Below are 683,439 nucleotides of genomic sequence, written 5' to 3'. Positions count from 1 at the left end.
CCTGGCTGAGCTGTACGGCAGTGAACGTGGCGTCCTCTCGCCGCGCCATCATCACCGACCGTGCCCGTTCGATGAGCGGTGCCGCGGCCACCGTGAGGTTGTCCGAGGAATGCCGCTCCAGCAGGGCGCCGAAGGCCATTTCTACGAGCAAACGCTCGATCGCGTAGCGTGCCACCCCCGAGGAGTCCTGCACGGCGCCGGCGAGAGAGGTCGCGAAGGCGCTCACAGCTGTGAGAAGGGGAGAGTCCGGGAGCGCTGACGGCTTCGCCGAAGACGCGTTCGCGAGCTCCGCGACGGCATCCGGCGGCAGCCACACGGCGATCAGATCGGCCGGTTCACTCCACACGATCGTGGCCGAGGTCACCGGTGGGAGGAAGAGAGCTCTTGTCGGAACGGCGGACGGAGTCGATATGGTCTGACCCTCGGCGGCGATGATGAGCGCCGCGTATGCCGAAGAACCTTCCGGCGGCATCCATGTCCACTCGCCCGGAAGCGGGCGCAACCGACTCACGCACACCGACCGGAAGACACGACTGGACACCAGTCCGCTGCGATGGGCGTCCTGTCCCAAGTGCGTCTGAAGAAGGTGCGACGGGTTCAGTGTGGCCATTTCGGGGAGGAGGTCGGCGGGCGGCTGCTCCGCCGAGGGCGGAGCGGTCAGTTGTCATCGTCAGAGTACAACCACGCGGGCACGCCGGAGGCGCGTTGCGCCCCATCGAACACGCGCGTGCGGCGCGGTCGTCAGGCGGTGGCCAGCCGAACGACGCGCTCGACCTCGACGAGAGCCGGAAACAGCTCCCTCGCGGACTGCTGGTACACCTCGGAATCGCGTCGGTACGGGTCGATCACGTCGTCGGCCGAGGATGCCGAACCCGACAGGCCCCGTCGATGGGAGATCGCCGTGACTGCGGCCCCGAGGCGGGCGCGCGGAGTGCTCCCGACATCCGCAGCGCGGCGGACGTCGTCATCCGACAGGCTCACAGCCAGTCGCGCGAACTCACGCACGGGGAAAACCCGGTGCAGACGGCTGGGCGTGAGCTGCACCGCGATGCCGCGATGCTCCCGGGTCATCGTCAGCACGAGGTCCGCCTCGAGCAGCATCCGCTCGGTCAGCAGTCGCGCCTGGTGGTGCAGCGCCTCTTGCTCGCGGGCGCCGCCCTGAACCGCCAGCTCACGCGCCTGCGCCGTCATCCCGTGGTCGACCAGAGCATGCGTGCCGGCACTCGACACGGCGATGCCGAGCTCGCGCAGGGATGCACGGAGCATCACCTCGGCAAGCGGAGAGCGGCAGATGTTGCCGGTGCAGACGGTGAGAATCGACGGCGTGCCTTCACGGTCGTGCTCGTCCTCGGGCGCGGGGTCGAACAGCGAAGACAGGGGGGATCGTGTCGCAGCCTCGGCGTCGGGTGACGCCGCTGCCAGCGATCTTCTTCGCTCACGACGCGTCATCCCCAGTCGCGCCGCCTCGCGATCAGAAGCGTGCATAGGCACAGCCTAGGACTTCCTGGCCGAACGCGCCGATACGATGTATCCCGTGACCACCGTCGACCCGACTCTGCCGCTGTCCCCATACCGGGAGATCGGGCGAGCGGAGTGGGCCCGGCTCGCAGCCGACATCGATCAGCCGCTGTCCGAGACCGAGGTGGTCGAGATCCGCGGCATCGGCGATCGGCTGTCACTCGACGAGGTGCGCGAGGTGTATCTGCCGCTCAGTCGACTGCTCAGTCTCTACGCCACCTCGACGAAACGGCTCGGAGCGGCGACCAGTGCGTTCCTGCAGGAGGAAGACGCCACGACCCCGTTCGTCGTCGCCGTCGCCGGATCCGTCGCGGTCGGCAAATCCACGATCGCCCGCCTGCTGCGCGAATTGATGAGCCGCTGGCCGGGCACGCCGCGCGTCGAACTCGTCACCACCGACGGTTTCCTCCACCCGAACGCCGAGCTCGAGCGGCGCGGACTGATGGAGCGCAAGGGGTTCCCTGAGTCGTACGATCGGCGCGCGCTCATCGATTTCCTCACCGAGGTCAAGAGCGGTGCGCCCGAGGTGCGCGCGCCGTTCTACTCGCACATGCGCTACGACATCGTGCCGGATGCACACGTCGTCGTGCGCCGCCCCGATGTCGTCATCGTCGAAGGGCTCAACGTGCTCTCGCCGCCACCGGCGCCGAACGACGTCGCCGTCAGCGACCTCTTCGACTTCTCGATCTACGTCGATGCGGACACCTCGCATATCGAGAAGTGGTACGTCGATCGCTTCCTGGCCCTGCGCCAGGGGGCGTTCAGCAACCCGTCCTCGTACTTCAATGTGTTCGCGCACCTCACCGATGACGAGGCGATCACGACAGCGCTGGGCTACTGGAACGAGATCAACATGCCCAACCTCGTCGAGAACGTGCTTCCGACGAAGCACCGGGCACGGCTCGTGCTGAACAAGGGCGCCGATCACGACGTCGAGAGCGTGCTGCTCCGCAAACTCTGATCCGCCGGCCAGCCGAGCGATCTCGGCATCCCGGTTCGTTCAGAACCCTCGCAAAAAGTCGCGCTTATTCTTGAACCCATGTGTGGAATCGTCGGATACGTGGGCCCGCGGCCCAGCCAGGACATCCTTATCGCCGGCCTCGCCCGTCTGGAGTACCGCGGCTATGACTCCGCCGGTGTCGCCATCATCGACGGCGACGGCACGCTAGGGATGCGCAAGAAGGCCGGCAAGCTCAGCATGCTGCGTGAATCGCTCGCCGACGCGCCTCTCGGTGACGGCACGACGGGCATCGGACACACCCGCTGGGCGACGCACGGTGGACCCACCGACGTCAACGCCCACCCCCACCTCGCTGACGACGACAAGCTCGCCGTCATCCACAACGGCATCATCGAGAACTTCTCGGCGCTCCGTGACGAGCTGCTCGCCGACGGCGTTTCCTTCCGCAGCGAGACCGACACCGAGGTCGCTGCGGCCCTGCTCGGCCGGGAGTACGCCTCGAACGGCGGAGACCTCGAACTCTCCTTCCGCAACGTCGTGAACCGCCTCGAAGGCGCCTTCACGCTCCTCGCGATGCATCAGGACAAGCCGGGCCTCGTCGTCGGTGCTCGTCGCAACTCGCCGCTGGTCATCGGCCTCGGCGAGGGTGAGAACTTCCTCGGCTCCGACGTCGCCGCCTTCGTCGAGCACACGCGCAAGGCGCTGGCGATCGGCCAGGACCAGATCGTGTCGATCACGCCGTCCGCCGTCACGGTGACCGACTTCGCCGGCACCCCCGTCGAGGCCGAGCCTTTCGATGTGTCCTGGGATGCCGCAGCTGCCGAGAAGGGCGGATGGTCGTCGTTCATGGCCAAGGAGGTCGCGGAACAGCCCGAGGCCGTGGCGAACACGATCCGCGGACGCATCCAGGGCGACCAGGTCGTCATTCCGGAACTCGATGGGCTCGATGACCTGTTCATCGGCATCAACCGCATCATCATCACGGCGTGCGGCACGGCATCCTATGCCGCCCTGGTCGGCAAGTACGCGATCGAGCAGTGGGCCCGCGTCGCGGTCGATGTCGAGCTCGCCCACGAGTTCCGCTACCGCGACCCGGTGATCGGCGACGACACTCTCGTGATCTCGATCAGCCAGTCCGGCGAGACCATGGACACGCTGATGGCAGTGAAGTACGCGCGTGAGCGCGGCGCTCGCACGCTGTCCGTCTGCAACACGCAGGGCGCGACGATCCCGCGCGAGTCGGACGCCGTGGTCTACACCCACGCCGGCCCCGAGGTCGCCGTCGCCTCCACCAAGGCGTTCTCCGCACAGATCACCGCGCTGCTGCTGCTCGGCCTGCACATGGGTCGCGTGCGCGGAACCATCGCGGATGCCTCGACCGACGTCGCCGAGCTCCTCGCGCTTCCGGACAAGATCGCACGCGTGCTCGAGCAGGAGCAGGAGCACGTCACGCAGCTCGCCGGCTGGATGGCCGACACGCGTTCGGTGCTGTTCCTCGGCCGCCACGTGGGCTTCCCGATCGCGCTTGAGGGCGCGCTCAAGCTCAAGGAGATCTCGTACATCCACGCCGAGGGCTTCGCCGCCGGTGAGCTCAAGCACGGGCCGATCGCGCTCATCGAGCCCGGTCAGCCGGTGTTCGTGCTGGTACCGTCGCCGCGGCACTCGGCACTCGTGCACGCGAAGGTCGTCTCGAACATCCAGGAGATCCGCGCCCGCGGCGCTCGGGTGATCGTGATCGCCGAGGAGGGCGACGCCGCCGTGCTGCCGTTCGCCGACGAGGTCATCCACATCCCGCTGGCGGGTCCGATGTTCGAGCCGCTGCTCGCCGTCGTGCCGCTGCAGATCTTCGCCATGGCGCTGGCCACAGCCAAGGGCCTCGACGTCGACCAGCCCCGCAACCTCGCGAAGTCCGTCACGGTCGAGTAGGTCGCGGCGTTTTCGCCTTCCGTCGTCGAGACCCACACTTCTCGTCGAGACCCACGCGTATCGACACATTTTCGTGTGGGTCTCGGCAGCAGATGTGGGTCTCGGCGGACAGGCCGGGTCAAGAACGCGCCACGGGTAGGCTGAACGGGTGATCATCGGGACCGGTATCGACCTCGTCGACATCCCGCGGTTCGAGCGGACTCTCGAGCGCACGCCGAAGCTCTTGCAGAGGCTGTTTGCGCCCAGCGAACAAGGCCTGCGGCTGCCCTCGCTCGCCGCCCGCTATGCCGCGAAGGAAGCCCTCATCAAGGCGCTCGGCGGGTCGGACGGCGTGCACTGGACCGAGATCGAGATCGCATCCGAAGCCTCAGGCAAGCCGCATTTCGTGCTCAGCGGTACGACGGCCGAGGTCGTCGTGGCGCGCGGCATCCTCCATCTCCACCTCACCATGTCGCACGACGCCGGCCTCGCCACCGCGTTCGTCGTCGCCGAAGGAGACCCACTGTGACTGTGCCGTTCCGTGAGGCGACGATCGATCTCGATGCGATCGCCGACAACACCCGCCATTTCCGCCGCCTCACCGGCGTCGAGGTCATCGCCGTCGTCAAGGCGAACGCGTACGGGCACGGTGCGGCGGCTACAGCTGTCGCGGCGCTCGCGGCCGGCGCCACCAGGATCGGCGTGGCGCAGATCCCGGAGGCCCTGGAGCTGCGCCGGCAGGGCGTGCACGCGCCGATCATCGCGTGGCTGCACGCCCCGGGAGAGCGGTTCGAACAGGCTGCTGCCGAGCGCATCGAGGTGGGCATCTCCTCGTTCGACCAGCTCGAGGCTGCCGCCGCGGCCGCGCACGTCGATGAGCCGGTCGCGGTGCATCTCAAGCTCGAGACCGGTCTGTCCCGCAACGGGATCGCTCCCGCCGACTGGGGGCGCGTGCTCGCCGAGGCTGCGCGACTGGAACGGATCGGCCGGCTGCGCATCGTGGGGCTCTTCAGCCACCTCTCGAACACCTCGCTCGACGACGATCGCGCCGCTCTCGAGAAGTTCGAGGAGGGGGTGGCCGCCGCGGCGGCCTTCGGCATCCGACCGGAACTCCGGCACATCGCAGCGACCGCCGCGGCCATCGATCGTCCGGAGATGAGGCTCGATGCCGTCCGGATCGGCATCGGGATCTACGGCCTGTCGCCGTTCGAGGATCGCACGTCGGCCGAGCTGGGCCTCCGGCCAGCGATGACCTTGCGCGGGGCCGTGGCAGCGGTGCGCCGGGTGCCGGCCGGAACCGGGGTGTCCTACGGCTACGCGCACCGCACTGAGCGGGACACGACCCTCGCGCTCATCCCGTTCGGCTATGCGGATGGCATTCCGCGCCAAGCCTCGGGCAAGGCGCACGTCGCGATCTCTGGTCGCCGCTTCGCGAACGTCGGACGCATCGCGATGGACCAGTTCGTCATCGACGTCGGCGATACCGTCATCTCGGTCGGTGACGAAGTGGTGCTGTTCGGTGATCCGACGCTGGGCGTGCCATCGGCAGCCGAATGGGCGGATGCCGCAGACACCATCAACTACGAGATCGTCACCCGCATCGGCCCGCGGGTGCCGAGGCGTACGTCGTGAGCATCGATCCGGCTTTTCTCGGGCGCCGAACCATCGCCACGGTGGAGGACATGGAGCAGCTCGGATTTCGCATCGGCGAGCAGCTGCAGGCCGGCGACCTGCTGATCCTCACCGGTCCACTCGGGGCGGGCAAGACGACGTTCACCCGCGGGCTCGCCGAGGGTCTCGGCGTGCGCGGGCCGGTGCAGAGCCCGACGTTCGTGATCGCACGGACGCATCCCTCGCTGGTCGGTCGGGCGCCTCTCGTGCACGTCGACGCGTATCGGCTGGGTTCGGCATCCGAGCTCGACGACCTCGACCTCGACGTCGCCCGGTCGGTCGTCGTGATCGAGTGGGGGCGGGGCATGGCAGAGGAACTCGTCGAGGCCTGGTGGGACATCGAACTGGAGCGCCCGGTCGGCGCCGGCGACGCCCTCGCCGACGAGGATCTCGATGCCGACGCTCCGCGGGTCGTCACGATCGCGCGCGTCGAACGCTGAGGGCGCGGCGGGCAGACTCCGAGCGGGCACCGGTTCACAACTCAGGAAGAACGTCGCGATATCGTCCGATCCGGACGATGGTGACGTTCACACCGGGCAGATCTCCGGAGTTATGAACGCCGACTACCCTGGAAGGGTGATCCTCGCCGTCGATACCTCCCTGGGCACGGCCGTCGCGCTCATCGATGCAGACGGCCGGCTGCGAGCGGAAGCAGCGACCGCCGACCCGCTCGGGCATGCCGAGGTCATCGGGGACCTGCTCCAGAACGTCCTCGATGAGGCGGACGCCGGCGACATCACCCACGTCGTCGCGGGGATGGGCCCCGGGCCGTTCACCGGTCTCCGCATCGGCATCGCCGCTGCCCGCGCATTCGCGCTCGGCCGAGCGATCCCGATCATTCCGGTTCCCAGTCACTTCGCCGCCGCGCTCACCGCCATCGACACGGATGCCGTGACCGGCGCTTTCGCGATCGTCACGGACGCGCGCCGCAGAGAGGTCGCGATCACTGTGTTCGACGGGAAGGACGACGACGGCGTTCCGCGCGTCGTGGCCGAAACGATCCTGCTTCCGCGCATCGACGCCGACACGCATCTGGGCGGCATCCGCCGGATCGATGTCGACGCGCTCTCCGCCGCCGATCTCGCCCGTGTCGGCGCGAACGCGAACGCCGCCGGCCGTGCGCTCGCCGACGCTGAGCCGTTGTATCTGCGAGCCCCTGACGTGAAGCTCCCCGGCGCCCTGAAGCGGGTCGGATCATGACGCTCCGCGCGGCTGGTCCGGCTGATCTGGCCGCGATCATGGGGATCGAGAACCGCTCGTTCCCCGGCGACGCGTGGAGCACCGAGACCATGGCGGCCGAGCTCGCGAGCCCGCATGGCGTCTACCTCGTCGATGAGGCGGACGGCGACGTCATCGGCTACGGCGGCATCCGCGCCCTCCCGGGCGGGGCGGATGCCGACATCCAGACGATCGCATACGACGCCGAGCATCGCGGTGGCGGGCGAGGCCGCGCGCTGCTGCGTGCGCTGCTCGCCGAGGCCGTGGCGCGCGGTGCCCGCGAGATGTTCCTCGAGGTCAGGGCGGACAACCCGGCGGCTGAGGGGCTCTACCGCTCCGAGGGATTTCTGGAGATCGGACGACGCCCGCACTACTACCAGCCCGATGACGTCGACGCGATCGTGATGCGGCTCGATCTGCGTGCCTCGAAAAGCGCAGGGGCCCAGGAGCCGGATGCCGTGAAGGAGACCCGCACATGAGCGGACCGCTGGTGCTCGGCATCGAGACGAGCTGCGACGAGACCGGGATCGGGATCGTCCGCGGACGCACGCTGCTGACGAACACGATCGCCTCCAGCATGGATGAGCATGCCCGCTACGGCGGCGTCGTGCCGGAAGTCGCGGCACGCGCGCACCTCGAGGCGCTGCAGCCGTCGATCGAGAAGGCTCTGAGCGAAGCCGGGGTGCGACTCGAAGATCTCGATGCCGTCGCCGTCACCAGCGGCCCCGGGCTCGCCGGCGCACTCATGGTCGGTGTCGGCGCGGCGAAGGGTCTCGCAGTGTCGCTCGGCAAGCCGCTATACGCGGTGAATCACCTGGTCGGGCACATCGCCGCCGACATCCTGACTGCGGATTCCGAACCGCTCGAGTACCCGACGATCGCGCTTCTCGTCTCCGGCGGACACACGTCGCTCCTGCACGTGCGCGATCTCACCAGCGACGTCGAGCTGCTCGGCGAGACGATGGACGACGCAGCGGGGGAGGCCTTCGACAAGGTCGCTCGACTGCTGTCTCTCCCGTACCCGGGCGGGCCGGAGATCGACCGGGCTGCGGCGTCCGGTGACCCGAACGCCATCAGGTTCCCTCGTGGCCTCTCGCGCGCATCCGACATGGCGAAGCACCGCTACGACTTCTCGTTCTCCGGGCTGAAGACCGCGGTGGCGCGCTGGGTCGAGCGCTGTGAGGCCGACGGCGTCGAGGTGCCGGTGGCAGACGTGGCGGCGAGTTTCCGCGAGGCGGTCGTCGACGTGCTGGTGACGAAGGCGCTTGCCGCGTGCGTCGACCTCGGCGTGCCGCGGCTGCTGCTCGGCGGCGGGGTCATCGCCAATCGACGGCTTCGCGAGGTCGCCCTGGCCCGCGCAGAGGTCGCGGGCGTCACCGTGAGGATTCCGCCGCTGTCCCTGTGCACCGACAACGGCGCGATGATCGCGGCGCTCGCCGCGGAGTTGATCTCCTCGGGTCGACGGCCGTCGACGCTGGCCTTCGGGGCCGACTCGACTCTGCCGGTCACCGAGATCCAGGTGGCCGAGACGGTGGAGGAGGTGCCCGCATGACCGATGCACCGCGCACGGCGGGGACCGACGGCATCGACGCGTCGAAGCGAGCGGCGTCGACCGATGGCGCCATCGCGGATCCGCTGCACACGAGCATCGATCGCCCGAGCGGCGAGGTCGAACGACCGGCGGGCCTGGCGAAGATCCCGGGGGCCCGAGGGGACGGATACACGCGGCTGCCCACGGGGCCGGTCGGCATCGAACCGGTGGTCGCGAGCGGGCCGGACCCGGACGCCGTTGGAGCGCCGGCGGCCGAATGGGAGCCGACGGGCACCGACGGCACGGAGATCGAAGACACGCGTCTGGCACCGTGGGCGCTGCTCGCCGCGATCGTCGCGCTCGGCACCTCGTTCTTCGTCGGCTGGGGCATTCCCGTCGCGATCGTCGCCGTGATCGCGGCGATCATGTCGCTGCGCCGCCCGGTCGAGAGCCGAGCCATCGCACGATGGGCGCTCGTGCTCGGCCTGTGCGCGATGGTGTACAGCCTGGGCTGGCTGGTCTGGGCTGGTATGCAGTTCGAGAGACTCGGATAGCGGATGCTCAGCGCCGACGAACTCGTGGAACTCCGCGCGTTGCAGGCGCGGGCATACGGGCGCGAAGGCGGCCTCTCCGACGCGGATGCCGAGCGGATGCGGCAGCTCGAGCTCCAGCGAATGCCGGCGTCGAGTGCGGATCAGGGCGTTTCGTCTCGCTCCGCTCGCTCAACGGTCGGGGAAGCGACCCTCATGGACCGGGCTTCTTCGTCGGTCGTTGAGCGAGGAGCGCAGCGACGAGACGAAACGCCTGCACCGGCGTCGACAGCGGATCAGCGCGTTTCGACTCGCTTCGCTCGCTCAACGACCGGGGATGGGGCGGATGGCTCAACGACCGAGGTGGCGCCAGAGGACTCTTCGAGCCGCGGCACGCTGCGTCGGTTCTGGCGCCAGCTGGCCGCCGTCGCCGCGGCGCTTCTCCTCCTCGGCCTCGCAGCCGGGTGGGCGATCTTTGGGCAGCGCCCGGAGGTGATCGCGCTGACCGACGACGAGGTGCAGCGCCGGGTCGAGCTTTATGACAAAGGCAACTACGACGAGGGGTCAGTACGCGCGATCGCGCGGGACGAGGAAGCACTCGTCTGGTACGCCAGCAGGAACGACGGCGATTTCGCGTGCATCGTGCTCGACGTCGGGGAGCTCTCGGGGCTCGACTGCCGTCCGGTGGCCGACGTCGCGGCGCACGGCGCAAACGTGTACCTGACGCTCGAGGAATCCGACCCTGACCCGGAAACCGGGGCATATGAGAGCACGGGTGTCGGTGCGACGCTGCTGTACTCCGTTGACGACGAGCCGATGGTCGCGATCCAGCGCTGGACGAACTCGGGAAGCTGGCTCGATCAGTTCGATGAAAGTCGGCACCCGCGCGTCGAGGAGCTCATCGCGCAAGGCTACGACGTGTCGATGCTCAACGAGGCCGGGAGCTTCGAGGGTCGACCGGTGTGGCTGGCGCATCGCGCCGAGAACGACGAGCGCTGTCTGATCGTGGACCGCGAATCGTCCAGCGCGGAGGCCTGCCTTCCGTCGGCGCAGGCACTGGAGGATGGTCTCTCGCTGACGATCGCCGATGTGGACGCGGCGAGAGGTATCTCGAAGAGCTGGACCTTCGACGTGCTCTTCACGAAATGGCAGACCCCGTACCTCACGATCACCGCTGATGCGGGCGAACTGTTCACCGTCAAGCCGGGCGACCGGGTCGAGGTGGGCGGCGAGCACGGCGACCCGATCGAGGTCGGCACCGACGTTCCGCAGGGGTGACCTCCTCGGGGCGCGCTATTCCGCGTGCACTCGATCGGCGAGGATCGCGATACGCCGACTGCCGATCCGAGTGAGGACCAGCGTCGCCGACTCGTCCCCGCGCAACGTCAGCTTCTTCCGGAAGGCGGCAGGGTCGATGTCCATGCCCCGCTTCTTGATCTCCAGCGTGCCGATGCTGTTCGCCTTGAGCACGGCGTTGATCGCTTTCGGGTTTGCCGGCATCGTCTCGCGCACGCGGAACGACTGCACGAACGGGCTCGTCAGAGCAGCATCCGACGTGAGGTAGGCGATGTGCTCGTCGAGCATGCCGGCTTCCAGACTCCGCGCCACGTCGCCGATGAGACGCGCACGGATCACCGCGCCGTCGGGTTCGTGCAGGTACGCGCCGAGTTCCCGGACCGGGGCGTCCTCGGCATCCGCACCGGCGGTGAGTTCATACGAGTGGTCGCCACGGATCACCAGCGCCGCCCTGCGTACCTCGTTCCGGGCGAGCACGCCCGTCCACAGCACCAGCTCCACGACGCTGCCGTCGACGCTGACCCATTGCGCTTCGGCATCCGCCGGCAGGGCGTCACGGTCGTGTCCTGGGCCGAGCTTGATCCCGGTCGGAACGCGCGATGCCAGTTCGAATGCCCAGTCCAGCGAGGGGGAGTAATCGGATGCCGTGACGCGTCGCGTCTCGCTGTGGCCCGAAGTGCGTCGTGCCGGGTCCATCCAGACGGCGTCCACCCCGCTGAGGTCGGCCGATTCGGCGGTGCCGTGCTGCACGCTCACATCGCCGGCGAAGGGGGCGAGGTTGTACGCCGCGATCGCGGATGTGACCTCGTCGGCATCGACGGCGTGCACACGGAGTCCCGCGCCGGCGAAGGCGAGGGCGTCGCCGCCGATGCCGCATCCCAGGTCTGCGACGCTCGTGATGCCGGCACCGCGCATGCGCTGGGCGTGCCTGGCGGCCACGCCGAGGCGGGTCGCCTGTTCGAGTCCAGCGCGGGTGAACAGCATCCGATCGGCGAAGTCGCCGAATTTCGACTTCGCCCGAGCCCGCAGACTCACCTGTCCGACCACGGCGGTGACGAGCTCAGGGGAGTGGCCAGCTGCGCGCATCCGTGAGACCGTGCGGGTGACGTCGGACAGCGACTCGAGCGGCTCGGTGCCGTCGAGAAGCGACAGACCTTCGGCGGTGAGCAGGGTGCGCAGCTCGGACATCTCCACCACGCCAGCCTATGCGGCCGAGCGTTTCGTCTCGGTCCGCTCTCTCGACGATCGGCAGGACCGAGGGCTGGCACTCGCATTGCATGAGTGCCAATGGACCGCATACACTGGGATTAGCACTCTCGGGTTGAGAGTGCGAACAAGTCTTTCGTGTCAGCGTCAAGGAAAGAAGAGGTAGACCGTGTCGGTTTCCATCAAGCCGCTCGAGGACCGCATCGTCATCCAGCAGGTCGAGGCCGAGCAGACCACCGCGAGTGGCCTGGTCATCCCCGACACTGCCAAGGAGAAGCCCCAGGAGGGCGAGGTCGTGGCCGTTGGCCCCGGCCGCATCGACGACAACGGCAACCGTGTTCCGATCGATGTCGCCGTCGGCGACCGCGTGCTCTACAGCAAGTACGGCGGCACCGAGGTGAAGTTCGGCGTGGACGAGTACCTCGTGCTCTCCGCCCGTGACGTCCTCGCGGTCGTCGTTCGCTGAGCCAGCGCAGTTCTCGAAGGGCCCGGATGCATCCGCATCCGGGCCCTTCTGCGTCCCCGTCGGCCTCCGGGTCGTCTGCCGGGCATAGGGTTGTGCAGTGAGTCCAGACCCGTCCACCCGTGAGAGCCGCGCCTCCGGGGCCATGTACGCGGGCGGGGCCTACCTGCTGTGGGGCGTGCTGCCCCTCTACTTCCTGCTGCTGGCGCCCACCGGAGCTTGGGAGGTCGTCGCCTGGCGCGTGCTGCTCTCCTTCGTGTTCTGTCTGGTGCTGCTGACGATCACCCGGGGCTGGGGTGCGTTCCGCGCGATCGTCCGGCAGCCGAAGCTGCTGGGCTGGACGGCGCTCGCCGGTCTGCTCATCTACGTCAACTGGCAGGTGTTCCTCATCGGAACCCTCAGCGATCGCATCGTCGAGACGAGCCTCGGGTACTTCATCAACCCGATCACCACCGTGCTGCTCGGCGTCTTCGTGCTGCACGAGCGCATCAGACGCCTGCAGTGGGCCGCGATCGGCATCGCCGCTGCGGCGGTCGCCGTGATCGTCATCGGGTACGGGGAATTCCCGTGGATCGCGCTTTCGCTCACCGCGTCGTTCGGCGTCTACGGACTCATCAAGAAGAAGATCGGTCCGGCGGTGGACGCCGTCAGCGGCCTGACCCTGGAATCGTTCTGGCTCATCCCCATCGCCGTCGTTCAGCTCATCGTCGTCGCGCAGACCTCCGGAATCACGATGGGCACGAACGGCGGATGGCACGCCCTGCTGCTCGCCTTCGCGGGAGTCGTCACCGCGGTGCCGCTGCTGATGTTCGCGGCGGGTACCCGCCGGGTCAACCTGACCGTGATCGGGATGATCCAGTTCATCACTCCGATCATGCAGTTCGTGATCGGTGTCGCGTTCCTGCACGAGCCGATGCCGCCTGAGCGGTGGGCCGGATTCATCATCGTGTGGGTCGCGATCGCGGTCTTCGTCGTCGACCTGCTGCTCGCCGCGCGTCGTGGCCGACGGACGGACCCCGCCGAGCTCATCTGAATCCGAGGCGCATCGAGGTAGACACGGAGTCCCGGATCGTTAACGCACCGAAACACTTGCGTCTCCATCTCGCTGTGATCACGCTCTAGGGTTAGAGCACTCGATCGTGGTCATACTCCACGTTCAGACACGCAAGGGAGCATCATGAACGCACTGAAGGGCTCGCGCACAGCGAAGGTCTTCGCGGGGATCGCGCTGCTCAGCGCATCCGCAATCGTTATCGCCGGCTGCAGCAGCCCGACGACCGACAAGCCGTCCGACGAGGGCGGGAACAAGCCAGCGGCAGACCTGACGCTGAAGCTCGGCTCGCTGCTGCCGCAGACCGGCGCCCTGTCCTTCCTCGGCCCGCCGATGCAGGCAGGCTCCCAGCTGGCGGTCGCAGAGGTCAACGACGCCAAGGCCGGGGTCACCATCGACCTGACCGCTGCGGACGAGGGCGACACCGACACCAAGGCATACGAGACGTCGATCGCGCAGCTGCAGAGCGAAGGCGTCGCCGCTGTCGTCGGCGCCGCGTCGTCGGCCGTTTCCAAGCTGATCCTGGACGGCAACATCAGCTCCGGGATCATCACGATCTCGCCGTCCAACACTTCTCCGGACTTCACCGCGTGGGACGACAACGGTCTCTACTTCCGCACCGCCCCCAGCGACCTGCTGCAGGGTGAGGTGCTCGGAAACCTGATCGCCGAAGACGGCCACAAGACGCTGGGCATCATCTACCAGAACAACGCCTACGGCACCGGACTCTTCGACGCGATCTCCTCGACGTTCGAAGGCACCGGCGGCGAGATCGTGGCCGAGGCTGCGTTCAACATCGGCGACGCGCAGTTCGACGCTCAGGTGTCGACGATCATGGCGGCCAAGCCCGACGCGATCGCCGTCGTCTCGTACGACGAGTTCAAGACGATCGCTCCGCTGCTCGTGAACGCGGGCGCTGACCCGAAGAGCTTCTACCTCGTCGACGGCAACCTCTCCAACAGCTACGCGACGGACCTTCCCGCCGTGAAGCTCGAGGGCGCCAAGGGCACCAAGCCCGGACCCGCCCTGGAAGACGACTTCACTGATCGTCTTCAGGAACTGTGGACCGGTGAGGGCAACCCCGAGATCGAGGACGAGACCTACGCGGCCGAGGCGTACGACGCAGTGATCCTGCTCGCGCTGGCTTCGCTCGCGGCGGGCTCGACCGAGGGCGTCGACATCGCAGCCAAGATGCAGGAAGTCTCCGGTGGCTCCGGCGATGGCGAGAAGTGCACCAGCTTCGCCGAGTGCGCCGAGATCATCAACGGAGGCGGCACGGCCGACTACGACGGCTACTCCGGTGACGTCACGTTCGACGAGAACGGCGACCCGAAGGGTGCCGCGATCGGCGTCTTCGAGTACGGCGCAGACAACACCTACTCGCGGATCAACTGATCGAACCGCAGTGTGAAGGCCCCGGATGCTGGCATCCGGGGCCTTCCTCGTGCCGAGAGCGCGGATGGGAACGGACATGCAGAAGGGGGTGGATGCCGTGGCATCCACCCCCTTCTGTGAGACGTCTCAGGCCGCGTCGGTGCCCAGGGTACCCAGGTAGAGGCCGATGACCTTCGGGTCGTTCAGCAGCTCGCGACCGGTGCCCTCGTAGGCGTCCTTGCCCTGATCGAGCACGTAGCCGCGATCACAGATCTGCAGGCAGCGTCGCGCGTTCTGCTCGACCATGATGGTCGTGACGCCCGCCTTGTTGATGTCGGAGACGCGGATGAACGCATCATCCTGCCGCACCGGCGAGAGTCCTGCCGAGGGCTCGTCCAGCAGCAGGACGGACGGATCCATCATCAGTGCGCGCGACATCGCCACCATCTGACGCTCGCCGCCCGACAGCGATCCGGCGCGTTGCTTGAGGCGCGTACCCAGCTCCGCGAAGATGCTGGAGACGAACTCCAGCCGCTCCGCGTAGATCTTGGGGTTCTGGTACAACCCCATCTGCAGGTTCTCCTCGATCGTGAGCGACGGGAAGACGTTGTTCGTCTGCGGAACGAACGCCACACCGCGCTTGACGAGCTTGTCGGCCTTCAGCCCGACGATGCTCTCGCCGTTCAAGGTGACCTCACCGGAGCGCACGTTCACGAGTCCGAACATCGCCTTGAGCAGGGTCGACTTGCCGGCCCCGTTCGGTCCGATGATGCCGATCAGCTCGCCCTTGCGGGCGACGAGGTTCGCCCCGTTGAGGATGTTGACACCGGGGAGGTACCCGGCGTGGACATCCTTCATCTCCACGACGATGTCGTCGCTCATGCCTTCTCCTCATCGGTCGCAGTCGGTCGGGTCGGCTCGGCCGCGGTCGCTTCGGCCGGGCCATGAGCCGATGGCTGCTCGCCGGCCAGCTCGGCCTGCGCCTCGGCCTCGATCTCGCGGCGCAGACGTTCGGCCGCCGCGGATTCGATGACGGGGATCCTGCCCGTGACCGCGCCCAGATCGAGATCCTGGTGAGCGCCGAGATACGCATCGACGACGGCAGGATCTTCCATGACCTCGTCGGGTGGCCCTTCAGCCACGACGCGTCCCTCTGCCATCACGACGACCCAGTCGGCGATGTGGCGGACCATGTGCATGTCGTGCTCGACGAAGAGCACGGTCATGCCCTGCTCCTTGAGATCGAGGATGTGCTCGAGCAGCGACTGGGTGAGGGCCGGGTTGACGCCGGCCATCGGCTCGTCGAGCATGACGAGATTCGGGTCGCTCATCAGCGCCCGGGCCATCTCGAGGAGCTTGCGCTGCCCACCGGAGAGCGACGCGGCGAAGTCCTTCTCCTTGGCGTCGAGCTTGAAGCGGGCGAGCAGGTCGCGCGCCTTGGCTTCGATCTCGGTGTCCTGCTTGCGCCAGATGAACGGCAGCAGACTCGTCCAGAAGCCCTCGCCGCGCTGGTGCGGGGCGCCGAGCTTCATGTTCTCCAGCACGGTCAGCAGCGACAGCGACTTGGTCAGCTGGAAGGTGCGTACCTGTCCCATTCGCGCGACCTTGAACGAGGGGATGCCGGCGAGATTCTTGCCGTCGAACGACCACGTTCCTGTGTTGGGCTTGTCGAAGCCGCAGAGCAGGTTGAACAGCGTCGTCTTGCCGGCGCCGTTGGGCCCGATCAGTGCGGTGATCGCGCCGCGGGGGATCTCGACGTGGTCGACGTCCACCGCCGTGAGGCCGCCGAAGCGGCGCTGGATGCCGTCGGCGATCAGAATCGGGTCGACCTTGGCGACGCCGGGTGCGGCTGGCCCCTTGGCGAGGCCGGTCGCCTTGGGGCGACGGATGCTTCCGGTCGACGGTGCGGCCGGGGTCTGGTCACTTGACAAAGGTCATCTCCCTCTTGTCTCCGAGGATGCCCTGCGGGCGGAAGATCACCAGCAGCATGAGGGCGACACCGACCAGCACGAAGCGGATCGTGCCCGCCTGGCTGTCGGACATCGGCAGCAGCCCCGCCGCAGCCATGTCGGGCAGCAGGTTGCCGAGGAACGCGAAGACGAGCCAGAAGAGCACCGCGCCGAGGGTCGGACCGAAGACGGTGGCCGCGCCGCCGAGCAGCAGGATCGTCCACAGGAAGAAGGTGAGCGACGTGGTGTAGCTGCTGGGGACGACCGCCGAGGGGAGGGCGAACACGATGCCTCCGGCCGCTCCGATCATGCCGCCGACGACGAGCGCCTGCATCTTGTAGGCGAAGACGTTCTTTCCCAGCGAGCGGACGGCGTCCTCGTCTTCGCGGATGCCCTTGAGTACGCGGCCCCACGGGCTGCGCATCAGCATCCAGACCAGCAGGACGGCGACGCCGAGCAGGATCAGGCCGAACACGCGGTTCCACAGATCACCCTCGTTGTACGTCCACGGGCCGAATCCGTATGTCCCGGGCGGGAACGGGTTCGCGTCACGGAAACCCGAGTGGTACCCGGCCAGGCCGTCGGCCGAGTTCGTCCATTCGTCGAACACCTGGGTGGTGAACAGAAGACGGACGATCTCACCGGCGGCGATCGTCGCGATGGCGAGATAGTCGGCTCTCAGACGCAGCGTGGGGATGCCGAGGAGGACGGCGAAGAGCGCACCGCCCAGCAGCCCGATGATCATGCCGAACCACCAGGGGAGCCCGAACGAGAGAACGGAGATCGCGTAGCCGTAGCCGCCGACCGCCATGAACGCCGCCATGCCGAAGTTGAGCAGACCTGCGTATCCGAAGTGCACGGCGAGGCCGGTCGCGGCCAGTGCGTAGGCGATCGTGACAGGGCTGAACAGGTACGCGGCTGTATTGCCGAAGATGCTTCCGAAGTCCATGCGTCAGCCCAGCCTTTCCCTGCGTCCGAGCAGCCCTTGCGGTCTCACCAAGAGGATGAGGATGAGCACCACCAGAGCGCTCGCGTATTTCAAGTCGGAGGGGATCCAGAGCGTCGAGACCTCAACGGCCATCCCGACGATCAGAGATCCGAGGAGGGCGCCGAAGGCAGTGCCGAGGCCGCCGAGAGTGATCGCAGCGAAGATCAGGAGCAGCATCTGCATGCCCATGTCCCACTTCACACCGGGGCGGAAATAGGCCCAGAGCACACCGGAGATCGCGGCGAGCACACCCGCGAGGATCCAGACGGTGCGGATGACCCGATCGACGTCGATGCCGGACGCCGCCGCGAGCTGGGGGTTGTCCGAGATGGCCCTGGTCGCCTTTCCGACCCGCGTGCGGGTGAGGAAGTAGGCGACGAAGAGGATGACGACGATGCTCAGGCCCATCGAGACGAGGTCGATGTAGGACAGCGAGACCGGTCCGAACTGGATGGGGGTGGGGCTCGCGCCCGGCAGCTGCATGGTGCCGCCGCCGATGACGAACTGGAATGCGTAGCGCAGGGCGAGAGACAGGCCGATGCTCACGATCATGAGCTGAACGACGCCGAGGCCGCGATGGCGCAGCGGGCGCCAGATTCCGGCATCCAGCGCCCAGCCGAACAGCCCGCCGCCGATGACCGCGGCGATGAGTCCGAGCCAGAGCGGAAGGTGCCAGAACGAGGTGAACAGCAGCGCCACCAGGCCGCCCCAGGTGACCATCTCCGCGTGGGCGAAGTTCGACAACCGCGTGGTGCCGTAGATGAGCGCCGCGCCCATGGAGGCCAGCGCGAGAAGAAGACCGAAGTTCAGCCCGCCGACGAGACGCGACAGCAGCTGGTCGATGAACGACGTCGTCTCGCGCACCCCCTCGCCGAGGAACAGGTTCACGATCTTCGTGCCGGTGAGGCCGAACTCGACCTTCTGCGAGGCCGAGTCGCCCTCGACGATCACGCCGTCGGGAAGTGTCGACTCATCGAGGCTGAGCGTGTACTCCTCTTTCTCCGGCACGTACAGACGCCATTTGCCTTCGGCGTCAGTCTCGGTCTCGCCCTTGAAACCGTTGCCTTCGATCGTCATGGCGACGCCTTCGACAGGTTCGTCGTCGAAGGTGATCACCCCGGCGAAGTAGAAGTCGGTGATCTCCTGGCCGTCATCGGTGGTGTCGGCTGATGCGGGTGCCGGTGGCTGCATCAAGATCGCGCTCAGCGCGATCAGAATTCCGAGGAACGCGACCAATATGGTTCGCGTTCGCCGGACGGCGATCGTTGTGGGTCCCACGCAACCTCCACTGTGAGTGCTGTCTCTGCGGCATCGGGTATGCGCCGCATCGATGGACGACGCACTTGAGCGTAGTGCGCGATTCGCGAATCTCCTACCTCCGGGGCCGGGCGAGGGCTCGTGACGCCGCTCAGGGAATGTTCTCGGGCGTGTCTCGCTTAGAATCTGCATAGGGGTTTCGGCCCGCACCGGCCGACGTCGACCGCCCCGTACACGTACTCGGATTCGCGCCACGCGCGCAGGAGGAGCTTCCATGGACCAGCCCGACCCCTTCGGCTTCGTCGGATTGACCTATGACGACGTGCTGCTCCTGCCGGGGCACACCGACGTCATCCCCAGCGAGGCGGACACTTCCTCGCGGGTCACCCGCCGCATCTCGGTCGCCACACCGCTGCTCTCCAGCGCGATGGACACCGTCACCGAGGCGCGCATGGCGATCGCGATGGCCCGTGAAGGCGGCATCGGCATCCTGCACCGCAACCTCTCGATCGCCGACCAGGCGTCGCAGGTCGACCGGGTCAAGCGCAGCGAATCGGGCATGATCACCGACCCGATCACAACGAACCCGGACGCCACCGTCGAAGAGGTCGACGCCCTGTGCGCGCAGTACCGTATCTCCGGCCTCCCCGTCGTCGACGCCGATGGGCGTCTGCTCGGAATCATCACGAACCGCGACATGCGTTTCGTCTCTGGCTTCGAGCGCCAGACCACGTTCGTGAAGGACGTGATGACCTCGGAGAACCTCGTGACCGCGAAGGTCGGCGTCGCCGCCGGCGAGGTCATCGCGCTGTTCGCGAAGCACCGGGTCGAGAAGCTGCCGCTCATCGACGAGAACGGCAAGCTCGCCGGACTCATCACCATCAAGGACTTCGACAAGAGCGAGAAGTACCCGCTCGCCACCAAGGACGACCAGGGCCGACTGCGTGTCGGAGCGGCGATCGGCTTCTTCGGCGACGCGTGGGAGCGCGCCGAGGCGCTGCGCGATGCCGGCGTCGACGTGCTCGTGGTCGACACCGCGAACGGGCAGTCCCAGGGCGTCATCGATCTCGTCCGCCGGCTGAAGGCCGACGAGTCGTTCGCCCACATCGACATCATCGGCGGCAATGTCGCAACCCGTGAGGGCGCGCAGGCGCTGATCGACGCGGGTGTGGATGCCGTCAAGGTCGGCGTCGGCCCCGGATCGATCTGCACCACCCGCGTCGTGGCCGGCGTCGGCGTGCCGCAGGTCACCGCCGTGTACGAGGCATCGCTCGCGGCGCGCCCAGCGGGCATCCCGGTGATCGCCGACGGAGGCCTGCAGTACTCCGGCGACATCGCCAAGGCGCTCGTCGCCGGTGCTGACGCGGTGATGCTCGGCTCGCTTCTCGCCGGCACCGACGAGTCGCCGGGCGAGATCGTCTTCCAGTCGGGCAAGCAGTTCAAGCAGTACCGCGGCATGGGATCGCTCGGTGCGATGCAGACCCGTGGCAAGCAGACGTCGTACTCGAAGGACCGTTACTTCCAGGCCGACGTCCCCAACGACGACAAGCTCATCCCCGAGGGCATCGAGGGGCAGGTGCCGTACCGTGGCCCGCTGGGCGCCGTCGCGTACCAGCTCGTCGGCGGACTCCGGCAGTCGATGTTCTACGTCGGGGCTCGCACGATCGAGGAGCTCAAGCAGCGTGGCAAGTTCGTGCGCATCACGGCGGCAGGACTCAAGGAGTCCCACCCGCACGACGTGCAGATCGTCGTCGAGGCGCCCAACTACAAGAAGTAGGGCTCGACGAACGGGGGCGGATGCTGCGGCATCCGCCCCCTTTCGCGTGTCCGGGGTTCGGCGTACCGTGCCGGTATGTGCCGAAACATCGTCCCGCTGAACAATCTGGAGCCCGCCGCGACCGACGAGGAGTGCGATGACGCGGCCTTGCAGTTCGTGCGCAAGATCGCCGGAACCACCAGCCCTTCGCGGGCCAATCAGGAGACGTTCGACAGAGCCGTCGCCGAGATCGCACAGGCGACCCGTCGCCTCCTCGACGGCCTCGTCACCTCCGCTCCGCCGAAGAATCGCGAAGACGAAGCGGCCAAGCGCCAGGCGCGTTCTGCCGACCGTTACGAGGCCATCCGCGTCTTTCAGCAGGAGAAACGGGCTGCTCGCGCTGCGTCCTAGACGACGAGCGTATGACGGCCCGCGACGTGGGATGACGGTCTGCAACGCACGATGACGGTCGGTGACAGTGCCCCCGTCGAAGACGGGCCGCGCTCGTTTACGGTCGCGTCATGACTCTCATCCAGGAACAGATCGAAACCATCATCGACGTCACCCCCGAGGAGCGAGCCGCGCGGCTCACCGAAGCCGGAACGGCATGGAACGAGCGCATCGCTGCTGATCCCGGCACCGCTGGACTCACCTACAAGGTCACCGGCCGTGGCATCGGTGCGGTCGCGACCGAGATCCGTGCGGGCAAGCACCGCTTCCTCGTCGACGAGCCCGCTGGCCTCGCGGGCGATGACCTCGCGGCCAGCCCCGTCGAGTACGCCCTCGGCGCCCTCGTCTCGTGCCAGGTCGTGGTGTTCCGCCTCTACGCACAGGCGCTCGGCCTCACGATCGACGAGATCGAGATCACCGCGGAAGGCGACCTCGATGTGCGCAAGCTCTTCGGGATCGACGAGTCCGGGCGCGCCGGATTCCACGATGTCCGGGTGGCGGTCGCCATCACCGGTCCCGACACCGAGCAGCAGTACGAGAACCTCCGCCAGGTCGTCGACGCGCACTGCCCGGTGCTCGACCTGTTCGCGAACCCGGTTCCGACCTCGGGAGTGCTCGTCTGAGCATCCGCACGACAGGAAAAATCCCGAGGACAGGACGAGCCCGCGAGGATCGCCCTCTCCTCGGGATTTCTCCCGGCTCGGGGCGAGACGAGCAACGGACGCGTGTCCGGCTCGCAGCTGATAGCCTGGTCGGCTCGGTACACGGGCGGAAGGACGGCCACGCTCGTGGGGTATATCGATGTTTCCAGCGTTTCGCTGACGCTGCCGGATGGCAGACCACTGCTCGATGAGGTGACGTTCCGGGTGGGTGCCGGCTCGACGAGCGCGCTCATCGGACCGAACGGCGCCGGCAAGACGACGCTGCTGCGGATCGTGCGTGGCGATCTGGCTCCCGACGGGGGAGTCGTCACGATCGACGGCGGCCTCGGCGTCATGGACCAGTTCGTCGGACACGGCGAGCCGGGGCAGACCGTGCAGGAACTCCTGGTCCGGGTCGCGCCCCGGCGGATCCGAGCGGCGGCTGAGGCGCTGGAGGCTGCCGAGAACGCACTCATCGAGCGCGATGAGCACGACACGCAGATGGCGTACGCCTCGGCGATCTCCGAGTACGCGGATGCCGGTGGTTACGAGCACGAGACCGTCTGGGATCAGTGCACCGTCTCCGCCCTCGGCGTGCCGTACGAACGGGCGCGGTACCGCGAACTCACCTCGCTCTCCGGCGGGGAGCAGAAGCGGCTCGCGCTGGAGGCGCTGCTGCGCGGACCCGACGAGGTGCTGCTGCTCGACGAGCCGGACAATTATCTCGACGTACCGGGCAAGCGCTGGCTCGAGGAACAGCTGCGTCAGACGCCGAAGACGGTGCTCCTGGTCTCGCACGACCGGGAGCTGCTGGCGAGGGCGGCCGATCGCCTGATCACCCTCGAACCGGGCGGTGCGGGTGCCACCGCCTGGGTGCACGGTGGCGGCTTCGCCACCTACCACCAGGCGCGCATCGACCGGATGGACCGGCTCGACGAGTTGCGCCGGCGATGGGACGAGCAGCATGAGAAACTGCGGATCCTCGTCGCGAACCTCAAGGTGAAGGCATCCGCGAACGACGGTTTCGCCTCGCGCTACCAGGCCGCTCAGACCCGGCTGCGGAAGTTCGAGGAAGCCGGCCCGCCCGAGGAGAGGCCGCCGGCTCAGGAGTTCGACATGCGTCTGCGCGGGGCACGAACCGGCAAGCGCGCGGTCGTGGCCACCGGCCTGGAGCTGGCTGGTCTGATGAGGGCTTTCGACGCCGAGGTCTGGTACGGGGATCGAGTCGGTGTGCTCGGCTCGAACGGCTCGGGGAAATCGCACTTCCTGCGACTGCTCGCCCGCGGCGGCAGCGACCCGGATTCGACGCTGGGGCACGTCACGTCGACCGGTGAGCAGTTGAGCGAGGTCTCGCATACCGGACGTGCCGTGCTCGGTGCCCGCGTCGTGCCTGGGCTGTTCGCCCAGACGCATGCGCATCCGGAATTCATCGGACGCACGCTGCTCGAGATCCTGCACCGCGGCGACGATCGGCGCGCCGGGATGCCGAGGGATGCCGCGAGCTCGGCGCTGGACCGCTACGGTCTCGTCCGTCAGGCGCAGCAGACCTTCGAGTCGCTCTCCGGTGGTCAGCAGGCGAGGTTCCAGGTGCTGCTGCTCGAGCTCGCAGGGTCCACGCTGCTGCTGCTCGACGAGCCGACGGACAACCTCGACATCGAATCCGCCGAGGCGCTCGAAGACGCGCTCTCGCGGTTCGAAGGAACAGTGCTCGCCGTCACCCACGATCGCTGGTTCGCGCGGTCGTTCGATCGATTCCTCGTCTTCGGCTCCGACGGCGAGGTCTATGAATCGGACGTGCCGGTCTGGGATGAGAAGCGCGTTGCTCGGGTGCGCTGAGCCGGAAGCCGATGCCGCGGCCGGTGCCCGGTAGTCTGGAGGGGTGACCATGGAGATCGAGCTCGGCCGAGGAAAGCGTGCGCGTCGTGCGTACACGTTCGACGACATCGCGGTGGTGCCGTCACGGCGCACGCGCAACCCCGAGGATGTCTCGACCGCATGGACCATCGACGCCTTCGGCTTCGAGATCCCGGTGCTGGGCGCCCCGATGGACTCCGTGGTGAGCCCGCAGACGGCGATCATGCTCGGGCAGCTCGGCGGCCTCGGCGTCCTCGATCTCGAGGGCCTGTGGACCCGCTACGAGAACCCGGAGCCGCTGCTCGCGGAGATCGCCGGTCTCAGCGATGAGAAGGCGACGGTGCGGATGCAGGAGCTGTACTCCGAGCCCATCAAGCCCGAACTCATCACGCGCCGTCTCGCCGAGATCCGCGAAGGCGGCGTCACGGTCGCCGGATCGCTCACCCCGCAGCGCACCCAGGAGTTCTACGACACCGTCGCCGCCGCCGGCGTCGACCTGTTCGTGATCCGCGGCACCACGGTGTCGGCCGAGCACGTCTCCAGTGTCGCCGAGCCGCTGAACCTCAAGAAGTTCATCTACGACCTCGACGTTCCCGTCATCGTCGGCGGCGCCGCCACCTACACGGCGGCCCTGCACCTCATGCGCACCGGTGCCGCTGGCGTGCTCGTCGGCTTCGGCGGGGGAGCGGCCTCGACGACGCGCGCCACCCTCGGCATCCACGCGCCGATGGCCACTGCCGTCTCCGATGTCGCCGCCGCGCGCCGCGACTACCTCGACGAGTCCGGCGGACGCTATGTGCACGTGATCGCCGATGGCGGCGTCGGTACCTCGGGCGACATCGTCAAGGCGCTCGCCATGGGCGCGGATGCCGTCATGCTGGGCGTTGCGCTCGCACGAGCCACCGACGCACCGGGGCGCGGATTCCACTGGGGACCCGAGGCGCACCACCCGAAGCTTCCGCGGGGCCACCGTGTCGCCGTCGAGGGCATCGGAACGCTCGAGGAGGTCCTGTACGGGCCGGCTCCCGTCGCGGACGGCACGGCGAACCTCATCGGTGCGCTGCGCAAGTCGATGGCGACCACGGGCTATTCCGACCTCAAGGAGTTCCAGCGGGTCGAGGTCGTGCTCGCCCCGTACGAGGCCTGAGGGTCGCGCACTCCATCGTGACGTCGCCATTGCTGTTCCCGCCCACCCTGCGTGAGGTGATGCTCCGCGGTCGTTGGATCGGGATGCTCGTGCTGTGCCTGCTCGTCGCCGGGGTGTTCGCCTGGCTCGGGCAATGGCAGTTGGGCCGAGCCATCGACAGCGACCCGCCGGTACCCGGTGCGACCGAGGAAGTGCTGCCGCTCACCGACGTCGTGGCCGTCGGCGAGTACCTGCCGGAGCCGCAGGTCGGTCAGCGGGTTTCCACGGAGGGGACGTGGGTCTCCGACGACTTCCTCGTCGTGTCTCAGCGTTTCAACGACGACGTCGAGGGCTTCTGGGTGACCGGCCAGCTGCGGGTGGCTGAGCGCACCTCGATCGCCGTCGCGCTGGGGTGGGCTCCCGACCGCGAGACGGCCGATGCCGCCGTCGAGGCACTGAACGCAGATGCCACCGGCACCGAAACAGCGATCATCGGACGCATCATCTCCGATGAGGGCGCGGTCGTGCCGCCGCGCGACGACCCGTCCCAGATGAATCGGATGTCGACGGCGATGCTTCTCAGTCGATGGCATGACATCGAACAGCTCGATGTCTACCGGCCCTACCTCGCCGCCGCGGAGGCCCCGGACGGACTCGTCGACATCGCGTCGCCGGCGCCCGACGAGAGCTCTCCGGTCAACTGGCTGAACATCTTCTATGCCGCCGAGTGGGCGATCTTCGCCGGCTTCGCCTTCTACCTCTGGTACCGGCTCGCCAAGGACGCCTGGGAGCGCGAGGTCGAGGACTTCGAGGATGCCGCTGGCGCGGCATCCGCCTGACGATCCGCGCAATCGCGCACACCGTTTTGCGCACCTGAGCGGCCAATTGTGTGCTTCCTCCGAACGATTTGTGCGATCGGGTGAGCGCCAGGTGACGAATAGGCAAACACCGTTGAGGATGTCCCTGCTGCTCCGTATGCTCCCTAACATGTGTGTGCGCTGGGAGTCCGGTGCGCATCGCGACGGCGCTTCATGAGAGCCGCCGTTTCCGTCTGCAATGTCGAGGAGACCACCCGAATGATGCTTGTCCCCGACGATGCCCGCAAGGGCCTCGAATCATCCGTGAACCGGAAGCGGGGGCGTGCAGGCGCTTTCGCCCTGACCACGGCAGTCGCTCTCGTCATCGGCCCGATGAGCGCCGCCCCGGCGCTCGCGGTCGAGCAGCCCGTCGATGCGCCGGCCGTCTCCACGACGGAGACTTCGGCGCCGACGACCCCGGCCCCGGAGGACGCGACCGCCGAGACGGCAGCTCCGGAGACCCCCGCGCCGGATGCCGAGGTCCCCGACGAGGACACCCCGGCTCCCGACGCGAAGGTGGCCGAAGAGGTCGTGCCGCAAGAGGCCGCCCCGGTCGCCCCGCTTGCCGCGACCCCGGCGACGCACACGATCGCCGAGGTGCAGGGCACTACTGACGTCTCCCCGCTCACCGGGCAGACCGTCACGATCGAGGGCGTCGTCACCGCCGACTATCGCACCGGCGGCTACAAGGGCATCGTCATCCAGACGCAGGGCGCCGGCGGTGCCACGGATGCCACGCCCGGCGCGTCCGACGGCATCTTCGTGTTCCTGAACGCGCTCGCACCTGCGCTCAACATCGGCGACCTCGTCTCGGTGACCGGTGCCGTGAGCGAGTACTTCGGCCAGACCCAGGTCAGCCCGGCAGCGATCGAGGGCATCGAGGTCGTCACCGCCGGCGCAGGCGTGCCCGCCGCGACGCCGCTGCCCGACACCGTGCTCGGCGCAGACCGCGAACAGTACGAGAACATGTACGTGGCTCCGGCCGGCACCTACCGCCTGGCCTCCAGCCACCAGCTCTACAACTTCGGCGCGCTCTGGCTGAACGCCGGCGCCGACCTGAACGTCAAGAGCACCGAGACGACGCGTCCGGGCGGCGAGGCGGCGGCGATCGCCGCGGAGAACCGCGCGAACCGCATCTTCCTCGATGACGGCTGGTCGCTGCAGGTCACCAACAAGAACCACCCGGGTGAGCAGCCCTACTTCACGAAGGACGAGGTCGTCCGCAGCGGCGACACCGTCGAATTCGGCGACAACGGCTACGTCCTCCAGTGGGGCTTCGACGACTGGCGCCTGCAGCCGGTGGTGCCGATCGACGACGCCTCCCCGGCAGATCTGAAGGTGGGTTTCGCATCGACGAACCCGCGTACCGCATCCGCCCCGGAGGTGGGCGGCGATGCACAGGTCGCGTCCTTCAACGTCTACAACTACTTCACGACGCTGAAGACCGAGAACCCGGATGCCCGCGGGGCAGCGAACGCTGAGCAGTTCGCCATCCAGAAGTCCAAGATCGTCTCGGCGATCAACGGGCTGGATGCCGAGATCGTCGCGCTCATGGAGATCGAGAACTCGGTCAAGCTCGGCAAGCCGATCGATTCGGCGCTCGCCGATCTGGTCGCCGGCCTGAACGCTGCGGCCGGCAGCGAGGTCTGGGCGTACGTTCCCACCCCCGCGGCGCTCAGCGACGCGGCGACGACCGACTACATCACCAACGCCATCATCTACAAGAAGGACGCGGTCACCCTGAAGGGCGACAGCGCGACCGTCATCGATGAGTCGGTGTGGGGCAACGCCCGCGAGCCCATCGCCCAGGCGTTCGACATCGACGGCCGTGTCGTCACGGTCGTCGCGAACCATTTCAAGTCGAAGTCCGATCCGAAGGACGGCACCTCGGAGCCGGCCGACGGGCAGGGATTCTTCAACGCGGACCGCGTCGAGCAGGCGCAGTCGCTGCTCGCCTTCACCGAGGAGCTGAAGTCGACGTCGGGCAGCGATGACCTGCTGCTGATCGGTGACTTCAACGCCTACGGCAAGGAAGACCCGATCGACGTGTTCACGTCGGCGGGCTGGAGCGACCTCGTCGCCGACAAGGCGTCGGGCCAGTACACGTACTCGTTCGACGGCGAGCTCGGCTCGCTCGACCACGTCATCGCGTCGCCTGAGCTGTCGGCATCCATCACGGGTGCCGGTGTATGGGGCATCAACTCGCCGGAGTGGAGCGACCGCGGCTTCGCGTACGCGGCCACCGAGACGGGAACGCCGTTCCGCTCCAGCGACCACGACCCGATCGTCGTCGGCGTCTCGAGCGACCTCCCGCCCGTGAGCATCGACGTCGTCACGATGAACGACTTCCACGGTCGTATCGAGGCGGATGGCACCGCGGCCGGTGCCGCCGTCATGGCCGGTGCGGTCAAGCAGTTCCGCGAGGCCAACCCGAACACGATCTTCGCTGCAGCCGGCGACCTGATCGGCGCCTCCACGTTCACGTCGTTCATCAACGATGACAACCCCACGATCGACGCGCTCAACGCGGCCGGTCTCGACGTGAGCGCCGCGGGCAACCACGAGTTCGACCAGGGATGGGCCGATCTGGAAGGCCGGGTGCAGGACCGCGCCGACTGGGAGTACATCTCGGCGAACGTCTTCGTCACCGAGACCGGCGAGCCCGCGCTCGCCCCGGCCTGGGTGAAGGAGCTGCAGGGTGTCAAGGTCGGCTTCGTCGGTGCTGTCACCGAGGATCTCGGCTCGCTCGTCTCGCCGGACGGCATCGCGGATCTCGAGGTGCGCAGTATCGTCGACTCCGTGAACGCCGTGGCCGACGACCTGCGCGACGGCGACCCGTCGAACGGTGAGGCGGATGTCATCATCCTGCTCGTGCACGAGGGCGCCGCGAGCGTCGAACTGTCCAGCGTCACCCCGGAATCGCCGCTCGGTGAGATCGTCTACGGGGTCGACCAGGACGTCGACGCCATCGTCTCCGCGCACACGCACCTCGCCTACAACCACGTCATCGAGGGCCGCCCGGTCGTCTCGGCAGGGCAGTACGGCGAGAACCTCGGCCTGATGAACATCCAGGTCGACGCGAAGTCGCACGAGCTGATCTCCATCACCAACGAGATCAAGCCGCTCACCAAGCTCGTCGACAAGGTCTCGGTACCGCTGTACCCGGCCGTGCCGGAGGTGCAGTCGATCGTCGATGCGGCCAAGGCCGAAGCCGATGTGCTCGGAGCCGTCAAGGTCGGTGACATCACGGCCGATTTCAACCGTGCGCGTCAGAGCGATGGCAAGACCGACAACCGCGGTGGGGAATCCACTCTCGGCAACTTCGTCGCCGACGTGCAGAAGTGGTCGACGGGTGCTGACCTCGCGTTGATGAACCCGGGCGGTCTGCGGGCGAATCTGAAGCACGCGGCGACCGGTGACACGGACCCGGCGGGCAACGTCACGTTCCGTGAGGCCGCGACCGTGCAGCCGTTCGCCAACACGCTGGTCACGCTCGACCTCACCGGTGCGCAGTTGAAGCAGGTGCTGGAGGAGCAGTGGCAGCCGGCGGCAGCAGCGCGACCGTTCCTCAAGCTCGGCGTATCCGAGGGGCTGGAGTACACCTACGACCCTGCGGCTGCGGCGGGTGCGCGGATCACCTCGATCACGCTCGACGGCGTGGCGATCGACCCGGCGGCCACATACTCCGTGGCGGCGAACTCGTTCCTGGCAGCCGGTGGCGACAACTTCTTCACCTTCGCCGAGGGCAAGAACAAGGCCGACACCGGCAAGGTCGACCTGCAGTCGATGGTCGACTGGTTCGAGGCGAACAAGACCGCGTCGCCGGATCTCGCTCAGCGCGCGGTCGGCGTCACGGTCAGCGCGGCGGACGCCGATGGCTACAGCCCCGGCGACGAGGTCACGGTCTCGCTGTCGTCGCTCGCCTTCACCGGTGGCGAAGCAGCGCCGGGCGCTGTGTCGCTCACGCTGGGTGACACTGAGCTGGCCTCGGGCGCGATCGATCCGGTCGCCGTCGACACGACGGACGAGGCGGGGCGGTCGAGCCTGACATTCACGGTGCCTGAGGGCGTCTACGGCGAGCAGCAGCTCGACGTCGCCGTCGCCGGCACGGGAACGTCGGTCGTCATTCCGATGGTGTTCGCCGATGCGCCGGTTGCCTCCGGCGAGATCTCGCTGAGTGACGTCACCGTCGCCGCAGGCGGCACCGTCACGGTATCGGGCGAGGGCTTCGATGCCGGGGCCGAACTCGTCATCGAACTGCGATCCACTCCGGTGAAGGTCGGGGCTGTCACGGTGAATGAGGACGGAACGTTCTCGGCCACGGTCACCATTCCGAAGAACACCTCCGCGGGGAAGCACACCATCGCCGTCATCCAGCCGGATGGCGCCGAGGCAACCGCTTCTCTGACCGTCACCGCAGCGGGCGGCAACGGAAACGGCAACGGCAACGGTCTCGCGACCACGGGTGCGGATTCCGCTCCCTACGTCGTGCTGGCGGTTCTGCTGCTCGCGCTCGGCCTCGGGCTGTTCGTCGCCCGTCGTCGTCGCACCTCGTAGTCGAGCACGCTCGCCTGAACGCGAACACGGAGGCCGCCGGGAGTGATCCCGGCGGCCTCCGTCGTGTTCCGGCACCTCGCAGTGGCCGTGAGATGTTCTTCGCCTCGTGGGGACGTGGAGGTCAGACCCGTGCCTCGACAGGCGCCCAGGCGAATCCGTCCGGGTCGACCGCGGCACCGAGCACGCCGTTCACGGTCAGGCGGTGCGAGCCGGATCCATCCGCGGGAACTCCCGCGTCCTTGGCAAGAGAGGCGTGACGGTACAGGCCTAGGCCGATGGAGCCGGCGCCGGTCTCGAACTGCACGTAGCTGCGGCCGAAGCTCTTGGCGACGCGGATGCCGCGCTCGGCGTAGAAGGTCTTCGACGCGACGACATCGGCAGCGCCGATCAGCAGGATGATCTCGTCGACATCGCGGCTGGCGGGCGCGGTGTCCTTCTTGGCGGTCGTCGCGACCTTCCAGATGGCGCCGTCCGGTGCCTGGACGGTGCCGCCGACTCCCCAGAGCGACTTCGAGACCGGCTTGATGATGCGGGCGCCGCCGGCGACGGCTGCGTCGATGAGGGCGTGCACGTTCGCCGGCTGAGAGACGACCAGGGAGAGGGTGTAGCCGCGGAACCCGGAGGTGTCGGTATCCGCGGTGCGGAAGAGGAGCCGATCGCCGAGGCCGAAGGCCCGTGTGTAGAACGCCTCTGCGGCGGCGACATCGGAGACGTGGAGGGTGATGGAGTCGATGGTGTTGTTCATGACCTCGACGTTACGGATGCTGCACGAGGGCGCGCTTCTCGATTCCTGCTCACTTCGATGATGGCGCGATGCCAGGAGAAATCAGCGACCGCTACGGCGTGAGGACCTCGACATCGGCCTGTGCGAGCGCCGCCGCCACCTCACGCGGCGGGGCCTTGTCTGTGATGAGGTAATCGACGCGCTCGAGTGTGGCGATCTGCGCGAACAGCCGACGTCCGAACTTGGACGAATCGGCGAGCACCGCGATCCGCTCGGCGCGCTGGATCATCTCGGACATCATGGCGGCGTCGCCGAGGTTGGAGGTCGAGTACCCGTCCTGGTCGACGGCGCCGACGGCGATGAGGGCCAGATCGCAGCGGATGTCGACTTCGGGTCCGCCCGGCGTCATCGTGAACGTGACGGGGCCGGTCGTCGCCTGGGTGATGGCACGCACGGCGCCACCGAAGACGAACAGATCGCGGAAGGCCGACGGCGAGATCTCCGCGGGAATGCGCAGGTTGTTCGTCGCGATCGTGAGGTCGCGGTGATTGCGGAGTGCGCGGGCGACGGCGAGCGTCGTCGTCCCCGCGTTGAGCATCACCACTGAGCCGTCCTGCACGAGATCGGCGGCGAGGCGCGCGATCCGCTCCTTCTCCTCTTTCTGCATGTTGAGGCGGACGTCGAGGGCGCGGTCCTTGAGCTGGCCGTTCGCGGCGCTGACGGCTCCGCCATGCGTCCGGATGAGCACGCCCTCGCGATCGAGCTGGTCGAGATCCCGCCGGATCGTGTCGATCGAGACGTTGAAGTGCTCCGCGAGATCGCCGACCGTGACCTGGCCCGTCTGCTCGACGTAGGCGGCGAGATCTGCCTTCCTGCCGGCAGGGAGGCGGCGTCGGTGGGCCTTTGCAGAAGCGTCCATGCAGACATGTTGGCACACATGGCGGTGGAGTGCGGCACAATCATGCACAAAACGGCAGGCGGTTTCCGCCAGTGATTTTCGTGGCCTGGACGCGGGAACCCGGGACCTGGAGTGCAATTCTCGGCAGAGAAGCCCTTGACTATTGGCTAGATTCCGGCATAACATGGCTCAAAACCGCATGAAGAAGCATGAGAGTGCGTTATGCGGCACGATCTCGAAGAGGAGAAGTGATGATCACAGTGGGGCGAGGGCGACGCATTCTGAAGCTCGCCGGCGCAGCGACAGCAGCCGTGACAGTCCTGGCCGTGGCAGGTTGCGCGGCAGGCGACAGCGGCACAACCGACGGCGGTGGTGACGGCGACGTCACGATCGAGTTCGCTCAGTGGTGGGAGCCCGAACTCCCCGACGGCGAGTTCCGCGCTCTGATCGACAAGTTCGAAGAAGCGAACCCCGGCATCACGGTCGATCTGGTGAGCGGCCCGTATGCGTCGACCAAGGAGCAGCTCTTCGCCGGAGCAGCATCCGGCACCATGCCCGACGTCGTCGGCCTCGACGGCGCCTGGGTGAATGACTTCGCCTCGCAGGGCGTCATCTCCGACCTGAGCGCGCTCATGGAGGAGTACGACTACGACGACAGCGAGTTGGCGAGCCAGATCCAGGTCGACGGCAGCACGTACATGATCCCGGTCGTGAACTTCGTCTATCCGATGTTCACGAATGACACTCTTCTCGCCGAAGCCGGCGTCACGGCCCCGCCGACCACGCGCACCGAGTTCGCGGATGCCGCGGCGAAGGTCTCCGCACTCGGCGGCGACGCGTCGGGCTGGGTGCTCCCGCTTTCGCTCGAGGCTCCGAACGGCGTGCAGAACGACGTCATGTCGTGGGTCTGGGCATCCGGCGGTTCGATGCTGAAAGACGGCCAGCCGGACCTGACCAACGACGACGTCACCTCGGCGGTCGACTTCATCGGCGGCCTCTGGGACGACGGCGTGATCGCCTCCGGTTCCTTCACCATGAAGGAGCAGGACAAGGTCGAGGAGTTCACCAACGGCCGTGCCGGCATGATGATCGATTCGCTGGCGCACATCAATCTGATCCGTGAGACGAACCCCGATCTGAAGTTCTCGATCTCGGCTCTCCCTGCGGAGGACGGATACGACGGCGAGCGGGGCATCCCCTACGCGTCCTGGGGCATCGGCGTCGCCGAGAACTCCGAGCACAAGGAAGCCGCCTTCAAGCTGGTCGAGTTCCTGATGAGCGAGGAGACGAACTCCGAGCTGTCGACGATGGCCAAGGCGTTCCCCGGCAACTCGAAGTCGGTGCCGGACTTCGTCAACGACGACGAGCTGTTCAAGAAGGCTTTCGAGATCTACCAGGAAGGGTACCCGGCGAACGAATTCACCGGACTGCCCGTCGCGGAGGAGCTCATGCGACTGCTCGGCGAACAGCTGCAGGCCGCCTTCGATGGGCAGCAGTCGATCGACGATGCGCTGAAGAAGGCGCAGGACGCCTGGAAGGCGGAGTTCTGATCTCCTGCCTCCCCGCATGAACGGGGTGCCGCATCGCGAGACTCGATCCGATGCGGCACCCGACCAACCTAGGAGCACCGGTTCCCATGAGCCTCAGAACCACGGACGACACCGAGGTGATCGTCACCGGAGTCTCGCTGTCGCGCAGACGCCGCCAGCTGCGCAAGACGACAGAGTCCTACGCCTTCCTCTCGCCCACGATGATCCTGCTGTTCGTGCTGATGATCGTTCCGATCATCATGGTGATCGGCTACTCGTTCCAGGACAACGTGATCCTGAACAAGTCACCGGAGTTCGTCGGCATCGCGAACTACGTGGAGATCCTCTCCGACCCCGGCTTCTGGAAGGCCACGGGCAACACGATCCTGTTCACGGTCGCAAGCGTCGTCGCGCACCTTGTCCTCGGTCTCGGCTTCGCGATGATGCTGAACAGCCCGCTGCTCGGAGGCTTCGCGAGATCCGTGTTCCGGGCCCTGTACGTGCTGCCGTGGCTCTTCACCGTCGCCGTGATCGCGGTCCTGTGGCGCATGCTGCTCGCCCCCAACGGCGTCGTCAACTTCCTGCTCAACACCGATATCGAATGGCTGGCCTCACCTCAGCTCGCGCTCGGCACCATCATCTTCATCAACATCTGGGCCGGGTATCCCTTCTTCATGGTCAGCCTGCTGGCCGGTCTCCAGGGCATCCCGAACGAACTGAACGAAGCGGCCACGGTCGACGGCGCCGGCGCTGTGCAGCGGTTCTGGAACGTCACCATCCCGCAGCTGCGGCCGATCATCGTCAGCCTGGTGCTGCTCGACCTGATCTGGACATCTCAGCAGTTCGCCCTGATCTGGATGACGACCGGTGGCGGTCCCATCGACGTCACCGAGGTGCTCAGCACCTTCACCTACAAGCTGGCCTTCGCCAAGTACGACTTCTCGCTCGCAGCGACCTCCGCCGTGCTGGTGCTGCTCATGTCGATGGTGCTCGCCGTGTTCTACGTCCGTCACCAGAAAGCGAGGGACTGATCATGGCTCTCACCGTCAAGAACCAGCGTCTCGCGGCGAAGACCGGTGTCACGATCGGCCTCATCCTCGGCGCGGTGTTCGCTGCGGGACCCGTGCTGTGGATGCTCTCGAGTTCGTTCAAGTCGAACACTCAGATCTTCGAACTGCCGCCGCGCCTGATCACCGACACCTTCTCGTTCGAGGCCTACATCGCGATCTTCACGAACCCGGAGACGATGAGGTTCTTCCTCAACAGCTACATCGTCGCCGGAGCGGTCACGATCCTGACGCTGATCGTCGCGATCCAGGCGGCCTATGCCTTCAGCCGCTTCGAGTTCCGCGGCAAGCGCATCCTGAACGTCGTGATCGTGAGCGTGCAGGCCGTGCCGCCGATCACGCTGCTCATCCCGTACTTCGGCCTGATGGTCGCGCTCGGACTGTACAACTCCTACGCCGGCCTCATCCTCACGTACATGGTGTTCACGCTGCCCTACGCGATCATCATGATGACCGGGTACTTCAACACCCTGCCGAAGGAACTCGACGAGGCTGTCCGGGTCGACGGCGCGGGTTCCATGACCGCCCTCTGGCGCATCCTGGTGCCGATCTCGGTTCCCGGCATCGTCTCGGTCGGCATCTACACGTTCATGATCGCGTGGAACGAGTACCTGTTCGCCCTCACGCTCACCCGCACGATCGACATGCGCACCGTGCCGATCGGCATCCAGCTGCTGATGGGTCAGCACTCCTACGAGTGGAACCAGATCATGGCGATGAGCGTGCTCGGGTCGATCCCGGTGCTCATCCTCTTCCTCTTCTTCCAGCGCTATTTCATCAGCGGTCTCACGGCCGGCTCGGTGAAGAGCTGACATCCGTCACCCCAGACTTCGACCACCACGAAACAGGAGAAATCACGTGCTCTACACCGGCAAATCCATCCTCGATGTCGCGAACGCGCATAACTTCGCGATCCCCGCGTTCAACATCAGCGACTGGGCGATGTTCAACGGCATCATCGACATCAGCGAGGAACTGTCCGCACCGGTCATCATCGCGATCCACCCCGATGAGGTCTCCCACATCACGACCGACCTCATTCCCGCGATGCACTCCCGTGCGCACCGGTCGAGCGTTCCGGTCGCGATCCACTGGGACCACGGCGGCAGCTACGAGCAGATCATCACGGCCATCAAGGCGGGATTCACCTCGGTGATGATCGACGCCTCGCTGCTGCCGTTCGACGAGAACGTCGCGCTGACGCGCAAGGTCGTCGAGGCCGCGCACGCCGTCGGCATCCAGGTCGAGGGCGAGCTCGGCACGATCGGTGCGAACGACAGCTACGGAGAATCCGGAGCGGCGGAGATCATCTACACGAACCCTGCCGACGCGGTGCGCTTCGTCGAGGAGACCGGCGTCGACAGTCTCGCGATCGCCATCGGCACATCCCACGGGCTCTACCCGGCGGAGAAGAACCCCGAACTGCGTCACGACCTGCTCGAGCAGATCAAGGCGGCCGTCGGCATCCCGCTGGTGCTGCACGGCGGGTCGAGCAACCCCGACAGCGAGCTCAGCCGGGCGGTGAGCCTCGGGATCAACAAGATCAACATCTCCAGCGACATCAAGGTCTCGTACCACAACCGGATGCGCGAGATCCTCGGCACCGATCAGCGGCTCCGGGAGCCCAATGCCATCCAGCCGGGTTCCGTCGCGGCGATGAAGGTCACCGCTGCGGAGAAGATCCGGCTCTTCGGCGCAGACGGCACCGCTGCGCTGTACTGAATCCGCGGGCGAGAGGAGGATGATCGGCGACGTGGACAGACATTTCGTTCTCGGGCTCGGCGGCACCGTCGACTACGAACTCCGATGGGACACCGCGGTGCTCGATCGGCTCGCCCTCGAGCATCGAGTGCGCAGGCACGAACTGACGACCACGGCGCCGATCATCGACGAGCGCTCGCTGCTCGTGGCGATTCTCGCCTTCCTCGCCTCCGGTACCGGTGCGGAGCGATTCGTCGCCTCGTCGGCTGTCATCGAGCGCTTCGTGAGTCATTTCGAGTACGACATCACCCTCGGCGGCACGGGTGTGCGTGCCGGCCTGGCACTCGATCGCCTGGGCATCCCGAGCGTCCAGCATCTGGTGAGCATCGACGAGAACGTGCGCCGGCTGCTGCCGCCGTCGATCTCCTATGTCTCGTCCGCCACTCGCGACACCCTCGACCCGCACCTGATCGTGCAGTATCCGGTGGGCGCCCGGGCCCGGATGCTGGACGGAGACGTCGTCTCGCCGGCGCCGAACCGCCTGATCTTCGCGAACGATCCTCCCAATCGGGAGATGGCCATCGCCGCCGAACTCCCCGCAGCTCTCGAGGGCGCAGCGGCCTTCCTCATCTCCGGGTTCAACACGATGCAGGATCATGAGCTGCTCGAGCGGCGGCTGGATGAGCTGGAGCAGGCTATGCGCAGCCTGCCAGACGATGCGCTCGTCTTCTACGAGGACGCAGGCTTCTATGTCCGCGACTTCGCGGAGACGGTGAGAGCGCGGTTGCTCCCGCGGATCGACGTGTACAGCATGAACGAGGACGAGCTGCAGGAGTACTGCGGGCGCGCGGTGAATCTGCTGGATGCCGGTTCGATCGTCGACGCCCTCGACGAGGTCGCTGCGCGGATCCCTTCGCCCGCGCTCGTCGTGCACACCCGCTACTGGGCGACGGCGATCGGTCCGCACGCCCGACGGCACCGAGAGGCTCTCGACAGCGCCGTCCGCATGGCCGCGACCCGGTACCGGCTGGGGGACCGGTTCACGGCGGAGGATGTCGAGAGCACGGCCGCGATGCCACGGCATGCCGGGGGAGCGGCGGTGGTCGCTGCGATCGAGAGCCTCCGAAGCGACATCGTCGGTGTGCCGGGATTCGTCTTCGATGTTCCTTCGCCGACGACGGTCGGGCTCGGCGACAGCTTCGTCGGCGGCTTCCTCTCCGCGCGCAGTCAGAGTGGACGGGGCGCGTGAGGCCGATCAGGCTTCCCGCCAATCGTCCTCCGGAGCGCTTCTATCGCGGAGGGGCGCGGATCAGCGCGTTTCGCGGCGAGCTTTCGTCGGAGGAGCGGGAGCCCGAGGACTGGATCGGGTCGACCACGACGATCCGCGGAGAGTCGGAACTCGGGCTCACCCGCCTCCCCGACGGCGAACTGCTGCGGGATGCGATCATGAACGATCCCGAGTTCTGGCTCGGAGCCGCGCACGTCGCGCGGTGGGGAGCGGACGCACGGCTGCTGGTCAAGCTCCTGGATGCCGGCCAGCGACTCCCGGTGCACGCGCATCCTGACGACGCCTTCGCCGCGACGCATCTCGGCATTGCCCACGGCAAAGCCGAGGCCTGGTACATCCTCGAAGGCGGGGTCGTGCACATCGGACTCCGGCGTGACGTCGAGGCGGAAGAACTCTCGGCCCTCGTGGCATCGCAGGAGGTCGAAGCGCTGCTGGCGCTGCTGCACGAGGTGGATGTCGCTCCAGGCGACGTCGTCTGGGTGCCGCCGGGTGAGCTGCACGCGATCGGCGCCGGTGTCCTGCTGCTCGAATTGCAGCAGCCGGAGGACCTCTCCATCCTGCTCGAGTGGAAGGGTTTCGCTGTCGACGGTCCGAATGCCGGGCACCTCGGTCTGGGCTTCGACCTCGCGCTCGCCGCCGTCCGCCGGTCCGGGCGGAGCCGGGCCGAGCTCCGGCACCTCGTGCGAGCGGCGCCGCCCTCCGGTTCCGTCTTCCCGCGCGACGCCGATGAGTACTTCCGCTTGGATCGGCATCCTGTCGCCGGAACAGACCAGCTCGCGCCTGGTTTCTCCCTCTCGGTGGTCACCAGCGGAGACGTGGAGATCGCGGGGCAGCCGTTCCCGGTGGGCACGACTCTGCTGACACCCGCCGCGGCCGGTCGACTCGTCGTGAGCGGGTCGGGGGAGCTGTTGGTCGCTCGACCGCCGATGCCTTGAGGCAGAACGGCGAGGGCATGAGGCAGCGGATGGCGACGACTAGACTGGTGGCATGCCCGAACCGAAAGTCGCCAGCTTTCCGGCGATCCGCGGTGCACTGAAGTTCTACCAGATCGCGTCGATCATCACCGGAGTCATGCTGCTCCTGCTGGTGGCCGAGATGGTGCTCAAGTACACGCCGATCCACCTCGAGCTCTTCGCGGGCGGATCCGGCGGTCCGCTGTGGTTCGCGCCGGTCGTGGAGGGCCCCGAGGGACTGGAGTCCACTGGCGACGGAGCGAACCTGTCGCTGTTCATCCTCGTGGCGCACGGCTGGTTTTATGTCGTCTACCTCTTCGCCTGCTTCCGCATGTGGAGCCTGATGCGCTGGCCGCTGCTGCGTCTGGCACTTCTCGCGCTCGGCGGCGTCATCCCGCTGCTCTCCTTCATCATGGAGACGATCGTCGCCCGCGACGTGAAGTCCTACCTCGCAACCAGGGAGGCCGCAGAGGCCCCCGTCCCCGCCCCGGAAGGTGTCCGTTGACCGAACAGTCCGAGACCCAGCAGCGTCCAGCGCTCGTCGTCGACTTCGGCGCGCAGTACGCGCAGCTGATCGCCCGTCGCGTCCGCGAAGCGGGCGTGTACAGCGAGATCGTGCCGCACACCGCCACCGCCGCCGAGATCGCCGCGAAGAACCCGGTTGCGATCATCCTCTCCGGAGGCCCGTCCTCGGTGTACGAGGAGGGCGCTCCGCGCCTGGACCCGGCCGTTTTCGACCTCGGCGTGCCCACGCTGGGCATCTGCTACGGCTTCCAGTACATGGCGCAGACCCTGGGCGGCGAGGTCGCGCACACCGGCCTGCGTGAGTACGGGGCGACGGATGCCGTCATCACCGGTGACGGCGGCACACTGCTGGGCGGCCAGCCGGCCGAGCAGAACGTGTGGATGAGCCACGGCGACCAGGTCGCCAAGGCGCCCGAGGGCTTCGAGGTGCTCGCGACGACGGATGCCACCAAGGTCGCTGCCTTCGCGAACGAGGAGCGCGGGTTCTACGGCGTGCAGTGGCACCCCGAGGTCAAGCACTCCGACCACGGCCAGCGAGTGCTGGAGAACTTCCTGCACAAGGGTGCAGGCCTCGCCGCCGACTGGAACAGCGGCAACGTGATCGCCGAGCAGGTCGAGCGGATCCGCGCGCAGGTCGGCGATGCCCGTGTCATCTCGGCGCTGTCCGGCGGCGTCGACTCGGCGGTGTCGACGGCCCTCGTGCACAAGGCGATCGGCGACCAGCTCACTGCCGTGTTCGTCGACCACGGTCTCCTCCGCAAGGGCGAGCGCGAGCAGGTCGAGAAGGACTACGTCGAATCCACCGGCGTGCGTTTGATCACGGTCGACGCGGAAGACACCTTCCTCGGCCACCTCGAGGGCGTCACCGACCCCGAGGAGAAGCGCAAGATCATCGGTCGCGAGTTCATCCGCGCCTTCGAGAAGGTGCAGCTCGACCTCGTCGAGGAGGCCCGCCAGACCGGTGGAGCCCCGATCAAATTCCTCGTGCAGGGCACGCTGTATCCCGACGTGGTGGAGTCCGGTGGCGGCACGGGCACGGCCAACATCAAGTCGCACCACAACGTCGGCGGCCTCCCGGACGATCTCGACTTCGAGCTCATCGAACCGCTGCGAGCTCTCTTCAAGGACGAGGTCCGCGCCATCGGTCGCGAGCTCGGCATCCCCGAGGCGATCGTGGGGCGTCAGCCCTTCCCGGGGCCGGGCCTCGGCATCCGCATCATCGGCGAAGTCACGCGCGACCGCCTCGAGATTCTGCGTGAGGCCGACGCCATCGCGCGCGAAGAACTCACGAAGGCGGGGCTCGACCAGACGATCTGGCAGTGCCCCGTCGTGCTCCTCGCCGACGTGCGCTCGGTAGGCGTGCAGGGAGACGGCCGCACCTACGGGCACCCGATCGTGCTGCGTCCGGTCTCCAGTGAAGACGCGATGACGGCCGACTGGACGCGCCTGCCGTACGACGTGCTGGCGAAGATCTCGAACCGCATCACCAACGGGGTGCGCGACGTCAACCGCGTCGTCCTCGACGTGACCTCCAAGCCGCCGGGGACCATCGAGTGGGAGTAGAGGACGTCGATACGTCCTCTACCTCGGCGTCTGGGATCTTCCCGGACGCCGAGTATCTCGTGCTGTCCAGCCGGCTCATTCCTGATCTCGACGGCGGCTACACGATCGCGACGCTGGCGCGTGCGAAGCAGATGGCGGATGCGGGCGTCGCCGACGGTCGCGGACCGCAGCTGCTGACGTTCGATCCCGGTACCGCTGCCGCGCATGCTGAGCATCGTCGCGTCTTCGCCGAGCGGGGAGCGCTCGCGTCGCCGGAACGGCTCCGCAACCTCTTCGACGAGGCTCAGGCTCCGGATGGCGGCGCCGCGGAGTGGCTGCTTCGAGCGGCCGACGTCGGCCTCGCGGAGACGCCGGGGCGTGAGTATCGAACGCTGGCGGATGAATCCGGTCGCCCCTTCGCGGCGCTTCCGGTGATCGCCGGAGATCCGGACTGGCACCTCACGACCGAGCCGGTGCGGGTCTACGACTCCACGGGTGCGACGGTCGGCGCCCTCGCGGGATTCGGTGGCATCTACCGTGCCTGGCTCGAACACATCGCGGCGTCCGTGGGCGAACGGCCCATCGTCGTCATCTGCGAGTCGCGGCAGCTCGGCGAGCTGATCGTCGACTGGGCGCATCCGCGGGTGCGGCTCATTCACACGATCCACACGATGCACGTGGAGCCGCCCTACACGCCGGATGCGCCGCTCAACGCCCTCTGGTCCCGATGGTTCGCGCTCGCCGAGGGCTTCGACGCCGTGGTCTGGCCGACTCCCACCCAGCGTCAGGATGTGGTGCGCCGTTTCGGCGGCGAGAGCACGCACCGTGTGGTTCCGCACGGCGTGCAACCTCCTCGATCGCGCCAGGCAGAACGCGAGCCGGGGCTCGTCGTCGTGCTGGGCCGGCTCGCGGCCGGCAAGCGCATCGATCACGCGATCCGTGCCTTCCTGCATGCGGATGTGCCGCACGCACGCCTCGAGATCTGGGGCGACGGGCCGGAACGGGCACGACTGCAGCAACTGATCGAGGAGTGCGACGCCGGAGAGCGGGTGCTTCTCGCGGGGTTCGCGGAGGATCCCGCAGCGGTGCTGGATCGCGCGTCCGTGGTGCTCACCGCGACGGCATTCGAGGCTCAGGGGCTGTCGATCGTCGAGGCTCTTGCCCACGGTGCACCGGCCGTGTCGTACGACGTGCGTTACGGTCCTGGCGACATCCTGGGCGGTGGTGGGGGAGTGCTGGTGCCGGACGGTGATGAGGATGCTCTGGCCGAGGCCCTGCGCAGCCTGCTCTCCGACCCCGCGCTCTGGGAGCGGCTGCGCGGCCAGACCGGTGCGGCAGCGGGCGTTTGGAGCCCCGAGGCGGCGATGGGTGCACTTGCCGACGTCGCACGCGGCGTGCTGGCGGCGCCGGCGCGACGCTGAGTCGGCCGGACCGGCGACCAGGTGTCATCGGGCGGCTCCGGAGGAGTCGCGGATGGTCGCCTGAGGGCACTGCATGCGACCATCCGCGTCTCCTCTCTAGGGCGAGGGGGCGCGGGTGGTCGGGTCAGAGCGAGGGATGCGGCACTCTTCGCCCCCTGGCCGGGGCCGCTCGCTGGGAGCCGATGCGAACTTTTTCTCTCCCCATGTCGATCCAGGGTCTTCTCGTTCGACGTCTTCAATGAGAGGGTCGAAAACGACCCAGGACACCAAGGAGAACATCATGAAGTTCATGCTCATCATGCGCGCGACGGACGAGGCTGTGGAGGCGTACAAGAACACCCCCTTCGAGCAGGTCATCGAGGCCATGGGCAAGTACAACGAGTCGATGATGAAGGCGGGCGTGCTTCTGGCCGGCGAGGGGCTCACCGACGCTGCCGAGGGATTCGTCGTCGACTTCAGCGCGGAGGCGCCGTTGATCACCGACGGCCCGTACGGCGAGACCAAGGAACTGTTCAACGGCTTCTGGATCATCGAGGTCTCCTCGCGCGAAGAGGCGGCGGAGTGGGCCGGACGGGCGCCCCTCGGCCCCGGATCGTTCCTCGAGGTGCGCCGGGTGACCGAGTTCGACGACTTCCCCGCGGACAACGAGTGGATCCAGAAGGAAGAGGGCTGGCGCGACGAGCAGGCGCAGCGCGCCCAGCAGTGAGATGAGCGACCCTTCTGCAGACCAGGTGACGCGCTCCGCATCCGATCAGACATCGGCGGAGCGCGCCGTCGCGGCGGTCTGGCGCATCGAATCGGCGAAGATCGTCGCGACGCTGACGCGTATGGTCGGCGACTTCGGGCTCGCAGAGGACCTCGCCCAGGAAGCGCTGATCGACGCGTTGCGGCAGTGGCCCGTCGAGGGCGTTCCGCGCAACCCGGCAGCCTGGCTGACGGCGGTGGCGAAGCGCAAGGCGATCGACGGCTGGCGTCGACGTGAACGCCTGGACGACAGGCTCGCCGCGATCGCTCACGACCTGGAACGTGAGCAGTCCACCGATGCGCTGCCCTGGGATCCGGATGCTGTCGACGACGATGTGCTGCGTCTGATCTTCATCTCCTGCCACCCTGTGCTGTCGCGGGAGGCGCAGGTCGCGCTCACCCTGCGCGTGGTCGGCGGCCTCGGGAGCGAGGAGATCGCGCGGGCTTTTCTCGTGCCGACCGCCACCGTGCAGCAGCGCATCGTGCGGGCGAAGAAGACTCTCGCCGCCGCGAACGTGCCGTTCGAGGTGCCGTCGAGGGAGGAGCAGCCGGAACGACTCGGAGCGATCCTCGGGGTGCTCTATCTGATCTTCAACGAGGGGCACACCGCCAGCGGCGGCTCGGACTGGATGCGCCCGGAACTCAGCGAAGAGGCGATCCGGCTCACACGAGTGCTTGCGGCCCTGATGCCCCGCGAGCGCGACGTGCACAGCGTGCTCTCGCTGATGGAGCTCACCGCGGCACGGTTCGCGGCTCGCGTCGACGGGCAAGGGAATCCGGTGCTGCTGGGGGACCAGGATCGCCGACGCTGGGATCGGGGGCGCATCTCCCGCGGGCGAGCCGCGCTGGCTCGGGCGGATGCTCTGGGCCGAGGTCGCGGTGCCTATGGGCTGCAGGCGGCGATCGCGGAATGCCATGCGGTGGCGGCATCGCTCGAGGAGACCGACTGGGAACGGATCGTCGTGCTCTACGAGGCGCTGGGCCGGATCGCGCCGTCACCGGTGGTCGAGCTGAACCGCGCGGCTGCTGTCGCGATGGCCACCGGTCCCGCATCCGCCTTGCGAATCATCGACCGCCTTGCCGAGTCGGGGGCCCTGCGGGGGTACCACCTGCTCCCGGCGACGCGCGGAGAACTGCTGCTGCGTCTGGGCAGAAACGACGAGGCGCGAAGCGAGTTCGCGGTCGCGGCATCTCTCGCCGGGAACGACCGAGAACGCGCCCTGCTCGAGGCGAAGGCCGCCGGGAGATGAGGATCTGTGCCGCCGACTCCTGCCGGCGGCACAGACAGGAACCGCCCCTGCCGGAAGCAAAGCTGTCCGAGCAGAGGCGGAACCTCTTTCACCGCGCGCGACGCGCGAGGTGAGATCAGTCGCGAACGCGCGATCCGCGTCCGACGATCAGGCCGTAGATCAGCAGAACGATGATCGCACCGCCGATCGCGAGCAGCCAGGTCGAGAGATCCCAGAAGTTCTCGAGACCGACGCCGAAGAGCATCGAGCCGATCCAGCCGCCGAGCAGGGCTCCGACGACGCCGAGCAGAAGGGTGACGAGCCACCCGCCGCCTTGACGTCCGGGAAGGATGAGCTTGGCGATGGCACCGGCGATAAGGCCCAGAATGATGAAGGCGAGGAAACCCATGGTCAGCTCCTTTGTGTCAGGATCCCCGAGTCGCGGGGATTCGTGAGTCCACTGTGCTGGCCTCCGGACATCTCGGATACCCCCTTGCGCCGGGGTCACCAGGTATGCAAAGAGGCCCGCCTCCAGGTGGAGACGGGCCTCTTTCGAGTCGTGACTAGTTGCTGCCGCGGACGATCGCGATCATGCGCAGGATCTCGACGTACAGCCACACGACGGTGACCATGATGCCGAAGCCGCCGAGCCAGCCGTACTTGCGCGGTGCGCCGTTGCGCACGCCCTGCTGGATCTGGTCGAAGTCCATCACCAGCGAGTACGCGGCCATGAAGACCACGAGGACGCCGATGATGAGGCCGAGCGGGATGCCCATGACTTCCTGGCTGAGAAGGCCGAACGCCTGGCCGGCCGGGAGCACGTTCGTCCACATCAGGACGAGGTTGAGCAGCGAGAAGACCATGTAGCCGAGCATCGCGATCATGACGATCTTGGTCATCTTCTTCGACGCGCGGATCTTGCCGCTGGCGAAGAGGGCGAGGGTCACACCGACGACGGCGACCGTCGCGAGGGTGGCCTGCATGACGATGCCGGGCCAGATCATCTCGAAGAACGCGGAGATGCCACCGACGAACAGGCCCTCCAGTGCCGCGTAGACGAAGATCAGTGCGGGACGCACCTTCTTGCGCGAGGTGAAGGTGATCACCATGGCGAGCACGAAGCCACCGAAGGCGCCGATCATCCACGGAAGCATCGAGACGCCCTGGCGGGGGTCGATCTGCACGCCGCCGAGGGTCCAGACCCAGCCGATGGCGGCGGTGACGAGCAGGATGCCGAAGAGGGCGGCGGTCTTCCAGACCGTGTCCTCGACCGTCATCCGGTCGGTCTCGATCGCGCCAGCGGGCGGACCGGCGTACATGCCCTCCAGCTGTGCGTTGGCGGCAGCATCCATTCCGGCGTGCTGCGCGGAACCGAACTGCGCACCCTGAGCCGCAGCCTGCGGGCCGCCGGGGTAGGTCGCGACATTGCGCGGATCCTGCTGCTTGAACGCCGGATTGTTGAAGGCGAAATTGCTCATGGTGGGCCTCACTCCAAAGTGTGCGTAGGTCTCTTTCCTCCACGATACCCGCGCGGTGCGCTCAGTGGCGTGTTCTACGCTGAGAGCGTGCCCAGGAAATCACCGCTCGTCATCGGTCATCGCGGCGCTCCCGGCTACCGTCCGGAGCACAGCCGATCGTCGTACGAGCTCGCGCTCGCCATGGGCGTCGACGCCGTGGAGCCCGACATCGTCGCCACCCAGGACGGCGTCCTCGTCGTGCGGCACGAGAACGAGATCTCCGGCACCACCGACGTCGCCGAGCATCCTGAGTTCGCCGACCGACGCACCACCAAGCGCGTCGACGGCCAGGCACTGACCGGCTGGTTCACCGAGGACTTCACCTGGGCCGAGCTGACCACTCTGCGCAGCCGCGAGCGGCTGCCCGAGGTGCGGCTGACCAGCGCGAGCTTCGACGGGTCGCAGGCCATTCTGCGACTGAGCGACGTGCTCGACATCGTGCGCGCCGGCTCGATCGAGCACGGGCGCGAAATCGGCGTGGTGCTGGAGATCAAGCACGCGACCTACTTCGCGAGCATCGGCCTGGATCTTGCTCCCCTGATCGAACGGGATCTTCGCGAGGCAGGCTGGGCCGACGGCGAGCTGCCCCTCATCATCGAGTGCTTCGAATCGACGGTGCTCGGCCACCTGCGTGCACGAGGGATCGCCGCTTCCTACGTCTATCTGATCGAGGCATCCGGCCGCCCGTACGACCTCCTCGTCGCGCAGGGCAAGCAGGCGCTCAGCTACAAGGCCACGATCACGCCGCGGGGACTCGATGGTCTGGTCGGCAAGGTCGATGGCATCAGCGTCAACAAGAGGATGCTCCTGGCCAAGGGCAACACGATCGTGGACGATGCGCATGCGCGCGGCCTCAAGGTGTTCACCTGGACCGCCCGCCCGGAGAACGCGTTCCTGGCCGCGGAGTTCCGCGGTGCCGGCGGACGCAGCGAGTACGGCGACTACGAGGCGGAGTGGGCAGCGATCGCGCGCACCGGGATCGACGGCGTGTTCGTCGATCACCCCGATCTGGGCGTGGGCTTCTTCCGCAACTGAGCATTCGCCCGCGATCCGGGGGCATCAGAGCGGTCCCAGGACCTCCGGCACGGTTTTCTCGAGCCGCAGCGCGCGAAGGGGAGCGAGGATCTCCCGCTCTTCGAAGCGGAAATGCGACTCCATGATCGCGCCGATCCCGTCGAGGTGGCGTTCGATCGACGCCGTATCCTCATCGCGTTCGACGGCGTTGCGCAGCGCGTTCAGCAGGTGGGAGAGCATCGAGTGATCCTGCATGAGCTTGTCGATCACTCCGGAGAGTTCGGGATGCTCGTCACGCAGCGCGGGGAACAGGCTGCGGTCCTCGCTGCGGTGGTGGCCGTCCAACGCCGAGCAGAAACCGATGCAGAAGAGCAGCAGCTCGGACGCGGCATCCGGGGCGGTGTCGCCGACATCCAGCGCCACCCGGGTGGCGGAAAGGGCGGCGCGCAGGCGGGTGTGCGCCGAGCGGAGCTCTTCATCCCAGGCGATCAGGCGGTCGGCATCCACCGGGCAAGTGTACGGCTACCCCGCGAACGCACCCCGCCGGGTGGAAACGATCTCCTTGCCGAGGGGCACGAGCGAGATCGGCACCATCTTGAAGTCGGCGATACCCATCGGGATGCCGATGATCGTGATGCACAGTGCGATACCGGAGATGATATGACCGATCGCCAGCCACCAGCCCGCGAGGATCACCCAGAGCACGTTGCCGAGGAACGAGCCCACGCCGGCCGTCGGCTTGCTGATGACCTCACGCCCGAACGGCCAGATGGCGTAGCGGGCGATGCGGAACGACGCGATCGCCCACGGGATGGTCACGATCGGGATGCACAGCAGGATGCCCGCCAGCATGTAGCCGAGGAACAGGACCCATCCGGCGAGGATGACCCAGATGATGTTCAGGATCGTGCGCATGAGGTGATTGTCGCAGTCGTGGCTGGGACTACGCCTGACGCATGCGCCCGGCAGATGCCGGTGCGGTCGGGAGTTGATTGGCCGCCCGCCGTTCACCTCTCGTCCATCTGCACGCCGCCGCGCGGCCACGCGGCATCGGTGGTGTGGACTCACACCCGTCTGAGTTCTCACCCTGGAGCCCCATGTCCCGCCTGCACTCCGCGGCAGCGGTCACGACGGTCTGCGCGCTCAGCGCAGCCGCCCTGCTCGCCGCACCGCTCGCCGCCACCGGCGCCGATTCCCGCATCACCGAGACTTCGGGCGCACCCGCGGGTCTCGTCCTCAACGAGATCGTCTACGACGACGCGGCGACCGGACTCGCCGACCAGGTCGAGATCTACAACGCCGGCGCAGAGCCCATCTCGCTCGATGGCTGGTACATCTCCGACGAGAAGCGCGACACCTTCGGCCACGCGCCGGCCGGCACCACGCTGGCTCCGGGGGAGTTCCTCGTGCTGGTGAAGGACGTCGACTTCGATTTCGGTCTCGGCAAGGGCGACGAGGTCGTGCTGTTCGACCCGGCCGGCGCCGAGGCCGACGCATACGCCTACGAGAACACGGCTCCGCTGGCCGTGTGGGCGCGCTGCGCCGACGGCGTGGGCGAGTGGGCGCACGCGACCGCGGCGACCCCCGGCGCGGCCAACGACTGCACCGTGGTGCCGGTCACCGGCTCCATCGTGATCAACGAGGTCGACTCGCAGCCGGCCGACTGGGCGGAGTTCTACAACCCCGGTGGCGAGGCGCTCGACATCTCCGGCTTCGAGATCCGCGACAACTCCGACGATCACCGCTGGCAGTTCCGGCCGGGGACCCAGATCGGTGCGGGGGAGTTCCTCGTCGTCGACGAGAGCACGATCGGCATCGTCGACGGCACGGAGGCGGCATTCCGCGATCCGATCGGCATCGGCAGCGCCGATCGCATCCGTCTCTACGACGCCGCGGGTGTCCTGATCGATGACACGCTGATGTGGGACGGCCACGCGGCGATCGGCGGGGACTTCAGCGCCGCCACGCTGGCGCGCTGCCCCGATGGCGTCGGCGCATTCATCCTCGCCCACGCCACCCCGGGTGCGACCAACTCGTGCGTGATGCCGGACGTCGCGATCAACGAGATCGAATCCAACGGCGACGCCACCGACTGGGTCGAGGTCGTCAATGCGGGGAGCACCTCCGTCGACCTCTCCGGGTGGACCGTGATGGACAACGATCCGTCCGGCCACGCTGGCGACGTGACGCCGCTGCCCGCCGGCACGATGCTCGAGCCGGGCGCCTACGTCGTTTTCGACCAGCCCACCGCGTTCAGCTTCGGCCTCGGCAACGGCGACACAGTGACGATCCGTGATGCGAACGGCAACACCGTCGACGAATACGTCTACCCGGCGCACGCGGACGGCGTCTGGGCGCGGTGCGCGGACGGCACCGGAGATTTCGCGGATCAGGCGATCTCGACCAAGGGCGCGCGCAACGCCTGCGGAAGCCCTGTGCGCATCAACGAAGTCGAATCCGATGGCGGTTCCCCCGATGACTGGGTCGAACTGGTCAACCCGACGGCGGACGCGCTCGACGTGTCCGGCATCGTCGTGAAGGACGACGACGATGCGCACGCCTACACGATCCCGGCAGGCACGGCGATCGCCGCAGGCGGCTATCTCGTCATCGAGCGCGCGCAGCTCGGTTTCGGTCTGGGCGGCGGGGACGCGGTGCGCGTGTTCGACGGCGACCTGATCGTCGACGAGACGACGTGGGGCGAGGGCCATGCGGCCACGAGCTGGGGGCGCTGCCCCGACATCACCGGTGCCTTCGCGCTGACCGCTCAGCCGACCAGGGGCGCCGCCAACGAGTGCGCCGGCGAGATCGCGTTCTCGCCGTGGCCGGGATCGGCCGAGGTCCGTGCGCTCGACGCCATCCCGATGTTCCTCGAGGACAGCTCGGGGCTCGACATCCAGGAGACCGCGGACGGCGCCGTTCTCTGGGCGGTCGACAACGGGGATGGACGCATCTGGAAGCTCGATGCGCACGCAGACGGTTCTGTCGTGAAGGCCGAAGGCTGGAACGACGGCAAGCGCATCCGTTTCCAGAAGGACGCATCGGACCCCGGCGCCGCCGGCCCGGACACCGAGGGCATCACGGTCGACGGCGAGGGCGCGGTCTATGTCGCATCCGAGCGTGACAACAGCGCCAAGGGCGTGAACCAGAACGTCGTGCTGAAGGTCGATCCGGATGCCGCAGCCGGTGATCTCGTCGCGCAGCAGGAGTGGGATCTGACCGCTTTGCTTCCCGCCGTGGGTGCGAACCTCGGCATGGAGGCGGTCGAATGGGTTCCGGATGCAGCGCTGGCGGGCGTGCTCTTCGACGACAACACCGGTGCCGCCTACGACCCGGCTGACTATGCCGGTCGCGGAGGAGGCCTGTTCTTCGTGGCCATCGAGGACAACGGTCACGTCTATGCGTTCGCGCTCGGAACCGACGGGAGTGCGACCCTCGTCTCCGAGATCGCACCGGGACTCGCCGGAGTGATGGCGCTGGACTACGACAGCGTGCGCGACGTGCTGTGGGCCGTGTGCGATGACGGCTGCCAGGGTCGTTCGGCCGAGATCACGCTGAACGGCACCGCACAGCCGGGCCTGGCGCACTTCGAGCGCCCCGCCGGAATGCCCGACATCAACAACGAGGGCTTCGCCACCGCTCCGGCATCGCTGTCGGTGGACGGGCAGCGACCGGTGTGGTGGTTCGCCGACGGTTTCGCGTCCGAGGCGCTGCGGACCGGCACACTCCCCGGGGTCGACGGCGAGAACCCCGGTGGCGAGAACCCCGGCGGTGAGACGCCGACGGGTCCTGGCGCGGGGAGCCCTGGTACCGGAACCCCCGGTGGCGGGCTCGCTGCAACCGGCTCCGAGGCACCCGTCGCGGCGATCGCGCTGGCGCTGATGCTCCTCCTGGCCGGAGCGGCGATCGCGCGTCGGCGTTCACGCTCGGTGTGAGTTGAGCGGGGTGCGCGGGTCGCCCGCGCACCCCGCTCGGCTCGGCGGGCGTCGGTGCCGCCGTTGCTGTCCATCTCCGGGACCCATCCGGCATCGCGGCGCCGGCGGCGAATCGCGTGATGAGAGATCAGCGACGCGGGCGCTGCACGCTGCGCCCGGACACCGCGTGCACATGCAACCGCAGAGGAAGGTCGCGGTCACCACCCGCCCACGGGTGGACGCGGCCGGAGGCCGGAAGGGCGTCGAGCTCGCCGACCGGCATCGCGGACACCGTGCCGTTCAGCAGCACGCTCCAGCCGGTCCCGGCGAGGTCGTCGTGATGATCGACCTCGAAGGCGACCTCCAGCTCACTCGCGGGAAGCGTGCTGAGGATGCTGTCCGGCGCCGTGCGGACGACGATGTCACGGTCGTCGAGGAAGTAGTTGACCGGGATGATCTGCACCCGGCCATCGCGCACGAAGCCGAATCGTCCTACGGTCGTCGTGCGCAGCAAATCGAAGCACTTCTGCTCGCTCAGACTGGTGATCATCGCTCGCCCCTCGTCGTGAGCACCGATCGTACTCCGCTGTCCTAGGCCCCGCCTAGACTCGTAAGGCCATGACCGACGCTCCTCTCATCGTCCCCTCCACCGCCGGCCCACGCTCCTCGTCATCGGAGTCCGCTGGTGCTTCCGACGACCTCCTCGCCGGGCTCAACCCGCAGCAACTCGAGGCGGTGACATACCGCGGCCAGGCGCTGCTCATCGTGGCGGGTGCCGGCTCGGGAAAGACCAGTGTGCTGACGCGCCGCATCGCGTCGCTGCTGCGGAGTCGTGAGGCATGGCCGAGCCAGATCCTCGCGATCACCTTCACCAACAAGGCTGCCGGCGAGATGCGTGAGCGCGTCGGCGCGCTCGTCGGCGAAGCATCCCGCGGCATGTGGATCTCGACCTTCCACTCCGCCTGCGTGCGGATCCTCCGTCGTGAGGCCGAGCAGTTCGGCTTCACCAAATCGTTCACGATCTACGACTCGGGAGATTCCCGCGCGTTGCTCAAGCGACTGGTCAAAGAGCATGAGGCCGACGCGTACGGGCTGACTCCGGCATCCGTGCAGTCGCGCATCTCGAAGCTCAAGAACGAACTGTCGGATGCCGATTCCTACGCGCGTCAGGCGAACATGTCAGATCCGGCGGAGCGGATCTTCGTCGAGCTCTTCGCCGACTACCAGCGGCAGCTGCAGAAGGCGAACGCCTTCGACTTCGACGACCTCATCGGGCAGACGGTCTATCTGTTCCGTGCGTTCCCGGAGGTGGCGAACACCTACCGGCGCCGCTTCCGGCACATCCTCGTCGACGAGTACCAGGACACCAACCACGCCCAGTACTCGCTCATCCACGAGCTGACCCGGCCGGTTTCGAGCGAGGCTCCCGATCCATATGCCTCGAACGGCATGATGATCTTCGAACCCGAGACCTCGCCGGAGCTCGAGGGGGCATCCCTCACCGTGGTCGGTGATTCCGACCAATCCATCTACGCCTTCCGCGGCGCGGACATCCGCAACATCAGCGAGTTCGAACGGGACTTCCCCGGCGCACGTGTCGTGCTGCTGGAGCAGAACTACCGTTCGACGCAGAACATCCTGTCGGCCGCGAACGCCGTGATCGGCAACAACTTCGACCGCAAGGACAAGAAGCTCTGGAGCGACAAGGGCGACGGCGACAAGATCGTCGGCTTCACCGGCTACTCGCAGCACGATGAGGCCCAGTTCGTCGCCGACGAGGTCGAGGCGCTGCGCCGCGCGGGGATGCCGTACTCCGAGATGGCCGTCTTCTACCGCACGAACTCCCAGTCCCGCGCGCTCGAGGAGATCTTCATCCGCTCTGCCGTCCCCTACAAGGTCATGGGCGGCACCAAGTTCTACGACCGCGCAGAGATCAAGGACGCGCTCGCCTACCTCGTGGCGGTCGCGAATCCCGCCGACGAGATGTCGGTGCGGCGCATCCTGAACAAGCCCAAGCGCGGCATCGGTGATGTCTCCGAGACGGCCATCGCACGATTCGCCGAGGAACACGGCATCTCCTTCCGCGACGCTCTTTCCCTGTCGCCCCAGTTGGGATTCGGCCCGAAGATCCAGGCCGCCATCGCCCAGCTCGACGGGGTGCTCGCCGAGGCGACCGCGATCATGCTGCCGGCGACGGGAGAGGTGCCGGCGCCGACGACGGTCGCCGACGGCCTCAGCCTTCTCCTGACGAAGAGCGGATACCTCGACGCGCTGCGCAGGAGCCGTGACCCGCAGGACGAGGCGCGGGTCGAGAACCTCGACGAGTTCGTCGCCGTCGCCAGGGACTTCGCCCGCAACAATCCCGACGGCACGATCGTCGACTTCCTCACCGAGGTCGCCCTGGTCAGCGATGCCGACGATCTGGATGACGAATCCGGTTCGGTGTCGTTGATGACGATGCACACCGCCAAGGGGCTCGAGTACGACGCGGTGTTCGTCACCGGTGTCGAGGAGGATCTGATCCCGCACCGGATCTCGGCGGGGGAGCCGGGCGGTCCGCAGGAGGAGCGCCGGCTGTTCTACGTCGGCATCACCAGGGCGCGCAAGCGCCTGCACCTCTCGCTCGCGATGACCAGGGCGCAGTTCGGCGAGGTCACGGTCGCGATGCCGAGCCGCTTCCTGCAGGAGATCCCGGTCGGCCTCGTCGACTGGCGGCAGTCGCCGGGAGACGTGAACTCCCGCGGTGGAATGCAGTCGAGGGCGCTGAACGCCCGACGACCAGGTGGCGGGTTCGGATCCTCCGGCTCGGGCGATCGCTTCGGCGTGAAGCCTCTCCCTGGCGGCGACTCCCTCAAGCCGCTGTCCACGGCGATGGACAAGTTCCCGAACCGGGTCACGGCGAAGATGCGCGACAACGGCGATCTCGAACTCGCCGCCGGCGACCGTATCCGCCACTCCGATTTCGGCGAGGGGCGCGTGGACGCCGTGACCGGCGAAGGTGCGAAGCGCATCGCCCACGTGCGCTTCGATTCCGCCGGGCAGAAGAAACTGCTCATCAAGGTCGCGCCGATCGAGAAGATCTAGGCAGCGTTCCCGCGCCGCCCCCTGTGCCGATCGGGACTCGGGGGTCGCAGATTGTCGCGTCGTGGGCGTGGTGACGGCCATGTGCGTCCCCTGGGCGGGCTTGAGAGGGGACGCAGATTGTCGTGACGTGGGCGGCGTGGCGGCCATGTGTGACCCCTGCCATGGGGGCGGGGACGCAGATTGTCGCGTCGTGGGTCGGGTGACGGCCATGTGTGACTCCTGCTGCGCGCCGCCGACCGCAGCAGGTGCCCGCGCCGCGGGTTAGGCTGACAGATATGGGCCTTTTCTCCCGCAAGAAGACCGAAGACGCTCCGGATGCCGTAGAGGCCAAGGACGCGGCGACCGCCGAGGATGCGTCCTCGCAGGAGACTGCACCGGACGAGGTCGCCGAAGTCGTCCCGTCGATCGGCATCTCCGTGCAGGCCTTCCGTGGTGTCGGCGCGGAGGCGGGTCCCGAGGTCTCGTTGCCGGACCCGGATGCCGCGCAGGCGAAGGCGTCTGCCCCGGCTTCAGCCCCCGCAGCCCCGCAGGTCCCGGCCGCCCCCGCGGAGCGCAAGCTTCCGCTGGCGCCGGCGCTGCCGCCCGAGCAGACCGAGACGGTCGCCGGGATGAAGGACAACGTCCTGCTGCGTGAAGCGTTGAAGGAGATCGCCGAGGGCGCGAGCAACGATCAGCTCCTCGGAGTGCTGCGCCAGACGCTGCAGGGGCACCTGTACCTTCGCGTGAACGGCGATGCTCGTGCGCAGATCAGCGAAGGCAAGCCGCTCTCGATCGCCGTGGTCCGCGACGGCGATCGATCGTTCATGCTCGCGTTCAGCTCGGCCGCGGCGGTCCGTGACTCCGTGAAGCAGGAGACCGACCCGTCGGCGACATCTGCGGTCGCGCAGCCGGTCACCTCCGTGCTGCAACAGGTCGTCGCTGGGGAGTTCACCGGGCTGATCGTCGACAACGCATCTGCCCCGCATCGCGTCGTCTTCCCCACCGAGCTGCTGCAGAAGGCGCTCGAGCAGGCCGAACCCGAGCTGACGGTCAAGACCATTCTGGCGGCGCCGCGACAGGCCGATTCTGCGGTGAAGGTCGGCGAGGCGCTCGCGACGAAGCGGATGTGGGTGGCGGTGAATGACGGGAACGGATCGGGCCAGGTCGGCATCGCCGAGGCGCAGACCGCAGACGGCAAGCGATTCCTCCAGCTCTTCTCGCACCCGCTCGAGGTGCTCGCGCTCGGGCGCGGCGATCGGCCGCTGCCGTTCGGGCCGGAGCAGCTGGCCAAGGTCCTGACGAGTCATTCCGAGATGGCCGGCGTCATCGTCGACCCGGCGGGTCCCTCGCTGGTCGTCGAGCGCGATGCGCTTGCGCCGGTGCTCGTGCTGGCCGTCGATCTCGGCGACTGACGCCGGGGGTTCCCCGCACGGCGGTCGCGCCATAGGGTCGGAGCATGGCCTCCGAACGAGTGACCCTGACCGTCGCCGACCCCGATGGAGAACGCGAAGTCGCGCTCTCGAGCCCGAACCGACCGGTGTGGCCGGAACCCGGGATCACCAAGGCCGAGCTCGCCGAGTACGCCCAGCTGGTCGCGACGCCCTTTCTCGCCGCGAACGGCCACCGACCGGTCTCTCTGGAGCGCTTTCGCGCCGGGATCGACAGTGAGGGCTTCTTCTCGAAGAACCCGCCGAAGGGAACGCCCGACTACGTCGACGACGTGATGGTGACGTACAACAGCGGGCGGAAGCATCCGCAGATCGTCCTCACCCGGCCCTCGGCCATCGTCTGGGCCGTGCAGATGAACACCGTGGTCTTCCACCCCTGGGCGTCGCTGGCTTCGGATGCCGACAACCCCGTCGAGCTGCGCATCGACCTGGATCCGCAGCCGGGGACCGACTTCGCCGATGCCATCACGGCGGCCCACGCACTGCGGGAGGTGCTGCGCGACGCCGGTCTGGAGGCCTTCATCAAGACCAGCGGCAACCGCGGGCTGCACGTGTTCGCTCCGATCGAGCCAGTGCACGAGTTCCTGATCGTGCGCCACGCCGTGATCGCCGCCGGACGCGAGCTCGAGCGCCGGATGCCGGAGCAGGTGACGATGAACTGGTGGAAGGAAGAGCGAGGCGAGCGGATCTTCGTCGACTTCAACCAGGCGAATCGCGATCGCACGATGGCCGGCGCCTACAGTCCGCGTGCTCTTCCCGGCGCGACCGTGTCGACCCCGGTCGAGTGGGAAGAGCTGGACGGCCTCGATCCGTCGCGGTTCACCGTGCGCAGCATCCCGCAGCGTCTCGCCGACGTCGGTGACCCCTGGGCGCACATGCAGGACAACCCGGGCCGGATCGATGTGCTGCTGGAGTGGTGGGAGCGCGACAAAGCCGACGGTCTCGGCGAGCTGCCGTTCCCGCCGGAGTTCCCGAAGATGCCGGGGGAGCCTCCTCGCGTGCAGCCCAGCAAGAAGGTCGCCGCGAACTGGGACGAGGACGGCACCAGGGCCGAAGCCTAGCCGGGACCCACGTTCGGCTCACCTGATCCGGAGCGCCAGCTTTCCCACGTAGTGATCGCGCAGGGCCTGGTGGGCGCTGCGGACATCGTCCAGCGCGAACGTCTGGGCGACATGGACCTCGAAGTCGCTCGCGTCGATGATCCCGTTCAGACGTGCCGCAGCTGTACTGCTTCGGTCGCCGTCGTAGTGCGAGAGAGTCGCGCGCGGTGCTTCCGAGGGCAGGGGGTATACGCCGTGCGGCCAGGCGATTCGCCCTGATTCCTTGACCGCCTGCAACGCGCGCTCAGTGGTTTCGCCGCCGACGGTGACGAGCGCCGCATCCAGCCCATCCGGCGCGAAGGTGGCCGCCGCGGCCAGCACGTCGTCTGCGCGGCCGTCGACGACGGCATCGGCGCCGAGGCGCTCAGCCAGAGCGACGCCGTCATCGCCGGAGGCCACCGCCAGAACCCGAAGACCGCGGTGTCCCGCCAGCTGAACGGCGAGGTGTCCGATACCTCCGCTGGCGCCGAAGACCATGAGCGAGGCGCCCGGCTGCAGGTCGAGAAGGTCGAGACCGCTCAGCGCGGTCAGTGCGTCCCAGGCCATCGCGCCGGCCTGTTCGAACGGCATCCGGTCAGGCAGACGTGTCACATGCTCCTCCGCGACGACGCCGTACTCGGCGTAGAAACCACCGCGGGGGAGCGGAGTCGTCGCCGCGTAGACACGGTCGCCGACGGCGAACCGGGTGACGTTGCGTCCCACAGCCGCCACCGTTCCGGCCGCATCCCAGCCGAGCACGTACGGGAATCTCGACGGAAGGTCGAAAGCCCCCTCGAATTCGCCCTGTCGCTCGGCGGCATCCCAGGACCCGACTCCGGCGACATACACGCGGATCAGGACATCGTCTTCGCCGACCTCCGGAACGGGGAGCAGGCGTGTCGTGAGTTCCTCCGCCCCGCCGAATCGGTCGAGGACGGCGGCTTTCATCATCGGGCTGACGGCCTGCTCATCGTTCATCGGTATCCGTGCTCCTCGGTTGCTTGATTGGATCAAGGAACAGTGAATCACGGATGCTTGATTGCATCAAGTATCTCGCCTACGCTGAGGTGATGGCACTGCCGAGCGGACCCACGCAGACATCGTCGGAGGCCGAAGCGATCCTGTTCGACCTGGTCGACGTGTACGACCGTGCCTACGGAGTCGCCGCGGCCGAGCTCTCGCTCAGCGCGGCGCAGGCCTGCGTTCTCGGGCGTCTCGGGGAGCGACGAGGCATGGGCGCGCTCGCTGCGGAGCTCGGATGCGATGCCTCCAACATGACCCAGATCGTCGGGCGCCTCGAGGCCCTCGACCTCGTGAGCCGCGAACCGAATCCGGTCGACCGCCGGGCACGGCTGGTCGCGCGTACACCGCGTGGAGACGAGCTCAACCGTCGCTTCGAGGAGGCCTTCACCTTCGCTCGCGCGGCCGTCGGGCGCCTGAGCGTCGACGAACAGGAACAGCTCACCGCTCTGCTGCGCAAGGCGCTCGGTCAGGCGAGCACGCCGGCCAAGTCGTAGCCGGCGACGGTGTCGAGCTGCTCGTAGGTGCACGACCGCGCCTCGCGATCGGGGCGCCAGCGATCGAACTGCACGGTATGCCGGAATCGGGCGCCTTCGAGCTGGTCGTAGCGCACCTCGAGCACGCGCTCTGGGCGCAGGCGCACGAAGGAGACGTCCTTCGCACCGCTGAACCGGGAGCGCTCGCCCGCGCCGGTGATCGCCTCTCCTTCGTCGTCGCGCTCGACCAGGGGCTCGAGCTCTGCGACGAGTTCCTGACGGCGCGCATCGCTCCATGCCGCCACACCGCCGACCTGGCGCAGGACCCCGTCGGAGTCGTAGAGACCAACGAGGAGCGAGCCGACTCCGGATCCTGACTTGTGGACGCGGTAGCCGAGCGCGACCACATCGGCCGTGCGAGCGTGCTTGATCTTGACGAGTGTGCGCTTGCCCGGCGCGTACGGCTGGTCGAGCGGCTTCGCGACGACCCCGTCGAGTCCGGCGCCCTCGAATTCGGCGAGCCAGCGCACTGCCGCGTCGCGATCGCGCGTGGTGCGGGTCAGATGCAGCGGATGATCGACGCCGGCCATGAGCTTCTCCAGCCGCGCCCGCCGGTCGTGGAACGGCATGTCCAGCAGATCGTCATCGCCCTCGGCGAGCAGATCGAAAGCCACGAACATCGCCGGTGTCTCGGTGGCGAGCCGGGTGATTCGTGACGCGGCGGGATGGATACGCTGACTCAGCGCCTCCCAGTCCAGCCGCTGCGCCCCGCTCGCGCCGGTGGCGACCACGATCTCGCCATCGAGCAGGCACGGCCCAGGCAGAAGCCGGGAGACGGCGTCGACCAGCTCGGGGAAGTACCGGGTCAGCGGCTTCGCGCCGCGAGAACCGATCTCGACCGACTCTCCGTCCCATGCGACCAGCCCGCGGAAGCCGTCCCACTTCGGTTCGAACAGCAGGCCGCCGGGAGTCTTGACAGGATCCGGAACGGCCGCAGCCGCCTTCGCGAGCATCGGTGCGGGGATCAGGTAGCGCATGGCTCCATCCTGGTCTGGCGGAGCGAGCAGCGGTAGATCAGGCGAAGAGGTCGTCGAGTGAGACGGGAGTGCCGGCATCCGCCAGTGCCGTGCGTGCCGCGTGCCAGCCGGCCATGCCGTTGACCCCCGGGCCCGGCGGGGTGGATGCCGAGGCCAGATACACGCCGCGCATCGGCGTGCGCCACGGTGCCGACGACAGGGTGGGGCGGCGCACCATCTGCTGAACGGTGAAGTCGCCGCCCGAGATGTCCCCGCCGATCGTTGCGGGGTTGATCGCCTCGCGCTCGGACGCGCGCACCGCGTGGGTGGCCAGGATGCGATCACGGAAACCCGGTGCGAAGCGTTCGATCTGGCGCGTGATCGGCTCGGTGGGATCGAAGTCGGAGTTCGCGGGGACGTGCATGTAGGCCCAGAACACCGCCTTGCCCTCCGGCGCCCGGGTGGGGTCGAGCGTCGACGGCTGCACGGCGAGAACATACGGTCGTTCGGCGACGCGTCCTCGGGCGACGGCGTTCTCGCTGGCCCACGTCTCGGTGCGGGTGCCGCTCAGGTGTACGGTGGGCGCGCTTGCGACATCCGGATGCGCCCATGGCACCGGGCCGTCGAGAGCGAAGTCGACCTTCGCCGCCCCCGCGCCGTAGCGATAGCGACGCAGCGCGCGCGCGTACCCGGAGGGGAGACCGGGAAGCGTGAGCGCCAGGCGCGGCGAACCGTTGAGCAGCAGCAGATCTCCCTTCGCGGGGTCGCCCCAGTCGAGCGCCCCCAGATCGCGGATGTGCGCGTCGGTCTCGATCAGGCCGCCGTGGGCTTCGAGATCGACGCGGAGCGCGTCGGCGATCGCCTGGGCTCCGCCGCGCGGATACGGCCAACCACCGGCGTGTGCGAGGGCGGCGAGCAGCAGGCCGGCGCCAGCGGACGGCAGTGAGGGGAGTGCGGTGTTCCCATGGGCGACGACGCCGGAGAACAGCGCCGACGCCTCCTCGGTGCGGAAGAAGCGCTTCGCCACGGTGGATCCCTGATCGAGCGTCCGCAGGGCGAAGCGGGCGGCCGTGATCGGATGCCGCGGAACGCGGAGCAGCGACGAACCGGTGAAGTCGAGGACGCCGTCGATATGAGAACTCAGGGGCCGCAACAGGGTTCGCCACCTCTTCGCATCCGCCCCCAGGCCGTCGGCCGTGCGCTCGATGTCGCGCCAGGCGATCGCGGCGCGTCCGTCGTCGAGCGGATGCGCATACGCGGCGACGGGATTGATCCAGTCGAGGCGCCGGTCCAGGCCGAAGGCGCGGAAGAAAGGGGAGGAGTAGGCGCCAGGGTGCACGGCCGATCCGACGTCGTGCACGAAACCGGGGAGCGTCGATTGCGCGCTGCTCACGCCGCCGCCGATGCGCGCTCCCGCCTCGAGTACGCGCACCTGGTAGCCGGCGCGAGCCAGCGTCACGGCTGCCGCGAGGCCGTTCGGTCCCGAGCCGATGATCGTCGCACGTGCCATGAACTGAGTCTTTCATGTCTCGAATCGGCACCTTATTGCCCGCTTCGAGCGGAAGTGGTATCCGTGGGCCGCAGCAGGTGAGATCCTGGAGAGGATGAATGAAGTTCAGGGGCCAACCCCCGCAGGCACGTCCCGTCCGTACAAGTCCCTTCCGGAAGCGCTTCGCGCGCACCGGATCGCCGTCGAGGACTACGAGTACATCTCCGCAGTCCTCAATCAGGTCGGCATCACCAGCCTCATCGACCGAGGCCGTTACATCGAGGCGATTCGTCGCGGTGAAGGTGCAGCTCTGCACATCGGTAAGACCTACACCAACGGGTTCACCGAGGATGAGCAGATCGTCGTTGGCTCGCGTCCGGCGCTGCTGCAGCCGAGCGAGGGGCGTCCGCCGTACTTCTATCTGACGCACCCGAGCCAGATCGCCAGCAACACGCCGCCAGCCCGCGCGAAGCACCCGTCGCGTCCGCGCACGGCGACTCCCCGCACCGCGACGGCCGGTTCCGAGCGCATGACGCCGCTGATCGAGCGCGACTACGGCGTCTGCGACGTCTGCTTCATGGTGCGCGGCGCCGCCGGCAACTGCGGCTGCAACTGATCCCGCGAGCTGGGGTGGGCGCGGAACTCAGACGAACGCGCTCATTCCGGTGATGTCGCGGCCGAGCAGCAGTGCCTGCACGCTTTCCGTGCCCTCGTAGGTGTGGATGGCCTCGATGTCGGCCATGTGCTGCATGACGCCGTTCTCGAGCAGGATGCCGTTGCCGCCGAGCAGGTCGCGCGCGAGCGAGGCGATCCGGCGGGCGGCGCGGGTGTTGTGGAACTTCGCCAGTGAGGCCTGGGTCGGCCGCAGCGCGCCGGCGGTCTCGAGGTCGGCGAGGCGGCGGCAGTACAGCTGCATCGCGGTGAGGTCCTCCAGCATGTGCGTCAGGCGTTCCTGCACCATCTGGAACTTCGCCAGCGGCTTGCCGAACTGCACCCGCTGAGTCGCGTAGGCGAGCGCGGCCTCGTAGCAGGCTGTGGCATGGCCGAGCGCAGACCAGGCGACACCGGACCGGGTCGCATAGAGCACGGTCGAGGCATCCCGGAAACTCTTCGTCCCGGGGAGGACGGCGTCGAGCGGGACGCGCACGTCGTCGAAGAGGATGTGCGCCTGGTGGATTGCGCGCAGTGAGCCCTTTCCGCGGATCGGCGTGCCGATGTACCCGGGAGTGTCCTGTTCGACGAGGAAGCAGCGCACCGCGCCATGCTCCGCGGCGCCCTCGTCGTCGACGCGCGCCCACACGAAGGTGACGCCGCCGGACGAGCCGTTGCCGATCCACTTCTTCGCACCGCGGATGACCCACGTGTCGCCGTCGCGTCGGGCGACGGTCTCCAGCGACACCGAGTCCGAGCCGTGGTCCGGCTCTGTCAGCGCGAACGATCCGAACACGGAGCCGTCGGCCATGCCCGTCAGCCACTTCTCCTGCTGCTCCGGTGACCCGAACAGCGCGAGAGTGCGCAATGCGAGCCCGCCCTGCACAGCGAGCACGGTGCCCAGGGAGCCGTCGCCGCGCGAGATCTCCATGTTCACGAGCCCGGCGGCCAACGGTGAGAGCCGGGTGAGCGACGGATGCTCGATGCCGTCGACGACGAGATCCATCTCGCCCATGCGGCGGGCAGCATCGAGCGGGTATTCGGCACGATCCCAGGCATCCGCCATCTGCGGGCCGACCTCGTCGATGTACGCCTTCGCGCGATCCCACGCGACGCGATCATCTGCGGGGATGTCGCTGAAGACGGCGTAGTAGTCGCTGTCGAGGCGCGAGGTCGTGTCGTAGCTCTCGACGCTCTGGCCGGGGAAGGAGAGGGCTTCATCGCTCATAGTGCCGCCACTCTACTCCTCGCGGCATTGAGTTTCATATACCCAGGCACTCAGTTCCACCCCACTGGTGGCGATTCGAGCCCGGGTGTCGGCTCAGCCGAGCTCTTCGCGCAGCCGCCGAGAGATCTCTGCCACCGGCATCGATCGCGGGAACACGGCGACGACGACGTCATCGGGGGCTGACGCGGACGCCTCAGGGCCGACGCCGTAACGGCGACGGGCATCGGCGAGCGCATTCTGCAGGGTCGCGATCGGAACACGTTTCGTGTCGCGCAGGAGTTGGCGCAGCACATGATTGTGCACGGCGGTCACGAGGGCCGAGTACCCGACGGCATCCAGCGGATCGATGCCGGGCAGCGAACTGCGCAGGTACTCGTCGAACAGCCGCTCGTAGCGGAACACGGTGATGATCTCCCGGCCGCGCAGCACCGGCACGTCTCGCACGATCTGGTATCGACGGCGTGCCATCTCCGGGTCGCGGGCGAAGTGCGCGAAGACCCGCTCCGACGCCTCGCACACGGCTGTCCACGGATCGCTGTGTCCTTCGGCGAGGAAGGCGCGGACTTCTTCGAGGAGCACTTCGTGGTCGGCGAAGACGACATCCTCCTTGCCGCCGAACTGACGGAAGAACGTCGAGCGGGAGACGCCGGCGGCTTTCGCGATCTGCTCCACGGAGGTCTGGTCGTACCCCTGCTGCTGGAACAGTTCGAGCGCTGCGGCGACGACGGCGGAGCGCGGTTCTGCGGAGTCATGCATAGCGAGAAGCCTAGACCTGCGGCAGCACAGCGACGAGAGTCATGACGACGACCGTCCGGCGGGGCGTTCAGCCAGTAGTAGGCTGGTTTCTCGGGTCGATTCATCGATCGGCAACCGACATTCTGTCGCGTCCCACCCGCCGCAACCAGCGAAGGACTGCACGTGGATCTCTACGAGTACCAGGCACGAGACCTTTTCGAGAAGTACGGGGTGCCGGTTCTCGCCGGTATCGTCGCGGACACTCCCGAGGAGGTGAAAGCGGCTGCCGAGAAGATCGGCGGTGTCGTCGTCGTCAAGGCGCAGGTCAAGACCGGCGGTCGAGGCAAGGCCGGCGGCGTCAAGGTCGCCAAGACTCCCGATGAGGCATACGAGGCTGCGAAGGCGATCCTCGGCCTCGACATCAAGGGCCACGTCGTCAAGCGCGTCATGGTCGCCCAGGGCGCGGCCATCGCAGAGGAGTTCTACTTCTCGGTGCTGCTCGATCGTGCGAACCGCTCCTACCTGAGCCTGTGCTCGGTCGAGGGCGGCATGGAGATCGAGGTGCTCGCCGTCGAGAAGCCCGAGGCGCTCGCCCGTGTCGAGGTGAACCCGTTGACGGGTATCGACAAGGCGAAGGCCGTCGAGATCGCTCGCGCCGCGAACTTCCCGGAAGACCTCATCGAGAAGGTCTCCGACGTCTTCGTGAAGCTCTACGAGGTCTACAAGGGCGAAGACGCCACTCTCGTCGAGGTCAACCCGCTCGTGCGCACCGAAGACGGTCAGATCATCGCCCTCGACGGCAAGGTCACGCTCGACGAGAACGCCTCGGAGATCCGCCATCCCGAGCACGAAGCGCTCGAGGACAAGGACGCCGCAGACCCGCTCGAGGCCAAGGCCAAGCAGAGCGGCCTCAACTACGTGAAGCTCGACGGCGAGGTCGGCATCATCGGCAACGGCGCAGGGCTCGTCATGTCCACGCTCGACGTCGTCGCCTACGCCGGTGAGAACCACAACGGCGTCAAGCCCGCGAACTTCCTCGACATCGGCGGCGGCGCCAACGCGCAGATCATGGCGGCCGGTCTCGATGTCATTCTCGGGGACCCGCAGGTCAAGAGCGTGTTCGTCAACGTGTTCGGCGGAATCACCTCGTGCGTCGCCGTCGCGGACGGCATCGTGAAGGCGCTCGAGATCCTGGGCGACGCTGCGACCAAGCCTCTGGTCGTCCGCCTGGACGGCAACCAGGTCGAGGAGGGGCGCGCGATCCTCGCGCAGGCGAACCACCCGCTCGTCACCGTCGCCGCCACCATGGACGAGGGCGCCGACAAGGCCGCCGAGCTCGCCAACGCCTGACGCCCAAGAGACTCAAGGACTGAAGAAATGTCGATCTACCTCAACAAGGACTCCAAGGTCATCGTCCAGGGCATCACCGGCGGCGAGGGCACCAAGCACACGGCGCTCATGCTCAAGGCGGGCACGAACATCGTCGGTGGCGTGAACGCACGCAAGGCCGGTACCACCGTCACCCACGAGAAGCCGCACGAAGGCGAAGTGGACCTCCCCGTCTTCGGCTCGGTCGCCGAGGCGATGAAGGAGACCGGCGCTGACGTGTCGATCGCCTTCGTTCCCGGCGCGTTCACCAAGGACGCGATGATCGAGGCCATCGACGCCGAAATCCCGCTGCTCGTCGTCATCACCGAGGGTGTTCCCGTCGGCGACGCGGCCGAGGCGTGGGCGTACGCCCAGAGCAAGGGCAACAAGACCCGCATCATCGGACCGAACTGCCCCGGCATCATCACCCCGGGTGAGGCGCTCGTCGGTATCACCCCGGCGAACATCACCGGCAAGGGACCGATCGGCCTCGTGTCGAAGTCGGGCACCCTGACCTACCAGATGATGTTCGAGCTGCGCGACCTGGGCTTCTCCACCGCCATCGGCATCGGCGGCGACCCTGTCATCGGCACGACGCACATCGACGCGCTCGCCGCTTTCGAAGCCGACCCCGAGACCAAGGCGATCGTCATGATCGGCGAGATCGGTGGCGACGCCGAGGAGCGGGCCGCGGACTACATCAAGGCGCACGTCACCAAGCCGGTCGTCGGCTACGTCGCGGGCTTCACCGCTCCCGAGGGCAAGACCATGGGCCACGCCGGCGCCATCGTCTCCGGCTCGGCCGGTACCGCTCAGGCGAAGAAGGAGGCCCTCGAGGCCGCCGGAGTCAAGGTCGGCAAGACGCCGAGCGAGACCGCTGACCTGATGCGTAAGATCATCGAGGCGCTCTAGCAGCACCTTTCAGAAGGCCCCGGGCTTCGGCTCGGGGCCTTCTGCGTGCGCGGTCGGCGGGCACTCTCGACGTTGCGGAAACAAACCTGAGGGTGATTTTTCGGGTCGCCTAACTTCGTGGTAGCGTTCCTCTGTTAGCGCGCACATTCGGCGCGCACAGGTCGCTGGGGCCTTTCTACGACAATTCTGGGGAGAGTATCTTGACGCATTTCCGCGCGCCCGCGCACACCACATCCGGTGACGGCATCAACCGTCGAACGGTCATCAAAGCAGCTGCCTGGTCGATGCCGGTGATCGCCGTCGCAGTCGCCACTCCGTTGGCTTCCGCGTCCACCACCACGCCGTCGGAGTGCGTCGTCGTCCCGGTCGGTGGATTCCAGGTACTCGGCGGGACCCTCAGCAGCAACGGGTCGGTGGGGTCGTCTCCGACCTCTGACGGCAACTTCGGCACTGGGTGGACGCCCGCCAAGGCGCCGACGGGTGACGCGGTCAACGGGTTCGTGCAGACCGATTTCGCGGTCGCGCCGACGCCCGCCAGCTGGTGGGGCGGCGGCGGCGAGGTCAACGAACCCGGGTTCATGTCGCTCGACGATCACGACAACACCGACGGAGCCGCACAGACTCCGGTGACGGTGGCACTGCAGTTCGCGGTCGACGTGACTGCGGGGACCACGTACCAGTTCATGCTGCCGATCTACACCGCGGCGGGACACCTCGGCACGCAGCATCTGGACGTCTCGATCGCCGGTGCCGGTGTGGTCCTTCCCGGCGCTGTTCAGGGCTACGTGGGCAACAAGGCCATCTCCGTCGACAACGCCGCGCTTTCCTCGTACCCGGCTTTCGCCGCTTCGCAGACGCCCACCGTCTCGTTCACGCCGACATCGAGCGGGACCGTCGTCTTCTCGTACACATTCACCCTCGCGTACGTGACCGGCGGCGCGCGTCAGAACGCGGACATGCTCGTGCAGGCCCCGCAGTTGCTCGGCTGCTTCTGACCAGACGGCATCCGTCCAGTCGGACGGTATGATCGTAGAGAAGGCCCCGGACTCCACTCTGGGGCCTTCTTCATGCCCGGGCTCGCGTTCACGCGGGGATGATCGAGTCCAGGATCAGATCGAGAGATCGGTGGGCGTGCGTGCGCGCTGCATCGTCTGCCGGTTGCTCGGAGAGCCACAGCGCCAGTTCGTTCATGGCGCCGGAGAGCGCTGCGGTCATCGCGCCGAGCAGGCGGGGCTCGATCCCGACCTCCCTCAGGCCGTCGCGCAGGTGCATCACGGCACCCTCGGCATCCGTGCGTCGCCATTCCGCCCAGCTGAGCACGGCCGGTCCTTCGACGAGCAGAACGCGGGCTGCCGCGCCTCGGGTGATCGCATCGAGGAAGGCATGGCTGCCGGAGCGAAGGGCGGCGGCTGCATCCTGCCCATCCGTCGCGGCGATGATGGCGTCGGCGATCAGCTGCTGCTGAGCTGCCGCGACGGCCGCGAACAGGCCGGGCTTCGATGCGTAGTGATGATAGACAGCGCCGCGGGTGACTCCGGCGGCGCGGGCGATGTCGTCGACCGATGCCGCGGCGGCTCCGTATTCGGCGAAATGCGCGGTGGCCGCTTCGAGGATCCTGCGGGCGGTCTCGGCGGCTTCGGCAGCGGATGCTCGAGGCATTGAGGGTTCCTTTACGTGCGATGTGTATGTATTCTAGGCGAAAGATACAAACAGTGTGTATGTAAAGGAGAGCCATGGAGATCACGAGCTTCTACCCGGTGCTGATGGTGGACGATGTTGCGACGGCGTCACGGTTCTACCGCGAGGTGCTCGGCTTCGAGACGACGTTCGAAGCCGACTGGTACGTGAGCCTGCGCTTCGGCGGCGGCGAACTGGCGATCCTCGATCGCAGCCACGAGACGATTCCGGAGGGCTTCCGCGAGCCTGTGCGGGGGCTCCTGTTGAACGTCGAGGTGCCGGATGCCGCCGCAGAGCACGCGCGTATGGTGGGCGATCTCGGCCTCTCCGAGCGGCTTCCGCTGCGCGATGAAGCGTTCGGGCAGCGTCACTTCATCGTCGAGGCGCCGGGTGGCGTGCTCATCGACGTCATCGAACCGATCGAGCCGTCTCCCGAGTTCGCCGCCGCCTTCGCCTGAGCTCGTCGTCGGAATGTCTGCGGCTCAGAGTGAGGGTACCGCGCTGAGCCGCTGCCACATCTTGGCGATGTGACGGACGTCCGTGCCGCAGCAACCGCCGATCACCCGCACAGCCGGGAGGCGATCCAGCAGCTCGACCGTGCAGGCGGCGAGGTCTTCGGGATCGCCCTCGTGAAGCCGATCCGAGCCATCCAGTTCCGCGTGCGAGAGCCGTGAGGCGTTCGGGCGGATGCCGATGATCCGGCCCGCCACGGTGGGGCCGACCGCGCGGCCGAGATGCTCCGGGTGCGCGCAGTTCAGCAGATATCCGTCGGGCGGCGCGGTCGCATCGACGCGATGGATCACGTCCTCCAACGTGCTCCCCGAAGCGAGCCGCCCATCGGTCTCGACGGTGAACGATATCTCCACCGGCATCCCCGCTTCTCGCGCGGCGCGGACGATGCCGATGGCCTCGGCAGGATCTGTGAGTGTGTACGCCGCGATGACGTGCACTCCGGCCTCGCTGAGCGCGCCCACCTGTGCCCGGTGGTAGGTCAGGGCGTCGTCGGCTCCTGTCACCGTGTCCCAGGAACCGGACTCGTAGCCGTCGCCCCGTGGCCCGATCGTGCCGACCAGGCGGACCTCGGGCAGGTCTCTGAACTCCGCCGCGAGCTCGTGGAGCAGGCGCACCGTATCGATGTTCACCCGACGAAGCGCTGCGGCATCGTAGCCCAGCCGCGGCCCCCAGTCCTGGCTCGCCCGCCACGTGGCCGACTCGAGTCGGAGACTCACGCCGTGCGCGCGGGCGACCTCGCCGTAGCCACGGTAGTAGTCGCGCAGGAGCGTCCGGCCGGGCCCGTCGTCGATCAGGACGAAGGCAGCGAAGTCGGGCAGGTCGACGTCGTGATGGAAGATCAGGTCGGTCTCGAGGCCGCCATCGGTGACATAGCGGGCTCCGCGGGCCACATCGGGTGCGGACATCGGTTCACCTTCTCCTCAGTGCCTCCGGTCTAGCAGAGCGTCGCTGGCCGCGCCAGAGGTCCGCTGAGGGGGCGAATCGCGGTGACTGTGTGATGAACGCGGGAGGGACGGATGCCGCAGCATCCGCCCCTCCCATCGTCGATCTGCAGATCAGATGCCGACGCCGAACAGCGCCTCGATCGGGCCCCTGGCGAAGAAGATGAGGAATCCGGCCGCCACGCCCCACAGCAACGGGCTGATGCTCTTCGCCTTGCCGGAGAAGGCGTGGATGAGCACCCAGCTGACGAAGCCTGCGCCGATGCCGTTCGCGATCGAGTAGGTCAGCGGCATCACGGTGACGGTGAGGAACACCGGCAGCAGCACGCGGAACTCCGAGAAGTCGATGAAGCGGATCTGCGCCATCATCATCGCTCCGACGATGACGAGGGCAGCGGCGGCGATCTCGGTCGGGACGATCGAGGTCAGCGGCGTGAGGAACATCGCGATCAGGAAGATGACGCCCGTGACGACGTTCGCCAAACCGGTGCGCGCGCCTTCGCCGATGCCGGAACCGGACTCGATGAACACGGTGCTCGACGACGACGAGGTCGCGCCGCCGGCGATCGCACCGATGCCCTCGACCACCAGCGCCGACTTGATGCGCGGGAAGTCGCCGTGCTCATCGGCGAGGTCGGCCTCCTTGGCGAGGCCGGTCATGGTGCCCATGGCGTCGAAGAAGTTCGTGAAGAGCAGTGTGAACACGATCATCACGATGGCGACCAGGCTGACCTTGCCGAGGTCGAAGGTGAAGTCGACGGCGCCGACGAGGCTCAGGTCGGGAAAGCTCACCGGAGAGCCGTTGAGCGCGGGGACCGTGAGGCCCCAGCCGCCGGGGTTGACGACGTTGCCCTCGTCGTCGAAGGCGCGCGGGCCGATGTGCCAGATCGCTTCGACGATGACGGCGAGCACTGTGCCGCCGATGAGGCCGATCAGCATGCCGCCCTTGATGCGGAGGGCGACGAGGATGCCGGTGAGGATGAGTGTGATAACGAAGAGCAGGCTGGGGATCGTTGCGACCGAGCCGTCCACGCCGAGGCCGACGGGCGGCGACGAGGTGCCGGTCGCCGTGACGAACCCGGAATTGACGAAGCCGATGAACGCGATGAACAGGCCGATGCCGACGGTGATGGCGATCTTGAGCTGGAACGGCACCGCGTCGAAGATCGCCTTGCGCAGGCCGGTGGCGGCCAGCAGCACGATGACCAGACCGTTGATCATGACCAGCGCCATGGCCTCGGGCCAGGTGACCTGCCCGACCACCGAGAACGCCACGAAGGCGTTGATGCCGAGCCCCGCCGCGAATGCGAAGGGAAGACGGGTGACGACGCCGAACAGGATGGTCATCACGCCGGCCGTGAGCGCCGTCGCCGCTCCCACGGCGTTGAAGTCCAGCATGTTCCCGGCGACATCGGGCTTGCCGGACAGGATGATCGGATTCAGGATCACGATGTAGGCCATCGTGACGAACGTCACCAGTCCGCCTCGGATCTCGGTGCCGATCGTCGAGCCGCGTCTGCTGATCTCGAAGAATCGATCGAGGGCGTTCGTGGGCTCGGCGGGAGCGTGGGCGGTGGGCGGGGCAGTTGTCATCGGGGAACCTCCGTTGATGACGTTATCGTGTGGCGCACGACGCGCGCGCCCACAGGAGGAGCAGGGTTTCTCGTCGTAGTCTCGAATCGATATGCAACGCCTCCTCGTCGCGCTCCTGGCCGCCGTCGACGCTGCCATTGCGGCAGGCGTCGGTCTTGCCGTGCTCCTGGCGCCGCTGACCCTGCTCTGGACGATCGCCTTCGGCGTCACGGCCGACTGGGGCGCGCTCTGGCCGCTCACCGGCACGCTCTGGCAGTTCGGGCACGGCGTTCCGCTGGACATCACCGTGCCGAAGGACGTGATCGTCGCGGTCGGCATCGCCCAGGAGGCGGCTTCCTTCGTGGTGTCGGTCACCCCGCTGGCATTCCTCCTCTTCACGTTGCTGTTCGCGGCGCGCTCGGGAGCACGTGCGGCGCGGTCGGGGGCATGGCTGCTGGGGGCGTTGTCGGGGACGGCGGCCTTCGCCCTCATCGCGACCGGTGTCGCCCTCACCTCTCGGCTGGCCGCGGCAGAGACTTCGCTGCTGCTCTCGATCCTGCTGCCCTCTGCGGTGTACCTCGCCGGTGCTCTCGCCGGTGCGCTCCGCGTGGTCTGGGACGACGGCGACGGCGGGATCCTGGACCGTCTGCATGACGTCTTCGACTCCTGGGGCGACTGGGGCGCAGTACCCGCGGCCGCGGTGCGCGGGGCGGCTTTCGCCGTGGTCGCGATCACGGGCGCATCGGCGCTGAGCGTCGCGGTGATGGTGGTGCTGCGCGGGGGAGAGGTCGTCGCACTGTTCGAGGCGGCTCGAGTCGACCTTCTCGGCGTGGCGGTGCTCGCCCTCGGACACCTCGCCTATCTGCCCACCCTGATCGTCTGGGCGGCATCCTGGCTGGCGGGCCCCGGGTTCTCGGTCGGGCTCGGAACCGCTGTGTCGCCGGCAGGCACGCAGCTCGGGGTCGTCCCCGGCATCCCGGTGCTGGGTCTGCTTCCGGAGAACGGCTCGATCTGGATGCTCGTCGTGGTGATCGTGCCGATCGCTGCGGGTGCCGTCGCCGGCTGGGCCGTGAGATCCCGACTGGTCTGGGAGGGCACGCCGCTGCGCATCGGACCGCGGGCGGCGATCGCCGCAGGTATCGCGGCCCTGTCCGCCGGAGTCGCCGCGGTGGCCGCCGTGCTGGCCGGCGGTTCGATGGGGCCGGGGCGACTGGCCGACGCCGGTCCCGCGGTCGGTCCCTTCGCGCTGGCGATCGGGGTCGAGGTCCTGATCGGTGCGGCCATCCTGCTGCTTTCGCCTCGGCATCGGGACGAACTGGCGGAGGAGCGCACCGACCGCTGGATGGCGGAGACCGCGGCATCCGAAGCGGCGATCGGCGGGGATTCCACAGCGGTCGGCGCTGTCCAGGTCGATGCCGAGCACGAAACCGTCCCGCTGGATGACATCCGCGACGCGTTCAAGGGCCCTGGGTTCGACCTGAAACCGTGAAAGCTGCGTGCAGCTTGCATGACCATCGCACGGATGCATGACCGGATGCGACGAAATGGACAACGATTCGTCGTCCGGCCATGCAAGTGGGACGGCCGGACGACCGGTATTCCGAACGGACGCCCGGTCCCGCCCCGGTAGACTGGGCGGGTGCTCACGGTCGCCGTTCTCATCTCGGGCACCGGCTCGAACCTTCGTGCCCTCCTCGAGGCTGCTCGTCACCCCGATTTCCCGGCCAGGGTCGTCGTCGTCGGTGCCGATCGCGAAGCCGACGGGCTCGCGCACGCCGAAGAATTCGGCATCCCGAGCTTCACCGTTCCCTGGCACGAGCACGAGAGTCGCGAGGCCTGGGGTGAGGAGCTCGGACGCCAACTCGCCGTCTGGACGCCGGATCTCGTCGTTCTCAGCGGACTGATGCGCCTGCTGCCGTCGGCGCTCGTCGCCGAGTACTCGCCGCGCCTGATCAACACGCATCCGGCGTACCTCCCCGAGTTCCCGGGTGCGCACGGCGTCCGCGATGCGCTCGCCGCAGGCGTGACCGAAACCGGCGCCAGCGTCATCGTCGTCGACGACGGGATCGACTCCGGTCCGATCCTCGCGCAGGAGCGCGTGCCGATCCTCGCGGGTGACACGGAACACAGCCTGCACGATCGCATCAAGCCCGTCGAACGCCGCCTCCTCATCGACGTCGTCCGTCGCGTCGCCACCGGCGAGCTTCCGCTGAGCGAAGCCTCCTCGATCATTCCCTGACCACCCCTCGCACGTCCCCACGCTGAAGGAGCCCTCCATGGCCGGCCCCCGTCACGACCCCTCGCTGTACCGCGATCGCGATGCGGTGCCGATCAGACGTGCGCTCATCTCGGTGAGTGACAAGACCGACCTGCTGGTGCTCGCCGCCGCTCTCGCCGAGTCCGGCGCCGAGATCGTCTCGACCGGATCGACGGCGGCCGCGATCCGCGAGGCGGGATACGACGTCACCGATGTCTCGACCGTCACCGGCGTTCCCGAGATGCTGGACGGCCGCGTGAAGACGCTGCACCCGGCCGTGCACGCGGGGCTCCTTGCGGACCTGCGTCTGGAAGATCACGAGGGGCAGCTCGAGAACCTCGGTATCGAGCCGTTCGAACTGGTCGTCGTGAACCTGTACCCGTTCGTGGAGACGGTCGCATCGGGTGCCGTCGGCGATGTCGTGGTCGAGCAGATCGACATCGGTGGACCCGCCATGGTGCGCGCGTCCGCGAAGAACCATGCCAACGTCGCGATCGTCGTCTCACCGGCGTCGTACTCGGCCGTCATCGACGCGATTCGCTCGGGCGGAACGACCCACGCGCAGCGACGTGAGCTCGCCGCTCGCGCCTTCGCGCACACCGCGGCGTACGACACGGCCGTCGCGTCGTGGTTCGCCGAGGGCACACTGAACGAACCTGGCGACCTGCCGGCGCACCTCACGATCCAGGCGGAGCGCCTCGCCACCCTGCGCTATGGCGAGAACTCGCATCAGCGCGCGGCCATCTACTCGCGCGTCGGTGGCCACGGCATCGCCCAGGCCACGCAGCTGCAGGGCAAGGAGATGTCGTACAACAACTACGTCGACGCCGACGCGGCGCTGCGCGCCGCGTATGACATGGTGCTGCCCACGGTCGCGATCATCAAGCACGCGAACCCGTGCGGCATCGCGACGACGGCACCGAACGCGCTCGACCCGATCGCGAGTGCGCACCTGCGCGCGCACGAGTGCGACCCGGTCTCGGCGTACGGCGGAGTGATCGCTGCCAACGGCACCGTCACCCTGAAGATGGCGGAGAACCTCAAGGACATCTTCACCGAGGTCATCGTGGCGCCGGCGTTCGAACCGGCCGCCCTCGAGGTGTTCAAGGCGAAGAAGAACCTGCGCCTGCTGCAGCTGCCTGAGGACTGGCAGCAGGAGCGGATGGACGTCCGTCTCGTCTCCGGCGGTCTGCTGCTCCAGGACGCCGACCGGTTCCCGGACGACATCTGGTCGGTCGCGAAGAACTGGGAGCTGGTGTCGGGTGAGCGGCCCAGCGAGGAGGAGATGGAGAATCTCATCTTCGCGTGGAAGGCCTGTCGCGCCGTGAAGTCGAACGCGATCGTCCTCGCGCGCGGAAACGCCACGGTGGGCGTGGGAATGGGGCAGGTCAACCGGGTCGACTCCTGCCGTCTGGCGGTCGAGCGCGCAGGCGATCGGGCGGCTGGTTCGGTGGCGGCATCCGACGCGTTCTTCCCGTTCGCCGACGGTGCGCAGGTGCTCATCGACGCGGGGATCTCGGCGATCGTCCAGCCCGGTGGTTCGGTGCGCGATGAAGAGGTCGTGGATGCCGCTCGCAAGGCCGGCGTGACGATGTTCTTCACGGGGGAGCGTCACTTCTTCCACTGAGGCGGGCGGAGTCTGCGCCTCGGTGAGCTCGCCGAGGCGCGCCGTTGCTGAGCGCATCAACTCGTTCGCTGAGTTGGTCCCAGGTTCGCTGAGCGTGCCGAACTGCGCGATCAGACGCGGGTGCGGGTGCGGGTGAGGGTGTGGAGGGTGGCGCGTGGTGTGCGCCATTGCTGTGCGGGGTCCCACCATGCGGGTCCGCGGATCTGGGGGATGCCGCCGATCATGCGGATCTCCCATCCGGATCTGTCGAGGGTGCGGTGGTGGTGCCAGCACAAGGGCACCCCGTTGTCGGTGTGGGTGGTCCGCCGCGGGCGTGTTCGGTCACGTGGTGGATCTCGCACCAGGATGCCGGGACGTGGCAGCCCGGGATGAGGCATTCTTTGTCGCGGAGCACGATCGCGCGGCGTTGGTGGACGGTGAAGACCCGGTCGGTGACGCTGATCCCGACGATGCGGCCCTCGTCGAACAAGACGCGTTGGATCGTACCCGTGCAGGCGGTGTGGGAGGCGACGGATGCCGAGACCGGGGCGTCAACGCCGGGGATCGTCGCCCAACCGGCCGCGAATCCCGCTCCGGCGCCGGTGTCGCTGTTGACGCCGCTGTCGGTGTTGGTGCCGCTGTCCGGCACAGGGAGCGCGTCTGCGGCTGATCCGACTGCGAACTTCGCACCGGCGCCCGCGGCGAAGTCCGAAGCGTCGATGTGCACGACGAGAGTCGGTGCCGCGCCGCCGAGCTGGGCATGTCGTCGTGGCGGGCCGCGATGCCCAGTGCTGCGGCGAGGGCGTCATGCTGCTTCTGGGCGCGGGTGCGCGGGTCGATCACGTTCCTCGGGTCGGAGTTGAACGGATCCGCGCCATCTGCGCCGTCATCGTGGCCGTCGATCTCGTCGGAGGGGCGGAACATCACACCCAAGTCGGCCGGGCCGTCAGTCTTCGGGTTCAACTGGGCGTCGAAGATGAGCTGCATCTGCGCGTAGACCTCGGGGAGCATGTTCCCACGGACCGGATAGGTCCCGTTGCGGAGCCTCCCGACAGTGAACGACCGGTTCTGCGATGCCTCCGCCTCCGACGGGGCAGAGCCGTCCGGATCCAGATACAGGGCGATCAGCTGCGCGAACTGCTTCAGATCCTCCGGCGTCGCCGGAGGCGCCACATCGGCGGGCACAGTATCGGCATCCGCCCGCTCGCCGAAGTCGGCATCGGCATCAGCGAGGACGTAGCCGCGGGCCTGGCCGGCGAGTTCGGCATCCGCACGCAGCCGGTCGGCTGCCCCGATCCGGACCCCTGCCCGTTCGATCGGGCCGGTCGCGGCGAGCAGCCCGGCGATCCCGATCGTTCCGTCGAGCATCGCGCCGCGCAGTGCGGGCCACTGGGCCGGCAGTCGTGCGCCGGAGGTGAGTTCGACATCTCGGTGCAGCAGATCCGCGGCCTTCACGACCCGTGCAGCGCCCGGTGCGTCGACACGCAGCACCCGCTGCAGCAGTTCGTTCATGTTCCGGCATCCGAACTCTTCCGGGAATCCGGGTTCTGCTCCGGCCGTCGTTTCCACGACGACCGCCTCGATGCGGCGGAAGGCTTCACCGGCGATGCGAAGAACATGCATCCGGTCGGCATCCGACAGCGACGCGAGAGCATCCGCACTCAGCACCTGGTCGAGGTCGGAGACGACCTGATCGAGGAGAGGTACGGGGTTGTTCATACCCCTCATTCTGCCTAGGGCCACCGACATTGAGGCCCCGAAAAGAGGCCGATCAGAGAAACTTTTTCAACTTTCTCGAAGTCGAGTAGATCATGACGCGTTTCGTCTCGCTCCGCTCGCTCAACGACCGAACGAGAGGAACTCGTTTCGCGCGCGGAGACCCGCACTGAGCGAGCGCTAGCGAGTCGAGATGTCGCTCAAAGACCGGACGAGCTCTCAACCCGGGCCGCCCGGATGAGCGAGATCGTAGGCACGAGCGAGCTTGCTCGGGACGACCATTCGCCACGCATCGACGACGAGTTCGCGAGCCTCCGCAGGTTCCAGCGCTGCCAGTTCTGCGTGCACCCAGTTGAATCGCAGGTCCGACGTCGACGGCATCTGGAACTTGCGCGGATCTCCTCCGACCAACGCCTCGCGCTCCTCCTTCGGAAACGCGAACCCCATCACGCTCTCGTCGAGGGCGAACGCGACGTACACGAGCTGACCGACGCGGAACTTCAATCTTCCGCGTACACGCACCGGGTAGGAGCGCTCCAACTCGGTGCCCAGAGCCCGCACGTCTTCGACCGCCGCCATGCTCAGACCACACGACCCGATTTCGGGGGAAGTCTCACTGTACCCGTGTCCAGGTTCCGAGGAGCCCGGGCTCCGCATTGAAGAAGTCGAGGGTCATCGAGGTGGCGGCGCCGCCGGCGATCGTGAACACCGCGGAAGACAGCGATCCCGCCGGTGCGTTCTCGCCGAGCGGTATGAAAGCGAAGGTGTCGCCGTCCCAGGGGTCGAGTTGCGCGGTGGAACCGCCGTCGGGCCCCACGGCGAGTGTGAGCATGCCGTCCTCCTCGGAGACGACCGCTGCGCCGTAGTAGTCGTTGGCGTACGTGCCGGCGTACGCGGACAGGGGCTGGGCCGGCGCAGGATTCGCGGGCGGGGTCTCGCCGGTGAGATCGCCGGCGGGTTGGTGATACCCCGCCATGGCCTGCCCGTAGTCACCCAGCCAGTCGCGCGTGCTGTAGCCGAACTGCACCAGATCGACGAACTCGGCGGCAATCGCCTCCGGAACGCCGATCGGAGCGCCGTTGGTCAGCACCACGATCCCGAGGTCCGCCGACGGCAACATCTGCACGTTCGTCGCTGCACCGAGGATGAAGGCTCCGGAGTGGCTCAGGGTCACCCGGCCGCTCGGCTGCATCCCCACCCCGAAGCCGTAGCCGTACTGGCCTGCGCGCTGGTCCAGCGCGTGCGGTGGTGCCGAGACGTTCTGCGGACTGAGGGCGGGCAGCAGCGCCGCTTCTGCGATCAGCTCCGCACCCGCATAGGTACCACCGGCGAGGACGAGTCGCATCCATTGAGCCAAGTCGTTCACGCTCGACGAGACACCGCCGGCAGGCGACTGCGCATCGGGGTCGCGTTCGAAGCGCGGTTCGAATTCGCCCTCGCCCACCATGGCGTGCAGGCTGGCGCGGTTGTCCTGCGCGAGAAAATCCTCATACCGCGAACTGGTGGCGTCCATCCCCAGCGGGTCGTAGAGCTGTTCCTCGGAGAGCGTCGCCCAGTCGGTGCCGGCGGCCGTGGCGACCGCCTCCGCGCCGACCGTGATGCCGAAGTTCGCGTAGGCGTAGCTCGCGCGGAACGGGGCGAGGGGCTGCAGCGCGAGGTGATCGAGCACGTAGGTGCGGTCGTATCCGATGTCCTCCAGCAGATCTCCGGCGGCGAACGGCAACCCGGTGCGATGCGCGTAGAAGTCGCCGATGGTCGCGTGCTCGGTGATCCACGGATCCGCCAGCGCGAATCCGGGCAGGGACTGAGCGACCGGACTCGTCCAGTCGACGACACCTTGCGAGACCTGCGTCGCGACGACCGTCGCACCCACCGGTTTCGACAGCGACGCGATCTGGAACACCGTGTCGGCATCGACCTCGGCGTCCTCGCCCTTCTTCCGCACGCCGTAGCCCTCGGCGAAGACCGTCTCGTCGCCGTGCACGACCGACACGGCGATGCCAGGCACGCCGCTTCGCTCCATGGCCGATCTCACGACGTCGGGCAGCTTCTTGATCGCGGCGTCGATGCTGCCATCGGGAAGGGCGAGAACGTCCTGGTTGGGCGAGGCCCCGATCTCGACCTTCGTCTTCTGGCTCTCCGGCGCAGTGCACCCGGCGAGGACGGTGACAGCGACCGCCACAGAGGCGGCGACGATGACGGAGGATCTGCGCATGATTGCACCTTCTTCAGCGGTCATTGCTTGGGAGCGGGGACGAAAGTGTTGCCCAGAGCCTCGGAGATGCTCACGAACATCCGTGTCGCGGGGCTGGAACACACCTCACCCGTCGGGTTGTCGAGGAGTGTCGGTGACTGCGCGCAGTCCCCGGACGCGATATCGCTGTTGGTCATCGTGATCACGGTGCTGTCGCTGGACGTGTCGTAGAAGACGGAGCTGTTGAATCCCGGCAGCTCTCCGGCGTGACCGACCCAACCGCTGCTGCATCCCATCCCGAGGCCGTATCCGGCGGCGCCCGGGAATGAGGTGAGTCGCTCGATCTGCGTCTCGGCATCCAGGAGGCCTTGTCCCGTCCCCAGCGCGCGGGCATAGACGAGCATGTCCTGCCCGTTCGAGATCAACTGACCGGCCGTCCACCCCCAGGAGGGATTCCAGTCGGTCGTGTCCGTGGGGTTCTCCGGCGTGGCAGTGGGGGACTGGAGGGTATACCCGCGCGGATGCGGCTCGGGGAACGCAGCAGACGAACCAGGATCCGACGTGGCAGACAACCCGAGCGGGTCGAAGATCCGCTCGGCGAACACGCTCGCGACGTCCTGACCGGTCACCTGTTCGATGACCTGGCCGAGGAGCACCGTGTTGGTGTTGGAGTAGTCGAACTCCGCGCCCGGTTCGAACAACGGCGGGAGTGAGATGCCGATGTCGACGAGCTCCTGCGGATTCCACACTCGGTCCGGTTCGTTCATGAACGTCTGAAGCCAGGTTTCATCGAACGTGTAACTGGCGACCCCGCTGGTCATGTCGGACAGTTGACGCAGGGTGACGAGGTCGCCGTTGGGAACCCCGTCGATGTACGTGCCGATGGGATCGTCGAGGGTGAGCAACCCCTCTTCGGCGAGCTGCAGCACCACGGTCACTGTGAAGGTCTTGGTGACGGAACCGACGCGCTGATACATGTCCGTCGCCATCGGTGCGCCGGTCGTCGGGTCGGCCATGCCGTACGCCTTGCTGAACGTGCCCTCTGGAGTCTGCACGAACACGATCGCGCCGGGAGCTGCAGCGAGTGCGAAGGATGCCGTCGCTGCAGCGTCGACCTCGGAAGCCAGATCCGTGGGCATCGGATCGGTCGCGGTCTTCGGCAGACGAGCGGAGAGGACGGCTTCGGGATCGACGACACAGGTCGATTCCCGTTGTGCGGTGACGCCCGCCTGCGGAGTCGCCGTCGGGGTGGTGGGCGCTGGGCCGGCACAGCCGGAGACGAGCAGCGCCGCTCCTATGCCCAGAGCGGCAAGGCATCGAGATCCGCGCATGATGCTCCTTCTCTCAGGAGAGCGGACAAGCGCCCTCCGATTTCTCAAGTATCGCGCGCGCGCCATCGCAGGACCAGGGACTCCTGTCCGCAGTTCGCGCGGACCGGTGCCACGGTTCTCTCCGGTGCCCGGAGTCCGACGTCACCGCGATGTCCGATTTCCGCCAGCCGGCGTCGGTGAGGCGTGTCAGAGTGGAGGCATGAGCTTCCCGATCACCGACTTCGACGAGCGATACCGCGCGATCAGTGCACGCGACACCCGCTTCGACGGGCAGTTCGTGACCGCAGTCCGCTCGACGGGGATCTACTGTCGTCCGAGCTGCCCTGCACGCACCCCGATGCAGAAGAACGTCACGTTCTATCCCACCAGTGCCGCCGCCCACGAGGCCGGCTTCCGAGCCTGCAAGAGATGCCTCCCGGAAGCCGCTCCCGGCTCGCCGGCCTGGAATCTGCGCGGTGACACCGCAGCCCGGGCGATGCGCCTCATCGCCGCAGGCTATGTCGAGCGCGAGGGTGTGCCCGGGCTCGCTGCTCGCCTCGGCTATTCGAGCAGGCACTTGACGAGGCTCCTCAGCACCGAACTCGGCGCCGGTCCTCTTGCGCTCGCCAGGGCGCATCGCGCGCACACCGCGCGGATGCTCCTCGTCGGCACGGACATGCCGATCTCGGAAGTGGCGTTCGCTGCCGGTTTCGCCAGCATCCGCCAGTGCAATGACACGATCCGCGAGGTCTTCGGACTCACGCCGGGCGAGCTCAGAGCCCGGCGGCGCCCGTCGGCCGGATCAGCGGCCGGTGGTACGAGCGTGGAGGTGAGCGGCGCCGAGGCGCCAGGCTCCATCGATCTCGTCCTCCCGTACCGCGGACCCCTGGATGCCGGCGGCGTCTTCGCGTGGATGTCCGCGCGGGCGCTCCCGGGCGTCGAGGAGGCGACGGCGACTTCGTTCGCGCGCCACCTGCGCATGGCAGGCGGGCCGACCTGGTTCGAGGTGCGTCAGGAATCCGATGAGCGTCTTCACCTGCGTGCCAGAGTCACTCAGCTTGCCGATCTCGCGCCGCTCGTCGCCACCGTCCGGCGGATCTTCGACCTCGACGCCGACCCGCTCGCCGTCGACGAGGCGCTCGCCGCGCACCCCGAACTCGCACCGCTCGTCGCGCGATGCCCCGGCATCCGCGTTCCGGGCTCGGCCGATCCGCACGAGATGCTCATCCGCGCGATGGTCGGGCAGCAGATCACCGTGGCGGCCGCACGCACGGCGCTGGCTGCGCTTGCGGATGCGTTGGGGGAGCGGACCCCCGAAGGCGGCCTGCTCTTCCCGACGATGGCGGCGATCGCCGACCGCGGAGCCGAGGTGCTCCGCGGGCCTGCGGCCCGTATCCGTGCGATCACCGGTGCGGCGGCGGCACTCGCCGACGGATCCCTCACCCTCACCGTCGGTGACGACGGTGTCGAACAACGGCGGGCGCTGATGGCGATGCCCGGTATCGGCCCGTGGACGGCGGACTATGTGCGGATGCGCGTGCTCGGCGATCCGGACGTGTTCCTGCCGGGGGATGTCGCGGTGCGCGCTGGTGCTGCGGCATCGGGACTTCCCGGCGACCCCGCTCCGCTCACGGCCTGGACCGAGCGCACCGCGCCGTGGCGGAGCTACCTGACCGCGCACCTCTGGCGGGCGGCGCCGGTGCGGCCCGCATCCGCCCGCCGCATTGCCAAGACCACGACTTCGAAGGAGACATCATGACCGCCCTCATCCAGACTCTGGAAACCCCCGACGGACCGTTCACGATCCTCGCCGACGACCGGCAGCGGGTGCTCGCATCCGGGTGGACGACCGACCAGCAGGTGATCATCGAGCGACTGAGCCCCGTCGCACGCCCGGCAGATGTCCGCGAGGGTGACACCGATGCCGCCGCGGCCACGCTCGCCTACTACGCCGGCGACCTGTCCGCGATCGATGCCGTCGCCGTGAAGCAGACCGGGACTGCGATGCAACTCGCGGGCTGGGCGGCACTACGCCGCATCGATCCGGGAGTGCCGCTGACCTACACAGGTTTCGCCGCCGTCCTGGACAACCCGCGCGCCGTGCGGGCGGCCGCCTCCATCTGCGCGCGGAACGCGCCTGCTCTGTTCGTCCCCTGCCACCGCGTGCTGCGCACGGATGGCAGCCTCGGCGGGTTCGCCTGGGGCCTCGACGTGAAGGAGCGGCTGCTGGCCAGGGAGTCCGTCGGACGTTGAGCCTGGGCGACGATTCGAGCGCCCCGTCGTTGTGCTATCCGACCAAGTCCTCCTCGTGACCCGGCCATAGGCTCGTCCCGTTCCGAGACCGAGGAGGGCGGATGCGGCAGCTCGAAGACATCGAGGCCTGGATCGACCGGCGCGTGCCTTTTCTCGGCGATGTCGGAGATGGCCGGGCGTTGCACCTGCATACCAGCCGCGCTGATCGGAGAATGGACGTATGACCCTCGACCTGGCCACGGACCTGCATCGCCGCGCGATCGTCGCGGATGCGCACAATGATCTGCTCTGCGCCGTCGCCAGCAGACCGTCGGAGCTGTGGTCGGACTTCTTCCGCGCGCAATGGCTTCCACAGCTGCAGGAGGGCGGCGTCGATCTGCAGATCCTGCCGGTCTTCATCGACGACGCGTATCGGCCGGAGGGCGCTCTGCGGCGGACTCTGCGGATGATCGAGGCGGCGCACCGTCTCGCCGAGGGCAATGCGGATGCTGTCGGTCTGTGCCTCACGGGCGCCGATATCGACCGGGTGATCGCCGATGGGCGCATCGCGCTCGTTCTGGCTCTGGAGGGCATGCCGGGTATCGCCGATGACGTCGAGATGCTGGAGACGGTCCACCGGCTCGGGGTGCGGGTGGGATCGGTCGCGCACTTCGGCCGAAGCGCCTTCGCTGATGGGAGCGGCGAGGACGCCGCCGGCAGCAGGCTCACTCGATCGGGTATCCGCGCCGTCGCCGAGATGGAGCGGATCGGGATGATCTTCGACGTCAGTCACCTCGGTGCAGGTGGCGTCGACCACGTGCTCGAGCTCGCCACCCGCCCGGTGATGGCGACCCACTCATCCGCCAGGGCGTTGTTCGACCACCATCGGAACCTCACGGACTCGCAGCTCACGGGGATCGCCGCGAGCGGCGGGCTGGTCTGCATCAACTTCTTCGCGCCGTACCTGCACGAGAGCGAGTACGCGATCGACACGCTCGTCGACCACTTCGAACACGTGGTCTCGGTCGCGGGCCTCGAACACGTCGGGATGGGCTCCGATTTCGTTCAGGAAGTGATCGACGACACCACGGCGCCCTGCTGCGTGCAGACGACCATCGAAGGCGTACCCGCCGATGAATACCTCCCTGGCCTGGAAGGTCCGGCCGGGTTCCCACTGGTGACGGAGGCGCTCCTTCGTCGCGGATGGGCAGAAGCTGACATTCTTGCGGTGCTCGGCGGCAACCTGCAGCGGTTCCTCCGCACGGAGCTCGGGGCCACCGTCCGCGACTGAGCGACAACGGGCGATCGCGGCCGCCCCTCCGATGCGGGAAACAGCGCCGATCGCGACCGGAACCGGGAAATTCGGGAATGACTCTTGCGATCAGCTGGTTCCCAGCAATAGGCTGATGGGCTGTCGCACCGACCGGACGACACAGCCGAGCTCTGAGGAGGACACCATGACCACGATCGCCGTCGCGCAGATCGCAGCTCTCGGCTCGACCCCGGTGCGCCTGCTTCCTTAGACCAACTGCCGCGGGTCGCTCCGCGCCTTCTGTGTCGGATGCCCGGCTCTGAGAGCCCGTTCCGCTTCCGGCCCCTTCAGCAACCGCTTTCCATACGAAACTCGTCTGAGAGACATGTCTTCCTCGCCTTCTTCGCAGAACACTTCGCCTTCGTCCACCCTCTCCACACCCGCCGCACTCTGGCGGCTCAAGCCGTTCGTGAAGCCGGTCATCTGGCGACTCGTCGGCGGTGCCGGCAGTGCACTCGTCGCCGCCGTCATCGCGTTGATGATCCCGCTCGTGCTCGAGCAGATCATCAGCGGTCCTGTCCAGTCCGGTGAGATCGGCGCCATCGCGTGGGGCGCTGTGGCGGTCTTCGCCCTCGCCATCGGAGAAGCGGCCATGATCTGGCTGCGCCGCTGGTTCGTGCTGAACCCGGCGACCGAGGTCGAGTACCGCATGCGGACCGACCTCTACTCCCGGCTGCAGACGCTGCCCGTGTCGTTCCACGACCGCTGGCAGTCAGGGCAGCTGCTCAGCCGCATGATGCAGGACATCGGTCTGATCCGCCGCTGGTTGGCATTCGGCCTGGTGCTGCTGGTCGTGAACGTGCTCACGATCATCATCGGCGCCGTGCTGCTGTTCCGCTGGCACTGGTTGCTGGGAACGATCTTCCTCGTCACGGCGATTCCGCTCTGGATCCGGGGATACCTGTTCGAGAAGCGCTACGGCGCGCTCACACGACGCAGCCAGGACCAGGCAGGCGACCTCGCGACCAGCGTCGAAGAGAGCGTGCACGGCATCCGGGTGCTGAAGGCGTTCGGACGCGGCAAGCACGCGCTCAGCCGCTTCAGCCGTCAGGCCGAGACGCTCCGCGAGACCGAGATGAGCAAGGCCGGGGCCATCGCCTCGATCTGGTTCTGGCTCGACCTGATGCCGCAGATCGCGTTCGGTCTCAGCCTGATGACGGGCATCTGGCTGATCTCGCAGGGCGCCATCGATCTCCCCGAGCTGTTCGCGTTCTTCGCGATGGCGACCGTGCTGCGCTGGCCGATCGAGTCGATCGGCTTCCTGTTCTCGTTCATGCTCGACGCCCGCACGGCAACCGACCGCGTCTTCGACATCTTCTCCGAGACGAACTCGATCACCGACCCGGAGAACCCGGTGCACATCGCGAACCCCCGTGGTGAGCTGGTGTTCGAGAACGCGCACTTCCGGTATCAGGATGCGGGAGCCCACGAGCGCGACCTGCTCGACGGCATCGACCTGGTGCTGCGTCCGGGCGAGACGATGGCGCTCGTCGGCCTCACCGGCAGCGGCAAGACGACGCTGACGACGCTCCCGGCTCGCCTCTACGACGTCACCGGCGGGCGCGTCACGCTCGACGGCGTGGACGTGCGCGACCTGACACTCGCCGAGCTGCGCCAGCACATCGCGATGGCTTTCGAGGATGCGACCTTGTTCTCGGCATCCGTGCGGGAGAACGTGCTGCTCGGCCGGGCCGAGCTCGACGTGCACAGCGAAGAGGCCGAACGCGTGTTGCGCGAGGCGCTGGATGTCGCCCAGGCAGGTTTCGTCGACGCACTCCCTGAGGGCGTGGAGACGATCATCGGCGAGGAGGGGCTCAGCCTCTCCGGCGGACAGCGTCAGCGTCTCGCCCTCGCTCGCGCTGTCGCGGCGAACCCGCGGGTGCTCGTGCTCGATGATCCTCTCTCGGCCTTGGACGTCGACACCGAGGCGCTCGTCGAGGAAGCCCTGCGGCACGTCCTCGCCGAGACGACGGCACTGGTCGTCGCGCACCGCCCGTCGACGGTGGCGCTCGCCGATCGGGTAGCGCTGCTCGAACGAGGAAAGGTCACCGCGGTCGGCACGCACTCCGAACTGCTGCGGTCCAGTTCCCACTACCGGCACGTGATCTCCAGCCTCGAAGCGGAAGAGGCTGCACGCACCGGTGCCATCCCGATCATCCGAGACGAGGCCGATGCATCCGAAGAGGATGATCTGCCCGAAGAAGAACTGACCATCGAAGAGGAGGTGCAGGCATGAGCTCCGCAATCACCGGAACACAGAACGAAGACCGTTCGAACTACACCCGCGAGGAGAGCAAGGCGATCCGTCAGCGGTCGCTGCGCCTGCTGGGGTCGTTGATCCGTCCGCTGCGACCGCAGGTCGTCCTCGCCGCTGCTGTGCTCGTCATCTCGACGGCGTTGCAGGTGGCAGGTCCGATCCTGATCAGTATCGGGCTCGACCAGGCGCTGCCGGCGGTGATCGAGCGTGCGGACTGGATGCCGACCTTCGTCATCGGTTTCGTGTACCTGTTCGCAGGTGCGGCCGCTGCCGTGCTCATCGCCTGGTACGTGATGATCGCTGCCAGGATCACTCAGGCGGTGCTGCTGGATCTGCGCAAGCGCATCTTCCTGCACACGCAGCGATTGAGCCTCGAGTTCCACGAGTCGTACACGTCCGGTCGCATCATCTCGCGGCAGACCAGCGACCTCGACTCGATCCGAGAGCTCCTGGACGGCGGCCTGAACAACCTCGTCTCGGGCGTCCTCTTCGGCGCGTTCACCTTCATCGCCCTCGTCGTCTGGGACTGGCAGTCGGGCGTGATCCTCGCGCTCGCCGGTATCCCGTTGATGATGCTGATGCGCTGGTTCTACTCGCGCTCGCAGCTCGTCTACCGGGAATCCCGTGTGATCAGCGCCAAGGTGATCGTGCAGTTCGTCGAGACGATGACGGGCATCCGCGCCGTGAAGGCGTTCCGCAAGGAGCCCCGCAACGATGTCACCTTCCAGAAGGTCGCCGGCGACTACCGCGACATCAACCGACGTTCGATGCTGCTCTTCGGCACCTTCGAACCGGGGCTGATGGGCGTCGCGGCGCTCACTCTCGGCATGGTCGTGCTCTGGGGTGGCATCCGTGTCTCCACGGGTGCGCTCACCGTCGGAGTGCTGCTGTCGGCTGTGCTGTACGTGCGGAACTTCTTCGCGCCGATGCAGGAGATCGCGATGTTCCTGAACTCCTACCAGTCGGCGACGGCAGCGCTGGAGAAGGTGTCCGGGGTGCTCGACGAGCAGCCGACGGTGCCGGACCCCGAGAAGCCGGTCGACCTGTGGGAGTCGCGCGGCGCGATCCGCTTCGAGGACGTCACGTTCGGCTACAACGGCGAGAAGACGATCCTGCCGGACTTCTCGCTCGACATCCCCGCTGGGCAGACGATCGCGCTGGTGGGCACCACGGGCGCGGGCAAGTCGACGCTGGCGAAGCTCATCTCGCGGTTCTACGACCCGACGTTGGGCAGTGTCACCCTCGATGGTGTGGACCTGCGGAAGCTGCATCCGAAGGACCTGCGTCGCGCGATCGTGATGGTCACCCAGGAGGCCTACCTGTTCAGCGGGACGGTCGCCGACAACATCGCACTGGGCAAGCCGGATGCCACGCTCGACGAGATTCGGACGGCCGCGCGCGCAGTCGGAGCGGATGAGTTCATCTCCTCGCTGCCGGACGGGTACAGCACCGACGTGAACAAGCGCGGCGGTCGGGTGTCGGCGGGGCAGCGTCAGCTGATCTCGTTCGCACGCGCCTTCCTCGCCGACCCGGCAGTGCTGATCCTCGACGAGGCGACGGCATCGCTGGACATTCCGTCTGAGCGGTTGATCCAGGATGCGCTGCAGACGCTGCTCGCCGACCGGACGGCGATCATCATCGCGCACCGCCTGTCGACAGTCGCCATCGCCGACCGGGTGTTGGTGATGGAGCACGGGCGGATCATCGAGGACGACACACCTGCGGCTCTCATCGGCGGCACCGGAAAGTTCGCGCAGCTGCACGCGGCGTGGCAGGAGACCCTGGTCTGAAGCCGCACAGACGACAGGCCCGCACGAGGAATCGTGCGGGCCTGTCGTCTATGCCGGGCTAGGCGCGCGCGGTCAGTCGCGCGGCCTGGCGGGCGGCGCCGAGGGCCACGTACTCCGCGATCTCCGGCACCTCGACCGGAAGGCCGAGCACTTCGGGAGCGATCTTTCGCACTGCCTCGGATTGTGCCCCACCCCCGATGAGCAGAGCGCGCTCAAGAGGGATGCCGAGGTCGCGCAGTGCGTCGAGTCCCGCGCCGAGTCCGCGCAGCATCCCCTCCACGGCTGCCCGCGCCAGATTGGGGCGGGTCGTCGATGCCAGGGTCATGCCGGAGAGCGAGGCCGTCGCATCAGGCAGATTCGGGGTGCGCTCGCCCTCGAAGTAGGGCAGCAGGCTGAGCCCGCCCGCCCCCGGTGATGCGCGCAGGGCGAGGTCGCTGAACTCCTCGAGCGACACTCCGAGGAGAGCTGCGGTGGCATCGAGGACTCGGGCCGCGTTCAACGTCGCCACGAGGGGAAGGAATCGCCCGGAGGCATCGGCGAAGCCGGCCACCGTGCCGGTCGGGTCCTCGACGCGCTCCGTGCTGATCGCGAACACCGTCCCCGAGGTCCCGATCGAGACCACGACGTCGCCAGGCCGAGTATCCAGCCCCAGTGCGGCAGCCGCATTGTCGCCGGCGCCGGGACCGACCGGACGACCGTCCGCATCGGCGACGGCGTCATCGGCAGCCAAGACTCGGGGCAGCACGGCATCGTGGCCGAGCGCGGCCACCAGCAGCTCGCGGTCGTACTCGCCCGTCGCCGGGTTCCAGTATCCGGTGCCCGAGGCGTCGGATCGGTCGGTGACGAGCTCGGCCAGCACCGGGTTCGCTGGGCCGAAGCCGCGCAGACGCCACGTCAGCCAGTCGTGCGGAAGCGCGACAGCGGCGACACGCTTCGCGTTGTCGGGCTCGTTGTCACGCAGCCAGCGCAGCTTGGTGATCGTGAACGACGCCACGGGGACGAGGCCCGTTCGCGCGGCCAGCGTCGGCGCGCCGAACTCGGCGATCAGGTCTGCTGCGGCTCCCGCAGAGCGGGTGTCGTTCCACAGCAGGGCATCGCGGATCACGGTGCCGTCGGCATCCAGCACTACCATGCCGTGCTGCTGGCTGCCGATCGACCAGGCCGCGATGTCTTCAAGACCTCCGGCCTCCGCGATCGCCGACTGGAGTGCCGTCCACCACGCCTCGGGGTCGACGGACGTGCCATCGGGGTGGCTGGCCCTGCCGGAGCGCACGACGGCACCCGTCTCGGAATCGACGATGACGACCTTGCAGGACTGGGTCGAGGAGTCGACCCCGAGAACGAGTGCCATCGCCGGACTCAGCGGGCGCCGAGGAGGTGCTCGGTCGCGAGCTGCTGCAGACGGACGAACCCGAACCCCTTGCCTCCGAAGTACGTCGCGGGGTCGAAGTCCTCGTAGGCGGTGCGGTCGGCGAGGAAGTCGTCGTACGACTCTCCGGGGGCGAGTGTGGGCACGGACAGCTCGTCGACACGGGCCGCGGCGAGAGCCTCCTGCACCTCGGGGTCGGCGCGGAATGCGGCCGCACGTTCCTTGAGCAACAGGTACGTGCGCATGTTCGCGGCGGCCGAGTCCCAGACACCCTTCTCGTCTTCGGTGCGCGAAGGCTTGTAGTCGAAGTGACGGGGGCCGTCATAGGCGGGCACACCGCCGGGTCCGCCGTTCTCGAGAAGGTCGACGAGCGAGAAGGCGTTGTGCAGATCTCCGTGGCCGAAGACGAGGTCCTGGTCGTACTTGATGCCCCGCTGGCCGTTGAGGTCGATGTGGAAGAGCTTGCCGTGGAACAGCGCCTGCGCGATGCCCGCGGTGAAGTTGAGCCCAGCCATCTGCTCGTGACCGACTTCGGGGTTCACGCCGACCAGCTCGGGGCGCTCGAGCGAGTCGATGAACGCGATCGCGTGTCCGAGCGTCGGAAGCAGGATGTCGCCTCGAGGCTCGTTCGGCTTCGGCTCGATCGCGAAACGGATGTCGTAGCCTTTGTCGGTGACGTAATCGCCGAGGAGGTTGACGGCCTCACGGTAGCGCTCGAGGGCGGCACGCACGTCCTTGGCGGAGTCGTACTCCGCGCCTTCGCGACCGCCCCACATCACGAAGGTCTTCGCCCCGAGCTCGGCGCCGAGGTCGAGCTGGCGGAAGACCTTGCGCAGGGCGAAGCGGCGCACGTCGCGGTCGTTCGAGGTGAAGCCGCCGTCCTTGAAGACCGGGGCGCTGAACAGGTTGGTGGTCACCATCGGAACGATCAGACCGGTGTCGGCCATCGCCCCCTTCAAGCGGTCGATCTGGGTCTGCCGCTCGGCATCGGTCGATCCGAAGGCGAACAGGTCGTCATCGTGGAACGTCAGGCCGTAGGCGCCGAGCTCGGCGAGCTTCTCGACGGCATGCACGACGTCGAGCGCCGGTCGGGTCGGGCCGCCGAAGGGATCGGCACCGTTGTAGCCGACGGTCCACAGGCCGAAGGAGAACTTGTCGTCGCGGGTGGGGGTTGTCATGGGATGCTCCAGCGGAAGATGGGATAAGTTGGCAACAACAACTTATGTCACACTTGACTCCTTGTCCAGCCCGTCGCGATCGGGGGTCGAGGATAGGCTGAACGGGCCGGCCGAACAGGCAACCGGTGGGAGGGGCATCCGTGGCAGACGGCGCGAGAAGCGTGGAGGGCGTGCGTCGACGCAACCTCGGTGAGGTGCTGCGACTGGTGCATGAAGGCGGACCGCAGTCGCGCGCGCGGCTCACGGTGGCCACCGGCCTGAACCGCTCCACCATCGCAGATCTCGTCAGCACCCTGGTCGATGCCGGTCTGGCCGTCGAACGCGAACCCGACCCGACACGACGCGCCGGTCGACCCTCACCCGTGGTCGCTGCGAGTGACGACGTCGTGGCGATCGCGGTCAACCCCGAGATCGACGCGATCGAGATGGCGGCCGTCGGCTTGAACGGACTCGTCCGCGTTCGGGCACGCGAAGTCGTCGACCGCCTGATCACCCCCGAGGATACGGCGAGTTCCGTGGCGCGCATTCTCGATGAGTGGCGGAACCGTGAGCTGTCGGGCCTCCGCGTCGTCGGTGTGGGCGTGGCCGTGCCCGGCCTCGTCCGCGCGACCGACGCGGTGGTGCGGTACGCGCCGCACCTCGGCTGGCGGGAAGCATCGATCGGCACCCTGGTTCAGGCGGCGACCGGTCTGCCCGTCGCCGTCGGCAACGACGCGAGCCTCGGGGCCAAGGCGGAGCATCTCTTCGGAGCGGCCGTCGGAAACGACGACGTCGTCTATCTCAACGGCGGGGCGAGCGGCATCGGCGGCGGGCTCATCATCGACGGTCGACTGGTCGGCGGAGCGGGAGGGTACGCGGGGGAATGGGGGCAGAACAAGGCCGTGATCGCGGATCCGGCCGACCGGCGCAGCCGCGACGGGGTGCTCGAGGACGAGGTATCCAGAGCGCGTCTGCTGGACGTGCTCGGCATCGCGGCCGCCGACGACCTGATCCTCGCGGAAGCGCTGGCTGCGGCGACCGACGACGCCGTGATCGGCGAGCTCTCCCGCCAACGTCGTGTCCTCGCGTCCACTCTCGCCAGCGCCGTCAACGTGCTCAACCCGTCGATGATCGTGCTCGGCGGATTCCTGAGCATGCTCCTGTCGGCGGACGCGGATGCGCTCGACGCGGCGATGCGCGTGCATGCGATGGCCGACCCGGCCGACGACGTGAGGATCCTTCCTGCAGCGCTGGGAGATGACCGATTGCTCATCGGCGCCGCGGAACTCGCGTTCGCGCCGCTGCTGGCGGATCCGCTGGCAGAGCCCGACGTCGAACCCCGTGCGGCTCGTGGGTAGCATCGAGTCATGGATCCTTTGCTGCTGCTCACCCAGTGGTGGTGGATTGCGCCGACAGTCGCCGGAGCGGGAGCCGTCGGCGTGATCGGCTTGCGTCGCCGGGGCGGCTCCGGCGGTCGTCGCCTCGCCTACGATGCCGCGCGCCACGACCTGAAGATCGCAAAGCAGACCGCTGCCGAGGGGCGCTCGGCGGTCAAGGTCGCTCGGGCCGATCTCGCTCACGTCACAGCCCAGCGAGCAGCGCAGCGGGCCACGCCGGAGCAGGTCGCCAGCGCAAAGCGGATGCTGCGAGAGAAGGAGCGCGATGCCAAGACCGCCGCGGCCGAGTTGCGCGCACGGCAGGCCCGGCTCGCTGCCGCACGCGCGGCGATCCCCACGGCATCCGCTCCTCGTCCGCTGGAGCGCCTGCACGCCGCGCACGATGCGGTGACGGCGCGATGGATGCAGTACGAAACCGACACGGCACGGCAGATCGCGTACCCGGCGATGACGGACATCAAGCGGCCGGCGACGGCAGCGTACCTGCGCGCGGCCGGACACGCGAGCGAACTCCGCCGCGGCGCCACCGGAAAGGTCACTCCGACCGCGTTCGCCGCGTATCGGGATGCGGTGGCCGACCTCGAGCGCGCCTTCGACGTGGCTGAACACGCCGCGAAGGTGCAGGCCGGCGAGGCGCCGGCGACGCCCGGTTGGCAGGACGCCGCTCAGGACGTGCTCAGCCGCTCGGCCGAGGCTCTCGACCGTGCGGCCGGTGCTGCGGCGTCCGCCCTCGCTGCCTGGACCGGTCGCGACCGCCCAGGCAAGCAGGACTGACTCCGGTCGATCCGCGCCACTCCGGTCGTGCGGCCATCCATCGCTCGGGCGCGAAGGAAGGCGACGAGGTCTCGGTGGGGGAGGGGATCCGAGACCCCGCCGCCGGTCTAGTTCGCGAGACGGATCTCGGCGATGACCTCGCCGTACTCGGTCTCTCCCACCGGCGTGAAGCCGACGCGGTGGAAGAATGCCTCAGGGCCGCCGTCGCCGGCTTCGTAGATCACGTTGACATGAGCGACGCCGCGCTCGCGGGCCTCTTCGATCAGGCTCTCCACGGCGAAGCGCCCGACGCCACGGCCCTGGTCGTCGGCGTCGACGTTGATGCGCCACAGCACCGAGCGGAAGTGCTCCTCGGGAGCATCCGGGTCGAAGTTCGCACTCACGAAGCCGACGACCTCGTTGCGGTCGAGGACGACGCGCTGCCAGGAGGTCTGCGGGTTGATGACGGTCGCTGCGATCCCGTAGGACACCGGAGCGAGGAACTGCTCCTGTCCGGGCTTGAGCGACAGGTTGTTCACGGCGACGATCGTCGCAGCGGAGAGTTCGACCATGCGCAGTTCGGACATGCTCCCAGGCTAACCCCTACCGACGACGTGCACACGCAAACGCCGCACATTACGAGCGCGACAACGGCTCAGGTATCTTGGTATCGAGACAATTTTGCCCTCGCGAACGGAGAACCACCAGGTGACCGACGACGCCATCATCTACACCTACACCGACGAGGCGCCGGCTCTCGCCACTGCCTCCTTCCTCCCCATCGTCCAGGCCTTCACCGGCCAGGCGGGCATCGAGGTCGAAACCCGTGACATCTCGCTGGGAGGTCGTATCCTCGCGGCGTTCCCGCAGAAGCTGGCGCCAGAGCAGCAGGTCAGCGATGCACTCGCCGAGCTCGGCGGCCTCGCCACGCTCCCCGAGGCGAACATCATCAAGCTGCCGAACATCTCGGCATCCATCCCGCAGCTGAAGGCGGCCATCGCCGAACTCCAGCAGCAGGGATATGACATCCCGAGCTTCCCGGACGAGCCGACGACGCTCGAGGAGAAGGACGTCCGTGCACGCTACGACCGCCTCAAAGGCTCGGCGGTCAACCCGGTGCTGCGCGAGGGCAACAGCGACCGACGCGCGCCGCTCGCCGTGAAGAAGTACGCCAAGAAGCACCCGCACCGCAACAAGCCGTTCGCCGAGGGGTCGAAGACCCGCGTCGCGACCATGGGTCACGACGACTTCAAGTCGAACGAGAAGTCCTGGGTCGCCGCCCACGACGACGTGCTCAGCATCCGTCACATCGCGGCCGACGGCACGGAGACCGTGCTGAAGGAGGGCCTGAAGGTGCTCCCGCGGGAGATCATCGACGCCACCTTCATGTCTGCACGGCACCTCGACGCGTTCCTCGCCGAGACGCTGCAGACGGCGAAAGCCGACGATGTGCTCTACTCGGTGCACCTGAAGGCCACGATGATGAAGGTCAGCGACCCGATCATCTTCGGCCACGTCGTGAAGGCGTTCTTCGCGGATGTGTTCGCACAGTACGGCGACCAGCTCGCCGACGCCGGCCTCAGCGCCAACGACGGCCTCGGGTCGATCCTGGCCGGTCTGGCCGGCGTCGCCAACGGTGCGGAGATCGCGGCCGCGTTCGACAAGGCCCTCGCAGAGGGTCCGCGCCTGTCGTATGTGAACTCCGACAAGGGCACCACCAACCTGCACGTTCCGAGCGACGTGATCGTCGACGCCTCGATGCCGGCGCTGGTGCGCAACGGCGGCAAGCTGTGGGGCGTGGACGGCGGCGAGGGTGACACCCTCGCGGTCATCCCCGACTCCTCGTATGCCGGCGTCTACCAGGCCGTGCTCGACGACGTCATCGCGAACGGCCCGCTGGATCCGGCGACCATCGGCACCGTGCCGAACGTCGGGCTCATGGCGCAGGCCGCCGAAGAGTACGGCAGCCACGACAAGACGTTCGAGATCGCGTCCGCCGGCCGGGTGCAGATCCGCGACGGCGAGGGCACGGTCCTCATCGAGCACGAGGTCGAAGCAGGCGACGTCTGGCGTGCCACGCAGACGAAGCACATCGCCGTGATGGACTGGGTCAAGCTCGCTGTGACGCGCGCCAGGGCGACCGGGGACCCTGCCGTGTTCTGGCTGGATGCCAACCGCTCGCACGATGCGCAGATCATCGCGAAGGTGCACCAGGGCCTGGCGCTGCTCGACACGCACGGCCTCACGCTCACGATCCTCGCTCCCGAGGAGGCCACCCGCTACACGCTCGCGCGTATGCGCCACGGCCTCGACACCATCTCGGTCTCCGGCAACGTGCTGCGCGACTACCTCACCGACCTGTTCCCGATCCTCGAGGTCGGCACGTCGGCGAAGATGCTGAGCATCGTCCCGCTGCTCGCCGGTGGTGGCCTGTTCGAGACCGGTGCGGGCGGATCCGCGCCCAAGCACGTGCAGCAGCTCGTCGAGGAGAACTACCTGCGCTGGGACTCGCTGGGCGAGTTCTTCGCGCTGGCGGCCTCACTCGAGCACTTCGCCGACACGACCGGCAACGAGAAGGCGCGCGTGCTCGCCGAGACGCTGGATGCCGCGACCGGCACCTTCCTCGAGGAGGACCGTTCGCCCGGCCGCGCCCTGGGCACGATCGACAATCGCGGCAGCCACTTCTACTTGGGCCTGTACTGGGCGCAGGAGCTGGCGGCACAGACCAAGGATGCCGAATTGGCGGCGGCGTTCGCCCCGGTCGCGGCAGCATTGGCGGCAGACGAGGAGAAGATCGTCGCCGAGCTGATCGCCGTGCAGGGCAAGCCCGTCGAGATCGGCGGCTACTACCGCCCCGACGACGCGCAGGTCACCGCGGTGATGCGCCCGTCGGCGACGCTGAACGGCATCGTCGACGCGATCGCGTAGTCCGAGAACGCAGAAGGGGCCGGATGCTGAAAAGCATCCGGCCCCTTCTGCATGACCACTTCGGAGGATCGACCCCCGTTGTGGTACGCCGTTACCAGTGGACGGCGACGCTGACTCCGACGGGTGCCCAGTCGAAGACGTACTTCGCGACCGACACGGGCATGTTCACGCAGCCGTGACTCATCTGGTTGCCGAAGTTGTTGTGCCAATAGGCGCCGTGGAAGGCGATGTCCGTCGCGAACCAGGTGTTCCACTGGACATCCTTGGTGACGTAGTCCTCGCCGACCATGTCCTGGATCTCGGTGTGTGCGAACACGGTGAAGTTGCCGGTCGGAGTGGGCGTCGCGTCCAGGCCGGACGAGATCAGCCAGGACTCCACGACCGCGCCGTTCTCGTACAGCGTTGCGCGCTGCGAGCTGAGGTTGACGTCGATGTGCCGGACCAGGTTGGTCGTCTCGAACGGGACCTCGGCGACCTCGAGCTCGAAGACGCCTTCGCCGGCTTCGAGCTGCGCAGCGAAATCGTCTGCCGCATCGGAGGTGTCGCCGAGCGTGCGGCCGTTGACACCGGCCGTCTCCTCGCGCAGCACGTTGCCGTCGGAGTCGACGACCTTCGTGGCGTTCGTCGGCGCACGATTCACGAGACCGGGAAGGGTATCGATCGTCGCCTGGATCGTCTGCGGGTCGGCGTCGATGCGCAACTGGCCATCGTCGTCGACGACCGTCAACCAGCTTGCCGCGACGGCAGGCGCGACCGGAACGGTGCGCTCGGCGCCGACGTAGAAGCCGACGGTGCCGAGCATCGTGTTCAGGGTGCCGGCGGTCGTGGTGGCATCGTCGTCCGTGACGGCGGGGAAGGCTTCGGCCGGACCACCGGGGAACTCCAGGGTCTTGCCGCCGTCGGCGACCGTGTCGGCGATGGCAGCAGTCAGATCGTCGACGTCGATCGCGGTGCCGTCCTCGCCGGGAACGATCACGAATGTTCCGGTCGCGGCGTCGAACACCACACCGGCGTTGACCGGGTCATCGAAGCTCGTCGGAACGGCAGCGCGGAGCGCTCGATCCGCAGTCTCCGGATCGAGGGAGATCTCGGCGGCGACGGGTTCACCCATCCACGCCCCCAGATTCCACATCGGGTGCTCGGCGAACGCCTTGTCGGCCATGGCCGCGGCGTCGATGCTCGCCCCGAGGTCGGCACCGGTCAGAACGGTGTCGTCACCGGCTCCGGTGAGCGTCACTTCGGTGTCGGCGAGGTGCGAGGTGATGGCGTCTGCGGCGGCGCCGGGCGTCAACCAGCCCACGGGAATGCCGGCGACCGTCGTGCCCGGGGCGATCAGGATGGCCGAAGCCGCACCGGCGCCCAGCGCGAGGACGCCGAGCCCGAGGCCGATCCAGAGACCGAGCCGCTTCTTCTTCGGCTTCGGCTCGACGGGTGCCCAGGCGAGCGGCGGCGTGCCGCCCTCCGCAGGCGCGCCATCGATCGGCGCGAGCACTTCGGTCGCAGCGGGAGCCTCATCGTGTGCGTCGGTCGTCGCCTCGGACGCAGAAACCACATCGGTCACGCACATCACCCCCCGGTTCACTAACGTGTCCTAACGCTCTATGATACGGGATCGCAGGTAACGGAAAGATAAAGGTGGGGCGGTCGGCGGCTGCGGCCGTCGCGGTCAGTCGATGACGGCGAGACCGTCGATCTCGACCAGCATCTCCTCGCGCGGGAGTCCCGTCATCACGGTCGTGCGGGACGGGAGCACACCGCTCGGGCAGTGGGCGGTGACGAAGGCTCCGTAAGCCTCGTTCATGATCGGGAAATCCTCACGCGTGGTGAGGTAGACGCGCAGCATCACGACGTCGTCGAACGTGGCACCGGATGCCTCGACGATCGCCTTGACGTTCTCCAGCGTGCGGGTGGTCTGCGCCGCGACGTCGCCGGGGAAGAGGTATTCGTTCGTCACCGGATCGACGGGCCCTTGACCGGAGATCTGCACGATCGGGCCCTTGCGGACGCCCTGCGAGAAGGTGTGCGCGGGAGCAGGGGCGGCGTCGGTGGAAACTCGGATCTTCGCAGTCATGCCGCCAGCCTAGTAGCGTTGTTAGATGCCTCTACAAATTCCGAACCCTGTTCTCGGCGCCTGGACGAAGGGCTTTCCGGCGCGAGCCGCCGGGATGCGCCTCTCCGAGGTCGCGGGCGCGGGTCTGCACCTCTCCGACCTGGTGACACCCGTGCTCACCGTTCAGGAATCGGCGATGGCGCACAACGAGGCGACCGTGTTCTCGTGGGCGGCAGATCAGGGCGTCCTCCTCGCCCCGCACGGAAAGACGACGATGGCGCCCGCGCTCTGGCAGCGGTTGCTCGATGCCGGAGCCTGGGGAATCTCGGTGGCAACGCCGTGGCAGGCCGAGGTCGCCGTCGACGCCGGCGTGCCCACTGTGCTGATCGCCAACGCGGTCGTGGACCGGGCCGCGGTGCAGCGACTCGGGGCGCTGCTCGAGGCGAATCCGCAGTTGCGCATCCTGTGCTGGGCAGACTCGCTCAGCACCGTCGGCATCATCGCGGACGCGACAAGTGACCTCACCCGTCCCCTCGACGTGCTCGTCGAACTCGGCGGGATGGGCGGGCGCACCGGAGCGCGCACCGTCGCCGAGGGGGAGCGGATCGCCGCTGCGATCACCGCCGCCCCCGGACTGCGTCTGGCCGGTGTCGCCGGGTATGAAGGCCCGTTCGGCCCCGATCGCAGCGCCGCCTCCGTGGCCGCGGTCGACGCGTATCTGCAGACTCTCGTCGAACTGCACCGGCGCCTCGAATACCCGGAGGGATATCGGCCGGTGCTCACCGCGGGCGGCAGCTCCTTCCCGGATCGGGCGGCAGCCGTGCTGGCCCCGCTCGGTGAGGGTGCCGATGTGGTGCTGCGCTCGGGGGCCTTCCAGATCCACGACGACGGCTTCTACGCGAGGATGTCTCCGTTCGGCCCGCTCGTCGGCACGGAGCCGCTGCGCTCGGCGATGCACGCCTGGGCGCGCGTGGTCTCGCAGCCGGAGCCGGGGCTCGCGCTGCTGGATGCCGGTCGTCGCGATGTGCCCTTCGACATCGATCTGCCGGTGCCGCAGTCGGTGGCCGGCCGCATCACGGCGCTCAACGATCAGCACGCCTTCCTCAGCCTCGCGCCGGAGGCATCCGTGCACGTCGGTGAGATGGTCAGGCTCGGACTCTCGCATCCGTGCACGGCGTTCGACAAGTGGCGGGTGGTCGCCGTGATCGATGATCCGGATGCCGCCGATCCGCGCGTCATCGGGGCGGTGGCGACGTGCTTCTGAGTGCAGAGCAGGCCGCGGCCGGACGCGTGCGGGTGTATCGGGGAGCCACCGTCGTCGACGGCACCGGTGCCTCGCGGTATCCGGCCGACGTCGCCGTCGAGGGTGCCAGGATCGTCGCGGTGCTGCCGCTCGCGACGTCATCGGACGCCGATGTGCTCGAGCTGCCCGCGGGGGCCGTCGAGGTCGACGCCACCGGCCTCGCTCTTGCGCCCGGATTCATCGACATGCACGCCCACAGCGACCTCGCCGTGCTGACCGGCGCCGCGCACGACGCGAAGATCCTGCAGGGAGTCACGACCGAGGTCCTCGGTCAGGACGGACTCGGCTACGCTCCGCTCGACGACGCCTCGGCCGCGATCATCCCGGGCCAGATCGCAGGCTGGAACGGACCGGTGGATTCTGTGCCGTGGCGATCCATGGGCGACTTCCTCGCCGACATCGATCACGCGACGGTCGGCAACGCGGCGGTGCTCGTCCCACAGGGAAACCTGCGCATGATGGTCGTCGGTCATGAGAACCGCCCGGCGACTCCCGCGGAGCTGGACGCGATGGCCGAGCTCCTCGGAAAAGCGCTCGATGCCGGCGCGTTCGGGATGTCCAGCGGTCTCACCTACACGCCGGGAATGTACGCGGACACCGCCGAGCTCGAGGCGCTCTGCCGGGTGGTCGCCGAACGCGGCGGCTACTGGGCGCCGCACACCCGCAGCTACGGCGCGGCTGCGCTGTCTGCCTACCGGGAAGTGCTCGACATCGGTCGGCGCACCGGTTGCCCGATCCACCTCACCCACGCGACCATGAACTTCGCCCCGAACCGCGGCCGTGCGGCCGATTTGCTCGCACTCGTCGACGAGGCGATCGCGGACGGCGTCGACGTGACCCTGGATACCTATCCGTATCTGCCGGGGTCGACGACGCTCGCGTCGCTGCTGCCGAGTCGGCTCGCGGAGGGCGGAGATCTCGTGGCGACGATCGCCCGGCTCGATGCCGATGCCCGTGAGGAGGTGCGCGTCGGGCTGGAAGACATCGGATGCGACGGCTTCCACGGCGAAAGGGCCGACTGGAGCAGCATCCAGATCGCCGGCACCGCGAACCCCGCACTCGCCGGTCACGTCGGACGGACGATCGCCGAGATCGCCGAGGACAGCAGGCAGCGTGCCGTCGATGTCGTTCTCGACACGATCGTGGCGGACGCCGGGGCGACGAGCATCCTCATGCACATCGGCGACGAGGACAACGTCAGGGCGATCATGCGCCACCCGCGCCACACCGGGGGCAGCGACGGCATCCTGATCGGTGCCCGCCCGCATCCGCGCGGGCGCGGGACGTTCCCTCGTTATCTCGGTCACTACGTCCGCGACCTCGGCATCCTCACGCTGGAGGAGGCCGTGCGGCATCTCGCCGGCACCCCGGCCGAGCGCCTGGGGTTGCATCGCGGTGACGCACCTCGTGGTGTGATCCGTGTCGGCGCCACCGCCGACCTCGTGCTCTTCGACCCGGAGACCGTCGGGGCGGGCGCGACCTTCGACGACCCGCACGCGCCGCCCATGGGCATCGTGGACGTGCTCATCGGGGGAGTCGCGGTCGTCGCGCGCGGTGCTGCCACGGGCGCGACGCCAGGACGCGCCCTCCGGATGCCCCCGCCGGCGCATCGGGCGACCCTGCCCCGAGTCAGCACCACCATCGACGAAGCGGCCGAGGGCTTCGCATGGACGTCGCAGACCCCCGTCGTCGCGGCACCGGAATGGGCGAGCATCGTGACGAAGCTCGGCGCTGCGCTCGCGGCCGCGGCCGGCACCGAGCCGGCGATCACCCTCGTCCTCGACGATGAGCTCACCGCGGCACCGTTCGCGGACGGTCGGATCGGCGAGGAGGCATTCCGCCTCTCCGTTGCTGCTGACGGTGTCGAGATCAGAGGCGCGACAGCCGCCGGGATCTTCCGCGGCGCCACCGTGCTTCGTCAGCTGCGCCCGCCGGAGAGCGTCGACGCGCGCATCCCGGCAGGGGTGTGGGAGGGAGCCCCGGCTTACGGATGGCGCGGAGTGATGCTCGACGTCGCGCGCCACTTCCGGCCGCCCGCCGACATCCGCCGACTCATCGACCTTCTCGCCGACCACCACCTGAACGTGCTCCACCTGCATCTCAGCGACGACCAGGGGTGGCGGTTCGAGGTTCCAGGCTTCCCGCGCCTGACCGAGGTTGGCGCTCGCCGCAGTGCGACCCAGCGCGGGCACGGTCCCCAGGCGACGGTGGAGCCCGGCGTGCACGAGGGGTTCTACACCGACACCGAGCTGCGCGATCTCGTGGCCTACGCCGCCGAGCGTTTCGTCACGCTGGTGCCCGAGGTGGAGCTACCAGGGCATGTTCAGGCCGCGCTCGCCGCCTATCCGGAACTGGGCAACCTCGACGCCGCTGAGCCCGTCACGAGCCCGTGGGAGCGGTTCGGCGTCAACCCGCGCACTCTCGCGCCGACCGAGGCATCATTGGCCTTCGGTCGGGCGGCGATCGACGCGCTGTGCGACCTCTTCGACGCGGAGTGGATCGGGATCGGCGGCGACGAGGTGCCGGTGACCGAGTGGCAGCAGAGCCCCGCGGCAGCGGAGCGGATGCAGCAGCTCGGCTTCACCTCGCCGCACGAGATCCAGCCGTGGTTCACCGCGCACTTCGTCGCCCATGTGCAGAGCCGCGGCCGCACCGCCCTTGCCTGGGATGAGGTGCTGGAGGGTGATGTGCCGGACGGTGTGCGGATCCTCGCGTGGCGTGGACCGGTCGCGATGCGGGAGTCGCTGCGCCGCGGCATCCCGGTGATCGCCTGCCCGGACCTCGAGGTGTACCTCGACTATCCCCAGTCCGACTCCGAGGAAGAGCCGATTCGCGTCGGGCCGCCTCTGACGATCGAGCGGGCCTATTCTCTGCGCGTGGAGGAAGGGGCGATCGGCGGTCAGGCGAACGTCTGGACCGAGCATCTGCCCACGCGCGATCGGGTCGACTTCGCGACGTTCCCGCGCCTGGCCGCCACGGCCGAACGACTGTGGGACGGGGGTGAGCCCGGCGCTTTCGAGGACTTCGTGCGCCGCCTGGAGGTGCACCTGCGCCGCCTGGCCGCAACCGGTGTGGCGTACCGCCCGCTGGACGGTCCGACCCCGGATCAGCGGCGCCCTGGAGTGCCGGGGAAGCCGCTCACCATCGCCGCTCGTGAGGAGATCGTCGCCGGGCTCGTCCGCACCCTCGAGGAGCGCGAGCACCCATATGATGAGCACCTCGGGAAGTCAGGTAACGTTTCGATAACCCTCCCCGCGAGCAGCGGGCCTGGGGTTGCGTAAATCCAGTTCGTAAGGTCTACTAACAAACATGTCCGCATTGGATGAGCAGCGTCCCACATCGTCGTCTGATTACGCCGGTGCGAACACGCACGCCTTCGGCCCGGGCCGACACCTGCGCTCGCGCTCCAAGGTGCTGCCCGAGCACGCCAGAGGGCACAATCGCGCTCTCGTCCTGCAGACGCTCTTTCACGCCGGGGCGATGAGCCGCGCAGATCTCTCCCGCGAGACCGGATTGACCAGGGTCACCATCTCCGATCTGGTGGCCGAGTTCGTCGCCGACGGCATCATCATCGAGATGGGGGTGCGCGCGATCGTGGGTCCGGGTAAGCCTCCGATCCTCATCGACATCGACCGCGCGGGTCACCAGATCATCGGCATCGACCTCTCCGGTCCGAGCGCATTCGTCGGAGCTGTGCTCAGCCTCGACGGCGAGGTGATCGAGCGCCGGGAGGTGCCGCGCCCGGAGTCGCCGGACGGCGACGAGGCGTACGCCGCCACGCTCGCGCTCGCCAGGAGCCTGGTCGAGGCGTCGAACCGCCCCCTGCTCGGCGTCGGCATCGGCACGCCGGGTGTGGTCCGACCGGACGGACTCGTCCTGAGTTCACCGAACCTCGGCTGGACGAATTTCCCGCTCGAAGCGAAGCTCGGCGTCGATCTCGGGCTCCCGGTCCTTGCGCGCAACGACGCGAACGCCGCCGTGCTCGCCGAGTACACCTTCGGTGACGCCAAAGCCGACTTCATGCTCATCAAGATCGGCAAAGGCGTCGGTGCCGGTCTCATCACCGGCAGCCAGCCGTTGCTCGGCAGCCGATACGCGGCGGGGGAGATCGGTCACGTCGTCGTGGGAACCGACGGAGGACCTCGGTGCGCGTGCGGCAAGGACGGATGCCTCGAGGCCTGGCTCAGCGTCAGCCGCCTCGGCGCCGCCATCGCCGAGAACCCAGAGGCTCGTGACGACATCCTCCGCGACGCCGGAACCCGGATGGCCATCGCCATCGCCCCCATCGTCGCCGCCCTCGACCTGTCCGAGGTCGTGCTCTCCGGTCCTGCCGAACTGCTCGACGGCATCCTCACCGACGCCGCTATCGAGACTCTGCACGCCAGGACGCTGGAGGGGGTCTTCGAAGATGTCGCGGTGCGGCTCACCGACCAGGCCGACATCGTACTTCGCGGCGCCGCAGTGATGGTGCTCTCCAGCCAGCTGGGAGTCTCGTGATCCTCGCCTCGAGCCCGACCACCCCGATGACGACCAGGAGCTTCATCCGATGAAGGGTGCTGACATCGCCGACCTCGACGGTCGGCAGATTCGCGTGGGCCTGGATGTCGGCGGCACGAAGATCGATGCCGTCGCCATCTCGCCGGCCGGAGACATCCTCGGCCGTCTGCGCCGCCCCACTGGCTGGGGCGAAGAAGCCGTCCTCTCCGGCATCATCGAGACCGTCCGGGCACTCGCTGACGAGGTCGGCTATCCGATGGACGACGTCCGTTCGGTGGGTGTCGGCATCCCCGGGCTCGTCGACGCCGGTTCCGGCCGTGTCCTGCACGCCGTGAATCTCGGCGTCGAATCGCTGGACCTCGCCGCACGTGCGCAGGATGCGATGGGCATCCCGTTCCGAGTGGAGAACGACGTGAAGGCCGCGGCGCTGGGGGCGGCGGTCCTGCGCGGTGTCACTGGTTCGATGGCCTACCTCAACCTCGGTACCGGGGTCGCAGCAGGGATCGTCGTCGAGGGTCGCATCTGGCGAGGCGCCACGGGCACGGCGGGCGAAGTCGGGCACATCTCGGTCGATCCCCGGGGCAGACTCTGCGGTTGCGGCCAGCGGGGCTGCATCGAGACCTTCTGCGGTGGCGGCGCGCTCGCCCGCGCATGGGGGCGTCCCGGTGCGCTGCCGGTCCGCGACATCTTCGACGCCGCTGAGACCGGCGATGCAGACGCGGTGGCCCTCAAGGCCGACCTCATCCACGGTGCCGCGGCCGCGGTCCGCGTGCTGGTGCTGTCCGCCGATGTGGAGAAGGTCATCATCGGCGGCGGAATCACCTCGCTCGGCGCACGGCTCGAAGACGGCATCCGCGCCGCGCTCCGCGCCGAGGCTGAGACCTCGGCGTTCATGAACTCGCTCCACCTGGACGCGAGAATCGAACTGCTCGCCGCCGGTTCCCCCGCCGCGGCGTTCGGCGCCGCGGTGATCGGCGCATCCGTCCCAGAGAAAGAGATCATGGCCCATGGCTGAAGTCGTCATTGTCGAGAACGCGGAAGCCGCTGGCGCCCTGGTCGCGCAGGAGATCGTCGAGCTCATCGACTCCCGCCCCGATGCGGTGCTCGGGCTCGCGACCGGATCGACACCGCTCACCGTGTACCAGGCGCTGCGCTCGCGGCTCGCCGATCACGATGTCTCGCAGGTGCGCGGTTTCGCGCTCGACGAGTACGTCGGTCTCGATCCCGCTCACCCGGAGAGCTACCGCTCCGTGATCACGCGCGAAGTCGTCGAACCGCTCGGGCTCGACCCGCGGCGCATCCATGTTCCCAATGGTGCGGCCGCGAGCATCGAGCGCGCCGGCGCCGACTACGAGGCGGCGATCGCAGCTGCGGGAGGCGTCGATCTGCAGATCCTCGGTATCGGCACCGACGGGCACATCGGGTTCAACGAGCCGGGGTCATCCTTCGCTTCGCAGACCCGGGTGAAGACGCTCACCGAGCAGACCCGTGCGGACAACGCGCGCTTCTTCGATTCCGTCGATGATGTGCCGAGGCACTGCATCACCCAGGGGCTCGGCACGATCCTTCGCGCGCGCCACCTGGTCCTGCTCGCGTTCGGCGCCGGGAAGGCGCAGGCGGTCGCGGATGCCGTCGAAGGTCCGCTCACCGCATTCCTTCCCGGATCCGCCGTCCAGCTGCACCCGCACGCGACGATCGTCGTCGACGAGGCAGCGGCATCCCGCCTCAAGCTCGCCGACTACTACCGGTACACATACGCGAACAAGCCGGCCTGGCAGGGTCTCTGAGTTCGACGTCGGGCGACGTCAACCGAAGGCGCGCCCAGGCCAGGCGAGCGGCAGCAAATGCTCGAGGCTGAGCGGAGCCAGGGGCAGCGTCGGCACCTCGGCGTGGGTGATCCAGCGGAGCTCTGCCAGCTCGGCCTGCACGGTGACCGCGGTCGGATCGATCGTGGCGGCGAAGGCCGCGGCGATGACCCGGTGACCCGGCTCGTTCGCGGCGTCGGAGATGAAAGTGCCCAGCGGTCGCAGCTCGCTCTCGACCAATTGAACCCCGAGTTCTTCGTCGAGTTCTCGGATGAGCGTCTGCGCGGCCGTCTCGCCGGGCTCCGGCTTGCCGCCGGGCTGCATGAACCGGGTGGTCCCGTGTTTGCGGACGACGAGCACGCGGTCGTGGTCGTCGACGATCACCGCGGCGCTGACGTGGATGTCAGGCATCGGCGGGGAACACCTTGCCCGGGTTCAGGATGCCGAGGGGATCGAACACCCGGGTGATCTGCCGCTGCAGCTCCCACTGGTCCTCGCCCAGCTCGTCGGCCAGCCAGCGCTGCTTGAGCACGCCGATGCCGTGCTCGCCGGTGAGGGTGCCGCCGAGAGCGAGCGCAGCGCGGAACAACTCGTCGGCCGCAGCCCAGATGAGGTCGGGCACGTCCGTGCCCTCGAAGATGAAGTTCGGGTGCAGGTTGCCGTCTCCCGCGTGCGCGACCGTCGGGATGACCACGCCGTAGGCCTTCTCGATGCGGGCGATCTCATGGAACATCGCCGGCATGGCGCTGCGCGGCACGGAGACGTCCTCGATCAGGGTCGTACCGAGTGCCGCCATCGCCGGGTGCATGGCACGGCGGATCGCGAGCAGGCGCTCGCCCTCCTCGTGATCGTGCGAGACGGAGACGTGGCCGCCATGGTCGTGGAGGATCTTCGCAATGGCCTCTGCATCTGCGACGGCAGCAGGGCCATCGGTCTGGATGGTGAGCTGTGCCGTGCCCGCTGCGGGCTCCGGCAGGGAGAGGTATCGGAACACCGCGGCGACACAGGCGGCATCCATCAGTTCCATGATCGCCGGCTGGATTCCCGCGGCGGTGACCGCCGCCGATGATGCCGCGGCGGGGACGACACCGGGGAAAGCGGCCGTCACCGTGCACGTCGTGCCCTCGACGAGGCGCCGGAGCTTCAGAGTGGCGCCGACGACGACGCCGAGCGTGCCCTCGGACCCGATGACGAGCGACGTCAGGTCGAGTCCGGTCACACCCTTCACGCTGCGATGTCCGAGATGCAGCAGACGGCCGTCGGCGAGGACGAGATCGACACCGAGCACGGCATCGCGAACCACACCGTACTTCGCGCACAGCAAACCGCCGGCGCCGGTGGCGATGTTGCCGCCGACCGTGGAGATGGCCCGGCTGGCGGGATCAGGAGCCCACCAGAGACCGTGATCGCCGAGGATGTCATTGAGGTCGGCGTTGAGGATGCCGGGCTCGACGACGGCGAGAAGGTCGTCGGGTCGGATCTCCTTCACCGCGGTCATGCGAAGAGTCGACAGGACGATCTCGCCCTCACCGGCATTCGCGGCACCCGCGAGCCCTGTCCCTGCTCCGCGTACGACGACCGCGGTGCGTGTGGCGGTCGCGATGCGCAGGGTCTGCTGCACGTGCTCGACCGTCTCGGCATGCACGACCGCGATGGGCCGCCCGGCGGCGGCATGCCCGGATCGGTCGGCTCTGGCGAGCTCGCGGGATTCCTCGCTGGTGTCGACGAGGGGGCCGAGTGCAGCCTGGAGCTGTGCGAGGGGGCTCATGACCGGGTGCTCACGCCAAGGTGCGTCGGCCGGCCGCGAGCCCCGCACCGATCGCGACGATCGCGAAGGCGGAGCCGATCAGCCCCTGACCCATCGACCACCACGCGACAGTGACGCCGGCGTAGATGAGCAGCTCGACCGCGGCGCGCAAGAAGGGGTGCAGGTGCAGAACCGGGCGCGGGGAGAGGAAGAGCGCCCACACCAGGAGCACGATGAGGGGTGCGCCGATCCCGAAGATGATATTCCACGGCAGTGTCCAGGCAGCGAAGCCCCACAGTGCGAGGGAGGCCATGGCGAGCACCAGGACGATCACACGGACGATGTCGAGAGCGGAGACGACGGGACGATCGACGCCCGGTACGGGTGCGGAATCCTGGGGCATGCCCCCAGTCTATTCGGCGGGTACGGGGCCCGTGGCCGGAGGCAGCACGCCATCGGCGACTTCGAAGACTGTGCCGATGATGTTCTGTGCAAGCGGCGCATTACTCGGCTGTTCGACGGGCTCGACCGGTGGAGCCGATGGAGCCGGTTCGACCGTCTCGTCCGATTCCGCCGGTGTGGAAGTGACGGGTGTTTCTTCGGCGGGTGCTTCCGGCGTCGACGATGCGGCCGGCGGAATCACCTCGGCCGGACTCGATGGGAGGTCATCGCCGAGCGATTCGTCCGTCGAAGAAGCGTCGGCGGAACTGATGAGCGGAGAGCACGATCCTGCCGGATCAGCCAGTTCACTCAATCGGACCGCGTCGGTCAGTGGACCGATGGAATTCCCGTAGACGTACCGGAACTGGACCCTGGCATTGGTGAGTTGCTGCAGGAACGTCGGTTCGAGCACGACGACGCCGTCACCGCGGGCATCCAGCTCCGCTGTGAACGTGGTGTCCTGGCGGTTCGAGAACAGTCCCTGGACCGTGGCCTCGGGCGCACCCTGCACCTCGACGGAGTACAGCGTCGTTCCGAAGATCGCGCTGTCCTCCCAGACGCACGTCACCGTGGTCGCGCCGATGGCGGGGGTCCCGGTGGGGAGGCCAGGTGTCTCGGTTGGTGTCGGAGTCGGAGTCGGAGTCGGAGTGGGTGTCGGCTCGGGAGTCGGTGTCGGAGTTGGAGTCGGCTCGGGAGTCGGAGTCGGAGTCGGAGTCGGAGTCGGCTCGGGAGTGACCGGAGGTTCCGGTTTCGCGTCCTCGGTGGGCGGCGTGACCGCTGAGCCTTCGTCGGGCTTCGAGTCTGCGGGCTTGGTCGGTGTCGGACGCGGTGTCGGCTCCGGCGTCGGTTCGACCGGTGCCGGCTCTTCGATGATCATGGGCTCATCGAGCGCCATGGTCTCGTCGGGTCCGACTTCTGACGAGATCGACGTCGAGTCGCTGTCGCCCGCGCTGGGTCGCGACGATGCCGGTGCCGCCCCGACGAGTCCGGGGATGGTGGTCGCGGCGGCGACGACGCCGGCCACTACGAGCGCAGCGGAACCGGCGCCGATCAGAGCGCCGACGCCGCTGAAGACGCCTCCGCTGCTCCCGCCGGCTGCGCCACCGCCAGCGGCTGAACCGCCCGCGGCCGAGCCGCCGGCCGTGCCGGCCGCCGCAGCGCCGGTGCCGACGACGACTGCGCCTTCGAAGATGCTCGACGGCATTGCAGCCAACGCGACCGCCGGTGTGCTGCCCTGCAGAGAGGCCAGGTAGCCGGTGGAACCGGCGACGCCGAGGACGAGGGGAAGGAGGACCAGCGCGAGGCGCGTGGAGACGTCTTTCGCCTCGGCAGCGACGATGATGCACCGCGCGCACTCGTCGAGGTGCTGCTCCAGTCGTTTGTGATCCCGGTTGCCCAGGTTGCCGCGCGAGTAGGCACCGAGATGTTCGATGCTCCACTGGCAGTCGGAACCGGGCGCCGCGCTGCGCAGGTGCGCTTGGATCCATGCTTCACGGAGGCCTTCACGAGCACGGAAGGCTAGCTGCGACACCGCGCCCGACTTCATGCCGAGGAGAGGTGCCACCTCCTGCGGCTTCATCTGCTCGATCTCGGTGTACCAGAGCACCTCCTGCCAGCGCGATGGCAGGCTGCGGAATGCCTGAGCGGTGAGGCTGCGATCAAGGGCCTCATTCGCGGCCTGTTCGCTGCTGTCGGGATCGGCGACGGTATCGAGCTCATCGATCGCCGTCTCGCGCCGCGAGCGTCCCCACGCCGCGGCCGTGTTGCGGATGCTGGTGAACAGGTAGGCGCGGAACGAGCCGTTGGGGCCTGCGCCCTTGATGATCGCCTGGTAGATGCGGGTGTACGACTCCTGCACCAGGTCATCGGGGTCGATGGATGACGTGACGGAGCGGGCGACGGACATTCCGGCGGGGTAGTGGCGTCGCCAGAGTTCGCCGAACGCCTCGGTATCTCCCGAGCGGGTGCGCAGGACGAGGTCGGCGTCGGCGATCGCCTCGCCGTCGTTGGAGGTGTTGTCGTAAGGCACAGTCATCCATCTGTCGTGAGTGGGAATGGCCCTCTCACATGAAGAGACGCGTGAAAGCGGTCCGCATCACGCGTGTTTTTCATTCTCTCCCGAATTTCCCAGACTGGCCACCCCAATTTGGAACCGGATCTCGTCACGGCCGCCACGGGGTCTCAAAAAAGAAATCTCAGAAGTCGCGTAATGAACGACGAGGTCTGTCGTCTCACCAGGTAGAGACAGCCAGTATCGACTCCACCGGGGGGCGGAGTCGTGGCGTCGGTGGGGTCACCTCACCGGTCGGGTGGTCCGGGAACCTCGGGGGAGGAATTCCCGGACCCCCGCTCTACTCAGGGGGAATGAGGCCGCCGGCTGGGGAACGGCGGCCTCCTGAGCTGCCCGGCTAGCGGGAGAGCGGTCCGCCGACCCAGACACGTGCGACCTGCAGGCCTTCGTCCAGGAGCACCGCGTCGCCGACGAAGCCGGTGCGCAGCGCACCGATCTCGTCGCCGGCGCCGATCGCCCGCGCCGGAGTCTCGGTGAGGGCTCGGACAGCGTCGCTCAGCCCGACGCCCGCCTGCACGGCTCGTGCGAGAGCGACGTCCTGCGTGAGGGTGGAGCCGGCGATCGAGCCGGTCTCATCGGCGCGAGCGACGCCGTCGGCGACGGTGACGCTGACGGTGCCGAGGTCGTAGTGACCGTCGGCGCTGCCCGCGGCGGCCATCGCATCGGTGACGAGCGCGACGCGCCCCGGAGCCGCATCGAAGATCAACTTGATGACATGCGGAGCGAGGTGCACGTTGTCGGCGATCGCCTCGAGCACCACCCGATGATCAGCTGCGGCAGCGAGCACCGGCCCGGGAGCCCGGTGGTGGATGCCGTTCATCGCGTTGAAGGCGTGGGTGAGGATGGAGGCGCCGGCGTCGAACGCTGCTTCGGCCATCGCCGCATCCGCGTCGGTGTGACCGACGGCCGCAGCGGCCCCTGCCTCGACGATCAGACGGATCGCTTCCAGGCCGCCGGGCAGCTCAGGGGCGATAGTGACCTGACGGACGGTGCCACGACCGGCCTCCAGCAGACGCGTGACGTCGGCCGCGAGGGGTGCCCGCAGCAGCGCCGGGTCGTGCGCGCCCTGATGGCCAGGATCGAGGAACGGCCCTTCCAGGTGCGAGCCGAGGATGTCCGCATCCGTCGTCATCAGATCGGCGATCTCGCCGACGCTCCGGGCGAGATCATCGAGCGATCCGGTGACCAGAGAGATCACGGCGCGCGTGGTGCCATGTGCGCGATGCAGTGCACGGGCGGTGCGGATGGCCTCCACGCCGTCATCGAACGAGGCGCCGGCCCCGCCGTGTCCATGGATGTCCACGAAGCCGGGGGTGAGGATGGCGCCCGCTCCGGCGATCTCGATCGCATCGACGACCTCATCGGCCGGTGCCCAATCGGAGCCGGTGCCGCGGGCGACGATCCGGCCGCCCTCGATGCGTACCCAGGCGTCTTCGACGAGTTCGCCGCGATCGATGACGCGGGCGGAGTGGATGACCAGCGAACCGGTCTCGGTGGAATGGACGCTCATCGTCGGCTCCAGGGGATTTCGGCTGCGGGATGGTACGAGATGCCTTCAGCCTTCCACAGTGGGGAGAGCGACCCGACCCTGACGCGGAACGAATCCCAGGTGCGTTCCGGAGCGTTCTTCGGCGACCAGACGATCTCGGCCTGCGCCGCGGCCCTCGGGAACACGAGCTGCTCGACCTCGGTGAGGGTGCCGACGGTCTCGCTCCACAGCGGGGCCTCGACGCCGAGGATCGCGTCATCGGGCACGTCGAGCACCGCCGTCGGCTCCCACGCATACGCCGAGCGGACGTCGATGAGCGCGGCCCAGTCCTGTCCGAGCGGGTAGTCCTTGTCGTACTTCATGTCGAGATAAGTGGCGTCCGCCGGCGACAGGATCAGTGCGCCGCCGCGTTCGACGAAATGGGCGGCCTCCTCGGCGTGCGTTCCCTGGGGCGTGGTCATGCCCCAGTACTGGCCGACGGTTCCCTCGGCGATGCCGTCGGCAGCGCCGACCTCATGCCACGCGACTGGGATCTTCCCCGCCTCGACGACGATCGCGGTGGCGCGCTCGACGAAGTGATCGAAGTCCTCCTGGGTGGTGCCGTGCGACTCGTCGCCGCCGATGTGAAGGTACGGGCCGGGGGTCATCTCGGCGAGTTCGCGGATCACGTCGCGCACGAAGTCGTAGGTGCCCTCCTCGCGGATTCGCACGCTGGAGTGGCCGACTCCCCAGCCGAGGTAGCGCTCCCCGGCGACGGGCAGCGGCTGGCCGAGGCGCTCTGAATCGGAGATCAGGTTGTCGTTCATCACCGGAGCTTCGACCAGTTCCGGGTAGGCGACGCCGATCGCGTGGGTGTGGCCGGGCAGATCGATCTCGGGGACGACGATCATGTGCCGGGATGCCGCGTACTCCACGATGCCGCGGTAATCCGCTTTCGTGTAGAAGCCGCCCGGGTCACCGTTGGCTGACGTGCTCGAGGAGAGCTCGGTGAGCAGCGGCCAGGAATCGATCTGGATGCGCCAGCCCTGGTCGTCGCTGAGGTGCAGGTGCAGGTGGTTGAACTTCAGGGCGCTGGTGCTGTCGATGAACTTCTTCACGTCGTCGACACCGAAGAAGTGGCGGGCGACATCGAGCATCACGCCGCGGTACCCGAATCGCGGAGCATCGGCGATGTCTGCGCGGAGCAGGCCCCACCCGGCTTCGTCTTCGTCTTCGTCTTCTCGAAGCAGTTGCAGGAGGGTCTGGATGCCGTAGAAAAGCCCGGCCTCATCGGAGCCGACGAGCTCGGCCTCGTCGCCGATGCGGAGGGTGTACCCCTCCTTCTCAGCGACCGACGCGTCGATGCGCAGCGTGATGTCGCCCAACTTCGTCGCGTCATCGGCGGGGGAGAGGCGGATGCCGCTGCGACGCTCGACGGCATCGATCAGCTGCGCCGCCGCGGGGGAGTCGCCGTGCACGCGCGTGGCGCTGGTGAGTGGCATCCGTCCGTCTCCCGCGACAGCGGATGCGGGCACCGGAACAAGCGGAAGGGAATGGGTAAGGACCATGAACAAAACCTACCGTGCAGGGGTGCGCTGCGGGAGAGTGGATCTCGGGAGGTGTCCTGCCCGCTGCATACGACGGCGTTCACGTGAAAGATCCATCATCGTTACATATGCGTGATGTGCACGCTCTCGTCAGCCACACCTGGTGTCCACTATGAATTAGCAGTGCGGCAGGAGAGCCGCGAATCCGGCCCTCCTCATCCGAGGGGTTGGACCGGATGCGTGGGAGGTCCTTAGTGAGGTTCTTCGAGGGGCTTTGGTGGCTGTTGCTCCTCCTTGCCCGAGGATACGGCCCCCTCTTACAGGGTTATCCGGCTTTTTCGTACGCGGAGCAGAGAGCACAACCAATATTGACTAGTGAAGTGGACGACTGGATGAGCAGGCTGCACAGCGCCCCATTCGGGCCCACCACTACGCTTGCTCGCAACTTCGCTGCAGGCGTTTCTGCGATCGCGGGGCTTGTCTGTCTCGTCGTGCCGTTCTTGCAGATGGTGCCGCTGCCTAGCGTTCTTCTTGCTTCCATCGCAGGACTGGGCTTCTTTGCCGCATCGCTCATTACGGCGCTCCGATGGAAGCCTTTGGTGAGGCGTGCTGCGCGGGAAGCGGTCGCGGCAGGAGCAACCAGCAGCTTTGCCTTCACGCAAGCTGAATTCAGCAAGGGTGCTGCAAAGGAGAGCGAGTACGTGGGTTCAGGATGGGTCTTGATTCTCGGCGAGCGCCTGGATGTCTGTGTTGGGCCGAACGCATTGGGTGTCGGCGAGGGTGCCGCACCGCGAGCGATACGGCAGGACGAGATCGTGAGAGTTTCCCGGCGCGAGCCGACCAGTATGTCGTATGCGATGCTCACGATTGCGCTTGCCTCCGGCGACGAGGTTTCGTTTACGCTGACGCCGCGGAATGGCTCTGGACTACGCGGACCCAGCGATAGCGAGGTGGACGATGCCATCACTAGCATTCGCAGCGTGACGGAAGACGATCCTTGGAATCGCGGATGAATGCCCGGCAGGCCGGACGTGCTTGGATGGGCGACGGGTGTACAGATTCGAGTCAGGGCAACGCGCTGGCGAATCTTGACGGCTCAGGCGCATGGGCCGCGGTCTTGCAAGCCCCACCGGGATCTTTTCAGTGAGAGCTATAGTTCGCGACGCATTCAGTACAGATTTTGACTTCGAATCCTACGACTCCGTGGATCCCTCTGACGATGGTCAATGGATCCGCTTACTCATCGGACCTGACATCGGTCCAGGTGAGGAGTCTTTCGACATCTTGGTTTGCACTCCCCGGTGGCTCGCGCGCAGAGTTGAAGAATCGGGACCGATTTTGGGCCGCCACATGTTGGTGATGTCATCTCTGAATCTGAGTGAAGCTGTACGGGTTCTACGTACCGCCGCAGAATCTGTTTCGGGGGAGATGTGGCGCGACGTCGTGTTCGAGCTGGCGCAAATTGGATTCTGGGAGTTTCAAGATTATCGAGCGAATGAAATTGACTGACGGGGTGGCGACTCGACCGGCCAACTGCTCCTGAGCTCTCGGAGGGGAAGTGGCTGTCCGGGAGCAATGACGCGCGCTCAAGCCACGCCGTCAGCAGCTTCCTGCATCCGCTATGCTCGTAACCGTCGCGACTGGCGTCTGGGTGGACTACCACCGGGGAGCGGCTGACCACGGAATTCGACCGCGCGCCTGGGCCGATGAGGACCCCCCCTTTCGAATCCGTTGTCAGAGGAGCACGTCATGACCGATCGTTACTTCAACGCACCCCTTTCCGAGGTCGACCCAGAGATCGCCGAGGTTCTCGAGCGCGAGCTGAACCGCCAGCGCAGCTACCTCGAGATGATCGCATCCGAGAACTTCGTTCCCGTGTCGGTCCTGCAGTCGCAGGGCTCGGTGCTCACCAACAAGTACGCCGAGGGCTACCCCGGCCGTCGCTACTACGGCGGCTGCGAAGAGGTCGATGTCGCCGAAGAGCTGGCGATCTCCCGCGCCAAGGAGCTGTTCGGTTCGGAGTTCGCGAACGTCCAGCCGCACTCCGGCGCCACCGCGAACGCCGCCGTGTTGCACGCGATCGCGCGCCCCGGCGACACCCTGCTCGGACTCTCCCTCGACCAGGGCGGCCACCTCACCCACGGCATGAAGATCAACTTCTCGGGCCGTCTCTACAACATCGTCGCCTACGGCGTGGACCCCGAGACCTCGACCATCGACATGGACGAGGTTCGTCGCCTCGCCGTCGAGCACAAGCCGAAGGTCATCATCGCCGGCTGGTCGGCCTACCCGCGCACGCTCGACTTCGCCGCCTTCCGCGAGATCGCCGATGAGGTCGGTGCCCTGCTCTGGGTCGACATGGCGCACTTCGCCGGTCTGGTCGCTGCGGGTCTGCACCCGAACCCGGTGCCGCACGCGCACGTCGTCTCCTCGACGGTGCACAAGACCATCGGCGGCCCGCGCTCGGGCTTCATCCTCACCAACGACGCCGACCTCGCGAAGAAGATCAACACGGCGGTCTTCCCGGGTCAGCAGGGCGGCCCGCTCATGCACGTGATCGCTGCCAAGGCGACCGCGTTCAAGCTCGCCGGCACCCCGGAGTTCAAGGAGCGTCAGGAGCGCGTGCTGCGCGGCGCCTCGCTCATCGCCGATCGCCTGTCGCAGCAGGACGTGAAGGATGCCGGTATCGCGGTGCGTTCCGGCGGCACCGACGTGCACCTCGTGCTCGTCGACCTGCGCGATGCCGAGATCGATGGCAAGCAGGCCGAGGACCTCCTGCACGAGATCCACATCACGGTGAACCGCAACGCCGTTCCGAACGACCCGCGTCCGCCGATGGTGACCTCGGGTCTGCGTATCGGCACCCCGGCGCTCGCCACCCGCGGTTTCGGCGACGCCGATTTCACCGAGGTCGCCGACGTCATCGCGCTCGCGCTCCTGCCCGGTGCTGACGTCGAGGCCCTCCGCGCCCGTGTCGACGCGCTCGCCACGGCGTTCCCGCTGTACCCGGACCTGCAGCAGTAACGACGTTTCGACTCGCTTCGCTCGCTCAACGACCGGGGGTGGCCTCCCGGTCGTTGAGCGAGGAGCGCAGCGACGAGACGAAACGCGTGTACAAACACGGAAACGCCTGACCGCGAATGGAAATGACATGACCGCGAAGATTCTCGACGGCAAAGCCGCTTCGACGGAGATCAAGGCCGAGCTCGCCGAGCGCGTTTCCGGGCTTCGTGCGCGGGGTATCGTCCCCGGCATCGCCACGGTGCTGGTCGGCGCCGACCCGGCCTCACAGCTCTACGTCGGCATGAAGCATCGGCAGTCCGAGGCGATCGGGATGAACTCGATCCAGCGCGAGCTGCCGGCCGATGCCACACAGGCGGATGTCGAAGCTCTCATCGACGAACTCAACGCCGACCCCGACTGCCACGGCTACATCGTGCAGCTGCCGTTGCCCAAGCACATCGACACCGACGCGATCCTCGAACGGATCGATCCGGCGAAGGACGCTGACGGCCTGCATCCGACCAACCTCGGCCGGCTCGTGCTGAACGTCAACGCCCCGATCCACACGCCACTGCCGTGCACCCCGCGCGGCGTGATCGAACTGCTGCTGCGCAACGATTACGACCTCAAGGGCAAGCACGTGGTCGTCGTCGGACGCGGTGTCACGATCGGTCGGTCGATCGGACTGCTGCTGACGCGCCGCGACATCAACGCCACGGTCACGCTCACGCACACCGGCACCGTCGACATGCCCCGCTACCTGCGGGAGGCCGACGTCATCGTCGCCGCGGCGGGGGTCAAGCACCTCATCCGCGCCGAGGACGTGAAGCCCGGAGCTGCGGTTCTCGACGTGGGCGTGACGCGCGAGTCGGACGCCGACACCGGCAAGAGCCTGGTCTTCGGCGACGTGCATCCCGATGTCGCGTCGGTGGCGGGCTGGATCTCGCCGAACCCCGGCGGGGTCGGTCCGATGACGGTCGCGCTGCTCATGACCAACGTGGTCGAGGCCGCGGAGCGGCTGGTCTGAGCATCCGGTAACAGCACGAACTTCGCAGAAACGCGCGAACCTCGCAGGAATCACCGGATTCTCTGCGAGGTTCGCGTCATTCTGCGGGCGGACAGCGCGACTAGAGGTTGTCCAGCATCCGCCGCTGCTCGGGCGTGAGACCGTCGTGCAGTTCCGCGCGGGCGGCCGATGTCTCCGGTGTCTCGGGCGCTGCCGCCGTCGGCGCGGTGCTGCGGCGAGAGCCCTGCACCCTCGCCTGCACGCTGTCGTAGACCTCAGCCGTCTTCGCGCGCAGTCGGTCGTCGATCTGGTCGTAGATCACCCAGCCGAGCAGCAGCCCGAGCGGCGGCAGCACGTAGCCCCAGAAGAAGCCGGCGACGGTGACGCCGCTCAGCCACACCGTCAGCACCCAGATGATCAGCTCGACCACGTAGACGAGGGCGTACTGCACGACCTTCTCGCCGGCGCCGGTACGGTCCGCGGCCGACTTCGCCGCGGACTTGCGGAACGCTGCAGCGAGCGTCGGTTTCACGAACAGCGCGGCGAGCGTGAGGATGACGGATGCCCAGAGTGCGTGCCAGCCGACACGGACGTTTGTCATCAGCAGCCCGATGAGAAGCAGCACCGCGACGTTGAAGACGTACAGCGACGCGAAGCGGATGATTCCGTTCTTCATGCGACTCCCTTGCTCATGGAACGTGCGGCCTTCAGGGAACCTGAGGGCCGACGGTGCTCTCGATGCCGGTGATGCGCGCCTGCTCATCGAAACGGAAGGTCGCAGATCCCGTCGCGTCCGTGACGGTCGCCCCGCTGAAGGACTGATCCGTCCAGGTCAGCGTCCAGTTCGCGAGACGGGCGAGATCCCAGACGGCGGTCCGCGCGTCCGCGAGGGCGAGTCCGGACAGGATGCGGGGGAGCGCGATCATCGCGTCGACGACCGTCAGCGGGGCGAGCGGCGCATCGAGGATGAAGACCGCTCTGGTGCCGCCGCCGACGGGGGCCGAGTAGTACGGGGCCCGGCCGGTCAGTTCGACGGCGACTCCGCCCACGGTGTGGGCAGCACGGGCGATCCAGCCGTCGACATCCGCATCCGCGTCTGCGGGGAACGCGAGCTCCGGCGCGGTGAGCTCGGCGACGCCGTGCTGGGCGCCGTACGCCTGCAGCTGAGAGGCGAGTCCTGCGGCGTCACCGCGGGGGTGCGCCCATGCCCAGAGCAGCGAGCGCGGGCCGGGGGCGATCGTGGCGACGAGGTGCGCGCGCGTGACGAGCTGACGGCTCGGGTCGGCGTTGGCGGTGAACGTGAGCGTTCCGGCCTGCATGTCGGCGTCCCAGCGGTGCTCGCCGAGTGCGTCGGCGGCCGCGGAGAGGGCATCCTGGCGGAGCGAGGTGAACAGGATCGCTCGATCGGCGAGCGGCTGGAGTGCGGCGAAGGTCATGTCCACAGTCTGGCGCGGGTCGCTATGAATGCGCCAGTGCGCGAGGCGATGGCGCCCGGTCAGCCCGCGTCGGCGAGCGGAGCATCCGTCGGGCGACCCATCCGCCACACGCTCGGCACGACCAGAGTCGCCAATGCCACGGCCGCGTACACGATGCCCGACGTGATGAGAACGGTCGCGGCATCCGCATGCGTGATCAGCCAACCGTAGATCAGCGTGCCGATCGGCATCACGACGAAGCTGCCCAGCATGTCGTAGCTGGAGACCCGGGAGAGCTTCTCGCCCGGGATGTTCTCCATCATCGCGAGGTTCCACCCCGTGCTGAAGACCTCGGCGCCCGCCCCCGCGATGAACGCCGCGATCGCGAGCAGCACGACAGCCGGGTGCACGCCGAGCACGGTCAGCGGAATGGCGAACGCGGCCATCCCGATCATTCCGTAGCGGAGCGGCTTCTTCAGCGGGAACCACATCAGGATCAGCGTCATCAGCAGGACGCCGACGCCCTCGGCACTGACCACCCAGCCCCAGCCGGAGATACCCAGCAGGTCGTTGTTCTTCGCGATGTACGGTCCGGCCACGCCCCAGGCGCCGACGTGGATCGCGTTCATCACCATGAACGCGAGCACGATCGCCCACAGCCACGATCGACTCCAGAACTCCCGCCACCCGACGCGCAGATCGTGGAACATCGTCGTCCCTCCGCCGTGTGCGGGAGGAGGCAGCTTCACGAGGGCCAGGATCGGAATCGCGGCGACCCAGCCGGCTGCCTGGACGACCATCGCCCAGGCAGGGCCCGCCGTCGCCACGAGCACACCCGCGATGATCGGGCCGCCGATCGTCACCATCGAGCGCACGAATGAGAGCATCGCGTTCGCCTGCTGCAAGTGCTCCGGCGTGGTCAGCTGCGGGATGAGGCCCTGCATCGCCGGCAGCACGAAGGCGGTGGATGCTCCGTTGATCGCGGCGAGGATCGCGATCAACGGAACCGTCGCCGTCCCGGTGAACAGGAGCGCGGCGATCGTTCCGATGGAGAGGATGTCGACGACGTAGCAGGACTGGATGATCAGCGCTCGCGGCAGTCGATCGGCGATGACCCCGCCGAAGAGCACGAACACGATGTTGCTGATCGTGAACGCGGCGAGCACGAGCGAGAGCGAACGAGCATCGTTGTCGATGTCGAGCACTGCGAACGCGAGCGCGATCGACGACATCGACCCGGTGATCAGCGTGATCGCCCGCGCGAGGAAGAACCATCGGAAGTTCCGGTCCTGCATCGCGCCCAGGCCGCGGGTCTTGACGGTGGTGTCTGCGGGACTCATGAATCTCCGGTCGGCATCAGGGCGAGGGTGAGTTTGTGCATGCTCGTGCGCGCGGAGTCCGTCGCGGTCGGCCCGAGCGCGACCAGCGCGACGAGAAGGGCGGCGATCTCGCCAGGCTCGAGCAGGATCGGGCCGATGTCCGAACGGACGTCGAACAGATAGCCGCCGCCGGGGCCCCGCTGCACGCGGATCGGGATGCCGCTCTCGCGCATCCGGGCGATGTCTCGTTCGACGGTGCGTGCGGTGACACCCAGAGCCGAGCCGAGGGACAGTGCCGATCGCGGCGCACCTCGACGGCGTCGCAGCTCCTCGATGAGTGCGTGCTGCCGTTCGATCCGCCTGAGCGTCAGGTGGGGATCGGTCGATTTGGAGAATGCCACGACATTCACTCTAAAGCCGACGTTTGCTAGTCGGTCTCTCTGGATAGGTTCACTCACATGACAACTTCTCTGCTTCTGCTTTCCGGTGCCGGTCTCCCCGCATGGGCGTGGGACGACGTCGTCGGAGGACTGTCCGCCCCCGCCACGGTGGCGCCGCGACCGACCGTCGAGAACGCGACGGTCACCGACTATGCGCGGGCCGCGTTGGACGCCGCCCCCGAGGGAGACCTGACCCTCATCGCTCACTCCGCCGGCGGCGTCGTCGCGAGCGAGGTGGCGCGCCTCGCCCCCGAGCGGATCCGTGGCGTTCTGGCGGTCGCGGCCATCATCCCGAAGGCGGACGCCTCGTTCGCGTCGTCGTTGCCGTTCCCCAATCGGGTGATCCTCCCGTTGATCCTTCGGCTCGCGGGAACCAGGCCGCCGGAGTCGGCACTCCGTAACGGTCTCGGAGCCGGCGTCGACGAAGAAACCGTGCGGCGCTTCATCGATGATCTCGAGCCGGAACCGCGCAGCTACTTCCTGAGTCGAGTGGCGTCGAACGCCGCGCTCGCGGCGGTGCCGAGAACGACCTACGTTCTCACCGCTGGCGACAAGGAGATCCCGCCGCAGCTGCAGCGTGGCTACGCCGCGCGGCTGCGCGATCCGCGCATCGTCGAGATCGCCGGCGGACACTACCCGATGATCAGCAACATTCCCGCGCTGCGCGCGGCGATCAAGGACTTTCTGGCTGTCCCTGCTCAGTAGCTGGTGCGCGCACCCGCCGGGCGGATGAATCGAGCGGCCAGAGCTTCGGATGCTCGGGCCAGAAGCGCCACGTCGGCGCCGACGGCGACGAAATCTGCCCCCGCGGCGAGATAGGCGTCGGCGGCGGTGGGGTCGAAGGCGTTCACGCCGACCGGCGTGCCTGCCGCTTTCGCCGCAGCGAAGACGCGCTCGACCGCGGCGACCACGTCGGGGTGCGTCTGCTGGCCGAGCAGACCCATCGACGCTGCGAGGTCGGAGGGGCCGACGAAGATCGCGTCGACTCCGTCTTCGGCGGCGATGTCAGCGGCGGCTTCCACCCCGGCCGTCGTCTCGATCTGCACGGTGAGGGACGTGTACTGGGAGGCGTCCTGAAGGTAGCCGTCGACGCGGTTCCAGCGTGCGCTGCGCGCGAGAGCGCTGCCGACGCCGCGTACGCCGAGCGGGGGATACCGCGTGGCGGCGACGGCGGCACGCGCCTCATCGACGGAGGAGACCATCGGCACGATGAGGTTCTGGGCGCCGAGGTCGAGGATCTGCTTGATCGTGACGGTGTCGTTGCTCGGCACCCGCACGAGCGGGGTGATCGGATAGGCCGCGACCGCCTGAAGCTGCATCTGCACGCTCTCCAGCGTGGTCGCGGAATGCTCCATGTCGATCAGCAGCCAGTCCAGGCCCGAGCCCGCGGCGACCTCGGCGAGGAGCGGACTGGCGGAGCAGACCCACATGCCCACGAACGGGCGGTCTGATCCCGCGAGTTGCGCGCGGAAGGAGGGGGCTAGATGAAGCGGCATTCGATTGTTCCCATCGGTCCGTAATCGCACAGCACCTCGTCGCCGCGCGCCACCCACATCGGGCGCGTGAACGATCCTGCCAGGATTATCTCGCCGGCCTCCAGGCGCGCGCCGTGCTGGTGGAACTTGTTCGCGAGCCACGCGACGCCGGTGGCTGGGTGGTTGAGCACGCCGGCCGCGACGCCGGTCTCCTCGATCTCGCCGTTCTTGAAGAGCAGCCCTGGCACCCACCGCAGATCGATCTCGTCGGGGCGCTTGTGCACGGTACCGAGAACCATCGCTCCGTAGGCGGCGTTGTCGCTGATCGTGTCGACGATCGTGCGGCCTTCCAGCTCGATGTGCGAGTTCAGCACCTCGAGCGCCGGGACGGCGTAGTCGATCGCGGCGAGAGCGTCGTCGAGGGTGCAGTCCGGACCTTCGAGCGGATGCTTCAGCACGAACGCCAGTTCCACCTCGATGCGCACGTTCGAGAAGTCGTCGACCGGGATCTCGGATCCCGACTCGTACACCGTGTCGTCGAACATCACGCCATAGTCGGGCTCGGTGATGCCGGTGGCCTGCTGCATCGCGCGGGAGGTCAGGCCGATCTTGCGGCCGACGAGCCGGCGGCCGGCCGCGATCTGCGTATCGCGCCAGACGCCCTGGATCGCGTACGAGTCCTCGACCGTCGCCTCGGGGTACCGGGCCGTGATGCGGGGGATCACGCTGTGCGCGCGGTCGGCCTCGGCCAGCTCGGCCGCGATCTGCGCGATGGTGTCTGCAGGCAGCGTCACAGCTGGTGGCCCAGCTTGTACTCGCCCTGCTTGTACTCGGGCATGGAGTCCTCGCCCTCGCGGGTGTACGAGAATCCGTCGGCGCCGATGGTCACCGCCATCTCGCTCGAGTCCGTACGCGCGACGACCGGCTGCGGGTTGCCGTCGAGGTCGAGCACGAGCGACGCCTCGGTGTACCACGAGGGCACGACAGGGTTGCCCCACCAGTCACGGCGCTGGTTGTCGTGCACGTCCCAGGTGATGACCGGGTTGTCGGGGTCGCCGGTGTAGTAGTCCTGCGTGTAGACCTCGACGCGGTGGCCGTCGGGGTCGCGCAGGTAGAGGTAGAACGCGTTGCTCACGCCGTGGCGACCAGGGCCGCGCTCGATCGCGTCGGAGCGGCGGAGCGCGCCGAGCTTGTCGCAGATCGCGAGGATGTTGTGCTTCTCGTGCGTGGCGAAGCACACGTGGTGCATCCGCGGGCCGTCGCCGCCGGTCATCGCGGTGTCGTGCACAGTGGGCTTCCGGCGCATCCAGGCGGCGTAGACGGTGCCCTCGTCATCCTGAATGTCCTCCGTGACGCGGAAGCCGAGGTCCTGCATGAACTTCACCGCACGAGGGACGTCGGGCGTGACCTGGTTGAAGTGGTCGAGGCGCACCAGCTCGCCGGGGATGTGCAGGTCGTAGCGCCACGACATCCGCTCGACGTGATCGGTGGCGTGGAAGAACTCGTACGGGAAACCGAGCGGGTCGATCACGCGCACCGAGTCGCCGATGCCCTTCACGAAGCCGTTCTCGTTGCGGCGCACCTCGCAGCCGAGCTCGGAGTAGAACTCGACGGCGCGGTCGAGGTCCTCTGGCGTCCGCACACGATAGGAGAACGCGGCGACGGCGGCGATCGGGCCCTTGCGGAGGATGAGGTTGTGGTGGATGAACTCCTCGGTGGAGCGCAGATAGATCGCCTCGTCATCCTCCTCGGTCACGTACAGGCCGAGGACGTCGACGTAGAACACGCGGGATGCAGCGAGGTCGGTGACGACGAGCTCCATGTAGGCGCAGCGCAGGATGTCCGGCGGGGTGCTCGTCGGCGTCGGAGTGGGGTCGTCCGGGTGGATCGGCGCCTCCTGGCTCACGTAGAACCCGGAGGAGGTCAGCGTCATGTCGTCGCGGTTGGTCATGTCAGCGTCCTCAGTTCTTGCCGAAGGTCGGGTTGTGGGCGCCGCCGAGCGTGATGTGCACGCTCTGCTGGTCGGTGTAGAAGTCGATCGAGCGATAGCCGCCCTCGTGGCCGAGGCCGGATGCCTTCACACCGCCGAACGGGGTGCGCAGGTCGCGCACGTTGTTGCTGTTCAACCACACCATGCCGGCCTCGACGGCTCCGGCGAAGTTGTGCGCCCGCTTGAGGTCGTTCGTCCAGATGTACGCCGCGAGGCCGTACCGGGTGTTGTTCGCGAGCGCGAGCGCCTCCTCGTCGGAGTCGAACGGCGTGATCGCGACGACCGGGCCGAAGATCTCCTCCTGGAAGATCCGGGCATCGGGGGAGACGTCGGCGAACACGGTCGGCTGCACGAAGTTGCCCTCCGGGAAATCCGCGGGGCGTCCGCCGCCGGCCACGAGGCGTCCTTCGGTCTTTCCGATCTCGACGTAGCTCATCACCTTCTCGTAGTGCTCCGGGTGCACCAGAGCGCCGACCTCGGTGGCCGGGTCGTTCGGGTAGCCGACCTTCACGCGCTTCGCCTGGGCGGCGTAGCGCTCGACGAAGTCGTCGTAGATCGAGCGCTCGACGAGGATGCGGGCACCCGCCGTGCAGCGCTCGCCGTTCAGCGAGAAGACGCCGAAGATCGTCGCATCCACTGCGGCTTCGATGTCGGCATCCGCGAAGACGACGGCCGGCGACTTGCCGCCGAGCTCCATCGACAGCCCCTTGAGGAAGGGAGCGGCGTTGCCGAAGATGATCTGCCCGGTGCGGCTCTCGCCCGTGAACGAGATGAGCGGCACGTCCGGGTGCTTCACGAGCGCGTCTCCGGCGTCCTCACCGAGGCCGTTGACGAGGTTGAAGACACCCTGGGGGAGCCCTGCCTCCTCGAAGATGCCGGCCCACAGGGATGCCGAAAGCGGCGTGAACTCCGCAGGCTTGAGCACGACGGTGTTGCCGGTCGCGAGCGCCGGACCCAGCTTCCACGACTCGAGCATGAACGGCGTGTTCCACGGCGTGATGAGTCCGGCGACGCCGATCGGCTTGCGGTTGACGTAGTTCATCTGCTTGCCGGGAACCTTGAACGCATCGTCGGCCTGGGCGACGATCAGGTCGGCGAAGAAGCGGAAGTTCTCGGCGGCGCGACGAGCCTGGCCGAGGGCCTGCGTGATCGGCAGACCGGAGTCGTAGGACTCGAGCTCGGCCAGGCGCGCATCGCGCGATTCGACGATGTCGGCGATGCGGTGCAGTACCCGCGAACGCTCGCGCGGCAGCATCCGAGGCCAGGGGCCTTCGTCGAAGGCGCGCTTCGCCGCGGCGACGGCGAGGTCGATGTCGGCCTTCTTGCCGGCTGCAGCCGTCGTGTACGTCAGGTTGGTGACCGGGTCGAGCACATCGAAGGTGTCTCCGTCGATCGAGTCGACGAAGGCTCCGTCGATGTAGTGCTGGATGTGGTCGGGCAGGTCGGCAGGGATGCGTGAAGCGGTCATGAGTCTCCTCCGGTGGAATGACGGGAACGGGAGTGCAGCGCGTCGAGGAACGCGTCCTTGGTGCGCCAGCGGTGGTTCCGGGCGGCGAGTTCGATCTCGAGCGGGTCGGCGCGGGATCGGATGAGGTCGAGGATCTGCGTGTGCTCTTCGACCGAATGCGTGGCACGGCCCGGAACCGAGGCGAACGTGGAATCGCGGATGCCGGAGAGCCGCGACCATCCGCGGTGCACCAGATCCAGAAGATGCGGGTTCGGGCACGGCTCGAAGAGCAGGGCATGGAACTGCCTGTTCAGCTCGGTGAACAGATGGGCGTCGAAGTGCTCGAGCAGTCGAGCCATCCGATCGTTGACGGCCTGGGCGGCGTCGAGCGCCGCGTCGTCCAGGAACGGCGCGGAGAGCGCCGTGGCCACTCCTTCGACGACACCGAGCGTCTCCATGGTGTGCGCGTACTCGGTCTCGTCGACGAGGGTGACCCGCGCGCCGACGTTCCGCTCGAACGTCACGAGCCCCTCGGCCTCCAGCCGTCGGATGGCCTCCCGTACGGGTACGACGCTCATTCCCAGCTCTTCGGCGATCGGACCGAGCACCAGGCGATAGCCGGGGCCGAACGTGTGCGCGGAGATGTGGGAGCGGATCCAGGCGTATGCCTGCTCGGACTTGCTGAGTGTGTCGACAGCGGTCATCGCGAGCCCGTCTCCGATTCGTAGCGCGCGCGCCACTCGGCGTTCATCGGGAAGAGGCCGTCGACCGGGTGGCCCGCCGCTACCTGCTCGGCGATCCAGGCATCCTCGACCTCCTGCGCGAGCGTGTCATCGACGACCTGCTCGGCCAGATGCGGCGGGATGACGATCACGCCGTCGCCGTCACCCACGATGATGTCGCCGGGCTGCACGCTCGCGCCGCCGCAGGCGATGGTGACGTCGACGTCCCAGGGGACGTGCTTGCGTCCGAGGACCGACGGATGCGCGCCGCGGGAGAACACCGGCAGTCCGATGTCGGCGACGGCGTCGAAGTCGCGCACGCCCCCATCGGTGACGACACCGGCGGCACCCCGGGCGAGGGCGCGCAGAGCGAGGATGTCGCCGAGCGTTCCGGTGCTGTCATCACCGCGGGCCTCGATCACGATGATCTCGCCCTCCTTCACGGCGTCGAAGGCGCGCTTCTGCGCGTTGTAGCCGCCGCCGTGGGTCTTGAACAGGTCTTCACGGAACGGGACGAAGCGGAGTGTCTTCGCGGTGCCGACGATCTTGCTGCCGGCGATGTTCGCCGCGACGCCGTCGATGAAGCAGGAGTGATGGCCGCGCTTGCGCAGCTGGGCGGAAAGGCCAGCCGTCGGTGCCTCCATCAGCTTCGCCCGGAGTTCGGGCGAGAGCGCCGATTCGTCGGAAACAGGGGCAAGTCCCGCCTCTTCCCGAGAACCCCAGGCCTCTGTACGCTGCAGGTCGTCGACGGCGGGGAGTGAGCCGAGTTCGGCGTCGAAGGCGACATCGCCCTGTGTGACGGTGGTGATCAGGCGACCCGAAGACGGCGCGCCCGGTGCGTCTGGAGCATCGACTTCGATCTCCACGGTGTCGCCGGGGACGATCACGGACGACCCGGCGGGGGTACCGGTGAGGATCACGTCGCCAGGCTCGAGCGTGAAGTGCTGGGAGAGATCCGCGACCAGCTGTGCGAGCGGGAAGATCATGCCGGCGCTGGAGTCGTCCTGGCGGAGGTCGCCGTTCACCCATGTGCGCACGCGCAGCGCTTCCGGATCGACCGTGCGGGCGTCGATGAGGTCGGGGCCGAGCGGCGTGTAGCCGTCACCGCCCTTGGAGCGCACGTTCGATCCCTTGTCGTTCGCGCGGAGGTCGTAGAGGCCGAGATCGTTCGAGGCGGTCACCCAGCCGACGTGCGCCCAGGCATCCGCGAGCGAGACCCGCCGTGCCGGGGTGCCGATGATGAGCGCGATCTCACCCTCGAACGCGAGCAGCTCGGTGCCGGCCGGGCGCTCGACCGTGCCGCCGGAGACACCGACGGAGCTGGCCGGCTTGAAGAAGTAGGAGGGAGCTGCCGGGCGACGGCCGCGCTGGTCGGCGCGGGAGGCGTAACTCAGATGGATCGCGATGATCTTGCCGGGGCGGGTGCTGGGATCCGTCACGGGGCGCCTCCTCGCGCTTGTGTGCAACGCCTTGTGCGTCGTATTCGAAATCATATATCATCGGGTTACCCCTCGGCAAGCACTGAAGACAGCGTGAGTGCGAGCCGTGACAATGCCGTCACAACCAAAGGAGACACCCCATGAGCGGGCAGTCACACGATGGGTTCACTCCCACCGGCACCATCGCGACCGCGGCCGACCGTCGTCGCGTCGTCTTCGCCACCGTCGTCGGCACCACTGTCGAGTGGTACGACTTCTTCATCTATGCCACCGCCGTCGGGCTGGTGTTCGGCCAGCTCTTCTTCGCCCCGCTGGGGCAGAACAGCGCCCTGATCGCATTCGCCACCGTCGGTGTCAGCTTCCTCTTCCGTCCGCTCGGCGCATTCCTCGCCGGCCACTACGGCGACAAGCTCGGACGCAAGACCGTGCTGATGTGGACGCTGATCCTGATGGGTGCGGCGACCGCCCTGATCGGCGTGCTGCCCACCTATGAGGCCATCGGGCTGACGGCCCCCATCCTCCTGGTGCTCCTGCGCATCCTGCAGGGCATCTCTGCCGGCGGCGAGTGGGGCGGCGCCGTCCTGATGGCCGTCGAGCACGCGCCGAAATCGAAGCGCGGTGTGTTCGGCGCTTCGCCGCAGATCGGCGTGCCGCTCGGCCTGCTGCTCGCCTCGGGCGTGATGGCGCTGATGACGGTCATCGCTCCGGGAGACCAGTTCCTCGCGTGGGGCTGGCGTATTCCGTTCCTGCTCAGCGTGGTCCTGATCCTGGTCGGCTACTACGTGCGCCGCAAGGTCGAGGAGAGCCCCGTGTTCACCGAACTCGCAGAACGCAAGGAGAAGGCGCGGATGCCGATCGTGCAGCTGTTCGCGAAGCATGCCCTCCTCGTCGTCATCGCCGCGCTCGTGTTCGCCGGCAACAATGCGGTCGGGTACATGACGACCGGCGGCTACATCCAGGGGTACGCCACGAACCCCGAGGGTTCGATCGGGCTCGAGAGAGGGCCGGTGCTCTGGGCGGTCGCCGGTTCCGCCGTCACCTGGCTGCTCTCGACGCTCTTCGCCGGGTGGATCTCCGATCGGATCGGACGCCGCACGACCTACATCATCGGCTGGATCCTGCAGCTCGGCGGGGTGTTCGCGCTGTTCCCGCTGGTGAACACCGGCGAGATCCTGCCGCTGTTCGCGGGCCTTGCGATCCTCACCGTCGGACTGGGGTTCACGTACGGGCCGCAGGCGGCGCTGTACACGGAGCTGTTCCCGGCATCCATCCGCTTCTCCGGGGTCTCGATCTCGTACGCGATCGGCGCCATCGCCGGCGGCGCCTTCGCTCCCACGATCGCCACGGCCATCGTCTCGGCGACCGGCTCGACGGACGCGGTGACCTGGTACCTCGCCGGGATGACCGTGCTGGGGCTCGTGGCGACGCTGCTGCTGCGCGATCGCTCCGGCATCCCGCTCGGTCCCGACCACGAGGAGGAGCAGGCGGTCAGCCCGATCTACGGGATGTCGCGGGCCTGAGCCCTTCCGGTCGTTGAGCGAGGGAGCTCGCTCAACGACCGGAGTCTGTGACGGCTCAGCCGTCGAGCGCCTCGCGGATGACGGATGCGGAGTGCTGCAGCCGTGCGGCGATCTCTGCGTCGTCGAGGGTCGTGGCGACGTGGACGACGGCGATCGCGGCCGCTCGATGCCCGCGGAGCACCAGCGGCACGGCGACGGACTGCACCGTGGGGATCACTTCGTCGTGGCTGGTGGCGTAGCCGCGTCGGATCGTCGCTTCGACCTCCGCACGCAGCTGCGCGGTGACATCCGTTCCCCACTCCGATGCGGGGATCTGCGCGAGGATCGCCTTGCCGGGGGCGCCGACGGTGACCGGATGCCGGGCGCCGGGGCGTTGCGCGACGCTCGCGACGGCGTGCCGCGGCTCGACGCTCGCGAGTGTGATGCACTCGTCGCCGTCGAGCACCGCGAGGAAGCATGTCATGCCGAGGTCGTTGGCGACCGCCGTGAGCTCGGGCAGCGCCTCGGCCTGGAGGTCGTGCGCGACACCGGCGGCGAGCGCCGCCATCCGTGCCCCCAGGCTGACGGCACCGGCCGCATCGCGGCTCACGAGTCGATGATCTTCGAGGGTGCGCAGCAGGCGGTACGCGATCGAACGATGCACCCCGAGGCGCGCCGCGATCTCGTCGATGGCAAGAGGGCCGCGGGCGTCGGCGAGGATCTCGAGGATCCGGATGCCGCGACTGAGCGTCTGCGATGCGGGTGATCCAGTCTCTGCCATGACCTGTGCTCTCTTGCGCTCTGAGGTGCGCGCGCATACGATGTGTTCAATAGTAGAACGGTGTGTTCGAATATAGAACAATCGATTCTGAGAAGCAAGACCTGACAAAGCAGTCGGAAGGAATCGACGACGATGCAGTTCCACCACCACGGCTACGTCTCGGGAGACCCGCGAGTACAGGACGCCTCGGGCATCGGCAGCGATCGCCCGGCCGACATCCCCGACGAGATCGACGTGCTCATCGTCGGTTCCGGCCCAGCCGGCATGCTCCTCGCGGCGCAGATGTCGCAGTACCCGGACATCTCGACCCGGATCGTCGAGCGCCGCGAGGGGCGACTCGTTCTCGGCCAGGCCGACGGCATCCAGCCCCGCAGCGTCGAGACGTTCCAGGCGTTCGGGTTCGCGGAGCGGATCGTCGCCGAGGCCTACAACATCGGCTGGATGAACTTCTGGGGCCCGGATCCGGCGAATCGGCAGAACATCATCCGTACGTCGCGGACCGAGGACTACGCGCTCAAGATCAGCGAGTTCCCGCACCTGATCGTGAACCAGGCGCGCGTCCTGGACTACTTCGCCGAAGCCGCGGCCCACGGACCAGGGCGGATCGTCCCGGACTACGGCGTGGAGTTCGTCGGGCTCACCGTTCACGAGCAGGGGGAGTACCCCGTCGAGGTGCGTCTGCGGTACTCGACCGGCGAGGAGCGGACCGTGCGGGCGAAGTACGTCGCCGGCTGCGACGGCGCCCGCAGCGGCGTGCGCGACGCGATCGGCCGCACGCACGTCGGCGCGTTCTCGGCGCACGCCTGGGGCGTCATGGACGTGGTCGTCAACACCGACTTCCCGGACTGGCGCACCAAGTGCGCGATCAACTCCGAGGCGGGCAACATCCTGCACATCCCGCGCGAGGGCGGCTACCTCAGCCGGATGTACATCGACCTCGGCGAGGTCGCCGACGACGACAACCATCAGGTGCGGCAGACGCCGATCGAGGAGATCATCCGCAAGGCCAATGCGATCCTGCATCCGTACACCCTGGATGTGAAGCAGGTCGCCTGGCACAGCGTCTACGAGGTCGGCCATCGGGTCACCGACGGGTTCGACGACGTGATCGACGGCTCCGGTCGCACGCCCCGTGTCTTCCTCACCGGCGATGCCTGCCACACGCACAGCGCCAAGGCCGGGCAAGGCATGAACGTCTCGATGCAGGACGGCTTCAACCTGGGCTGGAAGCTGGGGTCGGTGCTCACCGGGCGCAGTCCGGAGTCGCTGCTGTCGACGTATTCCGCCGAGCGCATGCCGGTGGCGCAGCAGCTCATCGACTTCGACAAGGAGTGGTCGGCGCTGATGGCGCGCAAGCCGGAGGAGATCTCCGACCCGCAGGACCTGGCGACCCACTACCTCGCCACGGCCGAGTTCCCTTCCGGGTTCATGACGCAGTACGGCGCGTCGGCGATCGTCGCGGATGCGGCGCATCAGGCGCTCGCCGCAGGATTCCCGCTCGGCAAGCGCTTCAAGTCGGTCGAGGTCACCCGCGTGTGCGACGGCAACGCCGTACACCTCGGCCACCATGCGAAGGCGGACGGCCGCTGGCGGATCTACGCATTCGCCGACACCGACGCTTCGTCCTTGGCATCCTGGGCGACCGGGGCCGCGCCCGTGCTGGCGCGTTTCACGCCGGCCGGTGCCGACGTCGACGCCGTCTTCGACGTCAAGGCCGTCTACCAGCAGCGCTATGACGAGTTCGAGATCACCTCGGCGCCGGAACTGTTCCTGCCGCAGACCGGACCGCTCGGTCTGACCGACTGGGAGAAGGTCTATGCAGCCGGTCCCACGGTGTGGACGAGCGCGGACATCTTCGCCGAGCGTGAGTTGTCACGCGACGGTGTCGTGGTCGTGGTGCGTCCGGATCAGTACGTTGCCGCCGTGCTGCCGCTCGACGGTGTGGGCGAGCTCGCGGAGTTCCTCGGGGGAGCGCTGCTGCCGGCAGGGTGAATCCCATGACACGTGTCATGCCGAGAAGGTGACAACGACCTCCGGCGCCGTGGTCTGCGTGCGACCACGCTGGAGGTATGAACACCACACCAGCGCACGGCTCGGCGACGCAGGTCGCCGAGCGGCCGGCCACGGATCCGTCGACAGGCAGCCCCATCGTCATCGAGCTCACGGGGGTCCGCCGTCATTTCGGAAGCGGCGACCGGCGCGTCCAGGCGGTCGACGGCGTCGACCTGACCGTGCGTCGTGGCGAGGTCGTCGCCCTGCTCGGACCGAACGGCGCCGGTAAGACGACCACGCTCGACATGCTCCTCGGCCTCACCGCGCCGAGCGAGGGCACGGTTCGCGTGCTCGGCTCGACACCCGAGCGCGCGACTGCGGGCGGATCGATCGCCGCCGTCCTGCAGACCGGTGGCCTGCTGTCGGATCTGACGGTGCAGGAGACGGTTCGACTCATCGCTTCTCTCTACGGCGCCGCGGCCCTGGCGAGGGGCGCCACGGTCATGGCACGGGCCGATCTCGTGCATCTCGCTCGGCGCCGCGTGTCGAAGTGCTCAGGAGGCGAGCAGCAGCGTGTGAAGTTCGCGCTCGCGATGGTCTCCGATCCCGACATCCTCGTGCTCGACGAGCCGACGGCGGGCATGGATGTCACGGCGCGACGCCACTTCTGGGACGTGATGCGAGCGGATGCGGATGCCGGCCGCACGATCATCTTCGCGACCCACTACCTCGAAGAGGCGGAGCAGTTCGCCCGTCGCACGGTGGTGATGCATCGTGGCTCGATCGTGGCCGATGCTCCGACCGCGCGGCTGCGCGTCGGTCTGGGCGAGCGCACGATCTCGGCAACGGTCGCGGTCGGCGGCTCGGCGGATCTCGTCGCCTCGCTGCGGGCGACGTCCGGAGTCGTCGACGTCCGGCTGGATGCGGATCGACTCAGCCTGCGGGCATCCGACTCCGACGCCATCGCCCGCACGCTGCTCGCCGCCGGCGCGCACGATCTGGAGATCGCCGCTCCGACACTCGAAACCGCCTTCACGGCACTCACGGAGGACTGACCCATGTTGATCTCATCGACGATGCTGCGTATCGAGGGCGTCAGACAGCTGCGCAACCCCTACACCCTCGCCTTCACCCTCGGCATGCCCGTGGCGATGTACCTGCTGTTCGGCGCCGGCATGGGATACGGCACTCTCTCGGCCGGCAACGGGAACGTCTCTTTCTACGTGATGACCTCGATGGCGGCGTACGGAACGGCGGTCGCCATGAGTTCGCTGACCTCGCTCGCGGCGACAGAGGCGAAGCAGGGCTGGGGACGCCAGCTGGCGATGACACCGCTGACGACCGTCGGGTATGCGGTCACGAAGCTGCTCACGGCCGTCAGCTTCGCGGTGCTGGCACTCGTGGCGGTGTTCACCGCGGGAGCGCTGACAGGGGCACACGTCGACGACATGTGGCGATGGGCGGCGACGGCCGGGATCATCCTCGGCCTCGGCCTGATCTATGGTCTGTTCGGGCTCGGTGTCGGGCTGTTCTTCACCTCCGATTCCGCTGCAGCCCTCGCGTCCATCTCGATGACGTTCTTCGCCTTCTTCGGGAACGTGTTCATGCCTCTCGACGGAGTCATGCTCGACATCGCCCGGTTCACCCCGCTGTACGGCTTCGTCGCGCTGAGCCGGTGGCCGCTCACCGAGGGCACGCTCACCACCGGGCAGAGCGACCCGATCTGGATGCTGATCCTGAACGTCGTCGTCTGGCTCGCCGTGTTCGCGGCGCTGGTGGCGGCAGGCATGAAGCGCGCACGGACTCGCCAGTAGGTTGGAACGATGATGCGACCACCCCCGCGTGATGGAGCGGCATCCGCCGGTCCATCACGAGCGGCCGCGCAGTTCGCCGCCGCAGGCGCTCCACCGGCAGCCTGGTCCGCCATCGGAGCGCGTTCGCCGGCCTCCAAAGATCCCTGGGCGCGGTTCGGGTGGCTGATGGCGGTGATCTGGCTGGTCTTCCTGATCTACCCGGTGCTGGCGCTGCTGCGATCGACGGCCCCGGTCGGGTGGATCATCGTCGGCTGGGTGATGCTCGTGGCCTTCATCGTCCTGTACGTCGTCGGCTTCATGCACGGGATGCGCGGGGGCGGCGGCCTCGGAAAGGCGCCGTCCGCGCGGCAGTGGATCACTTTCGCGGCGCTGATCGTATGCGCACTGCTCTCGGTGCCCGCGGAGGGCGGCTCCGCTCTGAGCTTCCTGCCGTTCATCATGTCGTTCGCCTCCTACGGTCTGACGCGCACCTGGCACTGGATCACCACCGTCGGAGCTGTCGCCGTCACAGCGTTGTGCGTCTTCCTCATTCCAGGAGGCATCGACTACCTCTCGCTGCTCGCGATCGTCGGCCTGCTCGGCGTGGTGAACACCGTGTCGACCTGGCTCATCGTCCGATCGGTCCAGGCCGAACGTCTCGGGCTGGAGCTGGCGACGAGCGAGGGGCGGGAGGCGGTCGCCCGCGATGTGCACGACCTGGTCGGGCATTCGCTGACCGTGGTCGGGCTGAAGGCCCAGCTGGTGCGGCGCCTCATGGAGTCCGATCCGGAGCGGGCGAAGGCGGAACTCGCCGACATCGAGGCGCTCACCGCCGAGGCGCTCGCCGGGGTGCGGGCGTCTGTGGCCGGGGCGCGCGGCGCCACGCTCGTCGAACAGCTGGCTGCCAGTCGGGACGCCCTGGAGTCCGCAGGGATCGACGTGCAGGTCGAGGGAGCGCCCGGAGCGCTGTCGCCCGTGCAGTCGCTGACGGCGAGCTGGATTCTGCGAGAAGCGACGACGAACGCGCTCCGACACTCCCGATCCCGAACCGTGACGGTGCTCATCGCTCCCGGTTCGCTGGCCGTGGAGGACGACGGCGTCGGGTCGAGGGCGCCGGAGGGAAACGGCATCCGGGGGATGCGGGAGCGTGCAGCGGCGGCGGGCGCGGTTCTGCGATGGAGCTCCGCCGAGAATTCCGGAACGCGAGTGGAAGTGACGTGGTGACCGATTCGGAGGAGACGCGCGGTATCCGCTTGGTGATCGCGGATGACCAGGCGCTCGTGCGCGGTGCGATGGCCGCTCTCCTGGAGCTCGAGGGAGACCTCGAGGTGTGCGGCACGGCAGCGGACGGCGCGGAAGCGGTGCGGCTCGTGGGCGAGCTCGGGCCCGATGTGTGCCTGATGGACATTCAGATGCCCGGCATGGACGGCGTCGAGGCGACGCGACGCATTCGGCAGGCGAACCCGGGCACGCGCGTGCTGATCGTCACGACCTTTGCGCGGCCCGGCTACCTGCGGTCGGCGCTGGATGCGGGAGCCAGCGGGTTCATCGTCAAGGACACCCCTGCGGAGGAGCTGGCCGAGGCGGTGCGCCGTGTGCACGCCGGATTGCGGGTGCTGGATCCTGCACTTGCGGCGGAGAGCCTCTTCGAGGGCGCGAATCCGCTCAGCGACCGGGAGCAGCAGATCCTGCGGCTGGCGGCGGACGGGCGGTCCGCAGCGATGATCGCCGCCGAGGTGTTCCTGTCGGCGGGGACGGTGCGCAACCACCTCTCGGCGACGATCGGCAAGACGGGGGCCGAGAACCGGGCGCAGGCGGTACGGATCGCGTTGGACAAGGGGTGGATCTGAGGGTCGTCGATCGCGCCGCACGCACCCCTGGCGCAGTGTCGGTGCGGCGTCGTAGTTTGGACGCGGACGGGCGACCGCGCCCGCCAGGAGGGTGTGTGCTGTGGACTGGAAGATCGAGCTCATCTTCGTGCCGGTGTCGGATATCGACCGGGCGAAGGACTTCTACATGAAGATCGGCTTCAATGCCGATCATGATCAGACGCCGATGGAGGGGCTGCGGTTCGTGCAGATGACGCCGCCCGGATCCGCGTGCTCCATCGCGTTCGGGACAGGTCTGGGGGAGAGCCGTCTCGAACCGGGAATGCAGAACACGATCCAGGTCGTGGTCCCGGATGCCGATGAGGCGCTCGCGCACCTGCGCGGTCTCGATGTGGAAGCGGAGGGGGTCGACGAGCAGGCCTGGGGTCGCTTCGTCACCTTCGACGATCCGGATGGGAACACCTGGACGCTGCAGGAGCTGCCGGACTACGGCGCGCAGAGCTGAGGCGCCGCCCGGCTGAGGGGAGGTCTGTCAGAACCTTCCGCAGATCACCCGACGGGAATACGTTGTCACCAGCGGACGCTTTGCTCTGAGCACGTGTGCGTCGTCGTCAGCGCGCGGCAGATGATGGGTGGTTGTATGGAAGGTCTCGAGATCACGGTCCTCCTCGGGCTCACGATCCTGGTGGGGACCATGCTGGCGCCGCGGTTGCGCTTGGCTCTTCCCCTGGTGCTGGTCGTGTTCGGTCTGCTGCTGGGCTTCGTGCCCGAGCTCCGTGACATCCAGCTGCCACCGGAGACCGTGCTGCTGCTCTTCCTGCCCGTGATGCTGTTCTGGGAGAGCCTGACGACGTCGTTGCGCTCGATTCGCCGGGACTTCCGCTACATCCTTCCGATGAGCACGCTGCTCGTCGTCGCGTCGGCCTTCGCCGTGGCGGGAGTGGCGGCGTTCTTCGGCCTGCCGTGGGAGATCGCGCTCATCCTCGGTGCCGCTGTTGCGCCTCCCGACGCGACCGCCGTCGCGGCCCTCGGCCGGCTGCTTCCCCGACGCGGGTTCATGAAGCTGAAGGCCGAGAGCCTCACCAACGACGGCACGGCCCTCGTGCTGTACGCCATCGCGGTCTCGCTCGCCGTCGGCGGCCAGATCACGCCGGTCACGGTCACGATGTCCGTAATCGTGTCCTACCTCGGCGGAATCGCCGCGGGAGCGATCGTCGCGGCAGCCGCCTGGCTGCTCCTGCGGCGGGTGCGCTCGACGATGTCGATCAACGTCACCCTGCTGCTCGTGCCCTTCTCCGCGTTCCTGCTCGCCGAGATGGTGCACGCCTCGGGAGTGCTCGCCGTCGTCGTCGCGGGCCTCGTCGTCGCCTTCGTCCGGCCGCAGATCACCACAGCGGCCTCCCGCCGCCAGGCCGAGGCGGTCTGGCCGTTCGGGGTCTTCCTGCTCAACGGGGCGCTCTTCGTGCTCATCGGTCTCGAGGTCCAGTGGGTCATCCATCAGACATCCGCGCAGACGGTCGGATGGCTCGTGCTGACGACGGTGGCCGTCTGGGTCACGCTGCTCGTGGTGCGCTTCCTCTTCCAGCTGCTCTCCGTGCCGTTCCAGCGGATCGCGGGCGGCGCGACCCACCCTCGAGGCCTGCGCACCCGTGCGCAGATCGTCAGCACGGTCGCGGGGATGCGCGGTGCGGTGTCGCTCGCGATCGCGTTGTCCGTGCCGTTGGTGACAGACGACGGTTCGGCGCTCGCCGGACGCGATGAAGTCGTCTTCGTCACCGCCGGCGTAATACTGCTCAGTCTGCTCGTGCAGGGGCCGATGCTCCCGGCCGTCGTGCGCTGGGCGGGGTTCCCGGTCGACCACGGCGAGGACGAGGAGTACGAACTCGCGGAACGCGCGATCTCCGGTGCGGCCATCGCGGCTCTTGATCGACTTGCTTCCGAGCAGGAGGTCGGCTCGGAGATGCGGGACCGGATCCGCCGAGAGGGTTACGAGATGCTCGAGTTGGCCAATGCGCGCGCGATGGCCAGGGAACGCGCGCTGATCGATGCCGAAGTGGTCGCGATGGAGGACATGCTGGATGCCCCGGACCCGCTTGCGTCGTCTTCCGATGACGCATCAGGGGACGAGCCGAGCGGCGGCGTCGGGGGAGCGGTGCGTCTGCCGGATGCCGGCACGCTTCAGATGGTCGCGACGTCGGCTGATGTCGACATGATGCAGCGGTCGCCGCTCGTGCGCCACGAGGAGTACTCCCGGCTGAAGCTCGCGATGCTCGAGCACAAACGAGAGGTTCTGCACGGCCTTCGCCGGGCGGGTACCGTCGATGACCTCATCGTGCGCCGCATCTCGGCGCGCCTCGATCTGGAGCAGGTCCGGCTGCAGGGGATCGAGGACTTCGACTGATCGGGCTGGCCGCATTCAGCCCCCCGACGATGAGATCACGCGTCAGGCGGTCATGACGCGGAGCCGGAGCAGTTCCGGAGCGCCCGCCGGGTACAGCGGCCGCGTGCCGGCGAGGATCTCCGCGATCGGCACCCATCGCACCGGGCTGCCCTCGTCGAGGACGCGCAGCTCGGCATCCAGCGGCAGCGCGGAGATCTCGGCGGATTCGACGGCGAAGATGTGCGCGATCTCGTGTCCTCGCCTGCCCTCGTACGTGAAGAGGTTCTCGCGGACGCCGAGCAGTTCGGCGGCATCCACGCGCATGTCGAGCTCCTCCAGGAACTCGCGTCGGAGCGCCTCTGCCGCGCGCTCCCCGAACTCGATGCCCCCGCCGATCGCGCGGCAGAAGGCGAGGCCGGCGGACTCGTCTCGTCCTTCCAGGACGAGTACGTGTCCGTCTTTCACCGGGAGGCCGACGCTGATGTTGCGAATGGCTGCCATCACGGCATCCCGTATCGGCCGAGGAACGTGGTGACGGCCTCTTGAGCGAGCGTCTCCAGCTCATCGGGGGTGTAGCGCGCTGCTCCGGCGGTGAGCGTGAGGCGGTTCAGTGGCGCGGCGAGTGCGAGCCACGTGAATTGTTCAGCAGCCATCTGCGAGCTCTCGATGCGCAGAAGCCGTCGTTCTGACAGGTGCTCCAGCGCATCGGCCAGAAGCGTCTGGTTGCGGTCCCAGCTGCGTCGCACGTAGTCGGTGGACACGTCGGGAAACCGTTCGGCCTCGGCGGTGATCAACGTCCGCATCCGGAGGACCGGGTCGCTCAGAACGCCGGCGTGGAGGGTGCGCGCGAGTTCCAGCAGTCCGTTTCGGATGTCGGTCGTCACCGTCAGCTTCTGCAGATGCGGGCTCATCGCGTCGCGCCCACGGTCGACCCAATCCCGCACGACGGCAGCGTAGAGCTCGTCCTTTGACGGGTACTGCCGGTAGAGGGTCTGCTTCGAGATACGCGCACGTGCAGCGACGGCGTCCATCGTCGCGCCGGCGTACTGGTGCGCGAGGAACACGTCGCGGGCGGCCGCAAGCAGGTCTGTGCCGCGGCTGCCGCCTGGTCTGCCGCGGGTCGGAGGTGCTGCACTGCTCATATCCAAAATAGTACTGGACAGTACCCGCATCCTGGCTTACAGTACTGGGTAGTACTAAAGGAGGGTCATCATGATCGTATTGGGCATCGCCGTCGCCGCTGTCGCGGCCTTCATCCTCAGCTCCGTCTACTACTTCGTCACCGCGCCGATCGAGCAGCGTGCGCTCGGTGACCGGATGGTGGATCGTGGCAAACCTGCCCCGTGGAAGATCGTCACGGAACTGCTGCGCACGGCGGTCGTCGGCGGCGCGTTCGCGTGGATCGCCGCGCAAGCGGGGATGCTGTCGCTGCCCGGTTCGGTGCTGCTGGCGCTCGTGCTCTGGGTCGCGTTTCCGCTCGTCCTGCTCACCGGATCGATCATCTGGGAACGGGTGCCGTGGCAGACCGCGGCCGTCCACGCCGGAGACTGGCTGCTCAAGCTCCTGCTCGTGGCCCTCGTCCTCGGGCTCATCCACTGACGCGAAGTCCGACGAACCCGGCATCCACCGAAACGAAGGAGAACCTGTCATGTCCACTGCCACCGGTCCTGGTCCGATCGACCGCACTTTCCGCGCAGAGCTGCTCCAGAGCGAGGCGAAGGGCGGTTGGACGTACGTCAAACTCGACGACTCCGCCGACTACTTCGGCACTCGCGGCCTCGTCAAGGTCGCCGGAACGATGGACGGGATCCCGTTCACCAGCTCATTCATGGCGCTCGGCGACGGCACCCACAAACTCCCCGTCGCCGCGAAGCTGCGTGGAATGCTCAAGAAGCACGTCGGCGACACCATCACAGTCCACCTGCAGCAGCGGCTGAACTGACAGTCGCGGCTGGGGCCCTGATTCCTCAGGAGTTCACGCGAATGATCTCCTCCTGGTACGGAGCGACGACGTCACCGGAAATGCGCAGGTCGAGCAGCAGGAAGCGGCGGGATGCGGCATCCTCCTCTGCCCAGGTCGCGAGCCGATCGAGATCCGCCAGCGTCCGCACCACGACGCCCTCGGCCCCGACGGCCGCGCCGAACGCCGCGAAGTCCACCTCCGGAATCCGCATCGGACCTTCGGCCAGCCCCTTGAGGCCGTAGAGATTGACCTCGGCGCCATAGGCGGCGTCGTTCCAGACCACGGCGATCCCGCGGCCCCCGGCCGCACGGACCGCGGATTCGAGGTCCGCGATCGCCATGAGTCCGCCGCCGTCGCCGGACGTCAGCACCACCGTCGACGTGCGGCGGGCGAGCGCGGCTCCGACGACGCTGGGCCAGCCCTGCCCGATCGACTGGAACGCGGTGCCGATCATCATCATCCGGTCGGGGGACTCGACGGGCCAGTACATGTTCGCCCAGCCGATGAAGTGTCCGCCGTCGGAGACGACGACGCGATCCTTCGGCAGCAGCTCGGCGATGCGGCGGGCGGCGGAACGCGGGTCGAGGCGTCCGTCCGGAGCAAGGTCGTCTCCCGGCGCATAGGCGCGAGCCGATGCCACATCGACGCTCTCCCGCCACGGGGTGCTGGCGATCGAAACGTCGGATGCCGCGTCCGACCCGCCGGTGCTCGAAGCGTTCTCGCCGGCGCGTTCGTCGGAGCGTCCGACTTTCCGTACGAGGTGCACGAGCCTCTCGGCGATGATCCGGGCGTCGCCGCGGACGAAGCCGCCGACGTGCGGGTGGGTGGCGGCGGGCGCGATGTCGACCTGGAAGATGCGGGTCCCCGGCGCGAACAGCTCGCCGAAGCGCATCGTGAACTGGTTCAGTGATGCGCCGAACACGACGGCCACGTCGGCCTCCCGGATGAGCGACATCGCACCGTCGGCGCCGAAGCCGCCGGTGACGCCGAGGTCGTATTCGGTGGCAGGAAAGACACCGCGGCCAAGGGCTGACGACGCGGTGAGAGCGCCGGTCGCGTCGGCCAGCGCGCCCAGCGCCTCGCGGGCTCCGGCGAGCCACGCGCCGCGACCGGCGAGCAGGAACGGGCGCTCGGCATCGCGCAGCGCAGCGGCGATCTCCTTCAGCATCCCTGCGGCGAACTCACCCTTCGGAGCGAGCGGAGCCGGGATGCGAGGCGCCGGTGCTGCCGGCACCCAGCCGGCCTCGAGCGCGGCGACGTCGTAGGGAATCGCCAGCACCACGGGCACCCGGTAGGTCAGGGCGTGCTCGATCGCGATGACGGTGGTGGCTGCGGCATCCGCGCGGCCCACGGTGTACGTGCGGGCACCGACGGCCGAGGCGAGGGCGATCTGGTCGACATCCCACGGGCGGGGCCCCGACGTCGGCTCATCTCCGACGACGAGCACGAGCGGCACGTGCGCCTGCACGGCCTCGGCCAGAGCGGTGATGGTGTTCGTGAATCCGGCGCCGTAGGTCGAGGTCGCTACGGCGATCCGCCCGGACGCACGGAAGTGCGCGTCAGCGGCGACGACGGCGCCCTGCTCGTGGCGGACGGCCGTGAACACGGCATCCGTCTGCCTCTCGATCGCGTCGAGGAAGTAGGCGTTGCCATTGCCCATCACCCCGAAGACGGCGTCTGTGTGATGGGCGAGAGTGAGCGCGACATGTGCGGAGACGGTGGGCATGCGAAAGCCTTTCGAGACGGAACGGAGAACGATGGGATCCGTATGTGTCTCGCCTTCGCATCTTCGCGAAGCGCTTCGTGCCCCTTTTTCGGACACCGGCAAACGTCGTACCGGACACCGGAATTCTACCGTGGTCGGCGTTGTCGCCGCACCGTCTTCACGCCGTAACATGTGCGAAACCGCGGCGCGGGAGCATGCCGCCATGGAGTCGCTGTTCAACGGATACACCACCCGCCGCCGCCCGGCGGGGCCCGGGCCCCGCGCGTGGGACGAGATGTTTCCGGCGGAGGTGCTTCCCGGCGACGCGGAGGTGCGCGGCCCGTATCGGGACATGTACCCCGCGCTGGCCGCGATGGATGACGCGGAGCTTCGCGCACGCACCGACGCGTTGGCGACCTCCTATCTTGCGCAGGGCGTGACCTTCGACTTCGCTGGAGAAGAGCGACCGTTTCCGCTGGACGTCGTGCCTCGCGTGCTCGCTGCAGACGACTGGCGCTATGTGGAGTCCGGTGTGGCGCAACGGGTCCGTGCGCTGGAGGCGTTCCTCGCCGACGTCTATGGTCCGCAGCTCGCTGTGCAGGACGGTGTGATTCCGGGTTCCCTGATCAGCTCGTCCACGCACTTTCACCGCCAGGCGGCCGGGATCGTGGGTGCGAACGGTGTGCGCATCCACGTCGCCGGCATCGACCTCATCCGCGACGAGAACGGCGCGTGGCGGGTGCTCGAAGACAACGTGCGGGTCCCGAGCGGCGTCAGCTATGTGCTTGCGAACCGCCGAGTGATGGCGCAGACCCTTCCGGAACTGTTCACCAGCCTCCGTGTCCGGCCCGTCGTCGATTACCCGAGCCGCCTTCTGCAGGCGCTGCGAGCGGCGGCACCGCAGGGCGTGGATCACCCCACGGTCGTCGTGCTGACACCTGGCGTGCACAACTCGGCCTACTACGAGCACACGCTGCTCGCGCGAATGATGGGCATCGAACTCGTCGAGGGCAGGGACCTCTTCTGCTCAGGCGGACGCGTCTGGATGCACACCACGGCCGGTCCCACCCGGGTCGACGTCATCTATCGACGAGTCGATGACGAGTTCCTCGATCCGCAGCACTTCCGGCCGGATTCTGTGCTGGGGGCGCCCGGGCTCATGCTCGCTTCTCGACTCGGCAACGTCACCATTGCGAACGCTGTGGGCAACGGGGTGGCCGACGACAAGCTCGTCTACACCTACGTTCCCGCGCTCATCAAGTACTACCTGGGTGAAGATCCGATCATTCCGAACGTCGACACATGGCGACTCGAGGAACCCGAAGCGCTGGAGGAAGTGCTCGATCGGCTGGACGAGCTCGTCGTGAAGCCCGTCGACGGCTCCGGCGGCAAGGGGCTCGTCGTGGGGCCGGATGCGTCGCGAGAGACTCTCGAGGAGTTGCGCCGTTCGCTCCTTGCCGATCCGCGCGGCTGGATCGCACAGCCCGTGGTTCAGCTGTCGACGATCCCGACACTGGTGGAGGACGGCTTCCGTCCGCGGCACGTCGATCTGCGACCTTTCGCCGTGAACGACGGCGAGAACGTCTGGGTGCTTCCCGGCGGGTTGACCCGGGTGGCGTTGCCGGAAGGGCAGCTCGTCGTGAATTCGAGTCAGGGCGGAGGCTCGAAGGACACCTGGGTGCTGGATCCCTCACTGCTGACGGGACCGACGGCGACGGTCGCGGGTGAGCCGGACCCGGCGTCCGATGAAGTCTCACTCGCGACAGGCGCGATCACCGTCGTCGCGCCAGCGCGCCTCGAACCGCACACACCGTTCCTCTCCTCGCCGCAGGACGAAGACGTCGAGGTCCGGCAGCAGCAGCAACAGCAACAGCAACAGCAGCAGCGCGAGGAGCCGACATGCTGAGCCGCATCGCCGAGGCCTTGTTCTGGATCGGCCGCTACATCGAGCGGGCCGATGGCACCGCTCGCATTCTGGACGTGCATCTTCAGCTGTTGCTGGAGGATCCGTGGGTGGATGAGGACACCGCCTGTCGCGCGCTGCTGTCCGTCATGGGCACCACGGTCGACGATGAGACGCCCCTCAATCGGGACGACGTGATGCGTCTGCTCGCACTCGACCGCGAGCATTCGGCGTCGATCGGGCACTCGATCGTCGCGGCGAGGGAGAACGCGCGACGGGCACGAGAGATCATCTCGACCGATCTCTGGGAGACGCTCAACGAATCGCACGCCCGGATGCCGCGGCGCATCGCCTCCGACAAGACGCACCCGTTCTTCCGCTGGGTGCGCGACAGGTCGGCGCTGGCATTCGGAGTGGTGGACTCGTCGACCAGCCGGGACGAGGCATGGCACTTCTTCGTGCTCGGGAGATCCATCGAGCGGGCCGACATGACCGCGCGGCTGCTCGCGACGCGGTCCCTCACTGACGCGAGCGGACCGAGTTGGACTACCCTGCTGCGCAGCTGCGGGGCATACGAGGCGCACTTGCGAAGCCATCGAGCGGTGCCGACGGCAGCGTCGGCAGTGGAGTTCCTGCTCGTCGATCGACTGTTCCCGCGGTCGGTCCTGTCGAGCGTGCTGCAGGCGGAGGAGTGCTTACGCGGAATCGATCCGACCAGCGCATTCGGGGTACCGCACAGCGCACATCGGGTTCTCGGTCGGATGCGTTCGGAGTTGGAGTATCGGCCGATCGGCGACATCGTCTATCGCCTCTCCGAGAGCATGGAAGAAGTCCAGGTAGGGGTGTCGATGGCGAGCGATGCGGTCCGAGAACGGTATTTCCCGTCGATCGCGATGCCGGTGTGGATCGGAGAGGCACTGTGAGCCGGCTGCGGATCGTTCATCGGACGGGATTTCGCTACGAGCAGCCGGCGACGGCTTCCTACAATGAGGCGCGGATGCTGCCCCATTCGAGGGAGGGGCAGTTTGTTCTGCAGGCGGGCCTGGAGATATCGCCCACCGCAGCGCAGCATTCGTATGCGGACTACTGGGACACGCGGGTATCGACCTTCGAGGTGCTCGTCCCCCATCAGATGCTGTCGGTCACGGCGACAAGTGTCGTGGACGTGCGGCCCGTCCCGCCCTCTGGGGTGCGCCTGGATTGGGACGAGGTCGCCGCGCGGATTCCGCTTTCGTTGTCGCTCGCGGAGTGCGTCGCACAGACGCCGGCGACTGCCCCCGACGCGGACATGCTCGATCTCGCCCTGCGCATCGAGGCCGAGGGCGGCAGCCTCGATGAGACGGCTCTCGAGATCTGTCGCACGGTCGGTGAGGCGATGGAGTACCGGAGCGGAGTGACCGGCGTGAACTCCACCGCTCGTGACGCGTGGGCTGCGCGCTCCGGCGTATGCCAGGACATCGCGCATGTCGCGCTGGGGGTGCTGCGAGCGGCCGGCATCCCCGCACGCTATGTCTCGGGCTATCTGCACCCTGATCTGAGCGCGTCGATCGGGCAGCCGGTCGTCGGTGAATCCCACGCCTGGGTGGAATGGTATTCCGGCGAGTGGCGCGGATACGATCCGACGAACCTCACGGAGATCGGCGAATCCCACGTCTACGTCGGCCACGGACGCGAGTATGCCGATGTGGCTCCGCTTCGCGGTGTGTACGCGGGGCCCAGCGCCTCGGAACTGTTCGTATCGGTGGAGCTGACCCGGCTGGAATGAGTTTCCGCGCTCACCGTGCGCGTGCATGCCAGAGTTGTACTCACAGACCGACGGCGGAAGAAGAGGGCGACACCGTGAGTGATGCATCGAACGAGCGCGAGACGCTCACCTGGGACGGCTTCGGCACGGCGACGCGCGATCTGGCGCGGAGCATCCTCGCGGCCGGCTTCGAGCCGGAGGTCGTCGTGGCGATCGCGCGCGGGGGTCTGCTCCCGGCCGGCGCCATCGCCTACGGTCTCGGAGCCAAGAACTGCGGCGCCATCAACGTCGAGTTCTACACCGGCATCGGCACCGTGCTCGACGCACCGGAGGTGCTGCCACCCGAGCTCGACATGGCCTACCTCGACGGGCGCCGGGTGCTGCTCGTCGACGACGTCGCCGACTCCGGTCGCACGCTCGCTCTCGCGGTGCAGCTGCTCAAGGAGAAGGGGGCGGATGTCCGTTCGGTGACGATCTACACCAAGCCGTCGACGATCATCCAGCCGGACTTCGCCTGGAAGGACACCGACCTCTGGATCAACTTTCCCTGGTCGTTCCAGGGAACGGTGCGCGAAGAGGACCTGGGCCTGCCGCCTTCGGCATGACGCGTCAGTTCTTCATCCGCGAAGCAGGGTGCGCAGCGTCTGAATGGTGTCGGCGTCTGCCGGCGCCTTGTCCGGACGGTAGTGCTTCACGCGGGCGAAGCGCAGGGCGATGCCGCCGGGGTAGCGCGGTGAGCGCTGCACACCGTCGATCGCGATCTCCACGACGACCTCAGGGCGGAGGAACACTGCGGCTCCGGTGCGGTGGGTCTCTCGCTCGGGGAAGGTCTCGGTCTGCCACCGCAGCAACTCGTCGGTGAGCCCCTTGAAGGTCTTGCCGACCATGACGAATCCGCCCGGCTCACCGAACTCGCCCTCGGGGTCGTAGGCGCCGAGGTGGATGTTCGACAGCCAGCCGCGCCGCCGGCCGGAGCCCCACTCCGCGGCGAGCACGACGAGGTCGTAGGTGTGCACAGGCTTGACCTTGACCCAGGACTTGCCGCGGCGCCCTGCGATGTACGGCGATTCGGTCGACTTGACGACGACGCCCTCGTGCCCGGCCGCGAGGGCGTCGCGGGACAACTGCTCGGCGGCATCCGGGTCGTCGGTGATGATGCCCGGGATGCGCCAGTTGCCCGCGACGCGGTCGAGCTCGGCGAGGCGAACGGCGAGCGGCTCGTCGATGAGGTCTCGTCCGTCGAGGTGCAGCAGGTCGAAGAACCACGGGCGCAGGACGAGCTCGCGGGAGACATCGGCGCCGAACCGCGACATCGTCTCCTGGAACGGTCGTGGCCCGCCGTCTTCGTCGAGCGACAGGGTCTCGCCGTCGAGGATGAGGTCGCGCGCGGGAAGACCGCGCACGATCTCGACGATCTCGGGTACGCGGTGGGTGATGTCAGCGAGGCTGCGGGTGAAGACGCCGACATCGTCGCCGCGGCGGTGGACCTGAATCCGGGCGCCGTCGAGCTTGTATTCGACGGATGCGTCGCCGGTGATCTCCAGCGCGGCTGTGGGAGTCGCCGCGGTGGCCGCGAGCATCGGCAGCACCGGACGGCCGACCACGAGTCCGACGGCGTCGAGCTGCTCGGCGGTTCCGGTGAGGGCGAGGAGAGCGGTCTCGCCCAGGTCGCCGGAGAGCATCGCGGCACGGCGGACAGTCGCCGGATCGCGGTCGGCGGCGCGAGCGATGGCGTCGAGCAGCACGCCCCCGAGTGCACCTGTGCGCAGCTCGCCGAGCATGGCGCGGGCGAGGAAATCCCACTCCTCGGCCGTCGCTCGGGCAGCGAGCTCGGAGAGGTGCCTGCTCCGCGCGGCCGCGGATCCGGATCCGAGGACCGTCGCCAGAGCGGTCAGGGCGGCATCGACGTCGGTGATGCTCAGTGTCGGAGCATCTGCGTGCGTGACATCGAGGGCGGAGATCCCGCGCCAGCCGACGCCGAGCCGGCCCTGGCGAGGGCTTGCCAGCAACAACCCGGTGAGCGGGAGGATCTCGTCGGGAGCGGCGCGCCGGAGCAGCCCGGCGACGGACTCGATCTTCGCCAGTCGCGAGGAGGTCGTCGCGACCTCCTCGGTCGTGGTGACGGCATCGGCGAGCATCATCCCCGCATTCTGCCACCGGCATCCGACATCCGGGGCGGCGCAGCGAGACCGCGCGCGCGGCGCTCCCTTCTCGCCGGTCTCAGGTGGTGGGCGCAGGTGCTCCCGGATGCCACGGGGCGGTCGCGGCCGTCTCGGCGGAGAGAACCGCTTTCGCCGCGGCGATCACGGCCGGTTCGATCAGGGCAGGGATCGGGCGGCCGAGCAGGCCGCGCACGATGCCGTACGGGATCACTCGAATGGCGAGATCGACGCGTTCCACGGCGTCCTGTGCGTCGGGGTACTGCCGCCGTGCGAGCCTGGTCATCAGGCCGATCACGCCGATGTTCAGCTCCGCGACCTCGTCCCGGAGGGCTCCGGAGGGGAGGGTCGCGAGGAGCAGCTCCTGCCGGTAGAGGGACAGACCGACCGCTTCATCGGGATTCTCGGCGCAGAAGCGCGGAATGGACACCGCACACGCCAGGAGCGCCTCGAACGCGTCGTCCTGTTCTTCCGCCGCGCGGATGAAGCCCGCTTGGAAACGTCGGATGCAGCGCAGCCAGAGCCGCACCAGGATCTCTTCGCGTGATCCGAATCGGTGATAGATCGATCCGACGGGACCGCCCATGCGGTCGGCGATCATCGAGATGGTGGCGTCGCGACCGTTCTCGACCACGGCCCGCAATGCAGCATCCAGCACGTCATCGGTGGTGAAGCGAGAGGGGCGAGGCACACGGCGATTCAATCATCCCGCGTCGAGGATGGGTAGCGAGGATTGATTCTAGAATACTGATTCGTTTACTGCTACGGTGTTCGCATGACCTGGACCACACGAACCGCGACCGGCATCCGCAACGTGCATCGGCGCCGATACTCCGACATCAACGCCGCCTGGGAGCTGGCGCTCCGGGTCGCCGATCCGAGCAGCCGCGTATGGCCGGCGGACGGTTGGGACCCGATGCTGCTCGATCGAGGAATCACAGTGGGGTCATCCGGTGGGCACGGCGCCGTGCGTTACGTCGTCTCAGAGGTCGAGGACTCGCGTTTCCGCTTCGCCTGCACGATGCCGCAGCTCGAGGGCTTCCACGAATTTCGCCGCGAGGGGGATGAACTCGTTCACGAGCTCGTGATCCAGCGGGCGTCGCGGGTTCTGCTCGTCGCACTCATCCCGTTGCATGACGCCGTGCTCGAAGAGCTGCTCGACAATGTCGAAGACCTTCTCGCCGGACGCTCCGTGCCACGGCCGCGCAACCGAACCCGCTGGGTCCGAGTGCTGCGGGCGCTGTTCCCGGAGGAGAAGGACAGTCGGCGCGCCAGGCGGGCCGCACCTGTGAGCGACGTCACCGCCCGGTGAACTCCGGCTTGCGCTTCTCCTGGAACGCCGCGAACCCCTCGCGGTAGTCGGCAGTCTCGCAGAGCGCGGCCTGGGCGGCATTCTCGACGTCGACCGACTCCCAGAGAGCGAGGCGCTCGTCGCGGATGCGAGCGATGAGGCGCTTGCTGGCGAGGAACGCCGCGGTCGCGCCGCGGGCGGCTTTCGTCGCCGCATCCGACGTCGCTGAGACGACCTCATCGTCGGGCAGCACGCGGGAGAACAGGCCGGACTCCACCGCTTCGGTGCCGCTCATCAGGCGGCCGGTGTAGATCAGATCGAGCGTCTTGTGTGCACCGAGGCGATCGAGGAACAGCGCGTGCCCGCCGGAGTCGAGCGTCGCGCCGAGCGCGGCGAACGGCGAGCCGATCTTCGCCGACTCCGCGACGTAGACGACGTCGGTGGCGATGAGCAGGCCGAGACCGACGCCGAGGCACGCACCGTGCGCCACGGCGAACGTCGGCGCAGGAAACTGAGACATGCGCTGCAGCAGTGGTGTGACCAGGCCGCCGAGGTAGCCCATGACGTCATCATTGCGCGGGTCGACGTCGGAGATGTCGCGGCCGGCGCAGAATGCGCGGCCCTTGCCTCGCAGCACGAGCGCACGGACGCCTGCCGCCTCGGCCTCGTCGTAGGCCACGCCGAGGCCGTGCAGTGCCTGCTCGTCGAGGGCGTTGAGCCTCTCGGGTGCGTTCAGCACGATGGTGGCGATGTCGTCGGCGATGGAGAGTTCGATCATGGGTTCCTCCGAGTCACACGTCGTAGTCGACGACCAGGCGGTCGCTGGTCGGATGGGACTGGCAGGTGAGCACGAAACCGCGGGCGAGCTCGTCGGGTTCCAGGGCGTAGTTCTCCGTCATCGTCACGCTGCCCTCGACCACGCGTGCGCGGCAGGTGCCGCAGACGCCTCCGGCGCACGCGAACGGAGCATCCGGGCGCACGCGGAGCGCGGCATTGAGCACCGACTCGTGCGCGTCGATCGGGCTTTCCACGGTGGAGGAGACGCCGTCGAGAGTCACCTCGATCCGCACCGTCTTCTCGCCGGCACGCACCTGCACGGGGCGGGCTGCGCGCACCGGCTCATCTCCGGTGGTGAACAGCTCGAAGCGGATGTGCTCCCTGGCAACACCGACATCGGCGAGCACCTCGCGGCAGAGGGCGACCAGGGCGAGCGGGCCGCAGAGGAACCATTCGTCCACCGTCTCCGGAGGAATGAGCGCGCCCAGGATCGTGCGCAGCTTCTCCTCGTCGATCCGCCCGGACAGCACCGGCGCCGCACGCTGCTCGCGCGAGAGCACGTGGTGCAGGGTGAGCCGCGTCGGGTAGCGATCCTTGAGGTCGGCGAGGTCCTCGAGGAACATCACGTCGAGCGTCGAACGGTTCGTGTACACGAGCGTGAAGCGGGCGGTGTCTGACGCCGCGAGCACGGTGTGGGCGAGTGACATCAGGGGAGTGATGCCGGAACCGGCGGCGATGCCGACGACATGCCGATGATCGAGATCGCCGAGCGCCGAGGTGAAAGTGCCCTGCGGGCTCATCACGTCGATCTCGTCGCCCGGGCGCAGTTGCGTCTGCGCCCACGTCGAGAAGAGGCCGCCCTCATCGCGCTTGACGGCGACGCTCAGGCGGGTGTCGATCGCGGCAGAGCGGTCGTCCGCCGTGCGGTGCTCCGGAGCGCGGCACAGCGAGTAGGAGCGGCGCACCTCGGTGCCGTCGAGTGTGGTGCGCAGGGCGACGTACTGGCCAGGGAGGTAGTCGTACTCGTCGGCGAGTGCTGCCGGGACGGTGAAGGTGACCTCGACGGCGTCGTCGGTGAGCGGGCGCACGTCCTGCACGGCGAGGGTGTGGAAGCGTGCGCGCTTCTTCGCAGGTGGCGGAGTCCGCTCGCGGTGCGGTGTGCTGACGGATGCCGGGGCGGAGGTGAACAGCGACATCTCAATGCACCTTGAAGTGGTCGAAGGGCTCGAGGCACGCGCGGCACTCGAAGAGCGATTTGCATGAGGTGGAGCCGAAGCGGGAGACCTCGTGGGTGTCGAGCGATCCGCAGCGCGGGCAGCGGACGCTGATCGCGAGTCGGATCGGCCCGGTGCTGACCGCCGCACGGCCGGAGGGCGGGGCGATGCCGTACTCGGCGAGCTTGCGCGTGCCGGCATCCGACATCCAGTCGGTCGTCCACGCGGGGGCGAGGACCAGGCGCACTTCGACGTCGCCGAAGCCGGCGGCGGTGAGCGCGAGGATGACGTCGTCGCGGATGGTGTCCATCGCCGGGCAGCCGCTGTACGTCGGCGTGATGTCCACGCGTACGTGGTCGCCGTCGACCTCGACGGCGCGCAGCACGCCGAGATCTTCGATGGTCAGCACCGGGACCTCCGGGTCGGCGACGGCCGCGGCGATGCGCCAGGCTTCCCGGTCGTTGAGCGTCGGATAGGCGCGTTTCGTCTTGCTCCGCTCGCTCAACGTGCGAGTGGAGGCGTCGCTCGACGACCGGGGGATGTGCGTCTGCGTCACCATGTCGCCCCCGGATGCCGTCGCGCGAGCACCTGCATCTCGGCGAGGATGTGCCCGAGCGGGGCCGAGTGCGCGCCCTGCCGTCCTCCGGCAGATGAAGCTGAGACGGCGGGCACCGACAGCTCGGCGTCGGCGAACACGGTGTCGACGACGGCGTCGACACCGGCACGCAGGGTCGACGGACGCACGGCTGCGTCGCCGAGGCGGTCGATCAGGTCGTCGTCGCGGAACAGCTCATCGACGTACGGCCAGACATCGCCTATGGCCCGGATGATGCGCGTGCGCGACTCCGCAGTGCCGCCGGCCAGGCGCAGCACCCACTGCACCGCGTGATCGCGGTGGTAGTCGACCTCTTTGACGGCCTTCGCGGCGATCGCCGCGAATGTCTCGTCGCTGCTCGTCCGCAGCGCGGAGTAGAGCTCGAACATGTAGGTCGCGACGACGAACTGCCGGGCGATGGTCTGGGCGAAGTCGCCGTTCGGCTGCTGCACGATCCACGTGCAACGGAACTCCGGCTCGTCGCGGAAATAGGCGAGGTCGTCTTCGCTGCGTCCGTCGAAGGAGCCGGCGTAGTGCAGGAAGGAGCGGGCGTGGCCGAGCAGATCGAGGGCGATGTTGCCGAGAGCGACGTCCTCCTCGAGCTCCGGGGCGCGCGAGATCCACGCGCCGAGCTGCTGGGAGAGGATGAGCGCGTCATCGCCGAGCCGCAGCGCGTACTCGGCGACGTCGGCGGAAGCGGCCTTCGCGCCGGTCCCCGCGAGCTCCTGTGCGAGGCGGAGTTCCTCGACCATCACGTCGCCGTGGGGGGAGTCGATCTCGTGGATGCTCATAGGTGCGGCACCCCCTCTGATGCCGTGTAGTACACCGCGTGCCGGTAGTTCTTTCCTGCCGGGCTCTCGAAGTACGCGCCCTTGGCATCCGGGTCGCTCGTCGTGATCGCATCCGCCGGCGCGACCCAGATCGAGACGCCTTCGCCGCGTCGGGTGTACAGATCGCGGGCGTTGCGGATGGCCATCTCGGCATCCGGCGCGTGCAGCGAGCCCGTGTGCACGTGGCTGAGTCCGCGGTTCGCGCGCACGAAGACCTCCCACAGCGGCCACGGCTCGGACGGAACAGCCCCTGGCGTCGTCATCAGGCGACCTTCCCTTCGTTGCGGACAGCCTGCTTCCGGGCGTACTCGGCGGCGGCCTCGCGCACCCATGCACCTTCTTCATGCGCCGTGCGGCGTCGTTCGAGACGTTCGGCGTTGCACGGTCCGTTGCCGCGGAGCACTTCGAAGAATTCGTCCCAGTCGATCTCGCCCATCTCGTACTGCCCTGTGCTGTCGTCGAAACGGAGTTCCGGGTCCGGCAGCGTGACACCGAGGATCTCGGCCTGCGGCACGAGCATCGACACGAAGCGCTGGCGCAGATCGTCGTTCGAGAACCTCTTGATCTTCCAGGCCATCGACTGCGCCGAGTTCGGAGACTGGTCATCGGGCGGGCCGAACATGGCCAGGCTCGGCCAGTACCAGCGGTTCACGGCATCCTGGGCCATCTGCCGCTGCTCGTCAGTGCCCTGCATGAGGCTCAGCAGAATCTCGAAGCCCTGGCGCTGATGGAACGACTCCTCCTTGCAGACCCGCACCATCGCTCGGCCGTACGGCCCGTACGAAGCGCGGCACAGCGGCACCTGGTTGCAGATCGCCGCGCCGTCGACCAGCCACCCGATCGCACCCATGTCCGCCCATGTCGGGGTGGGGTAGTTGAAGATCGAGGAGTACTTCGCCTTGCCGGAGATGAGCTGGTCCATCATCTCGTCGCGGGTGATGCCGAGCGTCTGCGCTGCGGAGTAGAGGTAGAGGCCGTGGCCGGCCTCGTCCTGGACTTTCGCCATCAGGATCGCCTTGCGCTTCAAGCTCGGCGCGCGGGTGATCCAGTTGCCTTCCGGCTGCATGCCGATGATCTCGGAGTGCGCGTGCTGCGAGATCTGGCGGATCAGTGTCTTGCGGTAGGCGTCCGGCATCCAGTCGCGGGGCTCGATGCGCTGCTCGTGCGCGATGAGGTCGTCGAACAGGCGCTGCTGCTCCGACGTCTCGTCTTCGACGACGGAGAGGTCTGCGGGGCTGGTCATCATCGACTCCTGAGCTTCGGTGCTTCTTTACTGACCGATCGTTAGGTTATTCTTGCATAGAAGGATTCGCCCTTCAAGATGCGGGCCTTCGGGAGGTGCACGATGGCGGCTGACGAATTGCCGGCCGGAATCGGGACGGCGTCTGAGGCGTTGCGCCCGATGCTGCGCCGGGATGCCGCATCCGCGGCGCTCGGCATGGTGGTGCACCTCGATGAGCCGGGGCGTGCGGTGGTGTCGATGATCGTGCGCGCCGACATGGTGAACGGATTCGGGATCACGCACGGCGGTCTCGTCTTCGCTCTCGCCGATACGGCGTTCGCGATCGCCTGCAATGAGGACGAGAACACGACGGTGGCGCAGGGCGCCGACATCACCTTCCTCGCATCCACGCGGCCAGGCCAGCGGCTGACCGCGACCGCGGAACGCCGAGTCCGGCGCGGGCGCACAGGCCTCTACGACATTACCGTCGTCGACGAGACCGGCGAGACGGTCGCCGAGGTCCGCGGCCGGTCTTTCACGAAGAACGGCTCACAGTGAGCGCGATATGAGTTCCAGGAGCGCGTTCCCGTAGGCCTCCGAGGGATCCGGATGCTCGAACTCCAGCGACTCACCGGCGATCTCGATCTCCACGCGGAACGTGTCTTCGAGGCGGACGAGGCGGCGGAATGTTCCGCGGAGGAGCTCGCGGAGCTGATCCTCGCGAGGCAGCCACACGGCATCCTCGAGCGTGACCGCATCGAGCGCCCACTCGGTCGTGCCGTTGAAGGCGAGGTCGGTGCCGCTCGGCGTCCGCCGCGCCTCGATCGTCATCTCGCTGACCGTGAAGATCTCGGCCTCGGCTTCGTGCTCGACATCGTCCGGGAGATCGAGCTGGAAACGGTCGCCGCTGTCGGGAAGCCAGGTCAGGCCGGCATCTCGCAGCGCGATGGCGAGGTCACGGGTGATCATGCCGGCACCGCCGCTCGGCCGACATGGCTCAGTGCGAGCGCTGCCATCGCGGCAGCCTGATCCGCGAGCAGGCCATCGTCGAAGACCGCGCGCGGAGAGTGATTCGCCTCCGCCTCGGCGGGGTCGAGGTCGGCCGGCGTCGTTCGGAAGAAGACGAACGCCCCCGGAACCTCGTTGAGCACGTACGAGAAGTCCTCGGATGCCATGAAAGGCGAGGCGAGCTCCTCGACGCGTTCTTCGCCGAACATCCCTCGCAGAGTCCCGATCGCGGAGCCGGTTTCGGCGTGGCTGTTCACCGTCACCGGGTATCCGACGATCACCTCCACCTCGGCCGTACACCCGTGGGCGGCGGCGATGCGCTCGACGAAGGCGGGAAGCTCGTTCCGGACCGTCTCGATCGAGGCGGCCGAAAGGGTGCGCAGGGTCGCCGCGAAACCGGCTTCATCGGGGATCACGTTCAGGACTTCGCCGGCGAACAGCTTCGTCACGGTGAGCACCACAGGGTCGAAGACGTCGAAGCGGCGGGTCACCCAGTTCTGGAGCGCCAGGACGAGTTCGGCGACCGCCGGCACTGGGTCCACCGAGAGGTGCGGGCGGGCGCCATGACCGCCTCGGCCACGGATGCGGACCTTGACCGCGTTCGAGCCGGCCATGATCGGGCCCGGCCTCGTCTGGAAGAGTCCGCGAACCCCGGGTCCGACATGCATGCCGTAGGCGGCATCGACGCGGACTCCGGCGGCATCCAGAACCCCGTCTCGGATCATCAGGGGCGCTCCGCCGCCGGCTTCTTCGGCAGGCTGGAACATGAAGACGACCGAGCCGGTGATCTCATCCCGTCTCGCCGCCAAGAGCTGGGCGGCGCCGATGAGTCCGGCGGTGTGCATGTCGTGACCGCATGCGTGCATGGCGCCGTTGGTCGAGGCATACGGCAGCCCGGTCGCTTCCGTGATCGACAGGGCATCCATGTCGGCGCGCAGCAGAACCGAGGGGCCGGCCGAGGATCCGCGCAGCACGGCTGTCACCGAGCTCAGATCCGTGCCCGTCGTGATCTCCAGGCCGAGGGGTTCGAGCGCTTCCAGGACGGCAGCCTGCGTGTGCGGAAGGTGGAATCCGATCTCCGGCGTCGCGTGCAGTCGGCGGCGGAGCGCGATCAGTTCGGGCAGCAGGGCGTCTGCTTCCGCTCGCGCTGCCTTGGCCAGTTCGCGGGTGATCACGTTTCCACGCTAGTCGAGGCGGAGCGTCGCGCCACAGGGGCGCGGTTCGCCGGAGGACTTCGGCGCCGTACGGCAGATCGTCCTGGTGAGGGTCAGCCGCCGAAGACGCCGCGCGGGTGCCGACCTGCGCCTCTACGTCGGAGAGGCGGCGGGGAATCGCCGCCTCGGCGACGTCATCGGGTCGCCCGCGCCAGGTCGTGTGCCCAGCGCTTGGCACGGCGCGCTGTAGCCCGGCCGCGGGCGGCCGCACCCCAGCGCCAGCCGTTTCTGTCGCCGTACTCGACGAGTTCTCTATCGTTCGGCTCACTCGATGACAACAGTTCGGCGTAGTACTGCCAGCGCCGTCGCTCATACGGCGCACGGACGAAGACCACGGGAACGAACTCGTCAAGACGTCCGGCGATCTCCAGCGTGAGCATCGTGCGCATGCATTTCCAGCATCGGGAGCAGTTGGTTGTCCGATTCGGGTCCGCGTCGATGCAGACATCCAGATAGCGCGCGTACGGGCTGCCGACGAGCGCCAGCGTTCGTTCGATCCTGGACATGCCCGAACTCGTGGACTCCACCGTCAGCGCCGCCGTCGACAGCAGTGGAAACGTCATCGCCCCCACCAGGCCGATATCGCCGTGCGGTGGTGGCATCCGCAGATTCCGGAACGCCCCTTCGGATGCGTGGTAGCAGCGTCCGATGCCGCCGCCGAGAAGATGCATGACCGCGGCATTGCGGAATGTCGCCGTCTGCATGAAGCCCATCCGCGGATAGTGGACATCGATGTTGCTGTCGACACGAATGAACGGCAGGCCGAGCTCCGCGGCGACGGGCCGCAGCGCCTCGAATCGCCTTCGCCACAGACTCTCGCCCCCCTCGCCGTGCGCCCCGACGTTGTTGTTCAGAAGATGCGTCACCCGCAACGCTTCCGGCACCCCTGCTGCGGATGCGTACTCCGTCAGCGTGGCGAAGCTGTCGACACCGCCCGAAAAGCCCGTCGCGACTCCGGTCGGGGCCTCGCCGGCGGGAATCGTCTCGTCAGCCGTGACGGCAACCGTCTGGTAATTCGAGTGCACGGCTCGCACCAGCGCCTGGAGGTCATGGTTCAGCCTGTGCAGCAGACTGTCTGTCACCACGCCACCGACGCGGAGATCACGTCCGTAACGCATCGCAGGCAGCAGCAGAGCCACGGCCACATGGTCTGCCCGGTCGGCGAGCAATTCCTCGGCGTCCGCCGCGACGGAGAACCACAGTGGGGCGGCGCCGTCGATGTCAGCGGAAACCCGCATGTTCCCGTCTTCATCCAGGGCATGGCGCGGACGCGCGGTGACCAGATCGGGCATAAGGCATCGGTGCCTTTCGTGAAGGCAGCTGTCCATGGCACACGGGAGCCGGCAGGACAGATTGCGAGCAGTATAGCGGGCCGCGATCGTCCGGGCACCTCCCGATTCGCGTCACGCGACGGGTGCTCTCGCCGGTTGCTTCGCTAAGAATCCTCGGGCGGTGCGATGCGCGGCGGCCAGGTCGTGGCCCCGAGCTCGCGCGAGATGTTGCGGGCGGTCTCGCGCAGCGCATCGAGCACGGCATCCGGTGCCGGCAGCTGGGTCGACGGCATCACCACGGCGACGGCGGCGACGATGTCATTCGACGCATCGGCGATCGGAGCGGCGACGGATGACTCGCCGAGCACGGCCTCGTCGACTTCGGTCGCCGTGCCCCGCTCGGCGATCGCGGGCAGATCGAGGGTCAATCGCGCGATGTCGGTGATGGTGTCGCCGGTGAGGCTGCGCAGCGGCTGCTCGAAGACCGTGTGCTGGAAGCCGACGTCGTAGGCCAGCAGGACCTTTCCCATCGCGGAGGCGTGTGCGGGGATGGCGACGCCGGTCTCGAGCATCTGCTGGCTGTCGTCGGGGCGCAGGTTGTGGTGGATGACGAGCACCTCATGGAAGTGCGGAGCGCCGAGGCGTACGGACAGGTTGGTGCGTCTGGCGAGCTCCTGCGTCCATCGCATCGCCCGCGCACGCACATCGAGGGTGTCCAGGTACACATTGCTCAGCCGGAGGAGCGTCGGGCCGAGCATGTACCGCTGTCCGCCGCGCTCCTTGGCGACGAGTCCGTGCTCGCGGAGCGACTTCACGATGCCGTGAACGGTGGAGGGCGGCAGTTTCAATGCGGTCGCGAGGTCGGTGATGCCGAGATGACGGGCGCCCTGCAGCAGCTCGAGCACCTTCGCGGCGCGGTCGATGGCTTGGATCACGGATCCATCCTCCCTCCGGTTCGTCATCGATCCGGGTATTCGCGTCGGTTCTCAGGATGGTCTTGACAACCCGACTCAGCCCGAGCATATTCGACATTAACGAAAAGCGTTCCGATTTCTTCGGAATCGAGATCAAGGGAGATCGCACGATGAAGAAGCTCATCAACGCGCCGGAAGATGTGCTCGTCGAGTCGCTGAGGGGCGTGAGCCTGGCTCACCCCGAACTCGCGGTCGACTTCGAGAACCACGTCATCACGCGCGCGATGCCCAAGGCCCAGGGCAAGGTTGCGGTGCTCTCCGGTGGCGGCTCCGGGCATGAGCCGCTGCATGGCGGTTTCGTCGGGGTCGGGATGCTGGATGCCGCCGTCGCCGGCGAGGTGTTCACCTCTCCGACGCCGGACAAGGTGCAGGCCGCCACGAAGGCGGTCGACCGGGGAGCCGGCGTGCTGCACATCGTGAAGAACTACACCGGTGACGTGCTGAACTTCGAGATGGCCGCCGAGCTCGCCTCGATGGAGGGCATCGAGGTCGGTACGGTCATCGTCGACGACGACGTCGCCGTACAGGACTCGCTCTACACGGCTGGTCGCCGCGGGGTCGGACTCACCGTGCTGCTGGAGAAGCTCGTGGGTGCCGCCGCCGAAGAGGGGCAGGACCTGGCATCCGTCGTGGAACTCGCGAAGCGGATCAACGGCCAGGGACGCTCGATGGGGATGGCCCTCACCAGCTGCACCGTGCCGGCCGCAGGCAAGCCCACCTTCGACCTGCCCGAGGATCAGATGGAGATCGGCATCGGCATCCACGGCGAACCCGGTCGTCACCGTGAGCCCCTGGCTCCGGCATCCGACATCGCCCGCCAGCTCGTCGAGCCGATCCTCGCCGATCTCGATTTCGCCGGACCCGCGATCGTGATGCTCAACGGATTGGGCGGCACGCCGCAGATCGAGCTGTATCTGATGTACGCCGAGGTCGCCGCTCTGCTCGAGGAGGCGGGGGTGCAGATCGTGCGCAATCTGGTCGGCAACTACATCACCTCCCTCGACATGGCCGGATGCTCGGTCACGGTCCTGAAGGTCGATGACGAACTGCTGCGCCTCTGGGACGCGCCCGTGAACACCCCAGGACTCCGCTGGGGCATCTGACCGAACCCTTCCCGTCGCGAAAAAGCCCGGAAAGGGCGTCGGATTCCGGGCGTTCTTGCGACGGGAGCCGTGACCGCACGACCTGTGAAAGAAAAACATGACTGACACGATCGACACGAAGACGCTTATCGACTGGATCTCGCGCTACCGCGAGGCCGTGACCGAGAAGCGCGAATGGCTCACCGAACTCGACTCTGCCATCGGCGACGCCGACCACGGAGCGAACATGACGCGGGGCATGAACGCGGTGGTGGAGAAGCTCGATGCCGGAGCGCCCGCCACCGTCGATGAGCTGCTCAAGACCGTCGGCATGACCCTCGTCAGCTCGGTGGGCGGCGCCAGCGGTCCGCTCTACGGCACGCTGTTCCTGCGGATGGGCATGGCGGCAGGGCCGGTGACCGAGCTGGATGCTGCGGCGCTCGCCGCTTCCCTGCGCGCCGGACTCGACGGCATCGTTGCCCGCGGCAAGGCCGAAGCCGGCGACAAGACGATGTTCGACGCGATGGCCCCGGCGGTCGATGCACTCGACGCGGCGATCGCAGGTGGTGCCGGCCTCGCCGACGGCGTGCGTGCCGCTGCGGATGCGGCCGCCGCCGGCCGTGATGCGACCCTCCCGCTCGTGGCCCGCAAGGGCAGGGCGAGCTATCTCGGAGAGCGCAGCACCGGGCACCTCGACCCGGGCGCCGCATCCACGGCGATCCTGTTCGAGACCCTCGCCGCGGCGATCGCGTCCTGATGATCGGCATCGTCGCCGTCTCCCACAGTGCTCGGCTCGGGGAGGCGGCTCTCGAGCTCGCCCTGCAGATGGTGCCGGGCGGTGGCGTGCGCGTGCAGGTCGCTGCGGGGGCGGGGATGGATGCCGACGGCACCCCGATCCTCGGGACCGACGCGGTCGCGGTGGCGGCGGCGATCGACGAGCTCGCGGACGATTGCGACGGCGTCCTGGTGCTGATGGATCTCGGTTCGGCGGTGCTCAGTGCCGAGTTCGCCCTGGAGCTGCGAGCCAGCGACGTACCGGTGCGGCTCGTGCCGGCACCGTTCGTCGAAGGACTGCTGGCGGCCGTTGTGTCGGCTGCGGCCGGGTCGGCGCTCGACGCGGTCGCCGAGGAGGCGACAGCAGCGCTCGGAGCGAAAACAGGTCAGCTCGGGGACCCGGTTCCTGACGCGCCAGCCATCGAGGCAGCCGAACCCCCGGGTTCTGACAATTTCACCGGGCCGGATGCGGTGTCGCGGATCGTCAGGGTGCGCAATCCTCTCGGCATCCACGCGCGTCCTGCTGCACTCATCGCGGAGGCGACCGCGGGGGCCCGGGTGCGATTGCGCCGGCTGCCCGACGGGCCGGAAGCATCTTCCGCGAGCCTCTCTCGGTTGCTCATGCTCGGCGCCAGGCAGGGCGAGCGCCTGGAGCTCCGTGCGACCGGCCCCGCGGGTGAAGCGGCGCTCGACCGCCTCGCCGCGCTCTTCGACGATGGCTTCGGGGAGGGGACGGACATGCCGGAGCGCGTGTCGGCCCCATCGGCGCCGACGGCGCCGAAGCAGTCGGCCCCGATCGCCTCCGGCACGGTGCTGCGCGGGCGCGGCGTGAGTGCGGGGGTGGCCGCGGCATCCGTCGTGCATCTTGCGCCCTCCATCCCCGAGCCCGAGAGCGGTGTCGTGATTGCGGCCGCCGAGCGCGCCGCCGAGGCGATGAGCATCGAGTGGGCGGCGGTGGCCGTCGCCGACGAGCTGCGCTCTCGCACCGCGGATGCCTCGGGTGAAGCGCGGGCGATCCTCGACGCGTCCCGGCTGCTGGCATCCGATCCCGAGCTGGTCTCGGAGGCGACCGCTCTCGTGCGCACGAAGGGGCTGACCGCCGCGCGAGCCGTCTGGGAGACCGCGGCTGCGCACGAACGCGGACTCGCGGCGCTCGGCGGACGGATGGCGGAGCGCGCGGCCGACATCCGCGACGTGCGCGACCGCATCGTCGCCGAGATCCTCGACCTCGAGATGCCGGGGATTCCCGTGCGCGATGAGCCCTTCGTGCTCGTCGCCACAGACCTCGCGCCGGCCGACACCGCTGCGCTCGAGGGTGGTCGGTGCGTCGCCCTGGTGACGGAGCAGGGCGGCCCGACCTCGCACACCGCGATCATCGCGCGCTCCCTCGGACTGCCGGCCGTGGTCGGCGTGGCCGAAGCCGCCGGGATCCCGGCGGGGATGACCGTCCTCGTCGACGGAGACCGCGGCACCGTCGAGATCGATCCCGTGGAATCGCGCATCGAAGATGCCAGAGCGGCGTCCGTGGTCGTCGCGTTCGACGGCGCCGGGGCGCTGGCCGACGGCCGGGCGATCCCGCTGCTCGCCAATGTCGGAGGGGCGACGGATGCCGGGGCGGCCGCCACCGCGCACGCCGAGGGCGTCGGACTCTTCCGCACGGAGTTCTGCTTCCTCGACCGCAACGATGCCCCGACCGTCGATGAGCAGGTCGCCGCATATCGTGGAGTGCTCGCCGCGTTCGGGGGGCGCAAGGTCGTCGTGCGCACGCTCGACGCCGGCAGCGATAAGCCGCTGCCGTTCGCGAACGCCGACCACGAGGACAACCCGGCGCTCGGCGTGCGCGGACTGCGCATCGCCCGCCGTTCGCCGGCGCTGCTCGACGATCAGCTGCGTGCCCTGGCGCTCGCTGCGTCGTCGGAGTCGGCGCAGGTCGAGGTGATGGCGCCGATGGTGTCGACAGTCGACGAAGCGCGCGACTTCGCCGCCCGGTGCCGGGAAGCCGGCCTCGAACGGGTCGGCATCATGATCGAGACGCCCTCGGCCGCGCTGTTGGCGGCCGAACTCTTCGACGTCGTCGACTTCGTGAGCATCGGCACCAATGATCTGGCCCAGTACACGATGGCCGCCGATCGGCTGCTCAGCGATCTGGGCGATCTCAACGACCCGTGGCAGCCGGCGGTGCTGCGCCTCATCGGAGCCGTGGGGGCCGCGGGGCGCGCGGCCGGGAAGCCCGTCGGCGTCTGCGGCGAGGCCGGGGGAGACCCCGCACTCGCGCCGGTGCTGGTCGGCCTCGGCGCGACGAGCCTGTCGATGACCCCGCGGACTCTGGGTCGCGTCGCCGCAGCACTCGCCGATGCGACGGAAGAGGCCTGCCGCAGGGCCGCCGACGTCGTTCTCGCGGCGTCCTCGGCTGCGGATGCTCGCGCCGCCGCATCCGCAGTGCTGGCCGGGGCGACACAGCGCGGCTGACTTCGGGTAGTCCTGGCCAGTGGAACTTGGCCTCGGCGCGCGATCTCCATCTGGGGCCGTCATCTCGGGGAGGGGACGCAGTTTGCCGCGTCGATACGCGGGATGCGACCAACTGCGACCCCTCGCTGTGGGGCGGGGTCGCAGTTTGTCGCCTCGATGGGCCGGATGCGGCCATCTGGGTCCCCTCGCGGCCTGAGCCGGGCGTCTCCGCAACTCCGAGCCGGAGGGACATGTCGGTCGCGTGAGGCAGAGTGGGGACATGACCTCCCCCACGCCTCCCGCTGACACACGCAGCGCTGCCCTGGCCGCGCTGCGTGAACTCGTCGGACGCCCCGACGCCGACTTCCACGACGGGCAGTACGAGGCGATCGAGGCGCTGGTCGTGGGACGCCGCCGTGCGCTCGTCGTGCAGCGCACCGGCTGGGGCAAGTCCGCGGTGTACTTCGTCGCGACCCTGCTGCTGCGCCGGCAGGGGGCCGGCCCCACCGTGCTCGTCTCGCCCCTGCTCGCGCTCATGCGCGACCAGATCGCCGCCGCCGAGCGGGCAGGGGTGCGAGCGGTGGCGATCAACTCGACGAATGCCCATGAGTGGGCCGACGTGCTGGCGCAGCTCGACCGCGACGAGGTCGACGTGCTGCTGGTGTCGCCGGAGCGGCTCAACAATCCCGCGTTCCGCGAGCAGCAGTTGCCCGCCCTCGTGAGGCGCATCGGCATGCTCGTCGTCGACGAGGCGCACTGCATCAGTGACTGGGGGCACGACTTCCGTCCCGACTACCGGCGGCTCCGCGACCTCATCGCGCAGATGCCGGCCGAGGTGCCTGTGCTCGCCACCACGGCGACGGCGAACAGCCGCGTCGTGGCCGATGTCGCGGAGCAGCTCGGCACCGGCACCGGTGAAGACGCCGACGTGCTCACCATCCGCGGGCCGCTCGCCAGGGCATCCCTGCGCCTGGGGGTGCTGCGCCTGCCGAACTCTCCGAGCCGACTGGCATGGCTGCTCAGTCACCTCGATGACCTGCCCGGTTCCGGGATCATCTACACGCTCACCGTGGCGGCGGCCGTCGACACCGCGCGTCTTCTGCGCGAACGCGGCCACGAAGTCCGCGCTTACACGGGGCAGACCGACACTGACGAGCGCGAGGAGTCCGAGGGGATGCTGAAGCGCAACGAGGTGAAGGCTCTCGTCGCCACGAGCGCGCTCGGCATGGGCTTCGACAAGCCCGACCTCGGGTTCGTGCTGCATCTCGGAGCCCCGTCGTCACCTGTCGCGTACTACCAGCAGGTCGGCCGTGCCGGGCGTGCGAGCGACAGCGCCGACGTGCTCCTGCTTCCCGGCACCGAGGACCGCGACATCTGGCACTACTTCGCGACCGCGTCGATGCCCGACCAGGAGCGCGCCGAGCGAGTGATCGCCGCGCTCGGCGACGCGCCGGTCTCGACACCGGCGCTCGAGGCGATGGTCGACATCCGGCGGACGCCGCTGGAACTGCTGCTGAAGGTGCTCGATGTCGATGGTGCCGTGCGCCGGGTGCAGGGCGGTTGGGTCGCCACCGGTGAGCCCTGGGCCTACGACGCCGAACGCTACGCGCGCATCGCGGCCGAGCGCGTGGCGGAGCAGCAGCACATGATCGACTACGAGCAGACCGACGGATGCCGCATGGAGTTCCTCCAGCGTTCCCTCGACGATGACACTGCCGTACCCTGCGGGCGGTGCGACAACTGCGCCGGAACCTGGTTCCCCACCGACATCGAGGCGACGGCGAACGCGACGGCCGCCGAATCGCTCGACCGGGTCGGCGTCGCCATCGACCCGCGTCGTCAGTGGCCGACCGGCGCCGATCGGCTCGGAGCGCCGGTCAAGGGGCGGATCGGCCCCGCCGAGCAGGCCGGCGAGGGCCGGGCGCTGGCGCGCCTCACCGATCTCGGCTGGGGCGGCACCCTGCGCGAGCTGTTCGCGGCAGGAGTCGCCGATGCGCCCGTGTCGCCGCAGGTGCTCGCCGGGTGCGTGCGGGTGCTCGCCGAGTGGGGCTGGGCCGAGCGCCCGGTCGCCGTCGTCGCCATGCCGTCGAGGTCGCGCCCGCTGTTGGTCGACTCCCTCGCTCGCGGGCTCGCCGAGGTCGGGCGCCTTCCGTTCATCGGCGCGCTCCAACCGGTGGCCGGCGGCCCGACGGGTCAGCCAGGAGGCAACAGCGCGTTCCGGCTCGCCGGACTCTGGGATCGCTTCACCGCGGAGGGGCTCGATATTCCACCGGGACCGGTGCTGCTCGTGGACGACCAGGCCGACAGCAGATGGACGTTGACCGTCGCCGCCCGCATCCTCCGGCAGGCCGGCGCGACCGAGGTCCTGCCGTTCGTCCTCGCGCTTCGCGGTTGATCTCCGCTCGGTCTGCTACTCCTTCGATACCAGCGTCAGCACGTCGTACGTCGCGACGGTCTCGTCCTCCTGGTTGCGGATGACGGCATCCCAGCGCACCTCGCCGTATTCGTCGGTCTCACGCGGGGTGATCTGCTTGGCGGTCAGATCGACGCGGATGCTGTCGCCCGGCGACACCGGAGTGAGGAAGCGCAGATTCTCCAGGCCGTAGTTCGCGAGCACCGGGCCGGGCTCGGGATCGACGAAGAGTCCCGCAGCCCAGGACACGAGCAGGTAGCCGTGCGCGACCCGTCCGGGGAAGAAGGGGTTCGCCGCGGCCGCTTCTTCGTCCATGTGCGCGTAGAACGTGTCGCCGGTGAAATGCGCGAACGTCTCGATGTCGTCGAGCGTCACCTCACGCGATGCCGAGACGATCTGGTCGCCGATGCGGAGTTCCGCGAGCGACTTGCGGAACGGATGCCGCCCCTCGCTGTGGGCGGCGGCGCCGGCATGCCAGACCCCCGTGAGCGCGGTGAGCATCTCCGGGGAACCCTGCACGGCGGTGCGCTGCATGTGGTGCAGCACCGCGCGGATGCCGCCCAGCTCCTCGCCGCCGCCGGCCCGCCCTGGGCCGCCGTGCACGAGGTTCGGCAGCGGGGATCCGTGACCGGTGGACGAGCGGGCGTCATCGCGGTCGAGCAGGAGCATCCGGCCGTTGAACGGCGCGATCGCGCTCGCGAGTTGCACCGCTTGCAGCGGGTCGTGCGTCGCGATGCTGGTCACCAGCGAACCGCCGCCGCGGGCGACGAGAGCCGCGGCTTCGGCGGTGGTGTCGTAGGTGAGCAGCGACGACACCGGGCCGAAAGCCTCGACCGTGTGCACGGCCTCCGCGGATGCATCGTCAAACCGCAGCAGGACGGGCGAGACGAAGGCACCGTCGGCCACGGGACCGGTGGTGCCGTCTTCGCGACGCACGTCCGGAGCCTCCGTGGTGCCCACCACGACGCGTCCGCCGGCATCCGCCAGCTTCCGCACCTGGCGCAGCACTTCATCGCGCTGCGCCGTCGACGCCAGCGGTCCCATCGTGACGCCCTCTGCGCGCGGGTCGCCGAGCACGACCTTCTCGGCGATGCGTGCGCGTACGGCTGCGATCACCGCATCCGCCGATGCCGTCGGGACGATCGCCCGCCGGATCGCGGTGCATTTCTGCCCAGCCTTCGTCGTCATCTCCGTGACGAGCTGGCGCACATAGGCATCGAATTCGGGTGTGCCGTCGACGGCATCGGTGCCGAGCACCGAGGCGTTGATCGAGTCGGTCTCGGCGGTGAACCGGACGCCGCCGGTCTGCACCGCACGGTGCGCGCGCAGCGATTCGGCCGTCGAGGCGCTGCCGGTGAAGCCGACGATGTCGCCGAGGCGCAGGTGGTCGAAGAGATCGGGCACGCTGCCGCTCACGAGCTGCAGCGAACCATCGGGAAGCAGGCCGGACTCGACGAGGATCCGCACGAACGCCTCGGCCAGGTAGCCGGTCGGCGTCGCCGGCTTCACGAGCGTCGGCATGCCGGCGAGGAAGGCGGGGGCGAACTTCTCCAGCGACCCCCACACCGGGAAGTTGAAGGCGTTGATCTGCACCGCCGTGCCGGTGAGCCGGGTGTAGATATGCCGACCGAGGAATGAGCCGTCCTTGGACAGCGGCTCCACCGGTCCGTCGACGTAGACCTGGGCGTTCGGCAGCTCGCGCCGCCCCTTTCCGGAGTAGGAGAAGAGCACACCGATGCCGCCGTCGATGTCGACCCAGGAGTCGGTCTTGGTGGCTCCCGTGCGCGCGGAGATCGCGTAGAGCTCGGACTTGCGTTCGGTCAGCGCCAGCGCGAACTGCTTGAGCAGCACCGCGCGCTGGTGGAATGTGAGCGCTCCGAGACTCGCCTGCCCGACCGTGCGAGCATGCTCCAGGGCGGCGCCGAGATCAAGGCCCTCGGTGCTCACGCGGGTGACGATCTCGCCGGTCGACGCGTCGCGCACCTCCGTCGTCTTCTGCGGTGAGGTGGGGGTCCACCAGCTTCCCTCGACGTAGCTGGGCAGGATGTCGCTCATCGTCCGTTTCCATTCTCTGCCGGAGCAGAAGTCCATGTGTAGAAGCCTTCACCGCTCTTGCGGCCGAGTCGGCCATCGGCGACCATCGTGCGCAGCAGGGGCGGTGGCTCGAAGCGCGGTCCCAGCGTGGCGGCCAACTCTTCGGCGATGCCGAGCCGCACGTCCAGCCCGACGATGTCGGTCGTGCGCAGCGGGCCCATCGGATGCCGGTACCCGAGCGTCATCGCCGTATCGATGTCCTCCGCGCTCGCGACGCCCTCCTCGAGCATCCGGATCGCCTCCAGTCCGAGCATCACGCCCAGGCGGGAGGATGCGAAGCCGGGGGAGTCCCGCACCACGATCGGCGTCTTGCCGAGGGCGCGCACCCAGTCCCTGGCCGCTTCCACGATGGCCGGATCCGTCGTCGCGCCCTGAACGATCTCGACCAGGCGCGAGGCCGGGACGGGGTTGAAGAAGTGCAGCCCGAGAAAGCGCTCAGGCTTTCCGCGGCCCGCGGCGAGGTCGTCGATGGATATGGAGGAGGTGTTGGATGCGAGCACCGCGGTCTGGGGCATCGCCGCCTCGACGCTGGCCAGCGACGCCTCCTTCAGCGCACGGTCCTCCGGTACCGCCTCGACCACGAGGTCGCAGGCGCCGAATGCGGCGTAGTCCGCGCCGCACTCCAGGCGTCCGAGGATCTCCGAAGCGTCGAGGGCGCTATCGCGTTCCACAGAGCGGCCGATGCTTTCGACGATGCGCTCGGAGGCGGCTTCCGCGCTTGCCGTGTCCCGCTCGACGACACGGACACGAGCGCCGGCGAGCAGGAAGGCGTGGGCGATGCCCGCGCCCATCCGCCCGCCGCCGAGGACGCCGACGTGGGAAGGGGCTGCCGGATTTTCGGTGGTCATCGTCGTGCTCGCCTTTCCAGGAAGTCGGTCATCCGCTGGTACTTCGACGCGGACTCGAACAGTTCGGCCTGCAGTTCGAACTCGATCGCCGGATGCTCGGCGCGCGCAGCGCGCAGCGCGCGCTTCGTGTGCTGCGTGGCCAGGGGGTCGTTCGCGACGACGCGGTCGGCGATGGCGTTCGCGGCGTCGAGGATCTCGTCTGCCGGGTGGACCGCCGAGACGAGTCCCCAGGCCAGTGCCTCATCCGCGCCGAGGGAGCGGCCGGTGAGCAGCAGCTCGCTCGCCCTGGCCTCGCCGACGATCTCGGGCAGTCGCCACGTCGCGCCGGCTGCGGCGATGATCCCGAGGCCGGTCTCCGGGTTGCCGATCTTCAGTGCGGGGGTGGCGATGCGGATGTCGGCGGCGTAGGCGAGCTCGGCGCCGCCGCCGAGCGCGTAGCCGTCGATCGCCGCGATCACCGGCATCGGCAGTTCGCGGATACGGATGAACGCCATCGCGTTGATGCCCTTCCGGGCGTCGGTGGCGGTGCGCTCGCGGAGTTGAGCGATATCGGCGCCGGCGGCGAAGACACCGTTCGACCCGGTGAGGATCAGCGTGCGCGGGTTCTCCTCGAGAGTCGCGCACAGCGCGTGCAGTGCGTCGATCATGTCCTGATCGATCGCGTTCCGCTTCTCCGGGCGATCCAGCGTGGCGATGACGCGGTCTTCGCGCTCGTCGATATGCAGGCTCATCGGACGCGCTCCACGATCATTGCGGTGCCCTGGCCGACGCCGACGCACATCGTGGCGAGTCCGATTCCGGCATCCTCGCGCTCCATCCGACCGAGGAGTGTCACGACGATCCGGCATCCGCTCGAGCCGAGGGGGTGACCGAGCGCGATCGCGCCACCATCGCGGTTGACGATCGCCGGGTCCAGACCGAGACGGCGCATCGAGGCGAGCGACTGCGTCGCGAAGGCCTCGTTGAGCTCGACGGCGCCGATGTCGGCGACCTGAATGCCGGAGCGCTGCAACGCCTTCTCCGTCGCGGGCACCGGTCCCAGCCCCATGATCTCCGGGGCCAGAGCCGCGGACGTCGCGGTCACGATGCGGGCGCGCGGGACGAGGCCGTGGCGGCGGACGGCGTCCGCGCTGGCGACGACGATCGCCGAGGCGCCGTCGTTGAGGGAGCTCGAGTTGCCGGCCGTGACGACTTCGCCACCCGCAACCACCGGGCGCAGCGCGGCCAGCGCCTCAAGGCTCGTGTCGCGGCGGGGGCCTTCATCGATCCTCACCTCTCCGGTGCGAGTCGGAACCCCGACGATCTCGGCCGCGAAGCGGCCCGCATCGATCGCGGCGACGGCGCGCTGCTGACTCTGCAGGGCGAAGGCATCTGCATCCGCCCGAGTGATCCCGTCGCGGCGAGCCACCTCCTCCGCGGTCTCCGGCATCGAGAACGTCGCCTTGTCGCGTGCGGCGAGCCGCGGGTTGGTGAATCGCCAGCCGATGGATGTGTCGAAGGCCTCGCCGGGTTTCGCCCAGGCGCGATCCGGCTTCGCCTGCACCCAGGGCGCACGTGTCATCGATTCGACGCCGCCGGCGACCATGATGTCGGCATCGCCGGCACGGATCGCCTGCGCAGCCATCGCGATCGCCGACATTCCCGATGCGCAGAGGCGGTTGACGGTGATCCCGGGGATCGTGTCCGGCAGTCCCGCGAGCAGCACGGCCATCCGGGCGACGTTGCGGTTGTCCTCGCCGGCCTGGTTCGCGGCTCCGAGGATCACCTCGTCGATCGCGGTGTCGGGGATGCCCGCACGGACGACGGCTTCCCGCACGACCAGCGCGGCCAGATCATCTGCCCGCACCGCAGCCAGCGCGCCGCCGTATCGTCCGATCGGGGTGCGCACTCCGCCGACCAGGAACACGTCGGTCGTCGCATCCCGCTGACCGGGCATCAGACCCTCCCGAAGGCGCGGAGCGGATGCTCGATGAGCTCGGTGACGCGGCGCAGGAACCCGGCCGCGTAACCGCCGTCGCAGACGCGGTGGTCGAACACCAGCGAGAGCTGGGCGATGCGGCGGGCGACGATCTGGCCCTCGACGACCCAGGGACGCTCCATGATCCGACCGATCCCGAGGATCGCGACGTCGGGATGGTTGATGATCGCGGCCGAACCGTCGACGCCGAGACCGCCGTAGTTGTTCAGGGTGAACGTCGAGCCGCGCAGTCGATCCGACGGCATCGCACCCGCGCGCGCGGTCGCGCTGAGTTCCCGCAGCGCCGCGTCGAGCTGTTCGACGCTCAGGGCGTGCGCCCGCGGGATGACGGGAACCATCAGGCCCCGTTCGGTGTCGGCGGCGACGCCGAGGTTCACGCCGTCGAAGGAGATCAGTTCTTCGCCGGTTTCGCTCAGGCGAGATGCCAGCACCGGGTAATCCTCGAGCGCGAGCAGCACGAAGCGGGCGATCAGCGCCGTGATCGACGGCGCCTTTCCGCCCTCGGGGGCCATCTGGGCGCGCAGTTCCCAGAGAGCGGTGGCGTCGACGTCGACCCAGACGGTCGCCTCCGGGATCTCCGAACGGCTTCGGGTGAGCTTGGCGCTCACCGCCTTGCGCAGCGGCGACATCCGCTCGCGGGAACGGATCGGAAGGCCATCGACTTCGCCGAGGGATGCGGGGTCTGCGACGCGGTGGTGCGTGGCGACGCCGTCCACAGCATGGTCGACGGCTGCGCGCAGAACGTCGGCACGGGTGATCGCCCCGTCGGGGCCGGTGGGAGCGATTGCGTGCACGTCGAGGCCGAGATCGCGGGCGAGGCGCCGGACCAGGGGGGAGCGGACGGCCACCGGGCGGCGGGCATCGAGAGCAGATGCGTCGGGATCGACCTGTTGGGTCTCGACGACGGCCGGCTCGACGACCTCGGGGGGTACGGCAGCGGCGGCCGAGACACGACGACGTCGCCCCTTCGCCGAGCGCTCAGAGGTCCCGTACCCGATGAGGACGTTGCCGGAGCCGGCGCGCTCCTCCTCGCGGTAGGCCTCGTGCTCGCCATGCTCATGCGCCGGATCGGCGCGTTTCGTCTCGCTTCGCTCGCTCAACGACCGGGGGACGGCGGGAGCCGCGGCATCCGCCACTTCCAGCACCGGCGCACCGACGTCGATCGTGTCGCCGGCCTCGCCGTGCAGCGCGGTCACGACACCGGCGAACGGGGACGGCAACTCCACCACGCTCTTGGCCGTCTCCACTTCGGCGATCGGCTGGTCCGTGGCGATCGTGTCGCCGACGGCGACGAGCCACTGCACGAGGCCGGCCTCGGTGAGACCTTCGCCGAGATCCGGCAGGCGGAACACGTGCGTCGTGAGCGTGCTCATGCGTCCTCATCCCAGTGCAGCGAGTCGATGGCATCCAGCACCCGATCGACATCGGGCAGGTACCAGTGTTCGAGCTTCGGCGGCGCGAACGGCACGTCGAAGCCCGTGACTTTGCGCACGGGAGCCGCGAGGTATTCGAAGCAGCGCTCGAACACCCGCGCCTGGATCTCGGATGCCACCGAGACGTACCCGGGGGCCTCGGCGATCACGACGGCGCGACCGGTCGAGCGTACCGCCGCCGTCACCGTCGCGTCGTCGAAGGGTGACAGCGAGCGCACATCGACGACCTGCACGCTGCGTCCGTCTTCGGCTGCCGCCGCGGCCGCCTCCAGCGCGAGTGGGACCGCCGCGCCGTAGGCGAGAAGCGTGACGTCGGTGCCGTCGCGCACGACCTGCGCCGTGTCGAGCGGGGTGCGGATGCTGGTGTCCACCTCGCCTTTGGACCAGTACAGCTTCTTCGGCTCGAGGAAGACGACCGGATCGGCTGAGGCGATCGCGGCGCGCAGCAGCGAGTACGCGTCCTGCGGAGTCGAGGGTGCGACGACGGTGAGACCGGGCGTGTGCGCGTAGTACGCCTCGGAGGAGTCGCAGTGATGCTCCACACCGCCGATGCCGCCGCCGAACGGGATGCGGATGACCATCGGCATCCGGATCGCACCCCTGGTGCGGTTGCCGAGTTTGGCGACGTGGCTGACGATCTGCTCGAAGGCGGGGTAGGCGAACGCGTCGAACTGCATCTCGACGACCGGGCGCATCCCGTTCATCGCCATTCCGACGGCGGTGCCCACGATGCCGGCCTCGGCGAGCGGGGTGTCGAAGCAGCGTTCCTCGCCGAAGCGAGCGGTGAGTCCGTCGGTGATCCGGAAGACTCCGCCGAGCGCACCGACGTCTTCGCCGAAGACCAGAACAGAAGGATCCTCGGCCAGCGCGTCGGCGAGCGCCCGATTCAGGGCGGCGGCCATCGTCATCGTCTGCGTCGTCGCGGTCGTCACGGCATCCTCCACGCGCGTGTCGTCATGGGTGATGGTCATCGCGCACCTCCGGCGTCGGTCAACTGGTCGCGGTCGATCTCGCCCTTCAGCAGGTTCCACTGCTCGTCGAGCTGCGGCGAGCGTTCCGCTCGCACGAACCGGAAGAGGTCTTCGGGGTCGAGGTCGGCGTCGGCGTTCATCACACGACGAAGCTCGGCGGCGATCTCCTCTGCACCGGCGGCGAGCGCGTCTTCGGCGGCCTCGTCGAGCACTCCCTGCGCGCGCAGGTATGTCTGCAACCGCACCAGCGGATCGCGGGCGACCCACGCCTGGACCTCCGCGCGTTCCCGGTAGCGGGTGTCGTCGTCGGCGTTGGTGTGCGCCTGCATGCGATAGGTGTGCGCCTCGACGAGCGACGGCCCGCCGCCCGATCGCGCTCGGGAGACCGCCTCGCCGAGCACCGCGAGCACGGCGGCCGTGTCGTTGCCGTCGACGCGTTGTCCCGGCATCCCGTAGCCGATCGCCTTGTGCGCGAGCGAGGGCGCGGCGGTCTGGCGCGAGAGCGGCACCGAGATCGCGAACTCGTTGTTCTGCACGAAGAACACCACCGGCACCTGGAAGACGGCAGCGAAGTTCATCGCCTCGTGGAAATCGCCTTCGCTCGTGGCGCCGTCGCCGCACAGGGCCATGACGACCGTGTCCTCACCGCGCATCTTCGCCGCGTGCGCGAATCCGACAGCATGCAGGAGCTGGGTGGCGAGGGGAGTCGCCTGCGGAGCGACCCGATATTGCCGCGGGTCGTATCCGGAGTGCCAGTCTCCCTTGAGGAGCACCATGGCGTCGGCGGGCTCCACCCCGCGGGCGATGATCGCGACGGAGTCCCGATACGTCGGGAAGAGCCAGTCGTGCTCGCCGAGCAGGAGGGACGCACCGACCTGGCAGGCCTCCTGGCCGTGCGACGACGGATACACCGCGAGACGGCCCTGTCGTACCAGCGCCGTGCACTGGTCGTTGATGCGCCGCGCCTCGACGAGTCCGCGGTAGGCGTGCAGCAGCACGTCCGTGCTCGACACGGAGTACTGCGCATCCTCGACGGGGCGGCCGTCGGGATCGATGAGCTGCACCGGGGTGTCCCGGGGGAGCAGGGCTTCGTCGTTCATCGGTCGCCTTCCTTGCCGAACGTGATACGCCCAGCATGCGCCGAACGGATGCAGTCGTCCAGCCAGGTTGAGCTAGTTCTGGACGATTGCTCGATAACAGTGCGCACCTGGTGCAGACTGTCAGCATCCGATGTCGTTTCGAAGGGCGGCCATGACTGAGCTTGATGACACCGATCACGCGATCCTGCGGATGCTGCAGCGCGACGCGCGTGCGTCGATGACGGCCATCGCCGACGCCGTGCATGTCTCACGTGCGGGGGCGCATGCGCGCATCAAGCGACTCACCGATGCCGGCATCATCACCGGGTACACGGTGCGCACCGATCCTGTGCTGCTCGGGCATCACGCCTCGGCGTACGTGACCCTCGCGATCGAGCAGGCGACGTGGCAGGACGTCCGCGATCGCCTGCAGGCGATCCCCGAGGTGGAGCACATGGCGCTCGTCGGCGGCGACTTCGATGTCATCCTGCTGGTGCGCGCCCGCGATGCCCGCGACCTCCGCCGGATCGTGCTGGAGGACATCCAGGCGATCCCCTCGATTCGCTCCACCCGCACCACGCTCATCTTCGAGGACTTCTCGAGGAACTGATCTCCGCGCGCACCGGAAGAGCACCGATCGGGCGCTGCAGTCATCTTGGTCTGCGGGGATCCCATGTCTCGGGGAGTGCCATCTGCGGTTCGCAGGTGCTTTCGACGAGGACGGGGCGTCGTTCGTCGGCCGACTCGGCGATCGCGCTCATGATGTCGAGGACATGCAGCGCCTGCTCGCCGGATGCGCGCGCCCGGCGCCCGTCTCGGATCGACTGCGCGAGCTCCGCGACTCCGATGCCTCGTGTCGACGTCACCCCCGAGGCGGCGATGATTTTTCCGCTCGGGTGGGCGTCGTCGTAGAGCGTCGAATCCCCATGGAAAGCATTCGGATCAGGCAGTACCAGCGTGCCGTGTGTGCCGGCGATCTCCAGAACGCCGGCACGCTTGAGGTGGGACTGGAAGCTGAGAAGGAACTGCGCCGACGCGCCGCCCTCGAACTCGATCAGGCCGCCGTGATGCGTCGGCACCGTCACTGGGAATTCGGTGCCGGCTCTCGGGCCGGAACGGACGGTCCTGATCGGTCGCGCGGTGGCCGACGTCGCCATCACCCGGCGTGCAGGTCCCAAGGCCTGCACGAGGGCGGTGAAGTAATAGGGTCCGATGTCGAACAACGGACCGGCGCCCTCCTGGAACAGGAACTCCGGGTGCGGATGCCAGAGGTCGGGCCCCGGAGACTGCATGACGGCGAGTGCGGTCAGCGGAGTCCCGATCCCGTCGGCCGCGATCGTCCGCAGCGCTGTCTGGAGTCCCGCACCGAGGAAGGTGTCCGGTGCCGACCCGATGCGGAGGCCGAGCCGATGGGCCTCGTCGAGAAGCGACCGTCCGCTCGCGAGGTCGAGGGCGAAGGGCTTCTCCACCCAGACATGCTTTCCGGCGTGCAGCGCAGCGCGCGTGACGGCGACGTGGGCCGCGGGGATCGTCAGGTTGACGACGAGATCGATCTCATCGCGGGAGAGGAGATCGTCGACGGAGCCGCTCGCGCGCACCCGATGCGCCTGCGCCTGCTCGCGGGCGCGCTCGAGATCGAGGTCGGCGACGAAGGCGACGTCGAGACCGGGAAACGCCGTCAGGTTCTCGAGGTACTCGCTGCTGATCACCCCGGCGCCGACGATGCCGACCCGCAGGGGATCCTGAGGACTCATTGCACGCCCAGCGACGTCAAGAACGCGTGGCTGTCGACGACAGCCGTGAACCGGTCGCCACGAGAATCGTCGAGCTCGATCACTCGGAGCGCCTCGGGGGCAGCGTCGAGGATCGCCGCGATCGGCAGCGTTCCGTTGCCGACGGCCACCTGGTCACGGGGGTCGGACGTGCCGGGGCCGTCTTTGACGTGCAGCGCGACCACCCGTTCGCCGAGCTTCCGCAGCAGATCGACAGGGTCCTGTCCGCCGACGATCACCCAGTAGGCATCGAGCTCGAGCGAGACCGTGTCGTCGAGCCTCTCCGCGAGAAGCTCGAGGGCGGGCGAACCGTCGATGAGCTTCAGTTCGTGCGCGTGGTTGTGATAGCCGATCCGGATGCCATACTCCGCGGCGGTCTTCGCCGTCGCATTCAGACGCGCAGCGATATCGGCCACGTCGTCTGCGGTCTGCCATCGTTCGGCGGTCACTTGAGGCTCGATCACGGTCTCGATCCCGAGTTCACGGGCCGCGGCGAAGACCGGTCGCGGGTCGACTTCGATGAAGTGCGCGTGCGCTGTCGGCGCGGCGAGGCCCGCCGCGGCGAGGCCGCGACCCAGTTCGGGAAAAGCAGTGAAATTGTATGGTTCGACCTGCGTGAAGCCGATGTCGGCGATTCTCCGAAGGGTGCCGGGAAGATCGGTGGCGAGCATCTCTCGCACGGTGTAGAGCTGCAGGGACAGGCGGGACGTGCTCACAGTGCTCCTCGAAGCTGGTCGGCGGTTGCGGCGAAGGCGGGGCGTTCTCGGCTCGGCGCGTCGGCAGGGTTTTCAGTCCAGGGGGCGCCGAGCTCGGCGAATGTGGCGTGCTCGGCGACGGCGAGCGCGATCCAGCCGGCGATGTCCGTCACGATGGTCGTGGTCTCGTCGAGGCGGCTGAGGAATTCCCGAGGGATAGGCATCGGTGCCGCCGCTGACCGGATCCTGTCGAGGACCGCCATGAAAGGGGCGCTCGCGCGGAGCGGGGAGAGCAGGTCGATCCGTCTGTCGCCCCGATGGGCGATGAGGTTCTCGAGGAGGCTGCGCCGTTCAAGTCGGGTGATCGTGCCGTCGGAGCGCTCTATCCGGTCGGCGGTGTAGTGGAATCGGAGCGACCCCGCTGAGCCCATGACCTCGAGGACCGGCTCGACCGGATCCGCGGCGCACAGCGTGAACGCGCCCGTGATCGTGACGCCGTGTGCGGTCCGGATGCGCACGACGGAGGTGTCATCGGACTCGATCGGGTTGGCGCGATACAGGTCGACGTCGATGCGCGCGATCTCGGTGCGGTCCCGCACCCCGGCGAGGTGCAGCGCCGAAGCGATGGCGTGTGCGAACGGGTTCGTCACCACGCCGTCGACGATGTCGATGCCATCGAGCACGCGTCGTCCCGCCCACCGAGACCTGTTCCAGTACGCGTCCGGACGCTGCCAGAGACCGATCGCCCCGATGGCGGTGACCTCGCCGATCTCCTCGATGGCCTCGAGGAACGCAGGGGAGTCGTGCAGACCGAGGCCCTGGAACCCGACTTGGATCGATCCTTCACTCGTGCGCTCCAGGTCGAGGAGCCGATCGAAATCGCTGATCGATGTGACAGGAGGCTTTTCGAGGTAGACGTCAGCTCCGGCACGCAGCGCGCGTGCCGCGAGATCGAAGTGGGTGTCCAGCGGGGTGGCGATGATGACCACGTCGATGTCGGGGACCGACGAGAGCAGCACATCGAGGTCGGTGTAGACGGCCGTTGCGGCGGGCAGGGAGCCGGGTGAAGGGGGGAGGGGGTCGGCGACGGCCACGAGTCGGACGGACGGCCCCATCCGCGCGATCTGCTCGATGTGCACGGCACCGTAGCCGTGCAGGCCGGCGATCGCGACTCGCGTCGGTCTCGTCGTTGATCTCATCATTCATCCCCACGTTCAACTTGTTCTATTTCAAACATATCGATAAGTTGATGTTCATTATGGTACATCAGGCGTCGAATTCTCCCGGATCGCAGAACACCGCACTGCAGCCGCTCTACGTGTGGCCTCGCGGCGAGGGCGCGCAGCTCGTTCTCGACCGGTGGCAGCTCGCACATGGCGCGCCGACGAAGGACCTCGGTGAGGCTTTCGCAGACCTCGACCGCCTGGAGTGGCACGCGGTCGAGCCGCAGGCCATGATCCAGTGGCAATGGTTCCGCGCAGGACTGGGCCCGCACCCCTACATCGGGAAGAACAGCTCCGACTACCTCTGGATGGAGGAGCGAGTCTGGTGGTATCGCACGACGGTCGAGTTGCCGACGAACTGGGCAGCGGACGCGGAGAGGATCGACCTCGTGTTCGACGGCATCGACCACGATGCGACGGTCTGGGTCGACGGGGTGCGCGTCGATGAGCACTTCGGTGCCTTCGGTGGCCCGGCGATCGACGTGAGCGGGTTCCTTCGCGGGCCCGGTGCAACGCACGAGATCGTGGTCGCGATCACGCCGGCCGGAACCGGCCGAGGAAAGCAGGCGGGCGAGTCGGGCCGCCTCGTCAAAGCGGAGACCTACAGCCGTTGGATCAACAATCCCGACCTGATGACCACCGGGATCTGGCGCCCGGTTCGCCTGGTCGCCACCGCGGGGTACCGCCTCGAACGCCCGGAGATCGCCACGCGGATTCAGACGGACGGCTCGGCGTCGATCGAGGTCGAGCTCGAGGTCGTGCGCTCCGATGTGTCGCCAGACCTCGCATTCGTCACGCGATACGGGCAGTTCCCGCCGCTGGATGACCCGCGCTTCGTCGATCGGGAGGCGGAACCGGCGATCCTGCGCCTCACGCTCCGCGACGACGACGGGGAGATCGTCGCCGAGGGTTCCCAGCGCGTCGACCTCCGTCGTGGACGCCAATGGGTCAGACATGCGCTCGATATCCGTGCGCCTCGGCTCTGGTGGCCGAGCGGGCTCGGCGATCCGGCGCTGTACGCGCTGACGATCGCACTGGAGCAATCGGGTGCCGTCCGCGACCGGCTCAGCATGTCGGTCGGCGTTCGCGAGTTCGAGCTCACCCGCTCGTCGGCTCCGCGCACCGCCGAGCACTGGCTCGACTGGTCGCCGCGGATCAACGGGGTCGAGACATCCCTGCGCGGAATGAACTGGATGCCGCTGGATCTCCTGCACCTGAGCGTCGACAAGTACCGGCACTTCCTCCGTCTCGCTCAGGAGTCGGGTGTGCAGATCGTCCGGGTCTGGGGTGGCGGCCTGATCGAGACCGACGAGTTCTACGAGATCTGCGACGAGCTCGGCCTGATGGTGTGGCAGGACTTCCCGCTCAACACCGACTATCACTGCGAAGGCCTGCCGCTCGACGTGTGGGAACAGCAGGTCGTGTGGAGCATCCAGCGACTGCGCACTCACCCGAGTCTTGTCGTCTGGTGCGGAGGCAACGAGTTCGATCCGTACCTTCCCTCCAACGCGGCGGCCGTCGGCATCATGGAGCGCTCAGTGGCCGATCTCGACCGCCACCGACCGTTCGTGCGTTCCTGCTCCGACGCCGGAGATGTGCACCCCTACCTCGATTTCGATACGCCCTGGTATCTCGCGCTCTACCGCCACGCTCCGGCACTCACCGAGTGGGGCGGGCACAGCCTTCCGGCGTTCGAGAGCCTGCGCGAATTCCTGCCGGAGTCGGAGGCGGCGCTGGCACCCGCAGCGCTCGACTCGTCGGACCCATCGCATTTCGAACACAGCCATCCGACGCTCCGCCATCACTGGGCGGAGTTCAACCCGAGCCGCATTCCACGGATGCTCGATCGTGCTCGCATCTTCGACGACCTCTCCTCGGCGTCGACGGAGCGGTTCGTGGAAGCCGTGCAACTCGGTGCGGCCGAGATCTACGAGACCGTGGCCGCCGACTTCCGGGCGTCCGATGTCGACTCGACGATGGTGATGCCCTGGGTGTTCAGCAGACCGTGGCCATCGGTCGGGATGCAGGTGATCGATCACTCCGGGCGTCTGACGATCGCCCACTCCGCGATTCGTCGCAGCTACGCACCCCTCGCCCTTGCCGTGCGCTGTCCTTACGAGGCGCTCGCCGCGGGCGAGCGGGTACCGCTGACGATCGGGGTGAACCGGGATGCCGACGAGGATATCCTCGCCCGCGGCGACCTGCAGGTGCGGATCTACGACGAGAAGCTCGTGCTGCACTGCACCGTCGATCGTCCGCTCGCCGTCTCGGCGTTCCCATCGTTCGAGTTCGAGGTGCCGGCGTCCGCCGCGTACCTCTTCGTCGTCGCCGACTTCATGGACGCAAGCGTGTCCCGCGCGCGTGCCACACGTGTGCTGCGGGTCTCTGCGGAACTCGACGACCCGGCGGTGCGGAGCGCGTATCGGGACGCACCGGTACCGACCGCCATGCATCACGCGCAGTCCCTGAGGCCGCTCATCGAGCGCACCACCACGCAGTTGCGTCTCGACCGCGTCGAGCCGTTCGGCCCGTCCCCGACCGGTGCGACCCGCTCCGGAAGCGCGACGGTGACGAACGTCGGATCGTTGCCCGCCGTTCTGGTGCGCTGGGTATGGGGCGATCCTGACTGGATCCTCGATGCGGAGGACGACTACTTCTGGCTCGAGCCGCGGGAGTCGCGGCGGGTGGGGCTGACTCTCACGCCGACGCACCACGCGTCGTCATTCGTGAGCGCGCCGACGACGGCGAGCGAGCCAGACCCTTCCGCTTTGCGTGTCTCGGCCTGGAATGCGGGGGCGACGCCATGAACGGCCGGTTCCTCGAGGGCAAGACCGTCGTGATCACGGGCGCAGGGCGGGGGATCGGGCTCGCGATCGGCGCTGGGTGCATCGCTGCAGGAGCGACTGTCGTCGCCGTGAACCGGAGCGCGGTGCCCGACGTCGGCTTCGCGCACGTCGTGACCGTGGACCTCGGGGACCCGGAAGCAGCCGGCGTCGTCGCCGAGGAGCTCCGCGAGCGCGGCCTGGTACCGGACGTGCTCATCAGCAACGCGGCGCTGAGCGACAAGCGCCCCCTCGAGGACGTCACGGACGATCAATGGGCGCGCATCATGCACGTCAATCTCCGTTCGCCGCACCTCCTCGCCCGTGCGCTCGTGCCGCTGATGGGGAGCGCAGGGTCGATCATCAACGTCTCGTCCATCCGCGCGTTGCGAGGATTCGCGGGCGACTCGGTCTACCAGGCGAGCAAGGGCGGGCTCGAGACGCTGACGAAAGCGCTGGCCGTCGAACTCGCGCCGCGAGGCATCCGCGTCAATGCGATCGCACCGGGCGCGATCCGCACCGACTTCAACAGTGCGGCGCTCGCAGACGAGACCCACCGGGCGATCGCACTCGCCGCGATACCGCTCGGACGCTTCGGCGAAGTCGACGACGTGGTCGGGGCGGCGCTCTACCTCGCCAGCGACCTCGCATCCTTCGTCACCGGATCGACGCTCGTCGTCGATGGCGGTCAATCCATCCGCGGATGACCTCAGACCGGCGATGACTCTTCCCACCCACCAATGACGGAATGGAATGACATGAACGACATCTACGAATACGGCACCGACGTCCACGAGCTCATCAACCGCTACGCGGCGCTCTACTCGGGCGCCATCTACGACGTGCTCGACGAACTCGGCTACCCGAATCAGGCACTCGCGACCGACATCAAGCCGATCAGGCAGGACATGATCCTGGCTGGTCCGGCGTTCACGGTGAAAGGCATCCCCGACACGGCGGGCAACGTCGACATGCGGGATCGCCGCATCCACCTGTTCAATGACATGCGCGCCACGGGGGTGCCGCTGCTCGACGTGCGCGACTGCAGCTTCGACACCCAGGTCGCCCACTACGGCGAGATGAACGCCACGGTTGGCGCCGCGAACGGAGTCATCGGAGCGATCGTCGACGGCGGATGCCGCGACACCAGCTTCCTGCTCAAGCGCGACTTCCCGGTGATGGTCCGCTATCTCACCCCGGTCGAGGCGTACATGCGCTGGAGCTACTTCGAGTGGCAGAAGCCCATTGCGCTGCGTGGCGCTCTCTCGAGTGTCGTGCAGGTCAACCCCGGCGACTTCCTGATGGGCGATCTCGACGGCGCCGTGGTGGTTCCACGCGAGCTCGTCGTCGAGGTGCTGGTGAAGACGGAGAAGCTCGTCGCCAGCGAGGACGATGCGCGTCGGGACTTCGCGAGTGGAATGGACCCGGTCGAGGTCTATCAGAAGTACGGGCGCCTCTGATGCTCAAGATCGCCGAATACGTGCGACTCGATCAGCCTCGATTGATGAGGCTGCTGCGCCAATGCGGTGTCGATCATGCCGTGCTCAGACTGCCGGAACGCGAAGACGGCACCATGCCGGATGACCCGGCGGCGGTCACCGCGGCGGTGCGCGAGGTGCGAGAGGCCGGATTCTCTGTGGAGGTCATCGAACCTCTCCCGCCGTTCGAGCGGGTGAAGCAGGGGCTGCCGGGTCGCGACGAGGAGATCGAGCGCATCCACGGCCTGATCCGGACGATGTCGGAGCTGGGCGTACCGGTGCTGTGCCACAACTTCATGGCGATGCATGGGTGGGGACGAACCCGCTGGGCCGAACGCGGTCGCGGCGGTGCGCTCGTGACCGGTTTCGACGTCGACGACCTCGAGGAACAGGAGGAACTCATCAGCGCGGAGCAGATGTGGGCCAACTATGAGTACTTCGTGTGCGCTGTCGTTCCGGTCGCGGAGCAGTACGGCATCCAGCTCGCCCTGCACCCGGATGACCCGCCCATCGCCTCGTATCGCGGCGTGGCTCGGATCATGACGACACCGGACGCGATCGAACGGGCGATGAACCTGAGCGACAGTCCCGCACAGGGGCTCGCCTTCTGCCAGGGGACGTTCTCCACGATGGGAGTCGATGTTCCGAGCACGATCCACCGGTTCGCCGACCGCATCCGCTTCGTGCACTTCCGTGACGTCATCGGGGAGCCGAACCGGTTCACCGAGACGTTCCACGACGAGGGGCAGACGGACATGGCGAAGGCGATGGCGGCGTATGTCGAGATCGGGTTCGACGGACCGATGCGGTCCGATCATGTGCCGACGCTCGACGGCGAGGACAACACGCATCCGGGCTATGAGACCCTCGGCAGGTTGAATGCGGTGGGGTACATGCGAGGGTTGTGGGAATCGGCGGTGTCCGCCCGTGCGTGAACAGGAGTCGAACGTGAGTGATGTCGTCGGAGAGCACGAGACGAATCCGCTCGAGTGTGTTCCGCACCCGAACGCGTCGTATGACCTTGAATCCGAGCGCCTGCAGGTCGCGACTGAGTACCCGATCGACGAGACCTGGGCAGGTCATGCGGTCGGACAGTCGCTGCTCACCCACGGCGAGGATCAGTACGTCGCCTACTACGACGCCGATCGGGTGATGACGGTCGCGCACCGACGGCTCGGATCGGACGCCTGGCAGCGGGTCTCTCTGGACAGCACGCTCGAGTGGGACAGTCACAATTACGTCGTCATGGCGGTCGACGCGGGTGGTCGCCTCCATGTCTCGGGGAACATGCACGTCGACCCGCTCGTCTATTTCCGTGAAGCAGTTCCGGGTGACGTGTCCACGCTGGAGCGCATACCGACGCTGATCAATGCGGCCGTCGAGCGCCGCGTGACCTACCCCGCGTTCCTGACGGCGCCGGACGGCGCGATGGTCTTCACGTTTCGCGACGGCTCGAGCGGCGATGGAGTCAACTACTTCTACCGGTACGACCACGAGGGCGGCGTGTGGCATCCGCTGCTCGCCGGTCCGCTGTTCGACGGCGAGGGGCAGCGCAACGCGTACGCGGAGGAGCCGAAGCTCGGCCCCGATGGCTTCTTCCATGTGTCCTGGGTGTGGCGCGACACACCGGACGCCGCGACGAACAGCCGGTTGTCGTACATGCGCAGCAGGGATCTCCTGCATTGGGAGACGCGCGCCGGTGCGGCGATCGTACTGCCGGTGACGTACGAGCAGGCTGGAGTGGTGATCGAGGATGTGCCCGTGCATGGCGGGCTCCTGAACGGCCTGCACAAGATCGGCTTCGATGCGGAAGGCCGGCCCGTCGTCGCCTACCACCGCTACGAAGACGGCGGCAGTCAGCTGTTCGTCGCCCGAGGTAGCGGCGACGGTTGGCAGATCGAACAGGTCACCGCGTGGCGAGGACGATGGCAGTTCGGCGGGGGTGGGTCGCTCGCCCGTGGCATCCGTCTGGGCCACACGGTGCTGCTCGCAGACGGCCGGATGCGGCTCGACTACGAGTATCGCGGTGCGAGTGGATCCATCGTGCTCGACTCCGAGTCGTTGCTCCCGTACGCGGAGGTGCCTGTGCCGGCCAGGTACCCCAGCGAGGTCGATGGTCCGCCGCGGTCCGCCTATCCAGAAATCTCGGTGCGACTGGCTGAGGATCGAGGGCAGGCCCGCGATGGCCGGTACGTGCTGCGGTGGGAGACGCTGTCGCCGAACCGGGACCAGCCACGGTCGGAATGGCCGACCCCGCAACCGCTGACGCTCTACCGACTCTCGAGCTGACAACCGCCGGACACCTGCTTGACTGAGTTCTCTTGCGCACATAGTGTTTGAAACAGAACACTGTTGTTTTAAACAGGACACTCATTCAAAGGGGAATGACGGATGAACTCAGCAACGCCTTCATCGTCCGAACACGATCCGGGATTCGTCCTGGGGCGCCGCAGCTTCCTGCAGATCGTCGCGGTGCTGTCCGCCGGGGTCGCAGTCGGCTCGGGCACGGGAGTGCTCGCCGGCGCGAGCAGCGCGCAGGCCGTCCCGCAGCCGCCGGCACCCGCGACGCCGGCGCTTCTCCTCGACGAGTCCTTCGCGTTCCTGGTCGATTTCGATCCGCGTCAACTCGCAGCTTCGGGTTGGGAGATCCGCGGACTCGGTGGTTCCGTCACTTACTCGTTCGGGAACTGGTTCCGGCTGACGGATGCCGCGGGGCTGCCTGTCGTCGGGCTGAGCAAGCGATTCCGTCGAGTCTCCACTGGCCCGCTGGTGTGGGAGTTCCGCTTCCAGCCGATCGCCGGAATCGAGGGCGCGACGTTCGCGCTGCTGGATGACGGCGGTTCGGTCGGGGTCGGACTGGAAGTCGTCGACGGGGCGCTCCGCTATGTCGCGCCCGACGGGATGACTTCGCTCGTGACGGTCGAGGACGGTGTCAAGCGTGGAGTGCGTGTGATCGCCGATGCCACGGCCCAGACCGTCTCCATCGACGTCGACGGCCAGCGCGTGCTGACGGGAGCACCTTTCACGAACGCGGTCACGGGGCTGGACACCGTGGCGTTCGAGACGGCCTCGACCTCCGATCTGTATCTGGGCCCGATCCGAATCGCCACAGGATTCTCCCTCCTGGAGGACTTCGTCTCGGTGAACCCCGGCAACACGCTCGGCTCGTGGACGACCACGGGGGCTGCCACGCTTGCGGTCGTCAAGCTCAACGCCTCTCGGCACGCCGACAACCACACCATGCGGCTCGTCACGGGTGGATCGGCTGCCGGCGTGAGCACACCGGTCTCGCCGATGACGACGCCGACCCGGTTCGACATCTCGTTCTTCCTACCCGTGAACTCCAACGGCCTGGTCATCGAGCTCTGGATCGGCAACGGGCGTCAGCTGCGGCTCTCACTCAGTGCCGGGAAACTCCACTACCGTGACGCGTCCGGCGCGGACGTCGTCTTCTCCTCTCTGAACTTCGCTGCCGAGATCTGGCACAAGGTGCACGTCGTGATGAGCGGCGCGACCGCCGACCTGTTCCACAACGGCAAGAAGAAGGCGACGGCCGTGACTCTGATGGCCGCCGCCGCAACGGCCCCGACCAAGCTCGCACTCACCGTCGCGTCGGGGGCCACCGCATACTTCGACGACATCCGTCTCGGGCCGAGCGCCGCCTATCCCGGCGACTACGTCGCGGCGCCGACCCCCGTCGCCACCGGCACCTACCTGGTCGGGGTGCAGTCCTGTTCGCTGTGGCGCGAGGGGTACCACCGCGGCTGGGACGTCATCAATCCGCACAAGGAGCGCACTCCCTACCTCGGGTACTACGACGAGGGATCGCCCGAGGTTGCGGATTGGGAGAACAAGTGGCTCGCCGAGAACGGAGTGTCCTTCCAGATCTACTGCTGGTATCGGCCTCAGAGTGGCAAAGGCACGGCGATCAAGATGCCTCGACTCGGGATGCACCTGCACGAGGGCTACTTCGAATCCAGATACAGCGATGCCGTCGACTTCATGATCATGTGGGAGAACGCGAGCGAGGCCACGGACAGCGCCGACTTCCGCAAGTACATCGTCCCGTTCTGGCTCGAGTACTACTTCAAGGATCCGCGCTATCTCAAGGTCGAAAACAAGCCGGTCGTCTCGATCTACAAGATCGCCGCGCTCGTCTCGAGCTTCGGCAGCGAGGCGGGCGTCCGCGCCGAGATCGACTATCTGCGTTCGCGTGCGGTGGCTGCCGGCTTCGCCGGTCTGATCGTGCTCGGCACGGGAACGACGGCGACGGCGGCCCTCGGTTTCGACGCCGAGTACGCATACAGCCGCAAGGGGTACTTCGGACCGCAGACCGCCGCGATGGTGGAGCGGCGAGGAGCGAGCACGGTCGACGTGCTGCCGACGGTCTCCATCGGACGAAACGATCTCGCATGGAACTCGATTCCTGGCGACTACGCGAGCCCGACCACCTATGCCGACCTCGCCGTGTGGGCGCGCGACACGTTCATGCCCGGTGCGCCTGCCGGAGCGTTGTCGAGGCGCATGGTGATCCTCGACAACTGGAACGAGTACGGGGAGGGGCACTTCCTGTTCCCCGCCCAACTGGCCGGCTTCGGCTACCTCGAGGCGATCCGTGGAGCGTTCGGCACCTCGGCCGGTATCGCGAACACGGCGCCGACAACCGCGCAGATCGACAGGGTGACGACGCTCTATCCGGCGGGCCGCGTCTTCCCGCCGGTCAACGCGACGACGCCGACGACATCGTCGGTGTTCGATCACGAGTGGACCTTTGCCACGGATGGCGACCTCGAGGGATGGACGGATCTGCACGGGACCATCACGAGCCTGCGCGTCGAAGGCGGGGCTCTCCGAGGAACGGCGACGACGACGGATCCCGTGGTGCAGACTCCGGACGGTCTGGATTTCGAGGCCGCCGATCATCCGTACATCAGGGTGAAGCTCACCACCAGCACGCCGAGTCAGCAGGAGTTCTTCTTCACCACCTCGACCGAAGCGGCGTACGCGACGGACAAGGGGATGGACTTCTGTGTGAATCCGGTGCCCGGATCGAACAACGAATATGACATCCCGGTCTGGCGGATGCCGAAATGGCGCGGGATCATCCGCCGATTCCGGATCGACCCGCTCACCGTGACGGGAGAATTTGCGATCGAATCGGTGCGCGTCATGTTCTCCCCGCAGGCAGGCAGCCGCGCTTCGCTCAACGGTGCGGTGTATCCGGAGATGTACGTGCGCGTGGTCGCAGGCGTTCCGCTCGTGCCTGCGGACTTCGTGTTCCGCAAGCGCTCGATCCGCGCAGAGCTGCGCTCCTCCACGGGCGTGTACAGCGTGCGCCACGGCGGTGTGCTCGTCGAGGCGACCATCGGCAGCGTGAATGCGCTCAGAGACGGTGTTCCCTTCGTGCTCGATACGCCTCCCGTTCTCGGCGACTACGGCGAGCCGCTGCTCCCGCTCGATTTCTTCGCCGATGGACTCGGCGCGACCACGAGCTGGAACGGCACCGACCTCGTTCTGGACATCCCGTGAGCGTGCGACGTCCGTCGGTTCAGGGCGGCGTTCTCGTCTCCAGGAGGACGGTCCTCGCCGGAGCTCTGGGCCTCGCCGTGGCCGGAGCATTCGACTGGAACACGCGCGCCGCGTGGGCCGCGGTCGAGCCGACGGTCCTCACGGTCAGCCCCGATGGCACCGCGGACTTCCTCTCGCCGAAGCTGGCGAACGCGTCGATCACCTCATCGTCGGAAACCGCGCCCTACGTGATCCTCGTGCAGCCAGGGGTGTACACCGAGCGGGAGTGGACCGTCGCGCCGTACACCACGGTGAGGGGAACGTCGCGGACCGAGTGCGTGCTCGCAGGCAGCCTGCCCGACTCGGCCACCGACGCCCAGATCGCCGGCAACTCGACGCTGTGGCTGAAGAAGACCTCGGGGCTCGAGAACCTCACGATCACCGCGATGAACATGCGCTACGCCGTGCACTCCGAGAGCTCCGGTGCCAACGTCGACGCTGTGCATCTCGTGAAGAACTGCCGCATCGAGCACTTCGGGAACCAGGGCGCGCGAACGTGGCGCACCGCCAATCCGGGATCCGGGATGTCTCCTTCCACCGTGTGGGTGAGTGAGCGTCCGTGGGGCTACGGGTCGGCGTCTGGGGTGTACGAGCGATTCGAGGACTGCACGTTCGTCGGCACCCGCGAGCCCTGGTACATCCATACGAACAAGGATTTCGCGGCGCCGACCGTCAATGAGCTCGTGAACTGCGAACTCATCCAGACCGGGGCTTTCACCGCGCCGGCGCTGACCGTGCAGTCCCTCGGCTCCGGTCAGCACGACTCGCTGACGCTCACCGGGTGCGATCTGACCGGGCGTTTCATCTACGGCGAGGACAAGCCGTGGATCACCGTCGACCCGCTCCTGCAGCTCGCGGACAAGGCAGAGATCGCGATCACGCTCACCGATTGCTCACCGATCGGGTACCGTTCGGCTCACCGCGGCATCGCGCTGAAGGTGACGGCCCTGTCCACGGGGACGGACGTGCTGATAGAAGCGAGCGGCGACGCCGCGCCCCTGCTCCTGGGGGCGTCGACGTTCCGACACGGCGGGGGCGGTGTCGCTTCGTACCTCTATGGGCAGTGGGACATCTCCGGCATCCTCGTCGGTCCTTCGAACACCGTGACGGTGAACAACACGCTCGGCAGACGGCTCGGCGATTGCGCCACGACACCTCGTCAACTGGTCCTCACCTTCGGGGGTACGACGAGCAGAACGATCGACTTCACGACGGATCTCATCGCGCGCTCGAACTCCGAGGTCCTGAACATCATCAACGCGCAGCTCACCGGGGTGGCGATCGCTGCGGAGTATGCGGTTGCGACGGGGGAGAGCTACCCGACGTTCACCGACCGCGAGTCGATCACGCAGAATGTCGGAACGGCGGGAATCACGCGGTGGGCCGCTGTCGTCCTCGACGGGGCGGGAGTTCGCCTGATGTCGACGACGGATCCGGCGACGGCGCTCGCCGGGGTCGCCATCGAGCAGATCGGGCCCGGTCGATCCGGACGGATCCTTGCCTCCGGCATATTGAGGCCCAACCAGCTCCTCGGCATCTCGACGGCGACGGTGCTCAGTGGCCAGCCGCTCTACCTCTCGGACTCGGTCGCCGGTCGCTTCAGTATGACCGGGACCAGGCAGGTCGGCGCGGCGGTGGCCGACGGGTGGCTGGAACTCACCTGAACGGAGCCATCGGATGTTCATTCCCGTAGAAAAGGGCGATGTTCAATAGGATGTCATCTGAACGTCATCTGCACACGGGGCCGAGGCCCGCCACGGAGAGGCATCCCGATGTCTGCAACGAACCGCCAGGAGCTCATCGTCGCTCGCGCCCGTGAGCGTGGCTTCGCGAGGGTCACCGAGCTCGCAGCCGAGCTCGGCGTGACCGGCATGACGATCCGGCGCGATCTCGACGATCTCGTCGAACGGGGGCTGCTTCGCCGCATCCGGGGCGGCGCTGTTCCGGCGACGGTATCCGGAGGGGGCAGCGCCGGGGGCGCGCCGAACCCGGGGCAGACGAGCCACCACATCGGAATCGTGATTCCCGACATGGCCTTCGACGCGGCAGCCGAGGCAGGGCCGAGTGCAGGCGGCTCCAGTCTCGTCTACTACTTCGGGCGTGTACTGGCGGGCGCCCGCCACGAGATCGAGAGCGCCGGATCCCGAGCCACGCTCATGCTCCTCAGCCGAGCGGCATCCCCGAGCGCTGACGGCGCGATCGCCGAGGCCGCAGAGGAGCGCCGAATCGTCGAGGAGCTGGCGCAGAAGTCCGACGGCATCCTGCTCACTCCCAACGCCCACATCGGCGACCAGGCGCGCGAGTACCTGGACTGGCTCGAGGCGCTGCCGGTGCCCGTTGTACTGATGGAGCGCGAACTCCCGCTGAAAGCGGCATCGCCCAACGTCTCGTCGGTGCGGTCGGCGCACGGGCTCGGCGTCGGCGCGGCCATTGACGAGCTGCGCTCCCACGGGCACGAGCGCATCGCGCTGCTCGTGCATCACCCTTCGCAGACCACCAGCTGGATCCGCGACGGGTGGGAGGCGGCGACGAAGGACAGGAGTCTCACCGCGCCGGTGCACTCGGTATCCGAGTTCCCCGGTTGGCCGGCACCGGCGGTCGTCTCGGAATACATCGACGGGCTGCTTGCTGACGGGGTGACGGCGCTGCTGTGCCACAACGACAACAACGCGTATGCCGTGCTCCTCGCATGCAAGGCGCGTGGCATTGCGATCCCCGCTGACTTCTCCGTCATCGGATACGACGACGACTACGCCGGAATGTTCGATCCACCGCTCACGTCGGTCGCGCCCTCGCGCCGGTACGTCGGCAGTCTCGCAGCGAGGCTCCTTCTCGAGCGCATCGAACGAGGCGGTGACGCGGCGGCGGCGCACGTGCAGGTCGAGCCCGTGCTGGTCGTGCGGGACTCGGTCGCCGCTCCGCCGGCGGACTGACTCCGGTCGCGCTGAGCGTCTTCGTCCCATTGCAGCACCACGTTCTTTCGCGACCCATGACGCGGCACCTCGGCGTTCAAATATGAACAAGTGCGGCTTGACAAGATGAGCACTCTTGAACGTATGATGTTCAGAAGCAAACATCGCGATATCGCAGTCGCCCTGTTGTCATTCGAGGGAGAGTGGGCATGGACGTCCTTCGGGATCAACGCGACGCCACCAGGGTGAACCGTACTCCGAGCAACGGTCGGAAGATCCGCCGCATCCCCTCAGGGAGCGGCCTTCCCGCCGCGCCGCTCGACATGTCGGGCCGGGCGAAGCGGACGCTTGCCACCCGGCTCCGGGAGAACTGGATTCTCTCGGTCTTCGCCGCCCCGGCGGTGCTGGTCATCGTGATGTTCCACTACTACCCGCTGCTCGGCAACGTCATCGCCTTCCAGGACTACCTGCCCTTCCTCGGCATCGAGGGGTCGGAGTGGGTGGGGTTCCGCAACTTCGAGATCCTGTTCAACGGCGACCCCGCATTCCTCAACGCGGTCAAGAACACGCTGGTGATCACTCTGGTGCAGACGGTGCTCGTCTTCCCCGCACCGATCGTCCTCGCCCTCATCCTGAACAGCCTCGTCTCGGAGCGCGTGAAGACGTGGGTGCAGTCGATCATGTATCTGCCGCACTTCCTCTCGTGGGTCATCGTGGTCTCGGTGTTCCAGCAGCTGCTCGGTGGCAGCGGGCTGCTCAACAACTGGATCCGGCAACACGGCGGTGATGCACTGCAGATCATCGGCAACCCCGACACCTTCATCGGGCTCCTCACGTCCCAGGTCATGTGGAAGGACGCCGGCTGGGCCACGATCCTGTTCCTCGCCGTGCTCTCGCAGATCGACACCGACCTCTATGAGGCATCGAACGTCGACGGCGCATCGCGCTGGCGCCAGCTGTGGCACATCACGCTGCCCGGCATGCGCGGCATCATCATCCTGCTGCTCATCCTAAAACTGGGTGACTCGCTCACCGTCGGGTTCGAGCAGATCATCCTGCAGCAGGAGGCGGTCGGACTCGATGCGTCAGAGGTGATCGACACCTACGTCTACAACAACGGAATCGTCGGAGGCAATTGGGGCGTGGCTGCCGCCGTGGGGCTCGTGAAGGGCGTCATCAGCGTCATCCTCGTGCTCGGGGCCAACAAGCTCGCCCATCTCTTCGGCGAGGCAGGGGTGTACAAGAAATGACCGCGATCGTGCAACGTCCCCTGCGCCAACGGCGCAACCGTCTCCATAACGGTCAGACCCTCGCTCATCCGCTCATGCGCGGCCTCAAGGGGCTCGTGCTGCTGATCGCCTGTGCGCTCATCATCATGCCGTTCGTCGCGATCATCTCCACCTCGTTGGCGGGGGAGGACCAGATCACCCGCTCGGGCGGGCTCGTGCTCTGGCCGGAGCAGTTCAACCTCCACGCCTATGAGGCGGTCTTCGCCGGCGGAGTCGTCAGCAGGGCGCTCGGCGTCTCCGTGTTCGTCACGGTCGTGGGTACCGCGCTGTCGCTCGTCACGACGACACTGCTCGCCTACGCCCTCTCGCGCCCGAATCTGGTCGCCCGTGGTGCGGTGATGATGCTCGTGCTCTTCAGCCTGCTGTTCACGCCCGGCATGATTCCGACATACCTCGCCGTCAAGCAGTTCGGGCTCATCGACAGCCTCTGGGCGCTGATCATCCCGACGATGGTGAACGCCTTCAACGTGATCGTGCTCCACTCCTTCTTCAAGGGGCTGCCCCAAGAGCTGTTCGACAGCGCAAAGCTCGACGGAGCATCCGAGTGGCAGACCCTCCGTCAGATCGTCCTGCCGCTGTCGAAGGCGATCCTCGCCGTCGTCGGTCTGTTCTACGGCGTCGGCTACTGGAACTCGTTCTTCACATCGCTGCTCTACCTCAACGACTCGAGCCTGTGGCCGCTGCAGATGGTGGTCAGGTCCTATGTCGTCGGCGGGAGTCAGCTCAGCCCCGCCGAGCTCGGCAACCCCGACGTCCTGCCACCGCAGCCCGCGCTGCAGATGGCCATCCTCATCATCTCCATCATTCCGATCGTCTGCGTCTATCCCTTCCTGCAAAAACACTTCGCCAAGGGTGTGCTCACCGGGGCCGTCAAAGGCTGACCCCCGCAGCGCACACCGCCCTCTCTTCACCGACCCCTCAGGAGTTCTCCCGTGAATGCTTCCCTCTCCCGCCGCTCGTTCCTCGGCGGCGCGGTCTCGACCGTGGTGCTCGCTGCCTTCACCACGACCGCCCTCACTTCCTGCAGCCCCGGCGGGGCCGCAGGGGCTGGGCCGGTCGCCGCCGGCTCCGGCATTCTGCCGAAGTACATCCCCTACGCGGGGATCACTCCGGACAGCCCGGGGGAGGCCGGACGCGCCTCCGACGTCTTCTTCCGCTATCCCACCCCGCCGGCCCGCGTGATCAAGGGGGTGCCAGGCGATGGCAAGCCCTTCAGCGCGTTGACGATCGCCGACGCCACTCCGCCGGCCCTCGATGTGAACCAGTACTGGCAGATGGTCGACGAGCGTCTCGGATCGCAGTACAAGCCGAGCTTCGCTCCCGGTGCGGATTACCCCGCGAAGTTCGCGACCGTGTCGGCCGGAGGCGCGATGCCGGACTTCTTCACGGTGCTCCCTGACACACCGTCCCAGACGGAACTCTTCGCCGCGACCGCGCTCGATCTCTCGGAGCATCTCGCCGGTGATGCGATCAAGGACTACCCGTTCCTCGCCAACATCCCGACCGAGTCCTGGCGCGGCACGGTCTTCAACGGCCGCATCTACGCCCTTCCGATCTCACGCGGCATCCAGAACACCTGGGTGATGTACGGCCGCAAGGATCTCCTTGCGGCCGAAGGCATCACCAAGGACCCGAAGTCGTTCAAGGACTTCGAGGATCAGCTCAAGACGATGACCGACCCGAGCGCGAACAGATGGGCACTCGCCTCGATCCCGCTCGACTACGTGCGTCAGATGCTCGGCATCCCCAACCGGTGGAGCGAGAAGGGCGGAAAGCTCACCAGTGCGCTCACGCACGAGGCGCAGGAGGATGCACTCGAAGCGACACGGAAGATCGTCGAAGCCGGCTACGTGAACCCGGATGCTGCGACCACGCCGAACGATCGTCAGAAGACGTGGCTCCAGTCCGGTTCCTCCGCTTTCGGCTGGTTCACGCTCAGCGCGTGGCCGACGCTCAAGACGGAAGGCACCGGTGCCTTCGATGCACGCGGCGTCACCGTGCCCGGCTTCGCGTCCGGAGACGTGGGAACAGCGTGGCTCGGCGATCCGAACCACAGCATCGTCGGAATCGCCAAGGCGAACAAGGCCCGCGTCAAGACGATTCTCGCCATGGCCAACTGGCTCGCCACGCCGTTCGGCACCGAGGAGTACCTGTTCCGCAACTACGGCATCGAGGGTGTGCACTACACGATGGCCGACGGCATCCCGACGCCGATCGCGGCGACGAGTTCCGAGCGGGCGCTGGCGCTCGGCTACCTGAGCGCACCGCCGCGGGTGAACTTCGCGTCGCAGAAGGAGGTCCTCCTGGCCAACCAGAAGTTCGAGTTCGCGGTCACGGAGAATGCGGTGGGCAACGCCGCGAACGGGCTCTACTCCAACACCCAGTCCCGGCGCGGCGTCGCTCTCGACACGGCGATCAAGAACCTCGAACTCGACATCGTGCTCGGACGCAAGCCGGTCTCGGCCTGGAAGGCGGGGGTGAAGGCTTATCGCTCCGGCGGCGGCGATCAGATCGCCGCCGAATACAAGAAGTCGCTCGCTGCGAACAGCTGACGACGGATGGCGGCCTGAAACTCCGCGACGGGATCGCGATCAGCGATCGCGATCCCGTCGCGCGGTTCAGTTTCATGGACGCCGGCCGCGCAGACGTCATTTCACGGCGGCGGGCTGGCTTTCGTCCGGCATGACACACTGGTTCCCGTGACTCAGACCGCAAGCGGTACGGATGCGGCGCGGCGCGGCCGCCCCGGCTACGACCGGCGCGGGCTGCTCGATGCCGCGGTCACCGTTTTCAACGAGTCCGGCTACGACGCGACGTCGGTCGCCGCTCTCGCCGCCCGTCTGGGACTGTCGAAGGCGGCGCTCTACCACCACTTCTCCTCCAAGGAGGAGATCCTCGAGACGGCACTTGGAGACGCGCTCGACGGACTCGAAGGCGTGCTGCGCCAGGCGCGGGCCGTGGCGGCGGGCGACCGTCTCGCCGAGGTGCTGCAGGGAGCCGTGCGCGTTCTCATCGAACAGCTTCCGGCCGTCACCCTCCTGCTCCGGGTTCGAGGCAACAGCGATGTCGAACGCCGCGCGCTCGATCGGCGGCGCGCCTTCGACCAGGACGTCGCGGCGATCGTCCAGGCTGCGCAGGTCGAGGGGGCGGTGCGCGACGACGTCGACGCGTCCGTCGCCACGAGACTCCTGTTCGGCATGGTGAACTCGCTGGTCGAGTGGTACCGCCCGACCGGACCGGAGGGCGCGGAAGCGCTCGCGCGCGACGTCCTCACCATCGCGCTGGACGGATTGCGCACGCGCTGAGCCGGCGCATCCCTTCGCACTCGGACATCTCCGTAGCGCTCCGCGACAAGTGCGCGGCGAAGACCGGATCGACAATGGATACAGAGCCGGCGTCCTCACCGTCGGCACGCGTCTCGCTCGAAGGAGAGTCACCGATGTCCGATTCCGCAGCATCCGCAGCCGCAGCGCTGCTCGACCGCATCCAGGCACCGCAGGGCTCCGGCCGCGACATCCCGGATGCCGCCACGCGCGAGACGATCGGTCGGGCGCCGGTGCATTCCGTCGCCGAACTCGACGACGCCGTGGCCCGCGCGAAAGCCGCTCAGCCCGCCTGGGAGGCACTCGGACACGAGAAGCGCATCGAGCTTCTGCTCGCCGCCGCCGATGCGATCGACGCGAACGCCGAGGGGCTCGCGTACCTCCTGTCGCGCGAGCAGGGGAAACCCCTGAACGGCCCGAACGCCCGTTTCGAGGTCGGCGCCTGCTCCGCATGGCTGCGCACGAACGCGGCCACCGTGCTCGAGCCGCAGGTGATCGTCGACGACGAGACGCTGCACGCGGAACTCGTCTACAAGGCGGCCGGAGTCGTGGCCGCCATCGGCCCCTGGAACTGGCCGATGATGATCACGACGTGGCAGATCGGCCCTTCGCTGCGGATGGGGAACACGGTCGTCGCGAAGCCCAGCGAGTACACGCCCCTGAGCGCGCTCGCCCTGCTCGCCGTGATGAACGAGGTGCTCCCACCCGATGTGCTCGTCGGCATCTCGGGCGACCGCGAGGTCGGCGCACGCCTCGCATCGCACCCCGACATCGCCAAGGTGATGTTCACCGGTTCCACCGCCACCGGACGCAAGATCATCGAGAGCTCGGCCGGAAACCTCGCCAGGCTCACCCTCGAGCTCGGCGGCAACGACGCCGGCATCGTCCTCCCCGGCACGGACGCGAAGACCATCGCGCAGGATCTCTTCTGGGGCGCCTTCATCAACACCGGACAGACCTGTGCGGCGCTGAAGCGCCTGTACGTGCACGACTCGGTCTATGACGACGTCGTGGATGCACTCGCGGAGATCGCGGCATCCGTTCCGATCGGCAACGGACTCGATGAGAACAACGTGCTCGGGCCGCTGCAGAACAAGGCCCAGTTCGACATCGTCAGCCGACTCGTGGAGGACGCGAAGGCGCGCGGCGGCCGAGTCGTCACCGGCGGCGAGGCGGCGCCGGAGCTCGGCGAGCTCTTCTACCGGCCGACGATCGTCGCCGACATCGGCAATGATGCGGCGCTCGTGCAGGAGGAGCAGTTCGGACCGGCACTCCCGGTCATCCGGTACTCCGACGTCGATGAGGCGTTCGGCTGGGCCAACGGGGTGGACGTCGGTCTCGGTGCCTCTGTGTGGTCGAGCGACCCGGAAGCCGCACGTGAGGCGGCGAGCCGCATGGAGTCGGGGACCGTGTGGATCAACTCGCATGGCGGGCTGCATCCGATGGTGCCGTTCGGCGGCGTGAAGAGCTCCGGTTACGGGCTCGAGTTCGGCGTCGAGGGACTGAAGTCCGTCGCCGTCACCCAGGTCTTGAGCGGTCCCGGCCGGAAGAAGGGCTGAGGGATGGTGTTGCGCTCTGCCATCGTCGTCGGCGCGGGAACCTCGGGATCGATCGTCGCTCGACGACTGGTGGATGCCGGGGTGCAGGTCACGCTCGTCGAGGCCGGCGGCTACGACACGAACCCGGCCATCCACGATCCCTCCCGGGCCGGCGAGCTCTGGCACAGCACCGAGGACTGGGACTTCTACACGACGCCGCAGGAGCACGCCGCAGGGCGTCGTCTGCACCTGCCTCGCGGCAAGGTGACCGGGGGATCGCATGCGCTGAACGCCATGATCTGGGTTCGCGGTGCCGCATCCGACTACGACGGCTGGGAGCGTGACGGCGCGACCGGCTGGGGGTGGGCCGAGGTCGAGCCGGTATTCCAGGCCATCGAGAACGATCTGCTGCCGGTGACGGACGACTATCCGCTGTCCCCGATCCAGGAATCCATCATCGACGCCGCCGTTCAGGAAGGGCTGCCGCACAACCGCGACTACAACGGCGGCACGCTCGACGGCGTCTCGCAGCAGCAGGTGACGATGCGCGACGGCCGCCGCGTGAACACCTGGATGGCCTATGCGCAGCCTGTCGCCGAGAAGCTCTCGATCGTCACCGGGCGCGAGGTGCATTCGGTGATCGTCGAAGACGGCCGGGCCGTGGGCGTGCGGCTGGGGGAGGGCGCCGACGCCGAGGACCTGCGCGCGGAATCGGTCGTTCTCGCGGCAGGTGCGATCGGCTCGCCGGTCATTCTGCTGAGGTCGGGCTTCGGGCGGGCCGAGGAACTGACGGCGTTGGGGATCCCGGTCGTCCAGGATGCGCCCGGTGTCGGCAGGAATCTCCACGACCACCTGCTCTCGCCGGTGATCTTCACCACGCAACGGCCGATCGGACCGCCGCAGCCCGGCATCTCGGTCACGCAGAGCCACCTGTTCTGGCGCAGCCAGGATGATCTCGCCGAACCCGACACGCAGCCGATCCATTTCTCGGTGCCGATGTGGGGCGAACTGGAGCCGCGCGGCGGCGACGGATTCACCCTGATGGCCGGGCTGGTGACGCCGCACAGCCGCGGCTCGTTGACGCTGTCGGGACCCGGACTCGCGGATCCTCCGAACATCGACCTGGCGGCCCTCGCCGATGAGCGGGATGTGGCTGCGCTCGCCGCATCCGTCCGACAGTGCCGCTCCATCGGCGCGCGACCTGCGCTGGCCGACGGGTGGGGCGCCGTCGAGGCCTACCCCGGGCCCGACGTTTCGGATGCAGAGACGGAGGACTGGGTGCGCCGCACGGTGATCACCTACCACCACCAGGTCGGCACCTGCCGGATGGGCTCGGATGCCGAGGCCGTCGTCGACCCGCAGCTGCGCGTGCGCGGGGTCGAAGGGCTGTGGGTGATCGACGCGTCGGTGATGCCGCGCGTGCCCACCGGGAACACCAACGCCCCGGCGGCGATGATCGCCGAGCGCGGAGCGCGCTTCCTGCTGGAGGGGTGAGCGGCGGCCCCTCCTGCGCGCGTCGTGACCCCTGCAGTCGCCAACGTCGCGGCTGCCACCCCCGTCTGTTGATGCCCTCTGCTGTAGATGCCCCCTGCTGTTGACGACACCCGCGTTTGTTGACGGTGTCACGGGTATCACCCCCCGGTTGTTGACGACACCCCCGCTTACCGACGTCAACAACCGGGGGCCTCGGTGAGAACCGGGGGTGTTTGTTTCAGGCCCCGGGGTCACGGAGGGCGGATGCCGAAGGCGCTCAGTCTCCTTCCGAGGAGCTGCGGTGTCGCAAGGTGCGCCGACTCCCAGCGTCCGAGTCCCCAGCCGGTGACGCCGCGGACTGCATCCTCTCGACGCTTCTCTGCGAGGACGATCTCCTCGATCGTGCGCCCTCCCATGAGTTCGGGGTCCGTGTACTTCCCCAGTCCGTCGAACTCGCCGAAACTCCGCGACCCAGGAAACGCGAAATCCAGCCAGTAGTCCTCGGAGTCCGGTCCGACGACCCGCGTCTGCAGCTCCACCGCCGTGAAGCCGAGGCGATGCAACTGCAGGCGGCTGACGCTCTCTCCGGGCAGCTGTGCGCGGCCGTCCGCGAACTCGATCACCCACCGGGTCTGACGGATGCCGCGGGTCGTTGCGCTCTTCGCCCGGCAGACCAGCTCACCTCGCCATTCCGCAGTGATCGCGGCATCCATCGTCCGGCCGTCGGGGACGGCGATGCCCCGGAGTGCGGCATCCGCGGCTGCGACCGCGGCCTCGGTGCTCACGGTCGCGGTCACGTCGAGGACGGTGCGATCGCGGCTGGTGCAGCGGATGCCGTCGATCACGGTGATGTCGTGTGCCGGGACGTGGGCATCGTGCCAGCGGATTCCTGCACGAAGCCGACTGTGACGGCGGCCATCGGTGACGGCGTGCACTTCACTCGGCACCGTCTGATACAGCGGAAACCCGTGCAGAACCGCCGCCGATACACCCCAGAAAACCGGGCCGGGCGGCACCGCGTTGAGGCATGCGGCGAGCACCTCCACGAGGTGCTTTCCCTCGTTCCACAGCTTCTTCCAGTCGCTGGTCCGCACGTACCAGCCGCGTCGCACCCGCTTCAGGGCTCCCGATTCGACGGACGCCCGCATCTGTCGATCGGTGACGCCTGCCTCAAGAAGCTGCAGGCGCGAGCGCAGCAGCTTTCTGGCTTGTGGGATCGTGAGCGTCGCCATCCGGTCATCCTGGACCGCCATCTGCGTCGTTCGAGAGGGGAATCCCGTCGATTGCGAACAACTCGGGTGAATGCGTGAGATGTGCAGGACTAGTCCGGTCCGACGTCGCGGCCCTCCCGCTTGAGACCCAAGCACCCCCGTCGGAGACCCAAGCACCCCCGTCGGAGACCCATGCACCCCCGTTTATCGACGAGACCCCCAGGTATTCACGTCGACAGCAGGGGGTCTCGTCAATAACTGGGGGTCCCGCATCCGCTGCGTCAACAAACGGGGGTGGCCCCGACAACCGGGCGCGTCAACAACCACGGCTACGCCAACACCAGGCGGTGCGCGCCGTCTTCAGGCCGTGAAGACCTCACGCCCGGCGAACCAGGTCGACAGCACCCGGGTGTGGAAGATCTCATTCGCGGGGCCCGCGACGGCATCCCGTTCGAGCACGACGAAGTCGGCCGACTTGCCCGGTGCCAGCGACCCGGTCTCGTCGCCGAGGCCCATCGCCGTCGCCGCGTTGATCGTGAAGATCTCCAGCGCCTCTTCTGCGGTGACCGCCTGTTCCGGCCACAGTGTTCCCGGAGCCCGTCCGAGCGGGTCGGCGCGGGTGACGAGCCCCTGCATCCCCTCGAGAGGGTTCGGAGATTCGCTCACCGGCCAGTCGGACCCGCCGGCGACGAGACCGCCGGCGTCGATGATCGAACGGTTGGGTTGCGAGTGCTCCGCCCGATCGCCGAGCACCTCGGCCAGAGCTTGTGGGATGACGCCGGGATACCAGATGAACGGCGAGATATCGGCGGCGACCCGGAGCGCGGCCAGGCGCTCGATGTCCGAGTCCGCGAGGAACTGGCCGTGCGCCATCTGGAATGCGGTGTCGGTGAAATGCTCCGCCCGCAGGCGTTCCACGACGTCGAGCAGAAGTCGAGCCGATCCGTCTCCGGTGACGTGCACTTTGGCGCCGAGGCCGCGTTCGGCGACGTTGCGGAGCCAGCCGTACAGCTCGTCGAAGTCCATCGTCGTCGTGCCGTGGAAGTGCGCGCCGTGCACGTCGTCCGGAAGATACGGATCGATGAAGAGCGCCGTCCGCGCCGGCGGAACGCCATCGAGGAAGATCTTCACGAAGTCCGGCCGGTGATGCGCGGTGCGGAACTCCTCGCCGCGCGAGACCAGCGGTTCGCCGACGGTGTCATAGCCGAAGATCTCGTCGTTGACGGTGAGGCTGGACACCACCCAGGCATTCAGCTCGCCGGCCTGATCGAGCGACTGCAGCGCCGCAAGGATCTCCAGCGAGACGGCGGCATCCTGGAACGCCGTCACCCCGAAGCCGTTCAACAGCTCGACGCCGCGCTGCGATGCCCGCCGGTGCTGCTCGGGCGAGAGACCTCCGGCCCGCGCGTGCGCCTGCGCGACCGGGATGCCTGCCGCCTCGAGCAGGATGCCGGTGGGCTCGCCATCGCTCGGATCCACGAGCGTGACGCCCTCAGCGGGGATCGCATCCTTGGAGATCCCGGCCAGGCGCAGCGCGGCCGCGTTGACCCAGCGGTTGTGATGGCTGTCGTCGGACAGCATCACCGGGCGTCCGCCGGATGCCTCGTCGAGGCGCCTGCGCACGGCAGAGCTGTTCAACTCATCCATGAGGGTGCTGGCCCAGGAGCCGCCGGTGATCCAGGCATCCGCCGGCAGCGATCGCGCATGCGCGGCGACACGGTCGAGGATCTCGTCGAGCCCCAGTGCCGTTCCGAACGATAACTCGAAGAGATCGGTCACGCCCGCGGTGGCGTGGTGGTTGTGCACGTCGACGAAACCCGGGTAGACGGTGGCGCCAGCGAGATCGCGCACCTCGGTGCCACGACCGCGGAACACCGCTGCCTCCGCTGCCGTTCCCACGGCGAGGATGCGCCCGTCCCGGATGGCGATCGCCTCGGCGAGCGGGCGTGCGGGATCGACCGTCCGCACCCTGGCGCCGGTGATGATGAGGTCGGCGTGCACAACCATGTTCAGCGCGCCAGCGGGCGGGCCGGGTCGAACTCGACCGGGTGCGTGGTGTGCGAGATCAGACGGCCGTGCGCACCGAACGTGAAGTGCGTCGGAGTCGTACCGGTCTCGTCCCAGCCGAAGAGCACACCGTGCGAGCGGATCGCCTTCTGATCGCGGTGGTCGGCGATCGTGACCGAGCCACAGGGGATGACCTTCTCGCGCCAGGTGAAGACGTAGATGCCGGGACGGATGCGCCAGACCGTGTTCGCGTCCGTGTCGGCGAGGCCCTGCTCGGGTCCGGCCAGGCACTGCCAGGTGTACCAGTGCGGGGAGAGGTAGACGTGCTCGTAGGCGTGCGTGCTGGAGTACACCCAGAGCACACGGCGGCCGATCAGCTCGGTCGTCGGAGCGGGCGCCTCGCCGTTCGTCTCGATGCCCTCGATGAGACTGGACGCGAACGCCATCTGCACGGCGGTCCGGCCGGGGGCCGCTTGACCGAGGATCGAGATCACGGAGAGCGCGTGGCCGCTGCGGAGGTCGAGGATCAGCGTGACGGCCTCGTTCGGCAGGTATTTGTGGTGGAACTGCGCGTAATACAGGTCCTGGTCGACCTCGATGACCTCGCAGTCGTCGGTGTCGGATGCCGCGGCCGTCTCGTCGCCCTCGCCGGGCTCGTAGCTCCAACTGACGGTGCCGGGGCCGAACGTGTGGGTGATGCGGGTTCCCCGATCGTCGACGACCGTGAACGTGCGACCGTCCAGGTCGTTGCTGAGCTCGGCCTTGCTGGCGTCGAAGCCGGGAGCGAGGCCGTCGAGCGGCAGCCAGGTGGACGTGTCGGAGAGGTTGACGTCATCGGTCATGGTGCGTGCTTTCCTTCGTGGTGATGGGGTGGTCGGGGGGAGCTCAGCGGTCGCTGAACTTCTCCAGGTCGGTGGCGAGCTCGTCGTAGACGACGGGCTTCGTGCGCTTCAGATACGCGCCGTAGGCGATTCCGCCGATGATGGCGAGCACGAGCAGCAGCGGCATCATCCGGATCGCCGGCTCACTGGAGCCCGCGACGATGTCGAAGTTGACGACCGCGAGGATCGAGATGGCGGCGATGCCGAGGAATCCGATGCCCGGCGCGATGAACGTGCTCCACCAACGCGGATCCTGACGGCGCCGGAAGTAGACGACGATCGAGATCGCGGCGAGGCCCTGCAGGATCAGCACGCTGAGCGTTCCGAAGCCGAGCATCGCGGGGACGAGGGTGAGGATCGGGTCGGCTCCCGCGATCGCGAAGATCACCGCGACGAGCGCTGCGAAGCCGGCCTGCACGATCCCTGCGATCGCCGGTGCGCCGTTGCGACGGGTGCGCGCGAGTGCGTGCGGCAGGATGCGCGCGCGCCCGAGCGAGTACAGGTAGCGGGTGGCCGAGTTGTGGAACGCGAGCATCGCCGCGAACAGACTCACCAGCAGCAGCACCATCATGACCGTCGTGAGAGGTCCGCCGAGATACTGTGCGGAGAGCGAGAAGATGAGGTCTCCGGTGGGCAGGTGCTCCAGCGCAGTGCTCTGCGCCTGCGCGACGCCGGTGGCGCTGACGACGGCCCAGGTGGTGACGCCGAGGATCACGCCGATCGCGATGATCGAGGTGTAGGTCGCGCGGGGGATCGTCCGCAGCGGCTGCTTCGCCTCCTCGCTGAACAGCGCGGTCGCCTCGAAGCCGAGGAATCCGGTGGCTGCGAGCAGCAGGCCGATCGGGAGGGAACCGGAGAACACCGCTTCCGGGCTGAACGCGGCGACGTCGTAGCCGGTCTGCACGAGCACAGAGATGTCGAACACGACGAGCATGAGGACTTCGAGCACCAGGCAGACGCCGAGGACTTTCGAGGAGAAATCGACGCCGATCCTGGCGAGCGCGAAGCACACCACGATCGAGAGCAGCCCCCAGACGATCCAGTGCATGTCGAATCCGGTCAGATCGCGGATGATCGCCTGCATGAAGAAGCCGCTGGTGCCGATGGTGCCGACGACGAAGAAGTTATAACCGAGCGTCGCGATGAGTCCGGCGATGAGGCCGCCGGTGCGACCGAGGCCCTTGACGACGAAGGCGTAGAAGCCGCCGGCGTTGACCAGCTGCTTCGACATCTGCGCGTAGCCGACGGCGAACAGCAGCAGGATCGCCGCGACGATGAAGAACGACATCGGGGTGCCGCCGCCGTTGCCGAGCGCGATGGCGATGGACGCGACGACGACGATGCCGGTGAGCGGCGCGACCGCCGCCAGCACCAGGAAGACGATCCCTGCGACGCCGAGGGCGCCAGGGCGCAGGGCGGTGTGCTCCTGCGGTACTGCGGTCGTATCTGCCACGTCGGCTCCTTTGCTGGCTGTCGCCTGTGTTCACGCACAGTGCGGACGACGAGGGATTCTCGTTAGGGCGAGTCTGCTCGCGTGCCGACCTCTGCGCTTGCCTCTGAGCGAAAGACGATGGTGTGAGCGTGCACGGACAGCGGAGCGGCGTTCGCCTGGCGGCGACGCAGGAGCAGGATGACGGGGAGGACGCCGCCGTCATCCGATGGCGCTGCTCGATGCCGACGGGGCGGACGGAGGGTGAGATGGATCTGCAGTTGGACGGGAGAACGGCGCTGGTCACGGGGGCCGCGAGCGGGATCGGCCGCGCGGTGGCGCTGGCGCTCGCCGCGGAAGGCGTGAGAGTCGCCCTGCTGGACCTCGACTCCGCGGGCGTCAAAGTGACGGGCGACGCGTGTCCGGGTTCCGTGATCGTCTCCGCCGACGTCACGGATGAGGCCGAGGTGCGCGGTGCCGTCGCCACGGCGGTCGCAGAACTCCACGGCCTGGATGCCGTCGTCTGCTGCGCCGGCGTCTCGGGCCCGGTCGGATCCGGCATCGAGCAGACCAGCCTCGCGCAGTGGGAGACGGTCTTCGCGGTGAACGTCACGGGCGCGTTCCTCATTCTCAAGCACGCGCTCCCGGCCCTGCGCGCGTCGGTGGCAGCATCCGTCGTCCTCGTCTCGAGCGACTCGGCCCTCGTCGCCTCACCGGGAATGGTGCCGTACTGCGCATCGAAGGCCGCGCTCGTGCAGTTTGCCAGGGCGCTCTCGGTGGATCTCGCCGGAGACGGGATCCGCGTCAACACGGTGGCGCCCTCGATCGTGGACACCCCGATGAGCCGTGGCGATCTGGGAGCCGACGACGGGTTCGGCGATGCCAGCTTCCCGGTGCAGACCGCGGACGAGGTCGCTGCGCACGTGTCGTACCTGGTGTCGCCGCGCAGCCGAGCGATCAACGGCACCACGATCCTCAGCGACTTCGGATACACCGCGCGTTCGGGATTTCCCGCCTAACACGTACACACAAGAGTCAGGAGAAGCGAATGACAAGCTCGATCGGATCGACGGTCGCCGGACGCGTCGTCGTCATCACCGGCGGCGGCACCGGCATCGGAGCGGCCATCGCGGAGCGCTACGCGGCCGAGGGCGCGCACGTCGTCGTCGTCGGACGCCGTATCGAGCCGTTGCGTGAGGTGGAGCAGGCCGTCGGGGCGCATCCGGTCGTCGCCGATGCAGCCGATACCGACTCGGCGAAGGCTGCGGTCGCCGAGGTGCTGTCGAAATTCGGACGCCTCGACGTGCTCGTCGCCAACGCGGGCGGACACGGGTTCTCGTCGGTGGGCGACACGGATGACGCGGGGTGGGAAGCCTCGCTGCGGGCGAACCTGACGACGGCGTTCACCATGGCGCGCGAGGCGCTGCCCGCCCTGATCGAGGCGAAGGGTCAGATCGTGATCGTGTCCTCGCTCGCCGGGCTCTTCGCCGGCCCATCGGTCGCGGGCTACACGGTCGGCAAACACGCGCTGATCGGGCTCACCCGGTCGCTGGCGCGTGACTATGGACGCCACGGCGTGCGCGTGAACGCGATCTGCCCGGGATGGGTGCAGACGCCGATGGCGGATGACGAGATGGATGAGTTCGCCGCGCACGCCGACCTCGGCTCGCGCGAGGAGGCCTACGCGACGGTGACCGCCGATGTGCCACTTCGTCGTCCGGCGCATCCGAGCGAGATCGCCTCCGTCGTGCGCTTCCTCGGTTCGGGGGAGTCGTCGTACATCACCGGGGCAGTCATCGTCGCCGACGGCGGTTCGCACGTCGTCGACGTTCCGACCATCGCATTCGATCACGCCGGGATGTAGCGCTTCCCGCCACTCGGAACTTCATAGAACAACGCGAACTTCGCAGAGATCTGGGAGATTCGTGCGAAGTTCGTGCAGTTCTGCGTGCGGCGTGCGATCGGTAGGCGCGGAGCGGCGGGCCTCAGCCGATCGTGAGCTCGAACCCGTCGTCTGTGCGGACGACGGCGACCTGGGTGAGATCGTCGACGACGTACGTGGGGTTGTGGGCAGCCGCGTGCTTCCCGACGCCGATCACCCGCATCCCCGCTGCGAGTCCGGCCTGGATGCCGGCACCCGAATCCTCGAAGACGACGCAGTCGGCGGGTTCGATGCCGAGCAGTTCCGCGCCGCGGAGGAACCCTTCTGGGTCGGGCTTGGATGCCGTTACGTTCTCGGCCGTGACGGCAAGCTGCGGGACGGTGAGGCCGGCGGCGGCCATTCGCGCGTTCATGAGTGCGACGTCAGCGGAGGTGACGATCGAATGCGGAAGCCCTTCGACGGCCTTCAGCAGCGCCTCGGCCCCGGCGATCGCCACCACCCCTTCGACGTCGCTCGACTCGTTCGCCAGCATGACCTGGTTCTCGTGGATGTTGATCGCGTGATCTCGCTCGGGCAGCAGGATCGCCATGCTCTGGTGCCCCTGACGACCATGCACGACGCTGAGCACCGTCTCGGGATCGATGCCGTGCGGCTCTGCCCACGCGAGCCAGAGGCGCTCCACGACCGAGGTCGAGTCGACGAGGGTGCCGTCCATATCGAGCAGGACGGCGCGGGCGTGGGTGGTCTGAGTCACCCCTTCAGGCTAGCCGCTGGTAGCCCCGGCGTCCGTCCGGCCGTACCACTTGCAGGACCGACGCACGGATGCAGGACCACCCCGCGGTGTGTCTCCCGGCACGCGGGTTTTGGTCCTGCATCCGGTACGCGGGCATCCGTGCACAGGATGCCGATCAGCCGCCGAGATAGGCGCGATGCAGCAACTCCGGGTCGGCGCGCAGCGCCTCGGAGGTGCCCTGGAAGGAAACCGCGCCGCCGGCGACGACCACCGCCTCGCGGGCGAGGCTGAGCGCCAGCTGCGTGAACTGCTCGACGAGCAGCACGCCGACACCCGAATCCGCGATCGACTTCACGATCGGCATCAGCCGCATGAAGACGACGGGCGCGAGGCCCAGCGACATCTCGTCGATGAGCAGGATCCGCGGTTTTGCGGCGAATGCGCGGGCCAGCACGACCATCTGCTGCTCCCCACCGGAGAGCAGCCCGGTGGGGGAGTCGATGCGCTTCTCCAGCTCGGGGAACTGCGCGATCGCCGCGTCGAGCTCGGCGGCGGTGCGCGCGGTCAACGAGATGTTCTCCCGCACGGTGAGCGAGGGGAACACCGCCCGTCCCTGCTCAATGTGCACGATGCCGCGCCGTGCTCTGGCGACCCGGGACAGCTTGTCGATCGGGTCGCCATCCAGCGTGAGAGAGCCGGAGGAGTGCGGCGTCACACCGGAGATCGACTCGATCAGGCTCGTCTTGCCTGCACCGTTCGGACCGACCAGGGCGAGCACGTCGCCGCCGGTGACGCGGAGCGAGACGTCCGAGATGACAGCGCCGGCTCCGCGGCTGACCGTGACGTCGTTCAGCACGAGTTCGCTCATGACAGCAGCTCCGCTTCTCCCATGTAGGCCTTGACCACGTCCGGGTTCGCCAGCACCTCGGCCTGCGGGCCGCTCGCCAGCACGCGACCGAAGTCGAGCACCGTGAGCGTCGGGCAGACCGAGCGGACCAGGTCGAGGTCGTGCTCGATGATGATCAGCGCGACGCCGAATCGCGCGGGAAGCTCCCGCAGTCGCGCGGCCAGCGCGAGGTGCTCCCCGTGCGAGAGGCCGGCGGCCGGCTCGTCGAGGATGAGCAGACGGGGCTTGGCGAGCACGTTCGCGGCCACCTCCACGAGGCGCCTCGTTCCGACATCCACGCTCGACAGGCGGGAGCGAGCAGGCGGGCAGCCGAAGAACTCCAGGGCCTCGTCGATGTCGGATGCCGCGAGCCGTCGCCGCGCGACGAACCGGACGTAGCCGCCGACCGTGAGCGCGGGCGGAACTCGATCCTGCTGGAACGTGCGCCGCAGGCCGAGGCGCGCTCGGCGAGTGGGCGAGAGCCCGGCGAGATCGCGTCCGTCGAGGCGAATCCGCCCGCCGTGCTTCGGCAGGAAGCCGCTGATCGCGTCGACGAAGGTCGACTTGCCGGCGCCATTCGGGCCGATGAGCCCCATGATCGACGCCGCAGGCACCTCGAGCGACACGTCGTCGAGCGCCTTCAGCGCGCCGAACTGCACCGTCAACCCCTCCACGGTCAGCACGGGTTCTCCGCGGAGAGCGGCCTCGTCGACGGTGGCCGTCGTCGTGGTCGTGATGGCGGCGGCATCCGGTTCGGCGCCAGGCGGCAGCGCCGTCAGTTTCGCCTTCGCCGTCTTGCGGTCCGCGCGCTTCCAGAGGAGGTTGCGGATGCTCTGCCCGAGGTTCGTGCCACCGGTGAGCGCCTGCACTCCGAGCACACCGAAGACGACGAACGCCCAGTCCTGAGGCACGCCCCAACGCTTGAGCAGCTCGGGAACCAGCACCCAGAGGATGCCGCCGAGGATCGCCATGTCGATCAGATGCGCGCCCGACATCACGGCGAGCACGTAGAGCGCGAGCGACTGCAGGGGAGTGAAGCTCGACGCGAACGGCAACTGCACCTGGCCGGCGAGGAGTCCGCCGGCGATGCCGCCGAGAGCAGCGGAGACAGCGAAGGCCGTGAGCTTCGCGACCTGCACGCTCTGCCCTGCAGCCGCGGTGCCGCGTTCGGAGAAGGCAACGGCCTTCCAACTCGAACCCCAGCTGCCGCGCTGCAGGAAGAAGACCGCCAGCGCGCAGATCGTCAGCACGACGATGGAGAGGAAGAAGAACTCGCGGTCGTTGGAGAACAGCGCCGGGCGCTCGATCGCGGTGCCGTCGGCAGACCCGGGAAACTGGATCTGCACGAGGGTGACGTCGGCTGCCGCAGCGAAACCGAGCGTGACGACGGCGAGATTGACCCCACGAAGGCGCAGAGCCGGCAGCCCGACGAGCACGCCGACCAGTCCCGCTGCGATGCCGCCGAGGAACAGCCAGACGATGAACCCGCCTGGTGCCTGCATGACGTTCAGCAGTGACACGATCCATGCGCCGACCGCGGCGAAGGTGAGTTGGCAGAGGGCGATCATCCCGGCGGAACCGGTGACGATCCCGAGACCGAGGATCGCGATGGCCGCGATCACCGCACTGATCGCCAGGAAGACGAAGTAGCCGGGAAGCGCGGAGCTCAGAATCGCGCCGACGCCGATCGCGGCGAGACCGACGGCGAATGGCCACGAGAGCCGGAACCAGGAGCGTTCAGCGAGCGGCATCCCACACCTCCTTGCGTTGCGTCCACAGCAGCAGGACGACGATGAACAGGAACGGGAGGAAGTTGCGCACCAACGCCACTTCGTCGATCTGGGCGACCACTCCGCCGAGGACGCCGAGGACGACTCCACCGATCACGGCGAGATCGAGCCGCCGGAATCCGCCGAGGAGCGCCGCCGCCGCCGCGGGGACGATGAGCATCGAGAGCCCGGTCGCATCGCTGGACTGAGACGGCGCCACAATGATGATCGCGATGGCGCTGATGATGCCGGTGACGAACCAGACGGCGATCGACAACGGGCGAGAGCGGATGCCGAGGAGCTCGGCGGTCGTCGGGCGTTCGGAGAGTGCGCGCAGCTGCGTTCCGACCCTGGTGCGCCGGAGAACGATCCGGACGACGATCGCCGTGATGACGGCCATGGAGACCGTGGCGACGGTGACCTGGCTGACGACGACGCCACCGGCCTGGAATGCGGGACCGGCGATGATCGGCGTGAACGGCTGGGGCTTGTTGCCGAACAGGATGAACGACATCGAGATGAGCAGCAGCAACGGGCCGACGGTCATCGCGGATCGTGTGGTGGTCGACGCCTCCGACAGCCAGGTGGCGGCGATCCAGCCGATGGCCGCGGCGAGGAGTCCAGCCACGAAGACGCCGAGCACGGAGCCGAGCCAGATGGGCAGTCCGGCTTCCTGAACGAACCAGACCGCGGTGAATGCGCCGAACATGCCCGTCGCGGCCTGGGCGAAGTTGACGACCCGAACGAGGCGCGACATGAGCGTCAGGCATACGCCGAGAACGGCGTAGAGGCCGCCGGCGGCGAGGCCGGCAATGGCTCCTTGCAGCATGGGATTGTCCTTTCTGGTCGGACGGTGGTGCCCGGTCGTCGAGCGCGCGAAGCGGCGCTCAACGACCGGGGTGGGTGCGGTCAGTCTTCGAAGCGGAACCAGTCGTCCGCGACCTGCTCCCAGGCGTTGGTGCCCGACTTCAGGACGATCGGCCAACCGGCGGTGTTGTCGGTGCCGAAGGCGTAGGGCGTGCCGACCATCGGGTTCTCGATCGGGTCCATGTTCTTCAACGCCTCACTGACGCTCTCGCGCGTGATGTCGCCGTCGATGCCCTTGAGCACCTCGATGAAGTACGTCGCTGCGAGGTAGCCGCCCTGGCTGAACGAGGTGAGCGCGATGTCGTTCGCGGTCATCAGGTCACGCCACTCCTTGTTGATCTCGTTCTCCTCGGTGAACGGGTAGAACTCGGCCGGGACGTAGATGCCACCGGCTGCGTTGTCGATCGCTGCTGCGAAGTTCTCGCTGTACACGCTGGTCAGGTACAGGAACGTGACGTCGTCCCAGCCCTGCGCGTTGGCGGCCTTGAGCTGACCGATCGCGTCAGGCTCGATCGGGTTGACGGCCAGAGCCTTGCAGCCCTGCTCGCGCGCCTTCACGATGTACGGCGTGTAGTCCGATGCGCCGTAGGGCACGGTGTCGTCGACGTACTTCGGCTCTTTTCCGGTGAGCTCGGTCCACTTGTCGATCGCGGCCTGATAGGTGGGTCGCGTGGAACCGGCGATCTCGAGCAGGACGCAGATGTCCTCGAGTCCGAGAACCTCGGAGCCGTACTGCAGCGTGAGGGTCATGTCGTTGAAGGGCCCGACGTTCACCGGCGAGATGTTGTCGCTGGCGAAGCATCCGGTGTCGACTCCGATGCCGGGAACGGAGAGGATGCCCTCCTGCTCGTAGTACTTGGCGTTGATCTCGCACTCCAGGAGGCTCGCGGATCCGACGAGCGCCACAGCCTCGTCGCTGCCGACCATCTCGCGGGCGGAGGCGGTCGCGGTCGCCGGGTCGCCCTTGTCGTCGAGCACCTTGTACTCGATCTCGCGGCCGTCGAGGCCGCCCGCCTCGTTGAAGGCATCGAACACGGCGGCTGCCGCCTCGGATGCTTCGGGGAACGTCGCCGGGCCGCTGAGCGTGTTGACGGAGCCGACGACGATCGGCGCGCCCTCGCCTCCTCCGCTGTCTCCGCCGGCACAGCCGGCGAGGACGAGGGTGGCGACGGCGATGAGGGCTGCTGTGCCCGTTGCTCTTGTGTTCATGTGATTCTGCCTCTCGTGTTCGGGTGATCGGGGTCGTGAGCTTTGCCTGCAGCTCAGAGGGGCTGGACGTCGGGATACGCGACGGAGCCGAGCGGATAGATGTGGCCGCCGCCGCGGGAGTGCTCGGCATCGCCGTCGCCGTTGAGGCCGAGGAAGATGCCGGTCGTCATCAGCTGATATCCCAGATCGTGCAGCCACACGCTGGCGACGGCGATCCGGAACTCCCGGAAGCAGAACAGGTACAGGCCGTCGGCGAACTTCCACACCGTCGACAGGTCCATGTCGCCGTGGCCCCGCTGCACGCCCTCGAGGCATTGCCAGGCATAGCGCTGGCTGGAGATGTACACGTGCTCGTAGAGGTGATCGGGGCTGTAGCGGTAGACGTTGCGCTTGCCGATGAGGTCGCGGCTGGGCCCGGGTGCCTCGCCGGTGGCCACGCCGGCGTCCGTGGTCGCCGCCCAGAACTCCTGGCCGACCTGAGGCGTTCCGTCGATCGCCTCGGCGCCGATGCGGGACTGGATGACGGATGCGCGGTGCGTCGTCGTCGAATAGACGACGGTGATCGCCTCACGCTCGCGGCTGGCGAGTGGGATGTTCACGAACAGGACGTCATCGCGCACGGCGACAGCGTCGTAGGGGGCGGTCCCCGACGTGTCGAATCCGGACCAGGAGACGGTGCTCGAGGCGAAGACCAAGGAGAGCACGGAACCGTCGTCGAGAGTGAGCGAAAGACTCGTTCCATCGAGGGAGGTGTTCGGCAGCCGGTAGGTGTCGATGCCGGCCGCGAACTCGTCATACGTGCGCCACTCGTCCAGTGCGGGATCGATGGAGGTGTCGGTCATGAGCGTCCTGAGGTCGCGTGCGGCGGAGCAACGTCGCTCCGGGCGCCGCGCCATCGCGGTGCACTTGCCTCATGCTGGTTCTGGCCGGGGCATCCGCTCAAGGGCAACGCGACCATCGCGCGCCGAGAGTCAACCGGCGTGCCCTCCGGGGCAAGTCGCGGTCAGTGCGCGGAGCGGTACTCGCTCGGAGATACCGAGAAGGCCGTCTTGAACGCGCGGCTGAAGTGCGCCGCATCGACGAAGCCCCAGCGCGCGGCGATCGCGGCGACGGGGCGATCCGCGAGCATCGGGTCGAGGAGATCACGTCGGCACTGCTCGAGGCGGCGGGTGCGGATCCAGGTCGACACGGTCATGCCCTGCTCCTGGAAGAGTCCGTGCAGGTGTCGGGTGGAGATGAAGTGCGCGGCGGCGATCGAGGCGGGACCCAGGTCCGTCGAGGCGAGGTTGCGATCGATGTAACCGCGGATGCGCTGCACCAGGGCTCTGTGCGGATCCGCCGACGACTCGTCGAGCCCGAGCTCGCGGGTGAAGACGGTGGTGACGAGGTCGAGCGCACTGTGCGCCAGGCGTGCTCCGGTGGTGCCGGCGAGTTGGTCGAGGTTGCCGGCGAGCTGGGTGAGATAGGGCACGACCATGCTCCCCAGCCCCTCCTGGCCGGAGATGCGCACCGCGGTGAGCTGGCCGATCATGTCGGGCGGCAGGCTGATGAGGTGCTTCGGGAACATCACGACCATGGTCCGGAAGTCCTCGTCGAACACGAGCGAGTAAGGGCGGTCGGTGTCGTAGACGGCGAGGTCGCCGACGCGCAGCACGGCTTCGCGGTCATCCTGGATGAGCATGCCGGTGCCGGCCAGCATGAGGCTGACCTTGAAATACGAGCGGTCACCTCGGGCGATGAGTTCAGGCGTGCGCTCGACGACGTGGGAGGTGGCGCGCACGTCGTTCACGTGCACCTCGTCGACGGACGCGCCGCGGATCACACCGCGGAACCGATCGGCTCCGACGCTCGACACCTGCAGGGGCACGAACGACTCGGAGACGGCAGCGCGGAACTCACTGATGTTGCGCGCGACCAGGGTCGACACCGATTCGGCGGGAGCAGCGGGTACACCGATCATGATGGAACACCTCGGGATGGTGGAACGACGACTTTGTATACGATCCGTAGGGTGATGTTACCACCGCTGGTCGATGCGCGATCGGCGAAGATCGCATCGCCATAGGATGACGACCAGAAGTCCGTTGACGCTCGGAGGGCGCGTGATGATTACCCAGGGGGAGCGGCTCCTGCAGTTTCTGCGGGCGGCTCGCGGGCCGGAGACTCCGGCGGCCGTTCTCGAGGCCGTCGCACTGATCGTCGGGGCCGGCCTCATGGCCATCGGATTTCCGATCAGCCTCCTGGCTTTCTGGGGCAGAGACCTGGCGATCAGCGGCGCCGGATCGATCGGCGCATTCGCGGCGATCGGCGGCGCGATCGCCGCGGTGATCGCGTTCGCGCTCGGCCGTTACGCCGTGCGTCCCGTCGATCAGCCGTCGGATGTCGCGCGCGACGGATTCAGCGTGCCCGGCGATCGACTGCGCTGGTACGACCTGGCCGCGATCGCCTTCGCGCATGCGGCGATCGCCTACCTGGGCTGGATCGGCATCGCCCAACTGCTGGAACAGGCATTCACCGACGCGCCGGTCTTCGGGTTCCCCGGCGCGATTCTCGTCGCTGTCGCCGTCGGGCTCACCGGATACGTGTGCTTCCTCAGCGCAGCGGGCCTCACGCCGATGACGCTGTCCCTGGTCCTCACGGTCTTCCTGGTGATCGGAGCGTTCGCCAGCATGCTGGCCTCGAGCGACGTGCACTGGTGGCAGGAGAACCTGTCGGCACTCGGGATGAGCACGAACAGCGCGTCGCGGGCGTTCAATCTGACACTGATCATCGCCGGTGTCATGGTGACGACGATCGCGCGCTACGCCACGGCCGGTCTGCCCGTCGAGGAGCCGGTCGATCGCCGGGGCAGGGTCGTCCTGCGCGCCGGCCTGATCCTGATCGGGATCTTCCTCGCATGCGTCGGCGTCTTCCCGGTGGACCAGTTCCTTCCCCTGCACAACACCGTGGCCACCGGAATGTGCGTGGCCTTCGCCGTCATCGTGGTCGGGCTGCCCTGGTTCCTGCGCAGCATCCCGCGGGTGTTCGTGGTGTTCGGCTGGGTCTACGTACTGGTGATCATGCTGCTCGGGGTGTTCTTCGCCACCGGGTACTACAACCTGACGGCGGTCGAACTCATCGCCGCGATCCTCATCTTCAGCTGGATCATCGTCTTCCTGCGCACCGCCGGGTCGATCAGCGCGCCAGCCGGCCCGCCGGGCGAGACGGCCACCGGACCCGCGGCCACCGCGGGAGCGGCGGCGGGTCCGGTGGCGTCGACGGCCTGAACGGTCAGTTCCGCGCGGATCGGAGCATCGCCGTGGCGGCGATCAGTCCGGCGACGGCGATGAGGGCGGCGCCCGCGAACGCGGCGCTGTAGCCGGCGCTCTCCCCGGTCGCACCGCCGACGGCAGTACTGACTGCGGACAGCGCAGCCAGACCCAGCGCAGAGCCGATCTGGTAGCTCGTGTTGACGAGGCCCGATGCGACTCCGGCCTCGGCGGGCGGAGCGCTCGCGATGGCCGTCGTGAGCGACGGGACGAAGGCGAGCGCCATTCCGGATGCGGCCACCAGTGAGGCGGGGAGCACATGCGCCGCGTATGACCCGTCCGCCGGTGCGAGGGCGAGCATCGCGACGCCGATGCCGAGCAGGACGAAGCCGCTCGTCACCATCGCTCTGGTGCCGAATCGTGCCGCCAACCGGGGAGCGAACACGGTCATCCCGACGACGATGAGTGCGGTCATCGGCACGAGCGCTGCACCGGAGGCGAAGGCGGATGCTCCGAGCACGTTCTGCAGGTACAGGTTGAGGAAGAACCACATCGGTATCCAGGCGGCGCCGAGAAGGAGCTGCGCGATGTTCGCGCCGGCCAATTGCGGCATCCGGAGCATCCCCAGCCGGAGCAGCGGCTCAGCGGCGCGAGCCTGCCGCACGACGAAGCCGACGAGCAGCACGATGCCGCCTCCCAGCGCGCCGAGCGTCTCGACGGTGAGCCAGCCGGCCTCCGGGGCGCGGACGATGCCGAAAACGGTGAGGGCGAGGCCGATCGTGCCCGTGACGGCGCCGATGACGTCGATTCTCCCGGTGGCGCGAACCCCGGCGGGGAAGGCGAGCGGTGTGAGAGCGAGGATCACCACGGCGATCGGCACCGTGATGTAGAACACCCACGGCCAGCCGAGGTATTCGGTGAGCAGGCCACCGAGGAAGACGCCTGCCGTGCCTCCGATCGGTGCGGCGGCGCCGTACACCGCGAACGCGCGCGGAAGCATGGGCGTGCCGCCGAAGAGGGTCATCAGCAGCGTCAGTGCGGCGGGGGCGATGAGTGCCGCGCCTGCACCCTGGACGCCACGGGCGGCGATCTCCACCCACGGTGTCGTCGCGAGGCCGGCGGCGAGCGATCCGACGAGCAGAGCGACCCAGCCGATGCTGAAGATCTTGCGAGCGCCGAACAGGTCGGACAGTCGTCCGCCGAGCAGCAGCAGTCCGCCGAACGCGATGACGTAGGCGTTGAAGATCCAGGACAGGCCATCCGCGCCGAATCCGGCATCGCGACCGATGTCCGACAGCGCCACGCCGATGATCGAGGTGTCCATGATGACGACGAACTGGGCTGCCGCGATGAGGGTGAGGCCGAGTCCCCTCCGGGGACTTCGGAGGAGTACGGCTCCGGGGTTGCTCTGGGTCGTGGACACGAGGCGGCCTTTCTCTCTGCGCTGCCGTCGATCGGCAGCTCTGGAGAACGTAACACATACCCCCGGGGGGTATTCCCGATCGCATGCGTAGACTTGTCCCATGCCAGATCCGTCCGTGGGCGTCGCCGTCGATCTCGGCAAGTCCCAGTGCAGAGTCGCCTCCGGTACCGGCACCGAACGCGTGGCCCGCACGGGCCTCGGCGCGCCGGGACTCGCTGCCCGTGACGGCGTCGATGCCGCGGTCGGCGCCATCCTTCCCCTGCTGCAGCAGTTCCCGACGCCGATCGGCCTTCTCGGCGTCGGCGCGGCGGGCGCCTGGGCGGCTCCGGATGCCGCCGCAGACCTCGCGCGGCGCCTCGCTGCCGAGACCGGCGCTCGCGTCGCAGTGACCTCCGACGTCGTCACCGCGCACATCGGAGCTCTCGAAGGTGCGACCGGAGTGCTGCTCATCGCCGGGACCGGTGCCGCCGCGCTCGGGGTCGACGACGACGTGCGCCTGGTCGACGGCTGGGGTCCGGAGATCGGCGACTTCGGCAGCGGCTCCTGGCTCGGCCGCGAGGCGCTCCGCGCCGTCCTGCGTGCCACCTCGGGTCTCGGCCCGCAAACGCGCCTCGTCTCCGACATCGGCGGGCCTATCGGGGCGCCGTCCGACATCCCGGCCTGGCTCGCGCAAGACGGACCGGTCGCTCGACGACTCGCGACGCTGGCCCCGCTGGTGCTGGACGCCGCTGCCGCCGAAGACCCCGCAGCCGCAGCCATCGCGGCCGAGGCCGTGCGACTGCTCACAGCATCCGCCGTCGCCGCAGCCGGACGCACCGTCGACGTCGTCGTGCATGGCGGGCTCACCGATCACCGCTGGTTCCGACAGGCTCTGGAGGCCGCGCTTCGTGCAGCGGGTCGCCAGGTCGTGCCTGCGGCCGGCGACGCTCTCGACGGGGCGCTGCTGCTCACCCGTCGCTCCGATCTTCCCCATGAAAGGTTCGTGCACCGTGCCGGATGACACCACTCGCCTGACCGAGCTCCTCAACGAGCTCTCGCAGCTCGACACCGAGGCGCAGGACGCCGAACGGGGCGATCTCGACCTGCTCGACACCGCAGAGCTCGTGCGGCGCATGAATGCCGAGGATCAGCGGGTGCCGACCGCGGTGGCCGAGCGGTCCGCCGAGATCGCACGGGCAGTCGACGGCATCACCGATCGTTTTCGACGCGGCGGACGCCTCGTCTACATGGGCGCGGGCACCGCGGGCCGCATGGGCGTTCTGGACGCGAGCGAGTGCCCGCCCACCTTCGGTACGGATCCTTCGATGGTGGTCGGGCTCATCGCCGGCGGCGAACCCGCGATCCGTTCGGCCGTGGAGAATGCAGAGGACGATGAGGATGCGGCGATCGTCGCACTGCGCGACATGGAGATCGGAGCGCTCGACACGGTCGTGGGGATCTCGGCATCCGGGCGCACGCCGTACGTCATCAGCGGGCTGACGTTCGCTCGGGAACAGGGCGCGCTCGCCATCGCGATCGCGTCGAACCGCGACTCGGCCATCGGAGCCGTGGCCGACATCGCCATCGAGGTCGTCACCGGCCCGGAGTTCATCTCCGGATCCACGCGGCTGAAATCGGGCACCGCGCAGAAGCTCGTGGTGAACATGCTCACGACCCTGTCGATGATCAAGCTCGGCAAGACCTACCGCGGGATGATGGTCGACCTTCTCGCCACGAACGAGAAGCTGCACGCGCGGTCGATCCGCACGGTGTCGACCCTCGCGGGTGTCGGCACCCCCGAAGCGGCCTCCGCGCTCCGCGAGGCAGGCGGGTCGGTCAAGCTCGCCCTCCTGGTGCTCGCCACCGGGGCATCAGCGGAAGAGGGCGCATCGGCGCTCGAGGCCGCCGACGGCATCCTGCGCGATGCCATCGCCGCTCTCCGCTGACGCGGGCAGGCCTGATTCGATCTCAGTGGCCGCACGTGCACGCGCCGCTGCCGCAGCAACCACCGCCCGCGGCATCCGGTCTCCCGTGCGCCTGCGATGACTCCGGAACGTCCAGCGCAGGATTCTGGTCGAGGAAGCCGTAGGGCTTGAACCAGAATCCGGCGTAGTCGACGGGCATGATCGGCCAGTCCTCCGGCCGCGGGAAGTGCGTCAGGCCGAAGGTGTGCCAGAGCACGATGTCCTCACCATCGAGGGAACGGTCGCCCGCCGCGTATTCGGGCAGCCCCGATCCGCCCTGGTGCGCGTTCGGGTAGCGGCCCGCCGGCCAGATCTGCCCGGCCTCGTGCTGCGTCGCCCAGAGGTGTTTCGTGGCGAAGGCTGCCCGCGCCGCGACGGATGATGCAGGGTCGGCCATTAGCAACGCGGTCGGCTCCGGGATCAGGTGGTACGCGGTGGGGCGACCGACGCGGTTGGTGCGTGAGGCGCTCTGCACCTCCCAGGCGCGAGCGACGGAGGCATCGGCCTCGCGCTGCGCCGCGGACTCGGTCGCCAGTGTCGTCTCCGACCACGTGAACGCGTTCCCGAAGGGGTTGTCCGCGCCCATCGGGATCCGCTGCGCGTCGACCTCGACGAGACGGTTGTCCTCGCCGTCGATGGCGACATCGAGTCGGGCGCAGAACAGGTGCTGGTGCACGGGGGCGAAAACGCCGGGAGCGAGCTCGGTCGCGTGCTTCTGCCGCACGCCGGGTTCGCCCGCTGCAGCGAACACGATGCCGGTGGCCTTCGCCACGACCTCGATCGAACCGTCGAGGTAGAAATGCCAGTAGAAGCCGTAATCGTAGTTGCCGATCGTGGAGAAGTACGAGACCACGAAGCGGCGGGATCTGCGGACGTCGGAGCGCCCGGAGAGATCGGTGTGCTTCCAGAGGATGCCGTAGTCCTCCTCATGCATGCAGATCACGTTCGGGATGCGGACCGGGTTGCCGTGATCGTCGGCGACGAAGCCGTCGAGGTAGCGGATGACGCCGAGGCAGTCGCAGCCGAGCTCGAGGTGGTTGGCGTTCTTGCCGAGGAGGTATTCGCCGGCGTCGAAGTAGCTGATCCAGAAACGCCCGGGAGCTGTGTCGCCGTAGGGGACGACCATCTCCGGCACGCTCGCGCGGCTGAGCACCGAACGTCCGTCGAACGTGATGTCGTGCAGCACCAGTCCTTCGCGGGCGTTGAAGTCGACCCGCATCGCCCACTTCTCCCACTCGACGAGCGAGCCGGAGAGGGTGAAGCTCGGCCCCTCGGGCTGGGTGATCTCGATCGGCTTCAAGGTGGTGCGGGCGTCGCCCTGCACTTCGGGGTAGTAGTTGCCGTGGCCGGCGGGCACCGGCACATCGCCGTGGTCCTCGACCCGGATGACGCTGTTCGTCGTCAGGTCGATGTGCACGATGAGACCTTCGACGGGATGCGCCCACGGTGAGTCGTTCTCGTCGTACTTGAGGAAGGTCAGCGAGCGGATGACACGACGGCCGACCTCATCGGCGCGACCGGTGTATCCCGGGGCGAGCGGGCCGCAGATGGCGAGCTCGACGTGCTCTTCGAGGCCCCGGCGTCTCATCGCCGCGCGCCATTCCGGGGAAGCCTTCGCGATCGCCTCGGCGCGCTCGTACTCCTCGAAGAGGTACTGCGGTTGTCCGTAGGGCGGGGCGTCGTTGGGTACGCGCTGAGCACTGACGACTTCGCCGCGTGTGAGGGAGACGACGACCTCGGTGGCGACACCGGTGGCGGTGTCGAGGAGGGTGACGTCGACCCGCCGATCGATGGGATGGCCGGGTTTCCATGCCGCCAGCTCGCGCTTGGTCGGCTCGTCCGGAAGGAGCATCGGCACCCGGACGGTGTCACCCATGAGCCCCGCGGATTCGAGCACCGCACGGGTGGCGGCGATCTCCGCGCCGGTGAGGGGGTCGAGAGGGTGCGGTGTTGCGATCTTCTCGATGTGGACGGGCTGGTGGGACATCTTCGTACCTCACTATTTCGAGCGCATGCTCAATAAACGGGTTGCGACGATGCTACGCCCCGCGGTGCGCGCGCACAAGCGTCGAATCGGCGGAGGTGGGGCAGTGGGGATGCCGGGTCAGAGGCGCCAGGGAGCGAGGATGCTGTCGAGCACGGCGAGGTGTGCGGCGGCATCCTGAGGCTCGGTGACCTCGACGACCTGCTGGCCGTAGGTGATCGAGCGCAGGAGGGCCATCACGGCGTCGAGGGGAGTGTCGGTGCGGAGCGCTCCATCGGTGACGGCTTCGCCGAGAGCTTCTCGGATGCTGTCCTGCCATGTCGCGAGGGTCGGGGCGGCGGCATCCGGCGTCGAGGCGAGCGTTGCGAGTCGACCCCAGAAGCCGACCACGACGTGTGCTTCGGTGCGGGTGCCCTCGTCGACGGGGAGAACCTCGCGCATGATGGCGTGCAGTCGGGGAAGGCCGCGGAGGTCGGCCGTCGCGGCCTCGATCCGCACGTCGGTGCGGCGCGTGACCTCGGCCGCGGCGGCGCGGATCACATCGTCGAAGCCGTCGAAATAGTGCCAGAGCGAGCCGGTCGCGATGCCGAGTTCCTTGGCGACCGCGCGGGAGGTGACGCTCTCATGGCCGTCGCGTGCGGCGACGACGAGCAGCGCCTCGGCTATCTGCCGGCGGCGCTCGTCATGGTCGACAACGCGGGGCACCTGCCCATCTTGGCGCATCGGAAGAGGGTCTGGCTATTTTGAGCGCACGATCAATATAATTCACGGCATGGACCACCCGACGATGACGGCGCTGATGATCGCCAGCGCGATCGCGGCCGTCACGTGCTGCCTCGCGGCCGGCCGAGCAGTGCCGTGGCAAGGACGCCAGGCCGTGATCGTGATGGCCATCGCGATGGTCGCCTCGGCGGCGTCCGCCGGCGACTCGCGCATCGCGCTGCTGGCGGGGACCGCCCTCATGCTCTCGGCCATGCTCGGCACAGCGGGGCTGCGCGGACGCCCGGTCGTACGCACCTGCTGTCATCGCGCGCTGGGGTCGCTGGTGATGGCCGTGTGCATGTTCACCGGGATCTCGCACGGGGAGATGATCGCGGAGGCGGGCCATGGCATGCACAGCGGAACGGATGCCGTGGGAGTGCTCGCGGCCTTCGGCGTCGTCGCGCTCGCCGCGTGGACGGTGGCCGACCGGATCCGTCCACACGGCGGCACCTCGCGCCTCGTCGTCGTCGAGACCTGGGTCATGACCGCGAGCGTGGTGATCATGTGGCTCGCGCACTGAGCATCAGCCTCCGGTAGCGTGGCCGGATGCCCATCGCATTGATCACCGGGGCCGCGCGCGCGTACAGCATCGCCGCCGGCATCGTCCCGCGCCTCCGTGCCGCCGGCTGGACCGTCATCACCAGCGATCTCGAAGACGCCGACGTCACCGCCGACCTCTCGACGCATGACGGGCCGGAGGCGCTGATCGCCGAGGTGAACCGGGCGCACGGCACGATCACAGCCCTGATCCTCAGCCATGCGCACGACATCGAATCCGGCATCCTGGACACCACGGCCGAGAGCTTCGACCGGCATGTCGCGATCAATGCCAGGGCGAGTCTGCTGCTCATCGCGGCCTTCGCGCGCCAGGGGGGCGAACGCGGAGGTGTCATCGTGGCGCTCACCAGCGATCACGTCACGGGCAACCTGCCCTACGGTGCATCGAAGGGCGCACTCGACCGTCTGGTGATCTCGGCGGCACGCGAGCTCGGTCCGCGCGGCATCTCTGCGAACGTGCTCAATCCGGGGCCGATCGACACCGGCTGGATGGACGATGAGACCCGCGATTCTCTCGCGGGAATGACGCCCCTCGGCCGCCTGGGACGTCCAGCGGACGTCGCAGCGACCGTCGAGTTCTTGGTGTCGGACGAGGGGCGCTGGATCTCGGGCCAGCTGATCAAGACCGACGGGGCGTTCTCCGCACAGTTCTGAGGTTCGGCGGTCAGCCTCAGTGCCCGCCGCCGAACTCGATGAGGGCGACGCCGGCGGCGATGAGCGCGACGCCGATGGCCATCATCGCTGAGAAGTGGTCCTTGAACAGCACCCTCCCGAGTATGGCCGTGATGGCCACACCGGCCGCCGCCCAGACACCGTAGGCCACGCCGACGGGCATTCCCATCGCGAGAACGGCGCCGAGGAGCGTGAACGCGAGGAGGTAGCCGACGACGATCACGGGGATCCAGCGTCGGCGCCGCAGGCCCTCAGAAGCACGAAGGCTCAACGTCGCCGTGACCTCACTGGCGATCGCGATGGCGAGCAGCAGCCAGGTCACGATGCCGCCTCGACCGCGGGCTCGCGCTTGTGGGAGCCGAGCTCCACGAGCAGCACGCCGATCACGATCGCTCCGACTCCGATGATCTGCACCGGCCCCAGCAGTTCGCCGAACAGCACCGTTCCGAGCACCGCAGTCAGCACGACTCCGATCGCCGACCAGATGCCGTATGCCACGCCGACCGGCATCCCGCGGTCGAGAACGATCGACAGCAGCCAGAGCGACCCGCCGTAACCGATCACGACCGGGATGAGCCAGAGCGGATACGTGAAGCCTTCCGCAGCTCGGAGCGACAGAGTGGCCGCCACCTCGAGGCCGATCGCGGTGAGTAACGGCGGCCAGGCCGATGGGCGGGGACGGTCGGTCATGCTCTGCCTTTCGATAGTGCGCTCGCGGGGGAGAACGTGCGGAGGATACGGGAGATTCCCGAAGCACCCATGAACAACGCGTACCCTGGTATGCATCCCCCGAACTCACCCGGCACCTGCGCGCCGGAGACCCATCGGCGCGCCCCTCACTCATGCAAGGATGCAGATGAACGATTTCGCGGCACACCGTGACGACTGGACGGCACGAGAAGAGCTGGCGGAGCGGATGATTCCGCTCGTCGGAGCCCTCAAGCGAGAACACGATGTGGTGACGTCACTGCATGGGCATCGCCTGCTCGGGCTGTCGGCCACCGGGCTCGTCGAGGTGCACCAGCGCGTCGCCCAGCTCGGCCATGAGCAACTCGCCCTGCAGGACAGCCTCGCGGTACTCGAAGCGCTCCGCGAACTCGCGCCCGGTGCGTCGTCGCTCGATGTCGCGCGCCTCGTCGAGGGCCATGCCGCCGACGAGCGCCCGCTCGCCGAGTACCTGCGTGAGGTGCTCGCTCCCGCGATCGGGGCGACCCCTGCCGCCCCCACCGACGTCGTGCTGTACGGCTTCGGGCGGATCGGGCGTCTCCTCGCCCGCATCCTCATCGCGCACACCGGCGGAGGCAGCGGCCTGCGTCTGCGCGCCATCGTCGTGCGCCGCGGCGCCGAGAACGACCTGGTCAAGCGCGCGTCGCTTCTGCAGCGCGACTCCGTGCACGGAAAGTTCGCCGGTTCCGTGACCGTCGATGAGGATGCCGAGCAGATCATCGCGAACGGCACCCGCATCCAGGTGATCTACTCCGACGACCCCGCCGGCATCGACTACACCGCCTACGGCATCCGCGATGCGATCGTCGTCGACAACACCGGGCGCTGGCGCGATGAAGCAGGGCTCTCGCAGCACCTGCAGTCGCCCGGCGTGGCCCGCGTGCTGCTGACCGCCCCGGGCAAGAGCCCGCTCAAGAACATCGTGCACGGCATCAACGACGACACCATCGAGGCCGGCGACCGCATCCTGTCTGCCGCGTCCTGCACGACCAACGCCATCACACCGGTGCTCGCCGCGATCGACGAGGCGTACGGCGTCGTCAAGGGACACGTCGAGACCGTGCACTCGTTCACGAACGACCAGAACCTCATCGACAACTTCCACAAGGGTGACCGGCGGGGCCGCTCGGCGGTGCTGAACATGGTGATCACCGAGACGGGCGCCGCCAAGGCCGTCGCCAAGGCCCTCCCGCAGCTCGAGGGCAAGCTGACCGGCAGCTCGATCCGGGTGCCCACCCCCGATGTGTCGCTGGCCGTGCTCCACCTCACGATCGCGCGGCCGGCGACCAAGGAGCAGGTGAACGACTACCTGCGTCGTGTCTCGCTGCACTCGAAGCTGCGCCAGCAGATCGACTACGTCGAGTCGCCCGAGGTCGTGTCGACCGATTTCGTCGGCTCGCACCGCGCCGGCATCGTCGACGGTCTCGCCACGATCGCCGATGAGGACACGCTCATCCTCTACGTCTGGTACGACAACGAGTTCGGGTACTCCTGCCAGGTCATCCGCGTTCTCGAGGTCATGGCGGGTTCGCACCCGGTGGTGCTCCCGGCGCGCCGAGAGGTCACACTCCAGGGTTGAGCAGGCGCGACGTCGGCGCCGCAGGGCAATATGGGGGCATGACGCCCAGCGCACTGCTGTCCGAACGCCTCCGCTCCCATCGCCTCACCGCGCCAACGCGGACGGTGACGGATGCTGCGGCGCACATGCTCGCCGTGCAGAGCCAGGAGTTCCTCGCCGGTCGCTGGGCGCTCGGCATCCGCACGACCGGCTCTCCGACCCTCGCGACGGTCGACCGTGCCTTCGCTCGGGGTGACCTGGTGCGCTCATGGACGATGCGCGGCACTCTGCACATCATTCCGGCTGCGGATCTGCGCTGGGTGCTCTCGGTGACCGGCGAGCGGCAGCGCAAGCAGGTGGCGGGTCGGCATCGCGAACTCGGAATCGACGCCGAGCTGCTCGATCGCGTCGGGCGGGCGTTCCGGGAACGCCTGGCCGATGGTGGCCGCACCAGGGCGCAACTGCTCGACGACATCGCCGAGCTCGGTATCGACCCTTCGGGGCAGCGCGGCGTGCACATCATCGGCGCACTGTGCGTCGATGCGGTCCTGGTGCAGGGGCCCGTCGTGGTACGCGATGGCGCCGTCGGCCGCGAGCAGCTGTTCGTCCTCGTCGACGAGCACATCCACGCCGAGGCGATGCCCGATGACCCGCTGGCCGAGTTCTTTGTCCGCTACGTCGACGGGCACGGGCCGGCGACCGCTGCGGATTTCGCCTGGTGGTCAGGCCTGACGCTCGGAGCCGCTCGTGAGGCCGTCGAACGGGGGCGGCACCGCGTGAGCGAGGTGGCCGACGGCGTCTTCGTCTCCGCAATGCGACCGCGCCGTGCGCGCGGAGTCGACGATGACGCGGTGCGGGCCCTGCCGATGTTCGACGAGTACTACATCTCCTACGCCGACCGCGGAGCCGTCGCCGATGCCGCGGCCATGGCCCTTATCGGTCCGGGCAAGAACGGCATGGTGCGCGCGAGCCTGCTCTCCCGCGGACGCATCGCGGGGGCGTGGACCCACTCGGCCGCCGTGGGGCGACACCGCGATGCGCCGCTGGCCGAGCCCTTCGACGCCGAACTGGATCCGGATGCCGTCGCCGCCGCTCTGGCGCGCTACAGCGAGTTCGTGAGCGGCTGAGCGCACCCGCCTACTCGTCGGCGTGCCGACCGAGGAACGTGTATACCTCGTTGTCGTCGACGCCGGGGAACGCGCCACGGGGGAGCGGCGAGAACATGTGCGTGTGCACGCGGGCGCTCGGCCAGGCCTTGCCGCTCCAGCGATCGGCGAGCTCGGCAGGAGGGCGGCGGCAGCACGCTTCGTCGGGGCAGGTCGAGACGGCCCGATCCGAGGTCTCGCGTCCTCGCCACCATCGCGCGTCGTCGAAGGGCACGCCGACGGTGACGGAGAACTCTCCGTCACTCGATGAGCCGGTCTGCGTCGCGCACCAGAACGTTCCGGACGGAGTGTCGGTGTACTGGTGGTGCTCGGTCGTCCGGTTCTGCTGAGCGAATGCTTCGCGCGCCTGGAACTTGCGGCACACGCGCTGCCCCTCCACGGCGCCGGTGACGTCCATCGGCAGGGGGAGATCGTCGTTCTCATAGACGCGCGTGATGGCGCCGTTCGCGTCGACGCGCAGGAAATGCAGCCGCATGCCGAGGTGCTGGGTGAGCAGGTTCGTCATCCGCATGGCGGCCGCTTCATGCGTGACGCCGAACGCGTCCCGGAAGTCCTCGACGGCGAGGTTGCGATCCTTCTTCGCCTGTTGCAGGAAGGCGACCGAAGCCGTCTCGGGCATCAGGCAGCAGGCGGCGAAGTAGTTGATCTCGAGCCGCTGCTGCAGGAAGTCCGCATAGTCGGTCGGGGGAGTGTGCCCGAGCAGGCGGTGGGCCATCGCCTGCAGGGCCATCGAGCGCAGGCCGTGGCCGCCAGGGATGGATGCGGGCGGCAGGTAGATCCGGCTGTTCTCGAGATCGGTGACCGAGCGCGTGGAGTGCGGCAGGTCGTTCACGTAGATCAGCTCGAAGCCGAGCTTCTGCGCCATGATGTTCACGGTGCGGTGCGTGAGCGCTCCTTGCACGTGGCCGGCCGATCGAAGGTGCTTCTCGGCGAGCTTCTCGATGTCGGCGAGGTAGTTGTTCTGTTCGCGCATCCGCAGGCGCAGCTCGGTGTTCGCCCGGCGGGCCTCCTCCGGTGTCGCGATCGCCTCGCGTTCACGGCGCTGCAGCTCGCGGTGCAATCCCAGAAGCGATTCGATCGTCTCGTCGCTCATTCCCTTGCTGACGCGCACGGGCGCGATGCCGAGCTGCCGGAACACTGGGCTCTCCTGTGCGCGTTCGAGCTCGATCTCGAGGGCCGCCCTCCGGTTCGGCGGTTCGCCGGAGATCAGATCGGTGACTTCCGTGCCGGTGGCGTGGGCGATCGCCTGCAGCAGCGACAGCTTGGGCTCGCGCTTGCCGTTCTCGATCAGGCTGAGCTGCGACCCCGCGACGCCGACGAGGGCGCCGAGTTCATCGAGCGTGAAGCCGTTCTCCAGACGGTGATGACGGATGCGGTGGCCAAGGGTCGTGAGGTGAATGCCGGAGGTCGCCATTCCTTGAGTCTAGCGAAAGAAACGCACTTCTTAATGACGAGATCGGCCGAAAGTGTCGTGTTGCCGGAAGAAGATAGATACAACGCCCCACACTTCAAAGGAGCAGTCATGGCCATCGCCGAAGTCTTCACCCCTCGTACCTCTGCCGTCGCACCCGCGCGCACGTTCGGAACGGCACCGAGCTATGACACCCCTGCAATGGCCGAGCTGGCCGCATGGGTCGAAGAGATCCGCGCACTCACCCAGCCCGCGAACGTGCACTGGGTCGACGGATCGCGAGCCGAGAACGACTGGCTCCTGCGCGGTCTCGTCAGCGAGGGCAAGCTCATCAAGCTCAACCCCGAGTGGCGCCCCGGGTCCTACCTCGCCCGCTCGCACCCGAGCGACGTCGCCCGCACCGAGGGGCGCACCTTCATCGCCTCCGAGCGCGAGGAAGACGCCGGCCCCACGAACAACTGGGCCGACCCCGCCGAGATGCGCCAGACCATGACCGGCCTCTTCGAGGGTTCGATGCGGGGCCGCACGATGTACGTCGTCCCGTTCTCGATGGGCCCCGTCGGTGGACCGCTCTCGCACATCGGCGTCCAGATCACCGACAGCGCATACGCCGTGGCATCCATCGGCATCATGACGCGCGTCGGCGATGCCGTCACCCGCCGGATCGCCGAGGGCGCGCCGTGGGTGAAGACGGTGCACACGGTCGGCGCTCCGCTCGCCGAGGGCGAGGCGGACGTCGAGTGGCCGTGCAACGACGAGAAGTACATCGTGCACTTCCCGGACACGCTCGAGGTCTACTCGTTCGGCTCGGGCTACGGCGGAAACGCGATCCTCGCGAAGAAGTGCTTCGCCCTGCGCATCGCCTCGGTGATCGCGCGGGATGAGGGTTGGCTCGCCGAGCACATGCTGCTGATCCGGGTGATCGACCCGCAGGGCAAGGCGTACCATGTTGCCGCGGCGTTCCCGTCGGCATGCGGCAAGACGAACCTGGCGATGCTGCGCCCGACGATTCCGGGCTGGAAGGTCGAGACGCTCGGCGACGACATCGCCTGGATCCGCCCCGGTGAGGACGGGCGGATGTGGGCCATCAACCCGGAGGCCGGCTTCTTCGGGGTTGCGCCGGGCACGGGTGAGTCGACGAACGTCACGGCTGTCGAGACGCTGTGGGGCAACACGCTCTTCACGAACGTCGCGCTCCGCCCGGACGGCGATGTCTGGTGGGAGGGGCTCACCGATGAGGCGCCGGCCGAACTCATCGACTGGGAGGGCAACCCGTGGACGCCCGAATCGGGTCGCCCTGCTGCGCACCCGAACTCGCGGTTCACCGTCTCGGCCGCGCAGTGCCCGCAGATCTCCGAGGACTGGGAGCAGGCGGTGCCGCTCGACGTGATCCTCTTCGGTGGTCGTCGTGCCACCAACGTCCCGCTCGTGGTCGAAGCGACCGACTGGACGCACGGGGTGTTCCTCGGGTCGACCATCTCGTCGGAGCGCACGGCAGCGGCCGAGGGCACGCTCGGAGAACTGCGTCGCGATCCGTTCGCGATGCTGCCGTTCTGCGGCTACAACATGGGCGACTACTTCGCGCACTGGCTCAAGGTCGGCCGCAGCCTCCGCTTCGACCGGGCGCCGCGTATCTTCCAGGTGAACTGGTTCCGCCGCGGCTCCGACGGCCGGTTCCTGTGGCCCGGATTCGGCGACAACTCGCGCGTCATCGACTGGATCATCCGTCGCGTCGCGGGCGAGGTGCCGGCGGTGGACAGCCCGATCGGCCGACTGCCGCGGGTGGAGGACCTCAATCTGGACGGACTCGACATCGCGCAGGCGGATCTCGACGAGCTGTTCTCGATCGACTCGGCGGCCTGGCTCGCCGAGGCCGACCTGACGGAGGAGTTCTTCGACACCTTCGGCGACAAGCTGCCGGCCGCGCTGCGCGCCGAGCTCGCGTCGCTGCGCTACCGCCTCGCTAAGGCGTAGCACCCAGACAAGGTGCCGGTTCGGGGGATCCGGCACCCCAGGCGCCCGCAGGGTGCCGAACCAGCGACGGCGGAATGGCGGAGACAGCCCATGGCTGAGTGGTCTCCGGCGTTCCGCCGTCGCTCATGCCAGCAGTTGATGCCTGGCGAGGTCGCGGTAGAGCGGTGTGGACTCGACGAGCTCGGTGTGCGTCCCCTGACCCACCACCGCCCCGTCCTGCAGCACGATGATGAGGTCGCTGTCGACGACGGTCGACAGGCGGTGCGCGATCACGATGAGCGTGCGGTCGGAGGAGACGGCGTCGATGGCCTCTCGCATCCGCCGTTCGTTGACGCCGTCCAGTGACGAGGTCGATTCATCCAGCAGCAGGATCGGTGCCTCGGTGAGCAGCGCCCGCGCGATGGCGAGGCGCTGACGTTCGCCGCCGGACAGCATCACGCCGTCCTCTCCGACGGGCGCCTCGAGGCCGAGCGGGCTCCGCTCGAGCACGTCGCCGAGGTTCACCGCGTGCAGCACGCGCTCGCAGTCGGCATCGGATGCCGCAGGAGCGGCGAGCCGCAGATTGTCGGCCAGGGTGCCCGCGAGCGTCGGGGCATCCTGCTCCACGTAGCCGAAGTGCGCGCGCAGCTCGTCGCGCGGGTAGGTGCGGGCGTCGTGACCGTGCAGGCGGATGGAGCCGCCGGTCGGATCGTAGAACCGCTCGAGGAGGGAGAGGATCGTGCTCTTGCCGGCGCCGCTCGGCCCGACGAGGGCGACGCGCGCCCCGCGTGGTACGGCGAACGAGACGCCGCGCAGGACTTCCCGTGCCGGAGCCGGGGTGCCCGCGTCATCCGCGCGCTCCAGATGGGCATCGGCGAGAAGCGTGTGCGCGGCGAGGGCGGCGGCCTGACGTGCGGCGACGACGTTCTCGGGGTACTGGAATCGCACATCGCGGAACTCCACAGCGGGAGCATCCACGTCGGACCCGGAACGGGAAATGGATGCCGCAGCCACCGCGTCGTCCTGTTCCTCGGTCGGCAGGTCCAGAACCTCCTGAATACGGCCGAGGGCGCCGAGGGCCTGATTCACCGAGGTGATCGCACCGAATGTGGAGGCGAGCGGCATCACCAGCATGAACAGGAACATGATGAACGTGATGAGCGAAGCGATCGTGATCGCGCCGGCCGCGACACGGAACCCGCCCACGCCGAGAACCACGAGCAGAGACAGCTGCAGCGCGATGCCGGCGATCGGGACGACGAGCGACGAGATCTTCGCGATCTTCACGCCGAGCCCGTAGGCGTCGGTGGCGAGTTCCGACACGGCGGTGGTCTCGCGCTCGGTGGCACCGGAGGCGCGGATGGTGCGAATCGATCCCACGGCGCGCTCCACGCCGGAGGCGAGCTCGCCCACCTTCTCCTGCTGCGCCGTGGATGCGGTGCGGATGCGTCCACTGAGGATGGTGACGACCACGACGCTGACGCCGATCACCACCACGATGAGCAGGAGGAGGATCGGGTCGATGATGAGCATGGCGATGAGGGCGCCGAGGAACAGGATGGCGCTGCCGACGGCATCCGCCAGCCCCTGCGTGAGCACGGCGTAGAGCAGTGTCGTGTCGGTTCCGACGCGCGAGACGAGGTCGCCCGTTCGGCGGGCGTCGAACTCGCTGATCGGCAGGTGCAGGATGCGGGCGATGAGCTTTCGGCGGCTCGACAGGACCACGGCGGTGCCGGTGCGCTGCAGGAGATAGTGCTGGTAGCCGGAGATGACCGACGACACGACCACGAGTCCGACGAGCACCCACACCAGGATCCCCAGGCCGCGCTGGGACTGCACCGCCTCGATGACCTGGCCGACGAGGAGGGGTTGTGCGAGTGAAGTCGCTGCTCCCACCACACTCAGCACCGCGACGACGACGAGAGTGCGCTTGTGCTCGAAGAGGAAGGGGAGAAGCTGGCGGAACGTGGCGCGCGGACCATCCTGCTGCGCGCCTCGTCCGCGTCGGCGTGGCGTCGCCGTGCGGGACATTCGGGACCTCGATCTAGAAGGGGTACTTCGACCGTACTTCCTGTGAAGACGGATTCTGTGGGTCGGCTGAGTGATCAGCTTCGGCCGTACTTGCGGTGCGCAGCCTGTTTCGTCACGCCGAGCGCGCTCGCGATCGCCTGCCAGGAGTACCCTGCATTGCGTGCGCGGCGCACCTGGGCTTCCTCGCTGCGCGCGATCTCCTGCCGGGCGCCGGCGAGCCGATGCAGTTCGGCCAGGGGCTCGCCCCCGTCTTCCTGTGCGATCGCGGTCTGCAAAGTCATGAGTGGACCTCCTCCTGCGTCAATACTTGTTGACTCAGGAACTTTTGTCAACAGAGGTTGACGTCACGTGCTTCGAAGAGCACAAAGGGCTGCATTTCGCGAGGAAATGCAGCCCTTTGCGCTCCTTGAAGGGAACGGGGAGCTACAGCTCGACCGCGGCCGCGAGCCCGAGGTCCTCCTCGTAGTCGATGTCCTTCGTCTCCGGCGCGAAGATCAGCGCGATGAACGTCAACACGGCCATCGCCGACAGGTAGAAGCCGACCAGCCACGGCTCACCGCCGGCTGCGGCCCACAGGGCGACGGCGATGATCGGCGCCACCGCGGCACCGAGGATCGACGAGACGTTGTAGGAGATCGCTGAGCCGGTGTAGCGGACGTTCGTGGGGAAGAGCTCGGGCAGCATGGCCCCCATCGGCCCGAAGGTCGCACCCATCAGCAGGAAGCCGACGATGAGGAAGATCTGCGTCATCGTTGCGGTGAGGGCCGGTGTCGCCTGCGGCAGGAGGAAGAAGTTGAACGTGAGTCCGAAGAGCACGATCGCACCTGTGACGCCCAGCAGGAGTTTGCGGCGGCCGATCCGATCGGCGAGCGGACCGCTGACGAGCGTGAAGATACCGAAGAACACCACACCCACGATCTGCATCAGCACGAAGTCGGTATAGCCGAATCCGAGTCCGGGATAGAACTGATCGGCGAACGCGGCGGCGTCGAAGTCCTTGCCCGCTGCCTCGGCGGCGGCTTGGGCTGCGGCGGATGCCGTGTCGAGCGAAGCCGCCTTGGTGCCGTAGCTGAGGGTGAAGTTCGTCATCAGGTAGAACAGCACGTACGTGGCCAGCATGATGAATGTGCCGAGGATGAGGTGCCACCAGTGGTGCCGGAAGACGGTGGCGAGGGGAAGTTTGCGGATCGCGCCCTTCTCGGTCGCCTTCGTGAAGGTCTCGGATTCCACGAGCTTCAGACGCACCCACAGGCCGATGATGACCATGACGGCGGAGAAGAGGAACGGGATCCGCCAGCCCCAGGCGAGGAAGGCTTCGGACTTCAGCGCCGGATTCTCACCGTGCGGCAGCAGCCAGTTGATGGCGAGGAAGATCCCGTTGGCGATGATGAATCCCAGCGGTGCGCCGAGCTGGGGGAAGGTGCCGTACCAGGCGCGTTTGCCCTTCGGTGCGTTCTCGGTGGCGACCAGCGCCGCGCCCGACCATTCGCCGCCGAGCGCGAATCCCTGCGCCAGGCGCAGAATCAGCAGCAGAAGAGCTGCGACCCAGCCGATCTGCTGGAACGTCGGGAGCAGCCCGATGATGAAAGTCGCGATGCCCATCGTGAGCAGGGAGGCGACGAGCGTCGCCTTGCGACCGAACTTGTCGCCGAAATGTCCGAAGACCATCGCGCCGATCGGGCGCGCCACCATCGCGGCGCCGAACACCGCGAACGAGGCAAGAAGGGATGTGGTGTCGTTCCCGGTCGGGAAGAACAGCACGGGGAACACGAGCACGGCTGCCGTCGCGTAGGCGTAGAAGTCGTAGAACTCGATGGTCGTGCCGACCAGACTCGCCGTGATGACCCGTGAGCGCGGGTTCGCGGGCGCTGTTGCAGTGCTCAAGAGTGCTCCTCCGATCGTCGCTCCGTGCGGAGCACGTGGGAGTTTACGCCTTCCTGAACGTCAGCTGTGCGAACCCGGCGCGCGTCATTCCTCCGTGTCGCCCAGAGAGAGCTCCGCGACGAAACCAGCGCGCGGCGCGAGCAGCTGGTCGAGTTCGAGAACGACCAGCCGGTTCGTGCCGGCCTTCGTCGCCGGCGACGGGACGTACATCGTGCGCTGCGGTCCGTTGCGCCAGTAGCGGCCGAGGAAGAAGCCGTTCACGAACGCGTAGCCCTTGCCCCAGCATGAGATGTCCAGGAACAGATCCGAAGAGGATTCCAGCGTGAACTCGCTCGTCCATGCGTTGGCTCCGGCGACGGCGGGAGCCTCTCCTGCGCGTTCGGCGACGTCGGCAGCGATGCTCGCGACATCGAGTGGCGTTGCGCGCCAGCCATGCAGCGGCACATCGTCGAGAGTCGGGGTGCCGATCAGGCCCTTCTCCTCGCCGAGGCGCTGGCCGTAGTTCACGCGACCCTGATCCTCGACGAGGATGCTGAGGGTGTGCCCGGCAGGAATCGAGATCGCCCGGTCGTGACGCATCCGCGAGAGGGTTCCGACGTTCTGGCCGTCGACGCTGACCCAGCCGATGTCGCGGACGCCGTCGATCCGGAGCACGCCACCCGCGGAGTCCGGCAGATCGATGTCATAGCGGATGAGGGAGCTGAGGTGATTCAGGTCGTCGAAGGTCGCCGGGGCGTCGGTGGGCGCAGCGGATGCCGTGGCATCGGTCCACGCGCCCGATGGGGTGAGCGGCACGGTGAACACCGGTGCCGCTGCGGGCTGTTCGGGCAGGTCATCCGGCACGGGGGCGTACTTCTCTATCACGTCACGGAACGCGAAGAACTTCGCGGTGGGGTTGCCCGCCTCGTCGAGGGGAGCGTCGTAGTCGTACGACGTGGCCAGCGGAAGGTAACGGCCTTTGTGATTCGCGCCGTTCGTGAGGCCGAAGTTCGTGCCGCCGTGGACCATGTAGATGTTCACCGAGGCTCCGGCGGCGAGGAGAGCATCGAGCTCTTCCGCGGCGACGGCCACATCGGTGGTGTGGTGCACACCGCCCCACCAGTCGAACCAGCCGTCCCAGAACTCGGAGCACATCAGCGGGCCGGTCGGCTGGTGCCTGCGAAGGGTCGCCAGGCGCTCGTTGCTGCGTGAGCCGAACGAGCCGGTCCGATGAAGGCCGGGAAGGCTGCCATCGTCGAGCATCTGGTCGATGGGCTGGTCGACTGTGGTGAGCGGAACGGTGATGCCGGCGTCCCGGGTGACCTCGACGAGCGCCTCGAGGTAAGCCTTGTCGGAACCGTACGCTCCGTACTCGTTCTCGATCTGCACGAGCACCACGGGTCCGCCGTGATCGATCTGGCGCGGGGCGACGATCTCATACACGCGGCGCAGGTAAGCGCTGACTTCGGCGAGATATGCCGGCTCGGAGGAGCGCAGCTCGCGGCCCGCTCCGGTGAGCCAGGTCGGCAGCCCGCCGTTGTGCCATTCCGCGCAGATGTAGGGACCGGGGCGCACGATGGCATCCATGCCCTCGGCATGCACGAGGTCGAGGAACCGGCCGAGATCGTTCCAGCCGCTCGCGTCCCATTCCCCTCGTCGCGGCTCGTGAGCGTTCCACGCGACGTAGGTCTCGATCGTGTTGAGACCCATCAACCGCGCCTTGCGGATGCGGTCCTGCCACTGATCCGGGTGCACGCGGAAGTAGTGGAGGGCGCCGGAGATCACGCGGTGGGGCCGGCCGTCACGGAGGAAGTCGGACTCGCCGATGGAGAAGGAGGTCACGTTGTAGTGCTTTCGATCATGGTGGGGCGGGCGGGATCGAATCCCGCCCGCCCGGTTCGGAGGTTACTTGTTGACGGTGAAGCCCTGCGCGTTGCCGTATTCGGCGAGCGCATCCTGCCAGGCGGCGAGACCCTCGTTCAGGTCGGTGCCGTTCTGGTACGACTGACCGACGGTGTCGCCGAAGATGCTGTTCGCGTAGACCTGGTAGGGCAGGTAGCTCCAGTCCTCGACCACGTCGTCTGCAGCCCCGGCGAGAACTTCGTTGATCTTCTGGCCGCCGAAGTACTCGGGTGCGTCGCTGAGGAACTCCTCGCTGGACAGTTCGGCCGTCGTCGACGGGAAGCCGCCGCTCTCGAGGAAGATCGAGATGCTCTCCTCGGAGTTGTTCAGCCACCACAGGAAGCCGGCTGCGAGCTCCGGGTTCTTGCTCTGCGACGTGACAGCCTGGCCGCCGCCACCGTTCTCAGCGCTTGCTGCGGTGCCGTCGTAGGTCGGCATCGGTGCGACCCGCCAGTCTCCGGCGCCGTCGGGGGCTCCGGAGATGAGGTTGCCCGGCATCCAGGCTCCGATCACCAGGGTCGCGAGGCTGCCGTCGCCGAGGGCGCGGAACCACTCGTCGCTCCAGCTGCCGTAGGGAGCCAGGAGATCTTCCTCGACGAGGCGGTTCCAGTTCTCGGTCCACTTCTTGGTTCCGGCGTCCGCCAGGTCGAGCGTGACGTCGGTGCCCGACGTCTGGAACGGCTGTCCGCCGGCCTGCCAGATCATCGAGGTCGCGAAGCCCGCGTCGCCGATGTCGTTGGTGATGTACGCGGACGGGTTGGCGGCGTGGATCGTCTTGGCGGCCTCGTAGTACTCGTCCCAGGTGGTCGGTACGGCGACGCCAGCGGCGTCGAAGACGGCCTTGTTGTAGAACAGTGCCATGGGGCCGGAGTCCTGCGGCAGGCCGTAGATCGCGTCGCCGTCGGTGACGGAGTTCCAGGTGGAGGCGGTGTAGTCGTCCTCGAAGTCGGCGAAGCCGTACTGCGACAGATCGGCGAACGCGTCGGTGAGCGCGAACTGCGGGAAGGCGTAGTACTCGATCTGCACGACGTCAGGCGCGCCGGAGCCCGCCTTGATCGCGTTCTGCAGCTTGGTGTACTCCTCGTTGTTGGTACCCGCGTTGACGAGGTTCACCTTGACGTTCGGGTACTCCTTCTGGAACGCCTTGACCTGTGCCTCCGCAGAGGGGGTCCAGGACCAGTAGGTGATCTCGCCGCCGGTCTCGAGCGCCGCCTCGACGGAATCGAATGAGCCGTCGCCGCCGGTGCTGCCGTTGCCGTTATCGGTGCCCGCGCTGCAACCGGCGAGCGCCAGCGCCGCTACGGTTCCCGCTGCGAGCGCTGCAAGAGCGCGTCGGGCAGCGGGGGAAGGGAGGTGCTTCATTGCTGTGTCCTTTCGGGAGGGTACGGCCCTTCGGTGGGCCGCCGTTTTGGTGCAGGGGAGCGGCGCTACTGCTTGACGCTTCCCGCGGTGAGTCCTGACTGCCAGAAACGCTGCAGCAGCAGGAACGCGATGACGATCGGGATGATCGTGAGGAGGGATCCCATGATCACCAGGTTGTAGATCGGCTGGGATCCGGCACCGATGGCCTGGGCGCTCCACTGGTTCAGGCCGACGGTGAGGGGGTACCAGGCCGGGTCGGAGAGCATGATCAGGGGCAGGAAGTAGTTGTTCCAGGTCGCGACGACCGTGAAGAGGGCGACCGTCACGATGCCGGGAGCGAGCAGCCTCATCGAGATCGTGAAGAAGGTGCGGAACTCTCCGGCGCCGTCGATGCGCGCTGCCTCGAGCAGCTCGGTGGGGATCGACTCGGTGGCGAACACCCAGATCAGATACAGCCCGAACGGGCTGATCAGTGACGGGATGATGACGGCCCAGGGGGTGTTCGTGAGGCCGAGCTCGCTGAAGAGCAGGAACGTCGGGACCGCCAGTGCCGTACCGGGGACCGCGACCGCGCCGAGCACGATCGCGAAGACCGCACGGCGGCCGGGGAAGCGGTACTTGGCGAGTCCGTAGCCCGCCATCGTCGCGAGCAGTGTCGCACCGCCGGCGCCGACGACGACGTACAGGAGGGTGTTGCCGAGCCAGCGCAGGAAGATGCCGTCGCGGTAGGCGAACGTCGCGGCGAGGTTGTCGAAGAACGCGAAGTCGTCAGCGAACCACAGCCCGAACGAGCTGAAGAGGCCGGCCTGGGTCTTGGTCGCGCTGAACAGCAACCAGATCAGCGGCACGAGGGTGTACAGCGCGTAGATGACCATCACGAGAAGCAGCGTCTTGGACGAGCGCGGGTTCATCGCGTCGTGGCGCTTGCGTGGGGGGCGGGCAAGGGCGATGGCCATTTCAGCGCACCTCCGACTTCGAGCCGCGCAGCTGCACGACGTAGGCGATCACGGCCGTGATGACGCCCATGATGATGGCGATCGTCGCGGCGTAGTTGAACTGCTGCCCGGCGAACGAGAGGTTGTACGCGTACATGTTGGGCGTGAAGAACGTGGTGATCACGTTCGGGGCGAGCGGGCGCAGGATGTTCGGCTCGTTGAAGAGCTGGAAGCTGCCGATGATCGAGAAGATCGTGGCGATCACGAGCGCTCCGCGTACCGACGGGATCTTGATCGAGAAGATCGTGCGCCAGGCGCCGGCGCCGTCGAGGGAGGCCGCCTCGTACATGTCGGTGGGGATCGTCTTCAGCGAGGAGTAGAAGATGAGCATGTTGTAGCCCACGAACTCCCAGGTGACGATGTTGCCGATCGAGAGCAGCATCCATTCCTTGGCGAACGGTGTGAGCGCCTCGAATCCGAGGAAGTCGTTGACGTTGGCGGTGAGCCCGAACTGATCGCCGTAGATGTAGCCCCACATCAGGACTGCGACGACGGCGGGGACGGCATAGGGCAGGAAGATCAGGATGCGGAAGAAGGATGCTCCGCGCAGTCGCGCACTGTCGAGCGCGAGCGCGGCGCCGAGCGCGAGGGCGAGCATGATCGGCACCTGCACGACGAGGAACAGCACGACGCGGCCGAACGACTCCCAGAACTGGGGGTCGGTGAGGGCACGAGCGTAGTTCTCGAAGCCGACGAATGCGGTGCCGCCGATCAGCTTCTCCTGGAAGAAGCTGAGGTAGAGCGCGTAGGCGAGCGGGGTGAGGAACACCAGGGTGAACACGACCATGAACGGCCCGACGAATGCCCAGCCCTTCCAGTCGAGCTTCTCGCGGCGTCGGAGGCCGGGCGCTCCGAGGGCTGCGGTGATATCAGTCGTCATCGACGAGACCTTCTCTGAATCGGGGCGCCTGGTGCGCCGTGTGTCAACGTCAACATACGCGATGGAATGCTAGTGTGTCAACGTCAACACAGGATGGGTGGTCGATGGTGACAACGGAGACTCCGGACGAGCCGCAGCTGCGGCGTCGAGAGCCGTCCATGGAGGACGTGGCGCGCGAGGCCGGGGTGTCCGGTCAGACCGTTTCGCGGGTCGTCAACGCGCGCGGCTACGTCGGCGCGGCCACTCGCGTTCGGGTCGAAGACGCGATGCAGCGACTCGGCTACCGCCCGAACAGTGCAGCCAGGGCGCTGCGCTCCGGGCGCTTCCGGGCGATCGGCGTGATCATGTTCTCGTTCAACTCGTACGGCAACCAGCGAACGCTCGACGCGATCGCGGTCAGGGCTGCGCAGATGGGCTACGCGCTCACGTTGATCCCCGTGGAATCGAACGCGCAGGAGACCGTGGCCGGCGCGTTCCGCCGAATAGAAGAGCACGCCGTCGACGGCATCATCATCGTGATCGAGGCCCATCAGCTCGATGAGGCGGACGTCGAGATCCCCAACGGGCTGCCGGTGGTGCTCGTCGATTCGAACCGCGGCACGAGTCATCCGTTCGTCGACACCGATCAGGCGCAGGGCGCCCGGTTGGCGACGGAACATCTGCTCGACCTCGGACATGAGACGGTGTGGCATGTCACCGGGCCGACGAAATCGTACTCCGCCGAGCGCCGCCGGGATTCCTGGCGGTCGACGCTCGAATCACGAGGGCGGGTCGTGCCCGACGCGCTCCCCGGTGACTGGACGGCGGCATCCGGCTATCAGGCGGGGGTGCAGCTGCGTGACATCGAGGGTGTGACCGCGGTCTTTGCCGCGAACGACCAGATGGCGATCGGCGTCGTACGTGCGTTCCGCGAGATCGGACTCGACATCCCCGGCGACGTCAGCGTGGTCGGCTTCGACGGACTGCCGGATGCCGCACAGCTGTGGCCTCCGCTGACGACCGTGCAGCAGCATCCCGAGCGCGTCGGTGCGCTGGCGGTCGATACGCTCCTCGCCGAGCTCGACAGCGGGGAGCGCCCTCAGACCTCCCTTGTCGGCACCGAGCTCATCGTCAGGGAGAGCACGGCGCCGCCGCGGAAGAGCTGAGGGTCAACGCCAGAGCAGAGCGAGGGCGGCGTTGGTCACTGTGAGGATGCCGATGAGCCAGAACATCGCCGCGGGCACGGCCTTGCCGCGCTTCTGACGTCCGTAGCCGATGCCGACCAGTGCCCCGACGACGACCAGGATGCCGAACTTCACGCCGATCTTGACGTAGTTCAGGTCATGATCGAGGCCCCACGGAGCCGCCAACGCCAGACCGGCGAGTCCAGCGATCGCCAGGCCGTAGTCCATCATCTTCGTGATCTGCCGCTTGCCGCCGAAGGCCTCCACGGCCCACGATCCGAAGAGGACGGCGAAGCCGATGAGGTGGACGAGCAGGACGATCAGGCGCAGGGTCTCCATGCCCCTCACCGTACGCCAGCGGACTCATCCGCCGCCAGATAGGTGAGCCTCAGATTCAGCCGCGCAGTTCGCGGATGACGAGGGCGGTGCGCAGCGCAGCATCCGCAGCTTCAGCGCCCTTGTCCTCCTTCGAGCCCTCGAGGCCGGCGCGGTCGAGTCCCTGCTGCTCATCATCGAGGGTCAGCACGCCGAAACCGACCGGCTTGCCGGCATCCAGCGAGACGCGGGTGAGCCCGTCGGTCGTGGCTGCAGACACGTACTCGAAGTGCGGGGTGCCACCGCGGATGATCACGCCGAGGGCGACGACGGCGTCGGCTCCGCCGGCGAAGGCGGCCTGTGCGGCGACGGCCAACTCGAACGAACCGGGTACGCGCACGAGGCGGTGCGATGCCTTGGCGTCGTTCAGCACACGTTCAGCGCCGACGATGAGGGCCTCGCTGATGACCTCATGCCAGGTGCCGGCGATGATGACGACGTTCAGTCCGCGTCCGTCGATGTTGTCGGTGGCCGGTGCTCCTGCGCCGCTCATGAATTGCCCTTTCCGTTCGCGAGAGCCTCTGCGAGGTCCGCCTCGCCGATGATGTGACCCATGCGATCGCGCTTGGTCTCCAGGTACTGGTGGTTGTTCGGGCCGACGCCGACGATCAGGGGGACCTGTTCGATGACGTCGAGTCCGAGCTCACGGAGCTGCGTGACCTTGTCGGTGTTGTTCGTCAGCAGACGCACCTTCGAGATGCCCAGATCGCTGAGGATGCCGGCCGCCGCCGCGTACTCGCGGGCATCGGCGGGGAGGCCGAGGGCGAGGTTGGCGTCGACGGTGTCGAGCCCCTCTTCCTGCAGGCTGTAGGCGCGCAGCTTGTTGATGAGGCCGATGCCGCGCCCCTCGTGGCCGCGCATGTAGATCACGACGCCGCCGTGCTCGTCGATCTCGTCGAGTGCGGCATCCAGCTGAGGACCGCACTCGCACTTCAGGGAGCCGAAGGCCTCTCCGGTCAGGCACTCGGAGTGCACGCGCACCAGCGCCGTCTCGGTCGGTTCGCCCGAGACGACGGCGATGTGGTCGGTGCCGGTCACGCGGTCCTTGTACGCGAGGAAGCGGAACGTGCCGTGAGTGGTCGGGACGGTGGCATCGGCGCGCAGGCTGACGCGACGGCTCTTGCGTTTGTGCGCCACCTCGTCTCGCGGGTCGTGTTCGTTGAGATACGCGATGAGCTGCTCGATCGTGATCACCGGGATGCCGTCGCGTTCGCCGAGCTCGATCAGTCCCGGCATGCGCATCATGCTGCCGTCCTCGGCGACGACCTCGGCGATGGCGCCGACCGGACGGAGCCCGGCGAGGCGCATCAGTTCGACGGCGGCCTCGGTGTGACCGCTGCGCTCGCGCACGCCGCCGTCGACGGCGCGGAGCGGCAGGACGTGACCGGGGCGGATGATGCTGGTCGGCGTCGACGCCGGATTCGCGAGCACGTTCAGCGTGTGCGCCCGATCCGAAGCGCTGATGCCGGTCGTCACGCCTTCCGCGGCATCCACACTCACCGTGTACGCGGTGGAGCGGGAGTCCTCATTGGACTCCACCATCGGCTGCAGGTTCAGGCTGTCTGCGAGATCCGCGGGCATCGGCGCGCAGATGAAGCCCGACGACCAGCGCACCGTCCACGCCACCCATTCCGGGGTGGCGAGTTCGGCTGAGAGGATGACGTCGCCCTCGTTCTCGCGGTTCTCATCGTCGGCGACGAGGACGGGGCGTCCGGCGCGCAGCGCGTTGAGCGCCTCGGGGATGGTGGCAAGGCTCATCGCGAGCCTCCTTCCTGTGCAGACCGGAAGGCGAGCAGGCGCTCGACGTGCCGGGCGAGGATGTCGGTTTCGAGATTGACGCGGTCGCCGACCGCGCGCGAGCCGAGTGTGGTCGCGACGAGGGTCTCCGGGATGAGGGAGACCTCGAACCAGGCTTCGGGCGTCGGGGGCGAGCTGACCGCGCTCACGGTGAGAGAGGTGCCGTCGACGGAGATCGACCCCTTGTCGACGACGAGCGGCGCGAGATCGGCGGGGAGGCTGATCCGCAGCACGCTCCACTGGGCGCCGGGGCGCACCTCGAGCACGACGCCCGTTCCGTCGACGTGCCCTTGAACGATGTGTCCGCCGAGTCGCGCGCCGACCGGCATCGCCTTCTCGATGTTGACGCGGGTCCCGACCGTTGCTCCGCCGATCGCGGCGACGTCGAGCGTCTGCTTCATCACGTCGGTGTCGAACGTCTCTGCCGTCGATCCCACGACGGTGAGGCACACGCCGGAGACGGCGATCGACTCGCCGTGCACCGCGTCCGCAGCTGCCTTCGGAGCCCGAACGGTCAGTCTCCAGCCGTCGCCGGCCGGTGCGATGGCGGTGATCTCGCCGATCTCTTCGATGATTCCGGTGAACATCAGCTGGCTCCTTCGTTCTCGTTCTTGTCCTCGCCGGAGGATGGCGTCGGGTGACCGACCGCCAGCACGTCGGCGCCGAGCGGCAACCACTCGTCGATCGTCAGGCGACGAGCCGCGGCGATCGTCGGGACGGCGATGTCGGTGAGCGCGAGGCGATGGCCGCCGAGCAGCACCGGTGCGAGGTAGACGAGAACCTGATCGACCAGGTCGGCCGCGATGAACGCGCTGGCGAGCGTCGGTCCGCCCTCGATGAACACTTTCTGGATGCCGCGGGCATGCAGATCTGCGACGACGGCGTGCAGATCCCTGGTGTCGTAGAACAGGGGCTGGTGCGGGTGGCGGCGCAGTGCGGCGTCTGCCGGAGTGGTGCGTGAGCCGATGACGACGGGGACCGGCTGGTTCGGGTGGAGCGTCTCGCCGATGCGCGCGGTGAGGGCGGGGTCGTCGGCGATGACCGTGCCGGTGCCGACCACGATCGCGTCGGCCTCGGAACGTCGCCGGTGCACGTCGGCGCGGGCGGCAGAGCCCGTGATCCATTGACTCGTGCCGTCATCGGCGGCGGCACGCCCGTCGAGGCTCTGCGCCCACTTCACCGTGATCTGCGGCCGTCCGAGTCGCTGAGCGGTCAGCCAGTCGGCGATGAGATCGCGAGCGGCATCGGCCTGCTCACCGGCATCCACAGACACACCGGCGTCGCGAAGTCTCTCCGCTCCACCGCCGGATTCGGCGCCGGGATCGGCTGCGGCGTAGACGACACGGGAGATGCCCGCCTCGATGAGGGCGACGGAGCAGGGGCCGGTGCGCCCGGTGTGGTTGCAGGGTTCGAGCGTGACGACAGCGGTCGCTCCGCGAGCGGCACCGGGTGCGAGATGGGAGAGGGCATCGACCTCGGCGTGCGGCGTGCCCGCGCCGTGGTGCCAGCCCTCGGCGAGGACTTCGCCTGTGGGGGAGAGGATGACGGCGCCGACCTGCGGGTTCGCGCCGCGGGGGCCGAGGGAGGCGAGTTCGAGCGCGCGACTCATCGCCGTGCGTTCTGCCTCGTTCACTGCCATCCGTCTGTCCTTCGATGAGGCTCCGGGGGTGGCAGAAGACGCGCTGGCGCCTCGTGCTGCCTCCCATCCGGACTAGCGAGGTCTCCCTCGCATCACCGTCGGTCCCGGAATTTCACCGGGTCAGCGCCTCGGTTTCCCTCGACGCTCGCGGACTGTCACCGCCGGTTCGGATTCTCACCGACCCCGGAGCACGTTGTTGCTCTGAGTGTAGTCAACGCGTCTGAATGGATTTCATTCCCGGTATCGCGGTCATTTCAGCAGTCGTGACAGTCGGCGGTCGGCCAGAGGCTTGCCGCCGGTCTGGCACGTGGGGCAGTACTCGAGTGAGCGGTCGGCGAAGAACACACTGCGCACGGTGTCTCCGCAGACGGGGCATGTCTCGCCCCTGCGGGCGTGCACCTGCATGCCTCGACGTTTGGCGTCCTTGAGGTCGGCCGGTGGTTTTCCGGATGCTTCGGCCACCGCATCCCGCAGAGTGGTCTGCATCGCTGCGAAGAGGCGTTCGACCTCTTCGGCATTCAGCTTCCCGGCGTTGGCGTATGGCGACATACGAGCCGCATGCAGGATCTCGTCGGAGTAGGCGTTGCCGATGCCGGCGATGACCGACTGGTCTCGCAGCAGTCCTTTGATCTGTGTCCGGCGACCCTCGAGCAGCCCTGCGAAGACGTCGAGGGTGAAGCTCGGATCGAGGGGGTCGGGTCCGAGTCGAGCGATCCCCGGAACGTCTTGCGGGTCGCGCACCACGTACACGGCGAGCGACTTCTTCGTGCCGGCTTCGGTGAGGTCGAAGCCGCTGCCGTCGTCGAGCGCGACGCGCAACGCGATCGGCGACTTCCCCGGCCTGATCAGCGTGGTGGGCACGGTCTCGTACCAGCGCAACCAGCCGGCCTTGGCGAGGTGGAAGGCGAGATGCAGGTCGCCTGCACAGGACAGCACGACGAACTTGCCCAGGCGCGTGGATGCGGTGATCTCGGCATTCTGCAGCGCGGTGATCGGCGGATCGTAGGTCTTCAGCGCGGAGATCGCGGAGACGGTCGCGCGAGAGATCGTGCGCCCGACGGCGCGCTCGCCGAGGAAATCGGTCAGGCCCTGGACTTCCGGCATCTCCGGCATGGATTCATCTTGTCATCGGCATCCGACACTGTCACCCGGTCTGTGCGCCCTCGGCATCCTGGGGCCCATAAGGACTGGGCCGGGTCGCTCGCCCACCGGGGATCCTCGGGTCCTGGCGCCTGCGCGCTCAGCTTTCCGGCGACACGATCGCGCGGAGCGCGGCGACGTGCGCCGCGTAGGCGCCACCTCCCCGCGCGGTCAGTCTGACCCATGTGCGTTGCCTGCCGAACGTCGCGGCCTTGTGGATCGACACATAATCCGCCTCGGCGAGAACCTTCAGATGCTTGCTCACGACAGAGTCGGCGACGCCGAGCGCATCCCGAAGCGCCGCGAACTCGACCTCGCCAGGGATCGCATCGAGCATCGCGAGGATGCGCAGACGCTGCGGCGCGTGCACGATCTCATCGAACTGCGGCTCCGTCACGGTGTGACCCGAGACGCTTCCCACCGGCGATTGAGGATGGCAGAGCCGAGGCCGGCGGCGATGCCTCCGGCGAGGGCGGTGAGGAGGATGGTCCAGGAGGGGCGTTCCGCGAGGTGCAGCGCCGCGGCCGCGAGCACCGGCAAGGCGGCGAGTACCGCTGCCCACGCCCAGAGCCACGCAGGCCATGCCCGGCCAGGCACAGAGGTGCCCGTCACTCGGCGGTGCGCGCCGATCACGGCCAGGTCGGCCACGAGCACGCCGAGAATCGCGGGCAGGAACCACCACGTGCCCGTTCCGAGGCCGACGATGAGAACGAGGAGGGCGACGAGTGCGCCGACCAACCAGAAGTACCAGCGTGGAGTGCGGATGCGCCGAACGATCGACGCGCGCGCCTCGGCTATCGAGCCGAGATCGCCTGCGGAGGGATGACCTTCTGTTTCCATGATGGAAAGTTTCACACTTTCCATCATGGAAAACAAGCGTGTGGGGAACGAGCGCGCCATCTTCCGGTCGTACCGCGTGCGACATCGCGGCCCAGTGTCGTCGGCCGCGGCTAGGCTTGTCCGGTGACTGTTCCGGGGATTCTGCGCGCCTTGGAAGAGGCGACCCTTTATCGTGACGCCCTCACCTGGGCGCAGACCGATGCGGACCTCGGCCTCGTCGATGGCTTGGACGCGCCGACGCTCGCCGGCCTCCTCGAACGGCGGCGAGATGCCGGGCATCCGGCGGCGCTGCTCGTCGTCGCGCCGACCGGCCGGCGCGTGGAGAGCCTTTCCCTGGCGCTCGGCGCCTATATGCCGGATGCCGATGTGCTCACCTTCCCCGCATGGGAGACCCTGCCGCATGAGCGTCTGAGCCCCAGCCCCGACACGGTGGGGCAGCGCCTGCAGACCCTTCGTCGCATCGCCGATTGGTCCGGCGAGCGTCCGCTCATCGTCGTCGCCTCGGTGCGGGCGGCTCTGCAGCCGATCGCGGGAAATCTCGGTGAGATCGCCCCGCTCGAACTCCGCGTCGGGACCCGCCGCAACGATCTCGAGGTCGTCGCCGAGCAACTCGTCGAACGTGCGTACTCGCGCGTCGACATGGTGTCTCGACGCGGCGAGTTCGCCGTCCGCGGCGGCATCCTCGATGTGTTCCCGCCCACGTCGGAGCATCCTTTCCGCGTCGAGTTCTTCGGCGACGAGATCGATCAGATCCGGGCGTTCTCGATCGCCGATCAGCGGTCCCTCCCCGGTGACGTCGCCGGGGTCGATCTGCCGCCCAGCCGCGAACTGCTGCTCACCGCTGATGTCCGCGACCGGGCACGTGCGCTCATCGGCGGCTTCCCGGCGATCGCGGGCATGCTCGAGAAGATGGCCGAGGGCATCCCGGTCGAGGGCATGGAATCGCTCCTGCCTGCCGTCGCAGGTCCCTTGAAATCGCTCGCCGAGTACCTGCCGGCCGGAAGCGCCACGGCGATCGTCGACCCGGAACGCTCCACCGCGCGGGCGATCACCCTGGGCGACACCAACCGCGAGTTCCTCGATGCCGCCTGGAGCGCGGCGACATCCGGAGCGTCCGCTCCGATCGATCTGGGGGCCGGTGACTTCCTCACCGTCGCGCAGTTGCGCGAGGTCGTGCGCGAGCGCGGCGGCGTGTGGTGGCGGCTCAGCCCGTTCGGCATCGGCCTGGGCGAGGGCGACGATGAGGCGGCGAACCTCGACGCCTCCGTCATCCCCTCCTTCCACGGCAACGTCGACGGCGCGATCGATTTCGTGCAGGCGCTGGTCGGAGACGGCTGGCGCGTGGTCGTCATCGCCGCAGGTCACGGCCTCGTCGATCGCGCCCGCGACGTGCTCGCGGATCGGGGCATCGCCGCGCGCGTGGTGGAAGACCTGGGCGACCTCCCGGATGCGGGGATCGCGACGCTCGTCACGGGATCGGTCGAGGCCGGATTCCAGATTCCGCAGGCGAAACTCGCCGTCCTCACCGACAACGAGTTCTACGGGCGCACGATCGGCGGCGACCAGCGGGTCGTCAAGAAGCTCGCATCCCGCCGCAAGAACGTCGTCGACCCGCTGCAGCTGAAGACCGGCGATTTCGTCGTGCACGGCACCCACGGCATCGGACGCTTCGTCGAGATGACGAAGCGCGAAGTGTCGACCGGCGGCCGCAACGCGACCAAGTCGATCCGCGACTATCTCGTGCTGGAGTATGCGCCCTCCAAGCGCGGCTACCCCGGCGACAAGCTGTTCGTGCCCACCGACCAGCTCGATCTGCTCTCGAAGTACGTCGGTGGCGAAGCACCGACGCTCTCGAAGATGGGCGGCAGCGACTGGGCACAGGCGAAGGGCAAGGCCCGCAAGGCGGTCCGCGACATCGCCGTCGAGCTCGTCAAGCTGTACTCGGCGCGGATGAGCGCGAAGGGCTACGCGTTCGGACCGGACACCCCGTGGCAGCGCGAACTCGAAGAGGCGTTCCCGTTCGCGGAGACGCCGGACCAGCTGCAGACCATCGACGAGATCAAGGCCGACATGGAACGGCCGATTCCGATGGATCGACTGCTCTCCGGCGATGTCGGCTTCGGAAAGACCGAAGTCGCGGTGCGTGCCGCGTTCAAGGCGATCCAGGACGGCAAGCAGGTCGCGATGCTCGTGCCGACGACCCTGCTGGTCAAGCAGCATCTGGAGACGTTCACCGAGCGCTTCGCCGGGTTCCCGGTGAAAGTGCGTCCGCTGTCGCGATTCCAGACCGACAAAGAGGCCCGGCTCACTCTCCAGGGGTTGCTCGAGGGGTCGGTCGACATGGTGATCGGCACCCATCGCATCCTCACGGACCAGATCATCTTCAAGGATCTGGGGCTGATGATCATCGACGAGGAGCAGCGCTTCGGTGTCGAGCACAAGGACGCGCTGAAGAAGATGAAGACCAACGTCGACATCCTCGCCATGAGCGCGACGCCGATCCCGAGGACGCTCGAGATGGCGGTGACCGGCATCCGCGAGATGTCGACCCTGCAGACCCCGCCGGAGGATCGGCATCCGATCCTCTCGTTCGTCGGACCACGCAGCGACAAGCAGATCACGGCGGCCATCCGCCGCGAGATCCTCCGCGAGGGCCAGATCTTCTTCGTGCACAACCGCGTCCAGTCGATTCAGCGGGTCGCGGCGCAACTCGCCGAACTCGTACCCGAGGCGCGGATCGCCGTCGCTCACGGGCAACTGGGGGAGCATCAGCTGGAGCAGGTCGTCGACGATTTCTGGGAGCGGAAGTTCGATGTGCTCGTATGCACGACGATCGTCGAGACCGGCCTCGACATCTCGAACGCGAACACGATCATCATCGATCGGGCCGACAAATACGGACTCTCGCAGCTGCATCAGCTGCGCGGACGAGTCGGCCGAGGGCGCGAGCGGGCCTACGCCTACTTCCTCTATGACGAGATGAAGCCGCTCTCCGAGACCGCGGCCGACCGACTGCAGACGATCGCGGTGAACAACGACCTCGGCTCGGGCATGCAGGTGGCGCTGAAGGATCTCGAGCTGCGCGGTGCGGGTAACCTCCTCGGCGCTCAGCAGGCCGGGCACATCGCGGGCGTCGGTTTCGATCTGTACCTGCGGATGATCGGCGAAGCAGTCGCGACCTTCCGCGGGGAAGAGGTCGAGACCGGAGCGGAGCTGAGGCTCGAGCTGCCGCTGGATGCCCGGATCCCCGAGGACTACATCGACAGCGAACGGCTGCGCCTGGAGGCGTACCAGAAGCTCTCTGCCGCCTCCACAGCGACGGCGAAGGACGACGCGATCGACCTCGTCATCGAAGAGCTCACCGATCGCTACGGCACACCCCCGGCCGAGGTCGCGGGGCTGCTCGCGGTCGCGCGTCTGCGTCGACGCGCCGCGCGGGCGGGCCTGACGGATGTCGTGGTGATGGGGTCGAATCTGCGGATCGCACCCGCCCGCCTCGAGGACTCCATGAAGGTGCGCCTGCAGCGCCTCTATCCGAAGGCCAAGCTCGTCGCCGGGGGAGAGGCGCTGGTCGTTCCGATGCCGACGGTCGCTTCGTCGATCGGCGTCGGGGTCGAACCACTGGAGGATGCAGAGTTGCTGGCCTGGGTCGCCCAGCTGTTCACGGCGATCTTCCCGGAGCCGGTCAAGGCCGAGTAGCGCGGGGAGCATTTTTCCCACCCGGATGCCGCGCGCAGCGGCACCCGGACGACTAGTCTGACGTCATGTTGTACGAGCACCTCGGGGCCCAGCCCCGGATCCATGACACCGCCGTCATCGCTCCCACCGCCGTGATCTCCGGCGACGTGACGATCGGCGCCGACTGCCAGGTGCTGCACGGCGCCGTGATCACCGCGGAGGGCGGACCGATCACCCTCGGCGAGAACGTCATCGTGATGGAGAACGCGATCGTGCGCGCGAGCTCGGCGAATCCCGTGCACGTCGGCGATCACGTGCTCATCGGACCCGGGGCATCCGTCTCCGGAGCAGTCATCGGTGACGAGGTGTTCCTCGCCACCGGCACCAGGGTGTTCAACGGCGCGCACATCGGGGACCGCGCGGAAGTGCGGATCAACGCGGTCGTGCACCTGCGCACGGTGCTTCCGGAGGACGCGGTGGTGCCGATCGGCTGGGTGGCGGTCGGGGATCCGGTCCAGGTGCTGTCTCCGGACCGGCACGAGGAGATCGCCGCCGCACAGCGCGAGCTCGACTTCCCCGGCTACGTGTTCGGGGTCGACCGGGACACCCCCGACGTCATGGTGCAGCTCACGGAGCGGTACGGACGCTCCCTCGCCCGCCATGCCGACGATCGCGAGATCACCGAGTAGCGGCATCCGCTCTCCGCGCGGATCGCAGAAGAGCGCTTCGATCGCAGAGAATCCGGCGATTGCTGCGATCGAAGCGCGTTCGTGCGATCGGCGCGCGTCTCAGATGACGCCCTGCGCGAGCATCGCGTTCGCAACGCGCTCGAAGCCGGCGATGTTGGCTCCGGCGACGTAGTCGCCCGGCGCGCCGAATCGCTCGGCCGCCTCGAACGCGGCGCCGTGGATGTCGCCCATGATCTCGCGCAGCCGGTTCTCGCTGTCGGCGAAGCTCCAGCGCTGGCGGGATGCGTTCTGACTCATCTCCAGAGCCGAGGTCGCGACCCCGCCGGCGTTCGCCGCCTTACCGGGCGCGAACAGCACCCCCGCCTTCTGGAAGCGGTCGACCGCGTCGGGTACGCACGGCATGTTGGCACCCTCGGAGACGGCGCGCACTCCGTTCGCGATCAGGGCCTCGGCATCCGCCGCGCTGATCTCATTCTGGGTGGCAGAAGGGATCGCAATGTCGACGGGCACCTCCCAGACGCTGCCGTTCTCGATGAAACGGGCGCTGGGCCGCCGCTTCGCGTACTCCACGATCCTGGCGCGCTCGACCTCCTTGAGCTGGCGGAGCAGTGCCAGGTCGATTCCGGCATCGTCGACGACGTAGCCGGAGGAGTCGGATGCCGTGACCGCGGTCGCGCCGAGCTGCGTGGCCTTCTCGATCGCGTAGATCGCGACGTTGCCCGAGCCGGAGACGCCCACTCGCTTGCCCTCGAACGATTCGCCGTGCACGGCGAGCATCTCCTGGGCGAAGAACGCGGCGCCGTAGCCGGTGGCCTCGGTGCGTACTTCGGCGCCACCCCAGCCCTTGCCCTTGCCGGTGAACATTCCCGACTCGTGGCGGTTGGTGACCTTGCGGTACTGACCGAACAGGTAGCCGATCTCGCGCCCGCCGACGCCGATGTCTCCTGCGGGCACATCGGTGTGTTCACCGAGGTGCCGGTAGAGCTCGTTCATGAACGACTGGCAGAAGCGCATGACCTCGGCATCCGACCGGCCGTGCGGGTCGAAGTCCGAGCCGCCCTTGCCGCCGCCGATGCCCTGACCGGTGAGCGCGTTCTTGAAGATCTGCTCGAACCCGAGGAACTTGATGATCGACAGGTTCACCGAGGGATGAAAGCGCAAGCCGCCCTTGTACGGGCCGAGCACGGACGAGAACTGGATGCGGTAGCCACGGTTCACGTGGAGGCGACCGGCGTCGTCGACCCACGGCACCCGGAACATGATCTGACGCTCCGGTTCGACCAGACGCTCGAGGATCCCACCGTCGATGTACTCCGGGTGGTGTTCGAGAACGGGCGCGATCGACTGCAGCACTTCGTGCACGGCCTGATGGAATTCGGGCTCGTGCGGGCTCCGGGAGAGCACCGTTTCGAACACGGGCTGCACCGGTGCGGCGAGCGGATGGAAAACGGCGGGGGTGGTTTCGGTCACGCGGAAAGCCTTCTCAAGGTGGGGATGACGGATTTATCCGAGGCGCGGCATGGCGCCGGTCACCCGGTGTTCTGCAGGCCGGCCGCGACTCCGCTGACGGACAGCAGCAGGAGCCGCTGCTGCTCGGCATCCGCTCCCGAGCCCTCCGGGGCTGTGGCCGCCGAGGAGCGGAGCGCCCGAAGAGCACGCAGCTGCAGCAGCGACAACGCGTCGACGTAGGGACTGCGCAGCTGCACAGCGCGCTGCAGGATCGGCTTGTTCTCCAGCAGGCGGTCTCCGCCGGTGAGCCGGATGACCCATTCGCGGGTGAGGGCGAGCTCGTCCAGCACGAGGGCGGCGAGGTCGTCGCGGTCGCCGAGCGCGAGGTACTGGCGGGCGATGCGCTCGTCGGTCTTCGCCAGGCTCATGGCGACGTTGTCGACCATCGTGCGCAGCAGCGGCCACTCCCGGTACGCCTCGGCGAGCAGCGCCTCGTCGCCGATGGCCTCGAGTGCGGTACCGAGTCCGAACCAGCCGGCGAGGTTGATGCGGGCTTGCGTCCACGCGAACACCCACGGGATGGCTCGGAGGTCTTCGAGGGACTCGACGGAGAGGCCGCGGCGCGCGGGTCGCGAGCCGAGCGCGAGCAGTCCGATCTCCTCCATCGGGGTGACCGTCGCGAACCACGGCGCGAAGCCCTCCGCCTTCACGAGCGAGAAGAAGCGCTCCCGCGAGGCGACGTCCATGACGGCGGCGATGTCCGCGTAGCGCGCGGCGGCGCTGCTGGTGCGCGCCTCGACGGTGGGCGACGAGGCGAGCAGCGTCGCTGCGGCGACCTGGTCGATGTGGCGCATCGCGATGGCCGGCTCGCCGTAGCGGGCGAAGATGACCTCGCCCTGTTCCGTGAGCTTGAAACGTCCGTCGACGGAGTGCGGTGGTTGCGCCAGGATCGCGGAGTTCGCCGGTCCGCCGCCACGGCCGAGAGCCCCGCCGCGGCCATGGAACAGGGTGAGCGTGATGCCCGATTCCTGCGCCCACTGGGCGATCTTCTCCTGTGCCTCGTACAGGGCGAGGTTCGCGGCGACCGGCCCGACGTCCTTCGACGAGTCCGAGTAGCCGAGCATGACCTCGAGGCGATTGCCGGTCGCGGCCATCCGCGCCTGGAACTCGGGGAACGTGACGACCTCGGCGAGGATGTCGGGTGCGGCCTGCAGGTCGGCGAACGTCTCGAACAGGGGCACCACATCGAGCACGAGCGCATCGTCGCCGAGCGCGTGGCGGGCGAGGCGGTGCACTGCTGCGAGATCGGATGCCGCCTGCGTGAACGACACCACGTAGCGGCCGGCGGCACGCAGGCCGTAGTCGCGTTGAATGTCGGCGATCGCGCGGAAGACCTCGAGTACCTCTTCGGTCTGAGCGCTGACGGCCTCGCCGCTCTCCAGCTCGGCGAGCGCCTTCGCGTGCACCTGGGAGTGCTGGCGGACCTCGAGTTCGGTCAGGTGGAAGCCGTAGGACTCGACCTGCCAGATCAGATGCTGGATGCCGCCGAAGGCATGGCGTTTCGCCCCGGCATCCGCCAGCGAGGTCTGGATGACGCGCAGGTCGTCGAGCAGCTCCTCGGGGGCACCGTAGCCCAGGGAGCCGGCGCGACTGCGCGTCGCGGCGACCCGCCGTGCGAGAGCGAGGAGCACCCGCCGGTGAGGTTCGCCGGGGGAGCGCGTGGCGAGGTCGGCGGCGACCGACGGTTCTGCGGCCGCGAACGCGTCCCACAGGGCGACGACCGCGGCGCTCGACGGAGTGTCCTCGGCGTCGAGGGTGAGGGTGCGGCCGATCCGCTCGAGCGCGCGCTCGAGTCCGCGCAGCACGTGATCGGAGGCGATCTGCGCAGCCTCTCTAGTGACGGATGCCGTCACGAAGGGGTTTCCGTCACGGTCGCCGCCGACCCAGGAGCCGACCCGCACGAAGGCGGGGACCACCGGTGCGCTCGCGCCGGACTCGTCGCCGCGCAGGGCGTCGTCGATCCGGCGGTACACGTGCGGCACGGTGGTGAAGAGCGTCTCGTCGAAGACGCCCATCACGGTGCGGACCTCGTCGGTCGGCGACGGCTTCTGCGCGCGCAGCGGAGCGGTGCGCCACAGCGTGTCGATCTCCTCCAGCATCCGTCGCTCGGCACGTTGCTCCTCGGCGCCGTCGACGCTCGCCGCATCGTGCTGCGTGAGCAGTTCGGACAGACGGCGGATGCTGGACGACACGGCCCGGCGACGGGCCTCGGTCGGATGCGCCGTGAACACGGGGTGAAAACGCAGCTCCTCGAGCCGCCGTCGCGCTTCGGTATCGCCGACCTCGCTCCGCAGCCGCGCATAGGCGGTGGCGACGGTGTCGGCGGCATCCTCACGCCCCGGCTGTCCTGCGCGCTCGCGGAGGACCCGGACGCGCTGGTGCTCCTCGGCGAGATTGACCAGATGGAAGTAGCAGGTGAAGGCGCGGGCGACCTCGTCGGCGCGGGCGACGGAGAACGACTCCGCGATGGTCGCGGCGCGGTCGAAAGCCTCAGGCGTCTCCTGGTCGTATGCCTGGATGGTGGCGAGCCGCAGGCGCTCGACGTCCTCGAAGAGGCCGTCGTCGCCGGACTCGCGGAGCACCCGGCCGAGCAGGCCGCCGAGCATCCTGACGTCGGAGCGCATCTGCTCCGGAATGCCGCGGCCCGCTTCGAAGCGTCCGATGACGCGGATGGCCTCGGTGTTCGTGGGCTCGGAGAAGGTGTGTTCGGGGGTCACTTTTCGAGCGTATCCGGGTCTCGCCCACACGCGTGACCAACGGGTTTCCCCGGCGTAACAAACGCCGCGTCGGGGGGCGCTCTACGATGGACGGAATGCGTATCTCGGCGAACCCCCTCCGCGGACAGCAGTTCCCCGCCGTTCTCCTGCTCCTGGCAGCAGGACTCGGTCTCCTGCTGGCGAACCTTCCCACGCATGACGCCCTCGCGGCCGTGCTCGACTTCCACATCGCGGTGCCCGGCACCGGACTCGACCTCTCCGTCGCGCATTGGGTGTCCGACGGTCTGCTCGCGATCTTCTTCCTCGTCGTGGCGATCGAACTGCGCCACGAGCTCACCCACGGTGAACTCGACTCGCTGCACAAGGCGATGCAACCGGCGATCGCGGCGGCCGGCGGTGTGCTCGTTCCGATCGCGGTGTATCTGCTGTTCGCCGGCGGTGGCGACACAGCATCGGGCTGGCCGATCCCGACGGCGACCGATATCGCATTCGCGCTCGGCGTGCTCGCGATGTTCGGCAAGGGGCTGCCCGCCGGCGTGCGGGTCTTCCTGCTCGCCCTCGCCATCCTCGACGACATCATCGGCATCATCTTCATCGCGGTGCTGTTCGCCCGTGACGTGCAGTGGGTTCTGCTCGGGCTCGCGCTGGTCGCTGTCGTCGCGTTCGCGCTACTGAGTCGCCTGCTGCACAAGACCGGTCATTCCGGCGTCGCCGTGGCGATGGGCGTGCTGGGTGTCGTGACCTGGGGACTCGTCGCGGCATCCGGCATCCACGCGACGATCGCAGGCGTGCTGCTCGGACTGGTGATGTCGCCGGTGCCGGCGGAGCGGGTCCGGCATGCCCTGGAACCCGCCGTGAACGGCTTCATCCTGCCGCTGTTCGCCTTCGTCGCGGCATTCGTGGTCATTCCCGCCCTCTCGCCGAGCGAACTCTCACCGGCGTTCTGGGGCATCGCCGTGGCGCTGCCGGTCGGCAAGATCGTCGGAATCAGTCTGTTCGGCTGGGTGGCGATGCGCATCCGGCCGAAGGGCACCAAGCCCGCGTTGCCGTTCGCAGACATCCTCGCTGCCGGCGCACTCGGCGGCATCGGCTTCACCGTGTCGCTGCTGCTGGCCAACCTCGCGTTCGCCGATGATGCCGTCGTCCGCGACCAGGCCATTCTCGGCGTGATCGTGGGATCGTTCGTGGCTCTCGTGCTCTCCGGCGTGATCGTGTCGCTGCGGTCCAGGTGGTATCGACAGGTCGCTGCGGCGACATCGTGAGATCCGGGGCGACTGCCCCGGCCGAAGGGAGAACCGTGTCTCCGCACTCCGACCGTCGCGACGGCGTACCGGGCGCCGACCCCTTGCGGGTCGCCGCCGAGACGATGCGCGAGGTGCGCGAGAGGTGCGTGTGGTCCGAGCGCATCACGCACCGTGACCTGATTCCGTACCTCATCGAGGAATCGCACGAGGTGATCGACGCGGTCGAGAGCGGTACGCGCGCCGATCTGCGCGAGGAACTCGGCGACCTGCTCTGGCAGGTGCTGTTCCACGCCGCGATCGCCGCTCAGGATCCCGACGATCCCTTCGACATCGATGACGTCGCGCGTACCTTGACCGCCAAGATGGTGCGTCGGCATCCGCACGTCTTCGCCGGTGAGATCGCGCGCACTCCCGAAGAGGTGCTCGTGCACTGGAACGCCGCGAAGGCTGCGGAGAAGCGCGCGAGGACGAGCGTTCTCGACGGCGTTCCACGGGGGATGCCAGCGCTCGCGCTCGCGCAGAAGCTCGCCGGCCGCGCGGCCGGCGTGCGCGTCTCCGTGCCGGAGCCCGTCGGGGCGCCGGCATCCGAAGCCGAACTCGGTGACGCCCTGCTGGCGCTCGTCGCGACGGCCAGGGCCAACGGCTGGGACGCCGAGCGCGCCCTCCGCGAGCGGCTCCGGGCGCTGGAGGACGAGGTGCGCCAGGCCGAGGCCTGACCGCACCGCGGCGTGGATGCCCGGCGGACCTGGAAGGATAGATCCGTGGCTACTGTGAACCCGCCGCGCGGAATGCGCGACATCCTCCCCGCCGACAAGGCCCGCCGTGAAGGCGTGCTCTCCGTCATCCGCGACCGCTATCGGGCGCACGGATTCGACGAGATCGAGACCCCGGTGGTGGAGGAGTACTCGCGTCTGCACGCGGGGATCGGCGGCGACAACGAGAAGCTCGCCTACAACGTGCTGCGTCGAGGTCTTGACGCCGAAGCGATCCGGGATGCCGCCGATGACCCGGCCGCGCTCTCCGACCTGGGCCTGCGCTACGACCTCACGGTGCCGCTCGCGCGCTTCTATGCGACGAACCGCGGCCAGTTGCCCGCCGTGTTCCGCTCGATCCAGATCGGATCGGTCTGGCGTGCCGAGCGCCCGCAGAAGGGTCGTTACCGGCAGTTCGTGCAGTGCGACATCGACGTCATCGGCGACGACTCGGCGCGTGCCGAGGCCGAGCTCATGGTCGCCTCGCTCGACGCGGTGGACGCACTCGGACTCGAGGGTGCGACCGTGCGCATCAACGACCGACGGGTCCTGGACTGGATGCTGGGCACGTTCGGCTTCACGGCGGATGAACGCCCCGGCGTGCTCATCACCATCGACAAGCTCGACAAGATCGGGCCGAGCGGCGTGGCCGCTGAGTTGCGCGAGCGCGGCGCAGCGGCATCCACCGTCGACGCCTTCGAGGCGTTCCTGACTCGGCCGCAGACCATGGAGTACAACCCGTTCGGGGAGCGCCAGATCCGCAAGGCGCTGCCGGAGGGGGCGCCGGACGAGATCGTCGGGCACCTGGTCGGCATCGGCGAGGCGGTGGCGGCCGGGACCGGCCAGACCGACATCCCGCTCGTCTTCGACCCGTTCCTGGTGCGCGGCATGGGCTATTACACGGGCACGATCTTCGAGCTCGCCCACCCCTCTGTCGACTACTCGCTCGGCGGCGGCGGACGCTACGACGGCATGATCGGCCGGTTCCTCGGTCAGCAGGTGCCCGCGGTCGGGTTCTCGCTCGGCTTCGAGCGTCTCGTCGACCTCGTCACCACGGCCCCGGAGGCCGAAGCGTCGTCGGTCGTGCTGATCCACGACGCCGACGTCTCGATCTCCGAGCTCGCCGCGCACAAGTCCGCGTTGATCGGAACCGGCGCACGCGTGCGCCTCGAGCGTCGCACCAAGAACCTCAAGGCGCTGCTGGAGCGTTCGGCATCCGATGGGTACACGTCGTTCGCGATGCTCTCGGCGGGTGCCGAGCCGGGGAACCTGGAACTCAAGCCGCTCTCCTGACCGGGGCCGGGTCCACCTGCAGGACCGATGCACGGATGTCGGGCCGTTCCACGGCGTTTCGTCATGCATCCGTGATTCGGTCCTGCAGGTCGCACCGGTGCGGATGCTGTGAACACGGGGCCGGATGCCGTTCACGCGGCGTTCACGCTCTCGCGGTCGAATCGGATCATGACGCGCTCTCGCATCGTGCTCGCCGCCGGTCTCACCATCGGCGCCGCGTCGGCCCTCGTCTGGGGCGGACGCGCCCTGCTGACCAGGCAGGCGGCGATCGCCCGCCGCAGGATCGGAAAGCCGCTCGGCGAGGACTCGCTCGACGCCGATCGCATCTGGCGGTCCTCCCTCGCCGGTGCTCCGGTCGAGCTGCTGCTGCTGGGCGACTCGCTCGCCGCCGGACTCGGCGCGGAGCGACGAAAGGACACCCTGGGCGGTCGGCTCGCGAAAGGCCTTGCCCGGCAGCTCCACCGGCCCGTGCGCCTGCACACGGGAGCGATCGTCGGCTCCGAGTCCTCAGCGCTCGCCGGTCAACTGGACGCGCTTCCGGACGGCTACCGCCCGCACGTGGCCGTGATCGTGGTCGGCGGCAACGATGTCACGCACCGTGTGCCGGTCGCCGAATCCGTCGCCCACCTCGAGTCCGCGATTGCCGACCTGCGACGGCGCGGAGCGGCGGTCATCGTCGGAACGTGTCCTGATCTCGGCGCGCTGCGGGCGGTGCCGCAACCACTGCGCACGCTCGGCGCGCGGGTGTCCCGACAGTTGGCGCTCGCGCAGACCGCCGCCGCGGCGCGCGCAGGCGCCGCGAGCGTCGATCTGCGTCGTGCCGTCGGACCGATGTTCCTCGATGATCCGGACGGCATGTTCAGCCTGGACCGGTTCCACCCGAGCGCGCTCGGCTATCGCCGCACCGCGGAAGCGCTGCTGCCGGCGGTCGCGGCGGCTATGCGCTCGCGGAGCTGAACGAGGCCGCCCACTCCTGCACGCGCTGCGCACTCTCCTCGACGGAGAGATCCTCGACGCGACTCATGATCGACCACCGCACGCCGAACGGATCACGGATGCTGGCGAACCGGTCGCCGGAGACGAACGTCGACGCGGGTTCCCGCACGACGGCACCCGCAGCCACAGCACGATCGACGGTGGCGTCGGTGTCGGGTACGAAGACGCCGAGCGAGTAGCAGTCGTCCTCGCCTGCAGGCGGCGCGACGAGGTGGTACTCGGCGGTCGGTTCCCCGATCTGCAGCAGCCCGAGTCCGAAGTCGAGGTCGGCATGCACCACGACGCCGCCCATCTCGGTGATGTCGATGACCGTGGCCCCGAAGACGTCACGGTAGAACGCGATCGCGTCGGCAGCGCCGGGGATGGCGAGGAACGGGGTGAGCGAGGTCGCGTTGTTCGGGCGGCCGTTGGTGGTGTGGGTGCCGGTGAGGCCGGCGGATGATGTGTTCATGCCTCCACGCTAGGGATGAGCGGATGCGCAGCGATTGAAGATTCGCGACACGATGTCGGATGCCGCGGCTATCGTCGGAACGTGATCGATGCGCGGCGAGGAGTGCTGTACCCGGCGCGGATGCCGGAGTTCCATCGGCTGCCGGCGCCTCCTGAAGCCGCGGAACTCGCCGCCTGGTTCTGGATTCCCGTATGGGACATCGAGCCGGGGCGCACGTCTCGTCAGGATGTCGTGGCCTACCCGGCCCTGAACCTCGTGGTCGAGCAGAACGGCGGCGCACCGGCCGAAGTGCAACTGGTCGGGGCGACGACGGCTGCATCCTTCCGCGACCTTCGCGGCCGCGGTTGGGCTGTTGGCGCACTTCTGCGCCCGGCGTCGGCCGCCGCGCTGGTCGAAGAGCCGGCCGCGCTCCGCGACACCGCGATGCCCTTCGATGCTCCGGAGCTTCTTGCGGGCGTTGCGGCGGCCATGACGGATGCGGGAGACAGCGGCCGCTCCCAGGCGGTGGCCGTGTTCGCACGGTGGCTCGCCGCGCGGGTCGGCGAGGTCTCGCCCGTGGCGCGGCAGGCGAACGCGATGTCGGATCTTCTGATGACGGATGCGTCGATCCTGCGTGCGGAAGATGCCGCGGCGCGACTGCATCTGTCGCTGCGCACGCTGCAGCGTCTCGCGCATCGGCACGTGGGATTGCCGCCGGCTGCGATGATCCGCCGACGCCGATTGCAGGAGGCGGCGCAACGGATGCGCGATGATCCGCACGCCGAGATCGCCGTGATCGCCGCCGATCTCGGCTACGCCGACCACGCGCATCTGACCCGAGATTTCCGAACGGTTCTCGGGATCGCTCCGAGCACCTACCGAGTCGACCCCGACAGCTGAGCTCAGCGGCTGGCGATGCGCAGCCGCAGCATCCGGTACGCCACACCGAGGAGCACGACACCCGTGCCGATGAGAGATGCGACGATCGGCAGGGTGTTCACGAGCACGAGGCAGCCGAGCGCGCCGAGCACCTGGAGAGCCCGCGGGTAACGCCGTGCACTGCCGTCCTGACGGAAAGCGGCCGCGTTCGCGATCAGGTAGTACAGCAGCACGCCGAACGACGAGAAGCCGATCGCGTTGCGGAGGTCGGCGACGAGCACGACCCCGATGACGATGATCGCGATCGCGACCTCCGCGCGGCGCGGCACCTGCCAGCGTTCATCGACGTGCGCGAGGAGGCGCGGTACGTCGTCTTCCCTGGCCATGGCCAGTGTCGTGCGGCCGATGCCGGTGAGGAGCGCGAGAAGGGCGCCGAGCGACGACGCCGCCGCAGCCACCCGCACCACCGGCGCCAGCTCGGGCCAGCCGGCGGCCGTGATGACGTCGGCGAGCGGGGCCGTGCTGGTCGCCGCATCTGCACCGAGCGTGGTCATGACGGTGATCGCGACGAGGACGTACACGACCACGGCCCCCGCGAGCGCGAGGACGATCGCGCGGGGGATGGTCCGCTCCGGGCTCACCACCTCTTCGCCCATCGTGGCGATGCGCGCGTAGCCCGCGAACGCGAAGAAGAGCAGCCCTGCGCCCTGCAGCACGCCGTACGCGGTGGCATCCGGCAGCGGCGCCGGAGAGGCCTCCGGGGCAGCGAGGAGGCCGGTCGCGACGACGATCGCGAGGCCGAGCAGCGAGCAGACCACCAGGATGCGCGTGAGCAGGGCCGTGCGGGTGACGCCGAAGCAGTTGACCGTGGCGAGGGCGGCGACCGCGGCGACGGCGACGGGCACCTCCCAGCCGGCCGGGGCGGCGTAGGCGGCGAAGGTCATCGCCATCGCGGCGCAGCTGGCGATCTTGCCGATCACGAAGCACCAGCCGGCGATGAATCCCCACCAGGGTCCGATCTCGGCGCGTGCGTACGCGTAGGTGCCGCCCGCGACCGGGTGCACGGCGGCGAGCTGCGCCGAGGCCACGGCGTTGCAGTAGGCGACGAACGCGGCGATCGCGAGCGCGATGAGGATGCCGCTGCCCGCCACCCCGATCGCGGGTGCCCATACGGCGAAGACCCCGGCGCCGATCATCGAGCCGAGACCGATCGAGACGGCGTCGCCCAGCGTCAGACGGCGAGTGAGCGGCATCCTCTCATCGTGCCACGGGCACGTGAACGGCCGGTGCCCGGCTCGTGTCGAGCGCAGGCAGGGTGAGGGCGGCCGGTGCCGCACCGCCGACATGCACGACCTGGTCGCTCCCGATCAGCCGCGAATGGTCGCGTACAGGATCCGCCGTACCGGGATTGCGCAGATGCAGCGGATGCGCCCCCGACGAGACCTGCACGCGAAGACGTGAGCCGGCGGCGAAGCGATGGGCGATCGGCGCGAAGGAGAGGCGGATCCGGCGGGACTCGTTCGGGGCGGCCTCAGCAGGCAGGCGCTGATAGACGTCGGTGATCGTGCGCGACCTGCCCTTGAGGTCGACTTCGCAGAGCCGGATGAACAGGTCTGCGCGAGGGTTGGACGACGCGAAGGTCAGATCGATCCCCGGCTCTCCGATGATGACGAGATCTTCCGGCAGGGGGTCGCCCGTGAAGATCAGCACATCATCTCGGTGTTCCCGCACACGCTGATCGCGGCGACCGGCAGCGAACGGATTGAGAGTGCGGCCGCCGGCGTCCGGTGTGGGATCGGCCGGATCGTAGCGATACGGGAGTGCCGCGGCCGGACGTTCGGCCTCGGGCAACGCGAGCTGTCCGTCGGCGGTGAACTCGCGGAACACGGTCGTGGTGGGAACCGGCCACTGCTCGAACTCGTGCCAACCGGCGCCGCCACTGATCTCGAGTCGCACGTCTGCGCCCTTCCCGGTATCGGCGAAGGCCGCCAGTGCCTCGCGCACTCCCATCACCGTCGTCTCCGGGTCGCCATGGATCCAGTCCCCGATGATGAGCCGGACGGGGCGATCGGCATCCTTGAGCGCGGCGTAGTCGGCGAGCTGCCCGACGAGGAACAGGTCCTGCCACCCCGCCATCAGCGTCACCGGAGGGATCGTGTCGACATCGGACGCGAAACGCAGCGGATGCCACCAGGGATCGCCCTGATCGCTGTGATCGACCCAGTCTCGGAAGAACTGCGGATCAGCCTTCGCGGCGACGCGAACGGCCTCGCCGGGAGGAGTGGCGAGGGTGCCGCGGGGGATCGCCCACCTGGCTCGGAGCAGGGCCCAGATCCGGCGAGGGAGGCTCCGCTCCTGCATGTCGAGGGCGTACGCCCAGGTGAGCGGCGTGTCGATCGAGAACCCGCCGCCCGGGTACAGGATCGCATCATCGAAACGTCGAGCCGAGATCGCGATGCCCATGGTGTCCGGGCGCTCCTCGCCGTCGCAGTACGCCCACTGGGTGACTCCGAAGTAGCTCCCGCCCCAGGAATGCACGCGGTCCGTCGCCCAGCTCTGACCGCGCACCCAGCGCAGCGTCGCCTGTCCGTCGGCGACCTCGTCGTGCAGTGGGCTGAACGAGCCGCCAGAGCCGAACGTGCCGCGACAGCTCTGCACCACGACGTGATGGCCGCGTTCGGCGAAGAAGCGGGCGACGCCGGCGACGCCGCCGCGCCCGTACGGGGTGCGGATCAGCAGCGTCTGCCCGCCTGCCCCCTCCGCGTGCCAATGGTCCGTCAGCAGCTCGGCGCCGTCGTCGGCGGCAACAGGGATGCCCGGCGTGAGAGTGACGAGCGGGTGCGTCGGCGGCGGCATGTCGGCGGCCCTGGACAGTCGTCGGTACTCTCGGCGTGCGGCACCGCGCAGTCGAGGAGCGGCAGTCATCGAACGCCCTTCACCCTGGTGACCGCGAACGCGGCGATCAGCGCCATTCCGACGGCGCCGATGTACAGGGCCGCGAAGTTCTCTCCCGTGGGTGATCCTATGCGGGTCGCGAAGAATCCGAACACCGGTACGAGGATGCCCGGCAGCAGGTAGGCGAGCGCGACGATGCCGAGGTCCTTGCCGGCATCCTCTGCCGAGGGAAGGCACTCGGTCATCAGCGCCACGTCGGCGGCGATGTAGGCGCCCTGGCCCGCTCCGACGATCGCGATGCCGATGAGGAAGAACCCGATGTCCCCGAAAGCAATGGCCAGGACGAGACCGACCGCACTGAGAAGTGCGCCGAAGACGACCGTCGGCTTTCGCCGTCCCGTGCGGTCGGAGATCACTCCGAAGACGAACGCCATCACGAGGTTCATCATGGTGAACGCCGCCGTCGCCTGAGTCTGCACGCTCGCGATCTCGGCAGGATCCTCGATGCCGAACCGGCTGGAGATCGTGAGATAGAGATAACTGGTCACAGACACGATCGAGGCCGTCATGAAGAATCGGCACACCCATGCCCAGGCGAAGTCCGGATATCGCCGGGGGCTCAGCCAGAACGTCGACAGCACGCCGCCCCAGTCCAGCTTCGGTGCGGGTTGATCGCGGCGGATGTCCTTGAGCGCGAAGAACAGGGTGAGAGCCAGGAGTGCGGAGACTCCGCCGGGGATGAGGAACATGCCGACCTGGCCCAGCCCTGCCACGACACCGGCGAACGACACTCCGATCAGGATCCCGATGGCGGTGGCAGCACCGGTGACGGCCGACATGATCGCCCGGATGCGGCGGCGGATCTGATCGGCGAACAGGGTGTGGATCGTCATCGACACCGCACCCCAGCCGATCAGCACCAGCATCGTTCCGAGGCCGAGAACGACCAGTGAGGGGGCCAGCGCCTGCACCGCATATCCGCAGAGCGCGATCAGCGCGCCGCTGAGGATCCACGGACGGCGGATGCCCAGGCGCGACATCGAACGGTCGCTGAGGCGTCCGAAGATCGGCGTCGTGATCAGGATCGCCGCCCCGCCAACGGTGAGGATGATGCTGAGGTTGCCGGTGGCGTGCTCGGGGTCCCACTCCTTGAGCAATTGCGGGACGGCGACAGCGGCGACGCCCTGAGCGATCCCCGAAGCGAACCAGGTGAGGACGAAAGCGGTCCAGAACCACCGGCTCTGCCGCTGTCCGGGGATGTGGTCGGCGCTCAGAGGCGGAGGGGAGGGAAGGACGGGCTCGACGGCATAGGCGGACATCATCGTCTCCAGTTCGTTGGTCGGGTCGGGCGGGGGAGCGACATCATCAGCGCGGCGGATGCGTGTCCGAAGACCGCGGTGCATAGGCGGCGGCGAGTTCGGCGGCGAAGTCATCGTGCCAGTCCCGCGCTCCCTGCCATCGGGCGGTGAGAGCGGGGGAGCCGTGGATGTGCCCCTCGCCGATTCGAAGGACGACAGCCACTCCCGACTCACGCAGAGCGCGGGCGTAGGCGACGGCGCCGTCGAGGAGCGGATCGAATTCGGCTGCGAGGATCAACGCGGGCGCGAGGCCGCGGTGGTCCGCCGCGTCCAGCGGTGAGGCCGCCGCGTGGGGAGCGCCGGCGCGGTACACATCGGCGATGCGCTCGGCGTCCTCCATGCCCGATGCGCGGCGGTACCGCTGCATCGACGCACCGAAGGTGCGCAGCGCGGCAGGCAGCACCTCGAGTGCCTGATGGTGCAGCGCGCGTCCGGCGTCGCGCTCGCGGAGGGCTGTGGACGCCGCGATGGTCGCGCCGGCGGAATTGCCTCCGATGCCGAGCCGATCGACGTCGACGCCGAGCTCGTCGGCGCGCGAGCGCAGCGCATGCAGCGCGGCGACCGCGTCATCCACCGGGGCGGGGAACGGATGCTCCGGCGCAAGGCGGTATTCGAGCGAGACGATCTGGACTCCTGAGCGGAGGGCGAGGGCTGCGCAGATGCGGTCGTTGAGGATCTCGTCGATCGACCCACCGACCCAGCCGCCTCCGTGCAGCCACAGCATCGTGGGTCCGTCGCCGATCGCATCCGCGCGGCGGAACCGTCGAGCGCGGAGCGGGCCGGCGCCGCCGCGCAGCTCCAGGTCGTCGATCTCGACGCCGTGCGGCGCCGGATCTGTGAACTCGAGCGCGACGAGATCGCTCACTCTCCGCGCCGGGCGGCGCCGCGCGACCGGGTCTGCGGCGGCGAGTTCGGGATGCGCTGCCGAGAGCTCCTCGACGCGCTGGATCCACTCGAGGACCGGCGCGCTGAGCGGCGGGAAATCCGTGCGGTGAGCGGTCATACGACGTCTCCATCGTGCAGCGTGCGCAGCTGTGAGACGAGGAAGCGATGCGCGGCATCCGCGGCGGGAACGAACCCTGTCGAACCGAGTGATCCGTGCGTCTGCCCGATGAATCGGATCGCCGTCACCGGCACCCCCGCGTGGGAGAGCGCACGCGCGTACGCCTCGCCGTCGCCGCGCAGCGGGTCGAGCTCCGAGGTGAGGATGAGGGCAGGGGGCAGGCCTTCGTGCGACGCGGCGAGCAGAGGAGAGGCGTAGGGCTCGCGGGCTGACGCCGCATCGTCGCCGACGTATTGCCGTACCAGGCTCCGTCCCGCCTTGCGCACGATCACTCCCGGCATCCTGGCGCTGATGCCGCTCATGTCGGCGTGACCGATGGTGAGGTCCAGCGCGGGATTCTCCAGTATCTGCAGTGCGATCGGGTGTCGGGTGCGATCACGGTTCATCAACGTCACCGCCGCGGCGAGGTCACCGCCCGAGGACGCACCGCCCACCGCGATCCGGCTCGGTGACGCGCCCAGATCCTTCGCGCTCGCATGCGCCCATTCGAAGGCCGACCAGCACTGCTCCGGTTGCGTCGGGTAACGCTGCTCGGGCGCATGCGCGTAGTCCGCCGCGACGATGATGATCCCGGCATCCCGTGCCCGCTCGCGGAAACGGGCATCCCACGACACCCAGTCGATCCCGGCGATCGTGAAGCCGCCGCCGTAGAAGTAGACGAGGATCGGCAGATCGGAGCCGGCCGGTGCCGGTTCGGGCCCCGGCCAGTACACGCGTACCCGCACGTCGGGATGCCCGACGACCGGGACCACGTGATCTCGCGTGGCGGTGCCGATCGGTTCGATCCCCAGCTCGGCGCTCACCCTGACGTCGTTCTCCTGCGCGACCCGCCGTCGTCCGGCCGGGTCGGCCGGTTCGGGCGCGAGCAGCGGAGCGATCCGCTTCTCGTGTGCGGCGACCGCGCTGTCGAGCAGCGGTCGGCGGAAGCGGGAACGTCTCGGCATCGGGCATCTCCTTCGATGGGCTGCGCACTAGTCTTGGCAATCGAAGAACTTCGATGAAGGGTGGATGTGGTCGAATGCGCGCACGCCCTGGACGCGTCACCATCTACGACGTCGCTGCACGCGCCGGCGTGAGCATCTCCACCGTGTCGCTGGCGGTGAGTTCTCCGCACCGCGTGCGGCCGGAGACCCGCGCGCGCATCGTCGAAGCGGCCACGGCACTGGGTTATCGCATGACGGCGGGGAGGCGGGTCGGCGCTGCGCGCATCGCCGTGGCCGCACCGTTCACGACCTATCCGTCGTATCTGCGTCGCCTGTCCGGGATGCTGCGTCGAGCCCGTGATGCCGCGGTCGACATCATCCCGTACGACCTGGATTCCGCAGCCGCCGCCGACGAGCCTCTTCTCGATGTCCTCCCGACGCGTGCTGACGTCTCGGGGCTCGTGGTGATGGGAGTGCCGCTCGGAGGAGCTGCGCGCCGTGCGAGCAGAGCGGCGCGCATCCCCATCGTGTACGTGGACGTCGTGCCGACGAGGGCAGACGTCGGGGGTCCCGTCGTACTCGTGGACGACCGTGACGGCGGTTCGCAGATCGGTCGTCATCTCGCGGAACTCGGCCACCGCCGGATTCTCTTCGTTCACGAGCCGCAGCGCTCGCCGTCTTACGTGTCGGCAGGGATGCTTCGCATCGAAGGGCTTTCGCAGCACCTCGACGTCACCGCCATCGCGGTCGATGGGCCCTCGTCGGTCGATGATCGGGTGCTCCGGGCGCGGACCGATGCCGGGGCCACGGCGATCGTCGCCAATCACGACCAGTTCGCCGCGGCGATCGTGTCCCGGCTTCGCTCCGCACGCGCTACGGCTCCGATCGCGGTGGTCGGGTATGACGACGGCGAGGTCGCCTCGGCGCTGGACCTCACCACTGTTCGACAGCCGTTCGAGGAGAGTGGCCGTACGGCACTCGAACTCGCGCTCGGATTGGCGTCGGGTGCGGCGTCGGCGCACGAGACGATACGGCTCGCCCCGCGACTGATCGTTCGCTCGTCGTCGATGCCGCCATCGCCCGTCGCCCCATCCGGAGGGGGCGCCTGACGAGAGACGCGTGTCAGCTGCGCGTAGCCGTGACGCGCTTCTTCTCGCGGATGTACACCTCGCGGCGAACCTTCGCGACGACATCGCCTTCGCGATCCGTGATGACCGTCTCGAACCATTCGAGCACTTTCGCGCCGCCGCGCGCCCGCTCGCGGATCTCCGCGACTTTCTCGGGGCTCACCTCGAACTCCGCAGTGAGAACGCCGCGTCCCGGCTTGAGGAACTCGATCTCACCGCGGGTGTCCCACACGACGTAGTCACGCCCGAGCTGGTGCATGACGAGCATGAAGAAGTACGGGTCGGTCATCGCCGACATCGACCCCCCGAAGGCGGTCTTGACGTAGTTGCGGGTGAGCACGTTGACGTGCAGCTCGACGGTCGCGTGCGTCCAGTCGTCGCTGTAGCGCCGGATGCGGATTCCGCTGAACAGGTTCGGGATCCAGAGACTCATGCCGATGGCCAGGCGGCGGGGGGTGACACGCATGTCGCCCATCTTGCCGAGCGGGTGAGGACCTGGTGCATTCGTTGGTCGAGATGCTATAAATATTCTAGTTGAACTAGAACAGTGCGAATGGAGTGAGATGCTGCTCACGATCGAGCCGCACAGCGAGCGCCCTCTCTTCGAACAGGTCGCGGCCTCCGTGCGCACCGGAATCGCCAGCGGAAGAATCCGCCCGGGTGACCGGCTGCCCGCCGCGCGTGAGATCGCTGCCGGGCTCGGCGTGAACCTGCACACGGTGCTCCATGCCCTCCAGAACCTTCGCGATGAGGGGCTGATCGATCTGCGTCGCGGACGCGGCGCCGTCGTGGCGCCCGCGGCCGACGCCCTCGCCGAGCTGCACGCCGACGTCAATGCGCTCGTCGCCCGCGCCGCGGCAGTAGGACTCACGCCGGACACCCTCGCCGCCCTCATCAAGGAGCACTCCTCATGAACATCTCGTCCGCGAAGACGACGCAGCGCCGCCGGGCTCGTGCGGGACTGCTGTGGGTGGGGCTGATCGTTCCGCTCGGAGTCATCGCCCTCGCCGCCGCGGTGATGTTCGCCTGGCTTCCCGAGATGCCTGATCCCGCGGCGATCCACTGGTCGGGTGCCGGTCCTGATGGATTCGGGCCGCCATGGGCGAACCTCCTTCTGCCGCTCGGCGTCGGCGTCGGGATGGTGCTGGTGATGGTGGCGCTCGGCCTTCTTGCGCAGCGACTGCCTTCGCACCGCGACGGCACCGCGACGCTGCTCCCGCGCAGCAATCACGATCCGAGTGCGACGGTGCGGCTCCTCGGGGCTGTGAGCTTGGGACTGTCGGTACTGCTCGCTGTGCTCGGCCTCGCCATCATGGGAGTGCAGCGAGGCCTCGACGATGCGCGGGATGCGCCCGACATCGGACCATGGGCGGCTCTGGCCTTCGCCCTGCTCGTCGGTTTCGCCCTTCTCGGCTGGTTCGTGCAACCGAGCTCGTCGAAGCAGGAGCCCCTCGACGCCACGCAGCACCAGGAGCCGTGGCAGGGGGGAAGCGCGGCTCCGCTTCCGCTTCCGGCTGGCGCACGCGCCGCCTGGTTCGGAACGTCGACGCTGTCTCGAACGGGCATCGTGACGATCTCTCTCTTCGTGTTCGTGACGCTCGGCGTGGGTGTCGTGCTTCTCGCGTTCGGCCGTGCCGGCGGATGGTTCGCGGTAGGCGTCGGGCTGCTCCTGGTCGTGATGCTGCTGAGCACCTCCGTCTTCTACGTGCGGGCGGATGCCGAGGGGCTGCATCTGCGCAGCGCGGTCGGATGGCCCCGCTATGCGATCGCCGCCGAAGATATCGCGGCAGTCCGCGCCATCCAGGTGAACCCCTTCTCGGAGTTCGGCGGTTGGGGGATCCGCTGGGGCGCAGACGGCCGCTTCGGCATCGTGCTGCGCACCGGGGAAGGCATCGAGGTCGCCCGCATCAACGGCAAGACCGTCATCGTCACCCTCGACGACGCGGTCACCGCAGCGGCAGTGCTCAGCGCCGCCGCGTCCACCGGAAAGGAACAGGAATGACGTTCTCCACCAACGCGCCGAGGACCCGACCTGCGTGGGGCGCGATTCTCGCGTTCGTCGTGCTCTCGTGCGCCCTCGCCTGGCTCGTCGCTCTGCCGCTCTGGCTCGGTGACGGGCTCGCGGAGCCGATCTCCGGCGTCCTGCTGCCGGTGATGATGTTCACGCCGGCTGTCGCCGCGCTCATCGTCACGTTCGCGATGCGGGTGCCGGCGCGCGGTGGTCGTGCGCGCTTCCTGGGGCTGTGGCCGCTGCGCCCCGCCAGACGAGTGGTCTGGCTCATGGTGCTGGCCTGGCTCGCCCCTCCAGTGCTCGTGGCGCTCAGCATCCTGCTGTCGGCGGCACTGGGCTGGGTGCAGCTCGACTTCACCTTCGCCGCGTTCGCCGCGGAGATCGGGAAGGCGCTGCCGACGGGGACGCCCGCGCCACCGGTCGGCGTGGTCGTGGTGGCGCAGCTGGCGTCGATTCCGCTCGCGGCGCTCTTCAACAGCATCTTCGCCTTCGGCGAGGAGCTCGGGTGGCGCGGCTGGTTGGTGCCGGCGCTGCGGCCGCTCGGCACGTGGCCGGCCCTTCTGATCAGCGGCGCTGTCTGGGGCTTCTGGCACAGCCCGATCATCCTGCTCGGCTACAACTTCGGGCGTACGGACATCACCGGCGTGCTCTTCATGATCGGCGGGTGCGTCGCCTGGGGGATCCTCCTCGGCTGGCTGCGCCTGCGCTCGGCATCGGTGTGGCCGGCCGTCATCGCGCACGGATCACTGAACGCCGCAGGCGGGATGATCGTGATCTTCGCCGCGGCCAAGCCCGACCTCGCCCTCGCCGGGCCGCTCGGGGCGGCGGGCTGCATCGTGATCGCTCTCGTGATCGTCGTGCTCCTCATCACGGGGCAGTTCCGGCAGCAGCCCGAACTCGCGGACGCACCCGGCCGGCTGCTGTCACCGCCGCGCTCTTGACGGCTGCGGTTCGCCGGGATTGGCTGGACCCATGCAATCGACACCTGCCGCCTGGGCGGAAGCGGACATCTACCTCGCCGACACGCTCGTCGGCCACGACCCCGCTCTGGAGGCCGCGCTCGAGGCGCAGCAGGCTGCCGGGCTCCCGAAGATCGAGGTCGCTCCTGTCGCGGGCAAGCTGCTGAATCTGATCGCACGGCTGAGCGGCGCGCGCCGGGTGCTGGAGATCGGAACGCTCGGCGGCTATTCGACCATCTGGCTGGCCAGGGCAGTCGGCGAAGGCGGCAAGGTCCTCACCGTCGAGGCGGAACCGGACAACGCCGCAGTTGCGCGAGCGAGTATCGACGCCGCGGGCGTCGGTGAACGGGTGGACATCCGCGTCGGTCGCGCCGCAGACGTCCTGCCCACGCTGGTCGGCGGATTCGATCTCGTGTTCATCGACGCCGATAAGGAGTCCAACACGATCTACCTCGACTGGGCGGCCAGGCTGGGGCATCCGGGCACCGTCGTCGTGCTCGACAACATCGGCCGCGAGGGCGAGATCGTGCGCCAGGACAGCACCGACTCGATGGTCGTCGGCACCAGGGACGCGCTTCGGATGCTGGGGGAGGACCCGCGCTTCGACGCGACCGCCCTGCAGACCGTGGGCATCAAGGGCTGGGACGGCATCGCGCTCGCGCTCGTCGTGTGACGACGGATCGTCACGCCCCGGGGTGGTGAGTGCGGGCGGGCTAGACTGGGCGCGGATCGACGTCGCTCCACCACACCCTTTCCCTGAGCAAGGAGCACATTCGTGGCACTCATCGAGGCTGTAGGCGCACGCGAGATTCTCGACTCGCGAGGTAACCCGACCGTCGAGGTGGAGGTGCTCCTCGACGATGGCATCGTCCAGCGGGCTGCCGTCCCCTCGGGTGCATCCACCGGCGCCTTCGAGGCGTACGAGCTGCGTGACGGCGACAAGACCCGTTACAGCGGCAAGGGCGTGCTCAAGGCCGTCGAGGCCATCATCGACGAGCTCGGCCCGGCCATCGAGGGCGTCGAGGCGAGCGAGCAGCGCGTCATCGACGAGATCCTCATCGAGGTCGACGGCACCGAGAACAAGAAGCGCGTCGGCGCCAACGCCATCCTCGGCGTCAGCCTCGCGGTGGCAAAGGCCGCGGCAGACTCTGCCGACCTGCCGCTGTTCCGCTACCTCGGCGGACCGAACGCGCACGTCCTGCCCGTTCCGCTGTTCAACGTCATCAACGGCGGAGAGCACGCCGACAACGGCATCGACATGCAGGAGTTCTTCCTCGCGCCGATCGGCGCCGAGACCTACTCCGAGGCCCTCCGCTGGGGCGTCGAGACCTACCACGTGCTGCGCGCCGAGCTGAAGGCCGCGGGCTACGCCACCGGCCTCGGCGACGAGGGCGGCTTCGCCCCCGATCTGCCGAGCAACCGCGAGGGCCTCGACTTCCTGGTCAAGGCGATCGAGAAGGCCGGCTTCAAGCCGGGAACCGAGATCGCCCTCGGCCTCGACGTCGCAGCGACCGAGTTCTTCAAGGACGGCGTCTACCGTCTGGACAGCAAGGACTGGTCAGGACCCGAGCTGATCGAGTACTACGTCGGACTGATGAACGACTTCCCGATCGTCACGATCGAGGATGCCCTCGCCGAAGACGACTGGGACAACTGGAAGCTCCTCACCGACGCGCTCGGCTCGAAGGTCCAGCTCGTCGGCGACGACCTGTTCGTCACCAACCCGGAGCGTCTCGCCGATGGCATCCGCCGCGGCGTGGCCAACTCGCTGCTGGTCAAGGTCAACCAGATCGGCACGCTCTCCGAGACGCTCGACGCGGTCAGCCTCGCGCAGCGCTCCGGCTACACGGCGATGCTGTCGCACCGCTCGGGCGAGACCGAGGACACCACCATCGCCGACCTCGTCGTCGCGACGAACTCGGGTCAGATCAAGGCGGGTGCGCCTGCTCGCAGCGAGCGCGTCGCGAAGTACAATCAGCTTCTGCGCATCGAGGAAGAGCTGGGGGACGCCGCGGTCTTCGCGGGCCGTTCGGCCTTCCCGCGCTACCAGGGCTGAGCGCAGCTGAGACAGACATAACACCGAGGAGGAGCCGTGGCACGACGACCGGCTCCTCCTTCGGCGTCTTCGGGCGCTTCGAAGGCGCAGAGCTCGAAGGCGCAGGGTTCCAAGGTGCCGAGCTCGAAGCCGAAGCCCGCGAAGAAGAACGCCGCTCGCGCCACGTCGACCCGGGCGGCCGCCTCGCGTCCGGCATCCAGCCGAGCTGCGGCCGGCGGACAGAGTGTCGACGTGCGCGAGTGGGCGTCCGGCATCCGCCTCTCCGCCTTCTCGGTCATCATGCTGTCGCTGGTCGTCCTCGGCGCCTGGGTGCTGGTTCCGACCCTCGGCACGTTCATCGATCAGCGGCAGAAGATCGCAGCGCTCGAGGCCTCCGTCCAGGTCAGCGAGGACGAGATCGCCGCCCTCGAGCAGGAGCGCGAACGTTGGCAGGACCCTGCGTACATCACCACCCAGGCGCGTGAGCGCCTCTACTACGTCAAGCCCGGCGAGGTCGTCTATCTGATCGACAACGACCTCGATCCGGCCGCTCTCCCGCAGGAGCAGGAGGCCGTCAGCGACACCCTGGAAGAGAAGCCGGCGGACTGGATGGGGCAGCTGCTGCGCACGCTCACGTCGAGCGGTCTTGCTGACACGGCGGCCGTCACCCCCTGAGCGACGCTGAGCGTTCGCTCCGAGCATCCTCCCGGTTGCCTCCCCTACGCTGGACGGGTGACTACGCCGCCATTTCCTGCCCCCACGCCCGCTGAACTCGCCGTGGTCTCGGCACAGCTCGGCCGTCCGGCTCGGGGCGTTCTCGGCATCGCCGCCCGATGCGCATGCGGCAATCCCACGGTCGTCGCGACCACGCCGCGGCTGTCCGACGGCACCCCTTTCCCGACGTTCTACTACCTGACACACCCGGCCGCGACGGCCGCCATGTCGACCCTCGAGGCCACCCAGGTGATGCCGGAGCTCGCGGCCCTTCTCGCCGACGATGAAGACATCGCCGCGGCGTATCAGGCCGCCCATGAGGCATACCTCGCAGATCGCGCCCAGTTCGGCGACGTCGCCGAGATCGACGGGATCTCCGCCGGTGGGATGCCGACGCGCGTGAAGTGCTTGCACGCGCTCGCGGGGCACGCGCTGGCTGCCGGACCAGGCGTCAACCCGATCGGCGATGAGGCGCTCGCTCGCTCCTCCTGGTCTGCCGAGCAGTGCCGCTGCGACGATCCCGGCGCAGCGATCCGGGTCGCAGGAGCGGCGACGGCATGAGCAAGAGGATGCTGCGCATGACCGTCGCCGTGGCGATGGTTGCGGCATCCGTGCTGCTGTTGGGAGCGACGACCGCTCCAGGGCCTGTTCCCGATAACCCCGCAGACCCGGTGCGCGCCTCCGAGTACTGGCTGGACGGCGCCCGCATCCGCGAAGCATGGCAGACCACACGCGGTAAAGGCGTCACGATCGCCGTGATCGACACCGGTATCGCAAAGGTGCCGCAGACCTTCGGCGACGCGGTCATCGGCGGGACGGACGTCAGCGGCAGCGGCACCCCTGACGGGCGGACACCGCTCGGCGCCGTCGACGGGAACCACGGTTCCTGGGTGGCATCGCTGGCCGCCGGACGAGGTGCCGCCGACGGCACCGGCATGATCGGCGTCGCACCCGAGGCGAACCTGCTCTCGATCTCGCTCGGCTTCGGCGCCGCGGCGGCCGTCCCCTTCGCCGAGCAGGTCGCGAAGGGGATGAAGTGGGCGGTCGACAACGGCGCCGACATCATCAACCTGTCGTTCACGACGAACACCCTCGAGTGGGACCGGAGCTGGGACGAGGCGTTCCTGTACGCCTTCGAGCACGACGTCGTCGTGGTGGTGGCCGCGGGCAACCGGGGGAGCGGCACGAGCATCATCGGCGCTCCGGCGACGATCCCCGGCGTGCTCACCGTCGGCGGAGTCGATCAGACCGGTACGGCGAGCATCGAGGCGTCGACGCAGGGCATCACGATCGGCATCTCGGCGCCCAGTGAAGGCCTTCTCGGCGTTTCTGCCGACGGAAAGGTGGCGTGGTGGCGCGGCACCAGTGGTGCAGCGCCGATCGTGGCCGGCATCGCTGCGCTGGTGCGCTCCGCGCACCCTGACCTCGACGCCGCCAATGTGATCAACCGCATCATCAAGACCGCGATTCCGGTGGAGGGCGCGACGAAGCCCAGTGATCCGCTCTACGGATACGGGCTGGTGGATGCCGCCGCCGCCATTTCCACGGATGTCCCGAAGGTCGACAAGAACCCCATGGGAGACCTCGCGGAGTGGGTCCGTCTGCACCGTCGAGCAGCGTCCGAACCGCAGCCGGAACCCGAGATCACGCCGGTGAGCGTGCCGCCGCTTCCCGCGGCGGAACCACCGACCGAACCCGGGTCTCCGTTGCTTCCCAGCGCCGAGTCATTGCGTTACGGTACCCTCCCGCTCATTGCGCTCACAGTCCCTGGTATCCTGGTGGGGCTTGGCGTCACCGCAGCTGCCCGGCGCATCCGCTCAGCGCGCGCGAGTCGCACGCCAAAATCCTGACTCCGAGGAGTTGTTCCCCTGTGCCTCAGAACAGCACTGTGCCCAAGATTCTGATCGTCGGTGGAGGCTACGCAGGTTTCTACACGGCGTGGAAGCTCGAGAAGCAGCTCCGCAAGGGTGAAGCCGACGTCACCATGGTCGACCCGCTGCCGTACATGACCTACCAGCCGTTCCTGCCCGAGGTCGCCGCCGGCTCCATCGAGGCGCGGCACTCGGTGGTCGCGCATCGTCGCCACCTGAAGCGGACTCACGTCGTCACCGCGAAGGTCACCAAGATCGACCACGCCAACAAGGTGGCCACGATCACGCCGACCGAGGGCGAGCCCTACGAGTTCGCATACGACCAGATCGTGGTGACGGCGGGCGCTGTCTCCCGCACCTTCCCGATCCCGGGCATCGCCGACAACGCGATCGGGCTGAAGACCATCGAAGAGGCCGTCGCGATCCGCGACCGCCTGATGTCGAACTTCGACAAGGCGGCGTCGCTGCCGGCCGGTCCCGAGCGCGACCGTCTGCTCTCCGTCGTCGTCGTCGGTGGCGGTTTCGCCGGCATCGAGGTCTTCGCGGAGCTGCGTTCGCTGGCATCTGCGCTGGTGTCGAAGTACCCGCAGCTGACGTTCGATGACACGCACTTCCACCTGATCGAGGCCATGGGGCGGATCATGCCCGAGGTCTCGCTGAAGACCAGCGAGTGGGTGCTCAAGGACCTTGCGAAGCGCGGTGCGAACGTGCACCTCGACACGCAGCTCACGGGCGCCGTCGACGGCATCGTCGAACTCTCCACCGGCGAGGTCATCCCGACCGACCTCATCGTGTGGACCGCCGGTGTGATGGCCAACCCGACCGTCGTCCGCGGCGGCGACCTCCCCGTCGAAGAACGCGGCCGCATCCAGACCCGCGCCGACCTGCGCGTCGGCACGGCCGACGCGATCGTCGAGGGCGCGTGGGCTGCCGGTGACGTCTCGGCCGTCCCCGACCTGTCCGGTGGCGGTGTCGGCGGCTACTGCGTTCCGAACGCTCAGCACGCGGTGCGCCAGGCGAAGCTGCTTGCGAAGAACATCGTCGCGGTCATCCGTGGCGAGGAGCCCAAGGAGTACTTCCACAAGAACATGGGCGCTGTCGCGGGTCTCGGCCTGTACAACGGCGTCTTCCAGTCCGGCAACCTGGCGCTGAAGGGCTTCGTCGCCTGGATCGCCCACCGTGGCTACCACGGCCTGGCGATGCCGACGTGGGAGCGCAAGATCCGCGTCGTGTGGGGCTGGGTGAACAACTTCTTCCTCGGTCGTGACCTGGTCAACCTCGAGACGGTGCAGAGCCCTCGTTACGTCTTCGAGGAGTTCGCGGCTCGCCCGCGTCCGGCCGTGGATGCGGCTCCTGCCGCCCCTGTCGCCAAGGCAGAGCCGGCCAAGGCAGAGCCGGCCAAGGTCGAGCCGGTGAAGGCAACCGTTGCTGCGGAGGCTGCGCCGGCGGCGAAGCCGGTGAAGAAGGCGCCTGTCAAGAAGACCGTGAACGCCGACGCCTGATCATCTGATCGCTGCGAAGAGCCCGTCCGAGATTCGTCTCGGGCGGGCTCTTCCGCGTATGCGTCGCTCCTCTGTGCCCTCGACGTCGCAGGAGTCACCACCTGATCGGCTACATTCCGAATATGCCCACTCTGTCGCAACACCTGACTCTGCGTGGCTGTTCGCTGGCCTTCTACGACTCCGGCGGCGACGAGCCCGCAGTCGTGTTCCTGCACGGTGCGGGCGCCGATCATGTCATGTTCTCTGCGCAGGTCGAAGGTGTCATCGCCTCGGGGCGCAGGGTGGTGATGCCGGACCTGCGCGGGCACGGCCAGTCGCGCCCGAACCTCGCGCCGATCACCGCTGAGAGCCTGGTGGCCGACATCGAAGAACTCATCGCATCACGGGGGCTCGATCGCCCCGTGCTCGTTGGGCACTCACTCGGTGGCAACCTGGCGCAGGCGTTGGTGCGGAAGGCGCCGGGGGCGTTCTCCGGTCTGATGGTGCTCGACTCGACGTGGAACAACGGCCCGCTGACCGTGTGGCAGCGTCAACTGCTGCGCCTTGCGGCTCCCGCCCTCGCCCTCGTCCCGGCCGCTCGGCTGCCGCGACTGCTGGCGGAGGCCTCTGCGACCTCCGACTTCGCGAGGAGGGACGCGGAGCGGGCATTCGCGCAGGTCGCGAAGTCGGAATTCCTCGACATCTGGCGGGCGACGACAGCCTTCGTCGACCCGGACCCGACCTACCGGACACCGGTGCCGCTGGGGCTGATGCGTGGCGGGTTCGATCGTACGGGCAACATCGCCACCGCCATGCCCGCATGGGCGCGGCACGAAGGAGTGGACGAGGTCGTCATCCCGGATGCCGGTCACATCGTGAGTCAAGATGCCCCGGACGCGGTGACCGACGAGCTTCTGCGTTTTCTGAGGTCGATCAGAGCGCAGTAATCGCCAATCTGCTCGGGGCGCTGTCCTCAGTCGCCTCGCGCCGCGTGGCGGTCGAGGATCCGGGCCAGCGTCTCCTTCATCGTTTTCAGCTCCTGCTCGTCGACGGCGCCGAAGATGTCGTCAGCGACCTTCTGGGTGTACTGCTGCGCTTCCGCGAGAGCGTGCTGACCGGCTTCGGTGAAGTGCAGAATCGTCACTCTGCGATCCTTCTCGGATTGCTCCCTGGTGATGTAACCCGACCGTGCGAGGTCGTCGACGACGCGTACCATGCCGGTCTTGTCGGTCATCAGGTGCGCGACCAGATCGCGCTGGGTCTGCACGCCGTCGCGGATGAGGAACATGACGGCGATGTGCCGGCTGGTCAATTGCGTCGGCAGGAGTGCGGCGTTCAATTGCTTGGTCGCGAGTGCGTAGACCTGGTGGAGCAAGAGGCCCACTTCCGTGGGGAGTCGAACGTCGGTGCCGGTCATTCTCTGATTCTTCCGTAATTGAGTCCAAATGCAACTGTTCCATTTGGATCTAATTCGATACACTCGCTCCATGCCAACCGCAGAGAGTGAGCATCCTTCCGTCGTCGAGCCCGTGACGGAGCGCCTGTGGCCGCTGTGGGTGTTCCGCGTCACGATGACGGTCACCGCAGCGCTGATGTTCGATCAGGCAGTGCTCGCCGGGCAGTTCATGGCCGGCGTCTACCCCGCCTTGGCCACCCACCGCGACATGGCGACGGTGAGCGGCATCGCTGTCATCGCGACCATCGTCGCCGCGGTGCTCGTTCGCCGGCGGGGCGGAGGGTCGCGCTGGCCCATCGTCGCCACCTCCGCGCTGCTCGTGCTGATGGCACTGCAGGCCTTCGCCGGATTCCGATCCCTGCTGGGGCTGCACATCCCGCTGGGTGTGATGGTGATCATGTTGACGGTGGCACTCACCGTCTGGGCGTGGCGGAAACGGTGATGGCGGCGATCAATCGCCGCGCCTTCATCGGTGGAACGATCGGCGGAATCGTCGCCGCCGGTCTCGGTGTTCCCATCGCGTTGAGCTTGCAGAGCGCCCCGACGTCCACGGGCAACCTTCTCACCAGCCGGATCCCGCTTCCTGAGCCGTTCCGGCGTCGTCTGACGGTCCCCCCGGTACTCGCTCCGGTGCGCACTGACGCGAGTACCGACCACTACCTGGTGCGCCAACAGATCACGCGGTCGGAAATCATCCCCGGCACCACGACCGAGCTCTGGACCTATGGCGGCAGCTTTCCCGGGCCGACGATCGAGAGCCGTCGAGGCCGCAGCGTCGTCGTCACGCACGTCAATGAACTGCCAGTGCCGACCGTGGTGCATCTGCACGGCGGGCGCACACCGGCCAAGAGCGATGGGTATCCGATCGACTTCGTCCTCCCGTCCGACATGACCTACTACAACCAGCAGCTCGCCCATCGCGACCACGCCTCCGCAGGACACAGTGCGATGACGGCAGGCGGCGACGTGAGCGAAGGCGAACGCACCTACGTCTACCCGCTCGAACAGCGGGCTGCGACCCTCTGGTATCACGATCACCGGATGGACTTCACCGGCCCGAGCGTGTGGCGGGGACTCGCGGGATTCCATCTTCATCGCGACGATGAGGAGGACGCTCTGGATCTGCCGCGGGGCTCACGTGAGCTGCCGCTCATGATCGTCGACCGGAGCTTCGCCGCCGACGGATCACTGCTGTATCCGAGCAGCGACCCCACGCTGGTGCACGAACCAGGGGTCATGGGGGACTACATCGCGGGGGTACTCGGTGACGTCATGCTGGTCAATGGAATGCCTTGGCCGGAGGCGAGAGTCGACGGCGTTCACCACCGGCTGCGCCTGCTGAATGCGTCGAACGCGCGGCGCCTTTCCCTGCGCCTGGATCCTGCCCCGCGCGGCGGGATCATGCAGATCGGCACCGATGGCGGCCTTCTCGACGCCCCGCTGACTCACGATCATCTGGTTCTGGCGCCCGCACAGCGACTCGACGTCGTCGTCGACTTCGGCGGTTACCCGCCCGGAACCGTCGTCACGCTCCGCAACGACTACGGCAACGGCCGCATGGGAGAGGTGATGCGCTTCGTCGTCGGGGATGCCGTGGAGGACTCCTTCACGATGCCGGATCGGCTCTCCTCCGTCGCAACAGCGGCGGAGACGGAATCCATCGCCACCCGAGCATTCCACTTCCGTGCCGGGGACATCGGCGAGCGGCACGGGTGGCTCATCGGGGGGCAGCCGTTCGGCGCTGATGAGATCGCCGCGACCGTGGCAGCGGGAAGCCTGGAGGTTTGGGAGCTGTTCGCAGATTTCCACCACCCCGTGCACCTGCATGGCGCGTCTTTCCAGGTGCTCCAACGCGGCAGCGAGGGGCCAGGAGCGTTCGACTTCGGCTGGAAGGATACGATCGACCTCCAACCGGGCGAGCAAGCGAGAATCGCCGTCCGATTCGACACCAATCCGGGAAAGTACGTCTTCCATTGCCACAACCTCGAACACGAGGACATGGCAATGATGGCGAACATTCTCATCCGCTGAGGCTCTGCACCGGGCGGAGGGGGCGTTCTGATGGCAGTCGAGTGCCCCCGCTGGGACTCGAACCCAGACTGAAGCGATTTTAAGTCGCCTGCCTCTGCCATTGGGCTACGGGGGCGTGCAACGCCAGCCTATCGACGACACAATGGTGCGACGCAGTCCCGACAGAGGTGATTCCGCGTCCATGAAGGTCGTAGGGTGGGGGAGTGCTCGACCTCACCGCCGAACTGAGCCCCCCAGTTGATGCGCGACTTTCCGTCGCCCCGGAGTGGCAGGATGCTGCGCGGTACTGGCCGCGGCTCTCCGATGCGACCGCCCACCTACCCGCTCCGGTGGCGGTGATCGATCTCGACGCGTTGCGATACAACGCGATGGACCTTCTCGTGCGTTCCGGCGGCCTCCCGATCCGGGTGGCTTCGAAGTCGGTGCGTGTGCGCGCCGTGCTCGACGCCGTGCTGCAGCTCCCGGGGTTCCGGGGCATTCTGGCGTTCACGCTCGCTGAGGCGTTGTGGCTGTCCGAGACGCACGACGACATCGTTCTCGGCTACCCGACCGTCGACCGACCGAGTCTGGAGCGGCTCGTAGCCGACGAGACTGCGGTGCGGCGGATCACGCTGATGGTCGACGATCCGTCTCAGCTGGACTTCATCGACAACGTCGCCGCCCCCGGGCAGCGCCCCGAGATCCGGGTCGCGATCGATGCGGATGCGTCGCTCCGTTCCGCTGCGCTGGGACACATCGGCGTGCGTCGTTCTGCGCTGTTCAGCGCCGGCGAGGTCGCGGCCTTCGCCAGGGAGATCGTTCGACGGCCGGGCTTCCGGCTCGTGGGTCTGCAGATGTACGAGGCGCAGATCGCCGGCCAAGGCGACGATGCCGGCGCGGACGCGCCGCTGATCCGGATGGTGCAGGCCCGCTCGCGCACCGAGTTGCGCGAGCGCAGGGCGGCGATCGCGACCGCTCTCGCCGAGATCACGCCCCTGGAGTTCCTCAACGGCGGCGGCACGGGTTCGCTCGAATTCACCGGGAGCGACGAGTCGCTCACGGAGGCGAGCGCCGGCAGCGGCCTGCTCGGCGGTCACCTCTTCGACGGTTACCGCTCCTTCCGCCCGGCCCCGGCGTCGGCCTTCGCTTTCGACGTGGTCCGTCGCCCGACCCGCGACATCGCGACCGTGCTCGGCGGTGGATGGATCGCCTCGGGACCGGCCCTCGCCTCGCGCCAGCCCCTGCCGGTCTGGCCGCAGGGGCTCCGGACGCTTCCCCGCGAGGCGGCCGGAGAGGTGCAGACACCGCTGCAAGGGCGCTCGGCAGCCCAGCTGCAGCTCGGTGACCGGGTGTGGTTCCGGCACGCGAAGAGCGGTGAGCCCGCGGAGCGGATCGATCGCTACCATCTCGTCTCGGGCACGGAAGTCATCGACGAGTTGCCGACGTACCGCGGTGAGGGGAAGGCGTTCCTGTGACGAGAATCGGCGGCACCTGGCAGAACTGGGCACGCACCGCGCAGATCACTCCGCTCCGCATCGAACGGCCGCGCACTCCGGAGGGCGTGCAGCGCGCGGTCCAGGCCGCGGTGTCGCAGGGGCTCACCGTGAAAGCAGTCGGCGCCGGACACAGCTTCACCGGCATCGCGGCGGCGCCCGGCGTGCTGCTCGAGCTCGACGACATGCAGGGTGTGGTGAAGGCGGATGCCGCCACCGGCCGCGTCACGCTGCTCGCGGGTACACGTCTGCACCGGGTACCCCGTCTGCTCGCCGCACACGGCCTCGCGATGGAGAATCTCGGCGACATCGACCGGCAATCGATCGCAGGAGCGATCTCGACCGGAACGCACGGCACCGGTGCCGCATTCGGCGGACTCGCCACCCAGGTCGTCGGCGTCACGATGGTCACCGCGACGGGGGAGTTCTTGCGGATCGACGACACGCAGAACGCCGAGATGCTGCCGGCTGTCGCCCTCGGGCTCGGAGCGCTCGGCATCATCGTCGAGGTGACGCTGCAGTGCGTGCCGGCTTTCGTCCTGCACGCGATCGACCAGCCCGTTCCCCTGGAGGACGTGTTGTCGACGCTCGACGACCATGTCGCGGCATCCGATCACTTCGAGTTCTACTGGTTCCCGCACACCGACGTCGCCCTGACGAAGCGGCAGACGCGGATGCCGGAGTCGACGGTGCGTCATCCGCTTCCGGTCGTCGGCAAGTGGATCGACGAGACGCTGCTCTCCAACGGCGTCTACCGCGTCGTCTGCGCCGCGGGGAAGGCGGTTCCGGCGATCACGCCGCCGTTCAGCCGTCTCGCCGTGAAGCTCACCGGCAATCGCGAGTACACCGACCGGTCGCATCGAGTGCTGACGCAGAACCGAACCGTGCGCTTCCGCGAGATGGAGTACGCCCTGCCGGCCGAGAACGTCGTCCCGGCGTTCCGCGCAGTGCAGGAGCTGATCTCGTCGCACGGATGGCGCATCGAGTTCCCTGTGGAGGTGCGATTCGCTGCCGAGGACGACCGCTGGCTCTCCACCGCGCATGGACGTGCCACCGGATACATCGCCGTGCACCGCTACTGGCGCGCCGGACACACCGAGTATTTCGGCGCCGTCGAGAAGATCATGCTCGAGCACGGTGGGCGGCCGCACTGGGGCAAACTTCACTCCCTCGACGCCGCGCAACTGCGAGAGCGCTATCCGCGGTTCGACGATTTCGTCGAACTTCGGGACCGCCTGGACCCCGAGCGCCGCTTCAGCAATCGGTACCTCGAGCGCGTGCTCGGCGACTGAGGATCATTCTCCGCGCGCCCCAGCGACGTACCCAGTCCACGCGCAGACTGCGCGACTAGGATGAGAGAAATTCGAGGAAGGGTGGCCTCCGCATGGAGTGGCTCGTGCCGGTACTGATCATCGTCGGAGTGATTCTGCTCATCGGAATCTACCTCTGGGCCACCTACAACTCGCTGGTGCAACTCAAGATCCGGGTCGATGAGGCGTGGAGCGGCATCACCGTCCAGCTCAAGCGACGAGCCGACCTCATCCCGAACCTCATCGAGACGGTGAAGGGCTACGCTTCACACGAGAAGGCGGTCTTCGAGAACGTCACCCGCGCACGCGCGGAAACACTGTCCGCCGAGAGCCCCGGCGCTGCCGGTATCGCCGAGGGACATCTGCAGCAGGCGCTGCGCAGCCTGTTCGCCGTGGCCGAGGCCTATCCGCAGCTGCAGGCGAGTCAGAACTTCCTCCAGGTGCAGCAGGCCCTCGTCGACACCGAAGACAAGATCCAGGCGGCCCGACGTTTCTACAACGGCGGGGTGCGCGAGCTGAACACCAAGATCAAGGTGTTCCCGAACAACCTCTTCGCCCGCGGCCTGGGCTTCACTGAGCGTGAATTCTTCGAGGTCGCCGATGCCAGCGCGATCTCCGAGCCGCCGCGCGTGCAGTTCTAGACCTCACCACACTGAGATCTCGATCCCTTCGTCGGTGACATCCACGTCGCCGCGCACCGCCCAGGTCTCGCTCCGGTAGGTTTCGGTGCGAGGTGTGCCGTCCTGCCCGGTGCCGGTCACGGTGGCGACGAGGATGCCGCCGTCTGCAGTGAATTCGTCTCCGTCGAGTTCGACGGTCGGCAGCTTCTCGATGCGGTACCGGACGCCGGACACCGCCGAGAACTCGGTACCCCACGGGATCCGGATGCCGCATCCCTCCGGCGGCGCGCTTCTCGTGATTCTCGCGCATTGCTCGAGGTGCTCGTCAACGAGCTCTTGAACCTGCTCGACGGACGCCGCCGTCACCTTCGGAGCTGGCGACGAATGCGGCGGTGGAGTCTCCACGGCGGAGGGCGCCGTCGAGGACTGCCAGATCCACACCGCGGCGCCACCGAGCAGCAGCACGGCGACGGCCGTGCCGATCACCCATCCGCGACGCCTCGTCATGAGGCGGTCTCCCGTGGGTGCACGTGCCGGGTCACCGGCGCTCCACCGAGGGCCTGAAGCGCCTGATACACGCTGTCGGCGGCGTCACCCCAGCCCGAGACCGAGACATGCTCCAGTCCCTGCCAGGAGGCCGCCAGCGCGAGCTCGGCGGCGATCGGTACCGCGTCCTCCGGGCGGGCCTGCGGCTCCCACCACGCGGACTGCACGCGCAGCGCTGAGGCGGCGCGATCGGCCTTGAGGTCGACGCGAGCCACGATCCGATCGCCGACGAGGACGGGAAGCGAGTAGTAGCCGTATCGGCGCTTGTCCGCCGGCACATAGATCTCGATCCGGTAATCGAGCTCGAAGACGCGCAGCGCGCGATCGCGGAACCACACCACCGGATCGAAGGGAGTGAGCACCGCAGCGGCATCCACCCGCCGGGGGAGCACGGCATCGCGGTGCCGCCAGGCAGGAAGCGGGCGACCGCCCCGCTCCCACCCCCGCACGCTGACCGGCATGAGTTCGCCGGTGTCGACGAGGTCGGCGATCGCGGCTGTCACCGCGGCGCGATCGCGCAGTCGGTAATAGTCCGCGAGGTCGGCCTGGGTGGCGACTCCCGACGACTGCGCCGCACGCCGCACAAGCTCGCGGATCGCGTCGGCACGCGAGACCTCCTGCGATCGGATGCGGTCGGGGATCACCTGCTCGGCGAGGGCGTATGTGCGCTCGAATCCGCGGCGTCCGCTGATCGCGACATCACCGGTGCGCCACATGTGCTCCAGCGCGAGCTTGACGTCATCCCAGTCCCACCAGGTGCCGCGCTCACGCGGTGCATCAGCACGGAGATCGGCCGGGCGCAGCGGACCGCGGACGCGAAGCTCGTCCTGCACCCAGCTCAGTGTCCGTGCGTTGGCGCTCACCCAGGAGTCCTCACTCGACCAGCGCCGGCGGAAGTCATCCATCCGGAACTGCCAGAGCGGCCAGTCCTCGACGGGGATGAAGGTGGCCTCGTGAGCAAGGTACTCGACATAATGCGTGGTGCGCGAGAGGAAGACCCGGTCGAGCAGAGCCGGATCGTAGGACCCGAGGCGGGAGAACAGCGGCAGGTAGTGGGAGCGTGCGAAGACGTTCACCGAGTCGATCTGCAGCACTCCGAGGCGGTCCATCACGCGATGCACATGACGCGATGCGACCGATGACGGGCGCGATCGCGTGAATCCCTGAGCGGCCAGCGCGATCCGGCGCGCCTGCGCGGAGTTGAGGGTCTCGGTCACTTCGCCAGCGTATCGGCGCCCGCGGACATCACCGGTCAGCCGGACCCCGCGGTCAGCAGTCGCCAGGACGTGCGCTCTAGACTGACCGGATGAGCGATCCGTTGCGACCGAGACTGAGAGACCTCTTCCGCCCGCGCCCGATCTCGACGGAGCGCACGGTGACGACCGAAGCCGACGAGGCCGTCCCATACGGGCTGCGCGTCGGGGCCGGGTATGCCTGGCGGCTGCTGATACTCGCCGCCGCGATCGGCGTCTTCATCTGGCTCGTCATCACGCTCAAGTACCTCGTGATCCCGCTCATGGTGGGGATCCTGATCACCGCTCTGCTCTGGCCGGCGTTCGAATGGATGCTCCGCCGACGGTTCCCGCGCTGGCTGGCCGTCGCCCTGGCGAGCCTCGGCACGCTGGCGATCGTCACGGGTCTGATGTGGCTCGTCGTCTGGCAGATCCGAGTGGAGCTCCCCGAAGTCCAGACGAGTACCGCTCAGTCGATCGAGAACTTCCAGACCTGGCTGCGCGAAGGACCGCTGCAGCTGTCCGGCGATCAGATCGCCGACTACCTCGCTCAGGCTCAGGTTCTGCTCGAGGAGCAGGGGCAGGCGCTGTTGTCAGGGGCGCTCGCCGTTGGGTCCACTCTGGGGCACGTCGTCACCGGCGCGCTGCTGTCCTTGTTCGTGCTGGTCTGCCTCCTCGCCGACGGCGGAGGCATCTGGCAATGGACGGTCAAGATCTTCCCGCGCAACGCCCAGCCCGCCATCGACGGGGCTGCGCGCAACGGTTGGAAGACCGTCGTCAACTACGCCAGGACTCAGCTGTTCGTGGCCACGATCGACGCGATCGGGATCGGACTGGGAGCCTTCCTGCTGCAGGTGCCGCTGGCGCTGCCGGTCGCCGTCCTGGTCTTCCTCGGATCGTTCATCCCGATCGTCGGAGCCGTCGCCACCGGTGCCATCGCGGTCTTCCTCGCGCTGGTTTACAACGGTCCGTGGATCGCGCTCTGGATGCTCGTGGTCGTCCTCGGCGTGCAGCAGGTCGAAGGACACATCCTGCAACCGATCCTGATGGGATCCGCCGTGAAGGTGCATCCGCTCGCCGTCGTCCTCGTGGTCGCCGGCGGTGCGATGATCGGCGGGATCCCCGGCGCCCTCTTCGCGGTGCCGCTCGCGGCATTCGTCAACGTCGTGGCCGTGACATTGACGTCCGGCTCTTGGCGAACCGGCGACGTCCCGCAGGGTGACCTGATCTGGAGCACAGTGCCGCGACAGCGGCGGAGGAGCAATCGATGACCGCAGTTCCCGGCCTGAACGAGTTCGAGGAAGCAGCACGCAGCCTTGCCGAGATGATCACCCACACGCCGACGCTGCCCTCCCGGGCGCTGTCGGACGTGCTCGGGGCGCCCGTCCTGCTGAAGATGGAGAACCTGCAGCGGACGGGGTCGTTCAAGATCCGCGGTGCCGCGTACCGGCTCTCCCGGCTCACCGCAGAGGAACGCGCACGCGGCGTGGTGGCGGCATCCGCAGGCAACCACGCGCAGGGTGTCGCTCTCGCCGCCCAGGCGCTCGGCATCTCGGCCACGATCTTCATGCCGCTCGGCGTGCCGGTGCCCAAGCTCCTCGCCACCCGCGGTTACGGGGCGGACGTCGTTCTCGAGGGTGAGACCGTGGCGACGTCGCTGCGCCTGGCGGCCGATTTCGCCGAGCGCACCGGGGCCGTCCTCATCCACCCCTTCGATCACCGCGACGTGGTGATCGGCCAGGGGACGCTCGGCCTCGAACTCCTCGAAGACGCACCGAACGTCGACACCATCGTCCTCGGCATCGGCGGCGGCGGCCTCATCGCCGGCGTGGCAGCCGCGGTCAAGGCGCGTGCGGCCGAGCTCGGGCGGGAAGTGCGGATCATCGGCGTTCAGGCCGAGAATGCGGCCGCGATGCCGCCTTCGCTCGAGGCTGGACACCCGGTCGACATCGTGACCCGCCCGACCATCGCGGACGGCATCCTCGTGGCGCGTCCTGGCGCCATCCCGTTCGACATCATCAAGGATCTGGTCGACGAGGTCGTCACCGTCTCGGACGACGATCTGGCGCGCGCCATCCTCGTGCTCCTCGAGCAGGCGAAGGTCGTCGTCGAGCCCGCCGGCGCCGCGGGAGTCGCTGCGATCCTGGCCGGCAAGGTATCCGCGACCGGTGTGACCATGGCCGTGCTCTCCGGCGGCAACATCGACCCGCTGCTCCTGCAGCGCGTCGTGTCGCACGGACTGGCGGCATCCGGCCGTTACCTCACGCTCCGCATCCCCCTTCCCGACCGCCCCGGCCAGCTGGCCCGCGTGTCCGAGCTCATCGCCGAGGCAGGGGCCAACGTCATGGAGGCCATGCACACCAGGCACGGGCACGGCCTGCAGATCAGCGAGGTCATCCTCGAGCTCAGCGTCGAGACGCGCGGACCCGAGCACTCCGAGCACACGTTGGACACGCTGCGCCGCGCCGGTTTCGAACCGGTCGTGGTTCCGGACTGAGCCCGGCGGCGCTCTATCGGCAGACGAATGCCCCCGGATCCGCGGATCCGGGGGCATTCGTGCGGATGGGGCCGGCTCAGCCGGTGTACGTCTCCACGTTGACGATCTCGACGGCGATCGACTTGCCGTTCGGGGCCTCGTAGGAGGACTTCTCGCCGACCTTGAGACCGAGGATGGCCTGTCCGAGCGGGCTGGCCTCGCTGTAGACGTCGAGGTCGCTGCCCGCAGCGATCTCACGGCTGCCGAGGAGGAACACCTCTTCGCCGCCGGCCACGTTCGCGGTGACGACGGTTCCGGGCTCGACGATGCCGCGGCTGGCCGGTGCCTCGCCGACCTTGGCCGTCTTCAGCAGACCCTGCAGGGTGCGGATGCGCGCCTCCTGCTTTCCCTGCTCGTCCTTGGCGGCGTGGTAGCCGCCGTTCTCCTTGAGGTCGCCCTCTTCGCGGGCCGCTTCGATGCGCTTCGCGATCTCCTCGCGCCCGGTGGTGGACAAGTGCTCCAGCTCGGCGACGAGCCGGTCATACGCTTCCTGCGTGAGGAAGGGAACCTGAGCGTCGATGGACATGACGAAGCTCCTTCTATCGGTATCCGCCGACGTCCTGCGGGGGATATGCCAAGACGCCCCGGCACGTGCCAGGGCGTCGTCTGTGTGGCACGAGTCTAAGCGACCCAGCAGGTGTTCACCAAACCTGTGGTGGCCGCCGCGACGGTGGGGATGGTCTCGGAAAGGCTCCGCGTATGGCCCTCGCCGGCCGGGATCTCGACCACTTTCCAGCCCACCACGCCGAACTCCTCGTCGAGGGCCTCCAGGACGCAGACCACGTCCTTGCCCTGTACACCGCTGATCTGGAATCGCAGGTCTACGCGGTGCGCGTCGACGAGATCGAAGCCCAGATCGTCGGCATCGACCGAGCTCATCGACTGGCTCACCGTCGACCAGCTGAGCGCACCGACAGCGAGCACGGCGATGGCACCGCCGACGATCCACGGCATCCGCCGCCGACGGGTGCGGCCATAGCGTTCGTCGAGCTCTCGTGCGGTCGTCACAGTGGGGGTCTTCCGGTCGTTAGGCTGGTGGTTCCAGGTTATGCGACCTGCGCACGAAAGGCGGACTCATGCTCGTTCTCACCGGGACCGAGACTCCGATGCCGACGCCGACCATGACGGTCGCGCCGGAAGCGGTCACTCCCGGATTCGTGGGCTTCGCCGTGATCGTGATCGTGCTGATCGCCGTGATCCTGCTGATCTGGGACATGAACCGCCGCATCCGTCGCGTCCGCTACCGCGAAGAGGTCAGGGTCGAGCTCGACGCCGAGCAGGCTGCCCACGCGGCTGATGAGGCCACGGAGACCGACGCAGATCTGCCGATCGTTCGTGAAGGCGACGACGACCCGCGCGCCACCTGATCAGCCTCCGGCGCCGGGCAGGCCGAGTGAGGGTGCCAGCGGATCCAGCGCGATGAGCAGGCACGCGAACCAGTGGCACAGGAACGCGAGCACCGTGCACACGTGGAAGATCTCGTGGAAGCCGAAGTGCCCTGGCCAGGGGTTGGGCTTCTTCATCGCGTAGACGATCGCCCCGCCCGTGTAGAGCAGACCGCCGATCACGACGAGCACCATCATCGTCGCGTTCGCGTACAGGAGATCGGCCATGTACATCACAGCCGCCCAACCGAGCACGAGGTAGAGCGCGACGTACAGCCACCGCGGTGCATTGATCCAGAAGACACGGAACAGGATGCCGAGCAGGGCCCCGGACCACACCAGGATCAGCAGCAGTCCGCCCTTCTCCGGAGGCAGCGCCAGCGTCGCGATCGGTGTGTAGGTGCCGGCGATGAGCAGGAGGATGTTGGCGTGATCGATCCTCTTCAGCACCGCCTTCGTCTTCGGACCCCAGTCGAACCGGTGGTAGAGCGCGGAGTTGCCGAACAGCAGCAATGACGTCGCCATGAACACGGCAGCGGACCACTTCGCCGGAGCCCCCTGCGCGAGAGCGATGAGGACGATACCGGCGATGATCGCGACCGGGAAGGTGCCCGCATGGATCCATCCGCGCCAGGTCGGCCTGATCTCGGCCTGCGCATCATGCTGCGCTTCCGCCATGAGCGGCAGCTGAGGGACATCGGGCGGCGTAGAAGTGCTCACGTGCTCACTCTAGGCGTGCGACCATGCCGGGATCTGCACATACCGTCAGCATCCGTGCCACTCGCATTCAGCGTGGGCGCGATAGCGTAGGGAGGTGATTTCACGCGACAGCCAGGGGCGAGGGCCGCTGTACCGGCTCTACAGCAACCGGCTGCGTCGACACCTCGATCCGGCATCCGTTCCGCACCACGTCGCGATGATGATCGACGGCAATCGTCGATGGGCCCGCCAACTCGGCTATGACAGCGCCGCAGAGGGGCATCGAGCCGGAGCAGCGAAGATGCGCGAGTTCCTCGGGTGGTGCGATGAGCTGGGCGTGCGCGTGGTGTCGCTGTACCTGCTTTCCAGCGACAACCTGCGCAAACGCGACTCGGCGGAACTCGACGACCTCATCGAGATCATCGCGGAACTGGCAGAAGCGCTGTCGCGAGAAGGCAACTGGCGGGTCAAGCACGTCGGCAGGGCCGACATCCTTCCGCCGGAGCTCGCGCGCGTGCTCGCCGATGCCGAGGCCCGGACCCGCACGCACACCGGACTCCACGTGAACCTCGCCGTCGGCTACGGCGGACGCAACGAGATCGTCGACGCCGTGCGCAGCATCATCGCCGCGCACGAGGCATCCGGCGGCACCCTGGAAGACCTCGCCGCACACCTCACCCCCGAGATGATCGGCGAGCATCTGTACACCGGCGGACAGCCCGATCCCGACCTCGTGATCCGCACCAGCGGGGAGCAGCGACTCAGCGATTTTCTGCTCTGGCAGAGCGCGCACAGCGAGTTCTACTTCGTTGAGGCGCTGGGCCCGGATCTCCGCCAGGTCGACTTCCTGCGTGCGATCAGGGACTACAGCGACCGCGATCGCCGCTTCGGGCGCTGATCGGAAGCCGGCGCGCCGAGCCTGTCGAAAGCGCACCGTGCCACAATGTCGCGGTGAGCACTTTCGACGACTACCTCGCAAGCTTCGGCGGCGAGCCGGGCTACCTCAACTGGGCGGCGTTCGGACCGCTCGCGCCGTCGGTGCGTGCGGAAGTCTTCGCAGATGCGGATCTGCTCGGCAGCGGCCGTCCGTCTTCGGTGGCGCTGGTGGCCGAGCGGATCGGGCAGGCGCAGGAGCTGGTGGCGGCGCTGCTCGGGGCGGATGCCGCGGACGTGACGCTGCAGCCGTCGTCGACGCACGGGCTCATGCAGGCGCTGTACGGACTCGGCGGGCATGTGATCGCCTCGACCGGCGAGTTCCCGAGCGTCAGTCTGACGCTGGAACGCGCAGCGCAAGCCTCTTCCGGGGCACTGACCGCCCGCTGGATCACACCGGCGGACATGCGCGTGACACCGGATGCCCTCGCCGAGGCGCTCGACGACGATGTCACCGCGCTCGCCGTCAGCCACGTCGACTTCCGCACCGGGTACCGCACGGATCTCGCGGCGCTCCGCGAGGCCCTGGGCCCGAACCGTCTGCTCATCGTCGACGCCGTGCAATCCTTCGGCATCCTCGATGACGACTACTCAGCGGCGGACGTCGTGGTCGGACACGGCTACAAGTGGCTTCGCGCCGGCCGCGGCACGGGTTTCGCCTGGTTCTCGTCGCGGGCACGAGAACGCATCGCCCCGGTTCTGAGCGGTATCACCGGCACAGTGGCGGAGGGACTCTTCGTCGATGAGTTGCCGGCCCCGGCGGCATCCGCTCAGGCCTACACGATCAGTTCCCCCGACCACCTCGCTGCGGCGCGCCTCGCGGTCGGCCTCCGCGAGATGCACGATGTCGGCATTTCGCTCATCGAGGCGCGTCTGGCCGAGCAGGTCGACGCGGTGATCGAGATCGCAGACCGTCACGGGATCGAGGTGCGCTCTCCGCGGGAACGCGACGCGCGCGCGGGCATCGTCGCGCTCGCTCCGGAGGAGCCGGCGCGCATGGCGGCGGCGCTCACCAACGCCGGAGTCGTGATGACGGCGCGGGGCGAGACTGTGCGGATCGCGCCGCACGCGGGCACCGACAGCGAGACATTCCGGATGCTCGACGAGGCGATCGCGGCATACGGCAACGAGACGTTAATCAGCGCGTAACCGATTGCTGGCGTGTCGAGCCCGACGTATGTCGGTGCGGCGTCGTACCTTCTAGGCATCGGGCATGGCGCCCGATCGGGTCGGCCTTCAGGATCGCGACTCGTGGCCCCCTGGTCGACTCGTTCGCATAGCCGGGAAACATCCCGGGTCGGGAGTGGGTCGTGACCACACGTACAGCGCAGCAGTCCACCAGCACCGCGCAGCAGGCCACCCGAAAGACCGCGCGACGGTCGTCCTCAGCAGATCCGGATCAGGATCTGCGCACGTACGTGCTCGACACGTCCGTGCTGCTGAGCGACCCGCAGGCGTTCTTCCGATTCGCCGAGCATTCGGTCGTGCTTCCGGTCGTCGTCATCAGCGAGCTCGAGGGCAAGCGGAACGACCCGGAGATCGGCTACTTCGCGCGTCAGGCTCTTCGGCACCTCGATGATCTGCGCGTCGAGCACGGCCGGCTGGATTTCCCGGTCGAGGTCGGCGAAGGCGGAACCCTTCGCGTCGAGCTCGGCAACACCGACCAGTCGGTGCTGCCGGTCGGCATCCGACTCAGCGACAACGACAGCCGCATCCTCTCGGTGGCCATGCACCTTTCCCAGGACGGTCAGGAGGTGACGATCGTCTCGAAGGACCTGCCGATGCGGGTGAAGGCGGCGTCGCTCGGACTCCGGGCGGAGGAGTACCTCGCCGAGCAGGCCATCGATTCCGGCTGGACCGGCATCTCGAACCTCGACATCTCCGGTGATGACATCAGCGACCTCTACGAGAGCGAAGTCGGCATCAGCGAGGAGGCGCGCGGCATCCCGGTCAACACCGGTTTGATCATCCACTCCGAACGGGGCTCCGCACTCGGGCGGGTCACCGGCGACGGTGAGTACCGGCTGGTGCGCGGTGATCGAGAGATCTTCGGAATGCACGGGCGCTCGGCCGAGCAGCGGATCGCGATCGACTTGCTCCTCGACCCTGAGGTGGGCATCGTCTCGCTGGGGGGACGGGCAGGCACCGGCAAGTCGGCGCTGGCACTGTGCGCGGGTCTCGAAGCCGTACTCGAACGACAGCAGCAGAAGAAGATCATCGTCTTCCGGCCGCTGTTCGCCGTCGGCGGGCAGGAGCTCGGGTACCTTCCCGGCGACCAGGGCGAGAAGATGGGGCCCTGGGGTCAGGCGGTCTTCGACACGCTCGGCTCGGTGGTCTCCGGCAACGTGGTCGAGGAGGTCCTCGAGCGGGGCATCCTCGAGGTCCTGCCGCTCACTCACATCCGCGGTCGTTCGCTGCACGACGCCTTCGTGATCGTCGACGAGGCGCAGTCGCTGGAACGCAACGTCCTGCTGACGGTGCTGAGCCGGATGGGGCAGAACTCGCGCGTGGTCCTCACCCACGATGTCGGCCAGCGCGACAACCTCCGGGTCGGTCGCCACGACGGCATCGCCAGCGTGATCGAGACGCTCAAGGGGCACGACCTGTTCGGTCACGTCACCCTGACGCGATCGGAGCGCTCGGCGATCGCCGCTCTCGTCACGGAGCTGCTGGAGGGCGGAGAGCTCAGCTGAACAGACATCGACAGCGGATGCCGTCCAGAGGGCGGCATCCGCTGTCGTGTGTGACGGGGTATCCGCCGCTGTCGCTGATGCCCGCGGGAGGGAACACAGATGCCGCGCGGAGCGAGTCCGCGCGGCATCCGGGTGAGCTCAGGCCTCTGCGTCGGGCGCTTCGGCTTCACGCTTGCGGCGGCTGAGGAACGCGATGCCCGCGGCGGCCAGCAGTCCGGCGCCGGCGAGGATCCCGCCGAGCGGGTCGGCACCTGTCGCGGGCAGCTGCCCGGTTCCCGGCTTCGTCCCTGGCGTGCCGGGGGTTCCCGGTGTTCCGGGCGTGCCAGGGGTGACGGTCGGCGAGGGCGTCGGCGACGGATCCACCGTGGGGGTCGGCGTCGGTGTGGGCTCGATGTCCAACGGGAAGACCTGGACCACGGACGGCCGAGGGATGTTCAGCGTGCCTCCGCCGGCGCCCGCGAGCGGGGCGGGGCGCATCGAGTCCGGGAACTGCGAGGTCGGCTGCTCGTAGCTGCCGTCTTCGCCCGGGTGCTGAACCGAGACGAAGACGCGCTGCTCATCGTCGTGGATGACCGGACCGCAGGTCTCGGCTTCGCGGGCCACCGACAGGAACTGCTCGACGTTGCCGCGCTCCGGTCCGTCCAACGTCACGCGGAACAGGCCATCGTTGTAGCCGATGACGCCGGGCGCGCCGTCGGTGGAGATCCACAGATTTCCGGCGCTGTCGAACGCGAGGTTGTCGGGGCAGGAGATCGGAGAGACCTGATCGGCCGGGAAGCCGGAGAAGTACGCGGTCGAGTTCGTCGCGGGGTCGCCTGCGACGAGGAGAAGCGTCCACGAGAACGCCGTCGCCGTCTGATCGCCACCGGCCTCGGTGATCTCGATCACGTGGCCGTCGCGGTTCTCGTTGCGCGGGTTGACCTCGTCGGGGCCGGCCGAGCCGGCAGTACCGCGCTTGGTGTTGTTGGTGCACGCGACGTAGACACGGCCGGTGACAGGGTTCGGCTCGACGTCCTCCGGGCGGTCCATCTTCGTCGCACCGACCTTGTCCGCAGCGAGGCGCGTATAGACGAGGACTTCCTCGACCGACATCCCCTCGACGACGGACGCACCGCCGACGACCAACGGCAGCCACTGGCCGCTGCCGCCGAATCCGCCGTCCGTGGGCACGGCGCCGGATCCGTCGATCTCGACCGCAGGCGAGTCACCGGCGAAGCGGGCGACGTAGAGGTCGCCGTTCTCGAGCAGTGTCATGTTGTGCGCCCGGTCGCCCTCGATGAACGAGTCGCGCGAGACGAACTTGTACAGGTAGTCGAAGCGCTCGTCGTCGCCCGTGTAGGCGACGGCCTTGCCGTTCTTCGCGATGATGACGTTCGCGCCCTCGTGCTTGAGGCGTCCGAGGGAGGTGTGCTTGCGAGGCACCGACGTCGGGTCCGTCGGGTCGATCTCGACGATCCAGCCGAATCGGTTGACCTCGTTCTCGAACCCGGGTGCGCGGGCGTCGAACCGAGGGTCGACGTGCTCCCAGCCGCGGGCTGTCTCGGCATCCTTCAGGCCGTAGCGCTGATCGCTGGCCGACGTGCCGACCGAACGGAAGTAACCGTTGAAGTTCTCCTCACCGCTGAGGATCGTGCCCCAGGGCGTCGTGCCCCCGGAGCAGTTGCCGAAGGTGCCGAGCGGCGTCGTGCCGGCAGGATCTGCGGCGGTCTGCAGCAGCGCCGAGCCGGCAGCCGGGCCGGTGAAGGCGTAGGGCGTGTCATCGAGGAAACGACGGTTGCGCTGGCCGCCGACCACCGGGCTCCAGGAGGCCGTCTCGTCGGCGCGGGTGAGGTCGACCACGCTGAGGCCGTGGGCCTTCAGGCCGACGCGGCGCACCCGGTCGAGGTCTCCGGCGAGCTGGTCGGCGGGGAACATGATTCCCTCATTGGTGTACTCGTGATTGACGAACAGGATCGCCGTGGTGGGCGACGTCCGGATCACATCTGTGTAGTCGACGTTGTAGCCGAACTGTCGTGCCTGAGCCTCGGGCGTCTGGTCGGCCGCGTCGAAGGCGGGGCTGTCGTTGAACATCGGATCGCCCCAGCGGATGATCGGCGCCCAGTCGAAGCCGGTGGGGACGACGAAGCTGTCGACCGTGTAAGCGACCGGGTCGATCGGCGTGAATCCGAAAGCGCCGGTCGCTCCGACGGGAGCCATCGGCACTCCCGACGCGGCGGTGGCGGACTGCGCACCGGTCAGCGCGGGGGCGAGCACGATGCTCGCGACGGCGGCGGCACCGAAGCCGAGTACGGAACGGCGGGACAGCTGTGCGTCGATGATGTCGCGGAGGTAGCCGTTCGACGAGGTGTTGCACACCCCGTCCGCGCACGCGTTCGCGCACTTCAGGTGGCAGGTGACTGCACTGCGCTTGCCTCGCACGTGACCTGCCATGGGCAGGCTCGTTCGACCGATGTTCATGACCACGGGGACTCCTCAAGCGGGGGTGTTCGGGGGAGCAGAGCGCTCGTGCCCCAGCAGACCAAGCCCGGGTGTCCGGCAGGTGAACCTCAGGAAAAATCGGGCTGTACCGAAGGCGGAGAAAAGGCCGACCGCGTTGCTGGGAGGTGTGTTCTGGGTAGGTCCGTGGCCGGAACGGCGTCACACCTGTCGGACGTTGTTGCACCTGTCGGACGTCTTCTGCCCCGGCATCCGACACCTGCAACAACGTCCGACGGATGCGGTGGATCAGGCGTGGTCCCGAAGCCGTCGGAGGGCACCGAGGATCGCCGCCTGAACCGTGGGCCAATCGTGGATCACCTGCGCGTAGTCGAAGCGGAGGGTTTCGTAGCCGAGACGGGATGCCGCGGCATCCCGCACCAGATCTTTGTGCCTGTTCGTCTCGCCATCATGATTCTCTCTGCCGTCGACTTCGAGGATGAGCCGGGCGCCGACGAGGAAATCCACCCTCCCGACGCCGGCGATCCGCACCTGACAGGTCAGCGCGATGCCCAGGATGTGGAGCCGCAGGCGGAGCAGCGATTCCAGGCCGCTCTCGGCATCCGAACGGGCCAGGTCGACAAGCCAGCGAGCGGATGCAGGAAGGGAAGCGCGGATGCGGAAGCGGCCCGCAGTCGAGAGCCGGCGAAGCATCCATGCCGATTCGAAGGCTGCGAAGAACGCCTCATCGCCCTGGCATCTGTACAGGTGAACCAGGGCTCGCTCGATCGAAGCCGGGCCGATCTCGGCCTTCCCCCGGTAGAAATGGCTGATGCACGCGCAGCCCGCGTGCCGATGCACCCTGCCCTTCGTGCCCATCCACACATGCGGCTCCGTCGTCTCGGGCAGAACCCAGATCCGCTGCAGACGGAGAAGCGACGTGCAGGTGAGCTGCCCGCCGTGGGCGGCCGCACTCCGGAGATCCTCCGACACCTGAGGTGCCGCGAACACGCCGGTACGCAGGCGGTCGATGCGTCCGGCGGCGACCTCTCGCGAGAGCGTGGTCCGCGACACCCCGAACTGCTGCAGTTGCGTTCCGCGGGCGACGCCGCCCAGCTGAGTGATGAGGGCTGCCGGTTTCAACATCCCCTCAGGATGCTGGTCGGGAACGTTGCGTCGACGGCGGAGCGTGCGTTGTGGATCGATTGCTGCCTATCGCTGTTTGTGCAGGAAGAGTGGGAGTGGAGTGGGATGTCGCACCTGTCGGACGTTGTTGCAGGTGTCGGATGCTGCGGCCGAGAACGTCCTGCAGGTGCAACAACGTCCGACAGCTGTGACAAGGCCTTAAAGCAGAAACAGAGAACGCAGAAACGCGGATGCCGCGAGGAACGAGTCCTCGCGGCATCCGCGTTTCGCAGGGTGTGTCAGCCCGGGTGGGTCATCGACAGCAGGTCGAGCTTCTCGTCCAGCTGCTCGAGCGTGAGCTCACCGCGCTCGACGTATCCGAGGTCGATCACGGCGTCGCGCACGGTGATGCCGTTCGCGACCGAGTGCTTCGCGATCTTCGCCGCGGCCTCGTAGCCGATGAGCTTGTTCAGCGGCGTCACGATCGACGGGCTCATGCCGGCGAACGCGGCCGCGCGCTCGAGGTTGGCCTGGAGACCGTCGATCGTCTTGTCGGCGAGCACGCGCGAGGCGTTCGCGAGCAGGCGGATCGACTCGAGGAGCGCGGTGCCCATGACCGGGATGGCGACGTTGAGCTCGAAGGAACCGGATGCTCCGGCCCACGCGACCGTCGCGTCATTGCCGATCACCCGGGCGCAGACCATGAGCACGGCCTCGGGAACGACCGGGTTGACCTTGCCGGGCATGATCGAGGACCCAGGCTGCAGGTCGGGGATGTGCAGCTCGCCGAGTCCGGTGTTGGGGCCGGAGCCCATCCAGCGCAGATCGTTGTTGATCTTCGTCAGCGAGACGGCGATGGTGCGCAGGGCGCCGGATGCCTCGACGAGGCCGTCGCGGTTCGCCTGAGCTTCGAAGTGGTCCTTCGCCTCGGTGATCGGCAGCTCGGTCTCGGCCGCGAGCAGCGCGATGACCTTCTGCGGGAAGCCGAGAGGCGTGTTGATGCCGGTGCCGACGGCGGTGCCGCCGAGCGGAACCTCGGCGACGCGGGGGAGTGCCGACTGCACGCGCTCGATGCCGAGGCGGATCTGACGGGCATAACCTCCGAACTCCTGGCCGAGAGTGACCGGAGTCGCGTCCATCAGGTGCGTGCGACCCGACTTGACGGCATCCTTCCACAGCACGGCCTTCGCCTCGAGGGCGACGGCGAGGTGGTCGAGCGACGGGATGAGCGTGTCGATGAGCGCCTGAGTGACGGCGATGTGCACCGAGGTCGGGAACACGTCGTTCGACGACTGCGAGGCGTTCACATGGTCGTTCGGGTGCACGTTCGCACCGAGGATGCCGGTCGCCAGCGTGGCGAGCACCTCGTTCATGTTCATGTTCGACGACGTGCCGGATCCGGTCTGGTAGGTGTCGACCGGGAACTCGGCGTCATGCGCACCCGAGGCGACCTGATCGGCCGCCGCGGCGATCGCGTCGGCGATCGCACCGTCGAGGGTGCCCAGCTCCTTGTTCGCGAGCGCTGCAGCCTTCTTGATCCGCGCCAGTGCGGCGATCTGCGTGGACTCCAGACCCTTGCCGGAGATGGGGAAGTTCTCCACCGCTCGCTGGGTCTGCGCTCCGTACAGGGCGTTCACGGGAACCCGCACTTCGCCCATGGTGTCGTGCTCGATGCGGTACTCGATTTCGGTCACTGCTGTTCCTCCAGATGTGACGTTGGGCCCTCAGGCCGGGATCTCGGAGCCCGCGTCGATCGCGAGCCCCACGGAGACGATGGGCACGGCCGTGCCCTCGCTGAGTCGGTAGTTGGCGCCCACGATGCCCAGTCGGCCGTCGGCGACGGCTTGGCTGATGAGCTCGGACGACTGCAGCAGGTCTGCCACGGTGTTGCGCAGGTGCTCGCGTCCGACCATCTCGGCGTCGATGTCGGCCGGCGAGGATCCGCCCTGCTCGGCCAGGACCTTGCGCGCGGCAGGGATGATCGGGGCGATGAGTTTCCAGATGTGCGGCGGCAGGGGTTTCGCGTCGATCGCGGTGCCCGCGATGGCAGCACCGACGGCTCCGCAGGCATCGTGGGCGAGGACGACGATCAGCGGGACCTGGAGAACCTCGACCGAGTACTCCAGGCTGCCGATGATCGACTCCCCGATGACCTGGCCGGCGTTGCGCACGACGAACAGGTCGCCGAGGCCCTTGTCGAAGATGATCTCGGCCGAGAGGCGGGAGTCCGAGCATCCGAACAGGGTCGCCATCGGGTACTGCGCGGCGACGAGGTCGTTGCGACGTTCGACATTCTGATTCGGATGCCGCGGCTCGTCGTTCACGAACCGTCGGTTTCCCTCCTGCATCTCCTGCCAGGCGGCCGATGGCGTGAGTCGACGTGTCATGAGGTCTCCGAGAGGGCGCGGATCTGCGGGGCGATGGATTCGGCGAGGTCCGCCGTAGTCTCGGCCGACATCGAGCCGTACAGCAGCACGTAGTCGTCGCCGGCCTGAGTGCCGATCGCGTAGCTGACGTTGTCTTTGGCGGAGTCGCCGATTCCGAACACGTCCCACTCGAGGCCGCCGATGCGCACGGTGTCGGTGGGAGCGATGCCGTTCAGCCGCTGCGGGGCCCAGGACGAGTCGGCGTCGAAGGCCTGGGCGAGCCGCACGAATCCGCGCTCATCCTGCGCGGCCGGAGCGAGCGTGACGTTCCAGACGACGGTCTCCCCGCTCTGCAGCTCGGCGGCGTTCACACGCCAGAACTTGCCGAGCTCCGGAACGATGACCGGGCTCTCCAGCGTCGACTCGACGTTCTCGGCGATGCCGGCGACGTCGATGCGCTCGGCGGCCACCGGCTCACCGCGGGGCACGGCGAAGATGATGACGGCGACGATCGCCAGTGTCACCAGAAGCGCCGCAACGAGGTTGCGGACGTTCTGGCTCGACCGATACGTCTTGCTCGACGCGGCCTTACGCGCCGCGGTCTCGTCCGGCGTCTCCGGACGGCCGAGCTCGGCGACGATCGGCGGGGGCTTGCTCATGAGGCGTCGCCGCCGGAGGTCGGGGAGTCGGATGCTGCATCCCGTGCCGCGTCCAGCCGGCGCTTCGCGCCCAGCAGCCACTCTTCGCAGCGAGCGGCCAGTGCTTCGCCGCGCTCCCAGAGCGCCAGCGAATGTTCGAGCGTCGGCGCGCCCTGTTCGAGCTCGGCGACGACGCGGACGAGCTCGTCACGAGCGGCCTCGAACGACAGCGTCTCCATAGGGGTGTCGTTCAGCGCGCTCACCCCTCCATCCTACGGCGTGCAACGGACACCACTGGCGGAGCGTCAGGTGCTCTCCGGGATCTCGCCTTCGGAGCGGGCGGCGACCGAACCTCGGTCGACCGTGATCGTGAGCGCGCTGCCGGCCGGAGCATCGGCCGCGTCGCGGAGGATGACCCCGCCCTCGAGGTGCGCGATCGCGTAGCCACGAGCGAGCGTCGCAGCCGGAGACAAGGCGCGCAGTGAGGCGCGGAGTTCGGTCGTCTTGCGGCCGGCGGTGTCCAGTTCGCGGGTGACGATGTCCCGTCCGCGCGAGAGGAGCAACCAGACCTCCTGCGAGCGGGAGTCGATGATCGGCGCGGGGGAGCGCAACACCGGCCGTGAACGCAGCTGCTCCAGTTGGGCGATGTCGTGCGAAAGCCGCTGGGTGAGGCGCGTGGCGACGCGGGAACGGAGCTGCGCGATGAGGGCACGCTGCTCGCCGACGTCCGGAACCACCCGTTTGGCGGCATCCGTCGGCGTCGAGGCGCGCAGGTCGGCGACGTCATCGAGCAGCGGATGGTCGTTCTCGTGGCCGATCGCGCTGACGATCGGGGTGGATGCCGCGGCCACCGCTCGCACGATGCGTTCGTCGCTGAACCCGAGCAGAGTCTGCGGGTCGCCGCCGCCGCGAGCGATGATGATGACGTCGACCTCCGGATCGGCGTCGAGTTTCTTGAGCGCGGCGAGGGTCTCCGGAACGCAGCGGTCGCCCTGCACGGCTGCGTACTCAGTGCGGAACCGCACCTGAGGCCAACGCAGTTCGGCGTTGCGGTGCACATCCTTCTCGGCGTCGGATTTCTCGCCGGTGATCAGTCCGATCACGTGCGGGAGGAAGGGGAGGCGTTTCTTGCGCGCTGGATCGAAAAGGCCCTCCTGGCGCAGCTGGATGCGCAGTTTCTCCAGCCGCTCCAGCTGATCGCCGAGCCCGACGTGCTTCATCGCCGCGACCGTGAAGCTGAAGTCGCCGCTCTTGACGAAGTAGTCCGCCTTCACCGCGGCGACGACGTGATCGCCGATCCCGAGATCGGCGGGGATCCGCGCCCGCACGCTCGACCAGATCCTGATGGAGATCTGCGCGTCCGATTGCGTGTCCTTGAGGCGGGCGAAGACGTTGCCGGAGCGCATGTTCCAGCTGGTGATCTCGCCTTCGACCCACACCGTGTTCCAGCGGGCGACGAAGTCGCGGATCGTCGCATTGAGCCGAGCGACCGAGGTGGGTGCGTCGGCAGTCGATTCGCGGGGAGCGACGGAATCGGCCGGCGGAGTCTCGCCGGGTCCTGTCGCTGCTTCGAAGACTGTCATCGGGTCCTGTCGGGTGGTTCTTTCAGGCAGAGGGCTCTCCGGCCCCCTTCAGGTGTGCGCCGGTAGAATTGAGAGGTGACCTCGACTGCTGTGCACCTTCCCGTCCCTCGCATCCCACGCGTACGCGCGGCGAGCGGGCGGCTTCAGGATAACCCGGTCGACGGACAGAAGCGGATCCTGCTGGCCGCACCGCGCGGATACTGCGCCGGCGTCGACCGCGCTGTCGTCGCCGTCGAGAAGGCCCTCGAGCGCTACGGCGCGCCGGTGTACGTGCGGAAGCAGATCGTGCACAACATCCACGTCGTCACCGAGCTGGAGGCGAAGGGAGCGATCTTCGTCGAGGAGGTCGATGAAGTACCCCAGGGTGCGCACGTCGTCTTCAGTGCGCACGGGGTGTCGCCGGCGGTCGTCGATGCGGCATCCGATCGCGGCCTGCACGCGATCGACGCGACCTGCCCGCTCGTCACCAAGGTGCACCGCGAGGCCGTGCGATTCGCTCGGGACGATTTCGAGATCCTGCTCATCGGCCACGAAGGACACGAAGAGGTCGAAGGCACCGCGGGCGAGGCTCCGGACCACGTCACGATCGTGAACTCGCCGGCCGAGGCCGACACCGTCGTGGTGAAGGACCCGTCGAAGGTCGTCTGGCTGTCGCAGACCACCCTTTCCGTCGACGAGACGATGGAGACGGTCAACCGGCTGCGTCTGCGGTTCCCCGAATTGCAGAACCCGCCGTCGGATGACATCTGCTACGCCACTCAGAACCGTCAGGTGGCGATCAAGAAGGTCGCGGCGAACGCAGACCTCGTCATCGTCGTGGGATCGTCGAACTCCTCCAACAGCGTGCGGTTGGTCGAGGTCGCTCTGGAGTACGGCGCGAAGGCCGCCTATCGCGTCGATTACGCCGAGGAAGTGGAGCAGTCCTGGCTCGACGGCGTCAACACCGTCGGAGTCACCAGCGGAGCATCCGTCCCCGAAGTCTTGGTGCGCGAGGTGCTCGCAGCCCTCGGCGATGCCGGGTACAACGACGTCGAAGAGGTGCGCACCGCGGAGGAGGACCTCATGTTCTCGCTGCCGAAGGAACTGCGCCACGACGCTTCGGGACAGCGTGACGACCGGGCCCTCGGCGGACGCGCCAGCAACCCCGACGCGTAGCGGCCTGAGAGCCGGCCATGGCCGGTGCGGTTAGCATTGCCGGATGACCGGACAGCTGCCCCAATACGGTGAACTCGCGACTCCTGAGGAGCAGCGGAGGGCCGCCGGCCTTCCACCCCTGGGTGAGGATGCGGCTGATCCCTCGATGCCTCCGGCAGTACCTGCAGCCGCGGCCGTTGCGACCTCCGCTCGCAGGCGACCGGTGGACCGGATCGTCACGATCGCTCTCCTCGCGTACGGACTCGTCAACGTGATCGTCACCGCGATCTCCTACCTCGACCTGCCGACCGTGATGAACGAGAGCATGAAGATCCTCGGCATCGACGGCGAGTTCACGAACTTCGCGCAGGGAAGGCTCTGGGGCACGTTCGCTGCGGTCCTTCTCCTGGTCGGCTGGACGCTCACGGCGCTGCTGTCCGTTCGTCGCCTGCGGCAGGGCAAACTCAGCTGGTGGGTGCCGCTGGTCGGTGCCGCCGCGACCACATTGGTGGTGTCGATCTGCATCATGGTGCCGATGATGGGGGACCCCGCTTTCATCGCGTACGTCGAGTCGATGGCGACGCGGTGACCGTCGCGCGTCTGGTCGCCGTGTGCGCGGTGCATCAGCTTCGGCCGGATGCCGGCTCCATCGGCACGACCGCGATCGACAAGCGCCCGGTGGACGGTGCGGTCCGTATCCGTCCGTACGGCGTGTACGCCGATGTGCAGGCGGATCGCAAGCACCACGGTGGGCTGGACAAGGCGCTGTACGCCTATTCCGAAGAGGATGCCGCTTACTGGTCAGGCGAACTCGGACGCGACCTTCCCCCTGGCTGGTTCGGCGAGAATCTCCGTACCGAGGGGATCGACGTCAACCGAGCGCTCGTCGGCGAGCAGTGGCAGATCGGCGAGAGCGTCATCGTCGAGGTCACCATGCCCCGCACTCCGTGCCAGACCTTCGCGCGCTGGGTCGGGGGCGATGACGAGCGCGGATGGGTGAAGCGATTCTCCGAGGCGCGTCGCCTCGGACCGTACCTCAGAGTCGTGCAGCACGGCCGGGTACAGGCCGGTGACGAGATCGTCGTTCTGCATCGGCCCGAGGGAGCTCCCAGCATCCTGGACGTGTATCGGGGGCCGTGAACCGGCTCTGCCTCGAGAACACGGATGCCCCCGGCCGCAGCGGCCGGGGGCATCCGTGTTCTGGTACTACTGGGTCAGCTCTTGGACTGGCCGTGCGAGCCGAGCTGGCGCGTCGACTCGACGACGCGAGCCGCCATCGCGGTCTCAGCGACCTTGCCCCACGCGCGCGGGTCGTAAACCTTCTTGTTGCCGACCTCGCCGTCGACCTTCAGGACGCCGTCGTAGTTCTTGAACATGTAGTCGGCGATCGCACGGGTGTACGCGTACTGCGTGTCGGTGTCGATGTTCATCTTGATGACGCCGTTGGCGACCGCGAGCGCGATCTCTTCGTCGGTCGAGCCGCTGCCGCCGTGGAAGACGAGATCGAGGGGCTTCGCGCCGGTGTTGTACTTCGCCGCAACCTCGGCCTGGATCTCGCCGAGGAGCTCGGGGCGCAGCTTGACGCCGCCCGGCTTGTAGACGCCGTGCACGTTGCCGAAGGTGAGGGCGGCGATGTAGCGGCCCTGCTCGCCGAGACCCAGCGCCTGCACGGCCTGGTCGACGTCGGCGAAGGTGGTGTACAGCGCCTCGTTCGAACCCTCGTGCTGAACGCCGTCCTCTTCGCCGCCGACGACGCCGATCTCGACCTCGAGGATCGCGTTGATCGCCTTCATGCGGGGGAGTAGCTGCTGCGCGATCTCGATGTTCTCTGCGAGCGGGACAGCCGAGCCGTCCCACATGTGGGACTGGAAGATCGGGTTGCGGCCGGCCTTGACCTCGTCTTCGGAGGCGGCGATCAGTGGCTCGACGAAGCCGGCGAGGGCGTCCTTCGGGCAGTGGTCGGTGTGCAGGGCGACGGTGACCGGGTAGTTCTTCGCAACCTCGGTGGCGTAACGGGCGAACGCGAGGGCGCCGGTGGCGCGGGCCTTGACGGTCTGGCCGGCGAAGTAGTCGGCGCCGCCGGTGGTGACCTGGATGATGCCGTCGGAGCCGGCCTCGGTGAGGCCCTGCAGGACGGAGTTGATCGTCTGCGAGCTGGAGACGTTGAAAGCGGGGTACGCGAAGCCGCCGGCCTTCGCGCGGTCGAGCATTTCAGCGTACTGATCCGGGGTGGCGACGGGCATAAGAACTCCTGCGTTAGGGAAAGCCGGGACAGCTGTCACTCTATCGGGGCAGGCGTGCGGATGCCGTCGGCATGACGCCCGCACGAAGGGTGAGATACGCCACCGTTAAAAATCAGGATTCCTTCGTTCGATCGGGCGGGAAATGCGCCCGATTCGCACCACCCGATCGCTAGGCTGACCGCATGGTGAGTCTGACGGCCGAACTGAGCCCCCTGCATCCTGACCGCAACCTCGCGATGGAGCTGGTGAGGGCGACGGAAGCTGCGGCCATCCGCGCCGTGCCCTTCGTCGGACGAGGCGACAAGCTGGCAGCGGACGGCGCGGCGGTTGATGCCATGCGCGCATTCCTCGGCACCGTCGACTTCCAGGGCCGCGTCGTCATCGGCGAGGGCGAGAAGGACAACGCCCCCATGCTGTTCAACGGTGAGGTCGTCGGCACCGGGCGCGGGCCTGAGTGCGACATCGCCGTCGACCCCATCGACGGCACGTCGCTCACGGCGGCCGGTCGTCAGAACGCTCTCTCGGTTCTCGCGGTCTCTGATCGCGGATCGATGCTCGACGCGTCGAGTGTGTTCTACATGGACAAGCTCGTCACCGGCCCTGCAGGCGTCGGAGTCGTCGACATCCGCCTCCCCGTCGGGGAGAACATCCGCAGACTCGCCGCCGCTCTCGGCAAGCCGGTCGACGAGATCGTCGTGTCGGTGCTGAACCGTCCGCGTCACGAGCAGCTGATCCAGGAGATCCGGGATGCCGGTGCAGGCACCCGCCTGATGAGCGACGGCGACGTCGCCGGTGGAATCAACGCCGCGCGTCACGGAGCCCGCACAGACATGTGCGTCGGTGTCGGCGGCAGCCCCGAAGGTATTGTCACCGCGTGCGCGATCAAGGCGCTCGGCGGTCACATCCAGGGGCGGCTGTGGCCGCGCGACGATGACGAACGCCAGCGCGGCATCGATGCAGGGCTTGACATGGACAAGGTCTACGAAGCCGACGACCTCGTGCGCGGCAACAATACGATCTTCGTCGCGACGGGCGTCACCGACGGACAGCTGGTCGACGGCGTCCGCCGTGAGGGCGAGTACCTCTACACGGAGAGCGTCGTGCTGCGAGGAGCCTCGGGGACCCTTCGCCGGATCGCCTCGGAGCATCTCGTCTCGAAGTGGCTCTGATCGGCGTCCTCTCCTCCTGAAACGCCGCGCTTCGGTCGGTGACCGAGACGGCAACGGCTCCATCGTTACCGACCCGGTACCGCCTGGATGCGCCCCTAATCCGTCGGTTTCTCGTGCTTCGTGTCACAATTGGGACTGGGTTTGTCGCCGTCGACGGGGCCACCGAGCACCGCAGGCACAGGAGGGCAAGCAGATGACAACGCAGCAGGATCGTGGCGGAAAAGCCGCTCCCGTGGTGCATGTGACCACGAACACAGGTCGCATCCTCCGTGTCAATCCGGCCGATGTGGATGCTGCTTCTCTGCCCGCGGCGACGGTGAGTGCCGTCGCCGGCGGCGCGTCGCACGCAGACCCTGCTCGCCGGACCGACGTGCTGTTCCGCAAGCGCCGCGACGAAGGTCACGAGCTCAGCGCCTGGTGGATGATCGGTGCCTTCCTCGTGAGCAGCGGTCTCGTCATCGCCCTGCTCAGCGGCGTTCCCGGCATCGCCTGACCCGCCGAGACGACGGGCTCGATCCGGAGGTCAGCGCTCGATCCGGGTGTCAGTGATCGTGCTTCTGCTTTGCGGTTGCCGGATCAGTGGTCGCGCGTGCGCTCTGCGGCCACGGCATCCGGCGCGTCGTCCTGCAGACGCGCGCGCACGTCTCCGACGTCGGCCTGCAGTCCCTCGGCACCGAGTTCCTGGCCGGTTTCGGTGACCTGGTCGGCTTCGGTTTCCTGACCGGTTTCGTCGACGCGGTTGTCGTCTTCGGCCGGGTCGGTTCCGGCGATCAGCTCGGCTGCGGTGAAGCGGCGAGTCGGCGCGGTGATCGTCGGCGGCGCCGTGCTCAATGACGTCGTGTCGATGCCGGGGAACTGACGAGCCGTGACGAGGACGCGGCTCTCCAGTGATCCGGCGAAGCGGTTGTAGCTGTCGACGGTGCGTTCGAGCGCTCGTCGCAGATCGTCGGCGTGACCCGCGAGGGTTCCGAGCCGGTCGTACAGCTGCGTGCCGAGGTTCAGCAGTGCGCGTGCCTCGGTGGAGACCTCCTGCTGGGTCCAGGTGTACGCGACCGTCTTGAGCACCGCCCACAGATTCACCGGCGATGCGAGGGCGACGCGCTTGCTGAACGCATAGTCGAGAAGCGTCGGGTCTTCGTCGATGGCCGCCGCAAGCAGAGACTCGTTGGGAAGGAAGCAGATGACGAACTCCGGGCTGGCGTCGAGGCCCGACCAGTACGCCTTCTTGGCGAGCGCGTCGACGTGGGCCCGCACGGCCTTCACGTGCCTCTGCATGTGCGCGCGGCGCTGCGCTTCATGGGCGTCGCCGCCGGGCAGAGCGGACGCTTCGAGATACGCGTCGAGGGGGACCTTCGCGTCGACCGCGATCGAGGCGCCACCGGCGAGCCGGATCACCATGTCGGGGCGACCCTGACCGCGATCGGAGGAGATCGTCGCCTGGAGGTCGAAGTCGACATGACGGGTGAGTCCGGCGGCCTCGACGACACGGCGCAGCTGTGTCTCACCCCACACTCCGCGGGTGGCGGTCGAGCGCAGTGCTCCGGCGAGCGTCTCGGTCGTCGCCCGCAGGGCCTCGTCCGACTCCTGCGCTCGGCGCAGCTGCTCGGTCAGCGAGCCGAACTGGGCATGCCGCTCCTGCTCGAGTGAGGCGACCTTGTTCTGCATCTGCTGGAGCGATTCGCGCACGGGGGCGAGTGCGGTGAGCACGGCGTTCTGCTGCTGCACACGCTGCGCCTCGGCCCGCTGCTCGGTGCGCGCGTGCTCGACCGCGTCGCGATACAGGTCGTACTGCCGATCGCGATCATCGCGGGCGGCGGCCAGCTCGGCGTGCGCGCGGGCCAGATCGGCGGCTCCACGGGAGGCACGCAGGAACCAGCCCACCGCGGCACCGGCCGCGAGGGCGATGACGACAAGAGCGACGATCAGCGGAGCATCCATATCCTCATGATGCGCCCGGGGTCGGACATTCCGGTCGGGGCGCTCCGCGGCGTCGCCGGGTGGGGGTGCCCGCGGGGCCCGCAACGGCGGGGTCAGGCGACGGCGCGCACTGGGGCGGGTGCCGGAGCATCCGTCACCCGGATGCCGAGAACCTGAGCGAGCGCGTGAATGTCTGCGGCATCCGACCGGCGGGCGGCGTCGATGACGATCTGCGCGCAGGCCCGGGCATCCGCGAGAGCGTCGTGATGCGAGAAATCTCCGAAACCGGCGGCGGCTGCGGCGACCGGCAGCCGGTACGAGTCGAGGTCGTAGATCTTGCGGGCGACCTGCAGGCTGCACAGCGATCGGAACGGCGGGCACTCGTCGCCGGTGGCCTCGGAGGCGCGACGCAGGACGTTGAGATCGAATCCGGCGTTGTGGGCGACGAGCACGTCGGCACCGGCGAACGCGCAGAGGCGGTCGAACTGCTCGGACCAGGTCGCTGCCGTCTGCACATCTTCCGGACGGATGCCGTGGATGCGGACGTTCCATTCCTGGAAATCGTCGTGCCCGGCGGGCGGCTGGATCAGCCAGCCTGCAGTGGCGACGACCTCGCCGCCGCGGACGCGGACGAGTCCGACGGAGCAGGCGGAGGCGGGGCTGGAGTTCGCCGTCTCGAAGTCGATCGCGGTGAAATCCAGTGGCACGTCACAACTCTCTCCCGCGTCCCTGGAGCCATCGCGCAGACTCGCCGTAGGCTGGCGACATGGCACGCGAGCAGGCGACATCCTTCGGCGCAGAAGCACTCAAGTACGAAGTCGGACGACCCGACTATCCGTTCGAGGCAGTCGCGTGGATGCTGGAACCGATGCCGGACGGTTCACGCCGGATCGCCGACGTGGGTGCGGGCACGGGCAAGCTGACGCGAGTGCTCGCGAAGGCCTCGGACGTCGAGATCGTCGCGATCGATCCCGACCCCGCGATGCTCGCGACCCTGCGGGACGCGGTCCCCGGCGTGCCGACTTTCGCCGGGACGGCCGAGCAGCTGCCGCTGCCGGATGCAAGCGTCGACGCTGTCGTGCTGGGTCAGGCCTGGCATTGGGTGGACCCGATCGTTGCATCGGCCGAGATCGGGCGCGTCGTGCGCAGCGGTGGGGTGCTCGGGCTGATCTGGAACATCCGCGATGAACGGGAGGCGTGGGTGCGCCGACTGACCGAGATCATGCACAGCAGTCCTGCGGAGAACATGGTGAACGGTCCGGATGGGCCTCGAGTCGCAGAGCCGTTCGGCGAGGCCGAGTCGAGGCGCTGGGAGTGGAACCGTCCGATGAACAGGATGGAACTGCACCACATGGCGTTCTCGCGCAGCTACCTCATCACCGCATCCGACGAGGAGCGTGCACAGATCAAGCAGGAGATGGACGAGTTCTTCGACGAGCTCGGTCTCGGCGACGGCACGATCGACATGCCCTACGTGACGACGGCGTTCCGCGCGTTGCGGGGCTGACGTCGGGCGGCCGTGGCGTCGCTGCATCCCCAGATCAGGAGGATGTCCCCAGATCAGGAGCATTCAGCCGCAGACGTCCTGATCTCGGGTCGTCGTCCTGATCTCGGGATGCCGCGTCCGCTCTCCGCAGCTTCCGCCCGGCCTTGACGGCCACGGCAGGTAGACTCGTACCCCGTGGCTCTCACTATCGGAATCGTCGGCCTGCCCAATGTCGGCAAGTCCACCCTCTTCAACGCACTCACCAAGAACGATGTGCTCGCGGCGAACTACCCGTTCGCGACGATCGAGCCGAACATCGGCGTGGTGAACCTGCCAGACCCGCGTCTCGACAAGCTGGCCGAGATCTTCGGCAGCGAGCGGATCCTGCCGGCGGCCGTGTCGTTCGTCGACATCGCGGGCATCGTCCGCGGTGCGAGCGAGGGGGAGGGGCTGGGGAACAAGTTCCTCGCGAACATCCGTGAAGCGGATGCCATCGCCCAGGTCGTGCGCGGCTTCGCCGACGATGACGTCGTGCACGTCGACGGTGCGGTGAACCCGGCATCCGACATGGAGACCATCAACGCCGAGCTCATGCTCGCCGACCTCGAGACCGTGGAGAAGGCGATCTCCCGGTACGAGAAGGAAGTCCGCGGCAAGAAGATCGAGCCGGTCGTGCTCGAGACCGCGATCGCGGCGAAGGATGCTCTCGAGCGCGGCGTGCTGCTGTCGGTCGCCGGCATCGACCTGACGCCGATCCGCGAGCTGGGTCTGCTCACCGCCAAGCCCGTCATCTTCGTCTTCAACGTCGATGAGGCAGTGCTGACGGATGCCGATCGCAAGGCGCAGCTCGCCGAACTGGTGGCTCCGGCCAAGGCGATCTTCCTCGATGCGAAGATCGAGTCCGAGTTGATCGACCTCGACCCCGAGGACGCCGCCGAGCTGCTCGCGTCGACCGGTCAGGACGAGTCCGGTCTCGACCAGCTCGCCCGCATCGGCTTCGACACTCTCGGGCTGCAGACGTACCTGACCGCCGGCCCGAAAGAGGCTCGCGCCTGGACGATCGGTAAGGGCTGGAAGGCGCCGCAGGCCGCTGGTGTCATCCACACCGACTTCGAGAAGGGCTTCATCAAGGCGGAGATCGTCTCGTTCGATGACCTCGTCGAGACCGGCTCCGTGATCGAGGCCCGTTCCAAGGGCAAGGCCCGCCTCGAGGGCAAGGACTACGTCATGCAGGACGGCGACGTGGTGGAGTTCCGCTTCAATAACTGACTGCATTCCGCTCCAGCGGTGATCACGCGCGGGAGCACTGCGGAGATCCGTTCAGACGGAGCGACGCTCGGCGCGGAGCGCGATGGTGATTCCTGCGTCGATGCCGAACAGCGCGCACATCGCGAAGGCGCTGATTCGGCGGCCGTTCCGGGCGTACTCGCGCGCGAACACGAGGTGAAGCAGGCTTCGTACCGCAACAGCACACCACCGCCAACGCGTTGTCCGGCCGGCGATGATGGCGATACCAAGGCTGAGGTCCACTGCTCCGAGCGTCCGCCGGCCATTGACGCTGGTGTCGGCAAGCCCGAGCCATCGCCCCGCCATGTACGGCGTGAAGGCCAGGAGGCCCCCGAGGACTGCCGAGACCACTCCAACGGCGTCGGCGGCGACGGTGATGAAAGTGGTCTTGGGTACGTGCATCGGCAGAAACCTACCATCGGTGTCGTGGCAGGGGTCCGAAGTCGCAACGCTCCACCTCTGCCGGCGTTCATCTGCAAACATGTCACCATGTCCAGCACAACCACGCTCACGGCGACCCTCGCTGCTCTCTTTCTTGCCGCGACCGCTCTCGCCGGGTGCGCCGCCACGGCACCGCAAGCGGACCCGTCACCGACGTCGACCGTCAGCGCCACACGAACTCCGGACTACCTGACCGCGCTGCCTGCATGGGCGCTTGAGTCCACACCGTGGCTCGTCTATCCGGAAGGCTTCAAGTGCTGGGGCACTGAGGGGTGCGGGAACGACTACCGTGCGTTCTTCGGCAACCCCGGCCCAGTCTTGCCCGACGGCGTCGAGTACTACGATCCGGCGATCCACAGTTGGGTCAAGCCGGCGGACCAGTAGCCAAACGCCCAACTCTGACTCACGGCTCGGCATTCTCAGATGTCGAGCACACCAGCGGTGAAAGAGCGCTCGACCCAAGCCACGAGCTGGACCCCGCGCTGAGGGCCTAATTCGAGGACGAGGGAGAATAGGTCCGTGCGCGAGGTCGTCTTCACCCGTTCGAATTGGATGCCATCCGTGGTGACGGTCGATGGCGTCCTCCGGCTTGTGGTGGTCGGCGGGGCCGACGCCCTCCACGGGCCCCGGGAGTTCACCGTCCCGATCAGCGAGGAGTGCGGGGGAGTCCTGCGGGACAGTCTGGCCCGGCACTTACTGCTCCACAGCGCGCTGCTCCCGCTCTGCGATGCCGCCGGCATACGCCGACCGTGGGATGAGGGGGCGGCCGCCGCGCTGTTGGTCCCTGTCCTGCTCGGGACGCACGACGAGGTCGACGCACTCTTCGCGCGGATCCGCTGGAACCGTCGTCTCCTCCTCGCCCACGGCGCGAGTCTGTCGCTGCTCGACCAGGGAAGGGTCGTCGAGGCGACGATGTCGGCCAAGGAGCGCGCGGACTGGTCGCGGGTCCCGCGCTAGCCACCCGTGTGCCGTCCGAATCTCCTGAGTGCGGATGTCCGAGCCCGGTGGCAGGATGGGCGCATGCCCGAGTCTCCGGAGGTGCAGGCGCTCGTCGAGTTCCTCGACGAGCGGATCCAAGACCATGTCATCGCGGGGTTGGACGTCGCCGAGTTCCGCATCGTGAAGACGCGCGATCGTCCGCCCGCCTCCGTCGTCGGTGCCCGGATCAGAGGAATGCGGCGTTTCGGCAAGCACGTCGGATTCGACACGACTGCGGGCTGGCTGATGATCGGATTCGGCCGCAACGGCTGGATCCGGTGGCAGCCCGAAAGTGACCCGGCGGACGAGCAGCCGGTACCGGAGGTCGCCAGGATCACGCTCGAGAGTGGTGCCGTGATGCGCCTCGTCGACACAGGCGACTTCCTCGCCGTCACAGCGTCGGTCGTGGATGCCCCCACCGACGTCGCCGGCATCGCCGCACTCGGACCGGACCCGCTTTCACCGAACTTCTCGCGCGAAGACTTCGAGCGCGGCCTCGGCGCCCGGCGGAAGCAGATCAAGGCCCTGCTGCAGGAGCAGGCGTCGCTCGCCGGAATCGGCAACGCCTACTCCGACGAGATCCTGCATCGGGCGCGGCTTCCGCACACCGTGCACGCCGCAGCACTCGACGCAGAGGCGAGGGAGCGACTGTTCCACGCCGTCATCGACATCCTGCGGGCCGCAGTCGCGGACCGTCTCGGGCTGCCGCCCGACCGCCTGAAACAGGCGAAGGTCGAGGCGATGGTTGTGCACGGACGCGGCGGGGAAGCATGTCCTGTATGCGGCACGACGATCCTCGACCACGTCGTCGGAGGAGCATCCGCACAACTGTGCCCGCACTGCCAGCCCGAACTCACAGTCGGCTGACGAGGCGCCCGTGACAGACTGAGTTCCATGGCGCTGGATGGTGAGCTCGACCGGATCTTCGCGGCCCGAGACCGGAACAATATGCAGCCGACCATCGATGCGCTGCTTCCGCTCTACGCGTCTGATCCCGAGAATGCGCGGGTGCTCTACGAAGTCGGCGGGGCGTACGACACCGATGGCCAAGAAGAAGTCGCACGGGGATTCTACGAGCGGGCTCTCGCTGCCGGGCTGGAAGGCGATCTGCTCCGTCGTTGCTATGTCCAGTACGGCTCGACTCTGAGGAACGTGGGCGAGTACGAGAAGTCGCGGGAGATCTTCGCGATGGCCCGCACCAGATTTCCGGACTCGCCCTCCCTGGGCGCGTTCGAAGCGATCACGCTCCACGCCGCAGGCGAACCGGACGAAGCCATCGCAACCCTGCTCGACCTGCTGGTGGAATTCGTCGGCACGCCGGACATCGATCGGTACAAGCCGGCGATCAGCGGGAACGCGGCTCACATCCGTTCACTGAACGGAACTGAATCCGACGCGTCCGCCTAGTCCGCACGTTCAGGTCTTCGACGGGCCGGCTACCTAATCAGCGGAGCAGGATCAACATGAGCGCCGCACCCGACACGGACGGCCGGAACGCCCTCACAGACCGGGCGACTACGCTTGATTTCGGCTTGTTCTCGCCCAGAACCCTCGCGCAAGGAGTACCACGACGATGACCGACACCCAGATCTTCGAGCCGGACGGCCGAGCGATTCCTTTCGTCGATGAAGGCGATGGTCCGGTCAAGCTGGTACTGATCCAGGAGCGCGGCCTTGCTGCGGACATCCTGGGTGTCGTCTCGCATTACCTCGCCGAGGAAGCGGGCTTCCATGTGCTGCGCATCGGCCACCGCGCCGACGCATCGGCCGCCTCGGTCGAGGAGAGCGTCGAAGACGCGATCGCAGTGATCGATCACGTCGGCCTCCACGACACCTGGATCGGCGGGCACGGATTCGGCGGTACCGTGGCGCGCGCTGCCGTCGCGGCGCATGCCGACCGTGCAAACGGACTGCTGCTGCTCGGCGTCGAAGAAGCGGATATCCCGGTGGCCCCGGTCATCCCGGTTCTCATCATTCAGGGAACGGATGACGTGGTCACGCCGCCGGCGAACGGCGAGCGCCTGCAGGCCACCGTGCCCGAGCGCGCGAGCATCAAGACCGTCGTCGGAGACCACCTGTTCCCGATGACCGACCCGATCGAGACCGCGGTCCTCATCGAGGAATACCTCGACTGGGACTGACCTCGGCGGCTCAGCGCCCCTGCCGTGTCTTGTACGGCTTGGGCTGACCCTTCACAGCCGGTGTACGGCCTTTTCCTTTGGAAGCCTTGGCCTTGCCGCCCGCCGGAGCGACCGTTTTCGGGGCGGGCGCCGGCGCGTCCGCGATCCGATCCCGGGCCTCGGGGAGCAGGAGGGTGCCGGCCTTCGTCAGCCGGGTTTCGCCAGTGCGGGTGAAGAGTGGATGCCCGACTTCTTCTTCGAGCTTCTCGATCGAGGAGTACAGAGCGGCCAGAGAGATGTCGAGGGATTCTGCCGCACGGGGGAAGTGCAGCTTCTCGGCGACGGCGACGAAATGCCGAAGTTGGATGAGTTTCACGGGGAGCAGTCCTTTCCCGCACGAATCGCGGCCGATCTTCAGCGTACGCGCCTTCGATCGGTATCGTCGGCGACACCATCGACGCCCCGTGTGCAGCCATCACCCATCACCGATCAGACCTGGCCAGAATTATCGGGTGCGCTCTGCGTCGCATCGCGGAAGCTTGAGTCTGAAAGGAGGACCACATGATCGGCACGCTCAACGCTCTGGTCGACCTCGTCGAGCAGAGCACCGCTGAAGAGATCGACGTCGCCGCCTTCGCCCGTGAACACGCGACGACCGAGTATCACCTGCGCCGGATGTTCTCGGCGTTGGCTCAGATGCCGCTGTCGGAATATGTGCGCCGGCGGCGGATGACTCTCGCCGGTGCCGACCTCGCGGCCGGCGCCCCCGACCTGCTCGAGGTCGCGGTGCGCTACGGCTACGGGTCGGTCGAGGCGTTCGGGCGGGCATTCCGGGCCGTGCACAGCACTGCCCCGGCCCACGTGCGTCGACATGGTGGTCCGCTCAGCACACAACCCACGCTCAGATTCCGTCTGAGCGTCGAAGGGAGTACACCGATGGATGTCACCATCGCCAACCGACCCGAGCTCGTCTTGGTCGGTCATGCCGCGCAGGTTCCCCTCATCCACGAGGGCGTCAACCCGCATATTCAGAATCACATCGCCGCCATCGCGCCGGAAGAACATGCGCGACTCAAGGCGCTCAACGACATCGACCCTGCTGGCATCCTGGCCGTGACCGCCGGGATCGATCCGGACGCACCGGAAGGATCGATGCTCACGTACCTCCACGGGGTCGCGCTCGATGCGCACACCACGCCGCCCGCCGACCTCGACGTCATCCGACTCGAGGCGGGCGCCTGGGCGGTGTTCGCATCGAGCGGTCCGTTCCCGGAGACGCTGCAGCGGCTCTGGGCGGCGACCGCGACCGAGTGGTTCCCCTCCAATCCCTGGCGCCTGCGCCCGGGGCCCTCGATCGTGCGCTATCTCGACTTCACCGCGACGCACGCCACCTGCGAACTCTGGCTGCCGGTGGAGAGGTCCTGAGGAGCGGCGACGCGCACAGCGTACACAACAGCGGCGTACGCTGTGCGTGTTGCCGACCGAAGGATCCGCCGTGTCTGACCACAACGCGCACATACCCGGCCCGGACGAGCCATCCATCCCGGAACTCGAACTCGACGAGACCATCGCGCCGCGACCGGAAGAAGAGATCGCCGATGCCCTCAGGGCGAAACCCGACTTCGAAGATCACAGCGGGCATCCCGGCTGACCTCTTCCGCGCCGCGGGCGGGGGATGCGCCGTGGACCAGATGCCGTTGCATGAGGGTTTCAGGCGAGAGGGAACCCCGGTAGCCACGCGACTGCGAGATACGAGACGAGTGGCGCCAGCAGCAGCGCGATGAGGCCCGCCACGGCGAAAGGCCGAAGAGCTCTGGGTCTGCAAGCCGCCAGAACGACCGTCGAGATGTACACCACCAGTACGACGGCGGTCGTGATGACGGCCGTCCCCATACGGTCGGCGGCGAAGCAATTGCGCGGAGCGGGGTCAATCGCGGGGCACACGAGCGGTCCCCAGGGCACAGCGGCGAACCAGATGAGCGCGATCGTCCCGACAGCGAACAGCGTGGAGGTGATGACGAGCGCCGACCGCACGCGGCCGGTGCCGAATCGCGGACCCGTCTCGCTCGTGATGGTCATGAGTGAAGCGTATGAGTCTCTCGATGATCAGTCGAGGCTCGGTTCTGCGTCAATCCACGGGGACAGTCGCCACCGGCGCAATTCGCGAGCCCGTACCGATGACAGGATTGCTTCATGACCGCAACACTCGTGGCGCAGGGCCTGGCTGGTGGGTACGGCCATCGCACCCTCTTCGATTCGCTTGATCTGACCATCGCGCCGGGCGACGTCGTCGGAGTCGTCGGAGCGAACGGCGCTGGAAAGTCGACGCTGCTCCGGTTGCTCGCCGGCATCGATGAACCGCAGGCCGGCACGATCGCGCTGGCTCCGGCCGATGCCTTCGTCGGGTGGCTGCCCCAGGAGCATGAACGCGTCGTCGGCGAGACGGTGGCGGACTACATCGCCCGGCGCACGGGATGCGCCGAAGCAACCAGGGAGATGGATGCGTCCGCCGCGGCGCTCGGCGACCCGTCGCTGGCCGCCCCCGGCGTCGACCCCGCGGACGCCTACTCGAACGCGCTCGATCGCTGGCTGGCCAGCGGCGCGGCCGACCTCGATGAACGCATCCCTGCAGTCCTCGCCGATCTGGGACTCGTGCTCGGCGGCACGGACGCCGGGGAGATCCTGATGACTTCGCTCTCGGGCGGCCAGGCTGCTCGCGTCGGACTGGCCGCGCTCCTGCTCTCCCGCTTCGACATCGTGCTGCTGGATGAGCCCACCAACGACCTCGACCTCGATGGTCTCGAGCGGCTGGAAGCCTTCGTGAGGGGACTCCGTGGCGGCGCGGCGCTGGTCAGCCACGACCGCGAGTTCCTCGCTCGCTGTGTGACGCGGGTGCTGGAGCTCGACCTGGCGCAGGGCTCGAACCGTGTATTCGGCGGCGGATACGACTCCTACCTGGAAGAGCGTGCGACGGTTCGCCGTCACCAGCGCGAGAAGTACGACGAGTTCGCCGAGAAGAAGGCCGACCTCGTCTCACGAGCCAGGACGCAGCGGGAATGGTCCAGTCAGGGCGTGCGCAATGCGATGAAGAAAGCGCCGGACAACGACAAGATCAGGCGCAAGGCCTCGACCGAGTCCAGCGAGAAGCAGGCGCAGAAGGTGCGTCAGATGGAGAGCCGGATCGCTCGGCTCGATGAGGTCGAGGAACCGCGCAAGGAGTGGCAGCTCGAATTCACCATCGCTGCTGCGCCTCGCTCGAGTTCCGTCGTCTCGACGCTCAGCTCCGCCGTCTTCCGGCAGGGTTCGTTCGCCCTCGGCCCCGTGTCGCTGCAGGTGAACGCGGGGGAGCGCATCGGCATCACCGGTCCCAATGGCGCGGGCAAGTCGACGCTCCTCCGGGCGCTGCTCGGGCAGCAGCATCCGGATGAGGGAACTGCGAGCCTCGGGGCGAGCGTGCAGATCGGCGAAATCGATCAGGCGCGCTCGCAGCTTTCCGGGTCTCTTCCGCTCGCTGCAGCCTTCGAAGGGCTCGTCCCCGAGATGGCGACCGGCGAGGTGCGCACGCTGCTGGCCAAATTCGGACTCAGGGCCGATCACGTGAATCGTCCGGTCGACGAGCTGTCGCCGGGGGAACGCACGCGTGCGGGACTCGCCCTGCTGCAGACACGCGGCACGAACCTCCTGGTGCTGGACGAGCCGACGAACCACCTCGACCTCGCAGCCATCGAACAGCTCGAGCAGGCGCTCGAGCCCTACGAGGGCACACTGCTGCTGGTCACCCACGACCGGCGGATGCTCGCCACGGTGCAGACCGATCGTCGGTGGCACGTCGACGCCGGGCAGGTCACGGAGATCTGAGACCGGCCGCGTGCGTGCCGATTCGCGGATTCTGGCGGCTGGGCACTCGCTGATCGGTAGAGTTTGCACCACGGATTGGGACGAGGTGCCGTGGACGTCATCGCGCTGACTCTGATCGTTGCCGCCGCGTTCGGCACGATCGCACATCTGCTGCGCGTTCCGGCTCTGGTGGGATTCCTCGCCGCAGGTTTCGTGCTCGGCGCGGCGCAGGTCGCACCCTTCGTCGGACTCGATCGGATCGCCGAAATCGGCGTGACCCTGCTGCTGTTCACGATCGGTCTGAAGTTCGACATCCGTGCCCTGCTCCGCCCTGAGGCGTACGGAACCACGGCCATCCACATGCTGCTCAGCGTGCTCGTCGGCGCGGGAACCGTGGGCCTCGCCAGCGTGATCGGGTTCACTTCGGTGGACGGCTGGCGGACTCTGGTGCTGGTCGGCTTCGCTCTGTCTTTCTCATCGACCGTGCTGTGCGTCAAGGTGCTCGAGGATCGCTCCGACGACGGATCTCTCTATGGGCAGACGGCCATCGCGATCCTGGTCATTCAGGATCTCGCGGCGGTTGTGTTCATCACGGGGAACGCGGATGATCCGCCTGGTCCCTGGGCGTTCGCGCTGGTGCTCGTGTTCCCCCTGGCATGGCTGATGCGGAGGCTGCTGACGTTCATCGGACACGGAGAGCTTCTGGTGCTCTTCGGCGTGGTGATGGCGCTCGGGCCGGGCTACTTCGCGTTCGAGGCAGTCGGGATCAAGGGCGATCTGGGCGCGCTGGTGATGGGGCTGTTGTTCGCCACGCATCCTCGCGCCATCGAGATGTCGAAGGCACTGTTCAGCGTGAAGGAACTGTTCCTGATCGGTTTCTTCCTCCTGATCGGCATGGGGGCGTCGCCGACCTGGGCGGATGCCGGACTCGCACTCGTCCTGTGCATCGTGCTGCTGCCGCTCACCTTCATCGGGTATGTCTGGCTGGGTCGCCTCTTCGGACTGCGTAATCGGACCGCCATCAGAACCGGTCTCGTGCTCAGCAACTTCTCCGAGTTCTCGATCATCGTCGCCGCATTCGGTGTCTCGTCGGCGCTGCTGACGGAACGCTGGCTGACGGTCGTCGCGATCGCGGTCGCGCTCAGCATGGTGGTCTCGTCGGTCGCCAACGCCCACGGTCTGCGCCTCATCACGGCGCTGACGTGGTTGCCTGCTCAGCAGATCTCGAAGCTTCGGCCGTCCGATCGCCCGATCGACACCAGCGGCTCCGACGTCGTCGTACTGGGCATGGGCCGCGTCGGTCGGGCCGCCTACGAGCGGCTCGCGGAGGAGGGCGGATTGCGCGTGCTGGGCATCGACAACGATCACGCCGTGATCACCCGGCTGGAGGCCGAGGGCCTTCACGTGCTCGAGGGAGACGCGACGGACCTGGAGTTCTGGAGCCGCCTCGTCTCCGGCGGGTTCGTCAAGACCGTCGTGCTGGCGATGGCTTTCCACGGGTCGAACACGTTCGCGCTCGACCGCCTCCATGAAGCAGGCTTCGACGGCCGCGTGGTCGCGGTCGCGCAGCATCCCGATCAAGTCGAAGCCCTGGCGGCCAAGGGCGTGCACGGGGTGCTCAACATCTATGCCGGCGCCGGGCACACGTTGGCGGGCCTCGCGATGGACGTCTGATCGGCGGGTGATCTCATCCGTCGTCCTTCTTGTTGTCCTTCTCGGCCTCGCGCTCGGCCTTCTCCTTCGCCCGTTCGGCCTCCTCTGCGGCTTTCTCAGCCTGCTTGTCCTGATCGTCGTCAGTGTGGCCTGTCGGCGCGTCGCCGCCAGGATCGGAGGCCGGAGCCGGGCGTTCAAGGATGCTGCCGGTGAGTCGTGACGGTGCGGTCATCGACCCCGCTCCGATTGCTCCCGTCCACACCCCGACCAGGATGCACAGCGCCGCGACGACCGCCGAACCGATCACGATCATCGGCGCAGACCGATGGCGAGGGCTCTTCGCGCGGTGGTCAGGCGAGGAGTGTTCGGTCCCAGACCCACCGGCGGGAAGCAGGCGGGTGCGTTCGAGCGAAAACGCAACAGTCTCCTCACCGTCGGACGAGACCGCCGCGGCGGACCCAGGCCGGACCGGTTCGGGCAGTCCGGCGGTGCTCTCGGCCACTTCGCGTGCGGACGGGCGCGCAGCGGGGTCTGGCGCTGTCATCCTCGTGAGCAGGTCGGTCCAGTGCGGACCTATCCATTCGGGAATCCGGGGTGGTTCGACAAGACGTGCCATCACCGCACCGACGCCCATCGCCTTCGGGAACGCCCGCTCACCGGTGAGCGCTTCAAGGAGTACCAACCCCAGTCCGTAGATGTCTCCAGGAGGCGACGCCGCTTCGCCGCGTACTTGCTCCGGAGAGAGGTAGGCCGCGGTGCCGACGACGGTTCCCGGTGATGTCACACGGGTGCCATCCATCAGGAGTGCGATGCCGAAATCTGCGAGTTTCGGCTGGAATGTCGCGCCGGGCAGCACCCCCGGGGCGAGCAGAACGTTTGCCGGCTTGATGTCTCGGTGCACGATCCCTGCGGTGTGCACCAGATGCAGCGCCGATGCCAGGTCTCGCGCGAGGCTGGCGACCTCAGCAGGGGCCAAGGGGCCGTCGTGCAGACGGCGGGCGAGCGTGGGACCGTCGACGAACTCCATCACGAGGTAGCTCGACTGCCCCGGAATGACTTTCGCGTCGAAGAGCGCGACCAAAGAGGGGTGCGTGAGCGAGGCGAGAAGCGCGATCTCGTTCTGGACACGTGCCGGAGCAACCAGCGTGTCCGCATCGGCGTGGATCATTTTCACGGCGACGGTGCGTCCGAGCAGCAGGTCTTCAGCTCGGTACACCCGTGCGGCACCGCCCTGTCCGATGAGCTCACCCAGCTGGTAACGCCCGTCGAGCAACGCAGCCGTCGGAGTCTCTTCGGCTGTTGTCATCTTCGTCCTCTCGGATGGCGCAGCAGAACTGCGGGGCCTTCAGACCCTAGTGCCTGACGACGGACTATGCCCGAGGGTTGACCCTGACGCGGATACCTGCAAGCCGCGTCATTGCGGATATCATCCGGGCATGAACACCCACTCCGCCCGCTCACAAGTTCGCCTCCGAATGATCGTATCGATCCTCGGCGGGGCAGCAGTGGGGATCGGCACCTCGTTCCTGCTGGGGCCAGCAGCGGGGATCCTTGCCGGATGGGGCGCCTTCGCCCTGGTCAGCGTTCTCTGGGTACTCTTCCTGGTCTGGCCCATGGGCCCGACCGAGACGCACGAGCACGCGACGGTCGAGGCGCCCGGCCGCAAGGCGGCTTGGCTGATCTCGATCATCGGCAGCCTGGTGAGCCTCGCGGCCGTCCTCAGCGTGATCATCCAGGCCCAGCACGCTCCAGGCATCGAGGAGTACGTCCTGGCCGGCATCGCGGTCGTGAGTGTCGCGAGCTCCTGGTTGCTGATCCAGGTCGATTACGTGCTGCGCTACGCGCGGATGTACTACAGCGACCCGCAGGGCGGCATCGACTTCAACCAGGACGAGCCGCCGCAGTACACGGACTTCCTCTACTTCTCGCTCGGGCTCGGCATGACCTATCAGGTCGCCGATACCAATGTCACGACCAACGTCGTTCGTCGCGTCGTGATCGCGCAGACCGCACTCGCTTACCTCTTCGGCACGGTCATCCTCGCCACGATCATCAACCTGGTGACCGGCTTGGGCTGAACACTGATCGCGCAGCACGCAGACGCAGGGATGCCGCGACCCGATCGGGTCGCGGCATCCCTTTTCTTCGGTCAGACCGTCTGCGAGAGCACAGCGAACGAGATGGCGCCGGCATCGTCGACGCCGGCATCGAGCACCTTGTCATCCAGGGCAGCAGCCGCGGCGTCTTCGAGGAAGAGGCGGGTGCCGGAGATCTCGACGACCTGATCGTCGGGTTCCGGGTGAGGCGTGACGACCACGGCGAGGCGGGCACCGCCATCCGGTGCTCCGGTCGCAGTCGAATGGATGCGGAGCCCTGCTTCAGCGGTGTCGCTCTGACGGCTGACGAGGGTGGTGACGATGGCGGTGGCGTTGTCGGTGAGGGTGAGCACTGGTCTCTCCTTACGATTGCGGACACGACGCGGTCGCGACATGTCCGGGCCACGATTCCCCACCTCCTGGACGGATACAACCTGAAACGCCGGATTCGGAGGGACCTCACATGTGGCGCCGGCACACGTCGTCGGCACCTTCGGGGACGACGCAGATTCTGTCAAGCCCCTCGGTTCGGGCTCTCGCACCGGATAGCTTCCGGGGCAGGAGGAAACCACCATGGCTGAAAGCACGAAGACCACGAAGACCACGAAGAGCACCACCTCGGCGGAGAGCGCTTCGTCGAAAGGATCGAAGACCACACGGCGCCAGAACGCGGAGAAGAGGTTCACCGCGTCAGCGGAACTCGCTGCGAACCTTCAGATCGTTCTCGTCGATCTGCTGGAACTCGCGCTGCAGGGTAAGCAGGCGCACTGGAATGTGGTGGGTCGCAATTTCCGCGACATGCATCGGCAGCTCGACGAGATCATCGCGGATGCTCGCGCGTTCAGTGACACCGTCGCAGAACGGATGCGCGCGCTCCACGCGGTTCCAGACGGGCGCAGCGACACGATCGCATCGACCACGACGCTCCCGGAGTTTCCGGCGGGCGAGGTGTCCACAGCGGACACCGTCGACCTCATCACCGCGCGCCTCGAGACCACTGTGGCGACGATGCGCGCGGTGCATGATGCGGTGGACGAGGAGGACCCGACCTCCGCGGATATCCTGCACGCCGTCATCGAACGCCTGGAGCAGTTCGCATGGATGGTGAGCGCGGAGAACCGGACGCCGGCGAAGCGCTGAGGTCGGGGCGGGTGACAGGCATGCGATATCAGGGCTTGAGATCGTGCGCACCCAGCGTCCGGCGGACGAGCCGGGGCAGTGCCACCCAGAGCCCGAGTACGCCGACGATCGCCGCGACCAGGGCGATGACGCCGGCCGTGCGGTTGACGGCGAAGTCGATGATGAGCGTGGTGACCCCGATGGTCAGCGCTCCGATCACGACGAGATCGATCTTCACGATGCGCGCGGCGACGCGCACCAGCTCGGGCTTGCGCTGCCGGCCGAACAATGCGCGATGCATGCCGACAGGTGCAAGGGCGAGGATTGTCGCGACGGCAGCCAGCGCCACAAGGACGACGTACAGATCCCTCTGCAACTCGTCCATATCGGTGAATCTCGGCTGGAACGCCACGGCGAGCAGGAATCCGGTGAGAATCTGCGTACCGGTCTGCATGACGCGCAGCTCCTGGAGCAGGTCGTCCCAGTTGCGGTCCGCCCGCTCGTTCGGTGTCTCGTCTCGTCCGTCGGGGCGATCATCTCGCCGGGGATCCTGCGGCGCTGTGCGGTCGGAGGTCATGACCTCAGTGTCGTGCGCGTCCGCCATCGATGTCCAGGGGCTTGCCGCCCCGCGTAGAAAGGAATCAGAATGACTCTTCCCCCGATTCATGAGTGGTGGCCGCGGCTTTCCATCGAGGCGCGGCATGAGATGATCGCCAGCGGTTCGCTCCGCCTCGACGAGACGGTGCGAGAGGAGATCAGGACGATCACCGGTGCGGTGGTCGGCGCTGAGGAAGTACTCTCCGATCAGGACCTCGACTATGCGCGCACGCAGATGGAGGCGGTGGACTGACGACTCGCTCGTCAGGCTGGAGTACCGCCGGCCAGTGCGCGGGCGATCGCAGGATCCAGGCCCGGCACATCGTCGACGGGCACGGCGAGTGCGAGAAGCGCACGACTGAAGTAATTCCGGACGGCGGCCGCCAACGTGATGTCGACGATCTGCCGGTCCGAGTACCCGGCGTCGCGGAGCGCCTGGGTGTCGGCATCCGTCATCGAGTTCGCGTCCGAGGACAGTTTCGCGGCGTATCGGATGACGGCCTGCTCTGGTGCCGTGAAGGCGCTGTCGTCGTTGTCGGCGAACGCCGCCAGCCCGGCCTCATCCACAACGTCGGCGCGCAGCGACTTGCGGCCGTGCGCGAGCAGGCAATGGGTGGAGCCGATCTCCCGCGCGGCGCCGAGTGTGGCGGCCTCGTACACGCGCAGTCCGATGGACGGCACGACCGCGCGGATGAGGTTCTCGAAGGCGGCATGCGCTTCGGGATTCATCGCCATCGCCTGGGTATGGCCGAACACGAACCCGTCGGCGGACATGTCGCTCGCGTACATGTCGGCAACATGCCCTTGAGCCGTCGCCGCAGGCGGGGGAGTGATGATCATGGGTGCTCCTTCGCGTCCGGTGCGCGGGGCTGCGTGAACCGAACGCAACCCCAGGCGCCACCCGGGAAGACTACGCCGCGCAGGCCAGCGAGGGAAGGCCCTCAGCGCGGTCGAACGGCCCTACCTCCGTGACGCAGGCGTAGCATCGAGGGATGATGAATTCGAAGGAGAACTCGGCAGAGCCGCAGACGCCGCTTCTGCCGCTGCCCGATGGGCTGAACCTTCTCCCGGGCGACGGCACTGCCGGCTACTGCGCAGACGGCGTCTGCCACATCCCCGCGGGACACATCGCTGCGCAGAAAGCGGAGTAGCGGCAGACGCCGTCGGCGTCGATCAGTGGCCTGTGTGCGACGGCTCTTCGTCGTGCTCGGCCGGCTTGCGGATGAAGAACGCCCCGACCACGGTGGCGGTCGCGATCACCGCACCGACCAGGAACGCGATCTGCGAACCCGCAGCGACGGCCTCCGGCACCTCCGTGCCACCGTTCGCGTTCACGACCAGCGTGAACAGCGCCACCATCACGGCGATGCCGGCTGCTCCCGCGACCTGCTGAACGGTGCCGATGACGGCGCTGCCGTAGGAGTAGAACTTCGGCGTGAGCGATGCGAGCGACGCCGTGAACAGCGGTGTGAACGACAGTGCGAGTCCGACGGACAGCAGGGTCTGTGCGACGACCACCACCCAGACGGACGTGTCGACGGTGAGCGTCGTGTAGAACCACAGGGTGCCGGCGGCGAGGATCGAGCCGGGGATGAGCAGGATGCGCGTGCCGCGCGCGTCGTAGATGCGGCCGATCGTCGGGCCGAGCAGTCCCATCGCGAGCGCACCCGGAAGTACGGCGAGTCCCGCATCGACGGCGGGGAGGCCGAGAGCGTCTTGCAGGAACAGCGGTACGACCGTGATCGTGCCGAAGAACGCCAGCGAGAGCAGGAACATCTGCGCCATCGCCAGGGAGAACGCCCGAGACGAGAACACCCGCAGATCGAGCAGAGCGTCGTCGACCCGCTGCAGGATGATCTGGCGCCAGAGGAACAGCCCGAGGCCGACCACGCCGACCGTCAGCGCGATGATCAAGGGGGCGGCCGATGCCGCTCCGCCACCGGCGAGCGCGCCGATCTGGCTGAGTCCGTAGACGATTCCGCCGAAGCCGAACGCGGACAGGATGATCGAGGGAATGTCGAGCGGTGCCTGCGTGGTCTCGCCGACGTCGGTCAGCCAGCGCCACCCGACGAACATCGCTACGAGGGCGATCGGCAGCACGACGACGAAGATCGAACGCCAGCCGAAGTGATCCAGCAGGAAGCCGGACATCGTGGGGCCGAGTGCCGGTGCGAGAGAGATGACCGTGCTCACGCGACCCATCATGCGCCCGCGAGCAGCCTGCGGGACGAGGTTCATCATCGTGGTCATCAGCAGCGGCATCATCAGCGCGGTGCCGCTCGCCTGCACCACACGGGCGGCCAGCAGCATCTCGAAGCCGAATGCGAGTGCGGCGAGCAACGTGCCGAGCGAGAAGAGGGCGAGTGCAGCGAGGAACACCTGCCGCGTCGTGAAGCGCCGCAGCAGGAATCCGGTGGTGGGGATGATGACGGCCATGGTGAGCATGAATGCGCTCGTCACCCATTGCGCGGCCAGGGGCGAGATGCCGAGGTCGTCGATGAGATGGGGGATGGCCATCCCCATCGTGGTCTCGTTGAGGATCGCCACGAAGGCGGCGGTCAGCAGCACCCAGATGACGCGCATGTCCTTGCGCGGAATCAGCTCCCCCTTCGCCGGGGGAGTCGTCGTGATCGAGCCGGTATCGACGGCAGCCATGCGGCCTCCTGGGGGTGTGGTGGGGATTGTGCACGAATGCGCGGGAACCATTCAGCGTAACGACGCCCTCGGACATTTCATTCCGGAAGCCCTAGAATCCGCCGAGAGCGGATTCGGTGAGCATCCGTGTCGGCACACCTGGCTACGCTGAAGCACATGAGCATGGGTGGCGGGATGGGTGGCCGCGGTGGCTTCCACGGTGTGGACGAGGCCGCGCAGCGGCGGCTCAACGCCCAGGCGCCGCGCATCCGCGCACTGGGCGCCCGGGTGATCGAGCTGTTCCGCCCTTACCGTGGGCGCATCCTGATCACCGGACTCCTCGTGATCGTCGGAGCGGCCATCGCCGTCGTTCCTCCGCTCATCGTGCAGCGAATCTTCGACGATGCGCTGTTCCCGCTGGACGGCGGGAATCCGCAGATCGCGCTGCTCATCCGCCTCGTCCTCGCGATGATCGGTCTGTTCCTGCTCTCCGCGGTGCTCGGCGTCGCGCAGACGTGGTTGACGTCGACGGTGGGCAACAGCGTCACCGGCGATCTTCGCGTGCGCCTGTTCGAGCATCTGCAGGCGATGGAGCTCGGCTTCTTCACCCGCACCAAGACGGGTGTCATCCAATCCCGCCTGCAGAACGACGTCGGCGGCGTCTCCGGGGTGCTGACGAACACCGTCACCAGCATCCTCGGCAACGTCGTCACCGTCATCGCCTCGCTCGTCGCGATGATTCTGATCGACTGGCGTCTGACGCTCATCGCGGTCGTGCTGATGCCGTTCCTCGTGATCGTGCAGCGCCGCGTCGGGCAGGTGCGCGCGCGGATCGCCGGCGAGACGCAGGAGTCGCTGTCGGAGCTCACCTCGATCACGCAGGAGACGCTGAGCGTCTCGGGGATGCTGCTGTCGAAGGCGTTCAACCGGCAGCGCACCGAGTCGGCGCGGTATCAGGCCGAGAACCGCAATCAGGTGAAGCTCCAGGTGCGCCGAGCGATGAGCGGGCAGGGCTTCTTCGCGGTCGTGCAGGTGCTGATGGCGTCCGTCCCCGCCGTGATCTACCTCGTCTCGGGCTATCTGATCACTGGCGGCACCGACGCGATCACGGCCGGAACCGTCGTCGCCTTCACCACCGTTCAGGCCCGGTTGCTGATGCCGCTGATGGGGCTGATGCGCGTCTCGCTCGATCTGCAGACATCGTCGGCGCTGTTCGCGCGGATCTTCGAGTATCTCGACATGGTCCCCGAGATCCAGGACGCGCCGGACGCGATCTCGGCCACGAACGCGCCAGGCCCGCGCGGCCGCATCGAGTTCGCAGACGTGGTCTTCCGCTACCCGGATGCGTCAGCCGAGGCTCGTCCGACGCTGCAGGGCGTTTCGTTCGTCGCCGAGCCGGGGCAGCACGTCGCATTCGTCGGGCCATCCGGCGCGGGCAAGACCACCGTGCTGTACCTCGCTCCGCGTCTGTACGAGGCGCACGGGGGAGCGGTGTTGTTCGCCGGTGCCGACGTGCGCCGGTTGACGCAGGAATCGATCATCGACGACGTCGGGATCGTTTCACAGGAGACGTACCTCTTCCACGCCACGATCCGCGAGAACCTCCTCTATGCGAAGCCGGATGCGAGCGAGGAAGAACTGATCGCCGCATGCACGGCGGCGAACATCCACCACATCATCGCCGGATTCGAGCGCGGCTACGACACGGTGGTCGGCGAGCGCGGGTACCGGTTGTCGGGCGGCGAGAAGCAGCGCATCGCGATCGCCCGGGTGCTGCTGAAGGATCCGCCGGTGCTGCTGCTCGACGAGGCGACATCGGCATTGGACACCGTGTCGGAGCGCGTCGTGCAGGAGGCGTTCGATGAGGCGGCGCGCGGGCGGACCACGCTGTCGATCGCGCACCGGCTGTCCACAGTGATGGGCGCCGACGTCATCCACGTGCTCGAGGCCGGGCTGATTGTCGAGTCCGGCACCCATGCCGAGCTGCTCGCGCTGGGCGGCTTGTACGCCGAGCTCGCAGCGGAACAGGTCGCGGCTTCGCGGGTGCTCGAGACCGAGACCGCGGTCGAGGAGGCCGTATCGGGCGGCGTCGGCGCTGCGCTCACCGAGCGGCGTGCGGACCGCGCTCCTGAGAACTCGGCAGGTGCGGATGCGGTGGCGGCACTGACGTCGCCGGTGCCGCTCCTCGATGTGCCGCGTGCCGACGAACGGGTGCATCCGGTCGACAGCTGACCCCCGGGGGTGTCAGTGCACCGAGAGGTTCAGTGCACCGAGAGGGTCAGTGCACCGAGAGACCGCCGTCGACGAACAATGAGTGGCCGGTGACGTAGGCGGATCCTGCGCCCGCGAGGAAGACGGATGCTCCAGCGAAATCGCTCGGCAGGCCGTTGCGGCCGATCATCGTGCGTGCGGCGAGGGCGCTGACCTTCTCCGGATCCTCCTGCAGCCGCGCGTTCAGCGGCGTGAGTACGAATCCGGGGACCAGCGAGTTGCTCGTCACACCGGTACCGCCCCATGCCTCCGCCTCCGAACGCATCAATGATTCGACCGCACCCTTCGAGACGCCGTACACACCGCTGCCGACGAAGGCGCGGTGGGCCTGCTGCGAGGTGATGTGGATGAGGCGCCCGTATCCGCGTGCCGCCATCCCCGGGGCGTATCGCTGCCCGAGCAGGAAAGGTGCCAGGGCGTTCACCGTCATCGTCGCATCCCAGTCGGCTTCGGAGATCTCCGGGTACGGCGGGCGGATGTTGATGCCGGCAGAGTTCACCAGGATGTCGGGTTCGCCGAACGGGTGGACGGCCTGCTCGGCGACCGCCCGGATGCCGACCCGACTGCTGAGATCACCGATGATGCCGGCCGCGCGGCATCCCGCGTCGACCAGTTCACGTACGGTCTCGTCGACGCGATCAGCGCCGCGGGCCACGATCACGGTGGCGGCGCCGGCCTTGGCCAGGGCGGTGGCGATGCCACGGCCGATGCCGGAGCTGCCGCCGGTGACGATCGCGGTGCGGCCGGCGAGGCCGAAGAGGTCGTTGAGGTAGGCGTTCATGCGGCTCCTGAGGCTTTCACCAGGCGATGGCGGCGGCGAAGTTCGGATCAGGGACCGCGGCGGCGAACTCGGGTAGCTCCTGCAACTCTCCGATGAAGGATGCGACCTCCGCCGAATAGGCGGGGTCGGGGTGCGTCTCGGCGATCGCCAGCAGGGGAGGCATGTCCATCGCGAGGATGAGTTCGAGCCGCACAGTCACGGCCGCCTGCGCTTCCGCTTCGCGCAGCACGCGGATGCCGCTGCGGAGGCCGTGGAGATAGTCGCGGAGCACGGGCAGTTGGGCCTTGCTCTGCGTCAGCGAGCCGCCGTCGGCGCGGAACCGCCAGTGCACCAGGACGTCGGGGACGACGTCGAAGGCCCGAGCCCTGGTGTTCATCAGCTGGGCGACGACCTGATCCTCGTACGCGACGTTCTCCGGGAACCGGAGGCCGGTCCACAGGTCGGTGCGGCTGATCTTCGACCAGGCGACGATGTTCGTTGACGCGTGCGGGTGGGCTGTCAGCGTTGTGGCCAGACGCTCGGGGCGGGTCGCCGCCGCCACCCAGGGCTGCAGGCGGCCGGGGACGTAGGTCTCTCCCTGCAGCCGCGTGCGCACATAGGCTCCGGCGGCGAAGTCGCTCCCCGTCGAGGCGAGAGTGCCGGTGAGGCGCTCGAGCGCGGTCGGCATGAACTCGTCGTCGGCGTCGAGATAGCCCAGCAGGGGAGTGTCGACGAGGTCGATGCCGACGTTGCGGGCGGCTCCGAGCCCTCGCGAGGCGTCGTGCCGGATCACCCGGAAGCGCGGGTCGCGGGCTGCGGCATCGGTGAAGATCGCTCCCGTGTCATCGACCGATCCATCGTCGATCAGGATCGCCTGCCAGCGCGCCTCGGTCTGCGCTCGCAGCGAATCGAGGGCGGCAGGGGCGAAGGCGGCGATATCGCGCCCGGGAACGATGATCGTCACGATCGGGGCGGCGGCTGTAGTCACCAGCCGAGTCTATGACCGTCCTCGGGCCGAGGCCCCGTGCGGGCCTGCCTGTGACTCCCCGTCAGCCATAACTCCGGAGAATCCACGTGTGCGCGCGGGTCTGACCGCGGAAATACGCGGACGCGAGCTCGAAGGAGGACCGGTTCTCCGGAGTTATGAACCGGCGACGGCGCGCACCGCATCCGCGACGAGCGCCGCGAGGTGCTCGGGAGCGTCATCCGGCAGGACCTCGCGACCGAAGGTGAACCGCACCGATGTCTGAGCGACCTCAGGCAGGATGCCGCACGCGAGCAGCACGTGCGAGGGCTCGTCGCTTCCGGCGGCGCATGCCGAGCCGCTCGAAGAGATCACTCCACGCCGCTCCAGCTCCAGCAGCACCGCCTCGCCGCTCGTCCCCGCGAAGGTGAAGCTCGCGGTGCCCGGGAGGCGGTGCACCGGATCGCCGGTGAGTGCTGCTCGCGGAACCGCGGTCAGGACTCCGGCGATGAATCGCCCGGTCGCCGCGCTGACGCGGGCGGAGACGGCATCGCGTTCCGTGTCGGCGAGCTCCAGCGCCACGGCCATCGCCACGGCCCCGGCGACGTTCTCAGTGCCGGATCGGCGCCCACGCTCCTGACCGCCGCCGTGCAGCAGGGGTTCGAGCGGCACCCGCCCTCGCACCGCGAGCACCCCGATCCCCTTGGGGGCGCCGAGCTTGTGACCGGCGAGCGAGATCGCGTCGGCGCCGAGTGCGTTCAGCGGCAACCAGCCGGCCGACTGCACGGCATCGACGTGGAGCGGAACACCGGCCGCGCCGGTCACTGCGGCGAGGGAAGCGACATCCTGCACCGTACCGATCTCGTTGTTCGCATGCCCGAGCGACACCAGAGCCGTATCGTCGCGCAGCGCGGTGGAAAGCGTCTCGGGAGTGACCCGCCCGACGGCATCCACCGCGACGCGAGCGACCGACACCCCGTGGAGGCGGTGCAAGTAGTCCGCTGATTCCAGGATCGATTCGTGCTCGATGGGCGTGGTCACCAGGTGTCGACGGCCGCTCCCGAGTGCCGCCAGCACGATGCCCTTGACTGCGAGGTTGTTGGCCTCGGTGCCCCCGGCAGTGAAGATGACGTCGGAGGGACGCATCCCCAGCACCCTCGCCACACGCTCCCTGGCGTCATCCAGTGCGCTCGCCGCAGCCTCGCCGACGGTGTGGTGACTGGAGGGGTTGCCGTACACCCCGGTCAGGTAGGGGTGCATGGCCTCCCACACTTCCGGACGCACCGGGGAGGTCGCGGCGTGGTCGAGGTAGAGCATCAGGCGATCCGCACATCCAGGCCGAGGTCGAGTGCCCGAGCAGAATGAGTGAGCGCTCCGACGGAGATGACGTCGACGCCGGTCTCGGCGATCGCCCGCACGGTGTCGAGGCTGACGCCTCCGGATGCCTCGACGGTCGCCCGATCTCCGATGAGGTCGACGCCGGCGCGGAGATCCTCGAGCGAGAAGTTGTCGAGCAGCACGGTGTGCGCTCCGCCATCGAGCACAGCGGAGATCTGGTCGAGCCGGTCGACCTCGACGACCACATGCGTGGTGTGCGGAAGCCGTGACAGCGACTCCCTGAGCGCCGTCGCGAGATCCGCCCCCGACCTCTTCAGCACTGCGAGATGGTTGTCCTTCGCCATCACCGCATCCGAGAGCGAGAAGCGGTGATTGCTGCCGCCGCCCGAGACGACGGCGTGCCGCTCGAAAGCACGCAACCCAGGGGTGGTCTTGCGGGTGTCGGCGATGCGCGCACCGGTGCCGGTGACCGCCGTGACGTATGCGGCCGTCAGCGTGGCGATCCCGCTCATCCGTTGCGTGAAGTTCAGGGCGACGCGCTCGGCGGTGAGGATGCTGCGCGCCGACCCTGACACCGATGCGAGCACGTCGCCGGGAGTGAAGGAATCACCGTCGCCGACGTGCACGTCGACGACGAGTGCCGGGTCGGTCAGCGCGAACGCGGCGGCGAAGACATCGCCGCCGCTGAAGACGCCGGCCTCTCTGGCGACCAGGTCGGCGGTCGCGGTGGCGTCTGCGGGAAGCAGCGTGCTGCTGGTCAGATCGCCCCAGGGCGCGTCCTCTTCGAGGGCTGCCCCGACGACACGGGTGAGGGTGGCGGCGGTGAGCATCAGACGGTCTCCAGTTGTGGTGCTTCGATGCGGTCGGCGCTGCGGTAGTGGGCGCCGACGGATTCGGTGCGGGCGAGGGCGGCGGATGCCGTGGCATCGGCGAGCAGAAGCAGATTCACGTCCTCGTGCTCGGCGACCGTGTGCGCAGCGGTGGCACCGGCACGCCAGGCGCGGATCGTGTTGAGCGCATCGGCGAGGCTGTCGTCGGTGCGGAGCAACCCGACTTCGTCCCACATCACCTGCTGCAGCGCCGCCCGGCTGAACGGTCCCCGTTCGTTCCCGTCGCGAAAAGACCCGGTATTCGCGAGGTTCAGCGGGATTTTTTCCGCCGGGAGCGGGCGATCGGATGCCCGGGGCGAGCCGAGAGCCGCAGCAGCGCGGGCGCCGAACACCGCACCCTCGAGCAGGGAGTTCGACGCCAAGCGGTTCGCCCCGTGCACGCCGGTACGGGCGACCTCGCCGACGGCGAAGAGGCCGGGCAGCGACGTGCGGCCGTCGAGGTCGGTCACGACCCCGCCCATCAGGTAGTGCGCCGCCGGCGTCACCGGGATCGGCTCGCGTGCCCAATCGAAGCCGCGTTCGCGGGTGACCCGATCGATGGTCGGGAAGCGCTGAGCGAGGGCGGAAGCCCCGATCATCGTGGCATCCAGCCGCACCGGCGATCCCTGCGCGGTGGCCTGGCGGGCGATCGCTCGGGACACGACGTCGCGGGGCGCGAGTTCGCCGTCTGGATGCACGTCGAACGTGAACCGGCGCCCCGCGTCGTCGATGAGCGTCGCCCCCTCGCCGCGTACGGCTTCGGAGATGAGGAACGCCGGACCGGCGGCCAGGATCGTCGGGTGGAACTGGACGAACTCCAGATCGGCCACCTCGGCGCCTGCGCGCAGCGCCGCGGCGATGCCGTCACCGGTCGTACCGGCCGGGTTGGTCGTGTGCGCGTACAGGTGTCCAGCGCCGCCGGTGGCCAGGATCACGGCATCCGCGGCGAGGTCGGCGGTTGAGCCGTCGATCAGCAGGCGGATGCCGCGCACCGCGCCGTCGCGGACGATCAGATCGATCAGGAACGCGTCCTCGACGACCTCGATGCTGGTGCGGCGCACGGCAGCGACCAGGGCGCGGGAGATGGCGGCACCGGTCGCGTCGCCGCCGGCGTGCACGATCCTCGCGTGGCTGTGCGCGGCCTCGCGCCCGAGAAGCAGTTCACCGTCGGCGGACCGGTCGAAAGCGACGCCGCGTGCGATGAGTTCAGCGATCCTCGTCGCACCTTCGGCGACGAGGACATCGACAGCCGCCGCATCCGAGAGACCGGCGCCGGCGATCAGGGTGTCCGACGCGTGCTGGGCCGCTGAATCCCGAGGGCCGTATACGCCGGCGACCCCGCCCTGGGCGAATCCCGTGCAGCCGTCGCCGAGCGCCGCCTTGGTCACGATGGTGACCGCGTGGCCCGCCTCGTGCGCATGGAGCGCCGCGGTGAGGCCCGCGATTCCCGATCCCACCACGAGCGTGTTCATCGGACGCCGTCCACGACGGGCGGCTTCGCCGCCAGCATCCGCTCCAGCGCCACGCGTGCGGGGTCGGCGACGTCGGCGGACACCTGGATGCGGTTGGGCGTGCGACCGGCGACGAGTTCCTCGAGCACCCAGGCGAGGTAGCCGGGGTGGATGCGGTACATCGTGGAGCACGGGCAGACGACCGGGTCGAGGCAGAAGATCTCGTGCTGGGGGTACTGAGCGGCGAGCCGACGAACGAGGTTGATCTCGGTGCCGATAGCGAAGGCGGTCGGTTCTGTCGCGGCGTCGATCGCGCGGCGGATGTAGTCCGTGGAGCCGGCTTCGTCTGCGGCATCCACCACTTCCATCGGGCACTCCGGGTGCACGATCACGCGTACGTCCGGATTCTCGGCTCGCGCCTGGTCGATCTGCGCGACCGTGAAGCGTCGGTGCACCGAGCAGAACCCGTGCCACAGGATGACCCGCGAATCGACGAGCTCGGTGGCGGTGGAGCCGCCGAGCGGACGCCGCGGATTCCACATCGGCATCTGCTCGAGAGGGACGCCCATCGCCTTGGCGGTGTTGCGGCCCAGGTGCTGATCGGGGAAGAAGAGCACGCGCTGCCCCCGCTCGAACGCCCACTCCAGGACGGTCTGCGCGTTCGATGACGTGCAGACGATGCCGCCGTGCCGTCCGACGAAGCCCTTGATCGCGGCGGAGGAGTTCATGTAGGTCACCGGGATGACCGGAACCCGGCCGGTCTCGTCCACGGCGTCCATGTCTCCGAGCACGTCGGCCAGCTGCTCCCAGCACTCCTCGACCTGGTCGATGTCTGCCATATCGGCCATCGAGCAGCCGGCGGCGAGGTTCGGCAGGATCACGGCCTGATCCGGACCGGAGAGCAGGTCGGCGGTCTCGGCCATGAAGTGCACTCCGCAGAAGACGATCGCCTCGGCATCTGCGCGTCCCTTCGCCGCCGTCGCGAGCTGGAAGGAGTCGCCGACGTAGTCCGCGTGGCGGACCACCTCTTCGCGCTGGTAGAAGTGGCCGAGGATGACGACCCGGTCTCCGAGCGTCGCCTTGGCGGCGCGGATCCGCGCGTCGAGCTCGTCTTCGCCTGCCTCGCGGTATGCGGCGGGCAGTTCGCCCTGACGAGGGGCCCCGGTCGGGATGACGTCGCCCATCGACGAGCCGGGCCCGTAGCCGGGGCGGCTGTCGAAGTCCCATGGACCGGCCGCGAGATCGGTGCTGCACGTGGCGTCGATGGAGGCGCCGGAGACGATCGCCTGGATCGCGTGATCGACCGAGGCGTCGGCCTCGGGAACGGTGGGCGTCGGGACGAAGGTGATGCTCATCGGGTGCTCGTTTCGTCGGAGCCGAGCGGGCCGCGATCGGCGAGCTCGACGTCGGTGTTGTAGCGGTAGAGGCGGGCGGGACGGTGGCTGCCGGTGCGGAAGCGCTCGGTGGGGAGAAGGTTGCCGGCGGCTTCGACCTGGCGGCGGAAGTTCGCCGGATCGAGGTGGCGGCCGAGGATCGCCTCGTAGGCCTCGCGGAGGTCGGCGAGCGTGAATTCGGCGGGCAGGAAGCCGTGCGCGACCCGGCTGTAGCCGACCTTGTTGCGGAGCCGCCAGAGCGCGTACTCGACGATCTGGTTGTGGTCGAAGGCGAGTGGCGGCAGAGCGTCGACGTCGAACCATCGAACGTTCTCCGGTGCGTGTCCGGAGGCCAGGTGCGCAGCGCTCTGTGCATCGACGTCATCCGAGCGCAGCAGCGCCCAGTAGACGATGGAGACCACGCGGGTGGGGGAGCGGTCCACGGCGCCGAACGCATAGAGCTGTTCGAGGTAGCTCGGCGAGAGGCCGGTCGTCTCTGCCAGGGTGCGCGCGGCCGCGTCGACTGCGGATTCCGCAACGGTGAGCCAGCCGCCGGGCAGCGCCCACTGGTCGGCGTAGGGCTCTCTGGTGCGCAGCACGAGGGGCAGCGCGAGTACGGCTTCGCCGTTCGCAGTGCGGCGCAGCGTCAGGATCACCGTCGAGACGGCGACTCGGATGCCGTGGCTTTGAGTCATTGTTACCTTAACCTCCGATTCGATCTTAGTGTCAGACCGACCCTTAGTGCACATCGATGACGAAGATCGACGCTGAGTCCGAAATGTTATGTCCGGAGCTGTGGAGAGGTTGTTACCCCGGATGGGGTTTGTTAGGTTACTGTCCTAACAAACCCCATCCGGGGGTGACTCCATCCGGAGAGAATCCCTCCTGCAGTGCAGCACCGAGAGGAAAAAAGAAGAATGAATAGAAACGGGAAGCGCAAGATCGCGCTCACCGCCGTGGCGGGGGCATCGGTCCTCGCCCTCGGCCTGACGGCCTGCGGCACCGGCGGAGGCGGCGAAACGGCCGCGTCCGGATTCGACCCGGAGTCCGCCAAGGGACAGGACATCACCTTCTGGGTGATGGGTGGGGACACCCCCGAAGAGGCTCGCGAGTTCCTCGTCGATGCGTATGAAGAAGCGACCGGCGGCACGCTCACCATCGAGCAGCAGGACTGGAGCGACGCGCTCACCAAGCTGACCAACCAGCTTCCCGACGCCAAGAACACCCCTGATGTGACCGAGATCGGCAACACCTGGTCGCCCACCTTCACGACAGCCGGTGCGTTCAGCGACCTGAGCCCGATCTTCGAGGATCTCGGCGGCGACAAGCTGCTGGAGTCGTTCGTCGAGGTCGGCGAAGTGGACGGCAAGCAGTACGCGCTGCCGTACTACTTCGGCTCCCGATACATCACCTACCGCAAGGACATCTGGACCGCTGCCGGGCTCGAGGTTCCGAAGACGCTCGACGAGTTCAGCGAGTCGGTCAAGGCGCTTCACACCGACGGCCAGTCCGGTTTCTACATCGGCGGTCAGGACTGGCGCAACGGCATCTCCTGGATCTTCGCCAACGGGGGAGAGCTGGCCAAGAAGGACGGCGACAAGTGGGCTTCCACGCTGTCCGACCCGAAGTCCATCGCGGGACTCGAGCAGTTCCAGGACATCTTCACGGGTGCATCGAACGCTCCGGCCACCGAGGACGACTCGACGCCATGGATCAACATCAACAACGACAAGGGCGGCGCGGCTCCGACCGCGGCGACGATCATCGCTCCGGGCTGGGCTCACTGGTCGGTGGGCGACTACACCGGTGACAACGACGAGGGCGCCGAGGTCCGTGAGTGGAACGACGCCACGTTCGGCGTGTTCCCGCTCCCCGGCCTCGAGGAGGGCTCGGTGGCACCGGTCTTCGCCGGCGGCTCGAACATCGGTGTCTCGGCCAAGAGCGAGAACCAGGCAGGGGCCAAGGAGCTCCTCCGGATCATCTACTCGGACGAGTACCAGACGCTGCTCGCCAAGAACGGCCTGGGTCCGGCGAATGTCGACTTCGTCGGCGATCTCGGCGACGACCAGTTCGCTGAGGCGCTCGTCGACTCCGCACTCGGCTCGAAGCTGACCCCGGCAGCGCCCGGTTGGGCGGCGGTCGAGGGCAAGAAGATCCTGGAGGAGTTCTTCGGCAAGGTCGCGGAGGGCGGAGACGTCGCAGACCTGGCGAAGGAGTACGACGCCAAGATCGACGCCGTCATCAACGGTTGATCACCCTGCGTGGGGGTCGGGTCCGCCCGGCCCCCACGCGTATTTCTCAGACAGGCAGTGCCCGCATGACCACCACAGATGCCCCCGTTTCGCCTCCCGGCCGCACCGGCCGCTCGACCGGCGCCGATCCGTCCGTTCGGCGTCGCGCGCTGGCGCCCTACTTCCTGATCCTCGGCGCCGTTCTCGTGCTGCTGCTCGGCATGGGGTATCCCGTCGTCTGGCAGATCGTCACGTCATTCCAGAAGTACGGGGCGATGCAGCAGCTCGGTGGCAAGGCCCCCGACTTCGTCGGGTTCGACAACTACATCGCCATCGCGCAGGACGGCACGTTCTGGGCGGTGACGTTCCGCTCCGTGCTCTTCTGCCTGGTGACGGCATTCGTCACCATCGTGGTCGGAGTCCTCCTCGCACTACTGATGACCAAGATCCACGCTGCGGCACGCTTCACCCTGCAGATCGCGCTGCTCCTGGCCTGGGCGATGCCCGTGATCGCTGCGATGACCGTGTTCATCTGGCTCTTCAACCGCCAGCGCGGCGTCATCAACTACCTCCTCAGCATGATCCCCGGTGTCGACATGAAGGGATTCAACTGGATCGGCACCACACCGCTGCTCTTCTTCATCGTCGCGTCGATCATCATCATCTGGATGTCGGTGCCGTTCGTGGCGTTCTCGGCGTACGCCGGCCTCACCCAGGTCAGCGGGGAGGTCCTCGAAGCCAGTCAGCTGGACGGCGCGAGCGCCGTGCAGCGGTTCCGCTTCATCGTGTTCCCGGTCCTCAAGCCGGTCATCGCGATCGTCCTGCTCCTCAACCTCATCTGGGATCTGCGCGTCTTCGCCCAGATCACCCTCCTGCAGGACGCCGGGCCCAAGTCGACGGACTACGACCTCCTCGGCACCTACATCTATAAGACCGGAGTCGCCGGGCTTGATTTCGGAGCCGGAGCGGCGATGTCGATCTTCGTCCTGGCGCTGACGATCGCGCTGAGCTGGTTCTATGTGCGCAGCCTCATCAAGGAGGAGGGAAAATGACCGTCACCGCCACCCGCACCGCTGTCGAGAAGAGCGCCGGTCGCGTCGCCGTCAGTGCCGACGGGAGTCGCATCCCAGTGCGTCGCCGGAAGCTCCGCCTGGGCACGTGGCTGCTCAGCATCCTGGCGCTCGTCATCGCCGTCATCTGGGCGTTCCCCGTTTACTGGATGGTCAACTCGTCGATGCTGTCGACGGCCACTCTCGAGTCCTTCACCCCGACGTTCTTCCCGGTCGGCGGGTCCTTCTCGAACTTCGAACGGGTGCTCACGCCGTCATTCTTCTCAGCGCTCGCGGTCAGCGTCGGAGTGACGCTTCTCTCGGTCGCCGTCTGCCTGACGTTCGCGTTCCTCGCGTCCATCGCCATCAGCCGGTTCAAGTTCCGCGGTCGCGTCTCGTTCATCGTGACGATCCTGCTCATCCAGATGCTCCCGGCCGAGGGGCTCTTCATCGCGCAGTACAAGATGATGGCGAGCTTCGGCCTGCTCAGCAACGTACTGGGACTCAGCATCCTGTACGTCGCAGCCGTCGTGCCCTTCACGATCTGGATGCTGCGCGGCTTCGTCGCAGGTGTTCCGGCCGAACTCGAGGAGGCGGGGATGATCGACGGACTCAGCCGGACGCAGGCATTCGTGCGCATCACCCTGCCCCTGCTGGCTCCGGGCCTCGTCGCCTCAGGTGTGTTCGCATTCCTGCAGTGCTGGAACGAGTTCACGGTTGCGCTGGTGATCATGGAGAACAACCGGACCCTGCCGCTCTGGCTGCGCGGGTTCGTCCAGCAGAGCGCGACCCAGGCCATCGACTGGGGTCAGGTCATGGCGGCCTCGACGATCGTGGCCATCCCGGTCATCATCTTCTTCGTCATCGTCCAGGGGCGCATGACGAGCGGACTCGTCGCGGGCGCCGTCAAGGGCTGACATCCGAGCCTGGCTCCGGTCGCAGTTCCCGCCGCTTTCGCGTACATGAAGCGGCAGAAACTGCGACCGGAGCGCACCCGCTAGACTGATCGCACAACCGAACACAGGCCGAATGACCCTCGCGGGAGAGCCCCGGTGAATGCAGCCGGGCACCGAAGGAGCAAGCCTCCCCGCCAATCTCTCAGGTAACGCGTACCGCGCGGTTCCGGCCACTCTGAAAAGCGATCTCGCGCAACGAGATCCGCCGACGGTGAAAGCCCCTGCTTCGATGGTCCTTGGCCTGTCGATGGGCGAAGCTCTCAGGCCTATGACAGAGGGGGAGTTCCCAGGATCGGCGACGCCGCCGGTCCGCCCGATCCAGCCCGGGAGAACTCCATGTCCGACCCCCGCTACACCCCGCTCCGCGAACGCCACGAGGCGCTGGGCGCCTCCTTCACCGACTTCGGTGGCTGGCAGATGCCGGTGCGGTACACCTCCGATCTCGCTGAGCACCACGCCGTGCGTCAGTCCGCCGGACTCTTCGACATCTCGCACATGGCCGAGTTCCTCGTCACCGGTCCGTATGCCGCCGAGTTCCTCGACTACGCGCTTGCGGGCCGCATCTCCACGATGCCGGTCGGCAAGGCCAAGTATTCGCTTGTCCTCGCTGAAAGCGGCGGGATCGTCGACGACGTCATCGCCTACCGGCTGGCAGAAGATCGCTACCTGGTGATCGCCAACGCGGGCAACCGGGGCTTCGTCGATGCGGCGTTCGCATCGCGGGTTCGGTCGTTCCCGTCGATTCCCGAGCGCGAGCTTCCGCCGCGCGGGGCCGATGAGGACCGCAGCTTCGCCGGATTCATCGGTGACCGTGGGGTGGACGTCGAGGACGTCTCCGACTCCTACGCCCTGCTCGCCGTGCAGGGACCCGCTGCCGAGGCAATCGTCTCCGTCGCCAAAGGGATCACCGATCTCGGAACCCCGTGGGCGGAGCAGAAGTACTACGCCTGGGCCGATGCCTTCTTCCTCGGTGAGCCGCTGCTCATCGCCCGCACCGGGTACACCGGCGAGGACGGCTTCGAGCTGCTCGTCCGCGCCGCCGACGCTCCGGCGCTCTGGGACGCCCTGATCGTCGCCGGAGAATCGCACGGCCTCGTGCCGGCCGGTCTCGCCGCTCGCGACACCCTCCGACTCGAGGCGGGCATGCCGCTGTACGGGCACGAGCTGACCCTCGACACGAAGCCCGCGCAGGCCGGACTCCGACGCGTCGTGGCCGTCGACAAGGAGAGCTTCGTCGGCAAGGACGCTGTGGATGCGGCAGCCGACGCACCGATCCTCGTCGGCCTCACCGCCGAGGGCAAGCGCGCCGGCCGTGCCGGCTACGCGGTCGTCGCCGAAGACGGCACCGTTCTCGGCGAGATCACCAGCGGTGCCCTCAGCCCGACCCTCGGCCACCCGATCGCGATGGCCTATGTGACTCCTTCTTCCGCTGAAGAGGGATCCACAGTATTCCTGGATGTGCGGGGGACGAAGATCCCCGCGACCGTGACCGCCCTGCCTTTCTACCGGAGGACAAAATGACCGACCTCAACGCACTGAGCTACACCGAAGAGCACGAGTGGCTCGCGATCGACGGTGAGACCGTCACCATCGGCATCACCGACTACGCGGCCGAGAAGCTCGGCGACGTCGTCTTCGTGGAGCTGCCCGCTGTCGGCACCGAGATCACCGCCGGTGCCGTCGTCGGCGAGATCGAGTCGACGAAGTCGGTCGGCGAGCTCTACGCTCCGGTCGCCGGCACCGTCGTCGAGATCAACGACGCCGTCGTCGACGACCCTTCGCTCGTCAACGCCGAGCCGTTCGCCGGCGGCTGGTTGATCAAGGTCTCCGTCGCGGCCGGCGCTGCCGACGGTCTGCTCGACCGCGACGCGTACGTCGCACTCACGGAGGGCTGATCCAGACGTGGTCTCTTTCGCCGATCGTCATATCGGAACCACCGCCGAGGCGCAGCGGGTCATGCTCGATGCGCTCGGGGTCGAGTCCGAGCTCGAGGACTGGAGCCCCGTCGAGGCGCTGATGCGCCAGGCGGTTCCCTCCTCGATCTTCACCGCAGCGTCGACCGATTCGCTCATCCCCGGCGCCGCCAGCGAGACCGAGGCGCTCGCGGAGCTCCGCGCGCTCGCGGCACGCAACACGGTGAATCGGCCGATGATCGGCCTGGGCTACTACGGCACGATCACCCCGCAGGTGATCCAGCGGAACGTGCTCGAGAACCCGTCCTGGTACACGGCGTACACGCCGTACCAGCCGGAGATCTCCCAGGGGCGCCTGGAGGCGCTCATCAACTTCCAGACGATGGTCGCCGAGCTCACCGGGCTGTCGACCGCGAACGCGTCGATGCTCGATGAGTCCACCGCGGTCGTCGAGGGGATGCTGCTCGCCCGTCGCGCCTCGAAGACGAAATCGAATGTGTTCGTCGTCGACGCCGACGCGCTGCCGCAGACGAAGGCGCTGCTCGCCAACCGTGCCGAGGCCGTCGGCATCGAGCTCGTGACGGTGGACTTCGCCGCGGGGGAGACCCTGCCGGCCGAACTGTTCGGCGTCTTCGTGCAGTACCCCGGCGCATCAGGACGCGTCTGGAACCCGAGTGCCGTCATCGACGCTGCGCACCTGGCCGGTGCCCTCGCCGTCGTCGCGGCCGATCTTCTCGCCCTCACGCTCATCTCGTCGCCGGGTTCGCTGGGCGCGGACGTCGCCGTCGGCACCACCCAGCGTTTCGGCGTGCCGATGGGCTTCGGCGGACCGCACGCCGGCTACATGGCGGTGCGCGCGGGTCTCGAGCGGCAGCTTCCGGGTCGCTTGGTCGGCGTCTCGGTGGATGCCGACGGCAAGCCGGCCTACCGTCTCTCGCTGCAGACGCGCGAGCAGCACATCCGCCGCGAGAAGGCCACGTCGAACATCTGCACCGCGCAGGTGCTCCTCGCCGTGATGGCGTCGATGTACGCCGTTTACCACGGTCCGGACGGACTGCGGGCGATCGCGAAGGAGACCGCGCTGAAGGCCGCGCTGCTGCGCGACTGGCTGGTCGAGGCCGGGGCCGAGGTCGTGCACGAAGCCTTCTTCGACACGCTGCAGGTGCGGGTCCCCGGGCGGGCTGCGGAGTTCGCCGAGCAGGCGCACCACGGCTACGGCATCCTGCTGCACGTGGCGGATGCCGACACGATCGGCATCTCGGTCGATGAGACCACCAGCCACAGCGAACTGCATCAGGTCGCGCAGGTGTTCGGCGGCAAGCAGGAGCGCGTCTTCGGCTTCGGCGACGGCTACAACTCGCTTCCGGGCGACCTCATCCGCGAGACCGACTACCTGACCCACCCGGTGTTCCATGCGCACCGCAGTGAGACCGCCATGATGCGGTACCTGAAGAGCCTCGCCGACCGGGACTACGCCCTGGACCGTGGCATGATCCCGCTCGGTTCGTGCACGATGAAGCTCAACGCCGCGACCGAGATGGCGGCGATCACGTGGCCGGAGTTCGCCGGCATCCACCCGTTCGCGCCGGCATCCGACGTCGAGGGCTATCTCGAACTCGTCGACCAGCTCGAGGGCTGGCTCGCCGAGGTCACGGGCTACGACGCCGTCTCGCTGCAGCCGAACGCGGGCTCGCAGGGTGAGCTCGCCGGCCTCCTGGCCATTCGCGGCTACCACCTCGCCAACGGCGATGATCAGCGCACCGTGTGCCTGATCCCGTCGTCCGCACACGGCACCAACGCGGCATCCGCCGTACTCGCCGGCATGAAGGTCGTCGTCGTCGCCTGCGACGAGCTCGGCAACGTCGACCTCGACGACCTGCGCGCGAAGATCGCAGCGCACGCCGACGAGCTGTCCGCGCTGATGATCACCTATCCGTCGACGCACGGCGTGTACGAGCACGACGTGGTCGAGATCACCGCCGCCGTTCACGACGCCGGCGGGCAGGTCTACGTCGACGGCGCGAACCTCAACGCCCTGCTCGGGTACGCCCGATTCGGCGACCTCGGCGGCGACGTCTCGCATCTCAACCTGCACAAGACGTTCGCGATCCCGCACGGCGGTGGCGGTCCAGGCATCGGACCGGTCGCGGCCAAGGCCCACCTCGCGCCGTTCCTGCCGGGGCATCCGCTTGCGCAGCGTGCTGAGCACTTCGGAGGGTTCACCTTCGAAGGCGGTGCCATCTCCGGTGCGCCATACGGGTCGGCGGGTGTCCTGCCGATCTCGTGGGCCTACGTGCGGATGATGGGTGCCGACGGACTCCGCCGTGCGACGGCCGCGGCCGTCCTCTCGGCGAATTACATCGCTGCGCGCCTCGGCGAGCACTACCCGGTGCTGTACACGGGCGAGAACGGCCGCGTCGCGCATGAGTGCATCCTGGACCTCCGTCCCCTCAAGGAAGCCACAGGCATCACCGTCGACGACGTCGCCAAGCGACTCATCGACTATGGCTTCCACGCGCCGACGATGTCGTTCCCCGTCGCGGGCACGCTCATGGTCGAGCCGACCGAGTCGGAGGACATCGGCGAGATCGAGCGGTTCATCGAGGCGATGATCCAGATCAAGGCCGAGGCGGATGCTGTCGCCGCAGGCCGCTGGCCCGCCGACGACAACCCGCTGGTGGGGGCGCCGCACACCGCGGTCTCGCTGATCGCGGGGGAGTGGGCGCACGCCTACACCCGCGAGGAGGCTGCGTACCCGATTCCGGCGCTCGTCGCGGGCAAGTACTGGCCGCCGGTGCGCCGCATCGACCAGGCATACGGCGACCGCAACCTCGTCTGCGCCTGCCCGCCGGTGGAGGCATTCGCCTGAGACGAAACCGCACGTCCGAACGGCGTTCCGCATACCCGCCCGGGTACGCGGAACGCCGTTTTCGCGCGCCTCCCGGTTACAGCGCTGTTACGGATGGTCACCACTCAGTAACAGTTCATTAGCGGAGATAGGTACGGGGGATTCTGGGGGTTACTCTCAACTATCGCCGCGCATTCGACGAGGAGTGCGCGTTTATCCATGTCCATCAGGAGGACACAAAGTGAAGCGAAACAAGATCGCCCTTGCGGGCACCGCGTTGTTTGTCATCGGCGCGCTAGCACTCGCCGGTTGCGCCGCTGGCGGGACCCCCGAGACGGAAGAAACGTCATCCGGTGACCCCACGGCCGTCATCTCGGTCAACAACACCGAACCGCAGAACCCGCTGATCCCGACGAACACCAACGAGGTGGGCGGCGGACTCGTCATCCAGAGCATGTTCGCTGGCCTGGTCTACTACGACGCGGAAGGCGCTGTTCACAACGATGTCGCCGAGTCGATCGAGACCGACGACGCGCAGACCTTCACCATCAAGATCAAGCCCGACCAGACCTTCACCAACGGTGACCCGGTCGACGCCGAGGCTTTCGTCACGGCGTGGAACTACGGCGCCGCGCTCGACAACGCGCAGCTCTCGAGCTACTTCTTCGAGTCCATCGAGGGCTTCTCCTACGACGAGAACGTCCCCGAGCTCTCCGGCCTGAAGGTCGTCGACGACCTCACCTTCACGGTCAAGCTGAAGCAGCCCGAGTCCGACTTCCCGCTGCGTCTCGGATACACCGCCTACTTCCCGATGCCGGCCTCGGCGTGGGACGACCTCGAGGCGTTCGGCGAGAACCCCGTCGGCAACGGACCGTACGCGTTCGAGGAGGAAGGCGCCTGGAAGCACAACGAGCGCATCGACCTCGTGAAGAACGACGAGTACACCGGTCCGCGTGAGGCGCAGAACGGCGGAGTCGACATGATCCTCTACGCCAGCACCGATGCCGCGTACGCCGACCTTCAGGGCGGCAACCTCGACATCCTCCAGGAGATCCCGGACAGCGCGCTGCAGACCTTCGAGAGCGATTTCGAGGGACGCACGGTGAACCAGCCGGCAGCGGCCAACGCCACCATCACGATCCCGGGCCGCCTCGACCACTTCAGCGGTGAGGAAGGCATCCTGCGTCGTCAGGCGATCTCGCACGCGATCAACCGCGAAGAGATCACCGATGTGGTCTTCAACGGCACGCGTACCCCGGCGAAGGACTTCACCTCGCCCGTGATCGACGGATACTCCGAGGAGATCCCTGGTTCCGAGGTGCTCGAGTTCGATGCGGATGAGGCGAAGAAGCTATGGGCCGAGGCCGACGCCATCGCCCCGTGGAGCGGCACCTTCGAGATCCAGTACAACGCTGACGGCCCGAACCAGGGCTGGGTCGATGCGATCGCGAACCAGCTGAAGAACAACCTCGGCATCGAGGCAGCGGGCAAGCCGATCCCGACCTTCGCAGAGCACCGCACGCTGATCACCGAGCGTCAGGCGACCACTGCCTTCCGCAACGGATGGCAGTTCGACTACCCGTCGATGTTCAACGGCCTCGGCCCGATCTACGGCACCGACGCGGGATCGAACGACGGCGACTACTCGAACGCGGAGTTCGACAAGCTCCTCGATGAAGGCGCTTCGGCGGCGGATGTCGAAGACGGCATCAAGAAGTTCCAGGAGGCGCAGGAGATCCTGTTCCAGGAGCTTCCCTCCATCCCGCTCTGGTACACCAACGCCATGGGCGCGTGGGGCGAGAGCGTGGAGGACGTGGAGTTCGGCTGGGACACCTGGCCGATCCTCTACCAGGTCACGAAGGCCGCCGAGTAGGTCTGATAGCACTCTCCTGTGAGGCGGTGACGATTCTTCGTCGCCGCCTCACAGGCCGTGTTGGTCATACCTTTTCGCTTCCTGACTACGGGACAACAGATGCTCGGCTATATCCTGAGACGTTTCCTGCAGGTGATTCCGGTGTTCTTCGGAGCCACCCTGCTCATCTACTTCCTCGTGTTCGCCATGCCAGGCGACCCGATCCTCGCGCTGTTCGGCGACCGCACCCCGAACCCGGCGGTCGTGCAGCAGCTGCGCGAGCAATACCACCTGAACGACCCGTTCCTCGTGCAGTACTGGTACTACATCACCGGCGTGTTCCAGGGTGACCTCGGCACCACGTTCTCGGGTCGCCCCGTCTCCGCGGTGCTCGTCGAGACGCTTCCGGTCACCGGCCGGCTCGCGGTGATGGCCATCGGCATCGAGTTCGTGCTCGCGATCATCATCGGCACGATCTCGGCGCTGTACAAGGGCAAGCTGTTCGACCATGTCGCTCTGGTCGTCGCGCTCGTCGCGATCGCGATCCCGATCTTCGTCGTCGCGTTCCTCGCGCAGTACTTCCTCGCGATCCAGTGGGGACTGTTCAAGCCCACCGTCGGCGCCGACAACGACTGGGGCGGCCTGTGGCTGCCCGCGATCGTGCTCGGCTTCAGCCTGTATGCGGTCAGCATGCGGCTCATGCGCAGTTCGGTGATCGACACCCTCAATCAGGACTGGGTGCGCACCGCGTACAGCAAGGGGCTTTCGCGCGGCCGCGTGATCCCCGTGCACGTGCTTCGCAACTCCCTGATCCCGGTGATCACCAACTCGGCGACCAACTTCGGTGTGCTGCTGGTCGGTGCGACCGTCACGGAGGGCATCTTCAACGTCCCCGGTGTCGGCAACACGCTGTACCAGGCCGCGATCCGCAATGAAGGCCCCACCGTGGTCTCCTTCGTCACGGTCTTCGTGATCCTGTACGTCCTGGTCAACCTCGTCATCGACCTGCTCTACGGTCTGCTCGACCCAAGGATCCGTTATGCCTGACCCCACTACGCAGAAGCACTTCGTCGCGCCGATCGAGACGGAGACGATCTCCGTCGACGCGGTGCGGATCGCCGAGAAGCCGAGCAACCTGTGGCGTGACGCGTGGACTGATCTCCGACGTCGCCCGCTGTTCTGGGCTTCCGTCGCGCTCGCCCTCATCTTCCTGGTGATGGCAGTGTGGCCGACCCTGTTCACCTCGACCCCACCGAACGGCGATTGCCAGCTCTCGAACAGCAATGGCGGGCCGACAGACGGGCACCCGCTCGGGTTCACGTTCCAAGGATGCGACATCTACGCACGCCTCATCTGGGGTGCGCAGACCTCGCTGTCGGTCGGCCTGCTCGCCACGCTCATCTCCTCGGTCCTCGGGCTGATCATGGGCGCGCTGGCCGGGTTCTACGGAGGATGGCTGGATTCGCTGCTCTCGCGGGTCGGCGACATCTTCTTCGCGATCCCGTACATCCTCGCGGCAGTCGTCGTCATGACGGTGTTCTCGCAGTACCGGTCCGTACCGGTCCTCGCGCTCGCGATCGGTGGTTTCGCCTGGGCATCGACTGCCAGAGTCGTGCGCGCCGAAGTGCTGAGAGTCCGGCAGGCCGACTTCGTCGTCGCGTCGCGGGCGCTCGGCAAGGGCAAATTCGGAACTCTCGTCGCCCACGTGATTCCGAACGCGCTCGCGCCGCTGCTCGTCCTGACGACGCTCAGCCTCGCCGCGTCGATCGTCGCCGAGGCGACGCTGTCGTTCCTCGGCGTCGGTCTGGGAAGCTCGACCATGTCGTGGGGCAACGACATCAGCGCGGCACAGTCGTCGCTGCGCGTCGCGCCGATGGCACTCATCTATCCGTCGATCGCGCTCACCCTTGCGGTGCTCGCGTTCGTGACTCTGGGCGAGCTGATCCGAGACGCCCTCGACCCGAAGGCGAGGGCACGTCGATGAACGATCGTGCAGCCGCACAGATCCCCCTGCTCAGCGTGCGCGACCTCACGGTCGCGTTCCGCACGCAGGAGGGCGTGAAAGAGGTTCTCCACGGGGCGAGCTTCGACATCTTCCCGGGTGAGACCGTGGCGATCGTCGGGGAGTCGGGTTCGGGCAAGTCCACGACGGCCACAGCCATCGTGAACCTCCTTCCCGGCACCGGAATGATCACCGGCGGATCGATCACGCTCGACGGCCGCGAGCTGACGACCCTCGGCCGCACCGCGATCGAGAACGTTCGGGGCCGCGAGATCGGCTTCGTGCCGCAGGATCCGATGTCGAACCTCAACCCCGTCTGGAGCATCGGCTTCCAGGTGAAGGAGGCGATCCGGGCCAACGGGATCGCACAGGGCCGCGCCGCCGTCAAGGCGCGCGCGATCGAGGTGCTGCAGCAGGCCGGCCTGGCGGATGCCGAGCGGCGTCTGCATCAGTTCCCGCACCAGTTCTCCGGAGGCATGCGGCAGCGCGCGCTGATCGGAATCGGCCTGGCAGCCGACCCGAAGCTGCTCATCGCCGACGAGCCGACCTCCGCGCTGGACGTCACCGTGCAGCGGGTGATCCTCGATCACATGGCCTCTCTCACACGTGACAGGGGCACTTCGGTGCTTCTGATCACCCACGACCTCGGCTTGGCGGCCGAGCGTGCGGAGAAGATCATCGTGATGAGCAACGGGAACATCGTCGAGGCAGGGCCGAGCCGGCAGATCCTCGAGGATCCACAGCATCCGTACACGAAACGACTGGTCTCCGCAGCGCCCAGCATCGCATCGCAGCGCATCCAGGCGGTCGTCGAGGACCGGGGCATCGAAACCCTCAAGGACCTCGCCGACATCCCGCCGACGGTGCGAGTGGCCGGCCTCACGAAGGACTACCGGATCCGCCAGGGAGGCTTCCGCAGCGAAGCATTCCGGGCTGTCGACGACGTCACCTTCGAGATCCCGAAGGGCAAGACCCTGGCTCTCGTCGGGGAATCCGGTTCGGGCAAGTCGACGGTGGCGAAGATGGTGCTCAAGCTCGAAGAGCCGACCAGCGGCACCATCGAGATCGACGGCCAGGATGTGTCGCGCCTCTCGAACGCTCAGGCGTTCGGCCTGCGTCGACGCATGCAGCCGGTCTTCCAGGACCCGTACGGATCTCTTGACCCGCTGCGCAACATCGGCGCCACCATCGCAGAGCCGCTGCAGATCCACGGTGTGGGCGATCGCACCTCGCAGCGCGAACGGGTGGAGGAGCTCCTCGATCAGGTCTCGCTGCCGCGGGTGCTGGCGACGAGGTACGCGAACGAGTTGTCCGGCGGACAGCGGCAGCGCGTCGCGATCGCGCGCGCGCTCGCCCTCAAGCCCGACATCGTCGTTCTCGATGAGGCGGTGTCGGCGCTCGATGTGCTGGTGCAGGATCAGGTCCTGAAGCTGCTCGCCGACCTGCAGTCGGAGCTCGATCTGACGTACCTGTTCATCACGCACGACCTCGCGGTCGTTCGCGTCTCGAGCGACCTCGTGTGCGTGATGGAGAAGGGGCGCGTCGTCGAGCAGGGCACGGTCGATGAGATCTTCGCGAACCCGCAGCAGGAGTACACGGATCGCCTCTTGCAGGCGATCCCCGGCGCCTCCATCGCGCTCGGCGGACGCTGACGGTGACGGACGACGAACGCCCGGAGGGCACGCGGACGTTCCGCGCGTCCTCCGGGCCGGTCGTGATGATCATCTCGGGGCTGCTTGCGGCGTTCCTCCTCGGTGATGCCGTGGTGCGCGCGGGCTGGGGGCAGATGCTCCTGCTCGCCCCGTGGGTGCTGCTGACGTTGTGGGTGGTCTATGAGGTCAGCTCCGTCTCCCTCGTCCGCGTCGACGCGGACGGAGCGCTCGTGCAGAACATGCTCCGCAGGACGAGCTTCGGCTGGACCCGGGTGCGAGACATCGATATGCGCTGGCAGCTGGTGTTCTCGCTCGACGACGGCACCGACGTCACCTGCTACGGCGGTCCGGCGCGGTCGCGCCCGGTGCGTCGCCCGTCGCGGGATGACGTGGAGGTCAAGATGCCGGCGGGCGTTCGCGAGCTCACCGGGATTCGGGATCGCTGGGAAGCGGCCGGCGGTGCAGCGGATGCTCCGATCCGTCGCACCTGGGACGCAACGGCACTGATCGTCTTGGGCGTGCTCGTGCTCTGGGCAGCCGCAGCCGTCGTGATCGCGAATCTCTGACCCGCCCGCTGTGCGCGGCCTCGTAGAGCGACGGAGGGACTACGCCGGCAGGCCGAACAGCGCGGGCCAGGTCGCGGCGGCCCACGGGTAGCCGACGAACACCGTCGCGTCGATGAGGAAATGCGCGACCAGGAACGGCAGCAGTCGTCCGGTGCGCAGGAACAGCCAGCCGAACAGCATCCCCATCGCGAAATTCCCGATGAACGCGCCCGGTCCCTGATAGAGGTGATAGCTCGCACGCAGCACGCTGGTGGCGATGATGATCGTCCAGGGCCCCCACCCCAGCTGCTTCAGCCGCGCGAACAGGTAGCCGAGCACGACGAACTCCTCCTGCAGGGAGGCGCGTGCCGCGGCGAGCAGCAGGACCGGCACCGTCCACCAGTACGCGTCCAGCCCGGCCGGGTTCACGGCGACGAAGAGTCCCAGCATGCGTCCGACGAGATACAGGGCGAGGCCGGGGATGCCGATCGCCAGCACCAGCAGGATGCCGCCGCCGGTGTCTCGTCCGATCCGGGTGCCGTCGAGGCCGAGCCGGCCGAGGTGCGGGCGCGACGACTGCCAGAGCAGGAAGCACACCAGCAGCACCGGGACGATGGAGAACCCGATCGACAGCACCTGGTAGATCAGGTCGAACAGTTCGCGATCGCTGCGCGAGGGATTGAGTGTCGCCACCTGATCGGCGAGCGGCTTCTCGTCGGTGAGTCGATAGGCGAGCTGGACGATCGCGTACACCGCGGACTGGCCGAGTCCGAGCGCCAGGACGATCGCGATCTCCCACCACAGGCGCGTGCGCGAGGGTGCGGGATGCGTGAGCGGCGCGAGTGCGGGAGCGGGTCGAGGGGTCACGTCCCCGATCGTACGACGTCCGCCCAGGAACGATGCCTGACCATGCGATACCCTGGTATGTCGGCATCCCGACCCTTTCCCCTCCCTTTTAGGACTTCTGCATGGCGCACGCCCTCCGCTCTGACCTCCGCAACGTCGCAATCGTCGCGCACGTCGACCACGGAAAGACCACGCTCGTCGACGCCATGCTGCGTCAGACCGGCTCTTTCGGCTCCCACGAGCACATGGAAGAACGCGCCATGGACTCCAACGACCTCGAGCGTGAGAAGGGCATCACGATCCTCGCCAAGAACACGGCGATCACCTACAAGGGCAAGCACGCCGAGGGCAAGGAGATCACGATCAACGTGATCGACACCCCCGGCCACGCCGACTTCGGCGGCGAGGTCGAGCGCGGCCTGTCGATGGTCGACGGCGTCGTGCTGCTCGTGGACGCGTCCGAGGGGCCGCTGCCGCAGACCCGCTTCGTGCTGCGCAAGGCGCTCGAGGCGAAGCTCCCCGTCATCCTCCTGGTCAACAAGACCGACCGTCCCGACGCCCGCATCGCCGAGGTCGAGGAAGAGGCGCACGACCTGCTGCTCGGCCTCGCGTCCGACCTCGTCGACGACGTGCCGGACCTCGACGTCGATGCCCTGCTCGACGTGCCGATCGTCTACGCGTCCGGCCGCAACGGCGCCGCGTCGCTCAACCGCCCGGAGAACGGCTCGCTGCCCGACAACGGTGACCTCGAACCGCTCTTCGAGGCGATCCTCAAGCACGTGCCGGCTCCGGCGTACGACGACGAGGCGCCGCTGCAGGCATGGGTCACGAACCTCGACTCCAGCCCGTTCCTCGGTCGTCTGGCACTGCTCCGTGTCTTCAACGGCACGCTGAAGAAGGGCCAGACAGTGGCCTGGGTCCGCGCCGACGGCACCCACCAGAACGCTCGTATCACCGAGCTCCTGAAGACTCGCGCCCTCGAGCGCTACCCCGCAGAGTCCGCCGGCCCCGGCGACATCGTCGCGATCGCCGGTTTCGAGAACATCACGATCGGTGAGACCATCGCCGACCCCGAAGATGTGCGTCCGCTCCCGGCCATCACGGTCGACGACCCCGCCATCTCGATGACGATCGGCACCAACACCTCGCCGCTCATGGGCAAGGTCAAGGGCCACAAGCTCACCGCTCGCATGGTCAAGGACCGTCTCGACAAGGAGCTCATCGGAAACGTCTCGCTCAAGGTCGTCGACATCGGACGTCCGGATGCGTGGGAAGTGCAGGGCCGCGGAGAGCTGGCCCTCGCGATCCTCGTCGAGAACATGCGCCGCGAAGGCTTCGAGCTCACTGTCGGCAAGCCGCAGGTGGTCACGAAGAAGGTCGACGGCAAGACCTACGAGCCGTTCGAGCACCTCACCATCGACACTCCGGAAGAGCACCTCGGCGCGATCACGCAGCTCCTGGCGAACCGCAAGGGCCGCATGGAGAACATGACCAACCACGGCACCGGCTGGGTGCGCATGGAGTTCATCGTCCCGTCGCGCGGCCTCATCGGCTTCCGCAGCGAGTTCCTGACCACCACTCGCGGCACCGGCATCGCGAACGCGATCTCGCACGGCTACGAGCCGTGGGCCGGCTCCATCACGACGCGTCAGAACGGTTCGATCGTCGCTGACCGCCAGGGTGTCGTCACCCCGTTCGCGATGATCGCCCTGCAGGAGCGCATGTCGTTCTTCGTGCAGCCCACGCAGGAGGTCTACGAGGGCATGGTGATCGGTGAGAACTCGCGCGCCGATGACATGGACGTGAACATCACCAAGGAGAAGAAGCTCACCAACATGCGTGCAGCGAGCTCCGACACGTTCGAGTCGATGACCCCGCCGCGTCAGCTGACGCTGGAGGAGAGCCTGGAGTTCGCCCGCGACGACGAGTGCGTCGAAGTGACGCCCGAGGTCGTGCGCATCCGCAAGGTGAACCTCGACGCGAACACCCGCGCACGCGAGACTGCGCGCCTCAAGCGCCAGGACGCCAACGTCTGAGAATCGCCTCTGAAAGAGGGCCCCGCAGCGCCGAATCGGCGCGCGCGGGGCCCTCTTCTCATGCAATGCCCAGGTGAGAGCAGGTTTTCACTCAGGTTCATCGTGCAGACTCGATGGCTTGCGCCCGGGACGAACTCCCGATGAGTCTCCTGTCGAGGGCGTACGACGACCCGAAAGTCGAAATCCATGCTTCACAAGACCCGTACCCTTCGGCGCGCCTCCGCGGCCGCGTCCGCCCGTGCAGCCGTCACCGCACGCCGTCCGATGATGATCCTCGGCACGGCGACGGCGGCGCTTCTCGGCGCAGCTCTCACCGCCGGCCTCGTGTCGGCACCGGCTGCCGGCGCCGAACAGCCGGATGCGACGGCGATCGTCTCGGCGTTCGTCACCGGTTCCGAACTGCCTACGAAGAACGCGGACACTGCCGCGATCACGATGGTGGAAGCGCGGGAGGCCGTGGCCGCCGCCGATGCGCTGACCGATGAGGTCGCTGAATCCGGCCTGGCGATCGACCCGGCCGTCGCACCGCTCGACACCACTGATCTGCAGGACCGGATCGATGCGCTGGATGATCGCGCCGAGATGCCGGTGCTGGTGCTGGCCGTCCTCACCGCGGATTCCGTCACCGAGACCGAAGAGGTGCTCGCGGACACCGAGAAGCTGCAGGCGGCGTTCACCGCCGCACAGGAGCAGAAGGCCGCCGCCGACGCGGCGCAGGCCGCCGCAGAGCAGGCCGCCGCAGAACAGGCGGCGCAGCTCGCCTCGCTGGCTGCGACGAACACGGTCGACGGCGCGAAGGCGACCGCCCAGCAGATGGCAGCTAACCAGTACGGCTGGGGCGCCGATCAGTTCTCCTGCCTCGATTCGCTGTGGAACAAGGAATCCGGCTGGAACTACCAGGCGTACAACGACTCCAGTGGCGCCACCGGCATCCCGCAGTCACTGCCCGGCAGCAAGATGGCCTCGGCGGGCAGCGACTGGGAGACGAACGCAGCGACACAGATCGCGTGGGGTCTCGGGTACATCTCGTCTGTGTACGGCACGCCCTGCAGCGCTTGGTCGCACTCGCAGTCGACGGATTGGTACTGAACGGCCGAGGGGGGTCAGCGGAGCTCTGAGATGAGCACCGCACTCGTGCCCGGCGCGGCCGCTTCGAAGATGTGCGGAGCATCGCCCGGGTACGAGAGGTAGTCGCCTGGCCGGAGGGTCACGGTTTCGCCCACGGGACCGACCTGTGCTTCGCCGGAGATCAGGATGACGTGCTCGGTCGTCCCCGGGTGGTGCGGATCGGATACCCGAGCCTTTCCGGGGTCCGCTTGGATGAGATACAGATCTCTGCGGGCGCCGGGAGGGCTGGCCGCGAGCAGCGTCGCGCTGTATGCCGCCGCCGCGGCTGGCACCCCGGCAAGATCGGCGGCGCGAATGAGCGTCGGGGCGTTGGCCTGCTGATCGACGAGTACCGCGAACGGCACATCGAGGGCGACGCCCAATGCCCAGAGAGTCTCGACGCTCGGGTTGCCCGCGCCGCTCTCGAGCTGAGAGACGGTCGCCTTCGAGATGCCGGCGCGGCGGGCGAGCTCGGAGACCGACAAGCCGGCCGACTCCCGCTCCCGCCGCAGGGTGCGAGCGATTCGAGTGCGCAGATCCTCCATGTGTTCATCATGTCAAACGATCGTTCGCTTGACTATCCGCAACGCACTGTTCAGAATGATAGACGTGCGTTCGTTTGAACGAACGCTTGTCTGTCGAAGGGAGCTGCGTGTCCGCGGAACGTGAGGTCTGGCGCGAGGCGCTGGGTGTGGTGCTCGCGACCAGCGCCTACGGCATCTCCTTCGGAGCACTCGCCGTCGCGGCCGGATTGGACGTCCTGCAGGCCTGCGTCCTGAGCCTGCTGATGTTCACCGGCGGGTCGCAGTTCGCCTTCGTCGGGGTGTTCGCGGCCGGGGGCCTTGCCGCCCTGCCCTCCGCGGTCGCGTCCGCCGCACTTCTGGGCGTCCGCAACGTCGCCTACGGGATGCGGATGTCGCCCGTCGTCGGGGGAGGCGCCTGGCGGCGCGCCGCCGCCGCGCACTTCACGATCGACGAGTCCACCGCGGTCGCGATCTCGCAGAACGATCCGCGTCTGCGACAGGTCGGGTTCTGGGTCACCGGGATCGGGATCTTCCTGGGGTGGAACGCCACGACGCTCATCGGTGCTCTCGTCGGAGATGTGCTCGGGGATCCGAAGACCTGGGGGCTGGATGCCGCGGCCGCCGCGGCGTTCCTGGCGCTGCTGTGGCCGCGTTTGAAGCAGCGTCAGGCCATCGCCGTCGGCATCGCGGCTGCTGTCGTCGCCGCCGCATTCACCCCGTTCCTGATGCCGGGACTGCCGGTGCTCGTCGCCGCGATCGTCGCTATCCTCGTCGGCTGGTTCAACTGGCTCGGCCGTGCTGAACCCGCCGCGGCGGCGACGAACGCCTCGGAGGTGCCGCGATGAGCGTGTGGAGCGCGATACTTCTCGCCGCGCTGATCTGTCTGGCGCTCAAGGCGATCGGCTACCTCGTGCCGCCGAAGGCGCTCGAAGCGCCGCGTCCGGCCCGCATCTCCGACCTGCTCACCGTCGGGCTGCTCGCCGCTCTCGTGGCCGTGCAGACGCTCGGCGACGGCCAGGCGGTCATCGTCGACGCCAGGGTGCCTGCGCTCCTCGTGGCAGCAGGGCTCCTGTGGCTGAAGCAGTCGTTCCTCGTCGTCGTGTTCGCCGCGGCGCTGGTGGCAGCGCTGCTCCGTCTGGCAGGCCTCGCGGCCTGAACGTTCGGCCCGAGTAGAATTCTGAGGTGCGCATCAGCTGGATCTCCCGAGTTCTGTCGTGGATCGCCGCGGCACTCGTCGGCGGTGTCTATGGCGTCGCCGGAACGATCGGGCACAGCCTGATGTGGGGGCCGATCCCGGTGGGCCTCATCATCGGCGCGATCGCCTGCGCCGCGATTCTCATCGCGATCCGAGCGCTCACCCACGATCGCGGCGCGACTCTCGCGGCGGGCCTCGGAATGATCGGAACGCTCGTGCTCATCTCGGGCGTCGGTCCCGGCGGTTCCGTCGTCGTGGAGGACACCCTCTCCGGGCGTATCTGGACGTACATCGTGGCGGGGCTCGTGCTCCTCGCCGTCGCCTGGCCCTCATTCTCTCGTCTGCAGGTGCGCACGCATGCGGAGCAGGCCCCCGTCGCGGAATCGCCGGAGCAGGCGCCGCTCATCACTGCCGTGCCCCTTGATCCGGGTGTTCGGAGATCTGCGTCCAGCCACGAGTCGTAGACTGGAGCGGTGACGTATGTGATCGCTCTGCCGTGTGTCGATGTGAAGGATCGTGCTTGCATCGACGAGTGCCCCGTGGACTGCATCTATGAGGGGGAGCGTTCGCTGTACATCCATCCGGATGAATGCGTGGACTGCGGTGCCTGTGAACCGGTGTGTCCGGTCGAGGCGATCTACTACGAGGACGATCTCCCCGAGGAGTGGGCCGACTACTACAAGGCGAATGTCGAGTTCTTCGACGAGATCGGTTCCCCTGGTGGCGCGGCCAAGACGGGCGTCCTCGCCTTCGACCACCCGATCATCAGTGCTCTCCCGCCGCAGGGCGAGTAAGTGAGCATCCGCGACCTCGCAGATTATCCGTGGGACGCCGTCGCTCCGTACCGGGAGCGCGCATCTCAGCATCCGCAGGGGATCGTCGATCTCTCCATCGGTTCCCCGGTCGACCCCACGCCTGAGATCATCCGCCGCGCGCTCGCCGAGGCCACCGATGCGCACGCCTACCCTCAGACTGTCGGCACGCCGGCCCTGCGTGAAGCCATCGTCGACTGGTATGCGCGCCGCCGCGGCGTGCCGGATCTCACCGTCGACAACGTGCTCCCGACGATCGGATCCAAGGAACTCGTCGCACTGCTGCCGACGCTCCTCGGCCTCGGCGAGGGTGACATCGTCGTGCACCCCCGCGTGGCCTACCCCACGTATGAGGTCGGTGCGCGCGTCGCAGGCGCGACGCCGTTGCCGGCCGATGACCCAGCGGAATGGCCGGATGGCACCAAGCTCATCTGGATCAACACGCCGGGCAACCCGGACGGACGGACGTGGTCGATCAGCGAGCTCACCGCCGCGGTGAAACGTGCTCGCGAACTCGGAGCCGTGCTCGCGAGCGACGAATGCTACGCAGAACTCGGCTGGGACGGCCCCTGGGCCACCGAGCCGGTGCCCTCGGTGCTCGACCCCCGAGTCACCGGCGGCAGTCGGGCCAACCTGCTCAGCGTGTACTCCTTGAGCAAGCAGTCGAACCTGGCCGGATACCGGGCGGCGTTCCTCGCCGGCTGCGCTCGGAACGTCGGTGAACTGCTCATGGCCCGCAAGCACCTCGGCCTGATGCCGCCCGCTCCGGTGCAGCATGCCATGGCCGTCGCCTTGAGGGATGACGAGCACGTCGCTGCGCAGAAGGAGCTGTACCGCGAGCGGCGCGACCTCCTTCGTCCGGCTGTGGAGGCTGCGGGCTTCCGGGTCGATGGCTCTGAGGCAGGCCTGTACCTGTGGGCCACCGAAGGCCGTGATGCATGGGAGTCGATGCAGCGACTCTCCGAACTCGGCATCCTGGCGGGTCCCGGCCCGTTCTACGGTGCGAGCTCCGGAGAGCACGTGCGACTCGCGCTGACCGCGCCGAGCGAGCGAGTCGTCGAAGCAGCGCGGCGTCTGCTTGGCGGAAATCTGTAGGATCTCTCCCGCCTGAGCGATGTCTCTTGGCGGATGTCACAGTAGGCCGATGCGGCTACTAGGCTGTAAAAGCGATTCGGCTGTGACCCGGCCTGACGCTCTGCGTCGTGACATCGCCCTGATTTTTTTGACTGAAGTCGAGAGACCTACGTGCAAGACACCTATGAGGAGGTCCGCGTGAGCGCAGCGGCAGACCAGCAGGCCACAGCGAAGCTGACGATCGGTGAGACCACCGCAGAGTTCCCCCTGGTGCGCGGCACCGCAGGGCATAACAGCATCGACTTCTCCACGCTGACCCGCCAGACCGGCTACACCGGGCTGGACTACGGCTTCGTCAACACGGCCTCGACGAAGTCCGACATCACCTTCATCGACGGTGACAAGGGCATCCTGCGCTATCGCGGATATCCGATCGAGCAGCTCGCGGGCAACACGAATTACCTCGAAGTCGCCTGGCTGCTCATCTACGGCGAGCTGCCGTCGGCATCCGAGCTGGCGGAGTTCGACGAGAAGATCCGCCGCCACACGCTGCTGCACGAAGATCTCAAGCACTTCTTCCAGGCGCTGCCGGACAACGCGCACCCGATGGCGGTGCTCTCCTCCGCGGTGGCTGCCCTTTCGACGTACTACCAGCAGGAATCCGACCCGGCGAACCCCGAGCACGTCGAGCTGAACATGGTCCGGATGCTCGCGAAGCTTCCCGTCATCGCCGCGTACGCGCACAAGAAGAGCATCGGTCAGGCGTTCCTCTACCCGGACAACTCGCTGAGCTTCGTCGACAACTTCCTGAAGCTGAACTTCGGCGTGCATTCCGAGCCCTACGAGATCAACCCGGTGATGTCGAAGGCGCTCGAGCTGCTGCTCATCCTGCACGAAGACCACGAGCAGAACGCCTCCACGTCGACGGTCCGCCTCGTCGGGTCCACCGGAGCGAATCAGTTCGCGTCGATCTCGGCGGGCATCCAGGCCCTCTCCGGACCCCTGCACGGCGGTGCGAACGAGGCCGTGCTGACGATGCTCGGCCAGATCCGCGACTCGGGACAGAGCGTCTCGCGCTTCGTCGAGCGGGTGAAGAACAAGGAAGAGGGCGTGAAGCTGATGGGCTTCGGGCACCGGGTGTACAAGAACTACGACCCGCGCGCCAAGCTCGTGAAGGAGGCGGCTCGCGAGGTTCTCGCCGAGCTCGGGGTCACCGATCCGCTTCTGGATCTCGCCCAGGAGCTCGAGGAGCTCGCACTCGCCGACGACTACTTCCGCGAGCGTCGGCTGTACCCGAACGTCGACTTCTACACCGGCGTCATCTACAAGGCGATGGGTTTCCCGACCCGCATGTTCACCGTGCTGTTCGCGATCGGCCGTCTGCCGGGCTGGCTCGCCCAGTGGCGCGAGCTGCAGAACGACCCGCAGACGAAGATCGGCCGGCCGCAGCAGCTGTACACCGGCTGGCCGGAACGGCAGTACCCGGGCCGCTGAGCCACGACCGTGCCGGTCGTCAGCGCTGAGGTCGTCGTCCCGGTGGATCCGGCGACGGCGTTCGCGGTGTCGCAGACGACAGGTCAGGTACGCCGGCGCTGGGATCGATTCATCAGCGAACAGCACTTCCTCGACGGCGCGACAGCCGCGGACAAGGACGTGCTCACCTACACCCGTCAGCGTTTCGGCTTCTCGATGGTCAGTCGCTACGTCTCGTACGCCCCGCCGACGAACGTGGGGATGGTGATGGTGGACGGTCCCTGGTTCTTCTCGAAGCTCGGCGGCGGCTGGCGCTTCACGCCCGCGCCGTCCGGCACGGGCACGCTCGCGGTGTGGAAGTACAACTTCTCCTGCCGTCCGATATGGCTCGCTCCAGTGGCCGAGTGGATCGGCGTGCGGGTGCTGGGCTTCGAGATCCGGCGGCGCATCGCCGGCTTCGCCAGGGGATGCGCAGATCCGGTCGTCCTGGAGTCCGTGCGGCGCTGAGGCCGCAGGCTCTGATCAGCGCGTTCCGAGCACGCCGGGAGACGCAGATGGCCGCCATCCTCAAAGGATGGCGGCCATGTACGACCCCGAGATGGGGAGCGAGGCTAGATCAGCGTCCCTGCGAGCTGCGACGGCCCTGGCCGCCACCCTGGCCGCGACCGGCACCCTGCGCCTGACCCTGACCGGCAGGACGGGGACGGCGGCTGCGACGGGCCGGGGGAGCGCCGGCACCGGCGGGGCGCTGCTTGGGCGCCTGACGCTGCGGCTGCTGCTGAACGATCGGCGCCGGGCGCACGTGCTCGGCACGCTGGCCGACGAGCTCGGCGACGGCACCGGCGGTGACGTCTTCGAGAGGTGCGGTGATGGATGCCTTGCGGAGAAGGTCCTTCACGTCACGACGCTGCTCGGGGAGCACGACGGTGACGACGGTACCGGCAGCGCCTGCGCGCGCGGTACGACCCGAGCGGTGCAGGTACGCCTTGTGCTCCATCGGCGGGTCGACGTGCACGACCAGGTCGACGTTGTCGACGTGCACACCGCGGGCGGCGACGTCGGTGGCGACGAGCACGCGCACGCCGCCGTCTTCCGGAGCGGACGAGAACGCGCCCAGGTTGCGCTCACGCGCGTTCTGGGACAGGTTGCCGTGCAGATCCACAGCCGGGATGCCGGCGGCGGTCAGCTGCTTGGCGAGCTTCTTCGCCTGGTGCTTGGTGCGGGTGAACAGGATGCGGCGGCCGGTGCCGGACGCGAGTTCGCGGACCAGGGTCGTCTTGTTGTCGGTGGAATCGACGACGAGCACGCGGTGCGTCATCTCGCCGACCGGCACGCTGGACTCGTCGACCTCGTGGCTGACCGCGTTCGACAGGAACCGGCGAGCGAGGGTGTCGATACCGCGGTCCAGCGTGGCGCTGAACAGCAGACGCTGTCCGCCGGCCGGAGTCGCGGTGAGGATGCGGGTGACACCGGGCAGGAAGCCGAGGTCGGCCATGTGGTCGGCCTCGTCGAGCACGGTGATCTCGACGGCGTCGAGGTGCACGACCCGCTGCTTCATCAGGTCTTCGAGACGGCCGGGGCAGGCGACGACGATGTCGACGCCGCTGCGGAGTGCCTGCTCCTGCGGGCGCTGGCTGACGCCACCGAACACGGTGGTGACGCGGAGGCCGGCTGCTGCCGCGAGCGGCGCGATGGTCGCTGCGATCTGGGTGGCGAGCTCGCGGGTCGGAGCGAGCACGAGGCCGCGCGGGTGGCCGGCGCGGCTGGAGCGGGACGACGCCGCGAGACGGGCGACGAGCGGAAGCGCGAAGGCGATGGTCTTGCCACTGCCGGTGCGGCCGCGGCCGAGGAGGTCACGGCCGGCGAGGGAGTCGGGGAGGGTGTCGCGCTGGATGGCGAACGCCTCGGTCTTGCCATCTGCAGCAAGGACTGCAGCGAGATCGGCGGGCACGCCGAGGTCGAGGAAGGAAGTCATAGATGTATCTCCGTGAGTGCACACGCAACAGAGGCGCTGTGCGGGAAGGTGGGCGACGGCGCGGGATCGCGCATCGTTTCGCCGTTCGAAAAGGCCAGAACCAGCAAGTGGCGCGGGAGCGTGTCGACGACGCAGACGTCTCGCTCTCGCGAGAGGCATCCCTATGAGACTAGCACGGGGTGTCAGACGTACCCTGTGCGCCCCGCCAGCAGCCCAGCGGAAGTACAGGCCTGCGGGGGCTGTCAGGCGTGCAGCGCCTCGTTCAGGGTGACGCCGACGCCTGCGCGGTGCTTCGCCTCGATCGCACCCGTGACGGAGTTGCGCCAGAACAGGAGACCGTTGCGGCCGCTCAGCTCGCCGGCCTTCACGACGCGCTTGCCGCCGTCGGCGGTGTTGGGGCCGTCAGCCAGGAGGACCTTGGAGCCCGCCGTGACGTAGAGACCGGCCTCGACGATGCAGTCGTCGCCGAGCGCGATGCCGATTCCGGCGTTCGCGCCCAGCAGCGACCGCTCGCCGATCGAGACCCGCACGGTGCCGCCGCCGGAGAGGGTGCCCATGATCGATGCGCCGGCGCCGATGTCGCTGTCCGCCCCGACGACGACGCCCTGCGAGATGCGTCCCTCGACCATGGCGGCGCCGAGCGTTCCGGCGTTGAAGTTCACGAAGCCCTCGTGCATCACGGTCGTGCCGGGGGAGAGGTGCGCTCCCAGGCGTACTCGCGAGGCATCTGCGATCCGCACGCCGGCCGGCAGGACGTAGTCGGTGAGCCGAGGGAACTTGTCCAGTCCCTGCACCTGGATGCCGGCACGTTGCAGTAGCGGTCGCAGGCGGGCGGCATCGCTCGGGTGCATCGGCCCTGCGCTCGTCCACGCGACGTTCGGGAGGTGTCCGAAGATCCCGTCGAGGTTCAGCTCGTTCGGGCGCACCACGAGGTGGGAGAGGGCGTGCAGACGCAGGTAGGCATCGGCCGTCGAAGCGGGTGCGGCATCCAGATCGATCTGCAGCTGCACGACCTCGACGGTGACGTTGCGCCGCTCGTCGGGCTCGGCCAGCGCCTCCCAGGTGACAACCGCTGCGGCGGCATCCGCTGCGTTCAACGGGCCGGAGCCGACTTCGGGGAACCAGGCATCCAGGACGGTGCCGTCGCCGGCGATGGTGGTGAGGCCGACTCCCCAGGCAGTGCGCGCTTCTGTCATGCCTCAACGCTACCGAATCCACGACAGTAGGCTGGAACGCATGCCGCTCGACCTGACCGCGTCCTCCGTCGATCTCACTCGCGCGATCTGCGACATCCCCAGCGTCTCCGGTGAGGAGCAGACGCTGGCCGACGCGATCGAGGCGGCCGTCGCGCCGCTGGCGCACCTCGAAGTGATCCGCCATGGAAACACCATCGTCGCCCGCACCGATCTCGGCCGCGCCCAGCGCGTCGTGATCGCGGGGCACATCGACACCGTCCCGATCAACGCGAACCTGCCGACTCGCGATGTCGAGATCGACGGCGAGGCCTTTCTCTGGGGGCGAGGCACCGTCGACATGAAGTCCGGGACCGCCGTGCAGCTGAAGCTCGCCGCCGAGCTCGTCGACCCCGTGATCGATATCACCTGGATGTGGTACGACAACGAAGAGGTCGAGGCGTCGAAGAACGGGCTCGGCCTTCTGGCTGCGGTTCGCCCTGACCTGTTCGCTGCGGACTTCGCGATCCTCGGTGAGCCGTCCAACGGCGAGGTCGAGGGCGGCTGCAATGGCACGCTGCGTGCGATCGTGCGCACTGTCGGCGTGCGTGCGCACAGCGCCCGTGCCTGGGTCGGTGACAACGCCATCCACCGTGCGGCTCCCATCCTCAGCCGGCTGGCCGAGTACCAGGCCCGCGAGATCCCCGTGGACGGATTGCTGTACCGCGAGAGTCTCAGCGCCGTGCGCATCGCCGGTGGTGTGGCCGGCAATGTCATCCCGGACGCGTGCGAGGTCGAGGTGAACTACCGCTTCGCCCCGAACAAGAACGCGGCAGAGGCCGAGGCGCACGTGCGCGGCGTTCTCGCCGGCTTCGAAGTGGAGATCACGGATGCCGCCGAGGGCGCCCGTCCGGGGCTGGACGCGCCGATCGCCCAGGAGTTCGTCGCTGCTGTCGGCGCCGAACCGCGGCCGAAATACGGGTGGACGGATGTTGCCCGGTTCTCGGCCCTCGGCATCCCCGCGGTGAACTACGGACCCGGCGACCCGCACCTGGCTCATCACGATCAGGAGCGCGTTCCGCTCGCCCAGATCGATGCCGTGGAGCGGGGACTCCGCGCGTGGCTCACGGCCCGCTGATCGGAGCCGCCCGACGCTGGGCGCAGATTCCCGTCGTCGCGCGTATCGCCGTCGTCTATGTGTCCGCACGGTTGGTGACGACCGGTCTGCTTCTGCTCGCCGCGTCGTTGTCGACGCCGCTCTCCCGGTTCGGGGCGGATGCGGGGCTCGTCGACTTCGTCCTCGGCTGGGACGCGCAGTGGTATTGGTCGGTCGCCGAGTACGGCTACCCGGGGGAACTGCCGCTGACGGAGTCCGGTGAGGTTGCTGAGAACACCTGGGCGTTCATGCCCGTGTACGCATACGCAGCGAAAGCGCTGGGGCTCCTCTTCGGGTCCTGGGGTGCTGGCGCGCTTCTCGTCTCGTTGGTGGCCGGGTTCCTCGCCTGCCTCGCGCTGCATCGGCTGCTCCGCGACAGGATCGGTGCCTCGGCCGCCATGTGGGCGGTCGTGTTCTTCGCCGCGGGCCCGCTCGGAGCGCTGTTCCAGGTCGGCTACGCGGAGACGCTCTTCCTGCTCTTCCTGTTCCTCGCTCTGGATGCCGTGGCCCGGCGCCGTTTCTGGCTGCTGTATCTCCTCGTTCCGGTGATGGCCTTCACGCGTCCAGGCATTCTCGCGTTCGCGCTGTACCTCGGCCTCTACGGAATCCTCCGCTGGGTCCGCCGCCGTGAGGATCCGCTGCCGGTTCGCGAGATCGTTCACATCGTCGCGCTCGGCGCCCTCGCCACCGCGACCGGCTTCGGCTGGCAGGTGATCGCGGGGCTCGTGACCGGGGACGCCGGTGCCTACCTCGCCACCGAGCTCGCGTGGCGGCGCAACTGGGTCTCCGGCGGCGCCTCGGGGTTCGTGCCGTTCGATGGATGGATCCAGGCGGCGCAGTTCTGGTTCGGCCAGTGGGGGATGCCGCCATGGTGGGGCCTCATCGCCCTCATCGTGCTGGTGGCCGCCTTCGGTGTCGCCCTGTTGCGATCGCGCCACGTGAGGGCGCTCGGCGCCGATCTGCGATTGTGGAGCCTGAGCTACGCGCTGTACCTGCTGGCGGTGTTCTTCCCGCAGTCGAGCACGTTCCGGTTGCTCATTCCGCTCAGCCCGCTGTGGGGAGCAATCGCCGTTCCGCGGTCGCGCCCCTGGCGGCTCGGGGTCCTGGCGGCGGTTCTGCTCGGCCAATGGCTCTGGATCTACCACGTCTACGCCCTCGGCAACACGTTCTGGCAGGTGCCCTGAACGTTAAGGGTTGATGCATTTCTTCACATGTGACGTCCGGGCGTCGGCGACACCCGATAAAGTTAATCCATACGACCGAGGGAAAGGAGCCACGATGGCAGCGATGAAGCCAAGAACCGGAGACGGACCGATGGAGGCCGTGAAGGAGGGGCGACTCATCATCGTGCGTGTCCCGCTTGAGGGCGGCGGCCGTCTGGTTGTCTCCGTGAACGATGCAGAGGCCAAGGAGCTTCACGACGTGCTGGCAGCCGTCGTGACGCCGGCCTGACGAAATCCCCATCCGCGCGAGCGGATGCAGAAGGGGCAGCGGATCAATGATCCGCTGCCCCTTCTGTGCGTGTGGTTCGCCGGTGGTCAGGTGCGGTCGCCGATGCTGACCAACTGGAGCAGTCCTTCGCCCGCGGGTGATACCGCCGCGAGCACGGCCGAGGACTCCTGAGTCTCCTGGATGAGCGAGCGATAGGCGGCGGTGACGGCGTCGCGCTGCACGGGATCTGCGACGCGGCCGCCGGCGAGGACACGGGGGACGAGCACCAGTCCGCCGTTGCGCGCCAGGCGCAGGCCGTGCTCGACGTACTCGATCACGTTCTCGGCATCCGCGTCGACGAGCACGATGTCATAGGAGGCTTCGTTCATCCGCGGCAGCACATCGGCCGCGCGGCCGGTGATGAATCGTGCCCTGGTCGAGGGGACCTTTGCGTCGGCGAACGCCTGGCGTGCCGCGGCGAGATGCTCCGGCTCGTTGTCGATCGAGGTCAGCACCGCCTGCGGCGCACCGCGCATCAGCCACAGTCCGGACACTCCGGCTCCGGTGCCGATCTCGACGATCGACCGAGCGCCGGTGGCTGCGGCCAGCACGGCGATCTGCGCTCCGACGGCCGCACTGATCGGGGACGCCCCCAATTCCACGGCATGGGCGCGTGCACGGGCGATCGCGTCCGGTTCGACGATGGATTCACGGATGAAACGTGCGTTCGCGTCGTGCTCGCTCATGGCCTGATTCTCCCGTTGATCGTCATCCTGTTTCCAGGGTATGTGCACGGTGTGTGCGGCGAGGGCAGGCGCGGCGGTAGCCTGGGCATATGACATTCGGGCTCACCTTCGAGAAGCTCCTGCTGATCGGTCTGATCGCGGTGATGATCATCGGTCCTGAGCGCCTCCCCAGGGTCGCTGAGAACTTCTCCAAGTTCGTGCGGCGCGCCGGTCTCTTCCTGCGCGACACGAAGTCCAAGGTGCGCGAGGAGATGGGTCCGGAGATCGACGACGTCGACTGGCGCAAGCTCGATCCACGTCAGTACGATCCTCGCCGCATCATCAGGGACGCCCTGCTCGAGGACGACTCGAAGCCGGCTGCGGCCGCAACCACGGTCGCCATCGCGGAGCCCGTGCCTGAGCCGGTGGCTCCTCGTCGTTCGCAGATCAGCCCTGCCTTCACCGGCGGCAATCCACCGCCGTTCGACGTCGAGGCCACGTGAGCCCATCCGCTCACAGATCCGGGTTCACCGATCGGGATCATGTAGCGCTCGGCGCTGCGGTCGTCGCGCTGCTCGCCGGGATTCTGATCTGGACGCTGTGGGTGCTGCCGATCGTGTCTTCCGTGGAGGAGGCCCCGTCGAGTCCCCTCGGGCGCACTGTGCCGGTCGATCTTGACGAGGGTGCGCGCTCCGGCGTCTGGGCCAGTGGAATCTCGCCTGCGCTCGGCTCGACCCGCTGCACCGTGATCGCACCGGACGGCGTCGAGTTGCCGTTGCGTGGTGCGCCGTCTCTGACCTGGGACGACACGCTGTGGTGGATGACTCCGCGGCGGGGGTTCGAGCAGGTCGTGCAGTTCACGGCGTCCGTCTCCGGAGTCCACGACGTGACGTGCGTGGACTCGCTCGGCACGTACGACGGCGAGTTCCTTGTTGCGGGGGACACTTTCGGCGGCGGGGAGCTCGGTCTCGGCCGTACGGGATCGAACGGTTTCGCGATCGGGACGGTGCTGGCGTTCTGCGCCGTCGTCCTGCCGTTGTTCTCGGTGCTGCTCCCGTTGGTGATCGGCCTCAGAGTGGCGTTCACCCGCCGTGCCTCAGGGCGTCGGACCGCCGTCAGCTGAGGGACATCGGAAGAGAGCGACCGGCGAGGCCACGGCCCTGCGCGGAAAGCGTTCTCGCGAGGTTGAGAATCGCGCCCGCAGCGGCATCCGTCGGGTCGGCCGTGACCACCGGGATGCCGGCGTCACCGCCCGTGCGCAGAGCCGGGCTGAGCGGAATCGACGCGAGCAGGGGGACAGGAGCACCCGGCTCGGAGAGAGCCTCGGCGACCGCGGCGCCGCCGCCGGATCCGAACAGATCGATGACGGTGCCGTCGGGCAGCGCGAAGGCGGCCATGTTCTCCACGACGCCGATGACCCGCTGGCCGGTCTGTCTGGCCACCAGTCCACTGCGGATCGCCACCTCGGATGCGGCGGTCTGGGGCGTCGTGACGACGAGCACCTCGGCGTGCGGGAGCAGCTGACCGATCGAGATCGCGATGTCGCCGGTACCGGGCGGCATGTCGATGAGGAGAACGTCGAGGTCTCCGAAGAAGACGTCGGTGAGGAACTGCGTGACGGTGCGGTGCAGCATCGGTCCGCGCCAGGCGACGACGGCTTCGCCGTCGCGCAAGAACATCCCGATCGAGATCGTCTTCACGCCATAAGCGACCGGCGGCAGCATGAGATCGTCGATGCGGGTCGGCTGGGTTCCGGCCGGGATGCCGAGGAGCCCCGGGATTGAGAAGCCGTGCACATCGGCATCCACGAGACCGACGGCCAATCCCTGTTCAGCGAGTGCGACGGCGAGATTTGCGGTGACAGTGGACTTGCCGACGCCGCCTTTGCCGCTGGAGACCAGGATCACACGAGTGAGCGACTCAGGGCCGAACGGCATCTGCCTGGCGGGTCGCCCGTCGCGCAGCTTCTCGGTCAGCGCCTTCCGCTCGACCGGCGTCATCACGCCGACCTCGACGATGACCTCTGCGATCCCGGGAACTGATGCCGCGGCCCGATGTACATCCGATTCGATGCGCTGCGCTGCGGGGCATCCTGCGATCGTCAGCACGATTCCCACATGCGCGCGGTCGCCGTCCACCGCGATCTCCCGCACCATGTCGAGGTCGCCGATCGGACGGCGGAGCTCCGGATCGGTGACCGCGGCGACGGCTGCCCTGACCCGATCGGCCGCCGTCATGACGGGGTACCGCCGGACGGTGCCTTCGGATCGGAATCCTCGAGTTCCGCCAGCAGCGCCTTCAGCTCCTGGCGCAGCACGTCACGGGTCACGGTCTGCGAGTTGCGCTCCTCGAGCGACATCCGCAGAGCCACGATCTCGCGGGCGAGGTACTCGGTGTCGGCGAGATTCCGCTCCGCGCGCTGGCGATCCTGTTCGATCTGCACGCGGTCGCGGTCGTCCTGACGGTTCTGCGCCAGCAGGATCAGCGGGGCAGCGTAAGACGCCTGCAGAGAGAGCATCAGCGTGAGGGCGGTGAAGCCGTTCGCGGCGGCATCGAAGCGCCAGTTCTCGGGCGTCAGTGTGTTCCAGATGATCCACAGCACGCAGAACAGTGACAGCATCACCAGGAAGGCGGGCGTGCCCATCGCGCGCGCCACCCACTCGGTGAACCGGCCGAAGCGGTCGCGTGAAGTGGGCCGCTGCCGTGTGGTGCTGCGACCGAGGGGCGTGCCGCGGCCGAGAGGCGCATCGAGGCGCGCGGAGCGAGCCATCAGCGCGTCTCCTTTGCTTCGGTCTTCTCATCGGTGTCGTGGCTGCGCCAGTCGTCCGGCAGCAGGTAGTCGAGCATGTCGTCGATGCTGATCGCACCGACGAGACGGTGCGCCGCGTCGATTACCGGCAGCGAGACGAGGTCGTAGCTCGCGAGCATGCGGGCGACCTCCATGGCGGATGCCGTGACCGATACCGTCTCCAGGCTGTCGTCCATGATCGCTCCCAGCCGCTCGTGCGGCGGGTAGCGCAGCATCCGCTGGAAGTGCACGACGCCGAGGAGTCGTCCCGTGGGCGTCTCGAATGGCGGCAGCGTCACGAACACCGCCGCGGCGAGAGCCGGGTGCAGCTCGTGTCGACGGATCAGCGCAAGCGCTTCGGCGACGGTCGCGTCGGCCGAAAGGATGATCGGCTCGGGGGTCATCAGGCCACCCGCCGTATCCGGGCCGTATCGGAGCAGCATCCTGACGTCCTCGGCCTCCTCCGGCTCCATCAGCTCGAGCAGCTGCTCGAGTCGGCTGGAGGGAAGCTGAGCCAGCAGGTCGGCTGCGTCATCCGGATCCATCTGGTCGAGGATGTCGGCAGCGCGCTCGTCTCCGAGCTGGTCGAGGATGTGCACCTGCTCGTCTTCGGGCATCTCTTCGAGTGCATCGGCGAGACGGTCGTCGGAGAGTTCCTCCGCGACCTCGAGCATGCGCTTCTCCGGCAGGTCGAGGAGGGTGTTGGCGAGGTCGGCAGCATGGAGCTCGGAGTACGAGGCGACGAGCTGCTCGGCCGACTGCGATTCGCCGGGGGCGCGCTCCTCGGCCACTTCGCTCCACGCGGCGAAGGTCGTCGGTCCCTTCGCGAACGGAGAAGCGCTGGTCTTCGGGCGGCGCAGGAAGAGCTGGCTGACGGCCCATTCGCCGAGGCGGTTCGGTTCGATCGCGACGTCTTCGATGACGGCGTTGCCGCTGCCGTCGGCGAAAGACACTCTGCGGCCGAGCATCTCCGCGAGCACGCGTACTTCACCTGCCCGCGGCTGGAACCTGCGCACGTTGATGAGGCCGGTGCTGATCACCTGGCCGGAGCGGATGGAGGTGACTCGTCCGATGGAGAGGAAGACGTGTCGTCTTCCCGGGATCTCCACGACGAGGCCGATCACACGAGGGGCGCCGGTACTTCGGTACACGATGACGACGTCACGGACTTTGCCGAGCCGGTCGCCAGCGGGGTCGAAGACAGCGCACCCGGCCAGGCGCGCGGCAAAAACCCGTTGTGTGCTCACGGTTCCCAGCGTAGTGCGCGTGCCTTCGGCGCGCGGCCGGATCGACGGTTCCCAGTACGCCCATCAGCGGGCGTGGAAGAATGGACCAATGAGCATGCTGAACCGTCCGGCCAACGGCACCGATACCGGCGAGACCGTCGCCTCGATGCGCGAATACGAGGCCGCCCAGAAGACGGTGTCCAAGCTGATCGCGGGGGAGGTGCCCGCGAGGGACATCGCGATCATCGGGCAGAGCGTGAGGACGGTCGAGCGGGTGACCGGGCGACTGGGCTACGCGGCCGCCGCACGCTCGGGGGCGATCAACGGCGTGCTCATCGGTCTCTTCCTCGCCGCGATCCTGGTGATCGGCCAGCCCGAGGTGCCGATCCAGCTCTTCGTCGGTTTCGTCCTCATCGGTGTCGCCGTCGGCATGCTGCTGAGCCTCATCACCTATGCGATCGTGCGTCGTCGCCGCGACTTCGCGAGCATCACCCAGTTCGCCGCCGATCACTACGAGGTGACGGTGATGCCGTCGTCTCTCGCGAAGGCCCGTCAGGTGCTGGGTGCCGTCACGCCGCAGACGACGCGTCCGCCGATGAATCTCGACGAGCCGCCTCGTTACGGCGAGCGTGTTGTACCCGGCGCGACTCCGGTGGCGCCGTCGCCCGGAACCGATCCCGGCGCCGAGGGGTACGTCGTCCCCCCGCGTCCGGCGGCTCCGATGTATGGCGAACGAGTGGTGCCCGCCTCGACGGATGCTCCGGCACCCGCACCCGTACCCGCACCGGCTCCAGCAGAAGCGGCCCCGGCGGTTCCGACCGCTGCGGTCGAGACTTCATCCGCGCCGGCAGCGGAGGAAGCCGCGGCTCCCGAGAGCGAGAGCCCTCGTCCGGCCGGGCGTGAGAGCGCAGCGGACTCCTGACCTCCCGATGAATCCGTTCCGCTTCGACGTGACGCTGCCCACGGGCGCGGTCGAGGTGTCGGCGGTGTGGGGCGAGGGAACCGGCCGCGGCACGGTGCTGATCGCCCACGGCGCGGGCACCGGAATGGACCATCCTTTCCTCACTGGATACGCTTCGGCACTCGGTGAGCTCGGATTCTCGACGTTGCGCTTCAACTTCCCTTATGTGGAACTGGGGCGACGGATGCCGGGTCCGGCCGCGCACGCGATCGCGACCTGGAACGCCGCGGTGGCCTGTGCACGCGATCGGGGTTCGCAGGAGTCGTTGTGGGCGACCGGCAAATCCTACGGCGGTCGGATGGCCTCGATGGCCGTCGCCGAAGGGCTTGCCGTGGATGGTCTTGTCTATCTGGGGTATCCGCTGCATGCACCAGGCAAACCGGAGAAGCCGCGCGCCGAGCATCTTCCCGCGATCAGTGTGCCGCAGTTGTTCATCGAGGGGACCAACGACCCGTTCATCCAGCCGCTGACGCAGTTCGAAGAGGTCGTCGAGAGCTGCCAGGACGCGCGAGTGGCGTGGATCGACGGCGGCGGGCACACGTTCGAGGTGAAGGGGCGCAAGCGCCCAGCATCCGATATCGGGGCATCGCTCGCGCCGTTCGTGGCGGACTTCGCCGGGCGCCAGGGATGAGTCTGAAAGGGCTTCATCACGTCGAGATCTGGGTCGCCGAAGTCGAGGAGGCCGCGCCGTCGTGGGGCTGGCTGCTGTCCGCGCTCGGATTCGAATGCATCGCGGAGTGGCCGCAGGGGCAGACCTGGGATGCCGGCGGCGCGTACCTGACCCTGACGACGTCGCCGAATCTCTCCTCGCCCGATCATGACCGCCGCCGGCCCGGGGTGAATCACCTCGCGTTCTGGGGCAGCTCTCGTGCGGAGGTCGATGCGACCATGTCCGACGCCTCGGCGCACGGGTGGCGGGCGCTGTACCAGGAGCGTTATCCGCACGCCGGTGGCCCGGATCACTATGCCGGTTGGCTGGAGAACACCGCCGGGTTCAAGGTCGAAGTGGTGGCAGACGGGAGCTGAGGTTTCAGTCGCGCACTTACGGAATCAGCGCGCCCAGCTCCGCATCCTCGAGCAGCCGGTGCAGCGTCGACAAGCCGAGAGCACTCATCTCCGGATTCGACTCCTCGTAGTACCAGACCAGGCCCATCGCCTGCTGCAGCGCCCACGCGGCTCCGCGGAACCACTCGGTGTTCCCGGCGCCGACACGTTCCCGCACCACGCGTCGCGCTGGACCGTCGAAGAGGTGCCATGCGGCGACGAGGTCGAGTCCGGGGTCCGTGGGGCCGAAGGCCCCGCCGTCCAGCACGCCGGCGAGTCGATCGGCGCCGGTGCTATCGGAGACGAGCAGATTCGGCGGGGTCAGGTCGCGGTGGCTCATCACATCCGAGCCCGATCGCGGCAGGTCGTGCAGCACCGCCCACAACCGCTCCGCGTGCGGCACGTCGATCAGGTGCGCGCTCTGCGCGAAGCAGTGCACCATCCATTCGTCGTGGTCGCGCAGAGATCCGCCCCGACCCCGACCGTCGAAGACTCGGCCACCCTGGTCGAGCCTGCGCAGCGAGGTGATGAGGGTTGCGACGTCCTCGGCCAGCGATGCCGATGACGCGTGCCGGTCGGGCCGAGCGACCTCACCCGGTACCCAGGTCTGCACCGACCAGGCGGACGGGTACTCCGCAGTCGCCTCGCCGGCGCCGAACGGCTGCGGCGACGGGAACGCACTCGCGCTCGAGAACTCCGTCAGCGCCGCTGCTTCCGCGACCAGCTCCGCCGGCGCAGTGGCCTGCAACGGGAAACGTGCGACGAGATCCTCGCCGATGCGCATGATCGTGTTCACGGTTCCGGCCGTGCGCACACGTCGCACCGGCAGCGCAGCCAACGACGGGAACTGCGCGGCGATCAGCCGACGGGCGAGATCCTCGTCGACGTCGAGTTGATTCTCGTGCATCGGTTGCTGCTCAACGTCCGGCTTGCTGCTGAATGAACGACTTGCTCACCCCGACAACCCGCTCATCATGCCTGCAACCGCTTGATCCACGCCTCCACGTCGTCGGCAGTACGCGGAATCTCTGCCGACAGGTTCACCGGGCCGTCTTCGGTCATCAGGATGTCGTCCTCGATGCGCACGCCGATTCCACGCAGTTCGGCCGGTACCGTCAGGTCGTCGATCTGGAAGTAGAGTCCCGGCTCGATCGTGAAGACCATGCCCGGCTCGAGGATTCCGTCGTAGTACATCTCGCGGCGTGCCTGCGCGCAGTCGTGCACATCGATTCCGAGATGATGCGACGTGCCGTGCACCATGTAGCGGCGGTGCTGGCCTCCCGCATCCGCATCCAGCGCCTCCTCGGCGCTCACCGGAAGCAGTCCCCACTCGGCGACGCGTGCAGCGATCACCTGCATCGCGGCCTCGTGCACCGTGCGGAACCGAACGCCGATGCGCGCGGCCGCGAACGCCGCATCGGCGGCTTCCACGACGGCGTCGTACACCCGGCGCTGCACATCGGTGAACGTGCCCGATACCGGCAGGGTCCTCGTGATGTCGGCTGTGTACAGGCTGTCGGCCTCGACGCCGGCATCGACGAGGATCAGATCGCCGGGGACCACCGTGCCGTCATTGCGCGTCCAGTGCAGGTAGCAGGCGTGCGGACCGGATGCGGCGATCGTGTCGTATCCCTCGCCGTTGCCCTCTTCTCGAGCGCGGCGGTGGAAGACACCCTCGACGACGCGCTCGCCGCGGGCATGCACCGATGCTTCGGGGAGCGCAGCGATGATGTCATCGAAGCCACGTGCGGTGATGTCGACCGCCCGGCGCATCTCCGCGATCTCGAAGTCGTCCTTGACCAGGCGCAGCTCGGAGACGAAGCTGTCCAGCGCGGCATCCGAATCGAGCACCAGCTCGCCCTCGACGGACGAGAACTCGTCGAGGTGCGCGGTGGCGACGGCGAGATCCGCGGCGACGCCGGCGAGCGACGGGCGGGGGCCGATCCAGAATTCGCCGACCGTGGCGTCGGCGTAGAACTCCGTCGTCGTGCGGTCAGCCCGCTCGCGGAAGTACAGCGTCACGTCGTGGCCGTCGGCGGACGGCTCGAAGACGAGGACGGAATCGGGCTCGGCATCCGACGCCCACCCGGTCAGGTGCGCGAACGCGGAGTGCGCACGGAATACGTAGTCGGTGTCGTTGCTGCGCTGCTTGAGCGATCCGGCCGGGATGACCAGGCGCTTTCCGGGGAACGCGGCGGACACCACAGCGCGACGTGCGGCGGCGTACGGCGCCTGCGCGCGCGGTGTCGGCAACGACTCCGGGCGTTCAGCCCATCCGGTGGAGATGGTGTCGAGGAAGCCCCGGGGGAACGGCTGCTTGCGGTTCGTGGTGCTGGTCTCGGCGGCGGGCTCTGCGATCGTGTCGCGCTCTCCAGTGCTCATCCGACCAGTCTCTCACCTGCCGGACGATCGTGGGAGTCAGCCCACGGGCTCGAGCTGGACGACCATCCCGCGGTGATCGCTGCCGCCGGCGTCCTCGAAGATGAGAGAGCCGGTGGGACGCCAGTTCGGCGAGGCCATCACATGATCGATCGGCGCGCCGGCGAGTGCGGGGAGCGAACTCGGCCACGTGCCGACGAGGCCGTTGCCGGTGCGCGATGCCACGTCGCGGCAGTACCCCATGTCGCCGCCGTCGACGCCGAATGGGGCCATGTGGTCGACGGTCGCGTTGAAATCACCGGCGAGGATGACATCTCCCTGTGGGCACTGGTCGGCGATCCACTGCAGATCGGATCGCCAAAGATCCATCTCCTCGAGCCGGGGTGCGACCGCGTGGACGGCGACGATCGTCGGACCCTCCCCGTCGACAGGCATCAGCACGGCGCTCGGCACCGAGCCGGTGTTGCTCGAACCGTCCTCGGACGACTGGATCACGGAGTAATCGCCCAGTTCCGGGGAGACGAGCACGGTCGTCTGCCAGGACTGCGGCCCGTCGGGTACGTCCGGTCGGTACTGCACGTGATGCACCCACATCGGATACCCCTGATCGCGCAGCAGGATCGCGATGCTCTCACCGACGGACTGCGAGGTCTCCGGCAACGAGACGATGTCGGCGCTCTGCGCGAGGATCTGCGTGGCGATCTCGTCGGCAGATACTGCTTCTCCTGCGGTGTTCCAGGTCAGCACCCGGATGCTGGAATCGGTCTTCTCCGGGAGTGAGGAGTCGCCGAAGCCGCGGGTCGCGCCGATGATCCCGGTTGCGCCGGCGCCGAGCAGGGCGACGATCAACACCGAAGCGGCGAAGCCGCGCAGCGGGCGCACGAGGAGCAGCAGCAGCGAGAGCACGGCGACCGCCAGGAATCCGCCCAGCACCAGCCCTCGCGCTGCGACGAGCTGCGCGAACGGGTACGTCTGCTCGAGACGGAAGAACTGCGGCCAGACCACGATCGCAGTCGCGATCGCGAGAAGCAGCGTGAGGAGGATCCCGAGGAGACGAAACATCCCCTCAAGCCTAGGAGGAGAGCCTGTGAAGTCCCTGCCGCGGCGCCGGTCGCGCCCGGTGTCGTCCGCGCTCGCTACGCTCAGAGGATGGCCGCTGATCCGTCGCATCGATTCGCGGGTCCCGCCGACCTGCATCTGCACTCCAACCACTCCGACGGGACCGAGGCGCCGGCCGAAGTGATGCGTCAGGCGCATGCGTACGGCGTCCGCACCGCAGCCCTCACCGATCACGATCGCACCACCGGGTGGGACGAGGCGGCGACGGCCGCGGGCGAGCTGGACATGACCTTCATCCCGGGGATGGAACTCTCCGCGAAGCACGAGTGGCGCAGTGTGCACGTGCTCGGCTACCTCTTCGATCCGGACGATGCCGCGCTGCGCGTCGAGACCGACCGCATCCGCGGCGACCGGATCGGGCGGGCTGAACGGATCGTCCGCAACATCTCACGCGACTACGACCTGCACTGGGACGACGTCCTCGCACAGACGATGCTGGATGCGACGGTGGGTCGCCCGCACATCGCTGATGCGCTGGTGGCCCGAGGCATCGTCCGCGACCGGACCGAGGCTTTCGACGGCATCCTGCATCCGCGCGAGGGTTACTACGAGCCGCACTACGCACCCGACCCTCTCACGGCAGTGCGACTGATCACCGAAGCCGGGGGAGTGGCCATCATCGCGCACCCCGTGACGTCTGGTCGCGACAGGATGATGCCGGTGCCGTTCATCGAGAAGCTGATCGCGGCGGGACTCGGCGGCTTCGAGATCGATCACCGGGAGAACACGGCCGCCGGCAAGAAGATGCTGCACGAGATCGCAGCGAAGCACGACCTCATCATCACGGGATCAAGTGATTACCACGGCACCGGCAAACCGAATCGGCCTGGCGAGAACACCACGTCCGAAGACATGGTGGCTCGGCTCATCGATCGGGCGACGGGCTCGGCGCCGCGATACGCCTGAGGGGCGGATGCTGCACAGCATCCGCCCCTCAGGTCATGTCGTTCAGGCGCCGGTCGGCGCTCCGGCACCAGTGCCGCCGCGGCGACGGCGACGGCGGCGAGCGGGAGCCGGCTTGCCGTCGTGGTGTTCCTTGCCTGCACCGTCGTGGGTGCCGGCGCCGGGCTCAGCGGCCTCATGCGCGGCGACGCCTGCGTCATCGGAAGAGCTCGCGGACGAGCCTGATTCCGTGCCCTCGGCGAAGGTGGATCCGACCTTCTCGGCACCGCCGCGACGGCGACGGCGACGGCGCGTCCCGCCCTCGTCGGTGCCCTGCTCGGCGGCATCCACTGCGCGCTCCGGTCGCGGGGTGCGCTGCGTCTTCGGAGCCTCAGCCTTCGGTGCCGTCGTCAGCCGGCCCTTCGTCCCCGCGGGGATGTCGAGGTCTTCGAAGAGGTGCGGGCTCGACGAGTAGGTCTCGACAGGCTCAGGCTGGCCGAACTCGAGAGCGCGGTTGATGAGGGCCCACTTGTGCATGTCCTCCCAGTCGACGAAGGTGACCGCGATGCCGGTCTTGCCGGCGCGGCCGGTGCGACCGGCGCGGTGCAGGTACGTCTTGTCCTCGTCCGGGATGGTGTGGTTGATCACGTGCGTGACGTCATCGACATCGATGCCGCGCGCGGCGACGTCGGTGGCGACCAGCACGTCCCGCTTGCCGGCCTTGAAAGCGGCCATCGAGCGCTCGCGCTGCTCCTGGCCCATGTCGCCGTGGACACCGCCGACGTTGAAGCCGCGGTCGCCCAGCTCGTCGACCAGCCGCTGCGCCGCACGCTTAGTGCGGGTGAAGATCACGGTCTTGCCGCGGCCCTCTGCCTGCAGGATGCGACCGATGACCTCGTCCTTGTCCATCGAGTGCGCCCGGTACACGAGGTGCTTGATGTTCGCCTGCGTGAGACCCTCGTCGGGATCGGTCGCGCGGATGTGGATCGGGTTGCTCATGAACCGGCGGGCGAGTGCCACGATCGGGCCAGGCATGGTCGCCGAGAACAGCTGCGTGTGACGGACTGCCGGCACCTTCTGGAAGATCTTCTCGATGTCGGCGAGGAAGCCGAGGTCGAGCATCTTGTCGGCCTCGTCGAGCACGACCTGGGTTGCGTTCGACAGGTCGAGCAGACGCTGACCGGCGAGGTCGATCAGACGACCGGGCGTGCCGACGACGATCTGCGCGCCGGCCTTCAGCTGGTCGATCTGTCCTTCGTAGGCCTTGCCGCCGTAGATTGCGACGACGCTGGTTGCGCGGTTGCTGGTGAGCAGGTCCATGTCTTCGTACACCTGCACCGCGAGTTCGCGGGTCGGCACGACGATGAGCGCCTTGACGCCGTGCGACGGGTTCAGGCCGAGGCGCTGCACGACCGGGATGCCGAAGCCGAAGGTCTTGCCGGTGCCCGTCTTGGCCTGGCCGATGATGTCCTGGCCGGGAAGGCCGAGGGGGATGGTCTGCTCCTGGATGGGGAACGCGTCGATGATGCCCTTGGAAGCGAGCGCTTCGACGATGTCCTGATCGACGCCGAGATCAGCGAAAGTAGTCAATTCTTCAGATGCCTGTCCGGCGAGCCTTGCAGAGCGCAGTGCTCGCCACGAAAACGGATCCACGCCGTCTCTTCTGCCACAGGCGCGGGGCCCCACTCCACTGGCGGGACGTGACCAGCCTACCCGAGGGGGTCGGAACACCGGGGATCAGCGGTGAGCTTGGGTAGTCTGGGCGCATGGTCGACTGGTTCTGGAAGCGCAAGGCTCCGCGGCGCACACTGACGCTTCGCAGTCGAGGCGATCAGGGTGATGCGACGAGGGTCGACTTCGCCGAACTCGCCCCTGAACTCAATCGCTTCCTCGGTCAGGCCGCGTACCTGCAGCTCGGCTACTTCGAGACGCTCACGCGACTGATCCGCGCCACCCCGGAGCTCTCCGAGAAGGAAGCGCTGTCGCGAGCGGCCGGCGCGGCCCTCAGCAAGCATCGTGCGATCGTCGATCTGATCGCATCTCGCGGCGACGATCCGACGCAGCTGATGCTGCCGTTCCGTGAGCACCTCGACGCGTTCCGCCGGAAGACGATCGGCGCGCGCCCGCGTGAGACCCTCCTGGCTGTCTACATCACCGCAGGAATGCTCGACGACTTCTACCTCGCGCTCGCCTCCAGCTATGGCGACACCGGTCGCCGGGTGGCCGACATCCTCCGGCAGGATGACGGCCGTCAGGAGATCGTGGCGATCATCCAGCTCACGATCGAGAGCGACGAGGAGTGGCGTTCGCTGCTCTCGATGTGGGCACGCCGACTCGTCGGCGACGCGCTGCTCGTGTGCCGCGCGGCCTTGCGTCCCGAACGCCTCGCGATGGACGAGGAACGCGTCGAGCCGGTCTACACCGAGCTCATGGGAGCGCACGCCCGTCGGATGGATGCGATGGGACTCGCGTCCTAGCGGATCTCCGCCGTCCGCGGAGTGGTCGCATCGGCGCGCTGCATCCGTTCCAGCTGCCTTGTCAGCCTCCACGCGATGATCAGCGGGATCGCACCGATCACGCCGAACGACATGTCGATCAGCTGCCAGCCGAGCGGAATTCCGCGGATGCCGCCGGCGATGAGCGCGAGCGGGATGATCCCGACGCAGGCGATCACCCCGAACTGCGTCACCCAGATGTTTCGCACCGGATCGATCAAGGGCCCCACGAACACCACGGCGAGCACGAGGTGCGCGAAGGCGAGCCAATCCGTGCCGTAGGCGATGAACGGGTAGCGGGTGTCGACGTCAGCCAGGGCATCCGCGACCCGATCGACCCAGGCGACGGCATCCGGGAACCAGCCCACGGCGGGGGAATCGTGCAGGACGTCGCTGGCGAATGCCAGTTCGACCCGGAGCGGGAACGCGGTGATCCCGCTGAGAACCAGCCCGATGATGAGGATCCAGATGCAGACGCGGATCCAGAACAGCGTGCGGGCCACGCTCGGCTCCGAATCGCTCGACGACATCGCGTTCAGATTCCCAGCGCGGCCTTCGTCTCGGCATCCGTGCGACGACGGATCGCGACGATCGCGAGGGTCGCGATGACGGCGATCAGAACCGAGCCGATGATGCTCGCGAGCCACAGCCAGATGCTGTCCTGGCCGACGCCCGCCCACTGCATGGCCGTGTAGATGACCCCGGCCGCCACGGTCGCGATCGCCGGGGTGAGGGCGACGCCGCGCAATTCACGGCCACTGACCAGGAAATGCGCACCGATGCCGAGCGCGCACGCGGCGACGAGTGCGAGAAGGATGTACATCGTGGGGTCAGGCGACGAAGCCGACGCGGCGTGATTCCTCGGTGCCCAGTTCGATGTAGGCGAGGTTCGCGGTCGGGACCAGGTAGGAGTTGCCCTTCACATCGGCGAAGTTCATGTGCGTCGTACCCTGCTCGAGAGCAGTGGCGACCTGGGTGCGGACCTCGTCGGCGGAGGCTCCGGTGTCGAAGCTCAGCTCGCGGCCGGTGTTGATGATGCCGATGCGGATTTCCACGCGTGCTCCTCGCGATTCAGTGACGACGTTCTCGTCGGGGACTGCGCCCAACTCTACCCCGGTGGTGCCGGCGCGGATCGGTCGTCGCTGCTGGTTTCGCCCTGAGCGCACAGGGCGACGGGCCGCGGCGGGGAGTGATGTCCGCGCACCCCGCTAGCGTGGAGAACATGACCCCGGATGCTGCGCAGCGAGCCGTCGTCGGCGCCCCTGCGACCGCATCCGGCGTGATCATCGGAGCACCGGGAACGGGAAAGACGCGCACTCTCACCGACCGTGTCGTGCATCTGCTCGGCTCCGGAATCCGGCCTGCCGAGGTGCTGGTGCTGACGCCCAACCGGAAGGCGGCGACGATGCTGCGCGATCGCATCGGCGTGCGCATCGACCAGGCGACTCCCGGGCCGCTGGCCCGATCCCTCGGCTCCTTCGCCTTCCAGCTGGTGCGCGGTGCGATGGTGCAGCAGGGCGACGAACCTCCGGCGCTGCTCACCGGGGCCGATCAGGACCGCATCATCGCCGAGCTCCTCGCCGGTCACGAGAGTGATGAAGAGGATGGTGTCGAGCGCTGGCCGGCACAGCTCAGCGCCATGGTCCGCTCCTCGAAGGACTTCCGTTCGGAGCTGCGCGCGTTCATCGCCGAGTGCGCCGAGCTCGGGGTGTCGCCGGCAGAGCTGCGGGCATCCGACCGCGTCGCCTGGCGCGCCGTCGCGGCCTTCCTCATCGAGTACCGCGGCGTGCTCGACCAGTTCCGCTCCGCGCATCGTGATGCCGCTGATCTGCTCAGCGAGGCCGCCGTTCTGCTGCGCACGGCCGACACGGCGTCGCTCGGAGCCCTTGGTGAACTGCGGGCGGTGCTCATCGACGACGCCCAGGAGCTCACCTCCGGCGGCATCGCGATCGTGCAGGCCCTGCGCGATCGCGGGATCGCGGTGCTCGCCTTCGGAGATCCCGACATCTCGTCCGGTGCGTTCCGCGGCGCGAGCCCCGAGCTGTTCGCCCGACTGGCCGCCGTGCTCGGCGACGTGTTCGTCCTCGACGAGCCGCACCGGCAGACACCCGCTCTCACCGATCTGACCCGCCGGGTGACCCAGGCGATCGGAGTCGCCGGCCGGGTCGAGCACCGGCGAGCCCCGGCGCCGCGCGACGAGCAGGCGCAGGACGCCGGCATCACGACCTTCCTCGCCCCGTCGCCCCACGAGGAGATCGACCGCATCGCGGCCGTCCTGCGTGAGTGGCACCTCGAGCAGGGCATCGCGTGGGACCGGATGGCGGTGCTGGCGCACGACACCCGGCAGGTGGTGAACTTTGACGTCGAGCTGGCTGCGCGAGAGGTGCCGACTCGCTCCGCGGGTGTGCAGCGACCGCTGGGCAGCGAGCAGGTCGTGCGTGACATCCTCGGCATCGTCCGCCTCGCCATGACGCCGGTGGCCGAGCGCGAGGCGGATGCTCTGGCCGAGGCGCTGCGCACGCCCTTCGGCGGCCTCGACGGCGTCGGACTCCGCAGGCTCCGGGCCGGTCTCCGGCATCGTGAGCTGGAGAACGGGGGCTCGGCACCCGCACGCGAGCTGCTCCGCGTGGCGCTGGCCGAGCCGGCGACTCTTGACCTGCTCGACACGCCTGAGGCACGGACGGCAGCGCGATTCGGCTCGCTGCTGCAGAAGGTCTCCGACGCGGCAGCGACGGGGGAGACCATCCACGAGCTGCTCTGGCGGGTGTGGGATGCGGCCAGAGCTCCGAGCGGGCGTCGTCTCGACGAGGCCTGGCGCGAGGCGTCGGAGGCGCCGGGAGGCGCAGAGGCCGGACGTCGACTCGATGCGCTCGTTGCCCTGTTCGACGCCGCCAAGCGCTCGGTGGAGCGCGTGCAGGAGGGGGGACCGGCTCGCTTCATCTCCGACATCATCGACAGCGAGGTGCCCGAAGACACCCTCTCGTCCCCTGAGCGTCCGGGAACGGTGACGTTGCTGACCCCCGCAACGGCTCTCGGCACCGAGTTCGACGCCGTCGTCATCGCGGGGGTCCAGGACGGCGTCTGGCCCAATGTCCGGCTGCGCGGCGGGATGCTCGACACCTGGCGCCTCGCCGACACGATCACGGCGGCGCGGAACGGCCATCCGCTGGACGAGCCGGACACCCAGGGCCGCCGCCGCACGGTGCTGCACGACGAGCTGCGCCTGTTCGTTCGCGCACTGTCCAGGGCCCGCCGGCTGCTGCTCGTCACCGCCGTCGACGACGACGATTCGTCGCCGAGCGCCCTGTTCGGCTTCCTTCCGGAACCGCGCCCCGACGCCGGTGATCGCCTGGCACATCCGCTCACGCTGCGTGGCCTCGTCGCGCGGCACCGTCGCACGCTCACCAGTTCCGATGACGCGCATGCCCGTGCCGAGGCCGCCGGTCAACTGCGATTGCTCGCCGAGGCGGGCGTGCCCGGTGCCGACCCGTCCACCTGGTACGGGATGCGCGAGCCGTCCAGTACCGCGCCGCTGCGCGATCTCGACAACGCCGGTGTCCGCGTCTCCCCGTCGCGCCTCGAGGCCTTCGAGGAGTGCGGCCTCGGCTGGGTTGTGTCAGCGCTCGGCGGCGACACGGTGGTGGCGCCCTCGGCGGGAATCGGTACGATCCTGCACGCCGCGATGGAGCGCGTCCCCGAGGGCGGGATCGAGCAGCTGCGCGAGATCGTCGCCGAGCGATGGCCCGAGCTCGACTTCGAGACCGCCTGGATCGGGCGCAAGGAACGGCGCCGAGCCGACCTCTACGTCGACCGGATGCAGGCGTACCTGAGCGAGGTGTCCCGTGACGGCGGGCGTGTCGTCGGATCGGAGGCGGAGTTCCGCTTCGCCGTCGGGCTGTCCGACGACCTCGACGAGGTCACGGTTGAGCCTGTGGAGGGCACGGCTCCCGCGGGGCGGGCGCTGGTGAGCGGCGTGATCGACCGCGTCGAGGTCTACGCCTCGGGCGCCGGCGAGCACCGACCTGCGCGCGGCCAACGCTGGACCGAGATGGCGCAGGGCGCCGGAGGCGAGCGCGTCGTCGTGGTCGACCTGAAGAGCGGGAAGTACGAGCCGGACACCGAGTCGGCGGTGCTCGAGCACGCGCAGCTCGCCGCCTACCAGGTGGCGGTGCAGGAGGGGCTGGTCGACGGCGCGAACGCCGACGCCCTGGTCGGGGCGCGTCTGGTGATCGTGTCGAAGACAGTCGGGAAGAGCGATTATCGGGTGGCGCATCAGCACACGCTCGGCGACGAGCAGCGCACGGCTTTCCTGCACCGGGTCGCGGACGCAGGCAGAGGGATGGCGGCGAGCAGCTTCACCGCCCAGGTGCAGGCGCACTGCGAGGATACGCAGGTGTACGTCAAACCGTGCCGCATCCACACCGTCGAGGCGGTGAGCTCGTGACGGCATGGACGGGCGAACTGGCGCTCACGGCCATCGACATCGCCGCCGCTCTCGGCCAGCCGCCGCCCACGGCCGCACAGCAGCGCGTCATCGAGGCGCCGCCCGGACCTGCCCTGGTGGTCGCCGGTGCCGGATCGGGCAAGACGGAGACGATGTCGGGGCGGGTGGTCTGGCTCGTCGCGAACGGCCATGTCCGCCGCGACGAGGTCCTCGGGCTGACCTTCACCCGCAAAGCGGCCGGTGAGCTCGCCGAGCGCATCGGTGCGCGGCTCGCGCTGGTCGACGAGTACGGGCGACGCGGTCTGCTTCCGCACCTCACCGAGATCGTGCGCAGCGGGGCGCTGGAGCGGGTCGAAGCGGCATCCGCCGGTCGTCAGCGCGAGCTGGTGCGCTCGACGGTGCTCGACGAGCTCTCCCTGCGCTTCGGTACTGGCTGGGACCCGTCGGCTCCGCGCCCGGCGGAGGAGATCATGATCCGTCCGAGGGTGTCGACTTACAACGCGTTCGCCGACTCGCTGGTGCGCGAGCACGCGGCGCGGATCGGCCGCGACCCGGATGCCGCGATGCTCAGCCAGTCTGCGTCGTGGCTTCTCGCCCGCACCGTCGTGCATCGCTCGCAGGATCCCGACCTCGAGGAGATCGAGCGATCGCCGTCGGGAGTGATCGATGCGGTGCAGCGTCTCGCCGGCGACGCCCTCGATCATCGAGCCCCCATCGCGGACATCGAGAGGATCGCCAGCGCGCAGGCGGAGGCTTTCGGGCCGTACCGGGAACGCGCGATCGTGGAGACGGCGGCGTCGAACCTCGAGAACGTGCCGGTCCTCACCCGGCTCGTCTCCGAGTACGTCGCCGAGAAGTCCCGTCGTGGCGTGCTCGACTTCGCCGACCAGGTCAGCGGCGCCTTCGACATCGTGGAGGGCTCGGCCGATGTGCGCGAGGCACTGCGGGAGCAGTACCGGGTGGTGCTGCTCGACGAGTACCAGGACACCTCCGTCATCCAGACCCGGTTCCTCGCTGCGCTGTTCCACGACACCGCGGTGATGGCCGTCGGCGACCCGCACCAGTCGATCTACGGATGGCGCGGCGCGAGTGCCGACAACCTCTACGCGTTCGGCCGCGAGTTCGCCCGTACGCAACCGGCGGCGAACTACAGCCTGATGACGAGCTGGCGCAACGACCGCACCATCCTCGATGTCGCCAACCGCGTGCTGCTCTCGCTGCAGCGCGCCGAGCTCAGTGTGCCCGAGCTGGAGCCACGGCCGGGAGCGGGCGAGGGCGCTGTCGACGTGCGATTCGCGCTCACCGTCGAGGATGAGGCCGACGACGTCGCTGCGTGGTTCGCCGATCGTCGTGACATGGCGGCGGGAGCATCGAGCGGCGCCGTCCTTTTCCGGTCAAAGAAGCACATGCAGACCTTCGCCTCGGCCCTCGGGCGTAGGGGCATCCCGCATCGCATCCTGGGATTGGGCGGGTTGCTGTCGACTCCCGAGGTCGTCGACGTCGTCTCTGCGCTGCGGGTGATCCACGATCCGACGGCCGGATCCGCGCTGATCCGCCTGCTCGTCGGCCCTCGCTTCGCGGTCGGCGTCGCCGATATGGCTGCGCTGTACGACCTCGCGATGACCCTCGCCAAACGAGATGGATCGCTCACCCCGCTCCCGGACGAGGTACAGGCGCGGCTGCGCTCCTCGCAGGGAGCGGACGAAGCTGTTTCGATCGTCGACGCTGTCGACTTCGTGCGCGGCATCGACGACGGCTACCGGATGCTCGAGGCGATCACCCCGACGGGGCGTGCGCGTCTGCGCGAGGCCGGCGAGATGCTCGAGCGGTTGCGCCGTGCCTCCACGCAGCCCATCCCCGAGCTGATCCGCCTGATCGAGACCGAGTTGCGGCTCGACATCGAACTCGCGACGAACGAGACCAGGGGCCCGGCGCGTACGGCGTCGACACAGCTGCGCGCGTTCACGGACGAGGTGCGCGCCTTCCTCACGGCCGACGAACGCGGAACGATCGGGAACCTGCTCGCGTGGCTCGACAAGGCCGAGCGCACCGACGAGCTGATGCCGCGGACGGAGCCGCCGGAGCCAGGGGTCGTGCAGTTGCTCACCATCCACGGGTCGAAGGGGCTGGAGTGGGACGCCGTGGCCGTGGTGCGCCTGGTCGACGATGAGCTGCCAGGCACACCGAAGGAGACCGCCGGCTGGTTCGGATTCGGGATGCTTCCGTTCGCGCTCCGCGGCGATCGCACGGCCCTGCCTGTGTTCTCCTGGGATCCGGTCGCGGAGATGGCTGCGGCCGGCGACGATCCGAAGAAGCGCCACAAGGCCGCTCTGGATGCCCTGGGCAGCGGCCGGACCAAGGCCTACCCTGCCGGAGGCGCGCTGGAGCGGTTCAAGTCCGAGTACCGCGACTACCAGCAGCAGGAGGAGCGACGGCTGGCCTACGTGGCCTTCACCAGAGCCCGTACCCACCTGCTGCTCAGCGGTGCGCATTGGGCAGGGCAGAAGAAGCCGCGCACGCCCAGTCCGTACCTCCTGGAGGCGATCGAGATCCTCGGTCTCGACGCCATCGACGGCGTCGACCCGGATGAGAACCCTTATGAGGGCGCATCGCGCACCGCCGCGTGGCCCCGTGACCCGCTCGGCGGACGCCGAGGCGTCGTTTCGCGTGCGGCCGAGGAGGTGCGTGCCGCGATGACGTCCACCGCAGCGCCGCAGGCGACACGGGAACTCGAGCGGCTCCTCGCGGAGCGCGCCGAGCGCCAGCGCGGCGCGATCGCCCACGTACCGACCAGGGTTCCGGCGTCGCGATTCAAGGACTACATCGGCGACTTCGCCGGGACCGCCCGCACGATCGCCCGCCCGATGCCGGAGCGCCCGTACACGCAGACCCGGATCGGAACACTGTTCCACTCCTGGGTGGAGCACCGCTCCGGTCTGGTCGGCGCCGATTCCTCGCTCGATGACGGACTGTGGGAGATCGACGACGACGAGGCCCGGCTCGACGACGTCGCCAGGGCCGACGAAGCGGCCCTGGCCCGATTGCGCGACACCTTCGAACGCAGCGAGTGGGGTGCGCTCAAGCCGATCGCCGTCGAGATCGAGATCGACTTCGCCCTCGGAGCGGGAGTGTCGTCGGGCGCTGACTCCGACGAGTCAGGGCACATCGTCATCTGCAAGCTCGACGCCGTCTATCGGCGGGACGACCGTGGAGGTCGAATCGAGATCGTTGACTGGAAGACGGGTAAGGCACCGCGCACCGCCGAGGAACGCGAGGAGCGGATGCTCCAGCTCGCCCTCTATCGCCTGGCTTACCACCGCCGATTCGGTGTGCCGCTGGGGGAGATCGACGTCGCGCTGTACTACGTGGCCGACGACCTCGTCATCCGAGGAGAGCGGATCTACTCGGAGGCGGAACTCTTCCAGCGCTGGAGTGCCGCCCGCGCTGCGCGTTGAGCCTCGTCTGAGTCTCCCGCCGCAGCCCTGCGGTCATCGTCGACCTCCTGATCGGACGCATTCGCCGTCTGCTCGACGTCTTCCAGCGGAAAGAGCCCCGACTCGACGATGCCGGAAAGATCTTCGGTCTCCACGTTCGTCATCGCGGCGCGGCGGTCCACCGATGCATCGGGCTCGTCATCGCGGGCGTGCGACGCCCGGTCGAGCGAGGGGACGGATGCCGTTGCATCCGCGTCGTGCCACAGGTCGTCGGGATTGTAGGCATCGGTCTGCATGGAGGTGTCGACCGCGACAGCAGCCGAGGCCGGCACGCGATCCAGCGCGTCGAGGGCCGAGTCGACGCCCTCGCTCCGCGCGGCGATCACATTCCTGTCGTCGTCACGAAGCCCGGCGGCGAGAGCCTCCAGGAGAGCAGCCGCATCGTCGACGATGTCTGTGCGGCGCAGCGAGTCCCCATGCACCAACCACCGTGCGAATTCCAGTTCGGCGAGCAGCCGAGCACGCACCTCTAGTGCCGCATCCGGCACTCGCCCCGCCGCCCGCGCATACGAGGCATGGACATCGGGCGCCGCATCCGGTGCGGCCGACAGCCAGGCGAGATCGACGGCAGGGTCGCCGACCGACAGGCCGTGCCAGCCGACCAGGCCGATGACCTGCGGTCCGAGTTCCGGGTCGTCATCGAACAGGAAGGAGGTCGCCTGCACGCCGCCCAGCACGACCGTGGCCTCGAACCGCCAGAGATCGTCATCGGCGACGGCCTCACGCCAGCGCACGGTGAGCCGCGCGGGAACCCGGCCGGTCGCGGCCGCGGTGTCCACCAGCCGACGCACCTCGTCGCGGCCCTCCTCGGCGGAACGCGTGGAGAGACCGGCGCCGCGGACGACGGAGATCGGCATCCCGTGCGCCGCGGCGATCGCGGCGCCCATCGATTCGGCAGCCCCTGGTCCCGCCGGGACCAGGGGTGCCTCGATCTGGAAGCCCGGAAGCAGTTCGGTGACGAGCGCCCGGCCATCGCCGAGGCGCGTCTCGCCGATGTACTCCGGCGCGCGGAAGGGCAGCATGGCGCGTGCGCCCGCGGTGAGCGCGCGCAAGGCCAGCGCTTCGGCGGCGAGTTCGCGCGCCGTTTCATCGTCGTCCGCCACGCGGATCGCGAGTTCGCGGCGGTCGGCGAGGGTGACGACGGCCGAGTCGAAACGGGCGTCGCCGTCGGCGGTCAGCGGGCGCGCGCCCGTCACGTCCGCCCCGGGCAACGCGGCCGTCACCGCCGCGGCTAGAGTGAAAGGAGAGCGTGCCATGCCCCCAGGGTAGGTCGGTGCAGGGGCGGTCCCGCCCTCGCCACGCCCGTGAGAGAGGGAGTCGATGACCATCAAGCGTCCAACTCTCGACCGCGCGGCCGAACTCCGCACCGAGGTGGGCGTCGTCGATCGCCTCCGCGAGGATGCGACAACGCGAGTCGTCATGGTGCGCAACGGCCGGGTTCGAGTGGACCTGGCGGCTGTTCCGGACGAGCCCCGCACGCCGGTCGGGGAGAGAGACGAAACGCATCGAACCGGCATCGACACCCCGGCGATCGCGCTCGTCCTGGTCACGCCGACGGAAGTCGGCGACGCCACGTGGGCCGTGCTCGGGCGCGATCCTGCGGGCGCCGCGATCCTGCTCGCGGCGGTCGCAGACGCCGCTGAGGCCATCGACGCCGCTCCCGAAGAGACGTGGTTGGGGCTCCGCGACGTCGGAGCACGCCTCGGTGCGCTCGATGCCGAGCTTCTCGTCGAAGCGATCGCGCTCGCCGGTTGGCTGCGCGATGCGCCGTTCTGCGCCGTGTGCGGTGGCGGCACGGAAGTGCGCCAGGCCGGTTGGTCGCGGCGCTGCCTCTCCTGCGGTCGTGAACATTTCCCGCGCACCGATCCGGCGGTCATCGTCGCCGTGGAGAGCGTCGACGGTCAACGGCTGCTGCTCGGAGCGAACGCGAACTGGGGAGGCCGGATGTACTCCTGCTTCGCCGGTTTCGCCGAGGCCGGCGAATCCCTGGAGCAGGTCGTGCACCGGGAGATCGAAGAAGAGGCAGGCGTGCGCCTCACCGCGATCCGCTACATCTCATCGCAACCGTGGCCGTACCCGCGCTCGCTGATGATCGGCTTCCGCGCGGTCGTCGAGGACGAGTCCGCGGCCCGCGCAGACGGCGAAGAGATCATCGACGTCCGCTGGTTCACGCGTGCCGAGATCGGCACCGCTCTCGACGGCGAAGGGCCCGTCGGTCTTCCCGGTTCCGCCTCGATCGCCAGGGCGCTGATCCGCGACTGGTACGAGGATCGAGCATGAGCGCACCGGACACCGTCGGGGGAGCGTTGGCGGCTCTCGACGACCGCCAGCGCGAGGCCGCCTCCGTGCTGCGCGGGCCCGTCGCCGTGCTCGCCGGTGCCGGAACAGGCAAGACCCGCGTGATCACGCACCGGATCGCGCACGGCGTCGACACCGGTACCTACTCGCCCTCCCGGGTGATGGCCGTCACATTCACGGCGAAGGCCGCCGGAGAGTTGCGCGGCAGGTTGCGCGCTCTCGGCGTCGAAGGGGTCGCCGCCCGCACGTTCCACGCCGCAGCGCTCGCACAGCTGAACTTCTTCTGGCCGACGCTGGCGGGCTCGCCCGCACCCTCGATCATCGACAACAAGGTGCGTCTGCTCGGACAGGCGGCCGACGGTCTTCGGATGAGGCCGAACACCGCCACCCTCAGGGATATCGCCTCCGCGATCGAGTGGCGCAAGGTCTCGATGCTGTCCATCGACCAGCACGCGGCTCTCGGCCGCACGGTGAACGGCGTGGACGCCACGCAGCTGTCCGAACTGCAGCGCGCATACGAGGCGTTGAAGGATGAGCGACGTCAGCTCGACTTCGAGGATGTGCTCCTGGCGTGCGCGGGGATGCTGGAGGCGGAGCCGCGGGTCGCCGCATCCGTTCACGAGCAGTACCGCCACTTCACCGTCGACGAGTACCAGGACGTCTCGCCGCTGCAGAACCGGCTGCTCGAGCTGTGGCTGGGCGACCGACGCGACCTCTGCGTCGTCGGCGACGCGAGCCAGACGATCTACTCCTTCGCCGGTGCTGAACAGCGCTTCCTCCTGGAGTTCGAGCGTCGCTACCCCGATGCCACTGTGGTGCGCCTGGAGACCAACTACCGCTCCCAGCCACCGATCCTCACCGCGGCGAACGCGCTGATGCGAGGCCGGCCAGGAGCCTTGGAGCTTGTTCCGGCGCGCGATTCGTTCACCGCCGACACCCCGACGGTCACGGCCTACGACACTGAGACGGAGGAGGCCGCCGGTGTCGCCGCAGCCGTCACCGCACGCATCGCTGCGGGTGCATCGCCGGCCGACATCGCCGTGCTCTATCGGGCGCACGCCCAGTCCGCAGCCCTGCAGCAGGCGCTCGGGGCGGCGGGTATTCCGACCACCGTGCTCGGCGGAACCCGGTTCTTCGCCATGCCGGAGGTGCGGCAGGCCATTCTCGCGCTCCGTGGCGCCGCGGTCGCGCCGACTGAGCGGGATTTCCTCGGGAACGTGGAGAAAGTACTCCGCGAGCTCGGCCTGACCGAGGAGCCGCCCGAGGCCGGCGGTGCTCAGCGGGACGGCTGGGAGGCGCGGCGGGCGATTCTTCGGCTCGCGGAGGAAGCGGGCTCCGACGCCACGCTGCGCTCGTTCAGCGACGCGCTGATGGCGAGGGCGAAGGACCAGCACGAGCCGACCATGCGGACGGTGACGCTGTCGACGCTGCATGCCGCGAAGGGCCTGGAATGGCCGCACGTGCATCTGGCAGGGTGGGCCGAAGGCGCGTTGCCGATCTCGTACGCGACGACATTCGAGGCCGTGGACGAGGAACGTCGTCTCGCGTATGTCGGCGTCACGCGGGCTGCGCGAACGCTGTCCTTGTCGTGGTCGCGCGCGGCAGGACGAGGGGAGCGGGCACCGTCGCGCTTTCTCGCTGAGATGGGAACGACTGCTCGCGGCACCGGCATTCTGCGTGAAACGTCACCGAGCGCCACGCGCGGGCGCCGTCTGCAGTGATCTGAGCGATCGCTGATGCGTCGCTCTCCGGTGCCGACAGGATGCGGGCGGCGAGGGCAGCGGCCTCTGCCACGTGCACGACCGCGATGGGGCCGGAATGGCGAGCGATCAGCTGGGCATGGAGCCGAGGCCATGCCGGGTCGCGATCGCGCTCATGTCCGTCGCGGCAGGAGAGGCAGGGGGTGATCCCGGGGACGACGAGCGGGCCGACCGTGACACGTCCGGTTTCGAAGGCCACCGGGAGGTGCGGGATGTCCGCGCTGAGGTACGGGGCGAGCTGAAGGGCCGCCGCCGCGCCCTGCACGAGGATCACGCCGATGGCATCTGGATCCGTGCGTGCGCCCGAGGAGAGTCCCTCGTCGGCGAGAGCGTCCCGCATCCGGTACTCGCAACGCGCGTCTGTGATGTTGACACCCTCCACCCAGACCGCGGGCGGCGGAGGCGGGTCGTCGACGAGCAACGGCTGGAGACGTCGCAGCAGCATCCGCGCCTCATCGCGAGGCGCCCCGGACGCGTGAGCGATGACGTCGAAGCCTCGGCGCTGGAAGCCGGCGCACATCCGGACCAGCAGGGCCTCGACCCAGACGCCGACGACCTCGATGCGCACGCTTCCGTCGACGCCGAGCTGCAGCGTCTGCTCGTCGCGCCAGAGCAGGGGAGCGGACGGGTCGAGCCGGGTGATCGTCTTGGACGAGAGCGGAGACATGCCCCGATTCTCACGACTGCCGAGAGCGCGCGGGGCACTCGAAGGGCATCCGTGGACAACTTCCGGATATCTCCCGTTGGGGAGGAGAAGTGGATACTCCGCTCAGACCGGTCGGTCGCCCCCGGTGCCGTGTTCGTCTTCCGGTGCGTCCGCGTCGCCTTCCGGCGCATCCGAGTGCGGTCCGCTGTCCGAAACCGGCTCCGCTTCCGTTCCGCCGGTGAAGTCGTCGCCGTCCAGGAGGCGCGCGAGCGCTTCGTCGAACTCGTCGGCCACCGGCTCGTCGCCGCGGGCGATGGCCTGCAGGCGGGCCACCAGCGCGCTGGGATCGTCGATGTCCTCAGCCGTCGGCATGAGGTCGGGGTAGTCCCACAGCGCGTCGCGGGCGGCCGTTCCGACGGCATCCGTCACCGCCTGCCACATGGCGACGGCTTCGCGCATCCGTCGTGGGCGCAGCTTCAACCCGACCAGCGCGCCGAGGGCATCCTCGGCCGGCCCGCCGACAGCACGCCGGCGACGAGCAGCCTCGGCGAGGCGTGCGCCGTCGGGTAGCCGCGAGGTGGCCTGAGCAGTGACCACGTCGACCCATCCGTCGATCGTCGCGACGAGGTTCTCGAGCCTGGTCAGAGCCTCGCGCTGCGCCTCGGTCTGCGTCGGAAGAAGTGCGCCGCCCTCGATGGCGGCTCGCAGCTCCTCGGGGTTCGACGGGTCGAGTCGGCTTGCGACGTCCTCCAGGGCATCGACGTCGACGGTGACCCCGCGGGCGAAGTCGGTGATCTGGGCCATCACGTGCAGGTGCAGCCACTTGGCATGGCGATACAGACGGGCGTGGGCGAGTTCGCGCGTCGCGAGGTACAGCGCGATCTGGTCCTCGGGGATCTCGAGTCCTTCGCCGAACGCGGTGAGGTTCTGCGGGATCACCGCGGCGGTGCCGGCCGGCAGCACCGGAATGCCGACGTCGCCGCCGGAGACCACCTCGAGCGACAGGTTGCCGAGCACCTGGCCGAACTGGGCGGCGAACACCGAGCCGCCGAGTCCGCGCATGAGCTTGCCCGCCCCCTGCACGAGTCCGCGCATCTCCTCGGGGACCTGCGTGTCGAGCGCGCTGGTGAGGGCGTCGGCGATGCTCGTCGACACCGGGTCGGCGATCTCCTTCCACACCGGCAGGGTCGCCTCCACCCATTCGCCGCGGGTCATCGCCTTCGGTGCCTCGGCGAGCTCCGAGATCGTCGTCGCCTCGCTGAGCCACAGGTTCGCCAAGGTGAACGCGTCGACGAGCGAGCCGCGGGAGCCGTCGGTGATGCTCTGGCCGTCGCGGTTCGCGATGTGCAGCGCCTGCCGCAGCGCGTTCTCCCATGCGTCTCCGCCGAAGGCGCCCTGCAGCTGCGACATGATCGTCGACATCATCGCCGGGTCGAGCTGCAGGCCCTCCATGCCGGCGAGGGCGCCCTGCACCGCCTCCGGGTCGATGTCGCCGGCGCCCTGGCCGGACAGCATCCGTCGCAGGAACTCCTGGAAGTCTTCAGGGGTGGGATCGTTGTCTGCCATGTCGCTCGCCCTCTCAGCACGCCGATAGCCGTGGCATCTACGCTAGTTGCAGGTTTCTGCACGTGACCCCGAAGCGGGCAGATCGCTGTACGCCGCCCGCGAACGACGGAGGATCACTGTGGACAGATTCCGGTCTGCCAAGCCCGGACTGGGTGTCTGGGCGCTGATCGTCGCGCTCGTCGCGCTCGTCGTGCTGACCTTCCTGCCCACGCCGTACGTGATCCAGCGTCCCGGCCCCGTGTACGACACTCTCGGAACCGCCGCAGGCAAGGACGGCGAGCAGGTTCCGCTGATCCGGATCGAGGGCGTCGAGACCTTCAAGACCGCGGGAACCCTCGACCTCACGACGGTCCAGGTCATCGGCAATCGGGAGCGCACCCCCAGCTGGTTCGAATTGGCGCTGGCGTGGACCGACTCCTCGCGCGCTGTCGTGCCGCTGGACTCGGTGTTTCCCGAAGGGGTCAGCAGCGAGCAGCGCGACGAGCACAACGCGGTGCTGATGGTCGACTCCCAGCACGAGGCGACGGCCGCGGCCCTCGGGGAGCTGGGATACGACACCGGTGCGCGTGTGCATGTCGTCGAAACGATCGAGGGTGCCCCGGCGGACGGGCTGCTCGAGGCGGGTGACGTCATCACCGCCATCGGCGGCGAGTCGGTCTCCTCGGCGAAGGTGCTGCGGCAGGCGATTCAGGATGCCGAGGGCGACCCCGTCGAGCTCACAGTGCTCCGCGCCGGTGAAGAGCAGACGGTATCGCTCACGCCCGAGAAGCGCACCGAGGGCGATCAGACGACCTGGCTGATCGGGATCTCCCTGAAGACCGAGTACGACTTCCCGTTCGAGGTCGCGATCCAGCTCGACAACGTCGGGGGTCCGAGCGCCGGCATGATGTTCGCGCTCGGCATCATCGACACGCTGACCCCTGGCGAGCTCAACGGGGGAGCGGATATCGCCGGAACCGGCACCATCGAGGCCGATGGCACGGTGGGGCCGATCGGCGGCATCCGGCAGAAGCTGTACGGCGCGCGGGATGCCGGAGCCGAGTACTTCCTCGCACCAGAGGCGAACTGTGCAGACGTCATCGGCCACGTCCCGGACGGATTGCAGGTCATCCGCACCGCAACTCTCGATGAGTCCCTGGACGCGCTTGAGGTGATCGCAAGCGACGGCGATGTGGAATCGCTTCCCACCTGCGTCGCTCCGTGACCGCGCCGTGATCGGCTTGGGACCCCGCTCATAGCCAGGCGTGCCTAGGATGGGACGGTGACCACGACCTCCGCGCCGAATCCGGCCACGCCCCGAACGTCCCGACGGATCATCACCATCTCGATGGTGATCATCGCCGCGCTGATCGCGGCATTCTTCGTCTTCGCCTCGCTCTACACCGAGTTCCTCTGGTTCGACCAGGTCGGTTTCGCGAATGTGCTGACCACGCAGTGGGTCGCCACCGCGTTGATGTTCGCACTGGGCTTCCTCGGAATGGCCGTGCCCCTGTTCGTGACGATCCAGCTCGCCTACCGACTGCGGCCGGTCTACGTGCGGCTGAGCTCGCAGCTCGACCGCTACCAAGAGGTCATCGAGCCGCTGCGCCGTCTCGCCATGTGGGGCATGCCGATCTTCTTCGGTCTGTTCGCCGGATTCTCGGCCGCGGCGCAGTGGAAGACGGTCTGGCTGTGGGCCAACGGCGTCGCCACCGACACCGTCGATCCGCAGTTCGGTCTCGACACCGGCTTCTACATGTTCGCGATGCCGTTCTATTCGATCCTGCTGGCATTCGTCTCGGCAGTGGTGCTGCTCTGCCTCCTCGTGACGGCGCTGGTGTCGTACCTCTACGGCTCGGTTCGCATCGGCCAGGGCGAGTTGCGCATCTCGAAGGCTGCTCGCATCCAGCTGGCGGTGCTCGCCGGCCTCTACCTGCTGGTGCAGGCCGTGAGCCTCTGGCTGGATCGCTACCTGACACTCGTCGCTGAGGACGATCGCATCATCGGCGCCGCGTACACCGGCGCGAACGCGACCATCCCGGGCCTGGCGATCCTCGCGATCCTCGCGGCCCTCGTCGCCGTGCTGTTCTTCGTGACCGCGATCATCGGCCGGTGGCGGTTCCCGCTGGCGGCGACCGCGCTGCTCATCGTGGCATCCCTCGTCGTCGGCGTCGGCTACCCGTGGGCTGTCGACACCTTCCAGGTGGGACCGAACCAGAACTCGCTCCAGGCCGAGTTCTACCAGCGCAACATCGACGGCACCAAAGAGGCCTACGGCGTCGCCGATCTCGAGACGACGCCGTTCACGGCCGAGACCAGTGCCGAGGCCGGTCAGCTGCGCGAAGACGCCGCGACCACGGCATCCATCCGCATCGTCGACCCCGAGGTCATCAGCCCCACCGTGCGTCAGCTCGAGCAGTACCGCGGCTACTACCAGTTCCAGCAGACGCTCGACGTCGACCGCTACGAGATCGACGGCGTCATGCAGGACACCGTGGTGTCGGTGCGCGACCTCGATATGGAGGGCGTCGACAGCGGCAACTGGAACAACGTCGCCGCGGTCTACACGCACGGCTACGGTCTCGTCGCGGCGGCAGGTAACCAGCGCACCTCCGACGGCGAGCCGGTGTTCCTCGAGCGGGGCATCCCTTCGGCCGGATTCCTCACGGACTCCGAGAAGTTCGAGCCGCGCGTCTACTTCGGCGAGTCCTCGCCGGAGTACTCGATCGTGGGAGCGCCGGAGGGCGCCGAGCCGGCCGAGATCGACTACCCGCGGGGCAAGGACGGCTCCAGCGAGACGAAGACGACCTTCGAGGGTGAAGGAGGGCCGCGCATCGGCGACACCTTCACCAAGTTGCTCTATGCGCTCAAGTTCCAGTCCGAGCAGATCCTGTTCTCGAACCTCGTGAACGAGGAGTCGCAGATCCTCTACGATCGCGACCCGAAGACCCGCGTGCAGAAGGTGGCGCCGTACCTCGAGCTGGACAGCGACCCGTACCCGAGCGTCGTCGACGGCCGGATCGTCTGGATCGTGGACGGCTACACGACGAGCTCGACGTACCCGTACTCGTCGAAGGTGAGCCTTTCGGACGCGATCGCCGACTCCAACGTCCAGGCGCCGACGCTTGCGATCGACGAGATCAACTACGTCCGCAACTCGGTCAAGGCGACGGTCGACGCCTACGACGGCTCGGTGACCCTCTACGCGTGGGACACCGAGGACCCGATCCTCAAGACCTGGCAGAAGATCTACCCGTCGACAGTCGAGCCAATCAGCGAGATGTCCAGCGATCTGATGAGCCACGTGCGGTACCCGACCGACCTGTTCAAGATCCAGCGGGAGATTCTCGGGACGTACCACATCGACAAGGCCGGTTCCTTCGCCCAGCAGGACAACCGCTGGCAGACGCCGAACGACCCGCGCAGCGAGTCGGAGCTCCAGCCCCCGTACTACCTGACCATGCAGATGCCCGGCCAGGATTCGCCGCGCTTCTCGATGTTCTCGACGTTCATCCCGTCGGCGCAGGGCGGAAGTAACCGTGACGTGCTCATGGGGTATCTCGCGGTCGACTCCGATGCCGGGGCCGAGGCCGGTGTCAAGGCCGAGGGCTACGGACAGCTGCGCATGCTCGAGATCGACACCGACACCACGGTGCCCGGTCCAGGTCAGGTGCAGAACACCTACAACTCCGACACTGCGGTCGTGCCGCAGCTGAACCTGCTGCAGCAGGGCGAGTCGCAGGTTCTCTACGGCAACCTGTTGACCCTTCCGGTCGGCGGCGGCCTGCTCTATGTGCAGCCGGTGTACGTGCAATCCTCCGAGGGGACGAAGCTGCCTCGCCTGCAGAAGGTGCTGGTCGCCTTCGGTGACGAAGTCGCGTTCGAGGACACCTTGACAGCGGCGCTGGACAAGCTGTTCGGCGGCGACGCCGGAGCCGACGGCGGTGACGACACGGTCGAGCCCACGGAACCGGGCACCGAGGAGCCGACGGATCCGGATGCCGGCGAGGTGCCGACGACGCCGACCGATGCCGAGGCTGACGCACTGGCGGCGGCTCAGCAGGCGCTGCTCGACCGTGAGGCCGCGCTGAAGGCGGGCGACCTCACCAAGTTCGCGGAGGCCGACAAGCGCCTCACAGCTGCAGTGAACAAGCTGCTCGAACTGGACGCCGCGGCGAAGTAGTCCGCGACCGACGGACGAAATGGGCGCCCCTCCGGGGGCGCCCATTCTGCGTCCTGCACTCGCGTCTCGCATGCTCTGGACGCGCCACCCGGCCGGTGCTTCACTGGGAAGATGCCCAGGACGCTGGATGTCGACTACCTCGTGGTGGGCGCCGGAGCGGCCGGCATGGCTTTCACCGACGCGCTGATCGACCACGCCGACGTGCGGGTGGCGCTCGTCGACCAGCGGGACGCCCCGGGCGGCCACTGGCTGGACGCGTACCCCTTCGTCCGCCTCCACCAGGCCTCGATGTTCTACGGCGTGGCATCCACGCTGCTCGGCGGCGGAAGGCTGCAGACGCAAGGCCCCGAGGCCGGGCTGCAGGAGCGAGCCGACCGCGATCAGATCTGCGCGTACTACGCATCCGTTCTCGCGGAGCGGATGCTCGCATCCGGCAAAGTCGAGTTCTTCGGAGGCTGCACGTACCTCGGCGACGGCCGAGTCTCCTCCGGCGGCGGGGGACCCGGGTTCGCCGTGACGTCTCGCTGCCGAATCGTGGATGCGACCTACCTGGCGCCGAGAATCCCCGCGATGGTGCCGCCGCCGTTCGAGGTCGCGGAGGGCGCCCGGGTGATCCTGGTCAATGAGCTGCCCGACCTGGAGCATCCGCAGCACCAATACGTCATCGTCGGTTCGGGTAAGACCGCGACGGACTCGATCGTGTGGCTGCTCGGCCGCGGCATTGCCCCCGGAGCGATCTGCTGGGTGCGCCCACGGGATCCGTGGATGCTCAATCGCGCGAAGGTGCAGCCCGATCCCGCGATCCTGCTGGGGATGGCGGCCGACACGATGGAGGCGGCCCGCCTGGCGACGTCACTCGACGATCTGTTCCTCCGCCTGGAGGATGCCGAGGTACTGCTGCGGATCGATCGTTCCGTCTTGCCCACGATGGCGCGAACGCCGACCCTCGCCCTGTGGGAGCTGACTCTGCTGCGTACGGTCGAGCATGTCGTGCGCCGAGGGCACCTGCGGCGGGTCGAGCCTGGGTGGCTGTTGTTCGACGACGGGACGGAGGCGGTCCAGCGGGAGGCTGTCGTCGTGCACTGCGCGGCTGAGGGGCTGCGACGACGGCCACTGGTGCCGATCTGGGGCGGCGACGCCATCAGACCGCAGCCGACTCGCACCGGGTTCCCGTGCTTCGGTGCCGCGATGATCGGCTACGTCGAGGCGACTCGTGACGACGACGGCGAGAAGAACCGCGTCTGCCTCCCCTCGCCGTACTCGAGCACCCTCGCGGACTGGGTCGAGATGACGATCCTCGGCACGCGCTCTGCGAAGGCGTTCGGGGCGGAACCCGACATCTCGGAGTGGGCGAACCGGGTGGCGCTGAATCCAGCGCGCGTGCCCGCCGGATACGGCGAGTCAGCGGAACTGGATGCCGTGAAAGCCCGACTGAAACAGCACCGGGAGCCGGGTCTGCAGGCTCTGGGGCTGCTGAGCGACCGCGCTCGGGGCGAGGCTTCCAGAGAAAGATGAAGGCCCGGATCCTTGCGGATCCGGGCCTTCTTTTGTTGCGGGGACAGGATTTGAACCTGCGACCTCCGGGTTATGAGCCCGGCGAGCTACCGAACTGCTCCACCCCGCGGCACAAGAAGTAACTTATCACGGATTCCGGGGGTCGGCGAATCGAGCGCGACCCCCCGGGCGTGTCTCAGAAGCGCCAACGCCGGCTGAATCGTCATTGAAGCGCGGGCGGATGCTGGGAGGATGGGGGCATGTCCGAGACATCCGCACTGCCCGTTGCCGTCTGCCAGTTCGCGCCGACGGCATCTCGCGCCGACAACCTCGAGCGGATCGCCGCGCTGACGGCAGATGCCGCCGCGCGCGGAGCGAAGCTGGTGGTGTTCCCGGAGTACTCCAGCTATTTCGTCGACCCGATGGACGCCACCCTCGCGGAGAACGCCGAACCGCTCGACGGCGAGTTCGTGACCGCGCTGACCGCGCTTGCGGCCGAGTACGCCGTGGTCATCGTCGCGGGTCTCGCCGAACGGGCGGCCGACGAGCAGCATGTGCGCAATGCCGTCGTGGCCGTGCGGGGAGACGGCATCCTCGCGGTCTACCGCAAGCAGCACCTGTACGACGCGTTCGGGCAGCGGGAGTCGGACTGGATCGAGGCGGGCGATGTGGGGGAGGCGTCGACATTCGACGTCGGGGGACTGCGGTTCGGGCTGATGACCTGCTACGATCTGCGCTTCCCTGAGGTGGCGCGCACCCTGGTGGATGCCGGTGCCGACGTCCTGGTCGTGCCCGCGGAGTGGGTCCGTGGCCCGCTCAAGGAGCACCATTGGACGACGCTGCTCGCCGCCCGCGCCATCGAGAACACGGCCTACGTCGTCGCGGCCGATCACCCCACCCCGATCGGCGTCGGTCACTCGCAGATCATCGACCCGCAGGGCGTCGTGCTCGCCGGGATCGGCACCGGCGACGGCATCGCCGCGGCTGTCGTGGAGCGCGCCGCGATCGAACGCGTGCGCGCCGTGAACCCGTCTTTGCGGGTGCGCCGCTACAAGGTCATCCCGCGCTGAGCCCGCGGCGGATCCTGCGCCGACATGGTCAGCGCGTTCAACCTGCATGACGAAAACACGCCTGCAGGGCGACACGCCGAACTACAGACCTGCATGTGTGCATCGGTCATGCAAGTGGCACGCGGGTACACGCAGCGCCGCGCCCAAAGACGGTGTCAGGCGCCGAAGGCGACCAGCCGAGAGGCGGCCTCCTCGAGCACCTCGACCCGCTTGCACGCGGCGAACCGCACCAAACCGGCGTAATCAGCCTGGTGCTGGGCCGACACGAACGAGGTGAGTGGAATCGCGACGACCCCGGCGCGCTCGGGGAGGGCGCGGCAGAAGGCGGCGGCATCCGACCCGCCGAGCGCAGTGGCATCAGCGACAGTGAAGTAGCCGCCGCGCGGGGGATGCACCGAGAACCCGGCCGCGCGGAGACCTGCACCGAGGATCTCGTGCTTGCGGGTGAGAGCTGCGGCGGCATCCGCGAAGTACGAATCCGGCAGACGCAGCCCCACGGCGATCGCGGGCTGGAACGGCGAGCCGTTCACGTACGTGAGGTACTGCTTCACCGTGAGCACAGCGGTGATGAGGTCGGCGGGGCCGTGAACCCACCCGATCTTCCAGCCGGTCGTGTTGAACGTCTTCCCGGCGGACGAGATCGTCAGCGTGCGCTCCGCGGCACCGGGCAGCGTCGCGATCGGCGTATGCGGCGCGTGGAAGGCGAGATGCTCGTAGACCTCGTCGGTGACGATGGTCGCGTCGTGCAGCACCGCGAGGCGCACGATCTCGGCCAGCACTTCCGGGCCGAAGACGGCTCCGGTCGGGTTGTGCGGGTCGTTCACCAGGATGATCCGGGTGCGGTCGTTGACGGATGCCGCGAGCTCACCCAGATCCGGCTGGAAGTCGGGAGTGCGCAGCGGCACCGTGCGCAGCCGCGCACCGGCCAGCGCAACGGCGGCGGCGTAGGAGTCGTAGTACGGCTCGAACACCACGACCTCGTCGTCCGGCCCGTCGATGAGAGCGAGCAGCGTCGCGGTCAGCGCCTCTGTCGCGCCTGCCGTCACGATGACCTCGCGCTCCGGGTCCACACTCAACCCGTAGAAGCGCTGCTGGTGCTCGCTGATCGCGGCCAGCAGGTCGGGGATGCCGCGCCCGGGCGGGTACTGATTCGCACCGCGCGCGATCGCCTCTCGCGCGGCATCCAGCACCTCAGCCGGGCCGTCCTCATCGGGGAAGCCCTGCCCCAGGTTGATCGCGCCGGTTCTCGCCGCGGCGGCCGACATCTCTGCGAAGATGGTGGGCGCGACAGCGCCATCGGCCGAGAGCAGGCCGGCCCCTGCTGCCGTGCGTCGCCACGCACCGGGAATGTCACTCATGAAGAACAGGCTAAGGCCATAGCGGAAACTCATCCCGAGCATACGAAACGCACAGATACGGGGTTCATTCTGAAGGGGCGTTGTTGAAGGAGCACACACCATGAACGAAGACAACACCCACGACCACACGGCACCCGTTGTGCCGCCGGCCCAGGCCGCAGATGCTGCCGCGAACCCCACAGGGAGCGCCGCGCCCGGAGAAGCCACGGTCGCCCCCGCGCCGATCGCAGAGGTGCCGGCGTTCGCTGCACCGGCACAGCCGAGCCAGGGACACGAAATGCCGTCGGCGTTCGCGTCGGCCACGCCTCCTGGGGCTCCGGTCGTACCACCTGGCGCCCCGGCAGCAGGTCCGTACACGGCTCCGGCCGCTGGTGCGGCCTTCGGACTCCCGGTGACGCCCGTCGGTGCCTCGCAGCCGACGCTCCCGCTGGGGAGCACTGCGCCGCTCGGCTTCGTCGACGTCCCGGGAAACGCGTCGTCCGGCGTTCCGGTCGCAGATACTGCGAAGGGCACAGGCCAGAAGCCGCGCAGCGGCGTGAAGGTCGCAGCGCTCGTTGTGGCGGCAGCCCTCGTCGGCGGCGTCGCCGGATTCGGCGGCGGTGCGATCTGGAGCGCCGTCGGAACTCCGCCGCCCAGCGGAGTCGCCTCCGGTCCGGAGACGGTCACGGTGAACAATCCCGGTTCCGTCAACGAGACGACGGCGATCGCCGCCAAGGCACTGCCGTCGGTCGTCACCATCGAGGTGGCGGGAACCGACGAGGGCGGCAGCGGCTCCGGTGTGATCATCAGCGACGACGGTTACGTTCTGACGAATACTCACGTCGTCACGCTCGGCGGTGCCGCAGCGGATCCGACGATCCGCGTCACGACCTCGGACGGGCGCATCTACGATGCCACGATCGTCGGCACCGACCCGATCTACGATCTCGCCGTGATCAAGCTCGAGGGCGCGAAGGGCCTCACGCCGATCGAATTCGCCGACTCGTCGAAACTCAATGTCGGAGACACCGCCGTCGCCCTCGGCGCCCCCTTGGGGCTGTCGAACTCCGTGACGACGGGCATCGTCAGCGCGCTGAACCGCAGCATCCAGATCGCCTCATCCGCTCTTCCCGACTCGTCCAGCGAGGACGCCCCTCAGGAGGAAGCGCCGGAGGAGGAGGGCGAAGGCGGACCGTTCCAGTTCGACATGCCCGGCTCCGGTCAGCAGCAGAGCTCCGAGTCGATCTCGATCGCCGTCATCCAGACGGACGCCGCGATCAACCACGGCAACTCGGGTGGTGCGCTCGTCAACAGCAAGGGCGAGCTGATCGGCATCAACGTCGCGATCGCCAGCTCCGGCAACTCCGAGGAGTCCGGATCGATCGGACTCGGATTCTCGATCCCGTCGAACATCGCCGATCGTGTGTCGAAGGAGCTCATCGACAACGGCTCAGCGACCCACGGCCTGCTGGGTGCCTCGGTGCGTGATGCCGCCTCGGTCGAGGACGCGGAGGTCGCCGGTGCGTTCATCGCCGAGGTCACGAGCGGCGGCGCGGCTGCTGCCGGTGGTCTGAAGGCCGACGACATCGTCACCGCCTTCAACGGTGTGCCGATCACCAGCGCGAGTGACCTCACGGCCCAGGTACGGGCAGCGGCCGCTGGGAGCACGGCGACGGTCACCTACGTCCGGGACGGTCGCGAGAACGAGATCGAGGTCACGCTCGGAGAGCTCGCAGGCTGACCCGCCGTTCACAGATAAGGACGCCACCCCGCGATAGGCTCGCGGAGTGGCGTCCTTCTCTTTCGGCTCCGGCAATGCGGCCAAGCTGCTCCGGATCCCCGTGTATGCCGCGGGACGCATAGGCACGCTCCTGGTCCCGCGCGGGAGTCGTTGGGTCTTCGGCTGCGGAGCCGGAATCGGCGACGGCGCACTCGCCCTTCAACGACTTGCACGCACCGAGGGGCACGACACGCTCTGGCTCACCGCATCCGAGCGTGAAGAGCAGGATGCGGAGGCACTCGGCATCCGCACGGCGCGCAAGGGGAGTCTGCGGGGCTGGTGGGAGACGGCACGCGCCGGCGTCCTCGTGGTCACCCACGGTCTCGGTGACGTGAACCGCTACGCCGTCGCCGGAGCATTCGTGGTGCAGCTGTGGCACGGCATCCCGCTCAAGCGCATCGGACTCGATTCCCCGGCGACGACGCAGGTGCCCCGTGTGCCGGGAGCGGCGCTGCTGCAGCGCCTGGTCGCCGTGCTGTACCGGGCTGCGGCCCAGCGCATTCGCGTCCTCCCTGCGGCCTCGCATCGCTCACGTGGTCGACTGGAGTCGGCCTTCGGCCTCGGTGACGAACGGATCATCGTCACGGGGGAGCCGCGTGTGGATGTGCTCTCCGCTGGGCCGCACGCAGAACGTCGCGCGGCGGCATCCCGTCTGCTCGCCGACACTGTCGGTGCTCTGCCGGATGGCGCGCGCGTGGCCTTGTACGCGCCCACCTGGCGTGACGGTGCGGCCGACCCGGCGGTGCCGACGGCCGAGGAGTGGGTGCGGATCATCCGCCTGCTCGAGGAGCGCAACGCCGTGCTGCTGATCCGTTCGCACCCCCTCGGCGAAGGCGGCTACACGCCGCCGCTGCCCAGTCGACGGGTGCGGTTGCTGGGCTCCCGCGATCTGCCCGATGTGACTCCCGCGCTCGCCGCCGTCGACGTGCTGATCACCGACTACTCCTCGCTCGCCTTCGATGTCGGCCTGCTGGCGATTCCGGTGCTGTTCCTCGCTCCTGACGCTGCCGAGTACGCCCGCACCCGTGGGTTCTACGGACGCTTCGAAGACGTGGCCGGTGGCGACGCCGCGGCGGACTGGGACGAGCTGGGCACGCAGTTGGATCGACTCCTCACGGATGAGGAAGCCTTCACCGCGAGGTCCGACCGTTCCGCTACGCTCAGCGCGGAGATGCACGCGTACCGCGACGGACGCAACACCCGACGGGTGTACCAGGCAATCCGTGCGCGGGGTATCCCTGCGCCGAAGGGAGCATCATGACAACGGCCCGCATCGATGAGCAGGCGGAGACGCTGATCATCGCCGGTGAAGGCGGGCGTCCGGCGCGCGCCGAGCTGGTCGGGTCCCGTGCGCGGGTCGACGCCAGGATCACGGGCGGAGGGAAGACGTGGAAGGCGACGTTCCCGCTACGCGCTTCACGCTGGGGTGGAGCGGAACTTCCCCTGCCCGCTGGAGAGTATGAACTCCGCGTCGACGGGGCTTCCCTCGACGGGTTGTCCATCGCATCGACCCTGCTTCCGCGGCTCCGTGTCGCGCTCGACGGCGCCGTCGTGAGCATCGCGCCGCCGCTGGATCCGGTGTACGAGAGCTCCCTCGGGCAGTCGACGCTGGAGGAGCGGTATGTCGCCCAGACCGGCGGCACCGAGAACGCGGTGTTCTTCGAGAGCTTCTACGGACAGAGCGTCGGCTGCAATCCGCAGGCGATCGACCGGGAGCTCGCCGTGCAGGCGCCGGGGGTGCGCCGGTACTGGAGCGTGACGGATCTCTCTGTCGCTGTTCCGGAGGGCGCCATCGCCGTCGTCGAGGGCAGCCCCGAATGGTGGCAGGCGAGGGCTGCGGCGCGGCTCCTGGTGGTCAACGACTGGCTGCGTCGCCGATTCGCCCGCAAGCCCGGCCAGAAAGTGCTGCAGACGTGGCACGGCACCCCGCTCAAGCGCCTGGCGCTGCACCGACCCGGGTTCGACCCGCGTCGGATGGCTGCGGTGGTGAAGGAGGCGCGGCGGTGGGACGTGCTGCTCGCGCAGAATCCCTACTCCGCTCGTATTCTCAAGAAGGCATACGCATTCTTCGGGCGACCGATCTGGACCGAGGGCTATCCGCGCAACGACGTGCTCCGCACGGGTGACACGGCGGCCGTCCGCACGGCGCTCGGCATCGGGGCCGATGAGCGCGTACTCCTCTACGCGCCGACCTGGCGCGACGACCGCGCGGAGATCGTGGATTTCGTCGACCTCGAGCTGCTTGCCCAGCAGGCCGACGCGGTCGTCCTGGTCCGCGGGCACTCGCGCACACTGAAGCCGGGCCGTGACCGGGCGGGCGCACGCGTGATCGACGTCACCGGCTATCCCGAGACGGCGCAGCTGCTGCTCGCCGCCGACGGTCTGATCACCGACTACTCCTCGGTGATGTTCGACTTCAGCGTCACCGGCAAGCCGATGTACTTCCTGGTGCCGGATCTCGACCACTACCGCGGCGAGCTGCGTGGGTTCTACTTCGACCTCGCAGACCGGGCGCCCGGTCCGCTGGTGCACACGCAGGAGGAACTCACGGCGGCTCTGGCCGATACCGGGCACGAGGCGGCATACGCGTCCCGCTACGCGGCCTGGCGCGCCCAGTTCAACACACGCGACGACGGCCATGCCGCACAGCGCGTGGTCGCCCGCATCCTCGATCAGGGGTTCGTGACCCGCTGACCTACGCCGTGACTACGGCAGCGGGGTGTTGCGGGTTCCGAGGCGCGATGCGTCGACGGTGTCGCGCGCGCCGCGCAGCACCCCACCCAGGAAGCCGAGCCCCCAGGAGATGTGCATCGTGGGGAGCACGAGCAGCGTCCACAATCGCTGACGGAGACCGCCGCCACCGGGGGCGAGGGCGACCCCCAGCACCAGCACCACGTACGCGACGAGGGGTAGGTAGACGAGGGACGCGATGACCGAAGCGATACCGGTGATGACGCCGATCAACTGCAGCGCGGCGACCACCAGTGCCACGGCGATGAGGACCACCAGCGCGGGAGGGGCGAAGTAGCGGATGCCGTTACGGCGTCCGAAGCGCCGCACCAGCTCGCCTCGCCATGCCCCCGTCGCGTTGAACTGCCGCGCCAGGCGCAGCCAGCTCTCGCGAGGCCAGTAGGTGACCGACAGCGCCGGGTCGAACCAGACGCGATGCCCTGCCTGCCGGATGCGCAGGTTGAGTTCCCAGTCCTCGCCGCGACGGACGGTTTCATCGAACAGCCCGACCTCTTCGAGCACCTCCCGGCGCATCACGCCGAGGTAGGCGGACTCGGCTTCGCCCTCGTGGCTGCCGCCGTGGTAGGCACCGCCACCGAGGCCGATGGGGGAGTTGTACAGACGGGCGACGGCCTTCTGGAACGGGGTGCGGCCGTCGGCGCGCATGACGCCGCCGACGTTCGCCGCCCCGGTCCGCTCCAGGGTGAGCAGCGCGCGAGCGGCGTATCCGGGGGAGAGCTCCGAGTGCGCATCCACGCGGATGATCGTCGCGTAGCGACTGGCTCGGATGGCCTCGTTCAGCCCGACCGGGATGTGCGCGGCGGGGTTGTCGACGAGCCGGATGCGATCGTCGTCGGCGGCGAGCTCTCGGGCGAGTTCGGTGGTGCCGTCTGTGGACGGGCCGAGGGCGAGCACCAGCTCGGCCGGGCCGTCGAGCTCCTGCGCGAGCACGGATGCGACGGCGTGCTCGAGGTAGGCGCGTTCATTGAGAACCGGCATGACGAACGAGACGCCGGACGGCGACATTGCGGATTCGTTGTCATGCATCCGTCGATCATGTCACGGGGACCTCGGAGGTTCGCTGATTACCGTCGAGGGATGCATGTCATCAGAGACTCGAAGAAGGCCTACCGTCTGATCCGTCGCGCGGTCGCGTCGCGCGCGGCCGCCCAGCGGGTGCGGAGCCGGGTCGAACCGCCGGCGGAGAATCAGTTCCGGATAGCGGTGTATTTCGCCGATTCCGCCGTGAACATGTACCAGATCAGGCAGTGGTACCGGCCCCTCACGGAACTGGCCGAACGGTGGCCGATCGTCGTGCTGTCGCGTTCCGCCGTCGGCGCCGAAGCGCTTCTCGACGACGGTGTCCTGCCGGTCGCATACGTTCCGAAGATCCGCGATCTGGAACGGTACATCGCCGATCAGGACATTCGGATCGTCCTGTACGTGAATCAGAACACCCGCAATTTCCAGATGTTCCGGTACGGGCGCCGCTGGCATGTGTTCATCAACCACGGCGAATCCGACAAGGTCTACATGGTCAGCAACCAGTTCAAGGCGTACGACTACGCGCTGGTCGCCGGTCAGGCGGCGCGCGATCGGCTCTCGCGCACCCTCTGGGGCTACGACGTCGATCAGCGCACCCTCGAGATCGGGCGGCCACAGGCCGATCACTATCTCGCCGCGACGCCGTACCCGACGGACGAGCGCACCGTCGTGCTGTACGCCCCGACGTGGGAGGGAGATCGTGCGTCGATGAGCTACGGATCCGTGATCTCGCACGGTGAGCGACTCGTCGCGGAACTGCTCGCCACCGGCCGGCACAGGGTGATCTACCGTCCGCATCCTCGCAGCGGGGTGATCGCGCCGGCGTACGGGGCGGCCAGCGCGCGCATCATCGCCGCGATCGCCGCCGCGAACACCGCCGATCCGGGCGCCAACCACGTCCACGACGACGGGCCGGAGGTGGGTTGGCAGCTTGCGGCGGCCGACGTGGCCATCGTCGACGTCTCGGCGATGATCTATGACCGCCTCGCCATCGGGAAGCCGCTGCTGATCACTCGTCCTGTCGACCCTCTCGCGCGGATCGATGACGAGGGCTACCTCTCGGACTGCGAGTGGCTGACGGCGGATGCGGCCGCCGGTGTGGTCGCCGAGGTGGACCGTGTCCGGGCTGACGAAGAGGCCACTGCGCGGCTGCGGCACTGGGTACGGCACTACTTCGGCGATACGAGCCAGGGCGTCGCGACGGCGAAGTTCCATGCGGCCATCGAGCAGCTGATGGCCGAGTGGGAGCGCTGGCACGCTCTGGACGGCGACTTCCTGCAGCCGTCGGCGGATGCGGGGGAGGACGACGCCCTCGATCAACCGGAGATCTGAGGCCCGAGGTCGCCGCCGCATCGTGATCTCGCGGAGCCGTGACGGCGGCGGCGACTCAGTATCCTGGAAGGATGGGTGCAGTTTCCGATGCGACGAAGGCATATCGCCTGCTCAGGCGAGCGCTGGTCTCGCGATCCGCCGTGCAACGCGTGCGGCGTCGGCTGCAGACGGACGGGCCGCTCCCGGTCGCCCACTTCAAGGTGGCGGTGTACTTCGCCGACGGTGCGGTGAACATGTACCAGATGCGTCAGTGGTACCGCCCGCTCGCGGAGCTCGCCAAGCGCTGGCCGGTCGTCGTGATCTCCCGCAACGCGACCGGTGCGGAAAAGCTGCTCGAGGAGGAGGGCGCCCCGCCGATCACCTTCGTGCCGACGGTGCGCGACCTGGAGAAGTTCATCGCGAAGCAGGACATCCGCGTCGTCCTGTACGTGAACCAGAACACCCGAAACTTCCAGATGTTCCGGTACGGACGCCGCTGGCACGTGTTCATCAATCACGGCGAGTCCGACAAGATGTACATGACCACGAACCAGTACAAGGCCTACGACTACGCCTTCGTGGCCGGGCAGGCTGCGCGTGACCGGCTCTCCCGCACACTGTGGAACTACGACATCGATGCGCGGACGATCGAGATCGGCCGGCCGCAGGCCGACCACTACTCGGGAACGCTGCCGTACACCCCCGACGAGCGCACCGTGGTGCTCTACGCCCCGACCTGGGAGGGCGACCGCCCGAGCGCGCACTACGGCTCGATCGCGACCCACGGCGAAGCGCTGGTGACCGCACTGCTGTCCACGGGGACCCATCGGGTTATCTACCGCCCGCACCCGCGCAGCGGGGTGGTCGACGAGGAGTACGGGGCCGCTCATCGTCGGATCATCGCGGCAGTGGCTGCCGCGAATGTCGCGGATGCCACCGCCCAGCACGTCTACGACAACGGCCCGGATCTCGGCTGGCAGCTCGCCTCCGCCGATGTCGCCATCGTCGACATCTCGGCGATGGTCTACGACCGGCTCGCGGCAGGAAAGCCGCTGATGATCACCCGCCCCGCAGATGAGCGGGCTTCGGTCGACACCACCGGGTACCTCGCCGACTGCGAATGGTTGACGACGGATGCCGCTGCCGACATCGTCGCCGAGGTGGAGAGGGTCGGCGCTGACGCGGAGGCCATCGCCCGCCTGCAGATGTGGGTGCAGCATTACTTCGGCGACACCACGCCAGGAGTCGCTTCCGAGAAGTTCCACGGTGCGATCGAGCGGCTCATGCAGGAGTGGGATGAGTGGCACGAGCACGAAATGGGCAGCATCCGCTCCGACGAGGACGATGACGACGAAGAAGCCGACGAGGAAGAGATCTAGGAGCACCGCCATGGACTTCCCCCGTGCAGCCGCCGTCGCCGCCCGACTCGACGTCCTGCCGGAGACGGGGTCGACCAACGCGGACCTCAGGGCGCACTCGGACGATCTCGTGGGCTGGCCGCATATGTCGGCGCTGGTGACGGCGAATCAGACGGCGGGGCGCGGACGGCTCGATCGGAGCTGGACCGCACCGCCCGGGACATCACTCGCCGTGTCCGTGCTGCTCCGTCGTCTGCCGGTATCGCCCGAGGCGCGAGGCTGGATTCCCCTCGTCGCCGGGTTGGCCATGGCGGATGCCGTCGCTGCGCAGCTTCCCGGCCGCGACGTCGGGGTGAAATGGCCGAACGACGTCCTCGTGGACGCCGTCGAGGACGGCGGCACGGTGACCGACGCACGCAAGATCTGCGGAATCCTGGCGGAGGCGACGGGCGACGCGGTGATCGTCGGGGCCGGCGTGAACACTGCGATGACGGAATCCGAGCTTCCGGTGCCGACGGCGACGTCGTTCGCCGTGCTCGGCGTCCGTGCGGACGAGGACCGCCTGCTGGCCGAGTATCTGCGGGCTCTCGACGCGCACCTCGCGGCGCTCGTCGCAGCGGATGGCGCTGTGCGCAGTGGATTGCACGCAGCCGTCACCGCGCGGTGCGTCACGCTGGGGCGCGAAGTACGGGTGTCGCTGCCCGGCGGCGAATTCGTGGAGGGGCGCGCGACGCGGCTGGATCCGGACGGGCGCCTCGTGGTGCGCACCGACGAGGTGGAGCGCACGATCTCGGCCGGCGACGTGGTGCATGCTCGCGCACTCTGACGCTGACACGATCGGCGCGCCTCCTGCGATGTCGCCGACCACAGGCACAATAGAGGTGTGACTCAGCCCGTGACGCTCGGAGGCAGGCCGATGATGCCGCCGCCCGGTGTGCCGGCGGAGGAACTCCTCATCGCCCGATTCCGCGGTCACGCGCGGCGGCTGTTCTGGTCGGCGATCGTGCTCATCGCAGTGTTCGGGGCGGCCGCCTACTTCTTCGACAATCTGCCGGCACCCTTCGAGAACTGGATGCTGCTCGCCGCGGCCGGCATCATCGTGCTGTTCGTCGTCGGGGTGCCGTACGCGCTCTGGCTGTCGCGCACCTGCACGGTGACGACGCGACGCGTGATCGTCAAGCAGGGGCTGGGTGCGAGTCAGCGGCGCGAGATGTCGCATGCGCGCGGGTACACGATCGGCGTGCGCCGAGGCATCCTGCAGCGGCTCTGGGGCGTCGGCACGATCACTCTCTCCAACGGCGTCGACACGCCGCTGCGAATCGCGAACGTGCCGAACGTCACGCTCGTGCACGAGACTCTGGCGGATCAGATCGAGGTGAGTCAGATCCTGGCGCACCGCGACGCGCAGGCCGGCTCCGACTCCTTCGTCGAGGAGTGAGCTCTTCCACACACCAGTGCGGGACCTCGTACTTTTCTTCCGCACCAGTGCGGGAGAATGGACCCGACGAATGGAGGCGGCACATGGCGCTGCGTGTGGGCGTGATCGGCGGAGGACAGCTGGCCAGGATGATGATCGCTCCGGCGGTCGAGATCGGGATCGACCTGCGGGTCCTCGCTGAAGATGAGGGCATGTCGGCACAACTCGCCGCGACCGCAGTCGGCGACTACCGCGATCTCGAAGTCGTGCGCGCATTCGTCCGCGACGTCGACGTCGTCACCTTCGATCATGAGCACGTGCCGCAGGAGGTACTGCGCGCCCTCGTCGCCGACGGCGTCGCCGTGCACCCGGGACCGGGTGCGCTGCAGTTCGCGCAGGACAAGCTCGTCATGCGTGCGCGGCTGGCCGAGCTCGGCATCCCGCAGCCGGAGTGGGCCGCGGTCCGAGATGCCGACGAGTTGCAGGCCTTCCTCGACGCGCATGGCGGTCGAGGCGTGGTGAAGACGCCGCGCGGCGGATACGACGGCAAGGGCGTGCGTGTGGTGCGCGCAGGTTCCGAGGCCGACGACTGGTTCGCGACGCTCGGCGACGGTGAAGCCCTGCTCGTCGAAGAACTCGTCTCCTTCGTCCGCGAACTCGCGCAGCAGGTGGCGCGGCGCCCCAGCGGTCAGATCGTCGCGTATCCGGTCGTGGAGACCGTGCAGCGCGACGGCGTGTGCGCCGAGGTCATCGCTCCGGCTCCGGGCGCACCGGAGCGGCTGGCGCAGGTGGCTGAGGGGATCGGCCGGAAGATCGCCGACGGTCTGGGTGTCACCGGAATGCTCGCCGTGGAACTGTTCGAGACCGATGACGAGCGCATCCTCGTGAACGAGCTCGCGATGCGCCCGCACAACAGCGGTCACTGGACCCAGGACGGCGCGGTCACGAGCCAGTTCGAGCAGCACCTGCGTGCGGTCGCCGATCTGCCGCTGGGAGATGTGAGTCCACGGGCGCCGTGGTCGGTGATGGTGAACATCCTGGGCGGACCAGCGGAAGGCACGATGGAGGAGCGATTCGCGGCGGCGATGAACGATCAGCCGGCCGCGAAGATCCACACCTACGGCAAGGCTCCGCGGCCGGGCCGCAAGGTCGGCCACGTGAACGTCGCAGGCGACGACCTCGACGATGTCGTGTACGTCGCGCGTGCGGCAGCGGCACATTTCGACTGACTGAGGGCGCGCGCCGTTCGGGGAATCTCACAGTCCCAGCCCGTAGCCTGAGATCGTGACTGAGCCTCTGCACTCCTCCGCAGCACCCCTGCACTCGTCTCCGGCTCCGCTGGTCGGTGTCGTCATGGGATCGGACTCCGACTGGCGCGTGATGAGCGACGCCTCCCAGGCGCTCACCGACTTCGGTATTCCGCACGAGGTAGAGGTCGTCTCCGCGCACCGCACACCGGACAAGCTCATGCGGTATGCCCGTGAGGCCCGGGGCCGCGGCATCCGTGTCATCATCGCGGGTGCGGGCGGCGCAGCGCATCTGCCCGGCATGCTCGCCTCGATGACCGCGCTGCCCGTGGTCGGCGTGCCCGTGCCGCTGGCCTATCTCGACGGGATGGATTCGCTGCTCTCGATCGTGCAGATGCCGGCCGGCATCCCGGTCGCCGCCGTGTCGATCGGCGGGGCTCGCAACGCCGGCATCCTTGCGGCACGCATCCTGGGTACCGCTGACACCGCCCTCGCCGACCGGGTCGAGGACTATGCGCGTGAGCTCGAGGCACAGGTCGGGGAGAAGAACGATCGGCTGAAGGAGTCGCTGTGACCCTTGCGCCCCCGCGCACCGTGGGGCGGCCGCTGATCGAGACGCGTCCGCTCCGGCATCCGGATGCCGGCGACGCCGGGTTGATGGCGAAGCGCGGATGGTGGCTGGTGCTGCTCAACGTGCTCGTGCCCGGTTCCGCGCAGGTGCTCGCCGGCAGACGCAAGCTCGGCCGCTTCGGCCTCGGCGCCACCCTGGTCGCCTGGCTGCTCGTGATCGTCGGTGCAGGGCTGGCGCTCTTCGCGCGCCCGGTGCTGCTGTGGCTGACCGTCGGCGGGGGCCTGCTCTCCGCGGCGCTGCTCACCATCGTGCAGGTGGCGCTGATCGGCTATGCCGTGCTCTGGCTGGTGCTCACGCTCGACACTCTTCGCCTGGTGCGCCTCGTGAAGGTGCCCGGCCCCTCTCGCTTCGCGATCCCGGTGGTCGCGCTGCTGCTGTTCGGCCTGATCGGCAGCGGCACCGCTTATGCAGCGTCGGCGGTCGGTTCGGTCCGAGACACGCTCGGTGCCGTGTTCGGGAACAGCGGTCCGAGTCTTCCGCCCAGTGACGGCTACTACAACATCCTGCTGCTCGGCGCCGACAGCGGCGAGGGCCGTGACTCCATGCGCTTCGACAGCATCTCGGTGGTGTCGGTGAACGCGACGACGGGTGCGGTGACGATCACCGGAATTCCGCGCGAGCTGCCGAATGCGCCGTTCAGCGCAGACAGCCCGATGCTCGAGCAGTATCCGAACGGGTTCGAGGGGCACACCTCCTCGACGTGCGGTTGGAACGGATGGATGAACCACGTCCGAAACGCTGCTCAGATCTGCCGGGACGACGGCGGATCCGCGCTCTATCCCGACGCGGCGGCCCACGGCTCCGAGCCCGGCATCGAGGCGACGAAGGATGCGGCCGAGGGCGTTCTCGGTATCGAGATCCCGTACTACGTCTTCGTCGACATGCAGGGGTTCGCCCAGCTGATCGATGCGCTCGGCGGTGTGGACATCAACGTCACCGAGCGGCTCCCGATGGGAGGCGGGCCTTCCTACGACGGTGAGCCCGCAGACGATTGGGCGATCGGCTGGATCGAACCGGGCCAGCAGCACATGAGCGGCGACACCGCGCAGTGGTACGCGCGGTCGCGGTACACGACGAGCGACTGGGATCGGATGAAGCGGCAGCGCGAGCTGCAGGCGGCCATCCTCGCCCAGTTCACGCCGCAGACCGTGCTCACGCGCTTCAATGAGGTTGCAGCGGCCGGAACGGCGTTGATCAGCACGGACCTGCCGCAGGACAAGTTGCCTGAGTTCTTCGACCTGATGCTCAAGGCGAAGGAGCAGAAGGTCACGACGATCGAACTCACCCCTGAGTTCGGCGTCGATGAGCACGAGCCGGACTATGCGCACATCCACGACATGGTCCAGCAGGCGCTGCACCCGCCGACGCCGACGGAGACCCCGGCTCCCTGACGCCCCGCAAGCTGTGTAGTCGCTGACACTTGGTCGTCGTGATCGCGCGTTGTCCTGGCAGTGATCGCGACTGAGGCTACCCTTTCCTCATGGGTGCTCGACTGCGTGTTGTTCTGGATCAGTTGGGGCACGTCGTCGATGCCGATCAGGCGGCGGCGTCGGTCGACCTGATGAAGGGCCTCATCGCGACGACGCCGTCCGGATGCGAGATCGAAGCGATCGTCGCAGCAGGTGCCGAGATCGAGATGGTGGGCCTCGCCGGGGTGCGTCGACTCTCGTTGGCGCGGCGCGAGCTCGCGGCTTCCTGGCAGCTCGGCATCGCACCGGGGGTGGGTGGCGGACTGATTCACGCGCCGACGCTCATGGCGCCGTTGGTGCGGCATGACCGGGTGCACGACAACGATCAGACGACCGTGACGCTGTGGGATCTGCATGCCTGGGAGGCAGCAGACACGATGTCGAAGACGGCCGTCGCCTGGCAGCGCGGAATGCTGCGCCGGGCGGTGAAGCACGCGGATGCCGTGATCGTGCCCTCGCACGCGTTCGCCGAACGGCTCGTCGACCTCGCGAAGGTGGGGGAGCGCGTTCGCGTGATCGCCGGCGCCGCCCCGGCGGGCTACCAGGAGCCGTCTGATGCTGCCGAGCGCCGTACCGACCTCGTTCTTCCTGCACAGTACGTCGTGCTCATCGGCTCGCACGGCTCCCTCGAGGAGGGGTTTCGGGGTGCGGCGGCCGCCGGGCTGGACGCCGTCGTGCTCGACGTCTCCGAGGGGGCGGAGCCGCGCCTGGCGGAGATCGCATCGGCCGCGGGTCTCCCTGAGCAGCGTGCGCATATGCGGGGCGTGCTGTCAGCGCAGGACCGCGCAAGTGTGCTCGCCGGCGCTGCGGCGTTCGTAGCGACGAGCACGCTCACGGCCTGGCCGTGGCGCGTGATCGAGGCGATGACGCTGGGCGTTCCCGTGGTCGCGGTCGACAGCGGGGTGCACCGCGACGTGGTCGCCGATGGCGGGATGCTGGTGGATGCCTCGGAGCTGGCAGAGGCCGTCGTCGAGGCTGCCGGCCGAGGTGCGTCGCGACTGAAGGTACTGGGCGCGGATCGCTCGCGGGCGTTCTCGTGGGCGAGCGCCGCCGAGAAGGTGTGGGCTCTGCACGCGGAGTTGTGACATCGGACGGGCGCCGTACTCCGCGGAATGACGCGTGTCCAGCGCCCAAACGGACTGTTGCTCCGACAGACTGTGAACATGACTGGACAGGCACGTAGTCCTCGACGCCCGATCGCGCCCGGACGCTGGTTCGCATGCCTGCTCGCGGTCGCCGCTCTCGTCGTCGGCGTGCTCGTGCCTACCGCGGGCGCGACGGCAGCCCCGGCCACGGCCTCGATGGCTCGTGCAGCATCCGATCCGGTCGCGGGTATCAAGCCGATGACACTCGCGGGGTTCGACCCCGGGCATCTCATCAGCGACGCGGTGTTCACGGACAAGAACTCGATGAGCGAGGCGCAGATCCAGTCGTTCTTCAACGGCAAGGTGGCGACGTGCCGCGGCGGGACTGATGAGGACGGCAGGCAGGTCGTCTGCCTCAAGGACTTCAAGATCAGCTCGGTCAATCGCCCGGCCGACAGTTACTGTCAGGGCTACACGGGAGCAGCGAACGAGACCGCGGCGCGCATCATCTACCGGGTCGCCCAGTCCTGCGGCATCAATCCGCAGGTGCTGATCGTGATGCTCCAGAAGGAGCAAGGACTGGTCACGCATTCGTGGCCGAGCGCCTGGCGCTATGACATCGCCCTGGGTCAGGGGTGTCCGGATGACGCTCCGTGCAATCCGGACTTCGTCGGGTTCTTCCACCAGATCTACGGTGCCGCACGGCAGATGCAGGTCTACATGGAGGGCAAGTACTTCACCTGGTTCGCACCAGGCAAGACCTGGAACATCCGCTACAGCCCCAACATCGCCTGTGGCTCGGGCCCTGTCTACGTCGCCAACAAGGCGACGTCGGCGATGTACTACTACACGCCGTACCAGCCGAACGCGGCCGCCTTGGCGGCCGGAACGGGCGAGGCTCCGTGCGGGGCCTACGGCAACCGGAACTTCTACAACTACTTCACGGACTGGTTCGGTCCGACCCGAGCGGCGAACCCCTTCGGCAACATCGAGATGGTCGAAGCACGGCCCGGTCAGTTCGCGGTGTCCGGGTGGGCGATCGACCCGAACACCACCGAGCCGATCGCCGTTCACGTGTACGCGGGGTCAGCGGGCAGCGCCTTCCTCGCGAACGTGTCTCGCCCCGATGTCGGCGCGGCGTACCCGGGATCCGGCGATCGGCACGGATTCTCGGTCACCGTTCCCGCCGTGGGCGCCGGGGCGACAGACGTATGCGTCTATGCGATGAACAGCGGTGCCGGTGCCAACGTGCTTCTCGGCTGTCGCAGCGTCACGGCCAAGAGCGGAAGCCCGGTCGGCAGTGTACCTACGGCGAAGGCCGTCTCCGGTGGCGTGAAGGTCACCGGATGGGCGCTCGATCCGGACACTGTGAGTCCTGCGACCGTGCATGTCTACGTCGACAGCGTCGGTGTCGCCGCCTCCGCGAACCTGGCGCGTACCGATATCCCCGCGGCCTACGTCGCTTATGGGAAGAACCACGGTTTCGATGTCACCGTGAATGCGGCAGCCGGCAGTCACAACGTGTGCGTCTACGGCATCAACTCGGGACCAGGCGGCAACGTGCAACTCGGTTGCTCGGTCGTCCAGGTCGGACCCACGACGATCACGGAGAAGGGTCGTGTTCCGGTCGGTGCGTTCGAGTCGGTGGCGGTGTCGGGGAATGTGGCGACGGCGACCGGGTGGGCGTTGGATCCGGATACGGCGTCGTCGATCAAGGTTCATCTGTATGTGGGGTCTGCGGGTAAGGAGTATTCCGCTGACAAGGTGCGTGCGGATGTTGCTGCGGCGAATCCCGGGTATGGGGATCGGCATGGTTTCTCGGAGGCGTTGACGTTGCCGGTCGGGAAGTCGACGGTGTGTGCGTATGGGATCAATACGGGTCCGGGTGGTCATGTGCTGCTGGGTTGCAAGGAAGCGACGGTCGCGGCGCAGACCACAGATCGAGGCCGCGTCCCCTTCGGGAATTTCGAGGGCGTCGCCGTGGAGGCGGGTGCGGTCGTCGTGGGCGGCTGGGCCATCGATCCCGACACGACGAATCCCATCTCCGTGCACATCTACGTCGATTCGACGAGCTCCGCCCACTGGGCCGACAAGGAGCGGGCTGACGTGGCCGGCGCCTATCCGGGAACCGGAAGCAAGCACGGCTTCTCGGAGAGGCTGAGCACCTCGGCCGGAACGCATAATGTCTGCGTCTATGCGATCAACGACGGCGCGGGCGGCCACGTCCTGCTGGGTTGTAAGACGGTCACCGTTCCGTAGCACTCCGCAATCGGTGCGAAAGAAAGGCGGTCCCCCTCGCACGAGGGGGACCGCCTTTCTCTGCGGCTGCGTCGGCATGACGCGGTGGGCGATCAGCCCGGATTCGTCAGGTAGCGCTGGAGCGACTCGCGGTGGTCGGTCGGCGTGAATCCGCTCTCGCGGATCTTCTGCAGGTCGAGCCGGCTGTTGCCGGGCCGGGGCGAGACCGGGGCGGTCGCACCGGCGAAATAGTCGGCAGTCGAGACGCCGGTCACGCGGGCAGGGTCATGTCCGGTGCTTTCGAAGATCGACCGGGCGATGTCCGCCCACGACATCGCGTCGCCGGAGCCGGTGAGGTTGTACGTGCCGAACGGCGCTCGGCTCTCGACGAGGTGGCGGACGCCCGCAGCGATCTCGTCAGCGAAGCTCAGGCGGCCGACCTGATCGTCGACGACACTCGGCGACACACCCTTCTCCGCCAGGGAAGCCATGACGCGGACGAAGTTCTTGCCCTCTCCGATGACCCATGAAGTGCGGACGATGTAGTGCCGGGGCACGGTGCTGACGATTGCGTCGCCCGCGGCCTTGGTCTGGCCGTAGACGCCGAGCGGACGAATGGCGTCCTCTTCGGTGTACTCGCCGGCCTTGGTCCCGTCGAAGACGTAGTCGCTGGAGACATGGACGAGCGTGATGGCGTTCTCGGTGGCGACGCGCGCGATCGCAGCGACACCGGTGACGTTCGCGGCCCACGCGTCCGCGCGCCCAGCCGCTGTCTCTGCGACGTCGACCGCGGTGTAGGCCGCGGCGTTGATGATCGTGTCGTAGTCCCGCCAGCGACGTGACGAGGCGAAGGCGGGATCCGTGAGATCGAGCGAATCGCGACCGGCGTACTCGAATCGCGCCGCGTCTCCGAGAAGTCGGCGCAGGGCCAGGCCGAGCTGACCGTTGGCACCGACGATCAACGTCTTCTTCGGGGCGATCGGGCTGACGTCCGCGAGACGCGGGTGCGCGAGGTCCTTGGGGGAGATCTCGACCTCGGAGAGCGGGATGGGCCACGGGATCGAGACGGTCTCGTCAGCCAGATTCAGGAACGAGTAGTCGGCGTCGGCAGACCAGTGGTCGTTGACGAGGTACGCGTACGCCGTGTCGGCTGCGAGGGTCTGATAAGAGTTGCCGACGCCGCGCGGCACGAAGATCGCGCGGGAGGGATCGATCTCCGTCGTGAACACCGTGCCGAACGACGGACCTTCGCGCAGGTCGACCCACGCGCCGAAGATACGGCCGGTCGCGACCGACACCCATTTGTCCCAGGGCTCGGCGTGAATGCCGCGCGTAGTGCCGATCGCGTCGTTGAAGGACACGTTGTTCTGCACAGGTCCGAAATCGGGGAGTCCTGCAGCCACCATCTTCTCGCGCTGCCAGTTCTCCTTGAACCAGCCGCGGGAGTCGCCGTGGACGGGGAGTTCTGCGACGAGGAGACCGGGGATGGGCGTCTCGGTGATCGTGAGCGACTTGCCGAACTCCGTCATCACTGCCCCTTGGAGGCGTAGAAGGACTCGGTGGCGTCCTTGGACGGCGCCCACCACGCCTCATTGTCCCGGTACCACGCGATCGTGGAAGCGAGACCGGACTCGAAGTCGCTGAAGCGCGGCATCCAGCCGAGTTCGGTGCGCAGCTTCGTGGAGTCGATTGCGTAACGAAGATCGTGCCCTGCGCGGTCGGTGACATGGTCGTACGCGTCGGCAGGCTGTCCCATCTGCGCGAGGATGAGTTCCACGACCGACTTGTTGTCCTTCTCGCCGTCGGCGCCGATGAGATACGTCTCGCCGATCTCGCCCTTGTCGAGGATGGTCAGCACTGCGGAGGAGTGATCGTCCGCGTGGATCCAGTCGCGGACATTGAGTCCTGCACCGTACAGTTTCGGCCGGACGCCGCGGATCACGTTCGTGATCTGACGCGGGATGAACTTCTCCACGTGCTGGTACGGGCCGTAGTTGTTCGAGCAGTTCGAGATCGTCGCCTGCACGCCGAACGAGCGCACCCAGGCTCGCACCAGGAGGTCGCTGCCGGCCTTGGTCGAGGAGTACGGGGAAGAGGGGTTGTACGGCGTGGATTCGGTGAACCGCTCCGGGTCGTCGAGCTCGAGGTCTCCGTAGACCTCATCGGTGGAGATGTGGTGGAACCGTCGCTGATGGCGTCGCGCGGCCTCGAGCAGCGTGTACGTGCCGATGATGTTCGTGTCGAGGAAGGGGCGCGGGTCGTGGAGGGAGTTGTCATTGTGCGATTCGGCCGCGTAGTGCACGACCCCGTCGACGTCGGCGAAGAGATCGTCGACCAGCTCCGCATCCGTGATGTCGCCCCGCACGAAGCGGAAGCGGTCAGTGGGGAGACCAACGAGAGACGCCTCGTTGCCGGCGTACGTCAGTTTGTCGAGAACGGTCACGTGGGCGTCCGTGTTCTCGATGACATGGTGCACGAAGTTCGATCCGATGAATCCGGCACCGCCGGTGACGAGCAGTCTCTGCATGACGACCAGCGTACCGGGACCGCCGCCGAGGACTCGGGGCGTTTGTACAGGTGCGCGCGATCGGGGAGACTGTTACCCATGCGCGGAATCATTCTCGCCGGTGGGACTGGATCCCGGCTGCACCCGATCACCCTCGGCGTCTCCAAGCAGCTGGTCCCGGTGTACGACAAGCCGATGATCTACTACCCACTGTCGACACTCATCCTCGCGGGCATCCGCGACATCCTGATGATCACGACCCCCCACGACGCGGAGTCGTTCCATCGCCTCCTCGGAGACGGTTCGCAGTTCGGGGTCTCCATCACCTACAAGACCCAGCCGTCACCCGATGGGCTCGCACAGGCCTTCGTCCTCGGCGAGGAGCACATCGGGTCCGAATCCGCGGCCCTCGTGCTGGGCGACAACATCTTCTACGGGCAGGGGATGGGCACACAGCTGCGCCAGTACAACGAACTCGACGGGGGAGTTGTGTTCGGCTACTGGGTCGACGACGCGACCGCATACGGCGTCGTCGAGTTCGGCGAGGACGGCCGAGTCGTCTCCCTCGAGGAGAAGCCGGTCAAGCCGAAGAGCAACTACGCGGTCCCCGGACTGTACTTCTACGACAACGACGTCATCGAGATCGCGAAGGCGCTCAAGCCGTCCCCTCGTGGCGAGCTCGAGATCACGGATGTCAACCGCGTGTACCTCGACCGGGGAAAGCTCAAGGTGCAGCTCCTGACCCGCGGAACCGCGTGGCTGGACACCGGAACATTCGATTCGCTCGCAGAGGCCACCGACTTCATCCGCACGGTCGAGAAGCGCCAGGGGCTCTCCATCGGCTGCCCCGAAGAAGTCGCCTGGCGCATGGGATTCCTCACCGACGACGAGCTGCGCGAGCGCGCAGAGCCCCTCATCAAGAGCGGCTACGGGGAGTACTTGCTCAAGGCGCTCGCCCAGGGACGATGACCGCACGCGGTTTAGGATTGGCTGCGGTTCGCAAGGTCGATCCCGTGGCCTGATCACCGTGGTCAATCGCCGAAGAGCTGCTGGAGAGTCGCAGAAGTATGACAAGCATGAGTCGGGTGCCGGGTGTTTTTCCGGTTGGTGGTCGTCGGCTTGTGGTGTACGTGGTCTATGACCGGCGTGGGGATGTGGACGATTATGTTCCGTTCGCGTTGGCGGGTCTTCGTGAGCATGCGGCGCATGTTCTGGTGGTCGTGAACGGTGCGTTGTCGGATGCGGGTCGGGTTGCGCTCGAGTCGGTCTCGGATGAGGTGCTGGTTCGGGAGAACTCCGGGTTCGATATCTGGGCGCACAAGGATGCGTTGGATCATGTGGGTGCGCGGATCGCGGAGTTCGATGAGGTTCTGCTGACGAATGACACGTGGTTCGGGCCGGTGCGTCCGTATGGTCCGGTGTTCGAGCGGATGGGTGAGCGGTCGACGGATTTCTGGGGGATGACGGATCACGCGCGTGAGGTGCCGAATCCGTTCACCGGGAAGGGTGTTCTTCCGTATCACCTGCAGTCGTTCTGGATCGCGGTGCGGCGGGAGATGTTCCTGTCGGATGCGTGGGTGCAGTATTGGCGTGATCTGCCGGAGATGCCGTCGTATTTCGATGCGGTGCTGAAGCACGAGACGATCTTCACGGAGCATTTCGCGGAGCGTGGATTCACGCATGACGTCGCCTACCCCTCCGCCGACTACCCGACGGATCACCCGGCGCTCTTCAACGCGGATCTGCTTCTGCGTGATGACTGCCCCCTTCTGAAACGGCGGCAGTTCTTCCACTATCCGCCCTACCTCGATCGGCACGCGGTCATCGGTCGACGGGTCCTGCGCGACGTGGAGGACTACGGCTATCCGATGCCGGTGCTCTGGCAGAATCTCGCGCGCAACGTGGCGCCGAAGGTCCTCAACGCCGATGCCGGAATGATGGAGGTCCTGCCGGACGTCGACGTCTCCTACGACCCCGAGCGGCCGTATCGCATCGCCGTGATCGCGCACGTTCCGCACGCAAGAGACCTCGATGAACTCCTGTCGTCGACCGACGACATCGGGCAATCCCACACACTCTTCGTGACGACCACGACGGACGAGGATGCGGCGACGATCACACAGCGCCTGGCCGAGCAAGGAACCGGGGATCGTGCGGCGAGCGAGGTACGCGTCGTGCCCGCGCGCGGACGGGACATGAGCGCGTTCTTCGTAGGGATGCGGGACGTCCTCGTCAGCGGAGACTTCGATCTCATCGTGAAGGTTCATACCCGAAGGCCGAAGAACCGATCCGCCAACGCCATTCGCTATTTCCGGCGCCACCAGGTGGACAATCTGCTCGGGAGCCCTGGCTATTTCGCCAACGTGCTCGCGCTCTTCCAGCGCGAGCCCGGGCTCGGCATCGTGATGCCGCCGATGATCCACGTGGGATACGCCACGCCGGGCAAGGGCTGGGCCTACTACCTTCCGCGGGCGAAGGAGGTCGCTGCGCAGCTCGGAATCCGGGTGCCGTTCGACGGCGTCTCCCCGCTCGCGCCGTTGGGTGGGATGTGGATCTGCCGCCCCGCTGCGCTCGCGCCGCTGACGCGGCCCGACTGGCGGGTCGAAGACTTCGACAAGCCGTCGAAGAGACGCAAGGCGGACCTCGCCCGAGTACTGGAGCGTCTCGTCGTGTACGGCGCCGGCGAGGACGGCTTCCATGCCAGGACGGTGATGAGCCTCGAACATGCCGGGATCAGTCATGTCTCGATGGAGTACAAGCTCGACCAGCTGGCATCGACCACGCCGGGATATCCGATCGAGCAGATCCAGTTCCTGCATCGGGCCGGCTGGATCGGCAAGGGAGGCGCGGTGGCGATGCTGCGCATGTACTTGAACCTGAACCATCCTGCTCTTGTGGAGCGCGTTCGTCCGGTGGTCCGTCCGGTGACGAGTATTCTCCGACGCGCGGTAGGAGCAGCCAGAGGAGCGCAAAAGCTCCTGATCGGTGCAGTGAAGGGGGCGCGGTCATGAGTCGGGTGCCGGGTGTTTTTCCGGTTGGTGGTCGTCGGCTTGTGGTGTACGTGGTCTATGACCGGCGTGGGGATGTGGACGATTATGTTCCGTTCGCGTTGGCGGGTCTTCGTGAGCATGCGGCGCATGTTCTGGTGGTCGTGAACGGTGCGTTGTCGGATGCGGGTCGGGTTGCGCTCGAGTCGGTCTCGGATGAGGTGCTGGTTCGGGAGAACTCCGGGTTCGATATCTGGGCGCACAAGGATGCGTTGGATCATGTGGGTGCGCGGATCGCGGAGTTCGATGAGGTTCTGCTGACGAATGACACGTGGTTCGGGCCGGTGCGTCCGTATGGTCCGGTGTTCGAGCGGATGGGTGAGCGGTCGACGGATTTCTGGGGGATGACGGATCACGCGCGTGAGGTGCCGAATCCGTTCACCGGGAAGGGTGTTCTTCCGTATCACCTGCAGTCGTTCTGGATCGCGGTGCGGCGGGAGATGTTCCTGTCGGATGCGTGGGTGCAGTATTGGCGTGATCTGCCGGAGATGCCGTCGTATTTCGATGCGGTGCTGAAGCACGAGACGATCTTCACGGAGCATTTCGCGGAGCGTGGATTCACGCATGACGTCGCCTACCCCTCCGCCGAGATCGGGACGAAGAACCCGTCGCTCTATCGCGCGGAAGCGCTGCTCGACGCCGGCTGTCCTCTCCTCAAGCGCCGCCCGTTCATGCAGTGGCCGCCATACCTGGATCGGCATGCGGTCGTCGGCCGCTGGACGCTCGAAGCCGCGGAGCGGTACGGGTACCCCATGGACCTGTTCTGGCAGAACGCGGCGCATACGATCGCGCCGAAGGATCTGAACACCGATGCGTCGATGCTCGAGGTGCTTCCGGACGTCGATGTGTCGTACGACCCGGATCGACCGCTTCGGACCGTCGTGATGGCACACATCTTCTACGTCGAGATGACGGACGAGATGCTCGATCGGGCCGATACGCTTCCCAGCGCCTACGACCTGGTCGTCACGACACCGGATGCCGATCGGGCCGCACAGATCCGTGCGGTGATCGAGCACCGGGGTCCGCGACAGGGCACGGTCGACATTCGCGTTCTGCCATCGAACGACGGGCGGGACCAGAGCGCCTTCCTCATCGAATGCCGGGACGTTCTGCTCTCGGATGACTACGATCTGGTCGTGAAGATCCATTCCAAGAAGACGCCTCAGGACGGCTTCAACGTCGGTCGTCACTTCAAGGAGCAGCAGTTCGACAACCTGCTGAACAGTCCCGGGTACACAGCGAACCTCGTGGCACTCTTCCAGCGGGAGCCGGGTCTCGGCCTCGTCTTTCCTCCGATGATCCACATCGGCTATCCGACGCTGGGCAGGGGATGGTCGGTGAACAAGGAGGGTGCGGAGAAGATGTCGGCGGAGCTCGGCATCCATGTCCCTCTCGATGACATCTCGCCGCTCGCACCCTTCGGCTCCATGTACATCGCCCGTCCCCAGGCGCTGCGGGTTCTCGTGGAGCACGAGTGGTCGTACGAGCAGTTCGGCGGCGCCGAGGCGTATCGCGACGGCGGCCTCGCGCACATTCTCGAGCGGATGCCCGCGTACGCCGCAGGCGAGCTCGGATACCACGTGCGCACGGTGAGCACGACGGAGTACATGGCGATCAGCCATACCGCGTTGGAATTCAAGCTCGACGAGATGGCGGTCACGACGCCGGGGTACGCCTACGAGCAGATCGAGTTGCTGCGGCGCGCGGGCTTCGTCGGTACGGGGTCGGCGTCAGACTTTGCAAGAATGTACATGCGCATCAACTTTCCCGGAACGGGTGCGCGGGTGCGCGGGATCATGGCGTCGAACAGCATCGTGGGCAAAGTGGCCCGGACGGTGCGGCGTCCCGGAGCGACGATTCGTCGCGTCTTCGGTCGCTGATACGCATCGGGATGAAGACGACGGCAGCGGATTCGCGGAAGTGTGAGTGAGAGCCTTGGATACCTTGGAACGATTTGAACGGCTCGAGAGCGAGCCGTTCTCGACGATCGACACACGCGGACTCCGTGTACGCGGAGGAAAGCTCCGTGAACTGGTCTCGCGCCGAGAGCTGCTGAGCCTTCTCATCCGCCGCGACCTGCAGGCTCGGTATCGCGACAGCTTCCTGGGCTTCCTCTGGACCGTCATCCGGCCCCTGATCCAGTTCCTGATGTACTACGTCGTCCTCGGCCAGTTCCTGCGCGCGGCCGAGGGCATCCCGGACTTCGCGATCTACCTGTTCTCCGGCCTGACGCTGTACGTCTTCTTCAACGACATGATCGCCGGGTCCACGGGGTCGATCCTGAACAACGCGGCCCTGGTGAAGAAGATCTACCTGCCCCGTGAAGTCTTCCCCCTGGCGAGCATCGGCGCTGCGGGATTCATGGGTGCGGTGCAGCTCGGTGTGCTGTTGATCGCGGCGATCCTTTTCGGCGCCCTGCCGGAACCTGCGCAGATGCTGTGGTTCTTCCCGTCGCTGCTCCTCATCGGCGTATACGGTCTCGCCTTCGGATTGCTGCTCTCCGCAGCCAACGTGTACCTGCGTGACATGCAGTACCTCACCGAGGTCGTACTCATGCTCGCCATGTGGGCGTCTCCCATCGTCTATTCCTGGTCGATGGTGAAGGACGTCCTCTTCCGCTTCTCGCTTCCGGAATGGTTCATCGAGATCTATGCGGCGAACCCGCTGACGATCGCCGTCCTCGGATTCCATCGTGCCTTCTGGGGCGCAGGGACAGACGCCGACTACCCGGCCAACCTCGGCCTGCGCATGCTGATAGCCACGATCATCGGCCTCGCCCTTCTCTGGATAGCGCATCGCGTGTTCGTGCGCGTCCAGGGCAACTTCGCACAGGAGCTGTGATGACGACCATCCAAGGACCGGACATCATCCGTCTCGATTCGGTGACCAAGCAGTTCACGGTCCGCAAGGACAACAGCCTCAAGGACCGGATCGTCCACCTGGGTCGACTGGGCAAGGACTTCCGCGAGGACTTCGTCGCGGTCGACGATGTGACCATGCAGATCCAGGCGGGCACGACCGTCGGTCTGCTCGGTGCCAACGGATCGGGCAAGTCGACGCTGTTGAAGCTCATTGGCGGCATCATCTCGCCGACCACGGGCACCGTGCAGACCCGAGGTCGCATGGCTGCGCTGCTCGAGCTCGGCGCCGGGTTCCATCCTGACCTCAGCGGCCGCGAGAACGTCTATCTCAACGCATCCATCCTGGGTCTTTCTCGCGCTGAGACCGACCGGCAGTTCGACGACATCGTCGAGTTCAGTGGAATCGGTTCGTTCATCGACACGGCGGTCAAGTTCTACTCGTCGGGGATGTACGTCCGCCTGGCATTCGCCGTCGCGGTCCACACCGACCCCGACCTGCTGCTCGTCGATGAGGTGCTCGCCGTCGGCGACGAGACGTTCCAGCGCAAGTGCATGGACCGCATCTCGCAGTTCCGTGCGGAAGGACGGACCATCGTCCTCGTGAGCCATTCGGCCCAGCAGGTGGCCGAGCTCTGCGATCGTGGCATCGTGCTGAGCTCGGGGCGCGTGATTCACGACGGCGACACGAACGATGCGATTCGTGTTCTGCGCGAGTCCCTCGAACTGCGGCGACGCGCGTCGGGCGGTGCGTCGGACGCCCAGCCGATCCGCGTCACGAAGGTCGAGCTCCTCGACTCCCGAGACGAGCTTGCCGACACGATCGTGTCGGGGGAGCCGATGACGATCCGTGTGCACGTCGCCGCCGATCATCGCTTCGACCGATGGGATGTCGGTTTCAGCATCGACACGCCCTTCGGGCACATGGTGCTCGCATCGAACACCGAGCTCCTGGGCCGCGAGCTGGAGCCGATCGACGGCGAGACGACGGTGGATCTGCGGATCGCGAGTCTTCAGATCGGCCGGGGGCAGTACTTCATCAACGCGAATGTCGCCGGTGTCAGCGAAGTCAGCACCCACGCGCTGATGCAGGGTGCGATGTTCAACGTCGAGGGCGCCGAGGGAACGATGGGGTCATCCTCCGCGTTCATCACCGTTCCGGGGTCCGACGTTCGCAGCTGATCCAGGCGGCCGGCGAGGATCAGTCCTCGGCCGGCACTGCCTCTTGCGTGGAGCCGCTCCGATGCGCGAGGACCGCATCGAGCAGTTCCTTCGCGCGCGCATCGAAGGAGTGGCGCCGGCGGACCTCCGCGGATATCTCGGCGAGCTCGGCGTCTTCAGGGAACAAGGAGTCGAGCGGGCTGGCGACGAGCTCCAGAAGCTCCGGCGTCGTCCGGTAGGTGCGTACGGCACCAGCGAAGAGTTCGGAGATCCCGGAGACATCGTCGCTGATCGCTCGACCGCCGGCGGAGACGACGTCGAAAAGGCGGTTCGATACGAAGCCCTCGCGCTGCATCGCGGGCCAATGATCGTTCATCACCGCTCCGGCCGACTCGTACACGAGCGGGAGCTCCTCGTTCGGCACGTGAGTCCCGGCGATGGCGGAGGCGGGGATGAAACCGCGCCAATCCGGTCCGTAGACGCGCAGCGGCGCGCCCGCGCGCAGGGGTTCGACGACAGACGGTCTGACGATTCCTCGAGCTGTGCCGACGAAGACGAGATCTGCGGACCGCTGGACCCCGTGCGGTGAGAATCGGGTGGTGTCGGTGCACTGCAGCAGCGGGAGCACTGCACGTCCTAGGCGTACCGACGCCTCGGCGCTCCAGGTGTCGGAGGCGGCGTAGACGAGGTCGAACCGCCCGACCTCGTCGGCCGTGATCTCGTCGGGATGGCTGATGATCCACTGGATCGTCGTTGCGGACTCGGGAGGCTCGATCCGTTCAGGGCCGCGGAGGATGAGAGAAACATCGTCGAGATCCACGGTCGCGCGGTGTGCCGCCGGCCGGGCATCGACGGCGACGTACTGACCGAGTCGTTCCAGTGCCGAGGCGAGGCCGCGCGCGAAGTGCGTGTCTCCCCAGGATTCTCCGCGCGTGCCCGCGGGGGCGGCGGTCTTGATCGCCCAGCGGAGCCGCGGAACCGACTCCCCGTCGGCGAGAGCGAAGCGTTCGAGGGGGCGACGTCGCAGAGAGGGGCCGCGGACGTCCGCGACCGCGAACTCCAGGCCACGATGCGGCGCGAGTACGTCCAGCACCGTGTCGGCAACGTCGGCGATCGGCTGCGAGGCGAAACTCCTCGAGCTCGTCGCCGAGGCGCTCAGCAGCGTGTGCGGCTGGGATCGATCGCCGATCCGGTACGCACGAACGGGGGCGTCCAGACTCGCGGTGGGGATGCGCTCACCGAGACCGCGGACGTCCTCGATCGGGTGTCCGGCGAACAGCGCGATCGTCCGTCCGCCGTACGCCGCTGTGGCGGCTGAGACGATCGAGCCGTCTGGTGCGAGCCAGAGGGGTTGCACGGGGCGGGAGTCCGCCTCCGTAAGAAGCGCCCGCACCGCCGCTGATGAGATCGCAGCGCCGGCTCCGCGCACGAGGAGCATCGTGCTGTCGGGGGTCGCGCTTTCGAGTGCCAAGGCGGCGCGGCCGGCGACGACAGCGGTGTCGTCGTGCCACAGCGTCACCTGTGCTGCGGCGACGCGCAGATCGGCAGGCGCAGACGCCTCCAGAGCGAGGACGACGGTCGTGTCACCGTCCGCGGCAAGTGGGGTGAGCACCGCGAGAGTCGCGCCGTCGCCGTCGTCAGCACCGAGGTGCCAGATGATGACGCGTGACGAGCTGATCGCGCCGGACGGAGCAACCTGCTCCGCGGGGTTCAAGCCCAGTGCCGCGGACCGGAGGAGGTCGATGAGAGTGACTGCTCGCAAATGCGGTGCCGAGCCGATGATCACCTCCCCGCCGTCGCGCAGTCGACGCCAGGCGTGCCCCAGCGGACCGCCGGGCGCGGTGACGCTCTCCGGATGTGCGGTCGCGTAGGCCGGAGCATCCCAGCTCATCGTCGTCGACACCTTCGCCGGATCGCTGACGAGATAGGCGTAGAGAGCGGGAACGCGGTCATTGTCCGGGAGCTGCGCGGACACGTGCCGCTCGAGGAAGAGCGGATTCAAGGAGAAGCCCCGCCGGAACCCACCGCGGACGTAGGACCGCACCGCGCGACGAGTGGAGGTCGGCCGCCCGAGCTGCAGCCGAACGAAATCGGCGTCGACGATGTCCGCGCGACGAATGACGCGGCACCAGTAGAGGCGGTCGGCGGCAGCGAGGAGGGGACTGATCACCGGGGCTGATCGCGATGCGCGCCACAGGCGTCTGAGACGGTTGAGCACCCTGGGAGTCTATGGGGTCGGCTCAAGGAAGTGCTGAGCAGGGGAATGGTAGCCTCGAACGATCGGTCACTTCGGCAGCCTGACAGGAGTACTTGTGCCTGACTCTTCTGCGCGTGTCGGCATCGTCGTGAGAACGAAGGATCGACCTACGCTTCTCGCCAGGGCGCTGGACGACATCATCGGCCAGGAATTTACGGCCTGGCACGTCGTGATCGTCAACGACGGTGGGCAGTCCGATGCGGTCGCCTCGCTCGTCGACGCACTGGATGCGAGCGTCCGATCGAAGATCTCCGTCATCGACCACGAGGTCTCTCTCGGCAGATCTGCGGCGGCGAATGCCGGGGTGGGCGCCCTGTCGACCGAATACGTCGTCCTCCACGACGATGACGACCTCTGGGATACCGTGTTCCTCGCCCAGTCGGTGGAGTGGCTCGATGCGACACCCACCGATATCGGTGTCGTCTCCCGCACGGAGATCGTGTACGAGAGTCTCGAAGGTGAGAACTTCGTCGAGACCGGTCGCGAGCCCTTCTGGGCCGACATGAAGCAGATCAGCTATTCCGAGCTGCTGCAGGTGAACAGGTTCGTGCCGATCGCGTACGTCTATCGACGCGTGGTCCACGATGAGGTGGGACTGTATCGGGTCGACATCCATGCGGCCGAGGACTGGGAATTCAACCTTCGCGTGAGCAGGAAGTACCCGATCGGTTTCATCGGCGGGCCCGCGCGGGCCTTCTGGATGCAGCGTCGGGACGTGACCGGTGCGCTGGGCAACAGCATGTTCGTTCTCGCTGATGAGCACGAGTACTACGACCGGCTGATCCGCGACGAGGCTCTCCGCGCGTTCACCACCGCCCACGGAGACGGGCTGGCGCTCTACCTCGCTCGTTTCGTGCAGGACGAAGTGGCACGGCAGCTCGACGCGCGCCGTTCGATCGGTGATCGGCTGATCTCGGTCGTGCGCGGACGTCGACGTAAGGATGCACGGTGAGGGGAACCACGATGGCCACTCTGCTGACGGCTCAGAGGCTCGTGATGCCGGCGGACGAGCGTCGGGACGCGATCGCTCTCTACGCGAGAGGGCGAGCCGAGATTCTCGGGCGCACGACGATTCGGGTGGCAGCCGGCGCGCACGCGTCGTTCGCCACGTACTTCAACGCCTTCCCCTGGGGGATCTGGTCTCAGAACACCTCGGTTCGGTCGCCCGCGCTCCGGCTCGAGGTGGAGGGGGCAGCGGTCCTCACCGTCCACAGCGTCACCACCAGCGGCATCCGCACGGTCGTCAGCGAACTCAGCGTCGTCGGGGGCGACATCGAGTTCGATCTCGAAAGCATCCCGGTGGACGCCAGCTGGCTCTGGTTGGAAGTGCATGCAGGCCAGGATGATGTCGTCCTTCGGGACGTTCAGTGGCTCGTGCAGGCGGACGAACATCAGGACGTGCGCCCGGCAGTCGCCGTCACGACCATGAACCGCGTCGATGACTGCCTCCGTCTTCTCCGTGCGCTGGGGAGCGACGGGCTGCCGGATCTGCTCTCGCGTGTCTTCATCGTGGATCAGGGGTCGCAACCGATCGGCTCCACGGCGGAGGTCGGCGCGCTGGCGCCCGGCGTCGATGTCCGGGTCATCGTGCAGGACAACCTCGGCGGCTCCGGCGGTTTCAGCAGAGGGATGATCGAGGCGCTGGACACCGATGCGACCCACGTCCTCCTTCTCGATGACGATGTGATGCTCGAACCCGAATCGATCCGCCGAATGTGCGCCTTCGCGTCTGTCGCTGCCGACGCGCCGCTCGTCGGCGCCCAGATGCTGAGCCTGATCGACCCGACCGTGCTGCACTCGATGGGCGAGGTCGTCGACCGGCGCACCATGTGGTGGGTCGCCACCGAGCCCGAGATGATCGCGGCCGACCTCGCAGAGCACCCGATCGAGTCCACCCCGGCGTTCTTCAATCAGAAGCCCGTCGACTTCAACGGCTGGTGGATGTGCCTCATCCCGCTGGCCGTCGTTCGCGAGGTCGGTGCGGCGCTGCCGTACTTCATCAAATGGGACGACGCGGAGTACGGTCTGCGCGCATCGGCCGCCGGCCATCGGACGATCACCTTGCCAGGCGCCGCCCTGTGGCATGTGCCCTGGACCGCGAAAGACGACGGACTCGATTGGCAGGCGTACTTCCAGCTGCGCAACCGGGTGGCGACAGCCCTCGTGCACTCGCGGCGCCCCCGGCGGGTTCTGAGCGACAGTTGGCGGAACGATGTCAACCACCTCATCGGCATGCAGTACGGCGCGGCTGAGCTGCGTTGCATGGCGCTCCGCGACATTCTGAGCGGTCCCGAGCACCTGCAGAGCACGCTCCGTACTCGCCGCGCGGAGTTGCAGAATCTTCTGAGGTCGAGCGGACAGGCGGTGATTCCGACTCCGGAGGCCGTGTCGTCGCAGGACAGTCCTCCGATTCCGGATGCTCCCCGCGGCGCGGTCGGGAAGATCGCCAGAATGGCCAGAGTCCTCGTGCACCAGCTGCGCCCGTCGCGCGCCGTCAATCACCCCCGGATTCCGAGAGACATGGGGCGGTGGTGGTTGCTCGGAGTTCTCGACGGCGCTTCGATGGAGAGCGCGGCAGGTACGGGGATCTTCGCACTGAGGCGCAAGAGGTCGACGGCTTTCCGTCTCCTCGCTCAGACCATGCTGCTCCGGGCGCAGTTGTGGCTCAGGTGGAGATCTCTCTCGCGGTCCTACCGATCGGCGGCCACGACGTTGACCCAGCCGTCCGAATGGCGGGCGATCTGGGGCTCGGCGACCGACTCGATCTGAGCTGCTCCGCCGTCAGTGGCGGCGGCGCAGCGTGCCGTCCGGCGCGAGATTCATCCGTCACCCCACGGGTGCGGATGCCTCCAGCGGCGCGGACGTCGTCTTCGCGTCCGCCGGAATGCGCTCCCATGTGAACCAGATGAGTGCTCCGAGGACGGCCGCGAACGCGAGCGACCCGAGAACCCAGACCGTCATCGGTGAAGGGCCGAAGTCCCACCACCACTCGATTGCGCGGTCGAGGTTCAGCGCCGAGACATCGGCGCCGGTGATGTAGCGCCGCAAGTTGGTGTGCAGGGCGAGGCTGTTCGCGCCGACGAGACCGATGCCGACCACGAGAAGCTGAACGCGCCCCAGGCCCAGCGTCGATCTGCGGGCACCGAGGATCATGGCACCGACGAACATGATCATGAGCGGATAGATGTATCGGGGCTGCACGCCGACACCGACCAGGATCCCCTCCCGCACCAGGATGTAGAGGGGCACGGCGACCAACGCGGCGCTTGTGGCCAGGATCGGGATCCACTTGCGGCTGGTGGACGAGCGCAGGCCCCAGAACGCGATGGCCGCGAACAGTGCGAAGCTCGTTCCCCACACCAGATCAGGCATCTCGGTGTCGAGCCATCCGAGGCCCCAGAGCCCCAGGGATCCGATCCAGAGCTGCGGGAGCGCCTGCAGGTTCGCCAACACGAGCGACAGAAGCGGCTTGTCGGGAGTGCCGGTCTCTGCGGTGAGCACACCGGACTGTCCTGCGGTCAGGAAGAGCGCGATGGCGATGACGATGAGCGCAGCGGGAAGAAGCAGCTGAATCGCGAAGCGGCGGTTCGGACGGAAGGCGAGTGCGACAGCGATCAGAACCGCGAGGACTCCGTATGCCGCGGAGTCTCCTCTGGCTCCTGCCCCGATGACCATCAGCGCCGTGGCGGTGATCGCGAGGCCGACCTTCTTCCGCCCGGTCTGCTCGAAGAATCCCCAGACGGCCAGCCACAGTCCGCTCGCCTGGATCACGGCCCAGCTGCTGGGGTTGGCGCTGGGGATGAGGAACATGCCGAGGGGGACGATCCCGATCAACGAGGCCCAGATCAGAGTCGGACGCATCCGCAACGGAAGAAGGAAGAAGAGCGCGCTGAGCACGCCGACGTACAGCAGCGCATTGAAGGTTCGCATGAGGATGATCGAGAGCGGGAGGTCGTCGCTGACGAAAGTGCTCATCACCGCGTAGAACACCGGCGGGTAGCCGTTGTCGATCCAGTTCCCGCGTTCGGTCGGCGCCATCGCGTTCTCGTCGAGATTGCAGGACGCCGATTGATCAGGATGGAACGCGAAGCAGGCCGACGCGCCGGTGAGATCTGCAGGCAGCAGCCGGACCGTATCGGTGCCATCGATCTCGCAGCGCCCCTCGACGTCGCCTGTGGCGCACCAGATGCTCCCCATGTGGTAGTCCTCGTCGGGGCTGGATCCAGGCGGCGACGATGCCCCCCATGCCAGGAGTGCGATGAACATGGCGAAGGGAACGATAAACCCAACGACGATCCGGCGTGCGCGGCGAGTCATCTCGTCGGTGCTCCTCGATCTTGACGGCGACCGGCCTACGGGCGGTTTCGTCGGCTTCTGGTGTCGCGGGTAGGCTTGATTGGTGCCTTACCCAGAGCAATATCCTACCTGCGCATGCGCGAACCGCCGTGATCTGCGGCGTCCCGCTGCGAGCTGGTGCGGGCTTTGAGCCTCCCCTCGAGCGGAGATGATCTCCGCGATGCAGAACTGACCGTCGTCATTCCGTCGTACAACTCGGCGACCTGGCTCCCGTCGACGATCGACGCCCTCGCCGAATCCGTGCGGGTGGCCGGGGTCGCTGTCGAAGTTCTCGTGATCGACGACGGCAGCGAAGACGACACCGTCGCGATCGTCGGGTCGCTGGCAGGAGCCTTCCCCGGCGACCTGCGTGTCGTGCGTCAGGAGAATCAGGGACGTTTCCTGGCCCGCTGGGCGGGTATCCAGCAGGCGAGAGCGGAGCACGTGCTGCTGCTCGACTCCCGGGTGCTGCTGGGGCCTCGCTCGCTCGGGCATGTCATGTCGGGAGTCGCCGCCGAACCGCAGATCGCCGGCTGGAACGCTCACGTCGACATCGACCCCGATGCGCCACTGGTCGGGCATTTCTGGGAAGTCCCGACCCACGTCTTCTGGGGTGCCTACCTCCGCGCACCGCGGCCGTTCGACCTGACGGGAGCGAACTTCGATTCGGCGCCCAAGGGGACGACGGCGTTCCTGGCCCGCAAGGACGTCCTCACAGCGGCGTTCGAACAGGCGTGGCCGGACGGCGACGCCAAACTGATGTCGGACGACACGAAGATCCTCCGTTGGCTGGCCGACTTCGGCGGCATCCGTCTGGATCCTGGCTTCTCGGTGATCTATCGTCCGCGGACGACGGTCAAGGGCTTCGTCAAGCATTCGCTCGACCGCGGGACCATGTTCGTCGACAGCTACGCCGGCACGACCCTGTTGCGTTCGGCCGCCATCCTGATCGCCTCGATCGCGCCGGTCGTTGTTCTCGGCGCGATCGTCGCCCTGGCCGCAACGGGGGCGTGGCCCGGTGCCCTCCTGGTTCTCGGGGCCGTCCTCCTGCTGCTTCTCGTGCCGCTCGTTCCGGCAGCGATCAACCGCTGTCCCGGTCGCGGTCTGGCCGCCTACTGCGTCATTCTTCCCGTCTTCACCGTCCCGTTCTGGTTCGGCCTTGTGCGCGGTGTCTTCGTGCACCGGAGGGCTTTTGCACGGCGAGCTGAAGCCGCGTCTGCTGGAAAGGCAAAGCAATGATCATCTTCATCTACGGCACCACCGCCGAGGCCATCAAGCTCGCCCCGATCATGCGCAGGCTCGACGCGAAGGGCGTGCCCTACGAGCAGTGGGTGACCTACCAGCACACCGATTCGCTGCGCAAGGCGATCCCCGAGCTCGGCCTCACCGCGCCCGATCGGGTGCTCGCCGATGGCTACAAGGGCAAGCCGTTGAAGTCCCCGTTGCAGATGCTGCGCTGGATGCTCGACGTCGGGCGCTGGTCCGTCTCCCATGTGCGGGCGATTCGGCGTTCACTGCCGGAGCGCTCCATCGTCCTCGTGCACGGAGACACGATGACGACAGTGCTCGGCACCTTCATCGGTCGCCGCCTCGGTCTGCCGGTCGCTCACGTCGAAGCCGGCCTGCGTTCGGGTGACTGGCGGCATCCCTTCCCGGAGGAGCTCGATCGCAGGATCGTCGGGCGCCTGGCAAGGATCCACTACGCACCGACCGAGGACGAAGCGAACAATCTCGCCGGTCGGAAGAACGTCATCATCACTCACGGCAACACCGCGAAGGATGGCGTGAGGGACGCCGCTGAAACCGCGGTCACGAGCGAGGACGACTTCGGTCTCGTGCTCCTGCACCGGTTCGAATTCATCTCGAACACCGCGCTCGTCGCTGCGACCCTGCGCACGCTCGACGCGCACAGCCGTCTGCCGCTGAAGTTGGTCGTCGACGCCTATTCGCGAGATGCGGTCGAAGGGACGATCAGCGAACTCGGACTCACGAAGTTCAGCATCACGCCGAAGCTCGAGCATGGAGCGTTCGTCGCCGTCCTGCGAGCGGCGAAGTTCGTCGTCACGGACTCCGGCGGAATCCAGGAGGAGGCCGCCGAACTTGGAACCCCGACGCTGATCCACCGCAAGGTGTCCGAGCGCGGCGATGGACTCGGCACCAACGCGATCCTGTCGGGATGGGACCAGGCGCGCATCGAGGACTTCCTGGGGCGCTACGAGGACTACCGAGTGCTCGACGTGGATCGTGGAGATTCTCCCTCGGACATCATCGTCGAGGACCTCACGCGTCGCGGGTTCGCGCGAGCCGCCGCCTCTTCGCTCTGACGCCCGCTGCGGCGTCAGTCGGCCCGCTGAGGTCGCGACGTCATTCCGCCGCGGAGGAGAGCCGCAGTCGCTTGGCGCGACGCGTCCCGACGATGTCCAGCAGGATGAACCCCACGAGCACGGCTGCTCCGATCAGGCCGAAGGCCGTCAGCATCGCTGAGACGTCCGGAATCGTTGCGGTGAACGTGATCCACTGGGCGGCGACCGCGCAGAGAAGGAGCGCTGCCGCCGCAGGGGAAGCCGTACTCGTCATTCTGATCATCATCCCCTGGGCTGCGATCCAGGGCAGGTAGGCGATCGACGCGGGAACCAGGAAGTTCGCCGCCTGACGGTAGTCCTCGCCGTAGAGGAAGATGATCATCCAGTCGCCCAGGAGCGCGAAGATTCCGATCATCGCAACGCCGGTGACGAGTGTCAGCGCGAGGGTGACGACCACGCCGAGGCGGGCCAGCTTGTCGTTGTCTCGATTGCGCACGAATCGGGGGAGGAGGTAGAGCGACAGCGTCGTCGGAATGAGGAATCCGGTCTTCACCAGAATCGCTGCGGAGGCGTACGTTCCGGCCAGGTGCGCCTCCGCTCCTGCGCGGAGAAAGATCGTATCCGAGTTCGTCAGCCAGGCGAAGGCGATCGAGAGCACCATGATCGTCAGCCCGGCCACGCTGAAGACGCCACGCGTCGGGCGCGCCACGCCTCTCGCGGTCCAGAGTGTTCCGGCGACGGTGAACACGAGGGCAGCGAGGACCGCCCCGATCATCCCGCCCAGGCCGGTCGCCGTGGCGACCACGATGACCGCGAACACGACGCGCGCGATCTGCGAGATCGTGGACCATTGCACGGCATGATTGACGCGACCTGACCCTTGCAGGAGTCCCACGGCGTCGGCGAAGACGAAGCTGAAGGGAATCGTGACCGCCGCGGCGATGACGACGGCGGGCGTCGTTCCGAGTGCACCCGCCAACCAGGGAGAGATGGCGGCGACCGCCCCGCCGCCGGCGAGACCGAGAACGATGGCCTCGGTCGGAAGACGGTCGCGCAGGCGCTGTGGCGAAGGCGACGCGATCGACACCGCCGCGGCGGTCTGCACCGCGACGGCTGTCTGCAGCGAGCCGCTTCCGATCGCAGCCACGTTGACGATCACGAAGAACGCGGCGAGGAGTCCGAAGTCGTCGGGGGAGAGGTACCGTGCGCTCACGAGATGGAACGCGAACGAGGCGATGATGCCGAGCCCGCTGGCGAACGCGACGATGATCAGCGGCTTGGCGTGCGTCTGAAGATGACCGCCGAGCCCGCTACGGGTGGGGACGGCGATCGACTCGGCGGGATCGGTGCCAGTCGCCGGAGTCATGTCGTCGCTCGAATCGCCGCCGCGATGTTCACTGCTCATTGTGCAGCCGCGACGCAGGCGCCTGAAGTTCCTCGACGTCGGCACGCAGCAGCGCGACTTCTTCGGCGACCCGTCGGACCTCGTCCTCCGCCTGCGACAGTTCCCAGGAGAGGTGGAGCGTGACGCCGACCAGCAGAACAAGCGCGAGCGCGAAGATGAGGTTCGACGGGACCTCGACGCCGAGAACGTTCGAGAGTCCGATGAGGAGCCCAGGGAAGACGGCGAGGACCAGCATCGTCAGGCCGATGACGAGCCACATGATCGCGTACTTCTCCCGGAGCTGGCGCCGCAGCAGGAGTACGAAGATGACGGCGAGCACGGTGACCGCGAAGGCGATGCCCAGAATGATGATCATGACGACGCTTCCTTGGTGTGGCGCCCGCGCATGAGGGCCAGCGAGAGCGCGAAGACCGCTCGCATCAGGTATCTCGCGGCGCTGAATGGATCATGGCTGGGCTTTCCATGCACCCGAGGGCGCATGGCGACCGGGATCTGCGTGACGGTCAGGCCCGCGTGGATCGCGCCGACGAGGGAGTCGATGGTGTCACCCAGATATTCGGCGGGGTAGTAACGGACGTACTGATCGATGGCGCGGTGATTCGCCGCCCGGAATCCGGACGTCACGTCGGTCAGGCGCACGCCGCCGACCCTGGAGATCACGCCGGCGAGCATCTTCATCGCCCAGCGGCGTGGGCCGCGTGCCTGATAGTCGCCCACTTCAGCGAATCGAGCGCCGATCGAGATATCGGCGACATCGAGTCCCGTGAGAACCGCGGCGATGTCTGCGGGATTGTGCTGACCGTCCGCGTCGACCTGGATCGCCCTGCGGTACCCGTGCCTCTGCGCGTACGTGAAGCCGGTGCGCATCGCGCCGCCGACTCCCATGTTGAACGGAAGGATCACGACGCGAGCCCCGGCGCGCGTGGCCTGCGCTGCCGTGTCGTCACTGGAACCGTCGTCGATGACGAGCACGTCGTAGTCGGGATCGGCGGCGAGGATCTCGCCGACGGTGTTTCCGACGTTCTGAGACTCGTTCCATGCCGGGACGATGATGAGGGCGCGTTCGGCAGGTGAAGACATGGTGCGTAGATCATATCGGGTCGGCCTGGGGAGTCAGATCGACGTCGAAGTCTAAGATGGAGGATTGATGTGTCGCGCCGATCGGCGTCAGGAAGGACTAAGGATGGATCTCCTCGTCGTCGGGTCGGGCTTCTTCGGCCTCACCATCGCTGAGCGCGCTGCTGAGGCAGGTCGCAAAGTCACCGTCATCGATCGCCGCCACCACATCGGCGGCAATGCCTACAGCGAGAACGAGCCCGAGACGGGCATCGAAGTGCATCGCTATGGGGCGCACCTGTTCCACACGTCGAACGAGACGGTGTGGGAGTACGTGAACCGCTTCACGACCTTCACGAACTACGTGCACCGGGTGTACACGACGCACAAGGGCGTCGTCTTTCCGATGCCGGTGAACCTCGGCACGATCAACCAGTTCTTCCAGTCGGCGTACACGCCCGATGAGGCCCGCGCGCTCATCAAGGAGCAGGCGGGGGAATTCGATGCGAAGACGGCGAGGAACTTCGAGGAGAAGGGCATCGCACTCGTCGGTCGCCCGCTGTTCGAGGCGTTCTTCCGCGACTACACGGCGAAGCAGTGGCAGACCGACCCGCAGAAGCTGTCCGGCGACATCATCAGCAGACTTCCGGTGCGCTACAACTACGACAACCGCTACTTCAACGACACGTGGGAGGGTCTGCCGACCGACGGCTACACCGCGTGGCTGGAGCGGATGGCAGATCACCCGAACATCGAGGTGAAGCTGAACGTCGACTACTTCGACGAATCGCAGCCGCTGAACAAGCGCGCGACCGTCGGACAGGTCCCGGTGGTCTACACCGGCCCCGTCGACCGGTACTTCGACTATGCGGAGGGCGCCCTCAGCTGGCGCACGCTCGACTTCGAGCAGGAGGTGCTCAACGTCGGCGACTTCCAGGGCACCACCGTCATGAACTACCCCGACATGGACGTGCCGTACACGCGCATCCATGAGTTCAAGCATTTCCACCCCGAGCGCAAGGACGTGTACACCTCGGACAAGACCGTCATCATGCGGGAGTTCTCCCGTTTCGCCGAGCGCGAAGACGAACCGTACTACCCGGTCAACACCCAGGCCGACCGGGACGGACTCCTTGCGTACCGTGAGCTCGCCAAGGGGGAGCAGGGCGTTCATTTCGGCGGGCGTCTCGGCACCTACCAGTACCTCGACATGCACATGGCCATCGGCTCGGCGCTGTCGATGTGGAACAACACTCTCTCGTAGACTCGGCATTGTGAGTCACGCAGCTGTCGGGGCGCCGGGGACGCCCCGGCGATACCTGCATTCTCTGTGGATCCTGTCGGCGCGAGACCTGCGCGTGCGCTACGCCACGAGCTTCCTCGGATACCTCTGGTCGGTGCTGGATCCTCTGGTGATGAGCCTGATCTACTGGTTCGTCTTCACGCAGATCTTCCACCGCAGTGTGGGGGAAGAGCCGTACATCGTCTTCCTCATCGTCGCCCTCCTGCCCTGGGTGTGGTTCAACACGTCCGTGTCGGACTTCACCCGTGCGTTCCGCAAGGACGCGCGGCTCGTGCGGTCCACGGCGATCCCGCGCTCGATCTGGGTGAACAGGATCGCACTGAGCAAGGGGATCGAGTTCCTCTTCTCGCTCCCCGTTCTCGTGCTCTTCGCCGTCTTCAACGGGGCCACGGTCAACTGGGGACTGCTCTGGTTCCCGGTCGCCGTCCTGCTGCAGGTCGTGCTGCTCGTCGGCCTGGGTCTGCTCGTGGCACCGCTCTGCGTGCTCTACACCGACCTGGAGCGCACCACCGCGCTCATCCTCCGTGCGCTCTTCTACGCATCGCCGGTGATCTACAGCTTCTCCGATCTACCGGCGCCGTTCGACACCATCGGGGCGTTCAATCCGCTCTCGGGGATCTTCATCCTCTACCGCGTCGGATTCTTCCCCGACCAGTGGCAGACGATCCCGGTGCTGATCAGTGCCGTGATGAGCCTGGGCATCCTCGTGCTGGGCATGTGGACCTTCGGGCGTCTGGAACGACCCGTGCTGAAGGAGCTGTGATGGCGGCCGCGATCGAAGTCCAGGGGCTGGGCGTCCGCTTCCGCCGGAACCGCCGCGGTCGGCGCAGCTTCAAGGATCTGTTCTCCGGAGCCTCGCGGCGTTCCCGTCCAGGAGAGTTCTGGGCGCTCCGGGACGTCTCGTTCACGGTACAGCCGGGCGAGTCGATCGGTGTCGTCGGACGCAACGGGCAGGGCAAGTCCACGCTGCTTCGTCTGGTCGCCCGCGTCCTCCTTCCGGACGAGGGCTCCGTCGTCGTCAACGGTGGTGTCGCCCCGCTGATCGAGATCACCGGAGGGTTCGTCGGCGACCTCACCGTACGGGAGAACGTGCGGCTCACTGCCGGGCTGCACGGGATGTCCCGCGACGAGGTCTCGCGCCGTTATGACGGCATCATCGCGTTCGCCGAGCTCGCCGGATTCGAGGACACGCCCTACAAGCACCTCTCCAACGGCATGAAGGTGCGCTTGGCCTTCTCCGTGGTCTCTCAGCTCGATGAGCCGATCCTGCTCGTCGACGAGGTGCTCGCCGTCGGCGACAAGGCGTTCCGAGAGAAGTGCTACAAGCGCATCGACGAACTGCTCGCGGAGGGGCGCACGTTGTTCTTCGTCAGCCACAACGAGCGCGACCTCCGACGCTTCTGCACGCGTGGGCTCTATCTCGACAAGGGCGGTCTCGTGCTGGACGCACCGATCCGCGAAGTCCTCGATCGCTACAACGCCGACTACTCGCTGTAAGTTCGCCGAACTCAGAGCCCGACGAGGCTCCGCAGGTGCTCGGCCGCGGCTCGCGCGGCGTCTACCGCGCTCGCCCTCTCGGAGCCCGCGTCGACAGCAGCGCGCACGTCTTCCAGGCGCTGCGCGTAGGCGGAGACGCTGTCGTACCATGTCGCCTGGATCGACGACGGGGCTGCCACCTCGGAGAGTCGCTGCGCATCACCCTGCAGTGTGTCGAGCACGCTCAGCGGATCGGACTCCTCGGGATCCGACAAGAAATCGAGACCCGTCATCGCCGTACCCAGCCAGGGGCTCACCTGGTCTCGGAAGGTGTCGAGATCGGGGTCCGCGACCGGCGGCGGAGTCACGACCGGCTCCGGTGAAGGCTCAGACGTCGGAGTCGACGTCGGAGTGGGTGTCGCGGTCGCCGAGGCGGTGGGCGACGCCGTGGCACCGGGCGTCGCGGAGCCGCGGGGGAGCAGGAAGAACAGCAGGGCGCCGACGATCACCAGGGCGAGGACCGAGAGCGCGATGATCAGCCAGACCCGTCCGCGGTTCTTCGGCTTCGGGGGGATCGGTGCCCACCGCAGTTCCGGCTGCTGTTCGCTCATCGTCACGCCTCCAGAGGCGGCATGGGCTTCCAGGAACGGTCTCGACCGAGCTTGCCGCCCTCTCGGAGCCCGCGGAAGAGGTTGCTCGTGCCGCGCACCGTGCGCTCCACGAAGACCAGGCGGATGAGCTCCTTCGCGAAGGTCATCGACGTGCCCAGTGCGAAGAGCAGCGGGTTGTACGCGCCATGCACCCGGTAGTAGTTCTTGATGAATGCCCGATTGCGCATGATGTAGAAGCGGTAGGCGTTGCTGGACGCGTTCATGTGGCGGACGCCCATGTCCCACTGCTTGATCTCACGGGTGCGGCGCAGGACGAACTCGTCCACGATCACCGCGGTCGTCTTCCGGGAAGCGAGCCAGCCGTACATCTGGTCATCCCAGTAGATGAAGAAGCGAGGGTCGGGCAGGCCGATCTGCGTGACGATCGAGCGATGGATGAACATGCCCTCGAAGCATCCGCTGTTCATCTCTTTGAACCCGGATTCGTCGAAGCCCGAAGGTGCGAACGGGATCGGGATGCCCATGCGCTCGGCGATGCGGTACTGCCAGTAGAACTCGCTGCCGTCGTAGTCGTAGCGGCGCCCCTGGATGCTCTTGAAGCGCGGGGTCCACTTGCCCATCCTGGCAAGGCCGTCGGGGAGCACCTCGACGTCGTCGTCCATCATCCAGATCCATTCGGATCCGAGCTCGTAGGCGGTGCGCATGCCCTCGCTGAAGCCACCGGATCCGCCGGTGTTCGTCTCCAGCCTGCGGTAGACGATCTCGGTACCGATGCCCTCACGGAAGGACTCGACGACCTCGGTCGTGTCATCAGACGAGGCGTTGTCGATGATCACGACGTGGCCGGGCTTCGGTTCCATCGCGGTGATGCTCGTGAGGAGGCCGGTGAGCAGGTGCGATCGGTTGAAGGTGACGATGACGATCGTCGCGGATGCCGGGTCGAAGGGGGCGTGTGTCACGAGGTGGGATCTCCGGAAGCTGAGCACCCGCAGGGAGCCGCGAGCTGAGACCAGCCTACCCGGGCCCTGGCTCAGGATCAGCCGGGAGCGCGCCCGGGGGCCGGTCTACCGCTCCGGACGCAGGATCGGGATGACGCCGGTGTGCACTGCGTCGATCTGCTCGCGCCAGGACCGGGACTGCCCTGCTCGGAGCGCGCACAGCACCAGCATGAACCAACCGGTTCCTGCGAGTGTGAAGCTCTCGAACATCGAATCGACCCCGAGCGTGACCAGCACGAGGGGGGTCCAGGCGTAGACGACCGGACGACGGACGCTGGCCACCAGCCAGGACCGGATGAGCGCGACTCCACCCAGGAGCAGGAACAGCGCGAGTCCTGCCGCGCCCAGTTGCAGGAGGGCGTCGAAGTATGCGTTCAGCGCCGTCTCGTGCCGCTCATCGAGTTGGAAGTTGATGTAGGTGAACGGGTACTCGCCGCGCTGCCAGGGGCCGAACCACCCCCAGCCCTGCAGGGGCTTCACAGCGGTGAAGTCGAGGATCGTGTTCCACAGCGTCGCGCGCACGGAGAAGTCGGATCCGGCGTCCATCATCGCGATGATCTGGTGACGGAGCACGAACGCGAAGGTCAGTCCCAGCGCCACCACCGCGCCGAGCGCCCACTGCACGAGGTTGCGCCGCTCGGCGGGAGCGTGCCGGACGATCATCAGGGCCACCGAGGCGATGCCCACGGCCACGGCGAGGACCAGCACGGTGGGGGAGGACGAGAGGAGTGCGAGGAAGCCGGCCAATCCGACAGACGCCACCGAGGTCGCTGCGGTCACCGACCGGGTGCGCCATTCGATGACGAACGTGATCAGGGCGATCACGGCCACGAATCCCAGCATGTTGCGGGTTCCGAAGATGCCCTGCACTGGCCCGCCCGCGGCGAGCTGCCCCTGGATGCCGAGGAAGGTGAACGGCACGTCGAGGAGGATTCCGGAGAGGATCTCCAGCCCCAGGGAGATGCCCAGCAGGACGCGCAGCGCATCGCCGATCGCCCGCACCGTCTGCAGGGTGTCGCGGATGTGTCCGATCGTGATCGCGAGGAAGGCGAAACCGAGAAGCGACAACCAGGCGAAGAACGTGTCGGTCCGGTCGGTGGTCCAGAAGATGCTGACCAGCGCCCAGCCCATGAACGCGAGCAGCGAGGACGGCGCGATCCGCAGCAGCGACAGTTCTTCTCGGCGTACGAAGAGGATGCCCGCGCCCACAACGCAGAGGACGGTCACGATCGCGGCGAGCGTGACCGACGACGACATCCGCTGGATGGCGAACGAGCCGAAGATCGCGGTGAGGGCGGCGAGGGTGAACGCCCGTGCCATCTCCGCCGAACCGAGCAGGCGCCCGAGACGCAGCCGCGGCGTCGTCACGGAACCCGCCGCCGGCGCTCGCCGTGATCGGTGACGCGCTGGCGCTCGCTGAGTCCGACGCCGACCAGCGGTACGGACTTGATCTTGAAGGAGAGCAGCACGAGCAGCATCCACCCCCACAGCATGATCGGCGTCGACTCCGCGTATCCCTGGACCAGCAGCACCACGGTGAACAGGCTCGGCAGGAGAGTGAGCGCGGAGTACGAGCGGTCGGCCTGCAAGTCCCATCGGGGGCGGTCGATCGCGAAGAACCACGATCGCCACAAGAGGCTCAGATAGGCCAGGGCGACGAGGACGACGCCGACGACGCCGAGCTGCATCAGGACATCGAGCCACATGTTGTGAGCGTGGAAGACCGTGATCCCGTGGTCTTCGATCCATCCGGCGAACGCGGGGTCGAAGGGCACCCACGGGCTGGAGAATCCGTTTCCGAAGATCGGATGCTCCGCAGCCCGCTCGAGGACCTTCGCCCAGATCTTGTCGGAGCGTCCCGTGAGGTCGGCGCTGCGGCCGAGGAGCGCGAGCAGCGGCTTCTGCAGCAGCCAGACGGCGAGGGCCGCCACGACTGCTCCGCCGATGAACACGACGTAGAGACGGGTGCGACCGCCCGGCGTCTTCGTGCGGCGCATGAGAAGGGCGACGACGAGTACGACGGCGGCCGCGGCGGCACAGGCGTAGGCGGTCGCCGAGCCGGCGCGGAACAGGAAGAACGCGGCCAGCAGCGTCCACAGCGCGAGCATCGTGCGCCGTCGCGCACGGGCCGCGAACAGGATGCCGAAGGTGAGGAGCGCGAACAGGCTGATGATCGCGAGCAGGTTCGAGTTGCCGACGATGCCCTGAACGCGGTCGCCGTCGAAGAGGTTTCCGCGCACCCAATACCAGTGCGCGTTGATCTCGCCGTCCGGACGCTCGAAGAAGTTCGGCAGGATCGGCCCGTGCACGACGAGGGACACCCAGAGCTCGAGCAGGAGCGAGAGGCCGAGGATCCACTTGAAGGCCGAGGCCAACGCCCGCACGATCTCGTGCCACGTGAGCGCATGCGCGATGAAGAGGGCGTTCACGGTGACCGCGGCCAGCAGCATCCAGGTGAGCAGTGTCGACCCACGCCACTGCGACCAGGCGACGGAGATCAGCGCCAGCGCGGTGTAGCCGAGGGCGGCCCAGGGCAAGCGGCGCCAGGCGAACGGCTGAGGGCGGTTGCGCGCGAGCATCGGGACGCCGATCGCCGGTGTCGCGAGGGTGAAGACGATCAGGACGATGCCTGCACCGGCCTCGCCCAGGAGGTTGTACACGGCGGAGTGCGCGAACGTCACGAACAGCACGGCGACCGCATACGCGCGCAGCATCAGGTGCCCCGTCGACTCGCGTTCCGGTGGGGCGGGCAGGGCCGCCACCGGGTGCTTCGTGTACTGCGCCATCGCGTTCAGGCTACAGCGCCGGACTGTGCGGGCGGTGGCTCTACGCTGGGTGCCATGCTGCTGAGCCTCACCAACGTTCCGCGTGACTACTCCTGGGGGTCGCCGACGCTACTGGCCGGCCTGGAGGGCCGCGCTCCGTCCGGCGCACCGGAGGCGGAGGTCTGGTTCGGCGATCACCCAGGGGACCCCGCGGATGTGGCAGGTGGCGGCACTCTGGATGCGGTCACCGGCGGCACACTGCCCTACCTGCTCAAGCTCCTCGCGGCCGGCGGGCCGCTGTCGATCCAGGTGCACCCCACGATCGAGCAGGCGCGGGACGGCTGGGCGCGTGAGGCAGGCCTTGCTCCGGATGATCCGCATCGCAACTATCGCGACGACAACCACAAGCCCGAGCTCATCGTGGCGCTCAGTGAGCGCTTCGAGGCGCTCAGCGGGCTGCGCTCGGTCGCTGAAACCTTGCGGATGCTGGACGCTCTCGGCGACGCCCGGGGTGTCGCCTCGCTGCGCGCTCGCCTCGACGGAACCGGCGATGTCCTGCGAGGCGCCATCGGTTGGCTCCTCGCGGACGCGACACAGGGCGAGGTCGACGAGATCATCGCCGCGACCCGCACTGCCGCGCATGCGGGCGCGGGGGAGTGGGAGCCGGTGCTGCGCGCCGTGGTCGGTGTCGCGGATGCCTTCCCGGGTGATCCAGGCGTGGTCGTCGCGCTGCTAATGAACCACGTGGTCCTGTGCCGCGGCGAGGGGATCTTCCTGCGTGCAGGTCTCCTGCACGCGTACCTCGGCGGGCTCGGCGTGGAGATCATGGCGGCGAGCGACAATGTGCTGCGCGGCGGACTCACGCCCAAGCACATCGACGTCCCCGAGCTCCTGTCGATCCTGGACACCACGACCGACGCGGTCCCGGTGCTCCGCCCCGATTCTGAAGGAGCCATCACGTCGTATCCGGTTCCGATCGCGGACTTCGCCCTGCGTCGTGTCACGCTGACCGGGCCGCCGCTCACCATCGACGTGGCGGGCCCGGCCATGGTCCTCAGCACCGCCGGCGACGTCGTCGTCACGGGCGTGGATGCCGTGGAGCATCCGGTCCCGATCGGTGCGGCTGTGTTCGCCTCGGCCGATGAAGGCTCGCTGCAGCTCACCGGTACCGGCGAGGCATTCGTCGCGACTCCGGGGCGCTGAGGCCTTCCCCGAGACCCGCGACACGCCGATGAGAGCTCAAGAACCTTCAAGAGTCGCTTGAGGCTTTACGATCCGCGACTTGACCGATGCGAATGACACGGGTGTAATTAGGTATTGCACGGCCCGCCGGGGGGCGGAAACAGGGTTGGAGATCGAGATGACGGGATACCGTTCCGACGTACCGGAGAACTGGTTTGTCGATCCGATCAACCTCGGAGTACCTGGGGTTCGTCGAACCGATGCCGACGACGACAATGCTCTCGCCTGGCAGACCGATGCCCTCTGCTCGCAGACCGACCCGGAGGCCTTCTTCCCGGAGAAGGGCGGGTCGACGCGCGATGCGAAGCGCATCTGCACCACCTGCGACGTTCGCGGCGAATGCCTCGAATACGCGCTGAACAATGACGAGCGCTTCGGAATCTGGGGCGGGCTGTCCGAGCGCGAGCGCCGCAAGCTCAAGCGCCGCGCCAGCTGACAGATTCGCACGCAGACGCAGAGACCTCGGGTGCCGGCTTCGCGGGCGCGCCGCGTCCACTGCTCCTGAGAGCCGCGGCAGCCGCATAGGCTGACCTCGCCATGCCAGCCCGAGTTCATGCCATCATCGTCGCGCGCCCCGGCCCCACAGCCCGTGCGCAACTCCTCCGAACGCTGGATGCGCTGCGTTCGCAGAGCACTCCGGCCGCCGCGATCACACTGGTCGTGTGCGGCGATGCCGCCACCGCCCGTGAGAGCGAGACGGTCGCGAGCACCGTCGAGGGCATCATCGAGGCGCGAGGGCACACCTCGTTCGCCGAGGCCGTCGAGCTCGCCCGCCCGCGCGTCACCGAGGGCAGCGCCGTCTGGCTCCTCGCCCATGACACCGCGCCCCACCCGCTCGCATTGGAGCGGCTGACCGGAACCCTGGAGCGCTCGCCATCCGCGGCGATCGTCGCTCCCAAGCTGGTGCACACCGACAACGAGCGCGAGATCGTGTCCCTCGGCGTCAGCATGACCGCGCTCGGACGATCCGTCGAGCTGGCCGCCGGCGAACTCGACCAAGGGCAGCACGATCGGGGGGACGATGCCCTCGGCGCCGATATCCGCGGACTCCTGATCCGCTCGGAGGTGCGCGATGCCCTCCGTCCCGACCGCGCCCTGGCCGGTGCTGACGAGGGACTCGACCTCGGTGTGCGAGCTCGCCTCGGCGGCGGACGTGTCGTTCTCGCGCCGACCGCCCGCATCTCCGTGCAACCGGACGGCCCCGCCGCGCTCCCGCGAAGCCGCTCCCGCCGCGCATATGTCACCAGGCTCGCGCAACTGCACCGCCGGCTCGCCTATGCGCCGGCGCCGGCGCTGCCGTTGCACTGGCTCGCGCTGCTTCCCCTCGCGCTCTGGCGCTCGATCACCCACTTGATCGGAAAGCGCCCAGAGGCGGTGTTCCCGGAGTGGGGCGCCGCCCTCACCGCGATGGCCCGGTTCGGCGCCGTTGCGCGTTCCCGGGGCCGCATCCGCTCGTTCCGCACGTCCTCCTGGGCGACCATCGCACCGCTGCGGGTCACGGGAGCGCAGTTGCGCCGTCGATTGGACGACGGCAACGGCAGCGAGAGCGGCGCCGTCAGCGAACTGCACTTCTTCTCCGGCGGCGGCGCCTGGTCGGTCCTCGCCGCGCTCGCCGTGAGCATCGGCGTCTTCACGCCGTTGCTCGCGTGGCCGGTGCTCGGCGGCGGCGCTCTGCTTCCGCTGCGTCAGACGATCGGAGCGCTCTGGCGCGACGCATCGTGGGGTCTGCGTGGCCTCGGCATCGACGTCGTCGGCCCCGCCGACCCGTTCGCCGCCGTGCTGGCGGTGCTCGGGTCGCTCTGGCCGGGAGCTCCGTCATTCGCGCTCGTGCTGTTGTGGGTGCTCGCGCTGCCGCTTGCGGTGCTCGGTGGCTGGTTCGCGGCGACGCGCGTCACAGACCGCGCCGGGCTCCGCATCTTCGCCGGCGTCGCGTGGGCGCTCGCGCCCACCTTCCTCACTGCCCTCTCCGATGGTCGCCCCGCGGCGGTGCTCGTGCACCTGCTGCTGCCGTGGCTGTTCCACGCCGCTGTGGTCGCGCATCGCTCGTGGGGTGCTGCCGGTGCGGCATCCGTCCTGTTCGCCGCCGTCCTCGCGTGCGCGCCGTCGCTGGCACCGGCGCTGGTGCTGCTCTGGATGATCGCACTTGGCTTCGTGCTCAGCACGGCCCGCATCCGGGGAGCGCTGCGGCTGCTGTGGCTGCCGGCTCCGGCAGCCGCGCTGTTCGTGCCGCTCGTCATCTGGCACCTGCAGCACGGCAGCCTCTGGGCGCTTCTCGGCGATCCTGGGCTGATCTGGGGCGGACCGCACGCCTCAGCGGATGCCGTTGGTCGGCTGGCGCTCGCCACGGGGTTCCCGACGACCGATCTCGCGGGCTGGATGAAGTTCGTCGTCTTCGACGTGCCGATCGCAGCACCCATCGCCGTGTGGGCACCACTTCTGTGTGCGCCGCTGGCCCTGCTCGCACTCGTCTCGGCGATCTCACCGCGCTGGCGTGCCGGCATCACGCTTCTGGTGGTGACCCTGACCGGCCTCGCCACCGCTTTCCTCGCTGTCGGCATTCAGGTGAGCTTCGTGCAGGGGACGCCGGTGCCGATCTGGCCGGGGGCCGGGCTGAGTCTCGGCTGGATCGGTCTCGTCGGTGCGGCGCTGGTCACCCTCGACACCGCGATCACGATGCCGCGTCTGCGTCTGTTGGCCACCTCGGTCGCCGGTCTCGCGCTCCTGATCTGTGCGCTGCCGGCGCTCACGGCCGTGCACGCCGAACGCTCCGAACTCACGAACGGCCCCGCATCGACTCTGCCGGCGTACGTCGCCGCTCAGGCCGGTGATGATCGAGAGGTCGGAACGCTCGTGCTCACGCCGCAGAACGACGGGGGGCTCGCCGTCGAAGTCGCCTGGGGCGGAAGCGAGACGCTCGGTGCGCAGACCACGATGCTCTCCACGGCGACCGAGATCCAGGGGGCCGACATCACCGCGCTGTCGGTCGATCTGCTTTCCGCCCGTGACTTCGACGCCCCCGCAGAACTCGCGGAGCTCGGCATCAGTTACGTGCTGCTGGCCCAGATACCCGGTGATGAAGACGACAAGGCGAGGGCATTCCGTACGACGGCGGTGACGTCGCTCGATCAGCGTGCCGGCTTCGTGCAGGCGGGGTCGACGGATCGCGGCGTGCTCTGGCGGTTGGAAGCCGACGCCACCGCTCGCGAGGGACTCACCGGCGCCCAGACCGCCACGGCGCGGCTCGTCATCACGCTGCAGCTGATCGTCGTGTTCGCGGCACTCCTGCTCTCGATTCCGACGCGAGCGTCACGGCGGGCAGCGCGCGGTCAGTCGCGCATCGTCGGACGTGCGCCCGACGAGCGGCTCGTGCTGCCGAGGCACGCGGAGGATGCGGCGTCCGCGCCTTCGGTCGCTGCACCTGTCGACGTGTCCGATCCGCCGACGCGCGAGGAGACACTCGAGCAGGAGCCGGACCCCGAGACCAAGAACTCCCAGACCGAGGGCTCCAACGCCGAGGACTCGGAGCCGAGCCCGGAGTCGCCGGATCCGGAGTCGACCACCACCGAGGAGAAGCGATGAGCGGGACCCGGGCTTTCCGTGTCGTGACGACCAGCGCCCGCGTGCTCACCGGAACGCTGGTCGCCGCAGCATGCGTCGTCGGAGTGGTGGTGGCCGTCGCTGCTCCCTGGCCGACCATCGAGAGCACCCCGGCGCAGGCCGATGTGACGCCTCTTCCCGGCGATGCCGTGCTGGTGTGCAGCGGTGACTTCCGCGCCATCGGCCGCGTTCCCAGCGACCCGCTGAAGATGGACTCGGCAGGAACGCCGCGGCTCACCGTCGACGGCTCGGCCGGTGTGCCGGAATCCACACCTCTGGCGATGCCGGAACTCGACCAGGCGGGCGAGCTCCACAAACTCACGGGCGTCGTCGAAGGGCGCAGCGCGCCACTGATCGGCGCGGCCGAGTCCGTGACACTCGCCGAGACCGACCTCTCCGGTCTGGCCGCGGCGCCCTGCCGCGAGGCCCTCACCGAATCGTGGCTGATCGGAGGCAGCGTCGCCACCGGTACCGAGGACATCGTGACTCTCACCAACCCCGGCGACGTGGCGGCGACGGTCACGCTCACGGTCTTCGGTGACAAGCGGAGCTCGTCCAACGTGATCGTTCCGCCGGCGACGCAGGTCGCACTGCCCCTCGCATCGATCGCCTCAGGGAACCAGGCGCCGGTGATCCACATGTCATCGACCGGCTCCCCGGTTCGCGCGATGATGCAGTCCTCGCTCACCCGCACGCTGGACCCGGCCGGCATCGACCTGCAGGATGCCGTCGCCGGCCCACAGCTGCATCCCGTGATTCCCGGTGTCCAGGTCTTCCCGGTCGACGGCGACGACTCGGAGATGGCAGTGCTGCGGATACTTGCGCCGGATGCCGATGCGCAGGCGCAGGTCACGGTGCGTCCGGTGGGGGAGTCCTCCGCGGTCGCGACGGAGTTCCTCGTCCCGCTCACCGCCGATGTGCCGGCGCAGGTGTCTCTCGGAGATCTCGGAGCGGGCTCGTACACCGTCGAGGTCGATGCGGACTCACCCGTCCTCGCCGCTGTTCGGCAGCAGGACGGTCAGGGACGCGGTGCTGACTTCGCATGGGTCACTCCCGCGCCGGAGATCGACGCCGAGGTGCTCGTGGCCGTGCCGTCTGGGCCGAACCCGCAGCTGCTGATCACCGGCAACGCGGATGCCGAGTCGACGGTCGCCATCGAAACAGCGGAGGGCGGGGATCCTCAGACGATCCTCGTGCCGGCCGGGGGTTCGATCGCTGTGCCGGTCGACGCACGCTCCGTCTACACGGTACGGCCGTCAGGGCCGGTGCACCTCGCGGTGACGATGACAGCGACCGGTGCGCTCGCCGCCTGGCCGGTGTGGCCGGGTGCTGGAGCAGAGCAGAGCATCACGGTCTATCCCTGACCCGTGAAGCGCTGATGCGTCAGTGATCGTGTCCGAGGTCCCAGGGTTCGCGCCCGACGTACTCGGCGGCGGCTCGGAACACGGCACTCTCGATGGCCATGCGACGGTGGGCGGAGTCGTCGTGCCCCGGGGGGAGCAGGCGCTCGATCGGCAGGCGGAACAGCACGATCCGGCGCGCGTCACGATCGAGGTGCCAGCGCGGCACTTCGTCGGTCGCCTCCTGGGTCGGCATCGCGCCGATCTCGAAGCGCACTTCCTGCAACTCGGGCCAGGTGCCGCGGAGGAACTCCACGGCGGTGCCGACGGTCAGATCGAACCGGTCGATCCGCCCTTCCAGGGGAGCGAGCGGCGGCCGGACGACCTCGCTGCGGCCGAGCCGCCCGTGACGACCGTGCCGTGCGCCGCGCCGGGGAGCGGCGGAGGCGCGGGCTGTGCGTCGACGTTGCATGACGAAAGTCTAGGCGTTCCGCCTGGGCCGCGGCGCGGCATCCGCTCGCCGCCGTCCGCCGCCCGTACTCTGGCAGAGATGGACGGACGACTCTGCTCGAAGGTCGCGTGCGCGCGTGAGGCCGTAGCGACGATCACGTATGAATACGGCGACAAGATGGCCGCGCTCGGGCCGCTGGGCGCCGCCAATCACCCTCATGCGCACGACCTGTGCTCTCCGCACGCCGATCGGGTCTCCGTGCCGGCGGGCTGGCTCATCGTCCGGCACGAGGCGCTCCGCGCCTGAGCGTTTTTCGTCAGCCGGCCGCATCGCGGCAGCCGTCGCCCTGCACGGGAAGATGATCGACGCGATCCGCTTCTGAGAAGATGGGGCCATGTCTGAGCTCGAGTATCGTGTGGCCGACCTGTCTCTCGCTGGAGCGGGGCGGCACCAGCTCCGTCTCGCAGAGAACGAGATGCCTGGACTCATGGCGCTGCGGGAGGAGTTCGGTGACGCGCAGCCGCTGAAGGGCGCGCGGATCGCCGGGTCCCTGCACATGACCGTGCAGACCGCAGTCCTGATCGAGACGCTCACCGCGCTCGGCGCCGAGGTGCGCTGGGCGAGCTGCAACATCTTCTCGACCCAGGACGAGGCGGCCGCGGCGGTCGTCGTCGGTCCGACGGGCACGGCGGATGCTCCCGCCGGCGTCCCCGTGTTCGCATGGAAGGGCGAGTCGCTCGAGGAGTACTGGGCGTGCACCGACCGCATCTTCGACTGGTCGTCGTCCGGTCAGGTGGGGCCGAACCTCATCCTCGATGACGGAGGAGACGCGACGCTGCTCGTGCACCGCGGCGTCGCCTTCGAGAAGGCGGGCGTTGTTCCGGATGCCGCGGCATCCGATCCGCACGAGTACACGGTCATCCTCGACCTGCTCCGACGCTCGCTCGCAGCCGACCCGACGCGCTGGACACGGATCGCGGCCGATCTCATCGGCGTCACCGAGGAGACCACGACCGGGGTGCACCGGCTCTACGAGCTCGCGGCGTCGAGCGACCTGCTCTTCCCCGCGATCAATGTCAACGACTCCGTCACCAAGAGCAAGTTCGACAACAAGTACGGGATCAGGCACTCCCTGCCGGACGGCCTGAATCGCGCCACCGACGTGTTGATCGGCGGCAAGGTCGCCTTCGTCTGCGGGTACGGCGACGTCGGCAAGGGCGCGGCCGAGGCGCTACGAGGGCAGGGTGCGCGCGTCATCGTCAGCGAGGTCGATCCGATCTGCGCGCTGCAGGCGGCCATGGACGGCTTCCAGGTGGCGCGGCTTCTCGATGTCGCTGACGTCGTCGACATCGTCGTGACCGGCACCGGCAACCGCGACGTGGTCACCACCGAGCACCTGCTCGCGCTGAAGCACCTCGCGATCGTCGCGAACGTCGGCCACTTCGACAACGAGATCGACATGGCGGGCCTTGAGACGCTCGAGGGCGCCGAGAAGGTCGAGATCAAGCCGCAGGTGCACGAGTGGCGGCTGCCGAACGGACGCAGCGTCCTGGTCCTCAGCGAGGGCCGCCTGATGAACCTCGGCAACGCCACCGGGCACCCGTCGTTCGTCATGAGCGCGTCGTTCACCAACCAGGTGCTCGCGCAGCTCGAGCTGTACACGAACATCGACGCGTACCCGACGGGCGTCTACACGCTGCCGAAGGCGCTCGATGAGAAAGTCGCGCACCTCCACCTCGACGCGCTCGGCGTGCGGCTGACGCGACTCACCGACGCGCAGGCGGCCTACATCGGTGTGCCGGTCGACGGTCCGTACAAGCTGGACCACTACCGGTACTGAGCGACGCGACCACGGCGGTCGGTCAGACGCCGATATGGCGTCCGGTGAGCTTCTCAGCGCGCCGGTCGGCGTTCTGCAGTGCGCGGCGTTCGCGCTCGCGACGCAGCACCGTGATGCCCATGAGCACCTCTTCCGGCGAGACAGGGGGCATGGGGGAGACGAAGGGCGCGGCCTCGGCGAGCAACTCCTGCGCCACCCGGACCCTGGCACCGGGTGCCATCCGCGGTGCCGTCTGCAGGAACTGCGAGATGCGCCTGGCCAACCGGTCGGGGAGGCGCGCGACGTCGGCGACCTGCGCCCAGCCGGTGAGGGAAGGCGGAAGCAACGGCGCATGCGGAACGAGCTTCGGTGTCCTGACGCGCTGGCTGTATGTTCCAGCGACCATGTCGCCGAGGCGTTGCGAGCGCCCGTTGAACGCGCCGGCCAGCACGGCGATGCCGCCGAGGGTCATGTAGATCTCGAGAACTCCCAGCAGTGCACGGATGAACGCGTGCCGGAAGCCGGCGGCGCCGCCGTCGACGCGTACGATCCGGCCGCCGACGGCGAGCTTGCCGAGACTGCGGCCCTTCAGCGCCACCTCCATCGCGATCGGCACGACGACGAAGCTGACCACGATCGCGACGACCATCGAGATCCGGTCGGTCGCCTCATCGAGAATGCCGACGTCGAGGAGCCAGATCCGCAGGAAGATCCACAGGATGAACAGCGCGAATCCGAGCAGCATGTCGATGATCGCGCCGAGCGCGCGCAGCAGGAAGCCGACCGGCTGCACATCGATCGCGACGGCCTCGCCGGAGAGGACTTCGTCGGAGGCGTCGATCGAGGCAGACATGAGTACAGTAAATCAGGTGGATGCCGATGCGCTCAGTGATGCACGCCGCCCCGAATGGGAGCGGTTGGAGCACCTCAGTCACGCCCGGCTCGACGGCGCAGGCGTCGACGAGCTCATCGTGCGCTATCGGGCGGCCTCCGCGGATCTCGCGGAACTGAAGACGTCGGTCGGTGAAACGCCACAGGGCGCCTACCTGTCCACGATCCTGGTCCGTGCGCGGCTTCGGCTGACCGGAGCCTCCGACAACGTTCTCACTCAGATCGCACGGTTCTTCACCCAGCAGCTTCCCGCGGCGCTGTATCGGCTGCGTTGGACGACGCTCGTGATCGCCCTCGTCTTCGTCGCGATCGCGGTCGGAACCGCGGCCTGGATCGCCAGCGACCCCGAGCTCGTCGCGACCCTCGGCCCGCCTGATCTGCTCCAGCAGTACGCGGACGAGAGCTTCACCGGGTACTACACGGAGAATCCGGCGGCGGTCTTCGCCGGCATGGTGTGGACGAACAACGCGTGGATCGCTGCGCAGTGCGTGCTGTTCGGTGTCACCGGTCTCTGGCCGGTGTACATGATCGTCCAGAACGCGATGGGCCTGGGCGTCGCCGGTGCGGTGATGGCTGTGCATGATCGCGTCGACGTGATGGTGCTGTACATCCTGCCGCACGGGATGCTGGAGCTGACCTGCATCTTCGTCGCGGCGGCCGCGGGACTGCACGTCTTCTGGGCCTGGGTCGCGCCGGGGCACCGTACTCGCGGTGAGGCGCTCGCCGAGCAGGGACGCGCGTTGGCGACGGTCGCGATCGGGTTGATCTTCGCCCTGTTCCTCGCCGGTCTCGTGGAGGGCTTCGTCACCGGATGGGCGCTGCCCTGGCCGGTCAAGATCGGGATCGGTGCGGCCGCGCTCGCCGTCTTCCTCATCTACATGCTCGTCGTCGGCGGCCGGGCGCACCGCCGCGGCGAGACCGGCGATCTCGTCGAGTACGAAGCAGGAACGCCGCGCCTCGTCGCCGGCTGACGGCTCAGGCGACTGGCTCCGACTCCTCTTCGGAGTCGAACAGAGCCTTGTACGCGAAGCCCGCGATGAGCGCGCCGATCACGGGGAACACCAGGAACACCCACAGTTGGGCGAGAGCGTCGGTGTTCCCATAGACCGCCGTCGCGATCGAGCGCGCGGGGTTCACCGAGGCGTTGTCGATCGGGATGATCGCCAGATGGATCAGTGTCAGCGTGAGACCGATGACGAGGCCGCCGAAGGCGGTGCCGCGCGTCGGATGCGTCACGCCGAGGATCACGATGAGGAACACGGCAGTGAACAGCACCTCGACGACGATGGCGGCTCCGATGCCGAAACCGCCGGGGGAGGCCGCATCGAATCCGTTGCTCGCGAATCCGGCGTTGCGCTGTGCTTCCAGCCAGCCCTCCGGTCCGAACAGCCCGACCAGGAAGATGAGCGTCGTCGCGACGAGACCGCCGATGACCTGAGCGATCACGTAGCCGGGAACATCGCGCCACGGCATCCGGCCGGCTGCGGCGACGCCGACGGTGACAGCCGGATTGAAATGCCCACCCGAGATCGGGCCGAAGGCGTACGCGCCCGCGATGACGGTGAGGCCCACAGCGAGGGCGACGCCGAGGAACCCGACGCCTTTGTTGTGCGCATCCGTGCCCTCTCCGAAACCGGCTGCGAACAATGCCGTGCTGATCACACCGAGGACGAGGAGGAAGGTGCCGAAGGCCTCAGCGGTGAGCTTGGCTGTTCTGGAAGGCGTATCCGTGCTGATGTCGCTCATATTCGTTCTCTCCTTGGGATTCACAACCGGCCTGCGGCCTTCAGTTCGAGGTAGCGGTCCGCGATCCGGGGCGGAAGATCTTCGGGGTCGGCGGCGATCGCTTCGCCGCCTGCGCGCCGGATGGCATCCGCGACGTTCTCCGCGTCTCGGAGCGTGCGTTCGGCGGCTGCCGCGAGGTAGATCTCCTCGCGGGAGCCACGCTGCTGGGCAAGGGATGCGACATCGTCGTCCGTGACCGACCCGACCAGCACGGTCGTCGCCCGCGACGCGTCGGGGAACGCGCCGAGGAACCCGCGCGCCGACTCCGCCGCGTCCTGGGCGGTCAGGACGACGATCAGCGAGGGGCGGGTCGTGAGAGTGCGCACGGCGGCGAAGGCGCCATGCCAGTCGGTGTCTACCAGTCGAGCGTGCACGGGGGCCATCGCATCCGTCATCGCGGGCAGGAGCCCTGCGCCGTCGACGCCGGTCACTCGGCCGCGCACGACGCGGTCGTACAGGAGTAGATGCACATGATCACCGGCACGCGAGGCGAGCGCGGCGAGGAGGAGCGCCGCCTCGAGCGAGGCGTCGACCCTGGTCCCGTCGCCGACGCGCGCTGCTGCCGTACGACCGGTGTCGATGATGATCACGACGTGCCGATCGCGCTCCGGGCGCCAGGTCCGCAACATCGTGGTGCCGGCGCGCGCCGTCGCCCGCCAGTCGATCGAGCGCACGTCGTCGCCGCGCACGTACTCGCGCAACGAATCGAACTCGGTGCCCTGACCGCGTACCTGGATGCTGGTGTTGCCGTCGAGTTCGCGCAGCCGAGCGAGGCGCGACGGCAGGTGCTTGCGGGAGGAGAAGGCGGGGAGCACGCGGATCGCACCGCGCACTCGGTGGCGCGCCTGACGTCCTGCCAGTCCGAGCGGCCCGCGAGAGCGGATCATCACGAACTCGCTGACCAGCTCGCCACGACGCCGAGGGAGCAACGGGATCGCGACACGCCGCCGTTCGCCAGGGGGGACGACCAGGCGCGAACGCTCCGACCCTGCACCGGCCGTGGGCTGCCAGGCATCCCGGATCAGTGCGTGCAGGGTGCGGCTGCCCTGATTGTGCACAGCGATGCTCACCGGCACCTGCTCGCCGAGACGCGAACGCGCAGGCACCCGTCGGCTCACTGCGACGGCGTGCGGGCTGGCTGCCAGGGCGACGTCGAGGACGACCAGCAGCGCGCACAGCCCGACCCACGCGCCCAGCAGCGCGTACGGCGGATAGCCCGCCATCCCGAAGGCGACGAGCGGAACCACGCCGATGGCGAGGGCGACGGCGAGGCGGCCGGTGACGAACACCTAGATCGGCACCCTGGTCTGCTGCACGACCGAGGTGAGCACGGCATCCGCCGACACGCCTTCCATCTGCGCGTCGGGGCGGAGCGAGAGACGGTGCCGCCAGACGGGCACCAGCATGGTCTGCACGTGGTCGGGGGTGACAGCGGATGAGGCGTTCAGCCACGCCCATGCCTTCGCCGCGGCGAGCAGCCCGGTCGAGGCGCGAGGGCTGGCGCCGAGTTCGACGGAAGGGGACTGACGGGTCGCGCGGGCGAGGTCGACGACGTACCCGAGGACATCATCGGTGACCTCGACGCGACCGGCGGCCTCCTGCGCCGCACGGATCTCGTCTGCGCTCACGACCGCCTCGACGCCGGTGAGCTCTCGCGGCGAGAAGCCCTCGGCGTGGCGGCGGAGCACCATCACCTCGGCGTCACGCTCTGGCATGCCGACGACGAGCTTCATCAGGAAGCGGTCCAGCTGGGCCTCCGGGAGCGTGTACGTGCCCTCGTGCTCGATGGGGTTCTGTGTCGCTGCGACCAGGAACGGGTCCGGCAGGGGGCGGCTGACGCCGTCAGCCGACACCTGGCGCTCCTCCATCGCCTCCAGCAGCGCCGCCTGCGTCTTCGGTGGAGTGCGGTTGATCTCGTCGGCGAGCATGATGTGCGTGAACACCGGTCCCGCCCGGAAGTCGAACTCACCGGTGCGCGCGTCGTACACGAGCGATCCGGTGACATCGCCCGGCATCAGGTCGGGGGTGAACTGGACGCGTTTGGTGTCCAGCCCCAGAGCCCGGGCGAATGACCGCACGACGAGGGTCTTCGCGACCCCCGGCACGCCCTCGAGGAGCACGTGCCCTCTGGCCAGCAGCGAGACGAGCAGTCCGGTGACGGTGCCGGCCTGTCCGACGACGGCTTTGTCGACTTCGGTGCGCACGCGGTGCATGGCCTGACGCAGCGCGGCGTCGTCGGCGGTGAAGTTCTCAGGGGTCACGGGGTGTCCTCGGCTTCCGTCGGGATGGGTGGACGTCGTTCTGTTGCAGTCATTCGGGTCTCCTCGCCGAGTGGGCGCTCTGCTCGACGGATGCCTCCAGCTCGCTGAGCCGGCGGGCGAGGTCGATCAGGCCGTGGTCGTCGGTGGGCAGAGGGCCGCCGAGCAGCTCCTGCAGGGATCCGCGTGGAATGCGAAGCCGATCAGCTGCTGCGTCGGCGACCTCATCGACACCGGCGTGCGCGGCGAGTCCCAGGCGACGAGCCAGCCGCCGCAGCGACCCCACACGCAGCGCTTCAGCGGCGTGCGTCGCATCCGCGGCCTTGGCGGTGAGCCGCGCCCTGCCGTGCATGGTCTCCGAGGCGCGCACGGTCACCGGGAGAGTCTCCGCGACCAGCGGCCCGAAGCGCTGACCCCGCCAGATCGCCGCGGCGACTCCGGCGATCATCAGCAGCAGGATTGCCGGCGTCACCCAACCGGGAGTGAGCGAGCCCAGCGTCTCGGGCTCATCGCCCTCCAGATCGGAGTCCTCGAAGGTCGGGACGTACCAGACCACTCGTTCGGTCTGTCCGAGCAGAGCGAGGGCGAGGGCGGCGTTGCCGTCTTCGGCGAGGTAGGCGTTGCTGAACAGCTTCGTCCCCTCCACCACGGCGCGCCATCCGTCAGCGCGGTCGTCGACGAGGACGGCGGCGCCCTCGTCGTCGCCGAAGCAGCCCTGCACGCCGTCGGCGGGCTCGAACAGCCGGTCGGGGCGGATGGTCCCGACATCGGCGAACTCCGCTTCGGAGCACCCGGCTTCGACGGGTCCGCTGCTTCCCGATGCCGTCTCGCCGATCTCGAGCAATCGGAGCAGGTGAGTGCCCGTCGAGAGGAAGACGACGCGATCGGCCGGCCCGATGAGGTCGAGGGTCGCCTCATCGGAGAGGGTGTACGGGTTGGACATCACGAGGGTGGTGTCGTCGTCGATGGCCGCTCGCGCCTCGGCCCGAGAGCGGAACACCGATACCTCGACCCCCTGATCCCGCAGGATCTCGGCCAGTGCGAGGGTGCCGCTGTCGTTGCGTCCTTCGGGGTCGAGTCCGCCGTGGGCGTTCGGCGCGGTCGCCGCGACCCGCAGCCCGACCAGGGCGACGATCAGCACGAGCACGGCGATGAGCGCCCATCCCGCGAACCGGCGCAGCCGCCCGCGGGTGCGCACCGCGGTGGACGGCGCGACCGCGGCGTCATCGACGAGACTCACGCGGGCACCGCTTCCGGGCGCAGCGCGCTCAGCCGGTCATCGGTGGCCGCAAGCTCGCGGTAGCGCTCCGCATCGGACGGATGCTGCAGATAGCGGACATCGTCGAAGGCGGTTGCGGCGCTCCGCACCGGACCGTCTTCGGCAGGGAATACGGCCGCCGCCTCCCGTGCGATCGCCTGAGCAGTGGCGCCAGGGGCCGGATCGATGAGGTCTCGTTCGAGCAGCCCTCTGGCGAGGGCGCGGAAGCGGAGGATGGTCGCCGTATCCCAGTCGCCGACGCGGGCGCTGCGCTCGGCCTCTGCCCGCAACTGGGCGGCGCTGCGGTCATCGCGCTCACCGAGCAGGTCGCCGCGGGCACGCCGCACGGCTCTCGCATCGCGGGGGCGACCCCAGATGATGAGTGCAGTGATGAGGGCGGCGACGATGACGACGGTGACGATGATCAGCGCGGCCGGACCCACATCGGCACTGGTCTCCGAGGTGAACAGGTCGGCGAGGAAGCGGCCGATGTCGCGCGCGACGAGGTCGAACCAGTTCGGCCTCGCGTCGGCGTAGCGAGGATTGGCCAGTTCCTCCTCGGCCCAGCGCTGCGCCTCGTCGCCGTCCGGGACGAAGAGCTCGTCGAACCGCAGGATCATGCCGAATCGGAACCCGGGGCGGCCCAGGGGCTGTCCGTCGGCGGGCTGGCGACGGCAGGGGGAAGCGGAGCAGGAGGGGGCGGCGCGAATCCCTGTTGCGGAACGGTGGGGGCGGCCTGCTGCGGCGGCACGGCGGCGTAGGGCGAAGTGGGCGGGTAGCCCGAGTGCGCCGGCGCCGGATACGGCGGAGCGGGATACGGCTGAGCGGGATACGCCTGCGCGGGGTAGGCCTGATACGGCTGGGGAGCGTTCGCGTACTGCTGCGGCGGGTATCCGTATCCGGCTGGCGCCATCGCATACTCGGGGGTCTGCTTCGGCGGTGCTGCACTGCTCACTGCGCGCGTCGGATCGACCGCGTAGGGATCGCCCAACTGGTCTTCGGTCCACCCCAGGTCACGGCGTTCCACGTGGGCGATGAGTGCCTGGTCGAGTCCTTCGTACCGCATCCGGCAGTCCAGGTAGACGAGCGCGGATCCTGTGCTCTGCACGACCAGAGTGATCGCCTGCAGGACGAGCAGGAGGATCTGCGGTGCGAGCATGGCGAAGACGAATCCGAAGATCGCACCGGCATCCGGCGAGCCCGTGGGAGCGATGACCGAGCCGAACAGGGTGCTGATGAGCGAGACCGGAATGCTCACGACCTGCATCGCCAGGCCCATGATGACGCTGATCAGGAAGCTCACACCCCACGCGACCCAGAAGCGTCCTCTGGTCAGCCGCCATGAGCGCACCAGCGCTTCCCGGAACCGCGCGCGCTCCAGCACGAGGATCGACGGGACCAGGAGCAGTTTCGTCGTCAACCACACCATCAGCGGGATGCTGGCAGCGAGGATCAGCAGCACGATGATCACCGTCACGCCGATGAGTTCCGCACTCGAACCGAGCCCGCCTGCCACGAACGCGGCGATGATGCCGACCACGATCGCGATAAGACCGAAGATGAAGAGCACCGACAGGGAGGCGAAACCGGCCAGCCGCCAGAACGCGGGAGCCATCTTCCGCCACAGCGTGCCCAGGGACGCCTTCACACCGATGGCGGCGTAGCCGACCTCTGCGGCGACGACGCCCTGCATCAGTGCCGTGAACGCCACCGATGCCACGCCCACGCCGAGGCCGGCGAGGATGTTCGCGAGGATGGTGCCGGCGAACACGGCCTCGAAGTCAGGTGACGATGGGGACACCGTCTCCAGTCGCGAGAACGTCGTGAAGAGCACGACGCCCATGACGGCTGCCATCACCAGAGTGGCGATGAGCTGGATCACCACGGCGAAGCCGAAGAGAACCTTGGGGTTGTGACGCAGGGCGGCGAAGGCCTTGCCCAGCAGCATTCCGAAGGTCAAAGGATGCAGGGGGATGATGCCCTTCTTCGGGGCAGGGGTCCACGTCTGGCCGCTCACAGCACTCCCTCCGTCGTGCGCTCCCATCGTGTCACATCCGCAACGGCGACGCGGCCGCAGAACACTGGGCGCCGGGTCGCAGAGCAGAACGGAGCGAGTGTCATAAGGTAACGGTATGACCTCACGCATTCTTGTGGTCGACGACGACACCGCGCTCGCCGAGATGATCGGCATCGTGCTGCGCACCGAAGGCTTCGAGCCGGTGTTCTGCGCCGACGGTGCGCGAGCCGTCGAGGAATGGCGCACCCAGCGCCCCGACCTGGTTCTCCTCGACCTCATGCTGCCCGGTATGGACGGGATCGAGATCTGCACCCGGATCCGGGCCGAGTCCGGCATCCCGATCATCATGCTCACCGCACGCACCGATACGGCAGATGTCGTCCGTGGCCTCGAGGTCGGGGCGGATGACTACATGGTGAAGCCTTTCAACCCGAAGGAGCTCGTCGCCCGCATCCGCACGCGCCTGCGGCCGGTGACGCAGACCGCCGGCGAGCAGCTGCGCGTGGGTGACCTCACCGTCGATGTCGACGCCCACGAAGTGCGTCGCGGTACCGCACCGATCGCGCTCACTCCGCTCGAGTTCCAGCTGCTGGTGGCGCTCGCGTCGAAGCCGCAGCAGGTCTTCTCCCGGGAGATGCTGCTCGAACAGGTGTGGGGATACCACTACAAGGCCGACACCAGGCTCGTGAACGTGCACGTGCAGCGCCTCCGGGCGAAGGTCGAGCTCGACCCGGACAACCCGAAGATCGTCATGACGGTGCGCGGCGTCGGCTACCGCGCCGGCAGCGTCGCCACCTCCGGCTAGGCGCAGGTGATGGCCGGGACGGGCACCACCACCACAGCGGTCGCGGTCCTCCGCGACTGGCGCGGTTGGCCCGACGCGCTCGCCGCTCTGTGGCGGCGTTCGCTGCGCTTCCGCACGCTCTCCGTCACGCTGCTGCTCACTTCGCTCGCGATCTTCATCACGTGCGTGACGATGGCGCTCGTCATCCAGAACGACCTCTTCGTATCCCGCAAGAATCAGGCGCTCGAAGATGCCCAGCGGGCGGTCGATCAGGCGCAGAGGACGCTGGATGTCGCCGAGGTCGGCGACGATCCTGCCGCGCTCAGGGACCTGTGGGACCGGATCCAGGAGGACCTGGGACGCAACTCGTCGTCGGACATGCTCCTGGCCAACAGAATCGATTCCGAGTCGTCCGCTGTGCGGCTCAACGGATTCACCGCCGGACTCAGCACCAACGATCTGAGCCCGGCGCTGAGCAGGCTCGTCGCCGAGTTCGACGATCGGCAGTGGTGGCAGTCCGTCGCTCTGCCGACAGAGGGCGGCGGCGAAGTCCCGGGCATCATCGTCGGTCAGCAGCTGGTCGTGCCGGAAGTGGGTCCGTTCGAGCTCTACATCGCGTACGACCTCGCCGACGCCGATCAGACTCTCAGTTTCGTGCAGCGCACGCTCTGGATCGCCGGCATCGGACTGGTCGCCATCGTGGCCGCGATCTCGTGGGTCGTGCTGCGCACGGTGTCGACCCCGATCGTGGAGGCGGCGGAGACGAGCGCCCGGCTCGCATCCGGTGACCTCGGCGTTCGTCTGCAGGTGCGCGGCGAGGACGAGCTGGCGACACTCGGGCGTTCGTTCAACGCGATGGCAGACAGCATCGAGGCGCAGATCAAGGAGCTGGGCGAGCTGTCGCTCGTGCAGCAGCGCTTCGTGTCGGATGTCTCGCATGAGCTGCGAACCCCGCTCACGACGATCAGGCTCGCTGCCGACATCCTGAACGACCAGCGAGACGACTTCGACCCGACGACCGCCCGGACCACCGAGCTTCTGCATGCCCAGGTGCAGCGTTTCGAGACGCTGCTGTCTGACCTGCTGGAGATCAGTCGCTACGACGCCGGTTCCGTGCAGCTCGAGCTCGAAGCGACCAGCATCGCCCATCTCGCCGAAGACATCATCGAGCAGATGAAGCCCCTCGCCGACGGTCACGGCAGCGAACTGCGTCTGGTGGCCCCCGGCGGCTATTCTCCGGTCGACATGGATCCGCGGCGCGTGCGCCGTGTGCTGCGCAACCTCATCGGCAACGCGATCGAGCACGGGGAGGGGAAGCCGATCGTGATCACCGTCGACAGCAATCAGCATGCCGTGGCCGCGGGGGTGCGCGATTTCGGGTTGGGGATGACCTCGGCGGATGCCGAGCGGGTGTTCGACCGCTTCTGGCGGGCCGATCCCTCGCGCCAGCGCACGATCGGCGGCACCGGGCTCGGTCTGTCGATCGCCCTCGGCGACGCCACTCTGCACGGCGGCACGCTCACGGTCTGGTCCGAGCTGGCCGTCGGCACCAACTTCGTGCTCACGCTGCCGCGTCGCGCCGGTGTGCTGGAGGGGGAATCGCCGGTGCCGCTGGAGCCGCAGGAGACGCTCATGGAGATCGGCAGTGCGACGCAGCCCATCGAGGTCACGGACCTGCACCGTGACCTGTTCGGCGAGAACGGGAGTCGCGATGACTGACGCACGAAGGCGCGTGCTGCGCGGGATCGCCGTGGTCGCCGCCGCTGTGCTGCTTTCGGCGTGCACGGGGCTCCCGACCAGCAGCGACGTAGAAGTCGGGCTGCCCTTGGGGCAGGTGCCGGACGAATCGGAATTCCTTCCGCTCGCGTCCGGTCCGGTGGACGGAGCCGGACCCGCCGAGATCGTCGAAGGCTTCATGGAAGCAGCGATCACGCCGGATGAGGGATGGCAGACAGCCCGGAAGTTCCTCACCCCGGAGTTCGCCGCGACCTGGAGGCCGGCCGAGGCCGTGGCCATCGACGCCGATGCCTCGACGCGCAGGATCACCTCGTCCGTCCAGGACGGCGAGGAGGCGGAGCAGGCCACCGAAGCCGACGTGCAGGTGCAGACGGAACTGGTCGCCAGCGTCGATGAGACAGGGGAGTACTCCGACGCCCCTGGCCCCGGAAGCATGCCGTTCCAGGTCGTGCGCGCGGAGGACGGCGAATGGCGCATCGCGAAAGCGCCCGACGGCATCGTGATCGACGAGAGACTCTTCTCGGTGGTCTTCATCGGCTACGCGCTGAGCTACTTCGATCAGACCTGGAAACGCCTCGTGCCCGACGTGCGATGGTTTCCTCGTCGTCCCGCGCCGGCCACCACGATCGCTCAGGCGCTGATCGGCGGCACACCCAGCGCCTGGCTGGAGCCCGCGGTGCAGAGCGCCTTCCCGCCGGATGTGCGCCTCGCCCTCGGGGCCGTCCCCATCGGGACCGATCAGATCGCCGATGTCGCTCTCAACAGTGCCGCGCAGAACCTCGATCAGACGACGCTGGCGCGGATGCGCACACAACTGGAGCGCAGCCTCGCCGACGCCGGCGTGCGCGTGAACCAGGTGCAGTTCAGCGTCGACGGACGTGTGCTCGGTGCGGGTGTCGTCGAAGTGGAGCAGCCGACGGCGCCGTCGGGTTCTCTGGTGCTGGCCGAGGGCGCGTTCGGAACGATCGTCGGCGACGAGATCACGCCGATCCCTGGCGTGAGCAGCGAGATCCTGAGCATCGCGCAGCCGATCGCCGCGATCGATGTCGCGGCAGACGACTCGCACGCCGCTGTGCAACTCGATGATGGGAGCGTCTTCCGGGTCGGCGACGGACAGATCGACCAGCTGCCCGGGGGACCGGGGCTCGTGACGCCGTCCATCGACCCGTACGGCTACACGTGGACGGTGCCCACGGGCGATCCTCGCGGGCTCATCGCATGGGGTGCTGGCGTCACGGAGCATCGGATCGCGAAGGCGTTCCCCGACGTGTCCGGCATCACGCATCTGCGCGTCGCCGCCGACGGCGCCAGGGTCGCCGCGGTGGTGAACGTCGGCGGTCAGCGACGAGTCGTGGTCGCGGCGGTGATCCGAGACGGCGCCGGCGTGCCCGTCGCACTCGGCGATGAGGTCGAAGTGCTCGGAACGCTGCCCGGTGCGGCGATCGGTCTGGTGTGGCTCGGTTCGGACCGGCTCGGCATTCTGACGGGACCCGATGATCCGATGATGGTGTGGCAGCGCGTCGCCGGACCGTCGACGAGCGAGGCGGCCCCGTCCGACGCCGTCTCGATCGCCGGGTCGAGGACCACGGCCGGTGTTCGTGTTCTCGGCGCGAGCGGCGCACTGTTCGCGCGCAGCGGCTCTGCGTGGCGTGAGGCGACGTCTGGTGTCTCGTTGCTCGCGACCCGCGCAGGTCAGTGACGCGCCGCCGCTTCTGCACAGGCGCGATCCGACACGAGTTCTCCACGTAGCGCGCGAATCGGCGCGCGGACGCAGGACCGGCTGGCGCAGGATCAGGGGATGCCGTCCTCCGTGCCTTCTCCATTGGTTCCGCTGAGGGCGATCGGCGCCGAACTGGCCGCTCTGCTGCTCGCCGCGTGCTGCGCCGGCTGCGACGCCCCTGGTGAGCTGCTCTGCGATTCCTGCCGCGCGCAGCTGTCGCCGGACCCGCGCGAGTTCACGACTCCCGAGGGGCGACGGGTCCGGGCGGCGCTCGGCTACGACGGGGTCGCCGCGCGCTGCATCCGACGCCTCAAGGGGGATGGCGAGACACTGCTCGCCCGCCCCCTGGGCGGTGCGCTGGCCGGGGTGTTGACGGAAGCGCTGGCCGATGGCGCGGTCGCGGTGCCGATCCCGACGGGTCGCGCGGCCTTCCGTCGTCGCGGCTACCGGGTACCGGATCTCCTGATACGTCGTGCGGGTGCCGAACCGCATCGCCTGCTGTTCGCCGCACGTGCGACCGTCGACCAGCGTGGGCTGGGCGTGCAGGAACGCGCCGAGAACGTGCGCGGCAGCATGCGCGTTCGAACGCGGGGAGACGGCACCGACGTCGTCCTGGTGGACGACGTCGTCACGACCGGCGCGACCTTCGATGAAGCATCGCGCGTGCTCGGATCCGCCGGCTTCCGCGTCGTGGCGGCGGTCGCGCTCGCCGCCACGCCGCTTCACCGGAGAATCATCGAGAACGCACCGGGGACACGGAGAAAATGAGCCGTGACTTCCTGCGATGAGCGGACTACGGTTAGGGACCACAAGGCGACCACGGTCCGCCCTTGGCCGGGAGGACCGGGACAAGGAGACAGCAATGGAAACAAGCATCGTTGGCGTCGGAGTGGGTATCACCGACCGCTTCCGAACCGTTGTCGAAGAGAAGATCGCCCGGGTCCAGCCGCTCGCGTCCCGAGCACTGCGCCTGGATGTGAAGGTCACGCATCGCGTCTACCGGAATGGCCATGTGCCCGATGAGACCGTCGAGCTCACGCTCGTCGGCAAGGGACCTGTGGTGCGGGCGGAGGCCACCGACGGTGACAAGTTCGTCGCGCTGGACTTCGCGATCGACAAGTTGTCGACGCAGCTGCGCCGCGCGAAGGAGAAGAGGGTCGACGGACGTCAGCATCCTCGTGGAGCACACTTCGAGAAGGGCAGTGGAGCCCTTGAGGGAATCGACGTGCAGCCCGCATCCGTCGATCTCCTGCGTGCCGTCGCGACCGGCAGCGTGCCGGTGCAGAACGACGAGGAGGAGGCGTACTCACCCGTCGTCATCCGCACCAAGAGCTTCGACGCCGAATGGATGAGCGTCGAAGAAGCCGTCGATCGGATGGAACTCGTCGGACACGACTTCTTCCTGTTCGTCGACGCCGCAACCGACCACCCGAGTGTGGTCTACCGCCGCAAGGGCTGGGACTACGGCGTCATCGCGCTGAGCACGCAGGCTCCGCCTGCGGAGGCTCTGGCGTCCTGAGGCTGAGACGAGAGCGGCCCGGTCCCTTCGGGGGCCGGGCCGCTCTCGTCGGTGCCAGACGCTTCGACTGGCTCAGCGAACCTGATTCGCGCCTCAGTCGAAGATGCCGTCGAGGAGACTGCCGATGACGAGGCCGCCCAGGAGGCCGGAGGCGATGTCGCCGCCGCCACCGCCGCGGCGTCCGCCGCCGCCCCAGCCGTCGCCGCCGCCCCAGCCCTGATCCTGCGGGCGGGACGAGTCGATGTCGCGTTGGGCGAGCTGGAGGGCTTCGGAAGCCAGATGCGCGACTCGCCGCGCGACGGCGAGAGCCTCTTCGCGGGTGTCCTCGGCAGGAAGCAGTGCAGGAAGGTCGACGCGCAGACGCTCCGCCTCGGCAAGGCGGGTGCGTGCATCCGCGCCGATCCAGCCGCGGTGACCGGCGATCAGGCCGCGAGCGACGCCGAGCTGACGATCGGCGTCGTCGATCGCGTGCTGAACGTGCTGCACGGTCGGCAGGGGATTCTGCTCACGGTGACGGGCTTTGGCGATCGCTTCGTCGAGCGCCCCGTTCGCCTCGCGCAGCTGGGAGAGCTCGGCGAAGGGATCGTTCGGCGTGCCGGAGGGTGAGAGCGCCGCCAGGGCCTGCTCGAGGTTGCTGACAGCCGTGCGCACCGCCGGCACCTGCGGCGCGGTGCGCGCCGCAATGATGTCGCCGCGGGAGTCTGCGACGACCTCGGCGAGTGTGGATTCGGCGCGCAGCGCCTCGATCTCGAAGTCCTCCACCGCGTCGAGGAGGGCGGATGCGCGTCGGGTGGCTTCCGTCGCCGTCTCGAGGGCGAGATTCGCCTCCTCGTTCTGCTTCGCCGCGCGACGACGCTCTGACACGTTCGCTCCGTGGGTCGCGAACGAGATGAGCTGCTCCGCTTCCTTCGCGCTCGCCGTGATCTGCGCCATCGCCGAGTCGGCATAACGAGAGGCCAGTCGCTCCACGGTCGCGTTGGTCTGCGGAATGCGCTCGCTCAGAGTCTCGGCATCCGCGCGCACCTGGGCGATGACCTCGGGTGCGCGCCGCACGCGAGAGATCGACTCGGCGAGGACGCCCGTCTTCTCATCCAGCAGATCCTGAGCCCAATCGCACAGCTGAACGATGCGCGCGTTGCGGGTGCGCAGTTCTTCTGCGGTGTCAGGGATCTCATCGTGGTTGAGCTGGTGCAGTTGGAAGGCCTCGCGGAGGTGGGTGCGCACCGCGGTCAGCGCCTTCTTCAGGTCGGCGGTGAGCGATCCGCCCAGCTCGGCGTCGGCGAACGCCAACTCGTCGGAGGTCGTGCGGATCCGCTCGTCCGCTGCGACCAGGGCCTGCTCGGCGCGACGCGCCAGATCGGCGTCCTGCGCCGCGAGTGCTTCGTCTTCGCGCTTGCGTTTGCCCCAGAATCCAGCCATGGTTCCGATCCTACGGGAGGTGCGGCTCGGGGGAGCGTGCTTTCCGTTCAGCGTTCAGCGGACGGCCGCGGCGGGGGCGTTCGGCGGTCAAACCCAGCCCGATGGCGTGCTGCGGATGCTGCGCCAGGCGTTCCTCGACGTGATCGAGCCAGCGCAACTCGCCTTCGGCGGCGAAGATCCTCGAGGCGATCACGAGTGACCAAGCGAGTTCCTCGGCTTCGGATCCGGAGCCCGCGTATGTCGCGGCATTCAGCCTTTCCCGTTGCTGGAGCGATTCGGAACGCTGGCCCTGGATGACGCCGGCGACGTCGACGCCCGGAAGAGTCGCCGCCATCGCGAGCTTGATCGCGACCTCGTCGCGGGTCGCCTGGCCGCGCTGGACGGGGGAGGACAGCCAATGCGCGACCTCGACGGAACCCGCGTCGGTGATCGCCCAATACACGTGTCCCTGCTCGTCGGCGTCTCCGCGGGAGACCAGGCCGTCACGCTCCAGGCGCTCCAGTGTGTTATAGATCTGCCCGACGTTGAGCGGCCAGGTGGAACCGGTGCGCCGATCGAACTCATGGCGCAGCTGATAGCCGTAGCAGGGGCCCTGGTCGAGGATCGCGAGCAGGCTCTGGCGCACCGACATGGAGACTCCTGTTCACGGGGAATTGGAAAGCAATACCGAGTATATGCATGCGGAGAAACCCTCCCTTCGGGATGCACGCAGGCGACGCGCAGGTCACAGCCCGGTAACATGGCAGCCGTATGTCTGTGCGTGCCCGAAGGCGGGCGGCCGGCAGAAGACCCACCAACAGGGAGAAGACATCTGTGGCGAATCCTCTTGAGAAGCTGCTGCGCGCGGGCGAAGGGCGGGTCATCCGCCGCCTGAACCAGGTCGTGAAGGCAGTGAACGCGCTGGAAGAGGACTTCACGAAGCTCACCGACGAAGAGCTCCGCGGAGAGACGGCGGAGCTGCGGATGCGCTTCGAAAAGGGCGAGACGCTCGATCAGCTGATGCCGGAGGCGTTCGCCGCCGTCCGCGAAGCGGGCAAGCGGACTCTCGGCATGCGCGCCTACGACGTGCAGCTCATGGGTGGCGCGGCCCTCCACCTGGGCAACATCGCCGAGATGAAGACCGGTGAGGGCAAGACGCTCGTCGCCACGTTCCCGGCGTATCTCAACGCCATCGCCGGCCAGGGCGTGCACGTCATCACGGTCAACGACTACCTCGCCAGCTACCAGGCTGAACTCATGGGGCGCATCTACCGCGCACTGGGCATGAAGACGGGCATCATCGTCTCCGGTCAGACCCCGGCCGTGCGTCGCGAGCAATACTCCGCCGACATCACCTATGGCACGAACAACGAGTTCGGCTTCGACTACCTGCGCGACAACATGGCGTGGCGCAAGGAGGATCTCGTTCAGCGGGACCACTTCTTCGCCATCGTCGACGAGGTCGACTCGATCCTCATCGATGAGGCTCGCACGCCGCTGATCATCTCCGGTCCGTCCTCGGGTGAGGCGAACCGCTGGTTTGCGGAGTTCGCGAAGATCGCGCGCACCCTCGTCGCAGGCGAGGACTACGAAGTCGACGAGAAGAAGCGCACCGTCGGCGTGCTCGAGCCCGGTATCGAGAAGGTCGAGGACTACCTCGGCATCGACAACCTCTACGAGTCCGCGAACACGCCGCTGATCTCATTCCTGAACAACTCGATCAAGGCTCTCGCCCTGTTCAAGAAGGACACGGACTACGTCGTCATGAACGACGAAGTCATGATCGTCGACGAGCACACCGGGCGCATCCTGGTCGGCCGTCGGTACAACGAGGGCATCCACCAGGCGATCGAGGCCAAGGAAGGCGTGCCGGTCAAGGCCGAGAACCAGACCCTCGCCACGGTCACGCTGCAGAACTACTTCCGCCTCTACGACAAGCTCGCTGGCATGACCGGAACGGCCGAGACCGAGGCCGCCGAGTTCATGTCGACCTACTCGCTCGGCGTCATCCCGATCCCGACGAACAAGCCGATGATCCGCAAGGACCAGTCCGACCTCGTCTACAAGAACGAGACGGCGAAGTTCGGTCAGGTCGTCGAGGACATCGCCGAGCGGCACGCTGCCGGCCAGCCGGTTCTCGTCGGAACCGTCAGCGTCGAGAAGAGCGAGTATCTCTCCCGGCTGCTCGCCAAGAAGGGCGTCAAGCACGAGGTGCTCAACGCGAAGAACCACGCCCGCGAGGCCGAGATCGTGGCACGCGCCGGGCGCCTCGGCGCCGTCACCGTCGCCACGAACATGGCCGGTCGAGGCACCGACATCATGCTCGGCGGAAACGCCGAGTTCCTCGCCGTTCAGGAACTCAAGGCCAAGGGGCTCGACCCGGTGGAGACACCGGAGGAGTACGAGGTCGCCTGGGACGAGACCTACGAGGCGATGAAGGCGACGGTGGCCGAAGAGGCGGAGAAGGTCGTCGCATCCGGCGGGCTGTACGTGCTCGGTACGGAGCGTCACGAGTCGCGGCGCATCGACAACCAGCTGCGAGGACGATCAGGACGTCAGGGCGACCCCGGCGAGAGCCGCTTCTACCTCAGCCTCACCGATGATCTGATGCGGCTCTTCCAGTCGGGAGCGGCCGAGGCGATCCTCTCCCGTACGAACTTCCCGGATGACGTGCCGATCGAGTCCGGTCTGGTCTCGCGTGCGATCCGCAGCGCGCAGTCGCAGGTCGAGGCCCGCAACGCCGAGATGCGCAAGAACGTCCTCAAGTACGACGACGTCCTCAACCGTCAGCGCGAGGCGATCTACGCGGACCGCCGCCACATCCTGCAGGGTGACGACATCGCGGACCGTGTGCAGCACTTCATCGAGGATGCCGTCACCGGCGTCGTGCGTGATCACACCGGCGAGGGGCACAACGAGAGCTGGGACTTCGACGCGCTCTGGACGGAGCTGAAGACCCTCTACCCGGTCGGCGTCACGATCGACGAGGTCGTCGCAGAGGCCAGTGGACGCAAGGGCGGCATCACCTCGGACGGCCTCACCCGCGAGCTGCTCTCCGACGCGAAGATCGCCTACGAGAACCGCGAGGGAACTCTCGGTGCCGCAGCGACGCGCGAGCTCGAGCGTCGGGTCGTGCTGCAGGTCCTCGATCGCCGCTGGCGCGATCACCTCTACGAGATGGACTACCTCAAGGACGGCATCGGTCTGCGCGCCATGGCGCAGCGCGACCCGCTGATCGAGTACCAGCGCGAGGGCTACTCGATGTTCCAGTCGATGATGGGGCAGATCAAGGAGGAGTCGGTCGGCTACCTCTACAACCTCGAGGTCGAGGTGCGCCGGGCCGGCGACAGCGACACAGCGGAAGTCGAAGCGAAGGGCCTTTCCGACGGCGGCGGCGAGCAGCGTCTCGAGTACTCGGCGGCGAATGACGCCGGCGAGGTCGAGGTGCGAAACGACCGCGGTCAGGTGCAGCAGGCTGCGACAGACCGGGTCCGCCAAGCGGCGGCCCGGGCGGCCGCGACCGAGCCGGCGGAACCCGAGCAGGGCGCTCGCGGTGCCTTCGGCCAGCGCACGGAAGCGGAGCAGCCGGCGGCCGGCAACCGCGAGCAGCGCCGAGCGCAGGGCAAGAAGAAGAAGTAGCGTGCCGTCGAAGAGGGGCCGATCCATCCGGATCGGCCCCTCTTCGCGTCCCTGTAGGCTTGGTCGATGACCCCATCGCGCAACTTCGACCAGTCGTCGAAGCTCAAGAATGTCCTGTACGAGATCCGTGGGAACACGCTCGTCGAGGCGGCGCGGCTCGAGGCCGAGGGGCACCAGATCCTCAAGCTGAACACGGGCAATCCGGCGATCTTCGGGTTCGACGCTCCGCACCAGATCGTGCACGACATGTTGGCGGCGCTGCCGACCGCGCACGGCTACAGCGACAGCAAGGGCATCATCTCGGCGCGCCGCGCCGTGGTCAGCCGCTATGAGGAGATCCCGGACTTCCCGCGCTTCGACCCGGACGACGTCTATCTCGGGAACGGCGTCTCGGAACTCATCACGATGACCATGCAGGCCCTGTTGGATGAGGGCGACGAGGTGCTCATCCCGGCCCCGGACTACCCGCTGTGGACGGCGATGACCAGTCTCGCCGGTGGTACTCCGGTGCACTATCTGTGCGACGAGGAGAATGACTGGCAGCCTGATCTCGAGGACATCCGCTCCAAGATCACGCCGCGGACCAAAGCGCTCGTCATCATCAATCCGAACAACCCCACCGGTGTCGTGTACTCCCGGGCCGTTCTCGAAGGCTTGGTGCAGATCGCCAGAGAGCACCAGCTGCTGCTGCTTTCCGATGAGATCTACGACCGCATCGTCTTCGATGACGCGGTGCACATCTCGACGGCGACACTCGCTCCCGATCTGCTCTGCCTGACCTTCAACGGGTTGTCCAAGACCTATCGGGTCGCCGGGTATCGTTCGGGCTGGCTGGTCATCACGGGACCGCAGGCGCACGCCAAGGGTTTCATCGAGGGGATCACGCTGCTCGCGTCGACGCGGCTCTGCCCGAACGTGCCGTCGCAGCACGCCCTGCAGGCTGCGCTCTCGGGTGTCCAGTCCATCGATGCGCTGATCGCGCCGACCGGCCGCCTGCACGAACAGCGCGACATCGCGTGGGAGGGCCTCGAATCGATTCCCGGCGTCTCCTGCGTGAAGCCGGAGGGCGCCCTCTACGCGTTCCCCCGGCTCGATCCCAACGTGCATGAGATCAGGGACGACGCGAAGCTCGTCTACGACCTGCTCGTCTCGGAGCGCATCCTGCTCGTGCAGGGGACCGGCTTCAACTGGCCGACTCCCGATCATCTTCGGATCGTGACGTTGCCGGAGGCGCGGGTGCTCAGCGAGGCGATCGAGCGACTCGGAAACTTCCTCGCCAGCTACCGCCAGTAGCAGTCACCGGTTCCGGTGCCGGCGTGCCCGGCGACGGTGAGAGCGTCGCCGCGAGCCGGCGCACGGCCGCGACCAGCGCGGATCGTGGCGTGACATCGCTCATCGGTCTGGCGTGCAGCAGCGCGGCGTCGACGGCACGCCGGTCGTAGGGCAGGAAAGTCACCTCGGTGATTCCGGCGAACCTTTCGAGGGTGCGTCGGACCTGACCGCGGGCATCGATGCCGAGAGGCCCGGGACGCACCTGATTGGCGACGACCGTGATCGGAACCGGACCGATGAGATCGCGGAGTTCGGCGTGATCGCGGAGGAAGCGACTGATGCCGAGCGGATCGGCCGTCGTGACCGCGACGACGGTGTCGGCTTCGCGGAGGGTCGTGGTCGTCGCGGCATGTCGTCGCGGCCCGGTGAGATCGAACGTCGCCTCGTCGTCGGCGTCGAGAGTGCCTGCGATGTCGACGACGGTCTCCTGCGCCCACTCGCGGCACGCCTGGAGGGTGCTGCGCAGGCGGGCAGCGGACAGCTCCGGCCATCGGCTCGGGCGATTGATCCCGCCGAGCACCTCGATGGGGCCGGCACTCGTCTCCAGCGTGGTCGCCAGCCTGGTCAGCTCGCTCGAGTCGAGTCCGCCGAGTTCGGCGCGGCGGCACGCGGCCGCGACGCCGGGTGCGTCGTCGCTGAGTCCGAGGAGGAGCGCCAGGGACGGCGCGACAGTGTCGGCGTCGATGAGGGCGGTGCGGCGACCGGTGCGGGCGAGTTCGACGCCGAGCTGGATGGCGAGGGTGGATCGGCCAGGCGCGCCGTGCGGTCCCCAGACCGCGAGGATTCGGTGGGAGGACGCGGAGGAGACCGGCCGTACCGCGACGGGGGTCTCCACGGCGAGGGCGGCTGCCACCTCCCAACCCGGGGCATCCGCAGGCAGCGCCGCGGTCAATCCGTACCGTCCGAGCAGCCGGCTGTCGCCGTCGCCGAGCGGGACGATCCGGACGCCGGAGCGGTCGCACGCGGCGATGAGATCGGGGGTGAGGACGGCACGGGTGGCCGGCGCGAGCAGCGTATCGGCGTCGGCGAGGCGGAACGCGATCGCGGTGTCAGGGGGAAGGATCGCGATGACATGCACCCCCTCGAGCTCGAGCTCCTGCGCGAGGGCGCTTGCCCGCGGCTCGGGGATGGCGATGACGACGCCACTCATGATCCGACGCCGACCGGAACCAGTGACAGCACGGAGCCGCCGGTGATCGCGGCGAGGACGTCGGCCACATCGGAGCGATCGATGACCACCTCGACTCCGGCGTTCGACCCCGCCAGCATGCCATCGGTCTTCACGATCGCAGCCACCACCGCATCCGTGAGGAGGATTCTCGGCGCATCGTAGGAGCGGTCGTCATCGAGGGGAGGAGCATGCCACAGCTCGACGACCGTCCCGGGGGCGACGTCTTCGGGGATTCCGGTGCTGCTCTCCACGACGATCGTGGTGGTGCGACTGCTCTCGGCATCCGCAGCAGCCGCTGACGGGACGAGCTCGCCCTCCGTGAGGGTACGCGCGGCCACTTGGCCCGGCTCCAGATCCTGTGGGGCGAGATAGGCGCCGTCGATGGCACCGAGGTTCACCTCGACGACCTGGAAGTCTCCCGAGATGAGCGCCTCGCCAGCCACGATCGTGCGGCTCGCCTGCAGTACCGGAGTGGTGTGTCCTGCAGAGGAGACGATCAACCACACGCCGACGATGGAGAGTGCCACCAGCACGATGCCGATGAGGAAGCGGACGTCGCCCAGGAAGGCGCGTCGCGGTCGAGTCTGCGTCGTCATGGAGCCATGGTCACAGAAATCGGCTGACTGCCGTTCGAGTTATCCACAGGCGGCTCTCGGGTGGGACGTACGCGTGCGGCGCAGGGGAGAATGGAGACATGCCTGATATGCCCGCATCCGCTCCGCGCTTCCTCGCGCCTGCCCAGGTGGCGGAGTTGCTGAGCATCGAGGTGGACGAGGTGATCGCGCTCGTTCTCGATGGGCGGCTGCGCGGTTCGCAGCTCGGGTCGCCTGCGCGCTGGCGGGTCGAGGAGTCGAGTCTCTCGGAGTATCTCGCGGCGCAGTCGGAGGAGGCCAGGCGAATGGCGCTGTGGCGTCAGGCGAACGAGGCGAGCTTCCCCGAGGTATGGGGAACGTCGACGCGTGGTCCTGCTCAGGGCAGCTGAGCCTCACCACTGGCTCGCAGCCAGAGCAGCGCGCTGAACGGGACGATCCGGAACCCGCGTACGGCGTCGGCGCGCCGGACGTCTCCGGCATCGTGCATGGCCAGGTCGAGATGGTCGGCGCCGGCACGGTCGATGGTCCCGTGCACCTCGCCACCGTCGCGGAGTGCGATGCGCACCGGTACCCGTCGGCGCGCGAAGTCGCGGAGCAGGAATCCGAAAGTCATCCGCTCCCGCAGGGCGGGTTCGGCGGCGACCTGCGAGTCGAGACTGGTCAGCAGCATTCCGTGATCCATGCTCATCCCGCTGATCGCGTGCAGCGGGACGATGGATATCGACAGGGGCGCAGCCGTTTCTCCGCCGGACGACGGTTCGGTAGCGAGCCAGTCGGCGCCGAGAGCACGCAGACGGACCGGCAGGCGCTGTCCACCCGCGAGGTCGAGGGTCGTCCGCGCTTCCACGGCGCACAGCATCCGGAGTCTGCTGCGCAGTTCGAGCCGTGAGATCCGCAGCCGTTCGGATTCCGCATCGAGCGCGGCACGCTCGGCTTCCCACTCCGAGGCGAGTTGACCTTCGAGGTCTTCGAACAGGCGATCCCAGTGCACTCGACCGAGCGTAGGCGACTGCCCGGATCGGTATACGAGTTATCCACAATTGTCGTTCGCGGAGCGTCAGGGCGATCCTCGCCGTGCTGTACTTTCACGCAGTTTCCCAGAACGAGAGTGCCTCTGATGACCTTGCATGAGTACTTCGCACCCCAGCCCACCTCGGCATCCGAGCTGCCGGATCCTGCGCCGCTCCTCCGGAGCCTCACGCAGGGCGTGCTCGAGGTTCTCGCAGGCGTCCGCGAGGTCGACCAGCTCGCGAGATGGTTCAGCGAGGAGGCGTTCCGGAGCCTGGTGACCAGGTCGAATCTGTCAGCCAGGGCGCGCAGTGCCCGCGGTGTCGCGCCCGCACGGCCGTCATTCGAGATCCTGTCCATCCGGTGCGCGGCACCGCGAGACGATGTGGTCGAATCCGTGGTGATCGTCGCAGGCCCCGGTCGTACTCGCGCGGTCGCGATTCGGCTGGAGGGCATGGATCGACGCTGGCGGGCGACGTCGCTGGCGATTCTCTGAGCTGACTGAATCTATGCTGGGGAGGTGTCAACCCTCAGCGATCTCGCCCAGGCCCAGGGCCTCCTGACCGACAGCGACGTGGAGTGGCTTCACCGCCTCGCCGGTGACGGCCAACTGCTCGCGGATCTCGCGTCCGCTGACATCGTCGTCTGGATCCAGACAGATGACGGTTCCTTCGTCGCCGTCGCGCACGCGCGGCCCAGCGGCGCAGCGACCCTGTTCTACCGGGACATCGTCGGAGAGCGCGTCCGCCCCCAGTGGCGGACCCAGGTGCAGGGCGCGTTCGATTCGGCGGAGATCGTCGACTCCTCGTCGCCGGACTGGTTCGAGGAGACGCCGACGAGGGTCAGGGCAGTGCCGATCGTCCGTCAGCGGCGCAAGGAGGATGGTGCGGCCACGGTCATCGGAGTGGTGACGCGGCACACGAACCTCGGTGAGGCGCGCACGCCCTCCCGGCAGCAGATCACGTTCGAGGAATGTGCGAACGACCTCTTCCGCATGATCGCCGACGGCAGCTTCCCCGACCTCGCTGCCCCCACATCCCCGCGTCGCGGCGCGCCACGGGCATCCGACGGGCTGATCAGGATCGATGTCGACGGCATCACCACGTTCGCCAGTCCCAACGCGCTCTCCGCCTTCAACCGGATGGGCTTCGACGACGAGCTCGAAGGGGAGTCCCTCGCCGAAGTGACCACTCGGCTGGTGCCGCCGTCGCGGCAGGTGGACGAGTCGCTCCCGGTCGTCGTCACCGGCCGTGCTCCGTGGCGCACGGACATCGAGGCGCGCGGCGTCACCGTTTCGCTCCGAGCCATCCCGCTGAAGGACCATGGCAACCGGATCGGCGCGATCCTGCTGTGCCGCGACGTCTCAGAACTGCGCCACCAGGAGCAGGAGCTCATCACCAAGGACGCCACGATCCGCGAGATCCACCATCGGGTGAAGAACAATCTGCAGACCGTCGCGTCGCTGCTGCGAATCCAGGCCCGGCGCACGCACTCGGAGGAAGCGCGCGACGCGCTCACCCAGGCGATGCGGCGCGTGGACGCCATCGCGGTCGTACACGACACCCTGGCGCAGGGGCTCACTCAGAAGGTCGATTTCGACGAGGTCTTCCAGCGCGCGCTGAAGCTCGTCGCCGAGGTCGCCTCGGCTCCGAACACCCGCGCCATGGTGCGGTCGACGGGTCGCTTCGGCGTGCTGCCGAGCGAATACGCGACGCCGCTTGCGCTCGCCCTGACCGAGGTGGTGACCAACGCGGTCGAGCACGGCCTCGCGGGTCAGGAGGGTCTGGTCACCGTCGATGCGGTGCGCACCGAGGAGAACCTCCGTGTGACCGTGAGCGACACCGGGCGGGGCCTGCCTGAGGGGCGCATCGGCCAGGGGCTCGGCACGCAGATCATCCGCACGCTCATCCAGGGTGAGCTCAGCGGAACGATCGAGTGGCACGGCCGTGAGGGCGAAGGCACCGACGTGATCATCGACATCCCGCTGCGCTGGCTGACGAAGTGAGTCGAGACGGGGCTCGTTCGCGAAGCGAACCTGCCCCGTCTGCGACTCAGGTCGAGCGAGGCACGAGTCGAAACCTCGTGCGGGGAGCGATCAGGAGGCGCGGCGTGCGCGTGCTGCGCGACGCTTGAGGGCGCGGCGCTCGTCTTCGGAGAGGCCGCCCCAGACACCGGAGTCCTGGCTGGACTCGAGCGCGTACTGCAGGCAGATCTCGGTCACCGTGCAGGTGGCGCAGACCGTCTTCGCCTTCTCGATCTGGTCGACCGCTGGGCCGGTGTTCCCGACGGGGAAGAACAGCTCGGGGTCGACAGTCAGGCAGGCGGCCTTGTCGCGCCAATCCATGGGGGCTCCTCGGTGTGGATTTCTAGAGCGATCGCAGACGCGATGGCTCGGATTCGGGTATCGGTTTCGGGTTCCGCTACCCTGACGTGATGCAGGCGGATGCCTGCGTTTGTGTTGCGGGCTGAAGCGCCCGCCCCACGCCGCTGTGGGAGCACATGACTTTGTCTATTCTGTAACATAAAGTTAACAAGAGCAAGGGTTTTCTGCGCTCTCATCGGATTCATCAGGAGATGTCGTGCGCGCACCCGGACTGGCTCTTGCCGCAGCCGCCGTGCTGGCTGCGGAGGGGGCAGCGCTCGTCGTCTTCGCCGCCATCGAGATCGCCGGACTCGGCGCGGGAGCTGCGGCGTCGTTGCCCACGGCCGTCGCGCTCATCGTGCTCACCCTGATCGGCGCCGTCGCACTCGTTTCCTTCGCCATCGGCACCCGCACCGGCCGCTCATGGGCGCGCTCCGGAGGCGTCGTGTTCCAGGTGCTGGCCGTCGCGCTCGCGCTGGCCTCGCTCACATTGCAGCCGATCCCGTGGATCTTCACCGCGGCTGTCGGTTTCCCCGGCCTCATCGGGTTCGTGCTGCTGATCGCCAGCGCCCGCCGTGAGGCGGAGCAGCTCTCGTCGGAGTGAGAGCTCAGGCGTCGATGCCGAGCAGTTTCCGGATGCGCGCGACGTGTCCGGTCGCCTTGACGTTGTAAAGCGCGAGCGAGATCGTTCCGTCCTCGTCGAGGACGAACGTGGAACGGATGACGCCCTCGATCACCTTGCCGTAGTTCATCTTCTCGCCCCACACGCCGTAGGCGTCGTGGACGGCATGGTCGGGGTCGCTGAGCAGCGTGAAGGTCAGGCCGTCGCGTGCGCGGAACTCCGCGAGCTTCGACGGCTCGTCCCGGGAGATCCCGATCACCCGATATCCCGCGCCCTGCAGTGACGAGATGCTGTCGCGGAAGTCGCACGCCTGAGTCGTGCAGCCGGGCGTCATCGCCGCCGGGTAGAAGTAGAGGATCGTCTTCGTTCCCCGCAGATTGGCGAGGTGCACGGGCGCACCGTCCTGATCGAGGAGGGTGAAGTCAGGGGCGGAGGTACCGGGTTCCAGGCGCAGAGTCACCCGTCCAGCCTAACGGCCGGGAGCCTGGTCGGCCTTGTCGGAGAAGGTCTGCAGCAGTCGCTGCAGCGAATCCAGGCGGGCCCGCCCGGTCTCGCCGAGCTCTCCGCTCTCCGCTGCTTCGATCAGGGCGCAGTCCGGCGCATCGGCCAGGTGCGTGCAGCCCCGAGGGCAGTCCTCGGCGATCAGTGAGAGCTCGGTGAAGGCCGCCAGAATGTTCGCCGGATCGACATGCCCGAGGCCGAACGACCGCACTCCGGGGGTGTCGATGACCCAGCCCGAACCGGCATCGCCCTGGTAGCGCAGCGAGACCGTCGACGAGGAGGTGTGCCGGCCGCGGCCGGTGACCTGGTTGACATGACCGGTCGCGCGGAGCGCCGTCGGTACCAGCGCATTGACGAGCGTGGACTTGCCGACGCCGGAGTGCCCGACGAACACCGTGGAGTGTCCGACCAGTGCAGCGCCGATCTCCTCGATCGGCATCTCCTCCTGGGCGCTGGTGAACACGCGGAGGTCGAGGCCGTCGAAGTGCGAAAGAAAGGCGGTGGGGTCGGCGAGATCGGTCTTGGTCACGACGAGAAGCGGGCGGATGCCGGCATCCAGCGCCGCGACGAGATAGCGGTCGACCAGTCGTGCCCTGGGCTCGGGGTCGGCCGCGGCCACCACGACGAGCATCTGGTCGGCGTTCGCGACGATGACGCGCTCCACCTGGTCGGTGTCATCGGCGCTGCGCCGGAGCAGCGAGGTGCGATCGACGATGCCGACGATTCGGCAGAGCGTTCCCTCAGCGCCTGAGGTGTCGCCGACGATCCGGCCCTGATCCCCGGTCACGATCGGCATGCGTCGGAGTTCGCGCGCCCTGGTCGCCGTCACGGCGCGCTCGTCTGGGCCGTTCTCATCGATGAGCACCGAGTAGCGGCCGCGGTCGACGCCGAGGACGCGTCCGATGACGGCGTCGTCATGGGCGGGGCGGCGCTTGGTGCGGGGACGGTTGGCCTTGGGGTTGGGCCTTGTCCGGAAACTGCTCTCGTCGTAGTCCTCGAAGTCGTCCTCGAGGTCGTCGGCGCCGTCGAGCCAGCTCATCCGGCGCTGCCTCGCAGCATCCGCTCCCAGAGCATGGTGAACTCGGGCAGCGTCTTCGCGGTGGTGCCGATGTCATCGATCTCCACGCCGGGGACCCGCAGGCCGATGAGGGCTCCGGTGGTGGCCATCCGGTGGTCGTGGTGAGCGGCCCAGCCGCCGCCGTGCAGCGGCCGCGGGATGATGCGCAGTCCGTCGGCGAGTTCTTCCGCTTCGCCACCGAGCGCGTGGATGTTGCCGATGAGTGCGGCGATGCGGTCGGTCTCGTGCATGCGGATGTGGCCGATGCCGCGGATGGTCGTCGGGGTCTCGGCGAACGCTGCAAGGCCCACGAGTGTCGGGGTGAGTTCGCTGGCTGCGGAGAGGTCGAGATCGAGGCCGCGGATGCCGGTTCCGGCGCGCACCGTGAGGGTGCCGCCGTGCCGGCTGACGTGCGCACCCATGGCCTGCAGGATCTCCGGCAGCAGGGCTCCGGGCTGCGTGGAGTGCGCCGGCCACCCGGTGACGGAGACGGCGCCGCCCGTGATGAGTGCGGCAGCGAGGAAGGGCGCCGCGTTGGAGAGATCGGGCTCGATCGGGATCTCTTTCGCCCGGGGCACCCCCGCCTCGACGAGCCATTCGCCGGCGGCGGGTCGTTCGATGCGGATGCCTCGGCGGCTGAGCGCCTCGATCGTCATGTCGATGTGCGGGAGGCTCGGCAGATGCGAGCCGGTGTGCACGAGGTGCAGACCCACGTCGAAGCGCGGGGCCGCGAGCAGGAGCCCGGACACGAACTGGCTGGATGCGGAGGCGTCGATCTCGATCCGGCCGCCGCGGATGCGGCCGTGTCCGCGGATCGTGAACGGAAGCGACCAGGTGCCTTCGTCGTCGATGTCGACGCCGAGGTCGCGGAGTGCGTGGATCAGCCCGCCCATGGGGCGATGCAGCGCCGTCTCGTGGGCGGTGAGGTGCACATCTTTCGCAGCGAGACCGGCGAGGGGGGCGATGAAACGCATCACGGTGCCCGCCTGGCCGCAGTCCACCGTCGCGCCGCCTTGCAGCTTCGCCGGCGTCACGATGAGATCGGGGCCGAACTCGCTGCCTGCGTGCTCCTCCTCGATGCCGACGCCGAGGGCCCGCAGCGCGTCGACCATCCGTCGGGAATCGTCGGAGTGCAGCGGTGCGATCAGACGCCCTGGGCCGTCGGCGATGGCAGCGATGATGAGTTCGCGGTTCGTCAGCGATTTCGACCCCGGAATCGTCAACGTGGCGTGCACGGCGTCGGAGGTCGTCGGCGCCGTGTAGGCACCCTGGACGAGGGGAGGGGAATACCTGTTGGCGCTCATCGGTTTCCACCTTAGTGAACGGCGCCCCACTCGCCGAGAAGGAGACACCCATGCTCGCCACGCTTGAGCGTGAGACGGCGGACATCAGCGGCCTAGACTGGCCGGTGATGGATGACACGGCTACTGCAGACACGATCGGCGACGCACGGCGTGAATTCGAGGAGCAGGCGATCCCGTTTATGGATCAGCTCTACGCCGCGGCGATGCGTATGACGCGCAATCCGGCCGATGCGGCCGACCTCGTACAGGAGACGTTCGTGAAGGCGTTCGGGTCCTGGGCGACGTTCACGCAGGGGACGAACCTGAAGGCCTGGCTCTACCGCATCCTGACCAACACGTACATCAACATCTATCGCAAGAAGCAGCGCGAGCCGTATCAGGGCACGATCGACGAGCTCGAGGACTGGCAGATGGGCGGGGCGGAGTCGACCACGGCTTCGCACAGCCGTTCGGCTGAGGCGGAGGCGATCGACCGGATGCCGGCATCCGTCGTCAAGGACGCGTTGCAAGCGGTACCGGAGGACTTCCGTCTCGCGGTGTACCTCGCCGACGTCGAGGGGTTCGCCTACCAGGAGATCGCCGACATCATGAAGACGCCCATCGGCACCGTGATGAGTCGTCTGCACAGGGGCAGACGGATGCTGCGGGAGCTGCTGGCCGACTACGCCGCAGAGCGGGGCATCGCCGCGGCAGACACGAGGAGCAAGAGATGAGCGACTGCGGCTGCGCGAAAGCGCGTCAGGATCTGGAGGAGTACCTCCGCAACGAGGTGTGCAAGACCGAGCACACCGAGATCCGCGAGCATCTGGAGAGCTGCCCTTCCTGCCGGGATGAGGCACTCGTCGCCACCACGCTGACCGAGGTGATCGCCCGCGCCTGCAAGGAGAGCGCTCCGGAGGAGCTGCGCGACCAGGTCTTCGCGCGTCTGCGCGAGGTACAGGCGTCGCAGCACTGAGTCGAGTGCGGCGTCCGCCCCTCTGGATAGGGTGGGTCGCATGAGCTCCATCGACGCACGGGAGATCCCCGCCGACCAGACCTCCGCCGCCCGACTCGCTGAGAACGGGCTCGAGTACCGTCTCGTCGATTTCGGTGATCCGGCGCACGCGACGGCGTTCCAGCGGGCCGTGTCACGCGGCTTCCTCGGCGGCGAGCCGACCACGGAATCCCTGGAACACGGTCGGGCCCCCTTCGAAGCCCGCCGCAACACGGGCGTGTACAACGTCGGCGCTGCCGACGAGGACCTGCCGGTCGCGACCATCAACTCCTGGGCGACGCCGCTGACTGTTCCTGGTGGCGCCGAGGTGGACATGTGGGCGATCAGTGTCGTCACCGTCGCCGCCACGCATCGGCGCCGAGGAATCGCGAGAGCGCTGCTGGAGGGCGAACTTCGCGCCGCCGCTGCGGCCGGCGTCCCGGTCGCGGGACTCACCGTCTCGGAGGCGACGATCTACGGTCGCTACGGATTCGGCGCGGCGATCCCGGTGGCCCGCTTCACGGTCGACACGCGGAGAGCCGGATGGGCAGGTCCGTCCTCCGCAGGACGCATCGAGTTCGTGGAGAAGGAGGCGCTGGCCGCAGACCTCGGAGTCGTGCACGAGCGGGCCCGGTCCGCGCGCGCAGGACAGATCCCCGGGTGGCCGGGGCGATGGGAAGGGCACGCGGGTCTGGCTCCGGACTCCGACCGCGAGAAGGTCCGCGGGGTCCGCTATCTCGATGAGGCGGGAGAAGTTCGAGGCGTCCTGGCGTACACCGTCAGCGAGACAGGCAACACGTTCCGCTTCAGCCTGAGCATCCGGCTGCTCGTCGCCGAGACGCCGGAGGCTCTCGCCGCGCTCTGGCGGTTCGCGCTCCAGCATGACCTGGTCGATGAGGTCACCGCCGATCTCCGCCCGATCGACGACCCGCTCCCGTGGCTGGTCGCCGACCCGCGCGGGGTGACGCAGACCCTGCACGACCACGGCTGGCTGCGCATTCTCGATGTGCCGGCGGCTCTGGCCGCGCGGACGTTCTCGGCGCCTCTCGACGTCGTGATCCGCATCGACGACGAGATGGGATTCGCCGCAGGGGACTGGCTGCTGCGTGTGGAGGCCGGCGGCCGGACCCATATCGACGCGGTGCACGGCGAAGAGGCAGACGTCCAGATGGGCATCGCCGCGCTGTCGGCGCTGTACGCGGGCGGGGTGCGGGCGTCTTCGCTGCACGCCGCGGGGCTCATCCGCGCGGATGCCGAGATCATCGATCGACTCGACAGGGCCTTCATCGCGCTGCCGTCGCCGTCGCTCGACATCTGGTACTGAGTAGAGGCCGGTGCGCCGCACCGCGCCTCGCCCAGATGATTGACCGAGAAACGACGATCGTTGTCCGTGCAGGTGGTCGGACAGCAGGGTCCGATGCCCGAGGATGGGCGGATGGCAACGACGTTGACGCCCCGCTCCACCCGCGGGCTCGGTCTTCTGCAGGGCATCGCCCTGTACCTCGCTTCGGTGCTCGGCACCGGTCTGCTCGTGCTCCCCGGGCTCGCAGCGAGGGAGGCGGGGCCGGCGAGCCTCGTGTCGGTCGCCGTCGTGACGGTGCTGGCGATCCCGCTGGCCGGAACGTTCGCCGTCCTCGCAGCACGCTATCCCGACCCTGGCGGCGTCGCGAGCTACGTGCGCCGTGCGCTCGGTGATACCGCGGCCCGTGCGACCGGCTACTGGTTTCTGCTGGGCGTCGCCGCCGGGGGACCGGTGGTCGCGACGCTCGGGGCGCAGTACATCTCGACGGTGCTCGGCATCGATCGCGCCGCCGTGCCGTTCGTCGCCCTTGCGTTCTACGTGATCCCGTTCTGCGTCAATCTGTTCGGCGTCAGGGTGGCGGGGTGGCTGCAGCTGGTGCTCATGGCGCTCCTGCTCGGCGTCGTCGTGACCGTGGCCGCCGTCGCCGCTCCGGCCGTCGACCCGGCGAACTTCGCCCCTTTCCTCCCGCATGGCTGGGGCGGCGTCGGCACAGCGATCGTGATGTTCGTCTGGGCCTTCGCGGGATGGGAGGTCGGCACGCACATCTCCGGTGAGTTCGCGCATCCCCGCCGGGTCATCCCGATCGCCACCGCGGTGACCCTGGTCATCTCCGGAGCGGCCTACCTCGCCCTTCAGGTGGTGACGGTCGGTGCGCTCGGGGCTGGAGCGGGGAGCGGGAGTGTCGTGCTGCTCGACCTGGCGAGAGAAGGTGCGCCGGGGGCAGCTCCCGTGATGATCGGCGCCGTCGCCGCCATCGTCGCGATCGGTGTCCTGAACGTGTATCTCGCCGCCTTCGCGAAACTCGGCGCATCCTTGGCGCTCACCGGCGACCTGCCGCGGTGGTTCGCACGCGGGGCGGAGAACGGCGCCGTGCCGCGTCGCGCTCTTCTGCTCACCGGGGCGATCGGTCTCGTCTACTTCGGGCTGCTGCTCGGGAGAGATCTCGATCTTCAGCCGTTCATCCTCATCCACACGGCCAGCATGGTCGCGATCTACACGTTGGGCATGATCGCCGCCGTCCGCATCCTGGAGCGGGGGAGTGCAGGCTGGTGGATGGCGGCGATCGCCGCCATCCTCTGCGCAGGGCTGCTCGCGCTCGCGGCATCCGCGCTCCTCGTACCGGCAGTGCTCGCGGCGGTGGCCGTCGTCGTGACCGTCGCCCAGAGATCCAAGAAAAGAATCTTCACAAAATAATTGGAAAGGTCTTTTCTGAAAAAGACCTTTCCTATAACCTCGTCTCCAGGTGGATGCCCTTCCGCCCTGCTCTCACTGAGCAACGAAGCACTTGAGACGAGGTTCCCATGCAGGACAACCGCTGGAGGAAAGTTCTTCCTCTTGTCGCGGGCGCAGCTGCGCTCGCACTGACCCTGGGCGGCTGCGCGCCCGGCGGCAGCTCCACCGACGCCGGCGAACGCCCGATCCGGATGTGGTCGGGTCATATGACCCCGATCACGAACAACTTCAACCCGTTCGCCACCGAGACGGCGACGCACATGACGTTCGGCGCGATCTACGAGCCGCTCTTCTTCTTCAATCAGCTGTCCGACGAGGCGCCCGTCGGCCTGATCGGAGACTCGTACGAATACAGCGAAGACGGCAAGACGCTGACCATCACCATCAAGCCCGACCTCAAGTGGAGCGACGGCAAAGACCTCACGTCGAAGGACGTCGCCTTCACCTTCGGCTACGCGAACAACGTCGACAAGGACATGGTCGGCGTCGAGACTCCCGACGACACCACCGTCGTCGTGACGTACTCGTCACCCAAGTTCACCGCCGCGTCGCAGATCCTCGGCGGCATGTGGATCGTCCCCGAGCACATCTGGGCCGACATCACCGACTTCGCCACCGAGACCAACCCTGAGCCCGTCGGCTCCGGTCCGTACACGCTCAAGTCGTTCACGGACGCGGCCTACACGCTCGAGGCGAACAAGGAATTCCGTGAGGAGGTCGCGATCAAGGAGGTCCAGGATGTCGGCATCGACTCGAACCAGTCCTCCGAAGATCTCCTGAAGACGGGCAAGCTGGACTGGGTCGGCCAGTTCATCGCGAACCCCGACAACGTCACGTCCAACGGACGCAACGCCACGATCAACCAGCAGCAGGACCCGACGGTCATCATGACGTGCGCCAATGCAGCGCTCGGCTGCGAGGGTGCCCAGACCGACCCGGCCGTGCGCCAGGCGATCAACGTCGCGATCGATCGTGAGGCGATCGGCTCCAAGGCGTTCGCCGGCCTGAGCGGCATCTCGACCCCGAGCTTCGTGCTGCCGGGTCGCGATGACAAGTGGCTCAGCGACCCGTCTCTCCTGGAAAGCCCGCAGAGTCCTGACGCTGCGGCAGCAGGCGCGATCCTCGAAGCCGCCGGCTACACCAAGGATGCCGACGGCTTCTACGGCAAGGACGGCGTCGCCATCGAACTCGACCTGTTCTCGCCTGACGGCTGGACCGACTACAACGACGCGGCGAAGCTGATCAGCGCGCAGGCTGCGGATGCCGGCATTCGCATCAACGCCCGCACCGTGTCGGACGCCGAGTACTGGACGCCGCTCGAGAGCGGCGAGTACCAGATGGCGCTCTACGGTCTCACCCAGTCGCTGGTGGCCGACCCGTTCTCGACCTACGACACCTACTTCGCGACCGAGGCCACGGCCAAGGTCGGCGAGGCACCCACCGCCGGCCAGAACTACGGCCGTTACTCGAACCCCATCGTCGATCAGGCTGTCATCGCGGCCGGAGCGACGCAGGACGAGGCCGTGAAGAAGGAGGCCTACGCGGCCGCTCAGGCGGAGATCGCCAAGGATCTGCCGTACATCCCCGTGGTGCTCAACGCCTCGCAGTCGTTCTTCAACACGAAGGACTTCACCGGTTGGCCCACCGAGGACGACCTGTACGCGTCGCCACTGCCGTACCTGTCGACCGCGTCGGCAGTGATCCTCACGCACCTGCGTCCCACCGAGAAGTAAGGGACCACATCCCATGGACCGATTCATCGAGGGGAGGACCCCATGAAGTTCTGGCTACGACGCATCACGTTCTACGTCGTGACCTTGTGGGCCGCGATCTCTCTCAACTTTCTGCTGCCGCGGTTCCTGCCGGGCGACCCCGCTGCGATCATGCTGGGCAAGCTCCGGCGTGCCAGTGGTGGCAGGCCGCTGTCCGAGGAGACGATCAAGTCGATCCGCTCCATCCTCGGCGCGGAAGATGACATCAGTCTGTGGGATCAGTACCTCGCCTACTGGGGCCGGTTGCTGCACGGTGATCTCGGGGTCTCTTCGACCCGATACCCGGCTCCGGTAGGCGAGCTCATCACCGCGGCGCTGCCGTGGACGGTGACACTCGTGGGTGCCGCCACCATCATCTCCTTCGTGATCGGCATCATCGCCGGCGCGTGGGTGGGGTGGTTGCGCGGCACCTGGGTCGACCAGCTCGTCCCGTTCACGACCTTCCTGCAGTCCGTGCCCTATTTCTGGCTGGCGCTCGTCCTCGTCGCGGTGTTCTCCGTGCAGTGGGGCGTGCTGCCGATCATCGGTGGGTATGACGTCTTCGAATACCCCGCCGGTCCCGAGTGGAGTCCGGGTTTCATCGCCAGCACGCTGGTGCACGCCATCCTGCCGGCGACCACGATCGTGATCTCATCGGTCGGCGGATGGCTGCTCGGGATGCGCAACATGATGGTGCAGACGATGGCGGAGGACTACGTCATCACCGCGGAGGCGAAGGGGCTGACGCGTTCCCGCATCCGCACGGCATACGCCGCCCGTAACGCGGCGATCCCCAGCCTCTCCGGCTTCGGCATCGCCCTGGGGTTCGTCGTCGCCGGCTCGATCGTCACCGAGCAGGTGTTCAGTTATCCCGGCATCGGAAAGCTGATGATCCAGGCCGTGCAGGGGCTGGACTATGCGCTCATGCAGGGTGTCTTCCTCGTCATCACACTGACCGTGCTGGCGGCCAACTTCCTCATGGATCTGGTCTACGGATTCATCGACCCGAGGGTACGACGCGATGGCTGAGCAGACGCTTCTCATTTCTCCCCCCGACACCACCCATGCTGTCGCGGTTTCGCAATCCGGCGGCAGACGCCGACGCGGCGGGCTCACGATGTCGGGCAAGCTCCTCGCCGGGATCATCATCGTCGGTGCGATCGTGCTGTTCGGTCTCTTCGGCCCGCTCTTCCTCGGCAACCCGCGAGACGCGAGCTTCGATGCTCTGCTCCCGCCGAGTCCTGAGCATCCGCTGGGCACCACCAAGCTCGGCTACGACGTTCTCTCGCAGATCGCGACCGGAACCCAGGGATCGCTGTTCGTCGGCGTGGTGGCCGGCCTCGTCTCGCTGGTGCTCGCGCTCGTGTTCGGAGTGCTCGCCGGGTACTTCGGGGGCGTCCTCGACGAAGTCCTCACCCTGGTGACCAACATCATGCTCGTCATCCCTGGCCTGCCGCTGGTGATGGTGATCGCCGCATACGTGCAGAACACCGAGGGACTCGGAGCGCTAGCTCGCAGCTCACTGCTCGTCGCCCTCGTGCTCGGGATCACCGGCTGGGCAGGATCGGCCGTGGTACTGCGCGGGACCGCCCGGTCGCTGCGCACGCGGGACTACGTCGCGGCCTCTGTCGTGGCCGGTGAACGACCGATGCGGGTGATCTTCGTCGAGATCCTGCCGAACCTCGTGCCGCTGCTCGCCGCACAGCTGATCTTCGGTGTGATCTTCGCCGTGCTCGGTGAGGCCGGTCTGTCGTACCTCGGTCTCGGACCGACGGGATCGATCACGCTCGGCACCGTGCTCAACGACGCGCAGACCGGCCAAGCCGTCGGCAGCAGCGCGTGGTGGTGGTTCGTACCGCCGGGCGCCATCATCGCCCTGATCGGCACCGGTCTGTCCCTGATCAACTTCGCGATCGACGAGATCGTGAACCCGAAGCTGCGTCTCGCCCCTCAGGCGGCGCGGCGACAGCGCCGCGCCCGTCGGGCCGGCGTCGGCATCGCAGGAGACGGGGCAGTCGCATGAACGTTCCTGAGGCAGTTCTCACGGCGCGGAACGTGTCGATCGAGTACGAGGTGGATCCGCCGGTGAAGGCTGTCCGCGATGTGTCGTTGACGCTGAATCGTGGGGAGATCCTGGGCCTTGCCGGAGAATCCGGGTGCGGGAAGACGACGCTGGCGTACGGGCTGAACCGATTGCTGAAGGCGCCGGCATTGATGACCAGCGGCGAGATCGTGTTCCACGATCGCTCTGGCACGGACATCGATGTGGTGGCGTTGGGGGCCGAAGGGCTCAGGGTATTCCGCTGGGACAAGATCTCGATGGTGTTCCAGGGGGCGATGAACTCGTTGAACCCGGTCATCAGTGTGCGGGCGCAGATCTTCGACATCTTCGACACGCACCGGCCGGGGATGAGCCGCAAGGCGAAGACCGAGCGCGCCGAGGAGCTCCTCACCCTGGTGGGGGTGGATCCTTCCCGTCTCACGTCGTTTCCGCATGAGCTGTCCGGCGGAATGCGGCAGCGGATGATGATCGCGATGGCGCTGGCCCTGGATCCGCAGGTGATGATCATGGACGAGCCCACGACGGCGCTGGATGTCGTGGTGCAGCGGGGGATCATCCGAGAGATCATGCGGTTGCGCGAGCGACTCGGATTCGCGGTGATCTTCATCACGCATGATCTGCCGATGCTGATCGAGATCAGTGATCGGATCGCGGTGATGCTGCAGGGGCAGATCGTGGAGCAGGGCACGGCGGAGGAGATCTACCGCACTCCGCAGCATGAGTACACGAAGAAGCTGCTCTCCAGCTTCCCGTCACTGAAGGGTGAGCGCGGCGATTTCGTTCGCACCGGCGCATCGATCGAGGAGCAGGTCCGATGAACGAGACATCCACTCTGGAGGCCAGGAACCTGGTGAAGAACTTCACCCTCCGGTCGGGGTTCCGCACACATACTCTGCACGCGGTGAAGGACGTCTCGTTCACGATCGCGGCCGGGAAGACGGTGGCGCTGGTGGGGGAGTCCGGCTCGGGGAAGTCGACGATCGCCCGGATGCTGATGAAGCTGGAATCTCCCACGAGCGGGCAGATCCTCCTGGACGGGCACCGGACCGGCTCCCGGGGGCGGGATGTTGCGGCGTACCGGTCACAGGTGCAGATGGTGTTCCAGGATCCGTTCGCGTCGTTGAACCCTTTCCACACGATCGGGCACCATCTGGAACGCCCGATCCGCATCCATCACCCGCACCTGTCCGCCGATCAGGTGCGTGAACGCACGCTGGAGCTCCTCGATCGCGTGCGCCTCACTCCCGCGGAGAGCTACGTGGATCGGCGCCCGCACGAGCTGTCCGGTGGACAGCGCCAGCGGGTCGCGATCGCTAGGGCCTTGGCGCCGGGGGCGAGGTTCATCGTCGCCGATGAGCCGGTCTCGATGCTGGACGTGTCGATCCGGTTGGAGGTCCTGAACCTGCTCGCGGATCTGCAGCGTGAGGAGAACCTCGGCGTCCTCTACATCACTCACGATCTCGCGACCGCACGGCATTTCAGCGACGAGATCATGGTGCTCTACCGCGGCGACGTCGTCGAACGCGGACCGGCTGACGACGTCATCCTGGACCCCCAGCACGAGTACACCAGAACCCTCCTCGGAGCCGCTCCCGAACCGGACAACCTCGGCAGACTCCGCGACGAGGTCCGCCGCGAACTCCGCTCGGTGTGAGTCGCGACATCCTCCAAGGGAATCTCATGTCACAGATCGATCCGGGGACTTCGTCCTGGTTGCGCACCAGGAACGACCGCGAAGCGCTGCACCTGTTCCTCGAGCACGGCCCGCTGACGCGCACCCGGCTGGGGGAGCTGTCCGGGATGTCGAAGCCGACGGCGACGCAGATGATCGCGCGCCTGAAACGCGCCGACCTGGTGCGTCCGGTGGGCGAGGTGTCCGGCAATCGCGGGCCGAGCGCGGTGAGCTGGGGTGTGCGCACTGATCGCATCACGGGCGTCGCGGTGAGCATGCTCGAGGACACTATCCAGGCGGTGCTCGTCGACGCGGCCGCGGCCGAGCATCCCATCATCGAACTTCCCGTCGACAAGGCCGAGCGATCGCCGGAGGGCGACATCCGACGCGCGATCGACGCCGCCTGCGCGGCGGCCGATGCCGAGCATCACACCGTCGAGGCCGTGACGGTGGGGGTGCAGGCGGCAGTGAGCCACGAGCATGATGTGATCTCGTTGACGGACTCGTTGCCCGGCTGGCCATCGACGGGATCGCGGCGGCGGATCGAGCAGTCGCTCGGTGTCGCGGTGACTCTCGAGAACGACGTCAATCTCGCGACGATGGCCGAGCGCGCCATCGGCGTCGCGCAGGATGCCGGCAGCTTCGCGCTGCTCTGGATGGGAGGCGGTCTCGGTGTCGGCGTGGACCTCGGCGGCAGCGTCCATCGCGGCGCGCACGGGAGCGCCGGCGAGATCGGATACCTCACGGTCTCCGCGGCCCCGGGCGCCCCTGGCGCCGGCACCACGGCCCTGCTCGGCTCCGACGCCGTTCTGCAGCTGCTCGGCGGCGCCGACGCACGGTATCCCCAGGACATCGCCGCGCTCGCCGACGACCCCGATGCACTCGACGCCATCGCCGAGCGCATCGTCCTCACCCTCGAACCCGTGCTCGCCGTGCTCGACCCGGACATGGTGGTCCTCGGCGGCCCGACCGCTCTCGCCTGTGGTGCGCGACTCGCTGCCCTTGTCACGGCGCGCACGGCCGATGGCGAACGCCCCGCGCCGACCGTCCACCTCAGCACGACGGGAAGCACCGCGGTACTGGTGGGCGCTCGCCGCCTGCTGGTTCAACAGATCAGGGAACGCCTCGAAGAGCGCATTCCCACCCAGTGACGTCCGACCATCGGGCGCAGACACAGCACAGAAACAAGGAGAGCAGATGAAACTCGCCATCGTCGGCGGTGGATCGACTTACACCCCGGAGCTGATCGACGGATTCATCCGACTTCAGCAGCAATTGCCGATCGAGGAGATCGTGCTGGTCGACAGCGACCGCTCGCGGCTCGATCTCGTCGGCGGCGTGTCCCGGCGGATGCTGGCTCGCGCCGGTCACCCGGCTCGCCTGACGGCGACGGATGACCTGGTCGCCGGAGTCAGCGACGCGGATGCCGTCCTCATCCAGCTGCGCATCGGCGGGCAGGACGCCCGCGAGCAGGACGAGACATGGCCGCACGAGGTCTCCTGCATCGGACAGGAGACGACGGGGCCCGGCGGCCTCGCGAAGGCGCTGCGCACGGTACCCGTCGTTCTGCGGATCGCCGACGTCGTGCGCACGCACGCGAAACCCGACGCCTGGATCGTGGACTTCACGAACCCGGTCGGCATCGTGACCCGCGCGCTTCTGCAGGCCGGGCACCGGGCCGTCGGACTGTGCAACGTCGCCATCGGATTCCAGCGGCGCTTCGCGGCCGAGGCCGGGGTCGAACCCGACCGGGTGGGACTCGCGCACGTCGGGTTGAACCACCTCACGTGGGAGCGCGGCGTATTCGTCGACGGCAAGGATGTGCTCCCGGGACTCCTGGACAGCAACCTGCAGGGACTCGCGGACGACGTCGAGCTCGCACCGGCGCTGCTGTCGCAGCTCGGTGTGATCCCGTCGTACTACCTCCGCTACTACTACGCGCATGACGAGGTCCTGCATGAGCAGCGCCACCACGCCACGCGCGCCCAGGAAGTGCGGGCGATCGAGAACGAGTTGCTCGGACTGTACGCCGATCCGACGGTGGACACGAAGCCCGCGATCCTGGAGCAGCGAGGCGGTGCCTTCTATTCGGAAGCAGCGATCGAACTGCTCATCGCCATCCGTGGCGGCACGGACGTGCCGCGCGTCGTGAACCTCCGCAACGATGGCGTTCTGCCGTTCCTGCCCGACGATCACGTCATCGAGGTGCCGGCGCACCACATCGACGGCACGTTCGTCGCCGAGCCGGTGGCCGCGCTCCCTGACGACATCAGCGGGCTGATCAGTGCTGTCGCCGGATACGAACGCCTCGCGCTGGATGCGGCGATCCACGGCGGACGCGACCGGGTGCTTCGCGCGATGCGTGCCCACCCGCTGGTGCTTCAGCACGATCGAGCCGAGAACCTCACGGATCTGCTCCTGGCGGCCAACTCGAAGTTCCTGGAGTGGGCGTGACAGCGTCGTCGGGCCTCGTCCTCGCCGTCGACGGCGGCGGATCGAAGACCGACGTCGTGCTGCTCGACGCCACGGGAGAGGTGCTCGCCTGGGAGCGGGGCACCGGCTCGAGTCCTCAACTGGAGGGTCTCGACGAATCCGTGCGGGTGATCGATGCTCTGATCGGTCGTGCGCTCGACGGGCGCGATCCACGGGAGCTGATCCAGGTGAGCCTGTACCTCTCGGGTCTGGATCTCGCGGAGGAGATCGTCGCGTACCGCTCGGCCATCGTCGGGCGGGAGTGGGCCGATACGGCGGTGGCTGTCGAGAACGACCTGCATGCCCTGCTGCGGGCCGGGACCGACTCGCCCGATGCGGTCGCCGTGATCTGCGGCACCGGGATGAATGCGATCGGCGTGCGGGCCGACGGAGTGGTCGTGCGCTTCCCTGCGCTCGGTCCGCTGTCCGGCGACTGGGGCGGAGGCAGCGAACTCGGTGATGCCGTGGTCTGGCATGCTGCGCGTGCCGAGGACGGCAGAGGACCCGAGACGGCACTGCGTGCGCTGCTGTTGCGCAGCGTCGACGCACCGTCGGTCGCGGAGCTGATCGAGGACGTCCATCTGGGCAGACGCGATCACGACGGCTTCGCGGCGCTGGCGCCGCTCGTGTTCGAAGCGGCGCACGCCGGCGATGCCGTGGCGCAGAGCATCGTGCAGAGGCAGGCCGAGGAGGTCGTCGCCTTCGTGCAGGCATGCGTGCGCAAGCTCGACCTGCACGACATCGCGGTGCCGGTGGTCTTCGGGGGAGGCGTCGCCCGGTCGCGGGATCCGCTGCTCCTGGCGGGTATCCGCGACGGACTCGACAGGGTCGCACCGCGCGCGCAGCTCAGCGTCGTCGACGCGCCGCCCGTTCTCGGCGCGGCGCTGCTCGCGTTGGCGGCCACCGGCGGCGACGAGCAGGCCCTCGACCGGACCCGCGAAGGGCTGAGCTCCGATGAGCGATTCCAGCAGCGGGTGCCGCTCAGCGCCGGCTGAAGGCGCGTCTGCCGTGCCGTGCACGTGAAAAGGGGCATCCCGACCGAAGTCGGGATGCCCCTTTCCTGTTGGCGTGAATCAGCCGACGGTGAGCGCGGTGCGCAGCAGTCGGGCTTGTTCGGCCGCGTGCACCTTCGAGGATCCGGTCGCGGGCGACGCGGATGCGGCACGGGCGACGGGATAGAACGTGCGGTCACCGGGGACATCGGCGAAGGCGAGCGCGAGGAACGGCCATGCACCCTGGTTCTCCGGCTCGTCCTGCACCCACACCAGCTCGGCGTTCGGGTACGAGTCGGTGATCGCCTTGAGCTCGTCGATCGGGGTCGGGTACAGCTGCTCCAGACGCACCAGCGCGACCTCTGGGTTCGGGTTCTTCTCGAGCTCGCTGCGCAGATCCCAGTGGATCTTGCCGGAGTGCACCAGCACGCGCTTGACGGCGCTTCGGTCGAGCCCGCGGTCGTCGTCTATGACCGGTTCGAAGCGGCCCTGAGTGAACGCCTCGACCGGGCTGGTGGCCCCGCGAAGGCGCAGCATCGCCTTCGGCGTGAAGATGATCAGCGGCTTGCGCGGCCGCGCGTATGCCTGACGGCGCAGCAGGTGGAAGTGGGAAGCCGGCGTCGACGGGCGCGCGACGATCATGTTGTCCTGCGCGCACAGCTGCAGGAAACGCTCGATGCGCGCCGAGGAGTGGTCGGGTCCCTGACCCTCGTAGCCGTGCGGGAGCAGCAGCGTGACGCCGGAGTACTGGCCCCACTTCTGCTCGGCGGCCGAGATGTACTCGTCGATGACCGACTGGGCGCCGTTGACGAAGTCGCCGAACTGCGCCTCCCACAGCACCAGCGCTTCCGGCGCCTCCACGGAGTAGCCGTACTCGTAGCCGAGAGCGGCGTACTCGCTGAGCAGGGAGTCGTAGACCCAGACGCGGCCCTGACTGTCGGAGAGGTTCGCCAGCGGCAGCCATTCCTGTCCGTTGGTGCGGTCGTGCATCACGGCATGACGCTGCACGAAGGTGCCACGACGGGCATCCTGCCCTGCGAGGCGCACCGGGGTGCCCTCCAGCAGCAGTGAGCCGAAGGCGAGCAGCTCGCCGAACGCCCAGTCGATTCCGCCGTTGCGACTCATGTCCGCGCGCTTGTCGAGGAGCTGCTGCACCTTCGGGTGCACGGTGAAGCCCTCCGGCTTGTTCACGAAGGCGTCGCCGATGAGCTGGATGACCTCGTTCGCGACGCCGGTGACGTCGGGGGCGCCCTCCTGCTCATCGACATGCGTGGTGACCGGGGCGATCGGTGTGGCACCGGTCTCGGCCGCGTGCGTCTCGGCGAAGGCGATCTCGAGCCGGTTCTGGAAGTCGGCCTTCGCCTCTTCGTACTCCTGCTCGGTGATGTCACCGCGGCCGACCAGAGCCTCGGTGTAGAGCCGGCGGACGGACCGCTTCGCCTGGATGAGGTCGGTCATCAGCGGCTGCGTCATCGAGGGGTCATCGCCCTCGTTGTGGCCACGTCGCCGGTAGCAGACGAGGTCGATGACGACATCGCGGTGGAACCGCTCGCGGTACTCGAACGCGAGCTGGGCGACGTGGATGACCGCTTCGGGGTCGTCGCCGTTCACGTGGAAGATCGGTGCCTGGATGGTCTTCGCGACATCCGTCGCGTACACCGAGGTGCGGGCATCCGTCGGGGTGGTGGTGAACCCGACCTGGTTGTTGACCACGACGTGGATCGTGCCACCGGTGCGGTAGCCGCGCAGTTGGGACATCTGCAGCGTCTCGACCACGACGCCCTGACCGGCGAAAGCGGCATCGCCGTGCACGAGGATCGGCAGCCACGAGAACGTGCCGATCGGGTGGCGGTCCTGCTTGGCGCGGACGATGCCCTCGAGCACGCCGTCCACGGTCTCCAGGTGCGACGGGTTCGCGGCGAGGTAGACGGGAAGTTCGCCGCCGTCATCCGCGATGAAGGTGCCCTCGGTGCCGAGGTGGTACTTCACGTCACCGGAGCCGCGCTGGTTGCCCGGGGTCTGGGTGCCCTCGAACTCACGGAACACCTGTCCGTAGGTCTTGCCGGCGATGTTGGTGAGAACGTTCAGGCGACCACGGTGCGCCATCCCGATCGCGGCGCCCTCGAGGCCGGCCGTCGCCGCACCCTGCAGGATCTCGTCGAGCAGCGGGATGAGCGACTCGCCGCCCTCGAGCGAGAAGCGCTTCTGTCCGACGAACTTCGTCTGCAGGAAGGTCTCGAACGCTTCGGCCTCGTTGAGCTTGCGGAGCACCCGCAGCTGCTCGTCGTGGCCGGGCTTCTGGTACTTGAGCTCGACCTTCTCCTGGAACCAGCGGCGCTGCTCAGGATCCTGGATGTGCATGTACTCGATGCCCAGCGTGCGGCAGTAGGAGTCGCGGAGGACGCCGAGGATCTCGCGCAGCTTCGCGACACGTCGTCCGCCGAAGCCACCGGTGACGAACTCGCGGTCGAGATCCCAGAACGTGAGGCCGTGGGTCTCGATCTCGAGGTCGGGGTGCGAACGCTGCACGTACTCCAGCGGGTCGATGTCGGCCATCAGGTGACCGCGCACGCGGAAGGAGTTGATGAGCTCCTGCACGCGGGCGGTCTTGTCGACGCGCTCGGCGAGGTCGACGGCGATGTCCGCGTTCCAGTGGATCGGGGCGTACGGGATGCGCAGGGCCGCGAAGATGTCGTCGTAGAAGCCGCGCTGCCCGATGAGCAGCTCGTGCACCTTCTTGAGGAACTCGCCGGAGCCGGCGCCCTGGATGACACGGTGGTCATAGGTGCTGGTCAGGGTGATCGTCTTGCCGATCGCGAGCTCGTTCAGCGTCTTCTCGCTGGCGCCCTGGAACTCGGCCGGGTACTCGAGGGCGCCGGCGCCGATGATGGCGCCCTGGCCCTTCATCAGACGGGGCACGGAGTGCACGGTGCCGATGCCGCCCGGGTTGGTGAGCGAGAGCGTCGTGCCCTGGAAGTCGGCAGCGGTGAGCTTGTTGCCACGGGCGCGGCCGACGAGGTCCTCGTAGGCGGAGAGGTACTCGGTGAAGGTCATCGTGTCGGCACGCTTGATGCTCGGCACCATGAGGGCGCGGGTGCCGTCCGGCTTGGGGAGGTCGATCGCGATGCCGAGGTTCACGTGCGCCGGCGCGACGACAGACGGCTTGCCGTCGACCTCGGCGTAGAACACGTTCTGGCTCGGGAACTCCTTGAGCGTCTGGATGAGCGCCCAACCGATGAGATGCGTGAAGCTGATCTTGCCGCCGCGTGTGCGGGCCATGTGGTTGTTGATGACGATGCGGTTGTCGATCATCAGCTTCGCCGGGATCGTGCGCACGCTGGTCGCAGTGGGGACGGTGAGGGACTCGTCCATGTTCGCGGCGAGAGTCTTGGTCATGCCGCGCAGGACAGTGACCTTGTCTTCCTCGGTCGCCTCGACGGGATCGCTCTTCGCCGCGGGCTTCGGTGCCTGGGCGGGGATCGGGGCGGCGGCGGCCGGCTTGGTGGTCGTCCGGGCGACGGGCTGCGCGCCGATCACCGGGATGGGGGCGGTGACTGGATGAGCCGTCTGTGTGGCCGGCGCGGCCTCGCCTGCCGGGGGAGCGGCGGTCTCCGGCTGATACTTCTCGAGGATCGGCCACCACTCCTTGTCGACGGAGTCGCGGTTCACCTTGAACTGCTCGTAGAGCTCTTCGACGAGCCAGGAATTGGCTCCGAACCCCCCGTCGCCGGTCACCTGGTTCGACACGCTCAATCGCCCTCTTTCATCGCTGAATCTGTCTGCACGGTCCAAGGGGCAGGATGCGCCCGGGATCGCACACTCTCAACGAACAAGCCTAACGTGTTTCCCGGGCGAATCTCCCACACCACCAGCCGAACACGGCCCGACGTGAGTAGCGTGGGGGCATGGAGTTCTCAGGTGCGTTGCCGACCGTCGATCTGACCTATTCAGACGTCTTTCTCGTGCCGCGCAGATCCGCGGTCTCCAGTCGCCTCCAGGTCGATCTCGCGCCACGGGACGGCACCGCTGCGACCCTTCCGCTGGTGGCGTCCAACATGAACTCCGTGACGGGTCCGCGACTCGCGGCCGTGCTCGCCCGGCGCGGCGGGATCGGCGTGCTCCCGCAGGACATGCCGCTGCAGCACCTGGATGCGGCGATTCGAGAGGTGAAGAGCCAGCCGGTGCTCTGGGACACACCGCTCGTGCTCCCGCCAGAGGCATCCGTGTCAGACGCGCTCCGGCTCGTCCCGGCGGTCGCCGGACATGGCGTCGTCGTCGCGACCGGGAGGGCCCCCTTCGATGTCGGCCGGATTCTCGGCATCCTTCCGGCGTCTCGACTCGCCACGGCCCTGCCGGATGCGCAGCTGGGCGACCTCGTGCATTCCGGCACGCCGTCGCTCGACGCCGACGATGTCGGTTCGGAGCGCCATGCGTTCGACGTGATCACCGACGCCGGAGTCGAGATGATGACCGTCATCCACCATGGGCACCTGGTCGGGACGCTCAGCGCTCGCAGTGCGTTGCGGTCCACGCTCTACCGTCCGGCGCTCGACGCCCAGGGTCGGCTCGTGGTCGCCGCGGCGATCGGCATCAACGGCGACGTCGCGGCGAAGGCCAAGGCGTTGGCCGCGGCCGGAGTCGACGTCCTGGTCGTGGATACCGCGCACGGTCATCAGGAGGGGATGCTCCGGGCTCTGCGTTCCGTGTCGGAGCTGGATCTCGGTCTGCCGATCGTGGCGGGCAACATCGTCACGGCGGACGGTGTGAACGATCTGGTCGATTCCGGAGCGACGATCCTCAAGGTCGGCGTCGGCCCCGGTGCGATGTGCACGACACGGATGATGACCGCCGTGGGGCGACCGCAGTTCTCCGCCGTGCTGGAGACCGCCGAGGCCGCGCGCCAGGTGGGCGCGCACATCTGGGCGGACGGCGGCGTCCGCTATCCGCGCGACGTCGCTCTCGCGCTCGCCGCGGGTGCCGCATCCGTCATGATCGGCTCCTGGTTCGCCGGCACGATCGAGGCGCCGGGCGAACTCCAGAGCGACGCAGACGGCCGCATCTACAAGGAATCGTGGGGGATGGCCTCGACGAAGGCCGTGCAGGCACGCTTCGAACGCCTCGACCCCTACGAGCGGGCGCGCAAAGAGCTGTTCGCCGAGGGCATCTCCTCGTCGAAGATCTACCTCGACCCCTTGCGTCCCGGCGTGGAGGATCTCCTCGACATGATCACCTCAGGGGTGCGTTCGTCCTTCACCTACGCCGGCGCGGCAACCGTGGCGGAGTTCCACGACCGCGCCTTCGTCGGTCTGCAGTCGGCCGCCGGCTATGAAGAGGGCAAGGCGCTGCCGGTGAGCTGGTAGGGGCGGTCCCGCGACTCGCAATCACAGACCAGTTCTGTAGAATCGTCGGCACAATGGATGACCCTCCCAGTTGCAGTAGTTCGCCCCACCGTCCACCTCTCCGCAGCGGGAGGAACACCTGATGGACTACATCATGTTGGGCGTGGGGCTCCTTCTCACGGTCGGGACCGGCCTGTTCGTCGCGAGCGAGTTCGCGCTGGTCAATCTCGACCGTGCCGACCTCGAAGCCCGACAGGCCAAGGGGGAATCGCGACTGGCGCTGACGATCAGCGCTCTGAAACACACGTCGACGCATCTGTCCTCGGCTCAGCTCGGGATCACGCTGACGACTCTGCTCACCGGTTACACGATGGAACCGGCGCTCTCGAACATCCTCGGCCCGACGCTTCTGACCTGGAGGGTTCCCGAAGCGGCCGTCTCGCCGATCGCGACGGTGGTGGCCATGACGGTCGCGACCGTGGTGTCGATGATCCTCGGCGAACTCGTCCCCAAGAACTTCGCGCTCGCCCTTCCGCTGGCGACGGCGAAGCTGGTGATCCCGTTCCAGATCGCCTTCACGACAGTGTTCAAGCCCGCGGTGATCGTGCTCAACGGCAGCGCGAACGCGGTGCTGCGCGGCATGGGCATCGAGCCGAAGGAGGAGCTCTCAGGTGCGCGCACCGCAGAGGAGCTCTCCTCGCTGGTGCGGCGATCGGCGCGAGCCGGCGTGCTCGAAGCCGACACGGCGAGTCTGCTGGACCGCAGCCTCAGCTTCGCGCGGCTCACCGCGGCCGACGTGATGACCGCACGGCCGAGCATGCACGCGATCGCGGCAGGTGACTCGGCGAATGACGTCATCCACCTCGCTCGGCGGACCGGACACAGTCGATTCCCGGTGTACGACGATGATCTCGACGACATCACCGGTGTCGTGCACCTGAAGGCCGCCGTCTCGGTGCCGCGCGAGCGCCGCGCCGAGGTCCCCGTCGGGGCGCTCTCCACTGAGCCGCTCCGGGTGCCGGAGACCGTTCATCTGGACGGACTCATCTCCGAGCTGCGCGCGCGCGGCTATCAACTCGCCGTCGTCGTCGACGAGTACGGCGGCACGGCGGGCCTCGTCACCCTGGAAGACCTCGTGGAGGAGATCGTCGGCGAGGTCTCCGACGAGCATGACCGCTCCAAGGCCGGCATCGTCCGCGGGCGCGACGGGGTCGTCTTCCCCGGTGAGCTGCGTCCTGACGAGCTTCGCCGTCGCGCAGGCGTCGAGGTCCCGGAGGGCGATGTCTACGACACGGTCGGCGGCTACATCATGAGTGTTCTCGAGCGCGTGCCCTCCAACGGCGATGAAGTGACCCTCGACAGCGGGATCCTGCAGGTGGTGCGGATGGATGGACGTCGGGTCGACCGCATCCGATACATCCCCAGACCGCACGAGATCGAAAAGGAGGCGACCCGATGAACGATTGGGCAGGCCTCGTCTGGCTCGTGGTGCTCCTCGCAGCGAACGCCTTCTTCGTCGGCGCCGAGTTCGCGGTGATCTCCGCACGGCGCTCGCAGATCGAACCGCGTGCGGAGCAGGGCTCCCGTGCGGCCAAGACCGCGCTGTACGCGATGGAGCACGCGACGCTCATGCTCGCGACATCGCAGCTCGGCATCACAATCTGTTCGCTCCTCATCCTGAACGTGTCCGAGCCGGCGATCCACCACCTTCTCGCGCAGCCCCTGCACGCGATCGGGTGGTCGGATGGTGTCGTCGACGCGGTCGCCTTCGCGGTCGCGCTGCTCATCGTCTCCTTCCTGCACGTCGTGTTCGGCGAGATGGTGCCGAAGAACCTCGCGTTCTCGGTGCCCGACCGGGCGGTGCTGATCCTGGCACCACCCCTGGTGTGGGTGTCGAAGGTGTTCATGCCGGTCATCTGGCTGCTCAACGGTGCGGCGAACGCCGTGCTGCGGCTGTTCCGCGTGGAGCCGAAGAATGAGGCGGCTTCGACGTTCACGCTCGAGGAAGTGGCGACGATCGTCGATCAGTCCCGGCGGGAGGGCGTGCTCTCGGATGCCTCGGGCACGCTGGCCGCGGCGTTGGAGTTCACCGACAAGAAGGCCCGAGACATCGCCGTCCCGCTGGACGATCTCGTGTCCCTGCCCGAATCGATCACACCTGATGAGATCGAACGGGCTGTCGCGCGTTATGGATTCTCGCGGTACGTGATCGTCGACGGCGAGGGCGCTCCGATCGGGTATGTGCATCTGAAGGACATCCTGCGCACCTCAGACGGAGCGGATGCCGTTGCCAAGGCCGCGCAGCCGGTGCCGAAGAAGCGCATCCACCACATGGTCCCGGTCCAAGAGGACACGGACCTGGAAGATGCTCTCGCGCTGATGCGTCGAGCCGGCCGCCACCTGGCGAAGGTGCGCAATGCGCAGGGCGAGACCACAGCCGTGCTGTTCCTCGAGGACATCCTGGAGGAACTCGTCGGCGAGGTGCAGGATGCGACCCGGCGCGTGATCAACCGAGGGCAGTGACGGTCAGCGCCAACGGGCGCGAAGGTACTGCGAAGGCCACGAGACGTCCGCGCCGAGTTCGTGCGCGGCCCGGAGCGCGAAGTGGGGGTCTCGAAGCCACTCGCGGCCGGCGAAGATCGCGTCGGCCGCGCCCTCCGCGAGTACCCGCTCCGCCTGCTCGGCCGCGGTGATCAGGCCGACGGCGGAGACCGGGATGCGGCCGCCCTGGCGCACCGTCTCGGCCAGCGGTACCTGATAGCCCGGGAACAGGTCAATCTGCTGGTGGGCGACGAGCCCGCCGCTGGATACGTCGATGAAGTCGGCGCCGTGCTCCGTCGCCCATCCGCCGACGACCGCTGCCTCCTCGGGAGTGAAGCCGCCGTCGGCGTGATCCGTCGCGGAGATGCGTACCAACAACGCCACGTCCTCGCCGGATTCCGCGCGCACCGCGTCGATGACACGCAGCAGCAGTCGGGCGCGGTTCGCAAGGGTCCCGCCGTACTCGTCGGTGCGCTGATTCGACAGCGGCGACAGGAACTGGTGCAGCAGGTAACCGTGGGCGCCGTGGATCTCGAGGACGTCGAATCCGGCATCCAGTGCCCGACGTGCGGCCGCGGCGAAGGCGTCGACCAGGCGCTCGATCCCGGTGATCTCGAGGGCGATCGGGGCGTCGAACCCGTCGAACGCGACGGCAGAGGGCGCCACGGTGCTCCACCCGCCGTCGCCGACCGGAACGGAGCCGCGATCGTCGGCCCAGGGCCACCACGTCGATGCCTTGCGTCCGGCATGTGCGAGCTGGATGCCGGCGACCGCACCGCGATCGTGGATCGCCCGCACGATCGGCGTCCAGGCGTCGCGCTGCTCGTCGTTCCACAAGCCCGTATCCCGGGGCGAGATCCGACCCTCCGGCGCCACGGCGGTGGCCTCGGCGACGACGAGACCGGCACCGCCGGATGCGAACTGGGCGAGGTGCGTGTGGTGCCACTCCTGCGGCATCCCGTCGACGGCGCTGTACATGCACATCGGTGACACCCAGAGCCGGTTGCGGAACTCGACCGAACGAAGACGAAGCGGAGAGAAGAGAATGCTCACCTCTCGACCGTAGTGCGCGCGCGACGACCCGAGGCGCTCGCACTAACGTGGAGTCATGGTCGAGGTTCGTGAGTGGTCCCGTGCGGACACCGTGCCGTTCCTGCGCGTTCCGTCGCCGGCCGACGACAAGTATTCGCGAGGCGTCGTCGCGCTGCGCACCGGATCGGATGCGTACCCGGGGGCGGCTGTGCTCGGTGTCGAGGCCGCCTGGCGCGCCGGCGCTGGCTATGTCCGTTACGTCGGCGAGGGAAAGGCAGCGGATGCGGTGATCGCGCGGCGGCCGGAGACGGTCACCGGCCGTGACACCGGCCGCACCCGCATCGGCGCGTGGGTGATCGGCTCCGGCACGGACCCCGGGCACCGGAGCCACCAGGAGCACGAGGCGCTGCGCGAGATTCTCGCCGGCGTCGTGCCTGTGGTCGTCGATGCCGGTGCGCTCGATCTCGCCGTCGCCGCGAACGCGCCGGCCCTCGTCACACCGCACGCCGGAGAGTTCGCTCGGCTGCGAGAGCTGATGAAGCTTCGCGCGGACGCGGACAGAGCGGCGGAGGTGGCGCAGACGGCAGCAGCGCTCGGCGCAACGGTGCTGCTGAAGGGGGCCAAGACTCTCATCGCCTCCGCGGATGCAGCGATCATCACGGTCGAGGCGGGGACGGGCTGGCTCGCGGCGGCCGGCACCGGAGACGTGCTCGCCGGCATCCTGGGCGCGCTGATCGCGGCGAATCCTGACGCACCGCTCGCCGAGACGGCAGCGGCCGGAGCCTGGCTGCACGGACACGCCGGGCGGCTGGCCGCAGGAGCCACCGCCGGAGCCCACGGGCATCCGATCGTGGCCATGGACGTCGCCGAGGCGCTGCCGTCGGCGATCGCGGACCTGCTGTCGTGACCGCCGCCCGCACCGGTCGACTCCTCGCGCTCTGGGCGGCGTTCCTCGGCGTGCACCTGCTCATCGCCGTACTCGGCTGGATCTATCCCAGCCAACCGATGGGTGACGTCGTCCTCGTCTATGAGCCCTGGTCGGCCTCGGCGCTCGGTGGGGGAGCGATCGTGGGCGTCACCGAGCAGTGGGTCTATCCGCAGCTGGCGCTGCTGCCGATGCTCCTGGCCAAGCTCCTCTCGATGCCGCTCGTGCCGCTGCTCGGCGTTTCCGGCGCCTATCTCATCGCCTGGGCGGTGCTGGTGACCGTGCTCGACGCCGTGGCGTTCGGTGTGCTCCTCGGTCGCGTGGCGTCGCGGCCGCATCGGAGCGCTGCCTGGTTCTGGTCGGCGGCGCTGCTCCTGCTCGGGCCGATCGCGATGTACCGGATCGATGCGATCACCGTGCCGATCGTCGTGGTCGGCGGGCTCTGGTTGCTCAGGCGACCGGCGGTCGCGGTCGCGCTGCTCACGATCGGAGCATGGATCAAGATCTGGCCCGGCGCCGTGGTCGTGGCCGCCATCCTCGCCTCGAGGACCCGCGTGCGGATGCTGGTCACCGCGGCCGCCGTGACGGCGGTCGTGATCGTGCTGCTCTTCCTGCTCGGGGCCGACGCAGAGCTGCTCGGATTCCTCACGGAGCAGACCGGCAGAGGCCTGCAGATCGAAGCGGTCGCCGCGACGCCGTTTCTCTGGCTCGCCATGGCCGGATCCGCGCGGATCGAGTACAGCTTCGACATCCTCACCTTCCAGATCGCTGCGGACGGTGCGGATGCCGTCACCGCCGTGCTCACGCCGCTCATGTTCGCCGCGGTTCTCGCGATCGCCGCGATCGGCGCCATGAAGGTCATGCGCGGGGCATCCTTCCCGCGGCTGTTCCCGCCGTTGGCGCTCGCACTCGTCGTCACGCTCATCGTCACCAACAAGGTCGGCTCCCCGCAGTTCCAGACCTGGCTGATCGCACCGGCCCTGCTCTGGATCGTTCTCGATCGCGTCCGCGCACACGTTCCGGCCATCATCGTGCTCGTCCTGTGCGCACTCACCTGTTTCATCTACCCGCTCACCTACGATGCGCTCCTGCGTGCCGAGCTCGTGCCCGTCATGATGCTGTCGGCGCGGAATATCCTGCTGGTCATCCTGCTCGCCGTCGGCATCCGCGCGCTGGTGCGGGTGCCGACGAAACCCTGAACACCCGGAGGTACTCCCATGCTCATCGCCTTTTCCGTCGCCCCCAGCGGCACACCGGCCAGCGGTGCCGAGAGCACGGACGGTTCCGTGCACGATGCGGTAGCGGCTGCCGTCCGTGTCGTGCGCGAGTCCGGCCTGGCCCACCGCACGACCAGCATGTTCACCGAGATCGAGGGACCCGACTGGGACACGGTCATGGACGTCGTGAAGCGAGCGACGGAAGCCGTGATGCCTTTCGGCTCCCGGGTGTCGCTCGTGCTGAAAGCCGATATCCGCCCTGGTTACTCCGGCGAGCTGGATGCGAAGGTCGACCGCCTGGAGGCGGCGATCGAGGGCGGGTCGGACCGGTAGCATCGAAGGGTGAATCCCTCGACTGAATCGAGGGGTGCGGCGAAGAGGGCGCTCCTCTCTCTCGCCATCGGCAGTTTCGGCATCGGCATGACCGAATTCGTGGTCATGGGCCTGCTGCCCAACATCGCCCGAGACCTGCTGCCCTCCGTCTGGAACGCCAGCCAGGAGGACGCGCTGGGCCAGGCCGGCTGGCTGATCTCGCTGTATGCGCTCGGAGTCGTCATCGGCGCACCGACGATCGCCGGCTTCGTCGCGCGTTTTCCGCGACATCGCGTGATGATCGTCCTCGCGCTCGCGTTGACCGTCTTCAACGCGCTCACGGTCGTGCTGCCGTCGTTCGAGCTCGTCGGAGCGTCACGGTTCCTCGCCGGGCTCCCGCACGGCGCCTACTTCGGCATCGGCGCACTCGTCGCCGCCGACGTGATGGGGCCGGGCAACAGGGCCAAGGGCGTCGCCTTCATTCTCACCGGTCTCACCATCGCGAACGTCGTCGGCGTGCCGCTGGGCACATTCCTCGGCCAGCAGTGGGGCTGGCGAACCGCCTTCCTGGTCGTCACGCTGGTGTTCGCGCTGGCGACGCTCTGCATCGCGCTGTTCGTACCGGAGCATCCGGGGGAGCCGGGTCGCACGATGCGCGCGGAACTCGGCGTGTTCCGCATTCCGCAGGTGTGGTTCACTCTCGCCGTCGGCGCGATCGGGTTCGGCGGCTTCTTCGCGGTGTACAGCTACATCGCCCCGTTGGTCACCGAGGTCGCCGGATCGCCGGCATGGACCGTGCCGATCGTGCTGGTGCTCATGGGCGTCGGCATGACCGCCGGAAACCTCGTCGGTGGACACCTCGCCGACATCGATCTGCGTCGAACGATGCTCGTCGGCCTGACAGCGATGGCAGTGGTGCTCGCACTGCTCGCCGTGCTGTCGTTCTGGATCGTGACGCTCGGTGTGCTCGTCATCGTCGTCGGTTTCGTGTCGTCCGTGCTCAGCCCCACGATCCAGACACGCCTCATGGACGTCGCCGGCGACAACCAGTCGATCGCGGCGGCGCTCAACCATTCGGCCCTGAACATCGGCAACAGCCTCGGTGCCTTCCTCGGCGGAGCGGTGATCGCCGTCGGGTGGGGGTTCACGGCTCCTGCATGGACCGGGGCGGCGCTCGCGGTGATCGGGCTCGTCATCGCGGTCGTCTCGTACCGGGTCGAGGGGCGCCGCCCGACGACGGTGCTGGTGGCCGCTCGTTCGTAGCCGGGCCGGTCGTCGGGCGCCCGGTCATAGAGTGTGGGAGTGACCGACACCGAGATGCTCGCCGTCGCCGGCACCGTCGTGCTGCTGCGCGACGGCACGGACGGCCTCGAGGTCCTGCTGATGCGCAGGCCCGAGCGGGGTTCCTTCGCGGATGCGTGGGTGTTCCCCGGGGGCCGTGTCGAGGATGCGGATCGCGAGCCGTCGGAGGCCGAGGACGAGGATGCCAGGCGTGCGGCGATCCGCGAGACGTTCGAGGAGGTCGGGATCGTCGTCTCCGACCTGGTCGTGCTCTCCTGCTGGCATCCGCCCGTCGAGGCTCCCCGGCGGTTCCGCACGTGGTTCTTCGTCGCCGCTGATCCCGGTGGCGACGTCCTGGCGTCGACCGACGAGGTCATCGACGCCGTCTGGATCCGACCGGGCGACGCTCTGGCTCGGCACGGCGCAGGGGAGTGGACGCTGTTCCCGCCGACCTGGATGACGTTGCGTCACCTCGCCGCGTTCGTCGATGCCGCCACGGCGCTCGCGGCAGCAGGGGAGCCGCAGACCTTTCGCACAGTGGTGAACCGGACGGCCGAGGGACAGGTCTTCACCTGGGGCAATGACCGCCTCGAAACGGGGTCGTTGCCGTGGCGGTACCGACCGGGCTGATCTCAGCTCGCCAGCAGTCGCCGCAGGTGCGCCCCCACGGCCTCCGTCTCGATCAGGAATCCGTCGTGACCGAAGTCGCTCGCGAGCACCACGGCCTCGGCGCCGTCGAGGGTGCTCGGGATGCTGCGGGCGATGCGATGCTGCCCGTCGATCGGGAACAGCCGGTCGCTGTCGATGCCGAGAACGAGCGTCGTCGCGGTGACCGAGTGCAGTGCCTCTTCGACGCCGCCGCGGTCGCGTCCGACATCGTGCGAGTTCATCGCCTCGACGAGGGTGACATAGCTGTTCGCATCGAAGCGGCGGGTGAACTTGTTCCCGTGGAAATCGAGGTACGACTCCACAGCGAAGCGTCCGCCGTGGCCGAGCGGCGAGACGCCTGACTGCCAGGACCGCTGGAAGCGCTGATTGAGTTCGATCGGACTGCGGTAGTTCAGCAGCGCCATCCGGCGCGCCAGGGCGAGCCCGCGGTGCGGTCCGTCTCCGTCGCCGAGGTCGTAGTACTCGCCGCCTTGGAAACGTGGATCCATCCGGATCGTCTCGGTCTGCACGGTGTTCAGCGCGATCTGATCGGCAGTCGTCACCGGCGGCGAGGAGAGCACGCCCAGCCGTTGCACGCGCTCCGGGTGCGACACGGCCCACTCCAGCGCGTGCATGCCGCCCATCGAGCCACCGATCACGGCGGCCCACGTGTCGATACCGAGAGCGTCGGCGAGGCGGACCTGGGCTGCCACCTGGTCGCGGATGGTCAGGTACGGGAAACGCGACGCCCACTCGTAGCCGTCCGGCGCGACACTGGCTGGTCCGGTCGACCCCTGGCATCCGCCCAGCATGTTGGGGGCGATGACGAACCAGCGGTCGGTGTCCAGAGGAGCTCCGGGTCCGGTGATCTGCTCCCACCATCCCGCGGTGGGGTGACCCGCGCCGGCTTCGCCGCGAAGATGGCTGTCGCCGGTGAGCGCGTGCAGCACGAGCACGGCGTTGTCCCGTTCGGAGTTCAGCTCGCCCCAGGTCTCGTAGGCGAGACGGATGCCGGGAAGCTCGGCACCGCTTTCGGTACGGAACGCCCCGAAACCGGCGAAGCGCCGGTTGCCGACGGGGTCGCCGTCGCGCCAGGCGCCGGTCGCCGGGGGTCGCGCGCGGAGCAGGCGTACATCCGCCTCCGTCACCGGTGCCGACGGCACGGTGTCCTCAGAGGTCGTCTGCCAGTCCATTCCTCCATTGTCGCGTGGAAAGGCGACCGACCGGCGAAGGTTACGGTTCTGCGTCCTTCGTGCGGGCTACGCTCGAGGCCATGCGGACACGGGTGGGAGCAGGAACGGTCGCCATGCTGCTGGGAATATCGTGCCTCACGGCGTGCACCCCGCAGGCGTGGCAGTACGACGCAGCTCCGGCTCCGACGAAGACGGCTCGACCAGCGGCTCTTGATCGGTTCACGGACTATTTCGATGACGAGCCGATACCCGATGGCGCGAACGCGATGTGGGGATCATTCGGAGTCGTCGGGCAGGTCGCACCCCAGGGGTGGCACGATCGGAACGCCGCGGCGGGCGATTACTCCGTCACGGTCAGGTGCGCCGGTGCCGAGGTCGTCGACCTCTGGTTCAGCGAAGGGGACGAGATCGACCACCGGGCCGCGCCCACAGGGAGCATCCAGTGCCCGTCGAGTGCGATCGTGGCAGTGAAGACGAGCACGCCGGGCTGGATCATCGAGCTCGACAGCCGTGGCGAGACCGGCGCCTACGTGGTCACCGCGACCCCCGCGGCCTGACACCCGTGCGGAGACGCGGGGCGTGTGCCAGACGCACGGATGCCCCGGACCGCAACGGCCCAGGGCATCCGGTGTATTGAACGAGATCAGGCGCGAGCCGCCTCCGAGACGCGGCGTGCCGCGGCCAGGGCCTGGTCGAGGTCGGCCTTGAGGTCGTCGATGTTCTCGAGACCGACGGACAGACGCACGAGACCGGGGGTGACGCCGGCGGTGAGCTGCTGCTCGGGGGTGAGCTGCGCGTGGGTCGTGGATGCGGGGTGGATGACCAGCGAACGGACGTCGCCGATGTTCGCGAGGTGGCTGAACAGCGTCAGGCTGTTCACGAACTCGCGACCGGCCTGGACGCCGCCCTTGAGCTCGAAGGACAGCACAGCGCCGACACCCTTCGGTGCGTACTCGTTCGCCTTCGCGTACCAGGGGGAGGTGGGCAGACCCGAGTAGTTGACGGCTGCGACGTCATCGCGGTTGTCGAGCCACTCGGCGATCTCCTGCGCGTTCTGCACGTGGCGCTCGATGCGCAGCGACAGCGTCTCGATGCCCTGGATGAGGTTCCAGGCGCTCTGCGGAGCGATCGCGGAACCGAGGTCGCGCAGCAGCTGCACGCGCGCCTTGATGATGTAGGCGAGGCCGTCGCCGACAGCCGCCGTGTACGACGCTCCGTGGTACGAGGGGTCCGGAACCGTGAGGCCGGGGAACTTGTCGACGTTCTTCGACCACTCGAAGCTGCCGCCGTCGATGATGGCGCCGCCGATGGTCGTGCCGTGGCCGCCGAGGAACTTCGTGACCGAGTGCACGACGATGTCGGCACCGAACTCGAACGGGCGGATGAGGTACGGAGTCGCGATCGTGTTGTCCACGATGAGCGGCACGCCGCTGTCGTGTGCGACGTCGGCGACGGAACGGATGTCGAGGACGTTGATCTGCGGGTTGCCGATCGTCTCTGCGAAGAAGAGCTTGGTGTTGGGGCGGACCGCGCGGCGCCACTCTTCGGGGTCGTCCTGGTTCTCGACGAAGGTGACCTCGATGCCGAGCTTCGCGAGCGTGTACTTGAAGAGGTTGTACGTGCCGCCATAGATCGAGCTCGAGGCGACGATGTGGTCGCCGGCTTCGGCGATGTTCAGCACCGCGAAGGTCGAGGCGGCCTGGCCGCTGGAGAGGACGAGAGCGCCGGTGCCGCCCTCGAGAGCGGCGAGACGCTTCTCGAGCACGTCCTGCGTCGGGTTCTGGATACGGGTGTAGATGTTCCCGAACTCGGCCAGCGCGAACAGGTTCGCCGCGTGGTCCGCATTGTCGAAGACGTAGGAGGTCGTCTGGTAGATCGGCGTCGCGCGGGCCTTCGTCACCGGGTCGGGAGCAGCACCGGAATGGATCTGCTTGGTCTCGAAACGCCAGGTCTCGGATTCGGACATGCTGTTCCCCCTGGGAGCGGATTGAAAGGTCGGATGGCGGATGCCGTTGCAGCGAGCGTACGGAGGATGGCGGGATGTCAACAACGACCGGGAAATGTGACGTAACAAGCCATGCGGCGGGCGCACGCGAAAACCGCACGCGAAAGTCGTACGGTGGAGGCATGGTGAACAGGCGTGCGGTAGTGACAGGTGCGAGCTCGGGAATCGGCGCGGCGACGGTGCGTGCGCTGAGGTCGCGCGGATGGGACGTCGTCGGAGTCGCGCGGCGCGAAGACCGCCTGGCCGCGCTCGTCGCCGAGACCGGGGCGTCCGCGATCGTCTGCGATCTGACCGACGCCGAGGCGGTCGCGGCGCTCATCACCGAGCTCGAGGAGACCGGGCCGGTGCACGCACTCGTACAGGTCGCCGGCGGAGCTCGCGGCACCGACAGCATCGAGGACTCCTCGATCGACGACTGGCAGTGGATGTTCGATGCCAACGTACTGGCGACGCAACGACTGGTCGCAGGCATCCTTCCGCTGCTGCGGCGGGCCGCCGATGAAGACGGCCATGCCGATACCGTCTTCGTGACATCGACAGCCGCCCAGGTCGCGTACGCGGGCGGAGGCGGCTACAACGCGGCCAAGGCTGCCGAGGGGATGCTGGTGCGCGTGCTCCGGCAGGAGCTCAACGGCGAGCCGATCCGCGTCGTGGAGGTCGCTCCTGGCATGGTGCACACCGAGGAGTTCACGCTGAACCGGCTCGGCGGCGACGCTGTCGCTGCGGAGTCCGTGTACGCAGGCGTCGAGGCGCCCCTCCTCGCCGAGGATGTCGCAGATGTCATCGCCTACGCGCTGCAGGCGCCGGGGCACGTCAACCTCGACCTGATCACGATGCGACCTGTCGCCCAGTCCGCTCACCATCTCCTGGCCAGGGGACCGTTGCGCGTCCGGCTGGACAACTGAGCAGTGCCGAAGACTCTCGCGGACCTCGCGACCGAAGGCCGGATCGATGTCGGTTGGGCGGAGGCTCTCGCCCCCGTCCAGGGCGTCATCTCCGAGATCGGAGAACGGTTGCGGGCGGAGCAGGCCGCGGGTCGCGGATATCTCCCCGCCGGTGAGAACGTGCTCAGGGCGTTCCAACGCCCGCTGTCCGAAGTGCGCGTGCTCATCACCGGGCAGGATCCCTATCCGACGCCCGGTCATCCCATCGGTCTCTCCTTCGCGGTAGAACGCGACGTACGGCCGCTGCCGCGGAGCCTGGCGAACATCTACAAGGAGCGCGAGAGCGATCTCGGCATCCCACCCGCCCCGCACGGCGATCTCACCGCCTGGAGCGATCAGGGCGTCCTGATGCTGAACAGGGTGCTCACGGTGCAGCCGGGCGAGCCGGGCTCCCATCGCCGCTGGGGCTGGGAGCAGGTCACCGAACTCGCCATCCGCACCCTGGCCGCGCGGGAGCAGCCGCTCGTCGCGATCCTGTGGGGCAAGGACGCGGCGAACCTGCAGCCCTTGCTGGGGGCGACGCCCGTGATCGCCTCCGCGCATCCGTCGCCGCTTTCCGCGAGCCGAGGCTTCTTCGGATCCCGGCCGTTCTCGCGCACCAACGCGCTTCTCGAGGCGGCAGGAGCCGCAGCCGTCGACTGGCGGGTCGAGGGCGAGCCCGCCGATTCTCTAGGCTGAGCGCATGCAGTTCGAACCCGGCGACCGCCGCCGCCGCATCCCCCGCCATCTGCGCAGGCCCGAGCCGGCTCCTGACGTGTTCTCGTACACGATCAGGGCGGCGACGGCGACCGATCTCCCGCACGTCCGCGAGATCTACAACCACTTCGTGAGCAACTCCGTCGTCACCTTCGACGAGCGGCGCAGCAGCATCCGGTATTGGCGCGACAAGTTCGCGCTGCTGTCGAAGCTCGGCCTTCCGTTCCTCGTCGCGGTCTCACCGGCCGGGGAGGTGCTCGGCTACGCGCTCGCGGCACCCTGGGCGAGCAAGACCGCTTACCGGTACACCGTCGAGGACTCGATCTATCTCGGGCCAGGAGCGGCCGGGAAGGGGCTCGGCGCAGCCCTTCTGCAGGCGCTCATCGAGGCGTGCGAGCAGATCGGCCTCCGCGAGATCGTCGCCGTGATCAGTGACACCGGGGCCGAGGCGTCGATCCGTCTGCACACGAAGCTCGGCTTCGTCGAAGTCGGTCGGATGGGCCGGGTCGGCTTCAAGTTCGGACGCAATCTCGGCACGGTGTATCTGCAGCGCTCGCTGCGGCCGACGGGTCGGCGGCGGCGCCGGATCATCGGCCGCGGTCAGTGACCGGCGATCACCGTCCTGGGATTACCGGGATCGCGGCGAGAAGCTTCTTCGTGTAGTCGTGCCGGGGGTTCAGCAGCACGTCCTTCGTGGTGCCGCGTTCGACGATCACGCCGTCCTTCATCACGATGACCTCGTCGCACAGGTGCTGCACGACGCCGATGTCGTGTGAGACCAGCAGCAGCGTCAGATCGGAGGTGCGGCGCAGATCGGCGAGCAGCTCCAGGATCTGCGCGCGCACGGTGACGTCGAGCGCGGAGAGCGGTTCATCGCCGATCAGGATCCGCGGGCGGTGCACGATCGCACGCGCGAGGGCGATGCGTTGGCGCTGACCGCCGGAGAACTCGTGTGGATACCGCGATCCCATCGACGGCTCCAGCCCGACCTGCGTCAGCACCTCCGCGACGCGCGCGGCGCGGTCTCCCGGGATGTCCAGCGCCCAGAGCGGCTCTCCGATGATCCGGGCAGCTGTCATCCGCGGGTCCAGGGAGGCGTACGGGTCCTGGAAGACCAGGCCGGTGGCCCGGCGCAACCAGTGCAGCGAGCGCGCGGATGCCGCGGCATCCACCTCTCTGCCGTCCACCGCAACGGTGCCGGATGTCGGGCGATCCAGACCCAGGAGCAGACGGATCAGCGTGGACTTCCCCGACCCGGATTCGCCGATGATCCCGACCGACGAGCCCTCGGTGACGTCGAGGTCGGTCGGCGCCAGTGCGGTCTGCGTACGGGTCTTCTCGAACGGAGAGCGTTTCGGCACGAAGAAGTCGCGTCGCAGCCCGCGCGCCTCGATGAGGCTCATGCTCCGCCTCCTTCCGGGCGCCACAGCGTCGCGGTGGCATCGCGGAGCAGACCCTGGGTGATCGGCGATGCCGGTGCACTCAGCAATCTCCTCACGGGAGCGGCCTCGACGACCCGGCCATGCTCGAGCACCACGCCGTCGACGGCGACCTGGGAGAGTACAGCGAGATCGTGGGTGATGAAGACCAGCGACATGCCCTCTTCGTCGACCAGGGAGAGCAGCAGGGCGAGGATCTCCGCCTGGATGGTGACGTCCAGGGCGGTCGTGGGCTCGTCGGCGATGAGCAGTCTCGGTCGGCAGGCGAGCGCCATCGCGATCGCCACGCGCTGACGCTGACCGCCGGAGAGCTGATGCGGGTAGCGGTCGACGATCGACGCCGGGTCGGGCAGTCGCACGCGGGCGGCCTCCGCGATCGCCCGTTCCCTGGCCTCTCGGCGGCCGATGCGCTCATGGATGCGGATCGACTCGGCGATCTGCCGGCCGACGGTGCGGATCGGGTTGAGCGCCGTCCGCGGTTCCTGGAAGACGATGCCGATCTCGTCCCCGCGCAGCTCGGCGAGCTGTCGGTCCGGCATCCCGATCAGCTCGGTGCCGTTCCAGCGGATGCTGCCGCTCGCGACGGCTCCGACCGGGAGGAGACCGAGTACGGCGAGCGCGGTGAGGGACTTGCCGGAACCGGATTCCCCGATCAGTCCGACGCGGGCGCCATCGGGCACGTCGAAGGAGATGCCGTCGACGACGCGGCGCCCGTCGATCTCGATCACGAGATTCTCGACTTCGAGGCTCATGCGACCACTCCAGGGGTGTGGATCTCGGCAGCACGATGCTGCAGGGTCGGGTCGGTGGCCTCGCGGAGCCCGTCGCCGAGCAGATTCAGGGCGAGCACGGTGATCGTGATGGCGAGGCCGGGCCAGACCACGGAGAGCGGATGCACGCCGATGTAGCGCTGCAGGTCGGCCAGCAGGATGCCCCAGGAGGGCTCGACGACGGAGGCACCGAAGCCGAGGTAGGAAAGTCCGGCTTCGGCGAGCACGGCGACAGCCATCGACCAGGACAACTGCACGATGAACACCGGAGCGACATTGGGCAGGAGATGCCGGACGAGACTCTGCGCAGGAGTGAGGCCGGAGGCGCGGCCGGCCAGCACGAAGTCGCTCTGCTGGACCCGACGCAGTTCCGGGCGCGTGACCCTCGCGATGTTGACGCCGAATCCGATGCCGACGGCCCAGACGACCACCCAGAGCGAACCGCCCCAGACCGAGGAGATCATCATCGCGATCATCAGCACGGGGAAGGCGATGAGGATGTCCACGAGCACGGCCACCGTCTCCCGCATCCAGCGCACCGTGAGCGCGCCGAGGGCGGCGAGGGCGATGCCGACGACGGTCGCGACGACACCGGCGCCGATGCTGACGAACACCGTCGTCCGCGCGCCGGCCATGATCAGGCTCAGGATGTCGCGGCCGGTGTCGTCGGTGCCGAGCAGGTGGGGCCAGCTCGGCACGGCCCAGCGGTTGCGGACGTCGGAGTCCTGCGGATCGAACGGCGTCCACACCGACGAGACGAGCGCCATGACGACGATCACGCCGACGACGACGAGGCCGAAGCGGCCCGTGGTCGTCGACCACAGCCTGCTGGTCCAACGGGGCATCATGCGGCCTCCCGCTGGCGCGGATCGATCAGATGATGGGAGAGATCGACGAGGAAGCCGACGATCAGCACGAAACCGGTGAGCACGAGCAGCTCGCTCTGCACCTTGATGAGGTCTCGGGTGCCGACATCGGCGACCAGCATCCGTCCGATCCCCGGAAGCGTGAACAGCTGTTCGATGACGACGGAGCCCACGATGATTCCGGCGACCTGCAGGCCGAGCACGGTGATGATGGAGAGGCCGACGGCGGGGATGCCGTGCTGGATGAGTGCCCGGGTGCGGGTGAGGCCCTTGGCTGCCGCGGTGCGGACGAAGTCCTGTCCTGCGGCCTGCAGGGTCGCACTGCGCACGAAGCGCATGAGCATCGCCCCCTCGACGATGCCGATCGTGAGCGCCGGCAGCAGCAGCGCCTCGACCGCCTTCCCCGGTGTCGACCAGCCGGTACGAGGGAAGCCCTGCGGGGGGAGCCAACCCAGCCACACCGAGAAGACCACGACGAGCATCATCCCCGCCCACACCACCGGGACGGCAGCCAGCGCCTGTGCGCCCACGCTGAGTGCGGTGCCGCCTCGGCGGCCGCGCAGGACCGCGGCCAGGATGCCGAACGGCACGGCGATCAGGAGGGCGATCGTGAGCGCCATCATCCCGAGCGGCACAGTCACCTGCGATTTCAGGAACAGCTCCTCGCCGACCGAGGCGCCGGTCAGCAGCGAGGTGCCGAGGTCGCCGCGGAAGATGCCGCCGATCCAGTCGGCGTACTGCGCGATCAACGGCTGGTTCAGACCGAGCGCCTCGCGCAGCGCCTCGACCTGCGCAGGGGAGGCCTGGGTCCCCGCGATGAGCTGCGCCACATCACCGGGGAAGACCCGCAGTGTGAGGAAGATGAGCACGCTCGAGACGAGGAGCCCCGCGATCAGCAGGGCTCCTCGGACGAGCAGATAGCGGATCATGAAGGAGCCGGTTACTTCTCCGACAGCACGGTCACGCCGGCCAGGTTGATGCGCGAGTTGATCGAATCCTTCGGGAAGCCGGTCACCGCGGGACTCACGGCCGTGATCGTCGCGCCGTTGTACAGCCAGTCCGCGGCGTGGTCCTCGGAGATGAGGCGGGCTGCTTCCGCGAGCAACTCGGCGGACTTGTCCGGGTCGACCTCGGCCAGAGCCTGCGCGTACAGACGCTGCACCTCCGCGTTGTCGTAACCGAAGTAGTACTCGGGGTTCGCGAAGTTGCCCACGTCGCGCGGCTCGACATGCAGCACGAAACTGAGGTCGTAGTCGTGGTTGCCGTACACGTCCTCCAGCCAGGCAGGGAACTCGACGGAATCGACCTCGAGGGTCACCCCGACCTTGGCGAAGTCAGAGATCAGCACCTTCGGAACCGTGGTGCCGTAGAACGACGGGATCGTGAGAGTCAGCTCGAGATCCTTCTGGCCGGCTTCCGCGAGCAGTGCTTTGGCGCGCTCGGGGTCGTAGGAGACGACATCCGACAGATCCTCGTATCCCGGGTCGAGCTCCGGGATCGGACCGAAGAGCGTCGTGCCCGCTCCGACGGCCTCGACGAGCCCTTCGTGGTCGATCGCCAATCGCAGCGCTTCGCGCACGCGCACATCGTCGAGCGGTGCCTTGGCGTTGTTGAACGCCAAGGTGGCCTTGTCCGTGGTGCGGCCCGTCGTCAGGGTGAAGTCGCCGGAATCCTCGAGCTGCGAGGCGAGGTTCGGGTCGACAGCGGTCAGGACCTGCACGCCGCCGTCCAGCGCGTTGTTCACACCCGCGGTGAAGTCGGGGACGTACTGGAACTCGACCTCGGCGACGCCGGCGGGCTCACCCCAGTACGTGTCGAACCGGGCGAACGTGATCGAGCTGCCCTTGTTCCACCGGGTCAGTGTGAACGGGCCCGTCCCGTTCTCCGCGGTCTTGAGATCGGTGGTGTCGCCGGTCTGGAAGACGAGCCCTGCGGGCCCGGTGAGCGCGAAAAGGAAACTCTGGTTCGGGGCGGTAAGCACGATCTCGACGGTCGTCGGATCGGGGGAGGTGATCGAGGCGACGGCTGCGAAGTCGGCGTTGCCCTGGAGGGTCGCATCGGTGCGCACGGCTTCGTAGGAGGCCACGACGTCGGCGGCGGTGAGCGCGGTGCCGCTGTGGAAGGTGATGCCCTCGTTCAGCGTGAAGGTGTAGGTCAGGCCATCGTCGGACACCTCGTACTCGGATGCGAGTCGCGGCTCGATCTTGTTGTCCTGCGTGCGGGTGACGAGGCCCTCGTAGATGTTGTCAATGAGGATCTGCTCGAGCGCCGCGCCGCTGGTGTGCCGGATGTCGAGGTTCGTCGGCTCGAGCACGAGTCCGACGGCCAGGGACGCATCGGCGTCCGGCTTACCCGTCGAGGTGGCGACGGGCTGGGGCGATCCGGTGCAGGCGGTGAGGATCACGGCGGTGGCCGCGAGCGCGGAGATCAGCGCGATGCGTCGGGTGCGTCGGAACATGGGTGCGATCCTCTCGGAGCGGCGGATGCCGGGTGTAGGTCGAGCCTAGGGATGTGACGGGGCGGACGGGGCGAACGGAGGGAATCCGGCGTCACAATCCGGATGCAGCGGTCAGGGACGCGAGGATGAGAGCGGCGAGTTCGACCGGGCCGGTCTCCTGCACGTTGTGGGTGGCGTCGATCGCCGTCACACGCGCCTCCGGGAACCGGCGCTGGAATTCCTCGGCATCCGCCTCTTGGACGAAACCCCGGACCGCCCGAACCAGCGTGACGGGAGCTGCGACGCCGGCGAGGTCATCCCAGCCGGTCTCGTGCAGCAGGGAGGGAGCAGCGGCGGTGCCGGCGTCGTGAGCGGCGAGCGCATGGGCGGCGAGGTGCGCGAAGTGGTGCTTCCATTCCACTCGGCCGTCGTCGCGTACACGGGTGTTGAGGAACACGCCGCGTTCGGTCTCGGCCTTCGTGCCGCCGAAGCCGAGCGCCATCGCGCGATCGACGAGTTCGGCGCGGGTCGCAAAATCGGTGGGACCGGCATAGAACTCGCGGAGGGCAGCCGGACCCGCACTGACATCGATCCCCGGAGTGATGTCGACGATGATGAGCTCCTGGACCAGCTCAGGTCGAGCGGCGGCCACCGCGGCTCCCGTGAGCCCGCCGAGCGATTGACCGACGATCAGCTGGGGGACGTCCGTCCAGGCCTCCAGCGCTGCCACCACGTCGGCCGCGAGGGTGCGCGGGGTGTAGTCGGCGTCCGTGCGCCACGACGAGTCGCCGTGGCCGGCGAGATCGATCGCGAGCGTCGGCTGTCCCAGAGCGAGAACCGTCGTGTCCCAGGTGTGCGCATTGAGGCCGGCCCCGTGCAGGAGCGTGACGCGAGGAGCATCCGTTCCGTAGCGGAGAGCGCTGACCGTTCGTCCGTCCGGGAGCGGAAGGGTCAGACGCTCCACGGGAGGAACGGGAACGCTCAGAATTCCCGCCTGCGCAGGAAGATAGCTGAACTCAGAGTTGTCGGTCGTCACGTCCATATTCTGCTCCTGCTCGATCGAACCAAGAAATGCGAGAGCAAGATGACAATCTGGTCAGAGATATAACTTGTCGATCTGATCCTCATGAAGGGCAATCGATTCTCAGGTTGCATCAATGTGATCTTGAGTCTCCCGATCCGAGAACCAGCGCAGCGAATATGCTGGTTGCATGAGCGAGACGCGAGTGCACCTTTCCAAGACTGAACCGGCCGCGTATCACGCCTTGGATGCCTTCTCGAAGACGGTCGGCGAGATCTGCCGTGAGAACGGCATCGATGACCGGCTCAAAGAGCTCGTCATGATCCACTGCTCTCAGCTGAATGGGTGCGCGTACTGCGCACGGATCCACGTCGATCGCGCGGTCACTGCAGGCATCGACCTGGACACACTCACGCAGATCCCCACCTGGCGTGAGAGCGGTGTGTTCAGTGAGCGCGAATGCGCGGCGCTGGAACTCGCCGAGGCGTTCACCTTCATCGCCGAGGAAGGGATCTCCGACGAGGTCTACAACCGTGTCGGCGCCGTTTTCACCGAGAAGGAGTACGCCGCGCTCAGCTGGGCGTGCGTATCGATCAATGCCTTCAACCGCATCGTCGTGGCGGGGCGTTATCCGGTTCCTCCTCGTGCGCTCCAGACCCAGGGGGCGGATGCCCGCTCATGACGATCCTCGACGTCGAAGGCGTCAACAATGTGCGCGATGTCGGCGGGATGCCGGCGGCTGGTGGCCGCATCCGCTCCGGAGTGCTGCTGCGCTCAGGGCAGCTCGCGGGCGTGACGTCGGCGGGCGCCGACGCACTGCGAACGCGGGTCCGGCACATCGTCGACCTCAGAGACGGCGAGGAGGTCGCGGCCGAACCGACGGACATCCCCGGTCCTGACACCACGCACCTGCCGTTGTTCCTCGGATCGGTGCGCTCGTTCTTCGAAGCGGACACCAGCCTTGAAGATCTCTACGTGCACCTACTCGAAGAGAGCGGAGAACGTCTGGTCGCGGCGATCCGCATCATCGCAATGGGCGAGTCGACTCTCGTGCACTGCACGGTCGGCAAGGATCGTACCGGCGTCACCGTCGCGCTCGCGCTCGCCGCGGTCGAGGCCGATCGTGAGGCAATCATCGCCGACTACGCATTGACGGAGTCGCAGCTTCCTGTCGAACGGTCTCGGCGCATCGCGGCCTACATTCGCGCACAGCATCCTGAGGCGGTGCACGCCGTCGCACTCGCGACCGAGTCTCCTGCGGCGGTCATGCGGTCACTGCTGGAGCGTGTGGACGGCAGATGGGGATCGGCGGCCGACTACCTGCGAGCCAACGGGATGCGGGCCGAGGAGTTGGCCGCCTTGCATACGGCGCTCGTCGAGCCGATCGAAGGAACTGTCGACAAAGGTTAGGCAACCCTTCGCCAGGTGATATCATGGAGGCACCATGAACACCTCCCTCGACACCGTCACCACGCGCGCACAGCGCCGTGCTGCCCGTCGACGCGCTCACCACCTGGTGACGGCAGACGAGCACTCGCTCGCCGATCTTGAGGTGTTCCTGGCGACGCTGCCGCTCTGCGCTTCCGGACGCATCTTCATCGAGGTGCCCGAAAAGGAAGACATCGGCGTGATCGATGCTCCTGCGCGCATGACCGTCACCTGGCTCGCTCGTGGATCTCGTTCCGGAGCTCCGGGCACCGGCCGTTCCTGCGCGCCCGGTCAAGCGCTGTCACGCGCGACCTGCGCCTGGGCCGACGAGATGCTCTGCGGTGATGAGCTCGAGACCCGGGTCACCCTCCTCGGCGGATACCTCGGCACCGCCGACATCGTCGAGCACCTGACGGGGCACCTCGCAGTCGAGGCGACGACGATCTACGCACCCGAGCGATTCGGTCTGCTGCCAGCCGCGCGCTGATCCGTCACGCTCTCAGCGGCGACGGCGCACGTAGTTGCCGTCTTCCAGGCCGGCTTCGATCTCGAAACGGTTCTGCAGCGGGTCACGACCGGCGAACAGGTAGAGAATCGGCATCAGAAACCCGTACCGCTGCCACTGCTTCTTGTGCACGGCTTCGTGCCGCAGCACGGCATCGCTCGGGCGGTCGTCACCCGTGAGGAAGCATCCGCCGACGCACACGCCGCCGCGATTGAACGTCCAGTTCGGCATGCCGCGGAACACCCACAGCCCTTCACGTCGCTCGACCGGGCCGGTGCTCCAGAGTCCGCCCCAGATCCAGCCGACGGTGGTGCCCCACCAATACCCGACGCGACTGATCGGCGAACGGAGCAGGAACGAGGGGATGCGGCGATCGAAACGTCGCCCGCGGGCCAGAGAGGCATCCGCTGCGGGGCGCCAATCCGGCGTCACGCCACCGCTCCGACCAGGCGCAGCAGCGCACCGAGGTCGTCGACGGCAGCGGCGGGCGTGCTGGGGGCGAAACCCGCGATCGTCGCGCCGGCCAACGGCACACGCTCGCGCAACCGCCGGATAGCCGCACCCAGGGTGGCCGGACTGATGCCGAACGGTGCCGGTGACGAGACACCGACGATGTCTGCGGGATCGAGGACGTCGACGTCGATGTGCACCCAGACGCGGGAAGCGCCGGTGGCGGCCACAGCCTCGGCGAGGGCGTCGACCTGATCGAGGTCGGCGACGGAGAGTCGGCTGAGGCCATCGAGGTGCTCGATCTCGCCATCATCAGGATTTCGTACGCCGACCGTGACGATGCGTGCCCGCGGAACGCCGGGGGAGAGGGCGAGTTGCGGCTCTCCTTCGCCGAGCACCGCGCGCAGGGCCATTCCGGAGAACGCGCCGGACGGCGAGGACTCCGGCGTGTGCAGATCGGGGTGGGCATCGCACCAGACCACCGCGAGGTCTTCCGTCCCGGACGGAAGTGCCGCGAGGGCCGCCACGGTGACGCTGCAGTCGCCGCCGATGACGACCGTGTCCGCGCCGCCGTGCTCGCGGACGAGTTCGCGGGTGCGCAGCAGCGCACTCAGCCGGCGGACACCGGTTCCGAGCGACTCTCCTGCTTCCACGGGAACATCCAGCACCGTCGTCGCAGCGCGGGGAAGGTCTCCGGTGATCGCCGAGGCGCCGTCGACGAGGAGCATCGCGCGGGGCGCGGGCGAACCCTGCCACTGCGGAACGACGAGAAACCGCACCATGAGTGCCTCCGGAGAAGAGAAGGGCGGATGCCCCGGACACATCGGCCCGGAGCATCCGCCGGATGCGATCAGGAGCCTTCGATGGCCTGATGCGGGGCGCTGCTGCCGGCCTTCAGCTCGGCAAGGCGGGCCTCGACCTCGGTGAGCTCGCCGAGATCCTCGAGGCTTTCGAACTGGGCGTCGAGGCTGGACGCAGCCAGCTCCGTCTTGCCCTGCGCGATGGCCTCCTGGCGGCGGACCTTGTCTTCGAACCGGCCCAGCTCGCTGGTCGGGTCGAGGACGTTGATCGACGAGACGGCGTCGTGCACCTTGGTCTGCGCCTCGGCGACCTTGGCGCGGGCGAGCAGTTCGCTGCGCTTGTTCTTGAGCTCGCCGAGCTTGTCCTTCATGCCGTTCAGGCCGCTCTTGAGCTTGTCGACGATCTCGGTCTGGGCGGCGATCTGCGGCTCGGCGCCGGTGGCCTCGCGCTCCGCGCTGATCTGGCGCTGAAGTGCGATCTTCGCGAGGTTGTCGAACTTGTCGGCGTCGGTCGCGTCGCCGGAGTTGCGCATCTCATCAGCCTTGCGGCTTGCGGCGAGGGCCTTGTTGCCCCACTCGGTCGCCGACTGCACGTCTTCCTCGTGGTCACGCTCGAGCAGACGCAGGTTTCCGATCGTCTCGGCGATGGCCGACTCGGCATCCGCGATGCTGTTGGTGTAGTCGCGGACGAGCTGATCGATCATCTTCTGCGGGTCTTCTGCAGAATCCAGGAGGGAGTTGATGTTCGCGCGGACGAGGGTCGAGATACGTCCGAAGATGGACTGCTTGATCATGCGTGATTCCTTTCAGAGGGTCTTCGTCGAGATCATAATTTCGGTTTCTATGCGGGTCAGAAGCGTCCGCCTCCGGAGCGTCCGCTGCGTCCGCCACTGGAGCGTCCGCCGCCGCCGAAGCCGGAGCTGCGGAAGCCTCCGCCTCCGCTGGAGCGCCAGCTGCTGCTGCGCGAAGAGCCGCCTCCGCCTCCTCCACCGGAGAGGAGACCGCCGATGATGCCGCCCAGGATGTCGCCGCCGAGTCCGGAGCCGCCGCCGGAACTGGAACCGCCGAACAGGCCGCCGCCGCCCCAGTTGTCGTTCTGGTATCGCTGCGGGTTCTGCGCCTCGACGTCGGCCTGGGCGGAAGACGTCGCTTGGCGCACGAGCTCGACCGCGCGGCCGGCCTCGGTGAGCGCGGCCTCTGGGTCGGTGGCCCGCAGGTTCAACGCCTGAGTGAGCGAGGTCTCCGCCTGCGAGAGCCGCGTGCGTGCGGTGGAGCCGACGGTGCCGCGGCGGGTCTCGATGTACTCGCGACAGGCGCGGATCTCGGAATTCGCCTGCGAAAGCGTCTGCTCGAGCATCTGCTGCACGCGACGCGCGCGTTCCACGGCCTGGGTGCCTTGCGCGATCGCGGCGTCGATCTGCGTGTTCGCGGCTGCCAGTGCCTCGAGCGTGCGCTGCGGGCTTCGCGCCGAGCCGCTGAGGTTCGCCTGAGCCTGTCGCAGCAGGTCGGCGGTCGCCGCTGTCGCAGCGGCGATGGTGCCACCGGCATCGGGGAGTTGCTGAGCCGTGGCGACATCGCCCTGCAGTTCGGTGACCAGAGCCTGTGCCTGCGTCTCGATGGTCGTGAGCTCGGTGCCGAGCGCCGAGATCGCCTGTGAGAGCTGTGCGGCCTGCGCGACGGACTGCTCGGCCGTGCGGATCGCGAACGCAGCCTCGCCGGACTTGCCTGCCGCGATCGCTGCTCCCGCGGCATCGATCGAGCGATCGGCGAGCGCGGCACGTTCCTGCGCCTGGGCGGGGTTGTCGGCGACAGTGCTCAGCGCGGTGGCGTCGTAGGACGCGGACAGTGCCGAGAGCGCGGGGGCGGCTCCGGCGAGCACGGGTTGCAGAGCCGCACGCTCGGACCGCACCCGCTCGAGTTCCTGCGGGGCGTTCTGCTCCAGCTTTCGCAGCGCGTCGAATGCCTCGGTGTTGGCATCGAGGACGTCGTCGATCTCGTCGCAGAGCTGAATGATGCGGATGTGCCAGGCGCGTCGGTCGTGGACGGTGTCTTCGATCTCATCATCGAGTTTCTGCCTGAGGTCGAACGCCTCCGACATCTTCGCCTTCGCCGTGTCCACAGCGCTGCTGAATGCGGCGGTCGCACCCTCACCGAACTGGGCGACGGCGAAGCCGAGTTCCTCTCGACTGGATGTGATCGCGTCGTCCGCCTGCACGAGGGCGGAGCCGGCCTGCATCTCGACCTGCGCGTCGGTCAACGTCGAGAACGGATCGTTCGGATCGGGGGTCTCCGGCATGGCGCCTCGCTCGCGGGCCGCCGCATTCCGACGGGATCGCGCGACGAGCTTGACGATCAGCCAGATCACGAGCGCTGCGGCCACGATCCCGGCGATGACCAGACCGACGCGCAGAGCACCGGCACCGCCATCGCCCTGGATCTCGTCGGCCGCCAGAATGATCGCACCATCCCAGTCGCCTTGAGCCAGCAGGGGCTGGATCTTGTCTTCGACGGCGTCGAGCTTGCCGTCGCTGAGCGGGCCGCCCTGAGCGGCCGAGATGTAATACGCGCTCTGCTCGACGGCGATCGCGAGGAGATACTGCTCAGGGCCGAGGTTGTTGTTGTCGGCGACGGTGTCCGCCCACTGCACGTAGTCGGAGGGCGAGGTGAAGCTGTCGACCAGCACGACGAACAGATCGGCGTCGGAGTTCTCGGTGAGCTGCAGCAGCCGCGCTTCGACCGCGTCCTGCTCGCCGGCGCTCAATACGCCGACGTCATCCGTCACATACCCGGAGTCGAGCGTGAGCGGATCGGTGGCGGACGCCGCTGTGGCGGAGAACGCTCCGAGTGCTGCGGCCAGCGCCAGCGCGGCCATCGTGACCCAGCGAGTCCTCATCGTGTTCCCTCCGACTGGCTGCCGTGCCCCCATGCCACGAGTCTATGCACACAGGCCGACACGCGACAGCATCCGGAGGGGGATCGCCGTTCGCCGTCAGCGGAGACACATACGCTGGAGAGCATGGACGACAGGTATGGCTCGGATGTGCTCGCCGCCGGGTGGCGCGAACGTGCCGCGAAGCCGGTGCCTCAGGTACCGGCCGAACTCGACATGGTGGTGGAAGTCGCGGACGACGGATTCTGCGGCGCGGTGACGCGCGTACAGGGCGGCGTCGTCGAGCTGGAGGACCGCGCCGGTCGCAAGCGGCTCTTCCCGCTCGGCGGGGGGTTCCTCATCGACGGAGCGCCGGTCCGGCTGACGGTGCCGGCACCCAAGGCGCAGGCACCCCGACGCACTGCATCCGGCTCCTTCGCGGTCGGCGACCAGCGCGCCAAGGTCGCACTGCCCAGCCGCATCCTGGTCGAGGGCAGGCACGATGCCGAACTCGTGGAGAAGGTGTGGGGTCACGACCTGCGCGTCGAGGGCGTCGTCGTCGAGTTCCTGCAGGGAGTCGACCTCCTGGACGATCTGCTCGCCGCGGAACCGCCGAGCGCGACCCGTCGTTACGGCGTTCTGGTCGATCACCTGGTGCCCGGATCGAAAGAATCTCGGATCGCCGATGCGGTCGCACGGGGCCCGCACGGTCGCCACGTGCGCATCGTGGGACATCCGTTCATCGACGTCTGGCAGTGCGTCACCCCGCAGGCGCTCGGCATCGCCCGCTGGCCGGAGATCCCGCGCGGCACCGATTGGAAGACCGGCATCTGCCGCGCATTCGGCTGGCCCCACGAGACCCAGGCCGACACCGCCCGGGCGTGGCAGCACATCCTGTCGAAGGTGCACACCTATCGCGACCTGGAACCGGCGCTGCTGGGTCGGGTCGAGGAACTCATCGACTTCGTCACGACACCCGTCTGAGAAGCGCCAGGGAAAGTGCACGATGTCACGCGACTACCCTGGAACCATGCCTGAACCCCGCATCTTCCGTGACGAACCGGTGTCTTTCGTGCGCCGCAGTGGACGGATGTCCGAGGGACAGGAGCGGGCTTTCGCCGAACTCGCGACCCACTATCTCCTCGATGTGCCGCGCGGCGCCGCCGAGACGTCGGTGCACCCGGATGCCCGGCTCGATCCGGCGGTCGAGTACGGACGCGCCGGCGCCCTCTACGTCGAGGTCGGTTCGGGGCAGGGGCACGCGATCGTCTCCGCCGCGCTGTCGCGTCCCAACGACGATTTCCTGGCGGTCGAGGTGTTCCGCGCGGGACTCGCCCGCACCATGCTGGATGCCGACCGCGAGGGAGCTCGCAATCTGAGGCTTGTCGAGGCGAACGCGCCGGAAGTGCTGTCGTCGTACCTGCCGGAAGGGGCGGCCGCCGAGGTGTGGATCTTCTTCCCCGATCCGTGGCACAAGAACAAGCACAACAAGCGGCGGCTCGTGCGGCCCGGCTTCGGAGAGACGGTTGCGCGCGCGTTGCGCGACGGCGGGCTGCTCCGTCTCGCCACCGACTGGGAGGATTACGCGCTCCAGATGCGCGAGGTGCTGGATGCCGATCCGCTGTTCGAGCGCGCCTTCGACGGAGAATGGGCGGAGCGCTTCGAGGGTCGAGTCATGACCGCATTCGAGCAGAAGGGCATCGCGAAGGGCCGCGACATCCGCGATCTGGTGTACCGGCGGAAGACGCGGGCGTGATCTCATCGCGACGCACGACGGCGCTCTGGCCCGCGGTGGTGCCGGCCGCGCTCGTATGCGCTGCGGCCCCGGCGTTCTTCGTGGTGCAGTGGGCCTGGCTCGGGTGGGTGCTGCTGGCTCTCGGCATCGGCGGCGCCTGGGCGATCGAGCGGGGGCGCGCGATGGCATCCGGTCCGTCGCTAACGAGGGATCTCTCGCTCATCGGTCTCGGGATGCTCATCGTCAGTGTCATTCCCCTGGCGGCGGAGCTCGACAACCTCGCGATGCTGCGCTTCACGTTGGCGCTCGGCGGCGCCGTGGTCGTGCCGTATCTCATCTCGAAGTTCGTGTTCCGGGACCGTGCGATCAGCTTCCCTTGGCGCACCGGCAAGCGCTGGGGCCGGCTGCAGTGGGGATGGCTCGTCGCCGTCCTGGTGCTGGGGTGGCTGATCCTGCCGTTCTACTTCATCACCAGCGGCGTCTATCAGAACTGGCCGGTGGTCGACTCGCCGGAACTCATCGCGCGCCTGTTCGTCGGCGTCGGGGCCGTGGGCATCTGGGATGAACTCTTCTTCATCTGCACCGTATTCGCACTGCTGCGACGGCACTTCCCCGATGCTGCGGCAAACGTGCTGCAGGCCGTCGTCTTCGTCTCGTTCCTGTGGGAACTCGGCTACCGCGAGTGGGGGCCACTGCTGACGATCCCCTTCGCGCTGCTGCAGGGGTGGATCTTCCTGCGGACGCACTCGCTCGCGTACGTGGTCACGGTGCATCTGCTGTTCGATGCGGTGGTGTTCGCAGTGCTCGTGCACGGCCACAATCCGGGATTGCTGCCGATCTTCCTGGTCTGAATGTTTGGTGACGCGGCGCTGAGGCGGGAGAATCAGCCCATGCTCATCGTCGGATTGATCCTCGCCGCGGCCGCCGCCGCTTTCCACGTCTTCATCTTCGCCCTCGAGTCGCTGAGGTGGACGGAGCCCGAGACGCGCAAGATCTTCGGCGTCGCCAGTGAGGCGGATGCCGTGACGATGAAGCAGTTGGCCTTCAACCAGGGCTTCTACAACCTGTTCCTCGCCCTGACGACGCTTCTCGGCATCGCGCTGTTCATCTCCGGACTGGTCGCCATCGGTCTGACCCTCGTCTTCGCCGGAACCGGAATGATGCTGGCGGCCGCGCTCGTGCTGATCCTCTCGGAGCGCAGTAAGGCGCGTGCCGCGATCATGCAGGGCAGCCTGCCGTTGCTCGCTGTGATCGTCACGGCGATCGGTGTCGCGATCAGCTGACCGACCGGGTTCAGTCGCGGATGACGGCGGCGACGGCGCTCACTTCGATCAGCGCGCCGGGAACGCCGAGACCGACGACGATCGCAGCGGTGACCAGGGGAGGGGCGCCATCGCGTGCGAGCTTCGAGGCGACCGCACCGTACGCGGCCCGCAGGTCTGCGTCTTGATGGATCAGGACGGTCCAGCTGATCACGTCGTCAAGGCCCGCTCCTGCGGACTCCAAGGCGATGCGGGCGTTCTCGACGGCGCGGAGCGACTGCTCACCGGCATCCGGTGAGACCACCGAGCCGGTGGCGTCCACGCCGTTCTGGCCGCCGACGTAGATCGTCGTCGCGCCGGGAGGCACGACGGCGACGTGACTGAATGCGGGACTGACGACCAGTCCTGCGGGCTGCGCGAGTGTGATCTTCATACACGACAGTGTGCCTCGGGGCACCGACACAGCGGGCTGGAGCGCGCTGGGTCCTGGCCTTCTCTCAAGGATCGAGAAACGGGCGTCGTCGGCGTCACCATTCGCGGATCCTGCACTCCTTATTGATGTGGAGATGGAACGGCAACCCAGCGTTCTGGATCCGCGGATGCACCGACCAACATGGACCCTCCATCAGGACGATCCGGACCGGTGACGTCCTGGTGGGGTTGATCTGGTTCTCTCCCAAGCACCTGAAGCCGCGGTCACCCGCGACGTCCCCACCAGGACACACCCTCGCTTGACGACCCTGGCGACAGGTCGCTTCACCTCCAGAGAACGGATGACGACATCAACTCTCCGCTTCCTTCCTCAACCTCCGCTCCTCGAGATCTCGTGGAGGTGACGGCACCGATCAAGGTGCGCCGTAAGCGACGGCGCAGGAGTCGTCACGGCTATGAACACACCCCCTGGATAGGCAAGGAGATCGCGGGAGCGCCAATCTGGGGCATCATCGTGGCCGGTTGCCTCGTCATCGGCGTCAGCATCATGGCGACCCTTCAATAGCGAGCCCCACATCGCATGACAAGGCGGCCCGATCGCGGCCTCCCGGGCGGGAGTTCAGGGCGTGGTGAAGTCGAACGTCATTTCCTCGGCGTCGGGGCCCCACGGGGAATGCAGCACGTCGGGGTCGTAGACGTCGAGCGCGGCTTCGGCGGCCGGACCCCAGTAGCTTTCGTCGTCGAGGGCGCGGAAGGTGAAGTAGTACCATCCCCAGGAGTTCATGCGCAGCCGCCTGACCGCGTGTCCGGTGGCATCCAGGGGGATCATCGCGGAATGCCCCTCCATCGTGCTGACATAGATGGTGCCGTTGGCGGGGCCGGTCACGGCGATCACGAGCCCGGTGGTCGACGCTTCCGAGGCCAGCATGTCCTCGAAACCGGTGAGCCCTTCGAACCCTTCGACGACGATCGGCAGCACGGTGAATGCACCTGTCGTTATCGGGGACTCGGTGGTGGCGTCATACGCCCATACCCGGTACGAATGCGTTCCCGCGCTCGGTTGGAGTCCGCGCGGATCGAAGCTCCACGAGCCGTCCTCTGTGACGGGAGCGGAGTAACGTGCCCCGGCGACCTCGACGGCGATGCTGGAGCCAGGCGTCGTCTTGCCCGTGATCACCGGGGCGAGATAGTCGGAATAGGCGCTCGGCGTGGTGACGCCGGGGGTGAGTGTCCCCGACTGGCCCTCCCCGGGAAGCGGGATGGTGACGTCGGGCGAGGGCCGGGTCGGGAGGTTGGGCAGCAGCGCGGGGTCGGAGATGAGGTCGATCGAGTCGATGTTCGGATCGTCGTTCCAGCGGCCGATCCGCGGCAGCGTCGGCAGAAGTGCCGGTACGCTCACCAGATCAGGGGCGATGGCGTCGGGGAAATTCTCCGTGATGACCGCTGGGACTTCTGCGGTGAGGGTGTCAGCCGGCTTCGCCGCCGGTTCTGCTGTGGGTAGACCGGTGAGCCAGGATGTGAGGATCAGGCCGCCGATGGTCAGCACGCTCACGCCAGTGGCGAGGATTCCGGTGGTGATGCCGATCCCCGTTCCGGCGGCCATCGCGACGGTCGTCACTGCGACGCCTGAAGAGAGCGACGCCGCAGCCGGAACGACGGTACCGAGAGCGCCGAATCCCACGGCCGCGAGGGTCGTGCTCTGCAGACGCGCAGCGGCTCCCCGCATTCCGTGGAGCAGTTCATCGCAGGTTTCACAGGTTTCGATGTGCGCGGTCACTTCAGTGGTGGCCTCGGAATCGTTCAGGTCGGTGAGGTAGCGGGGGATCAGCCGTGCGGCATGCTCGGTGTCGTCTCTCAGCGCGGTCGGGATCTGCTGGGACAGCCACTGGAACTTGAGGCCGGTGCGCGCGCGGCGCTGCAGCGCCGAGACGGCGTTCGGCTTGATGCCCAGCTCGCGAGCGATCTCCGGTCGCCCGGTCTCGGCGACTTCGGCGAGCCAGAGCACTCGCTGCCAGCGTTCCGGGAGTGTCTGGAAAGCGCTGAGCAGGTCGCCGGCGTTCGATTCGTTCTCGATGATGCTGAGTGCGTCGCGATGATCGATGATTTCGAGGTTGACGGCCTCGACGACATGGTTGGCTTCCTTGGACCAGCGGATCGCGGTGTTCCGCATGACCGCTTTCAGGTACGACCGGAACGCGAACTCTGGACCCTTCGACGATGTCGTGACCAGCTGGTAGATCGCGAGGAACGAGTCGGAGACGAGGTCGTCGGCGCGAGACCGGTACAGGCGTTCTGCGTATCGATAGGCCGGACCCACATGGCGCTTCCACAGCGATGCATAGGCATCGCCATCACCGGCACGCAGCGCAGTGAGCAGTTCGGCGTCGCTACGAGAATCTTCCATTGACCTCTCCCCAATCACGCGCCGGGACACCGGAGCGCCGGTGGGGTGACCTCCCGTCACCCTACCCTCCTCTTAGGAGTCGATGAGCAGCCAGAAGTGACGCGAGATCGCGAAGAATTCTCCGATTGGGAGCAATCGAGACGGTTTTCGTGTTCGGTGCGGCCCTCCGGACCCCAGACTTGCCGGCGGCGACGCCTCGAGTCGCGCTGCCGGTCAATGCGAAGAGCCGCACCGTCGGGTCGTGCCGGTCGGAGACGGGTGACCCAGCGACGTACCCATGAATAAGGAGTGGATCGAGCGGGAAAGGTGACGTCGCCGTGGATGCCCGCGGGCCGAGACACCGGAGGTGTGGCGTGCTCAGCGAGTGATCCTCCCACCACCGAGATGGCAGGAAGATCACTCGCCAGGGTCGAACCGATGTCTCACTGAGGCCGCTACACGCGGGTCACGGCGTGCATGCGGGGTTCGACGCGGTGAAAGTGAACGGCCCGACCCAGATGTTCTGGGGCGGACGATCACCGATGGCGCGCCCTGAGTTGTTGGCGACGAAGGTGAGGTTGAATGCGCTGACTGACGCGACCGCGACATTGACGTTGCCTGCAGCACTGCCGGCGGCGACCTCGGGATTCGGCGAGGCGGTGGAGGGACGCCACGGCTCGGTGCCTGTTCCTGCGCCTTCGATCCAGTCGGAGTTGTAACTGCCGGAGCCGTCGGACACGTAGACGCGCTCTGCGCCGCCACGACCGTCCAGTGCCTGAAAGCCGTCGATGTCTTTGATCTTGTAGGACAGGTTGTTGACCGTCACGGGCGCGCCGGCCAGGGCGAAACTGAACGTCACACGCTGACCACCGCCGAGGTTGCGGAGGTCGGCGGTGTCGAGCGCGAGATGCACGCTGGGCTGTGCTTCGCCGCCCTGCGTGGACGCGTCCAGACGAAGATTGTTGGTCGTGTTGATGGTCATGTTGCTCGCGCCATTGGGTACAGCCGCGAGGGTCAGCGTGAGGTCCTTGCCGTCTCCGAAAAGGTTGACCCAGGTGAACACAGACGAAGTGGCGCTGAGTCGTGAGTAGACGGCCGCGCCGCTGCTGATGGTCGTGGTGCAGGTGACGGACGCTGCCGCCATCGGCGTCGCCAGGGCGGCCGCGATGACAGGCAGTGACCAGGCCGCGCCACGCACGACCGCCCTCCGGGACGGGCCGGCCTGCGGGACTTCTGTGTTCTTCTCGTGCATTGGATCAATCCCCTTCGAATCGAACGAAAAACGCTTCACTGGCATAGGAGTGAGAACGACCCGAAAAGTGACGCGGGTTCTCGCCTGACCTCGAGCCGGATGACGCGCGTCGTTGGGCTGCCGACACGCAGACGTGCCGGAGGCAGAGCACGACGGTCATCATGCTCTGCCTCCGGTACCCCGGTAGTCGTGCGCTCAGGGAGTGGGCGGCGGCACCGTCTCCCAGTCATCTCGAGGCGCGAAACGCCACGGGGCCAAGCCGGTCACGCCGGCCAGTGGCGACGTGACGATGCCCTGTGACTCGTGGCCGACGAGCGTGCGGTCGATGCGGGTTCCCGCAGGGTCGCATGGGTTCGGGAACCGCGTGCGGGTATGCGCGTATGGGGCCGAATCGGGGTTGCTGCCCGTTACCGAGAGCTGCCAATCGACGATGATGGTCGCGCCCTGCGGGAGGGGCGCGACTGTGACATACCTGACTGCGGCCTGCTGATTCCAACCCGTATTGATGGGGCCGGTCGGACTCTGGTCGTACACCGGCGCCGTGAGGAATGCGGCACCGGAAGTCACCACCGCGCTGCTGTTCGTCCACGTCCTGGTCGGGTCGAGCGACAGGGCGAGCGTGATCTCTCCACCCACCGGGAGGGCGATCGAACCCGCATACACGATGGTGGACCGAAGCTTGATCGTGCTGTCGGTTGCGAGTGCGCGCGCGAGCAGGGCCGATGAGGTGGTCTCTCGGTACTCCGGCATCTCGAGCACGTCGGTCGTCACGGTCAATGGCGTGTAGGCGCCGGGCTCAGCGAGCTGCGCCTCACAGCTCAGACTGGCTGAAGCCATCGGAGTGGCGATCGCCACTGCGACGACCGGCAGGGACCACGCCGCCCCTTTTACGATCGTGCGTCTGCTGATTTCCTGCTTCATTGCGGGCTCTCTCCCATGGTCGTTTGCACCTGCTTGACGTCTCGCGTGCCGGGACATCAATCACTCCTTGAAGGAGTCGGACGGGCGTCCGAAGTGACGCGGCAACCAAGGAACGTGTTCGTGAGCGTGCTTCGACATGGGAAACAGATGCGGCTCCGAGCTGCGCCAGCGCTCGACAAAGGGGCCGGAGCGCGATGCGCCCCAGCCCCCTATGAAACGCTGACCCTCAGAACCGCAGCAGGACCTTGCCGACACGGCCAGGCGTCATGCTCATGCGCACGGCGTCGGCGACATCGGCCGCGTCGAAGACGCCGGCGACGGGCAGGGTGAGAGTCCCCTCGGTTACGCGCTGGATGAGCTCGCCGAACAGGGCGCCGCGCAGCGCGGGCTCGAGCTGCTGGATGACCTTGCTGCCCCAGAACCCCTTGACCGTGGCCTGCTTGAAGATGACGTCCGAGGAGGCGATCTCCATCGTGGGCGAGTTCATCGCGCCGAAGGCGACGAGCGTGCCGTTCTCGGCGAGGAGCGAAAGGACGTCGCCGGCTGCGGCGCCGCCGACGGAATCGACACCCGCGACGATGGGGGCGCCGCCGGCCAGGTGCGCCGCCTGCTCCCGCCAGTCGTTCTGGTCGGTGGCGATGACGTTCTCGATGCCCTGTGCGCGGAGCTCTTCGATCCCGGCGGAGCGGCGTACCAGACCGAGCACGTTGACGCCGCGAGCGGCTCCGAGCTGCGCCAGCATCCGTCCGACGGCGCCATTGGCCGCGTTCTGGACGATCCAGTCGCCTTCCTTGACGTCGAGGAAGTGCAGCAGGCTGATCGTGCTGAACGGCATCGACACGAGCTGGGCTGCGCTCTCGTCGGACAGGGATTCGGGGACGGGGATCAGCCCCGCGGCGCCGGTCACCACGTATTCGGCCCAGGCGCCGAATGTGCCGCCGGTCGTGACGCGCTGTCCGACGGTCAGGTTCTCGACTCCTTCGCCGAGCGCGTCGACGACGCCCAGCGCTTCGGTTCCGGATGCCGCGGGCAGTTCCGGCTTGAACCCGTAGGTGCCGCGGATCGTCCACAGATCGTGGTTGTGGATGGGGGAGAGGACGATGCGCAGGCGGACCTGCCCTGCTCCAGGCTCGGGAACGGGGCGGTCCTGGACGGAGAGGACCTCGTCGGCTTCGCCGAAGGAGGGGTGGATGAGTGCTCGCATGGTGTGGTTCCTTCCGCGTGATTCAGTCGTCGGAGACAGTGATGGCGACGTCGATGTTTCCGCGCGTCGCATTGGAGTAGGGGCAGACCTGGTGGGCGGCGTCAGCGAGCGCACGTGCCTGCTCGTTCGGGAGATCGGGGATGACGACTTCGAGCTGAACGGCGAGACCGAAGCCGCCGTTTCCATTCGAGCCGATCTGCACGCGCGCACCGACCGAGGAATCGGCGATCGAGACCTTCTGTGCGCGGGCGACGCTCTGAAGTGCGGAGTGGAAGCACGCGGCGTATCCGGCGGCGAAGAGCTGCTCGGGGTTCGCGCCGTCTCCGCTGCCGCCGAGTTCCTTGGGCGCCGCGAGGGTGAAGTCGAGGCGGCCTTCGCTGGTGGCGACGCGGCCGTTGCGCCCGGCGCCTGTGGCCAGCGCCTCGGCGGTGTAGAGAGCTTCCATTGTGTGGATTCCTTTCGGTGCTGCGGTCATTCGCTGGCATCCGGGCGTGTGTTGGCCTCGGGTGCAGGTGCTGTGGATGCGCCCTGGAGCAGGGCGGTGAGCTCGTGCAACTCGCCGATGAGTCGACGCCGGTGCGCGTCGTCCCGGATTCCGGCGAGCTCTGCGATTCGAGTGCGGATGGGCGCCACCTCTGCGCGGAGCGCCCTGCCCTGTTGCGTGAGCTGTACGGTCACGACCCGCTCGTCCTCGGTGCTGCGGGCGCGGGAAACGTATCCTGCGTGCTCGAGGCGGCGGACCAGGGGGGAGAGTGTGCCGGAGTCGAGCTGCATCGCTTCGCCGAGCGAGCGGATGCTCTGTTCGCCCTCGTTCCAGAGGATCGCGAGCACGAGGTACTGCGGGTAGGTCAACCCCCAGGGAGCAAGAAGAGTGCGGTACGCCTGAGTGGTGGCGCGCGCAGCGGAGTACAGAGAGAAGCACACCATCTCGTCGGTCACGGTCATGTCAAACAGTATTGCACGCAATTCAATTGTGCACAATTTATATCGACAATGACGGCCGCCAATCGTGGGGAGGGTGCCATGATGTGCCCATGGAATCTTCCGTGCCGTTGCCGTCCCGGGCCCACGGGGGCGAACCCCACCGCGGCGACATTGCGGGGCGCCTGAACTGGCTTCGGGCAGGTGTGCTGGGTGCGAACGACGGCATCGTGTCGGTCGCGTCTCTCGTCGTCGGTGTCGCCGGAGCAACAACGGACTCGGCACCGCTGATCACCGCAGGTGTCGCAGGTCTTGTCGGTGGCGCGATCTCGATGGCGCTGGGGGAGTACGTGTCGGTGAGTAGTCAGCGGGACAGCCAGCAAGCCTTGATCGAGAAGGAGCGCGGCGAGCTGGCCGATGATCCTGCAACCGAACTCGAAGAGCTCGTGGGCATCTATGAAGCGAAAGGGCTGCGCCCGGCGACGGCGCGGCTCGTGGCGGAAGAACTCACCGAACGCGACGCACTGACCGCGCATCTTGAAGCGGAACTCGGCATCACCGAGAGTCAGGTCGTCAGTCCCTGGGCTGCGGGCGGTGCGTCCGCCCTCGCCTTCGCGCTCGGTGCGCTGCTTCCGTTGCTGGCGATCCTGCTCCCGCCCCTTGAGATGCGGGTGCCCGTGGCATTCACGGTGGTGCTGCTGGCGCTTGCTCTCACCGGTTTCATCAGCGCGAAGATCGGAGGGAACCCCGCTCTCAGACCGACGATCAGGGTGGTCCTCGGCGGGGCGATCGCTCTGGGGGTCACATTCGCGATCGGAACGCTCCTGGGAACCAGCGGAGTCGCCTGAGAAGCGCCACTCAAGAACCGCGAGGCAGTCCGCTGCGGTCCCAGGCATCCCGGAGAGCGCGCGCGTCGTCGTGGAGCGCCCTCGACGAGGAAAACTCTGGGCCATCCGAGATGTCGACATTGCGCAAGGGGTCATCTGTGGAGTGCTGCGGTAGCAGGTGGCAGTGCAGATGGGGCATCCTGTGTCCCATGACGAGGTAGTCGATCTTGCGGGGCGCGAACACTGTCGTGATCGCCCGCCCGGCGCGCTGCACATCGGACCAGAACCCGTTGAGCTGCTCCGACGTCAGGTCGCCGATGTCTGTGACGTGGTCGCGGAGGATCACCAGGCAGTAGCCGCGGTGCGACTGATTCCGCGCGATCCGGATATGGGCGGTCTCAGTCGACGCGACCAGCACGCTGTGCGGGTTCTCGTCCAGATGGGCATCCGCGCACATGCCGCACTCGACAGGATCGATGAGCGCCGCCCACTCTTCTTCCGACCACCACACGTCGCAATCGTATGGTGCGTGCACGCGAAGAGGGCCGTCCAGATGGACGGCCCTCTTTCACATATGTGCCCCCGGAGGGATTCGAACCCCCGACCTACGGTACCGGAAACCGGCGCTCTATCCCCTGAGCTACGGAGGCGTACCGATCGACAATATCACTGCTCGGGGGTGGTCTCCGACTCACCAGCCTCGGTCACCGGCGCCTCCATCAACCCGGTGAGCGCGGCGGTGACCTTCTCCGCCAGGTAGCGATGCCCGTCGGTCGATGGATGCTTCCGGCCGAAGTCCACGTCGATGATGTCGAGGTAGTTCTGCTCGGTGATCCAGTCCTCGGCGATGGGGGAGATGTACCACCAGCCGCGCGCACCGGCGAGGGCACCGAGATCAGTATCGATGCGAGCCGTCGCCGCCCCGACGGGGAGTTCATGCGGAGCAGGCCCGAGCACGACGATCGATGCCTCCGGGTACAGCGCGGCCAGCGCATCCCAAGCCGCAGTCACCGCCTCACGATAACCGGCCGCGCCTTGAGCCCGGTCGTTGATCGAACCCTGGATGATCACCAGATCCGGGTTCAACGCCGGATCGAGCGCCGCGATCCGCTCACCGAAAGCGGGCCCGTCCCAGCCGGGCTTGAGGTACCCGCTGCCGCGGACACCGTTGACGATCGTTTCGCCGTCCAGCAGCTGCGCGAGAACATACGCGTACCCGAGAGTCGGTTCGGTCGCCGCGGCGCCATATGTCCAGGAGTCGCCGAAGACGAGGACCCGCGGATGCTCGGGCAGGATGAGCGGCGCAGGAGCGATCACGACCGGCTCCTCGCCTGCCGAGACCGGAGCCGCGGCCGGCAACGGAGTCCACGGCCGCCACACCCCGAGAACGGCCAAGAAAACGACCGCCAGCACCACGGCGGCAAGGCCGAAAGTGCGGGCGGTTCGAGGCGCTGACGGCACAGTCATGGGATGAGAGTAGATCACCGGACCGCCAGCACAAATTCCAGCGCGCGCTGTTCCGCGATTTCGCGCGCGGGCGGGGACGTAAACTGAGTCACCTATGAATCCTGAAACGCTCGCCGAAGCCCTCCTCGCCGTCCTCGCTCCGATCGCCGGCGAGCGACGACCCGGTGAGCCGTTCGAGCTGACAGCGGCAGACATGGTGCTCGATCGTCCGCGCAACCGCGACCACGGCGACTGGTCGTCGAACATCGCCATGCGCCTCGCGAAGCAGTTCGGCACCAACCCTCGCGAGCTCGCCGAGCAGATCGTCGCCGGCATCACCGGCGTCGATGGCGTCGCGAGCGCCGAGGTCGCCGGACCGGGGTTCATCAACATCCGTCTCGACGCCGGCGCCGCCGGCGCGCTTGCGAAGACGATCGTCGATGCGGGAAAGGCATACGGGAGCAACGACACCCAGGCCGGTCGCAGCATCAACATCGAGTTCGTCAGTGCGAACCCGACCGGCCCGCTGCACATCGGACACACGCGCTGGGCCGCGCTCGGCGACGCGATCGCCCGCGTGCTCGCCGCCTCCGGTGCGACGGTGGCTCGTGAGTACTACATCAACGATGCCGGCGTGCAGATGGAGCGTTTCGCAGCATCCATCGTCGCCGCTGCCAACGGCCTCGCGACACCCGAAGGCGGCTATGTCGGCAGCTACATCAACGATCTTGCCGCTCGCATCCTCGAAGAGCGGCCCGAGTTCCTCGAGCTGCCCGCGTTCGAGCAGCTGATTCTCGCCCGTGAGCTGGGCTACGAGTACCAGCTCGAGGAGCAGAAGCAGTCGCTCGCGAAGTTCAACGTGCACTTCGACGTGTGGTTCTCCGAACGTCTCCTGCACCTGCAGAACGCGAACGGGGGCAGCCTCGTCGACCAGGCTGTCGACCGCCTCCGCGCACAGGGGCACGTCTTCGACGAGGACGACGCCGTCTGGGTGCGCACCACCGACTTCGGGGACGACAAGGACCGCGTCATCCGTCGCTCGAACGGCGAGTACACCTACTTCGCCGCCGATGCCGCGTACTACCTGAACAAGGGCGACCGCGGTTTCGCGCACAAGATCTACCTGCTCGGCGCCGATCATCACGGGTACGTGCATCGGCTGAAGGCGCTCGCCGGCGCTGCCGGCGACGATCCGGACAAGGACGTCGAGGTGCTCATCGGGCAGCTGGTGTCTGTCGGCGGCGCGCGCCTCAGCAAGCGTGCGGGCAACATCATCGAGATGGACGATCTGCGTGAGTGGCTGGGCACGGACGCCCTGCGCTACTCGCTGGAGCGTTCCCCTGCCGATTCGCCGCTCGCCCTCGACCCCGAGCTGCTGCAGAAGCGCACCAACGACAACCCGGTGTTCTACGTGCAGTACGCGCACGCCCGCACCCACAACGTCGCCCGCAACGCGGCCGATTCAGGCGTCGACCGCTCCGAGTTCGTCCCCGAGTTGCTCACTCACGAGACCGAGAGCGCGCTCCTCGGCGCGCTCCAGGAGTTCCCCCGTATCGTCGCGTTCTCCGCCGAGGTGCGCGAGCCGCACCGTGTCGCCCGCTACCTCGAGGAGCTCGCGGGGCTCTATCACCGCTGGTACGACAATTGCCGGGTCATTCCGCAGGGCGATGACCCGATCGAGAACGTGCACCGCACGAGGCTCTGGCTCAACGACGCCGCAGGTCAGGTGCTCCGCAACGGACTCGACCTGCTCGGCGTCTCGGCTCCGGAGCGCATGTAGTCGGTCGTCGGTGGGGGAGGATGTCAGCATGAGCGATGACAATCACACTCTTCCCTACCCGGACTCGGCAGTGGAGCATCCGACGCTGGTGATCCCTGGGAAGGTGGATGCGGCGGTGCCGGCGAAGCGCCGTCGTTGGCCGTGGGTGCTCCTCGTCCTCGCCGTGCTGCTGGCGCTGCTCGTCGTGGCCGCCGAGTTCATCGCGCGCAGCGTGCTTCCCGGCATCGTCCGCGGCATGGTGATCGAGCAGCTGGACCTGCCGGCCGATCAGCAGTTGGACGTCGAGGCGGGCGGCATCCTGCTGCCTCAGCTCATCGCTGGGCGTCTCGACGAGCTCCACCTCTCGAGCGATCGCGTGACGCTGGAGGGCATCACCGGTGCGGCGGACGTCACCGCCACCGGCATCCCGCTGCGCGGTGGCGACCTCGCGTCGGCGAACGGTACCGTGCGCATCGATCAGGCCGAGCTCACGACGCTCCTGGCGCGCTCCGAACTGCCGATCGAGTCGCTGGCACTCGAAGCCCCGAATGCGATCGCCTCGGGTTCGATCAGTCTTTTCGGCACGAGCATCGACGTGTCTCTGACCCTCACTCCTGGCGCGAAGGACGGCGATGTGACGATGACCCCGGTGTCGGCGACGCTGGGTGGGGTGGTCCTCGATGCGCAGCAGCTGAACGATCGTTTCGGTTCGCTCGCCGCTCCGTTCACCCAGACTCAACAGCTGTGCATCGCCGATCAGCTGCCGGCGGGCCTCACCCTTGCAGGACTGAAGATCGAGGGGACCGAGGCCGTGATCGACGTCGATGTGAACGGCGCGATCTCGACCGATCCGGCGCTTCTGGATCCGGGCGTCTGCCCCTAGGCAGGACACACCTTCGGGCACCGCGGTTGTCCGAAGGACATCCGATGTTTCCATGCTGTCCATCTGCGGTTATTAACCTCCGGAGCGTCCCCACACTCTGAAGGAATACCCCCATGTGCGATCACGACCCTCACGGCGCCCTCCCGATCGACGCGGACGCCGAACTGCATCGGCTCGGATTCTCGCGTCGCGACATGCTCCGGACCGCCGGCATCGCGCTGGCCGCCGGTGCGCTGTCGGCTGTTGTCGGTGCGACGGGCACCTCGTCGGCAGCGGCCAGCGTCGCCATGCGGCCGCCTGTCGGCGATCCGCAGCTCGCCTGGTTGGTGGGTGACCACCACGTGCACACGCAGTTCAGCCACGACGCGAAGTACCGGGTCACCCAGCAGCTCGACGCCGCGCAGCGCTACGGCGTCGATTGGCTCGCGTTCACCGAGCACAGCAACTTCGCCCACGCTGAACGCGGCCTTCCCGCAGCGCGCGAGCAGCTTCAGCTGGAGCGTGACGGGCGCGGCATGCTCATCTTCCAGGGGCTGGAGTGGTACATCCCGGCGGCCGAGCACGCCACGGTGCTCGTCGCCCCCGGAGCCGCGGACGCCCGAGTACTGCGGGCATTCGAGCTGGCATGGGACGGCAAGCTCAACGGCTGGGACAAGCCAGTGGGGGAGGCGCAGGCGGCCGAGTTCGAGCGCCGGGCTGCCGAGGCGATCGCGTGGCTCGGAGCGCAGAAGCGCGCCGGAGTCATCGACGACGCGGTGGTGCTCGCCAATCACCCGATGCGGCTCGGCATCGACTCTCCGCACGAGTTGCGAGTCTGGCGCGATGCCGACCCAGACATCATGATCGGCATGGAGGGAGCCCCGGGCGCGCAGGGCTCGGCCGTCGGCCAGTATTCCGGTCCTGGCGATCAGCGCGGCGAGTACGTCAACTCCCCGCGCCCCGACAGCTGGCCAGGGTACCCTGCCGACGCCTACCGCCCGTACGGCGGATTCGACTGGGCGACTGCCACGGTCGGAGGCCTTTGGGACGCATTGTTGGCTGAAGGCAAGCCCTACTGGATCACATCGAACTCCGACAACCACCTCACCGTGAAGGACACATGGGTGACCGGCGACTACCCGGCGGGCGAGCCCTACGCGAGTCTGCCGAGCGAGTTCGACCGATGGGCCGTTCTCGGCAAGCGCCCCGACCCGGTGGACACCGGCGCTCCCCAAGGCGGAAGCGACTTCTGGCCAGGACAGTTCTCGCGCCTTCACACCGGCGTCGCGACGCGCACATACGCGGGCGTGCTCGAGGCGATGCGCCGCGGGCGCATGTGGGTCGACCACGGTCATCTGCTGGGCGGATTGGACGTGCGAGCCCGCGCCGACATGCCAGGCAAGGGTGCGGGCCGCGGCAACGGAGCAGGCGGCGGCTGGGGCAACGCGGCGGGTCGCGGCGTCACTCTCGGCGGGCGACTCGCTGCGCGACGCGGGCAGGATGTGGTGGTGACGATCACCGTGACGACGACCGACTACGTGAATGCGGCGGGGATCCTCCCCGAGCTCGCTCACGTCGACCTCATCGCCGGTCCGGTCATGGGCGCAGTCTCGGACGCCGACACGGTTCGCGCCCCCGAGACGCGCGTCGTACGGCAGTTCGACACGACGGGCACCCGCGGCACGTTCACCCTGACGCACGTCTTCGAGCGGGTCGATCGGCCGTTCTACGTCCGGTTCCGCGGAAGCGACGGCAACCGCAACGGGGCCGGATACCACGGCGCCGCCGTCGATCCCACCGGACCCATCGTCCACGGCGACAGCGACGCCGACCCGTGGAAGGACACGTGGTTCTACGCCAACCCGATCTTCGTCGACGTGGCGTGACGCGCCTGCGTCACGGACGTTCTCCATCGGAGCCGGTTTCGACGTGCATGCCTGCGCGTTCGGCGCGTTCGGCCTTCTGCGCCGCGCGCAACGTCGCTGTGGCCAATCCGACAGCGCGCTCGGCCCGCTGCACCCCGCGCTGCGCGAACGTCTGCGCACCGAAGCGTTCATGAACGCGGTCGCGCTCCTCCTCGACGCCGGTGATGATGTACGCGCAGGACAATAGCGTCACCTGTGCGGTGAGGTTGAACCAGATCAGCAGTGCGAGCAGCGACGCGAACGACGCCAGAAGCGGGTTGGCTGATGCGCCACGGACGAAGAGGCCGGAAAGCTCCTGGAGCACGAGCATTCCGGCCCCACCCAGCAGAGCGCCGGGCCAGAGGGCGCGTGCTGAGGGGCGAACCCCGGACAGCACCAGGAAGACACCGGCGATCATGGCGACGTCGAGCAGGAAGACCACCAGCATCGACACCGCCCTGACGCCCCACCCGGCAAGGTCGGAGTCCGCGGGGACTCCGAGTACTCCAGTGACCCAGTCGACAGCGAGGCGGCCGGAGAATGTCAGGAAGGCAGCTGCCACGAAGGATGCGGCGATGCCGAGAGCGAGCGTGATGTTGCGAAGGATCACCCAGATCCAGAGCACATCGTCATCGAGCGTGTCGGCGAGCGCCCTGATCCCCGTCCTGAGCGAGCCGATCGCGCCGAGAGCAGCACCGACCAATGCGATCAGGGAGACGATTCCCGTCAACGAGAATCCGAGCGGCGCCCGACGGAGCTCCTCCGGATCGATGACCCCGTCCTCGCCGAACAGCCCGGGAACGGCCGAGCTCACGGCGTTCACGATCGCGTTCCACGCGACTTCGTTTCCCGAGAGCCAGAGCGACGCGATCGAGAAGCCGAGCAGCACCGCGGCGAAGACACTGAACAGCGTGCGGTACGTGATGCTGTCTGCGAGCATCGGTCCGTGCCGCTCGATGTAGAGGAGCACCGCCCGCACCGGCTTGCGTGCGAGCGCCCAGCGGACGACGGCGGCGGTCGTCCGCGGAATGAGTCCGGGCGACGAGGATGACGGAGCGCGCGATTCGGTGTTCATCACCGCTCAGCCTAGGAGTCGCGGAGCGGCTGTCGCAGGGGGCTTGACGCGAGGCGTCACCGTGAGGGAAGCGCTTCTGCCGGTGCCATAGAATCGGGGGCAACCTCGAAGTGCGCGATCCCGTGACGCGCTCCGTCCGACGATTGGTGCTCTGTGCTTTCCCCTGCCAACCCGCTCGCGCCGGACTGGCTCGTCGTGCCCGACGACGCGAACGACCTCGCAGAGGGCGTTTGGCCGGTATCCGCAGCCCGCGACGCCGACGGGACGCTGATCCTCTCCGGCATTCGCTCCACCACCCTCACTCAGAAGTACGGCACGCCGCTGCTCGTCCTCGACGAAGACGAGGTACGCCTGCGAGCCCGTGCGCTGCGCGCGGCTTTCGATGCGGCTGCAGCGGAGCACGACACGACAGTGCGGGTGTACTACGCGGGTAAGGCGTTCCTGTGCACCGCGGTGGCCCGGTGGGTCGTCGAAGAGGGGCTGTCGGTCGACGTCTGCACTCGTGGCGAACTCGAGGTCGCGCTCGCCGCAGGGGTGACTCCGTCATCCATCGGCTTCCACGGCAACAACAAGTCCGTCTCCGAGCTCGAACGCGCGGTCGAGGTCGGCGTCGGCACGATCATCGTCGACAGCGCCATCGAGATCGAGCGCCTCGCAGCCATCACCGCGCGTACCGACCGCGTCCAGCGCGTCATGGTCCGCGTGATCAGCGGTGTGCATGCCGAGACCCATGATTTCCTCGCGACCGCGCACGAGGATCAGAAGTTCGGCTTCCCGCTGCCTGATGCCGAGAAGGCCGTCGCCCGCATCCGTGAGATCTCCGGCCTGGAGTTCGTCGGACTGCACTGCCACATCGGATCGCAGATCTTCGGAGTGGCCGGGTTCCGCGAGTCCGCCTCCCGCGTGCTCGAACTCCATGCCGCGCTCCTCGCCGCCGGCCCGGTTCCGCAGCTGAACCTCGGTGGCGGCTTCGGCATCGCCTACACGCGGGTCGACGACCCGACGCCGATCGCGGAACTCGCAGCGGGCATCGTCGCTGCCGTTGCCGAAGGGTGCGCCGCTCGCGGCATCCCCGTGCCCGCTCTGGCCTTCGAACCAGGACGCGCGATCGTCGGCACGGCAGGGGTCACCCTCTACGAGGTCGGAACGACGAAGGACGTCACTGTCGAGTCGGGCGCCGCCCGGCTGTACGTGAGCGTCGACGGCGGCATGAGCGATAACGCACGGCCGGCCCTCTACGGTGCGCAGTACTCGGCGCGCCTGGCATCGCGCGCGGGCGTCGGCGAAGCGTTGCTCACCCGCGTCGTCGGCAAGCACTGCGAATCGGGTGACATCGTCGTCGACCACGAGTACCTTCCGGGAGACGTCACACCCGGCGACCTGCTCGCGGTCCCGGCGACCGGCGCGTACTGCGCGTCGTTGGCGAGCAACTACAACCACGTTCCACGTCCGCCCGTGATCGCCGTACGCGGCGGGAAGGCCACCGTGATCGTCCGAGGCGAGAGCATCGACGATCTCCTGGCACGAGACGCGGGCGTTCATGCAGAAGAAATCTCCGAAGGAGCACAATGACTGAGTACCGACGACTTCGGGTGGCGCTGCTGGGCGCCGGTGCCGTGGGCTCCCAGGTCGCGGCCCTGCTGCTGCGACACGGCGACGAGCTCGCCGACCGCGCCGGAGCCTTCCTGGAACTGGCCGGTATCGCCGTGCGCAACCCGGATGCCCCTCGTGAGGTGGACCTGCCGCAGGAGCTGTTCACCACCGACGCGGAGTCGCTCATCCTCAGCGCCGACATCGTCATCGAGTTGATCGGCGGCATCGAGCCGGCGCGCACGAACATCCTGCAGGCGATCGGTTCCGGCGCCGATGTGGTGACGGCGAACAAAGCGCTGCTCGCCACACATGGACCAGAGCTCTTCGAAGCAGCCGACCGCGTCGGCGCCTCGGTGTACTACGAGGCCGCCGCTGCGGGAGCGATCCCGATCATCCGACCGCTGCGCGACTCGCTCGCCGGTGATCGCGTCGTACGGATCATGGGCATCGTGAACGGCACCACCAACTACATCCTCGACCGGATGGAGACCGAGGGGGCCGACTTCGCCGACGTGCTCGCCGACGCTCAGCGGCTGGGCTACGCCGAGGCCGATCCCACAGCCGACGTCGAAGGCTACGATGCCGCGCAGAAGGCGGCGATCCTCGCGAGCCTCGCCTTCCACACCGCCGTTCCCCTGGATGCCGTGCATCGGGAGGGCATCTCCTCGATCTCCGCCTCGATGATCGAAGAGGCGCGTGCCGCCGGATTCGTCATCAAGCTCCTCGCCGTCTGCGAGCGGCTGGAGTCCGAGGGTGCCGAGTCGATCTCGGTGCGCGTCTATCCCGCGCTTGTTCCGCGGTCGCATCCGCTCGCTTCCGTGCACGGCGCGAACAACGCCGTCTTCGTCGAGGCCGAGGCCGCGGGCTCCTTGATGTTCTACGGCGCCGGCGCCGGTGGCGTGCAGACCGCATCCGCGGTGCTGGGCGACGTCGTCTCCGCGGCACGCCGCCACATCGCCGGCGGAGTCGGCGTCGGGGAGTCCACCAGGGCCAACCTCCCGATCGTGCCGATCGGGCACGTCACCACTCGTTACCAGATCACGCTCGAAGTGGCCGATGCGCCCGGCGTGCTCGCCACCGTCGCCGGCATCCTCAGCGACGGCGGCGTCTCCGTCGCCACCGTCGTGCAGACCGTGGAGGGTGAGGACGAGCCGACCGCGCGTCTCACCATCGGCACGCACCGCGCGACCGACCAGGCTCTCAGCGACACCGTCACGGCTCTCTCCGAGAGCTCCGTCGTCGAGCGCGTGGTCTCCGTCCTGCGCGTGGAAGGCGAGTGACCGTGGCAGCGGGACGCACCGTCGAGGTGCGGGTCCCGGCGACGAGCGCGAACCTCGGACCGGGCTTCGACACGCTGGGCCTGGCGCTCAGCGTCTACGACTCGCTCCTCGTGACGGCGCTGCCCGCCGGCGCGCTCGAGATCGAGGTGTCCGGTTCCGGCGCCGACGAGATCTCTCGCGACGATTCCAACCTCATCGTCCGCACCGTCGCCCACGTCTACGCCGACGTGGAGCGTCCGATGCCGGGTCTGCGCATCGTCGCGGAGAACGGGGTCCCGCACGGTCGCGGCCTCGGCTCGTCCGGCGCGGCCGTGGCCGCAGGTGTGCTCGCGGCGAAGGGACTGCTCGCCGGCGACGTCGAGATCAGCGATGATGATCTGCTGCGTCTGGCCACCGAGATGGAGGGCCATCCGGACAACGTCGCGCCGGCGCTGTTCGGCGGTCTCACGATCGCGTGGATGGGTGAGCGCGGCGCCCAGCACAAGAAGCTGCTCGTGCATCGCGGTGTCTCGCCGCTCGTGCTCGTGCCCGCGTACACGATGTCGACGTCGCTCGCCCGGTCGCTGCAGCCGCCGCAGGTGTCCCGAGAAGACGCCGTCTTCAACGTCTCGCGCTCCGCGCTGCTGATCGCCGCGCTCACGCAGAGCCCTGAGCTCCTGTTCGATGCGACGGCGGACCGCCTGCATCAGGACTACCGTGCCGAAGCGATGCCCGAGACGCAGCGACTCGTGCAGGCGCTGCGACGTGCGGGCTTCGCGGCAGTGGTCTCCGGCGCGGGGCCGAGCGTGCTCGTCCTCGCAGACGGCTCAGGCAGCCGACAGGATGCCGTCGAGCTCGCGGGTTCCGTCACAGACACCCCGTGGGAGGCCCTCCTGCTCGCGGTCGACGTGCGTGGTGGTACAGTGGGGATTCGAGCGGAGGGCTCCACGTAACTACGTGAATCTGGCCCCAATGCAATCTGCATGACCCGCACGTGAACCCAAAGGCCTCATGGCCACGGCTGGCGGACGCTGAGCGTCTGCCCGTGCGATCGCGCGCAGCACCCGTTGTGTGCGTACAACGCTCATTTCCCATGACATATGAGGGAGTACTCGTGGAGAACTTCTCCGGTACCCAGAACGACCAGGCGACTTCGGCCGCCGAAGCTCCGGCAGCAGCCGTGAGCACTGACGCGGCTTCGGCCGCACCGGCTCGCAAGCGCGCACCGCGCCGCGCATCGACCGCCACTGCGGCGGCGAAGGCCGAGAAGGCGGCAGCAGCAGCCGCTGCACCCGCAGACGCGCCGGCACCCGAGCAGGCTCCTGCCGCTCCAGCCGAGACGGCAGAAGCCGCACCCAAGGCGAAGGCGCCGCGTCGCAGCCGCGCCAAGAAGGCGGATGCCGAGGCGACGGATGCTCCGGCCGCTGCGGTCGAGGCACCTGCCGCGCCGGCAGAGGCTCCCGCTGAGCCGGCCGCGAAGCCGGCCGCCGATGCCGCCCCGAAGACCACCGGTCGCGGACGCCGCACCGCGAAGCCGGCGCAGGAGGCTCCTGCCGAGGCTCCGGCCGCAGAGCAGCCTGCATCCGCTCCGGCGGAGACCGCGCCGGCGAACGGCGACGGCTCATCCGAGAACGCCGATGGCGGCGACGAGCAGAACGGCCGTGGCCGTGGCCGCAACCGCAGCCGCAACCGCGGACGTGGTCAGAACGGTACCCCGCAGGAGCAGCAGCAGCAGCCCGCTCCCGCCGAGACCGAGCAGTCCGCGAACAGCCGCAACCGCCAGCGCAACAAGCGCCGCGGCGGCGAGCCCACCGACGAGTTCGACACGGAGATCGGCGAGGACGACGTCCTCATCCCGATCGCCGGCATCCTCGACGTGCTCGACAACTACGCATTCGTCCGCACCACCGGCTACCTCGCCGGCCCCAGTGACGTCTACGTCTCCCTCGGACAGGTGAAGAAGTACAACCTGCGCAAGGGCGACGCGATCGTCGGCTCCATCAAGCAGCCCCGCGAGGGCGAGCAGCCGGGTCGCCAGAAGTACAACGCCCTGGTGAAGGTCGACTCCATCAACGGTCTGTCCGTCGACGACGCCGCGACCCGCGTCGAGTTCGGCAAGCTCACCCCGCTGTACCCGCAGGAGCGTCTGCGCCTGGAGACGGCGCCCGAGAAGCTCACCCAGCGCATCATCGACCTCGTCGCCCCGATCGGCAAGGGGCAGCGCGGTCTCATCGTGGCGCCGCCGAAGGCAGGCAAGACGATCGTCCTGCAGCAGATCGCCAACGCGATCGCGCAGAACAACCCCGAGGTCCACCTCATGGTCGTGCTCGTCGACGAGCGCCCCGAAGAGGTCACCGACATGGAGCGTTCGGTGAAGGGCGAGGTCATCGCCTCGACCTTCGACCGCCCCGCCGAGGACCACACCACGGTCGCCGAGCTCGCCATCGAGCGCGCCAAGCGCCTCGTCGAGCTGGGTCGCGACGTCGTCGTGCTGCTCGACTCGATCACGCGTCTGGGCCGTGCGTACAACCTCGCAGCTCCCGCCTCCGGCCGGGTGCTCACCGGCGGTGTCGATGCGTCCGCTCTGTACCCGCCGAAGCGCTTCTTCGGTGCCGCACGCAACATCGAGAACGGCGGATCGCTCACGATCATCGCCACCGCGCTCGTCGAGACCGGGTCCAAGATGGACGAGGTCATCTTCGAGGAGTTCAAGGGCACAGGCAACAGCGAACTGCGCCTCTCGCGCTCGCTCGCTGACAAGCGGATCTTCCCGGCTGTCGACGTCAACGCGTCGAGCACCCGCCGCGAGGAGATGCTGCTCTCGGTCGACGAGGTCAAGATCACGTGGAAGCTGCGTCGTGCCCTTGCGGGCCTCGACCAGCAGCAGGCCCTCGAGGTCGTGCTCGGCAAGCTGAAGGAGACGCACTCGAACGTCGAGTTCCTCATCCAGATGCAGAAGTCGATGCCGGCTCCGACCGCCGGTGGTCACAGCCACGACAACAACATCCGCTGAGCTGACGTGTTCGAGTCCGTCCAGACTCTCATCGACGAGCATCGCCGGGTCCAGGAGGAGCTCTCCGACCCGGCGGTGCACGCCGACGCTGCGCGAGCCAAGCGGGTCAACCGCCGCTACGCGGAGCTGAGCCGGATCGTCGCGGCCTACGACGCGTGGGTGGCGGCGACGGATGATCTGGATGCTGCGCGCGAGTTCGCCAAGGAAGACGAGGCGTTCGCCGAGGAGGTGCCGTCTCTCGAGGCGGGTCTCCAGGCCGCGCACGAGCGGCTGCGGCGACTGCTCATCCCGCGCGACCCTGATGACGCGCGCGACGTGATCATGGAGATCAAGGCGGGGGAGGGCGGCGCCGAATCGGCACTGTTCGCCGCCGATCTGCTCCGGATGTACATCCAGTACGCGGCATCCAAGGGCTGGAAGACCGAGCTGCTCGAGCGGAACGAATCCGACCTCGGCGGCTACAAGGACGTCCAGATCGCGATCAAGGGATCATCGACCGATCCGGCGCAGGGGGTCTGGGCGCACCTCAAGTACGAGGGCGGCGTGCACCGTGTGCAGCGGGTGCCCGCCACCGAGTCGCAGGGACGCATCCACACCTCGACCACCGGAGTGCTGGTCTTCCCCGAGGTCGACGAGCCCGACGAGATCGAGATCAACCAGAACGATCTCAAGATCGACGTGTTCCGCTCCTCCGGACCGGGCGGCCAGTCCGTGAACACCACGGACTCGGCGGTGCGCATCACGCACCTACCGACCGGCATCGTCGTATCGATGCAGAACGAGAAGTCGCAGCTGCAGAACCGAGAGGCCGGCATGCGCGTACTGCGCGCCCGCTTGCTGGCTCGGCAGCAGGAGGAGCTGGATGCAGTGGCATCCGACGCGCGCAAGTCGCAGATCCGCACGATGGACCGCTCCGAGCGCATCCGGACGTACAACTTCCCGGAGAACCGCATCGCCGATCACCGCACCGGATTCAAGGCCTACAACCTCGACCAGGTGATGGACGGTGCACTGGAGCCGATCATCGAGAGCGCGATCCAGGCCGACGAAGAGGCTCGCCTCGCCGCCGTCGGCTCCTGACGCCGGACCGCGCGTCCTTCTGCGAGGTTCGCATGCGGAGCGCTAGGCTCGCCGCGTGATCACGCACCTGTTCCGCACGCTCATCTATCTCGTGTCGGCCGGCCTCGGCCTCATCGTCGCCGACCTCGCGCTCGAGGGCTTCCAGATCGACTGGTCGAAATGGTGGGGTTTCGTCATCTGCATCGTGATCTTCGCGATCCTGCAGACCATTCTGGGCCCGCTGATCAGCAAGCTGGCCGACCGCTTCGCTCCGGTGCTGCTCGGCGGGATCGGCATCTTCTCGACGCTGATCGCCCTGGTCGTCGTCGTGCTGCTGCCGATCGGGGGCCTGCGGATCGTCGATGTCTCGGGCTGGATCCTGGGGTCCGTGATCGTCTGGCTGGTCACCGCTCTCGGCACGATTCTGCTGCCGATGATCTTCCTCAAGAAGGAAGCCCGCGGCACACGCTCGCGCTGAGCGCTCTCAGATCGAGTAGTCCGAGAAATCGGGGGCGGTGAGCACAGCTCGGGTGTCCTCGCCGACGACTCGCTGGCGCGGCTTGGCCGGCACACCGACCAGGATGCTGTCCGCCGGTGCATCCTTCGTCACGACGGCGTTCGCGCCGACGACGGAGCCGGCGCCGATCGTGATGGGGCCGAGGATCTTCGCGCCGGCGCCGACGGCCACGCCGTCACCGAGCGTCGGGTGCCGTTTGCCGGAGTCTCGGGTGCGACCGCCGAGGGTGACCCCGTGATACAGCATCACGTCATCGCCGATCTCGGCCGTCTCTCCGATCACCACGCCCATGCCGTGATCGATGAAGAACCGCCGACCGATCTGCGCGCCGGGGTGGATCTCGATGCCGGTCAGCCAGCGGGTGGCCTGGGACCCCAGTCGGGCGACGAAGCGCGCCCGGTGCGTCCAGAGCCAGTGCCAGGCACGGTACGCCCAGGTCGCGTGGAGCCCGGGATAGAGCAGAGCGATCTCCAGGCTCGAGCGAGCAGCGGGATCTCGCTTGGCCGCTGCGAGATCCTCGCGCATTCGCGAGATGGCGCTCATCAGTCCTCGCGGATGTCCTCGAACAGCGCGGTCGACAGGTAGCGCTCGCCCGTGTCGGGGATGATCACGACGATCTTCTTTCCGGCGTTCTCCGGGCGTGCGGCGACGGCGAGTGCGGCCCATGCGGCCGCACCGCTGGAGATGCCGACCAGCAGGCCTTCCTTCGCCGCGAGGGCACGAGCGGTCGAGATCGCGTCCTCGAACTCGACGGTGACCACTTCGTCGTACACGGTCGTGTCGAGGATCGGGGGAACGAAGTTCGGGCCGATGCCCTGGATCTTGGCAGGGCCGGGCGTGCCCTGCGAGAGCAGCGGCGACGCGGTGGGCTCGACGGCGATCACCTTGAGGTCGGGGTTGCGCTGCTTGAGCACCTGGCCGACGCCGGTGATGGTCCCGCCGGTGCCGATTCCGGCCACGAAGATGTCGACGTCGCCGTCGGTGTCGCGCCAGATCTCCTCAGCTGTGGTGCGACGGTGGATCTCAGCGTTGGCCTGATTCTCGAACTGACGGGCGAGGATCGCGCCAGGGGTCTCGGCGGCGATGCGCTCGGCCTCGGCGATGGCGCCCTTCATTCCGAGCGTCGGGTCGGTGAGGACGAGCTGCGCGCCGAACGCCTTGAGCAGCACACGGCGCTCCTTCGACATCGACGAGGGCATCGTGAGGATCACCGTGTAGCCGCGCGCTGCGCCGACGAGCGAGAGCGCGATGCCGGTGTTGCCGCTGGTGGCTTCGATGATCGTCCCGCCGGGCGCGAGCGTGCCTGCCTCTTCAGCCGCGTTGATGATCGCGATGCCGAGACGGTCCTTGACGCTGGAACCCGGGTTGAAGAACTCGAGTTTCGCGAGCACCGTCGCACCCAGGCCCTCGGTGACCCGATTCAGACGGACCAGGGGAGTGTTTCCGAACGCGGTGGTGATGTCTGCGTGGATGCCGGGCATGAAGGGCCTTTCCTAGACGGGACTCTGCGGCACCAGCCTAGGTGAGCGCCCTTGTCCGACGGCCAATGTGACGGCGAATTGCGCTCTACGCTGGAACCCATGCCCGAATCCTCTCTCGCTGCGCTCGTGCGAGCCGCCGCGCAGCGCCTCGCCGACGCGGGCGTTCCGGATCCTCTGATCGACACGGAACTGCTGGCCGCGCACGTCCTCCAGCTGCGCCGGGGTGAAGTGCAGGCGGCGATCATCCGCGGCGACGGGGTGAGCGAGGAGGCCGCGGCGGCGCTCGATGACCTCGTGTCCCGGCGCGCACGGCGCGAGCCGCTGCAGCATCTCACCGGGACGGCGCCGTTCCGTCATCTGGAACTCGCCGTCGGGCCGGGAGTGTTCGTGCCGCGGCCCGAGACCGAGATCGTCGTCCAGTACGCCATCGACGCGCTGTTGAACGCCGCGGATCCGGAACCTATCGGCATCGATCTCGGCACCGGCAGCGGGGCGATCGCGCTGGCGATGGCCACCGAGGTGCCGCACGCCAGGATCTTCGCCGCCGAGATCTCCGCAGACGCTCACGCCTGGGCCCAGCGCAACACCGCGGGAATCGCCAATCTGACGCTGGTGCACGCGGACCTCGCAGATGCGTTCACAGAGCTCGAGGGAACGGCGGTGGTCGTGATCTCGAACCCTCCGTATGTTCCGGATGCCGCCGTGCCGCGCGATCCCGAAGTCCGTCTGTTCGATCCCGCTCTGGCCCTGTACGGCGGGGCGGACGGGCTGGACATCGTCCGAGTGCTCAGCATCCGCGCCCGGCAGCTCCTCATGCCCGGCGGGCTCCTCGTGATCGAGCACGGCGAGCTGCAGGGCGAGGCCATCCGAGACATCCTCACCACCGACGGGTGGCGCGCCGCAGCGACGCATCGCGACCTCACACAGCGCGACCGTGCGACGACCGCCCTGCGGGCCTGAGTCCCGGCGCCTACTCATCCAGGAACTCCCAACTAGAATCGAGTGGTCATGTCTTCCATCTTCGACTGCACCGACGCGGCGCAACTGCTCACCGGCATGCGCCATGCGCGCCAGGCGATCGGTCGCGGCGAACTCATCGTGATGCCCACCGACACCGTCTACGGCGTGGCCGCTGACGCGTTCTCCCCGGCGGCCGTGCAACGGCTGCTCGACGCGAAGGGTCGCGGCCGTGATGCGCCGCCACCGGTGCTGATCGGCACGAAGGAGACGCTGAACGCCCTGGTCGAAGAAGTCCCTGAGGCGGTCCAGAAGCTGGTCGATGCGTTCTGGCCCGGAGGCCTGACGATCGTGCTGCCCGCGCAGCCTTCGCTGGTCTGGGACCTCGGTGAGACGCTGGGCACGGTCGCCGTGCGCATGCCAGAGGGGCGCGTCGCCTTGGAGCTGCTCGCCGAGACCGGCCCGATGGCTGTCTCCAGCGCGAACCTCACCGGCAAGGACGCAGCGATCTCGGCGTACGACGCCGAGCGGATGCTGGGCGACAGCGTCGCCGTGTACCTCGCCGACGGCCTGAGCAAGAACGGCATCGCTTCGACCATCGTCGATGCGACCTCCCTCGTGCGACGCGGCGCGGATGACGAGACGGGCCAGGTGCGGATCCTCCGCGACGGCGTGGTCACCCGCGATCAGCTGAGCGAGGTGCTCGGCGACCTGCTGGAGCCGATCGCATCCTCGGACGAGGATTCGTGAAGCAGTACCTCTTCACGATCATTCTGACCGCAGCGATCACATTCGCGCTGACCTGGGCGGTCTGGCGGCTGAGCCTGCGCTTCAAGCTGTACCCCGGGATCCGAGAGCGTGACGTGCACACCACGCCGACACCCCGACTCGGCGGTGTCGCGATCTTCCTCGGCATCGCCGCGGCGATCGGATTCTCCGCGGCGAATCCGTTCTTCGACACCATGTGGGTCCGCCCGCAGACCATGTGGGCGATCCTCGGCGCCTCCCTGCTGATCGCTGTGATCGGCGTGATCGACGATCTCTGGGATCTGGACTGGATGATCAAGCTGGGCGCGCAGTTCCTCGCGGCCGGCGTCATCACCGTCGGCGGTGGACTGCAGATCCTCTCGTTGCCGTTCGGCGACATCATCGTCTTCTCCAGCTGGTTCAGCATCACGATGACGATGTTCGCCATCGTCATCGTGATGAATGCGGTGAACTTCATCGACGGTCTCGACGGCCTCGTCGCCGGAGTCTGCCTGATTTCGAACGGCGTGTTCTTCGCCTACTCCTACATCCTCACCAGAGACACCGGAGCCTCCAGTTACTTCAACCTGGCATCCTTCCTCGCTGCTGTCCTGATCGGTGCCTGCCTCGGGTTCCTGCCGTTCAACTGGAGCCCGGCCAAGCTCTTCATGGGCGACTCCGGCGCGCTGGTGCTGGGTCTGCTGATGGCGACGTCCGCCATCGCGCTCACCGGCCAGTTGGATCCCTCTGCCCTCGACCCGGAGCAGCTGGGGCGTTCGCAGCTGCTCGGCGCGTTCATTCCGATTCTGCTGCCGGTGCTCGTCGTCCTGCTTCCGCTGCTCGACTTCGGGCTCGCGGTGCTCCGCAGGATGAGCGCCGGAAGGTCCCCGTTCTCTCCCGATCGCAAGCACCTGCATCACCGGATGCTCGATCTGGGGCATCGCGATCGCGACGCCGTGCTCATCTTCTACGCGTGGGCGGCGGTGATCTCACTGGCGGTGCTGCTGATGTACGTCGGCGCGCGTGAGGACTGGCCAGGGCAGTATCTGCCCGGTGTCGCCTTCGGCGTCGTGGGCATCGGTGCCTGCCTCGTGATCACCCTGATCCCCTCACGCCGCGCGATGCCAACCGCATCCGCCGAGCCCGACCCGTCACCCCTGGAGTCCTGATGAGCCCGACCCCCGTGTCCAGCACGCCGATCCTGCGCCGCACCCTGATCTGGTCGGGTGTCGCGACGGCGGTGCTCGCCGTCATCGCCGGCGCACTCGGTTTCGTCTTCGCGCAGGGCGAGGGCCTCGTGAGCGGCCTGCTCGGCGTCGTCCTCGCAGCGTTGTTCCTCGCGATCACGGCGATCAGCATCCTGGTGGCCAACCGCTGGTACGGAGACCCGATCTACGTGCAGCTCTTCTTCGCGATCGTGCTCGGCGGATGGCTGCTCAAGCTCGGCGTCTTCTTCCTGATCATGGTGTTGGTGAGCGGGCAGCCGTGGATCCATCCGACGGTCTTCCTGCTCTCGATCGTCGCCGGCGTCCTGATGTCGCTCGTGATCGACGCGATCGTGCTGATGAGGATGCGTCTGCCCATCGTGAGCGACGCGTCGCTGCCGACGGAGGTCCCAGAGGACCGTGCACCCGGCGCCCCGGAGTGGCCCTCCGACGGCGGCGCCGCGTCTTAGGTCACCCTCAGATTCTGATAGTGTTGACACGTGCCCGCCGCTCGTCCGCGAGCGCTTGCGCTGTGAAGCACACCGACCATCGTCGCCCCGGTTTTGACCGGTGCCCCGAAGCTGGAGCCCGCGCTGTTCAATCTTGCTGCGACCATGATGCCCCGACTTGCCTCCGACGACGGCGAGTTCCACGGACCGTCGATCGATGAGTTCTTCCCAGATGCCGTCTTCCAGATCGGCGACCTGGTCATCCATCGCATCCACCTGATCCAATTCCTGGCGACGGCGATCGTGGTAGTCCTCCTCGTGCTGGGCACCCGGAGGATGCGAGTCGTCCCCGGCCGCTTCCAGAGCGTCGTCGAGATGGGTCTCGACTTCGTCCGCGTGAACATCGCAGAAGACTTGCTCGGACGCAAGGACGGCCGTCGGTTCCTGCCGATCCTCACAACGCTGTTCTTCATGATCCTGTTTATGAACCTCACGGGCATCATCCCGTTCCTGAACATCGCCGGAACCAGCATCATCGCCGTTCCGCTGCTGCTCGCGGCCGTGAGCTACGTGACGTTCATCTATGCGGGCATTAAGAAGAGCCCGAAGAACTTCTTCAAGAACTCGCTCTTCCCCTCCGGCGTGCCGCCGTTCCTCTACATCATCGTCACCCCGCTCGAGATCATCTCGACGTTCATCATCCGGCCGGTGACGCTGACGCTTCGACTCCTGATGAACATGATCGTCGGCCACCTCATGCTGGTGCTGTTCTTCTCGGCGACGCAGTTCTTCGTGTTCACACTTGGCAACGGCTGGATTGCCGTCGGCGCCGGGACTCTCGCCTTCGGCTTCGCCTTCACCCTGTTCGAGGTCCTGGTGGCCTTCCTGCAGGCTTACGTCTTCACCATCCTCACCGCGGTCTACATCCAGCTCGCGGTCGCAGAAGAGCACTGAGCGGGTCGGCAACACCTGCCTTCCCTCCCAACGAAAGGAAAAACCCGTGGACGCAACTACGGTTCTCGCTGAAATCTCCGGCAACATCGCGACTGTCGGCTACGGCCTCGCAGCCATTGGCCCCGCCATCGGCGTGGGCATCGTCGTCGGCAAGACGATCGAGGGTGTTGCCCGTCAGCCCGAGCTCGCCGGTCGCCTGCAGGTCCTGATGTGGATCGGTATCGCCTTCACCGAGGCGCTCGCCTTCATCGGCATCGCGACGTACTTCATCTTCACCAACTGACCGCCGAACTCGACAAGGAGACAGGATGCTGAACGCTCTTGTCACATCCGCAGCGGAAGAGGCGGCTCACAACCCGCTAATTCCCGAGTGGTACGACATCATCTGGTCGGGCGTCTGCTTCGTCATCATCCTGGGCGTGGTGTGGAAGGTCGCACTGCCCAAGATGTACGCGCTGCTCGACGCGCGGTCCGCCGCTATCGAGGGCAACATCGCCAAGGCCGACGAGGCGCAGAAGCAGGCGGAGGCGGCACTCGAGGAGTACACGCGTCAGCTTGCTGAGGCGCGCACCGAGGCCGGTGAGATCCGCGAAGCCGCCCGTGAGGACGGCAAGAAGATCGTCACCGAGGCGAAGGATGCGGCGTCGAGCGAAGCCGCTCGCATCACCGCGACCGCACACACGCAGATCGAGGCAGAGCGCCAGGCCGCTCTCGTCTCGCTCCGCTCCGAGGTGGGTACGCTCGCGATCGACCTCGCCGGTGGCGTGGTCGGAGAGACCCTCTCCGACGACGCACGTGCAACGGCCGTCGTCGACCGCTTCCTCGCCGACCTCGAAGCATCCGAGAAGGCGGCTCAGTAATGGGCAGCGCGACCACTCAGGCACTCGCGGCATCCACTCAGGCGCTTGCCGCAGCGTCCGGCGTCACGCTCGACACCGCGCGGGAGCTCTTCGCCGCCGCACGTGCCGTGGGCGAGTCGTCCCACCTGAGCGGCGCGCTCGCCGACCCCGCGGCTCCGGTCGCGGCGCGACAGAACGTCGTCGCAGCGGTGTTCGGCGGGTACTCGGCGAACACGAGGGACGTCCTCAAGGTCGCCGTTGCTGAGCGCTGGTCGAACGCCGACCAGCTCATCGACGGCATCGAGGAGCTCGCAATCCGGGCAGCGGCGATCGCCGACGCGAACGCGGACATCGAGGGCGACCTGTTCGCCTTCACCCGTGTGATCGCGGCGAACGCCGAGCTCGAGCTCGCGCTCGGCGGACGGCTCGGGGGAGAGGACGCCAAGGGCGCTCTCGTCGATCGACTGCTCGCGAACGGCGCCAGCGCCCCCGCGGCACTGATCGTCGCCTCGCTGGTCCGCCAGCCCCGTGGACGCCGCGTGCGCCAGCTGCTGAGCCGGGCGATGAACATCGTCTCCAGCCAGCGCGGCCGCGTTGTGGCCACGGTGCACAGTGCGAAAGCGCTCACCGCAGCCCAGCAGACCCGTCTGAGTGACGCTCTCTCGCGTCGCTACGACGGCCGGGTGTCGCTCAACGTCGTCATCGACCCGACCGTCGTCGGAGGCCTGCGTGTGCAGATCGCCGATGACGTCATCGACGGCAGCATCGCCGCACGTCTCGCCGATCTTCGCCAGAAGCTCGCGGGCTAACACGATTTTCGCGCGGGGAACCGCGCAGACTCTCTAATACAAAGGGAAGACAATGGCAGAACTATCGATCAGCCCCGACGTCATCCGTGACGCGCTGAAGGACTTCGCCGCTGCGTACGTGCCCTCCGGGGCCGCGGCGACCGAGGTCGGCACCGTCATCGACGCGGCAGACGGCATCGCGCACGTCGAAGGACTGCCCGGTGTGATGGCGAACGAGCTCGTCACCTTCGGCGACGGCACCAAGGGTCTCGCGCTGAGCCTTGACGAGCACCAGATCGGCGTCGTCGTCCTCGGCGACTTCAAGGGCGTCGAGGCCGGCCAGAAGGTCACCCGCACCGGTGAGGTCCTCTCCGTGCCGGTCGGTGACGGCTACCTCGGCCGCGTTGTCGACCCGCTCGGCAACCCGATCGACGGCCTCGGCTCCATCGAGACCGAGGGCATTCGTGCGCTCGAGCTCCAGGCGCCCGGTGTGATGCAGCGCAAGTCCGTGCACGAGCCGATGCAGACCGGCATCAAGGCCATCGACGCCATGATCCCCGTCGGCCGCGGTCAGCGTCAGCTGATCATCGGCGACCGCCAGACCGGCAAGACGGCCATCGCGATCGACACGATCATCAACCAGAAGGACAACTGGGAGTCGGGCGACGTCAACAAGCAGGTCCGCTGCATCTACGTCGCGATCGGTCAGAAGGGCTCCACCATCGCTTCGGTGAAGGGTGCGCTCGAAGAGGCCGGCGCCCTGGAGTACACCACGATCGTGGCTGCTCCCGCATCAGACCCCGCCGGCTTCAAGTACCTCGCCCCCTACACGGGTTCGGCGATCGGTCAGCACTGGATGTACGGCGGCAAGCACGTCCTCATCATCTTCGACGACCTGTCGAAGCAGGCAGAGGCCTACCGCGCCGTTTCGCTGCTCCTGCGTCGTCCGCCGGGCCGCGAGGCTTACCCGGGTGACGTGTTCTACCTGCACTCCCGTCTGCTGGAGCGTTGCGCGAAGCTGTCCGACGAGCTCGGTGCGGGCTCGATGACGGGTCTCCCGATCATCGAGACCAAGGCGAACGACGTCTCGGCATACATCCCGACCAACGTGATCTCGATCACCGACGGCCAGATCTTCCTGCAGTCCGACCTCTTCAACGCCAACCAGCGTCCCGCGGTCGACGTGGGTATCTCGGTCTCGCGCGTCGGTGGTGACGCTCAGGTCAAGTCGATCAAGAAGGTCTCCGGAACGTTGAAGCTGGAGCTCGCGCAGTACCGCTCGCTCGAGGCCTTCGCGATGTTCGCCTCCGACCTCGATGCGGCTTCGCGTCGTCAGCTGTCGCGCGGTGCACGTCTGACCGAGCTTCTCAAGCAGCCGCAGTACTCGCCGTACCCGGTCGAGGAGCAGGTCGTCTCGATCTGGGCCGGAACCAACGGCAAGCTCGACACGATCGAGGTCGAAGACGTTCTGCGCTTCGAGCGCGAGCTGCTCGACCACCTGCGTCGCAACAGCAAGGTGCTCGAGACGCTGCGTGAGACCAACGTCCTGGACGACGACACGGTCGCGGAGCTCACGAAGCAGACGGATGCCTTCATCCTGGAGTTCCAGGGTGGCAAGGGACACGCCATCGGCGCCCCGGGTCACGAGGAGTATGCGGCTGCGGAGGACGTCAACCAGGAGAAGATCGTCAAGGGTCGTCGCGCGTAATCGCGTGAGGTACTGAAAACATGGGCGCTCAACTCAGGGTCTACAAGCAGAAGATCTCTTCTGCCCAGACGACCAAGAAGATCACGAAGGCGATGGAACTCATCGCGGCTTCGCGCATCCAGAAGGCGATGGCACGCGTCAAAGCGTCCACCCCCTTCGCGCGAGCCGTGACGCGTGCCGTATCCGCCGTCGCGACCCACTCGAACGTGGATCACCCGCTCACCCGGGAGCCGGAGAACATCAGCCGCTCTGCGGTTGTCATCTTCTCGTCGGATCGCGGTCTCGCCGGTGCGTTCAACTCGCAGATCCTCCGTGAGGGTCTCGAGGTCGCCGAGCTCCTGCGCGAGCAGGGCAAGGAGCCGGTGTTCTACCTCATCGGACGCAAGGCGGTCGGATACTTCCAGTTCCGTCGCATCGCAGCGGCCGCGCAGTGGACCGGCGACACCGACACCCCCTCGTTCCACACGGCGGAGGAGATCGCGCACACGCTGCTCGACGCCTTCTCCCGCGGTGGCGACGGCGGCGGAGTCGACGAGATCCACCTCGTGTACAACCGTTTCGTCAGCATGATGACGCAGACGCCGGAGTCCGTGCGCCTGCTTCCGCTGGAGATCACGGAGGCCGACGACTCGGAGGCGGGGAGCACTGTCTACCCGCTGTACGAGTTCGAGCCGGATGCCGAGACCGTGCTGGACGCGATCCTGCCGGTGTACATCCAGAGCCGCGTGTTCAATGCCCTCCTGCAGTCGTCCGCGGCGAAGCAGGCAGCGACGCAGAAGGCGATGAAGTCCGCCAGCGACAACGCCGACAAGCTCATCACCGACTACACCCGCCTGCGCAACAACGCGCGCCAGGCTGAGATCACGCAGCAGATCGCGGAGATCGTCGGCGGCGCCGACGCACTCTCATCGAGCAAATAGAACCTCAGGAAAGAGACGAGAAATGACCCCCACCGCTACGGCTGACAAGCCCGCGACCGCGGTCGTCGGGCGCGTCGCACGCGTCAACGGTCCGGTTGTCGACATCGAGTTCCCGCACGACTCGATCCCCGAAATCTACAACGCGCTGAAGACCACGATCACGATCGGCGAAGAGTCGACCGAGATCACGCTCGAGGTCGCACAGCACCTCGGCGACGACCTGGTCCGCGCCATCGCTCTGAAGCCGACCGACGGCATCGTCCGCGGCCAGGAGGTGCGCGACACCGGCGAGGCCATCTCGGTCCCCGTCGGCGACGTCACCAAGGGCAAGGTCTTCAACGTGATCGGCGAGGTCCTCAACGGCGAGCCCGGTGAGGTCCTCGAGGTCACCGAGCGCTGGCCGATCCACCGCAAGGCGCCGAACTTCGACCAGCTTGAGTCCAAGACTCAGATGTTCGAGACCGGCATCAAGTCGATCGACCTTCTCACCCCGTATGTGCTGGGTGGAAAGATCGGTCTGTTCGGTGGCGCCGGTGTCGGCAAGACCGTCCTCATCCAGGAGATGATCCAGCGCGTCGCGCAGGACCACGGTGGTGTGTCGGTGTTCGCCGGTGTCGGCGAGCGTACCCGTGAGGGCAACGACCTCATCCACGAGATGGAAGAGGCGGGCGTCTTCGACAAGACCGCCCTGGTGTTCGGTCAGATGGACGAGCCGCCGGGAACGCGTCTGCGCGTGGCCCTCTCGGCTCTGACGATGGCGGAGTACTTCCGCGACGTGCAGAAGCAGGACGTGCTGCTCTTCATCGACAACATCTTCCGCTTCACGCAGGCCGGTTCCGAGGTCTCCACGCTGCTGGGTCGCATGCCCTCCGCCGTGGGTTACCAGCCGAACCTCGCCGACGAGATGGGCGTCCTCCAGGAGCGCATCACGTCGACCCGTGGTCACTCGATCACCTCGCTGCAGGCGATCTACGTGCCGGCCGACGACTACACCGACCCGGCTCCGGCGACCACGTTCGCTCACCTCGACGCCACCACCGAGCTTTCGCGTGAAATCGCGTCGAAGGGTCTGTACCCGGCGATCGACCCGCTGACCTCGACGTCGCGCATCATGGACCCCCGGTACTTGGGCGAGGACCACTACCGCGTGGCCACGACGGTCAAGCAGATCCTCCAGAAGAACAAGGAACTGCAGGAGATCATCGCCATCCTCGGTGTCGACGAGCTCTCCGAAGAGGACAAGATCGTCGTGTCGCGTGCACGTCGCATCCAGCAGTTCCTCTCGCAGAACACCTACATGGCCAAGAAGTTCACGGGTGTCGAGGGTTCGACCGTCCCGCTGAAGGAGACGATCGAGTCCTTCGACGCGATCACTCGCGGTGACTTCGACCACGTCGCCGAGCAGGCCTTCTTCAACGTCGGTGGCATTGCCGACGTCGAAGAGAAGTGGGCTCAGATCCAGAAGGAGAACGGCTGATCATGGCACTGCATGTCAGCCTCGTCTCCGCAGACGCGGAGGTCTGGACGGGAGAAGCGACCCTCGTGGTCGCGAAGACCGTCGAGGGCGAAATCGGCTTCATGACCGGTCACGAGCCGGTGCTGGCCATCCTCGCCGAGGGACAGGTCCGGATCACGCAGGCCGACGGCACCAAGGTGCTCGCGAACGCGCAGGACGGATTCCTCTCCATGGAGGGCAGCAACCTGACGATCGTCGCCGGCAACGCGGCTCTCATCGCCTAGCAACGAATCGATTCCGAAGCGCAAGGATCCGAAGGGTCCTTGCGCTTCGGCGTCCCCGTGAGGAAAACGCATGAAGATCCTGCTGCCGCCGTCGGAGACCAAGCGGGCCGGGGGAGCCGGCGCGGCCATCGAGCTGGACTCTCTGCCTTTGCCCGATCTCCTCGACAAGCGCAGAGCAGTCGCCGATGCCCTCGTCGATCTCGCGGCAGACGAAGTCGCGGCGCGTCGCGTGCTCAAACTGAGCGAGCGTCAACTCGGTGACATCACCCACAATCGGATGCTGCGATCATCGGCGACGATGCCGGCCGCCGACCGGTACACGGGCGTCCTCTTCGACGCGCTGGATGCCGCGACTCTCTCCGCTGCATCGCGACGCTGGCTCGGCGCCCATGTGTGGATCCACTCCGCTCCGTTCGGGCCGGTGGGCGCGCTCGATGCGATTCCGTCGTATCGGCTCGCCGCAGGGACCTCGCTGCCGGGAGTCGCGGCGTTGCGCCGGCATTGGGCCGATGCGACGACCGCAGCCATCGCGCGCGAACAGCCCGCCTTCGTGCTGGATCTGCGCAGTGAGGCCTACGTCGCGCTCGGTCCGATCCCGGCATCCGTCCCCGCTGCCTATGTGCGCGTCGTCACCGATGACGGGGGCACCGCGCGTGCGCTCAACCACTTCAACAAGAAGGCCAAGGGACAACTCGTGCGCGCTCTGGCCGAAGCCCGTCCTCGATTGCGATCGCTCCGCGCCCTGCGCACGTGGACGGCAGAACAGGGGATCATGCTGCGCCCGACCGACGATCGCGGAGTGCTCGAGCTCGTCGTCGCCGACTGACCGGCAAAACAGATGGGGATTTCTCTCCGCGTGTGTGATTGCCCGGTCACAGCGACCCCGCTAGTGTGGTGACGCGAAGCCCCGTTGTTTCGCGGAAGAACGCGCACTGCGTTCCTCAGACCAAGGAATGTGAGACTCATGTACCAAGACGACGCGTCAGTCTACGCGGCGCTTGCCGGCGTATATTTCGTACTCTTCCTCTTCGCGATCGTGTTCTACGTCATCGCGTCCATCTTCATGATGAAGATCTTCGAGAAAGCAGGTGTTCAGGGCAAGTGGCGCGCCTGGGTGCCCGTGTACAACACCTTGATCTTCGCGAAGCTCGGCGACATCTCGCCCTGGGTCGTCCTGATCCTGTTCGGTGTCTCGTTCATCCCGTTCCTGAACTTCCTGACCGGCATCGGTCTCGCGATCGTGATGGCCCTCGCGGCCTGGCGCGTCGGCCTGAAGCTGCAGAAGGACGCCGTCTGGGTGGTGCTGTACGTGCTCCTTAGCATCGTCTGGCTCGGCATCAATGCGTTCGACAAGTCGCGTTGGAACTCGAACATCGCACCCGCGCCGTGGGCCGGCAACAGCTTCATGGCCGACTCGACCGTGTGGCAGGGCATTCCGGTGCAGTCGTCTGCTGCGGCCGCTCCTCAGGGCTACGGTGCAGCGCCTCAGGGCTACGCACCGCCGGCTCCTCAGGGCTACGCACCTCCGGCTCAGCCTGGCTACGCACCGCCCGTCGCACCGTCCGCTCCGGCGACGTCGGCTCCGAGCGTCCCGCCGGTTCCGCCGACCACGCCGCCGGCTCCACCGGCTGCACCGCCGGCACCTCCCGCCGCACCGCCGGTGAACCCCACGCCGCCCCCGGCCTGACAATCTGTGCAGAGAGCCCTCGACTTCGGTCGGGGGCTCTCTTCTTTCTGTGCAGAGCCTGTCGCGCCGACGGAGTGGATCGCTGGGATAACGTGGACGGCATGGTGATGTCGCAGCGCCGCGTAGGCGCATCCGGTCTTCTCGTCTCGCCCACGGGCCTCGGCTGCAACAACTTCGGACGTGCGGGTACCGCGACCGAGACCCTTGACGGCACTCGCGAGGTCATCGATGCCGCGATCGCGAACGGGATCACCTTCCTCGACACCGCCGATATGTACGGCGCGATCGCCGGAACCAGCGAAACGCTGATGGGACAGGCCCTGGAGGGACGTCGCGATCGCTTCGTGCTGGCCACGAAGTTCGGGCACGAGCGCGACATGGGCTATGACTTCCCGGCGGGACGAGGCTCCCGCCGCTACGTCCGCCGCGCGGTGGAGGAGTCGCTGCGTCGCCTGCGGACCGATTGGATCGACCTCTACCAGCTGCATCTGCCCGATCTCGAGACGCCGATCGCCGAGACGATCGATGCCCTCGATGAGCTGGTGAAAGAGGGGAAGATCCGCTATTACGGGCACTCGAACTTCACCGGATGGCAGATAGCCGAGGCGGATTTCACGGCCAGAGAGCGCTCCACCGGACGTTTCATCTCGGCACAGAACCACTACTCGCTGCTCGCCCGCGCCGCAGAACGCGACGTGCTCCCCGCCGCCGCGCGGTACGGGCTCGGTTTCTTTCCCTACTTCCCGCTGCACAACGGGCTGCTCACGGGCAAGTTCACACGCGACGGGGGACCGGCATCGAGTCGGATCATGTCCACGCGTCGGCACGTCTGGGAGAACGCTCCGTGGGATGCGCTCGAAGAATTCCGCGGGTTCTGCGCTGACCGCGACATCACCATGCTGCAGGCGGCGTTCGGCTGGCTGCTGGCGCAACCTGCGGTGTCCAGCGTGATCGCAGGGGCGACCTCGGCCGCCCAGGTGGAGGCGAATGCGGCAGCGGGCACGGCCTGGCAACCGGATGAGACGGACCTCGCGGTCATCGACGGACTCTTCCCGCTTCCTGAAGATCCGGGAGCCCGGGTATGAGGGCGGATGCGGAGTTCTACTACGATGTGTGAGTATCCTGCGCTCTCCCGAATGACCGCAGGGATTTCGGAGGATGCACGTGGCTGAGACGACAACCCAGACGCGCAATCTCATGGTCGCGGACCATGAGATGCGGCTCTCCTGGGCAGGCGTCACCGATCAGGGTCGTCGTCGGGACTCGAACCAGGATGCCTACCTCGCCGAGTTCCCGCTCTTCATCGTCGCTGACGGCATGGGCGGTCACGCCGGCGGCGAGATCGCCAGCCGAAGCGCGATCGGTCGTCTGCAGACGGTGGTCTCCGATGGTCTCGTCAGTCGCGCCGCGATCGAGCGTGCCCTGGAACTCGCAGTCGGCGACATCGCCGACCACCCGGAGACGACCGACGAGGGTACGGGAACGACGTTGACCGGGGTGTTCCTCGATCTCGATGCCGACCTGCCGCACTGGGTGTCGTTGAACATCGGGGACTCCCGCGTCTACCTCCTTCGCGACGACCGCCTGCTTCAGGTCACCACGGATCATTCCGTGGTGCAGGAACTCATCGCCGCGGGCAAGATCAGCCCGGAAGAAGCCGAGGGGCACCCGTACAGCAACGTCATCACGCGTGCCGTCGGGGCGAGCGAACTGACGGCCCCCGACTACATCACCCTCGATGTGCGCGCCGGCGATCGCTTCGTGATCTGCTCGGACGGTCTCACCAAGGAGCTCACGGACTACGGCATCCAGCACTTCCTGCGGGAGAACGCCGATCCCGCCGATGCCGTCGATGCGATGCTGGTCGCGGCTCTCGAGAACGGTGGTCGGGACAACGTGACGCTCATCATCGTGCAGACGACCGAAGAAACCGCTGACTCCTCCTCCACAGACGCAGAAACCGTCGAATAGCGGCCGGGCCCTGTGGACAGGGCGGATACTGCTTCTCCGCTGATGTCCAATGGTGGGCATGGATTCGCTGCCCATCGCACTTCCGTCCCCGCCGGTTCCGGCCAGGCGCCCGCCGGTGCCGATCCTCGCTGCCGTGGTGCCCATCGCCGGTGGCGTCGCGCTCTGGCTGATCACCGGGTCGTTGTTCGCGCTCTGCTTCGCGGCACTCGGCCCCCTGATGCTCGCGGCATCCCTGCTCGACGGCGCGCGCAGCCGACGACGTGATCGTCGCCGTGCCGAAGACGAGGCGGCGCGGGCGTGGAACCGCGCGGAGGCGGAGCTCGAGGAGCGGCAGCTCGAGGAGCGGGAACGGCTCCGGCACCGGCATCCGGATGCGGCAACCTGTCTCGTCCATCCGCCGCTGCGGGGCGCACAGGCACCGGATGCGGGCACCGAGCTCGTCGTCGGTCAGGGCGTCATCTCGAGCGGCGTTCGCACCGCCGGGGGAGACGGGGACCGGGTGCGCGAATTCCAGGCGCGCAGCGGCGCATTGAGCGATGCACCGATCACGGTGCCGCTCGGCGGAGGCGTGGCGTTGCGCGGCACCGAACCGGTCGTCGCGGCAGCGGCCCGTGCATTGGTGACACAACTGTGTCTGCGCTTCAGCCCGGCGCAGCTCACGCTCGTCGGCGATCTCGATCGACGGGGTCTCGGCGGTTTCCCCCACGTGCGCGGCGCGCGCCGGGGTGCATTGCGGGCCGGTGTCGCGAGTCCAGGCGCACCGAGGCTCGACGCGGATGCGGTGTTCTGGCTTCTCGCGCCCGATGCTGAAGTTCCCGAGGGCGTGACGACGGTGATCGACTGTGTCGAGCCGCAGCGCGCATTGCTGCGGACCACGCAGGGGGTGCAGGACCTTGCGATCGAATGCCTCTCGTTCGCGCAGGTGGAGATCATCGCAGGGGAGTGCTCCGCACGAGTCGAGGACGTCGACGTAGTGCCGGATGCCGTGTCGCTGCGAGACCTCGACCAGCCGCACTTCACGGTCGGCCTCCCCGCTGTCATCGGGAAGGGAGAGCGAAGAGAGATCCTGCTGGACATCGTCGAAGACGGTCCGCATGCGATCGTGACCGGAACGACCGGCACCGGAAAGAGCGAATTGCTGGTCACCTGGGTGACGGCGATCGCGGCGAGTCATGGACCAGATGAGGTGACTTTCGTCCTCGCCGACTTCAAAGGCGGCACGGCGTTCGAGCCGCTGCGTGAACTCCCGCAGGTCGCGGCGGTGATCACGGATCTGGATGAGTCGGGTGCGCGAAGGGGCGTGTCCAGCCTCACCGCGGAGTTGCGCCGCCGCGAAGCCGTCCTGGCCGCCGCGGGCGCCCGCGACATCCGCGAAGTGGAGATGCCGCGGCTGGTGATCGTCGTCGACGAGTTCGCGGCTCTCCTGCAGGAGCATCCAGACCTGGGAGCAGTGTTCACCGATGTCGCGGCGCGCGGACGAGCTCTCGGCATGCACTTGATCCTCGGCACCCAGCGTGCGGCGGGTGTGATCAGAGAGGCGCTTGCGGCGAACTGCCCGCTGCGGCTGAGCCTGCGGGTCGGTGACGCCGCCGACAGCAGGCTCGTTCTCGGGACGGATGCCGCGGCCGAACTGCCGGGCGGACCGGCGTCCAGGGGCCTCGCGTTCGCCCGCCGTCCGCAGGATATGGATCCGGTGGCGCTGCGCGTGGCGCTCACCGGAGCGGCCGACCTGCGCGCCGTCGGAATGCGCTGGTCCGGCACGGGAGCACCGCGAAGCCCGTGGCTGCCGCCACTGCCGCGCCTGCTGCCGCTCGCTGAGCTCACGTCCGATGCGCCGCCCGTCGGGGACGTGCTGATCCTCGGTCGCGCCGACGAGCCGAATCGACAGGCACAGCCGCTGGAGCTGCTGCGGCTCGGCATCGATCGCGGTGTCGCGATCCTCGGTGGCCCGGGCGCGGGGAAGTCCGCCGCGATACGCGCACTCGCGGCCCAGCATCCGGATGCGCTGCTGGTGTCCGCAGACCCGGAGCAGGCGTGGGATCTCGTTGCCGAACTGGCCGAGCGTGCACCGAGGGCCGGGTCCCTGGTGCTCTGCGACGACATCGACCGACAGCTCGCCGGCCTGCCGCTGGATCATGCGCACGTGATGGCGCAGCGTTGGGAGCAGATTCTTCGCACCGGTTCGGGCGCCACGGTGGTGCTCACTGCTGCGCGCTCGGCGGGGGCGGTGGCTCGACTGGTCGAAGCCCTCCCGTCGAGGGCGCTGTTGCGGATGTCCAGCAGAGTGGAGCACCTGGCGGCAGGTGGCGAGGCCCTGGGGTACGAACGGGACAGGGCCCCGGGGCGTGCACGCATCGGGGATCGGGAGGTGCAATTCGCCTGGGTCGACGATCAGACGGGCCCGACGGTCGTGCACGTTGATTCCCCGGCACAGGCGGGTGACCACTGGGTACCAGAGGCGGTGATCACCGGGATCGTCAGTCCCGGCGCCGATGCCGTGATCACGGCGCTGCAGAATGCGTATCCCTGGTGTGACGTGATCTTCGCGACGAGCGACGTCCAGCGGGCGTCGAAACCGTTGATCGTCGTGGGCGATGCCGATACCTGGCAGCGCTGCTGGGCGGTCTGGCAGCGAGTCCGGATCGAGGGAGAGGTGCTCGTGCGCGCGGAGTGCCCTGTCGAGTTGCGGCAGCTCGCCGGCGTGCGAGAACTGCCTCCGTACGCTCGCACGCACGCAGGGCGAGCGTGGTCGCTCAGAAACGCGCAGGCCCCGCGGCGTGTGATCGTGCCGGCGTTCGCGCCGTCGATCGCGCCGAGATGAGGCGGAACGGTGGGATCAGATCCCGGCGCCGGGGCGAATGACACCCACCGGGCGGCCACCGCCGAGCACGTCGAGCGACAAAGACGCGGACAGCTTCGAGACGTCGGCATCGCTGAGCGCACCGGCACGGGCGAGCAGCGTGGCCGCGACCACCGTCGACGCGCGAGCGGCGCCGTCGAGCATCTTGAGGGCGACTGTGGTCCCGTTGGGAGCGACCATCACCATGAAGCCCTCTGCGCCACCCTTGGCGAAGACACCGAGGGTCTCGATCGCGATCGTGTCCGGGCGCTCCGGACCCTCGATCGTCCAGGGATGCTCGCGGACGGCGCGCACCAGAGAGCCGGCCACACGGTGCAGGGCGAACGGAGAGCGGTCCGATGCGCTGCCGATGCGGTGGATCGCGCGTGCGACACCGGTCAACGTGAGCGCGTACACCGGGGCGCCGCATCCGTCGATCGCCGTGTGCGCGACCTTCTCGCCCGCCAGACGTTCGATGACCTCGCGGATGTGGGCCTGCAGCGGGTGCGCGGGGTCGAGGTAGCCTTCGGTCGGCCAGCCGGTTGCGACACAGGCGCGCAGCATCGACGCGTGCTTGCCGGAACAGTTCATCCGGATGCGAGAGGGCGCGCCGTGCTCGCGAACCATCTCGTCGCGGGTGGCGGTGTCGCTGGGCCACGCCAGAGGGCAGCCGAGGTCGTCCTCGGTGAGGCCACCTGCGGTGAGGATGTCGCGCACGACGGCGGCGTGGCGGTTCGTGCCGGTGTGGCTCGCGGTGGAGATGGCGAGCTGCTCGCCTTCGAGCACCGCGCCGGCGGTGACGCAGGCGACGGCCTGCAGAGGCTTCAGGCTCGAACGGGGGAGCACCAGGGCTTCGGTGTTGCCGTAGCGCGCGACGACCTCTCCGTCCGCCGAGAGCACGACAGCGGCGCCGACATGACGGGACTCGATGAACCCGCTCCGTTCGACGACGGCGAGTTCCACGGCATCCTGAACGGTCAGAGTCTCCATCACGGCTCCAAGCCTAGCTGGCAGACTGTTTCCATGGCTGAGCAGACTTCCCCCCGCCCCCTCGGAGAGCACCACTACGAACTCACCGCCACCTGGACCGGCAACCTCGGCAGCGGCACCTCCGGCTATCGGGACTATCGGCGTGACGTGACCCTCGACGTCGCAGGTAAGCCCGGCATCCTCGCCTCCTCCGACAAGCCGTTCCGGGGCGACACCGCGCGCTGGAATCCGGAGGATCTGCTGCTGGCCTCGCTCTCGGAGTGCCACCTGTTGTCGTATCTGCACGCCTGCGTCACGGCGGGGGTCGTCGTGCTGTCCTACACCGACAGGGCGACGGGCGTGATGCGCGAGAACGGGGCGGGCGGGGGAGCCTTCGTCGAGGTGATGCTGCATCCCGAAGTCGTCGTCGCCGAGGTATCCATGATCGAGGCGGCGGAACGTGCGCATGCACAGGCGAACGAGTGGTGCTTCATCGCGAACTCCGTCAACTTCCCGGTCCGCCACCAGGCGACCGTGACGGCGCCGAGCTGAAAGGTCAGCGGCGCTCGTGCGGCAGGGCCTGTTTGATCTTCTCGATCGCGCCCTGGGCCGGTGCCTCGTTGTACGCTCCGGCGAGCTCCTGACCGGACAGCCCGTGAATCGCGGCCATGATCTGGTCGGTGGCGAGGCGTCGCGCCTTGCCGCTCGTCGCGGGGCCATGCGGTGACAGATCCAGCGGCTGACCGAAACGAACGGTGATCCGCTCGGACATCGAGGGCATCTTCGCTCCGACGGGCATCACCTTGTCGGTGCCGATGAGTCCGACCGGCACCACCGGAGCGCCGGTCTGGAGGGCGAGGAATGCGACGCCGGTGCGGCCCTTGTACAGACGCCCGTCCGTGGATCGGGTTCCCTCGGGATACAGTGCGACGGCAAGACCGTCCTCGAGCAGCTGGCGCTGCAGATCGAGCGCATCCAAGGCCGCTTGCCCCGCACCCCGGCGCACGGGGATCGCGCCGATGGATTCGAAGAACGTCTTGCTCAGGGCGCCCTTGAAGCCGGTGCCCTCGAAGTAGCTCGACTTGGCCAGGAAGTGCACGGGCCGGGGAGCGGCGACCGGAATGGCGATGGAGTCAATGAACGAGAGGTGGTTGCTCGCGAAGATGACCGGTCCCGTCAGCGGGACGTTATCCTTGCCCTCGACCCGAGGCCGGTAGATGAGGCGGGCCAGCGGGCTGATCAGGCTGCGTCCGAGTGCGTAGGTGAACCCTGCGTGTCGCGGTTTCGTCGTCTCTTCGGGCGACTTCTCGGGCTCCACGGACTGCTCAGAGGTCATCAGAGCAGATTACCCCCGCATCCATGCCTGCGTGGGAATGAAGAAACGCGCCGCGCCTCCCAGCGGGGGCAAAGGGGGATGCGAGAAGATGGTGTCTCCCGCCCGCGATCCCGAGGTCTCACTGTGCGCAAGCGTCCGCTCATCGTCCTGTCCACCGTCGCCGCAGCGACCCTCTTGCTGGCCGGCTGCGCCGGTGGCGCCGCCCCGGAGAGCACGAAAACGCCGGAGCCGGAGAGTGCGTGCTCGGTGGACGTCAAGTCCGGAGCCACCTCGGATGCCGTCGTCTTCGACGGTGAGGGAGCCGACCTCAAGGTCACGGTCCCCGCAGACGCGCCGTTCGCCGGCGTCGAGCGGACGGTGGTCACAAAGGGCGACGGTGACGACGTCACCGCCGGAGACCTCGTGTCGGTGCGCTACCAGATCGTCGACGCGTCGACGGGTAACGTCCTCGATTCCTCCGCTCGCGGCGAAGACGGACTCCTGCCGATCCTGTTGGATCCCAGCCAGTCCTCGCTGTTCATCGCGGCTCTGGAGTGCAACCCCCTGGGCTCCCAAATTGCTCTCGCTGTGCCCAGCAGTGCACTCGGCGAGGGCTCGCCCAACATCGTCGTCTCTGCAGAGGCCATCGAAGAGCTTCCGACCGTCGCGACCGGCAAGCCGGTGGAGCCCACTGCGGGCATGCCGACCGTGAAGCTGGACGACGACGGTGCCCCCACCATCACGATTCCCGACGGCGATGCGCCGGCCGAGACCGAGGTCGCGCTGCTCAAGGAAGGCGACGGCCCGGTCGTCGGCGCCGGCGATCTCGTTGTGGTGCAGTACCGCGGCGTGAAGTGGTCGAATGGCGAGGAGTTCGACTCCAGTTGGGGTCGCGACGCGACGCCCACCCAGTTCCAGACGTCGGGTGTGGTGCCCGGCTTCCGGATGGCGCTCGAAGGTCAGAAGGTCGGCTCGCAGGTGGTTGTCGTGATGCCCCCGAAGGACGGCTACGGCGCGAGCGCGGGTCACGAGCTCGAGAAGGAGAGCCTCGTCTTCGTCGTCGACATCCTCGCCACCACCGCGGCTCCGCAGTAGCCAATAGGCTGGCGACATGCGTCGCGTCATCGTCCTCGGGTCCACAGGTTCCATCGGCACCCAGGCGCTGGAGGTCATCCGCGCCAATCCGCGCCGGTTCGAGCTCGTCGGCCTCGCGGCCGGCAGCAACGCCGAGATGCTCGGCGAGCAGGCGGCGCAGTTCCGCGTGGAGGACACCGCACTCGGAGCGGTGGAGGCAGAGCAACTGGTCCGCGACGTCGAGGCGGATGTCGTCCTCAACGCCATCACGGGCTCGATCGGCCTCGGTTCCACGCTCGCCGCGTTGAAAGCCGGGCGCACGCTCGCACTCGCCAACAAGGAATCGCTGATCGTCGGCGGAGAGCTCGTGCTCGCCGCTGCCGCGCCAGGACAGATCGTGCCGGTCGACTCCGAGCATTCTGCCCTCGCGCAGGCGCTGCGCAGCGGCCGCCATGACGAGGTGCGACGCCTCGTCGTCACGGCATCCGGGGGCCCGTTCCGTGGCCGCAGTCGCACGCAGATGGCCGAGGTCACGCCGGGGGAAGCCCTCGCGCATCCGACGTGGGACATGGGCCGCATGGTGACGACCAACTCGGCAACGCTGGTCAACAAGGGACTCGAGGTCATCGAGGCGCATCTGCTGTTCGACATCGCGTACGACGACATCGCCGTGGTGGTGCATCCGCAGTCGATCGTGCACTCGATGGTCGAGTTCATCGACGGTTCGACCATCGCCCAGGCGTCGCCTCCCGACATGCGCCTCCCGATCTCACTCGGACTGGACTGGCCGGATCGCGTCGGGGGAGTGGGCCGCCCGCTGGATTGGACTCAGGCGACGTCCTGGACGTTCGAGCCGCTGGACGACGATGCATTCCCTGCCGTGGCTTTGGCGAAGGCGGTCGGCCGAGCAGGAGCGACGTTCCCGGCCGTCTACAACGCGGCCAACGAGCAGGCGGTCGATGCATTCCATGAGGGGCGTCTGCCGTTCCTCGGAATCGTCGACACGATCGCGAGGGTCGTCGATGCGCACGAGCCGCCGGAGAAGCTCACCGTGGAATCGCTTGCGGACGCCGAAGTCTGGGCGCGGCAGAAGGCCGATCGGCTGATCGCCGCGGCCTGACCTGAGCCGGCTCTAGTCCTCGTCGGAGTACGGTACCGGCCAGCGCGAGGCGGGCGCCGGCCAGCCTGCCGCCCTCAGGGCCCGGCGGGCGAGCTCACGCGCCGAGTACGGGGTGCGCATTCCGCGGATGTCGCGGTAGTCCTGGTGCCCAGGGCCCGCCCAGAGGATCGCATCGCCTTCACCGACGAGTCCGACGGCAGCGACGATCGCGCGCTCCGGCGGCGAGTACTCGTGGATCTCGGCATCCGGTCGAGCGATACGGGCTCCCTCGATCAGGGTGGCCCTGATCGATTCCGGGTTCTCGAATCGGGGATGGTGGTCGGTGACGACGAGGATGTCGCTGCCTTCGACGGCCGTGCGTGCCATGTCGAACCGTTTGCTGGCGTCACGGTCGCCATCAGCGCCGAAGAGCATCAGCACGCGTCCGGGCGTCACCCGGCGCACGGCCGCGAGGGTCTTCTCGAAGGCGTCGGGAGAATGGCCGAAATCGACGAACACGGCCGGTCCACGGTCGCCGGAGACGAGTTGGGTGCGGCCGGGAAGGTAGGCGCGGATGCCGCCGTCGCGCTCCAGCGCCGCGGTGATCCGTTCCCAGGCGTAGCCGCCCTCCAACAGCATCACGATCGCGAGTGCCGCGTTCGCGGCCATGTGCGGGCCGATGACGGGCACCGTGGTGGTGAGCGTGCGGGCGTCGGGGCCGGACATCGTGAATGTCGTGCCGGTGGCGCGTTCCTCGTCGATGACGACCACCCAGTCGGCGCGAGCCGCTGCCTCGGCATCGGCGGCGATCGACGGCGTGCCGACGGTGACCGCCGGGATCTCTGCGCGCTCGACGACGATCGCGCCGGAGGAGGAGTCCAGGCAGATGACGGCGCGGCGGGCGCGATCCGGCAGGAACAGCGGCAGCTTCGCCTCGAAGTACTCCTCCATGTCGGCGTAGTCGTCGAGGTGATCGTGGCTGAGGTTGGTGAAGCCGGCGACATCGAACAGGATGCCGTCGACGCGATGGCGTGACAGCGCCTGGGCGCTGACCTCGACGGCGACCGCCTCGACCTCGCGCTCACGCATCAGGGCGAGCAGCGCGTGCATCTCGGATGCCTCTGGCGTGGTGAGACGCGACACGATGACCTCGCCGGCGATATGCCGCTCGGCCGTCGAGGAGAGGCCGGTGACCACGCCGAGTTGATCGAGAATGCCTTCGAGCAGGTGCGAGACGCTGGTCTTGCCATTCGTTCCGGTCGTCGCGAACAGCAGCGGAAGCGGATCGTCGGCGCCAGTGCCGTACACCCAGGCGCTCAGAGCCCCGAGGATTCCGCGGGGATCGTCGACGACGAGCACCGGACGACCGGACGGCGCGGCGATGGCGGCACCCGCCTCATCGGTGATGACCGCGACCGCGCCCTTCTCCGCAGCGGTGGCGGCGAACTCCGCGCCGTGGCGGTTCACGCCTCGGATCGCGACGAATGCCTCGCCGGGACGGAGATCGGCCGTGGCAAGGGTGATGCCGGTCACGGTGACTCCGCTCGCGTCGCCGCGCACATCGCGGGCGAATCGGGAGGCGAGTTCGGTGAGCTCACGCCGCGGCGGGTTCGCGGGGCGGAGCACAGGGGGCAGGCTCGGTTGTTGTTCAATCGACATGGCGCATCCATGATCTCACGGCGAGCCCGTGAACCCGGCACGTCGCACCGGGTTCACGGGTCCGTTCCGGTCAGACTCGACGACGGAACGCGAGCGTGGCGACGACCAGCGCGGCGATGCCGGCCACGAGTCCGCCGGCACCGAGGATCGTGCCCCAGGCGCTCTGCTCGGGAGCAGGCGTCTGCGAGGCATCTTCTGCCGTGCCGGCGTCGTGCGTGGAGTGATCCGCGGTCGCTGCGGCGACGGTGACGACCGGTGCCGGGGCGTCGAGGCTGTGCGGATCCTCGCCGTCCTCGGCGAGTTGGGTCCATTCGGTGCTGCCTTCGACGCACTGCTGCACGACCGGGAACGCCAGCGATTCCGGGCCGTCCTCTTCGAGACCGACAGACATGCTGACCGCGCCGCGCAGGTCGTGCGGCACCGGCGTGATCGCCGTGTAGGTGACGGCACTGACCAGGCCATCGTCGCCGCGTTCGACGTCGATGCTCCAATCGCCGTCCATGGTGGGTGCGACGGATGCCAGGCCCTCCGGCATCGTGATGCGCAGAGCAGTCGTCGGCGAGTTCTCGCAGCCGTGAGAGAACGAGAAGGTGAGGACGCCGTGGTCACCGGCGACGAGTTCATCGGGACTGACCCCGACGTGGGCGCTCGCGGCGATGGGCGCCGCGAGGATGAGGCCGGCGGTGAGGGCGGCGGTTGCGGTGGCGATGGTGCCGCGGCGGATGGTGCGGGACATGTGTGTTCTCCTGAGTGCTCGATTGCGGGCGCGCCGAAGGCACGCGAACAGCGGAATGAGGTGATGCTCGTGCGGCGGTCAGCCGCGGGAGAGCACAGGAGGGCCGCGTCGGAGCACGACGACCGAGATGCCGGTGTCGGAGATCCGGCGCAGCGTGGAGCGCAGCGCGAGAGGTCTCTTGTGCTCGGAGGGCGCGACGGGGAGCGCGCGACGCAGCGCGGCGTGCACCCATCGGGCGACGCCGCGAAGCATCCGTTCGCCGTGCCAGACGAGGAGGGTCGTGAGGGCTGCGGCGACGATGTGCGCCGCGAGCATCGCCGCATCGGGTGCCACGGACGGCGCGATCGGTCCCAGGGCCGACAGGTCCAGGTGATGGCTGTGGCCGCCGCCGACACCGACGTCGGTGTCGCTCGGGGTGCCGAGGAGCAGGAAGACGAGGTGGAACACCGCCTGCGCGACCAGGACGGTCGTCGCCACGCGGATTCGCCGCTGTGTCGGTCCGATCAGGGCGGCGGCGAGCGGGGTGAGAAACGCGGAGAGCGCGATCACCAGAAGCGGATGCGGGGCCACGCCGCCGCCGAGGGTGTGCGACACCGCAGCGAGGAGCGTGGCGACGGTGGATGCCGAGGCTGCGCGCAGGAGTCGCAGCTGGCGGGGAGTCACCTCACCAGCCTACGGGGATCGGATGCGCGTCTCGGCACGGTGCCGGGCGGATTCCTAGGGATCGGGCAGTAGCGTGGGCACGTGGAAATCCTGCTGTATGTGGGCGGCATCCTGTTCATGCTGCTCGGGCTCGGTCTGTCGATCGGTCTGCACGAGGTCGGCCATCTCGTCCCGGCCAAGCTGTTCGGCGTGCGCGTCGGGCAGTACATGATCGGATTCGGGCCGCGCATCTGGTCGAAGCGATTCGGCGAGACCGAGTACGGCTTCAAGCTCCTGCCGCTGGGTGGTTTCATCTCGATGTCGGGGATGTATCCGGCGTCGAAGGATGCCGGTCCTGCGCGCGGATTGTTCCGGACGCTCGTCCAGGACGCCCGCTCGGCCAACGACGAGACGATCGCGGAGGGCGCCGAAGATCGGGTGTTCTACCGGCTTCCGGTATGGAAGCGCGTCATCGTCATGCTCGGCGGCCCGCTGATGAACCTGATCCTGGCGGTGCTCATCTTCACGGTGCTCGCTTCGGGTATCGGCCTGCAGCAGGGGACGACCACGATCGCCTCGGTCACCGAATGCGTACTGCCGGCGGGGTCGACACAGGAGGAATGCCGGGCGGATGACCCGGCATCGCCGGCCGCCGACGGCGGGATCCTTCCCGGCGACGTTCTGGTCTCGATCGACGGGAAGCCGGTTTCCACCTTCGCCGAGGCGACCGCCATCGTGCAGGCAGCGCCGGGGGAGCCACTGACCGTCATCGTTCGACGTGACGGCGCCGAAGAGAAGCTGACGATCACCCCGATCGCGGCCGAGCGGAAGATCACCGACGCCAGCGGCCAGCCCGTTCTCGACGAGAACGGTGAAGAGGTCGTCCGCGAGGTCGGCTACGTGGGCATGGGCTCGCAGATGGGGCTGATTCCGCAGCCGTTGCTGGTGGGGCCGCAGCTCACCATGGACAATGTCGCCCGCGTCGCCACTCTGGTGGCGACGTTGCCGGTGCGTCTCTGGGACGTCGGAGCGTCGCTCATCACCGGGAGCGAGCGCGACCCGAACGGCCCTCTCAGCGTGGTCGGCGTCGGACGTCTCGCCGGGGAAGTGGCCGCCACTGAGGCGCCCGTTCTCAACCGCTTCGCCACGCTCCTGAGCCTGCTCGGCTCGCTCAACATCGCGCTGTTCGTGTTCAACCTCATCCCGCTGCTGCCACTGGACGGCGGACACGTCGTGGTGGCGCTGTGGGAGGGCGTGCGCCGAGTGTGGGCGAAGCTGTTCCGTCGTCCGCCTCCCGCTCCGGTGGATGCGACCAGACTCGTCCCGTTGACCGTGGTGGTCGCGACCCTGCTGATCGGCATGGGCGCGCTGCTGCTGGTCGCCGACGTGTTCAAGCCCATCAGCATCCTGCAGTAGCGGGAGCGTCTCGTGTCGTCGCTGCGCTCCTCGCTCAACGACCGAAAAGGTTCAGGTCAGGGCGTGCGACACCAGACGCCCCAGGGTGCGGATGCCGTCGCGCGACAGGATCGACTCGAGGTGTCCCTGCACGGAGGCGAAGCCCTCTCCTCGGAGCGCGTACACGTCTCCGGACGCTGGATCGGCTGAGACATCCGCTCCGTTGATCGACGTCGTTCCCGGCGTCGCCCTGGCGGTGAAGGTGTTGTAGAAGCCGATCGACGCGTCCTCGCCGAAGACCGGGACGGACTTCTGCAGGCCCTGGTGCGGCGCGTCCAGCGGGGTGAGCGCGATACCGAGCCGATCAGCGAGGATCTGGTGGCTCAGGCACACGGCCAGCAGCGGTGCGTCGCGATCGAGGCGTCTGGCGACCACCTCCCGCATCCGCGCGATCCGGGGATTGGCGTCGTCGCGGGGGTCGCCGGGCCCTGGGCCGGCGACGACGAGGTCAGCGGCATCCAGATCCTGATCGCGGACCTCGCTCCAGGCGGCGATCGTGACGTCCAGACCGAGGTGACGAAGCTGATGCGCGAGCATCGTCGTGAACCTGTCCTCGGCATCGACCACGAGCGCCGTGCGGCCCGTGAAGGGGCCGGGTGCTCCGTCGTCCTGCGGGTTCAGCCAGAATTCCGCGAGCCGGCTGTTGCGCGAGGCGAGCAGCTCGGCGATCGCCGGGTCGTCCGCGAGCGCGTGTTCTTCGGCCGGAGCATCCGCATCACTGCGCGCCTCGGCCACGCGATCACGGTCGATCGCTCCGATGGCGCCCAGGACGCCGGCGGCCTTGCCGTGAGTCTCGCTGACCTCACCGTGGGGGTCGGAGTGGCGCACCAGCGTCGCGCCGACCGGAACGCGCAGGGTGCCGTTCTGCAGATAGACGGTGCGGATCAGGATCGGCGCGTCGAGGTCGTGCCCGCCATCCGCATTCGGCGTGAACAGCGCAGCGACCCCGGAATAGTAGCCGCGGGGCGCGCGCTCGTGGCGGCGGATCACCGCGCACGCGTTCTGCATGGGCGACCCGGTCACAGTCGGGGCGAACATCGTCTCGCGGAGGATGTCGCGCGGATCGAGGCGGCTGCGTCCGCGGAGCATGTACTCGGTGTGCGTGAGTCGCGACATCTCCTTCAGGTGCGGCCCCGTGATGCGGCCGCCATCCGAGCAGACGGCGCTCATCATCTTCAGTTCCTCGTCGACGACCATGAAGAGCTCCTCTGTCTCCTTCGTCGAAGAGAGGAAATCGATGAGCGTCTCTTTGGTGGCGCCGCCCGCCGGGTGGCGGAAGGTTCCGGAGATCGGGTTCATGGTGACGATGCCTTCGCGAGCGACGACGTGCGCTTCCGGGCTGGCGCCGACGGCGATGTGGCCCGGTGTGACGACGAGGAACGTCCAGTACGCGCCGCGCTCGTGCGCGAGGAGCGCTCGGAACCAGGTGAGGGCGGCGGTGCGGTCGTCGGCATCGATCCGCGCGGTGAAGTCTCGGCGGATCACGAAGTTCGCGCCTTCGCCCCGGCCGATCTCGTCGGCGATGACGCGTTCGACGATCGTGGCGTAGTCGTCATCGCTGATGTCGAAGCCGGCGTCCTGCAGCGGGATCGGCGCTTCCGGGAGTTCGCCGAGGAGATCGGCGGTCGGCAGGGCCAGGTGCTCGTCGACGATCAGGCACCGCAGGGGTGCTGCGTCATCCTGCGCGACGAAACCACGCTCGCGCACCTGCCGGTACGGGACCATGGCGAAGATCTCGCGGGGAGTGCCGTCGATGGTGAGCGGGATGTCGGCGAGGAGGTCGACGTCCAAGACTTCACCGGTGAGCAGCTCGACGGTGTCGGCGCCGTCGCGCGCGATGAGCACGAAGGATGCCGCCGGATCTGCGGTGAGCTCGGCGAGGCGTGAGAGGGTCATCGATGTCTCCTGTGCGGTGCTCCGGCTCGGCCCAACGAAAAGACCGCCCCGGAGGCGGTCTGGATTCGTGGGAACGCGAACACACCGCCTAGGAGGCGGGCCACCAGGTGACGTTCGCGAGCATGGGCCGAAACTACCACACGAGCGGTACCCGGCTCGGCCGAATGACGGGTCAGGTCACATGGGCGGCTTCCAGCCCGCGCGCATGCGGGCGGCGTAGGCTTGGGGTGTGCCAGCAGTGAACCTTGGGATGCCGAAGATCCCCGAAGTCCTCGCCCCTCGCCGCAAGACCCGTCAGATCAAGGTCGGCAAGGTGCTCGTCGGGGGCAATGCCCCGGTCAGCGTGCAGTCGATGACGACGACGAAGACCACCGACATCAACGGCACTCTGCAGCAGATCGCCGAGCTCACGGCATCCGGATGCGAGATCGTGCGCGTCGCCGTGCCGCACCAGGATGACGCGGATGCTCTGAAGATCATCGCGATGAAGAGCCAGATCCCGGTGATCGCCGACATCCACTTCCAGCCTCGCTACATCTACACGGCGATCGACGCCGGCTGCGGCGCGGTGCGCGTGAACCCCGGAAACATCCGCGAGTTCGACGGCAACGTGGGCAAGATCGCCGAGGCCGCGAAGGCTGCCGGTGTCTCTCTGCGCATCGGCGTCAACGCCGGTTCCCTCGACAGGCGAATCCTGCAGAAGCACGGCAAGGCGACGGCAGAGGCTCTCGTCGAGAGTGCCGTCTGGGAGGCGTCGCTCTTCGAAGAGCACGACTTCCACGATTTCAAGATCTCGGTCAAGCACAACGATCCGATCGTGATGGTCAAGGCCTACCGCCTGCTCTCCGAGCGCGGCGACTGGCCCCTGCACCTCGGTGTCACCGAGGCGGGCCCCGCTTTCCAGGGCACCATCAAGAGCGCCACTGCGTTCGGCATCCTGCTCTCCGAGGGGATCGGGGACACGATCCGCGTCTCGCTGTCGGCGCCGCCGGTCGAAGAGGTCAAGGTCGGTCATCAGATCCTGCAGTCCCTGAACCTGCGCGAGCGCAAGCTCGAGATCGTTTCGTGCCCGTCATGCGGTCGCGCACAGGTCGATGTCTACACACTCGCGGAAGATGTCACCGAGGGCCTCAAGGACATGACCGTGCCGCTCCGCGTCGCCGTGATGGGTTGCGTCGTGAACGGTCCGGGTGAGGCGCGCGAAGCCGACCTCGGCGTCGCATCCGGCAACGGCAAGGGACAGATCTTCGTGAAGGGCGAGGTCATCAAGACCGTGCCGGAAGCGGAGATCGTCGCGACGCTCATCGAAGAGGCGAATCGCATCGCAGCCGAGATGGGGCCTGGTTCTCCGCTCGGCTCCGCTCAGGTCATCACAGTCTGACCTTCACGCTCGCCAGTTTCACCATCCCGCCGAACCACTGAGCGGAGTAGCGTACCGGTTAGCGGAATCTTTCCGGGAGGTGCAATGCGCGGTGCAGCGACTCGTATCGCCATCGTGACCGGCGCCATCACCGCGTTCTTGCTCGCGGGCTGCGCGCCGATGCCGTCTGATGAGCCGTCGTCACCCGCATCGGTGGAGGCGAGCGATCCTGCTCCTTCTGAGCCCGTAGCCCCGGCCGTCGAGCCGTCTGCGGATGACGACGCGCCGATCACGGGTGTCTACATGGACTACCGAGACGGGGTGATCGAAGCGACCCCCGGCACCAAAGTGCTCTTCTTCCATGCGACGTGGTGCCCGCAGTGCCGTGCGCTCGATGAGCAGCTCAGGAACGAGGGCTCACCCGACGGTGTGACCGTGTTCAAGGTCGACTACGACGATCGGGTGGATCTGCGTCAACAGTACGGCGTCACGCTGCAGACGACGGTCGTGTACGTCGGAGACGATGGGGAGAAGCTGTCCAGCGCCGTGTTGTATGACGAGCCATCCATCGAATCACTGCTTGCTGCGGCGCCCTGACGTTCGATGACCGCGTCCCTGTTGCTGAGCCTGGCCGCCGGAGTGCTGACGGCCGCCGCACCATGTGTGCTGCCTCTGCTGCCGATCATCATCGGCGGAGCGGCCGTCGGAGACGAGAAGCGCAGCAGGCTGCGTCCGTACACGATCGCCGCCTCCCTGGCCGTGAGTGTCATCGTGTTCACCCTCGCGTTGAAGGCGACGACCGCGCTGCTCGGCATCCCGCCGTCCGTCTGGCAGATCATCTCGGGAACGATCATCATCCTGCTCGGCGTGGATCTACTCTTTCCGGTGCTTTGGGACCGGCTCTCCGCGCGATTGCGCCTCCAGCAGCGCAGCGGCGAAATGCTCGAGAGCTCGCAATCACGGCGGGGGATCGCGGGCGACGTGCTCACCGGAGCAGCACTCGGTCCCGTCTTCTCGAGTTGCAGCCCCACGTACGCGCTCATCGTCGCCGCGGTGCTGCCGGTTTCGTTCGCCGAGGGCTTGGTCTACGTGGTCGCCTACGCGGTGGGGCTGGCCGGCACCCTGCTTCTGGTGGGCCTGCTGGGCCGGCGCATGGTGCGTCGGCTCGGTTGGCTGGCCGATCCCCGCGGATGGTTCCGTCGGGTGATCGGCGTGTTGTTCGTTATCGTGGGAATCGCCGTGATCGCGGGGCTCGACAAGGCTCTGCAGACACTGATCCTGGATCTGGGCTGGTATGCCCCGATCGAACAGCTCGAGCACTGGATCGGCGGCGGTTGACCACGAGTGGAGCAAGGATCCGATGACGCAGAGCAGTGCCGTGCCCGATACGATCGTGACCTTCGCCGCGGGAGAGCTGCGAGGCGAGGCGCAGGTCGTCCTCACCGAAAGTCGTCCGGATGGCGCGGTGATCATCGTGGATGCGACGCCTTTCCACCCCGTCGATCACACCTGGCCCGATCAGCCGGGGGATACGGGTGCGCTGGTCGGCGACGCGGGTCGAGTGTCCGTCACCGAGACGGAGATGGCCGCGCGCAGCGATGAAGGCGAGTTCGCCGTCGGTGCGGAGATCCCGATCAAACGGGGGAGCGAGGGATGGAGCTGGTTCGTCGCGCATCGTATCGAGCCGACGGATGCTCCGGCATGGCTCGCCGTGGGATCGACGGTCGTTGCGGAAGTGGATGCTGCGCGTCGCGCTGCGCTCAGTCGCGGACACACGGCCTGCCATCTGGCGTCGCTCGCCTTGGATCTGGCCGTCGCTGATCTGTGGCGGAAGGACCCGGGCGTCGACGCGCTGGGCTCTCCCGATTTCGAGGGTCGAGCGAATCAGTCCAGCCGCATTGGCGATGATGGCAGCGTCGACGAGTATCGGCTCGGCAAGAGCCTGCGCAGGGCCGGATTCGATACGGAGACGTTCGCGGCGACACTGGTCGAGCGCGAGGAGCGCATCAACGCACAGCTCGCCGTGTGGGTGGCATCCGCGGCCCGCAGCCGGATCGAGGTCGATGGCCCGACCATCGTGGATCGTCGCCGGTGGCATTGCGATCTTCCCGAGGGTGAGGCTGTGATTCTGTGCGGCGGAACGCACGTAGCCTCGCTCGCGGAGTTCTCGGCCATCTCGGTGTCGCTGGATCTCAGCGATCCGCAGATGCTGGTGATGACGACGACAGCTGTGCCTGCGGCGTGAGCTCGTCCTTCGACAGGGTCATGATTTCACCGAGCTTCGCCCCGAGGCCGGCGGCGAGGACGTGTGCCTGCGCGAGCGGGATCCAGCGGCAGGTCCACGTCTGAGCCGGACCTCCGCCCTCCGGATCGGTCTCTCCGGCAACCCATGAAGCGCGAACGTCTGCCTCATCGACGCGCATCAGGAAGAAGTGTCTCCGGGCGATCTCAGACCGTGTCGGGGCGAGGTCGTAGTCCGCTGACCCGAGTGGACGAACGACGCTCCCTCGCAGTCCGGTCTCCTCGAAGAGCTCTCGCACGGCCGCATCGCCCGCTGACTCTCCGACTCGGACCGTGCCAGCAGGAACCTGCACGCCGGTCACGGTGAGCGGTAGGTCGTCGTGGGTGAACACCAGGAGGTGGTCGTCGGCCACGACGTAGCAGACCGCCTTCTCGATGATCGCTCTGCCCGGAGTCGAACGACCCCGGGTCGCGTTACCCAGTATCCGTATGACGCCGGGCTGCAAGGGAAGATCTGCCAGTGCGGATCGCTCGAACCAGCCGACTTCGACGAGTTCGTCTTCCTCGAGGATCAGCTCAGCACGAGCAGGGAGTTCGCACTCGAATGCGATCGTGGTGTATCCGACGCGGTCGCCGTTGGGATAGTCGATGATCAGGTCGGCCCCGCCGAACGCGCCGACGAGGTCGCCGACAACCGGCTCGACGCCGAGTTCTTCGAGGACCTCGCGAGCGACGGCATCCTCCGGGTTCTCCCCAGGCTCGATGCCACCGCCGATCGGGCCCCAGAGCTTCGACCCGTGCGACCGTGCCAGCAGGAACCGGTCGCCGTCACGGATGACGGCGGTGACAGCGGGGAGAAGCAGCAGATCATGGCCGATGTGCGCGCGGAGCTTGTCGACGTATGGAGACTTCGGCATGAATGCGAGCCTACGTCGCCCGCCTCAGTGCTCAGCGGACGGCGGCCTTCGTCTTCGATTTCCCGCGGGACAGGGGGAACCTCATGTCGAGGTGCGGCTCGAGATAGATCCGGCGGATCGCGACCAGGATGATGTAGCCCCCGATCCAGTAGGAGAGGAACAGCACCAGTCCGTACGAGAAGGTGAAGCTCACGAAGGTGAGGACGACGCCGATCCCGATGTACAGCCATCGCCACGCGCTGCTGATCCGGTCTCGTGCCGCCTGCTGTTCGACTGTGCGGTCCTCCAATGAATCGACGCGGTTGCTCAGATCAGCGTCGTCGATCACGGTGAACAGCTCTCGCACTGAGACGTGCAGCGCTTCGGCGACAAGGGACAGCGTTTCCAGGCTCGCGTCTTGTCCTGCTTCCAGCCGCTGAACGGTGCGGAGGCCGACGCCGCTCTCGTTCGCGAGCCGTTCCTGCGTCCAGCCCTGCGTCTGGCGGAGTTCGATGATTCGTGTCGTGTTCATGGAAATCATGCTCGTTCAGCTCCTGCCGCCATGGCCACGTCATCGACCCGCCACTGTGCCGTCACTTTGCCGCCAGTCACCCGCCAGTCACCCGCCAGTCAACGAGGCAGGTCACCAGGACCATCTTTCGGGAGGGCGAACTCCACTTCTCCGCGCGCGATGTCGGCGCGCACCAGTCGCAGTGAGATCGCATCGCCGGGCGCTGCGCCTGCGGGGACCGGAGCGGATGCCGTCACCACAGGGTCCGCGATCTGGATCGTCGCTCGATCCTCCCGCAGCTCGATCACCGTCGCTTGGATCACGGACCCGACCAAGGGCGTCAGCAGCGCGGCTTCGACGCAGTTGATCGTCGCGTTGTTCAGCTGCGACACGCGCTGCCCGGATGCCTGCATCAGGGCGGGCAGCTCGTCGAGCGACTCCCGTGCCCAGTCGGGGACATCTTTCCCGTTCGAGACGGCGAGGCAGATCGTCAGTACCCAGCGGTCGACGAGACGCCGCAGCGGTGCCGTGGCGTGCGCATAGGGGGCGGCGATCGCGGCTTGCTCGGCATCCGTCGGCGATGTGCCGTCGAACGGCAGATATCCGGCACCGCGGAACAGCATGGCGGCCGCTTCGAGCACCGACAGGGTCATCGGATCGTTCCGGTCCAGTGCGCGGAGGTACTCGCCGTAGGTGCCCGTGGTCCATGGGCGACCGAGCGCCTCGGTCTGTCGGCGGAAGGATTCGAACGATTTCTCATCGGGTTCTGGCATCGTGCGCAGGATTCCGACGCCGGCTTCCAGCATCAGAGAGGCTGCGGCCATCCCGGTCATCAGCGAGAGCTGGGCGTTCCACTCCTCGACCGGCAGCGGGCGGCGCCGTTCGATGGCGTATCGGCCGGCAGGGTCCCGAACGACCTCGTCGTCCGGAAGATTCAGGCTCGCGCCACCGCGCAGACGTTCCTGCTCCAGGCGCAGCGCACCGATTTCCGGGAGGAGCGAGGCCGGCCCCTCTTCGCCGCGGTCCAGCGATTGCTGGGTGGAGACGTAGTCCAGCTGCACGCGTGAGCGGATGAGTGCGCGCTCGAGCCGGAAATCGGTGACGACGCCGGCACTGTCGAGCTCGAACGTCCATACCAGCGCGGGTCGGTCGGCTTCGGGCAGCAGGGAGATCCGGTCCTCGCTGAGGACGGGCGGATGCAGGGGGATCCTGCCGTCCGCGGCGTACAGCGTCTGGCCGCGCCGGCGTGCTTCGGTATCCACCCCTCCGCCCGGCGTGATGAAGCCGGGCACGTCTGCGATCGCGTACATCACGGTGTAGCCGGAGCCGTGGCGCTCGAGGTGAAACGCCTGATCCAGATCGCGCGCGCCCAGGGGATCGAGGGTTGCGAAGGGGATGTCGCGCAAGTCGAGTTCCGGTATCGGTGCCGTCGCGGCTTCGGCCTCAGCGAGAACGGATGCCGGGAACTCCACAGGCGCATCCAGCGACTCGCGCAGCGTCGCGAGCGCCGCCGCCAGCTCGGTCTGTGCGGCGGAGGGAGCGACATGTGATCGGCGTTGAGGCATGAAACCCACACTATGTGCCCCGACGATATGCCCTGGCGAAGCGCGCGAATGCGCGACTCGGCGTCAGAAGGGTGGTGGGGTGTCGTCTTCGGTGAAGGTGACGGTGTTCTGGGGTGGGGGTCGGTCGAGGTAGACCTTGCCGGTAGGGCTGGTCCAGGCGTAGACCCCGGTGTCGAGTTGTTCGACGTGCCACGGGGTGTGGTGTTTGAGGACGTGGTGTCGGCGGCAGAGGTCGCCGAGATTCTCTAAGGTGGTCGCGCCGCCGAGGGCGGCGTCTTGATGATGGTCGATGTCGCAGTCTCGGGCGGGGAGTCCGCAGGTCGGGAATCGGCAGCGTTGATCGCGTGCTTTCAGGTGCCGCGTCAGGTGCGCACTGGGCCGGTAGCGGTCCACGGCGAGGAGGTTCCCGGTGATCGGGTGGGTGAGGATGCGATCCCACCCGGATGCCGCCCCGGCAAGTTCTTTCGCGGTGGCGGTGTCGATCGGGACCCGCCCGTCCAACTCCGCCGGGGTGGTCCCGGTGCCGATCAGTGTCGTGACGGGGACGGTCACGGATACGTGGGCGGTGATGGTGGCGAGGAGCCCGTCGGGGGTGTCGTGACCGGCGGGTGCCCCGGTGAGGAGGAGGTCGAGGGCGAGGTCGCTGCGGAGTTGATCGATCGTGCGTGGATCGGCGGCATCCTCGTTGTCGCCGCCGGGAGCACCCTGCACGCCTTTCGCCATGCCGGTGATCCGGTCGAACGCGCCGTGCACGAGCGCGGCCGGGCCAACCAGCCCGAACTCCGCCTGCCCATCCGCCCGGTCTTTCATCCACGCGCCGCGCCGGTCGCGGGCATCCTGGTGGCGCTCATCGATCGACCGCGGTTGGAAGCGTTCGGCGACCCGGCGGGCCATCCGGGCCACCCGGTTCGGGGACTCCGTCTCCGCGAACCCGAACATCTGCTCCGCATACGCATCCCGATCCGCAGCATCGTCCAGGTGTGCGCCGGCGTCGATGATCACTCGGGCGTGTGAGGCACTGATCCGCCCCGCACCCTGCGCCTGCCACACCGACGGGAACTGCTCCACCAGAAACGAGGCTTCCGCCATCCGCCGTTGCACCGTCCGGTCGCTGACCCGCAACGCCGCACCCATCTCCGCCGCGACCGTCCGCAACGCCATGTCCCCGAAATCCTCATGCCCGCCCTGCTGGGCGACGTCGAGCGCGAACCGCGACCCGAGAGCGAGAAGACCATCCCGCGCCGCCTGCAGGCTGCTGATCGTGCGCTCGATCTCGACGACAGAATCAGTGAGCGCGCCCAGCGTCGCCACCTGCTCCACTGTCGCATCCATCAACGCCGTCATAACCCCAGTACACCAGGGGCCACCGACATTCCAACCCCAGATCAGCGCCAGGAAATAGCTCATTAGACCACGGCTGTATAACGACCCGAATTCGACGAGAACGAGTGTTCCGGAACCGCGTTTCGACGCGCTGCAGTCCGTCTTGCGAGACCGTCACCCGTCGCCCGTCACCCGTCTCACCGTCTCGCATTGCGCGTCGGCCACACGAGTTGGTCATAACGATCGTCTGTGGCGCGATCGAGAGGCACGGGCACGGCTGCGGCTCGATAGCGCCTGGGATTCACGCGGGACCGATCGACTTGGCGCGCACCGGACCGTTCGCGCCGGCCTTCGTCTTGTGCCTGTACGGCATCAGGGAGAGTCCGTCGGATAGTACGGCTAGCGAGCCTCGTCAGCCCAGGCCGGCCAGGAGTCGCGACGGGCATCAAGATCGATGCCGCGAAGACGGATCAAGCAGACACGGCCCGCCGATCTCGTCACCGCCCAGAGACTGTGAGAGCGACCATTTGCGCGCGTGGAGATCCAGTCCAGCACCTCGGAGATGTCGGTCTCCGAGAGCTCCCATTCCTCTTTTGTGCCAGCATCATCAGCCCAGAAATACACACGGTAGCTCGGATCGTCGACTTGAGACGTCTGGTCCCTTGGGTCGGTCGGACGCGCTCGCATGCAGCGACTCTAACTTGACTAGGGCGAGCGGTTAACGGCATCCAGGAAAAACACTCACTGAGATAGAGAATGTGAGTTCCCGAACGGCGATTCAACTTACGCCCCGCGGCGCGTCCGTTTGAGGACCATTTGAGATCGCCGTACCCAGATCAGGCCGAAGCCGGGCGCGTGCGCGCTCGTACGTGCATCCGCTCCCCGTGCTTGCCGAACAAACTGAGGATCTCGACGGGTCCTGCGCCGGTCGAGCCGAACCAGTGCAGGTTCTTGGTGTCGAACTCCGCGACTTCACCGGGGCCCATCACGACGTCGTGGTCACCGAGGATGAGTCGGAGCCGACCGTCCAAGACGTAGATCCACTCGTAGCCGGTGTGCGTGCGAAGCACCGGTTGCCGGTCCGTTGCGGGGATGGTGATCTTGAACGCCTGCGGTTCGCCCTTCGAAGCAGACAATCGAGTGAGAGTTCTTCCGTCCGCTCGCGTCGCTCGCGGCGTCACGCGAGGATCATCGACGCGAGGGGAGCGGACGATCTCGTCGAACGGCACCGACAGGGCTGCGACGACCGGAAGCAGGAGCTCAAGGCTCGGTCGGCGCTGGCCTGATTCGAGACGGGAGAGTGTGCTCTTGGAGATGCCGGTCTCCACCGCCAGTTCCTCGAGCGTCATGCCTCTCTTCTGGCGCGCCTGGCGAAGCCTCGGAGCGACTTGGCTGAGTTCGGTCTCGATGCGTTGCGTCGTGCTCACCCGTCGAGCAAAGCACGCCGTTCCACTTTCGGCAACAGGATTCCCGACTTCAGGGTGAGCGCGGCCAGTCTGGCCGTATGAACACAAACGATCGCCACGACGTCATCATCATCGGGGGCGGAGCGGCTGGCCTCAGCGCGGGACTCGTGCTCGCCAGAGCGCAGGTGGATGTGCTGTTGATCGACGGCGGGAAACAGCGGAATGCGCCGGCGCCTCACATGCACGGCTTCGTCTCTCGCGACGGCCTCTCGCCCGCCGAGTTTCTCGCGGCGGGCGGTGACGAACTGGCACGGTACGGCGCATCCGTTCGCCATGCCGACGTGACGAGGATCGATCGTGAAAGCGACGGGACCTTCGTCGTTTCGACAGAGACGCGTAGCGAGAAAACGCGGGCGATCATGATCGCCACGGGTCTCGTCGATGAGCTGCCCGACCTCCCCGGGGTGCGTGAGCGGTGGGGCACCCTCGTGCATCACTGCCCGTACTGCCACGGCCATGAGGTCCTGGGGCGGAATATCGCCGTCGTCGGCGGGGTTATCCGCGAGATGTCCATCAAGCAGGCGGCGTTGCTGCGCAGTTACAGCGACCGCGTCTCGTTCATCACGAACGGAATCGAACTCTCCGAGACGGAGCGGCATCGACTCGCATCGTTCGGCGTGCAGGTGGTGGACGGAACCGTGTCTCATCTGCCGGGTGATGATGGGGGCTTGGATGGGATCGCCCTCACCGATGGTGAGGTCGTCGACTGTGACGCGGTGTTCATCGCACCGCGTCAACGCCCACGCGACGGACTCCTGCGAACCCTCGGCTGCGACGTCGACGACACCAGTGGACTCATCCGCACGGACGGCTTCGGCCACACCAGCGTCCCCGGCATCTGGGCTGCGGGCAACGTCGTCACCCCCACAGCTCAGGTCATCACCGCAGCGGGTGCCGGAAGCGCCGCCGCCATCGCCATCAACGGATGGCTTCTGCAACTGAATCTCGACGCCGCCGCCGCGGCGTGAACTCCGACAACCACCGAAAGGCCCCCATGTCCCAGTCTGCCCCCACCGAGATCGCGCCCCCGGTCGACGCCCCACGCCCGCCGTCCGTGCATGTACGGGCGATCATCACCTGGCTCGCCATCTTCCCGCTCGTCACCCTCGGCTTCTTCGCCATCGCGCCCTTCGCCGAGGGGTGGCACCCCGTGCTCCGCGCGTTCGTCCTGACGATCGTCGTCGTTCCGCTGGCCGTCTATCTCGTCGTGCCGCAGCTCATGCGCGCGTATGGCGCGCTGGTCCGCCGGGCACGCCGCTGACCGCCGGCTGAAGGCCGACGACCGCAGACCGAGGCCGCCGGCCGAAGACCGGTCATCCACCCCGCAACCCGCCGAGCCGCGTTAGCGTTGACGCATGACCACAGCATCCAAAGCTCAGGCCCTTGTCGGACTCTATGAGGCACCAGAGATCCTCCGTGTCATCAACGTGTGGGATGTCGTGTCGGCGCGAGCCGTCGCCGGCCTTCCCGAGACCACGGCGATCGCCACGGCGGGCCACGGAATCGCCGCGACCTTCGGATACGCCGACGGCAGCATTCCGCGCGACATCATGCTCGACATGGTCGGCCGTATCGCTGCGGCCGTGGAGTTCCCGGTGACGGCCGACCTCGACGACGGCTACGGTGACGCGGGGGAGACCACACGCCTGGCGATCGCCGCAGGAGTCGTCGGTGCGAACATCGAGGATCGCCTCAAGCCGCTGGACGAATCCGTGGCGAACGTCGAAGCGGTCGTCAAGGCAGCAGAGGCCGAGGGTGTTCCCTTCGTGCTCAACGCCCGCACCGACGCCTTCGTCCGCGCGGGGCATCGCCCGATCGAGGAGAGCATCGCCGACGCGATCCAGCGCGGACGTGCCTACCTCGACGCCGGTGCGACCTGCATCTTCGTGCCGGGTCTGCTCGACGCGAACGTGACCCGCCAGCTCGTCGACGGCATCGGGGAGCGAAAGATCAGCGTGATCGGAGTCCCCGGCGCTCTCGCTGCATCCGCGTACGAAACGCTCGGAGTGGCGCGGATCTCGTTCGGTCCGCTTCCGCAACGCGTCGCCCTGACCGCTCTTCAGGACTTGGCCTCGAGCCTGTACGCAGGCGGCGTCGTGCCCACAGGGCTCCCCGCGCTCAACTGAGCTACGGCTGCTCCGCACTCAACGAGGACGGGTGCCACGGGTCACTAGACTTGGCCCGTGGTCACTCGTCTTTCGAACTTCTTCCTCCGTACGCTCCGCGAAGATCCCGCCGACGCGGAGGTCACCAGCCACCGTCTGCTCGTGCGCGCCGGCTACATCCGTCGCGCCGCGCCCGGCGTCTTCACGTGGCTTCCGCTGGGGCTGAAGGTCAAGGCGAAGATCGAGAGCATCGTCCGTGATGAGATGGCGAATGCCGGTGCGCAGGAAGTGCATTTTCCCGCGCTGCTGCCCCGCGATCCCTACGAACAGTCCGGCCGGTGGGAGTCCTACGGCGACGGCATCTTCCGTCTGCAGGACCGCAAGGGCGCCGACTACCTGCTCGCGCCGACCCACGAGGAGATGTTCACCCTCCTGGTGAAGGACCTCTACTCCTCCTACAAGGATCTGCCGCTGACGATCTATCAGATCCAGGACAAGTACCGCGACGAGGCGCGCCCCCGCGCCGGTCTGCTGCGCGGGCGCGAATTCACGATGAAGGATGCCTACTCGTTCGATGCATCGGATGCCGGGCTCGAGGTCAGCTACCAGTCTCAGCGCGATGCCTACGAGCGGATCTTCCAGCGGCTCGGCCTCGAATACGTGATCGTCGCGGCCGACAACGGTCTGATGGGCGGCGCGCGCAGCGAGGAGTTCCTGCACCCGACTCCCGTCGGTGAAGACACCTTCGTGCGTTCTGCCGGCGGCTACGCCGCCAACGTCGAGGCCTTCACGACAGCCGTGCCTGACGCGATCGCCTTCGACGCGGATGCCGCGCCGGTGATCTTCGACTCCCCGAACACTCCCACGATCGACACCCTGGTCGCGCACTGCAACGCGAACCTCGAGGGGGAGTACACCGCGGCAGACACGCTGAAGAATGTCGTGCTCGCCCTCACCCATGTCGACGGCACGCGTGAGCTGGTGATCGTCGGTATCCCCGGCGACCGAGAGGTCGACGAGAAGCGAGCCGAGGTCGCCTTCGCTCCCGCAGAGGTCTCCACCGCCAACGAAGACGATTTCGAGAACAACCCGCTCCTGGTCAAGGGCTACATCGGTCCGTGGTCGCTGACCGGCGCCGTGCTCGGCGAGGAGTCCGCCACCGGAATCCGCTACCTCGTGGACCCCCGCGTCTCCGAGGGGACGAGCTGGATCACCGGCGCGAACATGGACGAGAAGCACGCGCACTCGGTCATCGCCGGCCGCGATTTCGTCGCCGACGGCATCATCGAGATCGCGAACGTCCGCGCCGGCGACCCGGCCCCCGACGGATCGGGTCCGGTCGAGCTCGCCCGTGGCATGGAGATCGGCCACGTCTTCCAGCTCGGACGCTTCTTCGCCGAGACGCTGGGCCTGAAGGTCCTGAACGAGAACGGCAAGCTGGTCACCGTCACGATGGGTTCGTACGGAATTGGCGTCACCCGCATCCTCGCGATCATCGCCGAGCTGCACAACGATGACAAGGGCCTCATCTGGCCGGCGTCCGTCGCCCCGTTCGATGTGCACGTGGTCGCCGCAGGGCGCGATCAGGTCGCATTCGACGTCGCGGAGGGCATCGCGGCCCAGCTCGAGTCGGCGGGCCTCGACGTGCTCTACGACGACCGCCCCAAGGTCTCGCCCGGCGTGAAGTTCGGCGATGCGGAGCTCGTCGGCGTACCGAAGATCGTCATCGTCGGACGAGGTGCCGCAGACGGCCAGGTCGAGCTGTGGGATCGCAGCACCGGCGAGCGGGAGACCGTGTCGGTCGCCGAGGCTGTCGCCGGGCTCTCGGCGCGCTGAGGGCGAGACCCTCGGCATCGCGCCGAGGGTCTGCGGGTCGCTCGCTCCTGTCGCCGGAGGACGTGACAGGCTGGGGTCATGAGCGACGCGCTGACCTCGGATGCCCTGGATGCTGAACTTGCGAAGGTCCTGGACGAAGCAGGAATCCGCACCAACCGGTCCCTGATCACCAGGATTCTGCGCAGCGGAGTGCTGCTCGGCCAGGACGGCACATCGCGCCTCGACCTGAAGATCGCGTCGGCCGCGCTCGCGGAGATGCGCGATGCGTTCCGCCTGTTCCAGCCGTACTCGAAGATCCCCAAGGTGACGGTGTTCGGCTCTGCGCGCACGCGGCACGACGATCCGCTCTACGAGCAGGCTCGAGGTGTCGCTTCCGCCCTCGCAGACCAGGGGTGGATGGTGGTCACCGGAGCCGGTCCTGGGATCATGCAGGCGGCCGCCGAAGGTGCAGGCACGGAGCGCGCCATCGGAGTGTCGATCCGTCTCCCGTTCGAGGAGAAGCCCTCGGACGTGATGGCGGATGACTCGCACATCGTGCAGATGAAGTATTTCTTCACTCGCAAGCTCATGCTGATCAAGGAGTCCCTCGGTTTCATCTGCCTCCCTGGCGGATTCGGAACGATGGACGAGATGTTCGAGCTGCTCACCCTGCAGCAGACCGGCAAGGCCGAACCGATGCCGATCGTGCTCCTCGACGAACCCGGCGGCGACTTCTGGCAGGGGCTCGAGCGCTTCATCAAAGAGCAGATGGTACCGGCCGGCGTCATCTCGCCGAACGATTTCGACAGAGTGCTGGTGACGGATTCGGTCGATGCTGCTGCCGCCGAGATCACCGGGTTCTGGAGGAACTACGACTCACTGCGCTGGGTCGGAGATCGGCTGGTGCTGCGACTGCGGGGAGTGCCGTCGGATGCCGACGTCGCCGCGCTCAACGAGGAGTTCAGCGACCTGCTGCTCGACGGCTCGATCGAGCGCATCGAGCCGGTGCAGGCCGAGGTGCTCGACCATGACCGTCTCGACCTGCCCCGGCTCGCCCTGCGGCTGCGGCGGCGCGAGGTCGGCGCCCTCTACCGGCTGATCGGCGCGATCAACGCCCTGCCTACCGCCCCCTGAAGTTCAGCGGGCGTCGGACTGCTCGCGTGCGATGATGCGCGCGGCGAATTCGTTCAGATCGATCGTGCGGCCGAGAATCCTCTCCGCCGCGCGGCGTCCGGAGTACAGTGCAGCGCCCACCGTCGCCGGTTCATCGCCCCAGGTCGCCTCGCCCGCGAAATGAAGCACCCCGTCGACCGGACCGGCCAGCGCGTCGTGGTCGTGGTGCGAAGAACCGACGGCGAGGTACGAGTAGGAGCCGATCGAGAACGGATCGTCGCCCCAGCGCGTGATCCGATGCGCGACCGGCTGACCGACGGCGTCGCCGTACATGGCGCGCAGACTGGCGAGCACATCACTGATCACCGCACCGTCCGAGAGCCCTTGCACATGCCGCCCGAAGGGTCCGGCGGCGAAGGTGAGCAGCGTCGGGTGCCCGCTGATCGCCGAGACGTCATACCAGGAGTGCCAGTGCTCACCGGCGTCGCCGAGGGCGCGCAGCACATAGCTGTCCTCGGACCAGAACCGTTCGGGGAACTGCACGAAGATCTTGTTGAAGACACCCATGCCGAGTCGCGCGATGGGTCCGGCGACGTCCTCCGGCAGAGCGGGGGCGAATTCGATCGCGCCCGCCTTGAGAACACCGAGCGGAACGGTCACGATCGCGTTGTGTGCGGTGAATTCACCCTGATCGGTCGACACGATCACCCCGTCGGCTGAGCGGTTCACCGCTGTGACGACGTGGCCGAGCCGGATGTCGAGTCCCTGGGCGATGCGGTGCGGCAGCTCATCGTAGCCGCGAGGGAAGATCACCTCGTCACCGTCGATCGCGTCTTCATCGAGTCCGTGCGCATCGAGATCGCCGATCCACGCCCCGCACTGCTCCTCGACCCGATGCCGGAAGAACTCGCGCACCTCGTCGATGCGTTCCGGTGCCCATCCGGTACGGTCCAGGACGCGCTCGGTCACATCGAGATACGTGTCGCCGGGCTCGGACCGTGCGATCTCGTCGACCAGCGCGAGGTCGGCCGCTTCGACATCCGCGACCCACCGAGCAGAGGCGTCGGCATCCATCGGCGCACTCTCGCCGTCGAAGTTCTCGATCGGCCGCCCACCGGCCTGGAAGCTCCCGACGGTGAACTCGATCGTGGGGATCCCGAGCGTCTGGACGAGATCCGAGAGCGGGGAATCGGTGATCCCGTGAATCCAGGAGGCGCCGAGATCGACCGGAAAGCCCGCCGAGCGGTCGCTCTGCATGCGACCGCCGATCCGGTCGCGTGCTTCCAGGACGAGCACGCGGTGGCCGGCGTCCGCCAGTATCCGTGCGCTGGTCGTGCCCGACATACCGGCGCCGATCACGATGGTGTCGAACGTGGTCACGGATCCTCCTGGGGTGTCGACGCCGCGAGCAGCGGCCCCAGCCGTCGCGCCGGGTCGTGGCCACAGGGTATCGTTGTACGGATGTCGGCGCGTGAACAAGCGCCGACGAGAGCTGAATAGGGAGTCGTCATGGACATCGAACTGAGTCTGCTGCGTGGGATCGAGAAAGAGAAGGCGATTCCTTTCGATGAACTCGTCGCGATCATCGAACAGGCCGTCCTGACTGCGTACTCGAAGCATGTCGCCGCCGACGGGACCACTCCGGAGGGCGTCCGCGTCGAACTCGACCGCAAGTCCGGCCACGTCGCCGTGCTCCAGGTCGTCAAGGACGAAGAGGGCGCGATCATCGGCGAAGAAGACGCCACCCCCGACGACTTCGGCCGCATCGCGGCGTTCGCGGCGAAGCAGGTCATCAGCCAGCGGCTGCGCGACATCGCCGACGACGTCGTGCTCGGCGACTTCAAGGACAAAGAAGGCGACATCGTCGCCGGCGTCATCCAGCAGGGTCCGAACCCGCGGATGATCCACGTCGACCTCGGATCCGTCGAAGCCATCCTCCCGCCCGAGGAGCAGGTGCCCGGCGAGGAGTACACGCACGGGTCTCGCATCCGCGTCTACGTCACGAGCGTCGCCAAGGGGATGAAGGGTCCGCAGATCACGGTCTCGCGTACGCACCCCGGGCTCGTCCGCAGGCTTTTCGCGCTGGAGGTCCCGGAGATCGCGGCCGGCCTCGTCGAGATCGTTGCACTCGCCCGTGAAGCCGGTCACCGCACCAAGATCGCGGTGAAGTCGGATGACCCCTCCATCAACGCCAAGGGCGCCTGCATCGGCGAGCTCGGTCGACGGGTGCGCGCAGTGACCGAGGAGCTGGCGGGGGAGAAGATCGACATCGTCGACTACAACCCGGAACTCGCGGCCTTCGTGGCCAACGCGCTGTCGCCGGCGAAGGTCACCAGCGCGTTCATCCTGGATGCCGGAACCAAGGCGGTACGCGCGTTGGTGCCCGACTACCAGCTGTCGCTCGCGATCGGCAAGGAAGGCCAGAACGCGCGTCTGGCCGCCAAGCTCACCGGAGCGAAGATCGACATCCAGCCGGACAGCGTCCTGGACTGAGTCGATGGCCTGCGCGGAGACCCTCGGCGGCGCGGTGTAAGATGGAACCTGTACGAACGTGCGTCGGCTGTCGCACCCGTGCTTCTCGCTCCGCCCTTCTCAGGGTGGTTTCCCAGAACAACATCCTCATCATCGATGAGCGTGCGGTTCTGCCGGGGAGAGGCGCGTGGCTGCATCCGACGCGGGAATGCATGGATGCCGCCCTGCGGCGCCGCGCTTTCGCACGAGCCCTCCGTGTGTCCGCACCACTGGACACGCAGACCATCGAGAAACGGCTGAATGGCTATGGAAACAAAGTGAACGGCTCGAAATGAGACCCGTCCGCGACTAGTGGTCTGCCCTGTCTGGGTGGACCGACCCTGACAGGAGAATTGTGGCTGGAAAACCACGCGTACACGAGATCGCCGCCGAACTTGGCGTCGACAGCAAGGTCGCTCTTGCAAAACTCAAGGAGCTCGGCGAATTCGTCAAGAGCCCTTCTTCAACCATCGAACCGCCGGTGGCGCGCAAGCTGCGCGCGGCGATCGAAGCCGACAGTGCTGCCAAGCCTGCGGAGACTGCAGCGGCCAAGCCGGCCGCCGCGGCCAAGCCGGCTGCCGCGGCCAAGCCCGGTGCAGCAAAGCCCGGTGCGGCGAAGCCGACGGGCCCGACCCCGGGACCGAAGCCTGGCCCCAAGCCTGCTCCGGAGGCTCCCGCCCCCGCAGCGCCCGCTCCGGTCGCAGAGACCCCTGCTCCGGCCGCTCCGGCTGCGCAGGATGCTCCGTCGGCAGCGAAGGCAGACACTGCGACGCCGAAGTCCGACGGCGCAGCTCCGACGCCCGGCGGCCCGCGTCCCGGTAACAACCCGTTCTCCTCTGCGCAGGGGATGGGGCAGCGCCCGGCAGGTCCGCGTCCCGGCAACAACCCCTTCGCCTCGGCGCAGGGGATGGGCCAGCGTCCGAGTCCGACGCCCGGCAACATCCCGCGCCCGCAGGCCCCGCGTCCCGGCGCTCCGCGTCCCGGCGCACCCCGCCCCGGCGGTCCCGCTCGTCCCGGCGCTCCGCGCGGCGGACAGGGTGGCGGTCGTCCCGGTGGTGCACCGTTCCAGCAGCGTCCGGGCGGCCCCGGTCGTCCCGGCGGCGCAGGCGGCCCCGGTGGCGCAGGCGGCCCCGGTGCACGTCCCGGTGGCGGCGGCGGTTTCGCCGGTCGTCCCGGTGGCGGCGGTGGCCGTGGCCGTGGTCCCGGCGGTGGTACCGCTGGTGCCTTCGGCAAGGGCGGCGGCAAGAGCAAGCAGCGCAAGTCGCGGCGGGCGAAGCGGCAGGAATTCGAGATGCGGAGCGCCCCGGTCGTCGGTGGCGTCAACGTCACCCGTGGCAACGGCGAGATCATTCGCATGCGCCGCGGAGCTTCCATCGCGGACTTCGCCGACAAGATCGAGACGCTGACCGGTTACACGGTGCAGCCCGGAACCCTCGTCACCATCCTCTTCAACCTCGGCGAGATGGCTACGGCCACCGAGTCGCTGGACGAGGCGACGTTCGAGGTGCTCGGTGCCGAGCTCGGCTACAAGATCCAGATGGTCTCGCCCGAGGACGAGGACAAGGAGCTCCTCGAGGGCTTCGGTCTCAACCTCGAGCAGGAGCTGGAGGAGGAGAACGAGGAAGACCTCGAGATACGTCCGCCGGTCGTCACCGTCATGGGTCACGTCGACCACGGTAAGACCCGACTGCTCGACGCGATCCGTCAGACCAACGTCATCGAGGGTGAAGCCGGCGGCATCACCCAGCACATCGGTGCGTACCAGGTCTGGACCGAGCACGAGGGCATCGAGCGGGCCATCACCTTCATCGACACCCCGGGTCACGAGGCGTTCACCGCCATGCGTGCACGTGGTGCCCAGGTCACCGACCTCGCGATCCTCGTGGTCGCGGCCGACGACGGCATCATGCCGCAGACGGTCGAGGCGCTGAACCACGCCCAGGCGGCCAACGTCCCGATCGTGGTCGCGGTGAACAAGGTCGACAAGCCCGACGCCAACCCGGCCAAGGTGCGCCAGCAGCTCACCGAGTACGGTCTGGTCGCTGAAGAGTACGGCGGAGACGTCATGTTCGTCGACGTCTCGGCGCGTGCCGGTACCGGCATCCAGGAACTCCTGGACGCCGTGCTGCTCGCGGCCGACGCCGGTCTCGACCTGACCGCGAACCCGAACAAGTCCGCACGAGGCGTCGCCATCGAGGCGAAGCTCGACAAGGGCCGCGGTTCGATCGCGACGGTGCTCATCCAGTCCGGAACGCTGCGTGTCGGCGACTCGATCGTCGCCGGTACGGCTTACGGCCGCGTTCGCGCGATGCTCGACGAGAACGGCGATGCGGTCGAAGAGGCCTACCCGTCCCGTCCGGTCCAGGTGCAGGGTCTGAACTCCGTGCCCCGCGCCGGTGACGTGTTCCTCGTCACCGACGAGGACCGTCTGGCCCGCCAGATCGCTGAGAAGCGTGAAGCGGTCGAGCGCAACGCGCAGCTGGCCAAGGCCCGCAAGCGCATCTCGCTCGAGGACTTCACCCGTGCACTCGAAGAGGGCAAGGTCGAGTCGCTCAACCTCATCATCAAGGGTGACGTGTCCGGTGCCGTCGAGGCGCTGGAGGAGTCGCTCCTCAAGATCGAGGTCGATGACTCGGTGCAGCTGCGCATCATCCACCGCGGTGTCGGTGCGATCACCGAGTCCGACGTGAACCTGGCGACGATCGACAACGCGATCATCGTGGGCTTCAACGTCCGCCCCGACACGAAGGCGCGCGAGCGCGCCTCTCGCGAAGGCGTGGACATCCGGTTCTACTCGGTGATCTACAACGCGATCGACGAGGTCGAGAGCTCCCTCAAGGGAATGCTCAAGCCGGAGTACGAAGAGGTCCAGTCGGGCGTCGCCGAGATCCGCGAGGTGTTCCGCTCCTCGAAGTTCGGCAACATCGCCGGTGTCATCGTGCGATCGGGAACGATCACGCGAAACGCCAAGGCCCGCGTCATCCGCGATGGTGTCGTCCTCGCGGACGGCCTCGCCATCGAGTCGCTCAAGCGGTTCAAGGATGACGTCACCGAGGTTCGCACGGACTACGAGGCCGGTATCGGCCTCGGCAAGTTCAACGACATTCAGATCGGCGACGAGATCGAGACCATCGAACTCGTCGAGAAGCCTCGCGGCTGATCAGTTCGATAGCTTCGGGCGGGGATGCATTGAGCATCCTCGCCCGAAGGCTTCGTGGAGAGGAAGAGAACAATGGCTGGTGAACGACAGGCCCGTCTCGCCGATCGCATCCGTGTGATCCTTGCCGAGCGGCTGGAGAAGGGACTGCGGGATCCGCGGCTCGGTTTCGTCACTCTCACGGACGTCCGCGTGAGCGGGGATCTGCAGCATGCCTCCGTGTTCTACACGGTGCTCGGCACCGAGGAGGAGCGCATCGCCAGCGGTGCGGCGCTCGCATCAGCGACGGGGATGCTGCGCAGTGAGGTCGGGCGGCAGTTGAGCACCCGCCTGGTGCCGACGCTCGAGTTCATCCCGGACGCACTTCCGGAGAACGCCGACCACATCGCGGCGTTGCTGCGTGAAGCGCGCGAGCGCGACGCGGCCGTCGCCGGAATCGCCGCTTCGGCCGTACATGCCGGAGATGCCGACCCGTACGTCAAGCCGCGTGAACTGGACGAAGAAGAAGGCTGATCGCACCACCGCACCTTTGTAAGCGCTGCTAACATTTGTCCTACGCGACGATGAGGTGAGCGGAGGCAAGGGTGATTGCGACATACCCGGAAACCGGAGGGGCGACGCGGTCGCGTCGACGATCGGCTCCGGTCGTGGAACTCCTGGAGTCTCTCCAGGAGAGCGGCCTGCTGATCGCCCCGCACGTCGCCGCGCGCCTTTTCGCCGAGCTCGACGGCGACTTCGAGACGATCGCGGAAGTCGCCCGTCTGCTCTCCCCGGGAGAGCGACGGGGAACGCGCGCGCTGCCTGACCCGCTTCCGCTGACGCCGGTCGTCGCCGCACGGTTCGCGGACGTCTTGCTGGCGCCGTGGGAACGACGGGCCCTGCTCGCCGCCGCCGTGTGCGTCGACGACCGCACCGACGTTCTTCGCGCTGTCTCCAGGCGCACCATCGAGGACATCATCAGCAGCGAGCTCAGCGCACGATTGCTCCTCGTCGCCGGGCATTTCGCCTTCATCGACCCGCGGTTGCGCATCTGGGTGCATGAGACCGCAGACCTGTCCGAGCGCACGGAGATCCATGCAGCGCTGCACACCGTGTACGAAGAGCTCGGCGATGATCGGCGTGCTCTCTGGCACCTCTCGCTGAGCACGATGCAGGGCGAATCCGCCCTGACGCGGCCGCTCCTGGAGCTGTCACGGCATGCTGCGGCGAGCGGCGACGCCGTGCGCGCGTTCGCGGTCGCGAGGGAAGCCGCAGGGCACGCCGATCCGGAGGGCCTCGTCGCGGCACGTTCCGCTGCCGGGCTTGCCGCCCTCCGTGGCGGTTGGGTGGACGATGCAGCCGACCTGCTCGGCGCCGTCGTCGAAGAGGACTCTCGCAACGGCGAGCGCCCCGACAGCGTGGCGGCAGCAGGGCTGGTCGTGGCGAACACGCTTCGATTCGGGGAGGTGCCCCCCGTCAACACGGAGCGTCTCCGGCCGACCGGCGGAAGCCCCGAAGCGTGGCGCGATTGGGGGCGTCTCACCGCGATCGTGGCGATGCTGAGCTCAGAGCGGAACTCCGACGCGGAGAGTCTGAAGTGGGCGGAGCTGACCCGCGAGGCCGATGCCGCATGCCGTGCCGGTGGCGCACTGTGCGGGCCGGCGGACGCCTGGGCGACCCTTCTCGCCGGCGAGGCCGTCGCGGGCATCGTCGGGGAAGAGCCCATCCGAAGCATCCTTCTGGCGCTGCGCGCCGGAGTTTCCGGGGACACCGAAGGCGGCCTGCGCATCCTCGCAGGCGACGATCGGATCGACACCGCCGACGCCGTCGTGCGCGGGTTCGAGCGCAGTCCGGTGGTGGGCGCATATCGGGCGACGGTCGAGGCGCTGCTCCGACTCTGGTCGGGAGATGTGCGTGCCGCGCACGAGGTCCTCGTGCGCGCAGCCCTGACTGTGCCGCTCGCGCTCCCTTTCGCCGGTCTCGCCGTCATCTTGACGCGTCTGGTGGAGCTTGCCACGACGGGACGACGCGGCGCCATGTCGGCCGCTCTCACGGTGGTTCTGCCTCGTTCGCTGCACACCGATCACCTCGTCGAAGACGGTATCGCCGCGTATCTGGCTGGTCGCTTCGATGAGGCAGCCACGCAGATGCGACTGTGGGCCGAGTACGGCGCTCCCGGCGCATGCCTCGGTCTTCCTGGTCTGGAGGAGGTGGGCCCGGTCATGCTTCCGACACTCATCGAGCCTCCGGACATCACCTCGGCACGCCGCATCCGCATTGCGATCCGTGCAGCGCGTGCGAACGCGTGGGGACAGGACTATCAGGCGGCCGCCGATGCCAGCCGCACCATCAGATCTCCGTTCGAGCGCGGACGGGTCGAGGCACTTCTCGGGACGACCTGCGTGACGCGTGGCGATCTGGGAGCGGGCGTCCGACATCTGCAGGCAGCGCGGAGTCTCTTCGCGACAGCGGGTGCGGAGGCATGGAAGTCGGCGGCTGACGCCCGGTTGGTGCGCCTGGGAGAGCTGGTGGCCGAGAGCTCCAGCCTGCCGACCGCACCGATTCCTGTGTGCGCCGCCGATCCGCTGGCGGCCTGCAGAGCGGCATGGGAACCGGTACTCACCGATCGCGAACTGCAGGTCGCGATGCTCGTCGCCGAGGGCCACAGCAATCGAGAGATCGCACTACGACTGCATGTCTCCGTGCGGACCGTCGAGGTGCACATCGGGCGGTTGTTCGCCAAGTTCGATGTGCGAACCCGGGCTGAGCTCACGGTCCTCGCGCACCGCACCAACCAGTACGCCTGAGCGCTGGTTTCGCGCACGCGTCCCGTCCCGTCGATGCGGATCAGGGATGCATGTGGTTAACCCCGATGCGAGGCGCTGAGCGGGGTCAATAGCGTCGGATCACCGCGATCACCCGCGGATCGCTGTCCGACGAAGAACGGAAACGCCTCATGCGCACTGACAGAACACCGCGGCGGCTCAGGACGCTGGCTCTACTGAGCGCGGCGATGGTGATCGCCGGACTCGCGGCCGCCGGACCGGCGGGAGCCGCTGACACCGAATGCGAGGCGGCGTGGGCGTCGGCGTCGGCATACACCGGCGGCGCACTGGTCTCACACGACGGCGCCAACTACCGCGCGAAGTGGTGGACGCAGAACAACACGCCGGGTACCGAGGCCTGGGGACCCTGGGAGTCGCTGGGTGCCTGCGGCGTCACGGACCCGACCGATCCCACCGACCCGACCGATCCCACCGATCCCACCGATCCCACCGATCCCACCGACCCGACTGATCCGACAGACCCGGTCGATGAGGGCACGGTGTGGACGGACAACCCCGACGAGAAGTGCCGCCCGGACGGGCTCTACCAGACGCCGGGCGTCGACGTCCCGTACTGCACGATCTACGACGAGGCCGGCCGCGAGCGCCTGCCCAACGGACTCGAGCACCGAGTGATCGGCTACTTCACCTCCTGGCGCACCGGTACCGGCGGCACCCCGCGGTACCTCGCCGGCGACATTCCGTGGACCGAGCTCAGCCACATCAACTATGCGTTCGCGCACATCGATGGGCAGGGCAAGGTCTCGGTCAACCAGGATGCCGCCGGGAACGCGGCCACCGACATGACGTGGCCGGGTGTCGCCGGAGCGGAGATGGACCCTGCCTACGACTACGACGGCCATTTCAATCTGTTGAACAAGTTCAAAGCGCAGAATCCCGGTGTCAAGGCGCTCGTCTCGGTCGGCGGCTGGGCGGAGACCGGCGGCCACTTCGATGCCGCGGGTGACCGGGTGGCGGACGGAGGCTTCTACGCGTTGACCGACTCGCAGGCGAAGATCGATGCTTTCGCCGATTCGGCTGTCGAGTTCATCCGCACCTACGGATTCGAGGGCGTGGACATCGACTACGAGTACGCCAACAGCAACGGCAAGGCCGGAAACCCTGATGACTTCGCGTTCTCCGAGCCGCGTCGCGCGACACTGTGGGCAGGATACGAGGCGCTGATGAAGACGCTTCGCGAGAAACTCGACACGGCCGGTGCCGCGGACGGCAGGCACTATCTGCTGACAGTCGCCGCTCCGGCGTCGGGATGGCTGCTCCGCGGTGCCGAAGTGCACCAGATCCTGCCGTACCTCGACTACGTCAACATCATGAGCTACGACCTGCACGGGTCCTGGAACAACTACGTCGGCGGCAACGGCGCCCTGTTCGACGACGGAAAAGATCCCGAGCTCGCCGCGGGTGGCGTGTACAACGCCTACAGCGGAATCGGCTACCTCAACGCCGACTGGGCGTACCACTACTTCCGGGGCGCGATGCCTGCCGGGCGCATCAACCTCGGAGTGCCCTTCTACACGCGCGGCTGGGACGGCGTTCAAGGCGGGACCAACGGACTCTACGGTTCGGCGCCGCTGGCCGACCAGACGAAGTGCCCGCCAGGCACCGGACCGAGTCTGGGCGGGACGTCGAAGTGCGGCGCCGGCGCCGTGGGCATCAACAACCTCTGGCACGACCTCGACAAGAGCGGCGGCGAGGTGGGTGCCGGCGCGAACCCGATCTGGCATGTGCTCAACCTCGAGCGCGGGATCGTCGGTGACTACACCGCGTCCTACGGTGCGCCGACCACGATCACCGGCACCTACACCCGGCATTTCGATCCGGTGACCAAGGTCGAGTGGTGGTGGAATCCGACCACGAAGACCTTCCTCTCGGGCGATGCCGACCAGGCGATCGAGGCGAAGGCCGACTATGTCGCGGACAACGGCATCGGCGGGGTCATGATCTGGGAGCTCGCCGGCGATTACCGCTACGACGAGGCGGCCGGACAGTACGAGATGGGATCCACTCTCGTCGGGTTGCTCCACGATCGCCTCTCCGCGTCGCAGCCATACGGTGCGGCCAAGGCAGACGAGCAGATGCCGACCGAAGCCATCGATCTGGGCGTCGAGTTCAGCGACTTCGCGCTGGGCGACAACAACTATCCGATCAATCCGAAGGTGACGTTCACCAACAACTCCGCCACGGCGATTCCGGCAGGTGCGACCATCACGTTCGACACGGCGACCAGCGACACCGGTGCGATGGGCGAGCAGAACGGCTGGGGGATCGTCAAGGTCGACAGCGACCACGCCGGCGACAACGTCGGCGGGCTCGACGGGAACTTCCACACCTACACGATCAAGGTTCCCTCCGGAGGGATCGCCCCGGGAGCATCCGTGTTCAGCAAGCTCAGCTGGCGGCTTCCGATCGCGCAGATCTCCAACCTGCGCCTGACGATCGGCGAGAACGTCTACGCGACGCTGTACGACCTGCCACGGAACGTGACGGTGGTCGAGCCCGGCATCGGTGGGCCAGGCGGCGGGACACCGGGCACGTGCTCTGCTCCTGCGTGGAGCGCCACGACTGTCTACACAGGCGGGGCGAAAGTCGCACACGGCGGTTCCGAGTTCACCGCGAAATGGTGGACCCAGGGCGACACACCCGGATCAGCGGACGTCTGGGGAGCCGGCATCCGCTGTTGAGACCTGGTGGGGCGGCCCCCAGCCGCCCCACCTCCTCCTGCATCTCAGCATCGAGGGCGGGAGAAGACAGGATGCGGATGCTCCGGCATCCGCCAGACGAAGGAAGATCATGACGAGACCTGAACGACCCAGGCGCGGCATCGCCGCCGCGCTGGCGACGCTCGCGACGGCGGCAACCGTCGCCGCGCTCGCCGCCGTCGCCACCGTGCCGGCAGCGGCGGCCACGGTGCCCCAGACCGTGGCCGCCGAGGCGCCGAGTGCCATGAACGGCTATCGCACCGTCGGCTATTTCGCGCAGTGGGGGGTGTACGGGCGCGGCTTCCAGGCCAAGCAGCTCGACGTCTCCGGTGCTGCCGCCGACCTCACGCACATCAACTACGCCTTCGGCAACATCCACCACGAAACGCTGAAGTGCTTCATCGCGAACAAGGCGCAGGGCACAGGACCGAACGGCTCCGACGGCGCAGGCGACGCCTGGGCCGACTTCGGGATGGGCTATACGGCCGCGAACTCGGTCTCCGGCGTCGCCGACAGCTGGGACCAGCCATTGGCGGGATCCTTCAACCAGCTCAAGCAGCTGAAGCAGAAGAACCCCGACCTCAACGTGATGCTGTCGCTCGGCGGTTGGACCTGGTCGAAGAACTTCTCGGCGGCAGCAGCCACGGACGCCACCCGGAAGACGTTCGTCTCCAGCTGCATCGATCTGTACATCAAGGGCAACCTGCCTGTCGTCGACGGGCGCGGCGGACCGGGAGCGGCAGCGGGAGTCTTCGACGGATTCGACATCGACTGGGAGTGGCCCGGTTCGCAGAACGGCGAGGTCGGCAACATCGTCGACGAGGCGAACGACCGGGCGAACTTCAAGGCTCTGCTCAGGGAGTTCCGTACGCAGCTGGATGCGCTGACCGTGACGACCGGAAAGGACTATCAGTTGTCGGCCTTCCTGCCGGCGAATCCTGCCGACATCGAGGCCGGGGGCTGGAACGATCCCGAACTGTTCGACTATCTCGATTTCGGCAACATTCAGGGCTACGACCTGCACGGCGCATGGGATGCCGGACTCACCGGTCATCAGGGCAACCTGTACGACGACCCGGCTGATACCCGGGCGGAGGCGAGACAGTTCAGCGTCGATCAGAGCGTGCGCGAGTACCTCAAGACCGGGATCGATCCGACCCAGCTCGGCATGGGCCTCGCCGCGTACGGGCGCGGCTGGCAGGGAGCCACCTCAGTCAACGCATGGGGCCCGGCGACGGGCGCCGGACCAGGCACGTGGGAGAAGGGCAACGAGGACTACGACAAGCTGAAGAACCTCGGCACCGGCCACTACGACGCGACGATCGGCGCCTCGTGGCGCTACGACGGCAACCAGTGGTGGAGCTACGACGACACCCGCAGCGTCGCGCAGAAGGCCGCGTACATCGTGGAGCACAAGCTCGGCGGCGGTATGTGGTGGGAGCTCTCCGGCGACCGCCAGGGCGAGCTCATCGGCACCCTGGCCGACCATCTCCGCGCTGCGGCACCCGGTGGAGCGACCGATCCGACGGATCCCACGGATCCGACGGATCCCACCGATCCGACCGATCCCGGCACCTGCGACGCCGCGGCATGGTCATCGACAGCCGTCTACACCGGCGGCGCCACGGTCTCGCACGCGGGATCGGAGTACACCGCGAAGTGGTGGACACAGGGTGACACTCCTGGCACGAACGCCGTGTGGGCGCTCGTCGAGGCATGCAGCACCGATCCGACCGATCCGACGGATCCGACCGATCCGACCGATCCGACGGATCCTGGCGCCTGCGATGCCGCGGCCTGGTCGCCGACCGCTGTCTACACGGGCGGCGCGACCGCTTCGTACCAGGGGTCCGAGTACACCGCGAAGTGGTGGACTCAGGGAGAGGCACCCGGTTCGGTCGAATGGGGAGCATGGGGTCTGGTCGGTGCGTGCTAGCCGCCTGACCTGACGAGACGAGCACCCTGGACACCTGTCCAGGGTGCTCGTCTCGGTGCCGAAGAGGCACGGGACTGCTTTGCTACCCTGTGCCTAGCTGCGAAGTACTCTTCGCACCGGGGGAGTCGACAAGGTGAAGACACCGGAGATGTGGCGACGGCGCCCGTCCGAAGGAACGGTCGTTTCGCTGGAGATCATCGAGAACATGCTCGATGATCTGCTCGAACATGAGTTGAGCACGGCACCGCATGTGCTGAGAACGCTCGTGGTCGAGTTGAACGCCGACCTGCCGACCGTCCGTGAAGTCGTGGCACATCTCGCACCCCAGCAACGGCACGGATTGAGGCCGCTTCCTGCGCCGCTTCCGCTGGTGCCGCCGATCGCGAATGAGTTCGCCGACCTCAGGTTCACCGATGCCGATCGGGATCTGCTGCTGGCGGCGGCACTGTGTCTGGAGGATCGCCTCGATCCGGTGCTCGAGTTCGCGGCTCGGTCCGCGCATGAGATCGTCGCCGGTCCGGTGGGGCAGCATCTGACCATCCACGCCGGCCGATTTCGATTCGCGGACCCGCGACTCGCGATCTGGCTTCGAGAGACGACAGCATCGGCCGTTCAGGTGGATGTGCACGAACGGCTGGGCGCGATCTTCGGCCGCAGGGGCGAGCAGGTGAGTGCGGACTGGCATCGGGCCAGGTCATCACTGCGCGGCGATCCCTCGACGGCATCCGAGCTGATCCGAATCGCGCGCGAGTTGTCCGAGGGCGGCGACGCCGATCGCGCTCTCCTCCTCGCCGCTGAGGCGGCATCGCACGCGGTCGGGGTCGAACGCGACGATGCACGCCTGGTGGCCGGCGCGGCGGCGATCGGAGCGGGTTATGCGGCGGAGGCGAGCGGGTGGCTGGGGAGCCTCTTCCCCGATGGCACCGAGCGCTACCGTCTTCAAGGGCTGGGCGGCCTCGTGGTGGCACTGGCGCATCTTCACGGCGACGTGCCCGACATCGATGCGACGGAGCTCCGGCCGCGAACAGATGATCACGACGATTGGTACGCCTGGACGAAAGCGGCGGCCCTTGCCGCGGTGCTCTGCGCCGAGCGAGGAGACCGCAGCGGAATGCGATCCTGGCTGGATGCGCTGCGCGACGGATGCGCGCGGGTCGGTGCGGAGAGCCGATTGCGCGATCCAGTGGTCGCCCTGAGCTGGTTGCTCGTCGGGGAGCGGGAGACAACGGCCGCCGAAGGCACGGGCCCGGTCTCCGGCAGTGTGCTCGGCGCTCTGCGCGCTGCCCTGGACGACGACATCGATGGCGGATTGCGGATCCTCGCAAACGGAGAAGGCACGATGGGCGCTGAGATCGATCCGTTCGTCGCCGGGTTCGAATACAGCCCGCTCGTGCAGGCCTATCGGGCGGTGACGGAGACGCTCCTCCTGACGTGGCGTGGGGATATATCGCAGGCCAGGCAGTGTCTGATCGCGGCAGCGGTCGTGTCTCCGGTGGCGATACCGTTCGCGGGACTCGCCGTGGCACTCGCTCGTCGCCTCGACCTCGCCGTTCTCGGCACCCTGAGCCCGTTCGCACGCTCCCTGACCGCTGCGCTGCCGTCCGGACTCCGCGTGGAACGTCTGGTGGATCGCGGCATCGAGGCGTATCTGGATGGTGCGTTCGCCAAGGCCGCGGCATTCCTGCGGCTGTGGCAGGATCGCGGTGCTCCGGAGGCGGTGTTCGGCATTCCCGGGCTTGACGAGGTCGCCCCTGCGGCACGAGAACGAACGCCCAGAAGAGTCGAGCCGGGGGAGGAGGACAGCGCTCGCCGGTTATGCGCGCGTGTCATCGACGCGCCGGAGGGACGATGGCGTGCGGAATTCGCGGAGGTTCACGTCGAGGCGCGGGCCTTGCGCTCGCCATTCGCGAGAGCGAGGGTGGAGGCGTTGATCGGCATCCACACCGTGATCCACGGCGAGCGGATGACCGGGCGACGGCACCTGGGAACGGCACGGAACCTGTTCGAGGATGCGGGCGCAGCCGCCTGGGCGGCCGCCATGGAACGACGCATCGAGAGGCTCGGCCCGGCGGATGGCGGCGTCGGTGCGGAGGACGATCATCTGGCTGCCTGCCGACGCGCGTGGGAGACGCAGTTGACGGTGCGGGAGCTCGAGGTGGCGATGCTGGTCGTCGGCGGCACCATGAATCGGGAGATCGCGGAGCGACTGAATGTCTCGGTCCGCACGGTCGAGGTGCACGTGGGGAGGCTGCTGGCGAAGTTCGACGTCCGAACCCGAGTGGAGCTCACCGCGCTGGCGCACCGGACGGATCAGTTTCTCTGACGGAGCGGTCCCGGGCTCCCGGACGATCAGCGCGGGAGCGAGAGCAGATCCTCGGATGCCTCGGCGAGGCCGTCTGCGATGAGCGAGTCGATCGCCCTGTCTCGCTGTCGGAGATCCGGCCAATCGGCGATCACGGACGACAGTGGCACTGCGGACGGCGCCGCTTCGCGCAGCATCCGCAGCACCGCGCCGCGGGCCTGCCGGTCCGAACCCTCATACGTCGCCTGCCGCCGCCGAGTGTCCGGCGTTTCCGGCCGGCCGGCCGCCACCCAGGCGCAGCTGGTGCGAAGTGGGCACCGGTCGCATTTCGGAGCGCGAGCGGTGCACACCGTCGCGCCCAGCTCCATCGCTGCGGCGTTGAACACGCCCGATTCGGCATCCGTCGCCGGCAGCAGGGAATCCATCAGGGCAAGGTCACGACGTGAGGCCGCCGCCGGTTGCGCCTTTCCCTCGATCGCCCTCGCGAGCATTCTGCGTGTGTTGGTGTCGACGACGGGATGCCGGTCGCCGTAGGCGAAGACGGCCACGGCCCTCGCGGTGTAGTCGCCGATTCCGGAGAGAGCGAGCAGAGCATCGACCTCTCGCGGCACGATTCCGTCATGCCGTTCCACGATCTCGATCGCCGCGCGGTGCAGCCACAGTGCGCGGCGCGGATAACCGAGGTTCGCCCACTGCTGCACCACCTCTGACCCCGTGGCGGCAGCCATGGCACGGGGCGTCGGCCAGCGCGTCAACCAGGCGTCCAGATGCGGGATCACCCGGTTGACAGGGGTCTGCTGCAGCATGAACTCGCTGACGAGCGTGCCCCAGGCGCCGAACTGTTCGTGAAACGCAGTGCGGCGCCATGGCAGATCTCGGGCGGTTCGCCGATACCAGGTGGACAGCTCGGCCTGCAGAGCGGGCAGAGACGTCGGATTCGCGGGCACCAGGTCAGCCTATGACGAGAGTTAGGCTGGGAGGATGGTCTCGCCCGGCATCCTCCTCGTCGACAAGCCCGCGGGCATCACCAGCCACGACGCGGTCGCGCGCACGCGCAAGGCCTTCGGCACTCGCAAGGTCGGGCACGCGGGCACACTCGATCCGATGGCGACCGGACTGCTGGTGATCGGGATCGAAGGGGCCACGAGGCTCCTCACCTATATCGTCGGCGCAGATAAGACCTACGAGGCGACGATCCGGCTCGGCCAGACGACCGGTACCGACGACGCGGACGGCGAGATCACCGAGCGCGCCGACGATTCGACCTGGGCCACGGTCACCCCGGCGCGCATCGCAGAGGGGGTCGCGGCGCTGACCGGTGCGATCTCGCAGGTCCCCAGTTCGGTGTCGGCGATCAAGGTCGACGGTCGCCGGGCGTACGACCGGGTTCGTGCAGGGGAGGAGGTCGTCCTCGCCGCACGCGACGTCGTCGTGTCCCGCTTCGACGTCATCGCCGAGCGCAGAGGCTCCGGCACCCTCGACCTCGATGTCGTCGTCGACTGCTCCTCCGGCACCTACATCCGTTCGCTGGCGCGCGATCTCGGCGCTGCACTGGGCGTCGGCGGTCACCTCACGGCGTTGCGCCGCACTCGAGTAGGCGCCTTCGACGTCGCGGATGCCGTCGCCATCGAAGATCTGGCCGGAGCATCGACGCTCACCCCCGCCGATGCTGCCGCGCGCATCCTCGAGGCGCTCCCGGTGAGCGCGGATGACGCCCGGGATCTGCGCCACGGCAAACGGCTCGCCGGTCAGGCCGCACGGCTCACGGGCGCACTCGCAGCGGCCATCGATCCGGATGGAGCGCTCGTCGGCATCGTCGAGAAGCGCGGCGCCGACCTCAAGAGCGCCATGAACATGCCGGACGTCGCGTCGTGATCCTCTGGTTCACCGTCGCGCAGATCGCGGTCGCCGTCGCGGCCGGAGTGTTCTGCCTCGTTCTCGGTCTCGTCGGTCGCCGTCCCAGCGACTTCTCGGTCGGGTCTCTCGCTCTCGTCGAGATCCTCCTCGTCGCACAGGTGGTCATCGCGATCGTCGCGCCCCTGGCAGGCAATCCGCCCACCGGTGATCTGCTCGAGTACTGGGTCTATCTCGTCTCCGCCGTGCTGCTGCCGATCGGCGCGGTCCTGTGGGCGCTGATGGAGCGCAGCCGCTGGAGCACCGTGATCCTCGGCGTCGCAGGCCTGGCCATCGCGATCATGCTCTGGCGGATGCAGGTCATCTGGACGATCCAGATCGCCTGACCTCTGGCGAGGACGCGGAGACCAGTCCTTCTCTGCGCACCTAGGATGGAATGCGCTATGAGCTCCTCCGTTCCCGCCCCTCGGATGACCGGTATCGGCCGTGTCCTCGTGATCGTCTACGCCGTGATGGCGCTCGCCGCGACCGGGCGGAGCGTCGTGCAGATCATCCGCCGTTTCGACGAGGCGCCGCTGGCCTACACACTGTCCGCCGTGGCGGCCGTCGTGTACATCCTGGCGACTCTCGCGCTGGTGCTCGCCGGACGAAGCGGCTGGTACGCCGTGGCCTGGGTGGCAATCGTGTTCGAGCTCACGGGTGTGCTCGTCGTCGGGACGCTCAGCCTGCTGATGCCGGCGCTCTTCCAGCACGAGACCGTCTGGTCGATGTTCGGTGTCGGTTACCTGTTCATCCCGTTGGTTCTCCCGGTGTTCGGGATCTGGTGGTTGCGCACGCACCGACCAGTATCGTCGCCGCAGCTCTCGGGGGTGGCGGCGTGATCGTCTTCCGTGACCCCGCTCAGATTCCCGCCGACTTCGGTCGCTCCGTCGTGGCGATCGGGAAGTTCGACGGCGTGCACGCCGGTCACCGCGCGGTCATCCGTCGACTGAAGGAGGAGGCTGCGGCATCCGGTGCGCGCGCTGTCGCCGTCACCTTCGACCGCAATCCGCTCGCCGTGCTGCGCCCTGATCGCTGTCCTGAGAACGTGGTCACGGTCGAGCGCAAGCTCGAGTTGCTCGGCGAGCTCGACCTCGATGCGACGCTTCTGCTCACATTCGACGAGGCCATGGCTGCGCGAAGCGCCGAGGCGTTCGTCGCCGACATCCTGGTCGCAGCGCTCCGGGTGTCGACGGTGCTCGTCGGCGAGGACTTCCGGTTCGGTCGCGGCGGGGCGGGAGACCCCGAACTCCTTCGCACGCTCGGCCCGCAGCACGGCTTCACGGTCGATGTCGTCGACGACGTCTATCTGCCCGGATCCGAGCGTCGGGTGTCGTCGACGTGGATCCGTGAGCTGCTCATCGAAGGAGACGTCGCGACGGCGACGCGCGTCCTCGGCCGCAATGTCGATGTGCGCGGCGAGGTCGTGCACGGACTGAAGCGGGGGCGAGAACTCGGATTCCCGACTGCGAATCTTTCGACGATCGTCGACGCCTTCGTGCCGGCGGATGGCGTGTACGCGGGCTGGCTCGTCGACCACGACAGCGGGATCCGCCACCGGGCTGCGATCTCGGTCGGGACGAACCCCACCTTCGACGACGTCCTCGTTCGTCAGGTGGAGGCGCACGTCCTCGGCGAGACCGATCTCGATCTGTACGGCCACGACGTGAGCGTCGAGTTCGTCCAGCGCCTGCGGGGGATGGTCGCGTTCGAAGGCATCGACAAGCTCAAGGCGCAGATGGCGTCCGATGTCGCCGAGGCCGAAGTGCTGCTCGCCCGCCAGCCGTGATTCGGCTCGTCGCTCGGCAGTGGACGGCGATTCTGGCGTAGACTGTCGATCGTTCCCGGCGAACCTCGCACGTCACTCGTGCGTCGGCGGGAATGAGGTCTACTGTTCGTACGGTCCTGGCACACGCCACACGCGGACATCGAGAACGGCTCAGGCGCCCCGGGCGCCTCGGCATTCACGCTCAGGAGGAGCATGCCGACTACGGCAACTGCCGCCACGCGGCGCAAGAAGACATCCCGTCGCGACGACGACGCCCCCCTCATCCCGATCCTCGCGCGCAAAGTGCGCGAGATCGAAGCGAAGTCGCAGCGCGGCAAGCTGGGTCCGACGAACCGGGTGAAGTTCCAGGTGATCGCGTTCCTGGTGCGCGAGGAGCGGGCCAGGGTGAAGGCCGATGCCGAGCTCGGCGATCCCGCACGCGCAGAACTGCTCAAGCGGCTCGACGGCGTCGCGACCATCCTCGCCAAGACCGCAGCGCGGGACACGTCCCTCATCCAGCTGCTCGAGGCTGATCAGGCGACATCGCCGGTTGCGAAGCGGATGCGGCGCGACTGGCTCCTCGAATCCGGAGCCGAGCTCGCTCCGGAAGAGCTCATCATCGTCGACATCGCCCCTGTGCAGGCGCCCGTCGTGCCGGCGGGGATCGCCGAGCGCCAGGTCACACCGCTCTCCGTCGAAGCGCGTCAGCTCGCCAACCCGTTCCTCGAGCCCGACCTCACGCCACGGGCGACGAGCACTCCGCGCCGCCGCCTCGACGGCTGGGAGTTGATGGGGCCGCTCTACAAGTCGTTCGAGACCGGAGCCGGCGGAGCCGTGGCGAGCATGGATCTGCCGCCGGCACCCGAGTTCGACCACCTGTCGCCCAAGGGCCTCGAGATCATGGTGCACCAGTCCCGCTTCCTCGAAGAGGTGCGAGCGGGCCACCGCAGCTTCCTCCTCGCGGACGAGCCAGGACTCGGCAAGACCGCGCAGTCCGCACTCGCCGCATCCGTCGCCGGGGCCTACCCGTTGCTCGCGGTCGTCCCGAACGTCGTGAAGATGAACTGGGCGCGCGAAGTGGAGCGCTGGACACCGCAGCGTCGCGCCACCGTCATCCAAGGTGACGGCGACGACATCGATGCCTTCGCGGACGTCTTCATCGTGAACTACGAGATCCTCGACCGGCACATGTCCTGGCTGGGCTCGCTCGGACTGCGGGGCATGGTCGTCGATGAGGCGCACTTCATCAAGAACCTGTCGTCGCAGCGCTCGCAGAACGTCTTGGCGCTGGCCTCCCGTGTCCGCGAGCGCACGCCCGGCGGCAACCCGCTGATGCTGGCGCTCACCGGAACGCCGCTGATCAATGACGTCGAGGACTTCGACGCGATCTGGCGGTTCCTCGGTTGGACCACCGGTGAGAAGCCGGGTCCGGAGCTCATGGAGAAGCTGGACGCGACCGGCCTCACTCCCGCGGACAAGGCCTTCTACCCGGAGGCTCGCGAGGCCGTGATCTCGATGGGCATCGTCCGCCGCAAGAAGAAGGACGTCGCGGCCGACCTGCCGGACAAGCTCATCGCAGACCTCCCCGTGCAGCTGGACGACGAGTTCGGGCGCAGCATCCGTCAGGCGGAGCGCGAACTGGGGGAGCGGCTGGCTGCGAAGTACCGCCGCATCATCGAAGCGCGCACCTCGTCCGCATCGAAGAGCCTGTGGACCGGTACTCCTGGCGAGATCGACGAAGACATCGTCCGCCTGGTTGCACACAACGAGCTCGAGGAGTCGAAGGCCGCAGGTACCGGCGGCGACAACGTCTTCACGATGGTGCGCCGAATCGGTCAGGCCAAGGCTCAGCTCGCCGCCGATTATGCAGCACAGCTGCAGCGCTCGGTCGGCAAGGTCGTGTTCTTCGCGAAGCACATCGACGTGATGGATCGAGCCGAGGCGCACTTCGCCTCGGTGGGCATCCGCTCAGTGTCGATCCGAGGCGATCAGACGTCCACTGCGCGCCAGCAGGCGATCGACGACTTCAACGGCGATCCCGCCGTCGGCATCGCCGTCTGCTCGCTCACCGCGGCAGGCGTCGGCCTCAATCTGCAGGCAGCATCGAACGTCGTGCTCGCTGAGCTCAGCTGGACGGCCGCCGAACAGACGCAGGCGATCGACCGGGTGCACCGCATCGGGCAGGACGAGCCCGTCACCGCCTGGCGCATCATCGCCGCGCACACGATCGACACCAAGATCGCGGAGCTCATCGATCAGAAGCAAGGGCTGGCAGCGCGTGCGCTCGACGGCGAGGCCGTGGATGACGCGGCTGCCGAGCCGGTGCAGCTCGCTGCGCTCATGCACCTGCTGCGTCAGGCGCTCGGCGCCTCCTGAAATACACCTCAATCCGCCCGTTAAGAAGCACGCTTCTTAACGGGCGGACGGCTTCGAAAAATCCCCTTCGAGGGAAGATCGGCGATTCGGTCGATCTTGGCCGGCAAGATCCGGGGTTTTCGCGCGTCTCGAATGGCGCCTGATGGCGCTTCGGCACTAGTGTCGAGGCAGGCAGCGTCGCCTTTCCCCCTTTCCCGAAGTCAGAAGGCAGCAGCATGAAGATCGGCATCCTGACGAGCGGCGGCGACTGCCCCGGACTCAACGCGGTCATCCGCGGCATCGTTCTCAAGGGCACGACGACGTACGACATCGAGTTCGTCGGCATCCGGAACGGCTGGCGCGGTGTTGTGGACGGTGACTTCTTCCCGCTCACGCGACACGAGGTGAAGGGGCTCTCCAAGGCCGGCGGCACGATTCTGGGCACCAGCCGCACCAACCCCTACGAGGGTGCGCGCGGCGGCGCCGAGAACATCGCGAAGACCCTGTACGGCCACAAGATCGACGGCATCGTCGCGATCGGCGGAGAGGGCACTCTGGCCGCCGCCGATCGTCTGTCGAAGGACGGCATCAACGTGCTCGGGGTCCCGAAGACCATCGACAACGATCTGCAGGCCACGGACTACTCGTTCGGCTTCGACACCGCGGTCAACATCGCAACCGATGCCATGGACCGCCTGCGCACCACCGGCGACTCGCACCAGCGGTGCATGGTCGCCGAGGTGATGGGACGTCATGTCGGCTGGATCGCGTTGCACGCTGGAATGGCCGCAGGCGCTCATGTGATCTGCATCCCCGAGGTCCCGATGTCGATCGATGAGATCGCCGCTCTGGTCACCAGCGCGTTCGACCGCGGCAGGGCTCCGCTCGTCGTGGTGTCCGAGGGCTTCACCCTCACCGGCATGGACGAGGCATACAGCGATAAGGGACTGGACGCCTTCAACCGCCCGCGCCTCGGCGGCATCAGCGAGATCCTCGCCCCCGAGATCGAGCGCATCACCGGCATCGAGACCCGCTCCACCGTGCTCGGCCACATCCAGCGCGGCGGTTCGCCGTCGGCGTTCGATCGAGTGCTCGCGACTCGGCTCGGCTTGCACGCGGCAGATGCGCTGGTCGAGGAGTCCTGGGGTCAGATGGTGGCCATGCGTGGCACCGACATCGTCCGTGTGCCGTTCGCCGAGGCTCTCGGTGAGCTGAACACCGTCTCCCGCGCCCGTTACGACGAGGCCGCGGCGCTCTTCGGCTGATCCTGGCCCCGACGCCGGCTGAGATCAGGACGAAGTCCCCAGATCAGGACGTTTCCCGCAGATTCTTCCTGATCTGGGGCGGTCTTCCTGATCTCAGGCGGACGGACACCGTCAGGCCGCGCGGTGAAGCCCCTGTGCGATCGCCGCGCGGATGACGTTCTGGACCAAGTCCGGCTGGAAAAGCACCTGGTAGTAGTCGAAGCGCACGACGGTATAGCCGCGTAGGCGCAAGCGGACGTCGGCTTCGATGTCACGACGGCGATCGGCCGGGCTGCTGTGGTGCGCGAAACCATCGAGCTGAACGACCAGGCGATCGCCGATCAGCGCATCGATCGAGTGCCCGTCGATCCATACCTGCTGTTGAACGGCGACGCCGATCGCGCGCATCAGGTCCACGAAGTGGGTCTCCAGTCCCGAGTCGGACAGCTTTGTGCAGAGGGCGGCGATGTGGTTCGCGCGTTCACTGTGCCATTCAATGCGCTCGAGCACCGCGGCGTCGACGAACTTCTTGTTGAGCGCCGATTCCCAGATCGCCAGGGCGGCAGCCAGTTCTTGGCATCGCGCTACATGGTGGAGCACATTGATCAGCGGATCGACGACTGCGCGCGCAGCAGCGGGCGCAGGGCCCGTCGACCAATGCACACGCAGTCCCTCGGTCTTGATCCGGGCCGCGCTAGGCGATACGGCGACGTGGACGCCAGAGTGCGCGGGGACCCAAAGCCCGAGTTTCCGGGCGGCGCTCACGCACGTCAGTCGCCCGCCGATGCCGATCGCGGCCAGGATCGCCGAATCACACTCACGGAGCGCGATCCAGGACCGCCGGAATCGCAGCATCCGCCCCGATCGGACTCCCGCCGCTATCGCATGCTTGCTGAACCCAGCAGCGTATATGTCTGACGAGTGCGCGGCGCCATCGTGAGCGCGGAGCCATTCCTCGAGGAGCATCCGTACACTCTCCGCGTACTCGCGGTTCCGCGGGGCTGAACCGGCGGGATGTGCATCAAATTAGCCCGACAGTCGTCTGTGGAGGAGAAGTCGCCGCAGCCCGAGATCAGGACAATGTCCCGAGATCAGGACGATTCCTGCTGAATCGTCCTGATCTCGGGCGGAACTCCTGATCTCAGCAGCCCGGGGTCAGGCCTCCGCCAAGCCGAGGGTGTCGAGCAGCCAGGCCAGCTCGAACGCCCTTTCCTTCCAGGAGTTGTAGCGCCCGCTGACGCCGCCGTGCCCGGCGACCATCTCGCACTTCAGGAGAACATCGGACGCACCCGCTTCGCGCAGCGCCGCCACCCATTTCGCCGGCTCGACGTAGAGCACCCGCGTGTCGTTGAGAGATGTCACGGCCAGGATGCGCGGGTACGTCGCGTCAGATCGCACGTTCTCGTACGGCGTGTACGACCTCATGTACTCGTAGACGTCGGCATCGTGCAGCGGGTCGCCCCACTCGTCCCATTCGATGACGGTGAGGGGGAGCGAGGGGTCGAGGATCGAGGTCAGCGCGTCGACGAAGGGGACGGATGCCAGGATGCCGACGAACTTGTCCGGTGCGAGGTTCGCGACCGCGCCCATGAGGAGACCCCCGGCGCTGCCGCCCTCGGCGACCATGCGGTCCGCGGAGGTGACTCCTGCGGCGATCAGATGTTCGGCGCAGGTGACGAAGTCCGTGAACGTGTTGCGCTTGGACAGCTTCTTGCCGTCTTCGTACCACTGCCGGCCCATCTCGCCACCGCCGCGCACGTGCGCCACCGCGAAGATCACGCCGCGGTCGAGTTCGGAGAGGCGCGCCACCGAGAACCCAGGATCGATCGAGTGCTCGTACGACCCGTAGCCGTAGAGGTGCAGCGGTCGAAGTTCGGCGCCCGGCTCACCGAACGAGCGCTTCCAGACCAGGGAGATGGGCACCCGGGTGCCGTCGGATGCCACCGCCCATTCGCGTTTCTGCCCGTACTCGGCCGCGTCATACCCGCCGAGCACCGGCTGCTGCTTGCGCAGCACCAGTTCGCGGGTGGCGAGGTCCAGGTCGTACACCGTGCCCGGCGTCACGAACGAGGCGTAGCCGAGACGGAGGAACGGCGAGTGCCACTCGGGGTTCCCGCTGACGCCGGCCGAGTACAGCGGTTCGTCGAAGGAGAGTTCGTCCACGGCATCCGTCGCGTAGTCGAGCAGGCCGACGCGCTCCAACCCCTCGCTGCGGTACTCCACCGTCGCGAAATCACGGAACGCGTCCATGCCGAGCAGACGCCGACCGGCCTCGTGCGCGACGATGACGCGCCGCTCGCCTTGCGGGTCGGATGCCGGCACCGAGACGAGCTCGAAGTCGAGGGCGTCGTCGTTGTGCAGGATGAACAGGCGGTCGTCGCCGTCGACGACGGCGTGCTCGAGCGAGTACTCGACTCCCTCGCGGCGCGGCCACACCAGTCGGGGCTCGGCGGTGATCGGACCGCGCAGATCGACGAGATGCTCTTCGCTGGTGATGCTGGAGCCCACGGCGATCACGAGATAGCGCCGGCTGCGCGTGATGCCTGCACCCAGCCAGAACCGCTCGTCGGGCTCGTGGAACAGCTTCACATCGTCGTCGACCGCTGTGCCGATGCGGTGCAGCCAGAGTGTGTCGGGCCGCCAGGAATCGTCGAGCGTCGTGTACAGGATGCCGTCGCCGGCAGGCGTGAAGAAAGCGCCGCCGGTGTTCGGGATCTCATCGGCCAGCAGTTCGCCGGTGACGAGGTCGCGCACGTGGACCGTGTAGCGCTCGTCGCCTTCGAAGTCGGTGGACCAGAGCAACCGGGTGGCGTCGTCCGAGACGGCGAAGGACCCCAGGGCGAAGAACTCATGTCCCTCCGCCTCGACGTTGCCGTCGAGCAGCACCTCCTCGCCGGGCACGGGTACCCCGGGCTCCAGCAGTGGGGGAGTCCAGTCGTCGGGTGCGGCTGCCGCGCGGCACTGGATGCCGTACTGGGCGCCTTCCTCGGTGCGGCCGTAGTACCACCAGTCTCCGCGTCGGGTGGGCACGGAGAGATCGGTCTCCAGTACACGGCCCTTGATCTCCTGGAACAGCGTCTCGCGGAGGTCTGCCAGGTGTGCGGTTTCGGCATCCGTGTGGGCGTTCTCCGCCTCGAGGTGTGCAGTCACCTCGGACGACTCCTTCTCGCGCAACCATTCGTACGGATCCTCGAAGGTGTGGCCGTGGTGGGTTCGAATGTGCGAGCGGCGGTCTGCGATCGGAGCGTTGGTCACCGCTCCACGCTATCCCAGGTCGAGTTGACCGGCATCGGGGAGGGTGGGAGGATCTACCGGGGCCGGTTAACGGAAGGCAAACCCACGGTGAACTCTTCGTTCATCACGTCGATCACGTCGACACCCTTCTTCTTCGAATCGACCGAAAGTGAACGGTGGAAACCGCAGCCCTCATCGTCGTGCTTGTCATTGCACTTGCACTCTTCTTCGACTTCACGAACGGCTTCCACGACACCGCGAACGCGATGGCCACGCCCATCGCGACCGGTGCTCTCAAGCCGAGAACGGCAGTCCTTCTCGCCGCCGTCCTCAACCTCGTCGGCGCATTCCTATCGACCGAGGTCGCCAAGACCGTCTCCGGCGGGATCGTCCGCGAGGACGCGATCCGCGAGATGGGCGCCGAGGTGTTCCTGCCGCTGATCTTCGCCGGACTCATCGGCGCGATCACGTGGAACATGCTCACCTGGCTGCTCGGCCTGCCGTCGAGCTCTTCGCACGCACTGTTCGGCGGCCTCATCGGCGCGACCCTCGTCGGGGTCGGATTCACGGGAATCGACTTCGGCATCGTGCTGTCGAAGATCATCCTGCCGGCGCTCATCGCGCCGCTCACGGCGGGACTCATCGCCTTCATCGCCACGAAGATCGCGTACTCGATCACGCGGCGCTACGACGGCAAGCCTGACGGTCGCGACGGCTTCCGCTGGGGGCAGATCTTCACGTCGTCCCTCGTCGCCCTCGCGCACGGCACGAACGACGCGCAGAAGACGATGGGCATCATCACACTCGCGCTCATCACGATCGGGTGGCAGTCCGACGAGCATCATGAGCCGGAATTCTGGGTCATCGTCGCGTGTGCCTTCACGATCGCCCTCGGCACCTATCTCGGCGGCTGGCGGATTATCCGCACACTCGGCAAGGGGCTGACCGACGTCAAGCCTGCGCAGGGCTTCGCCGCGGAGAGCTCGACGGCCGCGACCATCCTCGCCTCCAGCGCCCTCGGCTTCGCACTGTCGACGACGCAGGTCGCGTCCGGCTCCGTCATCGGTTCGGGGCTCGGCCGCCGCGGCTCCACCGTCCGCTGGCGGACCGCCGGACGCATCGGGATCGGCTGGCTGCTCACGCTCCCGGCTGCCGGAGCGGTCGGGGCGATGGCCGCGCTGCTGGTGCAGTGGCTGGGCAACTGGGGTGTTGCGATCGACGCCGTGATCGCGGTCGCCATCATCATCGGCCTCTTCCTGCGCTCCCGTCGCAACGTGGTCACCCACGCGAACGCGATGAGCGATGTGGCCGAGTCGGGTATGGCCGTCGACCTTCCCGATGCCCCGCCGCCGACTCGTCGACAGCAGAGCCTCGAGCGGGCCAAGGCCGAGGCCAAGGCCAGGGCGCACGCCAGGGAGAAGGCGAAGTCGGCAGCGAAGAAGGCCAAGGCCGCCGCGCGATCGGACGCCCGTGCGGCGTCACCGGCTGAAACGGACACGGCCGACGGTACGAACGAGGAGTCGAAGTGATCAACTGGTTCGCCTTCATCCAGGTGTTCGCGGCCGCGCTCATCGGCGCCGCGGCGATCGTCACCTTCTACGCAGTGGGACTGCGCCTCCTGGTGCGCAGCGGGCACGCGCCGGTCGTGAGTCCGGCCGAGTTCACAGACGCGATCACCGTGATCTCTGAGAAAGAGCTCAAGCGCGCCGCGAAGCAGGCGGCGAAGGCCGCCAAGAAGAGCCCGCTCACGGATGGGCAGAAACGTCTGTCGCTCGTCGGTGCTTACGGATGCTTCGCCCTGTGCGCCGTCGCCGTGGTCACCGGCATCCTGATCATCGTCCTCGGGCACTGAGCGACGGTCAGTCTGCGGCGTTCAGCCGAGGAGCCCCGCGACGAGGTCATCGATCACATCGTCGGTCGATGTCTCAGGATCGATCGGCGTCGTCAAACGGTCGAGCAGGAGCCCGTCGATCGCATAGTGGAACAGCGCGATCTCCCGCCGCCCGCCGGGGAGGCCTGCCTGTGCATTGAAATCGACGTCGGCATCCAGACCCGATCGCTGCCAGGCGCCCAGCACAGCAGCCAGCTCCGGACGTCGGCTGCTTTCCAAGCGGAGCTCGAACAACGCAAGCGTCACGTCGCGATCGTCGCTCAGCCGACGCACGATGTCGCGGAGGTAGTCCGCGAACAGTGCTCGGCTCGGAACGGATGACGCGCGCGCGGCGAGATCCTCCGGGGTCGGCGCCAGCCGCTCGCCGATGCGTTCGACCAGCCCCTCGATGAGGGCGTCCCTGGTGCGGAAATAGTTCGATGTCGTCCCGGTGGGCACGCCGGCTTCGAGGTCGACCGCGCGATGGGTGAGTCCGCGGGAGCCGTCGTGCGCGAGCACCCGGAGGCCGGCATCCGTGATCGTGCGGCGTCTCGCCTCGTTCTTTGCCATGAGCTCACCCTAGCGCAACCACTACAGGTGCTGTAATCTCTTCATTCTTCGGTGATGGCATCCCCCTGTTCGGGACCCGTCCGTACCACCCCGCGCAGTTCGAGGAGGTGAGTACGACGGTGTTCGGTTCAGGGGTCGTGTTCTCGGAATACGCTCGTCGACACGAGGCGTGATTCCGGAGGCGGCGAGGCGATCGTCCGTCTCGCCGCCTAGGCTGATGCCATGTCTGCGCCCTCCGCCAGCGAGCACGTCTTCGGTCGTCACGAGCCGGCATCCCACGTGATCATCCACGTCAGCGACCCGCACTATCTCGCAGGGGGAGTCCGCCTCGCCGGACGGTACGACGTCGAGGCGAATTTCGCACGGACGCTCGAAGCGATCCGGGTCGTGCATCCGAATCCGGCCGCGATCGTGATCACCGGTGACCTCGCCGACCTGGGAGAGCCCGAGGCGTATCGACGGCTGCGCGATGCTGTCGAACCGGTCGCCGCCGAGCTCGGCGCGGTCGTCGTGTGGGTTGCAGGGAACCATGACGAACGCCCGGCACTTCGGGAGGGGCTGCTCGATCTCGCTCCCACCGAAGAACCCGTCACCGGCGTCTGGGATCTCGATGGGCTGCGGCTGATCGCCCTGGACACCAGTGTGCCCGGATGGCACCATGGCGACCTCGACGGCGGGCAACGGGCGTGGCTCGCCGAGCAGCTCCGTCAGCCTGCCCCGCACGGCACGCTGCTCGCGATGCACCACCCGCCGCTGCCGAGCCACATCCCGCTCTTCGACATCCTCGAACTCCAGCATCAGGATGAACTGGCAGAGGTGATCCGCGGCAGTGATGTCCGCGGCATCCTCGCGGGGCATCTCCACTACTCCGCACACGGCACCTTCGCGGGCGTTCCGGTGAGCGTGGCGTCCGCCACCTGTTACACGATGAACGTCGCGCTGCCGGCATCCGCGGTCAACGGAATGGATGCCGCGCAGTCGTTCCAGTTGGTGCACGTGCACCCGGACACGATCACGCACACCGTGGTGCCGGTGACGGATGCTCCCACCGGTGACTACTTCTCCGAGGCGTGGCTCGAGCAGATGTCCGGGCTGACGCCGGCCGAGCGCCTCGAAGCGTTCGCCCGCAAGACCCACTCGCGGAGCGACGTAGAATAGAAGCATCCCCCGAATTCCTCTCACCCGCCACCACCCACAAGGATGTGACATGGCTTCTGCCGCGCCTGCCCTGACCCGCACCGAGACCGATTCCCTCGGGAGCATGGAGATCCCCGTCGACGCGTACTGGGGCATTCACACCGCCCGCGCCGACGCGAACTTCCCGATCACCAAGCGCCCCATCTCGGTCTACCCCGACCTGGTGAGGGCCCTCGCGATGGTCAAGCAGGCCAGCGCGCGCGCGAACAGGGAGATCGGCGTCCTCGACGCGGAGCGGGCAGATCTCATCGACCGGGCAGCGCAGCGCGTCATCGACGGCGAGTTCCACGATCAGTTCACCGTCGGCGTGATTCAGGGCGGTGCCGGGACTTCGACGAACATGAACGCGAACGAGGTCATCACCAACATCGCGCTCGAGATGGCCGGACGCGAGAAGGGCGACTACGCCTTCCTGTCGCCGATCGACCACACCAACCGCAGTCAGTCGACCAACGACGTGTACCCGACGGCCGTGAAGATCGGCCTGTCGCTGACGCTGCAGTCGCTGCTGGACGAACTCGACCTCCTCCGACGCTCCTTCCTCGGGAAGGCCGTGGAGTTCCACGACGTTCTCAAGGTGGGCCGCACCCAGCTGCAGGACGCCGTGCCGATGACGCTCGGCCAGGAGTTCCACGGCTTCGCGACCACCCTCGGCGAGGACCACAGCCGCCTCGGCGAGAACGCGTCGCTGATGTTCGAGATCAACATGGGCGCGACCGCCATCGGCACGGGCATCACCACGCACGTGGACTACGCGCCCGTCGTGCTCAAGCACCTCCGCGAGATCAGCGGCCTCGACCTCGAGACAGCCACCGACCTCGTCGAGTCGACGAGCGACACAGGCTCGTTCATGTCCTTCTCCTCGTCGCTGAAGCGCAATGCGGTCAAGCTGTCCAAGATCTGCAACGACCTGCGACTGCTCTCCTCAGGCCCCCAGGCAGGTCTCGGCGAGATCAACCTGCCGGCGAGGCAGGCAGGATCCAGCATCATGCCAGGCAAGGTGAACCCGGTCATCCCGGAGGTCGTCAACCAGGTGGCGTTCGCGGTGGTCGGTGCCGACATGACCGTGACCATGGCGGTCGAGGGCGGTCAGCTGCAGCTCAACGCCTTCGAACCCGTCATCGCGCACTCGATCTTCCAGTCGATCACCTGGATGCGTCAGGCGATGTGGACGCTGCGCGTCAACTGCGTCGACGGCATCACCGCCAACCGCGACCGTCTCGGCGCGATGGTCGGTGCATCGGTCGGCGTCATCACCGCCCTGACGCCGTTCATCGGATACGCGGCCTCGGCGGCACTCGCCAAGGCGGCACTGCTGACGAATCGCAACGTCGCCGACCTCGTCGTCGAAGCAGGGCTCATGTCGCGCGAAGAGGTCATCAAGCAGCTTTCGCCCGCCCGACTCTCCGGACTCGAAGCGGTGACGGCGGCGATCCCGATCATCGCTGCCGAGGATCTCACCGAGATCTGAGTGGCCCGATGACGAAGGGCGGATGCTGCAGCGTGCAGCATCCGCCCTCTGTCGTTTCCGCCTCGGAGTGCGTCGAAGCTCTCAGCCGAGAATGCGGCAGTGCGTTGTGAGCTCGCCGATGCCGTCGATGCCCACGGTGACCGTCGAGCGATCACGGAGGAAGATCTGCGGATCGCGCGAGTAGCCGGCGCCTCCGGGGCTGCCGGTGGAGATCAAGGTGCCAGGCAGCAGTGTGAGCGACTGGGACAAGTGTGCGATCAACGTCGCCACCGAGCGGACCATCTGACCGGTGGAGGCATCCTGCACGGTGTGGCCGTCGACGATCGTCCAGATATGCAGATCCTGCGGGTCGGCGACCTCGTCTGCGGTGACCACGAACGGGCCGGTCGGAGTGAAGCCGTCGAACGACTTGCATCGCGACCACTGCGCCTCGGAGAACTGGATGTCGCGGGCGGTGATGTCGTTGACGACCGTATAACCCCAGACGTACGACAGCGCCCGGTCCGCGGACACATCCTTGGCCGGTGTGCCGATGAGCACGCCGAGTTCGGCCTCGTAGTCGACTGATTCGCTCAGGGACCGCGGCCAGGACGTCGTCTGTTCGTGACCGGTCAGCGAGTTCGGCCACAGGGTGAAGACCGTCGGCGCGCTGTCGGTCTTCAGGCCGAGTTCGCTGGAGTGCGCGGCATAGTTCAGCCCGACGGCGAGCACGGCCGGGGGAGCGAGCACGGCAGATGCATAACCGAAGTCGCCGAGCGGATGCCGCGGAGCGGTGCTCGAGCCCAGAGCGCTCCTGATCGCGTCGAGCGCGTCAGCACCGCCCTCGATGAGCTCCTGCAGGGTCGCAGGTGCGTCGGGGATCAGATCGGAGACGAGGATGGCATCGGCGTCTTCCACCACTGCAAGAGCAATGTGAGAGGAATCGGCACGGCGCAGATGAGCGAACCGCATACCTCTACGCTACCGGTGACGAGCACGAACTTCCTGGAGGACTTCGCCAGACCGCGGGCGCAATGCTTGTTCCCCATATGCTTTGGCTATGAGTTCCGGAGGACCGTCCCAGCCGCAGCAGCCGCCGTCGTACACACCGCCGCCGGCGCAACCGGCAGCAGCGCAGTACTCTGCGCAGCAGTATGCGCAGTCGCCGTACTTGCCGCCGAGGTCTCCGCAGCCGGAGTACGGATCGGCACTCGCGCAGCCGACGCACTATGCACCTCCGGCGCCCGCCGCCCCGTCTCCGGCGCCGTCCCTGCCGAGCCTGCCGGTCCCGGCGAGGAAAGGCCGCACGGTCTCGATCTGGCTCTTCGGTGCACTCGGCTTTCTGCTGATCGCCCTGATCGGCTATTTCGTCTGGGCGCTTGGTGCGCTGGCATCCGGTATCGGGATGGTGCTCGCGCTCATTCCGCTGACGATCGTCTTCCTCGGGGTGCGGTTGATCGACCGCTGGGAGCCGGAGCCGAAGCGCATCCTGTTCTTCGCCGTCGCCTGGGGCGCGATCGCCGCCATCGGGCTCACTCTGCTCTTCGATCTCGGACTGACCCTTCTCTTCGGCCAGCGATCCGACGCCGTGGCTGCCGTCATCCAGGCTCCGATCGTCGAGGAGTTCTGGAAGGGCCTCGGCGTCCTCCTCATCTACTTGACCGCGCGCCGTGCCTTCGACGGCCCGGTCGACGGCGTCGTCTACGGGGCTCTGGTCGGCGCAGGGTTCGCGTTCACCGAGAACATCCAGTACTTCGCGATCAGCCTGATCGAGGGCGGCGGCGAGCAGCTCACGGTGACGTTCGTGATGCGCGCGCTGCTGTCGCCGTTCGCCCACGCGATGTTCACCGCGCTCACCGGCTTCGCGATCGGTCTGGCCGCGCGGCGGCATGCTCCGGTGGGCGCGGCGCTCGGCGCCGGCCTGCTCGGAATGCTCGGCGCCATCCTGCTGCACGGTTTCTGGAACGGCTCGGCGACCTTCGCCGACTTCTTCGGCCTGTACTTCACCCTGCAGGTGCCGCTGTTCATCGGCTTCATCCTCGGGATCATCGCGCTGCGACGGGAGGAATCCCGGCTGACGCGGATGCGGCTGGGGGAGTACGCGGCTGCCGGATGGTTCACCCCGGAAGAGGTGACCATGCTCGCGACCCCTGCCGGACGCAAGACCGGATTGCAGTGGGCGGCTTCTCTGCGCGGCGATCGCCGCCCGTTGATGCGCGAGTTCATCAAGGATTCAGCGGCGCTTGCCGCTGTCCGTCAGCGGGCGATCAGCGGACGCGACCCGCTCGCCGCAGAGGACGAACGTGCGCTGCTCATCCGCACCCGTGCGACGAGGGCGGCGCTGCTCGCGTACTGAGAGCTTGTCGTAGCAAGACTCAGCGCCCGGTGCTGCGGCGATGCCTGCATGACGCCCGGGCGCTGAGTTGATCTGTAAACAGGGTGCACCCGCGTGATCGGGGTGTCAAGAGAGATCCGGAATTCCCCCTCAGATCTCTTCGACGATGACGTCGAGCGCGACGCCTTCGCAGGCGATACGAGGCAGCCCCTCGAGTCGGCTGCCGCGGATGGAATCTCCGGTGGCGCATCTCGGGTCTGTGGAGACGACGACCCGGCCGACGCCGTTCGTCAGCGTCACTTCGTGCCCGAGCGCGGTGAACCTCGGTGTGAGTTCGCGCTCGACGGCGGAGACGAGCAGATCGAGGCCGGCCACCCCGATGCGGGTGCCGTTCACCTCGGCGGGCGCCGCGATGGTGATCGTGTACTCGTCGCTGCAGAGATAGTCGACGTAGGGACCGGCGACGTGAGGGTCGCCGGTCGACATCGGCACCCGATACCACTCGAGGGCGCTGTAGTCGATGTTCTCCTTGTTCACCGATTGTGATGCGAGAACCAGCTGCTTGCGCTCCGCACCCTGCCACCAGGCGAGATGACTGCGCGCATCCGAGAGCAGGTCGATCGCGGCGATGAACCCGGCACCGTACACCGGCACGCCGGGGAGGTCCAGCGTCTCCAGAGCATACGGCCGCACCAGTGCGTCGACTTTCGCCCTGGTGAGAGGGCCACTGCGCTCGACGGCAGCGAGCTGTTCGGCCAGTGGTGTGACCCAACCGAGCAGTGCGCGGATCGGCGAGGAGAAGTACTCCCGCACGATCGTTGCCGCTGCGTCGATCGCAGTGGGGGTTTTCGTACTCATCACGTCCTCCTGTGCACGTCGATGGTGGGCATGTGGTTCAGCTGATCCGCGTCTGCAGTTCGATGAGCGCGTCGATCGTTTCGGTCACCATGAGCTCCGTCTGCCTGCCGGCCGCTTCCGCGTCCGCCTTCTCCACAGCATCGATCACCGCGAGGAGGTGGGCCGCCTGGCGGCGATGATCCTCGACTTCGTGCGCGACGAGTCGGAGGTAGGGGGAGAGCTCGGCCTGCAGCTTCATCTGCTCACGGGTCAATCGCGCCGATTGACTCAGCGCGACGAGTTCGATCTGCACGTCGTCGAGCAGCCGGCGCTGCTGTTCCGGGTCGAGGTCGGCGAGCCGCTCCATCCGTCGCCGCACCTGCTGGGTCTCCGAGGTGTCAGCGCGCCGCGCTGCCAGGCGCACGCACGCGCCGGTGATCGCGGCGTAATGAGCGCCGAGGTCGCGCAGAGCGAGTCGGGATGAGGTACGCAGGGCTTCGCGTGCGAAGGAGAGCGGGTCGGCGTGCTCGGCGACGAAGCTGCCCCCGTTGCGTCCGCGTTTGGTGATGACGAGTCCGCGGCCGCGCAGCGCGAGCAGCGCCTCGCGCACGGTCACCGGGGCGACGCCCAGGCTCTTGGAGAGGTCTGCTTCCGAGGGGAGCCGTTCTCCCGCGCGCAGATGGCCGCGCGTGATCGCGTCGACCAGGCGTCGTTCGACGAGCTCGGCCCGGCCCTCGTCTCCGATCGGTTGGAACAGGGCGCCCTGCAGCCGGTGCGGATGCTGAGTGGTGGCGGGACGCGCCTCGGAATCCTGTGCCGTACGCGACATCGCCATCGATTCCATTCTGCGATTCTCCACCTTCCGCGGTGAACGGCGAAAACTGCCTCTTGAAATATTACCTCTGGGTTTATATGTTTAATCCACCTTCACGTTCGATGATGACCAGAGGAGAGCGAGATGATCGCTACGGCCCCCGCCACTGCGGCAGTCGACGACGACCGTGCCGCGCCGGGAAGTGTGACGCTGAGCGGTGTCACCAAGTCCTTCGGCGAGTTCACAGCCGTCCGCGACCTCGATCTCGATGTCGCCTCCGGCGAGTTCCTCTCGATGCTCGGCCCGTCAGGCTCCGGGAAGACCACGGTGCTGCGGATGATCGCCGGCTTCGAGGAAGCGACGAGCGGCAGCATCCGCCTGTCCGGTGTCGATGTCACCAGGACGCCACCGCACGCCCGCCAGGTGAACACCGTGTTCCAGGACTACGCGCTGTTCCCGCATCTGACGATCGCCGAGAACGTCGGTTACGGGTTGCGCGTTCGCGGCGAAGGACGCCGAGAGCGCGCAGGTCGCGTGCACGAATCCCTCGAGCAAGTGCGGCTCGACCACGTCGCCGATCGCCTGCCTCACCAGCTCTCCGGTGGTCAGCGACAGCGGATCGCCCTCGCGCGGGCGCTCATCCTGCGTCCCCAGGTGCTGCTGCTCGACGAGCCGCTCGGAGCCCTCGACAAGCAGCTCCGCGAGCAGATGCAGATCGAACTGAAGCAGATCCAGCGGGAGGTGGGCATCACCTTCATCTTCGTCACCCATGACCAGGAGGAGGCGCTCACGCTGAGCGACCGCGTCGCCGTGTTCAACAACGGACGGATCGAACAGGTCGGCACGGCTCGCGAGGTGTACGAATACCCGCAGACCGAGTTCGTCGCCCGCTTCCTCGGTCTCTCCAACCTCATCGGCGGTGAACTCGCCGAGGATCTCACCGGTGACCGTCGGACGATGAGCATCCGTCCGGAGCGCGTGCGTCTGACGGCGCGCGACGAACCACTCGGCGATGGTGACGTCTCACTGACCGGCACGGTCCGCGAGGTCGTCTACACCGGCCCGGCCACCCGCTATCTGGTCACGGCCGACGCCGGAGTCGACATCATCGCCGAGCAGCCCAATGCCCACCACCCCACGTCCGGAGCGGCTTTCGGCCGCGGGGATCTCGTTCGAGCCGCATGGACCCCTGAGCATGCGGCCCGGCTTCCCTGAAGCAACCGGCACCACTGAAAACCCTGCAGCACTGATCACAAAGGAGCGATCCATGCGTCACAAGATCCTGGCCACCACCGCAATGGCGGCCGTCGCCGTCCTCACGCTCTCCGCCTGTTCTGGCGGGGGTGAAAAGCCGTCCACCGAAGGCAACGGTGAACTCCAGATCGAGGTACCCGACATCCCCATGCTCGGCGAACTCGGCGAGAACGAGAGCGACGTCAACATCGTCGCCTGGAGCGGCTTCGTCGAACCGGCCTGGAGCGACGAGTTCACGAAGGAAACCGGATGCACGGTCAATCGCCGCGTCGCCGGCACCAGCGACGAGATGGTGCAGCTCATGCGCACCGGCGATTACGACCTCGTGTCCGCATCGGGCGACGCGAGCCTGCGCCTGATCGCAGGCGGCGACGTGCAGCCTCTCAACCTCGAGCTGATCCCGAGCTTCGGCGACGACATCGTCGAAGGGATGAAGGGGCAGATCTACGACACGATCAACGGCAAGTCGTACGGCATCCCGATCGGTCGCGGCGCCAACATCCTCCAGTACAACAGCGATGTCGTCACTGAGGAGCCAACGAGCTGGGATGTCGCCTGGGAGAAGGACAGCCCGTACGCCGGTCAGGTCATCGCGTACGACGCTCCGATCTACATCGCGGATGCCGCGGTCTATCTGATGGCGCACGAGCCTGATCTCGGCATCGAGAACCCGTATGCGCTCGACGAGAAGCAGCTCGCCGCGGCCGTCGAGCTGCTCAAGCAGCAGAACGAGATCGTCTCCGAATACTGGTCGGACCCCGCCGCGCAGATCACGTCGTTCGCCGGTGGCACCACCGTGCTCGGCACGTCGTGGGAGGTGCTGCGCAAGCTCACCGAAGACGACAAGTTCAAGAGCGTGCTGCCCGAGGAGGGCTCGACGGGCTGGTCGGATGCCTGGATGCTGGCGACCGAGGCCAAGAACCCGAACTGCGCCTATGCGTGGATGGACTACGCCTCCACTCCGGAGGTGAACGGTGCCATTGCGATGAACTTCGGCATGGCACCGGCCAACGCCGCATTCTGCGAGACGAGCGACGAGGCCAAGGTGCACTGCGAGTACTACAACGCCACGAACGAGGAGTACTTCGAGAAGGTGTGGTTCTGGACCACCCCGATCGAGCAGTGCATCGACGGTCGCCCCGCTGACGAGGCCACCTGCACCAACTTCCAGCAGTGGACGGATGCCTGGCTCTCGGTCAAGGGCTGAGAGACGACGAATCCAACGCGCCCTGGGCGGGACTCCGGTCCCGCCCAGGGACGGAAGCTTCCGCAACGACGACGACGGGATCGACATGACGCGGCGCACACGCATCGCCGGCCTCCTGGCCCTCCCGATGACCTGGCTCATCGGGATCTACATCTTCTCGCTGGTGATGCTGCTGGTGACCGCCTTCTGGGTGACGGATCCATTCACCTCGAAAGTGAAACCCGGGTTCACGCTGCGCAACTTCGAGCAGCTCTTCATCAACCCGGCCTACCTCTCGACATCGGTCCGAACACTCGGCATCGCCCTGGGCGTGACCGTGCTGTCGATCCTCATCGCGGTGCCGCTCGGCATCTTCATGGCTAAAGTGGCCGCGCCGTGGCTGCGGGCCCTGCTGGCGGTGGCGATCACCCTGCCCCTCTGGGCGGGATATCTGGTGAAGGTGCTGGCGATGCGCATCACGTTCACGAAGGAGGGGTTCTTCAACTGGATGCTCGCACCGTTCGGTATCGAAGGGCCCGGCTTCACGCTCGGGACGGTCGTCCTCACGCTGACGTACCTGTGGCTTCCGTACATGGCGGTCCCGGTGTACACCGCGATCCGGCAGCTGCCGCCGAACCTGTTCGATGCCTCCGCCGACCTCGGCGCAGGCTCCTGGCGCACGATCACGACCGTCGTGCTTCCGCTGATCAAGCCCGCGATCATCGCCGGCTCCGTGTTCACGTTCTCGCTCAGCCTCGGCGACTATCTCGTCGCACGATTCGTCGGCGGCGACACCCAGATGATCGGCAGTGTCATCGCCTCGAACATCAACCTGAATCCGCCACTCGCCGCGGCGTACTCGCTCGTCCCGATCGCGTTCGTCGTCATCTACCTGGTGAGCGTTCAGCGCACCGGTGCTCTCGAAAGGATGTGAGCGGCTCATGCTGAGACTGTCCCGCACTTCCAAAGCGATCCTCGGGGTCCTCGTCGCGGTCATCCTCGCCTTCATGTACATCCCGCTGGGACTGGTGGTCCTCAACTCATTCAACGCGGCGCGGATCGTCAGCTGGCCGGTCACCGGCTTCTCCTTGGAGTGGTGGGGGAAGGCGTTCTCGAGCGAGCCGGTGCGGATCGCTCTGCTCAATTCCGTCCTGGTCGCGAGCGGGGCGACGGTGATCGCGGTGATCCTCGGCACGCTCGTCGCCTTCGCGCTGCAGCGATATTCCTTCTTCGGCCAGCGGGCGGTGAACCTGCTGGTGGTCCTGCCGATCGCCCTCCCAGGGATCGTCACAGGCGTCGCGCTGAACAACACCTACAACCGGATGCTCGAGCCCATCGGCATCCAGGTCGGCTTCTACGGGATGATCATCGCGCACGGCACCTTCTGCATCGTGATGGTGTTCAACAACGTCCTCGCTCGACTGCGTCGGCTGAATCCGAGTATCGAGGAGGCATCCCAGGACCTCGGCGCCACACCGTGGCAGACGTTCCGGATGGTCACCTTCCCGCAGTTCCGCAGCGCCCTGATCGCGGGGGCGATCCTCGCCTTCGCGCTCAGCTTCGACGAGGTGTACGTGACGATCTTCACGGCTCCGCCGGGAGTCGACACATTGCCGCTGTGGATCATGAACCAGATGGCGCGTCCGAATGAGGCCAACACGGTCAACGTGGTCGCGACGATCGTGATCCTCGCCTCGTTCATCCCGGTGTGGGTGTCCCAGCGGCTCGGGCGCGACATCACGGATCGCGGATGATGCGCCCGAGCTGAGCCGGCCCGTGCGTTCGCGCTCAGCGGATCATCTGCGTTGACCCGGCGGGGACGCTCGGGTTGGATGGAGTCATGACTGATCGCACAAAGCCCGAGTTCGACGCTCCCACCGGCCCCGCTCCCACGGAACTGGTGGTCCGGGACCTCATCGAAGGCGACGGCGCTGAGGCGAAGCCCGGCGACACCGTGACCGTCCACTACGCGGGTGTCGAGTTCGACTCCGGCGAAGAGTTCGACTCCTCCTGGGGGCGTGGCGAGACCATCCAGTTCCCGCTGCGCGGTCTGATCCAGGGCTGGCAGGACGGCATCCCCGGGATGAAGGTCGGCGGACGCCGTGAACTGGTCATCCCGCCGCAGCTGGCATACGGTCCGGCCGGCGGAGGTCACTTCCTCTCCGGAAAGACGCTGATCTTCATCATCGACCTCGTCGCTGTCGGCTGATCACCCCTTTTTCCAGAAGACGCCCCGATCTGATGATCGGGGCGTCTTCTGCATTCGGGGCCAATTTCACATTCATCGGAATACATTCATGTGAATGTGAGTTGTCTCCTCTGATGCCGCAGAAGCGGCCCCTGCCGCAGCAGCGGTCCACGTCCCCAGAGGAGCAACCATGACCAGCATCGACATCCCCGGCTACCGTCCAGGCACCTGGGTCCTCGACCCCGCGCACAGCGAGGTCACGTTCAGCGTCCGCCACATGATGATCTCGAAGGTGCGCGGCACCTTCGGCATCAAGAACGCGACCCTGGTGGCGCCCGAGAACCCGCTCGAGGCGAAGGTCGAGGCGAGCGTCGACGTCACCTCCATCGACACCAAGGACTCCGGTCGCGACACGCACCTTCGCTCGGCGGACTTCTTCGACACCGAGAACTTCCCGACCATGGAGTTCGTCTCCACCGGCGCCCGCGTCGAGGGCGGCGACTTCTTCGTCGACGGCGACCTCTCGATCCGCGGCGTCACGAAGCCGGTGAGCTTCGAATTCGATTTCGGTGGATTCGGCACCGACCCTTACGGCAATTACAAGGCCGGCGCCTCGGCGGTGACCACGATCAACCGCGAGGATTTCGGTCTGACCTGGAACGCCGCGTTGGAGACCGGCGGAGTCCTCGTCGGCAAGGAGATCACCATCAGCCTCGACCTGCAGGGCGCTCTCGAGCAGAGCTGACGCCCTCGGCCGTCTGAACCCCGGGTCCTCAGGGCTCGGGGTTCAGTGCGTCGTAGCCGCGGAAACGCGGGTTCGTCCTGGCAAGCATCGCTACGAGTGCGATGACCAGGAATCCGCCCAGCAGTGGGGGGAACCACAGCGACGTCGCCGTGGCGAGAACCCCGGCGTAGAGGGCTCCGACGCGAGGTCCACCGGCGACCACGATGATGAAGACACCCTGCAGGCGGCCGCGCATCGCGTCGGGGACCGCGGCCTGCATCATCGTGTTGCGGTAGATCGAGCTGACGTTGTCTGCGGCGCCCGAGAGTGCGAGCGCGATGCACGCGCACACGATGAGGATGATGTTCGGCGAGGTCTCGGATGTGCCGGGCGTGAACGCGCCGATCAGCAGCACTACTCCGAACAGGGCGATCGTTGCGCCGTAGGCCTGAATCGCACGGGTGATGCCGCGGCCATGCCAGCGGTACTGCACCACGCGGCCCGAGAACAGGCTGGACGTGAACGTCCCGACGGCGACCGCTGCCGTCAGGATTCCCGTCGTGACGGCCCCTCCGCCCAGCAGCAGCGTACCGAGGGCGGGGAAGAGGGCGAGCGGCTGCCCGAAGGTCATCGCGATGATGTCGAGCAGGTACTGCATCCGGATGTTGCCGGCTCGGCGCAGAAACCGCCACCCGTCGACAAGGGATGCCAGCCCTGGGCGCACGGTCTCGCCCTCCGGGCGCAGCGCCGGCAGGGCCCATAGGCCGAGGAACATCGACGTCATCAGGATGACGTCGATCGTGTACGTCCACCCGAAGCCGGTGAGCGCGACGAGCAGCCCCGCGAGTGCAGGGCCCGCCATCACCGTGATGCCGAAGGAGATTCCGTTCAGAGCGGATGCGGCGGCCAGCTGGTCGAGGGGGATGAGTCGCGGCACGATGGCGGTTCGGGTGGCGAAGCCGACCGAGTTCGTCGCGGCGATGATCATGCTGAGTGCGTACAGCCACCAGATGGTCTCGGCGCCGGCCCAGGTGAGCGCCGCCAGAAGTGCCGTGGCGCAGAAGGCGATCGATGCGGCGATCAGCGCGACTTTGCGTCGGTCGAACGCGTCAGCCAGCATCCCTCCGTAGAGGCCAGCCACGACCATCGGCACCAGTCCGGCGACGGCGATCATCGAGACCGCCAAGGTGCTGCCGGTGAGATCGAACACGTGCAGCATCACGGTGACGATCGTGAGCTGGCCGCCGATGCCGGTCAGCAACGAGCCGACCCACATCCGGGCGAAGGCCGGGGAGGCCCGCAGGGGAGTGAGGTCGATGAGATGCCCGCGGGAGAACTGCACCTGAAGAGGCTATCGGCCCGTGTGCAGAGGCAGGCGCCGCTGCTGGTAGACTCTTCAGGTTGCCGTTTGATCGGCCGCGGATAAAGAGAGCTCGCACATCAGGTGTTGGGCGCCGCGCAACGAACTGAAAGGGGATCCCATCTATGCCACTCGAATCTGACGCCAAGAAGGCGATCATGGAAGAGTACGCGACGCACCCCGGTGACACCGGATCCCCCGAGGTGCAGGTCGCAATGCTGACGCAGCGCATCAAGGACCTCACCGAACACCTCAAGGAGCACAAGCACGACCACCACTCGCGTCGTGGCCTGTTCCTCATGGTGGGTCAGCGCCGTCGTCTGCTCGGCTACCTCCAGGACATCGACATCGCGCGTTACCGCTCGCTGATCGAGCGTCTTGGGCTTCGCCGCTGAGCGACCCAGCGATCAATCGCACTTCTTCCGAAGGCCGTCCCAGGTGTGGGGCGGCCTTCGTCGTTTCTGCTGCGCGTGGTTCGTTGACCTCATCGTGACTTTCCGGTAGGAAAGTGAAGATGGACTTTCCTACCGGAAAGTTGGGGAGGGCGATGATGGAGCAGAAACCGCTATCGGCGGCCGAGCCGTTGGAACCGCCCACCGCGGATGTCGCGCAGGCGTACCTCGATGAGGTCGACGTGGTCGCGACGCGTCGGGAGGAGCGAATCGATCGGCGTGGAATCGCGTGGGTCGCGCTGGCGGAGGCGGCCGCGCTGGCCGTCTATCTGTCCGTGATGATGTTCGGGTTCGGATCTTCCAGCAGCTCGTCATTCATCACGCTCATCGCTCTCTTACTCGTGTGGATCCAGCTGTCCGGCGAGCTCAAGGAGAGCTTCGGCTTCCAGTCGCGGCTGCGGCGCACAGAGCGCTGGGCGTATGCGCTTTTCGGGTTCGTCGCCGTCGCTGGCGTCGTCGTCGGTATCGCAACTCAGATCGTCGGCGCGGACATCCCGTTCGTTCTGCGCCTGGCGCCAGGCGGGTTGGTCCTCCTCGTCTTCGGCGGACTCGCCGTACGCGATCTCCGCCGCGCACGTCCAGCGGTCCTTCGGCGCGCCCGGGCGCCCCTTGCCACGGTCGCTCGCAACTTCACCCTGACGATCGGCGCCGTGTTCGGCATTGCGATCGCGATCACCTCCGTGGCGTATTCGGTGCCGGCATCGTTGTTCAGCATGGCGCTGATCCTCCTGATGCTCGGCTGGTGGATCGCGGTGCAGATCAGCGACCGGCTTCCGGCACTGGGTGCGGTCTGGTATTGGCCGCAATGGGCGGCGTTCGTGCTGGGCTGGGCAGTGTTCGCCTGCGCAGTGCTCGTGCAGTTCCGTCAGCCGCTCGACCCGTTGATCATCTCGATCGCTGCGGTCGTTGTCGTGTTGGCATTCGTGGCGGCCGCGTTCTTCGACGGTCGCGATGCCGACTGACCCGCAGCCGACGCGCTCGCCGCACCCGCGAACGCGCCTGGACGACAACTTCGCCAGTCCCATCCGGTTCTCATTGATGGCCTCCCTGGACGAGGCCATTGAACTCGATTTCGGAACGCTCGCCGACATCCTCCAGGTCGGGGACTCCGCGCTCAGCAAGGCGATCGCACACCTGCATGAGGCAGGCTACGTGATCGTCCGCAAAGGAATTGTCGGCAGCCGACCACGCACGTGGGTACGTGCCACTGCTGACGGATCGAACGCGTTCGGCGGTCACCTGCAGGCGCTCCGCGAGATCGTCGAACTGGGTGGCCGACAGTTGCCCTCGTGATCGGGGTCGGTCCGCAGCCTCAACAGACACGTTGACGTCGTCGTTTCCCCTGCTATGGTGGTCGACACCCACGAGGTTCTTGTCATCAGCGGTTCTAACCGCTTAGATAGGCGGAAGCACGCGGATCGGACACCCGTCGATCCGCGCGCAGGATGCAATCACGCAGGACACAACTCTGTACGGAGTCTCGATGGATGTCACACAGGATTCGCGCTCGGGAGACCCGAACGTCGGACGGGCGCAGATCGAATGGGTGCGCCGCCACTCGCCGGTGCTGGACGGGTTCGTCCGTCGGCGCATCTCCGACGGATCGTTGGAAGGCAAGCGGATCGCCGTCGTGGTGCATCTCGAAGCCAAGACAGCTTTCCTCGCCACCGTGCTCGCGGATGCCGGAGCCGAGGTGATCGTCGCCGGCAGCAATCCGCGCACCACCCGAGGTGATGTCGTCGAGGCCCTCCGCGAACGCGGACTCACCGTCGTCGCTGAACCTGATGGCGACTACGACTCCTGGGAGCGAGAGCTGTTGATCGCAGCCGACCACGCACCGGAGTACATCATCGACGACGGCGCCGAGCTGACGATGCGCATGAGTCAGTACCGCCCCGAGCTGTTCGCAGGACTCCGCGGAGTCTCGGAGGAGACGACAACGGGGACGGCGCGTCTGCACCGCATGCACGAAGCCGGGCGGTTGCCGTTCCCGGCGCTCACGGCGAACGACGCACGCTGCAAGCACCTCTTCGACAACAAGTTCGGCACCGGGCAGACCACGGTGCAGGCCATGCTTCGCCTGACGAACCGTCAGATCGCCGGAGCCGGATTCTGCGTGGTGGGCTACGGGTACGTCGGCCGCGGTATCGCGCAGTACGCCAAGGCGATGGGAGCTCGCACCAGCGTGATCGAAGTCGACCCGGTGCGCGCCCTGGAAGCGTTCATGGACGGCCACGCCGTCGGCGCCGCCCGGGATGTGCTGCCGGACGCGACCTTCGTGGTCACCGGCACCGGAGGGATGCGAGCGATCGGCGAGCGCGATCTGCCGTTCCTCCGGCACGACGTCGTCCTGGCCAACGCCGGTCACCACGATCTCGAAGTCGACGTCGATGCACTCGCCGCCGCGGCGTCCGCCATCTCCTCGCCTCGAGAGCAGATCGACACATATCGAATCGGCGATCGCGATCTTCACGTCCTGTCCGGGGGAGCGCTCGTGAACATCGCCGGCGGGAGCGGGCATCCGGTCGAGATCATGGACCTCACGTTCGCGGTTCAGGGTATCGGCGCACATCACCTGGTGACCGCTGGTCTCGAGCCGGGCGTGCACATCATTCCCGCCGAGCTCGACGACGCGATCGCAGCTGCGAAGCTCGCGAGCCTGGGCGTGGAGCTCGACCCGATGCGGGCGGAGCAGGAAGACGACGCGGCCGACTGGTTGAGCGAAGGGATCGCACCATGAGCACGTTCGAAGAGCGGGCGCGTGCCGGAGCCGGACGGATCGCCTGGGCAGGCAGAGGGATGCCGGTGCTCCGCGGGATCTCGGTACGCCTCGCCGAGTCTGGAGCACTCAAAGGACACCGCATCGGAGTAGGGCTGGTACTCGAGCCGAAGACCGCGAACCTCGCGCTCGCTCTGCGCGATGCCGGGGCGGAGGTCAGCGTGTACTGCTCGGGTCGGTCAACAGACCAGGAGACCGCAGATGCCCTCGCCGCAGAAGGGCTCGCCGTGTTCGCGGAGGAAGGCGTCGGCGATGAGCGAGACCTGGAACTCGCCAGGGAGTACCTCGGTACCGCGCCCGACATCATCCTCGACGACGGCGCATCGATCATCCGTCTCGCGCACCGCGAGTTCCCCGCCCTCGTCGGCAGCCTCCTGGGGGCTGCGGAGGAGACCACGAGCGGTGTGCGCCCGTTGCGGGCGATGCATGACGACGGCGCGCTGCGCATCCCCGTGGTCGCGGTCAACGATGCCAAGACCAAGTACCTCTTCGACAACGTGTACGGCACCGGCCAGTCGTGCGTGATGACCCTGCTCGACGTGACGAACCTGCAGATCGCCGGACGCACGGTCGTCGTCGTCGGATACGGCTGGGTGGGCAAGGGTGTAGCCCTTCACGCGGCTGCGCTCGGCGCGCGCGTCGTCGTCACCGAACTCGACCCCATCAAGGCGTTGCAGGCACTGCACGACGGGTACAGGGTGATGAGCCTTGCCGACGCAGCGCCGACCGCGGAGGTGGTCTTCGCTGCGACCGGGATCGCCGGAGCCGTCACCGCTGCGCATGTGGACCAGATGCCGGACGGCGTCATCCTCTGCACGGCAGGTGGTGGCGCGTTCGAGCTTCCGATGCCGGAACTGGATGCTCTCGGGACAGCGGATTCCGTTCGCGCCGGTGTCACCCAGTACACCCGTGCCGACGGCACGACGGTCCTCGTCATCAGCGAGGGCGACTGCCTGAACTGCACGGACGGTGAGGGAAACCCGATCGAGGTGATGGACCTCTCGCTTTCGTTGCAGGCTCTGGCGGCCGAACTCATCGCGACGACGGCGAAGGACTGGGGCGTGGGTGTCCACCCGCTTCCCGAGGCACTCGAACAGGCGGTCGCCATCGCCCGCCTGGCTCACGAGGGAGCATCCCTCGAACCGATGACAGATGACCTCGCTGCCGCGATGCGCAGCTGGTGAACCGAGAGGATTTCCCGTGATCAAGAACAGGACCCGCATTGCAGCGGCCGGCTTGCTGGCGGCCGGCGCTCTCGCGCTCGCCGCATGCTCCGAGGGCGCAGCGCCCAGCGCCGAAGCGCTCGACCCGGCGAACGTGCCCGAGGGGGAGACCACGATCACCGTGTGGTCCTTCCTCCCTGACAATTACGACGGCGGAGCCGAGGCCTACGAGGCGGTGATCGCCGCCTTCCAGGACAAGTACCCGCAGGTGACCGTCGAACTGACCACCATGCCGTACCCGACATACTTCGATCAGGTGCGAAACGCCACCGTCGCGCGCAAGGGTGCCGATGTCGTCACGATGTACGGCGGAGCGCAGGCCTACAGCTATCGCAACGGCCTCTACCCGCTGCAGGATGCGATGCTTCCGGAGGTCGAGGAGAACCTGAAGTTCCTCCCGGAGAACCACTCGGAGGACGGCAACCTCTACATCCTCCCCACCGGCACCTACGGCTATGCGCTGCTGGTGAATCAGGAGCTCTTCGCACAGGCGGGCCTGGACCCGGCCACGTCGATCGCCGACTGGGACGGCTTGCTCTCGACGTGTGAGCAGTTGCACGCCAAAGGCATCCAGCCGTTCGCTTCCGGCTGGAAGGACGGCTACATGTTCGAGACGTTCATGTACATGATCTCCAGCCAGCTCATGGACAAGGAGACGCTGGACAGCTGGGTCGCCGGCGATGTTCCGGTCGACGACGAGCTCTTCACCAAGGGCACGCAGTACATCCTCGACATGAACGACGCCGGATGCTTCGGCGGCGACGAGAACCTCGGCGTGAACATGTACGACGACGCGTTCAACCAGTACTACGCGGGTACCGCTGCGATGTTCGCGATGGGGTCGCTCTCCACCGCGAGCACGGCGAGCGAGACGGTTCCGAGCACGACGGTGATGCGCCTTCCGCAGGTGCCCGACTCGCAGTACGAGGAGCTCATCGACGCGGGCGCCGAGGCAGGCTGGGCCGTCACCAAATGGACGAAGAGCCCTGAAGCATCCGCAGCCTTCGTGAACTTCCTCGCCAGCGCCGAAGCGCAGGAGATCCTGTGGAACGCCGTCGGCGTGCCGCCGAACGTGAAGAACCTCGAGGTCGAGGGCACCACCGACATCCAGAAGGCCTACCTGCCCCTGATGCAGGCCGACGAGAATCACACCGGCTTCGCATCGTTCCCGCTGAGCGTGCTCGCCGTCTACGAGCGCAACGCTGCCCCGCTGATCGGCGGCGACCTGACGATCGACGAATTCACCGAGCAGGCGCAGTCCGCCTACGACAAGAGCAAATGACGAACCCCGCTTCGCAGATCGGGGAGGGCGCCATCACGCGCCCTTCCCGATCGACGCGCGCCCGTGCGCGGCGAGGCACCCCGATTCTCAGCGGAAACCTGCTGTTCCTGCTGCCGGTGCTCGCGCTCGAGGTCGGGGTGTTCTTCGCCCCGCTGATCTACCTCGCCTTTCGGTCCTTCTACGACTGGCAGCCGGGAGGAGTGTCGACGTTCATCGGCGTCGGCAATTACACGGAGCTCTTCGCCGATCCCGAGTTCTGGCAGGTGGTCGGCAATCAGCTGTTCTATCTCCTCGGACTTCCGCTGTGGGTGATCGCCCCGCTCGTCGTGGCCTACCTGCTGCGTGAACACGTCGCCCGACCCGGTCTGTGGCGATCGATCTACTTCCTGCCCGCGGTGATGTCTCCGGCGATCGTCGGTCTGGTCTTCCGATCGCTGCTGTCCACCAAAGGGCCGCTCGACAGCTTCCTCACCGATATCGGCTGGCACGCTCTGGCGCTCCCGTGGCTCACGGACCAGGACCTCGTCAAGCCCGTCATCATCGTTCTCGTACTGTGGGCAGGGTTCGGAACGGGAGTGCTCATCTTCTCCGCCGCGCTCGGCGCCGTGCCGCAGGAGATCTTCGAGGCCTCGCGCCTGGACGGCGCCGGGTTCTGGCAGGAGTTCTGGCACATCGCAGCTCCTGCCATCCGACCGACCGTGGTGCTGTGGACCATGTTCCAGGTGATCTCGATCTTCCTGTTCATGTTCTCCTGGATCTACGTGCTCACGGGAGGCGGACCGGGCCTCGCCAGCACGACGCTCGACTTCGCGATCTACCAGAAGTTCATGCGCTTCGGCTTCTTCGGCTCCGCAGCGGCGGAATCCGTCGTGCTGGTGCTGATGATCGTGCTCGTACCGGTGCTCGGCATCCTCGTGCCGAAGTTGATCCGGCGCGTCATCGGGCAGAAGGCGACGGCATGAGCATCCGTACCCAGCGCCGCGTCAGGACGACCATCGCCGCGCTCATCACGATTCCGTTCATCGTGCCGTTCGTTTTCCTGATCGGCACTGCCCTGCGCACGCGCGAGGACTACATCGCCGCCCCTGGCGGCATCCCGAAGGCGTTCACCCTCGACAACATCATCGAGGCATGGTTCGAAGCCGATCTCGGCAGGGCGCTCCTGAACTCGCTGCTGGTGTGTCTGGTCGCGTGCACCGTCTGTACGACGACCGCCCTCGCCGGCGCGTTCTGGTTCCGCGTGCATCAGGGTCGCGTCGCCGACGGCCTGCGCTGGCTGCTGGTCTCCGCCTACGCGATTCCGATGATCGCCTGGCTGATCCCGGTGTTCGTGATCCTCGCGGGTGGCGGGGCCACCGACAACCTGGTCGTCGCCGGGCTCATCAACGGCGTCGCCAGTCTGCCGTTCGCGCTCTACCTCGTGCACACGTTCTTCCGTCAGGTGCTCACACCGGAGCTGTTCGAGGCTGCGACGCTCGACGGAGCCGGACTCGGACGCATCTTCCGCTCCATCGCGGTGCCGTTGGCGCTTCCGGCCATCGCGTCGGTGGTGGCGCTCGTGTTCGTCTGGACGTTCGGCGACCTGCTCGTATCCGCCACGCTTCTTCAGGGAGATCCTTCGGTGTACCCGATCCCGCTCGCAGCCACCTCGCTGTCCACTCGGGAAGACGTCAATCTGCAGGGGCAGGCCGCTGCGGCGCTCGTAGCGCTCCTGCCGACACTGGTCGTCTTCGCCGTCGCGCAGAAGGCGCTGGCGAAGGGCTTCGGAGGAGTCAGTGACAAGTGAGGTCTACGCGGCGGACTGGGTGGTGCCGGTCGTCGCTGCTCCGATACGTGACGGCGCCGTCGTCGTCGAGGACGGGCGCATCGCCTGGATCGGTCCGCAGGCCGACCTTCCGCGCCGGTGGACGGATGCTCCGCGTCAGCGCGGCGTGATCGTGCCCGGTCTCGTCAACGCGCACACGCATCTGCAGTACACCGGATTCCGAGAGATCGGCGCCGGGAGCTACACGAGCTTCGAGGAGTGGTCGTTCGTGTTCGGCGAACTCTACGACGCGGTGGAGCCCGCGTCGTGGCACGAGGCCGCACGGGAAGGCGCACGTCTGGCGATCGCGTCCGGCACGACCGTGTTCGCCGAGATCGTCACCGACACCCCGGCGCGCGGGGCACTGCCGGAATGCGGCGTCGGCGGCATCGAGTACCTCGAGGCGATCGGCCAGTTCGATCGCATCTGGCGGGAGGGGGGCCGAGCCGATTTCCTGGCGTGGCTCGAGGAGCCGACAGATGCCCGTCGCGGGATCTCTCCGCACGCGGCATACAGTCTGGACGGATCCGTGGTCACCGATCTGGTGCGCATCGCGGCCGATCGCGGTCTCCGCGTGCACTCCCATCTCGGCGAGTCCTTCGCCGAGGCCGACTTCTATCGTCACGGCGACAGGACTGTCCTCGGTGCTTACGGCGACCTCCGTGACGAGTTCGAACTGGTCCGCAAGGGCGGCGTCGGTCACACGACCGGCGAATATGCGGATGCCATCGGACTGCTGAGCGAGACCACCCACGTCGCCCATGCGATCTACCTGGACCGGGCGGAACGCGACCTGCTTCTGGCCAGGGGAACGCAGGTCGCCCTCTGCCCGAGATCGAACCGGGTCATCGGTCTCGCCGAGGCGCCCGTCGCCGCTTACCTGGCGGAGGGGCATGAGATCTCCGTCGGGACGGATTCGCTCGCATCCTCTCCATCGCTCGATCTCATGGAAGACGTGAGAGAACTCGCAGCGATCGCCAGGAAGCAGGGATACACGGATTCCGACCTCGCGGAGCGACTGGTGCGCGCAGCGACGCTGGGCGGCGCCAAGGCCATGGGTCTCGCGGACGACGGCTACGGAGGGCTGTCAGTCGGCGGTCCCGCTGACCTGGCGCTGTTCGACATCGCCGTCGAGGGGACCGAGGTGCACGAGGCACTCGTCGCCGACGGCGCGGGAAGCTGCGTCCTCACCGTCGCCGGTGGGCGAGAGGTCTTCCGCGCCTCAGCCTGACGTCGGGCGCGCGATCGGAGATCCGTCGTCCGCATGCGACCCGCAGGTCTCGCCGATCGACAGCGTCGCGTGCAGCACATGGGCCGCCGGCGCGCCGCCATCGAGCGCGTCGACGACGACGGCCGCGAGCTCTGCGAGCGGCACGGCGACCGTGGTGAGGCGAGTGCTTCCGGCCAGTGCTTCCCTGATGCCGTCGAAGCCGATGATCGCGACGTCTTCCGGGACTCGCAGCCCGCACAGCGCCGCGGCCCGCAGTACACCGATCGCCTGCTCGTCCGTGGCGGCGAAGATCGCGCTCGGCGGCGAAGGGCTGTTGAAGAGGGCGGTCGTCGCCTCTTCGGCGCCGAGACGGTCGAACGGCATCGGGTGAACGAGACCGGTCGTGTCATACCCCGCCGCACGCATCGCTCGACGCCAGCCTGCTTCTCGGCGTCCGGCCGGCCCGAAATCGGTCGGACCTGTGATGCAATGCACCGCTGTGTGCCCGTGGTCGATGAGATGCCTCACCGCGACGGCCGCGGAATCTTCATCGTCGATGACGACACTCGGGCTCGCCGTCTCCGCCGGGGCCGAGTGCACGTACACACGGGGGCAGTCGATGGCGAGCTCGGGGGAGTCGGAGATGGTCGCGATCACGATGCCGCGCGGGCGCAGGTCGGAGAAGGTGTGGAGATAGTCGCGCTCCGCGCTGACGCTGTAGCCGGTGTTTCCGAGGAGTGTGAGCAGCCCTCGCTGTCGAGCCGCACCCTCCAGATGCCGGGCGAGCTCGCTGAAGAACGCGTTGGCCGAGTCCGGAACGAGCAGCCCGATGAGGTCGGCGCGTCCGGCGCTGAGCGCACCGGCCAGGGCATTGCGTCGATAGCCGAGCTCGGCGATGGCCTGCTCGACGCGCTCCTTCGTCACGGCGGAGACCGCGCGGGGACCGTCGTTGACGACATAGCTGACGACGGCGGTCGAAGTTCCTGCGAGAGCGGCGACATCGGCCAGCGTCGGTCGCCGCGGACGGGATGCATCCACAAGGTCACTCTATTGCCGCACCCCGTCGGCCGAGCGAAAGGGCGAGCGACCTCGTGCCGTTGGCCGAAGAGTTCCGCCAGTGGGTCAGGACACCACGCCGACGAGATCCGCGTGGTGGATGGCCGCAACGTCCGGATGCGCACGCAGGCGCGACTTCAGGGCGTTCTCGCCGTAGAGCGAGTGGATGGGGTTGCTCGGATCCTGGGTGACCCCGTTCGCGTCCGCGGCGAGGTCGGCCGGCAGCTCGATGAGTGGGAGACGCTGATCCAGCGCCGGGTTGAAGAAGAACGGGATCGAGATGCGCTCATCCGGTGCCTGGGGCGAGACGACCCGATGGTTCGTCGCCTTGAGATAGCCGCCGGTGGCGTATTCGAGCAGCTCCCCGATGTTCACCACGAACGCGCCGGGAACGGGCGGCGCATCCACCCAGGTGCCATCGCGCTCGACCTGGAGCCCGCCCTTGCCCGGCTCGACCCAGAGCAGGGTCAGCACGCCCGAGTCCTTGTGCGCGCCGACGCCCTGCCGCGGTTCGGGCGCCTCGGTTCCGGGGTAGCGCACGATCTTGATGAGGGTGGAGGGTTCGCCGAAGTGCTCGTCGAAGTACGACTCCGCAGCTCCCAGAGCGAGTGCCCAGGCTCGGAGAAGTTTGCGGGCGACTTCGGAGAGAGTCTCGTGCCATTCGTCGACGATCTCGCGCAGCTCGGGCTGCGCCGCCGGCCAGAGGTTCGGCCCGATCAGCCGGTTGAACGCGGGTCCGTCGCTGACGGGCTCGCGCTCTGAGCCGATGTCGATCTGTTCGCGCCAATCGACCTTCCCCTGCGTGCGCTCGCCGCCGATACGGGTGTAGCCGCGGAAGTGGGGGCTCTTCACGTTCTCGATCGCGAGCTTCTCGGATTCCGGGAGGGCGAAGAAGTCGAGCGCTGCGCGGTGCAGTCGTGTCTCCAGCTCGGGGGAGATGCCGGTACCCGTGAGATAGAAGAAGCCGACGTCATGGGTCGCTGTCCGCAGATCCTGACGGAAGCGGGCGGCCGCTTCCGGGCCTTCGTCGAGCTGGGACAGGTCGAGGATGGGGAGCGAGAGTTCAGACATGACCCGAGGTTAGATCCGGTTGGGGGATGCCGCGAACAGTGTTGCGTCGCGTTACCGGCAGGGTGATAAAGTCTCAGAGGTAAGGGATGCCTTACCTCTGTTCATAGACTGAGAGTCATCCTTTCCGTGCTCGCCACATTCCTGATCGGCCTTCGCGAAGGCTTGGAAGCCGCGCTCGTCGTCGGCATCCTCATCGCCTACCTCCGTCGACTCGGCCGCGCCGATGCGCTCCCGCGGTTGTGGATCGGCATCGGCCTCGCCGTCGCCCTGGCGCTCGGGATCGGTGCCGTGCTCACCTTCGGCGACTACGCACTGACGTTCGAGGCCCAGGAGCTCGTCGGCGGAGGTCTCTCGCTGCTCGCCGTCGGCATGGTCACCTGGATGATCTTCTGGATGCAGCGCGCCGGCCGCACCATGAAGGCGACGCTCGAGGGCGGCATCGACCGCGCCCTCACCCGGGGCGGCCTGTGGGCTCTCATTGCGATCGGCTTCGTCTCGGTCGCGCGGGAGGGCATCGAGACGACGCTGCTGCTGTGGTCCATGGTGCAGTCCTTCGGAGACGCGCCGACAGCATTGCTCGGAGCGCTGCTCGGCCTCGCCACCGCGGTCATCGCCGGTTGGTTGATCACGCGCGGCGCCGTGCGACTGGACCTGCGCCGGTTCTTCTCCTGGACCGGCGGATTCCTGGTCATCGTCGCCGCGGGAGTCCTCGCCTACGCCGTGATGGATCTGCAGGAGGCTGGCGCACTTCCCGGTCCCTTCACGGCCATCGCGCCGCTGGATCCGACGACGGGAGCGGTCGCCGTCGGGTGGTCGGCGATCCCGTTCGGCTGGTCTTTCGATGTCGCTTCGACCATCGCGCCGGACAGCGCGTGGGCTGCGATCCTGCAGGCGACGGTCGGGTTCATGCCCGCGATGACCTGGCTGCAGGTCATCGCCTGGGCGCTCTACGTCGGCATCGTCGGATTCTTCTACGTTCGCGGTCTCCGCGGGCGGCGTCCATCCCGCTCGCGTCCGGTGGCGGAACCACGCCAGGACGAGACCCTTCATCTTTCACAACAAGGAGCAGCATGATCTCTTCACGCCGAATCATCGGTGCACTCGCGGTCGCCGGAGCCGGAGCGCTCGTACTGAGCGGATGCGTCGCGAAGAGCGACGTCGACGCCGCAGCAGCCTTCACGGTGTCCTCCACCGACGGTGAGTGCGCGGTCTCCGCGGCGACGGCGAAGAGCGGCACCCTGACCTTCGAGGTCTCCAACGACAGCAGCAAGATCTCGGAGTTCTACCTGCTCGCCGAGGACGGCCTGCGTATCGTCGGCGAGGTCGAGAACATCGCACCGTCAGCATCCCGTACGCTCACCGTCGTCGCGCAGCCGGGGGAGTACTTCACCCTCTGCAAGCCCGGCATGATCGGGGAGGGCGTCGGCAAGGCGTCATTCACCGTCACCGGGGACCGCGTCGCCGTCGACGGACCGGATGCCGAGCTGAAGCAGCAGGCGGTCGACCTCTACGCGGCGTTCGTCAAGGACCAGGTCGGGCAGCTCGTGCCCACGGTCGAGGATTTCGTCGCCGCCTACGTGGCCGGCGACGATGAGACCGCACGCGCACTCTTCCCGCAGACCCGCGCGTTCTACGAGCGCATCGAGCCCGTCGCGGAGGCGCTCGGCGACCTCGACCCGCGAATCGACTACCGCGAGGTGGACGCGGTGGCGGAGGAGCTCGATTGGACCGGCTTCCACCGCATCGAGAAGGACCTGTGGGTGCCGGCGCAGGACGCGCTGAACGCCGACGGAGAGACGCCGGCGTGGCAGGATTGGGCACCGTCGACCCCGGAGCAGCGCTCCGAGTTCGGTGATCTGCTTCTCGCCGACGTACAGGAGCTCTTCTCCTACGTCCACTCCGACGACTTCACCACCGCGCTGGATGACCAGGGCATCGCCGGAATCTCGAACGGCGCGATCGCGCTGCTCGACGAGGTCGCGACGGGAAAGATCTCGGGCGAGGAGGACTGGTGGTCCGGCACCGACCTCTACGACTTCGCGGCGAATGTCGAGGGGTCCAAGATGGCGTTCTCCTTGGTGCAGGACTTCGCCGCCGCGCAGGGTGACGACGGTGCAGCGCTGGTCGAGAAGATCGAGGCCGGCTACGCGCAGCTCGAAGCGGCGCTCGCAGCCCACGGCTCGCTGGCTGAGGGCTTCGTCGGGTACGCCGAACTCACCGACGCCGACAAGCGCCAGTTCACCGATCTGATCAACGCCCTCGCCGAGCCGCTGTCGCAGCTGACCGGCACGGTGCTGTCCTGATCCGGGATACCCCCATGACTGAGTCAGAAGCGGATGCGGCGGCGGTGCCGGCCTCCATCGGCGACGACACCGCGGCATCCGCACCCTCGGGCCTGAGCAGGCGCGGCCTGCTCGGCCTCGCGATCGGCGGGGGCGTCGCCGGTCTTGCGATCGGAACGGGGGCGGGTCTCGCCGGCGGAGTCGCCCTCGGACGCGCGCGGGAGAGCGCCGATGCGCAGAGCGCGTTTGACTTCTTCGGCGCGCATCAGGCGGGCATCACCACGCCGGTGCAGGACCACCTGCACTTCGCGGCGTTCGACATGATGCCGCGAAGCGACCGCGACGACCTCAAGTCGCTGCTGCAGGACTGGACCTATGCGGCATCGAGGATGACGCAGGGTCTCGAGGTCAGCGCCACCGGTGCGGTCGGCGGTCCCGCCGAGCAGCCGCCTGAGGATACCGGCGAGGCGCTGGGGCTGCCCGCGGCCGGGCTGACCATCACCTTCGGCTTCGGCCCGGGTCTGTTCGAGAACGCGGACGGCGATCGCTACGGCATCGCCGCCCAGCGCCCGGCGACTCTCGAGAAGCTGCCGCCGTTCCTCGGTGACGACCTCGACCCCGAGCTGTCGAACGGCGATCTCTGCATCCAAGCGTGTGCCGACGACCCGCAGGTGGCCGTGCACGCGATCCGCAACCTCAGCCGTATCGCCTTCGGGCGGGCGCGGTTGCGCTGGTCGCAGCTCGGCTTCGGCAAGACCTCGCGCACGACGTCGGCGCAGGCGACACCCCGCAATCTCTTCGGCTTCAAGGACGGCACGGCGAACATTCTCGCGGATGACGCTGCGGCGCTCGAGGATCACGTCTGGGTCGCCGAATCTGACGAACCCGCCTGGATGGCCGGTGGTTCGTATCTCGTCGCCCGGAAGATCGCGATGCTGATCGAGACGTGGGACCGGGTTCGACTCGCCGAGCAGCACTCCATCATCGGCCGCGACAAGGGCGCAGGAGCACCGCTGTCCGGCGGAGGCGAGTTCACCGCGCCCGACTTCAGCGGAACGGCGATCGACGCGAACAGCCACGTCCGGCTCGCTCATCCTGAACAGAACGACGGCATCCGCATCCTTCGCCGCGGCTACAACTACGTCGACGGGAACAACAACCTCGGCCGGCTCGACGCGGGCCTGTTCTTCCTCTCCTACCAGCGGGATCCGTCCCAGTTCGTGTCGCTCCAGCGTCGACTGTCGACAGACGTGCTGAACGAGTACATCCGACACGTCGGCTCGGGGATCTGGGCCGTCCCAGCCGGCGCGAAACCGGGATCCTACGTCGGAGCCGAGCTCTTCGACTGAGGCGGAGCAGGGCGACGGGAACCGGTCGGGTCGTTTCTGCGTCCCTCGCGCGAGGCGAGCCGGGGATCTGAGAAGAGCCATGTGGGGCGGGGTTCCACGAGAGGCCGGAACAGCCACCGTACTGGTCTCGTGGCGAGGGCCAGGGCGATCAGCACCGAGAGGAGTGCGACCACCGGCAACCAGATCCAGGTCGGGTCGAGGTCGCGCAGGATCCCGGTTTCGCGGAACGGGTACAGCACGAAGGAGTGCAGCAGGAAGACGTACATCGTGTACTGCCCGAACGGCGTCCACCAGTGTGTTCCGCGCGGAATCAGGGCGAAGAACGCCGCGCTGAGGACGACGGCGAGGAGCATCAGCGCGATGCGCAGGCCGCCGGCCCACCACTGCTCGCCGCCGAGATCCGCATACGAGTCCTCGTAGAAGAGCCAGTGCCGCAGATCGATCGTCTGCCAGAGCGGAAGCCACGTCCACGCCGCCCAGCCGGTCGCAGCGAGCACGGCGACTGCGGCGACACGCACCCACCAGGGTCGGAAATCCAGCAGCCGCATCCTGGCCACGATGTCGTGCTCGCGCAGCCACCAGCCGAAGGCGAAGAAGGGAAGGAGGCCGAGGGTGCGCGAGAGCGAGAAGGTGCTGTCGACATTGGGCAGGTACCCGACGCCGATCGAGATGGCGACCGTCCACACCAACGGCCAGCGCAGGAGCGCGAGATAGGGGAGGACCAGGCGGAAGATCCCCAGCGCGAGCAGGAACCACAGCGTCCAGGACGGCCGCGTGATGTTCGGGTCGGCCTGCCCCTCGACGAGCCACTTCGTGAGTGTCCAGAGCAATTCGAAGATCAGGTAGGGCACGAGGATGTCCGTGATCACCCTGGCCATCTGGGTCTTGGTCGGCGACGTGGACTTGGAGAAGTATCCGGAGATGATCGCGAATGCCGGCATGTGGAACGCGTACAACGTGAGGTAGAACGCGAAAGCGATGTCCGAGTCGTAGATCAGCCGCTGGACGGCATGGCCGAGAACCACGAGAACGATGCAGGCATAGCGGGCGTTGTCCCAGAAAGGCACCCGGCGTCGCGGCTTCTGGATCGATCCGGTGATCGGACGACCGGAGTCTGCGTCAGCGCTGCTCATCCTTCGAGGCTACCGCCCGGGAATAAAGTTGCCAGGATCGCGTTGTCACAGATACATTCAAGTGAATAGAAACGGGTGCCGAGTCATCCGCTTCGGGAAAGATGGAGTAATCATGAGCGAGCAGTCGGGCGCACACGCGATGCAGTTCGGCATCATGTCGGTCAGCGACATCACCCGCGACCCCGTGACCGGCGTGACGCCGAGCGAGCAGGAGCGGATCAAGGCCACGATGGCCATCGCCAAGCACAGCGAAGAAGTGGGTCTCGACGTCTTCGCCATCGGCGAGCATCACAACCCGCCGTTCTGGTCGTCCAGCCCTTCGACGTTCCTCGCTGCACTCGCGGCGCAGACCGAGCGGCTCATCGTCTCCACGTCGACGACGCTCATCACGACGAATGACCCGGTGCGCATCGCGGAAGAGTATTCGATGCTGCAGCACGTCTCCGACGGCCGGATGGATCTCATGCTCGGCCGCGGGAACACCGGCCCGGTGTACCCCTGGTTCGGTCAGGACATCCGCCAGGGCCTTCCGCTCGCCATCGAGAACTACGCGCTGCTGCACAAGCTGTGGCGTGAGGACGTCGTGGATTGGGAGGGCAAGTTCCGTACCTCGCTCCAGGGCTTCACGTCGACCCCGCGTCCGCTCGACGGCATCGCGCCGTTCGTCTGGCACGGATCCATCCGCACCCCGGAGATCGCAGAGCAGGCCGCGTACTACGGTGACGGCTTCTTCGCCAACAACATCTTCTGGCCGAAGGAGCACTACCAGCGCCTCATCGAGCTCTACCGTCAGCGCTACGCGCACTACGGCCATGGAACGCCAGAACAGGCGATCGTCGGCCTCGGCGGCCAGGTGTTCATGAGTGCGAAATCTCAGGATGCGGTGAACCAGTTCCGGCCGTTCTTCGACAATGCGCCGGTGTACGGTCACGGCCCGAGCATGGAGGACTTCACCGAGATGACCCCGCTGACGGTGGGATCGCCGCAGCAGGTCATCGACCGTTACGCCGCGATGCGCGAGCACTATGGCGACTACCAGCGGCAGCTGTTCCTCATCGACCACGCGGGCCTCCCGCTGAAGACGGTGCTCGAGCAGCTCGACATCCTCGGATCCGAGGTCGTTCCGGTGCTGCGCAAGGAGCTCGCGAAGGACCGCCCGGCGAACGTTCCGGATGCTCCGACCCACGCTGCCCGCGTCAAGGCGGAGTTCGGCGACGGACCGACCCGTCAGGCGCGCCCCGGTGCGAACCGCGGGGACAACCTCACCGGCGACTCGCCCTATCAGGACACCCCGGCACCGGCCGGTGCGGCGTTCGGCCTCGGCCGGAAGGACGCCTGATGACCACTCGTCGTATCGCCGTCGTCTCGGCGGGGCTCTCCAACCCGTCGTCCACCAGGATGCTGGCGGATCGGCTGGCCGCGGAGACGTTGAAGGCCCTCGCCGCTCAGAACATCGAGGCGAGCGTGGACGTGATCGAGTTGCGCGATTACGCGCACGACATCACGAACAACATGCTCACCGGATTCGCGCCGCCCGCACTGGAGACCGCGATCAACACCGTGATCTCCGCGGATGCGCTGATCGCAGTCACGCCGATCTTCTCGACGAGCTACTCGGGCCTGTTCAAGTCGTTCATCGACGTGCTCGATCCGGACTCCCTCGTCGGCAAGCCTGTGCTGATCGGCGCGAATGCCGGGACCGCACGTCATTCCCTCGCGATCGACTACGCGATCCGTCCGCTGTTCGCATATCTGCACGCCGAGCCCGTCTCGACCGGTGTGTTCGCGGCGTCCAGCGACTGGGGCGGGGCGGGCGACGACGTCGCACCGCTCGCGAAGCGCGTCGAGAAGGGTGCACGAGAACTCGCCGACGCGATCGCACGTCGACAGCCGAGCGTGGTCGTGGATCCTTACGATCCGTCGACCTACCTCGGCGAAGGTCGCTCGTTCGGACACATGCTGGGCGGTCTCGCAGGGGAGTGAGTCTGTCGACTGCGATTTCCTGACGCGCTCGGTACAGATCATGCTCGGTACGGGTTCAGAATGGACCGAGTACCCACATCGATCGGAGACGCATGGAGATCGCAGTCGCAGGCGGCACGGGCATCATCGGCACGGAGGTCGTGAGGGTGGCGCAGCAACGCGGCCACCGCGTCCGTGTGCTGACCAGGGGCAACCGCGTCGACGTGCGCAGCGGGTCGGGCCTCGACGCGGCGCTCGAGGGCACGGATGTCGTGGTCGACGCGCTCAGCGTCGTCACGCAGAGCGCCAGGACGTCGACGGATTTCTTCACCGCCACGACGGCGAAGCTGTTGGCCGCCGGACAGCGCGCAGGAGTCGGGCATCACGTGGCCCTCTCGATCGTCGGCGTCGATCGTGCACCCCACGCGTACTACGCAGGCAAGCTCGCGCAGGAACAGGCAGTGCAATCCGGCCAGACGCCCTGGACGATTCTGCGGGCGACGCAGTTCCACGACTTCGCGGCACAGATGCACCGACGCGCCGCTGTCGGGCCGCTGCATCTCGCGGTGCGGATGCGCACGCAGCCCGTTTCGGTCATCGAGGTCGCGCAGCGGCTCGTGGACCTCGCTGAAGCGGCACCGGCGGGTCGCGCGCGCGACCTCGCCGGCCCGCGTGAGGAGGATCTCGTCGAGATGATGAGGTCGTGGGCGCGCCACACCGGCCTCACCGGGTGGATGCCGGCGATCGCCCTTCCCGGCGCGTTCGGACGTGCGATGCGAGACGGCAGTCTGCTTCCCGATGATGATGCCGACCGGGGATCGGTGACGTTCTCGGACTGGCTCGCCTCGCAGCCGCAGCGCTGATCACTGCGACGGTGTGTGAGCCGCCCGCATCGATCGGCCGGCGTCAGCCGATCGAGGACAGGCTCGCGAGGGTCTTCGCGACGGCATCCGCCAGTTCGCGGCCCTTCAGGTCGAAATGCCGGGCGAAGTAGTCCCGATGCTCCTGGTGCTCATGAAAGTTGTGCGGTGTGAGGACACCCGAGAACACGGGGACATCCGTCTCCAGCTGCACGCGCATCAGGGAGTCGACGACCGCGGACGCGACGAAGTCGTGACGGTAGATGCCGCCGTCCACCACGAGAGCGCAGGTCGCGATGGCGTCGTAGTCTCCGCTTCGAGCCAGCCGCTGCACGTGCAGGGGTATCTCGAAAGCGCCGGGGACGCGGATCACCCGGACGTCTTCGAAGCCGAGCGACGCGAGCCGAGCGCCGAAGGATGCAACGGCCTGCTCCACGATCTCTGCGTGCCATTCGGCAGCGACGATGGCGATTCTGGACATGATGATCGTTCCTTTCGTCCTCTTCCATCCGGACTCTGACCGTCGGCCCCGGAATCGCACCAGGTCTGCAGGCTCCACCATGGAGTCCGCTCGCGGGCTTCGCGGACGAGCCGCGTCACCGCCGGTGGGGAATCTCACCCCGCCCTGAGGACATACGGCACGAGATTACCAGTGCCGTTCTAGTGCGCCGGACCACTGCTCCGATTCCATCGGTACTCGGTCTCCGGGCGCCCGCGGGCGCCGTAGCGTGCCGAGCGTGCCAGTGTCCCCTCGGCGACAAGGTGCTCGAGGTAGCGTCGCGCCGCGACGCGCGACATGCCGAGCATCTCGCCGACCTCACTCGCCGAGAGCGCGTCGGAGGACCGCATCGCGGCAGTGATGCTCTCCAGAGAACCAGGGGACAGGCCTTTCGGGATCGGGATCGATCCGGTCGGCCTGGCTGCGCCGAGGAGAGCGTCGATCTCGGCCTGAGTCGCCTCTCCATCGGTCGACTGCGACTGAGTCCGGTAGACGCGATACTGCTCGAGGCGCTCTCGGAACGTCGCGAAGGTGAAGGGCTTCACCAGGTACTGGAAGACGCCGAGAGCCGCCATCTGACGCACGACTTCGGCATCTCTCACCCCGGTGATGGCGATGACGTCCACCGCGGCCGAGCGGGCACGCAGTGTGCGGAGAACGTCCAGGCCTGACCCGTCCGGCATCGTCATATCCAGGAGGACGAGATCGACCGGACGGCCGGCCGAGTGGTCGAGCACGGCCGTCAGCGCCGCTCTGGCGCCTGTGCACTCGCCGACCACGGCGAACCCCTCGAGGCGTCCGATGTAGTCGCGGTGAAGTTCCAGGGTCAGGAGATCGTCGTCGACGAGCAGGGTGCGGATCATGCCTTCCTCCGTCCGGACGAGGCGGCGGGCAGCGAGATCAGGAACGTGGTCGGATCGTCGGTGATCCGCACAGACCCGCCCGCCTCCGTGACGACCGATCGGACGAGCGCGAGTCCGACGCCGCGTCCCTGCACGCCGGACGGTTTCGTGGAGAAACCGTGGGTGAAGATCTGGTCGCGGAGACCCTCGGGCACTCCGGCGCCGCTGTCGGAGACTCCGATCAGCAACGAGCCCTCTTCGGTACGACTCAGGGACACCTCCACCCACCGATCGGAGGCCTCGGCGGCGGCATCCATGGCGTTGTCGATGAGGTTGCCCAGCACCGAGACGCTGTCGACCGTGGAGAGCGATGAACGCGGGGCGTCCGGCGCGATCTGCGCACGCCAGTCGATGCCCCGCTCCTTGGCCTGAGACGCCTTGCCGAGCAGAAGTGCGCCGACGGCCGGGTCGCCGTGGCGGCGAGCGGTGACCTGGTCGACGAGGGACTGGCTCTGACGGGACGTCTCGGTGAGGATCTCGATCGCTTCCTCGGTGCGGCCGAGCTCCAGCAGCGCGACGGCCGTGTGCATCCGATTGCCATGCTCATGGGTCTGCGCGCGCAACGCCTCACCGAGCGTCCGGATGGACTCGTAGGACGAGACGGCATCCCGCAGCTGTCCGGGCGGGAGGTCGCCGGCGATGCGCCGCGTGAAGCGGCGGGCGAGCCACGCACCGATCACTCCGACCGCGAGCACCGACACAGCGATGCCGAGCGACAGCGGCAGGCGCCGCACCAGGGTCTCGGCGATCGTTTCCACGGTCACGCCGGCCGCGACCCAGCCGAGCAGATCTCCGCCCTCCGGGGACAGGATCGGCACGATCGTCCGCACAGAGGGTCCGAGGGTGCCGGTGAACACCTCCGTGCGCGACGCGGGGGCTGCGGGGATCGTTCCCAGGTACTGACCGCCGATCTGGTCGGGGTCCGGGTGCGTGACGCGCACCCCGTCCGGCGTCATCACCGTGATGAAGTCGAGGCCGGCGGTGTCTGCCACGTCCAGGACGTACGGTTCGAGCGCGCGCGTCGCCGCATCGAGGTCCCCGGCGGCGAGCGCGTCGATCGCGGCGGGTGATTCCGCGATCGCGATGGCCGTCGCACTCGTGACGCGTTCGGCCTCGGCGTGCGTCGCACGCTGCGCCTCGATCACCAGGAAAACGGCCACCAGGGCGCCCACCAGCACCCCGACGAGAAGCAGGACGATGAACACGCGAGACGCGGCGCTGCGAGCCTCGAAGGCGCGTGCCATCGCATCTCCTTCGGGTCGTGGCGGTTCGGTAGTGACCAATACGACCACAAATGGTGTCTCTGTGTGAAGCCCGTGACGCTGTTGTCTACCGTCAGCGATGCCGCAGGCGGTCATGTGACGAAGAAGTTCATGTTCAAGGAGGACACGATGGCCATCACGACGGGATTCTCTCTCCCCGGGTACAACTCGCGGCGCGGCAAGCAGGCCTGGGATCGGCATACCTGGCTGTACGTCTCCGTGATCATCGCCGTCGTGCTCGGCGCGGCGGTGGGACTCATCTGGCCCGAGGTCGGCCAGAGCCTCGAGCCCATCGGCAAGGGCTTCGTCGCGCTGATCAAGATGATGATCGCGCCGATCATCTTCTGCACGATCGTCGTCGGGGTCGGCTCGATCGCCAAGGCCGCGACCGTCGGGAAGATCGGCGGCCTCGCGCTGCTGTACTTCATGGTGATGTCGACTTTCGCGCTCGCCATCGGCCTGCTGGTGGGCAACATCATCCACCCCGGCGCAGGACTCGACATGACCTCCTCCAGTTACGAGGCGGTGACGGGAGAGGCGAAGACCACTCAGGAGTTCATCCTCGGCATCATCCCCACCACTTTCTTCTCCGCGTTCACGGGGGAGAGCGTGCTCCAGGTGCTGTTCATCGCTCTGCTCGCCGGCTTCGCTCTGCAGGGACTCGGCGATCGCGGCGCCCCGATCATGGACGCGGTGAAGAACCTGCAGAAGCTGGTGTTCCGCATCCTCGGGATGATCCTCTGGCTGGCGCCCCTCGGCGCCTTCGGCGCCATCGCCGCCGTCGTCGGGAAGACCGGTATCGCGGCGATCTGGAGCCTCGGCATCCTCATGGTGGCGTTCTACGTCACCTGCATCCTCTTCATCGCCGTCGTCCTCGGAACCCTGCTCTGGGTCGTGACGCGCGTCAACATCCTCAGCCTCATGAAGTACCTCGCGCGGGAGTACCTGCTGATCGTCGGCACCTCGTCGTCGGAGTCGGCGCTTCCTCGACTCATCGCGAAGATGGAGCACATCGGGGTCTCGAAGCCGGTCGTCGGAATCACGGTCCCCACGGGGTACTCGTTCAACCTGGACGGCACGGCGATCTACCTCACGATGGCTTCGCTCTTCATCGCCACCGGGATGGGCCAGCCGATGTCGATCGGCGAGCAGATCGGCCTGCTGGTGTTCATGATCATCGCGAGCAAGGGTGCAGCCGGCGTCACGGGTGCGGGGCTTGCCACTCTTGCCGGAGGTCTCCAGGCCTACCGACCCGACCTCGTGGACGGCGTCGGAGTGATCGTCGGCATCGACCGCTTCATGTCCGAGGGGCGCGCGCTGACGAACTTCACCGGCAACGCGGTCGCCACGCTGCTCATCGGCACGTGGACGAAGCAGATCGACCGTGATCGGGTACGGCAGGTGCTGAGCGGAGAGATTCCGTTCGACGAGTCGTCGCTCGACGGCGTCGACGAACACGGTATGTCGGACGAGCGTCAGGCCGTGGGCACACAGGAACTCAGCGAATCCGCACTGGCGGAGATGGCGGCGAAGGAACAGCGGGCGCGGCAGCGAGTCTCTGGGAACTGAGCAGCGCTCACCGATGTGGTGAAGGATGCGGGAGCAGGCGGACGCCTGCTCCCGCATCCTTCATGCGGTCAACCGCTCTTGCGTCGGAACTCGCGCCGCGTCTGCGGGGCGGCGGGCCCACCGTGCACGGCGGAATCGCCGTCGAGGTGAGCCTCGCCCTGCCGGTGGTGCGCGTTCTTCTTCTCGAGCGCTTCCTTGAACTTGCGCTTCATGTCCTCAGAGGAGGAGGCGCTTTCTTCGGTGCTCATGCTCGTCAGCCTATGTCACCGCAGCGGCCGGAGGGGAGATCACTTCCGCATCCGCCGGACGAACACATCGATCAGGAGGCCGATTCCGACGGCGACGACGATCGATGCGGGCACCGCCACGAGGGGCCCGCCGGGGATGACCGCGGCGACGGCTGCGCCGACCGATGCCTGATAGACGGCCCAGCCGGTCGCGGCGAGCGCGACGAGAGCCAGATAACGCGGTGGGTGGATCCGTGACGCCCCCGCGACGAGATTGATCGCCAGCCGGGCGAACGGCACGAACCGCGCGGTGAAGAGCACCGTTGCCGTACCGGAGTCCAGGCGGCGCCTGGCCCAGTCCAGAGCCTGCTGCACGCGCGGCACTCGCATCCACCGCCAGCGCTCGGTACCGACTGCACGTCCGATCAGATAGCACGCGACATCGCCGAGCGCGGCGGCGACGGCGGCGCAGGCGATCACCGCAGGCAACGGCGGCGCTCCGTTCGTCACGGACAGGGCGCCGAGCGCGGTGACGGCGATCTCGCCGGGGATGACGACGAAGAAGGCATCGCCGAGAACGAGGACGCTCATCAGGGCGAGCGCCCAGGGTCCGGTCATCAGTTCGGCGAGCGCATCGGTCGGCACATCGTCAACTGTGCGGGTTTCGGGTGAACGGGAACCAAAGAGGGGATAGCCGGTGACCGGCGCTCCAGCATCCGGTGAACATCTGGTGGTGGGGGCCGATTCCGACGGTCTCGGCGGCGCGGCACCCGCATCCTGAGGATGTGAGAGTCGCGATCGTGACAGAGTCCTTCCTTCCCCACATGAATGGCGTCACCGGTTCGGTGCTGCAGATCCTGCGGCACCTCGAACGCACCGGTCACGACGCCCACGTGATCGCGCCGGTCGCCGCCGGCATCCCCACTGAGGTGAGCGGGGCGGAGATCGAGCCGATTCCGAGCCTCGCACTGCCCGGGTACCGCAATGTCCGTGTCGGCACATCGCCCGCGCACCGCGTGGCCGCTTCGCTGCGCCGCTTCCAGCCGGACGTCGTCCATCTGGCATCGCCGTTCGCGCTCGGGTGGCGCGGTGTCCTGGCCGCTGAGCGACTCCAGGTGGCGTCCGTGGCGGCGTATCAGACCGACGTCGCCGCGTACACCGAGCGATATCGGATAGCGGCGACCACCGGCATCGCGCAGACCCATATCGCGCGGCTGCATCGCCGGGCGACGCTCACCCTGGTGCCATCGGGGGAGTCCGCGCAGCAACTGGAACGGCTCGGTATCGATCGCATGCGCCGCTGGGGGCGCGGCGTCGATGCCGAACGGTTCCAGCCGAGCCGACGCTCCGGCGCGCTGCGATCGCAATGGGATGCCGAAGTGGTCGTCGGCTACGTCGGCCGGCTCGCTCCGGAGAAACAGGTGCAGGATCTCGCTGCGCTGCAGGGGATCCCCGGGGTGCGCCTCGTCATCGTCGGTGACGGACCGGCACGAGCGCAGCTCGAAGGCCTTCTGCCGCACGCCCGCTTCCTCGGCCACCTCGACGGCGATGCGCTCGCCGCAGCGATGGCGTCGTTCGACGTCTTCGTGCACCCGGGGGAGAGCGAGACTTTCGGACAGACACTCCAGGAAGCGCACGCGAGCGGTGTCCCGGTGGTGGCGACGGGCCGCGGCGGCCCGCTCGACCTTGTGCGCATGGGGATCGACGGATGGCTGTATCGCCCCGGAGACCTCGATGATCTGCGGATGCGGGTGACTGACCTCGTCGGCGATGCGCGGAAGCGGCGGGCATTCGGTGAAGCGGGCCGCATCGCCGTGCAGGGGCGGTCGTGGGCGAGCGTGTGCGATCAGTTGATCGGGCATTTCGAGGAGGCTCGTGCATTGCGACGAGTGGACACCGGCCTTCGCGCTCGCCGCGGAGTACGTCCGGAGCTGGCGACGGCGGCCGTACCGACACGGTGGCGGCGCTACGTCGCACTCGGTGATTCGCTGACCGAGGGCTTGTGCGATCCGGCGCCCGACGGGGCGTTGCGCGGATGGGCGGATCGCCTCGCCCTGCTGCTGGCGGCGCGCGGCGGTCTGCACTACGCCAATCTCGCCATCCGATCGAAGCGGGTCTCGGACGTCTGCGGTTCCCAACTCGAGCGCGCGCTCGAGTTGCGCCCTGATCTCGTCTCGATCCTGATCGGTGCCAACGATCTGGTGAAGTATCGCGTCGACATCACTGCACTCGCCGCACGCCTCGAGGACGCGGTGTCCAGACTCCGCGCGATCGGCGCCGATGTCGTGCTGGTGACGCCGTTCCTGCCGGGGCGTCGTGCCGCCTCGATCTACACCGCGCGCTTCGCCGCCTTCGCGACCCTGCTCACGGGGATCGCCGCGCGCACCGGTGCGATCCTCATCGATACAGACCTGCATCCGTCGTTGGGGGATCGGCCGAACTGGGGCGAGGATCTCGTGCACCTCAGCAGCCGTGGGCACCGGTTCCTCGCCTATCGAGCCGGTGAGGTGCTCGGAGTCCCGCACGCCGACGCGCTCGGGGCGCTCGACGCGGTGCTGCACGAGCACGAGACGCTCAGCACCGGCCTGTGGTGGCGACGCCACGCGCTGCCCTGGGTGTGGCGTCGGCTGCACGGGCGCGCCGCCGGAGACGGGCGGGTCTCCAAGCACGACGACTATGTGTATCTCGGCCGCTCGCCCGCGCGGGAGGGCGTCGGCGTGCGCTGACCACTCCGCCAGCGCCCGACAGCAGGATCTCGGGATCCCGCTGGTAGGGTGGATGCGGTTGCCTTCGGGCAGCCGTCCAACTTCATATCGACTTACGGAGCGGACGGCGGAGAAGCTGGTCCCCTGTGGTGGGTTCCTCGGCAAACGGTGTCGGGTGGCTTTCTACTGGTGGCCAGCGCAGGCGAGATTCGCGGGACTGCCCGCGCGCCCATATCTGTCCGTTTCCGCTCCTTCTCGAACACGCTCGCGCGTCACACGGACTCGCGAGTCTAAACAAAGAAGGAGAGACCTCTTGGAAGGTCCTGAAATCACCGCCACCGAGGCCGTTCTCGACAACGGCCGCTTCGGCACCCGCACCATCCGCTTCGAGACCGGCCGCCTCGCGCAGCAGGCTCAGGGCGCCGTCGCCGCGTACCTCGACGACGAAACCATGCTCCTCTCGGCCACCAGCGCAGGCAAGCACCCGCGCGAGGGCTTCGACTTCTTCCCGCTGACGGTCGACGTCGAGGAGCGCTCCTACGCAGCCGGCAAGATCCCCGGCTCGTTCTTCCGCCGTGAGGGCCGTCCCTCCACCGAGGCGATCCTGGTCTGCCGTCTGATCGACCGTCCGCTGCGTCCGTCGTTCGTCGACGGCCTCCGCAACGAGGTCCAGATCGTCATCACGGTTCTCTCGATCGCTCCGGGCGAGTTCTACGACGCGCTCGCGATCAACGCGGCTTCGGCATCGACGCAGATCTCCGGTCTGCCGTTCTCCGGCCCCGTCGCCGGCGTTCGTCTGGCGTTCATCGCCGGTCAGGGCGAGCACGCCGATCAGTGGGTCGCGTTCCCGACCGCTGCACAGGTCTCCGAGGCCGTGTTCGACCTGATCGTCGCCGGTCGCGTCGTCACGAAGGCCGATGGCACCGAAGACGTCGCGATCATGATGGTCGAGGCTGAGGCCACCGAGGGCAGCTGGAACCTGATCAAGGCCGGCGCCACCAAGCCGAACGAAGAGATCGTCGCTCAGGGCCTCGAGGCCTCGAAGCCGTTCATCGCGCAGCTCGTCAAGGCTCAGGCCGAACTGGCGGCAACGGCGTCGAAGGAGCCGGGTGTCTACCCGGTCTTCCTGCCGTACAGCGAAGAGGTCTACAACTTCGTCGCCGAGCGTTCCTACGACGACCTGGTCGGCGTCTACCAGATCGCCGACAAGAAGGAGCGCCAGAACGCGGATGACGCGATCAAGGACCGCGTTCGCGCCGAGCTGATCGAGGCGACCGAGGCCGGCAACCTGCCTGCTGCGGCTCCGCTGGAGTTCTCCGCCGCGTACAAGTCGGTCACGAAGAAGATCGTCCGTGGGCGCATCCTCACCGAGAGCGTCCGCATCGACGGCCGCGGTCTGGCGGACATCCGTCCGCTCGACGCCGAGGTGCAGGTCATCCCGCGCGTGCACGGCTCCGCGATCTTCCAGCGCGGCGAGACCCAGATCATGGGTGTCACCACGCTGAACATGCTCAAGATGGAGCAGCAGATCGACTCGCTGTCGCCGACAACGAGCAAGCGCTACATGCACCACTACAACTTCCCGCCCTACTCGACCGGTGAGACCGGCCGAGTCGGTTCGCCGAAGCGTCGCGAGATCGGGCACGGCTTCCTCGCCGAGCGCGCCCTCGTGCCGGTGCTGCCCAGCCGCGAAGAGTTCCCGTACGCGATCCGTCAGGTGTCTGAGGCTCTCAGCTCCAACGGTTCGACGTCGATGGGCTCGGTCTGCGCGTCGACTCTGTCGCTGCTGAACGCGGGTGTGCCGCTGCGCGCTCCCGTCGCCGGTATCGCCATGGGCCTCGTCTCCGACGAGGTCGACGGTGAGACCCGCTACGCGGCGCTGACCGACATCCTGGGTGCGGAAGACGCTCTCGGTGACATGGACTTCAAGGTCGCGGGTACCGGTGAGTTCATCACCGCCATCCAGCTCGACACGAAGCTCGACGGCATCCCGACGTCTGTTCTCGCCGGTGCGCTGACGCAGGCGCGCGATGCGCGTCTGACGATCCTCAACGTCCTGAACTCCGCGATCGACGCTCCTGACGAGATGGCGCCCACCGCGCCGCGCGTCATCAGCGTGCAGATCCCGGTCGACAAGATCGGTGAGCTGATCGGTCCGAAGGGCAAGACGATCAACGCGATCCAGGACGAGACCGGCGCGCAGATCTCCATCGAGGAGGACGGCACCGTCTACATCGGCGCGACCGATGGTCCGTCGGCCGAGGCCGCGCGTGCGCAGGTCAACGCGATCGCGAACCCGACCAACCCCGAGATCGGTGAGCAGTTCCTGGGTACGGTCGTCAAGATCGCCACCTTCGGTGCGTTCGTCTCCCTGCTTCCGGGCAAGGATGGCCTGCTCCACGTCACCGAGGTGCGCAAGCTCGCCGGTGGCAAGCGTGTGGAGAACGTCGACGACGTCCTCTCGGTCGGTCAGAAGATCCTCGTGAAGATCACGAAGATCGACGACCGCGGCAAGCTGTCCCTCGAGCCCGTCATCGACGAGGCTCCTGCGGCGGATGCTGCACCTGCTGAGGATGCTCCGGCTGAGGCGTCTGCCGAGTAAGCACTGACGTTCCACAGACCCGGGTTTCGGTCGGCAACGGCCGAAACCCGGGTCTTCGTCGTATCTGATGTGATCAAACCGTTATCGGAAGTTTTCGCGCCGTTCCCCGGATTGGACGGGACGTTCGCCGATCTCGCTTACCCTCGAAGTACGCACCGGGGGGTGCATTCGGTAGTACGCAAGCCGGGGTGAGACCCGGCTGACGCGGGGGTGAAGAGTATGCGGTTGTTCAGTGCAGGCCCAGGAGCCTCCACCGAGCGCGCACCGGAGCAGCTCTCCGAACATCCCTCGGCCCCGATTCCGGTGGTCGGTCCGGGCATCGGTGAGACCATTCGCGTCCCTCTGGGCGAGACCGGTTTCGAGACTTTCCCGATGATGCTGGGCGCCGCGGAGTTCGGCTGGAACGTCGATCTGGAGACCAGCCACGGCATCCTCGATCGCTACATCGAGTTCGGCGGCAACGCCATCCACACGGCCGACGGCTTCTCCGGCGGACGCAGCGAGCACATCATCGGTCAGTGGCTGCGATCGCGCGGCCACCGTGATCGCACGCTCCTCAGCGTGCGCATCGGCGCGCACGCCGACAATCCGGGCCTCGGCTCGGTGAACCTGGTCCGGGCCGTCGAGGGGTCGCTCACGCGGCTCGGTGTCGAGCGCATCGATGTGCTCTACCTCGACGCGACGCTCGACGCGACCACGAACCTCGAGGACACCCTCGCGACCGTGGAGTGGCTCGTGGATGCCGGAAAGATCGGCGCCATCGGCGCCTTCGGTTTCGCGCCGGAGCGATTGGTCGAGGCGCGCATCCTGGCCGCCGCGGGCTACCCGCGCATCGAGGTGATTGACGCGCCATACAACCTGGTGCGCCGCCAGCCCTTCGAAGGAGACCTCCGTCTCGTCGCCGGTGCGCAGAATCTCGCGGTCACCCCGTCGCACGCGCTCGAGCACGGCTTCCTCTCCGGGCGTCACCGCCGTAAGGGCATGACATCGCAGGGGGTCAGAGGAGAGCAGCTGCGTGAACAACTGAATCGCCGCGGTATCCGCATCCTGCGCGCGCTCGACCAGGTCGCGGGCGACCTCGGCGTGCCCGTGGCCGCCGTCTCGATCGCCTGGCTGCTCGCGCAGCGGACGATCGTCGCACCCATCGTGAACACCTTCGCGACCGACCATGTCGACGAGCTGATGCAAGGCGCGGGCGTCACCCTGTCACGCGCGCAGGTCGCCGATCTCAACCGCGTCGGGAACTGACGTCGCGTCACACGCTTGTCATATGCGTGGCATATGGTGGAACGACGTCCAGCGAATGCGGGCGACGAAGCGAGCGAGTTGTGACGCACTATATATATCTGGTCAGACATGGTGAACATCAGGATGCCGAGCACGGCCTCACCGATGGACCTCTTTCGCCACGGGGGCAGCGTCAGGCGGAATTGATCGCCGACCGGCTCTCCGGGCTCCCGCTCGACGCCGTATGGCATTCCCCGTTGCTGCGGGCGAACGAGACGGCGAGAGCCATCGCCGCGCGGCTGCCCTCTGTCGACCCGGAGCCGACGGCGCTGCTGTTCGACTGCGTTCCCACCGGCATGACGGAGGAGACCCCTGCGGCTTTCGAGCCGTTCTTCGGGTCGATCACCGAGGCCGAGATCGAGGCGGGTCGCGCGCAGATGGCCGACGCGGTGAACGAGTTCCTGGTGCGCAAGACCGGAGAAGTCCACGAGGTGCTCATCACCCACAACTTCGTGATCTCGTGGTTCGTGCGCGAGGTGTTGGGAACGCCGGAGTGGCGGTGGATGACGCTGAACCAGGCACATTGTGGCCTCACCGTGATCGCGCAGAAGCAGGGGCGCCCGTGGACGCTGCTGACCCACAACGACACCGGTCATCTCCCGGTCGAACTGCGCACCGGTGTCCCTGACGCGATGCCGGTCTGATTCAGAGACTCGTGCGATGCCGCCGCGCCGCGCGGACGGCGAAGCATGCAGCGAAATAGACTGGACGCATGACCACGCAGGTAGCACTCGTCGGCGGAACAGGGAAGCTCGGCACGATCATCAACGGCGTGATCGACGAACTCGAGGGTTTCGAGGTCAGCCGTGTCCTGACTTCCGCGAGTGACCTCTCCGAGCTCGACGGTGCGGATCTTGTCGTCGATGCGTCCACCCCGCAGGTGAGCATCGACATCGTCCGCGCGTCGGTCGAACGCGGCATCAACGTGCTGGTCGCGACCTCCGGCTGGTCGTCGGAGCGGATCGCCCTGATCCGTCCCCTCGTGGAGGCCGCCGGCACCGGTGCTGTCTTCATCCCGAACTTCTCCCTCGGCTCGGTGCTGGGGTCGGCACTCGCTGCCGCAGCTGCGCCGTTCTTCGACTCGGCCGAGATCGTCGAGGCGCATCGGGAGACGAAGATCGACTCTCCCAGCGGTACCGCGGTCCGAACCGCTGAGCTCATCGCTGCAGCCCGCGCGGAGCAGGGGCCGGTGAGCGCCCCGCATGCCGACCAGCGTGCCCGTGGACAGCAGGTCGGCACCGTGCCCATCCACTCGCTGAGGCGCCCGGGCGTCGTTGCCAAGCAGGACGTGATCCTCTCCGGCCCGGGGGAGTCGCTGACGTTCACGCATGACACGATCGAGCCGGCGCTGGCCTATGCGCCCGGCATCCGCCTCGCCGTGCCGTTCGCTCTGAACGCCACCGGCGTCGTGGTGGGCCTGGAGAACATGATCGACATCGGCATCCGCTCGTGATGTCGCGCATCGGCGTGGGCCTGATGGGCGCCGCCCTGCTGCTCTACCTCGCGGTCGCGGTTTGGCTCGCGGTGATGTTCATCGCGGTCGGAACGCCGGTGTCTATCGGGATGGGTATCGCGCTCGTCGTCCTGGCGCCACTGGGCGCCTGGGCTCTGATCCGTGAGATGCAGTTCGGATTCGCCGCGGACCGGCTCGGACGGACGCTCGACGCCGAGGGCGGGATGCCGGAGGCGGAGACGGAACTCACTCCCAGTGGTCGCGTGGCTCGGGCGGATGCGGAGCCGCTGCTGGCCCGCTACACAGCCGAGGCGGACGCTGCGCCGGAGGAATGGCGCGCCCGCTACCGTCTGGGCGTGGTGCAGGATGCTGCCGGGCATCGCAAGGACGCCCGGGCCAGCATCCGCTCGGCGATCCGCTTGGAGCGGATCGCCCGGTAGATCAGGCCAGAGTCGCCTCGAGGGTGATCTCGATCGCCGCGAGTGCCTGAGAGACCGGGCAACCGGCCTTCGCGCCGTTCGCAAGCTCCTGGAACTTCTCCGGGGTGATCCCGGCGACCACGGCGTTCACGTTGAGGTGACTGCCGGTGATCCCGGTACCCGGCTTGAACGTCACGGAGGCCGTGGTGTTGAGACGCTCCGGCGGGGTGCCGTTCTCAGCCAGCATGTTGGAGAACGCCATGCTGAAGCAGGACGCGTGTGCGGCGGCGATCAGCTCTTCCGGCGTGGTCGTGGTGTCGCTGCCCTCGCTGCGGGCCTTCCAGTCGATCGGGAAAGTGCCGAGCTTCGACGACGAGAACGCGACGGTGCCCGACCCCTCGAAGAGAGATCCGGTCCAGGTGGCGGCGGCTTCACTGGTGACGGGCATGATTCCTCCGGTTCTCGCGCTCCCATGGGCGGTAGCGCTGTCTCGCCAGCCTATCGAGCGAGCACAGGGGAGGGAACCGGATTCAGGCGGCAGATGGTGCGCGGCCGACGACTCCGGCGCGCTGCAGCAGCAGATAGATCTGGCAGCCGAGGCAGAAGGCGAACGCGGCGTTGAAGAATGCGGCGATGAAGGCTGCGGCTGTGGCGATCGGCAGTGCCCAGGGCACCCCGGCCAGATGCAGAACCAGCCCGATACCGACCACGAAGAGGCCGACGCCCTGCGCGAACCGTGGGGGACGCGGGTCCTCCAGCTCGCTCGGCGGCGAGAGACGGGGGCGGATGGCGCGACGGAACAGCACGCCCCACGGCGCCGTCGTCGGGGAGACGACGCTCCACAGGAAGAGGAGCGCGATCACGAGGGTGAGCAGGAAGCCTGGATCGAGGGCGCGCTGGCCGATGCCGGCCGCCTGGATCGCCCAGTCGCCACCGGGTACGAACGTGGCGTCGGCGTTCGGTTGATAGGCGAACCAGCCGAACGCGGCCGGCCCTCTGGCGGTCGAGATCCCGATCAGTCCGAGGAATGTCGCGAGAAGCAGCAATGCTGCCGTGACGCTCGCGGCGAAGCGCGGACCGCGCGGGTCGATGCCTGCGGGAGTGGTCATCTCTGCTCCTGTCTGCGCGCCTCAGACGGCGGCGAGGGCCTCGGTGAGTGCGTGCCGGTGCGGCACGCCGTGGAAACGGGCGCGGACGCGCCCGGCATCGTCCACGAGGAACGTGGTCGGCGTCTGCAGCACCTTGTACCGCGCCGACAGGTCGGGGCGGTGCGTGAGGTCCACCTCGACGTGCCGGAGGCCGTCGTGGTGCTCGGCATAGCTGTGCAGCATCCGCCGCACATGGGGGCACCGCGTGCACATCTCGGTGCTGAACTGCACGAGCGTCGCCCTCGAGCCGCGCTCGGATTCGGAGACGTCGGCCGGGTGCAACCGCAGTTCCCCTGCATCCACCCGTCGTCCTTCGCGGCGGCGCAGCACCACACCGAGGAGCACGGTGAGCACGAGGAGTGCTCCCGCGACCGCGAGTGCGATTTCCGGCGACATGGATCGAGAGTACGACGCGGATCGGCAGGTGCGGGCCGTTGTTTCCGACCATGACGATCGCGCGCCCCGTGCCCCTCCTCCACACGGGTGCGGGTATCGTGGCAGTCATGAGCGCAGCCGTCCCGACGCCGTATGAAGACCTGCTCCGCGACGTGCTGGAGTCCGGCACGCACAAGTCGGATCGCACCGGCACCGGGACCACGAGCGTCTTCGGCCGGCAGATCCGCTTCGACCTCGCGCAGGGGTTCCCGCTGATCACGACGAAGCGCGTGCATTTCAAGTCAATCGCGTACGAACTGCTCTGGTTCCTCCGCGGCGATTCGAATGTGCGCTGGCTGCAGGAGAACGGCGTCACGATCTGGGATGAGTGGGCGGATGCCTCCGGCGACCTGGGCCCGGTCTACGGCGTCCAATGGCGCTCATGGCCGACGCCCGACGGAGAGAGCATCGATCAGCTCTCCGACGTCATCGAGCAGATCCGTCGCACTCCGGACTCGCGTCGGCTGATCGTCTCCGCCTGGAACCCGGCCGATATCCCGGACATGGCGCTCGCCCCGTGCCACGCACTGTTCCAGTTCTACGTCGCCGACGGCAAGCTCTCCTGCCAGCTGTATCAGCGCAGCGCCGATCTCTTCCTCGGCGTTCCGTTCAACATCGCCTCCTACGCGCTGCTCACGATGATGATCGCCCAGCAGGTCGGTCTCGAACCCGGCGACTTCGTCTGGACCGGCGGCGACTGCCACATCTACGACAACCACGTCGATCAGGTGCGCGAGCAGCTCACCCGCGACGCATACCCCTACCCGAAGCTGCGGTTCGCCCGCACCCCGGAGTCGATCTCCGACTACCGCTTCGATGACTTCGTGGTGGAGGACTATCAGCACCACGCGCCGATCCGAGCGGCGGTCGCCGTATGACCTGGGTCGGCCTGGTCTGGGCCGAGGCGGACGGCGGGGTCATCGGCGCCGAGGGCGGTATGCCGTGGCATGTGCCGGAGGATCTCGCCCATTTCAAAGAGGTCACCCTCGGCGCCCCGGTCGTGATGGGGCGGAAGACCTGGGATTCGCTGCCCGAGCGCTTCCGGCCGCTGGCCGGCCGGGAGAACATCGTGATCACGCGCCAGCAGGATTGGGCAGCGGACGGAGCGCGTCGCGCGGCGACCGTCACGGAGGCCGTACGCGGACAGGATCGTGTGTGGATCATCGGTGGAGCCGAGATCTTCCGACAGGTGATCGGCGATGCCGATCGGCTTGAGGTCACCGAACTCGAACTCCAGGTCGCCGGCGATGCGTACGCGCCATCGAAGGCCGGATGGCGACTCGTTGACGAGGGGGAGTGGCAGACCTCCCGCACCGGCGTCCGCTACCGCTTCCTGGGGTACGAGCGCTGATGCCCACCGCACTGATCACCGGGGCGAGCGCAGGGCTCGGGGCGGAGTTCGCCCGTCAGCTCGCGCGTCGTCAGGCGGATCTGATCCTCGTGGCACGCTCGGCCGAGAACCTGGAATCGCTGGCTTCCGAGTTGCGCAGTGCGCACGGTGTCGCGGTGGAAGTGGTGCCGGCCGATCTCACTGACGAGGCGGAGCTCGAGCGGGTGGCATCGCTGCTGACGGATGCCGACGCGCCAGTGGATCTGCTCATCAACAACGCTGGCTTCGGGCTGTCGTTGCGGTTCGCCGACAATGATCTCGCCGATGAAGTGCGTCACCTGCGTCTCCACGTCGAGGCGCCGATGCGCCTCACGCACGCCGCGCTGCAAGGAATGCGTGGTCGCGGAGGTCGGATCGTGAACGTGGCGTCCGTGGCCGCATTCATCCCGCGTTCGACCTATTCCGCATGCAAGGCATGGCTCGTCGGCTTCAGCCGCTGGGCGAATGTCGAATACGCGCGTGACGGAGTCACCGTCACCGCGCTGTGCCCTGGCTTCACGCACACCTCGTTCCACGAGCAGATGGGGCTGCCGCCGGGCCAGGAGGGGGTTCCCTCGTGGATGTGGCTGGATGCTCGAGCAGTGGTGCGACAGGGGCTCCGCGACGCTGCGCTCGGACGATCGGTGTCGGTGCCGTCGTGGCGCTACAAGGCGATCGTCGCCCTCACCCGAGTGCTCCCGGCGTCGTTGCTCGCCGGCGCCGGCCGCCGCGGTCGCTTCTGAGCTCGAGCAGGGCGAGCGGTCGAGGCGGGGCATTCCCTAGGATCGACCGCATGGGCTGGTTGTTCGGGAAGAAGCGCGATCCACAGGATGCCGGCGAGATTCTCCGCCGCTACAACGAGGCGGAGGCCGCTCGACTGACGGCCATGGTGGAGGGCGTCGCCGTCGAGGCGAGACCAGCGAGTCCGGTGTTCTCCCCGTCGCAATACACGTCCGGAGGGGAACTGGCGGTCGAGGATGTGTTCACGATCACGGGCCGAGGAATCGTCGCGACCGGAACAGTCTCCGCTGGCACCGTCCGCGTCGACGACACCGTCGTCATCCTTCGCCGCGGCGCCGAGCACGCGGTTTCCCGCATCGCGGCCGTAGAGCTCTTCGGCAAGCGGTCGAGCGAAGCATCCGAGGGCGTGAATGCCGGGCTTGTGCTGAGCGGGAAGGTCAGCGTCGCGCGCGGTGACGTGATCAGGGTCGTTCCGTCTGGGTGAGCGGCATCCGAAACGATACGCTGGGACCATGACGCACTCGGGTAATCCATTCGGACAGGTTCTCGTCGCGCTCGTCACTCCGATGACGGCCGACGGCGAAGTCGACTGGCCCGCGGTCGAGAAGCACATCGATGACGTCATCACCGCGGGTGCGGACGGCATCGTCGTGACGGGAACGACCGGCGAGACCTCGACCCTGACCGACCCTGAGAAGCTCAAGCTCGTCGAGGTCGGCAAGTCCGTCGCCGCCGGACGCGCGAAGATCATCACCGGGGGCGGGTCGAACGAGACGGCCCACGCGATCGAGCTCTACAAGGCCAGCGAGAAGGCCGGCGCGGACGGCATCATGATCGTCACGCCGTACTACAACAAGCCCACCCAGGCCGGCATCCTGACGCACTTCCGCATGGTCGCGGACGCGACCGACCTGCCGGTGATCCTCTACGACATCCCGGGTCGCACCGGTGTTCCGATCAAGTACGAGACGATCATGCGCCTGGCCAAGCACCCCAACATCCTCGCCGTGAAGGACGCCAAGGGGGACTTCTCCGAGGTCAGCCGCGTGCTCAATCAGACCGACCTGATGTACTTCTCGGGTGACGACGCCAACGTGCTTCCGCACCTCTCGATCGGCGCAGCCGGTCTCATCGGCGTCACAGCGAACGTCGCCGCGGCCCCGTACCGTGCCATCGTCGACGCGGTGAACCGTGGAGACCTGGCCGCCGCCACGGCCGAGCACAAGCGCCTCGAGCCGCTCGTCCGTGCGGTCATGACCCACGTTCCGGGCACCGTGGCTGCGAAGTACATCCTGCACGGCCTCGGCCGCATCTCCAGCCCGCGCGTCCGCCTGCCTCTCGTGGGGCCGGAGGAGTGGGAAGCCGCGCTCATCGAGGACGAACTCGACCTCGTGAACGATGTGCCCGGTGCCGACTTCTCCAACTTCCGCCCCGACCGCAACGCGGCTGCGGGCGGCGCACTTCCGAAGGTGCACGGCACCACGCGCTGAGACATCGGGCGCTGAGACGCGCCCTCATGAACGAACGGACGCGCACAGCGTCCGAAAGAGGAGACAGCATGTCCATCCCCGTCGCAGAACCCGCACCGCTCGCAGAAGGGACGTTGCGCGTCATCCCGATCGGTGGGCTCGGCGAGATCGGCCGCAACATGACCGTCTTCGAATACGACGGCAAGATCCTGATCGTCGACTGCGGCGTGCTGTTCCCCGAGGAGCACCAGCCCGGTGTCGATCTGATCCTGCCCGACTTCGAGCCGATCCGGGATCGCCTCGACGACATCGTCGGGGTCGTCCTCACGCACGGCCACGAAGACCACATCGGCGCCGTCCCGTACCTGCTGCGTCTGAAGAGCGACATTCCGCTGATCGGATCCGGGCTCACGCTCGCCCTCGTCGAGGCGAAGCTCAAGGAGCATCGGATCAAGGCCTTCACCCTCACCGTCAAGGAGGGGGAGCGCGAGCAGGTCGGTCCGTTCGACCTCGAGTTCGTCGCGGTCAACCACTCGATTCCGGATGCTCTGGCGATCGCCATCCGAACGCCGGCCGGTCTCGTGCTCGCCACCGGCGACTTCAAGATGGACCAGCTCCCGCTGGACGGACGGATCACCGACCTTCGCGCATTCGCCCGCCTCGGTGAGGAGGGAGTCGATCTGTTCCTGGTCGACTCCACGAATGCCGACGTGCCAGGCTTCACCCCCACGGAGCGCTCGATCGGACCGGTGCTCGATCAGGTGATCGGCAAGGCTCCTCGCCGTGTGATCGTGGCGAGCTTCTCCAGCCACATCCACCGCGTGCAGCAGGTGCTCGATGCTGCAGCCGCGCACGGTCGCCGGGTCGCGCTGCTCGGGCGGAGCATGGTCCGGAACATGACGATCGCCGCAGACCTCGGGTACCTGACAGTGCCGGACGGCGTCCTGATCGACTACAAGAAGGCGCGCGACCTCCCGGACGACAAGATCGTCTTCATGTCGACGGGATCGCAGGGCGAGCCGATGGCGGTGCTCAGCCGCATGGCGAATCGCGATCACGCGATCGAGGTGGGCGAGGGTGACACGGTCATCCTGGCGTCCAGCCTGATCCCCGGCAACGAGAACGCGGTCTACCGCGTCATCGACGGTCTCACGCGACTCGGCGCCAACGTGGTGCACAAGGCCAATGCCAAGGTCCACGTCTCCGGCCACGCCGCCGCGGGCGAGCTGATCTATTGCTACAACATCCTCAAGCCGAAGAACGTTCTCCCCGTGCACGGCGAGTCCCGGCACCTCTACGCCAACGCGAAGCTCGCGCAGGAGACCGGGATCCCGGAAGAGCGCACGTTCATCGCCGCCAACGGCACGGTGATCGACCTCAAGGACGGCGAAGCCAGGGTGGCCGGCCAGCTGGACATCGGCTTCGTGTACGTCGACGGCTCCACCGTCGGTGAGATCACGGATGCCGACCTGAAGGATCGCCGGATCCTGGGTGAAGAGGGATTCATCTCTGTGATCGTCGTGGTCGACGCCAGCACCGGCCGAATCATCTCCGGACCGGAGATTCATGCACGCGGCGTCGCCGAGGACGACTCGGTGTTCGATGACATCACACCGAAGATCATCGCGGCGCTCAAGGAGGCATCCGGCAACGGCGTGCACGACACGCATGCGCTGTCGCAGATCATCCGGCGCACGATCGGTCGCTGGGTGAACCAGAAGCTGCGTCGTCGGCCGATGATCGTGCCGCTCGTCATCGAGGCGTAACACGAGGTCGCTACACTCGCCGCATGTCCGCGTTCCGCGTTCGTCCAGCAGCGGTGTCCGATGGCGGGTTCCTCGCCGAGATGGTCGTCGAGGCTGCCAACTGGCAGCTCGACGACGTCCGCCCGAGGCATGAGGTGATCGCCAGCGCAGAGTACCGCCGATATCTCTCGGGATGGATGCGCCCTGGAGATGCCGGCTTCCTCGCGGTGGACGAGTTCGAAGAGCCCATCGGGGCGGCGTGGTATCGGACCCTGCCGCGCAGCGATCCCGGCTTCGGATACGTCGGCACCGGGATTCCCGAGCTCATCATCGGGGTGCGGCCGATCTGGCGAGCCAGGGGAGTCGGGCGTGCTCTGATCCGCGAGGTCGGCGTTCACGCTCGTGCGGCCGGCTATCGCCTGATCAGCCTGAGCGTGCAGCAAGGCAACCATGCCGCAGCCCTGTATCGTTCCGAGGGTTTTGCCGTGACCGAGAGCGGTCCGGTCCGCGACATCATGGTGAAGCGCCTCGGTTGAGCGGAGAATCCGCGGAAAGCCGCGTCATTACGCGGAAACGTCGGTGCCGGGACGTAGCGTGAGTGCATGGCCAGGAGCACCACGAAATCCGAGCGCGCGTCTACGAGCGCATCGCCTCGCCCGAAGCGGCAGGCGGCTCCGAAGGCTCAAGCCGCGCCCAAGAAGTACATCGACGCGATCGACAAGCCTCCGGTGGCTGTACGCGCGTGGATCGGGCTCGCCCACGGCGTGGGCGGGCTGTTCCGCGCGTTCGGACCGGAAAACCTCGAGAAGGACGACCGTCGCGACGGCTTCCCCTTCCTGCTCGTGCTGCTGGCGGCCGCCGGCGCGGTGAACGAGTGGTTCTTCATCGGCAACGAGGTCGCGGCGAACATCAGCGCCTTCTCGGTCGGTGCACTCATCGGCCGTGCCGCGTTCGTGATGCCGGTGCTGCTGCTCCTGCTCGCCGGCTGGCTGTTCCGGCATCCGTCCTCCGTGCACGACAACGGGCGCATCGGGATCGGATTCGGGCTCTTCATCCTTTCGCTTGCGGGCTTCTGCCACGTCGCAGGCGCCCGTCCCCAGCCCAAGGAGGGGATGCTCGCCATCAGCGAGTCCGGCGGGCTCTTCGGATGGATGCTGGGTGAGCCGCTCGCCTTCCTGAGCCCGGTCGTCGCCTACATCGTGCTGTCGCTGCTCGCCGTACTGAGCGTGCTGATCCTCACCAAGACGCCCCCGAATCGCATCGGCACCCGTCTCGGCGACCTGTACGCCTGGATGTTCGACGCCGAGCGCCCCGAGAAACCCGCGAAGAACGCGGCGGCGATCGATGAAGATGACAAGGTCGACGATCCGGATGTGCTGCCGTGGTGGCGCCGGAACAAGACCGGTCGTGAAGAGGATCCCGACGAGGGAACCCTCGGCTCCGACGACATCACGGCACTGCTCTCCACCACGGACGTCACTCCGGCGTACGACCAGGCCGTGATCGTCGCCGATCCTTACGACGCCGCCACCGAAGTGCTCTCGGACGTGCGCTCCGTCACTGATGCCCTCGCCGAGCAGCAGACGACGGCTCTGCTCGACGACGCCTCTGACACCGGCGAACAGCCTGAGCTTCCTGGTCTCGACGGCTTCGGCACCGCGGGACCGGGGGAGCGGGGTCCACAGGCACCGGTCGCCCCCTACATCCTGCCCTCGCCAGGTGTGCTCAGCGAAGGGCCGCCCTCTGTGGTGCGTTCCGAGGCGACCGACAAGGTCATCGAGCAGATCACGAACGTGCTCACCCAGTTCAAGGTCGACGCCAAGGTCACCGGCTTCTCGCGCGGTCCGACGGTGACGCAGTACGAGGTCGAGGTCGGCCACGGCGTCAAGGTCGAGAAGATCCTCCAGCTGAGCAACAACTTCGCGTATGCGGTGGCCTCGAACGATGTGCGCATCCTCTCGCCGATCCCCGGCAAGAGCGCGATCGGCATCGAGATCCCGAACGCCGACAAGGAGATGGTCGCGCTCGGCGACGTCCTGCGATCCCCGGCGGCGCAGAAGAGCACGCATCCGATGACGATCGGCGTCGGCAAGGATGTCGGCGGAAACATCGTCATCGCGAACCTCGCCAAGATGCCGCACCTCCTGGTCGCCGGTTCCACCGGCTCGGGAAAGTCCAGCTTCGTGAACTCGATGATCACGAGCCTGTTGATGCGCGCCCGGCCGACGGATGTGCGCATGGTGCTGATCGACCCCAAGCGCGTCGAGCTCACCAGCTACGCCGGTGTGCCGCACCTGATCACGCCCATCATCACGAACCCCAAGAAGGCCGCCGAAGCGCTGCAATGGGTCGTGAAGGAGATGGACATGCGGTACGACGACCTCGCGTCGTTCGGCTTCCGCCATATCGACGACTTCAACCGCGCGGTGCGCGCCGGCGAGGTGGAGGTGCCGGTCGGCAGTGAGCGTGTACTCAAGCCGTACCCGTATCTGCTGGTCGTCGTCGACGAGCTCGCCGACCTGATGATGGTCGCTCCTCGTGATGTCGAGGACTCGATCGTCCGTATCACCCAGCTCGCCCGTGCCAGCGGCATCCACCTCGTCCTCGCCACGCAGCGACCGAGCGTCGACGTCGTCACCGGTCTGATCAAGGCCAACGTGCCCTCTCGACTCGCGTTCGCCGTGACCAGCGTCACCGACAGCCGTGTCATCCTCGACAGCCCCGGCGCAGACAAGCTCATCGGGCAGGGCGACGCGCTCTTCTCGCCGATGGGGTCGTCCAAGCCGTTCCGCCTCCAGGGCGCCTGGGTCGATGAGAAAGAGATCGAAGCGGTCGTCAAACACGTCACCCGCCAGGCGCGGCCGGAGTACCGCTCCGACGTGCAGGAGACCGTCGAGCACAAGAAGAAGGACGTCGACGAGGACATCGGCGACGATCTCGAACTGCTGCTCGCCGCCGCAGAACTCATCGTCTCGACGCAGTTCGGCTCGACCTCGATGCTGCAGCGCAAGCTCCGGGTCGGCTTCGCCAAGGCCGGACGCCTGATGGATCTGCTCGAATCCAGAGAGATCGTCGGCCCGTCCGAAGGGTCGAAGGCCCGAGATGTGCTGGTGACAGCCGAGCAGTTGGCGGATGTCATGGCCAAGCTCCGCGGCGACGACGCGCCGTCTGCTCCTGCACCCGCTGTTCCGGCTCCTGCCTCAGGCTTCCGGGAAGTCGATCCTGTCGAAGCGCAGTTCGCAGGCCTGCCGGTCGTCGAATCCGAGGGCGACGGCGACGAAGACGCCTGGGGCCTGACGGGTCGCGACTGATGGCGATTCCCCGGCAGCTGCCGAACGCGATCACGATCGCCCGCATCCCCCTTGCGGTCGTCTTCTTCGTCCTGCTCCTTCTCGGCGGCACGTACGGCATCCCCGATCTCGCCCTTCGGTGGACGGCGGCGGTCCTCTTCATCGTCGCGATCTCGACCGACTGGGTCGACGGCTACCTGGCGCGCAAGTACGACATCGTCAGCGACTTCGGCAAGCTGTGGGACCCGATCGCCGACAAGCTGCTCACCGGTGCCGGATTCATCGGCCTCGCGGTGCTCGGCGAGCTCGGTGAGTTCGGCTGGTGGTTCGTCGTGATCATCCTCGTCCGGGAGTGGGGCATCACGATCCATCGCTTCATGGTGGCGAAACAGCACATCGTCGCCGCAGCGTGGATGGGCAAGCTCAAGACCGCGGTGCAGGGCGTCGCGCTGTCGTGGGCGCTGCTCCCGCTGCACGTGCTGATCGGCCTCGACATCTGGGTTCTCATCACGGCGGTGCTGATGGCCGCCGTGCTGGTCCTGACGGTGGCCAGCGGTGTCGACTACATCGTCGCGCAGGTCCGCGGTGGTCGCCAGGACCAGCAGACCTCATGACGACGGCGAACGCCGCTGCGCTTCTCGAGGTGCTGCGGGCGCGCGCGCTGAGTCTCGGCGTCGCCGAGTCCCTGACGGGTGGCGCGATCGCGGCGGAGATCGTGTCCGTGCCCGGCGCTTCCGATGTCTTCCGCGGAGGCATCGTGGCCTACGCCACTCCGGTCAAGCACACGCTGCTCGGGGTCGACGCCGAGCTGCTCGAGGAGCATGGACCGGTGCATCCCCAAGTGGCGCTGCAGATGGCTGACGGCGTGCGTCGTGCGCTCTCGGTCGCAGGGTTTCCGGCGGACGTCGGCATCGCGACCACCGGTATCGCCGGACCGGATTCGCCGGACGGTCAACCGGTGGGTACGGTGCACATCGGCGTCGTCGCTCCCGGGATCAAGATCTCCCGAATGTTCGTCTTCGAGGGGGACCGGGCGGCCGTTCGCCAGCAGTCGGTCGACGCCGCGCTCTCGTCCGCGTTGGCCGTGCTCCGGGAATAGCAGTCATCGGATCGCTGTTGTCGATGGTGTGCGGCTCACACCACGTCCCTTGTCAAGGTCCTTCACAACGAAACCACAGCGAGAAACAGTAGATTTAATGGAGTCAGGTCGGGTTAGACTGGCGATCCCTCGGAGGATTCCGGGGATGGCGATGGAGAGGGGGTTCTGATGATTCTTGTTCGACAGGAAATCGGCGATGTGCTCAGGGACTTCCGCCTGCAGAAGGGCCGTACCCTTCGTCAGGTAGCGGGCAAAGCCTCGGTAGCACTCGGTTACCTCAGTGAGGTCGAGCGCGGGCAGAAAGAGGCGTCCAGCGAGATCCTCGCGTCCGTCGCCGATGCACTCGATGTGCCTATCTCGACGATCATGCGCGAAGTAGGCGATCGCATCTCGGTCCTTGAGGGAATCCAGGTCTTCCCGGACGTCGTCCCGGACGACCTCGTTGCATCGATCGAGCCGCAGCTCTCCCTCCACTGAGTCGACGCCGGAACCTCGATGCGTCGCAGTGAGTTTCTTCGCGCCGTCGAAGGCGAGTTCTCGGGGCGCGCTTCGTCGTTGCTGAACGATCTGGTGCTCACCGCTCTCGGTGGCCGGACGGCCCTGGAAGCGCTCGATCTGGGGCTGCCACCGCGTGACATCTGGCTCGCTCTTTGCGAGGAGATGGATGTGCCGCCGGAGCGCCGCTACGGCGCCGGCCGTCTGGAGCCGCGCAAGCGCTGACTCGATCTCGTTCTGATCCATGCGTGCGGGCGACGACGTTCCGATTGCGGCGTGTCGTCGAATATCTGTTCGAAGCGGGCGTAGTCTTCTGCACAGATGGTTTCGAGACTTGTCTCTCCACAGTTCGCGGGTTCGCCGACACGATGTCGGAGGCCCCTCCTACGGTGAAGACATGGCTCAGAGCCATACGCCTTGTCGGAGAGTTCGTCCCAGCCGGGTCGGCCGCGACAGCCTACAGGCGGCACCACGCGAGCAGAAGGAAGCACATCATGCCATCACCCGCCGACCGCGAGAAGTCCCTGGAAACAGCCCTCGCTCAGATCGACCGGCAGTTCGGAAAGGGCTCGGTCATGCGGCTGGGCAGCGATGACCGCGCACCCGTCGCCGTCATCCCCACCGGCTCCATCGCCCTCGACGTCGCCCTCGGAGTGGGCGGCCTTCCGCGTGGCCGCATCGTCGAGATCTACGGCCCTGAGTCGTCCGGTAAGACGACGCTCACGCTGCACGCGATCGCCAACGCGCAGCGCGCAGGCGGCATCGCCGCCTTCATCGACGCCGAGCACGCGCTCGACCCCGACTACGCGGCGAAGCTCGGCGTCGACATCGATGCCCTTCTCGTCTCGCAGCCCGACACCGGAGAGCAGGCGCTCGAGATCGCCGACATGCTCGTGCGTTCCGGCGCCATCGACCTCATCGTCATCGACTCCGTGGCGGCGCTTGTGCCTCGTGCCGAGATCGAGGGTGAGATGGGCGACTCGCACGTGGGTCTGCAGGCTCGCCTCATGTCGCAGGCGCTGCGCAAGCTCACCGGTGGCCTGAACCAGACCAACACCACCATGATCTTCATCAACCAGCTGCGTGAGAAGATCGGCGTCTTCTTCGGATCGCCGGAGACGACTGCCGGCGGCAAGGCGCTGAAGTTCTACGCATCGGTGCGGCTCGACATCCGTCGTATCGAGACTCTGAAGGACGGCACCGACGCTGTCGGAAACCGCACCAGGGTCAAGGTCGTGAAGAACAAGATGGCTCCGCCGTTCAAGCAGGCCGAGTTCGACATCCTGTACGGCATCGGCATTTCCCGTGAGGGAAGCCTGATCGACTTCGGCGTCGAGCACGGCATCGTGAAGAAGTCGGGCTCCTGGTACACATACGACGGCGACCAGCTCGGTCAGGGCAAGGAGAATGCGCGCACGTTCCTCCTCAAGAACCCTGACATCGCTCTGGCGATCGAGACTCAGATCAAGCAGAAGCTCGGTATCGGTGCGGCGGCGCCGGCGGCTGCTGCTGCGGCAGACGAGCTCGCAGAGCGTCGACCGGCCTGATCATGATCGGTGAGAACGGGGGCGAAGCGGGCGGAATCGTGGATCGTCTCGCCCCCGTCATTCCGCTCTTCGGCGCGAAGAGAGCGTCGGAGGCGTCTTCCGGAGGGCGAGACCAGGGCGCGCCGAGCGATCGGCATCCCGCTCGCGGCACCGCAGAGCGGCACACGGCTCCGCGTCTGCGGGCATTGCACCCACACGCGGATTCGGGAGAGGGAACATCCGACGCCGAGGGTGCGGAGAGTCAGACCCCTGATCCTGAGGAGACCCGGAAGGTCGCCGAGGAGGCGCTGGTTCGAAAACTGCGCACCAGATCGCTCTCGGTCTCCGAGTCCCGAATTGTGCTGAAGGGATATTCGCTCGAGTCTTCGCAGATCGACGACGTGATCGACGACTTCTGCCGGCGCGGGTACCTGGATGATGCGATCCTCGCCGGACACCTCGTCATCTCCGGTGTCGAACGGAAAGGATTGGGGCGGGTGGCGCTGTCTCGAGCACTCGCGCAACGGGGCATCCCGCGCGACGTCATCGCAGCGGCGCTCGACGAGGTTCCAGACGATGACGACGAACGCGCGTTGGACTTCGCCCGTACGAAGGCGCGGTCATTGTCGCGCCTCGATCATGACACCGCCCTTCGCCGGCTCGTCGGGCAGCTGTCCCGGCGGGGGTACAACGGCTCGGTCGCGATGAAGGCCGCACGCACCGCGCTGACCGAGGCGTCGTTCGGGCAGCCCTCCTCCGGTGTGCGGTTCGTGGATTCGGACTGAACACCTTTCATTCAGTCGGCGCGCACGGAGCGGCATCGTTCGCAGGGCTTCTACGTCGGAGCGCTCGTACAATGGGATGACCATGACTATCCCGCGCAGCGAACCGACGATCATCAGCGCTTCGTCGGCGGCCATTGACGTCGACGGCCGACAGCGATCCTACGAAGTGCGCACCTTCGGGTGCCAGATGAACGTGCACGACTCGGAGCGGCTCTCCGGATCCCTGGAGAGCGCTGGGTACGTGCGCGCTGTCGACGGCGCCGAGGCCGATGTCGTCATCATCAACACCTGCGCGGTGCGCGACAACGCTGCGGGCAAGCTCTACGGCACTCTCGGGCACCTCGCGTCGGTCAAGCGTCGCAAAGATGGCATGCAGATCGCTGTGGGCGGCTGTCTGGCTCAGATGGACAAGCAGGCCGTGCTCGACAAGGCGCCATGGGTCGACGTCGTCTTCGGCACCCACAACATGGGTTCTCTTCCCGGCCTGCTCGAACGCGCGCGCCACAACGGTGAAGCCGAGCTCGAGATCCTGGAGTCGCTCGACGTCTTCCCGTCGACGCTGCCGACCAAGCGGGACTCGGCGCACAGTGGTTGGGTGTCGATCTCGGTCGGCTGCAACAACACCTGCACGTTCTGCATCGTGCCGAGCCTGCGTGGCAAGGAGAAGGACCGCCGCCCTGGCGACATCCTGAACGAGATCCGCCTCCTCGTCGACGACGGAGCGATCGAGGTCACCCTCCTCGGACAGAACGTCAACTCGTACGGCGTCGAGTTCGGTGACCGCCACGCATTCGGAAAGCTCCTGCGTGCCGCCGGCGAGATCGACGGCCTGGAGCGCATCCGGTTCACGAGCCCGCATCCCGCGGCCTTCACCGACGACGTGATCGACGCAATGGCCGAGACCGAGGCCGTGATGCCGCAACTGCACATGCCGTTGCAATCGGGCAGCGACCGCATCCTGAAGGCGATGCGCCGCTCGTACCGCAGCGAGCGGTTCCTCGGCATCCTCGACCGCGTGCGCGAGCGCATCCCGCTGGCGTCGATCACCACCGATATCATCGTGGGCTTCCCCGGCGAGACGGACGAGGACTTCGAAGACACCATGCGCGTCGTCGAACAGTCGCGGTTCTCCGGGGCATTCACCTTCCAGTACTCCATTCGTGAGGGCACCCCCGCGGCGACGATGGAAGATCAGGTGCCGAAGGAGATCGTCCAGGAACGTTACAACCGGCTCATCGCCCTGCAGGAGCGCATCTCACTCGAGGAGAACCAGAAGCAGGTCGGTCGCGAGGTCCGGGTGCTGGTGTCGACGGGCGAGGGCAAGAAGGACGCGGAGACGCACCGTCTCACCGGTCGGGCCGAGGACAACCGCCTCGTGCACTTCGAGGTGACTCCGGGCTCCGACCTCCCTCGTCCCGGTGATGTCGTCACCGTGACGATCACCCACGCCGCGCCGTTCCACCTGCTTGCTGACGACCCGACCGGAAAGCCCCTGCAGATCCGCCGCACGCGCGGCGGCGACGCGTGGGATCGCTCGCAGTCCGAATCTTGCGCGGTTCCCGCCCCGTCCGGCGACGGAGCTCCCCGCGCGGTCGTGCTCGGACTGCCCACGCTCCGCATCGGTGTCTGATTCCACCTCGGTGACCAGCCCCGTCGAAGGGATCGGTTCGCCCGCCGACGGTCCGCGTCTCTGGGCGATCGTCGGTGCGACCGGAACAGGCAAGAGCGACCTTGCACTCGATCTCGCCGAGTCACTCAGAGCGAACGGCAATCCGGCCGAGGTCGTGAACGCCGATGCCATGCAGCTCTATCGCGGCATGGACATCGGCACGGCGAAGCTGGCACCGCAGGAGCGCCGAGGCATCCCGCATCATCTCTTCGACGTGCGCGAGGTCACCGAGGAGGCTGCCGTCGCCTGGTATCAGCCGCTCGCGCGGGCGGCGATCGCCGACATCCACGCTCGCGGCGGTGACGCGATCCTGGTGGGCGGCTCCGGACTGTACGTGTCCAGCGTGGTCTTCGACTTCCGCTTTCCCCCGCGTGACGCGGTGGTCCGGGCGCGACTGGAGAATGAGCTCGAGGAAGCCGGGACAGCAGTGCTGCTGGAGCGGCTTCGCGTCCTCGATCCGGAGACGGCCGCGCGGATCGACCCGAAGAACGGGCGACGGATCATCCGCGCACTCGAAGTCATCGAACAGGGGGCCCAGACCCATGGCGCTGCCCTTCCTGAGAAGCCGGTGGTGTGGCATCCGCGCACCCGACTGATCGGCCTCCGTGTCGATCGGGCGGAACTCGTCGAGCGACTCGATGCACGGGTCGACCGTATGTGGGCGACGGGCCTCGTCGACGAGGTCGTCACCCTCCGCGAGCAGGGCCTCGAGCACGGCGTGACCGCCAGTCGCGCCATCGGATACGCGCAGGCCCTCGGACAGCTCAACGAAACGATGAGCGAATCCGAGGCGATCGCGCAGACACAGTCGCTCACCCGCCGCTACGCGAGGCGCCAGGTGTCCTGGTTCAAGCGCTATCCCGACCTCGAGTGGCATGAGCATCCTGTCGATCCGGCAGGGCTGCTCGCGCGCTGATCCTGGCGGATGTCCGACGCCGGTGCGACGCTGGAGCCATGACCACCTCCTACTACACCGCGTCCAGCCTCGACGGATTCATCGCGACCGCCGAGCACTCCCTCGACTGGCTGCTGAAGCAGGACATCGACCAGAACGGACCGATGGCCTACGCCGAGTTCGAGAAGAGCATCGGAGCCTTGGCGATGGGGGCGTCCACCTACGAGTGGGTGCTTCGCCACACCGAAGGCGAGCCCTGGGGGTACGCGCAGCCGACCTGGGTGTTCACGCATCGTGAGTTGCCCGTTCCCGACGGCGCCGACGTCCGGTTCGTGCGTGGCGACGTCCGTGCGGTGCACGCCGAGATGTCTGCTGCGGCCGGTGAACGAGATCTCTGGGTCGTCGGTGGGGGAGAGCTGGTCGGCCAGTTCTCCGATGCGAGATTGATCGATGAGATCTGGGTGCAGTACGCCCCGGTGACGCTGGGATCAGGTGCGCCGTTGCTTCCTCGAACACTCGACCTCGAGCTTCTGGAAGTGGCACGCAACCGCAACTTCATGTGCGGGAGATACCGGGTCGTCCGCGACTGAAGGGTGCGCGAAGCGCCTCTAGACTCGGATGCGCCGGATCCGAGGCCCGGCGGGAAGGTCCACGATGAACTGGCGGATTCGCGCATTCCAACCGCAGGACACAGAGGGCGTGGTCTCGCTGTGGGAAGAAGCGGGCCTCACCCGCCCGTGGAATGATCCTCGCCTCGACATCGAGCGCAAGATGTCTGTGCAGCCCGAGCTCTTTCTCGTCGCCGGCATTGCGGCGCTGGAGAGCGCGGATGCCGAGCGCATCATCGGAACGGTGATGGCGGGTTATGACGGTCATCGCGGCTGGCTGTACTACCTCGCCACCGCGGATGCTCATCGCGGGCAGGGGATCGCACGAAGGCTCGTCGCGGAGGCGGAACGGCTTCTTCTTGCCATGGGCTGCCCGAAGGTGCAGTTGATGGTCCGGGGCGGCAACGACGAGGTGCTGGGGTTCTACGATCGGCTCGGGTACGAGCGGTTCACCGTGTCCAACACCGGCAAGCGGCTGATCGCTGACGCATAGACGCGAACTCTAGACTGGGCGCATGGTCGCATTCACCAAAGGACACGGCACGGGCAACGATTTCGTGATCATCGCCGACCCCGACGGGGAGCTCGACCTCACCGCCGAGCAAGTGGCGGTGCTCTGCGATCGGAATTTCGGGATCGGTGCCGACGGCGTTCTTCGGGTGGTCCGTTCTTCGGCGATCGACGTCGGCGCTGCCGCTCTCGCCGAGGAGCCGGATGCCGAATGGTTCATGGACTATCGCAACGCGGACGGATCCATTGCGGAGATGTGCGGCAACGGCATCCGCGTGTTCGCGCATTACCTGGTGCGATCGGGCCTCGCCTCGATCGAGCCCGGTTCGACGCTCCCGATCGGCACCCGTGCAGGTGTGCGTGACGTCACCCGCAGCGAAACCGGTTATCAGGTGGATCTCGGTCGCTGGCGACTCTCCGGTGACGATCCGCTCGTGAACGTGGAGGGCCTCGCTGTCACCCGACCGGGACTCGGGATCGACGTCGGCAACCCGCATGTCGTCGTCGCGATCGCTTCTGATCAGGAGCTCGCCACCCTCGAACTGCACCGCGCGCCCGTGCTGGAGCCCGCGCCGCCGGCGGGAGCGAATGTCGAGTTCGTGGTGCCAGGCGAACCGCTGGTCCGCGACGGCATCGGGCACGTGCGGATGCGCGTCTTCGAGCGCGGCGTCGGCGAGACCCAGAGCTGCGGTACCGGGGTCGCGGCCACCGCCCTGGCCGTCAGGTACTGGGCGGGGGAGCAGGCGCCCGACAGTTGGCGTGTGGAGGTCCCAGGCGGGACCCTGGGTGTGCGGATGTTCGCAGCCGAGGACGGAGAGCACGTCGCGCTCTCCGGACCCGCCCAGCTCGTGTTCCGAGGAGAGATCGACCTGATCTGATGTCGCTTCCGGAGCGCCTTGAACTGGTCATCTTCGACTGCGACGGGGTTTTGGTCGACAGCGAGCGTCTGTCGGTCGAGATCGACCGAGAGGTGTTGTCGGATCTCGGCTGGGAGTTGACGATCGAGGAGATCGTGCACCGGTTCGTCGGACGCTCGGCCGCGCACTTCCGCAGCGAGATCGAGGCCTATCTCGGGCGTGCGCTGCCGGATGATTGGGAAGCTCCCTATCAGCACCGTTACAGCGACGCCTTCGTGCGCGATCTCCAGGCGGTGCCTGGCGTTGTCACCGCTCTCGACACGATCAGCGCACCGACGTGCGTCGCGTCGAGCGGTGCGCACGAGAAGATCCGAAGGACTCTCGGGCTGACCGGTCTGCTGCCCCGTTTCGACGGCAGGATCTTCAGTGCCGCGGAGGTGGAGAACGGCAAGCCTGCTCCGGACTTGTTCCTGCGCGCGGCCTCGTGCATGGGTGTGCCGCCGTCGCGTTGCGTCGTCATCGAGGACAGTCGGTTCGGCGTCGAGGCCGCGCGAGCGGCAGGCATGCACGCCTTCGGATACGCGGGTGGTCTGACGCCGGCCGAATGGTTGGCCGGTGAGGGCACGACCGTTTTCGAGGACATGGCGGAGTTGCCTGCGCTCCTCGGGATGACCGTGGGCGGATAAGCCCTGTTCTGCTACTCCGCGAGCAGGATCGGCTCGGTCGGCGGTGTGCCGTGCTTGCGCACCTTCAGGACGCGATAGCCCTTGCCCGTCGCGGTGCGGAACACGCTGTAGCCGGGCTGGAAGGTCGCGCCGATCCACCGCTGGAGCGAGTCTGCGCCGAGGTTGCGCTGCACGACGAGCCAGGCATCGCTTCTCTCATCGAGTCGCGGGATCCATCGCTCGAGGAGTCCGTGCAGTTCATCCTTGCCCACGCGGATCGGAGGGTTCGAGCGGATCGTGCGGAAAGTCACGCCCTCGGGAACATCGTCGGGCAGCGCGGCGTTGATGTTGGTGAGTCCCAGCGCCTTGGCGTTGCGACGCACGAGATCGAGAGCCCGCTCGTTCACGTCGACCGCCCACACGGTCGCGTGCGGGGCGGCGAGAGCCATCGACAAGCTGATGGGCCCCCACCCGCTGCCGAGGTCGAGGAGATCGCCTCCCGGCGGGACCGGAGGCATATTGGCGAAGAGCACTGCGGTGCCGGCATCCAGTCGATCCGGGCTGAAAACGCCACCTGCGGTGGTGACATCCAGCTCTCGGCCTGCGAGCGTCACACGGATTGCACGCAGGTTCGCGGGGCTTGCCGGGGCCGCAGTGAAGTAGTGATCGGACCCCATACGGTGAGCGTACCGGACACCGAGGGCTAAGGTTAAGGCTCGAATCAAAGCTAGAGATTAGGAACTGATGACGCAGACCTCGACACCCTCCACCGGAGACGAGGCGCTGGACCGCGTACTCGCGAACGCCGAGAAGCACTCGGAGGTCCGCGTGTTCGGAGCGGCGCAGGCGCTGCAGGATGAATCGACGGCCGCGCACGCGGCAAGCGACGGCGCGCAGTGGGATCTTGAGGATCGCCATGCGCTGCGGCGTGTCGGCGGCCTCTCCACAGAGCTCCAGGACGTCACCGAGGTCGAGTATCGCCAGCTGCGCCTCGAGAACGTGGTGCTCGTGGGCGTGTATCCCCAGGGCGCTCAGGCGGACGCCGAGAACTCGCTGCGTGAACTCGCCGCCCTTGCCGAGACCGCCGGTGCCGTCGTTCTCGACGGAGTGCTGCAGCGGCGACCGCACCCGGATGCGGCGACGTATATCGGCCGTGGCAAGGCGCAGGAGTTGAAGGACATCGTCGCGGCCACCGGTGCCGACACGGTCATCGCCGACACCGAACTCGCCCCCAGCCAGCGCCGAGCGCTGGAAGA

The 683,439-nt window shown here is 67.8% G+C and carries 629 protein-coding genes, 3 tRNA genes and 4 riboswitches (1 of these 636 cut by a window edge); of the genes, 379 read left to right on the top strand and 253 right to left on the bottom strand.

Going from position 1 to position 683,439, the window contains the following annotated elements; genetic code table 11:
- Positions 1 to 511, bottom strand: a 511-nt coding sequence (locus MRBLWO13_RS19135) for a hypothetical protein (RefSeq protein ID WP_341975683.1), incomplete at its 3' end; no start/stop codon positions are given.
- Between the two features lie 230 nt (positions 512 to 741).
- Positions 742 to 1,485, bottom strand: a complete 744-nt coding sequence (locus MRBLWO13_RS19130; protein WP_341975682.1) for a low molecular weight phosphatase family protein — start codon at positions 1,483 to 1,485, stop codon at positions 742 to 744.
- Positions 1,486 to 1,525: 40 nt separating this feature from the next.
- On the opposite strand from MRBLWO13_RS19130, the gene coaA reads away from it, so the two are divergent.
- The 10 genes from coaA to MRBLWO13_RS19080 all read left to right on the top strand — a co-directional run bounded on the left by coaA (position 1,526) and on the right by MRBLWO13_RS19080 (position 10,612).
- Positions 1,526 to 2,479, top strand: a complete 954-nt coding sequence (gene coaA, locus MRBLWO13_RS19125) for a type I pantothenate kinase (protein ID WP_341975681.1) — start codon at positions 1,526 to 1,528, stop codon at positions 2,477 to 2,479.
- A gap of 78 nt (positions 2,480 to 2,557) precedes the next feature.
- Positions 2,558 to 4,405 carry a glutamine--fructose-6-phosphate transaminase (isomerizing) gene (gene glmS, locus MRBLWO13_RS19120; RefSeq protein WP_341975680.1) on the top strand — a complete coding sequence of 616 codons (1,848 nt, stop codon included), beginning with the start codon at positions 2,558 to 2,560 and terminating at the stop codon, positions 4,403 to 4,405.
- A 148-nt stretch (positions 4,406 to 4,553) separates the two neighbouring features.
- Entirely contained in the window at positions 4,554 to 4,913 is a 360-nt protein-coding gene (locus tag MRBLWO13_RS19115; RefSeq protein ID WP_341975678.1) for a holo-ACP synthase, read from the top strand.
- A complete protein-coding gene (alr, locus tag MRBLWO13_RS19110; RefSeq protein ID WP_341975677.1) occupies positions 4,910 to 6,016 on the top strand; it encodes an alanine racemase in 1,107 nt (368 codons plus the stop codon). Before MRBLWO13_RS19115 ends, alr begins: the two co-directional genes overlap by 4 nt.
- The gene (gene tsaE / locus MRBLWO13_RS19105) at positions 6,013 to 6,495 is read left to right on the top strand and encodes a tRNA (adenosine(37)-N6)-threonylcarbamoyltransferase complex ATPase subunit type 1 TsaE (protein WP_341975676.1); all 483 of its coding nucleotides are present in this window, start codon (positions 6,013 to 6,015) and stop codon (positions 6,493 to 6,495) included. The genes alr and tsaE overlap by 4 nt, the downstream gene beginning before the upstream one ends.
- Positions 6,496 to 6,631: 136 nt before the next feature.
- Entirely contained in the window at positions 6,632 to 7,255 is a 624-nt protein-coding gene (gene tsaB / locus MRBLWO13_RS19100) for a tRNA (adenosine(37)-N6)-threonylcarbamoyltransferase complex dimerization subunit type 1 TsaB (RefSeq protein ID WP_341975675.1), read from the top strand.
- Entirely contained in the window at positions 7,252 to 7,752 is a 501-nt protein-coding gene (gene rimI / locus MRBLWO13_RS19095; protein ID WP_341975674.1) for a ribosomal protein S18-alanine N-acetyltransferase, read from the top strand. The genes tsaB and rimI overlap by 4 nt, the downstream gene beginning before the upstream one ends.
- The gene (tsaD, locus tag MRBLWO13_RS19090) at positions 7,749 to 8,825 is read left to right on the top strand and encodes a tRNA (adenosine(37)-N6)-threonylcarbamoyltransferase complex transferase subunit TsaD (RefSeq protein WP_341975673.1); all 1,077 of its coding nucleotides are present in this window, start codon (positions 7,749 to 7,751) and stop codon (positions 8,823 to 8,825) included. Before rimI ends, tsaD begins: the two co-directional genes overlap by 4 nt.
- Entirely contained in the window at positions 8,822 to 9,358 is a 537-nt protein-coding gene (locus MRBLWO13_RS19085; protein ID WP_341975672.1) for a hypothetical protein, read from the top strand. Before tsaD ends, MRBLWO13_RS19085 begins: the two co-directional genes overlap by 4 nt.
- Positions 9,359 to 9,361: 3 nt before the next feature.
- Positions 9,362 to 10,612, top strand: a complete 1,251-nt coding sequence (locus MRBLWO13_RS19080; protein WP_341975671.1) for a hypothetical protein — start codon at positions 9,362 to 9,364, stop codon at positions 10,610 to 10,612.
- A gap of 15 nt (positions 10,613 to 10,627) precedes the next feature.
- On the opposite strand, the gene MRBLWO13_RS19075 is transcribed toward MRBLWO13_RS19080, so the two are convergent.
- Entirely contained in the window at positions 10,628 to 11,824 is a 1,197-nt protein-coding gene (locus tag MRBLWO13_RS19075) for a class I SAM-dependent methyltransferase (protein ID WP_341975670.1), read from the bottom strand.
- Between the two features lie 181 nt (positions 11,825 to 12,005).
- Here MRBLWO13_RS19075 and groES point away from each other — a divergent pair, with 181 nt between their 5' ends.
- The 3 genes from groES to MRBLWO13_RS19060 all read left to right on the top strand — a co-directional run bounded on the left by groES (position 12,006) and on the right by MRBLWO13_RS19060 (position 14,745).
- The gene (gene groES / locus MRBLWO13_RS19070) at positions 12,006 to 12,302 is read left to right on the top strand and encodes a co-chaperone GroES (RefSeq protein WP_341975669.1); all 297 of its coding nucleotides are present in this window, start codon (positions 12,006 to 12,008) and stop codon (positions 12,300 to 12,302) included.
- A gap of 97 nt (positions 12,303 to 12,399) precedes the next feature.
- A complete protein-coding gene (rarD, locus tag MRBLWO13_RS19065; protein ID WP_341975667.1) occupies positions 12,400 to 13,332 on the top strand; it encodes an EamA family transporter RarD in 933 nt (310 codons plus the stop codon).
- A gap of 144 nt (positions 13,333 to 13,476) precedes the next feature.
- Positions 13,477 to 14,745 carry an ABC transporter substrate-binding protein gene (locus MRBLWO13_RS19060; protein ID WP_341975666.1) on the top strand — a complete coding sequence of 423 codons (1,269 nt, stop codon included), beginning with the start codon at positions 13,477 to 13,479 and terminating at the stop codon, positions 14,743 to 14,745.
- A gap of 126 nt (positions 14,746 to 14,871) precedes the next feature.
- On the opposite strand, the gene MRBLWO13_RS19055 is transcribed toward MRBLWO13_RS19060, so the two are convergent.
- From MRBLWO13_RS19055 to MRBLWO13_RS19040, 4 genes are read right to left on the bottom strand one after another with little or no spacing between them, the layout of a single operon-like run.
- Positions 14,872 to 15,606 carry an ABC transporter ATP-binding protein gene (locus MRBLWO13_RS19055; protein ID WP_341975665.1) on the bottom strand — a complete coding sequence of 245 codons (735 nt, stop codon included), beginning with the start codon at positions 15,604 to 15,606 and terminating at the stop codon, positions 14,872 to 14,874.
- Positions 15,603 to 16,613, bottom strand: coding sequence for an ATP-binding cassette domain-containing protein (locus MRBLWO13_RS19050; protein ID WP_341978509.1), 1,011 nt, complete (start codon positions 16,611 to 16,613; stop codon positions 15,603 to 15,605). The genes MRBLWO13_RS19055 and MRBLWO13_RS19050 overlap by 4 nt, the downstream gene beginning before the upstream one ends.
- A 31-nt stretch (positions 16,614 to 16,644) precedes the next feature.
- The gene (locus tag MRBLWO13_RS19045; RefSeq protein WP_341975664.1) at positions 16,645 to 17,622 is read right to left on the bottom strand and encodes a branched-chain amino acid ABC transporter permease; all 978 of its coding nucleotides are present in this window, start codon (positions 17,620 to 17,622) and stop codon (positions 16,645 to 16,647) included.
- A 3-nt stretch (positions 17,623 to 17,625) separates the two neighbouring features.
- Entirely contained in the window at positions 17,626 to 18,852 is a 1,227-nt protein-coding gene (locus MRBLWO13_RS19040; protein WP_341978507.1) for a branched-chain amino acid ABC transporter permease, read from the bottom strand.
- Positions 18,853 to 19,192: 340 nt separating this feature from the next.
- Between MRBLWO13_RS19040 and guaB the strand changes: the two genes are divergently transcribed.
- From guaB to MRBLWO13_RS19005, 7 genes are all read left to right on the top strand, one after another.
- Complete coding sequence (gene guaB, locus MRBLWO13_RS19035; RefSeq protein ID WP_341975663.1) at positions 19,193 to 20,695, top strand: IMP dehydrogenase; 1,503 nt, start codon at positions 19,193 to 19,195, stop codon at positions 20,693 to 20,695.
- Positions 20,696 to 20,770: 75 nt separating this feature from the next.
- Positions 20,771 to 21,085: a DUF2277 domain-containing protein gene (locus MRBLWO13_RS19030; RefSeq protein ID WP_341975662.1), complete on the top strand. Its 315-nt coding sequence runs from the start codon at positions 20,771 to 20,773 to the stop codon at positions 21,083 to 21,085.
- Positions 21,086 to 21,195: 110 nt separating this feature from the next.
- Complete coding sequence (locus MRBLWO13_RS19025; protein WP_341975661.1) at positions 21,196 to 21,747, top strand: OsmC family protein; 552 nt, start codon at positions 21,196 to 21,198, stop codon at positions 21,745 to 21,747.
- Between the two features lie 165 nt (positions 21,748 to 21,912).
- A complete protein-coding gene (locus MRBLWO13_RS19020; protein WP_341975660.1) occupies positions 21,913 to 23,601 on the top strand; it encodes an ATP-binding cassette domain-containing protein in 1,689 nt (562 codons plus the stop codon).
- Between the two features lie 49 nt (positions 23,602 to 23,650).
- A complete protein-coding gene (locus MRBLWO13_RS19015; RefSeq protein ID WP_341978505.1) occupies positions 23,651 to 24,766 on the top strand; it encodes a GuaB3 family IMP dehydrogenase-related protein in 1,116 nt (371 codons plus the stop codon).
- 59 nt (positions 24,767 to 24,825) lie between these two features.
- Positions 24,826 to 25,584, top strand: a complete 759-nt coding sequence (locus MRBLWO13_RS19010) for an SURF1 family cytochrome oxidase biogenesis protein (RefSeq protein ID WP_341978503.1) — start codon at positions 24,826 to 24,828, stop codon at positions 25,582 to 25,584.
- A 237-nt stretch (positions 25,585 to 25,821) separates the two neighbouring features.
- Positions 25,822 to 30,159 carry an ExeM/NucH family extracellular endonuclease gene (locus MRBLWO13_RS19005; protein WP_341975659.1) on the top strand — a complete coding sequence of 1,446 codons (4,338 nt, stop codon included), beginning with the start codon at positions 25,822 to 25,824 and terminating at the stop codon, positions 30,157 to 30,159.
- A 121-nt stretch (positions 30,160 to 30,280) separates the two neighbouring features.
- Here MRBLWO13_RS19005 and MRBLWO13_RS19000 read toward each other — a convergent pair whose 3' ends face one another.
- Together MRBLWO13_RS19000 and MRBLWO13_RS18995 are read right to left on the bottom strand one after the other, a co-directional pair.
- Positions 30,281 to 30,904: a glyoxalase gene (locus MRBLWO13_RS19000; protein ID WP_341975658.1), complete on the bottom strand. Its 624-nt coding sequence runs from the start codon at positions 30,902 to 30,904 to the stop codon at positions 30,281 to 30,283.
- Positions 30,905 to 30,995: 91 nt separating this feature from the next.
- Positions 30,996 to 31,802 carry a DeoR/GlpR family DNA-binding transcription regulator gene (locus tag MRBLWO13_RS18995; RefSeq protein ID WP_341975657.1) on the bottom strand — a complete coding sequence of 269 codons (807 nt, stop codon included), beginning with the start codon at positions 31,800 to 31,802 and terminating at the stop codon, positions 30,996 to 30,998.
- 230 nt (positions 31,803 to 32,032) lie between these two features.
- Between MRBLWO13_RS18995 and MRBLWO13_RS18990 the strand changes: the two genes are divergently transcribed.
- From MRBLWO13_RS18990 to MRBLWO13_RS18940, 11 genes are all read left to right on the top strand, one after another.
- The gene (locus MRBLWO13_RS18990) at positions 32,033 to 33,331 is read left to right on the top strand and encodes a sugar ABC transporter substrate-binding protein (RefSeq protein ID WP_341975656.1); all 1,299 of its coding nucleotides are present in this window, start codon (positions 32,033 to 32,035) and stop codon (positions 33,329 to 33,331) included.
- An 86-nt stretch (positions 33,332 to 33,417) separates the two neighbouring features.
- The gene (locus MRBLWO13_RS18985; protein WP_341975655.1) at positions 33,418 to 34,341 is read left to right on the top strand and encodes a sugar ABC transporter permease; all 924 of its coding nucleotides are present in this window, start codon (positions 33,418 to 33,420) and stop codon (positions 34,339 to 34,341) included.
- Positions 34,342 to 34,343: 2 nt separating this feature from the next.
- The gene (locus MRBLWO13_RS18980; protein ID WP_341975653.1) at positions 34,344 to 35,189 is read left to right on the top strand and encodes a carbohydrate ABC transporter permease; all 846 of its coding nucleotides are present in this window, start codon (positions 34,344 to 34,346) and stop codon (positions 35,187 to 35,189) included.
- A gap of 46 nt (positions 35,190 to 35,235) precedes the next feature.
- Positions 35,236 to 36,099 (top strand): ketose-bisphosphate aldolase, encoded by an 864-nt coding sequence (locus tag MRBLWO13_RS18975; protein WP_341975652.1) that lies wholly within the window; start codon positions 35,236 to 35,238, stop codon positions 36,097 to 36,099.
- 31 nt (positions 36,100 to 36,130) lie between these two features.
- Positions 36,131 to 37,327: an ADP-dependent glucokinase/phosphofructokinase gene (locus MRBLWO13_RS18970; RefSeq protein ID WP_341975651.1), complete on the top strand. Its 1,197-nt coding sequence runs from the start codon at positions 36,131 to 36,133 to the stop codon at positions 37,325 to 37,327.
- The gene (locus MRBLWO13_RS18965) at positions 37,324 to 38,301 is read left to right on the top strand and encodes a carbohydrate kinase (protein ID WP_341975650.1); all 978 of its coding nucleotides are present in this window, start codon (positions 37,324 to 37,326) and stop codon (positions 38,299 to 38,301) included. Before MRBLWO13_RS18970 ends, MRBLWO13_RS18965 begins: the two co-directional genes overlap by 4 nt.
- 52 nt (positions 38,302 to 38,353) lie before the next feature.
- On the top strand, positions 38,354 to 38,824 hold the full coding sequence (locus MRBLWO13_RS18960) for a DUF3817 domain-containing protein (RefSeq protein WP_341975649.1): 471 nt from the start codon (positions 38,354 to 38,356) through the stop codon (positions 38,822 to 38,824).
- Complete coding sequence (gene guaA / locus MRBLWO13_RS18955) at positions 38,821 to 40,407, top strand: glutamine-hydrolyzing GMP synthase (protein WP_341975648.1); 1,587 nt, start codon at positions 38,821 to 38,823, stop codon at positions 40,405 to 40,407. Before MRBLWO13_RS18960 ends, guaA begins: the two co-directional genes overlap by 4 nt.
- Positions 40,398 to 41,807, top strand: a complete 1,410-nt coding sequence (locus tag MRBLWO13_RS18950) for a glycosyltransferase (RefSeq protein ID WP_341975647.1) — start codon at positions 40,398 to 40,400, stop codon at positions 41,805 to 41,807. The genes guaA and MRBLWO13_RS18950 overlap by 10 nt, the downstream gene beginning before the upstream one ends.
- A gap of 280 nt (positions 41,808 to 42,087) precedes the next feature.
- Positions 42,088 to 42,513 (top strand): YciI family protein, encoded by a 426-nt coding sequence (locus MRBLWO13_RS18945; RefSeq protein ID WP_341975646.1) that lies wholly within the window; start codon positions 42,088 to 42,090, stop codon positions 42,511 to 42,513.
- 1 nt (position 42,514) lies between these two features.
- The gene (locus MRBLWO13_RS18940; RefSeq protein ID WP_341975645.1) at positions 42,515 to 43,801 is read left to right on the top strand and encodes an RNA polymerase sigma factor; all 1,287 of its coding nucleotides are present in this window, start codon (positions 42,515 to 42,517) and stop codon (positions 43,799 to 43,801) included.
- A 115-nt stretch (positions 43,802 to 43,916) separates the two neighbouring features.
- On the opposite strand, the gene MRBLWO13_RS18935 is transcribed toward MRBLWO13_RS18940, so the two are convergent.
- On the bottom strand, positions 43,917 to 44,189 hold the full coding sequence (locus MRBLWO13_RS18935) for a GlsB/YeaQ/YmgE family stress response membrane protein (RefSeq protein WP_341975644.1): 273 nt from the start codon (positions 44,187 to 44,189) through the stop codon (positions 43,917 to 43,919).
- 154 nt (positions 44,190 to 44,343) lie between these two features.
- Positions 44,344 to 45,258, bottom strand: a complete 915-nt coding sequence (locus tag MRBLWO13_RS18930; RefSeq protein WP_341975643.1) for a Bax inhibitor-1/YccA family protein — start codon at positions 45,256 to 45,258, stop codon at positions 44,344 to 44,346.
- 87 nt (positions 45,259 to 45,345) lie between these two features.
- Here MRBLWO13_RS18930 and MRBLWO13_RS18925 point away from each other — a divergent pair, with 87 nt between their 5' ends.
- Positions 45,346 to 46,332, top strand: a complete 987-nt coding sequence (locus MRBLWO13_RS18925) for a glycerophosphodiester phosphodiesterase family protein (RefSeq protein WP_341975642.1) — start codon at positions 45,346 to 45,348, stop codon at positions 46,330 to 46,332.
- A gap of 24 nt (positions 46,333 to 46,356) precedes the next feature.
- Here the strand turns inward: MRBLWO13_RS18925 and MRBLWO13_RS18920 are convergent, their stop codons facing one another.
- Both MRBLWO13_RS18920 and MRBLWO13_RS18915 read right to left on the bottom strand, forming a co-directional pair.
- A complete protein-coding gene (locus MRBLWO13_RS18920; protein ID WP_341975641.1) occupies positions 46,357 to 46,818 on the bottom strand; it encodes a hemerythrin domain-containing protein in 462 nt (153 codons plus the stop codon).
- 15 nt (positions 46,819 to 46,833) lie between these two features.
- Positions 46,834 to 47,226, bottom strand: coding sequence for a YccF domain-containing protein (locus MRBLWO13_RS18915; RefSeq protein ID WP_341975640.1), 393 nt, complete (start codon positions 47,224 to 47,226; stop codon positions 46,834 to 46,836).
- A gap of 182 nt (positions 47,227 to 47,408) precedes the next feature.
- On the opposite strand from MRBLWO13_RS18915, the gene MRBLWO13_RS18910 reads away from it, so the two are divergent.
- On the top strand, positions 47,409 to 50,246 hold the full coding sequence (locus MRBLWO13_RS18910; RefSeq protein ID WP_341975639.1) for a lamin tail domain-containing protein: 2,838 nt from the start codon (positions 47,409 to 47,411) through the stop codon (positions 50,244 to 50,246).
- Positions 50,247 to 50,373: 127 nt separating this feature from the next.
- Here MRBLWO13_RS18910 and MRBLWO13_RS18905 read toward each other — a convergent pair whose 3' ends face one another.
- Entirely contained in the window at positions 50,374 to 50,775 is a 402-nt protein-coding gene (locus MRBLWO13_RS18905; RefSeq protein ID WP_341975638.1) for a pyridoxamine 5'-phosphate oxidase family protein, read from the bottom strand.
- Between the two features lie 68 nt (positions 50,776 to 50,843).
- Here MRBLWO13_RS18905 and MRBLWO13_RS18900 point away from each other — a divergent pair, with 68 nt between their 5' ends.
- The 3 genes from MRBLWO13_RS18900 (at position 50,844) to ligD (ending at position 55,797) form a co-directional block, all read left to right on the top strand.
- Positions 50,844 to 53,309: a UvrD-helicase domain-containing protein gene (locus MRBLWO13_RS18900; RefSeq protein WP_341975637.1), complete on the top strand. Its 2,466-nt coding sequence runs from the start codon at positions 50,844 to 50,846 to the stop codon at positions 53,307 to 53,309.
- Positions 53,310 to 53,584: 275 nt separating this feature from the next.
- A complete protein-coding gene (locus tag MRBLWO13_RS18895) occupies positions 53,585 to 54,700 on the top strand; it encodes an SseB family protein (protein WP_341975636.1) in 1,116 nt (371 codons plus the stop codon).
- Between the two features lie 44 nt (positions 54,701 to 54,744).
- The gene (gene ligD / locus MRBLWO13_RS18890) at positions 54,745 to 55,797 is read left to right on the top strand and encodes a non-homologous end-joining DNA ligase (protein WP_341975635.1); all 1,053 of its coding nucleotides are present in this window, start codon (positions 54,745 to 54,747) and stop codon (positions 55,795 to 55,797) included.
- 18 nt (positions 55,798 to 55,815) lie between these two features.
- On the opposite strand, the gene MRBLWO13_RS18885 is transcribed toward ligD, so the two are convergent.
- Positions 55,816 to 56,793, bottom strand: coding sequence for an NADP-dependent oxidoreductase (locus MRBLWO13_RS18885; protein ID WP_341975634.1), 978 nt, complete (start codon positions 56,791 to 56,793; stop codon positions 55,816 to 55,818).
- A gap of 92 nt (positions 56,794 to 56,885) precedes the next feature.
- Here MRBLWO13_RS18885 and MRBLWO13_RS18880 point away from each other — a divergent pair, with 92 nt between their 5' ends.
- Positions 56,886 to 57,332 carry a MarR family transcriptional regulator gene (locus MRBLWO13_RS18880; RefSeq protein ID WP_341975633.1) on the top strand — a complete coding sequence of 149 codons (447 nt, stop codon included), beginning with the start codon at positions 56,886 to 56,888 and terminating at the stop codon, positions 57,330 to 57,332.
- On the opposite strand, the gene MRBLWO13_RS18875 is transcribed toward MRBLWO13_RS18880, so the two are convergent.
- Together MRBLWO13_RS18875 and MRBLWO13_RS18870 are read right to left on the bottom strand one after the other, a co-directional pair.
- Positions 57,305 to 58,348 (bottom strand): ATP-dependent DNA ligase, encoded by a 1,044-nt coding sequence (locus MRBLWO13_RS18875; protein WP_341975632.1) that lies wholly within the window; start codon positions 58,346 to 58,348, stop codon positions 57,305 to 57,307. The genes MRBLWO13_RS18880 and MRBLWO13_RS18875 overlap by 28 nt on opposite strands.
- A gap of 37 nt (positions 58,349 to 58,385) precedes the next feature.
- Positions 58,386 to 59,837, bottom strand: a complete 1,452-nt coding sequence (locus tag MRBLWO13_RS18870) for an NAD(P)/FAD-dependent oxidoreductase (RefSeq protein WP_341975631.1) — start codon at positions 59,835 to 59,837, stop codon at positions 58,386 to 58,388.
- A 94-nt stretch (positions 59,838 to 59,931) separates the two neighbouring features.
- Between MRBLWO13_RS18870 and MRBLWO13_RS18865 the strand changes: the two genes are divergently transcribed.
- A complete protein-coding gene (locus tag MRBLWO13_RS18865) occupies positions 59,932 to 60,432 on the top strand; it encodes a hypothetical protein (protein ID WP_341975630.1) in 501 nt (166 codons plus the stop codon).
- Between the two features lie 27 nt (positions 60,433 to 60,459).
- On the opposite strand, the gene MRBLWO13_RS18860 is transcribed toward MRBLWO13_RS18865, so the two are convergent.
- Positions 60,460 to 61,695: an acyl-CoA dehydrogenase family protein gene (locus MRBLWO13_RS18860; RefSeq protein WP_341975629.1), complete on the bottom strand. Its 1,236-nt coding sequence runs from the start codon at positions 61,693 to 61,695 to the stop codon at positions 60,460 to 60,462.
- Positions 61,696 to 61,788: 93 nt separating this feature from the next.
- Complete coding sequence (locus tag MRBLWO13_RS18855; RefSeq protein ID WP_341975628.1) at positions 61,789 to 62,451, bottom strand: helix-turn-helix domain-containing protein; 663 nt, start codon at positions 62,449 to 62,451, stop codon at positions 61,789 to 61,791.
- Between the two features lie 162 nt (positions 62,452 to 62,613).
- Here MRBLWO13_RS18855 and sucC point away from each other — a divergent pair, with 162 nt between their 5' ends.
- From sucC to MRBLWO13_RS18840, 3 genes are all read left to right on the top strand, one after another.
- A complete protein-coding gene (gene sucC / locus MRBLWO13_RS18850; RefSeq protein WP_341975627.1) occupies positions 62,614 to 63,780 on the top strand; it encodes an ADP-forming succinate--CoA ligase subunit beta in 1,167 nt (388 codons plus the stop codon).
- Positions 63,781 to 63,807: 27 nt separating this feature from the next.
- A complete protein-coding gene (sucD, locus tag MRBLWO13_RS18845) occupies positions 63,808 to 64,710 on the top strand; it encodes a succinate--CoA ligase subunit alpha (protein ID WP_341975626.1) in 903 nt (300 codons plus the stop codon).
- Positions 64,711 to 64,910: 200 nt separating this feature from the next.
- Complete coding sequence (locus tag MRBLWO13_RS18840) at positions 64,911 to 65,705, top strand: hypothetical protein (protein WP_341975625.1); 795 nt, start codon at positions 64,911 to 64,913, stop codon at positions 65,703 to 65,705.
- Positions 65,706 to 65,793: 88 nt separating this feature from the next.
- Here MRBLWO13_RS18840 and MRBLWO13_RS18835 read toward each other — a convergent pair whose 3' ends face one another.
- Entirely contained in the window at positions 65,794 to 66,369 is a 576-nt protein-coding gene (locus MRBLWO13_RS18835) for a TetR family transcriptional regulator (protein ID WP_341975623.1), read from the bottom strand.
- A gap of 74 nt (positions 66,370 to 66,443) precedes the next feature.
- Between MRBLWO13_RS18835 and MRBLWO13_RS18830 the strand changes: the two genes are divergently transcribed.
- Positions 66,444 to 66,845, top strand: coding sequence for a VOC family protein (locus MRBLWO13_RS18830; RefSeq protein WP_341975622.1), 402 nt, complete (start codon positions 66,444 to 66,446; stop codon positions 66,843 to 66,845).
- 24 nt (positions 66,846 to 66,869) lie between these two features.
- On the opposite strand, the gene MRBLWO13_RS18825 is transcribed toward MRBLWO13_RS18830, so the two are convergent.
- Together MRBLWO13_RS18825 and MRBLWO13_RS18820 are read right to left on the bottom strand one after the other, a co-directional pair.
- The gene (locus MRBLWO13_RS18825; RefSeq protein ID WP_341975621.1) at positions 66,870 to 67,805 is read right to left on the bottom strand and encodes a homocysteine S-methyltransferase family protein; all 936 of its coding nucleotides are present in this window, start codon (positions 67,803 to 67,805) and stop codon (positions 66,870 to 66,872) included.
- A gap of 150 nt (positions 67,806 to 67,955) precedes the next feature.
- Positions 67,956 to 69,434, bottom strand: coding sequence for an NCS2 family permease (locus tag MRBLWO13_RS18820; protein WP_341975620.1), 1,479 nt, complete (start codon positions 69,432 to 69,434; stop codon positions 67,956 to 67,958).
- 91 nt (positions 69,435 to 69,525) lie between these two features.
- On the opposite strand from MRBLWO13_RS18820, the gene MRBLWO13_RS18815 reads away from it, so the two are divergent.
- The 3 genes from MRBLWO13_RS18815 to purH all read left to right on the top strand — a co-directional run bounded on the left by MRBLWO13_RS18815 (position 69,526) and on the right by purH (position 73,297).
- Complete coding sequence (locus tag MRBLWO13_RS18815; protein WP_341975619.1) at positions 69,526 to 70,902, top strand: DUF6350 family protein; 1,377 nt, start codon at positions 69,526 to 69,528, stop codon at positions 70,900 to 70,902.
- Between the two features lie 150 nt (positions 70,903 to 71,052).
- On the top strand, positions 71,053 to 71,652 hold the full coding sequence (purN, locus tag MRBLWO13_RS18810; RefSeq protein WP_341975618.1) for a phosphoribosylglycinamide formyltransferase: 600 nt from the start codon (positions 71,053 to 71,055) through the stop codon (positions 71,650 to 71,652).
- A 37-nt stretch (positions 71,653 to 71,689) separates the two neighbouring features.
- Positions 71,690 to 73,297, top strand: coding sequence for a bifunctional phosphoribosylaminoimidazolecarboxamide formyltransferase/IMP cyclohydrolase (gene purH / locus MRBLWO13_RS18805; RefSeq protein WP_341975617.1), 1,608 nt, complete (start codon positions 71,690 to 71,692; stop codon positions 73,295 to 73,297).
- A 321-nt stretch (positions 73,298 to 73,618) separates the two neighbouring features.
- On the opposite strand, the gene MRBLWO13_RS18800 is transcribed toward purH, so the two are convergent.
- The 4 genes from MRBLWO13_RS18800 to MRBLWO13_RS18785 form a co-directional block, all read right to left on the bottom strand.
- Positions 73,619 to 74,995: a DUF222 domain-containing protein gene (locus MRBLWO13_RS18800; RefSeq protein ID WP_341975616.1), complete on the bottom strand. Its 1,377-nt coding sequence runs from the start codon at positions 74,993 to 74,995 to the stop codon at positions 73,619 to 73,621.
- A 216-nt stretch (positions 74,996 to 75,211) separates the two neighbouring features.
- On the bottom strand, positions 75,212 to 75,571 hold the full coding sequence (locus MRBLWO13_RS18795; protein ID WP_341975615.1) for a hypothetical protein: 360 nt from the start codon (positions 75,569 to 75,571) through the stop codon (positions 75,212 to 75,214).
- 34 nt (positions 75,572 to 75,605) lie between these two features.
- Complete coding sequence (locus MRBLWO13_RS18790; RefSeq protein WP_341975614.1) at positions 75,606 to 77,207, bottom strand: serine hydrolase; 1,602 nt, start codon at positions 77,205 to 77,207, stop codon at positions 75,606 to 75,608.
- Positions 77,208 to 77,227: 20 nt separating this feature from the next.
- Positions 77,228 to 78,517, bottom strand: coding sequence for a serine hydrolase domain-containing protein (locus MRBLWO13_RS18785; RefSeq protein WP_341975613.1), 1,290 nt, complete (start codon positions 78,515 to 78,517; stop codon positions 77,228 to 77,230).
- Positions 78,518 to 78,716: 199 nt separating this feature from the next.
- Between MRBLWO13_RS18785 and MRBLWO13_RS18780 the strand changes: the two genes are divergently transcribed.
- The 6 genes from MRBLWO13_RS18780 to MRBLWO13_RS18755 all read left to right on the top strand — a co-directional run bounded on the left by MRBLWO13_RS18780 (position 78,717) and on the right by MRBLWO13_RS18755 (position 86,087).
- On the top strand, positions 78,717 to 80,255 hold the full coding sequence (locus tag MRBLWO13_RS18780) for an AlkA N-terminal domain-containing protein (RefSeq protein WP_341975612.1): 1,539 nt from the start codon (positions 78,717 to 78,719) through the stop codon (positions 80,253 to 80,255).
- Positions 80,252 to 80,749, top strand: a complete 498-nt coding sequence (locus MRBLWO13_RS18775; protein ID WP_341975611.1) for a methylated-DNA--[protein]-cysteine S-methyltransferase — start codon at positions 80,252 to 80,254, stop codon at positions 80,747 to 80,749. The genes MRBLWO13_RS18780 and MRBLWO13_RS18775 overlap by 4 nt, the downstream gene beginning before the upstream one ends.
- A gap of 101 nt (positions 80,750 to 80,850) precedes the next feature.
- Positions 80,851 to 80,973 carry a hypothetical protein gene (locus tag MRBLWO13_RS18770; RefSeq protein ID WP_341975610.1) on the top strand — a complete coding sequence of 41 codons (123 nt, stop codon included), beginning with the start codon at positions 80,851 to 80,853 and terminating at the stop codon, positions 80,971 to 80,973.
- The gene (locus MRBLWO13_RS18765) at positions 80,970 to 82,019 is read left to right on the top strand and encodes a membrane dipeptidase (RefSeq protein ID WP_341975608.1); all 1,050 of its coding nucleotides are present in this window, start codon (positions 80,970 to 80,972) and stop codon (positions 82,017 to 82,019) included. The genes MRBLWO13_RS18770 and MRBLWO13_RS18765 overlap by 4 nt, the downstream gene beginning before the upstream one ends.
- 346 nt (positions 82,020 to 82,365) lie before the next feature.
- Positions 82,366 to 84,276: an ABC transporter ATP-binding protein gene (locus tag MRBLWO13_RS18760; RefSeq protein WP_341975607.1), complete on the top strand. Its 1,911-nt coding sequence runs from the start codon at positions 82,366 to 82,368 to the stop codon at positions 84,274 to 84,276.
- Positions 84,273 to 86,087: an ABC transporter ATP-binding protein gene (locus MRBLWO13_RS18755; RefSeq protein ID WP_341975606.1), complete on the top strand. Its 1,815-nt coding sequence runs from the start codon at positions 84,273 to 84,275 to the stop codon at positions 86,085 to 86,087. Before MRBLWO13_RS18760 ends, MRBLWO13_RS18755 begins: the two co-directional genes overlap by 4 nt.
- 58 nt (positions 86,088 to 86,145) lie before the next feature.
- Here MRBLWO13_RS18755 and xylB read toward each other — a convergent pair whose 3' ends face one another.
- Complete coding sequence (gene xylB / locus MRBLWO13_RS18750) at positions 86,146 to 87,438, bottom strand: xylulokinase (RefSeq protein WP_341975605.1); 1,293 nt, start codon at positions 87,436 to 87,438, stop codon at positions 86,146 to 86,148.
- Positions 87,439 to 87,446: 8 nt separating this feature from the next.
- Entirely contained in the window at positions 87,447 to 88,634 is a 1,188-nt protein-coding gene (xylA, locus tag MRBLWO13_RS18745; RefSeq protein WP_341975604.1) for a xylose isomerase, read from the bottom strand.
- A 140-nt stretch (positions 88,635 to 88,774) separates the two neighbouring features.
- On the opposite strand from xylA, the gene MRBLWO13_RS18740 reads away from it, so the two are divergent.
- Entirely contained in the window at positions 88,775 to 89,971 is a 1,197-nt protein-coding gene (locus MRBLWO13_RS18740) for an ROK family transcriptional regulator (RefSeq protein WP_341975603.1), read from the top strand.
- A gap of 9 nt (positions 89,972 to 89,980) precedes the next feature.
- Entirely contained in the window at positions 89,981 to 90,784 is an 804-nt protein-coding gene (locus tag MRBLWO13_RS18735) for a hypothetical protein (RefSeq protein ID WP_341975602.1), read from the top strand.
- A gap of 107 nt (positions 90,785 to 90,891) precedes the next feature.
- Here the strand turns inward: MRBLWO13_RS18735 and MRBLWO13_RS18730 are convergent, their stop codons facing one another.
- Positions 90,892 to 91,350 (bottom strand): GNAT family N-acetyltransferase, encoded by a 459-nt coding sequence (locus MRBLWO13_RS18730; protein ID WP_341975601.1) that lies wholly within the window; start codon positions 91,348 to 91,350, stop codon positions 90,892 to 90,894.
- 121 nt (positions 91,351 to 91,471) lie between these two features.
- Between MRBLWO13_RS18730 and MRBLWO13_RS18725 the strand changes: the two genes are divergently transcribed.
- Positions 91,472 to 93,691, top strand: coding sequence for an NADP-dependent isocitrate dehydrogenase (locus MRBLWO13_RS18725; protein WP_341975600.1), 2,220 nt, complete (start codon positions 91,472 to 91,474; stop codon positions 93,689 to 93,691).
- Between the two features lie 91 nt (positions 93,692 to 93,782).
- Here the strand turns inward: MRBLWO13_RS18725 and MRBLWO13_RS18720 are convergent, their stop codons facing one another.
- On the bottom strand, positions 93,783 to 95,258 hold the full coding sequence (locus tag MRBLWO13_RS18720) for a L,D-transpeptidase family protein (protein ID WP_341978501.1): 1,476 nt from the start codon (positions 95,256 to 95,258) through the stop codon (positions 93,783 to 93,785).
- Positions 95,259 to 95,357: 99 nt separating this feature from the next.
- Positions 95,358 to 95,762, bottom strand: a complete 405-nt coding sequence (locus tag MRBLWO13_RS18715) for a RidA family protein (RefSeq protein ID WP_341975599.1) — start codon at positions 95,760 to 95,762, stop codon at positions 95,358 to 95,360.
- A gap of 25 nt (positions 95,763 to 95,787) precedes the next feature.
- On the opposite strand from MRBLWO13_RS18715, the gene MRBLWO13_RS18710 reads away from it, so the two are divergent.
- The 5 genes from MRBLWO13_RS18710 to nagB are packed head-to-tail and all read left to right on the top strand — an operon-like array spanning position 95,788 to position 103,328.
- Complete coding sequence (locus tag MRBLWO13_RS18710; RefSeq protein ID WP_341975598.1) at positions 95,788 to 97,005, top strand: amino acid deaminase; 1,218 nt, start codon at positions 95,788 to 95,790, stop codon at positions 97,003 to 97,005.
- The gene (locus MRBLWO13_RS18705; RefSeq protein ID WP_341975597.1) at positions 96,996 to 100,325 is read left to right on the top strand and encodes a family 20 glycosylhydrolase; all 3,330 of its coding nucleotides are present in this window, start codon (positions 96,996 to 96,998) and stop codon (positions 100,323 to 100,325) included. Before MRBLWO13_RS18710 ends, MRBLWO13_RS18705 begins: the two co-directional genes overlap by 10 nt.
- Positions 100,326 to 100,353: 28 nt before the next feature.
- On the top strand, positions 100,354 to 101,541 hold the full coding sequence (locus tag MRBLWO13_RS18700) for an ROK family transcriptional regulator (protein ID WP_341975596.1): 1,188 nt from the start codon (positions 100,354 to 100,356) through the stop codon (positions 101,539 to 101,541).
- 49 nt (positions 101,542 to 101,590) lie between these two features.
- Complete coding sequence (locus tag MRBLWO13_RS18695; protein WP_341975595.1) at positions 101,591 to 102,556, top strand: ROK family protein; 966 nt, start codon at positions 101,591 to 101,593, stop codon at positions 102,554 to 102,556.
- Positions 102,549 to 103,328 carry a glucosamine-6-phosphate deaminase gene (nagB, locus tag MRBLWO13_RS18690; RefSeq protein ID WP_341975593.1) on the top strand — a complete coding sequence of 260 codons (780 nt, stop codon included), beginning with the start codon at positions 102,549 to 102,551 and terminating at the stop codon, positions 103,326 to 103,328. The genes MRBLWO13_RS18695 and nagB overlap by 8 nt, the downstream gene beginning before the upstream one ends.
- Before the next feature lie 18 nt (positions 103,329 to 103,346).
- Here nagB and MRBLWO13_RS18685 read toward each other — a convergent pair whose 3' ends face one another.
- The 6 genes from MRBLWO13_RS18685 to MRBLWO13_RS18660 all read right to left on the bottom strand — a co-directional run bounded on the left by MRBLWO13_RS18685 (position 103,347) and on the right by MRBLWO13_RS18660 (position 110,641).
- A complete protein-coding gene (locus MRBLWO13_RS18685; protein ID WP_341975592.1) occupies positions 103,347 to 103,757 on the bottom strand; it encodes an NUDIX domain-containing protein in 411 nt (136 codons plus the stop codon).
- The gene (locus tag MRBLWO13_RS18680) at positions 103,750 to 105,114 is read right to left on the bottom strand and encodes an FAD-linked oxidase C-terminal domain-containing protein (protein WP_341975591.1); all 1,365 of its coding nucleotides are present in this window, start codon (positions 105,112 to 105,114) and stop codon (positions 103,750 to 103,752) included. Before MRBLWO13_RS18680 ends, MRBLWO13_RS18685 begins: the two co-directional genes overlap by 8 nt.
- Positions 105,115 to 105,124: 10 nt before the next feature.
- Positions 105,125 to 105,496: a YrdB family protein gene (locus tag MRBLWO13_RS18675; RefSeq protein ID WP_341975590.1), complete on the bottom strand. Its 372-nt coding sequence runs from the start codon at positions 105,494 to 105,496 to the stop codon at positions 105,125 to 105,127.
- 9 nt (positions 105,497 to 105,505) lie between these two features.
- Positions 105,506 to 107,569, bottom strand: a complete 2,064-nt coding sequence (locus MRBLWO13_RS18670) for a sigma-70 family RNA polymerase sigma factor (protein WP_341975589.1) — start codon at positions 107,567 to 107,569, stop codon at positions 105,506 to 105,508.
- Positions 107,570 to 107,942: 373 nt separating this feature from the next.
- Positions 107,943 to 109,115, bottom strand: coding sequence for an N-acetylglucosamine-6-phosphate deacetylase (gene nagA / locus MRBLWO13_RS18665; RefSeq protein WP_341975588.1), 1,173 nt, complete (start codon positions 109,113 to 109,115; stop codon positions 107,943 to 107,945).
- Complete coding sequence (locus tag MRBLWO13_RS18660; RefSeq protein WP_341975587.1) at positions 109,112 to 110,641, bottom strand: family 20 glycosylhydrolase; 1,530 nt, start codon at positions 110,639 to 110,641, stop codon at positions 109,112 to 109,114. Before MRBLWO13_RS18660 ends, nagA begins: the two co-directional genes overlap by 4 nt.
- A 359-nt stretch (positions 110,642 to 111,000) precedes the next feature.
- Here MRBLWO13_RS18660 and MRBLWO13_RS18655 point away from each other — a divergent pair, with 359 nt between their 5' ends.
- From MRBLWO13_RS18655 to MRBLWO13_RS18640, 4 genes are all read left to right on the top strand, one after another.
- Positions 111,001 to 111,633 carry a hypothetical protein gene (locus MRBLWO13_RS18655; RefSeq protein ID WP_341975586.1) on the top strand — a complete coding sequence of 211 codons (633 nt, stop codon included), beginning with the start codon at positions 111,001 to 111,003 and terminating at the stop codon, positions 111,631 to 111,633.
- Positions 111,634 to 111,724: 91 nt separating this feature from the next.
- Positions 111,725 to 112,129: an Imm8 family immunity protein gene (locus tag MRBLWO13_RS18650; protein WP_341975585.1), complete on the top strand. Its 405-nt coding sequence runs from the start codon at positions 111,725 to 111,727 to the stop codon at positions 112,127 to 112,129.
- Between the two features lie 117 nt (positions 112,130 to 112,246).
- Positions 112,247 to 112,331, top strand: a riboswitch (ZMP/ZTP riboswitch).
- 38 nt (positions 112,332 to 112,369) lie between these two features.
- Positions 112,370 to 113,644 carry a serine hydroxymethyltransferase gene (glyA, locus tag MRBLWO13_RS18645; RefSeq protein WP_341975584.1) on the top strand — a complete coding sequence of 425 codons (1,275 nt, stop codon included), beginning with the start codon at positions 112,370 to 112,372 and terminating at the stop codon, positions 113,642 to 113,644.
- A 127-nt stretch (positions 113,645 to 113,771) separates the two neighbouring features.
- Positions 113,772 to 114,650 carry a bifunctional methylenetetrahydrofolate dehydrogenase/methenyltetrahydrofolate cyclohydrolase gene (locus MRBLWO13_RS18640; RefSeq protein WP_341975583.1) on the top strand — a complete coding sequence of 293 codons (879 nt, stop codon included), beginning with the start codon at positions 113,772 to 113,774 and terminating at the stop codon, positions 114,648 to 114,650.
- A gap of 100 nt (positions 114,651 to 114,750) precedes the next feature.
- Here MRBLWO13_RS18640 and MRBLWO13_RS18635 read toward each other — a convergent pair whose 3' ends face one another.
- The 4 genes from MRBLWO13_RS18635 to MRBLWO13_RS18620 are packed head-to-tail and all read right to left on the bottom strand — an operon-like array spanning position 114,751 to position 117,764.
- Positions 114,751 to 115,305 (bottom strand): hypothetical protein, encoded by a 555-nt coding sequence (locus MRBLWO13_RS18635; RefSeq protein ID WP_341975582.1) that lies wholly within the window; start codon positions 115,303 to 115,305, stop codon positions 114,751 to 114,753.
- 31 nt (positions 115,306 to 115,336) lie between these two features.
- Positions 115,337 to 116,065 (bottom strand): DUF6882 domain-containing protein, encoded by a 729-nt coding sequence (locus MRBLWO13_RS18630; RefSeq protein WP_341975581.1) that lies wholly within the window; start codon positions 116,063 to 116,065, stop codon positions 115,337 to 115,339.
- A gap of 59 nt (positions 116,066 to 116,124) precedes the next feature.
- Positions 116,125 to 117,384, bottom strand: coding sequence for an MFS transporter (locus MRBLWO13_RS18625; protein ID WP_341975580.1), 1,260 nt, complete (start codon positions 117,382 to 117,384; stop codon positions 116,125 to 116,127).
- A complete protein-coding gene (locus MRBLWO13_RS18620; protein ID WP_341975579.1) occupies positions 117,381 to 117,764 on the bottom strand; it encodes an HTH domain-containing protein in 384 nt (127 codons plus the stop codon). Before MRBLWO13_RS18620 ends, MRBLWO13_RS18625 begins: the two co-directional genes overlap by 4 nt.
- A 57-nt stretch (positions 117,765 to 117,821) precedes the next feature.
- Here MRBLWO13_RS18620 and MRBLWO13_RS18615 point away from each other — a divergent pair, with 57 nt between their 5' ends.
- Positions 117,822 to 118,508, top strand: coding sequence for an alpha/beta hydrolase (locus MRBLWO13_RS18615; RefSeq protein WP_341975578.1), 687 nt, complete (start codon positions 117,822 to 117,824; stop codon positions 118,506 to 118,508).
- Here MRBLWO13_RS18615 and MRBLWO13_RS18610 read toward each other — a convergent pair.
- From MRBLWO13_RS18610 to MRBLWO13_RS18585, 6 genes are read right to left on the bottom strand one after another with little or no spacing between them, the layout of a single operon-like run.
- Positions 118,502 to 119,299 carry an HpcH/HpaI aldolase/citrate lyase family protein gene (locus MRBLWO13_RS18610; protein WP_341975577.1) on the bottom strand — a complete coding sequence of 266 codons (798 nt, stop codon included), beginning with the start codon at positions 119,297 to 119,299 and terminating at the stop codon, positions 118,502 to 118,504. The two genes, MRBLWO13_RS18615 and MRBLWO13_RS18610, sit on opposite strands and share 7 nt — an antisense overlap.
- Positions 119,284 to 120,066: a fumarylacetoacetate hydrolase family protein gene (locus tag MRBLWO13_RS18605; protein WP_341978499.1), complete on the bottom strand. Its 783-nt coding sequence runs from the start codon at positions 120,064 to 120,066 to the stop codon at positions 119,284 to 119,286. Before MRBLWO13_RS18605 ends, MRBLWO13_RS18610 begins: the two co-directional genes overlap by 16 nt.
- Before the next feature lie 2 nt (positions 120,067 to 120,068).
- On the bottom strand, positions 120,069 to 121,229 hold the full coding sequence (gene hpaD / locus MRBLWO13_RS18600; RefSeq protein WP_341975576.1) for a 3,4-dihydroxyphenylacetate 2,3-dioxygenase: 1,161 nt from the start codon (positions 121,227 to 121,229) through the stop codon (positions 120,069 to 120,071).
- Positions 121,230 to 121,239: 10 nt separating this feature from the next.
- Positions 121,240 to 122,736, bottom strand: coding sequence for a 5-carboxymethyl-2-hydroxymuconate semialdehyde dehydrogenase (gene hpaE, locus MRBLWO13_RS18595; protein WP_341975575.1), 1,497 nt, complete (start codon positions 122,734 to 122,736; stop codon positions 121,240 to 121,242).
- The gene (locus MRBLWO13_RS18590) at positions 122,733 to 123,419 is read right to left on the bottom strand and encodes a GntR family transcriptional regulator (RefSeq protein WP_341975574.1); all 687 of its coding nucleotides are present in this window, start codon (positions 123,417 to 123,419) and stop codon (positions 122,733 to 122,735) included. Before MRBLWO13_RS18590 ends, hpaE begins: the two co-directional genes overlap by 4 nt.
- The gene (locus MRBLWO13_RS18585; protein ID WP_341975573.1) at positions 123,416 to 124,876 is read right to left on the bottom strand and encodes a fumarylacetoacetate hydrolase family protein; all 1,461 of its coding nucleotides are present in this window, start codon (positions 124,874 to 124,876) and stop codon (positions 123,416 to 123,418) included. Before MRBLWO13_RS18585 ends, MRBLWO13_RS18590 begins: the two co-directional genes overlap by 4 nt.
- Positions 124,877 to 125,016: 140 nt before the next feature.
- Here MRBLWO13_RS18585 and MRBLWO13_RS18580 point away from each other — a divergent pair, with 140 nt between their 5' ends.
- On the top strand, positions 125,017 to 126,396 hold the full coding sequence (locus MRBLWO13_RS18580) for an MFS transporter (protein ID WP_341975572.1): 1,380 nt from the start codon (positions 125,017 to 125,019) through the stop codon (positions 126,394 to 126,396).
- A gap of 55 nt (positions 126,397 to 126,451) precedes the next feature.
- Here the strand turns inward: MRBLWO13_RS18580 and MRBLWO13_RS18575 are convergent, their stop codons facing one another.
- Complete coding sequence (locus MRBLWO13_RS18575) at positions 126,452 to 127,156, bottom strand: helix-turn-helix domain-containing protein (RefSeq protein ID WP_341975571.1); 705 nt, start codon at positions 127,154 to 127,156, stop codon at positions 126,452 to 126,454.
- A 132-nt stretch (positions 127,157 to 127,288) separates the two neighbouring features.
- Here MRBLWO13_RS18575 and MRBLWO13_RS18570 point away from each other — a divergent pair, with 132 nt between their 5' ends.
- The 7 genes from MRBLWO13_RS18570 (at position 127,289) to MRBLWO13_RS18540 (ending at position 135,171) form a co-directional block, all read left to right on the top strand.
- Complete coding sequence (locus MRBLWO13_RS18570) at positions 127,289 to 129,148, top strand: FAD-dependent monooxygenase (RefSeq protein ID WP_341975570.1); 1,860 nt, start codon at positions 127,289 to 127,291, stop codon at positions 129,146 to 129,148.
- 77 nt (positions 129,149 to 129,225) lie between these two features.
- On the top strand, positions 129,226 to 130,203 hold the full coding sequence (locus MRBLWO13_RS18565; RefSeq protein ID WP_341975569.1) for an ABC transporter ATP-binding protein: 978 nt from the start codon (positions 129,226 to 129,228) through the stop codon (positions 130,201 to 130,203).
- Positions 130,204 to 130,206: 3 nt separating this feature from the next.
- Positions 130,207 to 130,962: an ABC transporter permease gene (locus tag MRBLWO13_RS18560; protein ID WP_341975568.1), complete on the top strand. Its 756-nt coding sequence runs from the start codon at positions 130,207 to 130,209 to the stop codon at positions 130,960 to 130,962.
- A 9-nt stretch (positions 130,963 to 130,971) separates the two neighbouring features.
- Positions 130,972 to 132,165, top strand: coding sequence for a sensor histidine kinase (locus MRBLWO13_RS18555; RefSeq protein WP_341975567.1), 1,194 nt, complete (start codon positions 130,972 to 130,974; stop codon positions 132,163 to 132,165).
- Positions 132,162 to 132,791, top strand: a complete 630-nt coding sequence (locus MRBLWO13_RS18550) for a response regulator transcription factor (protein WP_341975566.1) — start codon at positions 132,162 to 132,164, stop codon at positions 132,789 to 132,791. Before MRBLWO13_RS18555 ends, MRBLWO13_RS18550 begins: the two co-directional genes overlap by 4 nt.
- 100 nt (positions 132,792 to 132,891) lie before the next feature.
- Positions 132,892 to 133,275 (top strand): VOC family protein, encoded by a 384-nt coding sequence (locus MRBLWO13_RS18545; RefSeq protein ID WP_341975565.1) that lies wholly within the window; start codon positions 132,892 to 132,894, stop codon positions 133,273 to 133,275.
- Positions 133,276 to 133,410: 135 nt separating this feature from the next.
- Positions 133,411 to 135,171 carry a Na+/H+ antiporter gene (locus MRBLWO13_RS18540; RefSeq protein WP_341975564.1) on the top strand — a complete coding sequence of 587 codons (1,761 nt, stop codon included), beginning with the start codon at positions 133,411 to 133,413 and terminating at the stop codon, positions 135,169 to 135,171.
- Between the two features lie 42 nt (positions 135,172 to 135,213).
- Here MRBLWO13_RS18540 and MRBLWO13_RS18535 read toward each other — a convergent pair whose 3' ends face one another.
- Positions 135,214 to 135,651 carry an NUDIX domain-containing protein gene (locus tag MRBLWO13_RS18535; RefSeq protein WP_341975563.1) on the bottom strand — a complete coding sequence of 146 codons (438 nt, stop codon included), beginning with the start codon at positions 135,649 to 135,651 and terminating at the stop codon, positions 135,214 to 135,216.
- Positions 135,651 to 136,292 (bottom strand): TetR/AcrR family transcriptional regulator, encoded by a 642-nt coding sequence (locus MRBLWO13_RS18530; protein WP_341975562.1) that lies wholly within the window; start codon positions 136,290 to 136,292, stop codon positions 135,651 to 135,653. Before MRBLWO13_RS18530 ends, MRBLWO13_RS18535 begins: the two co-directional genes overlap by 1 nt.
- Before the next feature lie 70 nt (positions 136,293 to 136,362).
- On the opposite strand from MRBLWO13_RS18530, the gene MRBLWO13_RS18525 reads away from it, so the two are divergent.
- A complete protein-coding gene (locus MRBLWO13_RS18525; protein ID WP_341975561.1) occupies positions 136,363 to 136,749 on the top strand; it encodes a DUF1761 domain-containing protein in 387 nt (128 codons plus the stop codon).
- 49 nt (positions 136,750 to 136,798) lie between these two features.
- Positions 136,799 to 137,092, top strand: coding sequence for a DUF1905 domain-containing protein (locus tag MRBLWO13_RS18520; RefSeq protein ID WP_341975560.1), 294 nt, complete (start codon positions 136,799 to 136,801; stop codon positions 137,090 to 137,092).
- A gap of 25 nt (positions 137,093 to 137,117) precedes the next feature.
- On the opposite strand, the gene MRBLWO13_RS18515 is transcribed toward MRBLWO13_RS18520, so the two are convergent.
- Positions 137,118 to 138,839, bottom strand: coding sequence for a thiamine pyrophosphate-binding protein (locus MRBLWO13_RS18515; RefSeq protein ID WP_341975559.1), 1,722 nt, complete (start codon positions 138,837 to 138,839; stop codon positions 137,118 to 137,120).
- Positions 138,840 to 139,041: 202 nt separating this feature from the next.
- Here MRBLWO13_RS18515 and MRBLWO13_RS18510 point away from each other — a divergent pair, with 202 nt between their 5' ends.
- The 4 genes from MRBLWO13_RS18510 (at position 139,042) to MRBLWO13_RS18495 (ending at position 143,070) form a co-directional block, all read left to right on the top strand.
- Positions 139,042 to 140,724 carry a circularly permuted type 2 ATP-grasp protein gene (locus MRBLWO13_RS18510; protein ID WP_341975558.1) on the top strand — a complete coding sequence of 561 codons (1,683 nt, stop codon included), beginning with the start codon at positions 139,042 to 139,044 and terminating at the stop codon, positions 140,722 to 140,724.
- The gene (locus MRBLWO13_RS18505) at positions 140,718 to 141,644 is read left to right on the top strand and encodes an alpha-E domain-containing protein (RefSeq protein WP_341975557.1); all 927 of its coding nucleotides are present in this window, start codon (positions 140,718 to 140,720) and stop codon (positions 141,642 to 141,644) included. Before MRBLWO13_RS18510 ends, MRBLWO13_RS18505 begins: the two co-directional genes overlap by 7 nt.
- The gene (locus tag MRBLWO13_RS18500; protein ID WP_341975556.1) at positions 141,641 to 142,486 is read left to right on the top strand and encodes a transglutaminase family protein; all 846 of its coding nucleotides are present in this window, start codon (positions 141,641 to 141,643) and stop codon (positions 142,484 to 142,486) included. The genes MRBLWO13_RS18505 and MRBLWO13_RS18500 overlap by 4 nt, the downstream gene beginning before the upstream one ends.
- A gap of 74 nt (positions 142,487 to 142,560) precedes the next feature.
- On the top strand, positions 142,561 to 143,070 hold the full coding sequence (locus MRBLWO13_RS18495) for a phosphoribosyltransferase (protein WP_341975555.1): 510 nt from the start codon (positions 142,561 to 142,563) through the stop codon (positions 143,068 to 143,070).
- 12 nt (positions 143,071 to 143,082) lie between these two features.
- Here the strand turns inward: MRBLWO13_RS18495 and MRBLWO13_RS18490 are convergent, their stop codons facing one another.
- Positions 143,083 to 144,606 carry an ATP-dependent DNA ligase gene (locus tag MRBLWO13_RS18490; protein ID WP_341975554.1) on the bottom strand — a complete coding sequence of 508 codons (1,524 nt, stop codon included), beginning with the start codon at positions 144,604 to 144,606 and terminating at the stop codon, positions 143,083 to 143,085.
- A gap of 79 nt (positions 144,607 to 144,685) precedes the next feature.
- Positions 144,686 to 145,315: a TetR/AcrR family transcriptional regulator gene (locus MRBLWO13_RS18485; RefSeq protein ID WP_341975553.1), complete on the bottom strand. Its 630-nt coding sequence runs from the start codon at positions 145,313 to 145,315 to the stop codon at positions 144,686 to 144,688.
- Positions 145,316 to 145,399: 84 nt separating this feature from the next.
- On the opposite strand from MRBLWO13_RS18485, the gene MRBLWO13_RS18480 reads away from it, so the two are divergent.
- Positions 145,400 to 145,936: a hypothetical protein gene (locus MRBLWO13_RS18480; RefSeq protein ID WP_341975552.1), complete on the top strand. Its 537-nt coding sequence runs from the start codon at positions 145,400 to 145,402 to the stop codon at positions 145,934 to 145,936.
- Here MRBLWO13_RS18480 and MRBLWO13_RS18475 read toward each other — a convergent pair.
- The 6 genes from MRBLWO13_RS18475 to paaA are packed head-to-tail and all read right to left on the bottom strand — an operon-like array spanning position 145,923 to position 150,574.
- A complete protein-coding gene (locus MRBLWO13_RS18475; RefSeq protein WP_341975551.1) occupies positions 145,923 to 146,693 on the bottom strand; it encodes an enoyl-CoA hydratase-related protein in 771 nt (256 codons plus the stop codon). The genes MRBLWO13_RS18480 and MRBLWO13_RS18475 overlap by 14 nt on opposite strands.
- A 13-nt stretch (positions 146,694 to 146,706) precedes the next feature.
- Positions 146,707 to 147,888: a 1,2-phenylacetyl-CoA epoxidase subunit PaaE gene (gene paaE / locus MRBLWO13_RS18470; RefSeq protein WP_341975550.1), complete on the bottom strand. Its 1,182-nt coding sequence runs from the start codon at positions 147,886 to 147,888 to the stop codon at positions 146,707 to 146,709.
- A 1-nt stretch (position 147,889) separates the two neighbouring features.
- Positions 147,890 to 148,465: a 1,2-phenylacetyl-CoA epoxidase subunit PaaD gene (gene paaD / locus MRBLWO13_RS18465; RefSeq protein WP_341975549.1), complete on the bottom strand. Its 576-nt coding sequence runs from the start codon at positions 148,463 to 148,465 to the stop codon at positions 147,890 to 147,892.
- On the bottom strand, positions 148,459 to 149,292 hold the full coding sequence (gene paaC, locus MRBLWO13_RS18460) for a 1,2-phenylacetyl-CoA epoxidase subunit PaaC (protein ID WP_341975548.1): 834 nt from the start codon (positions 149,290 to 149,292) through the stop codon (positions 148,459 to 148,461). The genes paaD and paaC overlap by 7 nt, the downstream gene beginning before the upstream one ends.
- The gene (paaB, locus tag MRBLWO13_RS18455) at positions 149,289 to 149,594 is read right to left on the bottom strand and encodes a 1,2-phenylacetyl-CoA epoxidase subunit PaaB (RefSeq protein WP_341975547.1); all 306 of its coding nucleotides are present in this window, start codon (positions 149,592 to 149,594) and stop codon (positions 149,289 to 149,291) included. The genes paaC and paaB overlap by 4 nt, the downstream gene beginning before the upstream one ends.
- Positions 149,594 to 150,574, bottom strand: a complete 981-nt coding sequence (gene paaA / locus MRBLWO13_RS18450; protein ID WP_341975546.1) for a 1,2-phenylacetyl-CoA epoxidase subunit PaaA — start codon at positions 150,572 to 150,574, stop codon at positions 149,594 to 149,596. The genes paaB and paaA overlap by 1 nt, the downstream gene beginning before the upstream one ends.
- Before the next feature lie 102 nt (positions 150,575 to 150,676).
- Between paaA and paaI the strand changes: the two genes are divergently transcribed.
- Entirely contained in the window at positions 150,677 to 151,111 is a 435-nt protein-coding gene (gene paaI / locus MRBLWO13_RS18445; protein ID WP_341975545.1) for a hydroxyphenylacetyl-CoA thioesterase PaaI, read from the top strand.
- On the opposite strand, the gene MRBLWO13_RS18440 is transcribed toward paaI, so the two are convergent.
- The 4 genes from MRBLWO13_RS18440 to MRBLWO13_RS18425 all read right to left on the bottom strand — a co-directional run bounded on the left by MRBLWO13_RS18440 (position 151,103) and on the right by MRBLWO13_RS18425 (position 154,981).
- Positions 151,103 to 151,522, bottom strand: coding sequence for a pilus assembly protein CpaE (locus MRBLWO13_RS18440; RefSeq protein ID WP_341975544.1), 420 nt, complete (start codon positions 151,520 to 151,522; stop codon positions 151,103 to 151,105). The genes paaI and MRBLWO13_RS18440 overlap by 9 nt on opposite strands.
- Positions 151,519 to 152,736, bottom strand: a complete 1,218-nt coding sequence (locus MRBLWO13_RS18435; protein WP_341975543.1) for a M20 family metallopeptidase — start codon at positions 152,734 to 152,736, stop codon at positions 151,519 to 151,521. The genes MRBLWO13_RS18440 and MRBLWO13_RS18435 overlap by 4 nt, the downstream gene beginning before the upstream one ends.
- A gap of 173 nt (positions 152,737 to 152,909) precedes the next feature.
- The gene (locus MRBLWO13_RS18430; RefSeq protein WP_341975542.1) at positions 152,910 to 154,013 is read right to left on the bottom strand and encodes a hypothetical protein; all 1,104 of its coding nucleotides are present in this window, start codon (positions 154,011 to 154,013) and stop codon (positions 152,910 to 152,912) included.
- A gap of 197 nt (positions 154,014 to 154,210) precedes the next feature.
- Positions 154,211 to 154,981, bottom strand: a complete 771-nt coding sequence (locus MRBLWO13_RS18425; protein WP_341975541.1) for an IclR family transcriptional regulator — start codon at positions 154,979 to 154,981, stop codon at positions 154,211 to 154,213.
- A 149-nt stretch (positions 154,982 to 155,130) separates the two neighbouring features.
- On the opposite strand from MRBLWO13_RS18425, the gene dhaK reads away from it, so the two are divergent.
- From dhaK to MRBLWO13_RS18405, 4 genes are all read left to right on the top strand, one after another.
- A complete protein-coding gene (gene dhaK, locus MRBLWO13_RS18420) occupies positions 155,131 to 156,123 on the top strand; it encodes a dihydroxyacetone kinase subunit DhaK (protein WP_341975540.1) in 993 nt (330 codons plus the stop codon).
- A gap of 97 nt (positions 156,124 to 156,220) precedes the next feature.
- The gene (gene dhaL / locus MRBLWO13_RS18415; RefSeq protein WP_341975539.1) at positions 156,221 to 156,859 is read left to right on the top strand and encodes a dihydroxyacetone kinase subunit DhaL; all 639 of its coding nucleotides are present in this window, start codon (positions 156,221 to 156,223) and stop codon (positions 156,857 to 156,859) included.
- Positions 156,859 to 159,345 (top strand): phosphoenolpyruvate--protein phosphotransferase, encoded by a 2,487-nt coding sequence (ptsP, locus tag MRBLWO13_RS18410; protein ID WP_341975538.1) that lies wholly within the window; start codon positions 156,859 to 156,861, stop codon positions 159,343 to 159,345. Before dhaL ends, ptsP begins: the two co-directional genes overlap by 1 nt.
- A gap of 259 nt (positions 159,346 to 159,604) precedes the next feature.
- Positions 159,605 to 161,719: a RecQ family ATP-dependent DNA helicase gene (locus MRBLWO13_RS18405; RefSeq protein WP_341975537.1), complete on the top strand. Its 2,115-nt coding sequence runs from the start codon at positions 159,605 to 159,607 to the stop codon at positions 161,717 to 161,719.
- A 15-nt stretch (positions 161,720 to 161,734) separates the two neighbouring features.
- On the opposite strand, the gene paaZ is transcribed toward MRBLWO13_RS18405, so the two are convergent.
- From paaZ to pdhA, 7 genes are read right to left on the bottom strand one after another with little or no spacing between them, the layout of a single operon-like run.
- A complete protein-coding gene (gene paaZ, locus MRBLWO13_RS18400) occupies positions 161,735 to 163,792 on the bottom strand; it encodes a phenylacetic acid degradation bifunctional protein PaaZ (RefSeq protein WP_341975536.1) in 2,058 nt (685 codons plus the stop codon).
- A complete protein-coding gene (locus tag MRBLWO13_RS18395; protein WP_341975535.1) occupies positions 163,789 to 164,679 on the bottom strand; it encodes a 3-hydroxyacyl-CoA dehydrogenase family protein in 891 nt (296 codons plus the stop codon). Before MRBLWO13_RS18395 ends, paaZ begins: the two co-directional genes overlap by 4 nt.
- Entirely contained in the window at positions 164,676 to 165,410 is a 735-nt protein-coding gene (locus MRBLWO13_RS18390) for an enoyl-CoA hydratase/isomerase family protein (protein ID WP_341975534.1), read from the bottom strand. The genes MRBLWO13_RS18395 and MRBLWO13_RS18390 overlap by 4 nt, the downstream gene beginning before the upstream one ends.
- Positions 165,407 to 166,615 (bottom strand): acetyl-CoA C-acyltransferase, encoded by a 1,209-nt coding sequence (locus tag MRBLWO13_RS18385; protein WP_341975532.1) that lies wholly within the window; start codon positions 166,613 to 166,615, stop codon positions 165,407 to 165,409. The genes MRBLWO13_RS18390 and MRBLWO13_RS18385 overlap by 4 nt, the downstream gene beginning before the upstream one ends.
- Positions 166,615 to 168,030: a dihydrolipoamide acetyltransferase family protein gene (locus MRBLWO13_RS18380; RefSeq protein WP_341975531.1), complete on the bottom strand. Its 1,416-nt coding sequence runs from the start codon at positions 168,028 to 168,030 to the stop codon at positions 166,615 to 166,617. Before MRBLWO13_RS18380 ends, MRBLWO13_RS18385 begins: the two co-directional genes overlap by 1 nt.
- A complete protein-coding gene (locus MRBLWO13_RS18375) occupies positions 168,027 to 169,061 on the bottom strand; it encodes a transketolase C-terminal domain-containing protein (RefSeq protein ID WP_341975530.1) in 1,035 nt (344 codons plus the stop codon). The genes MRBLWO13_RS18380 and MRBLWO13_RS18375 overlap by 4 nt, the downstream gene beginning before the upstream one ends.
- Complete coding sequence (gene pdhA, locus MRBLWO13_RS18370) at positions 169,058 to 170,161, bottom strand: pyruvate dehydrogenase (acetyl-transferring) E1 component subunit alpha (protein ID WP_341975529.1); 1,104 nt, start codon at positions 170,159 to 170,161, stop codon at positions 169,058 to 169,060. The genes MRBLWO13_RS18375 and pdhA overlap by 4 nt, the downstream gene beginning before the upstream one ends.
- 151 nt (positions 170,162 to 170,312) lie before the next feature.
- Here pdhA and MRBLWO13_RS18365 point away from each other — a divergent pair, with 151 nt between their 5' ends.
- Positions 170,313 to 170,750 (top strand): Lrp/AsnC family transcriptional regulator, encoded by a 438-nt coding sequence (locus MRBLWO13_RS18365; RefSeq protein WP_341975528.1) that lies wholly within the window; start codon positions 170,313 to 170,315, stop codon positions 170,748 to 170,750.
- Between the two features lie 40 nt (positions 170,751 to 170,790).
- Here MRBLWO13_RS18365 and MRBLWO13_RS18360 read toward each other — a convergent pair whose 3' ends face one another.
- From MRBLWO13_RS18360 to MRBLWO13_RS18350, 3 genes are read right to left on the bottom strand one after another with little or no spacing between them, the layout of a single operon-like run.
- Complete coding sequence (locus MRBLWO13_RS18360; protein ID WP_341975527.1) at positions 170,791 to 171,894, bottom strand: Gfo/Idh/MocA family oxidoreductase; 1,104 nt, start codon at positions 171,892 to 171,894, stop codon at positions 170,791 to 170,793.
- Positions 171,891 to 172,583, bottom strand: a complete 693-nt coding sequence (locus MRBLWO13_RS18355; RefSeq protein WP_341978497.1) for a sugar phosphate isomerase/epimerase — start codon at positions 172,581 to 172,583, stop codon at positions 171,891 to 171,893. Before MRBLWO13_RS18355 ends, MRBLWO13_RS18360 begins: the two co-directional genes overlap by 4 nt.
- A 41-nt stretch (positions 172,584 to 172,624) precedes the next feature.
- Positions 172,625 to 173,806, bottom strand: a complete 1,182-nt coding sequence (locus MRBLWO13_RS18350) for a Gfo/Idh/MocA family oxidoreductase (RefSeq protein WP_341975526.1) — start codon at positions 173,804 to 173,806, stop codon at positions 172,625 to 172,627.
- 50 nt (positions 173,807 to 173,856) lie between these two features.
- On the opposite strand from MRBLWO13_RS18350, the gene MRBLWO13_RS18345 reads away from it, so the two are divergent.
- The 14 genes from MRBLWO13_RS18345 to MRBLWO13_RS18280 all read left to right on the top strand — a co-directional run bounded on the left by MRBLWO13_RS18345 (position 173,857) and on the right by MRBLWO13_RS18280 (position 194,254).
- A complete protein-coding gene (locus MRBLWO13_RS18345) occupies positions 173,857 to 176,637 on the top strand; it encodes a sugar-binding domain-containing protein (RefSeq protein WP_341975525.1) in 2,781 nt (926 codons plus the stop codon).
- Entirely contained in the window at positions 176,634 to 177,359 is a 726-nt protein-coding gene (locus MRBLWO13_RS18340) for an SDR family oxidoreductase (protein WP_341975524.1), read from the top strand. Before MRBLWO13_RS18345 ends, MRBLWO13_RS18340 begins: the two co-directional genes overlap by 4 nt.
- Before the next feature lie 51 nt (positions 177,360 to 177,410).
- A complete protein-coding gene (locus MRBLWO13_RS18335; protein WP_341975523.1) occupies positions 177,411 to 178,112 on the top strand; it encodes an RraA family protein in 702 nt (233 codons plus the stop codon).
- On the top strand, positions 178,112 to 179,065 hold the full coding sequence (locus MRBLWO13_RS18330) for a mannonate dehydratase (protein ID WP_341975522.1): 954 nt from the start codon (positions 178,112 to 178,114) through the stop codon (positions 179,063 to 179,065). The genes MRBLWO13_RS18335 and MRBLWO13_RS18330 overlap by 1 nt, the downstream gene beginning before the upstream one ends.
- Before the next feature lie 13 nt (positions 179,066 to 179,078).
- Positions 179,079 to 180,419 (top strand): BNR repeat-containing protein, encoded by a 1,341-nt coding sequence (locus MRBLWO13_RS18325; RefSeq protein ID WP_341975521.1) that lies wholly within the window; start codon positions 179,079 to 179,081, stop codon positions 180,417 to 180,419.
- A 102-nt stretch (positions 180,420 to 180,521) separates the two neighbouring features.
- Positions 180,522 to 183,659, top strand: coding sequence for a stalk domain-containing protein (locus tag MRBLWO13_RS18320; protein ID WP_341975520.1), 3,138 nt, complete (start codon positions 180,522 to 180,524; stop codon positions 183,657 to 183,659).
- Positions 183,656 to 185,362 carry a hypothetical protein gene (locus tag MRBLWO13_RS18315; protein WP_341975519.1) on the top strand — a complete coding sequence of 569 codons (1,707 nt, stop codon included), beginning with the start codon at positions 183,656 to 183,658 and terminating at the stop codon, positions 185,360 to 185,362. The genes MRBLWO13_RS18320 and MRBLWO13_RS18315 overlap by 4 nt, the downstream gene beginning before the upstream one ends.
- Before the next feature lie 108 nt (positions 185,363 to 185,470).
- Positions 185,471 to 186,631: a substrate-binding domain-containing protein gene (locus MRBLWO13_RS18310; RefSeq protein ID WP_341975518.1), complete on the top strand. Its 1,161-nt coding sequence runs from the start codon at positions 185,471 to 185,473 to the stop codon at positions 186,629 to 186,631.
- A 188-nt stretch (positions 186,632 to 186,819) separates the two neighbouring features.
- Positions 186,820 to 187,860 carry an ABC transporter permease subunit gene (locus MRBLWO13_RS18305; protein ID WP_341975517.1) on the top strand — a complete coding sequence of 347 codons (1,041 nt, stop codon included), beginning with the start codon at positions 186,820 to 186,822 and terminating at the stop codon, positions 187,858 to 187,860.
- Positions 187,857 to 188,780, top strand: a complete 924-nt coding sequence (locus tag MRBLWO13_RS18300) for a carbohydrate ABC transporter permease (RefSeq protein ID WP_341975516.1) — start codon at positions 187,857 to 187,859, stop codon at positions 188,778 to 188,780. Before MRBLWO13_RS18305 ends, MRBLWO13_RS18300 begins: the two co-directional genes overlap by 4 nt.
- Before the next feature lie 51 nt (positions 188,781 to 188,831).
- A complete protein-coding gene (locus tag MRBLWO13_RS18295; protein ID WP_341975515.1) occupies positions 188,832 to 190,451 on the top strand; it encodes a hypothetical protein in 1,620 nt (539 codons plus the stop codon).
- A 147-nt stretch (positions 190,452 to 190,598) separates the two neighbouring features.
- Entirely contained in the window at positions 190,599 to 191,204 is a 606-nt protein-coding gene (locus tag MRBLWO13_RS18290) for a TetR/AcrR family transcriptional regulator (RefSeq protein ID WP_341975514.1), read from the top strand.
- Between the two features lie 134 nt (positions 191,205 to 191,338).
- On the top strand, positions 191,339 to 192,781 hold the full coding sequence (locus MRBLWO13_RS18285; RefSeq protein WP_341975513.1) for an aldehyde dehydrogenase family protein: 1,443 nt from the start codon (positions 191,339 to 191,341) through the stop codon (positions 192,779 to 192,781).
- Between the two features lie 3 nt (positions 192,782 to 192,784).
- Complete coding sequence (locus tag MRBLWO13_RS18280; RefSeq protein ID WP_341975512.1) at positions 192,785 to 194,254, top strand: FAD-dependent oxidoreductase; 1,470 nt, start codon at positions 192,785 to 192,787, stop codon at positions 194,252 to 194,254.
- A gap of 230 nt (positions 194,255 to 194,484) precedes the next feature.
- Here the strand turns inward: MRBLWO13_RS18280 and MRBLWO13_RS18275 are convergent, their stop codons facing one another.
- From MRBLWO13_RS18275 to MRBLWO13_RS18260, 4 genes are all read right to left on the bottom strand, one after another.
- A complete protein-coding gene (locus MRBLWO13_RS18275) occupies positions 194,485 to 195,465 on the bottom strand; it encodes a hypothetical protein (protein ID WP_341975511.1) in 981 nt (326 codons plus the stop codon).
- A 339-nt stretch (positions 195,466 to 195,804) separates the two neighbouring features.
- Positions 195,805 to 197,451 (bottom strand): amidohydrolase, encoded by a 1,647-nt coding sequence (locus MRBLWO13_RS18270; protein ID WP_341975510.1) that lies wholly within the window; start codon positions 197,449 to 197,451, stop codon positions 195,805 to 195,807.
- Between the two features lie 2 nt (positions 197,452 to 197,453).
- A complete protein-coding gene (locus tag MRBLWO13_RS18265) occupies positions 197,454 to 198,293 on the bottom strand; it encodes a molybdenum cofactor biosynthesis F family protein (RefSeq protein ID WP_341975509.1) in 840 nt (279 codons plus the stop codon).
- Positions 198,294 to 198,336: 43 nt separating this feature from the next.
- Complete coding sequence (locus MRBLWO13_RS18260) at positions 198,337 to 199,785, bottom strand: APC family permease (RefSeq protein ID WP_341975508.1); 1,449 nt, start codon at positions 199,783 to 199,785, stop codon at positions 198,337 to 198,339.
- Positions 199,786 to 199,907: 122 nt separating this feature from the next.
- Between MRBLWO13_RS18260 and MRBLWO13_RS18255 the strand changes: the two genes are divergently transcribed.
- Positions 199,908 to 200,780 (top strand): SDR family NAD(P)-dependent oxidoreductase, encoded by an 873-nt coding sequence (locus MRBLWO13_RS18255; RefSeq protein ID WP_341975507.1) that lies wholly within the window; start codon positions 199,908 to 199,910, stop codon positions 200,778 to 200,780.
- 29 nt (positions 200,781 to 200,809) lie between these two features.
- Positions 200,810 to 201,625, top strand: coding sequence for an SDR family oxidoreductase (locus MRBLWO13_RS18250; RefSeq protein ID WP_341975506.1), 816 nt, complete (start codon positions 200,810 to 200,812; stop codon positions 201,623 to 201,625).
- 121 nt (positions 201,626 to 201,746) lie between these two features.
- On the opposite strand, the gene MRBLWO13_RS18245 is transcribed toward MRBLWO13_RS18250, so the two are convergent.
- The 7 genes from MRBLWO13_RS18245 to MRBLWO13_RS18215 form a co-directional block, all read right to left on the bottom strand.
- Positions 201,747 to 202,397, bottom strand: coding sequence for an HAD-IA family hydrolase (locus MRBLWO13_RS18245; RefSeq protein WP_341975505.1), 651 nt, complete (start codon positions 202,395 to 202,397; stop codon positions 201,747 to 201,749).
- Between the two features lie 154 nt (positions 202,398 to 202,551).
- Entirely contained in the window at positions 202,552 to 203,244 is a 693-nt protein-coding gene (locus MRBLWO13_RS18240; protein ID WP_341975504.1) for an ATP-binding cassette domain-containing protein, read from the bottom strand.
- Positions 203,241 to 205,013, bottom strand: coding sequence for a branched-chain amino acid ABC transporter ATP-binding protein/permease (locus MRBLWO13_RS18235; protein ID WP_341975503.1), 1,773 nt, complete (start codon positions 205,011 to 205,013; stop codon positions 203,241 to 203,243). The genes MRBLWO13_RS18240 and MRBLWO13_RS18235 overlap by 4 nt, the downstream gene beginning before the upstream one ends.
- Entirely contained in the window at positions 205,000 to 205,860 is an 861-nt protein-coding gene (locus tag MRBLWO13_RS18230; protein ID WP_341975502.1) for a branched-chain amino acid ABC transporter permease, read from the bottom strand. The genes MRBLWO13_RS18235 and MRBLWO13_RS18230 overlap by 14 nt, the downstream gene beginning before the upstream one ends.
- A gap of 80 nt (positions 205,861 to 205,940) precedes the next feature.
- On the bottom strand, positions 205,941 to 207,107 hold the full coding sequence (locus MRBLWO13_RS18225; RefSeq protein WP_341975501.1) for an ABC transporter substrate-binding protein: 1,167 nt from the start codon (positions 207,105 to 207,107) through the stop codon (positions 205,941 to 205,943).
- Between the two features lie 53 nt (positions 207,108 to 207,160).
- Positions 207,161 to 207,949, bottom strand: a complete 789-nt coding sequence (locus MRBLWO13_RS18220) for a MoaF C-terminal domain-containing protein (protein WP_341975500.1) — start codon at positions 207,947 to 207,949, stop codon at positions 207,161 to 207,163.
- A gap of 161 nt (positions 207,950 to 208,110) precedes the next feature.
- On the bottom strand, positions 208,111 to 209,067 hold the full coding sequence (locus tag MRBLWO13_RS18215; RefSeq protein WP_341975499.1) for a helix-turn-helix domain-containing protein: 957 nt from the start codon (positions 209,065 to 209,067) through the stop codon (positions 208,111 to 208,113).
- Positions 209,068 to 209,212: 145 nt separating this feature from the next.
- Here MRBLWO13_RS18215 and MRBLWO13_RS18210 point away from each other — a divergent pair, with 145 nt between their 5' ends.
- The gene (locus tag MRBLWO13_RS18210) at positions 209,213 to 210,373 is read left to right on the top strand and encodes a DUF998 domain-containing protein (protein ID WP_341978495.1); all 1,161 of its coding nucleotides are present in this window, start codon (positions 209,213 to 209,215) and stop codon (positions 210,371 to 210,373) included.
- Between the two features lie 4 nt (positions 210,374 to 210,377).
- Here the strand turns inward: MRBLWO13_RS18210 and MRBLWO13_RS18205 are convergent, their stop codons facing one another.
- Positions 210,378 to 211,778: an MFS transporter gene (locus MRBLWO13_RS18205; RefSeq protein ID WP_341975497.1), complete on the bottom strand. Its 1,401-nt coding sequence runs from the start codon at positions 211,776 to 211,778 to the stop codon at positions 210,378 to 210,380.
- A 100-nt stretch (positions 211,779 to 211,878) separates the two neighbouring features.
- On the opposite strand from MRBLWO13_RS18205, the gene MRBLWO13_RS18200 reads away from it, so the two are divergent.
- Both MRBLWO13_RS18200 and murQ read left to right on the top strand, forming a co-directional pair.
- The gene (locus MRBLWO13_RS18200; RefSeq protein WP_341975496.1) at positions 211,879 to 212,778 is read left to right on the top strand and encodes a BadF/BadG/BcrA/BcrD ATPase family protein; all 900 of its coding nucleotides are present in this window, start codon (positions 211,879 to 211,881) and stop codon (positions 212,776 to 212,778) included.
- Entirely contained in the window at positions 212,768 to 213,703 is a 936-nt protein-coding gene (gene murQ, locus MRBLWO13_RS18195) for an N-acetylmuramic acid 6-phosphate etherase (RefSeq protein ID WP_341975495.1), read from the top strand. The genes MRBLWO13_RS18200 and murQ overlap by 11 nt, the downstream gene beginning before the upstream one ends.
- Positions 213,704 to 213,725: 22 nt before the next feature.
- On the opposite strand, the gene MRBLWO13_RS18190 is transcribed toward murQ, so the two are convergent.
- The gene (locus tag MRBLWO13_RS18190; RefSeq protein WP_341975494.1) at positions 213,726 to 215,708 is read right to left on the bottom strand and encodes a primary-amine oxidase; all 1,983 of its coding nucleotides are present in this window, start codon (positions 215,706 to 215,708) and stop codon (positions 213,726 to 213,728) included.
- A 117-nt stretch (positions 215,709 to 215,825) separates the two neighbouring features.
- Positions 215,826 to 216,428: a TetR/AcrR family transcriptional regulator gene (locus tag MRBLWO13_RS18185; RefSeq protein ID WP_341975493.1), complete on the bottom strand. Its 603-nt coding sequence runs from the start codon at positions 216,426 to 216,428 to the stop codon at positions 215,826 to 215,828.
- Positions 216,429 to 216,477: 49 nt separating this feature from the next.
- Here MRBLWO13_RS18185 and MRBLWO13_RS18180 point away from each other — a divergent pair, with 49 nt between their 5' ends.
- A complete protein-coding gene (locus MRBLWO13_RS18180; RefSeq protein WP_341975492.1) occupies positions 216,478 to 216,987 on the top strand; it encodes a hypothetical protein in 510 nt (169 codons plus the stop codon).
- 26 nt (positions 216,988 to 217,013) lie between these two features.
- Positions 217,014 to 217,679 (top strand): SDR family oxidoreductase, encoded by a 666-nt coding sequence (locus MRBLWO13_RS18175; RefSeq protein ID WP_341975491.1) that lies wholly within the window; start codon positions 217,014 to 217,016, stop codon positions 217,677 to 217,679.
- A gap of 16 nt (positions 217,680 to 217,695) precedes the next feature.
- Here MRBLWO13_RS18175 and MRBLWO13_RS18170 read toward each other — a convergent pair whose 3' ends face one another.
- Positions 217,696 to 218,019 carry an SMR family transporter gene (locus MRBLWO13_RS18170; protein ID WP_341975490.1) on the bottom strand — a complete coding sequence of 108 codons (324 nt, stop codon included), beginning with the start codon at positions 218,017 to 218,019 and terminating at the stop codon, positions 217,696 to 217,698.
- Positions 218,016 to 218,387 (bottom strand): multidrug efflux SMR transporter, encoded by a 372-nt coding sequence (locus MRBLWO13_RS18165; RefSeq protein ID WP_341975489.1) that lies wholly within the window; start codon positions 218,385 to 218,387, stop codon positions 218,016 to 218,018. The genes MRBLWO13_RS18170 and MRBLWO13_RS18165 overlap by 4 nt, the downstream gene beginning before the upstream one ends.
- Positions 218,388 to 218,553: 166 nt before the next feature.
- Here MRBLWO13_RS18165 and MRBLWO13_RS18160 point away from each other — a divergent pair, with 166 nt between their 5' ends.
- Together MRBLWO13_RS18160 and MRBLWO13_RS18155 are read left to right on the top strand one after the other, a co-directional pair.
- A complete protein-coding gene (locus MRBLWO13_RS18160) occupies positions 218,554 to 220,002 on the top strand; it encodes a glyceraldehyde-3-phosphate dehydrogenase (protein WP_341975488.1) in 1,449 nt (482 codons plus the stop codon).
- Positions 220,003 to 220,040: 38 nt separating this feature from the next.
- Positions 220,041 to 221,108, top strand: a complete 1,068-nt coding sequence (locus MRBLWO13_RS18155; protein ID WP_341975487.1) for a winged helix DNA-binding domain-containing protein — start codon at positions 220,041 to 220,043, stop codon at positions 221,106 to 221,108.
- Between the two features lie 10 nt (positions 221,109 to 221,118).
- Here MRBLWO13_RS18155 and MRBLWO13_RS18150 read toward each other — a convergent pair whose 3' ends face one another.
- Positions 221,119 to 222,561 carry a helix-turn-helix domain-containing protein gene (locus tag MRBLWO13_RS18150; protein WP_341975486.1) on the bottom strand — a complete coding sequence of 481 codons (1,443 nt, stop codon included), beginning with the start codon at positions 222,559 to 222,561 and terminating at the stop codon, positions 221,119 to 221,121.
- Between the two features lie 108 nt (positions 222,562 to 222,669).
- Between MRBLWO13_RS18150 and MRBLWO13_RS18145 the strand changes: the two genes are divergently transcribed.
- On the top strand, positions 222,670 to 224,532 hold the full coding sequence (locus MRBLWO13_RS18145) for a phosphoenolpyruvate carboxykinase (GTP) (protein WP_341975485.1): 1,863 nt from the start codon (positions 222,670 to 222,672) through the stop codon (positions 224,530 to 224,532).
- A gap of 123 nt (positions 224,533 to 224,655) precedes the next feature.
- Here the strand turns inward: MRBLWO13_RS18145 and MRBLWO13_RS18140 are convergent, their stop codons facing one another.
- The 7 genes from MRBLWO13_RS18140 to MRBLWO13_RS18110 all read right to left on the bottom strand — a co-directional run bounded on the left by MRBLWO13_RS18140 (position 224,656) and on the right by MRBLWO13_RS18110 (position 233,544).
- Positions 224,656 to 226,542 carry an ABC transporter ATP-binding protein gene (locus MRBLWO13_RS18140; RefSeq protein WP_341975484.1) on the bottom strand — a complete coding sequence of 629 codons (1,887 nt, stop codon included), beginning with the start codon at positions 226,540 to 226,542 and terminating at the stop codon, positions 224,656 to 224,658.
- A 74-nt stretch (positions 226,543 to 226,616) separates the two neighbouring features.
- Positions 226,617 to 226,823: an AsnC family protein gene (locus tag MRBLWO13_RS18135; RefSeq protein WP_341975483.1), complete on the bottom strand. Its 207-nt coding sequence runs from the start codon at positions 226,821 to 226,823 to the stop codon at positions 226,617 to 226,619.
- 142 nt (positions 226,824 to 226,965) lie between these two features.
- The gene (locus tag MRBLWO13_RS18130; protein WP_341975482.1) at positions 226,966 to 228,426 is read right to left on the bottom strand and encodes an MFS transporter; all 1,461 of its coding nucleotides are present in this window, start codon (positions 228,424 to 228,426) and stop codon (positions 226,966 to 226,968) included.
- Positions 228,427 to 228,510: 84 nt separating this feature from the next.
- A complete protein-coding gene (locus MRBLWO13_RS18125; protein WP_341975481.1) occupies positions 228,511 to 230,247 on the bottom strand; it encodes a beta-galactosidase family protein in 1,737 nt (578 codons plus the stop codon).
- 63 nt (positions 230,248 to 230,310) lie between these two features.
- The gene (locus MRBLWO13_RS18120) at positions 230,311 to 231,669 is read right to left on the bottom strand and encodes a sugar ABC transporter substrate-binding protein (RefSeq protein ID WP_341975480.1); all 1,359 of its coding nucleotides are present in this window, start codon (positions 231,667 to 231,669) and stop codon (positions 230,311 to 230,313) included.
- 65 nt (positions 231,670 to 231,734) lie between these two features.
- Positions 231,735 to 232,580 (bottom strand): carbohydrate ABC transporter permease, encoded by an 846-nt coding sequence (locus MRBLWO13_RS18115; RefSeq protein WP_341978494.1) that lies wholly within the window; start codon positions 232,578 to 232,580, stop codon positions 231,735 to 231,737.
- Between the two features lie 46 nt (positions 232,581 to 232,626).
- Positions 232,627 to 233,544 carry a sugar ABC transporter permease gene (locus tag MRBLWO13_RS18110; RefSeq protein WP_341975479.1) on the bottom strand — a complete coding sequence of 306 codons (918 nt, stop codon included), beginning with the start codon at positions 233,542 to 233,544 and terminating at the stop codon, positions 232,627 to 232,629.
- 158 nt (positions 233,545 to 233,702) lie between these two features.
- Between MRBLWO13_RS18110 and MRBLWO13_RS18105 the strand changes: the two genes are divergently transcribed.
- The gene (locus tag MRBLWO13_RS18105) at positions 233,703 to 234,689 is read left to right on the top strand and encodes a LacI family DNA-binding transcriptional regulator (protein ID WP_341978491.1); all 987 of its coding nucleotides are present in this window, start codon (positions 233,703 to 233,705) and stop codon (positions 234,687 to 234,689) included.
- A 3-nt stretch (positions 234,690 to 234,692) separates the two neighbouring features.
- Here MRBLWO13_RS18105 and MRBLWO13_RS18100 read toward each other — a convergent pair whose 3' ends face one another.
- The 8 genes from MRBLWO13_RS18100 to MRBLWO13_RS18065 all read right to left on the bottom strand — a co-directional run bounded on the left by MRBLWO13_RS18100 (position 234,693) and on the right by MRBLWO13_RS18065 (position 240,498).
- Entirely contained in the window at positions 234,693 to 235,046 is a 354-nt protein-coding gene (locus tag MRBLWO13_RS18100) for a Fe-S protein (protein WP_341975478.1), read from the bottom strand.
- Positions 235,047 to 235,101: 55 nt separating this feature from the next.
- Positions 235,102 to 235,575 (bottom strand): 6,7-dimethyl-8-ribityllumazine synthase, encoded by a 474-nt coding sequence (gene ribH / locus MRBLWO13_RS18095; RefSeq protein ID WP_341975477.1) that lies wholly within the window; start codon positions 235,573 to 235,575, stop codon positions 235,102 to 235,104.
- The gene (gene ribA, locus MRBLWO13_RS18090) at positions 235,572 to 236,840 is read right to left on the bottom strand and encodes a GTP cyclohydrolase II (protein ID WP_341975476.1); all 1,269 of its coding nucleotides are present in this window, start codon (positions 236,838 to 236,840) and stop codon (positions 235,572 to 235,574) included. Before ribA ends, ribH begins: the two co-directional genes overlap by 4 nt.
- Positions 236,837 to 237,466 carry a riboflavin synthase gene (locus tag MRBLWO13_RS18085; RefSeq protein ID WP_341975475.1) on the bottom strand — a complete coding sequence of 210 codons (630 nt, stop codon included), beginning with the start codon at positions 237,464 to 237,466 and terminating at the stop codon, positions 236,837 to 236,839. Before MRBLWO13_RS18085 ends, ribA begins: the two co-directional genes overlap by 4 nt.
- Positions 237,466 to 238,518 (bottom strand): bifunctional diaminohydroxyphosphoribosylaminopyrimidine deaminase/5-amino-6-(5-phosphoribosylamino)uracil reductase RibD, encoded by a 1,053-nt coding sequence (ribD, locus tag MRBLWO13_RS18080; RefSeq protein ID WP_341975474.1) that lies wholly within the window; start codon positions 238,516 to 238,518, stop codon positions 237,466 to 237,468. The genes MRBLWO13_RS18085 and ribD overlap by 1 nt, the downstream gene beginning before the upstream one ends.
- A 50-nt stretch (positions 238,519 to 238,568) precedes the next feature.
- Positions 238,569 to 238,713: riboswitch (FMN riboswitch) on the bottom strand.
- Positions 238,714 to 238,767: 54 nt separating this feature from the next.
- Positions 238,768 to 239,631: a DNA-formamidopyrimidine glycosylase family protein gene (locus MRBLWO13_RS18075; protein ID WP_341975473.1), complete on the bottom strand. Its 864-nt coding sequence runs from the start codon at positions 239,629 to 239,631 to the stop codon at positions 238,768 to 238,770.
- A gap of 127 nt (positions 239,632 to 239,758) precedes the next feature.
- A complete protein-coding gene (locus MRBLWO13_RS18070; RefSeq protein WP_341975472.1) occupies positions 239,759 to 240,055 on the bottom strand; it encodes a transcriptional regulator in 297 nt (98 codons plus the stop codon).
- Positions 240,052 to 240,498: a hypothetical protein gene (locus MRBLWO13_RS18065; protein WP_341975471.1), complete on the bottom strand. Its 447-nt coding sequence runs from the start codon at positions 240,496 to 240,498 to the stop codon at positions 240,052 to 240,054. Before MRBLWO13_RS18065 ends, MRBLWO13_RS18070 begins: the two co-directional genes overlap by 4 nt.
- Before the next feature lie 123 nt (positions 240,499 to 240,621).
- On the opposite strand from MRBLWO13_RS18065, the gene mfd reads away from it, so the two are divergent.
- Positions 240,622 to 244,197 carry a transcription-repair coupling factor gene (gene mfd / locus MRBLWO13_RS18060; protein ID WP_341975470.1) on the top strand — a complete coding sequence of 1,192 codons (3,576 nt, stop codon included), beginning with the start codon at positions 240,622 to 240,624 and terminating at the stop codon, positions 244,195 to 244,197.
- A 65-nt stretch (positions 244,198 to 244,262) separates the two neighbouring features.
- A complete protein-coding gene (locus tag MRBLWO13_RS18055) occupies positions 244,263 to 244,865 on the top strand; it encodes a gamma carbonic anhydrase family protein (RefSeq protein ID WP_341975469.1) in 603 nt (200 codons plus the stop codon).
- A gap of 99 nt (positions 244,866 to 244,964) precedes the next feature.
- On the opposite strand, the gene gdhA is transcribed toward MRBLWO13_RS18055, so the two are convergent.
- Together gdhA and MRBLWO13_RS18045 are read right to left on the bottom strand one after the other, a co-directional pair.
- On the bottom strand, positions 244,965 to 246,335 hold the full coding sequence (gene gdhA / locus MRBLWO13_RS18050) for an NADP-specific glutamate dehydrogenase (RefSeq protein ID WP_341975468.1): 1,371 nt from the start codon (positions 246,333 to 246,335) through the stop codon (positions 244,965 to 244,967).
- A 59-nt stretch (positions 246,336 to 246,394) separates the two neighbouring features.
- Positions 246,395 to 249,091, bottom strand: a complete 2,697-nt coding sequence (locus MRBLWO13_RS18045) for a phosphoenolpyruvate carboxylase (RefSeq protein ID WP_341975467.1) — start codon at positions 249,089 to 249,091, stop codon at positions 246,395 to 246,397.
- 95 nt (positions 249,092 to 249,186) lie between these two features.
- Between MRBLWO13_RS18045 and nhaA the strand changes: the two genes are divergently transcribed.
- The 4 genes from nhaA to MRBLWO13_RS18025 all read left to right on the top strand — a co-directional run bounded on the left by nhaA (position 249,187) and on the right by MRBLWO13_RS18025 (position 253,337).
- Positions 249,187 to 250,353 carry a Na+/H+ antiporter NhaA gene (gene nhaA, locus MRBLWO13_RS18040; protein ID WP_341975466.1) on the top strand — a complete coding sequence of 389 codons (1,167 nt, stop codon included), beginning with the start codon at positions 249,187 to 249,189 and terminating at the stop codon, positions 250,351 to 250,353.
- Between the two features lie 104 nt (positions 250,354 to 250,457).
- Positions 250,458 to 251,051 (top strand): MazG family protein, encoded by a 594-nt coding sequence (locus tag MRBLWO13_RS18035; protein ID WP_341978488.1) that lies wholly within the window; start codon positions 250,458 to 250,460, stop codon positions 251,049 to 251,051.
- Between the two features lie 72 nt (positions 251,052 to 251,123).
- Positions 251,124 to 252,380, top strand: coding sequence for an ATP phosphoribosyltransferase regulatory subunit (locus MRBLWO13_RS18030; protein WP_341978486.1), 1,257 nt, complete (start codon positions 251,124 to 251,126; stop codon positions 252,378 to 252,380).
- 168 nt (positions 252,381 to 252,548) lie between these two features.
- The gene (locus MRBLWO13_RS18025) at positions 252,549 to 253,337 is read left to right on the top strand and encodes an SGNH/GDSL hydrolase family protein (protein WP_341975465.1); all 789 of its coding nucleotides are present in this window, start codon (positions 252,549 to 252,551) and stop codon (positions 253,335 to 253,337) included.
- Here the strand turns inward: MRBLWO13_RS18025 and MRBLWO13_RS18020 are convergent.
- Positions 253,318 to 253,827, bottom strand: a complete 510-nt coding sequence (locus MRBLWO13_RS18020; RefSeq protein WP_341975464.1) for a VOC family protein — start codon at positions 253,825 to 253,827, stop codon at positions 253,318 to 253,320. The two genes, MRBLWO13_RS18025 and MRBLWO13_RS18020, sit on opposite strands and share 20 nt — an antisense overlap.
- A gap of 81 nt (positions 253,828 to 253,908) precedes the next feature.
- Here MRBLWO13_RS18020 and MRBLWO13_RS18015 point away from each other — a divergent pair, with 81 nt between their 5' ends.
- Positions 253,909 to 254,706, top strand: a complete 798-nt coding sequence (locus MRBLWO13_RS18015) for a helix-turn-helix domain-containing protein (protein WP_341975463.1) — start codon at positions 253,909 to 253,911, stop codon at positions 254,704 to 254,706.
- 2 nt (positions 254,707 to 254,708) lie between these two features.
- Here MRBLWO13_RS18015 and MRBLWO13_RS18010 read toward each other — a convergent pair whose 3' ends face one another.
- From MRBLWO13_RS18010 to MRBLWO13_RS17990, 5 genes are read right to left on the bottom strand one after another with little or no spacing between them, the layout of a single operon-like run.
- On the bottom strand, positions 254,709 to 255,938 hold the full coding sequence (locus MRBLWO13_RS18010; protein ID WP_341975462.1) for an APC family permease: 1,230 nt from the start codon (positions 255,936 to 255,938) through the stop codon (positions 254,709 to 254,711).
- Between the two features lie 4 nt (positions 255,939 to 255,942).
- Positions 255,943 to 257,610, bottom strand: coding sequence for a CocE/NonD family hydrolase (locus tag MRBLWO13_RS18005; protein ID WP_341975461.1), 1,668 nt, complete (start codon positions 257,608 to 257,610; stop codon positions 255,943 to 255,945).
- Positions 257,607 to 258,899 carry an MFS transporter gene (locus MRBLWO13_RS18000; protein WP_341975460.1) on the bottom strand — a complete coding sequence of 431 codons (1,293 nt, stop codon included), beginning with the start codon at positions 258,897 to 258,899 and terminating at the stop codon, positions 257,607 to 257,609. Before MRBLWO13_RS18000 ends, MRBLWO13_RS18005 begins: the two co-directional genes overlap by 4 nt.
- A 46-nt stretch (positions 258,900 to 258,945) precedes the next feature.
- On the bottom strand, positions 258,946 to 259,941 hold the full coding sequence (locus tag MRBLWO13_RS17995; protein WP_341975459.1) for an alpha/beta hydrolase: 996 nt from the start codon (positions 259,939 to 259,941) through the stop codon (positions 258,946 to 258,948).
- Positions 259,938 to 260,945: an alpha/beta hydrolase gene (locus MRBLWO13_RS17990; protein WP_341975458.1), complete on the bottom strand. Its 1,008-nt coding sequence runs from the start codon at positions 260,943 to 260,945 to the stop codon at positions 259,938 to 259,940. Before MRBLWO13_RS17990 ends, MRBLWO13_RS17995 begins: the two co-directional genes overlap by 4 nt.
- Positions 260,946 to 261,019: 74 nt before the next feature.
- Between MRBLWO13_RS17990 and MRBLWO13_RS17985 the strand changes: the two genes are divergently transcribed.
- Positions 261,020 to 262,033 (top strand): LacI family DNA-binding transcriptional regulator, encoded by a 1,014-nt coding sequence (locus MRBLWO13_RS17985; protein WP_341975457.1) that lies wholly within the window; start codon positions 261,020 to 261,022, stop codon positions 262,031 to 262,033.
- 13 nt (positions 262,034 to 262,046) lie between these two features.
- On the opposite strand, the gene MRBLWO13_RS17980 is transcribed toward MRBLWO13_RS17985, so the two are convergent.
- The gene (locus MRBLWO13_RS17980; protein ID WP_341975456.1) at positions 262,047 to 262,517 is read right to left on the bottom strand and encodes a DUF4442 domain-containing protein; all 471 of its coding nucleotides are present in this window, start codon (positions 262,515 to 262,517) and stop codon (positions 262,047 to 262,049) included.
- A gap of 97 nt (positions 262,518 to 262,614) precedes the next feature.
- Between MRBLWO13_RS17980 and MRBLWO13_RS17975 the strand changes: the two genes are divergently transcribed.
- The 10 genes from MRBLWO13_RS17975 (at position 262,615) to MRBLWO13_RS17930 (ending at position 272,069) form a co-directional block, all read left to right on the top strand.
- Positions 262,615 to 262,965: a GntR family transcriptional regulator gene (locus tag MRBLWO13_RS17975; protein WP_341975455.1), complete on the top strand. Its 351-nt coding sequence runs from the start codon at positions 262,615 to 262,617 to the stop codon at positions 262,963 to 262,965.
- A complete protein-coding gene (locus tag MRBLWO13_RS17970) occupies positions 262,962 to 264,053 on the top strand; it encodes a DUF1648 domain-containing protein (protein ID WP_341975453.1) in 1,092 nt (363 codons plus the stop codon). Before MRBLWO13_RS17975 ends, MRBLWO13_RS17970 begins: the two co-directional genes overlap by 4 nt.
- A complete protein-coding gene (locus MRBLWO13_RS17965; RefSeq protein WP_341975452.1) occupies positions 264,050 to 265,003 on the top strand; it encodes a CPBP family intramembrane glutamic endopeptidase in 954 nt (317 codons plus the stop codon). Before MRBLWO13_RS17970 ends, MRBLWO13_RS17965 begins: the two co-directional genes overlap by 4 nt.
- Before the next feature lie 31 nt (positions 265,004 to 265,034).
- Positions 265,035 to 265,694 carry an O-methyltransferase gene (locus tag MRBLWO13_RS17960; RefSeq protein WP_341975451.1) on the top strand — a complete coding sequence of 220 codons (660 nt, stop codon included), beginning with the start codon at positions 265,035 to 265,037 and terminating at the stop codon, positions 265,692 to 265,694.
- 102 nt (positions 265,695 to 265,796) lie between these two features.
- Complete coding sequence (gene eno, locus MRBLWO13_RS17955; RefSeq protein WP_102192408.1) at positions 265,797 to 267,077, top strand: phosphopyruvate hydratase; 1,281 nt, start codon at positions 265,797 to 265,799, stop codon at positions 267,075 to 267,077.
- Positions 267,078 to 267,113: 36 nt separating this feature from the next.
- Positions 267,114 to 267,731 (top strand): septum formation initiator family protein, encoded by a 618-nt coding sequence (locus tag MRBLWO13_RS17950; protein WP_341975450.1) that lies wholly within the window; start codon positions 267,114 to 267,116, stop codon positions 267,729 to 267,731.
- Between the two features lie 57 nt (positions 267,732 to 267,788).
- Positions 267,789 to 268,331, top strand: coding sequence for a DUF501 domain-containing protein (locus MRBLWO13_RS17945; RefSeq protein WP_341975449.1), 543 nt, complete (start codon positions 267,789 to 267,791; stop codon positions 268,329 to 268,331).
- An 8-nt stretch (positions 268,332 to 268,339) separates the two neighbouring features.
- Positions 268,340 to 269,620, top strand: coding sequence for a S8 family serine peptidase (locus tag MRBLWO13_RS17940; RefSeq protein WP_341978483.1), 1,281 nt, complete (start codon positions 268,340 to 268,342; stop codon positions 269,618 to 269,620).
- 38 nt (positions 269,621 to 269,658) lie between these two features.
- Positions 269,659 to 271,143, top strand: a complete 1,485-nt coding sequence (locus MRBLWO13_RS17935; protein ID WP_341975448.1) for an FAD-dependent oxidoreductase — start codon at positions 269,659 to 269,661, stop codon at positions 271,141 to 271,143.
- A gap of 122 nt (positions 271,144 to 271,265) precedes the next feature.
- Entirely contained in the window at positions 271,266 to 272,069 is an 804-nt protein-coding gene (locus MRBLWO13_RS17930; RefSeq protein ID WP_341975447.1) for an alpha/beta hydrolase, read from the top strand.
- 26 nt (positions 272,070 to 272,095) lie between these two features.
- On the opposite strand, the gene MRBLWO13_RS17925 is transcribed toward MRBLWO13_RS17930, so the two are convergent.
- Positions 272,096 to 272,539, bottom strand: coding sequence for a MarR family transcriptional regulator (locus MRBLWO13_RS17925; RefSeq protein WP_341975446.1), 444 nt, complete (start codon positions 272,537 to 272,539; stop codon positions 272,096 to 272,098).
- Positions 272,540 to 272,609: 70 nt separating this feature from the next.
- Between MRBLWO13_RS17925 and MRBLWO13_RS17920 the strand changes: the two genes are divergently transcribed.
- Positions 272,610 to 273,020, top strand: coding sequence for a hypothetical protein (locus tag MRBLWO13_RS17920; RefSeq protein ID WP_341975445.1), 411 nt, complete (start codon positions 272,610 to 272,612; stop codon positions 273,018 to 273,020).
- Positions 273,005 to 274,609 carry a multicopper oxidase family protein gene (locus MRBLWO13_RS17915; protein WP_341975444.1) on the top strand — a complete coding sequence of 535 codons (1,605 nt, stop codon included), beginning with the start codon at positions 273,005 to 273,007 and terminating at the stop codon, positions 274,607 to 274,609. The genes MRBLWO13_RS17920 and MRBLWO13_RS17915 overlap by 16 nt, the downstream gene beginning before the upstream one ends.
- 42 nt (positions 274,610 to 274,651) lie before the next feature.
- On the opposite strand, the gene MRBLWO13_RS17910 is transcribed toward MRBLWO13_RS17915, so the two are convergent.
- A tRNA-Leu gene (locus MRBLWO13_RS17910) sits at positions 274,652 to 274,724 on the bottom strand.
- A gap of 88 nt (positions 274,725 to 274,812) precedes the next feature.
- Here MRBLWO13_RS17910 and MRBLWO13_RS17905 point away from each other — a divergent pair.
- From MRBLWO13_RS17905 to MRBLWO13_RS17895, 3 genes are all read left to right on the top strand, one after another.
- Positions 274,813 to 276,063, top strand: coding sequence for an alanine racemase (locus MRBLWO13_RS17905; protein ID WP_341975443.1), 1,251 nt, complete (start codon positions 274,813 to 274,815; stop codon positions 276,061 to 276,063).
- Complete coding sequence (locus MRBLWO13_RS17900) at positions 276,060 to 277,373, top strand: D-arabinono-1,4-lactone oxidase (protein ID WP_341975442.1); 1,314 nt, start codon at positions 276,060 to 276,062, stop codon at positions 277,371 to 277,373. The genes MRBLWO13_RS17905 and MRBLWO13_RS17900 overlap by 4 nt, the downstream gene beginning before the upstream one ends.
- Positions 277,374 to 277,465: 92 nt before the next feature.
- Positions 277,466 to 278,032, top strand: a complete 567-nt coding sequence (locus MRBLWO13_RS17895) for a LemA family protein (RefSeq protein ID WP_341975441.1) — start codon at positions 277,466 to 277,468, stop codon at positions 278,030 to 278,032.
- Between the two features lie 3 nt (positions 278,033 to 278,035).
- On the opposite strand, the gene MRBLWO13_RS17890 is transcribed toward MRBLWO13_RS17895, so the two are convergent.
- Entirely contained in the window at positions 278,036 to 278,518 is a 483-nt protein-coding gene (locus tag MRBLWO13_RS17890; protein WP_341975440.1) for a hypothetical protein, read from the bottom strand.
- A complete protein-coding gene (locus MRBLWO13_RS17885) occupies positions 278,515 to 279,774 on the bottom strand; it encodes a crosslink repair DNA glycosylase YcaQ family protein (RefSeq protein WP_341975439.1) in 1,260 nt (419 codons plus the stop codon). Before MRBLWO13_RS17885 ends, MRBLWO13_RS17890 begins: the two co-directional genes overlap by 4 nt.
- A gap of 89 nt (positions 279,775 to 279,863) precedes the next feature.
- Here MRBLWO13_RS17885 and MRBLWO13_RS17880 point away from each other — a divergent pair, with 89 nt between their 5' ends.
- Positions 279,864 to 281,060, top strand: coding sequence for an AI-2E family transporter (locus MRBLWO13_RS17880; protein ID WP_341975438.1), 1,197 nt, complete (start codon positions 279,864 to 279,866; stop codon positions 281,058 to 281,060).
- Positions 281,057 to 282,286, top strand: a complete 1,230-nt coding sequence (gene ilvA, locus MRBLWO13_RS17875) for a threonine ammonia-lyase (RefSeq protein ID WP_341975437.1) — start codon at positions 281,057 to 281,059, stop codon at positions 282,284 to 282,286. Before MRBLWO13_RS17880 ends, ilvA begins: the two co-directional genes overlap by 4 nt.
- Before the next feature lie 76 nt (positions 282,287 to 282,362).
- Here the strand turns inward: ilvA and greA are convergent, their stop codons facing one another.
- A complete protein-coding gene (greA, locus tag MRBLWO13_RS17870; protein ID WP_102192396.1) occupies positions 282,363 to 282,851 on the bottom strand; it encodes a transcription elongation factor GreA in 489 nt (162 codons plus the stop codon).
- Positions 282,852 to 282,946: 95 nt separating this feature from the next.
- Positions 282,947 to 283,333, bottom strand: a complete 387-nt coding sequence (locus tag MRBLWO13_RS17865) for a DUF4307 domain-containing protein (RefSeq protein WP_341975435.1) — start codon at positions 283,331 to 283,333, stop codon at positions 282,947 to 282,949.
- A 68-nt stretch (positions 283,334 to 283,401) separates the two neighbouring features.
- On the opposite strand from MRBLWO13_RS17865, the gene MRBLWO13_RS17860 reads away from it, so the two are divergent.
- Entirely contained in the window at positions 283,402 to 283,692 is a 291-nt protein-coding gene (locus MRBLWO13_RS17860) for a hypothetical protein (RefSeq protein ID WP_341975434.1), read from the top strand.
- Here MRBLWO13_RS17860 and MRBLWO13_RS17855 read toward each other — a convergent pair whose 3' ends face one another.
- Positions 283,693 to 284,388, bottom strand: a complete 696-nt coding sequence (locus MRBLWO13_RS17855) for a hemolysin III family protein (RefSeq protein ID WP_341978481.1) — start codon at positions 284,386 to 284,388, stop codon at positions 283,693 to 283,695.
- A gap of 139 nt (positions 284,389 to 284,527) precedes the next feature.
- On the opposite strand from MRBLWO13_RS17855, the gene MRBLWO13_RS17850 reads away from it, so the two are divergent.
- The 3 genes from MRBLWO13_RS17850 to MRBLWO13_RS17840 all read left to right on the top strand — a co-directional run bounded on the left by MRBLWO13_RS17850 (position 284,528) and on the right by MRBLWO13_RS17840 (position 288,035).
- Positions 284,528 to 285,307, top strand: coding sequence for an isoprenyl transferase (locus tag MRBLWO13_RS17850; RefSeq protein WP_341978479.1), 780 nt, complete (start codon positions 284,528 to 284,530; stop codon positions 285,305 to 285,307).
- Positions 285,308 to 285,360: 53 nt separating this feature from the next.
- A complete protein-coding gene (locus MRBLWO13_RS17845) occupies positions 285,361 to 286,491 on the top strand; it encodes an aminotransferase class V-fold PLP-dependent enzyme (protein ID WP_341975432.1) in 1,131 nt (376 codons plus the stop codon).
- 161 nt (positions 286,492 to 286,652) lie between these two features.
- Positions 286,653 to 288,035 carry a PhoH family protein gene (locus MRBLWO13_RS17840; RefSeq protein WP_341975431.1) on the top strand — a complete coding sequence of 461 codons (1,383 nt, stop codon included), beginning with the start codon at positions 286,653 to 286,655 and terminating at the stop codon, positions 288,033 to 288,035.
- A 138-nt stretch (positions 288,036 to 288,173) separates the two neighbouring features.
- Here MRBLWO13_RS17840 and MRBLWO13_RS17835 read toward each other — a convergent pair whose 3' ends face one another.
- The 7 genes from MRBLWO13_RS17835 to xseA all read right to left on the bottom strand — a co-directional run bounded on the left by MRBLWO13_RS17835 (position 288,174) and on the right by xseA (position 296,162).
- The gene (locus MRBLWO13_RS17835) at positions 288,174 to 290,492 is read right to left on the bottom strand and encodes a PhoX family phosphatase (RefSeq protein ID WP_341978477.1); all 2,319 of its coding nucleotides are present in this window, start codon (positions 290,490 to 290,492) and stop codon (positions 288,174 to 288,176) included.
- Positions 290,493 to 290,759: 267 nt separating this feature from the next.
- Entirely contained in the window at positions 290,760 to 291,596 is an 837-nt protein-coding gene (locus tag MRBLWO13_RS17830) for a DUF559 domain-containing protein (protein WP_341975430.1), read from the bottom strand.
- Positions 291,597 to 291,874: 278 nt separating this feature from the next.
- A complete protein-coding gene (locus MRBLWO13_RS17825; RefSeq protein ID WP_341975429.1) occupies positions 291,875 to 293,269 on the bottom strand; it encodes a class II fumarate hydratase in 1,395 nt (464 codons plus the stop codon).
- A 30-nt stretch (positions 293,270 to 293,299) separates the two neighbouring features.
- Entirely contained in the window at positions 293,300 to 293,962 is a 663-nt protein-coding gene (locus tag MRBLWO13_RS17820) for a carbonic anhydrase (protein WP_341975428.1), read from the bottom strand.
- The gene (locus MRBLWO13_RS17815) at positions 293,959 to 294,600 is read right to left on the bottom strand and encodes a DUF4245 family protein (protein ID WP_341975427.1); all 642 of its coding nucleotides are present in this window, start codon (positions 294,598 to 294,600) and stop codon (positions 293,959 to 293,961) included. Before MRBLWO13_RS17815 ends, MRBLWO13_RS17820 begins: the two co-directional genes overlap by 4 nt.
- Entirely contained in the window at positions 294,597 to 294,818 is a 222-nt protein-coding gene (locus MRBLWO13_RS17810) for an exodeoxyribonuclease VII small subunit (RefSeq protein ID WP_341978475.1), read from the bottom strand. Before MRBLWO13_RS17810 ends, MRBLWO13_RS17815 begins: the two co-directional genes overlap by 4 nt.
- Before the next feature lie 66 nt (positions 294,819 to 294,884).
- On the bottom strand, positions 294,885 to 296,162 hold the full coding sequence (gene xseA, locus MRBLWO13_RS17805) for an exodeoxyribonuclease VII large subunit (RefSeq protein WP_341975426.1): 1,278 nt from the start codon (positions 296,160 to 296,162) through the stop codon (positions 294,885 to 294,887).
- A 75-nt stretch (positions 296,163 to 296,237) separates the two neighbouring features.
- Between xseA and MRBLWO13_RS17800 the strand changes: the two genes are divergently transcribed.
- Genes MRBLWO13_RS17800 through MRBLWO13_RS17790 form a run of 3 tightly spaced genes read left to right on the top strand, consistent with a single transcriptional unit; the run spans position 296,238 to position 298,436 of the window.
- Entirely contained in the window at positions 296,238 to 297,317 is a 1,080-nt protein-coding gene (locus MRBLWO13_RS17800; RefSeq protein WP_341975425.1) for a 4-hydroxy-3-methylbut-2-enyl diphosphate reductase, read from the top strand.
- A 43-nt stretch (positions 297,318 to 297,360) separates the two neighbouring features.
- Positions 297,361 to 297,885: a DUF6264 family protein gene (locus MRBLWO13_RS17795; protein ID WP_341975424.1), complete on the top strand. Its 525-nt coding sequence runs from the start codon at positions 297,361 to 297,363 to the stop codon at positions 297,883 to 297,885.
- Entirely contained in the window at positions 297,882 to 298,436 is a 555-nt protein-coding gene (locus MRBLWO13_RS17790; protein WP_341975423.1) for an MOSC domain-containing protein, read from the top strand. The genes MRBLWO13_RS17795 and MRBLWO13_RS17790 overlap by 4 nt, the downstream gene beginning before the upstream one ends.
- Positions 298,437 to 298,510: 74 nt before the next feature.
- Here MRBLWO13_RS17790 and fbaA read toward each other — a convergent pair whose 3' ends face one another.
- Entirely contained in the window at positions 298,511 to 299,539 is a 1,029-nt protein-coding gene (gene fbaA / locus MRBLWO13_RS17785) for a class II fructose-bisphosphate aldolase (RefSeq protein ID WP_341975422.1), read from the bottom strand.
- 182 nt (positions 299,540 to 299,721) lie between these two features.
- Between fbaA and glpX the strand changes: the two genes are divergently transcribed.
- Complete coding sequence (gene glpX / locus MRBLWO13_RS17780; RefSeq protein ID WP_341975421.1) at positions 299,722 to 300,708, top strand: class II fructose-bisphosphatase; 987 nt, start codon at positions 299,722 to 299,724, stop codon at positions 300,706 to 300,708.
- Positions 300,709 to 300,901: 193 nt separating this feature from the next.
- Positions 300,902 to 301,201: a hypothetical protein gene (locus tag MRBLWO13_RS17775; protein ID WP_341975420.1), complete on the top strand. Its 300-nt coding sequence runs from the start codon at positions 300,902 to 300,904 to the stop codon at positions 301,199 to 301,201.
- 83 nt (positions 301,202 to 301,284) lie between these two features.
- Here the strand turns inward: MRBLWO13_RS17775 and MRBLWO13_RS17770 are convergent, their stop codons facing one another.
- Complete coding sequence (locus MRBLWO13_RS17770) at positions 301,285 to 302,646, bottom strand: DNA recombination protein RmuC (RefSeq protein ID WP_341975419.1); 1,362 nt, start codon at positions 302,644 to 302,646, stop codon at positions 301,285 to 301,287.
- Between the two features lie 92 nt (positions 302,647 to 302,738).
- Complete coding sequence (locus MRBLWO13_RS17765; protein ID WP_341975418.1) at positions 302,739 to 303,332, bottom strand: 3'-5' exonuclease; 594 nt, start codon at positions 303,330 to 303,332, stop codon at positions 302,739 to 302,741.
- Between the two features lie 59 nt (positions 303,333 to 303,391).
- Between MRBLWO13_RS17765 and MRBLWO13_RS17760 the strand changes: the two genes are divergently transcribed.
- Both MRBLWO13_RS17760 and ychF read left to right on the top strand, forming a co-directional pair.
- Positions 303,392 to 304,132, top strand: a complete 741-nt coding sequence (locus MRBLWO13_RS17760; RefSeq protein WP_341975417.1) for a class I SAM-dependent methyltransferase — start codon at positions 303,392 to 303,394, stop codon at positions 304,130 to 304,132.
- Between the two features lie 174 nt (positions 304,133 to 304,306).
- Positions 304,307 to 305,380: a redox-regulated ATPase YchF gene (ychF, locus tag MRBLWO13_RS17755; RefSeq protein ID WP_341975416.1), complete on the top strand. Its 1,074-nt coding sequence runs from the start codon at positions 304,307 to 304,309 to the stop codon at positions 305,378 to 305,380.
- Positions 305,381 to 305,431: 51 nt separating this feature from the next.
- Here the strand turns inward: ychF and MRBLWO13_RS17750 are convergent, their stop codons facing one another.
- On the bottom strand, positions 305,432 to 305,800 hold the full coding sequence (locus MRBLWO13_RS17750; protein WP_341975415.1) for a hypothetical protein: 369 nt from the start codon (positions 305,798 to 305,800) through the stop codon (positions 305,432 to 305,434).
- Positions 305,801 to 305,887: 87 nt separating this feature from the next.
- On the opposite strand from MRBLWO13_RS17750, the gene MRBLWO13_RS17745 reads away from it, so the two are divergent.
- The 5 genes from MRBLWO13_RS17745 (at position 305,888) to MRBLWO13_RS17725 (ending at position 308,957) form a co-directional block, all read left to right on the top strand.
- Positions 305,888 to 306,223: a hypothetical protein gene (locus MRBLWO13_RS17745; protein ID WP_341975414.1), complete on the top strand. Its 336-nt coding sequence runs from the start codon at positions 305,888 to 305,890 to the stop codon at positions 306,221 to 306,223.
- A gap of 135 nt (positions 306,224 to 306,358) precedes the next feature.
- The gene (locus MRBLWO13_RS17740) at positions 306,359 to 306,796 is read left to right on the top strand and encodes a DUF6357 family protein (RefSeq protein WP_341975413.1); all 438 of its coding nucleotides are present in this window, start codon (positions 306,359 to 306,361) and stop codon (positions 306,794 to 306,796) included.
- Positions 306,797 to 306,859: 63 nt separating this feature from the next.
- Positions 306,860 to 307,684: a DNA-formamidopyrimidine glycosylase family protein gene (locus MRBLWO13_RS17735; protein WP_341975412.1), complete on the top strand. Its 825-nt coding sequence runs from the start codon at positions 306,860 to 306,862 to the stop codon at positions 307,682 to 307,684.
- Positions 307,685 to 307,711: 27 nt separating this feature from the next.
- Positions 307,712 to 308,224 (top strand): tetratricopeptide repeat protein, encoded by a 513-nt coding sequence (locus MRBLWO13_RS17730; protein ID WP_341975411.1) that lies wholly within the window; start codon positions 307,712 to 307,714, stop codon positions 308,222 to 308,224.
- Between the two features lie 166 nt (positions 308,225 to 308,390).
- The gene (locus MRBLWO13_RS17725) at positions 308,391 to 308,957 is read left to right on the top strand and encodes an alpha/beta hydrolase (RefSeq protein WP_341975410.1); all 567 of its coding nucleotides are present in this window, start codon (positions 308,391 to 308,393) and stop codon (positions 308,955 to 308,957) included.
- A gap of 10 nt (positions 308,958 to 308,967) precedes the next feature.
- Here the strand turns inward: MRBLWO13_RS17725 and MRBLWO13_RS17720 are convergent, their stop codons facing one another.
- Positions 308,968 to 309,312, bottom strand: a complete 345-nt coding sequence (locus tag MRBLWO13_RS17720) for a LysR family transcriptional regulator (RefSeq protein ID WP_341975409.1) — start codon at positions 309,310 to 309,312, stop codon at positions 308,968 to 308,970.
- Between the two features lie 185 nt (positions 309,313 to 309,497).
- On the opposite strand from MRBLWO13_RS17720, the gene MRBLWO13_RS17715 reads away from it, so the two are divergent.
- The gene (locus MRBLWO13_RS17715) at positions 309,498 to 310,361 is read left to right on the top strand and encodes an AraC family transcriptional regulator (RefSeq protein ID WP_341975408.1); all 864 of its coding nucleotides are present in this window, start codon (positions 309,498 to 309,500) and stop codon (positions 310,359 to 310,361) included.
- Between the two features lie 70 nt (positions 310,362 to 310,431).
- Positions 310,432 to 310,587 (top strand): hypothetical protein, encoded by a 156-nt coding sequence (locus MRBLWO13_RS17710; RefSeq protein WP_341975407.1) that lies wholly within the window; start codon positions 310,432 to 310,434, stop codon positions 310,585 to 310,587.
- 59 nt (positions 310,588 to 310,646) lie between these two features.
- Here MRBLWO13_RS17710 and MRBLWO13_RS17705 read toward each other — a convergent pair whose 3' ends face one another.
- Positions 310,647 to 311,015, bottom strand: a complete 369-nt coding sequence (locus MRBLWO13_RS17705) for a hypothetical protein (protein WP_341975406.1) — start codon at positions 311,013 to 311,015, stop codon at positions 310,647 to 310,649.
- 114 nt (positions 311,016 to 311,129) lie between these two features.
- Here MRBLWO13_RS17705 and MRBLWO13_RS17700 point away from each other — a divergent pair, with 114 nt between their 5' ends.
- Together MRBLWO13_RS17700 and MRBLWO13_RS17695 are read left to right on the top strand one after the other, a co-directional pair.
- Complete coding sequence (locus MRBLWO13_RS17700) at positions 311,130 to 312,794, top strand: ABC-F family ATP-binding cassette domain-containing protein (protein ID WP_341975405.1); 1,665 nt, start codon at positions 311,130 to 311,132, stop codon at positions 312,792 to 312,794.
- 90 nt (positions 312,795 to 312,884) lie between these two features.
- Positions 312,885 to 314,447, top strand: a complete 1,563-nt coding sequence (locus MRBLWO13_RS17695; RefSeq protein ID WP_341975404.1) for a cation:proton antiporter family protein — start codon at positions 312,885 to 312,887, stop codon at positions 314,445 to 314,447.
- Positions 314,448 to 314,460: 13 nt separating this feature from the next.
- On the opposite strand, the gene MRBLWO13_RS17690 is transcribed toward MRBLWO13_RS17695, so the two are convergent.
- Positions 314,461 to 315,732 carry a serine/threonine-protein kinase gene (locus MRBLWO13_RS17690; protein ID WP_341975403.1) on the bottom strand — a complete coding sequence of 424 codons (1,272 nt, stop codon included), beginning with the start codon at positions 315,730 to 315,732 and terminating at the stop codon, positions 314,461 to 314,463.
- Positions 315,733 to 315,862: 130 nt separating this feature from the next.
- On the opposite strand from MRBLWO13_RS17690, the gene MRBLWO13_RS17685 reads away from it, so the two are divergent.
- Entirely contained in the window at positions 315,863 to 316,504 is a 642-nt protein-coding gene (locus MRBLWO13_RS17685) for a DUF1345 domain-containing protein (RefSeq protein WP_341975402.1), read from the top strand.
- A 71-nt stretch (positions 316,505 to 316,575) separates the two neighbouring features.
- Here the strand turns inward: MRBLWO13_RS17685 and MRBLWO13_RS17680 are convergent, their stop codons facing one another.
- Positions 316,576 to 316,875 (bottom strand): Fe-S cluster assembly protein HesB, encoded by a 300-nt coding sequence (locus MRBLWO13_RS17680; RefSeq protein WP_341975400.1) that lies wholly within the window; start codon positions 316,873 to 316,875, stop codon positions 316,576 to 316,578.
- Positions 316,876 to 317,095: 220 nt separating this feature from the next.
- Here MRBLWO13_RS17680 and MRBLWO13_RS17675 point away from each other — a divergent pair, with 220 nt between their 5' ends.
- On the top strand, positions 317,096 to 317,662 hold the full coding sequence (locus tag MRBLWO13_RS17675; RefSeq protein ID WP_341975399.1) for a DNA starvation/stationary phase protection protein: 567 nt from the start codon (positions 317,096 to 317,098) through the stop codon (positions 317,660 to 317,662).
- A gap of 28 nt (positions 317,663 to 317,690) precedes the next feature.
- Here MRBLWO13_RS17675 and MRBLWO13_RS17670 read toward each other — a convergent pair whose 3' ends face one another.
- Complete coding sequence (locus MRBLWO13_RS17670; protein WP_341975398.1) at positions 317,691 to 318,218, bottom strand: DUF6328 family protein; 528 nt, start codon at positions 318,216 to 318,218, stop codon at positions 317,691 to 317,693.
- 69 nt (positions 318,219 to 318,287) lie between these two features.
- On the opposite strand from MRBLWO13_RS17670, the gene MRBLWO13_RS17665 reads away from it, so the two are divergent.
- On the top strand, positions 318,288 to 318,491 hold the full coding sequence (locus MRBLWO13_RS17665) for a hypothetical protein (RefSeq protein ID WP_341975397.1): 204 nt from the start codon (positions 318,288 to 318,290) through the stop codon (positions 318,489 to 318,491).
- A gap of 11 nt (positions 318,492 to 318,502) precedes the next feature.
- On the opposite strand, the gene MRBLWO13_RS17660 is transcribed toward MRBLWO13_RS17665, so the two are convergent.
- Positions 318,503 to 319,078 (bottom strand): carboxymuconolactone decarboxylase family protein, encoded by a 576-nt coding sequence (locus MRBLWO13_RS17660; RefSeq protein ID WP_341975396.1) that lies wholly within the window; start codon positions 319,076 to 319,078, stop codon positions 318,503 to 318,505.
- Between the two features lie 152 nt (positions 319,079 to 319,230).
- Here MRBLWO13_RS17660 and MRBLWO13_RS17655 point away from each other — a divergent pair, with 152 nt between their 5' ends.
- Complete coding sequence (locus tag MRBLWO13_RS17655; protein WP_341975394.1) at positions 319,231 to 319,389, top strand: hypothetical protein; 159 nt, start codon at positions 319,231 to 319,233, stop codon at positions 319,387 to 319,389.
- A gap of 22 nt (positions 319,390 to 319,411) precedes the next feature.
- On the opposite strand, the gene MRBLWO13_RS17650 is transcribed toward MRBLWO13_RS17655, so the two are convergent.
- Complete coding sequence (locus MRBLWO13_RS17650) at positions 319,412 to 320,893, bottom strand: DHA2 family efflux MFS transporter permease subunit (protein WP_341975393.1); 1,482 nt, start codon at positions 320,891 to 320,893, stop codon at positions 319,412 to 319,414.
- 162 nt (positions 320,894 to 321,055) lie between these two features.
- Between MRBLWO13_RS17650 and MRBLWO13_RS17645 the strand changes: the two genes are divergently transcribed.
- A complete protein-coding gene (locus MRBLWO13_RS17645) occupies positions 321,056 to 323,104 on the top strand; it encodes an ABC transporter ATP-binding protein (protein ID WP_341978473.1) in 2,049 nt (682 codons plus the stop codon).
- Between the two features lie 46 nt (positions 323,105 to 323,150).
- On the opposite strand, the gene MRBLWO13_RS17640 is transcribed toward MRBLWO13_RS17645, so the two are convergent.
- From MRBLWO13_RS17640 to MRBLWO13_RS17610, 7 genes are all read right to left on the bottom strand, one after another.
- Positions 323,151 to 323,924 (bottom strand): SDR family oxidoreductase, encoded by a 774-nt coding sequence (locus MRBLWO13_RS17640; RefSeq protein WP_341975392.1) that lies wholly within the window; start codon positions 323,922 to 323,924, stop codon positions 323,151 to 323,153.
- Between the two features lie 16 nt (positions 323,925 to 323,940).
- On the bottom strand, positions 323,941 to 324,891 hold the full coding sequence (locus MRBLWO13_RS17635; protein ID WP_341975391.1) for a glycosyltransferase family 2 protein: 951 nt from the start codon (positions 324,889 to 324,891) through the stop codon (positions 323,941 to 323,943).
- A gap of 153 nt (positions 324,892 to 325,044) precedes the next feature.
- On the bottom strand, positions 325,045 to 326,184 hold the full coding sequence (locus MRBLWO13_RS17630) for a cysteine desulfurase family protein (RefSeq protein ID WP_341975390.1): 1,140 nt from the start codon (positions 326,182 to 326,184) through the stop codon (positions 325,045 to 325,047).
- Positions 326,184 to 327,035 (bottom strand): carboxylating nicotinate-nucleotide diphosphorylase, encoded by an 852-nt coding sequence (nadC, locus tag MRBLWO13_RS17625; RefSeq protein ID WP_341975389.1) that lies wholly within the window; start codon positions 327,033 to 327,035, stop codon positions 326,184 to 326,186. The genes MRBLWO13_RS17630 and nadC overlap by 1 nt, the downstream gene beginning before the upstream one ends.
- Positions 327,035 to 328,546 carry an L-aspartate oxidase gene (gene nadB, locus MRBLWO13_RS17620; RefSeq protein ID WP_341975388.1) on the bottom strand — a complete coding sequence of 504 codons (1,512 nt, stop codon included), beginning with the start codon at positions 328,544 to 328,546 and terminating at the stop codon, positions 327,035 to 327,037. The genes nadC and nadB overlap by 1 nt, the downstream gene beginning before the upstream one ends.
- A complete protein-coding gene (gene nadA, locus MRBLWO13_RS17615) occupies positions 328,543 to 329,880 on the bottom strand; it encodes a quinolinate synthase NadA (protein WP_341975386.1) in 1,338 nt (445 codons plus the stop codon). Before nadA ends, nadB begins: the two co-directional genes overlap by 4 nt.
- Positions 329,877 to 330,593: an NUDIX domain-containing protein gene (locus MRBLWO13_RS17610; protein ID WP_341975385.1), complete on the bottom strand. Its 717-nt coding sequence runs from the start codon at positions 330,591 to 330,593 to the stop codon at positions 329,877 to 329,879. The genes nadA and MRBLWO13_RS17610 overlap by 4 nt, the downstream gene beginning before the upstream one ends.
- Before the next feature lie 222 nt (positions 330,594 to 330,815).
- Here MRBLWO13_RS17610 and MRBLWO13_RS17605 point away from each other — a divergent pair, with 222 nt between their 5' ends.
- The 11 genes from MRBLWO13_RS17605 to MRBLWO13_RS17555 all read left to right on the top strand — a co-directional run bounded on the left by MRBLWO13_RS17605 (position 330,816) and on the right by MRBLWO13_RS17555 (position 344,967).
- On the top strand, positions 330,816 to 332,150 hold the full coding sequence (locus MRBLWO13_RS17605; RefSeq protein WP_341975384.1) for an extracellular solute-binding protein: 1,335 nt from the start codon (positions 330,816 to 330,818) through the stop codon (positions 332,148 to 332,150).
- Positions 332,151 to 332,215: 65 nt separating this feature from the next.
- Positions 332,216 to 333,181 carry a sugar ABC transporter permease gene (locus tag MRBLWO13_RS17600; RefSeq protein WP_341975383.1) on the top strand — a complete coding sequence of 322 codons (966 nt, stop codon included), beginning with the start codon at positions 332,216 to 332,218 and terminating at the stop codon, positions 333,179 to 333,181.
- A complete protein-coding gene (locus MRBLWO13_RS17595; RefSeq protein WP_341975382.1) occupies positions 333,178 to 334,095 on the top strand; it encodes a carbohydrate ABC transporter permease in 918 nt (305 codons plus the stop codon). The genes MRBLWO13_RS17600 and MRBLWO13_RS17595 overlap by 4 nt, the downstream gene beginning before the upstream one ends.
- Before the next feature lie 112 nt (positions 334,096 to 334,207).
- Positions 334,208 to 334,303: riboswitch (glycine riboswitch) on the top strand.
- Positions 334,304 to 334,470: 167 nt separating this feature from the next.
- Positions 334,471 to 335,655, top strand: coding sequence for a glycine cleavage system aminomethyltransferase GcvT (locus tag MRBLWO13_RS17590; RefSeq protein WP_341975381.1), 1,185 nt, complete (start codon positions 334,471 to 334,473; stop codon positions 335,653 to 335,655).
- Positions 335,652 to 336,029 (top strand): glycine cleavage system protein GcvH, encoded by a 378-nt coding sequence (gcvH, locus tag MRBLWO13_RS17585; protein ID WP_341975380.1) that lies wholly within the window; start codon positions 335,652 to 335,654, stop codon positions 336,027 to 336,029. The genes MRBLWO13_RS17590 and gcvH overlap by 4 nt, the downstream gene beginning before the upstream one ends.
- Positions 336,030 to 336,036: 7 nt before the next feature.
- Positions 336,037 to 338,916 (top strand): aminomethyl-transferring glycine dehydrogenase, encoded by a 2,880-nt coding sequence (gene gcvP, locus MRBLWO13_RS17580; RefSeq protein ID WP_341975379.1) that lies wholly within the window; start codon positions 336,037 to 336,039, stop codon positions 338,914 to 338,916.
- Between the two features lie 220 nt (positions 338,917 to 339,136).
- A complete protein-coding gene (locus MRBLWO13_RS17575) occupies positions 339,137 to 340,768 on the top strand; it encodes an ABC transporter substrate-binding protein (protein WP_341975378.1) in 1,632 nt (543 codons plus the stop codon).
- Between the two features lie 99 nt (positions 340,769 to 340,867).
- A complete protein-coding gene (locus MRBLWO13_RS17570; RefSeq protein ID WP_341975377.1) occupies positions 340,868 to 341,794 on the top strand; it encodes an ABC transporter permease in 927 nt (308 codons plus the stop codon).
- A complete protein-coding gene (locus MRBLWO13_RS17565) occupies positions 341,787 to 342,731 on the top strand; it encodes an ABC transporter permease (protein ID WP_341975376.1) in 945 nt (314 codons plus the stop codon). The genes MRBLWO13_RS17570 and MRBLWO13_RS17565 overlap by 8 nt, the downstream gene beginning before the upstream one ends.
- A complete protein-coding gene (locus MRBLWO13_RS17560) occupies positions 342,728 to 344,401 on the top strand; it encodes an ABC transporter ATP-binding protein (RefSeq protein ID WP_341975375.1) in 1,674 nt (557 codons plus the stop codon). Before MRBLWO13_RS17565 ends, MRBLWO13_RS17560 begins: the two co-directional genes overlap by 4 nt.
- Positions 344,402 to 344,403: 2 nt before the next feature.
- On the top strand, positions 344,404 to 344,967 hold the full coding sequence (locus MRBLWO13_RS17555; protein WP_341975374.1) for a PH domain-containing protein: 564 nt from the start codon (positions 344,404 to 344,406) through the stop codon (positions 344,965 to 344,967).
- A 39-nt stretch (positions 344,968 to 345,006) separates the two neighbouring features.
- On the opposite strand, the gene MRBLWO13_RS17550 is transcribed toward MRBLWO13_RS17555, so the two are convergent.
- Positions 345,007 to 345,813, bottom strand: coding sequence for a CPBP family intramembrane glutamic endopeptidase (locus MRBLWO13_RS17550; RefSeq protein WP_341975373.1), 807 nt, complete (start codon positions 345,811 to 345,813; stop codon positions 345,007 to 345,009).
- Positions 345,814 to 345,914: 101 nt separating this feature from the next.
- Here MRBLWO13_RS17550 and typA point away from each other — a divergent pair, with 101 nt between their 5' ends.
- A complete protein-coding gene (gene typA, locus MRBLWO13_RS17545) occupies positions 345,915 to 347,828 on the top strand; it encodes a translational GTPase TypA (RefSeq protein WP_341975372.1) in 1,914 nt (637 codons plus the stop codon).
- A gap of 186 nt (positions 347,829 to 348,014) precedes the next feature.
- The gene (locus MRBLWO13_RS17540; RefSeq protein ID WP_341975371.1) at positions 348,015 to 348,917 is read left to right on the top strand and encodes a phospholipase; all 903 of its coding nucleotides are present in this window, start codon (positions 348,015 to 348,017) and stop codon (positions 348,915 to 348,917) included.
- Between the two features lie 14 nt (positions 348,918 to 348,931).
- On the opposite strand, the gene MRBLWO13_RS17535 is transcribed toward MRBLWO13_RS17540, so the two are convergent.
- Entirely contained in the window at positions 348,932 to 349,480 is a 549-nt protein-coding gene (locus MRBLWO13_RS17535; protein ID WP_341975370.1) for an XRE family transcriptional regulator, read from the bottom strand.
- Between the two features lie 107 nt (positions 349,481 to 349,587).
- Between MRBLWO13_RS17535 and MRBLWO13_RS17530 the strand changes: the two genes are divergently transcribed.
- The 7 genes from MRBLWO13_RS17530 (at position 349,588) to MRBLWO13_RS17500 (ending at position 354,520) form a co-directional block, all read left to right on the top strand.
- On the top strand, positions 349,588 to 350,304 hold the full coding sequence (locus tag MRBLWO13_RS17530; RefSeq protein WP_341975369.1) for an AzlC family ABC transporter permease: 717 nt from the start codon (positions 349,588 to 349,590) through the stop codon (positions 350,302 to 350,304).
- On the top strand, positions 350,301 to 350,615 hold the full coding sequence (locus MRBLWO13_RS17525; protein ID WP_341975368.1) for an AzlD domain-containing protein: 315 nt from the start codon (positions 350,301 to 350,303) through the stop codon (positions 350,613 to 350,615). Before MRBLWO13_RS17530 ends, MRBLWO13_RS17525 begins: the two co-directional genes overlap by 4 nt.
- Positions 350,616 to 350,641: 26 nt before the next feature.
- Positions 350,642 to 351,118, top strand: coding sequence for a histidinol dehydrogenase (locus MRBLWO13_RS17520; RefSeq protein ID WP_341975367.1), 477 nt, complete (start codon positions 350,642 to 350,644; stop codon positions 351,116 to 351,118).
- 9 nt (positions 351,119 to 351,127) lie between these two features.
- Entirely contained in the window at positions 351,128 to 351,448 is a 321-nt protein-coding gene (gene fdxA, locus MRBLWO13_RS17515) for a ferredoxin (protein ID WP_341975366.1), read from the top strand.
- Positions 351,449 to 352,561, top strand: coding sequence for a succinyldiaminopimelate transaminase (dapC, locus tag MRBLWO13_RS17510; RefSeq protein ID WP_341975365.1), 1,113 nt, complete (start codon positions 351,449 to 351,451; stop codon positions 352,559 to 352,561). It abuts the gene before it with no gap.
- Positions 352,562 to 352,738: 177 nt separating this feature from the next.
- Positions 352,739 to 354,034: a citrate synthase gene (locus tag MRBLWO13_RS17505; RefSeq protein ID WP_341975364.1), complete on the top strand. Its 1,296-nt coding sequence runs from the start codon at positions 352,739 to 352,741 to the stop codon at positions 354,032 to 354,034.
- 9 nt (positions 354,035 to 354,043) lie between these two features.
- Positions 354,044 to 354,520 (top strand): SRPBCC family protein, encoded by a 477-nt coding sequence (locus MRBLWO13_RS17500; protein ID WP_341975363.1) that lies wholly within the window; start codon positions 354,044 to 354,046, stop codon positions 354,518 to 354,520.
- 109 nt (positions 354,521 to 354,629) lie between these two features.
- Here the strand turns inward: MRBLWO13_RS17500 and MRBLWO13_RS17495 are convergent, their stop codons facing one another.
- Entirely contained in the window at positions 354,630 to 355,988 is a 1,359-nt protein-coding gene (locus MRBLWO13_RS17495; protein WP_341975362.1) for a DEAD/DEAH box helicase, read from the bottom strand.
- A 242-nt stretch (positions 355,989 to 356,230) separates the two neighbouring features.
- On the bottom strand, positions 356,231 to 357,184 hold the full coding sequence (gene dapD / locus MRBLWO13_RS17490) for a 2,3,4,5-tetrahydropyridine-2,6-dicarboxylate N-succinyltransferase (protein WP_341975361.1): 954 nt from the start codon (positions 357,182 to 357,184) through the stop codon (positions 356,231 to 356,233).
- A 40-nt stretch (positions 357,185 to 357,224) separates the two neighbouring features.
- On the opposite strand from dapD, the gene dapE reads away from it, so the two are divergent.
- The 3 genes from dapE to MRBLWO13_RS17475 all read left to right on the top strand — a co-directional run bounded on the left by dapE (position 357,225) and on the right by MRBLWO13_RS17475 (position 359,768).
- Positions 357,225 to 358,298, top strand: a complete 1,074-nt coding sequence (gene dapE, locus MRBLWO13_RS17485; RefSeq protein ID WP_341975360.1) for a succinyl-diaminopimelate desuccinylase — start codon at positions 357,225 to 357,227, stop codon at positions 358,296 to 358,298.
- On the top strand, positions 358,280 to 359,500 hold the full coding sequence (locus tag MRBLWO13_RS17480) for a hypothetical protein (protein ID WP_341975359.1): 1,221 nt from the start codon (positions 358,280 to 358,282) through the stop codon (positions 359,498 to 359,500). Before dapE ends, MRBLWO13_RS17480 begins: the two co-directional genes overlap by 19 nt.
- A 94-nt stretch (positions 359,501 to 359,594) precedes the next feature.
- On the top strand, positions 359,595 to 359,768 hold the full coding sequence (locus tag MRBLWO13_RS17475) for a DUF3117 domain-containing protein (RefSeq protein WP_067122349.1): 174 nt from the start codon (positions 359,595 to 359,597) through the stop codon (positions 359,766 to 359,768).
- A gap of 86 nt (positions 359,769 to 359,854) precedes the next feature.
- Here the strand turns inward: MRBLWO13_RS17475 and MRBLWO13_RS17470 are convergent, their stop codons facing one another.
- A complete protein-coding gene (locus MRBLWO13_RS17470; RefSeq protein ID WP_341975358.1) occupies positions 359,855 to 360,493 on the bottom strand; it encodes a class I SAM-dependent methyltransferase in 639 nt (212 codons plus the stop codon).
- 89 nt (positions 360,494 to 360,582) lie between these two features.
- Here MRBLWO13_RS17470 and MRBLWO13_RS17465 point away from each other — a divergent pair, with 89 nt between their 5' ends.
- Positions 360,583 to 360,975: a Sec-independent protein translocase TatB gene (locus MRBLWO13_RS17465; RefSeq protein WP_341975357.1), complete on the top strand. Its 393-nt coding sequence runs from the start codon at positions 360,583 to 360,585 to the stop codon at positions 360,973 to 360,975.
- A complete protein-coding gene (locus MRBLWO13_RS17460) occupies positions 360,972 to 361,595 on the top strand; it encodes a hypothetical protein (protein ID WP_341975356.1) in 624 nt (207 codons plus the stop codon). The genes MRBLWO13_RS17465 and MRBLWO13_RS17460 overlap by 4 nt, the downstream gene beginning before the upstream one ends.
- On the opposite strand, the gene MRBLWO13_RS17455 is transcribed toward MRBLWO13_RS17460, so the two are convergent.
- Genes MRBLWO13_RS17455 through MRBLWO13_RS17445 form a run of 3 tightly spaced genes read right to left on the bottom strand, consistent with a single transcriptional unit; the run spans position 361,588 to position 364,507 of the window.
- Positions 361,588 to 362,709: an Mrp/NBP35 family ATP-binding protein gene (locus MRBLWO13_RS17455; RefSeq protein WP_341975355.1), complete on the bottom strand. Its 1,122-nt coding sequence runs from the start codon at positions 362,707 to 362,709 to the stop codon at positions 361,588 to 361,590. The two genes, MRBLWO13_RS17460 and MRBLWO13_RS17455, sit on opposite strands and share 8 nt — an antisense overlap.
- Complete coding sequence (locus tag MRBLWO13_RS17450) at positions 362,706 to 363,242, bottom strand: DUF1003 domain-containing protein (protein ID WP_341975354.1); 537 nt, start codon at positions 363,240 to 363,242, stop codon at positions 362,706 to 362,708. The genes MRBLWO13_RS17455 and MRBLWO13_RS17450 overlap by 4 nt, the downstream gene beginning before the upstream one ends.
- Positions 363,242 to 364,507 (bottom strand): CBS domain-containing protein, encoded by a 1,266-nt coding sequence (locus MRBLWO13_RS17445; RefSeq protein WP_341975353.1) that lies wholly within the window; start codon positions 364,505 to 364,507, stop codon positions 363,242 to 363,244. Before MRBLWO13_RS17445 ends, MRBLWO13_RS17450 begins: the two co-directional genes overlap by 1 nt.
- A gap of 88 nt (positions 364,508 to 364,595) precedes the next feature.
- On the opposite strand from MRBLWO13_RS17445, the gene MRBLWO13_RS17440 reads away from it, so the two are divergent.
- Genes MRBLWO13_RS17440 through MRBLWO13_RS17430 form a run of 3 tightly spaced genes read left to right on the top strand, consistent with a single transcriptional unit; the run spans position 364,596 to position 366,473 of the window.
- Entirely contained in the window at positions 364,596 to 365,408 is an 813-nt protein-coding gene (locus MRBLWO13_RS17440; RefSeq protein ID WP_341975352.1) for a general stress protein, read from the top strand.
- A 7-nt stretch (positions 365,409 to 365,415) separates the two neighbouring features.
- Positions 365,416 to 366,078, top strand: a complete 663-nt coding sequence (locus MRBLWO13_RS17435; protein ID WP_341975351.1) for an alpha/beta family hydrolase — start codon at positions 365,416 to 365,418, stop codon at positions 366,076 to 366,078.
- 2 nt (positions 366,079 to 366,080) lie between these two features.
- Complete coding sequence (locus MRBLWO13_RS17430) at positions 366,081 to 366,473, top strand: VOC family protein (protein ID WP_341978470.1); 393 nt, start codon at positions 366,081 to 366,083, stop codon at positions 366,471 to 366,473.
- A gap of 16 nt (positions 366,474 to 366,489) precedes the next feature.
- Here MRBLWO13_RS17430 and MRBLWO13_RS17425 read toward each other — a convergent pair whose 3' ends face one another.
- The 3 genes from MRBLWO13_RS17425 to MRBLWO13_RS17415 form a co-directional block, all read right to left on the bottom strand.
- Positions 366,490 to 367,398, bottom strand: coding sequence for a phosphotransferase (locus MRBLWO13_RS17425; RefSeq protein ID WP_341975350.1), 909 nt, complete (start codon positions 367,396 to 367,398; stop codon positions 366,490 to 366,492).
- Positions 367,399 to 367,463: 65 nt separating this feature from the next.
- Positions 367,464 to 368,873, bottom strand: a complete 1,410-nt coding sequence (locus MRBLWO13_RS17420) for an aminopeptidase P family protein (protein WP_341975349.1) — start codon at positions 368,871 to 368,873, stop codon at positions 367,464 to 367,466.
- Between the two features lie 36 nt (positions 368,874 to 368,909).
- Positions 368,910 to 369,932, bottom strand: a complete 1,023-nt coding sequence (locus tag MRBLWO13_RS17415; protein WP_341975348.1) for an endonuclease/exonuclease/phosphatase family protein — start codon at positions 369,930 to 369,932, stop codon at positions 368,910 to 368,912.
- Between the two features lie 87 nt (positions 369,933 to 370,019).
- Between MRBLWO13_RS17415 and MRBLWO13_RS17410 the strand changes: the two genes are divergently transcribed.
- Entirely contained in the window at positions 370,020 to 370,895 is an 876-nt protein-coding gene (locus MRBLWO13_RS17410; RefSeq protein WP_341975347.1) for a PHP domain-containing protein, read from the top strand.
- Positions 370,896 to 370,937: 42 nt separating this feature from the next.
- On the opposite strand, the gene MRBLWO13_RS17405 is transcribed toward MRBLWO13_RS17410, so the two are convergent.
- A complete protein-coding gene (locus MRBLWO13_RS17405; RefSeq protein ID WP_341975346.1) occupies positions 370,938 to 372,461 on the bottom strand; it encodes a DEAD/DEAH box helicase in 1,524 nt (507 codons plus the stop codon).
- A gap of 176 nt (positions 372,462 to 372,637) precedes the next feature.
- Here MRBLWO13_RS17405 and MRBLWO13_RS17400 point away from each other — a divergent pair, with 176 nt between their 5' ends.
- On the top strand, positions 372,638 to 373,348 hold the full coding sequence (locus MRBLWO13_RS17400; protein ID WP_341975345.1) for a ferritin-like fold-containing protein: 711 nt from the start codon (positions 372,638 to 372,640) through the stop codon (positions 373,346 to 373,348).
- Here MRBLWO13_RS17400 and MRBLWO13_RS17395 read toward each other — a convergent pair.
- Genes MRBLWO13_RS17395 through MRBLWO13_RS17385 form a run of 3 tightly spaced genes read right to left on the bottom strand, consistent with a single transcriptional unit; the run spans position 373,345 to position 374,421 of the window.
- A complete protein-coding gene (locus tag MRBLWO13_RS17395) occupies positions 373,345 to 373,869 on the bottom strand; it encodes a hypothetical protein (RefSeq protein ID WP_341975344.1) in 525 nt (174 codons plus the stop codon). The genes MRBLWO13_RS17400 and MRBLWO13_RS17395 overlap by 4 nt on opposite strands.
- Positions 373,870 to 373,901: 32 nt before the next feature.
- Positions 373,902 to 374,189, bottom strand: coding sequence for a hypothetical protein (locus tag MRBLWO13_RS17390; RefSeq protein WP_341975343.1), 288 nt, complete (start codon positions 374,187 to 374,189; stop codon positions 373,902 to 373,904).
- Positions 374,190 to 374,196: 7 nt separating this feature from the next.
- On the bottom strand, positions 374,197 to 374,421 hold the full coding sequence (locus MRBLWO13_RS17385) for a DUF3107 domain-containing protein (protein ID WP_341975342.1): 225 nt from the start codon (positions 374,419 to 374,421) through the stop codon (positions 374,197 to 374,199).
- A 167-nt stretch (positions 374,422 to 374,588) separates the two neighbouring features.
- On the opposite strand from MRBLWO13_RS17385, the gene MRBLWO13_RS17380 reads away from it, so the two are divergent.
- A complete protein-coding gene (locus MRBLWO13_RS17380) occupies positions 374,589 to 377,810 on the top strand; it encodes an ATP-dependent DNA helicase (protein ID WP_341975341.1) in 3,222 nt (1,073 codons plus the stop codon).
- Positions 377,807 to 381,265, top strand: a complete 3,459-nt coding sequence (locus MRBLWO13_RS17375) for an ATP-dependent DNA helicase (RefSeq protein ID WP_341975340.1) — start codon at positions 377,807 to 377,809, stop codon at positions 381,263 to 381,265. Before MRBLWO13_RS17380 ends, MRBLWO13_RS17375 begins: the two co-directional genes overlap by 4 nt.
- Here the strand turns inward: MRBLWO13_RS17375 and MRBLWO13_RS17370 are convergent.
- Positions 381,211 to 382,560 carry a hypothetical protein gene (locus MRBLWO13_RS17370; protein ID WP_341975339.1) on the bottom strand — a complete coding sequence of 450 codons (1,350 nt, stop codon included), beginning with the start codon at positions 382,558 to 382,560 and terminating at the stop codon, positions 381,211 to 381,213. The two genes, MRBLWO13_RS17375 and MRBLWO13_RS17370, sit on opposite strands and share 55 nt — an antisense overlap.
- 64 nt (positions 382,561 to 382,624) lie before the next feature.
- On the opposite strand from MRBLWO13_RS17370, the gene nudC reads away from it, so the two are divergent.
- Positions 382,625 to 383,584: an NAD(+) diphosphatase gene (nudC, locus tag MRBLWO13_RS17365; RefSeq protein WP_341975338.1), complete on the top strand. Its 960-nt coding sequence runs from the start codon at positions 382,625 to 382,627 to the stop codon at positions 383,582 to 383,584.
- Positions 383,581 to 385,323 carry an ATP-dependent helicase gene (locus MRBLWO13_RS17360; protein WP_341975337.1) on the top strand — a complete coding sequence of 581 codons (1,743 nt, stop codon included), beginning with the start codon at positions 383,581 to 383,583 and terminating at the stop codon, positions 385,321 to 385,323. Before nudC ends, MRBLWO13_RS17360 begins: the two co-directional genes overlap by 4 nt.
- 808 nt (positions 385,324 to 386,131) lie before the next feature.
- Here the strand turns inward: MRBLWO13_RS17360 and MRBLWO13_RS17355 are convergent.
- The gene (locus MRBLWO13_RS17355) at positions 386,132 to 387,574 is read right to left on the bottom strand and encodes a zinc-dependent metalloprotease (protein ID WP_341975336.1); all 1,443 of its coding nucleotides are present in this window, start codon (positions 387,572 to 387,574) and stop codon (positions 386,132 to 386,134) included.
- 118 nt (positions 387,575 to 387,692) lie between these two features.
- On the opposite strand from MRBLWO13_RS17355, the gene MRBLWO13_RS17350 reads away from it, so the two are divergent.
- The 3 genes from MRBLWO13_RS17350 (at position 387,693) to MRBLWO13_RS17340 (ending at position 393,251) form a co-directional block, all read left to right on the top strand.
- A complete protein-coding gene (locus MRBLWO13_RS17350) occupies positions 387,693 to 388,778 on the top strand; it encodes a S16 family serine protease (RefSeq protein WP_341975335.1) in 1,086 nt (361 codons plus the stop codon).
- Between the two features lie 57 nt (positions 388,779 to 388,835).
- Complete coding sequence (locus tag MRBLWO13_RS17345) at positions 388,836 to 391,736, top strand: UPF0182 family protein (protein WP_341975334.1); 2,901 nt, start codon at positions 388,836 to 388,838, stop codon at positions 391,734 to 391,736.
- Positions 391,737 to 391,847: 111 nt separating this feature from the next.
- Positions 391,848 to 393,251 (top strand): FAD/NAD(P)-binding protein, encoded by a 1,404-nt coding sequence (locus MRBLWO13_RS17340; RefSeq protein ID WP_341975333.1) that lies wholly within the window; start codon positions 391,848 to 391,850, stop codon positions 393,249 to 393,251.
- Positions 393,252 to 393,286: 35 nt separating this feature from the next.
- Here MRBLWO13_RS17340 and MRBLWO13_RS17335 read toward each other — a convergent pair.
- Positions 393,287 to 393,360, bottom strand: a tRNA-Met gene (locus tag MRBLWO13_RS17335).
- Between the two features lie 130 nt (positions 393,361 to 393,490).
- Here MRBLWO13_RS17335 and MRBLWO13_RS17330 point away from each other — a divergent pair.
- Complete coding sequence (locus MRBLWO13_RS17330) at positions 393,491 to 394,300, top strand: carbon-nitrogen hydrolase family protein (protein WP_341975332.1); 810 nt, start codon at positions 393,491 to 393,493, stop codon at positions 394,298 to 394,300.
- A gap of 155 nt (positions 394,301 to 394,455) precedes the next feature.
- Here MRBLWO13_RS17330 and MRBLWO13_RS17325 read toward each other — a convergent pair whose 3' ends face one another.
- The gene (locus tag MRBLWO13_RS17325; protein ID WP_341975331.1) at positions 394,456 to 395,658 is read right to left on the bottom strand and encodes an aminotransferase class I/II-fold pyridoxal phosphate-dependent enzyme; all 1,203 of its coding nucleotides are present in this window, start codon (positions 395,656 to 395,658) and stop codon (positions 394,456 to 394,458) included.
- A 100-nt stretch (positions 395,659 to 395,758) separates the two neighbouring features.
- Here MRBLWO13_RS17325 and MRBLWO13_RS17320 point away from each other — a divergent pair, with 100 nt between their 5' ends.
- From MRBLWO13_RS17320 to MRBLWO13_RS17310, 3 genes are read left to right on the top strand one after another with little or no spacing between them, the layout of a single operon-like run.
- Positions 395,759 to 397,378, top strand: a complete 1,620-nt coding sequence (locus MRBLWO13_RS17320) for a trypsin-like peptidase domain-containing protein (protein WP_341975330.1) — start codon at positions 395,759 to 395,761, stop codon at positions 397,376 to 397,378.
- 46 nt (positions 397,379 to 397,424) lie between these two features.
- The gene (locus MRBLWO13_RS17315; RefSeq protein WP_341975329.1) at positions 397,425 to 398,678 is read left to right on the top strand and encodes a CDP-glycerol glycerophosphotransferase family protein; all 1,254 of its coding nucleotides are present in this window, start codon (positions 397,425 to 397,427) and stop codon (positions 398,676 to 398,678) included.
- Positions 398,675 to 400,111 (top strand): CDP-glycerol glycerophosphotransferase family protein, encoded by a 1,437-nt coding sequence (locus MRBLWO13_RS17310; protein WP_341975328.1) that lies wholly within the window; start codon positions 398,675 to 398,677, stop codon positions 400,109 to 400,111. Before MRBLWO13_RS17315 ends, MRBLWO13_RS17310 begins: the two co-directional genes overlap by 4 nt.
- Positions 400,112 to 400,123: 12 nt before the next feature.
- Here MRBLWO13_RS17310 and MRBLWO13_RS17305 read toward each other — a convergent pair whose 3' ends face one another.
- Complete coding sequence (locus tag MRBLWO13_RS17305) at positions 400,124 to 401,194, bottom strand: glycosyltransferase family 2 protein (protein WP_341975327.1); 1,071 nt, start codon at positions 401,192 to 401,194, stop codon at positions 400,124 to 400,126.
- 51 nt (positions 401,195 to 401,245) lie between these two features.
- Here MRBLWO13_RS17305 and MRBLWO13_RS17300 point away from each other — a divergent pair, with 51 nt between their 5' ends.
- The 9 genes from MRBLWO13_RS17300 to MRBLWO13_RS17260 all read left to right on the top strand — a co-directional run bounded on the left by MRBLWO13_RS17300 (position 401,246) and on the right by MRBLWO13_RS17260 (position 411,968).
- A complete protein-coding gene (locus tag MRBLWO13_RS17300) occupies positions 401,246 to 402,523 on the top strand; it encodes a CDP-glycerol glycerophosphotransferase family protein (protein WP_341975326.1) in 1,278 nt (425 codons plus the stop codon).
- A 71-nt stretch (positions 402,524 to 402,594) separates the two neighbouring features.
- Positions 402,595 to 403,881 carry a CDP-glycerol glycerophosphotransferase family protein gene (locus tag MRBLWO13_RS17295; RefSeq protein WP_341975325.1) on the top strand — a complete coding sequence of 429 codons (1,287 nt, stop codon included), beginning with the start codon at positions 402,595 to 402,597 and terminating at the stop codon, positions 403,879 to 403,881.
- A 10-nt stretch (positions 403,882 to 403,891) separates the two neighbouring features.
- Positions 403,892 to 404,686, top strand: coding sequence for a biotin--[acetyl-CoA-carboxylase] ligase (locus tag MRBLWO13_RS17290; protein WP_341975324.1), 795 nt, complete (start codon positions 403,892 to 403,894; stop codon positions 404,684 to 404,686).
- A gap of 57 nt (positions 404,687 to 404,743) precedes the next feature.
- Positions 404,744 to 405,298, top strand: coding sequence for a PH domain-containing protein (locus MRBLWO13_RS17285; RefSeq protein ID WP_341975323.1), 555 nt, complete (start codon positions 404,744 to 404,746; stop codon positions 405,296 to 405,298).
- A gap of 83 nt (positions 405,299 to 405,381) precedes the next feature.
- Positions 405,382 to 406,506, top strand: a complete 1,125-nt coding sequence (locus MRBLWO13_RS17280; protein ID WP_341975322.1) for a 5-(carboxyamino)imidazole ribonucleotide synthase — start codon at positions 405,382 to 405,384, stop codon at positions 406,504 to 406,506.
- Positions 406,507 to 406,630: 124 nt separating this feature from the next.
- Positions 406,631 to 407,098, top strand: a complete 468-nt coding sequence (gene purE, locus MRBLWO13_RS17275) for a 5-(carboxyamino)imidazole ribonucleotide mutase (RefSeq protein ID WP_341978468.1) — start codon at positions 406,631 to 406,633, stop codon at positions 407,096 to 407,098.
- Positions 407,095 to 408,546, top strand: a complete 1,452-nt coding sequence (locus MRBLWO13_RS17270) for an LCP family protein (protein WP_341975321.1) — start codon at positions 407,095 to 407,097, stop codon at positions 408,544 to 408,546. The genes purE and MRBLWO13_RS17270 overlap by 4 nt, the downstream gene beginning before the upstream one ends.
- Positions 408,547 to 408,635: 89 nt before the next feature.
- Positions 408,636 to 409,709 carry a glycosyltransferase gene (locus tag MRBLWO13_RS17265; protein ID WP_341975320.1) on the top strand — a complete coding sequence of 358 codons (1,074 nt, stop codon included), beginning with the start codon at positions 408,636 to 408,638 and terminating at the stop codon, positions 409,707 to 409,709.
- Positions 409,710 to 409,787: 78 nt separating this feature from the next.
- A complete protein-coding gene (locus MRBLWO13_RS17260; protein WP_341975319.1) occupies positions 409,788 to 411,968 on the top strand; it encodes a hypothetical protein in 2,181 nt (726 codons plus the stop codon).
- A 92-nt stretch (positions 411,969 to 412,060) separates the two neighbouring features.
- On the opposite strand, the gene MRBLWO13_RS17255 is transcribed toward MRBLWO13_RS17260, so the two are convergent.
- Together MRBLWO13_RS17255 and rfbB are read right to left on the bottom strand one after the other, a co-directional pair.
- Positions 412,061 to 413,476, bottom strand: a complete 1,416-nt coding sequence (locus tag MRBLWO13_RS17255) for a bifunctional dTDP-4-dehydrorhamnose 3,5-epimerase family protein/NAD(P)-dependent oxidoreductase (RefSeq protein WP_341975318.1) — start codon at positions 413,474 to 413,476, stop codon at positions 412,061 to 412,063.
- The gene (gene rfbB, locus MRBLWO13_RS17250; protein ID WP_341975317.1) at positions 413,476 to 414,474 is read right to left on the bottom strand and encodes a dTDP-glucose 4,6-dehydratase; all 999 of its coding nucleotides are present in this window, start codon (positions 414,472 to 414,474) and stop codon (positions 413,476 to 413,478) included. Before rfbB ends, MRBLWO13_RS17255 begins: the two co-directional genes overlap by 1 nt.
- 78 nt (positions 414,475 to 414,552) lie before the next feature.
- Here rfbB and rfbA point away from each other — a divergent pair, with 78 nt between their 5' ends.
- From rfbA to MRBLWO13_RS17225, 5 genes are all read left to right on the top strand, one after another.
- Positions 414,553 to 415,422 carry a glucose-1-phosphate thymidylyltransferase RfbA gene (gene rfbA / locus MRBLWO13_RS17245; RefSeq protein ID WP_341975316.1) on the top strand — a complete coding sequence of 290 codons (870 nt, stop codon included), beginning with the start codon at positions 414,553 to 414,555 and terminating at the stop codon, positions 415,420 to 415,422.
- A gap of 185 nt (positions 415,423 to 415,607) precedes the next feature.
- Entirely contained in the window at positions 415,608 to 417,464 is a 1,857-nt protein-coding gene (locus MRBLWO13_RS17240; protein ID WP_341975315.1) for a rhamnan synthesis F family protein, read from the top strand.
- A 74-nt stretch (positions 417,465 to 417,538) separates the two neighbouring features.
- Entirely contained in the window at positions 417,539 to 419,383 is a 1,845-nt protein-coding gene (locus tag MRBLWO13_RS17235; protein ID WP_341975314.1) for a rhamnan synthesis F family protein, read from the top strand.
- A gap of 64 nt (positions 419,384 to 419,447) precedes the next feature.
- Complete coding sequence (locus MRBLWO13_RS17230) at positions 419,448 to 420,344, top strand: ABC transporter permease (protein WP_341975313.1); 897 nt, start codon at positions 419,448 to 419,450, stop codon at positions 420,342 to 420,344.
- On the top strand, positions 420,344 to 421,543 hold the full coding sequence (locus MRBLWO13_RS17225) for an ABC transporter ATP-binding protein (protein WP_341975312.1): 1,200 nt from the start codon (positions 420,344 to 420,346) through the stop codon (positions 421,541 to 421,543). The genes MRBLWO13_RS17230 and MRBLWO13_RS17225 overlap by 1 nt, the downstream gene beginning before the upstream one ends.
- Before the next feature lie 19 nt (positions 421,544 to 421,562).
- Here MRBLWO13_RS17225 and MRBLWO13_RS17220 read toward each other — a convergent pair whose 3' ends face one another.
- The gene (locus MRBLWO13_RS17220; RefSeq protein WP_341975311.1) at positions 421,563 to 423,740 is read right to left on the bottom strand and encodes a glycosyltransferase; all 2,178 of its coding nucleotides are present in this window, start codon (positions 423,738 to 423,740) and stop codon (positions 421,563 to 421,565) included.
- A gap of 94 nt (positions 423,741 to 423,834) precedes the next feature.
- On the opposite strand from MRBLWO13_RS17220, the gene MRBLWO13_RS17215 reads away from it, so the two are divergent.
- Positions 423,835 to 424,731, top strand: a complete 897-nt coding sequence (locus MRBLWO13_RS17215; protein ID WP_341975310.1) for a glycosyltransferase family A protein — start codon at positions 423,835 to 423,837, stop codon at positions 424,729 to 424,731.
- Between the two features lie 11 nt (positions 424,732 to 424,742).
- The gene (locus MRBLWO13_RS17210; protein WP_341975309.1) at positions 424,743 to 426,548 is read left to right on the top strand and encodes a glycosyltransferase; all 1,806 of its coding nucleotides are present in this window, start codon (positions 424,743 to 424,745) and stop codon (positions 426,546 to 426,548) included.
- Between the two features lie 57 nt (positions 426,549 to 426,605).
- On the opposite strand, the gene MRBLWO13_RS17205 is transcribed toward MRBLWO13_RS17210, so the two are convergent.
- On the bottom strand, positions 426,606 to 428,045 hold the full coding sequence (locus MRBLWO13_RS17205) for a DUF2142 domain-containing protein (RefSeq protein ID WP_341975308.1): 1,440 nt from the start codon (positions 428,043 to 428,045) through the stop codon (positions 426,606 to 426,608).
- Between the two features lie 216 nt (positions 428,046 to 428,261).
- Between MRBLWO13_RS17205 and MRBLWO13_RS17200 the strand changes: the two genes are divergently transcribed.
- Together MRBLWO13_RS17200 and MRBLWO13_RS17195 are read left to right on the top strand one after the other, a co-directional pair.
- Positions 428,262 to 429,353, top strand: coding sequence for a glycosyltransferase family A protein (locus MRBLWO13_RS17200; RefSeq protein ID WP_341975307.1), 1,092 nt, complete (start codon positions 428,262 to 428,264; stop codon positions 429,351 to 429,353).
- The gene (locus MRBLWO13_RS17195; protein WP_341975306.1) at positions 429,350 to 430,438 is read left to right on the top strand and encodes a UDP-N-acetylglucosamine 2-epimerase; all 1,089 of its coding nucleotides are present in this window, start codon (positions 429,350 to 429,352) and stop codon (positions 430,436 to 430,438) included. Before MRBLWO13_RS17200 ends, MRBLWO13_RS17195 begins: the two co-directional genes overlap by 4 nt.
- A 40-nt stretch (positions 430,439 to 430,478) precedes the next feature.
- On the opposite strand, the gene MRBLWO13_RS17190 is transcribed toward MRBLWO13_RS17195, so the two are convergent.
- From MRBLWO13_RS17190 to MRBLWO13_RS17180, 3 genes are read right to left on the bottom strand one after another with little or no spacing between them, the layout of a single operon-like run.
- Positions 430,479 to 431,822: an oligosaccharide flippase family protein gene (locus tag MRBLWO13_RS17190; protein WP_341975305.1), complete on the bottom strand. Its 1,344-nt coding sequence runs from the start codon at positions 431,820 to 431,822 to the stop codon at positions 430,479 to 430,481.
- On the bottom strand, positions 431,812 to 432,177 hold the full coding sequence (locus MRBLWO13_RS17185) for a DUF2304 domain-containing protein (protein ID WP_341975304.1): 366 nt from the start codon (positions 432,175 to 432,177) through the stop codon (positions 431,812 to 431,814). Before MRBLWO13_RS17185 ends, MRBLWO13_RS17190 begins: the two co-directional genes overlap by 11 nt.
- Positions 432,174 to 432,902, bottom strand: a complete 729-nt coding sequence (locus tag MRBLWO13_RS17180) for a glycosyltransferase family 2 protein (RefSeq protein ID WP_341975303.1) — start codon at positions 432,900 to 432,902, stop codon at positions 432,174 to 432,176. The genes MRBLWO13_RS17185 and MRBLWO13_RS17180 overlap by 4 nt, the downstream gene beginning before the upstream one ends.
- A gap of 103 nt (positions 432,903 to 433,005) precedes the next feature.
- On the opposite strand from MRBLWO13_RS17180, the gene glf reads away from it, so the two are divergent.
- Genes glf through MRBLWO13_RS17165 form a run of 3 tightly spaced genes read left to right on the top strand, consistent with a single transcriptional unit; the run spans position 433,006 to position 435,678 of the window.
- A complete protein-coding gene (gene glf / locus MRBLWO13_RS17175; RefSeq protein ID WP_341975302.1) occupies positions 433,006 to 434,142 on the top strand; it encodes a UDP-galactopyranose mutase in 1,137 nt (378 codons plus the stop codon).
- Between the two features lie 10 nt (positions 434,143 to 434,152).
- Positions 434,153 to 434,944, top strand: coding sequence for an ABC transporter permease (locus MRBLWO13_RS17170; protein WP_341975301.1), 792 nt, complete (start codon positions 434,153 to 434,155; stop codon positions 434,942 to 434,944).
- Positions 434,944 to 435,678: an ABC transporter ATP-binding protein gene (locus MRBLWO13_RS17165; RefSeq protein WP_341975300.1), complete on the top strand. Its 735-nt coding sequence runs from the start codon at positions 434,944 to 434,946 to the stop codon at positions 435,676 to 435,678. Before MRBLWO13_RS17170 ends, MRBLWO13_RS17165 begins: the two co-directional genes overlap by 1 nt.
- 11 nt (positions 435,679 to 435,689) lie before the next feature.
- Here the strand turns inward: MRBLWO13_RS17165 and MRBLWO13_RS17160 are convergent, their stop codons facing one another.
- The 4 genes from MRBLWO13_RS17160 to MRBLWO13_RS17145 form a co-directional block, all read right to left on the bottom strand.
- Positions 435,690 to 436,268 carry a hypothetical protein gene (locus MRBLWO13_RS17160; RefSeq protein ID WP_341975299.1) on the bottom strand — a complete coding sequence of 193 codons (579 nt, stop codon included), beginning with the start codon at positions 436,266 to 436,268 and terminating at the stop codon, positions 435,690 to 435,692.
- A 2-nt stretch (positions 436,269 to 436,270) separates the two neighbouring features.
- Positions 436,271 to 437,227 carry a glycosyltransferase family 2 protein gene (locus MRBLWO13_RS17155; protein WP_341975298.1) on the bottom strand — a complete coding sequence of 319 codons (957 nt, stop codon included), beginning with the start codon at positions 437,225 to 437,227 and terminating at the stop codon, positions 436,271 to 436,273.
- Positions 437,228 to 437,332: 105 nt separating this feature from the next.
- A complete protein-coding gene (locus MRBLWO13_RS17150; protein WP_341975297.1) occupies positions 437,333 to 438,634 on the bottom strand; it encodes an O-antigen ligase family protein in 1,302 nt (433 codons plus the stop codon).
- Complete coding sequence (locus tag MRBLWO13_RS17145; protein WP_341975296.1) at positions 438,631 to 440,052, bottom strand: O-antigen ligase family protein; 1,422 nt, start codon at positions 440,050 to 440,052, stop codon at positions 438,631 to 438,633. The genes MRBLWO13_RS17150 and MRBLWO13_RS17145 overlap by 4 nt, the downstream gene beginning before the upstream one ends.
- Positions 440,053 to 440,106: 54 nt before the next feature.
- Here MRBLWO13_RS17145 and manA point away from each other — a divergent pair, with 54 nt between their 5' ends.
- From manA to MRBLWO13_RS17125, 4 genes are all read left to right on the top strand, one after another.
- A complete protein-coding gene (gene manA, locus MRBLWO13_RS17140) occupies positions 440,107 to 441,234 on the top strand; it encodes a mannose-6-phosphate isomerase, class I (RefSeq protein WP_341975295.1) in 1,128 nt (375 codons plus the stop codon).
- Positions 441,235 to 441,391: 157 nt separating this feature from the next.
- Complete coding sequence (locus MRBLWO13_RS17135; RefSeq protein ID WP_341978466.1) at positions 441,392 to 441,709, top strand: WhiB family transcriptional regulator; 318 nt, start codon at positions 441,392 to 441,394, stop codon at positions 441,707 to 441,709.
- A 101-nt stretch (positions 441,710 to 441,810) separates the two neighbouring features.
- Positions 441,811 to 444,852, top strand: coding sequence for a glycosyltransferase (locus tag MRBLWO13_RS17130; protein ID WP_341975294.1), 3,042 nt, complete (start codon positions 441,811 to 441,813; stop codon positions 444,850 to 444,852).
- Positions 444,849 to 446,234 carry a DUF5719 family protein gene (locus MRBLWO13_RS17125; RefSeq protein WP_341975293.1) on the top strand — a complete coding sequence of 462 codons (1,386 nt, stop codon included), beginning with the start codon at positions 444,849 to 444,851 and terminating at the stop codon, positions 446,232 to 446,234. Before MRBLWO13_RS17130 ends, MRBLWO13_RS17125 begins: the two co-directional genes overlap by 4 nt.
- 19 nt (positions 446,235 to 446,253) lie before the next feature.
- Here the strand turns inward: MRBLWO13_RS17125 and MRBLWO13_RS17120 are convergent, their stop codons facing one another.
- A complete protein-coding gene (locus MRBLWO13_RS17120; protein ID WP_341975292.1) occupies positions 446,254 to 446,682 on the bottom strand; it encodes a hypothetical protein in 429 nt (142 codons plus the stop codon).
- Positions 446,683 to 446,760: 78 nt separating this feature from the next.
- On the opposite strand from MRBLWO13_RS17120, the gene MRBLWO13_RS17115 reads away from it, so the two are divergent.
- Positions 446,761 to 446,967 carry a DUF3499 family protein gene (locus MRBLWO13_RS17115; protein WP_341975291.1) on the top strand — a complete coding sequence of 69 codons (207 nt, stop codon included), beginning with the start codon at positions 446,761 to 446,763 and terminating at the stop codon, positions 446,965 to 446,967.
- Between the two features lie 88 nt (positions 446,968 to 447,055).
- On the top strand, positions 447,056 to 448,501 hold the full coding sequence (ahcY, locus tag MRBLWO13_RS17110) for an adenosylhomocysteinase (RefSeq protein ID WP_341975290.1): 1,446 nt from the start codon (positions 447,056 to 447,058) through the stop codon (positions 448,499 to 448,501).
- 22 nt (positions 448,502 to 448,523) lie between these two features.
- Here the strand turns inward: ahcY and MRBLWO13_RS17105 are convergent, their stop codons facing one another.
- A complete protein-coding gene (locus MRBLWO13_RS17105; RefSeq protein ID WP_341975289.1) occupies positions 448,524 to 449,333 on the bottom strand; it encodes an RDD family protein in 810 nt (269 codons plus the stop codon).
- A 16-nt stretch (positions 449,334 to 449,349) separates the two neighbouring features.
- Between MRBLWO13_RS17105 and MRBLWO13_RS17100 the strand changes: the two genes are divergently transcribed.
- Positions 449,350 to 450,342, top strand: coding sequence for a stage II sporulation protein M (locus MRBLWO13_RS17100; RefSeq protein WP_341978464.1), 993 nt, complete (start codon positions 449,350 to 449,352; stop codon positions 450,340 to 450,342).
- Positions 450,343 to 450,346: 4 nt separating this feature from the next.
- Here the strand turns inward: MRBLWO13_RS17100 and MRBLWO13_RS17095 are convergent, their stop codons facing one another.
- The 6 genes from MRBLWO13_RS17095 to MRBLWO13_RS17070 form a co-directional block, all read right to left on the bottom strand.
- Complete coding sequence (locus MRBLWO13_RS17095; RefSeq protein WP_341975288.1) at positions 450,347 to 451,117, bottom strand: aquaporin; 771 nt, start codon at positions 451,115 to 451,117, stop codon at positions 450,347 to 450,349.
- A 20-nt stretch (positions 451,118 to 451,137) separates the two neighbouring features.
- Positions 451,138 to 452,445 (bottom strand): DUF58 domain-containing protein, encoded by a 1,308-nt coding sequence (locus MRBLWO13_RS17090; protein WP_341975287.1) that lies wholly within the window; start codon positions 452,443 to 452,445, stop codon positions 451,138 to 451,140.
- On the bottom strand, positions 452,446 to 453,369 hold the full coding sequence (locus MRBLWO13_RS17085; protein ID WP_341978462.1) for a MoxR family ATPase: 924 nt from the start codon (positions 453,367 to 453,369) through the stop codon (positions 452,446 to 452,448). It lies immediately after the preceding gene.
- Between the two features lie 97 nt (positions 453,370 to 453,466).
- Complete coding sequence (locus MRBLWO13_RS17080; protein ID WP_341975286.1) at positions 453,467 to 454,654, bottom strand: DUF4350 domain-containing protein; 1,188 nt, start codon at positions 454,652 to 454,654, stop codon at positions 453,467 to 453,469.
- A complete protein-coding gene (locus MRBLWO13_RS17075) occupies positions 454,651 to 455,292 on the bottom strand; it encodes a DUF4129 domain-containing protein (RefSeq protein ID WP_341975285.1) in 642 nt (213 codons plus the stop codon). The genes MRBLWO13_RS17080 and MRBLWO13_RS17075 overlap by 4 nt, the downstream gene beginning before the upstream one ends.
- Positions 455,289 to 456,689: a hypothetical protein gene (locus MRBLWO13_RS17070; RefSeq protein ID WP_341975284.1), complete on the bottom strand. Its 1,401-nt coding sequence runs from the start codon at positions 456,687 to 456,689 to the stop codon at positions 455,289 to 455,291. The genes MRBLWO13_RS17075 and MRBLWO13_RS17070 overlap by 4 nt, the downstream gene beginning before the upstream one ends.
- Positions 456,690 to 456,804: 115 nt before the next feature.
- On the opposite strand from MRBLWO13_RS17070, the gene mtrA reads away from it, so the two are divergent.
- From mtrA to raiA, 5 genes are all read left to right on the top strand, one after another.
- Positions 456,805 to 457,494: an MtrAB system response regulator MtrA gene (gene mtrA / locus MRBLWO13_RS17065; protein ID WP_341975283.1), complete on the top strand. Its 690-nt coding sequence runs from the start codon at positions 456,805 to 456,807 to the stop codon at positions 457,492 to 457,494.
- Between the two features lie 9 nt (positions 457,495 to 457,503).
- Complete coding sequence (mtrB, locus tag MRBLWO13_RS17060) at positions 457,504 to 459,192, top strand: MtrAB system histidine kinase MtrB (protein WP_341975282.1); 1,689 nt, start codon at positions 457,504 to 457,506, stop codon at positions 459,190 to 459,192.
- Complete coding sequence (locus MRBLWO13_RS17055) at positions 459,185 to 460,909, top strand: LpqB family beta-propeller domain-containing protein (protein WP_341975281.1); 1,725 nt, start codon at positions 459,185 to 459,187, stop codon at positions 460,907 to 460,909. Before mtrB ends, MRBLWO13_RS17055 begins: the two co-directional genes overlap by 8 nt.
- Before the next feature lie 99 nt (positions 460,910 to 461,008).
- Positions 461,009 to 461,698 carry a phosphoribosyltransferase family protein gene (locus MRBLWO13_RS17050; RefSeq protein ID WP_341975280.1) on the top strand — a complete coding sequence of 230 codons (690 nt, stop codon included), beginning with the start codon at positions 461,009 to 461,011 and terminating at the stop codon, positions 461,696 to 461,698.
- Between the two features lie 94 nt (positions 461,699 to 461,792).
- A complete protein-coding gene (raiA, locus tag MRBLWO13_RS17045) occupies positions 461,793 to 462,449 on the top strand; it encodes a ribosome-associated translation inhibitor RaiA (protein WP_341975279.1) in 657 nt (218 codons plus the stop codon).
- A gap of 93 nt (positions 462,450 to 462,542) precedes the next feature.
- On the opposite strand, the gene MRBLWO13_RS17040 is transcribed toward raiA, so the two are convergent.
- Together MRBLWO13_RS17040 and MRBLWO13_RS17035 are read right to left on the bottom strand one after the other, a co-directional pair.
- Positions 462,543 to 463,868 carry a hypothetical protein gene (locus MRBLWO13_RS17040; RefSeq protein ID WP_341975278.1) on the bottom strand — a complete coding sequence of 442 codons (1,326 nt, stop codon included), beginning with the start codon at positions 463,866 to 463,868 and terminating at the stop codon, positions 462,543 to 462,545.
- Positions 463,869 to 463,878: 10 nt separating this feature from the next.
- Positions 463,879 to 464,499 carry a PadR family transcriptional regulator gene (locus MRBLWO13_RS17035; protein ID WP_341975277.1) on the bottom strand — a complete coding sequence of 207 codons (621 nt, stop codon included), beginning with the start codon at positions 464,497 to 464,499 and terminating at the stop codon, positions 463,879 to 463,881.
- A gap of 182 nt (positions 464,500 to 464,681) precedes the next feature.
- Here MRBLWO13_RS17035 and secA point away from each other — a divergent pair, with 182 nt between their 5' ends.
- Positions 464,682 to 467,486 carry a preprotein translocase subunit SecA gene (gene secA / locus MRBLWO13_RS17030; protein ID WP_341975276.1) on the top strand — a complete coding sequence of 935 codons (2,805 nt, stop codon included), beginning with the start codon at positions 464,682 to 464,684 and terminating at the stop codon, positions 467,484 to 467,486.
- Between the two features lie 66 nt (positions 467,487 to 467,552).
- Entirely contained in the window at positions 467,553 to 468,779 is a 1,227-nt protein-coding gene (locus tag MRBLWO13_RS17025) for a pyridoxal phosphate-dependent aminotransferase (RefSeq protein ID WP_341975275.1), read from the top strand.
- Here the strand turns inward: MRBLWO13_RS17025 and MRBLWO13_RS17020 are convergent.
- Complete coding sequence (locus MRBLWO13_RS17020) at positions 468,727 to 469,968, bottom strand: P-loop NTPase (RefSeq protein WP_341975274.1); 1,242 nt, start codon at positions 469,966 to 469,968, stop codon at positions 468,727 to 468,729. The two genes, MRBLWO13_RS17025 and MRBLWO13_RS17020, sit on opposite strands and share 53 nt — an antisense overlap.
- A complete protein-coding gene (locus MRBLWO13_RS17015; protein WP_341975273.1) occupies positions 469,965 to 470,585 on the bottom strand; it encodes an SAF domain-containing protein in 621 nt (206 codons plus the stop codon). Before MRBLWO13_RS17015 ends, MRBLWO13_RS17020 begins: the two co-directional genes overlap by 4 nt.
- A gap of 98 nt (positions 470,586 to 470,683) precedes the next feature.
- Here MRBLWO13_RS17015 and MRBLWO13_RS17010 point away from each other — a divergent pair, with 98 nt between their 5' ends.
- Positions 470,684 to 470,971 (top strand): helix-turn-helix domain-containing protein, encoded by a 288-nt coding sequence (locus tag MRBLWO13_RS17010; RefSeq protein ID WP_341975272.1) that lies wholly within the window; start codon positions 470,684 to 470,686, stop codon positions 470,969 to 470,971.
- Here MRBLWO13_RS17010 and MRBLWO13_RS17005 read toward each other — a convergent pair.
- Positions 470,959 to 471,573 carry a hypothetical protein gene (locus MRBLWO13_RS17005; protein WP_341975270.1) on the bottom strand — a complete coding sequence of 205 codons (615 nt, stop codon included), beginning with the start codon at positions 471,571 to 471,573 and terminating at the stop codon, positions 470,959 to 470,961. The two genes, MRBLWO13_RS17010 and MRBLWO13_RS17005, sit on opposite strands and share 13 nt — an antisense overlap.
- Before the next feature lie 126 nt (positions 471,574 to 471,699).
- Here MRBLWO13_RS17005 and MRBLWO13_RS17000 point away from each other — a divergent pair, with 126 nt between their 5' ends.
- Both MRBLWO13_RS17000 and MRBLWO13_RS16995 read left to right on the top strand, forming a co-directional pair.
- Positions 471,700 to 472,086: an Rv3235 family protein gene (locus MRBLWO13_RS17000; protein ID WP_341975269.1), complete on the top strand. Its 387-nt coding sequence runs from the start codon at positions 471,700 to 471,702 to the stop codon at positions 472,084 to 472,086.
- 24 nt (positions 472,087 to 472,110) lie between these two features.
- The gene (locus tag MRBLWO13_RS16995) at positions 472,111 to 473,595 is read left to right on the top strand and encodes a histidine kinase N-terminal domain-containing protein (protein WP_341975268.1); all 1,485 of its coding nucleotides are present in this window, start codon (positions 472,111 to 472,113) and stop codon (positions 473,593 to 473,595) included.
- A gap of 90 nt (positions 473,596 to 473,685) precedes the next feature.
- Here the strand turns inward: MRBLWO13_RS16995 and MRBLWO13_RS16990 are convergent, their stop codons facing one another.
- The gene (locus MRBLWO13_RS16990; protein ID WP_028503730.1) at positions 473,686 to 473,934 is read right to left on the bottom strand and encodes a WhiB family transcriptional regulator; all 249 of its coding nucleotides are present in this window, start codon (positions 473,932 to 473,934) and stop codon (positions 473,686 to 473,688) included.
- Positions 473,935 to 474,169: 235 nt separating this feature from the next.
- Between MRBLWO13_RS16990 and MRBLWO13_RS16985 the strand changes: the two genes are divergently transcribed.
- Positions 474,170 to 474,556: a hypothetical protein gene (locus tag MRBLWO13_RS16985; protein WP_341975267.1), complete on the top strand. Its 387-nt coding sequence runs from the start codon at positions 474,170 to 474,172 to the stop codon at positions 474,554 to 474,556.
- Between the two features lie 4 nt (positions 474,557 to 474,560).
- Here the strand turns inward: MRBLWO13_RS16985 and bcp are convergent, their stop codons facing one another.
- From bcp to aroA, 3 genes are read right to left on the bottom strand one after another with little or no spacing between them, the layout of a single operon-like run.
- Complete coding sequence (bcp, locus tag MRBLWO13_RS16980) at positions 474,561 to 475,034, bottom strand: thioredoxin-dependent thiol peroxidase (RefSeq protein ID WP_341975266.1); 474 nt, start codon at positions 475,032 to 475,034, stop codon at positions 474,561 to 474,563.
- Positions 475,035 to 475,043: 9 nt separating this feature from the next.
- A complete protein-coding gene (gene rsgA / locus MRBLWO13_RS16975; RefSeq protein ID WP_341975265.1) occupies positions 475,044 to 476,114 on the bottom strand; it encodes a ribosome small subunit-dependent GTPase A in 1,071 nt (356 codons plus the stop codon).
- Entirely contained in the window at positions 476,111 to 477,436 is a 1,326-nt protein-coding gene (gene aroA, locus MRBLWO13_RS16970) for a 3-phosphoshikimate 1-carboxyvinyltransferase (protein WP_341975264.1), read from the bottom strand. Before aroA ends, rsgA begins: the two co-directional genes overlap by 4 nt.
- Before the next feature lie 50 nt (positions 477,437 to 477,486).
- On the opposite strand from aroA, the gene MRBLWO13_RS16965 reads away from it, so the two are divergent.
- From MRBLWO13_RS16965 to MRBLWO13_RS16910, 12 genes are all read left to right on the top strand, one after another.
- A complete protein-coding gene (locus MRBLWO13_RS16965) occupies positions 477,487 to 478,149 on the top strand; it encodes a sigma-70 family RNA polymerase sigma factor (RefSeq protein WP_341975263.1) in 663 nt (220 codons plus the stop codon).
- Entirely contained in the window at positions 478,146 to 478,391 is a 246-nt protein-coding gene (locus MRBLWO13_RS16960; RefSeq protein ID WP_341975262.1) for a zf-HC2 domain-containing protein, read from the top strand. Before MRBLWO13_RS16965 ends, MRBLWO13_RS16960 begins: the two co-directional genes overlap by 4 nt.
- Positions 478,392 to 478,431: 40 nt before the next feature.
- Positions 478,432 to 479,733 (top strand): GNAT family N-acetyltransferase, encoded by a 1,302-nt coding sequence (locus MRBLWO13_RS16955; RefSeq protein WP_341975261.1) that lies wholly within the window; start codon positions 478,432 to 478,434, stop codon positions 479,731 to 479,733.
- 111 nt (positions 479,734 to 479,844) lie between these two features.
- Entirely contained in the window at positions 479,845 to 481,125 is a 1,281-nt protein-coding gene (locus MRBLWO13_RS16950; protein ID WP_341975260.1) for an amino acid permease, read from the top strand.
- Between the two features lie 107 nt (positions 481,126 to 481,232).
- On the top strand, positions 481,233 to 482,897 hold the full coding sequence (locus tag MRBLWO13_RS16945; RefSeq protein WP_341975258.1) for an ABC transporter substrate-binding protein: 1,665 nt from the start codon (positions 481,233 to 481,235) through the stop codon (positions 482,895 to 482,897).
- 42 nt (positions 482,898 to 482,939) lie between these two features.
- A complete protein-coding gene (locus MRBLWO13_RS16940; protein ID WP_341975257.1) occupies positions 482,940 to 483,944 on the top strand; it encodes an ABC transporter permease in 1,005 nt (334 codons plus the stop codon).
- Positions 483,937 to 484,938 carry an ABC transporter permease gene (locus MRBLWO13_RS16935; RefSeq protein WP_341975256.1) on the top strand — a complete coding sequence of 334 codons (1,002 nt, stop codon included), beginning with the start codon at positions 483,937 to 483,939 and terminating at the stop codon, positions 484,936 to 484,938. Before MRBLWO13_RS16940 ends, MRBLWO13_RS16935 begins: the two co-directional genes overlap by 8 nt.
- Positions 484,935 to 485,795 (top strand): ABC transporter ATP-binding protein, encoded by an 861-nt coding sequence (locus MRBLWO13_RS16930; protein ID WP_341975255.1) that lies wholly within the window; start codon positions 484,935 to 484,937, stop codon positions 485,793 to 485,795. Before MRBLWO13_RS16935 ends, MRBLWO13_RS16930 begins: the two co-directional genes overlap by 4 nt.
- Complete coding sequence (locus MRBLWO13_RS16925) at positions 485,792 to 486,631, top strand: ATP-binding cassette domain-containing protein (protein WP_341975254.1); 840 nt, start codon at positions 485,792 to 485,794, stop codon at positions 486,629 to 486,631. The genes MRBLWO13_RS16930 and MRBLWO13_RS16925 overlap by 4 nt, the downstream gene beginning before the upstream one ends.
- A gap of 26 nt (positions 486,632 to 486,657) precedes the next feature.
- The gene (locus MRBLWO13_RS16920) at positions 486,658 to 487,800 is read left to right on the top strand and encodes an ROK family transcriptional regulator (protein ID WP_341975253.1); all 1,143 of its coding nucleotides are present in this window, start codon (positions 486,658 to 486,660) and stop codon (positions 487,798 to 487,800) included.
- Between the two features lie 46 nt (positions 487,801 to 487,846).
- Complete coding sequence (locus MRBLWO13_RS16915) at positions 487,847 to 489,103, top strand: 6-phospho-beta-glucosidase (protein WP_341975252.1); 1,257 nt, start codon at positions 487,847 to 487,849, stop codon at positions 489,101 to 489,103.
- Positions 489,100 to 490,116 (top strand): BadF/BadG/BcrA/BcrD ATPase family protein, encoded by a 1,017-nt coding sequence (locus MRBLWO13_RS16910; RefSeq protein ID WP_341975251.1) that lies wholly within the window; start codon positions 489,100 to 489,102, stop codon positions 490,114 to 490,116. Before MRBLWO13_RS16915 ends, MRBLWO13_RS16910 begins: the two co-directional genes overlap by 4 nt.
- A 78-nt stretch (positions 490,117 to 490,194) precedes the next feature.
- Here MRBLWO13_RS16910 and MRBLWO13_RS16905 read toward each other — a convergent pair whose 3' ends face one another.
- Positions 490,195 to 493,860, bottom strand: a complete 3,666-nt coding sequence (locus MRBLWO13_RS16905) for a multifunctional oxoglutarate decarboxylase/oxoglutarate dehydrogenase thiamine pyrophosphate-binding subunit/dihydrolipoyllysine-residue succinyltransferase subunit (RefSeq protein WP_341975250.1) — start codon at positions 493,858 to 493,860, stop codon at positions 490,195 to 490,197.
- Positions 493,861 to 494,018: 158 nt separating this feature from the next.
- Here MRBLWO13_RS16905 and MRBLWO13_RS16900 point away from each other — a divergent pair, with 158 nt between their 5' ends.
- The 3 genes from MRBLWO13_RS16900 to MRBLWO13_RS16890 all read left to right on the top strand — a co-directional run bounded on the left by MRBLWO13_RS16900 (position 494,019) and on the right by MRBLWO13_RS16890 (position 497,975).
- The gene (locus MRBLWO13_RS16900) at positions 494,019 to 495,473 is read left to right on the top strand and encodes a GuaB1 family IMP dehydrogenase-related protein (RefSeq protein WP_341975249.1); all 1,455 of its coding nucleotides are present in this window, start codon (positions 494,019 to 494,021) and stop codon (positions 495,471 to 495,473) included.
- 121 nt (positions 495,474 to 495,594) lie between these two features.
- Positions 495,595 to 496,911, top strand: a complete 1,317-nt coding sequence (locus tag MRBLWO13_RS16895; RefSeq protein WP_341975248.1) for a hemolysin family protein — start codon at positions 495,595 to 495,597, stop codon at positions 496,909 to 496,911.
- Positions 496,908 to 497,975 (top strand): hemolysin family protein, encoded by a 1,068-nt coding sequence (locus MRBLWO13_RS16890; protein WP_341975246.1) that lies wholly within the window; start codon positions 496,908 to 496,910, stop codon positions 497,973 to 497,975. The genes MRBLWO13_RS16895 and MRBLWO13_RS16890 overlap by 4 nt, the downstream gene beginning before the upstream one ends.
- Positions 497,976 to 497,978: 3 nt before the next feature.
- Here MRBLWO13_RS16890 and MRBLWO13_RS16885 read toward each other — a convergent pair whose 3' ends face one another.
- Positions 497,979 to 499,046, bottom strand: a complete 1,068-nt coding sequence (locus MRBLWO13_RS16885; protein ID WP_341975245.1) for an NADH:flavin oxidoreductase/NADH oxidase — start codon at positions 499,044 to 499,046, stop codon at positions 497,979 to 497,981.
- Between the two features lie 55 nt (positions 499,047 to 499,101).
- On the opposite strand from MRBLWO13_RS16885, the gene MRBLWO13_RS16880 reads away from it, so the two are divergent.
- The 5 genes from MRBLWO13_RS16880 to MRBLWO13_RS16860 are packed head-to-tail and all read left to right on the top strand — an operon-like array spanning position 499,102 to position 503,390.
- Positions 499,102 to 499,932 carry an NAD(P)H-hydrate dehydratase gene (locus MRBLWO13_RS16880; RefSeq protein WP_341975244.1) on the top strand — a complete coding sequence of 277 codons (831 nt, stop codon included), beginning with the start codon at positions 499,102 to 499,104 and terminating at the stop codon, positions 499,930 to 499,932.
- Positions 499,929 to 501,149 carry a hypothetical protein gene (locus MRBLWO13_RS16875; RefSeq protein ID WP_341975243.1) on the top strand — a complete coding sequence of 407 codons (1,221 nt, stop codon included), beginning with the start codon at positions 499,929 to 499,931 and terminating at the stop codon, positions 501,147 to 501,149. Before MRBLWO13_RS16880 ends, MRBLWO13_RS16875 begins: the two co-directional genes overlap by 4 nt.
- A gap of 18 nt (positions 501,150 to 501,167) precedes the next feature.
- Positions 501,168 to 501,500 carry a thiamine-binding protein gene (locus MRBLWO13_RS16870; RefSeq protein ID WP_341975242.1) on the top strand — a complete coding sequence of 111 codons (333 nt, stop codon included), beginning with the start codon at positions 501,168 to 501,170 and terminating at the stop codon, positions 501,498 to 501,500.
- A 9-nt stretch (positions 501,501 to 501,509) separates the two neighbouring features.
- Positions 501,510 to 502,742 (top strand): MFS transporter, encoded by a 1,233-nt coding sequence (locus MRBLWO13_RS16865; protein WP_341975241.1) that lies wholly within the window; start codon positions 501,510 to 501,512, stop codon positions 502,740 to 502,742.
- Positions 502,743 to 502,781: 39 nt separating this feature from the next.
- Positions 502,782 to 503,390 carry an NUDIX hydrolase gene (locus tag MRBLWO13_RS16860; protein WP_341975240.1) on the top strand — a complete coding sequence of 203 codons (609 nt, stop codon included), beginning with the start codon at positions 502,782 to 502,784 and terminating at the stop codon, positions 503,388 to 503,390.
- Between the two features lie 2 nt (positions 503,391 to 503,392).
- Here MRBLWO13_RS16860 and MRBLWO13_RS16855 read toward each other — a convergent pair whose 3' ends face one another.
- On the bottom strand, positions 503,393 to 504,601 hold the full coding sequence (locus MRBLWO13_RS16855) for a homoserine O-acetyltransferase (RefSeq protein WP_341975239.1): 1,209 nt from the start codon (positions 504,599 to 504,601) through the stop codon (positions 503,393 to 503,395).
- Between the two features lie 80 nt (positions 504,602 to 504,681).
- Between MRBLWO13_RS16855 and MRBLWO13_RS16850 the strand changes: the two genes are divergently transcribed.
- The gene (locus MRBLWO13_RS16850) at positions 504,682 to 505,158 is read left to right on the top strand and encodes a hypothetical protein (protein WP_341975238.1); all 477 of its coding nucleotides are present in this window, start codon (positions 504,682 to 504,684) and stop codon (positions 505,156 to 505,158) included.
- An 86-nt stretch (positions 505,159 to 505,244) separates the two neighbouring features.
- On the opposite strand, the gene MRBLWO13_RS16845 is transcribed toward MRBLWO13_RS16850, so the two are convergent.
- Positions 505,245 to 506,567, bottom strand: a complete 1,323-nt coding sequence (locus tag MRBLWO13_RS16845) for a bifunctional o-acetylhomoserine/o-acetylserine sulfhydrylase (RefSeq protein WP_341975237.1) — start codon at positions 506,565 to 506,567, stop codon at positions 505,245 to 505,247.
- Positions 506,568 to 506,728: 161 nt separating this feature from the next.
- On the opposite strand from MRBLWO13_RS16845, the gene MRBLWO13_RS16840 reads away from it, so the two are divergent.
- From MRBLWO13_RS16840 to MRBLWO13_RS16830, 3 genes are read left to right on the top strand one after another with little or no spacing between them, the layout of a single operon-like run.
- Positions 506,729 to 507,511 (top strand): SDR family oxidoreductase, encoded by a 783-nt coding sequence (locus MRBLWO13_RS16840; RefSeq protein WP_341975236.1) that lies wholly within the window; start codon positions 506,729 to 506,731, stop codon positions 507,509 to 507,511.
- Positions 507,512 to 507,514: 3 nt separating this feature from the next.
- A complete protein-coding gene (locus MRBLWO13_RS16835) occupies positions 507,515 to 508,228 on the top strand; it encodes a uracil-DNA glycosylase (RefSeq protein WP_341975235.1) in 714 nt (237 codons plus the stop codon).
- A 4-nt stretch (positions 508,229 to 508,232) separates the two neighbouring features.
- Positions 508,233 to 508,853: an N-acetyltransferase family protein gene (locus tag MRBLWO13_RS16830; RefSeq protein ID WP_341975234.1), complete on the top strand. Its 621-nt coding sequence runs from the start codon at positions 508,233 to 508,235 to the stop codon at positions 508,851 to 508,853.
- 7 nt (positions 508,854 to 508,860) lie between these two features.
- On the opposite strand, the gene MRBLWO13_RS16825 is transcribed toward MRBLWO13_RS16830, so the two are convergent.
- From MRBLWO13_RS16825 to MRBLWO13_RS16800, 6 genes are all read right to left on the bottom strand, one after another.
- Positions 508,861 to 509,649, bottom strand: coding sequence for an ABC transporter ATP-binding protein (locus MRBLWO13_RS16825; RefSeq protein ID WP_341975233.1), 789 nt, complete (start codon positions 509,647 to 509,649; stop codon positions 508,861 to 508,863).
- The gene (locus MRBLWO13_RS16820) at positions 509,646 to 510,437 is read right to left on the bottom strand and encodes an ABC transporter ATP-binding protein (RefSeq protein ID WP_341975232.1); all 792 of its coding nucleotides are present in this window, start codon (positions 510,435 to 510,437) and stop codon (positions 509,646 to 509,648) included. The genes MRBLWO13_RS16825 and MRBLWO13_RS16820 overlap by 4 nt, the downstream gene beginning before the upstream one ends.
- Positions 510,434 to 511,300, bottom strand: a complete 867-nt coding sequence (locus MRBLWO13_RS16815; protein ID WP_341978460.1) for an ABC transporter permease — start codon at positions 511,298 to 511,300, stop codon at positions 510,434 to 510,436. Before MRBLWO13_RS16815 ends, MRBLWO13_RS16820 begins: the two co-directional genes overlap by 4 nt.
- Positions 511,300 to 512,250: an ABC transporter permease gene (locus MRBLWO13_RS16810; RefSeq protein ID WP_341975231.1), complete on the bottom strand. Its 951-nt coding sequence runs from the start codon at positions 512,248 to 512,250 to the stop codon at positions 511,300 to 511,302. The genes MRBLWO13_RS16815 and MRBLWO13_RS16810 overlap by 1 nt, the downstream gene beginning before the upstream one ends.
- 11 nt (positions 512,251 to 512,261) lie before the next feature.
- Positions 512,262 to 513,779, bottom strand: coding sequence for an ABC transporter substrate-binding protein (locus MRBLWO13_RS16805; RefSeq protein ID WP_341975230.1), 1,518 nt, complete (start codon positions 513,777 to 513,779; stop codon positions 512,262 to 512,264).
- Between the two features lie 91 nt (positions 513,780 to 513,870).
- Positions 513,871 to 514,800 carry an alpha/beta hydrolase gene (locus tag MRBLWO13_RS16800; protein WP_341975229.1) on the bottom strand — a complete coding sequence of 310 codons (930 nt, stop codon included), beginning with the start codon at positions 514,798 to 514,800 and terminating at the stop codon, positions 513,871 to 513,873.
- A 169-nt stretch (positions 514,801 to 514,969) separates the two neighbouring features.
- Here MRBLWO13_RS16800 and MRBLWO13_RS16795 point away from each other — a divergent pair, with 169 nt between their 5' ends.
- The 3 genes from MRBLWO13_RS16795 to MRBLWO13_RS16785 are packed head-to-tail and all read left to right on the top strand — an operon-like array spanning position 514,970 to position 516,694.
- Positions 514,970 to 515,461, top strand: coding sequence for a carboxymuconolactone decarboxylase family protein (locus tag MRBLWO13_RS16795; RefSeq protein WP_341975228.1), 492 nt, complete (start codon positions 514,970 to 514,972; stop codon positions 515,459 to 515,461).
- Positions 515,458 to 516,189, top strand: a complete 732-nt coding sequence (locus tag MRBLWO13_RS16790; protein ID WP_341975227.1) for a tyrosine-protein phosphatase — start codon at positions 515,458 to 515,460, stop codon at positions 516,187 to 516,189. Before MRBLWO13_RS16795 ends, MRBLWO13_RS16790 begins: the two co-directional genes overlap by 4 nt.
- A gap of 34 nt (positions 516,190 to 516,223) precedes the next feature.
- The gene (locus MRBLWO13_RS16785) at positions 516,224 to 516,694 is read left to right on the top strand and encodes an SIP domain-containing protein (RefSeq protein WP_341975226.1); all 471 of its coding nucleotides are present in this window, start codon (positions 516,224 to 516,226) and stop codon (positions 516,692 to 516,694) included.
- 12 nt (positions 516,695 to 516,706) lie between these two features.
- Here the strand turns inward: MRBLWO13_RS16785 and MRBLWO13_RS16780 are convergent, their stop codons facing one another.
- The 4 genes from MRBLWO13_RS16780 to MRBLWO13_RS16765 all read right to left on the bottom strand — a co-directional run bounded on the left by MRBLWO13_RS16780 (position 516,707) and on the right by MRBLWO13_RS16765 (position 520,855).
- Complete coding sequence (locus tag MRBLWO13_RS16780) at positions 516,707 to 517,144, bottom strand: Fe-S oxidoreductase (RefSeq protein ID WP_341975225.1); 438 nt, start codon at positions 517,142 to 517,144, stop codon at positions 516,707 to 516,709.
- Entirely contained in the window at positions 517,141 to 517,944 is an 804-nt protein-coding gene (locus tag MRBLWO13_RS16775) for an arginase family protein (protein ID WP_341975224.1), read from the bottom strand. The genes MRBLWO13_RS16780 and MRBLWO13_RS16775 overlap by 4 nt, the downstream gene beginning before the upstream one ends.
- Before the next feature lie 68 nt (positions 517,945 to 518,012).
- A complete protein-coding gene (locus MRBLWO13_RS16770; protein ID WP_341975223.1) occupies positions 518,013 to 518,756 on the bottom strand; it encodes a PspA/IM30 family protein in 744 nt (247 codons plus the stop codon).
- A 56-nt stretch (positions 518,757 to 518,812) separates the two neighbouring features.
- A complete protein-coding gene (locus tag MRBLWO13_RS16765; protein ID WP_341975222.1) occupies positions 518,813 to 520,855 on the bottom strand; it encodes a TPM domain-containing protein in 2,043 nt (680 codons plus the stop codon).
- Positions 520,856 to 520,978: 123 nt separating this feature from the next.
- Between MRBLWO13_RS16765 and MRBLWO13_RS16760 the strand changes: the two genes are divergently transcribed.
- Genes MRBLWO13_RS16760 through MRBLWO13_RS16745 form a run of 4 tightly spaced genes read left to right on the top strand, consistent with a single transcriptional unit; the run spans position 520,979 to position 523,849 of the window.
- Positions 520,979 to 521,815: a DUF3097 domain-containing protein gene (locus tag MRBLWO13_RS16760; RefSeq protein ID WP_341975221.1), complete on the top strand. Its 837-nt coding sequence runs from the start codon at positions 520,979 to 520,981 to the stop codon at positions 521,813 to 521,815.
- Between the two features lie 46 nt (positions 521,816 to 521,861).
- Complete coding sequence (trmB, locus tag MRBLWO13_RS16755; protein WP_341975220.1) at positions 521,862 to 522,587, top strand: tRNA (guanosine(46)-N7)-methyltransferase TrmB; 726 nt, start codon at positions 521,862 to 521,864, stop codon at positions 522,585 to 522,587.
- Positions 522,584 to 523,417 (top strand): CPBP family intramembrane glutamic endopeptidase, encoded by an 834-nt coding sequence (locus tag MRBLWO13_RS16750; RefSeq protein WP_341975219.1) that lies wholly within the window; start codon positions 522,584 to 522,586, stop codon positions 523,415 to 523,417. The genes trmB and MRBLWO13_RS16750 overlap by 4 nt, the downstream gene beginning before the upstream one ends.
- A 39-nt stretch (positions 523,418 to 523,456) precedes the next feature.
- Positions 523,457 to 523,849 (top strand): DUF1304 domain-containing protein, encoded by a 393-nt coding sequence (locus MRBLWO13_RS16745; protein WP_341975218.1) that lies wholly within the window; start codon positions 523,457 to 523,459, stop codon positions 523,847 to 523,849.
- A gap of 10 nt (positions 523,850 to 523,859) precedes the next feature.
- Here MRBLWO13_RS16745 and MRBLWO13_RS16740 read toward each other — a convergent pair whose 3' ends face one another.
- The 7 genes from MRBLWO13_RS16740 to MRBLWO13_RS16710 all read right to left on the bottom strand — a co-directional run bounded on the left by MRBLWO13_RS16740 (position 523,860) and on the right by MRBLWO13_RS16710 (position 530,965).
- Positions 523,860 to 524,261 (bottom strand): RidA family protein, encoded by a 402-nt coding sequence (locus tag MRBLWO13_RS16740; RefSeq protein WP_341975217.1) that lies wholly within the window; start codon positions 524,259 to 524,261, stop codon positions 523,860 to 523,862.
- Between the two features lie 618 nt (positions 524,262 to 524,879).
- Complete coding sequence (locus MRBLWO13_RS16735; RefSeq protein ID WP_341975216.1) at positions 524,880 to 526,664, bottom strand: sigma-70 family RNA polymerase sigma factor; 1,785 nt, start codon at positions 526,662 to 526,664, stop codon at positions 524,880 to 524,882.
- A 445-nt stretch (positions 526,665 to 527,109) separates the two neighbouring features.
- A complete protein-coding gene (locus MRBLWO13_RS16730) occupies positions 527,110 to 527,940 on the bottom strand; it encodes a hypothetical protein (protein ID WP_341975215.1) in 831 nt (276 codons plus the stop codon).
- Positions 527,941 to 528,090: 150 nt separating this feature from the next.
- Positions 528,091 to 528,816, bottom strand: coding sequence for a hypothetical protein (locus MRBLWO13_RS16725; protein ID WP_341975214.1), 726 nt, complete (start codon positions 528,814 to 528,816; stop codon positions 528,091 to 528,093).
- Between the two features lie 226 nt (positions 528,817 to 529,042).
- Positions 529,043 to 530,020, bottom strand: coding sequence for a zinc-binding dehydrogenase (locus MRBLWO13_RS16720; protein WP_341975213.1), 978 nt, complete (start codon positions 530,018 to 530,020; stop codon positions 529,043 to 529,045).
- Positions 530,021 to 530,042: 22 nt separating this feature from the next.
- Positions 530,043 to 530,465, bottom strand: coding sequence for an organic hydroperoxide resistance protein (locus MRBLWO13_RS16715; RefSeq protein WP_341975211.1), 423 nt, complete (start codon positions 530,463 to 530,465; stop codon positions 530,043 to 530,045).
- A gap of 26 nt (positions 530,466 to 530,491) precedes the next feature.
- Positions 530,492 to 530,965: a MarR family transcriptional regulator gene (locus tag MRBLWO13_RS16710; protein WP_341975210.1), complete on the bottom strand. Its 474-nt coding sequence runs from the start codon at positions 530,963 to 530,965 to the stop codon at positions 530,492 to 530,494.
- 89 nt (positions 530,966 to 531,054) lie between these two features.
- Between MRBLWO13_RS16710 and MRBLWO13_RS16705 the strand changes: the two genes are divergently transcribed.
- Complete coding sequence (locus MRBLWO13_RS16705; RefSeq protein ID WP_341975209.1) at positions 531,055 to 531,789, top strand: VIT family protein; 735 nt, start codon at positions 531,055 to 531,057, stop codon at positions 531,787 to 531,789.
- 10 nt (positions 531,790 to 531,799) lie between these two features.
- Here MRBLWO13_RS16705 and MRBLWO13_RS16700 read toward each other — a convergent pair whose 3' ends face one another.
- The 3 genes from MRBLWO13_RS16700 to MRBLWO13_RS16690 form a co-directional block, all read right to left on the bottom strand.
- Positions 531,800 to 532,279 (bottom strand): HIT family protein, encoded by a 480-nt coding sequence (locus tag MRBLWO13_RS16700; RefSeq protein WP_341975208.1) that lies wholly within the window; start codon positions 532,277 to 532,279, stop codon positions 531,800 to 531,802.
- 66 nt (positions 532,280 to 532,345) lie between these two features.
- Positions 532,346 to 532,418, bottom strand: a tRNA-Arg gene (locus tag MRBLWO13_RS16695).
- 16 nt (positions 532,419 to 532,434) lie between these two features.
- Positions 532,435 to 533,235: an SGNH/GDSL hydrolase family protein gene (locus MRBLWO13_RS16690; protein ID WP_341975207.1), complete on the bottom strand. Its 801-nt coding sequence runs from the start codon at positions 533,233 to 533,235 to the stop codon at positions 532,435 to 532,437.
- A gap of 94 nt (positions 533,236 to 533,329) precedes the next feature.
- On the opposite strand from MRBLWO13_RS16690, the gene argS reads away from it, so the two are divergent.
- The 3 genes from argS to MRBLWO13_RS16675 all read left to right on the top strand — a co-directional run bounded on the left by argS (position 533,330) and on the right by MRBLWO13_RS16675 (position 537,721).
- On the top strand, positions 533,330 to 534,994 hold the full coding sequence (argS, locus tag MRBLWO13_RS16685; RefSeq protein WP_341975206.1) for an arginine--tRNA ligase: 1,665 nt from the start codon (positions 533,330 to 533,332) through the stop codon (positions 534,992 to 534,994).
- Positions 534,995 to 535,022: 28 nt separating this feature from the next.
- Positions 535,023 to 535,856, top strand: a complete 834-nt coding sequence (locus MRBLWO13_RS16680) for a DUF2993 domain-containing protein (RefSeq protein ID WP_341975205.1) — start codon at positions 535,023 to 535,025, stop codon at positions 535,854 to 535,856.
- A gap of 113 nt (positions 535,857 to 535,969) precedes the next feature.
- Complete coding sequence (locus MRBLWO13_RS16675) at positions 535,970 to 537,721, top strand: PHP domain-containing protein (protein WP_341975204.1); 1,752 nt, start codon at positions 535,970 to 535,972, stop codon at positions 537,719 to 537,721.
- A gap of 10 nt (positions 537,722 to 537,731) precedes the next feature.
- On the opposite strand, the gene MRBLWO13_RS16670 is transcribed toward MRBLWO13_RS16675, so the two are convergent.
- Complete coding sequence (locus MRBLWO13_RS16670) at positions 537,732 to 538,814, bottom strand: YihY/virulence factor BrkB family protein (RefSeq protein ID WP_341975203.1); 1,083 nt, start codon at positions 538,812 to 538,814, stop codon at positions 537,732 to 537,734.
- A gap of 153 nt (positions 538,815 to 538,967) precedes the next feature.
- Here MRBLWO13_RS16670 and lysA point away from each other — a divergent pair, with 153 nt between their 5' ends.
- From lysA to MRBLWO13_RS16640, 6 genes are all read left to right on the top strand, one after another.
- Positions 538,968 to 540,386 carry a diaminopimelate decarboxylase gene (lysA, locus tag MRBLWO13_RS16665; RefSeq protein WP_341975202.1) on the top strand — a complete coding sequence of 473 codons (1,419 nt, stop codon included), beginning with the start codon at positions 538,968 to 538,970 and terminating at the stop codon, positions 540,384 to 540,386.
- Entirely contained in the window at positions 540,383 to 541,687 is a 1,305-nt protein-coding gene (locus tag MRBLWO13_RS16660; RefSeq protein ID WP_341975200.1) for a homoserine dehydrogenase, read from the top strand. The genes lysA and MRBLWO13_RS16660 overlap by 4 nt, the downstream gene beginning before the upstream one ends.
- Entirely contained in the window at positions 541,684 to 542,619 is a 936-nt protein-coding gene (gene thrB / locus MRBLWO13_RS16655; protein ID WP_341975199.1) for a homoserine kinase, read from the top strand. Before MRBLWO13_RS16660 ends, thrB begins: the two co-directional genes overlap by 4 nt.
- Before the next feature lie 140 nt (positions 542,620 to 542,759).
- Complete coding sequence (rho, locus tag MRBLWO13_RS16650; protein WP_341975198.1) at positions 542,760 to 544,679, top strand: transcription termination factor Rho; 1,920 nt, start codon at positions 542,760 to 542,762, stop codon at positions 544,677 to 544,679.
- Positions 544,680 to 544,685: 6 nt separating this feature from the next.
- On the top strand, positions 544,686 to 545,759 hold the full coding sequence (prfA, locus tag MRBLWO13_RS16645) for a peptide chain release factor 1 (RefSeq protein WP_341975197.1): 1,074 nt from the start codon (positions 544,686 to 544,688) through the stop codon (positions 545,757 to 545,759).
- A gap of 55 nt (positions 545,760 to 545,814) precedes the next feature.
- Entirely contained in the window at positions 545,815 to 546,216 is a 402-nt protein-coding gene (locus MRBLWO13_RS16640) for a hypothetical protein (RefSeq protein ID WP_341975196.1), read from the top strand.
- A gap of 6 nt (positions 546,217 to 546,222) precedes the next feature.
- Here MRBLWO13_RS16640 and epsC read toward each other — a convergent pair whose 3' ends face one another.
- Together epsC and cysK are read right to left on the bottom strand one after the other, a co-directional pair.
- On the bottom strand, positions 546,223 to 546,798 hold the full coding sequence (gene epsC / locus MRBLWO13_RS16635; RefSeq protein ID WP_341975195.1) for a serine O-acetyltransferase EpsC: 576 nt from the start codon (positions 546,796 to 546,798) through the stop codon (positions 546,223 to 546,225).
- Positions 546,798 to 547,736, bottom strand: a complete 939-nt coding sequence (gene cysK / locus MRBLWO13_RS16630; protein ID WP_341975194.1) for a cysteine synthase A — start codon at positions 547,734 to 547,736, stop codon at positions 546,798 to 546,800. The genes epsC and cysK overlap by 1 nt, the downstream gene beginning before the upstream one ends.
- Before the next feature lie 99 nt (positions 547,737 to 547,835).
- Between cysK and prmC the strand changes: the two genes are divergently transcribed.
- From prmC to MRBLWO13_RS16545, 17 genes are all read left to right on the top strand, one after another.
- On the top strand, positions 547,836 to 548,696 hold the full coding sequence (prmC, locus tag MRBLWO13_RS16625; RefSeq protein WP_341975193.1) for a peptide chain release factor N(5)-glutamine methyltransferase: 861 nt from the start codon (positions 547,836 to 547,838) through the stop codon (positions 548,694 to 548,696).
- 48 nt (positions 548,697 to 548,744) lie between these two features.
- The gene (locus MRBLWO13_RS16620; RefSeq protein ID WP_341975192.1) at positions 548,745 to 549,443 is read left to right on the top strand and encodes an L-threonylcarbamoyladenylate synthase; all 699 of its coding nucleotides are present in this window, start codon (positions 548,745 to 548,747) and stop codon (positions 549,441 to 549,443) included.
- On the top strand, positions 549,440 to 550,609 hold the full coding sequence (locus tag MRBLWO13_RS16615; protein WP_341975191.1) for an MraY family glycosyltransferase: 1,170 nt from the start codon (positions 549,440 to 549,442) through the stop codon (positions 550,607 to 550,609). The genes MRBLWO13_RS16620 and MRBLWO13_RS16615 overlap by 4 nt, the downstream gene beginning before the upstream one ends.
- Positions 550,609 to 551,115: a hypothetical protein gene (locus MRBLWO13_RS16610; RefSeq protein WP_341975190.1), complete on the top strand. Its 507-nt coding sequence runs from the start codon at positions 550,609 to 550,611 to the stop codon at positions 551,113 to 551,115. Before MRBLWO13_RS16615 ends, MRBLWO13_RS16610 begins: the two co-directional genes overlap by 1 nt.
- Positions 551,116 to 551,259: 144 nt before the next feature.
- Positions 551,260 to 552,048, top strand: a complete 789-nt coding sequence (gene atpB / locus MRBLWO13_RS16605) for a F0F1 ATP synthase subunit A (RefSeq protein WP_341975189.1) — start codon at positions 551,260 to 551,262, stop codon at positions 552,046 to 552,048.
- 46 nt (positions 552,049 to 552,094) lie between these two features.
- Entirely contained in the window at positions 552,095 to 552,331 is a 237-nt protein-coding gene (gene atpE / locus MRBLWO13_RS16600; protein WP_341975188.1) for an ATP synthase F0 subunit C, read from the top strand.
- Positions 552,332 to 552,356: 25 nt separating this feature from the next.
- Complete coding sequence (locus MRBLWO13_RS16595) at positions 552,357 to 552,908, top strand: F0F1 ATP synthase subunit B (RefSeq protein WP_341975187.1); 552 nt, start codon at positions 552,357 to 552,359, stop codon at positions 552,906 to 552,908.
- Entirely contained in the window at positions 552,908 to 553,696 is a 789-nt protein-coding gene (locus tag MRBLWO13_RS16590; protein WP_341975186.1) for a F0F1 ATP synthase subunit delta, read from the top strand. Before MRBLWO13_RS16595 ends, MRBLWO13_RS16590 begins: the two co-directional genes overlap by 1 nt.
- A 52-nt stretch (positions 553,697 to 553,748) precedes the next feature.
- Positions 553,749 to 555,383: a F0F1 ATP synthase subunit alpha gene (gene atpA / locus MRBLWO13_RS16585; protein ID WP_341975185.1), complete on the top strand. Its 1,635-nt coding sequence runs from the start codon at positions 553,749 to 553,751 to the stop codon at positions 555,381 to 555,383.
- Positions 555,384 to 555,403: 20 nt separating this feature from the next.
- On the top strand, positions 555,404 to 556,303 hold the full coding sequence (locus MRBLWO13_RS16580; protein ID WP_341975184.1) for a F0F1 ATP synthase subunit gamma: 900 nt from the start codon (positions 555,404 to 555,406) through the stop codon (positions 556,301 to 556,303).
- 22 nt (positions 556,304 to 556,325) lie between these two features.
- Positions 556,326 to 557,780, top strand: a complete 1,455-nt coding sequence (atpD, locus tag MRBLWO13_RS16575; RefSeq protein WP_341975183.1) for a F0F1 ATP synthase subunit beta — start codon at positions 556,326 to 556,328, stop codon at positions 557,778 to 557,780.
- A 2-nt stretch (positions 557,781 to 557,782) separates the two neighbouring features.
- The gene (locus MRBLWO13_RS16570; protein ID WP_341975182.1) at positions 557,783 to 558,043 is read left to right on the top strand and encodes a F0F1 ATP synthase subunit epsilon; all 261 of its coding nucleotides are present in this window, start codon (positions 557,783 to 557,785) and stop codon (positions 558,041 to 558,043) included.
- Between the two features lie 70 nt (positions 558,044 to 558,113).
- A complete protein-coding gene (gene yaaA, locus MRBLWO13_RS16565) occupies positions 558,114 to 558,869 on the top strand; it encodes a peroxide stress protein YaaA (protein WP_341975181.1) in 756 nt (251 codons plus the stop codon).
- A 138-nt stretch (positions 558,870 to 559,007) separates the two neighbouring features.
- Positions 559,008 to 559,730 (top strand): large exoprotein, encoded by a 723-nt coding sequence (locus MRBLWO13_RS16560; RefSeq protein WP_341975179.1) that lies wholly within the window; start codon positions 559,008 to 559,010, stop codon positions 559,728 to 559,730.
- A 101-nt stretch (positions 559,731 to 559,831) separates the two neighbouring features.
- On the top strand, positions 559,832 to 560,815 hold the full coding sequence (locus MRBLWO13_RS16555) for an aldo/keto reductase (protein ID WP_341975178.1): 984 nt from the start codon (positions 559,832 to 559,834) through the stop codon (positions 560,813 to 560,815).
- Between the two features lie 79 nt (positions 560,816 to 560,894).
- The gene (locus tag MRBLWO13_RS16550) at positions 560,895 to 561,701 is read left to right on the top strand and encodes a protein phosphatase 2C domain-containing protein (RefSeq protein WP_341975177.1); all 807 of its coding nucleotides are present in this window, start codon (positions 560,895 to 560,897) and stop codon (positions 561,699 to 561,701) included.
- A 58-nt stretch (positions 561,702 to 561,759) separates the two neighbouring features.
- Positions 561,760 to 564,522, top strand: a complete 2,763-nt coding sequence (locus tag MRBLWO13_RS16545) for an FtsK/SpoIIIE domain-containing protein (protein WP_341975176.1) — start codon at positions 561,760 to 561,762, stop codon at positions 564,520 to 564,522.
- Between the two features lie 15 nt (positions 564,523 to 564,537).
- Here the strand turns inward: MRBLWO13_RS16545 and MRBLWO13_RS16540 are convergent, their stop codons facing one another.
- On the bottom strand, positions 564,538 to 565,530 hold the full coding sequence (locus MRBLWO13_RS16540; protein WP_341978458.1) for an asparaginase: 993 nt from the start codon (positions 565,528 to 565,530) through the stop codon (positions 564,538 to 564,540).
- A 33-nt stretch (positions 565,531 to 565,563) separates the two neighbouring features.
- On the opposite strand from MRBLWO13_RS16540, the gene MRBLWO13_RS16535 reads away from it, so the two are divergent.
- Entirely contained in the window at positions 565,564 to 566,061 is a 498-nt protein-coding gene (locus tag MRBLWO13_RS16535; RefSeq protein WP_341975175.1) for an OsmC family protein, read from the top strand.
- A 4-nt stretch (positions 566,062 to 566,065) separates the two neighbouring features.
- Here the strand turns inward: MRBLWO13_RS16535 and MRBLWO13_RS16530 are convergent, their stop codons facing one another.
- The gene (locus MRBLWO13_RS16530) at positions 566,066 to 566,845 is read right to left on the bottom strand and encodes a lysophospholipid acyltransferase family protein (protein ID WP_341975174.1); all 780 of its coding nucleotides are present in this window, start codon (positions 566,843 to 566,845) and stop codon (positions 566,066 to 566,068) included.
- A 123-nt stretch (positions 566,846 to 566,968) separates the two neighbouring features.
- On the opposite strand from MRBLWO13_RS16530, the gene MRBLWO13_RS16525 reads away from it, so the two are divergent.
- Complete coding sequence (locus MRBLWO13_RS16525; RefSeq protein WP_341975173.1) at positions 566,969 to 567,919, top strand: FKBP-type peptidyl-prolyl cis-trans isomerase; 951 nt, start codon at positions 566,969 to 566,971, stop codon at positions 567,917 to 567,919.
- A gap of 16 nt (positions 567,920 to 567,935) precedes the next feature.
- Complete coding sequence (gene dxr, locus MRBLWO13_RS16520) at positions 567,936 to 569,018, top strand: 1-deoxy-D-xylulose-5-phosphate reductoisomerase (RefSeq protein ID WP_341975172.1); 1,083 nt, start codon at positions 567,936 to 567,938, stop codon at positions 569,016 to 569,018.
- 12 nt (positions 569,019 to 569,030) lie between these two features.
- Here the strand turns inward: dxr and MRBLWO13_RS16515 are convergent, their stop codons facing one another.
- The 3 genes from MRBLWO13_RS16515 to MRBLWO13_RS16505 all read right to left on the bottom strand — a co-directional run bounded on the left by MRBLWO13_RS16515 (position 569,031) and on the right by MRBLWO13_RS16505 (position 572,055).
- Positions 569,031 to 570,656 (bottom strand): UDP-N-acetylmuramoyl-L-alanyl-D-glutamate--2,6-diaminopimelate ligase, encoded by a 1,626-nt coding sequence (locus MRBLWO13_RS16515; RefSeq protein WP_341975171.1) that lies wholly within the window; start codon positions 570,654 to 570,656, stop codon positions 569,031 to 569,033.
- A 70-nt stretch (positions 570,657 to 570,726) separates the two neighbouring features.
- The gene (locus MRBLWO13_RS16510) at positions 570,727 to 571,392 is read right to left on the bottom strand and encodes a YcnI family protein (RefSeq protein WP_341975170.1); all 666 of its coding nucleotides are present in this window, start codon (positions 571,390 to 571,392) and stop codon (positions 570,727 to 570,729) included.
- Between the two features lie 78 nt (positions 571,393 to 571,470).
- Positions 571,471 to 572,055, bottom strand: coding sequence for a hypothetical protein (locus MRBLWO13_RS16505; protein WP_341975169.1), 585 nt, complete (start codon positions 572,053 to 572,055; stop codon positions 571,471 to 571,473).
- Positions 572,056 to 572,136: 81 nt separating this feature from the next.
- Between MRBLWO13_RS16505 and MRBLWO13_RS16500 the strand changes: the two genes are divergently transcribed.
- The gene (locus MRBLWO13_RS16500) at positions 572,137 to 573,450 is read left to right on the top strand and encodes a M50 family metallopeptidase (protein WP_341975168.1); all 1,314 of its coding nucleotides are present in this window, start codon (positions 572,137 to 572,139) and stop codon (positions 573,448 to 573,450) included.
- Positions 573,451 to 573,501: 51 nt separating this feature from the next.
- On the opposite strand, the gene MRBLWO13_RS16495 is transcribed toward MRBLWO13_RS16500, so the two are convergent.
- Positions 573,502 to 575,385, bottom strand: coding sequence for a chorismate-binding protein (locus MRBLWO13_RS16495; protein ID WP_341975167.1), 1,884 nt, complete (start codon positions 575,383 to 575,385; stop codon positions 573,502 to 573,504).
- 229 nt (positions 575,386 to 575,614) lie between these two features.
- On the opposite strand from MRBLWO13_RS16495, the gene ispG reads away from it, so the two are divergent.
- The 4 genes from ispG (at position 575,615) to MRBLWO13_RS16475 (ending at position 578,990) form a co-directional block, all read left to right on the top strand.
- Positions 575,615 to 576,766: a flavodoxin-dependent (E)-4-hydroxy-3-methylbut-2-enyl-diphosphate synthase gene (gene ispG, locus MRBLWO13_RS16490; RefSeq protein WP_341975166.1), complete on the top strand. Its 1,152-nt coding sequence runs from the start codon at positions 575,615 to 575,617 to the stop codon at positions 576,764 to 576,766.
- An 84-nt stretch (positions 576,767 to 576,850) separates the two neighbouring features.
- Entirely contained in the window at positions 576,851 to 577,342 is a 492-nt protein-coding gene (locus MRBLWO13_RS16485) for a thioredoxin family protein (protein ID WP_341975165.1), read from the top strand.
- Between the two features lie 6 nt (positions 577,343 to 577,348).
- Entirely contained in the window at positions 577,349 to 578,083 is a 735-nt protein-coding gene (locus MRBLWO13_RS16480) for a cytochrome c biogenesis protein CcdA (protein WP_341975164.1), read from the top strand.
- A gap of 22 nt (positions 578,084 to 578,105) precedes the next feature.
- The gene (locus tag MRBLWO13_RS16475) at positions 578,106 to 578,990 is read left to right on the top strand and encodes a hypothetical protein (RefSeq protein WP_341975163.1); all 885 of its coding nucleotides are present in this window, start codon (positions 578,106 to 578,108) and stop codon (positions 578,988 to 578,990) included.
- Here MRBLWO13_RS16475 and MRBLWO13_RS16470 read toward each other — a convergent pair.
- The 5 genes from MRBLWO13_RS16470 to MRBLWO13_RS16450 all read right to left on the bottom strand — a co-directional run bounded on the left by MRBLWO13_RS16470 (position 578,938) and on the right by MRBLWO13_RS16450 (position 584,708).
- Positions 578,938 to 579,903: an NUDIX domain-containing protein gene (locus tag MRBLWO13_RS16470; protein WP_341975162.1), complete on the bottom strand. Its 966-nt coding sequence runs from the start codon at positions 579,901 to 579,903 to the stop codon at positions 578,938 to 578,940. The two genes, MRBLWO13_RS16475 and MRBLWO13_RS16470, sit on opposite strands and share 53 nt — an antisense overlap.
- 31 nt (positions 579,904 to 579,934) lie before the next feature.
- Entirely contained in the window at positions 579,935 to 580,414 is a 480-nt protein-coding gene (locus MRBLWO13_RS16465; protein ID WP_341975161.1) for a helix-turn-helix transcriptional regulator, read from the bottom strand.
- A 98-nt stretch (positions 580,415 to 580,512) separates the two neighbouring features.
- The gene (locus tag MRBLWO13_RS16460; RefSeq protein ID WP_341975160.1) at positions 580,513 to 581,958 is read right to left on the bottom strand and encodes an RNB domain-containing ribonuclease; all 1,446 of its coding nucleotides are present in this window, start codon (positions 581,956 to 581,958) and stop codon (positions 580,513 to 580,515) included.
- Positions 581,959 to 582,021: 63 nt separating this feature from the next.
- Positions 582,022 to 583,302 (bottom strand): DUF222 domain-containing protein, encoded by a 1,281-nt coding sequence (locus MRBLWO13_RS16455; RefSeq protein WP_341975159.1) that lies wholly within the window; start codon positions 583,300 to 583,302, stop codon positions 582,022 to 582,024.
- Positions 583,303 to 584,117: 815 nt separating this feature from the next.
- Positions 584,118 to 584,708, bottom strand: coding sequence for an XRE family transcriptional regulator (locus MRBLWO13_RS16450; protein WP_341975158.1), 591 nt, complete (start codon positions 584,706 to 584,708; stop codon positions 584,118 to 584,120).
- 77 nt (positions 584,709 to 584,785) lie between these two features.
- Here MRBLWO13_RS16450 and MRBLWO13_RS16445 point away from each other — a divergent pair, with 77 nt between their 5' ends.
- The 5 genes from MRBLWO13_RS16445 (at position 584,786) to MRBLWO13_RS16425 (ending at position 589,801) form a co-directional block, all read left to right on the top strand.
- Complete coding sequence (locus MRBLWO13_RS16445) at positions 584,786 to 585,715, top strand: NAD(P)/FAD-dependent oxidoreductase (RefSeq protein ID WP_341975157.1); 930 nt, start codon at positions 584,786 to 584,788, stop codon at positions 585,713 to 585,715.
- Positions 585,716 to 585,741: 26 nt separating this feature from the next.
- Positions 585,742 to 586,008 (top strand): hypothetical protein, encoded by a 267-nt coding sequence (locus MRBLWO13_RS16440; RefSeq protein WP_341975156.1) that lies wholly within the window; start codon positions 585,742 to 585,744, stop codon positions 586,006 to 586,008.
- Between the two features lie 94 nt (positions 586,009 to 586,102).
- Positions 586,103 to 586,873 (top strand): isocitrate lyase/phosphoenolpyruvate mutase family protein, encoded by a 771-nt coding sequence (locus MRBLWO13_RS16435; protein ID WP_341975155.1) that lies wholly within the window; start codon positions 586,103 to 586,105, stop codon positions 586,871 to 586,873.
- 57 nt (positions 586,874 to 586,930) lie between these two features.
- Positions 586,931 to 588,688 carry a proline--tRNA ligase gene (locus MRBLWO13_RS16430; protein ID WP_341975154.1) on the top strand — a complete coding sequence of 586 codons (1,758 nt, stop codon included), beginning with the start codon at positions 586,931 to 586,933 and terminating at the stop codon, positions 588,686 to 588,688.
- Positions 588,689 to 588,766: 78 nt separating this feature from the next.
- A complete protein-coding gene (locus tag MRBLWO13_RS16425; protein ID WP_341975153.1) occupies positions 588,767 to 589,801 on the top strand; it encodes a TIGR00730 family Rossman fold protein in 1,035 nt (344 codons plus the stop codon).
- 3 nt (positions 589,802 to 589,804) lie between these two features.
- Here the strand turns inward: MRBLWO13_RS16425 and MRBLWO13_RS16420 are convergent, their stop codons facing one another.
- Positions 589,805 to 591,160 carry an FAD-dependent oxidoreductase gene (locus MRBLWO13_RS16420; RefSeq protein WP_341975152.1) on the bottom strand — a complete coding sequence of 452 codons (1,356 nt, stop codon included), beginning with the start codon at positions 591,158 to 591,160 and terminating at the stop codon, positions 589,805 to 589,807.
- Between the two features lie 129 nt (positions 591,161 to 591,289).
- Between MRBLWO13_RS16420 and nusA the strand changes: the two genes are divergently transcribed.
- The 8 genes from nusA to MRBLWO13_RS16380 all read left to right on the top strand — a co-directional run bounded on the left by nusA (position 591,290) and on the right by MRBLWO13_RS16380 (position 605,231).
- A complete protein-coding gene (gene nusA / locus MRBLWO13_RS16415) occupies positions 591,290 to 592,273 on the top strand; it encodes a transcription termination factor NusA (protein ID WP_341975151.1) in 984 nt (327 codons plus the stop codon).
- 41 nt (positions 592,274 to 592,314) lie between these two features.
- On the top strand, positions 592,315 to 592,587 hold the full coding sequence (locus MRBLWO13_RS16410; protein ID WP_341975150.1) for a YlxR family protein: 273 nt from the start codon (positions 592,315 to 592,317) through the stop codon (positions 592,585 to 592,587).
- A gap of 59 nt (positions 592,588 to 592,646) precedes the next feature.
- Positions 592,647 to 595,451 carry a translation initiation factor IF-2 gene (gene infB / locus MRBLWO13_RS16405; protein ID WP_341975149.1) on the top strand — a complete coding sequence of 935 codons (2,805 nt, stop codon included), beginning with the start codon at positions 592,647 to 592,649 and terminating at the stop codon, positions 595,449 to 595,451.
- A gap of 72 nt (positions 595,452 to 595,523) precedes the next feature.
- Complete coding sequence (gene rbfA / locus MRBLWO13_RS16400; protein ID WP_341975148.1) at positions 595,524 to 595,961, top strand: 30S ribosome-binding factor RbfA; 438 nt, start codon at positions 595,524 to 595,526, stop codon at positions 595,959 to 595,961.
- Positions 595,962 to 596,095: 134 nt separating this feature from the next.
- A complete protein-coding gene (locus MRBLWO13_RS16395) occupies positions 596,096 to 598,234 on the top strand; it encodes a helix-turn-helix transcriptional regulator (protein ID WP_341975147.1) in 2,139 nt (712 codons plus the stop codon).
- Between the two features lie 149 nt (positions 598,235 to 598,383).
- The gene (locus MRBLWO13_RS16390; RefSeq protein WP_341975146.1) at positions 598,384 to 600,954 is read left to right on the top strand and encodes a glycosyl hydrolase family 18 protein; all 2,571 of its coding nucleotides are present in this window, start codon (positions 598,384 to 598,386) and stop codon (positions 600,952 to 600,954) included.
- A gap of 109 nt (positions 600,955 to 601,063) precedes the next feature.
- Positions 601,064 to 602,908 (top strand): glycosyl hydrolase family 18 protein, encoded by a 1,845-nt coding sequence (locus MRBLWO13_RS16385; protein WP_341975145.1) that lies wholly within the window; start codon positions 601,064 to 601,066, stop codon positions 602,906 to 602,908.
- A gap of 133 nt (positions 602,909 to 603,041) precedes the next feature.
- Positions 603,042 to 605,231, top strand: a complete 2,190-nt coding sequence (locus tag MRBLWO13_RS16380) for a helix-turn-helix transcriptional regulator (RefSeq protein ID WP_341975144.1) — start codon at positions 603,042 to 603,044, stop codon at positions 605,229 to 605,231.
- A 26-nt stretch (positions 605,232 to 605,257) separates the two neighbouring features.
- Here MRBLWO13_RS16380 and MRBLWO13_RS16375 read toward each other — a convergent pair whose 3' ends face one another.
- Positions 605,258 to 606,136 (bottom strand): A/G-specific adenine glycosylase, encoded by an 879-nt coding sequence (locus MRBLWO13_RS16375; RefSeq protein ID WP_341978456.1) that lies wholly within the window; start codon positions 606,134 to 606,136, stop codon positions 605,258 to 605,260.
- A 55-nt stretch (positions 606,137 to 606,191) separates the two neighbouring features.
- Between MRBLWO13_RS16375 and truB the strand changes: the two genes are divergently transcribed.
- From truB to MRBLWO13_RS16345, 6 genes are all read left to right on the top strand, one after another.
- Positions 606,192 to 607,085, top strand: coding sequence for a tRNA pseudouridine(55) synthase TruB (gene truB / locus MRBLWO13_RS16370; RefSeq protein ID WP_341975143.1), 894 nt, complete (start codon positions 606,192 to 606,194; stop codon positions 607,083 to 607,085).
- Entirely contained in the window at positions 607,082 to 607,450 is a 369-nt protein-coding gene (locus tag MRBLWO13_RS16365) for a hypothetical protein (RefSeq protein WP_341975142.1), read from the top strand. The genes truB and MRBLWO13_RS16365 overlap by 4 nt, the downstream gene beginning before the upstream one ends.
- Positions 607,451 to 607,534: 84 nt before the next feature.
- Positions 607,535 to 607,945, top strand: coding sequence for a hypothetical protein (locus MRBLWO13_RS16360; protein WP_341978454.1), 411 nt, complete (start codon positions 607,535 to 607,537; stop codon positions 607,943 to 607,945).
- Positions 607,942 to 608,892, top strand: a complete 951-nt coding sequence (locus MRBLWO13_RS16355) for a bifunctional riboflavin kinase/FAD synthetase (protein ID WP_341978452.1) — start codon at positions 607,942 to 607,944, stop codon at positions 608,890 to 608,892. The genes MRBLWO13_RS16360 and MRBLWO13_RS16355 overlap by 4 nt, the downstream gene beginning before the upstream one ends.
- 192 nt (positions 608,893 to 609,084) lie before the next feature.
- Positions 609,085 to 611,247: a DEAD/DEAH box helicase gene (locus MRBLWO13_RS16350; RefSeq protein WP_341975141.1), complete on the top strand. Its 2,163-nt coding sequence runs from the start codon at positions 609,085 to 609,087 to the stop codon at positions 611,245 to 611,247.
- Between the two features lie 215 nt (positions 611,248 to 611,462).
- Positions 611,463 to 612,491 (top strand): 6-phosphofructokinase, encoded by a 1,029-nt coding sequence (locus MRBLWO13_RS16345; protein WP_341975140.1) that lies wholly within the window; start codon positions 611,463 to 611,465, stop codon positions 612,489 to 612,491.
- A gap of 111 nt (positions 612,492 to 612,602) precedes the next feature.
- Here the strand turns inward: MRBLWO13_RS16345 and MRBLWO13_RS16340 are convergent, their stop codons facing one another.
- Both MRBLWO13_RS16340 and MRBLWO13_RS16335 read right to left on the bottom strand, forming a co-directional pair.
- Complete coding sequence (locus tag MRBLWO13_RS16340; protein WP_341975139.1) at positions 612,603 to 613,436, bottom strand: DUF559 domain-containing protein; 834 nt, start codon at positions 613,434 to 613,436, stop codon at positions 612,603 to 612,605.
- Positions 613,437 to 613,625: 189 nt separating this feature from the next.
- A complete protein-coding gene (locus MRBLWO13_RS16335; RefSeq protein ID WP_341975138.1) occupies positions 613,626 to 615,725 on the bottom strand; it encodes a S9 family peptidase in 2,100 nt (699 codons plus the stop codon).
- A 155-nt stretch (positions 615,726 to 615,880) separates the two neighbouring features.
- Between MRBLWO13_RS16335 and MRBLWO13_RS16330 the strand changes: the two genes are divergently transcribed.
- On the top strand, positions 615,881 to 617,233 hold the full coding sequence (locus tag MRBLWO13_RS16330; RefSeq protein ID WP_341975137.1) for an inorganic phosphate transporter: 1,353 nt from the start codon (positions 615,881 to 615,883) through the stop codon (positions 617,231 to 617,233).
- Positions 617,230 to 617,556: a peptidase gene (locus tag MRBLWO13_RS16325; RefSeq protein WP_341975136.1), complete on the top strand. Its 327-nt coding sequence runs from the start codon at positions 617,230 to 617,232 to the stop codon at positions 617,554 to 617,556. Before MRBLWO13_RS16330 ends, MRBLWO13_RS16325 begins: the two co-directional genes overlap by 4 nt.
- Before the next feature lie 21 nt (positions 617,557 to 617,577).
- On the opposite strand, the gene MRBLWO13_RS16320 is transcribed toward MRBLWO13_RS16325, so the two are convergent.
- Positions 617,578 to 618,144 (bottom strand): TetR/AcrR family transcriptional regulator, encoded by a 567-nt coding sequence (locus MRBLWO13_RS16320; RefSeq protein WP_341975135.1) that lies wholly within the window; start codon positions 618,142 to 618,144, stop codon positions 617,578 to 617,580.
- Between the two features lie 222 nt (positions 618,145 to 618,366).
- Between MRBLWO13_RS16320 and MRBLWO13_RS16315 the strand changes: the two genes are divergently transcribed.
- Both MRBLWO13_RS16315 and MRBLWO13_RS16310 read left to right on the top strand, forming a co-directional pair.
- A complete protein-coding gene (locus MRBLWO13_RS16315; RefSeq protein WP_341975134.1) occupies positions 618,367 to 619,302 on the top strand; it encodes a phosphodiesterase in 936 nt (311 codons plus the stop codon).
- Positions 619,303 to 619,351: 49 nt separating this feature from the next.
- Positions 619,352 to 620,812 carry an aspartate ammonia-lyase gene (locus tag MRBLWO13_RS16310; RefSeq protein ID WP_341975133.1) on the top strand — a complete coding sequence of 487 codons (1,461 nt, stop codon included), beginning with the start codon at positions 619,352 to 619,354 and terminating at the stop codon, positions 620,810 to 620,812.
- Between the two features lie 81 nt (positions 620,813 to 620,893).
- Here the strand turns inward: MRBLWO13_RS16310 and MRBLWO13_RS16305 are convergent, their stop codons facing one another.
- Complete coding sequence (locus tag MRBLWO13_RS16305; protein WP_341975132.1) at positions 620,894 to 621,763, bottom strand: fumarylacetoacetate hydrolase family protein; 870 nt, start codon at positions 621,761 to 621,763, stop codon at positions 620,894 to 620,896.
- 88 nt (positions 621,764 to 621,851) lie between these two features.
- Between MRBLWO13_RS16305 and MRBLWO13_RS16300 the strand changes: the two genes are divergently transcribed.
- Positions 621,852 to 623,147, top strand: coding sequence for a PrsW family intramembrane metalloprotease (locus MRBLWO13_RS16300; protein WP_341975131.1), 1,296 nt, complete (start codon positions 621,852 to 621,854; stop codon positions 623,145 to 623,147).
- A 129-nt stretch (positions 623,148 to 623,276) separates the two neighbouring features.
- On the opposite strand, the gene MRBLWO13_RS16295 is transcribed toward MRBLWO13_RS16300, so the two are convergent.
- The gene (locus MRBLWO13_RS16295) at positions 623,277 to 623,984 is read right to left on the bottom strand and encodes a cache domain-containing protein (RefSeq protein ID WP_341975130.1); all 708 of its coding nucleotides are present in this window, start codon (positions 623,982 to 623,984) and stop codon (positions 623,277 to 623,279) included.
- Positions 623,985 to 624,021: 37 nt separating this feature from the next.
- Positions 624,022 to 624,798: a GntR family transcriptional regulator gene (locus MRBLWO13_RS16290; RefSeq protein ID WP_341975129.1), complete on the bottom strand. Its 777-nt coding sequence runs from the start codon at positions 624,796 to 624,798 to the stop codon at positions 624,022 to 624,024.
- Between the two features lie 123 nt (positions 624,799 to 624,921).
- Between MRBLWO13_RS16290 and MRBLWO13_RS16285 the strand changes: the two genes are divergently transcribed.
- From MRBLWO13_RS16285 to MRBLWO13_RS16260, 6 genes are all read left to right on the top strand, one after another.
- A complete protein-coding gene (locus MRBLWO13_RS16285; protein WP_341975128.1) occupies positions 624,922 to 625,992 on the top strand; it encodes an ABC transporter ATP-binding protein in 1,071 nt (356 codons plus the stop codon).
- A gap of 52 nt (positions 625,993 to 626,044) precedes the next feature.
- Positions 626,045 to 627,238, top strand: coding sequence for an extracellular solute-binding protein (locus MRBLWO13_RS16280; protein WP_341975127.1), 1,194 nt, complete (start codon positions 626,045 to 626,047; stop codon positions 627,236 to 627,238).
- 85 nt (positions 627,239 to 627,323) lie between these two features.
- On the top strand, positions 627,324 to 628,151 hold the full coding sequence (locus tag MRBLWO13_RS16275) for an ABC transporter permease (RefSeq protein ID WP_341975126.1): 828 nt from the start codon (positions 627,324 to 627,326) through the stop codon (positions 628,149 to 628,151).
- Positions 628,152 to 628,158: 7 nt separating this feature from the next.
- Positions 628,159 to 628,971: an ABC transporter permease gene (locus MRBLWO13_RS16270; protein ID WP_341975125.1), complete on the top strand. Its 813-nt coding sequence runs from the start codon at positions 628,159 to 628,161 to the stop codon at positions 628,969 to 628,971.
- 86 nt (positions 628,972 to 629,057) lie between these two features.
- On the top strand, positions 629,058 to 629,426 hold the full coding sequence (locus MRBLWO13_RS16265) for an FKBP-type peptidyl-prolyl cis-trans isomerase (protein WP_102191873.1): 369 nt from the start codon (positions 629,058 to 629,060) through the stop codon (positions 629,424 to 629,426).
- A 169-nt stretch (positions 629,427 to 629,595) separates the two neighbouring features.
- Positions 629,596 to 630,150, top strand: coding sequence for a YceI family protein (locus MRBLWO13_RS16260; protein WP_341975124.1), 555 nt, complete (start codon positions 629,596 to 629,598; stop codon positions 630,148 to 630,150).
- A gap of 28 nt (positions 630,151 to 630,178) precedes the next feature.
- Here the strand turns inward: MRBLWO13_RS16260 and MRBLWO13_RS16255 are convergent, their stop codons facing one another.
- The gene (locus MRBLWO13_RS16255) at positions 630,179 to 631,471 is read right to left on the bottom strand and encodes an MFS transporter (RefSeq protein ID WP_341975123.1); all 1,293 of its coding nucleotides are present in this window, start codon (positions 631,469 to 631,471) and stop codon (positions 630,179 to 630,181) included.
- Positions 631,472 to 631,614: 143 nt separating this feature from the next.
- Here MRBLWO13_RS16255 and rpsO point away from each other — a divergent pair, with 143 nt between their 5' ends.
- The 9 genes from rpsO to MRBLWO13_RS16210 all read left to right on the top strand — a co-directional run bounded on the left by rpsO (position 631,615) and on the right by MRBLWO13_RS16210 (position 640,260).
- Positions 631,615 to 631,884 carry a 30S ribosomal protein S15 gene (gene rpsO, locus MRBLWO13_RS16250; protein ID WP_045280509.1) on the top strand — a complete coding sequence of 90 codons (270 nt, stop codon included), beginning with the start codon at positions 631,615 to 631,617 and terminating at the stop codon, positions 631,882 to 631,884.
- A gap of 152 nt (positions 631,885 to 632,036) precedes the next feature.
- Positions 632,037 to 632,903 carry a hypothetical protein gene (locus tag MRBLWO13_RS16245; RefSeq protein WP_341975122.1) on the top strand — a complete coding sequence of 289 codons (867 nt, stop codon included), beginning with the start codon at positions 632,037 to 632,039 and terminating at the stop codon, positions 632,901 to 632,903.
- Positions 632,893 to 633,234 (top strand): transcriptional regulator, encoded by a 342-nt coding sequence (locus tag MRBLWO13_RS16240; protein WP_341975121.1) that lies wholly within the window; start codon positions 632,893 to 632,895, stop codon positions 633,232 to 633,234. The genes MRBLWO13_RS16245 and MRBLWO13_RS16240 overlap by 11 nt, the downstream gene beginning before the upstream one ends.
- Before the next feature lie 190 nt (positions 633,235 to 633,424).
- On the top strand, positions 633,425 to 634,681 hold the full coding sequence (locus MRBLWO13_RS16235) for an adenosylhomocysteinase (protein WP_341975120.1): 1,257 nt from the start codon (positions 633,425 to 633,427) through the stop codon (positions 634,679 to 634,681).
- A complete protein-coding gene (locus MRBLWO13_RS16230; protein WP_341975119.1) occupies positions 634,678 to 635,904 on the top strand; it encodes an adenosylhomocysteinase in 1,227 nt (408 codons plus the stop codon). Before MRBLWO13_RS16235 ends, MRBLWO13_RS16230 begins: the two co-directional genes overlap by 4 nt.
- A 16-nt stretch (positions 635,905 to 635,920) precedes the next feature.
- Positions 635,921 to 637,225 carry an extracellular solute-binding protein gene (locus tag MRBLWO13_RS16225; RefSeq protein ID WP_341975118.1) on the top strand — a complete coding sequence of 435 codons (1,305 nt, stop codon included), beginning with the start codon at positions 635,921 to 635,923 and terminating at the stop codon, positions 637,223 to 637,225.
- Positions 637,222 to 638,187 (top strand): sugar ABC transporter permease, encoded by a 966-nt coding sequence (locus MRBLWO13_RS16220; protein ID WP_341975117.1) that lies wholly within the window; start codon positions 637,222 to 637,224, stop codon positions 638,185 to 638,187. The genes MRBLWO13_RS16225 and MRBLWO13_RS16220 overlap by 4 nt, the downstream gene beginning before the upstream one ends.
- Positions 638,184 to 639,011 (top strand): carbohydrate ABC transporter permease, encoded by an 828-nt coding sequence (locus MRBLWO13_RS16215; protein WP_341975116.1) that lies wholly within the window; start codon positions 638,184 to 638,186, stop codon positions 639,009 to 639,011. The genes MRBLWO13_RS16220 and MRBLWO13_RS16215 overlap by 4 nt, the downstream gene beginning before the upstream one ends.
- A complete protein-coding gene (locus MRBLWO13_RS16210; protein ID WP_341975115.1) occupies positions 639,001 to 640,260 on the top strand; it encodes an amidohydrolase family protein in 1,260 nt (419 codons plus the stop codon). The genes MRBLWO13_RS16215 and MRBLWO13_RS16210 overlap by 11 nt, the downstream gene beginning before the upstream one ends.
- Here the strand turns inward: MRBLWO13_RS16210 and MRBLWO13_RS16205 are convergent.
- Positions 640,252 to 641,277 (bottom strand): LacI family DNA-binding transcriptional regulator, encoded by a 1,026-nt coding sequence (locus tag MRBLWO13_RS16205; protein ID WP_341975114.1) that lies wholly within the window; start codon positions 641,275 to 641,277, stop codon positions 640,252 to 640,254. The two genes, MRBLWO13_RS16210 and MRBLWO13_RS16205, sit on opposite strands and share 9 nt — an antisense overlap.
- Positions 641,278 to 641,361: 84 nt before the next feature.
- Positions 641,362 to 642,366 carry a 2-oxoglutarate and iron-dependent oxygenase domain-containing protein gene (locus MRBLWO13_RS16200; protein ID WP_341975113.1) on the bottom strand — a complete coding sequence of 335 codons (1,005 nt, stop codon included), beginning with the start codon at positions 642,364 to 642,366 and terminating at the stop codon, positions 641,362 to 641,364.
- Positions 642,367 to 642,492: 126 nt separating this feature from the next.
- Here MRBLWO13_RS16200 and efeU point away from each other — a divergent pair, with 126 nt between their 5' ends.
- The 3 genes from efeU to efeB are packed head-to-tail and all read left to right on the top strand — an operon-like array spanning position 642,493 to position 645,997.
- Complete coding sequence (efeU, locus tag MRBLWO13_RS16195; RefSeq protein ID WP_341975112.1) at positions 642,493 to 643,440, top strand: iron uptake transporter permease EfeU; 948 nt, start codon at positions 642,493 to 642,495, stop codon at positions 643,438 to 643,440.
- Positions 643,437 to 644,669 carry an iron uptake system protein EfeO gene (gene efeO / locus MRBLWO13_RS16190; RefSeq protein ID WP_341975111.1) on the top strand — a complete coding sequence of 411 codons (1,233 nt, stop codon included), beginning with the start codon at positions 643,437 to 643,439 and terminating at the stop codon, positions 644,667 to 644,669. The genes efeU and efeO overlap by 4 nt, the downstream gene beginning before the upstream one ends.
- Before the next feature lie 14 nt (positions 644,670 to 644,683).
- Positions 644,684 to 645,997 carry an iron uptake transporter deferrochelatase/peroxidase subunit gene (efeB, locus tag MRBLWO13_RS16185; protein WP_341975110.1) on the top strand — a complete coding sequence of 438 codons (1,314 nt, stop codon included), beginning with the start codon at positions 644,684 to 644,686 and terminating at the stop codon, positions 645,995 to 645,997.
- Here efeB and MRBLWO13_RS16180 read toward each other — a convergent pair.
- Complete coding sequence (locus MRBLWO13_RS16180) at positions 645,970 to 647,130, bottom strand: acyltransferase family protein (protein ID WP_341975109.1); 1,161 nt, start codon at positions 647,128 to 647,130, stop codon at positions 645,970 to 645,972. The genes efeB and MRBLWO13_RS16180 overlap by 28 nt on opposite strands.
- A gap of 112 nt (positions 647,131 to 647,242) precedes the next feature.
- Here MRBLWO13_RS16180 and MRBLWO13_RS16175 point away from each other — a divergent pair, with 112 nt between their 5' ends.
- The 3 genes from MRBLWO13_RS16175 (at position 647,243) to MRBLWO13_RS16165 (ending at position 649,955) form a co-directional block, all read left to right on the top strand.
- Positions 647,243 to 648,469: an LLM class flavin-dependent oxidoreductase gene (locus MRBLWO13_RS16175; RefSeq protein WP_341975108.1), complete on the top strand. Its 1,227-nt coding sequence runs from the start codon at positions 647,243 to 647,245 to the stop codon at positions 648,467 to 648,469.
- On the top strand, positions 648,469 to 649,113 hold the full coding sequence (locus MRBLWO13_RS16170) for an FMN reductase (RefSeq protein ID WP_341975107.1): 645 nt from the start codon (positions 648,469 to 648,471) through the stop codon (positions 649,111 to 649,113). Before MRBLWO13_RS16175 ends, MRBLWO13_RS16170 begins: the two co-directional genes overlap by 1 nt.
- Positions 649,114 to 649,205: 92 nt before the next feature.
- A complete protein-coding gene (locus MRBLWO13_RS16165) occupies positions 649,206 to 649,955 on the top strand; it encodes an NAD(P)H-binding protein (RefSeq protein ID WP_341975106.1) in 750 nt (249 codons plus the stop codon).
- Positions 649,956 to 649,998: 43 nt separating this feature from the next.
- Here MRBLWO13_RS16165 and MRBLWO13_RS16160 read toward each other — a convergent pair whose 3' ends face one another.
- From MRBLWO13_RS16160 to MRBLWO13_RS16150, 3 genes are all read right to left on the bottom strand, one after another.
- Complete coding sequence (locus MRBLWO13_RS16160; protein WP_341975105.1) at positions 649,999 to 650,433, bottom strand: 6,7-dimethyl-8-ribityllumazine synthase; 435 nt, start codon at positions 650,431 to 650,433, stop codon at positions 649,999 to 650,001.
- A 12-nt stretch (positions 650,434 to 650,445) separates the two neighbouring features.
- Positions 650,446 to 650,589, bottom strand: a riboswitch (FMN riboswitch).
- A 23-nt stretch (positions 650,590 to 650,612) separates the two neighbouring features.
- Complete coding sequence (locus MRBLWO13_RS16155) at positions 650,613 to 651,314, bottom strand: response regulator (RefSeq protein WP_341975104.1); 702 nt, start codon at positions 651,312 to 651,314, stop codon at positions 650,613 to 650,615.
- Positions 651,311 to 652,597, bottom strand: coding sequence for an ATP-binding protein (locus MRBLWO13_RS16150; RefSeq protein ID WP_341975103.1), 1,287 nt, complete (start codon positions 652,595 to 652,597; stop codon positions 651,311 to 651,313). Before MRBLWO13_RS16150 ends, MRBLWO13_RS16155 begins: the two co-directional genes overlap by 4 nt.
- 147 nt (positions 652,598 to 652,744) lie before the next feature.
- On the opposite strand from MRBLWO13_RS16150, the gene MRBLWO13_RS16145 reads away from it, so the two are divergent.
- On the top strand, positions 652,745 to 654,184 hold the full coding sequence (locus MRBLWO13_RS16145) for a cation:dicarboxylase symporter family transporter (RefSeq protein WP_341978450.1): 1,440 nt from the start codon (positions 652,745 to 652,747) through the stop codon (positions 654,182 to 654,184).
- Positions 654,185 to 654,252: 68 nt separating this feature from the next.
- On the opposite strand, the gene MRBLWO13_RS16140 is transcribed toward MRBLWO13_RS16145, so the two are convergent.
- Both MRBLWO13_RS16140 and MRBLWO13_RS16135 read right to left on the bottom strand, forming a co-directional pair.
- Positions 654,253 to 654,432 (bottom strand): DUF5302 domain-containing protein, encoded by a 180-nt coding sequence (locus MRBLWO13_RS16140; protein WP_102191886.1) that lies wholly within the window; start codon positions 654,430 to 654,432, stop codon positions 654,253 to 654,255.
- A 39-nt stretch (positions 654,433 to 654,471) separates the two neighbouring features.
- On the bottom strand, positions 654,472 to 655,056 hold the full coding sequence (locus MRBLWO13_RS16135) for a VTT domain-containing protein (RefSeq protein WP_341975102.1): 585 nt from the start codon (positions 655,054 to 655,056) through the stop codon (positions 654,472 to 654,474).
- 155 nt (positions 655,057 to 655,211) lie between these two features.
- Between MRBLWO13_RS16135 and MRBLWO13_RS16130 the strand changes: the two genes are divergently transcribed.
- The 6 genes from MRBLWO13_RS16130 to MRBLWO13_RS16105 all read left to right on the top strand — a co-directional run bounded on the left by MRBLWO13_RS16130 (position 655,212) and on the right by MRBLWO13_RS16105 (position 662,898).
- A complete protein-coding gene (locus MRBLWO13_RS16130; protein ID WP_341975101.1) occupies positions 655,212 to 657,137 on the top strand; it encodes a GDSL-type esterase/lipase family protein in 1,926 nt (641 codons plus the stop codon).
- 292 nt (positions 657,138 to 657,429) lie between these two features.
- Entirely contained in the window at positions 657,430 to 659,718 is a 2,289-nt protein-coding gene (locus tag MRBLWO13_RS16125) for a polyribonucleotide nucleotidyltransferase (RefSeq protein WP_341975100.1), read from the top strand.
- Between the two features lie 219 nt (positions 659,719 to 659,937).
- Positions 659,938 to 660,966 (top strand): aldo/keto reductase, encoded by a 1,029-nt coding sequence (locus MRBLWO13_RS16120; protein ID WP_341975099.1) that lies wholly within the window; start codon positions 659,938 to 659,940, stop codon positions 660,964 to 660,966.
- An 80-nt stretch (positions 660,967 to 661,046) separates the two neighbouring features.
- The gene (locus MRBLWO13_RS16115) at positions 661,047 to 661,649 is read left to right on the top strand and encodes a histidine phosphatase family protein (RefSeq protein ID WP_341975098.1); all 603 of its coding nucleotides are present in this window, start codon (positions 661,047 to 661,049) and stop codon (positions 661,647 to 661,649) included.
- 68 nt (positions 661,650 to 661,717) lie between these two features.
- Positions 661,718 to 662,458 carry a 4-hydroxy-tetrahydrodipicolinate reductase gene (dapB, locus tag MRBLWO13_RS16110; RefSeq protein ID WP_341975097.1) on the top strand — a complete coding sequence of 247 codons (741 nt, stop codon included), beginning with the start codon at positions 661,718 to 661,720 and terminating at the stop codon, positions 662,456 to 662,458.
- On the top strand, positions 662,458 to 662,898 hold the full coding sequence (locus MRBLWO13_RS16105; RefSeq protein WP_341978448.1) for a hypothetical protein: 441 nt from the start codon (positions 662,458 to 662,460) through the stop codon (positions 662,896 to 662,898). Before dapB ends, MRBLWO13_RS16105 begins: the two co-directional genes overlap by 1 nt.
- Position 662,899: 1 nt before the next feature.
- Here the strand turns inward: MRBLWO13_RS16105 and MRBLWO13_RS16100 are convergent, their stop codons facing one another.
- From MRBLWO13_RS16100 to MRBLWO13_RS16090, 3 genes are all read right to left on the bottom strand, one after another.
- Positions 662,900 to 663,325 carry an OsmC family peroxiredoxin gene (locus MRBLWO13_RS16100; RefSeq protein WP_341975096.1) on the bottom strand — a complete coding sequence of 142 codons (426 nt, stop codon included), beginning with the start codon at positions 663,323 to 663,325 and terminating at the stop codon, positions 662,900 to 662,902.
- An 82-nt stretch (positions 663,326 to 663,407) separates the two neighbouring features.
- Positions 663,408 to 663,986 carry a DUF4395 domain-containing protein gene (locus MRBLWO13_RS16095; RefSeq protein WP_341975095.1) on the bottom strand — a complete coding sequence of 193 codons (579 nt, stop codon included), beginning with the start codon at positions 663,984 to 663,986 and terminating at the stop codon, positions 663,408 to 663,410.
- Between the two features lie 21 nt (positions 663,987 to 664,007).
- On the bottom strand, positions 664,008 to 664,421 hold the full coding sequence (locus MRBLWO13_RS16090) for a thioredoxin family protein (RefSeq protein ID WP_341975094.1): 414 nt from the start codon (positions 664,419 to 664,421) through the stop codon (positions 664,008 to 664,010).
- Positions 664,422 to 664,528: 107 nt separating this feature from the next.
- Here MRBLWO13_RS16090 and MRBLWO13_RS16085 point away from each other — a divergent pair, with 107 nt between their 5' ends.
- The 20 genes from MRBLWO13_RS16085 (at position 664,529) to MRBLWO13_RS15990 (ending at position 682,204) form a co-directional block, all read left to right on the top strand.
- The gene (locus MRBLWO13_RS16085) at positions 664,529 to 665,338 is read left to right on the top strand and encodes a thymidylate synthase (RefSeq protein ID WP_341975093.1); all 810 of its coding nucleotides are present in this window, start codon (positions 664,529 to 664,531) and stop codon (positions 665,336 to 665,338) included.
- Complete coding sequence (locus MRBLWO13_RS16080) at positions 665,335 to 665,811, top strand: dihydrofolate reductase (RefSeq protein WP_341975092.1); 477 nt, start codon at positions 665,335 to 665,337, stop codon at positions 665,809 to 665,811. The genes MRBLWO13_RS16085 and MRBLWO13_RS16080 overlap by 4 nt, the downstream gene beginning before the upstream one ends.
- Positions 665,811 to 666,572, top strand: a complete 762-nt coding sequence (locus tag MRBLWO13_RS16075) for an SDR family oxidoreductase (RefSeq protein ID WP_341975091.1) — start codon at positions 665,811 to 665,813, stop codon at positions 666,570 to 666,572. The genes MRBLWO13_RS16080 and MRBLWO13_RS16075 overlap by 1 nt, the downstream gene beginning before the upstream one ends.
- 50 nt (positions 666,573 to 666,622) lie before the next feature.
- Positions 666,623 to 667,054 (top strand): EF-Tu/IF-2/RF-3 family GTPase, encoded by a 432-nt coding sequence (locus tag MRBLWO13_RS16070; RefSeq protein ID WP_341975090.1) that lies wholly within the window; start codon positions 666,623 to 666,625, stop codon positions 667,052 to 667,054.
- 28 nt (positions 667,055 to 667,082) lie between these two features.
- Positions 667,083 to 668,060 (top strand): 4-hydroxy-tetrahydrodipicolinate synthase, encoded by a 978-nt coding sequence (gene dapA, locus MRBLWO13_RS16065; protein WP_341975089.1) that lies wholly within the window; start codon positions 667,083 to 667,085, stop codon positions 668,058 to 668,060.
- A 68-nt stretch (positions 668,061 to 668,128) separates the two neighbouring features.
- Complete coding sequence (locus MRBLWO13_RS16060; RefSeq protein WP_341975088.1) at positions 668,129 to 669,805, top strand: ribonuclease J; 1,677 nt, start codon at positions 668,129 to 668,131, stop codon at positions 669,803 to 669,805.
- 23 nt (positions 669,806 to 669,828) lie between these two features.
- Positions 669,829 to 670,320, top strand: a complete 492-nt coding sequence (locus tag MRBLWO13_RS16055) for a GNAT family N-acetyltransferase (protein ID WP_341975087.1) — start codon at positions 669,829 to 669,831, stop codon at positions 670,318 to 670,320.
- A 66-nt stretch (positions 670,321 to 670,386) separates the two neighbouring features.
- Entirely contained in the window at positions 670,387 to 673,095 is a 2,709-nt protein-coding gene (locus MRBLWO13_RS16050; RefSeq protein ID WP_341975086.1) for a DNA translocase FtsK, read from the top strand.
- A complete protein-coding gene (gene pgsA / locus MRBLWO13_RS16045; protein WP_341975085.1) occupies positions 673,095 to 673,688 on the top strand; it encodes a CDP-diacylglycerol--glycerol-3-phosphate 3-phosphatidyltransferase in 594 nt (197 codons plus the stop codon). The genes MRBLWO13_RS16050 and pgsA overlap by 1 nt, the downstream gene beginning before the upstream one ends.
- Positions 673,685 to 674,173: a CinA family protein gene (locus MRBLWO13_RS16040; RefSeq protein ID WP_341975084.1), complete on the top strand. Its 489-nt coding sequence runs from the start codon at positions 673,685 to 673,687 to the stop codon at positions 674,171 to 674,173. Before pgsA ends, MRBLWO13_RS16040 begins: the two co-directional genes overlap by 4 nt.
- Before the next feature lie 168 nt (positions 674,174 to 674,341).
- A complete protein-coding gene (locus tag MRBLWO13_RS16035; protein ID WP_102191905.1) occupies positions 674,342 to 674,650 on the top strand; it encodes a helix-turn-helix transcriptional regulator in 309 nt (102 codons plus the stop codon).
- Between the two features lie 18 nt (positions 674,651 to 674,668).
- On the top strand, positions 674,669 to 674,893 hold the full coding sequence (locus tag MRBLWO13_RS16030) for a DUF3046 domain-containing protein (protein WP_341975083.1): 225 nt from the start codon (positions 674,669 to 674,671) through the stop codon (positions 674,891 to 674,893).
- Positions 674,894 to 675,162: 269 nt separating this feature from the next.
- Positions 675,163 to 676,215: a recombinase RecA gene (recA, locus tag MRBLWO13_RS16025; RefSeq protein WP_341975082.1), complete on the top strand. Its 1,053-nt coding sequence runs from the start codon at positions 675,163 to 675,165 to the stop codon at positions 676,213 to 676,215.
- 2 nt (positions 676,216 to 676,217) lie between these two features.
- Positions 676,218 to 676,979 carry a regulatory protein RecX gene (locus MRBLWO13_RS16020; protein WP_341975081.1) on the top strand — a complete coding sequence of 254 codons (762 nt, stop codon included), beginning with the start codon at positions 676,218 to 676,220 and terminating at the stop codon, positions 676,977 to 676,979.
- 82 nt (positions 676,980 to 677,061) lie between these two features.
- Positions 677,062 to 678,609, top strand: coding sequence for a tRNA (N6-isopentenyl adenosine(37)-C2)-methylthiotransferase MiaB (gene miaB, locus MRBLWO13_RS16015; protein WP_341978445.1), 1,548 nt, complete (start codon positions 677,062 to 677,064; stop codon positions 678,607 to 678,609).
- A 31-nt stretch (positions 678,610 to 678,640) separates the two neighbouring features.
- Positions 678,641 to 679,564 carry a tRNA (adenosine(37)-N6)-dimethylallyltransferase MiaA gene (gene miaA / locus MRBLWO13_RS16010; protein WP_341978443.1) on the top strand — a complete coding sequence of 308 codons (924 nt, stop codon included), beginning with the start codon at positions 678,641 to 678,643 and terminating at the stop codon, positions 679,562 to 679,564.
- A 38-nt stretch (positions 679,565 to 679,602) separates the two neighbouring features.
- On the top strand, positions 679,603 to 680,133 hold the full coding sequence (locus MRBLWO13_RS16005) for a dihydrofolate reductase family protein (protein ID WP_341975080.1): 531 nt from the start codon (positions 679,603 to 679,605) through the stop codon (positions 680,131 to 680,133).
- Positions 680,134 to 680,197: 64 nt separating this feature from the next.
- Positions 680,198 to 680,644 (top strand): GNAT family acetyltransferase, encoded by a 447-nt coding sequence (locus MRBLWO13_RS16000; protein ID WP_341975079.1) that lies wholly within the window; start codon positions 680,198 to 680,200, stop codon positions 680,642 to 680,644.
- A 22-nt stretch (positions 680,645 to 680,666) separates the two neighbouring features.
- Positions 680,667 to 681,539 carry a diaminopimelate epimerase gene (gene dapF / locus MRBLWO13_RS15995; protein WP_341975078.1) on the top strand — a complete coding sequence of 291 codons (873 nt, stop codon included), beginning with the start codon at positions 680,667 to 680,669 and terminating at the stop codon, positions 681,537 to 681,539.
- Positions 681,539 to 682,204, top strand: coding sequence for an HAD family hydrolase (locus MRBLWO13_RS15990; RefSeq protein ID WP_341975077.1), 666 nt, complete (start codon positions 681,539 to 681,541; stop codon positions 682,202 to 682,204). Before dapF ends, MRBLWO13_RS15990 begins: the two co-directional genes overlap by 1 nt.
- 11 nt (positions 682,205 to 682,215) lie before the next feature.
- On the opposite strand, the gene MRBLWO13_RS15985 is transcribed toward MRBLWO13_RS15990, so the two are convergent.
- Positions 682,216 to 682,860 carry a methyltransferase gene (locus MRBLWO13_RS15985; RefSeq protein WP_341975076.1) on the bottom strand — a complete coding sequence of 215 codons (645 nt, stop codon included), beginning with the start codon at positions 682,858 to 682,860 and terminating at the stop codon, positions 682,216 to 682,218.
- A 67-nt stretch (positions 682,861 to 682,927) separates the two neighbouring features.
- Between MRBLWO13_RS15985 and hflX the strand changes: the two genes are divergently transcribed.
- Positions 682,928 to 683,439 carry the beginning of a GTPase HflX gene (gene hflX / locus MRBLWO13_RS15980; protein ID WP_341975075.1) on the top strand. Its footprint extends 994 nt past the window's final position, so only the first 512 of its 1,506 coding nucleotides appear in the window; its start codon is at positions 682,928 to 682,930; its stop codon lies off the right edge, out of view.

The sequence above is a fragment of the Microbacterium sp. LWO13-1.2 genome (genome assembly GCF_038397725.1).
Taxonomy (GTDB): domain Bacteria; phylum Actinomycetota; class Actinomycetes; order Actinomycetales; family Microbacteriaceae; genus Microbacterium.
This window is presented reverse-complemented; position numbering and strand designations above follow the sequence as displayed.

Excerpts from the sequence above, each read along its gene's own strand:
- MRBLWO13_RS19130 (WP_341975682.1), bottom strand. The coding sequence starts at position 1,485 with ATGCACGCTTCTGATCGCGAGGCGGCGCGACTGGGGATGACGCGTCGT.
- coaA (WP_341975681.1), top strand. The coding sequence starts at position 1,526 with ATGTATCCCGTGACCACCGTCGACCCGACTCTGCCGCTGTCCCCATAC.
- glmS (WP_341975680.1), top strand. The coding sequence starts at position 2,558 with ATGTGTGGAATCGTCGGATACGTGGGCCCGCGGCCCAGCCAGGACATC.
- rimI (WP_341975674.1), top strand. The coding sequence starts at position 7,252 with ATGACGCTCCGCGCGGCTGGTCCGGCTGATCTGGCCGCGATCATGGGG.
- tsaD (WP_341975673.1), top strand. The coding sequence starts at position 7,749 with ATGAGCGGACCGCTGGTGCTCGGCATCGAGACGAGCTGCGACGAGACC.
- MRBLWO13_RS19085 (WP_341975672.1), top strand. The coding sequence starts at position 8,822 with ATGACCGATGCACCGCGCACGGCGGGGACCGACGGCATCGACGCGTCG.
- MRBLWO13_RS19080 (WP_341975671.1), top strand. The coding sequence starts at position 9,362 with ATGCTCAGCGCCGACGAACTCGTGGAACTCCGCGCGTTGCAGGCGCGG.
- MRBLWO13_RS19060 (WP_341975666.1), top strand. The coding sequence starts at position 13,477 with ATGAACGCACTGAAGGGCTCGCGCACAGCGAAGGTCTTCGCGGGGATC.
- MRBLWO13_RS19055 (WP_341975665.1), bottom strand. The coding sequence starts at position 15,606 with ATGAGCGACGACATCGTCGTGGAGATGAAGGATGTCCACGCCGGGTAC.
- MRBLWO13_RS19045 (WP_341975664.1), bottom strand. The coding sequence starts at position 17,622 with ATGGACTTCGGAAGCATCTTCGGCAATACAGCCGCGTACCTGTTCAGC.
- MRBLWO13_RS19040 (WP_341978507.1), bottom strand. The coding sequence starts at position 18,852 with ATGCAGCCACCGGCACCCGCATCAGCCGACACCACCGATGACGGCCAG.
- guaB (WP_341975663.1), top strand. The coding sequence starts at position 19,193 with ATGGACCAGCCCGACCCCTTCGGCTTCGTCGGATTGACCTATGACGAC.
- MRBLWO13_RS19030 (WP_341975662.1), top strand. The coding sequence starts at position 20,771 with ATGTGCCGAAACATCGTCCCGCTGAACAATCTGGAGCCCGCCGCGACC.
- MRBLWO13_RS19025 (WP_341975661.1), top strand. The coding sequence starts at position 21,196 with ATGACTCTCATCCAGGAACAGATCGAAACCATCATCGACGTCACCCCC.
- MRBLWO13_RS19015 (WP_341978505.1), top strand. The coding sequence starts at position 23,651 with ATGGAGATCGAGCTCGGCCGAGGAAAGCGTGCGCGTCGTGCGTACACG.
- MRBLWO13_RS19010 (WP_341978503.1), top strand. The coding sequence starts at position 24,826 with ATGCTCCGCGGTCGTTGGATCGGGATGCTCGTGCTGTGCCTGCTCGTC.
- MRBLWO13_RS19005 (WP_341975659.1), top strand. The coding sequence starts at position 25,822 with ATGATGCTTGTCCCCGACGATGCCCGCAAGGGCCTCGAATCATCCGTG.
- MRBLWO13_RS19000 (WP_341975658.1), bottom strand. The coding sequence starts at position 30,904 with ATGAACAACACCATCGACTCCATCACCCTCCACGTCTCCGATGTCGCC.
- MRBLWO13_RS18995 (WP_341975657.1), bottom strand. The coding sequence starts at position 31,802 with ATGGACGCTTCTGCAAAGGCCCACCGACGCCGCCTCCCTGCCGGCAGG.
- MRBLWO13_RS18990 (WP_341975656.1), top strand. The coding sequence starts at position 32,033 with ATGATCACAGTGGGGCGAGGGCGACGCATTCTGAAGCTCGCCGGCGCA.
- MRBLWO13_RS18985 (WP_341975655.1), top strand. The coding sequence starts at position 33,418 with ATGAGCCTCAGAACCACGGACGACACCGAGGTGATCGTCACCGGAGTC.
- MRBLWO13_RS18980 (WP_341975653.1), top strand. The coding sequence starts at position 34,344 with ATGGCTCTCACCGTCAAGAACCAGCGTCTCGCGGCGAAGACCGGTGTC.
- MRBLWO13_RS18960 (WP_341975649.1), top strand. The coding sequence starts at position 38,354 with ATGCCCGAACCGAAAGTCGCCAGCTTTCCGGCGATCCGCGGTGCACTG.
- MRBLWO13_RS18945 (WP_341975646.1), top strand. The coding sequence starts at position 42,088 with ATGAAGTTCATGCTCATCATGCGCGCGACGGACGAGGCTGTGGAGGCG.
- MRBLWO13_RS18940 (WP_341975645.1), top strand. The coding sequence starts at position 42,515 with ATGAGCGACCCTTCTGCAGACCAGGTGACGCGCTCCGCATCCGATCAG.
- MRBLWO13_RS18935 (WP_341975644.1), bottom strand. The coding sequence starts at position 44,189 with ATGGGTTTCCTCGCCTTCATCATTCTGGGCCTTATCGCCGGTGCCATC.
- MRBLWO13_RS18930 (WP_341975643.1), bottom strand. The coding sequence starts at position 45,258 with ATGAGCAATTTCGCCTTCAACAATCCGGCGTTCAAGCAGCAGGATCCG.
- MRBLWO13_RS18915 (WP_341975640.1), bottom strand. The coding sequence starts at position 47,226 with ATGCGCACGATCCTGAACATCATCTGGGTCATCCTCGCCGGATGGGTC.
- MRBLWO13_RS18910 (WP_341975639.1), top strand. The coding sequence starts at position 47,409 with ATGTCCCGCCTGCACTCCGCGGCAGCGGTCACGACGGTCTGCGCGCTC.
- MRBLWO13_RS18905 (WP_341975638.1), bottom strand. The coding sequence starts at position 50,775 with ATGATCACCAGTCTGAGCGAGCAGAAGTGCTTCGATTTGCTGCGCACG.
- MRBLWO13_RS18900 (WP_341975637.1), top strand. The coding sequence starts at position 50,844 with ATGACCGACGCTCCTCTCATCGTCCCCTCCACCGCCGGCCCACGCTCC.
- MRBLWO13_RS18895 (WP_341975636.1), top strand. The coding sequence starts at position 53,585 with ATGGGCCTTTTCTCCCGCAAGAAGACCGAAGACGCTCCGGATGCCGTA.
- ligD (WP_341975635.1), top strand. The coding sequence starts at position 54,745 with ATGGCCTCCGAACGAGTGACCCTGACCGTCGCCGACCCCGATGGAGAA.
- MRBLWO13_RS18885 (WP_341975634.1), bottom strand. The coding sequence starts at position 56,793 with ATGAACGATGAGCAGGCCGTCAGCCCGATGATGAAAGCCGCCGTCCTC.
- MRBLWO13_RS18880 (WP_341975633.1), top strand. The coding sequence starts at position 56,886 with ATGGCACTGCCGAGCGGACCCACGCAGACATCGTCGGAGGCCGAAGCG.
- MRBLWO13_RS18875 (WP_341975632.1), bottom strand. The coding sequence starts at position 58,348 with ATGCGCTACCTGATCCCCGCACCGATGCTCGCGAAGGCGGCTGCGGCC.
- MRBLWO13_RS18870 (WP_341975631.1), bottom strand. The coding sequence starts at position 59,837 with ATGGCACGTGCGACGATCATCGGCTCGGGACCGAACGGCCTCGCGGCA.
- MRBLWO13_RS18865 (WP_341975630.1), top strand. The coding sequence starts at position 59,932 with ATGAATGAAGTTCAGGGGCCAACCCCCGCAGGCACGTCCCGTCCGTAC.
- MRBLWO13_RS18860 (WP_341975629.1), bottom strand. The coding sequence starts at position 61,695 with ATGAGCGATGAAGCCCTCTCCTTCCCCGGCCAGAGCGTCGAGAGCTAC.
- MRBLWO13_RS18855 (WP_341975628.1), bottom strand. The coding sequence starts at position 62,451 with ATGCATGACTCCGCAGAACCGCGCTCCGCCGTCGTCGCCGCAGCGCTC.
- sucD (WP_341975626.1), top strand. The coding sequence starts at position 63,808 with ATGTCGATCTACCTCAACAAGGACTCCAAGGTCATCGTCCAGGGCATC.
- MRBLWO13_RS18835 (WP_341975623.1), bottom strand. The coding sequence starts at position 66,369 with ATGCCTCGAGCATCCGCTGCCGAAGCCGCCGAGACCGCCCGCAGGATC.
- MRBLWO13_RS18830 (WP_341975622.1), top strand. The coding sequence starts at position 66,444 with ATGGAGATCACGAGCTTCTACCCGGTGCTGATGGTGGACGATGTTGCG.
- MRBLWO13_RS18825 (WP_341975621.1), bottom strand. The coding sequence starts at position 67,805 with ATGTCCGCACCCGATGTGGCCCGCGGAGCCCGCTATGTCACCGATGGC.
- MRBLWO13_RS18820 (WP_341975620.1), bottom strand. The coding sequence starts at position 69,434 with ATGACAACTGCCCCGCCCACCGCCCACGCTCCCGCCGAGCCCACGAAC.
- MRBLWO13_RS18815 (WP_341975619.1), top strand. The coding sequence starts at position 69,526 with ATGCAACGCCTCCTCGTCGCGCTCCTGGCCGCCGTCGACGCTGCCATT.
- purH (WP_341975617.1), top strand. The coding sequence starts at position 71,690 with ATGGCCGGCCCCCGTCACGACCCCTCGCTGTACCGCGATCGCGATGCG.
- MRBLWO13_RS18800 (WP_341975616.1), bottom strand. The coding sequence starts at position 74,995 with ATGAACAACCCCGTACCTCTCCTCGATCAGGTCGTCTCCGACCTCGAC.
- MRBLWO13_RS18795 (WP_341975615.1), bottom strand. The coding sequence starts at position 75,571 with ATGGCGGCGGTCGAAGACGTGCGGGCTCTGGGCACCGAGTTGGAGCGC.
- MRBLWO13_RS18790 (WP_341975614.1), bottom strand. The coding sequence starts at position 77,207 with ATGCGCAGATCCTCCGTCATCGTCGCCGCCTCTGTGGCGGTCGCTGTC.
- MRBLWO13_RS18785 (WP_341975613.1), bottom strand. The coding sequence starts at position 78,517 with ATGCGCGGATCTCGATGCCTTGCCGCTCTGGGCATAGGAGCGGCGCTG.
- MRBLWO13_RS18780 (WP_341975612.1), top strand. The coding sequence starts at position 78,717 with ATGAGCTTCCCGATCACCGACTTCGACGAGCGATACCGCGCGATCAGT.
- MRBLWO13_RS18775 (WP_341975611.1), top strand. The coding sequence starts at position 80,252 with ATGACCGCCCTCATCCAGACTCTGGAAACCCCCGACGGACCGTTCACG.
- MRBLWO13_RS18770 (WP_341975610.1), top strand. The coding sequence starts at position 80,851 with ATGCGGCAGCTCGAAGACATCGAGGCCTGGATCGACCGGCGCGTGCCT.
- MRBLWO13_RS18765 (WP_341975608.1), top strand. The coding sequence starts at position 80,970 with ATGACCCTCGACCTGGCCACGGACCTGCATCGCCGCGCGATCGTCGCG.
- MRBLWO13_RS18760 (WP_341975607.1), top strand. The coding sequence starts at position 82,366 with ATGTCTTCCTCGCCTTCTTCGCAGAACACTTCGCCTTCGTCCACCCTC.
- MRBLWO13_RS18755 (WP_341975606.1), top strand. The coding sequence starts at position 84,273 with ATGAGCTCCGCAATCACCGGAACACAGAACGAAGACCGTTCGAACTAC.
- xylB (WP_341975605.1), bottom strand. The coding sequence starts at position 87,438 with ATGGCACTCGTTCTCGGGGTCGACTCCTCGACCCAGTCCTGCAAGGTC.
- xylA (WP_341975604.1), bottom strand. The coding sequence starts at position 88,634 with ATGACAACCCCCACCCGCGACGACAAGTTCTCCTTCGGCCTGTGGACC.
- MRBLWO13_RS18735 (WP_341975602.1), top strand. The coding sequence starts at position 89,981 with ATGGATCCTTTGCTGCTGCTCACCCAGTGGTGGTGGATTGCGCCGACA.
- MRBLWO13_RS18730 (WP_341975601.1), bottom strand. The coding sequence starts at position 91,350 with ATGTCCGAACTGCGCATGGTCGAACTCTCCGCTGCGACGATCGTCGCC.
- MRBLWO13_RS18720 (WP_341978501.1), bottom strand. The coding sequence starts at position 95,258 with ATGTGCGTGACCGATGTGGTTTCTGCGTCCGAGGCGACGACCGACGCA.
- MRBLWO13_RS18715 (WP_341975599.1), bottom strand. The coding sequence starts at position 95,762 with ATGACTGCGAAGATCCGAGTTTCCACCGACGCCGCCCCTGCTCCCGCG.
- MRBLWO13_RS18710 (WP_341975598.1), top strand. The coding sequence starts at position 95,788 with ATGCCTCTACAAATTCCGAACCCTGTTCTCGGCGCCTGGACGAAGGGC.
- MRBLWO13_RS18700 (WP_341975596.1), top strand. The coding sequence starts at position 100,354 with ATGTCCGCATTGGATGAGCAGCGTCCCACATCGTCGTCTGATTACGCC.
- MRBLWO13_RS18695 (WP_341975595.1), top strand. The coding sequence starts at position 101,591 with ATGAAGGGTGCTGACATCGCCGACCTCGACGGTCGGCAGATTCGCGTG.
- nagB (WP_341975593.1), top strand. The coding sequence starts at position 102,549 with ATGGCTGAAGTCGTCATTGTCGAGAACGCGGAAGCCGCTGGCGCCCTG.
- MRBLWO13_RS18685 (WP_341975592.1), bottom strand. The coding sequence starts at position 103,757 with ATGCCTGACATCCACGTCAGCGCCGCGGTGATCGTCGACGACCACGAC.
- MRBLWO13_RS18680 (WP_341975591.1), bottom strand. The coding sequence starts at position 105,114 with ATGAGCCCCCTCGCACAGCTCCAGGCTGCACTCGGCCCCCTCGTCGAC.
- MRBLWO13_RS18675 (WP_341975590.1), bottom strand. The coding sequence starts at position 105,496 with ATGCCCCAGGATTCCGCACCCGTACCGGGCGTCGATCGTCCCGTCGTC.
- MRBLWO13_RS18670 (WP_341975589.1), bottom strand. The coding sequence starts at position 107,569 with ATGACTGTGCCTTACGACAACACCTCCAACGACGGCGAGGCGATCGCC.
- nagA (WP_341975588.1), bottom strand. The coding sequence starts at position 109,115 with ATGAGCGTCCATTCCACCGAGACCGGTTCGCTGGTCATCCACTCCGCC.
- MRBLWO13_RS18660 (WP_341975587.1), bottom strand. The coding sequence starts at position 110,641 with ATGGTCCTTACCCATTCCCTTCCGCTTGTTCCGGTGCCCGCATCCGCT.
- MRBLWO13_RS18650 (WP_341975585.1), top strand. The coding sequence starts at position 111,725 with ATGGGCCGCGGTCTTGCAAGCCCCACCGGGATCTTTTCAGTGAGAGCT.
- glyA (WP_341975584.1), top strand. The coding sequence starts at position 112,370 with ATGACCGATCGTTACTTCAACGCACCCCTTTCCGAGGTCGACCCAGAG.
- MRBLWO13_RS18640 (WP_341975583.1), top strand. The coding sequence starts at position 113,772 with ATGACCGCGAAGATTCTCGACGGCAAAGCCGCTTCGACGGAGATCAAG.
- MRBLWO13_RS18635 (WP_341975582.1), bottom strand. The coding sequence starts at position 115,305 with ATGAAGAACGGAATCATCCGCTTCGCGTCGCTGTACGTCTTCAACGTC.
- MRBLWO13_RS18630 (WP_341975581.1), bottom strand. The coding sequence starts at position 116,065 with ATGACCTTCGCCGCACTCCAGCCGCTCGCCGATCGAGCGATCCTGTTC.
- MRBLWO13_RS18625 (WP_341975580.1), bottom strand. The coding sequence starts at position 117,384 with ATGAGTCCCGCAGACACCACCGTCAAGACCCGCGGCCTGGGCGCGATG.
- MRBLWO13_RS18615 (WP_341975578.1), top strand. The coding sequence starts at position 117,822 with ATGACAACTTCTCTGCTTCTGCTTTCCGGTGCCGGTCTCCCCGCATGG.
- MRBLWO13_RS18610 (WP_341975577.1), bottom strand. The coding sequence starts at position 119,299 with ATGCCGCTTCATCTAGCCCCCTCCTTCCGCGCGCAACTCGCGGGATCA.
- hpaD (WP_341975576.1), bottom strand. The coding sequence starts at position 121,229 with ATGACCAACCGCGACGACATGACGCTGACCTCCTCCGGGTTCTACGTG.
- hpaE (WP_341975575.1), bottom strand. The coding sequence starts at position 122,736 with ATGACCGCTTCACGCATCCCTGCCGACCTGCCCGACCACATCCAGCAC.
- MRBLWO13_RS18590 (WP_341975574.1), bottom strand. The coding sequence starts at position 123,419 with ATGACCGCTGTCGACACACTCAGCAAGTCCGAGCAGGCATACGCCTGG.
- MRBLWO13_RS18580 (WP_341975572.1), top strand. The coding sequence starts at position 125,017 with ATGAGCGGGCAGTCACACGATGGGTTCACTCCCACCGGCACCATCGCG.
- MRBLWO13_RS18575 (WP_341975571.1), bottom strand. The coding sequence starts at position 127,156 with ATGGCAGAGACTGGATCACCCGCATCGCAGACGCTCAGTCGCGGCATC.
- MRBLWO13_RS18570 (WP_341975570.1), top strand. The coding sequence starts at position 127,289 with ATGCAGTTCCACCACCACGGCTACGTCTCGGGAGACCCGCGAGTACAG.
- MRBLWO13_RS18565 (WP_341975569.1), top strand. The coding sequence starts at position 129,226 with ATGAACACCACACCAGCGCACGGCTCGGCGACGCAGGTCGCCGAGCGG.
- MRBLWO13_RS18560 (WP_341975568.1), top strand. The coding sequence starts at position 130,207 with ATGTTGATCTCATCGACGATGCTGCGTATCGAGGGCGTCAGACAGCTG.
- MRBLWO13_RS18555 (WP_341975567.1), top strand. The coding sequence starts at position 130,972 with ATGATGCGACCACCCCCGCGTGATGGAGCGGCATCCGCCGGTCCATCA.
- MRBLWO13_RS18540 (WP_341975564.1), top strand. The coding sequence starts at position 133,411 with ATGGAAGGTCTCGAGATCACGGTCCTCCTCGGGCTCACGATCCTGGTG.
- MRBLWO13_RS18535 (WP_341975563.1), bottom strand. The coding sequence starts at position 135,651 with ATGGCAGCCATTCGCAACATCAGCGTCGGCCTCCCGGTGAAAGACGGA.
- MRBLWO13_RS18530 (WP_341975562.1), bottom strand. The coding sequence starts at position 136,292 with ATGAGCAGTGCAGCACCTCCGACCCGCGGCAGACCAGGCGGCAGCCGC.
- MRBLWO13_RS18525 (WP_341975561.1), top strand. The coding sequence starts at position 136,363 with ATGATCGTATTGGGCATCGCCGTCGCCGCTGTCGCGGCCTTCATCCTC.
- MRBLWO13_RS18520 (WP_341975560.1), top strand. The coding sequence starts at position 136,799 with ATGTCCACTGCCACCGGTCCTGGTCCGATCGACCGCACTTTCCGCGCA.
- MRBLWO13_RS18515 (WP_341975559.1), bottom strand. The coding sequence starts at position 138,839 with ATGCCCACCGTCTCCGCACATGTCGCGCTCACTCTCGCCCATCACACA.
- MRBLWO13_RS18510 (WP_341975558.1), top strand. The coding sequence starts at position 139,042 with ATGGAGTCGCTGTTCAACGGATACACCACCCGCCGCCGCCCGGCGGGG.
- MRBLWO13_RS18505 (WP_341975557.1), top strand. The coding sequence starts at position 140,718 with ATGCTGAGCCGCATCGCCGAGGCCTTGTTCTGGATCGGCCGCTACATC.
- MRBLWO13_RS18490 (WP_341975554.1), bottom strand. The coding sequence starts at position 144,606 with ATGATGCTCGCCGATGCCGTCACCACGACCGAGGAGGTCGCGACGACC.
- MRBLWO13_RS18480 (WP_341975552.1), top strand. The coding sequence starts at position 145,400 with ATGACCTGGACCACACGAACCGCGACCGGCATCCGCAACGTGCATCGG.
- MRBLWO13_RS18475 (WP_341975551.1), bottom strand. The coding sequence starts at position 146,693 with ATGATCGAACTCTCCATCGCCGACGACATCGCCACCATCGTGCTGAAC.
- paaE (WP_341975550.1), bottom strand. The coding sequence starts at position 147,888 with ATGTCGCTGTTCACCTCCGCCCCGGCATCCGTCAGCACACCGCACCGC.
- paaD (WP_341975549.1), bottom strand. The coding sequence starts at position 148,465 with ATGGTGACGCAGACGCACATCCCCCGGTCGTCGAGCGACGCCTCCACT.
- paaC (WP_341975548.1), bottom strand. The coding sequence starts at position 149,292 with ATGAGCATCCACGAGATCGACTCCCCCCACGGCGACGTGATGGTCGAG.
- paaB (WP_341975547.1), bottom strand. The coding sequence starts at position 149,594 with ATGACGACGCCAGGGGCTGTTCCGTCCGAGCCGTGGCCGCTGTGGGAG.
- paaA (WP_341975546.1), bottom strand. The coding sequence starts at position 150,574 with ATGACCAGCCCCGCAGACCTCTCCGTCGTCGAAGACGAGACGTCGGAG.
- paaI (WP_341975545.1), top strand. The coding sequence starts at position 150,677 with ATGGCGGCTGACGAATTGCCGGCCGGAATCGGGACGGCGTCTGAGGCG.
- MRBLWO13_RS18440 (WP_341975544.1), bottom strand. The coding sequence starts at position 151,522 with ATGATCACCCGTGACCTCGCCATCGCGCTGCGAGATGCCGGCCTGACC.
- MRBLWO13_RS18430 (WP_341975542.1), bottom strand. The coding sequence starts at position 154,013 with ATGCGGGTTTCCGCTGACATCGACGGCGCCGCCCCACTGTGGTTCTCC.
- dhaK (WP_341975540.1), top strand. The coding sequence starts at position 155,131 with ATGAAGAAGCTCATCAACGCGCCGGAAGATGTGCTCGTCGAGTCGCTG.
- dhaL (WP_341975539.1), top strand. The coding sequence starts at position 156,221 with ATGACTGACACGATCGACACGAAGACGCTTATCGACTGGATCTCGCGC.
- ptsP (WP_341975538.1), top strand. The coding sequence starts at position 156,859 with ATGATCGGCATCGTCGCCGTCTCCCACAGTGCTCGGCTCGGGGAGGCG.
- MRBLWO13_RS18405 (WP_341975537.1), top strand. The coding sequence starts at position 159,605 with ATGACCTCCCCCACGCCTCCCGCTGACACACGCAGCGCTGCCCTGGCC.
- paaZ (WP_341975536.1), bottom strand. The coding sequence starts at position 163,792 with ATGAGCGACATCCTGCCCAGCTACGTCGAGGGAAGCTGGTGGACCCCC.
- MRBLWO13_RS18395 (WP_341975535.1), bottom strand. The coding sequence starts at position 164,679 with ATGACCACCGAAAATCCGGCAGCCCCTTCCCACGTCGGCGTCCTCGGC.
- MRBLWO13_RS18390 (WP_341975534.1), bottom strand. The coding sequence starts at position 165,410 with ATGAGCCTGCATATCGACGAGCGCGAAGACCGCGTCATCGCCACGCTG.
- MRBLWO13_RS18385 (WP_341975532.1), bottom strand. The coding sequence starts at position 166,615 with ATGCCCGGTCAGCGGGATGCGACGACCGACGTGTTCCTGGTCGGCGGA.
- MRBLWO13_RS18380 (WP_341975531.1), bottom strand. The coding sequence starts at position 168,030 with ATGAGCACGCTCACGACGCACGTGTTCCGCCTGCCGGATCTCGGCGAA.
- MRBLWO13_RS18375 (WP_341975530.1), bottom strand. The coding sequence starts at position 169,061 with ATGACCATCACCCATGACGACACGCGCGTGGAGGATGCCGTGACGACC.
- pdhA (WP_341975529.1), bottom strand. The coding sequence starts at position 170,161 with ATGAACGACGAAGCCCTGCTCCCCCGGGACACCCCGGTGCAGCTCATC.
- MRBLWO13_RS18365 (WP_341975528.1), top strand. The coding sequence starts at position 170,313 with ATGACTGAGCTTGATGACACCGATCACGCGATCCTGCGGATGCTGCAG.
- MRBLWO13_RS18360 (WP_341975527.1), bottom strand. The coding sequence starts at position 171,894 with ATGAGTCCTCAGGATCCCCTGCGGGTCGGCATCGTCGGCGCCGGGGTG.
- MRBLWO13_RS18355 (WP_341978497.1), bottom strand. The coding sequence starts at position 172,583 with ATGCTCGCCACCGATCTTCCCGGCACCCTTCGGAGAATCGCCGACATC.
- MRBLWO13_RS18350 (WP_341975526.1), bottom strand. The coding sequence starts at position 173,806 with ATGAGATCAACGACGAGACCGACGCGAGTCGCGATCGCCGGCCTGCAC.
- MRBLWO13_RS18345 (WP_341975525.1), top strand. The coding sequence starts at position 173,857 with ATGTTCATTATGGTACATCAGGCGTCGAATTCTCCCGGATCGCAGAAC.
- MRBLWO13_RS18340 (WP_341975524.1), top strand. The coding sequence starts at position 176,634 with ATGAACGGCCGGTTCCTCGAGGGCAAGACCGTCGTGATCACGGGCGCA.
- MRBLWO13_RS18335 (WP_341975523.1), top strand. The coding sequence starts at position 177,411 with ATGAACGACATCTACGAATACGGCACCGACGTCCACGAGCTCATCAAC.
- MRBLWO13_RS18330 (WP_341975522.1), top strand. The coding sequence starts at position 178,112 with ATGCTCAAGATCGCCGAATACGTGCGACTCGATCAGCCTCGATTGATG.
- MRBLWO13_RS18320 (WP_341975520.1), top strand. The coding sequence starts at position 180,522 with ATGAACTCAGCAACGCCTTCATCGTCCGAACACGATCCGGGATTCGTC.
- MRBLWO13_RS18310 (WP_341975518.1), top strand. The coding sequence starts at position 185,471 with ATGTCTGCAACGAACCGCCAGGAGCTCATCGTCGCTCGCGCCCGTGAG.
- MRBLWO13_RS18305 (WP_341975517.1), top strand. The coding sequence starts at position 186,820 with ATGGACGTCCTTCGGGATCAACGCGACGCCACCAGGGTGAACCGTACT.
- MRBLWO13_RS18300 (WP_341975516.1), top strand. The coding sequence starts at position 187,857 with ATGACCGCGATCGTGCAACGTCCCCTGCGCCAACGGCGCAACCGTCTC.
- MRBLWO13_RS18285 (WP_341975513.1), top strand. The coding sequence starts at position 191,339 with ATGTCCGATTCCGCAGCATCCGCAGCCGCAGCGCTGCTCGACCGCATC.
- MRBLWO13_RS18280 (WP_341975512.1), top strand. The coding sequence starts at position 192,785 with ATGGTGTTGCGCTCTGCCATCGTCGTCGGCGCGGGAACCTCGGGATCG.
- MRBLWO13_RS18275 (WP_341975511.1), bottom strand. The coding sequence starts at position 195,465 with ATGGCGACGCTCACGATCCCACAAGCCAGAAAGCTGCTGCGCTCGCGC.
- MRBLWO13_RS18270 (WP_341975510.1), bottom strand. The coding sequence starts at position 197,451 with ATGGTTGTGCACGCCGACCTCATCATCACCGGCGCCAGGGTGCGGACG.
- MRBLWO13_RS18265 (WP_341975509.1), bottom strand. The coding sequence starts at position 198,293 with ATGACCGATGACGTCAACCTCTCCGACACGTCCACCTGGCTGCCGCTC.
- MRBLWO13_RS18250 (WP_341975506.1), top strand. The coding sequence starts at position 200,810 with ATGACAAGCTCGATCGGATCGACGGTCGCCGGACGCGTCGTCGTCATC.
- MRBLWO13_RS18240 (WP_341975504.1), bottom strand. The coding sequence starts at position 203,244 with ATGAGCGAACTCGTGCTGAACGACGTCACGGTCAGCCGCGGAGCCGGC.
- MRBLWO13_RS18235 (WP_341975503.1), bottom strand. The coding sequence starts at position 205,013 with ATGCCGCTCGCTGAACGCTCCTGGTTCCGGCTCTCGTGGCCATTCGCC.
- MRBLWO13_RS18230 (WP_341975502.1), bottom strand. The coding sequence starts at position 205,860 with ATGCTGCAAGGAGCCATTGCCGGCCTCGCCGCCGGCGGCCTCTACGCC.
- MRBLWO13_RS18225 (WP_341975501.1), bottom strand. The coding sequence starts at position 207,107 with ATGAACACAAGAGCAACGGGCACAGCAGCCCTCATCGCCGTCGCCACC.
- MRBLWO13_RS18220 (WP_341975500.1), bottom strand. The coding sequence starts at position 207,949 with ATGACCGACACCTCCATCGATCCCGCACTGGACGAGTGGCGCACGTAT.
- MRBLWO13_RS18215 (WP_341975499.1), bottom strand. The coding sequence starts at position 209,067 with ATGATCGGTGTACCCGCTGCTCCCGCCGAATCGGTGTCGACCCTGGTC.
- MRBLWO13_RS18210 (WP_341978495.1), top strand. The coding sequence starts at position 209,213 with ATGATTACCCAGGGGGAGCGGCTCCTGCAGTTTCTGCGGGCGGCTCGC.
- MRBLWO13_RS18200 (WP_341975496.1), top strand. The coding sequence starts at position 211,879 with ATGCCAGATCCGTCCGTGGGCGTCGCCGTCGATCTCGGCAAGTCCCAG.
- MRBLWO13_RS18190 (WP_341975494.1), bottom strand. The coding sequence starts at position 215,708 with ATGTCCCACCAGCCCGTCCACATCGAGAAGATCGCAACACCGCACCCT.
- MRBLWO13_RS18185 (WP_341975493.1), bottom strand. The coding sequence starts at position 216,428 with ATGCGCCAAGATGGGCAGGTGCCCCGCGTTGTCGACCATGACGAGCGC.
- MRBLWO13_RS18180 (WP_341975492.1), top strand. The coding sequence starts at position 216,478 with ATGGACCACCCGACGATGACGGCGCTGATGATCGCCAGCGCGATCGCG.
- MRBLWO13_RS18175 (WP_341975491.1), top strand. The coding sequence starts at position 217,014 with ATGCCCATCGCATTGATCACCGGGGCCGCGCGCGCGTACAGCATCGCC.
- MRBLWO13_RS18165 (WP_341975489.1), bottom strand. The coding sequence starts at position 218,387 with ATGACCGACCGTCCCCGCCCATCGGCCTGGCCGCCGTTACTCACCGCG.
- MRBLWO13_RS18160 (WP_341975488.1), top strand. The coding sequence starts at position 218,554 with ATGAACGATTTCGCGGCACACCGTGACGACTGGACGGCACGAGAAGAG.
- MRBLWO13_RS18155 (WP_341975487.1), top strand. The coding sequence starts at position 220,041 with ATGACGCCCAGCGCACTGCTGTCCGAACGCCTCCGCTCCCATCGCCTC.
- MRBLWO13_RS18150 (WP_341975486.1), bottom strand. The coding sequence starts at position 222,561 with ATGGCGACCTCCGGCATTCACCTCACGACCCTTGGCCACCGCATCCGT.
- MRBLWO13_RS18145 (WP_341975485.1), top strand. The coding sequence starts at position 222,670 with ATGGCCATCGCCGAAGTCTTCACCCCTCGTACCTCTGCCGTCGCACCC.
- MRBLWO13_RS18140 (WP_341975484.1), bottom strand. The coding sequence starts at position 226,542 with ATGTCCCGCACGGCGACGCCACGCCGACGCGGACGAGGCGCGCAGCAG.
- MRBLWO13_RS18135 (WP_341975483.1), bottom strand. The coding sequence starts at position 226,823 with ATGACTTTGCAGACCGCGATCGCACAGGAAGACGGGGGCGAGCCCCTG.
- MRBLWO13_RS18120 (WP_341975480.1), bottom strand. The coding sequence starts at position 231,669 with ATGAAGCACCTCCCTTCCCCCGCTGCCCGACGCGCTCTTGCAGCGCTC.
- MRBLWO13_RS18115 (WP_341978494.1), bottom strand. The coding sequence starts at position 232,580 with ATGAACCCGCGCTCGTCCAAGACGCTGCTTCTCGTGATGGTCATCTAC.
- MRBLWO13_RS18110 (WP_341975479.1), bottom strand. The coding sequence starts at position 233,544 with ATGACGACTGATATCACCGCAGCCCTCGGAGCGCCCGGCCTCCGACGC.
- MRBLWO13_RS18105 (WP_341978491.1), top strand. The coding sequence starts at position 233,703 with ATGGAGGACGTGGCGCGCGAGGCCGGGGTGTCCGGTCAGACCGTTTCG.
- MRBLWO13_RS18100 (WP_341975478.1), bottom strand. The coding sequence starts at position 235,046 with ATGGAGACCCTGCGCCTGATCGTCCTGCTCGTCCACCTCATCGGCTTC.
- ribH (WP_341975477.1), bottom strand. The coding sequence starts at position 235,575 with ATGAGCGGCGCAGGAGCACCGGCCACCGACAACATCGACGGACGCGGA.
- ribA (WP_341975476.1), bottom strand. The coding sequence starts at position 236,840 with ATGAGCCTTGCCACCATCCCCGAGGCGCTCAACGCGCTGCGCGCCGGA.
- MRBLWO13_RS18085 (WP_341975475.1), bottom strand. The coding sequence starts at position 237,466 with ATGTTCACCGGAATCATCGAAGAGATCGGCGAGATCACCGCCATCGCA.
- ribD (WP_341975474.1), bottom strand. The coding sequence starts at position 238,518 with ATGGCAGTGAACGAGGCAGAACGCACGGCGATGAGTCGCGCGCTCGAA.
- MRBLWO13_RS18075 (WP_341975473.1), bottom strand. The coding sequence starts at position 239,631 with ATGCCGGAGATGCCGGAAGTCCAGGGCCTGACCGATTTCCTCGGCGAG.
- MRBLWO13_RS18065 (WP_341975471.1), bottom strand. The coding sequence starts at position 240,498 with ATGGAAACAGAAGGTCATCCCTCCGCAGGCGATCTCGGCTCGATAGCC.
- MRBLWO13_RS18055 (WP_341975469.1), top strand. The coding sequence starts at position 244,263 with ATGTTGTACGAGCACCTCGGGGCCCAGCCCCGGATCCATGACACCGCC.
- nhaA (WP_341975466.1), top strand. The coding sequence starts at position 249,187 with ATGCGTATCTCGGCGAACCCCCTCCGCGGACAGCAGTTCCCCGCCGTT.
- MRBLWO13_RS18035 (WP_341978488.1), top strand. The coding sequence starts at position 250,458 with ATGCGCGAGGTGCGCGAGAGGTGCGTGTGGTCCGAGCGCATCACGCAC.
- MRBLWO13_RS18030 (WP_341978486.1), top strand. The coding sequence starts at position 251,124 with ATGCGCGACATCCTCCCCGCCGACAAGGCCCGCCGTGAAGGCGTGCTC.
- MRBLWO13_RS18025 (WP_341975465.1), top strand. The coding sequence starts at position 252,549 with ATGACGCGCTCTCGCATCGTGCTCGCCGCCGGTCTCACCATCGGCGCC.
- MRBLWO13_RS18020 (WP_341975464.1), bottom strand. The coding sequence starts at position 253,827 with ATGAACACATCATCCGCCGGCCTCACCGGCACCCACACCACCAACGGC.
- MRBLWO13_RS18010 (WP_341975462.1), bottom strand. The coding sequence starts at position 255,938 with ATGCCGCTCACTCGCCGTCTGACGCTGGGCGACGCCGTCTCGATCGGT.
- MRBLWO13_RS18005 (WP_341975461.1), bottom strand. The coding sequence starts at position 257,610 with ATGACTGCCGCTCCTCGACTGCGCGGTGCCGCACGCCGAGAGTACCGA.
- MRBLWO13_RS18000 (WP_341975460.1), bottom strand. The coding sequence starts at position 258,899 with ATGTCCGCCTATGCCGTCGAGCCCGTCCTTCCCTCCCCTCCGCCTCTG.
- MRBLWO13_RS17995 (WP_341975459.1), bottom strand. The coding sequence starts at position 259,941 with ATGACCGCTCACCGCACGGATTTCCCGCCGCTCAGCGCGCCGGTCCTC.
- MRBLWO13_RS17990 (WP_341975458.1), bottom strand. The coding sequence starts at position 260,945 with ATGCCGAGACGTTCCCGCTTCCGCCGACCGCTGCTCGACAGCGCGGTC.
- MRBLWO13_RS17985 (WP_341975457.1), top strand. The coding sequence starts at position 261,020 with ATGCGCGCACGCCCTGGACGCGTCACCATCTACGACGTCGCTGCACGC.
- MRBLWO13_RS17980 (WP_341975456.1), bottom strand. The coding sequence starts at position 262,517 with ATGCGTGTCACCCCCCGCCGCCTGGCCATCGGCATGAGTCTCTGGATC.
- MRBLWO13_RS17975 (WP_341975455.1), top strand. The coding sequence starts at position 262,615 with ATGCTGCTCACGATCGAGCCGCACAGCGAGCGCCCTCTCTTCGAACAG.
- MRBLWO13_RS17970 (WP_341975453.1), top strand. The coding sequence starts at position 262,962 with ATGAACATCTCGTCCGCGAAGACGACGCAGCGCCGCCGGGCTCGTGCG.
- MRBLWO13_RS17965 (WP_341975452.1), top strand. The coding sequence starts at position 264,050 with ATGACGTTCTCCACCAACGCGCCGAGGACCCGACCTGCGTGGGGCGCG.
- MRBLWO13_RS17960 (WP_341975451.1), top strand. The coding sequence starts at position 265,035 with ATGCAATCGACACCTGCCGCCTGGGCGGAAGCGGACATCTACCTCGCC.
- MRBLWO13_RS17940 (WP_341978483.1), top strand. The coding sequence starts at position 268,340 with ATGCTGCGCATGACCGTCGCCGTGGCGATGGTTGCGGCATCCGTGCTG.
- MRBLWO13_RS17930 (WP_341975447.1), top strand. The coding sequence starts at position 271,266 with ATGCCCACTCTGTCGCAACACCTGACTCTGCGTGGCTGTTCGCTGGCC.
- MRBLWO13_RS17925 (WP_341975446.1), bottom strand. The coding sequence starts at position 272,539 with ATGACCGGCACCGACGTTCGACTCCCCACGGAAGTGGGCCTCTTGCTC.
- MRBLWO13_RS17920 (WP_341975445.1), top strand. The coding sequence starts at position 272,610 with ATGCCAACCGCAGAGAGTGAGCATCCTTCCGTCGTCGAGCCCGTGACG.
- MRBLWO13_RS17895 (WP_341975441.1), top strand. The coding sequence starts at position 277,466 with ATGGAGTGGCTCGTGCCGGTACTGATCATCGTCGGAGTGATTCTGCTC.
- MRBLWO13_RS17890 (WP_341975440.1), bottom strand. The coding sequence starts at position 278,518 with ATGACGAGGCGTCGCGGATGGGTGATCGGCACGGCCGTCGCCGTGCTG.
- MRBLWO13_RS17880 (WP_341975438.1), top strand. The coding sequence starts at position 279,864 with ATGAGCGATCCGTTGCGACCGAGACTGAGAGACCTCTTCCGCCCGCGC.
- ilvA (WP_341975437.1), top strand. The coding sequence starts at position 281,057 with ATGACCGCAGTTCCCGGCCTGAACGAGTTCGAGGAAGCAGCACGCAGC.
- greA (WP_102192396.1), bottom strand. The coding sequence starts at position 282,851 with ATGTCCATCGACGCTCAGGTTCCCTTCCTCACGCAGGAAGCGTATGAC.
- MRBLWO13_RS17860 (WP_341975434.1), top strand. The coding sequence starts at position 283,402 with ATGCTCGTTCTCACCGGGACCGAGACTCCGATGCCGACGCCGACCATG.
- MRBLWO13_RS17855 (WP_341978481.1), bottom strand. The coding sequence starts at position 284,388 with ATGGCGGAAGCGCAGCATGATGCGCAGGCCGAGATCAGGCCGACCTGG.
- MRBLWO13_RS17835 (WP_341978477.1), bottom strand. The coding sequence starts at position 290,492 with ATGAACATCGGTCGAACGAGCCTGCCCATGGCAGGTCACGTGCGAGGC.
- MRBLWO13_RS17830 (WP_341975430.1), bottom strand. The coding sequence starts at position 291,596 with ATGTTGAAACCGGCAGCCCTCATCACTCAGCTGGGCGGCGTCGCCCGC.
- MRBLWO13_RS17820 (WP_341975428.1), bottom strand. The coding sequence starts at position 293,962 with ATGACACGTCGACTCACGCCATCGGCCGCCTGGCAGGAGATGCAGGAG.
- MRBLWO13_RS17815 (WP_341975427.1), bottom strand. The coding sequence starts at position 294,600 with ATGAGCAAGCCCCCGCCGATCGTCGCCGAGCTCGGCCGTCCGGAGACG.
- MRBLWO13_RS17810 (WP_341978475.1), bottom strand. The coding sequence starts at position 294,818 with ATGGAGACGCTGTCGTTCGAGGCCGCTCGTGACGAGCTCGTCCGCGTC.
- xseA (WP_341975426.1), bottom strand. The coding sequence starts at position 296,162 with ATGACAGTCTTCGAAGCAGCGACAGGACCCGGCGAGACTCCGCCGGCC.
- MRBLWO13_RS17795 (WP_341975424.1), top strand. The coding sequence starts at position 297,361 with ATGACCGGACAGCTGCCCCAATACGGTGAACTCGCGACTCCTGAGGAG.
- fbaA (WP_341975422.1), bottom strand. The coding sequence starts at position 299,539 with ATGCCCGTCGCCACCCCGGATCAGTACGCTGAAATGCTCGACCGCGCG.
- glpX (WP_341975421.1), top strand. The coding sequence starts at position 299,722 with ATGGTGAGTCTGACGGCCGAACTGAGCCCCCTGCATCCTGACCGCAAC.
- MRBLWO13_RS17775 (WP_341975420.1), top strand. The coding sequence starts at position 300,902 with ATGACAACGCAGCAGGATCGTGGCGGAAAAGCCGCTCCCGTGGTGCAT.
- MRBLWO13_RS17770 (WP_341975419.1), bottom strand. The coding sequence starts at position 302,646 with ATGGATGCTCCGCTGATCGTCGCTCTTGTCGTCATCGCCCTCGCGGCC.
- MRBLWO13_RS17760 (WP_341975417.1), top strand. The coding sequence starts at position 303,392 with ATGGCACGCGAGCAGGCGACATCCTTCGGCGCAGAAGCACTCAAGTAC.
- MRBLWO13_RS17750 (WP_341975415.1), bottom strand. The coding sequence starts at position 305,800 with ATGCACGTACCCAAGACCACTTTCATCACCGTCGCCGCCGACGCCGTT.
- MRBLWO13_RS17745 (WP_341975414.1), top strand. The coding sequence starts at position 305,888 with ATGTCCAGCACAACCACGCTCACGGCGACCCTCGCTGCTCTCTTTCTT.
- MRBLWO13_RS17735 (WP_341975412.1), top strand. The coding sequence starts at position 306,860 with ATGCCCGAGTCTCCGGAGGTGCAGGCGCTCGTCGAGTTCCTCGACGAG.
- MRBLWO13_RS17730 (WP_341975411.1), top strand. The coding sequence starts at position 307,712 with ATGGCGCTGGATGGTGAGCTCGACCGGATCTTCGCGGCCCGAGACCGG.
- MRBLWO13_RS17725 (WP_341975410.1), top strand. The coding sequence starts at position 308,391 with ATGACCGACACCCAGATCTTCGAGCCGGACGGCCGAGCGATTCCTTTC.
- MRBLWO13_RS17715 (WP_341975408.1), top strand. The coding sequence starts at position 309,498 with ATGATCGGCACGCTCAACGCTCTGGTCGACCTCGTCGAGCAGAGCACC.
- MRBLWO13_RS17705 (WP_341975406.1), bottom strand. The coding sequence starts at position 311,015 with ATGACCATCACGAGCGAGACGGGTCCGCGATTCGGCACCGGCCGCGTG.
- MRBLWO13_RS17700 (WP_341975405.1), top strand. The coding sequence starts at position 311,130 with ATGACCGCAACACTCGTGGCGCAGGGCCTGGCTGGTGGGTACGGCCAT.
- MRBLWO13_RS17690 (WP_341975403.1), bottom strand. The coding sequence starts at position 315,732 with ATGACAACAGCCGAAGAGACTCCGACGGCTGCGTTGCTCGACGGGCGT.
- MRBLWO13_RS17685 (WP_341975402.1), top strand. The coding sequence starts at position 315,863 with ATGAACACCCACTCCGCCCGCTCACAAGTTCGCCTCCGAATGATCGTA.
- MRBLWO13_RS17675 (WP_341975399.1), top strand. The coding sequence starts at position 317,096 with ATGGCTGAAAGCACGAAGACCACGAAGACCACGAAGAGCACCACCTCG.
- MRBLWO13_RS17670 (WP_341975398.1), bottom strand. The coding sequence starts at position 318,218 with ATGACCTCCGACCGCACAGCGCCGCAGGATCCCCGGCGAGATGATCGC.
- MRBLWO13_RS17665 (WP_341975397.1), top strand. The coding sequence starts at position 318,288 with ATGACTCTTCCCCCGATTCATGAGTGGTGGCCGCGGCTTTCCATCGAG.
- MRBLWO13_RS17660 (WP_341975396.1), bottom strand. The coding sequence starts at position 319,078 with ATGATCATCACTCCCCCGCCTGCGGCGACGGCTCAAGGGCATGTTGCC.
- MRBLWO13_RS17655 (WP_341975394.1), top strand. The coding sequence starts at position 319,231 with ATGATGAATTCGAAGGAGAACTCGGCAGAGCCGCAGACGCCGCTTCTG.
- MRBLWO13_RS17650 (WP_341975393.1), bottom strand. The coding sequence starts at position 320,893 with ATGGCTGCCGTCGATACCGGCTCGATCACGACGACTCCCCCGGCGAAG.
- MRBLWO13_RS17645 (WP_341978473.1), top strand. The coding sequence starts at position 321,056 with ATGGGTGGCGGGATGGGTGGCCGCGGTGGCTTCCACGGTGTGGACGAG.
- MRBLWO13_RS17640 (WP_341975392.1), bottom strand. The coding sequence starts at position 323,924 with ATGAACGCCTACCTCAACGACCTCTTCGGCCTCGCCGGCCGCACCGCG.
- MRBLWO13_RS17630 (WP_341975390.1), bottom strand. The coding sequence starts at position 326,184 with ATGCTCTACCTCGACCACGCCGCGACCTCCCCGGTGCGTCCGGAAGTG.
- nadC (WP_341975389.1), bottom strand. The coding sequence starts at position 327,035 with ATGCTCACCGCCGCCACCCTCACCCGTGTCGTCGGGGCAGCCCTCGAA.
- nadB (WP_341975388.1), bottom strand. The coding sequence starts at position 328,546 with ATGAACACGCTCGTGGTGGGATCGGGAATCGCGGGCCTCACCGCGGCG.
- nadA (WP_341975386.1), bottom strand. The coding sequence starts at position 329,880 with ATGAGCATCACCTTCGTCCCGACGCCCACCGTTCCCGAGGCCGACGCC.
- MRBLWO13_RS17610 (WP_341975385.1), bottom strand. The coding sequence starts at position 330,593 with ATGACTCAAAGCCACGGCATCCGAGTCGCCGTCTCGACGGTGATCCTG.
- MRBLWO13_RS17605 (WP_341975384.1), top strand. The coding sequence starts at position 330,816 with ATGAATAGAAACGGGAAGCGCAAGATCGCGCTCACCGCCGTGGCGGGG.
- MRBLWO13_RS17600 (WP_341975383.1), top strand. The coding sequence starts at position 332,216 with ATGACCACCACAGATGCCCCCGTTTCGCCTCCCGGCCGCACCGGCCGC.
- MRBLWO13_RS17595 (WP_341975382.1), top strand. The coding sequence starts at position 333,178 with ATGACCGTCACCGCCACCCGCACCGCTGTCGAGAAGAGCGCCGGTCGC.
- MRBLWO13_RS17590 (WP_341975381.1), top strand. The coding sequence starts at position 334,471 with ATGTCCGACCCCCGCTACACCCCGCTCCGCGAACGCCACGAGGCGCTG.
- gcvH (WP_341975380.1), top strand. The coding sequence starts at position 335,652 with ATGACCGACCTCAACGCACTGAGCTACACCGAAGAGCACGAGTGGCTC.
- MRBLWO13_RS17570 (WP_341975377.1), top strand. The coding sequence starts at position 340,868 with ATGCTCGGCTATATCCTGAGACGTTTCCTGCAGGTGATTCCGGTGTTC.
- MRBLWO13_RS17565 (WP_341975376.1), top strand. The coding sequence starts at position 341,787 with ATGCCTGACCCCACTACGCAGAAGCACTTCGTCGCGCCGATCGAGACG.
- MRBLWO13_RS17560 (WP_341975375.1), top strand. The coding sequence starts at position 342,728 with ATGAACGATCGTGCAGCCGCACAGATCCCCCTGCTCAGCGTGCGCGAC.
- typA (WP_341975372.1), top strand. The coding sequence starts at position 345,915 with ATGGCGCACGCCCTCCGCTCTGACCTCCGCAACGTCGCAATCGTCGCG.
- MRBLWO13_RS17540 (WP_341975371.1), top strand. The coding sequence starts at position 348,015 with ATGCTTCACAAGACCCGTACCCTTCGGCGCGCCTCCGCGGCCGCGTCC.
- MRBLWO13_RS17535 (WP_341975370.1), bottom strand. The coding sequence starts at position 349,480 with ATGGAGGATCTGCGCACTCGAATCGCTCGCACCCTGCGGCGGGAGCGG.
- MRBLWO13_RS17525 (WP_341975368.1), top strand. The coding sequence starts at position 350,301 with ATGAGCGTGTGGAGCGCGATACTTCTCGCCGCGCTGATCTGTCTGGCG.
- MRBLWO13_RS17495 (WP_341975362.1), bottom strand. The coding sequence starts at position 355,988 with ATGACTTCCTTCCTCGACCTCGGCGTGCCCGCCGATCTCGCTGCAGTC.
- dapD (WP_341975361.1), bottom strand. The coding sequence starts at position 357,184 with ATGACAGAAGCGCGCACTGCCTGGGGAGTCGGCCTCACCACCATCGCC.
- dapE (WP_341975360.1), top strand. The coding sequence starts at position 357,225 with ATGCCGCTCGACCTGACCGCGTCCTCCGTCGATCTCACTCGCGCGATC.
- MRBLWO13_RS17475 (WP_067122349.1), top strand. The coding sequence starts at position 359,595 with ATGGCAGCGATGAAGCCAAGAACCGGAGACGGACCGATGGAGGCCGTG.
- MRBLWO13_RS17470 (WP_341975358.1), bottom strand. The coding sequence starts at position 360,493 with ATGAGCGAGCACGACGCGAACGCACGTTTCATCCGTGAATCCATCGTC.
- MRBLWO13_RS17465 (WP_341975357.1), top strand. The coding sequence starts at position 360,583 with ATGACATTCGGGCTCACCTTCGAGAAGCTCCTGCTGATCGGTCTGATC.
- MRBLWO13_RS17455 (WP_341975355.1), bottom strand. The coding sequence starts at position 362,709 with ATGACGGCGGCCGATCGGGTCAGGGCAGCCGTCGCCGCGGTCACCGAT.
- MRBLWO13_RS17450 (WP_341975354.1), bottom strand. The coding sequence starts at position 363,242 with ATGGCTCGCTCCGCGCGCCTCGATGCGCCTCTCGGCCGCGGCACGCCC.
- MRBLWO13_RS17440 (WP_341975352.1), top strand. The coding sequence starts at position 364,596 with ATGAGCATGCTGAACCGTCCGGCCAACGGCACCGATACCGGCGAGACC.
- MRBLWO13_RS17435 (WP_341975351.1), top strand. The coding sequence starts at position 365,416 with ATGAATCCGTTCCGCTTCGACGTGACGCTGCCCACGGGCGCGGTCGAG.
- MRBLWO13_RS17425 (WP_341975350.1), bottom strand. The coding sequence starts at position 367,398 with ATGCACGAGAATCAACTCGACGTCGACGAGGATCTCGCCCGTCGGCTG.
- MRBLWO13_RS17420 (WP_341975349.1), bottom strand. The coding sequence starts at position 368,873 with ATGAGCACTGGAGAGCGCGACACGATCGCAGAGCCCGCCGCCGAGACC.
- MRBLWO13_RS17415 (WP_341975348.1), bottom strand. The coding sequence starts at position 369,932 with ATGTTTCGTCTCCTCGGGATCCTCCTCACGCTGCTTCTCGCGATCGCG.
- MRBLWO13_RS17410 (WP_341975347.1), top strand. The coding sequence starts at position 370,020 with ATGGCCGCTGATCCGTCGCATCGATTCGCGGGTCCCGCCGACCTGCAT.
- MRBLWO13_RS17400 (WP_341975345.1), top strand. The coding sequence starts at position 372,638 with ATGGTCGACTGGTTCTGGAAGCGCAAGGCTCCGCGGCGCACACTGACG.
- MRBLWO13_RS17390 (WP_341975343.1), bottom strand. The coding sequence starts at position 374,189 with ATGTACATCCTTCTCGCACTCGTCGCCGCGTGCGCGCTCGGCATCGGT.
- MRBLWO13_RS17380 (WP_341975341.1), top strand. The coding sequence starts at position 374,589 with ATGACCCCGGATGCTGCGCAGCGAGCCGTCGTCGGCGCCCCTGCGACC.
- MRBLWO13_RS17370 (WP_341975339.1), bottom strand. The coding sequence starts at position 382,560 with ATGGCACGCTCTCCTTTCACTCTAGCCGCGGCGGTGACGGCCGCGTTG.
- nudC (WP_341975338.1), top strand. The coding sequence starts at position 382,625 with ATGACCATCAAGCGTCCAACTCTCGACCGCGCGGCCGAACTCCGCACC.
- MRBLWO13_RS17360 (WP_341975337.1), top strand. The coding sequence starts at position 383,581 with ATGAGCGCACCGGACACCGTCGGGGGAGCGTTGGCGGCTCTCGACGAC.
- MRBLWO13_RS17355 (WP_341975336.1), bottom strand. The coding sequence starts at position 387,574 with ATGGCAGACAACGATCCCACCCCTGAAGACTTCCAGGAGTTCCTGCGA.
- MRBLWO13_RS17340 (WP_341975333.1), top strand. The coding sequence starts at position 391,848 with ATGCCCAGGACGCTGGATGTCGACTACCTCGTGGTGGGCGCCGGAGCG.
- MRBLWO13_RS17330 (WP_341975332.1), top strand. The coding sequence starts at position 393,491 with ATGTCCGAGACATCCGCACTGCCCGTTGCCGTCTGCCAGTTCGCGCCG.
- MRBLWO13_RS17325 (WP_341975331.1), bottom strand. The coding sequence starts at position 395,658 with ATGAGTGACATTCCCGGTGCGTGGCGACGCACGGCAGCAGGGGCCGGC.
- MRBLWO13_RS17320 (WP_341975330.1), top strand. The coding sequence starts at position 395,759 with ATGAACGAAGACAACACCCACGACCACACGGCACCCGTTGTGCCGCCG.
- MRBLWO13_RS17310 (WP_341975328.1), top strand. The coding sequence starts at position 398,675 with ATGACAACGGCCCGCATCGATGAGCAGGCGGAGACGCTGATCATCGCC.
- MRBLWO13_RS17305 (WP_341975327.1), bottom strand. The coding sequence starts at position 401,194 with ATGCATGACAACGAATCCGCAATGTCGCCGTCCGGCGTCTCGTTCGTC.
- MRBLWO13_RS17300 (WP_341975326.1), top strand. The coding sequence starts at position 401,246 with ATGCATGTCATCAGAGACTCGAAGAAGGCCTACCGTCTGATCCGTCGC.
- MRBLWO13_RS17295 (WP_341975325.1), top strand. The coding sequence starts at position 402,595 with ATGGGTGCAGTTTCCGATGCGACGAAGGCATATCGCCTGCTCAGGCGA.
- MRBLWO13_RS17290 (WP_341975324.1), top strand. The coding sequence starts at position 403,892 with ATGGACTTCCCCCGTGCAGCCGCCGTCGCCGCCCGACTCGACGTCCTG.
- MRBLWO13_RS17280 (WP_341975322.1), top strand. The coding sequence starts at position 405,382 with ATGGCGCTGCGTGTGGGCGTGATCGGCGGAGGACAGCTGGCCAGGATG.
- purE (WP_341978468.1), top strand. The coding sequence starts at position 406,631 with ATGGGATCGGACTCCGACTGGCGCGTGATGAGCGACGCCTCCCAGGCG.
- MRBLWO13_RS17265 (WP_341975320.1), top strand. The coding sequence starts at position 408,636 with ATGGGTGCTCGACTGCGTGTTGTTCTGGATCAGTTGGGGCACGTCGTC.
- MRBLWO13_RS17260 (WP_341975319.1), top strand. The coding sequence starts at position 409,788 with ATGACTGGACAGGCACGTAGTCCTCGACGCCCGATCGCGCCCGGACGC.
- MRBLWO13_RS17255 (WP_341975318.1), bottom strand. The coding sequence starts at position 413,476 with ATGACGGAGTTCGGCAAGTCGCTCACGATCACCGAGACGCCCATCCCC.
- rfbB (WP_341975317.1), bottom strand. The coding sequence starts at position 414,474 with ATGCAGAGACTGCTCGTCACCGGCGGTGCCGGATTCATCGGATCGAAC.
- rfbA (WP_341975316.1), top strand. The coding sequence starts at position 414,553 with ATGCGCGGAATCATTCTCGCCGGTGGGACTGGATCCCGGCTGCACCCG.
- MRBLWO13_RS17225 (WP_341975312.1), top strand. The coding sequence starts at position 420,344 with ATGACGACCATCCAAGGACCGGACATCATCCGTCTCGATTCGGTGACC.
- MRBLWO13_RS17210 (WP_341975309.1), top strand. The coding sequence starts at position 424,743 with ATGGCCACTCTGCTGACGGCTCAGAGGCTCGTGATGCCGGCGGACGAG.
- MRBLWO13_RS17205 (WP_341975308.1), bottom strand. The coding sequence starts at position 428,045 with ATGTTCATCGCACTCCTGGCATGGGGGGCATCGTCGCCGCCTGGATCC.
- MRBLWO13_RS17195 (WP_341975306.1), top strand. The coding sequence starts at position 429,350 with ATGATCATCTTCATCTACGGCACCACCGCCGAGGCCATCAAGCTCGCC.
- MRBLWO13_RS17190 (WP_341975305.1), bottom strand. The coding sequence starts at position 431,822 with ATGAGCAGTGAACATCGCGGCGGCGATTCGAGCGACGACATGACTCCG.
- MRBLWO13_RS17185 (WP_341975304.1), bottom strand. The coding sequence starts at position 432,177 with ATGATCATCATTCTGGGCATCGCCTTCGCGGTCACCGTGCTCGCCGTC.
- MRBLWO13_RS17180 (WP_341975303.1), bottom strand. The coding sequence starts at position 432,902 with ATGTCTTCACCTGCCGAACGCGCCCTCATCATCGTCCCGGCATGGAAC.
- glf (WP_341975302.1), top strand. The coding sequence starts at position 433,006 with ATGGATCTCCTCGTCGTCGGGTCGGGCTTCTTCGGCCTCACCATCGCT.
- MRBLWO13_RS17165 (WP_341975300.1), top strand. The coding sequence starts at position 434,944 with ATGGCGGCCGCGATCGAAGTCCAGGGGCTGGGCGTCCGCTTCCGCCGG.
- MRBLWO13_RS17160 (WP_341975299.1), bottom strand. The coding sequence starts at position 436,268 with ATGAGCGAACAGCAGCCGGAACTGCGGTGGGCACCGATCCCCCCGAAG.
- MRBLWO13_RS17145 (WP_341975296.1), bottom strand. The coding sequence starts at position 440,052 with ATGGCGCAGTACACGAAGCACCCGGTGGCGGCCCTGCCCGCCCCACCG.
- manA (WP_341975295.1), top strand. The coding sequence starts at position 440,107 with ATGCTGCTGAGCCTCACCAACGTTCCGCGTGACTACTCCTGGGGGTCG.
- MRBLWO13_RS17135 (WP_341978466.1), top strand. The coding sequence starts at position 441,392 with ATGACGGGATACCGTTCCGACGTACCGGAGAACTGGTTTGTCGATCCG.
- MRBLWO13_RS17130 (WP_341975294.1), top strand. The coding sequence starts at position 441,811 with ATGCCAGCCCGAGTTCATGCCATCATCGTCGCGCGCCCCGGCCCCACA.
- MRBLWO13_RS17125 (WP_341975293.1), top strand. The coding sequence starts at position 444,849 with ATGAGCGGGACCCGGGCTTTCCGTGTCGTGACGACCAGCGCCCGCGTG.
- MRBLWO13_RS17120 (WP_341975292.1), bottom strand. The coding sequence starts at position 446,682 with ATGCAACGTCGACGCACAGCCCGCGCCTCCGCCGCTCCCCGGCGCGGC.
- MRBLWO13_RS17115 (WP_341975291.1), top strand. The coding sequence starts at position 446,761 with ATGGACGGACGACTCTGCTCGAAGGTCGCGTGCGCGCGTGAGGCCGTA.
- ahcY (WP_341975290.1), top strand. The coding sequence starts at position 447,056 with ATGTCTGAGCTCGAGTATCGTGTGGCCGACCTGTCTCTCGCTGGAGCG.
- MRBLWO13_RS17105 (WP_341975289.1), bottom strand. The coding sequence starts at position 449,333 with ATGTCTGCCTCGATCGACGCCTCCGACGAAGTCCTCTCCGGCGAGGCC.
- MRBLWO13_RS17095 (WP_341975288.1), bottom strand. The coding sequence starts at position 451,117 with ATGAGCGACATCAGCACGGATACGCCTTCCAGAACAGCCAAGCTCACC.
- MRBLWO13_RS17085 (WP_341978462.1), bottom strand. The coding sequence starts at position 453,369 with ATGCACCGCGTGCGCACCGAAGTCGACAAAGCCGTCGTCGGACAGGCC.
- MRBLWO13_RS17075 (WP_341975285.1), bottom strand. The coding sequence starts at position 455,292 with ATGATCCTGCGGTTCGACGAGCTCTTCGTCCCGGACGGCGACGAGGCG.
- mtrA (WP_341975283.1), top strand. The coding sequence starts at position 456,805 with ATGACCTCACGCATTCTTGTGGTCGACGACGACACCGCGCTCGCCGAG.
- mtrB (WP_341975282.1), top strand. The coding sequence starts at position 457,504 with ATGGCCGGGACGGGCACCACCACCACAGCGGTCGCGGTCCTCCGCGAC.
- MRBLWO13_RS17055 (WP_341975281.1), top strand. The coding sequence starts at position 459,185 with ATGACTGACGCACGAAGGCGCGTGCTGCGCGGGATCGCCGTGGTCGCC.
- MRBLWO13_RS17050 (WP_341975280.1), top strand. The coding sequence starts at position 461,009 with ATGCCGTCCTCCGTGCCTTCTCCATTGGTTCCGCTGAGGGCGATCGGC.
- raiA (WP_341975279.1), top strand. The coding sequence starts at position 461,793 with ATGGAAACAAGCATCGTTGGCGTCGGAGTGGGTATCACCGACCGCTTC.
- MRBLWO13_RS17040 (WP_341975278.1), bottom strand. The coding sequence starts at position 463,868 with ATGGCTGGATTCTGGGGCAAACGCAAGCGCGAAGACGAAGCACTCGCG.
- MRBLWO13_RS17035 (WP_341975277.1), bottom strand. The coding sequence starts at position 464,499 with ATGTCGGTGCGCCAGAGCCTGCTCGCGATCCTCGACCAGGGCCCCTGC.
- MRBLWO13_RS17025 (WP_341975275.1), top strand. The coding sequence starts at position 467,553 with ATGACCCCATCGCGCAACTTCGACCAGTCGTCGAAGCTCAAGAATGTC.
- MRBLWO13_RS17020 (WP_341975274.1), bottom strand. The coding sequence starts at position 469,968 with ATGAGTGGCGTCGTCATCGCCATCCCCGAGCCGCGGGCAAGCGCCCTC.
- MRBLWO13_RS17015 (WP_341975273.1), bottom strand. The coding sequence starts at position 470,585 with ATGACGACGCAGACTCGACCGCGACGCGCCTTCCTGGGCGACGTCCGC.
- MRBLWO13_RS17010 (WP_341975272.1), top strand. The coding sequence starts at position 470,684 with ATGCCTGATATGCCCGCATCCGCTCCGCGCTTCCTCGCGCCTGCCCAG.
- MRBLWO13_RS17000 (WP_341975269.1), top strand. The coding sequence starts at position 471,700 with ATGACCTTGCATGAGTACTTCGCACCCCAGCCCACCTCGGCATCCGAG.
- MRBLWO13_RS16990 (WP_028503730.1), bottom strand. The coding sequence starts at position 473,934 with ATGGATTGGCGCGACAAGGCCGCCTGCCTGACTGTCGACCCCGAGCTG.
- rsgA (WP_341975265.1), bottom strand. The coding sequence starts at position 476,114 with ATGAGCTGGCTCGACGGCGCCGACGACCTCGAGGACGACTTCGAGGAC.
- aroA (WP_341975264.1), bottom strand. The coding sequence starts at position 477,436 with ATGAGCGCCAACAGGTATTCCCCTCCCCTCGTCCAGGGTGCCTACACG.
- MRBLWO13_RS16965 (WP_341975263.1), top strand. The coding sequence starts at position 477,487 with ATGCTCGCCACGCTTGAGCGTGAGACGGCGGACATCAGCGGCCTAGAC.
- MRBLWO13_RS16960 (WP_341975262.1), top strand. The coding sequence starts at position 478,146 with ATGAGCGACTGCGGCTGCGCGAAAGCGCGTCAGGATCTGGAGGAGTAC.
- MRBLWO13_RS16955 (WP_341975261.1), top strand. The coding sequence starts at position 478,432 with ATGAGCTCCATCGACGCACGGGAGATCCCCGCCGACCAGACCTCCGCC.
- MRBLWO13_RS16950 (WP_341975260.1), top strand. The coding sequence starts at position 479,845 with ATGGCAACGACGTTGACGCCCCGCTCCACCCGCGGGCTCGGTCTTCTG.
- MRBLWO13_RS16945 (WP_341975258.1), top strand. The coding sequence starts at position 481,233 with ATGCAGGACAACCGCTGGAGGAAAGTTCTTCCTCTTGTCGCGGGCGCA.
- MRBLWO13_RS16940 (WP_341975257.1), top strand. The coding sequence starts at position 482,940 with ATGAAGTTCTGGCTACGACGCATCACGTTCTACGTCGTGACCTTGTGG.
- MRBLWO13_RS16935 (WP_341975256.1), top strand. The coding sequence starts at position 483,937 with ATGGCTGAGCAGACGCTTCTCATTTCTCCCCCCGACACCACCCATGCT.
- MRBLWO13_RS16930 (WP_341975255.1), top strand. The coding sequence starts at position 484,935 with ATGAACGTTCCTGAGGCAGTTCTCACGGCGCGGAACGTGTCGATCGAG.
- MRBLWO13_RS16925 (WP_341975254.1), top strand. The coding sequence starts at position 485,792 with ATGAACGAGACATCCACTCTGGAGGCCAGGAACCTGGTGAAGAACTTC.
- MRBLWO13_RS16920 (WP_341975253.1), top strand. The coding sequence starts at position 486,658 with ATGTCACAGATCGATCCGGGGACTTCGTCCTGGTTGCGCACCAGGAAC.
- MRBLWO13_RS16915 (WP_341975252.1), top strand. The coding sequence starts at position 487,847 with ATGAAACTCGCCATCGTCGGCGGTGGATCGACTTACACCCCGGAGCTG.
- MRBLWO13_RS16900 (WP_341975249.1), top strand. The coding sequence starts at position 494,019 with ATGGAGTTCTCAGGTGCGTTGCCGACCGTCGATCTGACCTATTCAGAC.
- MRBLWO13_RS16895 (WP_341975248.1), top strand. The coding sequence starts at position 495,595 with ATGGACTACATCATGTTGGGCGTGGGGCTCCTTCTCACGGTCGGGACC.
- MRBLWO13_RS16890 (WP_341975246.1), top strand. The coding sequence starts at position 496,908 with ATGAACGATTGGGCAGGCCTCGTCTGGCTCGTGGTGCTCCTCGCAGCG.
- MRBLWO13_RS16880 (WP_341975244.1), top strand. The coding sequence starts at position 499,102 with ATGGTCGAGGTTCGTGAGTGGTCCCGTGCGGACACCGTGCCGTTCCTG.
- MRBLWO13_RS16870 (WP_341975242.1), top strand. The coding sequence starts at position 501,168 with ATGCTCATCGCCTTTTCCGTCGCCCCCAGCGGCACACCGGCCAGCGGT.
- MRBLWO13_RS16855 (WP_341975239.1), bottom strand. The coding sequence starts at position 504,601 with ATGGACTGGCAGACGACCTCTGAGGACACCGTGCCGTCGGCACCGGTG.
- MRBLWO13_RS16850 (WP_341975238.1), top strand. The coding sequence starts at position 504,682 with ATGCGGACACGGGTGGGAGCAGGAACGGTCGCCATGCTGCTGGGAATA.
- MRBLWO13_RS16845 (WP_341975237.1), bottom strand. The coding sequence starts at position 506,567 with ATGTCCGAATCCGAGACCTGGCGTTTCGAGACCAAGCAGATCCATTCC.
- MRBLWO13_RS16840 (WP_341975236.1), top strand. The coding sequence starts at position 506,729 with ATGGTGAACAGGCGTGCGGTAGTGACAGGTGCGAGCTCGGGAATCGGC.
- MRBLWO13_RS16830 (WP_341975234.1), top strand. The coding sequence starts at position 508,233 with ATGCAGTTCGAACCCGGCGACCGCCGCCGCCGCATCCCCCGCCATCTG.
- MRBLWO13_RS16825 (WP_341975233.1), bottom strand. The coding sequence starts at position 509,649 with ATGAGCCTCATCGAGGCGCGCGGGCTGCGACGCGACTTCTTCGTGCCG.
- MRBLWO13_RS16820 (WP_341975232.1), bottom strand. The coding sequence starts at position 510,437 with ATGAGCCTCGAAGTCGAGAATCTCGTGATCGAGATCGACGGGCGCCGC.
- MRBLWO13_RS16815 (WP_341978460.1), bottom strand. The coding sequence starts at position 511,300 with ATGCCCCGTTGGACCAGCAGGCTGTGGTCGACGACCACGGGCCGCTTC.
- MRBLWO13_RS16810 (WP_341975231.1), bottom strand. The coding sequence starts at position 512,250 with ATGATCCGCTATCTGCTCGTCCGAGGAGCCCTGCTGATCGCGGGGCTC.
- MRBLWO13_RS16805 (WP_341975230.1), bottom strand. The coding sequence starts at position 513,779 with ATGTTCCGACGCACCCGACGCATCGCGCTGATCTCCGCGCTCGCGGCC.
- MRBLWO13_RS16800 (WP_341975229.1), bottom strand. The coding sequence starts at position 514,800 with ATGGACGTGACGACCGACAACTCTGAGTTCAGCTATCTTCCTGCGCAG.
- MRBLWO13_RS16795 (WP_341975228.1), top strand. The coding sequence starts at position 514,970 with ATGAGCGAGACGCGAGTGCACCTTTCCAAGACTGAACCGGCCGCGTAT.
- MRBLWO13_RS16790 (WP_341975227.1), top strand. The coding sequence starts at position 515,458 with ATGACGATCCTCGACGTCGAAGGCGTCAACAATGTGCGCGATGTCGGC.
- MRBLWO13_RS16785 (WP_341975226.1), top strand. The coding sequence starts at position 516,224 with ATGAACACCTCCCTCGACACCGTCACCACGCGCGCACAGCGCCGTGCT.
- MRBLWO13_RS16775 (WP_341975224.1), bottom strand. The coding sequence starts at position 517,944 with ATGGTGCGGTTTCTCGTCGTTCCGCAGTGGCAGGGTTCGCCCGCGCCC.
- MRBLWO13_RS16770 (WP_341975223.1), bottom strand. The coding sequence starts at position 518,756 with ATGATCAAGCAGTCCATCTTCGGACGTATCTCGACCCTCGTCCGCGCG.
- MRBLWO13_RS16765 (WP_341975222.1), bottom strand. The coding sequence starts at position 520,855 with ATGAGGACTCGCTGGGTCACGATGGCCGCGCTGGCGCTGGCCGCAGCA.
- MRBLWO13_RS16760 (WP_341975221.1), top strand. The coding sequence starts at position 520,979 with ATGGACGACAGGTATGGCTCGGATGTGCTCGCCGCCGGGTGGCGCGAA.
- trmB (WP_341975220.1), top strand. The coding sequence starts at position 521,862 with ATGCCTGAACCCCGCATCTTCCGTGACGAACCGGTGTCTTTCGTGCGC.
- MRBLWO13_RS16745 (WP_341975218.1), top strand. The coding sequence starts at position 523,457 with ATGCTCATCGTCGGATTGATCCTCGCCGCGGCCGCCGCCGCTTTCCAC.
- MRBLWO13_RS16740 (WP_341975217.1), bottom strand. The coding sequence starts at position 524,261 with ATGAAGATCACACTCGCGCAGCCCGCAGGACTGGTCGTCAGTCCCGCA.
- MRBLWO13_RS16735 (WP_341975216.1), bottom strand. The coding sequence starts at position 526,664 with ATGGAAGATTCTCGTAGCGACGCCGAACTGCTCACTGCGCTGCGTGCC.
- MRBLWO13_RS16730 (WP_341975215.1), bottom strand. The coding sequence starts at position 527,940 with ATGCCAGTGAAGCGTTTTTCGTTCGATTCGAAGGGGATTGATCCAATG.
- MRBLWO13_RS16725 (WP_341975214.1), bottom strand. The coding sequence starts at position 528,816 with ATGAAGCAGGAAATCAGCAGACGCACGATCGTAAAAGGGGCGGCGTGG.
- MRBLWO13_RS16720 (WP_341975213.1), bottom strand. The coding sequence starts at position 530,020 with ATGCGAGCACTCATCCACCCCTCCTTCGGCGAAGCCGACGAGGTCCTC.
- MRBLWO13_RS16715 (WP_341975211.1), bottom strand. The coding sequence starts at position 530,465 with ATGGAAGCTCTCTACACCGCCGAGGCGCTGGCCACAGGCGCCGGGCGC.
- MRBLWO13_RS16710 (WP_341975210.1), bottom strand. The coding sequence starts at position 530,965 with ATGACCGTGACCGACGAGATGGTGTGCTTCTCTCTGTACTCCGCTGCG.
- MRBLWO13_RS16705 (WP_341975209.1), top strand. The coding sequence starts at position 531,055 with ATGGAATCTTCCGTGCCGTTGCCGTCCCGGGCCCACGGGGGCGAACCC.
- MRBLWO13_RS16690 (WP_341975207.1), bottom strand. The coding sequence starts at position 533,235 with ATGACTGTGCCGTCAGCGCCTCGAACCGCCCGCACTTTCGGCCTTGCC.
- argS (WP_341975206.1), top strand. The coding sequence starts at position 533,330 with ATGAATCCTGAAACGCTCGCCGAAGCCCTCCTCGCCGTCCTCGCTCCG.
- MRBLWO13_RS16680 (WP_341975205.1), top strand. The coding sequence starts at position 535,023 with ATGAGCGATGACAATCACACTCTTCCCTACCCGGACTCGGCAGTGGAG.
- MRBLWO13_RS16675 (WP_341975204.1), top strand. The coding sequence starts at position 535,970 with ATGTGCGATCACGACCCTCACGGCGCCCTCCCGATCGACGCGGACGCC.
- MRBLWO13_RS16670 (WP_341975203.1), bottom strand. The coding sequence starts at position 538,814 with ATGAACACCGAATCGCGCGCTCCGTCATCCTCGTCGCCCGGACTCATT.
- MRBLWO13_RS16660 (WP_341975200.1), top strand. The coding sequence starts at position 540,383 with ATGACTGAGTACCGACGACTTCGGGTGGCGCTGCTGGGCGCCGGTGCC.
- rho (WP_341975198.1), top strand. The coding sequence starts at position 542,760 with ATGACATATGAGGGAGTACTCGTGGAGAACTTCTCCGGTACCCAGAAC.
- epsC (WP_341975195.1), bottom strand. The coding sequence starts at position 546,798 with ATGAGCGCCATCTCGCGAATGCGCGAGGATCTCGCAGCGGCCAAGCGA.
- cysK (WP_341975194.1), bottom strand. The coding sequence starts at position 547,736 with ATGCCCGGCATCCACGCAGACATCACCACCGCGTTCGGAAACACTCCC.
- prmC (WP_341975193.1), top strand. The coding sequence starts at position 547,836 with ATGCCCGAATCCTCTCTCGCTGCGCTCGTGCGAGCCGCCGCGCAGCGC.
- MRBLWO13_RS16620 (WP_341975192.1), top strand. The coding sequence starts at position 548,745 with ATGTCTTCCATCTTCGACTGCACCGACGCGGCGCAACTGCTCACCGGC.
- MRBLWO13_RS16610 (WP_341975190.1), top strand. The coding sequence starts at position 550,609 with ATGAGCCCGACCCCCGTGTCCAGCACGCCGATCCTGCGCCGCACCCTG.
- atpB (WP_341975189.1), top strand. The coding sequence starts at position 551,260 with ATGATGCCCCGACTTGCCTCCGACGACGGCGAGTTCCACGGACCGTCG.
- MRBLWO13_RS16595 (WP_341975187.1), top strand. The coding sequence starts at position 552,357 with ATGCTGAACGCTCTTGTCACATCCGCAGCGGAAGAGGCGGCTCACAAC.
- MRBLWO13_RS16590 (WP_341975186.1), top strand. The coding sequence starts at position 552,908 with ATGGGCAGCGCGACCACTCAGGCACTCGCGGCATCCACTCAGGCGCTT.
- atpA (WP_341975185.1), top strand. The coding sequence starts at position 553,749 with ATGGCAGAACTATCGATCAGCCCCGACGTCATCCGTGACGCGCTGAAG.
- MRBLWO13_RS16580 (WP_341975184.1), top strand. The coding sequence starts at position 555,404 with ATGGGCGCTCAACTCAGGGTCTACAAGCAGAAGATCTCTTCTGCCCAG.
- atpD (WP_341975183.1), top strand. The coding sequence starts at position 556,326 with ATGACCCCCACCGCTACGGCTGACAAGCCCGCGACCGCGGTCGTCGGG.
- MRBLWO13_RS16570 (WP_341975182.1), top strand. The coding sequence starts at position 557,783 with ATGGCACTGCATGTCAGCCTCGTCTCCGCAGACGCGGAGGTCTGGACG.
- yaaA (WP_341975181.1), top strand. The coding sequence starts at position 558,114 with ATGAAGATCCTGCTGCCGCCGTCGGAGACCAAGCGGGCCGGGGGAGCC.
- MRBLWO13_RS16560 (WP_341975179.1), top strand. The coding sequence starts at position 559,008 with ATGTACCAAGACGACGCGTCAGTCTACGCGGCGCTTGCCGGCGTATAT.
- MRBLWO13_RS16555 (WP_341975178.1), top strand. The coding sequence starts at position 559,832 with ATGGTGATGTCGCAGCGCCGCGTAGGCGCATCCGGTCTTCTCGTCTCG.
- MRBLWO13_RS16545 (WP_341975176.1), top strand. The coding sequence starts at position 561,760 with ATGGATTCGCTGCCCATCGCACTTCCGTCCCCGCCGGTTCCGGCCAGG.
- MRBLWO13_RS16540 (WP_341978458.1), bottom strand. The coding sequence starts at position 565,530 with ATGGAGACTCTGACCGTTCAGGATGCCGTGGAACTCGCCGTCGTCGAA.
- MRBLWO13_RS16535 (WP_341975175.1), top strand. The coding sequence starts at position 565,564 with ATGGCTGAGCAGACTTCCCCCCGCCCCCTCGGAGAGCACCACTACGAA.
- MRBLWO13_RS16530 (WP_341975174.1), bottom strand. The coding sequence starts at position 566,845 with ATGACCTCTGAGCAGTCCGTGGAGCCCGAGAAGTCGCCCGAAGAGACG.
- dxr (WP_341975172.1), top strand. The coding sequence starts at position 567,936 with ATGCGTCGCGTCATCGTCCTCGGGTCCACAGGTTCCATCGGCACCCAG.
- MRBLWO13_RS16515 (WP_341975171.1), bottom strand. The coding sequence starts at position 570,656 with ATGTCGATTGAACAACAACCGAGCCTGCCCCCTGTGCTCCGCCCCGCG.
- MRBLWO13_RS16510 (WP_341975170.1), bottom strand. The coding sequence starts at position 571,392 with ATGTCCCGCACCATCCGCCGCGGCACCATCGCCACCGCAACCGCCGCC.
- MRBLWO13_RS16495 (WP_341975167.1), bottom strand. The coding sequence starts at position 575,385 with ATGACCCTCTCACGCCTCGCCGAGCTCACCGCAGATCCGGCGGCATCC.
- MRBLWO13_RS16485 (WP_341975165.1), top strand. The coding sequence starts at position 576,851 with ATGCGCGGTGCAGCGACTCGTATCGCCATCGTGACCGGCGCCATCACC.
- MRBLWO13_RS16480 (WP_341975164.1), top strand. The coding sequence starts at position 577,349 with ATGACCGCGTCCCTGTTGCTGAGCCTGGCCGCCGGAGTGCTGACGGCC.
- MRBLWO13_RS16475 (WP_341975163.1), top strand. The coding sequence starts at position 578,106 with ATGACGCAGAGCAGTGCCGTGCCCGATACGATCGTGACCTTCGCCGCG.
- MRBLWO13_RS16470 (WP_341975162.1), bottom strand. The coding sequence starts at position 579,903 with ATGCCGAAGTCTCCATACGTCGACAAGCTCCGCGCGCACATCGGCCAT.
- MRBLWO13_RS16465 (WP_341975161.1), bottom strand. The coding sequence starts at position 580,414 with ATGAACACGACACGAATCATCGAACTCCGCCAGACGCAGGGCTGGACG.
- MRBLWO13_RS16460 (WP_341975160.1), bottom strand. The coding sequence starts at position 581,958 with ATGCCTCAACGCCGATCACATGTCGCTCCCTCCGCCGCACAGACCGAG.
- MRBLWO13_RS16455 (WP_341975159.1), bottom strand. The coding sequence starts at position 583,302 with ATGACGGCGTTGATGGATGCGACAGTGGAGCAGGTGGCGACGCTGGGC.
- MRBLWO13_RS16445 (WP_341975157.1), top strand. The coding sequence starts at position 584,786 with ATGAACACAAACGATCGCCACGACGTCATCATCATCGGGGGCGGAGCG.
- MRBLWO13_RS16440 (WP_341975156.1), top strand. The coding sequence starts at position 585,742 with ATGTCCCAGTCTGCCCCCACCGAGATCGCGCCCCCGGTCGACGCCCCA.
- MRBLWO13_RS16435 (WP_341975155.1), top strand. The coding sequence starts at position 586,103 with ATGACCACAGCATCCAAAGCTCAGGCCCTTGTCGGACTCTATGAGGCA.
- MRBLWO13_RS16425 (WP_341975153.1), top strand. The coding sequence starts at position 588,767 with ATGAGCGACGCGCTGACCTCGGATGCCCTGGATGCTGAACTTGCGAAG.
- nusA (WP_341975151.1), top strand. The coding sequence starts at position 591,290 with ATGGACATCGAACTGAGTCTGCTGCGTGGGATCGAGAAAGAGAAGGCG.
- MRBLWO13_RS16410 (WP_341975150.1), top strand. The coding sequence starts at position 592,315 with ATGGAACCTGTACGAACGTGCGTCGGCTGTCGCACCCGTGCTTCTCGC.
- rbfA (WP_341975148.1), top strand. The coding sequence starts at position 595,524 with ATGGCTGGTGAACGACAGGCCCGTCTCGCCGATCGCATCCGTGTGATC.
- MRBLWO13_RS16390 (WP_341975146.1), top strand. The coding sequence starts at position 598,384 with ATGCGCACTGACAGAACACCGCGGCGGCTCAGGACGCTGGCTCTACTG.
- MRBLWO13_RS16385 (WP_341975145.1), top strand. The coding sequence starts at position 601,064 with ATGACGAGACCTGAACGACCCAGGCGCGGCATCGCCGCCGCGCTGGCG.
- truB (WP_341975143.1), top strand. The coding sequence starts at position 606,192 with ATGGTCTCGCCCGGCATCCTCCTCGTCGACAAGCCCGCGGGCATCACC.
- MRBLWO13_RS16360 (WP_341978454.1), top strand. The coding sequence starts at position 607,535 with ATGACCGGTATCGGCCGTGTCCTCGTGATCGTCTACGCCGTGATGGCG.
- MRBLWO13_RS16350 (WP_341975141.1), top strand. The coding sequence starts at position 609,085 with ATGCCGACTACGGCAACTGCCGCCACGCGGCGCAAGAAGACATCCCGT.
- MRBLWO13_RS16345 (WP_341975140.1), top strand. The coding sequence starts at position 611,463 with ATGAAGATCGGCATCCTGACGAGCGGCGGCGACTGCCCCGGACTCAAC.
- MRBLWO13_RS16340 (WP_341975139.1), bottom strand. The coding sequence starts at position 613,436 with ATGCTCCTCGAGGAATGGCTCCGCGCTCACGATGGCGCCGCGCACTCG.
- MRBLWO13_RS16320 (WP_341975135.1), bottom strand. The coding sequence starts at position 618,144 with ATGGCAAAGAACGAGGCGAGACGCCGCACGATCACGGATGCCGGCCTC.
- MRBLWO13_RS16315 (WP_341975134.1), top strand. The coding sequence starts at position 618,367 with ATGTCTGCGCCCTCCGCCAGCGAGCACGTCTTCGGTCGTCACGAGCCG.
- MRBLWO13_RS16310 (WP_341975133.1), top strand. The coding sequence starts at position 619,352 with ATGGCTTCTGCCGCGCCTGCCCTGACCCGCACCGAGACCGATTCCCTC.
- MRBLWO13_RS16305 (WP_341975132.1), bottom strand. The coding sequence starts at position 621,763 with ATGCGGTTCGCTCATCTGCGCCGTGCCGATTCCTCTCACATTGCTCTT.
- MRBLWO13_RS16300 (WP_341975131.1), top strand. The coding sequence starts at position 621,852 with ATGAGTTCCGGAGGACCGTCCCAGCCGCAGCAGCCGCCGTCGTACACA.
- MRBLWO13_RS16295 (WP_341975130.1), bottom strand. The coding sequence starts at position 623,984 with ATGAGTACGAAAACCCCCACTGCGATCGACGCAGCGGCAACGATCGTG.
- MRBLWO13_RS16290 (WP_341975129.1), bottom strand. The coding sequence starts at position 624,798 with ATGGCGATGTCGCGTACGGCACAGGATTCCGAGGCGCGTCCCGCCACC.
- MRBLWO13_RS16285 (WP_341975128.1), top strand. The coding sequence starts at position 624,922 with ATGATCGCTACGGCCCCCGCCACTGCGGCAGTCGACGACGACCGTGCC.
- MRBLWO13_RS16280 (WP_341975127.1), top strand. The coding sequence starts at position 626,045 with ATGCGTCACAAGATCCTGGCCACCACCGCAATGGCGGCCGTCGCCGTC.
- MRBLWO13_RS16275 (WP_341975126.1), top strand. The coding sequence starts at position 627,324 with ATGACGCGGCGCACACGCATCGCCGGCCTCCTGGCCCTCCCGATGACC.
- MRBLWO13_RS16270 (WP_341975125.1), top strand. The coding sequence starts at position 628,159 with ATGCTGAGACTGTCCCGCACTTCCAAAGCGATCCTCGGGGTCCTCGTC.
- MRBLWO13_RS16265 (WP_102191873.1), top strand. The coding sequence starts at position 629,058 with ATGACTGATCGCACAAAGCCCGAGTTCGACGCTCCCACCGGCCCCGCT.
- MRBLWO13_RS16260 (WP_341975124.1), top strand. The coding sequence starts at position 629,596 with ATGACCAGCATCGACATCCCCGGCTACCGTCCAGGCACCTGGGTCCTC.
- rpsO (WP_045280509.1), top strand. The coding sequence starts at position 631,615 with ATGCCACTCGAATCTGACGCCAAGAAGGCGATCATGGAAGAGTACGCG.
- MRBLWO13_RS16245 (WP_341975122.1), top strand. The coding sequence starts at position 632,037 with ATGATGGAGCAGAAACCGCTATCGGCGGCCGAGCCGTTGGAACCGCCC.
- MRBLWO13_RS16240 (WP_341975121.1), top strand. The coding sequence starts at position 632,893 with ATGCCGACTGACCCGCAGCCGACGCGCTCGCCGCACCCGCGAACGCGC.
- MRBLWO13_RS16235 (WP_341975120.1), top strand. The coding sequence starts at position 633,425 with ATGGATGTCACACAGGATTCGCGCTCGGGAGACCCGAACGTCGGACGG.
- MRBLWO13_RS16230 (WP_341975119.1), top strand. The coding sequence starts at position 634,678 with ATGAGCACGTTCGAAGAGCGGGCGCGTGCCGGAGCCGGACGGATCGCC.
- MRBLWO13_RS16220 (WP_341975117.1), top strand. The coding sequence starts at position 637,222 with ATGACGAACCCCGCTTCGCAGATCGGGGAGGGCGCCATCACGCGCCCT.
- MRBLWO13_RS16215 (WP_341975116.1), top strand. The coding sequence starts at position 638,184 with ATGAGCATCCGTACCCAGCGCCGCGTCAGGACGACCATCGCCGCGCTC.
- MRBLWO13_RS16200 (WP_341975113.1), bottom strand. The coding sequence starts at position 642,366 with ATGTCTGAACTCTCGCTCCCCATCCTCGACCTGTCCCAGCTCGACGAA.
- efeO (WP_341975111.1), top strand. The coding sequence starts at position 643,437 with ATGATCTCTTCACGCCGAATCATCGGTGCACTCGCGGTCGCCGGAGCC.
- efeB (WP_341975110.1), top strand. The coding sequence starts at position 644,684 with ATGACTGAGTCAGAAGCGGATGCGGCGGCGGTGCCGGCCTCCATCGGC.
- MRBLWO13_RS16180 (WP_341975109.1), bottom strand. The coding sequence starts at position 647,130 with ATGAGCAGCGCTGACGCAGACTCCGGTCGTCCGATCACCGGATCGATC.
- MRBLWO13_RS16175 (WP_341975108.1), top strand. The coding sequence starts at position 647,243 with ATGAGCGAGCAGTCGGGCGCACACGCGATGCAGTTCGGCATCATGTCG.
- MRBLWO13_RS16170 (WP_341975107.1), top strand. The coding sequence starts at position 648,469 with ATGACCACTCGTCGTATCGCCGTCGTCTCGGCGGGGCTCTCCAACCCG.
- MRBLWO13_RS16165 (WP_341975106.1), top strand. The coding sequence starts at position 649,206 with ATGGAGATCGCAGTCGCAGGCGGCACGGGCATCATCGGCACGGAGGTC.
- MRBLWO13_RS16160 (WP_341975105.1), bottom strand. The coding sequence starts at position 650,433 with ATGTCCAGAATCGCCATCGTCGCTGCCGAATGGCACGCAGAGATCGTG.
- MRBLWO13_RS16155 (WP_341975104.1), bottom strand. The coding sequence starts at position 651,314 with ATGATCCGCACCCTGCTCGTCGACGACGATCTCCTGACCCTGGAACTT.
- MRBLWO13_RS16150 (WP_341975103.1), bottom strand. The coding sequence starts at position 652,597 with ATGGCACGCGCCTTCGAGGCTCGCAGCGCCGCGTCTCGCGTGTTCATC.
- MRBLWO13_RS16145 (WP_341978450.1), top strand. The coding sequence starts at position 652,745 with ATGGCCATCACGACGGGATTCTCTCTCCCCGGGTACAACTCGCGGCGC.
- MRBLWO13_RS16140 (WP_102191886.1), bottom strand. The coding sequence starts at position 654,432 with ATGAGCACCGAAGAAAGCGCCTCCTCCTCTGAGGACATGAAGCGCAAG.
- MRBLWO13_RS16120 (WP_341975099.1), top strand. The coding sequence starts at position 659,938 with ATGCGGTTGTTCAGTGCAGGCCCAGGAGCCTCCACCGAGCGCGCACCG.
- dapB (WP_341975097.1), top strand. The coding sequence starts at position 661,718 with ATGACCACGCAGGTAGCACTCGTCGGCGGAACAGGGAAGCTCGGCACG.
- MRBLWO13_RS16105 (WP_341978448.1), top strand. The coding sequence starts at position 662,458 with ATGTCGCGCATCGGCGTGGGCCTGATGGGCGCCGCCCTGCTGCTCTAC.
- MRBLWO13_RS16100 (WP_341975096.1), bottom strand. The coding sequence starts at position 663,325 with ATGCCCGTCACCAGTGAAGCCGCCGCCACCTGGACCGGATCTCTCTTC.
- MRBLWO13_RS16095 (WP_341975095.1), bottom strand. The coding sequence starts at position 663,986 with ATGACCACTCCCGCAGGCATCGACCCGCGCGGTCCGCGCTTCGCCGCG.
- MRBLWO13_RS16090 (WP_341975094.1), bottom strand. The coding sequence starts at position 664,421 with ATGTCGCCGGAAATCGCACTCGCGGTCGCGGGAGCACTCCTCGTGCTC.
- MRBLWO13_RS16085 (WP_341975093.1), top strand. The coding sequence starts at position 664,529 with ATGAGCGCAGCCGTCCCGACGCCGTATGAAGACCTGCTCCGCGACGTG.
- MRBLWO13_RS16080 (WP_341975092.1), top strand. The coding sequence starts at position 665,335 with ATGACCTGGGTCGGCCTGGTCTGGGCCGAGGCGGACGGCGGGGTCATC.
- MRBLWO13_RS16075 (WP_341975091.1), top strand. The coding sequence starts at position 665,811 with ATGCCCACCGCACTGATCACCGGGGCGAGCGCAGGGCTCGGGGCGGAG.
- MRBLWO13_RS16070 (WP_341975090.1), top strand. The coding sequence starts at position 666,623 with ATGGGCTGGTTGTTCGGGAAGAAGCGCGATCCACAGGATGCCGGCGAG.
- dapA (WP_341975089.1), top strand. The coding sequence starts at position 667,083 with ATGACGCACTCGGGTAATCCATTCGGACAGGTTCTCGTCGCGCTCGTC.
- MRBLWO13_RS16060 (WP_341975088.1), top strand. The coding sequence starts at position 668,129 with ATGTCCATCCCCGTCGCAGAACCCGCACCGCTCGCAGAAGGGACGTTG.
- MRBLWO13_RS16055 (WP_341975087.1), top strand. The coding sequence starts at position 669,829 with ATGTCCGCGTTCCGCGTTCGTCCAGCAGCGGTGTCCGATGGCGGGTTC.
- MRBLWO13_RS16050 (WP_341975086.1), top strand. The coding sequence starts at position 670,387 with ATGGCCAGGAGCACCACGAAATCCGAGCGCGCGTCTACGAGCGCATCG.
- pgsA (WP_341975085.1), top strand. The coding sequence starts at position 673,095 with ATGGCGATTCCCCGGCAGCTGCCGAACGCGATCACGATCGCCCGCATC.
- MRBLWO13_RS16040 (WP_341975084.1), top strand. The coding sequence starts at position 673,685 with ATGACGACGGCGAACGCCGCTGCGCTTCTCGAGGTGCTGCGGGCGCGC.
- MRBLWO13_RS16035 (WP_102191905.1), top strand. The coding sequence starts at position 674,342 with ATGATTCTTGTTCGACAGGAAATCGGCGATGTGCTCAGGGACTTCCGC.
- MRBLWO13_RS16030 (WP_341975083.1), top strand. The coding sequence starts at position 674,669 with ATGCGTCGCAGTGAGTTTCTTCGCGCCGTCGAAGGCGAGTTCTCGGGG.
- recA (WP_341975082.1), top strand. The coding sequence starts at position 675,163 with ATGCCATCACCCGCCGACCGCGAGAAGTCCCTGGAAACAGCCCTCGCT.
- MRBLWO13_RS16020 (WP_341975081.1), top strand. The coding sequence starts at position 676,218 with ATGATCGGTGAGAACGGGGGCGAAGCGGGCGGAATCGTGGATCGTCTC.
- miaB (WP_341978445.1), top strand. The coding sequence starts at position 677,062 with ATGACTATCCCGCGCAGCGAACCGACGATCATCAGCGCTTCGTCGGCG.
- MRBLWO13_RS16005 (WP_341975080.1), top strand. The coding sequence starts at position 679,603 with ATGACCACCTCCTACTACACCGCGTCCAGCCTCGACGGATTCATCGCG.
- MRBLWO13_RS16000 (WP_341975079.1), top strand. The coding sequence starts at position 680,198 with ATGAACTGGCGGATTCGCGCATTCCAACCGCAGGACACAGAGGGCGTG.
- dapF (WP_341975078.1), top strand. The coding sequence starts at position 680,667 with ATGGTCGCATTCACCAAAGGACACGGCACGGGCAACGATTTCGTGATC.
- MRBLWO13_RS15990 (WP_341975077.1), top strand. The coding sequence starts at position 681,539 with ATGTCGCTTCCGGAGCGCCTTGAACTGGTCATCTTCGACTGCGACGGG.
- MRBLWO13_RS15985 (WP_341975076.1), bottom strand. The coding sequence starts at position 682,860 with ATGGGGTCCGATCACTACTTCACTGCGGCCCCGGCAAGCCCCGCGAAC.